The organism is Sphingobium aromaticiconvertens, assembly GCF_037154075.1.
GTDB lineage: Bacteria > Pseudomonadota > Alphaproteobacteria > Sphingomonadales > Sphingomonadaceae > Sphingobium > Sphingobium aromaticiconvertens.
Window position 1 is genome coordinate 4143036 of record NZ_JBANRJ010000001.1, and the last position, 908038, is coordinate 5051073.

Here is a 908038-nt window from a genome sequence, read left to right on the forward strand (position 1 = left end):
CCAGCACATGCGTGTCGAAGGCCACTGCGATCCCGTCCCCGCCCAGCGCATCCAGTTCAGGGATATTGGGCGTGACCAGTGTTGCGATGGCCATGAGTTTTTCGAAGGCCGCGATCGTGGCATCGTCGGCCAGCGCCGACCCGCTGGTGGCGACCATGACCGGATCGAACACGATCGGCACCCCGTTCAGCATGGCCAGTCGCTCCGCCACGGCGTGGACCGTTTCCGCGCTACCGATCATGCCGATCTTCACCGCGTCCACGCCGATGTCGCTGATAACGCTGTTCATTTGCGCCAGCACCATAGCGGTGGGGATGGGGTGAACGCCCTGCACGCCCAACGTGTTCTGGGCGGTAACTGCTGCAATCGCGGTCATGGCGTGGCCGCCCAGCATCGTTACGGCCTTTATGTCCGCCTGTATGCCAGCGCCGCCACCGCTGTCTGACCCGGCAATGATGAGGATGCGCGCCATGGTCATGCGCGAAACCGGCGCTCGGTCGAGGCCGGGTTGCGGGCCAGCGCATCGCCCATGCGGGTCGGCCGGTCCATCAGTTCGCCGCCGCAATTGGGGCAGCGATCGTCCAGCGCATCGGTGCATGGGGCGCAAAAGGTGCATTCGAACGAACAGATGAACGCGCCCGGCTCATCGGCGGGCGTATCCACGCCGCAGCGTTCGCAATCGGCACGCATTTCGAGCATCAGGCCGTCACTTTCGCGACGGCAGCGCAGATGCGTTCGACCACATCCCTGACCTGGTCTTCGCTGTCCCCCTCGGCCATCACGCGGATGACCGGTTCAGTGCCAGACGGGCGGATGACCAGACGTCCGGCTCCCTCCAGTTCCGCCTGCGCCTGCGCGATCACGCGCTTCACCTCTTCATGCTCCAGCGGCTTGCCACCGGAAAAGCGGACATTCTTGAGCAACTGGGGCACGGGATCGAACTGGTGCAGCAATTCGCTGGCCGACCTGCCCGATCGCACCAGCGCGGCCAACACCTGAAGCGCGGCGATGGTGCCATCCCCGGTGGTCGCATAGTCGGACAGGATCATGTGCCCCGACTGTTCGCCCCCGACATTGAACCCACCACTGCGCATCCGTTCCAGCACATAGCGATCACCGACGCTGGTGCGTTCCAGCGCGATGCCCTGCCCGGCAAGAAAGCGTTCCAGGCCCAGGTTGGACATGACCGTCGCGACCAGCCCCCCACCGCGCAACACGCCTTCCCGCGCCCAGTTGGCCGCGATCAGGGCCATGATCTGGTCGCCATCAACGATCTTGCCCTTTTCATCCACGACGATCAGCCGATCCGCGTCGCCGTCAAGCGCGATGCCGATGTCGGCGCCTGACGACACGACCGTTTCCTGACACAGAAGCGGCGCGGTGGAGCCACAGGCGTCGTTGATATTGGTGCCGTTGGGCGTGACGCCGACTGCGACGACTTCCGCCCCCAGTTCCCACAAGGCGGAGGGGGCAACCTGATAGGCCGCCCCATTCGCGCAATCGACCACGATCTTCAGGCCATCCAACCGCAGGTCCGCCGGGAAGCTGGATTTTACCGCATGGATATAGCGGCCACGCGCATCCTCCACGCGGCGAGCGCGGCCGATATCCTTGGACTCCGCCAAGGAAATGTCCTGATCCAGCAGCGCCTCGATCTTCAGTTCATCCTCATCCGACAGCTTGTAACCGTCCGGGCCGAACAGCTTGATGCCATTGTCGAAATAGGGATTGTGGCTGGCGGAGATCATGACGCCCAGATCCGCACGCATCGAATGGGCGAGCAGCGCGACAGCAGGCGTCGGAATCGGGCCGAACTGCACCACGTCCATGCCCACGGCGGTAAAGCCCGCGACCAGCGCATTTTCGACCATATAGCCCGACAGGCGCGTATCCTTGCCAATCACCACGCGGTGCCGGTGGGTGCCGCGCTGGAAATGGGTGCCGGCAGCCATGCCCACCTTCATTGCCAGCGCCGCCGTCATCGGCCATTTATTGGTGCGCCCGCGAATCCCGTCGGTGCCGAAATATTGCCTGCTCATACTGTCCCGCCACTCGATCGAAATGTCCAGGGTGCAGACCCATTAGCTACGAGGTCGAGATGGAGACGAAAAAGGGCCGTGGGAGGGAGAGCGCGCCGCCAGATAGCGGGGCTATCTGGCAAGCGATCGACCGCGCCACGGCCCTTTTTCGTCCCACCCGCAGGGCATTGTTTTCCGGGCGCTGGGGTACGTCGAAACGCTCGAACGGGGGAAGACCCCCGTTCTTCGCGCTTCTCCTGCCCCAGCATCCCGGAAAACAATGTCTCGATCCTCGTAGCTAATGGGTCTGCACCCTAACCCACCCATAGCAATCTTTGATCGACATTCCAGCCGACAGCCGCCATCCCTTCGACAATGAACGGTTTCAACGCGGCGGTAGATGCGCTTTCTGGCGCTATATTCTTCAAGGTGCCGTTGTTCGGCGCGCAGATCGAACTGATCGTACTCTATCTGGCGCTGCCGATGCTGTTCTTCACGCTGTGGCTGGGTTTCCCCAATATTCGCCATGTGGGCCGCGCCTTTCGCATCCTGCAACGCCAGCCGCGAGAAGGCGAGGCGCAGGGCGATGTCAGCCAATGGGGCGCACTGACCACCGCGCTGTCCGGCACGATCGGTCTTGGTAACATCGCGGGCGTCGCGGTGGCGCTGACCATGGGCGGTCCCGGCGCGATATTGTGGATGTTCATCATCGGCTGGTTCGCGATGACCGTAAAGATGGCGGAGGTCACGCTGGGCCTGAAATATCGTGTGTTCGACGCACAGGGCCACGTCCATGGCGGACCGATGTATGTGCTGAAGGCAGTCGGCGCAGCGCGGGGCTGGCCCCGGATAGGCATGATGCTGGGCGGCGCCTACGCCTTTTTCGCGTTGTTCGGAGCCATCCCGATGGTGCAGGTCAACCAGAGCTATGCCCAGGTGAAGGTCGTGACGGGCCTCACCAACGGCTGGGCCTATGGCGTTTTCCTGGCCGCCGCCGTGGCGTTGGTGACGCTGGGCGGCGCGGCATGGCTGGGCGAAGTGTCGAAACGGCTGACCCCGCTGAAAGTCGCGGTCTATCTGTTCGGCGTGCTGGCCATATTGGCCCTGAACCTTGGCGCCATTCCGGGCGCGGTTGCGCAAATCTGGGATGGGGCATGGAATGGCACGGCGGCGACCGGCGGCGCGGTGGGCGCTTTCGTCGCGGGAATGCGGCGGGCAGTCTTCGCGAGCGAGGCGGGCGTGGGATCGGCGGTGATGGCGCACAGTCTGGCGCGGGTGGACCATCCCGTATCCGAAGGGCTGGTTGCACTGCTGGAACCGCTGCTGGGCACGATGATCGTGTGTGCGCTGGGCGGGCTGGCGCTGGTGGTTGCGGGGACATGGGATGATGGGCTGGAAGGGATCGCGATCACCTCGGCCGCTTTTGCACAGGTTTCGCCCTGGTTCCCCTGGCTGCTGGCGGTCGTCGTCTTTCTCTTTGCCTATTCAACGCTGGTGGCCTGGGGGTTTTACGGGCTTCAGGCATGGGGCTATCTGTTCGGGAACGGACCACGCGCGCAATGGAGTTACAAGATCCTCTATATCATCGCCCTGCCCCCGGCAGCGGCGATCGACCTGGGCCGGGTGGTCGGCATCGTGGATTCCAGCTTCTTCCTGATGGCTATCCCCAACGTGATCGCGCTGTACCTGTGCGCGGGGGAGTTGCGGCGGGATCTCAAGGCCTATCTGGAAGGCAGCAAAAACCCCGCCGGTTAAGGGCAGGGCTTCTGTTTCATAGTCCTTCGTTGCCTTTACAACGCAAAGGTTAAATCTTGTCGCCTAGTGCGCCTTTGACCGAACCCTTGATGTCCTGGCCCGTGCCCTTGGCCTTCTGCGCCTTCCCTTCGGCTACCAAACGCTCATTATCGGTGGCATTGCCGACCGCTTCCTTGGTGGCGCCAGCGGCCTTGTTACCTGCAGCCTTAACCTTGTCGGTGAATTCACCCATCCATTGTCTCCTTCGCTTGGAATTGCCTTATCAACGAAGGGCAGATCAAAAGAGTTTCCAAAGGTTCGATAACGTAACAATGCACATGCTGATCACAGCCAGGGTTTAGTCTGCGCGAAACGCTCTGGCGAACTGGTCCCTTAGCGGCCGTGTCAGAAAGGATAGCAGCGTCCTGTCGCCCGTTTCGATAAAAATCTCGGCCGGCATTCCGCGTTTCAAAGCGGGTTGCTCCGCCTCTGTGGCGTTTTTCGACGAAAGCGAAACCCTGACAGGGAAATAGGCGTGCAAACCGTTTGCGTCTGTAACACGCTCGCTGGCGACATAGGTAATCACACCCGTCACTTCCGGCGTAACCGTGCGACTGAGGGTGGAGAAACGGATGCGAACCGGCTGGCCGACACGCACCTGATCGATATCGTCCGGACTGACGCTGCCTTCCACCAGCAGGCTATCCCGATCGGGCACGATCTCCATGATCGTTTCCGCAGGCCGGATGACACCACCAATCGTCGTCGCCGCCAGTTTTTCCACGACGCCTGCATAAGGCGCCCGCAAAACGCTTCGGTCATGCGCATCGCTGGCGCTGACCGAGCGGATGCGCTGCTGGTTGAGGGCTTCGTTCAATTGCGCCAGTTGTGCGGCTGCTTCCGTTCGCCGGGTCTGGCCAAGCTGGATCAACTGTTCACGCGTTTCGCTGATGCGCGCTTCGGTCTGGGCAATCTGGGCCTGAAGCATTGCGACATTGCCGTCTAAATCGACCGCCGTCCGCTCAAGCTGATTGAGACGGCCAAGGGTAACGAGCTTCTTCTCGTACAGATCGCGAATCCCCTTCATTTCCGGCGCTATCAGGCGGCTTTGCTGCCGCAGGGCGGCAATCTGGGCACGATAGCCAGCGATCTGTTCTGCATATTGACCAATTCTGGCGCGCGATTGCGCGGCAAGGCTTGCAACCTCCTGTTGGCGCAGATGGAATATCCGCTGTTCATCGGTCTTCGCTCGCATAGCCGATTCATCCTTGCGGGCAGCCAGCTCCGCCGGGAACGACCAAGCCGCTGCGCTCGTGCGTTCCGCCTCCAACCGGGCCTTCTGCGCCAGCATCTGGTCCAGCGTCAGCGTTGAAAATGCGGCATCGGCCCCACTGACACGATCATCGAGCCGCAACAGCGGCTGTCCCTTTTCAACCCGCTGGCCGTCGCTGACCAATATCTCGGCCACCGTGCCGCCCAATGGATGGGCGATCCGCTTTATCCGGGATTCGGCGCCGACCTGCCCTGAACCGATGACCGCTCCCCCGACCGGCACAAGCGCGCTGGCCCCGCCAAGACCGAACAACGCGGTGCCCAAAAGAATAAACGTCCAGCGCCGTCCCTGGCGCAGCCGGATCTCAGGGTCGCTCCAGGTGTCGCCCGCCCGCCGCCCGACACGGATCGCTCCAGCGGATGCCATCATCTGTCCCTCAGCCATTGGCGCGCAGGCCTTTCTGTTCGACGGTATCAGCGTGCCGGGAAGCAGGGGAGGCCGTCGGCTGCATCGTCGTCGCACCTCGCCCGGCGACGTCCTGAACAACCTGATCGCGCAGTCCGAATGTCTGCATCTCACCCTTGTTAAGCACCAAAACCTTGTTGAGATTGATCAGGGTGGATGGCCGGTGGGCGATCACCACTACAATACCCTTGCGATGACGTACCCAGGCGATGGCCTTCTGCAACGCCGCCTCACCTGCAGCGTCTATGCTGGAATTGGGTTCATCCAATATCAGCAGAAATGGGTCGCGATACAGCGCACGGGCAAGCGCGATCATCTGCTGCTGCCCCATCGAGAGCGCCACACCATCCGGTCCGACCTGCGTTTCATAGCCTTCGGGCATGGCGACGATCATATCATGCACCCCGGCCCGATGCGCTGCCGCGACGATGTTGCTCGCTACAGGATCATCCTCAAATCGCGCTATGTTCTGGGCGATAGTGCCATCGAGCAATTCGATGCCCTGCGGCATATATCCGACATAGCTGCCCCGTTTCCCTCGATCCCACTGATCCAGTGCAGCCCCATCCAGCCGGACAGCCCCCTGCATCGCGGGCCACACACCGGCAATGGCGCGTCCCAATGTCGATTTGCCCGCAGCGCTGGGACCAATGATCGCCAACCCGTCGCCCGCTTCCAACGTAAAATCAATGCCGCGCACGGTCGCCTTGCCCAGCAATGGCGGGCCGACCGAAACATTCTCCACCTTAACCTCCCTGGTGGGCATCGGCAGATCGACCGACACGGTCGCAGTTTCGGGGAAAGCCGCCAGCATCCCGCTTAGTCGCGCCCAGCTCTGCCTTGCGCGAATAAGGCCGCGCCAGTTTGCGATGACCTGATCGACCGGGGCCAGCGCCCGAGCAGCCAGGACAGAGGACGCAAAGATGACACCCCCCGATGCCTGCCCATTGATAACCAGCACGGCGCCAACAGTCAGAAGCACCGATTGCAGGAGCATCCGCCCGATACGGCTGATCCCGCTCAACGCCTGCAACCGTGCCGACAGGCGCGACAGGCTGGCTCCATGCGCCCGGTCAACGCGATCCCAGCGATCCCACACCCGCTTTTCCATCCCCAGCGCGGACAGAAGGCCCGCATGGCGCACGGCGACCTGCGCCCTCGCCTGCCGATCGAGGGTGATCCGGGCGAGATCATCATGCGGCTTGCGGGTCAGACGGTCAGTCAGCAGCGTCAGAGCGAACAACAGCCCCCCGCCTATCAACGCGACCACGCCCAGCCATGGATGAAGCAGCGAGAGAATACCGACGAAAAACAGGATCCACGGCAGATCGATAAGGGCCACTGGCCCCGGACCGCTCATGAAAGCCCGGATCGAATCCAGATCCTGTAAGGGCGCCAGCGGTCCGCCCTCCTTCGCCTGCCCGGATAGCGCCACCCCGCTCATGACCATATGGGTCCGCCGGGCGAGCGCGTGCTGGAAGGCGCCGCCGACATCGCTCAATAAACGACCGCGCAAATGATCGAACAGGCCCTGGAGCGTATAAACGATCAAAAGAAGCCCAAAAAGTCCAACCAATGTCGGAATACTATGACTCGGTAGAACCGAATCATAGACCAGCATCATGTAGAGCGATCCGCCGAGTACCAGGACATTAAGACCTGCACTAAGCATTCCAACCGTTATATAGGTAGAACGATAGCGCCGCGCCACATTCGCGAGCTCATTATTCGATTGTCGATCCCCGATATTCATATGCCCGCACCATGCCCCGAATGGTCAACTTTTGATTATTGGACATAATCAACATCCGTTAACAATCCTACCGTGGGAGACTCAGCTCATCGCAAAATCAGGTTCCCGCCCAGGGAACGCCAAAACCAGCCGCCGAGCGCAAAAAGGTAAGAAGCGCGACCCATGCCACGAACAACGCCGTTCCCCCGATATCCTGCGACCAGAAAGCCAGACCATGCCGCGCCTGCCGGGCCATCATATAAAGCGAGCGCCCGGCCTCACTCACTGTCAGACCGATGATCGCGCCCGGCAATCCGTAGTGCTGATACCCCACAGGGAGCGCCACGCATAAAAGAGCAATCCGCAGGGAATGGGCATAGCTGACCGGTCGGGCATTGCCGAACCCCAGAAGCGCCACTTCGTTCAGTTGCGCCAGCACCGCGAACCAGGCCGAAATCAACAGCAGGAACAGGGCCGGACCAGCAGCCTGATAACGAGGGTCATAGAGCAGATCGATGGCAATGTCCGCGCCAACAGCCAGCGACCCGATCCCCAGCGACGCCGCGATGACGATCAACCGCCGCATACGAACAAATTCGTGCAAGGTCGCCTCGCCCCGATCCGTCCGGTACAGCGCGAGCAATGGAAAGATCACGCGATAGGCAAGGCGACCCGCAAGGCCGCTCGGCAGATCGGAAATATTGCGGGCGATGCCATAGAGACCCAAAGTCTGCATCGTCGCCATGCGACCGATGAACAGCCGATCAAGATAGGTCGAGGCATAGTTGAGCAGCGAGGACGCCATGATCCATTTGCCGAAATGGACGATTTCTTTCACATGCTCGCGGTCCAGCAGCAACCGGTGCGCCGGATGCGGAAGCCGGTAGCTCATCACAGAGCGCGCAGCGATGGACAGCAGCATCCCCCAGATGAGCGCCCACACCGTGGGCGTGACCAGCGCCAACCCCACGCAAAACATAAAATTAATGCATTCCGCCTGTAACTCGAAAAGGTTACGGCGACGCACCTCCAGATTTTTCACCAGCACGAAGATCGAAGTAGAGGCAAAGGCCGTCAGCAGCGGCGCAAGACTGACGGCAAGGAGGACAGACAGGTCGAGGTGATAGAGGGAGGCCAGCGCGGGCGATAGCGCCGCGAACAGCAGGGACAATGCGCCGCCCCGGATCAGCTGGATCGTCCATGCCGTATTGAAGAATCGTGGCGAAAGCCCTTGCCGGTGATTGACGATATTCTGCTCTATCCCGACGTCGCTCAACAGTTCGATGCCCAGCCGGATACTGTTGACGATGACCATGACGCCGAAAATTTCCGGCGCCAGTAATCGGGCCAGGATGACCGACGAGGCCAGCTTCAGGACGAAAGAGGCCCCAAATGTAACCACCGTCCACATCAACTTGTTGAAAAGGCTGGATTGCTCCTGCCCCACATGAGCCATATCCGACACGTCCTCGGCACCGGCTGCGGTCATGGGAGGAATGCCATCGTTGCGCCCATATTTTTCCCTTTTCCCCGGAAACGCCTGGCGAATGATCGCAGGTCATTGCCCTAGAGCATTTTCAAAGCAGATAGAATCATCTGTTGCCTTACGAAAATGCGTCAAATCAAAAACCTAGAGCGGTTTCCGCTCCGATTGCATCGGATGGTCGCTCTAGCCCTTTGATTCAGCGCATTTTCCATAGCAGGCGTTTCCAACCGCTTCGAAAATGCTCTACCGCTGGGCAAATGGATCGTCAAAACAAGCATATCTCCCTAATTCACAATTAACCTAGAACCTAACGCAGACGACAAGAGTTGGGCGTTATCCTCTCCTTATAGTTCGGGGGAATAGACATGTATTTGAACGCCAAAAATCAAGAACTCTATCTCTCGGCCAGTCCAAATTCCTGGCCGAAAACAGGTATAAGCGGCGGCACCCGTTATGGATCGAGTGCCAACGATGTATTTTATAGTTCCGTAGCCGAAACAATGATTGGCGGCAATGGAGACGATTCCTATCATTTGTATAATGCCAGGGCATCCATCAAGGAATATGCTGGTGAAGGAATTGATACCCTCTTCGTCAACTACTGGGGTGGCGCCACCCTTCCTGCCCAAATCGAAAATCTTATACTCAACTCACCAGGCTCGACCTATGGCACCGGCAACGCCCTCAACAACATCATCATAGCAGGCGATGCTGGAGCATTGCTCAATGGCATGGCCGGCGACGATGTGCTGGTCGGGGGCAAGGGCGCCGACATCTTCGCGATCAGTTCGGGGAACGGCTCCGATGCCATATACGGCTTCACGCCCAGCTTTGACGCCATAACGCTGACAAACTATGGCATTACCAGCTTTACCCAGTTGCAATCACTGGCGAGCCAGAATGGCGACGATGTCGTCATCCGTTTTGCCAATGCCGAAACGCTGATTTTGCGCGACATCGACCTGAAGGATCTGGGCGCGGCGGATTTTGATCTGCCCATCGATACCGGGCCGGTCCCGGAAGGGTTCAAGCTACTGACCGGCAATACCAAAGTCTACATCGATGATGGCTGGAAAGTCCTCAACAACATGTGGAACGTCAGCGACCTGACCTATGGCAAAGACTATAGCATCAACAGCCATTTCGATCCCAACGATCTGACGGCGGGCGTGACCTTCAACTGGTCGGTTCCCCTGGTGACAAGTGCTTATCCATCGATTCGCGGCTTTCCCGAAGTGATATTCGGCGCCGCGCCAAATGGTGGCGGTGGCACCAATCCCACCGACAAGGCGCATGTCTTTCCCATCGCAGTCAGCGATATTTCCGAACTGACCGCCGATTATGACGTCAGCTTTTCCGGCAACAAGGGCGGCTTCAACGTCGCGTTCGACATCTGGCTCACCAGCGTGAAGGGGGGCAATGCGTCCACCATCACCAATGAAATCATGGTCTGGCTGCACAAGGGCGACTTCCCCCCTTACGGCAGCCAGATTGGCACCTATACCAACGGTGATTTCACCGCCCAGATCTGGCATGAAGGCACCTATACCGCGATTGTCGCGGACACCGACTCCTATTCCGGCACGCTCGACGTCGCCCACATATTGGCGACGCTGAAATCCATGGGGATCGTGTCCGACCAGGAATTTCTTGCATCGGTCGAATTGGGGGCAGAGCCTGTTTCCGGTTCAGGTTCCCTGACCATCAACAATCTCGACCTCCATCTCGAAAGCCGCGAAGTCGACGGTTATATCACGATAAAGGACGTAACCGGGTCCGGTACGACGGTCACAACGGTGGCGGAAAACAGCGCCCCGGCCTTCGATTCGTCCAATGGCGGCGATGTTCTGACCATCTCGATGAACGAAAACCATCATTACGTCACGAAGCTCAACGCCACCGATCCTGATCAGGGCGACACGGTCAGCTATGCCATTTCGGGAGGCGCGGATGCCGCGCTGTTCTCGATCGACGCGGAAACCGGCATATTGACCTTCATCAAGACGCCGGACCATGAGGCCCCGAACGACAGCGATGCCAATGGCATTTATGATGTCATCGTCAGCGCCGGCGATGGCCGCGCCAGTAGCAACCAGGCATTGGCCATCCACGTCAAGAACCTCAACGAAGCCCCGTCAGCAGATGGCGCAGTGCGGATCGACACCATCGGCGGAACGACCACTGGGCCGATCGCCATCGGTGCCAGCGATCCCGACAAGGACACGCTTTCCTACTCCGTCAAGAACGGTCAGGCGCCCAGCCGTGGCTCTGTCGCCATCAATCAGGCCGATGGCACTTTTACTTACCATGCCATCGGCACCGAGGCGGGTTCAGACCAGTTCATCATTACGATTGACGACGGCAAAGGCGGCGTGATCGATCAGGTCGTGACGCTGGATATTGTCAAGGACGTCACCACGATTACCGGTAGTGACCGCGTCGAACGGCTGGTTGGCGGCAACACGCCCACCGAATTCTACGGCATGGGCGGCGATGATATCATCATCGGTGGCAATGGCGACGATTTTATCAATGGTGGCGCGGGCGCTGACACCATGACCGGCGGAAAAGGCGATGACAGTTACGTCGTCACCTCGACATCCGATATCGTGATCGAAAAAGCCGGTGAGGGCGATGACACGGTGATCACGTCCGTCGCCTATACGCTGGGCGATCATGTCGAAAACCTCGTTCTTTCGGGAACGCGCGGCTTTCGCGGAACCGGCAATGCGCTCGACAACGTCATCACCGGCAATGCCGGGGACAATCTGATCGACGGTGGCGCGGGTGCGGACAGGATGATCGGCGGCGGCGGCGATGACACCTACATCGTCGACAATATCAACGATATAGTCGTTGAAAATCCCGGTGAAGGTATCGATCTCGTCTATGCCTCGGTCAGCCATGTCCTTGGCGCCGATGTCGAGCGCCTGATCCTGACGGGTATCGACGACATCAATGCAACCGGCAACGCACTCGACAATGTGATCACCGGCAATAATGGCCGGAACATCCTCGACGGTGGCGGCGGGGCCGACAAGATGAATGGCCAGCAGGGTGACGACGTCTACGTCGTCAACGATGTTAACGACGTCGTGATCGAAAATTGGCACGATGGTTTAGGCGGCAATGACACGATCCTTTCGTCGGTGAACTACAGCCTGTCCGACTATGTGGAAAATCTTGTTCTGACGGGCACGCAGAACCTCAACGCATCGGGGAACGCCCTCAACAATGTGCTGAACGGCAACGCAGGCGACAATATCCTGAAGGGCAATGCAGGTAACGATATCCTGAAGGGTGGGGCAGGCTTCGACACGGCGGCCTATTCGGGCAAGGCTGCGGATCACATTTTCTTCACCAAAGATGGCCAGCTTTACATTCAGGATATGAACAAGGCCGATGGTGATGACGGCACCGACCGTCTCACCAGCGTCGAAAAGATCGCTTTTGCCGACGGAACGACGAAGGCGATCGCATCGGCCATCGTCGTCGATCTTGGCGGCAAGGGGATCACGCTCGATTCAGCATCTGCTTCCGCGGCACGCTTCGACTTCAACGGCGATGGTGCAGCGGACAAAAGCAGTTGGTTTGGCAAGGACAATGCCATGCTGTTTATCGACCGGGACGGCAATAACACATTGTCCGGCTCGGAAGAAATGGACTTTTTCCTGGGTGCGAAGGATGCCACCTCCGCCCTTTCCGCACTGACGGCGTTTGATGACAATAAAGACGGCCAGATAACATCCGCCGACGCCATCTTCAGCCAGTTCCACCTGTTTGCTGACAGGGACGGAAACGGCACAGTCGGCAGCGGAGAGAGCCTGTCTCTGTCGGATGCCGGCATCACCGCCCTGTCCCTGAATGCAACCGGCAGGAGTGGCGCCGTGGACATCAGCGGCGCCACGCTGCTCAACAGTGCCTCATTCACTTGGGCCGATGGATCCCATGGCCTGCTGGGCGAGGCGATACTGGGTTATGAACCGGCTGCGCTGCATCCGAACGAGGGGCATCTGCTGATCTGACGCCCCTCTTGCCCGCCATTGCTTGACAGGCCGGAAACCGGCCTGTCATAGCCTGCGCCTTCGTAAAAAATGCGGGAGTGACGGACGTTGATGATCCGGTCCGTTCAATATTGGCGCGCAATCGCGGCCCTGACGGTGGTCATCGCCCATATATTGCTGCACCCCATGCCCTTCCCCGATCCGACCTATCGGCGATTGGGATCGTTTGGCGTGCTGCTCTTCTTCGTCATCAGCGGCTTCATCATGGTCTATACGACAGGCAGGGGGCGCTTCGATCCCGCCGATTTCCTGCGCCGCCGGATAGAACGTGTGGCGCCATTATACTGGCTGGTGACGTTCGCCGTTGCAATGATGGCGATCGTCACTCCCTCCCTGCTCAGGAACACGACCTTTTCCTTTCAGCAATTGCTGCTGTCCTGCCTGTTCATTCCCTATGCGCGCGCTGATGGTGAAATCGTGCCGCTGATGAAACTTGGCTGGTCGTTGAATTATGAAATATTCTTCTACATCCTGTTCGCCACCACCTTTCGGCTGACGGCAGTGCAACGCGTCGCCTCCATGGCGGGCGGCTTCCTGTTTATCATCTTATTGGGGCAGATGATCGGCTTTACCCAGCCAATCGCTTATTTCTATACCCAGCCCGTCATCCTCTCTTTTTGCGTCGGCATGGGAATCGGGCTGTGCATCCTCAACGAACAGCTATGGAGGAAGATGCCCGGCCCCATTTTCTGGGCGATACTGGCCGCTCTCCTGTTCACCGCAGGCTTCATGGTCACCCCGGATGCGGCCGTCAACATGGCGACCGATGCCTGCTTCACCCTGGCGTCGGCGGCGATGCTGCTTTTCGGGCTGAGGGTCAAATCAGGGATAGCCCCTTCACCAGTGGGCCTGTTTCTGGGCGACATTTCCTACGCAATCTATCTGGTACATATGTATGTGGTGGCCGCAGTGGCCCTCATAGTGTCACGCCTTTTCGGTGCACCCAGCCTGCTGCTCACGATCCCGCTGACTATCGGTATCACCATCGCGGTTTCCGGCCTTGTCCATCACATGTTCGAAAAGCCCGTCCGGCGCTGGTTTCGTGCACAACATGTCCGGCGCACGGCCGCCTCGACCTAACTGTTCTCAGGCCAGCGATCGCGCCAGATCGGCGAACCTCCGACCGATGCGGCCCCAGCTATAGCGGTCCAGCATGGCCTCCCTGTATGCGAAGGCATCCGCCTCCCACCGGGCGAACGGCGTGTCGAGAAAAGCGATTACCGCGTCGCTCACCGTGGCAGCGGCCACAGGACGCGCAATGGGCGAACAAGGCATGCCTTCCCCCATCAAGGTCGCAATCCCCCCCGCTGCCGAAGCAATAACGGGCCGGGCATGCCCCGCCGCCAGCAGGGCAACGCCACTTTGGGAATGAAAATCCTTATACGGCATGAGCAACGCATCACATCGAGCGATCAGGTCGGCCAGACGCGCTTCGTCGACATAGCCAACCTCAAGGTCAACCACCGCACCCGCGTCGCTGGCGGCCTTGCGTATTTCGGCGAGATAGGCGGCTTCATCGCGATGCCCCCCTCCCCTGACCAGCAGCCGCAATGGCGCGTTTGTCCGGGCGGTTGCAAGGCGCAAACCGGCGATGGCTTCCAGAACACCCTTGTTCGATCGCAACGTGCCGAAGAGCAGCAGCGTACCGGTTCCCGGCAAGGGCGCGGGGGCGTCCGTGGCGAATATGCCAAGGTCGATCACTGCCACCGGGATGGAAAGGTTCGGCACATCCTCCCTGAGCGCAAGCCGTGTCGGCTCGGCAAGAACCACCAGCGCATGAACCAGGCGATAAGGCAGCCGCCAGACAGCCTGCTCCAGACGCCGCAGGAAAGACGGCAGATGCCAGGCATGGGGAATGGGATCATGGACGACATAGATGATCCGGCCGCCACTGATCCGCAAAAACAACAGCATGAGCAGCGCAACGGGCAACGGGTCCATGATGGTCATCACGAACAGCCGGTTTCCGCCGATGCGCGCCCTTGCCAGCAAAAGGAACCCACCGGCCATCCGTGCAAGGCTGAGGCCCAGATTGCGCAACCGGCCAGCACCGGGCCGTTCATGCGGCTGACGCAGCCGGGTCAATTGCGCCATAGGCTGTTCCAGACGCGGATCGGATGAGCGGGGCGCAAGAAAAGTCACGTCGACACCAGCTTGCGCCATCCCCCTCGCCAGTTCGCTGGCATATAGCCCCGCCCCAGATGCGCGCCAGGCGCGGGTAAAGAGGCACAGGCGTAGCGGAGCGGCTGCGCCGACGAGCACTTTATTCCCGGATGCATCCTTCATTTGGGCTGCGGCTCGGACTCGCTCAGGCGCTGGATGGAAAGATCGCGGAACTCGGCCGTATAGACTTCGGATCCGCCCGCGCGATAGATACCGAATTTAAGATAGGGGCCACGCTTGTCATTGAAGCCGAACGGCCCTTGATAGGACACCAGTTGCCGTCCGTCCCGCCAGATTTCGATAGCGCCCTTGCCGCCATGGTCGAAACGGACGCGGATCTTCATCGCGAAGGGATGCCCCCTCTCAATATCCTTGTCGTCGCGATATAGCTGGATATGTTTGAACGCGCCGGGCGGGGTGATTTCTTCGGGGGAATAGCGGGCAGAAATATCCATTTTCTCCCCCTTCATATACAGGCCGAAAGGCGGGCTGTGCCCCTGCTCACCCGGATCGAAGGTTGATTGTATCTGCATCAGCGACATCCATTCCGCGGCGTTGCGCGCGCCCGGCGGAATGGTGAGTTGGAAGGAAATCAGATAGGTTTGCCCAAATTCAAATATCGGACGGACATAGGCTTCCGAACGCTCCCGCACCTGCGCGGACTGCGCGCGATCACCCGCCAGTTGATCGCCCGGACGAACCTCAAACCGATATCCATTCGGGATCGCCTCAACGCTCCACTTTGCGCCCCCATTCTGAAACACCAACTCCTGCTTCCGGGCATTCATGGTAGGGTATGCCTGTTGAGACTGGGCCGGGCCGCACGCCGGCAACAATATCGCCGAAGGCAACAGCAATGTGTAATTGATCCTTGAAGGACGCTGCATCATCCACCTATCTTTCGTTCAGGCCCGGATCGGAGACAAGAATCTGCGACACGGAACCTCCTGTCAATTGCGTCTGCGATTCCCTCCTGCTGATCCAAGCTTATCCCAAAATGGCATTATAATCGCGTCGGCGATTGCGCATCTGCCGCAACTGCACCCACCCTGAAAAAAGCAATGCCGGAAACAACACATTGTTTTCGAGCATGAAAGATGGACTGATAAGGCCCTGAACAGCGCAGACGAGTGATGTTAGATGCAAGGCCATTCGACCCGGCGTCCGGGCGCCCGATCGCATCGGCAACCGCGCAATGATCATGCAGGCAGTCAGGACGATATAGATGCACAGACCACCAATCCCATATATCAACAATGGCCCAATCGGCCCAAGGTCCGTCGGATATACAGAATAATAGGTCGGAACACGCAGATAAGCCTGCAGATCCGCGCTGCTGCCCGCAATGCCGATGCCCAACAGCCAATTGTCCGTCACAAATGGAGAGACATGCCGATACGCCAGCAAGCGTGCGAAACCAGATGCATCATCCATGAAATAGGAAAATGGTTCCCATTGCGGGATAATCAGGCCCGCCAACAAAATAGCATATCCAACGATTATCGTAATGAAAATGCCTATCCTGACCAACAGGTTTAACGATCTAAATGCCCGCAATATGCAAACAAGTAAGAATAATGCCAGGAATGTTCTGTAATCGCTAAGCCATATTGCCCATATCGACATCGCCATGACAATCGACCGGAACAAAATGTTCCCTCTTCGCCACTCCCACATGAAGAAGAAGGCATAGGCGGCGAAGGCCGGAGCGAACATCACCCTCAAACCCCGCTGATAGTCGCCCATCTTCAATATGTGTGAATCTACTTCCTTGGCGGCAGCAATGATCCACTCATACCCCAGGGTGAAGAAGACGATATAACCCGCTGATATCCAGGCGAGATAATATAAAGTTCGATCTATTGTTACGCGGGATCGAATGAAGGGCAGAAAGGTCAGTGCAGGAAAATAGGCAAAAATCGCGTTGAAGTTATACCCCATGCCCGATCGACGAACAAATCCGACATGGGCAAACACGAACAACGCAAGAATGGCCACCCCCATCCAGAATGCAGGCCAATAGCGTGCGCTGGAAAGGCAGGCAGGTAAATAAATTATGGTCGCGGCGATCAATATCAGCATGGCGGCCATATCCGCCTGCAGCCAGAAAAGAGAGCCAAGGTCGGACGCCTTGACCACCGTTGCCAACAGGACAAGCACCACTGACAGCCGGGCCAAGGCTCCGCTGAGGCGGAGTTTCCCGATCCGCGGTGTTGTCAGGAGCATCCAGCCTGTCATCAGCTTCGCACCGCCTTAGGCATGAACCGCCCCATCTGCGCCATCAGAGGATGTCTCAGCACATATATTCCAGCAAGCCAAAGGGCCAGGCCCGCGGCGACCACCCCGATTATCGCCCCGACACCTTGTTGCGCGGGATGCTCTGCAAATACGACGAGCAGCAAGGCTGGAAAACAGGCCAGGCCGGTCAGAATGAGACTGCGCTGGTAGATCCGAAAAAAATCCTTTGGCAAGGTGTCGGTCATCCGATGAAGATGCACGCGATACAGAAAAACCGCCAGCAGGGCATCTGCGACCCGCACGGCCGCCGCCATTTCCATACTGATGAAACAGGCAGCCACAAACAGCAGAAAAGTGATTCCTGCGCGAATATATTCGATGCGTGTCAGAATGTGCAGTTCATTCCTGGCCGCAAAAATCTCCCACACCATCGAAACGGAAATCTGGATCATGGATGCAGTGAGCAGCAAGGAAAGCGCCGTAGCGGCCGGCACCCATTTTGCGCCGAATATCAGTTGAAGGAGGGGCGCCGACAATATCGCACCGCCGCAAAAGACCGGCCACAACAGCGCCGTCGTCAGCTCCAGCCCCATGAGATAGCGATCCCGAAAGGAGATGCCCTGCCGATGCAGGCTGGAAAAATCGGCCAGCATCACCCGGCCGATCAGCGTGTGCAGATTGACCCACAACATGGAGTTCAGGGAAGCGGCCCGAAAATATAACCCCATCGTCTCCAGCCCCTGCAACCGGGCCAGCACGATTTCCGAGAGCCGAGAGGATGCCGTGTTCAACCCGGCGATCGCCAGCATCTGCAGGCCGAAGTGACTGATGCGCCGCCAGGACCGCAGGCCCAGACCAAAGGCCACATAGCGCGCGCCGACAATCATGGTCAAAATCAATGTCATCGCTGCGGCCACCCACTGGCCATAAGGCACGCTCATATAGCTATAGCCACGAATCGCGAATATGATGGTCGCCGCAGCGCCCGCCACGACCGATACAATGCTGATAAGGGCGATCCGCTGAAACTGCCTTTCCCGTTCCATGCGCGCTGCTGGCAGGAAATAGAAAATCGCGAACATCGGCGTCAGCGCCATCGCTTGCAGCACATGGCCGACACCCCTTTCCTTCAGAAAGGCACCGCCGAACAGACCGAAAATGAAAATGGCCAGCGACAGGCCAATCGTAATCAGCGCGTTGACGGTAAAGGCCGTAACCAGCACCTCTTCGCTTAACTCCTCCTCACGAATGATCAGGGCTTTCAGCCCCGTCGCCTGCACGAGGGAGAGGATCGCAACCACCGACAGGGCAAGGGCATAAATCCCCGCGTCATGCACGGTCAAATAGCGCGCCAGGACAACCTGCGAGGCGAATTGCGCCCCTACTGTCAGGATTTGCGCGCCCCCCATCCAGGCGAGCGAGGAACGGACCGACCGCATGGTCAGCGCCCCTCGCGATGCGCGTCGCTGGCCACCGCATCATCGGCGATCACCACTATGTCCAGCGGGCGTTCGGGTGGGATGCGCGGCCGCAGGATTCCGCCTATGGTGGCCCATGCTATGCTGTTCCACGACAGAAAATTATACAACGCAAGCGACAGCGATCTTCGCCGCACGGTCAGGAACAGCAAGGGTGCGGCCAGCAGCAATATGGCAAAGGGCCAGCCATGGCCTGACAAGCAGGTAGCGATCAACAGTACCCACCACAGGATCACGACAAGACTGTTGCGCCCGTGACTGAAGCTGCTGGCAAGTCTGCGAAAATGGGGCTTCCCCCACGCCGCGCGCAGCAATTGCCCTGCCCCGCCGGCATAGCCGGACCTGAGCCGCCGCCATAGCAGTCGGTATCCCGACATATCATGCCCGAAATGATCGACCGAATGGACCGAAATACGTGCAAGCGTCCATCCCGCGACACGCAATCGCCAGCCCAGATCAAGCTCTTCGAAAGCACGCAGGTTGCGATCCGCGAAATAACCGACCTGCTCAATGGCGCTCCGGCGATACAGTCCTCCACCGTCCAGATTGTCGACCTTTTCTCCCGCTGGCCGCAGCTTTGCCCCAGCACGGGCGCGGATCAGGAATTCCTGATTGGACACTATTCGTTCGCGCAGTTCACCGCCCACACCGGCGACGTCGGGATGACGCTCCAGATAATCGATGGCGGCGGGCAGAAAGCCCGGATCAAGCAGCATATCGCCATCCAGCAGATAGAAGTAATGGCCGCGTGAGGATTGAAAGGCGAGTTGCGCACCCGCGCCGCAACAGCGTTCGTCTGGATTGGCCAGTTGAACGATGCGAACGGGGAAACGACGCGCAATGTCTATCGTGCCATCAACCGACCCGCTATCGGCAAGCAACACTTCGGCGTCCAGCGGCCTTGCAGCCTCCAGAGCGTGGGAAAGCGTATCGGCAATGTGCTGCCGCTCATTCAATGCCTTGATTGCAATTGTCACCAATAGGGGGGAATCAGACTTTTGTGTCTCCACTGACCCCTGCCCTGTCTTGGAATTGAGCGTGATTTCGCCTTATGGCAGAGAGCCTCAACTCGCAATCCCCTTCATGGCCAGTTACTGGCAAATGCGTCCGAATCGATCCGGCTCACGACAGCCAGACAAAACAGGCGGAGAATGACCCTCGCATGGCCGCACCTCGTCCAGCTTCCACACAGGTCGTCCTGTTTGCCACCCATGCCGCCCCCGGCGGAATAAAGGAATTGTGGGAAAGCCTGGCCGATGGCCTGCGCGCGCATGGATATGACACCAGCCTTCAAGCGCTGTACCGCCATGAGGAGGATGTTCCTTCGGCGGGGAACCGGCCGTGGAACTATATAATGACCGGACGCCATGCCGGAGCGACGGGCGCCTTGCATATGATCGTCGCGCTGGCGCTATGGCTTTGGCGGACAAGGCCCGCTGTTGTCATTTCGGCTATGCCCGCCGCCAATATTCTGCTGCCGCTGCTCGCCCGGCTGTTCAGCCCCGCGACACGGATCATCGAAACGCATCACACCCCGATCGGCACCTATCACCCTCTTCTGAGACGACTGAGCGGGTCTTCCCAGTCCATGAATAACGTCGCCTTCATCGTCGGCGTATCGCGCGCCGTGCTGGCGTCCCTCCCGGCAGCGACGCGGGAGAAACAGCGACACAAGGCGCTGGTCATTCCCAACGCCATGGCGCCGGAAATCGAAACATTGCTGGCCACCCTCGCGCCCACCCATGAACGGATCGCGGCAAGCCGAAACATTTGCGCGGTCGGGCGCCTCAGCGAGCAGAAAAATTATTCCACCCTCATTCGCGCTGCATCGCTGCTTCCCGCTGACGTGCAGATCGACATAATCGGCGGGGGACCGGAAGAAACAGCGCTCAAGTCCCAAATTGCGGATCTTGGCCTTCAGGCACGCGTTCGCCTGCTTGGGCACCGCTCCCGCGCAGAAACGCTAAAGCGCCTGGCAGCGGCCGATGTCTTCGTGCAGATCAGCCGTTGGGAAGGCCACAGCCTTGCGCTGATCGAGGCGGCCAAATTATATCTGCCGCTTATCGTCTCGGACGTCCCTGTCCAGATCGAAGGGGTCATGGCCCAGGATGGAACAGCCTGCGGCCTGATCGCGGGGGTGGACAATGCAGAAGATATTGCCGACAAAATGACTATGCTGCTGGACGATCCGGCCGCCTATCGGCTTTGGAGCGACAAGGCGCGCCGACTGGGCAGTGAATTCAGCTTCGACGCCATGTGCTACAGATATTGCCAACTGATCGAACGTGCCACAGAAGCCAGATAATGCCGCCAATCCCGACCGCCGGTCCCGGCCATCTGTCAGGGACCGGAGAAGAGAGGACAAGGACAATCGTGACAAAAGCCCATGTCGCCAATACGCGCATCAAAGCGCCTGTGAGCAAGGGACTGATACAGGCCAGTTTCTTTCTGCTGTTGCTGCTCTCGCTCCTCTCTCCCTTCATGATCCTTTCCGATCTTCCCGGCATGGGGGAAAACAGCCTGATTCGGCAGGTCGCCTATCCTGCCATTACCTTGCTTCTCCTGATCGCCATCCGGCCTGATTCCAATCTTTCCAACCTGACACCCATTGCATGGCCCCTTCTGGCGGCGCTGGGCTGGTGCTGGCTAAGTCTGGCATGGTCGATCGACAGGGGCGCCTCCCTTTCACACCTGATACTCACCTCGATCATCCTGTGGGGCATCTTCGTGTGCGTGACCCAATTGCGGTTCGAACAGATATTATTGCTGGTCCGGGTGGCCCTGGTCCTGCTGGTCGCGCTGAATTTCATTGTGCTGCTGTTCGACCCGTCCTTTGCGATCCATCAGTCGAACGACATGGTCGAATCAAAGCTGGCCGGCGACTGGCGCGGCATGATGATGCACAAAAACTATGCCGGGGCCGTCATGGCGATGACGATCCTGTTTTTTACCTTTCACGCGCGCACGATATGGATGCCGTTGCGCCTGGCGGTTATCGGCGCGGCGGCGGTCTTTCTCTACTATTCGACGTCCAAGACGTCGACCGGCATGGTGATTACGGCGTTAGTGATTGGCCTGTTCCTGCGCCATTACCATTTCCGCTATCGCCCCGTGATGGTCATCTTGCTGATGATTTTGGGGATCGGCGCGGTCACTCTCAATTTCATCTATCGCAATCCGCTCAAGGAACAATGGTCGAACCCGGATGCCTTTACCGGCCGGACGCTTATCTGGGATATGCTGCTGCGCTACTGGCAGGATCATTTCTGGCTTGGATCAGGCTTTGGCGCCTTCTGGAATACTGGCTCGGGATCTCCGGTTTATAGCTATGCAACAGGCTGGGTGACGGGCATCGGGACCGGCCATAATGGCTATCTCGACCTGCTGGCGCAGACCGGCCTGATCGGTGCTGTCATCATCATCATGGCATGCTTGCTCTGGCCCCTCACCCTGCTTCTGCTGGGCAAAAGGTCAGATGGTGAGCAGACGGCCCTGCTGACGGCGATCATGGTTTTCTGCATCGGTCATAATTTCACGGAAAGCTCGATATTCGATCGGGATGCGATCATGAATCTGTTCCTGCTGCTGACCGTTGGCCTGATCGTCAAAGGCGAACGCAAGGGTGCGGGCAAGGCATTCGATTTCCGTTTCAAACCGGCGGATGCACGCGGATCGTGAGTCGACTGCTCATCGTCCAATATGCCGGGGACTATCGCGACGCCTGGCGGCAACTGGCAGAGACGGGGACAGAAACCTACCACGCACATGCCTATGTGTTCGAAACGTTGGCGCAGATTTCCGAACATTTTGGCGAGGCGGGACTGCTCTGTTGCAACAGCGCCGAAGACTATCGCGACCGTTTGTTCGGGACGGTGACGGCCATCGGCGTCGCAGCCTCGCCCGATCGTCAGGCCAGCAAGGTCATTCGCGCAATAGAGGACTATGCCCCCACACATCTGCTGATCCATGGTCCCATGCCGCGCCTGTTGGCATGGGGTCTACGGCAACGTTTTCGCCTCGCCTGTATATTTGCCGATTCCTTTGAAACAGGGGCTGTGCGGCGATGGCTGAAATTCGGTGCGCTGGCGTCCCTGCTCAACCATCCGAAAATCGAATGGATCGCCAACCACGGGGTCAACGCCTGCCTGTCATTGCAACGGATAGGGGTCGATGACCGCAAGGTCGTCATCTGGGACTGGCCGCATACACGACATCCACAGCATAATGATGCGCAAGCCGGTCCGGGCAAGCCACCCCATATATTGCTCTATGTCGGATCGATCATCCCGTCCAAGGGCATCGGTGATCTGTTACGGGCGATCGCGCTGCTGCGCAAACGCGGCCTGCCCGTCGTTGCCCATATTGCAGGCAGCGGGCAATCCGAAAAATTTGAATCCATGGCGAAAAAGCTGGGGATCATCGACCATGTCACCTTCCTTGGCCCCGTGCCGAACGCGGCGATCCCGGCCCTGATGCGGGACAGCGCGGCCGTCATAATACCCAGCCGCCACAGCTATCCCGAGGGGCTGCCGCTCACCATCTATGAAGCGCTGTCTTCAAGGACTCCGATCGTCGCGTCGGATCATCCGATGTTTTCAGGCCACCTGATAGATGGTGTCACGGCCATGTCCTTTGCCGAGCGAGACCCCGTCGGGCTGGCCAATGCCGTGGAGAGATTGCTGGCCGATCCGGCATTATACGGCAAATTGTCGGACGCATCCACCGACACCTGGCGCGCGATGCAATGCGATACCAAATGGGGCGACCTTCTGCACCACTGGATGGCCAACGATCCGACATGGTTCGACCAGCGATCCATCAGGAATATGAAACGGCCGGGCGCGCAAGTGGCCTAATATGGTTAAAATGCCGTTCAATACAGACCTTAGGGTGATATAGCAGTTTTAGAGACACTTTGCTCCACGGGACTTGGAGGAAAGAATGCGATTTCTAGAACTGGTCCGTTGCGGTCTATTTGCAACGGCGGCCGTCTTTGCGCACCCCGTCACCGCGAAGTCCGTTGCACCGAGCTTTATTCCTGTTGGTGAAACAGCAGATGCTCCTGCCGGGTTTGTCGAAATGTGCGCCCGCAATGCCCAGCTTTGCCAGATTGGCGCAGACCCGAATCTTCCGCCGATGGAACGGTCGGGCGCAAGCACCGATCAGTTGGGCCTGTCCGCCAGTGGAACCGGTGCCATCGTCAATAGCCACCATGACACTTCACATATTCAGAAGGATGATACGGCACCGATCATTGTCAACGGCCGCACCAGCAACGCACAGGCACAGCAAACGCAAAAACAGCTCTACAAGATGCTGAAGGCGGTCAATGGAAAGACCAATCGCGATATCTATCAGGCCTCGGACATCCGGGCCTTTGGCGTGGGCGAGCTATGGCAACGTCCCGCAGGCCGCTATCTGGTGGGAGATTGCGAGGACATCGCGATCGAAAAGCGTATCCGGCTGATGGAAATGGGCTTCCCCGCATCCAATCTCTTCTACGCGGTCGTCTATCATCCAGTCGCGGGCCTGCACACGGTCCTGATTGCCAGAATGGAAGCGGGCGATTTCGTTCTCGACAACATCACCCCGCACATCCTGCACTGGTCAGAAACCCGCTTTTCCTGGCTGCGGCAGCAGACCCCTGGACATCCCGAAAACTGGGCCCGCATCGCGGACACAAAGTTGAGCTGAACCCCGTCCACCGTCGGGTCGTCTGTTCAGCGCGCATCCCCGGCGATTGCGCGATAAAGGGAAGCGAAATGTGCAGTCCCTCCCTCTATCGAATAGAGCGCACGCTGGCGCATTTGCCCTTGTCGCCCCAATCTTTTCCGCAACTCTGCATCGCCCAGCAGGCGCTGCAGGGCGTCTGCGAGCGCGCCAGCCTCACCCGGAGGAACCAGAAACCCGGTTTCCCCGTCAATCACCTGTTCTGGTATCGCACCGATCAGGGTCGAGACGACCGGCAAGCCACAGGCCATGGCTTCCAATATCGACATGGGCTGGTTTTCCTGTCGCGATGGCAGGACATAGACATCGCCACGGCATAATATGGAATGGACCTCTTCCGCCCCTATCCAGCCGGTAAATTCGACCCGATCCGTCAGGCCCAGCTCATCGGCGCGCCGACGTGCGGCATCCACTTCTCCATTACCCCCGATTATCGCCCGCCACGGCAAAGCCCGCAACGCCGGCTCCGCCAGCGCCTCAAGCAGCACGTCGACGCCCTTCCGCTTGCCTACGATACCCATGAATATAAGATTGGGTGGTTCCCCCACCCCGGCCCCATCGGCCAGGGGACGATCTGCGACCCCGTTCGAGATCAGATGGACCCGCTCTGCCGGCACCTCCAGCGTTTCAATGGCAAAACGTTGCCAGTAAGTGCCCATGGTGACAACCGCATCCGCACTGCGGAAGAAGGCCCGGACCATGCGCTGGCGAAAACCGGCCAGGCCCGCATACCATTCGTCATAACCGCTCCCATGAAGGTGCAGCAACTGCCTGACGCCCAGCAACCGGGCGCATTGCCCAAATAGCATCTTGCGCCATGTCGAGCCGCGCGGCGCAATGTTGATATGTACAATGTCCACCGCCTGCGATCGGACAAGAGCGGCGAAACGCACCAGGGCAATCGGTATGGAGGCATGATTGAAAAGTCGCCGCTCCGTCAGCCGGGTGGGTTCCAGCGAAGGACGGATCAAGCTGTGCTGTTCTGATAACGTGCGTTCGAGATTCAGCATGATACTGCCGATCCCCCCGCGCGAGGCGCTCCCTTCGGACAGAAGCATCACGACCCTGATCGGTTTCATGCGCAGGCCAAATATCTGTGCCAATGATGCCAGTCCGTGGCGCTACCGCCGGCCATGCCCCAGTTCCCTGATATAAGTAACGACAGCATTCAGCAGGGCTTCGTGCGAAGGATCGAGCAATGCTTCGCCGGGGGGAACGAGATCCCTGCTGACAAGGGTCGCCATATCCTCTGCCGTGCGCGCGATATACACGCCCTCACGCCCTTCCAGCGCACCGATCGTCGCCATCTGATGATCGTTGCGATGTTCGCCGCGCGCAGCCTCTCTGGGAAACAGGATGACCGGCTTTTGCACTTTCCGGGCATTCAGCACCGTCCCGATCCCCGCATGGGAAATGATCAGCCGGGCCTGCTTCAGCAACTGATCGAACTCGACCGGCTCTATGAAACGTTGCCATTGCATATGTTCGGGAACATAGGCGCCGTCTCCGATCTGTGCGACGAACGGCTCGCCGCTTTGCGCAGCCAACAGATCGACGATCCCAATCAGGCGATCAAACGGCAATTGAGTGCCTACCGTAACAAGGATCAAAGGAGTGCCCCGACGAATTCAGGGCCGTGGCGACCTGACAACGGCGCCCATTGGGTCAGCCATCGGGACGCAAAGAACCGTGCCCATCGCCCACTCATGGATAGTCGTTCCGAATTGGCCACACTGTCCAGCCATATCGTGTGTGCGCCGCTCACCCTGCCGCAGATCAACACCAGCAGACCCGGCAATGCGCCCGTCGTAATGACGACATCGGGCCGCACTTCGCGCACCAGCCGCCAGGCATGGACGATACACCGCAGCACACGTAGCGGCCTGTTACGGTTGCTCTCTGGCAGCGCCAGCACGCCGCGAAGACCATGCCGCTCCCCAAGCTGAGGGTTGGACGTCGCGAAAACCACGGTGAATTTTTCCAGTGCGGGGCGCAGGAGCATCAGTTGCTCCCAATGCCCCCCGGCAGAGGAAGCCGCCAGAACCTTTATCTTCCGGTCGCCTTGCTGCGAACGCGCGTCCACGCCCATCCCCTTGTTGAATCCTGTCCGCTACGCGGGACGGCATAAAAGCTTCTTCGCCCGATAACCCGGAAAGCCGGTGCAACACAATCAATCTTACCGCACCTGCGTCCTATTGAGGAACATGTGCGGCTTACCGATGGACTGAACGGCCCAAGGGACGCTAACTGCACGCCACTTGCCAATACACCGCTGCTCCAGCCGGATTTAGCCTAATGTCGGATTCTACCAATATTCTCATCATTCTCGTCAACTGGAACGGCTGGCGCGACAGCATCGCCTGTATCCGGTCCTGCCTGATGCTGGATCAGCCCGGGATACGGATCATGCTCTGCGACAATGAGTCGGGGGATGGGTCGGTGGAAAAAATTCTCGACTGGGCCGAGGGGCGATGCCCTGCCCCGGATGCCATGTCGCCTATCCCGCTTGGCATGCGGCGTCCCGATGGCGTCGCACTGCTCGATCGCAAGCAGGCGGAGGATGGAGCGGATGGTGATGGCGCCCAGTTGCTGATCGTGCCGACGGGCGGCAATCTTGGTTTCGCCGGAGGGAATAATATAGGCCTGCGCTGGGCCATGGCGCGCGGCTGCGACCATGCCTGGCTGCTCAACAATGACACGGTCGTTCGATCCGATGCGTTGTCCATGCTGGTGCGGACGATGGAGTGCGACCCGTCGCCCGGTATTTGCGGATCTGTCATCCTGGACTTCGAATATCCCGACCGCATTCAGGCGATCGCAGGCGCCATGCAGCGCAATACGCTCCAGGGACGCCATATCGGCACGGGCCTGCCATTGGCCAGCGCAACCCAGACCTCGCCTCAATCCCTTTTACGAAAGGGAGAATTTCTCTATCCTATCGGCGCCTCCATTCTTGTCAGTCGCCCGTTCCTGGAACAAGTCGGTCTTATGAATGAAGCCTATTTCCTTTATTATGAGGAAAGCGACTGGATATTGCGGAGCCAGGGCCTGTTCCGGGCGACCATCGCGCCGGAAAGCCTCGTCTATCATCATATGGGTGCCAGCACCGGTTATTCGCAGGACGGCGTTTCGGCGCGGGCGCTGGGCTATCTGTATCGCAGCCGCCTGCTGGCAGCGCGTCTTCATGCGCCCAACAGATTGCCGATGGTAGTCGCTCGCATGCTTTGGGAAGCGGCACGGGGGCTGTTAAGCGGCCAGCGCGCCCGCACCAGCGCTGTGCTCAATGCGCTTGGCGGCCGCGTCCGCCCGCCCATTTGACCCGCCGTCCCAACCGAAGCAACGGGCGCTCCGCCAGGGCATAAACCGGCACACTGATCAGGATCGCTATCGCCGCGAAAAGAACGGGTATCAGGGGCTGCACGACCCATCCTTCCAATTTGGGCAGGGCAAAGCGCAGCAGCGCCGACAGGATCGTTGTGTGGATAAGATACATCGTAAAGCTTGCGTCGCCAAGCGCGCCCAGCCAGGCGGGCGCGGCAAGGCGCCCCTCTCGTTCCAACGTCACGACCGCCAGCAGCAGCACCGCAAAGGCAAGCGCAAAGGCGAAGGATTCGGGAAATCCGGTGATCCAACCGCCATGCGCGCCAAAAGCGGCCGCAATCAGCAGCATCAGCCCCAGAAAGGCAGCGCTCCATGCCATGCGAATCCCGATGTGGCCCCACAGCATCGCCACCGCCATTCCGATCAGAAATTCCGTATTGAGCAGATCGAACGCCACACTGAAAAGCGTCGGCACACCAGCCCCACGGGACTGGTGATACACGAGCATCACTGCAAGCCACAGGATCATGGCCACCACGCCGACCCGACGGGACAGAAGCAACAGCGCGAACATCAGGTAAAAGAACAGTTCGTGGAAGAGGGTCCACGCAACCTGAAGCGGCGGCGGGTCCGAGGTAAAGCGAATGAGGGAAAAGGCCGTCAGCAGATTGGCGGAGGACAATGGCACCTCCTGCCGGCCCAGGCTCAGGCCGATCAGAGCCAGAAAACCCAGCAGATAGACCCAATAGATCGGATAGATGCGAATCGCGCGCCGCCAGAGATAAGCCCCCACCCGGTCGGGACGTCCCAAATCGGCACGGTGAGCGGAAAAAATAATGAAGCCACTCAGCACGAAGAAAAAATCAACGCCGTGCCGGCCCAACTCTCCCCAACCGCCCCACATCAGCGCGTTACCGTAGCGCGGCAGCGCGAACATTGTGGATGCATGGTGAAAAACCACCAGGGCAGCGGCGAGCGCTCGCCCGGCCTGGACCGTCGTCAGCACCGTTGAATTCCGTGAGGCCTGCGCTCCGCCGACAAGTGGCTCAGCAAGTGCGTGCATCAGGTCTTCGCCACAGGGACGGAACACGCTGCGATATTGTGTCGCCCATCGTTACCGCAACCGTCGAATCCAACAGTCATGCTCGTGCCGCGAACACTCAACTTCAACACGCTCATCAGCGTCCCTACCATGATTCTGTCGACAATCTGTTACCCTGAATAAAGACGTAAATCTCAACCCAAGCCAAAATGAGACATGATTCGTCGCATATCTTTTTGACCTGAGCGATGTCTTCCCATAATCGAGCGCTGCGTTCTTGGGAATGTTTCACGCATGAAGGTATATCACGGACCATCTGCCGACAGGATCGGCGAGAATCGGCTGCGCCTCATGCTGGTGATTGCAGGCACTTGTATGCTGGTTCTGCTGTGCTTCGCCGCCGCCCTGCATGACTGGAGCGACTTTCCTGCTTCCGCTCGACGTGGCTTTGGCGGTGCATCCATCAATGGCGCGCCTATCAACGATCGTCCACCGGAGATTAAGCCGATTTCCGACCCCGGCGCGCTGCGAACGGTGAACAAGGACGAGGCGGTCCGGATCAACGCGGCCCTGCCGCTGTCCCACTTGCCCAATCCAGCGGCGACATCATTCTATCTGCCGATCGGCGATGGTCGCGCCTTCCTCAGCGCGATCAATTGTATGACGAGCGCCATCTATTATGAAGCGGCAAGCGAAAGTGACGATGGCCAGCGTGCGGTCGGCCAGGTCGTGCTCAACCGGGTTCGCCATCCCGCCTTTCCCAACAGCGTATGCGGCGTCGTCTTTCAAGGATCGGAACGCAGAACAGGCTGCCAGTTCAGCTTCACCTGCGATGGATCACTCGCCCGCATACCGTCCGTTCAGGGCTGGGCACGGGCACGACGCATCGCAAGCGAAGTGTTGGCCGGGCATGTTTTCGCGCCCGTCGGCTGGGCCACCCATTATCACACCGATTGGGTCGCCCCTTATTGGGCGCCGACCCTGACCAAAATTTCCGTCATCGGCGCCCATATATTCTACCGCTGGCCCGATAACTGGGGACGGCCGGGCGCTTTTTCCCAGGCATATGCGGGCGCGGAACCAGACATCACGCGCATGCCTTCAACGGGGCAAGGCGATGAAGCCGAAGGGTTGAATCCCGACTTGGCATCGGCACCGCGCGCCGAACGCGCCATCATACCGCTCAATGGCCAGCCCGTGCCCGAAACGGTGCCCCTGTTCAGCAAGGCGCGCATGCCGGATACCGCCATTCCTGCCTCGGCGGGGCCTGCGTCGGTGGGAATCGCCAACCGCTGGATCATCCCCAGCCACTCCACGCCATCCGCCCACCCGGCGCCACTCTCTCCTATTCCACCATCCGCCGCGCCGCGATAAAAAGCTGACACGGGTCGGCGAGCAGGCGGAGCCTGGGGCATTGTCTCAATTTTAATCTCTACCCTTTAGGGTCGCCAGCATGGCTCTGGTCGATCTATATGTACAATATCTCGAAACCCTGGTCCGGTTCTTCGGCGCCAGCCATACCATCATGCATGTCCATGCCGGTTTGGCTATCTATCTGGGCAGCCAGTTGCTGCTGCGTGACCGCCGCGCATCCGTCATCGCGCTGAAAATCGTCCTGGCGGTAGCCATAGGCCATGAGTGTATCGAACGGCTCTATTATGGGAGTTGGCGATGGAATGATACATTGGCGGATATAGGCCTCACGCTGCTTTGGCCTGCCGCCATCACCGCTTCCGGTCTGTACCGCCGACGGCGCTGGCGCCTTGCCGAGCGCGGCACGCGAGTCTTTCACGCTGTCGCCGCCCAGTCCCAATCATCAGGTGCCGCAGCATCCGCCCGAAAAGGCGCGTGATTCGAGGCCATGTTCTCAAGCAAGCTGCGTTAAATCTGACGCAGATCGCTTGCTCTAGTTTTTTGTGGCCGCATCGCTTTTGCGAAAAACCGGTGCCCATTTTTCGCACAATGCTCTAAAATGCATCAAGGTTTGGGATTTTCCGCCTTCCGATCCGGTGCCGGAGCGGGAGCCGGAGCGCTCGGCACGGAACAGACATAGGTCTGCTTGAGCGCGACAGCGACCACAGAGGCCGCCTGCCCCCCTCCATTTTGGGGATAAGCCGTCAGATAGGTCAAAAACGCTCGCCGCAGATCAGACTGGGCGTTCCCCCCATTGATGCAGAACTCTTTCTCGCCAAGCCAGATTTCGTAGGCCTTCATGGTATCATGCACGGCCGCGACATAGGCGTAACAATATGAAATCGCGGCCGGACTGCTGTCGTTACAGCGCTTTGCCAGATCATTGGCGGTGAGATACCCGTTCTCTCCAGCGCTTTGCCCCGGAGCAGGCCTGGGCGGCGACGAAGGTGGTGACAGTGGCGGCGATGACAGTGGCTGCGGCGGTAGCGGCGCTGACGGCACCTGATCGGCAGCGAGGGATGCGACGGCCGAAAAAAACGCGATGGCGGGCAGGATCACGGGAATCTCCAGGAAGATGCAGTGGCGGCAGTCTTTGAAGCTGTCGTTAAATCTGCGGCTCCGACATGATGGCCTGCTCCGTCCGCTGATCCGAAACCGTAGTGGAAAATATCTGCTGCTCGGTTCCTTCGAGATACAAAGCCGTCAAGATGCCGGTCCTATACGCTCCGGTATCCACCCCTATCCGGTTGCCCATTTTTTCGACTTCTGCCGAAATACTGTGACCATGCACGATGACAGCGCCATGATTGCTCCGGTCGCCAAGGAATTCGTCGCGAATCCATAGCAGATCGGAGCGTTTTTGCTGTTTCAACGGCACGCCCGGACGAATCCCGGCATGGCAGAAGAAATAATCCCCTGATCGTGCAGAGAGCGGGCGCGTCCCAAGCCAGTGCAACCATTTGGAAGGAATAGCCCGCGCCGTCTTTTCGGCATAGCCTTCGCAATCGCTACCGCGTGCTGGCGGTTCAATGCCGAAGCTTTTCAACGTTGCGTCACCGCCGATACGCATCCAGGCGCGAAACATGCCCGGTTCGCCATTGATCGCACGCAACATCAGCTCCTCATGGTTTCCCAAAAGTACGATCAGATTATCGGTTCGGCGATGAATGTCATAGACATGCTCGATGACTCTCGCCGACGCGTCGCCACGATCCACCAGATCGCCGAGCAAAATGACGTGCTGGGACCGTACAGCGGGCAGACTGTGGCTATGTTCTTCAATCCGACCAAGCAGCTCCGTCAACAGATCGTAGCGGCCATGAACATCGCCGATTACATATATCCGCTCCCCATCGGCCGTGCGAGGCCTCCGGGACGCATGCCTCTGAGGCATCACCGCATTGCGCAACCGACCAAATACCACCCGAACTCCGTCCCTTGATCGCATGAAAGAAACGCAAACCCCATATCAACCGGGGTCAAACACACCTCATCATAACATGGATACCTATCGCAAGGCGCTTTGCAACCAGCGCTTATGCGAACGCGGATGCCCTGAGCACTGCAGATATTTGCCGAAAACGCTCAGCCTTCGACCGAACGTTGCATATATCAGGCCTGTCGGACAGAACCATCCCAGGTTAGATAGTTACCGCGCTTGCCGCGCTCCTGCAGGCTGTATATGCAAAATTTATTGTCAAAGCAATCTGGGAAGCTGTGCATGAAATTCAAATGGCTCTTGGCCGCGCTGCTGGGCCTGCTGGTGGCAGCCTGCGCTCCAAATGCGGCGTTAATGAGCGAAACCGGCCCGCGTTACACCGCGGAACAAAGTGGCCCTGAGGACTATAAGCTTGGATCAGGTGACAAGGTTCGCCTGACGGTGTTCAATGAAGCAACATTGTCGGGAGAGTTTTCGGTAAGTTCGACCGGTGCGCTATCATTTCCATTGATTGGCGATGTTGCGGCAAATAATCGCACCATTCAGGAAATCACCCAGGAAACCCAGAAAAGGCTGGCCGATGGATATCTCAGGGATCCAAAAGTCAACATAGAGGTCGTGACATATCGCCCCTTCTTCATTCTGGGCGAAGTGAAATCGCCAGGCCAATATCCTTATTCGACCAGCATGACGGTACTCAATGCGATTGCAACGGCTCAAGGGTTTTCGCCGCGCGCAGAACGGAAAGTCGCTTATATCCGTCGTGCTGGCGCAGCCCAAGAAGAGTCATTTCGCCTGACTCCGGACTTGCGCGTATCACCAGGCGACACCATCCGCATAGGCGAGCGTTACTTCTAAGCCATTATATAATCTAAAGAAATTAAAAGGGGGGAAGGTCAAATGACCTTGAAACTGTTGGGCAGGCGCTCACTGCTGTGGGCGCCGGCCTTGATCATAGTGGGTGCGATTCCTGTTATCGCGGGCGCCGCAGACATGATATTGGCTGCCGCCGAACAAGGCGAACAGGTCGTGAATGCCACGACGCTGGCAACCGGGGTTATCGGCGAAACGGACAGATTGGCGCCGACCTCGTCGGTTGCCGATTATGAGGCGAGCATAATGTTCATAGTCAGCCAATCCGGCGCCGATGACGAAACCATTCTGGCCGCGCTCGATATCGTCGATGCTCGGCCGGCATTGCCCGAAACACTCAAGGTAGCGATCGAAAATATCCGGCGGACATTGCGGAAGAAGAAACTGACGCGCGGTACCGGCGCCCTTGGCGAGGGCACTTCATCCAGCTTTTCAGTGCCATCAATAGGTATTGGCGGCGGCTCGACCAACTATACCCAATGACCCGTTTCGCTAAAGCGCCACAACGCCATGTCATATCGTCCATGAAACAGAGGCTCCCTCGCCAGGGTTTGAGAATATTATGAAAACTCGCTTTTGCCTTACTATTGCTGGCTGTTTCGCGGCTTCGGTTCCTGCGCTTGCGCAACAGGAAAGCGTTCTTATACGGCCAGCCTTGCCTGACGATTTCAATCGTGGCGGCAATGAGAGCGTCACCGAACGGGCACGGCCCGACTATGATCCGATTGGCATCGACGCAGGCAGCTTCATCGTCCGCCCTCGCGTCGAGACGGGCCTGGGCTATGACAGCAATATCTACCTGACCGAAAGCCCCGCGACGGGAGCGGCCTACACCGTCTTTACGCCTAGCGTGGCTGCCAATTCGACCTGGTCACGCCATAGCGTCACCATGACGGGATCGGCAAATCTACGCCGATATTTCGGCGAATCAGATCGCAATGAGACTACTTGGAATGCCGCAACGCTTGGACGGCTGGACGTCAACAGCGCCCTGTCGCTGACCGGAGAGGCGCAATTTGCGAAACTGAGCGAAAACACCCTGTCTGGCGCCATCGATTCGCAGGCCGCCGCCTTTTCCCGTTATCGCCGCGATTATTATGGCGTGCGAGGAGAGTATCGTTCAGGCCAGTTCCGTTCTTTTCTGGCGCTCGATCAGTCCGTCTTCAATTTTTCGGATTTGACGCTGTCGGACGGCACGCAGATTGACCAGTCCGACCGCGACCGGAACGTGAAGCGCATTACCGGACAGGTTGAATATGCCTTCACCCCCAGCGTATCGATATATGGTCAGAGCACCTACGACTGGACCGATTATGACCGGGCGCTATTGCTTTCCGGCCTGGACAATCGTGATTCAGAGGCAGCCCGCATCATTGGCGGGTTCAATTTCGATCTGGCGGGCTTGCTTCGCGGGACAATCGGTGCTGGCTATGTTCGTCGAGATTTTCGTTCATCCAGCTATAAAAATACCGGCGGCTTCTCAGCAGAGGCGCGCGTAGAATTTTTTCCAACCTACCTGACCACCGTTACCGTACAGGCAAAAAGACTTCTGGAAGATTCCAACATCAATCAGACCACGGCCTTTTTCAACAACACCTTTTCGGTTCGCGCCGATCATGAGTTGTTGCAGAATCTGATCTTGAACGCGGAGGCCGAAGTCCAGTATCAGGACTATATCCAGAGTCCGCGGAGGAACTGGGTCTATCAGCTTTCGACCGGTGGTCGATATCTGATCGACAATCGTTTCTCGTTAAGGCTCAGTACCCAATATACAGAAAGAGACGAGCAGCTGCCGTTCAGCTGTCCGTCGTCAGAACATTTGGCACACGTCGCGTCGTAAATTAGCGGAGTGCGGGCCTCGTCTTGGGGTTGATGTTAAGCGGCGAGCCTGCGGTGTTGCAAGCGCCGATATTCGATGGTCTTTCGCTTGATCCTTTCGCGCTGTTTGATGATGGCGGGAGCCCTGCCGAGGTAGGCGTCGGCGGGCGTCACGTTGTTCAGGCTCTCGTGGTAACGCTGGTTGTTGTAATGCTCGACGAAGGCCTCGATCTGGGCCTCAAGGTCGCCGGGCAGGAAGTAGTTTTCCAGCAGGATGCGGTTTTTCAGGGTTTGGTGCCAGCGCTCGATCTTGCCTTGGGTCTGGGGGTGCATCGGAGCGCCGCGTACATGGCTCATCTTCTGGGCATCGATGTATTCCGCCAGTTCGCCCGCGATGTAGCTGGGGCCGTTATCGCTGAGCAGCCTGGGCTTGTGCAGCACGGTGGCGCTGTCGCAGCCGGAAGCCTTAAGGGCCAGGTCCAGCGTGTCGGTGACATCCTCGGCGCGCATGTTGGTGCACAGTTTCCAGGCGATAATGTAGCGCGAGAAGTCGTCGAGCACGGTCGACAGGTACATCCAGCCCCACCCGATGATCTTGAAGTAGGTAAAATCGGTCTGCCACATCTCGTTCGGACGCGTGGTCTGGGTATGGAAGCGATCGGCGGCCTTGATCACCACATAGGCCGGACTGGTAATCAGATCGTGGGCCTTCAACAGGCGGTAAACGGTGGCCTCCGACACGAAGTAGCGCTTCTCGTCGGTGAAGCGCACCGCCAGTTCGCGCGGTGACAGCTCGCTGTAATCCAGCGCCATCTCGACGATCTGGCCCTGGATATCGTCGCCGATGCGGTTCCACACCCGACTCGGCGCCGATGGCCGATCTTCCAGCGCCTCCGGCCCGCCTTCGACGAAGCGATCGTACCAGCGGTAGAACGTCCGGCGGGGGATGCCGAGTTTGTCCAGCGTGTGCTTGGCGGGCAGGTGCGACTGCTCGACGATCCGGATGATCTCGAGCTTTTCGGATGCGGGATACCTCATTCGTCGTCGCCCCCATCCGCGATCATGCTTTTTTTAAGCAGGCGGTTTTCCAGCGTCAGGTCGGCCACGCATTCCTTCAGGGCACGGGCCTCGCGGCGCAGATCCTGCACCTCGCCAGTGGTCGCAGCACGGGCGGTGTCACCGGCCAGGCGCCGCTTGCCCGCTTCCATGAACTCCTTCGACCAGGTGTAATACAGGCTTTGGGCAATGCCTTCCTTGCGGCACAACTCGGCGATGCTGTCCTCGCCGCGCAGACCGTCCAGCACAATACGGATCTTGTCTTCGGCTGAGAAATGGCGCCGGGTCTGCCGCCGGATATCCTTCACAACACGCTCAGCAGGGGCCTTTGTCGGCGAATTTTTCAAGGAGGGTTTGGGCTTCATCTTCGTTCCTTCGTCACTACGACGAAGCCCAAACCCTCCTTAATTTACAACCTCAAATCTGTGCCATTGGTGCTGACGGCGGACAGACAGAAATATTTTCCAAATAGGTTATTTCATGCGTCACGGCCCGGATGCTCGTTGATGCGCATGAACGCTGGACTGCCAACATCACATTGGTGCGATGCGAAAAGTTGGTTCATCCCACATATGTTTCGCCTGCTCCGGAATCTGGCGAAGAATGCGCGCAGAAGCCTGCCCACACCTTGCAATGCAGCATGATTTACGGCATCGTTGCGATCAACGTCCTATTTACACCAATCATAGCGAAGTGGGATATTTAATCGTGCAACATCAGCGCCTTGCAGCAGGACATGCGACGCTAGACCAGCAAATTCCACCACAGCGCGTTGTCGTTGGGGGCCTGCCGACCGTATCTACCACCCGCACTCAATTGGCCCAGATGATGGTCGATGACTGTCTTTCTGCCCGGCAGTCCAGGGCAGGTGTCGAACCCAAGCTGGTTTTTTCATCCAATGGCCAGGGCGTATCCCTTGCTGGCAAAAGTGCAGAGTTTCGGGATGTGATGCTGGAGGCCAACTGGATTCATGGCGATGGCCAGTCGATCGTAATCGCCAGCAAAATGACAGAAGCTCCTTTGCCCGAGCGAATCGCTACCACTGATTTTTTTCACGACGCGGCCGAAGCGGCGATCCGCAATGATCTGTCCTTCTTCATTTTCGGTGGATCGGAAAACCAGAATCGAACGGCAACCGACGCCATCCGGAAACTTTACCCCGGCATCAAGATTGCCGGGCGACGGAATGGCTATTTCAAACCGGATGAAGAGGACGGCATCTGCCGCGAAATTCGGGAAAGCGGGGCCGATGTCCTCTGGGTCGGGCTGGGCAAACCGTTCCAGGAAGAATGGAGCGTGCGCAATCGTCACAAATTGCAGGGCGTGGCCTGGCTCAAGACCTGCGGCGGCCTCTATGCATTTCTGTGTGGAGATGCACCGCGAGCGCCCGAGTGGATGCAGCGCCTTGGCCTGGAATGGCTGTTCCGGACCATGCAGGATCCCAAGCGGCTGGCATGGCGTTATCTGACGACCAACCCCCATTCCTTCTATCGGCTTATCGTCCATACCAGGCGTCAGGCCGTCGATGGACAAAGAGCAGAAAGCGCCTCCTGACCGTCAGGCAGGGGTGACCCACCTGACGGTCCGCGCCCGTCATTGATACGCCGTTACAGCCAATAAGCATCCTTGATGATGTCGATTGGTGCAATCCCTAGTTCGGTCAGGGCCGGCAGACCTTCCAGCAAGGCGCATTCATGCATGGTCGCCAGCGCGCCAGGCAGTTTGTGCAGTGTATAGCCTTCGGGCAGGTCGCCGATCAGAAATGCCGCTATATCTTCCCGAAAACGGGTCGCGCGGGCAACAAGGGGTACGGCCTCAATGGCTGCCGCCGTGCCTGAGGTACGGGCAAGCTGCACGATGTCGAAATCGAGGCAATAAGGCAGCTTCTCCATGAACGGCTCAACCTGGAGGTGCTTCCATGCATTGGCGAACAGCGCGCTATTTCCGACATAGGGCGCGTTAACGGCATGAAACACCCACAGAATATGCACGACCCCGCCCAACTCACCGATATCCGGATCGTGGCGCAGGCGGTAGGCGGCCTTGAACAGCTTCTGAAGCAGTGCGGATTTATAGGGCCGCAGCAATCCTGTCTTATGGTCAATAATATGGCGCGCCGAGCTTGCCAGCACTTCATCCACCAATTGCGGGGTAATTTCCTCATTTTCCCCGGACTGCGCAATCTGCAACAAGATCGAAGGCGTGCCACCAATCCAGTGGCTCACACGCCAGCTATGATGCGTCCACGCCTTTGGCCAGAGCGGCACCCGGCGCGCATCGATCATCAGATCGAGCTGCCATCCCTTGAACAGCGCGGGCTTCATTGCAGCCTTGCCGACGTGCTGAAGAAGCCGGGCGGCACCCAGAAGATAGGCCGTCAGATGTGCATTTGGCCCCTTCTCCATCAATGGCTTTCCATCAGGCCGACCATAAAGCCGCGCCGCAGCCAGAACATCCTGATATAGTGCGGCCGTCGTGGCGTTCAGCTTGTCAGCCACGCCAAGCAGATAGGCCGAATAGACGATGTCCGCATGGTCCTGTGGCGAAACCGAAAGCAGCGTCGTGGTTGGCGCCATCCCGAACCATAGGTCATAGCCTATCGGAGATGTTCGCCGGATCAGGTCCATGGACCGGGTGACAAGCACCCTTTCGCTTTCACCATCGACATCCATCGTCGTGGATATCCTCTCGGGCATTTCCTTCACTGTTTCCATCGATGCTGTCCTGTTCCTTGCAATCCATTTTCCTCAATCGGTCGCGTATCGACGACCCATGACGGTATCAGCCTGGGCGCGCCAATTGATTCATCACATATCGACCGAAGGCCGTCGGGGTCTTCCAGTCCTTGAGGACCAGGCAAGGCTGACTACGCGGACTGAAGCTGTAGGCGAACCAACTCATATGATCCTTATCCAGCCTGGCCATCAGTGGGTCGGCGAAGGATTGTGGCGTCGCGCGGAATTTGGGATCTCCGACATCGGCAAAACCCCACTCGGTAACGATTACCGGGAAAAGGCGTTGGACACCATCAAGCCGGACATCCCAGTCCGCCGGCGTCTGCCGCCCTTCGCGCGGATAGATGTGCCAGGCATAGGCGATATTGTCGAGTTCCACGGGATTGCGCGCAATGCCGCGCAGATCATAAGTGTAACGACTGCCAGAGCAAATGACGACATTGCTTGCCCGGCTGCGAATATCCTCTTTGATGATAAAGGTCCAAAGCTGCTGCAAATATGACCAGTTATGATAGTCATCATCGGGTCGCCGCATATCTCTTATCGGTTCGTTGAACAGCTCAAAGACAACATCGCCGTCATTCGCATAAAGCGATGCCATTTCGCGCCAAAAAGCCCGACACCGCTCGATATTCGTGTCGAATGCATCCGAACGCGTTCCCCAGGTGGACGGTGGCCGAAAGACGAAGCTATCGGGAAAGCCTAGGGCGTGCCAGCAAATGACGACAAACAGACCAGCGGCACGCGCCGCCCTGACATTATCGACCAGCTTCGCCCGGCATGCTTCTACATTCGCCCCCCAATATCCCGGATGCACGCTGATCCGGACCGCATTGGCTTTCCAGTCCCTGGCGATAACGCGAAAGGGGTAGAGAGCGGGGCGATCGGGCTTCAGCAAATCGCCGATCACAACGCCTCTCAGTCTTATTGCATCCTTTCCCAGCATAAGCTGGTTGCCCAGGACATTAAGCTGCTGCGGCACCGGTGCTGCCTCGGCTTTCAGGCGGGGCATGGCGGCAACCGCTGCCCCGCACAGGATCGCCCCCCTTCTACTCATGGGAAATTCAGTCAAAATGGACGCTCCTTCCCACAGGCTGATGTTGATCGATATGCGCGAGCGGGATTGCCATCCCTATTAACGTCCCAAGCGGCTTTCATCACCTCGGTCACCATCGGAATAACCGATTGCCTCTTCGGTGCATCGCAAAAAAGATGGTGCCTGGAAAAAAAATAATGCTAATCCCCCAACGCTATCTACAGCGTCGAAAACCATAGGTACTACCGACGTCCATGAGCAGAGATTCTTCCCCTCGCCCTTTTGAAACAACCGCATGGGGTGACGCTGCCTTGCCTGTGTCCGACATTCTCGCTTCCAGTTTAATGGTTCGCTTTCAAGCCATTGTTACGAAAATAGGCGGAAGCCTGCCGGCTGAGCACCACCCGCAGATGGCTGATCTTGTCGCGCTATTGCCCGACTGGCGAAAGCCTCTTCTGATGCGGGAGTTCGGCGCGCCATTCACGGCGGCATGGGGCGCCGCACTGGCTCCCCTCTCCATTGTGCAGCGCAAACAATTCGCCGTGGCCTTCCTTGCCGAGAAGGCGCTTGAGATTGGTAAAACGCTTGCAGACAAAAGGCTGACCCGGCCTTTGCTCGCGCGCTATCCACGCGCGCTTGAACGCCTGGCCGACACACTGGAAAGCCCGCCCGAATCATATGATCTGCAGGATGAGCTGTTCATCAAGGATCTACGCCTGGTGCTGGGCCTTGGCCTTCCGGCAGGCGCCAGCATATTGGACATCCGAAGTCGGCTGGGTGGAACAGCGTTGCTTGGCGTAGCCCGTCGCAATCCATTATGGGTCGCGCGGACAAGGGGGCAAATCCCCTGTTTCCGCCTGTATATCGACCCACGCTATCTGGAAGATTTCAACCGTGACGGCATGGCGGCCTATTATCGCGAGGCGGGCGAACTCCTTATGCAGCACCCCGACGTCTATGGCTTCATATGTAAAAGCTGGTTCATGGACCCGCAACTGGAGCAGGTCAGTCCCAGGCTGGGCCACCTGTCGTCCGTTCCCCTCTCCGCTGGCGCGTTTGTCATCAACAGCACGCCAACGGCCAAGGACATCGAGCGAGCGACAAAGACATCCCCGACCCGGCGCAGCCTGTATGAATCCGGCGCGTATCGGCCACAGGCCACCACGCTTGTCTGGCCACGCAAAGGTATGATTGCGTGGGCAAAAAGCCAGATTGCAAGCGGAGCCTGATCCAGACATGGCCTCTCCGCTCTATAAACACACGCTCATCTATATGTTCGGGCGCATTGGGCCGGCGCTGCTCAATCTGATCGCGACGGCCATTTTCACACGAATGGTTGCCCCCACGGAATATGCCGTGCTGGTGCTATCCGTGGCGGCCGCGCAACTCGGCAGCGCGGGCCTGTTTCAGTGGTTGCGAATGAGTGTCCTGCGCTATGCGGTGGGCGATGACGCGCCCAAGGTGATCGGAACCATCACCCGCCTCTACTTGCTCCAGGGGGCGGTGTGCGTCGGGCTGATGCTCATCCTCTGCTTCATACTGCCGCTGTTCCATCTGCCTTGGCTGGTGTCGATCACCTGCGGCATCATGATCCTGGCGCAATCATGGTTCGATTATACCCAGGAACTGCAACGCGCCGCGCTCCAGCCGATTCGCTATTCTCTCTCGTTCGGGGCGCGCGGCTTATTGGCGCTCATCATCGGTTCTGCCGGCGCCTACCTGACCGGCAGCGGCTTCGTACTGGTGCTCTGCGTGGCGACAGCCTATTTCATCGCACCGGTGCCGTTCATGGGTGCCATGTTCGGTCGTCCGGATTTCAGTCGCGATCCGGAACTGACGCGACGGATCGTCATGTACGGCCTGCCGCTTGGCGCGGCCCTGCTTCTCAACAATGTCGGCGTGATGGCGGACAGGTTCATTGTGGCCTATATATTGGGTGCGGAGGCCGCCGGTCTTTATGGCCCTACTGTGGAGCTGGGCCGACAGAGTATCTTCACTTTGCTCCAGAGCGTCACTCTGGCCAGTTACCCTCTTGCGATCCGGGCGCTGAAAAATCATGGCGCTGCCGCCGCCATAGACCAGATGGCCAGGAATTTCGGCTTTTTGATGATTATCGCCCTGCCTTCGGCTGCGGGCCTTGCGATCATGCGAGGGGAAATCGCACAAATCATGCTGGGACCGCTTTTCCGGGCCACCGCGGAACAGCTTTTTCCGCTGGTCGCGCTGTCCACCCTGCTTCTCAGTCTCAACACATTCTACTTCATTCAAGGCAATCAACTCGGCGAAAACACCCGTGGGCAAGCAGCGGTAGCCGCCATTGCGGCCATTGCCACCCTCGCGCTCAATTTCCTGTTCATTCCCATGTGGGGGCTATGGGGCGCCGCCATTGCAGCCATAGGCTCGCAGGCGATTTCGCTCGCCTCCTCGATCATCATCAGCCGCCGGTCTTTCCCACTGCCCGTCCCCTTGAGGCATATCATACGCCCCGGCGCAGCGACGATCGTGATGGCATTCACCCTGATGGTCGTGCAGCATTTCTGGCCCGGCACGGCCATCCTGCGAACACTGTGCCTTTTCGCTCTTGCCGGTGTCAGTTATGCAGGCGCGGTTCTGCTGTTTGACGCTGGCGACATGCGGCAATTGGCGTTCAGGGCAATTAGACGGAAATCCTGACCATGGCGAAAAGCATAGCGCAACGCGGCGGTAGCCGCCTCTATTCCAGCGAAATGATATTCGCCTGCATCGCGGTGGCTTTTGCCAGTGGCGGGCTGGATCTGCTCGTCACCAATTCGACGGGCGTAGTGGAGCGCATGAGTTCCGGCTCATCGAGCTGGACGGCGCGCCTGCTCGCCTTTCCAGCCTATCTTTATGTCTTCTACGCCATTTTGATGAATCCACGCCGTTACTGGAGCGGCTTGATGGCGACAGGATGGCTGGGTGTTCTGATCCTGATGGCGGCCGCATCGACGGTCTGGTCCATGGCGCCCATCGACACGTTGATACGGGCCGTTCTGCTACTCGCGATCAGCATGTTCTCGGTTGCCCTGGCCGTCCGTTTTCCCCGTGACCAATTGCTGCTGGTATTGGGGGGGGGCCTGCTCATCACCTTTTTGGCAGGCATGGTTGCACTCGTGGTCGCGCCGTCCATCGCCCAGCATCAGGATTCGCTAAAGCCCGCAATACGCGGCCTTTTTCTCCAGAAGAACATCACTGGCAGAACCTATGTCATCGGGGTGCTGATCGGCCTGGCGTTGATGTGGTCGCGGCGCGCGGTGATGCTGGGGCGGATCATGACGGCCTGCTTCATGGCCGGGATTTTTCTGTCCCTGTCGGCTTCGGCGCTCCTCAACATGATATGGGCTATCGCCTTCTTGCCGCTGGTTGCCCTTTACCGGCGCAGCCCGCGCATGGGCTTTTTGGTGACGGTGTTGCTGATAGCTTTCGCCGTCCTGTTCGTGATGAGCGGTGCGTTCGACTATCTTTATACCGAAACACTCGCTGCGCTGGGCAAGGATCCTACCCTCACGAACCGGACCTTTATCTGGGAAAAGTTGATCGAACGCCTTCGCGAAGGCGGCTGGATCCTGGGCTATGGTTATGACGGCTTCTGGAACTCGCCCAACGGCGCCGTGCTGACCTTCGACGCGCGATATTTTGTGCCCGGCCATGCGCATAACGGACTGATTCAGACGATTGTCGCATTTGGCGTCATTGGCGGCGGCCTGCTCATTATCGCCTATGCCGTCCTGCTGGTGCAGAAAATCCGCCTGACCAGCAACAACCCCGACCGGCTGGCCAGCTTCGACCTCACCTATGTGATTTACTTCTTCCTCGCCAACATGACCGAACAGTCGGTTATGGAGTATCAGAGCATGTTGTGGATTACCCTCGTCACGGTTGCCTGCCTCCCCAACGACAAGATCAATCCCTCGCGTCGACCGCTGATGGGCCGCGCGCCGAATCTCAAGGCAGCGGCCCAAGGCCGCCCCGACGACTCACCGGAGTTTTTGGCATGAACGATATAAGCACGCCGTTGTTTTCGGTCGTTATCCCGGCTTACAACCGCGCCCATTGCCTGAAGGAAACGATCCGCTCCGTTCAGGAACAATCTGTGCAGGATTTTGAGATCGTCATCGTCGATGATGGGTCGAAAGATGATACCCAAGCACTCATCGAAGGGCTGAGCGACCCGCGCATCCACTATGTTCGCCAGGACAATGCCGGTGCGAATGTGGCGCGCAACCACGGCATCCGCCTGGCTCGTGGGAAATATGTCGCCCTGCTCGATTCCGACGATCGTTTTCTGCCCCATCACCTTCAGTCGGCAGCCACGTTGCTGGGCGACGATCGGGCAGCCTATTTCGCACGCGTCATTGTTGACCGCGGCACGGAACAAACCTTCCTGAAGCCCCCCCGCGGACCGCGAAAGGGGGAGCCGCTGTCTGAGTATCTTTGCTGCGATATGGGATTCGTCCAGACAAGCACATTGGTACTGCCATTAGGCGTCGCCCAGTCCATTCCCTATCTCGAATGGCTCCCCTACGGTCAGGATGTCGACTATGCGTTGCGGCTTGCCCATGCTGGCATTCCTCTGCGCTATGCCGATCAGGCTGACGCGATCTGGGATGATGTACAATCCGGCAAGCGAATATCGTCGCAATCGCGTGGCACCGTGCGGGATCGCTGGGCTTCTGAGAATGCCGATCTGCTGACACAGCGCGCCAGACGCGGCTTCCGGGGATGGCGTTCCGCCAAAGCCTATGCCGAAGGAGGCCAATGGGTGAAGGGAGTCAGCTTGTCATTGAAGGCTACCGCATCGGGCGCCTACCCTGCCAAACATGCGGCGCGCGTATTTCTTCAGGTGGCCCTTGCTGGGGGGGCATATCAGAAGCTGGTAGGAACGGCGTTGAAATTGGCCGGAAAACGGCAATGATGCTCAGGCATTGGCCCAACTGCGTGGATAATATACCAGGGGTCCTGCTGCAAAAGCCTGATCATGGCCGCCTTGTTTCGTAGACTGCTCACGGCTGGCTCTGACGACAAGAACCGCTAATGTCGGTCCGCGATGCAATCGGAACGGAATCCGCTGTAGGTGCATAGTGCCTTAAAGCCGACGAATGCGGGGATTTTACGCTTGAGCGAGCGCACGTCATGCTGCAAAGCAACATGCATCTGAATTGGAGGCAGCACGCATGAAAATCACGATGATCGGCTCTGGCTATGTTGGGTTGGTGTCCGGGGCCTGTTTTGCCGATTTTGGGCATGATGTGGTGTGCGTGGACAAGGATGTCGGCAAGATCGACGCGCTCAAGGGCGGGCGGATTCCGATTTTCGAGCCGGGTCTGGATCATCTGGTGTCGAGCAATGTGGCAGCGGGGCGGCTGGCCTTCACCACCGACCTGGCGCAAGGGGTGGCGGGCGCGGATGCGGTGTTCATCGCGGTGGGCACGCCCTCGCGCCGGGGCGATGGGCATGCGGACCTGTCCTATGTCTATGCCGCGGCCGAAGAGATCGCCCGCAGCCTCACCGGCTTTACCGTCATCGTCAACAAGTCGACCGTGCCGGTGGGCACCGGGGACGAGGTGGAGCGGATCATCCGCGAGGCGAACCCCGACGCCCAGTTCGCGGTCGTCTCCAACCCCGAGTTCCTGCGCGAAGGCGCGGCGATCGACGATTTCAAGCGCCCCGACCGCATCGTCATCGGTGGCCATGACGAGCATGGACTTGAGGTGATGCGCCAGGTCTATCGCCCGTTGTCGCTCAACAAGGCGCCCCTGATCGAGATGACCCGCCGGGGCGCGGAACTGACCAAATATGCGGCCAACGCCTTCCTGGCGGTCAAGATCACCTTCATCAACGAGATTGCCGACCTGTGCGAGAAGGTCGGCGCGGACGTGCAGGAGGTTGCGCGCGGCATTGGCCTGGACGGCCGCATCGGCGCCAAGTTCCTGCACGCAGGGCCGGGCTATGGCGGCTCCTGCTTCCCCAAGGATACGCTGGCGCTGCTCAAGACCGCGCAGGATTTCGAGGCGCCCCAGCGGATCGTCGAGACGGTGGTCGCGGTCAACGACAACCGCAAGCGGGCGATGGGCCGCAAGGTCATCGCCGCAATGGGCGGCGATGTGCGTGGCAAGACCGTCGCGGTGCTGGGCCTGACCTTCAAGCCCAATACCGACGACATGCGCGACAGCCCGGCGATCGCGGTCGTCCAGACGCTGCAGGACGCAGGCGCAATCATCCGCGCCTATGATCCCGAAGGGCATGAGCAGGCGCAAAAAGTTCTGCCCGACATCACCTATTGCACCGGCGCCTATGATGCGATGGAAGGGTCCGACGGGCTGGTCATCGTCACCGAATGGGATGCGTTCCGCGCGCTCGACCTGCCCCGCGTGAAAAGTCTGTTGAGCCAGCCGGTGCTGGTCGACCTGCGCAACATCTATCCGCGCGAGATGGTCGAGAAGGCCGGCTTCACCTACCTCGCCGTCGGGCGCTGAGCATGGGCGATCCTGCCGCCAACGGCCCCATATTGGTCACGGGCACGGCCGGCTTTATCGGCCATGCCACCGCCCATCGCTTGCTGGAGCGGGGCGAGACCGTCATCGGTCTCGACAACGTCAATGACTATTACGACCCCTCGCTGAAAGAGGCGCGGCTCTCCACCTTCAACGGGCGGCGGGCTTTCAGCTTCCATCGCATGGACGTGTCCGATGCCGAGGGGGTCGCGACGCTGATTCGCGACAATGGCGTCAGGCGCGTCATCCACCTCGCCGCGCAGGCGGGCGTGCGCTACAGTATCGACAATCCCTTCGCCTATGAAAAGTCGAACCTGTTAGGGCATCTGGCGGTCATGGAGGCGTGCCGCCATGCCGACGATTTTGTCCATCTGGTCTATGCCTCTTCCAGTTCGGTCTATGGTGAAAAGCCGATGGGCGGCGCGGGCTTTACCGAGGAGGAGCCGGCCACCTCCCCCGTCTCGCTCTATGCCGCGACCAAGCGGTCGTGCGAATTGATGAGCGAGGCCTATGCCCGGCTCTATCGCTTTCCGCAGACGGGCCTGCGCTTCTTCACCGTCTATGGCCCCTGGGGCCGCCCGGACATGGCCTATTTCGGCTTCACCAACAAGATCATGCAGGGTGAGCCGATCGAGGTCTATGGGCAGGGCAAGATGGCCCGCGACTTCACCTATATCGACGATATCGTCGATGGCATCCTTGGCGCCCTCGACCATGTACCGGAACCAGGCACCCACCGCGTCCTCAACATCGGCGACAGCCACCCCGTCGGCCTGATGGAGATGATCGAGACGCTCGAAGCCGCCATCGGCAAGACCGCAACCAAGATCATGCGCCCCATGCAACCGGGCGACGTCACCGCAACCTATGCCGACGTCTCAAAACTCGCAGCCCTCACAGGGTACAAGCCAAAGGTCATGCTCCAGGAAGGACTACAGCGCTTCACACGATGGTATCACGAATATTATCCCAGTTGAGCAAGCGGGACGCGGACAAAAACAAAACAGGTGGCCCCGCTTAAAGCAGGACCACCCGATTTTGCGACCCGTAAGGGCTCTTATATCCCCTGCCCTTCGCGACGGGGGTATTTCCTAAGCGAACTGGGGTCAGCCAGCGCCGCCGCTAAGATAAGTGACCAATTCCGTCTTGCTGACGGCGGTGCTTTTGTCGGCGTCAGCGCTGGTAAAGGCACCGTTGGCCCAGGCCGTGACTTCGGCAGGCGGGAGGGTCTTGCCTGTCGCTTTCATCTCCTGATCCTTGAGCGCAACCATCCACTTTCCGAATTCCGCCTGATCGAGTTGGCCATCCTTGTTCGCGTCATAGGCCGGGAATTCGCTATCCACGATCGCGGCGACCGAATTGGCAGGATTTGCCGGTGCCGCTTGGGCGTCAGCAGGTGCTGCCTGGTCAGCCGGCGCTGCGGGCGTGGCCGACTGTGCGGCCGCTGCGGAAGGATCCTGTTGTGCCGGCGCCGCCGTCTGGGCAATGGCCGGGGCCGCAATCATCAGGGCAGTCGAACAAAGCAAGGTACGGATCATGGCAATCTCCTGTCACTTAAAAATATTTCTTTCGTGAGGCGCCTCATCCGCGCCCCACTGACAAAGTAATAATGATTGATTAGTTGGCGTTGTTCCAGAGCAGCAAAATCCGTAAACACGCCCTGCCATCGGATTTGGCTCGACTCATCGGTTAATTCTGGCCTTTTCGCGATGAATCGATGCCTTTTCCATTAACTATCACTCTTTCCTTTCCACCCTCTCATATTTGCCCCCGACGGCGCGGACTGCTAGGCGGCGCGCCAACATTCCACGCATGAAGCTCTAAGGATTCGCCCATGGTTCCGCGTTACGCCCGCCCCCAGATGACCGCTCTGTGGGAGCCTGAAGCGCGCTTTCGCATCTGGTTCGAGATCGAAGCCCATGCGACGCAGGCACTCGCCAACCTGGGCGTCGTGCCGCAAGCGGCGGCCAAGGCGCTGTGGGACTGGTGGGCGACCAACCCCGCGATCGACGTGCCCGCGATCGACGCGATCGAGGCCGTCACCAAGCATGACGTCATCGCCTTCCTGACCTGGGTCGCCGAGCAGGTCGGCGACGAAGCCCGCTTCATGCATCAGGGTATGACGTCGAGCGACGTGCTGGACACCTGCCTTGCCGTCCAGCTTGCCCGCGCATCCGACCTGCTGATCGAAGATCTGGACAAACTGCTTGAGGTCATCAAGCGTCGCGCGTTCGAGCACAAGCTGACTCCGACCATCGGTCGCAGCCATGGCATCCATGCCGAACCCGTCACCTTCGGCCTGAAAATGGCGGAGGCCTATGCCGAGTTCAGCCGCTGCAAGGCGCGCCTGATCGCCGCACGCGAGGAAGTCGCAACCTGCGCCATTTCCGGCGCGGTCGGCACCTTCGCCAATATCGACCCTCGCGTGGAAGACTATGTCGCGGAGAAGCTGGGCCTCGCCATCGAGCCCGTTTCGACCCAGGTCATCCCGCGTGACCGGCATGCGATGTTCTTCGCGACGCTGGGCGTCGTCGCCAGCTCGATCGAGCGGCTGTCGGTCGAGGTGCGCCATCTGCAACGCACCGAAGTGCTGGAGGCGGAGGAATATTTCTCGCCCGGCCAGAAGGGGTCGTCGGCGATGCCGCACAAGCGCAATCCGGTGCTGACCGAAAATCTGACCGGCCTTGCCCGCATGGTCCGCAGCTATGCCATGCCCGCGATGGAGAATGTCGCGCTGTGGCATGAACGAGACATCAGCCATTCGTCGGTCGAACGCTATATCGGCCCCGACGCCACCATCACGCTGGATTTCGCGCTGGGTCGCCTGACCGGCGTTATCGACAAGTTGCTCGTCTACCCTGAGCGGATGTTGAAGAACCTCAACAAGATGGGCGGCCTTGTCCATTCGCAGCGGGTGCTGCTGGCGCTGACGCAGGCGGGCGTGAGCCGCGAGGACAGCTATCGTTATGTTCAGCGCAACGCGATGAAAGTGTGGGAATCCGACGGCCAATTGTCGCTGCTGGAATTGTTGAAGGCCGATACCGACGTGACGGCGGCACTGACGCCCGCGCAGATTGAGGAGAAGTTCGACCTCGATTATCACTTCCGTCAGGTCGACACGATTTTTGCTCGGGTATTCGGGGCGGCATAAGGTCGGTTTTTGAGCGGGTTGGCGGGGCTTCCGCCGCCCGCCAAAATCGCCTAAGCCTATATTTTGCCCCGACCGCAGCAAGAGGATAGCCGATGCAATTCCTGAAAACGGCCTTCTGGGTTATCCTGGCAGTAGCGATTGCCCTGTTCTGCAAGGCCAATAACCGGCCGATGGAAATCAAGATCTGGGGCGACATCGTCTGGGAAACCCGGATTTGGTTCCCGATCCTGTTGGCCTTTCTGTTGGGCGCATTGCCGCTCTGGCTGGTCGGACGCGCGACGAAATGGCGATTGAAGCGCAAGTTGGACAGTGTCGAGAAGGCACTGGTGGCCGCGACTGTCACACCCGTTACATCTACCTCTCCGGCCACGCCGGGCCTGACCTCAGCCGATCCGGCTGCGGCGCCCGCACCAGACTCCCTCTTCCCCAACGCTTTTGCGGATAAGCCATGAGCAGCCCAGTTTACGTCGCCATCGACACGCCCGATCTGGCGAAAGCGCAAGCGCTTGCCGCGCAGGTCCGCCATCATGTGGGCGGGCTGAAGCTGGGACTGGAGTTCTTCTGCGCCAACGGTCACCATGGCGTTCACGAAATGATGAATTTCGGCTTGCCGATCTTCCTCGATCTAAAGCTGCACGACATTCCCAATACCGTCGCAAAGGCTGTGCAGGCACTGCATTTGCTGGAGCCGGCAATCCTGACCGTTCACGCGGCGGGTGGCCGGGCCATGCTGGAAGATGCCAAGGCGGCGGCGGGCGCGAAGACCAAGGTCGTTGCGGTTACGGTGCTGACCAGTCTGGATGATGGCGACCTGACGGACATAGGAATCAGTGGAAAAGCCTATGATCAGGTCGCGCGGCTTGCGGATCTGGCGCAGAATGCAGGCCTTGACGGCATCGTTTGCTCTGGCGCGGAAGTCGCGGCGGCCAAGGCAGCCTGGCGCGATGGTTTCTTCGTCGTGCCGGGGGTGCGCCCCGCTGGTGGTGCCATGGGCGACCAGAAACGTGCGGTAACGCCGCGCGAAGCGCTGGACCGCGGCGCGTCGATCCTGGTGGTGGGACGACCGATCAGCACGGCCCCGGACCCGGACCTCGCAGCACGCGAGATCGAAGCGACGCTTTAGAGCATCGTGCGAAAAAGTGGGAACCGGTTTTTCGCAAAAAACGATGCGACAACAAAGAACTGGAGCAAGGCCTCCCACGTCGGATTTAACGCAGCTTGCTCTAGGTTCGTCGGTAAAGGAAAAGGGAGCCAGTTTGCACCGGCTCCCCCTTATCATCAGAAACGATAGCCGACGCTGGCAACCACTTGATGCCGGTCGGTGTCGATGTCGAATTCGCTGCTGGTGGCACCGTCCATATAATCGATATGCGCGCTGTCGTACTTCGAATAGCGATATTCGACCTTGGCGAAGCTGTTGGTGCCGATGGCGCGCTCGACGCCGCCGCCTACCCTCCAGCCGTCCAGCTTGAACGACTCGTCGGTCTGCTGATTAGTGTTGCCGGCCAGAACGCCCAGTTTCTGGTTGGTGTAGCCGCCCTTCACGTACAACAGGGTCGCAGGATTGACCAGGAAGCCAGCGCGAGCGCCAACATAGAGGTCGCGTCCTGCCTTTACCCGACCGAAGCCGAACTGGTCAGTGGGATCGAAGCGACCACTTTTTGCGGTAGAATCGGTAATTTCACCCTCAACCCCGACAACCGCGCTGCCCAGATTGATGTCATAACCGGCGCCGACACCATAAAGCAGGCCGTCGATCGACTGATCGTCGCGACCATTCTGGTTGTCGGCGTCGCTGCCGGCGCCAATGTGATCGTAGCCCAATATGGCTTCGACGCGGGGGCCGGTGAAGGTCGGGGTGGTGTCCTGCGCCAGCGCCGGAGTGGCGATTGCAGTGCCCGTCAGAAGGGCCGCGACCATGATCTTTTTCATACAAACTCCATTCGTCATTCTTCCCCTGTGTGGGGATGACGTTGAAGTCCGGACAAACCCGTTTGTTTCATGAACCTAGGATAAACAAGGACTTATGTGGCAGATTTGTCACGAATAAGGGCAGCTCGTCGTGATGCCGTTGGCTTTTGGGGATGAGCAGACAGGGAAAAAGATCAGCACTCCACCACGTTGACGGCCAGCCCTCCCAGACTGGTTTCCTTGTAGCGGCTGGCCATATCCTCGCCGGTCTGGCGCATGGTTTCGATGACCGCGTCCAGGCTGACGATATGGCGCCCATCGCCCTGAAGCGCCAGATAGGCAGCATTGATCGCCTTAACCGCGCCCATCGTGTTGCGTTCGATGCAGGGAATCTGGACAAGCCCGCCAATGGGATCGCAGGTGAGGCCCAGATTATGCTCCATGCCGATCTCAGCGGCATTTTCGACCTGTTGATTGGTGCCGCCCAGCACGGCGGCAAGCGCGGCGGCGGCCATGGAGCAGGCGACCCCCACCTCGCCCTGGCAGCCCATTTCCGCGGCAGAGATGGACGCACGCTTCTTGTAGAGGAAACCGATGGCGGCGGCGGTATAAAGGAAGGTCCGCTCCCCTTCCCGGTCTGCGCCGGGCACGAAGCGGCGATAATAGCGCAACACCGCCGGAATGACGCCCGCCGCACCGTTAGTAGGGGCGGTGACGACCCGACCACCCGCCGCATTCTCCTCATTCACCGCCAACGCGAAGAGGCTGACCCACTCAAACACCTGCGCAGGCGCTGGAACGTCCTGCGACGCACGCAAACGCGCATGAATGGCGCGGGCGCGACGGCGAACCTTAAGGCCGCCGGGCAGCAAGCCTTCCTGCTTCATGCCCCGATCGATGGACTCGCTCATGGCGTCGATCACGCGATCGAGGAAGGCATCGGTTTCCGCCTGCGCGCGCCAAGCCCCCTCGTTCCGTTGAACGATCGTGCCGATACACAGACCCGTTTCCTCACCCATAGCGAGCATTTCCGCGCCAGAAGAAAACGGGTATGGCTGCACGATATTGTGGCCCAGCGGTGTATTCGGGTCGATCCCCTCCACGCTGCCGGGCAGGACCGCGCCGCCGCCAATGGAATAATAGTCGCGCACGATGGGTTCGTCCGCACCCTCGAACCAGGCGGAAAAACGCATCCCGTTGGAATGCGCCTCCAGAAACTCGCCCATGTGGAAGAGCAGATCGCGCGATTCGACAAAGGGGATGATGTCGCCGCGATAACGGATCTGCTCATCATGGCGGATCGTCGCCAATATGTCCGTCACCGCGTCAGGGTCGACCGTTTCAGGGCGATAGCCCGACAGGCCAAGCAGAATGGCGGCGTCGGTGGCATGCCCCTTTCCGGTCAGCGCCAGCGAGCCATAAAGGTCGCATTGCACGCGTGCGGGCGTACCGGAAAGCTGCTCCATGAACATGAGCGCAGCACGCATCGGCCCGACCGTATGCGAGCTGGAGGGACCGATGCCGATGGTGAACAGGTCCATGACGCTAATCGCCGTCCCTGTGTCTATCCGCGATTTCTGACGCCTCTCGGTCAAGATCAATAATCCTTCGATACCCGAACGTTGGCGCTTTGCCGCCCCAGAGTGGAGATAGCGCCGAGCAGCGAAAGCCAGCGCGTCACCTGATACTCCATGCGGGTAGCGGAATAGCCCTGCCCGTCGGTGATGAGTTCGACATAGGTTTTGCGCGTCAGATATTTGCCCGCCGCAATCGACGTGCCTTGATTCTGGGTCGGATCGGCGGCGATGATACGCAGGCGATCCAGCCCCGCTGCCTTGCGCACGGCATTGATCGGGTCCAGCCCATCGCCACCCTGTAACGCCCCGACAGCCGAAGCAAGCTGAAGCGCTTCGGGCGCGGACAGATTGGTGATCGACGTGCCAAAAAGCAGACGCGAGAGCAGTTCATCCTCCGGCAGCGCGGGAATGCTGGTGAAGGTGATTTCGGGCTTCAGGCCCGTGCCGCCGACGCGAATAGTGGCGCTGAGGTTGCTGATATTGGCCTCCGCCTCGATATCCAGCGTCGGGTTGGTGGGTGTGCGACCATCAAACACGATCTTGCCCTCCCGCAGATCGAAGCGCCTGCCTGCGAACTCATAGCCACCGCGCACCAGGTCGGCGGTGCCCGCAATAGCCGGATTGGTGACGGTCCCGCCAATGTCGAGATTGGCGCGCCATTCGCTGTCGAGGCCCAGGCCTGTCACGGTCACACGGTTGCGGGCACGGGCCTTGATCGCCAACGCCCAGGGCGCGGATGTTATGGGGCGTTCAAACTCCTCGCCCCGGCGGTTGACCTCCTTCACTTTCAGTTCGGGCAGTTGCGCAACTGCGGCAGCGCGGCCCAGTGTGAAGCGGCTCTTGTTCAGGACCAGATCGCCACCGATCGTGCCACCGACACCGTCGGATTTCAGGGAAATGGGGCCGGTGACGGTGGCGGCGATATCGTCCCGCTCCAGCAGGGCGGCATTGTCCGCCTGGAAAGCCAGATCCATGCCAACGCCCTTTATCCCGCCCAGGTCGAAACGCCCGGCGCCGGTCACGCTGCCGCCATTTTGCGCCTGGCCTGAGAAACTGTTGATGACGAGTTGAGGCCCGGAAAAGCGCCCTCGCGCCTTGACGTTGTGCAGGCGCATGCCGGTGATCGGACTGTTGATAGACGCAGCATCGGTTGCCAGCGCGCCGCTGATGACCGGGTTGGCGAGTGTCCCCCGCGCATCGGCTGAGACGGCGACGGGCCCCGCGATGTCGACAATCTCCACCCCCGTCAGGCGCCAGAGCGTGTCGGCAGTGCCATTATAGCGTAGCTGGGCAAAGAGCGGTGCGTTTTCGATGCGGGAGAGGAAGCCCCCCTGCCCCAGCGGGGTCAGCAGCGCCTGCCCGCGGCCGATGGTCTGCCCCTCGCTAACGAACAACATCCGTGCGGCGAGGCGGTCGGGGGTGAGCGCGGCGTTAAGACCGATATCAACAGGTCGCGAACTAAGCGACAGACCAGAGCGGGAAAGACCGCGCAGGCGCAACTCCGCACTGCCCGTTGGTACGCCGTCGCGCGGAAGCGCATAGGTCAGCGATCCGGTCGCCATGCCGCCAAGACCCAGATTATCATAGGCTATGTCGAGCAGGGACAGCGGCATCTTGTTCAGGCGCAGGTCGATCTGTGTCGTTTCCTCGCCCAATTGCCCCGCAAGCTGGGCAGAACCGCCACTAAAGCTGATGGTTGCGGGTGACAGCCGCCAACCATCCCCCGCCCGGGTCAACAGCGCCGAACGGACGATGCGAATGGGGCGCTTGTCGATCGTGCCACTGGCCGAGAGGCGGATGCGGTCAGGTTCCACCTGCGCCTCACCCTGAAGATCGAAGAGGCGACCGCGTTGGCCGCTAAGGCTGGCGCGAACCTTGCCTCGCCCATCCTTGAGATCGGCGTTGAGCGCCATGCGGCCAAGACGGATGCCGCCGACACGCAAACCCCGCGCCTCGGCAACAGCGTTGATCGACGACCCTGCGGGATCGAGCGTGATGGTGGCGTCCAGCTTTCCGTTCCGCACGTCGATCCGTGTCGGGCCATCGAACCCCGCATCGCGTGCGGTGAGCGCCAGGATGACCTGTTGGAGGGTGTTGACGGGACGCAACGCGACCGTGCCGGTAACAGGACCAGTGACGTTCAGCACGCCGTCCAGGCCGCCCGTCACCGGGCGAATGTCACCGCTGGCGATCACGTTCGACACGGCAAGGCGGGCGACGCGGACAATGGCCTGACCGCCCTGTGGCAACAGGATTTGTCCGTTGCCGGTGAAGGGGCCGAGCGTCGATCCCCCATTAGCCGTGAAGGCATAGCCGACCGCATCGGGATCAAGCAGTACATGCACATCGCGCAGGCCCAGCGCATCCATGGGACGCAACAGACGCAGATCGACCTTGGGCCGCTCTATATTCCCATCCAGCGTCAGGCTGACCGGGCCATATTGGGCATGGCGACCGCTGCCTTCGAGATGGAGGGTGCCATCGCGATGCCGCACGCCTTTGGCTGAAAGCGTCAGCGCCGGCGCGGTAAGGCGCAGGTTGGTAAGGGCAAGTTGCTGGTCCGGTCGCAACGAGAGATCCGTGCGTATCGTGGGCAGGCCGCCGCCCAGCGTGCGAAGAAAGTCATTGTCCAACCGTCGCACCCGCGCCTCCGCCTGGCCGCTAAGGCCAAAGCTGCCGCCCGGACCGGGCACGGCACGTAGTTTCGAGTTGATATCGACGATACCCAGACCCCGGATCAGCAGGCCCTGAATTGCGCCGGTCAGGCCGAAATCATAGCGGCCGGTGCGAAGGTCGGCGAGCATCACCAACTGCCCGCGCAGCTTGTCGGAGCGAACCTGCATCGGATTGCTGACGATCTGCTGCCCCTTTAATTGCAGCACACCGTCCAGCGCGAAGTTGCGGAAAATGCCGGTGACGAGTTCGCCCTGTCCATCAAGGCGGCTGGCGCGCAGGCGAACGGGAATGAGCGCGGCACCGTTGGGTGCGCGATGGCCCTTTCCATCAGCGCGCACATCGCTGATGAGCGCCTTGTCGAACGCCAGTTGCTTTGCCGTCAGCAGATATTCGTAGCCCAGGCTCTCAATCGCCCCGTCGAGTCGAATGCGGGCGGCGATGTCACGCCCGCGCATGGTCTTGAGCAATGCCTGAGGCCGAGCCAGCTTCAATTCGACCAGCACATTGTCGAGCGCATTGTGACGCAGGTCGATCGCGCCATCGGCAGTCAGGTCAATCGCGGGCGAACGGATCGCCAGCTTGCCGTCGATGATCCGGTTTTCAAGAGTGCCGCTGGCGCTGAGGTCAAGCCGTGGCGCCGAAAGGCGCTGGATCAGCCCATTGCCCGCGATCGCCGCGCCCTGAAGCGAGCCATTGGCGGTATATGTGCCGCTGCGCGCGGTAAGACCAAGGGCGAGAACTGGCTGCGCATCGAGCGTAGCGGCAAGCGTGCCATCCCATCGGGTCCATGTGCCCTTACCCTTCACCCGCAGGTTAGCGTCTTGTCTGGTCCCTGCCATGGCCGCCAGAACGCCGCCCGCCGGCGCATTGACGGTCACGTCCACGTCGAAGCGATCGACATCCGGGCGACTGTCGAGCGCCAGTTGCAGAGCATCCTGCCCATCGAGCACGCGCGCCGACAGGTCGATGATCGCGCGGCCAGCGCGGATGTCGGCATCACCCAGAAGCGTCGCGACCTGCTGCCGTCCGGTGATACCCGGCGCGATCGTCAGCCTGCCAACCGAAAATTGCATCAGGCGAATGTCGAAATCGGGGAGGATAGGTCCCTGTCGCTGTGTGGGCTTGAGCTTTGGCAGAGCGTGCAGCGTAGCGGCGGGAATGACCAGCCGATCAATATCCAGCCGGTTGGAGAGCCAGGCGAAGGGGAACCAGTCCAGTTCGACGCGTGGCGCCGACAGAAAACGCCCATTGGGGTCCGACAACATAAGGCCGTGCAGGACCGCCTTTCGATAAATGCTGCCGTCAATCCGGTCGACATGGATACGCAGGCCTGATTCCGGGGCGATGCGCGCAACACGCGACACGAGGAAACGATGCCCCGGCGCGGTGTCCAGCCAGGCGAGCGCGCCGCCGACGATCAATATCGCCGTCAGGACCAATCCTAGCAACCAGCGCTGCCACCGCCCATCCCAGGCGCGACGGCGTGGCGGTGTCGGGGCGACGTCTTCGCCCGGCACGGGTGTTTCATCCGCCATCAGAAGGCCTGCCCCAGCGACACATAGACGGCAATGCGCGGATCGCCGGGCTGCGGATTGATGGGCGTGCCGACATCGACGCGGATGGGGCCGAAATTGCTGTAATAGCGCACGCCAACGCCCGCCCCGATCCGAAGATCCTGAAAGCGCGGCACGAAGCTGGTGGAGATGTTGCCCGCATCGACGAAGGGCACAACGCCGAAATTGCCAAAGCGCACCCGCGCCTCCAGCGAAAATTCCGCCAGGCTCTTGCCGCCGATGGGATCGTTGTTGCTGTCGCGCGGACCAATCGCCTGATAGCTATAGCCGCGCACCGATCCACCACCACCGGCATAATAGCGGCGCGATGGTGCGATGGCGCTGACGTCCGCCCCCAGGATGGTCCCAAAACGCGCGCGGGAGGCGAGGACGACGCGCTCACCCACAGGTTGATAGATGCTGCCATCCACTTGCGCCCGCGCATAGCCGAAGGTGCCGTTCTGGAACGACAGTTCGGGACTGACCCGGCCGCTCAGACGGAAGCCCGTCGACGGATTCAACAGATCGTCGCTGCCATCATAGGTAAGGCCAAGCGGCAGGGCCGCGATGAAGAAAGTACGACGCCCGCCCACAATCTTGCTGAAGCTGTCAGCTTCGTCCGATGCCACCAGCTCCGCGCCGATGCGCCACACCCATTTCTTTTGGAAGATGATGTTCGTCTGCCGTTCCAGCCCGCCCGACAAGGTTATGGTGCGCGCATCATAAGCGTCGCGCTTGATATTGCTGATCGAGAGCAGGCCGGTCAGGACATTGTCGCGGCGCATGAAATTGCTGCGGCGATAGGTGGCGGAGGCAGTCTGCTCCTGCGTACCCAATACGCCGCGCAGCGTCACCGCGCCTTCGGGTGGCAGCAGGTTGCGATGCTGCCAACTGACCTCCGCACGATAGCCCTCACCCGTGCCATAGCCCAGTTCGCCCGCAATGGTCCGCAGCGGCGCCGGACGCGTATCGACAGCCAGGTCGACATGGGTACCATCGCCCGCGTCGCGCGGCACCAGCGTGACGGAGGAAACAAGGCCGGTGGCGACCAGCGCGCGGCGCAAATCCTCCACATCAGAGGCCATATAGGTGTCGCCGGATTTGAATCGGGCAATCCGCTGGACATGGCCCGCACTGAACAATTCATCATTGGCCATGACGATCTGGCCGAAAGTACGGAAGCCGCCGGGCGTTACGACGATATCCAGGTCGCCCTTGCGCTCCTCATGATCGACGCGAACCTCAGGTTCGTCCACCTTGGCGAAAGGAAAACCGTTTTCTCCCAGTGCGATCGCGAGCGTATTTTGCGCGCCCAATATCTTGTCTGCATCGATCGGGTCGCCCACGGCCACCGGGAACGCCTTTCGCAACACAGGCTGGTTGTCACCCGTGTCCGCCAACCCTTCCAGATCGACCGAGGCGAGGGAATATCGCGTACCCGGCTGGATGTCGAAGCTGACCGCCAGACGATCGCTGCCCGCAGGGGGCGCCGCAACGAGGCCGCGCACCCGCGCGGCATAATAGCCCTTGGCCCGCAGCAGGCGATCGAGCAGGTCGCTGTCTTCCTTGATACGCCGGTTGATCTGCGCTAGGTTGGCGACCTTTCCCTCCCCTTGCTTCAACACCGACAGGTCGCTGAACCGGGTATTGAACACATCATCCGCGATGCCGTCCAGGCCCGAAAGCGTCACCGTGTAACGCCGCTCCTCACCGGTATCGGTAAAGCTGGCCGCCGGATCCACTATTGTCGGCGCGATATCCGGGGCAATTGCCTGCGTGTCAGTCGCATCATCGTTCACATCCTGCGGATCGGATGGAATGGGCACCACGCTGTCGGGCTGCCCCATGTCGGGCCACGCAATGCCGATATCGGGCATGGGATCGAGCGGACTATCAAGTGGCGTATCGCCGGGTGAAACGGTGCCGGGCGGAACGATAACTGAGCGGACGGTAACGGGCGGTGTCGCCCCGCTCCCCCCTTGCCTGCCCCCCCCCTGCCAGGCCAGAACAGACACGGGCGCAAACGCCAACGGAGACAGGATGAAGCATATAGCAACATTGCGGCCAGGCAGCGGACGGCCAAAGAGACGGCGGCAAGTCCGCGAACCGTAGGTCATGTCCGCCTGTCTAAACCAGAAAAGGCCGGGCGCGCCAGCCATGATCGGCAGATGGCCGACCAAATCGCGACACCGGACGATGGCTTTTTCAGAAAGCCATGTGGAGCCGGTCCATCAGCATACGCGCCGGGCTGGCTTCGGGCGCGGGACGGCGACGCGCAGCGATCAACATCCGGTCCTGAAGCCGGGCGACGCGATCATAAAGTTCCTCGCTCCCATCCACCAGCGCACGGACGGCGAAGGGGAAGTCCGCGACTTGCGCACGATCACTGACGCTGGCCGGGCCGAGGCTGTATTTCTCGCTCAGCAAATCGGACTCGTCGATCTCTCCACGCTGGAAAGCCCGCTGGCTGAGAAGCCAGGCAATGATGTGCATGAGCCGGGTCGTGACCTTCAGCGATTCGCAGGTGAAGGCGATGCGCTGCAGCGGATCATCAAACCCCTGCTCCACCGCCAAACTGGTATCGAAATAGCTACGGGCTTCATCCGCCATGACCATCGCCTCAACATAAAGGCTGTCGACAAGACGCCGATGAAGACTTGAATCGAAGGGTGAAGTCGAACGCATGTGCTCTGCTGCCACAGCCACCACGTCTTGTCAGGGCCGTTAACCCTTTTACCTTTAACTGTCCCAAAGCGGGAAGTGCAGCAGGCCGCGAATCCAGCGCAGGCCGCGGTCGATCGGGGGCCGATCAGGCGATGATGTCGGGCACCAGTTGATCTTCCAGGATCGCTATTTCATCGCGCAGGCGCAGCTTGCGCTTCTTGAGCCGTGCCAGTTGCATCTGATCCCCGGTGCCCCCGTCAATCAGCGCCGCGATCGCACCGTCAAGGTCGCGATGCTCCACTCGCAGCAGTTCCAGTCGGCGCATGATATCTTCGGTACTCACCGCCAATCCGTCTCCACTTAAACGCCCCATCAGGCTTCGTCAGATGCGCTGTATTCGGTGATGATAGCGAGGCGGGGCCAAGCGAGCCATCGCAAATTCACGGGGGATCGTCGCAACACCATAATCATGGCGAGACAGGACCGATGATTCGTGATCTACTCGATCATCCATTACCCTCGTAAGGAGAATGTCATGGAAAATAGCCACGTTTCTGCGCTTTCGGCCAAACATGCCGGACTCGACGCCCGTATCAAGGCGGAGACGAGTCGGCCCCTTCCCGACGCGATTTTGGTCGCATCCCTCAAGAAGCAGAAATTGCGGTTGAAGGAAGAGATACGCGGGCCGAATTAGGCGTCGCGCCTCCCGCAGGACGAAGATGACAGCCCTGTCCGTTGGCCGGGGCTGTCAGCGACGCTTGGTAAGCGGGCGCAGATAATCGGGCAACTGCGCTTCCGATCGTTTGGTCCCAACCGGCTTGCGCGCCAATTGCGGGTCGATCAGTTCGTCGAAAGCGACGCCGATCCTGTCCGCCTGCGCCCAGGCGACCCGGCCTGTAACCAGACCCACCCCCCGTAGTTCAACGACAATCCGCGCACCTCTGGCGATCGGCCGTTCGCAATCGGCCATCAATCCGACGGCGGAGAGATTACGCACCCGTGCCTTGCCGAGGCTGATGCCTTCCGCTGTCGTGATATTTGTCAGCAGAAACAGGCTGTCGCGCGGCGCGGTACGCGCCGGACCGCGATCCGCCATAAAATCCTGTGACTCATCCATCTCGCGCGACCCATTTCCAATGCAGCTTCTATGCATTGGCGATGCCACAGGCGGATGGAGAAAGTGTTAATCGTCGCGCGAAACCTTTTCCTGCCGCTCGTGGCGCTCCTGCGCTTCTACAGTCATGGTCGCAATTGGGCGGGCTTCAAGGCGACCAAGCGAGATCGGCTCACCGGTTACTTCACAATAGCCATATTCACCATCCTCGATCCGGCGGAGCGCCGAATCGATCTTGGAAATGAGCTTGCGCTGGCGATCGCGGGTGCGCAGTTCGATCGACCAGTCGCTTTCGCTCGACGCGCGATCGTTAAGGTCAGGCTCTCGCAGTGGCTCGTTCTGGAGAACGGCAAGCGTGACCTCAGCTTCTGCCAAAATCTGCTTTTTCCAGGCCCACAGCCGCTGCCGAAAATATTCCAGCTGGCGGGGGTTCATGAAAGCCTCGTCTGCCGAGGGCTTATAATCCTGGGGTAGTTCGACGATCGACTTGGACGCGATTTCCTTGCCTTTTTCGGCATTGACGTCTTTGTCGGCATTGACGAGCGATGCCATCTGGCTCTCCGAACTCGAAGGCAACGGTCGCTGGAAGTTCCCGGTGCCGTGACTATTGTTGAGCGGGCCTATAGCCAGCCCGGGGAGGCGACACAAGCGGGCATTGCGCCCAAACCGAACGAACCGCAGATGGCGAGAGGATGGATCGAAGGGCGGATTGCGAATCAATCATTCTTCAGCCCTCGCCAGATCTCCCTCAGAGCCCGGCAATGACGCGCCACCGTCGTGCAACTCTTTACTTAGGCCGATCGAGCCGTTTCATAATGGGACGTTAACCATGAGCGTTCAGCAGTCATGGATATTTCACTCGACGCGGGACAAGCATTCAGGGTTAACGGCATTGCAGTTAACGCTTTATTTTGCGTTCCTCGCGATAGGGAATGTCCGGTTGCCGTTACGTCGCCAATAGTTGGGTGAAGCAGCCAGACAAAATAACAAGAGTGGATCCTATGTCGGTTCGGATGGCTTTGGCAAAATTATGTGCGGCCACATGCGGCGGCGCCATCATTGGCGGCGGCGCGGTGCATATGGCGGACAGCCCTCGCCCGGCGATCATCCACTCGACCAAGAGCGTCAAGGCGACCTATCCGAAGAAGCGCTACGCCGTGCGGACGGTCAAGCGCCGCGTCGTGCGAACCGTGACAAGCTGCGCGCCCTCGACCGTGACCGTCGCGACTCAGGCGGCTCCCATCCCCATGCCCGCGCCGATGATGGCGCCTGAAATCCCGATGTCGGGCGGCGGCGGCGCCGTACCCATCGTGATGGGTGGCAGCGGCGGCTTTGGCGGCGGCGGTTTCGTCGGCGGGTTCTTCGGCGGTGGGGGCGGCGGCAGCGGTGGCGGCAGCGTGGTCATCTCCTCGACCAGCAGTTCCACCGGCGGCATCAGCTCTTCGACCAGTTCGACCTCGGGGGGCGTATCCACTTCAACGGGCGGTGTTTCGACGTCAACCTCGACCGGGGGCGTTTCGACATCCACCGGCGGCGTATCCACCTCAACCGGCGGTGTTTCGACCTCCAGTGGCAACGTCTCGACATCGAGCGGCAATGTCTCAACCTCTTCCGGGGTCAGCACCAGCTCTTCGACCAGTTCCTCATCTTCCACTTCCTCGTCCAGCTCTTCATCCACCAGCTCCAGCACGTCCTCGTCCACATCGAGCAGCAGTTCGGGCGGCAGCACCAGCACCGGTGGAACCGACGTGCCCGCGCCGCCGATGGTCCTGCTGTTCGGTGCGGCGGCCGCAGCGCTGGTCGCACGGCGCAGGTTTGCCGACCGGGCAAAGAAGAACGACGCGGCCTGATCCTTCGAATCGGTTGCTGATATGAAAAAGGGCGGCCCCGATCAGCCGGGTCCGCCCTTTTCTTTTCAGACTGACCGCTAGCCGGTCAGGCCTCGGCGATAATCTTCTCAATCTCTGGCACCGGATGATTGGCGAGATCCTTGGCGATCTCTCCCACCAGCCGATCCTGCACGGTCCTATGATAATATTTGCGCATCTCACCCAGCGTAGGGGGCGGCGCAACGATGATGAGCTTTTCAAAATCATTCGCGAGCGCGCGCCGCTTGAGCATATCCGCAGCCTCTACCGCAAAGCGATGCTCCTCAAGATCGTGGAAGTTGACCTGTTCCACCGCGCTCTGGCGGCTGCCCATGGGGGATGAAGCGCGCCCAGCCGCGTCGGAGGCCTGATCGCGGTCGGCGGGATTCTCCTGATGCCGCACCGTTTCCGCCTCCAACTGGGGGAAGGCTCGGTCGCCCTTGTTGCGGAAGACAAGTATCTTTCGGCCGTCCGCCACCATCACCAGCGCGTCATGGTCTATATGCATCGCCTTCTCCTTTTTGCTGTGAAGGGGTAACGGACGGGCGGACGCCGGGTTGCATCGGGCCGGGTTACATCGGGTCGCGCAAGCCATGCTTGCAAGGGAAAGCGCCGACCGGCATAGGGCAGCGATGCACGATATCCGCTTCATCCGAGACAATCCGCAGGCCTTTGACGCAGGGCTGGCCCGCAGGGGCGCCGCGCCATTGAGCGCCGATATAGTGGCGCTGGACGCCAGAAAGCGGGCCATCGCCACCGAGTTGCAGCAAGGCCAGGCCCGCCGCAACGAAGCGAGCAAGGCGATCGGGCAGGCGATGGCGGCCAAGGACATGGTGCTGGCCGACAGCATCAAGGCCGAGGTCGCGGCGCTGAAGGAAAAGCTGCCCGCGCTGGAAACCCAGGATCGGGAGACGAGCGAGGCGCTGGACGCCCTGCTGGCGGCCATCCCCAACCTGCCCGCCGATGATGTGCCAGAAGGCGCGGACGAAGCCGGCAATGTAGAGGTTGCCCGCTGGGGCGAGGCCCGCTCGTTCAATTTCACGCCGCAGGACCATGCCGATTTCGGCCCGGCGCTGGGAATGGATTTTGAGAGCGGCGCGACCCTGTCCGGCGCGCGCTTTACCGCGCTGCGCGGCCAGATGGCGAAGCTGCACCGCGCGCTGGCGCAATATATGCTCGACCGGCAGACCAGCGCGAATGGCTATGAAGAAGTCAACCCGCCGTTGCTGGTGCGCGACGAGGCGCTGTTCGGCACCGGGCAGTTGCCCAAATTCGCTGAGGATTTGTTCCGCACTACCGATGGTCGCTGGCTGATACCCACCGCCGAAGTCAGCCTGACAAACCTCGTCCGCGAGCAGATATTGGCGACCGACAGCCTGCCGCTGCGTTTCACCGCGCTGACCCCCTGTTTCCGGTCGGAAGCGGGATCGGCGGGGCGCGATACCCGCGGGTTCATCCGCCAGCATCAGTTTGAGAAGGTCGAACTGGTCGCGATCTGTACGCCCGAGGAATCGGCGGCCGAGCATGAACGGATGTGCGCAGCGGCCGAGGGCATATTGCAGGCGCTGGGCCTGCCCTATCGCAAGATGCTGCTATGCACCGGCGACATGGGCTTTTCGGCGCAAAAGACCTTCGATCTGGAAGTGTGGCTACCCAGCCAGCAGACCTATCGCGAGATCAGCTCCGTTTCCAACTGCGGTGATTTTCAGGCGCGGCGGATGAATGCGCGCTATCGGCCGGAGGGGGAGAAGGCGACGCGCTTCCTGCATACGCTCAACGGGTCCGGACTCGCCGTGGGACGGACGCTGGTCGCCGTGCTGGAAAATTACCAGCAGGAGGATGGCAGCGTGATCGTGCCAGAGGCGCTGGGGCCGTATATGGGTGGGTTGACGCGTTTGACGCCGCGCTGACCCGCTCGAACGAACGGAATGAGGACTCCATGCGTATCCTGCTGACCAATGACGATGGCGTGTTCGCGCCGGGCCTGAAGGTACTGGAGGCAATCGCGCGGACATTGTCCGATGATATCTGGATCGTCGCGCCGCATGACGAACAGTCCGGCGCGGGCCACAGCTTGACGCTGACCCGCCCCTTGCGCGTCCGCAAACATGGCGAGCAGCATTACAGCGTCACAGGCACGCCGACCGATGCGGTGATGATGGCGGTCGGGCATCTGATGAAAGACACGCCCCCTGACCTGATCCTGTCCGGCGTCAATCGCGGGGCAAATCTGGCCGAAGACGTCACCTATTCGGGCACGGTGTCCGCCGCGATGGAGGGCGCCATTTCCGGCATCCGTTCGATCGCGCTCAGTCAGGTCTATGCGCGGGAGGGGATGGGCGACGCGGTGCCCTTTGCCGCTGCACAGGCGTGGGGCGAACGCGTGCTGCGACCGCTGATCGCGCTGCCGCATGAGCGCCGCCTGTTGTTCAACGTCAACTTCCCGGCGATCGAACCCGACGCGATCAAGGGCGTGAAGGTCGTGCGGCAGGGCTTCCACGACGTCGATCGCACCCGAATCGTCGAGCAGACCGATCCGCGCGGCTATCGTTATTACTGGTTCGGCCTTGGTCCCAGCGACGCGATGCCCGAAGGGAGCGACCTGGCCGCAATCGCGCAAGGCTATGTGACCGTGACGCCCCTGCATTACGATCTGACGCAGGATTCGGCGATGGCCTCGACAACAGCGGCTTTCGCACAATAGAACAACACCGGGCGCAAGGGTGAGGTGATCGGCCTGCCGGGCGATAGCGGTTATGCCACACACCCAAGCTACATTTCGAATTGCGAAAGGACCGCGCGCCCGTGAACCCCCTCACCCAGTTGCCCGGTCAGCCATGAGGATCGATAATCGCCCATCCCCTGCCCCCATGGCGGGGCTGTTGCGGCGGCGGTCGTCCATGCCGATGTGGATGGATCTGGCGTGGAGGGTGGGATTGGTCGTTGGCCTTATCTCGCTGGTGCTGTTGCTCCACTGGGTCGGACGCGACGGGTTGCGCGATAATCTGGACAATCAGATCAGCTTTATCGACGTCCTCTATTTTACCACCGTAACGGTTACGACGGTGGGCTATGGCGACATCGTGCCGGTGTCGCCCGAAGCCCGGCTGTTCGAGGCGCTGTTGGTGACGCCGATTCGGCTGTTCGTCTGGATCATTTTCCTCGGCACCGCCTATAACCTCTTTCTCCGCAACATCCTCTACAGGTGGCGCATGGCCCGTATTCAAGCCGATTTGCACAATCATATCGTCGTCACCGGATTCGGCACCAGCGGGTCCGAAGCGGTCCACGAACTGCTGGCGCGCGGCACCGACCCGAGCGAAATCGTCGTGATCGACCCGAGTGAACGCGCGCTGGGCGAGGCCGAGACGCTGGGATGCAACATATTATGCGGCGATTCGACGCGCGATCGCACGCTGAAGGACGTGCAGATCCATCGTGCCCGGTCGATGATCGTATCGGCGGGACGGGACGACACCTCGATCCTCATCACCCTGACCGCCCGCCACCTGGCCCCGCGCATGCCGATCAGCATTGTGGTACGGAACGAGGATAATGAATTGCCTGCGCGGCAGGCGGGCGCAACCACGGTCATCAATCCCGTCAGCTTTGCCGGACTGCTGCTGGCTGGCAGTACGACGGGGCCGCATATTGCCGATTATATGGCGGATCTGGCAGCTTCCGGGGGGCGGGTAAAGCTCAACGAGCGCGGCGTCCTTCCGCAAGAAATTGGCGGTCCGCTGTCCGCCATTGCGACGGGCCTGGGCGTGCGCATCTATCGCGAGAATAGCCCGATCGGCTTTTGGGAAGAGGGCGCCAAGGCGCTCCAGACCGGCGACAAGATCGTAGAGATCGTCGCGGGAAATGGCTCGAACGAGCCTCGGACGGACGAGACATAACGACCCGCCGAACGCCTGCGTGACATTTGCCGCATAAATCCCTATGTGCGCGGCAATCATGGCAACGATATTTCCCGAACCGCCGAAAGTCGGCATGGTGTCGCTCGGCTGTCCCAAGGCTCTTGTGGACAGCGAACGCATCCTTACGAAGCTGCGCTCCGATGGCTATCAGATGTCCGCCGACTATGCCGGCGCCGACGTCGTGCTGGTCAACACCTGCGGCTTTCTCGATTCCGCCAAGGAAGAATCGCTGGAGGCCATCGGCGAAGCGATCGCTGAAAATGGCCGTGTCATCGTCACCGGCTGCATGGGCAATGAGGCGGAATTGATCCGCGCGCGCTTCCCGAGCGTGCTGGCTGTCACCGGCGCGCATCAATATGAGCAGGTCGTCAATGCGGTGCATGAGGCATCGCCGCCCGTGCCCAACGCGTTTATCGACCTGGTGCCCGAGGGCGGGCTGAAGCTGACGCCGCGCCACTATAGCTATTTGAAGATTTCCGAAGGCTGCAACCATCGCTGCTCCTTCTGCATCATCCCCTCGATTCGTGGCGACCTGGTGTCGCGGCGCATCGACGCGGTGTTGCGTGAGGCGGAGAAGCTGGTGCATGCGGGCACGAAAGAATTGCTGGTTATCAGCCAGGATACTTCGGCCTATGGCGTCGATACAAAGCACGAATCGCGCCAGTGGAAGGGCCGTGATGTACGTGCGCACATGACCGACATGGCGCGCGAACTGGGGCAGTTGCGGACCGCCGAAGGGCGTGCCCCCTGGGTGCGGCTGCACTATGTCTATCCCTATCCCCACGTCGATCAGGTCATCCCGCTGATGGCCGACGGATTGCTGACCCCCTATCTGGACATTCCGTTTCAGCATGCCAGCCCCAAGGTCTTGAAGCTGATGAAGCGTCCGGCCAATGAGGCCAAGGTGCTGGATCGCATCCACAAATGGCGGGGCATTTGCCCGGACCTGACAATCCGCTCCAGCTTCGTCGTCGGTTTCCCGGGCGAGACGGAAGAGGATTTCCAGTATCTGCTCGACTGGCTGGATGAGGCGCAACTCGATCGCGTGGGCGCCTTCCGGTTCGAGGCTGTCGAAGGCGCGGCGGCCAACGCCCTGCCCGACGCTGTGCCCGAAGAGGTCAAGGAAGAACGCTATCAGCGGATCATGGAGCGCACCGCCGCCATTTCCGCTGCCAAGCTGACCGCCAAGGTCGGCCGCACCCTGCCCGTCATCCTGGACGAAGTGGGCGACCCTGACGAGGAAGATGGCAGCATCGGCGGCACCGCTCGTAGTCAGGCCGACGCGCCGGAGATCGACGGCAACGTCTTCCTGCGTGATCTGCCTGCGGGGCTAAAGGCAGGCGATATTGTGGACGTTGTGATCGAGGATGCGGACGATCATGACCTCTATGGCGTGCCTGTGGCGGCATAAGCTGCGCTCAGCAGAATCGAGTCACCGTGCCGCGATGAAGCCGTCCTGATACTCGGTCTTGATCGCCGCGCGCATGGCGGCATCAACGGGCAGCACCACATCGTAGCTGCCCTCCGAATAGGGGCCAGCGCTATAGGGCGCAACGACGACGGTGACAGCGTCGATCAACTTGCTATCCTTTGACGTGGGCACCAGCACCTCTTTCATCGGGTCGATGCACTTGGTGAAATCATCATCGCCACGCACCACCGGCGCACCGCGCTTTTCCGCACGCTCCTTGTCCAGAGCGGCGCAGAATTGGTCATGAATCGCGGCGGCGAAAGCGTCGGATGAGGTCATCACCATGGCCATATTGGTTTCACGGTTCCGTGCCTTGTCCCACAATAGAGGCTCATAGCCGGTCATGCCGTGTGCGCCGCCCGTGAAGACATAGGTTTGTGATTCGAGCGACAGAAAGCGCGGCGTGTCCGCTTTCACGCTCCAGCGCGTTTCCAAACTATAGGTGCGGAAGGGAAAGCCAGCCTGCTTCGCCGATTTCGCATCGTTCTGGGCCATCTTGAGCGCATCGGTCTTTGCCGCCGTCATCGCCTTGTCGAATTTCGTCACCAGCGCGGGTACGGCCGCCGCCTGGGCCGGATAGGCATACAGAAATTCTAGCAGATCGGTCTTTTCGCTCTGCACGAACGCCTTGGCCGACGACGCGGGCAATGGCGTACCCGCCATTCGCTCGGCAAAGCGGGCGGCTACGGCATTGGTCGTGGCATTACCCTCAACCGCCTGATTATCCGGCTCGTTCGAACAGGCCGATACAATCAGGATCGCGACCAGCGCCGGCGACGCCTTTCCTATTCTGGCCCACGCCAGACCATCCCTGCCCTGCATCAATGCGCGGTCGCAACCTGACACCGTTCGCTCAACGCCTTGCGAGCAAAGCTGCTTTCCAGCGCACGGGCGGCATTGGGCCAGCCTTCGGCGATCAGCGCGCGCTCCACCGCATGGGCATTTTCGAATTTTCCACTGTCGGCCAATATATAGGCGCGGTCACGCGCAGCCTGAAGACCGCGATCATTCTGGTGAAACATGGCTCACTCTCCTTATGCTCTATGCATTACAAGCTAGTCCTCCACAGGCACACATGCAAATGGCGCGCGCGGTGAATTGAAAGGACCAAGCGACGAAAAAGGCTGTTGTTCCCGTCCCTGTTCATATTTTCTGTCGGCCCATGCGCTCATGAGCGGAAAACCGGTTCCCACTTTTCCGCGCGATGCTCTAGACACTTTGGCATGACCGATTATTCCAATTTACTGAAAGCCGACCAGAGCCAGAGCGCTCGTTCCATCCATCTGATAGACGCAGATAGCCTCGATACCTGGCTGGGAGGCCAACCGAACCACGTGCGCGGCGCTGTTGCCGCGCATCGCTTCAACGGGAAGCCAGGCGAGATCGCGATCCTGCCGGGCGAGGCAGGCGACGACTGGTCAGCCATCGCCGGGGTCAAGGATGCCACGAAGCTGGGCAATTGGTGCCTGGCGAAGCTCGCCGAAACCTTACCCGAGGGTGCCTATCGCCTGAACAATGGAAAAGCCGGCGCGGCGGCGCTGGGATGGCTGACCGCCCATTATAGCTTCAATCGCTATCGCAAGGCGGAGGGTGCGACCGGCCCGCGCGTGCTGCTGACCAAAGAGGTCGCGCAGATTGAAGGGCATGTGCGGATGGCGCAGGCCATCGCGCTGGTCCGCGACCTCGTCAATACGCCAGCCGCGGACATGGGACCGCCCGATCTGGAACGCGCCGCGAGCGAACTGGCCACCAGTTTTGGCGCGCGTCTGACGGTGACGCGCGGCGATGCGCTGGAAACGGGCTTTCCGATGATCCATGGGGTCGGCAAGGCGGCGGAAAAACCCTTCTCCCCGCGCCTTATCGAACTCCATTGGGGCGACGAGACGGCACCACGCGTCGCGATCATCGGCAAGGGCATCTGCTTCGACAGCGGCGGGCTGGATATCAAACCATCGGCCGGCATGCGGCTGATGAAGAAGGATATGGGCGGCGCGGCCCACGCGCTGGCTCTGGCAAGGCTGGTGATGGATAGCCGGATGCCAGTGCGCCTGCACCTGCTGATCCCCGCGGCTGAAAACGCAATCAGCGGCAATGCCTTTCGTCCCGGCGACATATTGGCCAGCCGCAAGGGGTTAACGGTCGAAATCGGCAATACCGATGCTGAAGGACGGCTGGTGCTGGGCGACGCACTGACGAAGGCGGGCGAGGATACGCCTGAACTGATCATCGACTTTGCGACACTGACGGGGGCCGCCCGCGTGGCGCTGGGACCAGACCTTCCCGCCCTGTTCACCGACGACGAGGCGCTGGCAACGGACATGGCAGCGGCCAGCCGCGACGCCGACGATCCAACATGGCGGTTGCCGCTTTGGGATCCCTATGCCGATATGCTCAAGTCCGACATTGCCGACATCAACAATGCGGGCGAAGGCGGCTTTGCCGGTGCGATCACCGCCGCGCTGTTCCTGCGCCGCTTCGCGCCAGAGGATATCCCCTGGGTGCATCTGGATACTTTTGCCTGGCGTCCGGCGGCCAAGCCGGGACGCGCCAAGGGCGGCGAAGCGCTGGGCCTGCGCGCCGTCTTCTCCATGCTGCAAAAACGCTATGCCAGAGGTCGCGGTAAATAGGCGGACAAGTAAAATAGCGGGCATCACCGCCGTTACGCAACCGGATCGGCATATGTGCGTTTTGAGAGAATGACCGTCCAATCCGCCTATGAAGAGCCTCTACAGCTCCAGCGCCGGGGGCTACAAACATTAAGCCAGTGGATGCGCACCCTGGTCGATTATGTACGCTCTGGAAAGCCCGACCTTACCAATCGCCAGATGGCGCTGATGATGACCGTCTATATCGGGGTCGGCCCCCATACGGTGCGCGGTCTGGCCGAGGCGTTGAATGTATCGAAACCCGTCATCACACGCGCCCTTAACAAACTGTCGGCCTTGGGCTATCTGCGCCGCGAGCGGGACGCGATGGACCGCCGCAATATTTTTGTCGCGCGGACGCCGAAAGGGGCGGAATTTCTTGACGGATTTCACGATTTCATCGCAGGGACAAGCCGCGATGAAGGACCGGAACATACACGCGCGGGTCGGACCGCCTGAACGGACACGCTTCAAGCTGGACGGCCGATCGGTTGCGCTTGATGCACGCGTTCATGCTGCCCGTGGCGATCTGGCCGATGTGTCGCTCGCAGGCGTGCTGTTTTCAGCCCATTATGCGCGCGCGGTCGAATTGACCTGCGTGGCGGCGGGCACGTCATTGTTGACGTCCCCCAGCATGAAAGCACAGGCGGTCAGTGAGTTGTTGCGTGGCGAAAGCTTCCATGCACTGGACGTCACCGCCGAATGGGCCTGGGGCTTTTGCGGCCATGATGGCTATGTTGGCTATGTACGGCGCGAGGCGCTGGATGTGCATGAGGTGGCGAGCCACCGCATAACGGCACGCTCCGCGCCGTTGTTCAGCACCGCCGATATCAAGGCGTCGATTCTGGACCATTGGCCGCAAGGCGCACTGTTCACGGGCGAGGCGACAGATGATTTCATCGCGTCTGGTGAAGGCCATATCCATATCCGCCATGCGGCAGCCGCCGATACGATCGAGAGTGATTGGGTCGCGGTCGCGCAGCGCTATCTGGGACAGCCCTATATCTGGGGTGGACGCGGGCATCGTGGCATCGACTGTTCGGGTCTGGTGCAGGTCGCGCTCGGCCAATGCGGTATCAAGGTGCCACGCGACACCGACATGCAACGCGAGGGGATCGGCGCACCGATTGCCGACGATGCGCCATTGGTTCGCGGAGATTTCGTCTTCTTTCCAGGGCATGTCGGCATCATGCTCGATGGCACCAGCCTGCTGCACGCCAATGCCTATTGGATGGCCGTTATGATCGAGCCGCTGGCCGATGTGATCGCTCGGCTGGCGAGCGCGCATGAGCAGCCTGTCATTGCACGGCGGAGGATCAGCGCATGACCTGTAACGTCTTCATAGATGGTGGCGTCGGCACGACCGGCCTGGAGATTGGCGAGCGGCTGGCGGGCCGCCCAGAACTGGCGCTCATCACCCTGCCCGATGACAAGCGCAAGGACGCGGACGCGCGGCGCGCGGCGCTGAACGATGCCGACATCGTCATCCTGTGCCTGCCCGACGATGCTGCCCGCGAAGCCGTGGCGTTGATCGACAATGACCGGACGAAGGTGATCGACGCGTCGACCGCGCATCGCGTGGCTGATGGCTGGGCTTATGGCTTCGCCGAACTGGAGCCGGGCCAGCGCGGGACATTGGAACAGGCGCGTTTTGTCGCCAATCCGGGCTGCTGGCCGACCGGCTTTCTGGCGCTGGTACGGCCGCTGGTGCTGGCGGGCCTGATCCCTGCCGACTGGCCTGTGACGGTATCGGGCGCGTCGGGCTATTCAGGCGGCGGCAAGGCGATGATCGCGGACTATGAGGGCGAGAGCGGCCCGCCAAGCGCCTTCCTTGGCTATGGCCTTGGCCTTGCCCATAAACATGCCCCGGAAATGCTGCGCTATTCGGGGCTGGTCCATCCGCCGCTATTCGCGCCTGCGGTCGCCAACTGCTATCGCGGCATGATCGTCGAGGTGCCGTTGCAATTGCGGGCAATGCCCGGCGCACCATCGCTGGCCGACGTCCATGCCGCGCTGAGCGCAGCCTATGCGGGTTCGCCGATCGTGTCCGTTGCGCCGCTCGCTCAGAGCAGCGCCAGAGCCAACATCATGATCGAGCAGGTCGGGGCGACCGACCGGCTGGACCTGTTCCTGTTCGGCAATGAGGCGACGGGTCAGGCGCTGGCCGTGGCGACGCTCGACAATCTGGGCAAGGGCGCCGCAGGGGCCGCGGTGCAGAACCTCAACATCATGGCGGGATTGCCGGAGACAGCGGGCCTGCGGCTCTAGCGGCCCGACTGGAAATCGCTTTAATGCACCGTGCCAAGCGACTGGTCATAGGAAAGCACCACGATCAGCCGTTCAATCTGCCGCCAGTGGCAAAAATGGATGTGGTTGCCGACGTCCCGACTCTTGTCTGCACGCATTGCCGCTTCGTAACCCGCATTATCACCAAAGCGCGCGATGAGGTCCGCTGCATCGTCAAAGCTTTTGCGATTCGACAGATAGGGCAATTGCACGGCGGATCCTTTTTTGCTTTTATTCGATCCGCTTGACGCAGATCGTGATCCGCATACCGTTTCAATCGCCGTGCCAATTTGGCGGGTCGGCACACATCCGCGCGACACGAGAGTGAAGATCGTGTTAGGCATGTCCCGATCCGGGATATCCGTCCCGTTCCGGCACAGTCATGTCCCGATATGTGACAGCACGCAGGACACTGGTATACGCGCGCGAGGCGTGGCAAGGATCGGCCCATGACGACACCTGACAGACGCAAACACTCCACCGGCGCCGGAGCCATCATCGCGCTGCTGATCCTGGCCGGCACCATCGGCGGCGGGCTGATGGGCCAGCCCAGCATCGGCCTTCTGGCAGGCGCTGCGGTCGGCGTGCTGATCGCGATACTATTGTGGCTGCGCGAGCGCTGACCGACTTGCGGCAGGTGCTTGTCCGCCAACCCAGCGACCATTACACGAGAGAGCCATGAAGAAGAAGCATCTGATCGCCTTCCCCCTCATCCTCGTCGCTATCGCGGGCGGTGGGTTCCTGTATTTGTCCCGGGGTGACACGGCGCAACTGCCGAGCGGTGCCGATGTCGGCCGTGAGCCGACCTTCACCGCCCCGCGTAGTCAGATGATCCCGACCGTCAACATCGCCGATGTGGTGGGATGGAAGGCCAGGGCAAAGCCGGTCGCCGCCACCGGCCTGACGGTCGAGCGCTTTGCCGAAGGGCTGTCGCATCCGCGATCGCTGTTACGCCTGCCCAACGGCGACATATTGGTGGCCGAAACCAACAGCCCGCCGCGTCCCAAGAGCGGCATCGTCAACCGGGTCATGAGCTATCTGATGGGCCGGGCGGGCGCGGGCGACCCCTCTCCCAACCGTATCATCCTGCTGCGCGATGCGGATGGCGATGGCAAGGCGGAGACGAAGACCACACTTCTGGCCGGCCTCAACTCCCCCTATGGCATGGCGCTGGTCGGAGACACGCTCTACATCGCCAACACCGATGCGCTGATGGCCTTCCCCTATAAGTCGGGTGAGACACAGATCAGCGACAAGGGTCGCAAGATCCTGAACCTGCCCGCGCAGGCGCCCAATATGCACTGGACGCGCAGTCTGGTCGCCAACCCGGCGGGTACGCTCCTCTATGTCGGGGTCGGGTCCAACAGCAATATCGGTGAGAACGGGCTGGAGAGCGAAGCCAACCGCGCCAATGTGCTGGAGGTCAATCCCAAGACCGGCGAGTATCGCATCTATGCCGCAGGCCTGCGGAACCCTGTCGGCATGGCCTTTGAGCCGAAGAGCGGCGCGCTGTGGGGCGTGGTCAACGAGCGGGACATGCTGGGCAGCGACCTGGTGCCCGATTATCTGACCCGCGTGGAATTCGGGGGCTTTTACGGGTGGCCGTGGAATTATTGGGGCGGCTATGAGGATCGCCGGGTCCAGCCGCAACGACCCGAAATCCGCGAATATACCCATCGCCCCGATTATGCGCTGGGCAATCATGTCGCGGCGTTGGGCCTGATCTTCGCGACCGACGTGAAGCTGGGCGGGCCATTCGCCAACGGCGCTTTCGTGGGCCTGCATGGCAGTTGGAACCGCAAACCCGCCGCTGGCTACAAGGTCGTGTTCGTGCCCTTTGACAACGACGGACAGGCAGCCAAGGGCAAGCCGGTCGATATACTGACCGGTTTTCTCGACAAGGATGGCAAGGCACAGGGCCGCCCGGTCGACGTGACCGCCGACAAGAGCGGTGCGCTACTGGTCAGCGACGATGTGGGCGGCGTGATCTGGCGAGTGCGGAAATAACGGAAGCTTAGAGCGGTTTTCGATCCGATTGGATCAGATCGCCGCTCTAAGCCTTTTGATTACCGCGATTTCTTAACCAGCGATCGATGCCGATCGCTTGGAAATCGCGCTAAACCGTGCGCCCGTTCCGTCCGGCCAGTTCGACCACATATTGCCACGCGACCCGGCCCGATCGACTGCCGCGCTGGGTCGCCCACTGGATCGCCTCCAGCGGGTCGAAATCAAGACCAAGATCGCTGGCATAGCCGGTGACGATCGCCACATAGGCGTCCTGATCGATGGCATGGAAGCCAAGGCTGAGGCCGAAGCGATCCGACAAGGCCATCTTGTCGTCCACCACGTCGCGCGGGTTTACCGGGTCATCCTGTTCCGACAGGTGACGCGGGACGATATGCCGCCTGTTAGAGGTCACGTAGAGCCGCACATTGGCGGGCCGTGCCGCCGTGCCGCCCTGAAGCAGCGAGCGCAGTGACCGGGCGTCGCCCACGCCTTCCTCGAACCCCAGATCGTCGAGGAAGAGGATGAAGGGGCGCTCCGTCGCGCGCAGCAGCGAGAAGAGTTGCGGCAGGCTGGCGAGATCGTCGATCGCGCATTGCAGCAGGGCGACGTCCGTCCCTTCCCGTTGGAGCTGGGCCACGACCGAGCCGACGGTCGCCGATTTGCCGGTGCCCCGCGCGCCCCACAGCAATACGTCATGCGCCGCATGGCCCGCCGCATGGCGACGGCTGTTTTCCAGCAGCGCGCCCTTCTGCACGTCAATGCCCGACAACAGCGCATAGTCGACCGGCGCGAACGCCTCGACCGCCTGTATCGCATGCCCGTCCCATACATAAGCGGGATGGGTGGACAGGTCCGCCGAAAGGGGCGACGGTGGGGCCAGGCGCTCCAGCGCCTCGGCAATGCGGATCAACAGGGCATCGGTCATGCCCTGCCAATTAGGATGCAGCCCCCCTAATTACAAGGTCGAGATGGAGACGAAAAAGGGGGCATGGAAGGGAGAGCGCGCCGCCGGATAGCGGGGCTATCTGGCAAGCGACCGACCGCGCCATGGCCCTTTTTTCGTCCCATCCGCAGGGCATTGTAATTAAGGGGGGGCTGCACCCTCAGCTACTGCACCTTCAGGCGGCAAGCTCTCCGTCATCCAGAGCATAGAGCGCCCCAGCCCCGGCCTGCGCGGCAGAGGCAAGACCCATCGCCTCCGGCACCAGGACGTCGAGATAATAGCGCGTCACCGCCTGCTTGGCGCGCAGGAAGGCATCGCTGCCTGCATTTGCCAATTGCTCGGTCGCGATGCGATGCTGGCGTGCCATCAACCAGCCGCTGACCGCCACTGCCGTCATGGTAAGCAAGGGGTAGCTGCCCGCCAGCCGATCCTGCACATCGGCGGCAATGCTCCAGCGGGCGACCTCCTCTACCTTGTCCACCAGCGCCATCAAGGCGGATTCGTCCGCCGCTTCGGTCCGAATGTCGGCGATCAACGCGTTCAGCGCGGTGCCCCCGTCGCCCGATAACTTGCGGCCGACAAAATCCGCCGCCTGAATACCGTTCGTACCCTCATAAATCGCGGCGATGCGAATATCCCGATAGAATTGGGCGGCTCCTGTCTCCTCGATGAAGCCCATGCCACCATGAACCTGCATCCCCAGCGATGAAACCTCCGTGCCGATATCGGTGGCGTAGGTTTTGACGAGTGGTGTCAGCAACGCACAGCGGGCCGCTGCCTTTTCATCGCCCAGTGCGCCCCGGTCGAGTTGGCCAAACGCATAATAAGTGATTGCGCGCGCCGCCTGCGTCAGTGCCCGTGCGCGCATCAGCATCCGCCGCACATCAGGATGGCGGATGATCGCGACGGAATCGCGCCCGCCGGTCGCAGGGGCCGACTGGATACGCTCGACGGCGAAGGCCAGCGCCTTCTGCGTCGAGGCTTCGGCTGCCTGCACGCCCTGAAGGCCGATATTGAGCCGCGCATTGTTCATCATCGTGAACATGGCGCGCATCCCGCCATGCAGCGGCCCGATCATCTCCCCAATACAATCATCATGATCGCCAAAGGACAAGACGCAGGTGGGCGAGGCGTGAATGCCCATCTTATGCTCCAGCGTAACGGGGCGGACATCGTTGAACGCGCCCGGCTGACCATCCGTATCGAGCCGATATTTCGGGACGAGAAACAGCGATATCCCCTTAGTCCCCGGCGGCGCGTCAGGCGTGCGGGCCAGGACGAGGTGGACGATATTGGGCGTCATGTCATGATCGCCAAAGCTGATGAAGATTTTCGTACCCTTGATCTTCCAGCTACCATCGCCGACCGGGGTCGCGGTCGTCCGCAGCGCGCCAACATCCGACCCCGCCTGCGGCTCGGTCAGATTCATCGTCCCGGTCCACGCGCCGGTCGAAAGATGCGGCAGATAGGTCGCCTGTTGTTCCGCCGTGCCATGGTGGATCAGCGCCTCAATCGCGCCCACCGTCAGCGTCGGGCAAAGCGAGAAGGCCATATTGGCCCCGCCCAGCGATTCCAGCGCCACGCCCGCCAGCGTCACCGGCAGGCCCTGCCCGCCGAAATCGACCGGCGCGGAAATCGTGCCCCAACCATTGTCGACATAGGCGCGATAGGCGTCGACAAAGCCGGGCGGCATCCGCACCTGCCCATCGACCAGCTTTGCGCCGACCGTGTCGCCAGTGCGGTAGAGCGGCGCAAATTGCTCTTCAGCAAACTGACCGACCCCCTCGACGATGGCGTCCACCATGTCGCTTTCCGCCGCCGCGAAGCGCGGCGTGGCGGCCAGATCGGCGATTCCTGCCACATGGTCGAGGACGAACCGCTGCTCGCGCGTGGGGGCCTGATAGGACATGGATGTCATTCTCCTGACGCAATGGGCCTTTACCCGCCCTTGACTGGGGCTATAGCGTGGGGCGGTGAGCATCTCAAACCCGGCATTTACGACGAAAATCCGACGCTACGGCACGGAGGCATTGCGCGAGGCCGCGCTGCTGATCCGCGCGGGAGAACCCGTCGCCGCGCCAACCGAAACCGTCTATGGCCTTGCCGCTGACGCCACCGATTCGCACGCGGTCGCCGGTATCTTCACCGCCAAGGGCAGGCCTAGCTTCAATCCGTTGATCGTTCATGTCGCCGACCGTGCGATGGCGGAGCGGCTCGCGCATTTCTCGCCCATCGCGTTGCGGCTGGCCGAGCATTTCTGGCCGGGGCCGCTGACGCTGATTCTGCCGGTGCGGGAAGATAGCGGCCTGTCGCCGCTGGTAATGGCGGGCCTGCCCACCGTTGGCCTGCGCCTGCCCGCGCATCCGGCAATGCAGGCGCTGATCCGCGAAAGTGGTCGCCCGCTTGCCGCGCCATCGGCCAATCGCAGCGGTTCCATCAGCCCCACGCGGGCGGAGCATGTCTTTGCCAGCCTGAATGGCCGTGTTCGCCTGATCCTGGATGAAGGGCCAACAAGTGAGGGATTGGAATCGACCATTGCCGCACCGGAGGACCACCGGATTCGTCTGCTGCGCCCCGGCCCGATCACGACGGAGATGCTGGAGGACGCGAGCGGCTTGCCGGTCATCACCGGCGCGCATGCGGGGAAGATCGAGGCGCCCGGCCAGCTCGACAGCCATTATGCGCCGTCCAAGCCCCTGCGACTGGATGCGCTAAAGGCGGAGAAGGACGAATATCTGATCGGCTTCGGCCTGATGCCCTGCCATTTCAACCTCAGCCCTGAGGCGGATATCGTCGAAGCGGCGGCCAACCTGTTCGCCGCCTTGCATCAGGGCGATGCAAGCGCATCCAGCCGCATCGCCATCGCGCCGATCCCGGACGAAGGGATCGGCGTTGCCATCAACGACAGGCTCAAACGCGCTGCGGCCTAGCGCAAAAACCAAACGTCAGCCGCAATTGTCGTATCCGGCCTCGCGGCATTGCTTGCGCCGTTCCTTGTCGGCCTTTTTGCGCGCCTTCCCGTCGCGGGCTTCCTGCTCGCGCACCTGGCGACCATAGTTGCGGTCGGACTCTTCCTGGCTGGTGGTCGTCCAGTCGACCGCCTGCGCGCCCGCACGCACTGGCAGCGTGACGATATTCGCAGCCGTCCGCACCACACATGCTGGCAAGATCAACATCGCGACCGGCGCGAGCAACACTATCTTCTTCATTGCGATTCCCCGACCATCTTCCACGCCCCATAGCACAAAGGAGCTGAACCTTGGCCTACGGATGCACGCCGATGCGATTAAGCGATCAGGCCCCGATCCGTTCGGCAAAGCCCTTGCGAAGCTTTGCAAGTTTGGGCGGGATCACGGCCATGCAATAGGGGTTTCTGTCCCCGACCCGCTCCCAATATTTCTGATGATAATCCTCGGCCGGATACCAGGGCGCATCCGCCTCGATCGTGGTTACGATCGGATCGCGATGATCGGGCTGCGCGCGGGTGATCGCAGCATGGGCCTGCGCCTCCTGCTCGGGTGAATGGGGGAAAATGGCGGAGCGATATTGGGTGCCGACATCATTGCCCTGTCGGTTGAGCGTCGTCGGCTCATGCGTCGCGAAAAAGATATCGAGCAGGTCGTCATAGCTGATCTGAGCAGGGTCATAAGTGATGCGAATCGCTTCGGCATGGCCCGTCGCGCCGGTGCATATCTCTTCATAGGTCGGGTTCGGCCGCGCGCCACCGATATAGCCACTCTCCACCGAGCTGACGCCCCGGAGATTCTGATAGACTGCTTCAGTACACCAGAAGCATCCCCCAGCGAGGGTCGCGATTTCCTGGGCCATCTTGTCCTTGATCCTTATCCTGTCGTTGGACGACAGATAGGGACGATCAGGCAGCCGTTCCAGCCTCCCGAGCCGCAGACTCCGCCTTTGCCCGCTCCTCGGCCACCAATTCCTTGCGGGAGAGCTTGCCGACCAGCGTCTTGGGCAGGTTGAGGCGGACCTCCACCTCAGCGACGCGCTCATGCTTGCCCAATTGCGGGTTCAGCCAATCCTTGAGCGCCGGACCATCAATGTTCGCATCTTCGTTCAGGGTCACGAATGCCTTGGGCATTTCGCCGCGATAGCTGTCGGGGATGCCGATCACCAACGCCTCCTTCACCATCGGATGATGATAGAGGACCGCCTCGATCTGACTGGGGAAGACCTTGAACCCACCGACGGCGATCATGTCCTTCATCCGGTCGACGATCTTCACATAGCCGTCCTCGTCGACGATCCCGACATCGCCCGTCCGCAGATAGCCATCGACAAACACTTCGGCGTCCGCGTCGGGCCGCTGCCAATAACCCTTCATGATCTGGGGTCCGGCGAACAGCAATTCGCCCGGTTCGCCCGGCGGCGGCGGGCGCGTGGGGTCCTCGCGGTCCACCAGCTTCACCTTCGTTCCCGGTACCGGCTGGCCGACCGTGCCGGTCTTGTTCATCGCCTCATAGGGGTTGGAACAGACCACGGGACTGGTTTCCGTCAATCCATAGCCCTCGATCAGCTTGGCGCCGGTCGCATCCTCGAACCGTTGCTTCAGTTCCAGCGGCAGTGGTGCGCCGCCCGATATGCAGGCACGCAGGGACGAAAAGTCAATGTTGCGGATCGCCGGATGGTCGAGCAGCGCCTGATACATGGTCGGCACGCCGGGCAACGAGGTTGCCTTCGTCCGCTGGATCGCGGCCAGTACCTGAACCGCCTCAAACCGCGGCAGCATCACAATCTCTCCGCCATTCAGGATGGTGCGGTTGAGCGTGCAGGTATTGGCGAAAACATGGAAAAAAGGCAGCACGCCGATGATCCGGTCCGGCGTGTCATGATGTGGGTCGATCAGTTGGACCTGGCGCGCATTGGCGGTCAGATTCTGATGCGTCAGCATCGCGCCTTTGGGCTGGCCAGTGGTGCCTCCGGTATATTGCAGCAAGGCGACGTCGTTCACCGGATCAATGGACGCAACGGCGCACGCGCCCTTGTTGGCGATCAACCGAGCGTAGGTGGTCACGCGCGGATCGTCGGGTAGCGGCGCGGATTCGCTTGCCTTGAACAGCCGATACAACATCGCCTTGGTTGCAGGCAGCGCTTCAACGATCGACCCGACCACCAGCCGTTCGAGGCTGCTGTTGTTCAACACCTCCAGCGCGGTGGGCAACAGCGCCCTGGCCGACAGTGTGAAGAGAATTTTTGTACCGCTATCCTCGACCTGATGTTCCAGTTCGGCGGCCGTGTAGAGCGGAGAAAAATTGACGACGATCGCGCCCATGAGCAGCGCGCCATAATAGGCCGCGACATAATGGGGAACATTGGGAAGATATAGGCCGACCCGGTCGCCCCTTTTGACACCCATCGCTTCCAATCCGCATGCAACCCGGCGGATCGCATCCATCATCTCGCCATAGCGATATTTGCGGCCCATGAAGTCGATCATGATGGCCTGCGGATGCGCCTGCGCGCTCGCTGTTACCATCGCTCCCATCGACATTGGCGGGAAGCTATGCTCCCAGGTCGCGGGGTGTCGATACTGGTCTCGCCAGATTTTTTCCATGCTCTCCATGGATAGGAGTGTATGTTCAACGCCTGCCTTACGCAAGCGTCAACCGCGCGAAAAAGCCGCACCGGACGGGCCAGCGCGGCTTTGATAAAATGTTGCAATGCGGCGATTTTTCCGCCGCCGCATTGACGCTACGGCTTACACCTGTCCGCTGTTGTTGCTGAACGGGTCCAGCACCTTGGCAACATCGGAAATCAGATCCGATCCACCGGCCAGAGCCTCCTCCGCGCGTTTGGCAGCGACGTCACGCTCACGGCGAAGCTCCTCGATCAGGGCAGCGCGATCGCCGTCCAGACGCGAATCGGTCGGCGCCTCGATACCGGCCTTCTTTGCAGCCTTCGCCACCAGCGCATCCAGTTCGCGCTGCGAGCACAGGCCCAGCGTCACCGGGTCCTTGGGAACGATGTTGGCGATGTTCCAGTGGCTGCGGTCACGGATCGCAGCGATGGTCGTGCGGGTCGTGCCGATCAGCTTGCCGATCGCGCCATCCGAAATCTCCGGATGGTTGCGCAGGATCCAGGCGATGCCATCGGGTTTGTCCTGCCGCTTGCTCACCGGGGTGTAGCGCGGCCCCTTGGTCCGGCGAACCGGCTCCGGCCCCTTCAGCATCTTCAGCCGATAGTCGGGATTGGCCTCACCCTTGTGAATTTCGTCATTGGTCAGTTCATGCGCGCGGACAGGATCGCGACCGGTATATTTGGTCGCTGCGGTATCGTCGGCGATCGCCTGTACTTCCAGGATATGAAGCCCGCAGAACTCCGCGATCTGGTCAAAACCAAGCGCGGTATTGTCGACCAGCCAGCTGGCAGTCGCATGAGGCATGAGGGGCTGGGACACTGAGTACTCTCCGGCACTAAAAATGATAAGGGCCGCCCAAGCAGGGCGGCCTCACGCGCTGAAGAGCTACTATATTGCGGCGCTTTCGGCAAGGAAAAGCGTGTCAGGCGGCCTCGCGCGCTGTCGCCGGGTCGAATGGATGGAGTCCGGCCAGGAATTGACGCGCGCTCGCTCCCCAGCTGAAATGACGGCCATGGATGGCGCACGCATCCCGGCTTTTGGTCAGCGCTTTAGCGATGGCGTCATCCAGTTGTTCCGCCAATGCTCCGGTTTCCGTCGTAACGATATCCACGGGGCCGGTCACAGGATAGGCGGCGATCGGCGTACCGCAGGCCAGCGCCTCGATCATCACAAGGCCAAATGTGTCGGTGCGGCTGGGAAAGACGAATATATCAGCCCCGGCATAGGCACCGGCCAGATCGCGCCCGAACATCGCGCCGGTAAAATGCGCGCCGGGATAGGCGCGCTCCAGCGCCTCGCGCGCCGGCCCTTCCCCGACGATCACTTTCGATCCGGGATGACCGGTCGCCAGAAAGGCTTCCAGATTCTTCTCCACCGCCACCCGACCGACATAGAGCTGGATTGGCCGGGGCAAATCGGCGAAAAATGCCGGCGGCGGCGCGTCGGGGGTGAAGCAATCGAGGTCGACCCCCCTGCCCCAGTCGCGAACCTGCGCGATACCATGCGAGCGCAATTGCTGTTGCACGGACCGGGTCGACACCAGCACCGCCTGCGCGGGACCATGAAACCAGCGGATATATTGCCAGAACCACGCCGCGGGCAGACCGGTTCGCTGAGCCACATAGTCAGGAAAATGCGTGTGGTAGGCGGTGGTGAAGGGCAGGCCTGTCCGCAAAGCCCAGCGTCGTGCAGCCAGGCAGAGCGGGCCTTCTGTTGCCAGATGCAGGGCATCGGGGCGAAAAGCGCCGATCGCCTTGCCGATCACACTGGGACGCACCATCGCCAGGCGGATTTCGGGGTAGGTGGGACAGGGTAGCGACCCATATTGATCGGGCGAAAAGATCGCGACATCATGCCCCATTGTCTCCAGTTCCGCGCGGATGGAGCGAAGGGTGCGGACGACGCCATTGACCTGTGGTTCCCAGGCGTCCGTGACGATCCCGATCCGCATCGCTCCCGCCCCCATCAGGCGGCCAGCCGCTCGGCTGCCGGGCTTTCGCGCTTCGCGATCTCTTCGGCCCAGTGCAGCACTTCCATATGCCCGTCGAAATGCTCGACCAGCGCCGTGCATCCTTCCACCCAATCGCCGTCATTATAATAAGCGATCCCGGCAATTTCCCGGATTTCCGCATTGTGGATATGCCCGCACACGACGCCGTCGACGCCGCGTGTTCCCGCTTCATGCGCGACCACTTCCTCGAACTTGGAAATGAACTCGACCGCATTCTTGACCTTGTGCTTGGCCATTTTGGACAGCGACCAATAGGGCAGGTCAAACCAGTTGCGCACCTTGTTGACCCACAGGTTGAGGCTCATCAGCGCGTGATAGGCCGCATCCCCCACGAAGGCGAGCCAGCGGTGCGCCAGCATGATCGTGTCGAACTCGTCACCATGCAGCACCAGCAGCTTGCGCCCATCGGCAGTCTCATGGATCGCCTTGCGCCGGATTTCCACGCCCCCGAAGTTGAGGCCCGTGAACTGGCGAAACATCTCATCATGATTACCGGGGATATAGACGACGCGGGCGCCGCGCTTGGCGCGCTTCATGATCCGCCAAACGATGTCATTATGCGCGGCGGGCCAGTAGAAGCGCTTTTTCAGGCGCCAGCCGTCGATGATGTCGCCGACCAGATACATGGTTTCGCTATCGACGCTGTCGAGAAAGTCGATCAGCATCTTTGCGTTACAACCACGCGTACCCAGATGGATGTCGGAGATCCAGATGGTGCGATAGCGGCGGCGCTGACCATCCTCCCGCTCGGGAAAATGCAGCGTAGCGCTCTCTGGGTCGCTTCCTTCCGCCAGGAAGGGCAGGCGCGTGATGGCGTTCATGGATTTGGCCCCCGAGCTATTGTCCTCGGAAGCCAGCTAGTACAGCGACAATGTTACAAATCCGCGCGAAATATGACGGAAATGCGTCGCTTACACACTGTCCGCACGGGCGATCAGATAGTCAGCACAATCTTACCGAAATGCTCGCCAGCATCCATCCGGGCATGCGCCTTGGCTGCGTCGGCGAGCGGGAAGCGCTGGTCCATCGCCGGCCGCAGCTTGCCTTCCTCGACGAAGGGCCAGGCCGTCCGCATCAATTCATCGGCGACCAGGCTCTTGAACGATACCGACCGCCCCCGCAGCGTCGATCCGGTGACGGTCAGGCGTTTGGCCATGATCGCCGGGATGAAAATCTCCGCCTTGGGTCCGCCCAGCACCGCGATCGACACATGGCGGCCATCCTCGGCCAGACATTGCAGGTTACGCGGCAGATAATCGCCCCCGACCATATCCAGCACGGCCTGAACACCCCGTCCGCCCGTGATGCGCTTCACTTCCTCCACGAAATCCTGGGCGCGATAGTTGATCGCATGGGTCGCCCCCCATTCGCGCGCCGCCGCGCATTTTTCTTCACTGCCGCAAGTTACAATGATCTGGATGTCGAACAGTCGGCACAAGGTGATCGCCATCGTGCCGATGCCGCTGGTGCCGCCATGCACCAGCACCGTGTCGCCGCCCATCGCATAGGCGCGCTCGAACAGGTTGGTCCACACGGTGAACAGCGTTTCTGGCAAGGCCGCCGCTTCCACCATGTCATAGCCTTCGGGCACGGGCAGGCACTGGCCCGCCGGCGTCACCGCATATTCGGCATAGCCCCCGCCTGTCAGCAACGCCGCAACCTTCTGCCCCACCAGCATGTCGGCGCCCGCCCCCGCCGCGACGATCGTGCCGGATATTTCCAGCCCTGGAATGTCGGAGGCACCGGGCGGGGGTGGATATTTGCCCTGCCGCTGAAGCACATCGGGCCGATTCACCCCGGCGGCAGCCACGCGGATCAGCACTTCGCCTTCACCTGCAACCGGCACCGGGCGACGCTCGGCCACCAGCGCGTCTGGTCCACCGGGCACCGGTATTCCGATCGCCATCATGTCGTCAGGCACGCTCATTGGATCGGTCATTATAGCTGCCCCCCGGCCGCTGTAGCTGGCCTTGCATATTGCGCTGCACAAAAATCTAAACGACAGACGCGCGCCCTTATTGACAGACTGGTCTTGCGGGTCAACATTACGGTTTATGGACATGGACGACGACCTGCCGAAAAGGGCCGATGATCCGCTGACCGGACTGCAACGTCAGGATCTCGATCCCCTGTCCGTGTCCGATCTGGAACGACGCGTGAAAATTCTCGAAAGCGAGATCGCCAGAACCAAAACAAAAATTGAATACGCCGTTAACCATAAGGCAAGCGCCGAGGCGTTATTCAAGCGATGAACCCGCGCCTCACCCCTTGCAGCTGCTCAGGCGGCGTCACCGGGGTCGGGCAGTCTGGCAATTCCGGTGGATTGGGACACGGTCTTGATCCCCACGGGAGCAATGCCGACATTAGGTTCACCACAGTCCCGTTTGCGGGCCAGGAGTAGACCATATGCCTTCCTTCGCAGCCGCCCTTGAAACCACCCTGCACAATGCGCTGACCCACGCTTCAGAGCGTCGTCACGAATATGCAACGCTGGAGCATTTGCTGCTCGCGCTGATCGACGATGAACATGCGTCGAAGGTAATGCAGGCGTGCGGCGTGGAACTGGGCGAGCTTGGCGATGCCGTCACCCAATATCTCGATACCGAACTCGACAGCCTCAAGGTCACGGGCGAAACCGACCCTTCCCCCACCAGCGGCTTCCAGCGCGTCGTCCAGCGCGCAATCCTGCACGTCCAGTCATCCGGCAAGGATGAAGTGACGGGCGCCAATGTCCTCGTCGCGCTCTTTTCTGAGCGGGAGAGCTATGCCGTCTATTTCCTGCAACAGCAGGATATGAGCCGCCTCGATGCCGTCTCGTTCCTGAGCCACGGCGTCGGCAAGGGTACGCCCACGCCCGAGCGTCAGGAGACCAAGGGCGCCGCGGAGGAGGAGAAGAAGGTGCAGGATGGCAAGGGTAAGAAGGACAGCGCCCTCGATCAGTTCACCGTCAACCTCAATGAAAAGGCGGCGCGCGGCAAGGTCGATCCGCTGATCGGCCGCTCGGCCGAGGTTGACCGGACCATCCAGATCCTCTGCCGCCGGTCGAAGAATAATCCGCTCTATGTCGGCGATCCCGGCGTCGGCAAGACCGCGATCGCGGAAGGCCTGGCCCGCAAGATCATTGAGGGCGAAGTACCCGACGTGCTCAAGGAAGCCGTCATTTACTCGCTCGACATGGGCGCGTTACTGGCCGGCACCCGCTATCGCGGCGACTTCGAGGAACGGCTGAAAGCGGTCGTCACCGAACTGGAAAAGATGCCGCATGCGGTACTCTTCATCGACGAAATCCATACGGTGATCGGCGCTGGCGCGACAAGTGGCGGGGCGATGGACGCCTCCAACCTGCTCAAGCCTGCTTTGTCAGGCGGCACGATCCGCTGCATCGGCTCGACCACCTACAAGGAGTTCCGCAATCATTTTGAGAAGGACCGGGCTTTACTCCGGCGCTTCCAGAAGATCGACGTCAACGAGCCGACGATCGAGGATACGATCAAGATTCTCGCTGGCCTGCGCTCGGCATTCGAAGATCACCACCACGTCAAATATACGCCCGACGCCATCAAGGCAGCGGTCGAACTGTCGGCGCGCTACATCAACGACCGCAAGCTGCCCGATAAGGCGATCGACGTGATCGACGAAGTCGGCGCAATGCAGATGCTGGTGGTGCCCTCGAAGCGCAAGAAGACGATCACGCCCAAGGAGATCGAGCAGGTCATCGCGACCATGGCCCGCATCCCCCCCAAGACGGTGTCGTCCGATGACAAGAGCGTGCTGGAATCCCTGACCACCGACCTGAAGCGCGTCGTCTTCGGCCAGGAAAAGGCGATCGAGACTCTGTCCTCAGCCATCAAGCTGTCGCGGGCGGGCCTGCGCGATCCCGACAAGCCGATCGGCAATTATCTCTTCTCCGGCCCCACGGGCGTCGGCAAGACAGAGGTAGCGCGCCAACTCGCGACCCTGCTCGGCATTCCGCTCCAGCGGTTCGACATGTCGGAATATATGGAACGGCATTCGGTCAGCCGCCTCATCGGCGCGCCTCCGGGCTATGTCGGCTATGATCAGGGCGGCCTTCTGACCGATGCGATCGACCAGCAGCCCCATTGCGTCCTGCTGCTCGACGAGATTGAAAAGGCGCATCCCGACCTGTTCAACATATTGTTGCAGGTGATGGACCATGGCCGCCTGACCGATCACCACGGCAAGACAGTCGATTTCCGCAATGTCATCCTGATCATGACCACCAACGCTGGCGCGTCGGACATGGAGAAGGAAGGCATCGGCTTTGGCGACATAACCCGCGGCGACGTGCAGGAGGATGCGGTGAAGAAGCTCTTCACCCCCGAATTCCGCAACCGCCTCGATGCCATCGTGCCCTTCGGCTATCTGCCGCCCGAAGTCGTCGCCCGCGTCGTCGACAAGTTCATCCTCCAACTGGAGCTGCAACTTGCCGACCGCGACGTCCACATCACCCTGGAGGACGATGCGAAGGCTTGGCTCACCAAGCGCGGCTATGACAAACTCTACGGCGCACGCCCAATGGGTCGTCTGATGCAAGAGAAGATCAAGCAGCCGCTTGCCGAAGAATTGTTGTTCGGCAAGCTGGTCCACGGCGGCGAGGTTCATGTTCGGCTGAAAGACGAAGTGCTTGCCTTCGAAATCACCCCCGCCGCCCCCAAAAAGGGCAAGAAAGGTGGCAAGGCAAAGGCAACGCCCGAAGGCGCCAATTGAAAGGTCTACTCCTGTTAAAGCGCGCAGGGCGGCCCCGAAAGGAGCCGCCCTTTCTCGTGAAACAATATAGCTGGTGGTTTGCGGGCACGCCCCCCAATCGTCATCTTGGGTTTCCATGATTCTCAGCCTGCCCTGACACTCAACCGTCGAACCAATGGTCTCCGCCTTCCCGGCAATGACGGCCATGGGTGGCGTGCGGTCATAAGCATGCTAAGCCCGTCGGCATGCTTCACACACACAGCCTCGCCGGGATCGTCGATGTCGACGGCCTCAAATATGAATGGGAACTCCGGCGAGAGCCACAATGGAGCGATGTCGATGGCTGGAAGGGCATGACCGTTGCGTTGTTGCAGAAAGATACGCAGCGCGGAGCGTTGTTGGAATTTCCCCCGCCCAAGCGCCTGTTGAAAGGTTTGCAACGGGGCCGCCTGCAAATCAACGATGCCATTGTCTCCAGGGGCGTTCGTGCGGCTTTACTGGCAGGGTGGGAACCAACGTCGCGAGGCAGGCCCATGGTCTTCATGGTCGACGCGGACGGCAACTAGGGGGCGTCAACTACCACCTCCACTCCCCCAAGCCCCACCTCACCCCCGGCACAATCCCCCCAACATCATGCCCGATTGCCGCCTTATTCCCTTGCCAAACACAGCCCGCCGGGGGCAAAAGCGCCCCTTTTAAGGAAAGCATGACCAGAATGACGGATCGCACCCAGATTTTCGACAGCGTCGCCGCGCAGATCGCCCCTTTCAACAAGAAGGGTGTCGCCCTGACCGAAGCCACCACCTTTGCAGGCGACCTGGAATGGGACAGCCTGACCGTGATGGATTTCGTCGCCGCCGTCGAGGATGAGTTCGATATCCTCATCACGATGAACATGCAGGCCGAAATCGAAAATATCGGCCAGTTGGTCGACGCCGTGGGCAAGCTCAAAGGCTAACCCCTTCCACCGCCGATCGAACCCGCGCAAGGCGCGGCACGATCGCGCACCCCGTCCCGCTATCTCGCTGGGAACGAACCGATATTTGGATACGGACATGACCGACGCCGCAATGACCTCCGCCCCAACGGCACCCCGCGACCTCTTTTCCAAATTCGATCCGCTGATCGCCGAGCGGGAGGCGCTGCTGGCGACCGGCGTGCGCGATCCCTTCGCGATCGTGATGGACGAAGTGAAGTCGCCGACGCTGGCCGTCATCAAGGGCAAGGACACGATCCTGCTTGGCACCTATAATTATATGGGCATGACGTTCGACCCGGACGTGGTCGCGGCGGGCAAGAAGGCGCTGGACGAATTTGGCGCGGGCACGACCGGCAGCCGCGTCCTCAATGGCACCTATCAGGGCCATAAGGAGTGCGAGGACGCGCTCAAGGCGTTTTATGGCACCTCGTCGGCGATGGTTTTCTCGACCGGCTATCAGGCCAATCTGGGCATCATCTCCACGCTCGCGGGCAAGGGCGACTATGTCATCCTTGACGCCGACAGCCATGCCTCGATCTATGATGGTTGCTTCCTGGGCGACGCCGACATCGTGCGTTTCCGCCACAATAGTGTCGAGGATCTGGACAAGCGCCTTGGCCGCCTGCCCGCCGAAGCGCTGAAGCTGGTCGTGCTGGAGGGGGTCTATTCGATGCTCGGCGACATCGCCCCGCTGCCCGACATGGTCGCCGCCGTCCGTAAACATGAAAACTGCATGATTCTGGTCGACGAAGCCCATGGCATGGGCTTTTTCGGTCCCAATGGGCGCGGCGTCTATGAAGAGCAGGGCGTCGAGAAAGATGTCGATTTCGTCGTCGGCACCTTCTCCAAATCGGTCGGCACCGTCGGCGGCTTCTGCGTCTCCAACCACCCTAAGTTCGAGGTGATGCGCCTCGTCTGCCGTCCCTATGTCTTCACCGCCTCGCTGCCGCCCAGCGTGGTCGCGACCGCCGCTGCTTCGATCCGCAAGCTGATGAACGCAGGCGAAAAGCGCGCCCATCTGTGGAAAAACAGCCGGCGGCTCCACGGCGCGCTGACCGACCTTGGCTTCACGCTGGGTACGAAAACGCCGCAATCGGCGATCATCGCCGTCATCCTCACCGATCAGGCTCAGGCCGTCGCGATGTGGCAGGCCCTGCTGGAACTGGGCCTGTACGTCAACATGGCGCGCCCGCCCGCAACCCCGGCTGGCACTTTCCTGCTGCGCTGCTCGCTCTGCGCCGAACATAGCGACGAACAGGTCGAGCAGATCATCGGCATGTTTAAAACAGCGGGCAAGGCGACGGGCGCCATCGGCTGAAGGCAGGCACCCGGTCCGGCCACGCGCACAACTCGTCGCTTTATCCGTCCTCGCGCTTCGGCTAGAACAGGAGTCATGGAGGGCGACTTTCCTGACGATGACATGACGACGGACCGTTGGCGCACGCTGTTGCGCCGCGGGCTGCCGATCCTGCTCGGCCTGTTGCTGACGGGCACGCTGGGCCTGTTACTCTACAGTGCCAACCGCGCGCAGCAGGATCATGAAAAGGCGCTGGACGAACAGCGCCGCAGTTTCGAGATCATTGCCCTCGTCCGCCAGTTGGAGGGCACGACGGCCCGCGCCGAAGCAACGCTCGCCCGCTATGTCATCAGTCTTGATCCCGACACCGGCCGCCTGTTCCAGTCGCAATGGCGATCGGGCGCGGGGCAGTTGAAGTCGCTCGGCTACGCCACCCGCCGGTCGGACTGGCAGCGCGCCAATGTCCGTGAGCTTCAGGCCGCGTTCGATGCGCGCGGCAAGACGTTGAGCGAGATCGGCCTGCGGACCACCTACGATCAGAAAATGGGGGCGCTCGCCCAGTTCCACCGTGCGGGCAAATCCGAAGACCTTGCCCGGATGACCAGCCTGATCGACCGCATCACAAAGGCGGAAGCCGCGCGGTTGCGCGAACGCAGCCTTGCCGTCAGCCTGGCGGGCGACCGCAACGCGCAGGCAGGCAAGACCTCCCAACTGGTGGGCCTGATCCTGTTGCTCGGTATCCTGTTCGGCGCCTGGGTCATCAATGTCGCCTATAGCGACCGCCGCAACGCTCGCCGCCTTGCGGAAGTAGAGGCCGAGCGCGCCGACCGGATGGAGGCCGCCGTGACCGCTCGCACCGCCGAACTACGCGATGCCAATGCCCGATTGAAGGAAGAAGCCGCCGAACGCGCCGCCGCACAGGACAGCCTGCGCCAGATGCAGAAGATGGAAGCCGTGGGTCAGTTGACCGGCGGTATCGCGCATGATTTTAACCTCTCTTATTCACGACGCTCGGTTTCGGGCCCGCTCTGGGCATTTGCTGCGGCTGGCTGTATTGCGCGGACGACCGGCATCGCTGGCGTTTGTTTCACCGCATTCGGATTGATGGGCTTTTCGGGTTGAAGGGCTGGGCTCGGAGTTCTGCGGCGCTGCCGCATGGGCTACGTCGGCGCAGGCTTCAGCCGGAGAACGAGGGCGCGGAACAGGTCGGCATCCGGACAGGCGGAAGCGAAGGCAATGCGGATGCGGCTAGCACTTTCTACGACGCGCGCAGCGACCTTGAGCAGCCGCAGGCGCAAGGTGGTAAACTCCGCGCTTGCCAGAGCAGCGGTCCTGGGCATCGCCTGCTGGATGCGCCATAGCAGCCAGTATGCGGCAGTGTGCAGTATCAGGCGCATCTGATTGGCATTGGCCGAGCGGCACGAGGTTCGGTCGCTGGCGAGCTGGGACTTGTGGCGCTTGATCAGGTTCTCGGCCTGACCACGCGCGCAGTAGAGCGTGTCGTAGATGTGCTCGGCCGATCCTGTTGCCAACGAGGTGACGACATAGCGGATGTCCATGCCCAGCGTGCTGGCCTCGATCCGTGCAACGACGCGACGCTGGCACTTCCAGGTCTTTGCCCCATAGCGGGTCTCGGCATAGTTGCGCAGGACGGGACACTGACGCTGGGCGCGCTTGACCGCGCAGGCATCGGCGACCGCAACAATGGCGGGATCGGCGCGCAGCGCTGAATTGGTGGGCAGGCCGAACACGTAATCGACGCGGGCCGCATCGCAGTAGGCCATGACCTCGGGTCGACCATAGTGCCCGTCGCCGCGGATAGTGATGTGGGTATCGGGCCAATTACGGCGCAGGTGACGCACCAGGCGTCGGATGTGCCCCGCCGCCTCCTTTCCAGAAGGCGTCTTGCCTGTGCGCAGCAGCATGGCCACCGGCCTGCCGGTCGCGGTGTCGTAGATATGGATCGGTAGGAAGCAGCGCTCCCCATGATGCCCGTTCCAGAACGAGAGCTGTTGATAGCCATGCACGACGTCGCACGTGTCGTCGATATCCAGCGTGACCGCTGTCGGAGGGGCGGGATAGCTGGCGCAGTAGATGTCGATCATCGCGGCCATCATGCTGGCCAGTTCGCGCGTAGTCGGTGCATTTTCCCACCGGCTCATCGTCGGTTGGCTGGCCAGCCCCGCGCCCGATTCCGGCAGCTTGCCGAGCGCCAGGCGGAAGCCTGGATCGTCGCGCAGAGCATCGAGATCATCGGCATCCTCATAGCCGCACGCAATCGCGAACACACGGGCACGCAGAATGTCATCCAGGCGATGGATCACCCGCGCTGGATCGCGCGGATCGGCAATACAAGCCGCCAGGCGCTGGCAAATCCCCATCGCGCGCTCGGCCTGTGCAAGCAGTAGAACACCGCCATCCGAGGTAAGCCGGCCACCGTCGAACGCAGCTGTGATTTTCTTGCGGCCGACTGCTGGGAATCCAAATGAGCTTGCGATATCATCGTTCATGGCGGGTGTGGCCCGTGGCATTTTCTGCCCTGCGGCAGGTTCGGCTTAGACACCCAGTTCCTAATTCAGATCAGAGGCTTACGCCACTCCCGCCAACCCTTCAGGACACTTTTGGTGAATAAGGCGGGTTAACAATATGCTGGCCGTCGTCGTCGGTGGACTGGAACTGGCCAAGCGCAAGCTGCGCCTCGCGCCAAAGGAAGCCGCGCACCATATCGACAATGCGATGGACGGCGCCAACCGCGCCTCTGCCCTCACCCGCCGCCTGCTCGCCTTCGCCCGCTCCGAACCCCTCCTTCCCGCCGCCGTCGATCCCGATACGCTGTTGTCGGGCATGGTCGACCTTATCGACCGCACGATCGGCGACCAGATAAAGGTTTCCTTTCAAAGTCAGGCGGATGGCTGGCGCATCTTCGTCGACCAACATCAGATGGAAAACGCCATCCTCAACCTGTGCGTCAATGCCCGCGACGCCATGAACGGTCGCGGCTCCCTGACCGTCGGCACCGGCCGGGCAACCTTGAAAGATGGCGAAATTGGCGAATGCGCGGCGGGCGACTATGTTCGCCTCACCGTTGCCGACAACGGCTGCGGCATGACGCCGGAGGTGCTGGAGCGCGTGTTCGAACCCTTCTTCACGACCAAGCCGGTCGGCAAGGGCACAGGCCTTGGCCTCAGCCAGATTTTCGGACTGGTGCGCCAGTCCAACGGCGAAATCCGCATCGAATCCGCGCCGGGCAAGGGCACCAGCGTCCATCTCTACCTGCCCCGCCGCATCGGCGAGGATGAAGGCATGGGCAGCAACACCCCCATCGGCGACATCGAAACACGCCAGCCTCCCACCCGCATCCTGGTGGTGGAAGATGACCCGCGCGTCCTCAACCAGACGATGGCCGCACTCGCCGAACTCGGTCATCTGCCGGTCGCCTGCAACCATCCGGCCAAGGCCGCCAAGCTCCTGAAAAGCCATGGCGACATCGCCCTCATCGTCAGCGATGTACTGATGCCCGATATGACCGGACCGGAAATGATCCAGAAGCTGCCACCCGCCTCGCGTCACCTGCCGGTCCTCTTCGTCACTGGCTATGCAGGCGATGTGGTCGATGGCGCGCAGTTCGGCGGCCATACCGTTCTGCGCAAACCCTATACGCTGCTGGGCCTCTCCTCAGCCCTCTCCACCGCGCTCAGCGGATCGAGCCACCCCGGATCAGCGCAGGCAGCAGAGTGATCGCACCGATCAGCGGCCAGCGCCGCTGCCACGGCTTGATGACGATCGCAGTTCCAGCATGCCGGTTGATCTTCCAGGCCAGATAGTCGATCCCGCCCGCAAAGGTGAAGCTCGCCTTGGCCAGCCGCACGACGGACAGCCATTTTCCCCGCCGCTGCAACTGCCGCCAGCGCTTTGCCATCTGCTCAGGGGACACGCGCGCCCCGCCCTCAATCGCGCGCAAAGCCGCTTGCCCCACCCGCTCATACCGCGCCGGATCAGAGTCCACGATCGACACCGACCGCCCCGTCCGCTCCGCCCGCAGTTCGGCATTATAGGTCAGCGCGAAACCCGTCTTCCAGATCTCGACGACATCCACGTCCCGACCGGTGGGCATCATCGGCAATGTCAGTTGAAAAAATGTCGGTGCCGCGCTCGCGACCGCCGCCACGGCCCGCTGCCGCGCCAAATCATCCGCCACCCAGACCAACCGTGCGGGCTGCGCGAACCGCGCCCATACCGACACATTATCCGCCTGACTCCCGCAAAGCCGCGCGAAATCCGCCTCGCTCAACACCGCATATTTGGCGGCCAGATCACCATGCTGGAACGGAAAAACATTGGGCGGGATCAAATGATTGGCCGTCGCCAGCCACCGCTTTCCATAGGCCGCACGATAATCCGACACGATCAGGTAGAAATCCAGCATCAACCCTTCGAGATTTTTCTCCCGCAGACACGACCCGTAAAAAAGCACCGCCCGCACCGCGCCGGGATACAGCGCCGCCAGAGCATCCGCCATCGCCGCCGCCTTGGGATCGACAGGTTCGGCAAGCTCCGCAGCGACAAGGGAGGACAAGGACTGGGTCATGCCGCCGTCGTTAGCGGAGACGACAGAAAAAGAGAATAACCCTGTTCGAAGCATAAAGCTGCGACGGGGCGCAACCCATTGGCCCGTCATCAGTTAGCCCTACATCCCACTTTGACGGAGACATGATCATGCGTACCCCTGTTCTTCTCACAGCCATGCTGGCCTCTCTCCCTTTGGGAGCCTGCATGTCCGACGGCTCTGGGGATCGCTATGGCTATGACCGTCCCGGCGATCGCCGACCGCCCCACCACCGCCGCAACCTGGGCGATAACGACCAGATTTATCGCGACAATGACGGTCGCTATTATTGCAAGCGCGACGACGGCACGACCGGCACGATCGTCGGTGCGCTGGCAGGCGGCGTGCTTGGCAATGTGATTGCGCCGGGCGGGTCCAAGACACTGGGCACAATCCTTGGCGCAGGCGGCGGGGCACTCGCCGGGCGCGCGATCGACAAGAACGACGTGCGCTGCGAGTAAGCCGATCGGGACGCGAGCGGCGCTGCCTTGTTGCAGCGCTGCTCAGTCCCTCCGAAACAGCAGCGACAGATTGTTCGCAGGCATTGCCACCCGCCGCTCCAGCAACAGCCCCTGCGCGCGCGCCGCCTCAACAACGTCGCCCACCTCGCGCAATCCCCATGCGGCATTGCGCGCCCGCAGTGATGCATCGAACGCCATGTTGGATGGCGCCGTCTCGACATCAGCTTCCAGATATGGCCCGTAAAGATAAAGCAGCCCGCCCCGCGGCACTATAGTCCCGGCACCCCGCATCAGCCCCAGCGTTGCCGCCCACGGACTGATATGCACCATGTTGATGCACAGGATCGCGTCGGCCGCAGCAACCGGCCAATCAACCGCCGCCGCATCCAGCGCCACAGGCGCGCGTAAATTGACAAGCCCCGCCTCACTCCGCCAGCCCGCGATGGACTCCAGCGCCGCCGGGTCAGGATCGCTCGGTTGCCAATCGAGATCGGGAAAGGCCCCGGCGAAATAAACGCCATGCTCGCCGCTCCCGCTCGCCACCTCCAGCACGAGGCCAGCCGGCGGCAGCGCATCGCGCAACACCGCGACAATTGCCTCGCGGTTCCGCACGGTCGCGGGCGCATGACGCCGCGCCCCGGACGCAGGCGCAGCGCCCGCCGTCCAGGGCGACGGCGCGTCGGTCATTCGGCGGCCTGCGCCAGTTTCTCCGGCTCATTCCACACCAGCACCGGCTTGCGCGCGGCCAGCGTTTCATCCAGGCGACGGCGCGGCGCATGATAGGGCGCGCCCTTCAGCACCTCGTCCCCGGCCTTGGCCCGCTCGGCCAAGGAGCGCAGCGCCATGATGAACTGGTCCAGCGCCGCCTTGCTCTCCGTCTCGGTCGGCTCGACCAGCATCGCACCATGAACGACCAGCGGGAAATACATGGTCATCGGGTGGAAGCCCTCGTCGATCAGCCCCTTGGCGATGTCCAGCGTGGTGAAGCCTTCGGCCAACCCCTTGTCGCTGAACAGCGCCTCATGCATGCACGGCCCGCTGCCGCCGAACGGCGCGTCCAGCACGTCGTCAAGGCTGCGGAGGATGTAATTGGCGTTCAGCACCGCATCCTCGCTCACCTGCCGCAACCCGTCCGCGCCATGGCTCAGGATATAGGTCAGCGCGCGGGTGAACATGCCCATCTGCCCGTGGAAGGCGACCATGCGGCCAAAGCTGCCGCCATGATGCTCACCCGCCGTCTCTTCCTCGACCAGTTCGAACCGGTCGCCCTGTTTTTCCACGAAAGGCAGCGGCGCGAACGGCGCCAGCGCCGCCGACAACACCACCGGGCCAGAGCCGGGACCGCCGCCCCCATGCGGCGTTGAGAAGGTCTTGTGCAGGTTGATATGCATCGCATCGACGCCCAGGTCACCGGGCCGCACCCTCCCGACGATGGCGTTGAAGTTCGCGCCATCGCAATAGACGAAGGCCCCCGCCGCATGGACCGCATCGGAGATCGTCTTCATGTCGCGCTCGAACAGCCCGCAGGTATTGGGGTTGGTGATCATCACCGCCGCCACATCGGGGCCAAGCCGAGCTTGCAATGCAGCCAGATCAACACGCCCCTCGGGCGTCGCCGGAATATCCTCAACCTTGTAGCCGCAAAAGGCAGCCGTTGCGGGGTTCGTGCCGTGCGCACTCTCAGGCACCAGCACCACCGAGCGCGCATCTCCGCGCGCCTCCAGCGCCGCGCGGATCGCCAGCAGGCCGCACAATTCGCCATGCGCGCCCGCCTTCGGACTCATCGCGACGCTGTGCATGCCGGTGAGCCTAATCAGCCATTCCGCCAGCTCATGGATCACCGCCAGCGCGCCCTGCACCGTCGACTGCGGCTGGAGCGGATGAATGTCCCCAAAGCCGGGCATCCGCGCCACCTTCTCGTTGAGCCGCGGGTTATGCTTCATCGTGCACGACCCCAGTGGGAATAACCCCAGGTCGATCGCATAATTCTGGCGCGACAGACGCGTATAATGACGCACTGTCTCCTGTTCCGACAGGCCCGGCAGGCCGATGGCCGCCTTGCGCTCCAGCCCACCCAGTCGGCTCGCAACCTTGGGAGCCTCCGCGAAATCCACGCCGGTCGTGTCGGTCGCCCCGATCTCGAAGATCAGCGCCTCTTCCAGCATCAGCGCGCGATTGCCCGTGACGGTGGCAGGCGCCATATGCGCTTCCTTGACCGGCTCGGGCGAGGTCGGGCGGTCTTCCTTGAACATGATCATGCCAGTTCCTCCTCGATCGCGCGGGCCAGCGTTTCGATATCCTCCGCCGTCACCGTTTCGGTCACAGCCACCACCAGCCCGTTGCCCAGTTCGGGCGCATCGGGGAACAGACGACCAAGCGACACGCCGCCCAACACGCCCTTGTCGGCCAACGCGCGCACAACCTCGCGTGCGTCCCTGGGCAGCAGCAGCGTGAACTCGTTGAAGAAGCTGTCATTGACCAGCGTCACACCCGGCACCTTCGCCAGCCGTTCTGCGGCCTGCACCGCCAGCCCATGATTGAGCACCGCCAGATCGCGCAGACCGCGCTCGCCCAGCAGGGTCATGTGGATGCTGAAGGCCAGCGCGCACAGCCCGCTATTGGTGCAGATGTTCGACGTCGCCTTCTCCCGCCGGATATGCTGCTCGCGGGTCGATAGCGTCAGCACGAAACCGCGCTTGCCCGCTGCGTCCAGAGTCTCACCGCACAGACGGCCGGGCATCTGGCGTACATATTTCTGCTTGCACGCGAACAGGCCCAGATAGGGACCGCCAAACTGCAGGCCAACGCCGATCGACTGGCCCTCACCCACCACGATGTCCGCGCCCATCTCACCAGGCGGGGTGATCGCCCCCAGCGCCACCGGTTCGGTCACGACCGCAACCAGCAAGGCCCCAGCGGCATGGACAGCATCCGCCAGCGGCGTCAGATCGGCGATGCGACCCAAAATATCGGGATATTGCACCACGACACAGCTCGTATCCTTGTCGATGCCCGCGATCAGCGCATCGATGTCGGTCGCAGCCTCCAGCGTGGGCGCATCATGCATCAGCGTATCGCCGGTGAACTTCGCCATCGTGTTGGCCACGGACACATAATGCGGATGCAGCCCCGACGACAGGATCGCCTTCGAACGCTTGGTGATACGACGGGCCATGCCGATCGCCTCCCAGCAGGCGGTCGACCCGTCATACATGGACGCATTGGCAACGTCGCAGCCCAGCAACCGCGCGGCCTGCGTCTGGAACTCGAACAGGACCTGCAACGTGCCCTGCGCGATTTCCGGCTGATAAGGGGTGTAGGCAGTCAGGAACTCGCCGCGCTGGATCAGGTGATCGACACTGGCGGGCACATGATGTTTATAAGCGCCCGCCCCCAGAAAGAAGGGCGCCTCGCCCGCCGACAGATTCTTGCGCGCCAACGCGCCCATATGCCGCTCCACCGCCAGTTCGCTGGCATGGGGCGGCAGTCCCGCGATCGTCCCCGTCAGCCGCGCCGCTTCAGGCACGTCAACGAACAGATCATCAATGGAGGACGCGCCGACAACGGACAGCATCTGCTGCCGGTCGGCGTCGGTAAGCGGTAGGTAGCGCATTCTATCTTACTCCCCCCTCCCTTCTCGGGAGGGGCCGGGGGTGGGTGCGATTGCGGCAGCAATCGCCGGGGCCGGGCAACAAGCTCGCTTCGCTCGCACCCACCCCAACCCCTCCCTGGAAGGGAGGGGCAAGTATCACATCAAAGCGAGGCGACGAATTTCTTGTAAGCGCCTTCGTCCATCAGTCCTTCCAGCTCGCTCGTATCGGCGATCCGCATCTTGAAGAACCAGCCATCCTCTTCGGGATCGCTGTTGACCAGCGCCGGTTCGTCTTCCAACGCGGTATTGGCTTCGACCACCTCGCCAGACAGCGGCGCATAGACGTCGGACGCAGCCTTGACCGATTCGACCACGGCGGCGTCATCACCCTTGGCAAAGGTCGCCCCCTCGGCAGGCAGTTCGACAAAGACGATGTCGCCCAGCTGTTCCTGTGCATAGTCGGTGATGCCGACCGTCGCGATCTCGCCTTCGACGTCGATCCATTCATGTTCGTCGGTAAAATAACGGCTCATTAGTCTGCTCCCGTAACGTATCAGGATGTTTGGTCAGGATGTTCAATCAGGATTTTGGGCGGTGATACTTATGCTGAACGAACGGCATCGCTGCTACCTCAGCCGCAATCCGCTTGCCACGCACTTCGATCGACAGCGGCGTGCCCACGGCCGCATGGGGCGTGGATACCCAGCCCATGGCGATCGGCGCGCCAACGGTCGGCGCGAACCCGCCCGACGTGACTTCGCCGACCAGAACATCGCCCGCATAGATCGATGCGCCCTCGCGCGCAGGCAGCCGCCCTTCGATCGACAGGCCGACACGGCGCGATCCTGGACCGTCGGCCAGTTCACACACCACGCGGGCATGGCCGATGAAACCACCCTCTTCGCGCCGGCGCTTCTGAATGGCAAAACCCAGGTCCGCACCGATCGCACTGACGCGCGGATCAAGGTCATGGCCATAAAGCGGCAATCCTGCCTCCAGCCGCAGCGAATCGCGCGCGCCAAGGCCGATGGGCTTCACCTGCGGCAGCGCACACAGCGCCTGCGCAAAGGCCTCGACCGCATCACCGGGGATGCTGATCTCGAACCCATCCTCACCGGTATAGCCCGACCGGCTCACCCACAGCGCCACGCCGTTCCACTCAAACGCCCCGCACTGCATGAAGAACAGGTCCGCTGTGCCGGGCACCAACGTCGCCAGCGCCTCGCCTGCCTCCGGTCCCTGCAACGCGACCAGCGCCTGATCGGCCATGTGGTTCATCACCACCTCGTCAGGCAGATGCTCGATCATCCAGCCCATATCATCATATTTGGTCGCGCCGTTGACGACCATATAGATCGCCGCATCATCAAACGCACCATCGCCGGGACGGGCAACCATCAGGTCATCCAATATACCGCCCTCCTCATCCAGCAGCATGGAGTAGCGCTGGCGGAATGGCTTCAATCCCTTGATGTCACTGGGCAATAGGGTTTCCAGCGCGGCGTCCACGCCCTCGCCGGAAAAACCGATCTGCCCCATATGGCTCACATCGAACAGCCCGGCATGTTCGCGGGTCCAGGCATGTTCGGCCATGATGCCTTCATATTGGATCGGCATCTCATAACCGGCAAAGCCGACCATGCGCGCACCCTGCGCCCGATGCCAGGCATCCAGCGGCAGCTTTTCGAGGGGGAGTTCTTCTTCGATGGGAAGGACGTCTTCGGTGGCGGTCATGGAATCTGGCCTTCTTGTGAACGAAAAAAGGGACGTTCGATGCGGTCAGCCCAACAGGAACTGTCGCCTCACGTCACCCCCTCTGTCACGGAACCTGAGAGTTTTGACCGCAATCCGTAAAGGAAATTGCGGCTTACCCCTTCGGTGGGACGATAGTGGTCGTCCGCTTTCCAGAGCGCCTGTCCATGATGCGGTCCTTGGGGCCTGAGAGTTTCCGGGGTGGTTGCTCCTTCGGCGATGGAGATTGAGCCTGAAAGGCTCACCATGCTCTCCCGCATCATGATTCGCCCCGAATCCGGAGCGAAGACTGAAAATGGGCATCGCCCAAACCGGCGTGCGCGTCAATCGGCGATGACCACGCCGCTCCCTCCAAACAACGCAACATGGCGCTTTTCGGCAAATCGATCGGTCATTCCGGCAATGAAATCGGCGATATGGCGGCTGCGTTCCGGTTCCTGCGTCGCGCAATCCTCGACCCACTCCCCGGTCATCAGCGATGGGTCCGCCTGATAGGCCGCAAACAGATCGGTCACGATCACCCGCGCCCGCTCCGCTGCCGCCAACTGGGTTGGATGGTGATAGAGGGTCGCATACATGAAGCGCTTCAATGCGCGCTCCTGCATTGCAAGTTCAGGTGAGAAGGTGACGAGCGCCCGCCCGGCGGCGCGCACATCCTCGATGCTTTTTACCCCCGCCGCCTCTATGTTGGCGCGGGTCGTGGCGATCAGGTCGTTCGCCATATGGCCGATCTGCTCGCGCACCAGTTCGCGCAACAACTTATCCGGCGCGACATCGGGATAGCGAGCTACCACCCGCTCCCAGCACTGCGCGACCAACGGCACGCTCAATAGCTGATCGAGCGTCAGCAGCCCCGCGCGCAACCCATCATCAATGTCGTGATTATCATAGGCGATGTCGTCCGCCAGCGCCGCGACCTGCGCCTCCAGCGAAGGCCAGCTATGCAGGTCCATCGGAAACAGCGCATCGACTTGGCGCATCGCCCAGCCCGGACGCGCGACCGGTCCATTATGTTTCGCCAGCCCCTCCAGCATATCCCAGCTTAAATTAAGCCCGCGAAAGCGCGGATAGGGCGAATCCAGCAGCATGAGCGTCCGCAATGTCTGGGCATTATGATCGAACCCGCCCTGTCCCTCCAGCGCCGCCTCCAGCGCATCCTCGCCCGCATGACCAAAGGGCGGATGGCCGATATCATGTGCCAGGCACAGCGCCTCGGTCAGATCTTCATTCAGCCCCAACGTCCGCGCAATCGTGCGCCCGATCTGCGCTACCTCCAGGCTATGGGTCAGGCGAACGCGGTAATGATCGCCATCTGGCGACACGAACACCTGCGTCTTATGCCGCAACCGGCGGAAGGAAATCGAATGGATGATCCGGTCCCGATCCCGCTGGAACGCGTCGCGTGGCCCACGCGTCTCCCCGCCTGCCTCGGCATGAAGGCGGCCTCGGCTACGATCGGGGAAGCAGGCATAGGGGGCATAGTCGGTCATGGGCCTGCCCTCTAACGGCTTTTGCAGGGACGGGAAATGGGCTTCCCCCGCCCGGTCACTTAAGACGAGTCACATCCTCGCCCACGTCACTCTTCCACGCGAACACATCCGCCCCGTCCGCCTTCAATGACTTCTCCAGCGCCTGTGCGCGGGCGAAGCTGGGGAATGGCCCCACAACCAGCCGGTTGGTCCGACCCCAACTGGCGATCCACGCATCCTGCGGCGCCAGTTCGGGGTATTTCTTGCGTAACCCATTCAGCGTAAAACTCAGCGCGCCCTTGTTGGCGCCCGTGGCGATTTGCAGCCAGTTGCGCGATGGATTGGCCGCCAGCCGCGCCTTTTCGGCAGCTTCCGCCTTCGCCTTGGCGTCCGCCTCTGCCTTAGCCTTGGCCGCAGCCGCCTTCTTCACCTTGTCTGCCGCCGCCTGACGCGTGGCCCGTCGCGCAGCCTGAAGCGCTTCAATCTCGGCCAGATCAACAGCCGCGACAGAAGGCTGCCGTTCGCTGTCTGGCACGTCGATCGCGCGAATAATGTCAGCAAGTGTGCGGGTCGCCGCCGGATCGGGCGCGGGCGGCGACGGAGCTGGCGTTGGAGCAGATGCCATCGCCGTCGGCGCGGGCTGGGACGCAGCGGGAGCAGGCGCCGAAGCCACCTCAGCCCGCTGCACCGGTGCAGAAGCAGTCGACACCGGAGGCGTTGTGCTGCCCCTGTCATCCAAAGTCTCGAAACCCGGTGCGGGTGGTCCCTGCACCGGCGCGATTGTTCGGGCAGCCGACTGGGAAGGCGTTGGCTGGGATGCGGCGGGCGACGGAGCGCTCTGCGCAGGAACCGATTGCGTGGATGCTGGCGGCGAAGGCGCGCCAGAAACAGGCGGCGTGGCCCGTGCGCGCGCCACCTGAACGTCGGCGCGCGCAGCATTCGGCAATGGCTGCACCACTGGATTGGCAGGCGTGGTAGCGACCGATTGCGATGGCTTTTCGTTACCTTGCGTCGCCGGTATCATTGGCGCTGCGGGTGTCGGCTGCACGGTCACCGCCGCACCGCGTCGGGACGCTCTACCCCTCACGTCCGCGGCACGCACGGCAGAATTGGCTGCACCGGGCAACGGCTGCACCATTACAGGTGCCGTCGCACTGCCTGTCGCGACCGCTCGGCCGGTGGCCTGCGCCGGGTTACGAACCGGCGCCTCCTGCACCTGCCGCGCCGTGCGATCACGCCGCCTCGTGGACGATGCTTCCCGCGCAGCCAGTTGCACGCCCGCTGCCGGTTGCGCCTGTGCAACCCCCCCTACATTCGCCCCGGACACTCCGGCTGCAGGCGCAGTCGGCACCACCGCCGCGATCGTCGTACCAACCGTGGTAGGAAAATGCCCGAAATGCACAGCCGCCGCCTTCTGCGCCGGGGTCAGATAGGGCATCTTCTGCATATAGGGAGTCAGGCTCGCGACCATCGGGGCAGGCAAAGTCTGCTCGGCAATCTTCTTCGCATCGTTCTGCTTGTTGTTCATCGCCAGAATGAAGGCACGATAGCGCCATGCCGCCCGATCGCTCTTGTAGAGCAGTGGTTTCAGCACATTGTCCGACGCCTCGATCTGGCCCGAAATACCCAGTGACGCAGCATAGCGGCGCAGCAGTTCCGGGTCTTCAGGCGTCTTCGCCAGCGCCGCCTGATAATCGCGCTGGGCATTGGCCTGATCGCCGGTCATGTCGCGCGCCAACCCCCGATCGCTCAGGAAACTGCTGTCGGGATAGCCCATCCGCGTCGCCTGATCGAAAAGGCGCAGCGCCTCCGCCGGATTTTGAAGCTTGACCATGACCCGGCCCAGCCCGGCCTTGATCCGGCCATTGCCGCTCTGGATCGCATCCGCCCGCGCGAAAAAGCCCGCGGCCGCGCGCGGGTCGTCCAGAGCCAACGCCGCCTCCCCTGCACCGATCAGCGCATTAACGTCACGGGGGTTGGAAGCGAGACGCGCCAGATTGCTGTTGAGATCAGCCGCACCCAACGGGCGAACGAGGTCGGCCTGGCTGGTCTGGGCATGACCGGTCTGAAAAGGTGCGATGCCCGCGAGGATCAGCGGGGCGAGAATCCAATAGGGTCGATATGTCACGAAACGCCCTTAGCAATCAGCGACGTGAATGGGAAATTGCCCGACGCCGCCGATGCGCCATGACGTCCGCTGTCCGCGCCGGATGGAGCACGAACGGCGGCTATCGCCATTTGATCGAGTATCTTACTGGTTGCTCTGACGATTGAGGAAGCGCGGGATGTCGACCCCGCCCTTACCATCTTCCGCGTCAGCAGCCGCCTTGTCAGCGCCACGCGTCAGGCCAGCCATCCGTTCGAACAGCGTACCGCCAGCAGCAGGCTTCGGTGCCGGTTCGGCCTTTGCGATCGGCGCAGGCGCAGGCGCCTCAGCGCTTTCCTCGCCCAACAACAATTCGTCATCACCCGTGTCGGAGAAGATGGCGGCGGGCTTGGGCGGGCTGAGCGGCGCAGGCGCAGCGGCAACCGGCGCAGGCGTCACGGCAGGTGGTGCCTCCGGCACATCCAGTTCCAGCGGCTCTTCCTCTTGCACCACGACCGGGACCGGTGCGGGCGCGACAACGGCGGGCTTGGGCGTCTGCGGCACGGACACCGACGGGCGGCTCGCAAAGCTGAACGGCTGGGTGATCGGCGCGGCAGCCGTACCCGGCTCATTGTCGATACCGGTAGCGACGACAGACACGCGGATCTTGCCGTTGAGATTGTCGTTGAATGCCGAACCCCAGATGATGTTCGCGTCCGGGTCCACCAGGTCGCGAATATGGTTCGCGGCCTCGTCCACTTCCATCAGGCGCATATCTTCGCCGCCGACGATGGAGACGATAACGCCCTTTGCGCCGCGCATCGACACGCCGTCCAGCAGAGGGTTGGCGATCGCCTTCTCGGCGGCCTGCAACGCACGACCATCGCCTTCAGCCTCGCCAGTGCCCATCATCGCCTTGCCCATCTCGCCCATCACCGAACGGACGTCGGCGAAATCCAGGTTGATGAGGCCGGGCATGACCATCAGGTCGGTGATGCCGCGCACGCCCTGCTGCAACACCTCGTCCGCCATCTGGAAGGCTTCCTTGAAGGTGGTGTTCGGATTGGCGATCAGGAACAGATTCTGGTTCGGGATGACGATCAGCGTATCGACATGCTTTTGCAGTTCCTCGATCCCCGCGTCCGCAGACCGCATCCGCCGGTTGCCCTCGAAGGTGAAGGGCTTGGTCACGACGCCCACGGTCAGGATGCCGCGATCGCGCGCCGCCTTGGCGATGACCGGGGCCGCGCCAGTGCCGGTGCCGCCGCCCATGCCCGCTGCGATGAAGCACATATGCGCGCCTTCCAGCGCCTGCTCGACCGAAACGATCGTCTCTTCCGCCGCAGCCTTGCCGATTTCGGGCCGCGATCCAGCGCCCAGACCCTCGGTAATCTGCGGGCCAAGCTGGATGCGACGCTCTGCCGGCGAGGCATTGAGCGCCTGCGCGTCGGTATTGGCGACGATGAAATCCACGCCCTCCACATTGGCGGCGATCATATTGGCGATCGCGTTGCCGCCCGCACCGCCCACGCCGATCACCGCGATACGAGGCTTCAGTTCGTCCACATGCGGCGGGCTGATCTCGATGCTCATATATTCTGCTCCCTCAGCTTCGATCACCTGAAGCGAAACTGTCACTATTAGTTAATGCACGATCCAATTACACAATTCACGCGCTAATTTCGCGGGCCGGTCAACTCGTCAATAGTTGGCCTTCATTGCCTTCATCATTCTTTGCCACCATAATGGAGCGCCGACACGATGCACTGTCTGCGCCGGGGGCGCCATCGTGCGGAGATCAACCGGGTTGGACGCGCCATAAAGCGCCAAACCAGCCAGTGTCGCAAAGGCCGGACCGCTATGCGCCTCCGGCATCGCGGCCAGCCCACGGGGCCGCCCGATCCGCACTGCCCTGCCCAGCGCACCCTGCGCATAATCGGCAATGCCCTTCAATTCCGCGCCGCCGCCGGTCAACACGACCTGCCGCCCGGTGGGTGAATTGAACCCCATGCCCGCGAGGGTCGCATTCACTTCGGTCATCAACTGATTGAGCCGCTCGCAAATCACGCCGACCAGCGCCGCGCGCGTGATCCGCCCGCCTTCCGCATTGGGACCAGCCGCCTGCCCCGCAGCCAGCGGCTCGCCCGCGACCGGCGCAATCTCGATCATCTCGCGGAAATCCCGGCGCGACTGCATGGCCGAGCCATAGAAGCATTTGATCCGCTCCGCCTGACTGCGGCGAATACCAAAAGCAGAGGCGATGTCGTCGGTAATATCAGACGCGCCGATGGGAATGCTATGCAGTCCCACCAGCATCCCGCCCGCGTAAAGCGACACATTGGTGACGCCCGCGCCCAGTTCAACCAGCGCCACGCCCAAATCACGCTCTTCTTCCGACAGACAGGCAAGACCCGTCGCAATCGGCGAAGCGACAATCGAATTGACGTTCAGATACGCCCCCCGCACACACAGGTCGAGGTTCGCCAGCGGCGCCCCATCAGCCAGCACGACATGAATATCGACGCCCAGCAAATCGGCGTGCATCCCCAGCGGTTTCTTCACGCCGATCCGCCCATTCAACGTGAAGCAGGTCGGCTGCGCGTGGAGCACGACCCGGCCATCGGGATCGATTCCCTGCTGTCCCGTCGCCAGCAACTCATCAATATCGGCCTGCTCGACCCGGTCGCCACCCATGTCGCGCTCGACCGTCACCACATCACTCACCAGACTTCCGCCCGAAAAGCTGACCCACACATCCTCGATATTGGTGCCCGCCACCCGCTCGGCCTGCTCCACCGTCTCGCGCACGGCCAGTTCGGTGCGTTCCATGTCGGCAATGAAGCCACGCCGCACGCCGCGGCTCTCCCGCTGGCCGGTGCCCAGAATAGCGAGTTCGCCATTCTCCATCCGCCCGGCGATCAGCGCAGACACTTTCCACGATCCAACGTCGATCGCGGTAATCAGCTTGTCGACCTTGGGTGGTGCCATGGGATCAACCTTCCTTGGCAGTCTCTGAGGCGGTCTCCGACACGGCGGCTTTCGCCCCCTCGCCGTCATCCGACGTCTTCCGCTCCTGCGGCAAGCGCAGCACGAACCGGTCGGGATCGCGCATGTCGAACTTCACGATCCCCCGCCCCAACAGGCGATTGACCCCGTCCATCCGCGCAAAATTGACCAGCGCGCCCGCCGATGCCTTGTCGCCTTCGGGCAAGGAAAGCGTCTCACCCGACTGAAAGCGCAAGTCCCAGCGCCGGTTCCCGACCCAGGTCGCGCCCGCCAGCATCGGCTTGAGCGCAGGCGCATTTTCCATCAGCCGGTTGAGGCCCGCCGTCTGCTGATTGGCGTTCGGCCCCACCACCAGCGGCAGATCGGGCATAGCGCTCGTCGATACCGATTGCAGCACTGCGCCGCCCACGTCGATCAGATGCAACTGGCCATCATGCTGCCACACCGCCACTGGCTCGCGCTCGACGATGTCGACCACCAGCGTATCGGGCAGACGACGGGAAATCCGCGCATCCTTGACCCAGCCCAGCTTCAGCATCTCGCCGCGTACTTTGGTCAGGTCCAGCGCCAGCATGGAGCGGTCTACCTGCCCCAGCGCGATGTTATAGACGGGCAGTTCGTCCATGCGCTCAACCCCGCGCACCTCGACCTTCGCCACTTCGAATCCCGCGCGCGACGCCAGCTTCGCCGCCTCAGCCTGCGCCATGCCGGGTAGCCCCATGATGATCGCGGCCCCCACCGCAACCCCGCCGACCACGCCGACGATGGCCCAGCTTGCCATGCGCTGGACCGTCGCCTCGCTGACCGGGAGCACCTCAATCGCGCGGTCCAGCCAGGACTGGCGTTTCATCACCTTGCCGCGGCTGTTGCGCGCGCCGCCCTTGCGCGGCGTGCTGAGGCGGGCGGTGCCGCCGCGCCTGATCCTGGCTTCCGTCATGCCGTCTTCCCCCCCAACGCATCCTCGACGATCCGCTCGACCAGCTCGGCATAGGCAATCCCCAGCTTCGCCGCCTGTTCGGGCACAAGGCTGAGCGGTGTCATCCCCGGCTGGGTATTGACCTCCAGCAGGAACAGCCCCTCTATCCCCTGTGTATCATCCCAGCGAAAGTCCGACCGCGACGCCCCCTTGCAGCCCAGCAACTGGTGCGAGCGCAGCGCAATCGCCTTGCACGCCGCCGTAATCTCGTCGGGAATGTCGGCCGGACAGATATGGTCGGTCATGCCGTCCGTATATTTGGCGTCGAAATCGTAAAAGCCGCTCTTGGGCCGCAATTCCGTCACCAACAACGCCTCGCTACCCAATACCGCCGTCGTCAGTTCGCGCCCGCGGATATAGGGTTCGGCCAGCAATTCGTCGAAATGCAGCCACGGCCCTTCGACATCGCGACCAATGGGCGAACCATAATTGCCTTCCTCGGTGACGATCGCAACGCCGACCGAGCTACCCTCGTTCACAGGCTTGAGCACATAAGGGCGTGGCAGCGGGTCGCCCGCGAACAGGCTCTTACTCTCCACGATCAGCCCGCCGGGCATTGGTACGCCATGCGGCACCAGCGCCTGCTTGGTCAGTTGCTTGTCGATGGCGATCACCGACGTCGCCAGGCCGCTATGCGTATAGGTCAGGCCCATCAGGTCCATCATCCCCTGCACCGTGCCATCCTCGCCGGGCACGCCATGCAGCGCATTGAACACCACATCCGCCTTCGCCTCGGCTAGCCGCGCGGCGACATCGCGATCCATGTCAATCCGCGTGACGCGATGCCCGCGCGATTCCAGCGCCTTGGCGATCCCCTCTCCACTGGAGAGCGAAACAGGACGCTCGGACGACCATCCGCCCATCAGCACGGCGACATGCCAGGGACCACGACTCATTGCATCGCTCCCGATTGGACGCCAACCCGCTGAATTTCCCACTCCAGTTCCACGCCGCTCTTGTCCTTCACCCGTCGCCTGACTTCCTCGCCCAGCGCCTCGATATCCGCGCTGGTCGCCTCGCCCAGATTGAGCAGGAAGTTGGTATGTTTTTCCGACACCTGCGCGCCGCCCAGCGCCAGCCCGCGACAGCCCGCCTCGTCCACCAGCGCCCAGGCCTTGTGCCCATTCGGGTTCTTGAAGGTGGAGCCGCCCGTCTTGCTCCGCAGCGGCTGACTTTCCTCACGCGCAGCAGCGATGCGATCCATCTCGGCTTGGATTGCGGTCGACTCACCCGGCTGCCCCCGGAAAGTCGCACTCACCACCACCGCGCCCTCGGGCAGCCTACTGTGACGATAGCTATAGCCTAGCGCCGCAGCGTCCAGCGTCACCACCTCGCCCGAGCGCAGCACCACATCGCACTCGACCAGTATGTCGCCCGTCTCGCGCCCATAGGCGCCGCCGTTCATCCGCACAAAGCCGCCGACCGTACCGGGGATCGACCGCAAAAACTCCAGTCCCGCGACCCCCGCATCCCGCGCGGTCGAGGAGACAAGAATGCCCGAGGCTCCACCGCCACACCGCAGTGCGGCCGCATCAATCGCCTCGACCTTGGCGAAAGCCTTACCCAGCCGCACGACCACGCCCGGCACGCCGCCATCGCGCACGATCAGGTTGGACCCCAGCCCCAGCGCCATCACCGGCACCGCCGAATCGAGCGCGCGCAGGAAATCGGCCAGATCGTCCGCATCCTTCGGCTCGAACAGCCATTGCGCCGCCCCGCCACTTTTGAACCATACCAGCGGCGCCAATGGCGCGCGCGGCGTCAGTTTGCCACGCACCGGCGGCAAGTCGGTGGAGACTGCAACGGAAGGCGCAGATGCGCTCACGCGGCTTCCTTCGCCTTGGCAGACACAGCCTTGGCCAGCCCCGCCGCCCATTTGGTGATGTCGCCCGCGCCCAGACAGATGACCATGTCATCCGCCTGAATATCGCTCGCCAGAATGCTGGCCAGTTCATCCGCGCCATCAACCGTCGCAGCGGCACGATGCCCGCGACGCTTCAGCCCCGCGACCAGCGCGGCGCTGTCCACACCTTCGATCGGTTGCTCGCCCGCCGTATAGACTGGCGCGGCATAGACGATGTCGGCATCATTGAAGGCCTGCTGGAACTCATCCATCAGGTCATGCAGCCGCGTGAAGCGATGCGGCTGGACGACCGCGATCACTCGCCCGCGTGCCCCTTCGCGCGCCGCCGCCAGTACGGCCTTTATCTCCACCGGATGATGACCATAATCGTCGATGACGGTCGCAAAACCCACACCCGCCGGGATTTCCCCAACCTTGGTAAAACGCCGCTTCACCCCGCCGAACTTGGCAAAACCCGTCTGAATCGTCGTGTCGTCAATGCCCATGTGCAGCGCCACGCCGATCGCGGCCATCGCATTCAGCACATTGTGCCGACCCGGCATCGGCATCTCGATCCCTTCGATCCGCCGTGTATGGCCGTCGCGCTCACGCACCTGAACGTCGAAGCGATTGCCGCCGGGGAAGGACACGACATTTTCACCGCGAATATCCGCCTGCGCCGAGAACCCGTAAGTGACGATCCGCCGGTCCTGCACGCGCGGCAGGATCGCCTGCACCTCCGGGTGATCCAGACACACGATCGCTGCGCCATAGAAGGGCACATTGCCGACAAATTCGACAAAGGCGTCCTTCACCCGGTCGAAACTGCCATAATGGTCCAGATGCTCAGGATCGATATTGGTGACGACCACAATCGTCCCATCCAGCCGCAGGAAGCTGCCGTCGCTCTCGTCCGCCTCGACCACCATCCAGTCGCTATTGCCCAGCCGCGCGTTGGAGCCATAGCTGTTGATGATGCCGCCATTGATGACCGTCGGATCAACCCCGCCGGCATCCAGCAACGCCGCGACCATGGATGTCGTCGTCGTCTTGCCATGCGTCCCGGCAATCGCGACGGTGGATTTCAGGCGCATGAGTTCCGCCAGCATCTCCGCCCGGCGAATGACGGGCACCCGGTTCTCCAGCGCCAGCTCGACCTCCGGGTTGCCGCGCTTGATCGCGGTCGATGTGACCACCACCGCCGCATCGCCCAGATTTTCGGCGTTGTGGCCGATCATCACCTTGATGCCCTTGGTTCGCAGCCCCTCGACCACATAGCCCTCGGCCACATCGCTGCCCTGAACCACATAGCCCAGATTGTGCATTACTTCGGCAATGCCGGACATGCCGATGCCGCCGATGCCGATGAAATGAATAGTGCCGATGTCGGTGCCGACGCCCTTCATGCGGGAACTCCCTGAAGATTGAGATTGGAGGGCGGTGGCGTCACCTTGACAGGGTCATTCATGATCGGCGCCTTGCCGATGCTTTCCAGCAGGTCGGCCATGTCGCGCGCCGCATCGGGCCGCCCACAGGCCCGCGCCCGCTTGGCCGCATTCTGTAATGCGCCGGGTTCGATCGCCATTTTCTGAATCTGCTTGGCCAGTTCCACCGCCGTAAATTGCGATTGCGGGATGGAACGCGCCCCGCCCGCCTCCACCATTTCGCGCACATTGGCGGTCTGGTGGTCATCCATCGCGCTCGGCAACGGCACCAGTATCGCGGGCCGCCCTGCGCAGGTCAGTTCCGCCAGCGTCGAAGCTCCTGCTCGCGCGATCACCAGATGCGACCAGCCCAGCTTCTCGGGCACGTCATTGAAATAGGTCGCCAGATCAGCCGGGATTTCCATCGATGCATAGGTCGCGCGCACCCGCTCGATATCCTCGGCCCGGCACTGCTGCGTCACCTGCAACCGGCGGCGCAGACTCAGCGGCAGCATCGACAGCCCCTCGGGCACAACGGTCGACAATATGCTCGCGCCCTGACTCCCGCCCGTCACCAGCACGCGGAACACGCTCTCATCGGTCAGCGCCGGAAATTCTTCCTCGCGCAACGCCTTCACCTCTTCGCGCACCGGATTGCCGACCAGATGCACCTTGTCGGCATAGCTGTCCTTCAACCGCTCGATCACCGGATAGGCGGTGGCAATCGCATTTACCCGGCTCGCCAACAGGCGATTGACCCGGCCCAGCACCGCATTCTGCTCATGGATCGCGGTCGGAATCCCATCGGCCAGCGCGCCCAGCAGCGCGGGCATCGCCGGATAGCCGCCAAAGCCCACAACGGCGGTCGGACGGAACGTCTCGTTCAGCCGCCGCGCCATGGCACGGCCTGCCAATATGCCCTTGGCCGCGGGCAGCCAGCTTTTGGGATTACCGGTCATGCGGCCCGCAGGCAGCATATGCACCTGCGCCTTTTCGAAGATGCCGGGGATCTTCGCCCCCCGCTCGTCCGTGACCAGTGCGACATGATGGCCGCGCGCCATCAGTTCTTCCGCCACCGCGTGGGCCGGAATCATATGACCACCCGTTCCGCCGGCGGCGAGAACGAAGTGACGGGAAATACTCATCGACCACTCCATTTGACGACTGTATGCCGACCCATGAAGGGGTTGCGTCGCGTGAATGCGAGCAACAGGCCGACGCCGATACAAAGCGCCAGCATAGAGGAGCCACCGTAGCTGATAAAGGGCAGCGTCATGCCCTTGGACGGAAAAATCTGGGCATTGACGCCCATGTTGATGATCGCCTGCAACCCGAACTCGGTCGTCAGGCCTGCCGCGGCCAGGATGGTGAAATTATCCTCCTCGTCCAGCAGGCGCAGCAACACGCGCACGATGATGGCAAGATAGACGAAGACGATGGCGATACAGGCCAGCAGCCCGAACTCCTCGCCGATGACAGAGAAGATATAGTCGGTATGCGCTTCAGGCAGGCGGAACTTCTGCTGCCCGCCGCCCGGCCCCACCCCGGTAAAGCCGCCATTGGTGATGGTGCGAAACGCAAGGTCCGTCTGGTCCGGTCCGCTATCATGGCTGACGCCGATCCCAAGGAAATCGTTGATCCGCTGCCGCCCGTTCTCATAGAACATATAGGCCGCGACCAGCGCCCCCAGCGCCGCGACGCCCAGCGCCCCGATCGCCCGCATCGACACGCCCGACAGCAGCAGCAGCGTCGCCCAGCAGGCAGCAAAGATCACCGTCTGGCCAAAGTCGGGCTGCCGCATCAGCAGCACCGCGATCAGCAAGGTCATCACTCCGGTCAGCGGAATGACGGGCAGGTTCGCGTCCCGCCCTCCCCGCAGCGACAGCAACCAGGCCGTTGTGACGACAAAAACCGGCTTCAGAAACTCCGAGGGCTGAAACCGCATCCCCGGCAGGTCGATCCAGCGCTTCGCCCCGTTGATGGTGGAACCCAGCAACGGCACCAGCAACAGCATGACGAAGAAGAAGGCCGCACCGATCATTGCCAGCCGCCGCGCCTGTGTGCGCGGCAGCATGGAGATGACCAGCATCACCGGCAGGCCGATCAACACCCAGATCAACTGGCGATAAAAATAGATGAGCGGATTGACGGCCACATGCGCGGTCGACCGGTCGATCGCCGCGACCGGAGAGGCGGCAGCAACAGCAACCAGCCCGATCGCCATCAGCACGACGATCAGCGACAGCAGCACGCGGTCGATTTCCCAGAACCAGATGGCCAGCGCCGTTCGCTCGCGCGGCACCGTGCTGTTGCGAAAGCCCTTCACCAGTTCTCCGGCTTTCGTCATCCGCGTGCGCGCGCTATCTGGCCCCCCACCACTCTTCATACGTCCCCCAATGCCTCAACGGCAGCGGCAAAGGCATCGCCCCGCGCCTCGAAATCGCGAAACTGGTCGAAACTCGCGCAAGCGGGCGACAACAGCACCACATCGCCGGGCTGTGCGATGCGCGCGGCCCGGCGGACGGCGGCCGATAGCATTTCGCTGTCATCCACCGCCATATGCGGGCGCAGCAGGTCGGCGAACATATGCCCCGCTTCACCGATCGTATAGGCATGGGCGACGTTGCCGAACTGGGCCAAGCACTCGTCCAGATTGTCGCTCTTGGCCAGACCACCGACGATCCAATGGATGCGCGGCTTACCCTCGACCGGCGGCCAAGCGGCCAGCGCGGGCGCGGTAGAGGCAGGATTGGTCGCCTTGCTGTCGTTGACGTACAGGACGCCGTTTCGCTCCGCCACCCGCTGCATCCGATGCGGCAGGCTGGCGTAGCTGGCCAGCGCGTTCAGCGTCGTCTCCTCATCGATCCCCAGAGCCTGCGCCACGGCAATGGCGACCGCTGCGTTCTGGGCATTATGCGGCCCCTGCAAGGCGGGCCAGCCAGCCTGCGCGACCGGATCAATATCCGCCGCCTTCACTTCAACGCGGGCACCAACAGCCCCTTGGGCAATCGCCCGGCTCGACGCATCCTCGGTCGCAATCACCGCGACATGATCCGCCGACTGCATCGCAAACAACCGCGCCTTCGACGCCACATAGCCCTCAAACCCGCTATAGCGATCCAGATGATCGGGCGTGATGTTCAACAGCACCGCGACATCGCAATCCAGGCTCTGCGTCAGGTCGATCTGATAGCTCGACAGTTCCAGCACATAGACGCCCACGCCATGCAGGTTCGGCTCCAGTGGCTCCTGCCCCAAAATCGGCAGCCCGATATTGCCGCCCATGCGTGTGGGATAGCCCGCTTGCTCGATGATGTGATGGATCAACGCCGTCGTGGTCGACTTGCCGTTGGTGCCGGTGATGCCGACCACCTTATGCGGCGGCAGCGTCGGGCGGGCTAGTGCAAACAGTTCAATGTCGCCGATGACCGGCACGCCCGCCAGCTTCGCCCTCTGGGCAATCGGATGGCGATTGAGCGGCACCCCCGGCGACACGACCACGCCGTCAAACCCGGCGAGGTCGATCTCCATCGGATCGCCGATTTCCAACGTGACATCGCCGTCAGTCCGGGTCGATATCTCCATGACAGCGTCCACCGCCGCCTCCCGCGCCTCTTCGCGATTATCCCAGGCGACGACCCGCGCGCCGCTTGCCGCCAGCGTCTCGACGGTGGCAAGGCCCGACCGCGCCAGCCCCAGCACCGCATAGGTCTTTCCCGCAAAGACGTTCGAAACGATCCCCATGCCCTTACCTCAGCTTCAATGTGGCAAGGCCGGCCAGCGCCAGCACAAAGGATATGATCCAGAAACGGATGACGACGGTAGGCTCCGCCCAGCCGATCTGCTCGAAATGATGGTGGATCGGGGCCATCTTGAACACCCGTTTGCCGGTCCGCTTGTAGAAAAAGACCTGGATGATGACGCTCATCGCTTCGACCACGAACAGGCCGCCTATGATGCCCAGCACGATCTCATGATGCGCGCTGACAGCGATCACGCCGATCGTCCCACCCAGTGCCAGACTGCCGGTATCGCCCATGAACACGGCGGCGGGCGGCGCGTTGAACCACAGGAAGGCCAGCCCCGCTCCCACGATCGCGCCGCATAATATGGTCAGATCACCCGCCCCCGGCACATGCGGAATGCCCAGATAGTCCGCGAAATCCGCGCGCCCCACCAGATAGACGATCAGCATGAACGCCAGGCTGGCGATAATCACCGGCATGGTCGCCAGCCCGTCCAGCCCATCGGTCAGGTTCACCGCATTGCCGAACGCCACGATCACGAAGGCGGCAAATATGAAGTAGAAGGGACCAAGATTGATCGCCGGCCCATTCCAGAAGGGCACGTACAGGGCGGTGCCGTTCTGCTGAACGATCATCCATGCCGCGACGCCCGCGATCAGGAATTCGAAGAACAGCCGCAGCTTGCCCGACAGCCCCTTGTGGCTGGCCTTCGTCACCTTGTCATAATCGTCCAGAAACCCGATCGCCCCGAACCCCAACGTCACAAAGATGCAGGCCCAGATATAGATGGACGACAGGTCCATCCACAGCAGCACGGACGATACCATCGCGGTCAGGATCATCAGGCCGCCCATGGTCGGCGTACCGCGCTTGGCCAGATGGCTTTGCGGCCCGTCGTCGCGGATCGGTTGCCCCTTGCCCTGCCGCACCCGCAGCCAGCCAATGAACTTTGGACCGATCACCAGTCCGATCAGCAGCGCGGTCGCGATCGCCGCGCCAGTGCGAAAGCTCAAATAGCGGACGAGGTTGAAAATCCCCGCGAAATCCAGCGTTTGCGCCAGCCAGTATAACATTATTCCGTCTCTTTCCTGCGCGCTCTGGCGCTCAGGGCGGCAACCGTCCGCGACAGTCCCACCCCGTTAGATCCCTTTATCAAGATGGCGTCGCCTGCGCGCACCTCCGCCTCCAGCAACCCTGTGGCGGCGGCAGCGTCGGCAACATGATCGAACGCCATCACACCCTTCAGCGCGCTGGCCAGCGGCGCCATCTCCTCACCCACCAATATCGCATAATCGACCTGCCCTTCGCCCAGCGGCGCGGCCAGCCCGGCATGAAGGTCGTCGCTCAGATGCCCCAGTTCGCGCATCGCGCCCAGCACGGCGATCCGGCGGTCAGCCTCCTCGCGGCCCAGTTGCTTCAACGTCGCCGCCATGGACAGCGGATTGGCGTTATAGCTTTCGTCGATCAACAGGGCTTGCCCACCCTCGACCGCCAATATGCACCGCTCGCCGCGTCCGGGCAGCCCCGGCATCTCCGCCAGCGCCAGCCCCGCCGCCGCCAGATCACCACCAGCCGCATCGACCGCCGCCAGCACGGCCAGCGCATTGGACACCCAATGATCGCCCGGCGCGGCCACGGTGAAACATAATTCAGCATCCGGCAGGCTGGCCGTCACCAGCGTTCCGCCATTGGATGCAGACACAGCTTCTGTCGCGCGCACATCCGCGCCCTCTTCCAGCCCGAATGTCAGCACGCGCTCCGCATAGGCGCTGGCCTTGGCGTAAAGCGTCTCCACATGTGGGCTGTCATAGGGGATGATCGCCGTGCCGCCCGACTCCAGCCCCTCGAAAATCTCGGCCTTGGCCTGCGCGATGGCCGCTTCGGTGCCGAAAAACTCGATGTGCGCCGGTGCAATCGCGGTGACGATTGCGACATCTGGCCGCACCATCTGAGTCAGCACCGATAGTTCGCCCTCATGGTTCATCCCCATCTCGAACACGCCGAACGCGCTCCCCCGCGGCATCCGGGCGAGGCTCAAGGGCACGCCGACATGGTTATTGTAGCTTTTGACCGACCGATGCACCGCCCCCGGATTGGACCGCTCCAGCGCCTGAAACAACGCTTCCTTGGTGCCCGTCTTGCCGACCGATCCGGTAACGCCGATGACTTTGCCCATCATGCGCGCCCGCGACGCCTCGCCCAGCGCTTCCAGCGCCCGCGTGGTATCGGCGACCAGCACATGCGGATACTCGACCGCCTCGCTCACGATCGCGCCCGCTGCCCCCTGCGCGAACGCCTTGTCGACGAAGCGATGCCCATCGGTCGCCTCACCCTTCATTGCTATGAACAGGTCACCATCGCTTACTTCCCGACTGTCGAAGGCTACCCCAGAAACGGCAAAGGCGGCAGACACGCTGCCGCCGGTAGCCTTGGCGATTTCCTCAGAGGTCCAAAGGTCAGCCATCACAGCCCTGCCTCCGTTCGCTTCGAACGAAGTCGAGAAGCATGCATCGATTTATAAAGCCGGTTCTCGACGCGCTCGAACCGAACGGCAAGGATTGCTGCAAACCTCAACCGGCGCACTCCCGCGCCACCGTCACATCATCGAACGGCAGCACACGGTCACCGATGATCTGACCCTGCTCATGCCCCTTGCCCGCCAGCAGAACGATGTCATCCGCTCCAGCCTGCGCGATAGCCGCAGCGATGGCCGCCCGCCGCCCACCAATTTCCTCAGCTCCCGGCGCACCCGCCATCACCGCCGCGCGAATGATCGAAGGCTCCTCGGATCGCGGATTGTCGTCGGTCACGATCACATGATCGGCGAGGTCCGTCGCCACCGCGCCCATCAAGGGACGCTTGCCCGTGTCGCGATCGCCGCCCGCACCGAACAGCGCGATCAACCGCCCTTTGGTATGTGGTCGCAGCGCCTCGATTGCGGCGCGCAGACCGTCGGGCGTATGGGCATAATCGACATAGACTGGCGCGCCCGCCTTGCTGATGACCGCCCGCTCCAGCCGGCCACGCACCGGCTGAACCCGGCCCATCAGTTCCAGCACTCTGGCCGTGTCGCCACCGCAGGCGATGATCAGCCCGGCCGCCGTCAACGCATTGGCCGCCTGATAAGCGCCGATCAGCGGCAGGTTGACCTTATAGGCTTTACCATCCGCCTCGATCTCCAGCGTCTGGCCCAACTGGGTCGGGGTGCGGTTGGTCAGGCGCAATGCCTGCCCCTGCACCCCGACGCTCAGCAGACGAAGCCCCCGCTTCGTAACTCGTTCGATGACCTTTGCGGACCATATGTCGTCAGCCCACACGACCGCCGCGCCGTCCCCGGCAACGACCCCGTCGAACAGTCGCATCTTGGCATCGAAATAGCTGTCCATGTCGCCATGGTAATCCAGATGATCGCGCGACAGGTTGGTGAAGGCTCCGGCGCGCACCGGCAGCCCCTCGGTCCGATATTGCGCCAGCCCATGGCTCGACGCCTCGAACGCGGCATGGGTGATCCCCTCACGGCGCAGGCCCGACATGTTGGACAGGAAGGTAACGATGTCCGGCGTGGTCAGCCCTGTCGACACCTGATCGACCGAAGTGGTGACCCCTAGCGTACCAATGGACGCCGCTTTCTCCCCCATCATCCGCCACAACTGGCGCGCCAGCTCCACGGTGGAGGTCTTGCCGTTGGTCCCCGTCACCGCCACCGTCACGTCCGGAAAGGGTGCAAAGAAACGCGCGGCCAGCCCAGCGAACAGACGGCGGGGATTGGCATGGGCGATGTGGATCGCGCCCTCGACCTTCGCCTCAGGCCGGGCGACCACGGCGATGGCTCCCGCCTTCACGGCGTCGGCGATATAGTCCTCGCCATTGACGCGCAGCCCCTGAAAAGCGCCAAAGACAGTACCGGGTGCAACCTTGCGATTATCGATGGCAAAGCCCGTGACCGGCGCGTCAAGGTCGCCCCCCTTGGCGGCGACCTCTGCGTCCAATCCCTGCGTAATCGCGCCGAGGCGCATCACTCTTCTCCCTTGGCTTTCCAGAGCAGCGGCATCAGGTCGGAAATCTCCACGTCGCGATGCTCGTCGGGCAGCACGCCCAGCATCGGCCCGATCCGCTCAACCACCCGCTTGACCACCGGCGACGCCGTCCAGGCGGCGGTACGCAGTCCGAACGTTTCGGCATTGCCCTTCGGCTCGTCCATCATGGCGAGCACGACATAGCGCGGATTGTCCATTGGAAAGGCGGAGGCGAACGTCGTCACCAGCGAACTCTTGTTGTAACGGCCCTCGAAGGGCTTTTCGGCGGAACCTGTCTTGCCGCCTACCCGGTATCCCTTGGCGTCGGCGCTGCGACCAGTACCCGCCGCAACGATCATCCGCAACAGTTGCCGCATCCGCGCGCTGGTCGCGGCGGAAAACACCCGGCGCCCCTGCGGCGCTTCGTCGGCTTTCAGCTTGCGGAGCGTGGCGGGGCGATAGATGCCACCATTGACCAGCGCGGCGTAGGCGCTGGCCAGATGCATCGGCGTCACCGCGATACCATGACCATAGGCGACGGTCATGGTCGTAATCCGGCCCCAGCTAGACGGCCAGATGCCCTTGGCCCGCTCCTTCAACTCGATCGCGGGACGCTGATCGAACTCCAGGCTGCGGAACAGGGTCTGAAGCGGCTCGGCCCCCATTTCGTCGGCGATCCGCGCGGTCACGATGTTGGAACTCTGCACCAGCGTCTCGGGCACATTCAGCCAGCGGCCCGCACTATGATCATCTTTGATCCGGAAGCGCCCCACCTGCAATGGCGCGGTCGCATCATAGCGCTTGCTCATCGACGTCACGACGCCCCGGTCCATCGCCACGCCAATCGATAGCGGCTTGAAAGTGGAACCCAGCTCCAGCCGCGCCTGCACCATCTGATTGCAGCGTGGCGAATCGCTGCACGTCTTGCCCACAGTGCCTTGCAGCTTGTTGGGATCAAACACGGGAATGGAGGCCATGGCGATGACTTCGCCAGTATTGGCGTCCAGCACGATCCCGCCTGCACCCTTGGCCCGCTGCGACACCATCTGGGCATAAAGCTCGCTCTCCAGCGCGCCCTGCACCCGGCTGTCGATCGAAATGGCAAAGGGTTGCCCCAGCGTCGCCGGGTCGGTCAGCCGGTCGTTGAACGCAGCCTCCACACCCATGCCACCCTCGCCATCGATACGCGGCGCAAAGCCCAGCACATGCGCGGCGAGTGTCCGCTGGGGATAGAGCCGCTCCTTCTCACGTGGGAACTCGATGCCGATCTCGCCCAACGCATTTACCGCCGCCACTTCCTCGGGCAGCGCCCGGCGGCGCAGATAGGCCCAGCCCTTGCCAGTCAGCTTCTTGTAAAAGGCCGCTTCGGGTTCGTCGGGAAAGATTTCATGCAGCTTGCGCGCCAGTTCAGCCGGTTCGCCGATCAGCTTCGACGGACGAACCGAGATCGAATAGGCGTCCATCGTCCGCGCCAGGGGCACCCCATTCCGATCGACGATATCGGCGCGCGCAGGCACCCCGCCAAGGCCTGTGGAGCCATGCCCACTGCTCGCGAACACGCCGACCCACATCAGGCGCAGCACCAGGATCGCGGTGATCGCCAGGAACAGCAACAGGATCAGCATCAGCCGGTTATGGGCGATGGCGGTCAGATTGACCCGTTGCGCGCCTGCGCGGATACCAGCGGGCTGGATGATAACGGTCGCCATCAGCGCGCCCTTTTCCGATTTTCGCGCGCAGCCCTGGCGCTCAGGTCGCCCAGCGTACTGTCATCCAGCAGCTTGGCGTCCAGCATCGCCATCCGTTCAGCCCGGCGCGCCAGCGGATCGGGACGCGACGTATCGACTGGCGCCTCCTTTTCCTTCGCCTTTTTCGCAGGCTTGGAAGGCTTGGAAGGCTTGTCGGCAACCGCCAGCTTTTCCACATTGTCGCGCGCATGGGCGGACCGGATGATAGCAATGTCACTGCGGATCTGGGTCGCGGCGGGGCTAGCCGGCGCAGGCTGCGGCGCAGACGGCAGGTCGGCGGGCGTCTCGACCATCGCCACCATCACCGGCGGCGCAACATAGGCCGGACCGTTGGGCTGGATGCCGTCGAGATGAGCGAGCGCCCGTTCCCCCTCCAGATATTGCGCGGCGGCGGGCGTCGAATAGCGGAAATCATCCACATTCCAGCGCTCCAACTGACGCATGGAGGACCGAGCGCTGAACTCCGTCTCCAGATAGCGGATGTCGGCGCGCGCGGCGGAAATCTGCACCTGCACCCGCGTCAATTCGTTCCGCTCGGTCGCAACACGCAGCGAAACGAGATAGGCGCCCAGCGCCCCCAACGCCACGACCAGCACCCAGAACAGGCTCTGCAATCGCTTGACCGCGATCATGACTGGGCACTCCTCTGGGGGCCGGATCGGAGGGAATCGGGGCGGGAAACGGGATTGGCGGTACGGACGGCACTACGCAGCGTCGCGGAACGGGCGCGGGGGTTACGCGCCAGTTCCTCAGCGCTCGGGCGCACCGCCTTTGCGGGCCGCTCGAAAGTCGGTGCGACCTCGGCGGCCCGCTCAGGCAGGTGGCGCGACCCGCCGGCCTCTCCGCCGCTTCTGCGGCGCAGGAACTGCTTCACGATCCGGTCTTCCAGGCTGTGGAAGGTGACGATCGCAATCCGACCGCCCGTCTCCAGCACCGCCTCGGCGGCTTCCAGCCCGCGCTCCAGCTCTTCCAGTTCCTGGTTGATATGGATGCGGATCGCCTGGAATACGCGGGTCGCCGGGTCTTTCTTGTCGTGCGGCTTATAGCCCAAGGCCCGGCGCACTACCGTCGCCAGTTGCGCCGTCCGCTCCAGTGGGCGCGCCGCCACGATCGCCCGTGCGACCCGGCGCGACTTCGGCTCCTCGCCATAACGATAGATAACGTCGGCAATATCGTCTTCGGCGGCGGTGTTCAGGAAATCGGCCGCACTCATGCCGCTCTGGCTCATCGTCATCAGCAGCGGGCCATCGGACTGGAAGGAAAAACCCCGGTCCGCCCGATCGAGTTGCATGGAGGATACGCCGATGTCCAGCGTGACGCCCGACACCTTGTCCATGCCCTCATCGACCAAAGCGTCGGCCAGCAGCGACTCCATCCGCGAAAATTCGCCATGGATCAGGGTGATGCCATGTTCGGCCGCCACGCCCTGCCCTTCGGCGATCGCATCGGGGTCGCGATCAAAGGCAAAGACGCGCGCTCCCCGTTCCGCCATCGCGCGGCTATAGCCGCCCGCGCCGAACGTGCCATCGACATGCACCTCACCGGGGTTGATGGCGAGGGCGTCGAGCACTTCGTCGATAAGGACGGGAATATGGGGGGCGATGCTTTGCGCGGTCATCAGCGCTTCTCCGCCGCGCGCTGGTCGAGCCAGCGACGCACCTTGTTGCGGATCAGCGCCGGGCGATCGGCGCTTTCGACCAGCGCCTCAGGCTTCCAGATCTGGAAATAACGACCCACGCCGTAGAAGAAAGCCGTATCCTTGATGCCGATTTCTTCCTTGATGTCGGCGGAGAGGGCGAAACGACCCCCTTCGTCGAACGTCGCCTCCTCGATCATACCCAGACGCAGTTCGCGCTCCAGATCGCCATTGAAGGGCCGATCGGCGGCGCGCGCCTCACGCTCCAGTGCTTCGACCTCGGCAAACAGGAAGGACCGGTGGGATTCGCCAAAACCGGTCGCGCAGCCATTTTCGATGTGCAGCGACAGATACAGCTTGTTCTCGCCTGCGCTGGACAGCTTGACCTGCCGACGCATCTCCAGAGGCAATACGAAACGGCCTTTGCCGTCCGCCGCGATACACGCGTTGCCCGTATAGAGAATGATGTCCGACACAGGTGGAACAACCCCGCCTATTCACCGGGCGCAGGCCTCCCGTCGCCGGAATCGCTGCTTACAATCCGGCGCACAGGACGTTGACCAACCTGAAACCCCAATGTCGCCTGATTACCAAGCATCGGGGGTCATGGAAAGATAGTTTTTTGGGTAGAGCAGGGAAATCCTGTTTTGTTCTGGGTTTTAGACCCACTTTAGCCGGATTGGCCGGGCGGTTCAGGGATGGGAAGTCGCCCAAAGACCTGTTTTGGCGCCCTGCCGATGGCCATTCCCATCACCGCCCAGCCAATCCCGGCCAGCAACGCCCAGCAAACTGCATCGCGCAGCACCACCCCATTGCGCAGCCAGCGCCGCCCAGCCTGCATGGGCAGACCCAACCATTGGGCCATCAGATCCGGCGTGTCCGCAACCCAGTTCCGCGCCTCCAATGGCCGCGCCGGGTCAGCAAGCCACAGCCGGTCGTCCAGCAAATCCGCATCGGCCACGATCACAGCCACCCCACGTCCGACCGCGCAACGCATAACCAATCCGTCCTCCATCGCGCGACAACCCGCCCCAACAGCCCGCAGCCGCCCCGTCGCCACGGTCGTGACCAGCCGTCCATCACGCAAAAACCGGCGCACCTCTCCCTCGTCCACCGACTCCAGTTCCACGCCCCAATGCACGAGCAGCGGCCCAAGCGCCGTGACACTCGGCGCACGCCGCCGATCCCCCATCGGCAACCGCGACGGCCAGACAAGCCGGGAATCGGCCAGCACCAGCACATGCCCACCCGCCCGCACCCAGGCGTCGATCGCCACCAGCCCCGCAGGCTCCGGATCACGCGGCTGCGCCAGCATCAGCCTGTCCCCCGCCCGCACATCGGCAAGAGTATCGACAGCCCGAACGTCGAAACGCGCACGCAGCACCGCGATGATCGGCGCATCCACCCGCGCCATGCCGCCTTCCTCCCAGAACAACGGCAGCGCGGTCATCACCGCAAGCGACGGTCGAACCGCAGACACATCCACCCGATCACGCGGTCCCAGCCACAACAGCAAAGCCGCACATCCCAGCACCATGCCCGCCGCGCCGCGCAAAGCAGACACGCACAGCATTGCTCCACCCAGTCCGGACAGGAGACTGATTGCCAGCAACCCCAGCGCCGCGCCGCCCATCGGCAATCGCCCGGCAGCCAGAAAACAAAATAGCAGCACGCACAGGACAGCGCCCACCGCGCTCGCCAGCGCGACATCGCGCCCTGCAAAAATCCCCGCCCCCGCCAGAAAGACAAAGGCAGGCGCCCCCCAAAGCCAAGGGTCCACCTGCCCCGTCCGCATGACAAGAAACAACCCGGCCAGCAGCACCGCCAGCATCGGAACAAACAGCATCAGGAAAAGACGAGCCGCGGCGATCATCCGACCTGCTTATCCGCTATCAGGAAAGGTCCACGTTCAGCGTTGGGCAGGCTGGACTTCACGATCCATCGGCTTGGCCAGATTGGGATCGGGCAGCAGGTCGGGCACCACCGGCGCCGGCTCGGGCGCAGGCTGCACGCCCAGTTCCGCCAGCGGCTCTTTCGGCGCCGTGGCAGAGGCATTGGCATCGATCGTCGCGACCACTGGCGGAGGCGTCGAAGAGTCGTCCACCCGCGCCTTGTCGATGACGATATTGGCAAGACCCACCAACAGGATGACCCCGGCAACCCCGGTCAATCCTATTTGGACGCGCTGCAACCCTTCCTGACGGCGGGGACTTTCAGCCATGCGTGACCCTATTATTGCGACCGCCTCGACCCATGTCTGCGATCAGCCATATTGCGCGAGCCAGGGGAACACCGTCAACCCCTTCGATTCGAGCCACTGGCGGTTGTACAAAGTCGACAGATAGCGGAAGCCGGTGTCGCACAATATCGTCACGATCCGCTTGCCCGGTCCCAACTGCTTCGCCAGCGCCACCGCGCCCGCGACATTGATACCGGATGACAGGCCCAGGCAAAGCCCTTCCTCGGCCAGCAGGCGACGGACCCACTCCAGCCCCTCTTCGTCGGAGATGCGGAACTGCGTATCGATCGGCGCGCCGTCCAGATTGGCGGTGATCCGTCCCTGACCGATCCCTTCGGCTACCGAACTGCCTTCGGCCTTCAACTCACCCTCGGCATAATAGCTATAGAGCGCCGCGCCATGCGGATCGGACAGGGCGATGGTGATATTCTCATCATGCGCTTTCAGCCCCAGCCCCACGCCCGCAATCGTGCCGCCGGTTCCCGCCGCACAGGTGAAGCCGTCGATCCGGCCCTCCATCTGCGTCCAGATTTCCTCCGCCGTGCCGACGATATGCGCCTTTCGGTTGGCGATATTGTCGAACTGGTTGGCCCAGATCGCCCCCTCCGTCTCCTCCGCCATCCGGCGCGATGTGTGAACGAAGTGGCCGGGGTTGGAATAAGGTGCGGCCGGCACCGTCACCAGTTCAGCCCCCAGCGCGCGCAGCGTATCCATCTTTTCGCGGCTCTGCGTCTCGGGCATGACGATGATCGTCTTATACCCCTTGGCATTGGCGACCAGCGCCAGGCCAATGCCGGTATTGCCCGCCGTCCCCTCGACGATCGTGCCGCCGGGCTTCAGCAGCCCTTTCTCCTCGGCATCGTTGACGATGAACAGCGCCGCGCGGTCCTTGACCGACGCCCCGGGGTTAGCGAACTCGCACTTGGCGAAAATGTCGCAGCCGGTCGCTTCCGACGGGCCAACGAGGCGCACCATCGGCGTATTGCCGATCAGCGCCAGACTATCCTTTTGCATGAGCATGCCCCCGCATAGCGGAGGGCAGGCCGCCTTGCCAAGCAATCGAATGATGCAAAGCGAAAAGCAGCGGTTTTGCGTGTTGTATCGCCCCCTCCACGCCGTTAACGCCCATGAAAGTTAATGTCCCATCCGGGTACAGGCCGAAATCCGGGGAGGAACTATCAACATCTGTGCGGTAAGGACCGGGCATGGCGCGCTTTTCGCGCCGCTTCGGGCGGACAATGGGCTTAATGACGGGCAGGCATAAAGGGGCGGGACGCGGGACACTGGTTGCCCTTGCGCTGCTGACGCTCGGCCTGCCGCGCCTGCTCCCCGCCGCCTCGCTCGATCTGATGCAGGTCGCGCAGGATCATCCCGATCCGGCAGAGGTCGCTGGCGACAATTTCCCCGGCTCCGCCTTCTTCTTCGCACAAGGCGCCTTCGATCCGCTACCCGACGCGCCAACCTCCACCGACAGCCATGTCCTCCCGCTCGACAAGGTGCAGGTCGCGCCGGTCGCTATTTTCAGGGGCATCACCGCGCTCGACAGCTATCGCGCGCTCAACTGCCTCACCTCCGCCATTTATTATGAGGCCGCCAACGAACCGGACGAGGGCCAGCGCGCCGTCGCGCAGGTGGTGCTGAACCGCGTCCGCAGCCCCCTCTGGCCCGACAGCGTGTGCGGCGTCGTCTATCAGGGATCGGAGCGAACCGACTTCAAATGCCAGTTTACCTTCAGTTGCGACGGGTCGATGGCCCGGTCGCCCAGCACCGTTGCCTGGGTGCGCGCCCGGCACATGGCCCAGCGCGCGCTTGCCGGGGACAGCTACGCCCCCGTCGGCACCGCCACATTCTATCACACGCTGGCGGTGCGGCCGAACTGGGCCTCCTCGGTCCAGCCCGTTGCGGTCATCGGCGCGCATATCTTCTACCGCAACCCCGGATGGAACGGCAGCGCCGACGCCTTCCGCACCCGTTATAACGGGCGAGAGCTGATTTCCGGCCCTGCCCGCACAAGCTGGCCCACAAGGCCCTTGGCGCCGCTGGAAACGCTCGTTCCCACCATCATGCCATCGTCCCCGCCTAACGTCACACCGCCAAACGGCGGATGGACACCCCCATCCTCACCAACAGCACCCGATGACAGCCTGCCGGAATCCACGATCCGCCCGGAGTATCGGAACACGGGTCGCCCGCTGATCTGATCCTGCACTTTTTTCCCGTTGGCGATAAATTTTAACCAAGCCATTGAAATTAAATCGAATAAAAATCCGAAAAAAATCACAACAGCACGGAACCGATTTCGTTCCTGATGGGTTTTATTGTCCGGATAGCAAATCTTTTGCCCCCCGCTCTTGCTATCCATAAAACATGGGCCCGGAACGCCTCCCCCCGACGCGTTCCGGGCCTATTCATTTTCCCTCTCTCGACATCTCAACCCGACGGTTCCGTTTCCATGACGGAACGCTTTGCCGCGCTGCGGGTTTTTCCTCCGTCACTCGCGCAGGTAGCCTCGTCGGCTACCCCGCATGTGAAGGAGGAATGCCATGACCAAGAAAATCATCACTGCCCTGCTGCTGTCCGGCTCGCTGTTCGTGGCAGCCTGCAACACTGTCGAGGGCGCCGGCAAGGATGTGCAGAGCGCTGGCGAGGCCGTCGAAAAAGCGGGCGATTAACGTCAGCCTCGGCTTGAATCAGGAAGGGGTCGCCGCTGGCGTCCCCTTTTTCCTTATGCGGAGACTTCCGTTTCCTGTGCGTCGGCGTCTTCACTCGCCTGCTGCTTCGCCTGGCGACGATCGGTAAACCAGATCGCAACGATCGTGATCTCGTAAAGCAGCAACAGCGGTATCGCGAGCATCAGTTGCGACACGACATCGGGCGGGGTCAGCACCGCCGCCAGAATGAAGGCCGCGACAATCATATACCGCCGCAAACCGATCAGTTGAGCGCGGCTGACGAAGCCAGCGCGATTGAGTAGCATCAATAGCACCGGCATCAGGAAGCTGATGCCGAAAGCCAGGATGAACTGCATCACCAGTGTCAGATAAGCGTCTGTGCTGGGCAGCGCTTCTACCTGCAAGCCACCACTATTTCCCTGAAATTGCAGGAAGAAGTGAAAGGCCGTGGGCATCACGACATAATAGGCCAGCGATGCCCCCATCAGGAACAGCACCGGCGTCATCAGGATGAAGGGCAGCAGCGCCTTCTTTTCCTTGGTATAAAGGCCCGGCGCGACAAAAGCCCATAGCTGGTTGGCGATGATCGGGAAGGACAGACAGAAAGCGCCGAAAATCGCCACCTTCACCTGCACGAAGAAGGCCTCGTACAGCTTGGTATAAACCAGCCGCCCGCCCCCATCGCCGAACGCTTCCTTCAGCGGGTGGACAAGGAATGCAAAGAGCTGCTCGGAGAAATAAAAGCAGACCGCGCCCGAAATAACCAGCGCATAGACGCATTTGAGCAACCGGCCACGCAGTTCGATCAGATGGTCCAGCAATGGTGCCTTGCTGTCGTCGATATCGCTGCTCATGCGGCCGCGTCCCCTTTGGGCTGGGGAGCGGGCGCCAGATAGGGCGGGCTGGATGAAGCATCGGGCACAGCCGCGCGCGGCGCTTCCGCAACGAACGGTGGCGGTCCGGCATCGCCGGACATATCGGCCAACGCAGCACCGGACCCATCAGTTTCGGACGCGCCCGCGTCAGGTGCAGGTAACGCCTCGGCCACCACACCATCCTCACTTGTCGTCTCGGGCGGATGCTCTTCCATGATGCGTTTATTCTGGTCCGCCCATTTTTTTTCCAGTTCGGCCAGTTCCACTTCCCGCACCATGGCGTCGATGCCGGTGCGGAAATGGCGGGCCATGCCCTGCGCCTTGCCAACGATCTGGCCGACCTTGTACAGGGCGCGCGGCAAATCCTTCGGACCGATCACGATTACCGCGACGATCACGATCAGCAGGAATTCGGTCGAATCGATGCCAAACATGCGTGGCTACCGCAGCGCCGGACCGATCAGGCCTTGGTCTTTTCTTCCGTCGCGGACGGCACGTCCTGCTCGGGCACGCGCGCACCTTCGATCCGCGAGGCGGGCTTGGCAGGCTTGACGTCGTCGTCATCCTCCATGCCCTTCTTGAAGCTCTTGATACCCTTGGCAACGTCACCCATCAGGCCGGAAATCCGGCCGCCACCGAACAGCAGCATGACGACCAGGAGCACGATCACCCAGTGCATCAGCGAAAAGGAACCCATCATATATCTCCTGAAACGACGCTAACTTAGGCGTCTTCCTCGTCATTTTCCACAACGGATTGGCCCGTCATACCCTCCAGCGCCAAATCGACGGGGTCCAGCAGGCCCGCAGCCCGCAAATCATCGATCCCCGGCAAGTCCCGGCGGCTGCTAAGCCCGAAATGTGACAGAAACTCTACCGTCGTGGCATAGATTAACGGCCGCCCCGGCACCTCACGCCGTCCCGCCGGTCGGACCCAGCCTGCCTCCATCAGAACGTCCAGCGTCCCCTTCGCCACTTGCACCCCGCGAATCGCCTCTATCTCCGCCCGGCTGACCGGCTCATGATAGGCGATGATCGCCAGCGTCTCCATGCCCGCACGCGACAGTTTGCGCTGATCTTCCTTCTCGCGCCGCAAGATATACGCAAGGTCAGCGGCGGTCTGGAAATGCCACCGCCCGCCCCGCTCGACCAGATTGACGCCCCGCCCCGCATAATCGTCCGCAAGGGCCGCCAGCGTCATTCGCAAATCGCCCGACTCGCCGACATGCAACCGCAATTCCGCCAGCGTCAGCGGTTCCTCCGAAGCAAACAGCGCCGCCTCGACCGCGCGGGCATAGTCATCCAACTCCTCCGTCACGCCACACCCCCTTGCGCCGCGCGCAGATAGAGCGGCGCGAAAATTCCGTCCTGATGCAGTTCCACCCGCCCCTGCCGCGCCAATTCCAGCACCGCGACAAAGCTGCTCGCCAGCGCCGAGCGCGCCATCGGCGCATCCATCCCTTGCGGAAGAAAACTCTCCAGCGCCGTCCAGTCCAGCCGTGTCCCCACCAGCGCGCCCACCCGCTGGATCGCCTGATCCAGCGTCATCACCGGCCGCCGCGACACGACATGCACCGCCGGCTGGGTCCGCGCCCGCACCTGGCCATAGGCCTGGATCAGGTCGAACAGGCTCGCCCCCCACAGTGACCGCCGCACGGTATGCAGCCCCTCCGGCTCGGGCCGCACGAACACATCACGGCCGATCCGGTCGCGCGCCATCAACCGCGCCCCCGCCTCCCGCATCGCCGCCAGCCGCTGCAACCGCAATTGCAGCCGCAGCGCCATTTCCTCCGGACTTGGATCGGGCTGCTCCGCCCGCGGCAACAGCAAACCGGATTTCAGATAAGCCAGCCACGCCGCCATCACCAGATAGTCCGCCGCCAGCTCCAGCTTCAGCTTCTGCGCGCCCTCGATAAAGGCCAGATATTGCTCGGTTAACTCCAATATCGAGATTTCGCGCAGATCGACCTTCTGCGTCCGCGACAGCGCCAGCAACAGGTCGAGCGGCCCTTCCCAGCTATCGAAGCTGACCGTCAGCACCTCCGGCCCCGCAGCCACCGGGGCGATGAAAAGATCGTCCATTATCGCCAAACCCTCAGCACAATCTCCGTTCGTGTCGAGCGCAGTCGAGACACGCTCGCGCAACCACAGGGGAAATGAAACGAGCGACCTGTCCTCACGCCAGCGCCAACAGCGTATCGCGCGTCGCCAGCAGTTCCTCCAGTGGCGGCCCGTCGACCACCGGCACCGCCCGCGCCATCGCCCGGTCCAGCCGCCCGCGCGACACTGCGCTCATCTCCGGCAGCAGGTCCGCAATACCCAGCATCTCGTCCATCCGCCCCCAGCAATTGAGCGCAATGTCGCACCCTGCCGCAACCACGCCCGCCGCCAGCACCGGCACCTCGCCTTTCAGCGCCTTCATGTCCAGATCGTCGGACATCAACAGCCCGTCAAAACCGATCCGCTGGCGAATAATCGCCTCGATCACGGTCGGCGACAGGCTCGCGGGCCGCTCCGCATCCCAGGCGGTATAGACGATATGCGCCGTCATCCCGATCGCCGCGTCATTCAGCGTATGGAACGGTGCCAGATCCGTCTCCAGCGCCTGCGCGTCGGCGGTGACGGTCGGCAAATCCTTGTGGCTGTCCACCAGCGCCCGCCCATGCCCCGGCATATGCTTGACGATGCCGACGACCCCGCCCGCCTCCAGTCCCGCCAATATCGCCCGCCCCAGCGCCGCAACCCGCATCGGCTCCGCGCCCAGAGTCCGGTCGCCCATGATGTCGCTCGCCCCCTCCTGCCGCACATCCAGCAGCGGCAGCGCATCGACGCTGATCCCGACCTCCGCCAGCGTCAGCGCAATCGCCTGCGCATTGGCCCGCGCGGCGGCAATCGCGCTGGACGGCGCGACGTCATAAAGCCGGTCGAACACCGCGCCGGGCGGAAAAGCAGGCCACACCGGCGCCTGCATCCGCGCCACGCGCCCCCCCTCCTGATCGATCATGACAAGCAGGTCATCCCGCCCATGCAGCCCCCGCAAATCATCGGTCAACGCCCGCACCTGTGCCCTGTCAGCGATATTACGCCGAAACAAGATATAGCCAGCAGGATCAACGTCGCGAAAAAAAGCGCGCTCATCAGGGGTCAGCGTTTCGCCGGACAGGCCGAATATGACGGGTTTCATGGGAGTGAGATTAGCGGGAGTGAGAGGCGGTGTCGAAGGGGTTTATGGGGGCTGAAGGAAATAGGGAGCCACCACACGGCTCTTAGCCTTGAGAAGCACAGTGCCAGAGCAACCTGCCCGTAGTTTGAATCTCAATTTTTCAAAGCCATGTCGAATATTCGCTCTTGAACTCAGCGTTTCTCGGAGCCTCCCCGGGGTTGATATGCACCTCTAAAAGTATAAACTCGCACAAACGGGGGAATATTATGGCACTTTTGAATCAACCGACCCAAGTTTATACTCAAATTCCGAAGTTTCTCGAAACCCTTCGGGCCGGCACAGCACCAGCCAATTTCAATAATCAGTTCCTAAAGGACATTGGTTTTAAATCGTCAAATCACCGAGCATTTATTCCGCTCCTTAAAGGCCTCGGATTCCTGACGTCAGACGGAACCCCTACTGATCGATATAAGCAGTTTTTGGATGGAAGTCGCTGGAAACAAGTATTAGCGGAAGCAGTAAAAGAGGCTTACAGTGATATTTTCGTTATAAAAGCCAAACCATCGAGTTCTGATCTTTCTATGGTGCAAGGAAAATTCAAAAGCACCTACAATTTATCTGATGTGTCAGCAGAACGAGCAGCAAAGACGTTCTTAGCCTTAGCGCCACTTTGCGATATAGATATTCTCCATGGGCCTTCCAAGGCATCAACTGCTGCTTCGACGTCCAACGCTACGGCAGAATCGGTTGAGATTTCAACACCTAAGGCAGAAATAGAATCATCTCCATCTCATATACATAAGCAGACTAGGGCAAGCCCACTGGGTTTGCACTACAATATACAAATCCACTTACCCGCCACCAAGGAAGTCGAAGTTTACAACGCCATCTTCAAATCTATCAAGGAACATCTTCTTGACTAAAATAGGTCGTGATCTGCGAGATTTTGTTTTTCGTGGCTTACTTTTTGAGTCAGAAGCCGAAATATTTCGTCGAGCAGGTATCAATGTGGGTATCGACGTCGGAGCAGCAGAAGAACAATTGCTATTCCAAGCCCTCGCGCCTTTCGGCGTTCCGCGACGTAACAGCGCGCTAGAGATGGCGCGCCTCTATGCGATCCTACACGCATTCGAAAATGAAGTTAGGGTCAGGACTCATTGATTGATCCAGAATATAACGGTCGCGGCGATGCAGATGGCGGACATGAAGGTATGGGCGCAACGATCGTAGCGCGTGTGGATGCGCCGCCAGTCCTTGATCCTGCCGAACATATTCTCGACTTTGTGCCGCTGTCTATAGAGCGCCGTGTCGTGTGGAATGGGCACTTTCCGGTTCCCCTTTGACGGGATGCAGGCCGTGATCTTGCGGTCGGCCAGTGCCGCGCGGAACCAGTCGGCGTCATAGCCCTTGTCGCCCAGCAGGACCTTTGCCTTCGGGAAGGCATCGATCATCAGTGCAGCGCCCTTATAATCGCTCATCTGCCCTTCACTGAGCAGCATGATGAGCGGTCGGCCTTTGCCATCGCATACGGCATGTAGCTTGGAGTTCAGGCCGCCTTTGGTGCGTCCGATACGTCGGGGAACATCCCCTTTTTAAGCAGGCTTGCCGCCGTCCGGTGTGCTTTCAGGTGGGTTGCATCGATCATCAACTGGTCGGGCTTGCCGCCCTTTGCTGCCAAGCCAGCGAAGATTTTGTTGAACACGCCGAGCCTGCTCCAGCGGATGAAACGATTGTAGATCGTCTTGTGTGGGCCATACTCCTTGGGCGCGTCGCGCCACATCAGCCCGTGCTTGATGACGTAAATGATCCCAGACACTATCCGCCGATCATCCACTCTTGGCACCCCATGAGACAAGGGAAAATACGGCTCGATCCGGCGCATCTGCGCCTCACTCAGCAGAAACGGAACATCCATCGGCAGCGCCTCCTAACGCTGCTATTGAATCAACCCATCACCCAATGCGCAAGCAATTTAACAGGTCCTGACCCTAGGTCACTCATTCGAGAAACACTTGATGAACAACTTCAGCTTGATTGGTGGGATACCCAAGCAGTACCAAATAGCGTGAAGAAAATGGCTGAATCCCGACAAAAGACCGCTGAAAAAGACTCATGGCTGGAAGGAGCCAAAGGTGATCGATTAGAATTCGTCGATTTTGGCGATTTAGCCACAATAATTTTACAGAATTGGGAATGTTTCAAGGACTTCATGCCCGGTCAAGAATGGATCAAGCAGCGTATGATGGAACTGGAAAAGGCTCGGAATTTCATTGCCCATAATCGTATGTTACTACCAAGCGAATTTCAGAGAATCTATATGTATATATCTGATTGGAATAAGGTCATCGGCCTGTAGCAGTTGCTATCCGCCCTCTTCATTCATCGAACATTTAGGTGATTGAGTGAGTGAACATCTGTATGCTGCACAAGGAATTGAGGATGTTCTCGAGAAGGAAGTGCCGTTCTGATCGTTCTCAAGAAGCCCCGTTGCAGACTTCATCCCCCTCAATTCACCACCAGACAACTCTCTCCCGCCACCTTCAGCTTGCCGCACAGCGTCCCCGCCTGTGCGCCTGCCGCCGCGCGCAGGCGATAGACGGTGCCGCCGCCTACTTCCGCCGCTTCGATCGTCATCGGCAGCGGCGCCAGATAGGCGAAGCGCTTCGATAGACGCCCCCATGCATCCTTCGCGCCCGACTGGCTGCCATAGGCGCCCAACTGGATCATCGCCCCGCCGGGCTTCGGCGCGGTTGCGGCCTGTACGGGCTTGGCGTTGGTTTCGTCCGCAACCTTCGCGTTGAAGCTGGCCGCGGGCTTGTTCGCAACCGGCGGCTTGGCCTTTTCCGCCGGAGGGGTCGTGCCGGTGATCGGCGCCTCGGGCACGCGGCTGGGGTCGATCCGGCCGTCGCGCGCCACGCCTTCGCTGGCGGCATAGCTGGCGTCGCCCTCGCCGTCGAACTTTCGGGCATCCGCCTCGCTCGCGGCGATCTTGTAGCTGTCGGTGGGCGCGGGGATCAGCACGCCCTCGCCCTCCGCGCCGCCGCCCTGCCGGTTCTGCACCCACCAGGCGCCGCCCACGACCGCCGCCAGCAGCGCCAGACCCGCCAGGATCAGCAGCAACAGCTTGAGCGGCGACACGCCTTCGGACGCATCCTCATCGGCGGCAGGTTCCAGCCAGGGCAGCCGATCCTCGTCATCAAGGTCCAGTTGCCCGCGTGCATAATCGCCCATTGCCTGTCTATCCCCGCGTCACTGCATTTCGGTCAGGGCCGCGACGCCCATCAGCGCCAGCCCGTTGCGGATAATCTGCCCTATTCCCCGGCTCAAGAAAAGCCGTGCCGATGTAAGCGCCACATCGTCGCTCAGGATCACGCGGGCGCGCGGATCATCATTGCCCATATTCCACCAGCCATGGAAGGCCGACGCCAAGTCATTGAGATAGAAGGCAATACGGTGCGGCTCGCGGGCCAGCGCTGCCCCTTCGACAATGCGAGGGAATTGCGCGGCCAGCTTGACCAGACCCAGTTCATGCGTCCCAAGCCGGGACAGGTCGGGCGCGGGCAGATCCATCCCCGCCTCTGCGACCTTGCGACCGAGCGAGGAAATACGCGCATGGGCATATTGGACATAGAAGACCGGATTGTCCTTCGACGCCTCCACCACCTTGGCAAAGTCGAAGTCCATCTGCGCGTCGGCCTTGCGCGTCAACATGGTGAAGCGCACCACATCCTTGCCCACTTCCTGCACCACATCGGCCAGCGTCACGAAATTACCCGCGCGCTTGGACATTTTCACCGGCTCGCCCTCGCGCAGCAGGCGGACCATCTGGATCAGCTTGAGGTCGAACCGCACCTTGCCCTCGGTCAGCGCCGCGACCGCCGCCTGGATGCGCTTGACCGTGCCCCCATGATCCGCGCCCCAAATGTCGATCAACTGGTCGGCGCTCTGCGCTTTCTGGAAATGATAGGCCATGTCCGCGCCGAAATAGGTCCAGCCACCGTTGGACTTCTTGATCGCGCGATCCTGATCGTCGCCGAACTTGGTCGACCGGAACAGTGGCAGTTCGACCGGCTCCCAATCTTCGGGCGTTTCGCCCTTGGGCGCTTCCAGCACCCCGTCATAGACCAGATCATGCGCCCGCAGCCACGCTTCGGCTGCCTCCGGTTTGCCCGCCGCCTGCAATTCCGCCTCGGACGAGAAGACGTCATGATGAATGCCCAGCAGCGCCAGATCGTCCCGGATCATCACCATCATCGCGGCAACCGCGCGCGTGCGGAACAGGATCAGCCATTCGCTTTCCGCTGCGCTTACGTAGCGATCGCCAAATTCCGCCGCCAACGCCTGCCCAACAGGCACCAGATAGTCCCCCGGATACAGGCCTTCGCCCAGCTCGCCAACCGCCTCGCCCAGCGCCTCGCGATAGCGAAAATGCGCGGAGCGAGCGAGAACATCGACCTGACCGCCCGCGTCATTGATATAATATTCGCGAATGACCTTGTGCCCGATATAGTCGAGCAAGGTCGCCAGCGCGTCCCCCACCACCGCGCCGCGGCAATGACCCATATGCATGGGACCGGTCGGGTTGGCCGACACATATTCGACATTGACGGTAACGCCCTTGCCCATGTCCGAACGCCCATAATCGGCCCCGTCCGCATGGATCGCGGCCAGTTCCGCGCGCCACGTGGGATCGGTCAGTGTCAGGTTGATGAAACCGGGACCAGCGATCGACGCGCTCGCCACCTCATCCAGCGCCTCCAGCCCTGCGACGATCTTCTCCGCCAGTGCGCGGGGATTGGTGCCAGCAGGCTTGGCCAATACCATCGCGGCATTGGTGGCCAGGTCGCCATGCGAGGGATCGCGCGGCGGCTCCACCGTCACGGTCTTGCGGGCAAGGCCAGCGGGCAGCGCGCCCTCAGCCTCAAGCCGATCGAGGACAGCATTCAGATGGGTCGCGAAGCGGGCATAGAGGGACACGGGACAACTTTCTTCAAAAAAAGCCCCATTCGTCCGGCATCGTCGAAAGCGCGTCCCTGTTTTCCTGGTACGCTTGCTAGGAACTGGCCCTCGATAGGCTCGGCCCGAACGGGGTAAAATCGGGCTTAGCGCGTAGCGTTGTAGCGGAGCTGGTCCTGGGTCAGGTTGAACCCGATCAGCAGCTCGAAACTGGTTCGCGTCAACGCCGCCTTCACCTCAGGCTGGGCGAAGGGATCGAGCGCCGCATCGGGATCGCCCGCCTTGCGCTTCTGCGTGATCAGCCTCTGGACTTCAGGCGGCAGCGTCGCCGCATTCTTCTCCACATAGGAACCCGCCTTGGCGACCGTGCTGGCGCGATAGGCACCCGGTGCGAAGTCCAGCGTTACCTGCCCCACCCGCTTGGCGACCACCGCCGTCCCGCCGCGCACAACGGTTGCGAAATAGGGCAGCGTCACCTGTCGCGCCGCGCTGGCGTCGCTGCGGCGGGCGCTGACGGTGAAGGTCGCCTCGGTATAAAGCTGCGCGCCATCCGAGCAGGTCGAGCGCAGGTCGGTGAGGTTGGCCACCACGTCGATCGCCGACGCATCCCGGCTCTGCGCCGGATTGAACAGGGTAACGTCGCCCGTATAGGTCGGAATCGCGGCGACCGGGCAGGCCGACCGCACGGCAATGATGCCGCCGGTGGCGTCGATCTCGCCCTTCCGTGTACAACCGGCAAGAGCCACGAGAATCAGTCCGGTCAGCGCAAATCTGGAAAATGTCACAGGCAATCCCTTGGGAAACGGCGTTGCGCTTCTTATCCGTCCCCTTTGGCGGGCGCAACCGAAAGGACGCAGCCACCTTTCGACGGATGCTTTAGGGCACTGGCGTCGTCCACGCCTTTCGCCTAAGTCGCGCTATTATGACAGAGGCTCTCCACATCCGTCCGCCCCTCAAGCTGATGATCGCCGCCCCGCGCGGCTTCTGTGCGGGCGTCGACCGCGCGATCGTGATCGTGGAACGCGCGATCGAGAAATATGGTGCGCCCGTCTATGTCAGGCATGAAATCGTTCACAATAAATATGTCGTGGATAGCCTGAAGGCCAAGGGCGCAATCTTCATCGAGGAACTGGAGCAGGTGCCCGACGGCATGCCCGTCGTCTTCTCCGCCCATGGGGTTCCCAAATCGGTGCCTGCGCAAGCGACCGAACGCGACCTGCCCTTTCTGGATGCGACCTGCCCGCTGGTCAGCAAGGTCCATCGGCAGGCCGAACGGCAGGTGGAGGCCGGACGCCATATCCTCTTCATCGGGCATAAGGGGCATCCGGAAGTCATTGGTACTTTCGGGCAGGTGCCCGAGGGGACAATGAGCCTCATCGAAACGGTCGAGGATGCCGAAGCGTTCACGCCCACCGATCCTGACAATCTCTCTTTCCTGACGCAAACGACGCTTTCGGTGGACGATACCGCCGCGATCGTCGCTGCCCTGCATAGCCGCTTCCCAACGATCCTGGCGCCCAAGGGCGAGGATATCTGCTACGCCACCTCCAATCGGCAGGCGGCGGTCAAGGCGATCACGACCGCCTGCGACGCGATTCTCGTGATCGGCGCGCCCAACAGCTCCAATTCGCTGCGCCTCGTCGAAGTCGCCGAACGGGAGGGCACGCTCGCCCGCCTGATCCAGCGCGCTGACGAAATCGACTTTGACTGGCTGGCCAATGTGACGACGCTGGGCCTCACCGCCGGCGCGTCGGCACCTGAAATCCTGGTTCGCGAAGTGGTGGATCGCCTGAGCGAACGCTTCACCATCACCGAGGAGCAGGTCGAAACTGCGACCGAAAGCATCTCGTTCAAGCTGCCCCGCAGCCTCGAAACGGTCTGATTTCCGATGGCTGTCTATACGCATGTTCCCGCCGAGGACATCGACGCCTTTCTCACACGCTATGACGCCGGGCGGCTGGTGTCGGCCAAGGGCATTGCCGAGGGGGTCGAGAACAGCAATTACCTGATCGAGACGACCGGGCCGGATGGCAATGGCGCGCGCTATATCCTGACCCTCTATGAAAAGCGGGTGGACGAAGCGGACCTCCCTTTCTTCATGGACCTGCTCGACCATCTGGCCGAACGGGGCTGCCTGGTCCCGCGCTTCATCGAGGACCGGGAGGGGCACAAACTCCAGCAACTCGCCGGACGCCCCGCCTGCCTCATCGAATTTCTGACCGGCATCTCCGTTACGGAGCCAACGCCTGCACAGGCGCAGGCGACCGGCGCTGCGCTGGGCGCGCTGCACCGTGCAGCCGAGGGTTTTGCGGGCACACGCGCCAACGCACTCGACATCGCCGGATGGCATGATCTGGCGGCGAAATGCGGCGCTGACTTTGACGCGATCGCCCCCGGTCTGGGCGCGCGGGTTACGGACGAACTTGCCTTCCTCGATGCGCACTGGCCCGCCGACCTGCCCCATGCCGTCATCCACGCCGACCTGTTCCCCGACAATGTGCTGATGCTGGGTGATGCGGTGACGGGTCTCATCGACTTTTATTTCAGTTGCACCGACATCCGCGCCTATGATCTCGCCGTCACCCATAGCGCCTGGTGTTTCAGCCATGATGGCAACACATGGCATGGCGACCGTGGCGCGGCGATGGGCGCAGGCTATGCAGCCACCCACGGCCTTTCCGCGGCGGAACGGGCGGCCTTTCCGATCCTGTGCCGCGGCGCGGCGCTGCGTTTCCTGCTGACGCGCGCCTATGACTGGATCAACACCCCCGCCGATGCGCTGGTGACGCGCAAGGACCCTCTCGCTTTCCTGCGGCGGCTGGATTTCTACGCGACGGCCGATGCAACGAAGTTACTGGGCGCATGAACGACCTTACCACAGTAGAAATCTTCACCGACGGCGCGTGCAAGGGCAATCCCGGCCCCGGCGGCTGGGGCGCGGTGATCCGGTCGGGCACCAACGAGAAAGAAATCTCCGGCGGCGAACCGCAGACCACCAACAACCGCATGGAGATGATGGCGGCGGTCGAAGCGCTCAATGCGTTGAAGCGCCCCTGCCGCGTCATCCTGTCCACCGACAGCAAATATGTGATGGATGGCATCACCAAATGGGTCTTCGGCTGGCAGAAGAATGGCTGGAAGACCGCCGATCGCAAGCCGGTCAAAAATGCCGAAATCTGGCAGGCGCTGGTCGCGGCCACGGCGCGGCACAAGGTCGAATGGAAATGGGTGAAGGGCCACGCCGGACACCCCGAAAATGAGCGCGCGGACCAGTTGGCCAGTGCAGCGGCAGAGCAGTTCCGCAAACGCGCCTGACAGTTTCGGTGGGCGCCGCGCCGCTTGATCCCTTGCGTTCCCGCGCCTAGACCGCAGGATATGACCTACGCCCCCTATCCTGCGCTTCGCCTGCGCCGCACCCGCGCCTCGGCCTGGAGCCGGGCGATGCACGCGGAAAACCGCCTTGCCCCGTCCGATTTCCTCTGGCCCCTGTTCGTGACCGAGGGCACGGGTGTCGAGGAACCGATCGGCGCGCTGCCGGGCGTATCCCGCTGGTCGGTGGACCTGATCGTCGCCCGCGCGAAGGAAGCACGGGAGGCAGGCATCCCCTGCCTCGCCCTCTTCCCCAATACGCAGCCCAATCGGCGCAGCGACGATGGCGCCGAAGCGCTCAATCCCGACAATCTCATGTGCCGCGCCATCCGCGCGATCAAGGATGCGGTGCCCGAAATCGGCGTGCTGACCGACGTGGCGCTCGACCCCTACACCGCGCACGGACAGGACGGACTGCTCGACCACACCGGCTATGTCATCAACGACGCCACGATCGACGTGCTGATCGGCCAGTCGCTCAATCAGGCGGCGGCGGGCGCGGACATCATCGCTCCCAGCGACATGATGGACGGCCGCGTCGGCGCGATCCGCGAGGCGCTGGAGGAGGAAGGCCATGCCAATGTCCAGATCATGGCCTATGCCGCCAAATATGCGAGCGCGTTCTATGGTCCCTTCCGCGATGCGGTCGGCTCGCGCGGGTTGTTGAAGGGCGACAAGAAAAATTACCAGATGGACCCGGCCAACAGTGAGGAGGCGCTGCGCGAAGTTGCGCTCGACCTGGCCGAAGGCGCGGACAGCGTGATGGTGAAGCCCGGCCTCCCCTATCTCGACATCATCGCCCGTGTGAAGGACGCCTTCGCCGTGCCGGTCTTCGCCTATCAGGTGTCGGGCGAATATGCGATGATCGAGGCCGCAGCCGCCGTCGGCGCGGGGGACCGCGACGCACTGATCCTTGAAACGCTGATGGCGTTCAAGCGCGCGGGTTGTTCGGGCATCCTCACCTATCATGCACTCCATGCCGCGCGCCTGCTGAATGGCTGACAGGATCGGGGGGACGCGCGCACGCTTCGTCGCCACGATCTGCGCGGGGTCGTTCCTGCTGTTCCTTGTCCAGCCGATGATCGCCCGGATGGCGTTGCCCCGGCTTGGCGGATCACCGTCGGTCTGGAACTCGGCGATGCTCGTCTATCAGGCGTTGCTGCTGGCGGGCTATGCCTATGCGCATTGGCTGGGGCGGTTGCCAGTACGGCGGCAGGCGCTGGTCCATCTGGGCCTGTTCCTCATCGCCGCCATCTTCCTGCCGATCGGCCTCAAAAGCGGCGACCCGCCCTCCAGCATCGATCCGGCGCTTTGGGTTCTGTGGCTGCTGGGCGCGTCTATCGGCCCGATCTTTTTCGTGATCGCCGCGCAAGCCCCGCTGATGCAACGCTGGTTTACAGCGACCGGCGAAGGCGATCCCTATCCACTCTACGCCGCATCGAACCTTGGCAGTTTTGCGGGCCTGATCGCCTATCCGCTGCTGGTAGAACCGCTGATGAGCCTCAAGGCCCAGAGCCTGCTCTGGTCGGCGGGCTATGGCCTGCTGTTCTTCCTCATCTATGCCTGCTCGCGGATGCTGCCAGCCAGCGAAACCGCTCGCGCTGAGATAAGCACGATGGAAGCCGCCCCAAACTGGCGCCGGACTCTGCATTGGATCGCGCTGGCGAGCGTGCCATCAGGCCTGATGCTCTCGACCAGCCTGCACCTCACCACCGATATCGTCGCCATGCCGTTGTTATGGGTGATGCCGCTCGGCCTCTACCTCCTCAGCTTTTCGGTCGCCTTTGCAGGTGGGCGCAATCTGGCCGAAGCCTGCACGGCCCTCGCCCCTTTGCTGCTGCTGATCGGGGCATGCACCGCCTTCATCGATTCGACGGACTTTCCCGTCCTGATCGCGGCGGCCACGCTGCTGGTGCTGTTCATCGTCGCCGTCGCCCTGCATGCGCGCCTGTACGATCTGCGCCCGGCACCCGAGCATCTGACACGCTTCTACCTCGCCATGTCAGTGGGCGGCATGATGGGCGGCCTGTTCTGCGCCCTGCTCGCGCCGTTGATCTTCAACTGGACCTATGAGCATCCGATCCTGCTTGCCCTTGCCGGTTTGCTGCTGGTGCGCGGGTCGCTGTTCGAACGGGTCGAACGCTTATGGGCGAACACCGACAGGCGCATCTGGCTGACGGCAGGCATGTTGATCGCCGGCCTGTTGCTCTCCCTTATCGGCGCTGGGATATTGCTGCCCGATATGGAGTCTGACGCGCTGAAAGCCCTCTGCTTCACCCTCATCATCATCATGGGCGTGGCCGCCATTGGCCAGCGGGTCGCCTTTACCGGATGCCTCATTTACCTGATGCTGTGCCTGGGCGGCTGGGGAAAGGTGGCCCTTTCCATGACGCCCGGCGCCATGACCCGCAGCTATTTCGGCGTTTACTCGGTGCGGAACAACGGCCCCGACCAACGACTGCTGGTCCACGGCACAACCGTCCATGGCATCCAGAATCGCCGCCCCGGCCAGGAAGCCGACCCCACCAGCTATTACGCCCCGGAATCGGGTGTCGGCCTTGCTCTGACACAGGCACCCGCCCTGTTCGGTCCGCAGGCGCGGATCGGCATGGTCGGCCTGGGTTCAGGCACCCTCGCCTGCTATCGTCGCCCCGGCCAGCGCTGGCGCTTTTACGAGATCGACCCGGCGATGGTCGCCATCGCGCGCAACCCTGCCGATTTCACTTTCCTCTCGCGCTGCCAGCCAACGGCCGACATCGCCATCGGCGACGCACGCATCATGCTGGCGCGCGAACCGGCGGCTAGTGCCGACCTGCTGGTGATCGACGCCTTCTCCTCCGATTCCATCCCCATGCATCTGCTGACGCGAGAGGCGATGGCGGTCTATGCCCGGCACCTCTCCCCACGCGGCATATTGATGGTCCACATCTCCAACCGCTTTCTTGACCTGCAACCCGTCATCGCCGCCGCCGCCCGCGCGGGCGGATGGGACGCGCGACTACGCTATTACAAGCCCGACCGGCGCGACGCCTATCGCAACTATTCGGCGTCGGTCTGGATCGCGATGGCGCGCGATCATGCACAGCTCGATCGGCTGGTGGCCCTCAGCGGCAGCGACAAATGGCAGGACCCGGACTATCGTCCCGGTTTCCCCGCCTGGACCGACGATCATGGCAGCATCCTGCCGATCCTGAAATTCTGAATGCCTGAAAATTCTGAACGGAAGCGCATCATGGCCGATCACCCCGACGTTTCGATCATCCCGCTGGGCGGCAAAAGCCCGATCATCCACCCCAGCGCCTTCATCGCGCCGGGCTGCCGGATTATCGGCGATGTGGAGATCGGGGAGGATGTCAGCATCTGGTATAATTGCGTCATCCGCGCCGACGTGAACCACATCCGCATCGGCGCGCGCACCAATGTTCAGGACGGCACGATCATCCATTGCGACAGCCCCGGCGATGGTCGCCCCGGCCATCCGACCGAGGGCTGGCCCACGATTATTGGCGACGATGTGTTGATCGGCCATCTGGCGATGATCCACGGCTGCGTGCTGCACGACCGGGCCTTCGTAGGGCTGGGGGCGATCGTGATGAGTGGTACCATGGTTGAAAGCGACGCGATGCTCGCTGCGGGCGCTCTCCTGTCGTCCGGCAAGACCGTGGCCCATCGCCAGCTCTGGGCCGGGCGGCCCGCAAAATATATGCGCGACCTGTCCGACGAAGCCCTGATAGATATGCGCGAAGGCGTGGATCATTATGTCCACAATGGAAAAGCTCATAAGGGCGCGGTGAAGGCGGCGCTGGGCGACGCTTAGGGCAGCTTCAGCCGCCCTTTGAGCGCATCGACCCGATCATTCTGCGCATCGACGCTCGCCAACACGGCCGCCCGTGCCGCGTCGACGCTGTCCACTCCACCCTGCGCCTTGCCATCCGCGACGGCATTGGTCCGCTGGACATAGAGTGTATCGAGGCTCGCCAGCGCCGAAACGCTGTCATTGCGAGCCGATTCCAGGTTGCTGATCGCCTGCTGCGCGGCCACCCAGGCATCGCTGGACACCGCCGCATTGGAGGCCGCGCTGGTCAGCTTGTCTGCCCGCGCATAGGCGGTGTCGAAAGCTGCACTGCCCTTGTCCGCCTGCGCCTTCAACCGGGCAATGTCGGCGTTCAGCCTGGGGTCGACGGCGACGGCAGGCGGTGGCGGCGCGACTTCCGCGATTGGCGCCGTCTCGATCGGCCGCCGGGCAAGCGAGGGATAGCTTTCATGCGCGCCTGTACATCCCGACAAGAGCAGAGCGATGGTGGGGATGAAGCGACGCACGAACATAGCCCTAGCATCTAGGGACCGGGGGCATCGGGCGCAATGGCCGAATGATGCCCGGTGCAGGAAGGGGGTGACAAGCACTCCCGAATCCTGTAACGGCGCGTCACCGGACCCTTTTGGGTCCACCGTCCGAGACAGTTGGTGAAGGGAATCTGCCCTTCTTAATCTCCAGCCTAGACGGGGAAAAGTTCTTTACCGGTTGCGCCTTTGGCGCATTCCGGGTCTGCCCTTTCCGATCAACGGACGCGGGCCAGTCGATCTCTCCCCTCGGACTTATCCCCCGTATGGCGGTTTTCCGCCCTGCGGGTTTCGTTGCGTACCGGATTGTCCGGTACGTCGCACAGTGGAGAATGGCATGGATCGTAATCAGAAATCTGAGGTCGTGACCACGCTGCACGCAACTTTTGCGGAAATCGGGGTTGTCGTGGTTACACGCAACCTCGGCATGACCGTCGCCCAGTCGACGGATCTCCGCCAGAAAATGCGTGACGCAGGCGCAACCTTCAAGGTTACGAAGAACAAGCTCGCCAAGATCGCGCTGAAGGACACGCAATATGACCAGCTCGGCGAACTGCTGACTGGCCCGGTTGCGCTGGCCACTTCAAGCGATCCGGTCGCCGCCGCCAAGGTAGCGGTCGATTTCGCCAAGACCAACGACAAGCTTGAGATCGTTGGCGGCGCGATGGGCGGATTGCTGCTCGATGCAGACGGCGTCAAGGCGCTTGCATCGATGCCATCGCTGGATGAACTGCGCGCAAAGATCGTCGGCCTTCTTGTGGCCCCGGCGACCAAGCTCGCAACCGTCACCCAGGCACCGGCAGCGCAGCTCGCGCGAGTCTTCAACGCCTATGCGGAGAAGGAAGCCGCGTAAGCGGTTGCCTGAACCGACGTTCGTTAAATCTTTGAACTCCGGGGCTTACCGCCCTACTGAAAGGAAAATATCATGGCAGACATCAACGCACTGGTCGATCAGCTTTCGGCCCTGACCGTCCTCGAAGCCGCTGAGCTTTCGAAGGCCCTTGAAGAGAAGTGGGGCGTTTCGGCCGCCGCTGCCGTCGCCGTTGCCGGCCCGGCCGCTGCCGCTGCCCCGGCTGCTGAAGAGCAGACCGAATTCGACGTGATCCTCACCGGCGACGGTGGCAAGAAGATCAACGTCATCAAGGAAGTCCGCGCCATCACCGGCCTGGGCCTGACCGAAGCCAAGACTCTGGTTGAGTCGGCTCCGAAGGCCATCAAGGAAGGCGTGAACAAGGAAGAGGCCGAGAAGGTCAAGAAGCAGCTTGAAGAAGCCGGCGCGACCGTCGAACTCAAGTAAGCTGTTTTCCGGCACTCTGCCGGAAACAAACAAGGGGGCGGCACCTGCGGGTGCCGCCCTTTTTGTTTTTGGGAACTGCCCCATATCAGTCCAACGGCCCGGAAATCGCGACAAGGCCAGACAGAAGACGGCATGACCGGTTCTATCCCGCGGACTCCCTGTCTAGCATGATGCCCCGATCCGACCTGATCTTGCAGGTTCGACAGAAAGAGGAGCCATCATGCAGCTAGACGAGGAAGATATCGCGTCCGAGCGTGGTGAACTCCATTTCCTTGCCGCTCTTGTCGACGAACTGATGCGTAAACTCCATCTGGCCGGACTTCTCAGTCAAGCCGACCTCAACAGCATCGAAGAGGAAGTGGCCAGGCGCATCGGCAACATCCCCCGCGCCTGGTAATCCCCCGCCACTTGGCCTGAGCAAAGAACCCACCCTTTCCCGTTGGCGATGGGAGCGCGGCAGGATAAGCCTGTTCCATCATCATGCTCCAGTCCCACCTCCTCACCCGGTTGATGGCCGCCCTGATGCTGGCGTTCCTGACCTCCGTTCTTGCCAGTTGTTCCGATCAGAACAGCGGCCCCGTGGTCGTGAGCGTCATCGGCGACCACGATGATCTTGCGCGGCCTCTGCAAAATTTGCCCGATCCTGGCGCGAAGTTGATGTTGGAAGCCACGGCCCAAGGGCTAGTGGCGTTCGATGCATCGGGGGAGATATTGCCCGCGCTTGCCCAGCGCTGGATCGTGGAGGATGACGGGCGCAGCTATATCTTCCGCCTGCGCCGCGCCAGTTGGCCCAACGGCACACGAGTCACCGCGCGGGAAGTGGCGCGGATGCTCGAAGTCAGGATTGAAACGCTCCGGCGACTGGACCCCGACGGACCGCTCGATACGGTCGACGCGGTCGTCCCGATGACGGGCGAAGTCATCGAAATCCGCCTGACGGCCGCCCGCCCGATGCTGCTCCAGATGCTCGCTCAGCCGCAAATGGCCATCCTCTCCCGCGATGGTGGCACCGGCCCCTATCGCGCCGCCAAATGGGGTCAGGCGCTCTCGCTTTCGCCGGCGGAAACGCACACAGACGAAAATGGCGAACCACTCGAAACACCCACCAGAGACAAACGTCTGCTGCGGGCTGAACGCGCAGCCAGGGCAATCATCCGCTTCCGCGAGGGGGCTGCGGCACTGGTGCTCGGCGGTCGCTATAGCGATCTGCCGCTGGCCCTGCGTGCGCAGATTGATCAGGACGATATCCGCATCGATCCGGTACAGGGCCTGCTGGGGCTTGCGGTGACGGGAAGCGGGCCGCTGCTGGACGATGCAACGGTGCGGGAGGCGATCAGCATGACGATCGACCGGTCTGCCCTCCCCGGCGCTTTTGGCCTGGGACGCTGGGTCGTTGGCGATCAATTGGTCCCCCAGCAGATGGATCTTTCCCGCCCCCCCAGCCCTGCTCGTTGGTCTGATATGACCCTGGACGAGCGACGGGCAGGGGCGCGTGCGGCCATAGATGTGTGGCGCACCACTCATGGCAACCCGCCAGCCCTCAGGATCGCCTTGCCAAAAGGGCCGGGATCGACCCTGTTATTCGGCATCATCCGCGCCGATATGCGCTTCATCGGCCTGACGGCTCAACGCGTTGATTTGCAGGCGGAGGCGGATCTGCGCCTAGTGGATGAAGTCGCGGCCTATGACAGCGCGCTATGGTATCTGGGCCGCATCGGTTGCGCCCGAAAGGTGCATTGCAGCGCGCAGGCAGAAGCCAAGTTACAAGAGGCAAGCCTGGCCTCCACGGTGGAGGATCGTGCCGCACGGATCGCGGAAGCGGAGGCCCTGATCGTGGCCCATAATGGCTATATCCCGCTGGGTCAGCCTGTGCGTTGGTCATTGGTCGAACGGCGATTGAATGGCTTCACTCTTTCATCGCGTGCACGGCACCCATTGAACCTGCTCTTGCGCCGCACCAACTAGGATATGGAGGTACCGCTTTCATGGCCATATCGCAGGATCAGTTCGACCGCATTGCTCGTGATCTGCCAGGATTCGGGCGGGATCCGGCCTCTATTCGCCGTCGGATAGAGGCAATGGAGGCTTTGCTGGAGGGCCTGTTCGTCATCCCCGGCACCAATCGGCGCGTCGGACTGGACAGCCTTGTCGGCCTGATCCCTGTGGTCGGCGATTTGGTAACGGCAGGAATGGGCGCGTGGATCATATGGGAAGCCAAGAATTTGGGCATGCCCAAATGGCAGCTAGTGCGAATGGCGGGTCATGTCGGCGTCGACACGCTGGTCGGTGCGATCCCCTTTGCCGGCGACCTGTTCGACTTTCTATACAAGTCCAACAGCAAGAATTTGCGAATCATCCGCAAACATCTCGATCGTCACCATCCCTCGACCGTGACGATTGACGGATAAATGACTTTCAGTCGGCCGTACCTGTCCTGATGGGTGCATGACGACGGGCGACCAACGGCGTGACATTGCGCGGCAACACCCGCCCCCTACGCAATAGCCGCTCAACGGCGTTGTCGACCAGCATCGCCAATCCTTCGTCGCTCAACAGGCCTCCGCGAATGAGGCATTTGTCGATGAGCACCTTGCGAAAGGCGGAATAGAGCGCGAGGTCCGGATTGCGCGGCGCGGTCCAGAAATCGTCCAGCGGCGTATGGTGCACGATACCCGGCACTTTATAGACCGCATGCCCCAGCACTGTCACCGGCTTGCCACTGTTGAGCGCCAGCGTACCGACCGTGCTGTTGACGGTAACGACACCCAGGCTGTTCTCCACCACTTCCAATATGTCCCGATCGGCAAGATAAAAGACCCGATCGGCGATACCATAGCGGGCGGCAAGGCGCCGCGTCAGCCGCCCCCACCCGACCAACCCCGGATCAAGGGGGTGACGCTTGACCACCAATGACACATGAGCCGGTGCATGAGCAGCGAAGCTCTTGATGACGAAACGCAGGGCTGCCCGCATGTCGCCGAACGGCGAATGAACCCTGATCTGGTAATCGGAATTAACCTGGAGCGGCAGGGTGAAATAGGGCTTGCCCTGAACCCGTTCCCACTCTTCGTTCGACCGTTGCCGATCCTTGTCGCGCATCAGCAACTTGCGACACCAGCCTGCGGATTCGATCGCAAAGCTGTTGGGGCGATGTGTACGATAAAAGGGGAAACGAAGGCGGAACAGGGCCGATGCCGTGCCGTTACGCATTGTATTGCGCGCGCGCTGACGGAAGGTTGAGCCTATTGGCGGCAGGCTTGCGTCATGGTCAGGCAGACCATAGGCTTGGTCGAGATACCATTGCGGATCGAGTGGCAGCGTGGAATTACCGTTCACGCCATCTTCCTGCAGCGTCAGGAAATCGGGCCGGATATAGCCTTCCTCCACCACATGAACGCGAATGTTGCGTAGCCGCGCCATGCCATGCGCAGAGGCATGATAGGGGCGGCAATCACCATAGAGGATGAGGTCGGTGACACCGTTGCTCGCAATGAAATCGTCGAAAAAGAGCGGCCAGGCCCGAAAAGTGCCGCGATAGTCGGTCGCCCCTTCCCCCGGCCAGTCGATCTTGTCACCGCCATTGATGTTGATCCGCAGCGCCGCGTGCCCACGGTCGCGTAAGGCTTGCGCCAGCATGGCAAAATAGGGGCCGTGCGGGCCTTGCAGAAACAGGAATGTTCGGATCGCTTTGTCAGCCATGAAGGAACTCTGCACCCAAAGTCATAAAACGCCGCAGCTTTCCCTGCAATGCCCGTACCCTGACAAGCCAGGTCGTGCGGGGCATCGCGCCATCAACCATCCTGTCAATCAATAGCTCGGGTCCGCAAGGCAGTCGAGTGACAGGATCAAGATAACGCGGGTAAAGGATCAGAGTTGCAGCGACAAGTTGGTCGATGTTCAGCATACGGCCGCGCCGATCCGGCGCGGGGGCCAGATCGCGCGTCAATCCCCAGCCTGCGAAGAACGGCGTACCATGCACCACGACCTCCCTGCCCCGCATCAACGCTTCAAAACCCGTCAGCGACGACAGGACATGGACGGCGCCGACGCTGCAAACCAGTCCCATCAGAGAGGAACCTTCATCGATTTTATCGACGAAGCGCCCCGCCGCTGCGTCGCTGACATGCCCTTTGCGATGTCCGGCACGCACGTCTGGATGGGGACGATAGATGATCCAGGCATCGGGTTCAGCCGCTCGCACCCGCTTCAGAAAGTCCAGATTACCCGCGATTCCGCCACCGCCGAGCCGAACGGACAGGTCATCCTCCACCTGCCCGATGGCCAATATGGTGCGTCGCCCCGTCGGCAGATCGATATGCTCTGCGCTGGAGGCCCCATATTTGCCTACGCCACTGTCACAGATACGCTGGCGCAGCGCCGCCGCCCGCACGAGCAAGGCGGGCGAAAAATCATGGGTGGCAAGCAAAGTTTCCAGATCGCTTGGCCGGGTGGCGTCATAATAGATACCGCTGCGATCAATGACCACCGAACTGGGCGGAACAAGCGCAGCCCCCAGCCCGCGAGAACGCAGAAAGCCGTCCTCTATCTGTGCAATCGGCACGGCAATCGCGGCAGCCTGAGCCTTTATCTCGACAGGCACCCGTGAGGGCCAGATACCCAGCGCCCTGCCCTGCGTCCGCGCCCGACGCAATCCGGCATGGGCCTTCATGAAGGGCGGGCTTCGCTGCCCGTCCCACAGGAAATGCCCTATCGCCTCCCGCTTCCAGAAGGCCATGCCCGATGCCGCCGCCAGGTCGCGATTGCCGTCCAGATGCCGCCGCCAATCCTCCAGCAGTTCCACAGCCCGCGCCGCCGACACATCCTTTCCGGTAAAACAGTCGCGGTAGCGCGCCGCGCCGATGGCCTCACAGGCCGCTATGGCAAGCGCGTCAGATGCAATCTGCTTACCCTTCCCATTGAACACCGGCACACCCAACAGGCCGGCAACAAGAGCGATCTCATCCTCAACCGATGCGTGGACGGACTGCACGTCAGCGACCAGCGCCCATGGATCGCAATCCTTCGGCAGCAATCGCGCGCCATGGACAGGCAGGACTGCATTCTCATCACCGGGCAACACGCCGATTTTCTCGGGCGCGACACCAGCCAATTGCTCCGGCGCGACTGGCACGCCCCTGCGGACGACAAGCAATAGCCCTTCGATCCGCTCACCCCAAAAGGTTCCGCCAACCCGCGCGCGCGCAATGGCGTCGAGCAACGCAGAATTTGCCCGTTCCCCCGTCGCACGGGCGTCGCTGATCGCGGCTTGCGTGGCGGATGCGCCAGGAAAGGGCGGTGAACGGAGGAAGGGTTGCCAGTTCATGACAGCGCACACATGAAGGGCAGGAATGGATGCATCGGCCTGTAAAACATAAAGTCTCTTCGGCCCGTCTCCGGTTCCGATCCAGTGGTGCGACCCAAAATGGCTATGCCTTGCGTCCACCTTACTGTCGAGCATGAAGTCAAAGCGCTAAATCTTGCCGGGCGCAGCAGCCACTTCATCCAGCAAATCCGTGACGATATCAAAATATTGTGGCCAGGTTGGCGGTCGCCATGCCTTGAGCCGTGCCAATTGCGCGTCCCGCCGTGCAGAATTGCCGCGATACTCTTCAATAATCGCCAACCATCCCAGGCCATCGAGCGGGTCCAGATAGTCCGGCACCGGGCCGCCAACCTCATGATGCGCGGAAATATTGCTGCATATGACCGGAACACCCGCCGACAGCGCCTCGATTACTGGCATGCCGAAGCCTTCCTCGAACGATGGCATCACCATAGCGCGTGCTCCGGCGACCAGTTCATCCATCTGCCTGTCAGACAGTCCGCCCGCCTCGATCACATGCCCCTTGATCGCTTCGGACCGTTCGAGAATGTCGATGACATTCTCATTTTCCCAGCCCCGCCGCCCCACCAGCACCAGCACCGGGGCGGCATCGCCATAGCGTTCGATCAGCCGGCGCCACACATTCAGCAGCAACAGATGATTTTTGCGCGGCTCAATGGTCGCGATGTACACAAAATAGGGACGTTCCGGCGCAGGATAACTGGACGTTGTGAACATATCGGGCGCGTCGGCGCCGAAATGCGCGACACGCACCGCGCGCCCTGCCAGCCCGCTCGTCATGTGCGGCGCGATCGCGTCGATCGTCGCCTGACTATTGCCAATGATGCCGCGCGCAAAGCTGTCGATCGTGCGGATCCGCTTACGATGCTCAATTGCGCCTTGTGGTCGGGCAAATTCGGGATGGGTCAGCGGAATGACATCATGCACCAGCGTGACAAAGCGCGCGCCTTCCGCCCGCAATATGTCTCCCACCTGTTCATGATCGTCGAGATGATGGGGCGACACCTGAAGATAGACACGCGGCCCCTTTGCCTTGGGCACCGGACGGGGGCGCATGGCGATAAGGTGGCGGATGATCGTTGCGCGATGGCTGCTCGCATCAGGTGAATCGACGCTGCGCCACCGCGCGATCGTAAACGCCAGAAACTGCCGAACAGCCCCACTGTCCAGACGGCCATAATAGCCACCGGCCGGATGCACGGCGGCAAAGGACAGCCGGTCGGGAATCCGCTCCAGCAATTCACGGGCATAGACATATTCGACCCGATCAATGCCCGTCGGCGTCGAATGGAAGCTGCGCGACAGCAATCGCGACACGTCGAGAATCACTTCCGCCTGCCCCGGATCGGTATCGAGCATCGGATTGGCCGGTTTCGACCGGAGGGAAAAACGGGCGCCAGGGGCGCGGAACGGCTTTAGCAGCAAAGGTCAACCTGTCATCATGTGCGGCGCGAAACCGCACCATGCCTCTGGACCAAGGCTGCCCCCTTGTAAACCAAGGGCCAGACCTTGATCAGAGGCAGGCGCGAACCTGATCGGCCAGCGCCGCAAGCTCCGCAGGATCGGCGAAACCGTCCTGCCCATGCCGCGCAAAACCGATCGGCTGCCCCTCCCAGCGCGGGACGATATGGACATGCAGATGGAACACCGTCTGCCCTGCCAGCGCGCCGTTGAACTGGGCGACATGCAAGCCGTCAGGCGACAGCGCCTCGCGCAGCGCCCGCGCGACCTTCTGCACCGTCGTCATCACCTGGGCCAGCGCCTCCGGCTCGATGTCCAGGATATTGCGCGCCTTCGACCATTTGGAAATGACCAACGCATGGCCCTTCGACTGTGGCTGAATGTCGAGGAAGGCGAGCGTATGCTCGTCCTCATAGAGTTTGGTCGAGGGGATCTTGCCCGCAAGGATCAGGGCGAAGACATTGCCTTCATCATAACTGCCATCAAGACTCATGGGAGGCGTCCTTCAACTCACAAATTTGCCGGTCGTCTTGGCGGCGACTTCCTCGGCGGTCACGCCGGGCGCCAGTTCAACCAGCTTGAACGGGCTATCATGATCGGGCCGCTGAAGGACACACAGGTCCGTGACGATCATGTCGACCACATTCTTGCCCGTCAGCGGCAGCGTGCATTCGGGGATGAACTTGGGGCTGCCGTCTTTGGACGTGTGCTCCATGACGACGATGATCTTCTTGACGCCCGCGACCAGATCCATCGCACCGCCCATGCCCTTGATCATCTTGCCGGGGATCATCCAGTTGGCGATGTCGCCATTTTCCGCAACCTCCATTGCGCCAAGGACGGTCAGGTCGATATGTCCGCCGCGGATCATCGCGAAACTGTCGGCGCTGGAGAAATAGGCGGTCTGCGGCAATTCGCTGATCGTCTGCTTGCCCGCATTGATAAGGTCCGCATCTTCCTCGCCCTCATAGGGGAAGGGACCGATGCCCAGCATGCCGTTTTCGGACTGGAGCGTAACCTCAACGCCTGCGGGTATATGGTTCGCCACCAGCGTGGGGATGCCGATGCCCAGATTGACGTAGAAACCGTCCTGCAATTCCTTCGCGGCGCGCGCCGCCATCTCGTCACGGGTCCAGGGCATTATCGGGCCTCCTTAACAGCGGGCATATCCCACCTTTTATCCGTTGGAAAAACATCGTCGAACCCGCCTTTTAAGGCAGTTCCATAAACCGGGTTGGGCAGGACGAACCAGCCATGGCCCCATAATTTCGCGGTCGCGCCATTCATGACGACGGCGCGGCGCGTGGCCACCGGCTGGCCAGCGTTGAACAGGTCGGAAAAATCGCCAAGCTGGTCGCCACCCATGGCGATCACGCAATATTTCGCGGCAATCGTCGCGCGGCGACCATCCTTGCGCGATCCTATGCCGTCATCGCCCTTCAGGAACAAGCTACTGCCGTGGACCGCCTCACCCAGCCCCGCATTGCGGATCGCAAGCGCCGTGGCGCCGGCATTAACCGCCTCGCGGTTGGTGTTGAATATGACCGTAACGCCCAGCGCGCGCAAGCCGCGCACGGCGTCCATCGCACCTGGAACAGCACCGACCTGCCCTGCCCCCGTTTTTTCCCAGGCATCCCATGCGGCAGCGTCATAGCCCTTGGCCGTGCGCGCATCATGATATTCGAAGCCCAGATTGAGGATCAGCGTCTCGTCCACATCGAACACAGCAGCAAAGGGCTTCGTGCCGCAGGGTACGAACCCCGGCCTCTCCAGTGTCGCATTCTGATCCAGCACCACGCTCTCCGCTGGCCGATCCTGCACCGCCAACGCGACATGATCGAGCAGCGCGTGAAACGCCTGGACGGACAGCGCCGCCGCCTCCCCCGATCCATAGAGAAATTGCATGCCCGCAGGCGGACTAGCTGGAGCGACAGGAAGTGTCTGCGGCGCGGAGGCGCAAGCGCTCAGGGTCGCACAGGCCACGACCATGGTAATCGGAAGAGGCCGCATGGAGGTCCGCTGCGCTCGCCACCCACCCCCGGCCCCTCCCCTGGAAGGGAGGGGAGACGGAGACGTCACGCAGCTTCCCGCTGCCTCACGGTGCGAAACTCGATCTTCTTGTCATAGGGCGCGCCCACGATCATGCGCTTGACGTATATGCCCGGCAGATGGATCGCATCGGCATCCAGCGTACCGGTGGGCACGACCTCTTCGACCTCGGCAATGCAGATCTTCGCGGCAGTCGCCATCGGCTGATTGAAGTTGCGCGCAGTCTTGCGGAAGATGAGGTTGCCGCTCTCGTCGGCTTTCCAGCCCTTGATGATCGCAACGTCAGCAAAAATGCCTCGTTCCAGGATATAGTCCTGCCCGTCGAAGCCCTTCACTTCCTTGCCCTCGGCCACCGCCGTGCCGACGCCGGTCTTGGTATAAAAGCCCGGAATACCCGCCCCGCCCGCGCGACAGCGCTCGGCCAGTGTTCCCTGGGGGCAGAATTCCACCTCCAGCTCACCGGCCAGATATTGCCGTTCAAACTCCTTGTTCTCACCGACATAGGAGGAGATCATTTTCTTGACCTGCTTCGTGCGGAGCAGCTTTCCCAGCCCCTCCCCATCGATCCCGGCATTGTTGGAGGCGATGGTCAGATCCTTGACGCCAGCATCGCGGATCGCGTCGATCAGCCGCTCAGGGATGCCGCACAGGCCAAAGCCGCCCGCGCAAAGATGCATTCTGTCAAAGAGAAGTCCCTCCAGCGCGCTCGCGGCGTCGGGGTAGAGCTTGTTCACCATCGGTCTTCCTCCTCCTCAAGTCCGTCAGCCCATAAGGATATGGATGGGGCCGGTCAATTTCCGCAATGTGGAAAAGGCGTCAGATAAGACCCGCCAACGGACTGGACGGATCGGCATACATCCGCCGCCCCATCCGCCCGGCGCGATAGGCCATGCGGCCCGCCTCGACGCCTGCCTTCATCGCCGCGGCCATCAGGACCGGATCCTTCGCCTCGGCAATCGCGGTGTTCATCAGAACGCCGGTGCAACCCAGTTCCATCGCCTGCGCCGCTTCGGACGCGGTACCCACGCCCGCATCGACCAGAACCGGCAGACTGGTGCCTTCCACGATCAGGCGAATGGTGACGCGATTCTGGATGCCCAGGCCCGATCCGATCGGCGCGCCCAGCGGCATGATCGCGACGGCGCCAACATCTTCCAGACGCTTGGCCGCGATGGGATCATCGACGCAATAGACCATCGGCTTGAACCCTTCCTTGGCCAGGACCTCGGTCGCGCGCAGCGTTTCCACCATGTCGGGATACAGGGTGCGGGCTTCGCCCAGCACCTCCAGCTTGACCAGATCCCAACCGCCCGCTTCACGCGCCAGCCGGAGGGTGCGGATCGCCTCCTCCCCCGTGAAGCAGCCCGCCGTATTGGGCAGATAGGTGATCTTCTTAGGGTCGATATAGTCGGTCAACATCGGCGCCTTGGGGTCCGATACATTGACGCGGCGTACAGCGACCGTGACGATCTCCGCCCCGGAAGCGGCCAGCGCGGCGGCATTCTGCTCGAACGATTTATATTTGCCGGTGCCCACGATCAGGCGCGAGCGAAAGGTGCGCCCCGCAACGGTCCAGCTATCGTCATCGACCACCGACATATCGCCTCCGCCAACAAAGTGCACGATTTCCAACTCGTCGCCGTCTTCCACCAGCACATCCTTCAGCGTCGATCGGGGCACGACCTCCAGATTGCGCTCAACCGCCACCTTTTCCGGCGCGAAACCCAGTTCGTTCGCCAGATCGGCAAGCGTCATGCCCTGCCGGATACGGCGATGCTCGCCATTGATATGGATGGAGATGGTGCCGTCTACGCTCACTGATCCGTCCCGTCTTGCTATGCTTCAAACATGCCCTCGACTTGGCGAGGGGCGAGCGGCTAAGAAGTGCCCCAGGGGGACGCGCCGCTGGCCGCATATAGGATCAGCGCACCCTGCCCCGCAACAGACAAGGACCGTCGCGATGGCAGATGCTCGTAAAATCTATGTGCTCAACGGCCCCAACCTCAACCTGCTGGGCACGCGCGAGCCGGAGATATACGGCTATGACACGCTGGACGACATTGCCGAGCGGATGGACGACGCGGCCGAACGCGCTCATGTCGTGATCGATTTTCGCCAGTCCAACCATGAAGGCAATCTGATCGACTGGCTGCATGAGGCCCATGCGGAGGGCGCCCATGCGGTCATCCTGAACCCCGGCGGCCTCACCCACACCTCGGTCGCGCTGCACGACGCGATTCTGAGCATCACCGTGCCGGTGATCGAAGTCCATCTGTCCAATCCGCACAAGCGTGAGGATTTCCGGCATAAAAGCTATGTCGGCATGGCGGCCAAGGGCACGATCGCTGGCTTTGGTCCTTTATCCTACATGCTGGCGCTCGAAGCGGCGCTGGAGCTTTAGGCAGGCCTCGGAAAAGCGTTTCATGTCCTCCGCCCAACGCTACAAAGTTGCGCTTTGGCGCAAACCGGCATAGGCGCTGGCGGCCAGAACCAAATTATCTTGGCAAACAAGGGTCAACGATGAACGACAAGCATGAAAATGTCGCAATGCAGGTGGATCTCGCCCTGGTGCGCGAACTGGCCGCGCTGCTGGACGACACGCACCTGACCGAGATCGAGGTTGAGGATGGCGATCGCAAGATCCGCGTCGCGCGCAAGGTTGGTGGCGGTGCTCCCGTCTATGCCCCGATGCCCGCACCTGTCGCAGCCGCCCCCCTGGCGTCTCCCGTTGCCGCAGCGGCAGAGCCTGCCATTGCCGCAGGCACCGTGCGCTCGCCGATCGTCGGCACCGCCTATCTGGCGGCCGAACCGGGTTCCGCCCCCTTCGCGCGGGTCGGCGCACAGGTGAAGGCAGGCGAGACGGTCCTGATCGTCGAAGCCATGAAGGTCATGAACGCGATTACCGCGCCGTCCGCTGGCACCGTCAAGGCGATACTGGTCGATAACGGCCAGCCGGTCGAATACGACCAGCCGCTGATCGTGATCGAATAAGGCCCTCCGCATGTCCATCGAAAAGCTGTTGATCGCCAACCGGGGCGAAATCGCGCTGCGTATTCATCGCGCCTGCCATGAAATGGGGATCAAGACGGTCGCGGTCCACTCGACCGCCGACGCTGACGCCATGCATGTGCGACTGGCGGACGAGGCGATCTGCATCGGCCCGCCTGCGGCCAGGGACAGCTACCTCAACATCGCCGCGATCATCTCCGCCGCCGAAATCAGCGGCGCGGACGCCATTCATCCCGGTTACGGCTTCCTGTCGGAAAATGCCCAGTTTGCCGAGATTGTGGAGGCGCATGGCATAGCCTTCGTCGGTCCCAAGCCCGAACATATCCGGATCATGGGCGACAAGGTGGAGGCAAAGCGCACCGCTGGCGCGCTGGGGTTGCCGCTGGTTCCCGGTTCCGACGGCGCTCTCGACACTATCGACGAAGCCAAGGCGGTGGCCCAGAAGATCGGCTATCCCGTGCTCATCAAGGCGGCGTCAGGCGGCGGCGGGCGCGGCATGAAGGTCGTGCCTTCCGAAGACCAGCTTGAAACACTGATGAGCCAGGCGGGCAACGAGGCGAAGGCCGCGTTCGGCGACGCCACCGTCTATATGGAAAAATATCTGGGCAACCCCCGGCATATCGAGTTCCAGATTTTCGGCGATGGCAATGGCAAGGCCATTCATCTGGGCGAGCGCGACTGTTCGCTCCAGCGCCGCCACCAGAAGGTGCTGGAGGAAGCCCCCTCCCCCGTCATTTCTTCCGCCGAGCGCGACCGGATGGGCGGCATCGTCAGCAAGGCGATGGCCGACATGGGCTATCGCGGCGCGGGCACGATCGAATTTCTGTACGAAGATGGCGAATTCTACTTCATCGAAATGAACACCCGGCTTCAGGTCGAACATCCCGTGACCGAAATGATTACGGGCCTCGATCTGGTCCGCGAACAGATTCGCATCGCCGAGGGTAAATCGCTGTCGGTCACGCAGGATGAACTGAAGTTCACCGGCCATGCGATCGAATGCCGGATCAACGCGGAAGATCCGCGCACCTTCGCCCCCTCACCAGGCACCGTCACCAGCTATCATGTGCCGGGCGGGATGCATGTCCGCGTCGATAGTGGCCTGTATCAGGGCTATAAGGTGCCGCCTTATTACGATTCCATGATCGGCAAGCTGATCGTCTATGGCCGCACCCGCGAAGGCTGCATCATGCGCCTGCGCCGCGCGCTGGAGGAATATGTGATCGAGGGGATGAAGACCACCATTCCCCTGCATCAGAAACTGCTGAAAGATCCCGAATTTCTGGACGGCGCCTATACGATCAAATGGCTGGAGGAATGGCTGGCGCGGGACGAAACGGCGTGAAGGCCACCATCTGGCACAATCCCCGTTGCTCGAAATCGCGGTCGGCGCTCGCGATTTTGGAAGAAACGCCGGGCGTCGAGGTCGAGATCATCGATTATCTCAAGACCCAACCGACGCACGGCGAAATCGCGGCGGTTTTCCAGACCGCAGGCATCGCTCCCCATGACGCGCTTCGCAAAGGCGAAGCCGTGGTCAAGGAAATCGGCCTCGACACCAGCGATGACGCGGCGATCCTTAACGCAATGGCGGCCCACCCAATCCTGATCGAGCGCCCCATCGTCATCACCGCCAAGGGCGCGGTGATCGCCCGCCCGCCGGAGCGCGCCCGCGAAATCCTTTAGGGATTAAGGCGCGATCGCGCCTCCCTGTCACCGATCCGTAACAATCGCATGATTGAACACTTGCCACGAGGGCGCACGAGGACTTAGCCTTGGCGCCATGAGCAAGGACAGCGCATTGGCGACCATCGCCGTTTACAGCCTTAAGGGCGGCGTGGGCAAAACCACCTTCGCTATCAACCTCGCCTGGGCATCGGCTACGATCTCGAAACGGCGAACTTTGCTCTGGGATCTTGATCCACAGGCAGCGTCAAGCTGGATGCTGTCCACTGACAAGGAGAGCCGCGACGCAGCGCAGGCGATCTTCAGCAAGGATGTCGACATCCACAAGCTGATCCAGCCCTCGACCGTCCCCGGCCTTGACCTCATCGCCGCGGACACTTCCCTGCGCGGCCTCGATCATCTGTTCCGCGAGTTGGACAAGAAGAAGCGGCTGGCCAAGCTGATCGAGAATCTGGGCCGCGACTATGACCGGATCATTCTGGATTGCCCACCGGGCCTGACCGAGACCAGCGAGCAAGTGCTGCGCGCCGCCAACCTGATCGTCATCCCCGTCATCCCCTCCCCGCTGTCCCAGCGAGCCATGGGCGAGGTTGCGCGCTATCTGATGCAGCGCGGCGGCGCGCACGCGCCAATCTTTCCGGTCTATTCGATGGTTGATCGCCGCCGTAGCCTGCACCGCAAGGCGACCGAGGAACAGCCCGAATGGACGGCCATACCAATGGCCAGCATGATCGAGCAGATGACCGTCAGGCGCAAACCGCTTGGTGACTTCGCCCCTTCCTCGCCTCCAGCCAAGGCCTTTGCCGGCCTTTGGGCAACGATCGAGCGGCAGGTGCTTACACCACGCTAAACGTCACGACATTACCCGAACGCAACCGCCGGTTCAGGCCGCGATATCGTAGGGCCGGATATCGCCGTTCAGATAGAGGTTGCGCGCCTTCGACCGGCTGAGCTTGCCCGAACTGGTGCGCGGCAGGGTTCTCGGCGGCACCAGTTCCACGACGCAGTTCATGCCGGTGATCGCCCGGACCCGCTCGCGAATCTGGTCGCGCAGGCGCGAACGCTCGTCATTGTCCGACGTGCGGCAATGCACCAGCACGGCGGGTGTTTCTTCACCGCCCGGCGTGGTGATGGCAAAGGCGGCGATGTCGCCCTGCTTGAAGCCCGGCAGTTGCTCCACGGCCCATTCAATATCCTGGGGCCAGTGATTCTTGCCGTTGATGATGATCATGTCCTTGGCGCGGCCGACTATGTAGAGATAACCATCGCTGAGATAGCCCATGTCGCCCGTGTCCAGCCAGCCATCCACCATGCAGGCGTCGGTCGCTTCAGAATCGCGGAAATACCCCACCATCAGCGAAGGCCCGGTGGTCCACACCTTGCCGATCTGACGCTCCCCGATCATGGCGCCGTCTTCGTCCCTGATCTCGACGATCATGTCCTTGGCGGGCTTGCCGCAATTGACGATCGACCGGAAACGCTGGGGGCGCCCCTCGCCATCGTCGGCGCCCGACAGATCGGTTTCAGCGACCAGTTCAACGACGATCCCCTCGCCCGGCGGCATGATCGTGACCGCCAGCGTCGCTTCGGCCAGGCCATAGCTGGGCAGGAAAGCGTTGGGGGAGAAGCCCGCCTCCGCATAGGCGTCGACAAAGCTCTGCATCACGTCGGGACGGATCATGTCCGCGCCGTTACCTGCCAGACGCCAGCGCGACAGGTCGAACCGGTCGCTCGCCTTGGTCTGGCTGGACATGCGCCGCGCGCAGATGTCGTAGCCGAAGGTCGGCGAATAGCTGATCGAGGTGCCCTCGTTCCGGCTGATGAGGTCCAGCCACGCCAGCGGACGACGGGCGAAATCCTCCGTCTTCATATAGTCGGTCGATACCTGGTTGGCGACGACCGACAGGAAGCAGCCGACCAGGCCCATGTCATGATACCAGGGCAGCCAGCTGATGCAGCGATCGCTGTCCTGCAACTTCATGCCATGGCTGTGTGCAGACAGGTTGCTGAGCAGCGCGTGATGGGTGACGGCGACACCATGCGGGAAACGGGTCGAGCCGCTGGAATATTGCAGATAGGCGATCTCGTCCGTCTTCGCCTGCGGCAGCGCGCAGGACGCGGCTTCGCGTGCGATGAAATCCTCGAACGCGATGCCTTCGACCGAACGCAGTGCCGCAGCCTCTCCCGCCATTTCCGCCAGTTCTGCCGGAAACAGGAAGAGCGAGGGGTCGCAGCTTGTCAGTTGGACGACCAACTGATCGATATAGCTTTCCTTGCCACCGAAACTGGTCGGCAGCGGCAGCGGTACCGGCCAGGCGCCCGCATAGACGATGCCAAAGAAAAGCTGAGCGAAGTCAGCACCGGTTTCCGCGACCAGCGCGATACGGTCGGCGGGCTTGACGCCGTGCGCGATCAGCCGATGCGCGCAGGCGATGGCGTCGCCACGCAGCTCCGCAAAGGAATAGGGCCGCGCCAGATTGCCGCGCGCATCGTGGAAGTTCAGCCCACGCTGCCCGGTCGCCGCATAGTCCAGCGCCTCACCCAGCGTCGCGAAGTCGGACAGCCTGCGGGGCAGGTCGTCATAGGTCGGCGTCGGTGCCAATGCGATTTTATCCATGCTGTGCGAACCCGTCATATTGGCGTCACCCAATGTCATATTTTGCTCTATCCGGCGCGCCGCTATCATTTCTGCTGCGGCTTTGCACTGGATAGTTGCATTCCAGCTTGGCCTTTTAGCCCATAAGCCGCGTTCAAAATCCGGCCCGACTGTGGCATAAAGATGGCGCGTGGTGCAGGATGCCCTCCATATGCGGCCACCCAGACCCAAAAAACCCCTGAACCCAGAGATGCTGCGTGAACTTGCGCTGCACTATGTCGGTCGCTTTGCGACAAGCCGGGGGAAGCTGCGCGACTATCTTGGCCGCAAGCTGCGCGAGCGTGGCTGGGCGGAAGAGGACGGCCCCGATCTTGACACTCTGATCGAGCGGCTGGCCGAGTTGGGCTATGTCGACGATGCGGGTTTCGCGACGATGAAGAGCGCGGCCATGGCGCGACGCGGGCTGGGCGCACGCCGGATCGGCGAAGCGCTGCGCGGCGCGGGCATCGCGGAAGACGACCGGACGGTGGCCGACGAACAGATGATGGCAGGACGCTGGGAGGCAGCAGAACGCTTCGCCCGGCGCAAGCGGATCGGCCCCTATGCCGCCCAGCGCCCTGATCAGGCGCTCCGTCAGAAATGGGTCGGCGCCTTCCTGCGCGCCGGGCATGACATGGATGTGGCACGGCGGTGGGTGGAGGCAGCACCGGGTGAGGTTCCCGAGGAATGAGGGTTAAGAGGCTCCACCCGATGAAAATAACGCGCTAGAAGGTCAGCCATGATCCGCATCGCCCTCTTCGCTGCCGTGGCTCTGCTCACGGCCTGCGCGCCATCTCAAAGCAACGATACGGCGAAAGCCAGCGCCAACACGGCACAGCCATCCAACGCCTTGCTGCCCCTCGCCATCCACAGCGCCGATGCAACACGCCGTTTCGAAGTCGAAGTAGCGATGACTCCGGCGGAGCAGGCCCAGGGACTGATGTTTCGCAAAACGCTTGGCCCGGACTCGGGCATGCTGTTCCCGATGGAACCGCCGCGCACGGCCAGCTTCTGGATGAAGAATACGCTGATCCCGCTCGACATGCTTTTTATCCGCACCGACGGGACCATCGCCTTCATCGGCGCGAACACCCAACCCTATTCGCAGGAGCCCGTGTCCGCCGGGATTCCGGTGGCCGCCGTGCTGGAACTGGCGGGTGGACGGGCGGTCGCACTGGGCATCAAGGAGGGGGACCGGGTAAACTGGGGCCGCTGCTCAATGCCCGAGGGCCAATCCTACGACACCACCCAATCTGCATGGCGCAGCCTCAATTTCTGTCCGAAACCCTGATCGCCCCCGCATAACGGCCCTTGCCAATCGCCCCCGCCGGGCGCTAAGCGCTTGGCCATGGGAATCCTCGGCAAGATCTTCACCTGGTGGGATGGCGCGACCATCGGCACCGCTCTCTACAGCGCTCGCAAGGGCAGCAAGATTGGTGAAGACCATCAGGGCAATATCTATTTTGAAGGCGGCAGCGACATGCATGGCCAGCCACGCCGCTGGGTGATCTATAACGGCCCTAACGACGCCAGCCGCGTGCCTGCCGAATGGCATGGCTGGCTGCATCATTCGATCGAGGGCACGCCCGAAAGTTTCCTGCCGCCGCCGCGCATCTGGGAACGGGAATCCACCCCCAATGAAACCGGCACGATCAACGCCTATCGCCCGTCCGGCGCGATGGAAAAGGGCGGCTTGCGCCAGAAGGCAACCGGCGATTACGAGGCGTGGAGTCCTGACCTTTAATGCATCCTGGCGTGTCATGAGGTTGCGTCCGGCGGGACGTGTCCTGCCGATTCTGGCCGGTGCGTCGATGCTGGCCCTTGCCGCCTGCAAGGGTGGCGACATACCGACCGCCAATCAGACGGGTCCGGTAAAGATCGAAGGCAGCAAGATCGGGGCGAGCGAAGATACCGCCCTGCCCGGCACACCGATGCGCGAACGCGTGGCCGTGATCGGCCTGCTCAACAAGCGCAACGGCCTGACCCGTGACCTGACCATGAAGCCGGGCGAAGCGCTGCGCGTGGGCGATGCCATTGTCCGCCTTCAAGCCTGCGAGACGACCGCTCCGTGGGAAAATCTTCAGGAAAGCGGCGCTTTCGTACAACTGGATGTCCGATCCAGCGCAGACGGCAAATGGCGGCGAAATTTTTCCGGCTGGCTGTTCCGTAACCGGCCCGACCGCAATGTCGTGCAGCACCCGATCTATGATGTGTGGGTCAAGAGCTGCACGATGGAATGGCCCGAAACCGGGACCGCGACGGTCAAGGTCGGCGACAAGGCTGGCGACAGGGGCGAACCGTCCGCCACGTCCAGACGTGCGGCGCCCCCCAGTGGTTCGAACGCGGCAGAGGCCGCCGCACCCGCCCCCTCCGCCAGCACCCCCCGTCCCGCGCCAAGCGGCACTCCGTCGACCGCCCTGTCCAACAACTGAAGATAATAGGCCTGCCCGATCTCTACCGCGCCCAGCGAGCGGAGATGCTCGGTCATGAACTGACAATCGAGCAGCGTGAAGCCACCCGCGCGCAACCGCGCCACCAGCCAGGCGATCGCGACCTTTGACGCATCTGTACGGCGCGACACCATGCTTTCACCGAAAAAGGCGCGCCCCAACGCAACGCCATACAGGCCCCCGACCAGTTCATCCCCCACCCAACATTCGATCGAATGAGCAAAGCCGATCTCATGCAAGTGGCGATAGGCCTGCTCGATCGCGCCATTGATCCAAGTGGTGGGACGGTCAGCCGCCGCTTGCGCGCACAGCGCGACAATGCCGGGGAAATCGCGATTGGCGGTCACACGAAACCGCTCCTTCCGGATGGTCTTGGCCAGAGAATGAGACAGATGGAAGCCATCGAGCGGCAGGATCGCCCGCTTCTTCGGTTCGACCCAATACACTTCCTGCGCGTCACGGTCGTCCGACATGGGAAAGACGCCAATGGCATAGGCCTGCAACAGCAGCATGGGGTCGATCATCATCACCCCTAGATTAGCATGTTGGTGATGGGAGACTAGTGCCTAGAAAAAGTGATGTCAGACGATTGACAGGCGTTAAGCGCGTGATGGCGACGGCAGAGGCGGTCGCCACGCCGATGAAGGGCGGCGCGACCATGGCCGCACTGGACGACCACGCAACGCAACAGCCCGCCTTCCCTCGACATAGCGTCGCACCTGCGCCAAAGGCAGCGGCATGTTAGCCCTTGCCGCCTCCATATTGTTCGTCCTCATCTGGTCCACCGGCTTCATTGTCGCGCGGGCCGTCGTGCCCCATGCCGCGCCGGAGATGTTCTTGGCTGTGCGCCTCACCCTGACCACCGGTCTGCTGGGTGTAGGGGCGCTTTACGCGCGGCAGGCATGGCCGCGCGGACGACAGCTACGGTTGCATCTGGCGGCCGGCGCAATGCTGCACGGCGTTTATCTGACGGTCAGTTGGTGGGCGGTGCAGCATGGAATGCCCGCCGGGGTCATGGCCTTGTTGGGATCGCTCCAGCCGTTGATGGTGGCGGTGGCGAGTTTCGCGTTGCTGGGTGAGAGATTGGGTGGGCGGGCCTGGGCGGGCCTTGCCATCGCGATCGTCGGCGTCGGCTGTGTGCTCATGCCTGCAATCGAGCGAACCGGGATCGGCGGGATCGGAATCGTGACTGCACTCGCGGGTATCGCCTCGATCATCGGCATGACCGTGGGCACGATGATCCAGCGCGGATCGCTATCCGGCGACGCGATTCTTGTGTCTGGTGCGGTACAGAATGCGGGCGGTGCGATGGTCGCGGTCCTTGCGACGCTGCTGATTGGAGAAATACGCTGGGACGGCGCGCCTATACTGTTCGTTGGCCTTGGCTGGTCGGTACTGGGCCTGTCGGCAGGTGGTCTGTCGCTGCTGGTCTGGCTGGTGCGGCATCAGGGCGCGACACGGATGTCGATGCTGTTGTTGCTCGTCCCCCCGCTCGCAGCGATCGAGGCCTGGTTGTTATTTGGCGAGCGACTGGGACCAGTGCAACTGATCGGTTTCGCGCTGGCGCTGGGCGGCGTTCTGCTGGGCAGGGCACAGGGGAAGCGCGAGGAGGTTGTCGAGCCGGCCTGAAGGCCCGTCTTATAACGGTCATTTCATGCAATATCCCGGTCATGTTAATTTGATAGAGTGGCACGATGAGCATGTCCGGCAAGAAATATCCCGTCCCCCCACTCCTGTCGCAGACGGCAGACGTGCAAATGCAGATGACGCTGCGGCAGATCGGCTTTGACGCGGCCTCTAAGGCCCCGAAACCTTCCGCGCTAATGCCCCCGGCCTCCCCTCCGCGCAATGAAGAGGCGCTGGCGCTCAAACGGCGCGACTGGCTGCTGGGAACGATGGAGCGACAGCGCGCGCTCTCTTCCTATGCGTCGGGCCTGCTCACCGCCGAAAATCTGCCCGGCGAAGCATTCCTGCATGACTTTTATGCCACCGGCCGGCCGGTCGTCATCAAAGGGGCGATGGCGGGCTGGCCCGCGCTGGAGAAGTGGACGCCCGACTATCTTGCCGACACGATTGGCGATGCTGTCGTCGAATATCAGGGCGGGCGCGAAGGGGCTGGCGATTATGAGCTGGCCAAGGATCGGCACAAGCGGCGTGCACCCTTCCGCGCGTTCCTCGCACTTATCCGCGATGGCGGCAATGATGCCTATATCACCGCCTATAACAGCAGCGCCAATGCGACCGCCTTCGCCCCGCTGGAGAAGGATCTTGGCAGGCTCGACGCCTATCTGACCCGCGCACCTGGAATGCTGTGGATCGGGCCGAAGGACACCTTCACCCCACTGCACTTCGACCTCACCAACAATTTGCTGGCGCAGGTGACGGGAACCAAGCGTGTCATTCTGGTGCCACCGTCACAAACAGCCCGAATGGCGCATCGACGGCATGTGTTCAGCGATGTGCATGACCTGACCGATCCAGCGCGGTTGGCACTCCATCCAGCAGCCCGCGACGTCCTGCACTATGAGGTCGTCCTCAACCCCGGCGACCTGTTGTTCATCCCCATAGGCTGGTGGCATCAGCTACGGTCGGAAAGTTTCAGCACGATGCTGACCTACACGAATTTCCAGTGGCCCAATATCGGGCATGAGGAATATCCGGCCGGATAAAGCCATAGTCTCGAGCAAAGTCGCTATCGACCGTATGGAGGACATCGGGCGGCTCAGCCCTCGCGCAGCTTTTCGTGGTGACGGATCACCTCATCGATGATGAAGCGCAGGAACTTCTCGGTGAAGTCGGGATCGAGATTGGCGTCAAGCGCAAGCTGGCGCAAACGGCCGATCTGCCGCTCTTCCCGGCCTGGATCAGCGGGGGGCAACTGGTGCGTCGCCTTGTAGCGCCCTACCGATTGCGTCACCTTGAACCGTTCCGCCAACATGAAGACGAGCGCCGCGTCGATATTGTCGATACTCTCGCGATAACGCTGTAATGTCTCGTCCACGGCCACTTCTCCGGTTAGAGCAGCCGATCCGATCGGCTCGGCTGCTCTAGTCTTTTGATTTGTCGCGTTTTCCGAGTCAGCAGGTGATTCCACCTGCTTCGAAAACACTCCAATCGCGCGCTTTTTGCCGCATCCAGCGGTTCAGGCAAGCTATTCCCGCTTGCTATCTGCATTTTGCACCGCCACATGGCGCAAGTCATGACAGCACCTGCACCCGGTAACGTCCACCCCATCGGCCGCGCCAGCGCGCCATCGCTTGCCCCAATCATGGGCCTGGTCGCCGACGGCATGAACCAGGTGAACGCCGTGATCCTGGACAGGATGCAGTCGCGCATCCCGCTGATCCCGGAACTCGCCGGTCATCTGATCGCTGGCGGCGGCAAGCGGCTGCGCCCTATGCTCACCCTCGCCTGCGCTGATCTGGTCGGCTATGCAGGCAGTCGCCACTATAAGCTGGCCGCTGCGGTCGAGTTCATCCACACCGCGACCCTGCTGCACGACGATGTCGTCGATGGATCGGGGCTGCGTCGGGGCCGGAAGACCGCCAATATCATCTGGGGCAACAGCGCCAGCGTGCTGGTCGGCGATTTCCTCTTCTCCCGCTCGTTCGAACTGATGGTTGAGGCCGAGTCGCTCAAAGTGCTCAAGATCCTGGCCAACGCGTCGGCGGTGATCGCCGAGGGTGAGGTCAACCAGTTAACCGCACAGCGCCGGATCGACACCAGCGAAGAACAATATCTGGACATTATCGGCGCCAAGACCGCCGCGCTGTTTTCCGCCGCCTGCCGCATTTCGGCGGTGGTCGCCGATCGCGGTGAGGCGGAGGAACAGGCCCTCGACACTTATGGCCGCAATCTGGGCATCGCCTTCCAGTTGATCGACGACGCCATCGACTATGAGTCGGACGGCGCGACGATGGGCAAGGATGCGGGCGACGATTTCCGCGACGGCAAGGTGACGCTGCCCGTAATCCTCGCCTATGCGCGCGGCAGCGAGGCGGACCGCACTTTCTGGAAGGCCGCCATAGCCGGCCACAAGATCGGCGAAGATGATCTGGCCCATGCCACGCAACTGCTGCGATCGACTGGCGCCATTGCCGACACGATGGCGCGCGCTCGCCATTATGGACAACGGGCGATCGACGCGCTGGGCATGTTCGCAAGCGGACGCGCCAAGGCAGCGCTGACCGAAGCGGTCGAGTTCGCCATAGCGCGAGCCTATTGAGGGCCGGGACTGCGGAGTTTCTGATCTCCGTTCATCCAGAACGGGCAAGCGTATCTTCACTTCGCTCGACACGAACGGAAGTAAGTACATGACCCTCACCCCCGAAATCATCGGCTTCCTGATGGCCGCCGCGCTGATGGCCGGTTTCATCGATGCGATCGCGGGCGGTGGGGGCCTCATCACCCTGCCCGCGCTGATGGCCGCCGGCATCCCGCCGGTCGCGGCCGTGGCGACAAACAAGCTGCAAAGCTCGATCGGAACGGCGGGTGCCTGCTACGCCTATGCGCGGGCGGGACATATGAATATCGCGGCCTATAAAGGACCGATACTGGCCGCCTTCGTGGGATCGGTGGGCGGTGCATGGTTATTGCAACGGGTCGACCCCTCGCTGCTGGCGGGCCTGATGCCAGCCTTGCTGATCGCACTGGCCGCCTATTTCAGCTTTTCACCCAAGGTCAGCGAGATGGACCGGCACCAGCGGGTCGGGATTGTGGCGATCAGCCTGTTGATCGGGATTGTGGGCTTTTATGACGGTTTTTTCGGCCCCGGGGCAGGCGCCTTCTACGCCACCATCTTCCTGGCGCTGGGGGGGCTGGGGCTGGTCCGCGCCACCGCGCAGAGCAAGGCGGCCAACCTCGCCAGCAATGTCGCGGGGCTGCTGACCATGATCCATGGCGGCCATGTCCTGTGGATTGCGGGCTTTGCAATGGCGGTGGGCAGCGTCATCGGTGGACAGATCGGATCGCACACGGCGATGCGCTTTGGCACCCGGATCATCAAGCCGCTGCTGATCGTCATGTCGCTCGCACTCACGGCCAAGATGCTGCTGGACCCGAAAAACCCGATCCATATCTATCTGTTCGGATAGGGTGCCGTCGCCTTCCCTATCGCCGCGCGCGTGGGACATATTCATCGGGGTCCGGGCCGCTGAAATCATCCGTCGGCTCGCTTTCATCAAGGACCAGCGTCCTATGCCGCTGTTCGCGTTTTTCCGCCCAGATGCCTTCATTGCGCCACGCAATCGCGGCCTTTGCCGCCAGATGGCGAACATGCGGCAGGGGATGGCTGGTCGCACGATCCTGCTGCATCCTCTCCTGCGCGCGGCATAAATCCGATGAGAGAAGCATGGCTGTTCCTTATCTTAAAAACGCGCAACCCGGACCGGCAGGACTTGAGTCGCGCGCTGCCGACCGGTCAGCGGCACCATGAGGGTCGCCGGACCATCGCGGATCATCAGCGCTTCGTAACGATGTGCGATGTCGCGATAGGCAATGCGCGCGCAGCGACTGGTCGCCCTCGCCGCCATGGCATTGGCTGATGCGAGTCTTCGTTTAAGATAGAGTGGATCGTCCAACGCATTTCTCCCGCCTAAACCGGGAGCCAATGCGCTCTCTGTCACGTCATGGTTCGAAAGAAGTGACGCGATAGTGCAGGATAACACACAAAGCCCAGGCCAGACAGGGAATTCGAAGAGGCCGTCATGATCGCAGCGCCCTCTCCCGCGTCAAAACTCGACTTCCAGTTCGATCATTTCGTCCGGTTCCTTAAGCGCATCGGCCAGCCATAGCTGCATCAGCGGCCAGTCGGCAATGGTATCGCAATAGGCCGCGCAAGGCCCCTGTAGCTTGACCGCATAGCTGAGGAATCGTTGCGCGACTGGCGCGAACATCGCGTCTGCGACAGTGGGATGCGCGCCGAAAAGCCACGGCCCCCCATAGGTTTCCAGACATTCGATCCAGATCGTCTCGATCCGTTCGATGTCCGCCTTCGCTCCGGAGAAAACCGGGAATTTCTCATGCCGGACCTTGAGGTTCATCGGCAGGGCCGAACGCAGATTGGCGAAACCCGAATGAATCTCTCCACTGACCGAGCGGCAATGCGCCCGCACGACTCGGTCTGTGGGATACATGCCGACATCAGGATAGAGCTCATGCAGATATTCCGCGATCGCCAGCGTGTCCCACACCCCCGCCCCCTCATGCGTCAGGCGCGGCACGAGTACGGAGGGAGAGAGAAGCAGCAATTCAGCGCGGTTTTCCGGGTCGTCGATGTCGATCATGCGTTCCGTTACGGCAAGGCCAGCCATTCGGCATAGCAGCCAGCCGCGTAGCGACCAGGAGGAATAGGTCTTGCTCGACAAGGTCAGTTCTGCGGTCGCCATTTGTCCCTCCTGGTTTCGAAGTTACTTGCTTTCGCACATGATGCAGCGCAGCATAGAATGCATCTTTTTCCGCTACGGACAAAGGCCAAACGGTCGGTGTCGTGAAATAAGGTTCTTTGACGAATATGCGTATGCTCTACAGCGGGTATCAAGCCTGGAACGACATGCTGATGCCGGCCCGTCTGGCGGCGCAAACGGCGCTGAACTTCCGCAAGGCCTGGGGGCCGATGGGCGACCTGCCGATGTCACGCAGGATGTTCGCGCTGATGGACGTCTTCCAGGGTGCAAAGCTGACACATAAGCGTCCCGCCTATAATATCGAATCGGTGGTCAGCGGCAACGCGCGGGTGACGATACGCGAGGAAATTGCGCTGGATCGCCCGTTCGGCAATCTGCTGCATTTTGTGAAGGATGATGTCGAAGCCGCCCAGCCCAAGGTGATGGTGGTGGCGCCGATGTCGGGTCATTTCGCTACGTTGCTGCGCAACACAATCCATACGCTGCTGCGTGACCATGACGTCTATATCACCGACTGGAAAAATGCTCGCGACGTGCCCCGCAGTGCCGGGGATTTCGGTTTCGACGACTATGTCGACTATCTCATCGATTTCCAGCGGGAACTGGGTCCGGGCGCGCATATGTTCTCGGTCTGCCAGCCCTGCGTCCCCGCACTGGCGGCAGTCGCGATCATGTCGGAGGATAAGGACCCTGCCCTGCCCCGGTCGCTGACGCTGATGGGCGGGCCGATCGACACGCGTGCGGCCCCGACGGCGGTCAATGAGCTTGCCAATGAAAAGTCGATCGAATGGTTCGAAAAGAACCTGATCAGCACCGTGCCGCTGCGCTATCCCGGCGGCGGACGCGAAGTCTATCCCGGCTTTCTGCAACTATCCGCCTTCATGTCCATGAACATGGAGCGGCACGGGTCGCAGCATCGCGAACTTTATCAGCTTCTGGCCGACGGCAAGACGGTGGAAGCCGATAAGATCAAGGATTTCTACGAGGAATATTTCGCTGTCCTCGACATGACCGCGCAATTTTATCTGGAGACGGTGGACAAGGTGTTCCAGCGCACGCTGCTGGCCAAGGGCGAACTGACCCATCGCGGCCGCGCGGTAAAGCCGGGCCTCATTCGCAAGACCGCGCTGCTGACGGTCGAGGGCGAGCGGGACGATGTCTGCGCGGTCGGCCAGACCTCTGCCGCCCATGCGCTATGCACGGGCCTGCGCCCGCATATGAAGCGCCACCATCTGCAACCCGGCGTCGGCCATTATGGCGTCTTTTCCGGCAGCAAGTGGGAAAAGCAGGTCTATCCCCAGGTACGGAACATGATCCTGGCAATGAACTGAGGGCGCGCCCTACTCCCTGATCCCCGCCAGCCAGTCTGCGATCATCATGCGACCCGCTGCCACCGCCACAGGCCCGTGAGCCTCATGGTCACGGCGCAGCGCATGGCGACAGGCCCCCGCGCCATCAAGGTCGGCCCAGAAATGGGTCAGCCAATCCTCGAACCGCGGATCTTCCCCCATCTCCGCGTGAAATTGTAGCGCCAGCAGGTTAGAGCCGCGCCGGAATGCCTGATGCGCGTAGGATGTGGTGGATGCGAGCAGATCGACGCCATCGGGCAGGTCGAACGTGTCGCCATGCCAGTGAAGCACGGGCACATCGGCCAGATGGCGCAGCGGAGACCCCGCTCCGTTCGCATTGATCGTCACCGGCGCGAAACCCAGTTCGGTCGTTCCGCCCTGATAGACCCGCGCGCCCAGAGCCGCCGCGATCATCTGACTGCCCAGACACACGCCCAGCGTCGGGCGATCACGCGCCAACCGGTCGGCCAGCTTGTCGATCTGCACCGGTATCCAGGGATGGACGTCAGCTTCATAAACGCCCATCGGCCCGCCCATCATGATGAGCAGGTCTGGCGCGCAGAGGTCGACATCAGCAAAATCGTCGCCGGCCACGTCGACCCGTTCGATATGATAGCCCGCTGCCTCGATCGGCTGAAGGAAGCCAGCCGCCCCTTCGCGGGGCACATGGCGGACGATAAGCGCGGTCTTCATGCAGGATCTTCAGTCATCTGAGGCAGGACCATAAGCAGGCCAGCCATGCTTTGCCAAACAGATGTCTTTGTGATGGGGCAAAGTCGCCTATCCACCCGTCTTCAGGACTGATGCCACGGCACCATAATCGCTCCAAAGGAACAAGGGCGCTCCCCGGCTGGAGAGCGCCCTTATTCCTTACGTCACTCGATCAGGCGATTAAGCGGCCAGCTTGCGCAGCACATATTGCAGGATGCCGCCGTTCAGGAAATATTCCAGCTCGTTGATCGTGTCGATCCGGCAGAGCGCGCTGAAGGTGAAGGTCGAGCCGTCGGCGCGCTTCACGATCACGTCCACGTCCTGGCGTGGTTTCAGGCCCGCGACATTCTGGATGGTGAAGGTTTCGTCACCGGTCAGGCCCAGCGTGTCCTTGTTCTGGCCGTCCTTGAACTGGAGCGGCAGAACGCCCATGCCGACCAGGTTGGAACGGTGGATACGCTCGAAGCTCTCCACGATGACCGAGCGGACGCCCAGCAGGTTGGTGCCCTTGGCCGCCCAGTCGCGCGACGAGCCGGTGCCATATTCCTTGCCGCCGATGACGACGAGTGGGGTTCCATCCGCCTTGTGCTTCATCGCCGCGTCATAGATCGCCATGACTTCGCCGTCATAGCGGGTCATGCCGCCCTCTACCCCGTCCAGCATCAGGTTCTTGATGCGGATGTTGGCGAAGGTGCCGCGCATCATGACTTCATGATGGCCACGGCGCGCGCCGTAGCTGTTGAAGTCGGCTTGGCTCACCTGATGCTCCTGCAACCAGACGCCAGCGGGGCTGGACGCCTTGATCGAGCCGGCCGGGCTGATGTGGTCGGTCGTGATCGAGTCGCCGAAGATCGCCAGCGGCTTGGCTTCGATGACGTCGTTGACCGGCGCCGGGGTCATCGTCAGCCCCTCGAAATAAGGCGGGTTGGCGACATAGGTGGAGCCTGCGCGCCACGTATAGGTGTCCGATCCCGCAACGTCGATTGCCTGCCAGCGCGCATCGCCAGTGAAGACCGTCGAATAGCGGCTCTGGAACATGTCGCGGGTCAGCGCACCGTCCATGACCGAGCGGACTTCTTCATTGGTGGGCCAGATGTCCTTGAGGTACACGTCCTGCCCGTCGCTGCCCTGACCGATCGGGGTCGCGACGAAGTCGGTGGTGACGGTGCCCTTCAGCGCATAGGCGACGACCAGCGGCGGGCTGGCGAGGAAGTTGGCGCGCACGTCCTGCGACACGCGGCCTTCAAAGTTGCGGTTGCCCGACAGGACCGACGCGGCGACGATGTCGTTGCCGTTGATCGCCTTGCTGATCGGCTCGGCCAGCGGGCCGGAGTTTCCGATGCAGGTGGTGCAGCCATAGCCGACCAGGTTGAAGCCGACCGCATCAAGGTGGGTCTGCAAGCCCGCCTTCTCCAGATAGTCGGTGACGACCTGGCTGCCGGGGGCGAGCGAAGTCTTGACCCATGGCTTGGGCTTCATGCCCAGTTCGTTCGCCTTTTTGGCAACCAGACCGGCGGCGACCAATACGCTGGGGTTCGAGGTGTTAGTGCAGCTCGTGATCGCGGCGATGACGACGTCGCCGTCGCCAATGTCATGGGTCCGGCCTTCGACCGGAACGCGAACGGCGGCGGCCTTCTTGTATATCTTCTCAAGATCCGCATTGAAGACATTGTCGACTTCGGTGAGGATCACCTTGTCCTGCGGACGCTTGGGACCGGCGAGCGACGGAACGACCGTGCTCATGTCGAGTTCGAGGACGTCGGTGAACACCGGATCGACCGAGGCGTCCAGCCAGAAGCCCTGCGCCTTGGCATAGGCTTCGACCAGCGCGATATTCTCTTCGGTGCGACCCGTGAGACGCATATAATCCAGCGTCTTGTCGTCGATACCGAAGAAGCCGCAGGTTGCGCCATATTCCGGCGCCATGTTGGCCAGCGTCGCGCGATCGGCGAGCGACAGTGAGGCAAGGCCGGGGCCGAAATATTCAACGAAGCGGCCGACCACGCCCTTGGCGCGCAGCATCTGCGTGGCGGTCAGCACCAGATCGGTGGCGGTGATGCCCTCAGCCAGCGCCCCGGACAGCTTGAAGCCGACGACTTCGGGGATGAGCATCGACACGGGCTGGCCCAGCATCGCGGCTTCCGCCTCGATCCCGCCAACGCCCCAGCCCAATACGCCCAGACCGTTGATCATCGTGGTATGGCTGTCGGTGCCGACACAGGTGTCGGGATAGGCGACCATCGCGCCGTTCGCGTCAACCGAGGACCAGACCGCCTGCGCGATATTTTCCAGGTTCACCTGATGGCAGATGCCGGTGCCGGGAGGGACGACCTTGAAATTATCGAGGCTCTTGCTGCCCCACTTCAGGAAGTCATAGCGCTCCATGTTGCGCTGATATTCCAGTTCCACATTGTCCTCAAACGCCTTGGGCGTGCCGAATTCATCAACCATGACCGAGTGGTCGATGACGAGGTGGACGGGAACCTGCGGGTTGATCTTTGTCGCGTCGGCGCCCAGCGCGTTCATCGCGTCGCGCATGGCAGCCAGATCGACGACGCAGGGAACGCCGGTGAAATCCTGCATCAGCACGCGCGCGGGGCGATACTGGATCTCACGGTCCGACTTGCGCTCTTTCTGCCAATCGACGATCGCCTGAATGTCGTCGGTTGTGACGGTGACGCCATCTTCAAAACGAAGCAGGTTTTCCAGCAGCACCTTCATCGAGAAAGGCAGGCGTGAGACGTCGCCCAGCTTGGCCGCCGCCTTCTTCAGCGAATAATAGGCAATGTCCTTGCCGCCGACATTCAACGTGTCGCGCGTGCCCAAAGTGTCCTGTCCGATGGCGGTCATAAGTCGTGCGTCTCCTCGCATATGCCCCGGCCGCGCGGCAAAGGGGGGAGGCGACATTTCAGCCAGGGCTTGCCTGTCAGCAAGAAGGCGGCGAAACGCGCATCAACCGGCGGTCGAAGCGGGTGGTCCCGATGTTGCAGCGCCATAACGACTGCGCGGCGGGAGTCAATGCGAACACCATATCATGGGACGTTTGGCGGTCGCCGAAACCCCGCTCAAACCCCGCCCTGTCCGAACGGAACGGACGCTAACGAATCACCCATATAGTTACAACCGGGCGAGCATCCCTTCGTCCGTCCCTTTCCAACTGGCCCGATGAAGCGCAAATGTGCTGGCGCTGGCCTGCCTCTCACCCAGCGCCACTTGCGCCTGCGCCTTGCCCCACAGCGCCCAGCCATTGCCTGGGCGACGGACGAGCGCGCGGTCAAAGGCGATTTTCGCCTGCCTCGCATCACCGGTCCGCAACAGCAGTGCGCCCAGCGCGGCATCGACCGGCTGATGCCAGAGCGGCGGTTCGTTATAGGTGAAGTTGCGCTCGATCCCCGCGGCGGCGTTCAGCAGGCGCAGCGCCTTGCGCTTCTCTCCGTTCCCCTCGGCGATGCGGGCGAGCGCCATCGTTTCTGCCAGCTTCACCAGCGGCAAAGCATCCTTGGCGACAGGCTTTTTCCCACGCGCGGCCCGCATGGCGACGATTTCCTTCATCGCTTCTGCCTTGCGCCCTGCGCGACCCAGCCCCTCCGCCCGCAACGCCCACCACATCTGCGTCATTTCATTCAAACGCGCGTCGGGTTGGGGGATGGCGAGCAGGTCGTCCAGCGTGGCGGCGAACTGCGCGCGCGCCTGAAGCGCGCTGACAAGACGGGACTGGAGCCGGGGCATCCCCGCGATCTTTTCCGGGGTGAGCGCCGCTTCAAGATCGGCGGCGGCCTTCAGCGCGGTCGCACCGTCTCCAATCTGTTCGGCGGCCGACAGGATGAAATGAGTGTGATGCGTGAAATAGCCATAATAGGTCGGATCTTCATTCAGCCGCCGCGCCATCGCCTCATCCGCCGCAATCGCCTTGCGGTTGACGTCCACCCCATCGGCAAATCGGCCCACGCGATAATAAGTGTGGCTGGGCATATGAACCAGATGCGCGGAGGCGGGCGAAGATATCTCCAGCCTGTCCGCCGCCTTCTCCGCTCGCCCTGGATTGGTCGAGGCTTCGGTCAGGTGGATGTAGAGATGCTGTGCCTGCGTCTGATCAGGATTGCGGGCCAGCACTTTTTCGACAAGCGTAATCGCGCGGCGTCCCCAGGGGCGCGAGGTGGCATTGTCCGCCTCCCAATAGTCCCATGGCCGCACGTTCATCGCGGCCTCGGCGGCCAGGACCATGATCATGTCGTCAGCGGGAAAGCGGTCCGACACCACCTGCATCGCATCGGCAAAGGCGATAGCATGGACCCCCTTTTGCGCCGGGGACGCGCCGGGGGCATAGCGGATAGCCAATGACTCTATCAGCGCGCGTTCGGGCGCGGTGGTGCCGGGGGAGACAAGCGCCTGAGCGGTCAGCGCGCGGGCCTGCGCGATGCGCGGTTCGCCCGACGGTCCGCTGTTGATATAGGGACCGATGGCGAGCGCCTGCCCCCATTTGCACATGGCACAGGATGGATCATGCTCGACGGCGACAGCGAAACTGCGCTCCGCCTTCGGAAATTCAAAACCATAGAGCAGCGCCATGCCCTGATCGAAATAGGCCTGCGCCTGCCGATTGGTCGTGCTGATGGGGTAGTGGATAGGCGCAAGGCCAGAGATCAATGGCATGAGCATCGCCGTCTTGCCCGCCACCGAACCGCCTTCCCCTTGCGGCATGAATCCGCATCCCGACGCCATAAGCGCCTCCGGCGTCAGCTTCGCCAGCGCGTCCGGGCGCGGCATTGGAGCAGCCGATGACAGGAAAGGCGTGGCCACAAACAGGGCAAAAAAAGGCAAGGCGCGCATGGTCATGGACAATCCCCTGAATGGGCAGGATCATGACGCTGGTGCAGGGGCGAGTCCAGATGTCGGGATGGAATAGCCGGCGTGGGTGGTTAGTGGACAGGCGGCTTTGTATAATTTCCATCGTCACCCCAGCGAAGACTGGTACCTCAGGCAAAGGAGCGTGGCGGCAGGCCTTTTCAGACCGCCGCCACACCCTCTACCTCGACCACGTCGTCGCCAGCATAATGGCCACGGACGCGAACGCGTTTTTCGACATGATCCACCGGCACCCGCAGCAGCACCAGTCGCCAGGTGCCGCCATTGTCTCGCCGGAGCAGGAAGCCGCCCGCATCGCGCAGCAGCCGTCCAGTCTCATTCACGTCGTCGCCTATTTCCATTGGGCCTATTTCCGTAGGCGGTCAGTCTAGCGAATTCTTGATTCCCTTGCCAGCCAGCAGGCCCAGAACCAGAAACAACACGAATATGGCAATGGCGATGAAGAACAGAATCTTTGCAATACCGACGAACGTACCGGCAGCGCCGCCAAAGCCAAGAATGGCAAGCAGAGCAGCGATGACGAGAGCGATGATGGCGAGGCGGATCATGTCATGGGGCCTTTCGAGTGATGCTATATACTCGTAACGGTCCGCACCGCGCCCTTGTTCCTTATACTTCCCCGCTCATTGCCAATTGAAGGGTAGCGGCGCTTCGCGAAAAGCGAAGCGGTCAAGATGTTTGGCGACGACATCCTGCATGGTTTCGACCTGATCGACCTCCTCCACCGTCAGAGTGACGACCAGGGCATCAGATTCCGCCACCAACACGGCGCGGCCCATGGGCAGGTCGATCCGGCCCGCGCTGGCGTCGAACTCCGTTTCGAATTTATGCGCCCAATGTTTGCACAGTTGCTGGAGATAGCGGCTGCCGCTGGTGGTGGGCACGCGGGCGGTGCGAGTGACGCTCATTTCAACCTCTCAATCTTGCTGGCAGCCTCATCGATCAGCGAGGCAATGTCGAACTTCGTCTCGGCATCAGCCCCTTCCTTTTCGAGACGCTGCTGGATAGCGATCGACAGATTGTGCAGAGCGCGGCGAATGGACGCCCCGTCGGTGCGCTCCGCCCGCTTGGCCAGCATCGCAAGGCGGGCCATTGCCTCGTCCTTCTGCTCCACCTGCTCCGTCAGATAGGCAGCGCCCGAATCGGTGATGGCGAACAGCTTGCGGCTGCCCTCCCCCGGTTGCTCGGCGATCAGGCCCATGTCCGCCATCAAGGTCAGCGTCGGATAGACAACGCCGGGGCTGGGTACATAGCCGCCGCCCGACAGCCCCTCGATCTCGCGGATCAGGTCATAGCCGTGACGCGGTTCAGCGGCAATCAGCGTGAGCAGGACGAGTTTCAGTTCGTCGCCCGAAAAGAGCCGCCGGCGTCCGCCGCCCCGTCCCCCACCGAAACCGCCGCCGCCGAAAAGGCCACCTTCCCCGCGCCCATGGCGTCCGCCCCGACCATGACCGAAGCCGTCCTCCATGCCGTGGCGCATCGCTTCGCGGCAGTGGCGCATGGCGCCATGATGATGATGATGAAAATGCATCGCGAGTCCTTCTTTATGTTTAATAAGACTCACGATATATCTTTAAATCGCCCATCGTCAAGATTAAGATATATCTTAATACACTTTTATCGCATTCATCCCGACCACAATTTATTCCGTCAATTAGTTCGGTCCGCATTATCACCTTCACCCAGCCGGATCGAGAGTGCCGCGACGTCAGCCATATGCGCGCTCCATGAAATGGCGTCGGCACAGCGCAATATAGCTGTCATTGCCGCCGATCTGCGTCTGCGCACCTGCAACCACGGCCTGCCCCGCTTCGTCCACCCGCAGGTTCATGGTCGCCTTGCGTCCGCAGTGGCAGACCGTCTTGATCTCGGCCAGGGTGTCGGCAAGGCCAAGCAGCGCCGCGCTCCCCTCGAACAGTTCACCCCGAAAGTCCGTCCGCAGGCCATAGCAAAGCACCGGGATATCGAGCCGGTCGCACAGGCGCGCCAACTGCAACACCTGAGCGCGATCAAGAAACTGCGCTTCATCCACCATGACGCAGGCAATCGGCGCCCGTGCATGCTGGGCCGCAACCACTGCTTCTATGTCCGTGTCCGGGCCAAAGCCATGGGCAGCCGCGTCAAGACCGATGCGCGAGGTGATATGATGCGCGCGATAACGATCATCCACCCCCGCCGTCCACAGCATCGTCTCCATGCCCCGCTCGCGATAGTTGAAGCTGGACTGGAGCAACATGGTCGATTTGCCCGCATTCATGGAGCTATAGTAGAAATACAGCTTGGCCATGGCGTTCAGCGGACCGTCGGTGCGATCAGGGCAAGCCAGCGGACTAGCGCATCGGCCAGAGCGATGCGACTGTCAGAGAAGCTGTGGTCGGTGGGCCATACCATCAGGCGCGCTGTCGGATTGGCCGATTGCGCGTCCCCCGTGACCTTGCGCGCCTGAGCGCCGATGCCCCTTTCCGCGCCAATGATGGTCAGCGGGCGCTGTCCAAAGGCCACGAGGCGGCGGCCAAGGTCGAAGCGGGCCGGATCGCCGCTGATCTCGCCAGTCAGGCTGTCAGCGGTTGCGCCATTGAGTGGCGGCAGATCGCCCGCCATCTCCGCGCGCCAGTCGGCGGCAGCTTTCGGGTCGGAGAGCGACGCGGCGGTCTGCGAGGGATCCCATGGATCGAGCAGGAAGAGGCCCGCAACCTTGGGATCGTCAGCGGCGGCATCGGCGGCCATGAAGCCGCCCATGCTATGCCCCGCGACCGCGATGGCGCCGGGGTCGATCCGATATTTCGTGATCGCTGCGGGATCGCGCAGGAAGGCCAACGCCGTGCGCGCATCCTGCGCCGCGCCGCCGAAGGAAAAGCGCCCCGGACTGCCCCATGATCCACGATAATGGAGCGTCAGGACGTGCCAGCCAGCGCGCCGCGCGGCTTGGGCGAGGTCCAGATTCTGCTCATTGCCCGGAAAACCGTGGAGCAGAAGCAGAGTCGGATGCGGGGCCGCCCCGGCGGCGGTGTAGAGAACCGCGTTCATCGCCCCGTCCTGCGCGGGGATGACGAAGGCGCTCATTCCGGCGGGATAGCGGGCATCGGGCGCGGGGTCCGCGATCACGGCGCGATGGACGGCAGCGTCCCTCGCATCGGCGGCGGCGGGAACCGCCAGTGCCAGCATCGCCAAAAGCTCGATCGTCCGCATATACCGTCCCCATTAGCAAAAGGCACACGCCCGGCGTGCTGTCTTCCGATAGAAGAACCGCCCTGCCCTGACTAGGCTAACAGCGTATCTGGGCTATCGGTGGCCGGGGGCCATCGGTCGATCAGGCGGTAAGGCCTACGCCTCTTCGTCCGGTTCCTGAAGGTCACGGGCAACCTTGGGCTGGCGCAGAAGCTTGTCGATATGACTGCCTTCGTCAAAACTGTCATCCGCCAGGAACTTCAGCTTCGCCGCATATTTCAGGCCGACCCTCGTCGCCACCTCACGTTGGAGATAGGCGGTGTTGGTACGCAGCGCCTTCAGCACCGCGGCCTCTTCCTTGCCCAGCAGCGGCTTGATGAAAATCGTGGCGTGGCGCAGATCCGGCGACATGCGAACCTCGGTCACGCTGACCATATGCTTGGCAAGCACATCGTCATGCACATCGCCGCGCGTGAGGATTTCCGAGAGGATATGACGTACCTGCTCGCCCACGCGGAGCAAGCGGACAGACGGGCCTTCGGGTTGGTTCGGATGTGCCATGCACAAATCTCCCCCCTCCCCATTCAGGGAGAGGCCGGTGGTGGATAAGATTGCAGATGCAATCATTGGGTGTCCGCAGCAGGGCCGGGTCCGAACGCTCGCAGCGCTCGCGACCCACCCTAACCCCTCCCCGGAAGGGAGGAGCGCTTAGTTCGTTACAGCGTCCGTGCGCGTTCCTCGACCTCGAAGGTTTCGAGGAAGTCGCCCGCCTTGATGTCCACAAAATTCTGCGTGAAGGTGACACCGCATTCCAGGCCAGCGCGCACTTCGGCGACATCGTCCTTGAAGCGCCGCAGTGATGCGATTTCGCCCTGATAGGTGATGACATCGTCGCGGGTGATGCGCGCCTTGAGCGCCTTTCTGATCGTGCCTTCGGTGACGAGCAGACCCGCCGCCTTGCCATGCTTGCCAGCCGAGAAAACATCCCGGATTTCGGCGCGGCCAACGATCGTCTCGATCCGCTCGGGGGCGAGTTGCCCCGCCATTTCGTTGCGGACTTCCTCGATCAGGTCATAGATCACGTCATAATAACGCAGACTGATCTTCTCGCGCTCGGCCATCTGGCGCGCCTTGGCATTGGGACGCACGTTGAAGCCGATCAGCGGCGCGCGGCTGGCAGCGGCCAGCGTCACATCGCTTTCGGTGATCGCGCCCACGCCCGATTGCAGAATGCGAACCTTGATCTCGTCCGTCGAGATGCGGTTCAGCGAACTGACGATGGCTTCCACGGAACCCTGCACGTCGCCCTTCACCACGACCGGATATTCGATCATCGTGGTATTGAGAGCCGAGAAAAGGTTCTCAAAGTTGGTCGGCGCACTGGTCGTGCGCTTGCGAGTGATCTGCTCCTGACGATAGGCCGCGACCTCACGAGCGCGAGCCTCATTTTCGACGACCGTCATCTGGTCGCCCGCCATCGGCACGCCCGACAGGCCCAGAACCGCGACCGGGGTCGAGGGGCCGGCGGTCTTGACCTGCTGGCCCTTGTCATTGACCAGCGCACGAACCTTGCCGCTTTCCGCACCGATGACGAAGGTGTCACCGACCTTGAGCGTCCCCTTGCGGACCAGCACGGTGGCAACCGCCCCACGGCCCTTGTCCAGTTGCGCCTCGATCACATTGCCTTCGGCGGCGCGATCGGGGTTGGCGGTCAACTCCATCAGTTCGGCCTGGAGCAGGATCTTCTCGATCAGTTCGTCCAGCCCCGTGCCCTTGAGCGCGGAGACGGAAACGTCCTGCACGTCGCCACCCATATCCTCGACCACGATTTCATGTTCGAGCAGGCGTTCGCGAACCTTCTGCGCATTGGCTTCCGGCTTGTCGATCTTGTTGATCGCCACGATCATCGGCACGCCGGCCGCCTTGGTATGGTTGATCGCCTCGATCGTCTGCGGCATCAGCCCATCGTCGGCCGCCACCACCAGAATAACGATGTCAGTGACGTTGGCGCCACGCGCGCGCATTTCCGAGAAAGCCTCGTGACCCGGCGTGTCGAGGAAGGTGATGACATCGCCACTCTTCGTCGTCACCTGATAGGCGCCGATATGCTGGGTGATGCCACCGCTTTCGCCCGCAACCACATGGGTTCCACGCAACGCATCAAGCAGCGAGGTCTTGCCGTGGTCGACATGGCCCATGATGGTCACGACCGGGGGCCGGGACTTCAGCGTCTCGACCGCATCGGCCTCGCCCTCGATACCGATTTCGACGTCGGCTTCGGACACACGCTGGATGCGGTGGCCGAACTCTTCCACCAACAACTCGGCCGTATCCTGGTCGATCGCCTGGTTGAGGGTGACGGCGGTGCCCATCTTGAACAGCGACTTGACGAGATCCGCGCCCTTTTCGGCCATGCGGTTCGCCAGTTCCTGCACCGTGATGCTTTCAGGCACGATAACATCGCGCGACTGCTTTTCACGCGGCGCGGAACCGCCCGAATAATGGGCGCGGCGTTCCTTTTCGCGGGCGCGCTTCAGCGCAGCCAGCGAACGAGCGCGCGCGCTGTCATCATCAGCCAGCGCCTTGGTAACGGTCAGCTTGCCGGACTGACGACGGTTATCGTCGCCACGCTTGTTGCGATCGGGCTTGGCCGGTTCGGGGCGCTTGACCGGCGTAACCGGCGTAAAGCGACGCGGCGGCGGCACGGTCGACGCCGTGTCGGCCGGACGCTCTGCGTCGGCAGTAGTTGGCGCGGCTTCGACAGCAACGGCCACAGGTTCGCTCGCGGCAGCGGGCGCTGCCTCGACGACAGGCGCGGCTTGCTCGACCGGTGCGGCAGGCTGTTCGACCTGCGGTGGCGCTTCGGCAGCGGCGCGATTTTCCTCGGCACGGCGCTTTTCATTTTCCTGCGCAGCCAGACGAGCAGCATCCTCACGACGGCGCGCCTCTTCCAGCGCGGTCATGCGGGCTTCTTCAGCCTCACGCAGCAGCTTGTCCTGCAATTCCTTGCGCGACAATATGGATGCTGGCGCGGCGCGCACCGGCGCAGCGGGCGGCGGGGCCCGTCGAACAACCGGAGCAGGCGGCGGCGCAGGCACAGGTGCCGACGTCGCGGCGGCCGGAGCAGGCGCGGCAGCCTCGGGCGTGGCTTCAGGCACGAGATCGGCCTGCGGCGTGGGCGCACCGCCCTCACCCGGCTTGCCCAGGATACGGCGCCGCTTCACCTCGACCACGACCGTATTCTTACGGCCATGGCTGAACTGCTGCTGCACCTGGCCGGATTCCACGGTGCGCTTGATGCCCAAAGGCTTGCGACCCAGAACCGGCTTGTCTTCCTTGCTGTCACTCATCGACTAAACTTAACCCTTCACTTCAAACCTCGCCGCCGGTCGCGTATCGACCGTCGGGCTCTATATCGTACCGCCTGAAGCGCCCGGCTCGTCGGTGGCAAGGGCCTCCTGACGTGCGGGCGCTTGCGTAGCGCAACCCAGATAGCTTTCCAAGCGGCCAACCGCCGCACGCAGGCGCGATGCTGCCTTGGAATCAGTCACCGCGATGTGGACGACATTCTCGCGCCCCATTGCCATAGATAGGGCGCCCCGGTCCACAGGCAAGACGAGGCCAGCCAAATCGCTACCCTCAGCCTCTTGTCCTACGCGCAGCGCCTGATCGAGTTTGCGATTACCGTCAGCGGCAGCGTCCGCGGCGTGGAGCAGGAGCTTGACCTGTCCCTTGCGCGCAGCAACGTCGATCTTTTCCGAACCGGTCAGCAGCATGGAGGCCTTTGACTCCAGTCCCAGACGACTCAGCAGATCCTGCCGCAGCGCACCCTCGATCAATGCCGGCAAATCGTCAGGTACTGCGAATTCGCCGGTCTTGAAAGCCCGCGCCAGCGCGCCCTTCAGCTTGCCATTGGCCTGCGCCTTTTCCAGCGCATCATGGGAAACGCCGACCCATGCACCCCGGCCGGGCGCCTTGGCGCGGACATCGGGCAATATCTCGCCCGCCGGACCTAGCGCCAGCCGGACCAGAGTTTCAGGATCGGCGCGATCGCCGGAAAGAATGCAACGCCGTTCGGTCATGACCGCGCCTCCCGCATGGGATGGCCTGGGCGAACAGCGATAGTTGGACGCGCTACAGGCTCATTGGGGAGTGTCCGCAACATTGGCGTCCTCCCTTATGAGAGTGCTGAGAGGTGCGGGGGCGCGGTCCGCGACCAGGATGCCGCCTGCACCATAATTTTCCGTCGACAGTTCGGTGATGTTGATCTGCACCGCAGCCGCCGGCTTTCCCAGACGCTCCACGAGCGACTGGGTGATGTCAGCAACCAGCGCGGCTTTCTGCTCGCGGGTGGCGCTGCCAGCCAGACGGATATCGACGAATGGCATGGCTGCTTACGCTTCCTCGCCTTCAAACCAATGCGCACGCGCAGCCATGATGATCTCGTTGCCCTGCTCTTCGTTGAGGCCATATTGGGCGAGTATGCCGCCCTTGTCCTCGGACGTGTCGCTCTTGCGGCGACGCGGATCGACGCGCTTCTTCTGCACCAGTTCGTCGGTGGCGAGATCGGCGAGGTCGTCCAGCGTCTTGATGCCGGCCTTGCCCAGCGTCACCAGCATGGCTTCGGTGAGATGCGGCATAGCAGCCAGCGCATCCTCGACACCCAGAGCCTGACGCTCTTCGCGGGCGACGACTTCGCGGCGATCCAGAGCTTCCTGCGCGCGATTCTGCAACTCGGCGGCGAGGTCATCATCGAAGCCTTCAATCGAGGCCAGCTCGTCGATGCTGACATAGGCAACCTCTTCCAGCTCGCCAAAGCCCTCTGCCACCAGCAACTGCGACAGCGTCTCGTCCACGTCCAGCTCGTTCTGGAACAGTTCGGAGCGGGACACGAATTCCTTCTGGCGCTTCTCAGACGCGTCAGCCTCGGTCATGATATCGATCGCCTTGCCGGTCAACTGGCTGGCGAGGCGAACATTCTGGCCGCGACGACCGATGGCGAGCGACAACTGATCGTCGGGGACGACCACCTCGATACGCTCTTCTTCCTCATCGATAACGACGCGGGCGACCTGTGCGGGCTGGAGGGCGTTAACGACGAAGGTCGCCGTATCTTCCGACCAGGGAATGATGTCGATCTTTTCGCCCTGCATTTCCTGCACGACGGCTTGCACGCGGCTGCCCTTCATACCGACGCAGGCGCCGACCGGGTCGATGCTCGAGTCATGGCTGATGACGCCGATCTTGGCACGGCTGCCGGGGTCACGGGCAGCAGCCTTGATCTCGATCACGCCGTCATAGATTTCGGGGACTTCCTGCGCGAACAGCTTCTTCATGAAGTCGGGATGCGCGCGGGACAGGAAAATCTGCGGCCCGCGATTTTCGCGGCGCACGTTCAGGATGATCGAGCGGATGCGATCACCGACGCGAACGACTTCGCGCGGGATCTGCTGGTCACGGCGGATAACGCCTTCGGCCCGGCCCAGATTGACGACGACATGACCAAATTCGACCGACTTGACGACGCCGGTGATGATCTCGCTGACGCGGTCCTTGAACTCTTCGAACTGGCGATCACGCTCGGCGTCGCGCACCTTCTGGAAGATGACCTGCTTGGCCGACTGGGCGTCGATGCGACCCAGATCGATCGGAGGCAATGGATCGACGATGAAGTCGCCGACCACGGCATCCTTTTGCAGCTTCTGCGCCTGCTTGAGATCGACCTGCTTGAAATAATCCTCGACCATCTCGACCACTTCGACAACACGCCACAAACGCAGGTCGCCGCTGTCGGGGTCCAGCTTCGCACGAATGTCATTCTCTGCGCCATAACGGGCACGGGCGGCGCGCTGGATAGCGTCCTCCATCGCCTCAATGACGATCGCCTTGTCGATCATCTTCTCGCTGGCCACCGAATTGGCAATGGCGATCAGCTCGGCCCTGTTGGCAGAAATGGCGTTGGCCATGGAGAGAACCCTTATTCTTCGGTTTCGATATCGTCCGCACCCTGGGAAGAGAGCGGCATGGTAGCAGAAATCAATGCATCGGTCAGCACCAGCTTCGCGCCGTCGACATTGGGATATTCGATCGTCACGTCACCAAGCTTGGCGTCCTGAAAGAAGATCGTCTCCCCCTCCAGCCGCATCAACCGGCCCTTGAGCGTCTTACGCCCCTCGACAGCTTCATGCACAGTGATCCGTGCCTCGAAGCCCGCCCAGTCGGAAAAATCATGGAGTCGCGTCAGCGGCCGGTCGATGCCGGGGGAGCTGACCTCCAGCCGATAGGCCTCCTCGATCGGATCGACTTCATCGAATACATCCGACAGGCGGCGCGAGATGGCGGCGCAATCCTCGATCACCAGTTGGCGCGTGTCGCGCCGCTCGGCCATGATCTGCAACGTGCGCTCGTCACCCGCACCAAACAGCTTTACGCGCACGAGGTCAAAGCCCAGGGCCTTCACCTCCGGCTCAATCAACTGTGTCAGTGCGGCGATGTCTTCCGACATGCATTCTCCATGAAATCCATATGCGCTTGTCGCCGTCGCGGCCCTTCGGACCGCGACCCTGACATGTTTGACGATGTAAGGAAGCAAGGGCCATATAGGCACAGCACCCTTTGGCTGCAACATTATTCGTCTTCAGCCATGTTTGCGGTATGATTCGTCAGCCTTCCCCCGTTCAAGGAGAGTTGCTCATGCACCGTCCCATAGCATTTATCCTGCCCCTGATCCTGATTGCCTGCACAAACGAAAACGCAAACAGCCAGAATGTCGCAACGGCATCGACCGAAAAGCCCTTCAGGACGCAAGTGGTCGCCGATTTCGATTCCCCCTGGGCCACAACTTTCTTGCCCGACGGGCGGATGCTAGTGACGGAGAAGAAGGGAGAGCTCATATTGTTCGATCCCCGGAACACGCACAGTGGCTGGGACGGTAAGCAGCAGGTCGACATGGAGGGCGGCCCAACGGTCGATAGCACCGGCCAGGGCGCGTTGATGGATGTCGTGCCGCACCCGGATTTCGCCCGTAACGGGATAATCTATCTCAGTTGGTCGGAGCAGGGACCGGGGGGCAAGGGCGTCGCGCTGGGCATGGGCAAGCTGACCGAAAAGCAGGTCACTTGCGTGCGCGCGCCCTGCCCTGCCCAACCCAGCCTTGCCGATTTCAAAACCATCTTTCGCGCCACCCCCTATGTCGAGGGCGACGGCCATTATTCGGGCCGCATAGCCTTTTCGCCGGATGGCAAATATCTGTTCTTCACCAATGGCGAGCGGCAGAAATTCGATCCCGCGCAGGACCCCAAGGCAACGCTGGGCAAGGTGTTGCGCCTGAACCTGGACGGCACGCCGGCCAAGGGTAATCCGCTGGCCGCGAAGGGCTTCCACCCGGCCATCTGGTCTTATGGCCACCGCAACCTGCTGGGGATCGCGTTCGATTCTGAAGGACGATTGTGGGAGCAGGAAATGGGACCACAGGGCGGGGACGAAGTGAACCTCATCAAGCCGGGCCTCAATTACGGTTATCCCAAAGTATCGAACGGCAGCCATTATGGCGGTCGTGACATTCCCGATCATGCGCCAGGGGACGGATTTGAGGCGCCCAAACTGTGGTGGAACCCGGTAATTTCACCCGGCGGGCTTACCTATTATTCCGGCAAGCTGTTCCCGGCCTGGAAGGGATCGCTGTTCATCGGCGGGCTGTCGAGCCAATCGCTGGTGCGAGTGAAGCTGGACGGCGAGAATGCGTCAAAGGCCGACCAGTGGGACATGGGCGCACGTATTCGCGATGTCGAACAGGGACCGGACGGCGCGCTGTGGCTGATCGAGGATGGCGACACGTCGCAAGGTCGCCTGCTCAAGCTAACGCCCCTCTCTTAAGCGTCACCCCAGCGCAGGCTGGGGTGACAGAACTTTCTATACTAACCGGCTCTGCTTGACCGCCGCTTCGATGAAGCTGGCGAAGAGCGGGTGCGGGTCGAAGGGTTTGGATTTGAGCTCCGGGTGGAACTGCACGCCGACGAACCAGGGATGATCGGGCCGCTCGACGATTTCGGGAAGCGTGCCGTCCGGCGACATGCCCGAGAAGATCAAGCCACCCTTCTCCAGCGGCTCGCGATAGCCCGCATTGACTTCATAGCGATGGCGATGGCGTTCGCTGATCGCGGTGCCGCCATAGATGCCCGCAACCACGCTGTTGCCAGCCAGCTTCGCCTCATAAGCGCCCAGCCGCATCGTGCCACCCAGATCGCCGCCTTCCGAGCGCTTCTGCAAGCCCTCTGCGGTCATCCATTCGGTGATGAGGCCAACGATCGGCTCACTCGTCTCGCCAAATTCGGTAGTGGAGGCTTCCGCGATGCCCGCGGTGTTCCGTGCGCTTTCGATGCAGGCCATCTGCATGCCGAGGCAGATGCCGAAGAAGGGCACCTCTCGTTCCCGCGCAAAGCGGACGCTGGCGATCTTGCCCTCACTGCCGCGCACGCCGAAGCCGCCGGGGACCAGAATGCCATGCATCGGCTCAAGGCTGGTGACGATGTCGTCCCCCTTCTCGAACAGTTCCGCATCGATCCACTTGACGTTGACCTTGACCCGGTTGGCGAAGCCGCCATGGGTCAGCGCTTCGTGCAGCGACTTATAGGCGTCGGGCAGGCCGACATATTTACCGACGACGCCGATCGTGACTTCGCCTTCAGGATTGGCCTGCCGGTCCATGATGTCGTCCCAGCGCGCAAGCGCGGGTTCTTTCGCATCACTGATGCCAAAGGCGCGTAGGACCTCTTCGTCCAGCCCTTCGGCATGATATTGGGCGGGCACGGCGTAGATGCTGCTGGCGTCAAGCGCCGGGATCACCGCTTCGGGTCGCACATTGCAGAACAGCGCAATTTTGCGGCGCTCGCCTTCCGGCAACGGCTTTTCGCAGCGGCACAGCAGAATGTCGGGCTGAATGCCCAGCGACGTCAGTTCCCGCACGCTATGCTGGGTGGGCTTGGTCTTCAGCTCGCCCGCCGCCGCGATATAGGGGACCAGCGTCACATGGACGAAGATCGACTGGCCGCGATCAAGATCGTTATGCAGTTGGCGAATCGCCTCCATGAACGGAAGGCTCTCAATATCGCCGACCGTGCCGCCGATCTCGCACAGCACGAAATCCAGATCCTCGGTGTCCGCCGTGGCGAAGGCCTTGATCTCGTCGGTGACGTGCGGGATTACCTGGACCGTCGCACCCAGATAATCGCCGCGACGCTCCTTGGTGATGATCGTCTGATAGACGCGGCCCTGCGTCACATTGTCTGACTGGCGCGCGGAGACGCCGGTAAAGCGCTCATAATGCCCCAGATCCAGGTCCGTTTCCGCTCCGTCGTCGGTCACATAGACTTCGCCATGCTGATAGGGCGACATCGTGCCGGGATCGACGTTCAGATAAGGATCGAACTTTCGGATTCGCACGCGATATCCACGCGCTTGCAGCAGCGCTGCAAGGGATGCGGCCATCAGGCCCTTACCAAGCGAGGAGACCACGCCGCCGGTGATGAAAATATACCGCGTCATGGGAGAAGAGGCCTAACCTTTTAGAACAGCAAAGAGCAAGCGCGCGAATCAACGCGCGCTTAAAAAAAACATGGAAATTGCCCGAAAGCGGCGATTAGTTAGCGAGCGGGACCGCGCCGTTGCTCGTTTCGTCCTTACCGACCGACTGAGCGGCACCGGCCAACGGATCATTGCCCGCCGGGGCGGGTGCACTGGTCGCTGGGGTCGAAGCAGGCGCCTGCTTGAGCGATGTGTCGATGGTGCTGGGCGCATGACGGATGGATGCATAGACCGCCAGGGCAATTGACAGGCTGACGAACAGAGTCGCCAGCACCGTGGTCGATCGCGTGAGGAAATCCGCCGCGCCGCGTGCCGACATCAGGCCCGATGGGCTGCCGCCAACCCCCAGCCCGCCGCCTTCCGAACGCTGCATCAGGATGACGGTGACAAGGCAGGCTGCGATGATGGCCTGCACGACGAGGAGGAAGGTGAACATGCGACTATGGTGTCCGGCAATGAAGGTGGTTGGCGGGCACATAGCGGGGATGGGGCGCGGGTTCAACCTCGCCCCACCCACTGACCATAATCAGCCCGCCGCCGCGATCACGGGAGCGAACTTTGCCGCCGTCAGGCTCGCGCCGCCGACAAGGCCACCATCGACGTCCGGCACCGCCATCAATTCGGCGGCATTCTCACCATTCATCGAGCCGCCATAGAGGATACGCATGGCCCCCGCCTCGCTGCCGATACAGCTTTCCAGCGCGCTGCGGAGCGCACCATGCATGGCAGCGACCTGCTCCATGGTCGGAATACGGCCGGTGCCGATCGCCCAGATGGGTTCATAGGCGATGGCGAGCCAGTCGGCCGCCGCGCCCTCTGGCAGCGAGGCCAGAAGCTGCGCGGAAACCACATTTTCCGCGTCACCTGCATCGCGCACCGACAGGCTCTCGCCCACACACAGGATCACCTTAAGGCCCGCCGCCTGGGCCGCGAGCGCCTTGGCGGCGACATCGGCGTCGGTTTCGCCCTGATCCTCGCGCCGTTCGCTATGGCCGATAATGGTCCAGCTAGCCCCCGCCTCTGCCAGCATCGCGGCGGACAGACAGCCCGTATGCGCGCCATTGTCCTTCATGTGGCAATCCTGCGCGCCGATGAAGGCGGCCCCCTTTATCGCGTCCGCTGCACCGATCAGCGTCGCGGGGACGCACAGCCCGATCTCTGCGGCCGGATGATCGGTCGCCAATGCACCTATCGCCTCTATTTCGCCTAGCTGCGCGCGCAGCCCGTTCATCTTCCAGTTGCCGACTACCAGCTTGCGTCTATTCATGATTGTGCCAATCCTCCCTGCACGTTGGATGGACCCGAGCCGATGGACGGCCCGTCATCGTTTGTCTACCCCACTGGCCACGCTGCCCTTGCCCGCACGCGCCCTGCCCCCTAAAGGGTCCAATCATCAAAACCCTGTTTTACGGGACATCTCATGCTTTCTGGCTTCCGGCGTTTCACCAAGTCCAAGATCGGCGCGATCATCGCCCTTGTTTTCTTAGGCATGATCGCCTTTGCCTTCGTGGCGGGCGATCTGACCAGTAATGGCGGTCTTGGCTCCCTGAGCGGCGGTGGCAGCACCGCAGCGAAGGCGGGCGGATCGAAGCTGTCGATCGCCGAATTGCAGGAACGGGTGCAGCGCGTGTTCGAAAATGCGCGCAAGAATAGTCCGGGGATGCAGATCGACGCTTTCTTTGCCGAGCGTGGCGCGGAGCAGGTTTTCGATCAGATGGTCAGCGCGTTGACACTGAAGGAATATGCCAAGGATCAGGGTATGAGCATCAGCAAACGCCTGGTGGACGCACAGATCGCCCAGATCCCCGCCTTTCAGGACGCAGCGGGCAATTTCAGCAATGACCAGTTCCGCGCGCTGCTAAGCCGCGAACGACTGACCGAAGCCGCGCTGCGCGACGACATCAGCCGTGAGGTTCTGAGCCGCCAGCTGATCGGCCCCGCGACGCTGGGGACGAAACTGTCAGACTCCATGGTCCTTCCCTATGCTTCGTTGCTGCTGGAAGCGCGACAGGGCACGATCGCAGCGATCCCTGCAATGGCTTTCGCCGATCAGAAAGACCCGACCGACCCCCAACTGGCCGCCTATTACAAGAACAACGCCAGCCGCTTCACCGTGCCCGAACAGCGGCGCATCCGCTATGCGCTGATCGACCGGACTCGCTTTGTACAGGCCTCCCAGCCCAGCGATGCGGACGTGGCGGCCTATTACAACCGCAACAAGGCGCGCTATGCCGCGTCGGAAACCCGCAGCGTCGAACAGCTTGTCTTGCCGACCGAGGCAGGCGCGAAGGCGATCGCCGACAAGGTCAAGGGCGGCACGACCCTCGCCGCCGCCGCGCAGGGCGCTGGTCTGTCCGTCTCCACCCTGTCCAAACAGAACCGCGAGGCGCTGACTGGCGCCGCGTCCAAGGCCGTCGCCGACGCCGCTTTTGCTGCGGGCGAAGGCGCGCTGGTTGGCCCCGTGCGCGGATCGCTGGGCTGGGTGCTGCTGAAGGTGACGGGCACCGAGCGCGTGGCTGCGCAGAGTCTGGCCGCGGTAAAGCCCCAGATCGTCGAAACGCTGCGTGCGGAAAATGAGCAGAAGCTGCTCACAGACTTCACCGGTAAGATCGAGGATCAGATCGGCGATGGCGGCACCTTTGAAGAAGTGGTGAAGGATAACGGCCTGAAGCTGGAAACCACGCCCGCGCTGCTGTCCACCGGCCAGAATGTGAACGATCAAGCGTTTGTGCCCACGCCTGAGATCAAGGCGCTGCTCGCCCCCGTCTTTGGCATGAGCGCCGATGACGATGCGCAGTTGGTACCGATCACGCCCAATGAGCGCTATGCGCTGGCCGCGCCAGGAGAGATCATCGCCGCCGCGCCGCCGCCACTTGCCAAGGTAAAGCCCGCGATCGTAGCCCAATATAAGCTCAATCAGGGTAACCTGAAGGCAAAGGCGATGGCCGAACAGATTCAGGCGAAGGTCGCCAAGGGCGAAACGCTGGCGAAGGCGATGGCCGCTGCTGGTGTCGCCCTGCCCGCGCCGCAGACTGTGGGCGGCCGCCGGGCCGACGTGCTGCGTGGCGACCAGCGGCCCGAGCCTGCACTCGCCATGCTTTTCTCCATGGCGGCAAACAGCGTCAAGACGCTGCCGATCGGTCAGGATCGTGGCTATTTCGTCATCAAGCTGGACGGTATCAAGCGCGGCGACGCAGGCGGTCAGCCTGCCCTGGTCAATCAGGTCCGCGATCAGTTGGCGCAGGTGACAGGCGACGAATATGGCCAGCAGTTCGTCCGTGCGATCGAAAAAAACCTGGGTGTGACGCGCAATCCGAAGGCAGTTGCCGATGTGCAGCGCGCCCTGACCACCACCAACAACAGCGCGGGCCAGTAAGCGCATGACGGCGGCGGCGGAGCGGGTAAAGCCCGAAGGGATAGACGGCGTGCGCGCCGCGCTGGACGCGGGGCACTCTGCCCTCGTCTGGCGCCGCCAGATCGCCGACACCGACACACCGATTTCCGCTGCGCTCAAACTGTTCCAACCCAACCGGGGTGACTTCCTGCTCGAATCGGTAGAGGGCGGCGCAGTGCGTGGCCGCTACAGCCTGATCGGCCTTGCCCCCGATCTCGTCTTCCGCGCCGAGGGCGAGAAGGCGGAAATCAACCGCAACTGGGCCAGCGATCCTGCGGCTTTCGTGGCAGAGGACAAGGGTGCGCTTGACGCCCTGCGCGCGCTGGTGGCCGAATGCCGGGCGAACATGGACCCGGCGCTGCCTTCCGCGCTCGCCTGCCTTGTCGGTTATTTCGGCTATGAGACGGTAGGGCTGGTGGAGAAGCTGCCCCGCCCCGTGCCCAATCCCATCGCCCTGCCCGACATGCTGTTCGTGCGGCCAACCGTCATTCTGGTCTTCGATCGCCTGTCCGACGCCCTCTATCTGGTCGCACCCGTGTGGAAGGATAGCTTTACCGACAGCGAGCGCGCTATAGAGGCCGCGCTCGATCGGATCGACGCCGTCGCCGCGCGGCTGGCCGCGCCGATCCCGACAACCGCACCGCCCGCCGACATTGCCGACATCGCGGTGACGCCGGTGCTGGAGCCGGGCCGCTACGAGGCGATGGTCGATCGGGCAAAGGATTATATCGTCGCGGGCGACATTTTTCAGGTAGTGCTGGCGCAACGCTTCACCAGCCCCTTCACCCTGCCGCCGATCGCCCTCTATCGCGCGCTGCGGCGGATCAACCCCTCGCCCTTCCTCTATTATCTGGACCTGCCCGGCTTCGCGCTGATCGGCTCAAGCCCAGAGATTCTGGTGCGCGCGCGCGATGGAGAGGTCACGATCCGCCCGATCGCGGGCACCCGCCCACGCGGCAAAAATGCCGTCGAGGATGCCGCCAATCGCGAAAGCCTGCTCGCCGACCCCAAGGAGCGCGCCGAGCATCTGATGCTGCTGGATCTGGGTCGCAACGATGTGGGTCGCGTCGCCAGCGCGGGCAGCGTTACCGTGACCGACAGCTATACGGTCGAATTTTACAGCCATGTCATGCACATCGTGTCCAACGTGGTTGGGCGCCTGTCCCCGGAAAAAGATGCACTCGACGCGCTATTCGCGGGTTTCCCGGCGGGCACCGTCTCCGGCGCGCCCAAGATTCGCGCCTGCCAGATCATCGCCGAACTGGAGCCTGAAACGCGCGGCGCCTATGCAGGCGGAGTCGGCTATTTCGGGCCGGACGGCAATATGGACAGCTGCATCGTCCTGCGTACAGCGGTGCTGAAGGACGGGGTCATGCATGTTCAGGCGGGTGCGGGCATCGTCGCGGATTCCACCGCCGAATATGAACAGCGCGAATGCGAGGCGAAGAGTGGCGCGCTGCTCGCCGCCGCACGCGAAGCCGTCACGCTGGCGCGCGAGGGCCGGTTTGGCCAGTAGAGGGGATCAACGGCACGCGCGCCACTCCGTCGCGCCCCGTTCCGCCTGATCCAGATGAAAATGATCGCGATGCGCGGCGTTATAGTCGGGCGACAGCACCGTGGAGAACAGGTCGCAGGCGCCGTCGCGCACATCATGCAGGAAGGCAGCGTCCTTCCCCTCGCCTTTCCAGTCGTTGACCACACTGATCCGCCGCCCGTCCTTTAGTACGAACCCTGAAATGTCGATCGCGTCGGCTGTCGCATGTTCGCTGAAATCCCCCTGACTACGGCCATACATGCGGCGACAGCTATAGCTGCCAAAATGGCTGATTGACCGGATCGGCTGACCGAAATGCCGCTGGGCGGCGGGCTGGACGACATGCCATTCCCATAATTTGAGTGCGGCGACGACCGGACAGGATGGCGCTACCGCAGCGGGAGCAAGGATGATAGCGCCGCTGTCCGGTTTCAGCCGTACTGCGTCGGCATAGGCGCATTGGCCGTCCCCGCCTGGCTTCATCGCTGTGTAGGCGACCCCCGCCTTGTCCAGCAGCCCGCGACAACGCGCCGTGTCATCGGTCAGTGCCGCCAGTTTGCGCCCCGTGAACAGGCCGATGGGCTGGCCAAGGTCGATCTGTGTCCAGGGCAAATCCTGTGGCCGTTGCCGCAGGGAGGCGAATATTATGAAACCCGCGACACACAGCCCCACCAGCCAGGCGGAGATTCGCAATATGTGATGCACCTTCCGCACGGGATCAGTGACGACTGGCCCGCCGTAAAAGTTCCGATGTTACGGGATAGCCCAGATGATCGGGAATGCAGAGATGGCGACCATCGGCGCGCTCCTCCATCCAGGGCGTCACCTTTTCGACCGGAATTGCAGCGGCATGGGCCGCGATGGCGACGAAACTGTCGAACCGGGCCAACCGTTCAAGATTGCGCCGGGTCGGAAAGATCACCTTCCCCTCCCCTGCATCGCAGCGGGTAAGTATGGCCGCCGCGCTGGTCCACAGCAGATGGACATTCTCCGTCGCATCTTCCTGCGCCTCCTGCCCTTGCGGTGCTCGCGCAAGGTAGAAGCGGGTGTCGAACACGCGGGTCGCGCCTTCAATCATGGCGGGATGCCAGCGCGCGAAGGGCACGAGCGCATGCAGGTCCAGCGTCACCCCGCGCGCGGTCAGCAGGTCGGCGAAAGCAGCGCCCTCGACCATCGCCTGTCGCATCGTCGCCAACGCCTCCACCGGAAAGTCGTCAGGAAAGGCAATGCCCAAGCCGCTTTCTTCCAGTGTTTCCCGCACGGCGGCGATTCGGGCCGCGGCCTCGTCCAGCGGAAGGCTGATTTGCATCTGCTCCGCCAACAGAAGATCGGCAGCATCCACCGCCCCCCCCGGAAAGACCAGCGCGCCCGGCGCGAACGCCATCGTCGCGGCGCGTTCCATCAGCAATAAATCGGGAGGGCCATCGGGCCGGTCGCGCACCAGCACGACGGTCGCCGCCGGTCGGGCGTGGGGAGCAGCTATCATCATTATTGGCTGTGTAGACGTTGCGGACTGCAACGGAAAGACCCTGGTGGAGCCTAGCGGGATCGAACCGCTGACCTCGTCATTGCGAACGACGCGCTCTCCCAGCTGAGCTAAGGCCCCAAGGTTTGCTGCCTATAGGTGAGGGATTGGCTCCACGCAACGGTCTTTTGCGCAATTTTTGGGGGCGCTACGGGCTGATGGCGATCAGTCGTCAATGTTTCGGCGAAACGTTTCCGGCAGGAATAGCAGGCCGATGACCACGGTCGCGGCGGCCACGACCACCGGATACCAGAGGCCGTAATAAATGTTCCCCGTGGCTGCGACCATCGCAAAGGCTGTGGTCGGCAGGAAGCCGCCGAACCAGCCATTGCCGATATGATAGGGCAGCGACATGGACGTGTAGCGGATGCGGCTGGGGAACAGTTCGACCAGCATGGCCGCGATCGGGCCATAAACCATCGTCACCAGCATCGCGAGCGCCCACAGGATCGCGACCACCGCCACCTTGTTGATTTGCGCGCTGTCCGCCTTCCCTGGATAGCCCGCCTCCGCAAGACCCGTCTTTAACTGGTCCTGAAAGCTGGCGATCGCGGCTGTCCGGGCTTCTCCCGACACACGCGTTGGCTCAGGCGCAGCAAAGCCGTCGTCGCCCACCTGTACCATGGCTGGGGTGCCTGCGGGCGCATCGGCATTGGCGTAGCTGATCCCCGTCTTGGCCATATAGGCCTTGGCGATGTCGCAACTGGAGCTGTCGAACATGTTCTTGCCGACAGGATCGAACTGGAACGAGCATTCGGCCTGATGCGCGACAATCGTCACCGGAGCGGCCGCTTGCGCGGCGGCGAGCGCGGGGTTGGCGGCTGTGGTGAGCGCCCCGAATAGCGGGAAATAGGTAAGCGCGGCGAGCGCGCAGCCACCCAATATGATCGGCTTGCGCCCGATCTTGTCCGACAGCCAGCCGAAGACGACGAAGAAGGGCGTCGCAAGCGCCAGCGCGATGGCGATCAGGATATTGGCGGTCGCGCCATCCACCCGCAGCGTCTTTTCCAGAAAGAAAAGCGCATAAAACTGCCCGGCATACCAGACCACCGCCTGCCCCATGACCGCGCCCAGCAGGGCTATGATGACCCAGCGCAGATTACCCCATTGGCCGAACGCCTCGGTCAGAGGCGCCTTCGACGTGGTGCCCTCATCCTTCATCTTCTGAAAGACCGGGCTTTCGTTGAGTTGCAGGCGTATCCACATCGACACGCCCAGCAGCAGGATCGAGATGAGAAAGGGCAGACGCCAGCCCCAGGCGGCGAACGCTTCCTCGCCCAATGCAAAGCGGAAGCCGATGACAACCAGCAACGCCGCGAATAGGCCGAAGGTCGCGGTTGTCTGTATCCAACTGGTGTAGAGGCCGCGCTTTCCCTCTGGCGCATGTTCGGCGACATAGGTGGCCGCGCCGCCATATTCGCCGCCCAGCGCCAGTCCCTGCGCCAACCGCATGATCAGCAGGATGATGGGCGCAGCAACCCCGATCGACGCGTAGTTGGGCAACAGGCCGACCGCGAAGGTCGACAGGCCCATGATCCCCATGGTGACGAGAAAGGTGTTCTTGCGCCCCACCATGTCGCCGACCCGGCCGAACACCAGCGCGCCGAAGGGCCGCACCGCGAACCCCGCGGCAAAGGCGGCGAGCGCGAAAATAAAGCCCGTCGTTTCATTCACGCCAGAGAAAAATTGCGCGGAAATATAGGTGGCGAGCAAGCCGTAGAGGTAGAAATCATACCATTCGAAAACGGTGCCGAGCGACGATGCGGCGATCACCAGCTTCTCATTCTGCGTGGCTGCGTGATGCTGTGGCAGATCGTCCCCTTGCGCGCTAACCATAATCTCTCCCGATGCGGTTCTTGTCCGACAATAGAGAAACGATTTCACGGATCGGCGCAAGGGCGCTCGCAGACTTGCGCGCCTTCCCAGCCGATGCGACAGCGCAGGCGACCAATGAAGGCCTGCCCGATATGCCCACCATCCTTCTGCTGATCCTGTCCAACCTGTTCATGACGGTCGCCTGATACTGGCATCTGAAGGGCGGCATGGCGGCGGTCGGCTTCCTTTTTACCGGGCGCGGTTGAGTTACCCGCATTTGGGCTTAGGGTGCGGCCAAACCGATTTTAACAGCGTGAGAAGCCGATGACCCGACATCTTCCATGGATCATCATAGCGATTTTGGGCGCGGTCGCGCTATCGGTGGTCGCGGTATCGCGTGGCGAGGCGGTCAACGCGCTGTGGATCGTGGTCGCGGCGGTGAGCTGTTTCCTCGTCGCCTATCGCTATTATACGCTGTTCATCGGGCGGACGGTCATGCGGCTGGATGCGGGCCGCCCCACTCCCGCCATCCGCCGCGCCGATGGCCTCGACTATGTCGCGACCGACAAGGCCGTGTTGTTTGGCCATCATTTCGCGGCGATCGCGGGCGCGGGGCCGCTGGTCGGGCCGGTGCTGGCCGCGCAGATGGGCTATCTCCCCGGAACGCTGTGGATCATCGTGGGCGTGGTGCTGGCGGGCGCGGTGCAGGACTTCATGATCCTGTTCATCTCCATGCGCCGCGACGGCAAGTCGCTGGGCGAGTTGATCCGCATGGAAATGGGGCAGGTCGCGGGCACCATCGCGCTGTTCGGCGCCTTCATGATCATGGTCATCATCCTTGCCGTGCTGGCGCTGATCGTCGTCAAGGCGCTGGCGGAAAGTCCGTGGGGCATGTTCACCGTGGCGGCTACCGTGCCGCTCGCCATGTTCATGGGCGTCTATACCCGCTGGATACGGCCGGGGCGGATTGGTGAGGTATCGCTGCTGGGCCTGGTGGGCCTGTTGGCCGCGATCGTCTATGGGCAGGCGATTGCGCAGTCGCCCGTCTGGGGACCGATCTTCACTTTCACGCCGATTCAGCTGTGCTGGATATTGATCGGCTATGGCGCGGTCGCTTCCGTGCTGCCTGTCTGGCTGTTGCTGGCACCGCGCGATTATTTGTCAACTTTCCTGAAGATCGGCGCGATTGCGGCGCTCGCCATCGGCATCGTCATCATGGCCCCGCCACTGAAGATGCCCGCGCTGACCCAGTTTGCCGCGGGTGGCGGGCCGGTCTGGTCGGGTGGCCTCTTCCCCTTCCTGTTCATCACCATCGCCTGCGGCGCGGTGTCGGGATTCCATGCTCTTATAGCCAGCGGCACCACGCCCAAGCTGATCGCCAGCGAAGCCCATGCGCCAATGATCGGCTATGGCGCGATGCTGATGGAGGCGTTCGTGGCGATCATGGCGCTGGTCGGCGCCTCGATCCTGGACCCCGGCATCTATTTCACCATGAACAGCCCCGGTGCGCTGATCGGCACCGACGCCGCCAGCGCGTCCGCCGCCGTCACCGCCATGGGCTTCCCCATCTCCCCCGATCTCATCGCCCAGACGGCGAAGGATGTGGGCGAACATAGCATCATCTCCCGCGCGGGCGGCGCACCGACGCTCGCGGTGGCGATGGCGGAAATCTTCTCCCATGTCGTCGGCGGCCCGGCGATGAAGGCCTTCTGGTATCACTTCGCGATTCTTTTCGAGGCACTGTTCATCCTGACCGCCGTGGATGCAGGCACGCGCGCCGGGCGCTTCATGCTGCAGGATCTGATCGCGCTGGCCGTCCCGTCCTTCAAGAACACATCCAGCCAGATACCGGCCTTTGTCGCCACCGGCCTGTGCGTGGCGGCATGGGGCTTCTTCCTTTATCAAGGTGTCACCGATCCGCTGGGCGGGGTGAACACGCTATGGCCGGTGTTCGGCATTTCCAATCAGATGCTGGCCGCCATCGCGCTGATGCTCGGCACCGCCGTCCTCTTCCGCATGAAGCAGGATCGTTATGCCTGGGTGACGATCCTACCAGCCGCATGGCTGCTGATTTGCACCCTGTCGGCGGGCTGGTTGAAGCTGGCATCGGTCGATCCCAAGGTCGGCTTCCTCTCCCATGCCGCAACGTTCAGCGACGCGGCGGCGCGCGGTGAACTCCTCTCCCCCGCCAAGTCAATGGCGGAAATGCAGCGCATCATTTTCAACGACCGCGTCGATGCCGCGCTGGTAGCGCTGTTCCTGGCGGTCGTGTTGGCGGTGCTGTTCTTCACCATCCGCACCTGCATCGCCGCGCGGCGGACGGATGCGCCAACCACACGGGAAATCCCGTCCACGATGGTCCCGGCAGAATGAGCAACTTCCTCACCACCCTGCGGCAGACTGCACGGCTAATGGTCGGAATGCCTGACTATGACGTCTATCTGCGCCACATGCGCGAGCATCATGCCGATGCGCCGGTGATGGACCGCGTCACCTTCTTCCGTGACCGGCAGGAGGCCCGCTATGGCGGGAAGAATGGCGGGCGCTGCTGCTAACGCTTGCCGTTGAAACGGGCGATCATCCCAGCCGCGATCGACAGCGCGATTTCCGCCGCGCCGACCGCGCCAATGTCCAGCCCCGCCGGGCCGTCGATCCGGGCAAGATCATCAGCGGAAAAACCCAGCGCAGATAACCGTTCCAACCGGGCGGCATGGCTTTTGCGCGATCCCAATGCGGCGACATAGCCGGCACCCCCACGCAACGCCGCCTCCAGCGCCGGATCGTCGATCTTGATGTCATGACTGAGTGTCACGATCGCCGTGGAGGCACCGGGATGGCGAACAGCAATCGCCTCGTCGGGCCAGCGATCGTCCAGTTCCACGCCGGGGAAGCGCTCTTCCGTCAGGAACCGCCCCCGCGGGTCGATGACGATGGGCGTGACGCCGATCGCCTGCGCCAACGGCACCAGCGACTGGGCGATCTGGACCGCGCCGACGATCAACAAGCGACGCGGAGGATCGTAGCGGTTGACGAACTGGCCTGCAATTTCGCCCTCCACCGTGATGCCGGTGGCCAGATCGGTGGAAAGCGCGAGCCCCTGCCCGCCCTCCGCCGATCGGGCGATGCGCGCGAAATGATCGGGATCAAAGCCTCGTTCGCCCACCGGCTGGACCAGCACCGCAATCTCTCCACCGCAGGGCAGCCCGACCGCCCAGGCATCGCCATCGGCCACCCCATAGGTCTCCAGATGCGCGGGCCGCCCAGCAATCACCTCAGCCGCGCGTTGCAACACATCGCTTTCGACGCAGCCCCCGGAAATCGAGCCTTCGAACCGGCCATCGCGATGCACGATCATATGGCTGCCGCGTGGACGCGGCGCAGATCCCCAGGTGGACACCACAGTCGCCAGCGCCATGGGTGCGCCGTGCCATGCGATGCCCTTTTCTATAACCGGGCCATTATCGTTCATGTGGACGGGAACTCCATGGATGATCTGGTCCGCATGTCGCCATGCCGACGCCACAACGCAAGGGCCACGAAAATCATCCCAACCGCCGCCCCGTCCACACCACTCGTCCGACAATGGCGACCAGCGCCGGGTCGATATCCGGCCAGTCGGGATAATGAACATTGTCGCTCAATACCGAAAAGCGACCGCGCTGCGGCCCGGTAGCGATTCGCTTGACCATCAGCACCCCATCCAGCCGCAGTACATAAATGCCGTCCCGCAACCGCTCCGCGCCATCGCGATGATCGACCATGATGTCATCGCCATGGCCCAACGTCGGCGCCATCGATTCGCCATCGACCCGGATGATTGCGGCGCTCCCCCCCCGCACACCCAGATCGCGCAACCAGTGCGAATCGAACGCCATGCTGCCTGCCGCGCGCTCATCCACGTCCAGCGATCCCGCGCCCGCCGACGCGCCCAGCGCCAGCCGAGGGACCGCGACGATAGACGGCATAGAGAGCATCGCCGCGCCGCGATGGACGGGCGTTGGTTCGCTGCCACTCCCCAGAACCGCCTCCTCCACGCCGAAATAACGGGCGAGTCGCCGACGATCATCCTCATCCAGTTTGCGGGGCGTGCCGCGCTTGATAAACTGTTGGATATAGGCAGGATTACGGCCGAGCATTCGGGACAGGTCGGCATAATTGTCGCCCCGTCGTGCGATCAATCGTTCCAACGCTTCGCGCCCATCCAGTCCAGAAAGCCCGTCAACCATGATTGCATCTTAGCGATAGGAATTTTCCTAGACAAGTAGGAAATTGCCTACGAAATAGATTGCGAGGCTGGATTCGCATGGGGCGAGTCCTGACAGGAGGAGGAGCCGGGCCATGCACCTGCTGCGTATGATCGAGATTTTTTTGAAGGAGACGGGAATCGCCCCGACCCGCTTTGGTCGGGACGCCGTGCGCGATCCCCGACTGGTCCACGACATGCGTCGGGGTCGCGAGCCGGGAAAAAGGATGCGGAGACGTGTGGAACATTTCGTGAACACATATCGCAGGGGCACCGGCGCATGACAAGCCTGATCCACACAATGCCGGGCGCGCGAGCGGTGTAGCGCGACAAAAACTCGCGACATTAAGTCCGCGACAAAAAGTCGGCTGTAGCGCGCAAAAAACTACGGTGAGAAAGAGCCATTCAAGGCAGTTGCAGGGGCGCTTCAGGCGCCTTTTTTTATGGGTGTGCTGACACGCACCTAACCGCCGAAGCGGATGATGCTAAAGCGCTGGTCACTGATAACGACTCGGAGGACATCATGGTTGACAACCCCATTGCCAGCTTGAAAGCGGACCTGAAATTTTTGACCGATCGCGTTATCGCGCAAGGTTTTGCAATTGATCAGCTTTCGATCTCGCTATTCCGGGCGCACGGGATGACAAAGTCGCAATTCGACGAACAATCGAAAAACATCCGCGACAATTTTGGTGTGACGGATGTGATGGACCCCAATGCGATCAAGGCAGCGGCACAGACTGATGGTGTGCGAAAGCATCTCGATCAGATATTCGCGGCGATGCGCCGTCAGCTTCCCGATTGAGTTCCCACGCACTAGCCGATCCGACGGCTCCAAGCATTGCAAGTTGATCCGCAATGCTTAGTTCATCGCCTCCGATGGCTGTATCGTCCGGCTGGATTGCGATCCTCTTGTCGATCCATCGGGAACCGGCGCGGATGAGACCGCCGCCCACTTCCGCGAGAGCTGCGGCGAGGAATATCTTCGCGATACGTCCAAACATGATCTTGCTCCTAAGCCGCGCGCCGCGCGCGACGATGCCTGCGGCGAACGCGGCGGCTGATGTGATTGCGATTGGGACGGCGAACCGTCTTGGCTTGGCTGCGCCTGGACCGACGCGGACGCCAGCAGCGGGGACCGGACACCGGTGCGGTGGCTACCGGCAACGCAAAGGCCGCACCCGGCAAACCGAGCGCGGCAATGACAGCGTGGGCAGCGGTAAAGAGCCAACCCATCAGACAAGTCCCTTGAGGCACACATCCCGCTCATAGGCGCGGCGGTTGATGAGGCCCTGAACAGGCTTCAGGATGGCCTTGCGGGTCTTCTTGTCATAGCCGACCGTGATGTTGATGAAGCCGGTCGTCTTGACCTTCGTGCCGTCGTTACGGGTGACAACGAATTCCGGCCCGATTGCTTCGCAGCCACCTTTGAAATTGCCCGCCTTGAAACGGGCTGCGGCGGTCGAACGGCAATAGTTCGGGCCACCAATGTTGTAGGTCAGGAGGCCCGCCGCGCGTATCAACTGCGGACGGCCCTTCAACTGCGGAGTGCATTGGAGAACTTCGCCGACATGGGCTGTAGCCTGGCGCGTGAGGCTCGCCTGGCATTCAGCATCGGAATACATCTTACCGACCACCACATCGCTGGTATCGCCTGCACACTTGGTCGGGATTTTCGCGATGTCGAGATAGCCGACATTCTTCATACCCTCCCAGCGGATGAGATCGGTCTGATATGCCGTTGCGGCAGCGGCCGACCCCATCAGGACTGCAAGGGTAGCGTTCTTCGTAAGGGATAGTTTTGCCATGCCGCCAAATGTGCCCCGAGAATGGGGCAGCCCTTGGCGTCCATGGAGGGAAGTCACGCCCACTCCACCACCGAACAGGCCCAGCGCACATTGTCGGCTTCGACGTCCTCATATGGCTGGAACCGCTCGAATACGCCATAGTGGAAAGCCTCATTGAACCCGGCTGCCAGGTCGGCATTCTCGATGACCACGATCGGCTTGCGCAAACCCCTGCCCCGTTTGATCGACCAGAGGCGGCGCGTCTCTTCATCCGTAAGGTCGATGAACGAGAAAGCGAACTGCGCTTTTACGACACCATCGTCCGTGCCAAACCCACCGCTGGCCAAATCCTGCCGCGACCCGGTGTCCACCGGCGTGCGCCCGCCACCACGCTCACGATGCTTCTCGAACTGGAGGCCTATGACCAGCGCCCCGACATAGAGCGGCGCGGCACCGGACTGGCTGACCGTGATGCGGAAATAGCGGGCCTCGACCGGCGCATCGAGGGACGCGAAGCAATGATGACGCGGGCCTTCGCTATCGGCTGCCCGCATCGGCGCGGCAGGGACGATGGTGGACAAGCCAGCGCCGAGGCCCGTGCCCTGTTCGATCCACCAGGACGCCGCGACATCGGCGTTGGTGTAGGCAAGGCAGAAGCTGTCGACGGCAACGACAGCGCCCATGTCGATGTCGATCGTGACCGGCGCCAGCGACGGCGCGATCCATGCCTCGTTTGGATCAGCGGTCAGCAGATTAGCCGCGCCGGTGCCTGCGACGGTGGGCGTTGCGGCCAGCGCAAGCGGGGCGATGATGAGAACGCCGCTCATGGCAGCCGCCGCACGACAGTGAGATTGGTACGGTCGATCTGGTCCAGTTCCCTGGCGCCGATCACAAAGACATTCAGGCCACCGGCATAGCCTGCGCGGCTGGCGGTGAGCGTCACAGGCCGCGCGACCAGGTCAACCCGCTGGCCGGGCACCTGAAGCACCTCGACCGCCAGCGGGACGCCGAAGAGAGACATTTGCCGCTCCGCCTCGTCCTGGGCATCCTCATGCAGCGCCAACGGTGAGATGACCTCGGCCGTCGCCGCGAGAGCGCCCCAGATCACCTGAAGGTCAGCCGAACTTGTCGCGGCGAACAGACACTCGGACTGTAGCCATGCAGCGAAATCAGATGGCACATTAGCCATGGACGGACACCTTCCTCATATCAGTAGCCCCGCATCGGATACCAGAGCAGCCCGCTGCCACTCTCCAGGGCGATGAACATCACGGCGTCGGCTGGCTGGAAGACGATCGGAGCCGCCAGCACCATCGCGGCGCTGGCATTGAGGTTCATGACCCCGATGCTATTGGGCGTCGTCACGACCAGCAGTTCCTGCCGCTCGAATGTCGGCAGCGTCGTGATGGTGACGGTCTTGCCAATCGCGATGTTCACCCGCGCCTGGAACTCAAGCCGCTGCTCCCATCGGTTCGCGCCCCAGGGCGTTTCGGCGATCGACCCGCCTGCATTATAGGTGAGCGTCCGCCGCCATGGCTGGTTGCCGATCCCATGCGCCAGCCTGAGCGGCGCGCGGGCAAGGGCAAGGTTTGGGCAGTGATAGAAGCCGCCGAGCGCGGCATGGCTGGCCTGCCAGTCGCTGTCGATCCGATCGATGTTGATCGATCCGACGGCCGGGCCGGGGTCGCTGTTGCCGCCCGAGGCGATGTCCCATGTCAGCGCGCTGGATGCGCCGTCCGTGATCAGCTTCACATGGTCGCAATGAAAGGACATGCCCGGCATCGTGCCTGCCGGATCGTCCATCAGGATCAGGTGCGGCGATGCCTGCGACGATGAACTGGGCACCGTCGCGCGGCTCGATCGCGCAATATCCGCCACCAGCTTGTCGCCATTGACGGTCGCGCTGTTCTTCAGCTTGAACAGCCCGGCGCGCGAAAACTCGACACTGTTGAAGCCCACATCCACGTCGATCTGACTGAAACGCAGCGCCACATGATCGATCTCAAACAGATAGTCGCTGTTCGTATCGGCATAGATATCCATGTCCATCGTGATCTTGGGCAGGTCCGTGTTGAAGCGACCCGTCGCCCGAACGATGACGCGCTGGCGATCATAGCCCTTGGGCCGGTTGTGGACATGGCCCTTCACCTTGAAGCCGCCGCCGCCATCCCCGTCGATCGTCATCTCGATCGCGCCCTCGCCGGTGGACTGGCAACCGAGCAGGAAGCAATCCTTGCCGCGCAGCTTATAGCCGAACCAGGCGGCGGTCGGTCCCTGATAGTTCTGGGTCACGACAGAGGCGATCGCGCCGCAGCCGATGGCGTCTGGATGGGTGTCATAGCCCGAGTTTTGCGGGCCGTTGAACACGCCCCCGATCACCACGCACCCGACGCAGCCGCCAAAGCGGTTGAGGTAATTCTGAAGGTCCAGATCGCTGACATCAGGGGGCGTCACCGCAGGATCGGTCGCACCCCAGCTATCCAGCGCGCCGGTCGAATAGCCGTGCCGGACGTCGCCCGTCTCCAATTGCCAATCGCGGCTGTCGGTGCAGGCATAGTCGATGAGGGCATAGCCATATTGAAGCTGGTCGAAATCGGTCCAGGCCTTCTCCACCCGCAGGCCGATCGACCGCGCCTGCCAGCAACTGTCCCGCTGGATCGCCGCGCCGATCACATAGGGCACGGTAACGTTCCGCAGCTCAGGCGCGACGGCACCGGTGATGCGGACCAGCCTGGACGGCAGCGTCCGCGCCGGGATCGGCGTGATGACCGGGTCGGCGATCGTCAGGTCGCTGATGACGCAAGGCTTGCGGGTCAGCTTGACCATGCGGATATTGGCGACCGGCGCGATTCGCAGCGGCGCATAGCCGAACAGATAGTTGCCGACCGGGTCGATCTTCGCGATCTTGATGATCTCGGCATAGCATTCGCGGTTGGTCGAGCCGTCCGCCTCGCGGGTGCCATGGCTGATGAGGGTGGAACTGAATATCTTGACCACGTCGCCCACGGCATAGCCAGACACGTCGGGCACGCCGATCCGCGCGACGGGCGTCAGGATCGTGGTCTCGCTGTTGATCGCCTCGTTGACGGTCGCCAGTGAGGTGACGGGCTTATGATCGGTGAAACGATAACGGATGTCGAAGCCGATCGCGCCGTTCATGCTGTCGGCGCGCAGGATGGTCGCGCCATTGCCGCGCAGACGGATCGCCAGATCGACCGGCATGAGCGAGGCGTTCAGCGTGTAGATCTTGCCCGGCACCAGATCGACGACCAGGCCGAACAGATCAGCGATGGTCAGCGCCGCCAGCAGCGCGCCCGTGAAGCCGGTTTCCACATTGCCGAACTGTTCCGGCCGGATCGCGCCCGCTGGTAGATACGCCCACCACCGGCCGTCAACCGACTGAAACGCACCGGGCGTTGCCGGATCGGTGGCCACGTTGCGGAAAGTGGCACCGCCACCATCGCCGGTCGCGGCATAGCCGTCCGTCTGGAGATATGCGGCGGTTGGCGGAATATTGACCGTGGTCAGTTCCGCCGTGGTCATGAAGGCCTTGCGCAGAACCGTCTCCGCGAGCGCGCCGGGCGACGGGAACAGCCGCGTAAAGCCCGTGCTATCCGACAGCGGATAATAGCCATCCCCATCCGGCCCGCCGTCAGGCGCGCCGCCCAACCAGTTCGTGAACTCGATCAGCGACAGTTCGCGGCGACCGAGCAGGGCTGTCACGCGATCAAGGATGTCAGACTCAATCGGCATGTCAAAATCCCCACGCGGTCCAGTGGAAGCCGTCGATATTGTTATTGTTGGATGTTGAACTCTGGGTCTGGATCGTCGCACCGAACCGCGTTGGGTCTCCGACTATCTGTATCCAAAGGTCGCGGAAGTTGCTCGGCGCGTTGATGCGCGGCACCGGGATGAAGCTGCGACATTCAACAGGAAACGGCGCGTCGAAGACGATCGACATGGATGTCTCGTCGCCGATCAGCGCCTTGTAAGACCCGGTTTTCATGATCAGGCCGCCGGGGAACTCCTGCGAAATCTGATCCGCAGTGACGACCTTTTTCGCGTTGAACTCTGGGTCCATCGCGCCAAAGTCGATGTGACCGACCTTAAGGTTTTCGATATAGACGAGGTCACCATCGATACCGAAGGCTGCAAGCACAGTGCCGTCCGGCTTGGTTATCACAGTCTGATCTGCAATCAGCCCGATCCGGCTAATTTCCTCACCGGCCGATGTAACGATCGACGCCATGTTGCCATAGGCATCCACTCTGATGACCGCTCGCGCTTCGGTGCCATCCGGCCCGGTCAGCACTTCCAGCAAGAAAGCGGCGGTGGCCGTCACCTGATCCGTCGTTAGCCCAATTTCCGTCAGCTTCTGTGCGAACGATTGGGTTGGGCTGACCTTCACCGCGTCGAGGTTCAGGTTCCATGCCGTGCCGTCCGGCGTCGCCGCGCCCAGCAGGGCAAAGTTGCTCGCGCTCGCGCTGTTCTCGGTCGTCTGCGCATTGCGAAACTCTAGGAACTTGGTGCTGACCGGCTGGCCTTCCACCAGCGTCCGCGCATTCATGACTTCGGTCAGCTCATCCTGACGCAGACCATTCGCCAGAGCGCTTTCTGTATTGATGTCGGCCTGCTCGATCACTTCGGCAGCGGCGACCCCGGCGACATGCGCCACATCAAGGGCGGTGTGATTGCCGGTAACATCGGCACCGGCTTCCGCTGGCTGACGATCCTCAACCGGCGTGCCGTCATTATAAAGAATGTCACCGGCAGAAAGCGCGATCGATATCTCGCCATCGCCATGCAATCGTTCATTGCGCTGGTAGCCGACGCGACGCGAACTGATCGGACGGATGGTCCGCTCCCGGCTGATGAATTCTGCCCGAAGCGCTTCCACCGGCGCGTCGAACGTCCAGGGCAGGATTTCGATGAAGCCGTCCGGGCCAAGCTGCCAGATCAACGTCACACGCTGCAACAGCCGATCCAGCGCGGAAGCGGCGGTTTCGGTGACATCTCTTATATGCAAACCGGCTGGACCAGGGCGCGCCGCGATCGATGCCGCGAGGTTGGAAATGACCGGACCGCCCTCGCTCGCCAAAAGCTGGGCAGCGACGCCCGCAACTGTCTCGGCATAGCCGCCGCCTGTTTCACCGCGCAGATTAGCGGTGAGAGGGCCAGCGGGCTGTGTCCACCATTTGGCGCAAGCGATGGAGGGAGCAACCACACCGCCGCCCTGGGGCGCAACCGCTGCCCGAAGGGCGGCGAAGGTGTCCGCTATGCTGCCCTGCCATTCCAGCAATACCGTGGCACCGGCCCGACCCTTGTCCCGCAGCACGTCGAAGGCGAGCAGCGGGCGAGCCGGATCACCGAACTCATAGATATTGTACGCCTGGTCGAGCAGCCGTCCTTCAATGTTAAAGACCCGGCCCAGACTACGCCGCTTTGGCCGTCCGATCGCATAGATGCCGCCCTCGATGCCGCCCGTGCCAGCGAACTGGGCAGAGACGGGCGGCTTGTCGAGCGACTTGGCAAGGTCAGCAGCGGTGATGACCAGGCCGCCTTCGGCGATCGTCGCGTCCGCCACGACACCCGTCAGGCGGCGCGTGACGAGCGGACCATTGATCCGGTCCACCTCAATGGCTGCATCGCGCCAATAATAGCCCAGCAATATGTCGAGCCGGGATGGATCGGCGGGCTTGAACGACAGGGCCGATGACGTGGGAACAACGCGGCCGGTCCAGCCACTATCGTCGAAACTCATCTTCGCTTCAAAGCTGGGATGCGTCACAATCCCGGCCATGTAGTGACCGGCCCCATCATGGTACGGCTTGCCCGTCGCCCCGCCAGCAAGGCGGATCGGCACGATCGCCCCGGTTGCCGCATTGCGCGGATAGGCGCGGATATATGTCCCCAGCGCCATTTAACGCGCTACCAGCGACGGATCGAGCGGCGGGGGAAGGCCCGAGGTCGACGACTGCTGCACTAACGCCAGGATATTGGACGAGATGTCCGACAGATAATTGACCTGCTGGGTCGCCAGCGTATTGGCGGTGTCCAGCTTGGTGTTCGTTGCCGCGACCGCATCCTGAGCGGCCTTGATACGGTCGTTCTCAGCCTTGATGACCGCCTCGGCCGAGCTGATCGCGGTGGACCGATCCGCCGCATATTCACCACCGGCCGTACCGAACGCATCGCGCGACAACTCGACTAGCTGGCGGCTGAGATTGCTCAGCGTGTCGGCCGCGCCATCCTTGCCAGCCTCGGCATCGGCGCGCGCGGTGGCGATCTGCGCCAACAGCGCCTGGCGCTGGTCGGCGGCAGACCCTTCGAACAGATTGCCGAATTTAAGATCGTCCAGCAAACCCTGAAGCGAGCCGATCCGGCTGGACAGCAATTCGTCCACCAGCTTGGCGCGATCCTCGGCATTGCGCTTTTCGATCTCGACCACATCGAAACCATAGTCCGAGGCGATCCGCAGCCGGTCTTTCGCCTGCGCCTCGAAATCCCGGAACGCGCGCTGCATCTCGGAACCAAGGCCGCCCAGCAGTTCCTCGACTTCGCGAACCTTCAGCGCCTCGGCGATGGCATCGTCCAAATCCTTGCTGGACCGCAGCGCCTTCTGGACCGCAGCACTGATGCCGGTGATGCCGCCATCCGAAATCGCGTCCATCACCGCATATGCGATGGCGCCAGCTTCATCGTCGTTGAAATCCTTGCCGCCCTGGCTCTTTTTCAGCCGTCCGCGGCCGGTAGGATCGACATGGAAGCTGTCGCCGGAAATGCCGATCGATACCGCGAACTTGCCGACTTCACCGCCGAACTCTTCGGCCAGTTGCTTCAACGTGTCCTGGACCGAACTGCCCAGCCCCACAGAAGCGTCCTTCAGCGCGGACTTGTTGCCGGTGACAGACATATCGGCTTCGCTGCCGCCCGTCAGGTTGGCGCTTGCCCTGGGCGTCGATTTGAACATGCCGCCGATCAGCGACCCGGCAATACCGCCAATGATAGAGCCAAATGGCCCGAGGCCGGACATCACCTTATTCAGTGTGCCTTCCAGCAGCGACCCGGCCGCGCCACCCAATGCGCCGCCCGTGCTGCTGCCCTTCATGCCCAGGGCGTCACTGACACCCTTGCCGACCGTCGCGCCGATCTGCGCGCCGCCCAGGGCGCGGCCCATCGACTTGGACACCGACGCGCTGAAAACGCCATTGTCACCGAAAACATCGTTGAAAGTGCTTTTCAGGCTCGATTTAAGGTCGTTGAAAACATCTTCATAGCCGTCCTTGAAGGCACTTTTGAATGTGGCGAGCGTGTCCGGCTTTGCGGTGCCGGTCGATACGATTTCGATATTCGGATCAAACGCCTTGCCATCGTCGCCAACAATCCAACCCGCAGGCACATCGCCAGCGGCACTGGTAGCAGTCTTGCCGGACATGATGTCGGCAGCGGTCTTCGCGGCCTTACCCAAATCAACGATGTCGATCGCCGCCTTCTCCACCGCGACCGCCATCTTCTCACCGGCCTTGCTGACCTGGTCAGCGCCGGTAACCTGATCCTCCAGATCGCGAAAGAACGACCCGAAGAATTTCTCGGTCACGACATCGGCGAACAGACGGTCTGCAACATCCAGGCTGCGCTTGAAGAAATCGCCAAAGGCCTTCGGGCCGTCGCTCCGAAGGCCTTCCAGCGTCTGGCGGACATTTTCGCGCATGTCCGTAACGGACGTCAGATAGGCCTGCTGAAGCGCCTGTTGCGACCGCATCTCCAGCGTCTGCTGACGCATGACACCGAGATTGTCATAGAGCTGGCGCACTTCGTCGGAGCGGATGCCCCGCTTCATCAGCTCGGTTGCAAGCTGCGCTTCGCTCTCGACGCCCAGCTTGTCCATCAGGCCATAGGTGACCTGAAGCGCATGGGCATCGGCCTCACGACCCGAAAGACGCAGCTTTCCCAATTCAATTTCGCGCTGCTGATCGCCCAGCATCTCACGGATAGGCCGCGCCAGGCTATCTTCGATCAACGGTTTTACGGCCTTGGCCTGCTCGATCAGCTTCTGGTAATTTGGGGGTTTACGCTTTTCCAGATCGGCGATGATGGCATCAAGCTGGACAGTGGACTGGCGGGCGCGATCAATATCGCGCGGCGCGACGTTGAATTGATCATTGAGGCGCGCAATTGCATCTTCTGCCCGCTCACCGAACTTTTCGAGGCGTACAGCCTCACGCGCCGCCTTTGCAGCACTGTTGTCCTTCTTCGGCTTCCGCGCATCGCGAAGCGCGTTTTCGCGGGTTTTCAGTGTCGCCAGTTGGCGCTGGAACTCGCCTTCGGAGATTGTTTCAAGCCCGCCCTCGGCCAAGGGAACCGGACCCTGCTCAAGCGTAGAACGCCGCCGCTCAGTCAAACGTGCGCGCTGGCGCTCGATTTCCGCCAACCCACGCGCCTTCGGATCGGCACTCTCATTGGCATTCCGGGCTTCATAAGCCGTTTGCGCAGATGCCAAAGCCCCGCGAGCAGCATTGAGTTGCGCCTCTAGCTCAGCCTTGCTCCTGTTCAGATTTATAAGTTCACCGCGCGCCATTGCACGATTGCCAAAGACATCGAAGACATCGGCGAGAGCAGAAGGACTGGCTGTCCGCTGTGCGATGTCTTCATCTATTTTGGTCAGTTGTGCAGTCAACTGACTGACACTTTTCTGTGCAAAGAGCCGCGAATTGTCGATCATTAACGCCTGGGTGTTGATCAATCCCCGCGTAGCTTCGTCCAACGCCTGAATAGTTTCGGTATAGTTCTTTACCAGCCCGCTCGCCGCGACCAAGCTGTTGCTGAAGTCAATCGTAGATGCCTGCGCACTGGCGCTGGCTTCATCCGTTTTCAGCAAAGTCGAAGCGAGAGCCGTTGCCACCGATGCGCCGACCGTCAGCGCAATGCCCCAAGGCCCACCGATGAAGCTCGCAAAGCTGGCCAGCTTTCCCTTTCCACCTTCCGACGCCTGGCCAAGCAGGGTCAATGCCGAGCCGAACTGGCCGATCTGCTGCGCGGCGATTACCGAAAGACGCGTACCGCTCGCATAGCTGGCGAACACATCCTGCATCTGGTAGCCCAGTTGCAGATACCCGGCGCGCTGAAGACCGACATTCGTGGTCAACTGCTGCGTGACGCCAGTCAGGCGGCGCTGCACATCGGCATGCTGATTGGCAGACAGCAGGCCTTTCCGGTGCAGAATGTCGTTAAGTTCAAGTTGCCGGTTTAGCTTGGCCTGCTCGATCGCGGCGGGATCGAGCATCTTGCGGAAATCGGCAAGCGCACCTTCTTCCTCGCGCGCAGCCTTTGCAGCATCGCGTTTGGCCCTGGCAGCGGCTTCCTTCGCTTCGGTGTCTTTCCGCGTCTCGCCAGCGCTCTTGCCAGCAGCGGCACCGGCTGATGCCGTGGCCTGGGACAGATCGCGTGCGGCATCGGCCGCCGCTTTCTCCGATCCGCGCAATTGCTCAAGTTCAGCGCGCGACAGCTTGAGCTGTCCCACCAAGCCGGTCCCATCGGCATTAAGCCGGACGCCAACGACGATATCGGTCATCGCCGCGCCGCCCTGGCGAACTCATCCAGCGCGGATGCTTCCATGGAGCGGATATCGCGCAGAAGCGCGGGCGTCATGGTGATGTCCATCATATCGGCGGTCGGACGGATCGACGCATAATCGATGCCCAGGCGCATGCCGGTCATGGCATGACGTGTCCATTGGGTGCCGAGGCTGACGAACAGGCTGAACGGGGTCGCTTCGTCTGGCGACAGTTCGATCTGGCCGGGCCGTTCGACGGTGCCAGCAAGGCGGTCCTTCATCCACTGGGGCATGATCGCTGCCTGGGTCATCGCGTCATCGGACTTTCTTGTGGCGCCGCCGCGCCCGCTGGCCCAAGCGCGCGCGGCGGCTTTCAGTTTCCCGAACGGATCTCGGGGCGGGCTGCGCGGCAGGAGCCATAGGCGCGCAGGACGGCGGGCAGCACATTGGGCACATTCAGCAAGGACTGGAGGTTGGCGGCGTTGAACGGCAACGGCTCTTCATTTTCGGCCGCAACGCCCCGCCAGTCGCGGGCGATGCGTTGGATGAGCTGGACAGAAAGCGCGCTGGGGGACACGACCGGCTGCCCTGCCTCGCCTTCGACGGACGACTCTGTTGCGGCACCGGACAGAAATTCCGCCGTTTCCTTGCCGAAGGCGTCGATCTCATCCTCGCCCAGAATGACGAAGCGCAATTCGATCTTGTTTTCCACGACGGCGCCGTCTTCCTGGACACCGGCGAAAAGGACGGGCCACCAAACAAGCGGCTCGGCGATGATCTTGAACATTGGTCTGATCCTTGGAAGATGATGGGAGGCCGGTTGTCTCGGCCGCGCCTGCCCCTGGGCTATCGCGATACCGGGCCGAACCCCAGTGATCGCCGCCCTCTCTGCTGGGTTGTTCTATCTTGCTGTGATCACCAGATCGGCGGTACCGCCCTCGACCGTGTGGGTCATGGCCAGCGTCCACATGAGGGTGTCATCCTCGTTGCTTTCGGTAATATCGGTGATCTGCACCTTTTCAGATGCCAGCCCGAGGATGTTGCCTGCAACCGTGCCATGATCCAGCGCCCAGTTCACAAGGCTTCCCGCCCGCAACGACTGGATGTAATTCTTCGTCGCGATGTCGGGCGCCTCGATCACGGCGGTGGACGTGAAGCTGTGATTGCCGCGCCGGACATAACGCTTGCCAACCAGGTTGCGCATGGCGGTGGTGACACCGGCATCCGCGCGCCACGATCGCAGCGCTGGCGCATAGCCATCGAGAAGAAAATCGCTGTTGTCGGTGTTGACCTCTACCGGCTGCAACCAGCGGGTAAGATCGACTGCGCCCGGCGCGCTCTTGTCGAACGGCGTCGCGGCCGGGATCATGCCGAGCCAGTTGAACCCGATGAACGGATAAGCGCCCGCCGTGAAATCCATGGTGAACGACCCCACCATGCCGACTGCCTTGCGGCGCTGATCACTCATATAGTCATACTGGCTGATCGACGTGGCATCCACACCAGGCAAGGCGAACTGCTGGACGGCGTCGGTATCGGCCGTCAGGACGGGTGCAGCCAGGCCACAGGCCTCCAGCAGCTCCATCCAGCCTGGCGCAGTTCCCGCCTCGCCCGAACCCGCAATCTCGACTTCGTAGCTGGTCGTGCGCCGTTCGTTGCTGGGAACGCTGGCCAGCGCGCCGAACACGCGCTGATCCAGATTGCGCTCGATCCGGTCCAGATCGACCGGCTTGGCCGAATAGTTGCGCGTCAAGATACCATTTGCGCCCACGGTCGGGACACTGTCCACGCCATAGGTCAGTTCCTTCTTGGCGAGGACAACCGCCACCCAATCAACCATTATTCTGCTCCGTCAAAGACGTGTCGGTGATGGGCGGCGCCCATGCTTCCGGCTCGATGTTGGGATCAGGCTTGCCCAGCTCTTCCAGGGCGCGAACGCGGGCGGGGCCACTATAGGGCAAGTCCCACTGATCAACCTGACGACCGGCGCCATCGACCGAACGGGGCGCGGTCGGCTTTTCCTGGGTGGTTTTGGCCTTGGACCGGCTCATTGACTTTCCTTCCTGATATGCCGAGAAGCATTAAAGGAAACAGCCCACGCCACTTGGGGTCCATCCATGGAAACCAAGCGTTCGCCCGCATATTCGCATGCACGGCTGGCTTCTGGATGGGTCCACCCCACAAGCGCATCCACGACGGCGTCGCAGTGGACCTTCAGCAGATCGGACACCGTTTCGCCCCTGCGCGCACCCTTCACGATCACCACGACCGAGAATGTTTCCGACACCTTCTGGTCGATGACGCCACTCATCTTGTTCGGCTGCGCACTGCTGCGCTCGGGCACAACGAACAGCGCCGGGTCCGCGCGCGGCGCATCGGACAACCCGACCATTTCCAGCAGCCCGTCCACGGACAAAAATCCCGCAGCCTTGAGCCGGGCGACGGTAGGGGCAAATGCGATCATGCGGCACCTTCATTGAAAAGCCCGCGCATGAAGTCGGACAGGATTTCTACGGTGGATTGACGTTCGACTTCGCCGAAGCCGAGGAACTGGCGCTTTGGCATCGTGACCTGGGCAACGATGCGGCCACCGAACGACAACGCTTTTCCGTTCTTCGGCTTGATCGTTCCGCCTTCATTATGGATGCGGGCATATCGAGCAGGACCAGCCGTGCGCAGAACGCCGACCTGCGCAAAGTCGCTGCCATGTCGTGGCTCAACGGCGTTGAAGAGAAAGCGGTCCTGTTGCAGGAGCGGACGGCCTGGATCGCTGTTATCGCGCCGCTTCATCCAGGGAATGCCCAACGGATCGCGCTCCTGGGCGAAGCGGTCGCGCACGGCGACCATCCATTCGTCCGCGATCTCAGCCATGGGCTGACGCATATCAACGCCATTCTTGATCGCTTTCGCCAGGGCGCGATCCAGCGCCTGGTCGTTAAGCTCGATCGTGACATCGATGCCGGACATCAGTAGCCCGCCAACCCGTCTGGATAGGCACGGCGGCCCGGCGCGATCAGGATCGGCGTGTCGCTGGCGGCCTCGGCCGGGGGCGTCGCGACCGGAATAGGCATGGCGCCCGTCTGTATGCGCTCCAGCATACGCATGGACGCTTTCAATTGCGCCTCGACGCCATCGCCGTTGGGCTGGAGTTCGGCGCGCGCCAGATCGCCGACGATCTTCTTGATGATGAACGGCACGTCTACCAGCGGCACGGTATAGCGCCCGGCGACATGCGCGTCGGCCACGGCCTGGGCATTGATCAGGGCGCCGACCAGCAAGCCGCGATCGATGCGGCCATGGCCGACCGGATCAGCCATTCGCACGACCTCCTGAAGCGTAAAGCGCTCGACGAACTCGGCGATCGACAGATAGGGGGCGCCGCCATCCGGCATGGACCAGGCCGCATCTATGACGACGATTTCCAGCTCGGTTTCGGCCCTGTCGCCCTCGGCATCGTCGGCAATGGCCGTGACCAGGTAACGCTCGCCATCGGTCCCCCCGGAGATGGCGAGCGTCAGCGCACCGGCGAACAACGTGGAAACCACGTCGAGCGCGGCGGCGCCCGAAACCAGCCCCCTGGCTTCGGACCCGACCGAATGCAGTGCGGCAATCGTCGCCACACCATTGAAGGTCACAGACCGCTGGATCGTCTCCGACGGTTGTTTCAGGATGGTTTCAAGCGCCATGCATACTCGCTGTACCGAGGAAGGCGATCACAGCGACCATCAGCCAGAAGGCCAGCGCCAGGCCGAAGATGGCCGCACCAGCGTCGAAGAAGCGCGCGGGCCAGTGCTGCGCGGTGTCGGTCATGCAGCGACCAGCCCCCAGCATGACGAGCAGGCCTAATGCGGTCAGCCCGACCGCAATCCATAGTATCGCCGCCGCCGTCACTTGGCGGGCGCCTTGGACTTGCCAGCGGCTTTCGCAGGCGCGGGTTTGATGGGCGCGACGACTGGTGGCGGCGGCGGTGCAGTTTCGGACGCGACCCGGTCGCCGCTGGCTGCGTGCTCCGCTTCAGCAATCGGTGGTGAACTCTCACCGGACTTGAGGTCAACGACCGCTGCCCCGTTGCGATGCACAATGGGCGCGACCATATCAACCAGACCCATAATGCCGGGCGAAGCAACGAAATCCTCCACCACGATATCGCCTGCTCCAATACGGCGTACCACTTCGCCGATGAGCAGGGAGCTGTTCAAACCATCAATGATCAGGACGAGTTGCGCGCCCGTCAGTTCTTCGCCTTTGAAAACCGCGACACCGCCTAGTTCAGCGATGGCCGCAATCACCTGATCCCTGGACGGCTGATAGTCGAAAGCCGTTTGCTGATCGTTCACCCACGCATCAGCGGCCGCGAACTGAGAAATAACCTCCACCGTTACGTCTTGATCGGTTTCCTCCAGCGCTCCATTCGCAAGCAGACCCTCGACTTCGATTGGATGCAGGCAAATGACCGCGCCATCTTCGATCGGAAGGCGCGGGTCGCCCAACCGGCGACGCAGACCACGGACTGGCGTCCTGACCAGATAATTTTGCATAGATGTTTCCTTCGTTCAGAAAAAAATCGGGCGGAGGGAAGGAACCCCTCCGCCCGACCAGGACACGCGGATCAGAGCGCGTCCTGGAACAGGTAGCCCGCGTCGGGACCGACCAGCTCGGGCGAGAACTCGTCCAGCACGTCATTCTTCCAGCTACGGATATCGCCATCCCAGCGGGCCGCTTCGACCAGCGGGTGATTAAGCAACTGATAGGTGTAGCCAAAGCTGGGCAACGGCATCTGGCGCTGACCGGCAGGCGGCACCCAGGCAAGGATGGCGTCGCCGCCCCAGACATCGACGGTGGTGCCATCGGCCTGGTCATAGATGGCATCACCAGACACCACGGTTTCAACATCGAAATAGGCGGCCATCATCGCCAGCGAGATCGCCGACGACGTAGTGTGCTTGTAATGCTCCAGCATCTTGGGATGCTTGCCGAGCGCGCTGTTCAGACCGCCAGCAAGGACAAGGGTGTTGGGTCGCCGGCCGATCCGCTTGCGGACCACTTCCTTTGCATCATACACCTGACCCTTGGGATCGCTGTCGGGGTCCGACCATTTGAAATCGCCCACCAGTGCCGCTTTGTTGGAGGCGGCATAGGCAGCGGCATTGCGCGCAACCAGCGCCTGCTGGATTTCCTTCTCCATCGCGATGACGGCAAGGACGGTGTCGACGCCGACCCGCTGAAGATCGATACCAGGAATGGCACCGGCCTCCTGCTGGAATTCAATGGGCGTGACAGCCGACAGCGCTTCCTGATGAAGACCAACCGCCTTCCCTTCATAGCCGAACTCCAGCGCGGCGATGACCCCGCCAGGCGCGCGACGGGTACGGCGGCGCTTGAAGCTGGACCGATCGAACTCGATCCGCTTGGCGGCGCGCGTGGGCATGGAGACGGTGGGAAAGAGCGCCCCGCCGACCATTTCGGCATTGGAGTAGCCGCGCGAATGCTCGGTAAGGATGGGATCGACGACGCGCGCCTGGGAACCGTTCATGGACATGGAAAACTGCCTTTCAGAGAGAATTGGTTGGGGAGGCCGTTGCGCCGCCTGAGTGCAGTCAGGCCGCCTCCCCTGGGCAGTGGCGGGCGGCCGGTGTCGGCCGCCAGTCCCTAGAATGTGAGCAGCACCTCGATCTTCTGACCGTCAGCCGTCGCGGCGGTGACCGCGTAGCCGAGGATTTCCCCGACATCGGCCTGGGCAATGGCCTTTCCGCTGCCATCAGCCGCAGCCTTGACCGGCCCTCGCTCGGCAATGGCGCCCCCGGCCTCGACGATCGACGTGCCGAGGACATCGACGGCGAGAGCCTCGCCCGTTGCGGCTGCAAATTGGGACACGCCCTGCGCCTTGGCGGCGGACGCACAATGCGCGCCGGTGAGAAGGCCGACGAAGCGATTGGCGGCGACAGCAGCGGTCGCGATGGCCGTCATGGTAAAAAGTGCGGTTTTCTGCATCGGTTGTTCCTGTTCAGAGAGGATAAGGGAAGGGATCAGCCCGCCTCAGCGCGCTTGACGGCGACCATGAAATCCATGCCCGGATTGTCCTGCTGGATGCGTTTGGCGCGGCCGTGGAGTTCGGCCATTTCCGGGTCGACCTCGTAGCCTTCGGGCGCGGCGAAGCTGACGTAGGACTTGTCGCCCTTCGGCTTTGCGCCATGTTCGCCGAGATCAAGCAGCGGCGCGCCGGTAGATAGCAACTTCTTCAGCGCGGCGGCGGGGGCCATATCGCCCGCTTCGCCGAAGCTGACGACGGCGGTAACGTCGAGCTGGTCGAGAACGCCCACGACGATGTCCTTGGCCGCAGGGGCAAGGGTCGCGGCGGCGATCAGTCCCTCGGCGAAGCTGACATTGCCTTCATGGATCGCCTGTTTGGCCGCGATCTTGTCGGCCTTGTCGCGAGCGGCCAAGGCGATCTCGCGCTGTTCCAGCGTCTGTTCGCGGGTATTGAGTGCGGCTTCCCGCTCGGCGAAGCTCGCCAGGTCCGACATGCTATCTTCCTTTGGTAGTGAAAAATCGATGGTGGCGGTGCCGTCATCATCGCCCTCGGCGAATGACACGGTGCCCAAGCCCTTGATCCCCGGCGCGTGGGCGCCAAGAAAGCCGATATGCTTCAGCCCCCAGACGCCAGGCGTGGGATTGGCAGGATGCTGGGGCGGATAGAAACGGGCGGAAACCTTGTGGTAGCGCTTGGCGCGCACCGCCTCGGCAAAGCTCGGTTCGATGTCGTCTGGCGTTGCGACCAGCTCGCCATTCTCGACCGCCAGCGACTTCACCCAGCCATAGGCGGGATCGTCCAGCTTGGGGTGGCCGATGACCAGCGGCGCCGGGTCGGACGCCGGATTATAGGCAGCGGCGGTTGCGGCGAAATCCGCCTCGGTAAAAGAAACGGACGTGCCCTCATTAGAGATGAAGGTGCCGGGACGGCCAATGCGGATGGTGGGAGATGTCTGATCCATGCCAGCCTGTTAGGCGGCAGATCATGGTGCGATTGGCTTCCGGTCATGGAAACCACATCAAAATCAAAGCAATCGCTCCACCGCAGATCGCAGCAGCCGGGCCGAATTGCAAGGCAGTCGTCAGCCCATCAATGCAATCAGCCTGTTTGCCAGGGAAAGCATGAAGCCGCCAAGCTCGACGAGGCCCAGAACGGTCATGGGCACGAACAGGACGATAAGCCAGAAATCCAGCGTCAGAAACCGTGACCGGCGACGCGGAGGATCGGGATCACGATCGGACCATTCGTTGAGCATATTCCATCACCTCTATGCTGGATGGCACCATGGCGCAAAGGTATCGAATGGAATAGCCGCTAGATTGCCGTGGGCACGATGCCCACTAGGGTCGCGGGCATTTCAGGTGGATCGGTTAGGCCCGGCATCAAATTGCGCCTGACGGGCCTTAAATCGGCCCGTCCACCATAGCACTCTCAACATGGCCCGGTTGGCGTCCATCCATGGAACGCAAGGGTTGGTGCCTTCCGCCCTATCCGGGACTGACGGGCGCATGGCCAACATGGCCGGATCAGCTCGGTTGCACAACCCCTGAAGGAGCCATGACTTGGCCGACAAATTCATGAATGTGGCGGACACGCCGGACGGCCCCAGTTGCGCGCCATTCGCTATCGTGCCCCACGATATCAACCCGCTCGCTGCCGTGCCCAAGGGCATTTATGTCGGGTCTGGCGGCGACGTAACCTTGCGCGGAAAAGACAGCGACGCTGATGTGACATACTATAATCTGCCTGATGCCAGCTACATCGCCGTGCGGGCTTCCCATGTCCGTTTCACCGGCACGACCGCCTCGAACATGATCGCGGAGGCCTGACACGATGACGCGCACTTCAGGAGCCATTGGCGGGTCTTCGCTCGGCGGCGTATCCCTCACGTCACGATATGGCGCCCGTCCCGGAACGGATATCGCCGCAGCTTTGCAGGATGCCCTGCTGGACACCACCACGCCCCAGATCATCATCCCAGGCGGCAATTATGATGCGAGCAAGCTGCTCCTGACCGAGAGGGTCAGGAAACACGTCATTGCAGCGCCTGACGCCAAGTTCCGCTGGATCGGCGACGATAGCATGATCCAGCTTAATCCCGGCCCGGAATGGGTCGAGGATGTCCTGGCGATCACTCAGGAGACAGCCCCACTGGGGGACGGCGCCAGCGGGAACACGACTTATAGCGTTCTGACCCTGGCGAACGACCGTCAGGTGGAACCGGGGTCTGTCTACAAGATCGTAAGCGACGATCCTCTTGATAATGTGCTGGAAGCGGGCAATCCGCTGCTTCGTCGGCGCAAGGGCGAGAATGTCTTCGTCGGCGCCGCATCATCAGGTGCGACCGTCAAGCTGACAGGCGTCCTGCTCGATACCTATGCAACCGGCATGAAGCTGCTCAAATACCGCCCTCCCAGCTTTAGCTGGACTGGTGGGTCGTTCGATTTCGACCCGGCCGCTATATCCGCCGCGCCTTCGACCAGCGCCATCTTCAAGCTGCTCAACATGCACGCCCCCCAGCTTGATAATGTCGATGTCCTGGGCGGCAAGCTGCCCTTCGTCTATTTCGGTGGATGCTTCGGCCCGTCGCTGGATAACGCGCGCTTTTCCGACATTCGGACTGACCCGGCCATCGGCCAGTTCGGTTATGGTATCAACAACGTGTCTTCCGAGGGCGGCAGCTTTACCCGCTTGATCGGTCACAATCTGCGCCATCTCAAGACGGACAACTGCCATTATACGCAGGCCGGTGATGGCCTGCATGAACGGCGCGGACGACCGAGGGGCAATCGGGTGGATGGTCTCTATGCGCGCGGTTGCACCAATGCTCCCGCTGATACGCATGAGACCGGCGACGGCACCTTCTACACCGGCGTCCGTACCGGCGGCACCTTCGCTGGTCCATCCAGCGGCGGCGCGGCCTATAATGCGCGCGGCAATACTGTCGAGTTCACCGACTGCCATTCGCTGGGCGACTATAAGGGCTTCCAGCTATCGGTGGTCGACGGTTGCCTCATTGAGAACAGCACCGTGAAGGATGCCTGGCTTCGCGCTTTGCAGATCGACATGCCGGACAGCGCGATCTTCTCCCGCAACATCCGGCTGCGCAATTCGATTTTCGGGACACGCGGTCCCAATGCCCCAGCCCGCTTTGGCGACAGCAACCTCAATGGCTATCAGGCCGAGATCGTCGAAGCGTCGAACCTGACCTTCAAACTCAGCGCCAATGCCAACACCACATCGCTGCTGGAATTTGGCGGCGCGAGGGTGCGGGGACGGAACTGGACGCTCGACCTTCGCGACTATGTGGCGACAAGTTCGGCGGGTGCGGTGACGCTGTTCCAGTTCCTGACCAGCAACAACGATGTCGAAATCGACGGCGTGACCATCATCGCGCCGTTGGACACATCGGCTTTCGCCACCGCCTGGGCGTCGATCGCCGGGGCCTCGGCGGCGGGCAACACCTCGCGCCTGGTGCTGCGCAATGTCACCGTGGTTGCCGACAAGGATTTCGTCGGTGCGTCCATCCCCAACGGCAACATCTTTGGCGTCCATGCGAACCTGACAGGCGACGTCATGCTGTCAGGAGAAAAGGTGATTTCCGCCACCAGGACGGCGACGGATTTCATGGATACAACCTCCGCAGCCCCGTCGATCGCGAAGGTGGCGGACAAGCTGATCACGATCCGCAGCGGATCGTCCGCCGCTACCGCCGTCACCGTCGCTGTGACTGGAAAGCCCGATGGCCATCGCTTCCGCTATGTCAACAGCGGCGCCGGGGAGAAGACCGTCAACGGCATTGCGATTGCCCAGGACCAGGCGCGCGAGTGGGTGGTGCGCGGCGGTGTTGCGCTAGCCGCATAATGATCCGTCCCGTGACGGGGCGCGACACTGTGAGAACAAGTCGCCTAGCGCTCCGTCACGGCAAGTCAGATGATCTTTTTTGGCGCGCGCGGTGGCCCCGCCGGATCGGGTTCGTCCGCGCCCCAGCGGCCCAATGTACCGAGAGGATCGACCGGATCGGTTTCGATCACCATCCTGTTGGGGCCATCCACATACCGAGCCAAGGTTTCCGCCATGCGGCTGGCGCGGCTAGAGAGATCAAGGACGTTCTCGCCGCTTCGCTTGAATGAAAAGTCTTCCCGCAACAGGGTAGCGAAATAGTTGACCAGGTCTTGTCGGCGAAGGCGGCGCATCAGTGCGCCGCCCAGTCCAGTTCGGCATCCTCCAGGGCGATATGCATGTCTGGGTCCGCCTCCAGCTTACTGAGCCGGACGGCCACGTCCTGGACGTCGCCATCGATCGGAAACTTGGGATCGCGGTGACCGGCGCGCGCCAGCTCGCCGATCATATCGTCGCGCTTCATCTGCGCCAGCAACCACCGTGCGAAATTCGGCTTGTCCTGGTTCGATGTGGGGTCGAAATATATCATCCTCATTCTCCTGTGAAACCCGTCCGAGTGGGTCACAGACGATGTCGGCCGGTACGATCAGATAATTCTGGCCACCCTCATCCCTGGTCGCCAGCCCGGCCGCCCAGGCATCACGCCAGGCGGTTTTACGATCGGCCCGCCAGGGACCAACAGGCTTGTCCAGTATGCGAAATTGCCAACGCACCAATGCTCTCCATCACCGACTCGGGCGATGAAGGATAATAGAACAAATAGAGAACATGGGAAATCGCTATTCAGCTTCATTCTGCGGAGCAGCGGTTTCATTGATTGAAAATGTCTGAGCATTGTTGCGATGAATTTCGCCAGAGGCGAAAAAAAGCCCCAGCATCGCAATCACACCCAAAACGACCCAAGCGAGCCATTTGTTGTCGGTTGTACTACTAGCCAATCCGGTTTCATCCACCAAGCGATGCAACCCAGATGTGGGCTGCGGCGTGGTAAGAATGGCATCGTCTCGACCCGGCAAGAACGAAATAGCCCGAATAATCCATCCTGTCATGAACAGCAAAACAGCTAATCCAACACTTCCCGATCCAACATACATCACAAGCCATTTCGCCATAAGATCACTGGTATCGATGCTAGGATAGGTATCGACATGCATATTCGCACCCATCAGAAGTAATAGCACTCCTAGGATCAAAAGAACCCATGCTCCTACAATCTGACTATTCCCATCAGGCCTTTTCACTGACATCCCCCCTCAAACTGCCTTAAATGTAAAAACTGATTTCCCGATGACTTGGATGCGTTCTTGTTCCTTGCTCAGATCAATAACAATCGGACCATATATTGGGTTACGGCTCATGAGTTGAAGGAAATGCCCCTCTCGCTGGAGCCTCTTAATCATAAGACAATCATCCAGCCGGATCACCGCAAGCCCGTTCTCAAGTTTATTCTTGGCAGTGTCGATCGCTACCCAATCTCCGTCCGAAAGATCTGGCAGTTGACTATCCCCCGATATCTGGATCATTCGTAAGCCATTGATGTTACCGAAGCTTCGCCGCAACCAATCTTCAGCGAATTGAAATGGCGCGTGCCCCATTTCCTCGCCCCACATGAATGAGCCGTCACCAGCCGCCGCTTTTGTCGCGAGCGCGGGAATATCCATCATGCCTGAGCGGGAAGCTTCAGTAAGCCCAACATCACGAACATCAACGGAACGCTCGTCCATTATGCGCTGGGTCATCTTGCGGGATAGGCCATCGAATACCGCCGTCCTCGCATTTTCTGCTGCTTGGATGTCCTGCTCGGTTAGCCCTTCGGCCCTCACGATTTTGCCCACGCGCTCCGCTGTAATAGGGCTTTTCCCCGCGATCATCCGCTGAAGCGTCGCATAAGGTATGCCTGTGCGTTCTGCGGCCTGCTTCTGTGTGCCCAGCTTCTCGACCAGCACTCTGAGAAACTCCTGCATGCCACTAGACACAGGCATTCTCCAACATCATTTTTTGATGTTGACATCTAACTTGATGTTCCAATAGAGGTGTAAACATCAGTTTGATGTTAGGAACACCCGTGGATTGGCATCCCGAAGATATTAAAGCAGCGGTCCGCAAGCGTGGCAGTTCACTGGCAGCACTTGCTCGCCAAGGCGGCATCTCGACCCAAGCCCTTTCTCTGACATTGCAGGCTCGCGTCTCTGAGAAATGCGAACTGATCATCTCTGATTTTCTCAACATCCATCCGAGCGAAATCTGGCCATCGCGCTATCGCGACGATGGCACAAGAATGGGCAGCGGGCGCCGGAGCGCCGCCGCATGAATGTCACCTATCATGAACAAAGGGCGTTGTCTTGTGCCCTTTACGTTCTCCCCAGTGATCCGGTGTGGCGAGTCAAAATGGCACATATCCGCGTGTGCGAAGGCCGGCTGGCATGAGCGTGACGGGAGCCAAAGCGTCCGCGTGGCTCAGCGCGCAGGAGATCGCCGATCTTCGCCTTGCTGGCCTGCCGACCACGAAGCGCGGCGTCCATGAGCGAGCAAACGCCGAAGGCTGGGAATGGCAACCACGACCAGGTCGCGGTGGGGGGCGAGTCTATTCCATTCTCGGAATGCCTGAAGCTGCCCGGAGCGACTATCTCGGCCGCCTGGGTGATCAGCCCGACCCCAACATTCGCACGATGGGCCGTCCAGTCGGGTCTGATTTTTTCACCCGTAACCCTGACGTTGCGGATGCTGTTCTGTCGATCATCGCCGCGCAGAAGGTTTCGGCTGCTAACGTTATCAAGCTGCTGCGTGGGTTGGGCTTCACAGAGCTACCTCCCCTGCGGATGCTCCAACGGCACATACGCAAGATCGAAGATCAGCAGCGCGTCCTGCTGACGGCCATCCGAGATCCAGATCGTTTCAAGTCGCGCTATCGCCCTTCGCTCGGCCGTATGGATGCGACCGTCTCCTATGCCCATGAAATGTGGGAGATCGACACGACCAAGGCGGATGTGATGTGCACCGATGGCCGCAAGGCGATCCTGGGCATCATCGACCGCTGGTCGCGCCGGGCGCGCTTCATGGTCGTCGAGAGCGAAAGCGCGCAGTCGGTACGCCGGATGCTGGTGTCCACCATCATGGCCTGGGGGGTCATGCCCGCCATCCTGAAGGTTGATAACGGCTCGGGCTTTATCAACACATCCATAGGGTCAGCGCTCGACACGCTCGGCATCGTGCTGGAACCGTGCTTGCCCGGAACCCCGGAGGACAAGCCCCACGTCGAACGCCTGTTCGGCACCTTCAACCGGGGACGCGCATCCCTGCTCAAAGGCTTCATCGGTCACAATGTCGCTCAAGCCCAGCAATTGCGGGCCGCCGCGAAGAAGAAGACTGGCCGGGCCGTAATTGAGCCAGGGATCGACAGCACCGAATTGCAGCGCATTTTGGATGCTTGGGTCGACGGCGAATATCACCAGCGCACCCACGGTTCGCTCAAGATGTCCCCGATGGAGAAATGGCAGCGCTCGCCAACCCCAGCGCGCGCAGCACCGCCGGAAAACCTGCTCAAGATCGCCCTGTCAGCCTTCGCGACGACTGCCATTGTCGGCAAGCGCGGTGTCCGCTGGAAGAATGGGCGCTACTGGTCGCCCGCCCTGGTCGCGCACATGGACAAGCCTGTCACGCTGCGCCGTGACGAGGACGATCTGGGCGCGCTGTTCGTCTTCGACGCCGACGGCAACTACATCGACACGGCGGTCAATGCCGCCCGGTCGGGCATGGCCGAACAGCAATTCGCCATGGCGGCGCGGCATCAGATGACCACGCATATGAACGCCGCCAAGGCCGAATTGCGCAAGAAACAGGGCAAGTTCTCGATCGAGAAAGCCCGTGACCAGCTACTTCGGCAGGAAGCAGAGGATGCGGGCAAGCTCGCGCATCTGCCGATGCCCGCGCGTCACGCACCCACATCGGCCATGGACAGCATCGCCAATGCGCCAGCACCGGCGCCGGTCGATGCCGCCCGCGTCGAGGAAGCCCTGCGCACCACCGCGCCGGTCGCCATCACCGCGCGGACGCCCGAACAGAAGGTCGCCGAGGCCGACGCCATATTGGCTGGCCATGCGCGCGGCGACGCCATCGATGCCGAAACGCTCGGACGTGCCCGGCTCTACGCCGCCACCACGGAATATCGCGCTCAGAAGATCATGACGGGCCACTTCGCGCCCGCACCGACCGCCCCGGCCGAACGACGCCAGGGGGCCGCATGAACCGCCCTTTCAACAGCCTTGCAACACCGGAGGATCAGCCGATGAATGCCCTTGTAAACGAACCGCGACTGGATTTGGGGGACGGTCCCCGTCTCAATGCCCAGCTCACCAATATGGGCCTGTGCCTGCGCACCCTGCTCGACTGCCAGGAGGCAGGTGGCGACACGCCGCGCATGGGCCTGTTCTATGGCTTCTCGGGCTACGGCAAGACGGTAGCCGCCGCCTTCGCCGCTGCGCGTACCAATGCCATCTACATCCATGCCCAGTCGATCTGGACCCAGCGGTCGATGCTGGAGGCGCTCGCCGAAGAAATGGGCCTGCCCATCGTCAAAAAGACCGCCGCCGCCCTGCTCAAGCAGATCATCGAGCAACTGAACAATGATCCGCAGTCCATCATCATTGATGAGATGGACCATCTGGTTCACAAGAAACTGACGGAGATCATCCGCGACATCCACGATGCCACGCGCGTCGGCATCCTGATGATCGGCGAAGAGGCGCTGCCCTCCAAGCTGAAGGAATGGGAGCGGTTCGATAACCGCATTCTCGTTGCCACCGCTGCCCAGCCTGCCTCCATCACCGACGCCCTGAAGCTGCGCGATCACTACTGCACCCGCATCAAGGTCGAGGACGACCTAGTCGAACTGTTCACGACGCGCTGCAAGGGCATCACCCGCCGTATCGTCGTCAACCTGAAGGCCGCGCAACGCAGCGCCGCCGAAGAAGGCCTGACCAGCATCGATCGCACCTGGTGGGGCGCGCGCCCGATCGTGAACGGCGACATCGCCGTCCGTCGCCGGGAGACAGTGTGATGTTCATGACCACTGGCTTTGAGACCGGCCTTTGCCGAGACACTGGCGCACCGTGTGTTCTCTTCCACTTCGCCAATGGCTGGACCGGCTCGCTGGTCATGCGGATGGGAGGCCGGACGACCAGGACGCCGATGGCATCTGTCGTTGCCTGGCTGACGGATCACCCAGACCGGAAAGTGGTTGGGCCGACCCAAGCCAGCGCCGACTGCGCAATAGCGTGGCTGGACGATGTCCGCATGCGGGAGGTCGTATGACCACGACGATCATCGTGAGCGTCATAATCTTCCTGGGGGGCAATCTTCTGGGCTGGGGCATCGTCCGGGGCGGCGCGCTACGCGAGCAGCGGCAGGACCGGGAGGATGAGCAGCCATGAGCTTCGTCCTCGCCCCCCGGATGCGCGATCCCGTGCAGGCCGCATGGACGCTGCTGCGCTTCGCAGGCCGCCCCATGACGGTCTCTGACATCATATTCGACGACGCCTTCCCCCAGCGGTTCGCTGGCGGGGAACTGGGCATGATCATTCAGGCTCTCAATGGCTGGCGCGGGGCCGGTCTGATTGACGGGCCTAAGAAACCGGAGACTTTCATAATGCGACAGGAGGCAAAAGCCCTCCGCAACCCGCCTGCCGGATCAGGCGGGCGGCAGCCAGCGAAGCGCTCGGGTCGCCAGCGCATCTGGACCGCCATGCGGGTGCTGAAATCGTTCGACCTGGTTCACCTGTGCATCACGGCCGAGGTGGAGCGTAAATTTGCCCGTCATGTGCTGGGCCAGCTCACGCGCGCGGGATACCTTGCCAGCGACCCGGTCCCGAAAGGCGACCAGCCGCGCTGGCGGGTCGTGCGCCGCACCGGACCGCACCATCCTTCGATCGAATATACGCGGGGTCGGCCGACCGCCTTGCGTGATCGCCTCACAGGCGAACGCTTTGATCTGGCCTTCACCACCGCCTTTTTTTTGAAGTCGGAGGTTAACTATGTCCAGTAACCACGGCCTGCCGACGAACATGGACCGCGCGATCGTCGCGTGGGGCGCGGATATGCCTGCATGGGTACGCCTGCTGGCCAGCGCCTGCGATAACGACAATCAGCGGACGGTCGCCGATCGTCTGTGCAAATCGAGCGGCTATATCAGCCGCCTGATCAACCACAGCTATGCGGGCAGCTACGAAGAGGCCGAGACGATCATCCGGGCCGCATATGGCCAGGAAGACGTCAACTGCCCGATCTTCGGCGCCATTCCTCTTGCCAGTTGCCTCAGCAATCGCAGGCGCAAGGCACCGCCGCGTCATCCTATCCATCATCAATATGCGGCGACCTGCCCGGCCTGCCCGAACAACACCGATGGAGGCCGGACATGATGGCCCGCCTCCATGCCCTCGGGCGCCGCTGGTTTTCCGATAGCCATGTCGATGGCGCGGTCGAGTTGAACATCGCCGTGCGGCAATTCGCGCTGATCCTAGGCCCGCTGTTGGTGATCGGCATCGGCATCATGGCGGTGCTGCCATGACCGCGCCCCGCCTCGACTTCCGCGCCCTTCAGGCAGGCCGTGGATACGTCATCTTCTACCGCCAGTGCGAACCCAACCACTGCCCCGGCTGCGGCGGTAGCGCCTGGCACGTCGGACGCCAGTCCGCCGAATGCGCGCGATGCGGCACGGCCATCCCGCACTTTTCCCCCGGCATCCCAATCGTCAATCAGGAAGGATAATTTCATGGCCGCTTCACGCCGCAAGGCACCCAAGCAGGAAGCCCCGCAGACTATTGAGCAGGCGGTCGCGGGCATCGTCGAATATCGCGACCTGATCGACAAACAGGATGAGCTGAAGGCGGATGCCGCCAGGTCCATCGCCGCGATTGAGGCGGCGCGGGATGAATTCGCGGCTCCGATCAAGGCCCGCGCCGACACCCTCTTTCGTCAGCTTCGCGTTTGGTGGGGCGTCGCCGCGCCCGAAATGACCGACAGCAAACGCAAGTCAATCGAACTGGCGGGATGCGTCATCGGTGAACGCACTGCGCCGCCATCGCTCAAGCATGATGGCATGAAGGCCGAAGCCCTGGTCGATGATCTGGCCGACCTGTGCATGGCAGAGTTGCTGAAGGTAACGACGAAGCTCGACAAACAGGCCTGCATTCGCGCCATCCGGGATGGTGATGAACTCGGCCAACTGCTGGTCTGGCTCGGCGCGCGCAACCACCAGGCCGAAGAGTTCTTTATCGACCGCGCGGGCAAGAAGGACGCGGACCCCGAAATCGTCGACATCGAGGAGGCCGCGGAATGACGCTTCTTCGCGATGTTGAGGACTTCCTCGACCGAACCCTCATTTCCCCGTCAGCCTTCGGTGATCATGTGGCCAGCAACTCATCATTGATGAACCGCTGGCGCAGCGGTCAAATCCGTATCGGCCCACAGCGGGAGGCCCGTATCCGCGCTTATCTGGCGGAAAACAGTACGCCCGAGAAGATCGCGGAACTGCGGGCCAAGTCGGGCAAACGCCTCAACCTTCATGCGCCCAACACCAACGACCCGGACAACTGGCCGTCCCGCGCGACCAAGGCGTCTGCGAAGCTGCTTGCCGCCATCCGCCAGCATCATCCCGAAAGGTGCGGCGCATGAGCTTCCTGTATGACATCCCGACGGATACCATCGTCGCGGCCGAGGATGGCGGTCTGATCGCGACGCCAGAGGAAACGGTCGATCCCGAGGACAGCCTGAAGATGGCAGCGGCCCCGGAATTGTTCGACGCGCTGGGCGCCATCTATCATGCGCATCAGATCGGCGAATTGCCCTTGCCTGCCGCACTTGCGGAGGCAGCGTCCGACGCCTTGCGGAAGGCATCACCGCCTTGGGACGCCACCGCCTGTGACGCGATGGTCGCGGTGACGTGGCCATGACGCTGCGCATCTACATCATCGCCGCCGACACGCCCGAGGCGTTGCGCCTCGGACTTGCCCCCGGCCACCGTTTCCCGCCGCGCGTCGAAGCGCTCCAGGAGATCGTCGGACTCCGCGATCTGGCCGATCCGGCGCGTATGCGCGCGGTGGCCGTCCAGTTTCGCGATCATTTCAAGGATCATGCACATGGCTGAAGATCGCCAACGAGTGCCCCCCGACGGGCGCCAATATATCGTCATCGAAAATGCGGGAATGGTCGACGCGCAAGATGTCGGCAAATTCGGAACGCGCTGGGCAGCCGAAAAATGGCTGGAAAAGACTTATTCCGTGAATGAGCGGGATCGGGCGCATCCCCTCTGCCTGTTCCCTGACATCTGTGTCGAGATCGATGGCGTTCGGAGCTATGACATATGACCCCGGAAATGCTCCGCACCTTGAAGTTTGTGCAGGCGTATCACGCCGCAAACGGTGTCTCGCCCACCGTTCGTGAAATCATGATCCATGAAGGCGGGAAAAGCCCCGGCCCCGTGTCGCGTCGCCTCCAGGCGCTGGTGGATCGCGGCTATCTCGTCCGCCTGCCCGGCCGCGACCGCAACGTAGCTCCAGCGCAGATCGATCTCACGGACATCCCCATCGACAAGCTGCTGGGTGAACTCGAACGACGGAGAGCGCTCCATGGCTAAATCATTGAAGATCGTTGCTCCCGCCCGCCAAGTCGGGAAGGCCGAGTTCGGGCGCCGTCGTCTCATGATCGCCGTGCGCGCCGCCTGCCGTCGCCAGGGCATCGACGACGACATGCGCAAGGATATCCAGACGGAGCTGATCAAGAAGGCCAGCATGTCCGACATGGACCTAGGCGAACTGGGGCGGCTGCTCGACCATCTCAACCAGGGATGGAAGGGGCCGATGGGCCACCGTGCCCATGTCGGCAAGATCAAGGCGCTATGGTGGACGCTATACTGGCTGGGCGGCGTGGACGATCCCGACGACAGGGCAATCTCTGCCTTTGTCGAGCGACAGACCGGCGTCGGCGCGCTCAACTTCCTCGACCATCGCAAGGCTTCGTCCGTGATCGAAGCGCTCAAGTCCTGGGCAACCCGTCTTGGCGTCGTCTGGCCTGCGCCGGAAAAGACCGCCGAAATCACGGCGCACACCCCTGATTTCTCCGACCAGCATCATGATCGCCATGCCGTGCTGACCGCCCTGGAACAGCAGTTGCGCGCGGGTGGCGTCCTGCGCGGCCATTATGCCCACTATCTCCAGGCGGCGATGGGGCTGGGCATGAACCATCGGGGCTGGACCGCGCAGGAACTGGACGCGGCGATCCGGCTGCTGGGCGGCAAGGCCCGGCGCCTGAAGGCCAAACCCTGATGGCGAAGGCGCTCACCACCAGGCCGGAAGACCTGCCGATCCCGGAGGATGCCAAAGCCCAGGCATCCTGGCCGCCGATCATGCTCGACATGGCGGCGCATATCGGCCCCTATGATACGCTGCGCATCGTCGATGCGTTCGCCGGGCAGTGTATCTATATACCCATTGACCCTTCAAAATCGCCGTTCATGGATATATTGGGCAGCGATAGGGCGGCGGTGTTCGCGCATGTCTATGGCGCGGAGCGCTTGCCCATCCCGGCGGGCCGCAATGCCCTGGCGCGCGCCAGGCGCGCTGGCGTCATCGCCCTGGTCCGCGCGAAGCGCATGACCCTCAAGGATGGCGCTGCGCTGCTAAGAATGCCGCTGCGGCACATGTCGACCTTGATCAATAAGACCGATGAAGGCACAGATGCCGAGCCAGCCGTTCTTCTTGAACGCCCCCGCGACCCCCGCCAACTCGATATGTTCGGCTAAATCAGCCCCTAGGTTCCCTGTGCGGAACCCACGCGCGCGCGCGCGACAGCCCCAAATTGCAATGGTCGTTAATCGCCGTTGCACCGGGGGCTTCCTTGTCGTTTCACATCCATTCGCTGGTCGGGAGGTAGCTCATGCCCTCCTGGTTCAGCATCGTCACCGACCTGTGGCCCATCGCGTCCACCATCACCCCTCTCATCCTGCTGGCGGGCTTCTTCTGGCTGCGCACGAAATTCCCGCTGAAGGAGGATTTCGACAAGCTCGCTGATATCGTCGATAAGCTGGGCGACGAGCAGATCGCCTGTTCCGCCCGTCTGAAAGCCGTCGAAAACGATCAGGTCAGCGAGCCGACCCGCGTCCAGATCATGGCGCAGATGACCGTCATGTCGAACAAGGTCAGCCGCGTTGAAGCGCAGACTGAAGGCGTCCAGACGCAGTTGAGAACGGCCAACGACTATCTTCAGATCATGGTTGAACGGGGCTTGGGCAAATGATCCCCGCGCCGATCCTCCCCCTCATCCGCCGCGCCATCCTCGATCTGCTGAACGATATCGGCGGTGAGCAGAATGACGATTATCTGGTGGTGTTGCTGTCTGACCTCGGTCACCGCATCGCCCGCCGCGACATTGCGACCCAGATGGACTGGCTCGCAGGCGAGCGCCTGATCGAAGTCGAGGAGCTGGGGCCATATAAAGTCGGCCGCATCCTGTCCGACGGTCGCGACATCGCCGAGGGTCGCCTCGTTGTAGAGGGCGTCTGGCGCCACAAGACCGGCGACTGACATGGCCCGCAAATCTTCCTTGAAGACGATGGACCCGGCCATCCAGGCGGCTGTCATGCAGGCCATGGAGAATGGCTCGACGATTGACGAGATCGTCGAAATGCTTGCCGACAAAGGCCTGAAGCGCTCGCGCTCCGCTGTCGGCCGTTATGCCAAGCAATATGGCGATCTGGCCGCGCGCCATCGTGATATGCGCTCGGTCGCCGAAGCCTTCGCGTCGGAATTCGGCGGGTCCGAAAATGCTGAAGGCAAACTCATGGTGCAGATGCTGACCAGCATCGGCGCGCGCATGATCATGCCCATGGCGGCGGAGGAAACGCCTGATATCGGCGCAAAGGAATTTCATGCGCTTGCCAAGGCGACCAGGGAATTGCAGTCGGCCGCGAAGATCGACGCTGATCGCGATGCCCGCATCCGTGACGAGGCCACCAAGACTGCGCGGGCAAAAGCCGCCACCGACGCTGAAAGCGCCGCCCGGTCCTCTGGCGCGTCCGAGGAGACGATCGCTCGCGTCAAAGCCAAAATCTTGGGCCTGGAAGAATGACGGACCTAGTCGCCATCATGCAGGCTCGCGCCGAACATCCCATTCCCGGCTTCAATAGCGGCACAGTCCCCCAGCGCAGCCTGGACGGGGCCATCGCCTATCTGCGCTCCATGGGCTTTCGGGTCCGGTCGTTCATGATGCCCGACAGCGATATCCCCCGTTACCAGGTCGATGGTTGGACCGGCTCAGCCCTGGCGTGTCAGGTCGTTGGCATGGCCCGCCTGAAAGGCTGGGGCTTGTGAGCAGCGGTCTGGACGATCTGAAGGTTCTGCTGCCTTACCAGGCATCGTCAATCGCGCTCAGCGCGCAGCATCAACTTCTGGTCATTGAGAAGTCGCGCCGTACCGGCATCACCTATGGTTTTGCCGCCGACGCCGTGCTAACCGCCGCGCCAGCCTTCCGGCCGCAAAACGTCTATTACATCGCCTATAATCTCGACATGACGCGCGAGTTCATCGGCTATGTCGGTGACTTCGCAAAGGCGTTCAACGAGGTCGCCAGCGCACAGGCGGAATTCCTGTTCGACGACGGGTCCGAAGCGGGCATCAAGGCGCTGCGGGTGGATTTCCCATCCGGCAAATCTGTCATCGCGCTTTCGTCCAGGCCGCGCTCGCTGCGCGGTATGCAGGGCAAAGTCCTGATCGACGAGGCCGCGTTCCATGACGAACTGGACGAACTGCTGAAGGCGGCAATGGCGCTGACCATGTGGGGTAGCCATGTCGTTGTGATCTCCACGCACGACGGCAGCGACAATGCCTTCAACCTGCTCATTGAGGAAATCCGGGCGGGGAAGAAGGAAGGTCATGTCATGCGGCTGACCTTGGCCGATGCCCTCGCTGACGGCCTCTACAAGCGCATCTGCCTGCGCACCGGCGTGGAATGGACGCCCGAGGGCGAGAAGGCCTGGGAAGCCTCATTGCGCAAGCGTTACGGCGATGCGGCCGAGGAGGAACTGGACGTCATCCCGTCGCGTGGGTCGGGCGTCTATCTCTCCCGCGCCACGATCAAGGCGGCCATGTCGGCCGATCTGCCCGTTATCCGGCTCGCCTGCCCCGAGGGCTTCGAACAGAAGGATGACGAGTTCCGCCAGGACTTCGTGCGCGAGTTCCTGGAAACCAATATCGGCCCGCTGCTGCGCGGCTTTGACCCGGTGCGCCGGTCATTTTTCGGTCAGGACTTCGCCCGCGTGGGTGACGTGTCCCCTATGGCCTTTGGCCAGCATGACGAAAATCTGAACCTCATCTGCCGGTTTATCCTGGAGATGCGGAACGTCCCCTTCCGCGAACAGGAATTCGTCCTCAACTGGATCGTGGCCCGCCTGCCCAACTTCTGCGCGGGCAAGATGGATGCGCGCGGCAATGGTTCTGCGCTGGCGGAATTCGCCCAGCAGAAATGGGGCGCGGCCCGGATCGAGGCCGTCATGGCCAGCGACAAGACCTATCTGGCTTTCATGCCCAAGCTGAAGGCGGGCCTGGAAGACCGGACCTTCCGCATCCCCCTGGACGAAGGGACGATGGACGACCTTCGCATGGTCAAAAAGGTCAGGGGCGTCCCCAAAATTCCCGACGCCTCGGTCAAGTCCAAGGCCGATGGCGACAAGGGCAAGCGGCATGGCGACAACGCGATCGCGCTCATGCACCTGATCGCGGCGGCCGATGAAGATGTCGGCCCCATGGATGTGCACACGCTGGGCACCAGCCGTGAGACCGCCCCCGAAACCATCATTACCACCACCGGCTTCGGCACTGTCGGCCGCCGCAACCATGGATTGCATTTCTAATGGCCCGGACACCCGTTCCTTACCGTACCGCCGCCCGCACCGCTGGCGTTGCCCGCCCGTCTCCCGAGTTGCAGCAGGAGATTGCGACGACTCGCGATGGGCGCGACATTACCCAGCCCTGGGTGCGGGGCCTGCGCGAAGCCAAAGACCCGATGCTGGCCTCGGCTGTCGATTGGGGCGCCTATGATCGCGTCTTCAATGACGACCAGGTCTATTCGACCATGCAGCAGCGCATCAGCGCCGTTGTGTCACGCGACTGGACCGTGATCGCCGGTGACGACCAAGACCCGCGCTCGGTCAAGGCTGCCGATGCCTTCGACCGCACCCTCAAGCGGCTTCCCTGGGATCGCATTACCCGCAAGATGCTGATGGCCACCTTCTACGGCTATAGCGTCAGCGAATTGATGTGGGCGCCGCGTGACGGCCTGTTCGATATCGTCGGCATCAAGGTCCGTCATGCACGCCGCTTTCGCTATGATGCTGAAAATCGGCTGCGGATGCTCACGCCCACCAACATGCAGGGCGAAATCCTGCCCGAGCGCAAGTTCTGGGTCAATGCCGTTGGCGCGGCCGACGACGATCAGCCCTATGGCCAAGGTCTGGCCTACTGGCTCTATTGGCCCACGCTGTTCAAGCGCAACGGCATCCGCTTCTGGAACATCTTCCTCGACAAGTTCGGCACGCCGACCGCCAAGGGCACTTATCCGCGCGGGTCGCAACCGGCCGAGATCAACAAGCTGCTCTTGGCGCTTCAGGCCATCGCCACCGACTCGGGCTTCGTCGTGCCGGAGGGCATGGCGGTAGAGCTGCTGTCTGCTGCAAAATCGGGCACGGCCGATTTCCATCAGCTTTGCACTTACATGGACGCGGCGATTGCCAAGATCGTGCTGTCGCAGACCATGACGACGGACAATGGATCGTCGCGGTCGCAGAGCGAAACCCATGCCGGTGTAAAGCTGGAGGTCGTCAAGACCGATGCGGACGATCAGACCGACAGCTTTACCAATGGCGCCGATGGTCAGGGCGGCCCGGCGCGTTGGTGGACGGACTGGAACTTCGGCACCGATGTTGCCGCGCCCATCGTGCGTCGCACCGTCGAGGAAGAGGAAGACACCCAAAAGACGGCCACCATTGACAAAACCCTGGGAGACATGGGCTGGGTCCGCACCGCCGATAGCTTCAATGACACCTATGGTGACGGCTATGTGCGTCGTGACGATCCAGACGCTCCATCAGGATCAATGCCAGCGCCGACGCCCCCTGCAATCGGCAAGGACGGCAAGCCCGCCATCCCGATCAACGACAATCCTGCCGATCAGCCCAAAAGCGGCAAGGCTCCCCAGGTCGTCAGTTTCGCTGCTGACGATCCACGCCCGCTCTATGTCTCGCGCTCATTGCTCAATGCAGGCGAGGTGCTGGACTGGATGCGGTCGCAGGGCTTCACCTCCACAGTCCCGGCCGAGGAACTCCACACGACGGTCGCCTATTCCAAGCGGCCAGTGAATTGGTTCGCCATGGGCCAATTCGGCTCCAACACCGGCGAATGCATCGTTGGTCCCGGTGGCCCGCGCCTGGTCGAGCGCCTGGGCGACGATGGTGCCGTCGTGCTGCTGTTTCAGTCGTTGGACCTGCAATGGCGGCATCGCGAAATGCGCGACGCGGGCGCGAGTTGGGACTATCCCAGCTATCTGCCCCACATCACGCTGACCTATGACGGCGGCGACATCGATCTGGCCAAGGTGCAGCCGTACCAGGGACGTCTGATCTTCGGGCCGGAACGCTTTGAGGCGATCGAAACCGACTGGCATGAGGCCATCGCCGAAGCGCCGGTCGCCAGCTTCGCCGAAGCCGACGCCCACGACGACGCAGACGGCATCGTTGATCGCATGATTGCCGAAGACGGATACCGCGTCGCCAACGCGATGACCGGCACCCTGATTGACCGCCTCATGTCCGCTGACAGCGAGATCGCGGCCCGCGCCATTCTCGCCAGCGCATTCGGCACGATGGATGAAGGCCCACTGATCCAGGCGCTGGAGCGAGCGGGCTTTGCCACGCAGCTCGACGCCGCGAACCAGTCCACCAATGACGGAGAAAACAATGTCCAGTGAGAATGTCGCCGCCGATCAGCTCCGCTTGCTTATCGAGCGCGTTGAACGCCTGGACGAAGAGAAAAAAGGTATCGGCGACGATATCAAGGATGTCTATCTGGAGGCCAAAGCGACCGGATACGACCCGACGATCATGCGTCAGATCGTGCGTCTGCGGAAGATGCAGCCCCATGACCGCCAGGAAATGGAAGCCATCCTTCAGACCTATCTTGCCGCGCTGGGTATGGAATGATGGCCGCCCCCGTTAAAAAGAAGCGCGCCAAACGCACGGCCTGGCGAAAGACGTCTCCCGATATTGCGACGGTCGCGCCTATGCTGCGTCAAGCTGGTGTCGCTTGCGACGAAGACCCAACGCAGGTTCATGCCTGGTTCGATCATCTTGACCGCCCGCGACGTGTTGAAGCGCACTATCCTGACGGCATTCGGGCACAGTTGCACTTGGGCCTCAAAGGCACGCTCTCGCTGACACAGTCGATCAGCATAAAGGTCATGGGAGTGCGGAAACCATGAGCGATCCCCGTTTTCTCCAGGACGGCTATGACGCGCAGCTTGGCCATTTCGTCGAGGAATGCGGCGAGGTGCTGACGGCCATCGGCAAAACGATGCGGTGGGGGCTGAATAGCGTTAACCCCTTGCTTCCACGCCTAGAGCAAGAAACCAACCGCGCCTGGATGCGGCGGGAAATGTGCGATCTACGGTTGGCCATGGATCGCTTGGAAGCAACACTGGACACCATGCCATGACTTGCCATCATGGTACATCCGGCGTTGCTCAACTGCCCGTCGATTTCGCCAGTGATGATGAATATCGTCTCTATCTCGGCCTGCCCAACACCGAGGAAGGTTGGACGATCCTGAACACGATGTCGCCCGGTGATAGGCGCATGGCGGCGCAGATGCGCGCCGTCGAAAGGGAGGTGAGCGCGGGGCGCATCCCGCGCGGCGTCATCGCCTGCGATCGGCGGCGCCGGTAATGGCTGACAACCTCGGCTATTCGATCTTCATGGAACCGACCGACGTCGTGCGCGCATTCGAAACGCGCGGCGAACTGCGGCCGACCGTCCGCTGGTCGGAGATGATGCATGAAAATCATGCCGTCGCCTTCACGGTCGCGAAGATCGCCAAGCTGGACCTGTTGCGCTCGATGCACACGTCGATCGGCGACGTGATCCGCAACGGCGGCACCTTCGAAGAGTGGAAATCGGGCATCATGCCCGAACTGCAAAAGGCTGGCTGGTGGGGCGCGGTCAGCAACCGCGAACTGACCGGCACGGACGAAACGATCATCGTCAACAACCGGCGCCTGCGCACCATATATAATACCAACGTCCGCATGAGCATGGCCTCTGGCCACTGGCAGCGTATCCAGCGCCAGAAGGACGTCATGCCCTATTTGCGCTATTTGCCGTCCACCTCAGAGCATAAACGCCCGCTCCATATGAGTTGGTACGGCATCCTTCTCCCGGTCGATCATCCATTCTGGCAGACGCATTTTCCGCCCAATGGCTGGGGCTGCAAATGTCATTTCGAACAGGTCACTGAGCGCCGCATGAAGCGCATGGGTTGGAAGGTTACGCCGGACAGCGATCTTCCCCAGGGCGCGCAGCAGTTCTTCCCGGCCGCAGGCGGCGCGATCATGGTGCCAGACGGCATTGACCCCGGCTTCAGCTACAATCCCGGCACCGCGCATCTGCGCGCGATCGCGGCGAAGACGGTCACGTCCATGCGGGACGCCACCGATGCCGGAATGGAAGCCGTCGCCGATACGACCCTTCGTGAGATCGTTGCCGACCCCGCCTTCGACCAGTTCCTGGCATTGCCACGCGGCGCGTTTCCCGTCGCGATCCTCGATCGGTCGCAGCAGCAGGCCATTGGCGCTACGGCGCGAGTCGTTGTGATGCCGGAAGGCGTGATGCGAAAGCAGCTAGGCGTCATGCCAGGGGTCTCCAGCGGCCATCCAGAACTGACAGCCGATAACTACCGACTGTTACCCGACATCGTGTCCCGCGCCTTGGTCGTCGCCCAGCAAGGTACAAACCGGCTCATCTATTTCTCTGATGCCAGCGGCAATATCTGGAAGGCTGTCGTGCGCCAGGATGTAGGTGATGCTCTGCCGGTCCTAGTCAGCTTTCATCGGAGCCGTGAACGCAACATCCAGCCGGAAACGAAAAACCTGACTATTCTGGTGGACCGTCGATGATGGAAAAATCGATGCGCGGCAGAGACTTCCTGTCCCCTGCTCAACGGTCAACGGCCATTAGCCTCGCGCTACGGAGGGAAGAATTCACCGCGTCGCGCGCATCGTACCGTCGATATAGCGCAAAGCACCCCAATATTCAATTCACCGCCCAAAGGCGGGGGATGGGGCGCGTCAACGCCCCAAGCCGACGGCATCGACCCGTCACGACCTGGCTGGCCAACGCCAGAGCCATCCCGCCATCCAGCACTGGACGGCGTGAACACATAGAGAACATCGTGACAGAGTCGAGTCCAATTTCAGGGGCGATGAACGCGCCCGACAATATCGTTGCAACGCCCTTGCAAGCCGTTTCCCCCGTTCGCCCAGCCGCGCCATATGTGGGCGGTAAGCGCAACCTCGCTAACCGGCTCACGGCGCGGATCGCGGCAACCCCGCACCACAGCTATGCTGAAGTCTTCGTCGGCATGGGTGGCGTTTTCTTCCGCCGCACCAGCCGCCCTGCCGTCGAGGTGATCAACGATTGGTCGGAAGATGTCTCTACTTTCTTCCGCATCCTCCAGCATCACTACGTCGCGTTCCTCGATATGATCCGGTTCCAGATCACTTCGCGGGCGAATTTCGAAAAGCTGGCGGCGATGGAGCCGTCCTCGCTGACCGACCTTCAGCGATCAGCCCGGTTCCTCTATCTTCAACGTCTCGCGTTTGGCGGCAAGGTCGCCAGCCGCTCATTTGGGGTTGCTCCCATCAATCCCGCCCGGTTCGATGTGACCAAGCTGGGTCCGATCCTGGAAGCGATCCACGAACGCCTCGCAGGCGTGACGGTAGAGCGCCTGCACTGGCGCGACTTCCTCCGGCGCTATGACCGGCCGGGAACGCTCTTCTATCTGGACCCGCCCTACTTTGGCAGCGAGCGGGACTATGGTGCAGCCATGTTCGGAAGGGACGAATTTGCCGAGATGGCCGAACAGTTGGCGGCGCTGAAAGGACGCTTCATCCTCAGCTTGAACGACCGGCCAGAGGTAAGAGAAATCTTTGGGCGCTTCGCTTTTGACGAGGTCAAAACCACCTACACTTTGGGCGGCAGCGACAATGCAAAGCGTGTCTCCGAACTGGTCATAAGTAACGCCTGATGCCTGCCCAGATCGCTTCCCAGTTCACTTCCCAGTTTGGGCTTCCGCCCGTGGAGGCCAAAGGTGCCCGAACGCCGCAGAATTCAGCCGAAAATCGAAACTGGGAAGTGACTTTTCGGAAAACTGGGAAGCGCTCACGGAAAACCGCCATTTTTGCGGCGTCAGGAGGCCTGTATTGCCATGCATTCGCGCGGATGCGCCAAAAACTCCTCGATGCAGGCCGCCCCGACGCGAAACCCGCGAAAAGCCCGTTTTTCCGGGCATCTCATCCCGATATGTCCCGTCAAAGCCCCCCATATCCCGCATCATCCGAACTGGGAAATAAATGGCGCGGCACACCCCGGTTGTTGCGGCAACTGGTCGCGCGCGCCGGTGAACCATGCGCCGTGGTCCGCACCGCAAGTCGCCCCTGGGCCAGCGCTCTGTTCCAGGGGCGGCGACATGAAGTGACGATGACATTTGTCGGCGCGGATGCCACTGCGCGACTGGCGGCGATGATCAAGGGGATCGAAGAGGCCGAATGGACCCTACAGGGCCATTTCGTCGCCGACATCACCGCCGACGCGCAGCAGGTCTCCACTGGGTCCGATGGCGGCCCGGTGGCGACGCTGGAGCTATCGGCGTTAACGATCGAGGAGTGGTGAGCGATCAGCCCGCGCGCGCGGCAAGCGTCCGCAACGTGCCAAGGGCCGCGCGAAGCGCTTCGTCCACGTCGGGCTCAACCATCGGACTGACGGGCACCGGGTCCGCGACCGGCATATCCGCGATGACGCGCGGGATCGACGGGGCGCCCCGCTGGGTCAGACCACGCTCCAGCCGCGCGGTCAGTTCGGTGATCGACAGGCTGGTAATCGGGCGAGGATCGGTAGGTTCTGCAGGCGTTGCCTGCGCCAACGGCGCGGGGGCGTGGCCCGACAGGTCTTCTTGCTCGGACAAGGTGACGAAAGAGGGCGTAAAACCGGGACCGGCAAAGACCGGCACTGGGGGCAGTTCGGCCTCTGCCAGCGGTTCGGGCGCGCGCGGCATGTCCAGCCCGACCGCAGGCATCACAATATTGCGCTCCAACTCTACAGCGACCATCGGCTCAATGGCTTCCGGCTGGGTCATACGGCGCGCCTCAGGTGCTGGTGTAGTGAAGATATCCAGGCCGTCGAAATCGCGGCTGGCAAAGATCGGCGCACGCGCGGGCGCATCGGGATGCGCATCAGCACGACGCACGGCGGGTACCGGATGCGCCGCCCCATCGAAGGCCGAACGCCCACGCGCAAGTGCAGTCAGCTTTGACAATGCGAAACCCATTTTCCTGTCTCCCTTGGCGCGGCTATCGACGAGCGCGCGCTGCTTGGTCTTTCCGGTAACTGTCCAGGTGATACCGATCGCCATGACTCCCGCGAACGCCGCGATCAGCAGCCGGGCGAGAAGGCTCAGTGGCGGCGCGGCGGCGGGCAGCATTTCAGAAATGCCAGCCGACGTGATCAGCATTTCGACAAGGCCCACCGGCGTCGTCAGTACGACCAGCGCCACTCCGCCTCCGGCCAGTGCCGCCATCGCCACATCCTTGCTGCCTCTCAGCCCCATCATCGTCTCGATCCGCTCATCAGGCTGCGGCCCGCGCCCGGCTGGGCAGACCCAACAGCCGTTGGTAAACGGGTTCGTAACGTAAAATGTTTGACGACCAGTTACGCTCGCGCTCGACAAAGGCGCGGGCGATGGCCCGGCGTTCGTCCCAATAAGCGCGATCCGCGAAAAGGCCTTCCAGCGACGCCGCGATGCCAGCCGGGTAATCGGGCGGGAAGAGCGTGCCGGTCACGCCATCCTCGATCAGTTCGCGATGCCCGCCAACAGACGATGCCGCGACCAGGCGCCCCTGCGCCATCGCCTCCAGCGGCTTGAGCGGCGTCACCAGATCGGTGAGGCGCATCGCCTTGCGCGGATAGGCCAATATGTCGACCTGCGCATAATAATGTTCGACCTGGTCATGCGGTACGCGACCCACAAAGACGATATGGTCAGCAAAGGGCGACGCCATCGCCTGCGCCCGCAACGCCTCTTCACGCGGGCCACCGCCGACCAGCAGCAGTTTCGCCTTCGGACGGGCGCGAACCAGTGCGGGCATCGCCGCGATCAGATCGTCCAGCCCTTCATAGTCATAAAAGCTGCCGATGAAGCCGATAACATCGGCCCCCTCCAGCCCCAATGCTGCGGTCAGCGCCGGATCGCGCGGCACCGGCGTCCCGAACTGATCGAGGTCGACGCCATTAGGCGACACGATGATCTTGCCCGCATCGATGTCCCGCGCGATCAGGTCGCCCTTCAAGCCTTCGCAGATCACCGCGACTGCATCGGCGGCGCGCACGGCATGGGTTTCAAGCTGGCGGGTCAGCCAGTAGCGCGGGCTACCCTCCGTCCCCGTGCCGTTACCGACCGCCGCATCCTCCCAGAAAGCACGAATCTCATAGACAGTGGGGATGCCATGGCGGCGCGCGACGCGCTGCGCGGCAAGGGCGTTCAACACCGGCGAATGGGCGTGGATGACATCCGGGCGCCATTGCCGCACCAGCGCCTCGATCGCGTCGGCATGGGCGGCGATGTCCCGCCATTCGCGGACCAGCGCATTGCCGGTCGCGGGCGCGCCGGGCGTGCGGTGGAAGTGGAGGCCGTCAACCATTTCCTCCGCCTGCTGCCATGGCGCGCTGTGTCGATGGCCGGTGATGCCACGCACCTCCCACCCCTGAGCGATCTGCGCGCGCAGGATCGCGCGGGTGCGAAAGGTATAGCCGCTGTGGAGTGGCAGGCTGTGGTCAAGGACGTGCAGGATGCGGGTCATAGCCCCATGCATTTGCCGCAAAAGCCTTAACGGCCCGTCAACTCTGTTGCGTTAGTGGAAATCAGGACGGGCATGTGCCCATGAAGGTCAGCCAACAAGAACGCCGCACAGATGATCGACTCCCTTTCCCTGCTGATCAGCCATGGCCTCATTCTGCTGGCCGCGTGGCGGCTGCTGTCGCGCGACGATCTGGATGTCGACCCGCAGGCCACCGACACTGGCGGAGACGCCGCCGATGCGTGACCTGTTCTTCATCGCTTTTCTGAGCGTCTTCTTCCTGCTCGGGTTGAAGCGGCCTTTCCTGCTGATCGCGGTCTATGCCTATATAGACATCGTCTCGCCCCAACGACTCTCCTATTTCCTTTTAAACTCCATACCGATTTCGCTGATCGCCTTCGTTTTGGCGGTGGGCGCCTGGGTGGCGGTGGACGACAAGAAGGATTGCCGATTCTCCTTTCGCCAATTGCTGTTGCTCGCCCTGCTGGCCTGGTGCGGCTACACCACCGCAACCGCCGATTTCCCGATCGAGGCCGCGCATAAATGGGGCTGGGTATGGAAGGCGATGATCTTCGCCGTTTTCCTGCCGGTCGTCCTGCGGACCCGGTTGCGGATCGAGGCGCTGGCCCTGTTCATGGTCCTGTCCGTCAGCACCATCATCATCAACGGCGGCATGAAGACGGCCCTGTCAGGCGGCGGCTATGGCGTTCTCAACCTGATGATCACCGACAATGCGGGCCTGTATGAAGGGTCCATCATCTCCTGCGTCGCCATCTCCCTCATTCCGCTGATTCTTTGGCTGACGCAGCATGGCACCATCTTTCCGCCCGACTGGCGCGTCCGCTGGTTCGGCTATGCCTTGTGTGGCGCTTGCCTGCTGATGCCGATTGGGACGGAGGCGCGCACCGGCCTGCTCTGCATCGTCATGCTGGCGGGGATGATGTGGCTTCGGTCGCAGCGCAAATTCGCCTATGGCGGACTGATGGCCGTGGCAGCGTTGTGCGCCATTCCCTTTCTACCCGCCAGCTTCACTCAGCGGATGCAGACGATCGAAAATCACAATAGCGACGAAAGCGCATCCACCCGCCTCGCCGTCTGGAGCTGGACGATCGACTATGTGAAGGCGCATCCGGGCGGCGGCGGCTTCGACAATTATCTTGCAAACAGCTTTACCTATCCGATGCAAACGGTGGTCAGCGACGGCGCAGGCAAACGGGTCGAACGGCAGATGATCACCGATCGGGGCCGCGCCTATCATAGCAGCTATTTCGAGATGCTGGGCGAACAGGGCTATGTCGGCTTGTGCCTATGGCTGCTGCTGCATGGCATTACCTTCTTCCGCACTGAATCGATCCGGCGCACCTATGCAAAACGCACCGAAACGGACCTCTTATGGGTGTCGCCGCTCGCGGTGGCGCTGCAGCAGGGGCATATGATCTATATGCTGGGATCGCTGTTCGTCGGCATCGCTTATCAGCCCTTCATCTTCATGATGCTGGCACTGCAAATCGGCCTGGACACCTATCTTTCCCGCAAACGCAAGGCAGAAACGATCGTGCCGATGTTCTCCGCACAGCAAGTAACGAGCGCCGTATGACGCGCGCACGATTGATCGCCGGCGGAGTCGCGGCGACGGCGCTGACGGTGCTGGCGGAGCCTTGGTTTGTCCCGCGCGGTTTTGAACTGCTGTTCCTGTTGTCGGCCTTTCTTCTCCGCCTGATGGACCGGCGCTGGACGCTCAGGTCCGGCTGGCGGGGCTGGACCAGCCATGTGCGGTTGAAACCCGCGCGACTGCTGGTCTGGATCGCAGCGGTGCTGGCGGGTGGGATATCCGCACTGGCGGCAGCGCTACTGGCCGAACTGCTGCTTTATCCGATGATGACCACGCCGTTCGGCAAGTTCCAGCGTGGCGGGCTGCTGGCGCTGATGATCGTGGCCGGCACGATGCTTGAGGGGCTGACGCGCGTCGGCTGGGGTTTCGACCTGCTGCGCTGCCTCAGCCTATATTCCAGCGGCGTGATACTCGGCATCTTCTGGTTGCGTGGCCCGGATGGCGAACCGGAAGCAGCGCTGATCGCGGGCGGCGGCGTCGCCTTGTTCGGTGCGGTCGGCTGGGCGCTGCCCGCCAGCATCAGTTGGAGCGTCCCGGCAACAGGTGCCTGCCTGCTCTTGCTGTTCGCGCATCTGACAACTTTACGCCGCGTCCCGTTACATTGGCGAGGGCACGGCGCGCCCGCCCTTCGCCTTTCGTTCAAACTTCCACGGGTCCGGCCTGCAACACCGCCCGCCTGAACGCTTCGATGATTCAGGTCGCGGAACGAAGCGACGAACGACGGGTTTGAAAGGACGAACAGGAAAGCCCGGCCACACTCATGCCCACCATCCGCATCGTCCATGCCGACGACAGCCGCCCCGGCATCACACGGCAGCCGTTGAAGCGCGGTTGGGCCTATTATCACCCGGACGGCAAACGGATTACCAATCGCGACGAAATCGACCGGTTGAACGCCATCGCCATGCCACCGGCCTATCGCGACTGCTGGTTCTGCCTGAAACCCAACGGTCATATCCAGGCGACTGGCTATGACGACCGGAGCCGCAAGCAATATCGCTATCACCCCGAATATCGCGCAGCGCGGGATGCGGAAAAATATGCCGGTTGCCCCGGTTTCGGTCGCGCGCTCCCGAAACTCCGTATGACGGTGGAGGCCGACCTCTCCTCGCGCGGTTTACGCAAGGACCGCACGATCGCTGCCGTCGTGCGCCTGCTCGACCTCGCCAGGCTGCGGGTCGGTAATGAACATTACGCCACCACCAACAAGAGTTTCGGCGCGACTACGCTACGTCGCCGCCATGTCGACCTGTCCGGCAAGGCGCTGACCCTCAAATATCGGGCAAAATCGGGGAAAGAGCAGTTGCAAACCATCACCGACAGACGCCTGCTGCGCTTCGTTCGCGCGGTGCAGGATCTGCCCGGCCAGCATCTCTTCCAATATCTCGATGAAGAGGGCGATGCGCGACCGATCACCTCGTCCGACGTCAACGCCTATATCTCGGATGCCATGGGCGGCGACTTCACCGCCAAGCATTTTCGCACATGGGGCGCCTCCACCATCGCCTTCGAAGCGCTGGCACTGGGCCATGTCTCGCTCAAGCAGATGATCGAGCCGGTTGCGCTGGCGCTGGGCAATACACCCGCGATCAGCCGCAAAAGCTACATTCACCCCGCCCTGATCGAGCTGGCACAGGCTGACCGGGGAACCGTGCAGGATCTATGGCGGGAGGGGCTTCGCCTGCCGCGGCGGACGCGCTATCTGTCACGCTACGAACGGGGACTGATCGCATTCCTCGACATGTCGGCCGCCGACGCGCCTCTGGCGATCGCGGCCTGAAACGCCAATAGCAGTAAGGATGTATATGGCCGACAAAAAGGACGTTCCGATTTTCGACGCCCCCGCAAAGCCACTGAACCTGCGGCAGACCTGGGACCAGACGATCGCCTGGCTGGGCGATCATTATATCCAGATATTGATTGCCGTCGGCGTCGGCATCCTCATCTATCTTGCCGTCGCAGCGCTCGCCAGCTTCGCTAAACGGTTGAAAGGGAAACCCGGAGATCATCTGGGCCTGCCGCAAGTGATCGCCCGCGCGGCGGCAAAGACCACACAATTCTTCATGGTGATGGTCGCCGCCCGTCTGGTCGCGGGCTATGCCGCACCCCCGGCCATGGTCACGGGCACCATCACCTTCCTGTTCACCGTGGCCGCTGTCTTCCAGGGCGCGATCTGGCTGCGTGAAATCATCCTGGGCCTGATCGAGCGCAAGACCGGCGCGGAGGGCGGAAACGACACGCTGGCCAACGCCATGGGCATCATCCGCCTGCTGGTGACGGTTGCACTGTTCTCGATCGCGGCCGTCATGGTGCTCGACAATCTGGGCGTCAACGTCACCGGTCTGGTCGCAGGCCTTGGCATTGGCGGCATCGCCATCGGCCTGGCCGCGCAGGGCATTTTCTCCGACCTGTTCGCCGCCCTCTCGATCATCTTCGACCAGCCGTTCAAGCGTGGAGAGATCATCACCTATGACCAGACCACGGCGCGGGTCGAGCGCATTGGCCTCAAATCCACGCGCTTGCGCGCCATGTCTGGGGAGCGGAAGGTCATTTCCAACGCCAACCTGCTGCAAAAGGAAATCACCAGCCTGCAAACGCTGGAGCGGCGGCGGGTCAAGTTCATGCTCGGCCTCATCTACCAGACGCCGCAGGAGAAGGCAGAGGCCATGCCCCGGATCATGCGCGAGGTAGTGGAAAGCTGCGGCATGATCTTCATCCAATGCGGCCTGATCGCCTTTGGCGCCAGTTCGCTGGATTATGAGCTGGATTTCGACGTGCCCGACCCTGACACCCAGGATTATTTCATGACCCGGCATACGGTAGGGCTGGCGATATTCAGGCGCTTCAATGAGGAGGAGCTGGAGTTCGCCTATCCGACCCAGACGACCTTCACCGCCGCGCCGGACGGTCGAATGATCATGCCCTATGCCGACGGGGACGCGCGCGCCGCATGATCGTCGGAATCGGGAGCGCCTGAGCGGCGTCGCGACAGGATCAGCGTCGGCGCACGAACATCAGCGCCGCAACGATCGCCGCGGACCCGATACCGATCGCCACGCTCTTCGTCACCAGATTGCTCTGCGCGCCTTCGGTCTTGGTACCCTTGACGGCAGCCGGAGTCGCCGACTTGGCTGCCCCGGCAGGCTTCGAAGCGGATGCCTCGCTGACGGATGGCGCGGTTGGCTTTTGGGACATCATTCACTCCTCGATATGTTCTGACGCGGCCATTTTGAGCCGAAGGACACAGCCTATCCCTTTATCGTTAGCGTCCCGATCCTCTGGTTCCAAGATGTTAGATGGCAAAGCGACCGACTTTACGCGACAGTCCCCCCGCCCCACAGCCTCCCCGGCATCAGCATCCCGTCCCGCATCGCCAGCGCACCATCGCGATCTTCTGCCAGCAACAATGCCCCATCCAGGTCCACCCAGTCCGCCCCCTGCGCCACCAGCGCGGCGGGCGCGATGCCCAGCGATGTGCTCAACATGCACCCCACCATCACGCGAAACCCCTGGCGACGCGCCTCCCGCGCCAGGGCCAGCGCCTCGGTCAACCCGCCCGCCTTGTCCAGCTTGATATTGATCGCATCGAATGCACCCAGCCGGTCAAGGTCGGCCCGCGTGTGGCAACTCTCATCCGCGCAAAAGGGGATGGGCGCGGTGACGCCCGCCAGCCGTTTTTCCTGCCCATGCAGGATCGGCTGCTCGACCATCTCAACGCCCAGCGCGGCCAGCGCCGCCGCTTCACCCGCGACGTCTCGATCATGCCAGCTTTCATTGGCGTCTACGATCAACCGCACATCGGGCGCGCCTGCCCGCACCGCCGCGATCCGGGCCAGATCGCCATCCCCCGTCAGTTTGCATTTGAGCAGACCGAAGCCGCGCGCAGCGGCCGCCCGCGCATCCGCCTCCATCTTTTCCGGTTCACCCAGGCTGATGGTGAAGGCCGTGGCCAGCGGAACAGGCTCGTCCAGCCCCGCCAACTGCCACACCGGCACGCCTGCCTGCTTCGCTTCGAGATCCCACAGCGCGCAGTCCAGCGCGTTACGCGCCGCCCCGCGCGGCATATGGATCAGCAACGCCTCCCGATCGAACGGCCCGACATAGGCGCGGATAGCGTCGGCGCAGCCCTCAGCCGTCTCGCCCTCATAATAGATTGCGGTGCCCTCGCCCCTCCCCTGATGCACGCCGTCGCCCACGATGCAAACCACCACATCGACTTGAGTCTTGGCCCCCCGGCTGATGATGAAGGCGCCCGCCACCGGCCAACGCTCGACCGTCGCGGAAATAAGGGCAGTCATCGGCGTTCTCTATCCCGATTGATTGACGCAAGGCGCAATCCGCCTATGCGATGATGCCGTTGGTGGCTACCCCGTTTTCAAGGACTTCTATCCTGTGACATCACGCGAACTGACCGGATTTCTGCCCTTGACAGAAGGGGACGACAACGCTGGGCGACGCCCTGACAATGCAACGCTTTCGGACCTCGCCTGGCGTATCGGCTTTGGCGCTATCAGTTGGCCCTGGCTACTCGCCAGCCTGTCGGGCGGACGCAAGGCGGACAAGCGGGTGCTGATGGACGAGTTGGACCTTGCGCCCGACGCCCTGCCGCATCTGGGCAGTTGGAAGGCCGATGTCGGTTTTCTGCGCCATATCGTGCGTGAAATCACACGGCTGCGTCCAGCGCATGTGGTGGAACTGGGCGCGGGCGCGTCCAGCCTCGTCGCGGCCAAGGCGCTGGCGCTGCATGGTGGCGGACAATTGCACAGTTTCGACCAGCATGGCGGCTTCGTCGACGCTACGCGCAACTGGCTGGCCGACAATGGCCTGTCGGTGGACATTCGCCACGCACCACTGGACGCGGAAATCGCCGACTGGCCGGGGCGCTGGTATGCGATTGACGATCTGCCGGACCAGATCGACCTCATCATCATCGACGGCCCGCCTTGGACCGTGCATCCGATGGTGCGCGGCGCTGCCGACAGCCTGTTCGCGCGCCTCTCTCCCAATGGCGTCGTGCTGCTGGACGATGCCGCGCGCCCCGGCGAGCGGCTGGTGGCGCGACGCTGGCGTGAACGCTGGCCGCATATCGACTTCCGGCTGGTGCAGGACGGGACGAAGGGGACTCTGGTCGGCCGCCGCCGCGACATGTCGCAACCCGCCGCCAACGACAATGATCGCGGACGTTTCATGCGCCATGGCGCCCGCGCGGCGATCATCGCGGCGCTGGTCGGCACGGGCTGGATCGCGCGCGGGCAGATGGGCGAATTTCCGCAGGCCGCGCAGGCACAGACCTTCCTTGATGAAGCTGCCGCCTCCCACCGCACCGGCCTGTTGCGGCAGGCGATGATTTCGCAGATCGAAAGTCCGCGGATCGACGCGCCGGAAATCGCGCGATCGACCGGAATCACCCTGCCTGCCCTGCCCGCCGGATGGACGGTGCGCGATGTCCAGCTTTATCCCACCACCGACAGCCCGGCGGTCGCCGTGTCGCTGGTGACGGCGCGCGGCGAGCGCGTGTCCCTCTTCGCCGACCGCACCGAAACCCCGGCAGAGGACAAGCCCTTGCTGGCCCGGCGCGCCACCGACACGATCGCCTATTGGGAAAGCCGTGACACTGCCTTCGCCCTCACCGGCCCGGTGGATTCCGCCCGTGCCCTGGTTCTGGCCGCAATGGTCGCGCGGGGGCAGGGTCTGCCGAATACGCAATAGTCAGGGCGCGCCGCAATGGGTCGCTCCCGGCTACCCCGCTGCCCCAAAGCGATACGCTTCCCCTCCTCCCCTTTTTCGATACGCCATTTGCCCCGCCGCAAAGTAGGGCTAAAGAGGTACATTGGGGTGGTAAGCAGACATGGTGCGCGCGTTATCTTCTGAAACGGTCCATGCGACCAGCGTCGCCATCGACGGACAGGCCGTACTGCTTGCGGGTCCCAGCGGATCGGGCAAGTCCGATCTGGCTCTGCGCCTGATTGATCGCGGCGCGGTGCTGGTCAGCGACGACTATACACTGATAAAGCGCGTCGACGGGCGGCTGATCGCAACCGCTCCTGTCAACATTATCGGCAAGATCGAGGTGCGCGGCATCGGTGTCGTCGACTTGCCCTATGTGCCCGAGGCGCCCGTCGCTTTGCTCATCGACCTGTCCGATCTGGTGGAACGGCTGCCAGAAGCGCCAGAGATGCGGATGATCGCGGGTGTGAACGTGCCCGTCGTCAAGCTGGCGCCACTCGAACCCTCCGCCCCGATCAAGGCCGAACTGGCGCTGAAATACGTGCCCCTCCTATGACCGCCCCTCGCCCCAAAAGCATTCTCCTCGTCTCGGGCCTATCGGGTGCGGGCAAGACGACCGCGCTCAAGACGCTGGAGGATATGGGTTGGGAAGTGGTCGACAATCTCCCGCTCGTCCTGCTTGACCGGCTGCTCGACACGCCGCTGCCGGAGGGGCATGGGATCGAAGATCCCCGGCCACTGGCACTGGGCGTCGACACGCGCACCCGCGGGTTCGATGCGGCCGCCATCGTGCAGCGGATCAAGGCGCTGCGCGACCAGCATGACCATGCCATCGACACACTGTTTCTCGACTGTTCGGGGAACGAGTTGGAGCGGCGCTATGCCGAAACGCGGCGGCGCCATCCACTGGCCACCGACCGCCCCGCCGTTGACGGCATCGCCCGCGAACGGGAACTGACCGAGCCACTTCGCCGCTGGTCCGCCCAGGTGATCGACACAACCAGCCTGACCAGCAACGCGCTGCAACAGGAAATCCGCGCACGCTATGCGCTCGATGGCCTGTCGGACCCGGTGATCACCATCTTGTCCTTCGGTTTTTCGCGCGGGGTACCGCGCAACGCCGACCTGATGTTCGACATGCGTTTCCTGCGCAATCCGCACTGGGACGATGCCCTGCGCCCGATGACGGGCCTTGATAGGCCCGTCGCCGACTATATCGCGCAGGATCCCGCCTATGAAGAGGCCGTCTCGCGGATCGAGGAATTGCTGCTCCTCCTGCTGCCGCGCTATGCGGAAAGCGGGAAGGCCTATATCACGATTGCGTTCGGTTGCACCGGCGGGCGGCACAGGTCAGTCCATGTGGCCGAGCGTGTCGCCAAACGCTTGCATAAAGAGGGGTTTTCCCCCACGGTTTCGCATCGCAATATGGAATCAACGCCCCAGGATGCCCTGGAGAAGCGTGTAGCGGGAGGCCCGGAAGCGCAATTATGAAGCAGGTGGGCCGCGAACAGACATGATAGGACTTGTATTGGTGACGCACGGATCGCTGGCGACGGAATTCGTCGTGGCGATGGAGCATGTCGTCGGCCCGCAGCAAGCGATCGAAACGATCTGCATTGGGCCGGAAGACGATATGGAGTTGCGCCGCGCTGACATCGCTGCCGCCGTTGCCCGCGTGAATGACGGGTCCGGCGTTATATTGCTGACCGACCTGTTCGGTGGCACCCCGTCCAATCTGGCGATTTCGCTGTTGAAAGCGGGCGAGATCGAGGTGATTGCGGGCATCAACCTGCCCATGCTGATCCGCCTGGAAAGCGCGCGCAAGGCGATGGACGTGCGCGCCGCAGTTGCCGCCGCGCGCGAGGCAGGGCAGAAATATATCAGCGTCGCATCGGAATTACTGGGCAGCACGACATGAGAGACATCAGCCAGCAGGTACGGATCAGCAACAAGCGCGGCCTTCACGCCCGCGCCAGCGCAAAATTCGTAACGTTGGCGAGCGGCCTGCCCGCACAGATCACGGTCAGCAAGGACGGCACCGGTCCTGTGACCGGCACGTCGATCATGGGCCTGATGATGCTGGGCGCGGCGATGGGCGATCATATCACCATCAGCGCTGTCGGGCCTGACGCACATGACAGTCTGAGCAAACTGATCGGCCTGGTCGAGGACAAGTTTGGCGAAGAATAGATGGGGGCCACCTCAACCGTTCGATGCAGCAAACAGCCCCGCGCCATAATAGCGATTGAGGGTGCCCAAGCCGCCTGCTAATCGCCGCCGATGGACCCGCAAGACCCTTTAAAGACCGACAAGACCGCCCGTGCGCCGCTCGGCAGCCTCGCCATGTTGTGGCAGGCGGCCCGTCGCTATCCGGGGCGGATTGCGGGCGCGGCGCTGGCGCTGCTCATCTCCTCCGCCGCGACCCTCGCCATACCCAGCGGGTTCAAGCTGGTGATCGATCGGGGCTTTGCGGGCGGCAACGGCAGCGACATGGGCCGCTGGTTCCAATATCTTTTCCTGATCGTCATCATCCTGGCGCTCGCTACCGCCGCGCGTTTTTATTTCGTGTCCTGGCTGGGTGAGCGGGTCGTCGCCGACATCCGTTCAAAAACACAGGCCAATCTGCTGGCTCAGGCACCCCGTTTCTTCGAAGATAACCGTCCATCCGAGATCGCCTCGCGCATGACCGCTGACACGGCTATCATCGACCAGGTGGTAGGCACCACCGTGTCAGTCGCGCTCCGTAATGTGGTGACGGGGATCGGCGGCCTTATCTATCTGTTCGCGCTGGCGCCCAAGCTGGCCGCGTTGCTGCTGCTGGGTATCCCGCTCATCCTGCTGCCGATCATCGGCATCGGGCGGAAAGTACGCACCCTCTCCCGTGCCAGTCAGGACAAGCTGGCCGATGTCGGCACGATCACGACCGAAGTGCTGGGCGCCATGCGGATCGTCCAGTCCTTTGGCCAAGAATCGCGCGAAGCGGCCCGGTTCGACACCACGGTCGAACGCGGCTTTGCAACCGCACGACGGCGCATCCGCCTGCGCGCGGGGATGACCGCAATCGTCATCGCCCTGATCTTCGGGTCGATCACCGCAGTCATGTGGCAGGGCGCTATTGATGTCGCGGCAGGGCGCCTGTCGGGCGGCAGCATTGCAGCCTTCGTCCTGACGGGCGGACTGGTGGCCGGGGCTTTCGGCTCTCTGTCGGAAGTATGGGGCGATTTGCTGCGCGGTGCAGGCGCAGCCAGTCGCCTGCACGAGTTGATGACCGCCAGGCCGGAGATTGTCGCCCCCTCTGCGCCGGTATCAATCCCTGCCACCTCCTTGTCCGACGGCGGTGGCGCATGGCTCCGCTTTGCTGATGTGCGGTTTCACTATCCCTCTCGCCCCGACACTGCAGCGCTCAACGGCATCAATCTGGACATTGCCCCTGGCGAAACCGTTGCCGTGGTGGGACCATCCGGCGCCGGTAAATCCACGCTGATCCAGCTGGCCCAGCGCTTCTACGATCCCGATACCGGCACCATCAGCCTGAACGGCGTGCCCCTGCCACAAGCCGATCCGGGCGCCGTGCGCGCGATGATGGCGATAGTGCCGCAGGACAGTGTGATCTTTGCCGCCTCAGCCCGCGACAATCTGCGTTACGGCCGGTGGGATGCCAGTGACGCCGACATCTGGAACGCCGCGCGCGCCGCCAATGCAGAGGATTTCCTGCGGGCGCTTCCCAACGGCCTCGACACCTATATGGGCGAAGCGGGCACGCGCCTGTCCGGCGGGCAGCGCCAGCGTCTGTCGATCGCTCGCGCCCTGTTGCGCGATGCGCCGATCCTGTTGCTGGACGAGGCGACGTCCGCCCTGGACGCAGAATCCGAACGGCTGGTACAGGACGCCCTCACCCGGCTGATGGCTGGGCGCACGACCATCGTGATTGCCCACCGTCTGGCGACAGTACGTGCCGCAACCCGGATCGTGGTCATGGACAAGGGCCGGATCATCGAACAGGGCGATCATGCCACGCTCATTGCCCAACAAGGTCTCTATGCCAGGTTGGCGCGCCTGCAATTCCAGGACATGGCATCAGCCTAACATTACGATCCCGATACGATCCAGCCCCCAGCACGCCTGACGGCAAAACTCCCGCAAACTATTTGCCGGAGGGGTATGCCATAATAGCCCAACCAGCCATCCGGCATCAAAAGTTCTGGTCGATCGGTTGCTGGAAGAACAGCATCAGAATGGCAAAACAACCCATGCCATACAATGTGCGGCGCTTGGGGGGATAGTTCCCTCTCCTCGAAGTGGAAAAAGAGGAGCATCAGGTCATACTCGCACACGCCTGGTCCCGACAAACGTGCAACAACACCATAGACACCTAGAGCAGCGGTCATTCCCTCTGCATCGGACCGACTGCTCCAGACTTATGATTCAGCGCGATGTCCGAATCAGCGGATAGCTTCATCTGGTTTGCGCTCTAGCCTTCCTGATGCAAGCGCACCACATGATCGAGAATAGCGGGATGCAGAGGGGCCTCGAAAGCACAACCTGCTTCATGAGCCTGCGTCCACAGAACATGGGCACGACGCCCCTCAAAGCCCGGGAGCATCACCCACAAGTCGGAACCAACGGAGAGACTCACGAAGCTTTGCAGGCGGAAGCCTGTAACGGACAGGTCAGAGATACGGCTCGCGAACCAGGTTTCTCCAGACCGGCGAACCTTGACGCCAATCGCCACCGACCAGCGCTCCGCTGCCCGCGATGTCAATGATCCAATAATGATCTGTTCAACGCTCATTGGTCCGATTTCACATAACCCAGACCATATCATGCCGGATTACGGTAAGCGGAAGGTTAATTTCCTGATCGGGTTGTCCCACACGAAAAAAAAAGGGCCGCTGAAGCGGCCCTTTTCTGTTTCATTTATCCGTAGTCAACTTCGTTCCTGGCCTTCACCCCAGCGAGCGGGGAAGTCATCACCCGGCAAGCAATGGCCGGACCGACGCCGAACGGTCAGAAGTTGCCGTATTGCTCGTTGCCCACGAAGCCCAGCTTGGTCACGCCAGCGCGCTTCACCTCGGCCAGCACTTCGTCGACGACCACATAGCGGGTCTGCGAGTTAGGCTGGAACTGAAGCTCCGGTTCGACCGGCAGACGCAACGACTGCTGAAGATACTGACGCAGGGTCAGCAGGTCGATCGGTGCGCCATTCCAGGCGATGACGCCACCGGCGTCGATCGTCACCTTGTTCTTGATCGGGTCGACGACACTATCGGTCGGCGGCGCGTTCTGCGGGAGGTCGATCTTGACCGCGTGGGTCTGGATCGGAATCGTGATGATGAACATGATGAGGAGCACGAGCATGACGTCGATCAACGGCGTCGTGTTCATTTCCATCATCGGCTCGCCATCGTCTGAACCGGCGCTCATTGCCATTTGGCGATACTCCTAGAAAGGCGTCTTACAGACGCTCGGTGCCCTGGCCAGGTTCCGGCTCGGAAATGAAGCCAACCTTGGGGAAACCAGCGCGCTGCATCGTGTAGATAGTTCCGCCGATGCAGCGATAGGGCGTGTTGATGTCGCCGCGAATATGCACTTCGGGCAGATCCTCTGGCGTCATGTTTTCGACACCGCCAGCCTTCTTCACATCCGCTTCCAGCTTTGCAACAGCCCGATTCAGCAGGTCTTCCGAACCGACCTTCGTCATGTTCCAGTAGACCGCACAGCTGCCGTCGTTGCCCTGCATGATGGACAGCGAGACATTTTCCGGCTTCGTCGTGGTCGGCTCGAACCGAACCTTCGGAAGGTTAAGATCGACCGTCTGGAGAACGACCGGGACGGCGATCAGGAAGATGATGAGAAGGACCAGCATGACGTCGACGAGCGGCGTCGTGTTGATATCCGTGATCGGCTTTTCTTCGCCGGAGCCTCCAACGCTCATTGCCATTGATCAGTATCCTAACATATCTGTCATTTTCGACCGCACCTTATGCGCTGCGGTCGGGGAGCCGGACGAGCGCAACGCGCTCATTACCGGCTCCCGTTCTTGATCAGGCCTTGGTGGGCGTGGCTGGCACTGGCTTGGCAACCTGGGCCGGGGCGGCTGCACCGACGACCGGCTTCACCGCGCCGTTGGAAACCATGTAGCCCAGCAGATCGGTCGAGAACGAGCTGAGGTTCTCGGCGATCGCCTTGTTACGGCGCTGCAGGAAGTTGTAGGCAAGCACGGCGGGAACCGCGACGACCAGACCAAGAGCGGTCATGATCAGCGCTTCACCGACCGGACCGGCAACCGCGTCGATCGAAGCCTGGCCCGAAGCACCGATCTTGATGAGCGCGCGGTAGATGCCGATAACCGTACCGAACAGACCGACGAACGGCGAGGTCGAACCAACGGTCGCGAGGAAGGCGAGACCGCCACCCAGCTTCCAGTTGATCGCGTTCTCCGAACGGGCGAGCGAGCTGTGCAGCCAGTCATGGGCTTCGACCGGATCGGTCAGCTTGGCGTGCTGGTCCTGTGCAGCGATGCCGTCGTCAACGATCTGCTTGTAGGCGCTGTTCTTCTCGAGCTTGGCGGCGCCTTCCTTGAGGCTGTTCGAACGCCAGAAGGTCGCACGCACCTTCTTATACTGGTTGATGACCTTCTGCTGCTCGATCAGCTTGGTGAACAGCACGTAAAAGGTGCCGACCGACATGCCGACCAGAATGATGAAAACGGTCCAGGCGATAACGCCGCCCTGCTCGAGGGCTTCCATGAGACCGTAGGGGTTGGCGGCGGCGGCCTTGGGGGCCGCAGCGGCTGCGATAGACATCAACATGTTCAAGACTTCCCTCTCAAATGGATCAAGAAATGGGGAAGATCGCGCGGGTCGCGATCGACCTTCCCGGATAAGTTACTGAGGCAGACGCCACACGATACGGCTGCTGAAGCTGTCAGCCATCGGCTGGCCATTTTCGTCCTGCGCCGCCTTGAAGCGGGCACGACGGGGAAGCAGACGACAGGTTTCAGCATCAAGGTCCGGGCTACCGCTGGACGATGTAACCGTGCAGTTCGTTACGCGACCATCAGCCCCGATTTCCAGGCGGAAACCGGTCGTACCCGACCGCTCTTCACGCTGGGCGCGGCTTGGATAATCAGCATCCGTGACCCAGCTGCCTGGCGAACCACGCGGGGACGCCTTCTGCGCAGCCTGCTTGGGAGCGGGCGGCGGTGGCGGAGGCGGCGCAGCGACGGGCGTCTGAATGACGACCGGCGGAGCGACGCGCACCGTCTGGATGGGTGGCGCGGGGGCCGGGGTTTGCACGATCGGCGGAGGGGCTACAACCGGCGGCGGCTCGATCGGCTGATCTGGCGGCGGCGGTGGCGGCTCCTCGTCCGGTGGTGGCGGTTCTTCCTTAACGTCAACAACGTTCAGCTGTTCTGCCGCCTTTTTGACATATTTCATGCCAAGACCGGAGACGAAGGCATAGCCAAGAACAGCGTGAATCAGTGCAACGATGATGATCGAGACGGTACGACTCGATCCTTCCGAGTGGTCAGCATAGGCCATTCAGCAACGACACTCCTTAACGCAGCTTACCAGTGGTTGTACAAATCAGCCAAAAACGACCAGAAGGTGCCCGGCTTAGTTACCGGGCAACTTTGGCCCCTGTCCGTTCGTTTTCTACTTTCGCAACTCCTATCGCGGCATATCGTGCGACGCAAACGCTTTATCGACGAAACAGTATACGTTTGACATTGCACAATGGAAAGACTTGCCTGTGACATGATTGTCACGGGCCTGAAATGCAGGACGAAGATCATTATGAAATCCACTATGACGTCAAAAATCTTCGCGGCGGGCTGCCTCATTTTCGCCGCAACCCCGTGGATTCCGGCAGCGCTCTCGCAAGCACAGCCCCCCTCTGCCCAAAGCGCAGCCACGGTCCGCGGCGCTCTGTCCTATGCCGATATCGCCGATCTGGCAGACAGCGCACCCATGGTGGCCAGTGCACGGATCACACGCACCATCACGGTGCCGCCTGCACAGGCAACGGGGGTCCAGCCGGGCTTTCGTCGCCTTTTTGTCGAGGCACAGGTGACCGGACTGATTCGCGGAGAGGGGGGAATCACTCCAAACGTCTCCTATCTTTACGATGTTCCACTTAACGCGAAGGGCAAGGCGCCCAAGCTGAAGAAAGCGGACGTCATCCTGTTCGCACGCCCCGGCGGACGTCCGGGCGAAATTCAGTTGGTCGCGCCCGACGCTCAGATCGCCTCCACCCCCGCGACGCTGGCAACGGTCAAGTCGGTACTCGCCGACCTGGTTGCCAATGGTGCGGCGCCCCGGATAACGGGATTGGGTGACGCCTTCCATGTCGCGGGCACCGTCGCCGGTGAGGGCGAGACCCAGATCTTCCTGCGGACCGAAGGCGGTGAACCTGTATCACTGTCGATCCTGCGTCGGCCGGGCCAGCCGCCGGCATGGGCCGTCGCTCTGGGTGAAATCGTCGACGAAGCCGCCAAGGCGCCCGAACCGGGCAGCCTTCTCTGGTATCGCCTGGCGTGCAGCCTGCCCCCCGCGCTGCCCGCCCGGTCCGTGCGCACCTTGTCGGTACAGGACGCAGAGTCCGCCCGCGCTGACTATCTGGTTGTCGTACAGGCACTTGGTCCGTGCCAGAGGACGCGCGCCAGCTAACCACCCTGGCAATGGCATCCGCCCTTTTGGCTGCCCCGCGTCCTTTTACTTGGATAGCGGCACATTGGCCGCTATCAGCGCCCCGCATTCCAGAACATCGCAGGATGTGACGAAAGAACTAAAGAACTGGAGCACGCTGCATCAAATTTAACGCAGCGCGCTCCAGGTGCCCAAGACACAAGGATATGACGCGCATGACCAACCTCCATCGCCACGCTCCGCTGCGCGTCGCGCTCGTCGGCCTGGGAACGGTGGGCGGTGGCGTCATTCGCCTGCTGGAGACCAATGGCGCCCTGATCGCCAGGCGGGCGGGCTGCCCAATCCAGATCGTCGCCATTTCCGCACGCGACCGGACCAAGGACCGGGGCGTCGACCTGTCGCCCTATGAATGGGTCGACGACATGATGACGCTGGCAACCCGCGACGATGTCGATGTGGTCGTGGAACTGATCGGCGGATCAGACGGTCCTGCCCTCACCCTTGCGCGGCAATGCCTGGCCGCGGGCAAGCCCTTCGTCACCGCGAACAAGGCGATGCTCGCGCATCACGGCCTGTCGCTGGCAACGATCGCGGAGAAGGCGGGCATCGCGCTCAAATATGAAGCGGCGGTCGCAGGCGGAATCCCGGTCATCAAAGGCATGCGCGAAGGCGCCGCAGCGAACGAGATCAGCCGCGTCTATGGCATTCTGAACGGCACCTGCAACTACATCCTGACCACCATGGAGAAAGAAGCTCGCAGCTTCGACGAGGTGCTGAAGGAAGCGCAGGATCTGGGCTATGCCGAGGCCGATCCAAGCTTCGACATTGACGGCATCGACGCCGCGCACAAGCTGACCATCCTCGCCGCGCTGGCCTTCGGCACCGAACTGGACTTCGATGCCGTCGCCACCACCGGCATCCGCCACGTCATCGCCGCCGACATTGCCGAGGCCGCAGCACTGGGCTTCCGCATCCGGCTGGTCGGCATGGCCGAGAATGGGGCGGGTGGCCTGTTCCAGCGTGTCCATCCGATGCTGGTGCCGCTCGACCATCCGCTGGCCCATGTCGACGGATCGCTGAACGCCGTGGTGGCTGAGGGTAATTTTGTCGGCCGCCTCTTCTTCCAGGGACGCGGCGCGGGCGATGGGCCGACGGCGTCGGCTGTGGTCGCCGACCTGATTGACGTGGCCCGCGACGAATATGGCGACGCTTTCGCCATGCCGGTCGCGGCACTCACCCCACAGAACCCCGCCGACGCGGGCAAGCGCGTAGGTCGCACCTATCTGCGCTTCAAGGTTCAGGACCGCCCTGGCGTGCTGGCGGAGATTGCAGCGGCGACCCGTGACGCAGGCGTGTCGATCGAAAGCATGATCCAGCGCGGCGCCAATCAGGCCGATGGCGTGCTGGTCGCGATCGTCACCCATGCGGGCGAGGAACGCTGGGTCCATGATGCGCTGCATCGCCTGGCGGGATCGGACAGCCTGCTCCAGACGCCGATGGTCATGCACATATTGGATTGATCGTTGCGACCTTAAGACGGCGCTATCGCAGGCCGAAGCTGCGCGTCAGTGTGTCACCAATCGGTTCGCCCAGGCGAAAAATCTGGCGGCGGGCGCGTTTCGGGCAATCCATATTGCCTATGATCCGGCACGGTCGCGCTTCATAGCCATAGGCATCCATCTTGCTGCTGGGAGGTCGATCTGCATCGCTCTCCACGAGAGGAGTCACCTCCGCTCGCACACCCCCCATGCAAAGTGCGGGCACGGCCTGACAGGATGGCGCGCCGGGCTGACGGCGAATCCGATGCGTCACAACCGATGGCGTCGCCAGCGTGGCGGCGGCGATCAGGATGGCGATCATGACAACATGGCTTTCATGATATCTCCCTCTTGAAAGCACCAACGCGGCATGAGCCGATGTGTTGCACCGCCAGCGCGAAAAGGCGAAAAGGGAAGAGGGCGCCGCTCGACAAGGGCCGGGGGACTCCCTATCGCGCTATCCTGATAAGAGACCAGAAGAGGAACAATGATGGTGCAGGCTAGCTCGACGCTCGACCGCGTACTGGTGCTGGAAATGGTCCGCGTGACCGAGGCTGCGGCGATCGCTGCGGCCAGGCTCGTTGGCCGGGGCGATGAGAAGGCGGCCGACGCCGCCGCCGTCGAAGCGATGCGCCTTGCCTTTAACGACCTTTATATGGACGGCACCGTGGTGATCGGTGAGGGCGAGCGGGACGAGGCGCCAATGCTCTATATAGGGGAGAAGGTCGGCAACGCGATCGGCACCGGACCAAAAATCGACATCGCGCTCGACCCGCTGGAGGGCACCACGATCACCGCCAAAGCCGGGCCGAATGCGCTCGCCGTGCTGGCGATCTCCGAAGAAGGCGGACTGCTGAACGCGCCTGACGTCTATATGGAGAAGCTGGCCGTGGGGCCGGGCTACCCCGATGGCGTCATCGATCTCAAAAAATCGGTGCGGGAGAATGTCGAGGCGGTGGCCGCGCACAAGGGCGTGGAACCGGGCGACATCATCGTCTGCGTCCTCGACCGCCCGCGCCATGAAAAGCTGATCGCCGAGTTGCGCGCCATTGGTTGCGGCATCATGCTGATCCCGGACGGCGACGTTGCGGGCGTTATCGCCACGACTGACCCCGAAACTACGATCGACATCTATATGGGGTCAGGCGGCGCGCCGGAGGGGGTATTGGCCTGCGCGGCGCTGCGCTGCGTCGGTGGCCAGTTCAAGGGGCGCCTGCTGTTCCGCAACGAGGATGAGAAGCAGCGCGCCTATAAATGGGGGATCGAGGATCTGGACCGGATTTACGACCTCAAGGAACTTGCCCGCGGCGATTGTATCTTCGCGGCGACGGGCGTGACCGACGGCTCGCTGCTGGCTGGGGTCAAGCGCCTGCCGGGCGGCAAGTTGACCACCGAAAGCGTGGTAATGCGCGCCAGCACGGGCACCGTCCGCTGGGTGAAGGGCGAGCATCGGCTGGGCGCGAAGGACAGCTGACCCCTATGGCTAACAACTGCGTGACATTGCGACAGGCAGGCCGTGCGGATGCGCCCCTGATCGCCCGGTTGCATGCTATTAGCTGGCGCAACGCCTATGCCGCGATATTGGATACGGGCTGGCTTGCGGACGAGTTGGACACCGACAGACTGACCGTATGGAGCGCGCGGTTGGCGGCCCCCTCCCCTGCCATGCACCTGCTGATCGCCGAGCGCGATGGCGAAGCGATGGGCTTTGTCTGCGTGGTGGGCGGAGCCGATCCGCGCTGGGGCACGCTGGTCGACAATCTGCACGTCCTGCCAGATGCGAAAGGCAGCGGCGTTGGCGCACTGTTGCTGCGCGCCGCCGCCAGATGGGCCGCCGACGCGTTCCCGCAGGATGGCGTCCACCTCTTTTGCTATACCGAAAACCGGCCCGCCCGCACTTTCTACGAGCGGATGGGCGGGCGCGTGGTCGAGGAAATGGATCGCATGGCCCCCGATGGCCGCATGGCACCCGAAGTCCGTTATCATTGGCCAGACGCCGCCGCACTGGCGGGGATCAGGTCGAGCGGACCCGCCTGACCAGCCTCCCCCCGCCCAGCGCCGCGATCATCGACAGGCCAGTCAACGGAAACAGCGCGCCCAGCAGGATCATCAGCCCTGCCACGGTCCGCCCAGCGCCCGGCGGCGCAGAAGGCGGCGGGGCCAAGCGGCCATCACGACGCCGCTTCCACCACAGGATCGGCCCGGTCGCGCACAGCAACAGCAGCACCAGACAGCCCGCCAACATCAGCAGGCGGTTCACCTCCCCATATTGCTGGCCCTGATGGGTCGCGATGCCCCATTCCACCGCCTTTGCCCCCGGCCCGAAATGCCGCCAGTCAATATCTTGCACGACCGCGCCCGATCCGGCGTCGACGGTGATGGCCCGCGCATCCTGCGCCGCCATGACACTGGTCACGACCAGATAGGGTGCGCCCGGCGTCGCGGGCAGGATCAGGCTGTATCCGCCACCGACGCCGCGTTGGCCAGCGATCCGGATCACCGCATCCACCCCAACATCGCCATGACCGCCGATGCTCGCGCCACTCTCTCTCAACGTCCAGGGCAGCACATCTTTCGTCGATTGGACCCAGGGCAGGACCGGCGATTTGGGGCGGCCCCAATTGTTGGCGGCGACGACGTTCCGCAGTCCGCCGCCCCACACATCCGTCCACGGCATGCCTGTGACGGCGAGGAACAGGATCACCCCGGCGGCCAGAAAGCCCAATGTGCCATGCAGATCCTGCCAGAATAGCCGTCCGCCGGGCCGTCCCCGCAACGCCAGCGCCCGGCTCCCCGCACGCGGCCAGCGCAGATAAAAGCCGGTCACGACCAACAGAATAGCCCAGCCCGCCACGATCTCGACCAGTAGATTGCCGACCGGGCCGGTCAGCGCCAGACTATGCAGATGCTTGACCGTCTGCATGATGCCGCCGTCCGAGATCCGGCCAAGAATGGCCCCATCATGCGGATCGACGAACAGCGTGATTGGCGGCTTACCCTCCGGCCGCACGGTCAAGCGCCAGCTTTCATCCGCAGCGGCAGGCCGGATGATCTGCGCGACCCGCTCGCCCGTCGCGGTTTCAACCGCCCGGACAAAGCGCGAGGGAGCGAGCATCGGTCCGATCGTCGTCAGGATGATCCGATCATGATAGACGGCCCGCTCGATCTCCGGCTTGTAGAGATAGAGCGCGCCCGTCACCGCCATCAGCGCGAGGACCGGCAGGACGATCAGGCCAGCAAAGAAATGCCAGCGCCACATCGCCCGATAGAGGTGTTTGCCGTCCATCAGAACCGCGCCCGCACACCGCCATAAACGGCGCGCCGCTCGACCGGATAGAAGATCGCGCGTGCAGCAGGCGTAAGCGCGGCATAATTCACCACCGCACTGATGTCGCCGACTGCCTTCTCATTGGTCAGGTTCCGGGCATCTACGAACAACGTTACGCCCTTGCGGACCTCCGCCTGCGCGGCCAGCCCCAGCAGCGCATAGCCGCCCACTCGTTTCGTGTTCGCATAGTCGACCCATGCGCCCTGCGGCACCCATTCAACCGACGGCGTAACGGACAGGGCGTCGTCCCCGATCCGCAACTGCGCGCGGGTCATGTGACGCGGGATCACAGGCAGGCGGTTGTCGCCATATTCGCTGTCGTCGCGAAACCGGAAGTCGCTATATTGATAGACGGAGCGCAATCGCAGCCACGGCGCCAGATCAAGATCCAGCCCCACCTCCACGCCCTGATGCCGCGTCCGCCCGGCGTTGAAGGTCGCGGCCGGAATATCCGCCGACACGCTATATTGCAGCATCTCGCCCTTCAGGTCGGCGCGATACAGGCTGATGTCCCACGTCGCGATGCCCGCATGGCCACGCGTACCGATCTCCGCCGTCCACACCTTTTGCGGGCGGACGGGGACGAAGGCGGCGACCTGCGCTACTTCGCCAAAGCCCGGCATTTCGACCGATCGGCTATAATTGACATAGAATTGCACCGCCGACGACGGTTCGAACAACAGGCCGAATTTGGGCGCGAAGGCATCATAATCGACCTGCCCTCGAACAGATGCCGGGACACTCTGTTCCTGCACCCGATGCGCGTCGGTATAAATGCCCCCGGCAATCAGCGTCAGCCGATCGACCGGCGCATAGCGAATTTCGCCATAGCTGTTGATCGTATGCGCCCGCTGTTCGGCGAGCATGGCCGGCGCACGCCCCGGCTGGCGATCGCCATTGACGTTCACGAAGCGCCGCGACTGCACCTCTCCGAAACGCGCGGTCGTGCCGATCGTCAGGCCCAGCGGCCCGGCCTGCATGTCGTACCGGCCAAAAACGCCATAGTCCGTCGATGTCTGGTCGATCACCTGAAAGATCGGATGAAACAAATGTTTCAGGTTGAGGAATACCCCACCCGAAAGCTGCCCCTTACCCAAATCCAGAACCGTTCGGTTCTGTAATCGAATTGAATCGATGTCGCGCGCCTGATCGCCGCTGAAATTTCCCTTCTTCGGGTTGTTCAGCGCATCGGCTTCCGTCAGCGCGCCGGGAAGCTCCTGCCGGATGCTCTGCGCGCTCGCATAGAAGCGCGTTTCCAGCCGGTCGGACAGGCGCAGGCCGACATTGCCGTTGAAGCGCAGGCTCTTGCGCCGTCCATGGTCGCGGTCACCATCCGACCGATCAGCGGTGATCGCAGCCCATGCGTCACCCCGCTCATCGGCATAGCCGCCCTCCACTTTCGCGCGGATAGTGTCGAACGCCCCGCCATCGATCGACAGGCCCAACCCCGGTGCAGTCCGCCCAGTCGGCGTCACCGCATTGATCGCCCCGCCTAGCGTCGATCCGCCCAGCCGCAGCGCATTACCGCCACGATAGACCTCGATATGCTGGAAGACCTGCGGATCGAGTTCCTGAAAATCGCCATTGTCATCGGCCAGATTGATGGGGATGCCATCCTGCAACAAGGTCAGCCCCCGCATATGAAAGCCCCGGCTGATCCCCGACCCGCGGATCGACAGGCGCACTTCCTGCCCGAAACGCGGCTGGGTGTAGACACCGGGCGAGAAGGCCAACGTGTCGCGCAGCGAAACAGCGAGCTTGCCCCGGAAATCATCGGCCGACACGATATCGACGCCGCCCGGCGTGCGGGCAATCTGCGTGGCGGCATCCTCGATCGTCTGGCTGGCGGTGACGATGATGCTCGTGCCATCCGCCTCATCGGCATGGGCGATAACAGGCGACAGGGCAAAGGCGAGCGCACACAGCGACGCGCCGCGCGAAAGAGCAGAAAAGGACATGGTGGAACACTTTCGGAAAAACAGCGACGCGCCGACCTTTACGGCCGGGCGTCAATCAGGATGGTTGTTTTTCGGAAGAAGTGCGGGCGGCCCCGATGAGGGCGGCGGCGGCGCAGCTAGCCGCGCGATCCAGCCAATCTTGACCGCAAAGGCGATGACGCCAAAGCCGCTCGTCCAGGCAGGTAACGACAGGTCGGCCAGGGGCAAGGGCGGCAGCAGCGGCTGGGTCGCGCCCCCGGCAAAAGCGCAATGCTGCTGCATGAACCGATCGTCGCCGGCCGGACCATGATCGCCGGGCGCGGACTCGCGATGCACGACGACATTGACGGCGCCCTGCCCCGTACACAGGGCGACGACCACGCCCTTGTCAGTGCGGACGGGCATGAAGCCCGACGGCGCAACCAGTTGAAGACACAGGACGATCAGAGCCAGCGCCGCCAACAGGCCACGCCCTCCCTCACTCTGTCTGATTACCCCCATCATGCCGCCTCCCCTAGCGTCACATGAGCGCGCTGTCACTGGGACAAAAGGCCCATGCTACATCGCTGCCAAATCAACGCTATGGCTCTTCGGGCGACTCGATCCGTTCTTCATAATTGCCCAGAGCCGCGATCACATCAGGTTCCTCGGCATAGCGCCGCCGCAGCTTGGCTAGCCTGGCATCGGAACCAGCACACAGCTCGCGGATGCTCTGCTCCAGATAGGCGGCGCGTTCGGCATCATAGGGTTCCTCACCCCGGAAATGGTCACACCCGTCCCGGTCCACCATGAAAGTGGTGACTTCCGCTGGAAAGACAGGCGCATCGGTCGCGGCATTCGAAGCCGGCAGATCCAGTGATTGTGCAGCCTCGGCAGGCTTGGCAGGCCTGACAGGCGCAGGGCGGGAGACCGGGGCCACAGGCGCAGCGACATTGGCGACGGGCACGCTTGCTATGCCTATGCCTTTCTGCTCCACCGGGGCGATGGCATCCCTGTTGACAGAGGTTGTATTGGCGACCGCTGTGTCATCACCGGATGAAGGCGTACAACCGCCGATACCGGCACCGATCCCGGCGCAGGCAAGCACCAGCAGCGTCCTTCTTCCCCAGCATCGAAACGGCCCCGTCATCCGATCTCCTCGCGCAGGCTGGCGATGAGGTCGGCGACCAGCGGCAGCCGGTCTTCCTCTTCGTCCAGCACAGCCAGAAACGCCGAACGCCTATAACCGGCCACTGTGTCGGCGGATAGACGGCTTGCTGTGGGCATGGCTGAAATCACGATATCCAGAAGCCGCTCCACCCCATGCAGCCGCCCCCACAGATAATCATTCTCCCGATAGGCACGGCTGAAGAAAGCGCCGAAATTGTTGAACTCGATGCCTTTCAGTGTTGCCACGGCCCCACCGGAGCGGATCGCATGGCAATCCTCTGGTGAGATGCGGTCCACCTTGATCGGGTCATGTTCCTCCAGCGCGTCCCCCTGCAATAGCGGCAGGGTGGCGATGTCGGTGAAGGGAAAACCGAGATAAGCCAGCAGCATCGCCCGCCGCTCCACCTTGGGCAGCCCCCATAATGCTTCGGACAGCACGGCCTCTGCCGCGGCGTCACGCGCGCCCAGATCGCGCGCCTGCGCCAGAGCGGCGAACGCCTCCCCCGGCTTGTCGAGCGTATCGCGCGCCGCCGTCAGCACGTCTGCGCCATAATGGTCCGGCGACTCGCACGGCGCATATTCGGCCAGACCCTGATAAATGGCCTCGCGCATCGCCTCGACCGCCGCTTCATTGACGCTACTTTGCGCCTCCAGAATTTCGGTCAGGCACCGTGCCATGAAACGCAGGCGGCGGACACGGAAACCCAGGTCCTGCGCGCGGAAAAACTGGACCGGCACGGATTTGGCGCTCAACCCCCCGCTCAGTTGGTCGATACCCTCGGCTCGAACATGGCCCCATAGCGCGCGACGAAAACTGTCGCGCATCATCGCACCCTCCTCGCCACTCAGGGCAAAAAGCAGGGCTGCGCTCTCCTCGACGATGCCCGAAAGCTTGAGGTGACCATAGGCCGAATAGGCGAAACCCGCCGCATTCGCGGCCCGGTGCTGGACTTTCGCCCGCCATGTCGCCAGCCTTTGCGGGTTCGGCCGGTCGAGGAACAATATCCCGCCGACCGCCCCCTCCACCTCGGCCTCAATCGCCGGGCGCAGCGCAGCCAGGATGCGTCCAGTACGACGCACGCCAGCCGAATGACGCTCGATCGCTTCCAGATTATCCCGAATGGGCTGTTCGCGGGGAATGTCGCTCAATGCGCCGAAAATAGTACGGAAAAAGCCAGGCAGTGGCGCATCATGCCCCTCTGCTTCCTCCACCTGCTCGCCGCCGCGATTGAGGCGGATGCTGCGTTGCCCCGGCTTGGGATCGATATAGACGAAGCGGCGGTCAACCTCCCGCCGCGACGGGCGGTTCCGCAGTGCGCCGATCGCCTGAGCAAAGGGGGCGTTGGCCAGCACCGATCCGTCGATCAGCACCGTATCCTCGGCATGTCCATGCGCGGCCTGTCGCGGCAGCACCCGCGCCAGGAAAGCATCGCGCCCCGGCCAGTTGCGATGCCGCCCCTTCAGCACCCGGTCCAGCTCCCGCACGGTAAAGGGTGGGAAAGCGCCGGGAAAACTGGCGGTGGCACGCGCGGCAAAAACCAGTTCGGCGGCATCCGCAAAGCGCCGTCGCCCCGCAGCCCGGTCGCCGCTGCCCGCTCGCCCATGCGCGCTAAAGCCGATCGACAGGCGATGCTCGGTCTCGACCACTTCCGGCGGGCTGTTGAGGGTCAGGCTTTGCGCATGTCCCTCAAAGTCCGTGACGGTAACGAACAGGTCCAGCGGATGCCCTTCAGGCAGTAGTGGCGGCCCCGCCTCAGCCGCCGTCATCGCGTCGAACGCGTCCAGCAACATGGTCGAGAATACCTCGCCGCCAAAAGGCGGCTCGAACCAGCGCGAGCGGATGAAGTGCGACAGCTTGCGCCGCACCTCTTCCCGCGTGTCGGGGGCGACCGTGCGTTCCACCGTATCGCCCGGATGGCGCGCGGCCATCCACACGAGCGGCGTCGCCCAGAATTTGGTCAATTGGCGCGCGGGCCGCGCGTCGGGATCGAGCAGTTGCTCAACATCGGCATTGTCCAGCCACAATTGGGTGAGTGGTTCCAGCGATTGGCCCGTCTCGATCGCCTGCGCCAGAAAGATACCGTTAATCCCGCCTGCGCTGGCCCCCGCAATGATGTCGGGCAGGATTCGCAGCCGCGTCCCGCTAGCGCTTTCCATCTCGGCCAACAGTTGTTGATAGATGCCCTGCACGCCGGGTTCGATCGGCGCGCCATCGTGGAAAGCGCGACTGGCGCGGGCCAGACGCCAGATTTCCTTGGTGATGCCGTGCATGTAGATGGCCAGGCTGATCCCGCCATAGCAGACCAGCGCGAGCCTAAGCTCCTTCTCTCTCATGGCTCAGGGTTCGCAGAGGGTGGGCAATTTGTCGAGCACCGTTCCCCCGTCACGTCAGCGCCAGCTCCGCCCAGATCGGCAGATGGTCCGACGCCCGGCGCGCCGCCGCACTTTCATGGACACCGCATTCGACCACATGCAACCGCGCGCAATGCATAATCCGGTCGAGCCGCGCGACCGGCCGCCGCGCATGGAAACTGCGCCCGCATGGCGCAAAGCTGTAGTGGCGGGCGAAATCGGCGAGGCAGCCGCGATCGGCGCTCCATTCGTTAAGGTCGCCCATCAACACCGTGGGCATCGCAGCGCCCTGTGCCGCGCTATGGATGACCGCGGCCGCCTGCCGCCGCCGCCACAGGCCCGACAGGTCCAGATGCATGCCGAAGGCGCGCAGGGCTATGCCGTTCAGGCTGACCTCCGCCACCGTCGCACCGCGTGGTTCCAGGCAGGGCAGGTGCAGCACATCGAAAAAATTGACCTCTGCCTCTTTCCGCACCAGAATCGCATTGCCGTGCCAGCCCATGCTGTCGGTCTGCACATTCAGCGGCACCGGCTTATAGGCGCTGTGACTTTCCAGCAGGCGGGGCGGGATAGCTGCTGTCCGCACCCCGAACCGTCGGTCGGCCTCCTGAAGCGCAACAAGATCAGCATCGATTTCGTTCAACACCTCCAGCACCCGCTCCGGGCTGCGGCGGCGATCGGTCCCGATGGCCTTGCGGATATTGTAGCTGGCGACGCGCAATGTCTTCATAAACAGCCAATGCCCCAAGCCGCGCGGGGTTTCCATAACTCCCGTGAAGTTTGACTGGCGTTCCACATATGTTCTGATATGCATGGGCCCATGGCAAAGGCAAAGCGGAAATATGTCTGTCAGCAGTGCGGGACGATCGCGACCCGCTGGCAGGGCCAGTGCGAGGATTGCGGCGAGTGGAACAGCCTTCTCGAAGAAGCGCCCGAAACCGTCTTTTCGGCCAAGCATGACCTTCAGACCGGCGGGCGGGCCTTGCAACTGGTCGGCCTTGATGCCGACATCCCGCTACCCCCGCGCGCCAGCACCGGCATTGCGGAGTTTGACCGCGCGCTGGGCGGCGGGCTGGTTCCCGGTTCGGCGACACTGATCGGCGGCGACCCGGGCATTGGAAAATCCACCTTGCTGCTTCAGGCCGCCGCGCGAATCGCGGCGCGTGGACCGGGGGTCATCTATATCAGTGGCGAGGAAGCGGCCGATCAGGTGCGACTGCGCGCCCGTCGACTGGGCCTTGGCGAATCACCCGTGCAATTGGCCAGCGCGACGTCCGTGCGCGACATATTGACGACGCTGGGCGACGGCCCACCCCCGGCGCTGCTGGTCATCGATTCGATCCAGACGGTGCATAGTGACCAGATAGAGGGCGCGCCCGGCACTGTCAGTCAGGTGCGCGCGTCGGCACAGGAACTGATCCGTTATGCCAAACTGCGCGGCACCGCGCTCGTACTGGTCGGCCATGTGACCAAGGACGGCAGCATCGCCGGGCCGCGCGTCCTCGAACATATGGTCGATACGGTTCTGAGTTTCGAGGGAGAGCGCAGCCATCAATATCGCATCCTGCGCGCGATCAAGAACCGCTTCGGCGGCACGGACGAGATCGGCGTTTTTGCGATGGTGGCCGAAGGGCTGGAGGAAGTGTCAAACCCCTCCGCCCTGTTCCTGACCCATCGCGACGAGAGCGTGACGGGCGCGACCGTCTTCCCCGCGCTGGAGGGGACAAGGCCGGTATTGATCGAGATTCAGGCGCTGACCGTCCGCCTCGCCAGCGGCGCGACCCCCCGCCGGGCAGTGGTCGGCTGGGACAGCGGACGGCTATCGATGATCCTCGCCGTGCTGGAATCGCGCTGCGGCCTCAGCTTTTCGACCTGTGAGGTCTATCTCAACATCGCGGGTGGCTATCGCGTGTCCGATCCGGCGGCAGACCTTGCCGTGGCGGCAGCGCTGATCTCGGCCCTGTCGGAACGCCCCGTCCCCGCCGATGTCGTGCTGTTCGGCGAAGTCGCGCTGTCGGGTGAGATTCGCCCCGTCGCCCATGCACCATTACGGTTGCGGGAAGCAGCGAAACTGGGGTTTGATCGAGCCTTTGTTCCCGGCAGCATCGCCGATGGCGTCCCCGGAATAGCGATCAGCGGCTTTCGCACCCTTGCCCAACTGGTTGACCAGATGCTCGGTCGCGGATAGCGGCTGAAGGCCTATGACCGCCATCGACATCCTCGTCCTGCTGCTGATCGGCGGCTGCGCTCTGTTCGGGCTACTGCGCGGCTTCGTAACCGAAACGCTATCGCTGATCGCCTGGGTATCGGGCATCTTCGCCGTGCGGCTGTTCCATGCGTCGGTCGCAGAATTGCTCACACCCTTCATCGGCACGGAAAGCGGCGCAGGCATCCTGTCCTTCATACTGGTGTTCGGTGTCACCTTCACCGCGGGCAAGCTGATCGCGCGATCCATCGGCGCGCGCACGCGTCAGTCTGTGCTGGGGCCGGTCGACCGGGTGCTGGGCGGGGGTTTCGGCGCGGTCAAGGGACTGATCGGCGCGACCTTGGCCTTCCTCGCCTTCTCCCTTGTCTACGATACATTCTACGGCAGCGGCGCACGGCGGCCCGACTGGCTGAGCGATTCGCGCACTTATCCCCTGCTCAACGCAAGTGGGCTGGCGATCAGCGGTTTCCTGGAAGATCAGCGCAACCGCTAGCCCCCAAAAAAATCAGCGTTCACGCCGCGCCCACCAGTAGAGCGGGAACCCCAGCACCATCAGCACCAGGCTGAGGCCGCTCGCCTGCCACCCTGCCCCCCACAACGTCCAGAGCGCATATACCGTACCGATCATGGCTGCCGGCAATGCGACCCGAAAGCGCAGGCTGGCCAGCGAGCACCCCAGATACAACCACAGCGTCGCCGACGTGGACAGCAGCGCCATCGCCGTGAACAACGCCACCAACCCCTGCAGGCTGTTGGCGACCAGCAACAGCGTCGCGGCAAGGCTGGACACCAGAATCGCGCGCACCGGAGTCCCCCGCGCATCGGTCGCCGCCAGCCAGCACGGCAGTTCTCCCGCACGGGCCATCGCGAGCGGCACCTCACCCTGAAGCAACGTCCAGCCATTGAGTGCGCCAAGGCAGCTGATCGCTGCGAACAGCGCCACCAACCGCGCGGGACCGGGCGACCAATAATGGCCGACAAAGGCAGCAAAGGGCGATCCCGACTGCGCCTCCGCAGCGGGCAGGGTCAGCGCGATCCCGGAACAGACGAGGATATAGAAGGCACCCGTCAGGCCCGTCCCGATCAGCGTGGCGCGCGGAATGGTACGCGTGGGATCGGCCACCTTGTCCGCCGCCGCACTCGCCGATTCAAAGCCAAGCAGCGCCCATAAGGTCAGCGCCGCGCTCACTGTGATCCCGTTCGCGCTGAACCCGGTGGCCGGAAAAGGCACAACATCGGCCGTCCCACTCACCAGCGTCACCAGTAGCAGGATTACCACGACGCCCAACGGCAGCAACTTGACCAGCGTCGTCGCCAGTTGCGTAGCACCAGCGACCCGCGCACCTAGCAAATTCACGCCGGTTGCCGTCCAGATCGCTCCAGTTGCAGCCAGCGCCGCCAGCAAAGGCTCCCGCGCCAGAACCGGCAGCAGATCGCTCAGATTGGCCACCGCCGCAACGGCGATCGTCACATTGGCGGTAATGATCGACACCCAATAAATCCAGCCGTTCGCAAACCCAGCCATGGGGCCAAAGGCGCGCGCAATCATCTGCGATGGCCCTTTCACATCGGGCAGGTGAACGGTCAGCCGGGCAATGACAAAGGCCAGCGCCATCGCGCCGCCGATCGTGACGAACCAGCCCGGCACCGCGTCCCAGCCATAGGGCGCGAGCGAGGCGGGCAACAGGAACACCCCCGACCCGATCATATTGCCCATGACCAGCGCGATGCAGGCAGCCAGCCCCAGCGGTCGCGCGGCACCGCGGCTCATCGTGGGAATATAGGCAATGGAGTAAGCGCCATATCCCACGCTAGACTGCCCATGGACGGCTGGCCAGCCGCTACCGACGCGCTATTTCGCCGCGCATCCGCTCCAGCAAAGCTGCAAACCCCGGCTCACCCAGCGACCAGGCCTGCGCGGCGGTTTCATGGGCAAAGGCATCCGCATGGCTACTACGCGCAGCATGATGTAGCGTCGCCTTCGTCCGCAACAGCAGGTCGCGCGACGTTTCCAGCATGGGGGCAGCCAGCGCCATCGCATCCTCCAGCAGCTTATCCGGCGCGCTCAACTGCTGCACAAGCCCAGCGTTCAGCGCAGCGTCGCCGCGCAACCCCTGCCCGCCCAACAACATCTGGCTCGCCCTGGCCCAGCCGACCGCGCGCAACAGCATCCAGCTATGGCCACCGCCCGGATGCAAACCGATCTTCAGGAACCGCGTGTCGAACAGCGCGGTCGGCGTCGCAATCCGCATGTCGCAGGCCAGCGCCAGGTTCATGCCCGCCCCGACTGCCGCGCCATTGACCGCCGCGATCGTCGGCAATGGGCAATCCGCAACCGTCATGAAGGCGCGATAGACCGCATGCACCGCCGCATCGTCACCCGATGCCGCCGCTTCAAGATCATCGAGCCGCGCACCCGCGCAAAAGGCAGCCCCCGCCCCGGTGACGATCAGCGCCTTCACGCCGGGGTCCGCACCCGCTGCCAGCACAGCTTGCGTCAGCGCATTGCTGAGGTCGGCCGACAGGATATTGCGATGATCGGGATCATTGAGGGTGAGGATGAGCAGGCCGTCATGGCGCTCGGACAGGAGCAAGGTCATGGGGCAGCACCTTAGAGCATTTTCCACGGTTGCCGAGTCGGCAGCAGGGTTCGTTCGACCGGACATCGCTCCAGCGACACGCTCATAAAAGAAAAGGGCGCCCGCTGGACGCCCTTTTCTCTACCGTACCGGTGAAGGCCGATTATTTCTTCAGCGACAGGCCGCCGAAACGCTTGTTGAAGCGCGCAACCTGACCGCCCTGATCCAGCTGACGCTGGCCGCCAATCCATGCCGGATGCGACTTGGGGTCGATGTCGAGCGCCATCGTGTCACCTTCCTTGCCCCAGGTCGAACGGGTCTGGAACGTCGTACCATCGGTCATCTGGATGGTGATCATGTGATAGTCGGGGTGAATATTGGCCTTCATATACCTTGCTCCGTTCAAGGCCGGTTTCCGACCGGCCGGGGATGCGTGAAAATCTCGCGAAGGCGCGCGGTTACAGCGTTTAGCCGCCAAAGGCAAGACTGACGAAAGATTGGATGAACCAAGGGGGGCGGCGCACCATTTCGCGCGCCGCCCCCCTTGCAAAGCCTATAGACAGATCAGTCCTTGGGCGGTTCGGCGATCATGGCGACGAAATTGGCTTCCGCCGCCAACTTGCCGTTCACCAATGCCTTGCCCGCGAACTTGCAGACCATGCCCCTGATCTGGAGCAGATCGACATGCAGGTCCAGCAGGCAGCCAGGTTCCACGGGATTGCGGAACTTCGCCCCGTCAATGCTCATGAAATAGACCAGCTTGCCCGAATCGCGCAGACCCAACGTTTCGACCGTCAGCACGCCGGCAGCCTGCGCCATCGCTTCGATGATCAGCACACCCGGCATGATTGGGCGGGTCGGAAAATGGCCCTGAAAGAAGGACTCATTGATCGACACCGCCTTGACCGCATGGATCGTGCTACCCGGAACGACCGATTCGACACGGTCGACCAGCAGCATCGGGTAACGATGCGGCAGAGACGCCATGACTCCCCGGATATCCAGGGAGACACGCGCGTCCTGCGCCGCGCCAGCTTCTTGCGTCAGATCCATCATCGTGCCGATCAGCGCGACTGCGGCTGCTGCGCTGACCGAGGCGCTGCAGGCGCGGCACCGGCCGCAGCCTGACCCTGACGACCCGGCTGCCAGCCAGCGGGCGGGGTGATGCCAACGCTGGGCACCAGCGTGTTCAGTTCAGTGACAACCGCCTGAGTAATGTCGACGGTCGGCTGATAGGAAACGGTGGCCTCGGGCGAGAGGACCAGATCGACCTTGGTCTTGGTCATCACGGCCTTGAGCGCGTCGGAGAGCTTTGCGGTGATCTGCTCTTCGACATAGGCGTTGGCGAGGCCGATGGGCTGCCCCATGCGCTGCAATTCAGCCTGCGCCGTCTGCTGCTGCTGCTGGAACTGCTGATATTGGGTTTCAATCGCCGGGGTGGGCTTGTTGCCAGCGGCCGTCAGCGCGGCCTGCAGCGCGTCACCCTTGCTCTTCAGGTCAGCGTCGATCGCGGTCTTGCGCGCATTGAACGCATCGATCTGCGGCTTGTAGGTGGTCTGCATCTGGGTACGCGCCGCGGTATAGGCGGCGCTGGTGCCGACGGCGCGTTGCAGGTCGGCGACGGCGATGCCGGTCTTCGACTGGGCGGCGGCGGGCGCGGTGGTCAGAGCGATAGCGGTCATGGGCGCCAGGCCAAGGGCCAGAGCCTTCATATATATTTTCATCAGAATTGAGTCCCTACGTTGAAAGTGATGAGTTTGGCGTCGTCCCCTGGTTCTTTCAGCAGGGCCTTGGCAATGTCGATACGGAACGGGCCGAAGGGCGAATTCCAGTTAACACCAAAGCCCACGGAAACACGCGGCTTGAGCGTGTCACCCTGATAGACTTCCTCGAAGCCAGTGCCTTCGAGATAATTGTCGTTGCTGATGCCGGTCGGACAGGCACCGGGCGCAGTCGCGCGCACGGTGCCGGTGCCGGCGGCATCGGTGCAATAGCCCGCGAAGGTGCCAGTACCATTGACGAGGCCCGGATTCTTCAGCCCTGCGACCGCCCCTGCATCAACATAGATGGATGGACGCAACCCCATCTCGCGCGCGCCGGAACCCAACGGGATCTCCAGTTCAGCACGCGCCATATAATAGATTTTACCGCCCAAGGCATCGTCGGCGATATTGTTATTGTTATTGCTATCGCGGACATATTCGCCCGTCGTCGCATCCTTCGTCAGATAGAAGCGCTTCACACGCGGACCAATACCGCGAATGTCGAAGCCGCGCATCTGCGGTTCGCCCAGGAAGAAACGGTCGGTCAGGCGCACGGTGTCAACCGCATTGCCCGCCGAGTCGAACCGATCCTTCTCCAGACTATGAATATAACCGCCCTCGCCGGTGAGCGAGAAGACGAAACCGCCGCCCAGTGCGAAATATTTGCCGCCGTTGATGCGCGTGCGGATATATTTCACGCTGCCGCCAAGACCAGCGAAATCCTGGCTGAGCACGAGATTGTAGCCACGTGTCGGCCGGATACGGTTGTCGCGGTTATCGAAGATCAGCGAGTAACCGAGGGACGAGGTCGTGCGCTTGCCGATGGCGTCGCACAGGTAACGACCAGCAAGGATCGGGTCGCACTCGCCATCGGTGTAATAGGTAGATTCGTCCAGCGTCACATCGTCAAAGTTGAGCGTGTAGCGCAGCGCCAGCGACATATATTCCGTGATCGGGACGCCCGCACGAAGCTGGGCGCCCGTGGTCGTCTGCTCATAGGTCGTGTCGCGATCATTATTGTTCAGATAACGGAAGCTGTTCAGGTCACGACGATAGATATCGCCACCCAACGCAATATTCTTGTCCATGAAATAAGGCTCGGTGAACCCTACCTCCACGGACTTGGAATAGGCCGAATAGTTGACCGAGGTGCGGAGTTCCTGGCCCTTGCCGCGGAAGTTGCGCTGCGTGATCGAGGCCGAGACGATGAAGCGTTCCAGCGACGAGAAACCGGCCGAAAGCGACAATTCGCCGGTCGACTTTTCCTGGACATTGGTTTCCAGCACGATGCGATCAGGCGCGGAACCCGGCTTCTGCTCGATATCCAGCTTTTCCTGGAAGAAACCGAGTGAATTGATCCGGTCCTTCGACCGCTTGACCAGGAAGCTGTTGAACGCATCGCCCTCATTCAGGCGGAATTCGCGGCGAACAACCTTATCCTGCGTCAGCGTGTTGCCGTTGATATCGACGCGCTCGACATAGACGCGCGGGGCGTTGGCGATCTTGAAATTGATCCCCATCGTCAGGTCTTCTTTCGACCTGTTAAAGTCTGGCGACACGTCGGCAAAGGCATAGCCGAACAGGCCCGCCGTCTCGCTCAGCGTATCAACCGTGTCCTCGACCTGCTTGGCGTTGTACCAGTCACCCTTCTTCATCGGCAGCATCTTGGTCAGGCCATCGCCCGACAGATCGCGAATGTCGGATTCGACCTTCACGTCGCCGAATTTGTAGCGATCGCCTTCCTCCACCACATAAGTGATGATGAAGTCCTGCTTGTCAGGGGTCAGTTCCGCGACTGCCGAGATTACGCGGAAATCGGCATAGCCCTCGGTCAGATAATATTGCCGCAGCTTCTGCTGATCATAGGCCAGGCGATCGGGGTCGTAGCTGGTGCCCGAGGAGAAGAGGCGAAACCAGCGCGACTGCTTCGTCACCATCTGGCTGCGAAGATTGCCGTCGCTGAACTTATCATTGCCGATGATGTTGATCTGGCGGACCTTGGACTTCGGCCCTTCCGAAATCTCGAAAACGATATCGACGCGGTTCTGGTCCAGTTGCACCATCTTTGGTTCGACCGAGGCGGCGAAACGGCCCTGACGGCGATAGAGTTCGATGATGCGCGCAACGTCGGCGCGGACCTTCGAGCGTGTATAGATCTGCCGCGGAGCCAGCTTGATCTCCGGCCGAATCTTGTCTTCCTTCAGGCGCTTGTTGCCCTCCAGAACAATGCGGTTGATGACCGGGTTTTCCTTGATCTCAATCGTCAGTGCGCCCGCATCGTTACGGATTTGCACGTCCGCGAACAGTTCGGTCTCGAACAGGTCGCGCAGCGCCTGATCCAGCGATTCCTGCGTGAAGGGCTGACCAATCCGCAATTTGGTGTAGGACATCACCGTGTCCGGCTCCAGCCGCTGCTGGCCCGTCACGGCGATCGACCGGATCGTACCGGCCGGGGCGACCGTGGCGGCGGGCGGCGTCGCCGGGGCCGCTTGCGTGGGCGCCGGGACCGGAGGGGTCTGGGCATGAGCGGGCGCGCAGACCAGCCCGGCTATAACCGTGCTGGCCAATAGGCCTGCGACAACCGGACGCTGCCGCATGCTGATCTTCATCGCTGTCACCCGCTCACCCTCAAAAAAAATCATAGTCTGTGGGCAAAGACGCCACCAAATCGCGCCTTCCCTGCCCCATGCCGCTCAACCGATCAAGCCGGACAGGCTCTTCCATAGTCCGAAAGACGACAAATCGTTGAATGTCACCAGCATCATCATCGCCAAAAGCACTGCCAGCCCGGACCGATAGGCCCAGTCCTGCACCTGCGGACTGACCGGCCGACGCTGCACCGCTTCGATCCCGTAAAAGAGCAGATGGCCACCATCCAGCATCGGGATTGGCAAGAGATTGATGAACCCCAAATTAATCGAGATGAGGGCCATGAAGAAGATGAAGCTCTCCGGCCCCATCGTCGCGGCCTGCCCCGAAACCTCCGCTATCTTCAGCGGTCCGCCCAGTTCCTTGACCGATCGGCCACCACCCACGATCTGACCCAGCGTCTCGACCATGGTCCGCACGATGTCGCCGGTCCGCTCGATCGCCACGATCGGCGCGCGCCACAGCGGCACCGGATCGACCACCGGATCACCTGCGCCGATGCCCAAACGCCCCACGCGGAAGCTGTTGCCGAAGCCGTCGCCCTCCATCACCGATCCGATGGTCGCGGTGATGGCGATCCGGCGTCCGTCGCGCTCGGCCACCACATCCACCGGCTCGCCGGGGCGGATGCGGGTATACATCACCATGTCGTTATAGGTGTCCATCACCCGCCCGTTGAACGACACGATCCGATCGCCCACGCGAATGCCCGCAACCTGCGCGGCGCTGCCCGGCTGGACGATGCCCGCAACCGGCGGCGTGCGGCTTTCGCCGTAGAAAAAGGCAAAACTGCCAAGGATCAGGATGGCGAACAGGAAATTGATGGCGGGGCCAGCCGCGACGATCGCCGCACGCTGCCATAATGGCTTGGCCGGAAAGCTCTCCGCCCGGTCCTGCGCGGACATTTCCAGCCATTGGGGATCGGTCTGGCTGGCGGCATTCATGTCGCCCTTGAACTTCACATAGCCGCCAAGGGGGAGCGCCGCGATCCGCCAGCGCGTACCGCGCTTGTCGACCCAGGCGGCGATTTCCGGCCCGAAGCCGATCGAGAACGCCTCCGCCTTCACGCCGCACCAACGCCCGACCAGATAATGGCCGAGTTCATGCACGAAAACGAGCGGACCGATGACCGCGACGAATGCGAGAACGGTCAACAGAAAACCGGGATTTTGGATCAAACCGTCAATCTTTCCATCACATGCCGGGCCAAGTCGCGCGCTCCGGCATCTGCAACCAGCACGTCCTCCATTGAGGAGGGCATGATAACTTCATAGCGGCTCAATACATCTTCCACAATTGCGGCAATATCAAGGAAGCCGATCATGCCATCCAGGAACGCCGCGACCGCCACCTCGTTCGCAGCGTTGAGGATCGCTGGCGCCGTGCCGCCTGCCGCCCCCGCATCACGGGCAAGCCGCAACGCAGGGAAGCGCACGGGATCGGGCGCCTCGAAATCCAGTCGGCCGATCCGGGTCAGGTCCAGCGGCTGGCAGGGCGTGGCGATCCGCGCGGGCCAGCCGAGCGCGTGAGCAATAGGAATTCGCATATCGGGCGACCCCAACTGCGCGAGCGTCGATCGGTCCCGAAATTCGACCATCGAATGAATGACCGACTGCGGGTGGACCAGTATCTCGATCCGGTCGAGACCGATGGGAAAGAGGTGCGCGGCCTCAATCAGTTCCAGCCCCTTGTTCATCATCGTCGCGCTATCGACGCTGATCTTCGCGCCCATCGACCAGTTGGGATGCGCGACCGCCTGCGCCGGGGTGATGCCGCCCATCTCCGCCCGGCTACGGGTACGGAATGGGCCGCCGCTCGCCGTCAGGATGATGCGCGACACATCCTCGAAGCGACTGCCTGCAAGGCACTGGAATATCGCATTATGCTCGCTGTCGACGGGCAACAGTGTCGCGCCGGACGCCCGCGCTGCCTCCATCATCAGCGCGCCCGCCGACACCAGCGATTCCTTGTTGGCCAGCGCCACCGTGCCGCCGGTTCGCAGCGCGGCGATGGTCGGGGCAAGACCCGCGCAGCCGACGATCGCCGCCATGGTCCATTCGGCCCCTGCACATGCGGCGTCAATCAGCGCCTGTGGACCTGCCATCGCCTCTATGCCGCTGCCGGCCAGTGCATCGCGCAGGTCAGTGTAGCGCGTTTCCTCGCCAATCACGGCGATCCGGGCGTGATGGGCGCGGGCCGCTTGCGCCAGCGCATCGACGTCCCGATGGGCGGTCAGGGCGACCACCTCATAGGCATCAGGCTCGCGACCGATCAGATCCAGCGTCGACATGCCCACCGATCCGGTCGCACCAAAGATGGAGATGCGCCGGGTCATGCCATCGCTCCCAAGGCCAGATAAAGGAGCGCAGCAATCGGCGCGGCGGTGACAACGCCGTCCAGCCGATCCATCACGCCGCCATGGCCGGGAAGCAGCGTGCCACTGTCCTTCACCCCGGCCCGTCGCTTCATCCAGCTTTCAAGCAGATCGCCCAGTTGCGCCGCCACCGCGAGCAGTCCGCTGGACGCGGCAAGCTGTGCGGGAAGTCCCGCGAACAGATGCAGCGTATAGCCCAGCAGCAGCGCCGCAAGCACACCACCGCCCAGTCCCGACCAGGTCTTGGAAGGGCTGACACGCGGCGCCAGCTTTGGTCCGCCCAGCGAGCGCCCGGCGAAATAGGCGCCGATGTCCGTCGCCCACACCAGCCCCAGCGCCCAGAAAGCGAGCAGCAGACCCCAGAGATGCGGCGGCTGCCCACGCAGGAACAGCAGCGCCATGACCGGCAGGCTGACATAGAGAACGCCCAGCGCCAGTCGCAACGCCCGCGTGACGATCAACAGGAAGGCAAAGGCCGCAACCATGAGAATGAAAGCAGGCGGAGCAACCCCTGCCGCCAGCGGGCAGAGAATCGCCAGCGGCACGGACACCGCGAACATGGAAAGTCGCTTATGTTCCTGGGACACACCGACCAGATCGGCCCATTCGCCCATCATCAACACGCCCGCGACGACCAACAGCAACCAGAAGAGCAGTCCGCCCGCCAGCAAAGCTCCAACCGCCACAAGGATCAGGACAAGGCCAACAATCGCCCGGGTCCGCAGTTCACTGCCCATCGGCGTCACAAACCGCCGAAACGGCGGTCCCTCAAGCGAAAGGCGTCAAGTGCTGCGGCCAACGCGGCCGAATCGAAATCAGGCCACAAAATATCAGTGAAATATAGTTCGGCATAAGCGGCCTGCCACAGCATGAAATTGCTCAGGCGCTGCTCACCCGATGTCCGGATCAGCAAATCGAGGGGCGGCAACTCGGCGGTGTCAAGGCAGGCGTCAATCGCCTCTATGCCGATGTCATCGACGGCGATGTCGCCCGCCACCGCCCGCTGCGCCAGCGTTTGCGCCACGCGTACCAGTTCGTCCTGCCCGCCATAGTTGAGCGCGATGGCGATCACCGGCCCGCTATTCCCCGCCGTGCGCGCAACCGCCGCGTCGATCAGTTGCACCAGCGACGCGTCTAGCGCGCGGTAATTGCCGATGATCCGCAGCCGCACGCCATTGGCATGAAACTCGTCCAGATCCGCTTGGATGAAATGGCGCAGCAGGCCCATGAGATCGGCGACCTCGCTCGCCGGGCGCTTCCAGTTTTCCGAGGAAAAGGCATAGAGCGTCAGGCATTCCAGCCCCAGCTCCCGCGCCGCGCGGGAGACACGGCGCACCGCTTCCACCCCCGCGCGATGCCCGGCAATGCGCGGCAGAAATCGCTTTTTCGCCCAGCGGCCATTGCCATCCATGATGATGGCGACATGGCGCGCACCATGGTCCGGTGCCACCTGGAGATGGTCTGGCTGGATCTGGCTGGCCATGTCAGTCTCCGCGCGCGCGGGGCGTGGGGCAGGTCATGGGAACGCTTCCCGGCCCTACTGGCCGAGAATTTCCTTTTCCTTGGCCGCAGCGGTCGCATCCAGATCGGCGATGGTGGCATCGGTCAGTTTCTGAACCTCGGTTTCGAAGCGCTTGCGCTCGTCCTCGCTGATCTCACCCTTCTTCTCGTCGGTCTTCAGACTATCCATGCCGTCGCGACGGACATTGCGAACCGCGATGCGCGCATTTTCGGTATATTTACCGGCAAGCTTGGCCAGTTCCTTGCGACGTTCTTCGGTCAGGTCCGGGATCGGCAGGCGCAGAGTCTGCCCATCGACGATGGGGTTGAGGCCCAGACCCGCAGATCGGATCGCCTTGTCGGTCGGGCCGACATTGCTCTTGTCCCAGACCTGCACCGACAACATGCGCGGCTCAGGCGCGGAGACGGTGGCAATCTGGTTGAGCGGCATGTGCGCGCCATAGACCTCGACCGTCACCGGATCGAGCAGCATCGTGTTGGCACGGCCAGTACGCAGGCCGGACAGGTCGCCTTTGAGCGACTCGACGGCGCCTGCCATGCGGCGCTCCAGATCGGCCTTGTTATATTGCGGCATGTTTTAGCTCTCCTGACTATGCACGACCGTCGCCACGCCTTCACCGGCGAGCACCTTGGCCAGATTGCCCTGCTCGCGGATGTTGAAGACGACGATGGGAATATTGCTGTCACGACACAGCGCGATCGCGCTGGCGTCCATGACCTTCAGATCGTCAGCCAGCACCGTGCTGTAGCTGACCCTGTCGTAACGGACGGCACCGGGAACCTTCTTGGGATCAGCGTTGTACACGCCATCGACCGAGGTGCCCTTGAACAGCGCGTCGCATTTCATTTCCGCTGCGCGCAGCGCCGCGCCGCTGTCCGTCGTGAAGAAGGGGCTGCCGACACCGGCTGCGAAAATGACCACACGACCCTTTTCCAGATGTCGTTCGGCCCGGCGACGGATGAAAGGTTCGCACACCGATGCCATGGGAATGGCGGACTGGACGCGTGTGTCGATGCCGATCTGCTCCAACGCATTCTGCACCGCCAGCGCGTTCATCACGGTCGCCAACATGCCCATATAATCGGCGGTCGCCCGCTCGAAGCCCTTGGCCGCAGCCGCCAGACCGCGAAAAATATTGCCGCCGCCCACGACGATGCACAGTTCAAAGCCCTGCGCCTTGGCGTCGGCGATCTCGCCCGCGACGCGTGCGGTGACTGCGGGATCGATGGCCAATCCGCCCTCGCCCATCAGCACTTCGCCCGATAGTTTCAATAAAATGCGCTTGTAGGCGGGCCGGGTCATGCGGGGTTTGTGTCCATCTCTACGGGCAAGGAAATGGCGCGCACCTTAGGCAGTGCGCGCCATGATGTGAAGCAGGGTTTTGCCCCATTCCCTTCCGCCCGAAGACGAAAGGGGAACGGCATTCATTAAACGCCTGCGGCGGCCGCGACTTCAGCAGCAAAGTCACTCACTTCCTTCTCGATGCCTTCGCCCAGCTGGAAGCGGACATAGCCCTTGAGGGTGATCGACTTGCCGGCGTCCTTCGCTGCCTTGGCAACGACGTCGGCGACCGGGGTCTTGTTGTCCATCACGAATAGCTGCGACAAGAGCGCCTGCTCTTTCGCGAACTTGGAGACAGCACCGTCCAACCGCTTGGCGAGAATATCAGCCGGGATCTCCTTGCCCTTCTGAGCAGCCTCTTCGGTGGCCTTTTCTGCTGCGATCGCGCGCTCACGCTCCAGCAGGGCCGGATCGATATCATCGGCAGACAGCGCCAGCGGGAAGGCCGCAGCGATGTGCATCGCGATCTGCTTGCCCAGCGGCTCCAGCACGTCGGCAGGCGCATCGCCTTCCAGCGCGACCAGCACGCCAATCTTGCCCAGACCGGGTGCAGCAGCATTGTGGACATAGGACACTACTACGCCCTGGCTCACTTCGACATGCGCGACGCGGCGCACATTCTGGTTCTCGCCGATGGTCGCGATGTTGGCGACCAGCTTTTCAGCGACGGTGCCGCCCGCGGGATAGGCTTCGTTCGACAGCGCTTCGGCGTCAACAGCGCCAGTCTTCAGCGCGATGTCGGACACGGTGCGGACGAAATCCTGGAACTGGTCGTTCTTGGCGACGAAGTCGGTTTCGCTGTTCACTTCGACGGCGACACCCTTGGTGCCAGCGACGGCGACGCCCACCAGGCCTTCAGCGGCGGTGCGGCTCGACTTCTTCTGTGCAGCGGCCAGACCCTTGGCGCGAAGCCAGTCGGTTGCCGCTTCGATATCGCCACCCGCTTCGGTAAGCGCCTTCTTGCAATCCATCATGCCGGCGCCCGAACGGTCGCGCAGTTCCTTGACGGCGGCAGCGGTAATCTCGGCCATGTTTCGGCTCCTAAATTTCTTAAGGTTCAAATATGCAGCAGGGCGCCTCTTGGGTTCCAAAAAGCGCCCTGCCTGATCAGCTTTGCAGTTTGACGAAACTTACGCCTCTGCTGCAACAACCTCTTCAGCCAGCGGCTCGTCGAGCGCGCCAATGTCAACGCCCGACGCCTGCTGGGCGCCACGGTTGCCCTTGGTCGCGGCAGCGGCGATCGCGTCGCAATACAGGCGGATAGCGCGGCTGGCGTCGTCGTTCGCCGGAACCGGGAAGGCGATGCCGTCGGGGCTGACGTTCGAATCGAGGATCGCAACGACCGGGATGCCCAGCGTGTTGGCTTCCTTGATCGCCAGTTCTTCCTTGTTCGCGTCGATCACGAACATGACATCGGGAATACCGCCCATGTCGCGGATACCGCCCAGCGACAGTTCCAGCTTGTCCCGCTCGCGGGTCATCTGAAGGACTTCCTTCTTGGTGAGGCCGTGGGTGTCACCCGACAGCTTCTCTTCCAGGGTCTTCAGGCGCTTGATCGAACCGGAAATAGTCTTCCAGTTGGTCAGCATGCCGCCCAGCCAGCGGTGGTTGACGAAATGCTGGCCCGACTTGCGGGCCGCTTCGGCGATGGGATCCTGCGCCTGGCGCTTGGTGCCGACGAACAGCACCTTGCCACCGGCAGCGATCGTGCCGCTGACGAAGTCGAGCGCACGCGCCATCAGGGGCACGGTCTGCGACAGGTCAAGAATGTGGATGCCGTTCCGCTCGCCGAAGATATACGGCTTCATCCGCGGGTTCCAGCGGTGGGTCTGGTGGCCAAAATGGGCGCCAGCCTCGATCAATTGCTGCATGGAGACGACAGGAGCCGCCATGATATTTCTCCTTCCGGTTGCACCTCTGGGAATCAGGAAGCGAAGGAAGCCTCAAAGGCCCCCGCGCCACCGGATATGTCGATTCCCATGTGGAATGGACGCGCCTTTACTGGCGGATAAAAGATTATGCAAGGGGGTTGACGCGGACCGCCTATAGAACATATAGAGAACAAACGGAACGAATACGGCTTGCGTCCATTGCTTCCGTCACAGTCCAGATCAGCCGTGCAAGCGGCAAGACAGAAAGTTCAGGCCATGTTCGCACTCGTCGCCGGTCTCGTCTTCTCCATCGCCCTCCTGCTGGCGATCGGCACCATCCTTGCCATGTTCGCACTCTATCATGACAAAATGGTGGCTGCACTCCTGTTCGAACCGATCCCCAAGGAAGCACCTATCTATCAGCTTCGCATCCGCCGCCCGCGCATGGATGCGGTTGAACGGCGGACGGTTCGCGCCGCCCCTGCCTCCCCCACTCCTGTCCGATTCGTCGCTGCCTGACCCTTCAGGCCGCGTCCGCTTGCTGCGCGCGCTTCACCTTCGCATAGCTGATGATGCCAAAAGGCAGCAACGCGACGTAGAACAGACAGATACCCAGCAGCGTTAGCCATGGATCGGTGATCAGCAGCGCGGCCAGCAGGCCGGCCAGCGCAATCGCCTCCAGCCGTATCCGCTTGCGAAGCCGCAATGCCGACCAGCTATAGGTCGCAATGTTGGAAATCATCAGGAAGGCGACGAACGCCGCCCAGGGCGCCACCACATACCATGCACGGAATATCTCCAGGCCCGTTACCAGCCAGAGGTAAAGCGGCACGAAAGCCAACCCCGCCCCCGCAGGCGCAGGCACCCCGGTCAGGAAGCCAGCCGATTTGTGCGGCTGTTCATCGGCATCAATATTGGCGTTGAAGCGCGCCAGACGCAGCGCGCAGGACAGCGCATGCGCCAGTGCAAAGATCCAGCCGAACTTCGGCATGGCGTGAAGCGACCACAGATACAGGATCAGCGCAGGCGCCACGCCGAAGGCAATGCAATCGGATAACGAATCAAGCTCCGCGCCGAACCGGCTTTCGCCCCGCAGCATCCGGGCGATTCGCCCATCGAGTCCATCCAGCACTCCCGCGATCAGAATGCATAGTACTGCGAACTGCCAGTGATCCTCGCGCCCCGCCATTGCGCTGATGCCATAGCGGATACCGGTCAGGCCCGAACATAGCGCCATCGCCGTCACCGCATTGGGCGCGACCATTCGCAGGGTGATCCCCCGACGCAACCCTCTGGGAACGGCGCGGCGCTGCCTCACTGTTGAATACCCGCGATGACGCGGCGGTCGCCAATCTGTGCCAGCACGGTCTCACCCGCGACCGTCCGTTGCCCCAGCACCACGCGCGGGGCAGTCCCGGCAGGCAGGTAGACATCCACCCGGCTACCGAAGCGAATAAGGCCGATGCGCTGCCCGGCCGCAACCATGTCGCCCGGCTTTACGAACGGCACGATACGCCGCGCAACCAGCCCGGCAATCTGGGTAAAGCCGATTCGCACGCCGTCATGGCGTTCGACCAGGATATGCTGACGCTCATTATCCTCGCTCGCCTTGTCGAGGTCGGCGTTCAGGAACTTGCCCGAAATATAGACGACCGCCTTCACCGTTCCGCCGATCGGCGTGCGGTTGATGTGGACGTCGAACACGCTCATGAAGATCGACACACGGATCATAGGTTGGTCACCCAGCCCGTCCGGACCGACCATTTCCTTGGGCGGCGGCACCTTCTGGATGAGGGTGATGAGGCCGTCCGCCGGGGCGATGATCGCATTCTCGTCCTGTGGCACGGCCCGCACCGGATCGCGGAAAAAGGTCAGCACCCAGCCGGTGACGATCAGCATCAGCCATCCCAGCACTTCCCAGCCCAGGATGAAGAATAAACCGGTGATCGCCGCCGCGATCAGACCGAATTTCATGCCCTCGCGATGAACCGCTGGGAACCGCCATTTGATGTTGCCACCGGGGGCAAGCGTGATCTCGTCATTTTCCATGGGCACCGTCTCTAGAGCATCGCACGGAAAAGTGGGAACCGGTTTTCCGTAAAAAGCGATGCAATATCAAAAAACAGAACAAGCGACTGCGTTCAATCCACCGCCCACCTGATCGAGAGAGTGGCCCCTGCCCTGCCTCCACCAAGGCACGGACCGGCCATAAACCTCCCATATCCGGTTGAACATTGGCGGCGCTTTGCCTAGGGCGTAGCCCATTCCATCCCAAGCATAGCAAAGAAGGCGAACCAGGCGCATGGCAAAGATCAAGGTCAAGAACCCAGTCGTAGAGATTGACGGCGATGAGATGACGCGGATCATCTGGGAATGGATCCGTGAGCGCCTGATCCTCCCCTATCTCGACATCGACCTGAAATATTATGATCTCTCGGTCGAGAAGCGCGACGAGACCAACGACCAGATCACCGTCGATTGCGCCAACGCGATCAAGGAATTTGGCGTCGGCGTGAAGTGCGCCACCATCACCCCTGACGAACAGCGGGTCGAGGAATTCAAGCTCAAGCAGATGTGGAAGTCGCCCAACGGCACGATTCGCAACATTCTGGGCGGCGTCGTCTTCCGCGAACCGATCGTCATCAAGAACGTACCCCGACTGGTTCCCGGCTGGACCGACCCGATCGTCATCGGCCGCCATGCATTCGGCGACCAGTATAAGGCGACCGATTTCCTCGTCCCCGGCCCCGGCAAGCTGCGCATGATCTGGGACGGCGAGAATGGTGAGAAAATCGAGAAGGAAGTATTCGACTTCCCCGGTGCCGGTGTCGCCATGGGCATGTACAACCTCGACGAATCGATCCGCGATTTCGCCAAGGCCAGCATGAACTATGCGCTCGATCGCGGATGGCCGCTGTACCTGTCGACCAAGAACACCATCCTGAAGGCCTATGACGGCCGCTTCAAGGATCTGTTCCAGGAAGTGTTCAACACCGAATTTGCCGACAAGTTCAAGGCTGCCGGTATCGTCTATGAGCATCGCCTGATCGATGACATGGTTGCCTCTGCCCTCAAATGGAGCGGCAAGTTTGTCTGGGCCTGCAAGAATTATGATGGCGACGTTCAGTCCGACACCGTCGCCCAGGGCTTCGGCTCGCTCGGCCTCATGACCTCTGTTCTTCTGTCGCCCGATGGCAAGACGGTCGAAGCGGAAGCCGCCCACGGCACCGTGACGCGTCACTATCGCCAGCATCAGCAGGGCAAGGCGACCTCCACCAACCCGATCGCGTCGATCTTCGCATGGACGCAGGGCCTGTCATTCCGCGGCAAGTTCGACGGCACGCCGGACGTCACCAAGTTTGCCGAAACGCTGGAGCGCGTCTGCATCAGGACCGTCGAAGACGGCGCGATGACCAAGGATCTGGCGCTGCTGATCGGTCCCGATCAGGCCTGGATGACGACGGAACAGTTCTTTGAACAGATCCGCGTCAACCTCGAAGCCGAAATGGCCAAGTGGAACTAACAGGCTCGGAACTGATCGCTTCCTAAAGCTTTCAGTACGGAAACGGAATGAGGCGGCGCCGTACAACCGGCGCCGCCTTTTCCATGGGCACGACCGCATGGGAGTAAAGCGATGACCACGACAGCCAAGAAGCGCCTGGAGGTCCGTGCCGCGGTCCCCTCCGACGTCCGCGCGATCCTGCGGCTGATCGCCCGCGCCTATCCCGGCATGCCGAACTATGCCCCCGCCACGGTCCGCGGCCAGATCAACAATTTCCCCGATGGTTGTTTCGTCGCTCTCTACGACAACAAGGTCGTGGGCTATTGCGCGACCATGCGAGTCAGCAAATCCATGGCCTTTGCCTGGCATGACTGGGAAGAAATTACTGCCAACGGCTTTGGCACCCGCCACAGTGCCGCGGGCGAGTGGCTTTATGGTTATGAAATGGCGGTCGATCCCAAGCTGCGCGGCCTGCGCATCGGCCAGCGGCTCTATGACGAGCGCAAGGAACTGGCCGAGCAACTTGACCTGCATGGGATCGTCATCGCCGGACGGATGCCAGGTTACGCCCGCGCCAGACGACGGGTCGAGGGACCGAAGGATTATCTGGACAAGGTCGTCCACGGCAAGATCCGCGACCAAGTGATCAGCTTCCAGCTCAAAAACCAGTTCGAGCCGCTGGGCGTCCTCGAAAATTATCTGCCGGAGGACAAGCAATCCGATGGCCATGCCGCCCATCTGGTCTGGCGCAACCCCTATGTCGATCCCGATGAAGCGCCCGAAATGCGGGTGCCGCGCGGCGTCGAAAGCGTCCGCCTCGCCACCTGCCAGTTGCAGGCCCGCGCGGTCGAGGATTTCGACGCCTTCATCCGCAATATCGAATATTTCGTGGACGTGGCGGCGGATTATCGATCTGACTTCATCGTCTTCCCGGAGTTGTTCACCCTCCCCCTCCTCTCGTTCGAGACCAAGAAGCTCTCACCGATCGAGGCGATCGACAGGCTGACCAGCTACACCCCGCGCCTGACCAAGGAACTGACGCGGATGGCGCTGGAATATAACATCAACATCATCGGCGGTTCCCACCCAACCCGAGCAGACGATGGCGACATCCAGAATATCGCCTATGTCGCCCTGCGCGACGGGTCCGTGCACACGCAGGAAAAGATCCATCCCACCCCCAACGAAGCCTTTTGGTGGAACATCAAGGGCGGCGATTCGCTGGACGTGATCCAGACCGACTGCGGGCCGATCGGCGTGCTGATCTGTTATGACAGCGAGTTTCCCGAACTCGCCCGCCGGCTGGTCGATCAGGGCGCGCGGATCATCTTCGTCCCCTTCTGCACCGACAGCCGGCTCGGCTACATGCGGGTACGCTATTGCGCGCAGGCCCGCGCGATCGAGAACCAGTGCTATGTCGTGATGTCGGGCAATGTCGGCAACCTGCCGAACGTCGACAATATGGACATTCAGTACGCGCAAAGCGCCATCCTGACACCCTGCGACCTGCCCTTTGCCCGCGATGGCATCGCGGCGGAATCGACCGAAAATGTCGAGACGCTCACAATGGCCGACGTCAACCTCGCCGACCTCAGTTGGGCGCGCGCAGAAGGGACAGTCCGCAACCTGCGCGATCGCCGCTTCGACCTTTATCATATCGAATGGGACAATAATCCCGACCATGCCCATGCACCCAGCGGCGGCCCGGTCCCGGCGGGCGGCCACAACTCACCCGGCGGCGGCTGAAAAGCATCTTCGCGAATCTTGTCAGGACCGACAAAATTCTCGACCTGTGAAGTGCTAATCCCCATCCCGGCCATGCGTCACTCTCCTGTCTGTAATGGCCTTGTTGGATTGGGAAGGTTTGACGTGCTTGCATCGATGATGAACGGAGAACATCTGCTATCGCTTTGGCTCGCCCTGTTCGTGGCGAGCGGCATAGCAGCGGGCATCGTTACCGGCTTTCTGAAAGCAAGAAAAATCCAGCCCAGCGGCTTCAAGTGGAAAATTTTCAGAAACGAGATTGTCTTTGCGGTCATCAATCTCGCGATCACCGGCTTCCTTCTGGGTTCATTGAAGAACCAGCTCGTATCGGCGGGCGCTATCACCTTTCAGAGAACACCGCCCAGTTGGTGGGAAATCGGGCTGGAATATGCGCTCTATTTCTTCCTGTTCGATACCTATTTCTATTGGCTGCACCGCTGGATGCACAAGGAACCGGCCTATAGCTGGGTTCACAAGCTCCATCATAAGTCGACCTCGCCCAACCTGCTGACGACGCTGTCGGTCAGTCCGCTGGAATCGCTGATTAACGGGGGCTTCGTACCGCTCTTCCTCGCCGTCTTCACCGTGCATGATGCGACCATGGCGCTGATCGTGCCAACCAACATCGTCATGGGCCTCTATGTCCATTCCGGTTACGAATTTCTGCCTCGCTGGTGGAACCGTAGCTGGGCAACGAAATGGTTCATTTCCGCAACTTTCCACGACCAGCATCATCGGTATTTCACGGGTAATTTCGGCGGATACACGACCATTTGGGACCGCTTGTGCGGAACGATGCGCCCCAAATTCGAGGCGGATTTCGACAAGCTCAAAAATCGATCGCAACTGGCCGCAGCGAAGGATGGACTTCCCGCAGGGCCTGCCAGCGAAAGCGCATAGCTATTGCCTGTGGCGCAGCGTCTGATCAACGATTGAGGGAGAGTGGTGACCCCGGCGAGATTCGAACTCACGGCCCTTAGATTAGGAATCTAATGCTCTATCCGGCTGAGCTACGGGGCCACTCAAGCGGGTCATTATCGCTTGCGAAAACCAACGTCCAGCCTGTTCATTGAATGAACCATCGGAAGACCCGGCAAGCTCTATCCGGAATCGCTGAGGCCAACGGCAACATTCCTCAAAATGCAGGCGAACACGAAAGCGCCGCAGCTCTTGGGCCTCCTCAGAAGCGTCCCGTGACCGATTGCGGAGATTTTGTCATCCGTCAGCAACGCATGGGAAACAGACGTATTTTAAATGCCCCTTTGATGATCGGGCAAGATAATCCGGCATCAGCAGGAGTATGAAATGAGTCTAACCCTTCTCGCCATCGCGGCAGCCGCCGCGACTCACACTACCCATATCGAACATCGGGGCGCGTCAGTGGAAGCGATTTACAGCGCACGCACCGACATCCGGATGCGAACCGTGGGCGCACACACGCCCAACAGGATGGACAACCGCCGCTGCCAATGGACAGCGACTGTCATCATCGAACGCCAGTTGTCGGGCAAGCCCGTACTCGCGCGGACGCTGCACGGCGACCGCCCTCTGTCCGGCAGCCAGTCAGGTCCATGCACGGCCGGAACCCGTGCGATCGACCGCGAGATCGCGCACCGCGACGATGCCATCCAGGCGCAGCTTCTCGCCGTGGCGGAACGGGATCGGGCACCGCTGCTTGCCGAACTGGATGCCGTCCATAACATGGCCTCCAACTAGGATGCGGGTGTGGGCGGCGGTCATCCCCGCTGGCATGGCATGGCTGGCCGCTGCCGCTCCCGCCATGTCCCAGACTGCCAGCGGGCCAACAGTGTCGCTGGAACTGGCCAGCGACGAACGCCGCCGCGGGTTGAGCTGGAGCGATGGCGATCCGGTCGTGCGCGCGAATGTTTCTGTCCCCGTGAACCGCGAGATCAGCATTGACGCCACGGCCATATCGCTGTGGGGAAGCCATCGTCATGGTGGCGCGGATGCCGCGGTGGATGTTCAGGCCAGCTATAGCCGCCACTTTGGCGGATGGCGCCTGACCGCCGACGCAAGCTATACGCTTTTTCCCGGTGCATCAGATCAGGGCTATGGTGAGATCGGCGCCACGGCGGGCTTTCTGATCGGCCCCGCAAACATAGACCTGTTCACGCGTTATGCGCCAAGGCAGAGCGCGATCGGCGGTGACAATCTCTATATCGGGACTGCGCTGGCGGTCGGCCTTCCGGGCACGCCATTCACCCTTTCTGGCCATGTCGGCCGTTCATCGGGCGCGGTACGCGATCCGGTGCGCGCGGGACGGCTGCGGCCCGACGGGCGGTACTGGGACCATGGGCTATCCATCGACTATCGCAAGGGCCGATGGCTGGCTGGTTTGCGCTATGCCAATAGCAGTATCGACCGAGATGCGAGCGGCCATGCGGGCGCGACGCTGATCGGACGGGTCGGCGTAACGTTCTAGCGCAACGCGTCAGTTTTTCGCCTGTGGCGGAACAATTGGCAGGGGCAAAGGCGCGACCTCGACCCCCTCCTCAATGAGTGCGCGGGCTTCCGCAGGCGCGACTTCGCCATGGATGCTGCGATGATCCTGTTCGCCATAATGCATCGCCCGCGCCTGTTCGGCAAAACCTCGGCCGACCCACGTCGAATCCTTCAACACCTCGTCCTGCGCCTTAGAAAGCGCCAGTAGCATCGCCTGCATCTTCGCGGGGTCCGGGGCATGTCCCACAGGCACAGAGGCGGCAAGATCAGCGGAGATGGGGACGGGAAGCGCGGCGTCAGGGCGACTATTCCCCTTGGCCGCGACGGCGGGCGCCATCACCGCCTTGGTCACATCGGCGTCGCCGCATATCGGGCAGGCCAGCAGGCCACGTTCTGTCTGGTCGGCAAAATCGCCGCTGGAGCCGAACCATGCCTCGAACACATGGCCGTGGGCACCGCATTTCAGGTCGAAAACGATCACGCTATCTCTACTTCCTCGGGCACAGCGCGGCGATTGGCGATGGCCGGGACGCGCGCGCGAACCTCCTCTATGCGCGAAAGGTCGATGTCGGCAAGCGCGAGGCCACTCGTCCGCGCCATATCCAACACCACCTCGCCCCAGGGATCGACGATCAGGCTATGGCCAAAGGTCGTGCGCCCATCCTCATGCGCGCCCACCTGCGCGACGGCGATGACGAAGGCGCCTGCCTCGATCGCCCGTGCCCGCAACAGCACATGCCAATGCGCCATGCCCGTGGGCACAGTGAAGGCGGCGGGCACCAGCAGCATCGTCGCCCCCGCATTGGTGAGCGCTCGATAAAGGTCGGGGAAGCGCATGTCGTAACAGACCGACAGGCCCATCCGTCCCCATGGCGTATCGACCGCGACCGCCCGTTCACCGGGACCATAGACCGAGGATTCGCGCCAGCTTTCCCCGTTCGCAAGATCGACGTCGAACAGGTGGATTTTGTCATAGCGCGCGCGGATCGCGCCGCTATCGTCGATCATAAGGCTGCGGTTGGCCCAGCGCCCGTCCGCCCGCTCATCCTTGAAGGGCAGCGATCCCAAATGCACCCACAGCCCTTCGCGGGCCGCGGCCTCTCGTACCGCCGCCAGCACAGGATCGTCGCTTTCGGCGCATAATGTCTCCGCCGCGCGCGCCCGATTACGATCCAGATAGCCCGCCATTTCCGGGGTGAAGAGCATGTTCGCCCCTTCCCCCTTCGCGCGCGTCATCGCATCCACGATCGTTGCGGCATTGGCCGCGGGGTCGATCCCGCTTGTCATCTGGAGAAGGGCCGCGCGCATCGTGGTCAGAGGCCCAGCAGCGGGTCGAGCTTCCCCTGCCGGTTCAACGCGGCCAGATCGTCGCTGCCACCGATATGCTGGTCGTCGATGAAGATTTGCGGCACGGTGGAGCCGCCATTGGCCCGCTCCAGCATCTCCTGCCGTTTCGGGCCGCCCATCGTGATGTCATATTCCTCGAACGCGACGCCCTTGTCGGCCAGCAGAGCCTTGGCCCGCGCGCAATAACCGCAGAAAGCCTTGGTATAGAGTTCGATACGCGCCATGCAAAAATGCTCCTTGGCTTCCGAGATTGGCGGTCGCCCTCCATTTGTCAATCATGCGCGCTCAGGATCGTCGGGCAAGACCCTCGCCCAGCAGAGAAGATGCACCGACGCCGCGCCACCCCGCCGCAGCATCCGGGCGCAGGCCGCCGCCGTCGCGCCGCTGGTATGGACATCATCGATCAGGAGGATAGCCCGATCTTTGACGCCCTGTCCGTCCTTCAGAGCAAAAGCACCCCGCACCGCTTTTTCCCGTTCGCGTGGGGTCATGCCGCGCAGCGGACGGGTGCGACGCAAACGCAGCAGCACAGTCTTATCGACCGCTATGCCCGTCCGCCGCCCCAGATCATCAGCGATCAGCGCCGCCTGATTGAAGCCCCGCGCCCATAGCCGCCAGCGATGCAGCGGCACCGGTACGATCAATAGCGCGCCCTGCGTCACCGGAACATGCCGCGCCATATGTCCCGCGATCAACCGCGCCAGCCCGATCCGCCGCCCATATTTCAGGCGCAGCGCCACCATCCGCGCGACGTCGCCATAGGCCAGCACGGCCCGCGCGCTGTCATAGGGTGGCGGATCGGCCAGACACGCCCCGCACTCCGCCCCTTGTCCCCGATCATGGTCGAAGGGCAGGCCACAACGCGCGCAACAGGGATCGGTGAGGAAGGTCATGCCACCCCAGCAACCAAGGCAAAAACTATGATCCTGCTCCACCATCGTCCCGCAACCGGGGCAACGCGGCGGCAAAGCATAGTCGATCGGCCCACGCAGGGCAGCTTTCAGCAGGGGGAGCGCATCGGACAACACACCCCCTTGTCCTTCGTCGGCGCGCGATGCACAAGGCCGCGAATGGATGCCCCCGACATCTTCGATCGCGCCCTGCGCGCGCGCCGCCGCGACCGGGCCGCCCCTGCCTTTGCCGCCCATGATTTCCTGTATCAGATGATGTTGGACGAACTGCTCGATCGATTGACCGACGTGCAGCGCGACCTGCCCGAGGTGCTGGTGATCGGCTGCCCCACCGACAGCGCCCGGCTGCGGCTGGAGGCGATGGGCAAGCGCGTTGCCTGCGTCGATCCCGGCTTCCTCAACGCGCGCGGACATGGCAAGGGTCGGCGCGGCGTGCAGGCGGATGAGGACGCTCTGCCCTTCGCCGACGACAGTTTCGACCTGATCCTTGCGGTCGGCACGCTCGACAGCGTCAACGACCTGCCCGGCGCGTTGATCCTGATGCAGCGCATCCTGCGACCCGACGGCCTGCTGCTGGCTGGCTTTGTGGGGGCTGGTTCCCTCCCCCGCCTGCGCGCCGCGCTGATAGCGGGCGAAGGCGACCGGCCAGGCCAGCATATCCATCCGCAGGTCGATGTCCGTGCGGCTGGCGACCTTCTGTCCCGCGCGGGTTTGACGATGCCGGTCGCAGATGGTGAGACGCTGACGGTCCGCTATGGCGACATATTGGCGCTGATGCACGACCTGCGCGGCATGGGCGCGGCCAATATGCTGGCCTCCCATCCGCCTGCTTTGCGTCGTGAGGCGCTGGCCGGGGCAGCCATGCATTTCGCGCAAGCCGCCGCCCCCGATGGCCGCATTGCCGAACAGATGGCAATCGTCTACCTGAGCGGCTGGAAACCCGACCCGAGTCAGGCCGGACCTGCCCGCCGGGGCAGCGCCACCATGTCGCTGGCAGAGGCGCTCAAGCCCAAGAAGTAGGATTTACCGGGCGCCAGCACGCCTTTCCAACGCATGTATTTCGGCGCGGGCCAGCAGCAGGTCAAGATCCTCGCGGCTGATGTCGAAACTGTCGGCCATGTCCTCCACCGCCAGATCGATATCCTCCAGATGAAAGCCCGCCGCCTGCCGGACGCTATCTGCAACGGCAGGCGACAGGGCTGGCTGGTGGGGATAGCTGTGGCCGCCATAGCGATGGAAGACCATCGCCAGCGTGACGAGGGCGATGGAATTGAGCGCCACCGGCGCGAAGGCAAAGGCATAGCCCGCCGCATGGATCGCCGGGCTGCCGATCACCGCCGTCAGCGCCGCCGCCCCACCTGGCGGGTGCAGGCAGCGCAAGAGCGACATGAAGAGTATCGCGCCGCCCACGGCAACCCCCGCCGCGATCATCTGGTCTGGAATATACTGCGCCGCTGCCACGCCGACCAATGTCGAGATGACATTGCCGCCCACCACCGACCAGGGTTGCGCCAGCGGACTGGCGGGCACGGCAAAGGCCAGCACGGCAGACGCCCCGACAGGCGCCACGATGATCGGAAGATCGCTGATAGGAATCGCGAATTGCGAACCGACCAGCATCGTCAGGCTGATGCCGATCGCCGCGCCCACACAGGCCGCCAATCGCGGCCAAAAGGACGCCCCTGCCAGCAGCGGGGTAAAGATTGAGCGTCTGTTCCCGGGCATAGTGCCTGTCGTTCCTTCCATCATGACGCGCTCTCTCGCGTTTCGATGACGGAAAGGCCAGCCAGCATTTTGCCAGTGGCCTAAAGCTGAAATATCAGGTGGCGGGAAGACCGCACCCAGTCGTGCTTTAGGCTGCCAGCCGCAGAAACGGCACTGGCGCGGTCGAGCGCAGGACGATGGGATGGCCCTCGCTCGCCTCGAACAATTCGCCGTCCAGAATGACGCTGCTGCGGTCGCCCTCGATCCGGATCGTGTCGCCCTGCTCCATATGGATACCCTGTATCCGGCGCCCGCCAAAACGGCGGAAGAGGCTGGCGAACAGGAAGCGGAATAGCGCGGGCACGCTCTGATCCACCGCCATCAGCTTCATATTGCCGGCGCCCGATCGGTCATCGCCCGGTCGCGCGCCCAGCAACAGCTTTTCCAATGTAGTGACGATCAATACCGCAAAGCGCCCCACCAACTGCCCATCGCGGATCAACGAAATGCTCACCGGGCGGGTCGAGGGGGGCATATAGCGGCCACGCAGCCCGAACAGCAGCGACAGGACCACCGCCACAGCGGTCAGGAAATGGCTAAAACCATTGGACAGGCCCAGCGGATAGATTTGATTGCGGCAATAGAGGATGTAATCGGCAAGGCCCGCTCCCCCCAGGAACATGCCCAGCACCGGCCGCGACCCGACCTGTCCATCCGTCAGCGCTATCAGTTCGCGCGCGACGACATGATCCTCGACACCCGCCTTGGCGATCTCGACGATCCGCTCCAGCGCCTTGATCGGGTCGCCATGGATGCCCAGATCCAGCGCGATCAGGTTGGTCTTGCCATTGGGCAGCACCGCGATCGGCGGCACCCGCCCCTTGAAATGTTCGCCCTGATACAGCTCCGTCAGCGCCGCCTGCACCGTGCCGTCGCCGCCATTGATGACGATGACGGTCGGCTCGACACGGGCGATGGTCTGAAGCGCGCGACCGATCTGATCCACATGCTCCACCTCATAGTGGAAAATGTCGGGATGACTGGCGCAATAGCTGCGTACACGCGGCAGGGTCTGCCGGTTGCCCGTCGATTTGGGGTTGGATAGAAGGGCAACGCGGATCATGGCACCTTACATATATTTAAGGTTGATGGTGATCCGGGTCACGCCCGGCCCGGCCCGAAAGGCCGCCTTTTCGACACCCGGCTTGCCCAGGTTGAAGATGCTGATCGACGGATTGTTGGAAAAGCCGCCGCCATCTTCGCTAATATCCGTCTTGCCATTGCCGTTACGGTCATGGCGCACGGCGATGCCGTAACGGCCCGGCTCGGGCATCGGCATGCAGAAACGCATCGCGCCGCCAGCGGGCTTCACCGTTGTCTGAATCCGGTTGATCCACTCGCCCTTGGCCAGCCAGGCCGCCTTCGTCGCGGGATAGGACTGGACGCGGACATTGCCGGTCGCGCTGGCAAAACCCTTCACATCGACCAGCACGGCAGGCCCCTGTGCAGAGGCTGCACAGCGGTCCATGTCGTTCGCGATCTCCCGCCTTTGGGCATATGCGGGTGCGGACGCCAGAAGCGCCGTCGCCGTCATAACCCCAAATGCAACTTTCAACATGACCATCAGACTCCTGGAAGCTATAGCCGCCCGAACAAATCGAGCAGCGGCCCCTGTTCGCCCCGCAAAGCATTACTAGCTTTCGATTCGGATATGGGCGGGCTTTGCGGCCAAAACATGGTGATGGAACGACCACATATTGAATATGCTCACCGCCACTGATCGCTATCTGGCCCGCCTGATCGCCGTTCCCATGCTGGGCACGCTGATTATCGCTGCGATGCTGCTCGTCCTCGACAAGATGTTGAGCCTGTTCGATTTCGTCGCGGCGGAGGGCGGGCCGGTCAGTGTGGTGTGGCGGATGCTCGCCAATATGTTGCCGGAATATCTTTCCCTGGGCATTCCGATCGGCCTGATGCTGGGCATATTGCTGGCCTTCCGCAAGCTGGCCTTGTCCTCGGAACTGGACGTGATGCGCGGGGTAGGCCTTTCTTATGGGCGACTGCTACGCGTACCCTACATGTTCGCGATCGGCCTGGCGCTCATCAATCTGGCCATCGTCGGCTTCGTCCAGCCCCTCTCCCGCCACGCCTATGAAGCGCTGCGCTTCGAGTTGCGCTCAGGTGCGCTGGGCGCGTCGATCAAGGTCGGCGAGTTCACCAATCTGGGCAAGCGCCTGACATTGCGGATCGAACGCAGCCTGGATGAAGGACGCAACCTCCAGGGCATCTTCGTGCGTGCGCAGGGGCAAAAAGGCCAATCGGTCGCCGTCACCGCCGCGCAGGGCACTTTCCTGGCCACCGACGATCCCGACACGATCATCTTCCGCCTGCGCAACGGCGTGCTGGTGCATGAGGCGCCGAGCTACAAGACGCCGCGAATCCTCAGCTTCTCCAGCCATGACCTGCCGATCGACCTGCCGCAGATCGAGAGCTTTCGTGGACGCGACGTCGATCGCGAACAGACGATCATCGAGCTGGTCAAGACAGGCAATGATCCAAAGACACCGACCAAGCTGCGCAACGAGGTATGGGCGAATTTTCATTTCCGGATCGCTGAAGTGGCGATGATGTTGCTGCTGCCGCTCGCGGCGCTGGCCTTCGCCATCCCGCCCAAACGCTCGACCTCTGCGCTGGGCGTGTTCCTCTCGATCGTGTTCATCGTGACCTATCACAAGATCAATCAATATGGCGAAAGCGTGGGTGGCCTTGGCAAGATCGACCCGTTCCTGGCCCTGTGGGTGCCTTTCGTCGCCGTCGCCGCGCTCATCCTGTGGATGTACCATGTGATCGCACACCGCCCCGGCGGCCAGCCGATCGGCGCGCTCGAATTTGCCTTTGCCAAGTTGGGCAAGCAGATCGGTCGATTGGTCAGGCGTCGGAAAAAAGACAATGATGTGGCGGAGGCTCCCGCATGATCCCGCCCCAATGGCAATTCTTCCCCTCGCGCCAGGTCAGTTTCTACATGGCGCGCCTGTTCATCACCCGGACGCTGGCGGTGCTGGCGTTGCTGGTGGTGGTGCTCCAGACACTCGATCTGCTGGGTCAATCAGGCGACATTCTGGCCTATGCGGGCAATGGCGACGCGCAACTATGGCACTATGCCGGCCTGCGGGTGCCGCAGATCATCGCCACATTCCTGCCCTTTTCCGTGCTGCTGGGCACACTCGTCATGCTGGCGACGCTCAACCAGAACAGCGAAATCATTTCATTGAAGGCTGCGGGCCTGTCCGCGCACCAGATATTGGCGCCCATGATCGCCGCAGCGCTGGGGATCGCGGTCGTCAGCTATGTATTCAACGAACGCATCGTCGCCCGCTCCACCGCCGCGCTCACGGCTTGGCAGGCGGTGGACTATGGTCCCATCCCGCCTGATAGCGGGGTCAAGACCAACCCCTGGGTGCGCGATGGCAACAACCTCATCACCGCTGCGATCGTTGCCGGGCGCGGCAACGGCGTTCAACTGCGTCAAGTTCAGATATTCAATCGCATCAACAACAGCCTGACGACGATCGTCCAGGCTCCCCGTGGCCACTATGACGCCGCCAGCAAAAGCTGGCTGCTGGACGGTGCGCGACAGTTCGACGTCGCGCGCGGCACGATGCGCGATGTCGGCACGGTCCGGTTCGGCCATGACATCCGGCCCGACCAGTTCACTTTGGCGCGAGTGGACCCCGACGCCCTCACCTTTTCGGAACTGAGCGCCGCCATAGACGACCTGCGCGATGCGGGACGGCCGACCAAGGCGCTGGAAGCCAGCCTGTGGCACAAGATTGCCGGGCCACTTTCCGCGCTGCTGATGCCGCTGCTGGGATCGGTCGCCGCCTTTGGCCTTGCGCGTTCGGGTCAGCTTTTCATCCGCGCGGTCATCGGCATGGCGCTGGGCTTTGCCTATTTCGTCGCCGACAATTTCTCGCTGGCGATGGGCAATCTGGGTGCTTACCCGCCCTTCCTGGCGGCTTGGGCGCCCTTCTTCCTGTTCCTGCTGGTGGGCGAGACAGTCCTCTTCCGCACAGAGGAGTAGCGCTGTCGCGCGCCCATCGTGCTGCGTGCGATCTTCCCCAGCAGCGGCATCATGCCGCGATAATTGCCCCGATCATAAGTCGACTGCGGTCCCAGCGCGTCGACCATCCGCCGATGGGCCTTGGGCAAGGCATGATAGGGGACGCTGGGCAGCAAGTGGTGCAGCGCATGATAGCGCAGTCCCACGGGTGCCCAAACCTCTGCCCACCAGCCGGGTGGAGGGACATTGACCGAGTCCAGATATTGCGCGGTCACGGTCATCGCCTCGCCCTCATTCTCCCACAGATGCGCGACCAAAGTCCGCAACTGGTTAACGACCGTCATCGCCGAATGGATGGCCATATAGGTCAGCAGCGGACGCCAGCCGAACGCAAAAACGCTGCCGACCAGCGCCAGCGCGACGAGGCAGGCACCAGCTTCCTGCCACAGCCACTGGCGGCGAAATTCCCCCTCCGGTGCGCGACGTGTGTAGGCCGGATTGATGGACAGCGCCGAAAAGCGTTCCCGCACGATGGTGCGAAGCGGCGGAAAAATCACCGACAGCGGCGTCAACAGGCCAAAGCGCAGGATCAGACCCACAGGCGCCAACGCCGCGACGACCACGAACAGCGGCAGCGACCACGGCTTCATCAAGGCCAGCGGCAGGTATTCCGGGTCATTGGCGGTGCCATAACGGGTCCGCGCATGATGCTGGGTATGAACGCCCTCATACATGAAGGACGGAATCATCAGCGGCGCGCCCACAATCAGGTTCCAGCCCAGACGAAAGCCCGGCAGAGCGCCCTTTCGGATGTGCGTCAATTCATGGATGAAGCTTGACGCCCGATAGAGCGCCAGCATCGCCACCAGCCCGCAGGCTATCACCAGCGGTACGCTGTCCAGCACGATCGCACCGGCAAGGCCGGCATAGCCAATCACGGCCGATCCCAGAAAATCCGCCCAATAGATTGCGGGATTTGCGGTCGAATAGTCGCGCGTCATTTCAGCCGCCGTCCGGAGCATTACCGCGTCATCGGGGACGTTCGCGCGCGCCGTCCGCGTAGCAGCGGCGACAGAAGGCGCGGACATGGTTTCATGCATAGTCATGGGCACGGTCCTAATAAGGAATTGCGCGCAAATCGTGGCAGCAACATGACATTGACACCGCTGCCCGGAAACGACTTGGCCCAACAACGCCTTGGCCCCGCCACGACTTGACAAGTGATGGCCAAGATACGCACTGCTGCCCCAACTCACAGCGAAGGCAATATCGTGTCGCATTCCAACCTAGTCATTGCCCCGGTCGACTCCAAGAGCGACCTTAAAGCCTTCGTGGAGCTTCCCTGGCGACTTTATGCCAACGATCCAGCCTGGATCCCCCCCCTCAAGAACGAGGTCTATGGCCTGCTCACCCCCGGCAAAAACCCGTTTTTCGAACATGCAGAGGCACGTTATTTTCTGGCGCGCCGCAATGGACAGGTTGTAGGCCGCGTTTCAGCGCATATCGATCGGTTGGCGACATCCATGCCTGCCCAACAGGGCATGGGACCGGGGACCGGCAATTTTGGCCTGTTCGAAGCGGAAGACGCGGAAACCGCCGCCGCCCTGATCCAGACCGCCGAACAATGGCTGCGCGATCAGGGCATGACCCGCGTGCTTGGCCCGATTTCGCTGTCGATATGGGAGGAGCCGGGTCTGCTGATCCAGGGCCATGACCATGCGCCCACCGTGATGATGGGTCACAATGCCGCGACCTATCAACATTGGATCGAGGCGGCTGGCTATCAGCCCGCCAAGCAGCTCAAGACCTACGACCTCGACATCACCCACCCCTTCCCGCCCCTGATCCAGCGGATCATCACGTCGGGTGAAAAAAACCCCCGGATCACCATCCGCAAGGTGAACAAGGCCAAGTTCGATTCCGAAGCCGCCATCATCCTGGGTCTTCTTAACGACGCCTGGGGCCGCAACTGGGGCTTCGTGCCGATCACCGATACCGAAGTTGCCTTTACCGGCAAGAAATTGAAGCCCATCGTTTATGAGGATCTGATCCGCATCGCCGAGGTGGAGGGGGAGCCGGTCGCCTTCATGATGACCCTGCCCGACCTCAACGAAGCGTTGAAGCCCCTCAACGGCTCGCTGCTGCCCTTTGGCTGGATCAAGCTGCTGAGATGGCTTCGCAAGCCGCAGGTCCGCACCATGCGCGTGCCCCTGATGGGCGTGAAACAGAGCCTTCAATCATCGCGCCTCGCCAGTCAGCTCGCCTTCATGATGATCGAGTTCATTCGCCGCGACGCCATCACCAAATATGGCGCGACGCGCGGCGAAATCGGCTGGGTGCTGGACGACAATCAGGGCATGAACGCGATCGCCGAAGCCATCGACGCCAAGATCAACAAAATCTACCAGCTCTACGAAAAACCGCTCTGATCGCAGGCATCCCGTCTCCTGCCGATTTGACTGGATGACGTCAGGTCCGCCGCGCAACGGGTACCTCTCGCCCAGCCGTCATTTCTGATTTTTCCCGCCATACCAAACCCTTCATTCAAGGGGGTGGACTAACGCATGCATCGCCCCTAATACGCTCTTGATAGTCATTAGCATTATTAAGCAGGGGATATATGCTTTACGGGAAAAATGGGCCTGACGTGCGCGGGCGCCTTGTAAATAAAGCGTCAGCGCGCCTTGCCCCTGCTCAAACGGCCTGAAAACGTGTCCAGCAACAACATCGAACGGGCCGCCCCGCCGAATTTCTCATCCGCTAGAGAGACTGCATAATATGGCCTCGAAGCCATCTGCATCACCCACCTATAGATTGGCCGTCGCGGGCCGAGCGCTGGCGGCGATTCCGGTCAACTATGTGCTGACTTCGATCATTGTCGGCTTGGCTGCACGCCACCTGCCGTTGGCGCGAGCCGAAGCGAGCGTCGCCGCGACATTGTCGTCCTTCCTCATCTTCGCCGTGATCGCGATCGCCATATTCCATGCACGATCGGCGGCACGGATGTGGATGTGGATGACGGGCGCCACGCTCCTGCTGGGCGGCGCGCTGGCGCTTTCGATCCAGATGGGAGGACGGCTGTGAAGGAAGGCTTTCGCCAGTCCATGGCCTGGCTGCACACCTGGACGGGGCTGCTGTTCGGCTGGCTGTTGTTCGCCATATTCGTCACCGGCACAGCCGCCTATTTCCAGGAGGAAATCAGCCGTTGGATGAAGCCCGAGGTCAGTGCTGCAACCGATCGCGCAGCGGCGACGCAAGCGGCCATCGGCTATCTTCAAACGACCCAGCCCGACGCGGAGAGCTGGTTCATTTCGCCGCCATCAGCGCGCACCCCCACGGCAGATATTTTCTGGCAGCCCCGGAAGGTCGAGGGCGAGCCACCCAAAAGACGCAAGCGCGGCGAAACCAGCGCCACGCTGGATGCCGAGGGGCAGCCCGTGACGGCGCGCGAGACGAAGGGCGGCTTCTTCCTCTACCGCTTCCATTTCGACCTCCATTATATGCCGGTCATGTGGGCGCGCTATCTGGTCGGCGTGGCCGCAATGTTCATGCTGATCGCGATCCTGTCGGGCATCGTCACGCACAAGAAGATTTTTGTCGATTTCTTCATGCTGCGCTTCGGCAAGGGGCAGCGTAGCTGGCTCGACGCCCATAATGTCACGGCTGTGTTCGCCCTGCCCTTTTATTTGATGATCACCTATACCGGGCTGGTCACGCTGGCGACGCAATATATGCCTTGGGGCATCACGGCGAACTATGCGTCGCCCGACACCTTTTTTGAGGAGGTGTTTCCCGGCCGTGCAGAGGTCGAGCGGACCGGAATGGCCGCTCCCCTGGTGCCAGTCGCGCCGCTGATGACGGCGGCGTCCCAGCGCTGGAACGGAGCGCCGGTCGGTTCTGTCCGCGTCGTCAATCCCGGCGACAAGAGTGCGACAATCACCCTGACCCGTGCGCCCAGCGGAAGCATAGGATCGCGGGGTGAGAGCATCGTCTTTTCCGGATCGACCGGCGACCTTCTGGACAAGAGCGCGGCGCAGGGCGGTGCTATGGCCACGCAAAGCGTCATGATCGGGTTGCATGCCGGTCGGTTCGCGGGCTGGGGTCTGCGCTGGCTCTATTTCCTGTCCGGCGTCGGCGGAGCGATCATGGTCGGCAGCGGGCTGATCCTCTGGACCGTCAAGCGGCGGGCGAAACTGACAGGCCCTGTCCGCCCCCCTTTCGGTTTCAGGCTGGTCGCGCGCCTGAATGTCGCCGCTGTCGTCGGGCTGCCTGCCGGCATCGCCGCCTATTTCCTCGCAAACCGGCTGTTGCCACTCGGCATGGCGGGACGCGCCGAATGGGAAGTGCACAGCCTGTTCATCCTGTGGGGCGGGACACTGGTCTGGGCAATCGCACGCCCCGAACGCCGCGCCTGGGTGGAGAGCCTTGCGCTCACATCCGCCCTGTTCGCAGCCGTACCGATCGTCAATGCGTTCACCGTGCCGCGAAACCTCGCAACGGGCCTGATATCGGGCGACTGGCTGTTCGTAGCCTTCGACCTCGCCATGCTGACTTTGGCGACGAGTTTCGGTTTCGCGGCGCGCAAAGCGGCGCAGGTCAAGGCAGCCAGACAACCCCGGCATGCGCGCAAAGTGCAAGAGGAGTTGGCGACGGCATGATCCATATTCTCGCAATGACGCTCTGCGTCACCGGCTTTGCCTGCCTATGCGCCGCCATGGCGCGGCACCAGAAGGACTTTATCGGTCACAAGCTGGAGACGGGCGCGAGCCGCCAACTGCGCCTGATTGGCGGCACGATATTGCTGCTCGCTTTGTCGATCGACATGGCTGGCCTTGGCGCGGGCTATGGTGCCATCGCCTGGTGCGGTCATCTGACCGTGGCCGCGGCGCTGGTCCTCACCCACCTCAACTGGGCGATCGCACGCAATATAACGAAAACCAGAACGAGAGATTGATGATGAAGACAATGAAAATCCTGACGGCCCTTGCCGCCACGATGGCCACTATACCAGCGGTCGCGCATGAAATCTGGGTCGAGCGCGATGCGAGCGGCCCGGCCCGCATCTATCTGGGCGAACCGGCAGAGGCGGTCCCTGAGGCGGGCGATCCCGAATTCCATCATCTGCAAAAACCACAGGCTATCCAGAGTGACGACAAGCCGATCGCGTTCGTTCGTCGGGCCAACCATATCGAAGCCACCGTGCCCGGCAGCGGCGATGTGCGCGTGCGCGACGACAGCGTCTTTGCCCCATGGAAGTCCGGCGAAAAGATGCAGGGCGCGATCTTCTACGCCCGCGCCGGTCGCAGCGAAACGGCAGCGAAGCTCGACCTGGAACTGGTTCCCGCAGCCGCCAATGCGGATCGCTTCACCCTGCTATTCCGGGGCAAGCCCGTTCCTGCTGCCAAACTGACGGTCATCACCCCCGATCGCTGGCAGAAGGCGTTCTTCACCGATGCGAATGGCGGCGTGGAAATACCGAAGCTGGGCGCCGGACGCTACATTGTCGGCGCATCGCATACGGAAGAAGGCCCCGCCAAGCTGGGCGGGCAGGATGTGGCAAGCGTCGTGCATATCTCGACCCTGACCTTCGTGCGTTAAGAGACGACATATCGCCCGCGCGCAGTTTCGCCGACATGCGCGCGGGCGATATGTCCCATCATGACTGTCATCGCCTGATCCCAACCTGCTAGACCCTCGCGATCGATGTGCGAATGAAAGCAGGCAGCGTGGCGGATTGGGACTCCTTCGATTATGTCATTGTGGGCGCCGGATCGGCCGGATGCCTGCTGGCCAATCGCCTCTCCGCCGATCCTGCCATCAAGGTGCTAATACTCGAAGCCGGTGGCAAGGACGACTGGATCTGGTTCCATATCCCGGTCGGTTATCTGTTCGCGATCGGCAATCCGCGTGCCGACTGGATGCTGGAGACCGTTGCGCAAGCCGGGTTGGGCGGCCGGAAGCTCGCCTATCCGCGTGGCAAGGTGATTGGCGGCAGTTCGGCGATCAACGCCATGATCTACATGCGCGGACAGGCCGCCGATTATGATGGTTGGCGCGACGGAGGGCTGGATGGATGGGGCTGGCGCGACGTCCTTCCCTATTTCCTGCGGCATCAGGATCATATCGCGCCAAAGGGCGAACATCACCGATCCGGTGGCGAATGGCGCGTGGAACATCCACGCGTCCGCTGGGAGATATTGGAGGCGGTGCGTCAGGCGGGCGAAGCGATCGGCATTGCGCCGGTCGAGGATTTCAATGGCGGCGACAACAGCGGCTCCTCCTATTTCCAGGTCAACCAGTGTGCGGGCCGACGGGTCAGCGCGGCCCGCGCCTTCCTGAAGCCCGCGCTGCGCCGCCCCAATCTCCGGCTGGAAACCCATGTCGAGGTGGATCGCATCCTGTTCGAAGGCAAGCGCGCCATCGGCCTCGCCTGCCGCCGGGACACGGAGCGGCTCGAGGTGCGCGCGCGCCGCGAAGTCATACTGGCCGCAGGCGCGATCGGATCGCCCAAGCTACTGCAATTGTCGGGGATCGGGGACGCCGATGCGTTGCACGCTCTGGACATTCCGGTCGTTCATCATCTGCCTGGCGTGGGTCGCAACTTGCAGGATCATCTTCAAATCCGCCCCGTGTTCAAGGTGACGGGGGTACGCACCCTCAATACCGACTATGCCAATCTGGCGCGGCGTTTTACCATGGGGGTCGACTACGTGCTGCGGCGGCGAGGGCCTTTGACCATGGCGCCTTCGCAACTGGGCATGTTCGCGCGCTCGTCAGATGCCTACGCGATGCCCAACCTGCAATTTCATTTCCAGCCGCTCTCGCTGGACAAATGGGGGGATGGCATGCACCCTTTTGGTGCCTTTACCGCCAGCGTCTGCAATTTGCGGCCCGCCAGCCGGGGCAGCGTCAGCCTCGCCTCCCCCGATCCGGCAGCCCCACCGCTGATCGCCCCCAATTATCTGTCGGAGCAGGAAGACCGGGAGGTGGCGGTCGCCTCGCTGAAGCTGGCGCGCAAGATCGCGGCCCAAGCCCCGCTTGCGCCCTATCGTCCGCAGGAATATCGTCCGGGTATCGAAGCTCAAAGCGACGCTGAGTTGCTCGCCGCCGCCGCCGATCTGGCCACCACCATCTTTCATCCCGTCGGCACCGCCGCCATGGGGCCAGCCTCCGATCCTGATGCGGTGCTGGACATGCGCCTTCGGGTGCGCGGCATCGAGGGCCTGCGCGTCATCGACGCCTCTGCCATGCCGCGCATCACATCTGGCAATACCAATTCGCCCACGTTGATGATCGCCGAAAAAGGCGCGGCGATGATCCTGGAGGATGCAAACACCGACTTGCCATAGCCTGCAAGAACGCGAATATTTCCCGACGACTGGCTTCGAGGCGCGATCTTACTGGAGAACGGATATGTCGGATAAACCTGAACGTGCGACTGCACAGGATTTCCCTCCTGAAGTCCTGACCTTGTTCGACAAATATGTGCACGGGGTCATCGACCGCCGCGGCTTTCTTGAACAGGGCGCCCTGCTTGTAGCCGCCGGTACGACCGCCACTGCTGTCCTCGCCGCACTCAGCCCCGACTTCGCCCATGCACGGGTTGCGCCAGAAGACCCCCGGATAACGGTCACGCATGAGGATATTCCCTCGCCAAAAGGCTATGGCACGATCAAGGCCATAGTCGTGCGCCCAAAGGGGATGGCCCCCCGCGCACGAAAGCCGGTCATATTGGTCGTTCACGAAAATCGCGGCCTGAACCCGCATATCAAGGACATCGCCCGACGACTGGCGGTCGATGGCTATATTGCCGTCGCTCCCGACGCGCTGACGTCGCTGGGCGGCTATCCGGGCGACGAAGACAAAGCGCGCACGCTTTTTGGACAGTTGGATCAGGCCAAGGCTCGCGAAGATTTCGTCGCGGCGGCGGACTATGCGAAGGCCATGCGGGATAGTAACGGCAAGCTGGGAGCTGTCGGCTTTTGCTATGGCGGGGGCATCGTCAACATGCTGGCAACACGGGTGCCCACGCTGCGCGCGGCGGTGCCCTTCTATGGTCCGCCCCCCCCACTGGATGCGGTCCCCGCCATCAAGGCCGAATTGCTATTGCACTTCGCGGGTAATGACGCGCGGGTCAACGGGTTGTGGCCGGACTATGATAAGGCATTGAAGGCCGCAGGCACACGCTATCAGGCGTTTATCTATCCCAGTGTCGAGCATGGTTTCAATAATGACACGACACCGCGCTTCGATGAGAAAGCTGCCGCGCTGGCGTGGAAACGCACGATAGCATTGTTCAAACGCACATTGGCATAGGATCGCCGCGTCAACCGAACGTGGCTTCCCCGTCAATGGCGGCTACTATCTCTTCGGCTTCGGGGCGAGCCAGCCAGTCAGGGCTGACCTGAAGCCACTGGACGACCCGTCCAGGGCCAAGCAGCAAAACAGCCGGTTGGGGCAATTCCCATGGGCCTGTCCCCGTCACCTCCCCTATCCATCCCACTGGCGGCTGCTCCGGCCTGTCATCGGGCACGAAGCTGATCCCCAGCAGGCGCGCGAGACCGTTATCGGGGTCCGAGGCAACGGGGAAGGGCAGGCCATGGCGAACCTTGATGTCCTTCAGGCGATCGGGCTGCTGCGGACTGACCGCAACCAGCTTAATACCCCGATCGCGCAAGGCGGGATATAGGGTCTCCGCATAATGAGGGAGCGCAATATTGCAGGCTGGGCACCCGGCGAAGCGGAAGAAGATCAGCAGCGCCGCACCTTCGGACGTCAGCGCATCAAGGGTCAGCGGACCCTCTTCGACATCCAACAGGACAAGGGGCGGCACGATGTCGCCCCGCTGGGCCACGGCGGCGGCATCGAAGCGATCGACAAGCACCTGCCGCTGGCGGGCGTTGCCTGCGAGTTGGGCCGGAGGCCAGCTCCGCTCCCGCTCCGCCTGCAACGCTGCGTAGCGCGCCTTCAGCGTATCAGCCACGATCGTCGCCATAAATTTCTCCTTCCCAATGAACCCCTTCATCTTTGGCGTTTGGAGGGTAAGCGCGCCAATGAGAGTTACAGGAAGGAGGACGATGAATGCTTATAGCTGATGCCCGTCAGGCGGCGTCGCGCCGTTCCGGGTTAGCTTCGCGCCGATTGTCCGGGATGGCCAGGCCCAGATTGCCGCGCAGCGTATCGGCTTCATAGTCCCGGCGGAAAAGGCCCTTGTTCTGAAGGATCGGCACGACTTCATGGACGAAGCGGGTGAACTGGCTGGGATGGCCAAGATGGACGTTGAGGCCATCGAGTGCGCGTCCCTCGAACCAGCGCTGGATCTCGTTCGCGACGGTTTCGGCCGATCCGACGAAGGGGCTACCCCGCCCTGCCCGCTGCCGCTCCACCGCCTGTCGCAGCGTCAGACCGTCCGCCACGGCAAGGTCCGTAATTGCCTTCGCCTGAGTGAAGAAGCTGTTGCGGGCATGTTCCAGCGCTTCGACCGGAAAGGGCGCATCCACATCGTAGCGGCGGAAATCATGCCAGCCAAAGGCGCGGCCGAACTCCGCGAGCGTCTGATCGAAACTCTGATCGGCGCGGCGATATTGCTGCTCGATCTCCTTTGCCTGCGCGTCAGTGTCGCCGACATACACGAAGAAGCCGGGCAGGATGACGATCCGGTCAGGATCGCGGCCAAGGCGTGCGGCGCGGCCTTTGAGGTCGGCGTAGAAGGCCCGCCCCTGCTCGATCGTTGCCGCGTGCGTGAAGATGGCGTCGGCGATGGTTGCGCCAAGGTCGCGGCCCTGATCGCTGTCCCCGGCCTGAAAGATCACCGGCTCCCCCTGCGGCGAGCGCTGGATGTTGAGGGGACCGACGACCGAGAAGAACTCGCCCTTATGATCGAGCCTGTGGAGTTTGTCGGCGTCAAGGAACTGCCCGGTCGCCCGATCCCGCACCAGAGCGCCATCCTCATAGGAGCGCCACAGACCGCGCGTGACATCAAGGAACTCGACCGCGCGACGATAGCGGGTGTCATAGTCGAAATGTTCGGGCTGGCTGAAATTGCCCGCCGTGCCCGCGTCGCCGCTGGTAACGACATTCCATCCCGCCCGGCCCTTGCTGATGAGATCCAGCGAGGCGAGGCGGCGCGCGATGCTGAAAGGATCATTGTAAGAGGTGGTGAGTGTGCCAACGAGGCCGATATGCTTCGTTGCCACGGCCAATGCGGAGAGCAGGGTTAGCGGCTCCAGCCGGTTGAGATAGTGGGGCGGTGAGTTCGCCGTGATGAACTGGCTGTCGACGATGAAGACAAGGTCGAACTTGGCGGCCTCCGCCTGCTGCACAATGTCGATCGTCCAGTCGATATTGACGCTGGCGTCGAGCGGGATGTCGGTGTCCAGCCAGCGATTGCTATCGCCGGGACCGCCAACGCCGGTGGGAACGAGGCCGAGTTTCAGTTGCCGCTGGGCCATGATGGCGTGTCCTCAGAGCGTTTTCGAAGCAGATGGCATCAGCTGCTGGCTTGCGAAAACGCGGTAAAACAAAAGACTGGAGCAGCCGATCCGATGCAATCGGATCAGAATCTGCTCTAGGTCAGGCGTCGAAGCCGGGAGCCTGGCGCTGCGCTTTCCGCAATGCCGCTTCCCAGACAAGGTCGTAGTGAGACTTGGCGCCCTCGACCGGCTGGCGCTCGCGCGTCATCTGGCGGCGGACCTCCTGCTGCGCTTCTTCCGGCGCGATCAGCACATTGTCGCGACCGATGGTGAGCGTGCGGACCTGCGCTGTGCAGGCGGATTCAAGATGATAGATGCCCGACCATGCCTCGCCCGGTGAGGCGCCCAGTGCCAGAGTGCCGTGATTGCGCAACAGCATGACCCTGGTATCGCCAAGGTCAGCGACCAGCCGTTCCCGCTCGTCCAGATTAAGCGCGACGCCCTCATAGTCATGATAGGACAGCCGCGGAATGATGGCGAGCGCACGCTGGTTGAGCGGCAGCAGCCCTTCGGCCTGTGCGGATACCGCCATGCCATCGGCGCTGTGGAAATGAGCGATGAAATGGGCATCATCGCGCGCGCCGTGGATCGCGCTATGAATCACATAGCCTGCATAGTTGATGCCATAGTCACTCTCCCCGATCACCATGCCGTCGAGGTCGACCTTGACCAGACTGGACGCCGTGATCTCGTCGAACATCAGGCCGAACGGGTTGATGAGGAAATGATGGTCCGGTCCCGGTACGCGGGCAGAGATATGGGTGTAGATGAAATCATCCCAGCCATAGAGGGCGGACAAGCGATAGAAGGCGGCGAGGTCGACGCGCACCTTCCATTCGGCTTCGCTGATGGTGGATTCATGGAAGCGATCGTCTTTCAGAACAGTGACCATGGCTCAAGCTCCTTTGCGGACAAGTTTAGGAAAGCAGCGCGGGGCCGCCCAATGAGGATTTCCAAAGTGACGCGCAGCCGCACTCATGCGGGGAAGATTCCATCATCGACGATCGACGCGACATCGACATGGGCGGGCAATTCGCCATCGGCGTAGAAACGATCGACGACCCGCTGGAGTGGCTGGATAACCTTGTCGTCCGGTGGGGCCAGCACCCCGTTCTGGCCCTTGGCCAATATCGCCGCGACCCTGGGATCCACCTTCGTCTCCCTTACGAAGAGTTTTACATAGTCCGAAGGATGGGCAGCCGCCCAATCACCGGCCTTCTTTTGACGAAGCAACACGTCGCGCAACGCCTGACGCTTGGCTGGATCGTCCAGAGCCGCCTGCGAAGCGGCAATCAGACCATAGGGGCTGTTGATCCCGCCTCCATCGCGTATCAGGCGGGCGCCCGCCAGTTCAGCGGCGATCTGGTAGGTCCCAAAGGTCGCCCACGCCTCGACCCGGCCCGTCGCAAAGGCGGCGGCGGCATCCGTGGGCAGCATGAAGCCAATATCGACCCTGCGCCGGTCAACCTTCGCCTCCTTGAGCGCTTCCAGCAGCAAATAATGCGAAATACTGCCCCGCGCGCTGGACACGATGACCCGTCTGCCAACAAGATCATTCACGGTGCCGATTGGTGATCCCTTAGGTACGATTATGCCGATGAGGCGTGTCGAGAATGCGGACGCAGCGATGATCTTGAGCGGCGCACGTGCTGCGGCGGCCAACACCACCGGTAGATCACCTGCAGGCGCGGTATCGACCGCGCCCGCGTTAAGTGCCTCCAGCAGCGGTGCGGCACCCACGAAGTTCGCCCATTCAATATCATAGTCCAGATTGTTCATTGCCCCGGCAGCCTCTGCCCGCGCCTGCATCAAATGGACCTGATCGCCCAGCACCAGCTTCGTTCGACCGCCCTTCCCGGCCCCGCCGCACGCGGAGAGGCCAAGCGCGGCAAAGCCTGTGATGAAGGCGCGACGGTCAGAGAGAAAACGCGATGCGTCCATAATAATAACCGCCTGCGGGATTAAAGGGTGACGGGCCATAATAGCCCTGCCCCGTCTGGGGATTGCCCGGTCCGTTGGTTTCGGACCTGACGTCGAAGAGGTTGGTGGCACCGACCGACAGAGTAGCGAAGCGCGTGACCCTGGCGCTGAGGTTGAGGTCAGTGATCAGCTTCGCACCAAAATAGCGGTCATCGCCCGCCGCCGTCCGCTGGGTATATTTGCCGTAGCGAGTGTTGGTGATGTTCAGGCCGAAAATGCCTTTCGTCCAGTTGAGCGTGCCCACCAGCTTGCTGTGCGGCTGGAGCACTTCCAGTTCACCAATCTTGTCCCCGCCGAAGAAGACTGAACCCGCCCCCAGCAGCGACGTGCCGTCGGCGGCGAACAGCTGCGAGGGCGTGGCGACGACGTCCGTGACCTTGGTCTTTGAATAGTTGAACGCCAGCGTCAGGCCCAGCTTGCCCAGATTGCCAAGGCCGGTCGAATAGTCGGCGACCAGGTCGAATCCCCTGGTCGTCGTGTCGGCGGCGTTGATGAAATATTCCGCCTGCTCGATATCGGACAGGCCGTTAGCGGCGAGGATCGTGGAGACACCCGTGCCGAACAGTCGGCCCGTGCGCTCCACCCGATCCTTGATGCGGATATAATAGCCGTCCAGCGTGATCGACAGTGAAGGCGCTGGCGTGAAGACGAGACCCAGTCCCGCATTCCATGTCTTTTCGGCCTTTAGCGGCTTGGCCCCCAGCAACTGGCCAACCGTGGAGTCCGCCGTCACCAGCTTGGCGACGGTCGGGCGCAATTCGGTCTGACCTGTCTCCGCATTGAAGAAGGAGGATGTGCGCCCGTCCGTCTGGGCATAGCCGATCTGGGTCAGCGACGGCGCGCGAAAACCAGTGCCAACCGTGCCGCGCAAGGCGATGGCGGGGCTGAATTCATAACGACTGTTGAGCTTCAAGCCCACAGGGCTGCCCGACCCGTCGCTATAATGTTCGGCTCGGACTGCGGCACCGATATACCAGGCATCGACGGGATAGAGGCCCAGGTCGACATAACCGGCATAGACTTTGCGGCTGATGTCGGCTTCGTCCTCAGGCGACAGCACGATGCCGCCCTGCACCACGGGGGAAGCGACGCGGCCCACATTCCAGTCATATTGCTGATCGCCCGGCTGGAAGGTGTAGGTCGCCGGTTCATAGGCGAGCGGATCACCGGCAAAGGTGCGGAAACGATCGAGGCGATATTCGCCACCCACTGAAATCTGGAGCGGACGGGCAAGGCCGATGTCGAACTCACGAGTCAGGTCGACATTGTGGGTCCATTGCCGAAACTCGAAATTGGCAAGATTGGGCCAATAGGTCGGGCCATCCGGCCCCAGCGACGGACGCACCGACAATTTGGAAAATTGGCGGCTGGCATTGCGCCCGAAGGAAGAACTGATGTCATAGTCCCACCCCGCCAACTTGCCCTTCAGGCCACCGACGATTTGCACATCATTCTCGTCGATATTGTTCAGCGGATAATAGCCGTCCGGAAACTGCGCGGTGAAGTTGGCCGTGCTGTTGGGGCGACGGAAATTATTGCCGATCTGGGCGTCACGTTCGCCATAGGTGCCGAAAGAATAGAGGGTGACCGTGTCCGTCACTGGCAGTTCGGCGTTGTAAGCGAGGTTGAACGCCTTGATCTGCGGATCGCCGTTATGTGCGCCGTCGCGATTCCATTGCGCGTTGCGGGCATTGGCGTCGGCGATATTGGCCAGCACCTGCTCGCGTGTCAGGCCGCTCGTAGCAACGACCTGATCGACCGTGCGGCCTGCGGGCAGGCCATAAAGATTGGTGTCGGTGGCATCCAGGTTCCACCAGGCCCCGCCGCGCTTGCGAGTATCGCCGCTAACCGTCAGGAAGCCGCCATCACCGATCCGCGTGCCATAGCGCAGCGTGCCCTTCCAGCTATCGGGCTTGCCATTGGCGTCATAGAGTGTGCCATAGGTAAAATCGCCGCTCAACCCTTCCATTTCCGCAAGCTGGATGTTGATGACGCCCGCAATCGCATCGGTGCCATATTGGGCGGCGGCGGAGTCTTTGAGCACCTCGATCCGGTCGATCGCGGCAGTCGGGATCAGGTCGATGTCGACCGGATTCGCGCCTGACGTATCGGCCGTGCTGTTGCTGAGGAACGCCCCGTTATGGCGGCGCTTTCCGTTGACCAGCACCAACGTATAGGCGGGTGCAAGGCCGCGATTGGTGACGGGGCGGCCAATAGAGAAGACCCCTGCATGGGTCGCGCCGAAGTTCAGCGAGGGCAACAGCTTGGACAGCGCCTCGCCAAATTCGGCGGAACCGGTGGCCTGCAACTTGTCGGCGCTGACCACGTCGATCGGAGCGGGACTTTCGGCGATGGTGCGCGGCGCACCGCGCACGCCCGTCACGATGATGGTCGCCGCATCCGTCGCATCGGCAACCGCAACCTCTTCGGGTGTCGCGACGACCTGCGCCGAGACCGGCACACTGGCCAATAACAGAGAGATCGGTGCCGAAGAAGTCAGATACAAATAGAAACGTTTCATTTTCTAATCCCCCAATTGTCTTGGGGTCCATCTATGTATTTATGAATATCGTGAATAATGACTTTGCAACACGATCTATGATTTACGCTTAATTTTAGATCATCTATCATGCTGCGAAGATTTCATTGTCCGAAACTGGCGTCGAAGGCTTTGGACACGTCACGCTTGCCATCGATCAGGCCAGCCTTTTGGAAGCGCGCGGTGATCTGCTGCTCATGCGCGATGATGTTGCCGTCGATCCGCTGGGACACCCGGTTGCTGCGTTCAAAACTGGCGCGAGCGATGTCGAGCGGAAGCCCCGTTTCCTTCGCGAGTACCTGCGCGAACTGATCGGGATGCGCCCGCGCCCAGGCGACGGCCTTCGCCTCCCGCTTCAGGAAATCCTCCAGCAGCGCACGCTTGGGCGCGATCGAGTCCGCATGGGCAATGTCGATATAGAGCGGCAGGCCATAATCCTTGGCATCGACCACGGCGCGCGCACCTTCCTTGATCGCGACATTTGTATAGGGCGTCCAGATCGCCCAGGCATCGATCGCGCCGCTGTCGAACGCTGCCTTGGCGTCGCCGGGCGGCAGGAAGGTGACGCGTATCTTGTCCACCGGGATCTTTGCCCGCGCCAATGCCTGAAGCAGCAGATGGTGGCCGATCGACCCGCGCGTGGTGGCGACTGCCTTGCCCACCAGATCCTGCGCGCCGCGAATGGGCGAATCCTTCTTGACCAGAACCGCCAGCGCATCGGACGCCTGATTGGCGGGGGACTGCACCGCAATCGCCTTGATCGGACTGCCGCTCTGATAGGCGAAGATGAACGGCGCATCGGCGGCCAGACCCAAATCTGCCGCACCGCCGCCGACCGCTTCCAGCAACGGCTGGGCAGCCGGAAATTCGGACCATTCGACCGTGTAGGGCGCGCCCTTCAGCGCACCCGACGCGATCATCATGGATTTAACCTGTCCCTTCTGATTGGCGACGCGCAGGACATTCTCATCCCCTTTGTTAAAGCGCGTGGCGGCGAACGCGAGGCCCGCCACCACGACAACCGCCACACCGATGGCGGCACCCTTTGCTTTTGCCATATCAGCCCGCAAGTGCCAGACCGGCCTGCTCACGCTCGGCCACCTTGCGGCGGACCACCGGAATCAGTTCACGACCGTAAAGGATGCTGTCACCCAGCGGATCGAAGCCCCGGATCAGGAAATGGTCGATGCCAATGTCATAATATTCCAGCATCGCGTCGGCCACCTGTTCGGGCGTACCGACCAATCCGGTGCTGTTACCCGCCGCCCCGGTCAGGGCAGCAACACCCGTCCACAGCCGTCCGTCGCGCCGGTTGCTGCTTGCGGTATCGAGCAGGCGCAGCGACCCGGCATTGGCCGGGCGATGACCGGACACAGGAAGTCCCGCCGCGACCCGATTGTCGCGTACCTGTTCTTCGATCTCCGCCGCGCGCTTCCAGGCGGCCTCCTCGGTATCGGCGATCACCGGACGCAGCGACAACGAGAAGCCCGGATCGCGGCCATAGCGCGCCGCCGAGCGACGCACCTGCCGCACCGTATCCTGAACGCCCTCCAGCGTTTCCCCCCACAGCGCATAGACATCGGCATGGCGACCGGCGACCTCGATCGCCTCTTCCGACGATCCGCCGAAAAAGACCGGCAGGTTGTCGGGCTTGATCGCACTGAACGCCTGCCGAACGTCATAGAAACGTCCTTGATGATCGAAGGGCTTTGCCGCCGTCCATTCCTGCCTCAGAATCGACAGATATTCGTCAGTCCGGGCGTAGCGTTCGGTCTTCACCGACCGAGTATCGCCATCGCGCGCCATTTCCTCGTCCGCGCCGCCGGTGATGATGTGGACCGCGACCCGGCCATTCGATAGCTGATCCAGCGTCGCAAGCTGCCGTGCCGCGACGGTCGGCTGGGTGAAGCCGGGACGATGCGCGACCAGAAATCCCAACCTGCCGGTGATCGCTGCCGCATGGGCCGCGACGATCTGGCTTTCCGGGCTGTTGGAGCCAAAGGGGATCAGCACCCGATCGAAATCACCCTCTTCCTGCGCTTTCGCCGCCGCCTCGACATAATCCTTGTCGAGCGCGCGGCTGCGGACCGCCGCGTCCGTTTCCGACCCGTTGTTGAACCCGATATAACCGATAAACTTGACGCTCATGAGGAGCCTCCTGCAAAAGTCAGATGACGAAAAAGCCGTGGGTGCCGTCGCGGGCCAACTGGTCGACCAGCCCATATTCCCAATCGAGATAGGCCTGCATCTTGGCGGCCTGATTGTCGGTGCCCTCATAGGGCCGCTTGTAGCGCCCTTCGCGCGTGCGCGGGGTCGGCGCGCCGTCCGGGCCGGTTTCCAGCGAAAATGCAGACCAGTCGGCATCGAGGACATAGACTTCCCAGCCCAGTTGGGCGAGCCAGGAGGCGGTCATGTCGGCCCGCGCGCCAATGTCGTCAGCCACCACGATCCGAGCGCCGCGCACGGGCGCATTATGGTCGGTTTCCTGCACAAGCTGACCGCCTTGCGCGTTGCGGAAACCGGGCAGATGCCCGCCTTCATATTCGCGCGGCTGGCGCACATCATAGAGGTAGAGGGTGCGAGCCACGTCGGCCTTCAGATGATCCAGCGCCGCCCAGTCGATCCGCTTGACGCCCGCACGATAGGCGACGTCACGGGCATGGACGCGCGCTTCCTCAATGCCATCACGGTCGATTTCGGGCGCTACCCTGACCTGTCCGGTTTCCAGTTCCTGTCCGGCCAGCGTCCAGCCGATCGTGCCGTTCCGAAGCGCATAGACTTTGTTGGGCAGGCCCGCATTGACCAGCGATTGGGTACCGATGATCGAGCGCGTGCGGCCCGCGCAGTTGACGATGATCGTCGTATCGGGATCGGGCGCGATGGTGCGCGCACGCAGCGCCAGTTCGGCGCCAGGCACGCTGGTCCCCGTCGGGATACTCATGGTGTTATATTCGTCGTAGCGGCGGGCATCGAGGATGGCGATGTCGGCCTTCTCCCGGATCAGCGCCTGCACCTCCTCCGCCGCCAGCGAAGGCGTATGACGGCGATGCTCGACCAGTTCGCCGAACGCCTTGGAGTAACTGTTGACGTCCTCGAACAGTTCATAGCCCGCTTCGCGCCAACCGGTGAGGCCACCGTCCAGTTCGCGCACATCGGTATAGCCAAGCCCCTGAAGGCGCACGGCCGCCTTATGCGCCAACCCCTCCCCATTGTCATAGACGACGATCGGGGTGGCGAGGCGGGGGATGCGCCAGCGTGCTTCTTCGTCGATGCGGCGCAGCGGAATCTGCGCTGCGAACAGCGGATGCCCCTGCGCGAATTCATGTTCCTCGCGCACGTCGATCAGCGCGATCTCGTCTCGCGCCAGCAAGGCGGCCCGGATGTCAGCGGGGGTTGCGATCTGGGTGCGGTCGAGCGTGGCTATGGTCATTATGATCTGTCCCAAAGGTTGGGGATGACGCTGTTGGCGTATCCGGAGATGAAGGTCTTGGGCGTGCCATCGACGGCATAGGTTGCACGCTCGATCGCCCCGATATTGGCGCCATAAACATGGATGCTGACCGAGGGCGCGGCATCGCGGCCATTAGTGACACGGTGAATGTCGCCGATGCGGGGCGAAAAAGCGTCCACCTCACCCTCATGGAGCAAGCTCTCGCCGTCAGCGACCAACGCGCCTTCCGGCTTGCGGCGGAAGCGCTCGACTTTTTCGACCCCACGCAAAACACCGACCAGACCCCAGACACTATGGTCGTGGATCGGGGTCGACTGGCCCGGCCCCCAGACGAAGCTGACGACACTGAACCGCTCGCGGCTGTCACAGTGGAGCAGATATTGCTGGTAGCGATCGGGATTGGGCCGCGCGAAGGCATCGGGCAGCCAGTCGTCCTTCGCGATCAGGCGACCGAGCAGTACGCTGCCGCTGTTCAACAGCGCCTGTTCGTCGCGGGTCGCGGCGATCAGGTCGGCAAAGGCGGTAACGAAACCGCGCAGGCGGCTGATCTCCACCGGTCGGTCGATGGCGGTGACGGCGTTCATTCCGCCGCCTCGGCATAGGGAGCACCATCCCCGTGAAGATCGCCGCCCAGATAGGAGAGCAGTTGTTCACGCAGGCGGCCCGAAAAGCTCGCCCGCTGGCCACGGGGCGCCTTGATGCGCTCCTCAGCAACGATCCGCCCCGCGTCGAGCACCAGCACCCGGTCGGCCAGCGCAATCGCTTCCTCGACATCATGGGTGACGAGCAGCACCGCCGGCCGATGCGCGCGCCACAACGACAGCACCAGTTCGTGCATCCGATAGCGGGTAAGCGCGTCCAGCGCAGCAAACGGTTCGTCCAACAGCAGCAATTTGGGTTCACGTACCAGCGCGCGGGCCAGCGCCACCCGCTGCGCCTCACCGCCCGACAGGGTCAATGGCCAGGCGTCGAGGCGATGGCCAAGGCCCACTTCCTTGAGCGCGCCTTCGCTACGCTCACGAATGTCGGAGCCTTTGAGGCCCAGCGCGACATTCTTCCAGACCGGCTTCCAAGGCAGAAGGCGCGCATCCTGAAAGACGACGGCGCGGGAATCGGGCACTTCCACTTCCTGTCCGCGCTCTTCGTCCAGCCCGGCCAGCGTCCGCAGCAAGGTGGTCTTGCCCGACCCCGACCGCCCCAGCAGCGCGATGAACTCGCCCGGTGCGATGTCGAGGTTTAGCCCGTCGATGATCGTGTTGGCGCCAAAGCGACGAACGAAGTTTCGCAGACGCACAACCGGCGGCGGGCTGGTTCGGTCCTCAAAATCGACGACCTCGTCCACGCGATTGTCCACCGCGGCAAATCCGACATGCGCGTTCATGATCCTTGCTCCACTATGCTGGGGCGCCAGATAAGGGCGCGGGTTTCGATCGTGCGGACCAGCCAGTCGGCGCCAAGGCCGAGGATGGCGTAAACCATGAGGCAAACGACGATGATGTCGGTTCGCATGAAGTCGCGGGCGTTATTGATGAGGTAGCCCAGACCCGCCGAGGCGTTGATCTGTTCAGCCACGACCAGCACCAGGATCGAGACGGACAATGCATAGCGCAGCCCCACCAGCAGCGAAGGCAGTGCGGATGGCAGGATGACATGCCAGATCTGGTCCCAACGACTGAGGCCAAAGCTCTTCGCCGCATCCAGCAGGCGCAGGTCGACCCCGCGAATACCGCTGTAGAGATTGAGATAGACGGGGAAAATCGTGCCGAAGGCGATCAACGCCACCTTGGGCGTCTCACCGATGCCGAACCACACGATGAACAGCGGCGTCAGCGCCAGCGCCGGGATCGTTCGCTTGATTTGCATGAGCGGATCGACCGCCAGTTCGCCGGTTCGCGACAGACCCGCGACCAGACCAAGGGCAATGCCCAGCCCCACGCCGATCAACAGGCCGGCGGCAACACGGGCAAAGGAGACGATCAGGTTAGCGGGCAGTTCGCCCGACACCACCATTTCCAGTAGCGTGCCCAGCACTGCCGAGGGCGCCGCCAGCGTGCGTTCGGGGATTAAGCCAACGCGCGACCCCAATTCCCATAACAACAGCAACAGGACGGGCGAAAGCCACCGTCCGCCAAAACGGGATAAGGAAAATGGTCGTGGCGGTGGCGCCTGCGCCTCGTTCCTGCCGATTGTCAAAGCCGTCATCATTCTCGCCCTTATTGCGTGGCGAGAAATCCAACATTATTTCTCTACTCATTCAATTGAGTTTTAATGTGCCGACCTATTGCCATTCTTTATAGGTGGCGTTTCATCGTCGGCTGGGGGGCACCTTGTCGCCGATTTCCGGGGATTTCTCACCTGCTTCTTCACGTCGATAGCTTTTTATGCCCGGCCTAAATCTCTACTATTTTGATTGATATATAAGGAGGCGCAATAAGCCACTTATACCGTTTCCGACCACGGACCGGCATCGCCTTTTCAATCGGGGGTTACTTATGCCAGTCAATCTGCCCACAAACCTGCTCCGCAGTTTCGTCGCGATCGTCGACACCGGCTCGATGCTGAATGCGTCGGAGCAGGTGTTCGTCACCCAGTCGGCGCTCAGCCTTCAGATCAAACGACTGGAGGAACTGGTGCAACAGGCGCTGTTCCTGCGCGAGGGGCGGCGACTGAGCCTGACAACCGCGGGCGATGTCCTGCTCGATTATGCGCGGCGCGTGCTCAGCCTGCATGACGAGGCCGTGGCCGCAGTCAGCGCCGGTCGCTTCGCTGGCCCTGCCCGGATCGGCATGGTGCAGGACTTTGCCGACACGCTCCTGACCGGCCTCCTTTCTCGTTTCGCGGAACTGCATCCCGACGCGCAAATCTATGCGCGGGTGGCGGGCACGGCGGAGTTGCAGACGCTGCTGGAACGGCGGGATCTCGACATATTGCTGGGCTTTGCCGCACCCAATGATCCCCATGCCGTCACGGTCGCGCCGATGAGCTGGTATGGCGATCCGGCGCTGGTCGACCGCGACGTCATTCCGCTGGCCGTGCTGGAAGAGCCGTGCCGCTTCCGTGAGGCGGCGATCCGCAGCCTGGAGGATAGCGGCCTCAACTGGCGCATCGCGGTGGAGACGCCCAATCTCGGGACGCTCAAGGCCGCCGTCGGGGCGGGCCTTGGCATCACCTGCCGGACACACCTGTTCCTTGGTGAAGGACCGGTTCTGGAGCATGAACGGCTCCCCGAGCTGCCGCGCGTGGCCGCGATCCTGCGGTCGGGCGACACGCTGGACCGGGCCGCGCAGCGCTTGACCGAACTGGCGCGCGAGACGGTACAGGCGCTTTAGTAACCGCGCGCGCGGTCCACCACGTCGGATGGACTCTCCCCGCGCACGAAACGGGACAGGTCATCCTGTATTTTTTCAAGCAGACGGTGGCGAACCAGCATATGGTTGCTGGAAATATGGGGCGTCAGGCGGACGCGGGGATGGCTGTAGAGCGCATGGCCCTCGGGCAACGGTTCCGGCTCCGTGACGTCCAGCGTTGCGAAACCCAACTGCCCGGCGTCGAGCGACCGGATCAACGCGTCCTGATCGATCACCGAACCGCGCGCAACGTTGATGAGGTGGGTGCCCGGCTTGACGCGCGCCAACAGCCCATCATTCACCAGGTGGCGAGTGTGCGGTGTGGCGGGAACGGCCACGACGATATGATCCGCCTCCGCCATCAGCGTTTCCAGATCGGCGACCAGTTGAACTCCGGCTATGCCCGTCTGCACGCCGGAACGGCGCACCGCGACCACTTGCGCACCCAACGCAACCCCGCGCCGCGCAACCGCCGTGCCGATCGCGCCCAGCCCGATGATACCAATTGTGGTGCCCGAAACCCGGCCAAGCGGCACCGGCACCCATTGCGCCCGCGAACGCGCGGTCACACCCTCCAGATTCTTGGCATAGGCATAGATGGCAGCGATCACATAATCGGCGATCTCCTCTGACGCGACGCCCCGACCACAGGTGACGAGCGGCGCGTCGAGAAGCCAGTCGGGGTAGAAATCAATCCCCGCCGATGCGCTGTAGACCCATTTCAAACGGCCCGGCCAAATATCGGGTCGTGGGGAGACGGGCTGACGCCAGGCGGGCGACGGGCGAACCAGCAATATGTCCGCTTCGCTCGCCGCGCTCCACGGCTCGTCATCCGCGACGTCGATCAGGATCGGGTTTGACGGATGCCGCGCGAGACTGCGGTTGAAATCGGCCTCAAGCTGACTGGCAATGATGAGGGACATAGACCTTAATTCCCCAGTGTCGCGCGGCCGGCGGCCACCAATATCGTATCAGTCTGCGGCGAGTGGATGCGGCTGCAAAGCACGTCGCGATAATGGCGCTCCAGCGGGTTTTTGCGGCTGATCCCCGGATTGCCGGTCAGTTCCAGGCCAATCTCGACCGCGCGGATGGCGTTGGCGGTCGTCACATATTTGACGATATTGACCTCTGCGGCGCCGGGCAGGTCGCCCGCGTCCGTTCGCGCGGCGGCGGCTTCGATCAGCGTGCGGTTGACCTGCAACAACGCTTCGATTTCGCCGAACTTTTCCTGCACGCGCGGCAGGGTGGCGAGCGATGCGCCCAAATTGCTGGGCACCCGATCATTCAGATAGCCGCGCAACCAGTCGCGCGCCGCCCGCGCAACGCCATTATAGATGGTCGAGATGGCCAGCGCGTTCCAGATCGCCTGCGACGGATCAGCGGCAGCGGCCGACCAGTCTTCGGGTCGACGAATATCGACGGCATGATCCAGGGGCACCGGCGTATCGGCGAAATGCACCGCATGGCTGACGGTAGCGCGCATCCCCAGATGATCCCAGGCCGGTTCAATGGCAATACCGGCGCTCTCCGCCCGGACAAGGAAATTGCCGACGCGTGGCTGCTCTTCATCAGTCTTCGCCCAAACGGAAAACCAGTCCAGCCCGGTGGAGCCAGTGGAATAGATTTTCGTGCCGCTGATCGCCCAGCCTTCGCCCACGCGCCGCGCCACCGTCGCGGGCAGGCCCCCGCGTACGGGCGTGCCCAGTTCCGGCTCGACCCGAAGGCCGCCGATCAACCCTCGCCCCTCCACGGCATCGCGGGCCAGCCGTTCATAGATCGCCGCAGGCCAGTTGCGCGCCCGCGCAGGCGTCGCATGATAATGATAGGTCATAAAGAGGATCAGCGCGGTCGATGGCTCCCCCTTCGCCACGGCTCCCAGCACGCGCAGCGCCTCCGACAGCGATGCACCACGCCCGCCCAATGCGCGTGGGACGGTCAGGCCGATCAAACCCTCACGGGCCAGAAGATCGAAATTGGCGGTCGGAAATTCACCGCTGCGATCATAGGCTTCGGCCGTCGCCGCCAGTTGGCGGGTGATGCGGTCCAGCACGTCGGTCGGCAAGTCGACCGGTACAGAGCCGCCTCTCGGAAGTTCGGGGACGGAAACGGGTTGGGTGGCCATGGCTCAACCTCTCTGGGGTATCTGGGCGTTGAAACGCGCGTCCCACAGGGGCCGCACATCGACCGGCTTGGGGATCAACCCGGCCTTATGAAAAACATCGGCCACCTGCTGCTGCGAGGCGATGGCCGCATCGGTGACGGGGCGCAGTTCGTAATTGGCGCTCCTGCGGCGGAATTGATCGACGACATAGTCGCGCGGCACGCCAATTTCCTTCGCGACGATGATCATCCATTCGTCCTGATTGGCAACGGCCCAATCAAAGGCCTTCTGCACCAGCCCCAGATAGTCGCCGATGATGCGACTCTTTTCCGGGTCCGCCAGCGCGTCGACATGGGCTGAAATCAGATAATTGCCCGACAATATGCCATTGGCCGTCCGTAATATCCGCGCGCCCTCGGTCGCGATCGCGCGCTGGATGGGAAAGCCATAAATCGCCCAGGCATCCAGCGCGCCCTGCGAAAAAGCCGCCGTACCATCCGCAACCGTCATGGCGACCGGTATGATGTCGTCCCAGCCCAGTCCGGCTTCTTCCAGCATACGGATCAGGAAATATTGGGAGGTCGTAGCCCGGACATAGCCGACACGCTTGCCCTTCAGCTCCGCGATCGAGCGCGCCTTCGATCCCTTGGGCAGCAGCACGACCTGATTATTCACATCGCCATGAAATACGGCGATCTGGCGAAAGCTCTGGATCGTGGAGGCGGCGGCAAAGATCGGCGGAATTTCGCTCATCCCGCCATAATCGAGCGATCCGCTGTTCAGCGCCTCGACCACCAGATGCCCCGATGAAAATTCGCTATAGTGGATGTCGAAACCGTCAGGCTTTATCCCGGCGGCCTTGAAGAGAAGGCGGGTATCGCTCTCGCCCTTGCCGGTAAGAGACACCCGCAGACGGGGCTTGCCGCCCTGCCCACCGCGTCCGCAGCCACCGACCATCAGGCAGGCCGCAGCCGCCTTGCCCAGAAATGCCCGGCGCGAATACATTTAGCGCAAACCGAGCTTTTCTTCACGCACGCGATCAAGCTCATCAGGCCCCATGTTGAACAGGATGACGTCCGGATCTCTCAAAAACTCGCGCTTGAAAGCGTCATAGAAACGGACCCAATGTGCGTTAATCGCCTTCAACCAGGCCATCTGTAACCCTTCCATCAAAATCGGACAGGGCTATTTATCTATTCAATTGGTGGAGATATGTCAGTCAAGCAATACTCCTCGACTCATTAGAATTGCTTGAACCCATGCTGATCGCGCGCCACGCCCTTGTCATCGGGGGCGGCTTTTCCGGAACCTTGCTGGCGATCAACCTGCTGCGGCACGGATCGCTGCACGTAACGCTGGTCGAACGCGATCCCCAACGGCTGGGCAAAGGCCTTGCGTTCGGGGCGGCACAGGATCGGCACATCCTTAACGTCCGGGCGGGCAATATGAGCGCCTTTGCCGATCAGCCCGATCATTTTGTCGACTGGCTGACCCGGCGCGGCGTCGGATCGGACGCAACCTTCGCCACCCGACGGGACTATGGCGCCTATCTGGCGGAAATGCTCTCCGACATGCGACATCTGGCAGGCGAGCGGCTGACCATCATCGCGGACGAGGTGACGGACCTGGCGCTGTCCGATCAGGGGGTACGGTTGCATCTCGCGTCCGGTCGCGATCTGACCGGAGACATCGTCATCCTTGCGCCAGGCAACCTGCCGCCGCACGACCTCCCCGCCTTCGCGCGATTGTCGGCGCCTGCCTATATCAGCGATCCCTGGTCCCGCGACATCGCGGCGGACCTGACGCCGGACGATCATATACTGCTATTGGGGACAGGGCTGACGGCGATAGATTGCGCCCTCACTCTGGACGATGCCGGGTTTCGGGGGCGCATAACCGCGCTTTCGCGGCGCGGACTAACCCCGCACACCCATGCACCCAGCCCCGCTTTCACGGCAGTAAGTGAGCGCCCTTCCCAATCGAGCGCCGCTCTGGTCAGGGCCGTCCGCGCACGCAGCCGACAAGTCGGATGGCGCAATGCGATTGATGAACTGCGCCCATTCACGCAAGGATTGTGGCGCATGTCCAATGATGAAGAGAAGGCCCGCTTCCTGCGCCACCTTCGCCCCTTCTGGGATATTCACCGCCACAGGATCGCCCCGCCGGTGGCAGAGCGACTGGACGCCATGAAAGCGCGTGGTCAACTCTCCTTCATGGCGGGCAGGGTTCTGAGCGCTGAACCCGATCACCAAGGTCTCCGCCTGTCATGCCGCGCGCGCAGCGCAAATCATTCATCGCCTATGACAGTCACCCGTGTAATCAATTGCACCGGCCCGTTGAGCGATCTGTGCCGCACGCGCGAACCACTGTTGCAGGCGCTTTGGCAAGCCGGCGCGATACGGCCTGACCCTATGAATATCGGTATTGATGTCGATCAACAGGCTCGGGTGATCGGAGGCGATGGCACTGCAAATGAAAGGCTGTTCGCGGTCGGTCCGATGACGCGCGGTGCGCATTGGGAGATCGTGGCCGTCCCCGATATCCGCCGACAGGTGCTCGATCTGGCGCGAAGGGTTACAGCGACCCACTGGGTCGAAGCCGAAGGACTGTAAGCCGATGGTGCCGGTTCAGGCGACGATGGATGTACGATGCATCATACGCCCGGAATCCCGTGCATAGGGGACGACCCGATGCAGCGCGCCGGTGTTGCTCCAGATTACGAAGTCGCCCTCCTGCCACTGGTGCTGATAGATGAAATCGGGCTGCGTCGCCCATTCGTTGAGCCGGGTGATGAGCGCGCGGCCATAGGCCATTTCCATGCCGACAACGGTGTCGGCGGTCGACCCCACGATCAAGCTCTTGCGCCCGCTTTTGTGCTTGTAAACGAGCGGCCGTTCTTTTTCGACGGCGCTGGCCAGTCTTCCCCTGTCAGCTTCAGGAATGGCATCGGCGATAGACCTCAGGCTGGATGTCACGGTATGGATGATCCGCAGGTCTTCGATTTCCGCGCGCTGCGCCTCCGGCATCTGTTCATAGGCAGCAAAGGTGTTGGCGAACTCGGTTTGCCCGCCCTTGGGCGCCAGCCGTCGGGCGGACAGCAAGGTCGCGGCAGGCGGTTCCATCTCCATCGGCATGCCGTCCATATGCCAGAAGAAGGTGCCCAGCACATATTCGGGCGCGCGGTTGATCTTCGCGTCCAGCGTGACCTGATAAACGTCATCCTGCTTGTCGGTAGTGGCCTCACTGGTGAGATTGAGCCGTCCGCCCAGAAGGTCGGTGAAGGCCAGTTGCTCCTCGTTGGTGAAATGCACCTGCGGGATCACCAGAACAGCGCGTTCGTCCAGCATCTCGCGGCACTGACGCACGACTTCGGGATCGAACAGCGCCTCCCGTTCAGCCTCGACGATGGACCCGATCAGGGGCTTGACGGGGGTGAACGTGACGCGGGATTTCTGCTTGGTGCTCATAGATCCTGCTCCTTCTGTTCGGCCGCCATCCCGGAAAAGCCGATGCAATAACCACCATCGACAGGCAGCAACGTACCCGTGATGTAGGACGCTTCGTCGCTGGCCAGGAACAGGGCTGCGTTGGCGATTTCGCTCGACAGGCCCCAGCGGTCCATCGGAATGCCCGGAACCCGAAAAATGCCCGGCGGTGGCTCGGGATGCTCTTTGGACATCGCCACCAGCCCGGTCCAGATCGAGCCGGGCAGGATCGCATTGACCCGGATATTATGCGCAGCATAGTCGAGCGCCGCGCATTTGGTCAGTTGGCTCACGCCCCCCTTGGCAGCGCCATAGACGCTATGGCCCTTCCATCCGACCATGCCGGTCGCCGAACCAATATTGACGATCGCCCCGCCACCCGTCTCCATCATCGAGATCACGCCATATTTGATGCCAAGGAACACGCCCTTGATGTTGACCGCATGGATGCGATCCCAACTTTTCGACGTCTGTTCGTGCAGGGGCATGATCCCGCCGCCAAACCCGGCATTATTGATCAATATATCGATCCGGCCGAACGCATCGCGCGCGGTCGCGATCATCGCCTGAATGTCCGCTTCCTCGGCAACGTCGACATGCAGGCCGATCGCGCCGCCGCCGATCATGTGGGCAACCTCATCCTGCGCGCCGCTGATGTCGGTACACAGCACGCGCGCGCCTTCCAGCGCGAAACGCTCGGCCATGGCCTTGCCCATGCCCGACCCCGCGCCGGTGATGATCGCGCTCTTGCCTTCCAGCCTCATGGCATCGCCTCCAGATCGATGGTCGGCTGGATCAGGATGCGCGTCACATTGGCGCGGCGCGGCAAACGGACGGCCAATAATATGCCATCGACAATGTCGGAAGGCTCCATCGCCCCTTCCTTGTGCGTGTGCTGCTGGATCATGTCCCGCCATTGGGGGTCAGAGATGCTGCTGGCGATGTCCGTGGCGGTGGCGCCCGGCTCGATGATCGAGACGCGGATACCCGCCTGTCCGGCTTCCTGCCGCAAGGATTCGGTAAAGCCGGTCAGCCCGAACTTGCTGGTCGAGTAGGAAGCGAAGCGCCATCCGGCGCGCCGTCCCGCAGTCGAGGAGATATTGATGATATCGCCGCTGCCCTGCCCCTTCATCACCGGAAAGGCGGCGCGGCAGACATGGATCGTTCCCATCAGATTGATGTCGATAACCCGCTGCCACTGCTTACTGGTCAGCGTTTCGATACCGCCTGCCTCATTGACGCCCGCCGAATTCACCAAAATGTCGAGCCGACCGAAAGCCGCAACCGTATCCGTCACGCAAGCCGTGGCATCCGCTTCAATGGAAACGTCGCCGGGCAGCGCCAGCGCCGTCCCGCCCGCCACCACAATCCGCTCTACCAGCGACTCCAGCCGTTCGCGGCGTCGCCCCGAAATGGCAACCGAAAGGCCTTCGGCAGCCAGCGCCAGAGCCGTCGCCTCGCCAATGCCCGATGATGCGCCCGTCACCAGCGCAACCTTGCCTTTCAGGCTCTCCATCTCTCATCCCTTCGCTTGCTTTTTTTGCTCGGGCGTCACCGTGCCTCCTTATCGAGACGCGGCTGCTGAACACTGTGATAGCAAGCTGAAGATCATGCGGTCAACAAAAATGCTGAACACTGCGATAGCATGGTCATGGACAGGGATTTATCTGGGTTTGAGGCGCTGCAGCATCTCTTCGACGATAAGGAGCGCGTCGGCATGGCCTTCGGTAAGGCCGAGCGCGGTTTCACTCACCAGCATGCGGGCGAGAGAGGCGGCGATCATCACAATCCCGCCCGCCGATGGGGTGGCGGCATCGACCGGCAGCAACGCCTCGACTGCGCGAGTCTGGGCGGTCCGAAATTCTCGCGCTGCGCTCACGATTTCGTCGCGCACTGCCTCGCGATGATGGGCAACGGCGCTCAGTTCCGCCGCCAACGCTGCGTTGGAGGGATCGCTCATCATTTCCCACAGCGCGCGCAAAGGCTCTGGTTCGGCCAGCGCAGCTTCAAAACGCACCATACGACGTTCATTCACCCGCTGGACCACCGCCAGCAACAGGTCATCCATCGTGCGAAAATAATAATAGAGGAGTTGAGTCTTTAGCTCCGCCCGTTGCGCGACCAGACGAGCCGAAATGCCATGCTCGCCGACTTCGGCCAGTATCGCTTCGGCCGCATCCACGAAGCGGGCGCGCATCTGTGATCCTTCTGCGCCAAGTCTGCGAGGCGAAGCCATATTTTCCTTATCCAATGGGGTGATGCTCCATAGAAAATTCTCTGCCCATCAATAAGCAGCCCAGGACGAATATTCAGCATAATTGGGCGCTTCGGTCGCATTCTTGTCCGGATCCACGGGCACCTGGATGACGGCGGGCCTGCCGCACGCCAAGGCGCGAACGATGGCCGGCGCAATATCCTCGTCCCGTTCGACAAATTCGCCATGCGCGCCAAAGCCTTCGGCAATCTTGTCGAAGCGCACCTGCTTGCCCCAATGCGCTTCTGTCTCCGGCGATCCCTCGCCAAAGGCGCGGCGATAGACGCCGACCTCAAGACCCCATGCATAATCGGAGCTGATGATGATGATCACCGGCAACTTCTTGCGGACTGCCGTTTCCAGCTCCGAAATATGGAACATGATCGAGGAGTCCCCCGTGATCAGCATGACCGGCCGCTGGCCACCTGTCGCGATCGCTGCGCCAATCGCATAGGGAAGACCGGTGCCCAGATGCCCCAGATTTTGATTCCACATCACGTCATGGGGGGTCGCCTGCGAATAGGTCCAGGTGAAGATGGTGATGGAACCGCCATCGCGCACCATGATCCCATCCCTGGGGAAAGCCTGCGTCGCCTCCGTCACCAGCCGTGCGGTGTGGACGGGCATTGTGCCGCGCGGCGCGGATTCCGCGAGTTCCGCTTTAAAGATCGCCTGCGTCTCGATCCACGCATGCAGGCCCGGCGAAGGCACGCGCGGGACAGCCTTCAGCGCCTCCACCAGTTGCGGAACCACGTCGCGCAGGTCGCCGAGCAGCGGCACATGAATCTTGCGGTTGACGCCGAAGGCCAGCGGATCGCGCTCGACATAGATCCACTTGCGGTCGGCATCACCCGCAGCCCAGTGGCGGCCAAGCCCGAAATGCAGCGGCTCACCCAGTTCGGTGCCGATGGCGATGACCAGATCGGATGCCTCCACCGCCGCAATCGCACTGGGCGAAAAGCCATAGGAGAAAGTGCGGTCCTCCATCCCCTTGATGAAGGCGGTGCCACCCGACGTCTGGATGATCGGACATGCCATAGCCTGCGCCAACGCACGCACGCTTTCATGCGGGCGCGCCGTGAAGATGCCATGGCCCGCCAGGATGATCGGCTGTTTCGCTTCGCCAATCAGCTTCACCGCCGCCTCGACCATCGGCGCACTCGCCCCCTGATGGATCAGGCGATAGTCGTCGGGGGCCTGCAACGGCTCCCAATCAGGCATTTCCTGCAACACATGGATCGGAATCTCGACATAGACCGGCCCCGGCTTGCCCGACTGGCAGACGCGTAGCGCTTCGCGCATCACTTCATCGGCCTGATGGGCATATTCGATCACGCCGACATATTTCATCGCCGCTTCGAAATATTGGGGCTGGCTGATATATTGGATGCGCCCACGCTTCACCCGGTGCTCGGCCTCTCGCCCGCGATTGCCCGCCAGAAAAATAGTCGGCGAATTCTCCTTCGCCGCGACGATCGCCGCTGCCGCCAGATTGGCAACGCCCGGCCCCATGGTCCCGAAACAGACGCCCGGCTTGCCGGTCATCCGCGACCAGGCATCGGCCATGAAGGCACCCGATTGTTCATGATGGGGCGCAACCACATTCCACCCGCGCCGCTCCGCCTGCACCGCCATATGCACGAAACCCGGATCGGGAATGCCGAACAACGTGTTGATTCCCTCTGCCTCCAGCAAATGCAGGATGCGCTCATAAACCGGCGTGCCCATAGTCAATCCTCTGCCCTTTTTGTCATGTGTTCCGGTGGCAACTCATCGCCCCACCGCTACGAATCACATGCCCATCGACTTATGCTAACAAGGTGTTCAGAGTGGCACGCAATACAACCGCCTGTCGATGCTGTTTGCAGCCGCACAGGATTTGAAAAATTGAGAGGATGAGGACAGCATGCCAACATTCACCCAGGAAAATGCCCTGTCCGTACTCATAATCCAGCAGCTCGTCGCGGACTGGGGTTATGATCTGGACATCCATGGCGGCATGAATGTCGCAGCCCTGTGCACGGCGGATTGCCACTATCTCGTCGGCGGCACGCTGCACCAGGGACATGAGCCGATCACCAAATTCTACACCGCCCGCAACGAGCGCGTCGCGATCCAGCAGAAGGATGGCATCCGCACGCAGCGGCACACGATCACCAACCATCGGATGACGTTCACGGATGCCAACAATGCCGCGGCGACCTTCATCCTGGTCAACTATTCGGGTGAAGGAAAAGCACCCATCCTCAACCTGGTTGGTCCGACGATCGTTGCGGATTGCCGCATGGAGTTCCGGCGGGATGCGGACGGGGAATGGCGCATCTCGCTGTTCGACAGCACGCCGTTATTCATCGGCAACGACCCGTTCCTGAACGCGTCCGTCGTCAAGAAGTAAGGATCAGCGGGGCGAGGGAGGAAGCGGATATGCATCGTCTGGGCATCGAACTACTCAGCGTCTTCAGCATGCCGCCAGTGGACCATGTCACATTGGCGGCGGATCTCGGCTGCGACTGCATTTCGCTGGGCCTCACCAACACCGACTATAATCCGCACGGCTACGCCCCCTTTTCCCTGCGGGACGATCTGGCGCTGCGACGGGAGACGAAGGCAGCGATGCGCGACCGGGGGATCGCGATCTCGCTCGGTGAGGGATGCCTGATCCGTCCCGGCATCGGCGCAAAGGACATGGCGGCCGACATGGATATCCTGGCCGAACTGGGCTGCGAGCGGATCAACACGCTCAGCATCGATCGCGACCCCGCCCGCAGCCTCGACGAATTCGCCCTCTTTGCAGAGATGGTGGCGGAGCGCGGCATGGTGTCCACGATCGAGCTGGTGCCAACCCTGCCCATCGGAACACTCGACAAGGCGTTGGCCACGCTGACGCATGTCGGACGCCCCGACCTCCGCCTCCTGCTCGACACGATGCACCTGCGACGCTTGCGGATTACGCCTGAGCAGATCGCCGCGATCGACCCGGCGCTGATCGACTATGTGCAACTGTGCGACGCGCCAGACAGCCTGACTGACAAGGACTATATGTACGCGGCGGTGCAGGAGCGGATGGTGCCGGGCGAAGGCGATGTGCCGCTAAGCGACTATATCGCAGTATTGCCCTCCGATATCACTTATGCCCTCGAAGTGCCGCTCAGCGCTCAGGCGGAAGCGGGTGTTGGTCCGCAAGTTCGGGTCGGCCGCTGCGTGGAGGCGGCACGACGCCTGCTTGGCGATGCCTGAATGATAAAATTGCAGGGTTCTACCGGGGTTCAAGGATCAGCGCGGATCACCCTGGCGGTACAATCCCGCATGCCGCCATTGCTTTTTTTCGCGCAAGGGCCTAACGGGCGTCCCTTGCCGTGGAATAGACCCGGCTCCATGCGTTAACACTCGACAGGATGGTTGGGTAAAACGCCTGCCATTGATCGAGAACACATGCCTTTTACCACTCTGCCCACGCTTCTTCAGGAAGCGCTCTCCGCTCGTGGCTATGCCGCGCCCACCCCCGTTCAGGCAGCCGTGCTGGAGGATGAGGCCAAGGGCCGCGACATGATCGTGTCCGCCCAGACCGGGTCGGGCAAAACCGTCGCCTTCGGCCTTGCCATGGCCGACGACCTGCTGGCCGACCATGGCCGCGCCCATCCTGCTGGCGCGCCGCTGGCCCTCATCATCGCACCGACCCGCGAACTGGCATTGCAGGTCAGCCGCGAGCTGATCTGGCTCTATGGCGATGCCGGTGCGCGTATCGCCACCTGCGTCGGCGGCATGGACGCCGCCAAGGAGCGCCGCGCGCTCGGCTATGGCGCGCAGATCGTCGTCGGCACGCCGGGCCGCCTGCGCGACCATCTGGAGCGTGGCGCACTCGACCTGTCCTCGCTCAAGGTTGCTGTCCTCGACGAAGCCGACGAGATGCTCGACATGGGCTTCCGCGAGGAACTGGAAGGCATTTTGGATGCCACGCCCGAAGGCCGCCGCACGCTGCTTTTCTCGGCGACCATGCCAAAGCCGATCGCCGCCCTCGCCAGACGCTATCAGCGCGACGCCCTGCATATCACCACCGTCGGGCAAGAGCGCGGCCATGGCGACATCGCCTATCAGGCGATGACCATCGCGCCTTCGGACATCGAAAAGGCGGTGGTCAACCTGCTACGCTATCATGACGCCGAAACCGCAATGCTGTTCTGCGCCACCCGCGACAATGTCCGCCATCTGCACGCCAGCCTGACCGAGCGCGGTTTTGGCGCGGTGGCGCTATCGGGTGAGCATAGCCAGAATGAGCGCAACGCCGCATTGCAGGCACTGCGCGACCGCCGCGCCCGCGTCTGCGTTGCCACCGACGTTGCCGCGCGCGGCATCGATCTACCCTCGCTGACGCTGGTCGTGCATGTCGAACTGCCCCGCGACGCCGAAACGCTTCAGCACCGTTCGGGCCGTACTGGCCGCGCGGGCAAGAAAGGCACCGCCGTCCTGCTGGTTCCCTATTCGCGCCGCCGCCGGGTCGAGGGCATGTTGCGCGGGGCCAAGATCAATGCCGAGTGGATCAACGCCCCCACGGCCGAGGATATTCGCGGCAAGGATCGCGAGCGCCTGATGGCCGCCCTGCTCGAACAGGTCGAGCTGGAAGAGGATGACGTGGCGATCGGCGCAGAGTTGCTCACCAAGCGTCCGCCTGAGGAAATCGCCGCCCTGCTGGTCCGCGCCCACCGCGCCTCCATGCCCAGCCCGGAGGAGTTGGTGGACGCCAGCAGTGGCCCGGCCCCGCGCGACGGGCCACGCCCCGGCTTCGAGGATACCGCCTGGTTCCGCATGCCCATCGGTCGCCGAGACAATGCCGATCCGCGCTGGATCCTGCCGCTGCTCTGCCGCCGGGGTCACATCACCCGCGACCAGATCGGCGCGATCCGCATCACCGGCAATGAAACGCTGTTCGAAATCCGTGGAGAAAGCGCCGGACGCTTCATGGCCTCGGTCAAGCGCACCGCGCAGCAGGATGGTGACGAGGAAAATGCCCTGATCATCGAAGCGGTGCAGGGTGCCCCGCGCGAGGAAGCACGGCAGAACCGTCGCGAAGGCCGCGCCAATGACGGCCCGCCGCAGCGCCGCTATGACGCACGCCCGACGCTGGGCGCACGCCCTAACGCGCCCGGTCGTCCCGCCGGCGCCCGCCCGCCCTTCAAGGGCAAGCCGGGTGGTGGCGGCAAACCCTTTGGTGGCAAACCATCGGGCGGAAAGCCTTCCGGCGGAAAGCCCTATAAGGCGAAGCGTCCGGACTAAGAATCCGGCGCGCCAATGCCCCGCATCCTGGTCGATGCCGACGCCTGCCCTGTGAAGGAAGAGGTTTATAAGGTCGCCTTTCGTCACGAGGTGCCGGTCACGATCGTCGCCAACGCGCCCATCCGCGTGCCACCCCATCCGCTGGTGGCGCGCGAGGTGGTGAGCGATGGCTTCGACGCGGCGGATGACTGGATCGCCGAGCGTGCGGGCGCAGACGCGGTGGTCGTCACCACCGATATATTGCTCGCCGACCGCTGCCTGAAAGCAGGCGCGGTGGTGATCGCCCCCACCGGCAAACCCTTCACCACCGCCTCGATCGGCAGCGCCGTCGCCACCCGCGCGATCATGGCCGACCTGCGCGCTGGACTGGGCGAAGGGATAGGTGGCCCCGCGCCGTTCAGTAAAACCGACCGCTCACGGTTTCTGTCGGCGTTGGATGAAGCCTTGGTACGGTTGAAGCGGCAAGGGCGCTAACCGCGTTAGCTTCTCGCGAAACAGCCATATCGTGCGGGAGTCTGGAATCCCGCCTTTTCGTCCGAGAGATTATTGACGGCCCGCCACGCAAAATCTTCTCTTGCGAAGCGACGCCGCACCGTCTGAATCCATTCTTATGTTGATGCCTGAGGCGTCAACATAACGTCACCATGCCGTGCCATCGTTGCGATCACCCTTCCCCGTAAAGGCTCCGCACGCATGGACACGCCCCTAGGCCAGCAGGCCCTGTTCGACATGGATCGCATCAAACAGGAAATCGCCGACAGTTTCGACGAAGAACTGGAGATGGAAATCGACGAGAGCCGTCTTGAGGAAATGCTCGCCGACCTGTCCGATCATCCGGATCGCGAGCAGATGGACCGACGGACCTATTTTCGTGAACTGTTCCGGCTTCAACATGAACTGGTCCGGTTGCAGGACTGGGTCCAGCACAAGGGGCTGAAGGTCGTCGTCATCTTCGAGGGGCGCGATTCCGCGGGCAAGGGCGGCGCGATCAAGCGGATCACCCAGCGCCTCAACCCCCGCGTCTGCCGGGTCGCCGCGCTGCCCGCACCCAATGAGCGGGAACGCAGCCAATGGTATTTTCAACGCTACGCCGCGCATTTGCCCGCCGCTGGAGAAATCGTGCTGTTCGACCGTAGCTGGTATAATCGCGCCGGGGTCGAGCGAGTGATGGGCTTCTGCAACGAGGAGGAGGTGGAGGAGTTTTTTCGCTCCGTCCCCGAATTTGAACGGATGCTGGTCCGGTCGGGCATATTGCTGCTTAAATATTGGTTCTCGATCACCGACGAGGAGCAGCAGTTCCGCTTCAACATGCGTATCCACGATCCGCTGAAACAGTGGAAGCTGTCACCGATGGACGTGGAATCGCGGCGTCGCTGGGAGGATTATACCCGCGCGAAGGAAGCGATGATGGAACGCACCCATATTGCCGAAGCGCCCTGGTGGGTGGTCGAGGCAGTGGATAAGAAGCGCGCGCGGCTCAACTGCATCGCCCATTTACTGGACCAGATCCCCTATGAGGATGTGCCCAAACCGCTCGTGACCCTGCCCGATCGGGCGCGGCATGACGACTATATCCGCAATCCGGTTCCGACCGAAATGATTGTGCCGGACCGCTTCTGATCTGATGAAGGCCGTTATCGCCGCATGAAGCCCATCCAGCGCAGCAGGAAATAGGTGATGGCAGCGGCGGCGGCGGCCAGCAGCGTCGCCGCTATCGTGCCGTGCGGCGTCTGGGCGAACGGCAAGCCGCCAGTGTTCATCCCGAATATGCCGGTGACGAGCGTTGCAGGCAACATCAGCGCGGTGATGATCGACAATATGTAGAGATTCTGGTTGGTCCGCTGGGCTTCCTGTATGTCCAGTTCCTCCCGCAACAGGCGCAACTGGCCCTGCACGCCCAATATGTCGGCGTCGAGCGATTGCAGGCGCTGCACCAATTCTTCCACCGTGGGCAACAGCGTTGCGGGCAGATCCTTGTCCTGCTCCAGCCGCTGAAAGACGCCGCGCATACCCGATAGCAACCGGTGAAGTTGCGCCAATCGCCGCCGGATGCCGATCAGGTCGCGGGCCGTGGGCGGATGATGCCCGTCCAGAAAGGCGTCCTCCGCCCGCTGCACGTCCGCGCTCAAGGCGCGGCTGATGTCGGCGATATTCTCGGTAATGGCGCCGACCAGCAGGTCCAGCGCCTGCGCAGGACCAGTGGCTGCGGCGCCGCGTTCCAGCCGGTGCCGGGCGATGTCGGCAGAGCGCAGCGGATGCAACCTTGTGGTCAGCATCAGCGTAGGGCTGAGCGCGATACGCAGGGCGCCGACCCGCGCGGTGTCAGCCACGTCGAAGTCCCGCTCGAAATCGTGCAGCACGCAGCCCATAACATCGCCATCGACCAGCGCGCGCTGATGCGTATCGGTCGACAGTAGCAATTCCCGCACAGCGAGGGGCAGCGCCTCCACCCCTTCGATCCAACGCCGCGTGCCATGATCGGCAAGGTTCAGGTGGAGCCAGCGGAAGCTGCCTGCGGGCGGGCTGTCGCAAATCTGGACCGGGCAGGAACCCTCCGCCGTGAAGTCGATGCCCCATATCAACCCCGGCCCCATGCCGGTCAGCGGCACGGAGTCGCGGAACAATGGATCATCCATCTTAGCCGTGGGGCGCTCCTTCCGATCAGAATATCTGCGAAAAGAGCATGTAGAGCAAGCCCGCCAACAGGATCGAGACCGGCAGGGTAAGCACCCAGGCCATCAGCATGTTGCGGATGGTGTTCATCTGCAAGCCCGAACCATTGGCGGCCATCGTGCCCGCGACGCCGGAGGAAAGGACGTGTGTGGTCGAGACCGGCAGGCCCAGATGATCAGCGCCGAAGATCGTGGCCATCGCCACCAGTTCGGCCGACGCGCCCTGCGCATAGGTCAGGTGGCTCTTGCCGATCTTTTCACCCACCGTAACGACGATCCGCTTCCACCCGACCATCGTGCCAAGGCCGAGCGCAAAGGCGACGGCGACCTTCACCCAGGTGGGAATGAACCGCGTGCCCGTGTCAAGCGACCCCTTATAGGTCGTCAGCGTGGTGAGCTTGTCTTCGGACAGGCCGGTGGACTTTTCCTTGCCCAGCCGTTTGATCGCTTCGGACGCGAGATACATGTCGTTGCGGATATTGCTGACGGCAGCCGCCGGCACCTTTGCCAGCGAGCCATATTCGCCGACCTGCCGGTCAATGTCGGAGACGAGGACGGAGAGAGCCGGCAGGGTGTCAGGCGAAAAGCGCTTGTCGGCGATATAGGTCGTGACCTGCCGACGGGCCTCGGCTGGCGTCTCGGTCGTTGCCGTGCGCGGCCCCAGCGCACCCGCCGCAGCCACGGAATTGGCATGGAATTCAGCGCTATATTTCGCCGGAACGGCCCGGTTGAGCGCATAGGCGGTCGGCACGGTTCCGATCAGGATCAGCATGATGAGGCCCATGCCCTTTTGCCCGTCATTGGACCCGTGGGCGAAACTGACGCCGGTGCAGGTGAAGATCAGCAGGGCGCGAATCCAGGTCGGCGGCGGTACGCCGTCCTTTGGCTCCTGATAGAGCGCCTTGTTGCGAATCAACAGCTTCATGGCGAGGAACAACAGCGCTGCAACGCCAAAGCCGATCAGCGGCGAGACGAGCAGCGCCTGCCCGATCTCGGTCGCCTTGCTCCAGTCCACGCCTGACGTGCCGCTCTTGCCGTGCAGCATCGCATTGGCGACGCCGACGCCGATGATCGATCCGATCAGCGTATGCGAGCTGGACGAGGGAATGCCCAGCCACCATGTCGCGAGGTTCCAGACGATCGCCGCGATCAACAGCGCGAACACCATGGCGAAACCGGAATTGGAGCCGACTTGCAGGATCAGTTCGACCGGCAGCAGCGACACGATGCCAAAGGCGACCGCGCCGGTGGAGAGCAGCACGCCCAGGAAATTGAAGAAGCCCGACCAGACCACCGCCACATTGGCGGGCATCGCATTAGTGTAGATGACCGTCGCGACGGCATTGGCCGTATCATGAAAACCGTTCACAAATTCGAAGCCGAGCGCGATCAGCAGCGCGACGAACAGCAGGAGGAAAGGCAGATAGGCCGTCGCATGCACGCCCGCTGCGTTCGCGTCCGCGTAAATGCTGTAGGCGACGTAGAGAAGAGCGGCGGCGATCGCAGCGCCGAAACCGATCTTGCCCGCCAGACCCAGTCCCTTGTCCAGATCCGGGCGCACGCCATGCTGATTCATCGCAACTGTAGCGTTCATCGACTCGCCCTTCCGGAATGTTTCTCGTCTCTTGCTAGGAGCATTCCGTGACAAGCGCGTTGCGGTGCGCTTTCATGATCGAGGCCAAGCCATTGTCAGGCTCCGGCCCCTTTTCAGCCATCGGCAATGACGCTGGCGACCATTTCGGTTTTTGCACGATCGATGGACCACAGACGACCGGGCTGGACGGGATCCCAGTCGATCGCCTGCCCTGGCGTAGCGATGCCGATCGTGCGACGCAGCTCCAGCCGTGATCCGGCGGCGGGCAGCAGTAATTCGTACATTTCCGGGCGGTCATGGCCGGTGACGTAGAGGCGGCCATCCTTGCTCCAGCTAAGGCCTGAGCAACTGAACGGCGCAAAGCGGGCCAACACCTCCGCCGGGAACGTCCAGGCCGATTCCTGCCGGAAAGCATCGTCCAGCCGCGCCAGCAGCGTGTAACGATAGTCCCGGTTCGGTTCGCCACCCTTGCCCGCATAATTGGCATAAACCGCCCACCATTTCCCGTCATGCCGGTCAAGCGCGGTCAGGGAACCGGGGGCGAAGCCCAGGCTGACGGTGCGCACATGGCGCATCGTGCGCGTATCGAAAATCTCGATCGCGCTGGTCTGGGGTAGCTGTGGATAGTTGGACGCGGCACAGACCAGTTCATGACCGGCGACAGTGCAACTGTTCATGTGCGGAAACAGGCGACGCTCCCCTTCCCATTGGGCGACCCGCTTGCCGGTGGCGATGACATATTTGCCAATCCGGTCATTATCGATCGCATAGACATGCGTGCCGTCCGACGCGACACCCTGATGCGCTTCGGGCGCCGCGAGGCGGATGGCGGCGGGAGACGGCGGCGGGGAAGCCTTGTCCGCAGCCTCCTGCCCGATCGCTGGAAACACACCGGCGAGGAGGCTGGTGATTATGAACAGCAGACGTGGCATGATGGCGCGCCCTTCCAGGAAATGACCGGGCCGCGGTAAACGGCCGATGCTACCATCAGATGGCAAAATACTTACTATTTTACGTTATCCTGATGACGTCGGTGCAGCGGAGGCAGCAACAACTGCATCGCACCCGAAGGCAGCGGGACAGACCGATAACCATGGCTTCGTGCCCAGTCTGCAAGCAACGCGTCCAGCCCATGAGGGGCGGCTTGACTGGGCTGTCCTTCTCCTCCGATCAATATGGCCGCGGGTGGCAAGACATCCAGATCCGTTGCCAGCGTTTGGAAGGTTGTCGCATGGAAAGCGCGCGCCTGACTCTCCGTCAACACATGGCGCGTACGCAGCAGGAAAGGGCCGGTGACGAAGCGGCGGTCTATCGGCAGTGCAGTATCCACCGCCCGCTCTGGCGAAAGCGTGGCGATCCTTCCCGAAATACCGGCCGCAGCCACCATCCTGTCCAGTGCGCGGGCATCGCGCACAACGGCCAGAACAGGACTGTGGCGCATCCGAATATTGGCGCCGACCTCCATCGCCGTTTCGGCAAAACCGGCAATGATGCCGAGAGCGATCAGGGCATGGCCGATGACCTGCTGCCGCCAGAAAGGCGCATCCGTCAGCAGGGCGAAGCGGATGAAGAGCGCTGGTAGCAACGGTCCCAGATATTGAACGTAGATAGGACGCGGGAGCCAGGCGGCGACGAGTCCCGCGACGATCATCATGTCGAGCAGCCGTTCCACCATCGTCCGTCGCCGCGTGGCGACCAACATTATCGCGACCAGCGCGATCAGGCCGCAGCCTTGCGCCAGATGGCGCATCAGCCTGCCCAGGCTCAGGGGCCAATGCAGCATGAACGCCTGTCCATTCAGCGTCCGCCATTCGACGGGCGCTTTCACGCTATAGTCGATGATGCCGAACCAGGCCGCGTCTGGCGCCAGTCCGGCCAGCCAGATCGTAGGCACCCCGCCCAGCACGCCGCCGATGGCCAGCAGCCCGACCCTCCCGACACCCAGCGTCCGCCAGTGCAGCAGTGCGAACAGGCCGACGGCAGCGGCGGGCAGGCCATAGCTGATCTTTGCCGACGCCGCCGCGCCCAGCAACAGCCCCGCCAGCAGGGCAGGCCACCGATCGCGATCATCCCGAACCACGGAAAGGAAGGCCGCAAGTCCCGCCGTCATCAACAGCAAAGGCAGCGCATCGTTGCGCGCAACACTGCCCGCGAACAACAACATGTGGCTGGACAGCAGGGCGACCGCTGCGATCGCCGCGCCGCGGTCCGACGCTCCCGCCCGCCGGGCCGCCAGCCAGATGCAGGCGACTGCGCCCATTGCCAGCAATGCGTTGACGGCACGCAGCGCCGGAAAGAGCCATCCCTTGGCGATCCACGCCAACGGCGCGAACAGCAGGGGCTGCAACGGCGTCTGGAGATAGGCGAAGTCGCGATAAGGAAGGCCATCGCGCATCATCGCCACCGCGCCGACATATTGCCCCTCGTCATGATCAATCGGACTGAAGGCAGTAACGGCCAGCAGCAGCGCGGCGCACGCCAGCCAAATGGAGGTTCGGAACGGAATAACGGCGATCCTACCAGCCCAGCCGTGCGCTCGCCATCACCGCGCGCACCTGATCTGCGGCGTATAGCGGGCCCGACAGATCGTCGCGCATGAAGCGGCCGCTGGCGAGGCGGTCAGGGTCGGTCATATGGACCGACAGGGTCAGCGGTCGGCCTTCCGACGTCGCGCGGACATAGTCGACCCCGGCCTCGACCAGCAGGGCACGGCTATCATCCGGCACCAAGGCCGGGGCACTGTTGCGCACGATCGACAGGGCCGCACGCCAGGGACCATCCTGCCAGACCGAGCCGACCCGCAGGCTTCGCTCATGCATCCTATCGCCGCCCGAACCGCGCACCCGCGCATGGCTGTAGCGCAGCGTCCAGGACAGATGCGGGGTCATTCGATGCTGCGCCTCCAGCACGGCGCCCTCGATCCGCGCGGAGCCGCTGTTCACCGGCAGCGTACCACGTCCCACAAAGCTCAGTTGATCGTCCAGTCGCCCACCCTGCAATGCGAATGAAAGGTCGACAACAGCCGTAGCGGCCCAGTCGGCGCGCACGTGCATGCGGCTCTGCGTTTCCGGTTTCAGATTTCGGCTCAACGACAGGAAGGCGTCGCGGGTCAGCCCCATCGGTCCCCCGGTTCCGGTTTCGCCATAGGCCCGCAGCCTTTCGTCATAGCCGACCGTCAACCGCAGGTCGCGGCCCGGCTGGATGGCCAGCGTCGCGCGCGGCAGGAACCAGTCGCGCGTGCGCAGGCGTTCGCTTCCCATGCCCACGGTGACGTTAGCGTTTCGGTTACTGACCTTGATGCCATGCCAACCGAAGGATGCGACCACATGATCACCGATCGGCAACCGGTCTTCAACCATATAGCGGGTCATTCGGCTGCGCGAGAGAGCGTGGGGCGCAAATGGGGTCGCCGTCGTGATGTCGGAAAAGTGTCGTGTGGTCCGTTGCAGCCCGATCCGGATTTCCTGCACACGGTCGTCGGCGTCGATCGGATCGATCGGATCGATACGCGCCGGCATCCTGGAATAGGCATATTGCGGAGACGGCCGAAGTCCGGGATGTGGCTTCAGCGAGAAACGAATGCCGTTCTCCAGCGGTAATGTCTGTGCATGGACCGTTCCGGCAATGCAGGCCAGCGGCAGGAGCGAAGCAATGCCCCGCTTCACAGCGTCTCTCCCACCTGGTCGCGTGTCGCAACGCGGATCGGCGCAGTCAGCGCATAGTCAATGACATAGCCGAAATGATCGGACAGCGACGTTCCACCGGGTTCGGAGCCAAAGGGCACATGCGCCGCCGCGACCGGCAGAGGCTGGTCCCGTGCGTCGCGCGCGAACAGCCAGTCCTTCGCCTTCCCGCTGGCGAAGAGGAGATCACGTCGCATCGCCGCGTCAGTGCAGGCGGATTGCGCAAGAGCGCGTCGCGCGCCGCCCAGATGGGGGCCGATGAAATTCATCCCGGCTTGCGCGAAGCGGGTAAAGAAGAGGTCCGCGCGGCGGGCATCCTTGCCAATGTTCATGTCGCCGCCCAGCACCATGGGCTGGCCCGCCGGGACATGCGCAGCAACAAATTGCATCATCAGGCCCACCTGCCGCGCATAAGCGCGCTGGGAGCGGTCAATCGACACGCCCGCGGCGGCACGGGCATTGAGGTGCGTGTTGACGATGCTGACCGGCCGGTCGAATCCGGGCACCGTCAGATGCGCGATCAGGACGCCCTTGTTCGCCAGACAATCGAACCCGGCGCAGGCGAAATCGGGGAAGGCCATGCGATCGATCCGGCTGATGGGATAGTCGGACAGGATCTGCAGGCCGCTGCCCAGTTGCTTGCCGATCCCCTCTCCCCGATCCCAGCGCGCCTCGGCCAGATAGGGCCGGTCGGCGCTCCCCGCCACCATGGCTGATGGCTGCGCGGCATCCGGGCCGTGCGCGACATGGAGATAGCCCGCGCGGGCCGCGATCTCAGCGGCTTCGGGCGTGAATGCTTCCTGCAACAGAATGACATGGGGCTGTCGGCCCGATCGGCGCAATAGCGCCAGCCGGTCGGCAATGTCGCTCAGGGCCGCTTCCCGGCCCAAAGCGACCGGCCAGGGCAGTCCCTTGATATTATAGGTCATGACCGACAGCCTGCCGTCTGCCGGGCGCGACCCGGCCTGATCCCATTGCGGGGCAGGATATTGGCCGCCATGGGTCGATCCTGCGGCGGCAAAAGCGGCAAGCCCCGCAAACAGCAATGCGCGAAATGGTCTGAACATGATGACGGCCCCCCGTTTGACCGGATCATAGCGGGGCATTGAGTCACCGGCGTTTCGATTACACGGCAACGCGGTTAAACTTTGGCGGCACATCCGTCATCGAAATGACGCCAGTCTGTCACGCAGCCATTGCCTGCTCATGTGCAGCATAGATCGCGAAGAGGTCAGCGAAATGCGCGTCCATCGTGCGGGTTCCCGCAGCGGCGGCGCGCGCGGTGGCGATATGCCCCGCCGGGCCATCCGTGATGAAACGATCCAGCCGCTCGACCAGACTCCCGCCATCCACCGCCGCATAATGATAGCCCGCGCCCGGCACCAGATGATCCGCCGCCGCGCCGGCATCGGGCAGAAACATGGGTACGCCACTGGCACGCGCTTCCGCCGCGATCATGCAGAATGTCTCGGATTCGCTGCCATGGACCAGCGCGTCGGCGCTGGCGAGCAGCGTGGCAAAAGCCGCGCGGTCGGTGACGGGAGCGATCAGGCGGACATGCGGATTGCCCGCCGCCGCGCGCTGGACACTGGCGCGCGCCCGGCCGTCGCCCGCGATCACCAGCCCGATCGGACGGTCGAAGCCACTGGCCGTCACCGCGTCGATTATCATCGGCCAGCGTTTTTCGGGGGCATGGCGCCCTGCCCCCAGCAACAGCACGCCATCATCCGGCAGGCCGCATGAGGCAAGCAAGCTGCGGCGCAGGTCAGGGTCACGATGGGCGGGCGAGAAGATGCCGGGCTGTACCCCCATATGGTTGGTCACGACATGGTGAAGCCCCCCAACCTTCAGCCGCGCGGCCAGATCGTCGCTGGCGCAAACGATATGGTCGAACCGTGCATCCATCCGGCGCAGATGCCGCCAGAACCAGTCGAATCCCCGGTCGATCACCGGACGCGGCGCCAGCGCACGAAACCAGCGATAGGCATAGTTGCCCAGCGGATCGGCATGCATGATCAGGCTGCGGGGCGCGGACCCGCGCCAGTTGGCGACCATCGACGCGCTGGCCCAGGGGGTCGATGCCTCGACCAGATCGGGCCGCAGCGCATCCAGCCGGGCATGCAGCGCCGGTTCGTCATGGAAATAATGGTAGCGTCCATCGAGCGGAAAACGGCGGGCGGGCACAAATTCGATCCGGGCGTGATCATTGATGACCTCAACGCCCTCCGCCGCCGCCGGCGCGAGGATGATGACTTCGTGCCCTTCTTTCGGCCCCGCCAGCATCTTGTGCCGGACATAGGTTTTCACGCCACCGCCCCGGTCGGAGTAAAAAGCGCAGACATCCACGATACGCATGATCCTAACGCCTTTCCGTCAAGGGGCCGAAGGACAAAAGGCCCCGGCGATAATTCATGACGATCCGCTCCCGCGTCAGGCTGGCGCCCGCGACGATCGACGCCGCGCTGGCTTTGGGTTTGCCCATGCCCAGCTTTGGGTTGCCACCAAAGCCGACACCATCGACCGACAGGCCGAACTTGTGATTGCCGTCCCTGTCGTGAAGCACGCTGACGGCGTAGCGGCCGGGACCGGGCAGTCGCACGCAAAGCGTCGCCGGGTCGCCCGGTGGTATGGGCACCTCGACGCGGCGGAACGTCTTGCCCTGCGCGATCAGGATATTGTCGTCCTGAAGGAAATCGGTGTCGTTCGCCGGATAGACTTCCAGCTTCAGATTGCCATTGCGGTCCTTCAGGCCGACAATGTCGATCAGGAAGGCAGGGCCGCTTTCATTGCTGCGACAATGCGCGCCTGCCTTGCCCAGAGCGGGCGTGGAAGGAATGGCCATGCCCGACATCAGCGCCAGCGTCGATGTCCATAGTAGCGCGATCACAGGGCCATCTGCCGCCGGATGATGCCGGTGCCCCCCAGTAACAGGCCTACCAGCAGATGGGTGGCCAGAAGCAGGCTGGCGAGCAGTGCCAATATTTCGGCGATCTCTCCCTCTCGCCCGACCAGAAAGGTGGCGACCCCCGCGAAAAGCACGTCCTTGTTGGGCACGAGCGGCAGGCGCGACAGGACAAGGCGGACGGTCGACAACATCACCCACCAGCTAAGAGCGACGTCCGGCAGCATCAGGTGCCACAGCCAGGCATAGAGCAGCAGGTTGGCAACGATCCGGGTGAAATGCACAGCCGCCACCATCCGTCGTTTCGGCGCCGGCAAACTGAAGATGCGGCGACCCAGCAGCATCGGCACCAATGAGGTCAGGACCAATATGCCCAATGAAATGCCGAGCGTGCGCCCGTCGATCGCCAGCCGCAGGGACGAAAGCAACGGAAAGGTCAACGCCAGCATGGCCAGCGTCACGACATTACCCATGACACCCGACAATATGGCCGAATCCTTGACCGCGCCGAAAGGCGATCCCGCCATTCGCACATGGCGGCGCGCCCAGGTGTAGAAATAGACGTCGCCGACATATCCCAGCAGCAACTCGTTGCTGAGCCGCTTGCGGAATAATGCGGCCAGCCCGCCCGCCGGGATCGACCAGAGCCGATTGAAGATGAACCAGTCGAACAGCGGTGTCAGGCTGTAGGTCAGGGCAAATACGCCCCAAAAGAGGAGCGTGCGGGGAACAAGCCCCAGCAGCAACGGAAAGTCGATGCTGCCCAGTTGCACGAATACGGCGGCCAACAACGCCAGCGAAATGACAGGGCCGAACCAGGCAGTCCAGTTGCGGCCAGACTTGACCAGCGGCGCCGGCACGAGCAGCTCGCGCATGGCGGGACCGTCGATCAGCGGCAGCGCCGCATCGATCGGGCGAGTTGAGGCGATATCGGTACTGCTCATACGGGTTTCGCGTTGGCCCCTGGACGAAAGAATGAAGTCTTGCGCGATATGGAATCGCACGCTTGCCGTTCGGCGATCACAACGGCGAAGAGAGCGGCATAGGCCGGGACCGCCGCCTCGATCGTGCAATCGCGCACCCTGGCCTTCGCCCGCGCTCGATCCTGCATGTCGGGTTCGGCCTCCGCGATCGCTCGGGCAAAGCCACTGTCGTCACCGCATTCCACCAGCGTACCAAGTGCGCCATGGTCGAGCAGGTCGGACATGCCCGCGCAACATCGGGTGGCGATGATGCCAAGGCCGACTGACAGCGCCTCGACGACTGCGCCCGGCTGTCCTTCGTAGCGGGAGGAGAGCAGCAGCACATCATGATCGCGCAACCGCGCACGGACATCGCGGCAATGCCCCGGCAGGTCGACCCGATCGGCCAGGCCGAGCGATGCGGCAAGGTCGACCAGCGCATCACGGTCGCTGCCCTCACCAAAAATGGTCAACCGATCATGGGGCCGGGCACCTGCGGCAAAGGCACGCAGCATTGCGGGATAATCCTTCTGCCGCTCCAGCCGCCCGACCGCCACGAACCGCCGCCCCAAGCCAACGGGCCGGCGCTGGTCCAGATTCGGTTCCAGGTCGAAATCGTCCAGCACGGGATTGGGAACCACATGGATGCGATGGGACGCAACGCGCATGAACGCCTTTACTTCGGCACCCATGGGTGCCGACAGCACGGCAAAATGATCAATCGCCCGCCCCTGCATCCGCAACCAGACACGATAGAGCGGGCGGATCGCACGCGGCAGATCCTGTCGGTACAAGTCGTTGCTGATCTTTGCGACAATCGGTGGACAGGCGGCGCCGAGCAACAGCTTCAGCAGGACAGGGATGATCGTATAGGCATTGCCGGGACAGAATAATAAGGCTGGCGGCGCGAAACGTAGCTGACGCCCAAGGGTCGCAACCAGGCGCGCCATTGACCCTCGCATTCCAATAACTGGCCAAGACCGCGCGACAAGATAATGCCCCGATGGCCGCTCCATCGGTCCGGCTTCGGCTCCGACCAATATGGCGATGTCCAGTCCCTTGCGTCGCAAGCCGTCGGCCAGGCGCAGGGCAATTCGTTCGACACCGCCCGGGCCAAAACCCTTCAGGAAAAACAGTATACGCGGATCGAAACCGTCCGAACTTTTCCGAGGGTCAAAGCCGACCGATGGATCTACGCGTGTCATGGCCTGTGCCCATGGCCGCGCTATGTAACATCCTGATGCCAGTTCAATGACTGGTCCGTGACGATCAGATCTATGGCGAGAAAAAATTAAAGCTGGTGACTTACAGAGCAAAATCGCGAACGTCTTGAATGGGTCGCCCCTACAGAAAGAACAATCGTCGCAAAAATGTAAGAGTTCCGACCTAAGCGCGCATCTTCATGCTGGCATTTTGAATTGCGGGCATAGGTCAAGCGGATTTCAGTCTAACCGATGTCCTGTATCAAAAGGGGTGAGAAACCCAATTTGGCTTCCCTGCTGAGCCGGGGCGGGCGCGAAGGCCGTTTGTTTGCCTACGCATCGGGCAATTTCGGCAAGGCGCTCATATTCTCCGGCGCCGACGTCACCATCCTTTTTCTTTTGACCGATTTACTCGGCCTGTCTGCAACAATGGCAGGCTCCTTGATGCTCATCGCTCTGTGCGGCGATCTTGTCTTCGATCTGCTTGCGGCTCAGTTGATCATCCGTCTTCGCCGCTCCGGCAGAGGCTATCGCTGGATGGTCGCCGTCGCCGCCATTCCCTGCGGCACAGCCTTCGCCATCCTCTATGCCCTGCCGGCGCTGGGGATGCACAGGCTTTGGGTGATCGCCTGCGCGCTGCTGGTGTTTCGCAGCGCCTATGCGGTGATCGACGTGCCACATAACGCGCTGATGGCCCGGATTACCAGCGACAGCCGGGCGCGCGGGCGGGTCTCGGGCTACAGGCTGCTCTTCAGTACGGCGAGTGCATTGGTCATCGCGACGATCCTGACGCCATTGGTGCAGGCGGCGGGACGCGATCAGGCCTTCGACAGGCTCGCGACCACCGGGATCATCACCGGCTCCATATTTGCGCTGACGATGATCCTGTGCGCGCTTACGTCGAGCAGCGGCGAGACCTGCCCGGCTACGACTGGACCAGAAGGAGATGGGATCGCCATACCGCTGCGTGATCCCATGGTGCTGGGCATGGCCCTTCTGGCACTCATCACCGGCTTTGCCGCACCGGCCTTTGGGCGAATGCTCCTCTACATCGGCACATATGTCGTTCACCTCCCCGATCTGGTTCCCACGCTGCTGCTGGCGCTGACGGTGGGACAGTTCATGGGCGTCCTCACGTGGACGGCGCTGACCGGACGTTTCAGCAAGAGCAGGCTGCTCGCCATGGGCCATGGCGTAAGCGCCATCGGCATCCTCCTCTTCGCCCTGTGCCTCCAATCACCCGATGCCCTGCCAGCTTGCGCGGTCCTGATCGGTTTCGGTTTCGCCAGTGTCTATATGCTGCCCTGGGGCTTGCTGGCGGATGCGGTCGATATCATTCACTGGCGTCATGGCCGACGGTTCGAAACTGGGCTTTTCGCCTTCTATCTGGTGATCGTGAAGGCCAGCGCCGCCGCCTCCATGACGCTGATCGGCTGGGTGCTGGGGTCGCTTGGTTATAATCCGGACAAGGCGCAAACGGCCATTGTCCAGGCGGCCATGCTGGGCCTTGGGCTAGGCGTGCCGATCGCCGGTTGCCTCGGTGCCATGCTTCTCATGCAGCGATTCCAGATGGGTCATGCCTGCCATGCGCGCTTGCTCGCCGCCTTGGCATACCGGAGCAAGCGCGCATTGCGTGCTCAGTCGGGCGCTGAACCCGTTTCCGGATTGAACGCAGGGTTGCTGAAGTCGAGCGGGGATGGTTCGACCTTCACAGGTTCCGTAGCGCTTTCTGCCCAGGCCCGGACAAACATGTCGCGCAGCATCGATGCGCCTGCCGCAGTCCGCTCATAGATCAGCGCGCGTACATCCTTGTCGGCATGGTTCGAAAAACCGTCGCGCTTTTCGAGTTTGTAGACGGCTTCCATCTTGTTTCCGGCCACGTCGAGAAAAGCGAGCACCGCCTCGAACATGTCGCCGGTGCGGTGCTGAGGCGCACCGATGCGGGGCGCGATGTCCGTGGCGGTCAATTGCATGCCGTCGACGAACAGGCTTTCGAAGCGACCATGAATACTCTTGTCGCGCGTATATTCCCTGGGGTTATCACCCCGCCAGCCATCGGAATTGACCGAGTCATGGAGCGGCTGCGCGCCGTCCCCGATATAATGACCCAGACGAATGGCCTGAAACGCGCAATGCTGCTCGGGCACCGATGCGTCGCGGCCTTCCGCCTGCGCCTTGCGCACGTACCGCATACAGACAATCAGCCGCTCATAGGCTTCGATTGCGGCATAGGGCAGCGTGCCGGTCCAGCGGATATTGGTGCGCTGCGCGGTCAGCGGATCGCTGTCCTTGATCCGTTCATACTGCTTGTAAAGGGCGAGGACGAATTCATGGCGTGAACGCGGAATGGGCTTCACGAAGGTGAATTGTTCCCGGAACCAGCCATGATTGGGGTCCTCGTCCATCTTGGAGAAATTCTCCGCATCCCCTCGCCAACTGTCGGGCAAGGAGGCCGAGGCCGCGATATAGTCGACATATTTGCGCAGGAATGTGGGGCCATCGTCGGGAATAGCCTCGATGGCCGCGCGGTCGATCACCGAATGCGCGGTGCCGCCCCACGCCCGAGCGGTCGTGGGATGAAGGGCCAAGGCGCTGATTGTGGCAAGGGCGGGGGCAAGGAAACGCATCTTCATGCTCCGTTCTGACGGGTTCAGGGATCAAGCGGATCGCGCGGATCGACCCGCGCGGAGGCACGGGCGGCACGAAACACCAGTTCAGTGGGGGAAAGACGCTTGCCGATCTGTCCCGGCTGATAACCCAGTTCGTCATTGTTGCGCTTCACGAACAAAGGGCTTTCGATACTGGCGCTTTGGCCCGGATTGCAGACGATCAGCGTGTCATGGTCCAGCGGCGCCCCTATCGCCATCAGCAGGCGCGCGGCGTTGCGCAAATTGGTCGTGGTGTGACGGGCATAGGGTTCGATCAGGATCGCTTCGGCCGGTATCCCATAACGCTCGATCAGCGCCTCGCGCATTTCCCGAGCCTCGGTGAACCGGGTCGCGCGCGGATGCGCCTTGCCGCCGCTAACGATGATGAACGGGGCCTCGCCCTGCGCGAAGCGATTTGCGGCCAGACGCAGATGATATTTGCCAAAGGGACTGAGCGCCATGTCCGCCACTTCCGGGCCGACGCCCGTGACGATCAGGGCGGTGTAGCGATAACGGCTCCAGTCGACGGTTTTCGCGCGCCGCATCGGCAGGTCATTGCTGCCCCCGGTTAGTGGATCGAAGCTGATCGCGTCAGTGCGGTCGCTCGCGTCCAGCAGAGCCAGCGCATAGTCGATGCTGGGATCCAATGCCTGCGCCGATCCGTCGCGCGGCGTGCGTGACAGCCAGTCGGCGGCCTGAAGCCGTGCCTGCCGCTCCTGCGGGTCGATCGTTCCTGCCCCGTCAATCTGGGGATAAGGCGGAACCTGGCCCAGACCATAAGTCCGCACGATGCTGTTGATGCCTTCAATCTCGCGCCGCGCCTGCGCTGCGCTGCCATCGTCGGACGCGGGAAGGCCGGCTGGCAATTTCGCCGCACGGGCGATGGCCTCCACCTCTGCCGGGTTCCACACGATCGCCTGCGCGGAGCAGATCAGATCCGGTCCGCACGCCGCCCACCGGGCCTGCCGAATGCGGAGCAAGGCACCGACTTCAGGACTGGACTTGAGGGCGTCGAGCGCGGCCGGATCACGACCCAGCGCATCAAGTAGCGGGAAGAGGCGCTGCGAGAGCCGCTCGATCACGACGTCGCGAGCCGCCCCGGCCGAAGCCGGGGCAGCCGCGAGCGCAACCGAAGCCGCCGTAACGAACAAGGCTGTCATCCTTGTCAGGCGGCCCGCCATCACCAGGACTTGCTGATAACGAGGCGGAAATTGCGGCCAAAGATCGGACGACCGTAAATCGCTTCCGAACTGCCCTGCCCGCTCAGCGAATCCGTGCGGGTATTGCCTTCGGTCAGACCATGGGCGTTGAACAGATTGTCGCCCACGACCTGAAGTTGCCAACTGCCTTTGCGCGCCGTCACGCCCGCGCCGATCGTACCATAGGCAGGCAGCGCGGTATTGTTGTAGAGATCTACATAGCGCTTACCCATATAGGTGTAGCGGCCATAGACGGAGATGTCCGCTTCCCCGGTCTGGAAATCGAAGCTGGGGCGGATATTGCCATAGACCTTCGGCTGGCGGACGATCTGGTTGCCTTCCGCCTGCTCCGGATCGGCCCCGGTCGCGCTGGCGAAATTCTTATATTTCGGATCGCTGATGGTGAGCGCGCCGTTGAGCTTGAACCAGGGCGTCAGGGCCAGAGAGCCATCAAACTCGATGCCCTTGACCTGTGCTTCGCCGATGAAGGGTATATTGACGTCGTTGCGCCCCGTCGTCGGGTCAAAGGCCAGAAAGGACGCGTTAAGCGGGTCGAAATTGGTGTAGAAGCCGGTGATGTAGAGATAGGAGCGACCCGAGGCGAGCTTCAGCCCCGCTTCGAACTGATCGGCGACCGTGGTGATGATGGTCGGGTTGATGCTCATCACCGTCTGGACGTTGGGCGGCGTTTCCAGATGCGAGGCGCGGCCATAGATGCCGATGTTCCGGCTGAAATCATAGTTCGCGCCGACCGTCCAGTTGGTGACATTGGGCTTCAGCTTGGCATTGACGATCACGCCGCTGAAAGCCCGCGTGGTGTCATCGGCCAGCGTCGTGGCATCACCCAGATTGACCTGCTCGGTCAGCGCCGCCCAGCCCTTGTAATCGTAGCGTTCGTGGCGAATGCCCCCATCGATACGCAAACCCGGTACGATCTCCCAGGTGTCGTTGGCATAGAGCGCGAACATCTTCGCGTCCGAATCCCCCTGGTTGAGCGTGGCGGCATAGTTCAGCACGCCATTGTCGGTAACGCGGCCCAGTTCGGCGCCGGTGGCGCTGTAGGCGACCAGATCGAGCGTCCGCGGCTGGCCCGCCACCTCGATCAGGTAATTCTGATAGGTCGTGCGGCTGCTCTCGCCATAGGCGCTGGCATAGAAGCCAAGTTTGATGTCGTGGCTGCCGATGCCGGTGTCGAACCGCTTGGCGACCGAAAAATCGCCTTGCGCCGAATAGAATTTCGAATGAATGTCACGATACTGACCCTGCATCACCAGACCCGATGCCGCATAGGGATCATAGGCCGTGTTGGTGCCCGCCAGAACATAACCGAACGAGGCGACATTGCCGAACGCGCTGGTGGCGCGGGCGAGATAGCCGTTGGCAAAGCCATTGCCGTCAGCCGGGTTGGTGGTCGAATAGAAAGCCGTGAAATCCAGCTTGCCTTGCGTGTAGCCGGCCTTGGCCGACACCAGCCAGCCATCGAAATCCGCCTCATATTGCGCGCCGATGTTGAACATCTGCATGTGGCGGCCGTCGGACAGGTCGCTGGTGCGGTTCTGGATCACGCCCGCGCCGTCGCGATATTTCAGGTTCACGTTCCGCAGTGCAGGCGAATTCATCGTCCCGTCGAAAAAGTCGATATACTTGTTCAGCGAAACGCTGGGATCGCGCGGGTCCGCGATCGGGATCGGCAGGTAGAAGACGTTGTGGTCGTTGACATAGTTCAGGCTCAGCTTGATCGAGCCATTGTCCAGATCATGCTTAATGTTCGCGCGGATCTGGCCGCCCTTGTCGTTGGGGAAGCCATTGTCGCGATAGCCGTCATGCTGGCGCAGGAAGCCGCCGATGGCATAATAGGTATTCTCGCCCAGCGGCCCTGCCTGATAGGCGTCCAGCCGGTAGAGGCCAGTGTCGCCCAGCGTCAGTTGCGCCTTGCCGCGCGGCGTATCGCTGCCGGTCACGGTGATGGCGTTGATGATCGCGCCCGAATAGCTGGCATAGACCGGTGCCGGGCCGCCACGCACGACTTCGACGTGATCGGTCATCAGATCCTGCTTCAGGATCGCATCGCCGCGGAAAAAGACGCCGTCATTCTCATGGAACAGCGGCAGCCCGTCCTGCTGGAAACTGACGAAGCCGCCATCATTGGGCAGACCACGGATACGATAGATATTCTGCACCTCGCCACCGGTAATCTCGGTCTGGAAACCGGGAAGCTGGCCGATCAGGTCGGCGAAGTTCACCGGCGCGATCTTCTCTACATCTTCGCTGGAAATGGTGTTGATCGCATAGGAGACATCGAAGCGGCGCTGCGCGCGGGTCGAGCCTGTGACGATGATCTCGCCCGGCCCATTGTCCGCCTCTGCACCCTGTGGCGCGGGGGTGGTGTCCTGGGCATGGGCAGGTGTGATGGTAGTGGAGCACAGCGCCGCGAGGGCGGTGCCGGTGGCCAGAAATGTCTTAAGCATGGAACCCCTCTTTCAATCGTTCCGGGGCGCCCTGATGCATCAGTATGACGTTTTTAATTATTGTTGTGAAAATAAATAAATCTGCCTAGCGCGCCTGATCGCTTAATCGCTTTGAGGACAGACAGGCCGGTGCATTTTCCGACGCTCGACAAGGATCAGCGGCGCATCATTCAGATGCTTCGCAAGTCTGGACCGCTTTCCCGATCGGCTGTGGCAGCGGCGCTGGAAATCAGCGGCACCGCCCTTACCCGGCTTTCCCGCGACCTGCTCTCGTTGGGGGTCGTTGAGGAAATGCCCGATGCCGAAGTGCATGGCAGAGGGCGGCCCGCCATCCCATTGCAATTGGCGGCGAAGGGTGGATATGCGGTCGGTGCTACGGCCCATAAGGGACTCCTCGACATTTCGCTGGTCGATTTCGCCGGTGCTACGATCGCGACCCACACTGAGGCAATCGAGCCGATCGACCCCAAAGCGTTCGCGAAAAAGGTGCGGCGCCTCATCCACCTTCTGGTGGATCGTCACGATCTGCTGGGACAAAGAATGCTGGGTATAGGCATCGCCGTGCCTGGCCCGTCCCTGTCTCCCGCAGGCGACCGCTGGAGCGTGGTCGATGTTCTGCCGAACTGGCGGGATGCGCCCTTGCACGACATCTTCTCTGCCGAATTCGGCTGGCCGCTCTGGATGGAAAATGACGCCAATGCTGCGGCGCTTGCCGAATATTATCTTGGTGGACTGATGCGGGATTTTTCCAACGTGGTCGTACTGCTTCTGGGCTACGGGATCGGTGCGGGAGTCATCGTGGACGGTCGGCTCGTTCGCGGTCAGTTCGGCGTGGCTGGAGAAATCGGCTGCCTGTTTCCCGGAGACTTGCCCCGGCCCAGCCCAATGGACCTTTTATCCATTCTTCGCTCGAACGGCTGCGACATTTCTTCGGTCGCGGAGATCGATCTCAATGCTCCCGATCAGGCTCCAACAATCGAAGCCTGGTCGGACCGGGCGGCTGAGCAACTCGAAACTGTCTGCAATACTGCTTTTGCCTGGCTTGATCCTGGTGCAATTGTGCTGGCGGGGACGTTGACCAGCGAAATCCTGCGAGGCTTGGCCAGCCGGCTGCATGCGGCGAACCTCGTCACAACCGTTTACGAGCGGCGGCCACCTGTCCAGGTGTCCAGCCTGCGCGGCTCCCCCATAACATTGGGCGCAGCCCTCTTGCCGATTCATGCCTTGTCAGCAGAGGTATAGATTTTGGCTGCCGTCGGAAGACCATCAAGTTTCCCCGCCTGCTTGTCGGCTATCCCACGCAGCCCAGGCACGGATCATTGCAGGGTGCCTAAGGCGCAGTGAGGCCGATTCCGCCCACCGTGGCGCCCATTATCCTCAAACTCGCGATCTTTTTAGGTGGTACATCAGCAACGATCACTGTGAGTTTGGTCCACGCTCCGCTGAGCGCATTGCCTTTAAGCCGCCAAGGCAAGGCCGAAGAGGGTATGTCCTTGCCATCTTTTCCCACAGGATAGCCATAAATCTCGATACCGCTCAACTTTGCGGCAAGGGGATTGCCAATCCTGAACGTCAACTTGCTACCTGCGCCGTTCGCGACCGCCGCGTCCCACTGGATCGTGATAGCGCCATAATCCGTGCGGATGGTAGAAAAGCCGCTATCACCTAGCTTGAGATTGACCGTTGGATTGCTGGTCCTGTAATCCTTCTCCAGCCGATCCACTCGATCGGAGATATCTGCCAAGCTGGGTTGAGCGACGTGGGTGCTGGTCAGCGCAGGACCGTTACCGCAACCAGCCAACGCAAATGATAGGAAAATCAAGGCTCCGCGCATCGTTCCCCCTATGCCCCCTGGGCCGAATCTCGGAACACATGCCTGTCTCCGCGACATCGCATTTCTAGAAGCTCGCCAGTTCATTACAAGCCTGCGCAGATAGGCTTCCATCATCGACCGCCCGAAAACACGGTAGATCGATGCCAGCCAGCCTGCCGGCCATGAGGTCTGGCCCATTTTCCGGTCATTATCCAAATGACGCCCATTCTATCCCCGAAGGGTAATCAGACGCTATGTCATTGAAAAAAATGGTGCTGCCGGTGAGGATTGAACTCACGACCTCAGCCTTACCAAGGATGCGCTCTACCACTGAGCTACGGCAGCATCTCACCATTTTTCGCGACCCTTGCGGGCGGCGGAGCCGGGCCTATGGCCTTGGCGGGGCGTCCTGTCAACCAGCTTTCGGGCGACTTGCTGCAACGACCCACTTTTCGCTACAGCCGGACTAATGAGCGAGAGCAAAGACGAACGGCAGGCGCGATTAGCGCAGGCGCTGCGCGACAATCTACGGCGGCGCAAGGCGCAGGCGCGGGCTGGCGATGCACCGCCCCCGCCCGAGGATAAACCGGGCGGCGGGGCGTAGCTGACAGATCAGATCGGGGCGCAGGCCTGTTTGAGCCAGTCGAGGGCCGCGCCGTTCAGTTGCGGGCCGACAATCTCCAGCACCTTGGCGTGATAGAGGTTGAGCCACATACGTTCTTCGCCAGTCAGCAGGTCAGCGACCACCAGCGCGCGGTCGATAGGCGCATAGGTCAGCGTTTCAAAGCCCAGCATCGGCTGTTCGGCACCGGGCACGGCACGCTCCTCCACCAGCACCAGATTTTCGATGCGGATGCCATATTCGCCGGCCTTGTAATAGCCCGGCTCGTTGGAGAGGAACATACCGGCCGCCAGCGGTTCGTCGCCGCCGCCAAAAGTCGCGATCCGCTGTGGCCCTTCATGCACCGACAGGAAGCTGCCGACGCCGTGACCGGTGCCATGGGCATAGTCCAGCCCCTCGGCCCAAAGGAATTGCCGCGCGAGGATGTCGAGCTGGCCGCCGCGCGTCCCCTTTGGAAACACCGCGCGGGCGAGCGCGATATGGCCCTTCAGCACCAGCGTGAAGCGGCGGCGCATTTCCTCGGTCGGCGTGCCGATGGCGAGGGTGCGGGTGACGTCGGTGGTGCCGTCCCGATATTGGCCGCCCGAATCGACCAGATAGAGCGAGCCGCTCTCAACCGGGCGGTTGGTCTTTTCCTCGACCCGATAATGGACGACCGCACCGTTGGGACCAGCGCCGCTGATCGTGTCGAAGGACAAATCCTGCAATGCGCCCGTATCCTTCCGGAAGGCTTCCAGACGGTCGGAGGCGCTCAGTTCATCGACCCCGCCCTTGGGCGCCTCGGTCGATACCCAATGGAGGAAGCGGGAGAGCGCCGCGCCGTCGCGGGCTTGCGCGGCCTTGTGCCCGGCGATTTCGGTTTCGTTCTTGATCGCCTTGGGCAGCACCGCCGGATCGCGCAGCGACAGGATGGTCGCCCCGCCTTTATCGAGTTGATCGAAGATCGCGGCGACGGCGCGTTCCGGATCGGCGACCACGGTTTTGCCGCTCAGGTCGGCGAGCGCAGCGGCGAAATCGGCGCGGTCGTGAACGCGGACCGCATTGCCCAGATGCTTGATGACGGTTTCGTCGATCTTTTCGGGGCTGACATAGAGGTCGGCGGTCGCGTCAGCATGGACGATCGCATAGGCCAGCGCGACCGGCGTGCGCTCCACATCCTTGCCGCGAATATTGAAGGTCCAGGCGATCGAATCGAGCGCGGAGAGGATCGCCGCGTCAGCCTTCTTGGCGACCAGCCAGTCGGCCATATCCTGCCGCTTTTCCGCGACATTCTTGCCTGCATAATGATCGTCGTGGACGACCAGCTTCGCGTCGCTGGGTGCGGGCCGGTCGGGCCAGACGCGGTCGATGGGGTTGGTGTCGACGGCGATCAGCGCCGCCCCCTTCTCCGCCAGCGCAGCCGTCGCCTGATTGACCCAGGCGCGGGTGTGGAGCCAGGGATCGTAGCCGATGCGCCCGCCTGTCGGCGCATGGTCGCCCAGCCAAGCCGCGACCGAGGTCTTGGCCACGCTTTCATAGGTCCAATGGGCGCCGTCCACCTGCTCGCGCACTTGCAGCGTATAGCGGCCGTCGGTGAAGATCGCGGCTTCCTGCGGCAGCACCACGGCGCTGCCCGCAGATCCCTGAAAACCCGTGAGCCAGGCGAGGCGCTGGGCATAGGCGCCGACATATTCGCTCATATGCTCATCGGTCAGGGGGACGACGAAACCATCGAGCCGATCGCGCACCAACTGTTCGCGCAGGGCCTTCAGGCGGTCTTCATAGGTGGACATGCATGCTTCCTTGTTGCACGGCCCTCTTGGCATAGGCCGATCGACCGCCAACATAGGCGGGAGCAGCGGCGGATGCCAGCACCGCCGATCGACCGCCTTTTCTTTGCAAGATGGATAGTGAATGACCAACGCCTCGACGCCGCCCCCCGGCCCTCCTTCAGCCGCCAAGCGCCCGCACAGCTTTGAGCGCCACGGTATCAAGGTGGAGGATCAATGGGCCTGGCTGCGCGATCCGGGCTATCCTGATGTGAAGGACAAGGATGTCCTGTCCTATCTAAAGGCCGAAAATGCCTGGTTTGAGGGAGCGATGAAGCCCCACAAGCCGCTGACCGACAGGCTGTTCGCCGAGATGAAGGGGCGGATCAAGGAGGATGACAGTTCCGTCCCGCAAAAGGATGGCGACTTTCTGTATTGGCGCGCATTCGAAACCGGCGCGCAATATCGCAAATGGTATCGCAAGCCCGTGGCCGGAGGCGAGGATCAACTGATCCTGGACGAAACCGCGCTGGCGGAAGGGCATGACTATTTCCGGCTGGGCGCGATGTCAGTGAGTCCGGATGGCCGCTACCTCGCCTATGCGATCGACGATGACGGGTCGGAACGGTTCGAGGCGCGGATAAAGGATCTGTTCTCGGGCGAACTGCTGCCCGAAGTCATTCCCGGCACTCTATCGACGCTGGTGTGGACCAGCGACAATAAGGGGCTGCTCTATGGGTTGGCCAATGACAATTGGCGGACGGACAATGCGCGGCTGCATTGGCTGGGCACGCCGGTGGAGAGCGATGTCGAGCTGTTCCATGAGGCGGATGAGGGGTTCCGTGTCTCGATCGGCCTTACCTCTTCGGAAAAGTGGATCGTGCTGGCGACCGGCGACCATGTGACGACCGAGGCGTGGCTGGTGCCCGCCGACAATCCGACCGCAAAGCCGATGCTGGTGGCGGCGCGGCAGCCGGGGCGCGAATATGATGTCGATGAGCATGAGGGCACGCTCTATATCCGCACCAACGACACCCATCCCAATTTCCGGCTGGTGACGGCGGCGATGGACGCGCCCGGCGATTGGACCGAAGTGATTGCGCCCGATCCGCATTTCTACCTGACCGACTTCACCCTGTTCAAACGCTTCTACGTCACCGAAGGGCGGCAGGACGGGTTGGACCAGATCGAACTGCGCGATTATGCGACCCACGGGGTCAAGCGCCTGTCCTTCCCCGAGGCCAGCTATTCCGCGTCACTGGACGACAATCCCGAATATGACGTGACCAAGCTGCGCATCGGTTATGAATCGATGGTCACGCCCGACACGATCTACGACTATCATCTCGACAGCGGCGAGAAGGCGTTGCTGAAGGTTCAGGAAATCCCGTCGGGCTATGACGCCAGCCGCTATGCGACCGAACGGCTGGAGATAGCCGCGCGCGACGGCACCATGGTCCCGGTGTCGATCGTCTATGCCAGGGATTTCCCGCGTGACGGCAGCGCGCCGCTGCACCTTTATGGCTATGGCGCCTATGGCATGGCGATGGAGCCGGGCTTCTCGACCGTGCGGCTTTCGCTGCTCGACCGGGGCTTTGCCTTTGCGCTGGCGCATATTCGCGGTGGCGACGATCTGGGCCAGCAATGGTATCTGGACGGGAAGCTGGAGAAGCGGACCAACACATTCAACGATTTCGTCGATGTGGCGAAGGGGCTGATCGAACTTGGCTATAGCAGCGCCGGGCGGATCACCATTTCGGGCGGATCGGCGGGTGGCGAGCTGATGGGCGCGGTGATGAACAGCGATCCCGACCTGTGGGGCGCAGTGGTGGCGCATGTGCCGTTCGTCGATGTGCTGAACACGATGTTGGACGAGACGCTGCCGCTGACGCCGGGCGAATGGCCCGAATGGGGCAACCCGATCGAGGACAAGGCGGCGTTCGAGACGATCCTGGCCTATGACCCCTATAATGGGGTGAAGTCGCAGGCTTATCCACCGCTGATGGTGACAGCGGGTCTCAATGACCCGCGCGTTACCTATTGGGAGCCGGCCAAATGGGTGGCGAAACTGCGCGCGACCAAGACCGACGACAATATCCTGCTGCTCAAGACCAATATGGGCGCGGGACATGGCGGCAAGTCGGGCCGGTTCGAAAGCCTGGAGGAGACGGCGGAGGAATTCGCCTTCATCCTGTGGCAAATGGGTATCGAAGGATAAGGCAATGGCATCCAGCTACACTTGCTCCATCACCGCAACACCTGAGCATATCGACGTGCTGGGCCATGTGAACAATGCGGTGTGGGTGCAGTGGATGGAGCAGGTGGCGACCGAGCATTGGACGCGGGACGCCGATCCTGCCCATGTCGACGCCTATGTTTGGGTCGTGACCAGGCACGAAATCGACTATCGCGGCAATGTGACGGAAGGCCAGACGGTGGAGGCGCGCACCTGGATCGGCGCACCGCCGCGCGGGGCGCGGTTCGACCGATTGATGGAATTTACCGGGCCGGACGGCAAGGTGAAGGTGGCGGCGAAATCGACCTGGGCGATCGTGGAGAAGGCGTCAGGCCGCATCATGCGTGTGCCGCCAGAGGTCGCCGCGCCGTTCGTGCCCTGATCGACGGTCAATAACGAAATGGACTAGGGTCGATCGACCCTAGCTGCCGTTCGGTCCCGGACCCGTGTTGCCGCCGCCCTGGCCGCCCATGCCGCCAGCGCCGACCGCGCCGATATTGCCGAAGATTTCGTCGAACAGACTGCGGTTGCGGCCCAGCGTCGGGGTCTTGTCACCCATGGGCGAGATTTTCGCGACCTGCTCCAGCCCCATGCGATCGACCGTCGTGACATTGCCCGCCGCGTCAAAGCGGATGTGCAGCACCGTCTGGTCGACCGGGCGGGGGTTGGCGAAGGCCAGCTGGCGCATGTCGCGGGACACATAATACCAGTCCTGCTCCCCGAATTGCGAAGCGAAGCTGGGGCGGCCCAGCGTGCCTTCCACCGACGCGCGGTTGTCGATACCCGGTTGCACCGAATCGACCAGCAGCTTGTCGACCTGATAGCCCTGATGCGAGCGGACGCGGGTGCAGCCCGATGCGCCCAGCACCGCCGCGCAAAGGCCGACCGCGAGCATGATACGCCCGCTGCGGGTGTGACGGCTGAACTGGGGCATGAAATTCTCCTGGCGGGACGCGTGGGAACGCGCGCCCAAAAAACTGGCAATCCTGCCGCAGCCATTGCATTGGGCGGCGCTCCAATCAATATGGAATCGCGCAGACCACTACAAGGCCAGCGCGCTTAACCGCATAAGAGGCGCTGCCCGCCGTGCCTTTTGCCCAAGACGATAGAATGCCGCTTGCCCATGTCCAGCCCCGCCCCTTCCTTCCTGTCCCGCCTGTTTGGTCGCACCGATTCCAGGGAAAAGATGCGCCCGCTCTATAACGCCATCATCGTCGAGGGACGCGCCGAACACTGGTATGCGCTTGGTCAGGTGCCCGACACGCTGGACGGCCGGTTCGACATGATCGTCGCCACGCTGGCACAAGTCCTGCTGCGGCTGGAGCGCGATGGCACGGCGCAGGAAAGCGTCTGGCTGACCGAATTGTTCGTGGACGACATGGACGGTCAGTTGCGCGAGGAAGGCGTGGGTGACGTCGTGGTCGGCAAGCATGTCGGCCGGATGATGAGCGCATTGGGCGGCCGGATCGCCGCCTATCGCGACGCGCTGAACGGTGATGCGCCGCTGAACGAAGCACTGGTTCGGAACTTGTATCGCGGACAGGCGCCCGATCCCGCCGCACTGGCGCATGCGGAGGCGGAGATACGTTCAGGCTGGGCGCGGCGACTCGCCGTGCCGCTGGACAGGATGCTGACGGGAGACATCGGATGACCACGCAATCTGCTTCAGCTTTGCCTGCCCCTGAATTTTCGCGCCCCGTGCGTCTCGACCAATTGGGACGCCATGCCGACAGCGTCATGATCAGCGCCAGCCCAGAGGAACGTGCGGCGCTGATACCTCGCTTCGGACTGCTGGCGCTCGACCGGCTGGAAGCAGACTATGCGCTGAGCGTCGAGGGCGACGCGGTGATGGCGCGCGGCCGCGTGCGCGCGGCCCTGGCCCAGCCCTGCGTGGCCACCGCAACGGCGGTACCCGAGACGATCGACGCGCCTTTCGTCCTGCGCTTCGTGCGCGAGGGCGAAAGCGTGCCGGAGGGTGAGGAACTGGAACTCGACGCGGAGGATTGCGACACGATCGGCTTTACCGGCGACGCGATCGACATGGGCGAAGCGGTGGCCGAGACGATGGCGCTGGCGATGGAACCCTATCCCCGCGCGGCGGACGCCGACGCCGTGCTGCGCGCAGCGGGTGTGATGAGCGAGGAACAGGCCAGCCCCTTCGCGGCGCTGCTGGCGCTCAAGACGAAGAAGGACTGAAGGCGGAGGGGCGCTTTGCCCGCAGGCACTTTGCATAAGCGCCAGCTTCCCCTATATTAACGACCATGGCGATCTTTCCCCGTCCCGTTTCTCCCAAAAGCGCCGCTGGCGACCTGTGGAGCTATTTCCGCGAGAATCGGCCGCATAAATGGCCGATTCTGGGCCTGTCGGCCGCGATCACCTGGGTCATCATCTGGGGGTTCATCGTTGACGGCAACACCAACACGATGCCGACCCGCAACAAGATCATATACGTCAAAAGCTGGGACGCGAACCGCACGGACGCAGCCGTCATTCTTCAGCAGAAGATGGACATTGCGAAGGGCGAAGCGATATTGAAGACCCAGCAGCGCGAAATGCAGGGCCTGGCCGACGCATTCGGCATTGATTGGCGCACGGACGCTGAGCGCAACAAATTGCGACGCGACAAAGCCCTGAAAGACATCAACGCCCAGCTCGACGCGCGACTCGCCAAGGCGGAAGCGACCGAAGGTAGCGTTGCGCCGGCCCAGCAGCCCTGATCTTTCGGCCCCACGCTTGACCGGAACACTCGACGACCACCGTTACATGGCTGCGGCCATCGCCCTGTCGCGGCGCGGACGGGGGCTTTCCACGCCCAATCCCAATGTCGGCTGCCTGATCGTGCGCGAGAATCGCGTCGTCGGACGCGGCTGGACCCAGAAGGGCGGGCGCCCCCATGCCGAGGCGCAGGCGCTGGAGCAGGCGATGGACCGGGCGCGCGGGGCCACGGCCTATGTGACGCTGGAGCCATGTTTTCATCTGTCGCCGCGCGGGCCGCGCTGTGCCGACCTGATGGTCCGGGCGGGCGTTGAGCGCGTAGTGATCGCCCTGCAAGACCCTGACCCCCGCACCGACGGACAGGGCGCAGGCCATCTGAAGGCGCAGGGCATCACCGTCGAGATGGGGCTGATGGCCAAAGAGGCCGCCGCCGCCATGGCGGGATTCGTGCTGCGCCAAACGCAGGGGCGACCGCATGTAACATTGAAGCTGGGCCTCTCGCTGGATGGGCGGATCGCCCTGCCCGATGGGTCGAGCCGCTGGATTACTGGCGCGGAGGCGCGTGCGCATGCCCATGTCGAACGCGCGATGCATGACGCAATTCTGGTGGGCGGTGGCACATTGCGCGCCGATGCGCCGACGCTCGACGTGCGGGTCCGGGGTCTTGAGGATCGCTCGCCCCGTCGGCTGGTGCTGACGCGGGGAACAGTGCCGCAAGGGTGGAACGCGATTACCGCACCAGAACAGATATCCGCGCTGGAACGGGTCGATCATCTGCTGGTCGAGGGTGGCGCGGAAACGGCCGCCGCCTTCCTGCGCACGGGACTGGTCGATCGGTTGCTGCTGTATCGCGCGCCGATCCTGATTGGCGACGGACTGCCGGGGATTGGCGACATTGGCCTCACTGACCTCAGCACGGCGCATGGGCGTTGGCGGCTGACCGACACCCGGATGCTGGGCATCGACCGGCTGGAGGTTTACGAGGCCGTTCGCAGCGCCTAAGCGCACCTCAGCTTCATCAGGACGATCGACCCATGTTCACCGGCATCATCACCGACATCGGCGCCATCAATCAGGCAGAGCAACGCGGCGACCTGCGGCTGGCCATCGGTTGCAGCTATGCCATGGATTCGGTCGCGATCGGCGCGTCGATCGCCTGTTCGGGCGCATGCCTGACGGTCGTGGAGAAGGGCGACGACTGGTTCGCGGTCGACCTGTCGGCCGAAACGGTCGCGCGCACCGCGCCGGGGCTGTGGACCATGGGCGGACGCCTCAACCTTGAGCGCGCGCTCAAGGTCGGCGACGAACTGGGCGGGCATATCGTCACCGGCCATGTCGATGGCATCGGCACTTTGGTCTCCGCGACTCCGGTCGGCGATTCGATCACATTGGTGATCGCCGCCGCCGCCGCCCTCGCCCCTGCGCTCGCGGCCAAAGGGTCGATCACGGTTGATGGCATCTCCCTGACCGTCAACAGCATCGAGGATCAGGCCGATGGCAGCTGCCATTTCGCGCTGAATATCATCCCTCACACCGCCGCCGCGACGACGCTGGACCGGCTGGATGCGGGCCGTGCCTTCAACCTCGAAATCGACGTACTGGCCCGTTATCTCGACCGAATGCAGAGCCTTCAACGTCAGCAATGTGAATTTTGACTTGAATATATCACACTGTGGTGTGATATTGGTGGCCTACTGAATTGTTCAGAAGGCGCACATCATGTCCACATCGCTGATCGAAACCCTCCGCTCGCTCGTCTCCGAAGGGGGATTGTCGCGATCCGGCCTTGCCCGCGCCGCCGGGCTGCACGCCAACAGCCTGCGCCGTCTGGGCGAGACGGACTGGAACCCGACAGCCGACACGCTGGGCAAGCTGGAAGCCTATCTGCAAAAGCGCGAGGGCGGCACCGCCCTCGCCTCCCCCGAAGAAATCATCAACGAGGCCCGCAATGGCCGCATGTTCATTCTGGTCGATGACGAAGATCGGGAGAATGAAGGTGATCTGGTGATCCCGGCGCAGATGGCGACGCCCGACGCCATCAACTTCATGGCGACGCACGGGCGCGGCCTCATCTGCCTGGCGCTGACCAAGACGCGGGTCGACCAGTTGGGCCTGGACCTGATGAGTCGCGAGAACGGTACCCGCCACCAGACTGCTTTTACCGTGTCGATCGAGGCCCGCGATGGTGTGGATACCGGCATCAGCGCCGCCGACCGGGCGCGCACCGTGTCGGTCGCGATCGACGGGTCCAAGGGACCGCAGGACATCGTCACCCCCGGTCATGTCTTTCCGCTGATCGCCAAGGAGGGCGGCGTACTGGTCCGCACCGGCCATACCGAAGCAGCGGTCGACGTGGCGCGACTGGCGGGCCTGAACCCGTCGGGTGTCATCTGCGAAGTGATGAAGGATGACGGCACGATGGCGCGGCTGGACGACCTGTTCGTCTTTGCCGCCAAGCACCGGATGAAGATCGGCACGATCCGCGACCTGATCGCCTATCGCCGCCGCCACGACCATATGGTCGTGCGCCGGGCGGAGGCCAGCTTCACCAGCAAATGGGGCGGCCAGTGGAAGGCTATCACCTTCTACAACAAGGCGACCGAGACCGAGCAGATCGTTCTGCAAAAGGGGCGGATCGAGGCCGACAAGCCGACACTGGTGCGAATGCACCAACTTTCGCCGCTGAACGACATGTTCGGGCTGGAAGGTCCGCGCGGCGACCTGCTCGCCCGGTCGATGGAGATCATCGGCAAGGAGGGCGCAGGCGTGGTCGTCATCCTGGCCAACCGGAACGAGGATAATGACATGCTGACCCAGTTGATCCGGCATCATGCCGGCACGCATGATGGCAATATGGATGAGTTGCGCGACTATGGCGTGGGCGCACAAATCCTGGCGGAACTGGGCGTGCATGACATGGTGTTGCTGTCCAACAGCCATCACAGCCTGATCGCACTGGACGGCTATGACCTGGCTGTCGTAGGGCATCAGCCGCTTGCCCCCGTGCCGGTCACTCCGCAGCCGGTTGCAGCCTGAAAGGACAGACAAATATGGCGAAATTCCTGATCGTCGAGGCACGATTCTATACCCATCTCAACGACCTGCTGATCGAAGGTGCCAAGGCGGCGCTGGACGATGAAGGACATAAATATGAGGTGATCACCGTGCCCGGCGCGCTGGAAATTCCCGGCGCGATCGCGATGGCCGCGGAAACGGGACGCTATGACGGCTTTGTCGCGATCGGCGTGGTCATTCGCGGCGAGACCTATCATTTCGAAGTCGTGTCGAACGAGAGCGCGCGCGGCCTGATGGCGTTGAGCATGGATGGCATCGCCATCGGCAACGGCATCCTGACGGTCGAGAATGAGGCGCAGGCCCTGACCCGCGCCCGCATGACAGAGAAGAACAAGGGTGGCGAGGCCGCCAAGGCCGCCATCGCCATGCTGGGCCTGCGCGAGCGCTTCGCCTAAAATGCAAAAGTATCGGTCCGGTTAATACCGGACCGATACTCACTCTTCAGGCCATTATGGTCAAGCCGCTTGCGCCGCTTCCTCATCCAGCGTTGGAAAGTCAGTATAGCCTTCCGCGCCCTGGCTGTAGAAGGCCGCCATTGGCGCCTGATTGACCGGCGCGCCGATCTTAAACCGATCGATAAGGTCGGGATTGGCAAGGAATGGCCGGCCGAAGCTGATCGCGTCGGCAAGGCCGCTATCCAGATCCGCCTGCGCGCGCGCCAGATCATAATCGCTGTTCAGCACCAATGGCCCCGAAAAATATTGCCGAATCAGCGGCGACTGGCGCGGCACGTCGGTCGAGCCGAAGCTGCCGTCCGGGCCAGGCTCACGCAGTTCCAGAAAGGCGATGCCGATCGCGTCGAGCGCGCGCGCGGCGACAGCGAACAGACTGGCGGGATCACTGTCATCCACCCCCTGGCTATCGCCATTGGGCGACAGACGGACCGAGGTGCGATCCGCGCCAATCGCATCGGCCACCGCCTGCGTCACTTCGCGGAGAAGGCGAATGCGGTTTTCGGGGCTGCCGCCATAGAGGTCGTCGCGATGATTGGCGCCGTCGCGCAGAAACTGGTCGATCAAATAGCCATTGGCAGCATGAATTTGCACGCCGTCGAACCCGGCCTCCAGCGCGTTGCGCGCGGCGGTCACATAATCGGCGATCAACCCCGGGATTTCATCGACGCCCAGCGGACGAGCGACCTCAAAAGGCTGCTTGCCGTCATAGGTATGGGCGTCGCCCGGAGCGGCGGTGGCGCTGGACGACACCGGCTGCTCGCCCCCCAGCGAGGAGTGGACGATCCGGCCCATATGCCAGAGCTGCGCGACGATATGCCCGCCGCGCGCCTGAACGGCAGCGGTTACGGGCTTCCATGCCGCGACCTGCTCGTCACTCCAGAGGCCCGGCGCAAAGGGCCAGCCCAGCCCCTGCTGCGAAATGCCGGTCGCCTCACTGATGATAAGCCCCGCGCCCGCGCGCTGCTTATAATAATCCGCCATGATGGTCGTGGGCACATGGCCGCGCGTGGCGCGCCCGCGTGTCAGTGGCGCCATCAATATGCGATTGGGCGCGGCAATCGCGCCAAGCTGGATCGGATCGAACAGGCTGGGCATGGAATTTCCCTTATTTATATAGTTGCATATTGCAACGGGACTTGTGTGCCAAAGCCAGCTAGGGAGCGCGCATGTCGCATTCAACCCCCGCCGCGTCGATTGGTACACCGCGTCTGGCTTTTCCCGCCCTGATCCTGGGCAATATCGTCCTTGCCTTTGGCCCCGTGCTGGTGCGGCTGACCGATGTTGGCCCAACGGCGGCCGCCTTTTGGCGACTGGCGATCGCGCTCCCCTTTCTGCTGCTATTGGCGCGTAAGGAACTGACGCAAGCGCGGCTGTCGGCTGGCGAATGGGGCCTGATGGGCCTTGCCGGCCTGTTCTTCGCCGGTGATCTTGCAAGCTGGCATCTGGGCATCCTGCACACGAAAGTCGCCAATGCCACTGTGTTCGGCAATATCAGCGCCTTGCTCTTGCCCCTTTGGGGCATCGTGGTGCTGCGCCAGACACCGGGTAAATGGCAGAAGATTGCGATAGCCTTGGCTGCCGTCGGGACATTGGTGCTGATGGGCGGCAGTTATGAAACGTCGCCCCGCTATCTGAAGGGCGATCTGCTCTGTCTGTTCGCGGGCTTTCTCTACACCTTCTATTTCCTGCTTCTCCAGGGCGCGCGCCGAAAGCTGGGCAGTTGGTCCGTGCTGACGGTCGCGACCGTCGCCGCGACGCTGCCTACCCTGGCCTTCGCCATGGCGCTGGGTGAGAAGATCATGCCGACCGACTGGACGTGGGTAATCGTGCTGGCACTGTCCAGCCAGCTCGTCGGTCAGGGCCTGATGGTCTATGCGATGGGTTGGTTCTCGCCCCTGATCCTGGGCCTCAGCCTGCTGCTTCAGCCGGTGGTCGCAGCGCTGATCGGCTGGATACTGTTTGGCGAGACGGTGACGCCCACGGACCTGATGGGCGCAGTCGCCATCGCCATTGCGCTGATCCTTGTGCGGCTCCCGGTGAAGGCCTAGATTACCCCCATGACCGATCTGCCTGCCGATCCGACCCTCGACGAAATTCGCGCCGCGCTGGCGCCCGCCATTGCCCGCCATGCGGCCTTTGACGGCTGGCGCGCAGCGGTCCTGCCAATGGCGGCGGGTGACATTGGGGTGGATGCGGATGTCGCTGCCCTCGCCTTTCCCGGCGGCGCGATGGAGATGATCGACGCCTGGTTCGCGCATATCGATGCCCGAATGCTCGACGCGCTGCCGCCCCAAGCGCTGGCCGCGATGTCGATCCGGCAAAAGATCACTGCGCTGGTCGAGGCACGGCTGATGCTGCTGTCCCGCGACCGGGAGGCGCTGCGCCGGGCGATGGCGGTGCTGGCGATGCCGACCAATGTGGTGCGCGCAGGCAAGCTGGGCTGGCGCGCCGCTGATGTCATGTGGCGCGCGGCAGGCGACACCAGCACCGACTATAATCATTACAGCAAGCGCGCGTCGCTGGGCGCCCTCTATGCAACGACATTGCTGGCCTTTGTCGACGATGAGAGCGAAGGCCATGCCGACACGCGCGCCTTCCTTGCCCGGCGGATCGATGGGGTCATGCGGTTCGAGAAGACGAAGGCACGGCTGCTGGGTTCCGGCGATGGCGAGCGGTTAAGCCTGTCGCGTTTCATCGGGCGGCTGCGCTATCCGGTAATCTGAAACGCGTCAGTCGGGCACCACTTCCTGCATGTCGGGTGTGGGATTGAGAGGAATGCCCGCCATGGCCGCGTCGAAACGTTCCCGGTCCAGCCCCTTTTCCCAGGCTGACACCACCACCGTCGCGACGGCATTGCCGATGAAATTGGTGAGGCTGCGGCATTCGCTCATGAAGCGATCGACGCCCAGGATCAGCGCCATGCCAGCAACCGGCACCGACGGCACGATGGACAGCGTGGCTGCAAGCGTGATGAAGCCCGCGCCAGTAACGCCCGCCGCCCCCTTGGACGAGATCATCGCCACCAGCAGCAGCAATATCTGCTCCTGAAGACTGAGATGCACATTGGTCGCCTGCGCAATGAACAGCGCCGCCAGCGTCATGTAGATGTTCGTGCCATCCAGGTTGAAGCTGTAGCCGGTGGGCACGACCAGCCCGACCACGGACTTGCGGCACCCGGCCCGCTCCATCTTCTCGATCAGGCTGGGCAGCGCCGCTTCGGACGAGGAGGTGCCGAGTACCAGCAGCAGTTCCGCCTTCAGATAGCGGATCAGGTGCAGGATGTTGAAGCCCACCAGTCGCGCCACGATGCCCAGCACCACCAACACGAATAGCAGCGAAGTGAGGTAGAAGGTCGCGACCAGCCCCGCGAGGTTGAGCAGCGTCCCGACGCCATATTGACCGATAGTGAAGGCCATCGCTCCAAAGGCGCCGATCGGCGCCGCCTTCATCAGCAGGGAAACGAGCTTGAAGACAGCATGGCTGGCCGATTCAAGGACGGTCAACAGCGGTTGCGCCTTGTCGCCAATCATGGTCAGCGCGATTCCGAACAGGATCGCGACGAACAACACCTGCAGGATATTGCCGTCCGCGACCGCCGACACCATGGTCGAGGGTATGATCTCCATCAGAAAGGCCGTCAGCGTGCGCTCATGCGCCTGATGCGCGAAATCGGCGACCTTGCCCGCGTCGAGCGTCGCCGGGTCGATGTTGAGACCCGCCCCCGGTTGCAGCACATTGCCGACGATCAGCCCCACGATCAGCGCCAGGGTGGAGAAAGTCAGGAAATAGCCGAACGCCTTGCCCGCGACGCGACCGATGGAGCCGAGTTCCTTCATCCCGGCAATACCGGTGACGAGGGTCAGGAAGATCACCGGTGCGATGATCATCTTCACCAGCTTGATGAACGCGTCCCCCAAAGGCTTGAGCGCCGTGCCTGTCTCCGGCCAGAAATGCCCGATGAGAACACCCAGCGCGATCGCGACCAGCACCTGGACATAAAGCTGACGATAAAGCGGCAATGTGGGCGTCGTCTGGATCGGTGATAGTGATGGTTGCATGGCTGGCGCGTCCCCCTGGTGCAGCGCAACATATGGGATGCCCCTCCCCTGTCCAGCCCAATACCAGCCTAATATGATCTTTCTCACACATTCCCGCTTGCATGGCTCAAGGACCGCCGCTATGCGCTGCCTTCCCAAGTGGGCGTGTAGCTCAGTGGTAGAGCACTGTGTTGACATCGCAGGGGTCGCAAGTTCAATCCTTGCCACGCCCACCATGGAAAACCCGGCAAGTCTAACGACTTAGCCGGGTTTTTCTATACCTACCGCTTTTTGCAATTCCGGGGTGTTGGTGAATTTTGGGGTGAAATTGCTCGCTCCATCCCGTCACCGGAGCCCACACAGCGTAGTTTTTAGGAGCAGGGAATTTCCCGATACGGTTAGTACGAGGCCGCTGGAAAACTGATTCGCCTCCCAACTCTCCAAACGTTTCGTTCGAGAACGAAGAAGGAGGCACAAGCCAACTTTGCGCATCTCATCATTTACCCGCCATGTCCCTATTCGTTGATCTTCAAAATAATAGATGTTATTATATGATTTTTAAGAAGCCCGGCCGGCAGGACAGGCGTAAAATGAGGGGCGAGGATGACAAACAGGCTAACTCGGCGACGTTTTATCGGATCAACCCTATTGGGCGCGGGTACGCTAATGATCCACAATGGGGCGATCGAGAGCGGGGCATTCGCGCGAACGATTGCGCCGCGCCCCGATCCTGTCGCGCCCTATCGCACGCCCTATAAATATGACCGCCTAATACTTGCCGGTTCAGGCGTGAAAGGGACGTTCGACGAGAAGCTGGTCGATTGCCCGTTCGTCTTCAGCCATGATGGCAAGTTCCACATGACCTATGTTGGCTGGGACGGAGGCGGCTATCAGACCGGGCTGGCCGTGTCCGACGACCTGATACAATGGACCCGCAAAGGCATCATCCTCGGCCGCGATCCCGATGATGCCTATACGCGCTATAATATCGCGTCCGCCTCCACCCTGCGCGAAAATGACATGCACTCGCCCGGTCGCCTGCTTAAGGTCGACGGGCGTTATGTCTGCGCATGGCACGCCTATCCAAGCGCAGGCTATGAAGAAGGACCAGCAGTCATCGGCCTCGCCTTCAGCAAGGATCTGATGCACTGGGAACGCACGCCGCCGATCCTGTTCCCGCAGGACGGCGCGCCATGGGAGGAAGGTGGCCTCTACAAGCCCTATCTGATCAAGGAGGGCGACACCTATTATCTGTTCTACAATGCCAAGACCAGGGGCAAGCCATGGGTCGAGCAGACCGGCCTTGCCACCTCCACCGACCTCAAGACCTGGAAGCGCCATCCGGGCAGCCCGCTGGTTCGCAATGGCGAACCCGGCAAGTCATGGGATTCGCGCTTTGCCAGCGACCCGGTGGTGATGCGGCATGGAAAACAATGGGCGCTCTTTTACTTCGGCCTCGCCAGCGACGGCAAGGCGCGCGACCTGCTGGCGCTGGGTGACAGTCTGACCAGCTTCAAGAAGGTGGACGAGATACTGATCGACGTCGGGCCGCGCGGGTCGATCGACGACAAGTTCGCGCACAAGCCATCGATCCTCTATCATGACGACGCGCTTTATCATTTTTATTGCGCGACGGGCGGCGACTGGCCGAACGATGTGCGCGGCATTGCCGTTGCGCGATCGAAACCCTGGTAAAATGGCGGGGCGGCACAACGGCCGCCCCTCTTTTCATTTCCCCAGATTGAACAGTGCGACACCGTGCGCGGCCATCGTGCCGTTCGCCCAATCACCCTGCGCCAGCCTCGCTCCCGAAGGCGGCGTGAGCGGGCGCGGCTCCTTTCCATGATTGATGACGATCAGCACCCGCTTGCCGCCGCCCGCGCGCTCGCTGATTTCCAGATCGGGATGGGCCGAGGGAACAAGCGGCGCGATCTTCGCCTGAGCCAGCAGGTCATCGGCGATCCTTCGCATCGCCGCATCGTCCAGCCATGCACCCAGATAGCTGATCCGCCCCTTGCCCACCGCCCGGCTGAGCAGCGCGGGCTTGCCGTCCAGCCAGCCGCCCGGCTCCGAATAGGTGGCAAGAACCTGCGTATCGGGCGCGGTCGGCTCCAGTGCTTCTGCCCAGAGGCTTGCCGTCGCCGTGCCAAAGCCGCCCTTGACCCCAACCGTCTCGTCCAGCGCATAGAACTGACTAACCCGCCCGCCCAGAAGGTCGCCCAGCGGGCCAGGCTGACGCTGGGGCCAGAGCGCATTGGCGTCGTCCTTCATGCCCGATCGCGGCCCGAGCAGCAGATGCCCTCCCCCCCGCACATAGGCAGCCAGCCGATCGGCCTGAGCCTGCGTGATGACGTTGAGGTTGGGCGCAACAACGATCGGATAGGCGGACAGGGCGTCATCCACCGACAGGATATGCACGCCCTGCGACGCGACGCGGAAGGGACGATAGGTCGCGACGAAGGATTTGACGGGGTCGAAATCCTTATTGTGCCGCTGAATGTCTATCGCCCAGCGACTGTCATAGGAGAAGAGCATGCCCACCTTCGCGGTCGGCTGTGTATCGGCTAGCAGCGTCGCGGCGGCCGTCATGCCCTTCGCGGTTTGCGCGATTTCCGGCAATATCGGGTTGGGCTGCCCATCCTGCCCCAATATGGCGCCATGAAAGGTTTCCTGCCCGTTCATCGCCGAACGCCATTGCCAGTAGAGTACCGCATCCGCACCATGCGACACCGCCTGCCATGCCATTTCCCGTACCTGTCCGGGGTCGAGCGCCCGGTTGACCGGCACCCAGTCCACCCGGCCCGGCTGCGTTTCCATCAGCCAGAAATTGCGCCGCTTGTAACCGCGCACCAGATCATGATTGGCGCCGTTGGCGACCCAGTCGGGGCGACCGTCCGGGATATAATTGTCCCAGGAGGCAATATCGAGATCGCGGTGCATCTGGAAATGGTCAAAGCCGCTGTTCCAGAACATCGTGTTCGTGGTGATGAAGGCGCGGCTGTCGATCAGCGGACGCATGACCCGCGCCTGATCCTGCACATAGCCGGTCCAGGTCGCGCTGGTGAAATGTTTGAAATCCAGCAACAAGCCCGGATTTTGCTGGCCGGTCGCGTGCAAGGGCACAGAATCGAAATCATCATAATGCTGGCTCCAATATTGGGTGGCCCAGCGTTCGTTGAGGGTTTCGATGGTCCCATAGCGCTGCTTGAGGAACTTGTGCCAGGCGGCCACCGATTCGGGATCGAAGGACGGCGGGCCGACTTCATTGTCGATTTGCCAGCCAACGATGGCCGCGTGATGGCCATAGCGTTTCGCCATTTCCTGCGCGATCCGGCGCGCGAAGACACGGTAACGAGCGCTGGCGAAGGAGAAATGCCGCCGCCCGCCATGTCCGGCGCGTGTGCCATTTTCATCGACCCGCAGCGTGTCGGGATAGGCCTGCGTCAACCAGGCGGGCGGCGCGGCGGTGGGCGTGCCCAGCACCACCATGAAGCCGTGCCGCTGCGCCGCCGCAATGGCACGATCGAGCCATGCAAAATCGAAGCGGCCCTCGGCCGGCTCCATCCGGCTCCAGGCAAATTCCGCCAGCCGCACCGTGTTGAAGCCCGCCGCGCGCATCATCTTGAGATCCGTGTCCCAGCGCGCTTCCGGCCAATGTTCGGGATACCAGGCAACGCCTACAGCGATCGCGGGCCGTTCGGCAAAATTGGTGGCGCGGCCAGGATGCTGTGGAACCTGCGCCGCCAGCGGTGTAATAATCGTCGCCAGCATCAAACTCCATGCTGCAAACCGCCTCGCACGACGCATTCCCTACTCCTCTTGCAATTTATACTATGATATGCCTAAATGGTCGCAACGCGCAAGATCGCGCATAAATCTTATAATTAACGGGGACAGGATGAGCCACGGCCACCATATGGATCAGAGCCTTTCACGGCGGGGCTTCATGCAGTGCGCCGTATGCGCCACGACGGCGGCCGGTGCGGTCGGCGGCGGGTCGAGCATAGCCTTTGCCGCAGCGGCGGCACGCGGCGGCAAGGAAGCGCTGCATGAATTTCCCTATGGCGCGGTCCAGTTGACCGGTGGCGTCATCAAGGAACAATATGACCATATCCAGGCCCATTATCTGGCGCTGGACAATGACCGCGTTCTGAAAGTCTTTCGCGAGCAGGCGGGCCTGCCTGCCCCCGGCCCGGACATGGGCGGCTGGTATGACAAGAATGGCTTCGTCCCCGGCCTGACGCTGGGCCAGTATATTTCCGGCATCGCGCGCATCGCCGCGACCACGGGCGACAAGGCCGCCCATGCCAAGGTGGCCAAGCTGGTCGAAGGCTATGGCGAGTTCATCACCAGGACGAAGAACCCCTATGCCGGTCCCAAGGCGCAGGACCAGTGGGCCGCCTATGTCATGGACAAATATGTCGTCGGCCTGATCGACGCCTATCGCCTGAGCGGTGTGGAGCAGGCCAAGGCGCTGCTGCCGATTACGATCGAAAAATGCCGCCCCTATATCTCGCCCATCTCGCGCGATCGGGTCGGCAAGGTCGATCCGCCCTATGACGAAACCTATGTCCTGCCAGAAAACCTGTTCCACGTCGCGGAGATCACCGGCGACGACAAATATCGGGCGATGGCAGTCCATTATCTGCTGAACAAGGAATGGTTCGATCCGCTGGCGGCGGGGCAGGATGTGCTGCCGTCCAAGCACGCCTACAGCCACACCATCGCGCTCAGTTCAGGCGCGCAGGCCTATCTGCATCTGGGCGACCCCAAATATCGCAAGGCACTGGAAAATGCCTGGACCTTCATGGAGCCGCAGCGTTTCGCGTCGGGCGGCTGGGGACCGGAGGAGCAGTTCGTGGAACTGCATCAGGGCAAGCTGGGCGCCAGTCTGAAAAGCTCCAAGGCACATTTCGAAACGCCCTGCGGCAGCTTTGCCGACATGAAGCTGGCGCGTTACCTGATGCGCTTCACCGGCGCGCCGGTCTATGGCGACGGGCTGGAGCGGACACTGTACAACACCATGTTGGCAACCCGCTTCCCCGACAGCGATGGCGGCTATCCCTATTATTCCAACTATGGTCCGGCGGCCGAAAAGCTGTTCTACCATCAGCAATGGCCCTGCTGTTCGGGGACGCTGGTGCAAGGCGTCGCCGACTATGTGCTGAACCTCTATTTCCACGATGACGACGCGCTGGTCGTGAACATGTTCGCGCCATCCAAGGTGAAGTGGGACCGGGCCGGTGGCGCGGTCGAGGTGGCGCAGGAGACCGACTATCCGGCCGCCGACACGACGCGCCTGACCGTCACCAACGCGGGCAATGGGCGTTTTGCCATGAAGCTGCGCGTTCCCGCCTGGGCAAAGGGCGCGACGTTGAAGGTCAATGGCACCGCGCAGGCCGTACAGCCGGGCACGCTGGCAACCGTCAACCGCAACTGGAAAGCGGGCGACATGGTGGAGCTTACCCTGCCGCAATCGCTGCGGACGCTCGCAATCGACGACAAAAATCCCGATACAGCAGCCGTGCTGCGTGGCGCGGTCATGTATGTGGGCCTTAATCCCTGGACCGGGGTAGAGAGCAAGCCATTGGCCTTGCCCGGCGCGCTCTCGCCGGTGCCGGGATCGAAGATCGCCTATTCGACGGAGGTGGAGGGCCGCAATCTTGTCTTCGTGCCCTATTTCACGGTCGGGCAGGAACGCTACAACACTTACTTCAATATCGGCTGATTATGAGCGATACCGTCAGCGCAACCTATTGGATCGAGACTGCCTTCCCGTTGGAACAGGCAGCCGCGACCATGGCAGGTGAACAGTCGACCGGCACCTTCATCCGGGTGCCGGGCGAAACCGACGAGTTGCGAGAGGCGCATGCCGCGCGTGTGGTCTCGATCGAGGAACTAGGCGATGCGCCCGCGCCTTCTTTGCCCGGCTCCGGTCTGCCCAAGGGTGGCGGTGACGGGCGGCGGCGGACGGCGCGCGTCACCCTGTCCTGGCCGGTGCATAATTTCGGACCATCGCTGCCCAACCTGCTGGCGACGGTCGCGGGCAACCTGTCGGAACTGAAGGCATTTTCCGGGCTGAAGCTGGTCGACCTCACCCTGCCACCGGTCTTTCTGGAACGCTATCAGGGACCGCAATTTGGCGTTGCGGGCACGCGGGCGCTGGCAGGGGTCCAGGACCAGCCGATGATCGGCACGATCATCAAGCCCAGCGTGGGCCTGTCGCCCGAAGCGACCGCCGCGCAGGTGAAGGTGTTGGTCGAGGCGGGGGTCGATTTCGTCAAGGATGACGAATTGCAGGGCGATGGTCCGGCCTGTCCATTCGATGCGCGGATCAGCGCGGTGATGCGCGTCATCAACGATCATGCCGAAAAGACCGGCAAGAAGGTGATGTTTGCGGCCAACCTGACCGGCGACATCGACGAGATGCTGGAGCGCCACGATCATGTGCTGCGCGAAGGCGGCACCTGCATCATGGCCAGCATGAATTCGATCGGCCTGCCCGCGATGAAGGCATTGCGCGCCCATTCTCAATTGCCGATCCATGGCCACCGCAACGGCTGGGGAATGCTGGGCCGCTCGCCCGCGACGGGCATGAGCTTCGTCGCCTATCAGAAACTGTGGCGGCTGGCGGGGATCGACCACACCCATGTGAATGGCATCGACAATAAATTCTGCGAGGAGAATGAGAGCGTCATCGCCTCTGCCCGCGAATGCCTGACGCCGATGTTCCCAGCCCCGCATGCGGGCTGTGAGGTCATGCCGGTCTTTTCGTCGGGCCAATCCGCGCGACAGGTGCCCGCAACCTATGCAGCGCTGGGATCGACGGACCTCATCTTTGCAGCGGGTGGCGGCATCATGGCGCATCCGGGCGGCCCGGCAGCGGGCGTGCGCGCGCTGCGGCAGGCGTGGGACGCGGCGGTGGCGGGCGTGGACCTGTCCGATGCGGCCAGCAATGCCCCCGAGTTGCGCGACGCATTGTCCGCCTTCGCCGCTTGACCGGTTTCGCGGTCTGATGGGCGACCTGCTCTATACCTTTTACGGGGACGATTTCACCGGATCGACCGATGTGCTGGAGCAATTGGCGGAGGGTGGCGTCCCCGCCATCCTGCTGCTGCGCGAACCCGATGAGGCGCTACTGAAGCATTTCGGGAATGCGCGCGCTATCGGCATCGCAGGCGATGCGCGCAGCCAGTCGCCCGAATGGATGGACGCGCACCTGCCCCGCGCCTTCGCCGCGCTGGCGCAGACGGGCGCGCCGGTCGTGCATTACAAGACTTGCTCCACCTTCGACAGCGCGCCGCACGTCGGCTCGATCGGCCGGGCGCTTGACATTGGCGCGCGGGAACTGGGCGGGATCGTGCCGATCCTTGTGGGGGCGCCGCATCTGGGGCGCTATCTGGCCTTTGGCACGCTGTTCGCGCGGGCGGGCGATGTCGTCCATCGCATCGACCGGCATCCGACAATGGCGCACCATCCGGTGACGCCGATGCATGAAGCCGACCTGCGGCTGCATCTGGCGAAGCAGACCGACGCGCGGATCGCGCTGACATCAATCGACCGGATTCAGGCGGGCGAGGCGGAGAGCTTTTTCCTGCAAGCGGTGGATGATGGCGCAGACGCGATGCTGTTCGATGGCGTCGATGAGCCAAGTCTGGTCGCCGTGGGGCAAGTGCTGCTGGCGCATCAGCGCGAGCGTTTCCGGTTCGCCGTCGGTAGTTCGGGCGTTACCCGCGCCCTTATCCACGCCTGGCATGCGCAGGGCATCGTTCCCCCGCCGATTACCCTCCCCCGCGCCGCGCCGGTGGACCGATTGCTGGTGATGAGCGGCAGTTGTTCGCCCGTAACCGGCGCGCAGATCGCGGCCGCCCGCGCAAGCGGCTATGCCACACTCCAGGCCGATGTCGACGCGCTGTTGCAGGGTGCGACGGACGAGGAAGAGCGGCTGGTGGAGGCCGCGATCCGTGAGCTTGAAGCCGGACGCAGTCTGGTCATCCATTCCGCCGAAGGGCCGCTGGACGCGGACACGCCCGCCGCCGGTGCCGCCATCGGTGCAGCGCTGGGCCGGGTCAGCCGGACGCTCGTGCTGCGCTCTGGCCTCTCCCGCCTGCTCTTCGCGGGCGGCGATACCTCCAGCCATGGGATCGCGCAATTGGGGCTGGATGCGCTCAGTTGGGCCGCGCCGCTGGAGCGGGGTGCGCCGCTGGTGCGCGCCCATGCGTCCGAAGCGGCGCTTGATGGGCTGGAGCTTGTGCTCAAGGGCGGCCAGATAGGCAAGCCCGACTTTTTCGAAACAGTGCGCCTCGGCGGCTAAGGTCGTTTCGTAATCGGCCCGCACAGACGATCCGCGCGGGCCGATGGCGTTGTTCTATAGCTGCGCCGGGGCGATCGCGCCTTCCGTCAGCGTTGGCGGCGCCTTCTGGTCGAAACCCTTCGTGCAGTCGATCCGCGAGAACAGGACCGCTGCGATAAGCACCATCAGCGCCACGCCCTGCACCGGCAGGGTGTAATTACCGGTCGCGCCAATCATATAGCCAATGACGACCGTGCAGACGAACCCGCCAAGATTGCCGGCGGTGTTCATGACGCCGCTCGCCGTGCCGCCATATCGCCCGCCGATCGCCATGCACATCGCCCAGGCAGCGGGCAGCATCAGGTCCATGACCGCGAAGGCCGCGCCGGCGAAGATCACGATCATCAGCTTGCTGGTGGCAAGGCTCATCAGCACCAGCAGGATCGCGGTGCCCAACAGGCAGACGCTGGCGATGCGGCTATAGGCTTTGCGGATGCCGATCCGTTCGGCCAGCCGATCGCACAACAGCCCGCCCGCCAGATTGGCGACAATGCCCAGCAGGAAGGGTATGGAGCCATAAAGGCCCATTTCGGCGATGCTGAAATGCGCGCCGTTGACCATCCAGGTAGGGAACCAGTTGAAGAAGAACCAACTGCCAAAGGCATAGAAGCAATATGCGAGCGCGATCAGCCATAGCTGGGGGAGGCTGAGCAATTTGCGCCAGGGCGTCCCCGCATGGCCCGCACCGCCGTCGTCGCCAATTTCCGTAACCTCCTCTGCCGTGATTCCGGGCTGCTCGGATGGGCGATCATGGTAGAAAGCGCGCCAGCCAATGGCCCAGGCGAAACCGATGACCCCCAGCACGACGAATACGGCGCGCCAGCCGAACTGCGCCTGAAACGGCACCAGCAACAGCGGTGCGAGCGCTCCGCCAAACCGGCTGGCCGCCCAGATGACCCCCTGCCCCCGCGCCCGCTCCCGCGCGGGCAGCCAGCGGTAAAGGACGCCCGACATATTGGGATAGGCACCCGCTGCGCCCAGCCCGAAGAGAAAGCGCGCGCCCGTCAACTGCCAGAAATTGCGGCACAGCGCCGTGGCTGCTGTGAAGACCGACCACCACAGGGTGATGCGGGTCAACTCCTTGCGATAGCCATGTTTGTCGCCAAGCGCGCCGGAGGGTACTTCGAATACGGCATAGGCGATCACATAGGCGCCCAGCACCCAGCCCCATTGTTCGGGCGTGATCCCCAGATCCTTCTGGACCGCCGGGCCTGTGACCGCGATCGCCATGCGGTCGAGAAAGGTGATGACCGACAGGATGCCGAGCAGCCCGACGACAGCATGGCGTTTTTTCATTTGGGCAAGCCTTGCAGCACGTCACGCGCGCGCTCGACACCCAGTTCGGGGCTGGAGAAGACCGGCGCGGGCACGGCGCCTTCGGGCAGGGTCAAGAGGACGCGCGCCATCGACGCCTGCGCCAGCACGATGGCATCGACGCCAGCCATATGCCTGGTCAGCCCTTCGCCGACGATGCGGTCATGGGTCGCCCCATCCCCGGCCATCACCGCCTCGAACGCGCCTTCGCACAGATGCTCGACAATCTCGATATCGCGGCCCTGTTCCTGCGCGACACGGCGGACAAGATCGGCGGTGGGCGCAAGCGTGGTCGACAAGGTCGCCAGCACACCGACGCGCTTGCCCAGCGCCACGGCCTTTTCCGACATGGGACGATCCACGCGCAGCACCGGCTTGTCATGCAGCAGGGCCGCAATGTCGACCGCCGGACCGATGGACGAGCAGGTGACGAGCGTGGCGTCCGCACCCGCGTCAAAGGTCGAGCCGACCAGCGCGATCAGCCGTCGCATCGTCGCCTTTTCCAAATGCCCGGCGGCAATCGTGTTCTTGATCAGGCTTTCATCGACGAAGTGCAGGATGCGCACGCCCGGCATGATACGGGCGGTCAATTCGTTGAACATCGGACTGAGCGTCGGCGAAGTATGGAGAAGGGCGAGGGTCTGCATCATGTCTCTCCTGTCGGGCGGGCTTTCAGCCCTTCTTGAAACTTATACGAAGCGCATAGGGCATGGCGTCACTACCGTTAGCGGGCAAGGTTATGGACAGCCCCTTGTCGGTCTGCTGCCAAACGATCTTGCCGCCGTCGAGCAATTCGATCCGGTCGATCGGCTTTTCGAGATAGGGTGTGCCCGTATAGAGCGTCTTGATCAGCACCGCGCCATCCTTCGGCCGCTCCAGCCCCAGCGCATAAAGGGTGTCACCCTTGGTCGTGAAGCGGATGTCGGCGGGGGTGAAGCCCTTTGTCACGGACTCCTCGACTTGCCCACCGACGCGGACCTGCCCGGATTTGGTCGGGCCTTCGCCGAAATAGAGGTAGGGGCGGGTGTCATAGATCGCCTCGCCATTGACCTTCAGCCAGGCGCCCATGCCGCGCAAGACGGTGGAGATTTCCTCCGGGATCGTCCCGTCGGCCTTTGGCCCCACATTCAGCAACAGATTGCCGTTCTTGCTGACGATGTCGATCAGGTCGGCGATCAGCGACTTGGGCGTGCGATAGGTGTCGTCCTTCGCATAGCCCCAGCTATGGACGCTGACCGATGTGTCCGATTGCCACGGCGTCAGCTTCAGCGCGTCGGTTTTGCCCCGCTCCATGTCAAACATGGCGCTGCCTTCGGCGAACTGCGACCCCTTGTAGGCGATGATGCCGGGGGCTTTCCACGCGTCCGAGCGGTTGTAATAATAGGCCGCCGTGTCGCGCATCAGCGGCTCGAACAGGGGCGAGGAGGTCCACCAGTCGAAATAGATCAGCTCGGGCTGATATTTGTCGATCAGTTCCGAGGTGCGCGCCATCCAGTCGTTGAGGAACGGCTTGTTTGGCGGCATCCAGTTTTGCAGCAGATCGCTGTCAGGCCAGGCCGTCGGCTTGTCCGCAGGCAGGCCGGTGGGCGCCGCCGGTCCGTAGAGGCCCGCATATTTCGGATTATTGACATCGGAATCATAGCTGCGCCCGGCATGATACCACCACCAATGTTCCGCGCGGTGGGACGACAGGCCGAAATGCATGTTCTGCGCCCTCGCCGCCTTGGCAATGTCGCCCACGACATCGCGGCGCGGCCCCATTTCAGCGCTATCCCACTTGGTGAAGTCGGACGCATACATGGCAAAGCCGTCGCAATGTTCGGCAACCGGCACGACATAGCGCGCGCCCGCATCGGCGAACAGTTTCACCCAGCCATCGGGATCGAAGCGTTCCGCCTTGAACTGCGGAATGAAATCCTTGTAGCCGAACTTGGATTGCGGGCCGTAGGTCTTGATATGATGGTCATAAGCCTTGTTGCCCGGCGCATACATGTTGCGCGAATACCATTCATTGGCGAAGGCCGGGACCGAATAGACGCCCCAATGGATGAAGATGCCGAACTTGGCGTCGCGGAACCATTCGGGCGTGCGATAGGCGCGAAGGGAATCCCAATCGGCCTTGAACCGTCCGTCGGTTATACCGCGCTGGACCTTAGCCAACTGCGCCTCGACCGCCTTTGGCTTATAGTCCATCGGCCATGGCTCTGGCGCTGCCTTTTGCGCCAGAGCGGGCAGCGGGAGAAGTGCAAGGGCGGCGGCGGTCGCCAATAGTCTCTTCATCATTTGCGCACATCCTGCAAAACGGCGACCCCTTCGGCCGCCAGCGTGATGGAGGTCTTGCGACCACCCTCCAATATATCGTCCATAGTCCGGGGCAGCGTAACCGACCGATCTTCCCGTCCATGGTTGATGAGGATCACGATCGACCGCCCGTCCCCTTCGCGGGTCATCAGTTCGACGTCGGCCGGCACGGGGAAGTCTCGGGCGACCCCTGCCCCTTCCAGAGCGCCGTCGATCAGTCCCTTCATCAGTCCCTGATCCAGCAACGCACCGACATAGGTGATCCGCCCCTTGCCCACGCGGCGGGTGATGGCGGCAGCGTGACCGTCCAGCCAGCCATTCGCCTTGCCATAGCGCAGCAACGTTTCGACATCGGACGCCTTGATGGAGAGATCCTCCGCCCAGATCGTCGCCTTGCCCGACCCCACTTCGACAGGCTCGTCCAACGCGTAAAATTGCTCGACCTGTCCGCCGAGCAGATCGGCGAGCAGCCCCGGCTGACGGCGCGGCTGGAGCCGGTCATAATCGTCCCGTTGGCCCGATCGCGGCCCCAGGATCAGATGCCCGCCACCACGCACATAGGCGGTCAGCTTCTTCGCAAGATCGTCGTTGATGATGGAAAGGTTGGGAGCGACCACCAGCTTGTAGCGGTCGAGCGGTCCCTGCGCCTCGACAATATCGACGCTGCCCAGCGCATCCTTGAGCGGCGCATAATAATCGAGCAGCACCGATATCTGGTCATAATCCTTGTGATGCGGCTGAAAGTCGATCGTCCAGCGGCTGGGATAATCCTGAAGGATCGCGACCGGCGAAACCGGCGACGTGCCGACGATCGCGGGCGCGGCCTTTGCCATGTCGCGACCGATGCGGCTGACTTCCTCATACACCGGCAGCGGCTTACCGTCCGGGCCAAGGATCGAACCATGCATCGTTTCCTGTCCGTTCAGCGCATTGCGCCACTGCCAGTAAAGGATGCCGTCCGCGCCATGACCGATCGCCTGCCATGCCATCGCCCGCGTCTCACCAGGGTAAAGCATGTTGCTGACCGGCGCCCAGTTTACGAAGCCCGGCTGGATTTCCATCACCCAGAAATTCTTGCGCTTCCAACCGCGCACCAGATCATGCGTCGCGCCATTGCGATAGGATTTGAGGTGTCCGGTGCCGACATAATTGTCCCAGGACGCGAAATCGAGGTCGCGGTTGATGGCATAGCGATCAAAGCGGTTGGCCCAGCCAAGACCGCCCAGATTGGTGGTGATGAATTGCGCGGGCAGTGCATGGGCGCGGATCGCGTCCAGCTGGTTCTTCTGAAAGGCGACCCACTGGCTGGTGATGAAGCGCTTGCACTCCAGCATCCAGCCCGGATTGCCCTTGTCGGTGTTGAAGGGCACCTGCGTCCAGTCGCTATAGGTTTGCGACCAGTAGGCCGTCGTCCAGGCATCGTTGAGCTTGTCCAGCGTGCCGTATCGCGCCTTCAGCCAGTCGACCCAGGCAGCACGCGCGGCGGGATCATAGCTTTCGTCGGTATATTCATTGCCGATCTGCCAGCCGATCACATTGGCCTCGCGCCCCAGCGCCTGCGCCATGCGCGACACGATGTCGCGGCTAAGCTGGCGGTAATGGGGGTCGGAGATGGAGAATTGCCGCCGACCGCCATGACCCAGCCGTCTGCCGTCACTGTCGACGCGCAGCACTTCGGGATATTTCTGGGTCATCCAGGCGGGCGGCGTATCAGTCGGCGTGCCGATCACCACTTTTATGCCATAGCGGTCGGCCAGCCGCACCGCGCGGACCAGCCAATCCATGTCATATTGCCCCTCGATCGGCTCCATCCGGCTCCAGGCGAATTCGCCGATCCGCACGACATTGGCGCCATGCGCTTTCATCAGCCGCAGATCTTCGGCCCAGCGTTCTTCTGGCCATTGTTCGGGATACCAGGCGGAACCCAGCCAGAGATTGTCGAACTGCGCCTGCCCCGATGCCGCGCTGGCGCCGGGGGCTGGCGCGGCCTGCGCCATGGGGGCGGAGAAAAGCATCGCCGACAGCAGCAGGGCAGAGCCGCCAAGCCTTTGAAACATCCTGCCAGCTTTTCGCGACACGCGTGCCCTCCTTCAATTAGTATGTTTATATGATATTTCTTGCAGATGCGCTATTAGTATGACTAAAGAGAGTCAACCGCTTTTGCACTTATCCGTGTCGATCAGCGGCCATTTCCAGGCGCATGCCGGATCGAAATTTCGGGTTATCAGCAAGACAAGGGAGGGGCGTCATGAAGCGCACAAAGCTGGGCAAACTGGCAACAAGCGTGGCATTGGCCGCAATCAGCATCGGCACCGCGACAGGGCAACAAAGCGCGAGCCTTCCCGATCCGGAAAGTTTTCGCAATCCGCCCGCCGATGCGCGCCCCCAGACACTCTATTTCTGGATGAACGGCAATGTGACCCGGCAGGGGCTGGACGCCGACCTTGATGCGATCGCGCGCGTCGGCATGGGCGGCGTGCTGGTGTTCGACGGCAGCGACGATGTGCCCAAGGGGCCGGTCGATTATCTCAGCCCGCAATGGCTGGGACTGATGACGCATATGATGGACAAGGCGGACACGCTGAGCCTGAAAGTGGGCATGCATAATGCGCCCGGCTGGTCGTCGAGCGGCGGCCCATGGATCGCCCCGGCGCAAGCCATGCAGCAGATCGTCTGGACCGAGACGAGCATCGCCGGCGGCAAGCGGCTGCGCCTTGCCCTGCCCAAACCTTATGCCAAGCTGGACTATTACAAGGATGCGGCGGTGCTGGCCTTTCCTGCGTCGGATGGCGATGAGAGTCGCTATCGCGATGCTATCGCCGGGATGCGGGTTGGCAAGGGGGTCGACGCCAGAACACTGACCGATCGCGACCTGCACAGCGCGATCGAGATCGCGCCGGACACGCCGCTGGTCATATCCATGAAGACGCCCTTCCCCGCGCAGGCCGTGACACTTTACGCGGTCAAGGACGCACCCGGCTTTTCGGCAACGATCGAGGCATCGGACGACGGCAGCAACTGGACCCGCATCGGCAAAGTGTCAGTCGCGGTCGAGCGCGGCATTGAAGCGCCGGGGACGCTCAATTTTGCCCGCGTCTCCGCGCGTCATTTCCGCGTCACGCCCAGCGCCAAGGTGAAACTGGCCGAGGCGCTGTTCCATGCCACACCGCGCATCGAGGATTGGGACACCAAGGGCGAGCATGGCATCCGCATTGGCAGCGCGGTCGAGCGGCACCCATCGAATGCGGCCCGACCCGATGCGATTGATCCATCGCGGGTCATAGACATCAGCGCGAAGGTGGATTCGCGCGGGATGCTCGACTGGACGCCGCCCGCGGGTCGCTGGACGATCCTGCGCTTTGGCCATACGCCGACGGGCAAGCTCAACGTCGCGGCCTCCGACGCGGGTCGGGGGCTTGAGGTCGACAAGCTGAACATAGCGGCGGTCGATCATCAGTTCGAAAGCAGTGTGGGGCGCGTCATCAAGGCCGCAGGTCCCCATGCGGGCAAGGCCTTCGACATGCTGGAGATCGACAGTTTCGAGGCCGGAATGCAAAACTGGACTCCGACGATGCTGGCGGATTTCCAGAAGCGGAACGGCTATTCGCTGCTGCCCTATCTGCCCACGCTCACTGGCCGCATTGTGGGTGACGCCGATGTTTCCGACCGGGTGCTGTACGACTATCGCCGCACGCTCGCGGACCTGATGGCCGACAATTATTATGGGCGGATGCAGAGCCACGCCAATGCCGCTGGCCTGCGTTTCCATGCGGAAGGCTATGGCCCCGGCGCGTTCGACGCCTTGCAGGTCAGCGGCCGGGCGCAGGTGCCGATGACGGAGTTCTGGTCCCGCACACCCTGGACCGACAACCGCACGGTCAAGATGGTGTCCTCCGCCGCGCATGTCTATGGCAAGCCGGTCGTCGCGGCAGAGGCCTTTACGGGTGAGGCGCAGACCAGCCGCTGGCTCGACTATCCCTATGCGATGAAGACGCTGGGCGACCAGATGTTCGCGCAAGGCGTCAACCAGTTCTACTTCCATCGCTATGCCCATCAGCCCAATCCGCTGGCCAGTCCCGGCATGGCGATGGGTCCGTGGGGCATCAACCTGGAGCGCAGCAACACATGGTTCGCCCAGTCGCGCCCCTGGATGGAGTATCTGGGCCGCAGCCAATATATGCTGCGGCAGGGACGGAATGTCGCCGACATCCTCTATTTCGTCGGCGAGGAAAGCCCGAACCAGAGCGAATATCTGCGCCCCGACATATCGCCCGACAGCAACCCGAAGATCGGGCAATATTTCAGTCCGCAAGTGCCCGCAGGCTATAGCTATGACATGGTCAATGCCGAGGTGCTGCTGACCCGCGCGAGCGTGAAGGACGGGCGGATCCTCCTGCCCGATGGCGCAAGCTATCGGATGCTGGTGATGCCCGACACGATCGCCAGCATGACGCCGCAACTGGCGCAGCGGCTGCGCGATCTCGTGCGGCAGGGCATGGTGATGCTGGCGCCCAAGCCTGCCCGCTCGCTGACCATGGCGGGGCAGCCTGATGGCGACGCGGCCTTCCGCGCGGCAATCGACGATCTGTGGGGCACGCAGGCGGCCAACACCACGCCGCGCCGGGTCGGCGAGGGCCGTATCTTTGCGACGGGCGGCATTGCGCCTGTGCTGGCCGATATGGACGCAACGCCTGATGTGGCCTGCGAGACGGCATCACCCGACGGACAGGTCGTCTGGCTGCATCGCAGGCTTGCGGACGGCGACGTCTATTTCGTCGCCAACCGCCAGCGCCGGGCCGAGCGGCTGACCTGCACCTTCCGCGTAAGCGGCAAGGCGCCAGCATTGTGGGATGCGGAGTCGGGGGCGATCAGCCGCCCTGCCCTGTTCGATGCCGGGAAATCCACGACCCGTGTCGCCTTCGACCTGTCGCCTGCCGGATCGACCTTCGTCAGCTTCCGCGAACCGGTTTCCGGCGCGAAGCGGCTGGACTGGGTGGCCAAGGACGGCGCGCGGTTCACCGATCTTGATGCCAGGACGCCCGTTGTCGCGGCACCGTCCGACAGCTTCACCCTCTCGCTCTGGGCCAAGCCCGACATCGACCTGCGGCTTATGCCGAAGGAAAGCGTCGATGGGCGGATCAACGAGACAGGCAAAAATTATCTGGTCAATGCCCGCTCCGGGCGAGACACCCATGGCGATGGCACGGCAGTCGCCGGTCTTGCCATCGGCCGCAATGGCGCCTTCGTGATCGAGCGGATTTCACCCGACAGCGTGCCCGCCGTGCTCGTTTCGCACCAGCCGATCGCGGGGTGGAGCCATATCGCGCTGGTCTATGACAAGGGGACGCCCAGCCTCTATATCGACGGCAAGCTGGCGCATACGGGCCTGAAGAGCGGGCGTACCGTCTTTGCCGGCGGGTCGGACAAGCCCTCCCCCTCGGGCGTCACCTATTCTTTTGAGGGCAATGCGACACCGCTTCGCACCGACGCACGCGCGCTGGCCCCGGCGGAGATCGCCGCCGAAGCCGCCAAGGGACCGCCCGCGCCGATGACCAGCCTCAGCCCTGCGGAGATCAACCGCGCGGATGACGGATCACTGCGCGCGCTGGTGTGGGACAGCGGGCGCTACACGACCAGCGCCGGGCGCGGCTTTCGGGCCGATGTGCCCGCGCCGCACGCAATCGACGGGCCGTGGACGGTCCGCCTTCAGCCCGGTCGTGGTGCACCGGCGCAGATCACGCTCCCTGGGCTTCAATCGCTCAGTCATCACCCCGATCCTGCGGTGCGCCATTTCTCCGGCACCGCCACCTATGAGCGCAACATCAACGTGCCCGCCAGCGCGGTGAAAAAGGGCCAGCGTGTCTATCTGGACCTTGGCCGGGTCGAAATCCTTTCCGGCGTCAGCGTCAACGGCAGGGATCTAGGTGTCGTATGGAAGGAACCCTATCGCGTCGACGTGACCGATGTTGTCCATGCCGGGGTTAACAGCCTGTCGCTGACCGTCACCAACCTGTGGGCCAACCGCATGATCGCCGACGCAGCGCTGCCCGAGGAAGGCCGGTTCGTCGACAATGCCGACTGGACGATCGGCGAGCGGGCGAGCGCGGACGGGAAGATGACACCGGTGATGGCGCGCAAGATCGTGGAGCTGCCCGACTGGTACAAGGCGGGCAAGGCCAAGCCCGAGGGTGGGCGCGTAACCTTCACGCCCTGGACCTTCTTTCAGGCTAACGAGCCGTTGCTCGATTCCGGCCTGCTGGGTCCAGTGCGCCTGGTCTTTGCCCAGGACATCAGTCTCAAATAAAGAAAAGGCCGGTCGATCGCTGGCGTGCAGACCAGCGATCGACCGGCAGAAGGACGCACCCAGGGAAGGGTGTTGGCGCCCCCTATTTGCTATCGAGCAGAAGCACCCAGTCATTGCCCGGCTGCGGCGTGCCGGGCGGCGTGAACAATCGCTCGCCATTGTTGGTGAAGGTGCCGATGGGCTTGGCTACGCCCGTGCGTGGATCAAACCAGGCCGCGCTCACCTTCTGGCCCGCGATCTGGCCCATGCGAATGCGAAAAGGCCGTCCGGTATAGCTGTAGGCCATGGCATAGGCCTTGCCCCGCGTAGCGATCACCCGCTCATAGCCAGTGCCGTTCTGCCCCGCGATCAGTTGCTGGTCGGGCACGCGCTCAAAGAAGGGGCGCGACAGCATCAGGTCGCGCAGATGATGCATCTGCCCTGCCCCCTCCTGCTCCAACGCCTTTTCCCAATGCACGTCAGCGGCATAGGCGGGTTTGTCCTTGCCCGGCACGAACATCTGCATGACATCATTGCTGCCATAGCTATGCCCGAAGGCGCCACCGAACACGCTCCACCAGGCATAGCGCCGCACATCCGCCGCCAGCCAGCGCGGTGCCGTTAAGTCATGCAGGCCATGCGGGATATTTTCGTAACTCGGTTCGCCGTCGATCGTGGGTTTCAGCGGAGGGCGGGACAGATCTTCCGCGACATAACGCCAGTTATCCTCGGCGCGCGCGCCCTTCTCATCCTGCGCATAGCTTTTGTGGCCGGACTGGAACATGTTGAAGTCCAGCCAGGGCGCGCGGTGATAATACCATGCAGAATCGGTGCGGCCGATAGGATGGAAGGTCATCAAATGGCCGGGGTCCGCTGCCTTTATGGCCGCGCCCAGCGCTTCCCAGGTGGCGGCATTCTTTTCCCCCGGCGTGTCGCCGCCGTTCAGCCAGACGATGTTGGGCTTGCTCCGATAGCGTTCGCCCAGAAATTTGCCATAGGCAGCCGCACGCTCTGGCGGCAGCTTGCTCTCGACGACGATCGTACCCCAGATGGGCACCAGCGCGACATAGAGGCCGTGCGCGGCGGCGCGATCGACCACCCAGTCCAGATGGTCCCAATAATCATATTCGTCGGCGCGGGCCGGGTCGTTACCGGGCGTGACACGCGGACGCGCTGGATCCTTGTCCAGCATCGCCGGCGCGGCATAGCGGTTGGTCTGCTGATCGGTGTGCAGCACCATCACTTGTATGACGTTGAAGCCCTGCGCCGCCCGACGGGCAAGGTAGTGCTCTGTCTCCGCCCGATCGAGGCGACCCAGCAGCAGCCAGCCAGTGTCGCCCAGCCAGAAGAAGGGCCGGCCATCCTGCGTTGCGAGATAGCGGTGATTGTCGGCAATCCGCAGCGGTTGGGTTGCGGGCGCGGCGCTGGCTGCGACGCTTGCGGCCAGCGCCAGCAGGCTCAGCCCCAAGCCGACCAGTGTGTTGCGAGTCATCCCGAAAGCTCCTGACCGCCCAATGCGCAAATAGAAGAGAAGTCCCTGCGGCCGGGGCCGCAGGGACAGAAGGAAGAGCCTGAGTTTAGAATGTCACCCGCACGCCCGCCAGAACCTGGATATCATCCTGTTCCAGATTGCCGACCAGGGTTTCACGGCCATAATAGGTGTCCGTCTTGCTCCGCAGCAGATTGCTTCCTTCCAGCGAAACGGTGATATTGTCGGTCACGTCCAGATTGATCGACGCATCCAGCCAGCCATAAGCCTTGCGGTAGACGGGCAGGCCCACAACAACATTGTTCGTGAACAGGCCAGTCAGGAACTTGTCGCGCCAGTTATAGGCGAGACGGGCGGAAAGCGGACCTTTTTCGTAGATGCCGCTGACGTTGAAGCTATGCTTCGAAAGGTCGGTCAGCGGCGTGCTCAGCCCGGCAATCGAGGTACCGGTCGAACTATCCACAAAGGTATAGTTGGCCTGAACCCCAAAACCACTCAGCAGACCCGGCAGGAAATCGAAGAAGGTTTGGCCGCCGACCTCGATACCCTTGATCTTGCCCTGATTGCTGTTGGTGGGCGCCGAGATGCTATATTCGATGCCGTCGATGACCCGCAGGATGGTGCCGGTCAGAATGAAGTTCTGAACATTGCGGTAGAAGCCGGCCAGATAGACCGATCCCGTCGGTGCGAAATAATATTCCAGGCTGGCGTCAAGCTGATCCGCCTTCAAAGGACGCAGATCCGGGTTGCCCGAAGAACCGGTATTCTGCGCGGGAACGAGCGTAAGCGTAGGCGCAAGCTGCGAGAATCCCGGACGGGTCAGCACTTGCGATGCGGCCAGGCGCAACTGCAGTTTGTCGCTCAGCCCGAACCGGATGTTCGCACTGGGCAAAACGCTCAGATAATTGCTGTTCATGTCGATGGGCGTGGGTACAGTCTGGCCTGCGTTCAGGCGGTTGCCTTGCACCTGCAACCCGGTGCGGATCACACGAAGGCCGATATTGCCGTCCACCGGCACGGCGCCAAGGTCGAAGCCATATTTCGCCGTCGCAAAGCCGGCCATCGTCGTTTCGTTGATGCTGTAGATACCGGGCGTGCTGACCGATACCGGAGTGGTGATGCCCAACTGCTGGCGGATCGCGTCGAAATTGTCCAGCGGACGCAAGGCATCGGGATTGGCGACGAGGAAGTCCTGATTGATGTTCCCCGAACCGCTGAACATATTATTAAGCGGATTGGACATGAACAGATCGGAAAAACCTGCGGCGTTGACGCGAGCGGCAGCCGTGCCCGGCGTCTGGAAGAAGCGGACCGGCGTGAAATCCATGCCGCGCTTGGCCCAGCGCAGGCCGAAATTCAGCGACTTGAGGAAGTCACTTTCGACATCGAAGGACGCGTCGCCCTTCACCGCCCACATATCGCCCTTGAAGTAATTTTCGTTCCGCGTCATCGCCCCGATTGTATAGCTGCCAATGTTGTTGAGGTTGACGCCGCTCAGTAACATGCTCGGCACGCCGGCGCTGACATCCTGATCGGCGCGCGGGGCGACACCGGCAAGGTCAAGCTCGGAATAATAGAGGGTATTCTTCGATGTGGAATAGTTCACGTCGAAGTTCAGCCGCATCCCGTCGGTCACATAATTCACGCCGCCGGAATATTGGAAATTCTCGTCATAGGTGTCGCGCGCCACGCCAAAGGTGTTGAAGGCGACATTGTTGTAGGAAATGGAGCGAATGTCGTTTGTGCCGTCAAAGACAGTCGCCGTGCCCGGCACGGCGGTCCGTCCGTTGGTCGGGATGTTAAGGCCGAACTGGGTCTGGATCGACCGGAACTCCTGATAACCGACTTGACCATAGACTTCGAGTTCGGGCGTCGGCTTCCACTGAACCATGCCATCAATGCCGATGCGACGACGATTTCCCTTGATGGCGGGCTGGTAGGAGCCGTTCGGGGCGTTGACCGTCTGGCCCGCGATGATGTCCGTGCGACCGTTGGGTGCGCCGACATTGATGATGTCGGTTGCAAAGGCCCGCTCCTGATAGGCAGCGCTCACCAGCACACCGATTTCACCGATACCGGTGTCCCAGCTATTGCTTACCAGGACGGACGCCATCGGCTTCACATCATCGGCAAGGTCCGAATATCGCCCTCGGGCACTCGCGCTGAACACGAACCCCTTTTTGTCGAGTGGCTTGCGCGTGCGCAAATCAACCACGCCGCCGATGCCGCCTTCGATCAGATCCGCTGATGGCGTTTTGTAAACGTCGATACCGGCGAGCAGTTCGGACGGCACGTCCTGAAGGTTGAAGCCGCGTCCACCGCCTGCGGTAAAGACCTCCCGACCATTGAGCGTGGTCAGCACCTGCGACAGACCACGGATCGCGATGCTTCCACCTTCGCCACGGTCGCGGCTGACCTGTATGCCTGAAACGCGCTGCAATGCTTCTGCGACATTGACGTCCGGCAGCTTGCCGATGTCTTCCGCAACGATGGAATCCACGATCTTGTCGGAATTGCGCTTGAGGTTCTGCGCCGACTGAAGGCTGGCGCGGATGCCGGTGACAACGATGTCCGCACTGTTCGTATCAGGCGCAGATTGCGCGGCAGCCGATGCAGGCAGGAAACCGATGACACCGCAAAGGGCGACACCCGTTAGAATATGATTGGTGATGCGCATGAACCTCTCCTCCCAGACTTTGTTCTGATTTCGCGTATATTATAATATTATATTCAGGCAAGTTATTTGTATGAGTAATCAGATTGTCGCCATTTTCCATAGCTTTAGCGCAACACGCGGACCAGATAGCTGGTGGTGGCTGGCGTCCCGACCGGGATTTCCCACCCCGACTCGAGCATTCGTCCCTTGATATCCGCCCCCGCCGGTCGTCCCGCCCCATCCAGCGGCGTCGCGACGACGCCCAGCGCACCGTCCAGATCCTTGAGCAACAGCCAGCCCTTCACCGGTTCGATCCAGGTCGGGGCCGTGCCCCATTTTTCCAGCATCGTGTGACGCGCGTTCCAGCCCTGACCACTATTGCCCGCCTTTGCCGTAGCGGTGACGAGCAGGCGATCGGAGATACGGATCGGCTTGCCGTCGAGCGCGGAAGCGGTGATCGCCGCAAAGCCGTTGCCGATGTCGGCGGCCAGATGGGTCGTCGCCACCTTCGCATCGCGCACGAAGCCGACCAGCGCCTGACTACGCGGCGCATCGACGGACAGGGTGCTTGTCCCCTCCCCCGTCCGCCAGCGCAGTTCGCCCGTGTCCGATAGCAGCGGATTGGCGGGCGCCATCGGCGGCGCAGCGACCGGCGCGCAATCCAGGCATTTGACCCGCGATCCATGGACCAGCGGCAAGGCCATCGGGAAGCCGGGCGCGAAATAGGGCTGCCCGGCGCGCGGCATCCGCGCCGCCTGGTCGATCTGGGCGGTGGAATAGCTGCGCTCCACCATCTGCCGCGCCGAAGCGACATCTCCGCGCAGGAACAGCATCGCCCCCACCGGCATCTGCGCGATCTTCACCGGGTCTTGCGTGATGTCGAAATGATCGCCGATAACCGGGGTCGCCTGCCCGATCAGCTTGGCTTCGAACGTGTAGAAGAAGATGCCGTCCCAATCCTGCAACGCGGCGTAGGAGGCGAGGATCGGGATCATCTCTGCCCCATATTCGGACGGGAAAGGATGGTTCACTTCGCTGACGGTGAAGGCCTTGCCCGTCATCGCCGTGCGCGCCAATTTCACCGGGATCGACAGCTCCGGCGTGTTGACCATCGGTTCGTTGCGCTGACCGTAAATGGCGGGATGCTGCCAATAGACATGCGCGTCCATCACGTCGAACTTCGCGCCCGATCGCATCATCGGCTGGCCCGCGATGAAATACGTATGGTCGGCGGTGGGAATCAGGATGGATTTGACGCCGACCTCATCGCGCAGGAAGCGCGTCATTTCCTGCTGGAAGCCGATTTCCTCGCCAGTCAGAAAGGCGATTTCGGCGCGGAAACGCGCGTCGGGCGCATCGCGGAACGCCACGCGACGCAGGAAGGGCACCGGTGCATCCGTCGCCACGCCCGCCTGAACGCGCAGCGTGGCGACCTGCGCCGCCGTGCGGTTGCGCGCCAGCCAGTCATTATAGCGCTGCGTCAGCAGAGCCGCATAATGAGGTGTCAGGTCGAGTTGCAGATTCTGCCCGCCCTCGACACGCTCGCCGCGCAGCCAGCCTCGCTGCCAGAATTCCAGCAGGGAATTTTCGTTGACGATCTCCACGATCGCGACCGCCGGATCATCGGCATAGCGCAACCCCGTATAGGGATTGTGCAGGCCCAGCAGCGCGCGCGCATATTCCTTCTGCCGCTCGATCAGTTCTGGACCGAAATAGGTTAGCCCCTTGGCCACGCCGATCAGTTGATGATCGGGCACCCCATCGCCTGCGCGATAGGTGCGACCAACGTTCAAGTTGATATCGACATAGATGCCGCGTTTCTTGAACTGCGCGAACATATAATGGAGCCGGTCGACCTGCTCCGCATCGAAAGCGCGGCTGTCGTCGCGATCGCTGTCGATCAGACCCGAGGGCGTGTGGGTGATCGGCGCCAGCGAACCGCTGCCCCCCTCTCCATCCATCGTCCGCTGCGCCTTGCGCATATCCAGGAAGTGGAGGCGCACGCAATTGACGCCCAGCCTGGCGAGAGAGTCGGCATAGATCTCCGCCTCTTTATGAGGTGGGAGAAGCGCGGAACCCAGCGCCCAGCCGGTGATATTGACGCCCCAGCAGCGCAAACGCTGGCCATTGGCAAAGCGGAAATGGCCATCCTTCACGGTCAGGAATCCGTGCCTGCCTGCGGGGCCATCCAGCAGGAAGCGCATATCGATCAGTGACTGCTCACGCCCTGGATGGTCGACGACATAGGGAACGGCGTCGTCCGGCATGACCGGCACTGTAACGCCCTCGGCGACGGGCGTGGTTTTGGCGGACAGCAGGGCCGGCGATGACGCGGCCATCAACAATCCCACCGTCGTCCTGAAAATCCTCTTCCCCCGCATAGCCCTCTTCCCTTTTTTTCAATTTGTCATATGATATGATGTTCGTGATAAAGGCGCAAGACATGCCGACAGGCACCCGATGACAAAAAATGATGGCGGGGGACGCCTGGAACCGAAACAGGGAGAGGCCATGCCGCCAGCCGACAGGGCAGCGCTGATGGATCGACTGCAAAAGATTGTCGGCCGCCGACATTTGCTGACCGGTCGGCGCCAGACCTATCGTTTTCGCACCGGATACCGTTTTGGCGGCGGCGATGCGGCGGCGGTGGTTCGGCCCGGCAGCCTGATCGAACAATGGCGCGTGCTTCAGGCCTGCGCCTCGGCCGGGGTGGCCATCATCATGCAGGCCGCCAATACCGGGCTGACCGGCGGATCGACACCGGATGGCAGCGAATATGATCGGGATGTCGTGATCATAAACACGACCCGGATGACCACCATCCATATGCTGGACGGCGGACGCCAGATCGTCTGCCTGCCCGGTGCAACGCTTTACAGGCTGGAACAGATACTGCGCCCGCTGGGCCGCGAACCGCATAGCATCATCGGATCATCCTGCATCGGCGCCAGCGTGATGGGGGGCGTGTGCAACAATAGCGGTGGATCGCTGGTGCAGCGCGGGCCAGCCTATACCGAACTCGCCCTTTATGCGCAGATGGACGAAGGAGGCACGCTGTCGCTGGTCAATCATCTGGGGATAGCGCTGGGCGATGATCCCGAAACGATCCTCGACCGGGTAGAGCGTGGCGATTTCACCGATGCCGATGTCGTCAACGATCCCAAACGCCGCGCCTCCGACCGCGACTATGCCAGCCATGTGCGCGACATCGACGCCGTGACCCCCGCGCGCTTCAACGCCGACCAGCGCAATCTGTTCGAAGCATCGGGCAGCGCGGGCAAACTGGCCGTCTTTGCCGTGCGGCTGGACAGTTTCGTCAGCGATGGCGAAGTCGGCTCTTTCTATATCGGCACCAATGACCCCGGACAGCTCACCGACCTGCGGCGTGACATGCTGCGCGATTTCGCCAGCCTGCCCGTGGCGGCCGAATATATGCACCGTACCGCCTTCGATATTGCGGCGCGATATGGCAAGGACACGTTCCTGGCGATCCGCTGGCTGGGCACGGATCGGCTACCCTCTCTTTTTGCGCTCAAGTCCCGACTGGATGGCTGGTTAACTGCCGTCGGCCTTGGCGGGCGTGGACTGTCCGATCGCTGGCTCAACCGCCTCGCCGCACTGTGGCCCCAGCATCTTCCGTCCCGGCTGCTCGATTGGCGCGACCGCTACGAACATCATCTGATGATCAAAATGGCGGGCGTCGGCATCGACGAGGCGCGCGCCTATCTGCTGGGAAAACTGAATGACAATGGCGGCGCCTTTTTCGAATGCACGCCGGACGAGGCGGACAAGGCATTCCTGCATCGCTTCGCGGTGGCGGGCGCCGCGGTGCGCTACCGCGAAGTCCATCGTCGCGCGGTCGAGGATATCGTCGCGCTGGACATCGCCCTGCCCCGCAACGAACGCGACTGGTTCGAGCAGTTACCGCAGGGTCTGGACGAAGATGTGCTGCACAGCCTTTATTATGGCCATTTCTTCTGCCACGTCTTCCATCAGGACTATGTGGTCAGGAAGGGGACGGACGTTCATGCGCTGGAACATCGACTGCTCGCGCTTCAGGATGCACGCGGGGCGGAATATCCGGCGGAACATAATGTCGGCCATCTTTATCCGGCCAAGCCAGCGTTGGCGCGCTTCTACCGAGAACTTGATCCCGCCAACTGCATGAACCCCGGCATCGGCCAAATGTCCAAGGCGCCTGGCTATGGCGCCTGCCGGACCTGTGACGACGCTGCGCTTCCCGCAAGAGACGGACTGGCTTCACACGACGGGATCGCTTAACAACAACTGCGAGCCACGCCTTGACGGGTTCGGATATGGCAGGGAAAATCCTTTGGTGAAGCAGCAGAGTTCCGGTTTTGAATCCTATCTGAGACCGACATCATCGACCCATGATCAGGTCGCGCGCGCATTGGGCGCGGATATATTGTCGGGGGTTTATCAACCCGGAACCAAGCTGCCGTCCGAACAGGAAATCATCGACCGCTTCGGCATTTCGCGCACCGTGCTGCGCGAAGTGTTCAAGACGATGACCGCCAAGGGCCTGATCGTGTCCAAGACGCGGGTGGGTACGACCGTGCGCGATTCGCGGCACTGGAATTTTTTCGACGCCGACGTGCTGGCCTGGCGCGTCAGCCTGGGGATGGATGATGATTTCCGCCGCGGCATTGCCGAAGCGCGGCTGGCCGTCGAACCGCGCGCCGCGCAACTGGCCGCGACCCGCGCTACGCCGCAGGATATCGCCATCCTGCGCGAAACGGTGCAGCAGATGCGCGACGCGGTGGGATCACGCCAGCGCTTCGCGGAGGCCGACCTTGCCTTTCACCAGGCGCTGGCCGCTGCGTCGGGCAATTTCCTGCTCAACGCCTTTTCCACCGTGACCGAAGTGGCGCTGGTCGCCTCCTTCCTCTTGTTGCCGCTGGAAGAGGACGACATGCACGAGGAAACCGTCAATCGCCATGAACGCGTGGTGGACGCGATCGAGGCCGGGGCGGGCGACGAAGCCGGCCAGTTGCTGGCCGACATCATCGATTTTGGCGCGATCAAGGTCGCGCGCAGCCTCGCCCGCAACCGGAAAGACTGAAAGCGGTCGCGACCTCATGCCATCCCATCGGGATAGGAAAGCGTGCCTGCCATTCTGCCTGACCTTCTATCAAGTCAGGAGAATCTGTTAATTTGTCATACTTTCGCACCGGCTTTTATGGCTATCGCCATAAGGGGCACAGCATTTTCCTCTCTATTTAACCCGTATTTTCTATTATTTCGACTTGTTGTAAATGCTTCACAGGCGCGCAAATCTGCTTATAGTATTTGTCATGGATGGAAGAGACATCGAAGACAGGCGAGAGGGTGCGGGGCGTGCGGGGCCGAATGCCAATGAACTGGGCAGCCGTGGCGGCACATTGGCCGACAAGGTCTATGGCCAACTCTTCGAATGGATCGCCAGCGGCCATTATGTCCAGGAATCCAAACTGCCCAGCGAGCATGATCTGGCACGCGCTTTTGAAGTGTCCCGACCTATCGTTCGTGACGCACTCAAACGCTTGCGCGAAGAAGGCGTCATCTATTCGCGGCAGGGCGCGGGCAGCTTCGTCAGGGGGCAAAGCGTAGCGGAGGAGGCAGAAACACTGTCCGTCTTCCGTCCGGCAGAGACGATCGCCGACATTCAGCGATGCTTCGAGTTTCGCGAAACTGTAGAGGCGATGACCGCATCGCTGGCAGCGGCTCGCCGCAACGCCGCGCTGATCGACCGGCTGGAAACGCTGCTGGAGCGGCTGGTTCGGGCGACCCACGACGGAACGCACCGCCATGACATTGATTTCGAATTTCACCTGACGATCGCCAAGGCGTCGAACAACCAATATTTTTCGACCGTGCTGCTGGCCTTGCGCGATCAGGTCGCGGTCGGCATGAAGCTGCATGGCATGGCCCTGCTCAGCCCCACCGGGCGGCTGAACGAAACGACCGACGAGCATGTCCGCATCTTCAATGCCATTCGCGACGGTGATGCGGTCGAGGCGGGGGAAGCGATGCGCGCACATATCCGCCATTCACGCGATCGGTTGTTCGGTGGCGGACTGGTCGACCTGCGGCTTTGAGGAACAGGATCGCTATCCGCTGATTGCCGATACCCAGCAGCGACCAGACTCATCCCATGCATAAAAATCAGGCGCTGCCATTCCATGCAGGGAACGACAGCGCCTTGCGCACGTTATAAGGCGGCGCGATAAAGCCGGGCAATATCGTCCCGCGAAACCTCTCGCGGATTATTGTCGAGCAAGCGGCGGATGCCGATCGCTTCCCCCGCCATGGCGTCGATATCCTGTTCCCCAATCCCATGGGCCGCAAGGCCGGTTTCAAGGCCAAGCGACCGGCAAAAGCCGCTGGCCGCATCGAAGATCGCGTTACCGCCGACCCGGCCCAGCCCTAGTAGATCCAGCACTTCGCGCGTGCGCCCCGGTCGGGCGGAAGCGTTGAAGGCCAGCATGTGTGGAAAGATCAGAGCGTTGGCAAGGCCGTGAGAAAGGCCATGCCGGGTGCTGAGCGGGTAGGCGACGGCATGGCCGGCCGCAGTATTGACCGGCCCCAGGCAATAGCCGCCATAGAGCGCGGCCAGCGCAACCCCACCACGCGCCTCCAGATCGTCACCCTGCTCGACCGCGCAACGCAGATAGCGACCGATCAGCCTGATGCCCTCCCGCGCATAGAGATCGATCGCCGGGTGCGCCTTCACATTGGTGAACGCCTCCACGCAATGGGTGAGCGCATCAAGCCCGGTTTCGGCAGTGATCGCCGGTGGTACAGTCACGCTCATGCGCGGGTCGAGCGCGGCGATATCCGCCATCATATACGGGCTGTCGACCGCCAGCTTCGCGCCGGTGGCGGTGTCAGAAACCAGCGCGCGCGGCCCTGCCTCGCTGCCCGTGCCCGCCGTCGTCGGCACCTGCGCCAACACGGCCCGCCGTGGGGGTGCGCGGCCGATGCCGACAATCTCCTCCAGCACCACCGATGTTCCCGTCAACACCGCGACCAGCTTGGCTAAGTCCATGGCGCTACCGCCGCCAAAGCCCACGACCATGTCTGGCGCGAAGGCGTCCGCCACCGCACGCGCCGCATCCAGCGTGCGCGTGTCAGGCTCTCCGTCGATACCGTCGAACAGCGCAATTTCGCTGGTCAGTCCCAGTTCGCCGATCCGTGCGCGACAGGATCGCGTTGCGATCACCAGCGTCCGCTCGATCCCCCGCGCCGCCGCGAACGCGCCGACCTGCACCGTCACGCCTATGCCCATATGGATAGCAGCCGGACGTTCCAGCACGATGGACCGGATCGGATCGGGCAGGCTCACCAGGTGATGCCCGGCACAGCGGCGCCCGGCAGGTCGGGCTGTCCGGGGACATTGCCATGAATGAAGGTCACGTCGCTCAACATCTTGCCCTCCGGCGACCAGGTCCGCGCACGGCCATCGGCGATCTTGTCCTTCCAACCCGACATGCTGCGCATCGCGCCATTGGGCCACCAGCGGGTCCAGACCGATCGGCCATCGCCCTTGTGATCCCATTGGTCGATCAGGCGTCCGGTAGCATCGAACCGCTTTTCGATCCCCACCTTGCGCCCCAGTCGATATTCGACCTGCCAGACGGGTGTTCCGTCCAGGTAGAACCAGCTTTGCGGCCCGTCGAAGACCAGTGCGCCGTCGCTGCCCTGTCCGCCAGACCAGCGACCACGCAGCTTACCGTCGGGATAGCGTTCCTCCCGGTTTTGAACGCCGGTGACAGCCGTCACGTTGTTGCGCTCCAGTGCGGCATTGGTCGGGACCGGCGCATCCGGCACATCAAGCCACGCTTCGTTGAACGCCAGCGCGACCATGGGGAAGGTCGCGGTGGTGACGACATGGATGACCCCGTCCGGTCCCTGCGCGGCGCCGACATAGCCGACGGTGCCGCCCTCCATATCCTTTGCCCGGTCCGCGCGTTCCGACACGCCGATACCCGGCAGCGCCTTGAACGTCCAACTTTTCCCATCATCGGACGACAGAGCGACATAACTGCCCCGCTGCGGCAATGGCTTGGCGATCGGCTTGGTCCGCACATAGTCGCCGATCATCAGCAGCCGCCCGCTCTTCAGCCGAAGAACCTGTGGCCGTTGCCCGGAACTGAGCGCCGGGAAGGGCAGCTTCGACTTCACATAGGTCTTGCCCCCATCGGTCGATGTGCCCAGCGGCATGAAGCCGTCAATGTCGGTATTCTTGCCGCCAAAGGCCAGGATGCGGCCATCCTTGCCCTCCACGAACGTGGTATGCCGCCCGAAAGTCCGGCCACCGGTATCATACCAGCTTTTGCCATCATCCTCGCTGGCCCAGAGCAGCGACATATTGTCGGTATAGCCCGGATGGCGATCCGCCGCCGCGCCATCGCTGGACAGCAGCAGACGCCCCTTGCTGTCGCGAAAGGCGGTATTGATCGGTTGGCGATTATGCGCGTCGACTGCCCCCACCATCCGGGGATAGTGGATGCCCGACCAGGTTGCGCCATTGTCTGCCGAAGTCATGGATAGGAAAGGGAAATCCTTGGCCCCTGCCTCTGCGAAACCCGAATAGGGATTGCCCCAGAAGAAACGGATCGTGTCGCCGTCCCGCATCAGCAGCGGTGCATGATCGTTCACTCCAACAATATCGGCAAAGGGCGATGGCTCGTCCCATTCATCCGCGCCATGCCGCAGCCGGGTCGCGATGATCGAGCTTCCGGCCTCATATTCGCGATAGCTGGAATAGATGGCGATCAACACGTCGCCATTGGGCATCACGGTGATGCCGGGGCTGTGATGGTGATGGCGGAAGGATGCATCCCAGCCAGTTCGATCGGTCGCCCGTCCACCCGCATTGTCGGGCGGCGCGGGCAGGAAGATGCGGCGGCGGAAATAGGGCTTGGAACTATCCGGCCCCATGATTGCGGTCGATACATCCTGCCGCACGCCCATCTTGCTGATCGGCGGCGTCACTGGCTGGACATTGGCCTTGGGCGCTGGCCCCTCGACCAGACGCAGGCCGATGGAATGGAAACCGCCGCCCTGTTCCGCCCCTGCGTAGGGCGCAAAGCTGGGCGGAAAGGCCAGCCGCACCTCGGGCCGTCCATAATCGATCTCGACCTCCGGGTCGGTCTTGGCGCGGGCCGGGTTGAAGCCCATTCGCCCACCCCGCACAACGCGTAGCGATCCGGTGGCCGCGCCCGTCGGATCGGTCTGCGCGGCCACCGGATAAGGACCGAACCAGTCCAGCGTCCATTCGCGCGGCCCGGACTTCAGCCCGGCGATTTTGCCATAGCGCGTCGGCTCCTTTGCCGCGAGCCGGGCGACATATTCCCATTCCGCCTCGGTCGGCAGGCGATAGATGCGGCCCGTTTTCTTCGAGAGCCAGTCGGCATAAGCGACGGCATCCGTCCAGCTTATGCCCGCGACATAGGGTTTCTCATCGCTTGTGATCGGCACATCCGCCTTGAATTTGCGCCACTCGTCGATCGTCACTTCGTGAGTTGCGATGCGGAAGGGGTGGCTGATCGTCACGTCATGGACCGGGCGCTCATTATAATAGTCGCGCGACAGCCCGTCCTGCGCGCCCATCACGAAGCGACCCGCCGGTATATCGACCATCTGCGGCCCATCGCTGGCCGGTGGAGCGGCCGCCAGCGCAGGCGACATCGCAGCCAGCGCCGCACAGACCATCCATCGCGCTTTCATCATATTGCCCAATCCTTTTTCTTTTCATCGGCGGCGATCAACCCCGCGGCCTGCATCGCCTGCGCCATTTCCGCCTGTTGACCGAGCGTCAGCATCTGCATGGGCGCGCGCACCAGCGCCCATTCCGGTTCGCCCGTCCGCAGCGCATGGGCCGCCTTGAGCGCCGGGATCTGCGGCCATTGCTGGAACAATGCGCGCGCAGCCCCGATACGATCCTCAACCCGGCTGGCCTCAACCCGGCTGGTCGCGCCCCCCTTTTCTCCGCCTGTTATCCGCCGGTACAGATCGGCCAGCAGCGGTGCGATCAGGTTGGAGGTCGCGGTGATGCACCCCGCTCCGCCGATCCGCAGCAACGGCCCGGTCAGATGATCGGCGCCTGCGAACACCGCCAGTTCAGGGAAAGCCCGCAACAGGCCGAGCATATGGTTGATGTCACCGCCCGAATCCTTGATCCCGACGATGGTGCCGGGATAGCGGTCCATCAGCGCCGACAGCAGCCCATGGGTGATCGGCACGTCGCTATTTTGCGGGATATGATAGAGCAGCACGCGCAGGCCGGGATCGGCACAGCCGTCGATGACGCGGCAGAAATGATCGATCAGTCCCGCCTCGCTGGGCGTCGGATAGTAAAAGGGGGGTAACAGCAGGACGCGCTCCACCCCGCAGGCGCGAGCGTGACAGGTCAACTCCACCGTCTCGGGCCAGGAGCATAGACCCGTGCCCGGAATGATCCGGACCGGGTCCACGCCGCCTGCGATGACCGCTTCCAGCACGGCCTTGCGCTCGGCCAGCGACAGGCCGTTCGCCTCGCCCGTCGTGCCCAGCGAGGCGATGCCGTCGCATCCCGCCGCGATCAACCCGCGCGCATGGGCCGCCGTGCGCCGCAGGTCCACCGATCCATCGGGTCCGAAGGCGGTAAACGCTGCGCTGAACACACCGCGAAGCGGAGGCGCCCCGATCATGCCGCTACACTCCGCGCCGAAATCACACGCGGCGCGTCGGCAAGGCGGCGCGCATAGTCGAGTGCCGCCATCATGTTGATGTGAGACGCTCGCCCAGTCCCGGCGATGTCGAACGCCGTACCATGATCCACCGACGTTCGATCGATCGGCAGGCCCAGCGAGATATTTACGGTCGTGTCAAACGCGATCAGCTTGGTCGGGATATGCCCCTGATCATGATATTGCGCGACGACCAGATCGAATTCCCCGCATGAAGCCCGGTAAAAGACCGTGTCGGGAGAAATCGGCCCCTGCGCGTCGATACCGGCCGCCCGCGCCGCGGCGACCGCAGGTTCGATGAACCGCCCGTCCTCATCCCCGAACAGGCCATGTTCGCCGCAATGCGGGTTGAGGCCAGCAACGGCGATGCGCGACTGAGCCAGCCCCAGACGCCGCAAATGGGCCGCGCCCGCCTCGATCGTGGCCAGGACGCGCTCGCTCGTCACCCGGCGGATCGCCCCGCCCAGCGAGACATGGGTGGAGACATGGATGCTCGACAATTTTTCGGAAGCCAGCAACATGAAGGAAGCGGGCGCGCCCGTCAGATGCGCCAGCAGGCCAGTATGCCCGTCAAAGGCATGGCCAGCCGCGTTCATCGCCGCCTTGTTGATCGGCGCGGTCAGGATGCAGCCACCCTCGGCCCGCACGATCTCCACAGCGCGCACGATCGTCCGATAGGCTGCGTCCCCGGCAACCGGATCGACCTTGCCGATGGTGACAGGCGTCGGCAGGGCGATATCGTCCAGTAGCACGCCGCCCGATTCCATCGCCTCGGTAAAGCGGAGATCCACACCAACGAGTGCAGCGGCACGCTCCAGCACATCGCGGGGGCCGACAACGCGCGTCCTCGCGCGAGTCGCCCCGTCCATCTCGGCCAGTGTCCGGCAGGTAATTTCCGGCCCGACCCCGGCTGGATCGCCAACCGTAATGACGATCGGGTGCGGACTGGCATGTGCGGGGGACATCGACTCTCCTGTTCCCGCCTGTCTGAAGGCGTGATTTCGCCAGGATTGTCCGCAACCGGGTCAATTTGTCAACAACTTGTATACAAAACTTGTTCCCTACACCCAAATTTTCGATCTCGCCTAACCACATTGGCCCATTTAAAGCATCTTTTCGGGAAAGATGGCGTTGACAGGTTGTTTTGACATGTCATATTTCAACCTGCACAGACGGCGACAGCCGCATCCCTTTCGGAAGAGGATTCCCCTTGTCGACGCACATCGTTCTGGTCGCCGACGATTTGACCGGCGCGCTCGACAGCGTCGTGCCGTTCGCCGAACGCGGGCTTTCAACCCGTGTCGCCGTGGACACCGCGCATATCGACGCGGCGCTTGCGGACAATCCCGACATATTGGCCATCAACACGCAAAGCCGTTCGGAACCCGCGACCATCGCCACCGCCCGGATCGCTGCGCTGTGGGACCAGATAGCATCCTTTTCCCCTTCTCTGGTCTTCAAGAAAGTCGATTCACGGTTGAAGGGGCAGGTATCCGCCGAGATTGCCGCCCTCCTCCATGCTTCGGGTCGCAGCGAGGTCCTCGCCTGCCCAGCGGCCCCGTCGCTTGGCCGTGTCGTGATTGCAGGGCATGTACAGGGCCATGGTATCGACCAGCCGATCAGCGTTGCCGAACGACTGGGGGCCGAACGCCTGGGGACCGAACGACTGGGAACAGGCGATTTCCCCTGCCAGATACGCGATGCCCGAACCTGGGAGGATATGCGCGATATAGCCCGGACAGCATTGACCTATCCGTCTCGCACTCTGGTTGTCGGCGCCCGTGACCTTGCCGCCGCCATCGCCGAAAGGACCATGATATCGACCGCATCGGCGCCCGCACAGGCGTTACGTCCTGCCTTGCCGATCATAGTGGCCATCGGGTCACGCGACCCGATCACTCAGGCGCAGATCGACCATCTGCGGGCGCATTGCCCCGACCTGCTCGACTGTCCAGCACCCGATGGGATGGTGTCACCACCCACCGACAGGACCGAAGCACCCATCATCCTCGTCCGCGCAACGAAAGGCCGTGGGAATCCTGCGCCGGAAGATGTCGCGCAACGGCTGGCGATGGGCGTTGCAGGGATAATGGCGGCACGGCAGCCGCGCACCGTGCTGGCCTGTGGCGGCGACACCGCCTTCGCGCTCGCCGGGGCGTTGGATCATGGTGTCCTCACGCCCTGCCACGAACTGCTGCCCGGCATCCCGTTCAGCCATTTCGGAGATCATAGCGGCATGGCCTTCATCGCAAAGTCGGGCGGTTTCGGTTCGCCGGACGCCCTGTCGGCAATCGTCAGCCTCGCGTGCAGTGCCGCGCCCCGGATCGTTCCTGCCCCCGCCATCATTCCGGCGCAGGTCGCGCGATGACCATGCCCGATGACAAGGGGACAGCGGCCCTGACCGGCCTGCCGCAGCGGGCCGTTCCCCAGGGGTTTGGCGCGCAACTGCGCGGCTTTGGCCCCGGCCTGGTCCTTGCCATGACCTTCCTTGGTACCGGCGACCTCATCAGTTCCAGCATCTCGGGCGCCAATTACGGTTATGCGTTGATGTGGACGCTGATCGTGGCGTTGGGTGCGCGTTATTTCACCATATCGTCCATCGCGAAATACAAGTTACAGAACCGCTTTGGCGACCATTCATTGATGGCCGGATTTCGCCGGGTCTGGCGCGGCTTTCCCATGTTCTTCGCTATCACCATGCTGGCTTATGGCATGATCGTGCAGGCCGCCTTCCTGCGCGCCGGGACGGTTGGCCTGTTCGAGCTGACCGGGCGGAGCGGCGGTGAATGGGGACATTTCTGGTGGGGCGTGCCGATCGTGCTGGCAACGGCAGTCGCCCTGACACGCGGCAGCGCCTTTCGCTTTCTGGAGTGGAGCGCGCGGCTGGCTTCGATCGTCATCATCGGCGCCTTCCTCTTTGCACTGGTCAGCATCGGTCATGTCGACTGGTCAGCGCTGCTGCGCGGCCTGACCTTTGACATTCCGCCCGACAATGGTCCCTTCGACGCACTATTCATCGCGGTTGCGACCATCGGCACGATCGGCGGATCGGCAGCCAACCTTCTCTATCCCTATTTCATGGCCGAACGGGGATGGGATTCGCCCGAACATCGTCCAGCGCAGCGGTTCGACCTGATTTCCGGGATGCTGCCGCTGCTGCTCATCAACCTGATGATCTGGGTGGTCGCGGCCGAGACTATCCGGGGAACCGGCGTCACCATTTCCAACGAAGCGGGCCTGGCGAAGATGATGACGATGGCGGTGGGGCCTGCCGGCCCCTCGCTGCTGTGGATCGCCTTCGCGCTCAAGGCCTTCACCAGCTTTCCCGCTCAGGCACATGGCTTTGCGCGGTTGACGTTCGACGGCCTGCATCTGGGTACGCGGCGCGGCGAACACTTTGAGGGGGTGACGGCCGACCCGTGGTTCAACCGGGTGATGATCGGCTGCTTCATCATCGTGCCCCTGCTCGTTACCGTGCCGGGCGCGCCGGACCTTGTGCATATCAGCGTGTTCGGCACCAGCGTCGTCACCGCGCTGACACTGCCGCCGATCCTGATCGGTGTCCTCCTCATGACCTCCAGCCGTCGATTCATGCTGGACGCGCATGTCAACCGCTGGTGGGAGACGCTGATTCTACTGGTGATCGCGGCCATCGGCACCTGGTCGCTTTACGCCATCCTCACCAATCTGAGCGATGCAATCGCGCGGGTGGCGTGAGCATCGCGTTGGGCTGAACGACCGCCTGAGGCGGGCATAGACCGCGCAAAAGCGCTGGCCAACAAATTCATATTATAATATGAGTTTAAGCCTGACGGCCGCTGGCGAATATCAGCGGCACCGGGAGAGAGAGACATCATGACCACAGCCACCGACAGTCCCGTCATCCCGGATGATCGTACCGACTGGAAGAATACCATTCTTGCCGGCCTTGCCAATTATATTGACGCTGGCTCGATCGTGGCCGGGTCCGCCGCGCTGGCCCTGTGGGTCGAAACCTACAAGCTCAGCAACAATCTGGTCGGCATGATCGGCGCCTTCGGCCCCAATGCGATCTCGGCCGGTATCGGTGCGCTGATCGGGGGACGGCTGTGCGATCTGTTCGGGCGCAAGAAGATCTACCAATATGATATGCTCTTCTATGCCTTTGGCATGCTTTGGCTGGTCTTCGCGATGAATGCGTGGATGATCGTGCTGGGCTTTTTCCTGGTGGGCCTGGCCGTGGGCGCGGACATTCCAGCATCCTGGTCGCTGATCGCCGAAATGGCGCCCAAGGGTGCCCGCGGCAAGCATAGCGGCGTCGCGCAGGTGCTCTGGTATATGGGGCCGGTCGTCGTCCTCCTGATGTTCCTCGTCCTGACCCCGCTTGGCCTGCTGGGCGCGCGGATCGTGTTTGCGCATCTTGCGATCCTTGCCCTCGCGCTTACCTTCCTGCGATCGAAGATGCAGGAATCGCCGCGCTGGCTGGAGGCGCAGGCCAAGGATGCGGCCTCCACCGCGCCGCGCGCTCGAATGCGCGACCTGTTCACCCGCCAGCATCTCGCCTCCATGGCGTTCCTCGCGGGCATGTATGTCTTCTGGAACCTGTGGGCCGGGACCAACGGCTTCTTCTTCCCCTATATCCTGCGAACCGTGGGCGATCAGAGCCAGGCCATGGCGGTGGCGCTTCAGGCCGGCAGCTTCTTCATCGGCATGCTGTCGATCGCCCTCATCTTCATGCGTTATGCGGACCGGGTGAACCAGCGGACCCTGTTCTTCTGGTCCGCCGTCATCCAGGTGATCGGCATGGCCCTGCTGGCGCTGTTCCCGCTCACCCTGCCGATGGCGATCCTGCATATCTTCCTGATGGCCGTGGGCCAGGGCTTTGGCGCGCAGTCCTTCTTCCAGCTATGGAGTTCGGAGATGTTCCCGACCATGCTGCGCAGCACCGCGCAGGGCATCATGTTCGCAGTGGTGCGGATCGTGCTGGGCTTCTGGAGCTTCTTCGTACCCTTCCTCACCTCGACCGCAGGCTTCCACACGCTGGCATGGATATTGACCGGTTTCCTGATGATCAGCGGGATCATCGGCATGATCGGCGCCCCGCGCAACGAAGGGAAGTCGCTGGAGGAACTGGAAGCAGCGCGACAAGCGGCCTGACGGCGGCGGCGAGGCGTTACCGAACTAGGATAGGGCGGGCCTGCGCGGCTCGCCCTTTTTTATTGGGCAATCGCGGCTAATGACCATTATCGGTTATCCAGCGACGGATTCGATGCCCACCCAAGTGCGGACGGGCAGTTCTTCCTCGCTCAATCCACCGCATCGTCGTATTTTGAGCGAATTTGGAATTCGGCTGCGCCAGCGTAGCGCTTGGCGTTACGGCTTCACCTCAGAGCGCGTGACGAGCACGTTCGTGCTTGTCGACGCGGGTGGCGGCATCAACTCCCTGATCACGCCCCAATAGCCCCGCGTGATGTGCGCGTCCGCCACATAGACCGGATCGGTCATTAAATGCGCATGCAGTCGGCGCAGATTGTGCCAAGGCACCGATGGGAACAGATGATGTTCCAGGTGATAGCTCACGTTGAGCGGCGCGATCAGGAACCGGTCGAGCAGAGTAGGGATGACGGTGCGCGTGCCGTTGAGCTCCCGCTCGTCGGCGACACCGTTATGCTCGGCCATTGCCCGAATTCGGTTAAAGACGTTTACCCAGATGAATTGCGGGATCATGAAAAGACCCAGTAGCTGCCAACGCAAGGGTGACCACAAGATCAAGCCGTAGACCAACAGGGCCCAGGCCACATAGCGGAGCCGCAGCGCCAGGCGATAATCGAAACCGAAGCGTCCAGGATTGTGGAAATTGGCAATGGGTGCCCAGACCCGACCGGCCCGCGCCACGCGATAGTAATTGAGGCCGATCACACTGCGGACCAGCAGCCAGACCATGGCCCCCCCGGCTTTCGGGAAATGCTGGTCGGGATCCTTTCGCTGGACGCGATAATCGTAATCGCGGACCGTATTGGTATGGCGGTGGTGCTGCATGTGGTTTGCGCGGTACAGATCGACGCTCATAAGGAGCGGATAGGCGACGAAAAGGTCGCCAATAAGATCGTTGAGGCGGCGATTGCTGAACAGCATCCCGTGGCACGCATCATGCATCATCATGGCCAGGCATTGGATCCGCGATCCGATGACGAAACCGGCAGCCAAGTAAACCGGAATCCAATCGACGTGGATCGCGATCGCGCCGGCCGCAATCACGATCGCCCACTGCAGGACCAGCAGCAGTGCGTTACGGCGGTTGTCGATGACGGAAAGTTGCCGGAGCAGCGCCAACGTGCCACGCCGCGAATATCGATATCCGGGTGGACGCTCCTTGGCGATTTCTTCCATGGGAATATGCTCCGAATGCCGCACTAGCCTGCAAGGGATGGGTATGATTGGCGCGAACCGGCGTCAAGCGTTGTTCCCTGATGCGTGCGGCAGTCAACAGCGTATCTCCGCAGTCGACCCGATGATTACCCATAACAGACATCACCCTGCGAACCGGCACGGCCGAGTCTCAATCAAGCGCGCACAAAAAAGGGAGCGACGCTCGCGCGCCACTCCCTTTCTCGTCGCTTTTAAGCCTGTTTACAGCTTGACGCGGAAGCCTGTGTAGAAGCGGCGACCGATCGGGTCATAGGTGCCCGAGGCTGTCTCCGTGCCGGTCACGCTGCCCGAAAGCCCGGTAATGACCGGCGGCGGCCCGACGTCCAGCAAGTTGTTCACGCCGAAGTAGAATTCAAATTCCTTGCTGACCTTCAGACGCATCTGGGCGTCAGTGTAGAATTTGGACCCAACCTTGAAATATTTCTTGTCCGGCAGCGATCCGTCGGCGAGCAGGAAGCGCGCACGATATTGATCGTCGAGATAGGACGCTCCGATATATTGACCGTTCAGGGTCAGGCCGAAGCTGTCATTGTCATAGCCGAGCGTTACGAACACGCGGTCCTTGGGCGTGTTGATCTCGCCGTCCGTCCGGTCGAACGCCGCACCGGTGAGCGGGACGCCGCCCTGCTTGATGAGGTGGCTCCAACTGACGGAGACATTAGCGGTGCCGCCACCCATGCCTAAGTCCGTCATCGGCTGACGGAAAGACAGGGTTGTGTCGATGCCCTTGGTCGTCAAACCGCCGCTGTTGATCAGCTGCGAATTGACCAATTCGATCGAACCGGCGCTATACGGCCCCGAAGCAACCGTACGACGCGTAATCAGGCTGCAGAATTCCTCATTACTGTTGTTGTAGCATTCCTGAAGGATGAAATCGCGGCTGGTGCGCGCGATCGCATCGTTGAGCTTGATGTTGTAATAATCAATCGTCAGCGTCAGGTTGCGCAGCGCATGGATGGAAACGGGGTTGATGACGGCCCCCAATGTCCAGGTCCGCGCCGTTTCTTCCTGAATGTTCGGATTGCTGACATTCAGGCCGCCGACACCCTGACGATCCGTCTGATTGAGCGTGAACACACCGCCGTTTGCATTGATGTTGGCCAACACGCCGGGGCTGGCGCGGCAGACGGTGCTGGTCGTGCCCGTGCTCGTTGCGGTAACGCCTGCGCATGGATCATTGACGGACCCCACGCTGACCGACGGGGCCGCGAACAGCTCACCGATATTGGGTGCGCGCACGGCATGGGCATAGACGCCGCGCAGGCGAATATCGGCCACCGGCGACCATTCAACACCGCCATTATAGGCGTAGAAAGTGCCGACCGTCGAATAGTCGGACACACGGGCCGCGCCACGTAGCGTCAGGTTATGGAAGAAAGGCGTGTCGTGGATCAACGGCACGACGATTTCGCCATAGGCTTCCTTCACGTTGAACCGGCCCGATGTATTGGTCTGCTGCACATAGGAGTTGCGCGCCGCGATGGAGAGCGGATCGAAGGTCTCGCGGCTGCTTTCCTTGCGATATTCAGCACCCACGGCGACCTGAACGTCACCGGCAGGCAGGCTGAACAACGCGCCAGACAGGCTGCCCGCCGCGACATGCATCGACTGCTTCGCGTCGCGAAGCGATGTCGCCTGAAGATAGGAGATGGCTTCAGGCGACACCTTGCCCGCGCCATAGACATTGTAGGGAACACAGCCCTGCGCGCGCGCCTCTGCGCTGGCGCAGATCGCTTCGGTTAGATTGCCGTTGCGATTGATGTCATAGACGTCGGGAACCACGTCAAGCGCCTGGATGGCACGATCCTGATTGATCAGGCCGCTCAGGCTGCTCGACGCCTTTGTTTCGCCCCAGCTATAGGAGGCTTCCCAGTTCCATTTCGAGCCGATCTTGCCCTCGGCGCCCACAACCATGCGCAGGTTGGTGCGATCGAAGGTGCCGATGCGTGGACCAAATTCGTTGATGCGTCGCGTGACGCCGATATCGCGGAAACCATCACCATTGGTGTCGGTTGCAAGGTTGTAAAGCGCGGTCGGCACCAGCGGGTTGATGACGCGAGTGAACTGCGCCGGGTTGCTGGGGTTCGCAAAATTCTGTTCGATATTGTAGCGACCATTGCCCTGGCGAAAGAGGCCCAGCGCGCCGGTCGCGACCAGCGGCGAAGGCTCCAGCAAGGCGCGCGACTTCACGTTGGCATAGGTGCCCTCTGCAAACACGCTGATCGCATCGCTGACGGCATAATTTGCGCGCGCGGCAAAGACGCGGCGCTCCAGTGGAACCGAAATGGCCTGATAGGGCGTCCGGTCGAATCCGTCGGTCGCGGCGTTGAACGGCCGGACCGTGCCACTCGCATCGACGATATAATTGCCGGTGCCCGCGTTGAACGTACCGGCAGGCACGACCGTCGATTTGTTGAGCTGTGGCGTGAACAGATTCTGCGCCGCCGTCAGGTTGGCGTCGGTGCGGTTGTTGCTGCGCTGAAGCGCGCCGAGGCTGGTCTGGTCGGTCCTGCTGCGCTCCCGCGCGCCGGACTCGATGCCGCCCTGCTTGGACCATCCACCATAGAGCATGATGTTGCCGCGGCCATCATCGAAGTTGCGACCGACGGTCAGGTTGAGCGAATATTGCTCGTCATCACCCTCATCCGAAATGCCGGTCTGGGCGTTGAGCGCCAGCCCGTCGAAATCCTTCTTGTAGATGAAGTTGACCACGCCAGCGACCGCATCGGAGCCATAGACCGCCGAAGCACCGCCGGTCAGCACGTCGACGCGCTCGACGAACGGGCTGGGGATCATGGTGAGATCGACCTGCGCCGTTCCGGGCACGCCCGCCACCACGCGGCGGCCGTCGATCAGCACGAGCGTGCGGTTTGCACCCAGCCCGCGCAGGTTGACGGTCGAGATACCGGCGCTGGTCGCGCCGAAGTTCGATGTATTGCGCGTCTGACCGGGGACGCCGAAGGCCGGGTTCATCTGCAGGACTTCCTGCACGTCGATCTTGCCGGTGTTCTGGATATCCTCGGCCGTGATGGCCTGAAGCGGCGATGGCGATGTCAGCGTCGGGCTTTTGATGCGGCTTCCCGTAACGACGATGTCGGCCACGCTTGCATTGCCTTCATTCTGCGGCGCGACGGTGCTCTGTGCATAGGCGCCGGTGGCACCCAACAACGTCAGTACACTTGATCCCGCCAGAAAGACTGCGCGCAGCCGGGACGGCACGCCAGCTTGGCCCTTTTCAGACATATCCATAACCATTTCCCCTCCAAAATTCAGGCGGTGTCCGCCTGATGTTTGCTTGTTTTGCGACCGTTTTCCGGCGTCTTTTCTGAAATATATTCGGCGCTAAGCTGCGCCAGTCGCTCCTACCGCGCGCGCCACCGCATCCCGCCAGAGGCGCCAGATCCGCGCCCGATCGACGGGCAGCATGGCCGGGTTGAAAATCTCCGCTTCGCCGTGCCCCGCACCCTCGACAGGCAGACCCAGCGCCTCGCAGGCCAGACGCGCCACACCCAGAGCACTGGCTTCGGTCACGCCCGGTCGAACGATCACATGGTCAGCCAAGTCAGCCAGTATCTGCATCAACAGGTCGTTGCGCGCCGCCCCGCCATCGACGGCCAATTGCGACGCAGCCATGCCCAGATCCGCCTCTATCGCGGCCAGCACATCGCCGATCTGGAGCGCAATCGCCTCCAGCGTGGCCCGCGCGACATGGGCGGGGCGCGTGCCCATCGACATGCCGCTGATCGTGCCGCGCGCATCGCTGCACCAGTGCGGCGCGCCCAGCCCGGCAAGAGCGGGCACGAAGACAACGCCGTCGCTGTCGGCAACTGTGGCGGCAAGCGCGGTCAACGCCTGCTCATCCGCCAGCCCCAGCAGCGCCGTCGCAAAGGCGGCGGCATGGCCGGAGATGGAGATATTCCCCTCCAGCGCATGCTGCGGGACGCCGCCCCGATGCCAGGCGATCGTGCTGGACAGGCCGTGGCTTGAGCGCACCCGTGCAGGCGTCGCGGTCATCAGCGAACTGCCGGTGCCGATCGTCGCCTTGGTCGCGCCTGCCTCAGTCGCACCCGCACTATGGTGGAACAGCGCCGCATGACTGTCCCCCATCATCGCATGGACGGGGGTGCCGGGAGCCAGTGATGCCAGACCGACCGCAACCATGCCAAAGCGGCTGTCCGATCCCCGGATTTCGGGCAACAGGCTCATCGGCACATCGAACAGGTTCGCCAGTTCGGCGTCCCACGCCAGCGTCTCCAGATTGAAGAGTTGCGTGCGCGAGGCATTGCTGTGATCGGTAGCGTGGACGATTCCGCCCGTCAGCTTCCAGAGCAGCCAGCTATCAATCGTGCCACACCGCAATTCGCCGCGCTCTGCACGCTCCCGCGCGCCGGGAATCGCGTCGAGCAACCAGCCGATCTTCGCCGCCGGGAACAGCGGGTCGAGTCCAAGGCCGCTGCGCGCGATAATCGTCGCCTCATGCCCCGCTGCACGCAACGCCGCGCAACGATCAGCCGAACGGCGGCATTGCCAGATGATGGCCGGGGCGATCGGCTGGCCCGTGTCTGCGTCCCACAGCACCACCGTCTCGCGCTGGTTGGAAATGGCCAGGGCCGCCACGGTGACGGCAGGTTCGGCTGCGACCATCTCGGCGATCAGACCTGCGACGGCCTCCCAGATCGCATCGGCCGATTGTTCGGCCCAGCCCGGCTGCGGATATGTCACCTGCATCGCGCGCGAACGCGACAGCAGGATGCGGCCATCGGGCGCCACCAGCAGCGCCTTTGTGTTGGTCGTGCCCTGATCGATAGACAGGATGACCGGGGCGCTCATCAGCCGACCTTTACGCCAAGCAGATCGCGCGCCGCTGCTGCGATGCCATCCGCATTCAGTCCGAACCGGTCCATCAGCCAGGCGGCTGACCCGGTCGGCAAGAAGCCGGGAAAGCCCAGCATCCGCATCCGCACCGGCACATTTTGCGCGCAATATTCCGCGACCGCACCGCCCAGCCCACCATGCGCCAGCCCTTCCTCCGCCGTCACAATGGAGCCAGTGGCAGCCGCGTCGGCGATGGCCCGTGTGTCGATCGGGGAGACGGTCGCCATGTTGATGACCCGCGCCGAAACACCTTCTGCCGCCAGCGCTTCCGCCGCCGCAAGGGCGCGGTGGACGAGCGTGCCGTTGGCGATGATCGCAATGTCGCCGCCCGCGCGGAGCGTTTCCGCCTTGCCGATATTGAACACCGGCTTGTCGCGCGCCAGTTCCGGCACGGGCATCCGGCTGATGCGGATATAGACCGGCCCGTCATGGGCAACGGCAGCCTTGATCGCCTCTGCCGTTTCCCACGGGTCGGCGGGCACGATCACCGTCAGCTTGTCGATCGCGCGCAGCCAGGCGACATCCTCGATACTGTGGTGCGTCGCGCCCAGTTCGCCATAGGCCACGCCGCTGGATATGCCGCACAGCTTCACATTGGCCTGGCTATAGGCGCAGTCGGCCTTGATCTGCTCCAGCGCACGGGCGCTCAGGAAACAGGAGGCGCCGCTGACGAACGGGATCTTCCCGCCATTGGCCAACCCCGCGCCCACGCCGACCATATTCTGTTCGGCAATGCCGACATTGATCAGGCGACGGGGAAAACGATCCCGAAACTTGCCGAGCTTCGACGATCCGACAGAATCATTGACCACGGCAACGATCCGCTCATCGGCGACCGCCAGTTCCTCGATCGTATGCACATAAGCGTCACGGCAATCGAACATTCCCGTTGGGGCAGCAGCAGCGCTCATTGGCCCATCTCCGCTTCCAGCTCGGCGATCGCCTGCGCATATTGTTCGGCATTGGGGACGCCATGATGCCATGACGCCTGATTTTCCATGAAGCTGACACCGTGTCCCTTGAAGGTGTTGGCGATGATGCAACGGGGCTTGTCGCGCGGCTCACAGGCCGCATCAAGCGTTGCCAAAACGGCGGCATGGTCGTGGCCGTCCATCTCCTCAACTTCCCAGCCGAAGGCCCGCCATTTGTCCGCCAGCGGCTCCAGTGCATTGGTGTCTTCGGTGCCCGCGCCCTGTTGCAGCCGGTTGCGATCGACGATGACGGTGAGTTGCCCCAACCCGCGATGACCCGCAAACATGGCCGCTTCCCACATGCTGCCTTCCTGCAATTCGCCGTCGCCGGTGAGCACGAACACGCGATAGTCGGCCTCGTCGATCTGCGCGGCTACGGCAATGCCGACAGCGACGGGCAGGCCGTGCCCCAGCGGTCCGGTATTGGTTTCGACACCCGGCAGATAGGTCCGGTTGGGGTGGCCGTTCAGCCGGGATTCGGGCTTGAGATAGGTATCCAGATCGGCTTCGGGGAAAAAGCCAGCGCCCGCCAGCGCGCTATAGAGCGCGCCAGTGCAATGACCCTTGCTCATTACGAAGCGATCGCGGTCGGGCGCATTGGGCGCAGCCGGATCAATTCGAAGAATATCAAAATATAGGGATGAGATGACGTCTGTGGCCGAAAGGTCGCCACCAGGATGCCCCTGCCCCGCATCGACGATCATCCGCAACAGGCGGCGGCGCATCCAGTTTGCGCGCTCCCGCACATGCGCAGCGCGGTTTTCCAGCGATTCCGCGCGTGCCCCCCTGGAGCGCCTATCAACCGATACCATCAATCAGAATCCTCTCTCTTGCTCACTTCATAACTCTGCCCGAAATAAAGCGCAAGGAATGTACTTTCGATTTTTTTCGTTTCGTATAAATTCTAGAAAAATTGACAATATGCGAAAGGGCACGATAAACCGATCAAAGAGCGGTCAGGCCAGCAAGGACGATGGAGAGCGTGAGTGGCAACGAAAGTCCGGGCCGGATGAAGGGGCCGTCGCAAAGCAAACTGTTGGGCGAAACCCGTCGCGGCAAGATACTCGAATGGCTTCAGGAAGAGGGCAGCGCCCGCGTCCGCGTGCTGGCCGAGGCGTTCGCCGTGTCCGAAGTGACCGTGCGCCAGGATCTGGAGAAGCTGGAAGCGGAGGGACATATCGAGCGCGAGCATGGCGGCGCTTTCCTGAAGTCCGTGCCGCAGCAGGTCCGTTCCATGGCCCTGCAACATCAGGCCCATCTGGACGCGAAGGAGCGGATCGGCCGCGCCGCCGCTGCGCTGGTGCGCGACGGGGAGACGATCATCCTCGATTCCGGCTCTACCACCACCGCCGTCGCCGCCCATATGCTGGGCCGACGCGACCTGACGGTCATCACCAATGCCCTCAACATCGCGCTGATGCTGGGCGCCGAACCTGGGTTCGAGGTGCATATGACCGGCGGCCATTTCAAGGCGCCCACCCTGTCGCTCAGCGGGGAGCGGTCGGCGGATTATTTCAAGGGCCTTTATGTCCAGCGGCTGTTTCTGGCGACGGCGGCGCTCGACCTCGACAGTGGCCTCACCTACCCCGCCCTGTCCGACATCGCGGTCAAGCGCGCGATGATCGCGGCGGCCGAAAAAGTCTGTCTGGTCGCCGATTCCAGCAAGATCGGCCAGCGGTCCTTCACCGCACTGGGCGGCCTGGACCTCATCCACATGCTGATCACGGATGACGGCATCCGCGACGAAGACCGCCGGGCGATCGAAGCCGCCGGGATAGAGGTCATCGTCGCCTGAAAAAACCGGCGGCCCACGGGCCAGCCACAGAAACGCACGCAAAACTGTCTAGAAACAGGCAAGAGGAACTATCATGGGCAAGCAGAAATTCGGCGCGGGCATCTGGCATTTTGCGACCTATGTGGATCGTTACGCCACCGACGGCTATGGCGAGCCACGCTCGCTGATCGAGATGATCGACCTTGCGGGGCAGGTGGACGACCTGACCGTGGTCGACATCAACTATCCGTTCGTCGACACCAGCCTTTCGCTCGACACGGTGGGCGAAGCGCTGAAACGCAACAACCTGTCGGTCATCGGCATCACCCCGGAAATCTACACCCGCCAGTTCGCCAAGGGCGCCTTCACCAATCCCGATCCGGGCATCCGCCGCCTCGCCAATGAAATGGTCAATGATGCCGCCAATGTCGTGCGCCATTTTGGCGCGGACTATGTAAAGCTGTGGCCGGGCCAGGATGGATGGGATTATCCCTTTCAGGTGGATCACAAGGCGCTGTGGCGGATGAGCGTGGAGGGCGTGGCCGAAGTCGCCAGCCAGAATCCCGACCTCAAATTCGTGATCGAGTACAAGCCGCGCGAGCCGCGCGTGCATATGAGCTATGACAGCGTCGCCCGCACCCTGCTGGGTATCGAGCGGATGGGCCTGCCCAATGTCGGCATCCTGCTCGACTTCGGCCATTCGCTCTATGGCGGCGAATCCCCCGCCGACGCCGCGCAACTGGCGATCGATCATGGTCGCCTGTTCGGCATGGATGTGAACGACAATCTGCGCAACTGGGACGACGATCTGATCGCCGGCACCGTACATCCGATCGAGCTGTTCGAATTCTTCTACACGCTGCGCAAGAACAAGTGGGAAGGCGTGTGGCAGCTCGACCAGTTCCCCTTCCGCGAGGACAGCGTCGCCGCCGCCAATTCCGCCATCGGCTTTTTGAAGGCCGTGGAGCGCGCGCTGGACAAGCTGGATTTCGAGGCGATGCAGGCAGCGCAGGATCGGCAGGATGCGGTGGCGGCGATGAATCTGGCGCGTCAGGCGCTCTTTACCTCCTACTGAACGGAGCGGACAGGATGATGCGTCGGATGGCCCTTTGCGGCCTGCTCGCCTTTGCGCTTTCGCCCTGCCCGGCAGCGCTGGCGACCAGCGCCCCCATGCTCGCCTTTCCCGGCGCGGAGGGCGCGGGGCGCTTTTCGAGCGGTGGGCGTGGCGGGCGGGTGATTGCCGTCACCACCTTGGACGATTCCGGCCCCGGCAGCCTGCGCGCGGCGGTCGAGGCGAGCGGCCCGCGCATCATCGTCTTTCGCCTGTCCGGCACGATCGCGCTGAAGTCCGAACTGGTGATCCGCAACGGGCAGGTGACGATCGCGGGCCAGAGCGCGCCGGGCGACGGCATCACCCTGCGCGATCATATGCTGCACGTCGCCGCCGACGATGTCGTGATCCGCTATATTCGCTCGCGCCTTGGCAGCGCCTCCAACAGTCAGGAGGATGCGATCACTGTCAGCTATGGGCATCGCGTCATCCTGGATCATGTCTCTGCTAGCTGGTCGATCGATGAATCGCTTTCGACCTCGGCCGATTTTTCCAAGGCGGATGAAGGCATCTGGGACGTGACGGTGCAATGGTCGATCATCGCTGATTCACTTGCCCATTCGGTCCATGTGAAGGGCGATCATGGCTATGGCAGCCTGATCCGCGGCGCACACGGGTCGAAGATCAGCTATCACCATAATCTGTGGGCCAATCATCTCGATCGGATGCCGCGCCCCGGCAATTATACCCTGCCCGACAAGGACAGGGTCGGGCCGCAAATGGATTTCCGCTCCAACGTCTTCTACAATTGGGGCAAGGACCGGTCCGGCTATAATTATGATGTATCCACCGCGATCGGCTATAATTTCGTCGATAACAGCTATATCGCCGGGCCGGACAGCAAGGGCAATAGCGCGTTCGAGGAACGCAACCAGCTCGCCCATGCCTATTATCTGGGCAACAGCATGAACGGGGCGATCCCGGCGGATCAGCATGGTCTGGTCAAGGGCAATATTCCGCCCGGATACTGGCTCGACCAGCCGACAGACGTTGGCCCGGTCGCGCGCGACACGGCTGGACAGGCCTATGGCCGGGTGCTGGCCAATGCGGGCGCGTCACGAGTACGCGATGCCGTCGATCAACGGATCGTCGATGGCGTGCGGACCCGGACGGGACGGATCATCAACACGGAACGCGATGACGGCGGCTGGCCCGCGCTCAAATCCCTGCCCGCGCCCCGCGACAGCGATGGCGACGGCATGCCCGACGCCTGGGAACGGGCGCACGGCCTCAACCCCCGCCGCGACGACGGTGCAGGCGACCGCAATGGCGACGGCTGGACCAATATCGAAGATTATCTGAACGGGCTGGCAGGAGCATCACAATGAACATCGTCGACCTGCGTGCCGAACGGACCATAGACCTGCTGGGAACGCAGGTGACGAAGCCGCGCCTGTCCTGGCGCATGGAGGCCGAGGAGCGAGGCGTGATGCAGGCCCGCTATCGCCTTCGCGCGGCAGAGAGCATGGAGGTGCTCGCTGCCGATACGCCCCTGCTTTGGGACAGCGGCGCGGTGGACAGCGACGCCTGTTTCGACATCGCCTATGATGGCCCGGTGCTTACGTCCACGCAGCGCGTCTGGTGGGACGTCGAGATCACCGACACGCTTGGCCGCACGGCCCGCGCCGCACCCGCCTGGTTCGAAACCGGGCTATTGTCGCCGGACGACTGGCGGGCGGACTGGATCGAGGCGGAGGATGGGCAAGCCGCTGCCGATCGCGCGGCGGGCCTGCAATGGATATGGACCGCCAAGGCGCTGGACGACCGCCCCCATGCCTTCCGGCTCGATTTCGATGCGCCCGAGGATATCGTGCGCGCCGACATCCTGCTCGCGGGCAAGGATCATATGCGCGGCGTCTGGATCAATGGCGTGGCGAAGGCACCCGATGCCCTGCCAAATGCGCTTGGCTGGGACACGATGCTGCCTTTCTGGGGTTCGCTCCTGCCGTTCGAGGGGGAAATCCGCCCCGGCCACAACAGCATTTGCGCGCTGGTGGAGGCCGATACGACCGGCTTCTTCCCGGTCGATGGCGGCGCATTCGCGGCGCTGATCCGTTTGCATTGCAAGAACGGCCGGATCGACCGCATCGTCAGCGGGCCGGACTGGCGCGTCCGGCCCTCCCCGCCCGAAGGATGGACCGCCCCGGCGTTCGACGCACAGGATTGGGAACGCCCGGTCAAAAGCGGCTCCGAAGCACAGGGCGACCCGCGCCCAGCCGAACCGACGATGCTGCTGCGCACGGACTTCAAGCCCAAGGCTCCAGTCGTCGCGGCGCGGCTCTACGCGACCGCGCTTGGCGCCTATGACGCCCGTATCAACGGCCAGCGCGTGTCGAACGCCTTTCTTGCGCCCGAAATCACTGTCGCAAAGAGCCACCTCCTCTACCAGACCTATGACGTGACCGCGTTGATCGCGGAGGGCGACAATGTGCTGGGGGCGATCGTCGGCGATGGCTGGTATGCCAGCCCCTTTGGCTGGCGGGTCGAACGCTACGGCTTTGGCCCCGCCCCGCGCCGTTTCCGCGCGCAATTGCGGCTCGACTATGCGGACGGCAGCCATGAATGGGTCGCCACTGGTCCCGACTGGCAGATTGGTCAGTCGCCGATCGTCTCGTCCGAAATCTATGACGGCGAAACCTATGATGCGCGGTTGGAGCAGGCGGGATGGGACGCCCCCGGTTTCGATACCTCCGGCTGGGGTCAGGCGAAGGTCGGCGCGGCCCCGCAAGCAACGCTGATCGCCCAGACCTCGCCCCAGCTAGAACGGATGGGAACGCAGCGGGCGATCAGCATTACCCAGCCGCAACCGGGCCGCTTCATATTCGACTTCGGCCAGAATTTTTCCGGCTGGGTCCGCATCCGCGCCAAGGGACCTGCGGGCACCTGCATCACTGCTAAGTTCTCCGAACTCCTCTATCCCGATGGCACCGCCGACCTTTCGAACCTGCGGCTCGCCCGCGCGACCGATGCCTTCATCCTGCGCGGCGATGCGGCTGGAGAGACGTTCGAGCCACACTTTACCTATCATGGCTTTCGCTATGTCGAAGTGGAGGGCTATCCGGGCGAGCCGACAGCGGATGATATAGAGGGCGTCATCCTCTATTCCGCCTGCCGCAAGACCGGCGCGATGGACTTCGCCAACCCGCTGCTCCAGCAGATCTGGAACAATGGCGAGTGGAGCCAGCGCTCCAACTTCTTCGCGGTCCCCACCGACTGCCCCCAGCGCGACGAGCGCATGGGCTGGATGGGCGACATTCAGGTGTTCCTCGACGCCGCCGCCTTCAACATGGAGGTCGATCCCTTCATCCGCCGTTTTCTGCTGGAGGCACGCGCCGCGCAGCGACCCGACGGCGCCTATCCCATCGTCGTGCCCCAGCCCCTCTCTTTCCCCGATGTGGTGACGGCGGGCTGGAGCGAGGCGGGCATCATCCTTCCCCATGGCCTGTGGCAGCGCTATGGCGATACTGCCGTCATCGACGAAAATTGGGACGCGATGGAGCGGTGGATGGCCTATGTCGCCCGCGACAATCCCGATCATATCTGGCGCAACGATCGAGGACTGGATTTGGGCGACTGGCTGTCGGTGGACGCGATCAAGCCGGACGACGAGACGACACCGCGCATCCTGTGCGCCACCGCCTATTGGGCGTTCAGCGCGCAATTGATGGCGGAAATGGCGCAGGCGACGGGCCGCGCGGTGGCAGCGGCCCACTACGCCGCGTTGCGCGCCGCCATTGGCGAGGCCTTCGCCGCCGAGTTGCTGGATGGCGCGGGCAAGGCAGGCAATGGCAGTCAGGCGAGCCAGATATTGGCGCTTGCCATGGACCTTGTGCCAGCCGCCCAGCGCGCCCCCGCCGCGCAAATATTGGTCGATGATATTCGCGCACGGGGCATGAAGCTCTCCACCGGCTTCCTTGGCACCCCCTATCTGCTTGACGTGCTGGCCGATGCGGGCGCGTGGGACGAGGTGAGCGGCCTGCTGCTCCAGACCGCCTATCCGTCCTGGGGCTATATGCCATCTGTCGGCGCGACGACGGTGTGGGAACGGTGGAATGGCGATGTCGGCGACCTGTCGATGAACAGCTATAATCATTATGCCTTTGGCGCGGTCATCGGCTTTTTCTATCGCCGCCTTGCGGGGCTGGCGGCGGCTTCCCCCGGCTTTCGTCGTATCGCGGTGCGGCCTGTCTGGTTGCCACAGGTCGGCCGGGTAGAAGCGCGCTATGAATCGGCGGTCGGGACGGTCGCAACGACGGTGGATGGCGACGACGCAGGGCTTGCGCGGCTGGACCTCATCGTACCGGCCAACTGCGCCGCCGATGTCGAATTGCCCCGCGCTTTCGCGTGGAGCGAAGGCAGCCAGTCGGTGGAGGCCCATCCCGACATTCGCGACGTCCGGGTCGAAGGCGACCTGCTGCGCTTCACGGTCGGGGCCGGTCATTATGCCTTCGCGCGCTGAAGAACAGGGAATGGCACTGAACCGTCGCCTGCCTGCACTCGCCATCGTCATGGCCTGCCTCGTTTCGACGGCGGCGCCATCGTCCTCACCGATCCTGCAAAGCCAGTTCATCTACGACAGCGCACCCTATCCGCAGGCGCATGCCTCAACTCTGGCGGAAACGCAGGCTGGCACGATCGTCGCGGCATGGTTCGGCGGCACGCGGGAACGTGATCCCGATGTCACCATCTATGCCGCGCGCCGGATAAAGGATGTGTGGCAGGCCCCGGTGAAGGTCGCCGATGGCGTGCAGCCGGACGGCACCCGCCTGCCCACCTGGAACCCGGTGCTGTTTCAGCCGCCCAAGGGACCACTGATCCTCTTCTACAAGGTCGGTCCCAATCCCCGCGAGTGGTGGGGCATGGTGACGACCTCGACCGATGATGGCCGGACATGGAGCAGGCCCCGCCGCCTGTCCGACGGTATATTTGGTCCGATCAAGAACAAGCCCGTCGCGCTGCAGGACGGAAGCTGGCTTTCTCCGTCCAGCATGGAAGAAGGCGACGCAAAGACCGCCCGATGGTCGCTTCATTTCGAGCGCAGCGTCGATGGCGGCAAGAGCTGGACCAGGTCCGCTCCCGTCGCCTCCCCCGAAGGACTACAGGCGATCCAGCCCAGCATCCTGTTCCACAAGGACGGATCGCTGGAGGCGATCGCCCGCACGCGACAGGGCGCGCTCGCCGTGACATGGTCGAAGGACCAGGGCAAAAGCTGGTCGCCGCTGGCCGCGATCGATCTGCCCAATCCCAATTCCGGCACCGATGCCGTAACGCTGGCGGACGGGCGCCAGTTGCTGGTTTATAATCACAGCGCCCACAGCCGGGAACGGCCGGGCAAGGGATTGCGCTATCCCCTGAATGTCGCGCTCTCCAACGATGGCGTTCGCTGGCACAACGTTCTGACGCTGGAAAGCAAGGCGCTGCCCAGCGGCTATGCCTATCCCGCCGTGATACAGGCGCGCGATGGGCGGGTGCATATCAGCTACACCTATAACCGCGTCCGCATCCGTCATGTCGTGCTGGCACCCGATGCCCTGCCGCCCCTTCCTGTGGATCAACGCTGAAGCGGCGCACAGTCCAAATTCGTCAAGCGCCTGTTCACCACCGTCGCTAGCGTCACTCCGAAGAGAGATTTCGACAGGAGAAGATGTGTGACGACGCCAACGCTCGATTGCTCCGATATTGACCAATATCTTGGCAAGCCCATGCAGCCCGCCCGCATGGTCGAAGCCATTAATAATGGCGATATACGCCGCTGGGCACAGGCGATGCACTATGCCAACCGCTTGCATTACGACCATGGCTATGCCGCACAGAGCCGCTGGGGCAAGCTGGTCGCCCCGCAAAGCTTTGCCGTCACGATGGACTGCGCCCATGGCTCCGCGCCCGCCTGCATGGGTGGCATTCCCAATTCCCACTTGCTGTTCGGCGGCGACGAATGGTGGTTCTATGGCCCGCGCATGACGGCAGGCGACCGCATCTGGAACGAGCGCATCCCGTTCGACTATACGATCAAGTGTTGATTGCCGTTGAGAAGTGACCCGGGGAAGCCAGTAATTTCCACTGAGAAGTGACCCATGTTTGAACACGTCCCTGGCTTTGACGAGCGGGGGACCATGGAGTGTTGGACATGGCATTATTGAGCGTTATCCGGCGGTGGCATTACCGCGATCATCTATCGATCCGGGAGATAGCCAGGCGCACCGGTCTTTCCCGCAACACCGTTCGTAAATATCTGCGGTCGGACACGATCGAGCCGCAGTTCAAGGTGCCGGAGCGACCGAGCAAGCTGGACCCGTTCGTCGAGCGGCTGACAGCCTGGCTGAGGCGGGAGATGGGCCGTCCGCGCAAGCAGAAGCGCACGGTCAAGCAGTTGTATGCCGATCTGGTGAGCCTCGGCTTTGACGGTTCCTATGGCCGTGTCGCGGCCTTTGCCCGGGACTGGCGTGATGATTATCGCCGCCAGCAGCAGATGAGCGGCAGAGGCACCTTCGTGCCGTTGTCCTTCGCACCGGGTGAGGCGTTCCAGTTCGACTGGAGCGAGGACTGGGCGATCATCGATGGCGTGCGCACCAAGCTGCAGGTCGCGCACTTCAAGCTCAGCTACAGTCGCGCCTTCTTTGTGCGGGCCTATCTACTGCAGACCCACGAGATGCTGTTCGACGCCCATAATCATGCGTTCCGCGTGCTGGGCGGCGTGCCGCGACGCGGCATCTACGACAACATGAGGACTGCCGTCGACAAGGTCGGGCGCGGCAAGAGCCGGACCGTCAACGCCCGCTTCCTGACGATGGTGAGCCATTATCTGTTCGAGGCCGAGTTCTGTAATCCGGCCGCTGGGTGGGAGAAGGGCCAGGTCGAGAAGAACGTGCAGGATGCACGGCATCGCCTGTGGCAGCCTGTCCCCCAGACTCAGAGCCTCGACGCTTTGAACATCTGGCTGGAGGAGCGCTGCAAGGCGCTATGGCAGGATATTCCGCACGGAATCGAGCCCGGGTCTGTCGCTGATGCCTGGGCGGATGAGGTGGCGAGCCTGATGCCGACAGGCAGGGCGTTCGATGGCTTTGTCGAGTATGGCAAGCGGGTCTCACCGACCTGCCTCGTCCATCTCGAGCGCAACCGCTACAGCGTGCCGGCGTCGTTCGCCAACCGCCCCGTCAGCCTGCGCGTCTATCCCGACCGCTTCCTGGTGGTCGCCGAGGGACAGTTGCTGTGCGAACACCAGCGTATCATCGAACGATCCCACGATGGGCCGGGGCGCACCGTCTATGACTGGCGCCATTATCTGGCGGTGGTGCAGCGCAAGCCAGGTGCCCTGCGCAATGGGGCGCCGTTCCTTGAACTGCCTGATCCCTTCCAGCGGCTGCAGCGGCATCTGTTGCGGTCTCCTGGCGGTGACAGGGAGATGGTCGAGATCCTGGCCCTGGTGCTGCATCATGACGAGCAGACCGTGCTGACGGCCGTCACGATGGCGTTGGAGGGGGGCGTTCCAACCAAGACCCATATCCTCAACCTCCTGCACCGTCTGCTCGACGGCAAGCCGCTGACAACGCCGCCGGTCACGGCGCCACAGGCGCTGAGACTGGTCAGCGAGCCGATGGCCAATGTCGAGCGCTATGACGCTCTGCGTCGGGAGAGCCGCCATGCGTCATGATCCCGCCAGCGGCGCTATTATCGTCATGCTGCGCAGCCTCAAGATGCACGGCATGGCGCAGGCCGTTACCGATCTCATGGAACAGGGTGCACCGGCGTTCGATGCCGCCATCCCGATCCTGTCCCAGCTCCTGAAGGCGGAGACTGCTGAACGAGAGGTGCGATCGGTATCCTATCAACTCAAGGCTGCGCGGTTCCCGGCCTATCGCGACCTGGCAGGCTTCGACTTCGCCAGCAGTGAGATCAACGAAGCGCTGGTGCGCCAGCTTCACCGCTGTGAGTTTATCGACGTTGCCGACAACATCGTGCTGGTCGGCGGCCCCGGCACCGGCAAGACCCACATCGCGACAGCGCTGGGCGTTCAGGCCATCGAGCATCATCGAAAACGGGTGCGGTTCTTCTCCACCGTCGAGTTGGTTAATGCGCTCGAACAGGAGAAGGCCCAGGGCAAGGCAGGCCAGGTCGCCGGAAGGCTCGCCCACGCCGATCTCGTGATCCTCGATGAGCTCGGCTATCTGCCGTTCAGCGCCTCAGGCGGTGCATTGCTGTTCCATCTGCTCAGCAAACTTTACGAGCGCACCAGCGTCATCATCACCACCAACCTCAGCTTCAGTGAATGGGCCACCGTGTTCGGTGATGCCAAGATGACCACAGCGCTGCTCGATCGGCTGACCCATCACTGCCACATCCTTGAAACCGGCAACGACAGCTTCCGGTTCAAAAACAGCTCTGCTCAGCAGCCCACAGCGCGAAAGGAGAAAACCTCATCTTGACCCAACGGTGACATCCGAAACATAATCGCAAGGTGGGTCACTTCTCGATGAAAACCCCGGGTCACTTCTCAACGGCAATCAACAGTGTTGGGAGACATAACTCCCTTCTGTGTAGCTTTGCGCAGATCGTCGGTAAGTTTGATATCGATGCGGTCGTCAGACCTGTCAGTGGGCGTGTAATTCTCCGCAATAGTGGGCTTTGAAAATTCCCTGGTTGGCTGACCCGCCGGCCCATTTTGCCGGGGCTAGCCCCGGCAAAATGGGCTTCGCCGACATCCATGCCATCTCCGCATTGCGGGGAGGCGGTGTCGATGGTCCGACTTGGAGAACTGATGATGATTCTGGAGCTGCACCGACAGGGTGTCCCGATCACCGCGATTGCGCGGCGGACGGGGCGTGACCCGAAGACCGTCCGCAAATATATCGAGCGCGGTATCGAGGCACCGGCCTATGGTCCGCGTAGCGTTGGGCGGCCGAGCAAGCTGGCACCGTATCTCGACTTCCTGCGCGAGCGGGTAACCGCATATCCCGAGCTCAGCGCCGCGCGACTGACCCGCGAGATCCGCGAACTCGGCTATGTCGGCGCCTATACCGCGGTGAAGCGTTACCTCGCCGCGATCCGGCCCGAGAATGGGCCCAGGCCCTACGAGGTGCGGTTTGAGACGCCGGCGGGCGTCCAGGCGCAAGTGGACTTTGCGCGGTTCGTGGTCGACTTCGCCGACGATCCCGGCACGACGCGGATCGTATGGCTGTTCAGCCTGGTGCTGGGACACTCGCGGTTCCTGTTCGCCCGCTATGTGCTGCATCAGGATCTGCAGACGCTGCTGCGGTGCCATATGCAGGCGTTCGACGCGCTCGGTGGGGTGCCGATCGAGATCCTGTACGACCGGATGAAGACCGCAGTAACCGGCGAAGACGATCAGGGGCATATCGTCTACAATCGCTCGCTGCTGGCGCTGGCGCGGCATTACCGCTTCCAGCCGCGCGCTTGTCGACCATACCGGGCCAAAACGAAGGGCAAGGTTGAGCGACCGTTCCGCTACATCCGCCAGGACTTCTTCGTCGGGCGCCGCTTCCGCAATCTGGAGGATCTGAACGCGCAGCTGATCGACTGGCTCGACACGGTCGCCAATGTGCGCGTCCATGGCACCACCCAGCAAGTGATCGCTGAGGCCTTTGCTGCCGAGCAGGGCGAGTTGCAGACCCTGCCTGAACATCGGTTCGACGCCGTGCTCAAGCTCGAGCGGCGGGTCAGCCATGACGGGTTCGTCGCGATCGGCGGCAACTATTACAGCGTACCTGACCGGACTAGGCGCGTGGTCGAGGTGCAACAACTGCCGGACATGATCCGGATCCTCGACCTCGGTACTGTCGTCGCCGAACATCCCGTTATCGAGGGCCGCAAGCAATACCGCATCGATCGCAGCCACCGCACTGGCGGCAGCGGCAGGCGCAAGACAATGAGCGCGGCCGGAATCACCATCGGACGGATCGGCGACCATGTGCCGACGAGGCCGCTGGACATTTATCAGGCGATCGGCGCCCAGCTCGCGATCGGAGGCCGGCCATGACGCTCACCAGCAGCGCATCGCGGGTCGATAATATCCGTCACAGCCTGGTCGGGTTGAAGATGCCGCGCGCACTCGAGATGCTCGATGCTACGCTACGGCGGATCGAGCGCGGCGAGATCGACGGCATCGAGGCGATCGACGATCTTCTCACCGAGGAACTGTCCCTGCGCGAGAACCGCCGAATCAAGGCGGCGCTGCGGATGGCGCGGTTGCCGATCCTCAAGACGCTGGCGGGCTTTGACTTCTCGTTCCAGCCGTCGCTCGATCGGGGCCGCGTCATGGCGCTCGCCGGGCTCGACTTCATCAACCGCGCCGAGGTCGTCCATCTGCTCGGCCCGCCCGGCACCGGCAAAAGCCATCTCGCCACCGCGCTCGCGGTCGAGGCGGTCCGCGCCGGCAAAAGTGTCTACTTCATCCCGCTCGCCGACTTGGTCGCGATCCTCGCCAAGGCCGAGCGCGAAGGCGTGCTGCGCGAGAAGATCCGGTTCCTGTGCCGCTCGTCGCTGCTTGTGGTCGACGAGATCGGTTACCTCCCGGTCACGCCGGGTGGCGGCAATCTGTTCTTCCAGCTGGTCAACGCGCGATATGAAAAAGGCGCGATGATCCTCACATCGAATCGCGGCTTTGCCGAATGGGGCGACGTGTTCGGCGATCCCGTCGTCGCCACCGCTCTGCTCGATCGGCTGCTCCACCATGCCGTCGTCGTCCAAATCGAAGGCTCCAGCTACCGCATGCGCCAGCATGCCGACCTTCTACCCGAGCACAGCAGATCAAGCTCTCCCATCAACCCGCCGCCAACGCCGAAACGGCGCGGGCGGCCACCATTAAAGGCGCCATCCGATCAAGCGTACGGCTGATCACCGACATCAATCCGCCCAGCCAAAGCAGGGAATTTTAGGCGCCCACTTTTAGGGAAACTTCGGTGCCCGTTGACACAGACCATCGAAGGTTTGCTTGCCGATATGGGTCAGAACCCTTTTTAGGAGGAGGATACGATAGCGGACGGACAGCTGATCCGTCTTCGTTTCGAATCGGTCGATGTAGGCATCGATCCCGACAGAAACCTTCGTCCCTTTTTCGGTCTTACCTGAATAGGCTTTGACGAGTTGCTGGTGGTAAAGGTCATCGGCAAACCGATATGCCTGATGTTCGTCGGTGCTACGAGTTGAACGGTAGATATATCCCGTCTGCCCCGGTGCCTTGATCCGACACATCCAGATGGGTTTTTTATAATCTCCACGCAGGAAGAGATAGATCCCTCCTTCCCGAAATGTTTTGGATTCCAGCACATTCTTACCGGTCTCAGATTTTCCATCCGGAGAATCAGTCAGTAAATCCATTGGTTCGCTGGAATGAGATTTTCCCAAAATCCGTCTCCGATATCCGGTATCCGCATGCGATCCGTATACATGTATTTTTGGATTTTGGGGAACTGGGCACCTTGCGGATCGCTCCAGAAACCATTGATTTATCGATGATTTCTGGAGCGGGCGAAGGGATTCGAACCCTCGACCCCAACCTTGGCAACCCGATTTTCGGGGCTACGCCAGAATTCGCCAATCTACGATTTTCTACGCCTTTTCAAATGGATATTGCCATCACGGCTACGACGCAGTAACCTCTGATTTGCCACGAAACGACCGATTTTTATTACGTCCTTATTACTTTTCGGTTTTTCAAGGCTCGCGTAATAAAATGGAGGAGGTGTGCATGGCACAGGCCAAGCTCAACAAGCGAACGGTCGATGCTCTCAGCCCGCCCACGTCGGGCCAGGGGTTCGTTTGGGACACCGAGATCAAAGGGTTTGGGGTTCGCATAGGGCCGACCGGCACCAAGACCTTCGTTATTCAATACATGAACAGGGAAGCCCGCATCAGGCGCGTCAAGATCGGTCGCTTCGGCGTACTGACCGTGGATCAGGCGCGCGATCTGGCGAAGATCAAGCTTGGCGAGGTTGCTGCCGGCGAAGACCCTGCCGAAGAGGCACGTCGTGCGCGTAAGGAGATGACCGTCACGGAACTGTGCGATTGGTATCTGACGGAGGCTCGTGCCGGCAGGATTCTCGGCCGCAAGAACCGTCCGATCAAGAAATCCTCGCTGGCGATGGATGAAAGCCGGATCAAGACGCATATCAAGCCCCTGATCGGCAAGCGCATAGCGCGACATCTGACAATCGCCGACGTCGAGGCAATGCAGGACGACGTCAAAAATCATAAGACGCAGAAGAGCCGCAGCGGCGGGCGTGGTGGTAAGGCAACCGGTGGTCCCGGCGTTGCTGCGCGCTGCCTCGGAACGATCCAGGCGATCTTGGGCCATGCCAAGCATAAGGGGTTGCTTTCCGAACACCCCACCAAAGGCGCCAAGAAACTGGCAGGCAATAAGAAAACCCGTCGACTCAGCGTTGCAGAGATCGAAACGCTGGGCAAGGCGATGGTCTATGCAGAGCAGCAGGGCGTTAGTCCGACTGGGATTTCGGTGATCAAATTGTTGCTCCTGACTGGATATCGCCGTGAAGAAGGCCAAGCCATGGAGCGCGCATGGGTAAACCCGATGGGCGGTTTTGTCGCCTTCCCCGACACCAAAACCGGCGGGCAAATCCGGGCGATCGGACCAGAAGCAATCAAGGTAATCGTTGCGCAGCCACAGGTTGCAGGCAATCCCCATGTTTTCCCGGCCACAACAGGCGACGGCCCCTTCACGGCGGCCAGCGCCTGTCTTCAACGTATCTGCGGATTTGCAGGCATAGTGGGCGTTACGCCCCACACCTTGCGGCATACTTTCGCCAGTATTGCTGCCGAACTTGGTTTCTCCGAACTGACGATCCGCGCGATGCTGGGTCAATGTGACGCAGGACTATATTCACGTCGATGAAGCCCTGAAACTGGCCGTGCGACGCACGTCAGATGAAATCGCCAAACTGCTGGCACAAGGTGCCGCCAAGCTTGACCGCCTGCGACTGGTCGCCTGATGGCCGGCGCTAGACATATGGTAACGTATACGTTACTATAAAGGCTATGAGTTGATAGTTCAGGAATATATCCGCGAGAACGGTTCCTGTCCGTTCCGGTCATGGTTCGAAGGTCTGGATCCACAGGCGTCCGCCAAAGTGGCGACAGCCATAGTGCGGTTGGAGTTGGGTAACGCCTCGAATGTCAAATGGATCGGCGGCGGCCTGGGAGAATATCGGATCGACTGGGGGCCAGGCTATCGACTCTATCTCACTAAAGATAGCGATGAACTCGTCATCCTGTTCGTAAGTGGGACGAGAAACGGCAACAGTCAGACATCGATCAGGCTGGGGTGCTGCTGAATGAATACAAGGTCAGCAGGGCGACCGGCAAAAAAAGGCAGAAAGTAGCGAGATGGCGCTGACCCGAGATTTCAAGGAAACGGTGAAGGAACGCGCCACGCGCGACCCCGCCTTCGCCAAGGCCATGCTCGATGAGGCGGCAACCGCTTTCCTTAACGGCGAACCGCATGTCGCGCGCCTGATCCTGCGCGATCTGGTCAACGCTTCGGTTGGTTTCGAGGCACTGGCCGAGGAGACCAGACATCCGAGCAAAAGTCTGCATCGGATGCTGTCCGAAAAGGGTAATCCCAGCATGGATAATTTGGCGGCAATTTTCGGTGCCGTTCGCAAGCGACTTGGCGTGGCATTCGAAGCGCATACCGTGGAGGCCGCTTGAACCGCCCCAGGGTTTGCTGAAGGCCGTTTGGCTTAAGCTAGCGACGGTGGTGCGTTGCCCAGCTCTGTTCGGCTTCGGCAGCTGCATAAGACCCTTTTCGCAGTAATCGATAGAAAGCCTATCGAAAAACATGATTTGCGATAAATAGTTGTGGCTACTCGCGGCCAACATACGCCGTTTAGCGGCTATGGCACGAACGTCGGCTTACATCGTAACTAGACATTCGCGAGATAGACAGTGGCTGGGCGGCCAAGTGTCCATTTCGGTCGGCGCGTCGCTCACTTTATCAACCTCGCAACCTGCCATCTAATCTGTCCAATGGTTCTTGCTTCTTAAACTACACTTGGTACTTAAACCGATATCATTGCGGCTCTGCACGATCGATCTGCCCACCATCGAGCAACGGCGCCGCATCGATGTTTTGCGCATCCATCAACATGGCCAGCCGTTCGGTCGCAGCTAATATCATGGCCCGCTCCCACATGGGCAGAGCTTCAAAACGATTGGTAAAACGCATTTGCAGCGGGTCCGGCGCATCGGCCAGCGCCTTCATGCCCTCCGATAACAGGCTGAGATGAAACTGGCGCTTGTCTACTTCACTGCGCTGACGCTGGGCAAAGCCGAGGGACACGAGGCGATCGACGATCGCGGTAATCGTAGCCTGGCTGAACTGAAGAGCCTGCGCAATGGTTGAAGGTGTGGTTCGTCCGCGCAAGTCGATCTCGCGCAATACCAGAAGTTGAGAGGGCGTTAGACCGGTGGTCGTGGCTATCTGACGACTGCCGATTTCGGTGGCGCGCAGTACGCGCCGCAATGCGCGCAGGGTAAGCGTTGAAAGTTCAGCGTCCATAGATTTGCGACATAGCGGGAAAGGCGGCGCGCTGCCAATTCCCTTCTAATGATGGATATATTCCTTCACTCAATGAAATATATTTTTCCGCTATGGGTTGAAACACATGCTGCAATGCGTCATATACCCGCGCACCTCACCGGGACACCTCTGCCGTTCTGTTAAAATATAATTCGGGAGATGAACAATCTTTGATTCCCAAGCTACAGCGGCCCCCGCGCCGCCACGGGCTTCTGCGCGCTCCGAAGTGAGCGAGGGGCAGGACATCGACTTTAGAAGGCCCGTCGTCACCGATGGGCCAGCCATCAGCGGATTGATTGCGGCCTGCCCGCCGCTCGATCCCAATTCGGCCTATTGCAACCTGCTGCAATGCACCGATTTCGCCGATAGCTGTATCGTTGCGGAACGCGGCGGAGCGGTGGTTGGCTGGGTATCGGGTTATCGCCCGCCGGTCGCACCCGACACATTCTTCGTCTGGCAGGTTGCCGTGTCGCCCGCAGCGCGCGGCCAACGCCTGGCCGGGCGCATGATCGATGCGTTGCTGGCGCGCTCGGCGCAGGCAGGCGTCACGCAAGTGACGACCACCATCACCGACGATAATCGCGTATCCTGGGCCTTGTTCGAAGGGCTGGCGCGTCGCTGGAACGCCCCCTTCCAAAAGAGCGCGCGGTTCGAACGCGAAGCCCATTTTGCGGGCGCCCACGCCACCGAATGGCAGGCGCAGATCGGCCCTCTGCCGCTGTCGGCGCGCCCCTGAGGAGATTCCCCATGACCATCATTACCCACCCCAAACCGACCGCCGCCATTCCCGATACCGCCATTTATGAACGGCGTGAATCCGTGGTGCGCAGCTATGCCCGCGCCATGCCGCGCCAGTTCAACCGCGCGCAGGGCGTGTGGATGTACGACAATCAGGGGGGGCGTTATCTGGACTTCCTGTCAGGCTGCTCGACGCTGAATTACGGGCATAATCATCCTGTGCTCAAAAGCGCGCTGGTCGACTATATCGCCGGGGATGGCATCACCCATGCCCTTGACCTGCATACTGACGCCAAGGCGGATTTCCTGACTGCGCTGGAGGATGTGATCCTGACGCCCCGTGGCCTGGACTATCGCGCCATGTTCACCGGGCCGACTGGCACCAACGCGGTGGAAGCGGCGATCAAGCTGGCGCGCAAAATTACCGGGCGCGAGTTGGTGATCGCCTTTAGCAACGGTTTCCACGGCATGACGCTGGGCGCGCTCGCCTGCACCGGCAACGCTGCCAAGCGCGGCGGCGCGGGCGTACCGCTAAGCCATGTATCGCACGAACCCTATGACGGCTATCATGGCCCGGATGTCGATACCGCCGAGTTGCTGGAACGGCGGCTGTCCGATCCGTCGAGCGGCCTGGACGCGCCCGCCGCCATATTGGTTGAAACGGTCCAGGGCGAAGGCGGGCTGAACGCAGCCTCACCCCAATGGCTGCGCCGCATCGCGGACATTGCGAAACGCCACGGCGCGCTGATGATCGTGGACGACATTCAGGCCGGTTGCGGCCGGACCGGCAACTTCTTCAGCTTTGAAGGCATGGGCTTCACGCCTGACATCGTCACCATGGCAAAGTCGCTGTCGGGCATGGGCCTGCCTTTTGCGCTGACCCTGTTCCGGCCCGAACTCGACCAATGGTCGCCGGGCGAACATAATGGCACCTTCCGCGGCAACAATCATGCCTTCGTGACCGCCACGGCCACGCTGCGCCATTTCTGGAGCAGCGACAGCTTTCAGCAGGACATCGCCCGCCGGGGCGCAATGATCGAACGACGGCTGGACGCCATGGCCGCCGAACATGGCCTGTCCACGCGCGGTCGTGGCATGATGCGCGGCATTGATGTAGGATCGGGCGACGTTGCGCAAACCATCACCGCCGCCTGCTTCGCGCAGGGGCTGATTATCGAAACCAGCGGCGCGTTTGACGAGATCGTCAAGGTGCTGGCGCCCCTCGTGATCGAGGATTCCGTCCTGTCGGTCGGCCTCGACATTCTTGAGCAGAGCGTCCGTTCCGCCCTGACCGTCACCTATGGCCTCGCCGCAGAATAAGAGGAGATACGAGATATGCTCGTTCGCAAATTGCAGGACATCCGCAAATCCGACCGCAATGTGAAGTCCAAAGGCTGGGAAAGCGCACGCCTTCTGCTGAAGAACGACAATATGGGCTTTTCCTTCCACGTCACCAAAATGTACGCGGGCGAAGAATTGCACATGCACTATCAGAACCATCTGGAAGCGGTCCTAGTGCTGAAAGGCACAGGCACGATCGAGGATCTGGGGACAGGTATGACGCATCAGCTTGCGCCCGGCGTCATGTATGCACTCAACGCGCACGACCAGCATATCGTGCGGCCAGATACGGACATAGTGTGCGCCTGCACCTTCAACCCGCCCGTCACCGGCAGCGAAGTGCATGACGAAAATGGCGCCTATCCTGCCGACAGTGCGGACGCGCGCGAGCCTGCACTGACCACCTGAATTTTCGAACAAAAAGAAGGGGCAATTCCCTTGAAAGACATCTACCCATCCCGCCACGCACAGGTGGCGGAGTTTTTGCCGCGCCTCGACTCCGTCGTTCATAGCGACTGGAGCGAGGGTGCTCCCGTCACTCGTAGCCAGGCCGAACAGTTCGACCGCGACGGCTATCTGGTGCTGGAAGACATATTCGGCGACGACGAAATCGCCTTCCTCCAGCGTGAAGCCGGTACGTTGCTGGCCGATCCCGATGCACTGGAAGAGGAAACCGTGATTACCGAACCGGGGGGCAAGGAAGTCCGTTCCATCTTCCGCATTCATGCCCAGAGCCGGGCGATCGCGCGGCTGGCAGCCGATGTGCGGCTGGCCGGTGTCGCCGGCTTCCTGCTGGGCGATGAAGTCTACGTGCACCAGTCGCGGCTCAACTATAAGCCGGGCTTTCAAGGCAAGGAATTCTACTGGCACAGCGATTTCGAAACCTGGCATGTCGAAGACGGGATGCCACGCATGCGGGCCTTGTCCATGTCGGTGCTGCTGGCGGAAAACACACCGCATAACGGCCCGCTGATGCTGATTCCCGGATCGCACCGTCATTATCTGACCTGCGTCGGTGAAACGCCCGAAGATCACTATCGCCAGTCGCTCAAGAAACAGGAATATGGCGTCCCGGACGAAGACAGCCTGGCCGAACTGGCGCATAAATTCGGGATCGTCGCACCGACCGGCAAGCCGGGATCGGTGGTGATCTTCGACTGCAACATCATGCATGGGTCGAACGGCAACATCACCCCCTTCCCGCGCGCCAATGCCTTCCTGGTCTATAACGCGGTGTCGAACCGCCTGACTGCGCCCTTCGGCGTCGATACGCCGCGCCCAGCCTTCATTGCTGCGCGTGGTGAGCCGGATGCGATCACGCCCGTCACTGGACCATTGATAGCGCAGGTGCCGGCATGAGCAATATCCATAGCGTCGAGAAAATCGGCGGCACATCCATGGCCGCCACCGCGACCCTTTTCGACAATGTGCTGATCGGCGGGCGCAAGGATGCGGACCTCTATAATCGTATCTTCGTCGTGTCGGCCTATGCCGGCATGACCGACCTGCTGCTGGAGCATAAGAAAAGCGGTGAGCCGGGCGTTTATGCGCGCTTCGTTGCAGATGACAATATCCAGGGCTGGCGCCAGGCAATGGAACGGGTGCGCCGCGCCATGCAGGATCGCAACGCCGCCATGTTCGTGCGCGCCGACCGGTTGGCCGAGGCGAACGCCTTTGTCGATATACGGATCGACGCCGTCGCCGCCTGCCTGGACGATCTAGCTCGGCTGCGCAGCCATGGCCGTTTCTGCGTCAAAGAACAGTTGATGACGGTGCGCGAGTTGCTCGCTGGCCTTGGCGAAGCGCACAGCGCCCATTCGACGGCGCTGTTGTTGCGCGATCGCGGCGTCAACGCGCAGTTCGTTGACCTGACCCTGTGGGACCAGCAGGACATGCGCGAACTGGACGAGCGGATAAGCGAGGTCTTCGCGCCGATCGACCTGACCATCACCCTCCCCATCGTCACCGGCTATGCCGGATGCAGTGAGGGCATGGTGCGCCGCTATGCGCGCGGTTATTCCGAAATGACCTTTTCCCGTATTGCCGTCATGACGGGTGCGCGTGAGGCGATCATCCACAAGGAATTTCACCTGTCGAGCGCGGACCCGCGGCTGGTGGGCAACCACAAGGCGCGCAAGATCGGCCGCACCAATTATGACGTGGCGGACCAGTTGGCGAACCTGGGCATGGAGGCGATCCATCCGGGTGCGGGCCGGGGGTTGCGCCAAACGGATATTCCGCTGCGCGTGCGCAACACCTTCGACCGGGAGGATGGCGGGACGCTCATTTGCAGCGCTTATGTTTCCGACACGCCCCGCGTCGAGATCGTGACTGGGGTGCGCCATGCGCAGGCACTCCAGTTTTTCGAGCAGGATATGGTCGGGGTGAAGGGCTATGACGCCGCCATCCTCGAAGCGCTAACCCAACATGGCGCGTGGATCGTCAGCAAGGCGTCCAACGCCAACACCATCACCCATTATCTGTCGGCGGATGCGGCGACGGTGAAACGGGTGATCGCCGATCTTCAGGCGCGTTATCCCGATGCGGCTATCTCGGCCCAGCCGGTGGCGATCGTGTCGGTGATCGGCAGCGACATATCGCGACCGGGGCTGATGACCGACGCATTGCAGGCCCTGGCCGCCGCGCATGTGCCGATCGTCGCGATGCAGCACCAAATCCGCAATGTCGATGTCCAGTTCATGGTGGACGTCGATCATTATGATGACGCGGTAGGTGCCCTGCACCATGTTCTGGTGGAAGATGGGACAGGCAAAGCGGAGGCTCGGCGCGCGGCCTGATCCGCGTCCCGTCCGATATCATGTTCGCCGCAATCCATCCCGTCCGCAGCCTGCTGCTCGCCATCTTCATGTTGATGGCGGGCAGCGGCTTCCTGTCAACGCTGATTGGCCTTCGGCTGGAGCGGGCGGGGGCTGGCACCATGGCAATCGGTGCAGTCGCCACCGCCTATTTCGGCGGACTGGTGATCGGCGCGCTGCGTGCGGGCGGCATCGTGCGCGAAGTCGGGCATATCCGCGCCTTTGCCGCTTTTGTGTCGCTGCTATCTGCCAGCACGCTGGCTTACGCGCTTGTGCAGTTTCCACTCTTTTGGACGATGCTGCGACTGATCGACGGCATTTGCGTCGCCGGCGTGTTCATCTGCCTGGAAAGCTGGCTCAACGACCGGGCCGAGGCGGAAACGCGCGGCAGCGTACTCGCCGCCTATATGGTCGCGCTCTATTCAGGGCAGGCGGTCGGGCAATTGCTGCTGGCGGCGAGCGGCACGCTGCCTGCCGTGCCCTTCCAGCTGGCCTCCATCCTCATTTCCCTGGCGATCATTCCGCTCTGCCTGACGCGCAGCGCTGCGCCCGCGCCGGTGGAGGCGCAGGCCTTTTCGATCCGTGCCCTCTATGCCGCATCGCCGCTCGGCACATTCGGCGCGGTCACGACCGGGCTGATGCTGGGCGCTTTCTACGGCATGGCGGCCGTTCATGTGCGGCGGCTGGGGCTGGATCTGGGCGCGACTGCCAGCTTCATGACGATCGTGATCCTGGGCGGCGTGGCGCTGCAATGGCCGCTCGGTCGCTTATCGGACCGGCTCGATCGGCGGCGCGTGATCGTGGGCTGCTTCGCGGCCACCATGGCCGTTTGCCTGATGCTGACTATGCTGGTGTCTGCAGGGCCATTGCTTCTGGGTTTGGGAGCGTTGTTTGGCGGCCTCAGCTTCGCCCTCTATCCGCTGTGCGTCGCGCATTGCAACGACCGGCTGCTGGCTACGGAGCGAGTGGCGGCGAGCGGCCGACTGGTGCTGCTTTATTCGGTTGGCGCCGCGATCGGCCCGCTGGGTGCGGCCATGCTGATGAGCGTCGCTCCGGGGGGTGGCCTGTTTCTTTTCATCGCCCTGTGCGCGGGAGCGACGCTTGCGTTCGGCCTGTGGCGTCAGACCGCTACACCGTCCGTGCCGGTGCCAGACCAGCAGGATTTTCAGATCGTTCCGCGCACGACGCCGATGGCATCCTTGCTCGATCCCAATACCGCAGATGGACATATGTCATGACCACCTCCACACCTATCCATTCGCCACCTCAGGACAGGGTCGATGACGCCACGCTACGCCGGGCCATCGCCGCCTCTGCGCTCGGCAATGCGACTGAATGGTTCGACTATGGCATCTATGCCTATGGCGTCACCTATATTTCGGCCGCGCTATTTCCCGGCGACGTCGATGATGCCGTGCTGTTCGCGCTGGCGACCTTCGCCATTTCCTTCCTTGTGCGGCCATTGGGCGGACTGTTCTGGGGACCGCTGGGCGATCGACTGGGGCGCAAATCTGTGCTAGCGCTTACCATATTGCTGATGTCCGGCGCGACGCTGGCGGTCGGCCTCATCCCATCCTACGCGCAGATCGGTTGGGGCGCGCCTGCGCTGCTGATCGGGCTGCGCATGGTACAGGGCTTTTCCACCGGCGGCGAATATGGCGGCGCGGCAACCTTCATGGCCGAATATGCGCCCGACGACCGGCGCGGCTTCTATGGCAGTTTTCTGGAGTTCGGCACGTTGGCGGGCTTTTCCTTTGGCGCCGTGCTGATGCTTGGCTTCTCGCTGTTGCTGGGGGACGCGGCAATGCATGATTGGGGCTGGCGCATCCCATTCCTGGTCGCAGCCCCCATGGGCCTTGTCGGCATGTATCTGCGATCGAGGATGGAGGACACGCCAGTCTTTCGCGAACAGGCCGTCGAAGGCAGCGGATCGCCTCCGCTCAGAACGTTGATGCGCGACCATTGGCGACCAATGCTGGTCGTGAGTGGGTTGGTCGTGGCGCTCAACGTCGTCAACTATACGCTGCTCAGCTACATGCCGACCTATTTGCAGCGGCGCATCGGCCTCTCGCCGGACGAAGCGCTGGTCGTGCCGATCATCGGCATGGTCTTCATGATGTTCTTCCTGCCGTTCGCGGGCCATCTGTCGGATCGGATCGGGCGCAAACCGATGTGGCGCCTGTCGCTGATCGGGCTTCTGCTGAGTATATTGCCGCTCTACATGCTGATGGCGACGGGGTTCGTCGGTGCGATCATGGGCTTCGCGCTGCTAGGCCTGCTCTATGTGCCACAACTGGCCACGATTTCCGCGACCTTCCCGGCGCTGTTCCCGACGCCTGTTCGGTTCGCAGGCTTCGCGATCGCCTACAACATGTCCACGTCGCTGTTCGGTGGAACCGCGCCTGCAATCGGCAGCAGTCTGATCCGCGCCACCGGCAACGACCTGATGCCGGCATTTTACATGATGATGGCCTGCGTCGTCGGCCTTATCGCGCTCTGCTTCATGCCCGAAACGGCTGGGCGTTCGCTGCATGAAAATGTCTTCGCCGATCGGACGGGCACATGACATGGATGACTGACAATATCATGGCTGTCGTGACCGGCGGCCATTTCGATCAACCCTGGTTGCAGGCAATGTTGGCGATCATGCTGCTGATCGCGATCGCCTGGATAGCGAACTGGGTCGCAAAACGCCTTGTCCTCACATTGGTCGTCAAGCTGCTGGAGCGTCGGCCTTTCGCCCTGGAAGCCCAGCATCTGGGGTCGATTGTCGCCCGGCTTTCGAACATCGTGCCGGCGCTGATCATCCAGGTGGGGATCGAGAGTGTCCCGCACCTTCCCGGTTGGATCGCTCTTTTCATCCGCAGCCTGTGCGCAGCCTTCATCATCCTGACCATCGCGATCGCGCTCAGCGGCGGGCTTGGTCTGATGAACGATCTGTATCAGCGGCGCCCCGATGCCGCCAACCGACCGATCAAAGGCTATGTCCAGGTCGGCAAGCTGATCATCTACGCCGCGGCGGCCATATTGGGGATCGCGGCGCTGATGAACCAGTCCCCGTTGCTGTTGTTGTCGGGGCTTGGCGCGATGGCGGCTGTCCTGATGCTGGTGTTCAAGGACACCATATTATCCCTGGTGGCATCGGTTCAGATCGGCTCTAACGATATGGTCCGCGTGGGCGACTGGATCGAAATGCCGCAACTCGACGCCAATGGCGACGTGATCGATATCGCCCTGCATACGGTCAAGATCCAGAATTTCGACAAGACCATCACGACCATTCCAACCTACCGCCTGATCACGGAAAGCTTTCGCAACTGGCGCGGGATGCAGGAATCTGGCGGTCGGCGGATCATGCGATCCCTGGCCATCGACCAGAATAGCATTCGGTTTCTGGACGGCGAGGAACTGGCGGACCTGTCCCGCTTCGGCCTGTTGCGTGAGCATCTTGAAGCAAAGCGGGATGATCTCGATCGATGGAACAGGAAACATGCTCATGATCAGATACTCGATAGCCGTCGGCTGACCAACATCGGCAGCTTTCGGGCCTATATCCTTGCCTACCTCAAGGCACGGCCGGATATTGCGGTGAACAAGACCTTGCTGGTACGCCAACTTGCGCCGACGGAAGATGGATTGCCGCTGGAAATCTACGCCTTCGCTTCCACAGTCCTATGGGCGGAATATGAAGATATTCAGGCCGATATCTTCGATCACCTCGTTGCCATCATGCCAGAATTCGGACTGCGGTTGTTCCAGCGCCCTGCGGGTTCGGATCTGCAACGTGCAACGGACCGACAACTAGGCCGGAGCTGACCCAAATCAGCCGCTCGGCGATCAATCCTTGTTTTCCGGACTCTGACCGCCCGGCTTTCCATGTCTTGTTCGCAAAACAGCCTACCTTGACATAAGCTGCTCCCTAGCAATCATAAACGGCTTGAACCAACGCGCCATGTTGCACTGCGACAAATTTGCAGCTAGTGGGGCGGCAATCGCATGGACCCGGTGCAATTCCGGGTGGCTATTCCGGCCGCCGATCCGCCGGACAACGCACTTCGCACCCAAATATCATGCCGCTATTCAACGGCGGCGCAGCTGCGATTTTTGCGGAATAATCCATTTATGAACATCACGTCCTTAGCTCGGTACCGTGCTGAATGGCTCAACGATGCCATCGGCGCTCGTCGCGATATGTTGGCCGGCATGGTCGGCACTTTCGCGCTCATTCCGGAGGTGATCGCCTTTTCCTTCGTCGCTGGCATTGATCCTGAGGTTGGCCTTTTCGCCTCCTTCGTGATCGGCATTGTCATTGCTTTTGCTGGAGGCCGACCGGCGATGATCTCGGGCGCTGCTGGCTCGGTCGCACTCGTTGTAGCAGCCTTAGTTCATAGCCACGGCCTTCAATATCTTCTTGTCGCGACCCTTTTGGCGGGCGTCCTTCAGATCGTCTTTGGCCTGCTTAAGCTAGACGTCCTTCTACGTTTTGTTTCGCGCTCCGTCCGAACGGGCTTTGTAAACGCCTTGGCGATCCTCATTTTTTCTGCGCAGGTGCCGCAAATGCTTGGCGTAACCTGGCACACCTATGCGATGATCGTTTCGGGTCTCGGAATAATCTATCTGCTGCCTCGCCTAACGACGGCCATCCCCTCGCCGCTTATCTGCATCGTTGTCCTGACGCTAATCAGCATCGCTTACCCAATGCCGATCCATACTGTCTCTGATTTGGGTCGTTTGCCCGCGTCACTTCCCTCATTCCATGTTCCCGACTTTCCGCTCAATCTTGAAGCTTTCTGGATTGTGGCACCTTACGCTTTCGCAATGGCAGCAGTTGGCTTGCTGGAATCGATGATGACCGCGAGCGTGGTTGATGAACTCACTGAAACGACCAGCTCGAAGGCACAGGAATGTACGGGCTTGGGCCTCGCAAATGTTGCTGCCGGTCTTTTCGGAGGCATCGCGGGTTGCGGCATGATCGGGCAAACCGTTGGCAATGTGCGGTATGGCGGCCGAGGACGTCTTTCGACCCTCGTCGCTGGCGTTTTCCTGCTGGTCGTCATGGTTCCGCTGCGTTCATGGATCGCTCAAGTACCAGTCGCGGCGCTCGTCGCGATCATGATCATGGTTTCCATCAGCACATTCTCTTGGGGATCGCTATCTGACCTTGCACGACATCCGAAGGTATCCGGCGTGGTTATGTTGGCCACGGTGGCGGTGACTGTCGCCACGCACGACCTGTCCGCAGGCGTTGCCGTTGGCGTGCTGCTCAGTAGCGTGTTCTTCGCTTTCAAGGTGACAAAATTGATGCGCGTCAAGGAGGAACTCGATCCGCGAACCAGTACGAGAACATACATCGTGTCTGGTCAAATTTTCTTCGCCAGCGCAGAGATTTTTGCTGACCAGTTTGATCTGCGCGATACGGCGCAAAAGATCCGGATCGACCTCACGGCGGCGCATCTCTGGGATGTTACGGCTGTCGGCGCTTTGGAAAACGTCGTTACAAAGATGCGCCGACATGGGATGAGCGTGGAATTGATCGGTCTTAACCAAGCCAGTGCGATCCTAGTCGACCGGCACGCGCCGCTCGTTCGAGAGGCCACAGCCTAATGGTACGCCTCCGCCTATGATGTCGGTAGAGTCAGGAAGGTGACCGGCACACTTCCGTTACAAGCCCCATACTGCTGTGGTGCAATATCATGCCTCCTGACCTAGCGAGGCCAACGCTTTCCCGGGTCAACGTCAACCAGATTCAATTGACCGACATAACAGTCACGAATGGCTTTTATGCCCGACCTCGCGGTCATTCTATTGATTGTTAATTCCCTGCGTGATATTGACCGTTATGGCGGTCCTCAAGCTAGTTAATGACCGCTATAACAAGCATTGAGGCCAATATGAACGCGCATACCCGCACATATTCTCGCGTGACGCGCGAAGCGCTGACCATGATGGGTGGACTCATTCGTCTTGGGCGCAAACAGCGCAAGATGTCGGAAGCTGACCTTTCAGCCCGGATCGGCATCGCGCGCAGCACGCTACAGCTCATTGAGAAGGGTCATCCCAAAGTAGAAATCGGGCTGGTATTTGAGGCCGCGACTCTAGTGGGCGTGCCGTTATTCGTTGACGAACCTTCGCGGCTCGCTCCCGAGATTTCGAGGGTCAACGACAAGCTGGCACTCCTCCCGCAGGCGGTTCGGCATCCGCGCTCGGAGGTGAAAGATGACTTCTGATCGCCCTCGGCCTGTCACTGCGGTTGCCGCTCAAGGTCCTATCCTGCCAGCCACCGAAGCATTCGTGTGGATATGGCTACCGGGGTCGCTTGAACCCATCATCGCCGGGCGGATCGAATTGAACGGAGATGTTTATACCTTCAACTATGGTCGTTCTTATCTTGAACGTGCCGACGCTATGCCAATCTATGCACCGGAGTTGCCTCTCCAGCGTGGCAGGATCATCCCGCAAACCCCGCTGGATATAGCCGGCTGCTTGCGAGACGGCGCTCCGGACGCATGGGGGCGTCGAATCATCATCAATCGTCTAACCGGCCTTCGCAGCAACGCAGCGCACAATGTCGAGTTCGACGAACTGACCTACATGCTCAATTCGGGCTCCGACCGCATTGGCGCGCTCGATTTCCAGACGTCAGCCGATCGGTATCAGCCTCGTGAGCAGGACAATGCGGCGCTCGAGGAACTGCTGGAAGCGGCCGAACGGGTTGAGAGGGGCGAGCCCATCCCCCAGACTCTCGACAACGCGCTGTTCCATGGGAGTTCCATCGGCGGCGCACGTCCCAAAGCCTTGATCCAGGACGGCGAGGACAAGTTCATCGCCAAATTCTCGGCGACAAACGATACCATGGCCGTCGTGAAGGCCGAGTTTGTTGCCATGCGCCTGGCGGCAGAGGTAGGGCTGGACGTCGCGCCAGTCCGCCTGGCGAGGGCAAGTGGCAAGGACGTCCTGCTCGTTCGCCGCTTCGACCGCGAATGGAACGGTACTGGCTGGACACGCCGCGCAATGGTCTCTGCCCTGACCATGTTCGGGCTGGGGGAAATGCAGGCACGCTATGCCAGCTATGTCGATCTGGCCGAAATGGTGCGCACGCGTTTTACCGATCCGCAAGCGACGCTGCGCGAACTGTTCGGGCGCCTGGTCTTCAACGTGCTGACGGGCAACACCGATGACCATGCCCGCAACCATGCCGCTTTCTGGGATGGCGCCAACCTCACGCTGACAAAGGCATACGACATATGCCCGCAGCCACGTAACGGCCGGGAGGCCAATCAGGCGATGTTGGTGAATGGCGAGGATAAGCGCAGCCTTGTGGAAAGCTGCCGATTGTCGGCGTCAAACTTCCTGTTGAGTGACCGGGATGCCCGCGATCTGATCAACCATCAGGTCACTTCGATCACCCAATTATGGGGCGACATTTGCGACGAAGCCGAGTTGAGTAGGGTAGATCGCGGATATCTATGGCGACGCCAGTTCCTCAATGACTATGCTTTCGAAGGCTATGCCGATGGCGCGCCGCAGCTTTGAGCGCGGGTTGCGGCAGACATGGAAAAGCCAATATCCGTAAAAGCCGGTATCCGCGCAAGCGCATGGGCCACGATCAACTACTTATAAAGCGTAACGCGACCCCGTTCATGCAGTAGCGCAGCCCGGTTGGCTTGGGCCCGTCCTTGAAGACGTGGCCCAGATGTCCAGCGCAGCGCGCACAATGCACCTCCGTCCGCGTCATCAAGAGATTGTGATCGGTCTCCGTCGCGACTGCGCGCGGCAGGTGGTCGTAAAAGCTCGGCCATCCGGTTCCACTATCGAACTTGGTAGCGGATGCAAAAAGCGGCAGCGCGCAGCCGGCACAGACGAACCGGCCCTTGCGATGCTCGTCGTTGAGCGGACTCGAATAGGGACGTTCGGTACCGGCCTGGCGCAACACGGTGTAGGCCTGCGGCGACAGGCGTTTTCGCCATCGGCGTCGGTGAGATTGAACATGGCCGTTGTTGCAGCGCTTGCGGGCGATGATCCTGTATCTACCAGGCGCCATGCGACGGCGCCAAGCGCGGCGGTGCTGCACAGGGCAAGAAAATGACGGCGGTCGGAAGCGGAGAGCTGTGTCATATCGTAAATACGCGCCAGCCCCGCGATCGGTTACAGAACTTGCCGTCACGGCGTGTAACCAGCCGACCGCGTCAACCGTATAGATGGAAAGAACCTAAGGAGTATCGATCATGCCCCGCTTTACGCCCTTCGCCGCTGCGCTTCTTGCTGGAGGTGCTCTGCTCGCCGCGATGAGTCCCGGGCTTGCGACCGAGCAGGTCGTTATGGCGCCGGCCGCTGCTGTGACCGAACCGGCCACCGGCCTCAAGGAAACTGCGATATTCGCCGGTGGCTGCTTCTGGGGTGTCGAGGGCATCTTCTCCCATGTGAAGGGCGTGATCAGCGCGACGTCGGGCTATGCCGGCGGCAAGGCGTCGACGGCGGATTATGAAATGGTCTCGTCCGGAACGACGGGACATGCTGAATCGGTCCGGGTGGTCTTCGATCCCGATCAGGTGAACTATGCCGATCTCTTGCGTATCTATTTTTCCGTCGTGGCCGATCCCACTCTGGTTAATCGGCAAGGACCAGATACAGGCACGCAATATCGCTCTGCCCTGTTCCCGACGACCCCCGCGCAGCAGAAGGTCGCGCGCGCCTATATCGACCAGTTGACCGCCGCGCATGTCTACAGCCGACCGATCGCGACGCGGATCGAGAACGGTCAGGCCTTCTTTCCGGCCGAGGCCTATCATCAGGATTTCATGGCCCGCAACCCGACCTATCCCTATATCGTCCATAACGATCAACCCAAGGTCGAGGCGCTCAAGCGCTTGTTTCCCAAAAACTGGAAAGCGTAAGGCGAGGATAGCTCAAGTATGAGTCTGGTCGAAAGCGCGCCCAGTCGCTACTCATGCCGAAAATATGGGAGCTAGACATGGCGTTCACCCTCTATGCGGCGACGATTCCGTCCTATTTGCAGATACTCAGCTCCGTCGAACGCCTCGTCGGCAAGGCAGAAGCCTATTGCGCTGCAAATAACTTGTTGCCCGACGCACTGATCGACGCCCGGCTGGCTCCTGACATGCAGCCCTTCGCCTACCAGGTGAAATCGACGGCGGTGCATTCGATCGGTGCGATCGAGGGGGTGCGAAGGGGCAGCTTCTCGCCCGACATCGCCCCACCGCCGGCAAGCTTCGACGCACTTCGTAATCGGGTAGCCGAGACTATCGCCAGCCTGAAAGGGATGGATCCCGATGAGGTGGAAAGTTTCATAGGCCGCGATATGCGCTTCACCTTCGGCGATAATCATATCGATTTTCTGGCGGAAGATTTCCTCCTCTCCTTCTCCCAGCCCAATTTCTATTTTCACGCGACGACGGCGTATGACATCCTGCGGATGAAGGGGCTGGAGATCGGCAAACACGACTTCAACGGGCGAGTGCGCAAGAAGCTCTGACGGACAAGCGCCATCTCATGGACAGGATATATCCTCTACTTGCGGCAGATAGGCACCATAGTCCTGCGCCTCCATATCGTCGCGGTGGACGAAGCGCAGCGAGGCCGAGTTGATGCAATAGCGCAGGCCGCCCCGGTCCCGCGGACCATCGGTGAAGACATGACCCAAATGACTGTCGCCATGAGCGGACCTTACCTCGGTACGGACCATGCCGAGCGAGCCGTCCTTCAGTTCAGCGACATTGGCCGGTTCGATCGGCTTGGTGAAACTCGGCCAACCGCAACCCGACTCATATTTGTCGGACGAGGCAAAAAGGGGCTCGCCTGAGACGATATCGACATAGATGCCCGGCTCCTTGTGCTTCTCATATTTGCCTGTGCCGGGTCGTTCGGTGCCGCTTTGCTGCGTGACGCGATGTTGTTCGGGCGTTAGCGCGGCGATAGCTTCATCGGTCTTGCGATAGTCTGCCATGATATACCTCCATCGGATGCTATATATGGTGTGCCGGAAAGGCCTTCGCTACCTTGGCCTAAATCCCGGCATACCATTGATAGTCGGCCGAATCCTCCCAATAGCCGCCCTTGCCCGAACCGACTTTGGCGAGGTCGTCGACCAACTCGACCCGCATGACATATTTCGCCTGCTTGTAGCCGAGCTGCCGCTCGACGCGCAGGCGGAGTGGTGCCCCATGACCGACACTTAATAATTCGTCGTTCATGCCCCAGGCTAGGATCGTCTGTGGATGATAGACATCGATCAGGTCGATGCTCTCATAATAGGGTTCACCATCGAAATCGTCCGCACAATGGAAGACGGCGTAACGCGCTGCCGGCAAGGGACCAGCCCCGTCCATCAGCAGCTTTAGCGGCAACCCGCTCCATTTGCCGATCGCGCTCCAGCCCTCGACACAATCATGGCGGGTGATCTGGGTCCGCGTCGGCATGGCCCGAATTTGCGCGAGCGATAGAGCCAGCGGGCGTCGCACAAGGCCATCGACGACAAGCCGCCAGTCGACAAAGCGCTGCACCGCATGGGCCTGGTACGCCTCACTTGTCGGCATGCTGTTGCCGTTCACGCGAAAACTGGGGGACATGTCGGACGGCGAAAATTCGCGCGCTAGCGCATGTCGATCGGTCACGAGTCGCTGTGCCCGACGGGTTAGTCCTTCGCCTGCGCCCAAGACTTGCCTGACCGTCGGCGACGCAACGATCCGATCGCAACCCGCCAGCAGCAGACTGCCAGCCCCAACACCGATCGATCCGATCAGCTTGCGCCGTGTCAGGATCGTCATCGCGCTTTCTCCCGGGGCAATCGGTACCAACCGGTGATCATCGAGCGCAGTTCGTTCACCGGGCCGGCGAGCACGACCATCATAAGATGGACGATGATGAAGGCGACGAGCAGGCTGGCGCAGATGAAGTGGACCGAGCGCGCCGACTGGCGCCCGCCGAACAGATCGAGCAGCCACGGCCAGGCGGCATTCATGCCGGGCGACATGGTAAGGCCGGTCAGTACCATTGTCGGCAGCAACCCGAAGATCACGCCGACATAGCTGAGTTTCTGGAGAATATTATAGCGCCGCGCTGCCTCGCCCCTGGGGAAACGCAGACGGGCATGGTTCTTGACGTCCTGCCAGATGTGCCGTGGGCGCAGTTCCTGCCCTGTAGGGGCGAGGTCGCGCTGGACGTGCCGACTCGCCAGACCCCAGATCCAGAATAAGAGACCGGGAACGACAAGCAGCCACGCGAAGGCAAAATGCCACTGGCGAGCAGCCGCCAGATCATAGCTCGACGGGATCGTGACCAGCGCGGGAAAAGCCAATTCATTGTCACCGGAAATGCCGAGCACGCCGGTGGTAGGGATGGTCACTCCACCAATCTTGAGAAATCCTGCTCCCTCGTTGGCGCCGATCACCAGCCAGGGGGGGTCCTGGTTCGCTCCATATTGCCCCCAGTAGAGCATGGGATGGGCGTTGAAGATCATCAGGCCGCTCATCAGCATGACAATGACGCTAAAGGCGTTGAGCCAATGCCACAGGCGGACCGGTCGCCGCTGCAGGTAGATGAGATCGCTGCCCTCTGGCACGGAACGATCGGGATCGGACATGGCCGGTATCCTGCGTTGTAGGACTGGGGACGGGCGCGACCATATGCCGCACCCGTCAAAGCATGATGCATCAGTGGCCCGGCATCATCTTGTCGGACTTCATCATGGCATCGCCCTTCATCATGTCGGGATGCATCTTCATAATCTTCTTGCAGCCGGCATTCTTCATCATCATATCGTGCGACATCGCCTGACAGGATTGCATCTTCCTGGTGTCTGCGGCCGACATCTTCATCATTTTGTCGGACTTCATGCCGCCTTTCATCATCGCGTCCTGTGCTAGGGCAGGTGTGGCGGCGGCAATAGACATGGCAGAAATCGCTATAAGGGTGAGGATACGCATGGGGTCTTCTCCTTGATTTGGCGTCGTTTAGGGGGACCGGACCGCGACACCGTCGGCCACGGGTAGTGGTTAGAGTTTTCGGGCGGCGATGATGGGACCGCCTGCGCCACGCTGGACCAGTATGGCGGTCGACAGACCGCGTTCACGTGCTGGTGGAAGCGGAAAGGAAGTCGATGACCCGGACCAGTCGCCAAGCTTGGCCAGTTCGCGCACGATGTCGCGATGCGGCAGCGTGCGCCCGCCATTCTCGCCGGCCCGGATCGGAACGTCGCGCGATTTGGGATCATAGCGGACCAGCCAGACGGTCGCGGCCTTGCCTGCCGCTCCCGCGCCAATGCGGACCGACGTGCCATCGACCATAATCGCCGGACCGCCGCGTGGCGCGCCGGCCTTGGCGATAGCCGCATCGAATGCGGGCTTGTCAGCCCCGACCACGGCATGGCTGCCATTGACGATGATTTCAGGGGTAGCGACTTGCCCCCGGCCCGCAGCGGCATAATCCTGCTGTCGCGCGGTAAATCGAGGAGAACCGAACGTGTCCTTCCAGCCCAGCCGGTCCCAATAGGTGACGGCAAAGGACAAGGCGAGAACGTCGGGGCGATCGGCTATCGCGTTCAAATAGGCATTGGCCGGCGGGCAGGACGAGCAGCCCTGACTTTGGAACAGTTCGACAACAACCGGTTGTTGCGCGGAGCCCGACCCAACACCCACCTCGTCCGATGGGAGCGCCAGCGCAACGCCACATGCGGCGACAAGGCTCGCAGCGGAAACCATGCACAGCGCAAAGGATCGTGATCGATGGTTCGGCATCGCGGGACCGCCTCTGGTTTGAACGCCTGGCACGAGAATCGGGCTGACAATCCGGGTTCGTCGCCGACGCGAGTCTGGTTACAGCCGCAAAAATAAAATGCGCGCGAGCCGCAGGAGCGCTACTGGATGATGGCGGCGGTCTAGCGGGCCGATGCCGAAAAATGCGACCATGTGTAACGATTGCCGCGTTTCGCGCGAATGCGTTTTCAGGAGCGTGCATGCGGGCAAGTGAAGACCAGCTCAAGACATGGATGGTGGAAGGCCTCGATGGTAACGCATCGTCGCATGCCAGGCTGCTGCACGCGCTTGTCCCGCTCCTGCGTGATTTTTACCGCCGTACCATCCGTGACGGCCATGCCATCGAGGATCTTGTGCAGGAAACCCTGATCGCCGTTCATACCCGCCGCATGAGCTTCGATAGGAACCGTGCGTTCAAGGCGTGGCTCTTCGCTGTCGCGCGCTACAAAATGATCGACCAGTTCCGGCGTGCACGGCAGACCTGCTCGATAGACGATTTGGAGGATATTCTCGCCTCGGAGAGTTTCGAGGACGCCGCAAACGCACGCATGGACATCGATCAGCTCCTCGCAGAATTGCCCGACAAGCAGTCCCTGCTGATCCGCAAAACCCGCATCGACGGCCATAGCGTCGCAGACACCGCGCGCGAGACCGGCTTTGGCGAATCCGATGTGAAGGTATCGATCCACCGGGGCTTGAAGGCTCTGGCTGCCCGCATCATGGGGGAACGTCGATGAATACCGAATCCCTCATCGAATCCATGACCCGTGACCTGAAGCCCACCCCGCGCCATGCGCTGGAACGACGGCTGACGTTCGGGATGCTGGGCGGCGCTGTCGTCACGCTGCTGCTGATTGCCGTCGTCCTGGGTTTGCGCACCGACCTTGGCCTGGCCATGCAGGGTTTTACCTTCTGGATGAAATGGGCTTACACTATCTCGCTGGGCATCGGCTCCATCATCATGGTCGCGCGCCTGGCAAGACCTGAGCCTGTGAGGTTAACCGGATTCTGGCCGATCGTCCTTCCATTCGCGCTTCTGGCAGCCGTCAGCATGGCCGAAATGGCGCATGTCCCACCTGGGGACTGGTTCGCGATGTGGCTGGGAGATACTTGGAAGAAATGTCCCTGGCTGGTGCTGATGCTGTCGGCGCCGATCTTCGGCGGTTTGCTCTGGTCGTTCAGGCGCCTCGCCCCGACCCGGTTACGCGCGGCAGGAGCTGCCGCTGGCCTGTCGGCGGGGGCCTGGGCCGCAACCCTCTACTGCCTTCATTGCCCGGAGGTATCGGCGGTGTTCGTATTGACGTGGTATACGATGGGCATCCTGTTCGCTGCAGGCATCGGTGCGTTACTCGGTCCGCGCCTGCTGCGCTGGTAGCTGTCAGGCTGTTCCGCCAAGCCACGCCGGACTGTCACGCAACCGCCGCTGATAATCGGGTTCCGCCAGGGCGCGCAGCAGTTGGTCAGCGCGATCCTGAACCGCCGAGAGATTAATGCCGGTCAGCGAGTGTTTGGCCAGTTCCCTGAACGCCTCGACCTGGAGCCTTAGCGTGGCAATCCGACCGGGATCGTCGCAACTCAGCGCCACATCGCCGATGGCGTTGAGGAAGCGCTTGCCCGCGATCATGTCGGCGCTCGCATATTGGGCGAGCGCGCCGAATGCCCGGTCGATGAAACCGGCGAAAGTCATCGGATGCGCGATCACGCGCAAGGCGTCGTCATTATCGGCGCGCAGGCGCGATGGCAGGTCGCGGCGCGCCAGATCCGACAGGGCCGCTCCCAGCCAGTCCAGGCAGCTATTGGCGGTGAAGGGATCGTTTACACCCGGCGATAGCGCCCGCGCCGCGATCTCGACCAGTTCGTCGATCAGGAAGCGCAAATCCTGCAACGCAGTGCGACGCGATCCTATGGCGAACGCGCGTCGCAGCGCCTTTGCCACATCCTCGTCCACATGTTCACCGGGCCATGCCTCTGCCAGCACGCTGCCATGATGGACGAAATCGCCCGACTGATATTGAAGACGGATGACCAGATCGTGCTTCGCCGCCGTCTGGATCAGGCCATCCTCATCGATCAACTGGATGTAGCCGGTGTCCCTGGAGCGAACGGCCGCTTGCCGCTCATAGGCTTTCACCGATGCGTCGGGGCGGAAGGCGGGCGGGATGCGTGGGTCATCCTGCGCTTCCTCCAGCGGTTTGCCGACGAAGAGAGGAAAGCGGTTGTCGATCTCGGTGATCAAGCGCTCGCCGATTTGCTCGATCACGCTATTGATGTGGATGCGCATGGGGACGTGATGGATGAAGAAGATCAGCACTGCGATCGAGCAGAGCACCAGGATCACCGCGACCAGCACCGCCAGCTGCGGAACGAACGCGCCAACGTCCGCGCCGCTCTCACCCGGCGACCGGATAGTGCGCAGGATGATCATGGAATAGAGGAAGGTGGCGATGAAGGTGCCAAGCGTGACCTGATTGCCGCGATCGGACATGAAGTTGCTGAGCAATCGCGGCCCATATTGGCCCGACGCATAAACGACCGCCGCGATCGTAACCGAGAAGGTGGTGCCCGCAACGCCAATCATCGATCCGCCGATCGACGAGAGCAAGCTGCGCGCGCCATCAGGCCGGGCAGCGTAGAGCCATGGCAATCCATCCATCCACTCGCTGCCGAAATGGCTGTCGATATAGATCATCGCCAGCGCCAGCAGCAGCGCCCCCAGAGCCATGATCGTCGGCAAGAACCAGTAGCTTTCCCGCAACTGGTCGGCGATGCGGAGCAGGCGTGCCTTCATGACGTCTTTTCCGTTGGTTGCGCTGTCAGCTTTTCAAGCACCAGCTTGATGGTTCCGCCCTGCACGATGACCGAAAACAGCACCACGATATAGGTTGCCGCCAGCACTACGGACCGCGCCGGGCTGTCCGGCAGGCCAAGTGCCAGCGCGATAGAAATGCCGCCCCGCAGACCGCCCCAGATAAGCGTCACCGGCGCAACCCTGCCATAGTCATGGAGGGGGCGGATCACACGCAGCGGCAATACCACAGACACCGATCGCGACAGCAGGGCGAGCGGGATCGCAGCCACGCCGAGGACAACCAGCCGCATGTCGCCCGGTATGGTCACGACCTCCAGGCCGATCAACAGGAACAGCACCGTGTTTAGGATATCGTCGATCAGATCCCAAAATTTATGGAGATAATCGCGTGTCACGTCGCTCATCGCGTGTGCGACGCCGGCATTGCCGATGATGAGACCTGCCACCGCCATTGCCACCGGGCCGCTGACATGGAGCGGATGTGCAATCGCATAGCCGCCCATCACGACCGCAAGGCTGATCAGCACCTCGACCTTATAGTCATCGATGGAGCGCATCATCAGGAAAGCGATCCAGCCTATCGCCAATCCCAGAGCTATACCCCCACCTGCCTCGACCGCGAAGAGCGATGCGCCATGGCTTATCGTGAGCGGCTCGCCAGATAGCGCGGCGGAGAGCAGGATCGTGAAGATGACCACGCCGACACCATCGTTGAACAGGCTTTCGCCAGCGACGGTCGCCTCCAGTGTCGGGGACACACTGACTTTCTTGAGGACACCCATCACAGATACCGGGTCGGTCGGACTGATGAGCGCCCCGAATATGAAGCACCAGATGGCAGGGACAGCCAGACCGAGCCAGCCCGCCAACAGCATGAAGCCGCCACCGACGAGCAATGTCGAGAGCGCCACACCAAGGGTGCTGAGGATCAGGATTGGCCAGCGTCCCCGATGCATCTCGCGCCAGTCGACGTGCAGCGCGCCGGCAAACAGCAGGAAGGACAGCATCCCGTCCATCAGGGTCGTGTGGAAATCGATCCCGGCGATGAAGGTTACGATGTCGTGGCTGAAATCGGAACCCGGCATGAGCCGGTCGATTCCAACCACCATCAGCGACGCAACCGCGCCCATGACGGTCAGGCCTATCGAGGATGGCAATTTCAAAAAGCGATAGTTCAGATAGCCCAGCACCGCAGCCAGGACGATCAAGATCGCGGCAGCATCGAACGGCGTGAGCGCCAATCCGCCCCCGCTCAAGGCTGGTCTGTCCAATATGCGGGACAGGCTATCTGCTCAGAGCGTTCACCATTGCGACGCGACATGATCACCGGGTTCATCGTTAAAGCTGAAGCAGCGTGCCGAGGAGATGCTGTTCCATCTCGCCTTCGAGGATCGCTCCTAATTCTGGCGTCGCCGCCTTCATCGTAGGCGATTCCATATGCGCCGCCAGCGCCGCCTCATCGCGCCAGACTTCATAGGTCATGAAGCGGCCCGGACGTTTGATGTCTTCGTGCAGGCTATAGGCCCTGCACCCATCCTCCTGCCGGAATGCTTCGGTCGCGGGTATCAGCAGGTCGCGCAATGCATCCGCCTTGTCGGGTTTGCTGGTGAGGATCGCCACCACATAAAGATCGTCCGTCATTCCTCGTCTCCTTCAATCCGTGCGAGCGTTGTGCGCAGGAAACGGACACTGTCCGCAAGCACGGGCGCCTTGCCTCTGAAAGGCACGGACAGGGCCATCGCGACATTTTTATGGCTGAGCCCCGGATAATCGATATGCGCGGCCCGTCCATGCAGCTCTGTAAGACGGGCCGTCAGATTGTTTGCATTGTGCGCTTTAACCTGGACATCATCACCGGCAGAGATGAGCAGCATGGGCGCGGCGTCAGCGCGCGCGAAATGAATGGGCTGCGTCATCTGCGGATCGGGTGCGCCCTGCATGGCGTCGATCGCCCGTTTGTCGGTAAATGGATAGAAATCATATGGGCCACATAGACCCACAGCTGCCCTGATGATGCCGGGATCGACGCCCTCGGCGCGAAGCCATCGCTGGTCGAGCGTTAGCATTGCGACGGTATAGGCGCCGGCCGAATGCCCGGCCACGGCGATACGGCCAGCATCGCCGTCCAAGCCAGCGATATGGTCGCGGGTCCACCGAACCGCCTGCGCGCCATCTTCCAGAAATGCGGGGAAGCGGACCGCCGGCACCTTGCGATAGTCAGCAACGACTACGACAAAGCCCTGCTTCGCATAGGCTCGGGCTGCAAAGGCATAGGCCTCACGCGTGCCCTTCACCCAGCCACCGCCATACCAGAAGATGAGGACGGGCAGAGGCTGCTTTCCGCGCTGCGTTGCCCGCCAGACGTCCAGTCGCTGGCCGTGGGTGCCGAAGGCGATGCCCTGCCCTACCCGTTCGACGCCCAGCCCGCCGCCCATGACGCCATCCAGGATGCTGAGCAGCATCGGCGGCGACGTCAGGCTTGCGGCAACACCCAGCGCCAGCAGGATAGCGAGTGACCCGACGATAAAGGGATGGCGGCGGAGAAGCCCGCGCTTCGAAGCGGTCACGTCTTTCCCGCACCGATGTCCAGGCTTGCCAGGATAACGGTTGTAACTTTCATCATGCCCACCTCCTTCAGAACAAGACCGGATTTCCGACAGAAACGCACAGGAGATCGCGTAGGATCATGACGCTCAAGAAAATATCTCGAGGCGGGTTGGGTAATGGGACGCGACGATAGCCTAGCGATCCATCTGGTTTGTGACTGCCAGCCGGAAGCTCTGACCGGCCGGCGGAGCCGCGATAGCTGTTATCCCTTGTTGCTTGAGCAAAGCGGCAATGGCCAGCGCCCGACGCTGGGAAAGAACCGGCTTTTCCGGCATTTCGGACTGGAAACCAGGCACAGTCAGTTGGGGACTATTCCAGCGCCTGGCAGCCCAGGCAGACAGCAGCACAGCCTCACGGGCCGGCGCATCCAGCGTGTCGATATTGTCCGCAAAGCTGATGACCGGTAGCTGCGAGATCGGAGGCACGAGGGCGACTTGCCACCCCTCGATGGAATTCGCGGTACGCCGTTCTAGGGCACCATAGGTCGCAAGCTCCGCGCCTGGCAAAATGGCGGCGGTCGCCGTCACCCGCTGATGATCGCGGTCGATGGTTACCGCATCGGGCGCGACTCCGGCCGCGAGCGCCACCAGGCCAGCCACGCCATTCGCCTTGCCGATATCTCTTGCTACGGCATCATTGGCCTGTCGCAATTCGGCGCGCTGCGCTTCAACCGCGCCGGCCCCGGGATCGAGCAGAACCTGGTCGACCCGCAGCGCCACGGGGCGGCCGAGACGATCGCTGAGATCGGTCTGAAGCAGCGCATTGCTCTCCGCGCGCGATCGCGGCGCGATCACAACTGTGCGCACGGCCAATGGTGTCCGGTCGAAATCGACGTCCAACTGCGTGACCCTTGCCTCAGCGCCGAAGCGACCGGAGAGAAAGGAGCGGATCTGGCTGACCGCCACCGCTTCGCTGGCGATGTGACTGAGCGATATGGCGAGGGGTGTCCGTCGTCAGAACATTTGGCACACGTCGCGTCGTAAATTAGCGGAGTGCGGGCCTCGTCTTGGGGTTGATGTTAAGCGGCGAGCCTGCGGTGTTGCAAGCGCCGATATTCGATGGTCTTTCGCTTGATCCTTTCGCGCTGTTTGATGATGGCGGGAGCCCTGCCGAGGTAGGCGTCGGCGGGCGTCACGTTGTTCAGGCTCTCGTGGTAACGCTGGTTGTTGTAATGCTCGACGAAGGCCTCGATCTGGGCCTCAAGGTCGCCGGGCAGGAAGTAGTTTTCCAGCAGGATGCGGTTTTTCAGGGTTTGGTGCCAGCGCTCGATCTTGCCTTGGGTCTGGGGGTGCATCGGAGCGCCGCGTACATGGCTCATCTTCTGGGCATCGATGTATTCCGCCAGTTCGCCCGCGATGTAGCTGGGGCCGTTATCGCTGAGCAGCCTGGGCTTGTGCAGCACGGTGGCGCTGTCGCAGCCGGAAGCCTTAAGGGCCAGGTCCAGCGTGTCGGTGACATCCTCGGCGCGCATGTTGGTGCACAGTTTCCAGGCGATAATGTAGCGCGAGAAGTCGTCGAGCACGGTCGACAGGTACATCCAGCCCCACCCGATGATCTTGAAGTAGGTAAAATCGGTCTGCCACATCTCGTTCGGACGCGTGGTCTGGGTATGGAAGCGATCGGCGGCCTTGATCACCACATAGGCCGGACTGGTAATCAGATCGTGGGCCTTCAACAGGCGGTAAACGGTGGCCTCCGACACGAAGTAGCGCTTCTCGTCGGTGAAGCGCACCGCCAGTTCGCGCGGTGACAGCTCGCTGTAATCCAGCGCCATCTCGACGATCTGGCCCTGGATATCGTCGCCGATGCGGTTCCACACCCGACTCGGCGCCGATGGCCGATCTTCCAGCGCCTCCGGCCCGCCTTCGACGAAGCGATCGTACCAGCGGTAGAACGTCCGGCGGGGGATGCCGAGTTTGTCCAGCGTGTGCTTGGCGGGCAGGTGCGACTGCTCGACGATCCGGATGATCTCGAGCTTTTCGGATGCGGGATACCTCATTCGTCGTCGCCCCCATCCGCGATCATGCTTTTTTTAAGCAGGCGGTTTTCCAGCGTCAGGTCGGCCACGCATTCCTTCAGGGCACGGGCCTCGCGGCGCAGATCCTGCACCTCGCCAGTGGTCGCAGCACGGGCGGTGTCACCGGCCAGGCGCCGCTTGCCCGCTTCCATGAACTCCTTCGACCAGGTGTAATACAGGCTTTGGGCAATGCCTTCCTTGCGGCACAACTCGGCGATGCTGTCCTCGCCGCGCAGACCGTCCAGCACAATACGGATCTTGTCTTCGGCTGAGAAATGGCGCCGGGTCTGCCGCCGGATATCCTTCACAACACGCTCAGCAGGGGCCTTTGTCGGCGAATTTTTCAAGGAGGGTTTGGGCTTCATCTTCGTTCCTTCGTCACTACGACGAAGCCCAAACCCTCCTTAATTTACAACCTCAAATCTGTGCCATTGGTGCTGACGGCGGACAATGTGCAGCATTAGAACAAATGAAGAACGTAAGGGCAAGGCCATATCGATACGCTGCATCGCAGGGTCGCGCCCTGTCCATCCGGCATGATCCTGTACCATCTCGGAAGATGGTTCGAAATGGCGTAGCGCGGGCGATCTTGCGATAGCGAAGACCAGTTACGCAAAACCAGGCGCATTGCGACGATCCGAAGCGAAATGGCAGCGGGCACTGCATGCATGCAGCATTTGCGTGGAGATACGCCGGACAGCGCCGAACCGGCGCGCTCGCTGTGCCATGTGGATGGCGGGATCGGCGTCGGTTTGCACGCTATGACCTGGGGCGAATGCACGCTCGCGCAGCCGAACACGGCACGCTGGAGCGGCAGCCAGGCATGTCGCTCCCACTTCTATACGCACCGAGCCGGGCGGTTTGGACGCCTGCATCGATCTCGTGGCCGCCTTCGTGGTTCGGGTCGAGATGCCTCCCTCGCAATTTCCTGCGCCTCCTGTCCTCATCCGCTGCTGCGGCCTGCGTTCGATGGGCTGTCTGACCGGAACCGGCTTCGCCTCGACCGGCGGAACGCAACCGGCAGGGCGGGACTATTTTCCGCCGCCGACACGTCGGCTTTGCATCGCGAGGCAAAATAGCCCCGCCCGGCCGGTCCTCCGCTATGCTGCGGCCTTTCAGGTGCGCCGCCGGTCGCCCCGGTCCTGTCATTCCCATCGAGACCGCGACAGGCGCGGGTTCGAAAACAGGAGTATCTGACATGGCCATCATCGGCACCTTCACCAAGACCACGGACGGTTTCGCAGGCACGATCAAGACGCTGACCCTCAACGTCAAAACCACCTTCCGCCCCAGCGTGAAGGAGAATGACAAGGCGCCCGACTTCCGGCTGTTCCAGGGTGCCGCCGAATTCGGCGCGGCATGGGCGAAGACATCGGCCGCCGGCTCGGACTATATGAGCTGCAAGCTGGACGATCCGAGCTTTCCCGCCCCGATCTACGCGAGCCTCGTCGCAGCCGAGGACGGCGAGACCTACAATCTCATCTGGTCGCGCTGAGCAGCTCCGGCACCCCGCAAATGCGGGGTGCCGTTCGCGTCTCGACGGCCAGGCTTGTCCATGAACGGGGATAGCGTCATCTCGATATCGGGCCTTCCGCCCATCTGCCACACCGCCAGTCTGGCCGTCGCGAAAGGAGCGATGCGCGAAGGATGGCGAAGGCCGCAGACACCGCCTGGAACGATGCATCGCTCGACCGCTGCGACTATGCGCAGCTCTTTCTCGCGCGCTCGCCCGCCTACCGGCGCGGCTACGCGGCTCTCAAGACAGCGACCCGACAGGGACAGGAGGACTTTGCCCGGTTATGGGGCCTGCGCTTTCCCCTTCGATCCCGATAGAGCGCCAAGCCTGGCCCCCGCTTACTGGTTGCCGTCTGCCACCGGGGCCGTCGTCATCATCGACGCAGACACCGGTTTTTCGCTCCCGAGCCTCTCTGCCGGACGGCCTTTTTGCCGATCGGCCCCGGATGGCCGGCATATCGTGGCGCGCACCGGGCACCAGACCTATCGCCTGTGGATCCGCAGGCGCGCCACCCGATCCCCGCCCGCTTTTCATCTCCCACTCGATACTGCGTTCGAAGCGCGTCTAACGGCGACACGCCAAGCGCAGCCCTGGCTTGCAGGCGGCGATGAGATCGGCGCGTCCGACCCGCCGCTCTCGTCCTTTCAGGCCGCCCGCCTTACGCTCCTCCTGGCCCTGCTCGACGCCAGGGCGGCGGGCGCCTCGCTGCGTGAGCTTTCCCGCCTCGCCTATCCCGCCCTGCCTCCGCTATCGGCAGCGGAATTCAAGACGTCGAGCGAACGCCGCGGCACGCATCGGCTGGTCATGGAAGCCCAGCGCCTGCGCGACGGCGGCTATCGCGATCTCCTCGCCGTCGGCTGAACCAGCCTCATTCCATGCGGATCGCCCAGCTCGCGCGGGGTGACAATTTCTAAGCCCGCATTTCACCACTCCGGCCCCTGCGACGGGCTGCGCCATTCTGGTCGGCGACACCCCATGGCTGGCCAGCGCGCCGGTCCTCGAAGCTGGAGACCCGACATGGAAAGCGAGCTTGCGGTCGTTGCGCCGCGCTATCTCAGGACGCCCGACGCCGCCCTTCATCTTGGCCTGTCGCCGCGCACGCTCGAAAAGCACCGTTGCTTCGGCACCGGCCCTGTCTTTCGCAAACTGGGCGGTCGCATCGTCTACGCGCTGGTCGATCTCGATGCCTGGGCCGCGATCGGCACCCGCCGGTCGACGTCGGACCCGGGGCATGGCACCGTCTATCCGGCAAAGCGGCGCGACGGCAGCGCCCCGGTCCGGCGCTGACGCTATGGCGACCGCGACCGACAGACAGTTGGATCTGTTTCGCGCGGTGCGGGGCGATATCGCTCCGCGCGACGCCCAGGATCTCATGTCCTGGCCTTTCTTCAGCCTCGCCAAGAGCAAGAGGGTCGCGCCGATCCGTTTCCGCATGGGCGAGGTCTGGATCGAGGTCGAAGCCACGCACGAACATGGCATGGCGACGATCTGGGACGCCGACATATTGATCTGGGCGGCCAGTCAAATCGTCGAAGCCCGCGACGCGGGCCGCGGAACGTCCCGGCTGATGCAGGCCAAACCGCACGAACTGCTCCGCTTCATCGGGCGGGGAACCGGCGGGGACCATTATGACCGGCTCAAGGCGGCGCTCGACCGGCTGCAATCGACCACGGTCGCGACATCGATCCGGCAACCCAGCGAACGTCGGCGACACCGATTCTCCTGGATCAACGAATGGAAGGAGCATCTGGACGGTCAGGGCCGTGCGCGCGGCATCGAACTCATTCTGCCCGACTGGTTCTATGCGGGCATCCTCGATCGCGCGCTGATCCTCACCATCGACCGCTCCTATTTCGCGCTGACCGGCGGCATGGAGCGCTGGCTCTATCGCCTCGTGCGCAAGCATGGCGGCCGCCAGGTCAATGGCTGGAGCTTCGAGGTCGGCCATCTTCATCTCAAGTCCGGCATGCTCATTCCCCGCAAGCGCTTCGCCTTCAAACTGAGGGCGATCGTAAGCGCCCAATCGCTTCCGGGCTATGTGCTGTCGCTCCAGACCGTGGCGGGCAAGGACATGCTGCTTTTCCAGCCTCTTCCCGACGATCCCTTCGATCGGGCGCTTCGGCGCGTGCGCCATGGCCGGGGAGAAAAACGATGAGAAAAGCCGGCCTATCGGGAACCCCTCAATCCGGCCGATCGGGAACCGCAAACCCGGCCGATCGGGAACCGTTTTGCCCCGCAACGCCGCAGTTTCGCGACGATTCCTGGCCCCTTAACAATGCTAATAGAGAATCCTACGGATATTTTCTAACCCGCAGGCGAACGCGGCAAGGCGCGCGCACTCGCGGCGGAGCGGCGCGATGATCCTCGCGCTGGTCAATCAGAAGGGCGGCGCAGGCAAGACGACGCTTGCTTTGCATCTTGCCGGACAATGGGCGCGGCAGGGTATGCGCATCTGCCTGATCGACGCCGATCCGCAGGGGTCCGCCCTCGACTGGGCGGAGCAGCGGGCAGCCGAGGGCCATCAACGTCTGTTCGGTGTCATCGGCCTGTCGCGCGAGACCTTGCATATCGAGGCGCGCGAACAGGCTGCCAGCGTCGATCATGTCATCATCGACGGCCCACCCCGCGTCGCAGCGCTGATGCGCTCGGCGCTGATCGCGGCGGATCTCGCGCTCATCCCGGTGCAGCCTTCGGCGCTCGACGGCTGGGCCTCTGCGGAAATCGTATCGCTCGTCGCCGAGGCGCGCGGCTTCCATCCGAGCCTGGACGCGCGCTTCGTCCTCAATCGCTGCGATCCCCGCACGCTGATCGCGCGGCGTGCCCGCGCGGCTCTGGCGGATCGGCAGCCCGCGCCGCTCACCACCGGGATCGCCCAACGTGTCCTCTTTGCGCAGGTGATGGCGCAGGGGAGTCTTGCCAGCGAAGCCGATCCCGGCGGCCCGGCAGCGTGCGATATCGCCCGGCTGGCCGCCGAGATCATGGCGATCACGCGATGAGGAAGCCCGCTTCCGCTCACGGCTTTGCCACACGGCCCGGTGCCGCCGAGCGGTGGATCAATGCGGGGCCGACTGCGCCGCCCATGTCCGTCGCTGCCTTCAGCGCGCGGCTCACCATCGATGTCACGCCCGCAATGCGCCAGCGGCTGAAGCTGGCGGCGATAGCGCAGAACAAGACCGCCGCAGACCTCATGCGAGCGCTCATCGACCGGCATTTCCCCGACACAGGAAAGGAGCAACCATGACCCGTTCAGGCTTTCAGCAGACCCCATCTCGCCACCCCGTCTTCGCGGACCGGACTTTTGTCGAGCTGATATGGATTGAGGGGCGACTCGAACATTGGCTGCGCTTCGGCGATCCTGTGGGTGAGCAAATCCTCAGCCGCCGGACACGCGTCCTCACGCTGCTGCCCGGCAGCCACTTCGCGCTCGTACGCTGGGCCTCGAACGACCATGGCACCGTCCGCTCACGGATCGACATCGCGCGGAGCGTCGCGGCAGGCGAGGCCTATTCGACCATGCCCTTCGTGCGCCCGGGCGGCGAGATATTGCTCAGCATCGAGGGTTGGCCCAAGGTCGACAAGGTCCTGCGCGCGATCGACGGCGTGGAAGCCGTCGGTATCGATCCCGTTGCCGCCGCGCCCGATCACTGGCGCCACGTCCACAACCGGATCGCGGCGGGATATGATCCGCGTCCCTATTCGATGCAGCGCCATCGCGCGTTCGAACTGCGCCGGGAGATCGAACGATGACGCGGCGTCGCTATATCGTCGCGACATTCGTGGCTGGAACATCGGCGCTGATCGTCGCCTGTATCGATCCCGCGCCGCGTGTCGCCTGGAATGCGACGCCAAGCGCACCGATCGGCCTGTATCGCGTGTCGCCCGGACGCACCGGCGCGATCGGCGACCTCGTCCTGTCGATGCCCGAACCGACGCTGGGTCAATGGCTTGCCCGCCGCCATTATGTCCCGCTCGGCGTCCCGCTGATCAAGCCGGTGGCGGCAACTACAGGGCAAAGGATCTGCAGGGCCGGCGCGACCATCTCCATCGACGGTCGGCCCGTCGCACGCGCACGTCCCCGCGACCGGGTTGGTCGCCCTTTGCCGCAATGGAGGGGTTGCCGAACGATCGGTGCAGGTGAAGTCCTTCTTCTCAATGCGCGCGTCGACGACAGTCTCGATGGCCGCTATTTCGGCCCGACACCCGCGCCCAGGGTGATAGGGACGGTGACGCCGCTGCTTACGCGCGCGCATCCGGGGGCGTCGCTCGCCTGGCAGGGATGGCGGCCATGAGCGGCAGCAGGCGGCGCTTCTGGTACGCCATGCTGGCTGCTGCGATTCTGCAATGGGCGTGCAACGACAATGCAGTCAGCGCGCAGCCGCTCCGGTCCGCAGTCCCGCACAGCTATGCGGCCCATGTCGCTGAGGCTGCCCGCCGGTTCGGGCTTCCTGAACATTGGATATGGGCCGTCCTGCAGCAGGAGAGCGGCGGAAATGTCGGAGCGATGTCGCATGCGGGAGCGATCGGCCTGATGCAGATCATGCCCCCGACCTGGAACGAGCTTCGCGCTCGCCACGCGCTGGGAACCGACCCGTTCGATCCACGCGACAATATCATCGCGGGCGCTGCCTATCTGCGCGACATGTATGATCGCTACGGCGCAAGCGGCATGCTGGCAGCCTATAATGCCGGGCCTGGCCGATACGAAACCTATTTACGAGATGGCAGGCCGCTCCCCCGCGAAACGCAGACCTATCTGCGCCGACTCCTGCCATTTATCGGTGCCGAACCTGCCGCTTCGCCGTCCGATCCCACCCGCCCGCCTGCCATCCCATGGATGGAGGCGAAGCTGTTTCCCGCGCGCGGAAACGTCGGAGCATCTGTCATCGAGGCACGGTCCGACACAGACCTACCCTTGGTCCCATCTCGCGCACCCGGCGCGGCGTCTTCCCTTTTCGTCGCCCGCACGGAGCATAGGCCGTGAAGGGTTTTTGGGGATGGCGAGATAAAAGGCCCGCCGTCTGCCTGGGCTCATGTGGTTGGTTTTGGGGCATTTTAACGGGCGGCACTGCAATGGCCGCGACGGCGCTCGCATCAACTTCTGCCCTTTTTTCAACGGATCGGGGACTGGCAACGGTCATTTTGGGCGGGAATCCTGCATCATGAACCGGGACGAGCAGAGTTTCGACCTCCGACCCGGCCGGGCACGCGATCGTGGTGCTGGCCAGGGGCGACGCCTCGTATCGCTCGCCACCCAGGTCCGGCGCGCGGCCGCCAAGGCCGGGCATATGCGATTGCCAAGAGCCCGTCGGTCGAGCGGCACCGGCACGATTGGTCGGGGCGGGCTGGCGGCGGCATCCGCCCGCTTCCGTGCCGACGGGCGCAGAGTGGTCATCAAGGCGCGGATCGTGCGGCACAAGGGCACCCGCTTCCGCGCCGCGCCGCTCGCCCGGCATATCGACTATCTCGCCCGCGATGGCGTCACCCGCGACGGACAGGATGCCCGGCTGTTTGACCAGCGTACTGATGGCGTGGACGCGACAGATTTCGCACATCGCTGCGAGGACGATCGCCATCATTTCCGCTTCATCGTCTCGCCCGAGGACGGTGCCGACATGGAGGACCTGCGCGGGTTCGCCCGCGACCTCATGGCCGACATGGCGCGCGATCTCGACACCGCGCTCGACTGGGTTGGCGTCGATCACTGGAACACCGACAATCCCCATGTCCATATCCTGCTGCGCGGGCGGGCCGATGACGGCAACGACCTCGTCATCGATCGCGACTATATCAGTGAAGGCATGCGCGCTCGTGCCGAGGCGCGGGCGACGCTGGAACTGGGGCCGCGCACCAGCCAGGAGATTGCCCGGACGCTTGCCCGCGAGGTCGATGCCGAGCGCTGGACGTCGCTAGACCAGAGACTGCAGCGGCTGGCCGCCCGCAATATGGGGATCGTCGATCTGCGGCCCGGGCACGCGGGCTCCGAACCGAGCCAGCGCCATCATCCGGGACTGGTTCCGGGGCCGGATCGGGCGTCGGGATATGCTGACCCCGACAGCCAGCTACTGTTGGGACGCGCGGCCAGGCTCGAACGGATGGCTCTGGCCGAACCCGTTGCGCCAGGGATGTGGACATTGCGACCCGACTTTGAGGATAGTCTGCGCGAACTCGGCATGCGCACGGACATCATCAAGACGATGCACCGGGCGATGCAGACAAGCGGACGCCGCCCCGACCTCGCGACCTTCACCCTGCATGATGGCACGCCCACAGATCGGGTCATCGGCAGACTCGCCGCCCGCGGCCTTGACGACGAACTGATCGGAACGGCCTTTGCGATCGTCGAGGGGGTGGACGGGCGCACCCATCATCTGAGGTTCGAGGATCTCGAGATGACCGGCGATACGCCGATCGGCGGCATCGTCGAGCTGCGCAGCTGGACGGGCCGCGACGGGCGCGCCCACATGTCGCTCGCAACACGCTCCGACATGCTGCTCCACGCCCAGGTCGATGCGCTGGGCGCGACCTGGATCGACCGGCAGCTTGTGGGCGACGAACCCCTGTCCATGGCCAATGGCTTTGGTCGAGAAGTCCGCGACGCCCTCGACGCCCGGCGCGAGAAGCTGGTCGCGCTTGAAGTGGCGACCCGGCGCGGCGGACAGGTGATCCTGCCTTCAGGCATGATCGCCAGCCTTCGCGCGTCCGAGTTGCAGGATGCCGCCACGCGGATTGCGCAGGCGACAGGGCTTGCCCACCAGCCTTCCGCACCCGGCGAGATCGTGAGCGGCCAATATCGCGAGCGCGTCACCCTGGCGTCGGGTCGCTTCGCGATGATCGACGACGGCCTTGGGTTCCAGCTCGTGCCCTGGCGTCCGGCGCTCGACCGCCAGCTTGGGAGCCAGATGCTGGGCACGATGAGCCTAGGCGGACGGATCGATTGGTCGCCGGGCCGCAGTCGCGGGCTCGGCCTGTGACTTTCATCAATGACAAGGAGGTAAGACAATGTCGGGCGCACGCATACTCTGGGGTCAGTTGCTGCTCGTCGGCCTGGTCGTGCTGATCGCCATCTGGGGCGCGACCCAGTGGACCGCGGCTAGCCTTGGCTATCAGCCGGCGCTAGGGCCACCCTGGTTCGTGATCGGCGACCATCCCATCTATCTGCCGCCCGCCTTCTTCTGGTGGTGGTTCAGCTATGACGCCTATGCGCCCCATATCTTCGAGCGCGGGGCCTATGTCGCCGCATCGGGCGGTTTCGCGGCAATTGCGGTGGCGGTCGGCATGTCCGTCTGGCGCGCACGCGAGGCCCGCACCGCGGAAACCTATGGCTCTGCGCGCTGGGCTGTGCCTGCCGATATCAGGCAAGCGGGGTTGCTGAACGACGAGGGCGTCGTGCTCGGCAGGTCTGGTCCAGACTATCTGCGCCATGATGGCCCGGAGCATGTCCTGTGCTTCGCGCCGACCCGCAGTGGCAAGGGGGTTGGCCTTGTCGTGCCCACGTTGCTGACGTGGCCGGGCAGCTGTGTCATTCACGACATCAAGGGCGAGAACTGGCAGATATCATCGGGCTTTCGCGCACGCCATGGTCGCGTGCTGCTGTTCGATCCAACCAGTAGCGCGTCTGCCGCCTATAATCCGCTGCTCGAAGTGCGGCGCGGGCAATGGGAGGTGCGCGACGTCCAGAATGTCGCCGACGTGCTGGTCGATCCCGAAGGCTCACTCGAACGCCGCAACCATTGGGAGAAGACCAGCCATGCGCTTCTGGTCGGCGCGATCCTCCACGTCCTCTACGCCGAGCCTGATAAGACGCTGGCCGGGGTCGCCGCCTTCCTGTCCGACCCCAGGCGCACAATCGATAACACGTTGCGCGCGATGATGACGACGCCGCATCTCGGCAAGGCAGGCGTGCATCCGGTCGTCGCCAGCGCCGCGCGCGAACTGCTGAACAAGAGCGAGAATGAACGGTCCGGCGTGCTCTCGACCGCCATGTCTTTCCTGGGCCTCTATCGCGACCCCGTGGTGGCCCATGTCACCCGGCAATGCGACTGGCGTATCGCCGATCTGGTCGAGGGTGCCCGCGCAACGAGCCTCTATCTGGTGGTGCCGCCTTCGGACATCAGCCGGACCAAACCCCTCATCCGCCTCATCCTCAACCAGATCGGCCGCCGATTGACCGAGGAATTGAAGCCCGATGCCAAACGGCATCGCGTCCTGCTGATGCTCGACGAGTTTCCCGCGCTTGGCCGCCTCGATTTCTTCGAGAGCGCACTCGCCTTCATGGCGGGCTATGGCCTCAAGGCCTTCCTGATCGCCCAGAGCCTCAATCAGATCGAGAAGGCCTACGGCCCCAACAATGCCATCCTCGACAATTGCCATGTGCGGGTCGCCTTCGCCACCAATGACGAGCGGACCGCCAAGCGTATTTCCGACAGCCTGGGGACAGCGACCGAAATGCGCGCGATGAAAAACTATGCCGGCCATCGCCTCTCGCCATGGCTTGGGCATTTGATGGTCTCGCGCACCGAAACGCCGCGCCCCCTCCTGACACCGGGCGAGGTCATGCAGCTGCCGCCAAGCGAGGAAATCGTGATGGTATCGGGGATGCCGCCGCTGCGCGCTGCCAAGGCCCGCTATTTCGAGGACAAGCGTTTTACGGCGCGGCTGTTGCCGCCGCCGGACGCCGCGACGCTGGACAACGGCAAGCCGCCGTCGGACGACTGGAGCGATCGCGCCACCATCGTGGCGCCGGTGGCGAGGCCTGTTCCATCGATGCCTGCGTCACCAGAACAGCAAACGACCGATATGCAAGGCATCAGCACAGGGGGATCCAGCGATGGTCGTCGCGATGATCGGCCAACGCAGTCGGACACGGCCAATGCCGGTATCCGCCGGGAGCCCGATCTTCCCGAACAGGAGGAGATCATGCCGCCGCAGCGGTCCGCGCGTGAGGAGTTCGAATTCCACGAAAGCGACGATGACGAGGATGCGGTCCGCGCGCGGGCGATGAAACGGATGCGCCGGGCCGCGCGACAGGCCGCGCTCGATCCAGACGATGGCGTGGAATTATGAGCGGTCTCAAGGTCAAGCATACGATCCGCCTCTCTCCCGAGATTTCGATGCAGATGGCGGATTATGCGCGGCGCAAGCGCAAGCCGCAGGCGGTCATCGTCGAGGCCGCGCTTGCCTCTTTCCTGTCAGCCGACGGCTCCGATCGGCTCGAAGCCGCGATCGGTCGACGCCTTGATCGCCTGAACCGGGAGATGCAGCGGCAGGGATGGCAAAATGCCCTGAATGGCGAAGCGCTCGCCCTGTTCGTGCATGCGTGGATGCTACAGAATCCGGCATTGCCGCAGGAAGCGCGGCGCGCAGCCCTAGCAGACGCCAATATACGCTGGACAGGCTATGTCGAGGCGCTGGCGGCTCGCATGGAAGCCGGGCCGCGCCTCATCGACGAGATCGGGCAGGACTTCGGCGACGAGCCCTCGGATGGGGCGCGAAGTCGGTGACCGCGTGAAGCGGCCACCGACACCGATATCAGCCGTTCAGCTTGTCCTTGACCGTTTTTGCAGCGGAAAAGCCGAGCCCCTTGGAAGCGGGGATCGACAGGGGTTCGCCGGTCCGCGGATTCTTGCCCTCGCGCGCGCCGTTGAGCTTCAGCTTGAACTTGCCGAAACCGTTGACGGCGACTTCCTCGCCCTTGCCGGCATCGCCGATCGCGCCGAAGGTGGCGTCGATGATTTTCTTGGCGTCCGCCTTGGTGGTGCCGGTCGCGCTCGCCACCGCGTCGATGAGTTCAGAAGAGTTCATGCGTGCAGTCTTTCCTCAGTGTCTTGGATGGCATCGGTTGCCAATTTCGCGTGCCTTCGTCGAGCAAAATCGGGCTGTCGGCGGCGCTGGCGTAGCGTCCGACCAGGGCGCACCCCCATTTCTTGGTATGTGAGAGCCAGGCCCCTTCTGCTGTCCTTGCCGGACCTTACACAAGGGAGCCTGCCATGATGGAAATGACCGATGCCGGTCATGGCGTGCGCGAAAGCGCCGCCATGCGTGCGATGTTTGCTGCCCGCAAGGAGGTCTTCATCGACCTTCTGGGGTGGGATCTGCCTGTTCTTGCCGACCGGTTCGAGGTGGATCAGTTCGATACGCCCGATGCGCAATATCTGATCCTGCTTGGCCCCGATCATGTCCATCGCGCCTCCGCGCGCCTCCTGCGCACGCAGGGCGAACACATATTGGGGCATCTCTATCCCCATCTTTGTGCTGGCATTGTCCCGACCGGGCCGACCGTCCGGGAAATTACGCGCTTCTGTCTCGACCGGCATCAGCGATCGGTCGAGCGGCGCAGCGCGCGCAATCAGTTGGTGAGCACGCTGGCCGACCACGCCATCCGACATGGCATTACCGACTATACTGGCGTCGCCGAGCAGGCCTGGTTTGACCAGATTTCGCGGTTCGGCTGGGATTGCCGGGCGCTCGGACCATCGGTGCGTCATGGCCGTGACCTGTTGGTGGGCCTCCATATTCGTATCGATCATACCACCATCGACAAGCTGCGCGCGGGCGGCGTGTACGAGCCGATCCGCTTCGCCCTGATCGGTAGCGACGTCGAACCATCGGCACGCGGAGGAGACATGCTGTCATGAACCCGCTCGAAACGATCGATCATCTGGCCGCGGTGCAATATTGGACCGGTCGCCTCCTGCGTGACGGCTTCTGCATCATCCCCGACCTGCGTCCCCCTTGCGCGCTCCAGGCGCTGGAGCGGGATCTCTCGCCCATCTTCGAGGCGACGCCTTTTTGCGAGGGCGCTTTCTATGGCGAGCGGACCAAGCGTTTTGGCGGCCTCCTGCGCCGCAGCCGTCATATCGCGCCGCTAGTGGAAGATCCGCTCATCGTCGGAATCGCGCACGAAATATTGAGCCCCGCATGCGACCGTATCCAGCTCAATGTCGCCCAGGCCATCGAAATCCACCCCGGTGCGCTGACGCAGCTGCCGCACCGCGATCACGACATGTGGCAGGGCGCCAAAGGCTCGCATGAATATCTGCTCAATGTCATGTGGCCGATCACCCCGTTCACGGCGGACAATGGCGCGACCCAACTCTATCCCGCGAGCCATGGTGCAGCCGGCATGGCCCGGCAGGATTATGATGAGCCGATCGCGGCGACCTGTCTGCCAGGGTCCGCGATCCTTTTCCTGGGTTCGACGCTGCACGGCGCGGGCGGAAACAACACGAGCGAGGTCAGGCGCGCGATCGTCACCGGCTATTCACTGGGTTGGCTCAAGCCCTATGAGAATCCTTGGCTTGCCTATCCGCCCCCGGTTGCGCGGACCTTCTCGCCAGCGCTGGCCGCCCTGGTGGGCTATGCCCAGCATCGCCCCAATCTGGGCAATTATGAGGGGCAATGTCCCTCGATCCTGCTCAGAGACGAGATACCTGCACATATTGCCGCTATCGATGCGCTCCGGCCCGACCAGATGGATCTGGTCGATCATTACCTTAGCCGACAGGTGCCAGGGAACGACAGGCCCTGGCTTCAAGACAATGGCGCGGGCAAGGTCGGGTGAGTCCGGCGCAGATTCTCGAGCGCAGTTACCAGACGCTCAAGCAGCGCCTGATCGAGGGCGGATTCCGTCCTGGGCAGCGTCTGGAGGCTGCCCGGCTTGCAGACGACATGCATGTCAGCATCACGCCTGTCCGGGACGTTCTCAACCGGCTGACAGGGGAAGGACTGGTCGAAGCCATCGCAGGCGGCGGCTTCTACGTGCCGTCGCTCGACGAGAGTATGTTGCGTGACCTGCTCGACTGGAACGCAGCACTTGCCCTGCTGGCCATCCGCAAGCCAAGATCATCTATCGGCAGTGTCACGACGTTGGAGCATGATGCATCGGATGTGCCCGAACGGACCGCGCGTCTTTTTCTCCGTCTGGCCTTGAGGCAAGGCAATAGTGCGTTCACCCGCGCTGTTGAAAGCGCCAATGATCGGCTCCATGCCATGCGCCAGCTGGATGAACGCGTGATTGGAAACACGCGTGATGAACTGGCGGAATTGGAATCGGCCGCTGAAACCGCGACTGCATCAGCATTGGCCAAGCACGTCCGGCAGTTTCATGCCCGGCGAAAGGGCCGGCTCGCCACCTATATACGCCTGTTGCGAACTTCGCCCTCCGTGCCTGGAGTGTAATGGCCAAGGCGATGACCGACTATTGAGCGCGCGATCGCATCATCATGTCCATTCGGCAAGCAATGACTTTCCATAGCTTTACGCCGGCCATGTCTCCCGCAACGGCAATGGTACCGATCCGTTCGGCTGCCTTGGGCGGTGCTTGCTCACCATGCTGCTTCATCACTATGGACACCTTCCCCCACAAAAACTGGTCGTGCGTCATGCCAGGGTGATCCGTTCGACGGCAATCAGGTCAAAACCGTCACGCACGCCGATGATGGCAACGCGCTTGCCCAGCAGAGGCCGCCAGGTCTTGGTGATCTCCAGTCGCCATTCGCCGCCGTCGGATACACGCAGCACCGGATAGAAGTCGCCTTCCAAAAGAATGCCGGTCAGTTCATGGCGCGTTCCTCTCGGCATCAGCGGCACTGCCCGCGTGCATAACGATCCCATCGCAGGACAGTGCCGGACCTGATCATGCCGCAGCTTATGTCGCCCGTGCCTGGCAGCGTACACCATGCCGCCGTGCGACCGCCCCGCGCCGATCCATTCGACACGCAGCGCATGGCCGGCGCCGATACAAGAATATGGCCGGTACGCGCCTTGCCTTTCGCTCCGCCCAGCAGGCGCACCAGCCGGTCCCGTGCTGCAATAGCCGATGCCTTGGGACAGGGGTGCCCCTGTTTGCATGTGCCGTCCATCTCGCGGGCAGCTATACCGGCCAACCGTATCTTCGGACCTTCGGCACACCAGATAGGGCCGTCCCCGTCCCAGACATGGGTCGGCGTACAGGCAAAGGCCTGCCCGGATGCCAGAACGACCGCGGATAGGACGGCAAGCATGAGCCTCGCTTCAGCCTTCGGCCAGGATGGTCATGACGCTGTCGAGACTGCCTTTGACGACGAGATAATTTCCCTTCTCGAAATTGACTGCGCTGGTGTCGTTCTCACCGCGGTAGCGTCGAACGAAACTGACCCGATCGACATTGACGACTACCAATTCGCCCTCTGTCGTTTCCAAACGCACATATCCGTTCATACACATCCCGATCGCCTAAACCGCGACGCTAGCGTGGCTGTGGAGGATTGCACAGCCGCTATGCCGTCTATTGTTCAAGATCAGGAAAGCGGCAGACTATTCAGCACGACTGACCCTGTGCATAACCCGATCTACCGCGGGCTTACCGTCATAAAGGCAGCGTCATCTGGCGGACGTCAGGAATTGTCGGGGGATGCTCGATCGCCGCGATGACGCTTTGCGCCAGTTCCACCGCCGCCTGTTCGCGTAGGCGCTCGTTAGGTGCGGTGAGGGCGACGCGTGCCCAGGCCGGGGCGTGAAGCAGGCTCTGCGCGAGCCAAAGAGAATCAGGGTGAGTCATGACCTTGACCGTAGAGAACATATCAGGAACGAAGCAAGAGGCTTGCGATGAAATTGGCGATCGCTAGGCTGCCTGGATGTGCAATCATTATCGAACTGATCCGGACAATAAGTCCCCCGACTACACCACCCGCATTGCCGAGGTGCCGGCCGTAAAAGCCAGATGAGCGCAGCTTGCTGTTAGGGGTCGTTTACCCGATGTGACTGAATACCGCTTAACAGGCAGCCTTTCAGCAAGGGAGAACTGCCAATAAACCGTCAACGCTGCCCACGATTTGGCATGCAACAGCCCCCCCCTTCCCGGTCCAGCCCCGGCGCCATGATGCTGGCTCATGCGATAGATCCGGCACCACGCCGTTGTGCCAAGCATCCGTGGGTCATGGCAACTGCGAATGTTATCGACATTCTCCACACCCTCGTCCGTGATGAGGCCAAACGGCGCATGGCCAGGGGCGTTGGTAAACTGGCTTCCCACAGCATCTCCGCAACTGCAAATTTTGCAGCGGTGCGAAAGGCCGGAGGGCCGCTTACTGGAACTTGATGGCGCGATTTGCTAGGACGCGAGTATGGCGAACCAAGCGATCATCACTGACCCCCAGCGCGTAACCGAAGAGGGCACTTCGTTCGGGACGCCCAGCGGCGTCGAACAGGAGCTGCCGAGCGAGACCGGCAACGACCTGCAGATCGCCGAACCGTTCAATCCAGACGATATCGACGTTACGACGCGCTCGATGACCATTGATCTCCTCCTGTCGCGGATCCGCAGCAAGGCCATCGATCTCGAGCCGGATTTCCAGCGCCGGCGCGGCATCTGGACCGATCGTCAGCAGAGCCGACTGATTGAGTCACTGCTCCTCCGCATTCCCTTGCCCACGCTTTATGCCGCCGAAGACGAGGAAGAGGATTGGGCGATCGTCGACGGCATTCAGCGCTTGACTACGATAACGCGGTTCATCGATCCCGACGCGATCGAGGACACCCCACTCAAGCTGACTGGGATGGAATATCTCGGCGAATCCTTCAACGGCAAGCTGTTCGACGATCTTCCCGCGCGGCTGAAGCGCCGTCTGCGCGAAACCGAGCTGGTCGTTCACGTCATCCGCCACGGCACCCCGCAGGAAGTGAAGTTCAACATTTTCGCGCGGATCAACACTGGCGGCATGCCGCTCTCAGCGCAAGAACTGCGGCATGCGCTGATCCCCGGCAAGGCGCGCGAATATCTCGGCCGGCTGGCTGGACTCGAGGCGTTCAAGCAAGCGACCACCTATAGCATTCGCGACGAACGGATGGCCGATCGTGAAATGGTCTTGCGGTTCCTAGCCTTCAGTATGACCCGGCCCGAAGAATTCCGCGCCTATGATTTCGACCGCTTCCTCGGCGACGCGATGCGGCAGATCAACCGCCTGGACGATGTCGATCTGGAGGCGCTCGAGCACGGATTTACGCGTGCGATGGATAGCGCGCGGGAAATCTTCGGCCAGAATGCGTTTCGCAAACGCTATCGGGAGACCGATGGGCGGTTCCCGATCAACAAGGCGCTGTTCGAAACCATTGCCGTGTCGCTCGCCAATCTCTCCGACAGTGAGCGCGAGCGCTGCATATTTCGCCACAACGAGGTCCGCCGCCGGATGATGGAGGCGATGCAGGACCGCGCCTTCGAATCTGCCATTTCGCAAGGCACTGGCGATATTGGCAAGGTGCGCAAGAGGTTCAATATGGTGTCTACGATCTTCAAGGATGTCGCCAATGTTTGACGCGCTCACCTTGCATAATTTCAAGGCGTTCCGCGACATCCATATCCCCATGAAGCCGTTGACCTTGCTGTCTGGTTTGAACGGGTCGGGGAAGAGCACCACGTTGCAAGCGTTGGCCTTACTTCGCCAATCATGGGATACCGGCTTCCTGTCGAGCCAGGGCTTTCTCCTAAACGGCGACTTAGTCGAGCTCGGCACTGGCGTCGATGTGCTCAACGACCAGCATGACGACGAAGAAATCGGCATCACGCTCCATGGTTCCAAAGGGCAGGCCTTTGCGTATCGTGTCGCTTATGACCCGCGGGGCGATTTGCTGCATTTTGCCGTCAAGCCGGACTTCGGCTTTTACTCGGAGCTGGAGCATCAACGCGGCCTGTTCGGCCATTGGTTTCAATATTTGCGCGCCGATCGAGCCGGGCCCGAGGTGAGCTTTCCCAAGGCCTATCACCTCGTTAACGAGCGGCGGTTCCTTGGGAGCCGCGGTCAGTATACTGCGCATTTCCTGAGCCTGTTCGGCGACGATGAGGTCAATCCGAAACTTCGGCATCCCGACGAGGCGGCACCTGGTCTGCTCTCGCAGGTCAACGCTTGGATGAAGGAATTCAGCCCCGGCGTTGGGCTTGCGGTCGAGGACATCCCGCGCACCGATGCCGTGCGCCTCGATTATTTCTATGGCGGCAGCGCCGGGATCAGTGGGTCAAATCCATATCGCTCGACCAATGTCGGCTTCGGGCTAACTTACGTCCTCCCCATCATCGTTGCCTGCCTGGCATCACCGCCTGACAGCTGGCTCCTGATCGAGAACCCGGAAGCGCACCTCCATCCGCAAGGCCAGGCGGCGATGGGGCAATTAATGGCGTGGTCCGCCGCGACAGGCACACGGATTGTGGTCGAAAGCCATAGTGATCATTTCCTCAACGGCATCCGCCTCGCGGTGAAAAACGGCGCAATTCCGGCTGACGACGTTGGTCTCAATTTCTTCCGGCGGCCGTCCGGCAGCGGCCAGCCCGAGCGTGTCCATCCGGTTGTCACCCCCGAAGGTAGGCTCACAGACTGGCCCGAAGGCTTCTTCGATCAATGGGACAAATCGCTCGATCAGCTGCTAAGCTGAGATGACCTTTATCGCTTTCCTGAACGAGTTGTCCTTTCCGGCAGGCGCTGTGGATGCGGAAGCCGCCGAAGCGGCTGTCCTGGGTTTGGCCAAGACGCTACAATCTTTGCGACGGATCCAGTCGAGCGCGGCGCTCCACTCCTCAGTGCCGTTGGCGTCAATTTCGCTCGGCGATGATCGATGGCTAGGCACGGTTATGGCAAAGAGTGGTAGTCGCGACGAATGGCGGTTTTTGCGCGGCTTCGAGAACCGCGCGCCGTTCCGTGTCGATCTGGGTACAGCATTTGGTTTCGAAGCGGAATATCATTACGGCGACACGCTCGCCGAGGGTCTCGGGCTGAGCCATAGTGTCGGCACGCTCGGGGTAAGCTTTGCTAACGAGCCTTGGCTGGTCCCATCCGTGCCGCTGCGTCGCATCTCGCTCGATGAGGACGGCGAGTTCGACGAACAGGTCATCGAGGTTCATCACGCTGCTACGCCCGCGCATGTCACCGGCCATGACGAATGGCTGCGGCGGATGCCCGCCGAGCACGTGCGCGATGGCGACGAGCTATGGGCACGCCGCGCCGAGATATTCCCGCATTTGTTCTTCCTCCCGCGCACCGAGGCGCATTTGCGTGCGTTCAAGGCGGGCGAGCTTCGCTTGGCTTCGGCGCGGCACGCGCTGATGGATCTCGAGATCGCGACGGCGCGCTGGAATATCAATGACGCCGCAATGCCGACCTTCCTGACCAAGACCACGCCGGAAAAGGAACAGCGGAGTAAGCTATTCTATTTCAATGATCTGTCAGGCGTCGCACGCTGCTTCGACTGGCATTCCCGCTACACGCCAGGTGCCGGCAGGGTTCACTTCTGGTGTGACCGTTCGTCGGGCCGACTGACGATTGCCCATGTCGGCCAGAAAGTACCGGATTGATTGGGGCAGATACCGGGGCCGTCATGTGAGCGCCCAATAAAAGCCCTAAAATCTCTACCCGGGTTGTCGAGCGACTAGAGATTTGGTGGGGCGGCAATGCCGACCACGTCGCGGCGATGCTCCTGAACGCGATCGGTCGAGTCGAACGCAGTGATGTACCTGCGGGGCCGCGGGGCGTTGACGACCACGTCGGTTTCAGATTCGCTGACGGTACTCTTCCTTTTCCCCGTTCGCCAAACTACTGCGGTGCGCGACTGGGAAGTGCGGACGCGATAAATCGGTTATCTGCAATGTCTCGCACTGCACAATAACCTTGGACAAATATGACTTTGATGTAATATTCATCCTTCAAAGTTTGATTGATGCACGAGGATTAAAATGAAGGTCGTTGGCAAGGTATTTGAACCGCTACCGGACGGTGCCGAAGCCAAGGATGGCCACATTGGACGCAGTTTGCGTGAAATTCGGATCTTAGCTGGACTTACGCAAGCCCAGGTTGCTGAGCGTCTCAACATCGGCCAATCCGCCGTTACTAGGCTCGAAAATCGCAAGGACATCCGCGTGTCGACGTTGCGCGATTATCTCGGAGCAATGGGGGCGAAGCTCCGCATTCAAGCTCAGTTCGAACATGCCGCTGCGATGATCAACAGTCTGCGGGAGTCTCATTATCGCTTCGAACAGGTCGACGAGAATCAGCTTCTCCTGCCTATTATTGGGGAGGATCGGCTCCCACCCCATCGCGACGTCGTATTCAGCATCAAGCCGGAATATAGCCGGAAGATCGCCAGTGGCGAGAAAACGGTTGAGCTTCGTCGGCGTTTCCCGATGTCGGTGCCAGCCGGAACAACTGCTCTGATCTATGAGACCAGCCCGACGCGTGCACTTTCGGGCATCGCCGAGATTGGGGAGGTCCACAAACGGTCGCCGCTTGAAATCTGGAATGCATTTGGCGATCGTGCCTGCATTGCCCGTGCGGACTTCGACGCCTATTTTGATGGCGCTGACCGCGCTTATGCCATTGAGCTGACGCATGGCCGTCCGCTGCCTCGTCCTTTGGAACTGAGCGAGCTCAGAGACCGATTTAGCTTCGAGCCACCGCAGTCCTTCCTCTACGCGACGCCCAAAATGCGAGAAGCCCTTCTGTATGAGCGCGCCCAGATTCCTAATTGATACTAACGTCTTCATCGGCTTGGAAGACCATGCCGAGGTAGTCCCACACTTCGCTTCCCTGCAACAGCTTGCGGGGAGACATGGCGTCGAGATTTTCGTTCATGCAGCGGCGATTGACGACATTGGGCGAGACAAGGATGAAGCGCGTCGTCGCGTTTCACTCAGCAAAATCAAAAAATTTCCCGTAATCGGCAAGATGGCGGGTATCGACCAGACGGCACTTGAAGCGAAATATGGACGTATTCGTCGTCCCAACGATCTCGTCGATGCCACTCTGCTTCATGCCCTGGACATTGGCGTTGCCGACTTTCTTGTGACAGAGGATCAGGGCCTTCACGCACGGGCAGAAAGGACATCCTCGACTTTTGGCGCGCGAGTTCTGTACGTTGCCGACGCCGTCTCCTTCCTGCGAACCACCTACGAAGCAGTGGCTGTGGTCTTCCCCGCAGTGGTGGAGATGGAGGCCAACACCATATCCCAGGACGACCCGATCTTCGTGAGTCTGCGCGGAGACTATCCTGGCTTCGATGACTGGTGGCGCGAGAAGTGCGTCAGACCGATGCGCAAGTGCTGGGTCGTCATGGATGAAGGCAATGTGGCGGGTCTTCTTGTGCGCAAGGATGAAAAGCCTGGCAACACCGATGCCAGGCTTCCGGGACAGAAGATCCTCAAGATCTGCACCTTCAAGGTTCGCACCGAGAGCCGCGGAGTGAAGCTGGGCGAACTCCTGTTGAAGCAGGTGCTCTGGTACGCCCAATCGAACAACCACGACGTGGTCTATCTGACGACCTTTCCAGGTCAACAGACGCTGATGGCACTACTGGAATACTATGGTTTCCGCCATACGCACGATAATGCGAACGGTGAGAAGGTCTATGAAAAGGCGATCAATCGTGATCGGCTTGCACCGCCTGGAAGCACATCGCTTTTCGACCTCGCTCGCGAAAATTATCCACGGTTCGCAACCGGAGACGGTCTCGCCGCCTATGCGATTCCGATCAAGGAAGAGTTCCACGAAATTCTCTTTCCGGAACTGGTGAACCGCAGCCAGTTCAGCCTTTTTGGCGACACTGGTTTCCAACGGCCTGGGAATACGATCCGTAAGGTATATCTATGCCGGGCACCTGCGCAGCTTACCCAACCAGGGGCGCTGCTGTTCTTCTATAAAGGCAAATCTGGTTTTCAGCCTTCGCAGGCCATAACGACCGTTGGTGTGTTCGAGGAGATGAAGCTCGCCTACTCGACCGAGGAACTGCGCCGACTTGCAGGTGGCCGCTCGGTATACAGCGACGTGCAGCTCAGAAATCTCGCCGCGACGCAAAACCGTCCTGTGAAAGTGATCAACTTTCTCCTAGCCGCACACCTTGAGCCGCCTATGCAACTCGCCGCCCTAAAGAACAGCAGCGTATTCGCCGGACACCCGCCACAGTCCATCAAGAGACTCCTTCCGGCTCAACAGATGTCCGTTCTTGATCAGGGAGCTTTTGGTTTCACGACATGAAAAGGCGAATAGCTATCCTAGGCCTGTCTGGCGTCGGCAAATCGTCGCTCATAAAAGGAATTAATGATACCGTTCCTTTGCTTCATCTGCAGGCAAGCGATTTGATAAAGGCGGAACAGGCTTATCAAGAAAGTACCCCAGATAGTTCGGAAGAATTGCGGACTGGGGCAGTGGTCGACAATCAGTTACTCATGATTGCAGCCTATAAGCGGAAAACTGCTGCCACAGATCTGCCTGTCGTCTTTGACGGGCACAGTATAATCGACGGCCTAAATGGCCTCATCGAAATTCCGGTTTCCGTCTTCTCGGAACTTGAATTGGATGCGATCTGCTACATGGTGGCTGATCCCCATTTAATTGCGGAGCGCCGTCGCGCAGATGTCGGTCGCGAACGCCCGCATCGCGACGTTCCGACCTTAGTGCAACATCAGCATCTAGCCGAAACTAGAGCCCGACAAGTTGCAGAAGCGATTGGATGCCCTTTCATTCTCATCGGAGATGGCGAACTCGGCATCGTGGTGGATTTCATCAGCGGAGCAGGCGATCTAGCTATCCGCTGATGACGCATTGGCGCTATCCCGCTCTCGACCGTTTCTTGCTGCCCAGCCTTTCGCTTTGACGGCTCAGAAGCAGACCGAATTTTCAGCACGCGTCGTAGCTGCGATGGGCTGTTTGCTGTCAGGCAGCTTTCGTACGATCGAAGCGTGGAAGCAGCAGTTCGATCAAATGTTCGCCGATCGACGCTCGCGACCATTTGCCGTCAGCCTCAGCTGTAGAAATTGTCCTGCAGATCCGTTCTAAGGGTCTGCAAGGCGACGTCATTCCGGTTGACTGCAAAATAAGCATGATAATCTGCGGGAGAGCCGTCGCGTATCGGCGCGGGCAATCCATAATGCTGGAGAAAGCACGCCAAAAGGTTCGGCGTGTCTTCTGCTATATACTGCTCGTCCTTACGACCGATCAATGTCCCGACCAAGGGTAAACCGCTAAACGCGACAAGCGCATCGGCCGCGAAGCAGGGAGAATGCCGCTCCGCTGCGCGCGCGATCAGGATGGTGCGCACCGTCCAGGCGACCCGCTTGGCGCCTAGCGCCCCGTCGAGCGTGTCCGGGAAGTTTGCCAGATACCAGGCGAGGTCGGATGCCTTGCGGATTTCATCCGCATAATTCGGCTTGAACCGGAAGGCACCGGCGAGGCTCCCAAGCCGGTTTTCCGGATCATGAAGCGATCGGGCCTCGCGAACGATGTGGCACAGAAACAGGTCTCCGGCCTGCGCGTCGCGGAGCAGTGATGTCCATGGATAGAGATAGATCGAGAGCGTTCCCATGCTGACATGCCGGGCATGATCTTCGTCGGTAATCATCAGCAGATCGACATCGGAACCCGACACCGCATCGCCGCGCGCTTGGCTGCCATAAAGCGCAACCGCGGCAATCGTCATCGAACAACCCTCCCGGGGAGTGCGACGGTCATGCGGCCGGGCCGCGGCGTAGCGCTTGGTTGGTAAGCTCCCGTGCGACGCCCCGTGCCTGCTCGACCTCGACACGGTTGGTGAGCTGAAGCTGCTGCTTAAACGGGCTGAGGATGCCAGGCGCCACATCGAGATTAAGTTCGCTCATCAGATAGAAGCTCAGACTCAGCCTGCAGGGTACGAGAAGCTTATGATCGACCATGCGATATTCGCGGGCGATCGCCTCTCGCCGCTCTGCCGGTAGCGCCTCATTGGGGATAACCTCGAGATTGATCATGTGCGCCCACTCGAAATCGAGCGCAGGATCGATTGGACAGGGTCGTTCGTCGGCGACGGCTACTATCCGGCCCAGCACATAATCGCGAAAGTCATTATGCTCGCGTGCCCAAGAGCGGACATACCATTTGCCCCCGGCATAAGCGAACGCATGGGGCGCGATCGTGCGCGCTTCTGATGACGACCCAGTCAACGACAGATAGGAGATGTCGATCTCCTTGCGCTCTTTGATCGCCGCCAGGACGCTGAGCAGGATCGCCGTATCTGTCGGTTGGCGTTTAAGTGTGGCGACCTCGACGCGGGGCATCGCATCGAACCAAGTGTCCTCCATCCGCATCCACCCACCGGCGATCGCGACGATTTGAAGGAGATAATGGTCAGTGAAGGCGCCGACGAAGATGGGCGAGAAGGCCGGAGTTCTAACGAACGCTTTCAGCGTCGCATCATAAACGATATTCTCCGGCGCCAGCCGCTCATAATCCTTAATATCGGCCGATCCTTGCGGCGCAGAAATGCCGAACATGTCCGTCAGGTCGCTACGATTAAGCCTGCCCGACCAAAAAAGGCGGAACTCGATGAACTCCAGGCGACGGCGCACGCTCCAACGGGGGCTCGTAAGTGACTGCTCTGGCTTGATTTCTGACATTAGCTTTTCCTGTTTATCGGAAACACATAAACAAAGTTTATTGGTAGTCTGATTTCGTGTTATGTTTATCGCCTTATCAACGACTCGGGTCAACCAATTCGATGGGCGCATTGCAGGAGGAAGGGGCGGCAGACAACGGCGAGAAATCGCGCCAGCGCCCCTATCGTGTTCTTAGTCTCGACGGCGGCGGTATGCGCGGTATCTATACCGCTGCCTTTCTCGACCGGCTTCTGACGCAACACGCCGCCCGAACCCGGGGTCCCGCGCTCGACCTCGGCCTTGGCTTTGACCTGATCACTGGCACCAGCACCGGCGCGATCGTCGGGGCCGCTGCCGCAATTGGTGTACCGATGCGCGATATAGTTACTCTCTACCGCGCTTATGGTGCGAAGATCTTCCCGCACCGGATCAAGGGCAAATTGAGCGCCATCTTCCGCGCGATCACGGGCGGCCACTATGTCCGTCGGGGCGACGCTGCGCTCAAGATTGCGCTCGACGGGGTGCTTGGCGATATCACCTTGAGCCAAGTGTTCGACCAGCGCGGGATCGCGATGTCGATCCCGGCCGTGCGCATGAGCACCCATAAGGCTTGGGTGTTCAAGAAGACGCCCAAGAGCGGCCCGCGCGATGATCATTATCGGCTCGCGGACATCTGCCTCGCCTCGAGCGCAGCGCCGATCTATCGAGCACTCGCGGCCATTGACGATCCTTCCGGTAAGGAGGGCGGCAAGCAGGTATTCTGCGACGGGGGACTTTGGGCCAACAACCCGATCATGGTCGGGTTCACCGATGCGCTCGCCAACGCAGCTCCCGGCCAAGCGATCGAAATCTTTTCGCTGGGCACCTGCCCTCGCCCCGAAGGCGAACATATCCGCGGCGACAAGGTCAACCGCTCGATGCTGGGCTGGAGCCTGGGTGCCGATGTCGCCCCGCTTAGCATCTCTGCGCAAGAATTCGCTTATGACAATATGGCGCGGCTCTTGGCCATCGCGATGAGCGATTGCGGCCGCTCGATCAGCCGGGTACGCTTCCCCAACAAGCCGGTGCCCGCCAGCATGCTCGAATTTCTGGCGCTCGACGATAGCAGGCCCGAGGCGATGGAGCGCTTGATCCAGCAAGCCCACACTGATGCCGACGCGACACGCAGTGCTTGCGATGATCCTAACGACACAGATGGCCGTCTCATCCGCTCGATGCTCGAATCCCTACCACCGCTTGACCCGGCCAAAACCCTGTGCCGCGCCCCTGAATCTGCCTGAGAGGACCGATGATGTACGATTGCGACAAAGATATCCGTGCCTTTCACAAGGACGAAGTCACTCTGCCCCAGACTGAGCAGGACGCGATGCGCGATCGGCGTGATCGCAACCGCAAGCGCCTGCGCGAAGGGCTCAGCAAGGCCAGCAAGCCAGCCCCCGACGAGTTCGTCAAGCAGGGGTCCTACGCCATGAAGACGATGCTACGGCACCCGCAGAACGACTATGACATCGATTGTCCGCCGTCAGCACCAATGGCACAGATTTGAGGTTGTAAATTAAGGAGGGTTTGGGCTTCGTCGTAGTGACGAAGGAACGAAGATGAAGCCCAAACCCTCCTTGAAAAATTCGCCGACAAAGGCCCCTGCTGAGCGTGTTGTGAAGGATATCCGGCGGCAGACCCGGCGCCATTTCTCAGCCGAAGACAAGATCCGTATTGTGCTGGACGGTCTGCGCGGCGAGGACAGCATCGCCGAGTTGTGCCGCAAGGAAGGCATTGCCCAAAGCCTGTATTACACCTGGTCGAAGGAGTTCATGGAAGCGGGCAAGCGGCGCCTGGCCGGTGACACCGCCCGTGCTGCGACCACTGGCGAGGTGCAGGATCTGCGCCGCGAGGCCCGTGCCCTGAAGGAATGCGTGGCCGACCTGACGCTGGAAAACCGCCTGCTTAAAAAAAGCATGATCGCGGATGGGGGCGACGACGAATGAGGTATCCCGCATCCGAAAAGCTCGAGATCATCCGGATCGTCGAGCAGTCGCACCTGCCCGCCAAGCACACGCTGGACAAACTCGGCATCCCCCGCCGGACGTTCTACCGCTGGTACGATCGCTTCGTCGAAGGCGGGCCGGAGGCGCTGGAAGATCGGCCATCGGCGCCGAGTCGGGTGTGGAACCGCATCGGCGACGATATCCAGGGCCAGATCGTCGAGATGGCGCTGGATTACAGCGAGCTGTCACCGCGCGAACTGGCGGTGCGCTTCACCGACGAGAAGCGCTACTTCGTGTCGGAGGCCACCGTTTACCGCCTGTTGAAGGCCCACGATCTGATTACCAGTCCGGCCTATGTGGTGATCAAGGCCGCCGATCGCTTCCATACCCAGACCACGCGTCCGAACGAGATGTGGCAGACCGATTTTACCTACTTCAAGATCATCGGGTGGGGCTGGATGTACCTGTCGACCGTGCTCGACGACTTCTCGCGCTACATTATCGCCTGGAAACTGTGCACCAACATGCGCGCCGAGGATGTCACCGACACGCTGGACCTGGCCCTTAAGGCTTCCGGCTGCGACAGCGCCACCGTGCTGCACAAGCCCAGGCTGCTCAGCGATAACGGCCCCAGCTACATCGCGGGCGAACTGGCGGAATACATCGATGCCCAGAAGATGAGCCATGTACGCGGCGCTCCGATGCACCCCCAGACCCAAGGCAAGATCGAGCGCTGGCACCAAACCCTGAAAAACCGCATCCTGCTGGAAAACTACTTCCTGCCCGGCGACCTTGAGGCCCAGATCGAGGCCTTCGTCGAGCATTACAACAACCAGCGTTACCACGAGAGCCTGAACAACGTGACGCCCGCCGACGCCTACCTCGGCAGGGCTCCCGCCATCATCAAACAGCGCGAAAGGATCAAGCGAAAGACCATCGAATATCGGCGCTTGCAACACCGCAGGCTCGCCGCTTAACATCAACCCCAAGACGAGGCCCGCACTCCGCTAATTTACGACGCGACGTGTGCCAAATGTTCTGACGACGGACAGACATCGATGACGGCGTCTATTTCATGAAGGCCGATCTCGTCGGCGATCGCGGCGCTGAAATGACCTCGCTCCAGGCGCGACAGATGGTGCGCGATGCGGTGGACGATGGCGGCTTCAAGCGGAAGCCCGAGGTCCGCCCCAATTGCGTGCGCATCTTCTACGAGAAGGGCTATCATGTTGACATGCCGGTTTACCGGAAGGTCGAGGAGAATGGCACGACCGTCTATGAGCTTGCGTCGTCGAGCGGGTGGAAGCGATCGGACGCCCGCGATGTCACCAAGTGGTTCGACGACGCGCGAAGCAACAGCAATGATGGCGCCCAGCTGCGCCGTCTCGTGCGTGAGATCAAGAAGTTCGCTCGCAGCCGGACCAGCTGGAGCGGGTCGATCCTCTCAGGCTTCGGCATCACCGCGCTGGTCGTCGACTGCCAGCGCCTCAATGCCAATCGCGAGGACCGCGCCCTCTACGACACTATGAAGGCTGTCCGCGACCGGCTGAACTATAATCTGGTGGTCGCTCACCCCGTCACGCCCAACGACTTCATCACCAGCGGAAGCGACGACGCCAAGGCGCGGATGCTGCGCGACAAGCTCAGCCAGGCGCTGACTTGGCTTGCGCCGCTTTTCGAAACCGACTGTACGCGCTCCCAGGCTCTCGACTGCTGGGACAAGGTCTACAACACGACCTATTTCAGCGAACGCGGCGAGGACGAGGCCCGCGCCGCCGCGTCCTATGCCGCGCCGATTGCAACCTCGGCCGCGCTCATCGGCCTGGAAAGCTATGCCGGTGCGGCGGTCTCCTCGTCGGGAGGAGGCCGCCATGCCTAATGTCGCGGGCTTCGGCGCCCTCGGCTTCGAGCGTGCGATCGTACGTCTCGAGGCTGCCTTGCGCGAGCATCTGCCCGCCCCACATAGGCGGCTGACGACTGAGGAGGTCAAGGCGGCCTATCCGAGTCGGAGCTTCGAGCGAGGCTGGCGTATCGACATGCTCTGTAGCGATGATGTCACCCGCCAGATCGATCTTCTCGTCACTCGCGCCTTTCCGGCCGGATACCCGCGAACGGCGCTGGTCAACCCGCCCGACATGCTTACTTGGCCGCACGTCGAGCGTGACGGTATTTTGTGCCTGTTGCCGGTCTTAGCCGAGGTCGATGCCGAAGACCCTGGGCAAGTCGGTCTCAATCTGATCGGTCGCTCGGCGCGCCTGATCGAGGAATTGCTCGTAGGTGATATCGTCGAGCGCGACTTCCGGGAAGAGTTCCTAACTTATTGGTTCTATGCATCGGATGTCCGGACGAAGGTCACCAGCCTCATCGACCCTGTCTGCCCATCGCGCAAGATCCGTGTTTGGCGCGGCGAGGATATGGTCGTCGCCGGCGAGAATGAGGCGCAGCTCAATCATTGGCTGGTTAATCGCTTTGGCAAGCGGTCGGGCAAGAAGACCTTCCACACCGAATCCGCAGCCTTCCTTTGGTTGCCGCAGCCGCCACTGCCCTCGGACTATCCCCAGACGGGCGCCGATTTGATCGCGCTTGCCACGAGTGCCGGGGAAGTGGATGCTGCGATCCTCGCCGACGTCGCAGGGGCACACCACAAGGATGTCCTCGTTCTGATCGGCGCTGAAGGCCGTGGCGGCGCCGGGCTCGTCGCTGCCACGACCACCGCCGCCCGCAAGATCTCTTCGCGAGACGGTCATGTCGAAAAGCCTTTAACCAAGGGTTTTACGGCTGCCGGGATGCCGCCGGCGATCGCGGCCGCGCGGGTCTATTCGGCCGCGCGCGTGCTTAAGAGCGAGGTGTCGCGCGCCGATGCCGCCTGGGTCCATGGTCGCGGCAAGGATCCGCGCACTGCACGGCTTCTCGCGAAGCAGATCACGGTCATCGGTGGCGGCGCGATCGGCAGTTCGGTCACAGCGAGGCTGGTGCGGGCCGGGGTGGGCACCAGCCATATCGTCGACCCCCAGGATTTCGACTGGCCCAATATCGGGCGCCATGAGCTGGGGGCCAGCTCGGTCGGCAAGAACAAGGCGTTCGAACTGGCCGCGCGGTTCAGCCAGGATTTCCCGCATCTGGCGATCACAGGCCATAATGTCGGCGCGCAGCGCCTGATCGACGGCTATGAGGATCTCCTCGCCAACAGCGACTTGATCATCGCGACGACCGGCAGTTGGGACGCAGAAGGCGCTCTCAATCGGTGGCATGTAGTGAACGGGCGCAAGGTGCCGATCCTTTACGGATGGACTGAGAAACACGCAGCCGCCGGTCATGCCGTCCTCATCGAGGTTAAAGGCGGGTGCCTGCGCTGCGGGATGAGTCCAACGGGCACCCCAACCTTTAAAGCAAGCCTTTGGGCGGATGGCCAGAATACAGTCGAGGAACCGTCGTGCGGCAATCATTTCACGCCCTACGGCGCCGTTGAGCTGGGACATGTCGTCGATGTGATCGCTGAAACCGCGCTCGGGGCGCTTCTCGACCCGCCACTCGCGTCGCGGCATCATATCTGGCTTACCGGCACAGCCCGGCTTGAAGCTGAAGGTGCCATGTGGACGGACAATGTGACCCTGTTAGGAGAGGATCTTGCTGTCGGTCAGAAGATTCTATCGCGAGACTGGCCCGCACGGGAATGCCCTGCCTGCGCACTGGCCGAAGATGCCCTGATCGCCGCCGAATGATCTCGTTCGAAAGTATCCTGACAAAGGCACGACCGCATTTGAAAGCGTCGTCTCGGCGCTTGAATGACCGATACTAGGACGCAAAGCGGACATAGCGCCTCGTAGCCGGATCATCCGTTCTCTAGCTGTCGTTGCTCCAGAGCCAACTGAGCAGAATGTCCTATTTCCAGCCCCAAAACGGGTGGGCCTTGTCTAGCCTGCGAGAAAACTAGCAAACGGAATTTGCGACAGATCTTGGTCGCCTAAAGCCCATTCGTTTAGCTCTGGTCATAAGCATCCTTCTGAAGCTAAAATAGCAAAGATGCGTACCGATCTCGAACATCTTCCGGCCAACAAACAGCGTGAGCTCGACCGGGTAAAGCAGATCATCTTCGAGGAATTCGAGGATGCGCTGGCGCTAGCCCGGCATGATTGGAAAAAGAAGGGCCGCATTCTGAAGGTCATTCTGTATGGCAGCTATGCCCGCGGCGGATGGGTGGATGAGCCGCATACGGCCAAGGGCTATCAATCCGACTATGATGTCCTGATCATCGTCAACGATCAGCGTTTGACCGATCGTGTCACTTACTGGTCCAAACTCGATCAACGCCTCATTCTCGAACTGACCGTTACCAAAGGGCTGCGGACGCCTGTGAACTTCATCGTTCATACTCTGCAGGAGGTGAACGATGGCCTAGCCCACGGACGCTATTTCTTCATGGACGTCGCCCGAGACGGTATCGCGCTATACGAAGCGGAAGATACCGAACTTCATCAGCCCAAGCCCAAAACGCCGGTTCAGGCTTTGGAGATGGCGCAGGAATACTATGAAGAGTGGTTTCCGGCAGCTATGCGGAAATTCAAGCTTTCTAGGGACGCGATCGAACAGGAATTCGCAAAGGAGGCTGCCTTCCTGCTGCATCAGACGACCGAAAGTTTGTACCACTGCGTTCTGTTGGTGAACACGTTCTATACCCCCCACGTGCATAATCTCGGGTTCTTGCGGACGCAGGCCGAGCGCATCGATCGGCGTCTCGTCCACGTCTGGCCGGAGGACACGAAAAAGGATCGGGCGGCCTTCGAAAAGTTGAAGGACGCTTATGTGAAGGCGCGCTACTCCAAACATTATCGCGTCTCTCTCGAACAGCTGAACTGGCTGGCGGAGCAGATCGAGGAACTGGGTCGCGTCGTACATATGGTATGTTCGGAACGCTTGGCCGTCCTCGAAGGCGAGGTCCGCAAGGCGGGCTGACCCACCCTTGCATGCCCTTTGCCAAGTTGGCATGATTGCCGGGCACTACGGGATCGATCTGGCTACCGGGTGTAGGATTTCCCTGCCAGCATCATGCACACCTGTCCTGTCTGGACGGGTGGCCGTTTCGGGATAAGGCGCACACCGCGCTGGACGACGGCGACCATCGCTGATCTGGCTGTCCGGTTTTCCGGATATTCCAGCATGCCGCGTGGACGCTTTCCATGCCTTACCATTGCTGCCCGTCTGGGCGGACGAACTGCGAGCCATTGCCATGAGCGCCGGGCCAAAGGACAGGCCTGTGCTGACCGTGACCAGCGCGGACAGCGCGCTGCTCGACACACTCTTTCGGCAAGAGGCTTCGCGCCTGCTGTCCTATTTCCGGCGTAAGACCGGGGATGCCGAAGCCGCCAGTGATCTTGTCCAGGAGAGTTTCGTTCAGATCGCGCGCGTCCCGCGCATTGGGGATCTGGTCAATCCCGCCGCCTATCTGCAACGCGTTGCCCGCAACCTCCTCTTTGGCCGCGCCCGTGGACCGCGCCGAGCCTTCGAGCGGCAGATGGTAGCGCTTGAAGAGGACATCGACTGCGCCCATCCGCCACAACAAGAAATGGAGATCGAAGCCGGAGACCTGCTTGTCCTTTACGAAAAGGCTGTTGCCGGTCTAGCGCCAAAAACACGTGAGATTTTCCTGATGAGCAGGCGCGACGGCATGACCTACAAGGAAATTCAGGCGAAGGTCGCGCTGAGCATGGGCGCAGTGGAATATCATATGATGCGCGCCATAGCCCATATCGACCGTTATCTGGACGACCATGACCAACATGCCCGCTGATCCCGCCCCTGACCTCGACCCGCCCACCGCTGCGGCCATGTGGGTGGCAAAAATGCAGCGGCACGATGCCGCGCGATATCAAAAGGACCTGGACGCTTGGCTCGCCGCCAGCCCCGCCAATCTTGCGGCTTACAATAAGGCGGCCGGCCGTTTTCACGATGCGAAGATGTTGAGCCGGTCAACGCGATGGCAGCCAGCGCCGGTCGATAGTCCCGGTCACCGCAAGCCATGGGCCCTCGTCGCGGTCGTTGCCGTGGTATTGGGCGCAGCCTGGCCGCTCTGGAAGACGCTATCGCCCCCTCCCACCGTCGAGACCGATGGTCGACAGACCGCTGCAACCACCGCAGTTGTCGCATCGGCCACCATAGAAAACCTGCATGGTGCGATTTCCCGCCGGCGCCTGCCCGACGGATCATTCGTATCGCTAGATACGCAAAGCGTGATGCGGTTTGCCTTCAATCCGAAGGCTCGGGATATCTGGCTGGATGCAGGCCGTGCGCGCTTTTCCGTTGCTCATGACGGCCGCCCGTTCATCGTGCATGCCGGAACAGGAACAGTGACAGCAACCGGGACAGTGTTTGACGTCGCCATTGCGCCTGGCGGCGCGGTGCAGGTCAGACTGCTGGAAGGGGGCGTCGATGTGCAACCGTCGATCGCACGTCCAATGTCGCCGCGTAAGCTGAAGGCGGGTCAAGCCCTGACCTTCACCCGGACCGATCATGCCGTGCCGATCGCCGCCATCGGCCCGCGCGACGTCGAATGGGTCGATGGCATGATGGCATTTGAGTCCGCACCGCTCTCGGAAATCGTCGCTATCGCCAATCGGTACGCCCGCACGCCGATCCGCATCGAGGGGAGCGGCCTTTCTGACATGCGGTTGTCCGGACGGTTTCGGATCGACAATCCCGACCGGCTAGCTGCCAATCTGGCCCAAAGTCTCGATTTGACCGTAGAACATCAACCCTCTGGCGCGATCATCCTGCGACACTGAAATTATTTTACGTCCCCCTTAAGGTCTTCGCCTAACCCCGCATCGATCCCCTTGAACGACCGCCAACGGCAGGCGTCACAAAAGGGGCTGACTATGCGTATTTCCGGATTTCTGCATTCTACTCTTCTCGCCAGCGCTGCGCTGACCACGCTGGCGGTGTACCAATGTGCTGCGGCCCAAACCGACGTGGCGGTGCCTTTTCATCAGTCCAGCCAGCCAATGGCCGATGCGCTGCGCGAGGCCGCCGCTGCATCCGAGATGGAGATATTCTTCGTACCTGCCGATGTCGCCGGGCTTACGGCGCCGTCGCTCCAGGGACAATTCACGCCGCAGGTCGCCGTCGATCGATTGCTGGCCGGAACCGGATTGCATGCACGCATTACGGACGGGACTATCTTCATTCGGGGGCGAGACGCGGCGGCGGATGCCCTCGCCTCGGGTGAAGCGGCGAACGCGATCGTCGTCACGGGATCCCGGCTGAAGGGTGTTACGTCGCCATCGCCTACGATCGTGCTTGATCAGGAAGACATGCGCAACGCCGGGCAAACCAATCTCGGCGACGTCGTCCGGGGCATCCCACAGAGTTTCGGCGGCGGCCAGAATGTGGGTGTCGGACTGAATGTCCCCTCGGCCAGCGGCGTCAATGTCGGCTCGGGATCAAGCATAAATCTGCGCGGCCTGGGATCGGATGCAACCCTGACGCTGCTGAACGGTCATCGGCTGGCCTATAATGTGTCGCGGCAAAGCGTCGATGTGTCCGCGATTCCCATGCTGGCCGTCGATCGGCTTGAGATCGTGGCGGACGGTGCGTCCGCGATCTACGGATCTGATGCTGTCGCCGGCGTTGCCAACATCATCTTGAAACGCGACTTCGACGGCGTCAGCACCAGCGCCCGGCTGGGGATGTCGACCGATGGTGGCAACGAGCAGCAGCAATATGGCGTTATCGTCGGGGAAAAATGGGGCAGCGGCGGGGCGTTCATAGCCTATGATTTCGAACGCGACACGGCGATCGAGGCGCGCCAGCGCAGCTATACCGCCAGCTATGGCGCGCAATCCCTCTTTCCCGCTGTGAAACGGCATAACCTGATCATGAGTGGCCATCAGGCACTGACCGCTGACCTCACATTTTCGCTCGATGCGCTCTACAACCACCGCACCAGCCTCTACAATTATCCGCTGAACCCGACCGGTGACTATCGCCAATTGGGAACATTGCTGTTTCCGCGCAACACTTCCTTCGCTGTGGCGCCTTCGCTGGACTGGTCGGTCGGCCACGGCTGGTCCCTCTCCCTTGCTGGCATGTACGGCAAGGACAAGACGCACTATGATTCCGACACCTACATCGGCGGATCCCTCTTTTCATCGGTCCGCGCCTGCTATTGCAACGATGCCCAGTCGATCGAACTGAATGCCAGCGGGCCATTGATGCAGTTGCCCGGTGGCGAGGCCAAACTCGCCGTCGGCGGCGGCTATCGACGCAATGGATTTATTGCCTATCGGACAACCGGCTCGCCGCAGAACATCAATGTGTCCCAGGACAGCTATTACGGTTTTGCAGAACTGAACCTGCCGCTTGTATCGCGGATGATGGGCGTTCGCTTCGTCGATCAACTGACGTTCAGCGGCGCGATCCGCTATGAGGATTATCCGGGCATCGACAAGATCGCCACGCCCAAGCTCGGCCTGATCTACGCACCGACGCCCGATTTCTCATTGAAGGGATCCTGGGGGAAATCGTTCAAGGCGCCTACCATGTTCCAGCAATATTCCGGAAAATTCGTATCGGTCACCGCCGTGCGCAACGTGGGTGGATCGGGCTATCCGGCGAACGCAACCGCGCTGTTGGTGACCGGGGGGAACCCCGATCTCAAGCCCGAGCGCGCCACGAGCTGGACAGCGACGCTCGATCTCCACCCACGAGCGGTCCTAGGCCTGCAGATCGAACTGAGCTATTTCGACATTGCCTATCGCGATCGCATCGTCGCACCCATCACCTACAGCAGTCAGTCGCTGAGCAATCCCATCTATGCGGATTTGATCAATGTCTCGCCGTCCGAGGCTGACAAGGCGTCCGCTCTGGCAAATACCGAGTCGATCAATTATCTGACCGGCGCCTACAATCCGGCGACCGTTGTCGCCATTGTGGACAATCGCAACGCCAATGCTACGCGGCAGAATATCAAGGGCGTGGATCTGTCCGTTCGCTACGCGCTCGCCCTTGGCGGCGGGCAACGACTGACATTGAGTGCCAACGGCAGCTATCTCCATAGCACGCAAAAGCTCAGTGCCAGCCAGCCGCTCGTGGCTCTGGCAGGCACGATCTTCAATCCGCCCCATTATCGGGGTCGCGGTGCCGTCACCTGGACCAACGGCGCCACATCCTTGTCGACGACCCTGAGCTATATGGGATCGACGGAAGACCTTCGCTTCACGCCTGTCACCCGATCCGGCGAGATGACGACGATCGACCTTACGGCGCGGCATCATATAGGCGAGGCGGGTCTGCTATCGAACATGGATGTGGGGCTGACCCTTCTCAATATCCTCAATGAGAAGCCGGGGGTCGTGCGCCGCTCGCAAGTCTACGATCTGCCCTATGACTCAACCAACAATTCAGCGATCGGCCGCTTCGTCAGCCTTTCGATTACGAAGCATTGGTGATCGTCATGACATTGGCATGGATGAACTATCGCGCACGGTTGTTGATCGGGGGCATCGGCCTGTTCTTGGGCAGTGTCTGCGGGCCGCCAGCCATGGCATCGGAATGTGCGGATTTGCTACCCGGTCTGCGTCAGGACGTCGCGCGCGCGGTAACGGCGGGCGATATCGCGAATTTGCGGGACATAGGGCCAATCGGCGGCATGCCCGCAGGACAGAGTCCGCTTGCCCTGTCACCCGATGGGCGGTCGATCGCCTTCATCCTGACCCGGGCACATCCTGAGACCAACAGCTATTGCCAGGGCCTCGTGGTGGTCGATCTTCGGCCGGACAGCGTCGCCCGGCTCGTCGATCAAGGTGGAGAATTGATCCGGGTTACCTTCCAGAGCGAGCAGCGCGGACTTCTGACCGATACGGGTATCGCCGCGATCAACCAGCCGCGCTGGTCGCCCGATGGCTCCCAGATTGCCTATCTGCGCAAGGATCGGGGCAGGACGCAGGCATGGCGCGCGAGTTTACATGGCAAAAGCGGCACGCAGGTGTCCCATTCCCCCGTCGATGTCGAGGCCGTCGCCTGGTCGGATGACGGGAAGGCGCTCATATATGCCAACCGGCCATCACTGATCGAAGAAAATGCTAAGCTCGATCGGGAAAGCCTGACGGGCTACCTTTTCGACGATCGGGCGATGCCCATTTATGGTGACCGACCGATGATACGGGGGCCATTGCCCCTTCATTATGCCGCTGCAGACATTTCTTCGACGTTCTCATCGGATCGCTCCGCGACGCAAGCCGAGCGGACCGCGCTCGACAGGATCGGTCCGGGCATGCTGCTGGGACGTCCTTTGGCCATCACAGGGCCTTCTGGCGAGGAAGGATGGGTGAAGGCGGAATTGCCCGATCGTTATCTCAGTCCCATCCGCTTGTGGGGCAAGGACCGGCAGGGACGTGAATGGCAGTGTCAGCACAGCAGCTGTTCCGATGGCATCATCGGCATGTGGTGGTCGGCCAAACATGGTGCTGTCCGGTACCTGCGCCGCGACGGCTATGGCGGCAGTCGCCTGACATTCTATCTATGGACGCCAGGACGCGACGCTCCTCGAAAGATGTGGGGCACTGATGGCCTGCTGACGGGCTGCCTCCCTTTGGAGGATCATCTGATCTGCGCCCAGGAAGGATCGACCCAGCCCCGGCGCATCGTGGCGCTGGATGCCGATACCGGCCGATCATCGGTTATCTTCGATCCCAACCCGGAATTCCGGCATCTGCAGATGGGAAAGGTCCAGCGCCTTTACTGGAAGAATCCGTTGGGCTTTGAGACCTTCGGCGATCTTGTTCTGCCCGACAATTACCCCGTCGGCGCAAAACTGCCGATGATCGTCGTCCAATATCGAACACGCGGTTTCCTGCGCGGCAGTATCGGTGACGAATATCCCATCCATGCCTTTGCCGCGCAGGGCTTCGCCGTCCTGAGCGTCGAAAGCCCGCCATTCTTCGCTACCAGTCTAAAGCAAGGCAACTGGCGGACGTGGAAGGATGCCGAATCAGAAAATGTGAAAGGATGGCGGGAACGGCACAATGTGGCATCGTCCATCGTCACAGGAGTCGAGACGGCCATGGCGACAGGCGTGATCGATCCGAAGAGGATCGGCCTGACCGGCCTGAGCGATGGCTCGACCACCGCTTGGTATCTGCTCATCAATACCGATCTGTTCGCCGCAACCTCCGTCAGCACCTGTTGCGCCGACCCCAAGACGGACCTGATCATGGGTGGACCGGCCTGGGAAAAGGAACGGCGGCGTTTCGGTTACCCCGCGCCAACCAACGATAATCCAGCCTTTTGGCAACCCATCTCGCCCGCCATGAATGCCGCCAGGATCAAGGGACCCGTCCTGATGCAACTGGCCAGCGATGAATATTTACGCGCGCTCGAGGCCTATACTGCCTTCCGGGAGATCGGCCCGCCGGTCGAGATGTTCCTCTTTCCGGGCGATCACCACATCAAGTGGCAACCGGCTCACCGCATGGCCATCTATGCGCGCAATATCGACTGGTTCAATTTCTGGTTGCGTGATGCGGTCGACCCAGCACCGGAGAAGGCGGCACAATATGACCGGTGGCGGCGGCTGAAATCGCAACGTCGTCCATAATGGGATGGATTCATCATTGGCGCGCTGCCCATGATTGCGCCCATGCTTCGGCATCGACCAGGCGCATCAGCCGCCAGAAATCGCCGTTCCGAGTATGATGCGACCGATCGATGCTCTGCTCGATTGCGCCCATATCCAGAAGGCCCGCCTGTGCCAGAAGACCTTCCCGTAGCATGGTCGCAATGGTCTTCCGATGGGCTTCGAACAGGGTCGCTACGAAGCTGTCGGGCGTGCCTTTTGACAATCTCGCGATAAGCGGCGGGGGCAAGACATCTTCGAACGCCTTACGGGCGACGTTGCGATTGCGGCCGTCGCGGCACCAGAGCCAGGATGGAATTTTCAGGCAAAGTTCCACGATTGGCTGCGACAGCAGGGGCGAGATGACGGGCCTATTGAAAGCACGTTCGCTGTCGAGATGGTTCTGGATGCGCAAAAGCAGGGCGATGTGGCTCGCCGTTCCCGGCAGAGCACCATCAGGCGCGTCCAGCCAATCGTGCCTGCAGGCTGCAGTCGCTTCCTGCGTGGCAAAAGACGACAGAAAGCTCAGGTCCGGCTTCCAGACATAATGGGCTGCCTTTTGCCGACGCTTCCGCCAACCGCTTCTGGCGACAGACCAGATATCTGCATGGGCGAGCGCGCTCATGTCCATGATCGCCCGCAAGGTTCCACGACCGATGCCCTCGACCAGCATCTGATCGGCGATCGGCGCCCCGGATTGCAGATAGCAGAAGACATTGTCACCACCGCCGCCGTTGAAGAAGACATCTGCTCCGACCTCGTCTGCAAGCCCTATCCCCAGCGCGTCGCCTGCCTGGGCGAAGGATCGGACCGAGGGGCGTGGAAAGCGGGCGGCACCTGAGCGATGCAGGTCAACGAGGCCCACTTCCAGCATTCTTTCGAACAATGGCTGCCCGAGCTGATTGGTGAGTTGCCGGGCATAATCCCGCTCGTCTCCCGACGGATCGGCGGTCACCAGCGTCATATGGCTTGCGCGAACATCCTGGGGCATGGCCGCCGCAACGACGGAGGAATCGAGTCCCCCCGACAGATAGAGGAGGACATGCGCGAATGGCTGCGTCCACGCCTGGACGCAGTCCATGATGGTCTCGCGCAGCAGGCGGACGGCCTCAACCTCATCGCGGATGAGCGACAGGCGACCGGTGTGCTGCCACGGTGACCAAAAAGCCGCAATATCTTGCGAGCCCGTCTCGGCAACCCGTATATGCGAGCCCCCGGGCAGTTCGGTCAGGCCTTCGATACAGGTCTGCGCCGGACGCATTTGATCGGCGATCAGGAACCGCGTGAGTGCCCGCCAATCAATATTGGTCCCGACAAGACCCGCCTCGACAAGCAAAGCCGGCTCGGACGCAAACGCAATAATTCCTTTATGCAGCACATGATAACAGGGCACCATGCCGGAGGGATCGCGGGCGATCTCGATCGCCATATCGTCCGGGCTCTGCCGGATGGTGACATAAGCCCCCCAGTTCGATGACCCGCGACTGGTCGGCGGTGCTTGGGAGATGACCACGACCTGGCGGCTGCGACCGCCAACCTTTTCGAACATATAGCCCAGAATGATCCCGGCGCGGTCGTCCGCCATGACAAACGGGCCGCCGGGTTCAACCAACACGACCGCGCGGCCGAATGCGGCGACCTTTGTAAAGCCCGTCACGGCAATGACGCGATTCACCACGGTGTCGATGCTTTCGAGGAGATCGCCTGGAAAGACGAGCGCGATGTAGCGGAGCGCCATTACAGGACCAGTATCGGCTTGAAATGCCGCACATGATCGACACGATCGTCGAGAATGAGATCGTCTTGCTCGACCCAGCTATGCGCCGAGAAGGGATGCAACTGCACACCAAAGACCAGCCTCGCATCATGGCCTCGCTGCTGCGCGTGGCGGTAGAGGGCCAGTGCCCGGATGAGGCAATGATCGACTGGGAGATAGTAGCGACGCGACGATTCATAGGCAGCGCACAGGCGCCGCATGTCGGCCGCGGACGATCCAGGGACAACAGGCAGTGGCGTTGCTTCCCTAAGCCGACGCAGGGTCGTCGGCAAACCCTGCCGCTTTAATGTGCGACGCATAGCCGCCAAACGGACAATAATCTCAGGAATCTGGGCCGCCATGCGTGAGGGGCCATCCTCTTCGTCGAATATGCTGCGCCCGGCTGGTACATGCTGGCAGGGTGTAAGGGGCATAGCGCCTTCACCGTGGCCAGTGATTCCCGCAGCGCGCAGCGGCGCTATCTCCTGTTCCGTAATGCCCACATTGGAGGACTTCAGGAGCTTTTGAAGACTGTCGCGCGCAGGCCCTGTCAGACTGAAATAGCGATCCGCCTCATAATCCATGAAGATGAGGTGATGCTGGATTTCACAGAATGTCAGTCCGGGGCGAAGCGACAAGGCCATGAGACGCCTTTCCGATAACCGGTGCGCGGGAGCACCGCGCACCGGCAGTGGTGTCAGTCGTCGGAAAGGCCGACCGGGTTCTGCAGCCCGATCTCGTCACCCTGGCCAAGGCCCGGGCCCTTCGTCTCGACGCTGATTGCGCCAAGGTCGATCATATCGTCGTTGCGACGTTCGACAGTCTTTTCCATCACACGTTCCTCTTCGATAGACCGCGATCCATTTCGCGGCACCGACAAGGATGTGCCCGGCGATCGATTATAAGAATTTTATAATCCGATTATAATCGCGACCGACCTTCGATCCCCACGCATAATGGACCTCCGGGCGAATGCTAACAGGGAGAATGCAGCCTATTTCCGACGCGGGACGTGACCGTGCTGTGAGACATGAGTTGGGATCATGCGCCGCCGTCTTTAGCAAAGCCTGGACATTCACGACAGCGACCCGGTCACGCCCGCTCTGCCGGCGGCATTGATCCAAATCTATCCCGACATTTCTGCAATCGCAAATTCTGCCATCTGTAGGAGGTGCCGCGAGGGTTCGTTTTTCCCCCATTTCTGGGGATTTTCAGCATGAGTGAACCGCGAAACATTGGGTTTGTCTGAAGAACCAATGCGGCGAGGGTTGGAGCATGATCGAAATCCGTCACCTCCATTATGTCATAGCGACGGCGGAGCTTGGGAGTTTTAGCCAAGCGGCCGAGTCGCTGCGCATCAAACAATCTACGTTGAGCCAACGGATCCGTCATCTCGAGCAGCGGCTTGGCACCGACCTGTTCGAGCGCTCGACCCGCGGCGCCCGACTGACACGCGCGGGAGACCATTTTATATCGGGCGCGCGCCAGCTTGTGGCTGATCTCGACAGCCTTCATCGCGATACCATCATCTTTGGACAAGGGCGCCGCGGTGCGCTGAAGCTGGGCCTTTCAGGCGCAGTACCCAGCAGCGCGGTCCAGTCTCTCATGCTGGAATTCAGCAAACGCCATGCAGACATCCAGCTATCTGCTGCGGTCTGTGACAGACAAGCGCTTGTGCGCGACTTCGAGCGCGGCCAACTCGACGCCATCATCGTTGCAGGCCATCTGGCCCCGCCGGGCGCGGCCTATCACGCTATTGGCAGCAGCCGGCTTTTTGCCGTCATGGTCCGCGACAACCCTCTGGCATTGCGTGCGCCGCTCTTCTGGTCGGATCTGCGCGACCTTACCCTTCTACTTGCGGACAGCGCGCGCGGGGACGATCTGCTCTCCCAAGTTGCGGGACGTCTTAACATGGCCCAATCGCAGGCTGGTCTGGATCGCGCGGCGATCGTCCGTAGCCCGCTGAATTTGAATGGGCTCTACCAGCTGATTGATGCAGGCTGTTTTACCATCGTGCAGGAGAGCGCGTTCGCTCGCTTGCCCCCGCATCTGGTCGTCTTGCCCCTCCACGAGCCCCATGGCCATGCGCGCATCGATTTTGGCCTCTGCTGGCGCGAAGATGCTAGCAATCCTGCGCTTGCCCCTTTGCTTCGGACCATCATTACGGCTGCCGAGAAGCCTTACCGCTGCGATGCCTTGCAAAGGCGCGGTCCCCCGCCATGAACCGTTCCAACATGGGGCCGATGAGGCGTTCGGGAGAAACCTGCGCTTCACCCGTTTCAGTGGCCAACGCCGCAGCATAGCGCACAAGGTCGCGATGGACATTGGCAGGCAATTCCAGACTGATCTTGACGGGCTTGTCGTCCGCCAGCGATCCCAGGCGCAGCTTGGCCATCACCGATTGCCCAGAGGGGGAAGGACAAGGTCGCGCGTGATCATGACGCGCAGCGGATGGCCCGGCCGGATGGTCAAGGTCGGAGCTATCGCTACCTGACGCTGTATGATCTGTTGCCCGGCCTGATTGAAGCTGTCCTGCGACCCGCGGCGCAGCGCCCGGATGATGTCATTATCGCTATCGGCCGCCAATTCCGTGCCAAGGCCCAAAAGAGTAGAGATCATGGCAGCGCGCGCAACGCCACCCCAGTGATTGTTTACGCTGTCCTGCAAGCCCGAAAAGCCGCTGGCATCGGCGGCAGGTTGACGCTCGAGCATCATCGAGCGCCCGTCTGGCATGATGAGGCGCGTCCATGCCATCAGAAGCCGCGACTGACCGGCATCGATTTGCGAATCATACTCCCCGATCAACCTTGCGCCCTGTGGAATGAGCAGGATGCGCCCCGTCGGGCTGTCATAGACATTCTGCGTGACCTGGGCGCTGATCTGACCGGGCAGGTCGGATCGGATGCCAGTGATCAAGGCGGCGGGTATGATGCTGCCGGCCTGCAGGATGTTGGCGGACGCCACGGGTTCGACGGTAGATGAGGCGAGCGAGCGCGTGTCCATGGTGCCCGTCATGAAAGCACGTTTGGCCGCGCTACCCGATGCCGTCATTGCCGATGGGGCGACAAGGTCCGGCCCGAACGCTGGCGCGGTGGTCGGCGCTCCCGTGGCGACATGCTCCGGCGCGCTGCCCGTCGATTCGGCGCTCCCCTGTCCTATAAACAACTGGCTTGCCTGCGCAGCGTCCCGTTCCTGACGCGCCTTTTGCCGTGCTGCGACGGCCGGATCTATGGCGTGGCGATCGGATGGATAGCCTTGCCCGGAAACTTGGTTGTCGTTGCCGCCCTGTTGTGCAGCAAGGATCGGCCGTCCCAGGTCACCCGGCAGTGGCGGTCCCAATTGCGGAACCTGGCTATAGTCCTTGGGCACTGATCCCAGCCCGTCGGCCTTTGCCCGGCCCTCGGTCGCGTAGACTTCCTGGCCGACCGGTTTCTCCGGCGGCTGTAGCGCATAGATGAGAGCGCCCCCGATGCTCAAACCTGCAAACACGCCTACCCCGGCCAATGTCTTGCGCGACAGGCGCATTACCGTCGGCGCATCGCCTCCCAACTTGAACGGGGCCGCCGACGATGGCGCGGGCGAACTATCCTGATCGTTACGGCCGCTCATGGTCGGGTTCTCCTCCCGCTTGCGATCCGTGTCAGACGCACCCGCTGCGCCGTCTTCTTGTCCCCCATGCGCAACTCGGCTGCGCTGAAGAGTCGGTCGATGATGATGAAACGGTCCTGCACCCGATAATTGACGAGCTCGGCATTGCCGCCGCTTCCCAGGATGAAGACGGGCGGCATTTCGCCCTGCGCGACGCTTGCGGGAAACTCGATGAAGACCTGGCTACCGTCGTCGAATGCGCGCAGCGGTCGCCAGCTCGGCTTGTCCCCATCGATCGCGTAGCCGAAATCGAGCGAAGCGATGTTGATGCCAGCGGCGATCGGCGCCTTTGCGGCGATAGCGGCGTTGCTCCGTCGCAGCGCAATCAATTCATCCTGTGGGTAGGACCAGGATACCGACGCCATATAGGTGGTCGGGGTAGCGCGCAGTTCGAGATGATAGGTCCGCCGATCGGTGTTGATCACCAGGTTGGTCAGGAGATCGGGCCGGGTCGGCTTTGCCAGGATATGGACGCGTTGCGTCTCACCCGCACCGCTGAGCGTATCGCCGATAATCCATCGTACGGTATCGCCCGCAGCGACGGGCCCCGCGCCGACGAGCGTTTCTCCGGGCTGAAGGGCGATGTCCGTCACCTGTCCGGGTGCCGTGTAGACCTGATAAAGAGCGCCTTCCGCCCAGGGATATTGCTGCATGGCGTTGATGAAACCATTGCGCGCGGGCTCTATGCGGGCTGCGGCATTGGCAGCGACGATCCGGGTTTTGGGATCGGCAAGCCCCGGGGCGGGGGCTATGGGCGGCACCGGCTTGAGTTGCCCCGGCAACGGTAGCGGCTTGGCAACAGTCACGATCTCGACCTGTTTCTCAGGTTCCGCAATGCGCACTGCAGGCGTCTGCGTTGCCCCATGCAGGGCTGGGCGCGTCGCTGCGCAGGCCGTGGTCGTGTTTACGGAAATCAGCAAAGCCGCAATTGCGGCCCCGGAACGATGAACGTGCATCATTGGGAAAGCTCCTTCGACCAGTTGATGGCGTTGACGAACAGACCGAGCGGGTTCTTGCGCAGGGCATCGGGCGCGGAGGGTGGCTGGATCACGACCGTCACGATGGCCGACCACCGGCTTGTCTCAACCAGTGCCCCATCCTGGTATCGCCGCTCGGTCCAGGAAACGCGAAAGCTGCTGTCCGACGACCGGATCACGCTCGATATGTCGACCGCAACCTGCGTCTTGCCGACAAGCGCGAACGGGTCATTCGCCCGCGCATAATCATTGAGGACCATCGCGCCGCGATCCGTGGTGAAGTCATAGGCGCGCAGCCATGCCTGGCGCAGGACGATCGGATCGGCCGGGATGCTGCGAACCTCCTCGACGAAGCGCGCAAGATGGAAGGCGATCTGCGGATCGGTCGGACGGTATCCCGCATCGGCGGGGCCGACGGCCTGTGCTTCGCCGAACTTATCCACCTGCACGACCCAGGGCACGATCGAGCCGCGCGCCGATTGCCAGATCAAGCCGGCGGCAAGACCACCAGACAGCATCAGCGTGCCGAAAAAGGCGAGACGCCAATTGCGCGCCTGGACGCGCGCCGAGCCGATGCGATCGTCCCAAGCCTGGGCAGCACGCTGGTAAGGCGTGACCGGCTCCGGGGTCTGGCCGTACCGGATGGATGGTCGTTTGAACATGGTCAGTCCCTTCCGCTCAGATCGATTGAAGCGCCGCCACCACCGCTGTCGCCACCGCGCAATGTGTGGGCGGCGGTCGAAACCCCGTGGGCGATCGTCTGCCGCTGGCGCATTGCCGTCGCCCATTTTGGCGGCCCGGACGCAGCTTCAGCGCCACCACTGTTCGTCGATGCGCCCGATTTTCCGGCGTTGAAGCTTTGCTTCATTGCATCGGCAGCGCGGCGGAGTGGGGACGTGGCGGCAGAGCCGGCCGCTCTTCCCAACGCACCGATCCCGCCCGCGACGGCGTCTCCCCCGCTCTTGCCCGCTGCACCGGCGCTATAGGTGGCGCTGGTCGATCCGGCCGCACGGGCGGCGGCGCTCGATGCGCTCGCTACGGCCCCCCCGACAGCGCCTGCCGCGAGCCGGGCACCTGCGGCCCCGCCGGCCAGGGTGGCGCCGGCTGCAATCGCCGTACCCGCCGCTGCGCCTGCACCAAGCTGCGGGCCTCCGGTGACGATGCCATTGGCGATGCCGGGGCCGAATATGCCCAGACCAAGCAAGGACAATGAGGCGAGCGCGATCGACATGGCCTGTTCCGCAGTCGGCGCTGTTCCACCCAGCGCATTGATGAACTGGTCGAACAGTTCCGTGCCGATGCCGGTGATGACGGCGAGAACCAGGATCTTGATGCCGCTCGATACGATATGGCCAAGCACCCGCTCCGCCATGAATGCCGTCCGCCCAAAAAAGGCGAAGGGCAGCAGGACGAACCCGGCCAGCGTCACCAGCTTGAACTCGATCAGCGTGATGAACAGCTGTACGGCAAGAATGAAGAAGGCGAGGATCACGATCATCCAGGCCAACAGCAGCACGGCAATCTGGACGAAATTGGCGAAAAACGAGGTGAATCCCATCATCTCGGACGCGGACGTGAGAAGCGGTTCGCCTGCATCTAGCCCAACCGCGGCAACGCTACCCGGCTTCATGAACTCGGCGAGGCTGATGCCGGTGCCGCTCGCCTTAAGGCCCAGCCCGGCAAAGGACTGGAACAGGATTTGCGAGAGCGAGGAGAAGTTGCCGATGATGAACGCGAAAAAGCCGATATAGAGCGTCTTCTTGACCAGGCGTTGCAGGACATCCTCGTCGGCACCCCATGCCCAAAACAGCCCGGCAAGTGTCACGTCGATTGCGATCAGCGTGGTCGAGAGAAACCCGACCTCCCCGCCAAGAAGGCCAAAACCGGAATCGATATAGGCCGTGAAGGTCGCGAGGAACCCGTCGATGACACCGACATCATTCATGTCCGGTAGGCTCCTGCCCATCTGATCGGGCGTTGCGGCCATCATCTGTGCCGAAGAAGCGGCGTCGCTCGGCTTCCCAGGCCGCTTCGCAGGTTGGATCCTCTGCCGTGACGTGCCGACAGCGAACAAGGGCGGCCGCGCGATTCTCGGTCGACACCGGCATCGGTTCAGTGGGCGTGCCTCGCTGCTGGTGCATGACCGTGAGCACTGCAACCGTCAGCATGCCACCGCCTGCGATGCCCGCCAGCGCCAGGCGTCCGCTCCGCATCCTATTCGCCCGACCGCGCCATGAAACGCTGGAATCGGACGCGGCCCTCCGCCTCCGCCGTGGCTGCGCGTGCCGCTTCGATCGTCTGGGCGCGCCCCTGCGCTGCGAGCATGGCGGTGATATCGGCCAGTTGCTGGGACTGGAGCGCGACAAGCTGGTTCCCGGCCTGGGCAGCTTGCAACGCGCCCGATGCCGACTGGCTGGCTGAAACAAGATCGTCCATCGAGGTCCGGGTGCCGTCGATGTTGCCGACCACCCCGGCCTGGACCTTTAACGCATCCTCGAACGCATCGACGCTGGTGGACCAACGGTCCTGGGCACCGGCGACCAGATCGGCGTCTGAACTCGACAGCGCTATATCGCCATATTTGGTGGAGAAGGCCTGCTCGATCTGGGTCACGTCATAGGCCAGGCGCTGTGCTTGCCCCAGCAGACGCTGGGTCTGCCGCACCTGCTGCTGGAGCGCCTGAAGGCTGCTGAACGGCAAACTCGTGAGGTTTTTCGTGTCGTTGAGAAGCGAGGCCGCCTCGTTCTGCAATGACCGGATCTGGTTGTTGATCTGCTGCAAGGCGCGTGCCGCCTGCAGCACGTTGGAGGCATAGTTGGTGGGGTCATAGACGACGAGCGCCTGCGCGGGCGTCATGGCCAATGCGAGCGCAACAGCGCAGAGGCCAAGCGGGCGAACGATGAAGCGCGATGTCATGAACTTTGCTCCTTTGGCTCTTGCGTGGAAAGCAGGTCTGCCGCCCAGTCGTGACCGCATGCGCGCAGCCAGGCCGCGGCGAACTCTTCGTCGCCCGGTTGGCTCAGTATGTGGTCGATCTTCAACTGGTCGGACTTGGAGGACACGGCGGTAAAGGCGAGCGCCACCTCCTTTAGCCCTAAGTCCATCAGGCGATTGCCGCGCCGTGACTGGACATAATAATCGCGCTTTGGCGTCGCCCGCGCCAATATCTCGATCTGCCGGGCATTGAGCCCGAACCGGGCATAGATGGCGCTGATCTGCGGTTCGGTCGCCCGCTCATTGGCCAGGAATATCCGGGTCGGGCAGCTTTCGATGATGGCTGGCGCAATGGCGCTGGTTTCAATGTCGGCCAGGCTCTGCGTCGCAAAGATCACGCTCGCATTCTTCTTGCGCAGCGTCTTGAGCCATTCGCGCAATTGCGCGGCAAAGGTCGGGCTGTCGAGTACCAGCCAGCCCTCATCGATGATGACGAGGCTGGGCGATCCATCGAGCCTGTTCTCGATCCGGTGGAAAAGATAGGCCAGCACCGGAGCGGCTGCGGCGCAGCCCACCAGTCCCTCGGTTTCGAATATCTGAACATGGGCATCGCCCAGTTGTTCTGCCTCGGCATCGAGCAGGCGACCCCAAGCCCCGCCCACGCAATAGGGCTGCAGCGCCTGTTTGAGGGCTTGGGATTGCAGCAGCACCGCAAGACCCGTCAGCGTCCGTTCGTCGGGCCTCGCGCTGGCGAGCGATCGGAGCGCCGCCCACAGATGGTCCTTGGCCTGGGGATCGAGCGTGATCCCCTCCGCCTCCAGGATCGAACCGACCCATTGCGCCGCCCATGCCTGTTCGACCGGATCATCGATCCTTGCTAGAGGCTGGAGCGATACCGCCGCATTCTCGGCGTGAAGCCCGGTCCCCAGATCCTGCCATTCACCGCCCATCGCCAGCGCCGCAGCACGCATGCTGGCGCCAAAGTCGAAGGCGAAGATCTGTGCGCCCGGATAGCGGCGAAACTGCATCGCCATCAGGGCGAGCAGAACCGATTTGCCCGCGCCTGTCGGCCCTACCACCAGTGTGTGCCCGACATCGCCAACATGCAGCGAGAAGCGGAAAGGCGTCGAGCCCTCGGTTTTGGCATGGAATAGCGGCGGGCCATTGAGATGCGCATCACCCGGCGGTCCGGACCAGACGGCCGACAGCGGCATCATATGCGCAAGGTTGAGCGTGCTGATCGGCGGCTGCCGGACATTGGCGTAGACATGGCCCGGCAGCGACCCGAGCCATGCCTCAACAGCGTTGAGCCCTTCGGTCGTGCAGGTGAAATCCCGGCCCTGGATCACCTTCTCGACCAGACGAAGCTTCTCGGCGGCGATTGCAGGGTTGGTGTCCCACACCGTCACTGTGGCGGTCACATAGGCCTGGCCGATCATGTCCGAGCCCAGTTCCTGCAAGGCCAGATCGGCGTCTGCAGCCTTGTTCGATGCGTCCGTGTCCAGCAGGGTCGAGGCTTCGTTAGTCATCACCTCCTTGAGAATGGCCGCGACCGACTTGCGCTTGGCGAACCATTGTCGCCGGATTTTGCCGAGCAACCGGGTGGCATCGGCCTTGTCGAGCATGATCGCCCGCGTCGACCAGCGATAGGGAAAGGCCAGACGATTGAGTTCGTCGAGCAGGCCAGGATAGGTTGAGGTCGGAAAGCCGGTGACGGTCAGGCTGCGCAGATAGCTATTGCCGAGGCGCGGTTCCAGGCCACCGACCAGCGGTTCGTCCGCCAGGAGCGCATCGAGGTGCATCGGCGTTTCAGGTACGCGCACGTCCTGACGCTTGGTCGAGATCGTCGAGTGAAGATAGGTGAGGGTCGCGCCATCGTCGAGCCAGGCGATTTCCGGCAGGAATCCTTCAAGCAGCTGGACGATCCGGTGTGAGCGGTCGATGAAACCAGCGAGCAGTTCGGCTCCGTTGGACGTCGTTGTCGAACGGCCCTCGTAAAGCCAGCGTTCGGCCCGTGCGCTGTCCTCCGCTGGCGGCATCCACAGCAGGGTGGCATAGTAGGCGCTGTCATAATGTGCGCCCTCTTCGTGAAATTGCTCGCGTCGTTCCCGGTCCAGCAGTCGCGAGGCCGGATCAGGAAAGACGTCGTCGGGATAGTCGTTCGCTGGCACCCGCTGCGCCTCGGTGAACAAGGCCCAGCCTGAGCCGAGCCGACGCAGCGCGCTATTCAGTCGCGCGGTCGTCGCCACCAGTTCAGCGGGCGTCGCGGAATCGAGGTCAGGTCCCCGGAAACGGGCAGTGCGCTGGAACGAGCCGTCCTTGTTGAGGACGACGCCCGGCGCGACCAGTGCGGCCCAAGGCAGGAAATCGCTCAGGCTGCTCGCGGTCGAGCGATATTCACGCAGCGACATCATGCCCGTAGCCAGGTCGGATAGCGAACATGCCGCCGGGCCACATCGACGAAGTTCGGATCGTGGCGGGCGGCCCATACGCCCAGCACATGACCGATGGCCCAAAGCACGAGGCCTGCGATCCACAGCCGTAACCCGAGGCCGACGGCGCCTGCCAGCGTCCCGTTGACGATTGCCAGCGCGCGCGGCGCGCCGCCCAGAAGGATCGGCTCGGTGAGGGACCGATGCACCGGCACGTCAAAGCCTGGAACCTGTCCAACCCTATCCATCAGACGAGCGCTCCCCCGCCGAACGAGAAGAAGGAGAGGAAGAAGCTCGTTGCGGCGAACGCAATACTCAGACCGAATACGATCTGGATGAGCTTGCGAGCGCCGCCCGATGTATCACCAAATGCCAGGGTCAGGCCGGTTACCGTGATGATCATCACGGCGATGATCTTGGCGACCGGCCCTTCGATCGATTCCAGGATGGACTGGAGCGGCGCTTCCCAGGGCATCGACGATCCGGCCGCATAAGCCGGAATCACGGACGCCATAGCGAAGATGCCAGCGAGCGCCAGATGACTGGCACTCCGGCGGATTGGCATGACAGGCTGGATCATCAAACGTCTCCTTGGCTTGTGAGGGAATATTCGCCCTTGGGATTGAGGCCATCGACGCGAACAAGTTCGGCCAGACGGCGGCCATGGCCGTCGCGCACAAGCACCGCGACGATGTCGATCGTCTCGGCGATCAGGGCGCGAGGAACCGTGACGACGGCTTCCTGGATGAGCTGTTCCATTCGCCGCAGTGCGCCCATGCCCGATCCCGCGTGGATGGTGCCGATCCCGCCCGGATGGCCCGTCCCCCAAGCTTTGATCAGGTCGAGGGCTTCGGCCCCACGCACCTCACCGATCGGAATGCGGTCGGGCCGCAGGCGCATGGCGGATCGCACGAGATCGGACAGCGTGGCGACGCCATCCTTGGTTCGCATCGCGATCAGGTTGGGAGATGTGCACTGGAGCTCGCGCGTATCTTCGATGAGGACGATCCTGTCGGTCGTCCTGGCGACCTCGGCCAGAAGCGCGTTGGTGAGCGTCGTCTTGCCGGTCCCTGTGCCACCGGCCACCAGGATGTTCTGGCGCGTGGCAACGGCTTGCGCCAATATGTCGGCTTGGCGCGCAGACATGATATTGGCGGCGACATAATCCGCGAGCGTGAACACAGCGACGGCGGGCTTGCGAATGGCGAATGTCGGCGTTTGGACGACGGGCGGAAGAAGCCCCTCGAACCGCTCGCCGGTATCGGGAAGTTCGGCCGACACGCGAGGCGCTCCGTCATGAACCTCCGCGCCGACATGATGTGCGACCAGACGGATGATGCGCTCGCCGTCGGCGGCCGACAGGCAGGCCCCGGTATCGCTGAGGCCTTCGCCCAGCCGATCAACCCAGATATGCCCGTCGGGATTGAGCATGATCTCGATGACGCACGCATCGTCGAGCCAGCCGATGATCGCCGAACCGAACGCTGTGCGGAGCATGCGCGAGCCGCGTGTCCTGGCTTCTGTACGGAGCGGATATATGCTCATGGATCGACCCTGCCGATTGCCGGACCGTTGGCGGTCCAGCTCAGGGGATGAACAAGAAAGCCACATTACCCATGCCCGCAACATCCAAATCGCTTCGGCGTAATGTGGCGTAGAAAGACAGGGAAACGGCGGTTATGCGGATGCCGTTCGACGAGGGGACGGCGTTTCGTCCCCTCGTCCAGACGTTACCAATATCGATGTCGCTGGAAGATTTCGGAAAAGGAGATCAGGCCGTCGAACAGCGCCCGGATCACAAGCGACGTTCTCTTGCGCACGCCATAGCGCTCGCGCGCGAACTTGAGATGCTGGATCACTGTTTCCTTGGAGATGCCCAATATGTCGGCAATCTCGCCGTCGGTATTTCCACGAGCAGCCCATAGAACGCAGTCGCGTTGACGTTCCGTGATCGCGGAATCCCCAGACAGTGTCGTGCGGCCCAGAAGGCGTTGCCCGCGTTCGAACGCGAGCCCGCCGATGAGTTGCGCCGTCCAGATCTGATCGCGAGGCAGCGGCTCGTCGGCTCGTGTGACGAATGTACAGGATCCACTGACTTCGCCAGGGATGTGCGAGGGGACGGTAAATCCTTCGCCCAGCCCGTGGGCTTGACCGGCAGCTAGAACGGCGCGATCGGCAGGCGTCAGCGTGAGAAATCGTGGAATGGTGAGCCAGGCAAAGCCCAGATGGGTCCGGTGGCTGGCCCGTCGGATCGGATCGCGCGGCCCCAGGTCCCTGTCCACATAATAGGCGGCCCAGCCACGTGGATAATTGTGGATTTGAAGAGGTTGATTTTGTGGCATCCTCAGATCGATGTGCTCAGCCAGCGCGAAATAGTCGAAACCCATTTCCCGCGCGATCCTCGCCAGGAATTCGTATAGCATGTGCATATCCGATGCCTCCGCTAACGCAGCAGCAAGGGCATCCAACCGTCGATAACGACCCATGATAGTAGCATAATCGACCGCAAGGGCGTTCCCAACCCGCAGGTCTCGCGATTCGCCTTCCTCAATCTATGCGCTCCCCGTTCGTCCTCACAACGATCGGTGAAACGAGGTGAGCGGACAGCTTATGGCATTTTCGCTATGTGACAATTGCGTGACGGACATGTGGGATTGCCAAGCGTGCAACCTGGACCACTCAGTCCTCTCCAGCCGACGGCAGTCTGCCTCTCTTCCAAGCAGGTGATGGTCCATACGTATTGGGAAGAAGGATGCGCGATCGCCCGGCTGTCCGGCGATCCCCGTGACTATGCCGGCAGACGTACTCCTTCGGAAGGGTTCTCACCGCTACATTGCCAGGCCAGCTTCTGCGGAAACCGGATTTTCAGTGGCTCAACCTACGCCAGAACCAGCCGCAAATACGCGCGCAGCATATTACGTCCTTATTACTTTAAGTTTTTCCGGAGGTCGCGTAATATGAAAACTTGGCCCAGTCGCCCCAGAAACCATTGATTTTACGATGATTTCTGGAGCGGGCGAAGGGATTCGAACCCTCGACCCCAACCTTGGCAAGGTTGTGCTCTACCCCTGAGCTACGCCCGCTCTGGCAGCCGATTGGGAAGCCCTATCGGCGGCTGAGGCGTGGCAACTAGCAGCGGTTTTCAGGCTCGGCAAGGGGGAATGTTATAAAAATTCCGCAGCCACAAAATCTCTGGCGAAAGGGCACGGCTTCCTTGCGTCCCACCTTGCGCGCGCGGGGTGACGCTTCCCATATGGCGGGCTATAAGGATCGCAATTACCGTAAGCATTGGCAGGAGATAGACGTTGGCGACTTTGGGAATGAGCGAAAAGGACAAGGCTGCGGTGGAGGATTTCCGCCGCGATGTCGTGGACCCGTCGCGCACTTCGCTCGTCATCGTCGACTTCTGGGCCGAATGGTGCGGCCCCTGCAAGCAACTGACTCCTGTGATCGAAAAAGTCTGCGCCGAATATGAGGCCAAGGGCGTCAAGCTGGTGAAGGTCAATGTCGACGAAAATCCCTTCATCGCCAGCCAGTTTCGCGTCCAGTCCATCCCCACTGTCTATGCGGTGTTTCAGGGCCAGCCGGTCGCCGACCTCAGCCAGGCCCGGACCGAGGGGCAGTTGAAGCAGATGCTTGACCAGGTCCTTGGCCAGTTGCCGATCGAATCGGATGAAAAGGCACAGGCGCAGGAAATCGCGCCATTGATCGCAATGGGCGAGGAGGCACTGGCCGGAGGCGACGCCGACCGCGCCCGCTCCATCTTCGAACAGATCGCCACGATGGCGCCCGACAATAGTGAGGTCGCCTCCGGCCTCATTCGTGCGCTCATCGCCCTCAATGAACTGGACGCGGCAGAGGCGTTGCTCACCAGCCTGCCCGCAGAGGTAGCAAAGGAACAGCCGATCGAGCGCGCCCGCGCCGCGCTCACCCTTGCCCGCGATGTGCGTCCCGTCGCCGATCTGTCGGCGGTGGAAGCCAAAGTCGCGGCCGACCCGGATGATCACGCCGCCCGGTTCGAACTGGCGGGCGGCCTGATGGCCAATGGCGACCGCGACGGTGCCGCCGATGCCCTGTTGGAGATCGTCCGTCGTGATCGCGAATGGAACGACGGCGCAGCACGCGCGCAGTTGCTTACGGTGTTCGAGGCGGTTGGCCTGGAAGATCCCTGGGTCGCCGCGCAGCGCCGCCGCCTCTCACAGATACTCTTCGCCTGATCCCATGGCCCGGCAGCGCATCTCCATCTTCCCCCTCGCGGGCGCGCTGCTCCTGCCGGGGATGCAGTTGCCGCTCCATATCTTTGAGCCGCGCTACCGCGCGCTCATCCACGACGCGATGGCGCGCGATCGGCGGATCGGCATGATCCAGCCGCGTGGAGGGGGAGTGGTGCCAATGCTGTTCACGGTCGGGTGCGTTGGCCATATCGCCGATATCGAGGCGTTGGAGGATGGGCGCTTCAACATCGTCCTCAATGGCATCTCTCGCTTTCATGTCCTGCGCGAGTTGGACGTGACCACGCCCTTTCGCCAGATTGAGGGCGAGGTTGAGGATGTGACGGACGATGGCCACGACATATTGGCGGCGATCGAGCGCGCGGCGCTGGAACAGGAAGCCCGCCGCTTTGCCGAAGCGCAGGGCTATGTCGTCGACTGGACTGCCGTTTCGCGGCTGGACGACGCCTCCCTCGTCAACGGCATCGCCCAGATCGCTCCCTTTGACGCTGCGGCCAAACAGATATTGCTTGAGGCCGATACGCTGAGCGATCGCGCCGACAAGACCATCCAGTTGATGCAGTTTTTCGGCCGCACGGAACGCGACGGCAGCGCGACCATGCAATGAGCGACGCGTCTCCCATCGACCCATGGCTGCTGGCAAAACTGGTCTGTCCCGTTACCCGCACACCCCTGCGCTGGGACGCGTCGAGCGGTGAACTGGTGTCGGATGCCGCCGCCCTCGCCTTCCCGGTGCGCGATGGCGTGCCAGTGCTCGTCATACGCGAGGCGCGGACGCTTTAACGCCGCGACGGCGCCTTCGCCATCAGCGCATCCACAATCGCCTCCGTTTCGCCCGGCTCGATCGGCGCGCGATAGGCTTCGCGCATCTTGTCGACGGTGGCGGTCCATTGCTTGCGGTCGAGCGGCGGCTGATAACGGATCATCGTCACAGAATGACAGGCAAGGCACCTGCCGTTCAGCAAGGCCGCCTGCGGCCCCTCGCCAAATGTTTCTTCATCGGCAGGCAGCGCGATGCTGTCCGACCGGATCGTGGCGAGGGGCGCGACGGAGGCATCCGCCTCACCTGACGGCTCCCCGCCACAGGCGCCAAGCAGACCAAGCCCCAAAAGGGCGAACGACAGACGCATCGACATCCCCCTCAAACGATCATGACCGGGCAGGCTTCGACGCAATTGCGCATATAGCCGCCGGGGTTCCAGTTGGCCGCCATCGGCTGGACCGCGCCGTCGCTGTTGGTGCAGCGGCTCATCAACGTCATCGGCCCTCGCACCCGGATCGGCAAAGCGCTGGCAAAACGGCGGAAACTGTAGCGCCCCTCATCCGGTCCCAGCGTCGCGTCCTGCCAACTAGCACCGCCATCGGCGGACACCTCCACGCGCTTGACGCCCTTATCGCCGCCCATGGCAATCCCCCCCACCGGCAGGCGCGGACGATAGGCCAGCCGTGCGCCCGGCTCCACATTCGTGATCCAGGACCGCGCGTTCATCGCGCTGATCGGGGTCTTGGGGAAGGTCTCCGTGCCCGGCGGCACATTAGCGCCCGGTGTTGCGGGAATCTGATAGGCCTTCGCCATCCAATAATTCTCGTCCGGCCCATCGATCAGCGCGATATGGTTGAGCGCCTTGACCCAATAGGTCGAATACCAGCCCGGCACGATCAACCGCAACGGAAAGCCATTGAGCAGCGGCAACTGCTCACCATTCATGGCAAAGGCGACCATCACTTCGCCATCCATCGCATGCGGCAAAGCCAGCGATTTTTCGAATGCGTCGACATCGGTCAGCGGCTTGTCCAGCCCGCCAAAGCGTACCGCGCTTGCCCCCCGCTCGATACCCGCCGCCTCCAGCAGCGTTTTCAGCGCCACGCCTTCCCAAAGCGCATTGCCCATCGCCCCATGCGCCCATTGCGCGCCCGGCACGCGCGGCTGGAAAAATCCACGGCTGTTGCCCGAACATTGATTGACCGCCGCATAGGAGATGCGCGGCAGCTTCAGCAGGTCGGGCAGTGAGAAGGATAAGGGCCGCCTGCCCCCGGTGACGGACAGACGAAATTTTGTCGCATCGACATCCGTCGGAATATCGGCCCAATGCCAGCGCACGAAGAAGCGATCATTCGGGGTGAATACATTTTTGTCGAACACGTCCATCGGTGTTTCCAGCAGGGGCGGCCGGTTGCGCTGGACGATCATCGTCCCCTTGCCGGGAAAGTCGCCGGACAGTGGGCGCTGGTCCGGCCCGCCCTTCATCGCCAGCCGGACGAGGCCGTCCTGCGCCAATGCCGCACTTGCCGTCGCAACGCCCAGCGCGCCGCCAACCAGCAGGCGTCGCCGCGCTATCGTCCGCGCCAGCATCGAATCGAACCGGTCCATGCCCGTCTCCCTCGTTCGTTGCGGTGCTAAAGCGTCAGCGGCCCATGCTCGATATGCGGCAGCACATGGCGCGCAAACAGGTCCGCCTCCGCCGCATGGGGATAGCCTGACAGTATGAAGGCGTCGATCCCTTCGGCCTGATAGGCACGCAGCTTCGCCAGCACCTGATCGGGATTGCCGACGATTGCCGCGCCGCAGCCCGACCGCGCCCGGCCGATCCCGGTCCACAAATTATCCTCGACAAAGCCATCGCCGCCCGCTGCCGACCGCAGTTCCGCTTGTCGCGTCACGCCCACGCTGGCGCTGTCGAGCGACTTCTGCCGGATCGCCTCACCGGCGTCGGCATCCAGTTTCGACAGCAGCCGGTCGGCATAGGCGCGCGCCTCCTCCTCCGTTTCCCGCACGATCACATGGGCGCGATAGCCGAATTTGAGGCTACGGCCATGCTTCGTCGCGCGGGCGGTCATGTCGGCAATCGTCTCACGCGTCTTTTCCATCGTGTCGGGCCACATCAGATACACATCGCAGCCCTGCGCCGCCGCTTCGCGCGCATCTTCCGACAGGCCGCCGAAATAGAGCGGCGGGCATTTGCCCGACACGGTGCCGATCCTTGGCGGTGCGAGATCGAGATCGTAAAACTCGCCCTTATATTTCAGATACTCGCCGGACAACATGATCTTCAATATCTGCATGACCTCCAGCGTGCGCTGGTAACGCGGCTTGCTCTCCAGCTTCTCGCCCGGCAGGTCGGATGAGATGATGTTGACGGTCAGCCGCCCGCCCAATATGCGGTCCAGCGTGGCGATGCGGCGCGCCAGTTGCGGCGGCCAATCCTCGCCCATGCGGACGGCCCAAAGCAGGCGCATCCTTTGTACCAGCGGCGCGATCGCGCCCGCGAACATGGTCGTATCAATGCCCAACTGGTAGCCGGACGGCAGCAGGATATTGTCGAACCCGCCCTTTTCCGCCTGCATCACGATATTGCGGCAATGCTCCCAACTGGATGCAAGCATCGGATCGGGCTGGCCCAGAAATTCATAATCATCGTCGCACAGCGCCGAAAACCAACTTACTTCGCAGGCCCTGGCTTCGCTTGGACCCGTCATGCCAATGTCGTTCATGGAAGTGGCTCTCCTTTTGCTGCGACCAATACCGCGTACCAACGCGCGCGGGTCCAGCGGACCTTGAGCGCGTCGGCAGCTTCCGCGATCCGGTCTGCCTTTTGTGATCCAACGATGGGAATACAGCGCGCCGGGTGCGCCATGATCCAGCTATAGGCCGCCGCCGTCCGCGACACGCCAAAATCCGCCGCGACCGCGTCGAGCGCATCGGCCACCGCCTGCGCTCTCGGATCGGCTGGCGCGGCGATCCGCCCGCCACCCAGCGGCGACCACGCCATGACCGCCATGTCCATTGCGATCGCCTGATCCAGTTCGGCATTTTCGATCGGTGCCAGTTTCAGCGGCGACAGTTCGGGCTGGGTCGATACGATCGGCAGGGTCAAATATTGCTGCAACGTCGCAATCTGGCTGACGGTGAAATTGGACACGCCAAAGCTACGAATCTTGCCTGCCTTGTGCGCGTCCTCGATCACGCGCGCAATTTCCGACGGGTGCGTCAGGATATCGGGCCGGTGTATCTGCCACAGGTCGACATGACCGGTGCCCAGCCGGGCCAGCGATGCGTCGATCGCCGCACCCAGATAAGCCGCGCTCGAGTCATAGGGCACGCCCATCGAAATGCCGCCCTTGGTCGCCAGAACGATCCGGGCTCGCAGCCCCGGTTCAGCCGCCAGAGCACGGCCCAGCAACTGCTCGGACGCTCCGAACGGTTCCCCATTATCCGGCCCATAAATGTCGGCCGTGTCGATAAAGTCGATGCCCGCGTCCAGCGCCGCATGGAGCAACCGCCCGACCGCCCCCACATCGTCGCCGCACAACCGCCAGTTACCCCAGGCGAGCGCGGACACGGTAATACCGCTCTTGCCCAGCGGGCGGCGAGCGTCGGGAAGGGGCAGAAGTTTCATATCTATCCTGTCAGGTAATGATGTCGGGGTTGATCGTCGCGACGGACGCGCGCTCGATCAGTGCGTGGGGCAGCCGGCGGTGCGTCAACTGAACGCCCTCCAGCAGCAATTGGGTGGCGGCGAGCGCCAGTTCGCGGGTTGGTTGATGGATCGTGGTCAGTTGCGGCCAGACCATGCGGGCCAGCGTCGTATCATCGAAGCCCGTCACCGACAGGTTTTCGGGCACGGACAGGCCCATGTCATGCGCGACCGACAATACGCCCGCGGCCATGTCGTCATTGCTGGCGAAGATCGCGGTCGGGCGACGCGGGCTGCTCAGAAAATGGTGGGCCGCCGCGACGCCGCTGTCGAAATCAAACGCGCCCGCCGCGACCAGCGCTGGCTCGAACCCGATCCCCGCCCGGTCCAGCGCCCGGCGATAGCCGAACAGTCGCTCTTCCGACGCCATATGGTTGCTATGGCCCTTGATGAATCCGATCAGCCGGTGCCCCTTGTTGATGAGGTAGGTCGTCATGTCGTCGGCGGCCTGCGCATCATCCATGAACACGGACGATGTCATCGCATGATTGGTCCCCGGCGAAATCCGCACGAAGGGAATGTCCATGCCGTCGAGCGCCTTCAGCACCGGCACGCAGTCGGTAACGGGGGAGGACAGGATGACGCCATCGACATGCGTTTCCGTCACCAGCCCGCGCACCTGATCACCCACGGTCGCGTCGGTCACATCGACCGGCTGGGCCAGCAGCCGCATCCCCGCCTGATGACAGCCCTCCCAACAACCCATCTGGACCTGGTTCATATAATAGGGGCTGTGATTGTCGTAGATCAGCGCGATCTGGCCGGACTTGGTGCCTGCCAATATGCGCGCGGCGATGCTGGGCCGAAAATCCAGTTCCCGCATCGCCTTTTCCACGCGATCTTTCGTGTCCTGGCTGACATAGCGATGTCCGTTCAGCACCCGGCTGACGGTCTTTACCGATACGCCTGCGCGCGCAGATACGTCGCGGATATTGGATCGCTCGCTCATGCCCCTGCCCCCCCGGCAAAAGAGGCGAATAGTGGCGCGAAATCGCTCTGTGGGCGATAGAAAACCGGCGGCTGCCCATAGGACGCGTTGATGACATGCGTGCCAGGCGCATAATCCGCGCCCGACCAGAGATGACGCCACATCCCGTCGCCCGGCAGGATGACGGAACGCGCGCTCGCCTCCGCCTCGATCACCGGCGCGACCAGCAGGTCGGCGCCGTAAAGATATTGGTCCTGCACCCCGAACAGCCGCTCCTCGAAATAGTGGAGGAACAAGGGCCGTTGCACCGGCAAGCCGGTCGCCACCGCCTGATCGCTCACATGCCGCACATAGGGCGCAAGCGCCGCATGCACCCGCGACATGGCCGCGAACTGCGCCAGCAATTCAGGACTGGAATCGATCTGCATATTGTCGTCAGGCCTGTTGCCCTCATGGCTCCGCATTACCGGAGAAAAAGCGCCCAGTTCGCACCAGCGCATCATCAAATCGACGGTCCGCACATTGCCGTGCAGGCTGGTATAACCGCCCACATCGCTATGCGAGTAAGCATTGCCGACCAGCCCCGCCGACAGCGCGGCGGTGATAACCGTGTTGATGCCGTCATGCCGGGTGAAATCGACCGACTGGTCCCCTGCCCACAGCAGCGGGCAATGCGCCTGCACGCCCGAAAAGCCCGCGCGCATGAAGAACACCGCCTCGCCCGTCTTGCCGCGAGAGACCACCGCCCGCGCATTCGCCTCCGCCCACAACACCGGCCAGCGATTATGCATCAGCATCGGGTCGCTGCCATCATGCAGCCGCAGATCGACGGGCAGATATTCGCCGAAGTCCGCCATCCAGCCTGACAGGCCGAAATCCAGCATCTCCTGCCCGATCACCCGCTCGGCGAACCAGTCCATCGCCGCGGGGTTGGTGAAGTCCACGACCCCACAATCAAACTCGCCAAAATCGACCAGATAAGGCTCGTCACCCTCCTGCCGCAGCGCCAGATAGCCCCCGGCCACAGCTTCCTGATATTGCACGCCATCATTGGCCAGATAGGGGTTCACATAGCCCAGAAACCGCACGCTCCGCGCCGCCAGATCGGCAATGCGCGCAGGCAGGTCAGGGTAGCGCGCATCGTTCCATGACCAGTCCCAGAACAGTCGCCGCCCGAAACTGGTCTGGCGAATACCGATCCAGTCCTCGCACCACAGGCCACTGATTGCCGCCCCCGCTTCCATGATCGTCTCAAGCCGCGCGAAGCTCTTATCGCCATCCTTCAGGCCCACAATCGCCCCGCCGATCGCCCAGTCTGGCAAGGCAGGCTGACGGCCAAAACGCGTACTGAGTTGCCCAACCAGCCCAATCAGGTCCGGCGCGGTGAAAAATTCCAGCGTGACCCGCCCTTCCCAAACCTCCAGCCGGTGATGGTCGGGATCGGTAAAGTCCAGAACCGAATAAGCACTGCTATCGACATGGCAGGCATAAAGGCGCGACGACAGGAAGGTCGGCTGCGGATAATTGGTCCACCAATAATCGCCGCCCGCCATGCCCTGCTCATCCATCAGCCTGGTGAGATCCGTACTTTTGTCGCGTCCGACCCCCGGCTCGCTGGTCCAGATCGGGAAGCGGCGGCCCGACAGGTCGAGATAGCTCATCTGCTCGCCGCCGCCCCAGACATGCTCGTCCGGTTGCGCGACAAGCTCGATCCACAAACGGTCCCAACCGGGTTCCAGCGTTGTGATATCCAGCGCTCCGCCCGCCGCGCTTACCCGCAACAGAGGCGCGCCCTCCGCCTGCGCGGACAACAGCAGATCGCCCGCGTCCATCCGCGCATGAATCAGTGCGACTCGATCCATTGGCGCGTCGCTAATCGCAAAATTGCCCCGCACCATGCGAATGTCGGGTTGGCCCCGCGCGATCGAAAAAGCCGGGTGATCGGACGTGCTGCGCAGGATCTCCTGTCCAGCCAGCAGGCAGGCAAAGCCATCTTCCTGAAGGACAAAAGTCAGCGTCACGATCCGGCTCCCTATTGTGGTTCTTGTGCAGCAGGGCGCGCTGCAACCGCCCTGTCTGATATGACACCGCTTGACATAAATACCAGTCTCAATCAAGAGAACAACCAACCAACAGGACAACCTGCGGACATCAGGGCCTTTGGGTCGCATGGGTTTTAGGAGGGGAGAATGACGATTTCGGCACAGTCCACAGGCCAAAAGGCGCGCAACGCGCTCGGCCTCTCGGTTTCCATCCTTGCGCTGGCGGTGCTCTCGCCCGCTTACGCCCAGGTGCAGGATATTGTCGTGACTGCTCAAAAGGTTGAGCAGAATCTTCAGGACGTCCCCATCGCCATCAGTGCAGTCACCGGCGAAGCCTTCAATCGCGCAGGCGCAAAAAGCCTGGAAGACATCACTGCGATCGTCCCCTCCGTCACTTTCCGCAAGGGCACGACCAGCGCCAACAGCGCGATCGTGATGCGCGGCGTCGGCACCATCAGTTTCTCGGTCGCCGCCGAACCCAGTGTGTCCACCGTTGTCGACGGCATCGTGCTGAGCCGTTCGGGCCAATCCTTCCTCGACCTCGTCGATTTCGACCGACTTGAGGTTCTGCGCGGCCCGCAGGGAACGCTGTTCGGCAAAAATGCGTCGGCAGGCCTGGTCAACATCGTGTCAAAGGGCGGCACCAAGGATTTCGAAGCAGAAGCCAATATTTCCGGCACGACCGACGAGGAATATCGTGGCCGCCTGACCTTGTCCGGCCCGCTTGGTGAAAACCTCACCGGCCGCGTCACCGGCTTTTACGGCAATTATGCGGGCAACCTCACCAACATCTATGGTGGCCGCAAGAAGGATGTGAACGGCTACGAACATTATGGCGCGCGCGGCCTGATCGACTATGATGGAGAAGGCGGCCGCCTTCGCCTGATCGCCGACTATTTCAAGGCTGACGACAATTGCTGCGCCGAAGTGACGGGCGTGTCGCGGGGGCCGGTTATCGACGCGGAACTGGGCATCATACCGCAGGGCGAAGATACCCGCACCGTCAACCAGAACCTCGTCACCCGCTCGCTCGATCGGCAATATAGCTTTACACTCAACGCCGACATCGACACGTTCGCCGATCACACGGTCAGCATCATCACCGGCTATCGCAACTGGAAGAACACAGAAATCCGCGACGGCGACTTCCTGCCCCGCGCGATCGTCGGCACACCGGAACTGCACGACAATGGCACGGTGGAGACCGATCAGCTTTCCGCCGAAGTCCGCCTGGCTTCGCCCCAGAATCAGGCGCTGACCTATCAGGTCGGCGGTTTCCTCTGGTATTCGAAGAACAGCCAGGATTTCACCCGCCGTGACGTGACCTGCACGACGTCCACCTCGCCGGTCGATCCGGTAACGGGCGCGCAGCCGTGCAACCTTGCCGATCCGGTCAACACGCTTTTCCCCACCGCTACCTCGCGCAGCGACGTATCGTTCCGCAACTGGGCGCTGTTCGGCCAAAGCACCTATGAATTCACACCCGCGCTGCGTTTCACACTGGGCGGTCGCTATACGCATGACAGCGTATCCTACACCCATTTCCGCGCGCCCTCGGTGAACGCCACGACGGGCCTGCCCGCCGCTGGCGCAGGCCTTTCGGGCGTCGGCGCGGGCGGCACCATCGCCACCGGCGGCAACGGCACCAACCTGTCGCGGGGCAACACCAGCGCCAATAATTTCTCCGGCAAGGCGGTGCTGCAATATGATGTGGCGCGGGACGTCATGCTCTATGCCAGCTATACGCGCGGCTATAAGGGACCGGCGTTCAACGTCTTCTTCAACCACACCGCGCCGACCAACTCGACGCCGATCGACCCGGAAACCTCCAACAGCTACGAAATCGGCTTCAAGAGCCAGTTCTTCGACCGCAAGCTACAGGTGAACGCCTCCGCCTTTCTGGTCGACTATGACGGGTTTCAGGCGAACAATTTCGTCCTGCTGAACGGCGCGGTCGTCACCAACCTCACCAACGCAGGCACTGTGCGGTCCAAGGGGTTCGAGGTCGACGCCACCTTCGCACCGACCCAAGGTCTGACCTTCCGCGCCAACGCCGCCTATGCCGATGCGCGGGTCCGCAAGTTCAATCCCAACCCGCTCACCAATGCGCCCGACGCCCGCGACGGCACCCGCCTGCCGCTGGCACCCAAATTCAGCTACACCGTCGGCGCGGACTATGACGCTGATCTCGGCCCGCTGAAGATGTATCTGTCGAGCGATTGGCGCCACGTCAGCAGCCAGTTTTCGGATCTGGGCGAAAGCGGCCCGATCGATCCCTACGGCCTGTGGAATGCCAGCGTCGGCTTCTCCGACGCGGAAGACCGCTATCGCCTGACCTTCATGGTCAGGAACATATTGGACGACAGCTATGTGCTGCTCAACACCACGGCGGGCCAGCGTCTGATGATCCCCCGCGATGCCGATCGCTATGCGGGCCTGAATTTGCGAGTGCGGTTCAACTGAGCAGCGGGGCGACTGCACGTGCCCCGCTCCTTCATCGCCTCACAAAAAACCCCCGGCGTGCCCTGCGCCGGGGGTTTCCTTTTGGCCTGGATTTTTTGGCTTGCCGCGATTTCTTAACCGTCAGATGAAGTCATCTGACTGGAAATCACTCTAATCCTCCGCGGGCACCAGCCTGGGCTGCATCAGGTGAATGAACGCCAGCGCCACCAGATAGGCCGACCCGCACACCACAAACAGCGGCGCATAGCCAAGACCATGGTCCAGCGACCAGCCTGCAAATTCGATGATCCCCGTCCCCGTCAGATTTCCGCCAATCGCGCCCAGCGCGATGACCGTGGCGATCCGACGGGTGGGGATGATCTCCGTCGCCATGCCGAAAATATTGGTGGAAAAGCCCTGATGCGCGAACAATCCCAACCCGATGAAGAGCGCCGCGATCCACGGGCTTGACGCCGTCATCGCCAGCGGCATGACCAGCACGATCAGCGCAAAGGCCAGCATCGCGCCCTTGCGCGCGGCGTTGACCGACAGGCCGCGCAGCAGAAGCGCCGGGAACAATGCCCCGCTGCTCACTGCCCCCAAGGCCGCCAGCGTGAAGATGATCGCGATCGGCCAGCCCAGCGCGCCCTGGCTCAACCCGAACTGCCGCGCGAAGAAATCTGGGGTCCAGAACAGCACGAACCACCAGACCAGATCGGTGAGCGCCTTGGCCCCCACCACAGTCCAACTGCGCCGGTCGGACAGGATCGCCCGCCACTCGACCTTACCCCGCGTCGTCGCCGTCTGCCCCGCTATGGGCGTCAGCTTGCGCGTATTCCACTGCCACAGGATCAGCCACACCAGCCCCAGCCCGCCGGTGACGATGAACGCCGCCTTCCAGCCAAAGGCGATGGCGAAGGGCGGGATCAGCAGCGGCGTCAGGATCGCGCCGATATTGGGCGCGGTGTTGATGATGCCGATGCCGATGGAACGCCGCTGGATCGGCAGGTAGATCGCTGCCGTCTTCATCGCGGCGGGCGTGTTCACCGACTCCGCCGTCGCCAACACGGCGCGCGCGATCACGAATTGCTGTACGGTGGAGGCCAGTGCATGCGCCATGCCCGCCAGACTCCAGATTGCGACCGCAAAACCATAAGCGAACCGCACGCCGAACCGATCGACGAACCAGCCCACGCCCAGCAGCGAGGCCGCCGCCGCCAACTGGAAGATCGACCCCAGATGCGCGAATTGCTGGTCGGTCCAGTGGAACTCCGCCTCCAGCATCGGTTTCAACAGCGCCAGCACCTGCCGGTCGACATAGTTAAGCGCCGTCGCCAGAAAGATAAGGCCGATCAGCATATTCTGCGCACGCACCGCGCCCGGCTCGACTGCAGGCTGCGAGAGCGCTGACGGCGGTGATGTTGGGGATTCTGGCAACAAGGTCATGCATCGCTCTCCCACAGATCGTCGCTTGAGATCGACGACATTTTATGGCCCTATTTTGCGGGCGCGCACGCAAAGCTCTTGCTCCATTGCGCGCATCGCCATACACGTCGATATGACACCGCAGGACATACAGCAAGTATCTTCCGCAAGGTGCAGGACTAAAGGGGCGAGGACAGGTGAGCGCAGATCATGCCGGCGACCTTTATGGTGAAATGTTCCTGGCCGACCAGATCGGCCCGGCGCCGTCGCGCAGTCGCCTCGACAACTGGAAACTTCTCTGGCCCGGTATCGCCATCTGCGGCATCGCCAGCATCGCGGCGGCCTGGCTTTCTGAACATTATGGCGCACCGATCATCCTCATGGGCCTGCTCATCGGCCTCTCATTGAACTTCGTGACCAGTGAGGCACGGACGCATCCCGGCCTCGACTTCGCGTCAAAGACCTGCCTGCGCTGGGGCATCGTCGTCCTCGGCACGCAAGTCACCATCGCCCAGATCGGAGGGCTTGGCCCTATCCCCTTCCTGGCCTTGCTGTTGGTGATGGCAGGCGCGATGGGCGCGGCCCTGCTGGTCGCGCGGTTGACCGGCCAGAGCGCCGCCCTCGGCCTGCTTGCGGGTGGGGCGACCGCCATCTGCGGCGCGTCAGCCGCGCTCGCTTTGTTCGGCGTGCTCGGCGGCCGACGCATCAGCCAGGGGCAGTTCGCCCTGACGCTGGTCGTCATCTCGCTCGCCAGCGCGCTGGCCATGTCCTTCTATCCACCACTCGCAGGCCTGCTCCATCTGGACGACCGGCAGGCAGGCTTTCTGATCGGCGCGTCAATCCATGACGTCGCGCAGGCGATCGGCGGGGGCTATGCCTATTCCGATACGGCAGGCAGCTATGCCACCATCGTCAAACTGTCCCGCGTCGCCCTGCTCGCCCCGGTCGTCGCGATCGTGTCGGTGCTGGTCGCCGATGACGGTGCGTCGGGGCGTAGCTGGATCAGGAAACTCGCCATGCCCTGGTTCATCACCCTGTTTCTGGCGGTGGTGGTGCTGAACTCGCTCGTCGCCGTGCCGGCGCCGGTCGCCCATATCAGCCTGATCCTGTCGAAAGCGCTGCTGCTGCTGGCTGTCACCGCAACCGCAATGCGCTCGCGCCTCGACCTCATCATGCAGATGGGCTGGCGCGCGGCGATGCCTGTGGTTGCGGCGACCATTGCCTCCTTGCTCGTCGCGACGGCGTTCAGCATGATGATCCTGTGAAAAACGGTATGAACGACCCCCTTTACGATATCGCGATCATCGGCGGCGGCGTGAATGGCTGCGGCATCGCCCGCGACGCGACGGGTCGGGGCGCGCAAGTCTTGCTGCTGGAAAAGGGCGATCTGGCGAGCGGCACCTCCTCGGCCTCGACCAAGCTCATCCATGGCGGCCTGCGCTATCTTGAACATTATGAGTTCGGTCTGGTGCGCGAATCCTTGTCCGAACGCGAACGGCTCTGGGCCATAGCCCCGCACATCATCGGGCCGATGCGCTTCGTTCTGCCGCTTGTGAAGGGGTTGCGCCCCCGCTGGCTATTGCGCCTCGGCCTGTTCCTCTACGACCATATCGGCGGTCGCAAAGCCCTGCCCGCCACCCGGTCAATCGACCTCCATAGCCATGAGGCAGGCAAGGCGCTCAAGCCCGGCTTCGGCCCCGCCTTCGTCTATTCGGACGGCTGGGTGGACGATGCGCGCCTCGTCATCCTCAACGCCCGCGACGCTGCCGACCGGGGTGCTACCATCCGCACCCGCACCCCCGTCGATCGCATCGAACGGATCGGCGGCGAATGGCTGATCCACAGCGGCGCGGACAACTACCGCGCCAAAGCCATCGTAAACGCCGCCGGTCCCTCGGTCCTCGACCTGCTCGGCCGCGCGGGCCAACCCACCGACCGCAAAATCCGGTTGGTGCGCGGCTCGCACATCGTCGTACCGCGCCTGTTCGACCACCCCTACGCCTATTTCTTCCAGATCCCCGATGGCCGCATCTTCTTCGCCATTCCCTATCATCATGACTTCACCCTGATCGGCACCACCGACCGCGACCATCACGGTCCTTTAAGCGATGTGCATGCAAGCGCGGAGGAAATCGCCTATCTCTGCGACGCTGCCAACGCCTATTTCGCCAAGGCCATTACGCCTGCCGATGTGGTGTGGACCTATTCCGGCGTCCGCCCGCTGATCGACGATGGCTCAGGCAAACCCGAGGCGGCCACGCGCGGCTATAGTTTCGAGCTGGACCTGAACGATGATGGCAACGCCCCGCTTCTCTCCATCTTCGGCGGCAAGATCACCACCTATCGCCATCTGGCCAAGGATGCGGTGGAGAAGCTCAAGCCTCATATCGACGCGTTGACCGGCGATGACTGGACCGCCACCGCTCCGCTTCCTGGTGGCGATTTCCCGATAGATGGTATCGACAGGCTGAAGGCGGACCTTGCCCGCGCTTACCCTTTCCTCGCACCCAATAGCCTCGACCGCATCGCCCGCGCCTATGGCACCCGTGCTCAGGTCTGGCTGGACAAGGCGACCGACGCCGCAATGCTGGGCCAGGATTTCGGCTACGGCCTCAGCGCCGCCGAAGTCGATTATCTGACCGCGCAGGAATGGGCGACAACCGCCGACGACATCCTCTGGCGGCGGACAAAACTTGGCCTGCGCCTTGACGCCGCACAGGTCGAAACATTGAAAAACCATCTGGGTGAAGCGCTGTGAGCGGACAATATATCCTGGTCCTCGACGAAGGGACCACCTCCACCCGGGCCATTGTCTATGCGCCCGATGGCGCGATCCTGCACATCGCCCAGCAAGAACTGACCCAATATTATCCCCATCCCGGTCATGTCGAACATGACGCCGCCGAAATCTGGAACAAGACGCTGGCCTGCGCGCGGCAGGTGATCGCGCAAGCGGGCGGTGCCGACCGCATCGCCGCGCTAGGCATCACCAACCAGCGCGAAACGGTTGTCGCCTGGGACCGACAGACCGGCGAGCCGATCACCCGCGCCATCGTCTGGCAGGACCGCCGCACCGCGCCCCGCTGCGTCGAACTGCGTGAGGCGGGGCATGAAGACATGCTCCAGACCCGCACTGGCCTGGTCATCGACCCCTATTTTTCGGGTACGAAGATGCGCTGGATATTGGACAATGTCCCGCAAGCGCGCGCGCTGGGCGACCGGCTGGCGCTGGGCACGGTGGAAAGCTGGCTCGTCTGGAAGCTGACCGGCGGTCTCCACATCTCCGACGCCAGCAACGCCAGCCGCACCCAGTTGCTTGCCCTTGATGGCGCGGATTGGGACGAGGATCTGCTTGGCCTGTTCGGCGTGCCCCGCGCGGCGCTGCCTGCCATCGTCGACACATTGGGCGACCTTGGCCACTGCGACCCCGCCCTGCTGGGCGCAGCCATCCCGATTTGCGGCCTCGCGGGTGACCAGCAATCGGCGACCATCGGCCAGCACTGCCTCAGCGTCGGTGATACGAAGGCAACCTTCGGCACCGGCGCGTTCATCCTCACCAATATGGGGGCGACCCTCCCCCGCTCGTCCCACCGACTGCTCGGCACGATCCTGTGTCAGCAGGGAGGCCAGCGCACCTACGCGCTCGAAGGGTCGGTCTTCGTCGCGGGCAGCCTCATCAAATGGCTGCGCGACGAACTGGGCGTCATCCGCACGGCGGGCGAGAGCGAACAACTCGCCCGCGCCGTGCATGACAATGGCGGCGTCCTCTTCCTCCCCGCCCTCGCGGGTCTGGGCGCACCGCATTGGCGCCCGGATGCAAAGGGCGTCCTCACCGGTCTGACGCAAGGCACGAGCCGCGCGCATATCGTCCGTGCAGCGATGGAATCGCTCGCCCACCAGTGCCACGACCTGCAATCCGCTTTCGCCGCCGATGGCGCGGGCTGGACAATGCTGCGAATTGACGGCGGCATGAGCGCCAATAACTGGATGGCGCAGGATCTGGCCGATATTCTCGCCCTGCCCGTCGAGCGCCCCGCCGATACCGAGACGACCGCGCTCGGCGCCGCTATGCTCGCGGGCGTCGGCGCGGGCCTCTACGCCTCGCTGGAGGACGCCATCGCCATGCGGGGCACCGTGACGCATTTCACCCCGAACATGCAGGAAAGCGTCCGCACGGACCGCATCGCCCTGTGGCAAGATGGCCTGCGCCGCCATATCGGCTGAACAGCCTTTATCCCCGCGACGTGCATCGCTAGGGTCCGCCCCATGCGAACACTCCGAAGAACGGCCCGTACCGCCAGCGCCGCGACAGCCCTGTTGATCCTGTCCGCCTGCGCCGGCGGTAATTTCCGTCCCGTCAGCGACACGCCCGTAAAGATCGGCCGCCCCTATGCAGTACGGGGCACCACTTATGTGCCCGCCGCCGACCCTACTTATGACATGCTGGGTTATGCCAGCTGGTATGGCAGCGAGTCCGGCAACCGCACCGCCAATGGCGAGAAGTTTCATCCGGCCTGGATCACCGCCGCGCACACAACGCTGCCGCTGCCCACCTATGTCGAAGTCACCGCGCTGGAAACGGGCCGCCGCATCATCGTCCGCATCAACGACCGTGGCCCCTTCGCCCGCAACGGACGCATCATCGACCTGTCCCGCGGAGCCGCCGAACAGCTAGGCATCCGCGCCCGCGGCCACGCCCCCGTGCGCGTCCGCAACATCGACCCATCAGAAAAGGACCGCAAACGCCTCCGCAAAGGCAAACCGGCCCGCGACTTGCCCCCGGTGAAAGAGAAGACTCTGCAAAATCTGCGGACACAGCTGACAGCGTCAGGTAATTAAAAACGGCGCAGCCTCACCCAAAAGCTGGCCCCGCCAGCCCACGCGCATGATCCCGTACCCCGCTCGCCCACGCTTCAGTCGCATCCGCAAAGCCCATTGCATCGCGCGCATAAAGCGCCCGGATCGCCACTTCATACCCCGTCCGATCGCCCGCCATCGCCGTCATGAAATGATAGGCCGCATCCATCGCCGCGCGGGGCGTGGTGCTGCCTGCCTCCGCCTTGCGCGCCGCCTCGACCAGCTTGCGGAGGGTCGCGGATGCTCCCCCCGGTTGCGCCGCCAGCCAGTCCCAGTGCCGTGGCAGCAGCGTCACCTCGCGCGGTTGCACGCCCAGCTTGGGGCGTCCTCGCCCGCGCGGCGCCTCGTCGGACGCCCGCGCATCGCCGCGCAGGTCAATATCCACCTGCTTGCCCGTCGCATCGTCGAACAGCAGAACATTCTGTGCGCCATCTCCCAGCGCCAGCACCGCCGCGCGCACTTCAACCTCATCGCCGGTGCCGATCCAGATATCGCCTGCAAAGGCCGTCAAAGTCCGTAGCATGTCAGATCTCCTCTGACACAGTATTTATTACCCGGATTTTATTAAGTCAATATATCCGGGTATAATTACCCGACATCGCGCAAATTGATCCAGGTCGGCGCATGGTCGCTCGCCTTCTCCCGCCCGCGAAAATCCTTGTCCACCTGCGCGTCGACCAGCCGATCGGCGGCAGCCGGACTAAGCAGCAAATGATCGATGCGAAAGCCCGCATCCCGCGGCCAGGCATTCATCTGATAGTCCCAATAGGTCCATACGCCGCCCGCCGGATGGCGGCTCGCCAGCGCATCGGTCCACCCGTCGCCCATCATCGCGCGATAGGCGGCGCGGCTTTCGGGCTGCATCAGCGCGTCATTCTCCATCGCCTTCACCGAATAAGTGTCGCGGTCGAACGGGATGACATTATAGTCCCCTGCCAGGATCGCGGGCACTTCCTCGCCCCAGATTTCCGCCGCGCGCGCGCGCAATCGCTTCATCCAGCGCAGCTTATAGTCGAATTTCGGCCCCGGCTGCGGATTGCCGTTGGGCAGGTAGATACTGGCGACGCGCACGCCCTTCACATCAGCTTCCAGATAGCGGCTATGCTCGTCTTCCGGTTCGCCCTCCAGCCCACGACGGACCTCCACCGGTACCTCGCCGCGCGCCAAAATCGCGACTCCGTTAAAGCCCTTTTGCCCGTGCCAGATCGCGCCATAGCCCGCCACCTCGATATCCTTCTCCGGGAAGGTTTCGTCAGACGTCTTGATTTCCTGAAGGCAGGCAATGTCGGGCCGTGTTTCCTCCAGCCATTCCACCAGACGCGGCAAGCGCGCCTTGATACCGTTGATATTGAAGGTGGCGATGCGCATGGCCAAATGGTCTCCTCCCCAGCATCCCTAGAGAGGTGAAGACAGAGATCAAACCGAAAAGCTGGTCCCGCATCCACATCCGGCCGTGGCGTTAGGGTTCGTCACCTTGAACGCGGCCCCGCCAAGGTCGGAGACGAAATCAACCGCCGATCCGCGCACCAGGTCCAGGCTGACATCATCGACTACCAGCGTCACGCCATCGCGCTCGACCGCCAGATCGTCGCTTTCCACCATATCGGCCAAGCCGAACCGATACTGGAAGCCCGAACAGCCACCACCCTCAACCGCCAGACGCAGGATCGCGGGCTTGCCCTGTTTGGCGGCGATAGCGGCCACGCGAGCAGCGGCGGAAGGAGTCAGATCAATGTCGGCCATGCTGCTAAGATAGGGACAAGCAAAAGGCCCGGCAAGCCATAGGCTGCCGGACCTTTGGAAACTTCGAGAAAAGCGTCGAAAATATCGGCCTCAATGAGCCGCTTTTTCGTCCGCCTTGCTGGGACCACCCATTGCGATCGGCGGCTTGGTGTTCATCGCGACCAGATAGTCGGGACCGGCGACGAAGGGGATCGGGTTGATCGCCGCGCCATCGACACGGACTTCATAGTGGAGATGGCTGCCGGTCGAACGGCCGGTCGAGCCCATCAGGCCGATCAACTGGCCGCGCCGCACATAGGAATTCGCGGCAACGATCAGCTTCGACATATGGCCGTAGCGCGTTTCCATGCCACCACCGTGCGAAATCTGGACGAGGTTGCCATAGCCGCTGGCCCAACCGGCGCGGCTGACGATGCCGTCTGCGGTGGCGTAGATCGGAGTGCCGACGGGGCCGGGGATGTCGATGCCCTTATGCATGCGGGCGCCGCCATTGAAGGGGTCGGAACGGACGCCGAAATTGGAGGTCAGGGATAGTTTCGCAACCGGGCGGCCCGAGGGGATATAGGTCGCCGACTTGACCGCGCCGTCCATGCGCTGAAGGCTGGAAAACAGGTTGGAGAAGCCTGCATCGCCCTTGCCCAGCGCACTGGCGCTCGCTTCGGTCACATCGCCATAGGGATCGTCATCGTCGCTGGCCTGGGCCGGCGCGGCGGCGCAGAGCACCCCGGCCATCCCGGCAACCGCAGCAATTTTCGCTCTCCTGGATATTCGTTGGAACCAATGAGAATCGCGACCGTTGACACTAATAGAAATCGACATGCAGACCCCGACTTATGGACCCAGGGTTCTGTAATGCCCTGTGGCGTTCCCGAAAATTAATTAGCAGAGTTAACTGCCCCCGAGTGCAGAGTGCAAATCCGCGCTCATGTTGCAAGCGCAACATAGAAATCCCGCGTCAGACCGGCCTCATCGCGCGCCGAGTCGTTGAACGGTGGCTTAACAGCACCACGAAAGTGGCGCTTTACAAGGATTTGGTAATATTTGGCGGCATCCTGCCCCCTTCGGTTCGCCGCCCAGACGAACCATGTCGTCCCCGCCCGTACATGGCGAATCTCATCGCCCATGATGCGTTGCAAAATCCGCGCCGAGGGCGCGTCGCCCGCATCACGAAACCGCACGATCATGGACGGGGTAATGTCCAGCGCCCGCGCCTCCAACACCATGGGCACCACGGCCAGCCGCGCCAGCCCATCACCTGCCGTTTCCTCTGCCGCCTGCCACAGCCCGTCATGCGCAGGCAGCGCACCATAGTGGCTGCCCAACAGCCGCAGCCGCCGGTCGAGCAGGGCGAAGTGCATCGCCTCATCCGCGCCGACCCGCATCCATTCATCGATAAAGGCCGGAGGATAGTCGCGCCCGAAACGCCCGATCAGGTCAAAGGCCAGATCGATCGCCACAAATTCGATATGGGCGAGCGCATGGAGCATCGCGATCCGCGCCCGCTCCGTCCCGCCCTTGCCCCGCCGAGGCATTTGATTGGGCGGCAGCAGTTCCGGCGTCGCGGGCCGCGCGGGGCGATCGGGCATGGCGACATCGAACGCCCGTTCCAGCCGCCCCAGCCGCCAGTCGCGCGCCGCCGCCCGCGCCGCCATCAGCTTGGCGCGGGGATCCGCTGTCGTCAGTACCGTGCGACAGGCGGCAGCGACGCTCCTGCCGCTCACAACGACTTTCTCACAGGGCCTTCACGGCCTCCAACACTTCCTCGGCATGGCCCTTCACCTTGACCTTGGGCCAGGCGCGCAGGATGACGCCGTCCGCATCGATCAGGAAGGTGGCCCGCGCAATGCCCATATATTGGCGGCCATAGAGGCTCTTTTCGATCCAGGTGCCAAACGCCTCACAAAAGCCGCCCTCCTCATCGGACGCCAGCGTCACCGCCAGCCCATATTTGTCGGAGAATTTCTTCAACTTTGCGGGCTTGTCCTTCGACACGCCGACCACCGGCACGCCCGCCTTGGCGAAATCACCGGTCAGCGCAGTGAAGTCCTTCGCCTCATTGGTGCAGCCGGGCGTATCCGCCTTGGGATAGAAATAGAGGACCAAGGGCGCGCCCCGATAGCGCTCCAGCGTGAAGCTGGTCCCATCCGCATCCTTCAGCGCCGCACCGGGCACGCTATCGCCTTCGCTCAACATCCTGTCGTTCCTTTCAGCGCCTGCCACTCGTTACCGATGCTCTGGCGCGCCTGCGCGTAGCTTGCAAGCAGCGCGGGCCAATCGGCCTGCCCACAGGCCCGCGCCACCAACGGTCGGCTCGCTTCCCGAGGTTCGGTCGATTTGGGCGACACCAGCCGCGACACCACCAGAAAGCGGGTGATGAGATCATGCGCCGATACCAGCGAAGCCGGCAAATGTCCCGCCGCGACCAGCTCCCGCAGCGCCACGCCCAGATCGGGGTCGAACGCCATATGATGCCGGAACTGCATGACATGGATCAAAAATTCCAGATCGACCAACCCACCGGGCACCAGTTTGACGTCCAGTTCGCTCGCGGGCGGCTTATGCGTGGCGATGTCGCCCCGCATCTTCACCGCCTGCCGCGCCAGATCGTCGGTATCGCGCGGCCGCTCCAGCGTCTCCGACAGGATCGCGCCGAGCGCCGCCCTTGCAGCGTCCGGTCCGAAGACGGGCCGTGCCCGTGTCAGCGCCAGATGCTCCCAGGCCCAGGCTTCCTCCCGCTGATAGCGGGCGAAACTTTCCAGACTGACCGCCAGCAACCCCTGTGCGCCTGATGGTCGCAGCCGGGTATCGACCTCATAGAGCGGCCCCGCCGCGGTCGCCACCGACAGCGCATTGGTGATCCGTTGTGCAAGGCGGTTGAAATATTGGGTCGCGCCCAGCGGCTTCGCGCCATCCGATTCGGTCTGAAAATCGCCGGTGAACAGGTAGACGAGGTCAAGGTCCGACGCATGGGTCAGCACCCCGCCACCCAGCCGCCCCAGCGCCAGTATCAGCAACTCGCCACCGGGCACCTTGCCATGCTGTTCCTCGAACGCCATCACGGTGCCGCTGGCCAGCGCCTCGATCGCGCCTTCCGCGACACGGCTATAGGCCCGCCCCGCCTCCAGCGGATCGCCGCCCCGCACGATCTGCGCCCCGATCGCAAAGCGCCGGTCGCCCACGCGCTGGCGCACCCGATCGAGCAGCGCCTGATAATCCTCACCCGGCTCCAGCGCGCCAAACTGTCGCGCCAGCATCGCCACATCAGGCGGCGGATCGAAGGCTGAGGCGTCGATCAGTCCATCGAGCAATTCCGCCCGCCGTCCCAGCGCATCAGCCAGCGCAGGCGCGTGGCTCAATATCTCAGCAAGCAGCGCGACAAGGCCGGGTCGCGCCGCCAGCAGTTTGAAGAAATTGATGGCGCTCGGCAGGCGCCCGATCATGTCGTCCAGCCGATTGAGCGCCCGATCCGGGTCAGGCGCGGCGGCAAGCGCGCGCATCAGGCCGGGAAGCAGTTCCTCCAGCGCCTCACGCGCCGGGCCGCTGCGCAAAGCCCGCACCTTGCCTGTACGCCAATGGGCGATACGCGCCAGCGGCACCTGCGGATCGGCAAAGCCCAGCGCGACCAACTGCTCGCGCAGCCGATCATCATCCATCGACAGCGCGGCCTGTTCGTCATCGCGAGCGGGCGTCAGCTTGTCGTAATTGCCGCCTACCCATTCCACATGCGGGCGCAGCAATGCCAGCAAGGCGTCGCCATCGACCAGTCCGTGCAGCCGCGCGACATTGTCCATCGCATCCGCACCAGTTGGCAGTTCATGGGTCTGCCGATCCTCGACCATCTGCAAGCGATGCTCAATCGTGCGGAACAAGACATAGGCCTCGTCCAGCTTCTGCGCGACCTCTGGCTCGATCACGCCCGCCGCGCCCAGCGCCGCCAATGCCTCGCGCGTCGCGCCAGAGCGCAGCGACGGATTGCGCCCACCGTGGATCAACTGATGGACCTGCGCGAAAAACTCGACCTCGCGAATGCCACCGCGACCGCGCTTCAGGTCATAGCCCGGCCCGAACGCCTGCCCCTGCGCATAATGGTCGCGGATACGGCGGCTAATGTCGGTGATCGCGTCGATCGCCCCGAAATCCAGGCTCCGCCGCCACACGAACGGGCGAATGGAACGCAGGAAATAGTCGCCCAGCGCGATATCGCCTGCCGCCGCGCGCGCACGGATGAAGGCGGCCTGCTCCCATCCAACCGCCGTCGATTCATAATAGCCGATCGCCGCCTCCACCGGCAGCGCGATCGGCGTGGCCTCCGGTGAGGGGCGCAGGCGCAGATCGACGCGAAAGACATAGCCATCGCCATCGCGCGCCGACAAAATCTCGCTTACCCGCCGTCCGATCCGCACCGCCGCATCGGCCACATCTTCCCGCTCGCCGTGCGGCATGGCTCGCGGGTCATAAAGCAGGATGGGATCGATGTCTGAACTATAGTTGAGTTCCCGGCTGCCATGCTTGCCCAGCGCCAGCACCGCGAAACCGCCCGGCGGCGCGTCGGGATAACGCTCCGCCATGGCAGCCGCGATCGCCTCGTTAAGCGCGGTGTCGGCCAGGTCGGACAGGGTCCGCGTCACCCGGTCCATATCCCATGCCCCGGCAACGTCCGCGACCGCCGTCACCAGTGCCAGCGCACCCTTGCGGCGGCGCAGCGACTGGGCAACGCTTGATGCACCGTCCCCGGCCTGATGGGCCTGCGCCAGCGCCGCTTCTGCGTCACCGTCGGTCAGCAACGCGACCAGCGCTGGGTGGCGATCCATCAACCGCGACAGAAAAGGGGAATGAGCCTTCGCCCGCGCCAGCGCCTCTTGCCAGTCCGGCGCCTGAGACTGAGGTGGGGATTGAGGTTTTTGGGGCCGATTGACGGTCATGCCTGCTCCTTTTTCGATGGGCTATGCCTCGCTTTACCGAAATTGCCAGAAACTTTTGCGCGCGCGGGCCGTTCTAAACTCCATGGACATGCAGCGGAAACCTATCGGCCAGCGGAAACCTATCGGCCAATCGGCATTCGGACGCGATAATGGCGCGCGCCTCGTCGTGAACGTCGATCTGCCGCTGCCCTATGAAGGGATCGGTAACGCCTTGCGCGCCAGTTATCGCCCTGCGCCAACCGATCTTCCATCGGATATGCTTGATTTGCTGGGCAAGCTCGGCGGCATGTGAAGCGGCTACGCCACGTTACCGTTCAGCGCGGCGGAAGCACCATGATGGTCGAGGTACCATGCGCCAGCAACCGTCCATCCGCTCCCGTCAGCGTCGCCTCGGTCGTGATGATCTGCCGCCCCGGCGACAGCACCCGTCCCGCACAGCGCACCGGACCACTGTCGGCCATGATGGCGCGGGTAAAATTCGCCTTGGTCTCCACCGTCGTATAGCCGACTCCCACAGGCAGCAGGGTGAAGGCCGCACATCCACAGGCCGAATCGATCAGCGTCAACGCCCAACCGCCATGAACGGTGCCCAAAGGATTGAGCAAATCAGCCGAAGGCGTCCCCTCAAACACCGCAACACCCTCGCCAACCTCGATCAACGTGAAATCCAGCGTGCGGCCCATCGGCGGGATCGGCAACCGTCCCGCCAGCATGCCTTGCATCGCCTCCATACCGGTCAGGCTTGCTGTCGCCGACTGATCCAGCACCCCGAACGCCGAATCCGGCAGTCCCTTCAGACTCAAATCGAGCCTCCGAACGTGTCGCATTGCGCCGGATCGCCGGTCGACAGCCCCTTGCGGAGCCACTGCATCCGCTGTTCGCTGCTGCCGTGGGTGAAGCTTTCGGGAACCGGGCGACGCCCGGCCGATTTCTGCAACGTATCGTCGCCGATTGCCTCAGCCGCGCGCATGCCTTCTTCCAGGTCGCCCGGTTCCATCAGATTGGTGTCGCGCGCGGCCCAGACCCCGGCATAGCAGTCCGCCTGCAACTCCATCTTCACTTGCAGGGCATTGCCTTGAGCCTCCGACGCGCGCTGCTGCGCGGCCCGGATCTTGTTCGCCTCGCCCGTGATAGTCTGGATATGGTGCCCTACTTCATGCGCGATGATGTAGCCGATCGGGAAATCGCCCGGTGCATTGAAGCGCGACTCCATTTCCCTGAAGAAATCGGTGTCGAGATAGATGCGCTTGTCCGCCGGGCAGTAAAATGGTCCCATCGCCGATTGCGCCGCGCCGCAGCCCGACTGCCCCGCCTGACTGTAAAAAACCAGTGTCGGCGCGGGATACACCTCTCCATGCGCCTTGAAGATGTCGGCCCAGCGTCGCTCGGTGGATCCCAACACCTTGAGGGAGGTACGCTGAATGTCGGTCAGTTCCTGCGTGCCCGGCTGGCGCGTTTCGACCTGCGGGCTATTCCCACTGCCGCCACCCAGCATGCTGAGCGGGTTCCCACCCATCACCACCATGATGATCAGCACCACGGCGATTCCGCCACAACCAAAGCGACTGCCGATCAGCGGCAGCAACATGCCAAGGCCGCCGCCCAGACCGCCACCTCCACCAAGACCACCGCCGCCGCGACCGTCCTGCACCTCGAAGTTGGAGCTTTCCTGTTCGTCGTCCAGCCGCATGTCGCCCTCCTGTGTCTTTTGTTCCATAGCCCCCGCTTGCGAAGGCGACAATCGGCATCGTCCTGTTTGCAGTCTGACAGCGGGCGACATAATGTTGGAATGGTTCCGGCAAACACTATATTGCACTGCGACATGGCTGATAGTGACACCGAAGAACCCCCGCGCCGCCGCTCCGCGACGCCCTTGCCCCTGCCCCGTCAGGTTGCGCTTCTGCTTCAAGGCGGCGGCGCACTAGGATCATTCCAGGCGGGCGTTTTCGAACGGCTGGACGAACTGTCCATCGACATCCACTGGGTGGCAGGCATCTCGATCGGCGCGGTCAACGCGGCCATCATCGCGGGCAATCCACCGCACAAACGACTGGGCCGCCTCAAGAAATTCTGGCGCACCGTCTCCGGCGGGATGCCCAACATGATCCTGCCGGACATCGACCATATCCGCGAAGCCGCGCATCTGATGGCGGCGGGCGCGGTCGCGACCTTCGGCGTGCCGGGCATGTTTCGCCCGCGCTTGTGGCCCGCGCCACTGATGCCCGAAGGGTCGGCCGGCGCGATCAGCTTCTACGACAGCGCCCCGCTCAAGGACATGCTGGACGCCTGCGTCGACTGGGATCTGCTGAACGATGGCCCGGTCCGCCTGTCGGTCGGTGCCGTCGATGTGGAAACCGGCAATTTCGCCTATTGGGACACCCGCGGTCCGGGCGGCAATACGCGCATCGACGCGCGGCATATCATGGCGTCCGGCGCGCTGCCGCCGGGCCTGCCGCCGATCGAGATTGACGGGCGCTGGTACTGGGATGGCGGCATCGTTTCCAATACGCCGCTTGCCCATGTGCTCGATCATCAGTCCGATGACATGCTGATATTCCAGGTTGATCTGTTCCCGGCCGAGGGGCCGATGCCCCGGCAGATGACCGACGTCTATTCGCGCACCAAGGACATCCAATATTCCAGCCGCACGCGCCAGGTGACGGACCAGTATCTGCGTCTGCGCCGCGAGCATAAAACGATCGAAGCCCTGCTCAAGAAACTGCCATCCGACATGCAGGACGATCCCGACGTGCGCCAGTTGCGCGACTATGTCGATGTCGGCGCGGTCAACATCGTCCATCTCATCTACCGCAGCCGTGCGTGGGAAAGCGGCGCGCGCGACTTTGAATTTTCGCGCTCGACCATGCTCGACCACTGGGCGCAGGGCCGCGATGCGGTGGAGGAAGTGATGCACAAGGGCGACCTGATCGCCCGCAACATATTGGACGGAAAGAGCGCCACCTTCGACCTCGATTCGCCCGATCATCTCAAGGAGAAGACGGCATGAGTGGTTCCCTCGCTGGTAAGACTGCCCTTATCACCGGATCGACCTCCGGCATCGGTCTTGCCTATGCCAAGGCGTTGGCAGGCGAAGGCGCGAACATCGTCATCAATGGCTTTGGCGATGCAGCGGCGATCGAGAAAGAACGACTCGCCCTTGAGGAGATCAGCGACGCGAAGGCGCTCTACAGCGGCCACGACCTGACCAAGGTGGATCAGATCGAAGCGATGATGAGCCAGGCCGCCGAAACCTTCAGCGGTGTCGACATCCTCATCAACAATGCGGGTATGCAGCATGTCGCCCCGGTCGAAGAGTTTCCGATCGACAAATGGGATCTCATCATCGCGCTCAACCTCAATGCGGCTTTCCACACCACCCGCCTTGCCCTGCCCTATATGAAGCAGAAGAAATGGGGCCGCATCATCCAGACGGCCTCGGCCCACTCGCTGGTCGCCTCCCCCTTCAAGTCCGCCTATGTGACCGCCAAGCACGGCCTCGCGGGCTTTACCAAAACCGTTGCCTTGGAAGTCGCAACCGACGGCATCACCGCCAACTGCATTTCGCCCGGCTATGTCTGGACGCCATTGGTCGAAAACCAGATTCCCGACACGATGAAGGCGCGCAACATGACGCGCGAGCAGGTGATGAACGACGTGCTGCTGGCCGGGCAGCCGACCAAGCAGTTCGTAACGGTCGAACAGATCGCGGCAACCATGATGTTTCTGGTCAGCGATGCGGCTGCGAATTTCACCGGCGCGAACCTCTCCGTCGATGGCGGCTGGACCGCGCAGTAACGCGCTGGCAACAGCCCTCTGGAATGGCCCGAAAATCTCCCTATGCTGACATCAGCTAGGGAGATTTTTTTGATATGCGTCGCATGATGACGGCCTTGATGGCTGCAACCGCCTTTTCGTCCACGGCACTGGCCAAGCCGCAGGCGACGCCCCCCGTCACACCCGTCGAAGCTGCTGCAACGCCCACCGGTCCCGCCAGCATGATCGCACCAAAGATTGCGCAGGACATGGAGGGGCTGATGACCCTCTATCGCGACCTCCACGCCCATCCCGAATTATCGGAGCAGGAGGTCCAGACCGCCGCAAAACTGGCGAAGCGCTTGAAAGCCATGAAGTTCGACGTAACCGAGAAGGTCGGTGGCACCGGCGTCGTCGCGGTGATGGAAAATGGCAGCGGCCCGGTCGTGCTGATCCGCGCCGACATGGACGGCCTGCCCGTGGTCGAACAGACGGGTCTGGAGTTTGCATCCAAGGTGAAAGCCAAAACGCCCGAGGGCGTCGAAACGGGCGTGATGCACGCCTGCGGCCATGACACCCATATGACCGCCTTCATCGAGACGGCCAAGCTGCTGTCATCCATGAAGAAGGAGTGGAAAGGCACACTGGTCCTGATCCTCCAGCCCGCCGAAGAGGTGGGCCGGGGCGCACGACTGATGCTGGAGGATGGGCTATATACCCGCTTCCCCCGCCCGACCCATGCGCTCGCCTTCCACGACGCGGCCAATCTGGAGGCCGGGAAGATCGGCTATACGCCGGGCTATACGCTGGCCAATGTCGATAGCGTCGACATCGTGGTGAAGGGCATGGGCGGGCACGGCGCCTATCCGCAGACGACGAAAGACCCGATCGTCATCGCCTCGCGCATCGTCGGCACGCTCCAGACGCTCGTCAGCAGGGAGCAGGACCCGCAGGACCCCGCCGTGGTGACGGTCGGCAGCTTTCTGGCCGGGGCCAAGCACAATATCATCCCAGACGAAGCAAAACTGTTGCTCACCGTCCGCAGCTATTCCGACGACACGCGCGCAAAGCTCATCAAGGGGATTGAGCGGGTCGCGCGGGGTGAAGCGATGGCCGCTGGCGTGCCCGACGACCGGATGCCGGTCGTGACCGTGAAGGACGAATTCACCCCCTCCACCTATAACCCGCCCGCCTTTGCCGAGCAGATGGCGACCGTCCTCAGAGGGCACTTCCCCGCCGACCGTGTCGTTCTGGCTCAGCCTGCCATGGGTGGCGAGGATTTCGGTCGCTTTTATCGCGCGGACAAGTCGATAAACAGCTTCATCTTCTGGGTCGGTGGCGTTCCCGCCGACGCCATGGCGAAGGCCGCCGCCGGGCAGACCTCCCTCCCTTCGCTCCACAGCCCCTTCTGGGCACCCGATGCGGAGAAGGTGATCTCGACCGCCAGCGAAGCCATGACCTTGCTGGCACTCGACATCATGAAGCGGCATTAGTCGCATATCCGACTCGCCCTGCCCCAGTATCAGTTGCCTGAACGGCCCGTCGATTCTAGCCCCCGACGATTCAGGATTTCAGGGCAGGACAAGCAACATGGTTCGTACATTCGCAATGGCGCTGGCTGCATTGGCAGCGATCGGCTTCACCTCGACCGCGCAGGCCGAGGGCATCGGAGTCGAAGGCGGCTACAGCCGCGCCGATGGGCATTGGGGCACGGAACTGGGCGCAGGCTATGCGCTGGGCGTAGGCGGTTTCAAGCTGACGCCCAGCGGCGGCGTCTTCCTGCGCGATGGCGGCACACGCCTCTATGGACGGGTCGAGGCGACCTATACGATCCCCCTCTCGCTGACCCTGGGCGCTGGCGTGCGCGTCAGCGGCGACAATCTGCGCCCCTATGGCACGGTCGCTATGCCCCTGATCCCGATGCTGAAGCTCAAAGGCAATGTCGGACCCAAATATTATGGGGTTGGCCTGACCTTCGGTTACTAAGCGGGACGATGGCCCTTGCGCCATTTGGTGAACAAATGCCGCGCCAGCATCGCGGGCGGCATCCGCAACCAATGGGAGCGGACGAAGAAAGCGAAGCGGAGCAGCTTGTGCGTTTCCCGCCCCCAACCGTCACGCGCCAGCAGGCGGACAATAAAAAGCCTGTCACACTGTTTAAGCCGATAGTCCACGGTAATAGGCGAACTATAGGCTTTCACCGGCGTCCCATAAAGATGATATGCCAGCCGCAGAGCGCGCCAAACCGGCACTAAAAGACCGTGATACGCAGCCTCTTCAAACAGGCTGATATAGAAATCCTCTTGCGCCGCGCCGAACTCGCAGCACAGGCTGTGAATATCCCACAGGTTGCGAAGCCCCCCGGCTAGATCGCCATCCGCCAGCATGTGCGCGGCGGCGTGGCAGACCATGTGTTCAGGCGACAGAATCAACAGCCCATCCGGCAGCGGCACAGCATCCGTGATCAGCGCCGCCGCATCAGGCGTCTGCCGCGCGGTCAACGGCAGGATCGTGTGATGCACATCGATCATCCGGTCGCGAGTCTTGTGGATCATCGGCGGCAGTTCATGCATCCACTGGCGATAATAGGCGTCGTCATAAGGATCAGGCTTCACCCATTCCCATCCCGCCGCGAACAAAGCCGCCTCGACCGCATCCAGACTCTCGCGCGGCACCAATATGTCGAGGTCGCCGATGAAGCGCCCCTGCCCTGCCCGCAAATCCGCGGCCGCATAGGCCGTGCCCTTCAGCAGCACGACCGGCACGTCCAGATCCTTGAGCGCGGCGCGGGCGCGATCCGCCTCCCACAAGGCCTGCTTCGCCTCCCGCGCCGCCTCGTCCAGCGCATCCGTGACGATGGGCTGTACCGCGTCCGGTAAGGCGCGATCGGCCATCCGCACCGCCAGCGTGCCGATCAGCCGCTCGCCCCGCGCTGCCGCGATCAGGCTATTCCACTGCGCCGCGTCCAGCCCCTCGACCGACGTCGGATCGCGCAGCGCGCACACGAGCAACCGCGCACTCATGCCAGTTCTTCCCAAAGCTGCTCCACCAGCGCGATGGCGGCCTCTCCGCAAGGAAAGTCGATCGCCCGCGCCGGTACGTCGCCCACAAAACGCGTGAGCGCATCAAACCCCCGCTCCCCCAGCGCGACATAGTTGGTCGACGCCTGCGTCAACCGCATGAACGCCTCCCCCTGCCCAACGGGCCGCACCGCACGGTCATGGCCAAAACGCGGGAACAGCAGCAGCGCGGGCGCGCCGCCTTCGCCCATCCGGGCAACGGCATCCGCGCGCGGAACAAGATGCCGAATATCCCCCTTCGCCGTGCCCTGCATCATCGGTCCCATGCGCGGCGCATCAACCTCCGCCTCCATCACCGCAATCGCGCTGTTCTTGAGCGAGACGAGGCGTGGGAAAGGAAAAATCTGGCCCGTCTCCATATCCAGCAGCGCAAATTCGTCGCCCATCAACCGCCAGCCCCGTTCGCCCAGCATCGCCGCCAGCGTAGACTTGCCCGACCCCGATTCGCCGGTCATCACCAGCACGCGCCCGTCCTTCTCCACACTCGACGCGTGGAGCAGCAGATGCCGCCGCCAACCGAGTGCCATTTGCAGGTTCATCCCCATTTCCGCCGCCAGCAACCCATGCGCCAGACTCATCGGCGCGGCGTCCGCCAGACCATGATCGCCGGTGATGAAGATGGACGAGCGAACCCAGCGACGCAGGAACGCGGCCGGTTCCAGCCGCACCGTGAAATCCGCAACCCGCCCCGACGCGTCGGGATAGGCCGCATAAAGGCGCGCAAGCTGGGCGATCGGCTGGGACCAGGCCGAACCGATCCGAAAAGTCGCGGGGCCGATATTCAGGGTAAGGCTATGGGTCACAAGCGTCGCACCAGCCCCAACTGCGCCATCTCCTCCAGATGGCGTGCGATCGCTGCCTGCGCCGCATCAGGCGCACCCAGATCAAAGGATATAGCCAACCGTCCATGTACGGACTCGGCATCCCCCGCCCCGTCTGCGCGCAGCGCGGCAAGGATTTCCGGCACGGGGCTGACAACCATGTGCGTCTGGCCCGAAGGACGATGATAAAGCAGCGTGATGTCGTCCAGCACCCGCTCGACAACCGCCTCTTCCGGTTCGGCAAGATAGCGATTCGATGCTGTCATGCGCTGGCTTCACCCCCTGTTGCCACACCCCCGTAATGCAAAGAGGTTAAGGCAGAGCCAAGCGTTGACGGCAAGCTTCGTAAAAAAAGGGGTCGTCAGCGCGGCATTTGCAGCGAGGCATAGCAGGTAAAGCCGCTGGTCCCCGACTGAAGGCGACGGATATAGTTGAGATAGGCCTGATTTTGCTCGTAACCCGTACCTGGCAACCGCCCACCGCGCAGCGCCTGCTTGACCTGTTCACCCGTAAAGGCACGACCTCCGCCGGGGAAAGCACCTTGCGTGCCGGGCGGCACGACCCTGCCATCGGGCGCGACATAGGCGCTGCCGCGACCGGGATCGGGCACGGGGATCGAGCAGTTGAGGACGGACGCAGCCGTGCTGGCCAGTGCCGGACGGATCGACACGATCGCCGACGCCGCAACCGCACCACCCATCAACAATTGGCGACGCGACGTGACAACATTATCGGGGATGATGCCGTCGACCGTTTCCGGTACTTCTTGTTCGGGCCTGTCTTCACTCATCTGACTATGATCCGACAACCTGCTTGCCAAAGCGTAAAGCACGCCCTCATCTATGCCCGCTTGTTGCAGCAAAGCGGCGAATAATCCAGCGCGGTAACCATGAATCGACTGACGACTGCCCAAATCACCTGGTCGCTTGGCCTGCTTTTGCTGTGCACGGGAACCGCACTGCTGACGGGCGCGGCGATTCACGCCATCGCCCTGCCCGTTCTGGCGGGGCTGGGCATATTGACCATCGCGGCCTTCGGCAATGCAGGCCCGAACGAACCGGCAATGACCGCGCAGGAGCCATCGGACCTGCTCGACGATCCCGCTTTCGCCAGCATGTTGGAGGGGATTGGCGATCCCCTGATGGTCATCGAGCGCGGCCGGATCGTGCGCGCCAATCAGGGAGCCTTGCGCCTGCTGGGCGCTCATATCGTGGGGGAAGATGCCCGCATCGCCATCCGCCACCCTGCCGCCGCCGAACGGCTGGCGAGCAATGCACCGATGGCCGAACCCTATGCGATCGAGCTGGTGGGCCTGGGCACGCGCGACCAGCGCTGGCGGATGCGGGTCGCGCCCTTGCCGTCCGCCGCGATTCAGGACGCCCGGCGCATGGTTCACCTCGTCAACCGCTCCAGCGCCTATGCGGCCGAGCGGATGCGCGTCGATTTCGTCGCCAATGCAAGCCACGAACTGCGCACCCCATTGGCAGGGATATTGGGCTTCATCGAGACATTGGCCGATCCGGAACTGGGCAAGGATGATGAAACCCGCAACCGCTTCCTGAAGATCATGGATGGCGAAGCGCGCCGGATGCAGCGGCTGGTGGACGACCTGATGTCCCTTTCCCGCATCGAGGCGGAGAAATATCGCGCACCCGACACCGCCGTCGACCTGTCGGAGCTTCTGGCCGAGGTGGTAGGCGTTTTCAGGTCCAGCCACGGCGATCGCGGGCGCGAAGTGGAGATGGAGATCGAGCCGGGCCTGCCCATCGTGCAGGGCGATCGCGCCCAATTGTCGCAGTTGCTGCACAACCTCATCGGCAATTCGGCCAAATATGGTCGCCCCGGCACACCCATCAGCGTGCGGCTGATCGGCGGGCCGACCGGCATGGCCCGACTGACGGTCGCGGACGAAGGCGAAGGGATTGGTCCCGATCATCTGCCCCGCCTTACCGAGCGATTCTATCGCGTCGATTCGGGCCGCAGCCGCGCAATGGGCGGCACGGGCCTTGGCCTTGCCATCGTCAAACATATCGTGGAACGGCATCGCGGACGGCTGGATATCGCCAGCACATTGGGCAAGGGAACGACGATCACCGTCCTCGTTCCGCTTGCCCAGGCGACAGAAGTGGATGCAAAACAGGACGTATAAAAACGTGCCGTCGGGAATCGTGTCATCAAACTGCAACCTCAATGTCACAAAGGCGCGGTGAAGCATGGTTAGGTCGCAAACCCAAGGGGGCAGCGACCAGCGAATCGCCGCCATGTCATTGATGGAGGTTTTCCGTGAAGCAGTTCGCCAGCCTGGCCGTATCGGCCCCCACCCTTCTTGCCGCCCTTCTTGCCCTTTCCGCCTGCGGTGATCAGGCTGGCGGCGGCGCAGCAGGCGGAACCCGTGACCAGATCCGCGCGGTCGGATCCTCCACCGTCTATCCCTTCGCCACAGCGGTCGCCGAACTGTTCGTTCAGGGCAATCCCGGCATGAAGTCGCCCATCATCGAATCCACCGGCACCGGCGGCGGCATGAAGCTGTTCTGTGCGGGCGTCGGCGCCCAGCATCCCGACATCGCCAACGCGTCGCGCCGGATGAAGAAGGCCGAGTTCGACCAGTGCCAGGCCAATGGCGTCAAGGACATCATCGAGGTGCAGATCGGCGTCGACGGCCTCGCTTTTGCCGAATCGAACAAGGGCCCCGGCCTCAAGCTGACGCCCTTGATCGTCTACAAGGCGCTGGCCGCCACTCCGTTTGGCAAGGGTCCGAACAAGACGCAGACCTGGAAGGATGTCGACCCCAGCCTGCCCGCCATCACCATCTCCGTCTTTGGCCCGCCGTCCACCAGCGGCACCCGCGATTCGCTCGCCGAACTGATTCTGACCAAGGGGTGCGAGAGTGATCCGGCGATGAAGGCGCTCAAGGAAAAGAATGAGGACGAGTTCAAGGCCACCTGCACCCGCGTGCGTGAAGACGGCAAATATGTGGACTCGGGCGAGAATGACAATCTGATCGTCCAGAAGCTGGGCGCCAATCCCAATGCAGTCGGCGTCTTCGGCTACAGCTTCCTTGAAGAGAATAAGGACAGCCTGAAGGATATTCCGATCAATGGGGTAGAGGCGACGTACGAAACCGTCTCGACCGGCCAATATCCGGGCGCGCGTCCGCTGTATCTCTATGTGAAGAAGGCGCATTTGGCCGCGATCCCCGGTCTTCAGAATTACATGAACGCCTTCAGCACCAACTGGAACCCCGACGGCATACTGACCAAGCGCGGCATGGTCGCCGCGCCGGAGGCTGCCCGCACGGCCAGCGCAGAGGTCGTCAAGACGCTCACGCCCCTCGACGGTTCGGCGCTGAAGTAAGCGACGGAGCATGACCGGACCCGCCATATTGCTGCTGCTTGCTGGCCTGGGCGCAATCGCCTGGGTTAGCGGTCGCGCCCGCGCCCTGCGCCTGAAAGCCAGCGTGCAGGCGCAGGGTACGCAGCGCGCGCCCCTGCACAGCCTGCCCGGCTATCATGGCTGGTATGTCGCGCTGTGGACGGTCGTCCCGGCCTTCCTGTTCCTGGCCGTCTGGGCCAATGTCACCCCTGCGCTGGTGACGGGGGCAGTGCTGGACAGCCCGGCTGCACAGAGCCTGCCCAGCGACGCTTTCTCGCGCGGGGCCATATTGGGTGAGGCGCGCGCCGTGGCCAGCGGTTCGCAGGCAGCCGTGTTCAACCCGTTGTCGCAGGCGCTGGTCGAACCCTATCGGGCCGCGACCAGCCGCTACGGGATAGCGGGCGCCATCCTCGCAGCCGTATTGGCCTTTGCGGGCGGCGCCTACGCTTTCACCCGTATCCGTCCCGATTTCCGGGCGCGCACGCGGGTCGAGCGGCTGGTCATGGCCGTGCTGCTGCTTGCTTCTCTGATCGCGATCATCACGACGCTGGGCATTGTCGCCTCGCTCCTGTGGGAATCGCTCCGCTTCTTCTCGATGGTCAATCCCATCGACTTCCTGTTCGGCACCAAATGGAGCCCGCAGTCCGCCGCGCTCGGCTACGGCAATGACGATGCGTTCGGCGCGGTGCCGCTCTTCTGGGGCACGATCTTCATCGGCGCGATCATCGCCATGATCGTCGCCATTCCGCTGGGCCTGATGAGCGCCATCTACCTTACCCAATATGCCCAGCCATCCGTCCGCAAATGGATGAAGCCGATCCTTGAGGTGCTCGCGGGCGTGCCCACGGTCGTCTATGGCTATTTCGCCGCGCTGACGATCGCGCCTGCCCTGCGCGACTTTGCGGTGTCGATCGGCATCCACAGCGCCAGTTCGGAAAGCGCGCTGGCCGCAGGTCTTGTCATGGGCGTGATGATCATTCCCTTCGTCTCCTCGATGGCCGATGACAGCATCGCCGCCGTGCCGCAGTCGATGCGCGACGGCAGTCTGGCGATGGGCGCGACCACCAGCGAGACGATCCGCAAGGTGTTGATCCCCGCCGCCCTTCCCGGTGTCGTCGGCGGCGTGTTGCTGGCCGTCAGCCGTGCGATCGGCGAGACGATGATCGTGGTGATGGCCGCGGGCCTTGCCGCCAACCTGACCGCCAATCCCTTTGCCAGCGTGACGACAGTGACGACCCAGATCGTCCAGTTGCTGACCGGCGATCAGGAGTTTGACAGCGCCAAGACGCTGGCCGCCTTTGCCCTTGGGCTGGTCCTCTTCATCGTCACCCTGCTGCTCAACATCGTGGCCCTGCGGGTCGTGAAAAAATATCGCGAGGCCTACGAATGACCGCGCCCCTCCCCTTCCCCAAAAGGCTCCCCACCGACTGGAAATCGGATGCGATGCAGAAACGCATCGCCCGCCGCTATGCATCGGAACGCCGGTTCAAGGCGTTCGGCATGGCTGCCGTGCTGGTCAGCGCCGCTTTCCTCGCCTTCCTGCTCTTCTCGATGATGGGCAACGGCCTGCGCGGCTTCACCCGGACAGAGATCGCGCTGAAGATCGACTTCCCGACGTCGCCGCTATTGCTGGACCCCGCCACGATCAGCGATCATGCGCTGGCCAACGCCAACCTGCCGATGGTGACAAGTCAGGCGGCCCAGAAACTGCTGGGCAAGGACGCCGACGCGCTCCTCTCACCCAATGCCTGGTTGTCGATCCGCGACGCGATCAAGGCCGACCCGACGATCCTCAGCCGGGTCGCCACGATCTCCGTACCCGCCTCGACCGGCCTCGACCTTGCCGCCAAGAGCACGGGATCGCCGGACAATGAAGCCGCCTATCAGCGGCTGAAGACAGAAGGCCTTGTCTCCACCGGCTTCAACAGCACCTTCCTGACGTCGAGCGACGGCACCGATCCAACCCAGGTCGGCATCTGGGGGGCGTTCAAGGGGTCGCTGCTGACCATGCTGGTGACGCTGATCCTCAGCTTCCCGGTCGGCGTCGCCACGGCGCTTTATCTTGAGGAATATGCGCGCAAGAATTGGCTGACCGACATTATCGAAGTGTCGATCAACAATCTCGCCGCCGTCCCCTCGATCATCTTCGGCCTGCTGGGCCTGTCGATCTTCCTCAACCTGCTGCACCTCCCTCGATCAGCGGCGCTGGTCGGCGGCCTGACGCTGGCGCTGATGACGATGCCGGTCATCGTCATCGCCGGGCGCAACGCGATCAAGGCGGTGCCGCCCAGCATCCGCGACGCCGCGCTTGGCGTGGGCGCTTCCCCGGTGCAGGTCGTGTTCCACCATGTCCTGCCGCTGGCCCTGCCCGGCATCCTGACCGGCACCATCATCGGCATGGCCCGCGCGCTGGGCGAAACAGCGCCGCTGCTGATGATCGGCATGCGCGCCTTCATCGCCACTCCACCCGGCGGCGTGACCGATCCGGCGACCGTGTTGCCGGTGCAAATCTACCTCTGGTCCGATGAAGTCTCCAAGGGCTTCGTCGAAAAGACCTCGGCCGCGATCATCGTTTTGCTGGTCTTCCTGCTCGCGATGAACGGCCTCGCCATCTATCTACGCAACAAGTTTGAAAAACGGTGGTAGACGCCTCAATGACCGAAGATCAAGAAAGCCTGATGCCCTCCAACCCAAAGATGACCGCGCGCGACGTGCAGGTCTTCTACGGCCAGAAGGAAGCGATCAAGGGCGTGTCGATCGATGTCGACATGGACCATGTCACCGCCTTCATCGGCCCGTCGGGTTGCGGCAAGTCGACCTTCCTGCGGACCCTCAACCGCATGAACGACACCGTGGCCAGCGCGCGGGTAGAGGGCGAGATCACACTGGACGGCGAGAATATCTATGCGCCCAGCATGGATGTGGTGCAGTTACGCGCCCGCGTCGGCATGGTGTTCCAGAAGCCCAACCCCTTCCCCAAGTCGATCTACGAAAATATCGCCTACGGCCCCCGCATCCATGGCCTTGCCCATGCCAAGGCGGATCTGGACGTAGTGGTCGAAAAGTCGCTGCGCCGCGCCGGCCTGTGGGATGAGGTGAAGGACCGGCTGCACGACAGCGGCACCGCGCTTTCGGGCGGCCAGCAGCAGCGCCTGTGCATCGGCCGCGCGATCGCCGTCGAACCCGAAGTCATCCTGATGGACGAACCCTGCTCCGCGCTTGATCCCATCGCGACCGCCAAGATCGAGGAACTGATCCACGAACTGCGCGGCCGCTATGCGATCGTCATCGTTACCCATAATATGCAGCAGGCGGCGCGCGTGTCGCAGCGCACCGCCTTCTTCCATCTGGGCGATCTGGTCGAATATGGCGTGACGTCGGACATCTTCACCAATCCGCGGCAAGAGCGGACCAAGGACTATATCACCGGTCGCTATGGTTGAATTTGGGGCTGATCCGGGCGGGAGAGACAGACATGGCTGAACATACGATCAAGGCGTTCGACGAAGAAATCGACAATCTGCGTGGCCTCATCGCCGAAATGGGCGGCCGCGCCGAAGCGGCCATCGAAAATGCGATGATCGCTCTCCAGCGCCACGACAAAGTGCTGGCGGCGGAGGTCGTCGCCGACGACAAGCGGATCGACGCCATCGAGGCGGAGGTCGAGAAGTTGGTGGTGCAGATTATTGCGCTCCGCGCGCCGATGGCCAACGATCTGCGCGATATGATCGCCGCACTGAAGATCGTCAGCGTGATCGAGCGGATCGGCGACTATGCCAAGAATATCGCCAAGCGCGTGCCGATGATCGCCACCAACAAGCGGACGTTGGAGCCGATTTCGCTCCTCCCCTCCATGGGGCAGGTGGCGAGCGAGATGGTGCATGACGCCCTGAACGCCTTTGCCGCGCGTGATCCCGATCTCGCTTTGGCGGTGATCGAGCGCGATACGGTGGTCGACGATTTCTACAACAGCGTCTTCCGCACGCTCGTCACCTTCATGGTCGAAAATCCCAAGACGATCAGCGAGTGCGCGCACCTGTTGTTCGTCGCCAAGAATATCGAGCGGATCGGCGATCACGCGACCAACGTCGCGGAAATGGTCTTTTACGCCGCGACCGGCAAGACCCTGCCGGAACGCGAACGCGGCGGCGCTATGGGCCCAGAGGAATGAGTAGCATGAACCGTGCAAAGATGCTGCTGGTCGAGGATGACGCAGCACTCGCCGAACTGCTGATCTGGCATTTCAAGCGTGAGGATTTCGAAGTCACTCATACGGTAGACGGCGAGGAAGCGTTGCTGTTGGCGCAGGAAAGCGTGCCTGACATCGTCCTGCTCGACTGGATGGTCGAAAGCCTCTCGGGGATCGAGGTGTGCCGTCGCCTGCGCCGCATGACCGGCACCGCCAATGTGCCCATCATCATGCTGACGGCGCGTGGCGAGGAAGAGGATCGCGTGCGCGGCCTGGAAACCGGCGCCGACGATTATGTGACCAAGCCCTTCTCCCCGCGCGAACTGGTCGCCCGCGTCGGCGCGGTATTGCGCCGCGTGCGCCCGGCGCTGGCGGGCGAAACCTTGACCTTCGCCGATGTCGAGATGGACACGGTGGGGCATAAGGTCCGCCGCAGCGGCACCGTGATCCCGCTCGGCCCCACAGAGTTCCGCCTGCTCAAGCATTTTCTGGAGCATCCGGGCTGGGTCTTCTCGCGCGAGCGGCTGCTCGACAGCGTATGGGGACAGGACAGCGACATCGAATTACGGACCGTGGACGTCCACATCCGCCGTCTCCGCAAGGCGATCAACGCCGATGACCGAGCCGACATCATCCGCACCGTCCGCTCGGCTGGCTATGCGCTGGATACTGACGGGGCGGGTTAATTTCAGGGGCTGAAGATCAGCACCAGATAGACGAAGAACAGCGAGAGGTGGACCGCCCCCTCCAGCATGGTCGTGCGCGATCCTGAAAAGGTGAGCGAGTTGAGGATCAGCGTCGCGACCAGCAGCACCATATGCGCCGAGGCAAGGCCCAGCACGACCGACTGGCCAGTCCACAGGCCGATCAGCAGCACGGCAGGCACGGTCAGGCCCAGCGTGGAGGTGGCCGCGCCCAGACACAGGTTGATCGCGCGAGTGAGTTGATTGGCGGCCACCGCCTTCAATGCCGAAATCCCCTCTGGCGTGAACACGATCATGGCGATGATGATGCCACTGAGTGCCGTTGGCGCGCCCAGCGCCGCGATCCCCTGATCCAGCAGCTTGGCGAGGCTTTTCGACAGGATGATGATCGGCAGGATATTGGCCAGCAGCAGCGCGATATGCCGCCCGGTGGAGCCTGCTCCTGGCTGATGATGTGGCATCGGCGAGCCGCTTTCCTCCTCGCCATCGCCGCCCAGGGGCACGAAAAATCCCTTGTGCCGCCCGGTCTGGAGCCAGATGAAAATGGCATAAAGGGCAACCGTGAAGATAGAGAAGAACACCGCCTGCACGGTCGAAAGCGTGCCTGCCGAGGTGGTCGTCGTGAAATTGGGCAGGACCAGCGCGATCACGGTCAGGGGGATGATAACCGCCAGATAAGCGTTCGCCCCCTGCAGGTTGAAGTTCTGCTGATGATGGCGCAGCCCTCCGATGAGCAGGCCAAGACCGACAACGCCGTTCAGCACGATCATCAGCACCGCGAACATGGTGTCGCGGCCCAGCGTCGGCACGTCGGTCGATCCCAGCATCACCGCAGCGATCAGCGCCACTTCGATGATGACGATGGACAATGTCAGGATCAGCGTGCCGAACGGCTCGCCCAATCTTTCGGCGACTTCCTCCGCCTCATGCACCACGCCAAAGGCCGACCAGATGATGACGCCGAAGAGCCAGGCGAACAGGAGGGCTGACAGCGCGCCGGTGGCAGAGGCGGTCATCGCCGGGCCAATGCCCAGGAAGATCGCGACGGTGCCCCAGGCGGCAGCGAGACGCAAATTGGATGAAGTCATGCGTTTCATCTAGGGCATGACAGCGTGAGGTCCATAGCCACGCAGAGATTTTCTGCGCCCTGCATCACGACTTATCGCTCAGACATTGCACAGAAACACGGGTCCGCAATCGCGAAACACCCGTATCGCCAATTCGGTGTCAAGCCGCTGCCTTGCGCGCCTTCATCAGCTTCTTGATAAGCATATCGCGCTTCAAGCGCGACAGATGATCGATAAAGAGGATGCCCTCCAGATGGTCCATCTCATGCTGAAGACAGGTGGCGAGCAGGCCTTCCAGTTCCTCCTCGTGAATCCGTCCTTCGCGGTCCATCCAGCTTGCGCGGATGGTGGCGGGCCGCTCGACCTCGGCATATTGGTCGGGGACCGACAGGCAGCCTTCCTGATAGACGGACACAGTGTCGGAACCAGAGAGGATTTCCGGGTTGATGAAGACCATCGGCTTCTTGATGGCCGGGCCTTCCTCTTCCTCGGGTTCCTGAAGGTCCATGACCAGCAACCGCTTGGGCACACCCACCTGAATCGCCGCAAGACCAATGCCGGGCGCGTCGTACATCGTCTCGAACATGTCGTCGATCAGACGCTGGAGATCATCATCGATCGATTCCACGCGGGTCGATATGGTGCGCAGCCGTGGATCCGGCGTTTCGAGAATAGGGAGTATGGCCATGGAACAAAAATAGCCCGAACGCCGCCAAATATCAAGCGTAGCAGCGCGTCACCCCATTGCCCCTATCCTACTGGCCTGCGTGCGCGCAACGCCTGCGCCAGCGTTCCTTCATCCAGATAATCGAGTTCGCCACCCACCGGCATGCCATGCGCCAACTGGGTCAGCCGTACCGGAAACCGCTCCAGCCGCTCCGCCAGATAATGGGCCGTGGTCTGCCCCTCCAGCGTGGCGTTCATCGCCAGCACCACCTCGTCGATGCCGCCCGCCTCGACCCGCGCGACCAGCGTGTCGATGCCCAGATCCTCTGGCCGCACCCCGTCCAACGCCGACAATCGCCCGCCCAGAACATGGAAACGACCGGGAAAAAGCCGCGAGCGGTCCAGCGCCCACAGGTCCGCCACATCCTCCACCACGCACAGCGATCGCGGATCGCGCCGGTGATCCGAGCAGATGCCACACGGATCGACCGTATCGACATTGCCGCAGGTCGAGCATGTCACCAGTCGCTCATTCACCCGCTCAAGCGCACGCAACAGCGGTTCCATCGCGCTTTCCCGCTTTTTCAGCAGATGCAGCACCGCACGCCGCGCCGATCGCGGGCCAAGGCCCGGCAGGCGGGAAAGCGCCTGCGTCAGCGCGTCAATCTCAGGAGAAGCCATGGGCATGAGATAAGGGCTTGCAAGTCATGGGCACAAGGGGTTTGAGAGGGACCATGCGGATCATCTACATGGGAACGCCCGATTTCGCGGTGCCTGCGCTCGACGCCCTGTCTGCGGCGGGGCACGCTATCGTCGCCGTCTACAGTCAGCCGCCACGCCCGGCGGGCCGGGGGAAAGCGCTGCGCCCCTCCCCCGTCCACGCCAAAGCGGAGGAAATGGGGATCGAGGTGCGCACGCCCGTTTCGCTGAAGGAAGCGGATGTGCAGGCGGCTTTCGGCGCGTTCAACGCCGATGTCGCGGTAGTCGCGGCCTATGGCCTGATCCTGCCCCGCGCGATTCTGGACGCGCCGCGCCATGGTTGCATGAATATCCACGCCTCCCTGCTGCCACGTTGGCGCGGGGCCGCGCCAATCCAGCGGGCGATCCTGTCGGGCGACAATCTGTCCGGCGTCACGATCATGGACATGGAGGCGGGGCTGGACACCGGCCCGATGCGCGCCAAGCATGTCACCCCGATCGAGGACAAGACCGCCGGCGCGCTGACGCAAGAACTGGCGCAGGCCGGAGCGGAATTGATGGTCGAGGTCTTGGACGACCTTTCGCTCCATCCGCCCATGCCCCAGCCTGCCGAGGGCGTCACCTATGCCGCCAAGATCGACAAGGCCGAATCGCGGCTGGACTTCACCGCCGACGCGCATCGGGTCGAACGGCAGGTCCGGGCCTTCAACCCCTGGCCCGGCGCCTGGTTCAGCTATGGTGGCGAGCGTTTCCGTATCCTTTCCGCCCATGTCGAACCGCACGAGGGGCCAGCGGGGGAATTGCTGGACCATAGCCTGCTGATCGGCTGTGGCCATCACGCCATCCGTCCCACGCTGGTCCAGCGCGCGGGCAAGGGGGCGATGTCGGCGGGTGAGTTGCTGCGTGGCTTCGACATGCCTGCCGGGTCACGCGTGGATGATTGATCCCATTCCTGCCGCCGCCGCATGACCCGTTTCGCCTTCACCGTCGAATTTGATGGCCGCCCCTTCATGGGCTGGCAGCGGCAGGCCCATGGTCCCAGCGTCCAGCAGGCGATTGAGGAGGCCATTGCCCGCGTCACCGGCGAAGCGGCGGTCGTCCATGCCGCCGGGCGCACAGACGCGGGGGTCCACGGCCTGGCCATGCGCGCCCATGCCGACATCGCCAGGCCGATCACCGCCTTTCGGCTGATGGAGGCCATCAACGCCCTGATCCGGCCCAACCCGGTCGCCATCCTTGATTGCATGATCGTGCCCGACGACTGGCACGCCCGTTTTAGCTGTACCGGCCGCGCCTATGTCTATCGCATCGTCAACCGCCGCGCGCCGCTGACGCATGAGGCGGGGCTTGCCTGGCGCGTGACCCAGCCGCTCGACGCAGACGCGATGCATGAAGCCGCGCAGCATCTGATAGGGCTGCACGATTTCACCACCTTCCGATCGGCCCATTGCCAATCGGCCAGTCCGGTGAAGACGCTCGACCGGCTTGATGTGGCGCGCGACGGTGATCGTGTCGCCATTCATGCACAGGCGCGTTCGTTCCTGCACCATCAGGTGCGATCGATGGTCGGGTGCCTGGGGCTGGTGGGCATGGGCCGCTGGTCGCCGCAGGACATGGCCGACGCATTGGTCGCTGCGGACCGATCGCGGCTGGGCCTCAACGCCCCGCCTGACGGCCTCTATTTCGTCCGGGCAGACTATCCGGCCAGCACCACCTGATTGCGGCCAGCGCGCTTGGCCTGCAACATTGCTCCGTCCGCGCGGCGGATCATGGCCGCCAGATCCGTGTCGGCGGTGGGAACGGTCGTCAGCAGGCCAAAGCTGCCACTGACGCCCACATCGTCCATCCAGACAAGCTGCGAAAGAGAAACGCGAAGTCGTTCGACCAGTTCGGTCGCCGCGTCGTCGGTCAAACCCGACAGCAACAGGACAAACTCGTCGCCTCCGATGCGGGCGGCGACATCCATTGGGCGCACATAGGCCTTCAGCAATGTGCCCACGTCGATCAGGCACTGGTCCCCCGCCTCATGTCCGAAGCGGTCATTGAGCATTTTGAACCCGTCAAGATCCAGATAGACAAGGCTGACAGGCTCCCACGCATGGACCGCCTGATCGATCATAGCCTGAGCGCGGTCGGCGAAGCCCCGGCGGTTGCGCAGCCCCGTCAGTGGATCATGCGTCGATTCATGATGGGCCTTTCGCACCTCCGACAGATCCTCGACCACCGCGACATAGAGTTCCGGTTCGCCGTCTTCATCGCGCATCATCGACACGGTCAGATTGATCCAGACGATTGCCCCATCCAGCCGGATATAGCGTTTTTCCATCGAGTAACGGGGAATCTCGCCTCGGTTCAGACGAGCGAGCAAAGCCTCGTCTGCGCGAAGATCATCGGCATGGGTGATCTGCTGAAAACCCGAGCGCATCAGCGCATCGGCGCAATAGCCGGTAATCTCGCAGAAGCGCGCATTCACCAGCAGAAAGCTGCCGTCCATCCCGACATGAGCGATGCCTACAGGCGCGTTATGGAAGGTCGCCTGGAACCGGCGCTCGGCCAATGCCAACGCGGTTTGAATCGCCTGCATATCAACCGCAGAACCGGGGACCATGGGACCGGCGACTGCGCATGGCAGACCCTCTGCACCCTTCACTCCCAGGGCCGACCGGTTTCCATCGAATATGGAGGCGAAATAATAGGACAAGGACAACCCGCTCTTTCTACAAGTTCCCTTCATGCCTGCAGAGGGTAAAAAGAGCGTTTAGCAGTCCCTTCAACGGCCTCGGTTCGTCGCGAAAATCAGACCCGCGTGCGGAATGGGGTGAAATTCGTCCCTTCATCATAGATGTCCAGCCCCTCGCGCCGCTTGAGGAAACCGACCACGGCATAGGTCACAGGCGTCAGAACCGCTTCCCAGCCCACCTTGAGCGCCCAGTTGGTGACCATCACCGTCGCCACCTGACCATTGCTCCAGACACCCAGAAAGGCCAGCGGATAGAAGAACAGGCTGTCCACCCCCTGCCCCACCACCGTGGACCCGATGGTCCGCATCCACAGATGCCGCCCCCTGGTCAGCAGCTTCATCTTCGCCAGCACGAAACTATTGGCGAACTCGCCCGCCCAGAAGGCGATAAGAGAGGCGAATACGATCCGCCAGGTTGCACCGAACACCGCCTCATAGGCTTTCTGGTCCGGCCATCCCTCTGCCGCGGGAAGGGCGACGACCACCCAGCTCATCACCGCCATGAACAGCATCGCGGCGAAGCCTGCCCAGACACAGCGCCGCGCGCGGGCATAGCCATAGACTTCGGTCAGCACGTCGCCGATTACATAGCCCAACGGGAAAAACAGGATGCCCGCGCCGAAGGTAAAGCCCCAGAGCGTCGCCAGCTTCGCCGCGCCGATCAGGTTGGAGAGCAGCAGGATCGCGACGAAGGCGGCCATGAAGAAATCGAAATAGCGCAACGGCCGCCCGACGATCTGCCCCGCATCCAACTTTTCGACCATCAACCTTGCCCCCGCCCGCTCATCCACTCCTGCATAGAGCGCGCGCGCCGGGATGCAAACCGCGCCAGGCGATTGCGCGAACGCCCACGCCTCGCTATCGAGCCATCGGCGATGGCACACCCTTCGCCTGGATCTTGAGGCCCCGTAGCTCAACTGGATAGAGCACCCGCCTTCTAAGCGGGATGTTGCGTGTTCGAGTCACGCCGGGGTCACCACTTCCGTGCGAAGCGACGGAATTGTGCGGAAATCATCCCTAAATCAACGTTTCATTCGCTGCCCCGTGGTACGAAAGGGTAGCCGCGCCAGCTACAAAGGCTACTGACGGAGGCACGCTGAAAATCGGAATGCCCGTAAGCGTCAGGGCAGCGATCGCGAGTGCGACTTGAGCGAGCCCAAGGCCGAAGATCTGGCCGCCCGTCGCCCCTCGCTGCCTCTGTCAAGCCGTGCCTTCCCCTCCCCCCTTTGTGGAGAGGATCGGGAACGCCTGCAACGGGCGTCGAAAGCCGAGTTTCAAAATTTCGCGATGTAAAGACCCCGTGTGAATTCCCATACCATATTGGTATAAAGATAAATTGAAATTTGGTATAAACAAAATCTTGAAATAGGCATATTCACTTGCTAGGCCAGTGACAAATATCGCCAGAACGGGTTTCTGGACTGTCGGGGAAGGATGGCGCAGGCATGAGGAAAAGGCCGGGGAACTGGGCCGCAGCAGCGGCGTCGCTGTGGGCGGCATCCACGCCGGCCCTGGGTGCAGAGCATCTTGTCCACGACCAGGCCGAATATCGGCAAGTGATGAAAAACGTGAGAGCCGGTGACGTCATCCGTCTGGCAGATGGCGTCTGGCAGGATTTTCCCGTCCTGTTCGAGGGGCGCGGCACAGCATCCGATCCAATTACCCTGACCGCTCAGACGAAGGGCAAGGTCATTCTTTCGGGCGGATCGAGCCTGAAGATCGCCGGCACATATATGGTTGTGTCTGGCCTCGTCTTTCGCAATGGCCATGCGCCGGGCGACGAGGTCATCAGTTTTCGGCGTGATGCCCGCACCATCGCAAGCCATTCGCGGCTCACCGAAGTCGTCATCGATCATTTCAACAAGCCCAGCCGGCGGCAGGAAGATCGCTGGGTCTCCCTCTACGGAACCGACAATCGGGTCGACCACAGCTGGTTCGCGGGCAAGGGCAATGCCGGCGTCACTCTGGCGGTCGTCAGGCCAAAGGGACAACCGCAGGCCAACCGCCACCGCATCGACAGCAATTATTTCGGGCCGCGTCCGCCGCTCGGATCCAACGGGGGCGAGACTTTACGGATCGGCACCAGCGATGAATCGCTGTCCGATTCCGCGACCATCGTGGAAAATAATTATTTCGACCGATGTGATGGTGAGGTGGAGATTATCTCCGTCAAGTCAGGTGGCAACATCATACGCGGCAACACGCTCTTCCAGTCGCAAGGCTCGGTCGTGCTGCGACATGGCAACGGTAATCTGGTCGAACGCAACATATTCCTGGGCGGTGGCAAGCTGCATACCGGTGGTGTGCGCATCATCAATGCGGACCAGACTGTGCGCCACAATTATATGGAAGGGCTGGCGGGAACGGATTTCACGAGCGCCATCGCGGTAATGAACGGTGTGCCTGGATCGTCGATCAACCGTTATCATCCGGTGTCAGGCGCGCTGATTACGCATAATTCCCTGTTCGACATTGCCCGGATCACGCTGGGCGCGGGTGCCGATGCCGAGCGATCGGCTCCGCCAAAGGACAGCCGTTTCACCAGCAATCTGGTCAGCGGTGCCGGGGAGCAGGACATTATCCAGATAGATGCCGATGTGCGTGGAATCCGCTTTGTCGACAATGTCGCCAGTGGCGGCGTGCCTGTGGCATTGGCCACGGGCATAGCCCATCGCCCGATTGCGCTGTCGCGCGCGAAGACCGGCCTCCTTGTGCCCACCGACCCGTTACTGGCCAGGCTGGGCGCGCCAGCCGATTTGCAGCCGGTTGGCAAGGATCAGACGGGACCGACCTGGTATCCCAAGGATGCGCCGAAGGTGGGTTTTGACAGCGGGCATAGGCTGGATGTAGCGCCCGGCGTGCTTGGTGCCGCCATTGCGAAGGCGCAGCCCGGCGACACGCTACAGCTTTCGGCTGGCCGCTACGATGTTGCAGCGCCTATCGTCGTCACCATCCCCCTGACCATAGCCGGGCCGAAAGAGGCGATGCTCTCCTTTGCCGGAACGACGCTGTTCCAACTGGGTGAAGGCGGAAGTCTGCGGATAAAGGGACTGTCGATCCGTGGCGATGCGGCCCCTGGCCAGCCGGGCAATGCGGTGATCCGTTCTGCGCTGGTGCCGACCATCGCCAACTATGCGGTGGAACTAAGCGGCACGGCCTTTACGGGGATGGACAAGGCGCCGGACTTCGACATCATGGCGACTACGGCCGGAACTTTCGCCGATCATATCAGCATCGAGAATGTGGTGATCAGCGGCCTTTCCGGCACAGTAGTCGCTGCTGCGGCCGAAACGGGCGGCAAGGGCTACTACCCGGCCGAACGCATCAGCATAGCGGGATCGCAATTTGCCGATGTCGGCAGGATTGCCGACGTTCTGCGCGGTGGTACGGACGAAAGCACCTTCGGCCCGGCTTTCGTCCTGCGGAACAACGGCATCATCGATGGCGGCCCATCTGCGCTGACCCTGTCCGGGGTGCAATCGACCCTGATTGCGGACAACCGGTTCGTCCGGGCCGGAGCGATCGACATCGCGCACAGCGTTGGCGCGCCCGAAACGCGCATCGTTCACAATCGCATGGCTGCAACGCCGCAGCCCCGGATCACCCAACTCTATCCCCAAGCCATGCCGCGGGTCGAAATGGCTGACAATATCGCCACCGGAGTTGCGCAATGAACATCCGAACATCCCTGATTGCGGCCTCGCTGCTGGTGCTGGCAACAACGCCCGCCTACGCACAGGATGCGGCGACGCGGCCTGTCCTGATCGACGCGGCCAGGCTTGCCACTATGTCCGCGCAGGCCGATCGCTATCCGCTGTTCGCGCAGGAACTGGCCCGTACTCGTAAAGGGGTGGATGCCGCGATCCGCGCAGGCATCGACGTGCCAGCCCCCAAGGACCCAGGGGGTGGCGCGACGCACGAGCAGCACAAGCGTAATTACACGGCACTCTATGGCGCGGGACTGCTCTACCGCATCACCGGCGAGCATCGTTACGCCGATTATGCGCGCGACATGCTGCTCGTCTATGCAAAGCTGTATCCCACGCTTGGCCCGCATCCCGCCGCATCGAACCAGGCGGCCGGGCGACTATTCTGGCAAAGCCTCAACGACAGCGTCTGGCTGGTCTACGGCATCCAGGGCTATGATGCGATCCGCGACACGCTGACCCCCGCGCAGCGGCAGTTGATCGACGATAATGTGTTCCGCAGGATGGCGGCCTTCCTTTCGACCGGCTCGCCCAAGGTGTTCGACCGGATCCACAATCATGCGACCTGGGCCAATGCCGGGGTTGGCATGACCGGCTATGTCCTGCGCGATCACAATCTGGTGGAAATGGCTTTGAAGGGACTCGACAAGAGCGGAAAGGCCGGCTTTCTGCGTCAGCTCGATCAGCTTTTTTCGCCCGACGGCTATTATGCCGAAGGCCCCTATTATCAGCGTTACGCGCTGCACCCCTTCGTCATTTTCGCTGCCGCGATCGAAGAGAACGAGCCACAGCGCAAGATATTTGCCTATCGCGACGGAATCGTTCTGAAGGCGATCCGCACGACCATTCAGCTAACCTATGATGGCCTGTTCTTCCCGCTGAACGACGCCATGCCGGACAAAAGCCTGCGGACCGAGGAACTCTATCAGGCGGTCGCGACCGGCTACGGCGTGACGAAGGACCCGACCCTGTTGTCGATCGCGCAGTGGCAGGGCCGGACGGTCCTCAGCCCGGACGGGCTGGCGGTGGCGCGCGATCTGGCAGGCGGCATGGCCAAACCCTTTCCCTTCGCATCGATGCTGCTGCGCGACGGGCCGAATGGGGATCAGGGCGCGCTGGCCATCATGCGCGCGGGACCGGGGGACAAGGACCAGCTTCTTCTCGCCAAAAATACCGCGCAGGGTATGGGCCATGGTCATTTCGACAAGCTCAACTGGCTGCTCTATGACGGCGGCAATGCGATCGTCACTGATTATGGCGCGGCGCGCTTCCTGAATATCGAGGCGAAGGATGGTGGTCGCTATCTTCCCGAAAATGACAGCTGGGCGCAGCAGACCGTTGCCCACAACACGCTGGTCGTGGGAGAGGTCAGCCATTTCGGCGGCAATGAAAAACTGGCCGACACGCTGGCGCCCCGACAGATTTACTTCTCCGGCGATGCGCCGACGCGGATCAGCACGGCCGAGATGACGGACGCCTATCCCGGCGTGACCTTTCGCCGGACACTGGCGCAACTGGTGGTCGAGGGCCTGAAAAGCCCGATCGTCATCGATCTTTTGCGGGTGAAGGGAGACAAGGCGGCGCGCTATGACCTGCCGCTCCATTTCGCTGGCCATCTGATCGATACCGGCTTCGCCCTGAAGTCCAACGTCACGATGCGACCCGTGTTGGGCAAAGCCAATGGCTATCAGCATCTTTGGGTGGATGCGACGGGCATGCCGGGCGCTGACAATGGTGTCGTCACCTGGATCGAGGATGGCCGTTTCTACAGCTATCGCGTCGCGACGCCCGGTGTGCAGATGATTTTGGGCGAAAGCGGAGCCAACGACCCGCGCTTCAACCTTCGTCGCGAGCCGGTGGTTATCCAGCGGCTGGACAATGCGAAGGACGCTGCCTTCGTCAGCCTGATCGAGCCGCATGGCCGTTATGACGCCGCGTCGGAAACGACGACGGGCAGCCGCAGCGCCGTCAAGGCCTTGCGCCATGTACGCGAAGGGGATGCCGATGTCGTGACGGTGGAAATGCTGGACGGCAGCCGCATCCTGCTGGCCGTGGCCGAGGATGCCGACCCTGACAGGGCGCATCGCGTGACCGTCGATGGCCGTCCGCTTGCATGGAAAGGGCATTTCGGCCGCTTCGACACGGCGAAGGAGACCGCCCGATGAAAAATATGCGCTGGATGGTCATCACCCTGATCGGGCTGGCGACGGTCATCAACTATATCGACCGCAATGCCCTGGCCGTGATGTGGCCTGCGGTTTCCAAGGATATTGGCGCGGACAAGTCCGATTATGCGCTGCTCGTGACGATCTTCATGATCGCCTACGCTTTTGGCCAGTCGGTGTTCGGCAAGATATTCGACGTCATCGGCACGCGCATGGGGTTTGCCGTGTCGATCCTTTTCTGGTCGCTGTCGATCGGGTTGCATTCCATGGTCCGCTCGCTGGGCCTGCTGGCGTTGCTCCGGGTGACGCTTGGCGTAAGTGAGGCGGGCAACTGGCCGGGCGCGGCCAAGGCCAATGCGCTATGGTTTCCACAAAAGGAGAGGGCGCTCGCACAGGGCATATTCAATGCGGGCGCGTCCCTTGGCGCGATCGTGTCGGCGCCGCTCGTCGCCTTGCTCTTCACCGGGTTCGGCTGGCGCACGACGTTTCTGGTGATCGGCCTGCTGGGTTTCCTGTGGCTGGTGCCCTGGCTTTGGTTCTATCGCGCCGATCCCGATGCCCATCCCTGGCTGACGCAGGCGGAGCGGGATCATATCATGGGGACCGGCGAGAATGCAGCCGATGCCCCGCCAACCGGCTATGCGCCCGGCTGGACGCAGATGCTGCGGCACCGGCAGAGCTGGGCCATCATTCTGGGCCGTTTCTTTCTTGACCCCGTCTGGTGGCTGTTCGTGTCCTGGCTGCCCATCTATCTGGCTGAAACCTTTGGTTTCGATGTGCAACAGATCGGCCTGTTCGCCTGGGTGCCGTTCGTAGGCGCCATGCTGGGCAGCCTGACCGGCGGATGGCTGTCCGGAGCGTTGATCGCGCGTGGCCGGTCGGTCAATTTCGCCCGCAAGTTCGCGATCACGCTGGGCGGGATCATCATGCTGCCGCCATTGCTGCTGACCATGCATGCGGCAACGCCCCTCTATGCCGTGCTGCTGATCGCCGTCATTCTCTTTGGCTTCCAGATGGCGATCAACAATATCCAGACGTTGCCGGCCGACTATTTCGGCGGCGGCACCGTCGGCTCGCTGGCCGGGCTGGGCGGCACCGCCGCGATTGCGGGTACGCTCATCACCACCTGGCTGGTGCCGTCCATGACGGCCACATCCTATGCGCCGATATTTGCGCTCGCCGCTGCGTTGGTGCCGGTTTCCCTCCTGTGCATCTGGCTGCTGGGCGGCCGGATCACGCCCCTATCATCTCCAGAAAATGAGGTTTGAGCATGCGTTTCAAGGATAAGATCGCCATTGTTACCGGTGGCGGACGGGACATCGGCAAGTCGGTATCGGTCCGGCTGGCAAGCGAGGGCGCGAAGGTCGTCATCAACTATCGCAGCAACGCGGCGGAGGCTGAGGCAACCCTCGCGCAGATCGAGGCTGCGGGCGGTGTCGCGATGATCCATCGCGCGGACGTGACCAGGGCCGAGGACGTCACTGGCCTGATCGCCGCGACGACCGCGGCCTATGGCGGCCATGTCGATTTTCTGGTGAACCTGGCTGGCGGCATGGTCGCCCGCAAGACGCTGGCGGAGATGGATGTAGCCTTTTTCGATGAGGTTATGGACCTGAACCTCAAATCCGCTTTTCTGGTGACCAAGGCGGCGCTGCCGTATCTGGGCAAGGGGAGCGCGATCGTGAATATCGCTTCGCTGGCCGGGCGGGACGGCGGCGGGCCGGGTGCGAGCATCTACGCCACGTCCAAGGGCGCGATGATGAGCCTGACGCGTGCCTGGGCGAAGGAACTGGGGCCGCAGGGCATCCGGGTGAATGCGCTGTGTCCCGGCCTGATCGGCACCAGCTTCCACGACATATTCTCCAAGCCGGAAGGGCGGGCGGCGACCGCTGGCAACACGCCGCTGCGGCGCGAAGGGCATCCCGACGAGGTGGCGAGCGCCGTTGCCTATCTGCTGTCGGAGGACGCGGCCTTCCTGACGGGGGTCAACCTCGACATCAATGGCGGGCTGTTCTTCTCCTGAAGGAAGGCAAGACTATGCTGAAGACATGGATTGCGGGGATGGCGCTGGTGGCGCTCATCCCCGCCGCGCAGGCGCAGAACGCCGACGGGCGCGAGGGGCCTGCCGCCCGGCGCACCGACGCCGAACGGCTGGTGCCGTACAAGATCGTGCTGGTGGGCGATTCAACCATGGCGCCGATGAGCGGATGGGCATCCATGTTCTGCGCGCACCATGTCAAATCGTCGGTCGCCTGCCTGAATGTCGGGCGCGGCGGGCGGTCGACGCGCAGCTACCGGCAGGAAGGGTCATGGGACATCGCGCTGGCCGAAGCCAAGGTGCCCGGCTATCGCAAGATCTATGTGCTGATCCAGTTCGCGCATAACGACCAGTCGACGGCCGCCGAACGATGGACCGACCTGAACGGCGAGTTTCCCGCCAACCTGCGTCGCATGGTGGAGGAGGTTCGCGCCATCGGTGCCGAGCCGGTACTGCTTACGCCATTGACGCGACGCGCGTTCCTGCACGGCAAGCTCGATCACAGGCTGGAGCCATGGTCGGCCAGTATCCGTTCAGTCGCGAAAGCGATGAAGGTGCCGCTGGTCGACCTCAATGCGCGCAGCGGGGCGGTGGTGCAGCGCATGGGGGCGGAGCAGGCAATGACGCTGGCACAGACCGGCCCCAATGACGCTGAACGGGCCGCAGCGAAGACGGGCACCACCCTCAAGCCGCGTTCGGCCGAACAGGCACGCCTGCCTGATGTGCCGACGACCCCTGACGGCCCGCAAGGCCAGTTCCAGCGCAAGTTCGATTACACCCATGTCGGCGATGCTGGGGCACAGCTTTTCGCCCGGCTGGTGGCACATGACCTTGTCGCCGCGGTGCCCGAATTGCGTCACCAGATCGCGCCCTGACGGCTGTTTCGCTCGACAGGCTGTGTTTTCGAGCGGGGTACGTCTTCCGGCCCCGACTGTGTGGATTTCGCCAAGCCTGTGGTGATGCCACATGCCGGGATGGCTTTGCGCATACCGCATGGATTAAAATTGGTATAAATAAAATGTTAAACTGGACTGCATCTTTGGATTGACATTTGGCGTCATATTGGACAGCTAGATGACAAAATGCCCAAAGGGGAGAGGACATATGACGTACTTCGCCAGCATCGGACTGAACCGCCGTAGCGCTCGCCGCCATCTTCTGGCCGGAGCAACCCTTCCCATGCTCTTCGTGCCGTCCGCCTTTGCGCAGATGAGCAGCACTCCCCCCGCGGAGCAGGGCGATACCAGCGTCACGGATATCGTTGTGACCGGTGTCCGCGAAACGCTTCAGACGTCCATCAGCGCAAAGCGCAAGGAAACGGCGATCGTCGATGCGCTGTCCTCGACCGAAATTGGCGATCTGCCCGCCCTATCGGTGGGTGAGGCGATCCAGACGATCACAGGGGCGACCACACATCGGGAAAAGGGTGGGGCCTCGGAAATATCGCTGCGCGGCCTTGGCTCTTTCCTCAGCAACACCACGTTCAACGGACGGGACGCTTCCAACGGAAGCGGCGACCGGGCGGTGAATTTCAACCAGTTCCCGTCCGAACTGGTCAACGGCATCAAGATCTACAAGACGCAGCAAGCCGATCTGGTCGAGGGTGGCGTCGCCGGCTCCATCGAACTGGAAACGATAAAGCCGCTCGATTTCAAGAAGAGTCGGCTGCAACTGGAGGTGAAGGGCAATTACAGCCCCTACCAGGATCGCATCGTCGGTTCGGGCGGCTGGGGCTGGCGCGGCACGGCGAGCTATGTTGACCAGTTCGACGTTGGCGCCCTTGGAGAGATCGGCATCGCCGTTGGCGCTCAGCGCAACAAGACCAATAATCCCGAAGAAACCTATGCCGCCAGTTCCACCTGGGTCGCCTGCAACCCGACCGTTACCGTCGCCAACGGAAACTGCACTGAAGTGGGCCGCGAGGCCGGTGCTGCAGGCGCCCCCTTTGCTCTCGTCCCCAATGCCGCGACCTTCCGCCAGATCAGCGAAAGCGACAAGCGCGATGCCATCTTCGGCGCGATCCAGTGGCGACCGAGCGCGACGCTGGATATCAATGTCGACGTTCAATATTCCAAACGCGACTATTCGGAAGACCGGCGCGATCTCAACCTGTCGGAATTGCGTTACGGCCTCAGGAACATCGCCCATGATGACAATGGCGTCCTGACCCATGTCGAAGGGCAGACGTCACTCGAAGCGGTCAGCACTTTATTGGAGCGCAACGAGGAATATCTCGGCGGCGGCTTCGACGTTGCATGGAAACCGACCGATCGCCTGACGATCACGGGCGACGCATCCTATTCACGCACGATTCGTACCGATGTGGAACGGTCCGTTCGGCTGCGGACCGATCCGCTGGACATCTTTGGCAACCGCACGCCGATCAACAACCAGCGCGTCGGCTATGTCTATGATGTTGCGCCCGGCAGCTATGCTCCGGCAATCACCTTAGATCCGCGTTTCAACGTCAACGATCCGGCGCTGTTCAGCGACGATGCGCGATTGCGCCGCGACGAACAGCAGCGCCGCAACAAAATCATCGCGGGTCGTCTGGACGGGGCTTATGAGATGGACGGATTCCTGCGCAGCATCGCGGCAGGCGTGCGTTTTTCCAAGCTCACCTATTCCGACTATGACGACCGGGTAGAGATCACGCAGGACGATCGCGCCGTCGATCGTGGCGTCAACCTCGCCTGCCGTACCGTCTTTCCCCAGACGGGCTATCTGTCGAACGCGCCGGGCGATCAGTTGTCCAGTTGGGCGACCTTTGATCCCGTCTGTCAGTTTCAGGGCTATCTGGGCACGGAAGATCCCGGCCGGAATGACGATGTGCGGTCGGTGGCCAATCGCGACGTCACCGAAAAGACGCTCGCGGCCTATCTGATGGCCAATTATGAAAGCGATCTGGGTGCCATGCCCGTTCGCGGCAATTTCGGCGTCCGCGTGGTGAATACCAAGGTGACGTCGAACGGACTACGCAGCGACCTTGAGGTCGTCAACAATCCTGACGGGTCGATCCGCCTTGTTGAAAGCGGTGTGTTCGACACCGTGACGATCAAGAGTCAGTCGACGAAATTCCTGCCTAGCCTCAATGCGATCTTCGAGGTGAAGCCTGACCTGCTGGTTCGCCTGGCGGCCTATCGCGCCATGTCCCGCCCGGCGCCCAGCGCGCTTGGTGCGGGACGGACGATCCAGTTGGAGGATGGCAATAATTTCAGTTCGGTGGCTGACGCCATCAGCCTGATTACCGCCAATGGCTCGCCACGCCTCAAGCCTTTGATGTCGTGGAACGCCGACGCTGCGATCGAATATTATCTCAACCGTGATTCGCTGTTCTCCGCCACCGTCTATTACAAGCAGTTCAGCGGCGGTTTCATTCCGGTCGTGCTGAACGAGAACTTCACGATCGGCGGGCAAGATTATTCCATCCCCGTGGTGCAGACCCAGAACAGCAGTGACAAGAGCAGGGTCTATGGCCTTGAGGTCACGCTTGCCAACCGCTTTTCCTGGTTGCCCGCGCCATTCGATGGCCTTGGCGGCAAGGTCAGCTACAATTATGCCAATTCCAACTTCAAGAACGAAGATATCCGCCTGGGCGCGGTATATGATCCGGTCACGGATACCACCACGCCGGGCATGATTCCTGCCGCCAATCTGTCTGGCTATTCCAAGCACGTCGTTTCCGGGCAGCTTTACTATTCAATGGGTGGCCTGAACCTGCAGGCGATCTATAATTACCGCTCCAACTATTATCAGGATTTCGTCGGCGGCAATTCACAACTGCGCTATGTGCGCGGCAACGATACGCTGGATCTGCGGGCTTCCTACGACATCAACAAGACCATGCAGTTGCAATTCCAGGCCGTAAACATTTTTGACGAACCCAAGATCACCGACATGCCGGTTAGCGGTAGCATCCGGCAGTATCATTATTATGGTTCGCGCTATTTTGTCGGCCTGCGCGTGCGCTTTTAATCGGTATAAAGCGACTGGTCAGGCAATTGCTTCATTTTGGCATGGACGCTATCGTAAATCCCATGACCGAAGAAAAGAAGGACCGTCATGGCTGATCGCCTGTTTCAGGGCATTGCCGACCAGATCGTCGCACTGATCGCGGAAGGTGTTTTCCCGCCGGGATCGCGCCTGCCCGGTGAACGCGAACTGGCAGAACGGTTCAATGTGAGCCGCGTTACCATTCGCGAAGCGGAAATTGCCCTTCAGGCGGTTGGCATGATCCGTATCAAGACGGGCTCAGGTGTCTATGTCTCCGAAAACGCGGGCAAGGAGGAGGAAAAGCTGCCGCCGGTCAGCGCCTTCGAACTGACAGAGGCCCGCTCGCTTTTCGAATCGGAAGCGGCGGCACTGGCGGCTCCGGTGATTTCCGACGAGACGCTGGCGCAACTCGACGAACTGCTCGACGCGATGGCGAAGGATGATGGCGACGACGAACAGTCGACCCAGGTCGACCGTGATTTCCACATGGCGATCGCGTCGGCGTCAGGCAATGCCGCCATTACCCATGTCATCCGTACCCTGTGGCGCCTGCGAACCGAATTGCCCGAGGTGCGCAATACCCATGCCAGTGTTTGCAAGCATGACGGCATGACGCGGCGTCAGGAACATGCCACGATCGTCGATGCGCTTCGCCGCCGGGACCCGCAGGGAGCACGGCTCGCCATGCGCCAACATTTCCATCGGCTTCTCGAATCCATGCTGGACGCGACCGAAGAACGGGAAATTTCTGAACTGCGGCGCAAGTCGCAACAGAGCCGCGAGCGCTTTTTGATGAGCGCCCGGATCGGTTGATCACATCCGTCAACAACGCGCCCAGCTCAGGCGCCGATCGCTGTCACCTGAAACCGGTCATTCCAGTTGGCCACGGCCAGCAGGTCTGGCAGTGAGACGCTTTTCAGAATGAAGGTGTTGGAACGACGACCAGGCGATCGGCCTTTGCTGCGTCCGACAATCATTTGGCGTCGATTAACGTAATATGCAAAGGGCGCGGGACGGAATGCGGGACGAAACCGGAGATATGATGCAGGGTCTGGAAACATCCGGTGACCGATTGGTAATGAGCCTCATTCAACGTCATATAGGTGCAACACGCGCTGAATTGACGAAAGCATCATCCTTCACGCAACAATCAGTGTCGCGTATCATCGACCGCCTTGCAAAACGCGACCTCATCAGGATCGGAGAGATTGTCCGCAACGGTCGGGGCCAGCCCAGTCCGATTGTCAACCTCAATCCGGATGCCGCATTCTCGCTTGGCTTGTCGATCATGGCGGATGGCGTGAAGCTGGTCGCCATAAACCTGTGCGGTGAGGTGATCTGCGAGAGCGCGATCGGCGTTGAATCTCCAAGTCCTTGCGATGTGCTGGAAATGGCCAGCAGCTTCATTGCCAATTTGGCTGGACAAGGACATGCGCTGACTGCGCTGGCCGGGTTGGGAATCGGGATTACGGGCTATTTCGTCGTCGACGGCAGTCAGGTCAATCCGCCCGCCCTGGATGATTGGGCGTCGAAATAGGCCGCGTGTTCAAGGACGCGCTCGGTATCCCTGTGTGGGTGGAAAATGACGGTACGGCCGCCGCAGTGGGAGAATCCTTGCTCGGCTATGGTCGTGAGGTCGATGACTTTGCCTATTTGCACTTTGCTGCCGGCTTCGGCGGAGGTCTGATCCGCAATGGGAGAGCGGTTCGCGGCGTCAGCGGCAACGCCGGTGAATTCGGTGGCATGCTGCCGCCCGATTATGCCTCCCCATCGCTGGGCAAATTGACGCAGATCGTCAAGGCCGAGGCGGGACTGTCCTATCCAACCTTGCAGGCGTTTCTGGACGCTTTCGATCCATCATGGGCGGGGGTCTCGACCTGGCTCCAGGCAGCGGAACGCTCGCTCACCCTGATCGTCAACGGCATCGGGTCTGCGGTGGACCCGGGCATGATTATCCTTGGCGGACGACTACCGGAAGTGTTGGCCAGCGAGTTGATCGAGCGGTTGCACTTCTATCCCGCAGAACGGCGAGGCTTTCGCCGTCCATCTCCACCGCTTCGGTTCGCCGCATCCCTGCGCGACCCCGTCGCTGTCGGAGCAGCGATGCTCCCGCTCCAAGCTGTATTTTTTTGACATCAATGCGTCGGTACCGCGGCTTGATTCGGCTCGCACCGCTGAGGAGCGCCTGCGCCAAACAAGGGTAGGCCTGCATCGCTGTATAAAATATTGTTTTATTTCTTCATGTTAATCTGTAATTTTGCTTTATCACACTTGAGGTGACCCAGACCGACGCGCCGGAAATGCTCAAGGAATTTATCGCGCGCCAGCGTTCAGGCGAGGCGTCACATCGCTGACGCATATCGGCGCTAGCGAGCCCGCGTGCGCCGGGATTTGAAAGTTTTGCCTCGGGAAGCGCTTACCGAAAGCCAAGCGTCGCTGGTGCCCTATGGCGTGGCGCATTTCGGAAAGAGCCTTTTCTGGTATTCAAGCGAGTTGGTCTTTGCCTTCTTCCTGACCGAGCGCGCAGGGCTGCCCGCCGCATGGATGGGGGGCCTGCTGGCCGGTGGACTGGTGCTGAGCGCGCTGATCGACCTCGCCATCGGCTGGCAATTGCGCGGCGCCTCGTTCACACTTGCCCGCGCCTGCCGGTTGCAGTTCATCGGGGCTTGCGCGAGCGCGGCGGCGATCACCCCCTGTTCGCCGCAGATCTGCTGCCCGAGGCATGGCGGCTGATCTGGGCGGTGCTGCTCGCGACCCTCTTTCGTATTGCCTATGCGCTCTATGACATTCCACAGAACGCCACGCTGGGTCTCGCCACGCGCAATGCCAGGGAGCGCGCGCGGCTGGCGGCATTGAGGCTGTCCTGTAGTGGCATGGCGTCCATCGCGGTCGCCACCGCGCTCGCCTGGCTGGTCAGCGGCGGGAGTCAGAACGGAAGCGGCCGTTTTGCGCTCGTGACGCTGGGGATGTCCGTGGTCGCCATCGGCTCGGCCTGGTATCTGACGCGACTGCGCGGCCACGTCCTGACGCCGACTGCGCCGTTCCGGCCGCATCGCCCGCTTCGGACACCGGCATCGACCTGATCCCGCTGCTCCTGCTGATGTTTCTGGTATCGATAGCGACATCGGTGTTCGGCAAGCTCGAACCCTATTATGTCGCCTATCGCTGGCAGGGCCAGGGCGGGACGATCATCATCGCTGCTTCGGTCGGCCTTACCTTGGCGCAGCCTTTCTGGCTGATCACATTGCGCCGGATGGGCCACCTCCGCACGCTCTGCGTGGCGTTCGTCCTTCTTGGCGCCGGGGCGATCGCATTCACGCTGGCCGAGATCGCTGGCTATTTTGCGCAGGCGGCCTTCGCATTCCTGTTCGGCGCGGCCAATGGAGGCATTGCCACGCTTTTGTGGGCGAGCTTCGCGGATCGGGTTTCCGCCGAGCGTCCGACCGCGCCCGCCTCCGCATTTGCGCTGTTGACAGCGATCTCGAAATTCGGGCTGACGGTCGCGGCATGGCTTTTCCTGGTGGACTATCGCGTGGACGGCACGGGGCTTGACCTCGCCATGGCGGGCATTCCGGCGGCCGCCGTGGCAATGTGCCTGGCCGTCATGGCCTTGTCGTCACCGATCCGAAACGGCGGACGGCTCCGCATTATGCCCCGAATCTGATCGGTAACGACGTGCAGTGTCTCCGGCCAAACAGCATTGCGGCAAGAGGATGCAATCCAGTGCGCGCCGGCGGCGCCTATGGCCATGTCGACACGGGCGGCCAGATTGCCTGATTGCCCCCTCACGTCGGGGTCACCACTTCCCTCTCCATTTTTGCCCGAGAGGCTGGGCAAGATTTGCGCGCTCTTGAAGCCTGCACCCACTCTGCTCCGTCGATATCTTTCAGCCTCCATTTACGTTTCGCTAACGCAACACGCCTATCCTGCCCCTCATGCGCGAAACCAATTCCGTCCCGATCCATGCCCTGATGTGGAACACGAAACGATCGTCCATTCGACATAAAGTCGAGCGGTGGTCGACGTTGCGAGCCGGCAACGGTGCGCCGCAGGACGTCGCGATAGACGATCTGTCCCTGACGGGCTTCCGCATGTCAGGGGTCGATGAAATGACCAAGGGCGACCTGATCATGGTTGGCCTCGCAGGCGTCGGTGCCCGCGAGGCTTCCGTAGTCTGGGTTGGCGACGGGGTTGCCGGGTGCAGTTTTTCTTCCCCGATAACACCCCTCCAGTTCGAAAAGACCATTTCCGCCAATACGGTCGTGGAGGCAGACTTCGGTCCTTATTCATCAAGCGCCGATGAGATGGGCAAAAGCGAAGGCTCCGGCCGAGCGATGTCGGGCAGGCGCGCGCTGGTCACGATCATCGCGGCGGCTGTTCTAGCCTGGGCCGGCTTTATAGCGCTGGGCTATGTGATTGCGTTGCTGGCGGGCGTGGCCTAGCGCCACCGGATCAAAGGGCAGCAGCCTTCACCGCTTCATTGATCCGCGACGCCTTGCAAAGATTATGCGCCGGGCACATCCAATATCCGCGCTTCATCCCTGATCCGCCCATTCTGAGCAGGATTGGCTGTCCTTGCCGGCTGATGGGCCGCCGGGGCTTCCAGAACGGGAACCATCCCCTCGATCATCGCAACTCAGCCCGCAGGAAATCCCTTACATCGGCATTATGACCATCCAGAGCGCCATCCCGACCATCATCACGTTTTCGATCAGGGAAACGAAACCCAGCGGCACATTGCTGTCGCCGCCGACACAGGCGCATTTCAGCTCACGCCGGTCGATATAGACCGCCTTGAACACCGATACCGCACCCACGCCACCGATGAACAAGGCCACCGGGACAGACAGCCATCTGGCGCTGCCGGAAATCATCAGCACGCCGGCCAGCGCCTCGGCAAAGGGATAGAGGAACGCATAGGGCACCCAGCGCTGCGCCAGCAGGTCATAGCCCAGGAACATGGTCGCGAACCCGCTCACATCGCGTAGCTTCTGGATCGCCAGCACACACATGGAAAAGGCGATGAACCATTGCCCGGCATGGGCCGTAAAGGGCGTGCCGAATATCGCATGGCTGGCCGCCAAGGCCATCAGCGCGGTCATCGCGAACATCGCGATCACGGGGCGGTAGGTGACGGCCCTGGGATCGCGGACCACCATGTTGAAATGGCGGCGCAGATCGTCAAAACCACCGATCCGGGCACCGTCGATAAAGGTCTGGGGTGTCGTTTGCACGCCATGGTCTGCCTTGAAGGCGTCGATCTGCTCCCGACTGGTCAGCCAGCGATCCTCGACCTGAAAGCCCTTGCGCCGCAACAGATGGAGCGCGCGCAAGCCCCAGGGACAGACATGCTTGTCCATCACCATGCGATAGAGGATCGCTTGTCCCTGGGTCGTTGCGGCGGGGGCATTCATGGCCGGATATCCTTCTTCAAAACCGATGTTACCCACCCCATATGGGGTCCGTAGCATGGTACGGAGTCAAGCATGAACGGCATGACCATAGGACGGCTCGCAAAAGCAGCCGGGGTCGGCGTGGAAACGATACGCTATTATCAGCGGCGCGGCCTGCTGGAGACGCCCGAACGCCCCCATGGCAGCGGTTCGGGGGGATCGGTGCGGCGCTATGACGATCAGGACGTCACGCGCCTGCGCTTCATCCGCGCGGCGCAAGGAGCGGGCTTTACGCTCGCGCAGATCGACAACCTCATCGCTCTGGACGCCACGCAGGACCGGGCGCGCGCCCGCGATCTGGCCCGGCAGCAGATCGCCGCGCTCGACGCGAAAATCGCCGAGCTTGTTGACGCCCGCGATGCACTGGCGCGGCTGGCGGTGGATTGTGAAACGGGCGGCGCGGGGCCGTGCCCCATCCTCACCGCCTTCGAGCCGGGCCGGATGCAGGGATAGGCGGACGGTTAATCCCCGCCCGCCCGTCCCCTATTCCATCAACCGATGGTCTGGCCGGTCTTTGCCCAGTCGGCAAGAAAGCCTTCGATACCCTTGTCGGTCAGCACATGGTTGAACAGCGCCTTGATGACGGCGGGCGGCGCGGTCATCACGTCGGCGCCGATGCGGGCGCTTTCCAGCACATGGATGGGGTGACGGACCGACGCGACCAGGATTTCGGTGTCGAACTGATAGTTGTCATAGATCAGGCGGATGTCCTCGATCAGCGCCATGCCGTCAAAGCCGTTATCGTCATGACGACCGACGAAGGGCGAGATGAACGACGCGCCCGCCTTGGCCGCCAGCAGCGCCTGATTGGCCGAGAAGCAGAGGGTGACATTCACCATCGTTCCCTCGTCGGTCAGCGCCTTGCAGGTTTTGAGGCCGTCGATGGTCAACGGCACCTTGATGCAGACATTGTCCGCGATCTTCTTGAGGATCGCGGCTTCCTTCATCATCGTCTCATGGTCGAGCGCGACGACCTCTGCGGATACCGGACCATCGACGATGCCACAGATTTCCTCGACCACTTCCAGAAACTTGCGACCCGACTTGTGGATCAGCGAAGGGTTGGTGGTGACGCCGTCCAGCAGGCCAGTGGCCGCCAGGTCGCGGATCTCGTTGGTGTCGGCGGTATCGACGAAGAATTTCATGGGGATTGGCCCTTCCAGCACTTTGCAGGTGATTCGTTGGTCGGGGCTATAGCGTCATCCGCCCTGCCTGTCCTACATGGGCGCACATGACCCGCGCCCGTGTCCTCCTTTTGAATGCCGCCCTTGGGCCACTCGACTATCGGGTGCCCCACAATATGAGGGTTTTGCCCGGCAGTATCGTCGTAGCGCCGCTGGGACCGCGCCAGTTGGTGGGCGTCGTCTGGGATGAGGGCAGCTTTCCCGATGTCGAGACGGTGGGTGACAATCGGCTTCGCAATTTGCTGGACGTGCTCGACGCGCCACCGCTCCCCGAAACACTGCGCCGGTTGATCGAGTGGACCGCGGATTATTATCTGTCGCCGCCCGCTGCCGTGCTCCGCATGGCGCTCGCCTCGATGTCCGCGCTGGAGGGCGCGCGCACGGTGATCGAATATCGCGCCACCGGCGACATGCCCGATCGCATGACCGACCAGCGCACACAGGCGATGGAACGCATTGGCGACCGCCAGGGGCTGATCCGCGAACTGGCGATGATCGGCGGGGTCAGCGACGCGGTGATCCGGGGGCTGGTCAAGGTCGGCGCGTTCGAGCCGGTGGAGGTCAGCGTCGACACGCCCTTCCCCGATCCCGACCCTGGCTTTGCGCCGCCCGCCCTGTCGGACGCGCAACGCGCGGCGTCGGCGACCTTTGTGAAGGCGGTCAACGCCCACGCCTTCGCCCCCTTCCTGCTCGACGGCGTCACCGGCTCCGGCAAGACCGAGGTGTATTTCGAGGCGATCGCCGCAGCCATCCATGCCGATCGCCAGACATTGGTGCTGCTGCCTGAAATCGCGCTGACCGAACCCTTCCTCGAACGTTTCGAGAAACGCTTCGGCACGGTGCCGGTCAACTGGCACAGCGGCTTGCGCCAGACCGAACGGCGGCGCGCCTGGCGGGCCATTGCCAGCGGGCAGGCAAAAGTCGTGGTCGGCGCTCGCTCCGCCCTGTTCCTGCCCTATCCCAAACTGGGCCTCATCATCGTCGATGAAGCGCATGAGGCCAGCTTCAAGCAGGAGGAAGGCGTCCATTATCATGCCCGCGACGTGGCGGTGATGCGTGGCCTGATCGAAAAATTCCCGGTCATCCTCGCGTCGGCCACCCCGGCGATCGAGACGCGGCATCAGGTCGATCTGGGCCGCTACAAGGAGATAAAGCTGCCCGCCCGCTATGGCGGCGCAGAGATGCCTGAGATTGTCGGCGTCAACCTGCTGACCGACCCGCCAGAGCGGGGCCGCTGGATTGCGCCGCCGCTGGTCAAGGCGATCGACGAGACGATGGCGAAGGGCGAACAGTCACTCCTGTTCCTCAACCGCCGGGGCTACGCGCCGCTCACCCTCTGCCGCCATTGCGGCTATCGTTTCCAATGCCCCAACTGCACCGCCTGGATGGTCGAGCATCGCCTGACCCACCGGCTCGCCTGCCACCATTGCGGCCATGTCGTCCCCGCCCCGCGTTTCTGCCCGGAGTGCAAGGAGGAGGATTCACTGGTCGCCTGCGGTCCCGGCGTCGAGCGGATCGCCGACGAGGTGAAGGCCCTCTGGCCGCAGGCACGGACCGCCATCGTCACCTCCGACACGCTCTGGTCTCCAGCCAAGGCGGCTGAGTTTGTAAAAGCGGTGGAGGCGGGCGACATCGACCTGATCGTCGGCACCCAGCTTGTCACCAAGGGCTATCATTTTCCCAACCTGACGCTGGTTGGCGTGATCGACGCCGATCTGGGGCTGGAGGGGGGCGACCTGCGCGCATCGGAACGCACCTTCCAGCAGATCGTCCAGGTGGCCGGGCGCGCCGGGCGGGGGCAAAAGCCGGGCCGCGTGTTCATTCAGACCCGAATGCCCGAAACCGGCGTCATCCAGGCGCTGATCGACGGCGACACCGAACGTTTCTACGCCGCCGAGACGGAGAATCGACGCCGCGCCAACGCCCCGCCCTTTGGCCGTTTCGCCGCGATCATCGTCTCCAGCGAGAAAGCCGATGAAGCCGCCGAGATTGCGCGCCTGATCGGCAAGTCGGCGCCAGCAATCGAGGGGCTGCGCGTCTACGGCCCCGCCCCCGCGCCACTCTCCGTCCTGCGCGGTCGCCATCGCCACCGGCTGCTGGTCCACGCCACCCGCGCGATCGACGTGCAGGACGCCATCCGCGAATGGCTGGGCAATATCGTCTGGAAATCCAGCACCCGCGTCGCCGTCGACGTCGATCCCTACAGCTTCATGTAAGGGGCCGATCGCCCCGTTTCAGAGCTTCAGGGCACCATCGCATCGGCTGGCGTAACCAGAATCACAACGCGCCTGTTTTCCTTCCGCCCCTGCGCTGTCGCATTATCCTCGACCGGGTCGCGTTGTCCCATGCCGACGACCCGGATCGCTCCGCTATCCATTCCGCCCCCCGCCATCGCCGCCGCGACGGCTTGCGCCCGGCGGCGCGAAAGGGCGTCATTATAGCGCGCCGCCCCCACCGAATCGGTGTGCCCCTGCACCTCTGCGCCATGAATGCCGACCCCCACCAATGCCGACACCATCCGACCCAGCCCCTGCTGCCGGCTGGGCGGCAGAACAGCTTCATCGGTCGCAAATAACAGCCTGTCGGCCATGCCCAGCTCCCAATTATCCCCTGCGGGGCTAAAGCCGTTGCCGGCAAGCGCTGCGACCTGCTGTTGCGTGAACGCGGAACGCACGGGTTCACGAACAGTCTGACAGGCGGCCAGCGCCAACAAGGCAAACAGCGGCATCATCACTTTACGCATTCGTTCAATTCATCCTGTCTTCGTGTCCAGACCGCTCGCTCTGCTTGGCGGCATACATGGCCGCATCAGCCTGACGCAGCAGGTCTCGCGGGTCGCTGCTCTGACCATTGCTCAGGGCAAAACCGATGCTGAGCGACGCCTTCAGACTTTCGCCATTGGGCAGCATGATCGGTTCGGACATCGTGTCCTGAATATGCGCGATCACGCCATCCACATCCTCACGCCCCGCGGGCGCCGACAGCAACGCGGCAAATTCGTCGCCGCCCAGACGGAAGGCCAGGTCGCCCCGTCGGATGCTGGCGCGCAAACGGGCGGCGATCACCACCAGCATCACGTCCCCCGCGTCATGGCCATAGGTGTCATTGACCCGCTTGAACCGATTGGCGTCCATATACAGGATGGCAAAGGACTGGCCCGTCAGCCCCGCTTCGTCCGATGCGGCCCTCAACCTGTCCTCAAACATGGCGCGATTGCCCAGCGCGGTCAGCGGGTCGTGACTGGCCTGACGAGCGAGCGCCCGGTTCTCCCGCTTAATCCCTTCGTGCCACCCCTGAAGCTCTGCCAGCAGGCTGTTGAAGTCGCCTGCAAGACTGTCGATTTCGGCAATGGCGGACGACGACGCCCTGCGGTCAAACGCCCTGTCCACCCGTACCGCATGGGCAACCTCTGCAATTTCCGCCAACGGCTCGGTCACGTCGCGACGCAGGCGGCGCGCCAGCAAATAAGTTGCCAGCGCCGTAATCGCCAGGCACCCCAGGCTGGTGAGCAGGCCCGACAGGATATAGCGGCCGATGCCGCTGGTATCGCCCTGCAGGCGCACTTCACCGATGACGCGGCCTTCCTGTCGAACCATGACCCGTGCGGGCGCGGGCCAGATCAGGCGGCTGGCTGCGCCGCCCATCTCCGCCAGCCAGCCCGCCTCGGGCCGGGTCCAGCCAGCGATGCGGCGGCCATGCGCATCCATCACCTCAACCGATCGGACACCTTCAGTCGCCGCGACCATCATCATGCTGTCGCGCACGGCGGCATGATCATCAAACAGGATGGCGGGTTCCACGGTATAGCTGACCGTCTGGGCGATCAGGGCAAGGTTGCGGCTGGCATAGCCCTGCATCGCAAAGGCCCCGGCCGCCGTCAGCGTGATTCCCGTCGTCAGGATGGCGAACATGATGAGGCGCAGATGCGCGCGCGCCAGCAATTGATGCAGCGTCAGCAATGGACTTTTCACGGGCTGGTTGGTCACGGGCTGGTTGGCGGGGATGTCCATGGATCAGCCCCCTCCCCGCGACAGGCGTAGCACACGTGGATCGATCCTGACTGTCGAACGCGACACCGCATCAATATTCAATTGGAAATTCAGACTGTTGGCGGAAAATAACAGGCAGAACATCGCCCCGGCCCGGCATCCCGTATCGGTTTCCGCAATCGTGACGACCGGCCCGCCACGCGCATCCGCGATCAGCCGCCTCGCACGCGTCGCATCCATCGCGCCCAGATAGAGGGCATCGCAGGACTCTGGTAGGGCATCTTCGCCAGACGGCAGCATCCGGCGCTCCACGGCACGCGCGCCGTCTAGGGTGATAGTATCAAGTTGATCCGCATAGTTGGCCTTTCCCGCCACGCACAACCCGATCGTCGAACGGGGCGCAGGCCAGCGGGTATAGGTGAATATCGCATCGACCATGCGCGCAACGGCTGCGGCAACGCGATCAGGCTGGTCGGGCAAAGGCATGAGCGCGGGCACCACCATGGCCGACCAGGGGGTTTCGGCTGCCAGCGTCACGGCCGGAGCCATCATCAATGCGGCCAGCAGCCAATGTCGCACGTCACCCCCCTCAATAGAGGCGACACGCCCCGACATCGTTAATCAATCGTAAAATATCGGGCAGATACAGGATTTAGTCAATCATTCCGGTTATGCAACCATCAGCATGAAGGTTTCCGTCCGCATCCACTGGACTCGCGTTCAAACAGGCACCGCCGCGCCACTATTGGCCCTGCGCGCCCGACGCCTTTGCCGCGTCATAGTCCGCCTTCAATCGCAGCGCCTCGTCGCGCATCGACGACGAGTGCGGTGAATAGGCCAGCGGGTCCAGCAATATCGACGCCGTGGCATAATTGCCCTGCACAGCAAGCGCCTGTGCCTCGGCAAAGCGATATTCGGGATTCTGGGGCAGCAACGCAAATGCCTTGGCCAGACCATCATAGCCCACCTGCGGCATCTTGCCGCCCTTCATCCTGTGGTAGCGATAAAATTGGGTGAGCGGCACCGGATCCTCGGCATCCGCGCGATTTGCCTTGATGATCGCAGAGAGCGCCGCCTTCCAGTCCTCCGGCTTGTCGCTCTGATGCGCCCGCGCCAACAATATGTCCGCGCGCAGGCTGTGGGCGCGGGCCAGCGTGGGATCAATCGCCACCGCGCGATCAACCGCAGCCAGCGCGGCATCCTTGTTTTCGCCAAGCCATTCCGCCTCCGCCAGCAGCGCAGCGGCATAAGCGTTGGAAGGCAGCTTCGCGACGGCGGCGCGCACCGACGCGATCAAGGCAGGCCGGTTCTTCTCCGGCACGCCGACCGTCAGCTTCAACTCCTGGTCGATCAAGGCCCCGCGCGCGGGATCGAGCGGCGCAATCGCGACCGAGACTTGCGGCAGCGTGCCGTCCTTATATCGCGTCGCAGGGATACGGCCGCGTTTGAGATAGGCGCGCAACTCCCTTTCCACGGCCAGAAGGCCGCCCGCCAAGAAACTGTCCAGCTCGACATTCTTCTCGCCGGACGCAAGAGCGCCCAGATAGCGCGAGAATTCTGCCCTGCGCGCGGGCACATATTGGAAATAATGGGTGAGCAGCCAGGCCGTCCCATAATAACGGTCCCCCTGCTGCGGATCGCGCCAATTGGCCTGGCTGGTCAACAACTGTTTGAGCGGCAGGATGGGCATCATCCGCAAGGTGGGCACCCGTGCGAGGGGCACATTGCCAAATGTGGTGCGCCCGTCGGAAGCGAAGGTGACGACAGAGAAAAATTCGGCGAACCCCTCGACGTACCAGGCTGGATAGGCCGCCGGAAAATAATGCAGCATGAAATGATGAGCATATTCGTGGAACAGCACTTCTTCAGGACCAAGATCGTAACGCCATGACTTGGGCTCGCGCGAAAGGACCGCGAAGCCTGAGCGCCCTGACGTGCTGTAGAAACCAGCGACATTGGGATTGCGCGCCAGCGATCTCACCTCGCCATCGTCCGACAGCATGAACACCTGCACCGGATTGGTCAGCCCATCGTCCTTCATGCCGGTAACCAGGCGTAGCAGCGCATCGAATTTTTCAAGTTTCGTTGCAAAGAGTTGCAGGGTTTCCGGCTTAGCCTCACTGTAAATGGTAAAATGCCGCGTTTTCGCCTGACTCCAGGCGGCTTGCGCGCTCCCCGGCAACGCAAACGCACCTACCATCATCGCCAAAGCGCCGAACCGTCCGATCATCTCATTCCCCCTGTCCGCTCGCCCCCGGGCGGACCCCCTATGTGCCCTGCTCAGACAAGGTCGGGCAAAGGAATGCAATGCCAAAAGCGCCATAGCCCCTATCGATCGCGTTCACGCTCCAGCAGGCGCTTTTTGCGCGCCACCCCATAGGCATAGCCACCCAGACCGCCATCGCTGCGCAGGACCCGGTGGCACGGCACCAGCACGGCCAGCACATTGTCTCCGCAGGCGGTACCGGCCGCCCGTACCGCGCCGGGCTTGCCGATGGCGGTCGCAATCTGTTTGTAGGACCGCGTCTCGCCGGGCGGTATGGCCCGCAGCGCATCCCATACCGCCTGCTGAAACGATGTCCCCTGCACATCGACCGGAAGATCGCCGCGCTGGTTCCCATCTGCGGGATGTTCGACCAGCGCCGCCACCTGACGCGCCAGCGCCGCAAAGGCCGCATCCGCGGGCAGAATGTCCGCATGAGGGAAACGGCCACGCAGATCGCCTTCATCTTCATCGAAACTGATCCGCACCAGTCCCCGGTCGCTCGCCGCTATCAGCAGCGGGCCAAGACTGGTCGGTGCGATCATGTGGCGGATCACCACCCCGCGCCCGCCCGCTTTCCAGGCGCTGGGCGTCATGCCCAGATGCCGCACGGCATCGGCATAGGCGCGGCTGGGCGCATTATAGCCCGCGTCATAGATGGCCTCCGTCACGCTGCTCTCACCTTCCAGCGCCTGCTTTAATCGGTCGGCGCGAATCGTGCGAGCATAGGCGGCGGGGGTCAGGCCCGTCTCGCGCTTGAACAGGCGATGGAAATGATGGGGGGCATAGCCGACATGGGCCGCGATCGCATCCAGCGACGGGGGTGCCTCCGCCCCTTCGATCAACGCCAGCGCCGCTTCCACAGCCAGCCTGTCGCGCCCTACCTCATCCGGGCGACAGCGCAGGCAGGCCCGAAATCCCGCCGCCCGTGCCGCTGCTGCATCAGGATAGAAGTGAATATTTTCCCGTTTCGGATGCCGGGCGGGGCAACTGGGCTTGCAATAAATGCCCGTGGTCAGCACCGCCCCGATGAACTGCCCGTCCATGCGCCTGTCGCGGCGAGAGAAGGCATCCCAGCACACATCATCATCAGGCATCGGGGGCCGGTTGGGGCGAAGGGGAGTCATCTGGTTCATGGTCATGGAATAGCGTGGATCGCTTGACCATACTTCCCGCCGCTTGCGTTCAAAAGGGGGGCGGCCACTTTCCCGATTGCCTAACGCCCGCCTTCGCATATGTATGCGCCTCACATGCTGCGCCTGATCCGCTCTCTTTTCATCCTCTTCGCCCTGGCAAGCCTGACCGGCCCCGCCCGCGCCGAACAGCAGGACATCGCCGCCGCCGCCCGCGGAGTCGTGCGCGTGGCAATCGTCGCGACCGACGGGTCGGAGGCCTATTTCGTCGGCCATGGCAGCGGCTTCGCCGTCGCGCCGGACAAGATACTGACCAACGCCCATGTGGTCGAACTGACCCGCGAGGAAAAAAATCTCGTCATCGGCGTCATCCCGTCCGAAGGGCGCAAAAGCTATGGCGGACGCGTCATCGCCTATTCGCCGGGCAACGACCTGGCCCTGATCCAGCTGGACGAAGGATCGCTGCCGGTCAGCACCTTCTACGCCGGCGCCGTCAGTGACGGCAGCCATGTCACCGCCATCGGCTATCCCGGCAATGTCGACCGCGCGCAGGGCCTTGGCCTCAAGCAGATGGTGGAGCCGCTGGGCACGGTGAAGACCAGTGGCACGATATCGGCAGGACGATCGAGCCAGACCTTCGACACACTCCTCCACACCGCGCCCCTCGCCGCCGGGAACAGCGGCGGGCCACTGGTCGACGATTGTGGCCGGGTGCTGGGCGTGAACAGTTTTGGATCAATGTCGGATGGCGCGGACGCGGAGTTCGGCTTTGCCGTCTCCTGGCGGGAAGTGGCGTCCTTTCTGCGTCAGGCGGGCGTCTCCTCGCTCCACACGATCGTCCCCTGCCGTTCGTTGGCGGAAGCCGACGCCGCCGAATCGGCGCTGACCCAGCGGGACGCGCAGATGACCGAAAGCAGCGCCCGCGAAAAGCAGGACGCGCAGGAAGCCGCACTCGCCAAGGCCCGCGACGCCGCCGAGCGCGACGTCATTTCGGGACGTGAAAATGCGATGGCCGGCGCCGCCGTGCTGTTGGCCTTCGCCGTACTGGGACTGGGCGCCGGCGGCCTGTTCTACACCCAGGGCAGGGAAAAGCGGGCAAGCTGGTTCATCGGCGGCGGCGGCGTGCTGTTGCTCGGCGCCCTCCTGCTCTTCTTCCTCAAGCCCAGCTTTTCCAGCATCGATGCGCGAATCGCCCAGACGCAGGACAGCGGAACCACCTCCAATCAGGCCTTCGCCTGGGGTGGCGACAATATCTGCCGCATCGACCTCAACCGCAGCCGCGTCACCGTGTCGCAGCCAAATGACATCGGCTTCAACTGGACCGAGGGCGGATGCGTAGATCATGGGCGTCAGTTCATATCGGCAGGCACCCAATGGCAGCATAGCAGCGTTCCCGAAGACCGGCAGGTCGTCACCGACAGCCGCTTCGATCCCGCCACCGGCCTGCTGCGCGTCCAGCGCTGGTTGCCCGACTCCGACGTGATGGAGAAGGCGCGGGCGCTGGCCTCCGAAAATGCGGTCAAAGGCTGCACCAGCGACCCGGCCGCCCTGGCGAAGATCGCGGCGCTTTCGTCCGGCCTCGCCGCGCTGCTGCCCGCCCAACCTAATGAACGGCTGGTCTATCACTGCCAGAAGGGTCTGCTGGCCCCGAAGGACGATGAGAAGGAGGCCATCACACCCAAGCAGACGGCAGCACCTTAATCGCCCCACCGGAGTTGGTTCCGGTACCATCCGTTGAATCGGTCCGCGCGACTTGCATAGTCACAATCGCGCTGCTAACCGCGCCGCAACAACGGGGAACGGCATGGCCGCGCCCCTTCTTTGCATGACCGGCAATTCAAGTGGAGGACGGTAAGCGCGTGGAGACATCCGGCGGCATTCAGGCGAGCCTTAGCGGCCGCTACGCAGTGGCCCTGTTCGACCTTGCCCGTGAGGGCAAGAGCCTCGACACGGTCGCGGAAAGCCTTGCGGCGCTTAAGGCCGCGCTTGGCGAATCATCCGATTTCAAGGGCCTGATCAACAGCCCCGTCCTTAGCCGCGAGGCTGCGGCAAAGGCAGTTGCCGCCGTGGCCGCGTCGATGGGCCTCGATTCGCTGACCACCAACTTTCTGGGCGTGCTCGCCCAGAACCGCCGCCTCGGCCAACTGCCCGCCGTCATCCGTGCCTATGAAACGCTGCTGTCGAATCACAAGGGTGAGGCCCGCGCCGAAGTGACGAGCGCGCATCCGCTGACCAAGACGCAGATCACCGCCCTGAGCAAAAGCCTCAAGGCGCGTGTCGGTCGCGACGTCGCGGTCGATGCAAAGGTCGATGCCGCGATCCTGGGCGGGCTGGTCGTCAAGATCGGCAGCCAGATGATCGACAGCTCCATCCGTACAAGATTGAACACGCTCGCCCAAGCTATGAAGGGTTGAAGACCCTTAAAAAGGTCCGATGAAAGGCTAAGTCATGGATATCAACGCCGCAGAAATCTCGAAGGTCATCAAGGACCAGATCGCCAATTTCGGCACCGAAGCGCAGGTCAGCGAAGTCGGTTCCGTTCTGACCGTCGGCGACGGCATCGCCCGCGTCCATGGCCTCGACAATGTCCAGGCCGGTGAAATGGTCGAATTCGCCAATGGCGTGCAGGGCATGGCCCTGAACCTGGAAGCCGACAATGTCGGCGTCGTGATCTTCGGCTCGGACAGCGAGATCAAGGAAGGTGACACCGTTAAGCGCACCGGCACCATCGTCGACGTTCCCGTCGGCAAGGGCCTGCTGGGTCGCGTGGTCGATGGCCTCGGCAACCCGATCGACGGCAAAGGCCCGATCGTGTCTGACCAGCGCATGCGCGTCGAGCGCAAGGCGCCCGGCATCATCCCGCGTACCTCGGTCCATGAGCCTGTGCAGACCGGCCTCAAGGCGATCGACACCCTTGTCCCTGTCGGCCGTGGCCAGCGCGAACTGATCATCGGCGATCGCCAGACCGGCAAGACCGCCGTCGCGATCGACACCTTCATTAACCAGAAGGGCGCCAACGCAGGCGATGACGAGAGCAAGAAACTCTACTGCATCTATGTCGCGATCGGCCAGAAGCGCTCGACCGTCGCCCAGATCGTCAAGCAGCTCGAAGAAAATGGCGCGATGGAATATTCGATCGTCGTCGCCGCGACCGCTTCCGAGCCAGCCCCGCTCCAGTATCTCGCTCCGTACACCGGCGTGACCATGGGCGAATATTTCCGCGACAACGGCATGCACGCCGTCATCGTCTATGACGATCTGTCGAAGCAGGCCGTGGCCTATCGCCAGATGTCGTTGCTGCTGCGTCGTCCTCCGGGCCGTGAAGCCTATCCCGGCGACGTTTTCTATCTCCACAGCCGCCTGCTTGAGCGCGCTGCGAAGATGAACAGCGACAATGGTTCCGGCTCGCTGACCGCGCTGCCGATCATCGAGACGCAGGCGGGCGACGTGTCGGCCTACATCCCGACCAACGTGATCTCGATCACCGACGGTCAGATCTTCCTCGAAACCAACCTCTTCTATCAGGGCATCCGTCCGGCCATTAACGTCGGCCTGTCGGTGTCGCGCGTCGGCTCCGCCGCGCAGACCAAGGCGATGAAGAAGGTGTCCGGTTCGATCAAGCTGGAGCTGGCCCAGTATCGCGAAATGGCGGCCTTCGCCCAGTTCGGTTCGGACCTCGACGCGTCGACCCAGAAGCTGCTGAACCGCGGTGCGCGTCTGACCGAACTGCTCAAGCAGGGCCAGTTCTCGCCGCTGCCCTTCGAAGAGCAGACCGCCTCGATCTTCGCTGGCACCAATGGCTATCTGGACTCGATCCCGGTGAAGGACGTGACCCGCTACGAAGAGTTGATGCTCGCCTATCTGCGCCACGATCACCCCGAAGTGCTGAGCACGATCCGCGAGAGCAAGGATCTGGGTGACGATACCAAGGGCAAGCTGAAGGCTGCGCTCGACAGCTTCGGCAAGACCTTTGCGTAACTAAGACGCGATGCTGGCCGCTCATTCCCTTCTTGCCTGGACCGTGATGGCGATCGGTCTGGTGCTGTTGCCGGGGCCGGACACCATGTTGGTGGCCGGTCACGCGGCGCGGCGCGGGCTGAAGGCGGGAATGGCGGCCATTGGCGGCATCCAGTTGGGCGGTCTGTTCTACATGGCGCTATGCGGCTTCGGCTTCCTCAGCGTGCTGAACGCGGTGCCCGGCCTGTTCATGGTGGTGAAGGTTGCAGGTGCGCTCTATCTGGCGTGGATGGGCCTTGGCCTGTTGCGGGGCGCTATCAGGCCTGCCCCGGCGGCTGAACCGCCCAAACTCCGTCTGGGCGCTTCGCCCTTCACGCAGGGCTTTATCAGCACCGTGCTGAATCCGAAGGTTGCGATCTTCTTTCTGGCCGCCCTGCCGCAATTTGTCGGCACCGGCCCGGACGCGCCCTTTCAGGGCATGCTGTTGATCGCGATCGTCTATGCATTGGGTTTCCTGTGGTGCGGGGCGCTTGCGCTGCTCGCCACCCATGCCGGCCGCAAGGTTGGCCAGAGCCGCGCGATGCGCTGGTTCGAAGGCGCCATGGGCGTCGGTTTCTTTGGTCTCGCGGGCCGTCTGGCCCTTGCTCGGAACGTGTGATTTATGGCTAGTCTCAAAGAATTGAAGATCCGCATCGGGTCGGTCAAATCGACCCAGAAGATCACAAAGGCGAAGCAGATGGTCGCTGCCGCAAAGCTGCGCAAGGCGCAGGCCGCGGCTGAGGCCGCCCGCCCCTACAGCCAGCGGCTGGAAGCGGTCGTCGCATCGCTCGCGTCGAAGATTGCGGGTGGATCGGGCGAAGGCGCATCGCCGCTGCTGGCAGGCACCGGCAAGGATGACGTGCATCTGCTGGTCGTCGCCAACTCCGACCGTGGTCTGGCTGGCGCGTTCAACGCCAACATCGTCAAGGCCGCGCGCATCAAGGCCGATGAGTTGATCGAGCAGGGCAAGACGGTCAAATTTTACCTGATCGGGCGCAAGGGCCGTCCGGTCATCAACCGCACCTTCCCCGGCATGATCGTCGCCCAGTACGACACGACCGGCGCGAAGCAGCCCGGTTATGATCAGGCCCAGACCATCGCGCACGAGTTGAGCGAGATGTATCTGAACGGCAAGTTCGACGTCGCGCACCTCTTCTACTCGCGCTTCAAGTCCGCTCTCGCCCAGATCCCGACCGAGCAGCAGATCATTCCCGTAAAGATCCCGGCCGACGCCGACCGCAGCGCGATTCCCGCGACGGTCGAATTTGAGCCGAGCGAAGAAGCGATCCTGGACGATCTGTTGCCCCGCAACATCTCGATCCAGTTGTTCAAGGCGCTGCTGGAAAACAACGCATCCGAACAGGGCGCGTCGATGACCGCAATGGACAATGCGACCCGCAACGCCGGCGACCTCATCAGCAAGCTGACCATCCAGTATAACCGCAGCCGTCAGGCCGCGATCACCACCGAACTCGTCGAAATCATTTCGGGCGCCGAAGCGCTCTAAAGCAGGACCGTAAAGGCAAGGAACGAAGTCATGGCAACCACCAACAATGTAGGCCGCATTTCGCAGGTCATCGGCGCCGTCGTCGACGTGACCTTCCCTGATGCGCTGCCGTCGATCCTCTCGGCGCTGGAAACCAGCAACAACGGCCAGCGCCTGGTGCTGGAAGTCGCCCAGCATCTGGGTGAGAACACCGTCCGCACCATCGCGATGGACTCGACAGAAGGCCTGACCCGCGGCCAGGAAGTGACCGACACCGGCGCGCAGATCAGCGTTCCCGTCGGCCCGGCCACGCTCGGCCGCATCCTGAACGTCATCGGCGAGCCGATCGACGAGCGCGGCCCGGTTCTGACCGACATGCGGTCGCCAATCCACGCACAGGCTCCTGCCTTTATCGACCAGTCGACCGAAAGCTCGATCCTCGTCACCGGCATCAAGGTCATCGATCTGCTCGCCCCTTATGCAAAGGGCGGCAAGATCGGCCTGTTCGGCGGCGCGGGCGTCGGCAAGACCGTGCTGATCCAGGAACTGATCAACAACATCGCCAAGGGCCATGGCGGCACTTCGGTCTTCGCGGGCGTCGGTGAACGGACCCGCGAGGGTAATGACCTGTATCACGAATTCCTCGACGCGGGCGTCATCGCCAAGGATGCCGATGGCAATCCGATCAGCGAAGGATCGAAGGTTGCGCTGGTCTATGGCCAGATGAACGAGCCGCCGGGCGCCCGTGCGCGCGTTGCGCTGTCGGGTCTGACCATCGCCGAATATTTCCGCGACGTCGAAAATCAGGACGTGCTGTTCTTCGTCGACAACATCTTCCGTTTCACCCAGGCGGGCGCTGAAGTGTCGGCTCTGCTCGGCCGTATTCCTTCGGCCGTGGGCTATCAACCGACGCTGGCAACCGATATGGGCCAATTGCAGGAGCGCATCACGTCAACCAACAAGGGGTCGATCACCTCGATCCAGGCCGTGTATGTTCCTGCAGACGATCTTACCGATCCGGCGCCTGCGACATCGTTTGCGCATTTGGACGCGACCACCAACCTAAACCGCGCCATTTCGGAACTGGGTATCTATCCGGCCGTTGATCCACTCGACTCCACCAGCCGAATGCTCAATGCGCGCACCGTGGGTCAGGAACATTATGACACCGCCCGCGCCGTCCAGTCGACCTTGCAGAAGTACAAGTCGCTTCAGGACATCATCGCCATTCTGGGCATGGACGAGCTGTCCGAAGAGGACAAGCTGACCGTCGCCCGCGCGCGCAAAATCCAGAAGTTCCTGTCGCAGCCCTTCCACGTCGCCGAAGTCTTCACCGGCATCAGCGGCAAGTTCGTTCAGATCGAAGACACCGTGAAGTCGTTCAAGGCGGTCGTCGACGGCGAGTATGACCACCTGCCCGAAAACGCTTTCTACATGGTCGGTGGCATCGACGAGGCCATCGCAAAGGCCAAGAAGCTGGCCGCTGAAGCGGCGTAAGTCTCAAAAAGTCCCCTCTCGCTTGCGGGAGGGGTTAGGGGAGGGCCTGTAAAGGCAAGTCCTCCGCGAACATTCCCTCCCCCGACCCCTCCCTAAAGGGAGGGGGGAGAAACGTGAAAATGGCTCTGCATTTTGAACTCGTGACCCCGGAAAAGCTCGTCCGTTCGCAAGAGGTCTATCAGGTTGTCGTACCCGGCACTGACGGCGATTTCGGCGTGCTGGAGGGTCATGCGCCCTTCATGTCGACCGTGCGCGACGGCATGATCCAGATCTATGCCAACGCCGGGTCCGCCCCGGAAAACATCTCCGTCGAGGGCGGCTTTGCCGAAGTGAATGAAAAGGGCCTGACAGTCCTGGCGGAGAAGGCGGGCTAGAGCATTTTCCAGGCAGATGGCATCATCTGCTGACTTACGAAAATGCGGAAAACAAAAGATAAATGGAGCATGATCCTATTCAGTCTGATCGGATCATGCGCTAGGCCGTGGTGACGATTTAATCATTTGATCCAGAGCATGATGCTGGCGATTTTGACGAAGCCCAGGAAGTTGCGGCGAGTTTGTCGTAGCGGGTTGCGATGCGTCGCCATTGCTTGAGTTTGGCGCAGAAACCCTCGATGCCCCGACGCTGCTTGTAGGCGATGCGATCATGGTGGTGCTGATATTTGCGATGGCGGCGGGGCGGGATGACCGGTTCGCCGCCTTGGCTGTAGATGAGATCATGCAGACTGTCGGCGTCATAGGCGCGATCAGCCAGAATCTTTTCAACGGGGATGCCCCGGATCAGATCGCAAGCGTGTGCCATGTCGTTTTGCTGGCCGGGACCCAGAATGAAACGGATCGGCAAGCCGAGGGCGTCGACTACGGCATGGATTTTAGTGCCGAATCCAACTCTGGATCGCCCGAGAGCCTGGGCTTGAGCGCCCCCCTTTTTACCCGTGCCCCGGCCGCCTGGGCCTGAGCGCGGATTACGGTCGCATCGATCGCCAGCCATTCGATGTCGGGATCGTCCGATACAGCCTCGAAGATCCGGTCGATCACGCCTTGCTCGACCCAACGGTAATAGCGTCGTTTGGCCGTCTGATAGGGGCCGAACTTCTCCGGCAAATCACGCCACCGTCCGCCCGAACGTGCCAACCATAGCAACGCATCAAGAAAGCGCCGCCCGTGTCGCTACGCGGGCCACGTCGTCCCTTGCGACCACCCGGCACAAACTCGCATAGTCGCTCCCACTGATCGTCTCTGAGAACATCGCCTTCCACACCAGCCTCCAAAAGCCAGCGTTGAATCAGAAATCCTCAATCCCGTGAATCCCTAAAATGTCACCACGGCCTAGAGCGATTTCCAGTCGGATGGACTTATCTGACGGTTAGGAAAATCGTGGCAAACAAGAAACCACGCTCTCGCGATGGCCGAACGGCCGTAAACGATACCCAAGAGGCCGGACGCTCAAAAGCGCTTCGGCCTTTTTCCATGCTCGACCTAGTCCGCCCCACCCCCTATGCCTGCGCCATGGGGACGCTTTCCTTCACCAACGACAGTGAATATCCCGCGACACCAAGTGGCGGACGCAGCACTGCGCCATCCATTCTTGCCCGCCCGATTCCGGCCGGCTGGCTGGCTGGCTTCGTCACCGCATGGCTCGGCTCGACCCAGTTTTTGCTATGGCGCTTCCTCGATTGCGCACCCCTCTGGGCCTACCCCCTCGGGATCGCGCTGCTGGCACTGCTGTGCATCGGCATTCACAAATCGATGACGCCTCATGGCGGCCCCAGCCCGGCAACATTGCTGATCAGCCTTGGCACGGCGTTCCTTTTGCTCATGCTGGGTGGAGAGGGCCGCTTCTTTTACGCCAATATCGATTGGCAGGTCCGCGGCGCGGTTCTGCGCGACATGGGGATCAACCCCTGGCCCTTCGTCTATACGGCCCGGGACACGCCAGATGTCCTCCGCGCGCCTATCGGTATGTTCCTGTGGCCCGCCCTTGCTTTCAAGGCCTGGGGATCGCGCGCCGCCGACATTGCATTGTTGCTGCAGAACAGCGCACTGCTGGGCACATTATTGGCGCTTGGCTCAACCCTGTTCCCCACCCATCGCGCCCGTTGGGTAGCGCTGGCCGTCGTGCTGGCTTTCAGCGGCCTCGATGCGCTGGGCCACATCCTGATGCGAGGCGGCCTCGCCGATCATCTCGAAGGCTGGGCCGGCCTTCAATATAGCTCGACGATCACGCTGGCCTTCTGGGTGCCGCAACATGCGCTGTCGGGCTGGATCGGGGCACTGGCCTTCCTGTTATGGCGAAGCGACAGGCTGTCGCTGGGCGGGTTTCTTGCACTATTGCCACTAACCGCACTCTTGTCACCTCTGGGTCTGATCGGAGCCATGCCCTTCGCCGCGCTCGCAGGGATCGAGACGCTCCTGCGGCGCGCGCTCCGTCCAAGTGACATCGCCCTACCCGCCCTGGCGACTTTGATCAGCCTCGCCAGCCTTGCCTATCTGGGCGCGGCCGATGATGCGGTGGGCATGAGGCTCATTGCTCCGCCGCCGGGGCAATGGGCCATGTTCGAAGTCCTGGAGGTGCTGGTATATCTGATACCACTCGTCTTCCTGGTGCGCACCGGCCGTTTTGGCATCGCAACACTGGCCGTTGCCGGCCTGTCGCTGCTCATCCTGCCTTTCTTCCAGATCGGGTCTTCAATTGATCTGATGATGCGCGGCTCTATTACCGCGCTCACGATCCTGGTGGTCATGATCGCCGACGCACTGATCGCGCCCAGCCGCGTCCGTCTGTGGCTAACGGTCATGCTGCTAATCGGCAGCATCACCGGCCTGTTCGAGATTGCCCGTGCAGTCCGCCATTCGCCGATGCCGGAAATCCAGTGCAGCTTCTTCAAGGCGTGGGACCAAAGTTTCAGCGACTTTCCCAAGGACAGCTACCTCGCGCCGCTAGCCCGAATGCCAGCGCCAATACGGCCAACGCATCCCATCCATGTAAGCGCCGTCGAACCGGCCACCTGCTGGGACGGCCATTGGTATCATCCCGGTGAAAAAGAAATCTAAAGCATTTTCCAGGCAGATGGAAAGGCAGTTCAGCGCAGCCAATCACCTGACGATGCGGAAAAATATGTTAAATCAAAAGGCTAAAGCAATCGAGCCGACGCTATCGACCCAGTTGCTTAGTCCGAAAGCACAGCATAGAGCGACAGCCCGATGGGAAAGTTCACCCGGCCCAGCATATGCCGCTCCGCTGCGAACACCCGCTGGAGCGCGGCATTGACCGTCGGCGATGGCCGCGCATCAAGCGGCGCGGCCCGGCGCAGCAACTGGTGCGCCATCCGCTGCGCCATCGCCAGCGGGAATAACAGGCTGTTGAAATAGCCCGATGCCTGTACGGTCAGGCCTGCGTTTCGCGCAACCGCGCTCAGCCCGTCCTGCGTATAGCGGCGCTTATGATGATGCAGCACGTCATGATCGGACCACAACCATGGCACAGCGGGCACCGTCACCAGCATACGCCCGCCAGCCGCCAGTCGTTCGCCCAGCGCGCCCAGCGACGCCACATCCTCATCCACATGCTCCAGCACGTCGAGCAGCGCGATCATGTCATAGCGCGTCTCGCCAAAGCCGATCGCGCCCGGCAGTGCCCCCGCCTCGATCCGTCCGATCCCGCGCGCCGTGGCGAGAGCGCGGGCATCGGCATCATATTCCAGCGCGTCGAGCGTTCCGTGATGCGCCAGCAAGGCCAGATTGCCGCCCGTGCCGCAACCCGCCTCCAATATGCGGGCATCCGGCCCCAACGGGATATGCGCGGCGATCAGGCTGTCGATGATGGCACGACGGGCGACGAACCACCAATGCTCGCCCTCCTGAGCGTTCATGCTCGCATAGGCTGCGCGGTCCATGCGGTCTCCTCTTCGGTTCTCACGGGGACGGGAGGCGGCGCTTCGCCACCCTGCTCACTTGCCACGACATAGAGCGGCCGGTTACGTACTTCGCGGGCCACCCGGCCCAGATATTCGCCGATAATGCCCAGACTCATCAGGTTCAGGCCACCCAGCATCAGCACCGCGACCATGATGGAGGCATAGCCGGGCGTGTCGATCCCCGTGACCAGCGTATGCCCGACCAGGAAGGCCGCATAGGCAAAGGCCAACATGGCAATCGCGCCGCCAATATAGGACCAGATGCGCAGCGGCATGGTGGTCGATGCCGTGATGCCGTCGATGGCCAGCGACCATAATTTACGCCAGCGCCATTTGGTGACACCGATACGGCGCGACACGCGTTCATAATCCACCGTCGCGACACGAAAGCCGATCCAGGAAAACAGCCCTTTGGTGAAGCGCGACTGCTCGCCCAACTGTTTGATCGCTTCAACCGCCTGCCGGTCGAGCAACCGAAAATCGCCCACATTCTCCGCGATCGGAAAATCCGACATGCTGTTGATCGTGCGATAGAAGAGCGCCGCGCTCGTCCGCTTGAACCAGCCGTCGCTGGAACGATCCGCCCGCCGTGCATTCACGACCTGCGCGCCCGCCAGCCAGCCGCGCACCATGTCGACGATCACATCCGGCGGATCCTGTAAATCAACGTCGATGGGAATCACCGCGTCACCGGCCGCATGGTCCAGCCCCGCCGCCAGCGCCGCTTCCTTGCCGAAATTACGCGACAGGGAAATATGCCGGACATCGGCATTCAGCCGCGAAAGAATAGACAGAACAGCGCCGGTCTGGTCCGTGCTGCCGTCATCAACGAACAGATATTCGGCATGGCTTCCCGCCCCGATCAACGCGAGCGCGCGATCCACCTGTGGCCGGGCCGCTTCCAGAAACAGCGAGATACTGTCCTGCTCGTTGAACACAGGAATGATGATCGAAAGCGACGGTGCCTTATGCATATCAGCCAGCCTGCGCGGAAGGGATGATGCCCACCCGCCTGTTCCCATCGCTATCGCCCGAAAATGGTTAACGATTCGTCACCAGCACCCGCAAAGCCACACGTGCGACGTCATTTATTCTTCGTTCACCATTTTTTGAAATCTAGGCCTCTGTTTCGACGAGCCTGACCATGGGCGGCGTAGTTAATGGGAATCTCGATGGACAGCATATTGCTTCGACGGCTCGGCCTGTTCGCGATCGTGGCGGCCATCATCATGATGCCCACATTTCTTTTCGGCCCCGGAGACTCCCACTCGGTTGCGTATAATTATATCTGGACCAGCCAGTTCGGTACGGAAATGGCGCATGGCAACTTCTACCCGCGGTGGCTACCCGGCAGTTTCGAGGGGCTGGGCAGCCCCACCTTCTATTTTTATCCACCGCTCGCCTACTGGATCGCGGGGGCATTCGACGCGATCGGTTTTTCGACCTTCGCCGCCATCAACATCACCGCATTCCTGGTGCTGACATTGTCGGGTCTGGCCATGTACCAATGGCTGGCGGAACGCGGGACATGGCCCCGGCTCGGCGCGATTCTCTACATGGCGGCCCCCTATCACCTCATGGATTTCTACGTCCGGGGTGCGCTTGCGGAATTCACCGCCTTCATCTGGCTGCCCCTGATCGCGCTCGCCATTGCGCGGATACCGCAGCGGCGGGGGATATGGCTGCTGGGACTCTCCTATGGTGGTCTCATCCTCACCCATCTACCCGTTGCCATGCTGACCGGCCTGTTCCTGATCGCCCCGCTGGCCCTGCACCGGGTCGCAAAGGATCGCACTACGCTGCTCCCACTGCTAATCGGTGGCGCACTCGCAATCGGTCTTGCTTCCTTCTACCTCATTCCCGCACTGACGATGCAGGGGGACATCTCGTCCGCACTGCTCTGGGAGGCATTCTATCGCCCCTCGTCCTGGTCGCTGCTCGCGCCAAACTCGCTGTTGAAAATACTTCCGATCCCCGCGCTCGCCGCAGGACTCGTCGTGCTCGCGCTGCCCTCGCGTTCAATCTGGACCGCCATCGCCGTGCTTGTCGGCGTTTCAGCGCTCGGCCTTATCCCCTATATGTGGGACATCGCGCCGCTCAACAGGGCGCAATTCCCTTGGCGACTGCTGGGGATACTGGAATTTGCAAGCATCACGGCCCTGTTGTCCCGCAAGACTGGGCCGATCGTGCTCGGGCTTGGTTGTGGTCTCATCTTCTTCGTCTATTATATGTGGATACTCGAATCCGCGGATTACCTCGTCAAACCGGTCGACTATGCAATGTTGGCGAGAGAGCTTCCCGATGCGCCGGAATATCTGCCGGCAGGCTTCGACACCCGACTGGTGCGCGAGATCGACCGCAAGGCCGACCTACGCGCATGGCGGCGCATCCCGCCGGGCAAAGAGATCAACGTGAAGCATTCCGGCGACGTCATGATGCGCCATGCGGCCTTCCCCATCTGGAGGGTGACACGCGATGGCGTCGAGGTTCCCCATAAAGGCCCCATCATCCACTTCCATGCCGAACCCGGTCGCTACCGGATAGAACGCATATTGGTCTGGCAGGAGATTGTCGGCATGATCCTTACGGCCCTCTCCGTGATCCTGCTTCTTTGGGTGGCCTTTGGCGCGCAAAGGGGCCGCATTAGCCTTTTATCAAAGTTTCCAGCCTATTCACCCTTTTCAGCCATATCTGGTTGGCCCGGCTTTCTCTGGCTGGGTCGCCTGAAACGTAGCGGCGGAGCACAATGAGCGCATTTGGACGGAAAAATGGACCCGCCGGCATCAAGTCCGGCTTTGGCGTTGCCCGGCCTATGCACGGCGGCGGCCCCTCCCCCAAGGAGGAACCACGCGGCGGCGACCAGTTCCCGCCGCTTGATCTGGCGGCCCTGCCCGGCGAATCGCAGGCAGACCCGCTGACCGCGCCCTCCAGCGCACAGCAGCGCAACGCTGATGCCATGTCGCGCCTGTCGGATCGCGCCAATGCCGAACATATGCCGGACGCTGGGCCGCAAGGCTTCGAGGCATCGGTCCACAAGATCAAGGAGCAGGTACTCCCCCGCCTGCTGGAGCGCGTCGATCCCGAAGCGGCTTCGACCCTTACCAAGGATGAACTGGCCGAGGAATTTCGCCCGATCATCATGGAGGTGCTGGCCGAACTGAAGCTGACCCTCAACCGCCGCGAACAGTTCGCGCTGGAAAAGGTGCTGGTGGACGAGCTTCTGGGCCTTGGTCCGCTCGAAGAATTGCTGTCCGACCCGGACATTACCGACATCATGGTCAACGGCCCGGATCAGACCTATATCGAAAAAAAGGGCAAGCTGATCATCGCGCCGATCAAGTTTCGCGATGAGGAGCATCTGTTCCAGATCGCGCAGCGGATCGTCAACAAGGTCGGCCGTCGCGTCGACCAGACGACGCCGCTGGCCGACGCCCGCCTGCCCGACGGCTCCCGTGTCAACGTGATCGTGCCGCCGCTCAGCCTTAAAGGCACGGCCATCTCGATCCGTAAATTCTCGGCCAAGCCGATCACCATCGACATGCTCGCCCAATGGGGCGCAATGTCGCCGAAGATGGCAACCGCGCTCAAGATCGCGGGGGCCTGCCGTTTCAACGTCGTCATCTCGGGCGGAACCGGTTCGGGCAAGACGACGATGCTCAACGCCCTGTCGAAAATGATTGATCCGGGCGAGCGCGTGCTGACGATCGAGGATGCGGCCGAACTGCGCCTGCAACAGCCGCACTGGCTGCCGCTGGAAACCCGCCCCCCGAACCTGGAGGGGCAGGGCGCGATCACCATTGGCGATCTCGTCAAAAACGCCCTGCGTATGCGGCCTGATCGCATCATTCTGGGCGAAATTCGTGGCGCGGAATGTTTCGATCTGCTCGCGGCCATGAACACCGGCCATGACGGCTCCATGTGTACGCTCCACGCCAACTCGCCTCGCGAGTGCCTGGGCCGTATGGAAAACATGATCCTGATGGGCGACATCAAGATCCCCAAGGAGGCGATTTCCAAACAGATCGCCGATTCGGTCGACCTCATCATCCAGGTGAAGCGCCTGCGCGACGGGTCGCGCCGCATCACCAATGTGACCGAGGTGATCGGCATGGAAGGCGACGTCATCGTCACCCAGGAACTGTTCAAGTTCGAATATCATGACGAGGATGACAGCGGAAAGATCATCGGCGAATATCGCTCGATGGGCCTGCGCCCCTATACGCTCGACAAGGCGCGGATGTTCGGCTTCGATCAGCCCTTCCTTGAGGCGTGCCTGTAGGAAACTAATAGGGCGCAAGGCTTTTTGTCTCCGCGCCCCCTTGCATCCCGTCTGTACGGGCGTCAGGTTCCGGGCATCTGTCAAAGAGAGGATTCGCCTGATGAACCGCCTCGCCCTCACCGGCCTGCTTCTTGCCGCCGCCCTCCCCATCCTGCCACTGGCCGCGCAACAGGCAGGGCACAGCGATCACGCCGCGCATATGCAAGCCGATCCCATCGGCGCGGCGCTCATGGCCCCCACCCGCACCCCCGAGAATGTGGCACGCGACAAGTATCGCCACCCTGCCGAAACGCTCAAATTCTTCGGCGTGACGCCAAGCCAGACGGTGGTGGAATATTCCCCCGCTGGCGGCTGGTATACCGAAATCCTGGCGCCGCTGCTCAAGGACAAGGGCACCTTCTACGCCGCGCAGGGCGCTGGCGCGGGCTTCGACAGGCTCAAGGCGAAACTCGACGCCGATCCCGCCACCTATGGCAAGGTCAAGCTGGTGCCCTGGGCCGCCCCGCTTGCCGCTGTGCCCGCCGGTAGCGTCGATACGCTGCTCACCTTCCGCAACGTTCATAATATGGTGATGGGCGGGACGGAAGCCGCGACCTTCAAGGCCTTCTACGATGTGCTGAAGCCCGGCGGCACGCTGGGCATCGTCGACCATCGCCTGCCCGAAGATCGCGACGCCGCACAGGAAAAGTCGAGCGGCTATCTGAAAGTCTCGACCGTCCGCCGTTTGGCTGAGGCGGCTGGCTTCCAATATGTCGGCGCGTCGGAAGTGAACGCCAATCCGAAGGATACGGCCAATTGGGAAAAGGGCGTCTGGACCCTTCCCCCGGTGCTCCGCAATGGCGAAGTCGACAAGGCCAAATACCTGGCGATTGGTGAGAGCGACCGCATGACGCTGAAGTTCCGCAAGCCGCTCAAATAAGCCCTTTCTCACCCCAACCCGGTTGCGCGGCTGTGCAACCGGGTTAAAGCGCGGGAGTGGATGCTCCCTCGACCATAACCGCGACCGGTCTGCCGACCGCTCCCGCTCCCCCGCCACGCGAAGAGCGCCCTCTGCTGGCAATCGGCCTGCGTCTGCTGGCGGTGTTGTTTCTTTCCGCGATGTTCGCGACGGCCAAGGTTGCCAGCGAACGCGGCGTGCATCTGATCGAATCGCTTTTCTACCGTCAGGTCATTGCCCTGCCGCTGGTCTTTCTGTGGATCGCGCTGGTCGATGGCGCGGGCGCGGTCCGTACCAACCGAATCGGTGTCCACGCCAGCCGCGCCGCGCTGGGGATAATCGGCCTCTCGCTTAATTTCGGTTCCTACATCCTGCTGCCGCTGACGGAGGCGACGACGATCGGTTTTACCATGCCAATCTTTGGCACCATCCTGTCCGCACTGTTGCTGCGCGAGGTGACGGGATGGCATCGGTGGACGGCGGTGCTGCTGGGTTTTGCCGGCGTGCTGGTAATGGTCCGTCCCGATGCCGGCCACTTTCCGCCTCTGGGCGTCGCTGTGGCGCTTTCCGCTGCAATACTGACCGCCTGCGTCTCCATCGTCCTGCGTGAGCTAGGTCGAACAGAGCGTCCAGGCGTCGTCGTCTTCTGGTTCACCTTGCTATCGCTGCCGCCGCTCGCCATCGCCATGCCATTCTTCGGCCAGGCCCATGATCCCGTCACATGGGGCATGCTGATCTTCATGGGGCTGATCGGCGGTGCAGCACAGCTATGCCTGACCGGAGCGCTACGCTGGGCGCCCGTGTCGGTCGTCTTGCCGATGGATTACAGCGCGATTCTCTGGGCAACATTGATCGGCTGGTTCATCTGGAACGACCTGCCGATCGCCACCACCTGGATAGGGGCTGCGTTGATTATTGGCAGCGGCCTTTATATCGCCTGGCGCGAACATGTCCGCGCCAGGCGCAAACCCGTTTAGGAAAGCAGTTCAGCGTCCAGACTGATCTGCGCATTGAACAGCTTGGACACCGGGCAATTGGCCTTCGCCTTGGCCGCCAGTTCCTGAAACGCCGCATCGTCCGTGCCGGGGATCGCGGCCTTCAGCGTCAGCTTGATCGCCGTGATGGCAAAACCGCCATCCTGGCTTTCCAACGTGACGACAGCGGTCGTGTCCATCCTGTCCGCCGTCAGGCCCGCTTCGCCCAATATCATCGACAGCGCCATGGTGAAGCAGCCGGCATGGGCCGCGCCGATCAGTTCCTCCGGGTTGGTGCCCGGCACGCCCTCGAACCGCATCGCAAAACCATAAGGATGTGCATTCAGCGCGCCGCTCTGGGTAGAAATCGCGCCCTTGCCGTCTTTCAGACCGCCGCTCCACACCGCTGATCCACTATGATTGATCTTCATCGCCCGTTCTCCTTCAAATGCGGAACCACGCACCCCGTTCATGGTTGCAGACTATATGAAATCATCAAGACAGGAGAACGACAATGACCGATGACCCGATCGACGTCGAGAGCCTTGCCCGTAGCGACCTGATCGCATCCGACCGGGTGGAAGGCACGATCGTTTACAACCGCAAGGGTGAGAAACTGGGCCGGATATCGAACTTCATGGTCGACAAGCAGAGCGGACAGGTCCGCTACGCCATATTGTCCTTCGGCGGGTTTCTGGGGATTGGCAACGACCATTATCCCCTGCCCTGGTCGATGCTGGATTATGACAAGGATCAGGGCGGCTATGTGGTGGAACTGGACAAGGAAGTGCTCGACGATGCGCCGCGTCACGACGCCGAGGCACGCCCAGTCTATGACGAACCTTATGGCCGAAGTGTCTATGATTATTATGGCCTGACCTACCCCTGGTGAGCCGTTTTTCGGTCGCGCATTTCTCATAAGGAGTAGGCGCGACCGCTCCTTTTCTGCGGCCTCCTCCGACTGCCTAGATTTCGACACATTTTGTCGCCAGCCTATTGTCTACCAGATAAATAGAATTATCGTGAGAGGCAGACAAGGATGAGGACAGACCATGAACCGATTCGGACTTTCAGGCGACGCCCGCCAGCCCGTCGTCCTGACCATTCCCGGCCTCAACAACAGCGGTCCCGGTCATTGGCAAACCCTTTGGGAAGAGCAGCGCGGCGATTGCCAGCGCGTCGATCTGGGCAGTTGGGCCAGCCCCAATCGCAACGCCTGGGTCAATCGGCTGGACGCCGCGATCCGCGAAGTGAACGGTCCGATCATTCTGGCGGCCCACAGTCTGGGCTGCCTGGCGGTCGCCTGGTGGGGCGCCCTGCAGAGCCAGGCCTATGGCTGGCCCGTCACCGGCGCGCTGCTGGTGGCGCCGCCCGATTGCGACCGGATGGAAACACCCGAAACGATCGGCGGCTTCGGCCCTGTTCCCCGCACACCCCTGCCCTTTCCCACGATCCTCGTCGCCAGCCGCAACGATCCTTATATTTTCTTCGAGCGCGCCCATTCGATCGGCAAGAACTGGGGCAGCAGCTTTGTCGATGCAGGCCATAGCGGGCATATCAATGCCGAATCGGGCCTTGCCGAATGGGGCTTTGGCCAAGCGCTGCTCGACCAGTTGGTCGATCGGGCCGAAGGACAGGTTCAGGCCGTCCGACAGATGCGCCCATCCATGCCCACGCCACACCATGATCGCCGCCCAGCAGCATCGGGTGCGCGTCCCTGATCCCCAGGCTCACCCCCGGGGCGTGCAAGACAAACTTGTACGCCCCATTCTTTTGCTTCTTTGTCTATCAATAGAGTTGAGATAAAAGAGTCGCCAAGAGGTACCCATGACCAACAACCAACCACTGGACTATATTCGTCACGACCGGCCCGAGGGCGAACGCAAGGACATCGTCACCAGCGTCGACAAGGTTCGGTCCGTTCTTGAATCGCTGCGTTTCGGTTCGATCACGCTGACCGTTCACGACGCCCGCGTCGTGCAGATCGATGTGACCGAGAAGACCAGGCTGGGCGCCTGACGACTCGCCCCGCAGCTTCAGGTTCACCGTCCCTCCCGGCCACGGGGCGGACATAGCGGGCGGCAGGATGGGCTGCCCTGACATGAGCCATCCAACTATCGACTTCGACCGGACCACCGGAGACGTCGCGACTGACAACACCACCGGACATCCGGAACGAGGGGAAAGATTATGATCGCGCGTTTCCTGTTGCTCGCCAGCGTGGCGAGCGCTTCTCTAGTCGTGCCTGCCGCTTATGCGCAGGACCAGGCACCATCTGTTGACCCAAGCCTGGCAGAAGCCGACGCTGACGCTATTGCTGGCGGGATCGTCGTCACCGCCCGCCGGCGCGCGGAAGAGTTGCAGGATGTGCCGATCGCCGTCACCGTGCTCAATGCCCAGACGATCGAACAGACGGGCAGCTACAATATCAACCGCCTGCAACAGCTTCAGCCCTCGCTGCAATTCTTCTCGACCAACCCGCGCAACAGCTCGCTCAACATCCGCGGACTGGGCGTGCCGATGGGCCTCACCAATGACGGCATCGAGCAGGGCGTGGGCATCTATGTCGACCAGGTCTTCTACAACCGCGTCGCTGCCGCTGCGCTCGACTTCGTCGACATCGAACAGATAGAAGTATTGCGCGGCCCGCAGGGCACGCTGTACGGCAAGAACACGACCGCGGGCGCGATCAACATCACCACCCGCGCGCCCAGCTTCAGCTATGAAGGCAAAGCGGAAATTTCCGTGGGCAACTTCAATTTCAAGCAGGCCAAGGCGACCGTCTCCGGCCCGATCACCGACACCCTCGCCGTGCGGATCGGCGCCAGCTTTACCGACCGCCAGGGCACGATTTACAATGTCGCCAGCAACCAGCATGTGAACAGCCAGGATTTCCTGGGTCTGCGCGGCTCGCTTCTGTGGAAAGCGACCGACACGCTCAACCTGACCCTGTCGGGTGACTATAATCTTCAGAACCCCATTTGCTGCGCGCAAATCTATGCTGGCTATGGACCGACGCAGCGCCCGATCGGCCGCCAATATCCGGCACTGACCGCACTGTTCCCCAATCCCAACGGACCGGGCACCTATGCCGTGCCCAGCACCAATCCCTATGACCGCGTGACCGACGTCGATGCCCAGCTCAAGGCGCGCAACGAACAGGGCGGCGCATCGCTGCGCGCCGAATGGGATCTGGGCGCGGGCCAGCTAACGTCCGTAACCGCCTACCGCTATTGGGATTGGCAGCCGTCCAACGACCGCGACTTTACAGGCCTTGCCCTGACCACCATTTCGCAGAACCCGACGCAGCAGAAGCAGTGGACGCAGGAACTGCGCTATGCGCAGAGCGGCGAAACCTTCGACTTCGTCGTCGGCGCCTTCGGTTTCCATCAGACGATCCACACCACCGGCCAGCAGGTACAGGGGCCAGACGCGAGCCGCTGGTTCTTCACCGGCGACTCCACGTACAATTCACTGGCGTCGGACCCTACCGTGCTGAACGGCCTGACCGCCAATAACGACATCCGCCTCAAAAACTCCAGCGCAGCGCTGTTTGGCCAGGTCATCTGGCACGTCAACGACAAGCTGAATATCCAGCCGGGCTTCCGCGTGAACTATGACAAGAAGAGAGGCAGCTATAATTCGGTCGTGACCACCCCCGCTGGCCAGATCCTGACCTTCGCCGACACCAGCCTGCGCGCTCGCGCCCAGCGCAGCGTGCTGGCGCCGCAATTCTTCGATGAAACGTTCAGCGACTGGAACCTGTCCTACGACATCACCGCCTCCTACCATTTCACGGATGCGGTCATGGGCTACGCGACCTATTCGCGCGGCTTCAAGTCGGGCGGCCTTAATCTTAACGGCGTTCCGCTCGATAGCGCTGGCGTGCCGCAGACCAGCGTGGCTCAGGTAGACCCGGAAAAGGTCAATCATTTCGAACTGGGTCTCAAGACGCAGTTTTGGGATCGGAAAGCCACCTTCAACCTCACCGGCTTCTGGACCGAAATCAGCGATTATCAGGCACTGGTAAACGATGGCCAGAACAGCACTCTGCGCGGCTATCTCGCCAATGCCGACAAGGTGCGGACCCGCGGCATCGAATGGGAATTCAGCGCCCGCCCGTCGGAACGCGTCAGCCTCTACTATAGCGGCGCCTACACCGACGCGACCTATCGCAAGTTCACCAACGCACCCTGCCCACAGGAACGTGCCGGCGGCAGCGCCGCCACCGCCGCCAATCCCGAAAGCGCGGCCGGTCGTCCTGGCGTTCCCGGGTCGCCATCCTACAGTCCGGCTGTGTGCGACATTTCCGGCCAGTGGCTCCCGGGCATTTCCAAATGGGCGCTATCCTACGGCGTGGAATTCAACGTGCCCACGCAAGTGCTGGGTGGCGACGGCCAATTCTATATCGGCTGGGACGGCAACTATCGTTCGAAATTCTCGTCCAATGCCTCGCGCTCAACCTATATGGATATCAAGGGCTATACGCTCAACAACCTCCGCCTGGGGTTCCGCAACGGAGATGGTCTCAACGTCTATGGTTGGGTCCGCAATATCTTTGACAAGGATTATATGGAATTGCTGGCCACTACGCCCAGCAACACGGGTCTGATCGCGGGACAGCCGGGCGACCCACGCACCTACGGCCTGACGATAAAGGCCAATTTCTGAATTCTCGCGGGACCGGATGGTGGAGACGCTCACCCCCATCCATCCGGTCCTGCGGGAAGCCTTTTCCAGATATTCGAACAATCCGAACGATTTTATTCGGCTGTTTTGCAGGAAGGATCGGGAGCATCTGTCTGTTTGTCAGCGCCGCCAAAGGTGGTCGCCCCAAGCAAAGGATATGATGATGACCACCACTGCCCATGTTACCCGCTCGACCGATAGCCTCGCCCTTGTCGGCCGTGTCGGCCTTTCCGCCATTTTCCTCCTGAGCGGCATTTCGAAGATCACCGCCCCGGCCGCCATGATCGCCTATATCAGTTCGGTCGGCCTGCCTTTCCCCACCCTTGCGCTTGCCGGTGCGATCGCTGTGGAAGTCGGCGGCGGTATCGCCCTGATCCTGGGCTATCGCACGCGGATCGTCGCGGCCATCCTGGCGCTTTTCTCGATCGCCACGGCCCTTGCCTTCCACAATGCGCTTGCGGACCAGAACCAGTTCATCCACTTCTTCAAGAATATCGCGATGGCTGGCGGGCTGGCGCAGGTCGTTGCCTTTGGCGCCGGGCGCCTCAGCCTCGACGCGCGCCGCTGAAACAGAAATTTCCCACATAACTGGAGACTGACAAACGATGACCCGCTCCTCCGACACCGCCGTCGCGCCCCTTTTCCTTGAACGCTGGTCGCCACGCGCCTTTGACGGATCGGCCATCCCGCAGGACGACCTGCTGACGATCCTCGACGCAGGACGCTGGGCGCCATCGGCCTTCAACTATCAACCCTGGCGCTTCCTTTATGCGCATCGCGACACGCCCGATTTCGCGCGCTTTCTGGACCTACTGGTCCCCTTCAACCAGACATGGGCGGAAAAAGCCTCGGCGTTGCTGTTCATCGTGTCGGAAACAACGACAGGATCGCCCGAAAAACCTTCGCACAGCCATAGTTTCGACGCGGGTGCGGCCTGGGGGCAACTTGGTCTTCAGGCCTCGATCCTGGGCTATCATACCCATGGCATGACCGGCATCGCCTTTGATCGCGTGCCCGCCGAACTGGGCGTTCCAGATGGTTTCCGGGTCGAAGCGGGCGTCGCGATCGGGCGACTGGGCGATCCTGCCACCCTGCCAGACGCGCTGCGCGAGCGTGAGGTCCAGAGCGACCGCAAGCCGCTGTCCGACCTTGCCTTCGCAGGCAATTTCCCGGCCTGATCGCCCAGCCTGATCGAACGACCATCCAGACAAGACCTCCGGCAGCAATGTCGGAGGTCTTTTTGTGTCAGCCCTTGGCGACCCGCTCCATCGCCTGTGCATGCGCCTCTGCCGGTTCAGCCATGGCGGGCGGCTCGCCCAATACGGTGTCGAAACGCGCACCGCGCTCCAGCGTGCGATGGACCGGGCAATTATCCGCAATCTCCAGCATCCGTGCGCGCTGCTCGGCGTCGACCTCTCCGTCGATCGCGATCCGCCGGGTGAACAGGTCGGCAGGCGTCTGCCCCCTATCGCGCTGATGGCCGACCGAGGTGCGGATGCGCGTGACCGGCCACCCCTTGCCATCGGCATAGAGACGCAGGGTCATCGTCGTGCAGGCGGCCAGCGCCGACGACAGAAGATCATAGGGCGATGGTCCGCTGCCCAGCCCGCCGACGCTCACCGGCTCGTCCGCCGGGAAGGTCGCGCCACCCGCGCGGATCGTGAGCTGGAATTTGCCCGCGCCCGTCTCCTCCGCTTCCGCATCGGTGGGCAGGACGGGCTGCTCGGCCAGTTCGGGCAGATAGCGTATCGCCCAGGCGGCGATCACCGACGCGGCGAAATCCGCGTCCGCCTTGCGTGAGAGAAGATGGTCGGCATGGTCGAGCGACACGAAACTCTTGGGATGCCGCGCCGCCAGAAAGATTTTGGTCGATTGATCGATCCCGACCGTATCGTCCAATGGCCCGTGCACGATCAGCAATGGCCGGTGCAGCGCTCCGATCCGCGCGCCCTGATCATGTCGGCGCAAATCGTCGATAAAGCCTTGCCCCACGCGGAAGGGCCGCCCGGCCAGCCGCACATCCGCCTCTCCCTGCGCCGCGATCGCTTCCAGCGCATGGGGTTCGAACTGACGCAGCACATTCGTCACGTCGAAGGGCGCGGCCAGCGTCGCCACCGCCTTGACCGACGGCAGGTCGCCCGCCGCCGCCAGCACCGCCGCGCCGCCCAGACTGTGCCCGACCAGCAGGCCCGGCGTCATGCCCGCTTCCTCCATCGCCGCCGCCGCCGCAATCAGATCGCGCACATTGCCGCTGAAGCTCGTCTCTGCGAACGGTCCCTCGCTTTCGCCCAGCCCGGCGAAATCGAACCGCAACACGCCGATGCCCGCACCCGACAGGGCGCGGGCAATGCGAACCGCCGCGACATTATCCTTCCCGCAGGTGAAGCAATGGGCAAAGATCGCCCAGCCATGCAGCCGCCCGGTCGGCAGTTCCAGCCGCCCGGACAGGCGCCGCCCTTCCGCTCCGGTGAAATCGAACGAGCGCATCGGCATGGGAAATCCTTTCAGGCAAGGGTGGTGTTGATCGGGATACCGCCCTTGAGCGTCAAGGTCACGGGTGTCCGCTCGGCAATGTCGGCCAGCTTCGCCCGTTGCTCGGCATCCAGCCCTTTGATGGTCAACACCCGCTCGATGCTCAGGTCGCCCTTGCCCCCTTTCAGCCGCAGCGCGACGTCCAGCGACTCCAGCGGCCATTCCTTCCGATCGGCAACCATGCGGAGCGTGATCGCGGTGCAGGCGCCAGCCCCGCAAGAATCAGGTCATAGGGTGCGGGACCAACGCCCGCGCCACCCAGCGCGGCCGGTTCGTCGGCGACCAGTGCGTGGCCGCTGACCTCAATGTCCGTGCGATAGCGGTCGCGGCCGATATGGGCGGTTCCATGGGCCATGATATGTCTCCCTGTTGTGATGGGTTCAGGCGGGCAGCGGGATGAAGTCACTTTCTTCCGGCACGGCGGCGAAACGCTGCGCCTTCCAGTCTTCCTTCGCCTGCTCGATCCGATCGGGGGAGGAGGAGACGAAGTTCCAGTAGATATGCCGCTTTTCCGCCAGAGGTTCACCCCCCATCAGCATCAGGCGCGCGCCGCCCTTTGCGCGGACGATAATCTCCGCATCAGGCTTGAACACGACCAGTTCGCCGGTTGCGAACCCGCCGGTCTGGCCGACCACCTCGATCGTCCCTTCGACCACATAGAGCGCGCGTTCGACATGCTCCGCCTTCAACTGATAGCGCGCGCCGTCCATCAGGACGATGTCGGCATAGACCATGTCGGAAAAACTCTGGACCGGCGACACGATGCCATCCGAACGTCCGGCGATCAGCGTCAGGCGCGTGCCGTCATCCTCGATCGTCGGAATGGCGTTCGCCTTGTGATGGGCAAAGGCGGGAGCGACCTCTTCGGCTTCCCTGGGCAATGCAACCCAGGTCTGAAGGCCAAACAGGCGCTGCCCCTGATCGCGGATCGCCGGATCGGTGCGCTCGCTATGGACGATGCCGGAGCCTGCGGTCATCCAGTTGACCTCGCCCGGCCGGATAGCCTGCTTCGATCCCAGCGAATCCCGGTGCAATATCTCGCCTTCCAGCAAATAGGTGACGGTGGCGAGGCCGATATGCGGGTGCGGGCGCACGTCCAGCCCCTCGCCGCCTTCAAACGCGGCTGGCCCCATCTGGTCGAAGAAGATGAACGGCCCGACCATCCGGCGGTGCGCGGACGGCAGGGCGCGTCGCACCGTAAAGCCATCGCCAAGGTCGCGAACCGGCGGCAGGATGACAAGGTCGACGCCTTCAACGTCGCTGGAACGAATGCTCATGAATCTCTCCTCGGAATATATGTCAGGCGCCCAGCAGGGCGATGGCGTCGATCTGCGCGCGGCTGAATCCCTGCGCGGCGAGTGTAGGAACATGGTTCTGCGCGACCCGGCCCAGCCGACCGCTTTCGCAGGTGAAGCGGCGGACCGCGTCCAGCCGCGACGGCAGCGTGACAGGCACGCGCTCATGTCCGGTCACGGCGTCGATCGCCTTGCCAATCCGGTCGCGGATCGACCCGCTGCGCGGTGCGTCGGTGCAACCACAGGTCGAAATATCGTTGAGCGCCTGCCTGACCTCCTGCCATTCGGCGGTGGTTAGAGCGGGCTTGGCGATCTTCAGCATCTTGGTCCTCCTGTCTGCGTGATGCATGGATAGCGCGGCCACACTTGTCGGATCAGAGGGATAAAATAAGACCTTTTGTTCTATAAAATCGAAAGATCACAGCCAGAGCGCATCAAAGGTGCAAAAATGCGTCCATTGATCTAAGCGACCCGCCATGCATGTCGACATCGCCTTCATCCTCTGCGCCACTATTGCAGTCGTCATCTCGGGCCTTGCCAAGGGCGGCTTTTCGGGGCTGGGCGCGCTCGCCATGCCGGTCATGGCGCTGGCGATCGATCCGCTGCGCGGCGCCGCGATCCTGCTGCCGATCCTGATCGTACAGGATGTCGTGTCGGTCTGGGCGTTCCGCAGGACATGGGATGGCACGGTGCTGGCCGTCATGCTGCCGGGCATGGCCGTGGGCGTGGTTATTGCTTACTTCTTTGCCGCCCGCGTGCCCGAAACAACCGTGCTGGGCGTCCTTGGCTTCATCTCCGTCCTGTTCGGCCTGCAACGGCTGTGGATGGAGCGTGGCGGGAAAATTCCCGTCGCCTCCTCATCGCCTTTGTGGGTGGGCACGCTGTTCGGCGTAGCATCGGGCTTCACCAGCCAGATTGCCCATGCCGGGTCGCCGCCCTTTCAAATGTGGGTGCTGCCCCGTCGCCTGCCCCGCGACATGCTGGTCGGCACGACCGCCATCGCCTTTGCAACGATGAACTGGATGAAGGTGCCCGCCTATGCCGCGCTGGGCCAGTTCACCCCCGCGAACCTGACCATCACGGCGCTGTTGGTTCCGGTCGCGCTGGTGTCGACCCTAGCCGGTGTGGCGCTGGTCCGACGGATCGATCCGGCGCGCTTTTATACGCTTATCTATGTGCTGATGGTCCTGCTGGGCCTCAAGCTGATTGCCAACGCGCTTTAGGCGCACTCTTGAATGCCCCCGCCGCCGGGGCTATCAGACTATTTCCTCCAACCGAACAGAGACCTGCATCATGGATTTCTTCCTGACAGCATTGCCGCTTCGCCTTGCCATCTGGGAAATTCATGCACATGTCCGCTTCCATCACCTGTTCCGATCTCCACTGGTCGACGCCTGACGGCGACGCCGTCCTTTCGGGCGTCTCCCTCACCTTCAATCGCGAGCGCGCTGGCCTTGTCGGTCGCAACGGCGTCGGCAAGACGACCTTGCTCCGGCTAATTGCCGGCGATTTGATGCCCCACCGCGGCGCGATCATGGTCAGCGGCACGATGGCAACCGTCAAACAGCGCGTTCAAATCGCCCCCGAAGCCACCATCGCCGACCTGTTCGGCGTGACCGAGCAGCTCGCCCTGCTGCGCCGTGCCGAAGCGGGCGACGCAGACGCCGACGCGCTGGCCAATGCCGACTGGACGCTGGAAATGCGGATCGAAGCGGCGCTTGCCAGAACGAGCCTCGACGCCGATCCCGAAACTCCGCTCGCCCGGCTGTCCGGCGGCCAGCGCACCCGTGCCGCGCTCGCGGGCGCCATCCTGGCCGACCCGGATTTTCTGCTGCTCGATGAACCGACGAACAATCTGGACAAGGATGGCCGAACCGCCGTGCTCGATCTGTTGGCGGACTGGCGCGCGGGCGCCATCATCGTCAGCCATGACCGCGCCTTGCTGGAGGCAATGGACGCGATCGTCGAACTGTCCAACCTTGGCGCCCGGCGCTATGGCGGCAACTGGTCGCATTACAAAGAGCGCAAGGCGATCGAGCAAGCCGCCGCGCAGCAGGATCTCGCCACGGCTGAGCAGCAGGTCAAGGACACCGCCCGCAAGAGCCAGATCGCCGTCGAGCGCCAGCAGCGCCGTGATGCCACCGGTGCGCGCAAGGGCGCGAAGGGCGGCATCCCCCGCATCCTGATCGGCGCGCGCAAGCAACGCGCGGAACGCACGGGCGGCGACAATGCCCTGTTGGCCCAGCGGCTACGCGCAGCAGCGGACGCAAGCGCCGCCACTGCGCGGGCGCGCGTCGAAAAAGTGGAGGACATGCATATTCACCTGCCGCCCACCCATCTGGCGCCGGACCGCACCGTCCTGCAGATGGACGCGGTGACGGCAGGTTATGATCCCGACGCCCCTGTACTGGAAGGCTTCAGCCTGCATGTCGAAGGGCCGGAGCGGATCGCCATCACCGGTCCCAACGGATCGGGCAAGACTACCCTGCTCTCCCTGATCGACGGCACGCTTACTCCCTGGGCGGGCACCATCAGCCATCCCGTTGCGCATGCCATGCTGGACCAGACCGCCGCGATTCTCGATCCCATGCTGTCGATCGCGGACAATTTTGCCCGCCTCAATCCCTCCATGAATGAGAATGGCTGCCGCGCCGCGCTCGCCGCCTTCCGCTTCCGGGGGGATGCTGCCCTTCGCCGGGTGGACGCACTCAGCGGCGGGCAAATGCTGCGGGCCGGGCTGGCCTGTGTGCTGGGCGGTACGACCCCGCCGCCGCTCCTTATCCTGGACGAACCGACCAACCATCTCGATCTCGATTCCATCACCGCGGTCGAGGCAGGTCTGCGCGCTTATGACGGCGCGCTGCTGGTCGTCAGCCATGACGAGACGTTTCTGGAGGCTATCGGCATCACCCGCCAGGTGGCCTTGCGCATCCGCGAGGCAAATATCTGAATATTGTTGGAAGTTTTCACAGATTCCAGCGGCTATTGGCTGAAATGGTGATCCCAACGGGATTCGAACCCGTATCGCTGCCGTGAAAGGGCAGTGTCCTAACCGTTAGACGATGGGACCACGAAGCCCGCCGGGATGCGGTGGGCTAGCGAAGCGAAGGCGGCATTAGGGGCTGGCTGTTTTGCGGTCAACCCCCTCGTTCGAGGAAATTGCGCTCACGCCCAGGCGGCATCCTCCAGATGCAGTTCGGCCTCGGCACGCGATCCCCATTCGTTCAGCTTTGCACGGCCCGCGACCCACAATCGCTTGTCGCGCGGCGCGCCCAATATTGCCTCGCCCAGCGCGCTTTGCGCCTGGCGAAAGGCGATCGTCTTGATCGATCGGCCATCGTCCCCAGCCATGATTGCGCGCAAATGGCCGTTGCCGACGATATCCGCCTTGATGACGCGCATCGGCCCTGCGGCGATGCGCGGCGCGGGCCAGCCGGTGCCATAGGGACCGCCCTGCTCGATCGCGGCGATGAAATCAGGGTTGATGCCCGATGGTGCCAATACCGCATCGATCAGCAACGCGCGGTCGTCCCGTGCCCGCGCTACCGCTGCGGACAGTCGTTCGTCCAGAAAATCGATGAGGGCATCGATCTTGCCCGCCTCGACCGTCAGCCCCGCCGCCATCGCATGGCCGCCGCCCGCGACCAGCAAGCCCATATCCTTGGCCGCCAGCACCGCCGCCCCCAGGTCCACGCCCGAAATCGACCGGCCCGACCCCTTGCCCACACCCGCCTCGTCACAGGCGATGACGATAGCCGGCCGCCCGGCCTTTTCCTTGAGCCGCCCGGCGACGATGCCGATGACGCCGGGATGCCACCCCGCGCCGGACACGACCGCCACCGCGCGATTGCCCTGCGCGGCGAGCAGTTCCTCCGCCTCGGCCTGCACCCCGGCCTCGATTGCGCGACGTTCTTCGTTCAGGGCATCGAGTTCAGCGGCGATCTGCGCGGCTTCGGCCGGATCTTCCGTCGTCAGCAGCCGCACGCCCAGATCCGCCTTGCCCACGCGCCCGCCCGCGTTGATACGCGGCCCCAGCGCAAAGCCCAGATCATGGCACAGCGGCGCGCGGGTCAGGCGGCTGGCGTCGATCAACGCGGCCAGCCCGACATTGCGCCGCCCCGCCATCACCTTCAGCCCTTGCGCGACGAAGGCACGGTTCAGCCCCCGTAACTGCGCCACGTCCGCCACCGTGCCCAGTGCGACGATGTCCAGATATTCCATCAGCCGCGGTTCCGCCCGCGTCGCAAACCAGCCCCGCGCCCGCAGGGTCCGCACCAGCGCCGCCCCCAGCAGGAAGGCGACACCAACGGCGGCGAGATGCCCGTGCCCCTGCCCCTCCTCGCTTTCATCCAGCCGGTTGGGGTTCACCAGCGCCAGCGCATGCGGCAGCGTGGTCGCGCATTTATGGTGATCGACCACCACCACATCGACACCCACGCCGCGCGCCATGTCCAGCGCCTCGAACGCCTGCGCACCGCAATCGACGGTGACGATCAAGGTCGCGCCCTCCCCCGCCAGCCGCACCAGCGCCGCACCCGACGGGCCATAGCCTTCCATGAGCCGGTCGGGGATATAGGGACGGGCCGCCAGCCCCAGATCCTTGAGCAACCGGATCAGCAGCGCCGCGCTGGTCGCGCCATCGACGTCATAATCGCCAAAGATGCGGACATCTTCGCCCCGCTGCACCGCATCGGCCAGCCGTTCGGCCGCGGCGTCCATGTCGCGGAATATGCTGGGATCGGGCATGAAATGGCGGATCGTGGGATTGCGGTGCATCTCCACCCCGTCGCGCGGACACCCACGCGCCACCAGCAATTGCGTGATCAGATCGTCGGGCAGATAGCCCGGCGCACGCCCGTCCGCCCCCTCGCCACGCCAGCGCCACGGCTGGCCCATGATGGAATGCGAAACATTGAGGGCAACGGTCATCCCGCCCCTCTATCGCTTGCATCGGACATAAGAAAGCGCGATGCGATGGAACCGGGGCAATCGCTCATGCGTAAAGAGCGTTCCGGCGACGCAATATGCGCTACGGATCAAAAGGGGCATTAGGGATTTCATGCGTTTACGGCCGACGAGAAGCGTTGACCATGCCCTCGCCCTCATCCTGATCTGCGTACCGATGCCGTTGATGGCCCAAAGTCAGCGGACCGATCAGCCAGCGACCCAACCGCCCGCAACTGATGCATCCAGCACCGAAGCCCCCATCCTGCCCGACGATCAGTTCAACGCGCGCCTGCCCACCTTTGGCGACACAGATAGCAAGGCCGCGCCCGGTACCCCGCTGCCATCGATTGACACCTATCTGGACCAGCAGATGCCCCAGATCGACGGGGCATCCGGCACGGCGCCCGGCGCGACGCCCACACTCACAGAACTGCCCCCGGCGACCGAGCCGCCCGCCGACGCCGCGCTTGCCCAGCCATTGCCCTCGCTCGACAGCGTCACCGTCCCCGCTGAAGTGGCGGCAGACGCCAGCGCCGCCGCAGAAAAAGCACCGGAAGTTCGCTACGTCTTCAAGGTCGAAGGGTTCGGCAAGACGGGGCTTGAAGATGATTTCCGCGCCGCCTCTGCCCTCGCCGATGGCAAAGGCCAGGCGGATACCGCCGCGATGGTGCAGGCGCGGGCGGAGGAAGACAAGGCGCTGGCCGTCCGGTTGCTCTATTCAGAGGGTTATTATGACGCAACGGCGCTCGCCTCCTTCGATCAGCCTGCCGATGCAACAGGACCACTAACCGCCGTCATCTCAGTGACGACGGGTAAGCAGTACAGGCTGGGCGCTATCGTCATCCAGGCCGGACCGACCGTGCCATCTGGCCTGATCCGCGACAATCTGCCGCTCAAGACCGGCGACCCGATCGTTGCGGCCGATATTGAGGGGGGCGAGGCCAATATCGCGCTCAAACTCCCGGAAAATGGCTATGCTTTCGCCAAGGTCGGCGAACGCGACATCCTGCTCGATCCGGCAACCGTAACGGGCGACTATACGCTGCCGGTCGAAACAGGTCCGCGTGGTCGCTTCCGCACCATCACCACCAGCGGCGACAAACAGGCGTTCGATGCCGACCATATCAAGGTCATCAGCCGCTTCCGCGAAGGTGAGATATATGACAGCCGCAAGCTGGACGATCTTCGCAAGGCGCTGGTAGCGACCGGCCTTTTCTCCAGCGTCGGCGTCAAACCGGTGCAAACTGGCGACGCTGCCCCGGAAGGCACCGAATATGTCGATCTGCATGTCGAGCAGGAGGCCGGGCCACCCCGCACCCTTGCCGGGGAACTGGGCTATGGCACGGGCCAGGGCTTCCGGGCCGAAGGAAACTGGACGCACCGCAATTTCTTCCCGCCCGAAGGCGCGATCATCGGCGGCATCATCGCGGGTACGCAGGAACAGGGGATTTCCGGCACGTTCCGCCGAGCCAATGCCGGCAAGCGCGACCGGACCTTTCAGGCCGGAGCGGCGATCAACCATCAGAATTACGACGCCTATGAAGCGTTCACGCTGGGCCTGTCGGCGACCATCTCGCGCGCCTCGACCCCGATCTTCCAGAAACGCTGGACCTACAGCTATGGCGTCGAAATCCTTGCCTCCAACGAAACCACGCTCAATGAAACGACCGGCGATACCAAACGGCTGACCTATTTCATCGGCGCGCTGCCGGTGCAGCTTGGCTATGATCGGTCGGACGACCTGCTCAATCCGACCAGCGGCTATCGCGCCAATCTGCGCGTCTCTCCCGAAGCTTCGTTGCAGGGCAATCTATCCCCTTATGTTCGCGCGACCTTCGATCTGTCGGGCTATTATCCGGTGGGAGAGAATATCGTTATCGCCGCCCGCACGCGGGTCGGCACGATCAGCGGCGTGGGCCGGGACGACATCGCGCCATCGCGGCGCATCTATGCTGGCGGCGGCGGATCGGTGCGCGGCTTTGGCTATCAGGAACTGGGACCAAAGGATGCTAATGACGACCCCATTGGTGGACGTTCCGTCAATGAATTCGCGGTCGAGGGGCGCTATCGCTTTGGCAATTACGGAGTCGTCGCCTTCGTCGATGCAGGCCAGGTCTATGAAAGTTCGATCCCCAAATTCTCCGACATGCGCTACGGCGTGGGCGTCGGCGGGCGCTTCTACACCAATTTCGGCCCCTTCCGTGCCGACATCGCGATGCCGATCAACCGGCAGCCGGGCGAATCCAAATTCGCCCTCTATATCGGCATAGGGCAGGCTTTCTGATGGTGGACGAAACCGCCCTCCCCACCGAAACGGTCCGCGCAAAGCGGCCGCTGCCCATTCGCATCGCCCTGTGGGTAGCCGGCCTGTTCGTCGCCCTTGTCGTGCTGGTGGTCGCCCTGTTGCTCGGCCTCAACACCAGCCCCGGCAAGTCCTTCCTCATCAAGCAGATCGCTGCGTTCAAGATGGAATCCGGCATGACGATCGAGGTCGGCCGGATCGAAGGGTCGATCTATAGCGACATGGTCATCCACGACCTGATCCTGCGCGATCCCAAGGGCGTGTTCGCCGTCAGCCCGCGCGTCCGGGTCGACTGGAGCCCGTTCAGCTACATCAAGAATCACATCTCCGTGCGAACGCTGGAATCGCCGCTGGTGGTGCTGGCGCGTAGCCCGCAGTTCAATGTGACGCAGAGCGATCCCAACGCGCCGATCCTGCCCGATCTCGACATCGACGTCGACCGGATGAAGATCGCCCGTTTCGTGTTGGCCAAACCCGTGATCGGCCAGAAGCGCGAGATCGCGATCGACGGCACCACCCACATCGCCGATGGCCGCGCGCAGCTTTCGGCGCTGGCGGTGGTGGACAGCGGCGACCGGCTGCAGGCCAGCATCGACGCCGTGCCCGATCAGAACCGGCTGGCGATGAAGGGCAGACTGGATGCGCCCAAGGGCGGCGTCATCGCCGCGATGGCAGGCCTGACGGACAGCATGACCGCCACACTGGACGGCAAGGGAAGCTGGCAGGCGTGGGACGGCAGGCTTGTCGCGACCTCACCCAAGGGCGAACTCGCCAATCTCGCTCTGGTGGCAAGGGACGGTAATTTCACGGTCAAGGGACCGACCCGCCCCGGCCTCATCATGGCTGGCCCGATCGAACGGCTGACTGCTCCCGCCCTTGATGTCGACCTGTTCGCGGGCCTCAACGAACGGCGCGTCAACCTGAAGGGCACGCTCCGCTCCACCGCGCTGGCGGCCAGCGCACAGGGTCTGGTCGATCTGGGCAAGAGCAGCTTCAGCGCACTGAAGATCGACGCCCAATTGCTGACCCCCGGCGCAATCATGGAGAAGGTGCGGGGCAAGGATGTCCGCGCCTCCATCATCCTCGACGGGCCGATGGCGACGCCGTTCATCGATTATGACATCAGCGCCGCGCAACTCGCCTTCGACGCCACCGGCATTGAAGGTTTGAAAGCCAGCGGCCGCGCCGTAATCGACGCCGACCGTATCCGCATCCCGGTCAATGCCACCGCGCGCCGGGTCACGGGCCTGAATGCCGCCGCAGGAGGGTTGCTCGAAAATCTGCGGGTGAAGGGTGACTTTGCCTATGCAGGCGGCAAGCTCATCAGCGACAACCTCAAGATCAACAGCAACAGCATCGACGCCACGGCCATCGTCCTCGCCGACCTCGACAACGCCCTGTATCGCGGGGCGCTGAAAGGCCGGGTCAACGACTATAAGATAGACGGTGTGGGCATCGTCAACCTGACCACCGATGTCGAACTGGTGCCCGGTCCCAAGGGCGGCTTTGGCCTGGCGGGCAAGTTCGGCGTCCGAACCGCGCGCTGGGACAATGCGTCGGTCCGCGATTTCCTGGGCGGTAATGCACTTGCCACCGGGCGCATCGGCATGACGCCGGAGGGTGTGTTCACCCTCGCCGGGCTTAAAGGTGCAGCACCCAATTTCACCATCCTGTCGGGATCGGGTCGCTATGGGACCGATGGTGGCATCGCGTTCGACGCTGCCGCCAGTTCGAAGCAATATGGCCCGCTTGCTCTATCGGTGCGAGGCACGGTGGAGCGCCCGCAGGCAGTGCTGCGCGCCGCGCGACCCAATGTCGGCGTGCAACTGTCAAACGTGGTCGCAAAGCTGGATGGCGAGGCCGCGGGCTATCGGCTGGAGGCGACCGGCGGATCGCCCTATGGTCCCTTCTTCGGTAATGTGCTGATCCGCACCGCTCGCGGCCCGCTGACGATCGACATAACCAAGGCGCGCTTTGCCGGGGTCGATTTCGCCGGGACCGTGCAGCAGACCAACGCTGGTCCCTTTGCCGGGCAATTGTCGATGAACGGATCGGGCATCAATGGAGCCGTTCGCCTCGCCAGCATCGGCAAGGTGCAGGGCATCGACATCGACGCCACCGCCAGCAACGCCAAGCTGCCCGGCGACGCCAATATCGTCATAGGCCGCGCCTTGGTCGATGCCTCGATGGTGCTTTACGACCAGCCTCAGATTGTCGCTGACGTCCAGATGGCCAATGCCGCCTACGGCACCACGGTCGTTCGTCAGGCCCGCGCCAAGGTCAATTATCGTGGTGGACGCGGTACAGCGCAGGTCGTGGCCGATGGCAGCGGCGGCGTGCCCTTCTCAATTGCCGCCAATGCCGCGCTCCGCCCGAACCTCTACGCCGTCGTGCTTAAGGGGAAGGCCAGCAATATCGACTTCCGTCTGGACAAGCCCGCGATCATCCGCACCGAACCGGGCGGCTATCGCCTCGAACCCGTCGCGCTGGTACTACCGCAAGGCCGGGTCGACCTTGCCGGACGCTTTGGCAACAGCACGGCGGTGCAGGCGCGGTTCAAGGATTTTGACCTTGCCATCGCCAACCTCGCCAGCCCCGGCCTTGGCATCGGCGGCAAGGCGACCGGCACGCTGGACTACGCCCAGAGTGGCAACGCCTTCCCCAACGCCAAAACCCGCCTTGCCATCACCGATTTCCGTCGGTCGAGCCTGACCGCCACCTCCGCCCCCGTGGCCATGCAGATAGAGGGTAAGTTGAGCGCGGCGGGTGGCGACATGCGCGGGGTGATCCGCCGGGGCAACAGCGATCTTGGCCGCTTCATCGCGATGCTGGCGCCGCCGGGCGCGGGCGCCAGTTGGTCGGAACAGTTGATGGCCGCGCCACTGGGCGGCGGTATCCGCTATAGCGGTCCGGCCGATGTGCTCTTCTCCTTCGCGGGACAGGCCGACCAGCAATTGTCTGGCCCGATCGCCGTCGCCGCCGATTTTAGCGGGCGGCTCAACGATCCGCGCCTCAACGGCCTCGTCCGCGCCAATGCGCTGACTTACACCAACGACACGTTCGGCACCCGCGTCACCCAGATGCGGCTCGACGGACGCTTCACCAATGATCGACTGGAGATACGCGATTTCTCCGGCCGGGCGGGCGATGGGACGGTGCAGGCGCGCGGCACGGTGGGCCTCGCCGCCGCCAGCGGCTTTCCGATGGACATCGCAGTGACGATGGACCGCGCCCGCCTTGCCCGCAGCGAGCAACTGGGCACCGTCGTCAGCGGCACCATGGCGATCACCAACAGCCAGGCGGCTGGCGGACTGGTCAAGGGCGACCTGCGCCTGCCCGAGCTACGCTATCAGATCGCCTTCCCCGGCGGGGCCGATATCCGGCAGCTTCAGGGCGTCCGGCGCAAGGGCGAGCGGATCGACATTGCCGACCAGCAACTCGCCGCCAAACAGGCGCAAGGTGGTTTCAGCAACTGGAAACTCGATATCCGCGTGCGGGCCGACAATGAACTCTACGTCTCCGGCATGGGCCTTGAGTCCGAGTGGAAGACCGACATGCGCGTCACCGGCACCACGGCCGCGCCGCGCGTGGTCGGCAAGCTGGAGGTTATTCGCGGCACCTACAGCTTCTCCGGCCGCCGGTTCGAGCTGGAGCGCGGGATCATCACCTTCAGCGGGGCCGAACTGACCAACCCCACGCTCAATATCCGCGCTGAAACGCAGATCGACGCCGTGACCGCCGCGATCGTCGTCGGCGGCACGGCGCAACAGCCCGACATCGCCTTCAGCTCCACGCCCAGCCTGCCGCAAGACGAAATCCTCTCCCGCATCCTGTTCGGGTCCAACGTCGCCAACCTGTCGGCGACGCAGGCGATCCAGCTCGCAGTCGCGCTCAATGGCCTGCGCGGCGGAGGCGGTGGACTTAATCCGCTGGGCAAGTTGCAGACCGCATCGGGCGTCGATCGTCTGCGCGTCCTGGGCAGTGATGAGGCGAGCGGGCGTGGAACGGCGCTGGCGGTCGGCCAGCATATTTCGAACAACGTCTATGTGGAGATCATCACCGACGCGAAGGGCTTCACCGCCACGCAGTTGGAAGTCGCCCTGTCCAAAGCCCTGAGCCTCCTGTCGAAAACAGGTGGCAATACCGGATCGTCGGCGAACCTGCGTTACTCCAAGGATTATTGACGCAACCTTAGTCCGCTGCGGCATTCAAGGGAAAGTTCAGCCGAACATCCGGCGCAGCGTAGCGTCCTTAAGGACGAAATGATGGCGCAGGGCCGCCGCGACATGAAGGACGATGAGGGTCGCAAACAGGAAGCCCAGTATCTCGTGCCCCTCACTCGATACGCCAACGATCGCGTCGCCCTTGGTCACGCCGAATTTCGGCACGTCGAACAGAAAGAACCAACTGAGCGGCCGATCCCCGGCGGAGGTCATGATCCACCCTGTCAGCGGCATGATGAGCAGCAGCGCATAAAAAGCAAAATGTGTGACTTTCGCCACCAGCTTTTCCCATGGCGGCATGGTCGCCAGCATGGGCGGAACCGGGTGTGTCAGCCGCCATAGGATCCGCATCAGCGTCAAAGCCAGGACCGTCAGGCCAATCGATTTATGAACCGGCATCACCGGCCAGGCGCGGGGTAGCGAGTCATGAGCAAAGCCCAGCCACAAGTTGCACAGGATGAGAATCGCGATGGCCCAATGCAGCGATTGGGCTACTCTTGTATAACGATCCATGCGCGATCCTTTCCTGTTGGGACTAGCTGTTACCCTTGACGGTTGGCCACCAGATTATCCACCACCGACGGATCGGCAAGTGTACTCGTATCGCCCAGCGCCTGTGCCGAAACGTCTCCCTCGGCAATCTTGCGCAGGATGCGGCGCATGATCTTGCCCGACCGGGTCTTTGGCAGCCCCGGCGCGAACTGGATCGCATCGGGGGTCGCGATCGGACCGATTTCCGTGCGGACCCATTTGACCAGCGCCTTGCGCAATTCGTCGCTGGGTTCCTCATTCGCGTTCAGCGTCACATAGGCATAGATGCCCTGCCCCTTGATATCGTGGGGAAAGCCGACAACCGCCGCCTCGGCCACGGCTTCATGCAAGACAAGCGCACTTTCGACCTCGGCCGTGCCCATACGGTGGCCCGACACGTTGATGACATCATCCACGCGGCCGGTGATCCAGTAATAGCCGTCCGCGTCCCGCCGCGCGCCGTCGCCAGTGGTATATTTGCCGGGGAAGGTGGTGAAATAGGTCTGGAAAAACCGATCATGGTCGCCATAGACCGTCCGCATCTGACCGGGCCAGGAGGCGGCGATGACCAGATTGCCTTCGGTCGCGCCCTCCAGCACCTTGCCCTCCGCATCGACGATCTGCGGCACGACACCGGGCATGGGCAGGGTTGCGGAGCCGGGCTTCAGGTCGGTAGCGCCCGGCATCGGCGCAATCATTGCCGCGCCCGTTTCCGTCTGCCACCAGGTATCGATGATCGGGCAACGGCTTTCGCCGACGACGCTGTGATACCAGCGCCATGCCTCTGGATTGATCGGCTCGCCAACCGTGCCCAGCAGGCGCAGCGATGACCGATCGGTGGCACTGACGAAATCATCCCTCTCTTTCATCAGCGCGCGCAGCGCCGTGGGCGCGGTGAAGATGGTCTGGACCTGATGCCGGTCCACCACTTCCCAGATCCGGCTGGGCGTCGGCCAGTTGGGCACGCCCTCATACATCAGCGTGGTCGCGCCGTTGGCCAGCGGCCCATAGACGATATAGCTGTGCCCCGTGACCCAGCCGATATCGGCAGCGCACCAGTAGATGTCGCCGGGCCGATAGTCGAAGCACAGTTCATGGGTAAGCGCCGACCAGAGCAGATAGCCCCCCGAGGTGTGCAGCACACCCTTGGGCTTGCCCGTCGACCCCGACGTGTAGAGGACGAACAGCGGATCTTCCGCTCCCATCGGCTCGGGCGGGCAATCGACGGAAACCTTGGCAGCCGCTTCGTGCAGCCAAAGGTCGCGACCGTCCTTCATCATCACATCGCCGCCGGTCGCCTTGACCACCACGACCTTGCGCACGCTGGTGCATTGGGCGAGCGCTGCATCGACATTCGTCTTGAGCGGCACGGCCTTGCCGCCACGCCGTCCCTCATCGGCGGTAATGACCAGCCGCGAATCGCAATCGATGATCCGCCCGGCCAGCGCGTCGGGCGAGAAGCCCGCGAATACGACGCTGTGGACCGCGCCGATCCGCGCGCAGGCGAGCAGGGCAAAGGCCGCCTCCGGGATCATCGGCAGGTAGATGGTGATGCGGTCGCCCTTCCTGGCGCCCGCCTCTTTCAGCACATTGGCGAAGCGGCAGACTTGTTCATGCACCTGGGCATAAGTGAAGTGGCGCGGCTGGCCGTCGGGCGAATCGGGTTCCCAGATGATGGCGGTCTGATCGCCACGCTCGGCAAGATGGCGGTCGATGCAGTTGGCGCTGACATTCAACACGCCGTCGGCAAACCATTTCACACCGAAATCAGCTTCATCAAAGCTGCTCTCGTTCGCGCAGGTCGGGGGCGTGATCCAGTCGAGCCGCTGCGCCCGTTCCAGCCAATAGGCTTCGGGATCTTTCAGCGAACGGGCATAATCGGCGGCACGGGCCGCCTGATCCATCAACGCGTTCCTGGCCCAATCCTCAGGCACGGGGAAATAATCGTCAGACATGCATTCTCCCTTCATTGCGCGAAACGGATACCCAGCCACAGCGTCCGCGGCGCGCCGAGATCCATCGAGCCGCCCGCATTGCGCGTAACGACCGTTTCATCGAACAGATTCTCCCCGCGTGCGACCAGCCGGACGCCGTGGCCCAGCGGGACGCTGGCGACAGCATCCACGGTGAGCGCATCGGGCAGTATGTCGCTTTGCAGGTCATCTTCATATTGTTTCGATACATAGCGCAGCGTGGCGGAAAGCGAAGGCCCCGATGCGGCAGACCAGCCCAGCGTTGCGCTGGCCGCATGGCGCGGGCTTTGCGCGGGGGTCATGCCATTAAAGGCTGCCCCCGGCGCCCGAACGCGGCTGTGGCTATAGGCATAGCTGGCCAGGAACGACCAGGAGCCGCTTTGCGCGCTGGCAGTCAGTTCCACACCCTTGGCGACGATGGCGTTGACGTTCTGACGCTCACGGACCGTCGCGCTGATCGTCGCATTGGCGATGGCGTCGTCCAGGCGATTGTAGAAGGCGGTCACGCCCAGCAGGACGCCTTCTACCGGCGTCAGGTCCAGCCCGGCCTCCACACCTTTCAGCTTTTCAGGTGTCAGGGCGGCGTTGGCCTGCGTGGTGATCGGGAAGACCACAAAGGGCCGATACAATTCGTTGAGGGTCGGCAGGCGATAGCCGGTATAGCCCGCGCCACGCAGCGCCAGCGCATCGGACAGGTGCAACAGGATACCCGCGCGCGCCGTCGCCTCCCAGTCCGACCGATCGGGGTAGCGGGAGGTCTGGGTCGGAATGCCCGCCGCGCTCACAGCCTTGTAGAAGCCGTCCGTAATGGTCCAGCGATCCGCACGCACACCGCCTGTCAGAACAACAGGGCCGATCGTCCAATCGTCCTCGGCAAAGAAACCGAGCGTACTCTGCGCGCCGCCAGCATGGCGACGGCTGGTTGCAGGATTGGCCGCAATGTTAGCATTATAGGCGTCTTCATACATATCGCCCCGCGCCAACCGCAGATCGGTGCCCAGGCGCAGCACATGCGCGTCTCCAACGGGCGGGCGCAGTTCGATCTTGCCGCCGATCCCCGTCGAGGGCGTGTTGCGCTGGTCCAGCGTCTTGCGGAAAGAGGAGGAGGAAATGACGATGTTCGAGAAGTTGCGCGCCTGAAGATAGGCCAGAGCATCGACCTTCCACGCGCCACGCGACACCAGCCGGATGCTCGCATCCTGCCCCTGGCTCCCGCTGTCCGCACCCGCGAAGCGCAGCGTGCGGTCATCCTGAAAGATCAGGCCACGCACCTGCACCTCGGTATCGGCGGAAAGCGGCGCGACGGCGCGCACACCGACTGACCAGCTATCATAAGCGGCGGGAACGGTAGCGGCCACGCGCTGGTCGCGCGGCGTAGTCTGGAAACCATTCCCCCTGTCCCAGCGCCCCGATAGCGTCACATAGCCGTTGCCCAGATCAGGCGACTGGCTGGCCGATACTTCGGTCGCATCGCGGCTGCCATAAAAGGCGCTGCCGCTGATCTGCGGCAGTTGATCGCGGGTGGCGCTCGCCAGTTCGATCGTGCCGGCGACCGCGCCTGCCCCGAACCCGCCACTCCCGCCTCCGCGCGTCACCCGGATCAATGACAGCCGATCGGGCACCAGCGCGCTAAAGGGGATGTAACCGAAAAAGGGGTCGGCCATCGGCACCCCATCCAGCAGCACCAGGGTTCGACTGGATGCATTACCGCCAAGTGCGCGCAGGGTCGCGCCCTGCGCGGAAGGATTGGCGGACCGGCTGTCCGACCGGCGGAACTGCTGGAAACCGGCAACATCCTGAAGAACGCTCTCGATCCGGCCCGAAGCGCTGTTCGTCAACCGGTCCGCATTTATCAGCGTCGTGCCATAGGCTGGCGTGCCGGGTGGCAGAGGCAGGCCAGCGCCGGTAACAACAATCGTCCCACCCCCCTGCTCTGCGTCCGGAACCTGCGCCAGCAGCGGCCCCGTCCAGCCAAAGGTGGCAAGCGCGATATACCCGATAGACCTCATTCTGCCCTTGCTCCCCTAAACCTGAGCCGCGGTGTACTGCCCGGCGGAAAGGAAGCAAGCCCCCGAATCAGCAGTAGAATCAGCCGTGGAATCAAAAAGGGCCGGCACCTCCCGGTACCGGCCCTTCCTATGATCAGGCCGCTTTTGCGCGCGACATGCGCTTGCGCTCGTTCGGATCAAGGTAGCGCTTGCGGAGGCGGATCGTCTTGGGCGTCACCTCGACCAGTTCATCATCGTCGATATAAGCGATCGCCTGCTCCAGCGTCAGCTTCCATGGCGGGGTCAGGCGAACGGCGTCGTCCTTGCCGCTGGCGCGGAAGTTGGTCAGCGCCTTCGACTTCATCGGGTTCACTTCCAGATCATCAGGCTTCGCATTCTCGCCGATGATCATGCCTTCGTAGAGCGCTTCGCCCACGCCGACCATCAGGATGCCGCGCTCTTCCAGCGGACCCAGCGCATAAGCATTGGCTTCGCCCGCGCCGTTGGAGATGAGGACGCCATTCTTGCGGCCCTCGATCTTGCCCTTGTGGGGACCGTATTTCTCGAACAGGCGGTTCATGATGCCGGTGCCGCGCGTGTCGGACAGGAATTCGCCATGATAGCCGATCAGGCCGCGCGAGGGGGCGGAGAAGGTGATGCGGGTCTTGCCGCCGCCCGAGGGACGCATATCCGTCATCTCAGCCTTGCGAATGTTCATCTTCTCGACGACCGTGCCTGAAAATTCCTCGTCCACGTCGATCATCACGGTTTCATAAGGCTCGGTCTTGTTGCCGTCCTCATCTTCGCCGAACAGCACGCGCGGGCGGCTGATGCTAAGTTCAAAGCCCTCGCGGCGCATGGTTTCGATCAGCACGCCGAGTTGAAGTTCGCCACGACCGGCGACTTCGAAACTATCCTTGTCGGCGCTCTCGGTCACCTTGACGGCTACGTTCGATTCGCCTTCGCGCGCCAGACGGTCGCGGATCATGCGGCTGGTGACTTTGGTGCCTTCGCGGCCCGCCATCGGCGAATCATTCACCGCGAAACGCATCGACAGCGTCGGCGGATCAATCGGCTGCGCCTGGATCGGCACGGTGACCGAGGTATCGCAAATAGTGTTGGCGACGGTGGCGACGGCAAGGCCGGCCAGCGAAATGATATCGCCTGCCTTGGCTTCATCGACAGGCACGCGATCAAGACCGTGGAAAGCCATGATCTTGGACGCACGACCCGTTTCGATGACCTTGCCATCCATGTCGAGCGCGTGGATCGCCTGGTTCACCTTGACGGAACCGCTGGTCACGCGGCCGGTGAGGATGCGGCCAAGGAAATTGTCGCGATCCAGCAGCGTCACCAGAAAGGTGAAGGGCGCATCGACGTCCAGCGCCGGCGGCGGCACATGATCGACGATCTTCTGAAACATCGGGGTCAGCGTGCCCGAACGCGCCGAGGGATCTTCGCTGGCATAGCCGTTGCGGCCCGAAGCGTAGAGGACGGGGAAGTCGAGTTGCTCGTCGTTGGCCTCAAGGCTCACAAACAGATCGAACACTTCGTCCAGCACTTCCTGGATGCGCTCATCGGGGCGATCGACCTTGTTGACGACGACGATGGGCTTGAGGCCCAGCGCCAGCGCCTTGCCGGTCACGAACTTGGTCTGCGGCATTGCGCCTTCCGACGAATCGACCAGCAGGATAACACCATCGACCATCGAGAGGATGCGCTCCACCTCACCGCCAAAGTCGGCGTGACCGGGCGTGTCGACGATATTGATCCGGGTGCCTTCCCACTCGACCGAGGTGGGCTTCGCCAGAATGGTGATGCCCCGCTCCTTTTCCAGGTCGTTGCTGTCCATCGCCCGCTCTTCGACGCGCTGGTTGTCGCGGAAGGTGCCGGACTGGCGGAACAGCTGGTCGACGAGGGTGGTCTTGCCATGGTCAACGTGCGCGATGATCGCGATATTACGCAGGGACATATTTTGCCTTCGGGAGCTGGATGCCCGGTGACACTGTGCCAGACCGGGGTTTGGGCGCGCCCCTACAGGAAATGACGCGATGCGGCAAGGGCGGCGCACTGATCCATGGAGCTGCCGGTCAATAGCGCAGCTTTGGATACCAGTGCGGGGGGCGTCCCTCCGGCGTCAGGTCCAGGATGGACCAGAGCGATGCGATATCGGGCGCATCACGCGGGTCTTGCCCCGGATCGGCCATCTCCATCGTCATTTCGCTGGCCCAGAAGAGGCGTACCGCATCACCATCCCTGCGGAACACGATGATCGCTGCACTCTCGCTGCCATCAGGGTTGAGAAGGCCAAGGTCGTCGGCATAGTCGTCGCCCACCGTCTGGATGAAATCGAGGTCCGACCAGCCGCGTTCCTGCGCGAAAAGAAACTGGCGCTCGACCGGGCTGCGCCCCAGTATCTTCAGGGCCACACGCTGCTTGATGTCGGCCGCATTGCCGTTCACCGCGCCCAGCCAGTTGGTACACATCGGACAGGGCCGTTCGCGCTGCGGCCCGTACATCCAGAGATAGCTGACCAGCGTGTCCTTTTCTCCGAACAGATCGATCAGGCCAACCTCGAACCCATTTTCGTCCTTGAAGCGATATGCTTTTTCGATCACCGGGCCGGGCGGGAGCGCACGGCGTTGTTCGGTCAACCGAGTCATGTGACGGCGAAACTCGATTTCATCGGCCAGCAGGGCTTGTCGCGCCGCCCGATATTCCGCGCTTTCGCCCGGAAACAGCGCCTTGCCCATGGCTGCGAGGTCGCTCGACGATTTCAAAACCGCTTCCATCATCTTCCTTCTCCTGTCGATGCAGGACAAATACAGTCAGCCCCTCTGGGTTCCTGACCAACCCCCGGCTCTTCCCACGGGACTGGCGAATCCCTATCACTATCCTTCCGATTGCGCCTTGAAGCATAGGTGTTCTATATCAATATGACACCAGAGGAGATGACATGGCCACCACCGCGCCGACCACGACTGCTGATCCGCTGAACCTGACGCCCCCTGATCCGGTGCCCGCCGTCGCGCCCGAAAAGGCGGCTGGCCTGGTGCCGATCGAGGAGGAAAAAAAGTCGAAGCTGGACGAAAAGGTCGGGGCCTTCATCGACGATCTGGTGGCGCAGGACGCCAACAGCCCTGAATTTGGCGCGCGGGTCGACCAGTTGACCAATATGGGGCGCAAGGAAATTGCCGAGGCGGCGGGTCATTCGAACCGGTTCCTCGACCGTCCCGTCCGGGCGATGGATAGCGACAACAAGGTTGGCGCCGACCTTGCCGAGCTGCGCCGCACCGTGGAAGATCTGGACCCCGGCAAGCGTGGCAGCCTGACCGCGCCCAAAAAGCTGTTTGGCCTGATCCCATTCGGCAACAAGATGCGTGACTATTTCGACAGCTATAAAAGCGCGCAAAGCCACATCAACGGCATATTGGGGTCGCTCGCCAGCGGCAAGGACGTGCTGATCAAGGACAATGCCGCGATCGACGTCGAACGGCAGAATATGTGGGCGACCATGGGCCGTCTGGAACAGATGATCCACATTTCCAAGACCATGGATGCCGGGCTGGAGGCCAAGGCGCTGGAACTGGATTCCACCGATCCGACCAAGGCCAAGGCGGTACGGGAAAGCGCCCTCTTCTACATCCGCCAGCGCAGCCAGGACCTGCTGACCCAGATGGCCGTCACGGTGCAGGGCTATCTCGCGCTGGATCTGGTCAAGAAGAACAATGTCGAACTGGTGAAGGGTGTCGATCGCGCCAGCACCACGACGGTCGCGGCGTTGCGGACCGCCGTCACGGTGGCGCAGGCGCTGGTCGGGCAGCGACTGGTGCTCGAACAGATCACCGCGCTCAACACCACGACCGCGAACATGATTGATTCGACGGGCGAACTGCTCAAGAGTCAGACCGCGCAAATTCACGAACAGGCGGCGTCCAGCACCATCCCGATCGAGACGCTCCAGCGCGCCTTCCAGAACATCTACGACACGATGGACAATATCGACGCCTTCAAGCTCAAGGCGCTGGAGAATATGAAGACCACCGTGAACACCTTGTCGCACGAGGTTGAGAAGTCGAAAGGCTATATCGCGCGCGCCGAAGGTCAGGCGCAGGCCGCCAAGGAAGTCCGCGCCGACAATCCCCTATTGAGCGCAATCGACGGATGATGACCCCATGACCGACGTTGACCGCCAGATCGCCCGATCGGCAGAAGTGCTCGACCGATCGCGGGACAGATACCGCTCCTTGTCCTCCCGTGCCCGCCAGCGGCGCAATGCGGCGGTGATACGCAAGGTCAAATACGCCCTTGGCGCGGTGCTGGCCATATTGATCGCCAGCGCCGTTGCGGGCTTCTTCCTGCCGCTCGGTACGACCGGCGTCATGGTTGCGCTGGGCCTGATGATCGCAGCGGTCCTGCTGGTGATGGCGTTGCCGGGCGAGCGGGCCATCGCCCCCCAGCAACTGGTGGAAACGGAACTGGCCGCCTTGCCGCTCAAGACCGAAATCTGGCTGGAAAGCCAGCGCAAGGCGCTGCCCGCACCGGCCATTACGCTGGTCGATAGCATCGGCGTCCGGCTGGAGACGCTTGCGCCCCAGTTGGAGCGACTGGACCCTGCCGAACCGGCCGCGCAGGACATACGCCGCCTGCTGGCCGATCATTTACCCGAACTCGTCACCGGCTATCAGTCGATACCCGCCCCCCTCCGCCGGGAGGAGCGCAACGGACGTGTGCCCGAAAAGCAGCTGATCGACGGACTGGGCGTGATCGATGCTGAAATCGACCGGGTGACGCAGCAGCTCGCCTCAGGCGATCTCGACAAGCTGGCGACGCAAAACCGTTTTCTCGAGCTCAAATATCAGGAAGCCAGGGAGTTGGGGCAATAGAGCGATTTCCAATCAGATGGACTCAGATGATGGTTAAGAAATCGCGGCAAGCCAAAGCCTCCAGCCCCTCCCGGCTGGCATGATCCACCTCACCCTTATCATTGTCGACTTTCTCACCGGGCTACTGGCGGCTGGTGCCTGGGCGCTGCTCGTCGCTGGGGGCGCGATTGCGGGTGTCGTGGGCAGCGGCTTCGTTGGCTTTACCCTGTTTCGAAAGTGGCGCCGGGGGAAGTAATCCCTCCGACTATCATCGTCACCAGCGTGTTCGATAGCCATGTGTCGAAACGCAGGCCAAAGCGCCGCCCTTCTACCCACATGACCCGCGAGGAGGTGAGGATTCCTACCCCCTCCAGTTCCACTCGCGCACCCGGCAGCACGCCTGCATCAGCATGAGCGAGCGCTCCTGATCGCGACAGATCGAGCAAATGGCCGCGCACCGGCAGGCCATCGACGCGCATCGATACGGGTTCGAACAATTTATAGCGCGGCGATGCGCGTTGAAAATCCTGCGCTTTCGGGCGGATCGCTCGATGCTGGTTCATGTCTTCATTCCCCTCGACCGTAGCATAACCAGCGTGACAGCGTCACGTTCCGCAAATTGAAGGTTGCTCCCGCGTTAGGGATTCGAACCGTGCAAAAGGTCAGTCGTTCAGAGTGCAGGGGCGGATATAAGCAGGGTTGGGCCGCGCCGTCGCCCGTCTGAACCGCGCCAGATAGCCGCCCGCGGTAGGCTTGGGGATGAGTTGCTCCAGCCGAAAGCCCATCGCCGCAAACTCGCAGGCCAACAGGCGCGGCGGGGTGCCATGCTGATCGGTCGGCCGATCCGCATCCACCACGATCACCTCTCCATCAGCCTTCAGCGCGGGGCTGAGGTTCCAGAGGAAGGCATAGGGCTCGCTGATCTCATGATACATATGGACCATCAGGATACGGTCAAAACTGCCCGCCGGCAGTTTCGGATCGGCCGCCGTGCCCAGCCGGACGCTCACATTCTTCCAGTCCTCACGGGTGATGCGGCTACCCAGCGCGTCGATCACCTCGGGCATGATATCCTCTGCCAGCACCCGGCCATCTGGGCCGACGCGCTTGGCCAGCCGCACGGTATAATAGCCTTCGCCAGCACCGATGTCCGCCACCGTCATGCCGGGCCGGATGCCCGCCCGGTCCATGATATCCTCTGCCTCATTGACCCGGTCGCGCGCTTCCTCGGTCGACCAGCGGGTCGAAACGATCGGCGCGATCGGCCGGTCCGCGCGTGGAAAAACGGCCAGATCAGGCGCGCGTTCGGACCGATTACCCGGAACCAGCGCGTCACAGGCCGACAGCAGGACCAGCGCGCAGCCAACCCCCGCCCCCAGCCCGATCCGACGCATCAGTCGACATCTTCCACATCGACCGTCTCGCCCGTCACCTTCTGCGACAGCGCGGCGGCCATGAACGGGTCGAGCGCCCCGTCCAGCACATCGTCCGGCGCGGTGGAGGTGACGCCGGTGCGAAGATCCTTCACCAACTGATAGGGCTGAAGGACATAGGAGCGGATCTGATGGCCCCAGCCAATCTCCGTCTTCGCCTGATATTCACCCGACGCCGCTTCCTCGCGCTTGCGCAGTTCCGCTTCGTAAAGGCGAGCCTTGAGCATGTTCATCGCGGTCGCGCGATTCTTGTGCTGCGACCGGTCGTTTTGCGACGCCACGATGATGCCCGAGGGAACGTGGGTGATGCGGACCGCGGAGTCGGTGGTGTTGACGTGCTGCCCACCCGCACCCGATGCACGGTAAGTGTCGATCTTGAGATCGGATTCCTTGACCTCGATGTCGATGTCGTCGTCGATCACCGGATAGACCCAGACCGACGAGAAGCTGGTATGGCGGCGCGCGGCGCTGTCATAGGGGCTGATGCGGACCAGGCGATGGACGCCGCTTTCGGTCTTGGCATAGCCATAGGCATTCTCGCCCTTGATCAGGAAGGTCGCGGACTTGATGCCCGCCTGATCCCCGGCCTGATAGTCGACCAGTTCCACCTTGTAGCCGCGCCGTTCGGCCCAGCGGCGATACATGCGCGACAGGATTTCCGCCCAGTCCTGGCTTTCGGTGCCGCCCGCACCGGCGTGGATTTCCAGATAGGTGTCGCTGGCATCGGCCTCACCCGCCAGCAGCGCCTTGATCTTGTCCTCATCCGCGCGGTCGGCCAGCGCCTTGAGCGAGGCAATGGCCTCTGTAACCATCGCCTCATCATTCTCGGCCTCCGCCATTTCGATGAGTTCGGCGGTATCGGCCTTCTCCGAATCGATCGAGCGGGTGGCGCCAATAGCGTTGTCGAGGCGCGTGCGCTCCCGCATCACCTCCTGCGCGGCCTTTGGATTGTCCCACAGGGTCGGGTCCTCGACCCGCGCATTGAGTTCGTCGAGACGCCGCAGCGCCCGATCCCAGTCAAGGAAACGGCGCAGCAGGTCGAGCGCTGCATCAATGCGGTCAATATAGCCCTGCGCTTCGGCGCGCATGTGTCGTCTCCAAATCTGCTCAACGGCGGTTCACTGATCACCGCTCGAAAGGTCGCCCTATTGAGGGAAATACGGGACTTCGACAAGCGCCGCCCGAACGATCCCTTCTCAATAGCTCAATATATGCCGCCCTGATCTGACAGGAAGTCGCTATCCGTGCGCGGGCGGACGCTCGCGGCACGACGCTCGGCGACCTTGGCCTGCGCTTCGGCCTCTTCCTTGCGGATGGAGCGGCGCGGTTCCGATTCGGGCTTGAAGGCTTCCCAGATCACGGCGGCTTTCGGTTCGTCGGTGGGCCAGGCGCCATAGACCCGCTTGCCCGATCGCCGGTCGATCGTGACCATGCGGATGCCCGCAGGGGCAATGAAGGGGGTCTTGGGCATCGTCTCCAGAATCGGGGCCATCGCCGCCTTCCAGATGGGCGCGGCGATGCGTCCGCCCTGCGCCCAACCGCCAAGGCTGCGGGGCTGATCGTAACCGATATAGACTCCAGCGACGAGGTCGGGCGACCCGCCCACGAACCAGACATTGGTCGGACCGTTGGTGGTGCCGGTCTTGCCGAACAAGGGACGCTTGAGGTCGGCGAGCACCGTCGCGGTGCCGCGCTGGACAACGCCTTCGGTGATGTGGACGACCTGATAGGCGGTCATGGGGTTCATGACCTGTTTGCCCTCAAAGCCGAAGCGCGGCATCGACTTGCCGTCCCAACTGGCCATGTTGCAGCCGTCGCAGGGCCGCCAGCGTTCCGGCCAGATCACTTTGCCACGCCGGTCCTGAACATAGTCCATCACCTTGGGACTCAGCAGGCGACCATGGTTGACCAGCGTCGCATAAGCGTTGGTCATCTTTTCCACCGTCGTCTCGCCCGCGCCCAGCGCGAAGGAGAGGTAAGGCTGGTAATCGCCAATTCCCATCGCCTTGATGGTCCGCACGACCCGCTCCATGCCGGTCTGGCTGGCAGCGCGCACGGTCATCAGGTTGCGCGACTGCTCAACGCCCCAGCGCAGCGTCTGCGGCCCAGCACCTCCGCCCGAAAAGTTGCGGAAGCATTTCTGCCCCAGACTGGCCGACTGATAGACGCACAGCGGTCCATCGACGATGATCGACGCGGGGGTCATGCCATTGTCCAGCGCGGCGGCATAGACGAACGGCTTGATCGTGGAGCCAGGCTGCCGATTGGCCTGGGTCGCCCGATTATAGGAGGACAGGCGCGAATCGAAGCCGCCCTGAAGCGCATGGATGCGGCCGCTATGCGTTTCCTCGACCACCATGCCGCCCGACACTTCGGGAACATTCCTCAAGGCCCAACTGGACCCGTTGGGCGCGACCACGATCAGGTCGCCCGGTTGAATCGCTGTAAAGGCAGGCACGCCCTGTTTGCGGTAGCCAAGCTGCGCCGAGGATGCGGGCAGGGTTCCGGTCGTGCCATCAGTGAAACCGATCTGCGCGGTGCCGCCATCCTTGGCGATGACGACCGCCGCCTTCCACTCCGCATAATCGACGCCGACATTGCTGGCGGCCAGTTCGCGCTCCCAGCCATCGGCGATATTGATCTTGCCCACCGGCCCCGACCAGCCCTTGCCCGCGTCGAAGCGCAACAAGCCGTTGCGCAGCGCGGTCGCCGTGCTGTCCTGTATCACCGGGTCGTAAGGGCTGCGGACCCACAGGCCGCCAGCATAGATGCTGTTGGGACCATCCTCCGCCTTTTCGCCAAACCGATCGATCAGGCGGCGGCGCACTTCTTCCATATAATAGCCGCCCGCCGTGCCGAAGGGCGCGCCATGCGCGGCGACAGTGCCCAGCGGTTGCGCGCGTGCCTCATCCCTTTGCGCGGCGGTGATCCAGCCATTGCTGGCCATCTCGCCCAGTGCCCAGTTGCGGCGCTCCAGCGCCCGCTCCATTCCGCGTGGACTTTCCGGGCGATAATTGGCCGGTCCCTTGGGCAAGATCGCCATATAGGCCATTTCGTGCAACTTCAGGTCTGCGACGTCCTTGTCGAAATAGGCCCGCGCCGCCGCCTGCACGCCATAGGCGTTACGGCCGAGAAAAATCTGGTTGAGGTAGAGTTCCAATATCTGCTGCTTCGACAGCACATTTTCCATGCGGTAGGCGAGGATCATCTCCTTCACCTTGCGCGTGGGTGAATAGGCGTCACCGATCAGCAGGTTCTTCGCCACCTGCTGGGTGATGGTGGACCCGCCCCGCGCGCGTTGGCCGGAGCCGAGCTTGCTCGCATAATCGACCACGGCCCCGGCAAACCCCGGAATATCGACGCCATGATGTTCGAAGAAAGTCTTGTCCTCCGCCGCCAGATAGGCGCGGATCAGCAGCGGCGGATAATCGCTATACTGCAACTGGACGCGCCGTTCGCGCGCATAGCTGTGGGCGGGCTGGCCGTTGACGTCGCGCACGATGGTCGGCAACGGCGGCTCATATTCCAGCAGGGTCGCGGCATCGGGCAGCCCGCGCGCGAAGATCAGCCAGAACAGGACCATAGCGACCAGCAGCGCGCCCAAGGCGATTCCCGCCCAGCGGAACGGGCGTCGCGCCCACAGGCGCGCGAACCACACCTTTGCCCCACCGGCCTCCCGGCGCAGGCGATAGGCAATGTCAGATTGTTCGGGGGGGGATGTGGCCTCTTCCATGCTGAAAAAAGGCTCTAGGCAAATCCGGCGACCATTGCCAGCACCGATCGACGGATTGGGTTTGGGGTTTCACTATCAGCATGGATGCAGCCGCTTGAAAACGCGATCGGGCGGAGCCTGACATCCAGACCCCGCCCGATAAAGCCGTGAAGCTAATCGGCGGCGCTTATTTCGGCGCCAGCACCATCAGCATCTGGCGGCCTTCCATGCGCGGATAGGCTTCGACCTTGGCGATCTCCGCCACATTCTCGGCCACGCGCTGCAACAGGGCCATGCCAAGCTGCTGGTGGGAGAGTTCGCGACCACGGAAGCGCAGGGTGATCTTCACCTTGTCGCCGTCGCCGATGAAATCATGGACCTTCTTCATCTTCGTATCATAATCATGATCGTCGATGTTCGGACGCATCTTGATCTCTTTGAGTTCCTGCGTCTTCTGGGTCTTGCGGGCGATATTCGCCTTTTTCTGGGCCTCGTACTTGAACTTGCCAATGTCCAGAAACTTGCAGACCGGCGGGTCGGCGTTGGGGGAGACTTCGACCAGGTCAAGGCCTACATCGGCCGCCTGTTCGATCGCTTCCTGCGTCAACAACACGCCCAGATTTTCGCCTTCCTCGTCGATCACCCGCACCTTGGGCACGGTGATGAATTCGTTGTAGCGAGGGCCGGATTTCGGCGGCGGCGCCAGCGGGCGGCGCATCATCGGGGGTCGTATAGCAGTATCTCCTATGGTCGTTAAGACGGGTGGCTCTTAGCGGCTTTTATACAAAGCGCAAAGGGGGCGGTGGTTCCGTAGTGACGGAATCACCAACCCTTGTGGCATTGCTGCCTCACCGTATATCGGGCGGCAGCGCTTCATTTGCAAGACGCGCGATCAGATCGTCGAGCGAAAGCATGGTCTGCCCCTCCTTGCCCAGCACCCTTAGAGCGACCGTGCCCTCCTCCGCCTCGCGACGGCCGACAACGACCAGATTGGGCACTTTGGCCAGCGAATGCTCGCGCACCTTATAGTTGATCTTCTCGTTGCGCACATCGGCTTCGACGCGAATTCCAGCGGCTTTCAGCTTCTCGACAACCTGCATGGCATAATCGTCCGCATCCGACACGATGGTCGCGACGACCGCCTGCACCGGCGCCAGCCACAGCGGGAAGCGCCCGGCATAATGCTCGATCAATATCCCGAGGAACCGTTCGAACGTCCCCAGGATCGCGCGATGCAACATGATCGGCCGGTGCCGTTCGCCATCTTCACCGACATAGCTGGCGTCGAGTCGCTCAGGCAGCACGGTGTCGGTCTGGAGCGTACCGCATTGCCAGGTCCGTCCGATCGCGTCGGTCAGGTGGAACTCCAGCTTGGGCGCGTAGAAAGCGCCCTCGCCCGAAAGCTCCTCCCAGCCATAAGCCTCCGTCGCGCGCCCGGCCTGCGCCACGGCGTCCCGCAACGACTGTTCCGACCAGTCCCACATTTCATCGGTGCCGAAGCGCTGCTCGGGTCGCAGCGCCAGCTTGATCGCATAGCTTTCGAAGCCCAGGTCCTTGTAGACCACGTCCAGCAGGTCGCAGAAGGCCGTGACCTCCTCCACCAACTGATCGGCGCGCACGAAGATATGCGCGTCGTCCTGCGTGAACTGGCGCACGCGCATGATGCCGTGCAGCGCGCCATGCGCTTCATTGCGGTGGCAGCAGCCAAATTCGGCCAGACGCAATGGCAGGTCACGATAGCTTTTGATGCCCTGACGGAAGATCAGGACGTGCGCGGGGCAGTTCATGGGCTTCAACGCCATCATGTCCGCCTCGCCCGACAGGACCGGGCCTTCATCCTCGACATTGGGCACTTCGTCGGGGACCACGAACATATTTTCGCGATATTTACCCCAGTGACCCGACTGCTCCCATTGGCGCGCGTCCATGAGCTGCGGCGTCTTCACTTCCTCATAGCCCGCAGCATCGAGTCGACGGCGCATATAAGCCTCTAGCTGGCGCCAGATGATATAGCCCTTGGGATGCCAGAAGACGGACCCTTGCGCTTCGGACTGGAGATGGAACAGGTCCATTTCCTGACCGATCTTGCGATGATCGCGCTTGCCCGCTTCCTCCAGCCGGGTCAGATGCTCCTGCAACTGCTTCTTGTTCAGCCAGCCGGTGCCGTAGATGCGCGAGAGCATCGCGTTCTTCTGGTCGCCACGCCAATAGGCACCCGACACCCGCGTCAGCTTGAACGCCTGCGGATCGAGCCGCCCGGTCGAGGCCAGATGCGGCCCCCGGCACATGTCGAGCCAGTCGGAGCCGGACCAGTAAACCGTCAGCGGCTCATCGCCGGGCAGTTCGGCGGCCCATTGCGCCTTGAACGTCTCACCCTCTGCATTCCAGCGGGCGATCAGATCCTCCCGGCTCCACTCTTCGCGGCGCAACGGCTTGTTGGCGGCGATGATCTTTCGCATCGCCTCCTCAATCGCGGGCAGATCCTCGTCCGTGAAAGGGCGGTCTTTAGGCGCGAAGTCGTAATAAAAGCCGTCGTCGGTGGACGGACCGAAGGTGATCTGCGTGCCGGGGAACAGGCTCTGCACCGCTTCGGCCAGGATATGGGCGAAGTCGTGGCGCGCGAGTTCCAGCGCGTCCGCCTCGTCCCGCGCCGTCACCAGCGCGAGGTTCGCGTCGCTCTCCAGCGGGCGCATGATATCGCGCAGTTCGCCATCGACCCGCGCAGCGATCGCCGCCTTGGCGAGGCCCGGGCCGATCGCCGCTGCAATGTCCGCCGGGGTAGTGCCGGGCGCGACTTCACGCACGGAACCATCGGGCAGGGTAATCTTGAGCATGGCGGACACGGGGGATCGCTTTCTTGAAAAGATATGGGCCGGATCGGATTTTCCGGGCTTCTCCCCTTAGATGGGCGGATCGGACTGTCAATAGAAGGGCGGTTTTGGAACGATCCAACAGTGCCTTGCGCCGGAGCGGATATCGAGGCAGGATGAATAGAGGATGATATATCATCCTTTTTATGAGGAAACGATCATGGCATTCAGCATGCCGCATTCTGACGTCCCGCATGACAAGCCTGATCGACATAATGTAATGTATCCTTGACAAAATTGACTTGAGAATGTAAAGGAAACTTGACTTTATATGCTCAAGGAGGTCCTGCCGATGATGACCAGCGACGATCGCGCACGCCCGATTCTTCCGGGCGGCAGGGCTTGAGGAATTTGGGCTTGAGGGGGTCGCCGTGAAGAACCGCCTGAAGATATTGCGGGCCGAGCGGAACTGGAGCCAAAGCGCACTGGCGCAACAGCTCAACATCTCGCGACAGAGCGTCAATGCGATCGAAACGGGCAAATATGATCCGTCCCTTCCGCTCGCCTTCCGCATCGCCGCGCTTTTTGCTATGCGGATTGAGGATATATTCTCTAGCGACGAGGAGGCGACGGAAGCATGAGATTGGCTTGGGTCGCCCTTGCTGCCTTCCTGTTGCTGGTCGTGGCGAAGGCCGGGCTGATGCACTGGCGCGCAGATGCGGTCGGTGCGAACACCGACGCGCTGCCGTTCGAGGCAGCGCAGGAGCGCGCAGGGGCGGTTGCCGAGCGAACGCGTCCGTTGTGGAAACCGATATTGTTGTAAAGCTTATGCACCGGTTTTTTCTCATGGCTATTGGGGTGCGGCCCAGATGTAACCGGCTCATTGTCCGCCATGCCTTCCCATTTGCCGGGATTTGGGCTATGCGCGTTAAGCTGACGTCGCGTTTTGACGGATATCGGGCCGCCACGGCTCACCCCTTGTCCCCCATTTGCCTCACAAAGCTTGTATGCGCGAATGGTCGCGCGTGCCCCCAGTCCTATTAGGACAAGGATATTCATAATGATCACCGGAACAGTCAAATTCTTCAACGCCGACAAGGGCTATGGCTTTATCGCGCCCGAGGGCGGCGGGGACGATGCTTTCGTCCACATCACGGCGGTCGAGCGTGCAGGCATGCACACCCTGGAGAAGGACCAGCGCGTTTCCTATGAGCTGGAAAATGACCGTCGGGGCAAGACCTCTGCCGTCAATCTTCAGCCGGCCTGAATTGATAGTGCCGGGATGCGGCGATCGTCACACCCGGCACCTTACGACCCATCACTGACCGAAGGATAGATTACGACTAATGCGAGGATATAAGGAACCGAGTTTTCAGGACCGTGTCGCCAGCGCCAACCGCGCCAGGGACGAGGCCCTTGCCAAATTGCGCGCGAAACCGCCCGTAGACGAAGCTGTTCTTGCCGAGCAGAACGCCCGACGGCTGGAGCGGGAAGCCGCCGCGCTGGAAAAGAGCAGGCTGGCCCGTGTTGCACGGGAAGAAGCCAAAGCCGAGAAAGCCAGGCTGGCCAAGGAAGCCGCCGAGGCTGCTGCCGCAGCCAAGCAGAAGCCCGAGTTGACGGAAGCCGAGAAAAAAGCCGCTCGCGACGCGAAGTATGAAGCGCGCAAAAAGCGTAAGAAGTAGAAACGGTTATGTGACCCGGCGATGGTGCGTCTTCGACGTTATCGCCGGGGACACGAAAGCACAGCCGCGGCCGAGCGAATCGGACCGCGACCTACGGGTGTGTGTCCGGTTTTATGGGCCACCGCGATTATCCCGCATTCCAGAAGCGATGTTCAGCGCGCGGAACGTCCGACCCTGACACAACCCAAGGCAGGATTATTCAGATTCTGGAGGTCCAAGCAAGAGCTGCAAGGCCACGGCCTGGAGCATCGTGTGAAAAAGTGGAAACCGGTTTTTCGCAAAAACGAGGCGACAACAACGAGCTGGAGCGAGCGCCCCGCGTCGGATTTAACGCAGCTTGCCCTGGCGCCCAAGCTGCCTTTCTCGACATCGCTGGAAACCAGCGGACGATAAAAGCAAAGAGCGCGGCACACAGCACCGCGCTCTCCCGATTTCCACATCGCTGCACGGGTGGTCAGTCCACCCGCCCAACAGATTGGCTTAATGAGCCGCCGGAGCCGCTTCCAAAGGTGCCTTGTCCACAGCGCCTTCGGCCGTGTTGGCAGCGTTCGTCGCAGCCCCCTCTGGCGCAGCGCTGTTTTCAGCGGCAGCCGGGGCTGCGTCCGCTGCGGGCAGCGGCAGGTTCGACCCTTGCGTATTGAGCCAGGCAATCAGATTCGCACGATCGGCAGGGTTGCCAAGGCCGGCAAAGGTCATCTTCGTGCCGGGCGCGAATTCACGCGGGCTCTTCAACCAATGATCCATCTGCTCGAAAGTCCAGGCACCGCCCTTGCTCTTGAGCGCTTCGGAGAAGGCGAAGCCGCCCTTGCCTTCACCAACTGCCTCGCCGACCGTGCCGAACAGGTTGGGACCGATGCCGTTGGCGCCGCCCGAGTTGACGGTGTGGCAGGCGGCGCACTTGGCGAACACCTTCTCACCGGCTGCGACATCGGCGCTGGCCAGCAACGTATTGAGACCGGGACCGGCCGCTGCGGCGCCATCGCCCTCAGCTTCCACACCCTCGATCGCGAAGCCCATTTTCTCGGGCCTCTCTTCATGAAAAATCTTGGAACTGACAATCGCACCGCCGAGCGCGATAATGCCCGCGAACAACGCCCAGCCTGCAACGGTGTTGAAACGATCGCCCATTTCGCTCAGTTTCCCTTGAATTTCTGTTCTGGGGGCCTGCTTCCCTACCCCCTTTGGGGGCTGCCATAATGGCGCAAACGCGAACGCGCAAGCATGGAGGCAAGGCAAAGCCACGCTTTTGCGGGGACGCGCTTGCGTGAGGATCGTCAACCCCCTAAGCGCGCAGGGGTCGATGGAAAACTTTCCCCTCCCCGCCCGCACCCTTGTCGCGGACATGGCCCAAAAGGCAGCAGCCGATCCGGCACGCGCCATTTCCTATCAGGGCGCGCCCGGCGCCAATTCGCATCTGGCCGCGCTCGGCTATGCGCCCGACTGCGTACCGCTGCCCTGTTTCGCGTTCGAAGATGCGATCGATGCAGTACGCAACGGACTGGCCGCCCGAGCGATCATTCCGATCGAGAACAGCTTGCACGGCCGGGTCGCCGACATGCATTTCCTGCTGCCCGAATCGGGGCTGCACATCATCGACGAATATTTTCTGCGGATTCGCCATTGCCTGATGGCGCCGGACGACCAGCCGGTAAAGAGCGCGATCAGCCATCCGCAGGCGCTGGGCCAGTGCCGCCATTATCTGCGCGAGCGGGGCATCCAGCCAGTGAGCTATGCCGACACGGCGGGCGCGGCTGCGCTGGTCGCGGAAATGCGCGAGCCGGGCGCGGGTGCGATCGCGCCCTATCTGGCCGCCGAACTCTATGGGTTGCGCCTGATCGCCGAGAATATCGAAGATAGCGACGATAATATGACACGCTTCGTCATATTATCGCGCGACCTGCAAGTGCCGCAGGCGGGGATCGGCCCGGTGATGACCACCTTCCTGTTCGAAGTGAAGAACGTGCCCGCCGCGTTGTACAAGGCGATGGGCGGCTTTGCGACCAATGGCGTCAACATGACCAAACTGGAAAGCTATCAGCGGGGCGCGAGCTTCGCCGCGACCGAATTTTATTGCGATATTGAAGGGATGCCGGGCGACCCGGCGGTCGATCGCGCGCTCGCGGAGTTGGAATTCCATACCAAGTGGGTGCGAGTGCTGGGGAGCTACCGGCAGGCGCGGCCCCGGACGTAAGCGAGGCTTGCTGAATCGCGCGGACGGTTGGATTTGGGTTATATAAAGAGCATTGAGAAGCGGCATCGCCTGCGCGCCTGCAAAATTGCACTGTGGTTTCCTGGCGGACACTGCCTATATGCTGGCTACGACCACGACACGTAAAATCAAATAATTTACAGGAAGTCCGCCCGCTTGACCATTTCGGCCTTCGCCCTTCCCATGTTGCTGACCAGCATGCAGGCAACGTCCTTGGCTTCGCCCGTTCCGGCAACCGCACAGCAGCCGGTCCCTTCGGCGGCAGCTCCCGCCGCCGCCGCGCCGCCGCCCGCGACAGCCGAGCCGGCGACGCCCTCCCCGCCCAATGCAGGGAGCGAGGCCATCGTTGTGACGGCGGGAGACCGTTCCACGCGAGTCGATCCGTTCGAGTCCGTGAACGTTCAGGCCTTCGACGCAGTCCAGTCGGTCGACAAGGCCGTCACCGGCCCGGTCGCCATGAAATATAAGAAATCGGTGCCCGGCCCCGTGCGAAGCGGCGTGCGAAACTTCCTCAGCAACCTTCAGGAACCCGTCATCTTTCTGAACTACCTGTTGCAATTGAAACCCGGCAAGGCGGCAGAGACAGCCGGGCGCTTCGGCATCAACTCCACGCTTGGATTTGTCGGACTGTTCGACACCGCGAAGAAAAAACCATTCCATTTGCCACGTCGAAATAATGGCTTCGGGTACACTTTGGGCTATTATGGCGTAAAGCCCGGACCCTATCTGTATCTGCCCTTGATCGGTCCCACGACCCTGCGCGACGTCACCGGGCGCCTCGTAGATTTGTCGGTATTGCCCTATGCCGTCGGTACGCCATTCAGCGAACCTCTCTATGCCATTCCGACCACCACTGTACGACTGCTCGACGAGCGCGCCGAAGCCGACGATGATATTCAGACATTACGCGACGGGGACGAAGACCCTTATACGGCGGGCAAGAAAAATTACCTGCGAACGCGTCAGGCGGAGATCGATGCGTTGCATGGCAAACGCAAAACACCGGAATAGGGGATGGAAACGCAGTTCGGCGCAGCCAATCACCCGACGACTCGGAAATGCGTTAAACCAAAAACTTAGGATGGTTGATCCGATGCAATCGGATCGCAATTCGCTTTAGTGCGCCGCACCCCAGCTTGGCCCCGTCCCGATTTCCACGCCTAGCGGCACCGAGAGTTTCACGATCGGTTCGGCGGCGGTTTCCATGACATGGCGAATGACCGCACTGGCGGCTTCGATGTCGCTCTGCGGCACTTCAAATACCAGTTCGTCATGGACCTGCAGGAGCATTTTCACATCGGGCAGGCCTGCGCCGAGCAGGGCTGGCCCCATGCGGGCCATGGCGCGCTTGATAATGTCCGCGCTGGTGCCCTGAATCGGCGCGTTGATCGCGGCGCGTTCGGCTCCCTGGCGTTCATGCTGGATGGATGCGCGGATGCGGGGGAACCAGGTTTTACGACCGAACAGCGTTTCGGTGTAACCGTTGGCGCGGGCCTTCTCCAGCGTCTCGTTGATATAGACGCTGATGCCGGGGAAGCGCTCATAATAGCGGGAGATCATCTCCTGTGCTTCGTCCGCGCCAATCTCCAGACGGCCCGCCAGACCCCAGCGGGAAATGCCATAGAGGATCGCGAAATTGATCGTTTTGGCCCGTCCGCGCGTGTCGCGATTGACCTCCCCGAACAATTGCTGCGCGGTGGCGGCGTGAATATCCTCGCCCGCGAGGAAGGCGTCGCGCAGGCCGGGGACGTCAGCGATGTGTGCGGCGAGGCGCAATTCGATCTGGCTATAGTCCGCCGCGAGGATGACATTGCCCGGCTCGGCGACGAAGGCGTGGCGGATCTGACGCCCGACTTCGGTGCGGATCGGGATATTCTGAAGATTGGGATCAGTTGAGGAGAGGCGACCCGTCTGCGCGCCCGAGAGCGAGTAGCTGGTGTGGACGCGGCCGGTGTCCTTGTTAATCTGTTGCTGGAGCGCGTCGGTATAGGTGGAGCGCAACTTTGAGAGTTGCCGCCAGTCGAGCACCTTGCCTGCAATCTCGACGCCCTGCGCCTTCAATTGCTCCAGCACGGTGACGTCGGTGGAATAGGCGCCGGACTTGCCCTTCTTGCCACCCTTCAGCCCCATTTTTTCGAACAGGATCGCGCCCAGTTGCTGGGTCGAGCCAATCGCAAAGGGCTGGTCCGCGAGGGCGTGTATTTCGGTTTCCAGCGCGGCAATACCCGCGCTGAACTCGGCGGACAGACGCGAGAGGTGATCGCGGTCTACCTTGATGCCCGCATGTTCCATCTTCGCGATCACCGGGACCAGCGGGCGGTCGACCAGTTCATAGACGCGGGTGGCTCCTTCTGCGGCGACGCGCAGCTTGTAGAGTTTCCACAGGCGCAGGGTGACGTCCGCGTCCTCCGCCGCATATTCGGTCGCCCGGTCGAGCGGCACTTCGGCGAAGGTGATCTGCTTCTTGCCGGTGCCGACCACATCCTTGAAGGCGATGCAGATGTGATCGAGGTGAACCTTCGCCGCCTCGTCCATGCCATGACCGGCAAGGCTTTGCCCGGCGTCGAGGTCAAAGCTCATGACGATCGTATCGTCGAAGGGGGTGATCGAGACACCATGACGGGCCAGCACCGTCATGTCATATTTGAGATTCTGGCCGACCTTGAGGACGCCGTCATCCTCCAGCAACGGCTTGAGCTTCGCAAGAACGAGATCCTTGGGAAGCTGTGGCGGCTTTTCGGCGAACATGTCGGTGCCGCCATGCCCCACCGGAATATAGCAGGCCCGGTTGGGGCCGACCGCCAGACTGATGCCGACGAGGGCGCAGGATACACAATCGAGCATGTCGGTTTCGGTATCGACCGCGACCACGCCCTCGGCACGGGCGGCGGCGACCCAGCGGTCGAGCGCCTCCTCCGTCACGACGGTTTCGTAGAGGCTGCGGTCGATAGGCGGCGCCACTTCCGCCACCGGCGCTGCGGGTGCGGGGCGAGCCTCCGTCATTGCTGCGGAGGTCGCGGCTACGGCCACCGCTGCCGTGGAAACGCCCAGCCGGGTCAGCAGCGATTTGAAACCATGATGTTCCAGGAAGGTCTGGAGCGGCTCGGGCGGAATGCCCTTGAGGCTGAGATCCTCCAGCGGCTCGGGCAGGTCCATCGTGTCGTAGAGTGCGACCAGCCGCCGCGACAGCCGCGCCATCTCCGCATGGGCGATCAGATTTTCCTGCATCTTCGATTTTTTCATGATCGGCGCGGCGGTCAGCACGCTTTCCAGATCGCCATATTCGGTGATGAGTTTGGATGCGGTCTTGGGACCGATGCCCGGCACGCCCGGCACATTGTCGACGCTGTCGCCCATCAGCGCGAGGACGTCGCCCAATTGTTCGGGGCGAACGCCAAACTTGCCCATCACATAGTCAGGGCCGCGCCGCTCATTCTTCATCGTGTCGTACATGTCGACGCCGGGCTGGATGAGCTGCATCAAATCCTTGTCGGAACTGACGATGGTGACGTGCCAGCCGGCGCGAATGGCGGCCTGCGTATAGCTGGCGATCAGATCGTCCGCCTCGAACCCCGCTTCCTCGATACAGGGGAGCGAGAAGGCGCGGGTCGCGTCACGGATCATCGGAAATTGCGGGACCAGATCTTCGGGCGCGGGTGGGCGCTGCGCCTTATACTGGTCGTACATGTCGTTGCGGAACGTATGCGACCCCTTGTCCAGAATCACGGCCATGTGCGTCGGGCCTTCGGCCTTGCCCAATTCCTCGGCCAGTTTCCACAGCATCGTCGTATAACCATAGACCGCACCGACCGGCTGGCCATGCCGGTTGGTGAGCGGCGGAAGCTGATGATAGGCGCGGAAGATATAGCCGCTGCCGTCGACGAGGTAGAGGTGATTCTGTGTCATGGCATTGGCGAATAGCGCGTTGCACGCCCGTGCTCCATAGCCGCCATTGCTTTATATTCATATTTAGCTATATAGTTATTCAGCAATATAAGGATCAGGCCATGCAGGCTGCGTCACTCGATCAGGTCTTTGCCGCGCTGGCGGACCCCACACGGCGGGCGATATTGTCGCGGCTGGCGGGAGGAGAAGCGAGCGTCAGCGACTTGGTTGCCCCGTTCTCGCTGAGCCAGCCGACCATCTCCAAACATCTTAAAGTATTGGAAAGCGCAGGACTGGTGACGCGCAGCCGGGATGCCCAGCGGCGCCCGGTGCGCCTGAATGCAGCGCCGCTGGAACAGGCCGCCGGATGGATCGGCGACTATCGCCGCTTCTGGGAAGCCAGTTTCGACCGGCTGGAAGACTATGTGCAGACGTTAAGGCAAGAGGAGCAAAAATCATGAATCAGGACGAAGAACGGCGTTCCATCACCGTCACGCGCGACTTCGACGCGCCGCCCTCTATCCTGTTCCGTGCCCATAGCGCGCCGGAACATGTACGCCGTTGGTTTGGCCCCAAGGGCTGGCCGCTGACATTGTGCGAGATGGATTTTCGCGTGGGTGGCAAGTGGCGCTTTGCGATGACCGGGCCGGACGGCAAGCAAAATCCGGCCTTTGGCGGGGAGTATCTGGACATCGTGCCCGATCAGCGGATCGTCTATGACAATGCGTTCGAACTGCCCGGCGCAGAGAAGATGGTGACAACCGTAACGTTCGAGCCGCTGCCGGGCGATCGCACGCGGCTGGTGGCGCGGACCGTGTTCGCCAATCTGGCGATGCACGCGACTCATGTCGGCGCGGGCATTGAATCCGGCATCAATTCGGGTCTCGATCAGTTGGCCGATGTCGTCGCGGAACTGCGCGGCGCGCAAGGCTGATCCTGCCCGCGGGAAACGCGTGACGCTGGGCAGGATCGGGTGCATGCGATGGCCATGTGTCCGATCATGTCCCGCCTGTTGCCCGGATCGTTGCTCAGCGCCGGGTTGTTGCTCGCCCTGCTGCCAGCTACCGCGTGGGCGCAGGGCGAGCGGGATTTGTGCGCCGACCGGCCGGGACTGGGAACGCCCGCCTGTACGATGGAGCCGGGACGGGTCGTTCTTGAACTGGGCCTTGGCGACTGGATGCGCGAGCGGGACGGTAGCATGCAGGTCGATACGATCATTGCGGGCGACGCGCTGGCGCGCCTTGGCCTGACCGAGCATCTGGAAGCGCAGATTGGCTGGACCGGCTATGGCTATGTCCGCACCCGTGATCGAACGACGGGCATGGTGGATCGGACAAGCGGTATGGGCGATGTGGCGTTGGCGCTGCGCCGCAATCTCCAGAACCCCAATGGGTCGGGCGTGTCGATCGCGTTAATGCCCTGTGCAACGCTGCCAGTCGGTGGTCATGCGATCGGCGCCGGGGACTGGGCCGCGGGGCTGCTGGCGCCCGTCACAGTGGAACTGAACGCAGGCATGGGACTGGAACTTACGCCGGAGGTCGATGCGGCGGTGGATGAGGACGGATCGGGGCGTCACCTGGCTTATGGGTCGGTCGCGGGACTGACCTTCGATTTGTTCGACAGCCTATCGAGCGCCGCGGAATTCTCCGCCTTCCGCGACGAAGACCCATCGGGCCATGCGACACAGATGCTGGCCGGGCTATCCCTTGGCTGGCAACCGTCGGACGACCTGCAACTGGATATCGGCGCCAATCTGGGCCTCAACCATGACAGTCCCGACACCCAATTCTATATCGGGGTGGCGCAGCGATTTTGACCCGCCTTAGCGCAGTTCATGGTTGGTCGCGACCGCCTTTGCCACCGCCTGCATCAGTTCCCAGCGCGAGGGAATGGGCAATGTCGTGCTGCCGATCATCACTGCCACCGCATAGCTGGTGCCGTCGGGCGCGGTCATGATGCCGATGTCATTATAGCCGGTCGAGCGGCCGTTCAGCTCCTGCCCCGTACCGGTCTTGTGCAGGTAACGCCAGCCGGCGGGCACGCCGCCCTTGATCCGCTGCGGCCCGGTCTTGGCCTCCTCCATCACCGACAACAGCAGCCGGGTGGAGTTGGGGGAGAGCATGTCGCCCTGCTTCAGCTTCGCCAGCGCGGCGACGATCGAGGCAGGGGCAGCGCCATCCGGCGGGCTGGCGAGATAATTGTTCAACGCCTTTTCCCGCACCGCCATCGGCAGCGCTGAGCGGGCGGCGTAGAAATTGCGGCCGATGGAATAATCCTGCCGCCAGTCAAGACCGGCGGTCGTCGATTGCAGCAGACGCTCGCCGGGGCCAAAGCGGATATTGCTGATCATCCGCCGTGCCAGGAAACCGCGCACCGCATCCGGCCCGCCCGACGCGCGCAACAGCGCGTCGTTGCAGGTATTGTCGCTCTTCGTCATCGCCCGGTACATCAGGTCGTCATAGGTCGTGGTCCATCCGCTCGCGCCCACATTGGCGGCGCTGGGTTGATGGAACAGGGTCAGGTCGCGTTTTGTGATCGTGGTCGATCCGTTGAGGCTAAGTTTGCCCCGATCCACCGCGTCGAGGAAGGTCATCGACACCCAAAGTTTCGACACGCTCTGCTGCGGGAAAAGGACGTCGCCATTATGGGCGACGGTCCATCCCGCACCGATCCGGCGCACAGCGATCCCCACGCGACCGTTGAAGTTGCGACCAAGCGACTGGATGAGGCTGACAAGCGCGGGCGGCGGCGCTTCCTGCTGGTTGATGTCCTGATAGGGTCTGGGCGGGTTGGCGACCGGCCTGATCGGAAAGGTCGAGGTGGTCGGCTGGACGCGGCCCGATGGAGGACGGGCGCTGGCGGCGGCCGCACGCGGCGGCTCGGGCGCGCTGACGCAGGCGGACAGCGCCAGCATCAACAGGACCAGTCGAGCAGTGCCCCTGAATTCACCTCTGGATTCGGGGCGATATTTCTGCCCCCCTCGCTTCAAACGCATGAATAACCCCGCAATAACCGCCATATAGGGCACGGCCACATGGCGGACACGCAACCCCGATGCGACGAATGATTCCACATTCACGATGTAAGGAGGCTGAACGCGGGAACCCGTCCGTCGCTTTTGCGGATCGCTCATTTGCTGTTCAGGGCAAATACCGCAATAGGCATCCCATGCAGACCCCTTTCCTCAGGATGAGCCGCCGCGCGATGCTGGCTGTAATGGGTGGCAGCGCGACCGCGCTGGCCCTGCGCCCCTCCATCGCGCTGGCCGCACCCTTCGCCTCTCGCCGCATTGCCGTGACCGTGCGGGGAAGCGGGAAGGACGTGCTGCTGATCCCCGGCCTTGCCAGTGGTCCAGGCATCTGGAACGGGCAACTGACCGCCCTGCCCGGCTATCGTTATCATCTGGTGCAGGTGCGCGGCTTTGCGCGGCTGGCACCGGAAGCTAACGCCAGCGGACCACTGATCGCGCCGCTGGTGGACGAGATTGCGCGCTATATCGACGCGGAGAGGCTGAAGCGCCCGGCAATCGTGGGCCATTCGATGGGCGGCACGCTGGCGATGATGCTGGGACTGCGCGGGATGGCGGGCCGCGTGATGGTAGTCGACATGCTGCCGGCGGGCGCGGGCATGGTCGGCGGCACGGCGCAGGGCATGGGCTATCTGGCTGATCAACTGAGCAGCTATTTTACGGGTACGAAGGCGGGGCGCGGCTATCTGGCGCAGATTGTCGGGCAAGCGCCGGGCGCACAGGGCAGTGATCCCGATGTCGTCGCCAACGCATTGCGTGATCTGGCTAATATCGATCTGGGTCCACAATTGGGCAAGATGAACGCGCCGTTGAGCGTCGTCTATGCCGTGGGCGCGGACGCGGTACAGGCGGCAGAGATCACGCGGCGATTTCGCGCGGCCTATGCGGCGAACAAGGGCGCGATGCTGACGGCGATCGGGCCGAGCGGGCATGTGGTGATGGCGGACCAGCCTGCGCGGTTCAACGCGGCATTGCGGGACTTTCTCAAGGGTTGAGATACGGAAGATGGCGGAACGCTGCCTGAAAACCACCATTTACGACGGCTTGTCAGTCGTCCTGTTTTTCCCGGATGACCTTAAGAGTACGGGGCTCAAGATCAACATCATAGCGAGGGCCGTTCCCCTTACGGGCGTCGTCAATCTCCCACTTCGGCTCATGATACGGCCTGTCGTCGTCGAGTTCGATGCTGTCCCAACTGGTGTAGCCCAAGCTGTGAAGCTTTTTCTCAATCGCGATACGCTCGGCTCTGGTCGGAACCCGATCTTTGGCAAAAGCCGGGACAGAAGCCGTTACAGCCACCAGTGTTGCTACAACCAATATCTTCATTAAGCCTCCCTTATCGCACTTCCCACATAGCTCCTTTCGCCGGCCGCCACCAGAATGATTGGCCCGCACGTCAGGTGGAGGAGTCGGATGATCGGCCGTCTGCCGGTGGAACCAGTCCGCGACCGTCTTCGCCCGCGCTTCGGAAAGCTTCTGGTTATAGGAGTCGTCGCCCTTGCTGTCGGTATGGCCGATCACTTGGATCGCTCCGGAAGGACTCCGGCGGATCAGTTCTGCCGCCTTGCGCAGTTCCGCCCCGGCTGCTGGCATCAGCGCCGCTTCATCATATTCGAACAGGGTATAGGAAGGTAGATCGATGATGGTACCCGCTATTGGAGGGGCAAATGTCCCCCGACGATGGCCGGGCGTAAAACCATCAATTCTCTGACCAGCATGAGGGTTCAGGGGGCGAGTATTGTGTCCACCGCTTGCGGCAGCGTTTCGGGATAATCGAGCGTGTAGTGGAGGCCCCGGCTTTCCTTGCGGTGAAGGGCGGAGCGGACGATCAGGCGGCCGACTTCCAGCAGGTTGCGCAGTTCGATGAGGTCGGGGGTGACGCGGAAATTGCCGTAATATTCGTCGACCTCGCTCGCCAGCAGGGCGATGCGATGCTGGGCGCGTTCCAGCCGCTTGGTGGTGCGGACGATGCCGACATAATCCCACATGAAGCGGCGGATTTCGCGCCAGTTATGCTGGACGATCACTTCTTCGTCGCTGTCGGTGACGCGACTTTCGTCCCATGCCCGGATCGATGGGGGAGCGGGCAGATCGTCCCAATGGGCGCGGATATGCTTGGCCGCCGCTTCGCCGAAGACGAAGCATTCGAGCAGCGAGTTGGACGCCAGGCGGTTGGCGCCGTGCAGGCCGCTTTCGGTGACTTCCCCCGCCGCATAAAGACCGGGCATGTCGGTGCGGCCATCAAGGTCGATGACGACGCCACCACAGGTATAATGTTGCGCGGGGACGACCGGGATCGGCTCCTTGGTGATGTCGATGTCCAGGTCCAGCAATCGCGCATAGATGGTCGGGAAGTGGTGCTTCACGAACTCGGGCGGCTTGTGACTGATGTCCAGATGGACATAGTCGAGGCCGAGACGCTTGATCTCATGGTCGATGGCGCGGGCGACGATATCGCGGGGCGCGAGTTCCGCGCGGGAATCGAAATCGGGCATGAAGCGATAGCCGGTGCCGGGGATCTTTAGGCGCCCGCCCTCGCCGCGCACGGCTTCGGTGATCAGGAAATTCTTGACCTCCAGATTATAGAGGCAGGTCGGGTGGAACTGGTTCATCTCCATGTTGGAAACGCGGCAGCCCGCGCGCCAGGCCATGGCGATGCCGTCGCCGGTCGCGCCGCGCGGCGCGGTGGAAAAGAGATAGGTGCGCCCCGCCCCGCCGGTACACAGGATCGTCGCCCGGCCGAGCAGCGCATCTACATGGCCAGTCGTCTTGTTATAGGCATAAACGCCCCAGACATGGCCATCGCCCGAATATTTCTCCCCATGGCGCGAGGTGATGAGGTCGATTGCGACCATGTCGGTCATCAGGGTGATGTTGGGATTATCCTGTGCCGCCTTGACCAGCGCTTGCTGAACCGCCGCGCCGGTCGCGTCGTCGACATGGACGATGCGGCGATGGCTGTGCCCGCCTTCGCGCGTCAGGTGCCAGCGTTCGCCGAAATCTTCTCCAGCGTTGAACGGGACGCCCAGTTCCGCCAACCGCTCGATCGCGGCCGGGGCGTTGGAGACGACGAACTCCACCGTTTTGCGGTTGTTGAGGCCCGCACCCGCGATCATCGTATCCTCGACATGGGCGGTGAAGCTGTCGCCCCCGTCGAGCACGGCGGCGATCCCGCCCTGCGCCCAGTTGGTCGAGCCGCCGTCCAGCGCCCCCTTCGCCAACACCAGCACCTTGCGATCTTGCGCCAGATTGATCGCGGCGGTCAGGCCCGCCGCGCCGGAGCCGATGATGATGACGTCGTGGGTTATGGTGGGCATCCGTCTCTCTATATTATCTTCGCCACCGATCCCGGTCAGGGACGGATCAGGCCGCTGCCGTGAGGTTGAGGAACACATCTTCCAGGTCCGGGTCGCGCGTCACCACGTCGACGATGGCAAGGCCGCTGGCCTGCACCGCGCTCAACACCTGCCCCGCATTGGCGCGGTCTTTCATATAGGTGATGGTGAGGGTGCGCTCGCCCGTCAGTTCGACTTTCTCGAAACAGGGGGCGTCGGGCGCGACTGTCACATCGCGGTCGACCGTGACCTGCACGACCTTTTCCTGCGCCATGTTCACCAGTTCGCGGGTCGGCTTGTCGGTGATGAGGCGGCCATGGTTAATGATGCCGATGCGGTCGCACAGCATCTCCGCCTCCTCCAGATAATGGGTGGTGAGGACGATGGTGACGCCCAGTGCGTTCAGTTCCTTAACATAGGCCCAGAGCTGCTGGCGCAGTTGCACGTCGACGCCAGCGGTCGGTTCGTCCAGGACCAGAATCGGCGGGGAATGGACCATCGCCTTGGCCACCAGCAGGCGGCGTTTCATGCCGCCCGACAGGGTGCGGGCATAGGCGTGCGCCTTGTCCTCCAGATGCACGGCACGTAGTAATTCCATCGAGCGGCGCTTTTCCTTGGGCACGCCATAGAAGCCCGCCTGATTCTCCAGCGTCTCGAACGGGGTGAAGAAGGGATCGAACACGATTTCCTGTGGCACGATGCCGATGGAGTTTTTCGCGTTGCGGGGATTGGCGTCAATGTCGAAGCCCCAGATACTGGCCGACCCGCTGCTCTTGTTGACCATGCCCGACAGGATGTTGATCGTCGTCGACTTGCCCGCGCCATTAGGGCCTAGCAGGCCGTAAATCTGCCCGCGCGGGATCGACAACGAGATATTGTCGAGCGCGCGTTTGCCGCCCTTATAGACCTTTGTGAGATCGCGGATTTCGATGGCGGCGGGGGAAGTGGAAGAGTCGGTCATGATTGCGTCATAGTGTGGGGATTGGCCAAGGCAAAGGGAAGCAGTGCAAGGCCCGCTCGCAACAAAAGAGTCAGAAAGGGCTTTCGAAGGCCTTGGCGACATTCCGATCGGCGGCACAGGAACCGCGCAAGGCCTGCCATTGCGCGGGGCTGAGGGCGGGGCGATAGCGCGCGCCGGGCTGGACGGCGGCGGAGAAACGCTTGGCGCGTTCGGCTGAAAGCGGGTGCGAGGAGAGCCAGGTCATCGCCTGCGCCGCGCGCCCCGCCTCCCCCTTGCCGCCCATCCGTTCGAAGAAGGCGGCCGTGTCCGCCGGGGAAATGGCGGCGGCGCGCATCTGGGCGATGGCGACGCCGTCCGCCGCCGCTTCTGCCTCCCGCCCGTAGCTCAATGCCAACACGCCGTTCAGAGTGCCGCCCGCATTGCCGCTGAAACCGCCCAGCACAACGCTAAGACCCAATTGGCGGACAAGGGCGTTCATCGTGTCGCGGTTGCGCACATGACCCAGTTCATGACCAAGAACGCCTGCTACCTCATCGGCGGAGGCGGCCTTTTGGACCAGACCATCGAACAGGATGATACGCCCGCCGGGCAGGGTTACGGCATTGGGGATGGGGATGTTGGCGAGAGCGACGTCGCGCGCCTCCCCCTTCGGATCGGTGCGGGCAACCAGCGCCTTGAGCGCGGCGTCGCCTGCCACCGTGTGGCAGAAGCGACCGCCGAAATCACCGACCATCGCATCGCCCATCCGGTTTTCCCATGCCCTGGGGATCAGCGGCGCGATCCAGCGCGGCGCGGCCAGTACCGCGCAAACCACCAATATGGCGACTAGGGTAAAGGCCCCGGCGGCGGGCCAGAAGCCCCACCGGTCAATCCAGCGGCCATAGCGTTCGGCCTGTGGCAAATGCGCGGCAATGGCGGGTGGCGCGTCGCCGTTGAAGCCCATCCGCCAGCCGGGCAGCGTGCGGTGGCCATAGGCGTGGCGTCCGCCTTCGGTGCCGATGACGGTCAGTTCCGCCCAGTCGACCGGTGCGCCTGTCCAGCCGGTTTCCGGTTCCTGCGGCACGAAGCCGTTACCCACTTCGCGCAACAGGACGGAACGGCGGACCGCGCTTTGCCCGTCATAATGCCAGAACCGGAAGCCGTCCTTCGCGTCCATGGCGGATCAGAAGGCGCCGACGTCGAAGGCGTCGAGCAGGCCTTCGCCATGCCGGGCGGTCTTCGTCTGTGACTGGGTCAGTTCGTCGGCATGGATTTCCCCGGTCGCTTCCATGTGGGTCGCGAAGAATTTCCAGTGCCGATATTGGAGGAAGATCGCGCCGATCCCCAGCGTGCAGATGACCAGCGCAATATCACCCAGGAACAGCATCAGCCAGTCCTTCGTGCTCGCCTGAAAATCGAAGTTGAGGCCCGACAACGACAGACCGCCAACCGCAACACGGAAGAATTTGGCGTAGAAGGCCAGCGCGATGAGGCCAAGGCCGAGGTAGAAGGCCAGCACCCGCAGAATGATCGTGCCGATAAAACCCGCCGCGCCGTTGGGATTGGCCATCTGGCTGATCCCGGCAAAGGCAAAGACAGCGAACAGCAGGATCGGCAGCAGGTAGAAGAGCAGGAAGCGCCCGAACGTCTCGCCCGACGATCCCTTTGCATCGAACACATAGGGGCCAAAGCTCATCTTGTTCCAGCGTTCGTTCCAAAGCGACATCATCGACCAGGGAATGAGCAGGCCAAGGGCGATCATGCCCACGGCATTTTTCCACAGATAGGAAGCGCCATAGCCAAAGCCCTGATCGTCGCTGCCGCCGCGAATACCGTGCCACCATGTGCGGCTCAGCCGATAACGCAGCGCCCGGAAGCGCGCGAGGCCGATCATATAGCTGATCGTCAGGACCGAGGCGAAGGTGAGAAGCGCAGCCAGCCCGCCCCGCCCCTGAAGGATCAGCGCCTGCGCACCGAACTGGATGAAAAGAAAGGGGACGCCAACGATCAACATCACCATCAGGAAGCCGACGAACAATTCCTTGCCCGTGCCCGTCCATTCCAGCCGGTCGTCAATGAAGCGAGTATGCGACCAGAGGTAGCGGCGGGTGCGCGTGGTCGCCCAGAAGCGATAGATGCCCAGCGTGACGATCGTCAGCAACAGGTTGGTGAAGGCGATCGGCGCATAGTCGCGCCAGTTTCCGTCAAAAGCGAAGGCGCCCGCATCGCCCTGATCGTCATCCATTACATTCCCCCAAACCCCTGCGACCAAGCAGACAATGCTCCGGCCAGCCCGTCAAGCCCAATCGGGCATATCCCCGAGTCATGGAAGGTCATGGAAGGACAGCGGTAAAATCTGTGTTTACGTGAGCCTATTTCCCGCTACGCATCGGCGATGACATCTTCTCCGCTCCACCCGGCGCCCGGCTCCGCGCCCGCCCCGCTTTCGCGCTCGCTCTTCTTCTTTTCGGTCCTTTATGGCGGCATGGTCTGCATTGCAGGTGTGCTGGGGGTAAAGCAGGTGGCGCTTGGCCCTCTGGCGGTGGAGGCGGGTATTTTCGCCTTCCTGCTGCTGGTCATCCTGTCGAGCGCGGTCGCCGAATTGCACGGGCAGAAAGTCGCGACCACGCTGGTCCGGCTGGGCTTCGTGCCGCTGCTGGTGTCGGCGGCGCTGATCCAGATCGTCGTCGCCCTGCCCCATGATCCGGGCATGTATCCCCCGGCGATTGAGGCGTTTCCGATCGTCGTTGGTCAGGGTGCGCGGATGATGCTGGCGGGGCTTATCTCCTACGGCATATCGCAATCGCTGAACGTGCTGATCTTTGCCAAGCTGTCGCGGGGCGAGGGCAAGCTGGTCTGGCTGCGCGGCATGATCGCCAGCGTCATATCGCAGAGCGTCGACACCGTGCTGTTCATCACCATATCCTTTCTGGGCGAACGGCCGATCGTCGATCTGATGGCAGGGCAAATGATTACCAAGGTCGCACTGTCGATCATTCTTGTGCCGCCCTTGATTTCGCTGGTGGTGGCGCTGGGGCGGCGGTTGGATCGCTAACTTGCGATAATCGCCCATTGGCCCTATGCGCCCGCGCATGACCAGCAAGCACGCCCCCGCTCCCGCCCTTCTCGCCAAGGCGGAAACCCTGACCGAAGCGCTGCCCTATATGCAGCGCTATGCGGGCAAGACCTTCGTCGTCAAATATGGCGGCCATGCGATGGGCGACCCGGAACTGGCCCGCGATTTTGCCGAGGATGTGGTGCTGATGAAGGCGGTGGGGATCAACCCCGTCGTCGTGCATGGCGGCGGACCGCAGATCGGGGCGATGCTGAAGAAACTGGGCGTGGAAAGCAGCTTTGTCGATGGCCTGCGCGTGACGGATGCAGAGACGGCCAAGGTCGCCGAAATGGTGCTATCCGGCGCGATCAACAAGGAACTGGTCAACTGGATCGCGCAGGCCGGTGGTCGCGCGGTCGGCATTTCGGGCAAGGATGGCGGCTTCGTCACCGCAACCAAGGTGCACCGGACCAAGAAAGACCCCGACAGCCATATCGAGCAGGTAATCGACCTGGGCTTCGTCGGCGAACCGTCCAGCGTCGACCGCACCATATTGGACACGATCAGCGCGGCAGGCATGATCCCGGTAATCGCGCCGATCGGCGTCGGCGTGGATGGCGAAACGTACAATATCAATGCCGACACGATGGCCGGCGCGGTGGCCGCCGCGATGGGCGCGTCCCGCCTGTTCCTGTTGACCGACGTGCCGGGCGTGCTGGACAAGGCGGGCGAGCTGATGACCGACCTGGACCCAGCACGTATTGAAGAGTTGCAGGGCGACGGCACGATTTCGGGCGGCATGATCCCAAAGCTGGAAACCTGCGTCACTGCGGTCGAGGCCGGTGTGGACGCCGCCGTCATTCTGGATGGCCGGGTGCCGCACGCAATGCTGCTGGAAATCTTCACCAAGCAGGGCGCTGGAACGCTGGTCCACCGCTGAGGCTGGAAATCAGGCGCGCCCCTGACCACATAAGCCTTGCTGAAATCCCGACAGCCGTAACGATGTCCATCGAAGGGGTTGCCCCCTTGGTGGAAATAGCTCACCGCGCCGCTTGTGGCGTAGGCGTCCGCTGGGGTAAAGGCACCGCAATCGCTTTTCGGAGACATGGATTTGATCGAGCTGCTCAGGGCCTTGATGGGCATCATCTACATCGTGCTTCAGGCCGCCACCTGGATCATCATCATCCAGGCAATCCTGTCCTGGCTAGTGGCGTTCAACGTCATCAACCTGTCCAACGACTTCGTGCGTACCGTGCTGACCGCGCTCGACCGTATAACTGAGCCGATGTACCGGCCGATCCGCCGGATCATGCCCGATCTGGGCGCGCTGGACCTGTCGCCGATGGTCGTCCTGCTGACCATCATGATCCTGCAACAGGCGATCCTGCCCAACCTGTTCGCGCTGCTGGCGCGGGTCGCTGCCTGAATCAGATAGGGCCGAAACCCATCTGGCGACAGGATGGCGACGATCTGCTGCTCGCCATCCGGCTGACCCCCGGCGCGCGGCGTGAGGGGGTTGGCGGCGGCTGGACCGATGCGAACGGCAACGTCTGGCTGACGGCCAGCGTGCGCGCGGTGCCGGAAAAGGGCCGCGCCAATAACGCGCTGATCGCCCTGCTGGCGAAGGCGCTGTCAGTTCCGAAATCCACGATTTCACTGGAATCAGGCGACAGCAACCGGCTAAAGCAATTGCGGATAACCGGCGGGGCCAAAGCGTTATCGCTGGACCGACTGACCACCTTTATTGAGCAACAGGCAGACGCATCATGACCACCATCGGCAAGACCATCGACGGCAAGGCATTCGCCGCCGTCCTGCGTGAGCGCGTCGCCGAGGGTGTCGCGGACTTCGTCGCATCGCAAAGCCGCAAACCGGGGCTGGCGGTCGTGCTGGTGGGCGAGGATGCGGCGAGCGGCGTCTATGTCCGCAACAAGGGCAAGATGACGGTCGCGGTCGGCATGGAAAGTTTCGAGTATAAGCGCCCGGCCAGCATCGGTCAGGAGGATCTGCTCGACCTGATCGAAGAATTGAACGGCGACCCGCGCGTGGATGGCATCCTCGTCCAGTTGCCACTGCCCGCCCATATCGACGAAGCCGCCGTGATCGCCGCGATCGACCCGACCAAGGATGTGGACGGCTTTCACGTCGTCAATTCGGGGCGGCTTGCCACCGGGCAAAAGGCGCTGGTGCCCTGCACGCCGCTGGGCTGCATCATGCTGTTGAAGGATGAGCTGGGCGACCTGTCGGGACTTGAGGCGGTGGTCGTCGGGCGTTCCAACATCGTCGGCAAGCCGATGGCGCAACTGCTGTTGGCGGAAAATTGCACGGTCACGCTGGCGCACAGCCGCACCCGCGACCTCGCCTCCGTCGTCCATCGCGCCGACATCGTCGTGGCGGCGGTCGGCCGGGCGGAGATGGTGAAGGGCGCCTGGATCAAACCGGGCGCGACCGTCATCGACGTCGGCATCAACCGGGTGACGGATACAGAGGATGGCAAGGCCCGGATCGTGGGTGACGTCGCCACTGCCGAGGCGATAGCCCATGTCCGCGCCATCACACCGGTACCGGGCGGCGTCGGGCCGATGACCATCGCCGTCCTGCTGCGAAACACGCTGGTCGCAGCCCATGCGCGGGCGGGCCTGCCGGAGCCAGTGGGCCTGTGAGAGCAAGGGCTGGGCTGATCGCCTGTGCGGCGCTGGGCCTGATCTCGGCCCGCGGCCCAACGCGGATACAGCCTAATCCCAGCGCCGTGATTGCCGCCGAGATCGCCTTCAACCGGCTGGCGCAGGAAAAGGGGCAATGGACCGCCTTTCGCGAGACGGCAGCGAAGGACGCCGTGATGTTCGTGCCCCAGCGCGTGCTGGCGCTGGACTGGCTGAAAGGCCGGGCCGATCCGCCCCGCGCCGTCAGTTGGACGCCTGAGCGCGTCTATGTTTCTTGTGACGGAAATCTGGCCGCCAGCACAGGCGGCTGGAAGCGGCCAGATGGCAGCGTCGGCTATTTCACCACCCTGTGGCGGCGCGACGTGAAGAAGAATCGCTGGCAGTGGATATTGGACCATGGCGACACGCTGGCGACGCCCCGCCCCGCGCCTGAGTTCCTGATCGGCAAGGTCGCGACCTGCAAGCGTCCTGACGGGCCACCGCCGCCGCCGCCCGCCAAGGGCGAGAAGCCCGTTGAACCGCGTGACGAGAGTCTGCTCTGGGCGGCCGACGTTGCGACCGATGGCAGTCGCCATTTGGTCATCAGCGTCTGGAACGGCAGCGGTTATGATGTGGTGATCGACGACAAGGTTGCGGCACAACAGCCAGGCGGGGGCGCGGCATGATAGAATTATTCATTTCGGCGTTCGTCACTCTGTTCGTCGTGATCGACCCACCGGGCTGCGCGCCCATCTATGCCAGCCTGACCAGCGGCGCGAGTGCGACCCAGCGGCGGTCGATGGCGATCCGCGCGACCGGCATCGCCGCCGCCATCCTGCTGGTCTTTGCCCTGTGGGGGAAGCAGTTGCTGGGCGTGCTGGGCATCGCGCTCGACAGTTTTCGGATCGCGGGCGGCATCATGCTGTTCATGATCGCGATGGACATGGTGTTCGAAAAACGCACCCAGCGGCGCGAGGACCGGGCGCAGAAGATCGCCGACACCCCGGAAGTAGAGGACGTCTCTGTCTTTCCCATGGCGATGCCGATGATCGCGGGGCCGGGGTCGATCGCCACCGTCATGCTGCTGATGTCGCGCGCCAATGGAATGGCGGAGCGTGGCGTGGTGTTGGGCGCCGTGGTGCTGACGCTGGGCCTGATGCTGGCGGCACTGCTGGCTGCGGGGCCGCTGATGGCGCTGTTGGGCAAGAAGATCGAAGCGGTCATTACCCGCCTGCTGGGTGTGCTGCTCGCCGCGCTGGCCGCGCAGTTCGTGATCGACGGGCTTAAGGCGAGTTTCTGACGCCAGAGACTGGCAACGATCAGGCGGTCATGGGGTCCAGTCGGCCCCGTGCCGACAGAAAAGGCCCCTCGGGTTTCAACGGAGGCGCGAAACGTCCGAAGCCGACCGGCCCCGGCATGTCGATATAGATCGCCTCCATACCACCACGCGCTCGATAGCTTTCGTGCCAGAAGCCCGTACCGCCACTGTCTTTCAGATACGTCCGCCACCAGTGGATATGAGGCGCGATCTTCGTGAACGCCTCCAGGCTCTCCAGGTCGCGCCAATATTGGCGGATGCCGATATGGGTGAGGCCAAAGAGCATTTGCTCGTCCGCCAGCAGACCGTCGGGCCGATCCTTGCGGATCATTGCCAGCCCGCGGCCGATGCCCAGCAACGCCGCCAAGCCGCGCATCCGGCGAACCCGAAAGCCGAGCAACACCACCACCAGGTCAGGATAATCGCGCAGATCGACCGAGAGACGTTGAGCAGGGACTTGCATTGGCACGACTCCATCCATTGTTTATGCTGTACACATAGCAATTCATGTATACGGTGTAAACAAGCAATGCTGCACTCCTTATCCCTGCGCGATCGCCTCCTCGCACAAGCCCTCATCCTGCTGGAGCGTGGTGACAGCGATCTCAGCCTCCGCGCGCTCGCACGGGAGACAGGCGTGTCGGCCATGGCTCCCTATCGGCATTTCGTCGACAAGGCGGCGCTGATGGCGGCCATCGCACTGACTGGCTTCACGATGCTGGAAAAGAATGCGGAACAGGCTGATCAGGCATATGACCCCCACGCCGCACTCGTCGCGCAGGGCGTGGCCTATATCGCGTTCGCCCGGCGCCATTCCGCCCTGTTCCGCCTCATGTTCGCCGATGGCGCGGGAATGGCCCTGCCGGAACATCAGTGCCGCGGCGCCTATGACGCGATGGCACGGCGCGTAGCCGAACTAGCGCCAGATCGGGCCGACGCAGGAGCGCTGGCCTGTTGGGGATTGGTCCATGGTCTTGCGACATTGGCGCTGGATGGTCGCCTGGCAACCGATCCGGCGGGCGAAGCGGCAGCGATCGAGATTATGGCCAACGCGCTGACGGCGGCGCGCCCCGTCTGAGGGCACCGCCGTCAGCCTGGCGTCAGCGAACGTCGCCTTCCGTGACCGGCGCGATCTTGATCTCGACGCGGCGGTTCAGTGCCTTGCCTTCCTCTGTCGTATTCGAGGCGATCGGCTGGGTTTCGCCATAGCCCCGCGTCGCGATGCGGGCAGACTGGACGCCGTGGCTGGACAGATAGCTCGCGACCGCACTGGCGCGCCGTTCCGACAGACCCTGATTATAGGCGTCGGCGCCATCGCTGTCGGTGTGACCCAGCACGTCGATATAGGTTTTGGGATATTGCGCCAGAACCGAGGCGACTTCGTTCAAGGTCGGCTGGAATTGGGGCTGAACATCTGCCCGGTCATAGGCGAAGGTGATGCCCGACGGCATGCGCAGCAGCAAGCTGTCACCGTCGCGGATCACGTCCACGCCGCTGCCCGCCGTCTGTTCGCGCAGCTTGCGTTCCTGCGCGTCCATATAGGAGCCGACCCCCGCGCCAGCGATCGCGCCAATGCCCGCGCCCAGGATCTTTTCAGTCCGGTCGCGCCGGCCACCGACCAGGTCGCCCAGCAGATAGCCACCCAGCGCGCCACCGATACCGCCGATCGCAGCCTTTGATATCTGGCGTTGACCGGTGTTCGGATCGGTCGTGCAGGCGGCAGTGGTGAGCATGGCGGCGAGGCCCGCCGCGCCCATGATCCGGTGTGAAATCCTCATGATAGTCGTCCCTTGCATATCGTTACCGTCGAGCGCGGACATATCCCCCAAGCGTCGATCGTGCAGCTTTGTTCCACAACCGAACTGAATTGACCATGAGGGGGCTGTTGTGAAATTGAAAGAAACCGGGCATGAGGATCGCCGACCGCTATGGCCACGATCCCCCCCCACATATCCACGCCCTTTCCCTGGGCAGACCTTGTCATCATCCTTGCGCTGGTGGCGTTGAACGGTCTGTTCGCCATGTCCGAGCTGGCCATCGTCTCCGCGCGCAAGCAGCGTCTGCAGGCGATGGAGAAGGCGGGACGGCGTGGCGCGCGCACCGCACTGCTGCTGGCGTCCGATCCCGGCAAATTCCTGTCGACGGTCCAGATCGGCATTACCCTGATCGGCATCATCGCGGGCGCCTATTCCGGCGCCAGCCTGGGCGGGCCTGTCGGTGAGCGGTTGCAGCCGTTCGGGCTGACGCACGAAACGGCGCAAACGCTGGGTTTTGCGATCGTTATCGGCCTGACCACCTATGCCTCGCTGATCATTGGCGAGTTGGTGCCCAAGCAGTTCGCCCTGCGCGCGCCGGAGCCGATCGCGATATTGATGGCCGGGCCGATGCTGTGGCTGTCGCGGATTACTGCGCCGATCGTGTGGGTGCTGGATGGATCGACGGGGCTGATCTTCCGTCTGCTGCGGATGAACCGCGAATCGGAAAATCATGTCACTGCCGAAGAATTGCACCTGATCGTCGCCGAGGCCAGCAAGTCCGGGGTCATCGAGGAAAGCGAGCGGGCGATCATCTCCGGCGTGGTGCGGCTGGCCGACCGGCCAGTGCGGGAGGTGATGACCCAGCGGATGGATGTCGACTGGATCGACGTCGATGCCGACGACGCCACCATCCGCGCCAAGCTGCTGGCGACGCCGCACACTCGCCTGCCGGTGGGACGCGGATCGGTGGAGGACATCATCGGCATCGTCCAGGCGCGCGATATCATGACCGCGCTGTTCCGGGGCGAGGCGCTGAACGTACACAGCCTGATGCGCAAGGCGGAGGTCGTGCCCGACCAGGTCGATGCCATGGACGCGCTGGAGGTGCTGCGCCGCGCCGATGTGCCGATGGTGATGGTCCATGACGAATATGGGCATTTTGAGGGGATCGCGACTCCCGCCGACCTGCTATCCGCGATCGCCGGCCATTTCGCATCCGACCGCGATGCCTATGACGAGCCGGATATGGTCGAGCGCGACGACGGCAGCCTGCTGGTGTCCGGACAGATGCCGATGGACCTGCTGGCCGACCATATCGGCATCGACCTGCCCGAAGACCGCGATTATGCGACCGTAGCGGGCCATGCCCTGTGGCTGATGAAGCGCCTGCCCGAAGTGGGCGATTTCGTCGAGGATCAGGGATGGCGTTTCGAGGTGATTGATATGGACGGGCGCAAGATCGACAAGCTGCTCATCGCGGAGCGATAGTCAAATAGCGTCGCGGAGCGATAAACAAAGCAGCGTCGCAGAGCGATAGACGCGCCACCAGATGTTTTCCTTTCGTTCTCCTTATGGCATAAGCCCCAATCATGGGAATCGAGGACGATCCGCCACCGCGCAAGATCATCCATGTCGACATGGACGCCTTTTATGCGTCGGTCGAACAGCGCGATAATCCTGAACTGCGGGGCAAGCCGGTCGCGGTCGGCGGCGGCGGACCGCGCGGCGTGGTCGCCGCCGCCAGCTATGAAGCGCGAACCTTTGGCGTGCGATCCGCTATGCCAGGCGCGCGGGCCCGGCGGCTATGTCCCGACCTGTTGTTCGTACCGCACCGGTTCGAGGTCTATCGCGCGGTATCGGCGCAGGTCCGCGCCATCTTCCAGCGTTTCACCGACATCATCCAGCCGCTTTCATTGGACGAGGCCTATCTGGACGTGACCGTGAACAAGCCCGGCATCGCGTCGGCGACGGTTATAGCACAAGAGATACGGCGGATGATCCGGGAGGAAACGGGCCTCACTGCTTCGGCGGGCGTGTCCTATAACAAGCTGATCGCCAAGCTGGCATCGGACCAGAACAAGCCCGATGGGCTGTGCGTGGTGCGGCCGTCGGAGGGCGCGGCCTTCATCGCCGGGATGCCGGTGCGGCGCATTCATGGCGTGGGTCCGGTGACGGCGCGGCGGATGAGCGCGCTGGGGATCGAGACGGGCGCGGATCTGCGCGACCGTGCCCTGCCCTTCCTCCAGCAGCATTTCGGCAGCGCGGCGCATTATTATTTTCGCGCCTCACGCGGGATCGACGACCGGCCGGTGCATGAACGGCAGGAGCGCAAATCGGTCAGCGTCGAGGATACGTTCTTCGACGATCTGGTGGAAGAGGACGCACTGCTACGGGAGATCGACCGGATCGCGCAAAGCCTGTGGGGCCGGATCGAAAAGTCGCGCTCTTATGGCCGGACGGTGGTGCTGAAGGTCAAGTTCGCCGACTTCCGCATCATCACCCGGTCAAAAAGTTTTGCTGCGCCGGTGCGATCGCCGGAAATATTGGCGGAGACGGCCCGCGCGCTCCTGCGCGCCCAACTGCCGTTGCGGATGGGCGCGCGGCTGCTGGGGCTGGGCGTCCATAATCTGGATGGCGAGGAAGAAGAGGCCGCGCCAGCCGCAGAGCAGCTGGCGCTGGCGATCTGAGGCCGAGCGCAACGCCTGTCAGAAGGGCAGCCAGGTGCGCTTTTCGCTGAACTTCATATAGCCCGCATTGACGCCCAGCCGATAGCCGACGCCCAGGCGGATCGGGATCAGCACGACATTGCCCCAGCGCAGATAGCTGGCGGTGAAGCCACCCACCAGATAGGCTGTGCCCTCCGCCGCCGGGAAACGGTGATAGAGATCCTGCGTGTCATACAGGTTGTAAACCAGCACGAAGGTGTTGGACGCATTACCGCCCACGTCGAAACCGACCGAAGGGCCGGTCCAGTAGACTTCGCGCTTGCCTTCGATCTTGTGGTTGAGCGTGCCCGACCCATAACGCAGGCCGACGACGAAAGCGCCCGACGCCTCGCGCCCGGCGATATAGGCATTAGGTCGCCCCTGATCCTTCAGGATCTTCTCGATCATGCCAGCAAGGCCCTCGGCGCCCTTGCCGAACACCCCTTCGGCCGCGCCGATCAGGTCATCCTCCTGATAGGAGGTACTGGCGTCCGGGGCCGCGGGCGGCGAATTGGTGGTGACGGGCGCGCCGGTGGCGGTCCCCGCATCCGGATTCGTTGGACTGTCATAAACGCCGCTGTCGGACGAGGCGGGAGGGCTGCTCGATACACTGTTATCGACACCCGGATCGGACGGCGCACTCTGGCTGGGCGGCGGCGGGGCGAGATCGGCGTCGATCGCACTATTGGGATCAACCGTGCGGACCTGTGCATGTGCAACCGGCGCAAGTCCCAGCGCGGCCAATGCGAGGGCAATCGTACCGGCGCGTCCCAGCCGCCCGGCCAGACGCCCGGTAAACCCAGCGATCGTCCCCATCATGATAACCATACTCCCCGACACCCGCTCAAACATAAAAATATGACGGTGATTATCGGGTTCGAAGCTGAAACAGCAATGAACGAACGGCGACCTGAGTCGATTCCGGGCCGGAATGAATCAACCGACCTGCTTTTCCTGCATTTTCCTGCACACTACCCCGTTGCCATGCACAAAAGCCGTCGCTATAGCCCAACTCGCCTAGCCGCTGTCCGTTCAAAAAGCGGGCATTCAGGCCATGTGGAGACGTGGGTGAGTGGCTGAAACCAACGGTTTGCTAAACCGTCGTACTGATAATTCGGTACCGAGGGTTCGAATCCCTCCGTCTCCGCCAGAAACCCCTATTCAACCCATTCCAAACAGTCCCGAAAGGGCTGATTTGCGTCTCGTTTCCTGCTATGTTCTCTTTCGATCAGTCCCAACCAATCCCACTCAAGAGCGGGGTATCGAGGGGTATGACCGGGGGTACGACAATTCAGGATCGGGGTATCGATGCTCACTGACGCACAGGCTCGCAAAGCCAAGGCCGCAGAGAAGCCATATAAGATGGCAGATTCGGGCGGCCTATATCTTCACGTCGCGAAGACCGGACTTCGCACATGGCGGATGAAGTTCCGGTTCGACAAGAAGGAGAAGCTGCTGACGTTCGGTCCCTACCCCGATGTATCCTTGTCAGATGCCCGCGACATGCGCGACGATGCCCGGCGAAAAATCCGCAACCATGAAGACCCGTCAGGCGCTCGCCAGCGCGCCCTTGCAGCCAAAGAGGACGAGCGAATAGCGCAGGCCAGCGAGTTGTCTTTCGAAGCCGTCGGGCGGATATGGCACGAACAGCAAGCCCCCCGCTGGGCACCCGTCCATGCTGCCGACGTCATCACCAGTCTGGAACGAGATGTGTTCCCTGACATCGGGGCCAAGGCCTTGCGCGCGATAGACGCGCCAGCCGTCCTCGCGACACTGCGCAAGGTCGAAGCGCGGGGATCGATAGAGACAGCGAAACGACTGCGCCAGCGCATTTCTGCGATCTACAGCTACGCCATTTCAGAAGGCATCGTTTCGACGGACCCTGCAGCGGTTGTCGGCAACGCCCTCAAGCCCCTGCCGAAAAAGCGCAAGCAGCCGTCCATCACCGATCCAGAGCAAGCCCGCGAGGTACTACGCGCTGCGGAGGCGTCTGGCGCGTCACCTGTCACCAAGTTCGCATCACGACTGCTGGCATTGACCGCTGTCCGCCCGGCCGTCGTGCGCGGCGTTACATGGGACGAGTTCGAGGGCATTGATTGGTCCGGCGACCTTATAGGGCCGCAGCGCCCCTTATGGCGCATTCCGGCCGGGCGAATGAAGTTGATCCTCGATAAGAAGGACGAGGAGGAGTTTGAGCATCTTGTCCCCCTGCCCTGGCAGGCGGTCGACCTTCTCCGGGAGGTGCGCCGCCTCACCGGCCGGGCGTCACTCGTTTTCCCCGGTCAGCGCCACACGCACAAGCCATTGAGCGAGAACGCGATCGGATATCTCTATAATCGAGTGGGGTATCACGGGCGGCATGTACCCCACGGCTGGCGCGCTGCCTTTTCTACCACCATGAACGCCCGCGCCGTGCGCCAAAAGCGGTATGAGGACAAAGCCGTCATCGAATTGATGCTCGCCCATGAGCCGACCAATAAAGTTGCAGCCGCCTATGATCGCGCCGGCCACATGGAGAGGCGCCGGGAACTGGCGCAGGAATGGGCAGACATGCTGATGAAGGGGCTGGCACCAGCGCGCGATCTGCTGGATGGGCCGCGTCGATAGCGCCTCAAGCGTGATATGATCCGGCGAATCGACAGGAGGCGCCCATGCAGACCAACGAACTCGGCGAAGGCTTCGGCGAATGGCTGGTGAAGCAGGTCAAACGTGACGACTGGATCGGGACGCTGGCGAAGTCCGCCAAGGCTGATTTCCGGTTCCGGGCCAACAGCACGCCGGATGATCTGCGCAAGCGGCTTCAGGAGGCCGGGGCGGAGGGCGATACGTTTGAGGCGCTGGACGATGCTGAAGTGGAGTGGTTGAGCGCGGAATGAACGATACGATGAAATCGTACCGTTGACGATTTCTCCACCTCTTTTGTTCATGGTATGATCTCATTCGAATCGAGGGGTCTTACCACATGCCAATAACCCGCAGTCCTATGCCCGAGGGTGAACAGTGGTCAACTGCCTGTCAGCTAATAGAGGCCCTTGGGGAAGAGGTGGGCGATTATCTAATGGCCCGCATACGGTCTCTGATGGACGCTCACGACCACGTAGGCGCGAAGACCTGGCTCGACATCTGCGACAAGGTGCATCGGCTATGGTGCAGCTGCGGCACCGTTCACTGACGCCATGGTGCTGACCGACTGGGAGATATGGGCCTGCGCGCAGCAGGTCATCAAGCAGCACGGTGCGAAAGCTCCCGCGTATGTCGCGACCCGGATTGGGCAACTCGCTGCCGACGGTGATCTGAACGGCGTGCAGGCATGGCAGGCCATCGCGGCCCGCGTCGACCAGTTAATGGATTATCGGACCGGCAGGCCGCTTAGTCGACAATGAACAAAAGCCCCGCAACCGTGAGGCGTGGGGCAAAAGAAAAGCCCAGCGGGTTAGGCTGGGCTGGGTGGGATAACGTTACCGATCTACTCGCGAACGGCGTCTCGGGCGATCTGCAACGACAGGAACATTTTCGTTCCCCCGTCATACTCCTCAAAATCCATCTTCTTGTAGAACCGCTTCACGTCCTCATTGATGGGGAAGACGATTAGGTGGGGCAGCCCAATCTGCTCGCCAACCTTAGCGAAAGTGGACACGATCTTGCCCAGCATTGCTATACCGATGTTTGATTTTTGGAGTGGGCGCTGAACCCCCATCCAAGCCAATTGAAGGCACGGGAATTCTCCGCTCTGCCCCAGCCTGGCATAGTTACCGGGGAGTTTGCGAATTTCTTCCGTAACGCTGGCGAGCGAATAGAAACCGGCCACGCCATCGCTATTCGCAACCGATGTGCAAGTGACCCGATGCGATGTCCGTTTGTGAAATTTCCACGCATCCTTGCGGAAGAAATCGTTCACTGCCTTTTCACCGCAGCAAAATTTTGATGTGTCTTTTTTATCCGACAGCGACCAGAAATTTACTGACGGCACCTCCCCCTGGTGCGTCAAGTCTTACTCCGGTTTTTGGCTCTCGCGATACAGGCGTACAGCATTCTTAAGGGCGGACGATGCGCCACCCTTTCGCTGGTAGACCTTTTCTCCAACCTTAAAGGCGGCAGCGGTCGCACGCTCGGATTTTGTTCCGCGCATGAAGCCGAAGGGCTTGCTAAGAGCTGCCATTTGTTGCCTCCTTGGTTGATGGTGAAGTTTAGAACGCCTCGGTTAAGAAGCGGTTTCAACGTTCATGTGAAATAGCAGATTTGCGGGCAGATTGACAATAGCCCGTCAAGCATTTACGTAGCCGGGAGTACGCTACGTAAATGGGCGACCCAGGGCCTCCCCAGGCGAATCACCCTCACCTCACCCCACCACCCGGCAAAACACCGTGACCGCTGGCGTGATGCTGCCGAATATGTTCGCAGCGATCGTGTGTGTGGTCGATAACAGCCCTCGATTGCAAGGCTATCCTCCCTGTTTCCCTGAGTTGCACACATCCCGCAGCCTAATTATATCCGTCGCGATCCCGGCGTGTTTTACTCAGCGGTTTTAGCGCCGGGGTCGCCTGATATACCTGTGAAATTGTCTCTCGGCTTAGAAGGCGGCCAGTCGCTGCCCAAACGGCATCCCGTCGTGTGCCCAACGAAGAGCCCCGCAACCTTGAGGCGCGGGGCTAGTTGTTTTGTACCATGGGGATGGCATACTTAGAATACGCGTGAACTGCCGAGTGGTTCCGGACAAAAAAAGGCGCGGCAACCGGGCTGCCCCAATCCAAACCGCGCCTCTTTATACCCGGCGACCAGACCGAGGACGACCTGATCGCGTTGGGCTGTTATATATAGGATACCCCCCTGTTAAGCAGCGCGTGAAGCGGTCAATAAGCCGGTTTGGATAACATGCGCTATCATGTGGGCACGATTGCGTGTGCGTGTCTTGAGCCGCACATTTTCGATATGCCTCTCGACAGTACAGGGCGCTATGGCCAGTTCTATGGCGGCTTCCTTAGCCGAAAGGCCAAGGGCAACGAGGTTGATAACCTCTGTTTCGCGTACAGTTAAACGTGGTTCAGATTGATTGTGCAACATATTCTTCCCCCGTCAGATGCAAGGCCGCGCTATGCTGCTAACCTGTGCATTTGAGAATTGAGTTGATTGTTGCGACCCTTCCGAATCTCTGTCCGGAACCTAATTATATCCCACGTAGATGGCTCCCGCTATTTTTCTCTACGGATTTTTGCGACCAGCTTGTCTCGCAATCGGACAGTCTCGACTGAAAAAAGAACCTCGCGCCAGATCAGCGCGAGGTCAGGTAATCGAGATTTACAAGACAGCTCTTGCACCTTGATTTAGATCAGAGCCGCCAGGGGATTGGCATCGGCAAATTGGTGTGGGTAAAAGCACGATATACTCGCAACACCCGCACCAACGGGCAGCGGCGGTGGCAAAGTTCGCTGCTACCCCACAGGCTCCTGAATAACGGCCATGATCGCCGCGACCGCCAAAGCGACGCCCGCATTGTTCGGATGCTTCTCTGCCGCGCCCTCATTCAGCAGCAGCGGGTTCGAGCCGGTAGACAGATACGGCAGGGTCGCCCCGCCCGGAGAAGCCCCGTCGGGAACGTGACCGAATACCCATTGCAGGTCGAGCAGTCCGGAATGTGGCGCATTCTCAGCACGCATCGCCTTTGCGCGGACGATGTTCTGATACGCCTTCATCTCCATGCTGGTCGCCTGCTTCACCTCTGGCTGGATGACCGGGAGGATGGCGGCGTTCGGCAGGGCTGTGCGGAGATTGGTGTAGAGCGCATCGTAATTGTCGCTGAACTGCTTTACCGTCCGGCCGGTACCGTTAGCGCCCTCGTCGTTGACCATCAGCATAGGCATCAACAGGTCGACCGGGGCGATCCCGTCGATGATCTGGTACGCCTGCCGCAGCCGATCGCCGAAACTTGCCGACGTATTGCCCCAGCCGAACAGGCCGGACCCGGACGATGCAGCCTTCGTGATGAGGATGCCCGGAGCATCGGAGCGGGTGAAGTGCCCGAACGGCGACCATGTGCCAGAAACCCGCTCGACGTCCCACACCGACGCGCCAACCGGAATGAAGGCGCTCAGGTCAATCATCTGAACCGAAGCGGCGGCAGTCGTGGTGAGCGTTACCGTTGTCCACGCCCCTCCATTCACACGCCAGCGCATCTCATGGGTTCCAGCGGTCTCCGCCCGGTAGAGGATCGCCAGCCTGGTCGCTTGTACGCCCGCTGGCAGGCTGAACTGCACGGGCGCCGCGCCACTGGTCGCCGTCAGGCCGCCCAGGTCGATGGATGCCTGCGGACTGCTGTCGCCCGGCTGGTTCGTAAAGCCAGCATCCACCGTCACGGGATAGAGCGATGGCCGGACATTGCCATAAGGCGTAGCCCCGCGTTTCGCCCATCCGGTCCAGCCGCCGCCAGCATCGCCATAGATGGAGAACAGCCGAGCCGCCAGCGCGCCGGACACATAGCCAGGAACGTCCAGCCAGCTATCGCCCGGCCCCATGACATAATGGAACTGCGAACCCAGAGCGACATCGCCGCGCGCGAGGGCCTCCAACTTCCGGCGCGTCTTCACAGGCAGCGACCGCGACCTCAACTTGCCTGGATCGGAGAATGACACGCTCTTGATGACGCGGCGGGCGAAGCTGGTAGGAATTGCGATCGATCCGGCCGACAGGCATCCGGCATGGACGCTGTCGTCATCGAAAACATACAGAACGTCGCGCGCGGCAGGGAGCGGCACGGACAGCGCGTCAGCAGGCCGTGTCGAACTGGTCGCGCCCGTGATGATGAAGGACGTATGACTATCCGCCTCTACCTGCATACCAAGCCCGATCAGGGTGGCATCGACCGTTGCGCTGTCAGGCCCCATGCCGAACTGACCCACAGCATCGGCGGCGCCAGCGGTGAACAGCAGGCGGATGCGATAAACCGTCCGGCCGGAGGCAGGATCGGTGAATGCCGTTTGGTCAACGACGGTTGCCACACCCGCATCGGTCGCTGTCACTGCCAGATTGCCGACCGGGCCAGAGATTACGGTCGTAAGGTTGGTCGTGTTCTGACGGCAAATGATCCGCGCGCGTCCAGACGTTCCCGCTTCATAGAAGGCTGTCACCGCATAAACGGCGCCGGACACTATGGCCACGCTCTGATGCCGCCTTGTGGTCAGCGATCCAGACGTGGCGATGGTGAGGCGATTGAAAATGCCCAGCGATGTGCCGCCCGCATCCGATAGCGTGGCGCTGGCGACCTGCCAGCCGACAGCGCTCATATCGGTTGAGCGGGCAAGGATGTTCTGCTTCGACATCTCGATATAGGCGCCCTGGCGCTTTTTCGTGACGGGATCATAGGCAAGGCGGATGGTGTCAGCGGCGACCGCCTCAAGATTTCCCGCTACGTTCCATGTCGTGGCGTTCCCCAATGCGCGGGCAAAGGTGTAATTCGCCGCGCCGCTGGCAACAGAGCGATATTCCGTGGAGGCGAGCCAGGCCCGATCCTTCCCGAAGTCGATGGACTGCTGATCATTCCACGCCCATGCGGGCTTTGGCACGACGACGACAGGTCGAAGCGAATAGTTCAACCCCTGCGCGACGGTGTAGCGCGCCGGGATATGGTCGAAATAGACCCGGATGCGCGCGGGCTTCCCGTCCAGATCAGTCACCTTGGCCGCAGTGGACGGATCGAGCGTGATATAGGTGCCGTCGAACGTCGCCCCAGTAGCAGGCTTGATTGCGTCGAGTGGATTCATGCCGGTTGGAATGACGATGCTGACATCGGTGAGATACCAATGCGGGCCGGCGAGAAGGCTGGCCAAGCTGTCTGCCATATACAATGCATAGTGCAGGTCTTCGAAGCCGAGGTCCGTCCTAAGGCGGAACACGGAGTTGCGGATGTCCACTTCATCCGAGATCAGTGGTTGGCCGCTGGTGGTAGCGAGCCCGTCTATGAACATGACCTGATAGGATGATGTCCAATTGGCGCCGAAAACTTGAAAGCGGCGCATCGCATAGTCGGCTTGGAAGCAATCGCCATGGATCTCTGCCTCGAGTCCGCGAACTCCGGAAATGGTCGTGTTGATGAGCGTCACGTCAGGAAAATCCACAAGCGTCCCGGCCGTGCGGATGGTCCCACCAATCTTCATCGCGTCGCCTTGATCGCTGTTCACGATCTCGACGCCTTCTACGCGCACTGATTCCGAAATGTCCTTGAGGATGATCGAAGTCGTGCCGGCGAGTTCGGCGGCCTGATAGATGCCCTGGACAACGATGTTGCGGCCTGAAGTGACCTGCAATTTGCCCGTGCGAAGATCGCGCGGGCCGGTTAGGACTGCATCGACATACGCCGCCGAACTGTAATTCAGTGGCAGGGCCACAGACGTGTAGCCCGCAGCGCTCTTCCGCGCGAAAGGGACCGGGCGCAGCGACAGCGGCGCCTGGCTGACCGACGCCCCGTCCGGCAAAACCGCTGCTCCGATATCGAGCGCGATCGCGGCGACCGAAGGCGGTGCGAACACGCGGCGCGGGACTTTCTGAAGGCCAGACCACAGCATGATTTCGACGGGTTCGCCGCTGTCGATCGGGCCGCCAGCCGACAGCGTGCCAGACTCGCCGGGGTCAGCGGCACTGGCGACGCCCGCGCGCACGAATGCGGAGGCTACCGCATCATCGATTTCGAGGCGCACCGGCTCGACGGATGGTCGGCGCTTGTCCCAAAGCAGGATCTTCTTCATGTGGCTCAGTCCTTCGTCGGTTCGTTCGGATCGATCGCCGCCACGCCGCGCCAGGCGGTGATCAGGCTTTCCAGCTTCAGGGTGTTGTCGGTGCAGGCTTCGGCGTCTGCGACATCCACGATGGCCGCTTGACCGGGCCGCACAGGTCCGTCGGACAGGATGGGAAGCGCGGAACCTCCCGCGTCTCCGCTACCACCCGGATCGGCTCTGGGGGCCGTCCGCAGGCGCTCAGCCAAGCGAGTAAGCTCATGCTCGCGAGTATCGAGATACGCATTCTGTTCCTTCCTGATGATGGCGACCTGCTCTGAGGCGACGCGGGTGTTGCGGGCGCGATCGAGGCGCAGGGCTTCGGCTGTCCGGTTGACGATCACGGTGCGAAAGGCGGCATATTCGGCGCGAGAGGTTGACAGATCCCGCTTATAGGTTGCTCGCAGGTGGTCGACCCGCAGGCCCCATGCCAACGATGCCGCGATAGCGAGGCCAGCCGCCCCAGCGAGATAGGGGCGGAGAGGATCAAGAAGGCGGGCGATCATGCCCTATCCCAATCGGGGATATCGACCATCAGCCCCGCGAGCGCGTGCGAGCAATCGCCAAGGAACTGGATGCGGCCATCGGTAACGAAGGAATGGCAAACAGACGGAATGCCGTCACCGCGATCAGCATCCGCGCCATTGTATGTGACAAGGATTGATGGTGTGAAAGTCGGCTTTTCAGGGTTGCCGTTGTAGCCCCAGCGCGGCCCCGGCCCGTCACCGACCATGACCCTGTGCGCGCCATCGCAGCCAGGACACCAGAACATCAGCCCGCCGCCCGCGACGTTGCGAAGGATGGAGGAGGCGGCGCTCATGCCGCCCGGCCCAGCCAGCCATAAACGAAGGCCTCTTGGCTGGGGTTTGCCCGCGCGATCTGCTTGTAGCGCACCGCCTGGTCGCCATTCAGTCCTGCGAGAAGCCGGGCCTCTCCTTCTGCCCCACGCAATGCCTTGTAGGACCGTAGCGCCGCCAGCGTGGCGGGGCCTATCGCGCCGTCTTCCTTCAGGTCCGGCCATAGCTTGCCGCCCTGATTGAGAGCGTTGAGCCATTCCTGAAGCCATATCGCCGGTCGCGCTGGCCCCATGTTGACGCCCGTGTCGAACAGTTCCTCGCCAATGCGCGGGAATATCTCTGCGACGGCAGCGAAGCCGGGCTTGATCGCATATTCCTGCCGATAGATCGCAACGGCGGTGGCGCGCGGGAGATCGCGCATATCGCCCTTATATCCATTGGCGCGGGCAACCGCCTCCGTGATTCCCCAGCGGGTCGGCCCGCCCCTGTCGGCGGGATGGTCGACATAGCCACCTTCCTTGCCGATTGTCGCCTCGATCATGGCTTCGATGGTCATGTCATTCTCCCATGAAAAAGGGCGCTCGGAAGCGCCCTGTGGAACTGTGATGATGCGGGCCGATCAGTGGCCCAGTTTGCGGTCAGCCTCTTCTACCAACCGCCGAAGATCGTCAGGCACCGGCTCAGCCAGTGCGGCGAGAAACGCTTTGGCGAGAATATTACCCCGCGCTGCACAAGCTCGTGTCAGGTCATCAGCGGCGCATTTCCGCGCACGGATCGCGTCTCTCGCCTCGCACATCACTTTCGCTCCTGCTGGATCGTCGTAGCCAGCGCAGACATGGATGCCGCAAGCGACTTGTCCGCTTCGGTGCGGTCCTTTTGCATGGCCAGGTCTTCAGCGCGCGCCGCCTGTTCATCCTTGCGCCTCATCAGCCGGTCCCAGACCATGTAGCCAATCAGGAGGCCCGGCGCGCCAAACTGGGTCGCCAGTGCCGAAATGATGCTGGTTTCAGCCATTATACTCCACCCACTGTGTATTGGTCGTTTTCAGCCCTTCCCCCTTCCGTCAGGGATACCGTCTCATGGTAAGCGGTCGGCGGCTTATTCATTCGACTCTTCCAAAAGACCGCTTATTTGCCTGGAACGCGCCAATTTTCAGGGAATCGATATGGAATATGTTGACCGGGTTATCGAGAGCGTCACCATGACGCTGGACGGCGGCATCTACATCCGGGTTACGTTCCGAAATTGTGAGCTTTTCTATGCGGGTGGTTCCATGAAAATTGATGACGTTCATTTCGAAAACTGCACCATGAAACTCATTGAAGGTGCCGAATCCACACACAAGCTCCTCACTACGCTCTGTCGAGGTGGCGGACTGGACGCCATTCCTTTTTATCATGGGCAATGACCCTGTTTTCTGAGGCGCTTTTCGCATAACAAATCCTGTTCCCCTCTCGGCTTTACGCCGGGACAATGACCCGCTTTAGAGACACGCTATCAACCGTGGAGTTCGGATAAGCGTTGGAACCCCCAAGGAAGACAGTCTCCTGCGTGGCCACGAACTGGCGCACAACCTCGCTGCCGTCGGGGTTGGGAGATGGGCTGAGATATCGTTGGCTAGCATTGAAATACCCGCCGTCAGTGCGGCCCGCGCCTACCCCAAACGTGCCGCTGGACTTCAACTCGTAGGTTTCGCCAATCTCAAGAATATCCAACCGCCGCTTGAATCGTGCGGGGGATACGTGGTCGCCAGTATCCCAGAGCGTGACGGAGCGCATGAACCCGCCGCCCGCGCCATCGCTTTCCCACTCCATCGAGCAGCCCGGCGCAGAGTCTATGTCCGTCCATCGCCCGTTGTTGATGGGGAACATGCCGTCGCTGATAAGTTCCGGCCCGCGCGTCACGCCGGGAAGGTCGGGGACTTTGAAGGACGTGACCTCGTGGACCTTGACCAGCATCTTTGCCGTGTTGTCGCGGGCGGCGCGATATATGCGGAATTGCGGATAGGGCCGCCGCTCGACGCCAAAACCGATATGCTGGTCGTTCAGGTCAACGATGAGATCGCCGTCTTTCCAGACGTGGAGATAGCCGCTCGTGTCATTGGCATACAGCTCGATCAGGAAGTCATATTTGACCCCCTCGACGATATTGTGGGTGGGATTGATGAGGCTGGAGGCCTGAAAGACAATCTCGTTGATCACGTCAGTGGCTAGGCCGTTCGCATCATAGACTTGCAAGGACTTATAGATGCGGAAGATCGGCATCGCGCTGCCAGTGCTCCACTCATAGCTTAGACGGAAGGGACCAGCGGTTTCATATTCCTCGACTCCCTTGATCTTCATCGCGTGAATTTCGCAGAAGTTGATCCAGGTGTTCGGAGCTACGGCCGTGCAGCCGGGACCAAACACAACGGAAAAATCCAGCTTGAGAACCCGGTCGCCTGTCGGGAACGGGTCGATCCATCCGTCCAGGCCGATACGATTGACCAAAAGGCTGTCGCCCGCAGGCCGATCGCCAGGCCTCACTTCCATGGCGACCCATCCCGGCTCCCCGAGATAATGCCCGAACTGGACGTTATAGGGCCGCTCGGGGCCGTGATACTCGGTTGGAATGGCATTGACCCGGTTGGCGGTGAGGACAAGAAAGTCCTGCCCGCCGAGGGTGTAGGAGTGCCGCAATTTGATGCGGGGCTGTCCCTGCATTCGCATGGCTGGCATGGGTTAAGCCTTGATCGTGAAGGCGAGGCCGGAAATCCCGGCATCGATCGTGGCAGGGGCCACCAGCTTCAGCAGTGACCCGGCCGGTATGATGGTATCGCTGCCGCTCGTCGTAGCGAAGGTGAACACGCCCGCCGTCGAAATCGTGATGGTGCCGATTGCCGTCCCGGTGCCGGGCGACAACGTGCCGCCGGATCGCAATGTCAGAACGTAGGTTGCTACTGGCGGCGTTTGAACAAATCCGACCGATCCGACCATATTCGCTTTGAGCGTGAATGCCGTTGCGATGACGCAAAAGTCCACGACCTCGTTTGCATCGGGGCTGCTCTGGAAGCGGAAAGCGATGTCATAGGTCGCGCCCAACAATCCGCTGGCAATAACGGTGTCCAGTTTCGTCACCATACCAGCGATGAGGTCGGCCAATTCATCGGGTGAATAGGGCATACTTAAGGCTCCTGCGGCCAAATGGCTGTTTCAAGGGTGGCGTCTGGCTGATCGCCCGGCAGGTCGCGCAAGGCCTGCCTATAGAGGCGCCATTGCCCCTGCTGTTCGCTGGTCAGGCTGTTGTCAGGAACTTGCGTCCAATCGCAGGCAGTAAGGCGGCGGTCACGCTCGACGCGCACAAGGTCGAGCAAAGCGCTGGCGACTGCAAATGTCAGAACAACGGCATTGCTGGTGTGCGGGCCTACCAGCTCAATCCTGACCGCCTCCGCAGCTGGCGATGCGTAGTTAAAGACGCCACCCGTGACACGCTGCCGCTCCCCGTTGACACTGATCCATGCTGGATCGGGCAGGCCGTCGAAGGTGGCGCTTTGCCCCTGGTCCAACGCAATGATGTTGCGATCACTGGCGATCTCGATGGGCTGGCGCTCAATGACTTGCCCGTTGTCGAGGAAGAGGGTGTTGACGTTGGTGTCGTCACTGACCGTAGCCATAGCGCTCCAGGCCGGACTCTCTACCTCCATGCCTCCAGCCATTGCGAACAGCAAAAACCCATCTTCATCAAACCAAACCCTCATCGCGACCCCCTGAACAAATCAATTGCAATCTCACGCGCGGCAGATGATCCGGTTGTCCCCCATCTTCCGGCCAGCAGGGACGCCGTTGCCGTGATCTTGATGCGAACATTCCCGATCGAGGCTATGCGCAGCGGGAAAGAGACAGGCATGGAAATGCGGGCGTTGCCGCTATCGACGTCGATGCCATGAATTTTGTCTCGGATGAGCACGTACCCGCTCCCGTCGCCGCTATCGACATAGGCACGGACCCGCATCGAGGTGTCATAATTTGCGGTGCCGTCCTGCAGGAAGGACACGATGGCTATGCCGCGCCCATAGAACTCATCCCCGATTGCGAAAAATGGCGTCTCGATGAGGGTCGTTTCCGTGGTGGTTACGGTCTTGTCTGATGCGGTAAAAGTTGCGTTGTCAGTGACCTCCCCCGCGCCGATCGCTGCGCGGGTTACGACCCCGAACTCCAGCTTCTCGATGTAGACATCGTTGAGGATCAGGCGATTATCGAGGCCGTAGCGCAGGATGAACCGCGCATTGCCGCCGTCTGGGTCAACAATTTCCAATATGTCGGCGGCCATCTGGAGCGTGCCCAAACCCTCGCCCGTCAAAAGGTTTCGGACGCCCGTAACCTTGCCCGTGCTGTTCTGTGCGGTCAGCGCCCAAATGGCGTTGCCCTCGGTGTCCACCGATCGCGTAAAGTCGACGAAGGTTTTGACGTAATCCACGGTCACGCCTAGCTGCTCGCTAAGAGTCCGCAATGTTCCGCCGCCGGGCAATTTGATAATTTTGTCGGCCTCGGCGCGCCATGTCGCGTCACGCAAAGCATCCTCGGCGACGGTTAACGCGGTCGTTATCATCCCATCGACAACCGCCTGGGCTTCGGCGTTTCCTACAGGAGAGGTGCCGGGCGCTCCATAGTTCGCGCCGGGTCCGGCGGGCCTCAGATCATCGATTGGCGTCCCGTCTTGATAGACAAGATCGGTTTCGATCACTGACGCTGCAATGACGTCTTTATCCTCCTTCGCGACCAACGCTGGCGTTGGCGGCGCGGTGCCGGTGCGCCCCAATGCAAAATCATGCTTTCCCGGCGTCTCCGTCTCCAGCGTGAGCGTCACCTTCATCGTAGATGGATCGACGCTGCGTTTGAGGATCACGGCGTCCAGCCCGCCCAACGCATGATCGGCGCCCAGTTCCAGCGTAATCATGTCGCCGGGGCCGAACCGCCGCAAATGCGGTTTGCAGACGAGCGTTATAGGCCCGATCTCGCGCCCGTTTACCAGTCGATAGGCGGCAAGCTGGGCGGCCTGATCCTTGCTCTGGACAAGGTCCCATTGGAGTTCCTCGAACTTCTCTTCGCCGTCTTCCTCGATATAGGCAGGGATAGAAACGAGATCGGACGGGACATATTCCCACTTGTTCGCTTCGGAGCGATATTTTGGGCGGATGCCGTTACGGCGCTCGCGCCACGTCTTTCCGGCGGGAATTTCTGCATCGTCTTCCGTGAGGTCGCCAGCGGTCAGTTCATAGATCGACACGCGGGGCGCATTAAAGCGCAGGCCCAGCTTTCCGCCGATGAACAGGGGCTCTGCACTGCCGGCTTCAAGGATGCGCTTCAGATTTGCCCACCGGTCGCCCGGTTCGTAGATGACACCGCCGATCGTCCAGCCATTCGCGGCACAGATGTTGGACAACTGCACGAAATGATCAAGGACGATACCGTCGACGGGCAAGCCGACACCGAAAACCTTCTTCCCATTGCGATAGCGGCCCAGGGCATAGGCCAGTGCGTGCTGCCCTGGATCTTCCGAGTAGCCCCACGTCGCCTCATCGTTGATCCGTTGGGCACCCAATCCGCCCGGATAGGTGCTGTCCTGGCGGGCATCATAGGTCATGACGCCTTGCCAAACGGCGCCTGTCGCAGGCCATCCGGATGCGAAGCGTTTGCCGTCCTTGTCGAACAGACCATTGAGCAAGATTGTGGCCTTGCTGGACAGCCTGTGCGCGGATGACCATGCGGGCATGCCAGCCCAATGCGGCGTCAGCGCCGTTTCCGATGAGAGGCCGCGCCGGACATCCCGAAACAGGAAATTCGAATAATAGCCGGTAGCCGCGCCACCTGTGAAAGGGATGGGCGCATAATCGCCATACACATTTTCCAACGCCTGGCAGGGGCCAGCAACCGAATATTCCAACACCTGCGCGCGATAGGGGTTCGGCACTTTCTTGAGCGTGGCGCCGTAACCAGCATCGTGGCGGAGGACGCCACCGGAATAGGTGCGGCCGATGATATACGGAGCGGGCGGATCGGCGGAGATGATGACTTGATTGACTGTGCCGCGGGCGGGTGGTTTTTTCGCAGTCGCCTGCGCGCCATAACTGGCTGCAAGGCTAATTGCGCTGGCGGCCGATGCGATGGTCGCAACCGTAGCGGTGGATACCCCGGCGATGGTGGCCGTTCCAGCCATCGCTGGCGCCAGTACGCCCGCAGCAGCGCCAGCCGTGACCGCAACCAGGGCCACCGCGCCCGCTATGACCGCGACGGTTCTCAGTGTTTTGGACAATGCTGTATCCTTAAAGGCGCCAGGCGCCGACCGGCATTTCAAGCGCCATCAATGGCTTGATCCCCGACCCGTCATCGGCATGATAGCCAAGCAGCTTGCCACCGGCGGACACGACGATGGAATCAAATCCTTCGTCGCCCTGGAGGACAGCGAGGTCGCCCACCAGCATTGCCGCAGGCGCGATACGCGGAAGCATGCTGTCGAACAGCGCGGCCAGGTCGGCAAAGCCCAGGCGGTCCAAAGCGCGGCGGGCGCCCAGGGCGGATCGGAAGTCAGGCACTGGCGGCGGGGTGTGGCCCATGTTGCGCAGATGATAGCGCGCGAGGTGAATGCAGGTCGATCGCCCACGCCAATCGAACGCGCGGCGGCGGTACTTCGCCAGCGTCTTGCGCGTGGCGTCAGCCCGACGGATCAGATCAGACATAGTTGTTGTCGCTCCACATCCGGGTTGGCGTGTACGTGCTGGCCTGTCCAGGCTGTGCTTCCGTGCCCCATGCAACCGCAGTGCCAAGGCCGGTGGCATTGTCCTCACCCAGCTCGCCGGGAAAGATGGATTTATGGAACGTCGCCGACAGGCCGTTACCCTCGTTGATGGTGAACAGCCGCTCGGCCGTCGATACGAAGTCGATATCCAGTTCGCGCTTTCGAATGCCAACGCGCAAAACAGTGCGATCAATCATGCCGTCGAACTGGAGATCGGGATCGCCGATGATCAAGCCGTTGGAGTCACTTATCTCCGCAATCCATAAGCGAGTGCGCGACCCCTGCATGCCAGGCGCGGACAGATCGGCTGCCGCGGCTGTGCTGATCGGCAGAAAGGTCAGGCGGAATGAAGGGACGACATCGCCGACACCCTCGTCAAAGGCCTCCATCGACCCGATCATGCCGAACTGGTCGTGTGAAGCGCGGAACACTTCGGTATTCCATGGCACCCATCCGCCATCGCAAAGCCGAATGACCCGGCCGTCCCGCAATTCCATCTTCATAAGGCCTGTCAGCCGGACGCGCTCCATGATTAACCGCCGGTCACGCCGCTGAGGGCAAAGCCGCACCCGACGATGAAAGCGATCAACGAAACGATTCCGCTGGCGATGCCCGCGATCTGGGCTCGGGTGCCGATGCGCGCCGGGCTCACCGCGTCATAACTTTCGGGTAGGCCGTCCATCCGAAGCTCAGCATTCCATGCGCTCCATTGCGCAGAGACATAAAAATAGTCCTGCGACAGATGTGCACCCAAGAATGCCAACAGGTTGAACACCAGCCCGGTTGCGAAGGCCGCGAAGGCAACCCACAGGGCCGACATATCGAAACGAACCGCCGTGGAAGAGCCGACAAAGGTGAACAGCGCAACCAGTGCGCCGCCGTTTATCAGCGTGAGCGCTTGCAGGCTCGCCATTGCGAAGCCGATCGAATGGCGCAGACGCTCCATCGCTTCCGCGCTCTGAAACTCAAATTCGCGGCTATCTCTGCTCATGCCATTTCCTCGATTGTAAAAGCGATGCCGACGATGCGCCCACCTCGGACGATCTGCCAGCTTTGCTCATTCCCGCTGATCTCGCCTTCGATCATCGGCACCGCGAGATACGCGGCGGCGCCGTTCAAATATGGCGTGCGGAGCATCGGGTTGATCGGCAACAGCATCCTGCCATCGCCATCTGCGGTCGCCTGCGCGCGAACATTATGGAGATAATGCTGACCTGTGGCGTCGGTGATCGATATCCAGAAACCCTTGCGCGCCACGTAGCCCGGCGTCAGGCCGCGCAGTGCGATCGACTTTCCCGACTGGAACGCGCCATCAACCACCGGTGAACCGGGAGCGCCCTGATCCACACCCTGGAGCGGATAGATCATCCGCAATCCTTCGTCCTTCGCAGAGACGAGATCTGCAATCAGGGCCATCGCATCGTCCGCTGCCGACAGAGGCATGGTCACGGCAGCCCGGAAGTGGCTACCCAGCCGATTGAGACGAAGACCTTTTGCGTTCGTGGCGCTGCGCATGGTGCCGCCATTATCGATAAAGGCAGGCGTGACGGTCGCGGGTCTCCGCGTCGAGGGCAGGACGATCATGCCAGCCGCCTGTCTGCACGCCGCGCAACTGCGACCTGCGCGCCCTGGCTGCCGCCGGCGGCGATCATCGGGGCCGCCATTGCGACGCGGCCATCCGCGACCAGCGCGACCTCGACATCGAACGTCGACCCCTTCAATCCACGAACCTCGAACGTGACGTGGCTGGACTGCCCCTGCATCATAGACCGAGTGTCACGGGCGCTATAGACCTTTGACCCGCGGGGCAGGTCGACCAGTTCGGCGCCATGTTCACCAACATAGGACATGCCACCGGACCAATATTCTGTGCCGACCGCGTTGTTGCCCGCCTTTTTGCCGAACAGGCCAGCGACAGATCCTAGTGTGGGAAGGCCATCACCGAACAACGCGTTTTTGATCGGGTTGATGACGGCCAGCTTCATCATCTCGCTCTGGATCTCGCGCATGATGGCTTTGCCTGCATCGCCCCAGCTGGACCACGTATCGGGTGACAGCACGGTGTCCACAAAGCCGCGCCCGAACTCGGTGACTTCCTGCCAATCACGGGCATGATCTTCCAGCAGTCGGTTAAAGCCTGTCTGCTCAGCCTTGCGGCGCAGAAGATTTTCATATTCGGTTTCGCCGATGGCTTCGCGCTGCTTTTCGAGGTCCAGGCGATAGCGCGACATCTCCAGCGTATCCTGAATCTCGTCATTCCCAGCCCGGCGCAGTTGCCATTCGGTGTTGAGCAGGACGGTGCCCGCGCTAACGTCATCATTTAGACGCGCGACCATCTCTTTCCGGTCGGCAAGCACCTTTCCTTCTTTATCGAGCTGTCCGGAAGCGAAGTCGCCGACCTTGGTACTTTGCTCATTCACCCATTCGTTGCGCTGCTTTTCCATCGCCAGCGATTGGCGCACCTGATCGGCTATGATCTGGCCCATGATGCGGGCGCTATCCAACTGGCCCTTGCCGCCAGCCCATGCGACATGAAAATGGTCGTCATGGCCCTTGTCGCCAGGGCCGAGTAGTTCCTTGATCTGGAGGCCAGCGCCTTGCATCAAGGTCCTAATTTGGTCCTTGCTGATCGATCCCATGCCGCCGGTCGGCACGAAATCGACAGCCTGCCCACGATAATGGTACGATCCCTTGACGTGCTTCCCGCCAGTGGTGGACGTTATGGTGCCGCCAAATGCCTCCAGCAGCATTTTGCTGACCTGGCTGGTGGTCGCCGCGTCGCTATCTTTTCGTGTCGTGACTGAAGCGCGCAGCGCCTTTTCGCTCTCATCGATTTTTTTGAGTTCGGCGTCGCGCGCACGTTCGATGCGCACCAATGCATCGGCGCCCTTACCGCTCTCGATTGCATCGTTGCGCTGGCGATCATAGTCGCGCTTCACGCGTCCGCGCGGGTCCATCATCTGATCAATGATGGTCGCCTGATACTGGCCGCGGTTGATGATGGCCGTCTTCGCCAATTCCGCGACACGAGCTTCCGACTTCTTCAGGGCATCGGTGACTTCATCAAGCTGGCGCTGCGCGCCGACGATGCCGGCCGACGATACGTCGCTGCGCCCCGTGCCGGGGCCGCGTGTCTGCCCGACGCGATACTCCAAATCCGCCCGCGATAGCGCAAGCTGGGCCTGGAGCTTACGCTCAATCTCTATCGCACCCTGTCGCTCACTCTCAGCCAAGGCATAATTGGCGCGCGCACGATCTTCTGCTGTCTGTATCGACGCGCGTGCCGCCTGATTCAGTGCGTCGATCGCAGCACGATGTTTGTCGGTCGCCTTCTGCGCCGCCTCGGCGGCCTTGCCATCATCCAGCAGCTTTTCGGCCAGCATTCCCACAGCCGGAATAGCTATGCCCATGGCGACGCCCCAAGGCCCACCCAACAGTCGGGCGAAAGCGGCAAAACGTCCAGCGCCGGCTTCGGCACCATGCGTCATCATCTGCAAATTGCCGATGAGCTGGGGCGCTTGTTGAGAAAACGCCCTCAACGCGCTGGTGCCGCCCTGCACCTGAACAAAGAAATCCTGCACCTGGAAACCGGCCTGCTGCAAACCGGACCTCATCGCGCCCGACGCGCCTTTCACGCGACCATGCTCGGCAGCAACTGCATTGAGCGCTTGCTGCTCCTGCCAAAGCTTCTTCGAATATTCGTCGAGCGAAATAGAACCGCTGGCCATCAGCGTTCGGGCTTCTGCCATCTCACTGTTGAAACGATCCTGCGCGGCCCATACCGGGTCGATCGCAGCGCGCAGGCGGCGCGCGCCCTGCTCGTATCGCTCCTGCGCCTCGAATGCTTCGCGGAATGCAGCGGCCGAGATCCGTGCCGAACCTTCATGCTGCCCATAGCCCGTACCGGTCGCGTCGCCGATTCGCATCTGCGTGGCGCTCGCTGGCATGATCGCAGCGATCTTGGCCGCGGCGGCAGCCTGTCGACGCTGGGCCGATTCCAGTTCAGAAGAAGCGCGATCCCACGCGGACATCGCACGATTGGCCGCCGCCTCGTTGGCGGTGCCGATCCCTTCGATTTCCCGACGCGTTTCTGCCCCGCCCTCGGTTCCCAGGCGGATGGCGATGCTAGGTTTCGGCAATACCATCCTCCTTGTCGAATGTGGTCAGGATCAAGCCTTCGATTTGCGGAAGCAGATCGGAAAGCAGCTTCATGTCGGCATTCTGTGCGCCGCCGACGGCGAGGACGGCCGAGAAATCCAGCGCGAAAGGCCCGCCCATGTGCGCCCGTAATTGGCGCGCGCAACCCGACAGGACATCCCAGACACCGACGCCTGCATCGGTCAGCGGTTCATGTTCCCGATAGGGGCAGGCCTTCAGGCCTTGGGCTTCGTCCGCTTCGCAACGCCCGTTTTTGCGGACCTGGCAGATTTCGCGGCAGTAGGTTTCGCCGCCCCCGGCGAAGTGCCATTCAGCGAGGGCGAGGATGCGTTTTTTTCCAGTTCCTCATCCACCCAAGGCCGGACATAAGCGGCGTCCAGCCGCTCAAAGCGCAGGGGATGAGCAAGGAACTGGGACAGCGCTGTTGGAGAGACGGGCACGGGATCGTCACCCACGCCGACACCCTCCCAGTCGATGATGCCTGCCATCAGGAGCGCTTCGCTCATTGCGTCGCCCGCCGCCTCGATCAATTCGACGGGCAACGGCGCGTTTTCGTCTTCCGGCAGTTCCACGCCGATATAGGCGGCGCCGGCCGCGCGGCGCGCGGCGCGAAGCGCGATGCGGCCAATGGGCTGGAACTGCACGCGCACTGCCGGGCGGCAATCCTCGTCCTTTTCCGCCTCGACGGCAGGATAGAGTGTGAACCACCACGGCTTGGATTTGTCCTGTTCTGCCTCCAGATCGATGCCGACCGTCATGCAGCAGGTTCCTCGTTCCATTCGATGCGGATCTCGCGATCTTCATCGATCTTGACGAACCTGTCATCCTTGCGGACGAGGTTGCCGCCCTCCACCGCGAAGCGTGTAACCTTGCCGGCGTCGACATCGGCGTAAGTCACCTTGTCGATTGTCTGCCCGGTGATTGCGTCCACGACGCGGATTCGGAGCCGTAGGTCCGCAGGGCTACTGACGTCGACAACGCGCGGCGGCAGGACTTCGGGGACAGATAAAGCCTGGACGACGGAGGCAGCATCCGGTGCGGTTGGGGCTTCGACAATCTTCTTCATCGGATCATGCTCCATAGATGGCGGTCGTGTTGACCAGCGTGGCGGTGACTTTGTGCCCACCAGCGCCGGATGCCTGCGCGGTGAACTCGGCCATGATTCCGCGCGGCCCCTCGATTGGCTTCTTGGGACGGGGCAGGAACACGCGGGGGAGCGCAAATTTCAGGCTCGTTCCGCCAGCAACCCAACCGACTTCCAGCGCGATCGGCGTCTTGTTGGTGGCATCGTTGAAGAGCGCGAGCGTGTTAAACCGCGTCCGCAAGGTCAGTGTGGCCGCCAGCACGCCGGGCACCACGCCATCGATGCGGCCGTCCTCTCGGATGACCTCGACCTTATCCAGGCCATTGCTGATCGCCAGATCCGCCGACACGATGCTGCCGAGCGCCACGCCGCCGCGCATGATCGACCCCGTGGCCTGGGCGAAGCGCGGCCCGGTAAGCGCCGACGGCGTGCCTGCTGCGCTGGCGGCTTCCTCGGCGGTTTCGCCCTGTGCCATCAAGCTGATCGTCGCGTTCAGCATGCCGCTGCGCGCGAGAGCGATCCGCATCTGGTTAGCGACGGCGCCATAATGGGTGGAGAAGGATGGGACGTCGGGACTGCCGATTTCGAGCGACAGGGACGGCAATGCCGATGCGCCTGACTGAAAGACGTGTGTGTAAGGACCTGCCCCGGTCGTAACCGGCGCGCCAAACATTGCCCGCAACCAAAAACCGATCGCGGCCTGATCGACGGGCACGACGATATCGCCATCGTTGGTCGCCACGTCATAGGAGGGGTCGAGGCCTTCGCGCCCGAAGCCCAGCTGATCATCTTCTATCAGCGGGCGCTCTTCACCCAGCGAATGGCTGACGAACGGCAGTTTGCGAAAGCCGGTCGCTGGCGAAACGCCATAGGTCGTTTCCACCACGCCGTGGCAAACGGCGTTGATACCCTGTCCATATCCCAATGTTCTTCTCCTTGGGGATCAGCCCAGCGGGCTGGTAGTGCTGTAGGAAGCGATGATCTCGAACTGTGCGCCCATCTGGCTTGCTCCACCGGAGACGGTCAGGTCCGCGATTTCGAGCGGCGTGACATCGACATGCGCGCACAGCCCCCCGAGCGTCCGATCATTGTCGACGGCCGCGCCGATCGCTCCCGCCATCTGATCGAGCCGCGCCCTGGTCGGGACGTTCGGGCTTTCGAGCGCCAGCAGCTCGACCGGTATGGCGTGGTCATAATGATAACGCGGCGGGCTTAGGTCGATGGACGCCTCGCCGGGATCACCGTCGCGAACGATGGCGGTGCCCAGAGGCGATACGCGCACGGGCCGATCGGCGGCATTTTCAAGTCCGATCACCTCAGCGCCCACAAGTGCGCCGGCGACCAGTGCCTTTGCGGCGGTCAGGACGTCCATGCGGTGCGACATTTTACCTCCAGCGCGCTTCGAACAGCGCGGGCACCTTTGCCCCCCAGCGATTGGCCGGGCCTTCTACGTCGAACAGGCGGCGTAGCGTGACGGTCTTGCGCAGCGTGAACATCAGGACGGGTTTTGCCTTCCGGCCCTGCTTGCGACGGCCCGCCGTATCCCGGCGTAAAGCAGCGCGACGGATATTGAGGCCAGCCGTCAGGTCCATGAACGCGAGCAGCGAACCCTGACGCCCAGGACGAACGAAAAACTCGGTGTTGAAGTGCAATTCGCATTCTTCCGGCGACATCGCAGCGCCGCCACCTGAACGGCGGCTCATATTGGAACGATAGGTGCCTGCACGGCGTCGGCGCGGCACATTCTTTGTCGGTATCCAGATATATTTTGATCCATTGATCGGCTTGATGGTGGCGCCGCGCGTGAATGCGTCCACGATCAGCGGTGCGAGGGAGCGGACATATCCGGCCGGGTTCATGCTGACCTTGCCGAAGGCCTTTGGATAGACATCGCCGCGCCAGGTGTTCGCCAGGCGTTGGCCCATGCCTGCCTCGATAATCTGGCCGCGCAATTCGCCTTTAAGGCCGTCGACAGCATCCTGCATCGATCCGGTCGCCACCTGCGCGATCGTCAATTCGATGTCTTTCAACTGACTATCGATCGACGGAAAGGCGACGTTGACCCTCACGACGTCAGCGGCACAGCGCCGCAGGACCATGTCATAGCCTCCACGTCGGATATCGGCTCATCGGTCAGCATGTAGCTATCGCTGATTGTCAGAATGCCGTCGTTGTCGCGAACGCCGACGTGAACAACATCGTCCGGCGCAGGCGCGGGAACATCCGAACGTCGGATGTCAATCATCACCGTGCCGCTGACGATTTGGCCTTGGCCATAACCGTCGATCTGGTCGGGGCGGCTGAGAATAACTCGGATCGGCGTAATGGTGCTGTCGCGGTCATGATCCGCTGCCGCAGACCCCGGTGCATGGAACTGCGCATCGAGGGCTGCGGCGAACGGATCAGACATCAGGCGATCTGACCGGTGAGCAGGACAGCGCCGACCGTTTCGCCCGCACCGGCACCGACGTTGGATGCCGCGACGCCGCAAAGCGTGTTGCCCGCAGAGGTCGAGGTGAAAACGCGAGCGATATTGTCCCAATAGATTTTCGTGGTCCATGCGATCCATGCCTGACTGGCGGCCTTGGGCACGGGGTTGAACACGCCGACGCGCACCCAAGCGATTTCCTCGCCGATCGCTGCGGCGACGGATGCGAAGGCGACAACGGCGCCGACAAGAGCGGCGCCGCCGCTGGCGACGGCATAAGGGGCGGGGGCCTGGAAGTTGTCCCCAAGCTGCTGATAGTTCTTCATGGTAGTGGTCTCCTATCCGGCGTGGCCGGTGAAAGGCGGATCAGGCGTCAGCCTTGCCCGCGCGATGCTCGATGATGGCGGCGATGATAGCGTCCTTCTTCGTCACGCCGCTGAGCGCGACGCTCTCCTTCTCGACAAGGATGTGGAGATCCGGAACCGAGAGTTTCTTGAGGTCAGCGGCGTCGTCGGCGTCATCATTATCGTCGCTGTCGGGAAAGTCGCTGGGTTCACCGTCCAGCAGATTATTGTCGAAAAGGCGGATCGCCTCTTTGTCCGAGGTAGGGATTTCCCCCTCGATGGGTTGGCGCAGGACGCCGTCAACGACGGTCGGCTGCGCCAGCTTTACGAACTTCATGGTGATGTCCTCCGGTAGCGGGGCGACACCGGCCGCCCCGTCTGGTCATGCAGATTGCGGAAGCGGCGTTAGGCCGGGGCGGCGCCGGGGTTCTTGTAGAGGCCGCGATGGTCAAGGACCTTCGCCGTGACATCGAGGCGCGCCTTGAACTTGATGCCGTCGACCTCGAACGACTGGTGCGTATCGGTGAACAGTTCTTCCTGCCCCTCCAGATGCGCCAGCAGGATCGTGTCGAAGGCGTCGGGATCGGCTGCCAGATACCAGCTGTAATCCGTGATGCGCTCATCCACTACCAGCACGAGCTTGCCAGGGAAGGGATTGACGTTCGAGGTCTGCGCCGCAGTAACCGCAGTCAGGAACTGCTCTGCTGCGGTTTCCTGAAGCGGGCCGACGATCAGGAAGCGGGCGCGAACGGTCATATTGCCGCCCTCCGCCGTCTTCTGCTGCCTCATCGCCGCCCGGCCAGCACCAACCGTCTTAACGGTGATTTCCGTGCCCGCAGCAGCCAAGTTGCCGTGGCTGGCGTGGAACAGGGCGGTGCCGTCCGGCATCGTGGGATTGCCGATCAGCTGGCTGTAAACCAGATCGGATTCGAGGTCGGCGGCCTTGTTTGCGAACTGCGTTGGGATACGACCGAACAGCCCCTTATCGTCGTTAACGATCGCCTGGCGCGAGATCGGGATGATGCGCGCATAGGTTGCCAGCCTGTAGCTGTCGCCGGTGTCGGTCAGCGCACCATGCTTGATCTCGCCGTTCTCAGTGACCAGCAGCAGCGCGGGCGCATCGCCCATGCCGATGATGGAGGCCGGACGGAAATCGGGCAGGCTGCCGGTCGACACGAACGGGCGGAACGACTGCGGAGCCGCCTCGAATGCACGCCGCACGCGGCGATTGGCCGCGTTGCCGAGCGCAAAGGCGAAGTCGCTGGTGGTGAGGGCGCCGCCGCGCATGCCGAGCGCCGCACCTGCCAACTCCATGCGGCCCATGCCGGTGACGCGGATGCCAGTGCGCTGGCAATAGTCGCGCGACATCTCCATCAGTGTGAGGCCCCGGAACTCGCGGGCGGCTTCGGCGCGCTGATCATCGATGCCGAAATCAGCGGCGCGAAGACCCGGATTGGCTGCCAACAACAGGGCGTCTTCCACTGCCAGGCGGTAGCCGTCGCTTTCCGTGCCGGACCGACCCGCGCGGACGTCCGATGTTGGACGCGCCCGCGCCTCGATGAGGCGATCGGTCATACGCGACTGAAGATCGGCCTCGGTCAGCGGGGTCGTTTCGTTCACGCGGATCAGTTCGGCGGCGAACGTGCTGCCCAGATCCTCGGAACGAGCGCAAAGGTCCAGAATGCGCGAGGCGGGAATCGATGCCGCCCGCTGATCGGCAACTGGCGCAGGAGCGGCAGCGGGGGGCGTGGCCTCCGGCGCAACGCGCTCGGCGGCAGGGGCAGCGGCGGGAGCCGGTGCAGGGGTGGTAACAGCGGGGGCGGCCGCAGCCGCGCCGCCAGCAAGGTTGCGTCGCATATCGTCTTCCTCTTGTGAATTGCCGTGGGAATTGCCGTGGGAATTGCCCGGATTTGATCGAACCACGGCGTTCGGATCGGCGGGAACGGGGACGAGACTGGCTTCGAGAAGCTCCCAGGCGACAGCGCGCCACGTCTCATGTTCATTTTCGTCGGTGGAGGTGATCTGCCAGCGCTTGACGTGGTAGCCGATAGAAATGGCGCGCAATTCACCGTTGGCAACGCGCTGCTCGATCTCCCGGCCGCGCTCGCTGTCGGAGAACGTGAGGGTGCCGATCAGCTGATCGCCCTCGATGCGCACATTGCTGACCCGGCCGATGACGGCATCGACCTCATATTGGTTGTGCGTATCGAGCAACGGGCAAACGCCCTGCGACACGCGGCCAAGGTCGATCGCCTCGGCGCTGATCTCCAGTTCTTCGGTGAAATAGTAGCGGCGGACCGGCGAACCGGCGGAAAGGATGGCCTCCACCGACCGGCTGGAAGCATTGTAGCTTTCCGAACGGACAGTGAGATCGCGGGTGCCGCGTCCACCGGCCTGAGGCTGGCGCCTTTCCTCCGGGTCGGCGGGAGCTGCCGCTGCGCGCGTCATTATGCCGGTCGCATCATCGATCGGCGGGGCATTGCGGGGTCTGCGGCGCGAAGGCGCTTTACCATCCACCGTCAGGTGCGCGGCCGTGCGGGCTTCGGCCTCCGCAGTGTCCTGCGGCGCCGGTTCGGGCTTCTTCATTGCGGATTGCTCCTAGCGGGGGGACATCAGGCGCCGCGCAATGGTCATCATCATCATGCGGTTGGGGTCGGATGCGTTGGCGGCGCTGTTATCGCCGTCGCCGGACTGGCCGGGCGTCATGGGATCGCCACGGAATGCCAGTTTCAGCTTTCCAAGAAGGTCGCGGGTGCGCGCGATCTCTTCCATCATCGGATCGTGGTCGTAGCCGCGCGCGTTCAGCAGATTGGCGCGGCTTTCAAGACCCGCCTCCATTTCCAATATGTCCGCCATCGCGTCGCCTTCCCGGTCGATCGATTCGAACGGCGGCGGCGTCCATTTCATCGGATAGGCAGGCTTGTTGAGATAGCCCGCCTCCCAGCCCGTCCGTGAAAACCAGCCGAACACGCGATCGAGGCAGATCGGAATGAACGTCAGATACTGAAGACGGCCGATGAACCGCTTATTTTCGAGCGCGCCCGCCTTGTAGCTGGAGAAATTGACGTTGGAGAGGTCGCCGGTCATCTGTTCATAGGTGACGCCGACGCCGGCGGCGGACGCGAGCAGCGCGATCCGGGCAAGGTCGTTGATGCCACCAGTCTTTGGCGGGTTCGAGAAGGTGATCTGCTCGCCGTCTTCCAGCGTCTCGATCATGCCCGGCACGAACTCTTCGATAGGCGCGCGTTCCTGCGCCTCATCGACGGGAATACCGATATTCGGGTCTTCGCCTTCCTGCGCTGGCGGGCGATAGCGGAAACCGACCAGGCAGGCGGCGATATTGGCCTTTACGACCTCGGCCTCAATACCTTCCTCGACGTCGCCCAGGCGCTTGACGATCGGCTCGAACAGGCTGACGCCCTCGGTCTGCCCGACCCATTCGCTATCAAAGAGATGGATCACCTCATCAGCGGGAAAACGGATCGTCTCGGTCGAGGACCAGCGATAGCCCTTGCGGCCACGGTAGAAATAATAGGCGAGCGGGCGGCCTTCATCGTCATATTCGATGCCGCGCTCGATGTTCAGGCCGAACTTGTCGGTAGCCAGCATTCCCTTGTCGAAGGTTTGCAATCGCAGCGGGATGACGCCCGGCACTTTGACCAGCCGCTGAACGATGAAGACTTCGCCATCGCGAAGCATGGAAATCGCCCACAATTTTTGCAGGCCATAGAGGTCGTGCCGATTGTAATAGTCGCAGACCTTGATCCACGCAGCCCAATAATCGCGCAGCGCCTTCGGCCCGGTTGGCGCGCCCGTGATGCCCCAGCCGATCAGGCTATTGAGCAGTGCATTGAGCGCCTTACGGGCGAATGGATTTTCCGCGATCAGGCGGAGAATCGTCATCCGGTCGACATAGCGCTTGGGCCGCCCGTCGTTCGGGTTTCCGCTGACCGTGTCGAAATCGCGATCCTTGCCCATGAAGCGTCGGCTTGGCCGCGCGCGCGGAGCGGCTCGCTCCAGCATTTTGCGCGCCGCCTGTCGACGCATGCCTGCAACCGGGGAGAGGTAGCCGACTGTGCGGTCAATCCAGTTCACAGTCGTCCGACCCTTCCGACAATGAAGCGGCGACGGCCCGTGGCGCCGGGCGCTGGCTTGGCTAGCACGCCGACGATCGCATCGCGCGCGCGCAGCATATCGTCCAGATTTTGATATTCGGTCGCACGGCCGTCCGCGAACGTCACCTTGCGGACGCCGCTGGCGATAGCCGTGTCGAGGCGATCGAGATCGGATTGCTGGAATGCCATTAGCGGCCCATCCAGTCATATTTCTCGGCGGCGGTGGTCTCATCCGCGTTATCGAATATGGCATATTTCGTGGCATCTTCTGCCATGTTGCCAATGTTCCGCCTGTCTGCTGGCGTCAGCTCGACCATGATCGGCCTTCCGACGCCAACGTCATACCAGGTGTCTGCGATCTTGACGCGCATCATCGCCTCCTGTTCATCCAGCTTCCCGATCGCTTTGCGAACTTCGAGGGTTTGGCCTTGGCGGCGGTGACGGGCACCCCCTCTACGGCAGAAACGGTTTTTATCGTCGGCGCGGCCTCGATGATCGGCGCGGGCGATACCGCATCCACCACATTGTTGAGTTTCATGCCCAGCTGCAAAAGCCCCTGGAGCGCAGCGAAAGCATAGACACGGCAATCCAGCGCTTCGTTGGCTCGGCCCTTCGGCAGATCCCAAACGGTGAAGCGACGGCCAGACGCGACCTTGGTCAGCAACCGTTCGGCTGTCAGCTGGACGTACCAGCCCAAGTCGCGAACGGACGGAAAGTGCATATAGCCCGGTCCCGGCTCTTCTATCGCCAGGCGGTTGCGGATCGAGTCCTTCGCGGCGTTTGTGCCCAGAATGACCGGCTTGAACCGAGACCGGTTCTTGGCGCTGGGTCGGGAAGTCGGCCAAACCGGGGAGCGTTCGCCGTTTCTGGCGCTTTGCCCCTTGATCGCCCAGATTTTCCGCCCCAGCCGGGCTTTTGCGAACGAATAAACACGTTGCGTGTGATGGCCGCCCGAATCGACGCACGCCGCAGTAACGGTGAACTCGCGGCCATCGGAACGTGTGAACCGTCGGAGCAACTGAGCATCGACACGTTTCCAGAAATCGTCGGTGGCCGGATCGCCTTCAACGATCTGATAATCGATCGACCAACTCTCTTCGCCGCGGCCCCACGCCACAAACTCGATTTCAGCGCGGTCGTCCTGAATGTCGATACCGGAGGTGACGACGCCAGCACCTTCCGGAACTTGGCCGGGCCACAATTCGGCCCGCTTCATAAGCGCTTCTGCCGGGACATCCTTGGCCGAATGACGGCGATGAGGTTTGCCCAGCTGGGTATTGTCGAACGTCACCCGCTTGTCGGGGTCATCCTTTGCCGCAAGCCACTTAGCTGCAATCTTGGGCGGCGCATCTTTCGGCCACGGGCTGAACAGCTTCGACGCCGTGAACGACGCATGTTCGTTATCGACCGGCCATCGCCCGCAATCAGAGCATTTCGCCCGATATACGGCCCATCGGTCGGACTGCCACCAATCCCAGACGACATCGACCGGGCCGGGGGCGTTCGGGCTGGGGTCCGGTTCGGACCATGCCCGTTGATAGGCCTCCATCGGGTCCTGATGTTTGCCGCAGCATCGAAAAGGCCGTGTCTGATGCCACCGGGTGGTGCGAAGCGATATAAGCCGCTGGCCTTCGGACCATGCAACCCCGCATGCCTCGCAATGTATCTGCGCGGTCGACGGCTTATGGTCGCCGCTTTCCTCGTCCTGCACCCAATGGACGTGCTTAAAGAAATCCAGAAACTGGCGGTGGCCACAGTCGGGGCATTCGACCGACGCCTGCCGCTGATCTCCCTCCAGATAGCTGGATTCGATCAGGCTTTCGCCCTCGATCGTCGGCGAACAGACCCGCAGCGACAGCCATGCGGCAAAAGTTGCCATGCGCTCGTCGCCAAGATCGAGCGGTGAACCTTCGCGCGTAATCGGGTACTTGTCGATTTCGTCGTACATGACGACGCGGACGGGGCGGCGCGCCAAGTTGTCTGGACTGCCGGCACCCGCCAGCGCGACGAAACCACCCGGAAATGCCTTATAGAGCAGCGTTTCTTCTGCCGTTCTGGTCTTTCCTGACCCGATCAGCTTCCGAAGCACTGGCGTCGCGCGAATGAGCGGGGTGATCCGCTCTTTCGAGAATTGCTCGGCCGCATCTTCCTTCGGCTGCACGATGAGTATCGGGCCGGGATCGAGGTGGGCGAAATAGCCGAGCGTGTTCTCGATCATGGCCGTCTTCATCAGCTGGGTGCAGACCATGCCGGTGATCTTGTGGACCCCCGGTTCAGTCACTGCCAGCATTGCGCCGCGGGCGACCTCAACGGTCGACGTGCGCCAGTTTCCGGACGTGCTGCCCGCCTCCTTTGCGAGCTTCCGGTAACGATCGGCCCAATCGGGAACGCTGATACGAGGTGGAGGCGTCCAGGCCCGCGCCATTTCGGCACGAAGCAGGGCCGCCGTCAGATCAATCGTGGAAATCCGCTTCGGGTTCTCCGAGATCACTGAGCTGTTGGTGGACATGGACGGCTAACACCTCCACGACCTTATCAGCGTCCACTCCCAACTCTGCCGCGAGCATCGGCCCGACCTTGGTCGGGAAGTTGATCCAGGCGTCCCGCTGGGCGCGCTGCCCTTCGAACAGGACGGAACGAGCAAGGTCGATGTCTATCAGGCTGCCAGCGTCCTTTCGGGCAGCCAGCAGGTGTTTCGCGGCAAGGGCATTTTCCTTGATCCGCTCCGCCATCACCGTGTCGGCATATGTGCCGTTCAGGACGTTGGTAAGAAAGTTCTCCGCATCCTCAGCGAACACCGCCTCGGCGGCCTCCGCCGCATCTTCCGGCGGCACTGCGGACACTTTGGGACTGCGGACACTGGTGCGGACATTTAGCGCGGTGTCCGCACCAGTGTCCGCAGTGTCCGCGCCCCGTCTATTTTGCTTGCGCCAGCCACTTTTCGCCAACGCAGGGTCCAGCTTGCCGCCCTCAAGAACCGGTAGTTTTCCGGACTTTATGGCCCGTCGCACCAGCTTGTCGTCGCAGCCGTCCAGCCGGGCGAACTCGCGGACAGAGACAGGTTCGACCGGTGCGGACATTTTAGTGCGGACACCTTTCAGAACTCATAGCTGCCCCTTTTCCACGCCTTTGCCCCCCGTATAGGGAGAAATGCCAGGAAGGACCCACGAACATTGCGCCGTCGCGCAACAATGTTACGTCACCGCTTGGGCGCGGCCCGATCGCAGCCCGGGGTCGGCCCGTTGTCCAGCACCACCGCCTCGTCTTCGGTCAGCGCCACACGCTGGACATCGAACCACTGGCTATCGACATATGCCCCGTCCTTTGCAGGCGGGGCCATCAGGACTTGCGAGCAGCCCGTGAGATAGTTGCAGTGCCCGGTGATCGTGCCCTCAAAGCCAGTGATGATGTCGCGGCCACGACGGCCAAGCAGATCGTTCATAAATCCTCCGACGGATGACGAATGGTGAATAACGCGGACCGGGCTCGACACCGGCTCCCATCGCTTGCCGGTTGCACCCAGCCCATGGGCAGTAGCATCGACGGGTCCGCCGATTACCGTGCGTGTCCATCCACGCCGCCGCGTCACACAAGCCCGATGACTGGAACGGCGCATGCACCGGGAGAAACCAATCAGAGCGGGAACATGAATTTCAGATATGCAGTCGCACTTCGCGGGAAGCGCACTTCCCTGCGTTTGGTGGGAGGGCAGCCACATTACTGGCCCAAGCGCGCTCACCTTTGCTGCTCATGCAGCGGTGCCGTTAAGGCTGCCCAGTTATTACCATGTCCGAAACCAATTGCAAGGCGTCGATCTCCCAGGTCATCAGCGAATCCGGGAAGGCGACGATGCATAGGCGCCCCTTCTGCTTCGTGACGACGCCGCGCATTCCGGAAAAGTTGCCATCATCCACCTTGACGGGTGTGCCCTGTTCGAAATGCGGGACCGGTTCGCCCTTGCGCCGCCGTCTGCGCGCCGCCTCCCGTTGCCGCTCCTCCGCTTCACGTAGCGGTTCGAGCGACCGGCCTGCGATCAGCGGGAAGCTGTTGGCATAGCGGAAGATCGAGAACGGCGGGTGCGGGCTGTTCGGCATCGCCGTGAAGGCATGCAAATCCCGGATATGATCAGCCGGCGCGAACACATAGGTCGGCATCACCGGCATTTCGCGTTCCGTCGTTTTCTTGCTGCGCGGGAGCCGACGCACCAGCGTCTCGACGGGCGTCCATGCATCGAACCCGGCGTCGCGCAATGATGTCGCGACGCGCAATGTTCCCGGCCCGGACATCCGCAAGATGCACCACCGATCAGCTACCTCTATCAACGCTTCAAACTCCCAAGGTCAGAAATTATGTCATCAATCCGCTCGCAGGCGTCTCGGCGCAGTTCGCCCTGCAACGTCGGCATGGCGTCCTTCATGCCCTGGACGAGCAGTTTCACCGCCAGCAGCGATGCGGCAATGTCGGAGGGCGTGGTGCGGCGGCTCCTCATGCCATCCGCTCCATCTGTGTATCGTCTACTTTAGTTGACGTTCCGCTTGACTGGCCCCGTGAGTCCACTATGGTAGACACATGATCGAAGTCCGCCAGACCAGCCATTTCCGCACTTGGGTTCAAGACCTCGACGTTCAGGCACGTGCCCGTGTTGAAGTTCGCATCCGTCGTGTGTCGTTGGGCAACTTCGGAGACGCCAAGTTCTTCGACGGCATAGGTGAACTGCGGATCGACTTCGGCCCCGGCTACCGGGTCTATTTCGTCCGCAAGGGCAATGCGCTGGTGATCCTGCTGGCGGGCGGGGACAAGAAATCGCAGCGTCGGGATATCCGTGACGCAATTGCAATGTCGAAGGAGGTTTGAGCCATGGTTACAACCACTGCTTGGGACGTGACCGAGTTCCTGGAGAATGAGGAGGCGATTGCCGCCTATCTCGACGCGGCCTTTGAGGAAGGAGACCCTGCGCTGATCGTCGCGGCCATTGGCGACGTTGCCAAGGCGCGCGGCATGACAGAGGTCGCCGCGAAGGCGGGCATCTCCCGTGCCGGTCTTTACAAGGCGCTGGGCGAAGGCGGCAATCCGTCCCTTTCCGGCCTGCTGGGCATTCTGAAGGCGCTGGGTGTCCGCCTGACGGTGGCGGCATAGGCCAAGCGCGAATAGGGCGAGGGTCCAGCCGGTCATGGGGCGCTCCAATCACTTCCAGTTGGGTGCAACGGATCGCTCCTTTTGATCGCTGCGACGGGCAAACAGGATATCGCCCGAGTTCCCTTGGATGCTCCAGCGGTAGTGTCCCGCAAGGACGCCATGGACCTCCCAGCCGTTGCTAAGTCGAACGTCGACCATGGCCGCTGGATCGCGCGGATGCGCAGACTTGCCAGTGTTGAGATGCCATTTAGCCACGTCATGCGACCCTCCCGACATGCTCATCAAGCCAGTCATTTCCGGGCGTCGGCGGTATCTCCACGATGGCGCTGATGGGGTTGCGGGCGGCCGCCGCGCGGTGCGCCAGCTTCCACGAGGCGGCTTGACCGGCGAATTTCAGATCGTTGTCGCCATAGATCCGAAGCTCGGTGATATCGGGAGGCCAGATGAAATCAGCCAGCATGGTGGCGTTGATCAACGACCAGCACGGAACGCCAAACCGATCCATGACTGCACAGGCCGTCTCGATCCCCTCCGCGACCCCCAGCACGCCACGGTGCGGGGCAAGTCGGATCGCTGCCCCCTTCGGCAACGTGCCGGGCATCAGGCGGCGCGGATCAGGCATGTTCGCCTTCGCTGCGCCTTCGAGATAGGTCCGGTGAATGGTGGCCGGGCTACCGTCGGGGGCGCGGACTAGCGCCAGCAACGCGGGCAGTCGGCCCTGCTTCGGATGATCGTTGACGGCCGCGCTCGCCGTGAACCGCAGATCGGGACAGCGGGGCACGGTGACGCCGCGCGCCGTGAGGTATCGAGACGCGATATCCCCGGCATCGAGCGCCTGACCTGATTCCCATAGCGACTTGAGCGACGCCGTGATGCTTGCGGGATCACGGACTTTTCCCGGCTTGGCGGCGGGCATCTCGCCGACGATCGGCCTGATGCGGTTTGCAGCCTCGGCAAAAGGCCACCCCTTGACGATCGACAGCAGCTTGAAGCCATCGCCAGCACCGCAGGCATTGCAAATGAACGTGCCTTTCCCGCCCTTGTCATCGAACCGGAACCGGTCATTCCCGCCGCACGCAGGGCAAGGCCCATGCTTGCCAGACAGAAACTTGGCGTCGACGCCCAGCGCAGGCAGGATTGAACCCCACTTATTGCGGGCGAGATCGGCGATCTGGATCATGCCGCCCTCCCCTTGCCCTTGGCGAAGCGGATGGCCTGCGACCGGACGTAGGACAGGACTTCGGGGCTGGGCTGCGAGAGCGCCGCGCGGTTAAGCTGGTTCGGCCAAACCCCGAATTTATTATGATATTGCCGCTGCGGCCAGCCCGGCTTGTAGCCGCGTTCCTGTGCGATCCAGTTGAGTTCGGCCAGCCACTGCTGCTTGGTGTCCATGGTCGCCTTTTGCTTGGCGCCACGCTTCACCTCGACCAGTTCGCCATCTTCCTCCTCGATGTCGCTGCGCGCCTCGGGCGCGAAGCCGCAGGCTGGGCATTCGCGGGTTTTGGGGGGCTTGATGTAATTGCAATTCGGCGAGCTGCATTCCTTGGGCAGTGCCTCCTTTTTCTCGACCTTGGCGCGTTCGCCCTTGACCGCCGTACTCATCTCGGTGCGGTTCAGGTCGGTGACGAAGCCCATGCGCAGTGTGTTGTCGGCATGATCGAGGATGATGCAGTCAGGGATACCTTCGTTCACCCGCAGCCCGCGCCCGACCATCTGGACGTAGAGCATTTCGGATCGGGTCGGCCGCGCCAGGATCACGCAGCCGATAGCCCAGTCGACGCCCTTGGTCAGACACCCGATGTTGCAAACGACCTTGATTTCGCCAGCGTCAAGCTGCCGGCGGATCGCCCGACGTTCGATGTCTGGGGTATCTTTGTCAATGTAGCCTGCCGGGACGCCCGCGCTTTCGAACCGCATCTGGACCTGTTTGGCGTGGGCGCGATCGACGCAGAAGCACAGCGTAGGACGCCCTGCCCCTTTGCGCTTCCACGTGTCCACGATGTCAGCGACCAGCGCCCCGTCGTTCATCACTTCCGACAGTTGGCCTTTGGCATAGTCGCCATCGGCACCATTTTTCACGCTCGACAGATCGGGATGCGCCGCCGCGAACACGCGGAATGGGCAGAGGAATCCCCCGTCCATCAGTCCTTGCATCGTGATCGGCTGGATCAGCTTTTTGTAGACGTTTCCCAAGCCCTTCGCCCAAGGCGTGGCGCTAAGGCCGATGAAGGGCGTGGACTCCCATGCTGGGTCCGCCATGACCTTGGTCATGTATTCATACTGGCAATGGGCCTCATCGATGATGACGAGGTCCACATTGGGCATGCCCCGGTTCTGGAGCGTTTGCACTGATGCGACCTGCACGGGCCGCGACCAGTCCGTCATCGGGTGATCAGCCTGGATCACGCCAATCTCGGTGATGCCCTCCTCGTAGAAGGCTTCGACGGTCTGGTTGATCAGGGAGATCGCGTCGACCACGAACAGCACGCGGTTGCCCTTGGCGCGGGCCATGCGGATGATCATGGCGGCGATCACGGTCTTGCCTGCGCCAGTGCTCAACATGAGCATGATCCGTTTGATCTTTTCCCGCGCGATCGTCTCCCTGATCATCTCGACCGATCGAATTTGATGGGGTCTTGGCTGCTTCATTGGACATGCCCCCAACGGACGCCATTTTGAATTCGCGAAATCGCGGACTCAGCGACGCCGTACAGCGCCGCCAATTCCCGCAAGCGCAGGCGTCCCTTCTGTGATTTGATCGCCCGGACCTGATCCTCACTCAGTTTCGCCCCAGCGACCCTGCCGCCTTGGGCAACAGTGCCATGAGCAACCTTGTCAGCGGTATTTTCAGCGGGCGTTGCGTAGCGAAGGTTGTCCAGCCGGTTATTCAGCGGGTCGCCATCGCCGTGGGCAACCTCGATACCGCTGGAGCGCGGGCCGACGAATGCCTCCATCACTAACTGATGAACCAGCCGCGTGGAGCAGTGGCCATCGCGGGACAGGCCCACCGTCCAGCGAAAATAGCCGGGCGTTGCCTCTTGCATCGTTTGGCTAAGGACGACGCCTTTCAGTTTGCGGCGCACCAGCTGACCATACCGGCCACGCAGCGCTACGATCCTGTCCAGGGAGCGTATTTGGCCATCGCTGCTCGCCTGATACAAACCCTCGTATCCGGGGATGTCCCGCCATACGAGTTCGGCGACAGCGCGTTCCTGATGGGGACGGGGTTGCTTCATGGGCGCACCGCCACGCGCTCACACGCTCGCGTAAGCTCAACATACGATAGGTTGTATCTTGGTAAGGAATAACCTTCAGACGGAGGTGAAGATGGAGATGAAGAAGAAGTAGAAGAAGAAGGGGGGTTATGACCAAAACCCTGCGCGCATCGGCCAAGGGGTTTTGCTATCGAGGCGTAAGGGGTTTTGAAATAACCCCTTGCTTGCGCGGTAAGGGGTTTAATCATTCCCACCATCCTTCGATTTAGGGGTTTTTGGTTTCGGCGGTCTCCCGCCTTTCTTGCCGTGTTCAGCGCCTTTTTGGCCAGAACTCGCCCGGAGTTCCCGCAGTTGTTCGTCTCGGATCATTCGGCGGCTGAAGATCACGCCGCCGCTGGTGATCGAATACACGTTGTTGACGCGAAGCTCTTCGCGCCACCGCGTCACCTCAGCTTCGGGCTCCCCATGGAGACGTGCCAATCGGGTATCTGAAATTGCCTCTCCACCTAGCGTCAGGTGCCCATAGGGCTCACCTTCGTGCATCATGCAGAGCATTTCGATCCACAACCCGCGCGCAGGTCCGGAGCAAAGTCGTAGCCCAACGTCGGTGCGCCAGTCGGACGGGTAGAACTGGAATGAGGGACGTTTCGCCATGCCCGTCACTCAGCATCGGCGGGAGGTGTGTATCCCCGCATGAAGGCGCGGACCCGTTCCGCCGTTTCCGGCCAGACACGGCGCCCTCGCCGCACTTGCCGGACAAAGTGGCGATCACGGGTCGCGCTAATGCTAAAGCGCGTGGGCTTCATGCCGGTAATCCGGAGGAAGACCTCGATTTCATCTGTCAAAGGGTCGGTCATTAACCGAACCTATAGGTGTGTTTTATCACACTTTCAAATCAAAAGGTGTTCTTTGTCACCCACTGGCGCGGAGCATGGTTTTTTGGCACACGATGGCATGAGCAACGAAAAAGCTATCGACATCCTCAAGGTTCGATTGGCCGCCGCTATCAAGCATCGGAATACGAGCCCAAAGGCCCTAGCGCGGACGGCTGGTATTGGCGAAACCGTAGTGCGCGACATACTTCAGGATACAACCCAAGATGTTCGCTTAGGGACAGTTGAGAAGTTGGCCAAGGCGCTCGGTTTGTCGGTGTCGGACCTGCTGCCAGACGCATTCGGGCGCGTTGCGCAGCGGGCCGACGAGAGCGAGGATGATGTAGAGATCCAAGAATGGGATGTGTCCTACGGTATGGGCGCCGGCGCCTACCTTGACCTCCCGGTAAAGGGAAACCCACGTCGCTTCTCTCGGGAGTGGATCAGCCAATTCACTCACTCGCCCGCCAGCAAACTGTTCTTTGCCAGCGGAACCGGCGACAGCATGATGCCTACCATCCTGGACGCCGACATCGTACTGATCGACACGTCGGAGCGCGAAGTCCGCATGGGCGATAGGATATGGGCTATAGCGATCGGAGACGTCGGTTACATTAAGCGCCTGCGCCCGATGGCTGACGGCACCGTCGCCATTCTTTCGGATAATCCGAACGTGCCTGCGGATCGCGCGTCGGATGGAGACATGAGCGTCGTGGGCCGGGTCGTGGCGATTGTGCGGAAGACTTGAAATTGCGCTAAAATATAAATTCTTATATGGTAGCAGTTGAGGGTTTGCGTTACGATTGTCGTAGGCAATAATTTCGCGAGGAGGCCAGTCATGGGCGATAAGCCAACTGTTGCCGCCTTTGGTGCGGCCCACATTCAGGCGTTAACCGGGCTGTCCCGTTACCAACTACGTGAATGGGATAAGGCTGGTTTCTTTGCGCCGGAATATGCTTATGAGAACCGCAGGGTCGCTCATGGTCGGGTGTATTCATTCACTGATTTGGTAGGGTTAAGAACCCTTAGCGTGCTAAGTAAAACACATAAGATTGGCCTGCCCGAGCTGAAGCGTGTCGCTGCGAAGCTGAGCAAGTGGAGCAAGACCCCATGGTCCAGCCTGACCCTCTACGTCCTCAATAGAGAAGTTCATTTTCATAACCCTGCTACCGGCAAGATAGAGGGAGCAATTTCGGGGCAGATGGCGGTGCCGATCCCGCTGGAAAATGTGATGGACGATATGCGACAACAGGCTGACAAGTTGCGAGAGAGGCCACAGGAGTCGGTCGGCTCATTCGAGCGCAATCGGTATCGGATGAGGAATGCTGTGCTGGTGGCCGGGACACGGATACCCGTAAGCGCAATCTTTAACTATATCGACGCAGGATACAGTTCAAAGAAAATCGTGGAAGAATATCCTGATTTGAAGATAGCGGACATTAAAGCAGCCCTTGAGCAGAGGACTCTGTTGACTCAAGCGGCATGATGCATGTCTATGTAGTGGATGCATTTTCTTCTCGATCAGAACGTGGCGAAGTCGGTGGCCGACGTTCTGATCGAGCTTGGCCATACCTGTGAGTTCAGTCGCGCCTTAATTCCTCATGATGTCCGCCGTCAGCACCAATGGCACAGATTTGAGGTTGTAAATTAAGGAGGGTTTGGGCTTCGTCGTAGTGACGAAGGAACGAAGATGAAGCCCAAACCCTCCTTGAAAAATTCGCCGACAAAGGCCCCTGCTGAGCGTGTTGTGAAGGATATCCGGCGGCAGACCCGGCGCCATTTCTCAGCCGAAGACAAGATCCGTATTGTGCTGGACGGTCTGCGCGGCGAGGACAGCATCGCCGAGTTGTGCCGCAAGGAAGGCATTGCCCAAAGCCTGTATTACACCTGGTCGAAGGAGTTCATGGAAGCGGGCAAGCGGCGCCTGGCCGGTGACACCGCCCGTGCTGCGACCACTGGCGAGGTGCAGGATCTGCGCCGCGAGGCCCGTGCCCTGAAGGAATGCGTGGCCGACCTGACGCTGGAAAACCGCCTGCTTAAAAAAAGCATGATCGCGGATGGGGGCGACGACGAATGAGGTATCCCGCATCCGAAAAGCTCGAGATCATCCGGATCGTCGAGCAGTCGCACCTGCCCGCCAAGCACACGCTGGACAAACTCGGCATCCCCCGCCGGACGTTCTACCGCTGGTACGATCGCTTCGTCGAAGGCGGGCCGGAGGCGCTGGAAGATCGGCCATCGGCGCCGAGTCGGGTGTGGAACCGCATCGGCGACGATATCCAGGGCCAGATCGTCGAGATGGCGCTGGATTACAGCGAGCTGTCACCGCGCGAACTGGCGGTGCGCTTCACCGACGAGAAGCGCTACTTCGTGTCGGAGGCCACCGTTTACCGCCTGTTGAAGGCCCACGATCTGATTACCAGTCCGGCCTATGTGGTGATCAAGGCCGCCGATCGCTTCCATACCCAGACCACGCGTCCGAACGAGATGTGGCAGACCGATTTTACCTACTTCAAGATCATCGGGTGGGGCTGGATGTACCTGTCGACCGTGCTCGACGACTTCTCGCGCTACATTATCGCCTGGAAACTGTGCACCAACATGCGCGCCGAGGATGTCACCGACACGCTGGACCTGGCCCTTAAGGCTTCCGGCTGCGACAGCGCCACCGTGCTGCACAAGCCCAGGCTGCTCAGCGATAACGGCCCCAGCTACATCGCGGGCGAACTGGCGGAATACATCGATGCCCAGAAGATGAGCCATGTACGCGGCGCTCCGATGCACCCCCAGACCCAAGGCAAGATCGAGCGCTGGCACCAAACCCTGAAAAACCGCATCCTGCTGGAAAACTACTTCCTGCCCGGCGACCTTGAGGCCCAGATCGAGGCCTTCGTCGAGCATTACAACAACCAGCGTTACCACGAGAGCCTGAACAACGTGACGCCCGCCGACGCCTACCTCGGCAGGGCTCCCGCCATCATCAAACAGCGCGAAAGGATCAAGCGAAAGACCATCGAATATCGGCGCTTGCAACACCGCAGGCTCGCCGCTTAACATCAACCCCAAGACGAGGCCCGCACTCCGCTAATTTACGACGCGACGTGTGCCAAATGTTCTGACGACGGACAGTCCGCATCGAGAAAATGTTCGGATGTGGTCCACAGGCTGGAATGGAGCTGCGGGCACTCCATATAATCGCCCTCGCCGGTGATCGCCCGACGCTCCAGCCCCATCAATATGCCCGCCGCGCCCAGGAAGCCGTTATTATAATCCTCGTTCCCGAACACCGACCGGGTCGGCGGATTGCCCGCCCCGCCGCCTTCATAGAGCAGGCCGGTCCAGCCGGAAACCAGTGGTGCGAAGCTCTTGAGCAGCGATTTCGGGCCTTTCGACCCATAGCCCGGCAGATAGACATAGAGCAGGCGCGGGTTGATCTTCGCCAGCGCCTCATAGCCGATGCCCAGCTTGTCCGCCTTGCCGGGGCGCAGATTATGGGTGACGACATCGGCCTGCGCCACCAGCTTCAACGCCGCTTCCAGTGCTTCGGGCTGCTTCAGGTTCAGTACGATGTCGCGCTTGCCCCGCTGCGCCGCATCGAAACAGTCGGGCAGAGGGCGCATCTGATCACCGTCGGGCGTTTCCACCTTGATGACGTCCGCGCCCAGATCCGACAGCAGACGCCCGCCGAAACCGACCGCGAAGAAGGAGGAGAAGTCCACCACCTTGAGGCCCGCAAGCGGCCGATCCAGCGACTTGCCGTCCGCTGCCAGCGCTTCGCGTCGCCGGGCGACAAGTGCGGCAAGCGCATCATTGTCCGCGCCCACGACAGGGGCAGGACGCGGCACGGCGCAGGGCGTCTTGTCGAAACGCACGGCCGGCGCAGCCTGATAGATGGTGCCGAAATCAGGGTCCGGCAGCGCGACCCGCTGACCCACAAACTCCACTTGTTCGTCCAGCAACACTTCGGCTGGCTCCAGCACCGGTAGCGCCGCAACATCCGCCGCCTGAAACAATGCGATCCACTCAGCGCGCGGCTTCGTCTTGAACGCCTCGAACAGTTCGACCCGTGCAAGATGATATTCGTCGTCCGACAGCGGCACCGACATTTCCGCCGCACCCTTCACTGCCTGCACTCGTTCACCGAAGCCCAGCACGTCCATAGCTGCCTTGAAACCGCCCTGCCCGCCGGTATGGATTTGCAGGAACAGGCCATCGCCACATTCGAACATGCCAGTGACCAGACGGGTACGGCCGAAGCGATCGACCGCGCCGGAATCGCCCGCCTTGATGTAGGAGATGCCCTCTTCCTGCCACCAGTTGTTCATCGGCGACTGGGCCAGCATCGCGTCCAGCAGCGACGCTTCAACACGCTGTCCCCGGCCGATGTGCCGCCGTGCGCGAACCGCCGCCAGCGCGCCGATCACGCCCAGAAAGGCCTGCCCATAATGCAGCGCGGGATGCCCCAGATAGACCGGGCCGGGGCGGAAGGGGCTGCCCTTGTCGATCATCGTGCCGAGCAGGGCCGCAGCGAGCGATTCGCCGCGCGGCCGGTCGGCAAAGGGCGTGTCCGCGCCATAGGCGGTCAGCGCGACGACAATCAGGTCGGGGAAATCGCGCGCCAGCGTCGCTTCGTCCAGGTCGAGTGCGGCAGCCTGCGCGTCTTCCAATGCATGGATGAAAATATCAGCTCCGGCCAGCAAGCCCTGCAAAGATGCGCGATCCGCGCCATCGCCGACATCCAGTTCGACGCTGCGCTTGGAGCGGTCCCAACTTTTGCGGCTGAGTTCGTGCGCGAAGCAGGCGCCGCCCTTCGGTTCGACTTTCAGCACGTCGGCGCCATGGTCGGCGAACAACATGCCCGCGATAGCGACCGGCATTTCGGTCGCCAGCTCGATAACGGTCAGATGGTCCAGAGGGCCGGGCATCGCTTACTCCTGTGGTGGCCTGCGGTCTGCGCCGCACCTTTGGGGATCGGAACCGGTCACGCCCTTGCCGGGAATGTCCGCCGATCTGTCTGGATCAAGAGACACGAATTTCACCAGCGGTGCAAGTAATTTTGCACCATGGGTTCAAATTCATTCACCCTTGGTCATGCGGTCGGGATCGTAGCGGGGGCGGTCCATCTGGAAACTGTCGCTGTTGCGGACATACCAGCCATTGCCATGGGTCCGACCGATCAGCTTCATCGCCGGAACGTCGAAATAGACCCGGTCCCTGTCGGTGATGAACTCGTCGCGAACATGCGCCATGACGATTTCGCCGATCACCACGGTCTGAAAACTGCCGATGTCCAGCGCAACGACCTTGCGGCATTCGAAGCTGACCGGGCTGGACGCGATCAGCGGCGGCGCGACCAGCACGGACGGCGCCGTTTCCACCCCGGCATAGTCGATCTCGCTGACTCCCGCCGGCGCATCGACGCTGCAATGGTTCATGCGCTCGGCATCCGCCTCGCACACCAGATTGACGACGAACTCGCCGGTCGCGATGATATTGGCAGCGGTATTTTTCAGGCCGCGCGTCGCCGGATTTTTCAGCAGGCCCAGCGTCACCAGCGGCGGCTCGGTACCCACGCAATTGAAGAAGCTGTAGGGCGCAGCGTTGACCACGCCCGCTTCCGACCGCGTCGTTACCCAGGCGATCGGGCGCGGCGTGATGGTCGAATTGACGATTTTGTAGCGAACCGCCATCGGCAATGCGCGCATGTCGAACTGCATGGGCTTATCCTTTCGCCTTTGCGGCGGCTCTGGCGGCGGCACGGGCCCTGAACTTCTCCCGCGCGCGGGGCACTTCCTCGCCCGCCTGACAGCTATGGCAATAGACCAGCTCCAGCGCATGAGTGGCCGCAAGATCGCCCTGTTCCGCCTGCGTCAGCAACCGCTTGGTCAATTCCACAGCATGGGCGTTGCCGTCGCCGATCCCGGCGCCCAGCACCAACGCTTCGTCCACAGCCGTTCCCGGCGCGACGATCCGGCTGATCAACCCCAGCGCCAGCGCCTCGTCCGCACCCAGCGTCCGCCCGGAGAAGATGATTTCCGCCGCCCGCGCACGGCCCAACTGGCGCGTCAGGAACCAGGCCGCGCCGCCGTCCGGCACCAATCCAAACTCCAGGAAGGGCGCGCCGAATTTCGCGTCCGCGGCGGCGAATATCATGTCGCACGCCATGGCAAGGCTCCACGACACGCCGAATGCGCCGCCCTCCACCGCCGCGACGGTCGGGACCGGCAGCGCCCGGAGGCGGCGAATGATCCGTTGTCCCATTTCCAGCCGGGCGGCCAGTGCCAGCGCGCCTTCGCCACGGGCAGGGGGCAGTTTCACGTCGCCGCCGTTGCTGAAATAGCCTTCCGCCCCGCACAGCACCAGCATTCGCGCAGGCGTGTCATTTTCCAGCCGGTCGAGCGCGGCAGAAAATTGCTCCCACATCGCAAAGGAGACGGTATTCTTCGCGCGCGGCCGGTTGAGGGTGATGACCGCGATGCCATCGTCCCGCATGTCCAGCAACAGTTCCGGCGCGGTTCCGGCCTCCTCCATGCTCACTCTCCCTGTCTTGCTATCGGGCCAATGAATAGCCCCGCCTGCATTCCCAGGGCAAGTAAATTTGCATATATGTGCAAATTTATGCCGAAGCCGCCGTCCCGTTTCGCTTGCGCATGGGCAGCGCGTCAATGCCGCGCTGGGAAATGTCGACGATCAACGCTTCCACTTCCTTGCGCGCCGCGCCCTTGAGCGCCCCCAGCACACAGGTCAGGTAGCTGCCGACCAGCCGGACGATCACCTCGTCGTCCGGGATTCGTCCCTGCGCCCAGTCGTTGATCGTGGCATATTCAAACCGCACCAGATCCTCGACCAGCTTGTCGACCTCTACCCATGGCTGCAACTGCTTCTGCTTCTCCAGCGCCGCGATCCAGGTGCGGTTATGCTCCACGGCGGGCGAGTGCATCGCCGTCCAGATGTCGTGGTCGACATCCGAACTGAAATAGAGCGCCATGATCGCCTTGATATAGTTGCGAATCTTGCGGTTGCGCTGGACCACGGAAATCATCCGTTCCAGATTGTAGCGCAAACTCCCCGGTGTGCTCGCATAGTCGATGCGGCTGACATATTCGTCGAAATATTCCTGAATCGCAGAGGCGATCATCCGCTCGCGCGTCTGGAAGGCATTGTAGAGCGTGCGCTTGGCCACGCCTGCGCGCTGCCCGATCTCGTTCATGCTGAGCGCCGCGATGCCCTGTTCGGCAATCACCTTGCGCGTTTCTTCCAGGATACGCCTGCGCCGTTCAATAATGGCGGGGCTGGAATAGGTTTGGGGCCGCTCCGTCCCATCCCTGGTGCCGATATTGTCCTTAGTCGCCAAATCCATTGCCTCCCATCATGCTCCGATATGCGCGCAGATCGACTATGGTAGCAGTTCTGCATGATCGTGCAATTTTCCTCTACGCGCGAACGGTCGAATCGTTCGGGCGATGGGATGAGGCAGGAAGCCCCGCGCCGTTAACCGGCAAGATGCGGGGCATTGGCCATCCGCCCGAAACGACGGATGACCTGAAATATCTAACTACCCTTGGGCGCGGTTTCGCGCGCACGCTGGCGAATATAGTGGCGCAACCCTTCCAGATCGGCGTCGCTCAACTGCTCGAACGCGCCCATGCCGCGCGCCATCAGCGCTCCGTCATGGACCACTGCCTTGAACGTGTCGGCGTCCATCGGCACGGCCGACTTACGCAAGTCAGGCGCGGCGCCGCCCGCCATCATGCCCGCCCCATGACAGATGATGCAGCTGCTATTGTAGATGCCCGCGCCGACCTTCGCCTTGGCGGCGTCGATGGTGAAGGCGGGGTCGTCCTGGATCGGCATGTCAGCCTGCTCGGACGGCGGCAAAGCCTTGCTCCCGCCGATGGTGAAGGTCAGCACCCGGCGCTTCTGCTGGCCATAGTCCCAGTTGGGCGAATTGGGAAAACTGCTGCGGAACCCGGTGATGATCGACACATATTGTTTACCGCCAAGCGAATAGCTGATCGGCGCAGACAGCATGCCATTTTGTGCGTCGAACCCCCACAGCTTGCGCCCGTTGCTCGCCGAAAAGGCATTGAAGCTGCCGTCGTTCGTCCCTTGAAACACCAGATTGCCGCCGGTCGCCATCGTGCCGCCGTTGAACACGCCGGGCTGCGGGATCGACCAGGCAATCTTGTTGCCCGCGACATCCCATGCGACCAGCTTGCTGATGGCGGCAGGCGCGACCAGGTTGGCGGGCGGCGCGCCAAGGCCAGTGTTGACCATCATGCCCGGCTTGTAACTCCAGTCCTTCACATTGGGCGGATCAACGAAGACGCGCCCGCCTTCCATCACCGGAATATAGGACAGGCCCGTCTTCGGACTGAACGACATGGCCTGCACCCCATGCGCGCCATTGGGGAAGGGGTACATCATAAACGGCTTGCCGTCGGGATATTGTGCTGCGGGATTGATTTCCGGCCGCCCCGTCACCGGGTCGATCCGTTTGGCCCAGTTCTGCTTCGCAAATTCGCCCGCCGACACCAGCTTGCCGGTTTCCCGGTCCAGCACATAGAAAAAGCCGTTCTTGGGCGCGTGGATCAGCACCGATCGCATCTTGCCGCCGATCATCATGTCGGCCAGTTCAATGTCCATCGCATTGTTGAAGTCGTGGCTGTTTTCCGGGTTCACCTGATAATGCCACACATATTCGCCGGTCTTAACGTCCAGCGCGACGATCGACGACAGATAAAGATTGTCGCCGCCGCCGGGCGAGCGGATCTTCTGGTTCCACGGCCACCCGTTGCCGGTGCCGATATAGATGCGGTCATATTTCGCATCATAGGCCATGGCGTGCCATACCGTGCCGCCGCCACCGAATTTCCACCATTCGCCGGTCCAGGTCTTGGCCGCCGCCTCCATCGCCTTGTTCTCGAAGCCCTTGGCCGGATCGCCCGGCACCACGAACCAGCGCCACGCCTTCTTGCCGGTCTTGATGTCGTAGGCCGTCACATAGCCGCGCGTCGGACTATAATCCGCGCCGCCGAAGCCCACGACCACCTTGTCGCCCGCCACCCATGGCGGGCCTGTGATATAGCCATGCTCCGCCTCATCCAGCGTCTGCACCGACCAGCGTGGCTTGCCGGTCTTCGCATCGACCGCGATCAGCCGCCCTTCGCGGGTCGCGGTAAAGACCATTCCGTCCTTGTAGGCGATGCCGCGCGTGCCCCAGCCCGCCCGCATCCGCGTCCGGGCTTCGGGCTGGCTGGCGACATCGGGATCATATTGCCACAACAATTTGCCGGTGCGCGCGTCGAGCGCATGAACCACGCTCAGCCCCACCGCGAAATACAGCACGCCATCGACTTCGAGCGGCTGGGTATAGCTGTCATAGGTATCGATATCATAGGACCAGGCAAGGCCCAGCTTGCCCACATTGGCTTCGTCGATCTGGGCGAGCGGGCTGTAATGCTGTTCCTTGTCATCCCCGCCATAGCTGGTCCAATGCGCGCCTTCCGGCGCCGCACTCTGCACCGACCGGGCGACCAGCCCGCCGGTCATCGCCACCGCCGCCATACCTGCGATCGCCGTGGAAAAACGCAGCTTCATGCCATTCTCTCCTGCCGGACGCCTATCCGCGTCATTTCCTGCACTCTGGTGCAACTTTAAAACGATGTCAACGTGTCAGCCCGTTGACTTGCCCCTTTCCCTGACGCATTATCTTGCACCATAGGTCATAATTCAGGGGATGGATGCGGATGGCGCGGCATATGGGATTCGGCCCTGCCTTTACGGTCTTAGCAAGCGCGGCCCTGGCAAGTGCAGCGATGGCAGCGCCCGACGCTCCGCCGAACGTCCGCCTCGCCTCCGGCGCACTCAAGGGCACGATGCGCGATGGCGTCGCCTATTTCGGTAACATCCCCTTCGCCGCGCCCCCGACCGGCCCCGATCGCTGGCGCGCGCCCCAGCCCCCACGTCCGTGGCGCACCGCGCGTGACGCCGCCCGCTTCGGCGCGGATTGCCCCCAGCCCCGCCGCGACGCGACCGATACCGCACCCCAAAGCGAAGATTGCTTGACGCTCAACATCGTCACGCCCGATCCACGGGCAAGCAAACTGCCGGTGCTGGTCGTCATACATGGCGGCGCCTATTTCGTCGGGTCCGGGCGCGAACCCTTTGAACGCGGCGTCCCACCCATGGTGCGGCAGGGCGCCGTGCTGGTCGCGCCCAATTATCGCCTCGGCCGCCTCGGTTTCTTCGCCCATCCCGCTCTCACCGTGGAAGCGCCGCAGGCCATGGCCAATTACTGGCTGATGGATCAGGTTGCGGCCCTGCGCTGGGTCCATGCCAATATCGCCGGTTTCGGCGGCGATCCGGCCAATGTCACGATCATCGGCTGTTCCGCCGGGGGATCCAGCATCAACGCGCTGATGGCCACGCCCGCGGCGCGCGGCCTGTTCGCGCGCGCCAGCGCCCATTCGGCCGGCGGCCTGTTCAACGCCAATCGCCCCATCGATCAGGCACAGGAACAGGGCATGGCCTTTGCCACCCGCGTCGGTGTCTCGGGGCGGGACGGGGCGGCCCTTGCCCGGCTGCGCGCGCTTCCTGTTGATGCCGTGCTAGCAGGCGACAGCGGCGCACCGGATTTCGGCGCGGTGGTCGATGGTCACTGGCTGCCCCGCCCGCTCTCCGCCCTGTTCGCCAGCGGCGCCATCGCGCGCGTGCCGCTCATCAGCGGATCGACCAGCAACGAAGCCAGTGTCTTCGGCCTGATGGGCTTCGACCGGGCCGCCATGGCCCGTCGCTTCGGCATTGATCTCGACAGCGTTTCCGCCAGCTATGGTGTGCAGGATGAAAAGGAATTGCTGCGACAAGTGCAGACCGATTTCCTGTTCACCTCTGCAGCCATGGGCATGACCCAATTGGCGGCGCGCGCCGGCGTGCCGACATGGTCCTATCATTTCGACTATCTGCCTCCCGCTCAGCGGCAGGAACCCGGTGCGGACCATTGCGCGGATCGCCCTTACTGGTTCGGTCAATCGCCCGCCACCGATCCGCAATCGACCGCATTGGCCCGGACAATGGAAGGCTGGCTGTTGAACTATATGCGTGGCGGCGACCCCAACGGTGTCGGCTTGCCGCCATGGCCCGCCAATCAACCCGGCACGGCCAATCCTCTGCTGATCGGCGAAACCATCCGGTCCGCCCCCCAATTTCACGCCCGCCAACTGGCGCCCTGGTACGCCAAATGGGAACGGGAAAGCGGGCAGAAATTCGGCTGGCGCACCACATCATGAGCGTCACGCTCGACCGACGGGACGGGATAGCCGTCGTCACGCTTGATCGGCCGGATCGCCGCAACGCCTTCACCATGGCGATGCGCGGACGGATTGCGGACATATTCACCGAACTGGCCGATGACGACACGGTCCGGGCGATCGTCCTGACCGGCGCGGGCGGGCATTTCTGCGCGGGTTCGGACACCGGGGAAATGGGGCACAGCGATACCGCCGCCTTCCTGCACCGCATGCGCCTGCTCCATCGCATGATCCGCGCCATCACCGCCTGTCCGAAACCCGTCATCGCCGCGGTCGCAGGCAATTGCGTCGGTGCGGGGTGGAGCCTGGCGCTGGCCTGCGACATGGCCGTCGCCGCACCCGACGCACGCTTCTGCCAGATTTTCGGGCGGATCGGCTATGCTCCCGACGCCGGCGCCATTTGGCATCTTACTCGTCTCGTCGGGCCGATGCGCGCAAAGGAGATTGTCTATTCCACCCGCATGATTGACGCAGCCGAAGCGCTGACGCTGGGCCTTGTGCTGGATGTCGTGGTGGACCAGCCAGTGCTGGACCGCGCGGTGGCTTTGGCCATGGATATGGCGCAGGGCGCGCCGCTGGCGCAGGCCATGGCCAAACAATTGTTCGACGCCGCATCAACGCAATCACTCGACCAGTTTCTCGCGCAGGAATTCAGCGTTCAGCCGATGTTGGCCACCACCGCCGACCATCGCGAAGGCATCGACGCCGCACAGGACAAGCGCCCACCCCGGTTCACCGGCCGATGACACCCCTCAGCAGGACAATCCAGCCCATGACTGGACGGACCGCATGACCGCCTTCCCCCGTAGCTGGCTGTTCACGCCCGGATCGCGCCCGGATCGCTTCGCCAAGGCCGTCGCGACCATCACCGACGCCCTGATTCTGGATCTGGAGGATGCCGTGGCGGAGGACAACAAGCTGCAAGCCCGTCAGAATGTCGCAGCCTTCCTCGAAACCGTCCCGGTCATCAGGCAACGGATCGCCGTGCGGATCAATTCCTTGCGGCGCGCGATCGGGCTGGAGGATCTGATCGCCCTCGCCCGCCTCGCCAACGCGCCCGATTATATCCTGCTGCCCAAGGCAGAGGATGATGCGGATTTTGTCATCGCCGCCGATATTCTGACCGATTGCGGTTCAAGGGCGCAGTTGCTCGCCCTCGTCGAATCCGCCCGTGGCGTAGCCCATGCCGCCACGATCGCTGCATCGACGCCACGACTGGCAGGCCTGATGTTCGGCGCCGCGGACTATGCGGCCGACCTTGGTCAGCAGGTCGGCCCATTCCGGCCCGATTTCGCCCGCGCCACCATCGCTAACGCTGCAGCATCTGGCGCCATGCCCGCGATCGATTCCCCCTGCTTCGCCATCGACGATTCCGATGCTTTGGAAGCTGAATGCAGCCAGGCGCGTGCCTTCGGCTTCATTGGTAAGGCAGCGATCCACCCAGCCCAGCTTGAGGTCATCAGCCACCATTTTCACGCCTCGGCCAGCGAGCGGGAACTGGCTTCACGCATCATCGCAGCGGCGCCTGATGGAGTCGGCGTGCTTGACGGCAAGATGATCGATATTGCGATGATCCGCTGGGCAAGACGGATGGTGTAACCGTCTGGCCAGCGATAGGCCGGCTCAGTCAGAGCAAATCCACCAGTTGTTGCCAGGGTCGCGTGCCAAGAGCACCATAGCCTTGCATGGGATGGCAGTTTCAATCGCCTGTAAACAGCTTCGCCACAGCCGGTCGATCAATCTTCATCGAGGGGTTTTTCGGAAGATCATCGACCATGCGCCAATGCACGGGAATGTGGGTGGCGGGCACATGGTTGCGTAAATGCGCTTCCGCTTCGGCTGCACTCAGCGGCGCTGCACCGGCCTTGCGCTGTATCGCAGCCCCTGGCACCTGCCCCAGGCGAGTGTCCGCGACACCCACCACGGCCGCAGCGCCAATCGCGGGATGTTCGAGCAGCGCGCGCTCGATCGTTTCGGGCAGCAGCTTGAAACCGCCTCGCATGATTGCGCCATCGGCCCGCCCGCGGATGAACAGGAATCCGTCCGCATCGATGACGGCGATGTCGGATGTCCTGATCCATTCCTGGCCGATACGTGGCGTGGACACCTCCAGCAGCCCCTCACATCCAGCGGGCAAGAGCGCGTCCGTAACGGGATCAACGACCTGCAATCGCGCGCCCGGCAGCGGCCGGCCGACCGATCCCAGCTTGGCCCCGTCAAATTGCTCGACCAGTTCCAGCGTCATCGCCGCAACCGGTCCGCCAAATTCGGTCGCTCCATAAGACATGAGGACCGGGATGCCGTAGCGCGCCTCAAACGCGCGCTGCACCGAAGGGTCGAGCGGTGCCGCCCCGCTGGCCATAGCCTTGAGCGATGCCAAATCCTCTCGCGGGATATCCGCGTCCAGCAGCATGCGAAAGGCCGAGGGCGGTATGCCGCTGGCCGTGGGCCGGTAGCGCAGCACGAAATCATGCCACGCCTCCAGCGAGAAGCGATCAAGCAGCATCACCGGTTGTCCGCGCAACATCGTCGGAAGCGTCGAATAGATGCCCGATATATTACCAAGCGGATAGAAGAGGAGAAAGGGCGGCCCGGCTTCCACATCATCGTGGCGCGCACCCATCATCCTGTTACCCATATAATGGCGCGCCATCATATCGAACGAAATCGGAAAGCGCTTGGGCGGTCCGGTCGTGCCGCTGGTCAAAACCTCGATCTGCGGCATATCATGGACCGCCACATCCTTGATCCGCGATTGCGCGTGGCCGGGGGCCGCATGGGCCGCCATGGCATCCAGCACGATCCCCGCTATGCCCTGCTCGGCCAACACGCAATCCAGCGCGTCCGTCATATCCTGGGCGACGACGATGACCACACCGGGCTTCAACGCCCGAATATCGCGCGCAATGACCGTGGGGGACTGGAAAGCGTAGATCATCTGGATCGTCCGCCCCGCCGCGACAAGGCCAATGAGCGCCGCAACCATTTCCGGGCGGCTACGCGCTACCAGGCCGATCGCCGCATCGGGCGCAACACCGGCCGCGTTGATCAGGTCCGTAACGCTGTCAGCAAGCTGGCGCACCGCGCCCCAGTCATGCCACACCCCTTCGAACTCGATCGCCCTTCTCGCCGGATCACGCGCCAACGCGCGCTTCGCCAGATCCGGCAACGACGGGGCGCTCTCCCCCCTATCGGCAACGGCCTCTCGATCGGCCGCGCGATCCATGCTCTGGTTCGACACCCTCATCTTCCTTCACCTTCTGCGCGGTGTATCCTGGTCGCGATCCGCTTGTAGCACCATCCATATTGACTGGGGGACGACGATGCGGCCTTGACGAATGAGTCATAACGTGAAAAATAATTCTGTATAGCGAATAAATATGAGGCCTTCTGGATCGTTGGATATGCGCGCGTCACGGCGCCGGGCCACCGAACCGTCGGCCATAAGGAGTGGGTAATGGAAGGACCGTTGAGCGGCATCAGAATCGTCGAGGTCGCGATGTGGGCCTTCGTGCCGGCAGCGGGCGGCATGTTGTCGGACATGGGTGCGACGGTCATCAAGGTCGAACCGCCGACCGGCGATCCGCTACGCGGCCTGCGCGTTGGCGCGTCGAAGCCCGGCGATCATGGCTTCATCCTGTCCTGGGAAAGCTATAATCGCGGCAAGCGCAGCATTACGCTGGACCTTCGGCAAGATGCCGGAAAGGACATATTGTATCGCTTGCTGGAGGACGCCGATGTCCTGCTGACCAACCTGTTGCCCCCAGCCCGACGACGGATGGGAATCTCGGTCGAGCAGATCAGAGCGCGCTACCCCAACATCATCTATGCTCTGGGCAGCGGCGTCGGCGCGCAAGGGCCAGAAGCGGACAAGGGCGGATATGATTCCATTTCCTATTGGGCACGGGCGGGTATCGCCTCGTCCCTGACCGCCGATGATGCAGACTATCCGGTGCAGCCGCCGGGTCCAGCTTTCGGTGATACGACCGCCGCCGCCATGCTCGCTGGCGGTGTCGCCGCAGCGATCGCGCAGCGCCTCATGACGGGCCATGCATCGGTGGTGGACGTTTCGCTGCTGGCCACCGGCATGTGGCAGATGCAGCGGTCGATCAGCCAGGCGACGCTGGATGGTGGCGGCAAGTCGCCGCGCGTCCGCCGCAATCAGGTCAGCAATCCGCTGGTCAACAGCTACCGCACCCGCGATGACCGCTATGTCGCGCTGTGCATGTTGCAGGGCCAGCGCTACTGGGCGGCCTTTTGCGGTGCGGCCGATCGCCCCGATCTGGCCGCCGATCCGCGCTTTACGACCGACGCCGACCGAAGCCGCAACGTTGCTGCCTGCGTCGATGAACTCGATGCCCTGTTCGGTCAGAAGACCCTTGCCCAATGGCGCGACATCCTGTCGCGGCAGGACGGGCAGTGGGACGTGGTGCAGGACGTCGGCGAGCTGTGCCAGGATGCGCAGGTCATGGCCAATCGCTACATCCAGCCCGTCGACTATGGAGAGGGACGGATCATGCCGATGGTCAGCACGCCGGTGCAGTTCGACGGAAACCCGCTGGACGCCCGCCCGGCCCCCACGCTCGGCGCGGACAGCGAGGCCATATTGACGACGCTGGGCTATAGCGATGAAGATATCATCGACCTGAAGATCGCCGATGTCGTCTTCTGATCCCATTGACAGGGGCGATCTCACGCCGGTCGACTATGCCGATGAAGGCGTGATGCTCAGGGGCCGGCTGGCACGGCCCGCTGGTCCGGGGCCGCACCCTGCCATATTGGTGATGCATGATGCGCGCGGACTGGGCGACGGCACCGCCCGGCGCGCGCAGACGCTGGCGGATATCGGCTATGTCGCACTGGCCGCCGACCTCTATGGCGAGGGCGCTTTCTTCGCCGATCCCAAGCAGGCCGGCGCGATGGTGGCGCCGCTCATGCAGGAGCCATCGCGCCTGCGGGCGCGCGCGATCGCGGGTTTCGAAGCGCTTCGCGGGCTGGATCAGGTGGACCCCGAACGGATCGGCGCGGTCGGATTTTGCCTTGGCGGTCGCTGCGTGCTCGAACTGGCGCGCAGCGGCGCCGACCTGCGCGCTGGGGTCAGCCTTCATGGGTTGCTGATGACCCATGCCCCGGCGGATGCCGGGACGGTAAAGGCAAAGCTGCTGATCCTGACCGGCGCGCATGATCCCTATGCACCACCCGCCGATATCGAAGCCTTACGGCAGGAAATGACCGCGGCCGGCGTCGATCATCATGTCACCCTTTATAGCAAGGGCTGGCACGGCTTTTCGGACGAGGAAGCGGACGGCATGAGTCATGTGCCCGGCGTTCACTATGATCCTCTGCTCGACCGCCTGTCCTGGTCGCAGACGCTGGCCTTCTTCGACGCACTGCTGAAATAATATATATATAGGAGAGACTGAATGCTGGGGAACATGGAACGAAGCGTCGAGCGGGATCTGGCGGTGCCGGTCGAACTGGCCGATGCGCTCGATCCCGTCTGGTTGCAGGCCGCGCTTGCGCCGGTGTCCGGCGGCGCGGCGGTGATCTGGGTCGGCGACATCGACAATTTCGAGACGGTTGCGGCCAAGGTGCGCTTTGGCGCCCGTTTCGCCAACGATCCCGACAAGACTCATCGCTTCTGCCTGAAGGCGATGCTGAGCGCCGGCAAGGCGCGGATGGCGGGTGCGACTGCGGTGCGCGAAGCGGAATTCTACGCCCGCATCGCCCCCCATGTGTCGCTGCGCGTGCCCCGCACCATCGCGGTCATCGGCCAGGATGGCAGCAGCGCGCTGCTTATCATGGAGGATCTGATCGACGCGGGCGCCCGCTTCTGCTCCGCGCTTGATCCGTTCACTCCATCGTTGGCCGAACAGAGCCTCGACCAGATTGCGCGCCTGCATGCGGCCTCCGCGCTGCTTGCCGACAATGACTGGATTCCGTCGCGCCTGCCCTACCTCGCCACCAGCCCGCACTTTTCCGCGCCACAATTGCAGGCGCTGATGGACGGTCCGCGCTGCGCCCGGCTGAATGCGCGCACCAGTGACGCAGCGCTGCTGCTGGAGGGTATGAAGCGACTCGAACGCCGCTTCGCCAACGCGCCGATGACCATCCTGCATGGCGATTGTCATGCGGGCAATTTCTACCTGACGGAAGAAGGGCCGGGCCTTACCGACTGGCAGTTGATCCAGCGCGGCAACTGGGCGCAGGATGTCGCCTATCATATCGCCGCCGTCCTGCCCGAAGAGATTGCCGCGCACGAAGAACGGGCGCTGCTGGTCCAGTATCTCGACCGGGTGCGCGCGCATGGCGGGATCGTGCCCGACGCGGGGCAGGCCTGGGACGATTACCGGGCGGCACAGATTTACGGCTATTATCACTGGGCGATCACGACACGGGTTGACCCGCAGATCGTCGATATCTTCGTCCAGCGGCTAGGCGCCGGGATCGAGCGGCACGACACCTATACGCTGCTAGGCCTGTAAGGGGGGTGACGGAGCGGCACCTTCTCGCCGCTCCGTCATCGGTTCAACCAATCTGATATACGCGCTTGGCGCGGGCATAGACGATCTCATGGATGTCCTTGTCCGGCACGCCCGCAAAGTCGCGCGCGACGACCTGATGCGATTCCGGCCATGATGTTTCGGAATGGGGATAGTCGGACGACCACATGATGTTACGTCCCCCCTTCCAGTCGCGCTGCATTATGCCGATCCGGTCCTGAATGAAGGAGCCATAGACATTCTGCTCCATGAAGTGGCTTGGCGGCTCGGTGATCGGGCTATCGGTCCAGAAGCGCTGCCGTTCCCAGGTGCGGTCCATATATTCCGCCGCCCAGGCGAACCAGCCCACGCCGCTTTCCACCGTCACGAAGCGCAGCTTGGGAAAGCGATGGAAAACGCCGCCGAAGATCAGCACCGCGATCGGCTCCGCCATCGACAGCTTGCTCATCAGCATGTCGGGCAGGAAATGCGCCTTCTCGCCAAAACGCGGCACGCGCGCGCCCAGATGGACGGTAACGGTCAGGTCCAGCTCGCACACCTCGGCCCAAAAGCGCTCGAACTCAGGATCGCGATAGGAACGCTCGCCCGTCGGATTGCCCGTAAGCGCGGCGCCCTGCCCTGATGAAATCGCTTTTACGGTCGCCGATGTGCTGATGCCATCTGCCGATTGGGGGAAAGCGGGAATATTGACCGTGCGGAACCCCAGCTTCGCCGCCTGCCGCATCAGTCCGATCGTCTCTTCAACATCACGCATCGGCAGATAGGCCACGCCCTGAAGGCGCTTGCGATCGGTCCCGCAAAAATCCCACAGCCAGCGATTATAGGTTTCGAAACTGGCGATATAGAGTTCGCTATTCTTCGTTCCCAGCGGACCCCCGCCAAATATCACCGCCGCCTCGACACCATCTTGATCCATGTCTGCCAAACGTTGCTCGGGCAGCCAGGCCGCCCGCATCTCCGAGCGCTTGACGTTCATCTTGAAGTCTTTGCCCGCCTTGCCCGCCGTGTTGTTCAACTGCTTGACCGCGCGACGATTGCCCTCGAACACGATCCAGTCATGCTCCTCGCCCTCCTCGATATAGGGCGCCTGGTCACGGAGATGCGCGGGCAGATAATCCTTCCACATTTCATAAGGTGGATCGAGATGCGCATCGGCATCTATCAGTGGGCCCCTTGCGTTCTGGGACGCCGTCTGGCTGCCTCCCTCTCCTGGCTGGGCGGGGTGGGTCTGGGTAAGTTCGTTCAGGGCCATGTCAGTCCTCCTCTCGAAAATTAAATTCACTATTTCGACATTATATTCTGTTATATGAATTTTCTGCGCGTCAGGCCGCATTGTCAAGCCATGTCGATCAAAGAAGAAATGCCCCGCGTCCGTCGCATCGGGGCGGCATCAGCCGCGCTTGAGCAGGAGCGCCCCATAGCCATAGCCGCCATTGGCGACGAGGCAGGTTCGCGCGTCTTTCACTTGCCGCGCCCCACCCTTGCCCCAAAGCTGGAGGCACGCCTCATAGGTGTGGCCATAGCCATGAAAACGCCCGGCAGAGAGTTGCCCGCCACTGGTATTGAGCGACAATTCCCCGTTCAGCCCGATCCGAGTGCCGCCTTCGACGAACTGCGCCGCCTCTCCTCGCCCGCACAGGCCAAGACTCTCCATCCACAACAGGGTCAGGATCGAGAAGCCATCATAGATTTGCGCGACATCGACATCGCGGGGTTTGAGATCGGTGCGCGACCACAGCATCTCCCCCGCGCCGTCCGCAGGCAATTGCGTGAAATCGCCGACATGGCGGCCGATACCCAGCCCGCCCAGCGACATGCCCATCGCCTCGATCTCAATCGGGGTGCGCGCCATGTCCATCGCAATGTCTCGCCGCGACAACAGGATCGCGGTCGATCCGTCGATATGGGTGTCGCAATCGTACAGCCGCAGCGGCGAGGAAATGATACGAGATTCAAGATAGTCCTCAATGCTGATCGGCGTCCGGTAGATCGCGTTGGGATTGAGGCTCGCCATATGGCGGCTGTTGACCGCGATCGCGCCGAGCTGCACTGCCGATGCGCCATATTTGGCGCAATAGGCCTGCGCGTAGAGCGCATAGAGATTGGCCGGGGAAAGGGCGTTGAACGGCGCGGACCACATATTGCCGCGTGTAGCGCGGGTCGGCAGACTGCCGCCGCCACGCGGCGTGGCGCGCGCTGTCGCTTCGGCCACGGTGCGGAATATCAGCACATGGCGGCATAGGCCCGATGCGATGGCCTGAATCGCGCTGAAGATCGCGCTCATATGCCCATGCCCCTCGATCGAGGCACCGACCCAGACCGGTTTCATGCCCGATGCCAGCATCACCTCTGTCGCGCCAACCGGGGAAAAGCCGCCACCGTCGCCGGTCGGTCCGGGATAGGTGGTCAGCCCGTCTATCTCGGCGAGGGTCAGGCCAGCGTCCGCGATCGCCGCATCACAGGCATCAAGTGTCAGTTGCAACGCGCTGCGCGGCGAGGGACGCCCGACCGCAGACTGGCCTGCGCCTGTGATGCAGACCTGCTTTTCCGCATGCACCATTTAATCGGTCCCACGCGGTCGGAACATCGGCAGCCACACATCTTCATGGCGCTCGAACTGCACCTCGACAGACAACCCGATGCTCACAGCCTCCGGCGCGCAATCCACGATGTTCGTCATGGCATATAGCTCGGCCTGTTCCTCCAGTTCCACCACGGCAAAGACATAGGGGACAGCCAGCCCCGGACGCCAAGGTTGATGATTGACCGTGAATGTGGCTACTCTCGCCCGGCCCGAAACCGGTGCAGGCGCCAGCGCATCGCCGCCACAGTCGGCGCAGCGCGGCAGCGGCGGATGCTGATACCGCCCACAGGCACAGCGCTGGATCAGCAGCATCCCCATTTCGCCCGCGCGCCAATAGAAACCCGAATCCTTTTCGACGGCGGGCAACTGGCGCGGGACCGCGGCGGCCATGTCAGCGCAGCAGCACTGGAATGGCCGACATGCCGCGCTGTTCCAGCCCGCCAGTCAGGAAAGGCGCGGGCTGGTCGGGATCGAGCCGGATGTCGGGAAAGGCGTCGAGCAGCGCGTTGATGCCGACATTGATCTCGCTGCGCGCCACATTCATGCCCAGACACTGATGCTGGCCGATGCCAAAGCCCAGATGCGGCTTGAGCGGACGGTGAAGATCATAATCATCGGGATCGTCCCAGCGGACGGGATCACGATTGGCTGCGCCCGTGCACAGTTCGACAACCGACCCGGCCGGGATGACGACGCCGCCCAGTTCAGAATCCTCCGTCACCAACCGGCTGAACACTGGCGCGGTCACGTTCCAGCGCACCGATTCCTCGATCGCCGCATCGACCAGCGCCCGGTCCGCCTTCACCGCGTCCAGTTGATCGCGCCGGGTTAACAATGCCCACAGCGTAATCCCGAACTGCCGCCAGGACGTTCCGCCGCCCGCAACCATCACGAGGCGACTGTTGATTGCGATCTCGCGATCGTTGAGCGGTCGTTCGGAGCCATCCGGCAATTGCACCGTCGCCTCGATCAGCTTCGACACGACATCGTCGCCCGGATCAGCGCGGCGGCTGGCAATCAATTCGGCCAGCATCCGCCAGACGGTTTCCGACGCTTCCGCCCGGATCTCCGGCGGGATGTGGCCGACTTCACTGCTGCGGATCAGCGCATTGCGGAATATCAGCGCATCATCCCCCTCCATGCCGATCGCGCGGGTTACGGTATGGACGGGCACGCGTGCGCAATATTCCAGGTTTAGTTCGGCGCGATCCTGTGTCTGCAAGCGGGCGATCAGCGTCTCGACAATCTCGTTGATCCAGCGCTGACGCCACCAGGTCAGCGTGCGCGGCTTGATGAACATCGGCTGCAACGTCTTGCGATAGGCCAGATGCTGCAACCCATCCATTTCCAGGATGCCCATCATTTGTTCGTTGGTCGGGTTCGGATGATGGATGATGCTTGACGAAAAACGGCCATTTTCCCGAAAGACCTTTTCGCACGCCGCAAAGCTCAGCACCGTATAGCTTTGCCGCCCCAAGCCGACCTTGTGGCGCTTGACTTCGGGCAGACCGAGCAACGCTCTCAGCGATCCTTTATGCACTTCCGCCCGATCGCGCAGCGCGGACAGCTTCGGGTTCATGTCCTCCTCGACCAGATTACCCATCTCCATCGCTTCACGGCGAACGTCATAGAGCTGCTCGTAAAGCGGATCGTCGCGGGTCAGAACATCGGCCATTACAGTCCTCTTGCGTATCTTTGCCCTTCAGGCAGGTGAAGTCGGGATCGGGGCCAGCCCCGCAATTTTCTCGCCAGCCGCCTCGGCGCGGGCCAGCCGCCCTGCGGCTGTTTCATGGCGCAGGCGGCGGCCGGCCAGGTACAGCAGCACAAAGGCGACCGGCGCGAGCAGTTGGACACTGATCATTCCCCAGGCGAGCGATCCGGTCAGAGTGCTGACCTTGCCCACCCAATAGGGTCCGGCCCCTGCGGAAATGACGATGTTGACGAGCGCAAAGGCGGACGCCGCGCCACCCCGCATCCTGGGCAGCACCAGATCCTGGATCATCGCGGCAAAGGCCCCGGCCCATCCCGAAGTGAACAGCGCAAAGATAGCAAAGCCGGGCAGAAAACCCTGCGGCGTGGTGGCGCTCAACATCATGGCGAGTGCAGGGAGCGTCCCGGTCATGCTGATCGCCGCGATCCAGAGCGGCGCGCGCGGATCACTCTGCTTCCACCGATCGGCCAGCCAGCCACCGCCGATCACCCCCAGGGCGCTGGTCGACGCCATGATAAGGCCAAGCGTGCCGCCGGCCGAGGCAGGCGACATATGCAGCTCGCGAATGGCATAGGCCGCCGACCAGGCATTCACCGCGCCAGTCGCGCAGGCAACCATCGCCCCGCCGAGCATAGCCAGCACATAGGTCGGACAGCCGAAGGTCAGCCGATAAAAGGGCAGATCGCGCAACTTCTGCGCCTGCCCCCAGGTGATGATCGCATAGGCACCCAGCGCAATCGCGCTCCACTGGGCCACATCCCCTGTCAGCACGATCAGCCCGACCGCAAGCCCGACCAGCAGTGCAATCAGCAACAGATTGGCGGTCAGCGCCTGCCGATTGCCAGTACGATAGAGGCTGACAAGGGTGAAGGGCGGGATTGCCGCGCCGAACTCCCGAATGAGCAAGCGTCCGAGCGGCACTTCCTCCTTGCCGGGGCGATGCGGCTCCCGCAATGTCGCGACGAGGATCGCGAGCGGTAGTCCGGGCAGGCCGACGATCAGCAGCGCCGCCTGCCAGCCCTTGATACCACAGGCGAAATCGCCCGGCACGCCCGCGCACATGCTGCCCCAATGCTGAAGAATATAGCCCCCCAGCACGAGCGCGGCGGCGCCCCCCAGATAGGCGCCCGCCACATAGGTGCCGAGCGCGGCAGCCCGGTTACGCGCCGGAAAATAGTCGGAAATCAGCGAGTGTGAACAGGGGTTCGCGGTGGCCTCTCCCACACCGACGCCGATCCGCGCCGCGCCCAGCCCAGCGAAACTGGTCGCCCCCGCCCCGGCGGCGGTCATGATCGACCAGGTGGCCAATCCCGTCGCCATCAGCCGCGTCCGGCTGAGCACGTCGGCAATCCGGCCCATCGCAATGCCGACCACCGAATAGAAAACGGCAAAGCCGGTGCCGAGCAGGAAGCCAAGCTGCGCGTCAGTCAATTGGAGGTCGACCTTGATGCTCTGCGCCAGGATGGAGAGGATCAGGCGATCCAGAAAGTTGAGCAGGCCCGCAATCGTCAGGACGGCGAGTACGTAAAAGGCATAGGGCGTGGCCTTCTCAACCACCGCGCTCTCGGTCTTTGGCAGGCCCGTACCCCGCGCCACACCAGACGCAGCCGTGAAATGCCCCGCGCCTTCCAAAGGCAGGGCCACGACACCGCCAACCATCGGACCGCCTTCATCGCCTGAGCGCTCTGACATCCTATTCTCCCTAAGCCGTCGACACCGACGATCCATCTTTATAATTCGTTATTTCGACATTTTTATCCATATATAGAACTTCATGTCAAGCACGGTTGCCGTGCGGATCAGGCGAGCAGTCGCTTCCTGATGACGTCCAGTCGGTTTCGGTCGACCCCCAGCACGCCCTCCAGATAATCCTCAAATGCCCGCGCGTCGGGCGCGACCAGATCCAGCGCCGTCGCCATATACTGGGGATCGGCACTCAGGATCGCGCGCACGACTTCGGGCGACTGGCGTGCCAGCAGGCTCCCTTCGGCTGCGGGCCGAGCCATCAGCCGCTCCAGATTGCCCATGCGGTCGGTCAGGGCAAAGTCGGCCAGCACCGTCTCGCGGGGTACGCCGAGCGCGGTCAGGATCAGCGCCGCAGCGGTTCCCGCCCGATCCTTGCCCGCCGAACAATTGAAGATCAGCGGCACCTCGCCGTCATGCAGTCGCCGGAACAGTTCGCGATAGGCTGGCGCCTGTTCGAACGGCAGACGTCGATAGCCTTCCAGCATCGCCGCCTGCGCCGCCTCTGCATCGGGCAGGTCCGACGCCATCAGGCGCCTGAGTTCCCCAAAGCTCGTTTCATAATCGCGCGACCAATAAGACAGGCCCAGCGCCGCGTGCCAGTCCACCGGTTCGGTCAGTCGTTCCCGCGTCGTCCGCAGGTCGCAAAGCCCCACAACGCCCAATGCGCGCAGCGTTCCAAGCCCCTCGGGCGTCACTCCCGCCAGACTCCCCGAACGATACAGCAGACCCCGGCGCACCGCCCGCCCATCCATTCCGCGATAACCGCCCAGATCACGAAAATTGCGCCCGCCTGCGAGCGGAACGGCCTGCGCGCAGACGCTTTCAGTATCGGCCAACGTCACGGCATCAATCCGCGGCGACGCGGACGACGAGTTTGCCCACATTCGCATTGCCGCTGAAAATGCCAGCAAAAGCAGCGGGTGCCTCGTCCAGCCCCTCGACCACCGTCTCGGTCAGCTTGATCTTCCCCTCGCCATGCCAGCGCGCGAGATCGTCAAGCGCTTTCTGCCCGGCCACCATAGCCCCACCGAAACCGCGCACCTCCAGTCCCCTGGACATGATGGTCCGCATGAAGCCGGGCAGCCGGTCCGGCCCCGGCCCTTCCAGCCCCAGGCCATAATAAGCGATGAAACCGCAGACCGGCATGCGCGCCTGATATTTGAGCAGCGGCAGCACCGCCTGCGTCACCGCCCCGCCGACATTCTCGACATAGACGTCGATCCCTCCGGCGCAGGCGGCAGCGAGCTGCTCGGCATAATCGTCAGCCTTGTAATCGACACAGACATCGAAGCCGAGCGCCTCGACCGCGCGGCATTTGGCGGCCCCACCGGCAATGCCCACAACCTTGGCGCCGAGCAGCTTACCGATCTGCCCCGCGATCGTGCCGACCGCTCCCGCCGCAGCAGAGATCACCACCGTCTCGCCCGCCTTCACCCGACCTATCTCGATCATGCAGGCATGCGCCGTCTGCCCTGGCATACCCAGCAAACCCAACGCGGAAGATGGCGGTGCGGCGACTGCATCAATCTTGCGCAGCGGCACGGCGGTGGGGTCGATTGCCGCAAATTCGCGCCAACCCGTCCGCCCCTCCACCCAATCACCGATGGCGAAGTCTTCGGCATTGGATGCCTCGACCCGCGACACCGCTCCGCCATAGAGAACTTCGCCCGGCCGTACCTGCGCCCGACCCGTCAGCCGCCGCTCATCCAGCGAAAAACGGATCAGCGGATCGAGCGAAAGCCAGTAGGTCTTGAGCAGCACCTCGCCTGCCGCCGGTTTGGGAATCGCGGCGGTTTCGACCGCAAAGTCCCCGACGCTGGGCGCGCCCTTCGGATAGGCCCGCAACACAACCTGTTTCATCGACATTCCCTCATGCGTTCAATCCACCATTCACGCTGATGATCTGGCCTGTGACCTTGCGCGCTCCATCGCCACACAGGAACAGGACCAGCGGCGCGATGTCCGCAGGCGTCGGCAGGCCAAGGCCCGCACGCATCCTCGCTTTGGCGACCCGATCAGGCGCGCGCGCCTCTGTCCGTACCAAGCTGGCGCTGCCTTCGACGAAGCCCGGCGCTATGCAATGAACCCGGACACCATCCTGCGCGGCGTCCATCGCGAGGTTGCGGACAAAGCCCATAATCCCCGCCCGCGACGCGCCGATCGCCGCCTGCCCCGGCGCCGCGAAACGCCCGGCATCGGAGGCGAAGGCAATCAATGTTCCGCCTCGCCGCGCCAGCCAGGGCAAGGCGGCATGGGCCAGCCGCTGGATATGGGCGACCGATGCATCCAGCAGGCACGGATAACCCGCAGGATCGGTGTCGACGAAGCGTCCGACCACGCCGGGCGGGCCGCCCGTCACGCAATCGACCACGGCATCGATCCGACCGAAACTGGAAGCGGCGCGTTCCACGATCGACGGCACGGCACCTTCTGCAAACGCGTTCCCGGCATAACCGACCATGTCCGTGGGCTGCCGGGTGAACCCTTTAATCACCGTGTCGACGCTGTCCTGCGTGCGGCCATGAACCACCACACGCCAGCCAGCCTCCAGCGCCTGGGCTGCGATCTCTCGCCCGATCGAGCCGGTTCCGCCGGTTATCAACATCATCGGGCGATCGTCTTGCGTCATCGGCGCAGCGGAACGCCCGCCGAAAGGCCACCATCGACCGGCAAATTCACGCCTGTTATATTGGCGGCGAGATCGGACACCAGGAACAGCGCGGCGTTGGCGCAATCCATCGGGTCGATCGCACAACCCAGCGGATGCGCGGCCCCCATGCTTTGGCGCACGCGATCGGCATTGGGACCGGTCGAATCCATGCCGCCATAGCGGGTAGGCATGCCCGCCGGGCACACCGAATTGATCCTTATGCCCTGCGCAGCAACCTCCATCGCCAGCGTCCGGGTCAGCCCGACGACAGCGCCCTTGGTCGCCCCATAGGCCACCCCGCCATAGCCGATCAGTCCAGCCACCGACGCCGTGTTTATGATCGCCCCGCCACCGCCTTGCTGCGCAAATACCGCGATGGCAGCCTTGCACCCATAAAGTACGCCATTGACGTTCACCGCCTGCACCGCCGTGATTTCCTCGGCGGTCGTCTCGACAAGCGGTTTTGGTCCCTTCCCCGGCGATCCCATGACGGTGATGCCCGCATTATTATACAGGATATCGAGCCGCCCATAGGTGACGACCGCAAGCGTGATCAGTCGTTCGACATCGATTTCATCCGCTACATTGCAACGCGCGGCACAGGCTTCGCCGCCCTCGACATGGATCATCGCTACCGTTTCGTCGGCGCGGGCGGCATCGATGTCGGCCACCACGACGCGCGCGCCATGGCGAGTGAAGAGCAGCGCCGCCGCCTGTCCTACCCCCGATCCCGCACCCGTGATCACGGCAACCTTGCCTTCGATCAGTCCCTTCATGTCATGCCCCCATGTTGATGCAGCTAAGTTGCTGGTAAAGGCGGATGCCCTCGACGCCCCGCTCACGCCCGACGCCGCTCATCCGCTGGCCGCCGGCCGAAACATAGCTGCTCATCATCGCGCCGTTCACATTGACCGTGCCGCTCTTGATCCGCAACGCGACCTCCAGCGCCTTGCGCCGATCCGCGCCAAAAACGTAGCCAGACAGCCCGTAGCGGGAGTCGTTCGCCATCTGCACCGCATGATCGAGGTCGCGATAACCGATGATGCAGAGCACCGGCCCGAATATCTCCTCCTGCGCCGCAGGGTTCGCATTGTCGGGCAGATCAAGCACGGTCGGCTCGAAGAAAAAGCCGCCTTCCGGGCTGTCCGGACGCCGACCGCCCGTAACGATGGTCCCGCCACTCTCCACCGCAAGCGCAACGAAATGTTCGCAACGCGCACGTTGCGCGGCCGAGATAACCGGCCCCAACTGGGTCGTAAGGTCATCAGCCCCGCCGATGCGGATGGCAGCGAATGCAGCCTTGATCTTCTCCACGATCGCGGGCTTGTCCGCCTCCGGCACGAAGATGCGGGTGCCCAGCGCGCAGCCCTGCCCCGCATGGGCGGTGCATGCGCCAATCATGACGGGCACGACCTTGTCGATGGCATCGGGCAGGAAAATCTGCGCCGACTTGCCACCCAGTTCGAGTTGCAGGCGCTTCATCGTCGCTGCTGCCTGCTGCATCACCTGCACGCCCACAGCGGTCGACCCGGTGAACGCCACCATATCGACATCCGCGTGGGTCGTGAGCAATTGCGCCCCTTCGATCCCGCCCTCCACGACAATATTGAGCACGCCCGGCGGCAGCCCGGCTTCGTCGGCGGCTTCGCCGAAGACCACCGCGGACAGAGGCGTGAGCGGGCTTGGCCGCAGGACCACCATATTGCCGGTGATCAGCGCGGGCATGACCTTCCACAGCGCCGTCAGAAAAGGGAAATTATAGGCCGCTATGGCAGCGACCACACCGATCGGCGTATACTGGCGCAGGCTCTGATAGGGTTGCCCCATCGGGTTCACCCGCTCGCTGATCGGCAACGGGTTATCCTCATAGTCTGGCAGCGCCAGTGCCAGATCGATGATCTGGTACGCCTGGGCGAGTGGCGTCTGGACCTGGCTCCGCATGGACGGCGTAAAACGCGGGCAGCCTGCTTCCAGAGCGACAAGGTCGATGATCCGGTCCGCCCGCGCCTCCAGCCCCGCGACATAGCGTCGCAACGTCTCTGCGCGCGCCGCAATCGGCAGGTCGCTCCAGATACCTGAATCAAATGCCCGGCGCGCAGAACTGATCGCTTCCCCGACTTGCCGCAGGGACATGCCGCTCAGAGTCTTGATCACGCTGCCGGTCGATGGATTTTCGACCGTAAATGGCGCTCCCAACCCCGCAACATGGCGGCCCTCGACAAACCCTCCCTCCATATTTCATCCTTATTCGTTATTTCGAATATTTATTCGATATATAACAAGTAAGGCGAAACTGCTCCTGCCGTCAATGGCGATCCGTTATCAGGAAAAGCGTAAAGCCTATTGTCCCCTGAAAATCAGGGTTGGCGGCCTGCCAGAAAATCGGTGAGGCGATGCCCCGCGTCACGCAGTCGGCGGCCAATCTGCATGATCTGCGCGCCGCTGTAGGAACCGCCCAGGCCGCTTAGCACGAGTACGAACGCGACCTGCTTTTGCGCGTCGAACACCGGCGCGGCGAGGGACGCGAGCGGATAGGTTTCCGCCTCGTCCAATGTGGTGGCGACGCTGATTCCGGCGACGGCATCGGGTTCGTCAAACAGCCAGCCGATCGATCCCCGCTGCTCATCCGACGTTCTCAGAATGATCTGAAAGCCCAGTTCGCGCGTAAGGCGGATACCCGCGTGAAGTTCCTCGCGATATTCCTTCGAGACGCCCGGCAAAGTGGAGTCGATAAACGCATCTGCATCGGCCTGAGGCGACCAGCTCACCCAATTGGTACCGGCCGGGGGTTTCAGCGGCAATCGCGTGCCGCGCGGCACCGACCAGCCCAGATTGGAGCGCGAGGCGGCCCGTTCCCGGACGATGATTTCATTGCCCTCCCGAAACACAGCCGTGCAGACCGCGTCATATTCATCCGCCAGAACGCGCATTTCCGGCAGGGCGATGCGAACCGGGGAGAGATGCTCGTCCGCGACCCGGCCGACAGCGATCAGCGCGGGACCGAGCACATAGCTTTTGTCGCTGGTCCGATAAAGATAATTGGCCTCCACAAGCCCGGCGAGCAGGGCATGGCAGGTCGCCCGGCTCAGCTTCAGCGCCCGCACGAAATCCGTCAGGGTGAAAGATTCGCCGGGATGTTCGGCCATGAAATTGAGGATGGCCACCACACGCGCGACGCCAGGAGAAGAACGGGTCATATTTCCTGTTCACTATTTCGAATTGACTGGACTTAGGAGCGCGCGCGCCACGCGGTCAAGGCCCCTCTCAAGGCATTCTCGACAATCATGAACCAAGCACCGAAGGGCGATCCTATTTTTTGACTATATTTTCGCTATTGTGACATATCATTCACAATGTTACGCATATCCCGACATTTCCGGCGGCAGAATCAAAAAGGGTTCGCATGGAACAAGCGATAGGGAGAGCGCTTTGGCCAAATATCTCATGCTGGCTCTGAACGGCCCGACATCCGGCGAAGGCGACGAGGAACGCTGCAATCGCTGGTATGAGGATGTCCACATGCCGGACTTCCGCAAGATCGACGCTGTCAAAAGCGCGCGACGCTATCAGGTCGTGCGCGGCAACCTACCGGGCATGGAAGCATGGCCCTACGTCACCGCTTATGAGATCGACACCGACGACCTCGTGGCCGTTTCCAAACGCCTGGCAACCGAGGTCGGCCCGGCGCATCCGACCATGGATCGGGAGCGCTCTGCCCATATCTGGGCCATCCAGATCAGCGGCGACGACTGACACCGTCTGCGGGGCGGTCCGGCTGAGGCCGACCGCCCCACCAGCTTCAAACCAGGCCGGAAAGCCGGCGGCCCACCAAGGGCCAAATCAAAAATGGGAGAGGTAATGACCAAGCTATTGGCGTCCACACTGTGGGCATCCGCATCCATGATCGCGCTGGGAACTGGTGCATCATCCGCTGCACAGACCGGCGGCGACCCGACGGACATCATCGTGACCGCGCGGCGGGTCGAGGAACGGCTACAGGATGTGCCGATCTCCATCACCGTGTTCAATCAAGGGCAACTCGACAACCGGAACATCAACAGCGGTAACGATCTGGCGACCTATACGCCCTCGCTCAGCGCCAATAGCCGTTTTGGCACCGACAATGCGAGTTTCGCCATCCGCGGCTTTTCGCAGGAATCGCGCACTACGGCATCGGTGGGCATCTATTTCGCCGATGTCGTGGCGCCACGCGGCGGTACTGCGTCCATCGGCAGTGGCGATGGCGCTGGTCCTGGTTCCTTCTTCGACCTTCAGAACGTCCAGGTGTTGAAAGGTCCGCAGGGCACTCTGTTCGGTCGCAACACCACCGGCGGCGCAGTCCTGCTGGTCCCCCGGCGTCCCGGCGAGGATTTTGAGGGTTATGTGGAAGGATCGGTCGGCAATTATGACCTGCGGCGGTTGCAAGGGGTTATCAACACACCCCTGGGCGACACTGCTCGCCTGCGGATCGGCTTCGACCGGCAGGTCCGCGACGGTTATATGAAGAATATTTCGGGCATCGGGCCGGATGATTTCGCCGATCTCGATTACTGGGCGCTGCGCGCCAGCCTGGTCATCGACCTGACGCCCAATCTCGAAAACTACACCATCCTTTCCTATCTCCATTCCAGCACCAACGGGCAATTGCCCCAGGTATCGGCCTGCAACAACGCCATTTTTCCGCAAGGCCAACCGATTTGCGATCAGATCGATCGACAACGGGGCCAGAGCAAATTCGCGGTCCAATCCGCCGTCGCCGACCCGCTCAGCCTGGTGCGCCAATGGCAGATCATCAACACGACGACCTGGCAGGCGACCGACCAGCTTACGGTCAAGAACATCGCCAGCTACTCGCAATTCTATAACCGTATCCGGTCGGACTTCTTTGGCGTCGATGCGATCGTCCCCCCGTCGCAGACCAACCCGCGAACAGGCGCCGTGGTCGCGGGCGGCGCTCTGACCGGCGCGCATGGCTCGTTCAACACATCCTTCGCGCCGCCGGGCGGCTCGCTCGCCGATCAGGAGAACGTCACCGAGGAATTGCAGTTTCAGGGACGCGGTTTTGGCGGCAAGCTGAACTGGCAGGCGGGCGGTTATCTGGAGCTTAGCAATCCGCTGGGCGACAACAGCATCTATGCCGCGACACGGCTGATCTGCACAGACAGGTTCGCCTTTCAATGCGCGAACTTCCCCGGCACGACAGGCTCGCTTACGATCCAGCGCTTCCGCGCCTCTTTCCACAATTACGCGCTCTATGGTCAGGCCTCCTACAGCCTGACAGACCATCTGAAACTGACCGGCGGGTTCCGCTACACCTGGGACGTTTCGCGGGCACGCGCGCTGAACGCCCAGTTCCTGTTCCCGGCCGGATCGGCGCCCGTCGGCCGCTGCGCCAATCCCACGTTGCGCCCGGCAGGCAATCCTCCGATCACCAGCCTCAACCAGTGCCTCGACAGACCCGTCCAAAGGAGCGACGCGCCCACATGGCTGCTGGGGCTGGACTATACGCCCATGGATGACTTCCTCATCTACGCCAAATATGCGCGCGGCTATCGGCAGGGCAGCGTCAATCCGCTCGCGGCGGGTGGTTTCACCACCTATGATCCAGAAAAGGTGGAGGCCTATGAGATCGGCGTGAAAGCGAGTTGGCACGGCGCTGTTCCCGGCAATCTGAACCTTGCGGGCTTCTACAACGATCTGTCGAACCAGCAGATAGCCCTTGGCCTCACATCCTCGCCAGCGCGCGGCTCGGCGCCGCCGAACAACGCCATCGTCAATATCGGGCAATCGCGGTTGAAAGGGGTCGAGGTCGAAACAAGCCTTGGTCCGGTCGCCGGCTTTCGCATCGATGCAAGCTATGCCTATATCGATGCGAAGCTGAAAACGACCGTAACCCCCACCTTCCCCGCCGATAGTCCCTATGACGGGTTCATTCCGATCAACCCCGGACAACCCGCCCCCTACACCCCCAAGCATAAACTTTCACTCACCGGCACGTACACGCTGCCACTTCCTGAAAGCGTCGGGGACGTGTCAGTCTCGGCAACCTACAGCTATATCGACAAGCAGGTCATTTTCAGCACGACCTACGGCACGCTACCCTCTTACGAGTTGCTCAATTTCAATCTGAACTGGCGTGAGGTCGCCGGCAGCCCGATCGACCTGTCGCTATTTGCGACCAATGTCACCAACAAGCGCTACGCCGTCGCAGTGAATGACATGCACGCCTCCGGCGGCTTCGTGTCCTATCTGTACGGTCAGCCGCGTATGTACGGCCTGCGCCTACGCTATGCCTTTGGAGGTTAGAAGGATCGGCCAGGCCGTGCGTCATTGAGGCCTGGTCCCCTGCAAGCCCGCCAGCCCGCCAGCCCGCCAGCCCGAGTGCGTGGATGTCTCGTCGCCATGCTGCCGGGCATCGCGGTCCTTGCGCAGTTAGCCAATCTCAATTAACGGCCCGTTTGCCTGCTCGCCGGTTTTTCCGATCGAGCGGGCATGATCGCGCCGGTACTCCGCAAGGGGTTTAAAATGGGAACGCGGTGCGGATGGCCTGTGCTGTCCTGATCCGAGGCTGTCCCTGCAACTGTAAATGGCGAGCGTGATGCATAGGGGTGAAAGACCGGAAAGGTCATTTCGCCAGCCACTGGGCCGGACGATGCAGCAGCATCCAGAGCCTGGGAAGGCCGTGCATCAGGCGATGACCCATGAGCCAGGAGACCTGCCAGCGCACCGGTCGCTCTTGCCTTGGTCCAGGGGATGGTCATGGCACGGTCTTTCTCCGTCTGAGCGACGAACCTGTGCGGCCGGGGCCGCATCAGTGCGTGGTGTCGGGCGACAAGCGCCCACCCGTCTTCGCGCATCGACCGATCAACCCTGATCGGCACGCCCCGCCGCCTCATGCTCAGGCGCGGGGGAATGACCATGTTCAAGACCAGTTTCGTGTCGCTTTTGGCCATAGCAGTGGCGACACCCGCCTTTGCCCAGGCTGATCCCAACCAACTCCCGATGGGCTATGCGGGCGAACCAATCGTCATCACCGCCTCCCGATCGGGCGAGGGCGTGCCAGTGAGTCAGCTCGGCGCATCGGTGACGGTGCTTGAGGCACAGACGCTCGACAATCGCCAGACGCGCATCGTGTCCGACATATTGCGCGACGTGCCCGGCCTGGCGATCAGCCGTAGCGGCGCGATCGGCAGCCCGACGCAGGTGCGCATCCGCGGGTCGGAGGGCAACCATGTGCTGGTTCTGATCGACGGGATCGAGGCGGCCGACCCTTATCAGGGCGAATATGATTTCGGCACGCTGCTCGCGGACCCTGCGGCCCGGATAGAAGTGCTGCGCGGTCAGCAATCGTCGCTCTATGGGTCGGATGCCATTGGCGGCGTCATTCATTACATCACCCTGACAGGCGCCGAAGCGCCGGGGTTCAGCGCCCGCGCGGAAGGGGGCTCCTTTGGCACCTATAGCGGCAGCGCGCGCACCGCGGGCGTTGCAGGCACCCTCGATTACGCGGTGTCCGGGACTTATTATCACACGCGCGGCACGCCGACCGCCCGCCTTGGCACGCGTGACGTCGGGTCGGACAATGCGGGCTTCAGCGCCAAGCTGATCTGGTCCCCCTCTGACAATTTCAAGCTGATCGGGGTTGCCCGCTACAGCTATACCGACGTGGACACCAACAACAATGAGAGCGATCCGGCCAGCCCGCTGTTCGGCACCATCGTCGACACCCCCGGCGCCTATCAGAAGAATGAAGGTTTTTACGGCCTGTTGCGCGCCGAGTTCACGGCGCTTGATGGTCGCTGGACCAATGCGCTGTCCGGCCAGATCGCTGACACAACGCGCAAAGGCTTTATCGCGTCCGGCCTCGATTATGGCGACAAGGGGCAGCGCTATAAGGGATCGTTCACCAGCAGCCTGAAGTTCGGCACCGATACGGTCGTCCACCGCCTGACCGCCGCCGTCGATGTCGAGCGCGAGCAGTTCCAGAACATCACCCCCTCCCCCTTCGCCTTTCAGGGCAAGCGCCACACCGACAATGTCGGTCTGGTCGGGCAATATGAGCTGCTGGTCGACGAGGCGCTTTCGCTGGGCGCCTCGATACGCCGGGATGAAAATAATCGCTTCGACGACACCACCACATGGCGCGCGCAGGGCAGCTATCGCTTCGCCACCGGCACGCGCATCCGTGGCGCCTATGGCACGGGCGTCAAGAATCCCGGCTATTTCGAACTGTTTGGCTTTACCGACGGCCAGTATATCGGCAACCCGAACCTGAAGCCTGAAAAGTCGCAAGGCTGGGAAGCCGGCATCGAACAGAGCATCGGTGGCGACAAGGCGACGATCGGCGCGACCTGGTTCGACAGCAAGCTGAAGGACGAGATTTACACAACCTACCCCGCACCCGATTTCATCGCGACGCCGGGCAATCGCACCACCGACTCCAAACAGCATGGTCTGGAGGTTTTCGTCAGCGCACGGCCGATCCCGCAGATCCGGTTGGACGCCGCCTATACCTATCTGAAAGCCCGAGAGGATGGCATCGTCGAAGTCCGGCGGCCCAAGCATATCGGCAGCTTCAACACGACCGTCTTTAGCACCGACCAGCGCTTCTCGGGCACGCTGACGCTGCGTTATAATGGGCGGCAGGAGGATGTGGCCTTTACTGATCCGAGCTTTATCCCGGTTCGGGTCAGCCTGCGTGACTATGTGCTCGTCAACCTGAACGCCGAATATAAGCTGCGGGACAATATTGCGATCTTCGGTCGGGTCGAGAATCTGACCGACGAGCAGTATGAGGAAGTGTTCAGCTTCGCCACGCAGGGTCGCGCAGCCTATGGCGGTGTGCGCGTGCGCTTCTAAAGATGACGGGGAGGGCCTGGGCGCTCTCCCCCCTAGTCCAGCATCGCGGCGAGCGCGGGGGTCATATATTCACGCCCCCTCGCCCCTTCGCGCCGGATCAGCAACGCAGCCAGCCCTTCGCGAGTAGCGAGCGCCATGCCCCGGTCGGGACCAAGAACAGTGATGGCAGTCGCCCAGGCGTCGGCCAGCATCGCCTGCGGGTGCAGGACCGACACGGAGGCCACGTCATTGGCGATCGGCGCGCCGCTGGCTGGGTCGATACTGTGCGACAGGCGGCCATCGGCGGAAGGACGGAAGCGGCGATAATCACCCGAGGTCGCGACCGACAGGCCGCAGAGCGCCACGCGCAGGACCGGCAGAGCCAGACCGGGCGGCGATTCAAGATCCACCCACCAGGGTTGCATGTCGGGCTTCACTCCCGCCCCGCGCAGTTCGCCGCCAATCTCCACCAGAAAACTGACGATACCCATGGCCGTCAGCGCGTCAGCTATGGCGTCGACGGCAAACCCCTTGGCAATACCCGACAGGTCGAGCGCGACATCCCGCAGGCGGCGCGCCTCTCCGTCTGCCAGTTCAATGGTCCGCCACGGCGGCGCGACCGGCGCGACGGGGGCAGTACCGATACGCTGTGAGGGGCCAAAACCCCACGCCTCCACGGCATGGCCGATCGCGGGATCGAAGGCGCCGTCGCTGATCCGGGCCATGTCCAGCCCGGCGCGCATTACCGTCATCAGATCCTCGGGCAGCGCAACCCATTCCCCCGCCAGCGTCCGGTTGAAACGGCTGATGTCCGATGCCACTTCCCAGTTGCTCATCTGGGCGATGACGCGGGCCAGAACAGCCTCGATCGCCTCAAGGCAGTCAGAGGGCGGATCAACAAGCTGCGCCGACCAACTGGTGCCCATCGTCAGCCCGGCAAGGCGAACGACGGGACCATGGCGCATCCGCCCGGCAAACTGGTCGGGCGACAGGTCGGCCGGAATAGCGACCCGCAAGCCGGTCGATGCGACGGTCAGGGCGCGAGCACTTCCAGCGTCGTGACATAGGATGCGCGGCGCGCGGGCGGGCCGGCCGGCGCGGCAGGACGCGGGGCTGGCGAAGCGCCCGCAGCAGCACCCTGACCACCGGGGCCACCGGGGCTGCCCGGACCACCTTCACGACCGCCACCAACCGATGCGTTCAGCCAGTACATGCCCGGTTCCGGCCAGGTCACGGTCAACTTGCCGGCCTTGTCGGTCTTGAGGTCCATCTGCTTCAGCGCATCGCGATAGCGGATGCCGCCGGGGATCACCGTGACCGCCAGGTCAGCGGCGGGCTTCCCATCGAGCAGGAACTGGAAGCTGGCCGCCTCCCCCGCGATCAGGTCGTTGGGATGGGTGACGGGCACCAGTTCGATGCCCACGCCGGTCGGCTTGAAGATCGTGGTAGTGGGCGCGCCCAGCGTCACGAAAATCTCGTTGCGGCTGGCGGCTTCCGATGTGCGGACATCGGTCGCGCCCGCAGGGATAGCAGCAACCAGCGTTTCCTTGGTCGTACCGCGCGGCAGCCGCACCTGCTTGCCGTTCAGCGTATAGCTGCCCATGATGCCCGACGACACCGACGCGATACGATAGGTGCCCTGCTGGGTCAGATGCACGTCGAAGGTCGAACGATATTTGCCCGTCGCCGGATTCTCGATCTTGACCTCCGTCCCGTCAGGCGCGGTTGCCTTGATCCCGTCGGTCCGCATCGGGTTATGTTCGAAATAGAACAGGTCGTTGGAGACGGCGGCATCGACCGTCACCCAGCTATCGGTGCCCGACAGGACGGTGGAGGACGGCATCATCCACTGGCGATGGGCCTGCGCCGCGCCGGGGAGGAGAAGAGCGGCAAGCGCGCTCGCGATCAGAAGACGGGTTTTCATGGTATTTCCCCCTTATTTGCCGAAGCTGAGGCTGACTGCCCCCAATTCACTCGCACCCGCGGCCTTCACAACCGCGCCGGGCTTCGCAGGCCAGGTGAACGGCAGGCGCAGCAATTCGCGCCCGCCCACTTCCCGCGCAGCCTCGATCACCAGCGTATAATTGCCCGGACCAACGGCGCCGAGCGGCCCCTTGCCAACCGTGAAGACTTGTTTCTGTTCACCCGGCGCGCGGGTCGCGCCGGTGATGCCGTCGGCGGGGAACTTCATTGTCCGCCCGGACACGCGCCACCATTGGCGCACATCGCGTAGCCATTTAGTACCCTCGCCATTCTTCATGTCATAATCATACCAGACCGACAGGGTGCGGGGGACGGCGCCCTCCTTTTCCAGCCAGATGGCGACATAGGGCCGATGATATTCGGCCACGGACAAACGCGGGATGGTGACGCTGAGCGTCATCGTCTGGGCGCTGGCGGGCGCAGCGGCGGCGGCCAGCGCAGCGGTACCGGTCAGCGCTAATTTATGGGCAATCTGCATCGGGTTATTCCCCCCTCAATGAATGAAGACGATGGCAAGAACAGCGGGCAAGGCAAGGCCAATCACGACCAGCGGCCATGTGCTGGGGCGCTTGGCCGCATGAAGTTGCAGCAGCAGCAGTCCGGTCAGCGCGAACAGGAAGCAGGCGATCGAGAAGATGTCGATGAACCACTTCCACACCGCCCCGGCGTTGCGGCCTTTGTGCAGGTCGTTCAGATAGCTGATCCAGCCGCGCGAGGTCGCCTCGCTGGTGACGGCGCCCGTCTCCCGGTCGATCGCGACCCAGCCGTCGCCGCCGGGGCGTGGCAAGGCCAGATAGATTTCGCCGGCGGACCATTCGGCCTCGCCGGTGCCACGTTGGCCGATTTCCTTTTGCACCCATTGCGCCACCGCGCCGGGCAGCGGCTTCTTGGCATCAGGGGCATCGTCGGGCGCAACCTGCTTCAACAGCGCGGTCGGCAGCGTAGCCGCCTTCTCCACCGTTTGCGGCGATCCTTCCACGTCAGCGGCGTGGTTGAGCGTGATCCCGGTGAACGCGAACAGCAGCAGGCCGATAAGGCTGATGGCGGAACTGACCCAATGCCAGGTATGCAGCTGTTTGAGCCAGAAGGCCTTGGGGCTTTTCTTGCGGCCGCCGGATTTCAAGGATTTGGCGGACATCTGGCGTTGCACGGACTCGATAAGAAGAAGATAGCGCGCGATAACGCGAACGACTCTCAATTGCAAACCAAGATGCAGGAGAAAATTGTATCGAAATGTACAACAGGACACGCCGTTCTTCAGCCTCCCCCGGCGCGAAGGAACCGCATGGATCGCTGTCCGTTTCCGATCCGCAATGAACGCTCGCTCCTCCCACTTGCCGCGCGGGCACCTGGCCCATATCCGCGCCAACATCGTTCTGTACGGCGCGCTGGCAGCCAATCTGGGGATCGCCGTCGCCAAATTCGTCGCGGCGGGGATCAGTGGCTCGTCGGCCATGCTGACAGAGGGGGTGCATTCGCTGGTCGACAGCGGCAATCAGCTATTGCTGCTCTACGGCCAGCATCGCGCCGCCCGGCCGCCCGATCGCGCCCACCCCTTCGGCTATGGGCGGGAGCTGTATTTCTGGGCCTTCGTCGTCGCGATCCTGATTTTCGCCGTGGGCGCTGGTGTCTCCATCTATGAAGGTTGGGTGCATATCCGCGCGCCGGAGCCGTTGCGCGATCCCACGATCAACTATGTCGTGCTGGGCATCGCCGTCGCGCTGGAGGGAACATCCTGGGCCATAGCGGTGCGCGAATTCAACGCTCGGCGGCGCGGGGTCGGCTGGTGGCTGTCAGTGCGGCGATCGAAAGATCCGGCAGGCTTCATCGTGTTGTTCGAGGATAGCGCCGCGCTGATCGGGTTGTTGATCGCGGGCATCGGCGTGTGGGCCAGCCACCATTATGCCGACCCGCGGCTGGACGGCGTGGCGTCTATCGCGATCGGGCTGGTACTGGCGGGGGTGGCGATGTTGCTGGCGCGCGAGGCCAAGGGGCTGCTGATCGGGGAGAGTGCGGACCCGGCCCTGATCGACACCATCTGGCAGGCACTGGAGCGGCGATCGCAGATCACCACGGTCAATCATGTCCGCACCATCCACACCGCGCCGGATGCGGTGTTCGTGGCGATCAGCGCGGACTTTGAGGACAGCCTAAGCATGGGCGCGGGCGAGACGCTGATCGAAGCGATAGAAGCAGAGTTGAAGGCCGCGATCCCGACATTGACCTCCATCTATATCCGTCCCGAGAAGAGCGAGGATGCTGTTATTCAGACCGGGGCGGGACCGATTACACGAACAAGTGAATGACCTCTGCCTCCGGCATCGCCGATTCGACCAGCAGCGTGCGGTGGCAACAGGCGGGATCACGTTCGAAACAGAGCAGCACGGTTGGCCGATCCCGCGCCATGTCGACCAGTTGCAGGGCCGCCAGTTGCGCTTCGGGCAGGTCGAGTTGCGCGCCATAGATGCGCGTGAGATCGGCATGGCGGCCTCTACGCGCTGCCTCGCGCCCATCGGGCGGCGTTCCAAGCGCCTTGAAGCCGATATAGTCGATCCCCGCTTCCCGTAACGCGGCGGCAAGAACATTCTTTGAGAATCCGGGGCGGCGCGAAAGTGGCACTGCGCGCACATCCGCCAAAAGGGTCACGCCTGCCTGATTGAGCCGCGCAATGAAATCAGCCTGCGTTGCGCCCTCATAGCCGATGGTGAAAATCTGCATGGCGTTGATGTGGTACAGCAACGCAGTTGGATCAATGGTGGACGGACCCTAAAGTCCGCTCATGGGTTGAGGGCGCAACGCAGAGGAGGCGCATGATGATCGATCCCTTGAGCAGCTGGATGCGATGGAATGACATGGCGCTCGCCATGATGACCAACAGTGCGAAGATGGGCGAGGCGTGGATGGCATCGGGCCGGGTGATCGACCATCGGCTGGGGCTGCTCCGCGCCGATGCCGGATCGGTCGCCGCGCAGGGTGAACTGGCGCGGATGGTGCCGGAAAAGATGGCCGCGTTCAGCCAGAGCGGCTGGGCGGCCATGTCTGGCTGGTGGGCGATGCAGAGCGACATGATGAGGCTGGGACAGGATATAGCATTCAGCGCCTTGCGGATGCAGTCCCCTGGCCCGCAGGCCATGCGCGCATCGATGGCCCGCTCCCAGCGGGTCGCGGGCAAGATGACGAAAGCGGCGACGGCAATGGTGACGCCGGTGCATAAGACCGTCACCGCCAACGACCGGCGCTTGAAGAAGACGCGCTAAGGCAGAATGCAGCGCCGATCGCATCGGATCGGCTGCGCCAAACCGCCTCCTATCGCACCAATGCAAGCCTGACGATCAGTGGCCCGGAAAAGCCATTAGCGCGGCGGTAGCGATGCCGTCGTCCGCCAGCGCCTTCATGCCTCCAAGATCAGGCAGGTCGATGGCAAAGAGCGCCATGAGGACGCTGGCGCCCTGTTCGCGCAGGAGCTGCGCAGCGGCGAGCGCAGTGCCACCCGTGGCAATCAGGTCGTCGACCAGCAGCACGCGGGTGCCGCGCGGCACCTGCCCTTCATGCATTTCGAGCCGGTCGGTGCCATATTCCAGCACATAATCAATACCCACGGTTTTGCCCGGCAGCTTGCCCGCCTTGCGCACCGGCACAAAACCCGTGCCCAGTTCCAGCGCCAGCGCCGCCCCCAGGATGAAACCGCGTGCCTCGACTCCGACAACGAGATCGACGTCAAGCGGACGGGCCAACGCCGCCATCGCATCGACCAGATCACGCAATCCTTTCGGATCGGCGAGCAGCGTCGTGATGTCGCGAAACTGGATACCGGGCTTCGGAAAATCCGGGATGGTGCGGACCAGGTCGATCAGGCTCTGCGTCATCATAGCGTTCCTCGCATGCAAAGGGGGCGCAAGTCCTCGCGGACCGCGCCCCCTTATTATCTTTCAGCCCCGAAGGACGGCTGCCGTCAGGCGAGAGCCTTCTTCTTATCCGCCCAGATATTCTGGTAAGACATATAGGCAAGCCCCGTTGCGATCAGCAGGAAGATGACCGTTGCCAGCCCCGCACGACGGCGGTTTTCCAGCTTCGGCTCGGCGGTCCAGGTCAGGAACGCGGATACGTCCTGTGCCATCTGGTCGACGGTCGACTTGGTGCCGTCCCCATAGGTGACCTGACCTTCGGCTGTCAGCGGCGGCGCCATCGCCAGGTTGAGGTTCGGGAAATAGGGGTTGTAGTGCAGGCCTTCCGGTGTCTTGGAATCCGGGAACGCCTTGAGCAGTTCGGCGGGTTGTGCCTGGAAGCCGGTCAGCAGCGAATAGACATAGGCCGAACCATGATGGCGCGCCTTCGTCATCAACGACAAATCTGGCGGGATCGCATTGTTGTTCGCCGCAGCCGCCGCGACATTGTTCGCGAACGGCTTGGGGAAATGATCGGCCGGAATCGGATCGCGGCCTGCCATCTCACCGGTCTTGGGATCGACGTCAGGAGTCTTGATCGGCCACTGCTTGGCAATCGCCTTCACCTCGGCCTCATTATAGCCCAGGGCTTCAAGGTCGCGGAAAGCCACGAACTTCAGGCTGTGGCAGGCCGCGCAGACTTCCTTGAACACCTGGAAGCCGCGCTGCAACTGTGCCTTGTCATAGGTGCCCAAAGGCCCGTCGAACGAGAAGGCGACATGTTTGGGTGCGCGGTGGAACTCGTGCTCTACCGTCGGTTGTGGCGGATCGGTGACGAAGGCCACCGCGCCCACCAGGAAGGATACCAGCAGCCAGCCCGCGAAGAAGAGGCCGACAAGGAATGCGCCAATGCGAACCATGTTTACTCTACCCCTTATTCGGCCGGGACAGCGGCGGTTTCGCCGTCAGTCTTGCCATATTTTGCCAGCACGGCCTCGGTGATGGAACCGGGCAACGGCAGCGGCTTTTCAAAGCGCGAGATCAGCGGAAGGATGATCAGGAAGTGGGCGAAATAATAAGCCGACGCGACCTGAGAGATCATCACGAAAGGCTCTGCCGCCGGCGCGCCGCCGCAATAGCCCAGCACCGCTACGTCTGCGAGCAGTATCCACCAGAACTTCTTGAAGGTCGGACGATAGCGGCCCGACCGCACTGGCGAGGTATCAAGCCAGGGCAGGAAGAAGAGCAGCAGGATCGACGCGAACATCGCCAACACACCCAGCAGCTTTGCGGGGATGAAGAAGAAGTCCACCGTGAAGGCGCGCAGGATGGCGTAGAAGGGCCAGAAATACCATTCCGGCACGATGTGCGCGGGCGTCGAGAGCGGGTTCGCCTCGATATAGTTGTCCGGGTGGCCCAGGAAGTTGGGTGCAAAGAACAGCAGGATCGCGAAAGCGATCAGGAAGATGCCCGCGCCAAAGCCGTCCTTGGCCGTGTAATAGGGATGGAAGGGCACCGTGTCCTGCGGCCCCTGCACGTCCACGCCGGTCGGGTTCGACGAACCCGGAATGTGCAGCGCCCAGATATGCAGGATGATGACACCCGCAATCACGAACGGCAGCAGGAAGTGCAGCGAGAAGAAGCGATTGAGCGAGGCATTGCCGGGCGCGAAACCGCCCAGCAGCCAGGTCTGGATCGGTTCACCCACGACCGGGATCGCGCCGAACAGGCCGGTGATCACCTTCGCCCCCCAATAGGACATCTGCCCCCAGGGAAGCACATAGCCCATGAAGGCGGTTGCCATCATCAGCAGGAAGATCACGAGGCCCAGCAGCCAGACCATTTCGCGCGGCGCCTTGTAGGAGCCGAAATAGAGGCCACGGAAAATGTGGAGATAGACGACGATGAAGAAGAAGCTCGCGCCGTTGGCGTGCGCATAACGCATCAGCCAGCCCGAGTTCACATCGCGCATCGTATGTTCAACGGTGCTGAAGGCCACAAGATCATTGGCGCCATAATGCATGGCCATGATGATACCGGTGACGATCTGGATGACGAGCGCGAGACCCGCCAATACGCCGAAGTTCCAGAAATAGTTGAGGTTGCGCGGCACCGGATAGCCAGCGCCGACCGCGTTGTAGACGAGGCGCGGAAGCGGCAGCTTCTCATCGACCCACTGCATCACGGGATGTTTGGGAGTATAGTGCTCAGCCCAGGGAAAGCTCATCGTTTCTTACCTCAGCCTACGAGAATGGCGGTGTCGGAAGTGAAGCTGTACTTCGGCACTTCCAGGTTCTTGGGCGCGGGGCCTTTGCGGATGCGCGCAGCGGTGTCGTAGGACGAACCGTGGCAGGGGCAGAAATAGCCGCCATACTCACCCTTATTCTCGCCCTCGCCCGCGCCCAGCGGTACGCAGCCCAGATGAGTGCAGACACCCATCGTCACCAACCACTGGGTCTTGCCGTCGACGGTCCGTTCGGCCAGCGTCTGCGGATCGCGCAGGGTGGACACGTCGACCTTGTCGGCCTCCGCGATTTCCTTCGGCGTCAACTGACGCACGAACAGCGGCTGTGAGCGGAAAGTGGTCTTGATCGCCTGCCCCGGCTGGATCGACGACAGGTCAACCTCGGTCGAAGCCAGCGCCAGCACGTCGGCGCTGGGGTTCATCTGGTTGACCAGCGGCAGCACGACCGCGACCGCGCCAACGCCAGCGAAGCTGACTGCCGCGATATTGATGAAATCGCGGCGGCGCACGCCGTCTCCACCGGATAGATTTTCGGTGTCCGTATGTTCAACCGTCGCCATGCACCTTACCCTTGCAAGAACGTCCCTGACCCCGCCCCAGTGCCTTCACCGGCCCTGATTATCAAGGGATTTGGCGCGACCATACAAAAATGGCCCCGCTTTCCCCCCAGCGTGGTTCGCGGGCCTGATAGCCGGATGCCGCGCCCTTTGCCAACAGGCAATTTGGCAAGCCTATGACAATTTGCCACATTGCGTCAGAGCGGACAGGATCTAAGTCGGCACCAGAGTCATAATGACTTTGCCTGTTTTCTCGAAATTTCGGGCCAGCAGATGTTTTCATCTGACGCCAAATCGCTTTAAGGCGCAGCCATGCGTATCGCCCTGTATCAGCCAGAGATTGCCGGCAATGTCGGCGCCATATTGCGGCTGGCCGCCTGTTTCGCTGTGCCGGTGGACATCATCATGCCGACCGGCTTTGCCTTTTCCGACGCGAAGCTGAAGCGGGCAGCGATGGATTATGGCGCAGCCGCCGACGTGACCCGTCACGCCAATTTCGATGCGTTCGCCGCATTCTGCCGAGCAGAGGGGCGGCGAATCATATTGATGAGTAGCCATGCGGCGACCCGGCTGCCCGACATCGCCTTTCGTCCCGGCGATGTCCTGTTGATGGGATCGGAAAGCGCGGGCGTGCCCGATAGCGTGCGCGACAGCGCCGACCTGCGCGTCCGTATTCCGATGGCGCCGGGCTTTCGATCCTTGAATATCGCGGTATCGACCGGCATCGCGCTGTCCGAAGCCTTGCGGCAGACTGGAGCTTACCCCGAATGACGACCCCGGCCCCCACGATCCCGATGGACGATCAGCAGCAGGCCGCCCGGACCTGGTTCGAATCACTGCGTGACCGCATCTGCACGCAGTTTGAGGCGATCGAACGCGAATCGAGCAGCGACGCGGTCTTTACCTATACGGCCTGGGATCGCGAGGCCGATGGCAACGCGCCGGGCGGGGGTGGGGGCGGCGTGCGCGGCGTGATGAAGGGTAAGGTCTTCGAGAAGGTCGGCGTCAATGTCTCGACCGTGGGCGGCGCGCTTTCCCCCGATTTCGCCGGAAGCATCCATGGCGCCGCGGAAGATCCGCAATTCTTCGCCACCGGCATCAGCCTGGTCGCGCATATGGCCAATCCGCATGTGCCCGCCGTGCATATGAACACGCGCTTTCTGGTGACGACGAAACGCTGGTTCGGGGGCGGCGCCGACCTCAACCCGCCAATTCCCTATGGTGAGGATACCGCGCATTTCCACGAAACGTTGAAGGCGGCGTGCGACGCCCATGACCCGGACCATTATCCCCGGTTCACAAAATGGGCCGATGATTATTTCTTCATCCCCCATCGCGGCGTCCATCGCGGCGTGGGCGGCATCTTCTACGATCATCTGGAGGGGGATTTCGACGCGAACTTCGCCTTCACACGCAGCGTCGGCGAAGCCTTTCTGGAGGCCTTCGCGCCGATCGTGCGGCGGCGGATGGCCAGCGAATGGACGCGAGAAGAGTATCAACAGATGCTCGAATGGCGCGGCCGCTATGCCGAGTTCAATCTGGTCCATGACCGGGGCACGCTGTTCGGCCTCAAGACTGGGGGCAATATCGACGCGATCCTGATGAGCCTGCCCCCTATGGCCGCGTGGAACTGACAGCATAATGGGTCTGATCCCGGTCGACAATCGCCAGATCGCAACGGTCGTCACCCATCTGGAGATGCGTGAGCGGCCCCGGCCCGCGCCGATTCCCGCCGCGCCCTTCCGGCTGGTGCCATGGAAACGGCCTTCGCTGGACGCCTATCGCACATTGTTCCGGCGGGTGGGCGAGCCATGGCTGTGGTTTTCCCGGCTCGTCATGTCTGACGAGGCACTGGCCGCGATCATCCATGATCCGCAGGTTGCCATCTATGCCGTGACCGATCTGGCGGGGATCGAAGTAGGGTTGCTGGAACTGGACTTTCGCAAGCTACCCGATTGCGAACTGGGTTTTTTCGGTCTGGTGCCGGAAGTGACCGGCAAAGGCGTGGGGCGCTGGTTGATGGCGCAGGCCAAGGCGCTGGCCTGGCGCAAGGACGTGACCCGCCTGTGGGTGCATACCTGCACGCTCGACGGTCCTACAGCGCTGGGCTTCTATATCCGTTCGGGCTTCAACCCCTACCGCCGAGAGGTGGAGACGTTCGACGACCCTCGTCTGCTGGGCTATCTGCCGCGCGAGGCCGCGCCACAAATCCCGCTGCTGGGTTAAGCCTCCGCCTGGCGGTAGAGCCGGGCGATCATCACCAGCATGTAGAGTTGCACCACGGTCGACACCAGCGCACCTGCGATGCTTCCGGTCAGGCGCGCTGCATCCGGCCCGGCGACAAGACCAGCCAGTGCGCCAATAACCGTCTGCGCGGCTGTGCTGACAATGGCCGATACGATCGTCAGCAACAGCAGGAAGGCCAGTAGCCGCCAGACATGCCCACGCGTCAGCGCCCAAGCATGGCGGATCGAGTCGCGCACACCCAGCGTCCCGTCAATCACGACCGGGTTGAGCAGCACCAGCCGGACGCTGGCGAAGATCAGCGCAACACCAAAAGCCAGCGTCAACACTCCGACCAGGAACGCCGCCACCGCGGGCGAGACGAGCGTGAGGATCGCGACCAGAATCGCGCCCACCAACACGACCGCGCTAAACAGGCCGATCAGCAGCAAGGCCGTGCCCAGCAATACCGGCAGGCGCGCGATGCTGAGGCGCAGCGCTTCCCCGACGCTGATTCCCGGCCGCAACGCCAGCGCGAATAGCGTGAGCGACCCGAACCAGATGACGACAACCGTGATGAACAGCGCGGCCCAGAAGCTTGGCCCCACCGGCGGCAATGTGGTCTTCGTCTGCGTGAGCATCCATTGCGTCAGCTCGGGCGGCACCATTTCCTGAAGGATGAGGCCGGGCAGTGCCACGAACAGCAGCGCCACTGGCAGTAACAACGTGCTTTCCCGCGCAACGAAAGCGACGCTCTCTTCCCATGCCTTGCCGATGGAGATGCTCGCCATATCTGTGTAACCGGTCCTAAAGGCCCCGAGCGAAAAGCCCTGAGCGAAATGCAGCGCAGACTTGATCCCTCGTTTGCCCCAAGTCAAGGAAACGCCATGTCGCAAGATGCTCCTGTTCCCGCCCCCAACGCCACAACCGCCTCCGCTGGCGTCGACGCCATCGAATGGCGCACGTCGGACACGCTGATCGACTACCCGCAGGCGCTGGCGGATATGGAGGCGCGTGCGGCCGCAATCGCGGCTGGCAAGGCAAGCGAGCGGGTCTGGCTGCTGGAGCATCCACCGCTCTATACGGCGGGCACCAGCGCGGATGTCGCCGAGCTGCTGGACCCACGCTTTCCCGTCCATGATGCCGGGCGCGGGGGCCGTTATACCTATCATGGGCCGGGGCAGCGCATCGGCTACCTCAATCTGGACCTGGGCGCACGGGGCAAGGACGTCCGCAATTTCGTCCATCATCTGGAAGGCTGGGTGATCGACGCGCTGGCCGATTTCGACATCGCCGCGCGACGGGCAGAGGGGCGGATCGGCATCTGGACCGACGACCGGGACGGGCGAGAGGCAAAGATCGGCGCGCTGGGCATTCGGGTGCGGCGCTGGGTGACGCTGCACGGTTTTGCGATCAACGTCGACCCCGATCTGTCCCATTTTGGTGGCATCGTGCCGTGCGGGATCGCCGACTATCCCGTGACCAGCATCGCCGCGCTGGGGAAAAATGCGTCGATGGCGCGGCTGGATGAAGCGCTCAAGCGCCATTTCCCCGCTTTTCTGGCCCGCCTGCGCCGCTGCCCTACAGGGGTTGAGCAATGCGAGACGCCTCGTTAGGGTCCGCCCCCAATTGATTACCCCCACGTTAAGGAGACCCGGATGCGCCCAGCGCTCAAGACCCTGTTGCCGATCGGCGCCCTTGCAGCTTGCGCGCTCCTGGCCGCCTGCGGTGGCGGGGACAAGGGTGGCAACAGCGTCCAGATGAAGGATATGGAAGTGGTGGACGGTACGGCCACCGACGCCATGACCGACCTGGATGGCGTCCAGAGCGAAGGCACCAGCACGGTCCTGCCCGCCGGCAACGCTGCGGAAAATGGCACGACCCCCGCAAAGCCCGCTGAAAAGACGCAAAGCGACGATTCAGAAGTGTTGTCCGATCAATAGAGCGATTTCCAGTCAGATGGACTCATCTGACGGTTAAGAAATCGCGGTATGTCGAAAATCTGGAGTGTGCTCCGGTTCAATCAAACCGAAACACACTCTAGGCTGGAATGTCGGGATTAACCGTCCTATTCATCACATCCTATACCGGCCCTGTCGCAACAGGGCGACATTCACATGGATCGGCGCGGCTTGCGCGCCAAAAGGGAAGGACGCCCCACATGCACCCCATCCTGGCCCGGCCAGCCATTGCCGCGCTGTTGCTGGTCGCGGCGCTCAGCGCCACACAGCCTGCCGCCGCCCAGATCTACTGGTCGCCGCCGGACCTGTCTGCCCCGCCGCTGACCGACGCGACCGCCGCCACCGCATTGGGGCTGCCCGGCGCGACCCCGGCAGAGCTGCGCGCTGGCATGGTATGGAATCTTCGCGCCGCGCTCAACATCGCCGCGCTCCAGTGCCAGTTTGAGCCTACCCTGCTGACCGTCAGTAATTATAATGCGATGATCGCGCATCATGATACGGAATTGGACACGGCGCAGGCGGCCATATTGGGCTATTTCCAGCGCACCGCGGGCAAGGGCCGACCCGGCCAGATCGCCAATGACCAATATGGCACGCGCATCTATTCGGGCTATTCGACCGTACAGGCACAGCGCGGCTTCTGCCTCGCCGCCGGAGAAGTGGGCCGGCAGGCGATCTTCGCGGATCGCGGCAAATTATGGGAAGTGGCACAGAACGGCCTTGGTTCGATCAAGAAGTCGCTGGTGCTGGCGAGCGAGCAATTTTACGGCGACCCGTCCAGATCCTACCATGTCGCCCTCCCCTCCTTTGATCCAAAATGCTGGAAGAAGGGCGTGCTGCGGCCAGAGTGCCAGGTAGAGTGGAATGCCAAGGCGGGCGTCAAGATTCCTCAATAAGCCAGAAAGTTTGAGGCGTCGCGCAGCGGCTTCGTCGCGCGATGCCTCAACGAAGCCCGAGATATTTGTGCGCCTGCACCGTCAGGCGCCATTTTGGCCGTGCGAGGACGAAATCGACCGCCGCCTGCGCGTTCTCGCGGGCCTGTTCATTGTCCATCGGCTGCAACAGATGGTGGTCGAAGGCCCAGCCCTCCATCGCGTCGACATCGCTGCCCGGCTGCGGCCAGACGAGCTTGAGTTCGTTGCCGCTGTGCTGGACAACCTCGCTCCCGGCCTTGGGGCTGACGCAGATCCAGTCGATGCCGGGATGCACAGGCAACGTGCCATTAGTCTCGATGGCGATGGTGAAACCACGCGCATGTAGCGCATCGACCAGCGCGCCATCAACCTGAAGCATCGGCTCCCCGCCGGTCAGCACGACATAGCGCCCGGCCTCGCCCGGCCCCCAAAAGCCCAGCACGGCGTCCGCCGCCGCATCGGCATCCCCAAAGCGCCCGCCGCCCAGACCATCAATGCCGACGAAATCCGTGTCGCAAAACTGGCAGATGGCGCTGGCCCGATCCTGCTCGCGCCCGGTCCACAAATTGCAGCCGGCAAAGCGCAGGAACACCGCGCGTCGCCCCGCCTGCACACCTTCCCCCTGAAGGGTCAGGAACATCTCCTTGATCGCATAGCTCATGGCAGCAGCTTCACAGGCGACAGATCAGGGACGAACGGCATAGTCGGTCGGGTCGGGCAGGCCCGCCTCGTCAAACCCCTTGGCGCGCAGGCGGCAACTGTCGCACAGACCGCAATGCTTGCCATCAGGCGTCGGATCATAACAGGACCAGCTTAGTCCTGCGTCAAGACCCAGACGATGCGCCTCCCGCACAATGTCCGCCTTGCTCATATGTTGCAGGGGCGCATTGATGTGGATCGGATTGCCCTCCACCCCTGCCTTGGTCGCCAGCGTCGCCATCTTCTGGAACGCCTCGATAAATTCCGGGCGGCAATCGGGATAACCTGAATAATCGAGGGCGTTGACGCCGATGAACACATCGCTCGCGCCTGCAACTTCGGCCAGCCCCAGCGTCAGCGACAGGAAGATGGTGTTGCGTGCGGGGACATAGGTGACCGGAATATCGTCCCCCACCCCACCCTTGGGCACGGCAATGTCAGCGGTCAGCGCCGACCCGCCAAAGGCGGTAAGGTCGAGCGGCAGGACGATGTGCGATATCGCGTTGAGTGCGGTCGCGACCCGCTGCGCCGCGCGCAGTTCGACCCGATGACGCTGGTTATAGTCGATCGACAGAGCCAGGACGCGATAGCCTGCTTCGCGGGCAAGCCCCCCCGCAACCATCGAATCAAGGCCGCCCGAAAGCAGGACGACGGCAAATTTTCCATTATTGGCAACCATGCGCCCCGCGCTAGCGCTCCGAACGCTTCAGGGCAAGTCGCGCCATCAGCACATCAGCGGCAGATGCCGACCCGGCGAGCCTCTACCGCCATCTCGAAGGGCGCGCCATCGGCGATACCCTGCGCCTGGATCTGCGCCAACCGTGAGGTTTCCGTGCGCAAGGCCGTCCGGCCGCTGCCCGATACCCCGCAATCATAGGTCACGACCAGTTCGCGCGGCGTATCGGTGACGATGAAACGCTTGCAACTGGCGCGGCCATGACGAAATTGCAGCAATTGCTCCAGATCACTTACGCACAGGCGCCGGACTTCACTGCCCGCGCCGCGTTCCCGCAATTCCCACTGGCCCGGCTCCAGTTGATGCAAGGCCTTCATGGGTGGCGTCGGTTCAGCACCGGCCATAGCTGCCATCATCATCGCAGCACCGGTCGTGAAGGCGCGCAGCCACATACTGTTCATGACATTCCGTCTTCCCACCATCCGCAACGACGCCCTGCACCGCAATTACGGCGATTTCATGCCAAAAAAGGCACGACCTGCCTTGCCGCATAGTATTTCGGGCCAACTACTATTTCGGAAACGTCACGGCCCGTTTCAATGGGTGACGAAGCTGTCCAGTGCGAGCGGGAATATGCGCGAGCAGAAGGCGCAATCAACCGCGATCACTCCATCACCATCCGCCATCTCCACCCGCTCGTCCGCAGGAAAGCGGCCGATCACATCGCGGATATGGTCAAGGTTGCATCGACACCCCTTGGCAAGCGCGACCGGCTCGATTACCCGCACTTCCTCTTCCTCGTGGAACAGGCGCCAGACGATGTCGGGCAGCGGCAGGCTGGTATCGGTCAGCTCATCGTCCTTGAGCGTCGCCGCCAGCGCCTGCACATGCTCCCATTCGGGATGGTCGTGGCGGACATGCAATCGCTCCCGCCCGACTTCACCCTCCGGCAGATGCTGGATCAGCAGGCCAGCGGCCGTACAGCCCTCTCCCGGTTCATGCCGGGTCGCGATCTGAACAATGCTGGGGATCTGCTCGGACTGAAAGAAATAGAGTTCCGCCGCCCGGCCAAGCGATTCGCTGTCGAGCGGTACAATGCCCTGATAGCGTTCTCCAGTGACGGACTGGTCGAAGGTGACGGCCAGATAGCCCTTGCCGAACAGGCCGAACAAGGTCGGGTCGCTGCCAATCTCGGCAAGGCGGTCGGCGTCGAACTTGGCATAACCACGCAGATCGCCATCCTTGTAATCGGCGACCAGCAGGCTGACGACGCCATTTTCGGTCTGCGCCTGAAGCGTCAATTGTCCACCCGCCTGCTTGAGCGTGCTGCCCAGCAGCGCCGCCAGCACCAACGCAGAGGCCAGCAGCCGCTCGACCGGCGGCGGATAGCTATGGGCGGCCAGCACCGCGTCGAGCGTCGGCCCCAGCCGCACGATGCGGCCGCGCACCTGGCGCGAGGGGATGGTGAAGCCAAGGGCCTGATCGAGATCGCGAGAGGTCACATAAAGTCCTTTGAACCGTGCGGGCCGAACCTGTCGAAGCCACATTCCTGAGGCGCGGCCGCAGGACCATACGCATCCTTGGCTCCAACAGGTTCAGCCCGAGCGGGAAAATGTGTCGCCCGGATATAGGTTGGCCTTACAGCTTTCCAAGCGCCCAGAGCAGCACCGACTTCTGCGCGTGAAGGCGGTTTTCCGCCTCATCCCAGATCAGCGACTGCGGGCCGTCGATCACCTGTTCCACCACTTCCTCGCCGCGATGGGCAGGCAGGCAGTGAAGAAAAAGCGCACCGGGCCTTGCCGTCGCCATGAGCGCGGGCGTCACCTGATAGGGCATCATAGCGGCCAGCTTTTCCTCCGCATGGTCCTGCCCCATCGAAATCCAGGTGTCGGTGACGATCACATCAGCGCCCGCCGCGACCGCCATCGCATCACGCGACAGGGTGATGGTCGCGCCGCGCGCCGTCGCCTCTTCGGCAAAGCGGGTGTCAGGCTCATAGCCTTCGGGCACGCCGATCCGCACGCCGAACTTGAGCAAGCCCGCCGCCTCTATGATTGAATGGAGGACATTGTTGCCGTCGCCCAGCCACGCCCACTGGCTGCCGGGCAGGGCCAGGCCGTGTTCGACCACGGTCAACAGGTCGGCGACGATCTGGCAAGGATGCGAAAGATCGGTCAGGCCGTTGATGACCGGGACGGTCGCATGGTGGGCCATCTCCTCGATCTTCGCATGGTCGTCGGTGCGGATCATGATCGCGTCGCACATGCGGCTGAGGACGCGTGCGGTGTCGGCGACCGTCTCCCCCCGGCCCAACTGGCTGGTCGCGCCGTCCAGGATCAGCGACGTACCGCCCAGTTGGCGGATCGCCATGTCGAACGACACGCGCGTGCGGGTCGAGTTCTTCTCAAAGATCATCGCCAGCGTATGCCCCGCCAGCGGCGCGTCGGCATCGGCGCGCCCCTTGGGCCAGGCGGCCCGTGCGGCCTTGCGGTCGATGGCGTCCGCGATCATCGCGGCGATTGCGTCGCCGCCTGCATCGGACAGGTTCAGAAAATGTCTGGTCATAAATACCCCTCAACCCGTTCGGTCCGCAGCTTCCGAAGCCCTGCCCCTCCCCGGAGAGACGAACAGGCCTTCGATACGCTCAGGCCGAACGGTCGTTGGTTCAGGCCGCCTGCGACACCGCAAAGCTGCGCGCGCCAGCGGACAGCTTTTCGATACATTCGGCGATATGGCTGTCCTCGATCACCAGGGGCGGCAGGATACGCACGACATTGCCCCCCGCTGCGACGGTGAGCAGGCCGTGATTGTCCCGCAGATGCGCCACGAAGTTTCGCGCCTCGACGCTGTCCTTGAGCTTCACGCCCAGCATCAGGCCCATACCGCGCACATCCTCGAACAGCCCGTCATGGTTGGGGATCAACTGCTCCAGCGCCGAGCGCAAACGGGCACCCTTTGCCTTTACATTGTCGAGGAAGCCGTCAGCCAGCACTTCGCCCAGCACTGCTTGCCCCACCGCCATGGCGAGCGGATTGCCGCCATAGGTGGAGCCATGCGTGCCTGCAACCATGCCCTTGGCCGCTTCTTCCGTCGCCAGACAGGCGCCCAGCGGGAAGCCTGCGCCAATGCCCTTGGCCACGGCCATGATGTCGGGCGTGATGCCATATTGTTCATGCGCGAAGAAGGTGCCGGTGCGGGCATAGCCGCACTGGACCTCGTCCAGAATCAGCAACAAGCCCTGCTCGTCACACGCCTGACGCAGCCCGGTCAGGAACGCCTCCGTCGCTGGGGTGACGCCACCCTCACCCTGCACCGGTTCCAGCAGGAAACCAGCGGTGTTGTCGTCGATCGCCGCGAGCGCAGCCTCCAGATCGTTGAACGGCACCACGGTGAAACCGGGCAGCAGCGGCTCGAACCCATCGCGCATCTTGGGCTGGCTGGTGGCCGAAATGGTCCCCAGCGTCCGCCCGTGAAAGGCGTTGTCGAAGCTGATGATCTTGTGCCGGTGCGGATTGCCATTGGCATAATGGTAACGGCGCGCGGTCTTGATCGCGCACTCGACCGCCTCGGCCCCCGAATTGGTGAAGAACACCGTGTCGGCGAATGTATTGTCCACCAGACGCTTAGCAAAGGCCTCACCCTGCGGCGATCCATAGAGGTTCGACACATGCATCAGCGTCGCGGCCTGATCCGTAATCGCCTTGACTAACGTAGGATGACCGTGGCCCAGCAGGTTGACGGCGATGCCGCTCGCAAAATCCAGATAACGCTCGCCGCGCTCGCCGATCAGGTAGCAACCCTCTCCTCGGACCGGACGCACATCGCACCGGGGGTAAACGGGCATGAGCGGCGTAATCGACATCGTACCTTCCCTTCTGGATATGCGTGACGGGCTTATAGTCCTGAAACGCAAAAAGGCGGCCCCCGCCGGGCCGCCCTTTGCGAGGTTCGCCTATACAGGGCGGGGACGACCAGCGTCAACCCGCGCCAACAGGATGGTTTAGCCTATCTGGTCCCAGGCGTCTGCGATCTCCGCCACCATGATCCGGGCCTGATTAACGGGCGCCGCATCCTGATCGCGCGCAGCCAGAAGCATGAGGCGACGTGCCTCGCGATAGATTTGCGCCAGACCGATGGCGATGTCGCCGCCCTTGTCGAAGTCGAGGCTGGATTCGAGCGCAAAAAGGATCGACATCGCCCGCGCATGCTTGTCCGACACTTTGAGCCGGTCATTCTGGCGCTCGGCCAGCGCGGCGGCATCCATCGCGATCAACAATTCGTCGAACAATACCTTGACCAGCGCGTGGGGGCTGGCGCCCTCGATCCGGCTGCCCGCATGGACCGCAGCATAGCGCCGCATCGCCGTTCCACCCGCATAGCCCTGATTATAAAACATTGTCTGTCGTCCCCGATTTCAAATTATCTTTTAGCTGTCGCTGCTGCTGTTCCAGGCCGCGATCTGCTGCTCCAGATAGCTTTGCGTCGCCTTCATCGCCGTGAGGCGTGATTCCATCTTCGAATAGACGGCGGTCAGCTGCGTCTGGTAATTGGCCATTTGCGTATCGAGCTTCTCCAGTTGCTCGGTCAGCGATTCACCCAGCTTGGCATATTTTGCCTGCGCCGAGGCAAGCGACCCGTCCTTGACCTGTATCCGGTCGCGCACGCCATCCATCAGGCCCGCGAGGCCCGGATTGGTCGCCTTGGATACGGCCGGATTGAGCATCTGGGTAATAGCCGTGGGGTTGGCCGCAATCGCCTTGTCCAATAGGGCAGTGTCGAGCTTCAGCGTACCGTCGCGATTGGTGGAGACGCCAATTTCGGACAATGTCTTATAGGCGCCGGTCGTGGCCATCCCGGCGGAGGTCATCTGCGACAATTGCCGCTTCATGTCCCGAACCGCCGGATCGCCCGCCAACACCCCCGAGGTCGAGGAATCAGCGCCCGCGGCGCTGGCGGTATTGAGACCCTTCATCAGCGTATTATAGGCGTTGACGAACTCCACCATCAGGTCGCGCATGCTGGTGGTCGGCTCGCTCTTGGTCAGCGAGACATCCGTGCCGGGCGCCGCCTTGTTCAGGTCGATCCGCATGTTGGGAATAGCGGTATCGATCGTGTTGCTGCTGTACCGCTGTTCCACGCCGTCCAGCTGGATGATGCTATCCTGCGCTGTCGCCAGCTTTTTCATGGTGCCGCTATCGGTGCCGTCCCAGGCGAATTTGGCCAGATCGGCGTCGCCCGTCGCATTGGTCAGGGTGAAGTTATTCGCTTCACCGGTCGCGCCCTTTATCACCAGCCGCGTGCCCTGATTGTCGGTGATAACCGTGGCGGTGACGCCCGCATTGGCGTCATTGATCGCCTTGGCAAGGCCGGTATAGCTATTGTTCGCAGAGGTGATTTCGATCGGGACATCAGCGCCGGTGCCGACCTTCAGCGTCAATGTGCCCAGACCCACAGTCGAACTGGCGGTCGCGCCGCTGACCGGCGTGGAAGCCAGCGTCTGGGCCGAAGCAAGCTGCTGAACCCGCAGTTGCGCGGGCAGGCCCGTAATCTCGCCGCCCGGCAGCAGGCTGACACTGGCGATGCTGGGATCATTGGAAAGCGGCGTGCCGGAATAGCCTGTACCCGCCAACAGGCTGTTCAGCGCGTCAGCGAAAGTGTCGAGCGAACTGGAGGCCGAACCCAGCGCGGAAATACGCGCGCTGTTCAGGCTCTGCCGATCGGTGATCACCTTCTGCTTGGGATCGCGCACGGCGCTGACGAGGTTCGACACCAAGGCGCCGGTGTCGATACCGGAGCCGATGCCCAGCGACGATCCGATACTGCTGCCAACTGAGGTCATACACCCGTCCTTTCAGTGATGAAGAACGGCCCTAGCGCCAAGACCTTTAGGAAAGATTTTCAAGAGGTACGCGCACGCAAAAGAGCGCACGCACCGTCAATCTATCAGACGACAGCCGAGAGCGCAGCGTCCACCGTACCCACTCGCAGGTGCGCCTGGGCAGCCTGTGCCTGCGCCGCCTGATCCACCATCCGCCGCGCCAGCAGGGCGACCTGTTCGACCTGTTCCTTGCTGGCGGGGGGCAGGGGTACAATGATGATGGGGGCGGGCATCAGCGCCTGAATGGCGGAGGCTGCGCCATCGACGCTCATGCTCGCGCCGCTCGAACCAGCACGCAGATCGGCAAGGATGTCGGCAATGCGGGCGTGAACGCTCACATATTCGGCGGCGCTGGCCATTTGCTCCTCGGGCTGGGCCTCGATAGTAGCGGACGCCTTTGCGACGGGCTGGGGCTGGGTTGCCGGGCGGGGTGCAAGGTCGGGCCTTTGCCCATTCGCTTCGACCGACTGAACGGACATCACGGCAGACGGGGCACGGGTTGCCACCCGATCGACCGGCGAAATCTCGCTGCGTGAAAAATATTCGTTCATGACGCACTATCCTAATGCGTCCCCATGAAGAGAATACGGACAGACAATCCTAAACTTTAATTCACCGTTTCTTTCTTTTCGAGCTTTTGCCCTTCGGCATCGAAGCGCAGATCGTCGGGCACGGTGATGAAGGGGCGGTCCATTTCGGTCGCCATCTTGTTTTCCACCCGGAAAACAAAGGCAAGGACTGTCGCCACCGCCATGTACAGGCCTTCATCGACGACCTGTCCATTGCGCGACGTGAAGTAGATGGCGCGCGCCAGTTCGGGATATTGCAGGATCGGCACCGCGTTGCTGTCGCCCAGTTCGCGGATGGCGGCGGCGATCGCATCGCGACCACGGGCGACGACGATCGGGGCCTGATCACGGCCCGGCTGATAGCGTAGCGCGACCGCGAAATGGGTCGGGTTGGTCAGGATGACGCTGGCTTCCGCCACCGCCTTGCGGGTCGATCCGTTCATCACCTCAAACTGGCGGCGGCGCAGATGGCCCTTGGCCTCGGGCGAGCCTTCGCTTTCCTTATGCTCGTCCTTGACCTCCTGCTTCGACATGGCGAGGCGCTTGCCGCGCTGGAAAATCTGCGCGGGCACGTCGATGCCCGCGATCAGGAACAATGTGCCCGCCATGATCAGGCAGGTCATGATGAACATATTGCCAAGGTCGGCCATCGCCGGAACGAGGCCCGCCTTGCCCAGCCCGACGATCGCGGTCATCCGGTCCCAGATCATCCACACGCCGATCGCCCCCAGCAAACCCACCTTGGCGATGGATTTCACCAGTTCGGTCAGCCCCTGCATCCCGAACATGCGCTTGAAGCCGGAAGCGGGATTGAGCTTGCTCATCTTGGGCGCGAAGGCGCCGGTGCGGAACCCCATCGACCCCAGCAGCGCCGGTGCGGCAATCGCGGCCAGCAGGGTCGCCAGCATGATGCCACCGACCGGCATGGCGATGCCCGACAACAGGTCGATACCCCGTTCCGCAGGTGAGAAATCGACGATATCCTCGCGCTTGAACCGCAACGCCTCGATCAGCATTTCGCGCAGCGCGCCCACCAGCGACGGCCCGGTCACGGCGATGCAGCCGATGCCGGCCATCACCACCATCGCCGTGCCCAGATCGCGCGACTGAAGGATGTCGCCCTTCTTGGCGGCGTCGTCCAATTTCTTCTGGGTTGGTTTCTCGGTCTTGTCACCGCCGCCGTTGGAGCCTGCCATGTCAGCGCGCCCCTTCCGAAATGCCGCGCGCCTGTTCCAGCCCGGCCTTCAGCGCGGCGGTAATCCCCTCCCCCATGACCGGCGCGGCGACGGCCAGCAGGACAAGGCCCGCCATCAGCGCCACCGGCATCCCCACGGCGAACAGGTTGAGCGCCGGCGCGGTGCGCGCCAACATGCCCATCACCAGTTGCACCAGGATCAGCGCGAAGGCGACCGGCAAGGCTATTGTGACACCCGCGCCCAGCAGCGAACCGCCGAACCGCACCAGATCCCACACCGCGTCATTGCTCATCATCGCAGCCCCCGGCGGCAGCGCCTGATAGCTTTGCACGACGAAGCTCACCAGCATCAGGTGGCCGTCCATGCTCAGCAACAGGAAGGTGGCGAGGATGGAGAGATATTGGCCGATCACCTGGGTCGACTGGCCCGACTGCGGATCGACCATCGCGGCCATGCCAAGCCCCATGGCGTTGCCGATCGTCTCGCCTGCGACGAAGGCGGCGGCATAGCCGATCTGGACGGCGAACCCCATGGCAAGACCGGCCAGCACTTCGCCCGCGATCAGCAGCACCCCCTCTATGCTGGCAATGCCGTCCTGCGGCAGTTGGATGGTGACGCTGTTTAGCGCAGCCATGCCGAGCGCGAGGGACAGGATCAGGCGCAACTGGATCGGCACGGAGGGCGCGCCGAAAATGGGCGCGGCGATGAAGGCGGCGCCGGGCCGGATCATGGCGATCAGCCAGAGCCATAGCTGCGCTTCGACGCCAACGAAGCCCGTCGGTATCACTGGAGCAGGTCCGGAATACGCTCGAATATCTCGCGCGTGAAATCGGCGATCAGGATCATGATCGACCCGCCGAACAGCGCCAGCATCCCGCCCACGATCAGCACCTTGGGAATGAAGGACAGCGTCGCTTCATTGATCGAGGTCGCGGCCTGCACCATGCCGATCAACACCCCGGCGATCAGCGCGGGGATGAGGATGGGGGCCGCCGCAAGCGCGGTGATCCACAGCGCCTGCTGCGCCAGCCCCATGAAGAAATCGGCATTCTCCATCGCCCCCGCCTCAGGTCGCGAAGGAGCCGGCGAGCGACCCCATCGTCAGCGCCCAGCCATCGACCAGCACGAACAGCAACAGCTTGAACGGCATGGAGATGATCGTGGGCGAAAGCATCATCATGCCCAGCGCCATCAACGTGGACGCCACCACAAGATCGATGATGAGGAAAGGCAGAAAGATCATGAAACCGATCTGGAAGGCGGTCTTCAACTCGCTGGTTACGAAGGCGGGCAGCAGGATCGAGAAGGGAATATCGTCGGGCGTGCGGAAGGCGGGCGCCTCGGCCAGACCCTGGAACAGTTTAAGGTCGCTTTGCCGCGTTTGCTTGGTCATGAAGCCGTGCAGCGCCTTGCCCGAGCGGCCGACCGCTTCCTCGATCGTGATCTGCCCCTTGCCATAGGGATCATAGGCCTGCGCGTTGATCTGGTCGAGCACGGGCCGCATCACGAACAGCGAGAGAAAGAGCGCGAGGCCGACCAGCACCTGATTAGGCGGGGTCTGCTGAAGGCCCAGCGCCTGCCGCAGCAGCGACAGGACGATGATGATACGGGTGAAGCTGGTCATCATGAGAACGAGCGACGGCAACACCGTCAGCAGGCTCATCAGGATCAGGATTTGCAACGACAGCGACAAAGGCTGGCCGTTGCCGGACAATGTGCCCATGGCGCGGGTCAAGGCGCCGCTGTTGTCGAGCGGCGGAGCGGCGGCAGGAACCGCCTGCGCCAGCGCCGGTTCGACCAGCAGCAGTCCGGCGGCGATAACCGCGCCGCCGATCAGGAGAGCGCGACCGCAGCCCCTTTCACCGGACACGCTTTCACCGGACACGGGGCGCATCGCCTTCCGCGATCTTCTCGATCCGGCCACGGGTGACGGAAAGCAGGATCTTCTTCCCCTCAAACTCCACCACGGCCAGCTTGCCAAAGGTGCCCATCGGCAGTGCTTCCAACACTTTAAGCGCGCGGTCATTCTGGCCAACCATCATGCCGGGCTGATATTTGCGCCACAGCCACAGCGCGCCAAAGGCCATGGCCGCGACCATCGGCAGCAGGATCAACAGTTTAACGAAATACCAGAACATGCCCGCGCCCCGCGACTACTATGGTTAATGCGTCATGCGTTCAGCAAGAATGAAGCGCAAGGCAAGCGTTAAAAACAGGCCTTGCGATCAATTGCGCCGCTCGACCCCCGCCAGCCGCGTTTCGGTGGTGGCGATGTCGACGATACGGATGCCATAGCGCCCGTTGACGGTCACGACCTCCCCCTTTGCGATCAGCGCGCCGTTGACCATGATGTCCAGCAGGTCGTCGGCCTGACGATCCAGTTCGACGATGCTGCCTTCGGCCAGGTCCATGACCTCCGCCAGACGCAGCGAGGTGGATCCGACCTCCACCGACATGCGGACGGGAATATCGGCCAGCAGGCGGAACTGACGGCTGCTGGCCATGCGGGCCAGGCTGTCTTCGGCCACTTCGATGCGGGGGGCGTCGCTCATGTCACTCATTGGTCTGATCCCTGTACAAGCTTTTCAATCTGGAAGGCGGCGCGGCCTTCCTGTTCGCCGATGGTGCCATGGGCGAGAATACGGTCGCCGACGATCAGCGGCAGGCTGCGGCTGATAGTGACCGGGATCACGTCCCCGGCCTTTAATTGCATGAGGTCCGCCAGCGAGAGGTTGGGGCGCGCCAGCACGGTGCGGGCGGGCAGGCGGATGTCGCGCATCTGGCGGGCGATGCGAGCCTGCCAGATGGGATCGGCCGGGCCATCCTCGTCCGGCAAACGCGTGCCCATCAGCGCCTCTACCCCGCGCAGCGCGGCAAGGGGGAAGATCAGGTCGATCGGCCATTCGGCGTCCCGCGTGATGCTGACGGTGAAGCGCTGGAGCACCATCTGTTCGCCGGGCGCGGCAGAGGCGGCGAAGCCGACGCCCGTCTCCCGCGCGATCAGGCTGGGTTCGATGGTAAGGATTTCGCGCCAGCAATCGACCATGCGGGCCATGATGCCATCCGACAAGCGAGTGATCAGCCGGTCCTCGGTCGGCGTGAATTCCCCGCGCGAGGGCAGCGGGCGGTTGCCGATCCCGCCATAAAAACAATCGACCAAAGTCGAAATCATCGCCGCGTCCATCCGCAGCAACACAGCCCCCTTGAGCGGCGCGCAGCGATAGGTGCCAATGCTGGCGACGGCGGGCACCTGGCCGGACCAGTTGCTGAAATCCAGCAGTTCGGCGCTTTTGGCGACGATGTTCGGGCGCACGCCCGCGATCGGCTCGATGATGGCGCGCAAATGCCGGCCGAGCTTTTCGCCCAGCCGGTCCACGCCCGACAACATCATCGGCGCCTGCGCTTCCCCTCTGCCCAGGGCAAAGGTTTGAACGTCTGTCATTTCGGTCCCCTGCCTTTCAGGTCAGGGGACTTCCCGACCATCAGACAGCGCTATTGAATAACGAAATTGGTAAAATAAACGTTATCAACGCCGCCATAGCCGGTCTTCTGCTTGAGCACATCGTTGATCACAATACGGATTTTCTTTTGCAGATCCTGCTTGCCCTGGGGGGTCGCAAGCGCCTCCTGCGGCTGTTGCGCCAGCATCATCAGCACCTGACTGCGAATGGCCATTTCATGCGTTTTGAGCGCTTCGACCACACGCATGTCATAATAAGTGGAGATGGCAATGCTGATCTGGGCGAAGGCATCCGAGTCCGCCATGTTGGACGTAAAGGGCGCCTGCATCTGGAAGTAAGTCGCTTGATAAGCGGTGGGATTTTGCGGCGCAGGCAGGTCGATGCCCTTGCCCGGCGCGTGACCACCAGACACGCCATGCTCGCCCTCAGGCGCGGCATGGGCTGTCGCGATCGCCTCTGCATCCTCCCCCTTCAACACCAGCACGGGTTTGTTGGGATCTTCCTTCGGCCCCTCATCCTTCGGACTGAACGCGCCCGCGGCATAGAGGCCTCCAGCCGCGCCAGCACCACCCAGAACCAGCCCGACCAGCAGGATGATGATGAGCTTCATGCCCCCACCCTTTTTTTTCTGCTTCGGTGCGTCGCTCATCTTTTACGTCCCCTGATTGGTCCCCGACTCACGCATAGCGAGCGCGGCTGGCGGCTCGACGCGCACCTGTCGCCTCGCCCTCGCGCGAGTCTGCTTGGGGTAGAACGGCAGAGTCCGGCCCGGTTTTATGGTTGCCGGAAAAATTATCACGATGGCCGGAGCGGTTCTGGCCCATGCCTTGTGAGAGGCCCTGTCCCTGGCCCTGACCCATCGCCTGCGACCCGTTCTGGGTCTGATTCTGGGACTGGCTATTGGACCCTGACTGCTGCTGCCCCGCACTGTCGGAACGTTGCGCTTCGCTGATCGTCCCACGCTCGACCCGCAGGTCCGTGATCTTCATCGCGACAAGCGCCGCGTCCGCGATCAGGCGGTCGCCATCGGCCTGCAACGCCTGCTGCGCGGCGTCGCTCGCGACGGTCAGGCTGACCGAGGCGCCCGTGGCGCCCGGCCGGATATCGACCTGCACCGCGCCCAGATGATCGGAACGAATCTGGAACCGGCCCTGCGCGCCAATGCTGGATAAGCTGGCGATGTCCTTAGCCAGACCGTCGATCCACTGTCCCTGCACGCCCATATCGACGATCTGCCCGGCAATCGTCCCGCCCAGATCGACGGCCGCTGGCATAGCCTGGATCGGGCCGATAGCGACTGCGGGCGCAGATGCGATGGCCGGGGCTGGAGCGAGTGTGACGAGGGACGCGGCGGGAGCACTGTCGGCAACAACCGGATCGGCTGTGCGAGGGGCAGCGACGGGCGAGGCCCTCTCCGTCGATGCACCGCCCTCGCGCCGGACGAAATGCTCGCGCACCAGCTGGAGCAGGCTCAGTGCTTCCGACTTTACGGTCGCAGATGCGTTCTGCACCGGCATGGCGATCGGCTGGGTCGTAACATCGACCGGCCTATCGATGGCGGGAACATCACTCAGCACGGACAGCGCGGGTTCTTTCGCGGGCGTCCCGATGGTGGTCGACACCATGATCGGCGCGACCATCGGTGAAGCGACAGGGACCGCCGTCGTGGTCGGCACCTGCTGCATCACGGGCAGCGCGGCTGGCGCTGATTGCGGCACCTTTACCGACGCCTTCATGGCAGGCCTGCCAACCGCTATTGCCTCGCCAGATAGGACTGGGCCGGTTGCATTGCCGCGAGCTGGACGGGCAGCCGGGGCTGCGGGCACATAGTCCTGCGGCGCTGCTTCTGCTTGCGGCGCATCCGACGAAGGCAACGATCTTTCGGGCGAAGCCGGGGGTCGCGATCCTTCGACGGCTGGCGGGAGGGATGCGGGCGGAAGGCTCTGGTCGCTCTTACCGGCCACAGCCGTCGTTACAAGCTTTGCTTCCAGCGGCTCGGGCATCGCAGGAATGGCAGAACCAGGCGGCAGCACGATGGGCAGCGCGGGCTGAGCCGTGGTGGCGGCAGGCACGATGGGCATGGCTTCGCCAGCATCCGGCTTTGGCTGATCCGCATCCTCGTCGGCTTCGACCGGCGTCGTCTCGCCTTCAGTCTCAGCGATCGCTACCTCGGGCCGCCCCATGAGAATGGGTGCCTCTGTATCAGCGATCCTCGGGACCGGCGCAGGAGCGACCATCGGAGTGGACAGATCAGGCGCTTCGACAGGAAGGCCGGCACCGGGCGGCAGTGCCAAAGGATCGACAGGCGGCGACGCCTTCGCGTCCAACGGCAGCGCGCGCGCTTCGCCCTCGGCCGGTACCGGCAAGACAGGGTTGGGCATCGGCAATGCGCCACCCGGACCGGCCGCAGCAGGGGTCTGCGCGATCCCGCCAAGCAAAGCGGCAAAATCGCCCCCCTCTCCACCTGCGGATGGTACCGCAGCCGTTCCAATCATCGCTCCATGAGCAGGTGACGCGAACAGAAAGGCCTTCAGGCTGGACATCATGGTCATTCGGGCACCCCCCGTGCTTGCATCCGGCGATAGCGCGGGAGCGCCGCCAGTCTGTTCTCACGCCATGCCTCAAGCTGCGCATGCGCGCGCTCCTTGAGGCGGCTGGCAATTTCGCGCTCGCGACTGGCGGCGACGCTCAGATGCTGCTTGGCCTCCACCTTGCGCCGCGCATCGTAGAGCGCGCCATCCAGTTGCCGCCCGGCCTGCTCAAGCCGCGAGGCAAGTTCCTGCATCGCCGCAAAGGACGCACCGGTCGCCTCTCCCTCGGAACGGAACAGGTCGGCGCGCACGGCCCGCAGGCGGTCGGCATTATGGGCAATGCTGTTGGCTTCATCCTGCGCGCGAACGGTTTCCGCCATGGCCATGCTATGCTGGACATGACGCACGCGCAGCACGCGATGGCGGCGGTTGAGCATCCCCTTCATGCGCCAAACTCACGCATCAGCGCGCCCGCGCTGGTGTCGAAGTCGATGCGGCTTTTCTGATCCTGCCGCAGGAAATCGAGGATTTCCTGACGCCGCTGCACCGCCTCATCGATCACCGGATCATTGCCGGGACGATAGGCGCCCATCAGGATGAGGTCGCGATTTTCTTCATAGGCGGCCCACAGGCGGCGATAGGCGGCAGCGGCGGCAAGATGCTCGCGATCCACCACATCGGCCATCACGCGCGAGAGCGACTTGCCAATGTCGATCGCCGGGAAGATCGCCTGTTCGGACAGGTGCCGCGACAGCACGAAATGCCCGTCGACAATGGCGCGGGCGGCGTCCACGATCGGATCGTCGGTATCGTCGCCATCAGCCAGCACGGTGTAGAGCGCGGTGATCGACCCGCCCGAGCGCACATCGACGCCCGCCCGCTCGACGAGGCGCGGAATGAGCGACAAAGCGGAGGGCGGATAGCCCTTCATCGCGGGCGGTTCACCCAGCGCCAGGCCGATTTCGCGCTGGGCATGGGCGCAGCGGGTCAGGCTGTCGATCAACAGCAGCACTTTCTTGCCGCGTGCGCGGAAATATTCGGCGATGGCGGTGGCGCGCGCAGCGGCGCGCAGGCGCAGCACCGGCGGATGGTCGGCGGGCACCGCGACGACGATGCTCTTGTGCATCGTATTTTTGAGCTTGGTTTCCAGAAAGTCGCTGACTTCGCGTCCACGCTCGCCGATCAGGCCTACGACGACGATGTCGGCCTCTGCCCCGTTGATCATCTGGCCCATCAGGACCGACTTGCCGACGCCCGACCCGGCGATGATGGCGATGCGCTGGCCCCGCCCGGCGGTCAGCAGCGCGTTGACCGCGCGCACGCCAAGGTCGAAAGGCTCGGTGACGCGCCCACGGTCGAGGACATTGCCTTTGACCCCGTTCAAGGGCCAGATGCCCCCGGCGATAATCGGTCCCTTGCGGTCGAGCGGCTGGCCCATCGCGTCGATGACGCGGCCAATCAGCCCCTCGCCCACCTGCACCATATTGGCCTGGGCATCGGGTTCGACCCGCGCGCCATTTTCCAGCGGCGCGTCATTGTCGAGCGGCACCAGCAACGTGCGGTCGCCGCGAAAGCCCACAACCTCCGCCCGGCAGATCGTGCCGTCACTGGCGATCACCCGCGCGCCCGCGCCTATGGGGCGGCGAAAACCGGTGACTTCCAGCATTCCGGCGTCATGGCTGGACAGGCGTCCGACATGGCGGGGCTTCTGGTTTTGAATCTGGAGATGGTCGAACAGGCCTTCCGCCTGCGCCAGCGCAGCGCGGATCATGGACGCCCTTCCATATCGGCGAGCATGGCATAGAGGCGGGCGAGGCGCACGTCCGGCCCATCCTCTATCCAGCCATCGGCCGTGTCGAGCCGCACGCAACCGCGCTTCATCTGCGCATCGGCAACGACACGCACGCCCAGATCAGCATGATCGACCAGCGACAGGTCGTCGGGATGCAGGTGCAAGGCGCCCTGCTTCTCGCCTTCCTCGACCATGGACGCGACGGCATCGCAACGCGATTGCAGCAGCCCGGCGTCAATCTCCACCTCGCCCACAATCTGCTCGACCAGCCGGATGACCGCCGCCGACAGCATGGAGGACAGCGTGCCCGATGGCGCAGGCGCCAGCAGTTCCAGCGCCTCGGCCAGCCGATGGGCGGCGTCATTCTCCGCCGTATCGGACTCGCGCGTCACCCGGCAGCCTTCATCGAAGCCATGGGTAAAGCCTTCGATCCGGGCGCGCTCGACCGCGTCGCCCTCATCGTCCACGTCCATCATCGGCGCGGCGCGCATCGTCGCCGTCTGCGCGCCCGGAGGGGCGGAATAGAGGCTGCGGAAGCCCCCCTCCGCCGTGCCCAGCATTGCGCCGATGCCGATGCTGGCGATGTCGCCCATATGCTCGGCGCCCCAGATCCTAGACAAAGTCGTTCCCCTTGCCACCCAGCATGATGGTTCCCGCGTCGGCCATGCGGCGCGCGGTGGCGATGATCAGTTTCTGCGCGTCGATGACTTCGGCCAGACGCATCGGCCCACGTTCCTCGATCTCGTCGGCGATCGACTGCGCGGCGCGGGCGGACATGGAGCGGAAGATCTTGCCCTTGAGCATGTCGTTTGCGCCCTTGAGCGCCACGACCAGCACCTGGCTGTCGACCGTGCGCATCAACGTACCCATATTCTTTTCGTCCATGTCGATGAGGTTGTCGAAGACGAACATCTCCTCCTCGATGGTCTGGGCGATGATCTTGTCACGCTTGGCCAGCGCCTTGATGATCCGCTGCTCATTGTCCTTGCGGACATTGTTCATGATTGCCGCCGCCTCGATCGTGCCACCCCGCTGGGAAGCCGCGCCCTGCTTCTTGGCCGGCGACCCGCGCAGCAACAACTGCTCAAGATCATCCAGCGCCTCGCCCGCGACCGGACCCAGCGTCGCGATGCGATAGACGATCTCTTCCTGATATTCGGTCGGCAGCAGTTGCAGCACGTCGGCTGCGACCGGCGCGTCCAGATGCGCCAGCACGATCGCCATGATCTGCGGATGCTCCAGTTCTATGAGCGCCGCGATTTCCTTGGCATCCATCCATTTCAGCATTTCAAGCTGGGTCGAACGCGTCGGCGGCGTGATCCGCGCCAGCATATTCTCGGCCCGCTCCTCGCCCAACGCCTTGGTCATGGCGCCCCGGATATGCCGGGTCGCGCCATAGCCGATGGTGGTGCGCTTCTTCGCCTTGTTGACGAAATGGTCGAGCGCCTCGTTCACTTCCGAAACCTCGACATCGGCGACATCGTACATGGCATAGCCCAGTTGGCGGACTTCGTCGGGTTCAAGGCGCGACAGGATTTGCGCGGCCTCGTCCTCGTTGAACAGCATCAGCAGGACGGCGGCGGCGGCGCTGCCCTTGAGGGCTGGCTGCGGCATGGTATCTTCAGCAGCCTCAGGCATTTTCCTTCGCCTTTCCTTCTTTCAGGAGGTCGCGGACGACCAGGGCGGCGCGGTCGGGGTCCTGCTTCACGAAATTGCGAATGAGGTCGGCGCGCTGGGCATAGTCATGAGTGGAGGAGATCATGTCGAGCGTCACCGGGCGCGCGGGGTCGGGTTCCTGCACCGCCGAGCGGGTCATTTCGGTCGAAATCTCACGGCCAAGGCGCTGGCCCTGTTCCGCGACCTCAGTAGCGGCCTCCTCTTTCGCGACCGCCCGGCGCTTGAGCAGCGGGCGACCGATGCCGAAGATCAGCAACAGGGCGACCAGCAGGGCCGACACATTGCGCACCAGTGGCGATACCCAGTCGGCCTCATACCAGGGCGCGACTTCCTCGACCGGCTTGATGAAGCTGCGCGAGGAGAGGGCAACCACGTCACCGCGCGCCTGATCGAAACCGACTGCGCCCTTCACCAGGGCTTCGAGCGCCGCGATTTCCTGCGGGCCGCGCGGCTTACCATCGGCGCCATTGTCGAGCGCGACGGCGACCGACAGCCGCTTGACGGTGCCTACCGCGTCGCGAGTGACGGACACTTCACGGCCAAGCTCGAAGCTGCGGTTGAAGGTCTCCTGCGTCTTCATCAGCGGATTGGGCGGCGTGCCGGGCTGGGCTTCGGCTGTCGCCTGCCCCTGCTGCACGGCTTGCCCGTTGGGGTTAGTCGCGGTGGTAGTCGGGTTGACCGGCGCCTGATTGCTCAGCGCACCGGGAATGCCTCCCGCCTCGCCACCCTTGCCGCCACGCTCGTCTGACGCCCAGCTACCGGTTTCGACGCGCAACCGCGCCTCATCCTGCGGATAGGTTTCGCGGGTTGCCTGACGTTCGGCGAAATTGAGTTCAGCATGCACCTCGGCGGAGAATTTGTCGGTGCCCAGGATCGGCGTCAGCAAGGCCATCACCGACTGGCGATAGCGATCCTCGATCTTGGTCTGGACCGCCAGTTGCCGGTCATCGCCCGCATTGCTGTCGTTGTCGCTCAGCAGGCGGCCGTTTTGATCGACCAGCGAAATGTCGCCCGGATTGAGTTCGGGGACCGAGGACGCGACCAGATGCACGATGGCGCTGACCTGCGCGTCGGACAGGGTTCGGCCGCTGGCAAGGCGCAGCATGATCGACGCGGATGGCTTGACCCGGTCGCGCAGGAAAACGCTGGGCGGTTCGACCGCCAGATGCACCTTGGCGCTTTCGACATTGTCGATCGCCTCGATCGTGCGGGCAAGGTCCATTTCACGGGCAGAGCGCAGCTTTTCGCCCTCCACCGCGCGGCTGGCGCCCATCGGCAGGCTGTCGATCATGCTGTTGCCGTCAGGCGCGCTCTTGGGCAGCCCCTGTGCGGCCAGCATCATCTTGGCCTTGAAATAATCATCTTCGCCGACCGTCATCGCGCCCGAGCTGTCAAAGCCATAGGGCACGCCATTCTGATCCAGCACCTGCGCGACCGCCGACTTGTCGGTATCGGGCAAGCCACGGAACAGGTCGCGCTGCGGCGGTTCGCGCAGCGCCATCCAGGCAAGGCCAGCCGCCGCAACGACACCCAGCAGGCCCATCATGGGCAGGCTTTTGGCCACGGCGGGCTGTTTGATAAGACCCATGAAACGGGCGCGCATGGCGTCGACGCCGCCCACGCCCGTAGGCAGGGTGGTGGCGGGAAGCGCCGGCCGGGCGGCAGCGCCGCCATCGATGGTGAGTGCGTTGTCGCTCATATCATTATACCGGCATGCTCATGATGTCCTTGTAGGCGGACAGGAGTTTGTTGCGGACCTGAAGGGTCGCCTCGAAGCCGACAGAGGCCTGCTGCTTGGACAGCATGACCGCCGCGATATCCGTGGTTTCGCCACGTTCGAACGCGGTGGCCGCCTCGCCCGCCTGGGCTTGCAGACCGTTGACCTGCTCCAGCGCGGATTGCAGCGCCTGGGTGAAATTGCCCGGCTTGGTTGCATCCGCGCCGCCGATCCCGGCTGCACCCCCGGCATTGCCGGTCTGCGCGACGTCGCGCAGGGCCGCGTTTTTTTGCAGGATGGCGTTGCGGATCGCCATCACATTGTCCGCTGAGGATATGCCGTTGATCGCCATGATCTACGCCCCCTTATGCTGCGGCCAGCTCGCGCATCTCGGCAAGCCGATAGCGCAAGGTGCGTTCGGAAATGCCCAGCTTGCGGGCGGCGGCGGCGCGGTGGCCATCCGTTTCGCGCAGGGCGTGGCGGATCGCTTCCAGCTTCGAATGGCGCGCCACATCCTGAAGACGGACGGGCGCGGACGAGACGGGGGTCGTGACCAGCCGCACCGGCTGCGGCGCGGCGGTGATGTTCAGGTCTTCGGCCTCGATCCGGTCGCCCTCGCGCAACACGATCGCGCGCTGAAGGACGTTGCCCAACTCGCGGGCATTGCCCGGCCAGATATGGTGGACCAGCTTTTCCATCGCCTGCGCCGTCGGCCAGACGAAGGAGGCGTTTGCCGCATCCTGCTGACGCAGCAGCAGCGCGGCGGCGATGGCGGCGATGTCGCCGCGACGCTCGACCAGCGGGCGCAGCTCCAGCGGCATGACGTTGAGGCGCCAGTACAGATCCTCGCGGAACCGCCCCGCCGCGCATTCGGCGGCAAGGTTGCGGTTGCACGCGGCAATGACGCGGACGTTGACGGGCACCGGGTGGGTCGCGCCGACAGGGAGGACTTCGCCTTCCTGCAACGCGCGGAGCAGCTTGGCTTGCAGCGTCAGGGGCAGTTCGGCGATTTCGTCGAGGAACAGCGTCCCGCCGTCTGCGGCCAGGAACAGGCCTTCCGACGCATTGGCCGCGCCCGTGAAGCTGCCCTTGCGATGCCCGAACAGCATCGCTTCCATCATGGTTTCGGGGAGCGCCGCGCAGTTGACGGCGATGAAGTCGCGGCCCGAGCGGCCCGACTGGGCGTGAAGGAAGCGCGCCATGCCTTCCTTGCCGGTGCCGGTGTCCCCCTGAATAAGCACGGTGGCGTCGCTGCGGGCGATGCGGCTGGCCAACGTCATCAAACGGGCGCTGGACGGATCACCGACCGCCGGGATGGAGCCACGCACCAGTTCAGCGATCAGGGCAAAGGCAAAGCCCATATCCTCAAGGCCAAAGGCGATGCGGGCGGGCAAGCCATTTGCAGCATGCAGCAAGGATGGCGTGCCCTCGCGCACGTCGATCAATATGTCGCGATGGGTGGCATGCGCGATCTCGGTCGTCAGCAGCACCCGCGCCTCACCCTTTTCACGCGGGGAGGCGGCATCCACCAGCCGGACGTCGTAAAAGGCATTTTCGAGCCAGTGCTGCAAACCCGGTACGAGCGCGCAGACCCTGTGACTCATGTCCAGTGATGGCATTAACAGTCCCCATATGTCGGTCCGTTCCGTGCCCCCGCACATCCCGGCCCTCCTTCGATGAGATCAATCTGCCCGTTTGTGGTTATCAAAGAGTTAAATTGCCGGTCGGCTTGCCGCATAGCGGCAATTTTTTTCCGCCCTTGCCCCGCAACATCCGTCCGATAGCGCACTCTAGATACTATGCGCGCGCGTGGAGGGCCGAAAAATGCTTGGCTCCAACAAAAAAATGGACGCCCCCCTAAAGCAACTTTTCCCCCTGTCGTTATTCCCCCTGAGGCCGCAAGCACACAGCATGGCAGCGACCTGATCTTGAAGTGAATGGAAAGGGAAACCCCATGACTGTTATCGGAACCAACACCGCCGCTCTGCGCTCGACCAATGCATCGACCGCTGCCAACAAGTCGCTCTCGACCGCGATGGAACGCCTGTCGACCGGCAAGCGCATCAACAGCGCGAAGGACGACGCCGCCGGCCTCGCCATCGCCTCCAAGATGACGGCTCAGGTGCGTGGCATGACCCAGGGCATCCGCAACGCCAATGACGGCATCTCGCTGGCGCAGACCGCTGAAGGCGCGCTGGGCGAAGTCACCAACATGATGCAGCGTATGCGTGAACTGACGGTCCAGGGCCTTAACGGCACCAACGACACCAAGGCGCAGGCCAACGTCAAGACCGAAATCGACGAACTCGGCAAGCAGATCAACGACGTCATCACCAATACCGAGTTCAACGGCAAAAAACTGTTCACGGCAGCCACCCCCTCCGTTGTTGTCCAAGCGGGCGCCAATGCTTCGGACTCGGTCACCATCACGCTGGGCCTGCTCGACCTGACGGCCGTCGCCACCGCAGCCGGCGGCGCACTGAGCGGCACCGTCGCTGCCCCCGCCTTCGTGGCTGCTGACCTCGCCGCCTATGATACGGCGCTGGAAACGGTGGCAACCAAGCGCGCTGAACTGGGTGCCGTGCAGAACCGCCTGGAATCGACGGTCAACAACCTGAACAACAATGTCGCCAACCTGACCGACGCCCGCAGCCGCATCGAAGATGCCGACTTCTCGGCAGAATCGACCGCCCTCGCAAAGGCGCAGATCCTCAGCCAGGCGTCGACCGCGATGCTGGCCCAGGCCAACCAGAGCCAGCAGGGCGTGATGAGCCTGCTCCGCTAAGCGGCAGGCATGAATTGATCGGCTGAGGTTTGGTCACCTTGCAGCCGATCATGTTTCCCGGCACATTAACGGTCCCCACCGTGCCAGGGTAACGACTTCGATCGAACGACCAAAACGAAGCCTCCGTCCCCCCGGGCGGAGGCTTCATCCATTTACAGCGTTCCGGCAGCGCAGCGCCTCTTTCCATCGCCAGCATGCTTGCAATGCGGCGCCATGGCTCCAAGATGGGGGCATGACCATGATAGATCGCCGCGCCATGATCGCGGCTTCCGGCGCGGCCCTGTTGCTGCCCTCTACCCTGCTGGCGCAGGATGACGTCCCCTTTTCCTGGGAGGCGCTGGTCGGCATGGCCCAACGGCTTGGGCGAACGCCCTTTGTTGCAACGCCTGCCTATCCCGGCGCGGAGAAGGTCGGTTATGACGCGCTCCATCAGGCGCGGTTCCGTGACGAACGCACGCTGTGGGGCGACCTGCCCGGTGATGTCGCCGTCCGCTTCTTCCCCTTAAGCGGCACCGCGCCGCAACCAGTGACCATCCATATCGTCGAAAAGGGTCGCGCACGCGAAATGCGCTACGATCCCACCCTGTTCGACGCACCGGCGGGCAATGCGGTCGCAGCGCTTGGCGCCGACGCCGGTTTCGCGGGCTTCCGCGTAATGAACGCCGCCCGCGATGCCGATTGGCTGGCGTTTCTGGGGGCCAGCTATTTCCGCGCGGCGGGCGCGCAGAAACAATATGGCCTGTCCGCCCGCGCCATCGCCATCAACACCAGCAAGGGCGACGAGGAGTTTCCGCGCTTCACCCGTTTCTGGCTGGAACGAACGGCGGCCGACACGCTCACCGTTCACGCCCTGCTGGACGGGGCGTCGATCACCGGCGCCTTCCGCTTCGTCAATCGCTTCGGCAAAAACGGCGTGACGCAGGATGTGACGGCCGCCCTCTTCCCGCGCCGCGCAATCCCGGAACTGGGGCTGATGGCGATGACCAGCATGTTCTGGTATGATCAGGCGAACCGCACGGTGGGCACGGACTGGCGGCCGGAAATCCATGACTCGGACATCATGGCCTATCGCGCGGCGGACGGCAGCGCCCATGCCCGGCCGCTCATCAATCCCAAAGCGGCGCACACCAGCGTCTTTGCCGAACGCAACCCCAAGGGCTTTGGCCTGATCCAGCGGGACCGGGATTTCGACCACTATCAGGATGACGGCGTCTTCTACGACCGCCGCCCCTCCCTCTGGGCGACGCCCGGCTCAGCGCTGGGCACGGGGCAGGTCCGGCTCTTCGAATTTCAGACAGACAGCGAATATACCGATAATGTCGTCTGCTACTGGACACCCGCCGCCGCCGTTCGCCCCGGCAAACGGATCAACGTCACCTATAGCCTGAACTGGGGATCGACCGAACCCGCCCCCACTCCTGCGATAGCACGGGTCGTCAACATCTGGCGCGGCACGTCGAGCGAAGCGGGCGCGACCCGGCTGGTCGTGGACTTTGCCGGTATCGGGGCCAGTATCGGGGCCGGTATCGCAGAGGGTACCAAGCCGGATGTGTGGGCCGAAATCACTGACGGGACGCTCATCAAGAAAGCAGGCTATCCGGTATTGGGGCAGCCGGGCCTCTATCGCATGGTCCTCGACCTGCGCCCCGATGGGACCGGACCGGCCGATGTGCGCGCGCAATTGCGCGGCAAGGGGGTGGCGCTCAGTGAAACGGTCCACTATCCCGTCGGCGCATGAGGGAACCCAAGGCTTTATCAGCGGTTAACCTGGATTGGGTTGATCGGGTAGAAGGACGCCATGATGGCGAATGGCGGGACCATGCCGATGCACGGTAAAGGACGGGAGGACGCACCGGCGCCTCCGCGCGCCTATGAGAATGTGCCCGCTGAAACGCCCATCGCCATGCCCGAACAGGATTTTCGCGCCGTGCCCGAACGGCTGCCCGGCCCGGCGCTGGACATCGACGTGCTCGCACGGCGGATGCTGGTCGTCATCATGGCCCTTATCCCAGCCTCCATGGCCGCGCATGAAATGCGCCGTTCCATCGGTCTGGATGGCATCTCCTTCTGGGAGGGCGTCTATCTCGCGCTTTTCATCCCGCTCTTTGCCTGGATCGCCTTTGGCTTTGCGACCGCGCTCATCGGATTCCTGCTGCTGACGATTGGTCAGGGGCGCGGGGTGAAGGTGTCGCGCCTGCCCCTGCCGTCCGCGCCGCTCAAAGGACGCACCGCCATCCTGCTGCCGGTGTGTAACGAGGATTTTCTGGGCGTGCTTGGTCGCCTGTCGATCATGGAGCGATCGCTGGCGCAGGTGATGGGCGGCGAGCGGTTCGAATTCTTCATCCTCTCCGATTCCAATATCGACAATGGCGCGATCGAACGACAGGCCTATGAAGAGATGCGCGCCGCCTTTTCCCGCCCCGTCCATTATCGCCGCCGCGCGATCAATACCGGGCGAAAGCCGGGCAATATCCATGAATGGGTGACGCGCTTTGGCGGCGGCTACGATCATATGATCGTGCTGGACGCTGACAGCGTGATGAGCGGCCAGACCATGGCCCGCCTTGCCGCCGATATGGAGCGGCACCCCCATGTCGGCCTGATCCAGACCGTCCCCACCGTGGTCGGCGCAGCGACTTTGTTCGCGCGCTGGCAGCAATTCGCCAGCCGCCTTTATGGTCCGATTTCCGCCGCCGGCATGATCTGGTGGGCAGGTGCGGAGGGCATGTTCTGGGGCCACAACGCCATCGTCCGTGTCCGCGCCTTCGCGCAAAGCTGCGGCCTGCCCGAACTGGGCGGGCGCGCACCCTTCGGTGGCCATATCATGAGCCATGACATGATCGAGGCGGCGCTGCTGCGGCGGCGCGGCTGGGACGTGCATATGGTCACAGCCGATGACAGTTTCGAGGAGTTTCCGCCCGCCATGCCCGACCTCTTCACCCGCGATCGTCGCTGGTGTCAGGGCAATATCCAGCATGTCCCGCTCATCATGAAGATCGCCGGGCTGCATCCGGTCAGCCGCTTCCAGCTCACGGTCGGCGCCTCCGCCTATCTGACCTCGCCGCTATGGCTGGCGCTGATCCTTGTCGTGCTGGGCGGCGCATGGGCCAATTTGTGGCCAGCCAGCGCGATCCTGCCCGATGGCAGCCTGCTGGCGCTGACCGCTATGTTGCTGTTCGGGCCAAAGATATTGGCGATGATCTGGGCGATCGCCGATCCGGCACGACGCATCGGCTTTGGCGGCGCGGGACGGATGAGCATGGGGGTGTTCGTCGACCTCATCCTGTCGATCCTGATGGCGCCGGTCAGCATGTTGACCCAGACCATGAACCTTTTCGGCATCCTGATGGGCCGCAAGAGTAGCTGGAACGGCCAGACCCGCGATCGCGACGGCATGGCGCTCCATTCGGCGATCTGGCTGTTCAAATGGCACATCATGCTGGGCGTCGGCCTGACGCTGATCGCCATTCAGGCCAATTCGGCGCTGGGCTGGATGATCCCGGTAGTCGCGGGCCTGATCGCCGCACCTTTGCTGGCGGCAATCACCGCGCGCAAGGATCTGGGCAAGGCAGGCGAGCGGATCGGACTGTTCCAGGTCGCCGATCCCTGGTGGCGAAGCCAGAATTACCGCCCGCTACGCCACCGTCACATGCCGCGCATCGGTCGGGCGGACAAGGTGCCAAGCCCGGCGAATGATGGGTAGACTATCGGTTCTGCGGTGAGCGGGCCGAATGCGACCGCTATGGACCAGAAATGGTCGGATCCGAGTGAATTGCCTCGCCCCGTAACCTGCCATTCCTCCAGCTTCTGGCCGATTTGCGTGTTTGTCACATCCTTCCGTCATTGCTCTGTGGGCGGAACTGACCCAGGACATAATTATGGAAAATCTCGTAACCGCCTTCACAGACCCGACCGCGCTAGCAGCATTGGTCGCCCTTGTCGTGATGGAGGTCGTGCTTGGAATCGACAATCTCGTCTTCATCTCGATCCTCACCAACAAGCTGCCCGAGCAGCAGCGAGCGAAAGCGCGGCGAATCGGCATCGGGCTGGCATTGGGCATGCGACTGGCGTTGCTGTCGATGATCGCATGGATTGTCGGCCTGACCGCGCCGGTGTTCAATCTTGGCATTGTCGGCTCGCTCGACCAGCACGGCCTGCCGTCGTTCGAGACGCAGTTTTCCTGGCGCGACCTGATCCTGATCGCGGGCGGCCTGTTCCTGATCTGGAAAGCCACTAAGGAAATCCATCATACTGTGGACCCTGTCGAATCCGATGACCTGCTGGAAAAACGAAAAGGTGCGGCGACGCTGACCTTTGGCAGCGCGATCGTTCAGATCATCCTGCTCGATGCTATCTTCTCGATGGACTCCATACTGACCGCAGTGGGGATGACCGACAATCTTGCAATCATGGTTATCGCCGTGATCGTAGCCGTGGCAGCCATGTTGCTCGCTGCCGATCCGCTGGCCAATTTCATTGCCCGCAATCCTACCGTCGTGATGCTGGCGTTGGGTTTCCTGCTGATGATCGGCGCGGTGCTTATTGCCGACGGCTTCGGGATTCATGTGCCGAAAGGCTATATCTATGCTGCCATGGCTTTTTCCACGTTCGTCGAGATTCTTAACATCTTATCCCGACGGACACATGCGCGGCGATCGACTAAGAGATAGGCCATGGGCGGCCCCATGCGGCATCGATGTTCCGCAATGATCGGCACAGGCACAAACTTATCCTGTGCGACACGATACTGATGTCCGCGCTAGTGACGCTCGTTCCAGATAGCGACCGTCCGCTATCCACCCTAATGGTCACAGCCCACCCCCGTCAGTCGTCCCAATCGCGCAATTTCTCGCGCATCTTTTCCAACGCCGATTTCTTGATCTGGCACACCCGCGCCGCGCCGATGTCCAGCGTCTGGCCGATTTCCTCAAGGTTCAGTTCCTCGACGAAATAAAGTTGCAGCACCATCGCCTCGCGCTGGGGCAGTTCGCCGATGCACTGGGCCATCGCCTTTTTCAGCGATTCGCGTTCCATGACGTCGTCGGCCCGATCCTCGACATCGGCGAACCACATCGACTGGTCCGAATAGACCTCGTCCATGCTCATCTGCTGCACCATTTCGGCGCCGTCGGCGAGTTCGCGATAGGCGGACGGGTCCAGTCCCATTTCGGCGGACATTTCCGGTTCGGTCGGCATCCGGCCCAGCCGCTGTTCCAGCCGTCCCCGCGCCGCGCCCAATTCCTTGCGCCGCGCCATGGCGGAGCGGCAGAGCGTCGCCTGTTTGCGCAGATGGTCGATCATCGCGCCGCGCACGCGCAATTGCGCATAGGCGGCAAAGCCAAGGCCGCGATCCTCGAAACTGTTGGCGGCCTCGACCAGCGCGACCATGCCGATCTGCAACAGATCCTCGACCTCGATCGCGCTCGATACCCGGCCATGGACGTGCCAGGCGATCTTGCGGACCAGCGGCATGTAACGGCGGGCGAGCTGTTCGGGGCTGTTGGCGGCGCCCGCGCGACCATAGGTGTCGCCTGCGCCGGCCATGACCTTCTTCATATACATGGGTCGGGTTCTCCTCAGGCGGCGCGCGCGGGCAGCGCTTGCGGGCTGCGCGCTTCACCGCCGACCACGGCGATCACTTCGACGCCCTTGCCGTCGGGTATCTCCAGAAAGGAGAGGACCGGCGTTTCGGGCAGATGCGGCTTGAACAAACGGGCGAGCGCGCGGCGCGCGACCGGCGAGGTGACGATCGCGAAGCTGCGCGCCTGCCCCAATATGGGCCGCGCGGCATTGACCACCGCTTCGATGATGCGGTTGGCGAGTGCAGGTTCGATCGGGTGCCGGGCGTCGCCCGCCAGCCGCATGGCTTGTGCCAGCAGCGCTTCCAGATCGCCGTCCAGCGTGATGACCGGCAGCGGCATCTTCACCGGGACCAGCCCCTGAATGATGAGCGAACCGATCCGCTGACGCACCGCCTCGACCAGTTGCTCATGGCTATAGTCGGGCCGGCAGGCGTCGATCATCGCCTCACAGATGCGGCGGAAATCCTTGAGCGCGATGCCTTCGGACAGCAGCGCGCGGCACAGCGCCGAAATCTGGGCGAGGGAAAGCATCGCCGGGGTCAGGCCATCGACCAGTTGCGGCGCGCTGTCCTTCAATGTGTCGAGCAGCTTGCGCGTCTCGTCGAGGCCGAACATCTCGGCCGCATTCATCGCGATCAACTGGTTGAGATGGGTGGCGACCACCGTCGGCGGATCGACCACGGTATAGCCCGCGACCACCGCTTCGGACCGTTGACCCGGCGAAATCCAGACCGCATCGAGACCGAAGGTCGGGTCTTTGGCCACGCGGCCCTGCACTTCACCCTCCAGCATGCCGCTGTCGAGCGCCAGCAGGTCTTCGGGCCAGATCTCATCCTCGCCGACGACGACACCCGCGATGGTGATGCGATATTGATTGGGTTCCAGCGCCAGATTGTCCTTCACCCGCACCATCGGCACGACGAAGCCCAGTTCCTTGGATAACTGGCGGCGGATGCCGGTGATGCGCGCCATCAGCGGCGCGCCCTTGCGTTCGTCCACTAGAGCAATGAGGCCATAGCCGATCTCCAGCCCCAGGATCGCGCCGTCCGACACGTCGTTCCATTCGATGATCGCCGGGTTGGCGGGCGGCGCCACGGGTTCGGGTTCGTTCGCCTTTTCCTTGGCCGTTTTGCGAAGCTGCCAGGCGATGAAGCCCGCAAAGCCCGCCGCGGGCAGGATGATCATGTGCGGCATGCCAGGCAGCACGCCAAGGAAGGTTAGGATCGCCGCGACCGGCACCCAGGCGCGGCCAGAACCGAACTGGCCCGCAATCTGGCCTGACAGGTCATCCTCGCTCTTGACGCGGGTGACGATGGAGGCCGCCGCGATCGACAGCAGCAGCGCCGGGATCTGCGCCACCAACGCGTCGCCGATGGCGAGTAGAATATAGGTCTGCGCGGCTTCGCCCATCGACAGGCCGTGGCTGACCACGCCCAATATGATGCCGCCAACGATGTTGATGACGAGGATCAGGATGCCCGCAACCGCGTCGCCCTTCACGAACTTGCTGGCGCCGTCCATGGAGCCGTAGAAATCCGCCTCCGTGCCCACTTCGACGCGGCGCAGCTTGGCTTCTTCAGGCGTCAGCAGTCCGGCGTTGAGATCGGCGTCGATCGCCATCTGCTTGCCGGGCAACGCGTCCAGGGTGAAGCGCGCGCTGACTTCCGACACGCGGCCCGCGCCCTTGGTGATGACCACCAGGTTGATGATCATCAGGATCGCGAACACGAAAATGCCGACGACATAGTCGCCGCCGATCAGAAAATGGCCGAACGCTTCGATGACGAGGCCCGCCGAGTCCGATCCTTCATGCCCCGACACCAGCACGACGCGGGTGGACGCGACATTGAGCGCCAGCCGCAGCAGGGTCGCGAACAGCAGCACCGTTGGGAAGCTGGAGAAATCGAGCGGCTTGGCCGCGTTCAGCGCCACCATCAGCACCGCGAGCGAAATCATGATGTTGGTGATGAAGCCGATGTCCAGCATGACCGCCGGAACCGGCACCATCATGAACAGCACGACCATCAGCGTCGCACAGGGCAGCACAGCCCCCTTGGCGGCGCTCATCCAGATCTTCGCTTTGACTTGGTTGGGGGTCATTGGTGCCATTACCTTCCGAGGGTGGCGAGCATGAGATAGGCGAGGCGCGCGGTTTCCTGACGCGGGACGACGGTGGCGTCGCTCTGCATCGCCAGCCGCTGGGTTTCGATCCGCACATAGTCGGCGGGCTGGACGGTCTGCGCGCCCGCGGGAATGCCAACGGGAATGGATGTGGGCAGCGCGGCGGCAGCATCGGCATAGCGGATGCCGCCAACGTCGATCGCATCGGTGCCCTTCTGCAACTTGGCGGCAAAACGCTCACGAATATCGGCGAAGCTGCGGGCGTTGCCGGAACGATCGTAGAAGATCGAGCGGTTGGCGCGCGAGGCGGCGGGAAAGAGCGAGGCGGCGGTGGCGCCCGGCGCGCGATCATGCACGGACAGGAATTTCGACGCCCCGCCGACGCCCAGGAAATGGGCGAGGTAAAGATCGACCGGCTCGGCTTCGCGGCCAAGCCGCTGTTCCAGATAGGCCTTGTTATCGGCAGCATGTTCCGCCGCCATGACGGAGGCGGTTTCTGGATGTTTGCGAAGGTCCAGTATCTGCTGGCGCAATTGCGGGTCGGACACATAATAGCGCCCATTGCTGCCCTGGCTGATCGCATCGGACGCCCAGCCCAGTCCATATTCGCTGCCATGTTCGTTGATGACGGCCAACCAGCTCTGGTCGATGAACTGATAGAGGCCGGTGGCAGAAGAGGTCGCGGCGCGTGCAGTTGGGTTGAGGCTGCTCTCGATCTTGGCCTGCCCCAGCAGATAGCCGAAATCGACGCCCGTGCGACGGCTGGCCATGGCGATGGCGTTGGTCACGCGGTTGCCCGCGCCCGTCGCCGCCGTCTTTCCCGTCAATGATGCGATGTCCGCAAAGGCCGACACATTCAATCCCCACTGGTATCGGGGTCCTTAGAGCAAGGGTTATGCCAAGATTTGGTTAACGCCGTCGTAGGAATATTTCGAAATTTCAGCGCCAGAAACGAAAAAACCGGCCTTTTGGGCCGGTTTCAGAAGCGTCACGGACGGAGAAGAAAAAAGTTTAGCGGCTGTAGGTCAGCGGCGTATTTTGCGCCCCATGTGCCGCGAGCAGCGACAGGCGCTGCGCACTATGATCCGCCAGCAGGTGACTGCGCACGCGGGCCGATTCGAGTTGTGGGCGAAGGGTCTTGAGGCGCTCCGCAACCGCAGGCTCATCGCGCCACGCGCCGATGGCGCGAACAGCGGCGGCGGCACGGGCCACCTTTCCGCTCGCGGCGTCGATCGCATTCGCGTCCTGCCCATCCAGCGCAGTACGCAGGAGGTCGAAGGACGCAATCAGATCGTCAACGGCAGCCAGGCCCAACGGCATGTCAGGATACCGGCAGGTCGAGCGCGAGCATCTTGTCCGCGATCTTCGACGGATCGACCGGATAATTGCCCGAGGCGATGGCGGCCTTGATCGCGGCGACACGGTCCATATCAACCGGCGCGCCTTCCGCCGCCATGCGGGCCGCCGGGCTGGTTGCCCCTGCGGAGGTGGTGGAGGTGGTCGATCCCGCAACGCTGGACGACGCACGCGTCTTGCCGCCTTCGCGCAGGCCCGATGCCTGTATCGCGCTGCTAAGGGTCTGGCCGACTGACTTGATCATGGGTCTATTCCTTACTCGTCCCGTAACATCTATATACGGATCTCTTCAGAAATCCTTAAATGTGCAGATTCTTAAATCTGTCGATTTTTAGATACCCGGAATGCGAACCACGCCCATGTCGACGACCTGGGCCAATATGGGCGCGGATTTCTTGTCTTCCCGCACCCGGATAGTTTCGCCGATCGCGCCGTCTTCATCAGCGACCATCGCGCGGGATATGGAAAAACTGCTGTTGCCCGCCGTGAGTTGAACGGGGTCGCCCTTTTTCACGGCAGCCTCCTTGGGCGCTGGATTATAGACAGGCCGCTGGAAGGAAGCGGGCCGTGCAGCGCGCGGCACCGGACCGCTTGCCGCCGCCGCGCCGCCCGCGACCAACGGCACGCGGATGCGCCAGCCCAGCGCGTCGCACTTGACGATCGCCGCGCCGAACACCGGCCCGTCAATGCTGGGCGTGGCCGGACAGGCGGCCAGCCGCAGGCGACGATCGACCGGCGCGATCGGCCCGCCCGGCTCGCCCAGATTGGCGCCCACGGTCATCGCCACCAGACTGTCGATGCGATCGAGATTCTCGAACTTCTGCTGCGCCAGCGCGGGAATGGCAGTGCTTCCCAGCACCAGCAGCGCTATGATTCGGGCAAGAGTGGTCACGATGCGTCTCCGGTCATGGTCTTTACGCCCGTTACAGCAAGGATCGTGCCAAATTGCCTATTTGCGGGGAGTTCGCGCGGGCGCGATACGGATGACCTGCCCCTTGCCACCCTGCCCGTCCGCCTGATCCAGCCCCCGGATCAACAGCCGTTCGCTACCGATGCCCTGTGCCTTGAGCGCTCGCGCAACCGCGCCCAGCCGGGCCGCCGCCAGATCCCAGTCATCAAAGCGATGGCGGGCGGCGTCGGTACCGCGACTCGCCACTTCCATGCCCCCTGCCTTGCCGCCAAAGCGGCGGGCCAGCGTATAGAGACGTGCCGCCCCGGCCGGTGTCAGCATCGCTTCCTCCGGCACGAACAGCTCGGCGGCGCGCAATTCAACGACATCTTCCATGGGCTTGCCGCCAAATTGCCGCCCGACGCTGCCAAGCAGCGCGTCCCTGCGCGCGCCGCTGGAATAGAGGACAACGAAGAAGCCCAGCAGCAGCAGAAGCAGGTCGGCAAAGCTGATCGCCCATCGGGAACGCCGGCTTTCGGCGGAACGCGCGGCCATCAGGCGACTTCACGAATGGCGGCACGGCGCAGGGGCGCATTTTCACGCCGGGCGATGGCCAGCATACGCTGTGTTGCCTCTTTCTGCCACGCCAGTTCCTGATCGGACAGGTCAGCAAGGCGCGCGGCCACCGGCGCGGCCAGCATATTGGCGATGACGACGCCGTAAAAGGTCGTGAGCAGCGCCAGCGCCATCGCCGGGCCAAGCGCGGCGGGATCGTCCATGGCGGCGAACATGGCGACCAGACCCACGATCGTGCCCGCCATGCCCAGCGCGGGCGCGGCATCGGCAACCGACAACCAGACGTTGCGAACCGCGCCGTGACGCTGCGCCCGGTCGGCCATTTGCTGCTGCACCCACAGGTCGAAGGCGTCGCTATTCTCGCAATCGCTGAGCTTGCGGACGGCGCGCGTCAGAAAGGGATGGGCGGTCTTTACCCGGTCGGTGCAGGCCAACCCGCGCAATTGCGCCACCTGATCAACCTTCAGCAATGCCGCGCGGGCGGCATCCCGATCGCGCACCGGGTCGGCGCGCAATAAAGGTCCAAGTGCCCGACACGCCCTGCCACTCGCCGACACGCCGTTCTGGAACAGCACTACCAGGCAGATGCCCACGATCATCAACGCCAGGGTCAGCGGATCGAACAGATGAACCAGCACGTCCAGCATTAGTCTCGTCCCCTTTGTCCCGCCCCTGGCGCACTGGCCACGCACCCGTCGACCAAGCGGCAATAGTCTGCCGTCGACCGGCAATTTTTTGCCGCGACTGCCGCTTGCTCCGGCCAAACCCACGGATTTGCGTGGGGTCGACAACGGCACGAGCGGCAACGCATCAAATTGGCACGGCTCTTGCTTATACACAGGCTGGATCGCCCGCTCTTCACGCCATCAGGCAATAGAACGGCAGGCGGCTCACAGATTTTAGGGCCAACCGGCACAAAATTTGAGGAAAATGGTAATGTCGCTGGAAGACAGTTTGTTCGGAGTACATGGAAAGGCGCTGGCGCTTCGCTCGCAGCGCCTGTCCCTGCTCGCGTCCAACATCGCCAACGCTTCGACGCCCGGTTACAAGGCGCGCGACATCGATTTCGAAGCCGCGCTGAAGCAAGCGACCGAGCAAGGCGCCTCCGCCGCGAAAGCGACCGACGATAGCATGGGCTATCGCGTGCCGCTGCAATCCAGCCTCGACGGCAACACCGTGGAACTCAGCACCGAACAGACGCTGTTCGCGGAAAATGCGGTCAAATATCGCACGACCCTCTCCTTCCTTGAGGGCCGCATCAACACCATCTCGCGCGCGCTGAAGGGAGAATGAGCATGAGTGGCTCTGGTCCCCTCAACATCTTCGACATCGCCGGTCGCGCCATGAGCGCGCAACTGGTGCGCCTGAACGCCACCGCATCCAACATGGCCAATGCGGGCAATGTGACGGGCAGCGAGAAGGACGCCTATCGCGCGATCAAGCCGGTATTCCGGTCGGTCACCGAAAGCCCCGGCGTGTCCACGGTGAAGGTCGAGAATGTCGTCACCACCAACGCCCAGCCGGTCAAGCGCCACGATCCCAACCATCCTTTGGCCGACGCCAATGGCGATGTGTGGGAAGCGGCGGTCGATAGCAGCGCCGAGATGATCGACATGATTGAGACGGCGCGCATGTACCAGAACAATGTGCAGGTGCTCAACACCGCCAAATCCCTGATGCTCGAAACCATAAGGATCGGCAAATGACGACAACCTCCACCGTCACCGATAGCGCAGGTCTGTCGACCTATAATCCCAACGCGAATGTCGGCACCGGCAAGTCGGAAATGGGCCAGGCCGATTTCCTGCGCCTGCTGACCGCACAGATGCAGACCCAGGATCCGTTCGAGCCGGTGAACAACGCCGAAATGGTGTCGCAAATGGCAACCATCACCAATTCGAGCGGCATCGCGGAAATGAACCAGTCGATCAAGACGCTTGCATCGGAACTCACCGGCACACGGCTTGGCGACGCCGCAAGCTGGATCGGCCGCTCGATGCTGGTCCAGAGCAACATCGCCGCTCCGGACGCAGCCGGCCAATATATGGGTCAGGTCTCGCTCGACACCGCCGCCTCCGGCGCGACGATCGATCTGGTCGATGCCAGCGGCGCCGTCGTCAAATCGTTCGAACTGGGCGACGATGCCAAGGGCGACATCAACTTCTATTGGGACGGCAAGAATGAGGCGGGCGAAACCGTCGCCACGTCAGCCCTTCAGGTCAAGGTCAACGGCGCGACGCCCACCCGGGTCGCGACATGGGCCACGATCGCCGCGGTCCAGTCGCCCGCCGACGGATCGACCGCCAAACTCATCACCGCTCTGGGCAGCTACAAGCCGTCCGACGCCATCACCCTCAGCTAAAATTTCACCAAAGGAGCACGTCCATGTCCTTCTACACCTCGCTCTCGGGTCTCAAGGCCGCTCAGGCTGACCTGTCGACCATCTCCAACAATGTCGCCAACGTGAACTCGACCGCATTCAAGAAGAGCGTCGCCAATTTCGGCGACATCTTCTCTGCCTCGCCGATGCAGACGACCAAGCAGGTCGCCGGGCAAGGCGTGCGCGTCCAGTCGATCGCCCAGCAGTTCACGCAAGGGACGATCATGACGACCGACAAGACGCTGGATCTGGCCATCACCGGCGAAGGTTTCTTCACCGTGAAGGGCGAACTGGACGGCCAGATTTCCTTCACTCGTAACGGCGCCTTTGCGGTCAATGACGACCGTAATGCCGTGGACACCACCGGCGCGCTGCTTCAGGTGATCCCGGTCGATCCGATCACGGGCAACCCGACCGTCCCCAGCCCGGTTCCGACCGCCTCGCTCGTCAACCTCAACATCCCGACCGTCTATCCGGCAGGCAGCACCAACCAGTTGAACAGCGTCGGCGTCAACGACAAGGGACAGGTTTCGGCCATCTACGCCGATGGCTCGACCGTCTATCTCGGCTCGACCGCGATGGCCAGCTTCAACAGCCTGGAGGGCCTGCGCCAGCGCGGCGACGCCCATTGGGTCGAAACCATCGACAGCGGCAATCCAGTGATCGGCACGGCTGGTCAGGGTTCCTACGGCACGATCCGTTCGGGATCGCTGGAACGCTCAAACGTCGACATCACCGAGGAGCTGGTGAACCTGATTTCCGCCCAGCGGAATTTCCAGGCGAACAGCAAGGCGATCGAGGCGGCGAACACGCTGACCACGACGATCGTCAACATGCGTAACTGATGCGCCTTAGAGCGATTTCGAGTCAGATGGACTCGTCTGACGGTTAAGAAATCGCGGCAAATCAAAGCCCGCAAGGACAGGAATAGACCATGGACCGGCTCGTCAACACGGCACTCACCGCGATGCGCGGCGCGATGGCACGGCAGGCGTCGATCGCGAACAACCTCGCGAACGCCAACACCGTCGGCTTTCGCGGGGAGATCGCCAATGCCGAGACGCGCTGGATCAAGGGCGATGAACTGAACACGCGGGCGCAACAGGCCGAACAGGTGATCGCCGCCGACATGGCGCAGGGGGCGATCACCGAAACCGGCAATCCGCTGGACGTGGCGATGAACGGCGATGCGCTGCTTGCCGTGCAGGGCGCCAACGGCGAAGAGGCCTATACCCGTCGCGGCGACCTCAAGCTTTCCGACAGCGGCCTGCTGACCACCGGCGACGGCCTGCCCGTGCTGGGCGAAGGCGGTCCCATCACCCTGCCCCCGGCCGACAGCCTGACGATTGCGCAGGACGGCAGCATCTGGATCGTGCCGCAGGGCGGCGAAGCCAGCAATCCGCAGCGGATCGACGCGCTGAAACTGGTGTCGCCAGTCGGCTCCAGCATCGCCAAGGGCACGGACGGCCTGTTCCGCGAAACCAATGGCGGCGCGCTGCCGCAGGACCCGCTGGGCACCGTCACCTCCGGGTCGGTCGAAGGGTCCAACGTCAACGCCACCGCATCGCTGGTGGCCATGATCGAGGCGAGCCGCGCCTGGGAAACCCAGGTCAAGATGATCGATACCGCCAAGCAACTCGACGACGGCGGCGCATCGCTGATGCGCCTCGACTGAAACGGAGATAGTAGATGAGCAACGCAGCCCTTCATGTCGCCCGCACCGGCCTCGACGCGCAAAACACCAAGATGCGCGTGATCGCCAACAACCTGGCGAACGTCAACACCACCGGCTTCAAGCGCGACCGCGCCGATTTCGAGACGCTGGCCTACCAGCAGATGATCGCCGCCGGCTCCAATTCAGACAGCGAGAACAAATTCGCGACCGGCCTGAACCTGGGTTCCGGTGTTGCCCTTCAGGGCACCAGCAAGATCGACACGCAGGGCACCTTGCAGGCGACCGGCAACGCGCTGGACATGGCGATCGAGGGCGCAGGCTATTTCCAGCTTCAGCGGCCCGATGGCTCCATCGCCTATAGCCGCGCGGGCAATTTCAGCGTCACGGCAGAGGGCACCGTCGTCTCCAGCGACGGCCTGCCCCTGATCCCGCAGATCACCATCCCGGAGGGCGCAACCTCGGTCACGGTCGGCAATGACGGCACCGTCTCCGCCACGCTTCAGGGTGAAAGCGAGCCGACCCAGTTGGGTCAGGTCGAAACCGCCCGCTTCATGAACGCGGCAGGACTTCAATCGATCGGCGGCAATTTGCTGGTCGAAAGTGCCGCTTCGGGCACGCCGCAGGTTGGCGTCGCGGGTCTGGAAGGGCGCGGGGCGATCCGCTCGGGTAATCTTGAAACATCGAACGTCAACGTCGTGGAAGAGCTGGTCGACATGATCGAAACCCAGCGCGCCTATGAGGTCAATTCGAAGATGATCAAGGCGACCGACGAAATGCTCCAGTACGTCAACCAGCAGCTTTAAGGCGGATTTGCGCGCATGACTTCCATGTTCCTTTCGGGCCGTTCCGTCTCGACCGTTGCTCTCCTCGCCCTCGCCCTTGCCGCCAGCCCCGCGCTGGCTGGCAAGAAGCAGCGCGAGGCCGAGCGCGCGCTCTATGCGCCGACCACGGTCGCAGCCGTCATCGCGCCGCCAGTCGCCAACGGCTCCATCTTTCAGGCCTCCTATGGCTATACCCCGCTGACCAGCGGCGCGCGGGCGCAGAGCGTGGGTGACATCATCACCATCGTCCTGGTCGAGCGCACGCAGGCGACCAAGAGCAACAGCGCCGACACCAGCCGCGACGGCAATATCGGCCTGACCCCGCCGACCACCGGCGTCCTCTCCAAGCTGTTCCAGCCCAGCGACATCGCCATGGGCGGCAGCAACGGTTTCAAGGGCAAGGGCGCGGCTACCCAGTCGAACGCGCTGTCGGGTGAAATCACCGTCACCGTGGCGCAGACATTCCCCAACGGTACGATGCTGATCAAGGGTGAAAAGGCGCTGACGCTTAACCGCGGCGACGAATTTATCCAGATCAGCGGCCTCGTCCGTCAGGCCGATATCAGCCCGGACAACCGCATCGCCTCGACCCGCGTGGCCGACGCGCGGATCATCTATACCGGCAAGGGCGAGATCGCCCGCGCAAGCAAGCAGGGCTGGCTCCAGAGCTTCTTCTCTGCCGTCAGCCCCTTCTGATGGAGTTTCAGGCACTCATGACCCGTCTCCTTCGCCTTTTCCTGCCGCTGCTGGCCTGCCTGTCCACCGTTCCGGCCCATGCCGAACGAGTGAAGGATCTGGGCACCTTTCAGGGCGTGCGTCCCAACCAGCTCACCGGCTACGGCATCGTCGTCGGCCTTGCGGGCACCGGCGACGACAGCCTGCAATATGCGACCGAAGGCATGAAGGGCGTCGTCGCACGCTTTGGCCTCACCTTGCCGCAGGGTATCAACCCCGCGCTCAAAAATGCCGCCGCCGTGCTCGTCACCGCCGACCTGCCCGCCTTCGCCAAGCCGGGCCAGCGTCTGGATGTCACCGTCTCAGCATTGGGCAAGGCCAAGTCGCTGCGCGGCGGCACCCTCATCATGACGCCACTGCGCGGCGCGGATAATGAAATCTACAGCATGGCGCAGGGCAACCTCGCCGTTGGCGGTCTGGGCGTATCCGGCGCGGACGGCAGCCAGGTATCGGTCAACATTCCCTCCGCCGGTCGCATTCCGGGCGGCGCAACGGTCGAACGCGCGGTCGCCACCGGCTTTGACACCGCCCCCACCCTGACCTTCAACCTCGCCGAAGCGGACCTGACCACCGCCCTGCGCGTCGCCGACGGCATCAACCGCGCCTTCGGTGATCGCCGCGCGCGCGCGATGGACGCCGTGTCGGTCACGATCGACGCCCGGCAGGGCGCCGAAGACCGCATCCTGATGATGGGCATGATCGAGAATATCGAGGTGTCGCCTGCCGACGCGCCCGCCAAGGTGATCGTAAACGCCCGCACCGGCACGGTCGTCATCAATGGCGCGGTCCGCATTCACCCGGCCGCTGTCGCCCATGGCAAGCTGACCGTCAGCGTCAATGAATCGCCGCAGATCATCCAGCCCGCGCCCTTCAGCCGGGGGGAGACCGCCGTGCAACAATCCAGCGCCATCCAGATCGATCAGGAAAAGAAACCAATGGTTAATTTTAAAGGTGGAGCCTCCCTGACCGATATAGTGAAAGCGGTGAATGCGATTGGCGCATCGCCGGCAGATATGGTCGCCATATTGGAAGCCCTGAAACAAGCGGGCGCCATGAAGGCCGAACTGGTGGTGCTGTGATGCAGATCAATGCAACGACGTCGACAGGCAGTGCCCAGGCAGGTGAAGCGAACCGCGCCGACCTCGCCAAGGCGGCCGAGCAGTTCGAGGCGATCTTCCTGCGCCAGATGATGGGGGCAATGCGGTCCGCCAGCCTGTCCGAAGGGCTGACCGATAGCGGCGCGACCGATCAGTTTCGCGACATGGCCGACGCCCGTACCGCCGACTCCATGGCAAAGACCGGCAGTCTTGGCATCGCTGAACTGCTGCTATCGCAATTTGGCGGCAAGCACGCATCCGTGACCGCCGCAACCGCCACCGCCGCCACGGATAACCCGGCATGAGCGGCGATCTGTTCATCATCGGCGCGTCGGGCACCAAGGCCTATCGCACCGCCATGTCCGCGATTTCGGAAAATATCACCAACGCCTCCACGGCAGGCTATGCCCGCCGCACGACGACCATGTCAGAATCGGGATCGTCCACCGCGACGATGGCGCTCTATATCTCGCGCGGAAATTTCGGCGGCACGGAAGTCACCAGCATCAACCGCGCGACCGATCCCTATCTGGACGCGACCGTCCGCATGTCCAACATGGCGCTGGGCAGCGCGACTGCCCGGCTGCGCTGGATGAGCGACACGGAAACCGCGCTCAACGACACCGACACCGGCGTGGGCAAGCTGATGACCGGCCTGTTCAGCAATATCGACAAGCTGTCCGCCAGCCCAAGCAATACGTCGCTGCGCGTCACGACGCTCGACAGCATCAGCCGTATCGCCGAAACATTCCGCCAGACCTCCGCCGATCTGGACGAGGTATCGACCCGGATCGGGACGGAGGCGCAGGGCGTGGTCGACACCGCCAACAGGGCGCTGACGCGCCTTGCCGACATCAACAACAGCCTGCTGCGTGCGCAGCCCGGCACCTCTGCCTATGCCCAGTTGCTCGACGGCCGCGATGCGGCGTTGTCGGAGATTACAACCGCCCTCAATGTAGAGGTCAGCTTTGGCGCACACGATACCGCCATCATAACCTATGGCGGCGAAACGCTGGTCACTGGCGACAGCGCGATCAGCCTGTCGATGACCAAAGACGCCGACGGCACGCTTAACCTGTCGGCGGGGGGCACCGCGGTCACAGCGCCCACCAACGGCGCGCTCGGCGGCCTCTTCGCTTCGGCGGATACGGTGGCGCAGCGCCACACCACGTTAGACACGCTTGCCGCCCAGTTCGTCACCGACGTCAACGCCTGGCATGCGCAGGGCCGGACCGATGGCACCAATGCACCGGGCGCGGCGCTGCTGTCGGGCACCAGTGCCGCCACCATGACCGCGCTGATCACCGACCCCACGCAGCTGGCGACCAAGTCCGCCGATGGTACGCTCAACGGCAATCTGTTGACCGCCGGAACCATCCTGCGCGGCGCAGGCAGTGTCGAGCAGGGCTGGACCTCGCTGATCGCGGCGCAGGCCAATCTGCTGACTGCCGTCAAGGCTGAACATACCACTGCCCAGGGCCGCAGCGATCAGGCGGTCGCCGCGCGCGAGGCCGTCAGCGGCGTCGATCTGGACATGGAAGCAGCGGATCTTCTGCGCATCCAGCAGGCCTATTCGGGCTGCGCCAAGATATTACAGGTCGCCCGCGAGACGGTCGACTCCATCCTGCAGATCATCTGAGCGGCAAGGAAGCAAAGACCATGGTAGGCATCACCGCAAAGACCGTCGCCGCCGAAATCCGGCGCCAGCAGCAATTGTCGAAGGACATTGTCGATGGGCAGACGGCCATTTCGACCGGTATCAGCCTGAACAGGCCGTCCGACAACGCGCTTGCCTGGGTTCAGGTGTCCGACCTTGCCCGCGCACAGTCGCAGCAGGCGGCGTGGACCACCAATGTCAGCTATGCGACCAACCGCGCGGGCAATGCCGAAGCCAACCTCACCGAGATGAACAATCTGCTGACCCGCGCGCAGGAACTGGTGACGGCGACGCGCAACGGTTCGCTCAACGACACCAGCCGCACCGCATTCGTCGAGGAACTGAAAGCGATCAAGGAATCGATTGGCAGCCTGCTGAACCAGAAGGATTATCAGGGCACATCGGTATTCGACGACGGGCAGAATGTCCTCGTGCCCGTGGGCCGCGGCCTCAACATCGCGGTCGTGGGCACCCGGCAGAGCGTGTCGGAGGGTATCGACGTCGGCGGCACCCCGATGAGCATCGACGACATATTGGACCAGGCGATCGCCGCCGTCGAAACCGGCGACGACACCGCCCTTGCCACCGCGCTGGACAGCGTGAAGGCAGGCCAGGAGCATGTCACGGTCGAACTGACCCGTCAGGGCGTGCGGAGCGACCGGCTCGACATCCTCGGCACACGACTGGCGGATGTCGACATCACGCTGACCGAACGCCGCCAGGCGCTCGAATCAACCGACCTGCCGACCACCATCTCGATGGTCCAGGCCAAGCTGCTCCAGCTTAATGCCGCACAGTCCCTCTATGCGCGCATCAACCAGCAGACGCTGTTCGACCTGATCAATTGAGCTGGGTAAAAAACGAAATGTCCTAAACCCGACGCTAACCAATCCGTTCTAATCAGGGACAGGCAACGCCAGGCGCGCGGCCACAGATGATGACCCTCCCGCAACGGGACGGGCGCAGCTTTCGGGGATAATGATGTTCGCAGCTATCGGCCTTGTCATCCTGATCGTCATGGTTTTTGGCGGATTCGCCTTTACCGGTGGCGACCTTGGCCCGGTGCTGCACGCGCTGCCCCATGAAATGCTCATCATCGGTGGCGCCGCCGTCGGCGCGCTGGTCATCGGCAACAGCGGCTCGGATCTCAAGGCGCTACTCGGCGGCTTCGGCAAGGTCTTCAAGGGACCGCAATACAAGAAACAGGATTTTCTCGACTGTATCTTCCTCGTCAGCAAGCTGATGAAGGCATTGCGCGTCGAAGGCCCGGTGGCGCTCGAACCGCATATCGAGGATCCGGCCAGCTCGACCATCTTCACCGAATATCCCCGGCTGATGAAGGACAAGACGCTGATCCACCTGATCTGCGACACGCTGCGCCTGGTCGTCGTATCCTCCGGCACGCTCGACCCGCACGCGGTCGAGGAGGTGATGGACAACAGCCTCAAGACACATCACCACGACGCGATCAAACCCGCCGACAACCTGCAAGGGCTGGCCGACGCGCTGCCCGCGCTGGGTATCGTCGCGGCGGTGCTGGGCGTGGTCAAGACGATGGGTTCGATCGACCAGCCACCCGCAATATTGGGCGCGATGATCGGTTCAGCGCTGGTCGGCACGTTCCTGGGCATTCTGCTCGCCTATGGCATGGTCAATCCCTTCGCCAATCGTTGCCGCAGCGTGATCGAGGCCGACGGCGCCATCTATCATGTCGTCAAGCAGATCATCGTCGCCTCGCTCCACGGCCACCCCCAGCCGCTCGTCATCGAAGCCGCCCGCTCGGGCCTCACCCATGCGAACCAGCCCGGCTTTGCCGAAGTGTTCGACGGCATGCGGGGCAAATAAGCGATGGCGGGGGACAAGAAGCGGGGCCAGAACGAGCCGGAACCGCGGCCGATCATCGTCAAGAAGATCATCGTCGAGGGACATGGCGGCCATCATGGCGGCGCCTGGAAGGTTGCCTATGCCGACTTCGTGACGGCAATGATGGCCTTTTTCCTGCTGATGTGGCTGCTGGGCGCGACCACCGAAAAACAGCGCAAGGGGCTGGCCGACTATTTCACGCCGACTTTGGTCGAGATGCGGGAATCCTCTGCCGGGTCCAACGGCATGTTCGGCGGCGACAGCCTGATGTCGAAGGATAATTATCCGACGACCGGCGGTCAGGGCAATCAGGCCATCACCATCCCGCGCGACGCGTCGGGCGTGAAGGATCAGGGCGGCAAGTCCCTGAAAGCGGCCGACCGTGCCAAGTTCGAGAAGATCAAGGCGGAACTGGAAAAACGCATGAGCGGCAAGGGGCTGGACAAGCTGCGCAAGAATGTCCGTTTCACCGAAACCCGCGAAGGGCTGCGCATCGACCTGATCGACGAGGCGGATTTCGCGATGTTCGCGATGGCGACAGACAGGCTGCTGCCGGCGGCACGCACGCTGATTGGCGAAGTCGCCAAGACGCTGCGAACCATGCCCAATCCGGTGATCGTGCGCGGCCATACCGACGGCCTGCCCTATGCGGCCGGCCGCACCATGAACAACTGGATGCTTTCATCCGCGCGCGCGGAGGCCACCCGTCGCGCGCTGGCGGAAACGGGCATCGGCAACGACCGTTTCGCCAAGATCGAAGGCGTCGCCGACCGCGACCCCTTTGTGAAGAAAGACCCCTACGACCCGCGCAACCGCCGCATGTCGATCGTGCTTGGTTGGAGCCGGGGCGCGGAAACGCCCGAACCGGAAGTGGACGAAGAAACGAAAGCCGCGATCCGCGAGCGAGACAACCCCATCAACATCGCCCGCACCGAAGCCCGCGCGCTGGACATGGGCGGCACCGCCCTCCCGGCAGGCGCGGAACTGTTGAACCCAGGGGCGAAGGGAACGTCATCCAAGCCCGGGAAACATTGATCGGGCAGATGGGCTTGTGAGTGTTACGGGTCTGGTGACAACCATTTGCGGAAGTTGACTGGGAATAGTCTATCACCCAAAAGTGGTCGCTATGACGGTAAAAGCGTTAGCGATCTGGCTTGGTGTTTCAGCTATGGTGTTTGCCGTCTGCTGTTTTGTGATGCTTCAATTCGGTCATTCTATGGATGCGCCTATGTTGGTTTATCCATTCATCGTCGCTTGGGGAGCAAGCGCGCTCGCTTGGCCCTTATTTCTTGTTTGGTTGTTACGTAAATCTATTCGGGCAGCTTTTCACAAGCTGCGCTCGTAAGCAGACGATCGACCAACCACCCAAATCCGGACGTAGCCACCCCGCCCTATTTCTTCCCAAGCCCCTGAAGGATCGACTTACCCGCGCTCAGTGGATCGGCGCGCAGCCTGCGTTCTTCGGTGCCGATATAGGTGAAGATGCCGCCCATCGCCTGATCGGTGACGCTGTCGGTCAGGCCGTCGCGGTCGATGCCTGTCATGCGGAGCAGGCTGGCATTCTTGCCCAGTTTCGTCAGTTGGCCAAAGACGCCGGTCTTTTCCAGTGCGGCCAGGATCAGCGGGCGCATCTTGCCGCGCAGCGCGTCGGTGCTGCTGTCGCGCAGATAGCGGGTCGCGCCATCCCCCTGCGACACGATGCCGACGCCATCGCTAAGCGACATAGTGTTGATGGCGTTGCGGAAGATGGGTTTTGCCTCACCTGCCGCCATGCCCGCCGCGTCGTTGATGCCGCGCGTCAGCTTATCGGTCAGGCCCACCTTGTCGGTGATCGTCATCAGCTTGGCCGCCTGTTTGAACGGACCGGGCAGCAGGATGCGAACAGCCTGATCATTATAGAAGGTGCCCGGTTTGGCGAGTTGGTCCAGCGCGCTGTCGGACGCCTTGCCCAACAGGCCGGTGACAGGAGCGGCGATCTGCGCCTGCGCGCGCGCGGGCACCGCCATGACGACCAGTGCAGCCATGACGGCCATAGTCGCGGTCCGAATTCCCATGATCTTATCCTTCCCCTGGCACCCCATCCGGCGACCTTTGTCGCACGAACGGGGGTGTCAGGAAAGCACGATCAGGCGAGGGCGTCGGCGGCCGGGGTATAGGGCAGGCCAAGGTCGGTCGCCACCGCCTCATAGGTCACTTTTCCGTCCCAGATATTGAGGCCCGCGAGCAAATGGGGGTCACGGCGCAGCGCCTCTTTCCAGCCCAGTTCAGCGATCCGCAGGGCATGGGGCAGGGTGACGTTGTTCAGCGCATAGGTGCTGGTGCGCGCGACCGCGCCGGGCATGTTGGCGACGCAATAATGGACGATGCCCTCGACGATATAGGTAGGATCGGCATGGGTGGTCGCGTGGCTGGTTTCAAAGCAACCGCCCTGATCGATCGCGACATCGACCAGCACCGCGCCCTTCTTCATGGTCTTGAGCATATCTGCGCTGACCAGCTTGGGCGCGGCGGCGCCAGGGATCAGCACCGCACCGATCACCAGATCCGCCTCCGCCACGCATTCGGCCAGGTTCGCGCGGTTGGAAAAGCGGGTCTTGGCCCGCGCCTCGAAATAAGTACCGAGCCTTTCCAGCACTTGCGGATCGCGGTCGAGGATGGTAACGTCCGCCCCCAGCCCGGCTGCCATCTGCGCCGCGTTGAAGCCGACCACGCCGCCGCCGATCACCGCGACTTTGGCGGGCAGCACGCCCGGCACGCCGCCCAAGAGCACGCCGCGTCCGCCATTGGCCTTTTCCAGCGCCGTCGCGCCCGCCTGAATCGACATGCGACCCGCGACCTGACTCATGGGCTTGAGCAGCGGCAGGCCCCCGCTGGAATCGGTGACGGTTTCATAGGCGATGCAGGTCGCGCCCGACGCGATCAGGTCGCAGGTCTGCTCCGGGTCGGGGGCGAGGTGGAGGTAGGTGTAGAGGATCTGGCCGGGGCGCAGCATGGCGCGTTCCTGCGGCTGCGGTTCCTTCACCTTCACGATCATCTCGGCAGTGGCAAAGATTTCGGCGGCAGTGGCGACAATTTGCGCGCCTGCCTTTTCATAGAGGGGGTCGTGTGCGCCGATGCCCTCGCCCGCGCCAGTCTCGACAAGGACGGTGTGGCCGTGAGCGGTAAGTTCATGGACGCTCTCGGGCGTTAGCCCAACCCGATATTCGTGGTTCTTGATTTCCCGAACGGTGCCGACGATCATGCCACTTCTCCAACTTTTCTCCAGCCTGCATTCCCGGCCCATCGAGCGGGTGGCGGCTACCTGCCGCCAGTATATCGCCAATCGGGCGAAAGATGTTCCCGAAATTCCGGCCTTGTGGTGGGGATGGGAAATGTTATCCCGATAAAAGGCAAAATAACGGGATAAACGTGCATGGATCGGTTCGACATTGCGCTGCTGGAGGCGATGCAAGCCGATTCGCGCCGGTCGATGATCGAACTGGGCGAGGTGGTGGGCCTGTCCAGTTCCGCCTGTCATCGGCGGGTGCGGGCGCTGGAGGAGGCGGGGTTTATCAGCGGCTATGGCGCGCGGCTCGATCCGGTGCGGCTGGGCCTGGGCCTCCACGCCTTTGTCGAGATTTCGCTGACCAGCCAGAGCCAGGAGGCGATGGATCGCTTCGAGGGAGCCGTAGCGGGCTTTCCCGATATATTGGAATGCCATTTGATGGCGGGAAAGGCGGACTATCTGCTGCGGGTGGCGGCGGCGGACCTAAAAGGGTTCGACGCCATCCATCGCGACTGTCTCGCCCGGCTACCGGGGGTGTCGGCAATCCATACCAGCTTCGTCATCCGCCGCATCCGCGACTGGCGCGGCTATCCGGCGGGTCATTTACGGGAGTGAGTGTGGTCAGCCCGGAAAGAGGTAGGTCGGCAGGCCCTTGATGCCGCCGCAATCCACCTCGAACAGCGCGCCGTCATGCTCGGACGGTGGCAATCCCTCCGCAGCGGACGTCACGAAAATCCGGTCGAGCGCTTCGCCCGCGAAACAGATATTCGTGACCTGAAGCGCCGGCAAGGCGATGGCGCGTTCGCGCTGGCCGTCCGGATCGAAGCGGCTGATGCGGCTGCCCTCCCAATGGGCGATCCACAGGAAACCCTCCGAATCGACGGTCATGCCGTCGGGATAGCCCTCCTCTTCGGTGAAGGTGATGAAGGGCTGGCGATCTGCAATCTTGCCGCTTTCCTCGCGGGCGAAGCGGTAAACGGTGCGAAGGCCGGAATCCGTGTGATAGAGCCAGCGGCCATCGGGCGAGAAGGCTGGGCCGTTGGGCACTTCATAGCCGCCGTCCATCTTCGTCCACCTATGATCGGGATCGAAGCGATAAAAGGCACCGGTCGGCGGATCGGCGGGCAGTCCCTTGGTCCCGCACCAGATGCGGCCATCGGCATCAGCCTTGCCATCATTCATGCGGCTTCCGGGCAGGTCGACTTCCGGGTCGCCGATGGGGCGGATCGCAAAGGGATCAAGGGAAAGTTCGGCAAAGCCGCTCTGGAAACCGGCGATAAAGCCGCCAGCGGCGCGCTCAACCACCCAGCCCAAAGGCTCAGGCATTGGCCAGCGAGTAACGGCACCATCGCTCAGGGACAGGCGATTGAGCGCCTGCCCCATGATGTCGACCCAATAGACGGCGTTGTCGCGCGCCGACCAGCAGGTGCCTTCGCCCAGCACGTCGCGCGTGTCGCGGGGGATGATCTGCCAGTCGGCCATTGCGCGTTCTCTTAATGGTTATCGCGGGGCAGGCCCATGGTCTGGGCGATGCGCTGATATTTCTCCGCCCCTTCCAGAATCGCGCCGCTATCCATCTGGCCGACGAGGTTGCGCTGGATTTCCTGCCACGGGGTCTGCGAGGCGGGATATGTATACCCACCTGCGGCCACCAGCGCGGTTCGGCGCTCGGCCAGTTCCGCGTCGGATATCAGCACGTTCACCGTTCCGGCCTTCAGGTCCATGCGGACCCGGTCGCCGGTCTGGATCAGCGCCAGACCACCCATCGCCGCCGCCTCTGGCGAGGCGTTGAGGATGGAGGGACTGCCGGAGGTGCCCGACTGGCGCCCGTCGCCGATGCAGGGCAGCGCGCTCACCCCTTCGGTGATGAGATAGGCGGGCGGGCGCATGTTCACGACCTCCGCCGCACCGGGATAGCCGATCGGCCCCGCGCCGCGCATGAACAGCAGCGTGTCGGCGGTGATGCCGGTCGCCGGATCGTCGATGCGGTGATGATAATCCTCCGGTCCATCGAACACGACCGCCGGACCTTCAAAGGCTTCGGGATCGTCGGGGTTCGACAGATAGCGGTCGCGAAACTCGGCGCTGATGACGCTGGTCTTCATCACGGCGGCGTCGAACAGATTGCCAGAGAGGACGAGGAAGCCCGCATCCTTGAGGATCGGCTGGTCGAAGGGGCGGATGACCTTTTCATCCTCGATCGTCGCGTCGCGGCAATTGTCGCCGATCGACTTGCCATTGACCGTCAGCGCGCCCTCGCGGATCAGGCCCTGCCCCATCAACTGGGCGACCACGGCGGGAACGCCGCCCGCGCGATAATAATCCTCACCCAGATATTCGCCCGCAGGCTGGAGGTTCACCAGCAACGGCACCTTGTGCCCGACCGTTTCCCAATCCTTAAGCGGCAGTTCGACGCCGACATGGCGGGCAAGCGCGGCCAGATGGATCGGCGCGTTGGTGGAGCCACCGATCGCCGAGTTGACGAGGATCGCATTATGAAAGGAATCGAGCGTCAAAATGTCGGAGGGCTTGAGATCCTCCGCCACCATTTCGACGATGCGCTTGCCGGTGCGGTAGGCGGCTTCCTGCCGGTCGCGATAGGGTGCGGGGATGGCGGCGGAACCGGGCAGCATCATGCCCAGCGCTTCGGCCAGCGAGTTCATGGTCGAGGCCGTGCCCATCGTGTTGCAATAACCGGTGGAGGGGGCGGAAGAGGCGACCAGCTGGATGAAGCCCGCATCGTCAATCTCGCCTGTGGCGAGCATCTGCCGCGCCTTCCAGACGATGGTGCCCGACCCGGTGCGCTCGCCCTTGTGCCAGCCGTTCAGCATCGGCCCGACCGACAGGGCGATGGCGGGGATGTTGACGGTCGCCGCCGCCATCAGCAGCGCGGGCGTGGTCTTGTCACAGCCGGTGGTCAGGATCACGCCATCGAGCGGGTAGCCGTAGAGCGATTCGACCAGCCCCAGATAGGCCAGGTTACGATCAAGGCCCGCCGTGGGCCGCTTGCCGGTTTCCTGAATCGGATGGACCGGAAATTCCAGCGCGATGCCGCCCATCTCGCGAATACCCTCGCGCATCCGCTCCGCCAGCACCAGATGGTGGCGGTTGCAGGGCGACAGGTCGCTGCCGGTCTGGGCGATACCGATGATCGGCTTGCCCGAGCGGAGTTCGTCCAGCGACAGGCCGAAGTTCAGATAGCGCTCCAGATAGAGCGCGGTCATGTCGATATTGTCGGGATTGTCGAACCAGGCGCGCGAGCGGAGCTTGGGGGCGGGCGTATCTGTCATGGGGGTTCCGGTCAGGCTTTTGAGATCAAGGATTCGTGGAGAGGCGATAGATCATGACATGCCGATAGGGCGTGCCGGGATCGACGCGAGCGGAGGGGAAGGACGGCTGGTTGGGGCTGTCGGGGAATTTCTGCGGCTCCAGCGCGATGCCGTCGCCCATGCGGTACAAATGCCCCTGCTTGCCCATGAACGTGCCGTCGAGGAAATTGCCGGTGTAGAACTGGAGGCCCGGCTCGGTCGTCAGCACTTCAAGCACGCGGCCCGTGGCCGGGTCTTCCAGCCGCGCGGCCAGTTCGGGCGTCTTGGTCAGCCCCTTGTCCAGTATGAAATTATGATCATAGCCCTGACCCATGCGGATCTGCTCATCGCTGCCATCGCGGATGCCGTCTGCGACGATGCGGGCTGCGCGGAAATCGAACACCGTGCCGTCAACCGGGCGGCGCTCGCCTGTCGGGATCAGCTTTGCATTGACGGGCGTATAGGCGGCGGCGGGGACCGTCAGCTTATGCTGGGTCGCGCCCTGCGGTGCGCCGTCGCCCGCCAGGTTGAAGATCGCATGGTTGGTCATGTTGACGACGGTCGGCTTATCGGTTTTCGCATCGAAGGCGATGGTCAGCGCGCCGTCATTGTCCAGCGTATAGGTAGTGGTGACGGACAGGGTGCCGGGATAGCCCTGATCCCCGTCGGGACTGACATGCGACAGGACGACGCTGGGTTTCGGGCCGCTTTTCCGTGAAACCACTTTCCACGCGACCTTGTCGAAACCTTTGGTCCCGCCATGCAGCGAGTTGGCCTTGTCGTTGAGCGACAGTTGATGGCTTTTGCCGTCGAGCGAAAAGCGCCCTCCGGCGATACGGTTGGCGTAGCGGCCCACCGTCACGCCGAAATAATTGGGATGATCGACATAGGAGGACAGGTTGTCATAGCCGAGCAGCACATCCGCGCTCTTGCCCGTGCGATCGGGCGCGATCAGCGACTGGAGCGTCGCGCCATAGGTCAGGATCTTCGCCGACATTCCCTTGTCATTGGTCAGGGTGATCGTCTCGATCGCGGTGCCGTCGGCCAACTGGCCTGCCGGTGCGCGCTTTGCTTCTGCCGCCAAAACTGCACTACTCCCCAGCAACGCCCCTGCGAGCAGGCCCAGCGCCATTCCGCTTTTCGCGCCCCTTCTCATGGCGTCCCACATATCCTATCCCCTGTCGTGACGACGCCCATTGACGCATCCAGCGTCCATATATAGTCCGACAAATAAATGAAGCGCAAGCCACGTCGGTTGCGAACCACGCGGCGCAATATCTTGGAGTAGGGTGGCATGGCAGGACCAATGACGTCATCGGCGGTAACGAGCGCAGGTCCGGGGCATCCCGCCGCCAAATATGGTCCTGCGTTGACGCTGCTGGCCAGCCTCTTCTTCATGTGGGGCTTCATCACCGTCATCAACAACACGCTGCTGCCGCATCTGCGCAGCGTGTTCGACCTCAATTACACCCAGACGACGCTGATCGAATCGGTGTGGTTCATTGCCTATTTCGTCGCCTCTATTCCCTCGGCCAAGCTGATCGAACGGGTCGGTTACCAGAAATCGCTGGTCGTCGGCCTGTTGATCATGGCGGCGGGCGCGCTGGGCATGGTGCTGGCGGCCAGCCTGCCCTCCTATGGCGTGACTTTGTTCATGCTGTTCGTGATCGCCAGCGGCATCACCCTGCTGCAAGTGGCGGCCAACCCCTATGTGGCGGTGATCGGTTCGCCCGAAACCGCCTCGTCGCGGCTCAATCTGGTGCAGGCGTTCAACTCGGCCGGCACGATGCTGGCGCCGCTGTTCGGCGCCTATCTGATCCTGGGCCGGTCAAAGGGCGGCACGGCAGAGGCCGGCACGGTATTGACGCAGGCCGAACGATTGGCCGACGCCCACTCCGTCGTCCTGCCTTATATCTTGGTGGCGGGCGTGTTGGTGGTGCTGGCGATCATCATCGCCCGTTTCCCGCTGCCCGCCATGGGATCGGCCACCAGCCGCATTGCAAAGGAAGAACGCAAGCATCATTCACTGTGGAAGCATCGCAATCTGGTGTTCGGCATTCCCGCCATCTTCATCTACCTGATCGCCGAAATCGGCGTCGCCAACCTGTTCGTCAACTTTGTGAGCCAGCCCGAAATCGCCAATCTGACTCCGGAAATGGCCGGTCGCTACCTGACTCTGCTGTGGGGCGGGATGATGGTGGGCCGTTTTGTCGGCTCGGCGATCATGCAGAAAATCCCGGCTGAAACCGTATTGGCCGCCTTCTCGGTCGGCGCGTTCGTGGTGATGCTGGTGACGGTGTTCACCACCGGGCCGGTGGCGATGTGGTCGCTGATTCTGGTCGGCCTGTTCCACTCGATCATGTTCCCGACTATCTTCACGCTGGGGATCAAGGGGCTGGGGCCACTGACCGAGGAAGGATCGGGCCTGCTCATCATGGCGATCGCCGGTGGCGCGCTGGTGGTGGTGCAGGGCAAGCTGGCCGATATATACGGCCTGCAAACCTCCTTTCTGCTGACTGCCGCGTGCGAACTCTACATCCTCTTCTACGCGCTATGGGGGGCGAAGGTGACGGACCCGTTGCCCGACGTGCCGCTGGAGGGCTGATCGCCTGTGGATGAAAAGGGCCGCTTTCCACCGAGGAAAGCGGCCCTTCTTCTATTGTCTACCCCGCCATGATTAAGGGACGATCGACAGTTCGCTCAGGTGGAGCCGAGAAGTGTGATTTTCGAGTGAAGGAGCGCAGCATACTTCAGGTACGTGAGCACCGGAACGCAGGAAATCGCGCTTCGCAGGTTGAAGCGAGGCACGTGACTCGCTTCAACATGGGCGGACTGTCGGTCGTCCCTAGCCGCTCATGGCGCTGCGTGTATCCTCCAGCGCCAGGTCGACCAGATGGCGCATGGCCTCACTCGCCGCGTCCCCGTCGCCCGCCACGATCGCGTCATAAACGCGCGCATGGTCAGGAATGGGGTTGCGGGGCAGGCCGCTGGCGCGGTGCTTATATTGGGTGGTCCAGTTGACCGCCGCGCCGATGCTGGCGCTCAGCACCAGCAGCGCGTCGTTGCGGGTCGCGTTGAGGATGGCGTTGTGAAAATCGCGGTCGGCGGCGCGGCCCAGATCGGTCGACAGCGTATGGCGACGCATCGCGGCCAGCGCGTCCTTCATCGCGGTCAGGTCCGCCTTGTCCCGCCGCTCCGCCGCCAGCCGCGCGGCGGCAGGCTCGACGATCGCGCGCAGTTCGAACAGGTCGCGCACGAACTGCACGTCCGGCTCCCCGGCAAAGGCCCAGGCAAGGACATCGGGGTCCAACAGGTTCCAGCGGTTGCGCGGCAGCACGCGGGTGCCTGCCTTGGGCCGGCTTTCGACCAGCCCCTTGGCGGTCAGCACCTGCACCGCTTCGCGATAGGCGCTGCGCGATACCTCCAGTTCCTCGGCAAAGGCGACTTCGCCCGACAACACATCTCCCGGCGCATATTGGCCCGACAATATCGCGGTTCCCAGCTTGTGGGCGATGGCGCCGTGCAGGCGGCGGCCCGGACCACGCGTGGCGCGCGCGGGCGCTGCCCCTTTGGTCACGGCTTCCGCCTCTCCGTCTGAAACCCCTGCGCCACTGGCCTTCGTCATGCTGCTATATCCTCCCGCTTTGACCTCTAACAGCGGGGCGCGGCGGGGGGAATGAGAAACATTGCCAACGTCGCTGGCCTGTCATATGTCGGAGTAATATCGCATCACCGGCAGGCCGAAGCCGCCGTCCAAGGGAGTAATTTGCCATGTCATTGCGTCTTTTGCAGCATCGTGGGCCAGACGGCACGCGATCGGTCATCGCGGCGCAGGGCGAGGCGGCCCATTTCCTTGAGGGCGCGACAAGCATATATGCGCTGGCCGAACGGGCGATCGCCGACGGCGTGTCGCTGGCGGAAGCGGTAGCGGGCTGCGCGCAGGGTGCGGCGGTCGACATCGTGGCCGAACTGGCCGCTGGTCGTCTGCTGGCGCCGATCGACCATGACGACAGCGCGCATATGCTGCTGACCGGCACCGGCCTCACCCATCTTGGCTCGGCCGAGGGCCGCGACCAGATGCACAGGGCCGCCGCCGCAAGCGAGACCAGGACCGATTCGATGCGGATGTTTCTGGAAGGGCTGGAGGACGGCAAGCCCGCCCCCGGCACGGTCGGCCAGCAGCCCGAATGGTTCTTCAAGGGCGACGGATCGCAACTGGTGGGGCCGGGCGACACCCTGACCATGCCCGCCTTTGCCCAGGATGGCGGCGAGGAGCCGGAACTGGCTGGCATCTACCTGATCGGCCCGGACGGTACCCCCTTTCGCCTTGGCATCGCGCTCGCCAACGAGTTCAGCGACCATGTGACCGAACGGCACAATTATCTGTGGCTGGCGCACAGCAAGCTGCGGCAGGCGGCGGTCGGCGCGGAATTGCTGGTCGGCGAACCCCCGGCCCATGTCGAGGGGACGAGCCGCATCCTGCGCGACGGCGCCACGCTCTGGGAAAAGCCGTTCCTGTCAGGTGAAGCGAATATGTCGCACAGTCTGGCGAATCTGGAACATCATCATTTCAAATATGATCTGTTCCGCCGCCCCGGTGACGTCCATGTCCATTTCTTCGGCACCGCCACTTTGTCGTTCAGCGACGGCGTGAAAACGCAGGAAGGCGACGCCTTCGAGATCGAGGCCGCGCCCTTCACCCTGCCGCTGCGCAATCCGCTGGGGCGTGCGGCGCAGACTCCAGTCGTGGTAAAGGCGCTCTGACGATGGCCCCCATTCGCATTGCCCTCGTCGGCGTCGGCAAGATCGCCCGCGACCAGCATCTGCCCGCCATCGCCGGGAATGATGATTTCGTGCTGACCGCGACCGTCAGCCGGCAAGACCCGCAACTGAACGTACCGCATTTCTCGACCCTCGACGCGCTGCTGGCCAGCGGGTTGCAGGTCGATGCTGTGGCGCTCTGCACCCCGCCGCAGGTCCGCTACGACGCGGCGATGGCGGCGCTGGACAAGGGGCTGCATGTGTTCCTGGAAAAGCCGCCGGGCGCCACGCTGGCGGAGGTCGATGCCCTGCGCGGCCATGCCAGCAAGGCGGGCGTCACCCTCTTTGCAAGCTGGCACTCGCGCTATGCCGCCGGGGTTGAGCGCGCCCGCGACTGGCTGGCAAATCGGCAGATCGACAAGGTAACGATCATCTGGCGCGAAGATGTGCGCGTGTGGCATCCGGGTCAGGCGTGGATCTGGGAACCGGGCGGTCTTGGCGTATTCGATCCGGGCATCAACGCTTTGTCGATCGCCACCCACATCCTGCCACGCCCCTTCTTCCTGACCGACGCGACCCTAACGCTGCCGGAAAATCGCGCGGCGCCGATCGCGGCGGACATGAGCTTTGTCGATACGGCGGGCGTACCGATTTCGATGGACCTCGACTGGCGGCAGACCGGCCCGCAAAGCTGGGACATCATCGTCGAGACGGACGCGGGCACCCTGTCACTGGCCAAGGGCGGCGCGGTGCTGACCCTGCCCGACGCCACCCATGTCGATGAGGATCGCGAATATCCCGGCCTTTACGCGCGCTTTGCCGAACTGGTGCAGGGCGGGACGAGCGATGTCGACACGCGGCCGCTGCAACTGGTGGCCGACGCCTTCCTGCGCGGACATCGCAAGGCGACCGAGGCCTTTCACGATTGATCCCTGCCCCGCCGGAACGCTCCTGCCCTTCAGACATTGAGGGCGGGAGCATTTGAACGGCGGGAGGCGGGCATGAGCCACAAGATCGACAGACTGGTGATCGTCCCCGACGATATCGACCTGTCGCGCTCACCGCTCGCCGGGTTGGGGGCGGAAACTTATGTGCTGGGCGCTTTCAATCCCGGCATGACCCGCCTGCCGGGCGGCAATATCCTGCTGATGGTGCGGATAGCCGAGGCGCTCAAGACCCCGATCCACGACGGCCATGTCCATGCCATTCGCCGCGATGGCGAGACGGGCCGCTATGTCCTCGACGCCTGGCCGTTGGAGGAGGCCGACACCAATGATCCGCGCGTCTTCAGGCTGCACGGCGGCGGCTGGCGGGTCATTGCGCTGACGTCCCTGTCATGGCTGTTGCCGGTGGAGATGTCGGCGGACGGGTTGACGATTGTCGCCTTCCATTATGACCGGGCGATCGCGCCCGCCCATGATTTCCAATGCTATGGGATAGAGGATGCGCGGATCAGCCGGGTCGGCGCGCGATGGCTGATGACGACCTGCTCGGTCAGCCCGGAACGGCATTCGACCACGCTCTATCTATCCGACAACGGTCTGGACTGGCGGTTCGAGGATATGGTGCTGGATCACCAGAACAAGGATATGCTGATCTTTGAAGGGTTGATCGACGGCCATTATTGGGCGCAGACCCGGCCGCTGGGCGACCTCTATTTCGCCTATCCACCCGGCAGTGAGTGGCGCGCCGGGCCGTCGATCAACCTCGCGACCTCCCCCGACGCTTTGCACTGGAAACCGCATCTGCGCCCCGGCATCCGGTCCCATACGGCCAGCGATGCGACCGCGCGGATCGGCGGCGGCGCCCCACCGATCCTGATCGACGCGGGCTGGCTCAGCCTCTGGCATGGGGTCGAACCGAACGGAGGGGTCGGCATTTACCGCACCTATTGGACGCTGATGGATCGCGATGATCCCTCCATCATCATCGCGACCGGCCATATTCCGCTGATCGAGCCGGACGAGGCGCTGACCCGACCGATCGCGCATCAGCTCTATCTCCACGATGTCGTCTTCACGACCGGCATTATCGATGGCGGCGACCATTTTATCGTCGCATCGGGGGAGGCGGATCTGGCGTGCCGGATTACCCATATTCGTAAGAATCTGATCAAATCGTCCTGATCGAAGTTAGCCCCTTATCTATTTAAGGGCAATGGCGCACGATCCTTGCAACTTTTTGCAGCGCAGCGTGTTTCCTGAACAACCGTTAATCCGTCGTATCGCGGCGACAGGCGGGTTCCCTTCGACGAAAGACAGGATGATGCAAGGCACGACGTTGGATAGCGACCGTTCGATTTTCGTCCCGCAGCACATTGCCCTGATCGGCAACAGCGTGCCACGACGCTGCGGGATCGCAACGTTCACGACCCATTGCCGCGATGCCATGAAGGGCGCCTTTCCCGATCTGGTCATCGACCATTATGCAATGGACGACGGGCTGGGCGACATTCGTTATCCTGAAAGCATCATCCCCATCCCCCAATATGAGGCGGCGGCCTATTCTGTTGCAGCGCAGCAAATAAAGGAAAGCGGGGCCGAGGCGATCTGGCTTCAGCACGAATTTGGCATCTTTGGCGGACCGGCGGGCGACATGATCCTGCGCCTGCTGGAGCGCACGACCCTGCCACTGGTCAGCACCTTCCACACCATATTGGAACAGCCGGACGCAGACGAGCGCCGCGTGACGGAGGCGCTGATCGCCCGGTCCGACCGGATCATGGTGATGGCCGAGCGCGGGCGGGAGATATTGCGGTCAAGCTATGGCGTGCCCGACAGCAAGATCGCGGTCATTCCTCATGGGGTGCCCGATCGCCCGCATGTGGCTTCCGCGACCATGCAGCCACGCTTCGGCTGGGACGGACGACGGGTCATCCTGACCTTTGGCCTGCTGGCGCCAGACAAGGGTATCGACACCATGATCCGCGCCATGCCGATGGTCGCGGCTCAGCATCCCGACGCGCTTTATGTCGTGCTGGGCGCGACCCACCCCAATATCGTGCGCGAACAGGGCGGCGAGACTCTGCGCGAGGATCTGATCGCGCTCGCCACGTCGCTGGGCGTTGAGGACAATGTCCGGTTCATTGACGGCTATGTCGAGCAGGAAGCGTTGCTCGACCGGCTTCAGGCCGCCGACATCTATGTGACGCCCTATATCAACCCCGCGCAGGTGACATCCGGTACGCTCAGCTATGCCATCGGCATGGGCAAGCCGGTTATCTCCACCCCCTATGTCCAGGCGATGGAGATATTGGCCGACGACGTCGGGATGCTGGTCCCCTTCCGGGACGAAGAGGCGCTGGCCGATGCTCTGTGCACGCTGCTGTCGGACGCCGATCTGGCGGAAGGCTATGCGACCCGCGCCTATGCCTATGGCCGCAAGATGATCTGGAGCGAACTGGCGCATAATGTAGGGCGGCTGCTAACTTCCGCCTGCAGGATGCAGCCAACGCGACTGGTGCCGCGCCGCAGTTATGACATATTGAAGCCCGATGCTGCAGGCGTGCTGCGGATGAGCGACGGGACGGGCCTGTTTCAGCATGGCATATTGTCCGTGCCCGACCGCAATCATGGTTATTGCATCGACGATAATGCGCGCGCCCTGATTTTGATGACGCAGATGACGGACATGGAACCGCAATTACGCGACCAGTGGACAACCACCTACGCCTCCTTCCTTCAGCACGCCTGGAACCCTGACCGGGGACGGTTCCGCAACTTCATGGCCTTTGACCGGCGCTGGCTGGAGGAGGTGGGATCGGAGGATAGCTGCGGACGGACCATCTGGGCGCTGGGTGTCGCCGCACGCGACGCGCCGCTGGAAAAGCATCGCCACTGGGCGCGGCTGATGTTCGATCGGACGGCAGGCTCGTTGCTGGACGCGGGTTCGCCACGCGCGCAGGCCTTCCTGATCCTGGGCGCGGCGGCGATGCTGGACGCTGTTCCGGGGCATCGGGTTGCGGAGCAGATCGTCGCGGATTTCGGTCGTAATCTTCTCCACCTGCTGGATGAAGCCCGCCGCCCCGACTGGGCGTGGTTCGAAGCGGTTCTGGCCTATGACAATGCTCGGCTACCGCAAGCGCTGCTGCTGGCGGGCAAGCAGTTGTGCGATATGAAGATGATCGCGCAAGGACTGGCAACGCTGCAATGGATTGTCACGCGCCAGCAAGCGCCGGAGGGGCATTTCCGCGCCATCGGCACCGAAAGCTTCGGCCGTCCGCACCGCCACCCGCTGCCCTTTGACCAGCAGCCGCTGGAGGCGCAGGCGACGATCGACGCCGCCGCGACCGCCCATGCAATCAGCCGCGACGCGCGCTGGCTGGACGTCGCGGACAATGCCTATCGCTGGTATCTGGGCCAGAACGACCTGTCGCTGCCGCTGGCGACGCCCGCCGATGGGGGCTGTTATGACGGGTTGACGCCGATGGGGGTCAACGAAAATCAGGGCGCGGAATCGCTTCTCGCGCTGCAACTGGCCTCCTGTGCGATGAACAGGCTTTTCCAGCGCACCGTGATGGTGTCAAAGGGGACTCAGGCGGAAGAGGAACCCCTGTCCGCCTGAATGGGTCTGCACCCTAACCGTGGCTGATCGGGATATTGTACCTTTGTCTGATATAGATGCGCTGCCGCTTTACCTGACGGCCAATCCGGCTCGTGTCGTCGTGCGCCCCTTTCACCTTGCCTGGCAGGCCAATGGCGGGGCACCCAGCCGTACCCAGCGAATCACCAATGCCGTGCTGGCGCTGGACGATGCAGAGGTCGATCAACAGTTGACCCATGTGTTGCGCGATTTCGAGAAACGGCACTGGCAGACGCGGCGCGTCTTCATGACCCGGTTCGAAGAGATTTCCGTGTTGCTGAAGCTGGATTGCGACAGCTTGAGCGCCGAACGGAAACAGTTGATCGGCGCCTATTTCTGCCACGAATATAGCTATTGCGCCGCCGCGCTGATGAACCCCAGCGTGGTGCTGCATCCCGATCAGACGGGAATGAACGGCAGCAGTTGCCGCATCATCCTGTCGCTGCGCGCGGTGGGGGAAGGGCATATCAGCTCCATCGCCTTTCGCGAGGGTATCATCACCCGCGATGCCCAGTTCCATCTCGCGCCCGAGCCGCCCTTCGCCACCGCCGCCGACGCCCATGGCGACGAGGATTGCGAACAGGAAGGAGCCGTCACCATCTTCCGCCATCCCGACTCCACTTTGTCGGGCACCGTCATCTTCCCGATCACCGCCGCGCAGGCCAATGGGCTGGAAGATCTGCGCCTCGTCAAATTCGCGCATGAGGATGGCCGGACCGAGTGGCTGGGCACCTACACCGCCTATAATGGCCGGCAGATCCAGTCGGAAATGATGCGGACCCGCGACTTTCGCAGCTTCGACATGGTGCCGCTGACGGGCAGCGCCGCGCGTAACAAGGGGATGGCGCTGTTCCCCCGCAAGGTGAACGGCCGTTACATGATGATCGGGCGGCAGGATGGCGAAAATCTCTACCTGATTGGCTCCGACAGCCTGACGCACTGGGACGAGGGGGAAAAGATATTGTCGCCCCTATACCCTTGGGAAATCGTCCAGATTGGCAATTGCGGCGCGCCGATCGAGCTTGACGAGGGCTGGCTGCTGCTGACCCACGGAGTCGGGGCGATGCGCGAATATTCGATCGGCGCGGTGCTGCTGGACAAGGAAAATCCGGCAAAGGTTCTGGCGCGTACCAGCCAGCCCGTGCTGGCCGCTTCGGAAAATAATCGGGAGGGCTATGTGCCCAATGTCGTCTATACCTGCGGCGCGATGCGGCATGGCGACAATATTTTCCTGCCTTATGGGATCGCCGACAGTTCCGTGGCCTTTGCCTTTGTGCCGATCGCCGATATGCTCGCCAAGATGGAATGACGAGCTAGCTCGTTGATCGTAAGGGGCTTTGAATGCTGAAGAAATGGATCGTCACCACGGCGCTGGTCGCGCCGCTTCTGTCGTTGTCGCCGGTTGACGCTCAGACGGTGCGACAGGTGGGCGCGGCCCGGCTGGAAAATGTGCCGCCGGTCCCGGCCGACATCGCCGCCGCCGTTCAGCGTTACCAGAACAGCCGCGCCGCCCTGTTCGAGGATTGGCTGCCCGATGGCTCGATGCTGATCGCCACCCGTTTCGGCGCGACCCAGCAATTGCATCATGTCAAGGCGCCGGGCGCCGCGCGCACGCAACTGACCTTCTATGACGAGCCGGTCGCGACCGCCAACAGCATCCCCGGCACCGACCGGTTCGTCCTGACCCGCGATACGGGCGGCGATGAATGGTTCCAGCTTTATGCCAAGGGGTTGACCGGGGAAGCCGTGGCGCTGACCGAAGGCGGTACAACCCGCAACGCCTCACCGGTGATGAGCCGCGACGGCACGCTGCTGGTCTGGGCGCGCGCAACCAAGGGATCGGGCAGCTACAGCCTGCTTGCGACCGATCCGACCAAGCCCTCCGCCCCGCGCACGCTCCACAGCGTCGATGGCGCGATTGCGGCGGACGACCTGTCCGACGACAAAACACAGTTGCTATTTTCCCGTGGTATTTCCAACCGGGAGAGCCAGCTTTTCCTGCTGGATATCGCCAGCGGCAAGGCGACCCGGATCGCGCCAAAGGCCGCAGCCGCGCGCTACGAAAGCGCGCGCTTCCTGCCTGGTGGCAAATCGATCATCACCATCTCCGATGGCGGCAGCGACACACGTCGCCTGGTCGAGATCGACTTGGCCAGCGGGCGCGAGACGGTGTTGACGCCGGACCTGAAATGGGACGTCGAATCCTATGATCTCAGCAAAGGCGGCCGGGTGCTGGCCTATGCGGTGAATGAGGATGGTTTTTCGCGCATCGTCGTGCAGGATCGCATCACCCGCCGGGCCCTGCCGCAGCCGGAGCTGCCGCGCGGCGTGCTGACCGCGCTCAAATTCTCGCCGGATGGCGGGGCGCTCGCCATCGGCCTCACCAATGCGACCTCGGCGGGCGACGTGTGGAGCTGGGACGTGAATGCGGGCGGCCTCATCCGCTGGACCATGTCCGAACTGGGTGAGTTGGACCCGGCGAAGCTCGCCGAACCCACGCTGATCCGCTTCAGGTCGTTCGACGGCCTGTCGGTCCCGGCCTTCGTCTATCGCCCGCGCGGCGTGGCGGCGGACGCGAAAACGCCGGTCATCATCGACATTCATGGCGGGCCAGAGGCGCAGACGCGCCCCATCTGGAACTATGGCGCGCAATATTTCGCGGATATACTGGGCGCGACGGTGATCCTGCCCAATGTGCGGGGCAGCGACGGCTATGGCAAACGCTATCTGAACCTCGATAACGCCGAAAAGCGCGAGGACAGCGTCAAGGATATCGGCGCGCTGATCGACTGGGTGGGCACGCAGCCGGACATGGATGCCGCGAAGGTCGCGGTCTATGGCCAGTCCTATGGTGGCTATATGTCGCTGGCCGTCATGACCCATTATTCCGACCGGCTGGTCGGCGGGGTTGAACGTTATGGCATCAGCGACTGGATGTCGTTCCTCAACAATACAGAGGCCTATCGCCGCGACAATCGCCGCGCCGAATATGGGGACGAGCGTGATCCGAAGATGAAGGCGGTGTTCGCGAAAATCTCGCCCATGGCCAATGTAGGCAAAATCACCAAACCGATGCTGGTGATGCAGGGCGCGAACGATCCCCGCGTGCCGCAGTCCGAATCCGATCAGGTGGTGGCAAAGCTGCGCGCGGGTGGGGTCGAGGCCTGGTATGTGCTGTTCGCCGATGAAGGCCATGGTTTCATGAAGAAACCCAACAACGACCTGCGCCGCGAGGTGGAGACGCTGTTCCTCAAAAAGCTGTTCGAGGGGAAGTAAGGCGCGCGCGCGTTACAGTTTGCGACATTTTTTGGGGTGACGTGACAAATTTGCGGGACAAGGTGGGTCGATAAGGCGTTCATGGATGACGAAGGCGGCAGCGCCCGGAGCATTCAACCCTTTAAGAGACACTGGAGTTTGACGATGATCCGCAAGTTCATGACCACGGTGGCCCTCGGTTCGCTGTTCGTCGGCGGTCTGGCCGCCTCGCACCTCGCCTTTGCCCAGGCTGACGCGCCCCAGCGGCGCCTGGACCGGGTTGGGCCGATGGCGATGGCCGATGCCAACAAGGACGGCAATCTGACCCGCGCCGAACTGACCCAGGCGCTCACCGCGCGCTTTGCCAGGATGGACAGCAACGGCGACGGCAAGGTGACGAAGGAAGAGCGCGCAGCGCAGCGCACCGCGCGCCTCGACGCCCGCTTCACCAGCCTCGACGCCGACAAAAATGGCCAGATCAGCAAAGCGGAGTTCACCGCAGGCCATGACAGGCCTGATGGCAAGGACGGCGATCAGGCCAGGCGCGGCGATCGTCGCGGTGGTCCCGATGGCGGGCGCCATATGCGTGGTCCGGGCGGCGGCAGGATGGGCATGATGGGCGGCGGCATGGGCGGTCGCGCCGATGCCGACAAGGATGGCACACTGACCCGCGAGGAATTTATGGCCGGACCGCTCGCCATGTTCGACAAGGCCGATGCCAACAAGGACGGCACCGTCACCGCCGCCGAACAGCAGGCCGTTCGCGCAACGATGCGCGACGGCTGGAAGGCGCGGCAGGCCGAAGCGCAGAAATAAAGATGCAGATGATGGCTACGCGGCGGGGTTCCCCCTTTACCCTGCCCGCCGCGTGGCCGTCTCCCCCGGAAGGGCGGAAGCCTGGTTCCCCCCCCCTGACAGGCTTTCGCCCTTCCCCCCCGGATGAACCCGTGACAAGACAGTGACATGAGCGAACGCCCCCACCTGCTGCTCGTCGACGACGAGCGTTCGATCCGCGAGCCGCTGGCGCAATATCTTGTGCGGAACGGTTTTCGCGTTACCGCCGTTGACAGCGCGGCGGAGGCACGGATACGCCTGAACGCCAATGCCATCGACATGGTGGTTCTGGACATCATGATGCCCGGCGAGGACGGGCTTTCGCTCTGCCGCTTCATCCGTGAAACCAGCGAAATTCCGGTCATCCTGCTGACCGCCCGGTCGGAGGAGACGGACCGGATCGTGGGGCTGGAGATGGGCGCGGACGACTATGTGCTCAAGCCCTTTTCCCCACGCGAACTGGTGGCCCGGATCAAGGTGATATTCCGCCGCGTGGCCACCGGTGGGCAGCGCGTGACCGCGCCCGATGGGGCAACCTATAGTTTTGCAGGCTGGCTGCTCAAATCACAGGAACGCACGCTGGTCGACAGCGAGGGCGTGTCGCTGCCGCTCTCGACCGCCGAATATAATCTGATGCTCGCCTTTGCGACGCGGCCCAATCAGGTGCTCAGCCGCGACCAGTTGCTCGACATCACCCAGGGGCGGGAGGCCAACGCCTTCGACCGGGCGATCGACAACCAGATCAGCCGCCTGCGCAAAAAGATCGAGCCGGACCCCAAGACCCCGACCCTGATCAAGACCGTGTGGGGCGGCGGCTACACTTTGTCCGCCGAGGTTCGCAAACTGTGAAGCGCCCGCGTCTGTGGCCGCAGAGCCTGGTCGGGCAGATCATCCTGCTGGTCGCGCTGGCGCTGTTTCTGGCGCAGGCGATCAACTTCGTGCTGCTGCTGCGGGAGCGCAACCGGTTGCAACTCACGGCGCAGACCGCGCCTGCGGTGTTTCGGATCGTCGATTCGCTGGACAACCGCACCGATCGTCCCGACCGTCGCGGCGACGATCGGCGGCGGGTGCGCTTTGCCGATAGTGCCCCCAGCCTGCGCGGCGTGGCGCGGCCCGACATCGAACGGCGCGCGGCCGACATGTTTCAGGACATCGGCCTTGTCGTGCATAGCATTCGCGCGGCGGAAGACAGCCAGCTCCAGCCGCTGCGCCGGTGGGAGCAGGTACGCCTGCGCGCCAGTGGCGAACAACCGCAGCGGCATCGCGCGCGCCGCCTGACGATGGCGGCCGAATATGCGCCGGGCAAATGGGCCGTCACGGAAACGCGGAGCGGCGACAAGCCGCCACGCATGGGCGGGTGGCTACTCTGGCAGACGCTGATCCTCTACGTGATCGTACTCGCCCCGTTACTTTGGGTCGGGCGGCGTCTCGCGCGCCCGCTCAAGCAATTGACCGGCTCCGCCCAGCAATTCGCGCGAACGGGTGCCGCCGATCCGGTGGATGAGCGCGGGCCGGGCGATGTGCGCGAACTGACGATGGCCTTCAACGCCATGCGCGGCCGAATCGTCGCCATGCTGGATGAAAAGGACAGGATGCTGGGTGCGATCGGGCATGATTTACGAACCCCGCTGGCCTCGTTGCGCGTCCGCACTGAATCGGTCGAGGATGAAGGCGAGCGCGCCCGCATGTCCGAGACGATCGAGGAAATGAACCGGATGCTGGATGACATATTGTCGCTGGCGCGGGCCGGGCGCAGCATGGAGCCAGTGCAGAAGGTCGACCTTTTCTCACTCGCCGATGCGGTGGTCGATGATTTCATCGAGCTGGGATCGCCGGTCGACATGATCGAAAGTGGCCGGGTAGTAGGATCGTTGCGCCCCCAGCTAATCCGCCGCGCGCTCCGCAACCTCATTGAAAACGCCGTCGTCTATGGCGAGCGCGCCCATGTGTCCGTCGCGCAGGAAACAGGCGCGGTGCGCATCATCGTCGCCGACGACGGGCCGGGCATTGCCGAGGATCGGATGGAGGAGATGATGGAACCCTTCACCCGCCTCGAAGGCTCCCGCAACCGCGAAACCGGCGGCGCGGGCCTAGGCCTTGCACTGGTCCGCGCGATCATGGCGGAACATGGCGGCACACTGCGCCTCGCAAACCGAGCAGAAGGTGGGCTGGAGGCGAGTCTGGTGCTGCCGATCGAGGGGCATTAGCTTGCCTTGCGCGATTCCCGTAGCGCCCCCCCCAAAAAAATGAAAAGACCGTCAGCTATTTCTTCAGCGGGAACTGTCCAAGATAGTCGACCTTACCAATCGCCACGCCCTTCATGCGCAGGATGTCGTATGCCGTGGCGACATGAAAATAAAAGTTCGGGATTGAAAAGGTCAGCAGAAACCCCTCCGCCAGGAAATCGGCATGATAGGCTTTGATTTCGAACCGCATCGGGTGCCCTTCAAAGCTATTAATCTCTTCCGGGTCCAAACCGGCCAGAACGTCTCGTGCGTCATCAACTTTTTCGGCAAGGGCGGCGAAGGTTTCACCCGGCGGCGTCATGTCCGGCGAGAACAGGCCCTTCCGTACGCCTTCAAGAGCACCCAGCGAGTGCACGACGGTCGATTTTACTTGGTAGGCAAACGGTAGCATGTCGGGAGCCAGATGCGCCTGAAGCATGTTTTCGTTGGCAATCCCCTGTGCCGCGCAATGGGCTTCCGCTTTGTCCAGCAGCGCGCGAACATTTCCCAGCATTTTTTGAAAAGGCGGCACCACGGCTGCATATAGCGTCAGGGACATCTACAATCTCTCTCTGTTGTTCAGGTATATGGACATAGCGCCATATCGGCGTGAAGTTCCAGATGATGTGAAATGGTCCCCTTCGGTGATTGGCGGGTACCCCTCTACGATCCGGGCTTGCGGACAGCGGACCTGATACCCGCGCCCAATATACCCTGCCCAACCACTCGCATTTCCTGTTTCATGGCTTGCGGGTTTGCCGCCCTCGTTCGTCTCTCTTGCCGGGGCCGCTGATACTTTGCCCTGTCGCTTTACCGTTCTGCCGAAGAAGAGGCATCGAGTCCGCACCATGCTCAACCGAAAAATGTTCCTCGCCTTGCCCCGTACAGGCGCGCGCCCCAGCATCGTCCCCGGCGCACGGTCGCCGATGAAAGGGGCTGTGTGATGCAGGGCGATATGATGTCCTTGGCCGTTCCGCTGATCTCCATGCTGGCCGCTGGCCTGTTCGCGGGCTTTGCCGCGGGCATTTTCGGCATTGGCGGCGGTTTTGTCGTCGTGCCCGCGCTGTTCATCGTCCTGCCGCTGCTGGGCGGCACCCATGACGCCATCGCCCATGTCGCCATCGGCACATCGGCCGCGACCATCATCGTCACCTCGATCCGCTCGCTGCTGGCCCATGCCAAGCGCGGCGCGGTGGAGTTTGAGATATTGCGGACCTGGGCGCCCTGGATCATCCTGGGCGACGGCGTGGGCGTGCTGCTGGCGGGCCATGTCGACGGCAAGGTGCTGACCATGATCTTCGCGATCGGCGTGTTCTGCATGTCGCTCAATTTCCTGGTGCCCAAGCTGGGCGGCAAGGTCATCAGCGACACCATGCCCGGCGGCATCGCCCGTGTCGGCATCGCCGGCGGTCTTGGTACATTTTCCGCGCTGCTCGGCATCGGCGGCGGCACCATCGCGATCATGGTGATGACGCTGTGCGGCCGCTCCATTCACCGCGCCATTGCCACCGCGTCGGGCATCGGCACGCTGATCGCCATCCCCAGCGCCATCGGCTTTGCGCTGATCGGCCTGAAGGAAACGGGCCTGCCCTGGGGATCGCTGGGTTATGTGAACGTGCCCGCCACGCTCGCCATCGCATCGATGTCGGTGCTGACCGCCCCGCTGGGCGTCGCCGCCGCGCACAATCTGCCCGCGCACATCCTCAAGCGCGTGTTCGGCGTCTATCTGGTCATCATCGCGGTGATCATGTTGAAGAACGCGCTGAAAATGTAACCTTTCCATCAATATTCTGAAATATAAGGGGAATGGTCGTTTCAGGACGACCATTCCCCTTTTCCGTTCACCGCCCCTTCCCCTCACCTCATCCTTTCTGCACATTCGTTCAGGCACAATCTCCTACAACTCAGGCGTTCTCCCCTTGTCTGACGGCGATCCAATCACCGTCCAAATCAAGGGAGTGAAGCCATGAACCGCACAACTGCTCTAGCCGCCATCGCCGCGCTTGCGGCCGGCGTGTCCGCACCCTCCGCCATCGCTCAATCGGAAGCCGCCTATGACGGCCGCCCGATCAGCCATGAGGAAGCGCTGGCCCGCGCCGAAACCGGCATGGTCCTGCAAAGGCCCATTGCGGGCGTTACCAACAATTATTGGTTCAACTACGAAACCGACATTGCCGAGGCCCGCAAGGAATTCACCAAGGATATGGCAGGCGCCAGCGATACGGAGGACCGCCGCGACGCCTGGGAAGAATATCGCTCGGAAATGGTCGATGCACGCAAGGACTATGCCAAGGAAATGCGCGAAAAGGGCTATCCGGTTGGCGAGGTCCGCCTGATTGCCGACGCGGGTCGCTGAACTGAAACGGACGCCGGGGTCATCGCGCCCCGGCCCTTTTCAGTCCGCATCGGGGTCGCGGAAGTTCAACCGCCGCGTCACCGTATAATCCAGCACGCCCACCAGCAGATAGCTGATCCAGCCCTTCAGCGCGGTCAACAAACCACGCGATGCCTGATGCGAGGCAAGCGTGATTTCGCCACTCTCCCCAACCCGCCGGTCGATCAGTCCCCGCACCGCCGCGGCGAAATCCTTGTCCTCGATCCGCAGCATCAGTTCCAGGTTCAGAAACAGCGAGCGCATATCGAAATTGGCTGACCCCACAAACACCGCATCATCAATGACAATCAGCTTCATGTGCAGCTTGCACGGCTGATATTCGTGGATCTCCACGCCGCGCTTGAGCAACCAGCCATAGATTAGCCGTGTTGCCGCGACCGTTGCGCCATTGTCCGAGCGTGATGCGAAGACCAGCCGCGCGCCCTTACGCTGTGCGACCCGCGCTATCCGCTTCAACATGCCCCGTCCCGGCGAGAAATAGGCTGCGATCATGTCCAGCCGCTTCGCCCGCTCCAGATCATGCTTCACCACCTGCGCCCAGGGGCTAAGGCGTCGGGTCGGCCCGCCAATAAGCCAGCGGAACGCGCTGGGGCCTTCATGATGCGCCGCCGGATGCCAATGCCGCACCATTGCGCGCAAAGTGCGGAAACTCTGCTTGCGGCTTGCCGCCCAGCGCCAAACCTGTCCGTACCAGCGGACCATCGCTTCGGCCTGCGGTCCATCGACCATCAACCCCAGGTCTGCCCAACAATCCTCCTGCGCCGTGCCAAAATAGTCGTCGGCGACATTGAAACCGCCGATCAGCACATGGGCATCGTCCGCAATCGCCATCTTCTGATGATTGCGGATCAGGTAGCGCGTCGATCGCTTGGCGCCGAACCAGGCGAAATGCCCACCCGCCGCCACCAGAGGGTCGAAAAATACCTGTGGGGTCGATCCGCTGCCGAACGCATCGACCATCAGCGTCACGGCAACACCTCGCCCACGCGCAGCAATCAGCGCATCGCGGACCATCTTCCCGCTCACGTCACTGGCGAAGATATAATAATAGAGTTTAAGGCTCTGCCGCGCCCGTGCGATCAGGTCGAGCAGCGCCGCGCGCAGTTCTGGACCGCTCTCGATCAGCCGCAGCCTGTTCCCCTCCAGCGTGCGGGCGATGTCCTCCACCGCCCCGGCTTGTGCCTGATCCCTGGTCGCCATATCCCCTCATGCCCGGCTTTGGTCCGGCACGCCACCGGCTTTGTGGCCTTTTCCTTGACTCTAGGACCAAGCCTGCGTAGGCGCTGGTCCAAGAATCCTTTAGTTTCAGGAGGCCCTATTGGCCCGCGTCACTGTCGAAGATTGCGTCGACAAGGTTACCAACCGTTTTGACCTCGTCCTGCTGGCCGCTCAGCGCGCCCGTGAGATTTCCGGCGGCGCCGAGCTGACCGTAGATCGGGACCGCGACAAGAATCCGGTCGTCGCCCTGCGCGAGATTGCCGAGGAAACCGTTCTGCCCGCCGATTTGCATGATTCGGCGATCATCTCTCTGCAGAAGGTGCAGATGGACGACGACGATACGCCGGACGAAATCGGCTCGATCGCGCAGTCGGCCGAAGCCTTGCGCCTGACTGCTGCGGCTCCGCCACGCAACCAGAATATCGGCGGCGACTACGACGGCTGATTTGCATTGCTGATCCATTTCGGCGGCTGATGCCGTCAAACGGTTCGGAGAGGAATGAGGCTCGGCCCGCGCAAGCGGGACCGGGCCTCGATCCGTTCTGGAAGACCCTTGAATCGCTAACCCGCCACCGCAGGCAGCGCCCAGTCGACCGCGCCGCGACCCTTTGCCTCCAGAAAAGCATTGGTTTTTGAGAAAGGCCGCGACCCCAGGAAGCCATTATGCGCCGACAGCGGCGAGGGGTGCGCGGACTTCAGGACCAGATGGCGGCTTTCATCCACCGCCGCCGCCTTCCGCTGAGCATGGGCGCCCCAAAGCAGAAAAACCACCGGGTCGATCTTTGCATTGACCTGCGCAATTACCGCGTCGGTGAACTGTTCCCAGCCGCGCCCCTTGTGCGACGCGGCTTGCCCCATCTCTACGGTGAGGACATTATTGAGCAGCAGCACACCCTGCTTGGCCCAATGTTCGAGAAAACCATGGCGCGCGGGCGGGATACCCAGATCGCTCTGCATTTCCTTGTAGATGTTCACCAATGAAGGCGGCGTCCGAACGCCTGGCTGAACGCTGAAGCACAGGCCATGCGCCTGTCCCGGTCCATGATAGGGGTCCTGCCCCAATATGACGACTTTCACCGAATCGAGCGGAGTCAGGTCCAGTGCCCGAAAATAGTCGGCGCCCTTCGGGAATATCTGCTTACCCGCCGCCTTTTCGGCTTCCAGAAAGTGCTTGAGCGCTGCCATATGAGGCTTTTCGAACTCGTTCGCCAACGGCGCGCGCCAGCTTTCGTGCAACTTGATCCTGTCGTTCATGCCCAATGTCATGAACCGGGCCATAGCCCCAAGTCAATTGCGCCCTCCAACCCCCTTGCCCTGCACCTTCCGATCGGGAAAGGAGGACGGAATGCGTACTCCCCTCCCATTTTCCGCCCGTCCCGTTCTGGGCCTGCTTCTCGCCTTTGGCCTCTTCACCGCGCCGCTACCCAGGGCAGATGCCTTCGGCCCCGCCCCCGCCAGCGCTGTGGCGCAGTCGGCAAAGGCGCATTTGCTGGCCGAACTCACCCGTTTCGCCACCATGTCGAACGGCACGGTGGGCATCGCGATCCAGAATTTGGGCACCGGCGAGACGATCGAGGTCAACGGCCACACGCTCTTCCCCATGGCCAGCGCCTATAAGGTCGCGGTGGCGGGCAAAATCCTCTCCATGGTCGATGCGGGCGAACTGTCGCTCGATCAGATCATCATCGTCGATCAGGCGATGATGGCATCGGCGGGAATCGCCGACCTGCTGCCACACAAGGGGGCAGCACTGTCCATCTACACTCTGATCGATCTGATGATGACGCGCAGTGATAACAGCGCGACCGACATATTGGTGTTGCAGGCTGGCGGCGCGCAGGCCGTGAATGCCTGGGTCAAATCGACCAGGGTGCGGGACCTGCGGGTCGACAGCAACACCGCGCAACTCCTGTATCGTGCAATGGGCATCGCGCCGAAAACCGGAAGCTTCCAGGCCAATGTGCAGGCGGCGCTTCAGGCTGATCCAGCCCTGCGCCAACGCGATGCGCGCGACCTGCCCAACATCGCCTTCGCGCAAGACCCGCGCGATACCGCGACGCCGCTGGCCATGAATGCGCTCGTCACCGCCCTGCGGACCGGCAAGCTGCTGAAACCGGCCACAACGGCGACGCTGCTGGCCATCATGGATCGTTGCAAGACCGGGCCACTGCGATTGAAGGGCATGTTGCCGCCGGGCACCAGCGTCGCGCACAAGACCGGATCGCTGAACGGTACCGGCAACGATGTTGGCATCATCACCCTGCCCAATGGCCAGATGATCGCCATGACCGTCTTTGTGATGAAGGACAGCAAAGGGCATCAAAGCCGCGACCAGATCATCGCCCACGCGGCACGCGCGGCCTATGACTATTTCCTCTTTTCGCCCGAAAGACGGGACGACCCGAAGGTGGCAGGCCTGTCCCGATCGCATCGTATCGGTTAGGATTGATCGGGCAATAAGATCGGGAGGACAGTCTTGGCACGAGCGACGCGATTTGCCGATTTCTGGCCTTTTTACCTTCAGGAACATGCTCGCCCCGCGACTCGCGCACTCCATTATGCGGGGACCGGGCTGGTCATCGCTCTTCTCGCCGGCATGCCCTTCCTGCCCGGACGCTTTGCGCTGACGGCATTACCCATTGCAGGCTATGGCTTCGCCTGGGCCGCACATGGCCTGGTGGAGCATAACAGGCCTGCAACCTTCCGTTATCCGCTCTGGTCGCTGCGCGCCGACTTCGTCATGTTCTATCGCTTCGTTATCGGGCACATGCCACGCGACCTGCGGCGCGCGGGCGTTCGCGCTGATGGCACGGTCGATCCCGCGTTGCGCCTCCGCTATTGACTTGACGGGCCGCGCCGCGTCGCCACAAGAGGCGCGATGGCGGTCACAGCGCATTTCACTCTTTTGCCCGACAAAGACGTCCTTGCCACGCGCTGGCAGACGCTGGAGGCGCTTGGGAATGGCAGCTTTTTCATCGGTTGGACCTGGGTTGGTTCCTGGCTCGAAAGCTACGCCGTGCGCCCTGAACTGCTGTCGATCACCGACGGCGATGGACAGGAGATCGCGCTGGCGCTGATCGGCCATGCCATGGCCCCGCGCCTGCTGGGCCGAGCGGCGACCCTTTCGCTCAACCAGTCGGGCGATGCGAGCGCGGACCGGGCCTTCGTCGAATATAACGACCTGCTGACAGCGGCGGGATCGGAAGAGGCCGCGACCCATGCGGCCCTGTCCGCGATCAATCGTCGGCACGACTGGCGCGCGTTCCGCCTCAGTGGCATCGCCCCCGAAACGCCGCTGCTGGCGCTGCCCCAGCGGCGCGCGGTGCGGGTCGATGCCTCCCCGGTCTATCAGGTTGATCTGGAGGCCGTGCGGGGGGCACAGGGCGATTATCTCTCGTTGCTCAGCGCTAATACGCGCAGCCAGATCCGCCGGGCGATGAAGGATCGCGGCGGCGCGCTGCCTGTTGTGACACGGGCGGCGAGCGAGGCAGACATAACCGTCTGGGTCGAAGAGATGCAGGCGCTCAACAGCGGCCGTCATGCTGACAATGCCTGGGATGATCCGGCCTTTTGCCGCTTTGTCACGACGCTGGCGTTACGTGGCCTTGGCAATGGCGAGGTGGAAATGCTGCGGTTGACGGACGGCACGGGGTGTGTCGGCCTGCTCGTCAATTTCGTCTATCGCGGTCAGGCCATGAATTATCAGTCGGCCTTCGTCGCGCCCGCCTCATCCAAGGACAAGCCGGGCCTGCTGTGCCACGCGGCGGCGGTCGCAGATTATGCCGCCCGCGGCCTGTCGCTCTATTCGCTGCTGGCAGGCAAGGATCGGTACAAGGCCAGTCTGGCCACGCGCGAGGAGAGCCTGGAATGGTGGGTGCTGGAGCGTTTCGCGCCCCGGCTGGAAGCAGAAGCGCTGCTGCGCCGCCTGCTTAAACGCCCAGCTTCCGCATGACGCGATAGAGCAGCCGTTTTATCCACTGACCTTCGGGCTTCGCGCTCACCCCGATGGTGGGCAGGCCGCGACGCCTGAGCAGGGCGTTAAAGCTGTGCAATTCACCCTCGGCCACGCTGCGTTCCGACCGCCAGGTGATCGAAAGGCTGATCGAGACGGCAGGCCCATTTTGCACGAAATGCGGCGCCTTCACCGGGACATGAATCGCGTCGCCGGGATACAGGGTGATGGCGGTGCCTCGCCCGGCAAAATCATCGCTCCACAGGAGGTTGCGATGGCCGCCGCCGTGGAAATGCTCGCTTTGCTCCGGTGGCACCGTGAGGGCATCGTGCGCGGGAAAGACGGTCATCGTCTTTTCGCCCTGCATCTGAAGCAGGATATTATGTTCCGGGTCCATGTGAAAAGGCGTGACGCTGCCCGGAGAGGACAGGAAAATAAACGCTTCCCGATGCAGCATCGGCCCGGTGCTGCGCGCGACGATCGGCTCCAGTTCGGCCAGCGCCGCGTCCAGCAGGGCGGCATAGGCTGCGTCCTGCTCGACATTCTTGAGAACAGCCCAACTACCGTTGCTCTCTATGGTGCGGATCGTCTCGCCCAGCGTCAGGCCATTGGTCGGCGTATCTTCCGCCCGCACACCCAGCGGCAACTTGCCCAGATTATATTCGACGCTGGTGGCCGGCATCCGTTCGGCCAGCAACGCCAGCGCGTCGAGCGTCAACAGGTCATGGCCGACCAGTCCGTGATTGAGCTTGACCGGCCTGTCGGGATAAGCCGCGTCGAAGATGGCGAGAGCGCTGTCAGGAAAAGCGACGGAAAGCGAGGGCGCGATACGGCTCTGGACGGTCATGCTTGTCCTCTTATCAGACGGGCCAGCCGCTCGACCCCGTCGGCGGCGGCAAAGGCCGCGGCGCGGCGCAAGCGGATGCTCCCCGCCCCCTTCAGCGCCACGCGATATTGCACGATGGAACGACGCTCCGCCCAAAGGCTGTCGATCATCGGATGATCGGGCGCGGCGCAACTGTCCATCCAACCGATCGTGGGATCGCCCTGCACTGCGGCAAGGTTCGCAATCTCAATAAGAACACCGGGCGAAAAGCGGCCCATTTCCTCGTCAAAAGCAATTTTGAAGGAGAAGGCGCCGTCCAGATGCCGGAAATTGACCAGCATGGCGATCGCCCGGCCATCGAGATCGACGCGCAGGAAATGTAGCTGCCCCATATCGAAGGCGGCGGCGCAGGCGGCACGGAAGAAAGCCGTATGGGCGGCTGAACAGGCCATGGCGGTGCCTTCGGCGCCTTTCCATCCCGCGCATTCGAGCGCCAGAAACTCCCCGCACCAGCGCGCCAGATCGGCTCGGTCGGTCAACAATCGTTCCTCGACCGTTCCCAGTTCCGCCAGCCGCTTTTGCAAGCGACGGATTTCCTTGCGCTTCTTGGCTCTGACATGGGCTTCCCAATAGGCGTCCGCCGACAGATCGGATCGCAGCAGCGCGCGGTCGTAGCGATGTATTTCTCGTCGCGCCCGCCCCTGACGAGTACAAACCGCCTCCAGCGTCGCGGCATTCGCTCCGGCGGCATCGAGGCCACTCAGATGCAAAAAATGCGGCGCCCAGAACGCCCGGTCCAACTCTTCGAGGAAGGCGGTCCAAGCAGCAGCCTCATAGCCTGCGCGGATGAGCGGCGTGCCAAAAAAACTATGAGGATGCGTCCAATTGGTCGCGCAGGCGATCGGCAGGCGGCCGTGCCGGGGCATGATCGCAACGGGCAGCAGGCCGATCAGCCGGTCATTTTCCATCGCCTCTATCAGCCGCACGGTTCCAGGCGCTGCAAGATGATCGAGCGCCGCGCCCAACATCGCGGGCGCATAAAAAGCGTTCGGTTCCGCAGCATGGGCAGCAAGATCCGCCCAGCGCGCCCGCTGTCCAATGGCAAGGGCGCGCGCCTGATCAGCGGCAACGGCGGGATGAGAAGCCATATCCATGCCCCAGCCTTTATCCTCGAAAGATTAGGGAATGGCTAAACAACGGTTATGCGGCAGGATGTGGCCATCAGCCGTTACGGCACCATATTCCCGCTGGACGATAGCCCCATCGTCACGGCATCAGGGCAGGAAAGGCATGATTCGGACTATGGGAGCCACAGTGAACAGCGCGATCGAAGGCAAATTCTTCCGCCAGATACTTGGCCATTATCCAACCGGGGTCTGCGTCGTGACGGCTGTCGAGCCGGAAGGCACGTCGGCGGGCATGGTGGTCGGCTCGTTCACCTCCGTGTCGTTGCATCCGCCCCTGGTCGCCTTCTTTCCCGACAAGAAATCGACCAGTTGGCCCCGGATCGAACGGGCGGGGCGCTTCTGCGTCAACATCCTGGCCGATGATCAGGAGGAAGTATGCCGCACCTTTTCCCGTCCCAGCGAAGACCGCTTCGCCACGATCCCCCATCGCCTGTCGGACGGCGGTTCCCCGATCCTGGATGGCGCGCTGGCGTGGATCGATTGCACCCTTCATGCGGTGCATGAAGCAGGAGATCACCATATCGTGCTGGGCGAAGTGCAGGCGCTGAATACAGAGCGCGACGGACGCCCCCTGCTGTTCTTCAAGGGAGGCTATGGACAATTTGCGCCAATGACGGGAATGGACGCACATTAGCCCGCTCGGCCATGAAAATGCTGTTGCATAAATGACTTGGTCTTCATGCTTTGTTTTCGCAGTTGCGATAATGGATTGCCATATCGATAGCGCCGGGGTTAGACCCTGCGCCGGGGACGCTGGTTAACGGAGCCAGCGTAAGGGTCGCGGAACTTAAAATGGGACGAAGCGTCTTTTGACGTCCGTCCCCGCATATTCAAGCCGTCGAGGCTGGAATGCGTGGAAAACAAAAGGGTGAACGCGTGTCGATAGCTACGAAAATCGTGCCATTCGGGTCTGGCGGTCGAATCATTGAAACAGCCTGCCGAACGCTTTCGATCGCGGCCAAGGGGGTCAATGCCCTCGAAGCGCAATTTGCAGAGCCGGAATTCGCGGCGACTTTTACCCGCCTCGTCGGACTCGTAATGAATATCCGCGGCCGCGTAATCGTTACCGGCATGGGCAAGAGTGGAATCGTCGCGCGCAAGATGACAGCGACGCTAACCTCTACCGGGACACCAGCCATCTATCTGCATCCCGCTGACGCTGGACATGGCGATCTGGGCATGGTGACACCGGACGATGTCGTTCTGATGCTGTCGCATTCCGGGGAAACGAGCGAACTCGGACCGATCATCCAATATTGCAAGCGGTTCGCTATTCCCCTGATAGGCATGACGGCCAGGGTGCGCAGCACCGTGGCGCAAGCCGCCGACATCTATATTCGCCTGCCCGCCGTCAAGGAAGCCTGCCCCAATGCACTGGCGCCGACAACATCGACGACCGTGCAGATGGCCTTTGGCGATGCGCTGGCAATCGCGCTGATGGAAATGCGCGGTTTTTCCGCTGATGATTTCCACAAATTTCACCCCAATGGCCGTTTGGGCGCGCAGTTGCTGAAAATCCGCGACCTGATGGCATCGGGTGAGGATGTGCCCCGCGTGCGCGAGGATGCGTCCCTGCTGGATGCGACCATCGAAATGACCCGAGCGCGTCTGGGCGGCACAGCGATCGTCGACGCACAGGGGCAGTTGATTGGCGCCTTTACCGATGGCGACCTGCGCCGCACCGTAACCGGCAAGCAGGATCTGACCGTGGAAGTCGGTCGCTTCATGACATTATCGCCACTCTCGATCGGTCCCGATGATCTGGCTTCGGATGCCCTGCGCGAGATGCATGACCGCAACGTCCTGCTGCTCTTCGTCTGTGAGAAGGGCAAGCTGGTGGGCGCGGTGCATATGCATGACCTGCTGCACGCCGGGGTCGCCTGAGCATAATCGTCGCCATTCCCGCACGGGCGGGATCGTCCCGCCTTCCGCGTAAACCCCTGCGTCTGATCGCGGGCGTCAGCCTGCTGCATCGCACGATCGCGATGGCCCGCGCTGCCTTGACGGGGCAAGCGGGTATCAGGTTGATCGTCGCAACGGATGACGCGGAAATCGCCGATCATGCACAGGCTATCGACTGCCCGGTGGTGATGACCGACAGCGCCATTGCAACCGGATCGGGCCGCGCGCTCGCCGCCGCACTGGCGCAGAGTCAGCCCCCGGAATTCGTCGTCAATCTGCAAGGCGACTCGCCTTTCCAACCACATGGCGCACTGGCGGCCGTCATTGCCGCGCTGCGCGACGGGGCAGAGGTGGCGACGCCGGTCATCAGCCTCGACTGGACAGCGCTCGACGCCTTGCGGGACCACAAGACCCGCTCCCCTTTCAGCGGCACGACCTGCGCGCGCGGGACCGATGGCAGGGCGCTCTGGTTCTCCAAGGCCATCATCCCTGCCATCCGGGGAGAGGAGGCGCTGCGCGTCGCAGGGCCGCGTTCGCCGGTATGGCGGCATGTGGGCCTCTATGCCTATCGGCTGGAAGCGTTACGGCGGTTCGAGGCGACAGCGCCGACCATGCTGGAAACGCTGGAAGGACTTGAGCAGCTACGCCTGCTGGAACTGGGCATCCCGGTGACGACGGTCGAGGTCCAGCCCGCCACGTTCGACAGCTCGGGTATCGATACGGAGGCCGACATCACCCGCGTGGAAGCGCTGATCGCCAAATATGGCGATCCGCATTCGGGACGATGAACGGCCGCATCTTCATCATTCGCCACGGCAATACCTTTGGCCCCGGCGAAACGCCCCGGCGCATCGGGGCGGGCACCGATCTGCCACTGGTGGAAAGCGGGCGCGCTCAGGCGGACCGGCTGGGCGCTTACTTCGCGAAGCGTGGACTGGCCGTGTCAGCCATCTTCTCCAGCCCCCTGCTGCGCGCGCGCGAAACGGCGGAGCGGATCGGTGCGGCCCTGCGCCTCGCGCCGGACGGCACGCTGCTCTGGCTGAACGAGATCGACCACGGCCCGGACGAGGGTCAGTCCGAAGATGCGGTGATCGAGCGTATCGGGACAGAGGCGATCGAGCGTTGGGACCGGCAAGGCATCGCCCCGCCCGACTGGGCTATCGATGCCGAGGCACGGATCGCGGCCTGGCAGGCGTTTTTCCGTCAGACACCAGCGGGCGACCATCTGCTTGTTACCAGCAATGGAGCGGCCCGTTTCGCCTTGCTGGCGCTGGGCGCATCAACCGATGGCCTCAAGCTACGAACTGGGGCCTATGGCGAATTGGCGATCGGCCCGAACGGCGCAGCCACCCTGTCCGGCTGGGATATTCGTCCGGAGGCCTAAGCTTTAACCAGCGCGTCGATCGCCGCGAGTTGCTTCAGCATCGGTCCCATCCAGTCCAGCGGCAGCATCACCGGGCCATCAGATGGTGCGTTGTCAGGGTCCTGATGCGCTTCGGCGAAAATCGCGGCGACCCCCGCAGCGACGGCACTGCGCGCCAGAACCGGGGCATATTCCCTTTGGCCGCCCGATGCGCTGCCAAGCCCGCCAGGTTGTTGCACCGAATGGGTGGCGTCGAATATTACTGGAAAGCCGGTCTGCGCCATGATCGGCAGCGACCGCATGTCGCTGACCAGTGTGTTGTAGCCAAAGCTCGCGCCCCGTTCGGTCAGCAACACGCGATCATTGCCCGTGGACGCCACTTTCTGCGCAACGGCAGCCATGTCCCACGGGGCCAGGAACTGACCCTTCTTAACGTTCACCACCGCGCCGCTGCGCCCGGCTGCAAGCAACAGGTCGGTCTGGCGGCAGAGAAAAGCCGGGATCTGGAGAATATCGACAGCCTGCGCCACCGCTTCCACCTGTCCGGCTTCATGAATGTCGGTCAGCACCGGGCAGCCGAACGCTTCGCCGACATCGGCCAATATGCGCAGCCCCGCGTCGATGCCGACGCCGCGCTGACCGGACACCGATGTCCGGTTCGCCTTGTCGAAGGAGGATTTGAAGACAAAGGGCACGCCCGCTGCATCCGCCGCCACGACCAGCGCTTCGGCCATGAACAGGCTATGGTCGCGGCTTTCGATCTGGCAGGGACCGCTGATCAGGACGAAGGGCAGGTCGTTGCCAAAGGTGACGGTGCCGACGGAGATATGATTCACTTTGGGGATCTCGCTCATTTGGGAGCCTTTGCGAATCGGCGCAAAAGCTGGCCGCGCCATAGACCCTTGCCGGGATGATAATTCCAGCAGAACCAGCCGAAGATGAGGCAGGCGAGTAGCGAGGGAAGCGCCATCGGATCGCCCTCCCCGCACATATGCCGATAGAGCGCCCGGTCAGCGCGCCACCGATCAAGCTCGCTACCACCGCCATTTATGCCATAGGCATTGTCGTGGCGGCGGCAACCGATGTTGCGGTTATACTTTCTATGGTCCAGAAAGTAACAGTAATCGCGTTCGGGTGTCGTCATCATCCGACTAGGGCGGGGCGAGTGGAAAAATTCAAGCGTAAAGTCTTCTACCTGGGCGGTTTCGATCCCAGAGGTGTCCGATTCTATCATCAGATGTACCGCGAACAGGCGCTCGTGCATGAGCGTCATTCGGGGGAGCATCTTATCGTCAGCGGACGACGATCGGGACCGGCCAGTTCCGCTCTCTGGACGGTGGAGAATGAGGCTGCCGGGGTGGTCACCGACTATGAATTCTTACGTTGGGAAGATTTGATCGGGAAGGTCTGGATTCGCAATCCGGCGCTGCTGGTCTGGCGATCTATAGCGACGTATCTTGCACATGCGCGCTTCATGCAGTTCGGGCGAATGCTGAAATTGCGGCGTGGCCCTGTCATCACCATCCTCTATCCGCCGATATTGGGCGTGTTGATTCCGCTGATCCTTGCGCTGGTCGCGGGGCTTGCGCTGGGACTGGTCCTGCCAACTTGGGCGGCGGCACTGATCGGCCTTGGCATCGGCATCGCAGCTTCAGGCAAACCTCTCGCCAAGCTGGTCGTGCCATGGTTGCTGCGCTTCATGTATTTCAATCATCGGCTGGCGGCGGGCGGACCGGGGATGGAGCTGGACGCGCGGATCAACGATTTCGCCGACCGGATCGCTGCCCAACTCGACGAACCCTATGACGAGATATTGCTCCTTACCCACAGCAATGGCACGATCCTGGGCATGACGCTGATGCGACGCATCCTGGAGCGGCGCGGCGGGCGTGTACCCGACAGTTTCACGCTGGTGACGCTGGGACAGGTGGTCCCGGTGGTGGCCCTGCGGAAGGATGCGCGCTGGTATCATGACGATCTGCGCGCGCTGGCGGACAAGCATTTCCGGCTGGTCGATATATCATCGCCCCCCGACGGCGCAGCCTATTTCGACGTGCATCCATTTCGGCTGGTCAGCGGGGCCAGCCGCCCGCATGTCGAACTGCTGTCACCGCGCTTCCACCTGTTCTACACGCCTGAAAATTATCATAGCGGCTGGGCGAACAAATATCAGGCGCATTTCGATTATCTGCGGGTCGGCGATCGCCTGTCCCCCATCGATTTCATCGGCCTGACGGCCAGCCGCCGGACGATCGACCAGTCGATCGCGCAGTTCAGGACGATTCCTTGAAACAGCCCTTCACCCCGCCCTATCCCGAACCGCCCAAAAACAAGCGTACCCGGATCAAGCGCTTCCTGACCGGCTGGCATAGCTGGATCCATGTGCTGTTCGAGAAAAGCTATACGATGAAGATGGGCGAAATCCGGATGCCCGGCCAGATCATGTATATCGCCAACGAACTGCCGCTGGTGGACAAGATATTGCGCGGCGGCACCGCCTATCCCAAGCATCGCGAACTGGTCCGCAACCTGTCGCCGTTGATCGGCAACAGCGTCTTTTCGGCCAATGGCGAGGATTGGGAAAATCAGCGGGCGATGGTCAATCCGGCCTTCGCCCATACCGCGCTGACCAAGTCGATGCCGCTGATGGTCGCGGCGGCGGATGACCTGCTGGCGTGGATCGACGCGGCCGACAAAGCCAAGCCAGTCGACATTGATCCACTGATGACCCATGTCGCGGCGGACATCATCTTTCGCACGCTGTTTTCGCAAGCGCTGGACGCGGAGCGATCGCTCATCATTCACAACGCCTTTGGCAAGTTTCAGCGACTGGCCCATTCCGCCTCCATGCTGCGGCTCTACGGCCTGCCCGCGCGCTGGTTCGAGAAACGCTCGCAGAGGCCCGCCGAGGATATTCATGCCGTTTTCCGGCCAGTGGTGCGGGCGCGTTACGACGGCTTTCATGACGCGGGCGAAGCGCCCCATCGCGACATTTTGCAGTCGCTGATCGAGGCGAAGCATCCCGAAACCGGCGAGCCCTTCACCTTTCAGCAGGTGATGGACCAGGTGTCGACCATCTTTCTGGCGGGGCATGAAACGTCGGCCAGCACCATGACCTGGGCGCTCTATATGCTGGCGGAATGCGCGCATATTCAGGACCGTGTTCGGGCGGAGGTCAGCAGCCTCGCTGGCGACGCCCCGCTGACCGCAGCGATGCTCAAGGAAATGGGCGCGGTGCGCAATGTCTTCCGCGAGACGCTGCGCCTCTATCCGCCCGTTGCCTTCTTTCCCCGCGAAGTGCCCTGCCCGATGGACATGCGCGACAAGCATCTGGAGGAGGGCGCGATGCTGGTGGTCGCTCCCTGGCTGACCCAGCGCAACAAGGATAATTGGGCCTGCCCCCATGCTTTCGATCCCGACCGGTTCGACGATCCCGCCAATGCCGAGATGACCAAGCAGGCCTGGTTTCCCTTTGGCCGGGGACCACGCGTATGCGTGGGCGCGGGTTTCGCGCAGCAGGAGGTGATGACGGTGATCGCGTCCGCCGTGCGGCGCTATCGCCTGTCCGTCCCACCCGGTTTCAAGCCCGAGCCTATCAGCCGCCTGACCATTCGCCCGCGCACCGGCATGACGCTGATGTTCGAGGCGGTCTAAGCGCCTACCGGCATCACATCGACCATCGCCCGAATGGTCTGACCCGACCCGCCGACAAACAATCCATCGATCGGCGCGACATCGGCATAGTCGCGGCCCATCGCCACGAACAGATGCGCGTCGCCGGTGATGCAGCCATTGGTGGGATCGAAGCCGACCCAGCCACGTGTCGGGCCACACCATAGCATCACCCAGGCGTGCATCGCATCCGCACCGATCAGGCGCGGCCTGCCCGGCGGCGGATCGGTGCGGAGATAGCCGCTGACATAGGCGGCGGGCAGCCCCGCCAGACGCAGCGCGACCACCATCACATGGGCGAAATCCTGACAGACGCCGTGACGGGCGGCAAAGGCCTCCTCCACCGGGGTGCGGGCATTGGTGGCGAAGGGGACATAGGCGAATTCGGTTTTGATCCGCTGGGCAAGGTCGAGCGCAGCGGTGACTATGGATCGCTCCGGTTCAAGTGCCTGTCCCACCCATGCGCCGATTTCGGCCAGCAGCGGCGCACGCGGCGAGGCGTAAAGATAATGGGCCGGTGCGCGGGCACCTATATCGCGGTCGTTGAGTGCCGCCGTCGCCACAGTCCCGATCGTGGGATCGTCGGACTGCGGCGTGATGGGTGCGGAATTGACGCCAGCGCGGAACCGGCTTTCGATGGAGAGCTGGGTCAACGGGCTGTCGATCGCCACCCGCACGACATGGACTGGCCAGGCGGCCGCCCGCTCCTCCAGCAGATGCGGCGCTGGATCGACAGTCAGGCCATAATCCGCGGTCCATTGCCCCGGCCAGGCAGCGGGGCGCAGGCGCAGGTTGAAGCGCGCCAGCCGCACCCGCGCGCCATAGCGCACCAGCGTTCGATGCCGCACCTCATAGATCATGAGAGGAGGTCCGCCCCGTCCACTTTCTCCGCCCGCCGCACGTCCAGGAAATAGCGCTGGGCGACGGCATCGGAGAGCGCCAGAAGCTGGGATTCGACGTCGAAAATATCGCCCATCCCCATATCATCCCCGGTCATGGGCGTGAGACGCGCAACCAGTGCGCCCGCCAGTCGCTGGGGCGGCTCCGGCATTCCACCGACCGCCAGCGTCGGCAGGGCAGCGATATGATCGGCCATGCGCGCGACCTGAAAAGCAAGTGCGCGCGGGTTGTGCGGTTCCAGCATCACCATGTCGCGCACCGGGCGGACAGAGGGGCCGGTCAGATAGCGATTGCGGTAGGATAGCTGGCTGTCGTTGAGGTCGAGCAGCACCGTCAAATCATCGGCAGAGGCTTCATCCGCGCCGAATGTCGCGGCCAGACGGCAGCCATTGACCGCACGCTCAATCCGGCGGCCAAGGTCGTGGAAGCGCCATGCCTCGGTCCGCCCCATATTTTCGGCAGCAAGGCCCGACAGCGCGGAAATGCGATCGATCAGTTGCGAGGAGGCGTCGAGCAGCGTCTCCGATACCGCTCCGTCGAGGGCCGGAAGGGGCCGCCGGATCAATCGCCAGAAATCTATGGCCAGCCGATCGCGCAGACCTTCGCCGATATTGGCGACCGATGCCATCATGGACCGGACGCTTCCCGGTTGCATCGGATCGCCCAGCGCGGTGGCGCAGAGTGCCGCGAGCGGGGCATTGCGATCGCGCACCGCGCCCCATAGTACGAGTTGATCAACCAGCCGTCGCATTGTCGGCGCGGCAAGGGCGGGGCCAAGATCCGCCTCGATCGACCCACCGAGAATGGCGCGGATCATGCGCAGGGTCATTTCCGCCCGCTCGATATAACGGCCCAGCCAGAAGAGATTATCCGCCGCCTTGGCCGGCAGCATTCCACCGATGCGCCGGATGGCGGGCGTGCCGCCGGTGCCCAGCAACGTGTCGGGGGGGACAGGCTGCGCGTCGAGGACGCACATATCGGCGGACATATCCCCTTCGCCCATCAGCGCAGCGCGAATGTCGCCATGAGCCGCCAGCCGCGCGAAACCGCCGGGCATGATGCGCCAGCCCCCCTTGTCGTCACGCGCCACGAAGACGCGCAGGGTGAAGGGCAGCGGGGTCAGGCGTCCGTCGACGATGGCGGGCGTGGTGGACAGGCGAACGACCTCCTGCCCCACATAATCCATCGGCCGCCGCTCCATCGCCGCCAACAGACGCGCACGGGCGTCAGGGGTCAGCGTGGAACCCGGCGCGGAGCGCACCCCGTCCAGCCCCGCCGCCTCACGACCGAATGCCGAGCCAATGACCAGATCATCCAACCGCTCCGCGACATAGGCGCGCTCCGACGGCTGACCGCACCACCAGGTCGCGATGTTGGGCAGGAGCAGCGACTCCCCCAGCAATGCACGCGACAGGCGCGGCAGGAAGGCGGCGAAGGCGCGCGATTCGATGACGCCCGCACCGGGCCAGTTGGACAGCATCAGGCCGCCGCGCGCGCAGGCGTCGAACAGGTCGGGGACGCCGATCCGCGATTCTCCGTCAAAAGCCAGCGGATCAAGGAAGCGGCTGTCCATCCAGCGCCACAGGCCATCAACCCGTTTCAACCCTTCGATGGTGCGGACGAAGGCCTGTCCATCGGTCACGACCAGATCGTCGCCCTCTACCAGCACGAAGCCCAGATAGCGGGCGAGATGCGCCTGCTCGGCATAGCTCTGGTTGAAGCGGCCCGGCGTCAGCAAACCGATGCGCGGATCGCTGCGCGCGCAGTCGGCGGCAAGGCCCGCGCGCAGGTCGGCGAAGAAGGGCGCGAGGCGGCGGCTGTTCATCGCCCCCAACAGATCGCCCGTCGAGCGCGACATGGCCAGCCGGTTTTCCAGCGCATAGCCGACGCCGACGGGAGTGCGAACCCGGTCGGCCAGCACCCGCCACTCACCGTCCGGCCCGCGCGCGAGATCGGCGGCGTAGAAATGAAGGTGATGCCCCGCAGGCGGCGGCGCGCCGTTCATCACCCGCCAGTAATGCAGGCTGCCGGTCACGACCGACGCGGGCAGGCGTCCATCGGCGATCAGCGACTGGGCGCCGTAAATATCGGCGATCACCCGTTCGAGCAGGTCCGCGCGCTGGGCCAGACCGCGCTCTATCCCCACCCATTCGTCCGCATCGATCAGCAGCGGCACGGCGCTGAGCGGCCAGGCACGCTCCTGCTCATCCCCGGTGACACGGAACGCCATGCCCAGATCGACGGCCTGATGCGCGACCTTTTCGGCCAGCGCCGCCGGATCGCCCTGCGCCACGCTCGACAGGCGCGCGAACAGGGTCCGCCAATGGTCCGACAGCGCACCCGTGGCGGACGCCGCCATGTCGCCAACGGGCGCGGACGCCAGATAGGCCTGCGCCCAGTCCGAGACCGGGGTTGTCGCTGCCATCACGCCCACATCAAAGGCCGTGGGGATTGAAACGCAGGTCCAGCGTCATCGGAAACTCCCCCGCGGGTTCGGGCGGCGGCATCTCCACCGGACCCGGCGTATGGCCATGATCCTGAAAGCGCGCCTTGCGCCGCGATTCCGCCTCATAGCTGTTGATCGGCACATCATCATAATTGCGCCCGCCCGGATGCGCCACATGATAGACGCAGCCGCCCAGCGACCTCCCGCTCCAGCTATCGAGCACATCGAAGGTCAGCGGCGCATTGGCGGGCAGGTTCGGGTGCAGGCAGTTGGCGGGCGCCCATGCCTTATAGCGGACGCCGCCCACCCCTTCGCCCGGAACGCTGGTCGGGGTCATCGGCACCCGGCGGCCGTTGCAGGCGATGATGTGCCGCCCCGCGACCAGACCCGTCGCGCGGACCTGCAACCGCTCGGTCGAGCTGTCGACATAGCGCACCGTGCCGCCGATCGCGCCGGTTTCACCCAGCACGTTCCACGGTTCGAGCGCATGGGTGATCTCCAGCCCGACGCCGCCCGCATCGACCGCGCCGTGGGTGGGGAAGCGGAACTGCCGCTGCGCCTCGAACCAGTTGGGGTCGAAATCATAGCCCGCGCCGCGCAGGTCGGAGAGGACTTCCAGGAAATCGGCCCAGACGAAATGCGGCAGGAAGAAGCGGTCGTGCAGCGCCGTGCCCCAACGCACCAGACTGCCCTGCTGCGGCTCGCGCCAGAACCAGGCGGTGAGCGCGCGCAGAAGGAGTTGCTGCGCGAGGCTCATCTGCGCGTCTGGTGGCATCTCGAACCCGCGAAACTCGACGAGGCCGAGGCGTCCGGTCGGGCCATCGGGCGAGAACAGTTTGTCGATGCAGATTTCGGTACGGTGGGTATTGCCGGTCACGTCGACCAGCAGGTTGCGGAACAGGCGATCGACCAGCCAAGGGGGTGGCATGGCGCCTTCGCCGGGTTTCGGGACTTGAGCGAGGGCGATTTCCAGTTCGTACAGGCTGTCATGCCGGGCCTCGTCAATGCGGGGGGCCTGACTGGTGGGGCCAATGAAGAGGCCGGAAAAGAGATAGCTGAGCGCAGGATGCCGCTGCCAGTAGAGGACGAAGCTCTTCAGGAGATCCGGACGGCGGATGAAGGGGGAATCATTGACCGTCGCGCCGCCAAGGACGAGGTGATTGCCCCCGCCGGTGCCGATCGAGCGCCCGTCGACCATGAATTTGTCGGCGGTCATCTCCGTCAGTCGCGCATCGTCATAGACCCCTTCGGTGATCGCCACCGTCTCGGCCCAGCTTTTCGCGGGCTGGATATTCACCTCGACCACGCCGGGGTCGGGCGTGACCTTCAGCACCATCAGGCGCGGGTCGGGCGGCGGCGCATAGCCCTCGATCCGCACGGGGATGCGGGTGGCTTCCGCCACCCGCTCGACCTCAGCAATCAGTTCCAGATAATCGTCCAGCGCCTTTACCGGGGGCAGGAAGACCGACAGGAAATTGCCGCGCGGCTCGACCGTAACGGCGGTGCGCACCGCGCCCTCGATAAAGACCTGCTCGACCCGTTCCTGCTGTTCGGCCTGCGCGGTTTCGATCCGCTGGGCGGCCTGCTCCCGGAAATCAGGGAGCGGTTCGCGCGGTTCGCTGCCGTCCTGGGCGTGGATATAGGGGAAGTCGGATGGCGGCACATAGGGCAGCGTGCCGAGCGGCAGGCGATAGCCCAGCGCCGAATCGCCGGGCACCGCGAACAGGCCACGGCGGCGCACCTTCCACACCTCGCTCTGCCAGCGGGGCACGGAGACTTCGCTCTGCCAGCGCTGGATGGGCAGGACATAGCCGACCGTCTTGGACAGCCCACCCTCGAACGCGCGGACCATGCGGCTGCGTTCCTCGGGATTGTCGAATTTGGGATCGCCGGGCGACACATTGTCGGGCAGTTCGGCTTCCTTGACCGACCAGGCGAGCGTGTCTTCATAGACGGGTTGCACATAGTCAGCCTCGACGCCCAGACCATTGGCCAGGGCGTAAAGGAACTGCCCGGCCATTTCCGGCGTCACGGTCGCGTCGCCTGCTTCCGGCTCGCCCGCGATCAGGCTGACGTCGCGCCAGACGGGGGTGCCGTCGGTGCGCCAATAAATGGAATAGCCCCAGCGCGGCAGGCTTTCGCCCGGATACCATTTACCCTGTCCATGATGGAGCAGCGCGCCCGGCGCGAAACGGTCGCGCAGGCGGCGGATCAACCGGTCGGCATAGCCCGCCTTGGTCGGTCCCACCGCGTCACCATTCCATTCGGACGCCTGGGGATCGTCAATCGCGACGAAGGTCGGCTCGCCCCCGGTGGTCAGGCGCACATCCTGCGCGGTCAAATCGGCATCGACCTGCTCGCCCAGCGCCATCAGCGCGTTCCAGCGCACATCGGTGAAGGGCTTGGTGATCCGCACCGCCTCGGCAATACGGCTGACGCTCATCTCGAAGGCGAAATCGACTTCCGCCGGTTCGGCCATGCCGGTGATCGGCGAAGCGGAGCGAAAATGCGGCGTGGCGCAGAGCGGGATATGCCCCTCGCCTGCAAACATGCCCGATGTCGCGTCGAGCGCGACCCAGCCCGCGCCGGGCACATAGGCCTCTGCCCATGCGTGCAGGTCGACCACGTCCTGCGTAACGCCCTTTGGCCCCTCGATCGGTTCGACATCGGCGACAAGCTGGATCGAATAGCCGGAGACGAACCGCGCGGCGAAACCCAGACGACGAAGCAACTGGACCAGCAGCCAGGCGCTGTCGCGACAGGAGCCGATGCCGACCTCCAGCGTTTCCTCGGGCGTCTGCACGCCCGTTTCCATGCGGATGACATAGCCTATCCGCTGCTGGAGCCGTGAATTGACGTCGACCAGAAAGTCGATGGTCCGGCCTGAAAAATGGCGATGCTGCTCCACCAGCGCATCGAATTGCGCGCCCTGCGGTTCGACATCGAAATAGGCGGCAAGATCGGTTCTTAGCTGGTCGTCATAGGCGAAGGGGTAAGTCTCCGCATAAGGCTCCACGAAGAAATCGAAGGGGTTGATGATGTCGAGATCAGCCAGCAGATCAACCTCGATCGAGAAATGATCGACCGGATCGGGAAAGACGACCCGCGCCAGCCAGTTGCCGTGTGGATCCTGCTGCCAGTTGAGGAAATGATTCTGCGGCTCGATCTTCAGCGCATAATTGGGCACCTTGGTCCGGCTGTGCGGGGCCGGGCGCAATCGAATGACCTGCGGCCCCAGCCGGATCGGACGGCTGTAGCGATAGGCGGTGAGGTGGTGCAAGGCGGCTTTGAGCATGGCATTATCAGACGCCAGCACTTGCTGCGTTGCAATATCTAATTGCACCGCCCCGCATATTAGGGTGCCTTAGTTAGCGGCCGGTCGCCTTACCCAGCGGTGTCGCGAGTGCAAGATCGGGGCGAACCGGCAGCACCCTGCCAGAAACGGGCAGGTTCAGCGCCTTGAGCGCACCCGCGACCAGATCCGCCACGCCCCTCGCGCCCAGTTCGCTGAAATGGGTGTCGTCGGCGATCCCCTTGGGAAAGGCGGCGACGCCATCCTGCGCGCCAAAATGGAGATAATAGGCGCGTGACTTTTCCTGTCCCGCCTTATCGACCCAGGCGCGCGACAATGCCTCCAGGTCGATGAGCGGGGTGGCCGTCTTTGCCGCAAGGTCGCGGACAACGGCGGAATAGTCGGCGAAATCCGCCTTCGCCTTGCCATCCGCCCCGAAGGACCGCCGCGCTACCGGCGTCAGCAACACTGGCGTCCCGCCTGCGCCCCGCACGCTCCAGATAAAGCGCAGCAAATTGTCGCGATAGTCGGTGGTGGGCGCGGCGAAGCGTTCGGGCTTTGCCTTATAGGCGTCGTTATGGCCGAACTGGATCAGCACCGTATCGCCGGGTTGCAGATCTTTCATCAACGCATCCCAGCGCCCCTCCGCGATGAAGGTGCGGGTCGAACGCCCGCCCATCGCATGGTTGCTGACGCGGACATCGGGGGACAGACCGCAGGAAAGCATCATACCCCAGCCGGTCTGGGGATATTTGTCCTGCTTGTAATTGGACGCAGTCGAATCCCCAGCGATCAGGATGCTGCTACCCGGCGGCGCGGCCTGGGCGGTGGACGCGGCCAGCCAGAGTGTCGCGGCGGTCAGGGCGGCGGTGGAGAAAAGGGTGCGAGACATTATTTACCTTCTTCGCTGACTGGCAGGGCGCGGGACAGATGCGGCGGCTGGTTATAGGCGCTGTTCTGCCAGGCGATGCCGGCGCGATAGACCGGATCGTGCATCAGCGTCGGCATTCGCAGCGTCGTGGGCCACGGTGTGGTGTAGATGCGCAACTCGCTGCTATCGGTGTTGCGCACAACCAGTTCCTCACGCCAGTCGCCCACTATGTCGGCAGAAAGGGCAGGGTTCTGCTTTGTGCCGTTGTTCGATTCAACGCCCTCCGGTCGGAGCAGCGGGCGTTCGATCCCGGCCTTCCAGTCCCATTTGTCGATGCGTGTGCCGTCGAGCAATTCGCGCAACGCGTCGCCATCCCACCATATGGCGAAATTGGCGGCCTTCGGATGCCCGCCGGGGATGACATTCCCCTGCGCATCCCACAGATCGGGCGAATTGCTGGCCCAGCTTTCCGCGCCGGGATGGCGCGGGTCGATGTCGATGGCGAGGCCGCGCCCGGTATCCTTGTCGGCAGGCTTCTTCCACAGCACTTCGCCGGTGCGCGCGTCCAGCATGGCCGCCCCGATATTGCCATTCGATCGCATATCCTCATGCACGCCGAATTTCTCAAGGCCCGGACGGGCGGGGTCGAGGTCCGACACATGCATGGCGTCGCCATGGAACAGGCGAGCGGTCCAAAGCCCCTTGCCATCATCATCCACCGCCATCGAGCCGTAGAGGATTTCGTCGCGGCCATCGCCGTCGACATCGGCCACCGACATCTGGTGGTTGCCTTGCCCGGCATAGGCGGCGTTGCCCGGCGCGCTGCTGTCGAACAACCAGCGCTGGGTCAGCTTGCCGCCACGCCAGTCCCACGCCGCGATGGTGGAGCGGGCATAATAGCCACGTGCGAAGATCAGGCTGGGCTGCTTGCCGTCAAGCCAGGCGACCGACGCAAGATAGCGTTCCGACCGGTTGCCATAGCCATCGCCCCACAATTTCGTCAGTCCCTCCGTGGAAGGGTCGGCGTCGGGCGAGCGGGGTGGCGAATAGGGGGCGGTGGCGAGCGCCTTGCCGGTCGCCCCCTCAAACACCGTCAGAAATTCGGGACCGGAGAGAATGCGACCCTTACGCTGCGCGACCTTCGTGCCGTCAGGCAGGATTGTCGCGCCGGTACGGTCGGCTTGCGGCAGATTGCCCTCTCCCCCGCGCCAGTCGGCTTTGTCGTCGCCAATCACCTTGCCCGCGCCGTCGACCGTTCCGTCTGCGGTCTTCATGGCGACCTCCGCCCGGCCATCGCCGTCGAGGTCGGCGACCATGAATTGGGTATAATGGGCGCCCGAACGGATGTTCCGGCCAAGATCGATGCGCCACAGTCGCTTGCCGTCCAGCGTATAGGCGTCGATCAGCGTCTCCCCGGTATAGCCCGAAAAAGCATTATCCTTGGCGATCGAAGGATACCATTTGACGACGAGTTCATAGCGGCCGTCGCCGTTCAGATCACCGACGCTGACGTCGTTGGCGCTGTAGCTGTAGCGCTCGCCATCGGGCGTGGTGCGGTCCGCCGGGCGATCGAGCGGGATGGCCAAAGTGCCATCCTTCCATGGGGTCATCCCCGTTCCTTTGGGTCGGGCGCTGCCTTCGGTCAGGGCGTAGCGGGATGTGGCCGTCCCCTCTCGATCATGCACGCTAGTCGCGTCCTTGCCGCCGATCCGGGCGATCGCGCGACCGTCGCGCCAGAGGGTGAAGCGCGTGCCGGGCCGGTCAGTGGCGAGCAGGCGCCAGGAAATATGATTGCCCTGCCCGTCATTGGCGGCAAGCGCGACCAGCGCGCGGTCCAGCCGTTCGACCTGCCGCCCGCCGACCAGCGGGGGCATAGCGGCGATGGCAGGACATAGGCCGGTCAATGCAGCAGCAGCAAGCAAGGCGGTTTTCTTCAAGACCCTCTCCCTTTTTCATTAACGATGGAATTGCCATTTTGGCGATCCATCACCCTCAGAATGTCCACAATATGAACGTCATGTTATAAATGTGAACTTTTTTGTTGTCAGCCGCAATAAATCAGATAATTGAGAATGCAAATACGCATCGAAGCGAAAACGGCGGATGGGGATCCGCCGGGGAATAAGAGGGAGGATCTGAACGTGAAGGCGTTTTTCAACACCGCTATTGGCCGCAATTCCGTGTCAGCGCTGGCGCTGACCGTCGGCGCACTGACCGCATCGTCCGCGCTGGCGCAGGAGGATGGCGCGAAGGAGGCCATCACCGCCGCCCCCGTCGATCCAAGCGACATCGTCGTCACCGGCACCCGCGCTTCGCTGCAATCAGCGATCGCGCGCAAGCGTAACGCGGGCACGGTGGTCGATTCGATCGTTGCGGACGATATTTCCAGCTTTCCCGACAAGAATGTGGGCGAAGCGCTGTCGCGCATCACCGGCGTTCAGCTGAACCGCGATTTCGGCGAGGGCTTTCAGGTGTCGATCCGCGGCGTCGAGCCGCAGCTCAACCGTATCGAGATCAACGGCGTCAGTCAGCAGTCCGCCACCGGCGAACGCGGCGGCGACTTCCGTGAATTACAGGTCGAACTGGTGAAGTCGATCGACGTGTGGAAGGGCTATACCGTCGACCTGACCGAAGGCGGCATCGGCGGCACGGTGAGCGTCGAGACGCGCCGTCCGCTGGAAATCGTCAAGCCGATTTTCGTCATCAAGGCCGAAGCCCAGCGACTGGACCTGACCGAAACCTGGAAGCCCCGCTTCAACATTACCGCCGCGCGCAGCGATTTGCTGGGCGGGCGGCTGGGCCTGTTGGTCAACGTCACCCACAATCAGGTCGACACGCGGCAGGATTATGCATCCAACACCAACTGGAACCGGCTGGCCGATTTCGACCGGTCGGGCGAAAAGACGGTCGCCAACGCGGCTTATGCCGATTTCGGCAGCTATGAGAGTTGCGCGGGCGTGACCGGCGCGACCGCCCCGGTCGCAACCGCCAATCGGCTGGCCTGCGAAACCCAGTTTTTCGACTGGGCGCCCACGATCGCGCGCTATCGCACGCTGGACCGGACCGACAAGCGCACCTCCGCCGATTTCCAGGCGCAGTTTCGCGTCACCGACAATTTCGACATCTGGGGCCAGACGACCATCAACAATCGCGCCCAGCGGCTGCGCGATACCAATTATTCGATCAATGCCGACCGGTTCGAGCGGTTCAACTATGATCCGGCGCTCGCCGCCAATGGCGCTGGCGCAACGTCCCGCCCGCGCATCACGCCCGGCACCTTCACGATCGACGAAGAAAGCCACACCGTCACAAACTGGCTGACGCAGCTCAACGGCCTGAATGTCGGCACCGCCGCCGCGCCCAATTATAATGGCGCGAACGGCATCGTCAGCGTCCAGCGCCGCGATTTCCGCTATGACCAGAAGACCAAATATTACCAGACCGGCTTCAACTGGACGCTGGGACGGTTAAAGGCCATTGGCATGGCGTCGAGTTCCAAGGCTCGGTTGCTCAGCAACACCAATCTGGTGGGCCTGTCGACCGGCGTCAGCGGCATCACCGTCGATCGCAGCAATGACCTGGGCATTCCGATCTTCAACTTCCCCGGCAATTTCGATCCGTCGGACCCCAATGTCTATGCCGACCTGACGCGCACGGGCGCGAATGGGCAGTTGCTCAATGTGTCCGGTCCCAACGTCCAGTATCGCCCGCAGGATTCCGGTTCGAGCGAGAAGCAACTGAAGCTGGACGTCGATTATGACACCGGCGGCCTGCTGCCCTTCATCTCCAGGATCGAGGTGGGCGGTCAATATCGCGACCAGAGCTATTATTCCTACACCGGCGGCGGCGCGCGGCTGTTGCAAGCCGCGGTGACGGCGGTGCCGGGCGCCGGCATCCCCGGATCGCCCGCCATCTACCAGACCAGCGCCAATGTCAGCACCGGGTCGGTGATCGGTCCGGTGCCAGCCTCCGGCGCGGCGGCGGGCACCATCTATCTGACGCCTCAGCAGTTCCAGCAGTTCGTGGCGAACAATGTCGGCGTGACCGGCGGCGCGCCACTGTTCACGGGCCTGAAGGGCGCCCCCGATGGCGCGCCGGACCGGCTGGCCATCCCGCTGTTCAATAATGCCGCCCTGTCGCAATATTTCGACCTGTCCGGCTTTGACCAGGACCTGGTACGTTCCGCCGATGGCCTGCCGCAAATCCCGGCCTATATCATCGACGAGACGATTGCGTCGGGCTACCTCAAGTTCAATTTCGATCAGGATATTGGCAGCATGAAGCTGTCGGGCAATTTCGGCCTGCGCTACACACGGACCAAGGATAGCGGCACCAGTTCCAACACCCGCCGCGAAACCCGCATCCGCCCCGGCACCGGCCAGGTGGTGAACGGCGTGCTGATCCCGGCGGTGCTGGAAACGGTGACGACGGCGGTGCAGGAAATCTCCATCAACAACACATATGACGACTGGCTGCCCGCCATCAACCTGTCGCTGGAGCCGATTCCCAACCTGTATATCCGCGCGACCTATGCCAAAAATATGGCCCGGCCCAAGGTCACGGACCTGTCACCGTCGATCAACTGCGTGTTCGACCTGACGGATTCGGCGGGGCTGGATGACGTCTGCATGGCGGGCAATCCCGACCTGCAACCCTATCGCGCCGATCAATATGACCTGAACGTCGCCTGGTATCCCAATGCCGATACGATGGTCAGCATCGGCTATTACTACAAGGATCTGAAGAGCTTCATTGTCGGCAACCAGACCCGTTCGGGCGTGGACCTGTTCGGCGACGGCATCACCTACACCGTTCGCCAGCCGATCAACGGCTTTGGCGCACGGCTGGACGGGATCGAGGCGAGCGCCCAGACGGTGCTGAGTTTTCTGCCCGCGCCGTTCGACGGGTTCGGTGTGTCGGGTAACATCACTTACTCACGAGCGCTGGAAACCGGCCTCACCAACCAGGCGACCAATGAAGAGCTGAAGCAGTTCCCCGGCCTGTCGAAATTCACCTACAATGCGCGTATTTTCTACGACAAGGACTGGTTGCAGGCGAGCCTGACCTATAACCGGCGCACAAGCTGGCTGGATTCCGCGTCCAGTTCCACCAACGCCAACAGCCCGATCTTTCGTCGCGGCGAGACGTTCATCGACGCCAAGATCCTGTTCCGCCTGACCGACCAGTTCCAGGTGTCGGTGGAAGCGCTCAATCTGGGCAAGGAATTCAGCAAGACCTACATCGATGCGTCCAAGCCGCTGGAATATTATTATCCCGGCCGCCGCATCTTCCTGGGCGCACAGATGAAATTGTAATTGCCCCTCCCCTCCCTTGGGGGCATCCTTCGCGCTCGGCGGGCATCAGCCCTCCGGGCGCGTTTCTTTTGGAGCAAGTGCGCGCCTTAATACCAAATTGCCGCTTCCCCCCTGCGCCGGGCGGGCTTAACAGCATAAGGAATGTGGCAACTTTTCCAATTTCCGCTCTGTCCCTTTTCCCGCAAGGTCCGGCTCCTGCTCGGCGAGAAAGGCGTGGGTTATGATCTGATCCGCGAATCGCCCTGGGCGATGCGGGACGAGTTTCTGGACATGAACCCCGCCGGCACCACCCCCGTCATGATGGACGAGGAAAAGGGGATCACCCTGCTCGACAGTCAGGCAATCTGCGAATATTTCGAGGAGACGGTGGAGAAGGTGCCACTGATCTCCGGCACCGCCGCAGGACGCGCCGAAGTACGGCGGCTAACCGCCTTTTTCGACCAGAATTTCTATGCTGACGTGGTCGGCCCGCTGCTGCACGAGCGGATGAAGAAGCGGCTGGTCGAGCGGGCTTCCCCCGACGCCCGCGTGCTGCGCGAGGCGATGAAGCGGGCCAACGTCCATATGGATTATATGGATTATCTGCTGGACCATCGCAGTTGGATGGCGGGCGGCACACTGAGCCTCGCCGACATCACGGCGGCGGCGCAATTGTCGGTCGCCGACTATCTGGGCGGGATCGACTGGCAGGGACATGAAACGGTCAAGCGCTGGTATGCCGGGTTCAAGTCGCGCCCTTCGTTCCGGCCATTGCTCTCCGAGCGGATGGAAGTGATCGTACCGCCGCCCCATTATGAGAAGCCGGATTTTTAAGGCTGAGGAGAAGGCGACGGGTGGATTGGAGACAGGCGGCTTGTAAGCGCGGACGCCGGAAAGCGGACCTTCTTACCAGATGGCGCTGACCTGCATGTCAACGCGGGTCGGAGCCGATGAAAGAAACACAACAAGCGGGTTCTTAAAGAAACCGCCGCACCCAAACAGTCCGGCCCGTATTGTAAGGGCTGAACCAACTCGATCTAATCTAACGGGTCCGCGCAGGCCTCCGATGAACGACGGCACGACATTGCGGATGAGGAACGGCTTCCCGTATTGCGCTGATTGTGTTGGCATTTCGCCAGCCAACTCTTCTGCGTGAGTAAAGGTCAGCGCAACAATCTCCGCATCATTGAGTAGCGCAACTGCTCGCTCTCGTTGACTTTGGACGACCTCGTGGACTGCATCGTTGGGAACAGCATTTCTCTCACCCTCAAGCGGAGGGCGATTTGAGATCCAGTCGCCATACCTATCAATATCCGGCGGACAATTAGACCAAGCTTCAATCAAGATCGGGCTTGCGGAATGCTTTTGCGCGCCTACTGGCCCATGCGCGAGAAAGATCGCCGAAGCGGCAATGAGCAGAAAATCTCTCCAGATCATTTTCAGCTATTAGCTGGCACTCTCAACGGCGACAAGGACGGGTTTTGGCAATGATCGTCCGAAACTGGTCGCCCCTGATAATCCAGCGCATGTCCTCTAATGGTCGGTCCCCGCCAGTCCCACAACCTAAACCCGCGCCCGCACCGCATCCTGCGCGCCATAGCGGGTCAGATAGTCCAGTTCCGCCGTCGGTCGGGCCAGATGAAAGCCCTGGAACAGCGTACAGCCGATCACGCGCAGCAGGTCCATCTGGTCCTGGCTCTCGACCCCCTCGACCACCACTTCCATGCCCAGCCCCTGGATCAGACCGACGACCGCGCTGCATATGGTGCGCGCTTCGGCGGAATGGGCGATGTCGCGGACCAGGCTGCGGTCGATCTTCACGATGTCGACCGGCAACTCTTTCAGGCGCGACAGGTTGGAATAGCCGGTGCCGAAATCATCAATCGCGATACGCACGCCATCGGCGCGCAGCGCGGCCAGTTGCTCCAATATCCGGGTGTCCAGATCCATCGCCAGCGTCTCGGTAATCTCCAGTTCCAGCAATGACGGGGGCGTGCGGTGGGTCGCCATGGCATGGCGCAGGCGCAGGAAGAAATCGCCCTGCCCCAGTTCCCGCGTAGAAATATTGATGGCGATCCGCTGGTTCACGCCCTGCTGATGCCAGCGCGCGGCTGTCTCGCACACCCGGTCCATCACCCAGTCGCCCAGCGCGACGATCACGCCGCTCTCTTCGGCCACCGGCACGAAAAAGCCGGGCATGATGAGGTCGCGTTCGGGATGAATCCAGCGCACCAGCGCCTCTGCCGTAACCGCGCGGCCGCTGATGATTTCGATCTGCGGCTGAAATTCCAGCAGGAACTCCTCGCGTTCCAGCGCCAGCAACAGGTCGCGCTCCAGTTCGGCTCGGTCGGATGCTTCCAGCGCCAGTTCTGTGGTGAACATTTCGGCCCGGCCCCGGCCCTCATGCTTGGCATGATACATGGCGATGTCGGCGGCGCGCAGCAGGGCGGACAGGCTGTCGCCATGGTCGGGAAAGCAGGCGATGCCGATGGACGCGCCCAGTTCGACATGCTGGCTGCCAAGGTCGAACCGCTCGCCCAGCGCGAACTGGATGGCGCGGGCGATCCGCAGCGCCGCGTCGCGATCGGGCAGGTTGGGGAAGAACATCGTGAACTCATCACCCGCCAGCCGCCCAATCACGGCGTCGCCGGTGCCGTTGGCGACCTGCGCCATCACCACTTCGCGCAACCGTCCGGCGACGCGCGCCAGCAACTGGTCGCCCGCCGCATGGCCCAGCGTGTCGTTGACGCCCTTAAAGCCATCAAGGTCAATGAAGAACAGGGCAGCAGGCCGCTCACCCTCCTGCTCGATCAGCAGGCGTTCGACCTGGCGGCAGAAGCTGGTGCGATTGGCAAGGCCGGTGATCTGATCGAACAGGGCCAGCGTCTGGACATGGTCCAGGTTGGTACGCACCTGGCTGAACAGGCTTTCCATCGCCACCGACAGATCGGGCAGTTCAAGGCCGATCGGGGCGGGGACGTGCGATTGCAGGTCGCCATGGGCCGCCGCCAGCAGGCGCTCAGTCGCGGCATCGATGGCAGTGGCAGTCAAGGCGGTGGTGCGCTGTGCAGAGGCCCAGCTCAGGGTGCCGCATAATATGGCGATGATCAGCGACCGGCCGATGCTCATGACATCGCCCTGATCGCCGCCCAGCAGCAACGACAGGATGAACACCACGGCGCCCGCGCCGGCGGCGAAGGCAGCCGCGCGGCTCTTCACCGTCACGCCCTGTATTGATCCTTTTGCCCCGATGTTCAACATCCCGCTCGCCAGCCATGCAATCGGGAGGTTATGCGGGAGGGTGGTTAAGAAAGTGTCAGTGGCTGGCGCCGCAGGCCGCTATTTTTTGCGACGCAATATCACATAGAGGGCGCCGTCGCCGCCGTGGCGGGGATGGGCGACGCGGACACTGGCGATGGCGTCGGCATGAGGGCTGGTCTGGAGCCAGTGGCCGATCTCGGCGCGGATCGCGCCGCGGTGGGAATTTGAACTATTATCGTTTCTTTGCCGTGGTTTGCCGGTCACGACCAGCAGCGTGCGAACCCCCTGAGCCAGCGCGCCAGCCAGCGCCCGGTTCAGGTGAAGATGGGCTGCCGTCAGGTTGTGGCCATGCAAATCGATCGACATTTCGGGCGCCAAAGTCCCGCTCCGCACCCGCTTTTCCCAGCTACTGTCAAGCACCGGGACGGGTAAGCGAGGCGACGGGCCGTGCCGTTGCTGCGGTGCAGCGCGCGTTAACACAATGTCGTCTTTGGGCGGTGGGTGAGCGCTTGCCGGCTCAGCAGTCAGCGTTGCAGGCGCGCTCTTGCCGTGCATGATCCGAACCGTGCGCGCAACTTTGGCCCAGAGTGCCTGTTCGTCCGCTGTGAGCCTGCGCCCGGCCACCGCTCCGGCTTATGGGTTGCGGGCAGGGGCGCCGGAAAGGCGCGCATAAGCGCCGATCGGCAGCAGCAGCAAGGCGCTGCCCCGCGCCGACATGCCGCCCGCAATGGACCGCGCCCGATCGCCTGCGCCCCAGAAACTGTCGAAGCGGTTGGCGCCCTTGATTGCGCCGCCGGTATCCTGTGCGATCCAGATGCCATTGGGTTCTGCCCGGTCGAGCGACAGCAGCACCGGCGCGCCCAGCGGCACATATTTTGGGTCGGTCGCGACGGTCGCTTCCGGCGTCACCGCCACGCCCAGCGCGCCCAGCGGCCCGGCGCCGGTCAGTTCACGGAAAAAGACGAAGCTCTTATTCTCGTTCATGATCGCCGCGCCCTCGACCGGATTGGCGCGCAGATAGGCCATGATGTCCTGCATCGATCCGGCCTGGATCAGCCCGCGATCCTTCATCAGCTTGCCGATGCCGGTATAGTCGCGGCCATTCTGCCCGTCATAACCGATCCGCATGACGCCGCCATCGGGCAGGCGCAGCCGTCCGCTGCCCTGCACCTGAAGGAAGAAGAACTCGATCGGATCGGCGGCCCAGGCCAGTTCCAGACGGCGCCCGGCCAGCGCGCCGCTGACGATCTGGGCGCGTTCGTCATAGGGTATGAAATTGCTGCCCTGCACCTTGCCCCGGATCGTCTTGCCCTTCAGCGCGTCGCTGAACTGGCCCAGATTGACGTCGATCAGGTCGGTGGGACGGCGATAGATCGGCACCTCATAGCCCGACCGCTGATCCCGCGATCCGCTGATCTCCGGTTCATAATAGCCGGTGACAAAGGCCTTCCCATCGCCGACCTGCACCGCCTCGAAATAGCGGGAGAAAAAGGCCGCCGCGCTGCTTTCGGGCCAACTGCTCGCCGCCGCGCAGGCGTTGTTCCAGTCGGCGCCGCGCGTCAGGCCGCTCTGGTCGATGCGCCGCATCAGGGCAGGGCAGGAAATACGGAAGGCAGCGAGCGCCGCGAGCGCCCGTTCTCCGGACGGTATCAGCGTGTCGATCGCCGGGCCAGGCGTCAGGCCCGCCGTCACCGCGTTGGCGGTATCGGCAGACTGGACGGCGGATGGCGGCGTGACGGGCAGAGCAGGGCGCGGCGTTGCCGGAACGGGCCGCGCAGCATTTTCACCGGAAGGTCCAGTTGGCGGCGTCGGCGCGGGTCCGGTCGAACCGGGTGGGATCATGCCGCCCGAACAGGCCGACAGCAATAGCGCCACACCCAGCGCGACGCCGGGGCGCCGCACGCCCCCCAACCCCACGCCCAACTGTCGCAGGATCATGCTTCGTCGGTTTCGCTGAGCTTCCAGTTGGGATCGGCGCTGCGGATATCGCGGCTGAACGTCCAGACGTCGTTGGTGCCGACCGCATCGGTCATCGACCCGGCGACGACGGTGCCATCCTTGTCGCGAGTGACGGCGGCAATGTCCGCCTCGAACCGCAGGGCGATCTCGGCCATCCGGCCATCAACGCTGGCCTCGATAATCTGCGCCTTTTCGATTCGCACGACGCGGTTGTCGAGCACATGGCCCTGCGCCTCGCGTGCGGCGATGGCTTCCTCGAACGAGGCCAGCACATCGGCATCGCACAGCCATGCCAGTTCCTCGCGATCGCCACGCCAAAAGGCTTCCAGCACCATCTTGTAGGCGGACTTGGCGCCTTCCACGAACTGCGGTACATCGAAATTGCGGTCGGCGGCGATGAGCGCACGCATGCCAGCTTCCGCACCGGGCGCGATCATACCTTCGACAAAACGCGCGGCTTCAGGCGCAGCTTCGCCAGTCGAGCGGGGCTGCAGCACCGCAACTTTGGCGCGATCATCGGCGGATCGCGGAGCGGGCTGCTGCTCGTGCCCGGTGCGCTTGCCCAGGACGGAATAGAGCCGCAACGCCAGAAAACCGGCAATCATGGCAAGGATGACGATGGCATACACTTGGGTGGACATCCTTCGGTCAGGAAACAATCAAACCTGAACATAGGCATATTCGTGCAACTATTCAAATGCCCCTTCTGGCTAGCGCACGCCATTGCCCTCATCGGCCTGCACTGCTAAGCGCGCGGGCTTGGTCGACGGTTCCATACCGGGCCAGTCAACAGGGATTTTCAAGGAACGATCATGGCCGACGAAGCCGATACCATCCAGAATGACGCCGTGGCCGCCAATGGTGCGGACAACAGCCCCCAGATCGCGCTGATCAGCCAGTATGTAAAGGATCTGTCGTTCGAAAACCCGAACGCGCCGGCCGTTTACCAGTGGCAGGAACAGCCCGCAATCGACGTGCAGTTCAACATCGGCGCCGATGCCGTTGGTGAAGACGTCATCGAAGTCTCGCTGAAGATTGAGGTCAAGGCCACCACCAGCCAGGGCACCGCTTTCGCGGTCGAACTGGTCTATGGCGCACTGTTCGGCTTCCGTAACGTACCGGAGGACCAGGTTCAGCCCTTCATGCTGGCCGAAGCGCCGCGTCTTGCCTTCCCCTTCGCCCGCCGCGTGCTGGCCGATGCCGTGCGTGACGGCGGCTTCCCGCCGCTGCTGCTCGACCCCATCGATTTCGGCCAGCTCTATATGCAGCAGGCGATGGCGGCCCAGGCAACCGAGACGCCGCTCGGCAACGCCTGACATCTTGGTCCTCACGTCCGTTCGGGCTGAGCCTGTCACAGTCTCGTCCATCAGCACGAACGGATAGCGGGGTTTTTCCATGGGCCTGTTAAGAGCCACCAGCACGATCGGCGGCCTGACGTTGATCAGCCGCATATTGGGCATGGTCCGCGACATGCTGGTCGCGCGCTTTCTGGGCGCGGGGCTGGCGTCGGACGCCTTTCTGATCGCCTGGCGCCTGCCTAACCTCTTCCGCGCGCTGTTCGCGGAAGGGGCCTTCGCCGCCGTCTTCGTGCCAATGTTCAACCGCACGATGGCAGAAGGGGACAAGGCTGATCCGGGCAGTGGCAAGGCGGCGGCGGTCGCCTTTGCCGGGCAGATCCTCTCGGTCCTTTTTCCCTTCCTTGTCGTCTTCACGCTGCTGATGATGGCGCTCACCGCGCCTGTCGTCTGGGCGATGACCGGCGGCTTCCCCGATGGCGGTCCGGAAAAGTTCGACCTTGCGGTCAACCTCACCCGCATCACCTTTCCCTATCTGGCCCTCATCAGCATCGTCTCGCTGCTGGGCGGCATATTAAACTCGCTCGACCGTTTCTGGGTGAACGCGGCAGCGCCGGTGCTGCTCAACATCTGCATGATCGGCGCGGTCCTGTTCTTCCGGGGCGATACGCCGGTCGAGACAAGCTATACCCAGGCCGTCGCCGTGACGATTTCGGGTCTCATGCAACTGCTCTGGCTCATCTGGGCCTGCCGCCGCGCGGGCGTCACCCTGCGCCTTGGCCTGCCGCGCCTGTCGCCTTCGGTAAAGCGTCTGCTGGTGCTGATCGGCCCGGCTGCGCTGGGCGCGGGCGCGATCCAGTTCAACCTGTTGATCTCCACCAGCCTCGCCGCGCGTTTCCTTCCGCAAGGGGCCGTCAGCTATCTTTATTATGCCGATCGCCTCAACCAGTTGCCGCTAGGCCTCATCGGCATCGGCGTCGGCACCGCGATCCTGCCTGCCCTCTCGCGCCAGATCGGCAGCGGCAATGAGGATGCGGCCAGCCATACCCAGAATCGGGCTATGGAACTGGCGCTGTTCCTTGCCCTTCCCGCCGCCGTCGCGCTCTGCATTTCCGCCACGCCGCTGATCCGGGGCTTGCTCCAGCATGGCGCCTTCACCGCCGCCGACACGATCGGCGCGGCGGGCGCGCTTGCGGCCTTTGCCGTGGGCGTCCCGGCCTATGTGCTGATCAAGGTGCTGACGCCGGGCTTCTATGCGCGACAAGATACCAAGACGCCGGTACGCGTCGCCGTCTTCTCAATGCTGTTCAACCTTGTCGGCAATCTGACGCTCATCTGGCATTTTGGCCATGTCGGCGTCGCCATTTCCACTGCCATCGCCGCCTGGGTCAATGTGCTCATCCTCTACTGGCTACTACACAGGCGCGGCCAGTTGCGGATGGACGCGCGTTTCCGGGGCAAGGCGTTGCGAATCATCGCGGCGAGCGCGGCGATGGGCGTGGCGCTTTACTTCCTCAACCCGCTACTCGATCCGCATATGGCCAAGGGGCTGGCAGAACGCGTCATTGCCCTCGCCCTGTTGTGCGGCGTCGGCGGTCTGGTCTATGGGGCATCGGCGCTGGCCTTCCGGGCCTACGCCATTTCCGAACTCCGGGCGGCCTTCCGCCGTCCCTCCAGAGCGAGCTGAACCCGACATGCGCGTCCTTTCCGGCATCCAGCCGACCGGCAATCTTCACCTTGGCAATTATCTGGGCGCGATCCGCAACTGGGTACGGATGCAGGATGAGATGGATTCGCAAAGCGAGTGCTTCTTCTTCCTTGCCGACATGCACTCGATCACCGTGGCCGAAGAACCCGCTGCCCGCATTCGCCACGTCCGCGACATGGCGGCGGCCCTGATCGCGGCGGGCATCGACCCTGATCGCAGCGTGCTGTTCAATCAGGCGCGCGTCCCCGCCCATGCCGAGCTTTGCTGGTTGCTCAATGGCACGGCCCGGATCGGTTGGCTCAACCGCATGACCCAGTTCAAGGACAAGGCAGGCAAGAACCGCGAAGGCGCTTCGGTCGGCCTCTACGTCTATCCGGTGCTGATGGCCGCCGACGTCCTTCTGTACCAGGCGACCCATGTGCCTGTGGGCGAAGACCAGAAGCAGCATCTGGAACTCACCCGCGACGTAGCGACGAAGTTCAACGCCGATTTCGGCGTCGATCTGTTCACCATACCCGATCCGATCATCCCGAAGGAAAGCGCACGGATCATGTCCCTGCGCGACGGCACGGCGAAAATGTCGAAGTCCGACCCGTCCGATGCGAGCCGCATCAATCTGACCGACGACGATGATGCGATCATGGCGAAGGTGCGCAAAGCCAAGAGCGATCAGGAAATGCTGCCTGAAACGGCGGAGGGTCTGGCAGGCCGCGCCGAAGCCGCCAATCTCGTCGGCATCTTCGCGACCTTGAGCGGCGAAAGCGCCGACGCGGTATGCGCCCGTTTTGCCGGTCAGGGGTTCGGCGCGTTCAAGCCCGCGCTGGGGGAAGTGCTGGTCGAATCACTGCGTCCCATCCGCGAGCGGTTCCTGGCCCTGCGCGGTGACGACTCGGCCCTCGACGCCATTTTGCAAAAGGGCGCGGCTCGTGCCTCGGCAGCGGCAGAGCCGACGCTACGGGCGGCCTATGAAGCGATGGGCCTGATGCGCTGACGGATTTCGGGGGTGCGCGGCGTCTTTCTGGCACAGGAACAGACTCTGTGCGCCCATCCGACGGGTTGATGCGTTCAAACGATGTTCAGTTGCGTTTTGCTATTGCAGAGCGCAAACATGGCTTCCGGGCCGTAATGCCCGACACAGGACGCGAAACAATGATGAACTTCAAGAAGATAGGCCTTTTCGCGGCGCCCGCACTGGCGCTGATGGGGCTTTCTGCCTGTGCGACCCCGTTCAAGGCGGATGTCGCCCGTTTCCAGCAGCTTCCTGCGCCGCAGGGGCAAAGCTTCGCGGTCGTCGCCGATGATCCGCGCCTGGCGGGCGGGCTGGAGTTTTCCCATTATGCCGATCTGGTAGCGGCGCAACTGGCCCAGACCGGTTATGTGCGCTCCAGCGATCCGGCAGGCGCCAACCTGATCGTGCGGATGGCCTATGATGTCGACAATGGCCGCGAAAAGGTGCGTAGCACCGGTTTCGGTGGCCCCGGCTTCGGTGGCGGCTTTGGTCCCTGGGGCGGCGCCTATGGCGGTCGCTGGGGTCGCCCCTGGGGCTATGGCTTCTATGATCCATGGCTGTTCGGCGGTGGCGGCTATAATGATGTCAGCAGCTACACCGTCTATACCAGCGACCTGTCGTTGAAGATCGACCGTGCCGCCGATGGCCGCCGTCTGTTCGAGGGCAAGGCCAGCGCCCAGTCGCTCAGCAACAAGCTGACCTATCTGATCCCCAATCTGGTCGACGCGATGTTCGTCAACTTCCCCGGCCAGTCGGGTGAAAATGTGAAGATCACCCTGCCGCCCGAAAAGCGGTAAAGCGGTACGACAATAGGCGATGGCTCCCAAGCGCGCCTGAATGGCCCGGCAATCCTTCGATTGCCGGGCTTTCTTTTAGTTTGCCCATTCAGGATAGAGCGTCCGCTATCGACCAATTGCGGACATAATCGCTCGACCGTATGAGGGTGCATGGAAGAACCTTGGTTTCGCAGTTATGGGCCAATCATGTTGCTGCCGATACGTTGGCAAGGTTGGCTCGCGCTCATCGCCACATTCATAATCTTCTTTTCATTTTGTGAGCTTTCGGAGGGCTTGGCGGCCCACCCTGTCCTATCGGTGGCATGCTTAGTCATCGCTGCGGCAACCGGCATCGCGTTCTTCGTTTTAGCGTTCTGGAAGCTGGACCGGCGCTGGAGAGATTAGCGGACCGTCCGCCTTCCACTCCATCCCGAACGACACGGTCCAGCCGATCAAACCAACTCCCCCGCCAGCAATTTCGGCAACGCGCCGGACTGGCCGCGGGCTTCGGCCATGAAGCGGTTTTTGAGCATGGGTGTGCGCTGGACTGCTGCCAATCCGGCGCGGCGAACGAGGGAGGGGAGCTTGCCGGGGATGTCGAACAGGCGGACGAGGCCGTCCATCGCAACGCTGACCGATAGGGTGTCGAGGCTACGCCAGCGCTGGTAGCGGGCGAGCAACTGAGCGTCGCCGGGGTCGAGGCCGAGGCGCATCCCTTCCACCAGCACTTCGGTCAGTGCGGCGACGTCGCGGAAGCCGAGGTTGAGGCCCTGCCCGGCGATCGGATGGATAGCGTGGGCGCTGTCGCCGACCAGCGCGAGACGGGTGTCGGTGATGCGCGAGGCGTTGTGGAAACCCAACGGGTAACTGGAGCGTGGACCGGCGAGGCTGATCTCTCCCAGGAAGCCTCCCATGCGTTTTTGCGCTTCGGCGAGCCATGCCCGCTCACCCAGTTTCAGCATCGCGGGCGCCTGATCCTTTGGCACGGTCCAGACGATCGCGCTGCGCGTGCCCGGCTGCATCGGCAACAGGGCGAAGGGGCCGCCGGGGTAGAAGATTTCATAAGCCGTGTTGGCGTGTGGAATTTCGTGATCGAGCGCCGACACCATCGCCATATGAGCATAGTCCCAGCGGGTAGTGGTGATGCCAGCGGCCTCGCGCGTCGGGCTGTTGCGGCCCTCCGCCGCGACCAGCAGGGCGGCGCTGATCGTCTGGCCGCTGGCGAGGATCAGGGTTACGCCGTCGGCGTTGCGATCCACCGTGGTGGCGCGGTCGGGCTGAAAGCGGGTGAGGCCTGTCGCGTCCTGCGCGGCCTCCGCCAAGGCCACGCGGAGGGTGCGGTTGGGGAACATGATGCCCATCGCGCCGTCATCCTCGTCCGGCACGAAATCCAGCGCGCCCGGCGCGAGGCCGTCACTGACCCAGATGCGTTCGATCGGGCAGCCCTTCCCCGCCAGCCGCGCGCCCACGCCGATGGCGTCGAGCATGGCGTTGCTGGTCGAGGAGATGGCCGAAACGCGACCGTCGAACCCGGCGGCGGTGGTATCGACCGGGTCGGCGGGATCGATCACCGCGCAGCGGACGCCGTGCGTCGTGAGAGCGAGACCAAGGGTCAGGCCGACAAGGCCGCCCCCCAATATTACGACATCGAAGCGTTGCATGGAGGCTCTTCTAGACCTGGTTGTTCCCCAAGGAAAGCGGGCAGGCGGTTCAGGCGAACCCCTCTTCGCGGACGGCGAAGTCGCGCAGCGAGCGGGCGTCGTGCAATGCGTTGTGCGGCACCTTGCTGTTCGCCGCCGTGCTGAAACCCGGCGTGCGGAGCAGGCGGAAACCCAGCGAGGGGATGTCGACGATCTCGCCTGGCCCCGTCACCAGCAAACCGCAGAAATAGGCGATGTCGTCCGGCCAGTCGGCGATGATCTCCGGGTCCGGGTCATGGGCGAGATAGCGGGAGATTTCCGCGCCCGCGTCATCGCGCGTCATTTCTTCGCAGAGGCCAGCGGGCACCATGCGGAGATAAGGGATGACATGGGCCGCGACCCACGGGTGAATCTCGGCGGGCAGAGGCAAGGTCGCGTAAAATTCCTGGTCCCCATATTCGGGGACCAGCGCGATGCTGAGCAGTTCGCCGCCCGTGCCATTATATTCGGTGTCGAGAAAGTAGCGCATGGGGCCAAGCCCTTACAGAGTTGGACGCCCCATGCGAACCTTTGTTGGGGTCAGATGCGGCGAAGCCAGCCTGCGGGGCCTTCGACCGTGCCGCGCTGAATGCCGACCAGCGCGTTGCGCAGAGTCTCCGTCACCAGACCGCCATCGCCATTGCCAACGGTGAAGTCACCCTTGACGCTCTTTACCTCGCCGATCGCGGTGACGACCGCCGCCGTGCCGCAGGCGAAGGCTTCGCGCAGATTGCCACTGGCCGAATCGGCACGCCATTGTTCGAAGCTGTAGGGTTCCTCGCGCACGGTCATGCCCTGCGCCCTTGCCAGCGTGATGATGGAATTGCGGGTGATGCCCGGCAATATGGTGCCGCCCAGCGGCGGCGTGACCAGCGAGCCGTCGGCCATGACGAAGAAGACGTTCATGCCGCCCAGTTCCTCGACCCACTTATTTTCCGCCGAATCGAGGAAGACGACCTGATCGCAGCCATGTTTGCTTGCCTCCGCCTGGGCGATCAGGCTAGCCGCATAGTTGCCGCCGCACTTGGCCGCGCCGGTGCCGCCGCGTCCCGCACGGGTATAATGTTCCGATACCCAGAGCGAGACGGCCTTCTTGCCGCCCTTAAAATAGGCGCCGGCGGGACTGGCGATGACGCAGAAAATATATTCGGCCGCCGGGCGGACGCCCAGGAACGTCTCGCTCGCGAACATGAAGGGGCGCAGGTACAGGCTGCCCTCGCCGCCGGGAATCCAGTCGGCGTCGATCCGCACCAGTTCTTCGATCGCTTCAAGGAACAGATCCTCGGGGATGACCGGCATCGCCATCCGCTCTGCCGATTCGTTGAAGCGGCGGGCATTTTCCTCTGGCCGGAACAGAGCGGTGCTGCCGTCGGAGAGGCGATAGGCCTTCATCCCTTCGAAGATTTCCTGGGCATAGTGCAGCACAGCGCAGGCAGGATCGAGGGTGAAGGGTTCGCGCGGGCCGACGCTGTGGCTGTGCCACCCCTTCCCCTCGCTCCAGCGGATCGTCACCATATGGTCGGTGAAGATGCGGCCAAAGCCCGGATCTTCCAGCAGTACCGCACGCGCGTCCGCCGCTACAGCCTTGCTGCTGGGGGTGACGACGAAACGCGATGCCTGCTGAACGGTCATGGGGAACTCCTTGATGATGGCGGCGCCTATGTCAGATTATTACGTTATAGGCAACATATGTGAAATTTTATTCTATTTTTGGCGCAATTCAGCCGCGCCCGCGATAGCCGGGGACGTCCTGTGCTGGGAGCCACAAGCCCGCGGGCGGCTCCCCCGACTGCCAGAAAACGTCGATCGGGATGCCGCCACGCGGATACCAGTAGCCGCCGATCCGCAGCCATATGGGCTTCATTTCCTCGACCAGCCGCTCAGCGATGCCGACCGTGCAATCTTCATGAAAGGCCGCATGGTTGCGGAAGGCGCCCAGAAACAGCTTCAGGGACTTCGATTCGACGATCGTGGCCGCGGGGGCATAGTCGATCACCAGATGCGCGAAATCGGGCTGGCCCGTCACCGGGCAGAGCGAGGTAAATTCGGGCGCGGTGAAACGCACCAGATAGGGCCGGCCGGGGCGCGGATTGGGCACATAGTCGAGGGTCGCAGCCTCCGGGCTGGCGGGCAGCGCGCTGGCCTGGCCCAGATGCAAAGGGGAAGTGATAGGATCAGTCATGGCGCGTTCCTCTATCCGATCGCACGGCTGATGTCATCGGCCTGCCCATGATCCTGTTTGTTCATCTGCCGTTAAGGGGCCGCATTGCTTTCGCGGGCATCATGGGGACACGTTTTACCACCTTGTTGTCGCCGCTGCTGGCGGCCGCCGCGATCGCACTGCCTGCGCCTGCCGGAGCGCAGGAGGAAGCCGCCCCGCCGCTGCCATCGCTGCCCCGGCCCCAGACCCCGGCCCAACCCTCTCCATCAGAGCAGCGGCAAGGACCGGAACTGGACGTCTATCGCGACGTGCCGGGGACGGCGCCTGCCCCGACCGCGCCGCCGCCCGTCACAGTCACCACGCCGCCACCCGTTATTGCCCCGACGCCGGTGCCCGCCCCTAACCGTCAAGCCACAGCGACGCCGCGCACCCAGCCAGAGCGGGTGCCCGAGCGAACCGCACCGCCCGCGGCACGGGAGAGCGGGGAGGCGACGCCCAGCCCCGCGCCCGTCGAGACACCACTATCGTCCGGTGAAACCATCGTCGCGCCGCAGACGGGCAATGTCGCCGAAAGCGCCGCCGCTCCACCCCCGCCAACCACGGCTCCCCCTGCGCCGACCGGCAGGGGGTTGCCGTGGGGCTGGATCGGTGCGGCGCTGGCGATCGTCCTTGCCGGCGGGATCGCGCTGTTCCTGCGTCGTCGTCCCCGTGACGGGGCAATGGATGAGAGCGATGACGCTGTGCAGGATGTGGGCGCGCCGGAGCCGCTCCGTCCCTCCCCCCCTGCCCCCAAGCCGCGACCGACGACAACGCCGCAGCCTGCTGCCGAGCGCGCCTGGATCGACGTGGAACTGGCGATCGAGAGCGCCCGCTATTCGCTGCTGGGGGTGTCGGTCGGCTATCGGCTGACGCTGCGCAACCGGGGCCAAAGCGTGGCGAGCGATATGCTGGTCCACGCCCTGATCGGCAATGCCGACGCGAACCAGAATGAGCTGCTGCGTGCCTTCTTTGCAGGCACTAAGGGCATGCCCGTCCATTCGGTCGTGTCGCTCGCGCCGGGGCAAACCCAGATATTGACCAACGAATTGCGGCTGGAGCCGGATGCGATCGATCCGCTGGAACTGGACGGTCGACTGCTGCTGGTGCCGCTGATCGGCTTTGACGTCCATTATCGCTGGAATGGGGACGGGACACCGGGCAGCGGGCGCACAGGCAGCGCCTTCATCGTCGGGCAGGAGCAGGCACCGCCGACGCAGAAGCTCGCCCCCTTCCGCTTCGATCAGGGGCCGCGCCAATATCGCGATGTGGGTTGCCGCCGGACGGCGCTTTCGCTGGCCAGCTAGAGCGATTTCCAGTCAGATGGCTTCATCTGACGGTTAAGAAATCGCGGCAAACGTCTAAGCCTTCCCTCGCGCGCCCGGTCGTCTTAAAGGTCAGGCGACGATTTAGGGAGCGCGCATGGATATCCTCGTTTCAACCGACTGGCTTGGCGCGCAACTGGGCGCGGTGGACCTGCGCATCGTGGACGCCTCGCTGTTCCTGCCCGGCACGCCCCGCAATCCGGCGGCGGAATATGAAGCCGCGCATATTCCGGGCGCGGCCTTTCTGGACCTGCCGACGCTGGCCGATGCCGATGATCCGATACCGGGCATGCTGCCGCCCGATACGGCGATGACCGGTCGATTGCAGGCGCTGGGGATCGACGCGGACAGCCGGATCGTCGTCTATGACAACAGCCCGACGCACAGCGCGGCGCGCGGCTGGTGGATGCTGCGCGTCTATGGCGCGGGGGCGGCGGTCGCGATCCTCGACGGGGGGTTACCCAAATGGTTGGCGGAGGGGCGGCCGGTCGAAAACGGGATACCGCAGATTGCGCCCGGCAATGCCGTGGCGCGACTGGACCGCGCGGATGTGCGGACCAAGGCCGACATGCTCGCCAATGTGGAGAGCCACGCGGCGCAGGTCATCGACGCACGCGGCAAGGGGCGCTTTACCGGCGAGGAAGCGGAGCCGCGCCCCGGCATGGCGTCTGGCCATATTCCGGGGTCGCTGAACCTGCCCTCCTCCGCGCTGTTCGATGCGGACAACCGGATGAAGGCGGGCGACGATTTGCGCGCGGCGTTCGTCCAGGCTGGGCTGGATTTCGACCGTCCGGTTATCACCACCTGCGGCAGCGGTGTCACCGCCGCGATCCTGCTGGCGGGGCTGGAGAGCCTCGGCAAGACGGACGTGGCACTGTACGACGGGAGTTGGTCGGAATGGGGCTTCGATCCCGCGACGCCAAAAGCGACGGGCGCGGCATGAGCGACGAAAAGGATAAACGCGCGCCCCTGACCCGGCTGGCGCAGGCGGGGCGGCGGGCCGAATGGGTCGGGGTTCCGGGTCAGCCCGGCGGCATCGTCAGTCCACCGGTTTGGCGAGCGTCGACAATTCTCTATGACGATGTGGCGCATTTGCGGAGCGCGACGACCAACACGCATGAGCAGCTATTTTACGGCCGTAAGGGGACGCCGACGGCCTGGAGTCTGGCCGATGCCCTGACCGAGATGGAGCCGGGCGCGGAGGGGACGATGCTGTTCCCGTCCGGCGTGGCGGCCATCGGCTGCGCGTTGATGGCGGTGCTGCGACCGGGCGACCAGTTGCTGATGGTCGATGCCGCCTATGACCCCACCCGCAATTTCTGCGAGCAGGTGTTGAAGCCGTTCGGGGTCGAGACGCTCTATTATGATCCATGCGTCGGCGCGGGCATCGCCGAGTTTATCACAGAGAATACGCGCGCCATCTTTCTGGAAAGTCCCGGCAGCCTGACGTTCGAGGTGCAGGACGTGCCCGCCATCGTCGCGGCGGCGCAGGCGCGAGGCGTGGTGACGCTGATCGACAATACATGGGCAACCCCGCTGTTCCTGCCCGCCTTGTCGCTGGGGGTGGATATTTCCATCCTTGCCTGCACTAAATATATTGTCGGCCATAGCGATGTGATGATGGGATCGGTGACGGCCAATGCGGCGCTGTTTCCGAAAATCCGGCAGATGGCTTATCTGTTCGGGCAGATGACCAGTCCCGACGATGCGTGGCTGGCGGCGCGCGGATTGCGGACGCTGGGCGTGCGGCTGGCGCAGCATCAGGCAAGCGCGCTGATGATCGCATCCTGGCTGGATGCGCAGCCCGACGTGGCGCGGGTGCTGCACCCTGCCCTGCCCGACTGCCCCGGTCATGATCTGTGGGCGCGGGACTTTGAGGGGTCGAGCGGACTGTTTTCCTTTGTCCTGAAGGGCGGCGATGAAAAGGCGCGGGCAGCGCTGATCGACGGCCTTGCCCATTTCGGCATCGGCTATAGCTGGGGCGGGTTCGAGAGTCTGGCCCTGCCGGTCGATCCTGCCCGCTATCGCAGCGCGACGCGGTGGGAGGCGGAGGGGCCGGTCGTGCGCCTGTCCATCGGACTGGAAGACCCGGCCGACCTGATCGCCGATCTGGAGGCGGGGCTGGCGCGGTTCCGGGCAGTTCGGGGATGAGGGCATTTCTGGCGGACAGGCTGGCGCTGCTGCCGGGCGACCCTGATATCAGCCAGCCGCTGATTGCAGTGGTGCTGGCGATCCTGCTGTATCTGTTGGCGATGGCGGTGGCGCGGATGGTCGCGCCCCGGATCGCGGCCCGCATGCCGCATGTGGCGGCGGCGATGGACGTGCATCTGCGACCCGTGCTGCGCTATGGCATCGCCGCCCTGCTGCTCGCCATCGCCTTGACAATCTTGCCTGTCGGGGCGCTGGCGCATCTGGTGCTGGGCGCGGCGCTGGGACTGGTGGTGGCGCTGCTTGCGGCGCATGTGCTGCGTGCGCTGGCCATACCGCGCCCGGCCATCGTGCCGCTGGCGCTGCTGTTGTTCGTGATGATCCTGTCGGGCAGCAGCGGTGGGCTGGCGCCGGTGGGTCAGATGCTGGACGGCGTCGGCGTGGATCTGGGCAAGCGGCGGATAACCTTGCTGGGGATCGTCACGATCGCTGCGACCTGCGTAGCGCTGTTCGCCGCCGTGCGCCTTGCCAACCGGCTGATTGCGCGGTGGATCGGGCGGACGCCGGGGTTCGACCCGACGCAAAAGCTGCTGGCGCAGAAGCTGGCGGCGATCACGGTCATCGTGACGGCCTTTTTCATCGGCATCGACCTGCTGGGGATCGACCTGACCGCCTTTGCCGTCTTTTCCGGCGCGCTGGGTCTGGCGGTGGGCTTTGGCCTGCAAAAGACCTTCGGCAATCTGATCGCGGGCATCATCCTGCTGATGGACCGGTCGATCAAGCCGGGAGACGTGATCGTCGTCGGCGACAGTTTCGGCTGGGTCAACAAAATCGGCGTGCGCGCGGTGTCCGTCATCACCCGCGACGGCAAGGAGCATCTGATTCCCAACGAGAATCTGATGACGCAGGAGGTGGAGAACTGGTCCTATTCCGACCGCAATGTCCGCGTCCGCATTCCGGTGGGGATCAGCTTCGACAGTGACCTGAAACTGGCGCAGAAGCTGATGCTGGACGCGGCGCGGGAAAGCCCGCGCGTGCTGCGCAATCCGGCGCCCAATGTCTGGCTGACCAGCTTTGGCGAGAGCCGGGTGGAGCATGACATATTGGTGTGGATCAGCGATCCCGAAGGCGGCGTCGGCAATGTGAAGTCGGACGTGCTGGGCCGGGTATGGCAGTTGTTCCGCGATAATGGGATCGTAATCCCCTATCCGCAGCGCGTGGTGCATCGGGCGGGCGACAGCTAGTGCGCGGAGGGGAAAGACCGCCTATTTCTTCTCATATTTCCAGTTGCGGCCCTTGCCCGCCGCGATCCATTCGACCGCCTGAACGATGCGGCGGGTACGAGTGACGGGCTCCTTCGCTTCGATGATCCATTCGATATAGTCGCGGATCTTGCCGGGCGGGAAGGCGGCCCAGACGGATGCGGCGACTGGATCGGCAGCGATGGCGGCCCTGAGGTCGTCGGGGACTGGCAGCGGGGCGCGGGGCTGTGCGGCAGCGCGCGGCTTTTCGCCCGCGTCGATCAGCGCCATCGCTTTTGCCAGCAGGTCCGCGATCATCGCGTCGTCGGGCAGGTCGGCAAGGTTGGTGAGCCGTCCGAACTGGCCCATGGCCTCGCTGCTCCCGCCCTGTTCCCCGACCTTGTCATGCCAGAAGCCGAAGGCGGCATGCCCCTTGAACGCGGCCATGTTGCACAGATTTTGCCCGCGATAAGTGAAGAAGGGCATGCCCCATTTCACCGCCTCGCTTATATCGGGCGAAGCGGCGTGAATGCGGGCGCGCAGATGGGCGAGAATGGGCCGGGCGAAGTCGGCGCGCGCGGCGATATAGGCATCGATGCGAGGGTCGTGCCCGCTCTCTGCCTTCCCCTTCATCCCGCTTTGCGCGCGGTCATCAGATAGTTGATCGCCTTGTTGTCCGACAGGGTAAAGCCCTTGCCCGGATCGAGCGTCAGGCCGCAAATGTCATCTATCACCATGCCCGCGTCGGTCAGCAGGGCGGTCAGTTCCTCCGGGGTCAGGAACTTGTGCCAGTCATGCGTCCCCTTTGGAATACCGCCAATGCTTTCGCCGATCGTGATCATGGCCAGGCGCGAGAGCGGGGTGCGGTTGGGGGTAGAGAGAATCATGATGCCGTCGTCGGCGAGGCAGGCGACCAGCCCGCGCACGAAGGTGGCGGGGTCGGACACATGCTCGATCACCTCCATCGAAGTGACGAGGTCGAAGCCGCCCTCCCCCAGCGACTCGACGCCCACCGCACGATAATCAATGGTGAGGCCCTGCCCCCGCGCGTGCGCCTGTGCCGCGGCGATATTCTCCGGCGCAGCGTCAAGGCCTGTAACGGCCGCGCCCATGCGAGCGAGCGGTTCGGCGAGCAGGCCCGCGCCACAGCCGACGTCGATTGCACGGCGACCCTCCAAAGGGCGGAAAATGTGGCTATCGCCATGCCAGTGCCGGTCGATGGCGGCCCGGATATAGGCCAGGCGAACCGGATTGAGCTTGTGCAGCATCGCGCTGCTGCCCTTGGGGTTCCACCAATCGGCCGCCATGGTTCCGAAATGCGCGGCCTCTGCGGGGTCGATCGTGCTATGTGTGTTGCTTGCCATATTCGTACCCGCTGCTAATAGAGGCGCCGTTTTCGCCCTTCCCGCAATATTCTTTCATACCCACAGGCAGGTTCGACAAGCAAATGGCGCGCATCGTAATGAAATTCGGCGGCACCTCCATGGCGGGGATGGAGCGGATTCGCAACGTCGCCGCACGTGTGAAGCATGTCGCGGCACAGGGCAATGAAGTCGCGGTCGTCGTATCCGCGATGGCGGGCGAGACGGACCGGCTGGTCGGCTTTTGCAAGGAAGCCTCGCCGCTCTATGATCCTGCGGAATATGATGTCGTGGTTGCCGCCGGTGAGCAGATAACGAGCGGCCTGCTGGCGATGACGCTGAAGGCGATGGACGTCGATGCGCGTAGCTGGCTGGGCTGGCAATTGCCGATCAAGTCTGTCGAGGCGCATAGCAAGGCGCGGGTAGAGAGCATCGAGACCGACGCGCTGCTGACCTCCATGAGTAAGGGCCAGGTCGCGGTGATCCCCGGTTTTCAGGGCATGATGGCCGATGGCCGCGTCGCCACGCTGGGCCGGGGCGGCTCCGACACCTCGGCGGTCGCGGTGGCCGCCGCGATCGGCGCGGACCGGTGCGACATCTATACCGATGTTGACGGCGTCTACACCACCGACCCGCGAATCGTCGCCCGCGCCCGCAAGCTGGACCTCGTCACCTATGAGGAGATGCTGGAACTGGCGTCTGTCGGGGCCAAGGTGCTTCAGACCCGCTCGGTCGGCCTTGCCATGAAGGAGGGCGTGGTCGTTCAGGTCTTGTCCTCCTTTGATGATCCTACTCAGCAGGACCTCCCCGGAACGCTGATCGTCAGCGAAGAGGAACTGGAAGCCAAGCTCAAGGAAACGAAGATGGAACGTCAGCTCATCACCGGCATCGCCCATGACAAGAATGAGGCGAAGATCACGCTGACCCGCGTGCCCGATCGTCCCGGCGCGGTCGCCCATATCTTTGGCCCGCTGGCGGACGCGGCGATCAACGTCGACATGATCATCCAGAATGTCGGCCGCGACAAGGGCGAGACCGACGTGACCTTCACCGTGCCCGGCGCGGACCTGGCCCGCGCGCTGGACGTGCTGGAAGGGCAGAAGGAACTGATCGGCTTCAACCGCGTGATCCCCGACACCAAAGTCACCAAGATCAGCGTCGTGGGCGTCGGCATGAAGAGCCATGCGGGCGTGGCGTCGACCATGTTCAAGGCGCTGGCCGATCGTGGCATCAACATCCTCGCCATCTCCACCAGCGAGATCAAGGTCAGCGTGCTGATCGACGAGGATGAGACTGAACTGGCGGTGCGTGTCCTGCACACGGCCTATGGACTGGATGCGCCGGACGCTTGACAGGTGCCGGTTACTTGACAGGTGAACGCCCCTGCCTTTCAAGGGAATGACAGGGGCAGGTCGAATCACCAGCAGATGTCTGGCACCAGCGATTATTGATGTAACCGTACCCGCTCCAACCTCTCCTTTGACTAAGGGAGGGGCTTTTTGATTCGATGGATATGCACATGACCCACGCAAAACTCACGTCCCTGATGGCCCGCGGCGCCGCTTTCTTCGGCTGCGAGACGGCAATCCTGTGCGGCGCGATGTCGTGGGTGTCCGAACGCAATCTGGTGTCGGCCATTTCGAATGCGGGCGGCTTTGGCGTGATCGCCTGCGGGGCGATGACGCCCGAACTGCTGGACGCGGAGATTGCGGCCACCAAGGCGCTGACGAACAAGCCCTTCGGCGTGAATCTGATCACCATGCACCCACAACTGTTCGAGCTGATCGATGTGTGCGCGCAGCATGACGTCAGCCATGTCGTGCTGGCCGGTGGCCTGCCGCCCAAGGGCAGTATTGAGGCGATCAAGGCCCCAAGAGACGGAAAGGCGGGTGCGAAGCTGCTCTGCTTTGCACCGGCGCTCAGTCTGGCGAAGAAGCTGGCGCGGTCGGGCGTCGATGCGCTGATCGTCGAGGGCATGGAAGCGGGCGGCCATATCGGTCCGGTGGCGACCAGTGTGCTGGCGCAGGAAATCCTGCCCGAAATGGCGGAGCAACTGCCCGTGTTCGTCGCCGGCGGCATTGGCCGGGGCGAGGCGATCGCCGCCTATCTGGAAATGGGCGCGGCGGGCGTGCAACTGGGCACGCGCTTTGCCTGCGCGAGCGAGAGCATCGCCCACCCCAATTTCAAGAAGGCCTTCTTCCGCGCATCAGCCCGCGATGCCATCGCCAGCGTCCAGATCGACCCGCGCCTGCCGGTCATTCCCGTGCGCGCGCTCAAAAATGCGGGCACCGAAGCCTTTACCGCCAAGCAGCGCGAAGTCGCCAATCTGCTGGACGGCGGCACGATCGACATGGGGCAGGCCCAATTGCAGATCGAACATTATTGGGCGGGTGCGCTGCGCCGCGCGGTGATCGACGGCGATATCGAGGGCGGATCGCTGATGGCGGGCCAGTCGGTGGGCATGGTGACGGCCGAAGAACCGGTCGCCACGATCATCGCGACCCTGATGGAAGAGGCGGCTACCGCGCTGGAGCGTCGCGCCGCCTGATATTGGCCTGATTTCAGCTAAGGTTCATCTTCTCGCCGAAGAAAAGAGGCGAGATGCCAGCATGTCGACAGAACCGCAGCGACGGTCCTGCGTTGTGGCTGACATGCCCGATTGCGGCCGGAACGGAATGATGGAGATGTTGATGCGGGCTGCCCGTCGCTTTTTACCCCATGCCTCTATCGCCACGGCCCTTTTTCTCGCCAGTTGCGCCAAGCCCCCGCCGCCGCCAATCGCGCCACCCCCGGTAGTCAGCACTATCATGCCGTTGCCACCGATGGGCGCGGCGGCGAATCTGGATCTGCCGGACGCGGACGAACAGGGGAAATATATCACACCCAATCGGGGCATGACGGGGCAGCAGGCCTTGTGGCATGTCCGCATGGCGCTGAACGTCGCGGCGCTCGGTTGCCGCGAGACGGGCGAGGCGATGCGGACGCAGTATAACCAGATGCTGCACATTCATACGCTGTCGCTGGCGCAGGCGAACACAGCGGCTGAAGCCATCTACAAACTGAAATATGGCCCCGACGCGATGCTGATGCGCGAAAAGGTCAATACGATCGTCTATAATTATTTCGCCCTGCCGCCCGCGCAGAAGGCCTTTTGCCAGACGGCGGTGGCGGTCGCGACCACGATCAACGGCATGACGCCGCAGGCGCTGCTGGCCTATGCGCCCCAGGCGCTGGAGTTGCTGGAAAAGCCGTTCCAGGAATTCTGGGCAGCCTATGCCGATTATCTGCGGCGGCTGGAGGAATGGCGGCGGCGCTATGGCCGCCCGTCCGTGCAACTGTTGCCATGCCCCGCCAGCGACCCACAATGCGGCGCCCCCGCCCCGCCGCCGGTCGCACCGAGCGGCGTACCAACCCTTCCGATGGGACAGATGCCCACTACGCCACCCCCGCCGCCATCGGCAACGACGACCCCTTTTTAGGGCGAGAAAAAAGGGGCGTCCGAATAACCGGACGCCCCTCCCTTCGTGACAGTCAACTCAATCGAGGATCAGGCCAGCACGACCTTTTGCACGGCATCGCGGAAGGCTTTCATGTCGGCGGCGGACCCCACGGTGACGCGCGAGACGTTGGGCCAGATGGCCCAGTTACGGCCGATCTGCACCTTCTCGCCCAGCAGTGCGGTCTGCACGGCCTTGGCGGGTTTGCCCCAGTCGACCATGAACATATTGGCCTGACTGCCCGACTGGACCGGAAGTTTTTTGGATTTGAGCCAGGCGATCGTCTCTTCGCGCTGGACGATCATCTCGTCACGGCGCGCCTTGATGAGCGCGGCTTCGGTATAGACCGCATTGCCGCAGGCCATAGCGGTGATCGACAGGCCACCGGCCGAAGGGCCAAACAGCGTGATGCGCTTCTGCACCTCCGGATCGGCGAAGGTCAAGCCCAGGCGAACACCCGCCATGCCGAACAGCTTGGAGAAGGTCCGCATGACGATGATGTCCTTGCGTCCCGCCATCAACGATGCCGCGCTCGGCGCTTCGGAGAAGTGGAGATAGGCTTCGTCGACCAACAACATCGAATCGGCGGGCTTGTTGGCCAGCAGCCAGGCGATATCCGCAACCGGCGTGATCGTGCCAGTCGGATTGTTGGGCGTGCAGATATAATAGAGGCCCGCATTCGGATTGGCGGCCAGCATCGCCTTTACGTCATGGCCCTTGCCGATGGCCTGCGGCACCTTGGCCACCGGCGCTTTCATGAAATCGGCGGCACGCCACGCGGATTCGAAGGTTGGATCAGCCGTGACCAGCCCCTTGGTCGGCGAACAATAGGCCGCGACGATGCTGACCAGCGGGCCGCCCGAACCGGGCCAGAGCATGACGTTATCTTCGGGGATACCCTCCACCGTGGCGACGGTCTTGATCAGGTCGCCGCGATAATTGTCTGGGTCGTACCAGTTGCCCAGCGAGGCAGCCTTGGCGATCGCCTCCGCGCCCGACGGAAAGGGACCGGTCCAGCATTCATTGGAGCCGATGCGGGTCGCCCCCGCAATACCGCGCGCGGCCTGCTGCTGCGCGAAAGCGGCGCTGCTGAACAGCGAACTGGCGGCGGCGGCAGTGCCCAGCAGCGCGGCGACTTCGCCGATCTGGCGACGCGAATAGCCGCGATCGAGCAGGTCTTCCCTGGCGTCCTTATCCAACATCATGGTCATGTCGTCTGTCCCCTTACGTCCGAGATAAGCCTCTTTCGTCATGGGAAACGAAGCGGACGGGGATTCCCGCAATGCCTTTATCGTGAGACGTGCAGAATCATTCGGGCCGCCGCTCAGGGGTGAGCAGCGGCCCGCCTGCATGTCAGCAAATCAGGCCTTCCAGACCTTGTCGACGGCGGCGTTGAACGCCTTCATTTCCTCCAGCGAGCCGACCGAGACACGGCTGACATTGGGCCAGATCGGCCAGGACCGACCGATCTGCACATTTTCCGCCAGCAGCGCGGCCTGCATATCCTTGGCGGGTTTGCCCCAGTCGACCATGAACATGTTGGCGTGGCTGCCGGGCAGAACCATGATCTTCTTCTGAGCAAGGTGATCGGTCGCCAGCGTGCGGGCGGCGATCATCTCGGCCCGGCGCTGCTTGATGAGGTCGGGCTGCGCGACCGACACCGTGCCGCAGGCGACGGCGGTCATCGGCAACATCGCCGTCACCTGGCCCCCGTCATAGCGCATCATCTTTTCCATGAGCTTGGGGCTGGCGAAGGTGAGGCCAAGGCGCATGCCCGCCATGCCGAACAGTTTGGAAAAGGTACGCAGGACGAGGACATCATCGCGCGTGCCTGCCAATTTCGCGGCGTTCGGCTCCTCCGACCAGTGGATATAGGCCTCATCCACCACCAGGATCGCGTCCTTGGGCTTGTTGTCGGCCAGCCACTGAATGTCGGCAAGCGGGGTCAGAGTACCCGTCGGGTTATTGGGCGAGCAGATATAATAAAGGGCCGCGTTGGGATCAGCCGCCAGCATCGCCTTCACATCATGGCGATAATCCTTGGTAACGGGCACCTTCGTCACCTTTGCGCCGATCCACGCGCCGGTGCGCCAGATGGCTTCATAGGTCGGGTCGGCGGTGACGATGCCCCGCGCAGGCGAGGCGAAGGTCACGGCGGCGCGGTTCAGCGGATCGCTGGACCCCGGCCAGGCGACGACACGGTCGGCAGTTATCCCCTCCACTTGTGCCACGGCCGCGAACAGCTTGGCATGTTCATCGTCAGGCTCGTAGCGATTGCCTTCCTGCACCAGTTTGAAAGCAGCCTCCGCCGCGACCGGGAAAGGCCCGGTCCAGCATTCGTTGGCGCCGATCCGCACCGCGCCCGCGACGGGCTTTGCCGCCTGTTGCGCCGCCGCGCCGGTGACGCGCGCTACCGCCGCCCCCGCACCCAGCAAGGCGGCGACCTTGGCAAGATGTCGCCGCGAATAACCGCGATCCAGCAAGTCCTGCGTGAAGGCCGCGTTCATACCGCCCTGTGCGTCATCCGTTTCGATTGCCTGCGCGTCCATCGTTCCCGCCCTCATCCCTGTTAAGAATTCGACTCAATCCAGAAAAACGTAACGAAGGAACGCGCAATATCCGCAATGATTTATCCTCATCGTTGCGTTTTTTCCGTGCCCACGATCATGCGAAACCCGTTGGAAAGCAGTGGCCTGATCTGATAGCGATGTCTCATGTCATCATCGCCCGCCGCCGCCGCCCGCCAGATCCTGATCAGCCTTCAGGAAGTCATGGCTTCGCGCACCAGCGCGCAGGCGAAGCTCAACAAGGTGGTGGAGATCATAGGCGAATCGCTGTCGAGCGAGGTCTGTTCCATCTATCTGGTGCGCGACGGGGTGCTGGAACTGTTCGCGACCCGCGGACTGAAGCAGGAAGCCGTCCACGTCACACGCATGTCGAAGGGCGAGGGGCTGGTGGGCCTGATCGCCACCAATGTCGAAACGCTGAACCTGGACGAAGCGGCGTCCCACCCCGACTTTTCCTATCGCCCCGAAACCGGCGAGGACCGGTTCCACAGCTTTGCCGGTGTCCCGATCGTCCGGCGCGAGCGCGCGCTGGGCGTGCTGTGCGTCCAGCATGTCGAGCCGCGCAAATATGAAGAGGTGGAGATAGAAGCGCTTCAGACCGTGGCGATGGTGCTGTCCGAACTGATCGCCAATGCCGAACTGGCCGATGAGGGCGCGACCGACATGCGGGTGCAGGAAACAGGTGCCAACGTCATGAACGGCCTGCAACTGGTGATGGGCATGGCGCGCGGCCATGTCGTCTTCCACCAGCCGCGCATCCATATCGAGCATACCGTCGCGGAGGATACCGAGGCGGAACGGCAGCGCGTCATTTCCGCCTTTGGCAAGATGCGCGAACAGATCGACCGGATGACCGGCACGGCGGAGTTCGGCGTCGACGGCGGCGAGCATCAGGAGGTGCTCGAAACCTACAAGATGTTCGCCTATGACGAGGGTTGGACGCGGCGGATCAACGAGGCGATCGACAGCGGGCTGACGGCAGAGGCAGCGATCGAGCGGGTGCAGCAGCGCACGCGGATGCGGATGCGCCAGATCGACGATCCGCTGTTGCAGGACCGGATGCACGATCTGGAGGATCTGGCCAACCGCCTGCTCCGCATCGTGTCGGGGCAGTTGGGGACAGCGGCGCAACTGGGTCTGCGGCAGGACGCGATCCTGATCGCGCGCAACCTGGGCCCGGCAGAGCTGCTGGAATATGACCGCCGCCGCCTGAAAGGCGTGATCCTGGAGGAAGGGTCGCTGACCGCCCATGTCACCATCGTCGCGCGGGCCATGGGCGTTCCGGTGCTGGGGCGCGTGCGCGACATTCGCCATCGGGTGAATGAAGGCGACCTGATCCTTATGGATGTCGGCAGCAATGTTGTGCTGATCCGGCCGACGCCCGACATGGACGAGGCGTTCGAGAACCGGCTGACCATCAACCAGAAGCGCCGCGCCGAATTTACGGCGATGCGCGACCTGCCATCGGTCACACAGGATGGCGCGCGGGTCGAGCTGATGGTCAATGCGGGGTTGCGTGACGACGCGCAGGCGCTGGATCTGGTGGGCGCCGACGGCATCGGCCTGTTCCGCACCGAGTTCCAGTTTCTGGTGTCGGCCACCCTGCCCCAGCGCGAAAAGCAGCAACGATTGTACAAGGACGTGCTGGACGCCGCCGGGGACCGCCCGGTCATCTTCCGTACCGTCGACATCGGCGGCGACAAGGCCCTGCCCTATATGCGGCAGGATGAGGAGGAAGAGGAAGACAATCCGGCGATGGGCTGGCGCGCGCTGCGGCTGGCGCTGGACCGCGATGGCCTGATGAAAGCGCAGGCCCGCGCACTGCTGGAGGCGGCGGCAGGCAAGATATTGCATGTCATGTTCCCGATGGTGTCGGAGCCGTGGGAATATGAGGAAGCGCGCGCACTGGTGGAAAAACAGCGCGCCTGGCTGGCCGGGCAAAAGAAGAAGCTGCCCGTCGCCGTGCGCTATGGCGCGATGCTGGAAGTGCCCGCGCTGGCCGAGGTGCTGGACCTGTTGCTGCCAAGGGTCGACTTCCTGTCGATCGGCACCAATGACCTGACGCAGTTCCTGTTCGCCGCCGACCGGTCCAATCCCAGGCTCGCTGAACGTTATGACTGGCTGAGCATCGCTATATTGCGCTTCCTCGACCGCGTGATCCGGGCCTGCGAAGCGCATGGCGTGCCGGTGGGCGTATGCGGCGAGATGGGCGGGCGGACGCTGGAGGCGATGGCGTTGGTGGGGCTGGGCATCCGTCGCCTGTCGATCACACCTGCCTCCGTCGGGCCAGTCAAGGCGATGATCCGGTCGGTCGATGCAGGCGCGCTCCAGACGGAGATGCGCGCATTGCTTGATAGCGGGGCCACCGATATTCGCGGGCAGTTGACGCAATGGGCGGAGGCGCAGGGAATCGAATTGAACTGAGTTCCGCCAATGCAAGGGAACCGCGTTGACAATGGCTGTCTCACAGTGAGACAAGACCCGCCGATATATGGGCCGCCCCGAACAAGGTCGCGAAAGACAGATGGCAGACGAAGCAGGAATCGAAGGCACAGCCGACACCGTGCAAGGCGCGCTGGAGATGGACGGTCCCGGTGCGAAGCTGCGCCGCGCGCGGGAGGCGAAGGGCATGTCGCTGGCCGATGTGGCGATCGCGACCCGCGTCGCCCAGCGCCAGTTGGAAGCGATCGAGCGTGAGGATTATGCCGCGCTGCCCGGTATCCCCTATGCCATCGGCTTTGCCCGCGCCTATGCCCGGGCGGTGGATCTGGACGAGGTTGCGGTGGCATCGGACGTACGCGCGGCGGTGAACCAGTCGACATTGGGCGCCAACCGCTACGAAATGTTCGAGCCAGCCGATCCGGCGCGTGTCCCTTCCCGCACTTTGGCCTGGACGGCAGCGGCGATCGCCCTGGTTGTCGCCATCGGCTTTGGCGTGTGGCGCGCGCAATTGCTGACCGCGCCGACAACGCAGCAGGTCAGCGAGCAACAGCAGACGGCGGTCCCCGCCAGCAATGCCGCGCCTGCCGGCGCGCCACCGGCCGTTGCGCCAACCACCGGGCCGGTGATCCTGACTGCCGTCGATGATGTGTGGCTGCGTATCTATGACGAGACAGGCGAGCGTCTGAAAGATGGCCTGATGAAGAAGGGCGAGCGCTACGCTCTGCCCGACGGTGCCAAGGATCCGATGATCCTGACCGGACGTCCGCAGGCTCTGACCGTGACGGTCGGCGGCAAGACCGTCGCGCCGCTTGGTCCGCCAGACCGGACCATCGCCGATGTGCCGATCAGTGCCGCCGCGCTGCTGGCTCGGCAGGCGCCGCCTGCGGCCGCAACCACAGTTGCGGGGCAGGCCGGCACGTCACCCGCCACAGCGCCTTCGCCAGCCGCTGCAGGGACTACGCCGCCCGCCTCCAACCCCTAACCAGATCGGGGCCAGAATCTGCCGCTTTACGGCGCGTAATTAGCCCTTATGGTTGCAAAAACGTTCATCATCCGGGGTCATTCCATGCGTTACGCCACCATCCTTCCCACCCTCCTGTGCGTCCCGCTGCTGGCGGTCGCCGTGCCTGCGTTCGCGCAGGGCGCGCCCGTCGAGGTACGGGTCGATCGGCTGGAAAAGGAAATGAAGGCGGTACAGCGCAAGGTCTTTCCGGGCGGCACACCGCTGGAGGCAGAGATCACCCGACCCGCCGCACCGACTGTCGCGCCCGGATCGCCTTCCTCCGCCCCGATCGTCGATCTGACGGCGCGCGTTACCGCGCTGGAAAGCCAATTGGCGAGCCTGACTGGGCAGAGCGAAGAAAATAGCTACAAGATCAAGCAGTTGGAAGCCGCATTCGAAAAGTACAGGACGGAGAATGAGGGCCGCATGGCGCCCACCGCTGCCCCGCCAGCCCTGACGCCCACCGGGACAGCGCCCAGACCGACGGCCACACCAACTGCCCCCGTCAGCGACGAGCGCAAGAACGCCGTCGCGGCCATCGAAAAACCCAGCACGGGCGATGCCGCCGACGATGCCTATGTCTATGGCTTTCGCCTGTGGGACGGCAAATATTATCCCGAGGCGCAGGCGCAACTGAAGGCGACCGTCGAGCAATATGGCACGACATCGGTGGCCAGCCGCACGCAGAACCTGCTGGGCCGCGCCTATCTGGACGATGGCAAACCAGCGCTTGCCTCGGTTGCTTTCTATGAAAACTATCAGAAGCGCCCGCGCGGCGACCGCGCCGCCGACAGCCTGACCTGGCTGGGCGAAGCGCTGATCCAGCTCAAAAAACCCGCCGATGCCTGCAAAGTCTATGCGGAGCTGGAGCAGGTCTATGGCGCGACCCTGTCCACGTCGCTGCGCGGCATGATGGACAAGGGGCGGACCCGCGCCAAATGTAGCTGACACGGCGCAGTTGACTGGCGAGGCAGCATGGTGAGCGAAGAGTCCTCGCTGGTTGAGCGCTTCGAGGCCGCGATGGCCGCACTTTGCGGCCTCAGACAGACGCCGCGCCTGTGCATCGCAGTGTCAGGCGGACCGGACAGCATGGCGCTGCTCCACCTCGCTACTCTCGCCTTTCCTGGACGGGTGGCCGCTGCAACTGTCGATCATGGATTGCGCGCCGCCTCCGCCGATGAAGCGGCGATGGTGGCGGACTGGTGCGCCCGGCACGCCATTCCTCATGCAACGCTGCACCCGGATACACAGCCGCAGGGCAATATCCAGGCCTGGGCCAGAACCGCGCGCTATGCGCTGCTGGAGGACTGGCGTGCCGCGCAGGGACTGGATCTGATCCTGACAGCGCATCATGCCGACGATCAGCTGGAGACGATGCTGATGCGGCTTAATCGAGGGGCCGGGCTGTCGGGGCTGGCAGGGGTGCGGACGCGGACTAGTCGGATCGCCCGCCCCTTGCTGAGTATGTCGAAGGCCGAACTGCTGGCCTATGTGCAGGCGCAGGGCCTGCCCTATGCCGATGATCCGAGCAATCTTGACCCGCGGTTCGACCGGGCGGCGCTGCGGGCGCAACTGGCCAATGCACCGTGGCTGGACGCGCAGGCCGCAGCACGAAGCGCCGTGGCGCTGGCTGAGGCAGATGTGGCTCTGCGTTGGCTGGTCGATGATCTCGCCGCCCGCCATGTCCGTGCGGATGGGGCTGGCCATGTGCTGGACGCCACCGATTTTCCGCGCGAAGTGCAGCGCCGGTTGTTGCTGCGCCTGATCGCCTGCACCGATCCCGACGCTCCCTTGCCGCGTGGTGAAGCGGTCGATCGCCTGCTCGCTTATGCCATGGCGGGGGAGAAAGCGAGTATCGGTGCGCTGATTCTCCAGGGCGGCAAGCAATGGCGGATTTATCCCGCACCCCCGCGCAAAAGCGCGTAGAAAAACGCATGAACCACCCAATCGTTCCTCAACAGGACGCGCCAGACCAACAATCCGTCGCTTTGTTGCACCGCAATGACATCTTGTTAACCATGACGCAGGTTAATCAGATTCTCATCAAAAGCAGGTTTTCTGGGCATGTTCGAGTTTGCTGCACTTACTTACGGTCTTCTCGCCAGCGTCATCCTTTCGGCGGCGCAGCGCAATCGCAAGCTGGCAAAACCGCATCCGCCCATGCTCCTCTATATAGGCTATCTGGTCTGCGGTCTTTCGGCGGGACTTGCCATCGGGTTGGGCACTATGGCCGCGACCCAGATCGCGGGCTGATCGCGCCGCTGGCCCGATTCGGCGCAAACTGCATGCGACAGCCCTGAAATGCAGGAAGAATGGCGGCTTGCGCTTTGCCCCCGTCATCCTATCTTGAGGGGTGAAAGAGAGTATCCATGAACGACGACAAGGATCCCCAGACCAACCCCTGGGTCAAGAGTGCGATGATCTGGGCGGGCGTCATCATCGCCCTGCTCCTGTTCGTCTCCATGTTCGACAATCGCGCCGCCAGTACGGGTGGCACCGCGATCGCCTATTCGGAATTCCGCGCCAAGGTGCAGGAAGGCCAGGTCAAAGACGTCGCCGTCGCACCGGACCGCATCAGCGGCACCATGTCCAGCGGGCAGAAGTTCAGCACCATCCCCGTGAGCGATCCGGGCCTGACAACGCTGCTGGACGACTATAATGTCAAATATTCCGGTCAGGCCGAGGAGCAGCCCAGCTTCTGGATGATCCTGATCTATCAATCGCTGCCGTTCCTGCTGATCCTTGGCATCGCCTTTTTCGTGCTGCGCCAGATGCAGAAGGGCGGCGGCGCAGGCGGCGCCATGGGCTTTGGCAAGTCCAAGGCGAAACTGCTGACCGAGAAGCATGGCAAGGTGACGTTTCAGGACGTCGCCGGTATCGACGAAGCCCGCGAGGAGCTGGAGGAGATTGTCGAGTTTCTGAAGGACCCGACCAAGTTCGCGCGTCTGGGCGGCAAGATTCCCAAGGGCGCGCTGCTGGTCGGCTCGCCCGGCACCGGCAAGACGCTGCTGGCCCGCGCCATTGCGGGCGAGGCGGGCGTGCCTTTCTTCACCATTTCGGGTTCGGACTTCGTTGAAATGTTCGTGGGCGTGGGCGCGAGCCGCGTGCGCGACATGTTTGAGCAGGCGAAGAAGAACGCGCCGTGCATCGTCTTCATCGACGAAATCGATGCGGTCGGTCGCCATCGTGGTGCGGGTCTGGGCAATGGCAATGACGAACGCGAGCAGACGCTGAACCAGTTGCTGGTCGAGATGGACGGTTTCGAGGCGAATGAAGGTATCATCATCGTCGCGGCGACCAACCGCCCCGACGTGCTGGACCCGGCGCTTCTGCGTCCGGGCCGCTTCGACCGTCAGGTCGTGGTGCCCCGCCCCGATATCGAGGGCCGCGAGAAGATATTGGCCGTCCACATGAAGAAGGTGCCCCTGGCGCCCGACGTCGACCCCCGCACGATCGCACGCGGCACGCCCGGCTTTTCCGGTGCGGACCTGGCCAATCTGGTCAATGAAGCCGCCCTGATGGCCGCCCGTCGCGGCAAGCGGCTGGTCGCCATGGACGAATTTGAATCGGCCAAGGACAAGGTGATGATGGGCGCGGAACGCCGCTCCATGGTCATGACCGACGATGAGAAGAAGATGACCGCCTATCATGAGGCGGGCCATGCAATCGTGTCCGTCCACGAGCCTGCCTCCGACCCGATCCACAAGGCGACGATCATCCCGCGCGGTCGCGCGCTGGGCATGGTGATGCGCCTGCCGGAGCGGGACAGCTACAGCTATCACCGCGACAAGATGCACGCGAACATGGCCGTCGCCATGGGTGGCCGTGTCGCTGAAGAAATCATCTTTGGTTATGACAAGGTGTCGTCCGGCGCGAGCGGGGACATCCAGTACGCCACCAAGCTGGCGCGCGACATGGTCACGCAATGGGGCATGTCGGACAAGCTGGGCCCGCTGCAATATGAAGAGCAGCAGGGCGAAACCTTCCTTGGTTATTCGCAGAGCCAGCGCGTCCATATGTCGGACGAGACGGCGAAGCTGATCGACAAGGAAATTCGCGGGCTGGTCGATCAGGGCTATGACCGGGCGAAGGATCTGCTGTCGACCCATGTCGATCAGTTGCACCTGCTGGCCAATGCGATGCTGGAATATGAAACGCTGTCCGGCGAAGAGATCAAGGCGCTGCTGGAAAAGGGCGAGATCACCCGCGACGACGGCACCACGATCAAGCCGTCGATCATACCAACGGTCGGATCTTCGATCCCCAGGACGCGCAAGCGCAAGGGACCATTTGGGGACGCTGCGCCGATTGGGGCCTGACCGGTTTCATGATATTTGAGAGAAAAGGGCGGGCAGCGATGTCTGCCCTTTTTTGTTCAGGCCTGATTGGACGATGCGGATGGATGTTCGCAGCCGATTGAGGAAAAGGGATGTATACGGATCATCCAATGGGACCGGCGGCGATCACCCGGCATTTTCAGGACGCATGGAACAGCCACGACATGGAGGCCTTCGGTCGGCTGTTCCATTACGATGCGACATTCGTGAACCGCTTCGCGACCTATTGGCGCGGCGTTGACCAGATCGTCAACGGCCATGCTGCTATCCATGCCTCGATCTACAGTGACTCAACGCTTGCGATCGACCCGCCCGATGTCGATCCAATCTCCGACGATGCTGCGATCCTGCACTTCTGGTCGCGGCTCAGTGTCGGCATCGCGCACCCAGCCGGGCCGCATCAGATCGATACGTTGATCCTCGCGGTGGCGAACCCGGCGCAATGGCGCGTGGCGCATTCAGGCGCTGGAGAATGTGACGCTGACCAACGCGACGACCGGCGCCGCCGCCCTGCGTCCCTGAACAGCGCTACAGGTTCAGCAGCGCCGGGTCGCCGCCCTGCGCGGTGATGTTGATGGAGAGGGCGCGTTCGACGGCGTAGCGCAGCAAGGCGTGGGGGCCGCCTGCCTTGGGACCGGTGCCCGACAATCCTTCCCCGCCAAATGGCTGCACGCCGACGACCGCGCCGATGACCGAGCGGTTGACGTAACAATTGCCAGCCGGGACCAGATCGCGCACTTCGCGAGCGAAGCCTTCGACGCGGCTGTGGATACCGAGGGTCAGACCGTAGCCACGCGCGGCAAGCGCTTTGGCGACGGCGGGGAGGTCCCCACGACGATAACGGTAGATGTGGAGGACAGGGCCGAAGACTTCGCGTTCGAGGAAATCGGGCGTTGGGATTTCAGCGATTAAGGGCGCGAAGAAGCTGCCGTTTTGGGGAACGCTGCCCATATCCTTTTCGTGGAGGATGACCGCTTCGCGCGACAGCCGCGCGCGATGGGCGATGAGCGCGTCCCGCGCTGCCGCGTCGATCACCGGGCCAACATCGCTGGCCGGATCCGATGGGTCGCCGATGACGAGCGCGTCGAGCGCCCCCTTCAACGTGTCGATCAGCAGGTCGGCGGATTCTTCCGGCAGGAAGAGGATGCGCAGCGCCGAGCAGCGCTGCCCCGCCGAACCGAAGGCAGAGAGGATGACGTCATCGACCACCTGCTCCTTGAGCGCGGTGGTATCGACAAACATGCCGTTGAGGCCACCGGTTTCAGCGATCAGCGGCACGATCGGGCCGTTGCGCGCCGCGAGGCTGCGGTTAATGGCCCAGGCGGTTTCGGTGCCGCCGGTGAAGGCGACACCATCGATGCCGGGATGGGCGGTGAGGACGGGACCGATCTTGCTCCCCTCGCCGGGCAATAAAGCAAGCAGGTTGGGGTTGAGGCCTGCGCGGTGGAAGAGGCGGACGGCTGCGCCGGCGACCAGCGGCGTCTGTTCGGCGGGCTTGGCGATGACGCCGTTGCCTGCGGCCAGCGCCGCGACGATCTGGCCGGTGAAGATGGCGAGCGGGAAATTCCAGGGCGAAATGCAGGCGAACACACCGCGCCCGCGCAGTTCGAGTTGGTTGGTTTCGCCCACCGGGCCGGGCAGCGTGGCAAAGCCTGCAAACTGCTTTTCGGCAAGATCGGCATAATAGCGGCAGAAGTCGACCGCTTCGCGTACCTCGGCAACGCCGTCATTCAGGGTCTTGCCCGCTTCCAGTGAGAGCAGCGCGATAAGGGCGTCGGTGTCCGCCTCCAGCGCGTCACCCATGGCCCGCAATATGTGGGCGCGGGCGGGACCGCCGATCGCATCCCATTCGACCTGTGCCGCGTGGGCGGCGGCGATGGCGGTGTCGGCATGGGCCAGGGTCGCGGCATAGACGCTGCCGATCCGCTTGCCATCGGTGGGGGAGGTGACGGGGATCGCCGCGCCCTGCTGAAGCAATTGGCCGCCAATGATCGGGCCGGAGAGGAGATGCTCGCCCGCCATCAGTTTGGCTTCGCGATCGGCGACGACGCGGGCGGCGACGATCGAATAATCGCGACCGGGCGGATTGCGGCGGCTGGGACCGTAAATGTCGGCGGGGACCGGAATGCGCGGGTGGCGACCGGGCTGCATCGTGACGGTTTCGATAGGATCGGTGACGACGCGGTCGGCGGGCACAGCCTCATCCAGCAGGGCGTGGACGAAGCTGGTATTCGCGCCATTTTCGAGCAGGCGGCGGACCAGATAGGGGAGCAGGTCTTCATGGCCACCGACCGGGGCATAGGCGCGCAGGCGCAAGGCGCCATAGCGTTTCCCAGCCGCCTGGTAGAGCCCCTCGCCCATACCGTGAAGCCGCTGATGCTCGATGGTGACGCCGCTGTCGTCGGCCATGCAGCGCACGGCTGCCAGCGTATGAGCGTTGTGGGTCGCAAATTGCGGATAGAGGTGCGGCGCGGCGTCGATCAACGCGCGGGCGCAGACGAGGTAGGAGAGGTCGGTCGCTGGCTTGGTAGTGAAGACCGGATAATCGGGCCGACCCGCGACCTGCGCCTTCTTGATCTCGCTGTCCCAATAGGCGCCCTTGACCAGTCGAACCATGATGCGGCGGTCGGTCGCTTTGGCGAGGGCGGCGAGACGTTCGATCACCTCTTTCCCGCGCTTCTGATAGGCTTGAACGACGATGCCAAGGCCCGTCCAGCCAGCCAGATCGGGTTCACGGGCGAGCCGTTCAAAGAGTTTGAGCGAAAGGACGAGGCGATCGACCTCTTCCGCGTCGATGGCGAAATTGAGGTCATGGCGCGCGGCGAGCCGGGCGAGGCGCAGGATGCGGGGGTAAAGTTCGGTCCAGACACGCTGGTCCTGCGCCGCTTCATAGCGGGGGCAAAGGGCGGAGAGTTTGACCGAGACGCCGTGGCCGAGTTCGGGGCCAGCCCCTTGGCCATTTTTGCCCACCGCCTCGATCGCGTCGGCGTAGATGATTTCGTAGCGGGCAGCATCCTGCGCCGTCCGCGCGCCCTCCCCCAGCATGTCGAAAGAGCAGAGGAAGCCGTCCTTCTTCGCGCGGGTCAGGGCAGCTTGAATCGTGCGGCCAAGGACGAATTGTTCGCCCATGATGCGGACGGCAGCGCCCACGGCCTGACGGATGACGGGCTCACCCACGCGCTGGGTCAGGCGACCAAGCCAGCCCTTCGGATCGCTGCGGGTATCTTCGCTGACGTCGATCAGCTTGCCGGTGAGCATCAGCCCCCAGGTGGAGGCGTTGACGAACAGGCTGTCGGATTGGCCCAGATGGCTGGCCCAGTCGGCCGATCCGATTTTTTCCGCGATCAACCGGTCGCGGGTTTCAGGGTCCGGCGTCCGCAGCAATGCTTCGGCGAGGCACATGAGCGCCAGGCCTTCACGCGTGCCGAGCGAAAATTCGGCAAGGAAACTTTCGACCACGCCCTGTTTCTTCGCAGCCTTTCGTGCGGCCTCGACCAGCGCGATGCCTTCGGTCACGGCATTTGCGCGCTGGGACGAGGCCAGCGAGGGCGCGGCAAGCAGGGCGGCGATCACCTCTCCCTCATCTCGATATTTGCTCTCGTCCAGGCTGTCCCAGGGGGAAAGGGTCGGGGTCATCGGCGGCGCGCTCCAGCGTCGGAAAGGGGTGGATTGACACTATCCCAGTTCATCCTGAATGTGCTTCGTAAATTCAGAATATTTATGGATTATAGTCCGATGAATGCCATTTTATCCGAAACTATCATCATCGATGATGCCAATCGCCGAATATTGCAGCTACTGCAGGAAGATGGACGGATCACGAATCAGGAGCTGGCGCGACGCTGCGGCCTGTCGCCCGCCACCTGTTTCGAGCGGGTGAAGCGGCTGCGCGCCAGCGGCATTGTGCGGCAATTCACCGCCATTCTCGACCCGGTGGCGCTGGACCGGGCGCTGATGATCTTCATTGAGGTGCTGCTGGACCGGACCACCGACGATGTGTTCGCCGCCTTTGCCGCACAAGTGCGCGACGTGCCCGAAGTTATGGAGTGTCATATGGTCGCGGGTGGGTTCGACTATCTGCTGAAGGTACGGGTGTCGGACATGGCTGCCTATCGCCGCTTTCTGGGCGAGATACTGGCGGCGATGCCGGGGGTGCGCGAGACGCGGACCTATGCGGTGCTGGAGGAGGTCAAGCAGAGTACGGCTCTGCCCATCTGAGGGCGGCGGCGGCCCTACGCTGGCTGTGCCCTACCCTTCTTCGTCGTCCAGCACCGCACGCACCTTGCGGGCGAGCTGATCGAGGGTGAAGGGCTTGGCAAGGAAAGCGACGCCTGCGTCGAGCGTGCCGTTATGGACGATGGCATTGCGGGTGTAGCCGGTGGTGAAAAGCACTTTGAGGTCCGGTCGTTCGGCCCGCGCGTGGTCCGACAACAGCTTGCCGTTCATGTCGGGCATGACGATGTCGGTAAAGAGCAGGTCGATGCGCGGCTGGATCGTCAATATGCTTAATGCTGCTGCCGCATCCGCTGCATGAACGACGGTATAGCCAAGCTCCCGCAGCGAATCGACGGACATGTGCCGGACGCGCTCCTCATCCTCCACCACCAGGATGATCTCTTCGCCCTTTGCATGCGGCAGCTCTGTTGGATCGGGCGCGACATAGGCCTTACCCTCTCCTCCTGCCCCATAGTGCCGGGGCAGGTAGATCTTGATCGTCGTGCCCTCGCCCGGTTCCGAATAGATTTTGACATGGCCATGCGACTGTTTGACGAAACCGAACACCTGGCTGAGACCAAGGCCGGTGCCCTTGCCCACACCCTTGGTCGTGAAAAAGGGATCGAAAGCGCGGTCGACCACTTCGGCCGGCATGCCGGTGCCGGTGTCGGTAACAGACACCATCACATATTGACCCGCCGACACTTCGTCATGGGCGGCAGCATAGGCGTCGTCCAGATGACCGTTGGCAGTCTCTATCGTCAGGCGTCCGCCGTCGGGCATCGCGTCACGCGCATTGACGCACAGGTTGAGAATTGCATTTTCCAACTGCCCCGCGTCGATGCTGGCTCGCCACAGGCCGCCCGCAAGCACGGTTTCGACGCGGATCGTTTCCCCGATGGTTCGGCGCAACAGTTCAGACATGCCGCCCACCAGCTTGTTGGTGTCGAGCGGCTGGGGATCGAGCGGCTGCTGACGGGAAAAGGCAAGCAGCCGCGCGGTAAGCTGGGCGGCGCGCTGCGCGCCCTCCGCCGCATTGTCGATACCGGCCCCAACGCGCGGATCGACATCCGCAGTCAGCCGCCGCTTCGCCATGTCGAGCGAGCCGATGACGATGGCGAGCATATTGTTGAAGTCATGGGCGATGCCACCAGTCAGTTGGCCGATCGATTCCATCTTCTGCATCTGCCGCAGTTGCGCCTCGGCCGCCTGCCGTTCCTCCGCCTCTGCTAGCAATGCCTGATGGGAAGCGCTCAGGGCTTCCCCGCCTGCAACAGCCTCCTGCAAGCGGCGGCGCGCGGACATCAACGCCAGAACGCCAAGCAGGATGACGAGCCCGCAGCTGGCCACCAGCCCGATCGACACCCAGGTCGCAAGCCGTGTCGCGTCAGCGCTGCGGCGGGCCAACAGCGCCTCCTCCCGCACCTTCATGGTCGCGATGATCGAACGGATCTGGGCGCTTGCGATCAGGCCGGGGCGGAAGGAATCAGGGGTTATCAGCAATCGCGCACGGGCATCGTCGATGCCCTTTTGCAGAAGGACGAACCGCCGTTCGATAAGCCCACCCAGACGGTCCACATCCGCCGCTTGTGCCGGATTGTCGGACACGGCATCGCGCAGCGTGCCAAGGTCGGTGCGCCAACGGCGAACCGCCTCGTGATAAGGGACCAGGAAGGCGCGCTTGCGCGTCAGCATATAGCCGCGTTGGCTGGTTTCGGCATCCTGAACCCGCGCCACCATGTCCGATAGACGGCTTTCAACCCGCAGCGTGTGATTGACCCAGCCGATGCTGGCCTGCTGGCCGCGATAGAGCCACACGGTCCCGCCCACCGCCGTCAGCACGACGAGGATCGCCAATATAAGGATCATCAAGGACTGGTCGGGTCGAAGGCGATGCATCGCTGCCTCTCATGCGGAAAGGGCCTTCCGGGGGCAAGCAGCTTTTGCGCGACGAAGCGAGGCAGGACTGCGGGAAAAGCACTTGGAGTTCGTCCACGCTTTTGCGAACAATAGATATAGAGGGGGACAGGCCGATGGACAGACGGGCGCTGTTGAAGGCGGGCATGGGTGGCCTTGGCGCAGTGGCGCTGGCCGCGCGCGGGGGCGCGGCAACATTGGGCGCAGGCGGGCCGCAGCCTATCCGCGCGACGCCTGATCGCCTGTTTCGCGTGACGGTATGCGTGCGCCCCTTTCGCGCCGCGGGGCCACGGATCGAGGTGGAAGGGGTGCGTGGCAAGCGCGTCGTCCATAATTACGGCCATGGCGGCAGTGGCTGGTCGCTATCCTGGGGATCGGCGGAGATAGCCGTGGGATTGGCAATGGCCGATGGCGTCAGGGACATCGCGGTGATCGGCGCAGGTGCGCTGGGCCTGACGGCGGCGCTGACGGCACAGCGGCGCGGGGCGAAGGTGACGATTTACACCAAGGACCAATTTCCGAATGTGCGATCGGCAAGAGCGACGGGGACATGGTCGCCGGACTCGCGGATCGCAATGGCCGGCGCGGTCGATGCCGGTTTTGGCGATCGGTGGGAGCAGATGGCCCGCATGTCCTTTTCCACCTATCAAAGCTATCTGGGGATGGCGGGCGATCCGGTGGAATGGACCGATCGCTATAGCCTGTCGGACGAGCCGCCGGGGATGCGGATGACGCCCGTCGCCAGCTCCACCCCGCCCGCCTCTGAACGAACCGACGCATTCCTGCGGCTGGACGAGCGGCTGGCCGACATCTCGCCGCGTTCGGTGGAGATGCCGCCGGGAAGCCACCCCTTCCGCGCGCCCTTCGTGCGGCGCAACAGTTCGCTGACTTTCAATGTCGCGGATCTGGCGCATCAGTTGACCACCGATTTTCTGATCGGCGGCGGGCGGATCGTACCGATGGAATTGCGCGAGCCGGGCGATGTCGCGAAGCTGAAGGAGAAAGTCGTCATCAACTGCACCGGCTATGGCGCAAGGGCGCTGTGGCGGGACGAGAGCATCGTGCCGGTGCGCGGCCAGATCGCCTGGCTCATCCCGCAGGCGGACGTCACCTATGGTGCCTATTATGGCACGCTGTCGATGATCGCGCGGCGCGACGGGATCGTGGTGCAGGAAACGGGTGCGGACGAATGGTTCGGCTACGGCGACGCCAACGAGACGCCCGACCGCGCGACGGCGGACGAATGGGTGCGCCGGCTGGCGACGTGGTGGGTTTGAGGGTGGGGATGGTGCGAGACGGCCAATTTTCCCTGCTTCAGAGGCGGACGCATAATCCAAAGCCGACGTTTAATGATGGGCAGTCTAGCCGGGCATAGGCGCGATCAGTCACCTATCAGTTAATCGAGCATCGGGACACAGCCTTAGGATGCGCGCCTTGCCGGTTCGAAACGCCGCCTGATTATGCTGGACGGCGAATTTCCCAGCTATTTCGCGTTTATGATCTTGCTCTCTCGTATAATTCTCACCTTCCTGCCAATCAGCGTCTGGTAGCGGCACAAACATGGACTTGAGCATTCCGAGTAATTCCTCCCGCTCAAGTTCCCGGTATCCTTCGATCGGCATATGGCGGTCGTGCCATTTCGAAAGTTCTGCCAGCTCCATCTTGTTTGTTTTCGAAACCTGAAGAGATGCTTGGTTGGGATCGCAATGCACGAGGCCAGGCACCATCAGGCCTGGCGCAACACCATTAAATTGATGATAGTAGAGCGTAACCCGTGTTTCTTCTTGCAATGTTCGACGCGCCGTTCTCGCTGGCATCGCCAGCACAGCCGAGCATCGCCAGCAAGGTTGCGGCAAGCGCTGCCACAATGGTCTTCGACATCATTGGGGTAGCATCGCACGACATCACTTGCATGTCGATTGGATCGCGGCCCGATTGTCACGGCATCACGCGGGGCGTCAATGTCCGCTTCCCACCCTACTTCCCCCTACACGCCCTATGAGGGAAATATTGGTGGCGAAATTGGCGACGCGAAACTATATCTGTGACTGTCCCGTCTGTTCAAACCAGCCGGGTGACTGTGATGCTTTGGGCATTCATCATGGCGCCATTGAACGCGGTCATGAAGGCGATATCGGTGGCGTCGCGGCCGACGGCGATCTTCACCATCCCCTCGATCGGGGCGAGGCCGGTTGCATCAACGATATGCCAGGCACCATCGAGCCAGACTTCGACCACCGCGTGGAAATCTGGTGGATCGAGCTGCCAAGCATAGACTGAAGCGAGGCGTGCAGGAATGTCCCGCGAGCGGATCAGCGCAGCGGTCAGATGGGCATAGTCGCGGCAGACGCCTTGTTGCGAGACGAAGGTGTCGGCGGCGCTGGTGGTGCCATCCGAACTGCCCGACACATATTGGAGATTCTGGTTGACCCAGTCGACCAGCGCCTGGACCAGCGCCCCGCCCTCAAGCCCCTCGAAATGGCTGCACACGAAGCTGACGAAACGGTCTGCCTCGCAATAGCGGCTGGGCCAGATGAAGGGGAGGACATTTTCGGGCAGGCTCGGGAGTGGGCTTTTGTTCAGCGCAGCGACGTCTACGGGCGCGCGATTTACTTCAACAGTCGCTAGATAGGTGGTGAGCATCCGCCCCGTGCCGCTGCGTGTCCAAGTCCGGCGCCCCACGCCGCTGCCGCCGGTCAAATTGGTGAGGGGACCGGCATTGTTGATGATGAGCGACTGCTCGATGATTGTCTGGCCGGGCAATTGCGCCGCCTCCACAGCCAGCAGCACATCGGTGGGTTCGGCGAAGTCATAGTCGAGAATGGCTTCGATACCGAGGCGCATAAGCAGGTGTTCCTTGAAGATGCAGGATGGGAGACGAGATGCCAGAGGGAGTGCGTGCTGAACGTATCGAGGCTGCGGCTGTTCCATGGGGTGGAGAGTAGCGGCCCTTTGTTTCAGCCCTGATAGCCCCTCCACTCATAAGGAGAGGCGTCAGGGTGCAGATAATCGTTCGGCGCGCGGTAAAAGGCCCGCTGCGTGAGGACGTAGCGGGCCTTTTCGGGTGCTTGAGGCAAAAGAAGGACGTCATACGCCGCTGGCCATCCCCGGCTGTACCGGCCGGGGTGCGCCAGGCAGGGTCATTCGTCCCCGTCGTCCGCCTCGGGTCCGGTCATCAGGGCTTCGGCGACCTCTTCGGTCTTGCCTCGGATCGCCTTTTCCAGACGGTCCGCCATTTCGGGATTTTCTTTGAGGAAGGTCTTGGAATTCTCGCGCCCCTGGCCGAGCCGAACCGAATCATAGGAGAACCAGGCGCCCGATTTCTCGACGATCCCGGCCTTCACGCCCAGATCCAGAATCTCGCCGAGTTTGGAAATGCCTTCGCCATACATGATGTCGAATTCGACCTGTTTAAACGGCGGGGCAACCTTGTTCTTCACCACCTTCACGCGGGTGGTGTTGCCGACGATATCGTCGCGATCCTTGATCTGGCCGGTGCGGCGGATGTCGAGCCGGACCGAGGCGTAAAATTTCAGCGCGTTGCCGCCGGTCGTGGTTTCCGGATTGCCGTACATGACTCCGATCTTCATGCGGACCTGGTTGATGAAGATCACCATGCACTTGGAGCGCGAGATGGAGCCGGTAAGCTTGCGCAGCGCCTGGCTCATCAAGCGGGCCTGAAGGCCGACATGGCTGTCGCCCATCTCGCCCTCAATTTCCGCACGAGGGACGAGCGCGGCAACGGAGTCGATCACCAACACGTCGATGGCATTGGAGCGCACCAGCGTATCGACAATCTCCAGCGCCTGCTCGCCCGTGTCCGGCTGCGACACGATCAGTTCGTCAATGTCGACGCCCAGCTTCTTGGCATAGCCCGGATCGAGTGCATGTTCGGCATCGACGAAGGCGGCGGTACCGCCATTCTTCTGCGCTTCGGCAATGGCATGCAGCGCGAGCGTGGTCTTGCCCGAACTTTCTGGCCCGTAAATCTCGATGATTCGCCCCTTGGGCAAGCCGCCGATGCCAAGCGCGATATCGAGACCGAGCGAGCCGGTCGAAATCGCCTCAATCTCAATCTTCTCGCGCGAACCCAGCTTCATCGCGCTGCCCTTGCCAAAGGCGCGGTCGATCTGGGAGAGGGCGGCCTCCAATGCTTTCTGTCTGTCCATATTCCCTGTCTTCTTGGAATCGATAAGTGAAAGCATAGCGGTCATCTGCCTATCCCCTGTCAAGCGGGTTGCACCACCCAATCGCGGCGCCTAGGCATGATGTATCCTGTTTGTTCACTTAGAACAAGAGGGGAACGGAAATTTCCTATTCCGAGGCAAAGGGCAGCCCCACGGGCTTTCAGCGCCCTGATACGGCATTGGCCCCTTCCCTTTGGAAAGGGCGCGAAATTCATTCTGCCGCCAGCACTTTACCCAGCGCCCGTTCGACCGCGCCGATGGTGAAAGGCTTGGCGAGCGTTGGACGCGACGCGTGATGGCTCGGCAGATCATCGGCCATGCCGCCAGTGGCGAAGATGAAGGGGATCGCCTGTTCCGCCAATATGTCGGCCACGGGCCAGGATTTTTCACCCTGAAGGTTACAATCGACCAGTGCAGCGTCGAAACCGCCCCCGCGCGCATGGGCGCAGGCTTCCTCCACGGACGAGGCGACGGCGTGCAACTGATAGCCAAGAGTTTCGAGATAATCCTCAAGCATCATGCCGATCATCGCCTCGTCCTCGACAATGAGAATGGATTTGCTGTCCGACATCGGCCCCTGCCTGTTCGCGCGCGCGCCCGCTGCTAAAGTCGATTCGCTAGCGCATCCAATCGCGCTTGCCCAGCAGATTGGCCTTAATGCAGCGCAAGCTCAGCCATCGTCCTCCGCCACGTCGGCCCCGCTGGCCATCGCATCGCGGGCGGCTTCGGCCAGTTGGCTGACCGAAAAAGGCTTGGGCAGGAAGGCGACATTGGCGATGTCGATCGATTTACGCAGTTGCTCCTCGGCATAGCCCGACATGAAGAGAACAGGCAGGTCGGGATGGCTCTGGCGTGCGCGGGCGACCATCGCCGGGCCGTCCATATTGGGCATGACCACGTCGGAAATCAGGAGGTCGATATGATCCGCCTTCTCCAGCGCTTCCAGCCCCAATTCCCCGTCCGAGGCAGTGAGGACAGTATAGCCCTGACGCGTGAGCGCCCGTTCGGCGACGGTACGGACCATATCCTCATCCTCCACCAGCAATATGGTGCCGGTACCCCAGGTCTCTCCCCGTTTGGGCTGCGCCTTGGGCTTTTCGAGGACAGGCATGTCCTGTGCGGCGTTGACCGGCAGGTAGATGATGAAGCTGGCGCCCCGCCCCAGATCCGATTCGGCGAAAATATAGCCGCCCGACTGTTTGACGATGCCATAGACGGTCGACAGGCCAAGACCGGTGCCCTTGCCCATTTCCTTGGTCGTGAAGAAAGGCTCGAAGATTTTCGAGAGGATATCCGGCGGGATGCCAAGGCCGGTGTCAGAGACGCGGATCGCGGTATAGTCGCCGACCGGCAATATGTCCTGCCGCAACTCACGCACCTTCGCGGCGGGGACGGCATAGGTCTGAATATTGACGACGCCGCCATTGGGCATGGCGTCGCGGGCATTGACCGCAAGGTTGACGATCACCTGTTCAAGCTGGCCGGGGTCCGCGCGCACCGCACCAAGGTTGCGGCCGTGAGACACTTCCAGCCGGACATTTTCGCCGAGCAGGCGATTGAGGAGGTTTGAGACGTCGGCGACGATGTCGGGCAGTTGCAATATCTGCGGGCGCAGCGTCTGCTGGCGCGAGAAAGCCAGCAACTGGCGGGTGAGGCCAGCCGCGCGATTGCTGTTCGACTTGATCTGCTGAATGTCGTCATAGTCGCTGTCGCCGGGCGTGTGGCGCATCAGCATCAGGTCGCAATGACCGATGATGGCGGTCAGGATATTGTTGAAATCATGGGCGACGCCGCCCGCCAGCTGGCCGATCGCCTGCATCTTGGTCGCCTGCGCCACCTGACGCTTCAGCTTCGATTCCTCGCTATTGTCCTTAAGGCTCAAAAGCACGGCGGCGTCGCCCAGCCCCCGGACGCCAGCGAGGCTGAGCGCCACCGGTTCGTCCGGCTGATCGCGCATGCGAACGGCGATGTCGCCCGACATTTGCGGGCCTATGGCGAAACGGCGGACGGAGTCGGCCACCGCCGCCTGATCCTCCCGCACGACAAGATCGCCCGGATAGCTGGGCGTGTCGCCGGGGCGCAGGCCCGCCGCACGGCCGAACGCATTGTTGACGAACAGGACACGGCCATCGCGATTGGCCATGGCAAGACCGAAGGGCAGCAGCGACAACAGGGTCTCGATATAGGAAAGCGCCGATGTACCGTCACCGCCACCCATCGGCTCGTCGATCAGCAGGACGAGCATCGGGCCTTCCTGTGCCCCTGCATGGCCCGCCGATTGACCGGGACGGCGAAGCGGAACCTGCAACAGACGCAGCGGCATGCCGCCATGCTCCTCCCGCGCGAAGAAGAGGCGGCCCTTGTCGTCGATCCGCATATGGCTGGCGAAATCGCGACCGGTGATGTTGGCGTCGATCCGTCCCGCCGCGCGCAGCAGGAAGGCGCCGTTGGCGGTGCGGATGCGCCCTTCCCCGCCAATCATCGCCGCCATGATGCCCGCTTCGGACAAGTGGCGCCCCGCTTCGCCCGTCAGCACGCGGTGAACATCATCGATCGCGCTGGGCTGACGCACCGGGGCGAAGCGCCAGAGGAGATAATCCTCCGCTCGGCCAGTGCGGGTCACGTCCACGTCCAGCCGCAGCGCCCCGTGAACGATCGCCGCCACCCGTGCCTGCCCGTCTCGCCAGGCGGCGCGGCCAGCAGCAGTCAAGCTTTCGGTGGTAACGGAATCAGTCAATATGCCGGGTGGGGCCGGAAAACCGGGGAACCATTCGCCAAACAGATCGCTGGCGCATACCAGCTTGCCCGCGCGGTCGGTGATGGCGATCGCCATGCTGGACGCATCGGCAGCGGCCCGCGCCACCGTCCAGTCAGGCAGCGCATCGGCGGACACGGTCTGCGGCGGATAGAGACGCCGAACCCAGGCCGTCAGCAGCAAAAGGGCGATGAGGGTAGCAACAAAACCCGCCGCCAGAGCCGGATCGCGAACGGCATACCAGACCAGTGCGGCCGAGGCGGCAGCGGCAAGGCCGACGAAGGGCAGGAAGGTGCGCGCGGGCGGCACCCTGCCCAAATTCATGTCCCTGCTGTTACTCCGCGTCGCCACCTGCGCGCGATCCCCCTTGGCATCGTTGGTCCGCCTATGGCCCGATCAACGCCGTGTCAGGCGAGATCGGCGACGGCGGTTTCTCCCAATGCGCTGCTTTCATGGGCTTTGCCAATCCTGATTTTGCGGGCATGCCATTTGCGACCCATCCGGTCACGCCAGAACCAGTCGGCAAGGAAATAGCCGATGGCCGCCGCACCAAAGGAAATCAGCGCAAGGCCCAGCAGCATCGCGGGCGCCGCTTCGGAAAAGAGCCAGGCGCACCATTGGCCGATGGAGGCATGGCTGTCGATCAGCGCCCAGACGCCCGAGGCATCGGCAGTACGGCCAAGCAGCCAGTTGCCGATATAGACCGACGCCCAGAGGATGAGCGGCGTCGTCAGCGGGTTGGAAAGAAAGGTCATCGCCGCCGCAACCGGGATATTGGCGCGGAAAGGCAACGCCAGCAGCGCCGCCCCGGCAATCTGAAGGCCCGGAATCAGCAGGAAGATACCGACCAGCAGCCCAAGCGCCACGCCGCGCGGCACCGATCGGCGGGTGAAGCGCCAGAGCGAAGGTTCGAGAATACGATGGGCAACGGGGGCGAGGATACGGCTGTTTTCCAGCGATTCGCGGGTGGGCGCGTTGGCGTGCCACCAGCGGGTCAGGCGATTGGACATCAACCGTGCGCCTTCATGATGCGCTGCTGATCGCGCTTCCAGTCGCGTTCCTTGATGACTTCCCGCTTGTCGTGGGTTTTCTTACCCTTGGCCAGCGCCAGTTCGATCTTGGCCCGGCCCGTGCTGTTGAAATAGATCATCAGCGGTACCAGCGTCATGCCCTGGCGTGAGACGGCGCTGTACATCTTCTGGATCTCACGTTCGTGCAGCAGCAGCTTGCGCGGGCGTTTGGGTTCGTGATTTTCGCGATTGCCGTGGCTATATTCGGGGATGTTGCTGTTCACCAGAAACACCTGATTGCCCTTCACCTCCGCATAGCTTTCGGCGATATTGCCCTCACCACCACGCAGCGCCTTCACCTCCGTGCCCTGGAGGGCGATGCCCGCCTCGAACACGTCCTCGATGAAATATTCAAAGCGCGCGCGCCGGTTCTCGGCGACGATCTTCTTCTTGTCGAAGGTTTCGGGACGCGGGCGGGCCATGATCTAGATATTACTCACTTCGTTCATATGGGGCCGCCGCCTGACCAAACCAGAGGCGTTCAAACCAGCGGAACTAGACCAGCCCCGCAATCTCCAGCGCCCGATCGACCGCCGCCCGGCTCGATTCCGACGGCCAGGTGATCGGCAGGCGGACTTCGCCGGGCATGTCGGGACGGACCCGCGAAAGGGCATATTTAATCGGCCCAGGTGAAGAATCGCTGAACAGGGCATCATGCAGGGGGTATAAACGATCCTGAAGCGCCAAAGCGCCATCCCAATCGGCGCACGCACAGGCTGCCTGGAAATCGGCGACCAGACGCGGCGCGACATTGGCGGTGACGGAGATACATCCCCGCCCCCCCATCGCATTGAATCCGAGCGCGGTTTCGTCATTCCCCGACAACTGGCAGAAATCCGGCCCGCAGGCGAGGCGTTGCGCGGTGACACGCCCCAGATTCCCGGTAGCGTCCTTGATTCCCACGATCGACTGATAATCCTGGGTCAGCCGGTGCATCACCGGCACGCCGATGTCAGTGATCGTGCGACTGGGCACATTGTAGAGGATGATCGGCAGATCGCAGCGTTCGGCAAGATAGGCGAAATGCTGGAACACGCCGTCCTGATTGGGCTTGTTATAATAAGGCGCGACGACCAGCGCCGCGTTCGCGCCGGTGCCTTGCGCCGCATACATATGCTCCAGCGCGATGCGGGTGTCGTTGGAGCCGCAGCCTGCGATCACCGGCACGCGCCCGGCGGCCTGATCGACGCAAATGGCGATGACGCGATTATGCTCTTCGACCGTCATGGTGGCGCTTTCGCCGGTGGTGCCACAGGGGACAAGGGCGCTGCTGCCTTCCGCTATCTGCCAGTCGACAAAGGCGCGAAATGCGGCTTCGTCGATCGCTCCGTCGCGAAAGGGCGTCACCAGAGCCGGTATCGACCCGGAAAACATCAAAATACTCCTTCAATTCGCCGGGGTTCCGGGGCATGATCGGGTGAACCGCGCGCTATAGCGCGTCATTCAGGGCCTGATAAGGATGCAAATGGGATAATGTCCAGCATCGTGTCGATCCCATCAATACAAACCGCATTGGTCCGTATGCCCCTTATTGCCCTGTTGCTCTCCACTGTCGGCCTCGCTGCCCCGGTCAATCTCCTCCCCGCATCGATGCAGGCGGACCCGCCCGGCGCGGTCGTCCAGCCCCTGCCCGGACAGACCCCGCCGGGCCAGCCCAGTCCGCAGCCGAGCGCCCAGCCTGCTGCCCCGACAAGCCAATGGAACCAGATCAGCAGCCGGGTCGGCGTGTCGCAGGACAGCAACATCAACGCGGCGATCAGCCAGTGGCGCGCGCTCCAGCAAAGCGATGCGCTGGGCTTTTCCACCTATGCCAGCTTCATCACCACCAATCCCGGCTGGCCGGGCGAGGACCGGATGCGACGGCTGGCCGAAACCAGCATCAATGGCGACAGTTTCGAACCGAATCAGGTCGTGGCTTTCTTTGCCCGCTTCCCTGCGCGCACGGCGGTGGGTAATGCGCGCAACGCGGTGGCACTGAACGCGCTGGGCCGGACGGCGGAAGCGCGAATCGCCGCGCGAGCGGCCTGGACCGGTGGGTCGCTTGCCCCCACAGACGAAGCGCGGCTCTTTTCGCTGTTCGGGTCGAGCTTTACACCGGCCGACCATGACATCCGCGCCGACAAGCTGTTGTGGGGCAACGATCTTGCCGGGGCCGAGCGGATGCTGACTTACGCCTCGCCCGCACGGCGGCCCGTGATCCAGGCGCGCGTCGCCTTTCGCCGCAAGGCGCCTGATGCAGCGATGAAGATGCAGGCGGCCGAAGCCTATGGCGCGGGCGATGCGGGCTTCCTGGCCGACAAGGCCATGTGGATGCGCAACACCGGCAACTGGGTCGCGGGACGGCAATTGCTCGCCAATCGCCGACCCCTGACCTTCCGCCCGAGCGACGCCGAAAAATGGTATGAAGTGCTGCTGGCCAATGCGCGGGCCGCCGCCGCCGACAGCCAGTGGAGCTTCGCCTATTCGATTTCGGCCACACTGGACGACGCCTATGCGCCCGGCACCGATGTCAGCGCGCGCCCCATCGGCGAGCGTGACGATTATACCAGCCTGGCCTGGCTGGCGGGCACCACCGCCTTCTACAACCTCAATCGCCCCGGCGACGCGGTGGAGATGTTCCGTCGCTATGCCACCGCCGCCCGGTCGCCCCAGACCCAGTCCAAGGGCTATTACTGGGCCGGACGCGCAGCGCTTGCCGCGCGGGATCAGGCGAGCGCGAACAGCTATTTCCAGCGGGCTTCCGCTTTCCCCGACCAATATTATGGCCAGTTGGCGCTGGAGCGGATCGGGCAGCCAGTACCCGCACCATCGACCGTCAATCGCGATGTGGAACTGAGCGCGTCGGATCGCGCGGCCTTTGCCAATCGGTCGGTCGTGCGCGCGGCCAAGGCGCTGGGGCAGATGGGCTACTGGGAGGAACAAAGCAAGTTCGCCCGCGCCATCGCCGCCAATGCCGACAGCGACAAGGACCATTATCTGGCGGCCGAACTGGCGCAAAGCCTGGGACGCCCGGATCTGGGCGTGATGGTCGGTCGGCGCGCTGTTTCCAGCGGCCTGTCGGGCTATGGGACAAGTTCCTTCCCCCGCGTGCCCGTGCCATCCTCCCACCAGTCCAACTGGACGATGATCCATGCCATCGCCCGGCAGGAAAGCCAGTTCGACCGCGCCGCCATCAGCCATGCGGGCGCGCGCGGCCTGATGCAGTTGATGCCGGGCACCGCGCGGGAGACAGCAGGGAAGATTGGCCTTGGCTATAATCCCGGCGCGCTGACCACCGACACCAGCTATAATATCCAATTGGGATCGACCTATTTCCAGCGCATGTTGAGCTATTATGGCGGCAGCTATCCGCTGGCGGTCGCGGCCTATAATGCCGGGCCGGGCAATGTGAACAAGTGGCTGGCCGCCAATGGCGATCCGCGCCTGCCGGGTGCGGACATGCTGCGCTGGATCGAGCAGATTCCCATCTATGAGACGAAGAATTATGTCCAGCGGGTGCTGGAAAATGCAGTCGTCTATGATGCGATGAACCCCGGCTATGCGCGGTTCAAGGGGAGCAATGCAGTGCTGTCGCGCTATCTTGGCAAGCAGACGCCCGGCTAAGGCCCCTTTGATGGCGCTGGGGGAGCGGTTATGGGAGGCCATGACCGTCCCCTATCCCAACTACATCTCGCCTGAAGGCTTTGCGAAATTGCGGGCCGAATATGACCAGTTGCTGGGCGTCGAACGGCCCCGCATCGTCGAGATCGTCAGTTGGGCGGCGGGCAACGGCGACCGAAGCGAGAACGGCGACTATCTCTATGGCCGCAAGCGGATGCGCGAGATTGACGGGCAGTTGCGGCGGCTGTCGAAGAAGATGAAGGACGCCAAGGTCGTCGACCCGCGCCAGCAGCCCAACCAGAGCCGTGTCTATTTCGGCGCGACCGTCACCATCGCGGATGAGGATGACAACCACCGCACCGTCACCATCATGGGCAATGATGAGGCCGATGCCAGCGCCGGGCGGATCGGCTGGGGATCACCGATCGCCCGTGCGCTCCGGGGCGCGGCGATCGGTGATCTGCGCCGGGTCCAGCTTCCTGCGGGGGAAAAGGAATATGAGGTGATGGCGATCCGCTACCCCGGCTGAACCACCCGGACCATCACCTAAAGCATTTTCTAAGCAGATGGCATCATCTGCTGACTTACGAAAATGCGGAAAACAAAAGATAAATGGAGCATGATCCGATTCAGTCTGATCGGATCATGCTCTAGTCATGCGGCCTTAGCGAGCGGTTGAGGCTGTCGAGCACTTCGCCGATCGGTTCGGTCACGGTGACGCTGCGCCCTTCGCCAAAGCGGATGCGGGTGCCGTCGCGGACCGATGAGACGAAGGTGACTTGAGCGGCATTGACGGCGGTTTCAGTGCGGTCGGTGCCGACGAACATGACGAGCATGTATCCCTCTCCTTCTTGCTATGGATGGAGAGACTAGCCGCATTTACGGCGCGCGCCAGTAGGATAATGCGCTTCCCTTAACCTTCACGGCCTTAACCTTCACGGCCTCAGCCCTTGCGGCCTCAGCCTTCGCGAATTGCATTGATGAAGAGGCCGACGCGATCCTCCAGCTTGCGCGACCCGTCTGAGAGGGTGCGGGCCAGGTCGCCGATCGCCTGCGCGCCCGTCGCTGCCGTTCCGGCGTTGCCGCTGACCTCGCTGGCGCTGGCGCGGATATGCTCGCTGGCCTCACCCGCTTCGGCCACATGGTCGGCGATGGCGCGGGTAAAATGCCCCTGCTGCGCCACCGCGTCGAAGACGGCGGAGGAAAGCTGATCCACGATGCCAATGATGGCGTTCATATGGGCATAGCCATCGGACACATCGGTCACGGCGGTCCGCATATGGTCGATCCGGGTGCTGATGTCCGCCGCAGCCTCCCGTGTCTGGTCAGCAAGAGACCTGACCTGCTGGGCGACGATGGCAAAGCCATTGCCCGCTTCGCCCGCCCGCGCCGCCTCGATCGCGGCGTTGAGCGCGAGGGTGGAGGTGGTGCGAGCAATCGAGTCGATGAGGGTTGAGACCGCGCCGATCTCATCCGTCGCCAGTGCGAGCGCGCCCGCCTGCTGCGTGCCCGCATGGGCGTGAACGACCGCCTGTCCGGTCGCGCTGGAAGCTTGGCTCATCTGATCCTCGACCGATTGAAGCGTGGTAGCGAGCGCGGTGCCGCTGGCGGCCAGTTGCGCCATGCCGGTGGCGGTCTGCGATGCCGACACGGCCATGCCAGCGGCGTGATCGCGGTTGCTTTTCGCGCGGTCGGCCGCCTGCGCAGCGCTGGTGGCAAGGCTGCCCGCCATGCCGACAAGATCGGCGACCAGTGCACCCATGTCGTTGCGGAAGGTCGCGCTCTGCCGCGTCAACCGCTCGAACCGGGCGGCCTTGGCGCGGGCGATGCCGCTGTCGCGTTCTGCGGCGAGCCGTAACAGCGTCTGGCTGTCGATTACCCCAGCATAGCGGCCATGAGTAACAGCAATCAGCCCCTCACAGGCTCCGCCTTCGCGGGCATAAAGGTCGATTAACACTTCCACCGCGCTATCGGCCGAAACGGTGGCGCAGGGGCGGACATGGCCATCGAGCTGCCCACCGAAGCTGGGATTCTTGAGCAGCGCGTGGCCGAAAGGATTGAAGAGGATCGCCCGCGTGTCGCGCTCATAGATTGCGCCGACCGGGCAATCCGCCACATCGACCACCGGCAGCAGGCGCAGGCCCGCATCCTGCTGAAAGCGCTCGACCGCGTCGCTGAGCGGCTGACCAAGGCGCACCGGCGCGCGCGCGATCAGCAGCGCGGCGTTGCCCCCGGCGTCGACCGGGGCATCAGGTTTCAAAAGTGCGTTCATGCTTTGCGTCCCACGCCCGCCATCTATCGCGCAATGGTAAACAGGGCGTTAGGAATTTATGGCAGTTTTGTTACAATTCAGCCGCTTACGACGAGTATCCGGTCATTTCGCGGGCTTGTAACCAAAAGCCGCTTTCGCCAGTTTCACAATGGCGGGATCGGCATCGGGCATGTCCATCGGCACCAGCGCCTCCAGACGGTCCGCGACATAGGTGAGCGCAGCGATGCGCCCAGCCTTGCGGTTGTTATTGTCGATGACATGCCAGGGCGCGTGTTTGCTGTCCGTCTTTTTGAACATCGCGTGCATCGCGTCGAGATAGTCGGCGCGGCGGGCGCGGTTGCGATAATCATCGGGACCGGTCTTCCACCGTTTCCACGGGGTATCGAGCCGCTGGGCCAGTTGTTCGTCCTGCGTTTCCTGGGTGATGTGGATGAACAGCTTGACGAAGTTGGTGCCCGCGTCGGCCAGTTGCTTCTCAAAGGCATTGATCTCGTCATAACCGCGTTTCCAGTCGGCCTTCTTCGCGAAGCCCTCGACCCGTTCGACCAGCACCCGGCCATACCAACTGCGGTCGAACAAGGCGATATTCTGCCCGCCGGGCAGCCGCGTCCAGAAACGCCAGAGGAAATGATGATCGAGTTCTTCTTCAGTGGGCGCGGCGATGGGGTGGACCTGATAATAGCGCGGATCCCAATCGGCGGTCATCCGCTTGATGATGCCGCCCTTGCCCGCGGCGTCCCATCCTTCGAACAGGATGACGCTGCGGCGCTTGTGCAGGATATGCGCGACCTGAATCCGGGCGAGTCGCTGCTGGAGGGCCGCGAGGTCGGCGTCATAATCACCGGGATATTTCGCGCCCTTTTCATGGTCGCCAAGGTCGATCGTCATGGGCGCATTCTCCTTTCCGCCATGCTGGATCAAGTCCGGCATGACGGAAAGAGAAAAAGTCAGCCCTTGGGCGCAGGCTCCACGACACGGACATGGAGTTCGCGCAACTGCTTGAATTCGGCGGCGCTGGGTGCGCCCATCAGCAGGTCTTCGGCACGCTGGTTCATCGGGAACAGCGTGATTTCGCGCAGGTTCTGCACGCCGCACAGCAGCATGACGATCCGGTCAACGCCAGCAGCCATGCCGCCATGGGGCGGCGCGCCGTACTGGAAGGCGCGGTATAGGCCGCCGAAGCGATCCTCCACATCCTGCTGGGACAGGCCGACCAGTTCGAACGCCTTGACCATCAGTTCGGGCGACTGGTTACGGATCGAGCCGGAGGCAATCTCGAAACCGTTGCAGACCATGTCATATTGGTAGGCGTTGATGGTCAGGGGGTCCTGATTGTTCAGCGCGTCCAGACCACCCTGCGGCATCGAGAAGGGGTTATGCGCGAAGTCGACCGACTTGCTGTCCTCGTCATATTCGTAGAAGGGGAAGTCGACGATCCAGCACAGATCGAAGCGATCCTTGTCGATCAGGTCGAGCGTTTCGCCAACACGAGTGCGGGCGAGACCGGCGAGCTTGGCGGCCTGCGATTCCTTGCCCGCGGCGAAGAACACGCCGTCATTGGCGCCAAGGCCCAGCGCGGCAATCAGCCTGGCCGTCGCTTCCTCTCCATGATTTTTGGCGATTGGGCCGCCGGGGACGCCATCCTTGATGTTGATATAGCCAAGCCCCGAATAGCCTTCGCCGCGCGCCCAATTATTCATCTCGTCGAAGAATTTGCGGCTGCCTGCACCAGCGCCGGGCGCGGGGATGGCGCGGATGACGCTGCCGCTTTCGACCAGCGAGGCGAAGATGCCAAAGCCGCTCCCGTGGAAATGTTCGGTGACGTCGGTGATTTCGATCGGGTTGCGCAGGTCGGGCTTGTCGCTGCCATATTTGAGCAGAGCTTCGGCGTGCGGGATGCGGCGGAAGCTGCCCGCGGGCGTCACCGGCTTGCCGTCGGCGAACGCCTCGAACACCTGCGCGATCACCGGCTCCATCGTGTTCCAGACATCTTCCTGGGTGACGAAGCTCATTTCCAGATCAAGCTGGTAAAATTCGCCCGGCAGGCGGTCGGCGCGGGGGTCTTCGTCGCGGAAGCAGGGCGCGATCTGGAAATAACGGTCGAAGCCCGCGACCATCAGCAACTGCTTATATTGCTGCGGCGCCTGCGGCAGGGCGTAGAATTTTCCGGGGTGGATACGGCTGGGCACCAGGAAGTCGCGCGCGCCCTCCGGGCTGCTCGCGGTCAGGATCGGCGTGGAATATTCAGTGAAGCCTATGCCTTCCATGCGGCGGCGCATGTCGGAGATGATCTTCGTGCGCTTGACGATGTTGGCGTGCAGCGTTTCGCGGCGCAGGTCGAGGAAGCGATAGCGCAGGCGAATATCCTCAGGATATTCCTGCTCGCCCGCGACGGGCAGCGGCAGTTCGGCAGCGACCGACTGGACGGTCACGCTGTCGGCCACGACCTCGATTCCGCCGGTTTCCATCTTCGGGTTGGTCGCCTCGGGACCGCGCGCAACGACGGTGCCGTCGATCGTCACGACCGATTCGGCGCGCAGGCCATCAAGGATGCGCAGCGCTTCGCTATCAGCCTTGGCGACGATCTGGGTCAGGCCATAATGGTCGCGCAGGTCGACGAACAACACGCCCCCATGGTCGCGCTTGCGATGCACCCAGCCGGACAGGCGGACGGTCGCGCCGACATCAGCCTCACGAAGGGCAGCGCAATTGTGGGTGCGATAGGCATGCATGGCGTTCTATTCTTTCAGTTTCGTTTTACGGAAATGACAAACCCCTGACGGCAGGCTATGGGCATCAGGTCATTACGACCAGCCCGCCAGGGAGCGGGCCAGCCCATAATAAGATCGAAGACCATATGCAAATCCATCCGCTGATTACCGACAGCAAGACGCTTTCCGATTTCTGCGCCCGTATCGCAAAATCCCCCTATATCGCCGTCGACACCGAGTTCATGCGCGAGAACAGCTATTGGCCCGACCTGTGCCTGGTGCAGGTCGCCGACGCGCATGAAGCCGCCGCCATCGACCCGAAGGCGCCGGGGCTGGACATGACGCCGCTGCTGGAACTGATGACCAATAATGAGGATGTCCTCAAGGTCTTCCACGCGGGCGGGCAGGATCTCGAGATCATCTACAACCTGACCGGCAAGACGCCGCACCCGATGTTCGATACCCAGATCGCGGCGATGGCGCTCGGCCTTGGCGAGCAGATCGGTTACGGCAATCTGGTCGATGCGTGGATGGGCGTGACGCTGGACAAGGGGGCGCGCTTCACCGACTGGGGCCGGCGGCCACTGGATGCCCGGCAGATCGACTATGCGATCGGCGACGTCACCTACCTGATCCAGATTTTCCCCAAGATGCTGGAAGAACTGCGCAAGACCGGGCGCGGCGACTGGCTGGACCAAGAGATGGAGCGGATCAGCGATCCGTCCAACTATGTAACCTTGCCCGAAGACGCCTGGCAGCGCGTCCGCATCGCCAGCCGCAAGGCCGATGTGCTGGGCCGCCTGAAGGCGCTGGCCGCGTGGCGTGAGATCGAGGCGCAGGACAAGAACCTGCCGCGCGGGCGCATCGTCAAGGATGAGACGCTGGCCGACATCGCCAGCCATCCGCCCCGCGTTCAGGATGATCTGGGCAAGGTGCGCGGCCTGTCCGCGACGTGGAAAAGCAACGACATCGGCGCGCGCCTGATGGCGGCGCTGGCAAAGCACCAGCCACTGGATCGCGAGGAAATGCCCGAACGCGATCCCAAGCGGCCGGGCCTCGGCAAAGACGGCGCGCTGGTGGCGGACCTCCTCAAGCTGCTGCTCAAGATCCGGTCGCGCGACATCAACGTCGCTTCGCGCCTGATCGCGCGGACCGATGATATCGACGCACTGGCGGCGGGTGTCCGCGAGGGGCTGTCGATCCTGGAGGGCTGGCGCTATGAACAGTTCGGGCGCGATGCGGTCGATCTGGTCGAAGGGCGCATGGCCTTTGCGGTCAAGAACGGACGCCTGCGGATGACCCGCACCGAATAGGAGAAGATTATGATGCGGACGGCTTTGGTGGCGATGATGATGGCTCCGCTGGCGGCCTGTGCCACCACAAGCGGCGGCGAGGCTCCGGCGGCGAATGCCGAAGGGCCGTGCCGCAACGAACCCGTCGCCTCTTTCGTGGGGCAGAAGGCGAGCGCAGAGACGGGAGCTGCGATGCTGAAGGCGTCGGGCGCGAAGACCATGCGCTGGGGTGGCCCCGGCATGGCGATGACGATGGATTTCCGGCCAGAGCGGCTGACCGTCGCCTATGACGAAGCGATGGTGATTACGTCGGCGCGGTGCGGCTGACCTTAACGACGAGAAGCCGTCTAGAGCAATTTCCGATCCGATTGCATCGGCTCGGTTGCTCTGCTTTTTAATTTTACGCGTTTTCCGAGCCAGCAGATGATTCTATCTGCTTCGAAAACCCTCTAGCTTGCCTGGGTCATACGGTGCTTGACACCCATGGCCTGGGCCAACTGACGCAGGCGGCGTTCGACGGCTTCACCATAAAGATCGGTATCGCGGCCACGCAGGACCAGCGAGAGCGTGTCGCCATCAAGGTCCAGACGCCCGGCCTCCAGTGGTCCCTCCACGCCGCCAGAAAGGCGCTGACCCAAGCGGATCGCCAAGCCCCAAAGGTTCGCGCGCTCCAGTGCCTGGGGCGAGGCAAGCGTGTCGAGTGGCGCGGGCGCCGTGCTGCCGCCGCCGAAATTGCTGTGCAGCGCCTGCGCCAGCATCGCCCGTTCCTCGACCGTGATGCCGACCCAATTGCCGTGCAGCGCGATCTCCACGCCGCGCTCGGCCCGGAAGTCAGGATTGGCGCGCCAGCCGACATCGGCGAGCAGGCAGGCGGCGCGACGAATGCGACGCCAGCCACTGCCATCCTCAAGGAACAACGGCGCGATCCAGCGTTCGATCATGTCGCCATGGCCGGAGAAACGCGCCTGCGCCTCCCCTTCCGCCTCAACGGCGATCAACAGGGGGTCCGCCTTGCGGAGATCGGCGGGCAGCCCTTCGAACAACAACCCTTCGCGCAAGCCATAGGCGGAGACGATGAGCCGCTGGGATTTGAGCTGGCGGACCATGACCGAAAGTAAGGCTGCCGCATCCGGCAGGGTCGGGATGCGAGAGCCGGTCATCGCGGGAACACCCTTCAGCCGGGCGCGACCAACATGGCTGACGATGCGGGTCAATTGTTCGGCGCGGGCGGCGGGCATCTCATATTGGTGGAGGACCGGCAGCGGAAAG

The 908038-nt window shown here is 62.6% G+C and carries 889 protein-coding genes, 8 tRNA genes, 10 pseudogenes, 2 riboswitches and 1 other annotated feature (2 of these 910 only partly in view); of the genes and pseudogenes, 418 read left to right on the top strand and 489 right to left on the bottom strand.

Translation table 11 applies throughout. The features are described from left to right. The 3 genes in view from thiD to glmM are tightly spaced (each overlapping or abutting the next) and all read right to left on the bottom strand, a layout consistent with a single transcriptional unit that may run on beyond the window. Window positions 1-478: the 5' portion of a bifunctional hydroxymethylpyrimidine kinase/phosphomethylpyrimidine kinase gene (gene thiD, locus WFR25_RS19990; RefSeq protein WP_336973101.1), read on the bottom strand. It extends 284 nt beyond the left edge of the window; only the first 478 of its 762 coding nucleotides appear in the window; its start codon is at window positions 476-478; its stop codon lies beyond the left edge, outside the window. Then, on the bottom strand, window positions 475-699 hold the full coding sequence (locus WFR25_RS19995) for a DUF1272 domain-containing protein (protein WP_336973103.1): 225 nt from the start codon (window positions 697-699) through the stop codon (window positions 475-477). The genes thiD and WFR25_RS19995 overlap by 4 nt, the downstream gene beginning before the upstream one ends. After that, complete coding sequence (glmM, locus tag WFR25_RS20000; protein WP_336973104.1) at window positions 699-2039, bottom strand: phosphoglucosamine mutase; 1341 nt, start codon at window positions 2037-2039, stop codon at window positions 699-701. The genes WFR25_RS19995 and glmM overlap by 1 nt, the downstream gene beginning before the upstream one ends. Window positions 2040-2393: 354 nt before the next feature. On the opposite strand from glmM, the gene WFR25_RS20005 reads away from it, so the two are divergent. Continuing rightward, window positions 2394-3773, top strand: a complete 1380-nt coding sequence (locus tag WFR25_RS20005) for an alanine/glycine:cation symporter family protein (RefSeq protein WP_336973107.1) — start codon at window positions 2394-2396, stop codon at window positions 3771-3773. Window positions 3774-3822: 49 nt separating this feature from the next. Here the strand turns inward: WFR25_RS20005 and WFR25_RS20010 are convergent, their stop codons facing one another. The 4 genes from WFR25_RS20010 to WFR25_RS20025 all read right to left on the bottom strand — a co-directional run bounded on the left by WFR25_RS20010 (window position 3823) and on the right by WFR25_RS20025 (window position 8711). Beyond that, a complete protein-coding gene (locus tag WFR25_RS20010; protein WP_336973109.1) occupies window positions 3823-4005 on the bottom strand; it encodes a CsbD family protein in 183 nt (60 codons plus the stop codon). Between the two features lie 105 nt (window positions 4006-4110). After that, the gene (locus WFR25_RS20015; protein WP_336973111.1) at window positions 4111-5454 is read right to left on the bottom strand and encodes an HlyD family type I secretion periplasmic adaptor subunit; all 1344 of its coding nucleotides are present in this window, start codon (window positions 5452-5454) and stop codon (window positions 4111-4113) included. 7 nt (window positions 5455-5461) lie between these two features. Beyond that, a complete protein-coding gene (locus WFR25_RS20020; protein WP_336973113.1) occupies window positions 5462-7243 on the bottom strand; it encodes a type I secretion system permease/ATPase in 1782 nt (593 codons plus the stop codon). A 97-nt stretch (window positions 7244-7340) separates the two neighbouring features. Next, the gene (locus WFR25_RS20025; RefSeq protein WP_336973115.1) at window positions 7341-8711 is read right to left on the bottom strand and encodes an oligosaccharide flippase family protein; all 1371 of its coding nucleotides are present in this window, start codon (window positions 8709-8711) and stop codon (window positions 7341-7343) included. Window positions 8712-9208: 497 nt separating this feature from the next. Between WFR25_RS20025 and WFR25_RS20030 the strand changes: the two genes are divergently transcribed. Together WFR25_RS20030 and WFR25_RS20035 are read left to right on the top strand one after the other, a co-directional pair. Further along, window positions 9209-12733, top strand: coding sequence for a GH12 family glycosyl hydrolase domain-containing protein (locus WFR25_RS20030; RefSeq protein WP_336973117.1), 3525 nt, complete (start codon window positions 9209-9211; stop codon window positions 12731-12733). 90 nt (window positions 12734-12823) lie between these two features. Beyond that, on the top strand, window positions 12824-13852 hold the full coding sequence (locus WFR25_RS20035) for an acyltransferase family protein (protein WP_336973119.1): 1029 nt from the start codon (window positions 12824-12826) through the stop codon (window positions 13850-13852). A gap of 6 nt (window positions 13853-13858) precedes the next feature. Here WFR25_RS20035 and WFR25_RS20040 read toward each other — a convergent pair whose 3' ends face one another. The 5 genes from WFR25_RS20040 to WFR25_RS20060 form a co-directional block, all read right to left on the bottom strand. Then, complete coding sequence (locus tag WFR25_RS20040) at window positions 13859-15058, bottom strand: glycosyltransferase family 4 protein (RefSeq protein ID WP_336973121.1); 1200 nt, start codon at window positions 15056-15058, stop codon at window positions 13859-13861. After that, the gene (locus WFR25_RS20045; protein WP_336973124.1) at window positions 15055-15723 is read right to left on the bottom strand and encodes a heparin lyase I family protein; all 669 of its coding nucleotides are present in this window, start codon (window positions 15721-15723) and stop codon (window positions 15055-15057) included. Before WFR25_RS20045 ends, WFR25_RS20040 begins: the two co-directional genes overlap by 4 nt. A 199-nt stretch (window positions 15724-15922) precedes the next feature. Continuing rightward, a complete protein-coding gene (locus WFR25_RS20050) occupies window positions 15923-17173 on the bottom strand; it encodes a hypothetical protein (protein WP_336973127.1) in 1251 nt (416 codons plus the stop codon). Continuing rightward, window positions 17173-18612 carry an oligosaccharide flippase family protein gene (locus tag WFR25_RS20055; protein WP_336973130.1) on the bottom strand — a complete coding sequence of 480 codons (1440 nt, stop codon included), beginning with the start codon at window positions 18610-18612 and terminating at the stop codon, window positions 17173-17175. Before WFR25_RS20055 ends, WFR25_RS20050 begins: the two co-directional genes overlap by 1 nt. Before the next feature lie 2 nt (window positions 18613-18614). Next, entirely contained in the window at window positions 18615-19628 is a 1014-nt protein-coding gene (locus tag WFR25_RS20060; RefSeq protein ID WP_336973132.1) for a glycosyltransferase, read from the bottom strand. 185 nt (window positions 19629-19813) lie between these two features. On the opposite strand from WFR25_RS20060, the gene WFR25_RS20065 reads away from it, so the two are divergent. The 4 genes from WFR25_RS20065 to WFR25_RS20080 all read left to right on the top strand — a co-directional run bounded on the left by WFR25_RS20065 (window position 19814) and on the right by WFR25_RS20080 (window position 24345). After that, window positions 19814-20956: a glycosyltransferase family 4 protein gene (locus tag WFR25_RS20065; RefSeq protein WP_336973133.1), complete on the top strand. Its 1143-nt coding sequence runs from the start codon at window positions 19814-19816 to the stop codon at window positions 20954-20956. A 68-nt stretch (window positions 20957-21024) separates the two neighbouring features. Then, window positions 21025-22329: an O-antigen ligase family protein gene (locus WFR25_RS20070; protein WP_336973134.1), complete on the top strand. Its 1305-nt coding sequence runs from the start codon at window positions 21025-21027 to the stop codon at window positions 22327-22329. Next, the gene (locus WFR25_RS20075) at window positions 22326-23507 is read left to right on the top strand and encodes a glycosyltransferase family 4 protein (protein ID WP_336973136.1); all 1182 of its coding nucleotides are present in this window, start codon (window positions 22326-22328) and stop codon (window positions 23505-23507) included. Before WFR25_RS20070 ends, WFR25_RS20075 begins: the two co-directional genes overlap by 4 nt. 73 nt (window positions 23508-23580) lie before the next feature. Next, window positions 23581-24345, top strand: a complete 765-nt coding sequence (locus WFR25_RS20080; RefSeq protein WP_336973137.1) for a transglutaminase-like cysteine peptidase — start codon at window positions 23581-23583, stop codon at window positions 24343-24345. Window positions 24346-24371: 26 nt separating this feature from the next. Here WFR25_RS20080 and WFR25_RS20085 read toward each other — a convergent pair whose 3' ends face one another. The 3 genes from WFR25_RS20085 to WFR25_RS20095 form a co-directional block, all read right to left on the bottom strand. Further along, window positions 24372-25391, bottom strand: coding sequence for a glycosyltransferase family 4 protein (locus WFR25_RS20085; RefSeq protein ID WP_336973138.1), 1020 nt, complete (start codon window positions 25389-25391; stop codon window positions 24372-24374). A gap of 111 nt (window positions 25392-25502) precedes the next feature. Further along, window positions 25503-25991, bottom strand: coding sequence for a glycosyltransferase (locus tag WFR25_RS20090; protein WP_336973139.1), 489 nt, complete (start codon window positions 25989-25991; stop codon window positions 25503-25505). Beyond that, window positions 25988-26464, bottom strand: coding sequence for a glucuronosyltransferase (locus WFR25_RS20095; protein ID WP_336973140.1), 477 nt, complete (start codon window positions 26462-26464; stop codon window positions 25988-25990). Before WFR25_RS20095 ends, WFR25_RS20090 begins: the two co-directional genes overlap by 4 nt. 212 nt (window positions 26465-26676) lie before the next feature. Between WFR25_RS20095 and WFR25_RS20100 the strand changes: the two genes are divergently transcribed. Continuing rightward, window positions 26677-27699, top strand: a complete 1023-nt coding sequence (locus WFR25_RS20100; RefSeq protein WP_336973141.1) for a glycosyltransferase family 2 protein — start codon at window positions 26677-26679, stop codon at window positions 27697-27699. On the opposite strand, the gene WFR25_RS20105 is transcribed toward WFR25_RS20100, so the two are convergent. Beyond that, on the bottom strand, window positions 27662-28765 hold the full coding sequence (locus tag WFR25_RS20105) for an acyltransferase family protein (RefSeq protein ID WP_336973142.1): 1104 nt from the start codon (window positions 28763-28765) through the stop codon (window positions 27662-27664). The two genes, WFR25_RS20100 and WFR25_RS20105, sit on opposite strands and share 38 nt — an antisense overlap. A gap of 273 nt (window positions 28766-29038) precedes the next feature. Between WFR25_RS20105 and WFR25_RS20110 the strand changes: the two genes are divergently transcribed. Together WFR25_RS20110 and WFR25_RS20115 are read left to right on the top strand one after the other, a co-directional pair. Further along, on the top strand, window positions 29039-30118 hold the full coding sequence (locus tag WFR25_RS20110) for a cell wall hydrolase (RefSeq protein WP_336973143.1): 1080 nt from the start codon (window positions 29039-29041) through the stop codon (window positions 30116-30118). Window positions 30119-30197: 79 nt separating this feature from the next. Continuing rightward, window positions 30198-30596: a hypothetical protein gene (locus WFR25_RS20115; protein ID WP_336973144.1), complete on the top strand. Its 399-nt coding sequence runs from the start codon at window positions 30198-30200 to the stop codon at window positions 30594-30596. A 125-nt stretch (window positions 30597-30721) separates the two neighbouring features. Here WFR25_RS20115 and WFR25_RS20120 read toward each other — a convergent pair whose 3' ends face one another. After that, on the bottom strand, window positions 30722-31216 hold the full coding sequence (locus WFR25_RS20120) for a Rap1a/Tai family immunity protein (protein WP_336973146.1): 495 nt from the start codon (window positions 31214-31216) through the stop codon (window positions 30722-30724). Window positions 31217-31262: 46 nt separating this feature from the next. After that, window positions 31263-32051 (bottom strand): metallophosphoesterase family protein, encoded by a 789-nt coding sequence (locus WFR25_RS20125; protein ID WP_419723217.1) that lies wholly within the window; start codon window positions 32049-32051, stop codon window positions 31263-31265. 327 nt (window positions 32052-32378) lie between these two features. On the opposite strand from WFR25_RS20125, the gene WFR25_RS20130 reads away from it, so the two are divergent. The 3 genes from WFR25_RS20130 to WFR25_RS20140 all read left to right on the top strand — a co-directional run bounded on the left by WFR25_RS20130 (window position 32379) and on the right by WFR25_RS20140 (window position 34809). After that, window positions 32379-32954 (top strand): polysaccharide biosynthesis/export family protein, encoded by a 576-nt coding sequence (locus tag WFR25_RS20130; protein ID WP_336973149.1) that lies wholly within the window; start codon window positions 32379-32381, stop codon window positions 32952-32954. A 42-nt stretch (window positions 32955-32996) separates the two neighbouring features. Continuing rightward, entirely contained in the window at window positions 32997-33452 is a 456-nt protein-coding gene (locus WFR25_RS20135; RefSeq protein ID WP_336973151.1) for a hypothetical protein, read from the top strand. A 172-nt stretch (window positions 33453-33624) separates the two neighbouring features. After that, on the top strand, window positions 33625-34809 hold the full coding sequence (locus WFR25_RS20140) for an outer membrane beta-barrel protein (RefSeq protein ID WP_336973152.1): 1185 nt from the start codon (window positions 33625-33627) through the stop codon (window positions 34807-34809). A gap of 35 nt (window positions 34810-34844) precedes the next feature. Here the strand turns inward: WFR25_RS20140 and WFR25_RS20145 are convergent. After that, a protein-coding gene (locus tag WFR25_RS20145; RefSeq protein ID WP_336967452.1) for an IS3 family transposase occupies window positions 34845-36208 on the bottom strand; the annotation gives its coding sequence in 2 pieces (ribosomal slippage) (window positions 34845-35858 and window positions 35861-36208; 1362 coding nt in all). A 238-nt stretch (window positions 36209-36446) separates the two neighbouring features. Here WFR25_RS20145 and WFR25_RS20150 point away from each other — a divergent pair. Then, window positions 36447-37397 carry a WecB/TagA/CpsF family glycosyltransferase gene (locus WFR25_RS20150; RefSeq protein ID WP_336973155.1) on the top strand — a complete coding sequence of 317 codons (951 nt, stop codon included), beginning with the start codon at window positions 36447-36449 and terminating at the stop codon, window positions 37395-37397. Between the two features lie 53 nt (window positions 37398-37450). On the opposite strand, the gene WFR25_RS20155 is transcribed toward WFR25_RS20150, so the two are convergent. After that, entirely contained in the window at window positions 37451-38557 is a 1107-nt protein-coding gene (locus WFR25_RS20155) for a hypothetical protein (protein ID WP_336973156.1), read from the bottom strand. A gap of 67 nt (window positions 38558-38624) precedes the next feature. Continuing rightward, window positions 38625-39635 carry a glycoside hydrolase family 5 protein gene (locus tag WFR25_RS20160; protein WP_336973159.1) on the bottom strand — a complete coding sequence of 337 codons (1011 nt, stop codon included), beginning with the start codon at window positions 39633-39635 and terminating at the stop codon, window positions 38625-38627. Between the two features lie 389 nt (window positions 39636-40024). On the opposite strand from WFR25_RS20160, the gene WFR25_RS20165 reads away from it, so the two are divergent. The 6 genes from WFR25_RS20165 to WFR25_RS20190 all read left to right on the top strand — a co-directional run bounded on the left by WFR25_RS20165 (window position 40025) and on the right by WFR25_RS20190 (window position 47103). Then, window positions 40025-40843, top strand: a complete 819-nt coding sequence (locus WFR25_RS20165) for a hypothetical protein (protein WP_336973161.1) — start codon at window positions 40025-40027, stop codon at window positions 40841-40843. 7 nt (window positions 40844-40850) lie between these two features. Beyond that, entirely contained in the window at window positions 40851-42287 is a 1437-nt protein-coding gene (locus WFR25_RS20170) for a lipopolysaccharide biosynthesis protein (RefSeq protein WP_336973162.1), read from the top strand. A 2-nt stretch (window positions 42288-42289) separates the two neighbouring features. Beyond that, window positions 42290-43630, top strand: a complete 1341-nt coding sequence (locus WFR25_RS20175) for an O-antigen ligase family protein (protein ID WP_336973165.1) — start codon at window positions 42290-42292, stop codon at window positions 43628-43630. After that, window positions 43627-44547 carry a glycosyltransferase family 2 protein gene (locus WFR25_RS20180; protein WP_336973167.1) on the top strand — a complete coding sequence of 307 codons (921 nt, stop codon included), beginning with the start codon at window positions 43627-43629 and terminating at the stop codon, window positions 44545-44547. Before WFR25_RS20175 ends, WFR25_RS20180 begins: the two co-directional genes overlap by 4 nt. A 259-nt stretch (window positions 44548-44806) precedes the next feature. Continuing rightward, a complete protein-coding gene (locus WFR25_RS20185; RefSeq protein WP_336973169.1) occupies window positions 44807-46108 on the top strand; it encodes a UDP-glucose dehydrogenase family protein in 1302 nt (433 codons plus the stop codon). Window positions 46109-46110: 2 nt separating this feature from the next. Then, window positions 46111-47103 carry an NAD-dependent epimerase/dehydratase family protein gene (locus WFR25_RS20190; protein ID WP_336973171.1) on the top strand — a complete coding sequence of 331 codons (993 nt, stop codon included), beginning with the start codon at window positions 46111-46113 and terminating at the stop codon, window positions 47101-47103. Window positions 47104-47232: 129 nt separating this feature from the next. Here WFR25_RS20190 and WFR25_RS20195 read toward each other — a convergent pair whose 3' ends face one another. Continuing rightward, a complete protein-coding gene (locus tag WFR25_RS20195) occupies window positions 47233-47664 on the bottom strand; it encodes an EF-hand domain-containing protein (RefSeq protein WP_336973174.1) in 432 nt (143 codons plus the stop codon). Between the two features lie 296 nt (window positions 47665-47960). Between WFR25_RS20195 and purB the strand changes: the two genes are divergently transcribed. From purB to pyrF, 3 genes are all read left to right on the top strand, one after another. After that, window positions 47961-49277 carry an adenylosuccinate lyase gene (purB, locus tag WFR25_RS20200; protein ID WP_336973176.1) on the top strand — a complete coding sequence of 439 codons (1317 nt, stop codon included), beginning with the start codon at window positions 47961-47963 and terminating at the stop codon, window positions 49275-49277. 92 nt (window positions 49278-49369) lie between these two features. Then, window positions 49370-49729, top strand: a complete 360-nt coding sequence (locus WFR25_RS20205) for a hypothetical protein (protein WP_336973178.1) — start codon at window positions 49370-49372, stop codon at window positions 49727-49729. After that, window positions 49726-50400, top strand: a complete 675-nt coding sequence (pyrF, locus tag WFR25_RS20210) for an orotidine-5'-phosphate decarboxylase (RefSeq protein ID WP_336973181.1) — start codon at window positions 49726-49728, stop codon at window positions 50398-50400. The genes WFR25_RS20205 and pyrF overlap by 4 nt, the downstream gene beginning before the upstream one ends. A 155-nt stretch (window positions 50401-50555) precedes the next feature. On the opposite strand, the gene WFR25_RS20215 is transcribed toward pyrF, so the two are convergent. The 6 genes from WFR25_RS20215 to WFR25_RS20240 form a co-directional block, all read right to left on the bottom strand. Beyond that, a complete protein-coding gene (locus WFR25_RS20215; protein WP_336973182.1) occupies window positions 50556-51209 on the bottom strand; it encodes an outer membrane protein in 654 nt (217 codons plus the stop codon). A gap of 173 nt (window positions 51210-51382) precedes the next feature. Further along, window positions 51383-52729 (bottom strand): L-serine ammonia-lyase, encoded by a 1347-nt coding sequence (locus WFR25_RS20220; RefSeq protein WP_336974983.1) that lies wholly within the window; start codon window positions 52727-52729, stop codon window positions 51383-51385. Window positions 52730-52785: 56 nt separating this feature from the next. Further along, a complete protein-coding gene (locus tag WFR25_RS20225; RefSeq protein ID WP_336973183.1) occupies window positions 52786-56976 on the bottom strand; it encodes a translocation/assembly module TamB domain-containing protein in 4191 nt (1396 codons plus the stop codon). Next, window positions 56976-59111 carry an autotransporter assembly complex protein TamA gene (locus tag WFR25_RS20230; protein ID WP_419723175.1) on the bottom strand — a complete coding sequence of 712 codons (2136 nt, stop codon included), beginning with the start codon at window positions 59109-59111 and terminating at the stop codon, window positions 56976-56978. The genes WFR25_RS20225 and WFR25_RS20230 overlap by 1 nt, the downstream gene beginning before the upstream one ends. A gap of 88 nt (window positions 59112-59199) precedes the next feature. Then, the gene (locus WFR25_RS20235) at window positions 59200-59679 is read right to left on the bottom strand and encodes a DUF1465 family protein (RefSeq protein ID WP_336973184.1); all 480 of its coding nucleotides are present in this window, start codon (window positions 59677-59679) and stop codon (window positions 59200-59202) included. Window positions 59680-59803: 124 nt separating this feature from the next. Further along, entirely contained in the window at window positions 59804-59983 is a 180-nt protein-coding gene (locus WFR25_RS20240) for a YdcH family protein (RefSeq protein WP_336974985.1), read from the bottom strand. Window positions 59984-60193: 210 nt separating this feature from the next. Between WFR25_RS20240 and WFR25_RS20245 the strand changes: the two genes are divergently transcribed. Then, window positions 60194-60352: a YdcH family protein gene (locus WFR25_RS20245; protein ID WP_336973185.1), complete on the top strand. Its 159-nt coding sequence runs from the start codon at window positions 60194-60196 to the stop codon at window positions 60350-60352. 54 nt (window positions 60353-60406) lie between these two features. Here WFR25_RS20245 and WFR25_RS20250 read toward each other — a convergent pair whose 3' ends face one another. The 4 genes from WFR25_RS20250 to WFR25_RS20265 form a co-directional block, all read right to left on the bottom strand. Then, window positions 60407-60775, bottom strand: a complete 369-nt coding sequence (locus WFR25_RS20250) for a PilZ domain-containing protein (RefSeq protein ID WP_336973187.1) — start codon at window positions 60773-60775, stop codon at window positions 60407-60409. A gap of 66 nt (window positions 60776-60841) precedes the next feature. Continuing rightward, window positions 60842-61324, bottom strand: coding sequence for an RNA polymerase-binding protein DksA (gene dksA / locus WFR25_RS20255; protein WP_336973190.1), 483 nt, complete (start codon window positions 61322-61324; stop codon window positions 60842-60844). Between the two features lie 676 nt (window positions 61325-62000). Continuing rightward, the gene (locus WFR25_RS20260; RefSeq protein WP_336973193.1) at window positions 62001-62501 is read right to left on the bottom strand and encodes a hypothetical protein; all 501 of its coding nucleotides are present in this window, start codon (window positions 62499-62501) and stop codon (window positions 62001-62003) included. Window positions 62502-62707: 206 nt separating this feature from the next. Beyond that, the gene (locus WFR25_RS20265) at window positions 62708-63148 is read right to left on the bottom strand and encodes a host attachment family protein (RefSeq protein WP_336973195.1); all 441 of its coding nucleotides are present in this window, start codon (window positions 63146-63148) and stop codon (window positions 62708-62710) included. Window positions 63149-63272: 124 nt separating this feature from the next. On the opposite strand from WFR25_RS20265, the gene serS reads away from it, so the two are divergent. From serS to rimO, 5 genes and pseudogenes are all read left to right on the top strand, one after another. After that, window positions 63273-64550, top strand: coding sequence for a serine--tRNA ligase (gene serS, locus WFR25_RS20270; RefSeq protein WP_336973196.1), 1278 nt, complete (start codon window positions 63273-63275; stop codon window positions 64548-64550). 29 nt (window positions 64551-64579) lie between these two features. After that, window positions 64580-65344 (top strand): 5'/3'-nucleotidase SurE, encoded by a 765-nt coding sequence (gene surE, locus WFR25_RS20275; RefSeq protein WP_336973197.1) that lies wholly within the window; start codon window positions 64580-64582, stop codon window positions 65342-65344. Window positions 65345-65359: 15 nt separating this feature from the next. Then, window positions 65360-65481: pseudogene (locus WFR25_RS20280) on the top strand (M23 family metallopeptidase); the annotation flags it as partial. Window positions 65482-65546: 65 nt separating this feature from the next. After that, entirely contained in the window at window positions 65547-66539 is a 993-nt protein-coding gene (locus WFR25_RS20285) for a potassium channel family protein (RefSeq protein WP_419723218.1), read from the top strand. 43 nt (window positions 66540-66582) lie between these two features. Continuing rightward, on the top strand, window positions 66583-67971 hold the full coding sequence (rimO, locus tag WFR25_RS20290) for a 30S ribosomal protein S12 methylthiotransferase RimO (RefSeq protein WP_336973200.1): 1389 nt from the start codon (window positions 66583-66585) through the stop codon (window positions 67969-67971). Between the two features lie 21 nt (window positions 67972-67992). Here rimO and WFR25_RS20295 read toward each other — a convergent pair whose 3' ends face one another. Both WFR25_RS20295 and WFR25_RS20300 read right to left on the bottom strand, forming a co-directional pair. Further along, window positions 67993-68853, bottom strand: a complete 861-nt coding sequence (locus tag WFR25_RS20295) for a DUF4163 domain-containing protein (RefSeq protein ID WP_336973201.1) — start codon at window positions 68851-68853, stop codon at window positions 67993-67995. Continuing rightward, window positions 68853-69053: a hypothetical protein gene (locus tag WFR25_RS20300; RefSeq protein WP_336973202.1), complete on the bottom strand. Its 201-nt coding sequence runs from the start codon at window positions 69051-69053 to the stop codon at window positions 68853-68855. The genes WFR25_RS20295 and WFR25_RS20300 overlap by 1 nt, the downstream gene beginning before the upstream one ends. Window positions 69054-69254: 201 nt before the next feature. Here WFR25_RS20300 and WFR25_RS20305 point away from each other — a divergent pair, with 201 nt between their 5' ends. From WFR25_RS20305 to argC, 4 genes are all read left to right on the top strand, one after another. Beyond that, window positions 69255-70658 (top strand): leucyl aminopeptidase family protein, encoded by a 1404-nt coding sequence (locus WFR25_RS20305; protein ID WP_336973203.1) that lies wholly within the window; start codon window positions 69255-69257, stop codon window positions 70656-70658. 69 nt (window positions 70659-70727) lie between these two features. Continuing rightward, window positions 70728-71135, top strand: coding sequence for a MarR family winged helix-turn-helix transcriptional regulator (locus WFR25_RS20310; protein ID WP_336973205.1), 408 nt, complete (start codon window positions 70728-70730; stop codon window positions 71133-71135). After that, window positions 71095-72003: a C40 family peptidase gene (locus WFR25_RS20315; RefSeq protein WP_336973206.1), complete on the top strand. Its 909-nt coding sequence runs from the start codon at window positions 71095-71097 to the stop codon at window positions 72001-72003. The genes WFR25_RS20310 and WFR25_RS20315 overlap by 41 nt, the downstream gene beginning before the upstream one ends. Then, a complete protein-coding gene (gene argC / locus WFR25_RS20320) occupies window positions 72000-72944 on the top strand; it encodes an N-acetyl-gamma-glutamyl-phosphate reductase (RefSeq protein WP_336973208.1) in 945 nt (314 codons plus the stop codon). The genes WFR25_RS20315 and argC overlap by 4 nt, the downstream gene beginning before the upstream one ends. 20 nt (window positions 72945-72964) lie before the next feature. Here the strand turns inward: argC and WFR25_RS20325 are convergent, their stop codons facing one another. Further along, window positions 72965-73168 (bottom strand): hypothetical protein, encoded by a 204-nt coding sequence (locus WFR25_RS20325; protein WP_336974986.1) that lies wholly within the window; start codon window positions 73166-73168, stop codon window positions 72965-72967. 243 nt (window positions 73169-73411) lie between these two features. Here WFR25_RS20325 and WFR25_RS20330 point away from each other — a divergent pair, with 243 nt between their 5' ends. Continuing rightward, complete coding sequence (locus WFR25_RS20330) at window positions 73412-73585, top strand: hypothetical protein (RefSeq protein WP_336973210.1); 174 nt, start codon at window positions 73412-73414, stop codon at window positions 73583-73585. A 55-nt stretch (window positions 73586-73640) separates the two neighbouring features. Next, window positions 73641-74969, top strand: a complete 1329-nt coding sequence (locus tag WFR25_RS20335) for a PQQ-dependent sugar dehydrogenase (protein WP_336973211.1) — start codon at window positions 73641-73643, stop codon at window positions 74967-74969. Window positions 74970-75078: 109 nt separating this feature from the next. Here WFR25_RS20335 and WFR25_RS20340 read toward each other — a convergent pair whose 3' ends face one another. Next, window positions 75079-75894: an ATP-binding protein gene (locus tag WFR25_RS20340; RefSeq protein ID WP_336973212.1), complete on the bottom strand. Its 816-nt coding sequence runs from the start codon at window positions 75892-75894 to the stop codon at window positions 75079-75081. Between the two features lie 193 nt (window positions 75895-76087). Then, window positions 76088-77821: an acyl-CoA dehydrogenase gene (locus tag WFR25_RS20345; protein WP_336973214.1), complete on the bottom strand. Its 1734-nt coding sequence runs from the start codon at window positions 77819-77821 to the stop codon at window positions 76088-76090. 64 nt (window positions 77822-77885) lie between these two features. On the opposite strand from WFR25_RS20345, the gene WFR25_RS20350 reads away from it, so the two are divergent. Next, a complete protein-coding gene (locus WFR25_RS20350; protein ID WP_336973215.1) occupies window positions 77886-78842 on the top strand; it encodes an L-threonylcarbamoyladenylate synthase in 957 nt (318 codons plus the stop codon). 15 nt (window positions 78843-78857) lie between these two features. On the opposite strand, the gene WFR25_RS20355 is transcribed toward WFR25_RS20350, so the two are convergent. From WFR25_RS20355 to WFR25_RS20385, 7 genes are all read right to left on the bottom strand, one after another. Continuing rightward, entirely contained in the window at window positions 78858-79121 is a 264-nt protein-coding gene (locus tag WFR25_RS20355; protein ID WP_336973216.1) for a hypothetical protein, read from the bottom strand. Between the two features lie 85 nt (window positions 79122-79206). Next, the gene (msrA, locus tag WFR25_RS20360; protein ID WP_336973217.1) at window positions 79207-79740 is read right to left on the bottom strand and encodes a peptide-methionine (S)-S-oxide reductase MsrA; all 534 of its coding nucleotides are present in this window, start codon (window positions 79738-79740) and stop codon (window positions 79207-79209) included. A 46-nt stretch (window positions 79741-79786) separates the two neighbouring features. Next, window positions 79787-81493, bottom strand: coding sequence for a long-chain-fatty-acid--CoA ligase (locus tag WFR25_RS20365; RefSeq protein ID WP_336973219.1), 1707 nt, complete (start codon window positions 81491-81493; stop codon window positions 79787-79789). Window positions 81494-81628: 135 nt separating this feature from the next. Then, complete coding sequence (locus WFR25_RS20370) at window positions 81629-82312, bottom strand: DUF1013 domain-containing protein (RefSeq protein ID WP_336974987.1); 684 nt, start codon at window positions 82310-82312, stop codon at window positions 81629-81631. A gap of 118 nt (window positions 82313-82430) precedes the next feature. Continuing rightward, window positions 82431-83459: a glycosyltransferase family 4 protein gene (locus tag WFR25_RS20375; protein ID WP_336973221.1), complete on the bottom strand. Its 1029-nt coding sequence runs from the start codon at window positions 83457-83459 to the stop codon at window positions 82431-82433. A 14-nt stretch (window positions 83460-83473) separates the two neighbouring features. Then, complete coding sequence (locus WFR25_RS20380) at window positions 83474-84340, bottom strand: UDP-2,3-diacylglucosamine diphosphatase (RefSeq protein ID WP_336973222.1); 867 nt, start codon at window positions 84338-84340, stop codon at window positions 83474-83476. Window positions 84341-84453: 113 nt separating this feature from the next. Next, the gene (locus tag WFR25_RS20385; RefSeq protein ID WP_336973223.1) at window positions 84454-85458 is read right to left on the bottom strand and encodes an NAD(P)H-quinone oxidoreductase; all 1005 of its coding nucleotides are present in this window, start codon (window positions 85456-85458) and stop codon (window positions 84454-84456) included. 115 nt (window positions 85459-85573) lie between these two features. Here WFR25_RS20385 and WFR25_RS20390 point away from each other — a divergent pair, with 115 nt between their 5' ends. The 6 genes and pseudogenes from WFR25_RS20390 to WFR25_RS20415 form a co-directional block, all read left to right on the top strand. Next, on the top strand, window positions 85574-85771 hold the full coding sequence (locus tag WFR25_RS20390) for a DUF1192 domain-containing protein (protein WP_336973224.1): 198 nt from the start codon (window positions 85574-85576) through the stop codon (window positions 85769-85771). Window positions 85772-85925: 154 nt separating this feature from the next. After that, a complete protein-coding gene (gene clpA / locus WFR25_RS20395; protein WP_336973225.1) occupies window positions 85926-88247 on the top strand; it encodes an ATP-dependent Clp protease ATP-binding subunit ClpA in 2322 nt (773 codons plus the stop codon). Window positions 88248-88471: 224 nt separating this feature from the next. Then, window positions 88472-88792 carry a hypothetical protein gene (locus tag WFR25_RS20400; protein WP_336973227.1) on the top strand — a complete coding sequence of 107 codons (321 nt, stop codon included), beginning with the start codon at window positions 88472-88474 and terminating at the stop codon, window positions 88790-88792. A gap of 149 nt (window positions 88793-88941) precedes the next feature. After that, on the top strand, window positions 88942-89184 hold the full coding sequence (locus WFR25_RS20405; protein WP_336973228.1) for an acyl carrier protein: 243 nt from the start codon (window positions 88942-88944) through the stop codon (window positions 89182-89184). A gap of 97 nt (window positions 89185-89281) precedes the next feature. Beyond that, the gene (spt, locus tag WFR25_RS20410) at window positions 89282-90523 is read left to right on the top strand and encodes a serine palmitoyltransferase (protein WP_336973229.1); all 1242 of its coding nucleotides are present in this window, start codon (window positions 89282-89284) and stop codon (window positions 90521-90523) included. Window positions 90524-90598: 75 nt separating this feature from the next. After that, window positions 90599-91495 (top strand): annotated as a pseudogene (locus tag WFR25_RS20415) (sensor histidine kinase); the annotation flags it as partial. A gap of 167 nt (window positions 91496-91662) precedes the next feature. Here the strand turns inward: WFR25_RS20415 and WFR25_RS20420 are convergent. Beyond that, window positions 91663-93012: an IS1380-like element ISSp1 family transposase gene (locus tag WFR25_RS20420; protein ID WP_013039775.1), complete on the bottom strand. Its 1350-nt coding sequence runs from the start codon at window positions 93010-93012 to the stop codon at window positions 91663-91665. 130 nt (window positions 93013-93142) lie between these two features. Here WFR25_RS20420 and WFR25_RS20425 point away from each other — a divergent pair. Beyond that, window positions 93143-94240: pseudogene (locus WFR25_RS20425) on the top strand (ATP-binding protein); the annotation flags it as partial. Here WFR25_RS20425 and WFR25_RS20430 read toward each other — a convergent pair. Next, window positions 94197-95090, bottom strand: a complete 894-nt coding sequence (locus WFR25_RS20430; protein WP_336973230.1) for a hypothetical protein — start codon at window positions 95088-95090, stop codon at window positions 94197-94199. The pseudogene WFR25_RS20425 and the gene WFR25_RS20430 overlap by 44 nt on opposite strands. 128 nt (window positions 95091-95218) lie before the next feature. Here WFR25_RS20430 and WFR25_RS20435 point away from each other — a divergent pair, with 128 nt between their 5' ends. Next, on the top strand, window positions 95219-95569 hold the full coding sequence (locus WFR25_RS20435; RefSeq protein WP_336973232.1) for a glycine zipper 2TM domain-containing protein: 351 nt from the start codon (window positions 95219-95221) through the stop codon (window positions 95567-95569). Between the two features lie 42 nt (window positions 95570-95611). Here WFR25_RS20435 and WFR25_RS20440 read toward each other — a convergent pair whose 3' ends face one another. The 26 genes from WFR25_RS20440 to WFR25_RS20565 all read right to left on the bottom strand — a co-directional run bounded on the left by WFR25_RS20440 (window position 95612) and on the right by WFR25_RS20565 (window position 126122). Continuing rightward, entirely contained in the window at window positions 95612-96256 is a 645-nt protein-coding gene (locus tag WFR25_RS20440) for a DUF938 domain-containing protein (RefSeq protein ID WP_336973234.1), read from the bottom strand. Further along, entirely contained in the window at window positions 96253-97827 is a 1575-nt protein-coding gene (gene gcvPB / locus WFR25_RS20445) for an aminomethyl-transferring glycine dehydrogenase subunit GcvPB (protein ID WP_336973236.1), read from the bottom strand. The genes WFR25_RS20440 and gcvPB overlap by 4 nt, the downstream gene beginning before the upstream one ends. Continuing rightward, window positions 97824-99182: an aminomethyl-transferring glycine dehydrogenase subunit GcvPA gene (gene gcvPA / locus WFR25_RS20450; RefSeq protein ID WP_336973237.1), complete on the bottom strand. Its 1359-nt coding sequence runs from the start codon at window positions 99180-99182 to the stop codon at window positions 97824-97826. Before gcvPA ends, gcvPB begins: the two co-directional genes overlap by 4 nt. Window positions 99183-99322: 140 nt before the next feature. After that, on the bottom strand, window positions 99323-99694 hold the full coding sequence (gene gcvH, locus WFR25_RS20455) for a glycine cleavage system protein GcvH (protein ID WP_336973238.1): 372 nt from the start codon (window positions 99692-99694) through the stop codon (window positions 99323-99325). Window positions 99695-99740: 46 nt separating this feature from the next. Continuing rightward, complete coding sequence (gene gcvT / locus WFR25_RS20460) at window positions 99741-100895, bottom strand: glycine cleavage system aminomethyltransferase GcvT (RefSeq protein ID WP_336973240.1); 1155 nt, start codon at window positions 100893-100895, stop codon at window positions 99741-99743. 181 nt (window positions 100896-101076) lie between these two features. After that, a riboswitch (glycine riboswitch) is annotated at window positions 101077-101180 on the bottom strand. Between the two features lie 56 nt (window positions 101181-101236). Then, a complete protein-coding gene (locus tag WFR25_RS20465) occupies window positions 101237-102403 on the bottom strand; it encodes a deoxyguanosinetriphosphate triphosphohydrolase (RefSeq protein WP_336973241.1) in 1167 nt (388 codons plus the stop codon). 55 nt (window positions 102404-102458) lie between these two features. Further along, window positions 102459-104510, bottom strand: a complete 2052-nt coding sequence (locus tag WFR25_RS20470; protein WP_419723176.1) for an SPOR domain-containing protein — start codon at window positions 104508-104510, stop codon at window positions 102459-102461. 123 nt (window positions 104511-104633) lie between these two features. Then, complete coding sequence (gene ftsZ / locus WFR25_RS20475; protein ID WP_336973242.1) at window positions 104634-106061, bottom strand: cell division protein FtsZ; 1428 nt, start codon at window positions 106059-106061, stop codon at window positions 104634-104636. Between the two features lie 108 nt (window positions 106062-106169). Continuing rightward, complete coding sequence (gene ftsA, locus WFR25_RS20480) at window positions 106170-107456, bottom strand: cell division protein FtsA (RefSeq protein WP_336973243.1); 1287 nt, start codon at window positions 107454-107456, stop codon at window positions 106170-106172. A 4-nt stretch (window positions 107457-107460) separates the two neighbouring features. Then, window positions 107461-108411, bottom strand: a complete 951-nt coding sequence (locus WFR25_RS20485) for a cell division protein FtsQ/DivIB (RefSeq protein WP_336973245.1) — start codon at window positions 108409-108411, stop codon at window positions 107461-107463. Beyond that, complete coding sequence (locus tag WFR25_RS20490) at window positions 108408-109346, bottom strand: D-alanine--D-alanine ligase (RefSeq protein WP_336973246.1); 939 nt, start codon at window positions 109344-109346, stop codon at window positions 108408-108410. Before WFR25_RS20490 ends, WFR25_RS20485 begins: the two co-directional genes overlap by 4 nt. Beyond that, window positions 109343-110275 (bottom strand): UDP-N-acetylmuramate dehydrogenase, encoded by a 933-nt coding sequence (gene murB, locus WFR25_RS20495; RefSeq protein WP_336973248.1) that lies wholly within the window; start codon window positions 110273-110275, stop codon window positions 109343-109345. Before murB ends, WFR25_RS20490 begins: the two co-directional genes overlap by 4 nt. Continuing rightward, window positions 110272-111699 (bottom strand): UDP-N-acetylmuramate--L-alanine ligase, encoded by a 1428-nt coding sequence (gene murC, locus WFR25_RS20500; protein ID WP_336973250.1) that lies wholly within the window; start codon window positions 111697-111699, stop codon window positions 110272-110274. Before murC ends, murB begins: the two co-directional genes overlap by 4 nt. Then, window positions 111696-112862 carry an undecaprenyldiphospho-muramoylpentapeptide beta-N-acetylglucosaminyltransferase gene (gene murG, locus WFR25_RS20505; RefSeq protein ID WP_336973252.1) on the bottom strand — a complete coding sequence of 389 codons (1167 nt, stop codon included), beginning with the start codon at window positions 112860-112862 and terminating at the stop codon, window positions 111696-111698. The genes murC and murG overlap by 4 nt, the downstream gene beginning before the upstream one ends. Then, complete coding sequence (locus WFR25_RS20510) at window positions 112859-114064, bottom strand: FtsW/RodA/SpoVE family cell cycle protein (RefSeq protein ID WP_336973254.1); 1206 nt, start codon at window positions 114062-114064, stop codon at window positions 112859-112861. Before WFR25_RS20510 ends, murG begins: the two co-directional genes overlap by 4 nt. Before the next feature lie 35 nt (window positions 114065-114099). Continuing rightward, window positions 114100-115461 (bottom strand): UDP-N-acetylmuramoyl-L-alanine--D-glutamate ligase, encoded by a 1362-nt coding sequence (murD, locus tag WFR25_RS20515; RefSeq protein WP_336973255.1) that lies wholly within the window; start codon window positions 115459-115461, stop codon window positions 114100-114102. A gap of 4 nt (window positions 115462-115465) precedes the next feature. Beyond that, complete coding sequence (mraY, locus tag WFR25_RS20520; RefSeq protein WP_336973256.1) at window positions 115466-116536, bottom strand: phospho-N-acetylmuramoyl-pentapeptide-transferase; 1071 nt, start codon at window positions 116534-116536, stop codon at window positions 115466-115468. Then, window positions 116536-117927, bottom strand: coding sequence for a UDP-N-acetylmuramoyl-tripeptide--D-alanyl-D-alanine ligase (locus WFR25_RS20525; RefSeq protein ID WP_336973258.1), 1392 nt, complete (start codon window positions 117925-117927; stop codon window positions 116536-116538). The genes mraY and WFR25_RS20525 overlap by 1 nt, the downstream gene beginning before the upstream one ends. A 106-nt stretch (window positions 117928-118033) precedes the next feature. Further along, a complete protein-coding gene (locus WFR25_RS20530) occupies window positions 118034-119479 on the bottom strand; it encodes a UDP-N-acetylmuramoyl-L-alanyl-D-glutamate--2,6-diaminopimelate ligase (protein WP_336974990.1) in 1446 nt (481 codons plus the stop codon). Then, window positions 119479-121188 (bottom strand): peptidoglycan D,D-transpeptidase FtsI family protein, encoded by a 1710-nt coding sequence (locus tag WFR25_RS20535; protein ID WP_336973260.1) that lies wholly within the window; start codon window positions 121186-121188, stop codon window positions 119479-119481. Before WFR25_RS20535 ends, WFR25_RS20530 begins: the two co-directional genes overlap by 1 nt. Further along, entirely contained in the window at window positions 121188-121859 is a 672-nt protein-coding gene (locus tag WFR25_RS20540; protein ID WP_336973261.1) for a colicin transporter, read from the bottom strand. The genes WFR25_RS20535 and WFR25_RS20540 overlap by 1 nt, the downstream gene beginning before the upstream one ends. Continuing rightward, complete coding sequence (rsmH, locus tag WFR25_RS20545; RefSeq protein ID WP_336973263.1) at window positions 121856-122845, bottom strand: 16S rRNA (cytosine(1402)-N(4))-methyltransferase RsmH; 990 nt, start codon at window positions 122843-122845, stop codon at window positions 121856-121858. The genes WFR25_RS20540 and rsmH overlap by 4 nt, the downstream gene beginning before the upstream one ends. Next, on the bottom strand, window positions 122845-123339 hold the full coding sequence (locus WFR25_RS20550) for a division/cell wall cluster transcriptional repressor MraZ (RefSeq protein WP_336973264.1): 495 nt from the start codon (window positions 123337-123339) through the stop codon (window positions 122845-122847). The genes rsmH and WFR25_RS20550 overlap by 1 nt, the downstream gene beginning before the upstream one ends. A 194-nt stretch (window positions 123340-123533) precedes the next feature. Then, on the bottom strand, window positions 123534-124736 hold the full coding sequence (locus WFR25_RS20555) for a motility-associated ABC transporter substrate-binding family protein (RefSeq protein ID WP_336973265.1): 1203 nt from the start codon (window positions 124734-124736) through the stop codon (window positions 123534-123536). Window positions 124737-124772: 36 nt separating this feature from the next. Then, window positions 124773-125084 (bottom strand): hypothetical protein, encoded by a 312-nt coding sequence (locus WFR25_RS20560; protein WP_336973266.1) that lies wholly within the window; start codon window positions 125082-125084, stop codon window positions 124773-124775. Window positions 125085-125126: 42 nt separating this feature from the next. Next, a complete protein-coding gene (locus tag WFR25_RS20565; protein WP_336973267.1) occupies window positions 125127-126122 on the bottom strand; it encodes a cysteine synthase A in 996 nt (331 codons plus the stop codon). A gap of 218 nt (window positions 126123-126340) precedes the next feature. Here WFR25_RS20565 and WFR25_RS20570 point away from each other — a divergent pair, with 218 nt between their 5' ends. Together WFR25_RS20570 and WFR25_RS20575 are read left to right on the top strand one after the other, a co-directional pair. Further along, entirely contained in the window at window positions 126341-127303 is a 963-nt protein-coding gene (locus tag WFR25_RS20570; protein WP_336974991.1) for a cell wall hydrolase, read from the top strand. 342 nt (window positions 127304-127645) lie between these two features. Further along, window positions 127646-127774: an entericidin A/B family lipoprotein gene (locus WFR25_RS20575; protein WP_336973268.1), complete on the top strand. Its 129-nt coding sequence runs from the start codon at window positions 127646-127648 to the stop codon at window positions 127772-127774. Window positions 127775-127827: 53 nt separating this feature from the next. Here the strand turns inward: WFR25_RS20575 and tatC are convergent, their stop codons facing one another. From tatC to nagZ, 6 genes are all read right to left on the bottom strand, one after another. Next, entirely contained in the window at window positions 127828-128628 is an 801-nt protein-coding gene (gene tatC, locus WFR25_RS20580; RefSeq protein ID WP_336973269.1) for a twin-arginine translocase subunit TatC, read from the bottom strand. Further along, complete coding sequence (locus tag WFR25_RS20585; protein WP_336973270.1) at window positions 128625-129083, bottom strand: twin-arginine translocase TatA/TatE family subunit; 459 nt, start codon at window positions 129081-129083, stop codon at window positions 128625-128627. Before WFR25_RS20585 ends, tatC begins: the two co-directional genes overlap by 4 nt. A 26-nt stretch (window positions 129084-129109) precedes the next feature. Next, window positions 129110-129346 carry a twin-arginine translocase TatA/TatE family subunit gene (locus tag WFR25_RS20590; protein WP_336974992.1) on the bottom strand — a complete coding sequence of 79 codons (237 nt, stop codon included), beginning with the start codon at window positions 129344-129346 and terminating at the stop codon, window positions 129110-129112. Between the two features lie 26 nt (window positions 129347-129372). After that, window positions 129373-129966 carry an SMC-Scp complex subunit ScpB gene (gene scpB, locus WFR25_RS20595; RefSeq protein WP_336973271.1) on the bottom strand — a complete coding sequence of 198 codons (594 nt, stop codon included), beginning with the start codon at window positions 129964-129966 and terminating at the stop codon, window positions 129373-129375. Beyond that, a complete protein-coding gene (locus WFR25_RS20600) occupies window positions 129963-130730 on the bottom strand; it encodes a segregation and condensation protein A (RefSeq protein WP_336973272.1) in 768 nt (255 codons plus the stop codon). Before WFR25_RS20600 ends, scpB begins: the two co-directional genes overlap by 4 nt. 94 nt (window positions 130731-130824) lie before the next feature. After that, a complete protein-coding gene (gene nagZ, locus WFR25_RS20605; protein WP_336973274.1) occupies window positions 130825-131832 on the bottom strand; it encodes a beta-N-acetylhexosaminidase in 1008 nt (335 codons plus the stop codon). Between the two features lie 245 nt (window positions 131833-132077). Between nagZ and WFR25_RS20610 the strand changes: the two genes are divergently transcribed. Next, window positions 132078-132734, top strand: a complete 657-nt coding sequence (locus tag WFR25_RS20610) for a DUF5343 domain-containing protein (RefSeq protein WP_336973275.1) — start codon at window positions 132078-132080, stop codon at window positions 132732-132734. 231 nt (window positions 132735-132965) lie between these two features. Here WFR25_RS20610 and WFR25_RS20615 read toward each other — a convergent pair. After that, window positions 132966-133726, bottom strand: a protein-coding gene (locus WFR25_RS20615; protein WP_156028742.1) for an IS5 family transposase whose coding sequence is annotated in 2 segments (ribosomal slippage) — window positions 132966-133393 and window positions 133393-133726 — 762 coding nt in all. Because the reading frame shifts where the segments join, the coding sequence is not laid out codon by codon here. A 24-nt stretch (window positions 133727-133750) separates the two neighbouring features. Here WFR25_RS20615 and WFR25_RS20620 point away from each other — a divergent pair. Then, window positions 133751-134167 carry a Swt1 family HEPN domain-containing protein gene (locus tag WFR25_RS20620; RefSeq protein ID WP_336973276.1) on the top strand — a complete coding sequence of 139 codons (417 nt, stop codon included), beginning with the start codon at window positions 133751-133753 and terminating at the stop codon, window positions 134165-134167. Window positions 134168-134316: 149 nt separating this feature from the next. Here the strand turns inward: WFR25_RS20620 and WFR25_RS20625 are convergent, their stop codons facing one another. The 3 genes from WFR25_RS20625 to WFR25_RS20635 form a co-directional block, all read right to left on the bottom strand. Continuing rightward, window positions 134317-135042 (bottom strand): SPOR domain-containing protein, encoded by a 726-nt coding sequence (locus tag WFR25_RS20625; RefSeq protein ID WP_336973277.1) that lies wholly within the window; start codon window positions 135040-135042, stop codon window positions 134317-134319. Between the two features lie 18 nt (window positions 135043-135060). Next, window positions 135061-136788, bottom strand: a complete 1728-nt coding sequence (gene argS, locus WFR25_RS20630; RefSeq protein ID WP_336973278.1) for an arginine--tRNA ligase — start codon at window positions 136786-136788, stop codon at window positions 135061-135063. Window positions 136789-136913: 125 nt separating this feature from the next. Further along, a complete protein-coding gene (locus WFR25_RS20635; protein ID WP_336973280.1) occupies window positions 136914-137552 on the bottom strand; it encodes a hypothetical protein in 639 nt (212 codons plus the stop codon). 137 nt (window positions 137553-137689) lie between these two features. Between WFR25_RS20635 and ispH the strand changes: the two genes are divergently transcribed. From ispH to WFR25_RS20665, 6 genes are read left to right on the top strand one after another with little or no spacing between them, the layout of a single operon-like run. Then, complete coding sequence (gene ispH, locus WFR25_RS20640; protein WP_336973281.1) at window positions 137690-138649, top strand: 4-hydroxy-3-methylbut-2-enyl diphosphate reductase; 960 nt, start codon at window positions 137690-137692, stop codon at window positions 138647-138649. 6 nt (window positions 138650-138655) lie between these two features. After that, window positions 138656-139633: a homoserine kinase gene (thrB, locus tag WFR25_RS20645; protein WP_336973282.1), complete on the top strand. Its 978-nt coding sequence runs from the start codon at window positions 138656-138658 to the stop codon at window positions 139631-139633. Then, window positions 139630-140082: a ribonuclease HI gene (rnhA, locus tag WFR25_RS20650; RefSeq protein WP_336973283.1), complete on the top strand. Its 453-nt coding sequence runs from the start codon at window positions 139630-139632 to the stop codon at window positions 140080-140082. Before thrB ends, rnhA begins: the two co-directional genes overlap by 4 nt. 60 nt (window positions 140083-140142) lie before the next feature. Continuing rightward, window positions 140143-141138: a porphobilinogen synthase gene (gene hemB / locus WFR25_RS20655; protein WP_336973284.1), complete on the top strand. Its 996-nt coding sequence runs from the start codon at window positions 140143-140145 to the stop codon at window positions 141136-141138. Then, window positions 141131-143338, top strand: a complete 2208-nt coding sequence (locus WFR25_RS20660) for a fused MFS/spermidine synthase (protein WP_336973285.1) — start codon at window positions 141131-141133, stop codon at window positions 143336-143338. The genes hemB and WFR25_RS20660 overlap by 8 nt, the downstream gene beginning before the upstream one ends. Window positions 143339-143368: 30 nt before the next feature. Then, window positions 143369-143953 (top strand): gamma carbonic anhydrase family protein, encoded by a 585-nt coding sequence (locus tag WFR25_RS20665; protein WP_336973287.1) that lies wholly within the window; start codon window positions 143369-143371, stop codon window positions 143951-143953. Here the strand turns inward: WFR25_RS20665 and WFR25_RS20670 are convergent. Beyond that, window positions 143950-144462, bottom strand: a complete 513-nt coding sequence (locus WFR25_RS20670) for a hypothetical protein (protein WP_336973290.1) — start codon at window positions 144460-144462, stop codon at window positions 143950-143952. The two genes, WFR25_RS20665 and WFR25_RS20670, sit on opposite strands and share 4 nt — an antisense overlap. A 352-nt stretch (window positions 144463-144814) precedes the next feature. Here WFR25_RS20670 and rplJ point away from each other — a divergent pair, with 352 nt between their 5' ends. The 5 genes from rplJ to WFR25_RS20695 all read left to right on the top strand — a co-directional run bounded on the left by rplJ (window position 144815) and on the right by WFR25_RS20695 (window position 148182). Beyond that, the gene (rplJ, locus tag WFR25_RS20675) at window positions 144815-145330 is read left to right on the top strand and encodes a 50S ribosomal protein L10 (RefSeq protein ID WP_336973291.1); all 516 of its coding nucleotides are present in this window, start codon (window positions 144815-144817) and stop codon (window positions 145328-145330) included. Window positions 145331-145402: 72 nt separating this feature from the next. Next, window positions 145403-145774, top strand: a complete 372-nt coding sequence (gene rplL / locus WFR25_RS20680; protein ID WP_336973293.1) for a 50S ribosomal protein L7/L12 — start codon at window positions 145403-145405, stop codon at window positions 145772-145774. Window positions 145775-145994: 220 nt separating this feature from the next. Further along, window positions 145995-146171, top strand: a complete 177-nt coding sequence (locus WFR25_RS20685) for a hypothetical protein (protein WP_336973295.1) — start codon at window positions 145995-145997, stop codon at window positions 146169-146171. 125 nt (window positions 146172-146296) lie between these two features. Beyond that, window positions 146297-147739 (top strand): ABC transporter substrate-binding protein, encoded by a 1443-nt coding sequence (locus WFR25_RS20690; protein ID WP_419723219.1) that lies wholly within the window; start codon window positions 146297-146299, stop codon window positions 147737-147739. A 20-nt stretch (window positions 147740-147759) separates the two neighbouring features. Next, window positions 147760-148182 carry a DUF4112 domain-containing protein gene (locus tag WFR25_RS20695; RefSeq protein ID WP_336973297.1) on the top strand — a complete coding sequence of 141 codons (423 nt, stop codon included), beginning with the start codon at window positions 147760-147762 and terminating at the stop codon, window positions 148180-148182. 7 nt (window positions 148183-148189) lie between these two features. Here the strand turns inward: WFR25_RS20695 and WFR25_RS20700 are convergent, their stop codons facing one another. The 8 genes from WFR25_RS20700 to thiS all read right to left on the bottom strand — a co-directional run bounded on the left by WFR25_RS20700 (window position 148190) and on the right by thiS (window position 156446). Next, window positions 148190-149473, bottom strand: coding sequence for a capsule biosynthesis protein (locus WFR25_RS20700; protein WP_336973298.1), 1284 nt, complete (start codon window positions 149471-149473; stop codon window positions 148190-148192). After that, on the bottom strand, window positions 149466-151097 hold the full coding sequence (locus WFR25_RS20705; protein WP_336973299.1) for a capsular polysaccharide export protein, LipB/KpsS family: 1632 nt from the start codon (window positions 151095-151097) through the stop codon (window positions 149466-149468). The genes WFR25_RS20700 and WFR25_RS20705 overlap by 8 nt, the downstream gene beginning before the upstream one ends. A gap of 147 nt (window positions 151098-151244) precedes the next feature. Further along, window positions 151245-152543, bottom strand: a complete 1299-nt coding sequence (locus tag WFR25_RS20710; protein WP_336973300.1) for a glycosyltransferase family 4 protein — start codon at window positions 152541-152543, stop codon at window positions 151245-151247. Window positions 152544-152631: 88 nt separating this feature from the next. Next, window positions 152632-153072 carry an HIT family protein gene (locus tag WFR25_RS20715; RefSeq protein ID WP_336973301.1) on the bottom strand — a complete coding sequence of 147 codons (441 nt, stop codon included), beginning with the start codon at window positions 153070-153072 and terminating at the stop codon, window positions 152632-152634. Between the two features lie 12 nt (window positions 153073-153084). Further along, the gene (locus tag WFR25_RS20720; RefSeq protein WP_336973302.1) at window positions 153085-153720 is read right to left on the bottom strand and encodes a CoA transferase subunit B; all 636 of its coding nucleotides are present in this window, start codon (window positions 153718-153720) and stop codon (window positions 153085-153087) included. Beyond that, on the bottom strand, window positions 153720-154568 hold the full coding sequence (locus WFR25_RS20725) for a 5'-nucleotidase, lipoprotein e(P4) family (RefSeq protein WP_419723220.1): 849 nt from the start codon (window positions 154566-154568) through the stop codon (window positions 153720-153722). The genes WFR25_RS20720 and WFR25_RS20725 overlap by 1 nt, the downstream gene beginning before the upstream one ends. An 86-nt stretch (window positions 154569-154654) precedes the next feature. Further along, complete coding sequence (locus WFR25_RS20730; RefSeq protein WP_336973306.1) at window positions 154655-155365, bottom strand: CoA transferase subunit A; 711 nt, start codon at window positions 155363-155365, stop codon at window positions 154655-154657. 79 nt (window positions 155366-155444) lie between these two features. Then, the gene (thiS, locus tag WFR25_RS20735; protein WP_336973308.1) at window positions 155445-156446 is read right to left on the bottom strand and encodes a sulfur carrier protein ThiS; all 1002 of its coding nucleotides are present in this window, start codon (window positions 156444-156446) and stop codon (window positions 155445-155447) included. A 142-nt stretch (window positions 156447-156588) separates the two neighbouring features. Here thiS and aroQ point away from each other — a divergent pair, with 142 nt between their 5' ends. From aroQ to WFR25_RS20760, 5 genes are all read left to right on the top strand, one after another. After that, window positions 156589-157029 (top strand): type II 3-dehydroquinate dehydratase, encoded by a 441-nt coding sequence (gene aroQ / locus WFR25_RS20740; protein WP_336973309.1) that lies wholly within the window; start codon window positions 156589-156591, stop codon window positions 157027-157029. Between the two features lie 119 nt (window positions 157030-157148). Continuing rightward, window positions 157149-157619: an acetyl-CoA carboxylase biotin carboxyl carrier protein gene (gene accB, locus WFR25_RS20745; RefSeq protein ID WP_336973311.1), complete on the top strand. Its 471-nt coding sequence runs from the start codon at window positions 157149-157151 to the stop codon at window positions 157617-157619. Between the two features lie 10 nt (window positions 157620-157629). Continuing rightward, window positions 157630-158982, top strand: coding sequence for an acetyl-CoA carboxylase biotin carboxylase subunit (gene accC, locus WFR25_RS20750; protein WP_336973312.1), 1353 nt, complete (start codon window positions 157630-157632; stop codon window positions 158980-158982). Next, the gene (arsC, locus tag WFR25_RS20755; RefSeq protein WP_336973313.1) at window positions 158979-159323 is read left to right on the top strand and encodes an arsenate reductase (glutaredoxin); all 345 of its coding nucleotides are present in this window, start codon (window positions 158979-158981) and stop codon (window positions 159321-159323) included. The genes accC and arsC overlap by 4 nt, the downstream gene beginning before the upstream one ends. Window positions 159324-159420: 97 nt before the next feature. Then, window positions 159421-160173 (top strand): ParA family protein, encoded by a 753-nt coding sequence (locus WFR25_RS20760; RefSeq protein ID WP_336973315.1) that lies wholly within the window; start codon window positions 159421-159423, stop codon window positions 160171-160173. Between the two features lie 33 nt (window positions 160174-160206). On the opposite strand, the gene WFR25_RS20765 is transcribed toward WFR25_RS20760, so the two are convergent. Then, window positions 160207-161979 carry a fatty acyl-AMP ligase gene (locus WFR25_RS20765; protein ID WP_336973317.1) on the bottom strand — a complete coding sequence of 591 codons (1773 nt, stop codon included), beginning with the start codon at window positions 161977-161979 and terminating at the stop codon, window positions 160207-160209. A 151-nt stretch (window positions 161980-162130) separates the two neighbouring features. Here WFR25_RS20765 and WFR25_RS20770 point away from each other — a divergent pair, with 151 nt between their 5' ends. From WFR25_RS20770 to WFR25_RS20785, 4 genes and pseudogenes are all read left to right on the top strand, one after another. Then, the gene (locus WFR25_RS20770) at window positions 162131-162649 is read left to right on the top strand and encodes a regulatory protein RecX (protein ID WP_336973318.1); all 519 of its coding nucleotides are present in this window, start codon (window positions 162131-162133) and stop codon (window positions 162647-162649) included. 48 nt (window positions 162650-162697) lie between these two features. Beyond that, the gene (locus tag WFR25_RS20775) at window positions 162698-163249 is read left to right on the top strand and encodes a DUF192 domain-containing protein (protein WP_336973319.1); all 552 of its coding nucleotides are present in this window, start codon (window positions 162698-162700) and stop codon (window positions 163247-163249) included. A 57-nt stretch (window positions 163250-163306) separates the two neighbouring features. Beyond that, the gene (locus WFR25_RS20780; RefSeq protein ID WP_336973322.1) at window positions 163307-163702 is read left to right on the top strand and encodes an NADH:ubiquinone oxidoreductase subunit NDUFA12; all 396 of its coding nucleotides are present in this window, start codon (window positions 163307-163309) and stop codon (window positions 163700-163702) included. 253 nt (window positions 163703-163955) lie between these two features. Next, window positions 163956-164126, top strand: a pseudogene (locus WFR25_RS20785) (DUF2155 domain-containing protein); the annotation flags it as partial. 35 nt (window positions 164127-164161) lie between these two features. On the opposite strand, the gene aat reads toward WFR25_RS20785, so the two are convergent. Further along, on the bottom strand, window positions 164162-164935 hold the full coding sequence (gene aat, locus WFR25_RS20790) for a leucyl/phenylalanyl-tRNA--protein transferase (RefSeq protein WP_336973324.1): 774 nt from the start codon (window positions 164933-164935) through the stop codon (window positions 164162-164164). A gap of 80 nt (window positions 164936-165015) precedes the next feature. On the opposite strand from aat, the gene WFR25_RS20795 reads away from it, so the two are divergent. From WFR25_RS20795 to WFR25_RS20805, 3 genes are all read left to right on the top strand, one after another. After that, window positions 165016-165153 (top strand): hypothetical protein, encoded by a 138-nt coding sequence (locus WFR25_RS20795; protein WP_336973325.1) that lies wholly within the window; start codon window positions 165016-165018, stop codon window positions 165151-165153. Beyond that, the gene (locus tag WFR25_RS20800; RefSeq protein WP_336973326.1) at window positions 165147-166037 is read left to right on the top strand and encodes a DMT family transporter; all 891 of its coding nucleotides are present in this window, start codon (window positions 165147-165149) and stop codon (window positions 166035-166037) included. Before WFR25_RS20795 ends, WFR25_RS20800 begins: the two co-directional genes overlap by 7 nt. A gap of 65 nt (window positions 166038-166102) precedes the next feature. After that, the gene (locus WFR25_RS20805) at window positions 166103-167077 is read left to right on the top strand and encodes a cupin-like domain-containing protein (RefSeq protein WP_336973328.1); all 975 of its coding nucleotides are present in this window, start codon (window positions 166103-166105) and stop codon (window positions 167075-167077) included. A gap of 53 nt (window positions 167078-167130) precedes the next feature. Here WFR25_RS20805 and WFR25_RS20810 read toward each other — a convergent pair whose 3' ends face one another. Beyond that, complete coding sequence (locus WFR25_RS20810) at window positions 167131-167409, bottom strand: chorismate mutase (RefSeq protein ID WP_336973329.1); 279 nt, start codon at window positions 167407-167409, stop codon at window positions 167131-167133. Window positions 167410-167607: 198 nt separating this feature from the next. On the opposite strand from WFR25_RS20810, the gene WFR25_RS20815 reads away from it, so the two are divergent. Both WFR25_RS20815 and WFR25_RS20820 read left to right on the top strand, forming a co-directional pair. Continuing rightward, a complete protein-coding gene (locus tag WFR25_RS20815) occupies window positions 167608-168633 on the top strand; it encodes a polyprenyl synthetase family protein (RefSeq protein WP_336973332.1) in 1026 nt (341 codons plus the stop codon). Window positions 168634-168721: 88 nt separating this feature from the next. Continuing rightward, complete coding sequence (locus WFR25_RS20820; RefSeq protein WP_336973333.1) at window positions 168722-169501, top strand: TSUP family transporter; 780 nt, start codon at window positions 168722-168724, stop codon at window positions 169499-169501. 16 nt (window positions 169502-169517) lie between these two features. Here the strand turns inward: WFR25_RS20820 and WFR25_RS20825 are convergent, their stop codons facing one another. The 3 genes from WFR25_RS20825 to WFR25_RS20835 all read right to left on the bottom strand — a co-directional run bounded on the left by WFR25_RS20825 (window position 169518) and on the right by WFR25_RS20835 (window position 170794). After that, window positions 169518-169721: a hypothetical protein gene (locus tag WFR25_RS20825; RefSeq protein WP_336973335.1), complete on the bottom strand. Its 204-nt coding sequence runs from the start codon at window positions 169719-169721 to the stop codon at window positions 169518-169520. Window positions 169722-169774: 53 nt separating this feature from the next. Beyond that, window positions 169775-169987 carry a hypothetical protein gene (locus WFR25_RS20830; RefSeq protein WP_336973337.1) on the bottom strand — a complete coding sequence of 71 codons (213 nt, stop codon included), beginning with the start codon at window positions 169985-169987 and terminating at the stop codon, window positions 169775-169777. A gap of 150 nt (window positions 169988-170137) precedes the next feature. Then, window positions 170138-170794, bottom strand: coding sequence for a glutathione S-transferase (locus WFR25_RS20835; protein WP_336973339.1), 657 nt, complete (start codon window positions 170792-170794; stop codon window positions 170138-170140). A 125-nt stretch (window positions 170795-170919) separates the two neighbouring features. Between WFR25_RS20835 and WFR25_RS20840 the strand changes: the two genes are divergently transcribed. Then, window positions 170920-172143: a polyhydroxyalkanoate depolymerase gene (locus tag WFR25_RS20840; RefSeq protein ID WP_336973341.1), complete on the top strand. Its 1224-nt coding sequence runs from the start codon at window positions 170920-170922 to the stop codon at window positions 172141-172143. Between the two features lie 9 nt (window positions 172144-172152). Here the strand turns inward: WFR25_RS20840 and WFR25_RS20845 are convergent, their stop codons facing one another. From WFR25_RS20845 to rimP, 15 genes are all read right to left on the bottom strand, one after another. Then, the gene (locus WFR25_RS20845) at window positions 172153-172854 is read right to left on the bottom strand and encodes a glutamine amidotransferase (RefSeq protein WP_336973343.1); all 702 of its coding nucleotides are present in this window, start codon (window positions 172852-172854) and stop codon (window positions 172153-172155) included. Window positions 172855-173052: 198 nt separating this feature from the next. Then, window positions 173053-175722 (bottom strand): aconitate hydratase AcnA, encoded by a 2670-nt coding sequence (gene acnA / locus WFR25_RS20850; RefSeq protein WP_336973345.1) that lies wholly within the window; start codon window positions 175720-175722, stop codon window positions 173053-173055. Window positions 175723-175989: 267 nt separating this feature from the next. Next, complete coding sequence (locus tag WFR25_RS20855) at window positions 175990-177708, bottom strand: tetratricopeptide repeat protein (RefSeq protein WP_336973346.1); 1719 nt, start codon at window positions 177706-177708, stop codon at window positions 175990-175992. A gap of 170 nt (window positions 177709-177878) precedes the next feature. Further along, the gene (locus WFR25_RS20860) at window positions 177879-178079 is read right to left on the bottom strand and encodes a DUF5818 domain-containing protein (RefSeq protein WP_336973347.1); all 201 of its coding nucleotides are present in this window, start codon (window positions 178077-178079) and stop codon (window positions 177879-177881) included. A gap of 21 nt (window positions 178080-178100) precedes the next feature. After that, window positions 178101-178286: a DUF1328 domain-containing protein gene (locus WFR25_RS20865; RefSeq protein ID WP_336973349.1), complete on the bottom strand. Its 186-nt coding sequence runs from the start codon at window positions 178284-178286 to the stop codon at window positions 178101-178103. Window positions 178287-178361: 75 nt separating this feature from the next. After that, on the bottom strand, window positions 178362-178646 hold the full coding sequence (locus tag WFR25_RS20870) for a DUF2218 domain-containing protein (protein ID WP_336973351.1): 285 nt from the start codon (window positions 178644-178646) through the stop codon (window positions 178362-178364). Continuing rightward, window positions 178643-179269, bottom strand: a complete 627-nt coding sequence (locus tag WFR25_RS20875) for a PadR family transcriptional regulator (RefSeq protein WP_336973352.1) — start codon at window positions 179267-179269, stop codon at window positions 178643-178645. Before WFR25_RS20875 ends, WFR25_RS20870 begins: the two co-directional genes overlap by 4 nt. Window positions 179270-179446: 177 nt before the next feature. Continuing rightward, window positions 179447-180025 carry a thymidine kinase gene (locus WFR25_RS20880; RefSeq protein WP_336973353.1) on the bottom strand — a complete coding sequence of 193 codons (579 nt, stop codon included), beginning with the start codon at window positions 180023-180025 and terminating at the stop codon, window positions 179447-179449. Between the two features lie 5 nt (window positions 180026-180030). Then, a complete protein-coding gene (locus WFR25_RS20885; RefSeq protein ID WP_336973355.1) occupies window positions 180031-180927 on the bottom strand; it encodes an alpha/beta hydrolase in 897 nt (298 codons plus the stop codon). Window positions 180928-181062: 135 nt separating this feature from the next. Beyond that, entirely contained in the window at window positions 181063-181467 is a 405-nt protein-coding gene (gene rbfA / locus WFR25_RS20890; protein WP_336973357.1) for a 30S ribosome-binding factor RbfA, read from the bottom strand. A gap of 155 nt (window positions 181468-181622) precedes the next feature. Continuing rightward, entirely contained in the window at window positions 181623-184256 is a 2634-nt protein-coding gene (gene infB, locus WFR25_RS20895) for a translation initiation factor IF-2 (RefSeq protein WP_336973358.1), read from the bottom strand. A 60-nt stretch (window positions 184257-184316) separates the two neighbouring features. Continuing rightward, window positions 184317-184988 carry a DUF448 domain-containing protein gene (locus tag WFR25_RS20900; protein ID WP_336973359.1) on the bottom strand — a complete coding sequence of 224 codons (672 nt, stop codon included), beginning with the start codon at window positions 184986-184988 and terminating at the stop codon, window positions 184317-184319. A gap of 60 nt (window positions 184989-185048) precedes the next feature. After that, window positions 185049-185294 (bottom strand): tautomerase family protein, encoded by a 246-nt coding sequence (locus WFR25_RS20905; protein WP_336973361.1) that lies wholly within the window; start codon window positions 185292-185294, stop codon window positions 185049-185051. Window positions 185295-185300: 6 nt separating this feature from the next. Then, complete coding sequence (nusA, locus tag WFR25_RS20910; RefSeq protein WP_336973362.1) at window positions 185301-186872, bottom strand: transcription termination factor NusA; 1572 nt, start codon at window positions 186870-186872, stop codon at window positions 185301-185303. Between the two features lie 11 nt (window positions 186873-186883). Further along, window positions 186884-187411: a ribosome maturation protein RimP gene (gene rimP / locus WFR25_RS20915; protein ID WP_336973364.1), complete on the bottom strand. Its 528-nt coding sequence runs from the start codon at window positions 187409-187411 to the stop codon at window positions 186884-186886. A 188-nt stretch (window positions 187412-187599) separates the two neighbouring features. Between rimP and WFR25_RS20920 the strand changes: the two genes are divergently transcribed. Beyond that, window positions 187600-188781: a PQQ-dependent sugar dehydrogenase gene (locus WFR25_RS20920; RefSeq protein ID WP_336973366.1), complete on the top strand. Its 1182-nt coding sequence runs from the start codon at window positions 187600-187602 to the stop codon at window positions 188779-188781. 36 nt (window positions 188782-188817) lie between these two features. Here WFR25_RS20920 and WFR25_RS20925 read toward each other — a convergent pair whose 3' ends face one another. From WFR25_RS20925 to tpiA, 3 genes are all read right to left on the bottom strand, one after another. Further along, window positions 188818-190449, bottom strand: a complete 1632-nt coding sequence (locus WFR25_RS20925) for a CTP synthase (protein ID WP_336973368.1) — start codon at window positions 190447-190449, stop codon at window positions 188818-188820. 94 nt (window positions 190450-190543) lie between these two features. After that, a complete protein-coding gene (gene secG, locus WFR25_RS20930; protein ID WP_336973370.1) occupies window positions 190544-190924 on the bottom strand; it encodes a preprotein translocase subunit SecG in 381 nt (126 codons plus the stop codon). A 90-nt stretch (window positions 190925-191014) separates the two neighbouring features. Continuing rightward, entirely contained in the window at window positions 191015-191755 is a 741-nt protein-coding gene (gene tpiA / locus WFR25_RS20935; RefSeq protein ID WP_336973374.1) for a triose-phosphate isomerase, read from the bottom strand. A gap of 153 nt (window positions 191756-191908) precedes the next feature. On the opposite strand from tpiA, the gene WFR25_RS20940 reads away from it, so the two are divergent. Further along, window positions 191909-193864, top strand: coding sequence for a peptidylprolyl isomerase (locus tag WFR25_RS20940; RefSeq protein WP_336973377.1), 1956 nt, complete (start codon window positions 191909-191911; stop codon window positions 193862-193864). Between the two features lie 4 nt (window positions 193865-193868). Then, a complete protein-coding gene (gene trpE, locus WFR25_RS20945) occupies window positions 193869-195398 on the top strand; it encodes an anthranilate synthase component I (protein WP_336973380.1) in 1530 nt (509 codons plus the stop codon). 6 nt (window positions 195399-195404) lie between these two features. On the opposite strand, the gene WFR25_RS20950 is transcribed toward trpE, so the two are convergent. The 4 genes from WFR25_RS20950 to WFR25_RS20965 all read right to left on the bottom strand — a co-directional run bounded on the left by WFR25_RS20950 (window position 195405) and on the right by WFR25_RS20965 (window position 198777). After that, a complete protein-coding gene (locus tag WFR25_RS20950; protein ID WP_336973381.1) occupies window positions 195405-196130 on the bottom strand; it encodes an extensin-like domain-containing protein in 726 nt (241 codons plus the stop codon). Window positions 196131-196134: 4 nt separating this feature from the next. Next, on the bottom strand, window positions 196135-196905 hold the full coding sequence (locus tag WFR25_RS20955; protein ID WP_336973383.1) for an NUDIX hydrolase: 771 nt from the start codon (window positions 196903-196905) through the stop codon (window positions 196135-196137). A gap of 41 nt (window positions 196906-196946) precedes the next feature. After that, window positions 196947-197022: transfer RNA gene (locus WFR25_RS20960), tRNA-Ala, on the bottom strand. 84 nt (window positions 197023-197106) lie between these two features. Continuing rightward, entirely contained in the window at window positions 197107-198777 is a 1671-nt protein-coding gene (locus WFR25_RS20965; protein ID WP_336973386.1) for an MFS transporter, read from the bottom strand. Between the two features lie 20 nt (window positions 198778-198797). Between WFR25_RS20965 and WFR25_RS20970 the strand changes: the two genes are divergently transcribed. The 3 genes from WFR25_RS20970 to WFR25_RS20980 all read left to right on the top strand — a co-directional run bounded on the left by WFR25_RS20970 (window position 198798) and on the right by WFR25_RS20980 (window position 201311). Beyond that, the gene (locus WFR25_RS20970) at window positions 198798-198962 is read left to right on the top strand and encodes a hypothetical protein (protein ID WP_336973389.1); all 165 of its coding nucleotides are present in this window, start codon (window positions 198798-198800) and stop codon (window positions 198960-198962) included. A gap of 118 nt (window positions 198963-199080) precedes the next feature. Further along, window positions 199081-201129 carry a carbon starvation CstA family protein gene (locus WFR25_RS20975; RefSeq protein WP_336973391.1) on the top strand — a complete coding sequence of 683 codons (2049 nt, stop codon included), beginning with the start codon at window positions 199081-199083 and terminating at the stop codon, window positions 201127-201129. Further along, window positions 201126-201311: a YbdD/YjiX family protein gene (locus WFR25_RS20980; protein WP_336973395.1), complete on the top strand. Its 186-nt coding sequence runs from the start codon at window positions 201126-201128 to the stop codon at window positions 201309-201311. Before WFR25_RS20975 ends, WFR25_RS20980 begins: the two co-directional genes overlap by 4 nt. Here the strand turns inward: WFR25_RS20980 and WFR25_RS20985 are convergent. Continuing rightward, entirely contained in the window at window positions 201308-202225 is a 918-nt protein-coding gene (locus tag WFR25_RS20985) for an XdhC family protein (RefSeq protein WP_336973397.1), read from the bottom strand. The genes WFR25_RS20980 and WFR25_RS20985 overlap by 4 nt on opposite strands. A gap of 73 nt (window positions 202226-202298) precedes the next feature. Then, window positions 202299-202982, bottom strand: a complete 684-nt coding sequence (locus WFR25_RS20990) for a S24 family peptidase (protein WP_336973399.1) — start codon at window positions 202980-202982, stop codon at window positions 202299-202301. 112 nt (window positions 202983-203094) lie between these two features. On the opposite strand from WFR25_RS20990, the gene WFR25_RS20995 reads away from it, so the two are divergent. Then, window positions 203095-203283: a hypothetical protein gene (locus tag WFR25_RS20995; RefSeq protein WP_336973401.1), complete on the top strand. Its 189-nt coding sequence runs from the start codon at window positions 203095-203097 to the stop codon at window positions 203281-203283. A gap of 239 nt (window positions 203284-203522) precedes the next feature. Next, window positions 203523-203804: a hypothetical protein gene (locus tag WFR25_RS21000; protein ID WP_336973402.1), complete on the top strand. Its 282-nt coding sequence runs from the start codon at window positions 203523-203525 to the stop codon at window positions 203802-203804. Window positions 203805-204234: 430 nt separating this feature from the next. Here the strand turns inward: WFR25_RS21000 and WFR25_RS21005 are convergent, their stop codons facing one another. The 19 genes from WFR25_RS21005 to WFR25_RS21095 all read right to left on the bottom strand — a co-directional run bounded on the left by WFR25_RS21005 (window position 204235) and on the right by WFR25_RS21095 (window position 221625). Continuing rightward, a complete protein-coding gene (locus tag WFR25_RS21005; protein ID WP_336973403.1) occupies window positions 204235-204807 on the bottom strand; it encodes a glycoside hydrolase family protein in 573 nt (190 codons plus the stop codon). Window positions 204808-204860: 53 nt separating this feature from the next. Next, on the bottom strand, window positions 204861-205613 hold the full coding sequence (locus WFR25_RS21010; RefSeq protein ID WP_336973405.1) for a hypothetical protein: 753 nt from the start codon (window positions 205611-205613) through the stop codon (window positions 204861-204863). Further along, window positions 205610-205975, bottom strand: coding sequence for a hypothetical protein (locus WFR25_RS21015; RefSeq protein ID WP_336973407.1), 366 nt, complete (start codon window positions 205973-205975; stop codon window positions 205610-205612). Before WFR25_RS21015 ends, WFR25_RS21010 begins: the two co-directional genes overlap by 4 nt. Window positions 205976-205995: 20 nt before the next feature. Further along, entirely contained in the window at window positions 205996-208539 is a 2544-nt protein-coding gene (locus WFR25_RS21020) for a hypothetical protein (RefSeq protein WP_336973408.1), read from the bottom strand. A gap of 1 nt (window position 208540) precedes the next feature. Further along, on the bottom strand, window positions 208541-210706 hold the full coding sequence (locus WFR25_RS21025; protein ID WP_336973409.1) for a gp53-like domain-containing protein: 2166 nt from the start codon (window positions 210704-210706) through the stop codon (window positions 208541-208543). Beyond that, window positions 210707-214357, bottom strand: a complete 3651-nt coding sequence (locus tag WFR25_RS21030) for a coiled-coil domain-containing protein (protein ID WP_336973411.1) — start codon at window positions 214355-214357, stop codon at window positions 210707-210709. It abuts the gene before it with no gap. Next, window positions 214354-214650: a DUF1799 domain-containing protein gene (locus WFR25_RS21035; RefSeq protein WP_336973413.1), complete on the bottom strand. Its 297-nt coding sequence runs from the start codon at window positions 214648-214650 to the stop codon at window positions 214354-214356. Before WFR25_RS21035 ends, WFR25_RS21030 begins: the two co-directional genes overlap by 4 nt. Window positions 214651-214712: 62 nt before the next feature. Beyond that, complete coding sequence (locus WFR25_RS21040; RefSeq protein WP_336973415.1) at window positions 214713-215126, bottom strand: histidine kinase; 414 nt, start codon at window positions 215124-215126, stop codon at window positions 214713-214715. A gap of 114 nt (window positions 215127-215240) precedes the next feature. After that, window positions 215241-216179, bottom strand: a complete 939-nt coding sequence (locus WFR25_RS21045) for a phage tail tube protein (protein WP_336973417.1) — start codon at window positions 216177-216179, stop codon at window positions 215241-215243. Further along, on the bottom strand, window positions 216172-216390 hold the full coding sequence (locus tag WFR25_RS21050; protein ID WP_336973419.1) for a hypothetical protein: 219 nt from the start codon (window positions 216388-216390) through the stop codon (window positions 216172-216174). The genes WFR25_RS21045 and WFR25_RS21050 overlap by 8 nt, the downstream gene beginning before the upstream one ends. Then, window positions 216387-216803: a phage tail terminator protein gene (locus tag WFR25_RS21055; RefSeq protein WP_336973421.1), complete on the bottom strand. Its 417-nt coding sequence runs from the start codon at window positions 216801-216803 to the stop codon at window positions 216387-216389. Before WFR25_RS21055 ends, WFR25_RS21050 begins: the two co-directional genes overlap by 4 nt. Continuing rightward, the gene (locus WFR25_RS21060) at window positions 216800-217306 is read right to left on the bottom strand and encodes a phage virion morphogenesis family protein (RefSeq protein ID WP_336973422.1); all 507 of its coding nucleotides are present in this window, start codon (window positions 217304-217306) and stop codon (window positions 216800-216802) included. The genes WFR25_RS21055 and WFR25_RS21060 overlap by 4 nt, the downstream gene beginning before the upstream one ends. Beyond that, complete coding sequence (locus WFR25_RS21065; RefSeq protein ID WP_336973424.1) at window positions 217306-218025, bottom strand: phage protein Gp36 family protein; 720 nt, start codon at window positions 218023-218025, stop codon at window positions 217306-217308. Before WFR25_RS21065 ends, WFR25_RS21060 begins: the two co-directional genes overlap by 1 nt. Then, window positions 218015-218230: a hypothetical protein gene (locus tag WFR25_RS21070; protein WP_336973427.1), complete on the bottom strand. Its 216-nt coding sequence runs from the start codon at window positions 218228-218230 to the stop codon at window positions 218015-218017. Before WFR25_RS21070 ends, WFR25_RS21065 begins: the two co-directional genes overlap by 11 nt. Beyond that, window positions 218227-218829, bottom strand: coding sequence for a hypothetical protein (locus WFR25_RS21075; RefSeq protein ID WP_336973428.1), 603 nt, complete (start codon window positions 218827-218829; stop codon window positions 218227-218229). Before WFR25_RS21075 ends, WFR25_RS21070 begins: the two co-directional genes overlap by 4 nt. 119 nt (window positions 218830-218948) lie before the next feature. Next, the gene (locus tag WFR25_RS21080; RefSeq protein WP_336973429.1) at window positions 218949-219872 is read right to left on the bottom strand and encodes a hypothetical protein; all 924 of its coding nucleotides are present in this window, start codon (window positions 219870-219872) and stop codon (window positions 218949-218951) included. 116 nt (window positions 219873-219988) lie between these two features. Further along, window positions 219989-220330, bottom strand: a complete 342-nt coding sequence (locus WFR25_RS21085) for a capsid cement protein (RefSeq protein WP_336973430.1) — start codon at window positions 220328-220330, stop codon at window positions 219989-219991. Window positions 220331-220365: 35 nt separating this feature from the next. After that, window positions 220366-221331 (bottom strand): hypothetical protein, encoded by a 966-nt coding sequence (locus WFR25_RS21090; RefSeq protein ID WP_336973433.1) that lies wholly within the window; start codon window positions 221329-221331, stop codon window positions 220366-220368. A 120-nt stretch (window positions 221332-221451) separates the two neighbouring features. Further along, on the bottom strand, window positions 221452-221625 hold the full coding sequence (locus WFR25_RS21095) for a hypothetical protein (protein WP_336973434.1): 174 nt from the start codon (window positions 221623-221625) through the stop codon (window positions 221452-221454). A 307-nt stretch (window positions 221626-221932) separates the two neighbouring features. Here WFR25_RS21095 and WFR25_RS21100 point away from each other — a divergent pair, with 307 nt between their 5' ends. Both WFR25_RS21100 and WFR25_RS21105 read left to right on the top strand, forming a co-directional pair. After that, window positions 221933-222199 carry a spike base protein, RCAP_Rcc01079 family gene (locus tag WFR25_RS21100; protein WP_336973436.1) on the top strand — a complete coding sequence of 89 codons (267 nt, stop codon included), beginning with the start codon at window positions 221933-221935 and terminating at the stop codon, window positions 222197-222199. A gap of 4 nt (window positions 222200-222203) precedes the next feature. Next, a complete protein-coding gene (locus WFR25_RS21105) occupies window positions 222204-224234 on the top strand; it encodes a hypothetical protein (RefSeq protein ID WP_336973437.1) in 2031 nt (676 codons plus the stop codon). Between the two features lie 65 nt (window positions 224235-224299). Here the strand turns inward: WFR25_RS21105 and WFR25_RS21110 are convergent, their stop codons facing one another. The 4 genes from WFR25_RS21110 to WFR25_RS21125 form a co-directional block, all read right to left on the bottom strand. Further along, complete coding sequence (locus WFR25_RS21110; protein ID WP_336973438.1) at window positions 224300-224566, bottom strand: hypothetical protein; 267 nt, start codon at window positions 224564-224566, stop codon at window positions 224300-224302. Beyond that, window positions 224566-224802, bottom strand: coding sequence for a hypothetical protein (locus WFR25_RS21115; RefSeq protein ID WP_336973439.1), 237 nt, complete (start codon window positions 224800-224802; stop codon window positions 224566-224568). Before WFR25_RS21115 ends, WFR25_RS21110 begins: the two co-directional genes overlap by 1 nt. A gap of 250 nt (window positions 224803-225052) precedes the next feature. Further along, entirely contained in the window at window positions 225053-225427 is a 375-nt protein-coding gene (locus WFR25_RS21120; RefSeq protein WP_336973440.1) for a hypothetical protein, read from the bottom strand. A 99-nt stretch (window positions 225428-225526) separates the two neighbouring features. Continuing rightward, a complete protein-coding gene (locus WFR25_RS21125; protein WP_336973442.1) occupies window positions 225527-226219 on the bottom strand; it encodes a LexA family transcriptional regulator in 693 nt (230 codons plus the stop codon). 119 nt (window positions 226220-226338) lie between these two features. Here WFR25_RS21125 and WFR25_RS21130 point away from each other — a divergent pair, with 119 nt between their 5' ends. The 30 genes from WFR25_RS21130 to WFR25_RS21275 all read left to right on the top strand — a co-directional run bounded on the left by WFR25_RS21130 (window position 226339) and on the right by WFR25_RS21275 (window position 243255). Next, window positions 226339-226584, top strand: a complete 246-nt coding sequence (locus tag WFR25_RS21130) for a helix-turn-helix domain-containing protein (protein ID WP_336973444.1) — start codon at window positions 226339-226341, stop codon at window positions 226582-226584. A gap of 112 nt (window positions 226585-226696) precedes the next feature. Then, the gene (locus WFR25_RS21135; protein ID WP_336973446.1) at window positions 226697-228517 is read left to right on the top strand and encodes a Mu transposase C-terminal domain-containing protein; all 1821 of its coding nucleotides are present in this window, start codon (window positions 226697-226699) and stop codon (window positions 228515-228517) included. Next, window positions 228514-229329 (top strand): ATP-binding protein, encoded by an 816-nt coding sequence (locus WFR25_RS21140; protein ID WP_336973448.1) that lies wholly within the window; start codon window positions 228514-228516, stop codon window positions 229327-229329. The genes WFR25_RS21135 and WFR25_RS21140 overlap by 4 nt, the downstream gene beginning before the upstream one ends. Beyond that, a complete protein-coding gene (locus tag WFR25_RS21145) occupies window positions 229329-229583 on the top strand; it encodes a hypothetical protein (RefSeq protein WP_336973449.1) in 255 nt (84 codons plus the stop codon). The genes WFR25_RS21140 and WFR25_RS21145 overlap by 1 nt, the downstream gene beginning before the upstream one ends. Next, window positions 229580-229702: a hypothetical protein gene (locus tag WFR25_RS21150; protein ID WP_336973450.1), complete on the top strand. Its 123-nt coding sequence runs from the start codon at window positions 229580-229582 to the stop codon at window positions 229700-229702. The genes WFR25_RS21145 and WFR25_RS21150 overlap by 4 nt, the downstream gene beginning before the upstream one ends. Next, window positions 229699-230313, top strand: coding sequence for a hypothetical protein (locus WFR25_RS21155; RefSeq protein WP_336973451.1), 615 nt, complete (start codon window positions 229699-229701; stop codon window positions 230311-230313). The genes WFR25_RS21150 and WFR25_RS21155 overlap by 4 nt, the downstream gene beginning before the upstream one ends. Further along, window positions 230303-230686: a hypothetical protein gene (locus WFR25_RS21160; RefSeq protein ID WP_336973453.1), complete on the top strand. Its 384-nt coding sequence runs from the start codon at window positions 230303-230305 to the stop codon at window positions 230684-230686. The genes WFR25_RS21155 and WFR25_RS21160 overlap by 11 nt, the downstream gene beginning before the upstream one ends. Then, entirely contained in the window at window positions 230683-230835 is a 153-nt protein-coding gene (locus WFR25_RS21165; protein ID WP_336973456.1) for a hypothetical protein, read from the top strand. The genes WFR25_RS21160 and WFR25_RS21165 overlap by 4 nt, the downstream gene beginning before the upstream one ends. Continuing rightward, window positions 230832-231035 (top strand): hypothetical protein, encoded by a 204-nt coding sequence (locus WFR25_RS21170; protein WP_336973458.1) that lies wholly within the window; start codon window positions 230832-230834, stop codon window positions 231033-231035. The genes WFR25_RS21165 and WFR25_RS21170 overlap by 4 nt, the downstream gene beginning before the upstream one ends. Before the next feature lie 4 nt (window positions 231036-231039). Beyond that, on the top strand, window positions 231040-231606 hold the full coding sequence (locus WFR25_RS21175) for a host-nuclease inhibitor Gam family protein (protein ID WP_336973461.1): 567 nt from the start codon (window positions 231040-231042) through the stop codon (window positions 231604-231606). Next, entirely contained in the window at window positions 231603-231941 is a 339-nt protein-coding gene (locus WFR25_RS21180; RefSeq protein ID WP_336973463.1) for a hypothetical protein, read from the top strand. The genes WFR25_RS21175 and WFR25_RS21180 overlap by 4 nt, the downstream gene beginning before the upstream one ends. Then, on the top strand, window positions 231938-232219 hold the full coding sequence (locus tag WFR25_RS21185) for a hypothetical protein (RefSeq protein WP_336973464.1): 282 nt from the start codon (window positions 231938-231940) through the stop codon (window positions 232217-232219). Before WFR25_RS21180 ends, WFR25_RS21185 begins: the two co-directional genes overlap by 4 nt. Continuing rightward, complete coding sequence (locus WFR25_RS21190; RefSeq protein ID WP_336973466.1) at window positions 232216-232413, top strand: hypothetical protein; 198 nt, start codon at window positions 232216-232218, stop codon at window positions 232411-232413. The genes WFR25_RS21185 and WFR25_RS21190 overlap by 4 nt, the downstream gene beginning before the upstream one ends. Further along, window positions 232406-232633 (top strand): hypothetical protein, encoded by a 228-nt coding sequence (locus tag WFR25_RS21195; RefSeq protein ID WP_336973468.1) that lies wholly within the window; start codon window positions 232406-232408, stop codon window positions 232631-232633. The genes WFR25_RS21190 and WFR25_RS21195 overlap by 8 nt, the downstream gene beginning before the upstream one ends. Beyond that, entirely contained in the window at window positions 232630-232902 is a 273-nt protein-coding gene (locus WFR25_RS21200; RefSeq protein ID WP_336973470.1) for a LexA family protein, read from the top strand. Before WFR25_RS21195 ends, WFR25_RS21200 begins: the two co-directional genes overlap by 4 nt. Continuing rightward, window positions 232895-233590, top strand: coding sequence for a regulatory protein GemA (locus WFR25_RS21205; RefSeq protein WP_336973472.1), 696 nt, complete (start codon window positions 232895-232897; stop codon window positions 233588-233590). The genes WFR25_RS21200 and WFR25_RS21205 overlap by 8 nt, the downstream gene beginning before the upstream one ends. Beyond that, window positions 233590-234066 (top strand): hypothetical protein, encoded by a 477-nt coding sequence (locus tag WFR25_RS21210; RefSeq protein ID WP_336973473.1) that lies wholly within the window; start codon window positions 233590-233592, stop codon window positions 234064-234066. The genes WFR25_RS21205 and WFR25_RS21210 overlap by 1 nt, the downstream gene beginning before the upstream one ends. 134 nt (window positions 234067-234200) lie before the next feature. Continuing rightward, window positions 234201-234560 (top strand): hypothetical protein, encoded by a 360-nt coding sequence (locus WFR25_RS21215; RefSeq protein ID WP_336973475.1) that lies wholly within the window; start codon window positions 234201-234203, stop codon window positions 234558-234560. Continuing rightward, window positions 234557-234847, top strand: a complete 291-nt coding sequence (locus WFR25_RS21220) for a hypothetical protein (RefSeq protein WP_336973477.1) — start codon at window positions 234557-234559, stop codon at window positions 234845-234847. The genes WFR25_RS21215 and WFR25_RS21220 overlap by 4 nt, the downstream gene beginning before the upstream one ends. 1 nt (window position 234848) lies before the next feature. Then, window positions 234849-235391: a phage protein Gp27 family protein gene (locus WFR25_RS21225; protein ID WP_336973479.1), complete on the top strand. Its 543-nt coding sequence runs from the start codon at window positions 234849-234851 to the stop codon at window positions 235389-235391. Continuing rightward, the gene (locus WFR25_RS21230; protein ID WP_336973480.1) at window positions 235388-235633 is read left to right on the top strand and encodes a hypothetical protein; all 246 of its coding nucleotides are present in this window, start codon (window positions 235388-235390) and stop codon (window positions 235631-235633) included. The genes WFR25_RS21225 and WFR25_RS21230 overlap by 4 nt, the downstream gene beginning before the upstream one ends. Further along, window positions 235630-237171, top strand: a complete 1542-nt coding sequence (locus tag WFR25_RS21235) for a terminase large subunit domain-containing protein (protein ID WP_336973483.1) — start codon at window positions 235630-235632, stop codon at window positions 237169-237171. Before WFR25_RS21230 ends, WFR25_RS21235 begins: the two co-directional genes overlap by 4 nt. After that, window positions 237171-239282, top strand: a complete 2112-nt coding sequence (locus tag WFR25_RS21240; protein ID WP_336973485.1) for a phage portal protein family protein — start codon at window positions 237171-237173, stop codon at window positions 239280-239282. Before WFR25_RS21235 ends, WFR25_RS21240 begins: the two co-directional genes overlap by 1 nt. Beyond that, entirely contained in the window at window positions 239272-239514 is a 243-nt protein-coding gene (locus WFR25_RS21245; RefSeq protein WP_336973486.1) for a DUF2312 domain-containing protein, read from the top strand. The genes WFR25_RS21240 and WFR25_RS21245 overlap by 11 nt, the downstream gene beginning before the upstream one ends. After that, complete coding sequence (locus WFR25_RS21250; protein WP_336973487.1) at window positions 239511-239792, top strand: hypothetical protein; 282 nt, start codon at window positions 239511-239513, stop codon at window positions 239790-239792. Before WFR25_RS21245 ends, WFR25_RS21250 begins: the two co-directional genes overlap by 4 nt. After that, complete coding sequence (locus WFR25_RS21255) at window positions 239789-240025, top strand: hypothetical protein (RefSeq protein WP_336973489.1); 237 nt, start codon at window positions 239789-239791, stop codon at window positions 240023-240025. The genes WFR25_RS21250 and WFR25_RS21255 overlap by 4 nt, the downstream gene beginning before the upstream one ends. Beyond that, entirely contained in the window at window positions 240022-240255 is a 234-nt protein-coding gene (locus WFR25_RS21260) for a hypothetical protein (RefSeq protein WP_336973490.1), read from the top strand. Before WFR25_RS21255 ends, WFR25_RS21260 begins: the two co-directional genes overlap by 4 nt. Continuing rightward, window positions 240255-241481 carry a phage head morphogenesis protein gene (locus tag WFR25_RS21265; protein ID WP_336973491.1) on the top strand — a complete coding sequence of 409 codons (1227 nt, stop codon included), beginning with the start codon at window positions 240255-240257 and terminating at the stop codon, window positions 241479-241481. Before WFR25_RS21260 ends, WFR25_RS21265 begins: the two co-directional genes overlap by 1 nt. A gap of 305 nt (window positions 241482-241786) precedes the next feature. Further along, complete coding sequence (locus tag WFR25_RS21270; RefSeq protein ID WP_336974994.1) at window positions 241787-242611, top strand: DNA adenine methylase; 825 nt, start codon at window positions 241787-241789, stop codon at window positions 242609-242611. 446 nt (window positions 242612-243057) lie between these two features. Then, on the top strand, window positions 243058-243255 hold the full coding sequence (locus WFR25_RS21275) for a hypothetical protein (protein ID WP_336973492.1): 198 nt from the start codon (window positions 243058-243060) through the stop codon (window positions 243253-243255). A gap of 4 nt (window positions 243256-243259) precedes the next feature. On the opposite strand, the gene WFR25_RS21280 is transcribed toward WFR25_RS21275, so the two are convergent. Together WFR25_RS21280 and WFR25_RS21285 are read right to left on the bottom strand one after the other, a co-directional pair. Further along, on the bottom strand, window positions 243260-244192 hold the full coding sequence (locus tag WFR25_RS21280; protein ID WP_336973494.1) for a hypothetical protein: 933 nt from the start codon (window positions 244190-244192) through the stop codon (window positions 243260-243262). A gap of 16 nt (window positions 244193-244208) precedes the next feature. After that, a complete protein-coding gene (locus WFR25_RS21285; RefSeq protein ID WP_336973495.1) occupies window positions 244209-245438 on the bottom strand; it encodes a TIGR04063 family PEP-CTERM/XrtA system glycosyltransferase in 1230 nt (409 codons plus the stop codon). A 111-nt stretch (window positions 245439-245549) separates the two neighbouring features. On the opposite strand from WFR25_RS21285, the gene WFR25_RS21290 reads away from it, so the two are divergent. The 5 genes from WFR25_RS21290 (at window position 245550) to WFR25_RS21310 (ending at window position 250001) form a co-directional block, all read left to right on the top strand. Then, window positions 245550-245681 (top strand): hypothetical protein, encoded by a 132-nt coding sequence (locus WFR25_RS21290; RefSeq protein WP_336973497.1) that lies wholly within the window; start codon window positions 245550-245552, stop codon window positions 245679-245681. Beyond that, window positions 245674-247032, top strand: coding sequence for a putative O-glycosylation ligase, exosortase A system-associated (locus WFR25_RS21295; protein WP_336973499.1), 1359 nt, complete (start codon window positions 245674-245676; stop codon window positions 247030-247032). The genes WFR25_RS21290 and WFR25_RS21295 overlap by 8 nt, the downstream gene beginning before the upstream one ends. Next, on the top strand, window positions 247029-247727 hold the full coding sequence (locus WFR25_RS21300; RefSeq protein ID WP_336973500.1) for a hypothetical protein: 699 nt from the start codon (window positions 247029-247031) through the stop codon (window positions 247725-247727). Before WFR25_RS21295 ends, WFR25_RS21300 begins: the two co-directional genes overlap by 4 nt. 80 nt (window positions 247728-247807) lie before the next feature. Next, window positions 247808-248827 (top strand): DNA topoisomerase IB, encoded by a 1020-nt coding sequence (locus tag WFR25_RS21305; protein WP_336973502.1) that lies wholly within the window; start codon window positions 247808-247810, stop codon window positions 248825-248827. 25 nt (window positions 248828-248852) lie between these two features. Next, window positions 248853-250001 (top strand): mechanosensitive ion channel family protein, encoded by a 1149-nt coding sequence (locus WFR25_RS21310; RefSeq protein WP_336973503.1) that lies wholly within the window; start codon window positions 248853-248855, stop codon window positions 249999-250001. Between the two features lie 40 nt (window positions 250002-250041). Here the strand turns inward: WFR25_RS21310 and WFR25_RS21315 are convergent, their stop codons facing one another. Next, window positions 250042-250245 (bottom strand): hypothetical protein, encoded by a 204-nt coding sequence (locus WFR25_RS21315; protein ID WP_336973505.1) that lies wholly within the window; start codon window positions 250243-250245, stop codon window positions 250042-250044. Window positions 250246-250361: 116 nt separating this feature from the next. Beyond that, the gene (gene dgcA, locus WFR25_RS21320) at window positions 250362-251345 is read right to left on the bottom strand and encodes an N-acetyl-D-Glu racemase DgcA (RefSeq protein ID WP_336973507.1); all 984 of its coding nucleotides are present in this window, start codon (window positions 251343-251345) and stop codon (window positions 250362-250364) included. Window positions 251346-251439: 94 nt separating this feature from the next. On the opposite strand from dgcA, the gene WFR25_RS21325 reads away from it, so the two are divergent. From WFR25_RS21325 to WFR25_RS21350, 6 genes are all read left to right on the top strand, one after another. Further along, window positions 251440-252756 (top strand): class I SAM-dependent methyltransferase, encoded by a 1317-nt coding sequence (locus WFR25_RS21325; protein WP_336973508.1) that lies wholly within the window; start codon window positions 251440-251442, stop codon window positions 252754-252756. Between the two features lie 139 nt (window positions 252757-252895). After that, window positions 252896-253330, top strand: coding sequence for an HPr kinase/phosphorylase (locus tag WFR25_RS21330; RefSeq protein WP_336973511.1), 435 nt, complete (start codon window positions 252896-252898; stop codon window positions 253328-253330). Then, the gene (gene rapZ / locus WFR25_RS21335) at window positions 253327-254265 is read left to right on the top strand and encodes an RNase adapter RapZ (protein ID WP_336973512.1); all 939 of its coding nucleotides are present in this window, start codon (window positions 253327-253329) and stop codon (window positions 254263-254265) included. The genes WFR25_RS21330 and rapZ overlap by 4 nt, the downstream gene beginning before the upstream one ends. A gap of 22 nt (window positions 254266-254287) precedes the next feature. Beyond that, window positions 254288-254692, top strand: a complete 405-nt coding sequence (locus WFR25_RS21340) for a PTS sugar transporter subunit IIA (RefSeq protein ID WP_336973513.1) — start codon at window positions 254288-254290, stop codon at window positions 254690-254692. Continuing rightward, window positions 254689-254964: an HPr family phosphocarrier protein gene (locus WFR25_RS21345; protein ID WP_336973515.1), complete on the top strand. Its 276-nt coding sequence runs from the start codon at window positions 254689-254691 to the stop codon at window positions 254962-254964. Before WFR25_RS21340 ends, WFR25_RS21345 begins: the two co-directional genes overlap by 4 nt. Before the next feature lie 90 nt (window positions 254965-255054). Beyond that, window positions 255055-256860, top strand: a complete 1806-nt coding sequence (locus WFR25_RS21350; RefSeq protein ID WP_336973516.1) for an ABC transporter transmembrane domain-containing protein — start codon at window positions 255055-255057, stop codon at window positions 256858-256860. Window positions 256861-257245: 385 nt separating this feature from the next. On the opposite strand, the gene WFR25_RS21355 is transcribed toward WFR25_RS21350, so the two are convergent. From WFR25_RS21355 to WFR25_RS21375, 5 genes are all read right to left on the bottom strand, one after another. Then, window positions 257246-257566 carry a PilZ domain-containing protein gene (locus tag WFR25_RS21355; protein WP_336973517.1) on the bottom strand — a complete coding sequence of 107 codons (321 nt, stop codon included), beginning with the start codon at window positions 257564-257566 and terminating at the stop codon, window positions 257246-257248. 215 nt (window positions 257567-257781) lie between these two features. Then, on the bottom strand, window positions 257782-258204 hold the full coding sequence (locus WFR25_RS21360; protein ID WP_336973518.1) for an ExbD/TolR family protein: 423 nt from the start codon (window positions 258202-258204) through the stop codon (window positions 257782-257784). A 25-nt stretch (window positions 258205-258229) separates the two neighbouring features. Beyond that, the gene (locus WFR25_RS21365; RefSeq protein WP_336973519.1) at window positions 258230-258715 is read right to left on the bottom strand and encodes an ExbD/TolR family protein; all 486 of its coding nucleotides are present in this window, start codon (window positions 258713-258715) and stop codon (window positions 258230-258232) included. Between the two features lie 103 nt (window positions 258716-258818). Then, on the bottom strand, window positions 258819-259586 hold the full coding sequence (locus WFR25_RS21370) for a MotA/TolQ/ExbB proton channel family protein (protein WP_336973521.1): 768 nt from the start codon (window positions 259584-259586) through the stop codon (window positions 258819-258821). A 75-nt stretch (window positions 259587-259661) separates the two neighbouring features. After that, window positions 259662-260318, bottom strand: a complete 657-nt coding sequence (locus WFR25_RS21375) for an energy transducer TonB (protein ID WP_336973523.1) — start codon at window positions 260316-260318, stop codon at window positions 259662-259664. Between the two features lie 267 nt (window positions 260319-260585). Here WFR25_RS21375 and WFR25_RS21380 point away from each other — a divergent pair, with 267 nt between their 5' ends. Both WFR25_RS21380 and WFR25_RS21385 read left to right on the top strand, forming a co-directional pair. Further along, a complete protein-coding gene (locus WFR25_RS21380) occupies window positions 260586-261446 on the top strand; it encodes a hypothetical protein (RefSeq protein WP_336973525.1) in 861 nt (286 codons plus the stop codon). A gap of 194 nt (window positions 261447-261640) precedes the next feature. Beyond that, window positions 261641-262945, top strand: coding sequence for a homoserine dehydrogenase (locus tag WFR25_RS21385; protein WP_336973526.1), 1305 nt, complete (start codon window positions 261641-261643; stop codon window positions 262943-262945). Between the two features lie 22 nt (window positions 262946-262967). On the opposite strand, the gene WFR25_RS21390 is transcribed toward WFR25_RS21385, so the two are convergent. Then, on the bottom strand, window positions 262968-263285 hold the full coding sequence (locus tag WFR25_RS21390) for a hypothetical protein (protein WP_336973527.1): 318 nt from the start codon (window positions 263283-263285) through the stop codon (window positions 262968-262970). Window positions 263286-263453: 168 nt separating this feature from the next. Here WFR25_RS21390 and glpX point away from each other — a divergent pair, with 168 nt between their 5' ends. Beyond that, window positions 263454-264437, top strand: coding sequence for a class II fructose-bisphosphatase (glpX, locus tag WFR25_RS21395; RefSeq protein ID WP_336974995.1), 984 nt, complete (start codon window positions 263454-263456; stop codon window positions 264435-264437). Between the two features lie 5 nt (window positions 264438-264442). Then, window positions 264443-265000 carry a GNAT family N-acetyltransferase gene (locus tag WFR25_RS21400; RefSeq protein WP_336973528.1) on the top strand — a complete coding sequence of 186 codons (558 nt, stop codon included), beginning with the start codon at window positions 264443-264445 and terminating at the stop codon, window positions 264998-265000. On the opposite strand, the gene WFR25_RS21405 is transcribed toward WFR25_RS21400, so the two are convergent. The 6 genes from WFR25_RS21405 to WFR25_RS21430 form a co-directional block, all read right to left on the bottom strand. Continuing rightward, window positions 264978-266249, bottom strand: coding sequence for a PepSY-associated TM helix domain-containing protein (locus WFR25_RS21405; protein ID WP_336973529.1), 1272 nt, complete (start codon window positions 266247-266249; stop codon window positions 264978-264980). The genes WFR25_RS21400 and WFR25_RS21405 overlap by 23 nt on opposite strands. Further along, the gene (locus WFR25_RS21410; protein WP_336973530.1) at window positions 266249-268249 is read right to left on the bottom strand and encodes a TonB-dependent receptor family protein; all 2001 of its coding nucleotides are present in this window, start codon (window positions 268247-268249) and stop codon (window positions 266249-266251) included. The genes WFR25_RS21405 and WFR25_RS21410 overlap by 1 nt, the downstream gene beginning before the upstream one ends. Before the next feature lie 51 nt (window positions 268250-268300). Then, window positions 268301-268732 (bottom strand): DUF2946 family protein, encoded by a 432-nt coding sequence (locus WFR25_RS21415; RefSeq protein ID WP_336973531.1) that lies wholly within the window; start codon window positions 268730-268732, stop codon window positions 268301-268303. 76 nt (window positions 268733-268808) lie between these two features. After that, window positions 268809-269357 (bottom strand): hypothetical protein, encoded by a 549-nt coding sequence (locus WFR25_RS21420; RefSeq protein ID WP_336973532.1) that lies wholly within the window; start codon window positions 269355-269357, stop codon window positions 268809-268811. Further along, a complete protein-coding gene (locus WFR25_RS21425; protein ID WP_336973534.1) occupies window positions 269354-271711 on the bottom strand; it encodes a patatin-like protein in 2358 nt (785 codons plus the stop codon). Before WFR25_RS21425 ends, WFR25_RS21420 begins: the two co-directional genes overlap by 4 nt. Window positions 271712-271760: 49 nt before the next feature. Then, window positions 271761-272459: an endonuclease/exonuclease/phosphatase family protein gene (locus WFR25_RS21430; RefSeq protein WP_336973535.1), complete on the bottom strand. Its 699-nt coding sequence runs from the start codon at window positions 272457-272459 to the stop codon at window positions 271761-271763. Window positions 272460-272549: 90 nt separating this feature from the next. Here WFR25_RS21430 and radA point away from each other — a divergent pair, with 90 nt between their 5' ends. After that, window positions 272550-273917 (top strand): DNA repair protein RadA, encoded by a 1368-nt coding sequence (radA, locus tag WFR25_RS21435; RefSeq protein WP_336973536.1) that lies wholly within the window; start codon window positions 272550-272552, stop codon window positions 273915-273917. Window positions 273918-273930: 13 nt separating this feature from the next. Next, window positions 273931-274428 (top strand): CvpA family protein, encoded by a 498-nt coding sequence (locus WFR25_RS21440; RefSeq protein WP_336973537.1) that lies wholly within the window; start codon window positions 273931-273933, stop codon window positions 274426-274428. A 12-nt stretch (window positions 274429-274440) separates the two neighbouring features. Here the strand turns inward: WFR25_RS21440 and WFR25_RS21445 are convergent, their stop codons facing one another. From WFR25_RS21445 to rpsB, 14 genes are all read right to left on the bottom strand, one after another. Further along, entirely contained in the window at window positions 274441-275706 is a 1266-nt protein-coding gene (locus WFR25_RS21445) for an amino acid permease (RefSeq protein WP_336973538.1), read from the bottom strand. Between the two features lie 70 nt (window positions 275707-275776). After that, window positions 275777-276535, bottom strand: coding sequence for an enoyl-CoA hydratase (locus tag WFR25_RS21450; protein ID WP_336973539.1), 759 nt, complete (start codon window positions 276533-276535; stop codon window positions 275777-275779). A gap of 142 nt (window positions 276536-276677) precedes the next feature. Continuing rightward, entirely contained in the window at window positions 276678-276902 is a 225-nt protein-coding gene (rpmE, locus tag WFR25_RS21455; protein WP_336973540.1) for a 50S ribosomal protein L31, read from the bottom strand. A 176-nt stretch (window positions 276903-277078) separates the two neighbouring features. Next, window positions 277079-277570, bottom strand: a complete 492-nt coding sequence (gene fabZ / locus WFR25_RS21460; protein ID WP_336973542.1) for a 3-hydroxyacyl-ACP dehydratase FabZ — start codon at window positions 277568-277570, stop codon at window positions 277079-277081. Between the two features lie 8 nt (window positions 277571-277578). Further along, window positions 277579-278238 (bottom strand): OmpH family outer membrane protein, encoded by a 660-nt coding sequence (locus WFR25_RS21465; protein WP_336973545.1) that lies wholly within the window; start codon window positions 278236-278238, stop codon window positions 277579-277581. Beyond that, window positions 278238-280886, bottom strand: coding sequence for an outer membrane protein assembly factor BamA (gene bamA / locus WFR25_RS21470; protein ID WP_336973546.1), 2649 nt, complete (start codon window positions 280884-280886; stop codon window positions 278238-278240). The genes WFR25_RS21465 and bamA overlap by 1 nt, the downstream gene beginning before the upstream one ends. Before the next feature lie 84 nt (window positions 280887-280970). Beyond that, window positions 280971-282104 carry an RIP metalloprotease RseP gene (gene rseP / locus WFR25_RS21475; RefSeq protein ID WP_336973548.1) on the bottom strand — a complete coding sequence of 378 codons (1134 nt, stop codon included), beginning with the start codon at window positions 282102-282104 and terminating at the stop codon, window positions 280971-280973. Then, window positions 282101-283261, bottom strand: coding sequence for a 1-deoxy-D-xylulose-5-phosphate reductoisomerase (locus WFR25_RS21480; RefSeq protein WP_336973549.1), 1161 nt, complete (start codon window positions 283259-283261; stop codon window positions 282101-282103). Before WFR25_RS21480 ends, rseP begins: the two co-directional genes overlap by 4 nt. Next, entirely contained in the window at window positions 283258-284037 is a 780-nt protein-coding gene (locus WFR25_RS21485) for a phosphatidate cytidylyltransferase (RefSeq protein WP_336973550.1), read from the bottom strand. The genes WFR25_RS21480 and WFR25_RS21485 overlap by 4 nt, the downstream gene beginning before the upstream one ends. 5 nt (window positions 284038-284042) lie before the next feature. Further along, window positions 284043-284783: a polyprenyl diphosphate synthase gene (gene uppS, locus WFR25_RS21490; RefSeq protein WP_336973552.1), complete on the bottom strand. Its 741-nt coding sequence runs from the start codon at window positions 284781-284783 to the stop codon at window positions 284043-284045. A 54-nt stretch (window positions 284784-284837) separates the two neighbouring features. Then, window positions 284838-285395, bottom strand: coding sequence for a ribosome recycling factor (gene frr / locus WFR25_RS21495; protein WP_336973555.1), 558 nt, complete (start codon window positions 285393-285395; stop codon window positions 284838-284840). A 3-nt stretch (window positions 285396-285398) separates the two neighbouring features. Beyond that, on the bottom strand, window positions 285399-286124 hold the full coding sequence (pyrH, locus tag WFR25_RS21500) for a UMP kinase (protein ID WP_336973556.1): 726 nt from the start codon (window positions 286122-286124) through the stop codon (window positions 285399-285401). Between the two features lie 125 nt (window positions 286125-286249). Continuing rightward, entirely contained in the window at window positions 286250-287194 is a 945-nt protein-coding gene (gene tsf, locus WFR25_RS21505; protein ID WP_336973558.1) for a translation elongation factor Ts, read from the bottom strand. Window positions 287195-287293: 99 nt separating this feature from the next. After that, window positions 287294-288055 carry a 30S ribosomal protein S2 gene (gene rpsB, locus WFR25_RS21510; protein ID WP_336973559.1) on the bottom strand — a complete coding sequence of 254 codons (762 nt, stop codon included), beginning with the start codon at window positions 288053-288055 and terminating at the stop codon, window positions 287294-287296. 255 nt (window positions 288056-288310) lie between these two features. On the opposite strand from rpsB, the gene WFR25_RS21515 reads away from it, so the two are divergent. Further along, the gene (locus tag WFR25_RS21515; protein ID WP_336973560.1) at window positions 288311-288553 is read left to right on the top strand and encodes a hypothetical protein; all 243 of its coding nucleotides are present in this window, start codon (window positions 288311-288313) and stop codon (window positions 288551-288553) included. 4 nt (window positions 288554-288557) lie between these two features. On the opposite strand, the gene WFR25_RS21520 is transcribed toward WFR25_RS21515, so the two are convergent. Then, a complete protein-coding gene (locus WFR25_RS21520; protein ID WP_336973561.1) occupies window positions 288558-289298 on the bottom strand; it encodes a CDP-alcohol phosphatidyltransferase family protein in 741 nt (246 codons plus the stop codon). Window positions 289299-289348: 50 nt separating this feature from the next. After that, on the bottom strand, window positions 289349-290083 hold the full coding sequence (locus WFR25_RS21525) for a phosphatidylserine decarboxylase (protein ID WP_336973562.1): 735 nt from the start codon (window positions 290081-290083) through the stop codon (window positions 289349-289351). A 253-nt stretch (window positions 290084-290336) separates the two neighbouring features. Between WFR25_RS21525 and WFR25_RS21530 the strand changes: the two genes are divergently transcribed. From WFR25_RS21530 to WFR25_RS21540, 3 genes are all read left to right on the top strand, one after another. Then, window positions 290337-291557: an NADP-dependent isocitrate dehydrogenase gene (locus WFR25_RS21530; protein WP_336973563.1), complete on the top strand. Its 1221-nt coding sequence runs from the start codon at window positions 290337-290339 to the stop codon at window positions 291555-291557. Between the two features lie 111 nt (window positions 291558-291668). After that, window positions 291669-293282, top strand: a complete 1614-nt coding sequence (locus WFR25_RS21535; RefSeq protein WP_336973565.1) for a bifunctional GNAT family N-acetyltransferase/carbon-nitrogen hydrolase family protein — start codon at window positions 291669-291671, stop codon at window positions 293280-293282. A gap of 123 nt (window positions 293283-293405) precedes the next feature. Further along, a complete protein-coding gene (locus WFR25_RS21540) occupies window positions 293406-294200 on the top strand; it encodes a sterol desaturase family protein (RefSeq protein ID WP_336973567.1) in 795 nt (264 codons plus the stop codon). A 43-nt stretch (window positions 294201-294243) separates the two neighbouring features. Here WFR25_RS21540 and WFR25_RS21545 read toward each other — a convergent pair. Continuing rightward, window positions 294244-294320: transfer RNA gene (locus WFR25_RS21545), tRNA-Arg, on the bottom strand. A gap of 285 nt (window positions 294321-294605) precedes the next feature. Here WFR25_RS21545 and WFR25_RS21550 point away from each other — a divergent pair. Continuing rightward, the gene (locus WFR25_RS21550) at window positions 294606-295016 is read left to right on the top strand and encodes a hypothetical protein (protein ID WP_336973569.1); all 411 of its coding nucleotides are present in this window, start codon (window positions 294606-294608) and stop codon (window positions 295014-295016) included. A gap of 1 nt (window position 295017) precedes the next feature. Next, a complete protein-coding gene (locus tag WFR25_RS21555; protein WP_336973572.1) occupies window positions 295018-295743 on the top strand; it encodes a TorF family putative porin in 726 nt (241 codons plus the stop codon). Between the two features lie 9 nt (window positions 295744-295752). Here the strand turns inward: WFR25_RS21555 and WFR25_RS21560 are convergent, their stop codons facing one another. The 4 genes from WFR25_RS21560 to WFR25_RS21575 are packed head-to-tail and all read right to left on the bottom strand — an operon-like array spanning window position 295753 to window position 298135. Beyond that, the gene (locus tag WFR25_RS21560) at window positions 295753-296244 is read right to left on the bottom strand and encodes a DUF1178 family protein (RefSeq protein ID WP_336973574.1); all 492 of its coding nucleotides are present in this window, start codon (window positions 296242-296244) and stop codon (window positions 295753-295755) included. Further along, entirely contained in the window at window positions 296241-297071 is an 831-nt protein-coding gene (locus WFR25_RS21565; protein ID WP_336973576.1) for a carbon-nitrogen hydrolase family protein, read from the bottom strand. Before WFR25_RS21565 ends, WFR25_RS21560 begins: the two co-directional genes overlap by 4 nt. Before the next feature lie 5 nt (window positions 297072-297076). Further along, window positions 297077-297334, bottom strand: coding sequence for a glutaredoxin 3 (grxC, locus tag WFR25_RS21570; RefSeq protein ID WP_336973577.1), 258 nt, complete (start codon window positions 297332-297334; stop codon window positions 297077-297079). A gap of 51 nt (window positions 297335-297385) precedes the next feature. Next, window positions 297386-298135: a ComF family protein gene (locus WFR25_RS21575; protein WP_336973578.1), complete on the bottom strand. Its 750-nt coding sequence runs from the start codon at window positions 298133-298135 to the stop codon at window positions 297386-297388. Window positions 298136-298180: 45 nt separating this feature from the next. On the opposite strand from WFR25_RS21575, the gene WFR25_RS21580 reads away from it, so the two are divergent. After that, complete coding sequence (locus WFR25_RS21580) at window positions 298181-299041, top strand: methyltransferase domain-containing protein (RefSeq protein WP_336973580.1); 861 nt, start codon at window positions 298181-298183, stop codon at window positions 299039-299041. A gap of 3 nt (window positions 299042-299044) precedes the next feature. Here WFR25_RS21580 and WFR25_RS21585 read toward each other — a convergent pair whose 3' ends face one another. The 3 genes from WFR25_RS21585 to WFR25_RS21595 all read right to left on the bottom strand — a co-directional run bounded on the left by WFR25_RS21585 (window position 299045) and on the right by WFR25_RS21595 (window position 301349). Continuing rightward, window positions 299045-299746: an HPP family protein gene (locus WFR25_RS21585; RefSeq protein WP_336973582.1), complete on the bottom strand. Its 702-nt coding sequence runs from the start codon at window positions 299744-299746 to the stop codon at window positions 299045-299047. A gap of 127 nt (window positions 299747-299873) precedes the next feature. Continuing rightward, on the bottom strand, window positions 299874-300848 hold the full coding sequence (locus WFR25_RS21590) for a diacylglycerol/lipid kinase family protein (protein WP_336973584.1): 975 nt from the start codon (window positions 300846-300848) through the stop codon (window positions 299874-299876). Window positions 300849-300854: 6 nt separating this feature from the next. Beyond that, window positions 300855-301349, bottom strand: a complete 495-nt coding sequence (locus WFR25_RS21595) for a DUF2141 domain-containing protein (RefSeq protein ID WP_336973585.1) — start codon at window positions 301347-301349, stop codon at window positions 300855-300857. Between the two features lie 139 nt (window positions 301350-301488). Here WFR25_RS21595 and lptF point away from each other — a divergent pair, with 139 nt between their 5' ends. Together lptF and lptG are read left to right on the top strand one after the other, a co-directional pair. Next, window positions 301489-302700, top strand: a complete 1212-nt coding sequence (lptF, locus tag WFR25_RS21600) for an LPS export ABC transporter permease LptF (RefSeq protein ID WP_336974996.1) — start codon at window positions 301489-301491, stop codon at window positions 302698-302700. After that, entirely contained in the window at window positions 302697-303806 is a 1110-nt protein-coding gene (gene lptG / locus WFR25_RS21605) for an LPS export ABC transporter permease LptG (protein WP_336973586.1), read from the top strand. Before lptF ends, lptG begins: the two co-directional genes overlap by 4 nt. Here lptG and WFR25_RS21610 read toward each other — a convergent pair. Then, complete coding sequence (locus tag WFR25_RS21610) at window positions 303722-304891, bottom strand: fatty acid desaturase family protein (protein WP_336973588.1); 1170 nt, start codon at window positions 304889-304891, stop codon at window positions 303722-303724. The two genes, lptG and WFR25_RS21610, sit on opposite strands and share 85 nt — an antisense overlap. A 117-nt stretch (window positions 304892-305008) precedes the next feature. Between WFR25_RS21610 and WFR25_RS21615 the strand changes: the two genes are divergently transcribed. The 7 genes from WFR25_RS21615 (at window position 305009) to WFR25_RS21645 (ending at window position 312101) form a co-directional block, all read left to right on the top strand. Continuing rightward, on the top strand, window positions 305009-306214 hold the full coding sequence (locus WFR25_RS21615) for a GNAT family N-acetyltransferase (protein WP_419723177.1): 1206 nt from the start codon (window positions 305009-305011) through the stop codon (window positions 306212-306214). A gap of 349 nt (window positions 306215-306563) precedes the next feature. Next, on the top strand, window positions 306564-306869 hold the full coding sequence (locus WFR25_RS21620; RefSeq protein WP_336973592.1) for a hypothetical protein: 306 nt from the start codon (window positions 306564-306566) through the stop codon (window positions 306867-306869). Then, on the top strand, window positions 306866-308443 hold the full coding sequence (locus WFR25_RS21625) for a PepSY-associated TM helix domain-containing protein (protein WP_336973593.1): 1578 nt from the start codon (window positions 306866-306868) through the stop codon (window positions 308441-308443). Before WFR25_RS21620 ends, WFR25_RS21625 begins: the two co-directional genes overlap by 4 nt. Then, window positions 308440-308739: a DUF3325 domain-containing protein gene (locus WFR25_RS21630; protein ID WP_336973596.1), complete on the top strand. Its 300-nt coding sequence runs from the start codon at window positions 308440-308442 to the stop codon at window positions 308737-308739. The genes WFR25_RS21625 and WFR25_RS21630 overlap by 4 nt, the downstream gene beginning before the upstream one ends. Then, window positions 308739-309383, top strand: a complete 645-nt coding sequence (locus WFR25_RS21635) for a DUF4198 domain-containing protein (protein ID WP_336973598.1) — start codon at window positions 308739-308741, stop codon at window positions 309381-309383. Before WFR25_RS21630 ends, WFR25_RS21635 begins: the two co-directional genes overlap by 1 nt. 113 nt (window positions 309384-309496) lie before the next feature. Continuing rightward, the gene (locus tag WFR25_RS21640; protein ID WP_336973599.1) at window positions 309497-311134 is read left to right on the top strand and encodes a GMC family oxidoreductase; all 1638 of its coding nucleotides are present in this window, start codon (window positions 309497-309499) and stop codon (window positions 311132-311134) included. 64 nt (window positions 311135-311198) lie between these two features. Further along, window positions 311199-312101 (top strand): dienelactone hydrolase family protein, encoded by a 903-nt coding sequence (locus tag WFR25_RS21645; RefSeq protein WP_336973600.1) that lies wholly within the window; start codon window positions 311199-311201, stop codon window positions 312099-312101. A gap of 10 nt (window positions 312102-312111) precedes the next feature. Here the strand turns inward: WFR25_RS21645 and WFR25_RS21650 are convergent, their stop codons facing one another. The 11 genes from WFR25_RS21650 to WFR25_RS21700 all read right to left on the bottom strand — a co-directional run bounded on the left by WFR25_RS21650 (window position 312112) and on the right by WFR25_RS21700 (window position 324429). Further along, window positions 312112-312780: a peroxiredoxin-like family protein gene (locus tag WFR25_RS21650; protein ID WP_336973602.1), complete on the bottom strand. Its 669-nt coding sequence runs from the start codon at window positions 312778-312780 to the stop codon at window positions 312112-312114. A gap of 106 nt (window positions 312781-312886) precedes the next feature. After that, the gene (locus tag WFR25_RS21655; protein WP_336973603.1) at window positions 312887-314236 is read right to left on the bottom strand and encodes an LLM class flavin-dependent oxidoreductase; all 1350 of its coding nucleotides are present in this window, start codon (window positions 314234-314236) and stop codon (window positions 312887-312889) included. A 121-nt stretch (window positions 314237-314357) separates the two neighbouring features. Next, window positions 314358-315149 carry a class II aldolase/adducin family protein gene (locus tag WFR25_RS21660; protein WP_336973605.1) on the bottom strand — a complete coding sequence of 264 codons (792 nt, stop codon included), beginning with the start codon at window positions 315147-315149 and terminating at the stop codon, window positions 314358-314360. Window positions 315150-315232: 83 nt separating this feature from the next. Next, the gene (locus WFR25_RS21665) at window positions 315233-316198 is read right to left on the bottom strand and encodes an ABC transporter substrate-binding protein (protein ID WP_336973606.1); all 966 of its coding nucleotides are present in this window, start codon (window positions 316196-316198) and stop codon (window positions 315233-315235) included. Continuing rightward, complete coding sequence (locus WFR25_RS21670; RefSeq protein ID WP_336973608.1) at window positions 316173-318758, bottom strand: TonB-dependent receptor plug domain-containing protein; 2586 nt, start codon at window positions 318756-318758, stop codon at window positions 316173-316175. The genes WFR25_RS21665 and WFR25_RS21670 overlap by 26 nt, the downstream gene beginning before the upstream one ends. Before the next feature lie 122 nt (window positions 318759-318880). Then, window positions 318881-319834 carry an ABC transporter substrate-binding protein gene (locus WFR25_RS21675; protein WP_336973610.1) on the bottom strand — a complete coding sequence of 318 codons (954 nt, stop codon included), beginning with the start codon at window positions 319832-319834 and terminating at the stop codon, window positions 318881-318883. A 1-nt stretch (window position 319835) separates the two neighbouring features. Continuing rightward, window positions 319836-320924 carry an LLM class flavin-dependent oxidoreductase gene (locus WFR25_RS21680; RefSeq protein ID WP_336973613.1) on the bottom strand — a complete coding sequence of 363 codons (1089 nt, stop codon included), beginning with the start codon at window positions 320922-320924 and terminating at the stop codon, window positions 319836-319838. Window positions 320925-320943: 19 nt separating this feature from the next. Then, window positions 320944-322206 (bottom strand): rhodanese-like domain-containing protein, encoded by a 1263-nt coding sequence (locus WFR25_RS21685; protein ID WP_336973615.1) that lies wholly within the window; start codon window positions 322204-322206, stop codon window positions 320944-320946. Continuing rightward, entirely contained in the window at window positions 322206-322811 is a 606-nt protein-coding gene (locus WFR25_RS21690) for a cysteine dioxygenase family protein (RefSeq protein WP_336973617.1), read from the bottom strand. The genes WFR25_RS21685 and WFR25_RS21690 overlap by 1 nt, the downstream gene beginning before the upstream one ends. Next, window positions 322808-323608 carry an ABC transporter ATP-binding protein gene (locus WFR25_RS21695; protein WP_336973619.1) on the bottom strand — a complete coding sequence of 267 codons (801 nt, stop codon included), beginning with the start codon at window positions 323606-323608 and terminating at the stop codon, window positions 322808-322810. The genes WFR25_RS21690 and WFR25_RS21695 overlap by 4 nt, the downstream gene beginning before the upstream one ends. Further along, a complete protein-coding gene (locus tag WFR25_RS21700) occupies window positions 323605-324429 on the bottom strand; it encodes an ABC transporter permease (protein ID WP_336974997.1) in 825 nt (274 codons plus the stop codon). Before WFR25_RS21700 ends, WFR25_RS21695 begins: the two co-directional genes overlap by 4 nt. A gap of 290 nt (window positions 324430-324719) precedes the next feature. Between WFR25_RS21700 and WFR25_RS21705 the strand changes: the two genes are divergently transcribed. Further along, window positions 324720-325556: a LysR substrate-binding domain-containing protein gene (locus tag WFR25_RS21705; protein ID WP_336973621.1), complete on the top strand. Its 837-nt coding sequence runs from the start codon at window positions 324720-324722 to the stop codon at window positions 325554-325556. On the opposite strand, the gene WFR25_RS21710 is transcribed toward WFR25_RS21705, so the two are convergent. The 4 genes from WFR25_RS21710 to WFR25_RS21725 are packed head-to-tail and all read right to left on the bottom strand — an operon-like array spanning window position 325553 to window position 328830. Beyond that, window positions 325553-326497: an NAD(P)-dependent oxidoreductase gene (locus tag WFR25_RS21710; protein ID WP_336973622.1), complete on the bottom strand. Its 945-nt coding sequence runs from the start codon at window positions 326495-326497 to the stop codon at window positions 325553-325555. The two genes, WFR25_RS21705 and WFR25_RS21710, sit on opposite strands and share 4 nt — an antisense overlap. Window positions 326498-326502: 5 nt before the next feature. Then, window positions 326503-327696: an acyl-CoA dehydrogenase family protein gene (locus tag WFR25_RS21715; RefSeq protein WP_336973624.1), complete on the bottom strand. Its 1194-nt coding sequence runs from the start codon at window positions 327694-327696 to the stop codon at window positions 326503-326505. Between the two features lie 3 nt (window positions 327697-327699). After that, the gene (locus WFR25_RS21720; RefSeq protein WP_336973626.1) at window positions 327700-328680 is read right to left on the bottom strand and encodes an ABC transporter substrate-binding protein; all 981 of its coding nucleotides are present in this window, start codon (window positions 328678-328680) and stop codon (window positions 327700-327702) included. Next, a complete protein-coding gene (locus WFR25_RS21725) occupies window positions 328681-328830 on the bottom strand; it encodes a hypothetical protein (RefSeq protein ID WP_336973627.1) in 150 nt (49 codons plus the stop codon). 104 nt (window positions 328831-328934) lie between these two features. Here WFR25_RS21725 and WFR25_RS21730 point away from each other — a divergent pair, with 104 nt between their 5' ends. Continuing rightward, on the top strand, window positions 328935-330287 hold the full coding sequence (locus tag WFR25_RS21730; RefSeq protein WP_336973629.1) for an FAD/NAD(P)-binding protein: 1353 nt from the start codon (window positions 328935-328937) through the stop codon (window positions 330285-330287). A gap of 15 nt (window positions 330288-330302) precedes the next feature. On the opposite strand, the gene WFR25_RS21735 is transcribed toward WFR25_RS21730, so the two are convergent. The 5 genes from WFR25_RS21735 to WFR25_RS21755 form a co-directional block, all read right to left on the bottom strand. Beyond that, on the bottom strand, window positions 330303-331142 hold the full coding sequence (locus WFR25_RS21735; protein WP_336973631.1) for a TauD/TfdA dioxygenase family protein: 840 nt from the start codon (window positions 331140-331142) through the stop codon (window positions 330303-330305). Then, window positions 331139-331924 carry an SDR family NAD(P)-dependent oxidoreductase gene (locus WFR25_RS21740; RefSeq protein WP_336973632.1) on the bottom strand — a complete coding sequence of 262 codons (786 nt, stop codon included), beginning with the start codon at window positions 331922-331924 and terminating at the stop codon, window positions 331139-331141. The genes WFR25_RS21735 and WFR25_RS21740 overlap by 4 nt, the downstream gene beginning before the upstream one ends. After that, window positions 331921-332676 carry an SDR family oxidoreductase gene (locus tag WFR25_RS21745; RefSeq protein WP_336973634.1) on the bottom strand — a complete coding sequence of 252 codons (756 nt, stop codon included), beginning with the start codon at window positions 332674-332676 and terminating at the stop codon, window positions 331921-331923. Before WFR25_RS21745 ends, WFR25_RS21740 begins: the two co-directional genes overlap by 4 nt. A 147-nt stretch (window positions 332677-332823) precedes the next feature. Next, complete coding sequence (locus tag WFR25_RS21750) at window positions 332824-333357, bottom strand: helix-turn-helix domain-containing protein (RefSeq protein ID WP_336973636.1); 534 nt, start codon at window positions 333355-333357, stop codon at window positions 332824-332826. Window positions 333358-333444: 87 nt separating this feature from the next. After that, window positions 333445-335142: a thiamine pyrophosphate-binding protein gene (locus WFR25_RS21755; protein ID WP_336973637.1), complete on the bottom strand. Its 1698-nt coding sequence runs from the start codon at window positions 335140-335142 to the stop codon at window positions 333445-333447. 178 nt (window positions 335143-335320) lie between these two features. Between WFR25_RS21755 and WFR25_RS21760 the strand changes: the two genes are divergently transcribed. From WFR25_RS21760 to ppk2, 5 genes are all read left to right on the top strand, one after another. Then, entirely contained in the window at window positions 335321-335809 is a 489-nt protein-coding gene (locus WFR25_RS21760) for a nuclear transport factor 2 family protein (protein ID WP_336973638.1), read from the top strand. A 29-nt stretch (window positions 335810-335838) separates the two neighbouring features. After that, the gene (locus WFR25_RS21765; protein WP_336973641.1) at window positions 335839-336651 is read left to right on the top strand and encodes a sugar phosphate isomerase/epimerase family protein; all 813 of its coding nucleotides are present in this window, start codon (window positions 335839-335841) and stop codon (window positions 336649-336651) included. 195 nt (window positions 336652-336846) lie between these two features. Continuing rightward, window positions 336847-338685, top strand: a complete 1839-nt coding sequence (locus WFR25_RS21770) for a DEAD/DEAH box helicase (RefSeq protein WP_336973644.1) — start codon at window positions 336847-336849, stop codon at window positions 338683-338685. A gap of 15 nt (window positions 338686-338700) precedes the next feature. After that, the gene (locus WFR25_RS21775; protein ID WP_336973646.1) at window positions 338701-339159 is read left to right on the top strand and encodes a YaiI/YqxD family protein; all 459 of its coding nucleotides are present in this window, start codon (window positions 338701-338703) and stop codon (window positions 339157-339159) included. Between the two features lie 219 nt (window positions 339160-339378). Beyond that, the gene (gene ppk2 / locus WFR25_RS21780; protein WP_336973649.1) at window positions 339379-340305 is read left to right on the top strand and encodes a polyphosphate kinase 2; all 927 of its coding nucleotides are present in this window, start codon (window positions 339379-339381) and stop codon (window positions 340303-340305) included. 14 nt (window positions 340306-340319) lie between these two features. Here the strand turns inward: ppk2 and WFR25_RS21785 are convergent, their stop codons facing one another. From WFR25_RS21785 to WFR25_RS21830, 10 genes are all read right to left on the bottom strand, one after another. Beyond that, window positions 340320-341321, bottom strand: coding sequence for a transporter (locus WFR25_RS21785; protein ID WP_336973651.1), 1002 nt, complete (start codon window positions 341319-341321; stop codon window positions 340320-340322). Between the two features lie 25 nt (window positions 341322-341346). Beyond that, window positions 341347-342951: an inorganic phosphate transporter gene (locus tag WFR25_RS21790; RefSeq protein ID WP_336973653.1), complete on the bottom strand. Its 1605-nt coding sequence runs from the start codon at window positions 342949-342951 to the stop codon at window positions 341347-341349. 113 nt (window positions 342952-343064) lie between these two features. Next, on the bottom strand, window positions 343065-343883 hold the full coding sequence (locus WFR25_RS21795) for a YncE family protein (protein ID WP_336973656.1): 819 nt from the start codon (window positions 343881-343883) through the stop codon (window positions 343065-343067). Between the two features lie 74 nt (window positions 343884-343957). Beyond that, window positions 343958-345349, bottom strand: coding sequence for a glycosyltransferase 87 family protein (locus WFR25_RS21800; protein WP_336973658.1), 1392 nt, complete (start codon window positions 345347-345349; stop codon window positions 343958-343960). Window positions 345350-345467: 118 nt separating this feature from the next. Beyond that, window positions 345468-346616, bottom strand: coding sequence for a TonB-dependent receptor domain-containing protein (locus WFR25_RS21805; protein ID WP_336973660.1), 1149 nt, complete (start codon window positions 346614-346616; stop codon window positions 345468-345470). After that, window positions 346613-347701, bottom strand: coding sequence for an endonuclease/exonuclease/phosphatase family protein (locus tag WFR25_RS21810; protein ID WP_336973661.1), 1089 nt, complete (start codon window positions 347699-347701; stop codon window positions 346613-346615). The genes WFR25_RS21805 and WFR25_RS21810 overlap by 4 nt, the downstream gene beginning before the upstream one ends. A 118-nt stretch (window positions 347702-347819) precedes the next feature. Then, window positions 347820-348989 (bottom strand): glycosyltransferase, encoded by a 1170-nt coding sequence (locus WFR25_RS21815; protein WP_336973663.1) that lies wholly within the window; start codon window positions 348987-348989, stop codon window positions 347820-347822. A gap of 4 nt (window positions 348990-348993) precedes the next feature. Continuing rightward, entirely contained in the window at window positions 348994-349485 is a 492-nt protein-coding gene (locus WFR25_RS21820) for a DUF2141 domain-containing protein (protein ID WP_336974998.1), read from the bottom strand. Window positions 349486-349517: 32 nt separating this feature from the next. After that, the gene (locus WFR25_RS21825) at window positions 349518-350480 is read right to left on the bottom strand and encodes a hypothetical protein (protein WP_336973664.1); all 963 of its coding nucleotides are present in this window, start codon (window positions 350478-350480) and stop codon (window positions 349518-349520) included. Further along, entirely contained in the window at window positions 350477-351703 is a 1227-nt protein-coding gene (locus WFR25_RS21830) for a glycosyltransferase (RefSeq protein ID WP_336973667.1), read from the bottom strand. The genes WFR25_RS21825 and WFR25_RS21830 overlap by 4 nt, the downstream gene beginning before the upstream one ends. Before the next feature lie 249 nt (window positions 351704-351952). Between WFR25_RS21830 and WFR25_RS21835 the strand changes: the two are divergent. Then, a pseudogene (locus WFR25_RS21835) lies at window positions 351953-353260 on the top strand (MFS transporter); the annotation flags it as partial. Between the two features lie 77 nt (window positions 353261-353337). Here WFR25_RS21835 and WFR25_RS21840 read toward each other — a convergent pair. From WFR25_RS21840 to WFR25_RS21850, 3 genes are read right to left on the bottom strand one after another with little or no spacing between them, the layout of a single operon-like run. Next, entirely contained in the window at window positions 353338-354327 is a 990-nt protein-coding gene (locus WFR25_RS21840) for a phospholipase C/P1 nuclease family protein (protein ID WP_336973668.1), read from the bottom strand. A 23-nt stretch (window positions 354328-354350) separates the two neighbouring features. Next, window positions 354351-355529 (bottom strand): YdcF family protein, encoded by a 1179-nt coding sequence (locus tag WFR25_RS21845; RefSeq protein WP_336974999.1) that lies wholly within the window; start codon window positions 355527-355529, stop codon window positions 354351-354353. Then, the gene (locus tag WFR25_RS21850) at window positions 355529-358015 is read right to left on the bottom strand and encodes a TonB-dependent receptor (protein ID WP_336973669.1); all 2487 of its coding nucleotides are present in this window, start codon (window positions 358013-358015) and stop codon (window positions 355529-355531) included. Before WFR25_RS21850 ends, WFR25_RS21845 begins: the two co-directional genes overlap by 1 nt. Window positions 358016-358144: 129 nt before the next feature. On the opposite strand from WFR25_RS21850, the gene WFR25_RS21855 reads away from it, so the two are divergent. Next, entirely contained in the window at window positions 358145-359257 is a 1113-nt protein-coding gene (locus tag WFR25_RS21855) for an ROK family transcriptional regulator (RefSeq protein ID WP_336973670.1), read from the top strand. A gap of 88 nt (window positions 359258-359345) precedes the next feature. On the opposite strand, the gene WFR25_RS21860 is transcribed toward WFR25_RS21855, so the two are convergent. Further along, window positions 359346-359849, bottom strand: coding sequence for a hypothetical protein (locus WFR25_RS21860; RefSeq protein WP_336973671.1), 504 nt, complete (start codon window positions 359847-359849; stop codon window positions 359346-359348). Window positions 359850-360098: 249 nt separating this feature from the next. Further along, window positions 360099-360173 (bottom strand) — tRNA-Thr (locus WFR25_RS21865). Window positions 360174-360297: 124 nt separating this feature from the next. Between WFR25_RS21865 and WFR25_RS21870 the strand changes: the two genes are divergently transcribed. After that, the gene (locus WFR25_RS21870; protein ID WP_336973673.1) at window positions 360298-360432 is read left to right on the top strand and encodes a hypothetical protein; all 135 of its coding nucleotides are present in this window, start codon (window positions 360298-360300) and stop codon (window positions 360430-360432) included. Window positions 360433-360440: 8 nt separating this feature from the next. On the opposite strand, the gene WFR25_RS21875 is transcribed toward WFR25_RS21870, so the two are convergent. Continuing rightward, complete coding sequence (locus WFR25_RS21875) at window positions 360441-362222, bottom strand: aminopeptidase P family protein (RefSeq protein ID WP_336973674.1); 1782 nt, start codon at window positions 362220-362222, stop codon at window positions 360441-360443. Between the two features lie 121 nt (window positions 362223-362343). On the opposite strand from WFR25_RS21875, the gene WFR25_RS21880 reads away from it, so the two are divergent. Further along, entirely contained in the window at window positions 362344-364416 is a 2073-nt protein-coding gene (locus WFR25_RS21880) for a S9 family peptidase (RefSeq protein WP_336973676.1), read from the top strand. A gap of 4 nt (window positions 364417-364420) precedes the next feature. Next, on the top strand, window positions 364421-364816 hold the full coding sequence (locus WFR25_RS21885; RefSeq protein ID WP_336973677.1) for an acyl-CoA thioesterase: 396 nt from the start codon (window positions 364421-364423) through the stop codon (window positions 364814-364816). A 39-nt stretch (window positions 364817-364855) separates the two neighbouring features. Here the strand turns inward: WFR25_RS21885 and WFR25_RS21890 are convergent, their stop codons facing one another. Further along, window positions 364856-365368: an outer membrane protein assembly factor BamE gene (locus tag WFR25_RS21890; RefSeq protein WP_336973680.1), complete on the bottom strand. Its 513-nt coding sequence runs from the start codon at window positions 365366-365368 to the stop codon at window positions 364856-364858. 189 nt (window positions 365369-365557) lie between these two features. On the opposite strand from WFR25_RS21890, the gene WFR25_RS21895 reads away from it, so the two are divergent. From WFR25_RS21895 to ribH, 7 genes are all read left to right on the top strand, one after another. Next, window positions 365558-366085 (top strand): ubiquinol-cytochrome C chaperone family protein, encoded by a 528-nt coding sequence (locus WFR25_RS21895; protein WP_336973681.1) that lies wholly within the window; start codon window positions 365558-365560, stop codon window positions 366083-366085. Beyond that, the gene (locus WFR25_RS21900) at window positions 366082-366630 is read left to right on the top strand and encodes a DUF177 domain-containing protein (RefSeq protein ID WP_336973682.1); all 549 of its coding nucleotides are present in this window, start codon (window positions 366082-366084) and stop codon (window positions 366628-366630) included. Before WFR25_RS21895 ends, WFR25_RS21900 begins: the two co-directional genes overlap by 4 nt. 65 nt (window positions 366631-366695) lie before the next feature. Next, window positions 366696-367151 (top strand): hypothetical protein, encoded by a 456-nt coding sequence (locus WFR25_RS21905; protein WP_336973684.1) that lies wholly within the window; start codon window positions 366696-366698, stop codon window positions 367149-367151. Window positions 367152-367167: 16 nt separating this feature from the next. Beyond that, window positions 367168-368151, top strand: coding sequence for a bifunctional diaminohydroxyphosphoribosylaminopyrimidine deaminase/5-amino-6-(5-phosphoribosylamino)uracil reductase RibD (gene ribD, locus WFR25_RS21910; RefSeq protein WP_336973685.1), 984 nt, complete (start codon window positions 367168-367170; stop codon window positions 368149-368151). A 32-nt stretch (window positions 368152-368183) separates the two neighbouring features. Beyond that, entirely contained in the window at window positions 368184-368804 is a 621-nt protein-coding gene (locus tag WFR25_RS21915; protein ID WP_336973686.1) for a riboflavin synthase, read from the top strand. A gap of 64 nt (window positions 368805-368868) precedes the next feature. Further along, a complete protein-coding gene (gene ribB, locus WFR25_RS21920; protein WP_336973688.1) occupies window positions 368869-370185 on the top strand; it encodes a 3,4-dihydroxy-2-butanone-4-phosphate synthase in 1317 nt (438 codons plus the stop codon). 14 nt (window positions 370186-370199) lie between these two features. Next, window positions 370200-370619: a 6,7-dimethyl-8-ribityllumazine synthase gene (gene ribH / locus WFR25_RS21925; RefSeq protein ID WP_336973689.1), complete on the top strand. Its 420-nt coding sequence runs from the start codon at window positions 370200-370202 to the stop codon at window positions 370617-370619. A gap of 60 nt (window positions 370620-370679) precedes the next feature. Here the strand turns inward: ribH and WFR25_RS21930 are convergent, their stop codons facing one another. Further along, window positions 370680-371774 (bottom strand): alkene reductase, encoded by a 1095-nt coding sequence (locus tag WFR25_RS21930; protein ID WP_336973690.1) that lies wholly within the window; start codon window positions 371772-371774, stop codon window positions 370680-370682. Window positions 371775-371845: 71 nt separating this feature from the next. Between WFR25_RS21930 and WFR25_RS21935 the strand changes: the two genes are divergently transcribed. After that, the gene (locus WFR25_RS21935) at window positions 371846-372727 is read left to right on the top strand and encodes a DMT family transporter (protein ID WP_336973691.1); all 882 of its coding nucleotides are present in this window, start codon (window positions 371846-371848) and stop codon (window positions 372725-372727) included. Window positions 372728-372736: 9 nt separating this feature from the next. Further along, complete coding sequence (locus tag WFR25_RS21940; RefSeq protein WP_336973692.1) at window positions 372737-373402, top strand: COQ9 family protein; 666 nt, start codon at window positions 372737-372739, stop codon at window positions 373400-373402. A 6-nt stretch (window positions 373403-373408) separates the two neighbouring features. On the opposite strand, the gene WFR25_RS21945 is transcribed toward WFR25_RS21940, so the two are convergent. Continuing rightward, the gene (locus tag WFR25_RS21945; protein ID WP_336973693.1) at window positions 373409-374737 is read right to left on the bottom strand and encodes a dicarboxylate/amino acid:cation symporter; all 1329 of its coding nucleotides are present in this window, start codon (window positions 374735-374737) and stop codon (window positions 373409-373411) included. A gap of 140 nt (window positions 374738-374877) precedes the next feature. Between WFR25_RS21945 and WFR25_RS21950 the strand changes: the two genes are divergently transcribed. Both WFR25_RS21950 and WFR25_RS21955 read left to right on the top strand, forming a co-directional pair. Beyond that, window positions 374878-374952 (top strand) — tRNA-Val (locus WFR25_RS21950). A gap of 430 nt (window positions 374953-375382) precedes the next feature. Continuing rightward, window positions 375383-376411, top strand: coding sequence for a family 43 glycosylhydrolase (locus WFR25_RS21955; RefSeq protein ID WP_336973694.1), 1029 nt, complete (start codon window positions 375383-375385; stop codon window positions 376409-376411). Window positions 376412-376444: 33 nt separating this feature from the next. Here the strand turns inward: WFR25_RS21955 and WFR25_RS21960 are convergent, their stop codons facing one another. Further along, entirely contained in the window at window positions 376445-378487 is a 2043-nt protein-coding gene (locus WFR25_RS21960; RefSeq protein ID WP_336973695.1) for a beta-galactosidase, read from the bottom strand. 127 nt (window positions 378488-378614) lie between these two features. Between WFR25_RS21960 and WFR25_RS21965 the strand changes: the two genes are divergently transcribed. From WFR25_RS21965 to WFR25_RS21975, 3 genes are read left to right on the top strand one after another with little or no spacing between them, the layout of a single operon-like run. Beyond that, a complete protein-coding gene (locus WFR25_RS21965; RefSeq protein ID WP_336973696.1) occupies window positions 378615-380444 on the top strand; it encodes a beta-L-arabinofuranosidase domain-containing protein in 1830 nt (609 codons plus the stop codon). Window positions 380445-380446: 2 nt separating this feature from the next. Continuing rightward, window positions 380447-381715, top strand: a complete 1269-nt coding sequence (locus WFR25_RS21970) for a ribulose-bisphosphate carboxylase large subunit family protein (protein ID WP_336973698.1) — start codon at window positions 380447-380449, stop codon at window positions 381713-381715. A 16-nt stretch (window positions 381716-381731) separates the two neighbouring features. Then, window positions 381732-383030 carry a four-carbon acid sugar kinase family protein gene (locus WFR25_RS21975; protein ID WP_336973699.1) on the top strand — a complete coding sequence of 433 codons (1299 nt, stop codon included), beginning with the start codon at window positions 381732-381734 and terminating at the stop codon, window positions 383028-383030. A 54-nt stretch (window positions 383031-383084) separates the two neighbouring features. Here the strand turns inward: WFR25_RS21975 and WFR25_RS21980 are convergent, their stop codons facing one another. Genes WFR25_RS21980 through WFR25_RS21995 form a run of 4 tightly spaced genes read right to left on the bottom strand, consistent with a single transcriptional unit; the run spans window position 383085 to window position 388762 of the window. Then, a complete protein-coding gene (locus WFR25_RS21980; protein WP_336973700.1) occupies window positions 383085-384365 on the bottom strand; it encodes an MFS transporter in 1281 nt (426 codons plus the stop codon). Beyond that, a complete protein-coding gene (locus tag WFR25_RS21985; protein ID WP_336973702.1) occupies window positions 384362-385033 on the bottom strand; it encodes an aspartate/glutamate racemase family protein in 672 nt (223 codons plus the stop codon). Before WFR25_RS21985 ends, WFR25_RS21980 begins: the two co-directional genes overlap by 4 nt. A 22-nt stretch (window positions 385034-385055) precedes the next feature. Further along, window positions 385056-386666, bottom strand: coding sequence for an alpha-L-fucosidase (locus WFR25_RS21990; RefSeq protein ID WP_336973703.1), 1611 nt, complete (start codon window positions 386664-386666; stop codon window positions 385056-385058). Then, the gene (locus WFR25_RS21995; protein ID WP_336973704.1) at window positions 386663-388762 is read right to left on the bottom strand and encodes a beta-galactosidase; all 2100 of its coding nucleotides are present in this window, start codon (window positions 388760-388762) and stop codon (window positions 386663-386665) included. The genes WFR25_RS21990 and WFR25_RS21995 overlap by 4 nt, the downstream gene beginning before the upstream one ends. 170 nt (window positions 388763-388932) lie before the next feature. On the opposite strand from WFR25_RS21995, the gene WFR25_RS22000 reads away from it, so the two are divergent. After that, the gene (locus WFR25_RS22000) at window positions 388933-392988 is read left to right on the top strand and encodes a glycosyl hydrolase (RefSeq protein WP_336973706.1); all 4056 of its coding nucleotides are present in this window, start codon (window positions 388933-388935) and stop codon (window positions 392986-392988) included. An 82-nt stretch (window positions 392989-393070) separates the two neighbouring features. Here the strand turns inward: WFR25_RS22000 and WFR25_RS22005 are convergent, their stop codons facing one another. The 3 genes from WFR25_RS22005 to WFR25_RS22015 all read right to left on the bottom strand — a co-directional run bounded on the left by WFR25_RS22005 (window position 393071) and on the right by WFR25_RS22015 (window position 399451). Beyond that, window positions 393071-394459, bottom strand: coding sequence for a glycoside hydrolase family 140 protein (locus WFR25_RS22005; RefSeq protein ID WP_336973707.1), 1389 nt, complete (start codon window positions 394457-394459; stop codon window positions 393071-393073). Window positions 394460-394544: 85 nt separating this feature from the next. Continuing rightward, window positions 394545-397133 (bottom strand): TonB-dependent receptor, encoded by a 2589-nt coding sequence (locus tag WFR25_RS22010; protein ID WP_336973708.1) that lies wholly within the window; start codon window positions 397131-397133, stop codon window positions 394545-394547. Window positions 397134-397237: 104 nt separating this feature from the next. Continuing rightward, window positions 397238-399451, bottom strand: a complete 2214-nt coding sequence (locus WFR25_RS22015; protein ID WP_336973709.1) for a hypothetical protein — start codon at window positions 399449-399451, stop codon at window positions 397238-397240. A gap of 172 nt (window positions 399452-399623) precedes the next feature. Here WFR25_RS22015 and dld point away from each other — a divergent pair, with 172 nt between their 5' ends. From dld to WFR25_RS22030, 3 genes are all read left to right on the top strand, one after another. Then, complete coding sequence (gene dld / locus WFR25_RS22020) at window positions 399624-401393, top strand: D-lactate dehydrogenase (RefSeq protein ID WP_336975000.1); 1770 nt, start codon at window positions 399624-399626, stop codon at window positions 401391-401393. Between the two features lie 55 nt (window positions 401394-401448). Beyond that, complete coding sequence (locus tag WFR25_RS22025) at window positions 401449-402195, top strand: FadR/GntR family transcriptional regulator (RefSeq protein WP_336973710.1); 747 nt, start codon at window positions 401449-401451, stop codon at window positions 402193-402195. Window positions 402196-402427: 232 nt separating this feature from the next. Beyond that, entirely contained in the window at window positions 402428-403210 is a 783-nt protein-coding gene (locus tag WFR25_RS22030; protein WP_336973712.1) for a FadR/GntR family transcriptional regulator, read from the top strand. 113 nt (window positions 403211-403323) lie between these two features. Here the strand turns inward: WFR25_RS22030 and WFR25_RS22035 are convergent, their stop codons facing one another. Genes WFR25_RS22035 through pdxA form a run of 4 tightly spaced genes read right to left on the bottom strand, consistent with a single transcriptional unit; the run spans window position 403324 to window position 408810 of the window. Next, window positions 403324-404457, bottom strand: coding sequence for an iron-containing alcohol dehydrogenase (locus WFR25_RS22035; protein ID WP_336973714.1), 1134 nt, complete (start codon window positions 404455-404457; stop codon window positions 403324-403326). Continuing rightward, on the bottom strand, window positions 404454-406847 hold the full coding sequence (locus WFR25_RS22040; RefSeq protein ID WP_336973716.1) for an SUMF1/EgtB/PvdO family nonheme iron enzyme: 2394 nt from the start codon (window positions 406845-406847) through the stop codon (window positions 404454-404456). The genes WFR25_RS22035 and WFR25_RS22040 overlap by 4 nt, the downstream gene beginning before the upstream one ends. Continuing rightward, window positions 406844-407806, bottom strand: a complete 963-nt coding sequence (locus WFR25_RS22045) for a dihydrodipicolinate synthase family protein (RefSeq protein ID WP_336973718.1) — start codon at window positions 407804-407806, stop codon at window positions 406844-406846. Before WFR25_RS22045 ends, WFR25_RS22040 begins: the two co-directional genes overlap by 4 nt. Continuing rightward, window positions 407803-408810 carry a 4-hydroxythreonine-4-phosphate dehydrogenase PdxA gene (gene pdxA / locus WFR25_RS22050; protein ID WP_336973719.1) on the bottom strand — a complete coding sequence of 336 codons (1008 nt, stop codon included), beginning with the start codon at window positions 408808-408810 and terminating at the stop codon, window positions 407803-407805. Before pdxA ends, WFR25_RS22045 begins: the two co-directional genes overlap by 4 nt. 245 nt (window positions 408811-409055) lie before the next feature. Here pdxA and WFR25_RS22055 point away from each other — a divergent pair, with 245 nt between their 5' ends. The 3 genes from WFR25_RS22055 (at window position 409056) to WFR25_RS22065 (ending at window position 412981) form a co-directional block, all read left to right on the top strand. After that, window positions 409056-410213, top strand: a complete 1158-nt coding sequence (locus WFR25_RS22055) for a four-carbon acid sugar kinase family protein (RefSeq protein WP_336973720.1) — start codon at window positions 409056-409058, stop codon at window positions 410211-410213. Continuing rightward, window positions 410210-411562 carry an Nramp family divalent metal transporter gene (locus tag WFR25_RS22060; RefSeq protein ID WP_336973722.1) on the top strand — a complete coding sequence of 451 codons (1353 nt, stop codon included), beginning with the start codon at window positions 410210-410212 and terminating at the stop codon, window positions 411560-411562. The genes WFR25_RS22055 and WFR25_RS22060 overlap by 4 nt, the downstream gene beginning before the upstream one ends. A gap of 138 nt (window positions 411563-411700) precedes the next feature. Next, window positions 411701-412981, top strand: a complete 1281-nt coding sequence (locus tag WFR25_RS22065) for an MFS transporter (protein WP_336973725.1) — start codon at window positions 411701-411703, stop codon at window positions 412979-412981. Between the two features lie 216 nt (window positions 412982-413197). Here the strand turns inward: WFR25_RS22065 and WFR25_RS22070 are convergent, their stop codons facing one another. The 5 genes from WFR25_RS22070 to WFR25_RS22090 form a co-directional block, all read right to left on the bottom strand. Next, window positions 413198-414214 carry a fatty acid desaturase family protein gene (locus WFR25_RS22070; RefSeq protein ID WP_336973726.1) on the bottom strand — a complete coding sequence of 339 codons (1017 nt, stop codon included), beginning with the start codon at window positions 414212-414214 and terminating at the stop codon, window positions 413198-413200. Between the two features lie 240 nt (window positions 414215-414454). After that, complete coding sequence (locus WFR25_RS22075) at window positions 414455-417502, bottom strand: TonB-dependent receptor plug domain-containing protein (protein ID WP_336973728.1); 3048 nt, start codon at window positions 417500-417502, stop codon at window positions 414455-414457. Window positions 417503-417595: 93 nt separating this feature from the next. After that, window positions 417596-419083, bottom strand: coding sequence for an FGGY family carbohydrate kinase (locus WFR25_RS22080; protein ID WP_336973730.1), 1488 nt, complete (start codon window positions 419081-419083; stop codon window positions 417596-417598). Further along, the gene (locus tag WFR25_RS22085) at window positions 419083-420039 is read right to left on the bottom strand and encodes a transketolase family protein (RefSeq protein WP_336973732.1); all 957 of its coding nucleotides are present in this window, start codon (window positions 420037-420039) and stop codon (window positions 419083-419085) included. The genes WFR25_RS22080 and WFR25_RS22085 overlap by 1 nt, the downstream gene beginning before the upstream one ends. Then, the gene (locus tag WFR25_RS22090; protein ID WP_336973734.1) at window positions 420036-420911 is read right to left on the bottom strand and encodes a transketolase; all 876 of its coding nucleotides are present in this window, start codon (window positions 420909-420911) and stop codon (window positions 420036-420038) included. Before WFR25_RS22090 ends, WFR25_RS22085 begins: the two co-directional genes overlap by 4 nt. Window positions 420912-421081: 170 nt before the next feature. Here WFR25_RS22090 and WFR25_RS22095 point away from each other — a divergent pair, with 170 nt between their 5' ends. The 10 genes and pseudogenes from WFR25_RS22095 (at window position 421082) to istB (WFR25_RS22140) (ending at window position 433835) form a co-directional block, all read left to right on the top strand. Then, window positions 421082-421894, top strand: a complete 813-nt coding sequence (locus WFR25_RS22095) for a DeoR/GlpR family DNA-binding transcription regulator (protein ID WP_336973736.1) — start codon at window positions 421082-421084, stop codon at window positions 421892-421894. Window positions 421895-421967: 73 nt separating this feature from the next. After that, window positions 421968-422948 (top strand): sugar phosphate isomerase/epimerase family protein, encoded by a 981-nt coding sequence (locus WFR25_RS22100; RefSeq protein ID WP_336973738.1) that lies wholly within the window; start codon window positions 421968-421970, stop codon window positions 422946-422948. Window positions 422949-422962: 14 nt separating this feature from the next. Continuing rightward, window positions 422963-424312, top strand: a complete 1350-nt coding sequence (locus WFR25_RS22105) for a pectate lyase (protein ID WP_336973740.1) — start codon at window positions 422963-422965, stop codon at window positions 424310-424312. Then, window positions 424309-427443, top strand: a complete 3135-nt coding sequence (locus WFR25_RS22110) for a family 78 glycoside hydrolase catalytic domain (protein ID WP_336973741.1) — start codon at window positions 424309-424311, stop codon at window positions 427441-427443. The genes WFR25_RS22105 and WFR25_RS22110 overlap by 4 nt, the downstream gene beginning before the upstream one ends. Window positions 427444-427453: 10 nt before the next feature. Beyond that, entirely contained in the window at window positions 427454-428545 is a 1092-nt protein-coding gene (locus WFR25_RS22115; RefSeq protein ID WP_336973742.1) for a sialidase family protein, read from the top strand. Window positions 428546-428632: 87 nt separating this feature from the next. After that, window positions 428633-428998, top strand: a pseudogene (locus WFR25_RS22120) (FAS1-like dehydratase domain-containing protein); the annotation flags it as partial. A 113-nt stretch (window positions 428999-429111) separates the two neighbouring features. Next, on the top strand, window positions 429112-430635 hold the full coding sequence (gene istA / locus WFR25_RS22125) for an IS21 family transposase (RefSeq protein ID WP_336968217.1): 1524 nt from the start codon (window positions 429112-429114) through the stop codon (window positions 430633-430635). Further along, entirely contained in the window at window positions 430625-431407 is a 783-nt protein-coding gene (gene istB / locus WFR25_RS22130) for an IS21-like element helper ATPase IstB (RefSeq protein WP_336968219.1), read from the top strand. Before istA (WFR25_RS22125) ends, istB (WFR25_RS22130) begins: the two co-directional genes overlap by 11 nt. Before the next feature lie 311 nt (window positions 431408-431718). Next, window positions 431719-432978, top strand: coding sequence for an IS21 family transposase (gene istA, locus WFR25_RS22135; RefSeq protein ID WP_336971437.1), 1260 nt, complete (start codon window positions 431719-431721; stop codon window positions 432976-432978). Then, a complete protein-coding gene (gene istB, locus WFR25_RS22140) occupies window positions 432975-433835 on the top strand; it encodes an IS21-like element helper ATPase IstB (protein WP_336971434.1) in 861 nt (286 codons plus the stop codon). The genes istA (WFR25_RS22135) and istB (WFR25_RS22140) overlap by 4 nt, the downstream gene beginning before the upstream one ends. Before the next feature lie 51 nt (window positions 433836-433886). Here istB (WFR25_RS22140) and WFR25_RS22145 read toward each other — a convergent pair whose 3' ends face one another. Beyond that, on the bottom strand, window positions 433887-434318 hold the full coding sequence (locus WFR25_RS22145) for a hypothetical protein (protein ID WP_336973744.1): 432 nt from the start codon (window positions 434316-434318) through the stop codon (window positions 433887-433889). Here WFR25_RS22145 and WFR25_RS22150 point away from each other — a divergent pair. From WFR25_RS22150 to WFR25_RS22165, 4 genes and pseudogenes are all read left to right on the top strand, one after another. Then, window positions 434318-434596: a hypothetical protein gene (locus tag WFR25_RS22150; RefSeq protein WP_336973745.1), complete on the top strand. Its 279-nt coding sequence runs from the start codon at window positions 434318-434320 to the stop codon at window positions 434594-434596. The two genes, WFR25_RS22145 and WFR25_RS22150, sit on opposite strands and share 1 nt — an antisense overlap. A gap of 92 nt (window positions 434597-434688) precedes the next feature. After that, window positions 434689-435946, top strand: a pseudogene (locus WFR25_RS22155) (tyrosine-type recombinase/integrase). A 138-nt stretch (window positions 435947-436084) separates the two neighbouring features. Continuing rightward, entirely contained in the window at window positions 436085-436288 is a 204-nt protein-coding gene (locus WFR25_RS22160) for a hypothetical protein (protein WP_336973746.1), read from the top strand. A gap of 52 nt (window positions 436289-436340) precedes the next feature. Then, complete coding sequence (locus tag WFR25_RS22165; RefSeq protein WP_336973749.1) at window positions 436341-436664, top strand: helix-turn-helix domain-containing transcriptional regulator; 324 nt, start codon at window positions 436341-436343, stop codon at window positions 436662-436664. A gap of 361 nt (window positions 436665-437025) precedes the next feature. Here WFR25_RS22165 and WFR25_RS22170 read toward each other — a convergent pair whose 3' ends face one another. Next, on the bottom strand, window positions 437026-437514 hold the full coding sequence (locus WFR25_RS22170; protein ID WP_336973751.1) for a MarR family winged helix-turn-helix transcriptional regulator: 489 nt from the start codon (window positions 437512-437514) through the stop codon (window positions 437026-437028). Window positions 437515-437779: 265 nt separating this feature from the next. Between WFR25_RS22170 and ectA the strand changes: the two genes are divergently transcribed. From ectA to WFR25_RS22225, 11 genes are all read left to right on the top strand, one after another. Then, window positions 437780-438271 (top strand): diaminobutyrate acetyltransferase, encoded by a 492-nt coding sequence (ectA, locus tag WFR25_RS22175; protein ID WP_336975001.1) that lies wholly within the window; start codon window positions 437780-437782, stop codon window positions 438269-438271. An 11-nt stretch (window positions 438272-438282) separates the two neighbouring features. Next, window positions 438283-439593 carry a diaminobutyrate--2-oxoglutarate transaminase gene (gene ectB, locus WFR25_RS22180; RefSeq protein WP_336973752.1) on the top strand — a complete coding sequence of 437 codons (1311 nt, stop codon included), beginning with the start codon at window positions 438283-438285 and terminating at the stop codon, window positions 439591-439593. A 15-nt stretch (window positions 439594-439608) separates the two neighbouring features. Continuing rightward, on the top strand, window positions 439609-440022 hold the full coding sequence (locus WFR25_RS22185) for an ectoine synthase (protein ID WP_336973754.1): 414 nt from the start codon (window positions 439609-439611) through the stop codon (window positions 440020-440022). A 30-nt stretch (window positions 440023-440052) separates the two neighbouring features. Beyond that, window positions 440053-440973 (top strand): ectoine hydroxylase, encoded by a 921-nt coding sequence (thpD, locus tag WFR25_RS22190; RefSeq protein ID WP_336973755.1) that lies wholly within the window; start codon window positions 440053-440055, stop codon window positions 440971-440973. After that, on the top strand, window positions 440970-442412 hold the full coding sequence (locus tag WFR25_RS22195; RefSeq protein ID WP_336973757.1) for an aspartate kinase: 1443 nt from the start codon (window positions 440970-440972) through the stop codon (window positions 442410-442412). The genes thpD and WFR25_RS22195 overlap by 4 nt, the downstream gene beginning before the upstream one ends. A 20-nt stretch (window positions 442413-442432) precedes the next feature. Then, window positions 442433-443668: an MFS transporter gene (locus WFR25_RS22200; RefSeq protein ID WP_336973758.1), complete on the top strand. Its 1236-nt coding sequence runs from the start codon at window positions 442433-442435 to the stop codon at window positions 443666-443668. Further along, window positions 443665-444996, top strand: a complete 1332-nt coding sequence (locus tag WFR25_RS22205) for an MFS transporter (RefSeq protein WP_336973759.1) — start codon at window positions 443665-443667, stop codon at window positions 444994-444996. Before WFR25_RS22200 ends, WFR25_RS22205 begins: the two co-directional genes overlap by 4 nt. A 5-nt stretch (window positions 444997-445001) precedes the next feature. Continuing rightward, window positions 445002-446246 (top strand): mechanosensitive ion channel family protein, encoded by a 1245-nt coding sequence (locus WFR25_RS22210; protein WP_336973761.1) that lies wholly within the window; start codon window positions 445002-445004, stop codon window positions 446244-446246. A gap of 179 nt (window positions 446247-446425) precedes the next feature. Beyond that, window positions 446426-446481 (top strand) — a sequence feature (sul1 is cis-regulatory element that is thought to sense ions involved in sulfur or methionine metabolism; They are found in Alphaproteobacteria). A 71-nt stretch (window positions 446482-446552) separates the two neighbouring features. Continuing rightward, window positions 446553-448034, top strand: a complete 1482-nt coding sequence (locus WFR25_RS22215) for a SulP family inorganic anion transporter (protein WP_336975002.1) — start codon at window positions 446553-446555, stop codon at window positions 448032-448034. A gap of 287 nt (window positions 448035-448321) precedes the next feature. Continuing rightward, entirely contained in the window at window positions 448322-448657 is a 336-nt protein-coding gene (locus WFR25_RS22220; RefSeq protein WP_336973763.1) for a helix-turn-helix transcriptional regulator, read from the top strand. Continuing rightward, on the top strand, window positions 448647-449963 hold the full coding sequence (locus WFR25_RS22225; RefSeq protein WP_336973765.1) for a type II toxin-antitoxin system HipA family toxin: 1317 nt from the start codon (window positions 448647-448649) through the stop codon (window positions 449961-449963). Before WFR25_RS22220 ends, WFR25_RS22225 begins: the two co-directional genes overlap by 11 nt. A gap of 73 nt (window positions 449964-450036) precedes the next feature. On the opposite strand, the pseudogene msrB (WFR25_RS22230) reads toward WFR25_RS22225, so the two are convergent. After that, window positions 450037-450545: pseudogene (msrB, locus tag WFR25_RS22230) on the bottom strand (peptide-methionine (R)-S-oxide reductase MsrB). A 110-nt stretch (window positions 450546-450655) separates the two neighbouring features. Between msrB (WFR25_RS22230) and msrA (WFR25_RS22235) the strand changes: the two are divergent. Together msrA (WFR25_RS22235) and WFR25_RS22240 are read left to right on the top strand one after the other, a co-directional pair. Further along, window positions 450656-451324 (top strand): peptide-methionine (S)-S-oxide reductase MsrA, encoded by a 669-nt coding sequence (gene msrA / locus WFR25_RS22235; protein ID WP_336973766.1) that lies wholly within the window; start codon window positions 450656-450658, stop codon window positions 451322-451324. Between the two features lie 77 nt (window positions 451325-451401). After that, window positions 451402-451923 (top strand): DUF1993 domain-containing protein, encoded by a 522-nt coding sequence (locus tag WFR25_RS22240; RefSeq protein ID WP_336973767.1) that lies wholly within the window; start codon window positions 451402-451404, stop codon window positions 451921-451923. Between the two features lie 15 nt (window positions 451924-451938). On the opposite strand, the gene msrB (WFR25_RS22245) is transcribed toward WFR25_RS22240, so the two are convergent. The 5 genes from msrB (WFR25_RS22245) to WFR25_RS22265 form a co-directional block, all read right to left on the bottom strand. Next, the gene (gene msrB, locus WFR25_RS22245; protein WP_336973768.1) at window positions 451939-452394 is read right to left on the bottom strand and encodes a peptide-methionine (R)-S-oxide reductase MsrB; all 456 of its coding nucleotides are present in this window, start codon (window positions 452392-452394) and stop codon (window positions 451939-451941) included. 58 nt (window positions 452395-452452) lie between these two features. Then, window positions 452453-453214, bottom strand: a complete 762-nt coding sequence (locus WFR25_RS22250) for a molybdopterin-binding protein (protein ID WP_336973770.1) — start codon at window positions 453212-453214, stop codon at window positions 452453-452455. Next, window positions 453211-454029 (bottom strand): cytochrome b/b6 domain-containing protein, encoded by an 819-nt coding sequence (locus WFR25_RS22255; RefSeq protein WP_336973772.1) that lies wholly within the window; start codon window positions 454027-454029, stop codon window positions 453211-453213. Before WFR25_RS22255 ends, WFR25_RS22250 begins: the two co-directional genes overlap by 4 nt. 70 nt (window positions 454030-454099) lie before the next feature. Further along, window positions 454100-454372 (bottom strand): hypothetical protein, encoded by a 273-nt coding sequence (locus WFR25_RS22260; protein WP_336973774.1) that lies wholly within the window; start codon window positions 454370-454372, stop codon window positions 454100-454102. Window positions 454373-454441: 69 nt separating this feature from the next. Beyond that, window positions 454442-455182, bottom strand: a complete 741-nt coding sequence (locus WFR25_RS22265; RefSeq protein ID WP_336973776.1) for a DUF1223 domain-containing protein — start codon at window positions 455180-455182, stop codon at window positions 454442-454444. Window positions 455183-455400: 218 nt separating this feature from the next. Between WFR25_RS22265 and WFR25_RS22270 the strand changes: the two genes are divergently transcribed. Next, window positions 455401-455937, top strand: coding sequence for a sigma-70 family RNA polymerase sigma factor (locus tag WFR25_RS22270; protein WP_336973778.1), 537 nt, complete (start codon window positions 455401-455403; stop codon window positions 455935-455937). Next, entirely contained in the window at window positions 455934-456575 is a 642-nt protein-coding gene (locus WFR25_RS22275) for a DUF1109 domain-containing protein (RefSeq protein ID WP_336973779.1), read from the top strand. The genes WFR25_RS22270 and WFR25_RS22275 overlap by 4 nt, the downstream gene beginning before the upstream one ends. A gap of 3 nt (window positions 456576-456578) precedes the next feature. On the opposite strand, the gene WFR25_RS22280 is transcribed toward WFR25_RS22275, so the two are convergent. From WFR25_RS22280 to WFR25_RS22305, 6 genes are all read right to left on the bottom strand, one after another. Further along, complete coding sequence (locus WFR25_RS22280; RefSeq protein ID WP_336973780.1) at window positions 456579-457988, bottom strand: DUF2254 domain-containing protein; 1410 nt, start codon at window positions 457986-457988, stop codon at window positions 456579-456581. Next, the gene (locus WFR25_RS22285; RefSeq protein WP_336973781.1) at window positions 457985-459265 is read right to left on the bottom strand and encodes a cation:proton antiporter; all 1281 of its coding nucleotides are present in this window, start codon (window positions 459263-459265) and stop codon (window positions 457985-457987) included. Before WFR25_RS22285 ends, WFR25_RS22280 begins: the two co-directional genes overlap by 4 nt. An 82-nt stretch (window positions 459266-459347) precedes the next feature. Further along, window positions 459348-459650 carry a putative quinol monooxygenase gene (locus tag WFR25_RS22290; RefSeq protein ID WP_336973783.1) on the bottom strand — a complete coding sequence of 101 codons (303 nt, stop codon included), beginning with the start codon at window positions 459648-459650 and terminating at the stop codon, window positions 459348-459350. Next, entirely contained in the window at window positions 459647-460576 is a 930-nt protein-coding gene (locus WFR25_RS22295; protein ID WP_336973785.1) for an alpha/beta hydrolase, read from the bottom strand. Before WFR25_RS22295 ends, WFR25_RS22290 begins: the two co-directional genes overlap by 4 nt. 174 nt (window positions 460577-460750) lie before the next feature. Beyond that, window positions 460751-461521, bottom strand: a complete 771-nt coding sequence (locus tag WFR25_RS22300) for an OmpA family protein (protein WP_336973787.1) — start codon at window positions 461519-461521, stop codon at window positions 460751-460753. A gap of 113 nt (window positions 461522-461634) precedes the next feature. Continuing rightward, window positions 461635-462998, bottom strand: a protein-coding gene (locus WFR25_RS22305) for an IS3 family transposase (protein WP_336967452.1) whose coding sequence is annotated in 2 segments (ribosomal slippage) — window positions 461635-462648 and window positions 462651-462998 — 1362 coding nt in all. Because the reading frame shifts where the segments join, the coding sequence is not laid out codon by codon here. A gap of 833 nt (window positions 462999-463831) precedes the next feature. On the opposite strand from WFR25_RS22305, the gene WFR25_RS22310 reads away from it, so the two are divergent. The 13 genes from WFR25_RS22310 (at window position 463832) to WFR25_RS22370 (ending at window position 473649) form a co-directional block, all read left to right on the top strand. Beyond that, entirely contained in the window at window positions 463832-464128 is a 297-nt protein-coding gene (locus WFR25_RS22310; RefSeq protein WP_336966693.1) for a DUF736 domain-containing protein, read from the top strand. A 152-nt stretch (window positions 464129-464280) separates the two neighbouring features. After that, entirely contained in the window at window positions 464281-464466 is a 186-nt protein-coding gene (locus tag WFR25_RS22315; RefSeq protein ID WP_336973789.1) for a transcriptional regulator domain-containing protein, read from the top strand. 142 nt (window positions 464467-464608) lie between these two features. Further along, entirely contained in the window at window positions 464609-465010 is a 402-nt protein-coding gene (locus tag WFR25_RS22320; RefSeq protein ID WP_336973790.1) for a DNA -binding domain-containing protein, read from the top strand. A gap of 156 nt (window positions 465011-465166) precedes the next feature. After that, window positions 465167-465436, top strand: a complete 270-nt coding sequence (locus WFR25_RS22325) for a helix-turn-helix transcriptional regulator (RefSeq protein WP_336966688.1) — start codon at window positions 465167-465169, stop codon at window positions 465434-465436. 4 nt (window positions 465437-465440) lie between these two features. Next, window positions 465441-466304 carry a replication initiator protein A gene (locus WFR25_RS22330; RefSeq protein WP_336975003.1) on the top strand — a complete coding sequence of 288 codons (864 nt, stop codon included), beginning with the start codon at window positions 465441-465443 and terminating at the stop codon, window positions 466302-466304. Between the two features lie 202 nt (window positions 466305-466506). Continuing rightward, on the top strand, window positions 466507-467145 hold the full coding sequence (parA, locus tag WFR25_RS22335) for a ParA family partition ATPase (RefSeq protein WP_336973791.1): 639 nt from the start codon (window positions 466507-466509) through the stop codon (window positions 467143-467145). After that, a complete protein-coding gene (locus WFR25_RS22340; protein WP_336973793.1) occupies window positions 467142-467390 on the top strand; it encodes a ribbon-helix-helix protein in 249 nt (82 codons plus the stop codon). Before parA ends, WFR25_RS22340 begins: the two co-directional genes overlap by 4 nt. Beyond that, entirely contained in the window at window positions 467387-467896 is a 510-nt protein-coding gene (locus WFR25_RS22345) for a DUF2840 domain-containing protein (protein ID WP_336973794.1), read from the top strand. Before WFR25_RS22340 ends, WFR25_RS22345 begins: the two co-directional genes overlap by 4 nt. Further along, window positions 467893-468438, top strand: coding sequence for a S26 family signal peptidase (locus tag WFR25_RS22350; RefSeq protein WP_336973797.1), 546 nt, complete (start codon window positions 467893-467895; stop codon window positions 468436-468438). Before WFR25_RS22345 ends, WFR25_RS22350 begins: the two co-directional genes overlap by 4 nt. Then, complete coding sequence (locus WFR25_RS22355) at window positions 468435-469130, top strand: lytic transglycosylase domain-containing protein (RefSeq protein ID WP_336973800.1); 696 nt, start codon at window positions 468435-468437, stop codon at window positions 469128-469130. Before WFR25_RS22350 ends, WFR25_RS22355 begins: the two co-directional genes overlap by 4 nt. Window positions 469131-469308: 178 nt before the next feature. Then, window positions 469309-471120 (top strand): relaxase/mobilization nuclease domain-containing protein, encoded by a 1812-nt coding sequence (locus tag WFR25_RS22360; protein WP_336973801.1) that lies wholly within the window; start codon window positions 469309-469311, stop codon window positions 471118-471120. A gap of 28 nt (window positions 471121-471148) precedes the next feature. Continuing rightward, window positions 471149-473212: a conjugal transfer protein TraG gene (locus tag WFR25_RS22365; protein WP_336973802.1), complete on the top strand. Its 2064-nt coding sequence runs from the start codon at window positions 471149-471151 to the stop codon at window positions 473210-473212. Continuing rightward, a complete protein-coding gene (locus tag WFR25_RS22370) occupies window positions 473209-473649 on the top strand; it encodes a CopG family transcriptional regulator (RefSeq protein ID WP_336973804.1) in 441 nt (146 codons plus the stop codon). The genes WFR25_RS22365 and WFR25_RS22370 overlap by 4 nt, the downstream gene beginning before the upstream one ends. A gap of 28 nt (window positions 473650-473677) precedes the next feature. Here WFR25_RS22370 and WFR25_RS22375 read toward each other — a convergent pair whose 3' ends face one another. Next, complete coding sequence (locus tag WFR25_RS22375; protein WP_336973806.1) at window positions 473678-473950, bottom strand: HU family DNA-binding protein; 273 nt, start codon at window positions 473948-473950, stop codon at window positions 473678-473680. A 185-nt stretch (window positions 473951-474135) separates the two neighbouring features. Here WFR25_RS22375 and WFR25_RS22380 point away from each other — a divergent pair, with 185 nt between their 5' ends. Genes WFR25_RS22380 through WFR25_RS22390 form a run of 3 tightly spaced genes read left to right on the top strand, consistent with a single transcriptional unit; the run spans window position 474136 to window position 476326 of the window. Next, window positions 474136-474783: an acyl-homoserine-lactone synthase gene (locus WFR25_RS22380; protein ID WP_336973807.1), complete on the top strand. Its 648-nt coding sequence runs from the start codon at window positions 474136-474138 to the stop codon at window positions 474781-474783. After that, the gene (locus WFR25_RS22385; protein ID WP_336973809.1) at window positions 474780-475709 is read left to right on the top strand and encodes a phytanoyl-CoA dioxygenase family protein; all 930 of its coding nucleotides are present in this window, start codon (window positions 474780-474782) and stop codon (window positions 475707-475709) included. Before WFR25_RS22380 ends, WFR25_RS22385 begins: the two co-directional genes overlap by 4 nt. Then, window positions 475706-476326, top strand: a complete 621-nt coding sequence (locus WFR25_RS22390) for a GntR family transcriptional regulator (RefSeq protein ID WP_336973812.1) — start codon at window positions 475706-475708, stop codon at window positions 476324-476326. The genes WFR25_RS22385 and WFR25_RS22390 overlap by 4 nt, the downstream gene beginning before the upstream one ends. 19 nt (window positions 476327-476345) lie before the next feature. Here the strand turns inward: WFR25_RS22390 and WFR25_RS22395 are convergent, their stop codons facing one another. The 5 genes from WFR25_RS22395 to WFR25_RS22415 all read right to left on the bottom strand — a co-directional run bounded on the left by WFR25_RS22395 (window position 476346) and on the right by WFR25_RS22415 (window position 477686). Then, window positions 476346-476531, bottom strand: coding sequence for a DUF6961 family protein (locus WFR25_RS22395; RefSeq protein ID WP_336973814.1), 186 nt, complete (start codon window positions 476529-476531; stop codon window positions 476346-476348). Then, window positions 476528-476728: a DUF5818 domain-containing protein gene (locus WFR25_RS22400; RefSeq protein WP_336973816.1), complete on the bottom strand. Its 201-nt coding sequence runs from the start codon at window positions 476726-476728 to the stop codon at window positions 476528-476530. The genes WFR25_RS22395 and WFR25_RS22400 overlap by 4 nt, the downstream gene beginning before the upstream one ends. Then, entirely contained in the window at window positions 476728-477150 is a 423-nt protein-coding gene (locus WFR25_RS22405) for a thermonuclease family protein (protein WP_336973819.1), read from the bottom strand. Before WFR25_RS22405 ends, WFR25_RS22400 begins: the two co-directional genes overlap by 1 nt. A gap of 10 nt (window positions 477151-477160) precedes the next feature. Further along, window positions 477161-477346, bottom strand: a complete 186-nt coding sequence (locus WFR25_RS22410) for a hypothetical protein (protein ID WP_336973821.1) — start codon at window positions 477344-477346, stop codon at window positions 477161-477163. Window positions 477347-477494: 148 nt separating this feature from the next. Next, complete coding sequence (locus tag WFR25_RS22415) at window positions 477495-477686, bottom strand: DUF6771 family protein (RefSeq protein WP_336973822.1); 192 nt, start codon at window positions 477684-477686, stop codon at window positions 477495-477497. Window positions 477687-478251: 565 nt separating this feature from the next. Here WFR25_RS22415 and WFR25_RS22420 point away from each other — a divergent pair. The 6 genes from WFR25_RS22420 (at window position 478252) to WFR25_RS22445 (ending at window position 484697) form a co-directional block, all read left to right on the top strand. Then, window positions 478252-479439, top strand: coding sequence for a DUF262 domain-containing protein (locus WFR25_RS22420; RefSeq protein WP_336973824.1), 1188 nt, complete (start codon window positions 478252-478254; stop codon window positions 479437-479439). Continuing rightward, window positions 479432-480550, top strand: coding sequence for an AAA family ATPase (locus WFR25_RS22425; protein WP_336973826.1), 1119 nt, complete (start codon window positions 479432-479434; stop codon window positions 480548-480550). Before WFR25_RS22420 ends, WFR25_RS22425 begins: the two co-directional genes overlap by 8 nt. A gap of 1 nt (window position 480551) precedes the next feature. Then, window positions 480552-481466 carry a hypothetical protein gene (locus WFR25_RS22430; protein ID WP_336973828.1) on the top strand — a complete coding sequence of 305 codons (915 nt, stop codon included), beginning with the start codon at window positions 480552-480554 and terminating at the stop codon, window positions 481464-481466. A 378-nt stretch (window positions 481467-481844) separates the two neighbouring features. Beyond that, entirely contained in the window at window positions 481845-482636 is a 792-nt protein-coding gene (locus WFR25_RS22435) for a helix-turn-helix domain-containing protein (RefSeq protein ID WP_336973830.1), read from the top strand. After that, entirely contained in the window at window positions 482611-484137 is a 1527-nt protein-coding gene (locus tag WFR25_RS22440; protein ID WP_336973832.1) for a GNAT family N-acetyltransferase, read from the top strand. Before WFR25_RS22435 ends, WFR25_RS22440 begins: the two co-directional genes overlap by 26 nt. Continuing rightward, window positions 484134-484697: an ATP-binding protein gene (locus WFR25_RS22445; RefSeq protein WP_336973834.1), complete on the top strand. Its 564-nt coding sequence runs from the start codon at window positions 484134-484136 to the stop codon at window positions 484695-484697. The genes WFR25_RS22440 and WFR25_RS22445 overlap by 4 nt, the downstream gene beginning before the upstream one ends. 206 nt (window positions 484698-484903) lie before the next feature. On the opposite strand, the gene WFR25_RS22450 is transcribed toward WFR25_RS22445, so the two are convergent. Further along, window positions 484904-485578, bottom strand: a complete 675-nt coding sequence (locus WFR25_RS22450; protein WP_336973836.1) for a nucleotidyltransferase domain-containing protein — start codon at window positions 485576-485578, stop codon at window positions 484904-484906. A 28-nt stretch (window positions 485579-485606) separates the two neighbouring features. Further along, window positions 485607-486530 (bottom strand): BrxR family helix-turn-helix transcriptional regulator, encoded by a 924-nt coding sequence (locus WFR25_RS22455; protein ID WP_336973838.1) that lies wholly within the window; start codon window positions 486528-486530, stop codon window positions 485607-485609. Between the two features lie 101 nt (window positions 486531-486631). On the opposite strand from WFR25_RS22455, the gene WFR25_RS22460 reads away from it, so the two are divergent. The 10 genes from WFR25_RS22460 to WFR25_RS22505 all read left to right on the top strand — a co-directional run bounded on the left by WFR25_RS22460 (window position 486632) and on the right by WFR25_RS22505 (window position 500084). Next, entirely contained in the window at window positions 486632-487789 is a 1158-nt protein-coding gene (locus tag WFR25_RS22460; RefSeq protein WP_336973839.1) for a patatin-like phospholipase family protein, read from the top strand. An 8-nt stretch (window positions 487790-487797) separates the two neighbouring features. Then, window positions 487798-488055: a cyclic GMP-AMP synthase DncV-like nucleotidyltransferase gene (locus WFR25_RS22465; RefSeq protein WP_336973842.1), complete on the top strand. Its 258-nt coding sequence runs from the start codon at window positions 487798-487800 to the stop codon at window positions 488053-488055. A 52-nt stretch (window positions 488056-488107) separates the two neighbouring features. After that, window positions 488108-489471 (top strand): IS3 family transposase gene (locus tag WFR25_RS22470; protein WP_336967452.1). Its coding sequence is split into 2 segments (ribosomal slippage): window positions 488108-488455 and window positions 488458-489471, totalling 1362 coding nucleotides; the frame shifts between segments, so codons are not numbered across the junction. Between the two features lie 77 nt (window positions 489472-489548). Next, complete coding sequence (locus WFR25_RS22475) at window positions 489549-490373, top strand: cyclic GMP-AMP synthase DncV-like nucleotidyltransferase (protein ID WP_336975004.1); 825 nt, start codon at window positions 489549-489551, stop codon at window positions 490371-490373. Continuing rightward, complete coding sequence (locus WFR25_RS22480; protein WP_336973844.1) at window positions 490366-492216, top strand: ThiF family adenylyltransferase; 1851 nt, start codon at window positions 490366-490368, stop codon at window positions 492214-492216. The genes WFR25_RS22475 and WFR25_RS22480 overlap by 8 nt, the downstream gene beginning before the upstream one ends. 301 nt (window positions 492217-492517) lie before the next feature. Continuing rightward, on the top strand, window positions 492518-493447 hold the full coding sequence (locus WFR25_RS22485) for a nucleotidyltransferase and HEPN domain-containing protein (protein WP_336973849.1): 930 nt from the start codon (window positions 492518-492520) through the stop codon (window positions 493445-493447). Window positions 493448-493658: 211 nt separating this feature from the next. Beyond that, entirely contained in the window at window positions 493659-494282 is a 624-nt protein-coding gene (locus WFR25_RS22490; protein ID WP_336973851.1) for an RNA polymerase sigma factor, read from the top strand. Then, window positions 494263-495273 (top strand): FecR family protein, encoded by a 1011-nt coding sequence (locus WFR25_RS22495; RefSeq protein WP_336973853.1) that lies wholly within the window; start codon window positions 494263-494265, stop codon window positions 495271-495273. Before WFR25_RS22490 ends, WFR25_RS22495 begins: the two co-directional genes overlap by 20 nt. Window positions 495274-495366: 93 nt before the next feature. Continuing rightward, the gene (locus WFR25_RS22500) at window positions 495367-497937 is read left to right on the top strand and encodes a TonB-dependent receptor (protein ID WP_336973855.1); all 2571 of its coding nucleotides are present in this window, start codon (window positions 495367-495369) and stop codon (window positions 497935-497937) included. Between the two features lie 5 nt (window positions 497938-497942). Further along, complete coding sequence (locus tag WFR25_RS22505; protein ID WP_336973858.1) at window positions 497943-500084, top strand: Atxe2 family lasso peptide isopeptidase; 2142 nt, start codon at window positions 497943-497945, stop codon at window positions 500082-500084. Window positions 500085-500097: 13 nt separating this feature from the next. Here WFR25_RS22505 and WFR25_RS22510 read toward each other — a convergent pair whose 3' ends face one another. Genes WFR25_RS22510 through WFR25_RS22520 form a run of 3 tightly spaced genes read right to left on the bottom strand, consistent with a single transcriptional unit; the run spans window position 500098 to window position 502690 of the window. Continuing rightward, window positions 500098-501840, bottom strand: coding sequence for an asparagine synthase-related protein (locus WFR25_RS22510; RefSeq protein ID WP_336973859.1), 1743 nt, complete (start codon window positions 501838-501840; stop codon window positions 500098-500100). Continuing rightward, window positions 501840-502502 carry a lasso peptide biosynthesis B2 protein gene (locus tag WFR25_RS22515; RefSeq protein WP_336973861.1) on the bottom strand — a complete coding sequence of 221 codons (663 nt, stop codon included), beginning with the start codon at window positions 502500-502502 and terminating at the stop codon, window positions 501840-501842. The genes WFR25_RS22510 and WFR25_RS22515 overlap by 1 nt, the downstream gene beginning before the upstream one ends. Window positions 502503-502555: 53 nt before the next feature. Further along, entirely contained in the window at window positions 502556-502690 is a 135-nt protein-coding gene (locus WFR25_RS22520) for a benenodin family lasso peptide (protein WP_156106185.1), read from the bottom strand. Window positions 502691-503133: 443 nt separating this feature from the next. On the opposite strand from WFR25_RS22520, the gene WFR25_RS22525 reads away from it, so the two are divergent. Then, window positions 503134-504081 (top strand): LysR family transcriptional regulator, encoded by a 948-nt coding sequence (locus WFR25_RS22525; protein WP_336973864.1) that lies wholly within the window; start codon window positions 503134-503136, stop codon window positions 504079-504081. On the opposite strand, the gene WFR25_RS22530 is transcribed toward WFR25_RS22525, so the two are convergent. From WFR25_RS22530 to WFR25_RS22590, 13 genes are all read right to left on the bottom strand, one after another. After that, complete coding sequence (locus WFR25_RS22530) at window positions 504020-504253, bottom strand: DUF2274 domain-containing protein (protein ID WP_336973865.1); 234 nt, start codon at window positions 504251-504253, stop codon at window positions 504020-504022. The genes WFR25_RS22525 and WFR25_RS22530 overlap by 62 nt on opposite strands. Beyond that, window positions 504253-505467, bottom strand: a complete 1215-nt coding sequence (locus WFR25_RS22535) for a TraB/TrbI/VirB10 family type IV secretion system protein (protein ID WP_336973868.1) — start codon at window positions 505465-505467, stop codon at window positions 504253-504255. The genes WFR25_RS22530 and WFR25_RS22535 overlap by 1 nt, the downstream gene beginning before the upstream one ends. Further along, on the bottom strand, window positions 505464-506465 hold the full coding sequence (gene trbG / locus WFR25_RS22540) for a P-type conjugative transfer protein TrbG (RefSeq protein ID WP_336973869.1): 1002 nt from the start codon (window positions 506463-506465) through the stop codon (window positions 505464-505466). Before trbG ends, WFR25_RS22535 begins: the two co-directional genes overlap by 4 nt. Further along, complete coding sequence (gene trbF / locus WFR25_RS22545) at window positions 506462-507145, bottom strand: conjugal transfer protein TrbF (protein ID WP_336973871.1); 684 nt, start codon at window positions 507143-507145, stop codon at window positions 506462-506464. Before trbF ends, trbG begins: the two co-directional genes overlap by 4 nt. Window positions 507146-507147: 2 nt before the next feature. After that, window positions 507148-508428, bottom strand: coding sequence for a P-type conjugative transfer protein TrbL (gene trbL / locus WFR25_RS22550; protein ID WP_336973872.1), 1281 nt, complete (start codon window positions 508426-508428; stop codon window positions 507148-507150). Next, window positions 508421-508696 (bottom strand): putative entry exclusion protein TrbK-alt, encoded by a 276-nt coding sequence (gene trbK-alt, locus WFR25_RS22555; RefSeq protein WP_336973873.1) that lies wholly within the window; start codon window positions 508694-508696, stop codon window positions 508421-508423. The genes trbL and trbK-alt overlap by 8 nt, the downstream gene beginning before the upstream one ends. A gap of 1 nt (window position 508697) precedes the next feature. After that, window positions 508698-509399 (bottom strand): P-type conjugative transfer protein TrbJ, encoded by a 702-nt coding sequence (trbJ, locus tag WFR25_RS22560; RefSeq protein ID WP_336973876.1) that lies wholly within the window; start codon window positions 509397-509399, stop codon window positions 508698-508700. Then, complete coding sequence (trbE, locus tag WFR25_RS22565) at window positions 509396-511831, bottom strand: conjugal transfer protein TrbE (protein ID WP_336973878.1); 2436 nt, start codon at window positions 511829-511831, stop codon at window positions 509396-509398. Before trbE ends, trbJ begins: the two co-directional genes overlap by 4 nt. Continuing rightward, entirely contained in the window at window positions 511828-512097 is a 270-nt protein-coding gene (locus WFR25_RS22570) for a VirB3 family type IV secretion system protein (protein ID WP_336973881.1), read from the bottom strand. The genes trbE and WFR25_RS22570 overlap by 4 nt, the downstream gene beginning before the upstream one ends. Then, the gene (locus WFR25_RS22575) at window positions 512097-512414 is read right to left on the bottom strand and encodes a TrbC/VirB2 family type IV secretion system protein (protein ID WP_419722956.1); all 318 of its coding nucleotides are present in this window, start codon (window positions 512412-512414) and stop codon (window positions 512097-512099) included. Before WFR25_RS22575 ends, WFR25_RS22570 begins: the two co-directional genes overlap by 1 nt. A 14-nt stretch (window positions 512415-512428) precedes the next feature. After that, window positions 512429-513394, bottom strand: coding sequence for a P-type conjugative transfer ATPase TrbB (trbB, locus tag WFR25_RS22580; RefSeq protein ID WP_336973883.1), 966 nt, complete (start codon window positions 513392-513394; stop codon window positions 512429-512431). A 185-nt stretch (window positions 513395-513579) separates the two neighbouring features. Further along, window positions 513580-514335, bottom strand: coding sequence for a helix-turn-helix transcriptional regulator (locus tag WFR25_RS22585; protein ID WP_336973885.1), 756 nt, complete (start codon window positions 514333-514335; stop codon window positions 513580-513582). Between the two features lie 522 nt (window positions 514336-514857). Next, window positions 514858-514932: transfer RNA gene (locus tag WFR25_RS22590), tRNA-Gly, on the bottom strand. 222 nt (window positions 514933-515154) lie between these two features. On the opposite strand from WFR25_RS22590, the gene WFR25_RS22595 reads away from it, so the two are divergent. From WFR25_RS22595 to WFR25_RS22605, 3 genes are read left to right on the top strand one after another with little or no spacing between them, the layout of a single operon-like run. Beyond that, window positions 515155-516066, top strand: coding sequence for a tetratricopeptide repeat protein (locus WFR25_RS22595; RefSeq protein WP_336973886.1), 912 nt, complete (start codon window positions 515155-515157; stop codon window positions 516064-516066). 4 nt (window positions 516067-516070) lie between these two features. Further along, the gene (locus WFR25_RS22600) at window positions 516071-516688 is read left to right on the top strand and encodes an LON peptidase substrate-binding domain-containing protein (protein WP_336973887.1); all 618 of its coding nucleotides are present in this window, start codon (window positions 516071-516073) and stop codon (window positions 516686-516688) included. Continuing rightward, window positions 516685-516864, top strand: a complete 180-nt coding sequence (locus WFR25_RS22605; protein WP_336973888.1) for a Trm112 family protein — start codon at window positions 516685-516687, stop codon at window positions 516862-516864. Before WFR25_RS22600 ends, WFR25_RS22605 begins: the two co-directional genes overlap by 4 nt. Here WFR25_RS22605 and WFR25_RS22610 read toward each other — a convergent pair. From WFR25_RS22610 to WFR25_RS22635, 6 genes are read right to left on the bottom strand one after another with little or no spacing between them, the layout of a single operon-like run. Further along, window positions 516861-517211 carry a cytochrome c gene (locus tag WFR25_RS22610; RefSeq protein WP_336973890.1) on the bottom strand — a complete coding sequence of 117 codons (351 nt, stop codon included), beginning with the start codon at window positions 517209-517211 and terminating at the stop codon, window positions 516861-516863. The genes WFR25_RS22605 and WFR25_RS22610 overlap by 4 nt on opposite strands. A gap of 11 nt (window positions 517212-517222) precedes the next feature. After that, window positions 517223-518452 (bottom strand): molybdopterin-dependent oxidoreductase, encoded by a 1230-nt coding sequence (locus WFR25_RS22615; protein ID WP_336973893.1) that lies wholly within the window; start codon window positions 518450-518452, stop codon window positions 517223-517225. A gap of 26 nt (window positions 518453-518478) precedes the next feature. Further along, window positions 518479-519573: an LLM class flavin-dependent oxidoreductase gene (locus tag WFR25_RS22620; RefSeq protein ID WP_336973895.1), complete on the bottom strand. Its 1095-nt coding sequence runs from the start codon at window positions 519571-519573 to the stop codon at window positions 518479-518481. After that, window positions 519570-520478, bottom strand: a complete 909-nt coding sequence (locus WFR25_RS22625; protein ID WP_336973898.1) for an aldo/keto reductase — start codon at window positions 520476-520478, stop codon at window positions 519570-519572. The genes WFR25_RS22620 and WFR25_RS22625 overlap by 4 nt, the downstream gene beginning before the upstream one ends. A 10-nt stretch (window positions 520479-520488) precedes the next feature. Next, window positions 520489-521505: a LacI family DNA-binding transcriptional regulator gene (locus tag WFR25_RS22630; protein ID WP_336973900.1), complete on the bottom strand. Its 1017-nt coding sequence runs from the start codon at window positions 521503-521505 to the stop codon at window positions 520489-520491. Continuing rightward, on the bottom strand, window positions 521502-523505 hold the full coding sequence (locus WFR25_RS22635; protein ID WP_336973901.1) for an alpha-glucosidase: 2004 nt from the start codon (window positions 523503-523505) through the stop codon (window positions 521502-521504). The genes WFR25_RS22630 and WFR25_RS22635 overlap by 4 nt, the downstream gene beginning before the upstream one ends. Before the next feature lie 168 nt (window positions 523506-523673). Here WFR25_RS22635 and WFR25_RS22640 point away from each other — a divergent pair, with 168 nt between their 5' ends. Then, on the top strand, window positions 523674-525989 hold the full coding sequence (locus tag WFR25_RS22640) for a TonB-dependent receptor (RefSeq protein WP_336973903.1): 2316 nt from the start codon (window positions 523674-523676) through the stop codon (window positions 525987-525989). A 150-nt stretch (window positions 525990-526139) separates the two neighbouring features. Here the strand turns inward: WFR25_RS22640 and WFR25_RS22645 are convergent, their stop codons facing one another. Beyond that, window positions 526140-527414, bottom strand: coding sequence for an MFS transporter (locus WFR25_RS22645; protein WP_419723178.1), 1275 nt, complete (start codon window positions 527412-527414; stop codon window positions 526140-526142). A 176-nt stretch (window positions 527415-527590) separates the two neighbouring features. On the opposite strand from WFR25_RS22645, the gene WFR25_RS22650 reads away from it, so the two are divergent. The 4 genes from WFR25_RS22650 to WFR25_RS22665 are packed head-to-tail and all read left to right on the top strand — an operon-like array spanning window position 527591 to window position 532232. Beyond that, window positions 527591-528658, top strand: coding sequence for a YeiH family protein (locus tag WFR25_RS22650; protein ID WP_336973905.1), 1068 nt, complete (start codon window positions 527591-527593; stop codon window positions 528656-528658). 8 nt (window positions 528659-528666) lie between these two features. Continuing rightward, window positions 528667-530151, top strand: coding sequence for a glycerol-3-phosphate dehydrogenase (locus WFR25_RS22655; RefSeq protein WP_336973907.1), 1485 nt, complete (start codon window positions 528667-528669; stop codon window positions 530149-530151). After that, on the top strand, window positions 530148-531617 hold the full coding sequence (locus WFR25_RS22660; protein ID WP_336973908.1) for an FGGY family carbohydrate kinase: 1470 nt from the start codon (window positions 530148-530150) through the stop codon (window positions 531615-531617). Before WFR25_RS22655 ends, WFR25_RS22660 begins: the two co-directional genes overlap by 4 nt. A 42-nt stretch (window positions 531618-531659) precedes the next feature. Next, the gene (locus tag WFR25_RS22665) at window positions 531660-532232 is read left to right on the top strand and encodes a septal ring lytic transglycosylase RlpA family protein (RefSeq protein ID WP_336973910.1); all 573 of its coding nucleotides are present in this window, start codon (window positions 531660-531662) and stop codon (window positions 532230-532232) included. A 13-nt stretch (window positions 532233-532245) separates the two neighbouring features. On the opposite strand, the gene WFR25_RS22670 is transcribed toward WFR25_RS22665, so the two are convergent. The 7 genes from WFR25_RS22670 to WFR25_RS22700 form a co-directional block, all read right to left on the bottom strand. Continuing rightward, entirely contained in the window at window positions 532246-532773 is a 528-nt protein-coding gene (locus WFR25_RS22670) for a DUF2239 family protein (protein WP_336973912.1), read from the bottom strand. A 65-nt stretch (window positions 532774-532838) separates the two neighbouring features. After that, window positions 532839-533618: an exodeoxyribonuclease III gene (gene xth / locus WFR25_RS22675; protein WP_336973913.1), complete on the bottom strand. Its 780-nt coding sequence runs from the start codon at window positions 533616-533618 to the stop codon at window positions 532839-532841. Window positions 533619-533666: 48 nt separating this feature from the next. After that, on the bottom strand, window positions 533667-533993 hold the full coding sequence (gene erpA, locus WFR25_RS22680) for an iron-sulfur cluster insertion protein ErpA (RefSeq protein WP_336973914.1): 327 nt from the start codon (window positions 533991-533993) through the stop codon (window positions 533667-533669). 90 nt (window positions 533994-534083) lie between these two features. Further along, window positions 534084-534812 carry a M23 family metallopeptidase gene (locus WFR25_RS22685; protein ID WP_419723179.1) on the bottom strand — a complete coding sequence of 243 codons (729 nt, stop codon included), beginning with the start codon at window positions 534810-534812 and terminating at the stop codon, window positions 534084-534086. Between the two features lie 104 nt (window positions 534813-534916). Continuing rightward, window positions 534917-535714, bottom strand: coding sequence for a ferritin-like domain-containing protein (locus WFR25_RS22690; protein ID WP_336973916.1), 798 nt, complete (start codon window positions 535712-535714; stop codon window positions 534917-534919). Between the two features lie 10 nt (window positions 535715-535724). Continuing rightward, window positions 535725-536186 carry a thioredoxin-dependent thiol peroxidase gene (gene bcp, locus WFR25_RS22695; RefSeq protein WP_336973917.1) on the bottom strand — a complete coding sequence of 154 codons (462 nt, stop codon included), beginning with the start codon at window positions 536184-536186 and terminating at the stop codon, window positions 535725-535727. Beyond that, a complete protein-coding gene (locus WFR25_RS22700; RefSeq protein WP_336973918.1) occupies window positions 536180-538915 on the bottom strand; it encodes a bifunctional [glutamine synthetase] adenylyltransferase/[glutamine synthetase]-adenylyl-L-tyrosine phosphorylase in 2736 nt (911 codons plus the stop codon). The genes bcp and WFR25_RS22700 overlap by 7 nt, the downstream gene beginning before the upstream one ends. Before the next feature lie 88 nt (window positions 538916-539003). On the opposite strand from WFR25_RS22700, the gene WFR25_RS22705 reads away from it, so the two are divergent. Beyond that, a complete protein-coding gene (locus tag WFR25_RS22705; RefSeq protein ID WP_336973919.1) occupies window positions 539004-539207 on the top strand; it encodes a hypothetical protein in 204 nt (67 codons plus the stop codon). Between the two features lie 22 nt (window positions 539208-539229). On the opposite strand, the gene WFR25_RS22710 is transcribed toward WFR25_RS22705, so the two are convergent. Both WFR25_RS22710 and ypfJ read right to left on the bottom strand, forming a co-directional pair. After that, window positions 539230-539718, bottom strand: a complete 489-nt coding sequence (locus WFR25_RS22710) for a PaaI family thioesterase (RefSeq protein ID WP_336973921.1) — start codon at window positions 539716-539718, stop codon at window positions 539230-539232. Next, entirely contained in the window at window positions 539715-540605 is an 891-nt protein-coding gene (gene ypfJ / locus WFR25_RS22715) for a KPN_02809 family neutral zinc metallopeptidase (protein WP_336975007.1), read from the bottom strand. Before ypfJ ends, WFR25_RS22710 begins: the two co-directional genes overlap by 4 nt. 132 nt (window positions 540606-540737) lie before the next feature. Here ypfJ and WFR25_RS22720 point away from each other — a divergent pair, with 132 nt between their 5' ends. The 4 genes from WFR25_RS22720 (at window position 540738) to WFR25_RS22735 (ending at window position 544654) form a co-directional block, all read left to right on the top strand. Continuing rightward, entirely contained in the window at window positions 540738-541922 is a 1185-nt protein-coding gene (locus WFR25_RS22720; RefSeq protein WP_336973922.1) for a patatin-like phospholipase family protein, read from the top strand. Beyond that, a complete protein-coding gene (locus tag WFR25_RS22725) occupies window positions 541919-542710 on the top strand; it encodes a 3-hydroxybutyrate dehydrogenase (protein WP_336973923.1) in 792 nt (263 codons plus the stop codon). Before WFR25_RS22720 ends, WFR25_RS22725 begins: the two co-directional genes overlap by 4 nt. A 74-nt stretch (window positions 542711-542784) precedes the next feature. Further along, the gene (locus WFR25_RS22730) at window positions 542785-544161 is read left to right on the top strand and encodes an amidohydrolase (protein WP_336973925.1); all 1377 of its coding nucleotides are present in this window, start codon (window positions 542785-542787) and stop codon (window positions 544159-544161) included. Window positions 544162-544258: 97 nt separating this feature from the next. Further along, the gene (locus WFR25_RS22735; protein WP_336973926.1) at window positions 544259-544654 is read left to right on the top strand and encodes a hypothetical protein; all 396 of its coding nucleotides are present in this window, start codon (window positions 544259-544261) and stop codon (window positions 544652-544654) included. Here the strand turns inward: WFR25_RS22735 and WFR25_RS22740 are convergent. The 4 genes from WFR25_RS22740 to WFR25_RS22755 form a co-directional block, all read right to left on the bottom strand. Continuing rightward, on the bottom strand, window positions 544651-545691 hold the full coding sequence (locus WFR25_RS22740) for a nucleotidyltransferase domain-containing protein (protein ID WP_336973927.1): 1041 nt from the start codon (window positions 545689-545691) through the stop codon (window positions 544651-544653). The genes WFR25_RS22735 and WFR25_RS22740 overlap by 4 nt on opposite strands. Next, a complete protein-coding gene (locus tag WFR25_RS22745; RefSeq protein WP_336973929.1) occupies window positions 545688-546551 on the bottom strand; it encodes an HprK-related kinase A in 864 nt (287 codons plus the stop codon). Before WFR25_RS22745 ends, WFR25_RS22740 begins: the two co-directional genes overlap by 4 nt. After that, window positions 546548-546835, bottom strand: a complete 288-nt coding sequence (locus WFR25_RS22750; RefSeq protein ID WP_336973930.1) for an HPr-rel-A system PqqD family peptide chaperone — start codon at window positions 546833-546835, stop codon at window positions 546548-546550. Before WFR25_RS22750 ends, WFR25_RS22745 begins: the two co-directional genes overlap by 4 nt. 95 nt (window positions 546836-546930) lie before the next feature. Continuing rightward, the gene (locus WFR25_RS22755) at window positions 546931-547359 is read right to left on the bottom strand and encodes a hypothetical protein (protein WP_336973931.1); all 429 of its coding nucleotides are present in this window, start codon (window positions 547357-547359) and stop codon (window positions 546931-546933) included. A 99-nt stretch (window positions 547360-547458) separates the two neighbouring features. Here WFR25_RS22755 and WFR25_RS22760 point away from each other — a divergent pair, with 99 nt between their 5' ends. The 7 genes from WFR25_RS22760 to phoB all read left to right on the top strand — a co-directional run bounded on the left by WFR25_RS22760 (window position 547459) and on the right by phoB (window position 554816). Then, complete coding sequence (locus WFR25_RS22760) at window positions 547459-548718, top strand: ATP-binding protein (RefSeq protein WP_336973934.1); 1260 nt, start codon at window positions 547459-547461, stop codon at window positions 548716-548718. Window positions 548719-548852: 134 nt separating this feature from the next. Next, entirely contained in the window at window positions 548853-549923 is a 1071-nt protein-coding gene (locus WFR25_RS22765; RefSeq protein ID WP_336973935.1) for a substrate-binding domain-containing protein, read from the top strand. A 10-nt stretch (window positions 549924-549933) separates the two neighbouring features. Next, window positions 549934-551331, top strand: coding sequence for a phosphate ABC transporter permease subunit PstC (gene pstC, locus WFR25_RS22770; protein ID WP_336973937.1), 1398 nt, complete (start codon window positions 549934-549936; stop codon window positions 551329-551331). Next, window positions 551328-552587: a phosphate ABC transporter permease PstA gene (pstA, locus tag WFR25_RS22775; protein ID WP_336973938.1), complete on the top strand. Its 1260-nt coding sequence runs from the start codon at window positions 551328-551330 to the stop codon at window positions 552585-552587. Before pstC ends, pstA begins: the two co-directional genes overlap by 4 nt. An 8-nt stretch (window positions 552588-552595) precedes the next feature. Next, a complete protein-coding gene (pstB, locus tag WFR25_RS22780) occupies window positions 552596-553384 on the top strand; it encodes a phosphate ABC transporter ATP-binding protein PstB (protein ID WP_336973939.1) in 789 nt (262 codons plus the stop codon). A gap of 32 nt (window positions 553385-553416) precedes the next feature. Then, entirely contained in the window at window positions 553417-554112 is a 696-nt protein-coding gene (gene phoU / locus WFR25_RS22785) for a phosphate signaling complex protein PhoU (RefSeq protein WP_336973940.1), read from the top strand. Window positions 554113-554117: 5 nt separating this feature from the next. Then, window positions 554118-554816, top strand: a complete 699-nt coding sequence (gene phoB, locus WFR25_RS22790; RefSeq protein WP_336973942.1) for a phosphate regulon transcriptional regulator PhoB — start codon at window positions 554118-554120, stop codon at window positions 554814-554816. A 2-nt stretch (window positions 554817-554818) separates the two neighbouring features. Here phoB and WFR25_RS22795 read toward each other — a convergent pair whose 3' ends face one another. From WFR25_RS22795 to recR, 3 genes are all read right to left on the bottom strand, one after another. After that, window positions 554819-555922, bottom strand: coding sequence for a calcium:cation antiporter (locus tag WFR25_RS22795; RefSeq protein WP_336973943.1), 1104 nt, complete (start codon window positions 555920-555922; stop codon window positions 554819-554821). A gap of 139 nt (window positions 555923-556061) precedes the next feature. Beyond that, entirely contained in the window at window positions 556062-556589 is a 528-nt protein-coding gene (gene def / locus WFR25_RS22800) for a peptide deformylase (protein WP_336973945.1), read from the bottom strand. 62 nt (window positions 556590-556651) lie between these two features. Further along, window positions 556652-557248 carry a recombination mediator RecR gene (gene recR / locus WFR25_RS22805; protein WP_336975008.1) on the bottom strand — a complete coding sequence of 199 codons (597 nt, stop codon included), beginning with the start codon at window positions 557246-557248 and terminating at the stop codon, window positions 556652-556654. Between the two features lie 53 nt (window positions 557249-557301). On the opposite strand from recR, the gene fmt reads away from it, so the two are divergent. Continuing rightward, window positions 557302-558210 (top strand): methionyl-tRNA formyltransferase, encoded by a 909-nt coding sequence (fmt, locus tag WFR25_RS22810; RefSeq protein WP_336973946.1) that lies wholly within the window; start codon window positions 557302-557304, stop codon window positions 558208-558210. Between the two features lie 21 nt (window positions 558211-558231). Then, a complete protein-coding gene (gene truA, locus WFR25_RS22815; protein WP_336973947.1) occupies window positions 558232-558984 on the top strand; it encodes a tRNA pseudouridine(38-40) synthase TruA in 753 nt (250 codons plus the stop codon). Here the strand turns inward: truA and WFR25_RS22820 are convergent. Beyond that, window positions 558963-559850 carry a GGDEF domain-containing protein gene (locus WFR25_RS22820; protein WP_336973948.1) on the bottom strand — a complete coding sequence of 296 codons (888 nt, stop codon included), beginning with the start codon at window positions 559848-559850 and terminating at the stop codon, window positions 558963-558965. The two genes, truA and WFR25_RS22820, sit on opposite strands and share 22 nt — an antisense overlap. A gap of 212 nt (window positions 559851-560062) precedes the next feature. Beyond that, the gene (locus WFR25_RS22825; RefSeq protein WP_336975009.1) at window positions 560063-560770 is read right to left on the bottom strand and encodes a queuosine precursor transporter; all 708 of its coding nucleotides are present in this window, start codon (window positions 560768-560770) and stop codon (window positions 560063-560065) included. Window positions 560771-560908: 138 nt separating this feature from the next. Between WFR25_RS22825 and WFR25_RS22830 the strand changes: the two genes are divergently transcribed. The 14 genes from WFR25_RS22830 to WFR25_RS22895 all read left to right on the top strand — a co-directional run bounded on the left by WFR25_RS22830 (window position 560909) and on the right by WFR25_RS22895 (window position 576351). Further along, window positions 560909-560985, top strand: a tRNA-Arg gene (locus tag WFR25_RS22830). Between the two features lie 466 nt (window positions 560986-561451). After that, window positions 561452-563680 carry a chondroitinase-B domain-containing protein gene (locus WFR25_RS22835; protein WP_336973949.1) on the top strand — a complete coding sequence of 743 codons (2229 nt, stop codon included), beginning with the start codon at window positions 561452-561454 and terminating at the stop codon, window positions 563678-563680. Further along, complete coding sequence (locus WFR25_RS22840) at window positions 563677-565878, top strand: alginate lyase family protein (RefSeq protein ID WP_336973950.1); 2202 nt, start codon at window positions 563677-563679, stop codon at window positions 565876-565878. Before WFR25_RS22835 ends, WFR25_RS22840 begins: the two co-directional genes overlap by 4 nt. Beyond that, a complete protein-coding gene (locus tag WFR25_RS22845; protein ID WP_336973951.1) occupies window positions 565875-567146 on the top strand; it encodes an MFS transporter in 1272 nt (423 codons plus the stop codon). The genes WFR25_RS22840 and WFR25_RS22845 overlap by 4 nt, the downstream gene beginning before the upstream one ends. 2 nt (window positions 567147-567148) lie before the next feature. After that, window positions 567149-567901, top strand: a complete 753-nt coding sequence (locus tag WFR25_RS22850) for an SDR family NAD(P)-dependent oxidoreductase (protein ID WP_336973952.1) — start codon at window positions 567149-567151, stop codon at window positions 567899-567901. 14 nt (window positions 567902-567915) lie between these two features. Then, window positions 567916-568791, top strand: coding sequence for a rhamnogalacturonan acetylesterase (locus WFR25_RS22855; RefSeq protein WP_336973953.1), 876 nt, complete (start codon window positions 567916-567918; stop codon window positions 568789-568791). A 229-nt stretch (window positions 568792-569020) separates the two neighbouring features. After that, a complete protein-coding gene (locus WFR25_RS22860; RefSeq protein WP_336973954.1) occupies window positions 569021-571891 on the top strand; it encodes a TonB-dependent receptor in 2871 nt (956 codons plus the stop codon). 87 nt (window positions 571892-571978) lie between these two features. Beyond that, window positions 571979-572722, top strand: a complete 744-nt coding sequence (locus WFR25_RS22865) for a FadR/GntR family transcriptional regulator (RefSeq protein WP_336973956.1) — start codon at window positions 571979-571981, stop codon at window positions 572720-572722. A 265-nt stretch (window positions 572723-572987) separates the two neighbouring features. Continuing rightward, window positions 572988-573446 carry an ROK family transcriptional regulator gene (locus WFR25_RS22870; RefSeq protein WP_336975010.1) on the top strand — a complete coding sequence of 153 codons (459 nt, stop codon included), beginning with the start codon at window positions 572988-572990 and terminating at the stop codon, window positions 573444-573446. After that, entirely contained in the window at window positions 573431-574042 is a 612-nt protein-coding gene (locus tag WFR25_RS22875) for an ROK family protein (RefSeq protein ID WP_336973958.1), read from the top strand. The genes WFR25_RS22870 and WFR25_RS22875 overlap by 16 nt, the downstream gene beginning before the upstream one ends. 258 nt (window positions 574043-574300) lie before the next feature. Then, on the top strand, window positions 574301-574642 hold the full coding sequence (locus WFR25_RS22880) for a hypothetical protein (protein WP_336973960.1): 342 nt from the start codon (window positions 574301-574303) through the stop codon (window positions 574640-574642). An 8-nt stretch (window positions 574643-574650) separates the two neighbouring features. Beyond that, window positions 574651-574992, top strand: coding sequence for an MFS transporter (locus tag WFR25_RS22885; RefSeq protein WP_336973962.1), 342 nt, complete (start codon window positions 574651-574653; stop codon window positions 574990-574992). A gap of 17 nt (window positions 574993-575009) precedes the next feature. Beyond that, complete coding sequence (locus tag WFR25_RS22890; RefSeq protein WP_336973963.1) at window positions 575010-575573, top strand: MFS transporter; 564 nt, start codon at window positions 575010-575012, stop codon at window positions 575571-575573. 361 nt (window positions 575574-575934) lie between these two features. After that, complete coding sequence (locus tag WFR25_RS22895; protein WP_336973965.1) at window positions 575935-576351, top strand: hypothetical protein; 417 nt, start codon at window positions 575935-575937, stop codon at window positions 576349-576351. A 213-nt stretch (window positions 576352-576564) separates the two neighbouring features. Here WFR25_RS22895 and WFR25_RS22900 read toward each other — a convergent pair whose 3' ends face one another. Further along, window positions 576565-577323 carry a glutaredoxin family protein gene (locus tag WFR25_RS22900; protein ID WP_336973968.1) on the bottom strand — a complete coding sequence of 253 codons (759 nt, stop codon included), beginning with the start codon at window positions 577321-577323 and terminating at the stop codon, window positions 576565-576567. Window positions 577324-577395: 72 nt separating this feature from the next. Here WFR25_RS22900 and WFR25_RS22905 point away from each other — a divergent pair, with 72 nt between their 5' ends. Beyond that, window positions 577396-577815 (top strand): MerR family transcriptional regulator, encoded by a 420-nt coding sequence (locus tag WFR25_RS22905; protein WP_336973970.1) that lies wholly within the window; start codon window positions 577396-577398, stop codon window positions 577813-577815. 38 nt (window positions 577816-577853) lie between these two features. Here WFR25_RS22905 and fsa read toward each other — a convergent pair whose 3' ends face one another. Beyond that, window positions 577854-578507 (bottom strand): fructose-6-phosphate aldolase, encoded by a 654-nt coding sequence (gene fsa / locus WFR25_RS22910; protein ID WP_336973972.1) that lies wholly within the window; start codon window positions 578505-578507, stop codon window positions 577854-577856. An 86-nt stretch (window positions 578508-578593) separates the two neighbouring features. Here fsa and WFR25_RS22915 point away from each other — a divergent pair, with 86 nt between their 5' ends. Next, window positions 578594-580762, top strand: coding sequence for a primosomal protein N' (locus tag WFR25_RS22915; protein WP_336973975.1), 2169 nt, complete (start codon window positions 578594-578596; stop codon window positions 580760-580762). Between the two features lie 26 nt (window positions 580763-580788). On the opposite strand, the gene yfiB is transcribed toward WFR25_RS22915, so the two are convergent. From yfiB to ada, 5 genes are all read right to left on the bottom strand, one after another. Then, window positions 580789-581289, bottom strand: coding sequence for an outer membrane lipoprotein YfiB (gene yfiB, locus WFR25_RS22920; protein ID WP_336973977.1), 501 nt, complete (start codon window positions 581287-581289; stop codon window positions 580789-580791). Between the two features lie 4 nt (window positions 581290-581293). Next, window positions 581294-582556, bottom strand: coding sequence for a diguanylate cyclase DgcN/YfiN (gene dgcN / locus WFR25_RS22925; RefSeq protein WP_336973980.1), 1263 nt, complete (start codon window positions 582554-582556; stop codon window positions 581294-581296). A 3-nt stretch (window positions 582557-582559) separates the two neighbouring features. Then, the gene (yfiR, locus tag WFR25_RS22930) at window positions 582560-583114 is read right to left on the bottom strand and encodes a regulatory sequestration protein YfiR (protein WP_336973983.1); all 555 of its coding nucleotides are present in this window, start codon (window positions 583112-583114) and stop codon (window positions 582560-582562) included. A 163-nt stretch (window positions 583115-583277) separates the two neighbouring features. After that, entirely contained in the window at window positions 583278-584765 is a 1488-nt protein-coding gene (locus WFR25_RS22935; RefSeq protein WP_336973986.1) for a hypothetical protein, read from the bottom strand. A gap of 98 nt (window positions 584766-584863) precedes the next feature. Next, the gene (gene ada, locus WFR25_RS22940; RefSeq protein WP_336975011.1) at window positions 584864-585934 is read right to left on the bottom strand and encodes a bifunctional DNA-binding transcriptional regulator/O6-methylguanine-DNA methyltransferase Ada; all 1071 of its coding nucleotides are present in this window, start codon (window positions 585932-585934) and stop codon (window positions 584864-584866) included. A gap of 114 nt (window positions 585935-586048) precedes the next feature. Here ada and WFR25_RS22945 point away from each other — a divergent pair, with 114 nt between their 5' ends. The 7 genes from WFR25_RS22945 (at window position 586049) to WFR25_RS22975 (ending at window position 593284) form a co-directional block, all read left to right on the top strand. Beyond that, window positions 586049-587632, top strand: a complete 1584-nt coding sequence (locus WFR25_RS22945) for a S1C family serine protease (RefSeq protein WP_336973988.1) — start codon at window positions 586049-586051, stop codon at window positions 587630-587632. A 158-nt stretch (window positions 587633-587790) separates the two neighbouring features. After that, a complete protein-coding gene (locus tag WFR25_RS22950) occupies window positions 587791-588345 on the top strand; it encodes a F0F1 ATP synthase subunit delta (protein ID WP_336973990.1) in 555 nt (184 codons plus the stop codon). Window positions 588346-588379: 34 nt separating this feature from the next. Continuing rightward, window positions 588380-589909 (top strand): F0F1 ATP synthase subunit alpha, encoded by a 1530-nt coding sequence (gene atpA / locus WFR25_RS22955; RefSeq protein WP_336973992.1) that lies wholly within the window; start codon window positions 588380-588382, stop codon window positions 589907-589909. A gap of 10 nt (window positions 589910-589919) precedes the next feature. After that, complete coding sequence (locus WFR25_RS22960) at window positions 589920-590546, top strand: LysE family translocator (RefSeq protein ID WP_336973995.1); 627 nt, start codon at window positions 589920-589922, stop codon at window positions 590544-590546. 3 nt (window positions 590547-590549) lie between these two features. Continuing rightward, a complete protein-coding gene (locus WFR25_RS22965) occupies window positions 590550-591434 on the top strand; it encodes a F0F1 ATP synthase subunit gamma (RefSeq protein WP_336973997.1) in 885 nt (294 codons plus the stop codon). A gap of 30 nt (window positions 591435-591464) precedes the next feature. Beyond that, a complete protein-coding gene (gene atpD / locus WFR25_RS22970) occupies window positions 591465-592910 on the top strand; it encodes a F0F1 ATP synthase subunit beta (RefSeq protein ID WP_336973998.1) in 1446 nt (481 codons plus the stop codon). A gap of 119 nt (window positions 592911-593029) precedes the next feature. Continuing rightward, entirely contained in the window at window positions 593030-593284 is a 255-nt protein-coding gene (locus WFR25_RS22975; RefSeq protein WP_336974000.1) for an ATP synthase F1 subunit epsilon, read from the top strand. Between the two features lie 122 nt (window positions 593285-593406). Here WFR25_RS22975 and WFR25_RS22980 read toward each other — a convergent pair. After that, window positions 593407-594168: pseudogene (locus tag WFR25_RS22980) on the bottom strand (IS5 family transposase). Between the two features lie 211 nt (window positions 594169-594379). On the opposite strand from WFR25_RS22980, the gene WFR25_RS22985 reads away from it, so the two are divergent. Next, on the top strand, window positions 594380-595963 hold the full coding sequence (locus tag WFR25_RS22985) for a hypothetical protein (RefSeq protein WP_336974003.1): 1584 nt from the start codon (window positions 594380-594382) through the stop codon (window positions 595961-595963). 116 nt (window positions 595964-596079) lie between these two features. Here WFR25_RS22985 and WFR25_RS22990 read toward each other — a convergent pair whose 3' ends face one another. Then, on the bottom strand, window positions 596080-596805 hold the full coding sequence (locus WFR25_RS22990) for a class I SAM-dependent methyltransferase (protein ID WP_336974004.1): 726 nt from the start codon (window positions 596803-596805) through the stop codon (window positions 596080-596082). Next, on the bottom strand, window positions 596778-597800 hold the full coding sequence (locus WFR25_RS22995; RefSeq protein WP_336974006.1) for a glycosyltransferase family 2 protein: 1023 nt from the start codon (window positions 597798-597800) through the stop codon (window positions 596778-596780). The genes WFR25_RS22990 and WFR25_RS22995 overlap by 28 nt, the downstream gene beginning before the upstream one ends. A gap of 198 nt (window positions 597801-597998) precedes the next feature. On the opposite strand from WFR25_RS22995, the gene WFR25_RS23000 reads away from it, so the two are divergent. The 4 genes from WFR25_RS23000 (at window position 597999) to WFR25_RS23015 (ending at window position 603019) form a co-directional block, all read left to right on the top strand. Further along, window positions 597999-599576: a 6-pyruvoyl-tetrahydropterin synthase-related protein gene (locus WFR25_RS23000; RefSeq protein ID WP_336974009.1), complete on the top strand. Its 1578-nt coding sequence runs from the start codon at window positions 597999-598001 to the stop codon at window positions 599574-599576. Then, window positions 599573-601105 (top strand): TadA family conjugal transfer-associated ATPase, encoded by a 1533-nt coding sequence (locus WFR25_RS23005; RefSeq protein ID WP_336974011.1) that lies wholly within the window; start codon window positions 599573-599575, stop codon window positions 601103-601105. Before WFR25_RS23000 ends, WFR25_RS23005 begins: the two co-directional genes overlap by 4 nt. Before the next feature lie 100 nt (window positions 601106-601205). Then, window positions 601206-602024 carry a class I SAM-dependent methyltransferase gene (locus WFR25_RS23010; RefSeq protein WP_336974013.1) on the top strand — a complete coding sequence of 273 codons (819 nt, stop codon included), beginning with the start codon at window positions 601206-601208 and terminating at the stop codon, window positions 602022-602024. A 131-nt stretch (window positions 602025-602155) separates the two neighbouring features. Further along, on the top strand, window positions 602156-603019 hold the full coding sequence (locus tag WFR25_RS23015) for a DMT family transporter (RefSeq protein ID WP_336975012.1): 864 nt from the start codon (window positions 602156-602158) through the stop codon (window positions 603017-603019). On the opposite strand, the gene WFR25_RS23020 is transcribed toward WFR25_RS23015, so the two are convergent. Further along, complete coding sequence (locus tag WFR25_RS23020) at window positions 603016-603447, bottom strand: OsmC family protein (RefSeq protein ID WP_336974015.1); 432 nt, start codon at window positions 603445-603447, stop codon at window positions 603016-603018. The two genes, WFR25_RS23015 and WFR25_RS23020, sit on opposite strands and share 4 nt — an antisense overlap. A gap of 83 nt (window positions 603448-603530) precedes the next feature. On the opposite strand from WFR25_RS23020, the gene WFR25_RS23025 reads away from it, so the two are divergent. The 6 genes from WFR25_RS23025 (at window position 603531) to WFR25_RS23050 (ending at window position 608883) form a co-directional block, all read left to right on the top strand. Next, on the top strand, window positions 603531-603908 hold the full coding sequence (locus WFR25_RS23025) for a PRC-barrel domain-containing protein (protein ID WP_336974017.1): 378 nt from the start codon (window positions 603531-603533) through the stop codon (window positions 603906-603908). 160 nt (window positions 603909-604068) lie between these two features. Further along, a complete protein-coding gene (locus tag WFR25_RS23030; RefSeq protein ID WP_336974019.1) occupies window positions 604069-604737 on the top strand; it encodes an RBBP9/YdeN family alpha/beta hydrolase in 669 nt (222 codons plus the stop codon). A gap of 106 nt (window positions 604738-604843) precedes the next feature. Continuing rightward, a complete protein-coding gene (locus WFR25_RS23035; protein WP_336974021.1) occupies window positions 604844-605035 on the top strand; it encodes a YezD family protein in 192 nt (63 codons plus the stop codon). Between the two features lie 171 nt (window positions 605036-605206). Continuing rightward, window positions 605207-607687, top strand: a complete 2481-nt coding sequence (locus WFR25_RS23040) for a TonB-dependent receptor (protein ID WP_336974023.1) — start codon at window positions 605207-605209, stop codon at window positions 607685-607687. Window positions 607688-607862: 175 nt separating this feature from the next. Then, window positions 607863-608273 carry a DoxX family protein gene (locus tag WFR25_RS23045; RefSeq protein WP_336974026.1) on the top strand — a complete coding sequence of 137 codons (411 nt, stop codon included), beginning with the start codon at window positions 607863-607865 and terminating at the stop codon, window positions 608271-608273. A 37-nt stretch (window positions 608274-608310) separates the two neighbouring features. Then, window positions 608311-608883, top strand: a complete 573-nt coding sequence (locus tag WFR25_RS23050; protein ID WP_336974029.1) for a nitroreductase family protein — start codon at window positions 608311-608313, stop codon at window positions 608881-608883. Window positions 608884-608950: 67 nt separating this feature from the next. Here WFR25_RS23050 and WFR25_RS23055 read toward each other — a convergent pair whose 3' ends face one another. The 4 genes and pseudogenes from WFR25_RS23055 to WFR25_RS23070 all read right to left on the bottom strand — a co-directional run bounded on the left by WFR25_RS23055 (window position 608951) and on the right by WFR25_RS23070 (window position 611854). Further along, entirely contained in the window at window positions 608951-610198 is a 1248-nt protein-coding gene (locus tag WFR25_RS23055) for a bifunctional alpha/beta hydrolase/OsmC family protein (RefSeq protein WP_336974031.1), read from the bottom strand. 11 nt (window positions 610199-610209) lie between these two features. After that, a pseudogene (locus WFR25_RS23060) lies at window positions 610210-610592 on the bottom strand (OsmC family protein). A 25-nt stretch (window positions 610593-610617) separates the two neighbouring features. Further along, a complete protein-coding gene (locus WFR25_RS23065; protein ID WP_336974034.1) occupies window positions 610618-611514 on the bottom strand; it encodes a pirin family protein in 897 nt (298 codons plus the stop codon). Between the two features lie 22 nt (window positions 611515-611536). Next, entirely contained in the window at window positions 611537-611854 is a 318-nt protein-coding gene (locus tag WFR25_RS23070) for a hypothetical protein (RefSeq protein ID WP_336974036.1), read from the bottom strand. 154 nt (window positions 611855-612008) lie between these two features. On the opposite strand from WFR25_RS23070, the gene WFR25_RS23075 reads away from it, so the two are divergent. Then, entirely contained in the window at window positions 612009-612755 is a 747-nt protein-coding gene (locus WFR25_RS23075; RefSeq protein WP_336974038.1) for a sulfite exporter TauE/SafE family protein, read from the top strand. Between the two features lie 128 nt (window positions 612756-612883). Beyond that, window positions 612884-614482, top strand: a complete 1599-nt coding sequence (locus tag WFR25_RS23080; RefSeq protein ID WP_336974040.1) for an ABC-F family ATP-binding cassette domain-containing protein — start codon at window positions 612884-612886, stop codon at window positions 614480-614482. A 45-nt stretch (window positions 614483-614527) separates the two neighbouring features. Here the strand turns inward: WFR25_RS23080 and WFR25_RS23085 are convergent. Beyond that, a tRNA-Glu gene (locus WFR25_RS23085) sits at window positions 614528-614602 on the bottom strand. A 95-nt stretch (window positions 614603-614697) separates the two neighbouring features. After that, on the bottom strand, window positions 614698-616461 hold the full coding sequence (gene recJ, locus WFR25_RS23090) for a single-stranded-DNA-specific exonuclease RecJ (protein WP_336974041.1): 1764 nt from the start codon (window positions 616459-616461) through the stop codon (window positions 614698-614700). Between the two features lie 130 nt (window positions 616462-616591). On the opposite strand from recJ, the gene WFR25_RS23095 reads away from it, so the two are divergent. Together WFR25_RS23095 and WFR25_RS23100 are read left to right on the top strand one after the other, a co-directional pair. Then, window positions 616592-618763 carry an autotransporter assembly complex protein TamA gene (locus WFR25_RS23095; RefSeq protein ID WP_336974043.1) on the top strand — a complete coding sequence of 724 codons (2172 nt, stop codon included), beginning with the start codon at window positions 616592-616594 and terminating at the stop codon, window positions 618761-618763. Continuing rightward, window positions 618763-622965: a translocation/assembly module TamB domain-containing protein gene (locus WFR25_RS23100; protein ID WP_336974046.1), complete on the top strand. Its 4203-nt coding sequence runs from the start codon at window positions 618763-618765 to the stop codon at window positions 622963-622965. The genes WFR25_RS23095 and WFR25_RS23100 overlap by 1 nt, the downstream gene beginning before the upstream one ends. Before the next feature lie 36 nt (window positions 622966-623001). On the opposite strand, the gene WFR25_RS23105 is transcribed toward WFR25_RS23100, so the two are convergent. The 5 genes from WFR25_RS23105 to WFR25_RS23125 all read right to left on the bottom strand — a co-directional run bounded on the left by WFR25_RS23105 (window position 623002) and on the right by WFR25_RS23125 (window position 630291). Next, window positions 623002-623517: a cytochrome b gene (locus tag WFR25_RS23105; RefSeq protein WP_336974049.1), complete on the bottom strand. Its 516-nt coding sequence runs from the start codon at window positions 623515-623517 to the stop codon at window positions 623002-623004. 29 nt (window positions 623518-623546) lie between these two features. Then, window positions 623547-625490 (bottom strand): acetate--CoA ligase, encoded by a 1944-nt coding sequence (gene acs / locus WFR25_RS23110; RefSeq protein ID WP_336974051.1) that lies wholly within the window; start codon window positions 625488-625490, stop codon window positions 623547-623549. Window positions 625491-625501: 11 nt separating this feature from the next. Further along, complete coding sequence (locus WFR25_RS23115) at window positions 625502-627517, bottom strand: TonB-dependent receptor plug domain-containing protein (RefSeq protein WP_336974053.1); 2016 nt, start codon at window positions 627515-627517, stop codon at window positions 625502-625504. Window positions 627518-627650: 133 nt separating this feature from the next. Further along, window positions 627651-629468, bottom strand: coding sequence for a translational GTPase TypA (gene typA / locus WFR25_RS23120; RefSeq protein ID WP_336974054.1), 1818 nt, complete (start codon window positions 629466-629468; stop codon window positions 627651-627653). 118 nt (window positions 629469-629586) lie between these two features. Then, a complete protein-coding gene (locus WFR25_RS23125; RefSeq protein WP_336974055.1) occupies window positions 629587-630291 on the bottom strand; it encodes a DUF899 family protein in 705 nt (234 codons plus the stop codon). A 161-nt stretch (window positions 630292-630452) separates the two neighbouring features. Between WFR25_RS23125 and WFR25_RS23130 the strand changes: the two genes are divergently transcribed. Then, window positions 630453-631664, top strand: coding sequence for a toxic anion resistance protein (locus tag WFR25_RS23130; RefSeq protein ID WP_336974057.1), 1212 nt, complete (start codon window positions 630453-630455; stop codon window positions 631662-631664). Window positions 631665-631671: 7 nt separating this feature from the next. After that, window positions 631672-632382 carry a hypothetical protein gene (locus tag WFR25_RS23135; protein ID WP_336974059.1) on the top strand — a complete coding sequence of 237 codons (711 nt, stop codon included), beginning with the start codon at window positions 631672-631674 and terminating at the stop codon, window positions 632380-632382. A 200-nt stretch (window positions 632383-632582) separates the two neighbouring features. On the opposite strand, the gene WFR25_RS23140 is transcribed toward WFR25_RS23135, so the two are convergent. From WFR25_RS23140 to thrS, 6 genes are all read right to left on the bottom strand, one after another. Then, entirely contained in the window at window positions 632583-632924 is a 342-nt protein-coding gene (locus tag WFR25_RS23140; protein WP_336974062.1) for a PilZ domain-containing protein, read from the bottom strand. Between the two features lie 99 nt (window positions 632925-633023). After that, a complete protein-coding gene (locus WFR25_RS23145) occupies window positions 633024-633755 on the bottom strand; it encodes a class I SAM-dependent methyltransferase (RefSeq protein WP_336974064.1) in 732 nt (243 codons plus the stop codon). Further along, entirely contained in the window at window positions 633755-634882 is a 1128-nt protein-coding gene (gene prfB / locus WFR25_RS23150; protein ID WP_336974067.1) for a peptide chain release factor 2, read from the bottom strand. The genes WFR25_RS23145 and prfB overlap by 1 nt, the downstream gene beginning before the upstream one ends. A gap of 116 nt (window positions 634883-634998) precedes the next feature. Continuing rightward, complete coding sequence (locus tag WFR25_RS23155; RefSeq protein WP_336974068.1) at window positions 634999-637527, bottom strand: penicillin-binding protein 1A; 2529 nt, start codon at window positions 637525-637527, stop codon at window positions 634999-635001. A 166-nt stretch (window positions 637528-637693) separates the two neighbouring features. Beyond that, a complete protein-coding gene (gene infC, locus WFR25_RS23160) occupies window positions 637694-638227 on the bottom strand; it encodes a translation initiation factor IF-3 (RefSeq protein WP_336974070.1) in 534 nt (177 codons plus the stop codon). A gap of 127 nt (window positions 638228-638354) precedes the next feature. Continuing rightward, a complete protein-coding gene (gene thrS, locus WFR25_RS23165) occupies window positions 638355-640340 on the bottom strand; it encodes a threonine--tRNA ligase (RefSeq protein WP_336975013.1) in 1986 nt (661 codons plus the stop codon). A gap of 407 nt (window positions 640341-640747) precedes the next feature. On the opposite strand from thrS, the gene WFR25_RS23170 reads away from it, so the two are divergent. From WFR25_RS23170 to WFR25_RS23185, 4 genes are all read left to right on the top strand, one after another. Further along, on the top strand, window positions 640748-640957 hold the full coding sequence (locus tag WFR25_RS23170) for a helix-turn-helix transcriptional regulator (RefSeq protein ID WP_336974073.1): 210 nt from the start codon (window positions 640748-640750) through the stop codon (window positions 640955-640957). Then, window positions 640954-641139, top strand: a complete 186-nt coding sequence (locus WFR25_RS23175) for a hypothetical protein (RefSeq protein ID WP_336974076.1) — start codon at window positions 640954-640956, stop codon at window positions 641137-641139. The genes WFR25_RS23170 and WFR25_RS23175 overlap by 4 nt, the downstream gene beginning before the upstream one ends. A 237-nt stretch (window positions 641140-641376) precedes the next feature. Continuing rightward, on the top strand, window positions 641377-641583 hold the full coding sequence (locus WFR25_RS23180; RefSeq protein WP_336974078.1) for a cold-shock protein: 207 nt from the start codon (window positions 641377-641379) through the stop codon (window positions 641581-641583). A 79-nt stretch (window positions 641584-641662) separates the two neighbouring features. Beyond that, complete coding sequence (locus WFR25_RS23185) at window positions 641663-641998, top strand: DUF6481 family protein (RefSeq protein WP_336974079.1); 336 nt, start codon at window positions 641663-641665, stop codon at window positions 641996-641998. A gap of 480 nt (window positions 641999-642478) precedes the next feature. Here the strand turns inward: WFR25_RS23185 and WFR25_RS23190 are convergent, their stop codons facing one another. Continuing rightward, on the bottom strand, window positions 642479-643126 hold the full coding sequence (locus WFR25_RS23190) for a c-type cytochrome (protein ID WP_336974082.1): 648 nt from the start codon (window positions 643124-643126) through the stop codon (window positions 642479-642481). 172 nt (window positions 643127-643298) lie between these two features. Between WFR25_RS23190 and WFR25_RS23195 the strand changes: the two genes are divergently transcribed. Next, window positions 643299-644189, top strand: coding sequence for a prephenate dehydratase (locus WFR25_RS23195; RefSeq protein ID WP_336974084.1), 891 nt, complete (start codon window positions 643299-643301; stop codon window positions 644187-644189). Between the two features lie 155 nt (window positions 644190-644344). On the opposite strand, the gene WFR25_RS23200 is transcribed toward WFR25_RS23195, so the two are convergent. Then, window positions 644345-644578 carry a hypothetical protein gene (locus WFR25_RS23200; protein ID WP_336975055.1) on the bottom strand — a complete coding sequence of 78 codons (234 nt, stop codon included), beginning with the start codon at window positions 644576-644578 and terminating at the stop codon, window positions 644345-644347. On the opposite strand from WFR25_RS23200, the gene WFR25_RS23205 reads away from it, so the two are divergent. Continuing rightward, on the top strand, window positions 644556-645218 hold the full coding sequence (locus WFR25_RS23205) for an MlaA family lipoprotein (RefSeq protein ID WP_336975015.1): 663 nt from the start codon (window positions 644556-644558) through the stop codon (window positions 645216-645218). The two genes, WFR25_RS23200 and WFR25_RS23205, sit on opposite strands and share 23 nt — an antisense overlap. A gap of 105 nt (window positions 645219-645323) precedes the next feature. Here the strand turns inward: WFR25_RS23205 and polA are convergent, their stop codons facing one another. Then, window positions 645324-648113, bottom strand: coding sequence for a DNA polymerase I (gene polA / locus WFR25_RS23210; RefSeq protein ID WP_336974086.1), 2790 nt, complete (start codon window positions 648111-648113; stop codon window positions 645324-645326). A gap of 101 nt (window positions 648114-648214) precedes the next feature. On the opposite strand from polA, the gene WFR25_RS23215 reads away from it, so the two are divergent. The 3 genes from WFR25_RS23215 to WFR25_RS23225 are packed head-to-tail and all read left to right on the top strand — an operon-like array spanning window position 648215 to window position 649908. Then, a complete protein-coding gene (locus WFR25_RS23215; protein ID WP_336974088.1) occupies window positions 648215-648553 on the top strand; it encodes an ArsR/SmtB family transcription factor in 339 nt (112 codons plus the stop codon). Next, complete coding sequence (locus tag WFR25_RS23220; protein ID WP_336974091.1) at window positions 648550-649026, top strand: SRPBCC domain-containing protein; 477 nt, start codon at window positions 648550-648552, stop codon at window positions 649024-649026. The genes WFR25_RS23215 and WFR25_RS23220 overlap by 4 nt, the downstream gene beginning before the upstream one ends. A 48-nt stretch (window positions 649027-649074) precedes the next feature. After that, window positions 649075-649908, top strand: coding sequence for a transporter (locus WFR25_RS23225; protein WP_336974094.1), 834 nt, complete (start codon window positions 649075-649077; stop codon window positions 649906-649908). 6 nt (window positions 649909-649914) lie between these two features. Here the strand turns inward: WFR25_RS23225 and WFR25_RS23230 are convergent, their stop codons facing one another. Further along, window positions 649915-651087, bottom strand: a complete 1173-nt coding sequence (locus WFR25_RS23230; RefSeq protein ID WP_336974097.1) for a serine hydrolase — start codon at window positions 651085-651087, stop codon at window positions 649915-649917. A gap of 173 nt (window positions 651088-651260) precedes the next feature. Between WFR25_RS23230 and WFR25_RS23235 the strand changes: the two genes are divergently transcribed. Continuing rightward, entirely contained in the window at window positions 651261-652115 is an 855-nt protein-coding gene (locus WFR25_RS23235; protein WP_419723180.1) for an alpha/beta fold hydrolase, read from the top strand. Between the two features lie 52 nt (window positions 652116-652167). On the opposite strand, the gene WFR25_RS23240 is transcribed toward WFR25_RS23235, so the two are convergent. The 5 genes from WFR25_RS23240 to WFR25_RS23260 form a co-directional block, all read right to left on the bottom strand. Continuing rightward, window positions 652168-652848, bottom strand: a complete 681-nt coding sequence (locus WFR25_RS23240; RefSeq protein ID WP_336975018.1) for an OmpA family protein — start codon at window positions 652846-652848, stop codon at window positions 652168-652170. Further along, complete coding sequence (gene nadB, locus WFR25_RS23245; RefSeq protein WP_336974099.1) at window positions 652845-654437, bottom strand: L-aspartate oxidase; 1593 nt, start codon at window positions 654435-654437, stop codon at window positions 652845-652847. Before nadB ends, WFR25_RS23240 begins: the two co-directional genes overlap by 4 nt. A 46-nt stretch (window positions 654438-654483) precedes the next feature. Then, window positions 654484-655416 (bottom strand): ABC transporter ATP-binding protein, encoded by a 933-nt coding sequence (locus tag WFR25_RS23250; RefSeq protein ID WP_336974101.1) that lies wholly within the window; start codon window positions 655414-655416, stop codon window positions 654484-654486. A gap of 70 nt (window positions 655417-655486) precedes the next feature. After that, window positions 655487-656572, bottom strand: coding sequence for a M48 family metallopeptidase (locus tag WFR25_RS23255; protein ID WP_336974103.1), 1086 nt, complete (start codon window positions 656570-656572; stop codon window positions 655487-655489). A gap of 6 nt (window positions 656573-656578) precedes the next feature. Next, window positions 656579-657640: a YjgN family protein gene (locus WFR25_RS23260; protein WP_336974105.1), complete on the bottom strand. Its 1062-nt coding sequence runs from the start codon at window positions 657638-657640 to the stop codon at window positions 656579-656581. A gap of 150 nt (window positions 657641-657790) precedes the next feature. Here WFR25_RS23260 and WFR25_RS23265 point away from each other — a divergent pair, with 150 nt between their 5' ends. From WFR25_RS23265 to WFR25_RS23295, 7 genes are all read left to right on the top strand, one after another. Next, window positions 657791-658450, top strand: coding sequence for a queuosine precursor transporter (locus WFR25_RS23265; RefSeq protein ID WP_336974108.1), 660 nt, complete (start codon window positions 657791-657793; stop codon window positions 658448-658450). A gap of 25 nt (window positions 658451-658475) precedes the next feature. Further along, window positions 658476-659390: an acetylglutamate kinase gene (gene argB, locus WFR25_RS23270; protein ID WP_336974110.1), complete on the top strand. Its 915-nt coding sequence runs from the start codon at window positions 658476-658478 to the stop codon at window positions 659388-659390. 165 nt (window positions 659391-659555) lie between these two features. Next, the gene (locus tag WFR25_RS23275; RefSeq protein WP_419723181.1) at window positions 659556-659876 is read left to right on the top strand and encodes a YggT family protein; all 321 of its coding nucleotides are present in this window, start codon (window positions 659556-659558) and stop codon (window positions 659874-659876) included. 20 nt (window positions 659877-659896) lie between these two features. Continuing rightward, window positions 659897-660220 carry a DUF167 family protein gene (locus WFR25_RS23280; RefSeq protein WP_419723221.1) on the top strand — a complete coding sequence of 108 codons (324 nt, stop codon included), beginning with the start codon at window positions 659897-659899 and terminating at the stop codon, window positions 660218-660220. After that, window positions 660217-661113 (top strand): bifunctional methylenetetrahydrofolate dehydrogenase/methenyltetrahydrofolate cyclohydrolase FolD, encoded by an 897-nt coding sequence (folD, locus tag WFR25_RS23285; protein ID WP_336974111.1) that lies wholly within the window; start codon window positions 660217-660219, stop codon window positions 661111-661113. The genes WFR25_RS23280 and folD overlap by 4 nt, the downstream gene beginning before the upstream one ends. Continuing rightward, complete coding sequence (locus WFR25_RS23290; protein WP_336974113.1) at window positions 661110-661778, top strand: hypothetical protein; 669 nt, start codon at window positions 661110-661112, stop codon at window positions 661776-661778. Before folD ends, WFR25_RS23290 begins: the two co-directional genes overlap by 4 nt. Next, window positions 661775-662392: a MarC family protein gene (locus tag WFR25_RS23295; RefSeq protein ID WP_336974114.1), complete on the top strand. Its 618-nt coding sequence runs from the start codon at window positions 661775-661777 to the stop codon at window positions 662390-662392. The genes WFR25_RS23290 and WFR25_RS23295 overlap by 4 nt, the downstream gene beginning before the upstream one ends. Before the next feature lie 19 nt (window positions 662393-662411). Here the strand turns inward: WFR25_RS23295 and WFR25_RS23300 are convergent, their stop codons facing one another. After that, window positions 662412-662873, bottom strand: coding sequence for a monooxygenase family protein (locus tag WFR25_RS23300; protein ID WP_336975024.1), 462 nt, complete (start codon window positions 662871-662873; stop codon window positions 662412-662414). 66 nt (window positions 662874-662939) lie between these two features. Between WFR25_RS23300 and WFR25_RS23305 the strand changes: the two genes are divergently transcribed. Beyond that, a complete protein-coding gene (locus tag WFR25_RS23305; protein WP_336974115.1) occupies window positions 662940-663488 on the top strand; it encodes a TetR/AcrR family transcriptional regulator in 549 nt (182 codons plus the stop codon). Window positions 663489-663510: 22 nt separating this feature from the next. Here the strand turns inward: WFR25_RS23305 and WFR25_RS23310 are convergent, their stop codons facing one another. Further along, window positions 663511-664188, bottom strand: a complete 678-nt coding sequence (locus WFR25_RS23310; RefSeq protein ID WP_336974117.1) for a YiaD family glycine zipper/OmpA-like lipoprotein — start codon at window positions 664186-664188, stop codon at window positions 663511-663513. A gap of 150 nt (window positions 664189-664338) precedes the next feature. Between WFR25_RS23310 and WFR25_RS23315 the strand changes: the two genes are divergently transcribed. Together WFR25_RS23315 and dinB are read left to right on the top strand one after the other, a co-directional pair. Then, window positions 664339-665655: a hemolysin family protein gene (locus WFR25_RS23315; RefSeq protein ID WP_336974118.1), complete on the top strand. Its 1317-nt coding sequence runs from the start codon at window positions 664339-664341 to the stop codon at window positions 665653-665655. A 101-nt stretch (window positions 665656-665756) separates the two neighbouring features. Next, entirely contained in the window at window positions 665757-666854 is a 1098-nt protein-coding gene (dinB, locus tag WFR25_RS23320) for a DNA polymerase IV (protein ID WP_336974120.1), read from the top strand. An 18-nt stretch (window positions 666855-666872) separates the two neighbouring features. Here the strand turns inward: dinB and WFR25_RS23325 are convergent, their stop codons facing one another. After that, the gene (locus WFR25_RS23325) at window positions 666873-667691 is read right to left on the bottom strand and encodes a DUF1134 domain-containing protein (protein WP_336974122.1); all 819 of its coding nucleotides are present in this window, start codon (window positions 667689-667691) and stop codon (window positions 666873-666875) included. A gap of 239 nt (window positions 667692-667930) precedes the next feature. On the opposite strand from WFR25_RS23325, the gene WFR25_RS23330 reads away from it, so the two are divergent. The 4 genes from WFR25_RS23330 (at window position 667931) to WFR25_RS23345 (ending at window position 670255) form a co-directional block, all read left to right on the top strand. After that, window positions 667931-668022, top strand: a tRNA-Ser gene (locus WFR25_RS23330). A 212-nt stretch (window positions 668023-668234) separates the two neighbouring features. Then, window positions 668235-669479 (top strand): tyrosine-type recombinase/integrase, encoded by a 1245-nt coding sequence (locus WFR25_RS23335; protein WP_336974125.1) that lies wholly within the window; start codon window positions 668235-668237, stop codon window positions 669477-669479. A 44-nt stretch (window positions 669480-669523) separates the two neighbouring features. After that, a complete protein-coding gene (locus tag WFR25_RS23340; RefSeq protein WP_336974128.1) occupies window positions 669524-669748 on the top strand; it encodes a hypothetical protein in 225 nt (74 codons plus the stop codon). A gap of 300 nt (window positions 669749-670048) precedes the next feature. After that, on the top strand, window positions 670049-670255 hold the full coding sequence (locus WFR25_RS23345) for a DUF6961 family protein (RefSeq protein ID WP_336974130.1): 207 nt from the start codon (window positions 670049-670051) through the stop codon (window positions 670253-670255). A gap of 83 nt (window positions 670256-670338) precedes the next feature. On the opposite strand, the gene WFR25_RS23350 is transcribed toward WFR25_RS23345, so the two are convergent. The 8 genes from WFR25_RS23350 to WFR25_RS23385 form a co-directional block, all read right to left on the bottom strand. Further along, window positions 670339-670860: a hypothetical protein gene (locus WFR25_RS23350; protein WP_336974133.1), complete on the bottom strand. Its 522-nt coding sequence runs from the start codon at window positions 670858-670860 to the stop codon at window positions 670339-670341. Between the two features lie 842 nt (window positions 670861-671702). After that, the gene (locus tag WFR25_RS23355; RefSeq protein ID WP_336974136.1) at window positions 671703-671933 is read right to left on the bottom strand and encodes a response regulator transcription factor; all 231 of its coding nucleotides are present in this window, start codon (window positions 671931-671933) and stop codon (window positions 671703-671705) included. A gap of 368 nt (window positions 671934-672301) precedes the next feature. Further along, on the bottom strand, window positions 672302-675607 hold the full coding sequence (locus tag WFR25_RS23360) for a phage head spike fiber domain-containing protein (RefSeq protein WP_336974138.1): 3306 nt from the start codon (window positions 675605-675607) through the stop codon (window positions 672302-672304). 5 nt (window positions 675608-675612) lie between these two features. Then, on the bottom strand, window positions 675613-676140 hold the full coding sequence (locus WFR25_RS23365) for a hypothetical protein (protein WP_336974141.1): 528 nt from the start codon (window positions 676138-676140) through the stop codon (window positions 675613-675615). Further along, window positions 676137-676454, bottom strand: a complete 318-nt coding sequence (locus WFR25_RS23370) for a ubiquitination-like system serine protease family protein (protein ID WP_336974142.1) — start codon at window positions 676452-676454, stop codon at window positions 676137-676139. Before WFR25_RS23370 ends, WFR25_RS23365 begins: the two co-directional genes overlap by 4 nt. Beyond that, window positions 676451-676987: a glycoside hydrolase family 108 protein gene (locus WFR25_RS23375; protein ID WP_336974144.1), complete on the bottom strand. Its 537-nt coding sequence runs from the start codon at window positions 676985-676987 to the stop codon at window positions 676451-676453. Before WFR25_RS23375 ends, WFR25_RS23370 begins: the two co-directional genes overlap by 4 nt. A 63-nt stretch (window positions 676988-677050) precedes the next feature. Then, window positions 677051-677227 carry a hypothetical protein gene (locus WFR25_RS23380; RefSeq protein ID WP_336974147.1) on the bottom strand — a complete coding sequence of 59 codons (177 nt, stop codon included), beginning with the start codon at window positions 677225-677227 and terminating at the stop codon, window positions 677051-677053. Then, window positions 677227-677445 (bottom strand): hypothetical protein, encoded by a 219-nt coding sequence (locus WFR25_RS23385; protein WP_336974149.1) that lies wholly within the window; start codon window positions 677443-677445, stop codon window positions 677227-677229. The genes WFR25_RS23380 and WFR25_RS23385 overlap by 1 nt, the downstream gene beginning before the upstream one ends. 151 nt (window positions 677446-677596) lie before the next feature. Here WFR25_RS23385 and WFR25_RS23390 point away from each other — a divergent pair, with 151 nt between their 5' ends. Then, window positions 677597-677839, top strand: coding sequence for a hypothetical protein (locus WFR25_RS23390; RefSeq protein ID WP_336974151.1), 243 nt, complete (start codon window positions 677597-677599; stop codon window positions 677837-677839). Between the two features lie 52 nt (window positions 677840-677891). On the opposite strand, the gene WFR25_RS23395 is transcribed toward WFR25_RS23390, so the two are convergent. The 27 genes from WFR25_RS23395 to WFR25_RS23525 all read right to left on the bottom strand — a co-directional run bounded on the left by WFR25_RS23395 (window position 677892) and on the right by WFR25_RS23525 (window position 699823). After that, window positions 677892-679148 carry a polysaccharide lyase family protein gene (locus tag WFR25_RS23395; protein ID WP_336974154.1) on the bottom strand — a complete coding sequence of 419 codons (1257 nt, stop codon included), beginning with the start codon at window positions 679146-679148 and terminating at the stop codon, window positions 677892-677894. A gap of 3 nt (window positions 679149-679151) precedes the next feature. Further along, the gene (locus tag WFR25_RS23400) at window positions 679152-679592 is read right to left on the bottom strand and encodes a hypothetical protein (protein WP_336974156.1); all 441 of its coding nucleotides are present in this window, start codon (window positions 679590-679592) and stop codon (window positions 679152-679154) included. Between the two features lie 2 nt (window positions 679593-679594). After that, window positions 679595-680167 (bottom strand): tail fiber assembly protein, encoded by a 573-nt coding sequence (locus WFR25_RS23405; RefSeq protein WP_336974157.1) that lies wholly within the window; start codon window positions 680165-680167, stop codon window positions 679595-679597. Then, a complete protein-coding gene (locus tag WFR25_RS23410) occupies window positions 680164-682722 on the bottom strand; it encodes a phage tail protein (RefSeq protein ID WP_336974158.1) in 2559 nt (852 codons plus the stop codon). Before WFR25_RS23410 ends, WFR25_RS23405 begins: the two co-directional genes overlap by 4 nt. A gap of 10 nt (window positions 682723-682732) precedes the next feature. Continuing rightward, window positions 682733-683146 (bottom strand): DUF6950 family protein, encoded by a 414-nt coding sequence (locus tag WFR25_RS23415; RefSeq protein ID WP_336974160.1) that lies wholly within the window; start codon window positions 683144-683146, stop codon window positions 682733-682735. Continuing rightward, window positions 683139-683735, bottom strand: coding sequence for a hypothetical protein (locus WFR25_RS23420; RefSeq protein ID WP_336974163.1), 597 nt, complete (start codon window positions 683733-683735; stop codon window positions 683139-683141). Before WFR25_RS23420 ends, WFR25_RS23415 begins: the two co-directional genes overlap by 8 nt. 2 nt (window positions 683736-683737) lie before the next feature. Next, the gene (locus WFR25_RS23425) at window positions 683738-684151 is read right to left on the bottom strand and encodes a hypothetical protein (protein WP_336974166.1); all 414 of its coding nucleotides are present in this window, start codon (window positions 684149-684151) and stop codon (window positions 683738-683740) included. Between the two features lie 41 nt (window positions 684152-684192). Continuing rightward, a complete protein-coding gene (locus WFR25_RS23430) occupies window positions 684193-684789 on the bottom strand; it encodes a hypothetical protein (RefSeq protein ID WP_336974168.1) in 597 nt (198 codons plus the stop codon). Next, the gene (locus tag WFR25_RS23435; protein ID WP_336974169.1) at window positions 684786-687344 is read right to left on the bottom strand and encodes a hypothetical protein; all 2559 of its coding nucleotides are present in this window, start codon (window positions 687342-687344) and stop codon (window positions 684786-684788) included. The genes WFR25_RS23430 and WFR25_RS23435 overlap by 4 nt, the downstream gene beginning before the upstream one ends. Further along, window positions 687331-687483: a DUF7697 family protein gene (locus tag WFR25_RS23440; protein WP_336974170.1), complete on the bottom strand. Its 153-nt coding sequence runs from the start codon at window positions 687481-687483 to the stop codon at window positions 687331-687333. Before WFR25_RS23440 ends, WFR25_RS23435 begins: the two co-directional genes overlap by 14 nt. Window positions 687484-687578: 95 nt before the next feature. Further along, window positions 687579-688121: a hypothetical protein gene (locus tag WFR25_RS23445; protein ID WP_336974172.1), complete on the bottom strand. Its 543-nt coding sequence runs from the start codon at window positions 688119-688121 to the stop codon at window positions 687579-687581. Continuing rightward, a complete protein-coding gene (locus tag WFR25_RS23450) occupies window positions 688118-688429 on the bottom strand; it encodes a hypothetical protein (protein ID WP_336974173.1) in 312 nt (103 codons plus the stop codon). Before WFR25_RS23450 ends, WFR25_RS23445 begins: the two co-directional genes overlap by 4 nt. A gap of 4 nt (window positions 688430-688433) precedes the next feature. Then, a complete protein-coding gene (locus WFR25_RS23455; protein WP_336974174.1) occupies window positions 688434-689372 on the bottom strand; it encodes a phage tail tube protein in 939 nt (312 codons plus the stop codon). Between the two features lie 18 nt (window positions 689373-689390). Continuing rightward, window positions 689391-689831 carry a hypothetical protein gene (locus WFR25_RS23460; protein WP_336974176.1) on the bottom strand — a complete coding sequence of 147 codons (441 nt, stop codon included), beginning with the start codon at window positions 689829-689831 and terminating at the stop codon, window positions 689391-689393. Window position 689832: 1 nt separating this feature from the next. Continuing rightward, window positions 689833-690546 (bottom strand): DUF6441 family protein, encoded by a 714-nt coding sequence (locus tag WFR25_RS23465; protein ID WP_336974177.1) that lies wholly within the window; start codon window positions 690544-690546, stop codon window positions 689833-689835. Next, window positions 690513-690857 (bottom strand): head-tail joining protein, encoded by a 345-nt coding sequence (locus WFR25_RS23470; RefSeq protein WP_336974178.1) that lies wholly within the window; start codon window positions 690855-690857, stop codon window positions 690513-690515. Before WFR25_RS23470 ends, WFR25_RS23465 begins: the two co-directional genes overlap by 34 nt. Then, the gene (locus WFR25_RS23475; protein WP_336974180.1) at window positions 690857-691201 is read right to left on the bottom strand and encodes a DUF2190 family protein; all 345 of its coding nucleotides are present in this window, start codon (window positions 691199-691201) and stop codon (window positions 690857-690859) included. Before WFR25_RS23475 ends, WFR25_RS23470 begins: the two co-directional genes overlap by 1 nt. A gap of 40 nt (window positions 691202-691241) precedes the next feature. Beyond that, window positions 691242-691556: a hypothetical protein gene (locus WFR25_RS23480; RefSeq protein ID WP_336974181.1), complete on the bottom strand. Its 315-nt coding sequence runs from the start codon at window positions 691554-691556 to the stop codon at window positions 691242-691244. A gap of 68 nt (window positions 691557-691624) precedes the next feature. After that, window positions 691625-693805 carry a prohead protease/major capsid protein fusion protein gene (locus tag WFR25_RS23485; RefSeq protein WP_336974182.1) on the bottom strand — a complete coding sequence of 727 codons (2181 nt, stop codon included), beginning with the start codon at window positions 693803-693805 and terminating at the stop codon, window positions 691625-691627. Window positions 693806-693817: 12 nt separating this feature from the next. After that, window positions 693818-695314: a phage portal protein gene (locus WFR25_RS23490; protein WP_336974183.1), complete on the bottom strand. Its 1497-nt coding sequence runs from the start codon at window positions 695312-695314 to the stop codon at window positions 693818-693820. Continuing rightward, complete coding sequence (locus tag WFR25_RS23495; protein WP_336974184.1) at window positions 695311-695523, bottom strand: phage head-tail joining protein; 213 nt, start codon at window positions 695521-695523, stop codon at window positions 695311-695313. The genes WFR25_RS23490 and WFR25_RS23495 overlap by 4 nt, the downstream gene beginning before the upstream one ends. Continuing rightward, window positions 695523-695708: a hypothetical protein gene (locus tag WFR25_RS23500; RefSeq protein WP_336974185.1), complete on the bottom strand. Its 186-nt coding sequence runs from the start codon at window positions 695706-695708 to the stop codon at window positions 695523-695525. The genes WFR25_RS23495 and WFR25_RS23500 overlap by 1 nt, the downstream gene beginning before the upstream one ends. Further along, complete coding sequence (locus WFR25_RS23505) at window positions 695705-697843, bottom strand: phage terminase large subunit family protein (RefSeq protein WP_336974186.1); 2139 nt, start codon at window positions 697841-697843, stop codon at window positions 695705-695707. Before WFR25_RS23505 ends, WFR25_RS23500 begins: the two co-directional genes overlap by 4 nt. Beyond that, window positions 697788-698414 carry a hypothetical protein gene (locus tag WFR25_RS23510; RefSeq protein WP_336974187.1) on the bottom strand — a complete coding sequence of 209 codons (627 nt, stop codon included), beginning with the start codon at window positions 698412-698414 and terminating at the stop codon, window positions 697788-697790. The genes WFR25_RS23505 and WFR25_RS23510 overlap by 56 nt, the downstream gene beginning before the upstream one ends. Window positions 698415-698533: 119 nt before the next feature. Further along, entirely contained in the window at window positions 698534-698776 is a 243-nt protein-coding gene (locus WFR25_RS23515; RefSeq protein ID WP_336974188.1) for a hypothetical protein, read from the bottom strand. A gap of 322 nt (window positions 698777-699098) precedes the next feature. After that, window positions 699099-699620 carry a hypothetical protein gene (locus tag WFR25_RS23520; protein WP_336974190.1) on the bottom strand — a complete coding sequence of 174 codons (522 nt, stop codon included), beginning with the start codon at window positions 699618-699620 and terminating at the stop codon, window positions 699099-699101. 32 nt (window positions 699621-699652) lie between these two features. Further along, entirely contained in the window at window positions 699653-699823 is a 171-nt protein-coding gene (locus tag WFR25_RS23525; protein ID WP_336974191.1) for a hypothetical protein, read from the bottom strand. Window positions 699824-699903: 80 nt separating this feature from the next. Between WFR25_RS23525 and WFR25_RS23530 the strand changes: the two genes are divergently transcribed. Then, window positions 699904-700188: a type II toxin-antitoxin system RelE/ParE family toxin gene (locus WFR25_RS23530; RefSeq protein ID WP_336974193.1), complete on the top strand. Its 285-nt coding sequence runs from the start codon at window positions 699904-699906 to the stop codon at window positions 700186-700188. Between the two features lie 3 nt (window positions 700189-700191). Next, complete coding sequence (locus tag WFR25_RS23535; RefSeq protein WP_336974194.1) at window positions 700192-700470, top strand: addiction module antidote protein; 279 nt, start codon at window positions 700192-700194, stop codon at window positions 700468-700470. Window positions 700471-700726: 256 nt separating this feature from the next. Here WFR25_RS23535 and WFR25_RS23540 read toward each other — a convergent pair whose 3' ends face one another. From WFR25_RS23540 to WFR25_RS23555, 4 genes are all read right to left on the bottom strand, one after another. Next, window positions 700727-701650, bottom strand: a complete 924-nt coding sequence (locus WFR25_RS23540) for a DUF7146 domain-containing protein (RefSeq protein ID WP_336974195.1) — start codon at window positions 701648-701650, stop codon at window positions 700727-700729. Then, complete coding sequence (locus tag WFR25_RS23545) at window positions 701647-703119, bottom strand: DEAD/DEAH box helicase (RefSeq protein WP_336974198.1); 1473 nt, start codon at window positions 703117-703119, stop codon at window positions 701647-701649. The genes WFR25_RS23540 and WFR25_RS23545 overlap by 4 nt, the downstream gene beginning before the upstream one ends. Continuing rightward, entirely contained in the window at window positions 703116-703706 is a 591-nt protein-coding gene (locus tag WFR25_RS23550) for an NUMOD4 motif-containing HNH endonuclease (RefSeq protein WP_336974201.1), read from the bottom strand. The genes WFR25_RS23545 and WFR25_RS23550 overlap by 4 nt, the downstream gene beginning before the upstream one ends. 219 nt (window positions 703707-703925) lie before the next feature. After that, window positions 703926-704339 carry a hypothetical protein gene (locus tag WFR25_RS23555; RefSeq protein WP_336974202.1) on the bottom strand — a complete coding sequence of 138 codons (414 nt, stop codon included), beginning with the start codon at window positions 704337-704339 and terminating at the stop codon, window positions 703926-703928. Window positions 704340-704639: 300 nt separating this feature from the next. On the opposite strand from WFR25_RS23555, the gene WFR25_RS23560 reads away from it, so the two are divergent. From WFR25_RS23560 to WFR25_RS23570, 3 genes are all read left to right on the top strand, one after another. Further along, window positions 704640-705305: a S24 family peptidase gene (locus WFR25_RS23560; RefSeq protein ID WP_336974203.1), complete on the top strand. Its 666-nt coding sequence runs from the start codon at window positions 704640-704642 to the stop codon at window positions 705303-705305. A 90-nt stretch (window positions 705306-705395) separates the two neighbouring features. Continuing rightward, on the top strand, window positions 705396-706043 hold the full coding sequence (locus WFR25_RS23565) for a DUF433 domain-containing protein (RefSeq protein WP_336974204.1): 648 nt from the start codon (window positions 705396-705398) through the stop codon (window positions 706041-706043). A gap of 204 nt (window positions 706044-706247) precedes the next feature. Further along, window positions 706248-707611, top strand: a protein-coding gene (locus WFR25_RS23570; RefSeq protein ID WP_336967452.1) for an IS3 family transposase whose coding sequence is annotated in 2 segments (ribosomal slippage) — window positions 706248-706595 and window positions 706598-707611 — 1362 coding nt in all. Because the reading frame shifts where the segments join, the coding sequence is not laid out codon by codon here. Between the two features lie 35 nt (window positions 707612-707646). On the opposite strand, the gene WFR25_RS23575 is transcribed toward WFR25_RS23570, so the two are convergent. The 5 genes from WFR25_RS23575 to WFR25_RS23595 form a co-directional block, all read right to left on the bottom strand. Then, window positions 707647-709482, bottom strand: coding sequence for a CaiB/BaiF CoA-transferase family protein (locus WFR25_RS23575; RefSeq protein WP_336974205.1), 1836 nt, complete (start codon window positions 709480-709482; stop codon window positions 707647-707649). Between the two features lie 150 nt (window positions 709483-709632). Continuing rightward, window positions 709633-710274 carry a flavin reductase family protein gene (locus WFR25_RS23580; RefSeq protein ID WP_336974207.1) on the bottom strand — a complete coding sequence of 214 codons (642 nt, stop codon included), beginning with the start codon at window positions 710272-710274 and terminating at the stop codon, window positions 709633-709635. 4 nt (window positions 710275-710278) lie between these two features. Continuing rightward, window positions 710279-711088 (bottom strand): enoyl-CoA hydratase/isomerase family protein, encoded by an 810-nt coding sequence (locus WFR25_RS23585; RefSeq protein ID WP_336974208.1) that lies wholly within the window; start codon window positions 711086-711088, stop codon window positions 710279-710281. Window positions 711089-711173: 85 nt separating this feature from the next. Then, window positions 711174-711917: a TetR/AcrR family transcriptional regulator gene (locus WFR25_RS23590; RefSeq protein ID WP_336974209.1), complete on the bottom strand. Its 744-nt coding sequence runs from the start codon at window positions 711915-711917 to the stop codon at window positions 711174-711176. Window positions 711918-712108: 191 nt separating this feature from the next. Further along, window positions 712109-714157 (bottom strand): PQQ-dependent dehydrogenase, methanol/ethanol family, encoded by a 2049-nt coding sequence (locus tag WFR25_RS23595; protein ID WP_336974211.1) that lies wholly within the window; start codon window positions 714155-714157, stop codon window positions 712109-712111. Window positions 714158-714375: 218 nt separating this feature from the next. Here WFR25_RS23595 and WFR25_RS23600 point away from each other — a divergent pair, with 218 nt between their 5' ends. Genes WFR25_RS23600 through WFR25_RS23610 form a run of 3 tightly spaced genes read left to right on the top strand, consistent with a single transcriptional unit; the run spans window position 714376 to window position 717465 of the window. Next, window positions 714376-715845, top strand: coding sequence for a carboxylesterase/lipase family protein (locus WFR25_RS23600; RefSeq protein ID WP_336974212.1), 1470 nt, complete (start codon window positions 714376-714378; stop codon window positions 715843-715845). Then, window positions 715842-716612: an enoyl-CoA hydratase/isomerase family protein gene (locus WFR25_RS23605; protein WP_336974214.1), complete on the top strand. Its 771-nt coding sequence runs from the start codon at window positions 715842-715844 to the stop codon at window positions 716610-716612. Before WFR25_RS23600 ends, WFR25_RS23605 begins: the two co-directional genes overlap by 4 nt. 43 nt (window positions 716613-716655) lie before the next feature. Next, entirely contained in the window at window positions 716656-717465 is an 810-nt protein-coding gene (locus tag WFR25_RS23610; RefSeq protein WP_336974216.1) for an HpcH/HpaI aldolase/citrate lyase family protein, read from the top strand. 100 nt (window positions 717466-717565) lie between these two features. On the opposite strand, the gene WFR25_RS23615 is transcribed toward WFR25_RS23610, so the two are convergent. Beyond that, window positions 717566-719107, bottom strand: a complete 1542-nt coding sequence (locus tag WFR25_RS23615; RefSeq protein ID WP_336974219.1) for a class I adenylate-forming enzyme family protein — start codon at window positions 719105-719107, stop codon at window positions 717566-717568. 216 nt (window positions 719108-719323) lie between these two features. On the opposite strand from WFR25_RS23615, the gene WFR25_RS23620 reads away from it, so the two are divergent. From WFR25_RS23620 to WFR25_RS23630, 3 genes are read left to right on the top strand one after another with little or no spacing between them, the layout of a single operon-like run. Next, a complete protein-coding gene (locus WFR25_RS23620; RefSeq protein ID WP_336974221.1) occupies window positions 719324-720538 on the top strand; it encodes a CaiB/BaiF CoA transferase family protein in 1215 nt (404 codons plus the stop codon). Beyond that, on the top strand, window positions 720525-721268 hold the full coding sequence (locus WFR25_RS23625; protein ID WP_336974223.1) for a dienelactone hydrolase family protein: 744 nt from the start codon (window positions 720525-720527) through the stop codon (window positions 721266-721268). The genes WFR25_RS23620 and WFR25_RS23625 overlap by 14 nt, the downstream gene beginning before the upstream one ends. Before the next feature lie 21 nt (window positions 721269-721289). After that, window positions 721290-722351 (top strand): aminoglycoside phosphotransferase family protein, encoded by a 1062-nt coding sequence (locus WFR25_RS23630; protein ID WP_336974225.1) that lies wholly within the window; start codon window positions 721290-721292, stop codon window positions 722349-722351. Window positions 722352-722394: 43 nt separating this feature from the next. Here WFR25_RS23630 and WFR25_RS23635 read toward each other — a convergent pair whose 3' ends face one another. From WFR25_RS23635 to WFR25_RS23685, 11 genes are all read right to left on the bottom strand, one after another. Continuing rightward, complete coding sequence (locus WFR25_RS23635; protein ID WP_336974226.1) at window positions 722395-723621, bottom strand: amidohydrolase family protein; 1227 nt, start codon at window positions 723619-723621, stop codon at window positions 722395-722397. A 138-nt stretch (window positions 723622-723759) separates the two neighbouring features. After that, entirely contained in the window at window positions 723760-724929 is a 1170-nt protein-coding gene (locus tag WFR25_RS23640; RefSeq protein ID WP_336974227.1) for a thiolase family protein, read from the bottom strand. After that, on the bottom strand, window positions 724930-725343 hold the full coding sequence (locus WFR25_RS23645; protein WP_336974229.1) for a Zn-ribbon domain-containing OB-fold protein: 414 nt from the start codon (window positions 725341-725343) through the stop codon (window positions 724930-724932). A gap of 1 nt (window position 725344) precedes the next feature. Beyond that, window positions 725345-726628: a cytochrome P450 gene (locus WFR25_RS23650; protein ID WP_336974230.1), complete on the bottom strand. Its 1284-nt coding sequence runs from the start codon at window positions 726626-726628 to the stop codon at window positions 725345-725347. Between the two features lie 27 nt (window positions 726629-726655). Beyond that, window positions 726656-728356, bottom strand: a complete 1701-nt coding sequence (locus WFR25_RS23655; protein WP_336974231.1) for an MFS transporter — start codon at window positions 728354-728356, stop codon at window positions 726656-726658. A gap of 107 nt (window positions 728357-728463) precedes the next feature. Continuing rightward, the gene (locus WFR25_RS23660) at window positions 728464-729252 is read right to left on the bottom strand and encodes a tyrosine-protein phosphatase (RefSeq protein WP_336974233.1); all 789 of its coding nucleotides are present in this window, start codon (window positions 729250-729252) and stop codon (window positions 728464-728466) included. A gap of 4 nt (window positions 729253-729256) precedes the next feature. After that, on the bottom strand, window positions 729257-730270 hold the full coding sequence (locus tag WFR25_RS23665) for an NADP-dependent oxidoreductase (RefSeq protein ID WP_336974236.1): 1014 nt from the start codon (window positions 730268-730270) through the stop codon (window positions 729257-729259). A 10-nt stretch (window positions 730271-730280) separates the two neighbouring features. Continuing rightward, the gene (locus WFR25_RS23670) at window positions 730281-731018 is read right to left on the bottom strand and encodes an SDR family NAD(P)-dependent oxidoreductase (RefSeq protein ID WP_336974238.1); all 738 of its coding nucleotides are present in this window, start codon (window positions 731016-731018) and stop codon (window positions 730281-730283) included. Between the two features lie 17 nt (window positions 731019-731035). After that, the gene (locus tag WFR25_RS23675; RefSeq protein WP_336974239.1) at window positions 731036-731836 is read right to left on the bottom strand and encodes an SDR family NAD(P)-dependent oxidoreductase; all 801 of its coding nucleotides are present in this window, start codon (window positions 731834-731836) and stop codon (window positions 731036-731038) included. Between the two features lies 1 nt (window position 731837). Further along, window positions 731838-733295: an aldehyde dehydrogenase family protein gene (locus WFR25_RS23680; protein ID WP_336974240.1), complete on the bottom strand. Its 1458-nt coding sequence runs from the start codon at window positions 733293-733295 to the stop codon at window positions 731838-731840. Window positions 733296-733417: 122 nt separating this feature from the next. Then, window positions 733418-734257, bottom strand: coding sequence for an IclR family transcriptional regulator (locus WFR25_RS23685; RefSeq protein ID WP_336974241.1), 840 nt, complete (start codon window positions 734255-734257; stop codon window positions 733418-733420). A 232-nt stretch (window positions 734258-734489) separates the two neighbouring features. Here WFR25_RS23685 and WFR25_RS23690 point away from each other — a divergent pair, with 232 nt between their 5' ends. From WFR25_RS23690 to WFR25_RS23700, 3 genes are all read left to right on the top strand, one after another. Then, on the top strand, window positions 734490-734813 hold the full coding sequence (locus WFR25_RS23690; protein WP_336974242.1) for a hypothetical protein: 324 nt from the start codon (window positions 734490-734492) through the stop codon (window positions 734811-734813). A gap of 105 nt (window positions 734814-734918) precedes the next feature. Next, on the top strand, window positions 734919-737366 hold the full coding sequence (locus WFR25_RS23695) for a TonB-dependent receptor (protein WP_336974244.1): 2448 nt from the start codon (window positions 734919-734921) through the stop codon (window positions 737364-737366). Window positions 737367-737545: 179 nt separating this feature from the next. Beyond that, window positions 737546-737797: riboswitch (cobalamin riboswitch) on the top strand. A 175-nt stretch (window positions 737798-737972) separates the two neighbouring features. Then, window positions 737973-739919, top strand: a complete 1947-nt coding sequence (locus tag WFR25_RS23700) for a TonB-dependent receptor plug domain-containing protein (protein ID WP_336974246.1) — start codon at window positions 737973-737975, stop codon at window positions 739917-739919. Window positions 739920-739951: 32 nt separating this feature from the next. Here WFR25_RS23700 and WFR25_RS23705 read toward each other — a convergent pair whose 3' ends face one another. The 4 genes from WFR25_RS23705 to WFR25_RS23720 form a co-directional block, all read right to left on the bottom strand. Beyond that, a complete protein-coding gene (locus WFR25_RS23705; RefSeq protein ID WP_336975026.1) occupies window positions 739952-740824 on the bottom strand; it encodes an FAD:protein FMN transferase in 873 nt (290 codons plus the stop codon). Window positions 740825-740931: 107 nt separating this feature from the next. After that, window positions 740932-741822 carry a DUF4198 domain-containing protein gene (locus tag WFR25_RS23710; RefSeq protein ID WP_336974247.1) on the bottom strand — a complete coding sequence of 297 codons (891 nt, stop codon included), beginning with the start codon at window positions 741820-741822 and terminating at the stop codon, window positions 740932-740934. 12 nt (window positions 741823-741834) lie between these two features. Further along, window positions 741835-742359, bottom strand: coding sequence for a DUF2271 domain-containing protein (locus WFR25_RS23715; RefSeq protein ID WP_336974249.1), 525 nt, complete (start codon window positions 742357-742359; stop codon window positions 741835-741837). Between the two features lie 15 nt (window positions 742360-742374). Beyond that, entirely contained in the window at window positions 742375-743019 is a 645-nt protein-coding gene (locus WFR25_RS23720; RefSeq protein WP_336974250.1) for a PepSY-associated TM helix domain-containing protein, read from the bottom strand. Between the two features lie 175 nt (window positions 743020-743194). Here WFR25_RS23720 and WFR25_RS23725 point away from each other — a divergent pair, with 175 nt between their 5' ends. Next, complete coding sequence (locus WFR25_RS23725) at window positions 743195-744187, top strand: cation diffusion facilitator family transporter (protein ID WP_336974251.1); 993 nt, start codon at window positions 743195-743197, stop codon at window positions 744185-744187. On the opposite strand, the gene WFR25_RS23730 is transcribed toward WFR25_RS23725, so the two are convergent. After that, window positions 744168-744599 carry a DUF488 domain-containing protein gene (locus WFR25_RS23730; RefSeq protein ID WP_336975027.1) on the bottom strand — a complete coding sequence of 144 codons (432 nt, stop codon included), beginning with the start codon at window positions 744597-744599 and terminating at the stop codon, window positions 744168-744170. The genes WFR25_RS23725 and WFR25_RS23730 overlap by 20 nt on opposite strands. A gap of 92 nt (window positions 744600-744691) precedes the next feature. Here WFR25_RS23730 and WFR25_RS23735 point away from each other — a divergent pair, with 92 nt between their 5' ends. Then, window positions 744692-745138 carry a hypothetical protein gene (locus WFR25_RS23735; RefSeq protein WP_336974254.1) on the top strand — a complete coding sequence of 149 codons (447 nt, stop codon included), beginning with the start codon at window positions 744692-744694 and terminating at the stop codon, window positions 745136-745138. Between the two features lie 75 nt (window positions 745139-745213). Here WFR25_RS23735 and WFR25_RS23740 read toward each other — a convergent pair whose 3' ends face one another. The 4 genes from WFR25_RS23740 to petA all read right to left on the bottom strand — a co-directional run bounded on the left by WFR25_RS23740 (window position 745214) and on the right by petA (window position 748570). Continuing rightward, window positions 745214-745750 (bottom strand): adenine phosphoribosyltransferase, encoded by a 537-nt coding sequence (locus WFR25_RS23740; RefSeq protein ID WP_336974255.1) that lies wholly within the window; start codon window positions 745748-745750, stop codon window positions 745214-745216. A gap of 83 nt (window positions 745751-745833) precedes the next feature. Further along, window positions 745834-746685 carry a cytochrome c1 gene (locus WFR25_RS23745; RefSeq protein ID WP_336974257.1) on the bottom strand — a complete coding sequence of 284 codons (852 nt, stop codon included), beginning with the start codon at window positions 746683-746685 and terminating at the stop codon, window positions 745834-745836. 14 nt (window positions 746686-746699) lie between these two features. Continuing rightward, window positions 746700-747992 carry a cytochrome b gene (locus WFR25_RS23750; RefSeq protein ID WP_336974259.1) on the bottom strand — a complete coding sequence of 431 codons (1293 nt, stop codon included), beginning with the start codon at window positions 747990-747992 and terminating at the stop codon, window positions 746700-746702. An 11-nt stretch (window positions 747993-748003) separates the two neighbouring features. Next, window positions 748004-748570, bottom strand: a complete 567-nt coding sequence (petA, locus tag WFR25_RS23755; RefSeq protein ID WP_336974260.1) for a ubiquinol-cytochrome c reductase iron-sulfur subunit — start codon at window positions 748568-748570, stop codon at window positions 748004-748006. A gap of 309 nt (window positions 748571-748879) precedes the next feature. Between petA and WFR25_RS23760 the strand changes: the two genes are divergently transcribed. From WFR25_RS23760 to WFR25_RS23770, 3 genes are read left to right on the top strand one after another with little or no spacing between them, the layout of a single operon-like run. Continuing rightward, window positions 748880-749338 carry a tRNA (cytidine(34)-2'-O)-methyltransferase gene (locus WFR25_RS23760; RefSeq protein WP_336974262.1) on the top strand — a complete coding sequence of 153 codons (459 nt, stop codon included), beginning with the start codon at window positions 748880-748882 and terminating at the stop codon, window positions 749336-749338. Further along, on the top strand, window positions 749335-750201 hold the full coding sequence (gene hemF / locus WFR25_RS23765; RefSeq protein WP_336974264.1) for an oxygen-dependent coproporphyrinogen oxidase: 867 nt from the start codon (window positions 749335-749337) through the stop codon (window positions 750199-750201). The genes WFR25_RS23760 and hemF overlap by 4 nt, the downstream gene beginning before the upstream one ends. Before the next feature lie 7 nt (window positions 750202-750208). Beyond that, window positions 750209-750793, top strand: a complete 585-nt coding sequence (locus WFR25_RS23770; RefSeq protein WP_336974266.1) for a GNAT family N-acetyltransferase — start codon at window positions 750209-750211, stop codon at window positions 750791-750793. Here the strand turns inward: WFR25_RS23770 and WFR25_RS23775 are convergent. Next, window positions 750790-751581 carry a DUF7847 domain-containing protein gene (locus tag WFR25_RS23775; protein ID WP_336974268.1) on the bottom strand — a complete coding sequence of 264 codons (792 nt, stop codon included), beginning with the start codon at window positions 751579-751581 and terminating at the stop codon, window positions 750790-750792. The genes WFR25_RS23770 and WFR25_RS23775 overlap by 4 nt on opposite strands. Before the next feature lie 96 nt (window positions 751582-751677). Here WFR25_RS23775 and lipB point away from each other — a divergent pair, with 96 nt between their 5' ends. From lipB to WFR25_RS23790, 3 genes are all read left to right on the top strand, one after another. After that, window positions 751678-752406, top strand: coding sequence for a lipoyl(octanoyl) transferase LipB (gene lipB / locus WFR25_RS23780; protein WP_336974270.1), 729 nt, complete (start codon window positions 751678-751680; stop codon window positions 752404-752406). 42 nt (window positions 752407-752448) lie between these two features. Further along, window positions 752449-752733 carry a hypothetical protein gene (locus WFR25_RS23785; protein WP_336974271.1) on the top strand — a complete coding sequence of 95 codons (285 nt, stop codon included), beginning with the start codon at window positions 752449-752451 and terminating at the stop codon, window positions 752731-752733. A 218-nt stretch (window positions 752734-752951) separates the two neighbouring features. Next, window positions 752952-753647, top strand: a complete 696-nt coding sequence (locus WFR25_RS23790) for a hypothetical protein (RefSeq protein ID WP_336974272.1) — start codon at window positions 752952-752954, stop codon at window positions 753645-753647. A 46-nt stretch (window positions 753648-753693) separates the two neighbouring features. Here WFR25_RS23790 and queE read toward each other — a convergent pair whose 3' ends face one another. The 25 genes from queE to WFR25_RS23915 form a co-directional block, all read right to left on the bottom strand. After that, window positions 753694-754326, bottom strand: coding sequence for a 7-carboxy-7-deazaguanine synthase (gene queE / locus WFR25_RS23795; protein ID WP_336974274.1), 633 nt, complete (start codon window positions 754324-754326; stop codon window positions 753694-753696). Window positions 754327-754350: 24 nt separating this feature from the next. Then, complete coding sequence (queC, locus tag WFR25_RS23800; protein ID WP_336974277.1) at window positions 754351-755043, bottom strand: 7-cyano-7-deazaguanine synthase QueC; 693 nt, start codon at window positions 755041-755043, stop codon at window positions 754351-754353. 53 nt (window positions 755044-755096) lie between these two features. Beyond that, a complete protein-coding gene (locus WFR25_RS23805; RefSeq protein ID WP_336974279.1) occupies window positions 755097-755501 on the bottom strand; it encodes a DUF3617 domain-containing protein in 405 nt (134 codons plus the stop codon). 135 nt (window positions 755502-755636) lie between these two features. Beyond that, window positions 755637-756542: an Hsp33 family molecular chaperone HslO gene (gene hslO / locus WFR25_RS23810; protein WP_336974281.1), complete on the bottom strand. Its 906-nt coding sequence runs from the start codon at window positions 756540-756542 to the stop codon at window positions 755637-755639. A 136-nt stretch (window positions 756543-756678) separates the two neighbouring features. Beyond that, the gene (argF, locus tag WFR25_RS23815) at window positions 756679-757605 is read right to left on the bottom strand and encodes an ornithine carbamoyltransferase (protein WP_336974284.1); all 927 of its coding nucleotides are present in this window, start codon (window positions 757603-757605) and stop codon (window positions 756679-756681) included. A gap of 100 nt (window positions 757606-757705) precedes the next feature. After that, window positions 757706-758902: an aspartate aminotransferase family protein gene (locus tag WFR25_RS23820; RefSeq protein ID WP_336974285.1), complete on the bottom strand. Its 1197-nt coding sequence runs from the start codon at window positions 758900-758902 to the stop codon at window positions 757706-757708. Between the two features lie 138 nt (window positions 758903-759040). Next, window positions 759041-759436: a flagellar export chaperone FliS gene (locus tag WFR25_RS23825; protein WP_336974288.1), complete on the bottom strand. Its 396-nt coding sequence runs from the start codon at window positions 759434-759436 to the stop codon at window positions 759041-759043. 30 nt (window positions 759437-759466) lie between these two features. Further along, a complete protein-coding gene (fliD, locus tag WFR25_RS23830; protein ID WP_336974289.1) occupies window positions 759467-760879 on the bottom strand; it encodes a flagellar filament capping protein FliD in 1413 nt (470 codons plus the stop codon). A gap of 104 nt (window positions 760880-760983) precedes the next feature. Beyond that, window positions 760984-761469, bottom strand: a complete 486-nt coding sequence (locus WFR25_RS23835) for a hypothetical protein (protein ID WP_336974290.1) — start codon at window positions 761467-761469, stop codon at window positions 760984-760986. 56 nt (window positions 761470-761525) lie between these two features. Then, window positions 761526-762683, bottom strand: coding sequence for an EscU/YscU/HrcU family type III secretion system export apparatus switch protein (locus tag WFR25_RS23840; protein WP_336974291.1), 1158 nt, complete (start codon window positions 762681-762683; stop codon window positions 761526-761528). A 1-nt stretch (window position 762684) separates the two neighbouring features. Beyond that, window positions 762685-763470, bottom strand: a complete 786-nt coding sequence (gene fliR, locus WFR25_RS23845; protein ID WP_336974292.1) for a flagellar biosynthetic protein FliR — start codon at window positions 763468-763470, stop codon at window positions 762685-762687. Then, a complete protein-coding gene (fliQ, locus tag WFR25_RS23850; RefSeq protein ID WP_336974293.1) occupies window positions 763467-763739 on the bottom strand; it encodes a flagellar biosynthesis protein FliQ in 273 nt (90 codons plus the stop codon). Before fliQ ends, fliR begins: the two co-directional genes overlap by 4 nt. Before the next feature lie 10 nt (window positions 763740-763749). After that, a complete protein-coding gene (fliP, locus tag WFR25_RS23855) occupies window positions 763750-764517 on the bottom strand; it encodes a flagellar type III secretion system pore protein FliP (RefSeq protein ID WP_419723222.1) in 768 nt (255 codons plus the stop codon). Between the two features lie 40 nt (window positions 764518-764557). Further along, on the bottom strand, window positions 764558-764821 hold the full coding sequence (locus tag WFR25_RS23860) for a FliO/MopB family protein (RefSeq protein WP_336974295.1): 264 nt from the start codon (window positions 764819-764821) through the stop codon (window positions 764558-764560). Window positions 764822-764908: 87 nt separating this feature from the next. Then, window positions 764909-765244 carry a flagellar motor switch protein FliN gene (gene fliN, locus WFR25_RS23865; RefSeq protein WP_336974297.1) on the bottom strand — a complete coding sequence of 112 codons (336 nt, stop codon included), beginning with the start codon at window positions 765242-765244 and terminating at the stop codon, window positions 764909-764911. Further along, window positions 765241-766125 (bottom strand): flagellar motor switch protein FliM, encoded by an 885-nt coding sequence (locus tag WFR25_RS23870; protein WP_336974298.1) that lies wholly within the window; start codon window positions 766123-766125, stop codon window positions 765241-765243. The genes fliN and WFR25_RS23870 overlap by 4 nt, the downstream gene beginning before the upstream one ends. Window positions 766126-766175: 50 nt before the next feature. Next, on the bottom strand, window positions 766176-766793 hold the full coding sequence (locus tag WFR25_RS23875) for a flagellar basal body-associated FliL family protein (protein WP_336974299.1): 618 nt from the start codon (window positions 766791-766793) through the stop codon (window positions 766176-766178). A 28-nt stretch (window positions 766794-766821) separates the two neighbouring features. Continuing rightward, the gene (fliK, locus tag WFR25_RS23880) at window positions 766822-768696 is read right to left on the bottom strand and encodes a hypothetical protein (RefSeq protein WP_336974301.1); all 1875 of its coding nucleotides are present in this window, start codon (window positions 768694-768696) and stop codon (window positions 766822-766824) included. Then, window positions 768693-769121, bottom strand: a complete 429-nt coding sequence (locus WFR25_RS23885) for a hypothetical protein (protein WP_336974302.1) — start codon at window positions 769119-769121, stop codon at window positions 768693-768695. The genes fliK and WFR25_RS23885 overlap by 4 nt, the downstream gene beginning before the upstream one ends. Continuing rightward, on the bottom strand, window positions 769118-770446 hold the full coding sequence (locus tag WFR25_RS23890; RefSeq protein ID WP_336974305.1) for a FliI/YscN family ATPase: 1329 nt from the start codon (window positions 770444-770446) through the stop codon (window positions 769118-769120). Before WFR25_RS23890 ends, WFR25_RS23885 begins: the two co-directional genes overlap by 4 nt. Then, entirely contained in the window at window positions 770443-771087 is a 645-nt protein-coding gene (locus tag WFR25_RS23895; protein ID WP_419723182.1) for a FliH/SctL family protein, read from the bottom strand. The genes WFR25_RS23890 and WFR25_RS23895 overlap by 4 nt, the downstream gene beginning before the upstream one ends. Beyond that, window positions 771080-772105 (bottom strand): flagellar motor switch protein FliG, encoded by a 1026-nt coding sequence (gene fliG, locus WFR25_RS23900; RefSeq protein ID WP_336974307.1) that lies wholly within the window; start codon window positions 772103-772105, stop codon window positions 771080-771082. Before fliG ends, WFR25_RS23895 begins: the two co-directional genes overlap by 8 nt. Further along, window positions 772098-773843, bottom strand: a complete 1746-nt coding sequence (fliF, locus tag WFR25_RS23905; protein WP_336974308.1) for a flagellar basal-body MS-ring/collar protein FliF — start codon at window positions 773841-773843, stop codon at window positions 772098-772100. The genes fliG and fliF overlap by 8 nt, the downstream gene beginning before the upstream one ends. A gap of 4 nt (window positions 773844-773847) precedes the next feature. Next, entirely contained in the window at window positions 773848-774207 is a 360-nt protein-coding gene (gene fliE, locus WFR25_RS23910; RefSeq protein ID WP_336975031.1) for a flagellar hook-basal body complex protein FliE, read from the bottom strand. Window positions 774208-774226: 19 nt separating this feature from the next. Then, window positions 774227-775480, bottom strand: coding sequence for a sigma-54 dependent transcriptional regulator (locus tag WFR25_RS23915; RefSeq protein ID WP_336974309.1), 1254 nt, complete (start codon window positions 775478-775480; stop codon window positions 774227-774229). Between the two features lie 335 nt (window positions 775481-775815). Between WFR25_RS23915 and WFR25_RS23920 the strand changes: the two genes are divergently transcribed. From WFR25_RS23920 to WFR25_RS23935, 4 genes are all read left to right on the top strand, one after another. After that, window positions 775816-776646, top strand: a complete 831-nt coding sequence (locus WFR25_RS23920; RefSeq protein ID WP_336974311.1) for a flagellin N-terminal helical domain-containing protein — start codon at window positions 775816-775818, stop codon at window positions 776644-776646. 232 nt (window positions 776647-776878) lie between these two features. Beyond that, window positions 776879-778384, top strand: coding sequence for an OpgD/OpgG family glucan biosynthesis protein (locus tag WFR25_RS23925; RefSeq protein ID WP_336974313.1), 1506 nt, complete (start codon window positions 776879-776881; stop codon window positions 778382-778384). A gap of 60 nt (window positions 778385-778444) precedes the next feature. After that, entirely contained in the window at window positions 778445-780349 is a 1905-nt protein-coding gene (mdoH, locus tag WFR25_RS23930) for a glucans biosynthesis glucosyltransferase MdoH (protein ID WP_336974315.1), read from the top strand. A 175-nt stretch (window positions 780350-780524) separates the two neighbouring features. Then, entirely contained in the window at window positions 780525-781316 is a 792-nt protein-coding gene (locus WFR25_RS23935; protein WP_336974316.1) for a TerC family protein, read from the top strand. A 154-nt stretch (window positions 781317-781470) separates the two neighbouring features. On the opposite strand, the gene WFR25_RS23940 is transcribed toward WFR25_RS23935, so the two are convergent. The 8 genes from WFR25_RS23940 to WFR25_RS23975 form a co-directional block, all read right to left on the bottom strand. Further along, window positions 781471-782208, bottom strand: a complete 738-nt coding sequence (locus tag WFR25_RS23940; RefSeq protein ID WP_336974318.1) for a FliA/WhiG family RNA polymerase sigma factor — start codon at window positions 782206-782208, stop codon at window positions 781471-781473. Between the two features lie 14 nt (window positions 782209-782222). Then, entirely contained in the window at window positions 782223-784328 is a 2106-nt protein-coding gene (gene flhA, locus WFR25_RS23945; RefSeq protein WP_336974319.1) for a flagellar biosynthesis protein FlhA, read from the bottom strand. A gap of 8 nt (window positions 784329-784336) precedes the next feature. Then, window positions 784337-785203 (bottom strand): lysozyme family protein, encoded by an 867-nt coding sequence (locus WFR25_RS23950; RefSeq protein ID WP_336974322.1) that lies wholly within the window; start codon window positions 785201-785203, stop codon window positions 784337-784339. 157 nt (window positions 785204-785360) lie between these two features. After that, the gene (locus tag WFR25_RS23955) at window positions 785361-785669 is read right to left on the bottom strand and encodes a hypothetical protein (RefSeq protein WP_336974323.1); all 309 of its coding nucleotides are present in this window, start codon (window positions 785667-785669) and stop codon (window positions 785361-785363) included. Between the two features lies 1 nt (window position 785670). Next, window positions 785671-785949 (bottom strand): flagellar biosynthesis anti-sigma factor FlgM, encoded by a 279-nt coding sequence (gene flgM, locus WFR25_RS23960; RefSeq protein WP_336974324.1) that lies wholly within the window; start codon window positions 785947-785949, stop codon window positions 785671-785673. A gap of 87 nt (window positions 785950-786036) precedes the next feature. Beyond that, complete coding sequence (locus WFR25_RS23965) at window positions 786037-786597, bottom strand: flagella basal body P-ring formation protein FlgA (RefSeq protein ID WP_336974326.1); 561 nt, start codon at window positions 786595-786597, stop codon at window positions 786037-786039. 57 nt (window positions 786598-786654) lie between these two features. Further along, a complete protein-coding gene (locus WFR25_RS23970) occupies window positions 786655-787149 on the bottom strand; it encodes a flagellar motor protein MotB (protein ID WP_336974327.1) in 495 nt (164 codons plus the stop codon). Further along, on the bottom strand, window positions 787149-787817 hold the full coding sequence (locus WFR25_RS23975) for a motility protein A (protein ID WP_336974328.1): 669 nt from the start codon (window positions 787815-787817) through the stop codon (window positions 787149-787151). The genes WFR25_RS23970 and WFR25_RS23975 overlap by 1 nt, the downstream gene beginning before the upstream one ends. 289 nt (window positions 787818-788106) lie before the next feature. On the opposite strand from WFR25_RS23975, the gene flgB reads away from it, so the two are divergent. From flgB to WFR25_RS24040, 13 genes are all read left to right on the top strand, one after another. Continuing rightward, window positions 788107-788463 carry a flagellar basal body rod protein FlgB gene (gene flgB, locus WFR25_RS23980; protein ID WP_336974329.1) on the top strand — a complete coding sequence of 119 codons (357 nt, stop codon included), beginning with the start codon at window positions 788107-788109 and terminating at the stop codon, window positions 788461-788463. 2 nt (window positions 788464-788465) lie between these two features. After that, window positions 788466-788876, top strand: a complete 411-nt coding sequence (gene flgC, locus WFR25_RS23985) for a flagellar basal body rod protein FlgC (RefSeq protein WP_336974331.1) — start codon at window positions 788466-788468, stop codon at window positions 788874-788876. Next, entirely contained in the window at window positions 788873-789532 is a 660-nt protein-coding gene (locus WFR25_RS23990) for a flagellar hook assembly protein FlgD (RefSeq protein WP_336974332.1), read from the top strand. The genes flgC and WFR25_RS23990 overlap by 4 nt, the downstream gene beginning before the upstream one ends. A gap of 23 nt (window positions 789533-789555) precedes the next feature. After that, window positions 789556-790395 carry a flagellar hook-basal body complex protein gene (locus WFR25_RS23995; RefSeq protein WP_336974333.1) on the top strand — a complete coding sequence of 280 codons (840 nt, stop codon included), beginning with the start codon at window positions 789556-789558 and terminating at the stop codon, window positions 790393-790395. Between the two features lie 89 nt (window positions 790396-790484). Continuing rightward, window positions 790485-791225 carry a flagellar basal body rod protein FlgF gene (locus WFR25_RS24000; RefSeq protein ID WP_336974335.1) on the top strand — a complete coding sequence of 247 codons (741 nt, stop codon included), beginning with the start codon at window positions 790485-790487 and terminating at the stop codon, window positions 791223-791225. Window positions 791226-791239: 14 nt separating this feature from the next. Further along, complete coding sequence (gene flgG / locus WFR25_RS24005) at window positions 791240-792028, top strand: flagellar basal-body rod protein FlgG (protein WP_336974337.1); 789 nt, start codon at window positions 791240-791242, stop codon at window positions 792026-792028. A 24-nt stretch (window positions 792029-792052) separates the two neighbouring features. Beyond that, a complete protein-coding gene (locus tag WFR25_RS24010; RefSeq protein ID WP_419723223.1) occupies window positions 792053-792742 on the top strand; it encodes a flagellar basal body L-ring protein FlgH in 690 nt (229 codons plus the stop codon). After that, window positions 792742-793860 (top strand): flagellar basal body P-ring protein FlgI, encoded by a 1119-nt coding sequence (locus WFR25_RS24015; RefSeq protein WP_419723183.1) that lies wholly within the window; start codon window positions 792742-792744, stop codon window positions 793858-793860. The genes WFR25_RS24010 and WFR25_RS24015 overlap by 1 nt, the downstream gene beginning before the upstream one ends. Further along, entirely contained in the window at window positions 793860-794183 is a 324-nt protein-coding gene (locus tag WFR25_RS24020; RefSeq protein ID WP_336974340.1) for a rod-binding protein, read from the top strand. Before WFR25_RS24015 ends, WFR25_RS24020 begins: the two co-directional genes overlap by 1 nt. Then, window positions 794180-795517 carry a flagellar hook-associated protein FlgK gene (gene flgK / locus WFR25_RS24025; protein ID WP_336974341.1) on the top strand — a complete coding sequence of 446 codons (1338 nt, stop codon included), beginning with the start codon at window positions 794180-794182 and terminating at the stop codon, window positions 795515-795517. The genes WFR25_RS24020 and flgK overlap by 4 nt, the downstream gene beginning before the upstream one ends. A 20-nt stretch (window positions 795518-795537) precedes the next feature. Then, window positions 795538-796383: a flagellin gene (locus WFR25_RS24030; RefSeq protein WP_336974344.1), complete on the top strand. Its 846-nt coding sequence runs from the start codon at window positions 795538-795540 to the stop codon at window positions 796381-796383. 133 nt (window positions 796384-796516) lie between these two features. Next, window positions 796517-797380: a flagellar motor stator protein MotA gene (motA, locus tag WFR25_RS24035; RefSeq protein ID WP_336975032.1), complete on the top strand. Its 864-nt coding sequence runs from the start codon at window positions 796517-796519 to the stop codon at window positions 797378-797380. Between the two features lie 3 nt (window positions 797381-797383). Further along, window positions 797384-798433 (top strand): flagellar motor protein MotB, encoded by a 1050-nt coding sequence (locus WFR25_RS24040; RefSeq protein WP_336974346.1) that lies wholly within the window; start codon window positions 797384-797386, stop codon window positions 798431-798433. Between the two features lie 356 nt (window positions 798434-798789). On the opposite strand, the gene WFR25_RS24045 is transcribed toward WFR25_RS24040, so the two are convergent. Further along, window positions 798790-799452, bottom strand: coding sequence for a DUF4197 domain-containing protein (locus WFR25_RS24045; RefSeq protein ID WP_336974347.1), 663 nt, complete (start codon window positions 799450-799452; stop codon window positions 798790-798792). A gap of 71 nt (window positions 799453-799523) precedes the next feature. Beyond that, window positions 799524-800639 carry an alanine dehydrogenase gene (ald, locus tag WFR25_RS24050; protein ID WP_336974350.1) on the bottom strand — a complete coding sequence of 372 codons (1116 nt, stop codon included), beginning with the start codon at window positions 800637-800639 and terminating at the stop codon, window positions 799524-799526. A gap of 171 nt (window positions 800640-800810) precedes the next feature. Between ald and WFR25_RS24055 the strand changes: the two genes are divergently transcribed. Further along, window positions 800811-801278: an Lrp/AsnC family transcriptional regulator gene (locus WFR25_RS24055; protein ID WP_336974352.1), complete on the top strand. Its 468-nt coding sequence runs from the start codon at window positions 800811-800813 to the stop codon at window positions 801276-801278. Between the two features lie 6 nt (window positions 801279-801284). Here WFR25_RS24055 and WFR25_RS24060 read toward each other — a convergent pair whose 3' ends face one another. From WFR25_RS24060 to WFR25_RS24070, 3 genes are read right to left on the bottom strand one after another with little or no spacing between them, the layout of a single operon-like run. After that, a complete protein-coding gene (locus WFR25_RS24060; RefSeq protein ID WP_336974353.1) occupies window positions 801285-802145 on the bottom strand; it encodes an SMP-30/gluconolactonase/LRE family protein in 861 nt (286 codons plus the stop codon). Window positions 802146-802156: 11 nt separating this feature from the next. Next, window positions 802157-803953, bottom strand: coding sequence for an IlvD/Edd family dehydratase (locus WFR25_RS24065; protein WP_336974354.1), 1797 nt, complete (start codon window positions 803951-803953; stop codon window positions 802157-802159). 25 nt (window positions 803954-803978) lie between these two features. Further along, entirely contained in the window at window positions 803979-805103 is a 1125-nt protein-coding gene (locus tag WFR25_RS24070) for an aldose epimerase family protein (RefSeq protein WP_336975033.1), read from the bottom strand. A gap of 162 nt (window positions 805104-805265) precedes the next feature. On the opposite strand from WFR25_RS24070, the gene WFR25_RS24075 reads away from it, so the two are divergent. Then, window positions 805266-806576, top strand: a complete 1311-nt coding sequence (locus WFR25_RS24075; protein WP_336974356.1) for a sugar MFS transporter — start codon at window positions 805266-805268, stop codon at window positions 806574-806576. A gap of 240 nt (window positions 806577-806816) precedes the next feature. On the opposite strand, the gene WFR25_RS24080 is transcribed toward WFR25_RS24075, so the two are convergent. Beyond that, a complete protein-coding gene (locus tag WFR25_RS24080; RefSeq protein ID WP_336975034.1) occupies window positions 806817-807497 on the bottom strand; it encodes a FadR/GntR family transcriptional regulator in 681 nt (226 codons plus the stop codon). Between the two features lie 245 nt (window positions 807498-807742). Between WFR25_RS24080 and araD1 the strand changes: the two genes are divergently transcribed. The 9 genes from araD1 to WFR25_RS24125 all read left to right on the top strand — a co-directional run bounded on the left by araD1 (window position 807743) and on the right by WFR25_RS24125 (window position 819609). After that, window positions 807743-808735 carry an AraD1 family protein gene (gene araD1 / locus WFR25_RS24085; protein WP_336974358.1) on the top strand — a complete coding sequence of 331 codons (993 nt, stop codon included), beginning with the start codon at window positions 807743-807745 and terminating at the stop codon, window positions 808733-808735. Between the two features lie 2 nt (window positions 808736-808737). Further along, a complete protein-coding gene (locus WFR25_RS24090) occupies window positions 808738-809661 on the top strand; it encodes a Gfo/Idh/MocA family protein (RefSeq protein ID WP_336974359.1) in 924 nt (307 codons plus the stop codon). A 72-nt stretch (window positions 809662-809733) separates the two neighbouring features. Then, a complete protein-coding gene (locus tag WFR25_RS24095; protein WP_336974361.1) occupies window positions 809734-810858 on the top strand; it encodes a glycoside hydrolase family 130 protein in 1125 nt (374 codons plus the stop codon). Between the two features lie 136 nt (window positions 810859-810994). Continuing rightward, window positions 810995-813295 (top strand): glycosyltransferase family 4 protein, encoded by a 2301-nt coding sequence (locus WFR25_RS24100; RefSeq protein ID WP_336974363.1) that lies wholly within the window; start codon window positions 810995-810997, stop codon window positions 813293-813295. 43 nt (window positions 813296-813338) lie between these two features. Then, window positions 813339-814622 (top strand): glycoside hydrolase family 130 protein, encoded by a 1284-nt coding sequence (locus WFR25_RS24105; RefSeq protein ID WP_336974364.1) that lies wholly within the window; start codon window positions 813339-813341, stop codon window positions 814620-814622. Between the two features lie 32 nt (window positions 814623-814654). Next, window positions 814655-816589: a S9 family peptidase gene (locus WFR25_RS24110; RefSeq protein ID WP_336974366.1), complete on the top strand. Its 1935-nt coding sequence runs from the start codon at window positions 814655-814657 to the stop codon at window positions 816587-816589. A gap of 144 nt (window positions 816590-816733) precedes the next feature. After that, entirely contained in the window at window positions 816734-817384 is a 651-nt protein-coding gene (locus WFR25_RS24115) for an EF-hand domain-containing protein (protein ID WP_336974369.1), read from the top strand. Between the two features lie 147 nt (window positions 817385-817531). Further along, on the top strand, window positions 817532-818251 hold the full coding sequence (locus WFR25_RS24120) for a response regulator transcription factor (RefSeq protein ID WP_336974370.1): 720 nt from the start codon (window positions 817532-817534) through the stop codon (window positions 818249-818251). Continuing rightward, window positions 818248-819609: an ATP-binding protein gene (locus WFR25_RS24125; RefSeq protein WP_336974372.1), complete on the top strand. Its 1362-nt coding sequence runs from the start codon at window positions 818248-818250 to the stop codon at window positions 819607-819609. Before WFR25_RS24120 ends, WFR25_RS24125 begins: the two co-directional genes overlap by 4 nt. A gap of 55 nt (window positions 819610-819664) precedes the next feature. Here WFR25_RS24125 and WFR25_RS24130 read toward each other — a convergent pair whose 3' ends face one another. Then, the gene (locus WFR25_RS24130) at window positions 819665-820186 is read right to left on the bottom strand and encodes a DUF1993 domain-containing protein (RefSeq protein WP_336974374.1); all 522 of its coding nucleotides are present in this window, start codon (window positions 820184-820186) and stop codon (window positions 819665-819667) included. 384 nt (window positions 820187-820570) lie between these two features. Here WFR25_RS24130 and WFR25_RS24135 point away from each other — a divergent pair, with 384 nt between their 5' ends. After that, window positions 820571-821401, top strand: a complete 831-nt coding sequence (locus WFR25_RS24135) for a sulfite exporter TauE/SafE family protein (RefSeq protein WP_336974375.1) — start codon at window positions 820571-820573, stop codon at window positions 821399-821401. 192 nt (window positions 821402-821593) lie between these two features. Further along, a complete protein-coding gene (locus WFR25_RS24140) occupies window positions 821594-821983 on the top strand; it encodes a hypothetical protein (RefSeq protein ID WP_336974378.1) in 390 nt (129 codons plus the stop codon). A gap of 39 nt (window positions 821984-822022) precedes the next feature. Here the strand turns inward: WFR25_RS24140 and WFR25_RS24145 are convergent, their stop codons facing one another. Next, the gene (locus WFR25_RS24145; protein WP_336974380.1) at window positions 822023-823222 is read right to left on the bottom strand and encodes a phospholipase D-like domain-containing protein; all 1200 of its coding nucleotides are present in this window, start codon (window positions 823220-823222) and stop codon (window positions 822023-822025) included. A gap of 118 nt (window positions 823223-823340) precedes the next feature. Between WFR25_RS24145 and rpoZ the strand changes: the two genes are divergently transcribed. Continuing rightward, window positions 823341-823685 (top strand): DNA-directed RNA polymerase subunit omega, encoded by a 345-nt coding sequence (gene rpoZ, locus WFR25_RS24150; RefSeq protein ID WP_336974383.1) that lies wholly within the window; start codon window positions 823341-823343, stop codon window positions 823683-823685. A gap of 116 nt (window positions 823686-823801) precedes the next feature. Here the strand turns inward: rpoZ and ung are convergent, their stop codons facing one another. Then, the gene (ung, locus tag WFR25_RS24155; protein ID WP_336974385.1) at window positions 823802-824494 is read right to left on the bottom strand and encodes a uracil-DNA glycosylase; all 693 of its coding nucleotides are present in this window, start codon (window positions 824492-824494) and stop codon (window positions 823802-823804) included. A gap of 91 nt (window positions 824495-824585) precedes the next feature. Between ung and bla the strand changes: the two genes are divergently transcribed. From bla to WFR25_RS24170, 3 genes are read left to right on the top strand one after another with little or no spacing between them, the layout of a single operon-like run. Further along, on the top strand, window positions 824586-825683 hold the full coding sequence (gene bla / locus WFR25_RS24160) for a class A beta-lactamase (RefSeq protein WP_336974387.1): 1098 nt from the start codon (window positions 824586-824588) through the stop codon (window positions 825681-825683). A 33-nt stretch (window positions 825684-825716) separates the two neighbouring features. Continuing rightward, complete coding sequence (locus tag WFR25_RS24165; protein WP_336974389.1) at window positions 825717-826082, top strand: Mpo1-like protein; 366 nt, start codon at window positions 825717-825719, stop codon at window positions 826080-826082. Between the two features lie 36 nt (window positions 826083-826118). Continuing rightward, window positions 826119-827192, top strand: a complete 1074-nt coding sequence (locus WFR25_RS24170) for a GNAT family N-acetyltransferase (protein ID WP_336974391.1) — start codon at window positions 826119-826121, stop codon at window positions 827190-827192. Here WFR25_RS24170 and WFR25_RS24175 read toward each other — a convergent pair. Further along, window positions 827170-828039, bottom strand: coding sequence for a cupin-like domain-containing protein (locus WFR25_RS24175; RefSeq protein ID WP_336974392.1), 870 nt, complete (start codon window positions 828037-828039; stop codon window positions 827170-827172). The two genes, WFR25_RS24170 and WFR25_RS24175, sit on opposite strands and share 23 nt — an antisense overlap. Then, complete coding sequence (locus WFR25_RS24180) at window positions 828036-829172, bottom strand: GNAT family N-acetyltransferase (protein ID WP_336974393.1); 1137 nt, start codon at window positions 829170-829172, stop codon at window positions 828036-828038. The genes WFR25_RS24175 and WFR25_RS24180 overlap by 4 nt, the downstream gene beginning before the upstream one ends. A 148-nt stretch (window positions 829173-829320) precedes the next feature. On the opposite strand from WFR25_RS24180, the gene WFR25_RS24185 reads away from it, so the two are divergent. From WFR25_RS24185 to WFR25_RS24200, 4 genes are all read left to right on the top strand, one after another. Beyond that, window positions 829321-829839, top strand: coding sequence for a flavin reductase family protein (locus WFR25_RS24185; RefSeq protein WP_336974394.1), 519 nt, complete (start codon window positions 829321-829323; stop codon window positions 829837-829839). A 242-nt stretch (window positions 829840-830081) separates the two neighbouring features. Continuing rightward, entirely contained in the window at window positions 830082-831089 is a 1008-nt protein-coding gene (locus WFR25_RS24190) for a KpsF/GutQ family sugar-phosphate isomerase (RefSeq protein WP_336974395.1), read from the top strand. A gap of 5 nt (window positions 831090-831094) precedes the next feature. After that, the gene (gene kdsB / locus WFR25_RS24195) at window positions 831095-831895 is read left to right on the top strand and encodes a 3-deoxy-manno-octulosonate cytidylyltransferase (protein ID WP_336975035.1); all 801 of its coding nucleotides are present in this window, start codon (window positions 831095-831097) and stop codon (window positions 831893-831895) included. Beyond that, window positions 831892-832491 (top strand): histidine phosphatase family protein, encoded by a 600-nt coding sequence (locus tag WFR25_RS24200; protein WP_336974397.1) that lies wholly within the window; start codon window positions 831892-831894, stop codon window positions 832489-832491. Before kdsB ends, WFR25_RS24200 begins: the two co-directional genes overlap by 4 nt. Here WFR25_RS24200 and kdsA read toward each other — a convergent pair. Continuing rightward, window positions 832488-833324, bottom strand: coding sequence for a 3-deoxy-8-phosphooctulonate synthase (kdsA, locus tag WFR25_RS24205; protein ID WP_336974399.1), 837 nt, complete (start codon window positions 833322-833324; stop codon window positions 832488-832490). The two genes, WFR25_RS24200 and kdsA, sit on opposite strands and share 4 nt — an antisense overlap. Then, a complete protein-coding gene (locus WFR25_RS24210) occupies window positions 833321-833614 on the bottom strand; it encodes a hypothetical protein (RefSeq protein ID WP_336975036.1) in 294 nt (97 codons plus the stop codon). Before WFR25_RS24210 ends, kdsA begins: the two co-directional genes overlap by 4 nt. Window positions 833615-833635: 21 nt before the next feature. Between WFR25_RS24210 and WFR25_RS24215 the strand changes: the two genes are divergently transcribed. Next, window positions 833636-834760 (top strand): hypothetical protein, encoded by a 1125-nt coding sequence (locus WFR25_RS24215; protein ID WP_336974401.1) that lies wholly within the window; start codon window positions 833636-833638, stop codon window positions 834758-834760. Then, window positions 834757-836124, top strand: coding sequence for a cytochrome P450 (locus WFR25_RS24220; protein WP_336974402.1), 1368 nt, complete (start codon window positions 834757-834759; stop codon window positions 836122-836124). Before WFR25_RS24215 ends, WFR25_RS24220 begins: the two co-directional genes overlap by 4 nt. On the opposite strand, the gene WFR25_RS24225 is transcribed toward WFR25_RS24220, so the two are convergent. The 5 genes from WFR25_RS24225 to WFR25_RS24245 form a co-directional block, all read right to left on the bottom strand. Further along, entirely contained in the window at window positions 836121-837002 is an 882-nt protein-coding gene (locus tag WFR25_RS24225) for a transglutaminase family protein (RefSeq protein WP_336974405.1), read from the bottom strand. The two genes, WFR25_RS24220 and WFR25_RS24225, sit on opposite strands and share 4 nt — an antisense overlap. Further along, complete coding sequence (locus WFR25_RS24230; RefSeq protein WP_336975037.1) at window positions 836999-839467, bottom strand: circularly permuted type 2 ATP-grasp protein; 2469 nt, start codon at window positions 839465-839467, stop codon at window positions 836999-837001. Before WFR25_RS24230 ends, WFR25_RS24225 begins: the two co-directional genes overlap by 4 nt. A gap of 10 nt (window positions 839468-839477) precedes the next feature. Next, window positions 839478-842783: a transglutaminase family protein gene (locus tag WFR25_RS24235; protein WP_336974406.1), complete on the bottom strand. Its 3306-nt coding sequence runs from the start codon at window positions 842781-842783 to the stop codon at window positions 839478-839480. Between the two features lie 73 nt (window positions 842784-842856). Beyond that, window positions 842857-843672: a rhamnogalacturonan acetylesterase gene (locus WFR25_RS24240; RefSeq protein ID WP_336974407.1), complete on the bottom strand. Its 816-nt coding sequence runs from the start codon at window positions 843670-843672 to the stop codon at window positions 842857-842859. Further along, window positions 843672-845588 carry a rhamnogalacturonan lyase gene (locus WFR25_RS24245; RefSeq protein ID WP_473829113.1) on the bottom strand — a complete coding sequence of 639 codons (1917 nt, stop codon included), beginning with the start codon at window positions 845586-845588 and terminating at the stop codon, window positions 843672-843674. The genes WFR25_RS24240 and WFR25_RS24245 overlap by 1 nt, the downstream gene beginning before the upstream one ends. 204 nt (window positions 845589-845792) lie before the next feature. Here WFR25_RS24245 and WFR25_RS24250 point away from each other — a divergent pair, with 204 nt between their 5' ends. Further along, window positions 845793-848966 (top strand): TonB-dependent receptor, encoded by a 3174-nt coding sequence (locus tag WFR25_RS24250; protein WP_336974408.1) that lies wholly within the window; start codon window positions 845793-845795, stop codon window positions 848964-848966. 141 nt (window positions 848967-849107) lie between these two features. After that, window positions 849108-849779, top strand: coding sequence for a glutathione S-transferase family protein (locus WFR25_RS24255; protein ID WP_336974409.1), 672 nt, complete (start codon window positions 849108-849110; stop codon window positions 849777-849779). A gap of 72 nt (window positions 849780-849851) precedes the next feature. On the opposite strand, the gene WFR25_RS24260 is transcribed toward WFR25_RS24255, so the two are convergent. The 5 genes from WFR25_RS24260 to WFR25_RS24280 form a co-directional block, all read right to left on the bottom strand. Continuing rightward, the gene (locus tag WFR25_RS24260; protein ID WP_336974410.1) at window positions 849852-850382 is read right to left on the bottom strand and encodes a hypothetical protein; all 531 of its coding nucleotides are present in this window, start codon (window positions 850380-850382) and stop codon (window positions 849852-849854) included. Window positions 850383-850508: 126 nt separating this feature from the next. Then, window positions 850509-852179, bottom strand: coding sequence for a putative bifunctional diguanylate cyclase/phosphodiesterase (locus WFR25_RS24265; RefSeq protein WP_336975039.1), 1671 nt, complete (start codon window positions 852177-852179; stop codon window positions 850509-850511). A gap of 105 nt (window positions 852180-852284) precedes the next feature. Next, window positions 852285-852830: a Smr/MutS family protein gene (locus WFR25_RS24270; RefSeq protein ID WP_336974413.1), complete on the bottom strand. Its 546-nt coding sequence runs from the start codon at window positions 852828-852830 to the stop codon at window positions 852285-852287. A gap of 9 nt (window positions 852831-852839) precedes the next feature. Beyond that, entirely contained in the window at window positions 852840-854144 is a 1305-nt protein-coding gene (gene mltA, locus WFR25_RS24275; RefSeq protein ID WP_336974414.1) for a murein transglycosylase A, read from the bottom strand. Continuing rightward, complete coding sequence (locus WFR25_RS24280; RefSeq protein ID WP_336975040.1) at window positions 854141-854794, bottom strand: Tim44/TimA family putative adaptor protein; 654 nt, start codon at window positions 854792-854794, stop codon at window positions 854141-854143. Before WFR25_RS24280 ends, mltA begins: the two co-directional genes overlap by 4 nt. Window positions 854795-854977: 183 nt before the next feature. On the opposite strand from WFR25_RS24280, the gene secB reads away from it, so the two are divergent. The 5 genes from secB (at window position 854978) to WFR25_RS24305 (ending at window position 859358) form a co-directional block, all read left to right on the top strand. Then, complete coding sequence (secB, locus tag WFR25_RS24285) at window positions 854978-855481, top strand: protein-export chaperone SecB (RefSeq protein WP_336974416.1); 504 nt, start codon at window positions 854978-854980, stop codon at window positions 855479-855481. Window positions 855482-855560: 79 nt separating this feature from the next. Beyond that, window positions 855561-857147 carry a murein biosynthesis integral membrane protein MurJ gene (murJ, locus tag WFR25_RS24290; protein WP_336974417.1) on the top strand — a complete coding sequence of 529 codons (1587 nt, stop codon included), beginning with the start codon at window positions 855561-855563 and terminating at the stop codon, window positions 857145-857147. 7 nt (window positions 857148-857154) lie between these two features. Continuing rightward, a complete protein-coding gene (gene trpS, locus WFR25_RS24295) occupies window positions 857155-858159 on the top strand; it encodes a tryptophan--tRNA ligase (protein ID WP_336974420.1) in 1005 nt (334 codons plus the stop codon). A 158-nt stretch (window positions 858160-858317) separates the two neighbouring features. Beyond that, window positions 858318-858974 carry a DUF4136 domain-containing protein gene (locus WFR25_RS24300; protein WP_336974422.1) on the top strand — a complete coding sequence of 219 codons (657 nt, stop codon included), beginning with the start codon at window positions 858318-858320 and terminating at the stop codon, window positions 858972-858974. Between the two features lie 150 nt (window positions 858975-859124). Next, complete coding sequence (locus WFR25_RS24305) at window positions 859125-859358, top strand: hypothetical protein (protein ID WP_336974424.1); 234 nt, start codon at window positions 859125-859127, stop codon at window positions 859356-859358. A gap of 47 nt (window positions 859359-859405) precedes the next feature. Here WFR25_RS24305 and WFR25_RS24310 read toward each other — a convergent pair whose 3' ends face one another. The 4 genes from WFR25_RS24310 to queF all read right to left on the bottom strand — a co-directional run bounded on the left by WFR25_RS24310 (window position 859406) and on the right by queF (window position 862814). Next, on the bottom strand, window positions 859406-860614 hold the full coding sequence (locus WFR25_RS24310; protein ID WP_336974427.1) for an FAD-dependent monooxygenase: 1209 nt from the start codon (window positions 860612-860614) through the stop codon (window positions 859406-859408). 49 nt (window positions 860615-860663) lie between these two features. Further along, on the bottom strand, window positions 860664-861122 hold the full coding sequence (locus WFR25_RS24315; RefSeq protein ID WP_336974428.1) for a hypothetical protein: 459 nt from the start codon (window positions 861120-861122) through the stop codon (window positions 860664-860666). A 50-nt stretch (window positions 861123-861172) separates the two neighbouring features. Further along, a complete protein-coding gene (locus WFR25_RS24320) occupies window positions 861173-862264 on the bottom strand; it encodes a branched-chain amino acid aminotransferase (RefSeq protein ID WP_336974430.1) in 1092 nt (363 codons plus the stop codon). 88 nt (window positions 862265-862352) lie between these two features. Continuing rightward, window positions 862353-862814, bottom strand: coding sequence for a preQ(1) synthase (gene queF / locus WFR25_RS24325; RefSeq protein ID WP_336974431.1), 462 nt, complete (start codon window positions 862812-862814; stop codon window positions 862353-862355). Window positions 862815-862861: 47 nt separating this feature from the next. On the opposite strand from queF, the gene WFR25_RS24330 reads away from it, so the two are divergent. The 4 genes from WFR25_RS24330 to WFR25_RS24345 all read left to right on the top strand — a co-directional run bounded on the left by WFR25_RS24330 (window position 862862) and on the right by WFR25_RS24345 (window position 867546). Further along, a complete protein-coding gene (locus WFR25_RS24330; RefSeq protein WP_336974433.1) occupies window positions 862862-864136 on the top strand; it encodes a hypothetical protein in 1275 nt (424 codons plus the stop codon). Between the two features lie 115 nt (window positions 864137-864251). Next, window positions 864252-865097 carry a 3-mercaptopyruvate sulfurtransferase gene (gene sseA / locus WFR25_RS24335; RefSeq protein WP_336974436.1) on the top strand — a complete coding sequence of 282 codons (846 nt, stop codon included), beginning with the start codon at window positions 864252-864254 and terminating at the stop codon, window positions 865095-865097. Beyond that, a complete protein-coding gene (gene metC / locus WFR25_RS24340; protein ID WP_336974438.1) occupies window positions 865094-866305 on the top strand; it encodes a cystathionine beta-lyase in 1212 nt (403 codons plus the stop codon). Before sseA ends, metC begins: the two co-directional genes overlap by 4 nt. Beyond that, window positions 866302-867546: a mechanosensitive ion channel family protein gene (locus tag WFR25_RS24345; protein WP_336974439.1), complete on the top strand. Its 1245-nt coding sequence runs from the start codon at window positions 866302-866304 to the stop codon at window positions 867544-867546. Before metC ends, WFR25_RS24345 begins: the two co-directional genes overlap by 4 nt. Before the next feature lie 21 nt (window positions 867547-867567). On the opposite strand, the gene WFR25_RS24350 is transcribed toward WFR25_RS24345, so the two are convergent. Next, window positions 867568-868176: a YdeI/OmpD-associated family protein gene (locus tag WFR25_RS24350; protein ID WP_336974440.1), complete on the bottom strand. Its 609-nt coding sequence runs from the start codon at window positions 868174-868176 to the stop codon at window positions 867568-867570. After that, a complete protein-coding gene (gene ubiG, locus WFR25_RS24355; RefSeq protein ID WP_336974441.1) occupies window positions 868173-868907 on the bottom strand; it encodes a bifunctional 2-polyprenyl-6-hydroxyphenol methylase/3-demethylubiquinol 3-O-methyltransferase UbiG in 735 nt (244 codons plus the stop codon). The genes WFR25_RS24350 and ubiG overlap by 4 nt, the downstream gene beginning before the upstream one ends. Window positions 868908-868990: 83 nt before the next feature. Here ubiG and WFR25_RS24360 point away from each other — a divergent pair, with 83 nt between their 5' ends. From WFR25_RS24360 to WFR25_RS24370, 3 genes are all read left to right on the top strand, one after another. Continuing rightward, the gene (locus WFR25_RS24360; protein WP_336974443.1) at window positions 868991-870256 is read left to right on the top strand and encodes an aspartate kinase; all 1266 of its coding nucleotides are present in this window, start codon (window positions 868991-868993) and stop codon (window positions 870254-870256) included. Between the two features lie 167 nt (window positions 870257-870423). Continuing rightward, complete coding sequence (locus WFR25_RS24365) at window positions 870424-871452, top strand: NAD(P)H-dependent flavin oxidoreductase (protein ID WP_336974444.1); 1029 nt, start codon at window positions 870424-870426, stop codon at window positions 871450-871452. A gap of 61 nt (window positions 871453-871513) precedes the next feature. Continuing rightward, window positions 871514-872383, top strand: a complete 870-nt coding sequence (locus WFR25_RS24370; protein WP_336974446.1) for a hypothetical protein — start codon at window positions 871514-871516, stop codon at window positions 872381-872383. Between the two features lie 68 nt (window positions 872384-872451). Here the strand turns inward: WFR25_RS24370 and WFR25_RS24375 are convergent, their stop codons facing one another. Together WFR25_RS24375 and WFR25_RS24380 are read right to left on the bottom strand one after the other, a co-directional pair. Further along, window positions 872452-873612, bottom strand: coding sequence for a pyridoxal phosphate-dependent aminotransferase (locus WFR25_RS24375; protein ID WP_336974448.1), 1161 nt, complete (start codon window positions 873610-873612; stop codon window positions 872452-872454). A 150-nt stretch (window positions 873613-873762) separates the two neighbouring features. After that, window positions 873763-874950: a pyridoxal phosphate-dependent aminotransferase gene (locus tag WFR25_RS24380; protein ID WP_336974450.1), complete on the bottom strand. Its 1188-nt coding sequence runs from the start codon at window positions 874948-874950 to the stop codon at window positions 873763-873765. 165 nt (window positions 874951-875115) lie between these two features. On the opposite strand from WFR25_RS24380, the gene ptsP reads away from it, so the two are divergent. The 7 genes from ptsP to WFR25_RS24415 all read left to right on the top strand — a co-directional run bounded on the left by ptsP (window position 875116) and on the right by WFR25_RS24415 (window position 883319). Further along, window positions 875116-877392, top strand: coding sequence for a phosphoenolpyruvate--protein phosphotransferase (gene ptsP, locus WFR25_RS24385; protein WP_336974451.1), 2277 nt, complete (start codon window positions 875116-875118; stop codon window positions 877390-877392). 100 nt (window positions 877393-877492) lie between these two features. After that, window positions 877493-878392, top strand: a complete 900-nt coding sequence (locus WFR25_RS24390; protein WP_336974452.1) for a helix-turn-helix domain-containing protein — start codon at window positions 877493-877495, stop codon at window positions 878390-878392. Window positions 878393-878476: 84 nt separating this feature from the next. Further along, the gene (locus tag WFR25_RS24395; protein ID WP_336974454.1) at window positions 878477-879361 is read left to right on the top strand and encodes a hypothetical protein; all 885 of its coding nucleotides are present in this window, start codon (window positions 878477-878479) and stop codon (window positions 879359-879361) included. A 27-nt stretch (window positions 879362-879388) separates the two neighbouring features. After that, a complete protein-coding gene (gene tilS, locus WFR25_RS24400) occupies window positions 879389-880339 on the top strand; it encodes a tRNA lysidine(34) synthetase TilS (protein ID WP_419723184.1) in 951 nt (316 codons plus the stop codon). Between the two features lie 138 nt (window positions 880340-880477). Further along, a complete protein-coding gene (locus tag WFR25_RS24405) occupies window positions 880478-880666 on the top strand; it encodes a hypothetical protein (protein ID WP_336974457.1) in 189 nt (62 codons plus the stop codon). A 116-nt stretch (window positions 880667-880782) separates the two neighbouring features. Further along, window positions 880783-882732 carry an ATP-dependent zinc metalloprotease FtsH gene (gene ftsH / locus WFR25_RS24410; RefSeq protein WP_336974458.1) on the top strand — a complete coding sequence of 650 codons (1950 nt, stop codon included), beginning with the start codon at window positions 880783-880785 and terminating at the stop codon, window positions 882730-882732. A gap of 110 nt (window positions 882733-882842) precedes the next feature. Further along, window positions 882843-883319 (top strand): SgcJ/EcaC family oxidoreductase, encoded by a 477-nt coding sequence (locus WFR25_RS24415; protein WP_336974459.1) that lies wholly within the window; start codon window positions 882843-882845, stop codon window positions 883317-883319. Here the strand turns inward: WFR25_RS24415 and putA are convergent. Beyond that, the gene (putA, locus tag WFR25_RS24420) at window positions 883279-886386 is read right to left on the bottom strand and encodes a bifunctional proline dehydrogenase/L-glutamate gamma-semialdehyde dehydrogenase PutA (RefSeq protein ID WP_336974461.1); all 3108 of its coding nucleotides are present in this window, start codon (window positions 886384-886386) and stop codon (window positions 883279-883281) included. The genes WFR25_RS24415 and putA overlap by 41 nt on opposite strands. A gap of 99 nt (window positions 886387-886485) precedes the next feature. On the opposite strand from putA, the gene WFR25_RS24425 reads away from it, so the two are divergent. Further along, window positions 886486-886968, top strand: coding sequence for an Lrp/AsnC ligand binding domain-containing protein (locus WFR25_RS24425; RefSeq protein ID WP_336974463.1), 483 nt, complete (start codon window positions 886486-886488; stop codon window positions 886966-886968). Between the two features lie 30 nt (window positions 886969-886998). Here the strand turns inward: WFR25_RS24425 and WFR25_RS24430 are convergent, their stop codons facing one another. After that, window positions 886999-888864: a CHASE3 domain-containing protein gene (locus tag WFR25_RS24430; protein WP_336974465.1), complete on the bottom strand. Its 1866-nt coding sequence runs from the start codon at window positions 888862-888864 to the stop codon at window positions 886999-887001. A 134-nt stretch (window positions 888865-888998) separates the two neighbouring features. Here WFR25_RS24430 and WFR25_RS24435 point away from each other — a divergent pair, with 134 nt between their 5' ends. Then, a complete protein-coding gene (locus WFR25_RS24435; protein ID WP_336974468.1) occupies window positions 888999-890159 on the top strand; it encodes an FAD-dependent oxidoreductase in 1161 nt (386 codons plus the stop codon). A 108-nt stretch (window positions 890160-890267) separates the two neighbouring features. On the opposite strand, the gene WFR25_RS24440 is transcribed toward WFR25_RS24435, so the two are convergent. The 8 genes from WFR25_RS24440 to dapA all read right to left on the bottom strand — a co-directional run bounded on the left by WFR25_RS24440 (window position 890268) and on the right by dapA (window position 898268). Beyond that, window positions 890268-890708: a hypothetical protein gene (locus WFR25_RS24440; RefSeq protein WP_336974469.1), complete on the bottom strand. Its 441-nt coding sequence runs from the start codon at window positions 890706-890708 to the stop codon at window positions 890268-890270. Window positions 890709-890943: 235 nt separating this feature from the next. Next, entirely contained in the window at window positions 890944-891726 is a 783-nt protein-coding gene (locus tag WFR25_RS24445; RefSeq protein ID WP_336974471.1) for a transglutaminase-like domain-containing protein, read from the bottom strand. Window positions 891727-892022: 296 nt separating this feature from the next. Beyond that, a complete protein-coding gene (gene recA / locus WFR25_RS24450; protein ID WP_336974472.1) occupies window positions 892023-893096 on the bottom strand; it encodes a recombinase RecA in 1074 nt (357 codons plus the stop codon). Window positions 893097-893280: 184 nt separating this feature from the next. Next, window positions 893281-893640, bottom strand: a complete 360-nt coding sequence (locus tag WFR25_RS24455; RefSeq protein WP_336974474.1) for a response regulator — start codon at window positions 893638-893640, stop codon at window positions 893281-893283. Window positions 893641-893739: 99 nt separating this feature from the next. Beyond that, window positions 893740-896148, bottom strand: coding sequence for a hybrid sensor histidine kinase/response regulator (locus WFR25_RS24460; protein WP_336974475.1), 2409 nt, complete (start codon window positions 896146-896148; stop codon window positions 893740-893742). Between the two features lie 83 nt (window positions 896149-896231). Then, window positions 896232-896834, bottom strand: coding sequence for a DUF2062 domain-containing protein (locus WFR25_RS24465; protein WP_336974476.1), 603 nt, complete (start codon window positions 896832-896834; stop codon window positions 896232-896234). Further along, window positions 896834-897316, bottom strand: a complete 483-nt coding sequence (gene smpB / locus WFR25_RS24470) for an SsrA-binding protein SmpB (protein WP_336974479.1) — start codon at window positions 897314-897316, stop codon at window positions 896834-896836. Before smpB ends, WFR25_RS24465 begins: the two co-directional genes overlap by 1 nt. 73 nt (window positions 897317-897389) lie before the next feature. Then, window positions 897390-898268, bottom strand: coding sequence for a 4-hydroxy-tetrahydrodipicolinate synthase (dapA, locus tag WFR25_RS24475; RefSeq protein ID WP_336974481.1), 879 nt, complete (start codon window positions 898266-898268; stop codon window positions 897390-897392). A gap of 99 nt (window positions 898269-898367) precedes the next feature. Here dapA and WFR25_RS24480 point away from each other — a divergent pair, with 99 nt between their 5' ends. Continuing rightward, window positions 898368-900497 carry a lytic transglycosylase domain-containing protein gene (locus tag WFR25_RS24480; RefSeq protein WP_336974483.1) on the top strand — a complete coding sequence of 710 codons (2130 nt, stop codon included), beginning with the start codon at window positions 898368-898370 and terminating at the stop codon, window positions 900495-900497. 40 nt (window positions 900498-900537) lie between these two features. Further along, entirely contained in the window at window positions 900538-901023 is a 486-nt protein-coding gene (greB, locus tag WFR25_RS24485) for a transcription elongation factor GreB (protein ID WP_336974485.1), read from the top strand. Window positions 901024-901144: 121 nt separating this feature from the next. Here greB and WFR25_RS24490 read toward each other — a convergent pair whose 3' ends face one another. From WFR25_RS24490 to aspS, 4 genes are all read right to left on the bottom strand, one after another. After that, on the bottom strand, window positions 901145-901330 hold the full coding sequence (locus tag WFR25_RS24490; protein ID WP_336974487.1) for a hypothetical protein: 186 nt from the start codon (window positions 901328-901330) through the stop codon (window positions 901145-901147). Between the two features lie 122 nt (window positions 901331-901452). Continuing rightward, window positions 901453-902766, bottom strand: coding sequence for a methyl-accepting chemotaxis protein (locus WFR25_RS24495; RefSeq protein WP_336974489.1), 1314 nt, complete (start codon window positions 902764-902766; stop codon window positions 901453-901455). Window positions 902767-902868: 102 nt separating this feature from the next. After that, on the bottom strand, window positions 902869-903654 hold the full coding sequence (locus WFR25_RS24500) for a polyphosphate kinase 2 family protein (RefSeq protein ID WP_336974492.1): 786 nt from the start codon (window positions 903652-903654) through the stop codon (window positions 902869-902871). A gap of 59 nt (window positions 903655-903713) precedes the next feature. Then, entirely contained in the window at window positions 903714-905498 is a 1785-nt protein-coding gene (gene aspS, locus WFR25_RS24505; RefSeq protein WP_336974494.1) for an aspartate--tRNA ligase, read from the bottom strand. Window positions 905499-905623: 125 nt separating this feature from the next. Here aspS and rnd point away from each other — a divergent pair, with 125 nt between their 5' ends. Together rnd and WFR25_RS24515 are read left to right on the top strand one after the other, a co-directional pair. After that, window positions 905624-906790 (top strand): ribonuclease D, encoded by a 1167-nt coding sequence (gene rnd / locus WFR25_RS24510; protein WP_336974497.1) that lies wholly within the window; start codon window positions 905624-905626, stop codon window positions 906788-906790. Between the two features lie 12 nt (window positions 906791-906802). Continuing rightward, the gene (locus WFR25_RS24515; RefSeq protein WP_336975044.1) at window positions 906803-907096 is read left to right on the top strand and encodes an I78 family peptidase inhibitor; all 294 of its coding nucleotides are present in this window, start codon (window positions 906803-906805) and stop codon (window positions 907094-907096) included. A gap of 122 nt (window positions 907097-907218) precedes the next feature. Here the strand turns inward: WFR25_RS24515 and WFR25_RS24520 are convergent, their stop codons facing one another. After that, window positions 907219-908038 carry the 3' portion of a Ppx/GppA family phosphatase gene (locus WFR25_RS24520; protein WP_336974500.1) on the bottom strand. It continues 701 nt past the right edge of the window, so the window shows 820 of its 1521 coding nt (coding positions 702-1521); the start codon falls outside the window, past its right edge; the stop codon is at window positions 907219-907221.

Bases quoted from the DNA above. Each gene is read 5' to 3' on its own strand.
- WFR25_RS23105 (WP_336974049.1), bottom strand. From the start codon at position 623,517: ATGGATCGTTATACAAGAGTAGCCCAATCGCTGCATTGGGCCATCGCG.
- WFR25_RS23770 (WP_336974266.1), top strand. From the start codon at position 750,209: ATGGGTCTGATCCCGGTCGACAATCGCCAGATCGCAACGGTCGTCACC.
- WFR25_RS24365 (WP_336974444.1), top strand. From the start codon at position 870,424: ATGACCCACGCAAAACTCACGTCCCTGATGGCCCGCGGCGCCGCTTTC.
- WFR25_RS22840 (WP_336973950.1), top strand. From the start codon at position 563,677: ATGAACATCCGAACATCCCTGATTGCGGCCTCGCTGCTGGTGCTGGCA.
- WFR25_RS21245 (WP_336973486.1), top strand. From the start codon at position 239,272: ATGTCCAGTGAGAATGTCGCCGCCGATCAGCTCCGCTTGCTTATCGAG.
- WFR25_RS24305 (WP_336974424.1), top strand. From the start codon at position 859,125: ATGGAAGAACCTTGGTTTCGCAGTTATGGGCCAATCATGTTGCTGCCG.
- WFR25_RS22645 (WP_419723178.1), bottom strand. From the start codon at position 527,414: ATGACCTTGTTGCCAGAATCCCCAACATCACCGCCGTCAGCGCTCTCG.
- WFR25_RS22605 (WP_336973888.1), top strand. From the start codon at position 516,685: ATGAGCGACGCGTCTCCCATCGACCCATGGCTGCTGGCAAAACTGGTC.
- WFR25_RS24010 (WP_419723223.1), top strand. From the start codon at position 792,053: ATGTTCCTTTCGGGCCGTTCCGTCTCGACCGTTGCTCTCCTCGCCCTC.
- WFR25_RS23920 (WP_336974311.1), top strand. From the start codon at position 775,816: ATGACTGTTATCGGAACCAACACCGCCGCTCTGCGCTCGACCAATGCA.
- WFR25_RS22835 (WP_336973949.1), top strand. From the start codon at position 561,452: ATGAGGAAAAGGCCGGGGAACTGGGCCGCAGCAGCGGCGTCGCTGTGG.
- WFR25_RS20695 (WP_336973297.1), top strand. From the start codon at position 147,760: ATGGCCATATCGCAGGATCAGTTCGACCGCATTGCTCGTGATCTGCCA.
- WFR25_RS20135 (WP_336973151.1), top strand. From the start codon at position 32,997: ATGACCTTGAAACTGTTGGGCAGGCGCTCACTGCTGTGGGCGCCGGCC.
- WFR25_RS22670 (WP_336973912.1), bottom strand. From the start codon at position 532,773: ATGCTACGGACTTTGACGGCCTTTGCAGGCGATATCTGGATCGGCACC.
- WFR25_RS20155 (WP_336973156.1), bottom strand. From the start codon at position 38,557: ATGGAAACAGTGAAGGAAATGCCCGAGAGGATATCCACGACGATGGAT.
- WFR25_RS21135 (WP_336973446.1), top strand. From the start codon at position 226,697: ATGAGCGTGACGGGAGCCAAAGCGTCCGCGTGGCTCAGCGCGCAGGAG.
- WFR25_RS23790 (WP_336974272.1), top strand. From the start codon at position 752,952: ATGCACCCCATCCTGGCCCGGCCAGCCATTGCCGCGCTGTTGCTGGTC.
- WFR25_RS24095 (WP_336974361.1), top strand. From the start codon at position 809,734: ATGAGCCACAAGATCGACAGACTGGTGATCGTCCCCGACGATATCGAC.
- WFR25_RS22385 (WP_336973809.1), top strand. From the start codon at position 474,780: ATGAACCCGCTCGAAACGATCGATCATCTGGCCGCGGTGCAATATTGG.
- WFR25_RS20220 (WP_336974983.1), bottom strand. From the start codon at position 52,729: ATGGACCTGTTCACCATCGGCATCGGTCCCTCCAGCTCGCATACGGTC.
- WFR25_RS22455 (WP_336973838.1), bottom strand. From the start codon at position 486,530: ATGTCAGAAATCAAGCCAGAGCAGTCACTTACGAGCCCCCGTTGGAGC.
- trbL (WP_336973872.1), bottom strand. From the start codon at position 508,428: ATGAATGATGTCGGTGTCATCGACGGGTTCCTCGCGACCTTCACGGCC.
- WFR25_RS21940 (WP_336973692.1), top strand. From the start codon at position 372,737: ATGACCGATCTGCCTGCCGATCCGACCCTCGACGAAATTCGCGCCGCG.
- WFR25_RS21440 (WP_336973537.1), top strand. From the start codon at position 273,931: ATGACCGCCATCGACATCCTCGTCCTGCTGCTGATCGGCGGCTGCGCT.
- WFR25_RS21375 (WP_336973523.1), bottom strand. From the start codon at position 260,318: ATGGCCTATGCTGACCACTCGGAAGGATCGAGTCGTACCGTCTCGATC.
- trbB (WP_336973883.1), bottom strand. From the start codon at position 513,394: ATGAGCATATATCCGCTCCGTACAGAAGCCAGGACACGCGGCTCGCGC.
- WFR25_RS22570 (WP_336973881.1), bottom strand. From the start codon at position 512,097: ATGGATAGGGTTGGACAGGTTCCAGGCTTTGACGTGCCGGTGCATCGG.
- WFR25_RS20130 (WP_336973149.1), top strand. From the start codon at position 32,379: ATGAAATTCAAATGGCTCTTGGCCGCGCTGCTGGGCCTGCTGGTGGCA.
- WFR25_RS23535 (WP_336974194.1), top strand. From the start codon at position 700,192: ATGGTTACAACCACTGCTTGGGACGTGACCGAGTTCCTGGAGAATGAG.
- WFR25_RS21065 (WP_336973424.1), bottom strand. From the start codon at position 218,025: ATGGCGCTTGAAACCATCCTGAAACAACCGTCGGAGACGATCCAGCGG.
- thrB (WP_336973282.1), top strand. From the start codon at position 138,656: ATGGCTGTCTATACGCATGTTCCCGCCGAGGACATCGACGCCTTTCTC.
- infC (WP_336974070.1), bottom strand. From the start codon at position 638,227: ATGATGCGCCGCCCGCTGGCGCCGCCGCCGAAATCCGGCCCTCGCTAC.
- WFR25_RS22340 (WP_336973793.1), top strand. From the start codon at position 467,142: ATGAGGAAGCCCGCTTCCGCTCACGGCTTTGCCACACGGCCCGGTGCC.
- WFR25_RS22760 (WP_336973934.1), top strand. From the start codon at position 547,459: ATGAATCGACTGACGACTGCCCAAATCACCTGGTCGCTTGGCCTGCTT.
- WFR25_RS23645 (WP_336974229.1), bottom strand. From the start codon at position 725,343: ATGGCCGCCGCGGTCCCGCGCCAGTTGCCCGCCGTCGAAAAGGATTCG.
- WFR25_RS23835 (WP_336974290.1), bottom strand. From the start codon at position 761,469: ATGAACGAATATTTTTCACGCAGCGAGATTTCGCCGGTCGATCGGGTG.
- WFR25_RS21650 (WP_336973602.1), bottom strand. From the start codon at position 312,780: ATGGCGACGATCGTGGCTGATACGCTGAAGGCGCGCTACGCAGCGTTG.
- WFR25_RS20205 (WP_336973178.1), top strand. From the start codon at position 49,370: ATGCAATTCCTGAAAACGGCCTTCTGGGTTATCCTGGCAGTAGCGATT.
- WFR25_RS22535 (WP_336973868.1), bottom strand. From the start codon at position 505,467: ATGAGCGGCCGTAACGATCAGGATAGTTCGCCCGCGCCATCGTCGGCG.
- WFR25_RS20870 (WP_336973351.1), bottom strand. From the start codon at position 178,646: ATGAGCGTCACTCGCACCGCCCGCGTGCCCACCACCAGCGGCAGCCGC.
- WFR25_RS20420 (WP_013039775.1), bottom strand. From the start codon at position 93,012: ATGAACGATGATATCGCAAGCTCATTTGGATTCCCAGCAGTCGGCCGC.
- WFR25_RS21935 (WP_336973691.1), top strand. From the start codon at position 371,846: ATGTCGCATTCAACCCCCGCCGCGTCGATTGGTACACCGCGTCTGGCT.
- WFR25_RS23885 (WP_336974302.1), bottom strand. From the start codon at position 769,121: ATGAAGGGGATGCTCAACCGCCGCCATCGCGTGCTGCGCGTGCGTCAT.
- WFR25_RS21715 (WP_336973624.1), bottom strand. From the start codon at position 327,696: ATGGCCACCCAACCCGTTTCCGTCCCCGAACTTCCGAGAGGCGGCTCT.
- WFR25_RS21280 (WP_336973494.1), bottom strand. From the start codon at position 244,192: ATGATGGGGCTGAGAGGCAGCAAGGATGTGGCGATGGCGGCACTGGCC.
- infB (WP_336973358.1), bottom strand. From the start codon at position 184,256: ATGAGTGACAGCAAGGAAGACAAGCCGGTTCTGGGTCGCAAGCCTTTG.
- WFR25_RS20705 (WP_336973299.1), bottom strand. From the start codon at position 151,097: ATGAACTGGCAACCCTTCCTCCGTTCACCGCCCTTTCCTGGCGCATCC.
- WFR25_RS23295 (WP_336974114.1), top strand. From the start codon at position 661,775: ATGATAGAATTATTCATTTCGGCGTTCGTCACTCTGTTCGTCGTGATC.
- WFR25_RS20355 (WP_336973216.1), bottom strand. From the start codon at position 79,121: ATGAAGAAGATAGTGTTGCTCGCGCCGGTCGCGATGTTGATCTTGCCA.
- WFR25_RS21630 (WP_336973596.1), top strand. From the start codon at position 308,440: ATGATCCATATTCTCGCAATGACGCTCTGCGTCACCGGCTTTGCCTGC.
- queF (WP_336974431.1), bottom strand. From the start codon at position 862,814: ATGACTGATCCTATCACTTCCCCTTTGCATCTGGGCCAGGCCAGCGCG.
- recR (WP_336975008.1), bottom strand. From the start codon at position 557,248: ATGGCTTCTCCTGAGATTGACGCGCTGACGCAGGCGCTTTCCCGCCTG.
- WFR25_RS21690 (WP_336973617.1), bottom strand. From the start codon at position 322,811: ATGAACGCCGTCACCGCCATCGACCGACCGGTGGAGATCAGCCGCCTG.
- WFR25_RS23735 (WP_336974254.1), top strand. From the start codon at position 744,692: ATGATGATCGATCCCTTGAGCAGCTGGATGCGATGGAATGACATGGCG.
- WFR25_RS22215 (WP_336975002.1), top strand. From the start codon at position 446,553: ATGAACATCACGTCCTTAGCTCGGTACCGTGCTGAATGGCTCAACGAT.
- WFR25_RS23605 (WP_336974214.1), top strand. From the start codon at position 715,842: ATGAGCGTCACGCTCGACCGACGGGACGGGATAGCCGTCGTCACGCTT.
- pdxA (WP_336973719.1), bottom strand. From the start codon at position 408,810: ATGTCCCCCGCACATGCCAGTCCGCACCCGATCGTCATTACGGTTGGC.
- WFR25_RS22480 (WP_336973844.1), top strand. From the start codon at position 490,366: ATGCCTAATGTCGCGGGCTTCGGCGCCCTCGGCTTCGAGCGTGCGATC.
- WFR25_RS20660 (WP_336973285.1), top strand. From the start codon at position 141,131: ATGGCTGACAGGATCGGGGGGACGCGCGCACGCTTCGTCGCCACGATC.
- mltA (WP_336974414.1), bottom strand. From the start codon at position 854,144: ATGATCCTGCGACAGTTGGGCGTGGGGTTGGGGGGCGTGCGGCGCCCC.
- WFR25_RS21525 (WP_336973562.1), bottom strand. From the start codon at position 290,083: ATGGAAAATGACGAGATCACGCTTGCCCCCGGTGGCAACATCAAATGG.
- WFR25_RS23055 (WP_336974031.1), bottom strand. From the start codon at position 610,198: ATGCCGATGCGCTCGTTCGATTTCACCGGAGCGGAAGGGCGGCGCCTG.
- WFR25_RS21725 (WP_336973627.1), bottom strand. From the start codon at position 328,830: ATGGCCTGGTTGAAGGCGATTAACGCACATTGGGTCCGTTTCTATGAC.
- WFR25_RS22440 (WP_336973832.1), top strand. From the start codon at position 482,611: ATGAGCGCGCCCAGATTCCTAATTGATACTAACGTCTTCATCGGCTTG.
- WFR25_RS24255 (WP_336974409.1), top strand. From the start codon at position 849,108: ATGTGGCAACTTTTCCAATTTCCGCTCTGTCCCTTTTCCCGCAAGGTC.
- WFR25_RS20905 (WP_336973361.1), bottom strand. From the start codon at position 185,294: ATGCCATTCGTCGATATCCGTCTGGCTGGCAGCGCCACCCGCGAGCAG.
- WFR25_RS23695 (WP_336974244.1), top strand. From the start codon at position 734,919: ATGACCAAGCTATTGGCGTCCACACTGTGGGCATCCGCATCCATGATC.
- WFR25_RS24060 (WP_336974353.1), bottom strand. From the start codon at position 802,145: ATGGCCGACTGGCAGATCATCCCCCGCGACACGCGCGACGTGCTGGGC.
- WFR25_RS23680 (WP_336974240.1), bottom strand. From the start codon at position 733,295: ATGGAGGGAGGGTTTGTCGAGGGCCGCCATGTTGCGGGGTTGGGAGCG.
- WFR25_RS24405 (WP_336974457.1), top strand. From the start codon at position 880,478: ATGTTCGAGTTTGCTGCACTTACTTACGGTCTTCTCGCCAGCGTCATC.
- WFR25_RS21415 (WP_336973531.1), bottom strand. From the start codon at position 268,732: ATGATGGGGGTAATCAGACAGAGTGAGGGAGGGCGTGGCCTGTTGGCG.
- WFR25_RS22000 (WP_336973706.1), top strand. From the start codon at position 388,933: ATGAAGCGCACAAAGCTGGGCAAACTGGCAACAAGCGTGGCATTGGCC.
- WFR25_RS20840 (WP_336973341.1), top strand. From the start codon at position 170,920: ATGCGTATGCTCTACAGCGGGTATCAAGCCTGGAACGACATGCTGATG.
- WFR25_RS23005 (WP_336974011.1), top strand. From the start codon at position 599,573: ATGAGCGCATTTGGACGGAAAAATGGACCCGCCGGCATCAAGTCCGGC.
- WFR25_RS22465 (WP_336973842.1), top strand. From the start codon at position 487,798: ATGATGTACGATTGCGACAAAGATATCCGTGCCTTTCACAAGGACGAA.
- WFR25_RS22990 (WP_336974004.1), bottom strand. From the start codon at position 596,805: ATGGACCGCGCAGCCTATGCGAGCATGAACGCTCAGGAGGGCGAGCAT.
- WFR25_RS21830 (WP_336973667.1), bottom strand. From the start codon at position 351,703: ATGACACGCGTAGATCCATCGGTCGGCTTTGACCCTCGGAAAAGTTCG.
- gcvPB (WP_336973236.1), bottom strand. From the start codon at position 97,827: ATGATCATGTTCAAGGAAGACCGCCCGACCTCGCCCGAGCCGGTCAAG.
- WFR25_RS20780 (WP_336973322.1), top strand. From the start codon at position 163,307: ATGGGAATCCTCGGCAAGATCTTCACCTGGTGGGATGGCGCGACCATC.
- WFR25_RS23525 (WP_336974191.1), bottom strand. From the start codon at position 699,823: ATGAGGAGCCGCCGCACCACGCCCTCCGACATTGCCGCATCGCTGCTG.
- WFR25_RS21115 (WP_336973439.1), bottom strand. From the start codon at position 224,802: ATGATATATTTCGACCCCACATCGAACCAGGACAAGCCGAATTTCGCA.
- istB (WP_336968219.1), top strand. From the start codon at position 430,625: ATGCGTCATGATCCCGCCAGCGGCGCTATTATCGTCATGCTGCGCAGC.
- WFR25_RS21450 (WP_336973539.1), bottom strand. From the start codon at position 276,535: ATGACCTTGCTCCTGTCCGAGCGCCATGACGGCCTGCTCATCCTCACC.
- WFR25_RS21260 (WP_336973490.1), top strand. From the start codon at position 240,022: ATGACTTGCCATCATGGTACATCCGGCGTTGCTCAACTGCCCGTCGAT.
- WFR25_RS21105 (WP_336973437.1), top strand. From the start codon at position 222,204: ATGACGCGCACTTCAGGAGCCATTGGCGGGTCTTCGCTCGGCGGCGTA.
- WFR25_RS23575 (WP_336974205.1), bottom strand. From the start codon at position 709,482: ATGCCCGGCCCTCTGGACCATCTGACCGTTATCGAGCTGGCGACCGAA.
- WFR25_RS22310 (WP_336966693.1), top strand. From the start codon at position 463,832: ATGGCCATCATCGGCACCTTCACCAAGACCACGGACGGTTTCGCAGGC.
- WFR25_RS22435 (WP_336973830.1), top strand. From the start codon at position 481,845: ATGAAGGTCGTTGGCAAGGTATTTGAACCGCTACCGGACGGTGCCGAA.
- WFR25_RS21380 (WP_336973525.1), top strand. From the start codon at position 260,586: ATGACGTCAAAAATCTTCGCGGCGGGCTGCCTCATTTTCGCCGCAACC.
- WFR25_RS23595 (WP_336974211.1), bottom strand. From the start codon at position 714,157: ATGAAGCTGCGTTTTTCCACGGCGATCGCAGGTATGGCGGCGGTGGCG.
- WFR25_RS21670 (WP_336973608.1), bottom strand. From the start codon at position 318,758: ATGAAACGTTTCTATTTGTATCTGACTTCTTCGGCACCGATCTCTCTG.
- WFR25_RS22290 (WP_336973783.1), bottom strand. From the start codon at position 459,650: ATGACGGACGATCTTTATGTGGTGGCGATCCTCACCAGCAAACCCGAC.
- WFR25_RS20800 (WP_336973326.1), top strand. From the start codon at position 165,147: ATGTTAGCCCTTGCCGCCTCCATATTGTTCGTCCTCATCTGGTCCACC.
- WFR25_RS20050 (WP_336973127.1), bottom strand. From the start codon at position 17,173: ATGACAGGCTGGATGCTCCTGACAACACCGCGGATCGGGAAACTCCGC.
- WFR25_RS20900 (WP_336973359.1), bottom strand. From the start codon at position 184,988: ATGACCGAACGGCGTTGCATTCTTTCCGGCGATCGCGCCGATCCTGAA.
- WFR25_RS22430 (WP_336973828.1), top strand. From the start codon at position 480,552: ATGACCTTTATCGCTTTCCTGAACGAGTTGTCCTTTCCGGCAGGCGCT.
- WFR25_RS23890 (WP_336974305.1), bottom strand. From the start codon at position 770,446: ATGATCCGCGCTGCGCTGGCGCAGGCGGAAGGCCTGTTCGACCATCTC.
- WFR25_RS21345 (WP_336973515.1), top strand. From the start codon at position 254,689: ATGAGAGACATCAGCCAGCAGGTACGGATCAGCAACAAGCGCGGCCTT.
- WFR25_RS23935 (WP_336974316.1), top strand. From the start codon at position 780,525: ATGGAAAATCTCGTAACCGCCTTCACAGACCCGACCGCGCTAGCAGCA.
- ubiG (WP_336974441.1), bottom strand. From the start codon at position 868,907: ATGGCAAGCAACACACATAGCACGATCGACCCCGCAGAGGCCGCGCAT.
- WFR25_RS20820 (WP_336973333.1), top strand. From the start codon at position 168,722: ATGACCCTCACCCCCGAAATCATCGGCTTCCTGATGGCCGCCGCGCTG.
- WFR25_RS23625 (WP_336974223.1), top strand. From the start codon at position 720,525: ATGTCGTCTTCTGATCCCATTGACAGGGGCGATCTCACGCCGGTCGAC.
- WFR25_RS20805 (WP_336973328.1), top strand. From the start codon at position 166,103: ATGAGCATGTCCGGCAAGAAATATCCCGTCCCCCCACTCCTGTCGCAG.
- WFR25_RS23740 (WP_336974255.1), bottom strand. From the start codon at position 745,750: ATGATGACGCAGAGCCTGATCGACCTGGTCCGCACCATCCCGGATTTT.
- WFR25_RS24070 (WP_336975033.1), bottom strand. From the start codon at position 805,103: ATGGCGCTGGGCCTGCTCGCAGGGGCGTTGCTGGGGAGTAGTGCAGTT.
- WFR25_RS22735 (WP_336973926.1), top strand. From the start codon at position 544,259: ATGGTTCGTACATTCGCAATGGCGCTGGCTGCATTGGCAGCGATCGGC.
- WFR25_RS22720 (WP_336973922.1), top strand. From the start codon at position 540,738: ATGGCTGATAGTGACACCGAAGAACCCCCGCGCCGCCGCTCCGCGACG.
- WFR25_RS21365 (WP_336973519.1), bottom strand. From the start codon at position 258,715: ATGGCAATGAGCGTTGGAGGCTCCGGCGAAGAAAAGCCGATCACGGAT.
- WFR25_RS20965 (WP_336973386.1), bottom strand. From the start codon at position 198,777: ATGGTTAGCGCGCAAGGGGACGATCTGCCACAGCATCACGCAGCCACG.
- WFR25_RS22365 (WP_336973802.1), top strand. From the start codon at position 471,149: ATGTCGGGCGCACGCATACTCTGGGGTCAGTTGCTGCTCGTCGGCCTG.
- WFR25_RS24225 (WP_336974405.1), bottom strand. From the start codon at position 837,002: ATGATCTATGAGGTGCGGCATCGAACGCTGGTGCGCTATGGCGCGCGG.
- WFR25_RS21025 (WP_336973409.1), bottom strand. From the start codon at position 210,706: ATGGCGCTGGGGACATATATCCGCGCCTATCCGCGCAATGCGGCAACC.
- WFR25_RS24000 (WP_336974335.1), top strand. From the start codon at position 790,485: ATGGACCGGCTCGTCAACACGGCACTCACCGCGATGCGCGGCGCGATG.
- WFR25_RS22275 (WP_336973779.1), top strand. From the start codon at position 455,934: ATGAATACCGAATCCCTCATCGAATCCATGACCCGTGACCTGAAGCCC.
- rnhA (WP_336973283.1), top strand. From the start codon at position 139,630: ATGAACGACCTTACCACAGTAGAAATCTTCACCGACGGCGCGTGCAAG.
- WFR25_RS22100 (WP_336973738.1), top strand. From the start codon at position 421,968: ATGGGCAAGCAGAAATTCGGCGCGGGCATCTGGCATTTTGCGACCTAT.
- WFR25_RS22730 (WP_336973925.1), top strand. From the start codon at position 542,785: ATGCGTCGCATGATGACGGCCTTGATGGCTGCAACCGCCTTTTCGTCC.
- WFR25_RS23080 (WP_336974040.1), top strand. From the start codon at position 612,884: ATGTCCGCTTCCATCACCTGTTCCGATCTCCACTGGTCGACGCCTGAC.
- WFR25_RS21050 (WP_336973419.1), bottom strand. From the start codon at position 216,390: ATGAGCCGGTCCAAGGCCAAAACCACCCAGGAAAAGCCGACCGCGCCC.
- WFR25_RS22510 (WP_336973859.1), bottom strand. From the start codon at position 501,840: ATGGCGCTCCGCTACATCGCGCTCGTCTTTCCAGGCGATCTCCTCGAA.
- prfB (WP_336974067.1), bottom strand. From the start codon at position 634,882: ATGCGCGCCGAAGCGCAGGGCTATATTGACCGCATTGATGCAGCGCTC.
- trbG (WP_336973869.1), bottom strand. From the start codon at position 506,465: ATGATGCACGTTCATCGTTCCGGGGCCGCAATTGCGGCTTTGCTGATT.
- WFR25_RS22935 (WP_336973986.1), bottom strand. From the start codon at position 584,765: ATGATCGGACGGTTCGGCGCTTTGGCGATGATGGTAGGTGCGTTTGCG.
- WFR25_RS21825 (WP_336973664.1), bottom strand. From the start codon at position 350,480: ATGAGCAGTACCGATATCGCCTCAACTCGCCCGATCGATGCGGCGCTG.
- WFR25_RS22040 (WP_336973716.1), bottom strand. From the start codon at position 406,847: ATGATGAAAGCGCGATGGATGGTCTGTGCGGCGCTGGCTGCGATGTCG.
- WFR25_RS21530 (WP_336973563.1), top strand. From the start codon at position 290,337: ATGGCAAAGATCAAGGTCAAGAACCCAGTCGTAGAGATTGACGGCGAT.
- pyrF (WP_336973181.1), top strand. From the start codon at position 49,726: ATGAGCAGCCCAGTTTACGTCGCCATCGACACGCCCGATCTGGCGAAA.
- WFR25_RS21215 (WP_336973475.1), top strand. From the start codon at position 234,201: ATGCCCTCCTGGTTCAGCATCGTCACCGACCTGTGGCCCATCGCGTCC.
- WFR25_RS24180 (WP_336974393.1), bottom strand. From the start codon at position 829,172: ATGGATATGGCTTCTCATCCCGCCGTTGCCGCTGATCAGGCGCGCGCC.
- WFR25_RS21480 (WP_336973549.1), bottom strand. From the start codon at position 283,261: ATGACCCGGCGCATCTCCATCTTTGGTGCGACCGGATCGGTGGGCATG.
- atpA (WP_336973992.1), top strand. From the start codon at position 588,380: ATGGATATCAACGCCGCAGAAATCTCGAAGGTCATCAAGGACCAGATC.
- glmM (WP_336973104.1), bottom strand. From the start codon at position 2,039: ATGAGCAGGCAATATTTCGGCACCGACGGGATTCGCGGGCGCACCAAT.
- phoU (WP_336973940.1), top strand. From the start codon at position 553,417: ATGGCTGAACATACGATCAAGGCGTTCGACGAAGAAATCGACAATCTG.
- flgG (WP_336974337.1), top strand. From the start codon at position 791,240: ATGAGCAACGCAGCCCTTCATGTCGCCCGCACCGGCCTCGACGCGCAA.
- WFR25_RS21550 (WP_336973569.1), top strand. From the start codon at position 294,606: ATGAGTCTAACCCTTCTCGCCATCGCGGCAGCCGCCGCGACTCACACT.
- WFR25_RS24310 (WP_336974427.1), bottom strand. From the start codon at position 860,614: ATGCAACGCTTCGATGTCGTAATATTGGGGGGCGGCCTTGTCGGCCTG.
- WFR25_RS21410 (WP_336973530.1), bottom strand. From the start codon at position 268,249: ATGTCCTTTTCTGCTCTTTCGCGCGGCGCGTCGCTGTGTGCGCTCGCC.
- WFR25_RS24030 (WP_336974344.1), top strand. From the start codon at position 795,538: ATGGTAGGCATCACCGCAAAGACCGTCGCCGCCGAAATCCGGCGCCAG.
- WFR25_RS23415 (WP_336974160.1), bottom strand. From the start codon at position 683,146: ATGTCTGATCTGATCCGTCGGGCTGACGCCACGCGCAAGACGCTGGCG.
- WFR25_RS20975 (WP_336973391.1), top strand. From the start codon at position 199,081: ATGACCCGACATCTTCCATGGATCATCATAGCGATTTTGGGCGCGGTC.
- fliK (WP_336974301.1), bottom strand. From the start codon at position 768,696: ATGACCATGATGTCCAGCCTGAAGGCCTTTCTGTTCGCGTCACCTGCT.
- WFR25_RS24145 (WP_336974380.1), bottom strand. From the start codon at position 823,222: ATGGCGACCAGGGATCAGGCACAAGCCGGGGCGGTGGAGGACATCGCC.
- WFR25_RS24130 (WP_336974374.1), bottom strand. From the start codon at position 820,186: ATGTCCCTGACGCTATATGCAGCCGTGGTGCCGCCTTTTCAAAAAATG.
- fliN (WP_336974297.1), bottom strand. From the start codon at position 765,244: ATGAGTGACATGAGCGACGCCCCCCGCATCGAAGTGGCCGAAGACAGC.
- WFR25_RS21310 (WP_336973503.1), top strand. From the start codon at position 248,853: ATGGCCGACAAAAAGGACGTTCCGATTTTCGACGCCCCCGCAAAGCCA.
- WFR25_RS21895 (WP_336973681.1), top strand. From the start codon at position 365,558: ATGTCCAGCCCCGCCCCTTCCTTCCTGTCCCGCCTGTTTGGTCGCACC.
- WFR25_RS21815 (WP_336973663.1), bottom strand. From the start codon at position 348,989: ATGCGTATCGTGGATGTCTGCGCTTTTTACTCCGACCGGGGCGGTGGC.
- mraY (WP_336973256.1), bottom strand. From the start codon at position 116,536: ATGTTATACTGGCTGGCGCAAACGCTGGATTTCGCGGGGATTTTCAAC.
- WFR25_RS22495 (WP_336973853.1), top strand. From the start codon at position 494,263: ATGACCAACATGCCCGCTGATCCCGCCCCTGACCTCGACCCGCCCACC.
- WFR25_RS21190 (WP_336973466.1), top strand. From the start codon at position 232,216: ATGACGCTGCGCATCTACATCATCGCCGCCGACACGCCCGAGGCGTTG.
- WFR25_RS20105 (WP_336973142.1), bottom strand. From the start codon at position 28,765: ATGCACGCACTTGCTGAGCCACTTGTCGGCGGAGCGCAGGCCTCACGG.
- WFR25_RS22945 (WP_336973988.1), top strand. From the start codon at position 586,049: ATGCTGCGCCTGATCCGCTCTCTTTTCATCCTCTTCGCCCTGGCAAGC.
- gcvT (WP_336973240.1), bottom strand. From the start codon at position 100,895: ATGACCGCCACCGAAGACGTCCTTCCCATCGAAGAAGAACTCCCCCTC.
- WFR25_RS20920 (WP_336973366.1), top strand. From the start codon at position 187,600: ATGCACCGTCCCATAGCATTTATCCTGCCCCTGATCCTGATTGCCTGC.
- WFR25_RS20565 (WP_336973267.1), bottom strand. From the start codon at position 126,122: ATGCTCATGCAAAAGGATAGTCTGGCGCTGATCGGCAATACGCCGATG.
- WFR25_RS23370 (WP_336974142.1), bottom strand. From the start codon at position 676,454: ATGAGCGCCGCCTCCTCCATCCTTCGCAACGTCGCGGGCGGCGGGCTG.
- WFR25_RS20240 (WP_336974985.1), bottom strand. From the start codon at position 59,983: ATGCGCCGACTGGAACTGCTGCGAGTGGAGCATCGCGACCTTGACGGT.
- dgcN (WP_336973980.1), bottom strand. From the start codon at position 582,556: ATGGACATCCCCGCCAACCAGCCCGTGACCAACCAGCCCGTGAAAAGT.
- araD1 (WP_336974358.1), top strand. From the start codon at position 807,743: ATGTCATTGCGTCTTTTGCAGCATCGTGGGCCAGACGGCACGCGATCG.
- WFR25_RS21520 (WP_336973561.1), bottom strand. From the start codon at position 289,298: ATGGTCGCGCCCAATGCGGTGACGGCGATGGCGCTATGTTCGGGCCTG.
- WFR25_RS20575 (WP_336973268.1), top strand. From the start codon at position 127,646: ATGACCAAGAAAATCATCACTGCCCTGCTGCTGTCCGGCTCGCTGTTC.
- WFR25_RS21880 (WP_336973676.1), top strand. From the start codon at position 362,344: ATGACCAACGCCTCGACGCCGCCCCCCGGCCCTCCTTCAGCCGCCAAG.
- WFR25_RS22260 (WP_336973774.1), bottom strand. From the start codon at position 454,372: ATGCGTATCCTCACCCTTATAGCGATTTCTGCCATGTCTATTGCCGCC.
- WFR25_RS23565 (WP_336974204.1), top strand. From the start codon at position 705,396: ATGGGCGATAAGCCAACTGTTGCCGCCTTTGGTGCGGCCCACATTCAG.
- WFR25_RS23465 (WP_336974177.1), bottom strand. From the start codon at position 690,546: ATGGTCCTGCGGCGCTGTGCCGCTGACGTCGTGAGGGTCAACGTCGCC.
- WFR25_RS22425 (WP_336973826.1), top strand. From the start codon at position 479,432: ATGTTTGACGCGCTCACCTTGCATAATTTCAAGGCGTTCCGCGACATC.
- WFR25_RS22195 (WP_336973757.1), top strand. From the start codon at position 440,970: ATGAGCAATATCCATAGCGTCGAGAAAATCGGCGGCACATCCATGGCC.
- WFR25_RS24345 (WP_336974439.1), top strand. From the start codon at position 866,302: ATGAGGGCATTTCTGGCGGACAGGCTGGCGCTGCTGCCGGGCGACCCT.
- WFR25_RS20815 (WP_336973332.1), top strand. From the start codon at position 167,608: ATGACAGCACCTGCACCCGGTAACGTCCACCCCATCGGCCGCGCCAGC.
- WFR25_RS23640 (WP_336974227.1), bottom strand. From the start codon at position 724,929: ATGGTGCATGCGGAAAAGCAGGTCTGCATCACAGGCGCAGGCCAGTCT.
- WFR25_RS23100 (WP_336974046.1), top strand. From the start codon at position 618,763: ATGGTGGACGAAACCGCCCTCCCCACCGAAACGGTCCGCGCAAAGCGG.
- WFR25_RS22060 (WP_336973722.1), top strand. From the start codon at position 410,210: ATGACCATGCCCGATGACAAGGGGACAGCGGCCCTGACCGGCCTGCCG.
- WFR25_RS21870 (WP_336973673.1), top strand. From the start codon at position 360,298: ATGAGCGAGAGCAAAGACGAACGGCAGGCGCGATTAGCGCAGGCGCTG.
- WFR25_RS22145 (WP_336973744.1), bottom strand. From the start codon at position 434,318: ATGGATTTACTGACTGATTCTCCGGATGGAAAATCTGAGACCGGTAAG.
- WFR25_RS22520 (WP_156106185.1), bottom strand. From the start codon at position 502,690: ATGGAAAAGACTGTCGAACGTCGCAACGACGATATGATCGACCTTGGC.
- WFR25_RS22065 (WP_336973725.1), top strand. From the start codon at position 411,701: ATGACCACAGCCACCGACAGTCCCGTCATCCCGGATGATCGTACCGAC.
- WFR25_RS21445 (WP_336973538.1), bottom strand. From the start codon at position 275,706: ATGAGCCGCGGTGCCGCGCGACCGCTGGGGCTGGCTGCCTGCATCGCG.
- WFR25_RS20885 (WP_336973355.1), bottom strand. From the start codon at position 180,927: ATGCGGACGATCGAGCTTTTGGCGATGCTGGCACTGGCGGTTCCCGCC.
- WFR25_RS21905 (WP_336973684.1), top strand. From the start codon at position 366,696: ATGGCGATCTTTCCCCGTCCCGTTTCTCCCAAAAGCGCCGCTGGCGAC.
- WFR25_RS21590 (WP_336973584.1), bottom strand. From the start codon at position 300,848: ATGATCCGCGTTGCCCTTCTATCCAACCCCAAATCGACGGGCAACCGG.
- WFR25_RS22515 (WP_336973861.1), bottom strand. From the start codon at position 502,502: ATGGCCTTGTCGCTTCGCCCCGGACTGACATTCTGTGAAATCCAGCAT.
- WFR25_RS21095 (WP_336973434.1), bottom strand. From the start codon at position 221,625: ATGCTCAACGAATGGTCCGATCGTGATCCCGATCCTCCGCGTCGCCGG.
- hemB (WP_336973284.1), top strand. From the start codon at position 140,143: ATGACCTACGCCCCCTATCCTGCGCTTCGCCTGCGCCGCACCCGCGCC.
- WFR25_RS22850 (WP_336973952.1), top strand. From the start codon at position 567,149: ATGCGTTTCAAGGATAAGATCGCCATTGTTACCGGTGGCGGACGGGAC.
- istB (WP_336971434.1), top strand. From the start codon at position 432,975: ATGACGCTCACCAGCAGCGCATCGCGGGTCGATAATATCCGTCACAGC.
- WFR25_RS22200 (WP_336973758.1), top strand. From the start codon at position 442,433: ATGTTCGCCGCAATCCATCCCGTCCGCAGCCTGCTGCTCGCCATCTTC.
- WFR25_RS24430 (WP_336974465.1), bottom strand. From the start codon at position 888,864: ATGCATCGCCTTCGACCCGACCAGTCCTTGATGATCCTTATATTGGCG.
- WFR25_RS23265 (WP_336974108.1), top strand. From the start codon at position 657,791: ATGACATCTTCTCCGCTCCACCCGGCGCCCGGCTCCGCGCCCGCCCCG.
- purB (WP_336973176.1), top strand. From the start codon at position 47,961: ATGGTTCCGCGTTACGCCCGCCCCCAGATGACCGCTCTGTGGGAGCCT.
- metC (WP_336974438.1), top strand. From the start codon at position 865,094: ATGAGCGACGAAAAGGATAAACGCGCGCCCCTGACCCGGCTGGCGCAG.
- WFR25_RS23070 (WP_336974036.1), bottom strand. From the start codon at position 611,854: ATGCTGAAGATCGCCAAGCCCGCTCTAACCACCGCCGAATGGCAGGAG.
- WFR25_RS22085 (WP_336973732.1), bottom strand. From the start codon at position 420,039: ATGAGCGCTGCTGCTGCCCCAACGGGAATGTTCGATTGCCGTGACGCT.
- polA (WP_336974086.1), bottom strand. From the start codon at position 648,113: ATGACACAGAATCACCTCTACCTCGTCGACGGCAGCGGCTATATCTTC.
- WFR25_RS23650 (WP_336974230.1), bottom strand. From the start codon at position 726,628: ATGGCCGATGTTCTGACCCGCGACGATCCGCTTTACGAGCAGCTCTAT.
- rsmH (WP_336973263.1), bottom strand. From the start codon at position 122,845: ATGACCGCGCAAAGCATCGCCCCCCATATTCCCGTCCTTATCGACGAA.
- WFR25_RS21030 (WP_336973411.1), bottom strand. From the start codon at position 214,357: ATGACCGATATCGTCGTTGGCGTCCGGCTTAATGCCGATGGGACCGGC.
- WFR25_RS22965 (WP_336973997.1), top strand. From the start codon at position 590,550: ATGGCTAGTCTCAAAGAATTGAAGATCCGCATCGGGTCGGTCAAATCG.
- WFR25_RS21655 (WP_336973603.1), bottom strand. From the start codon at position 314,236: ATGGCCCAGCGGCAACTGAAACTCGGCCTCGTTCCCACCGGCGTTGGC.
- WFR25_RS21350 (WP_336973516.1), top strand. From the start codon at position 255,055: ATGGACCCGCAAGACCCTTTAAAGACCGACAAGACCGCCCGTGCGCCG.
- WFR25_RS22795 (WP_336973943.1), bottom strand. From the start codon at position 555,922: ATGACTTCATCCAATTTGCGTCTCGCTGCCGCCTGGGGCACCGTCGCG.
- WFR25_RS22610 (WP_336973890.1), bottom strand. From the start codon at position 517,211: ATGCGTCTGTCGTTCGCCCTTTTGGGGCTTGGTCTGCTTGGCGCCTGT.
- spt (WP_336973229.1), top strand. From the start codon at position 89,282: ATGACCGACGCCGCAATGACCTCCGCCCCAACGGCACCCCGCGACCTC.
- WFR25_RS21270 (WP_336974994.1), top strand. From the start codon at position 241,787: ATGAACGCGCCCGACAATATCGTTGCAACGCCCTTGCAAGCCGTTTCC.
- murC (WP_336973250.1), bottom strand. From the start codon at position 111,699: ATGAAGGGCGTCGGCACCGACATCGGCACTATTCATTTCATCGGCATC.
- fliD (WP_336974289.1), bottom strand. From the start codon at position 760,879: ATGACCTCAGTTGGCAGCAGTATCGGATCGTCGCTGGGCATCGGCTCC.
- WFR25_RS20845 (WP_336973343.1), bottom strand. From the start codon at position 172,854: ATGAAGACCGCGCTTATCGTCCGCCATGTGCCCCGCGAAGGGGCGGCT.
- gcvH (WP_336973238.1), bottom strand. From the start codon at position 99,694: ATGAGCCGTTATTTTACCGACGAACATGAATGGATCGACGTCGAAGGC.
- WFR25_RS24480 (WP_336974483.1), top strand. From the start codon at position 898,368: ATGTCCAGCATCGTGTCGATCCCATCAATACAAACCGCATTGGTCCGT.
- trpS (WP_336974420.1), top strand. From the start codon at position 857,155: ATGCGCGTCCTTTCCGGCATCCAGCCGACCGGCAATCTTCACCTTGGC.
- WFR25_RS21820 (WP_336974998.1), bottom strand. From the start codon at position 349,485: ATGTCGGGCATGGCCATTCCTTCCACGCCCGCTCTGGGCAAGGCAGGC.
- WFR25_RS24175 (WP_336974392.1), bottom strand. From the start codon at position 828,039: ATGACCGTCCAGAGCCGTATCGCGCCCTCGCTTTCCGTCGCTTTTCCT.
- WFR25_RS20440 (WP_336973234.1), bottom strand. From the start codon at position 96,256: ATGACCGACGCGCCGTCGCCCTGGACGGCGGGCGCTGCGCCTGCGTCC.
- WFR25_RS21265 (WP_336973491.1), top strand. From the start codon at position 240,255: ATGGCTGACAACCTCGGCTATTCGATCTTCATGGAACCGACCGACGTC.
- flgB (WP_336974329.1), top strand. From the start codon at position 788,107: ATGTCGCTGGAAGACAGTTTGTTCGGAGTACATGGAAAGGCGCTGGCG.
- WFR25_RS23470 (WP_336974178.1), bottom strand. From the start codon at position 690,857: ATGTCTGATCCGTTCGCCGCAGCCCTCGATGCGCAGTTCCATGCACCG.
- WFR25_RS21990 (WP_336973703.1), bottom strand. From the start codon at position 386,666: ATGATGAAGAGACTATTGGCGACCGCCGCCGCCCTTGCACTTCTCCCG.
- WFR25_RS23510 (WP_336974187.1), bottom strand. From the start codon at position 698,414: ATGTCCGCACCGGTCGAACCTGTCTCTGTCCGCGAGTTCGCCCGGCTG.
- WFR25_RS21915 (WP_336973686.1), top strand. From the start codon at position 368,184: ATGTTCACCGGCATCATCACCGACATCGGCGCCATCAATCAGGCAGAG.
- WFR25_RS21740 (WP_336973632.1), bottom strand. From the start codon at position 331,924: ATGAGGCTGGAAGGCAAGAGCGCGATCATCACCGGCGCGGGGTCGGGC.
- WFR25_RS21610 (WP_336973588.1), bottom strand. From the start codon at position 304,891: ATGACTATGCATGAAACCATGTCCGCGCCTTCTGTCGCCGCTGCTACG.
- WFR25_RS23405 (WP_336974157.1), bottom strand. From the start codon at position 680,167: ATGAGGGTTTGGTTTGATGAAGATGGGTTTTTGCTGTTCGCAATGGCT.
- thrS (WP_336975013.1), bottom strand. From the start codon at position 640,340: ATGCTCAAGATTACCCTGCCCGATGGTTCCGTGCGTGAAGTCGCGCCC.
- ftsH (WP_336974458.1), top strand. From the start codon at position 880,783: ATGAACGACGACAAGGATCCCCAGACCAACCCCTGGGTCAAGAGTGCG.
- WFR25_RS24185 (WP_336974394.1), top strand. From the start codon at position 829,321: ATGGGAGCCACAGTGAACAGCGCGATCGAAGGCAAATTCTTCCGCCAG.
- WFR25_RS21620 (WP_336973592.1), top strand. From the start codon at position 306,564: ATGGCCTCGAAGCCATCTGCATCACCCACCTATAGATTGGCCGTCGCG.
- WFR25_RS22375 (WP_336973806.1), bottom strand. From the start codon at position 473,950: ATGAACTCTTCTGAACTCATCGACGCGGTGGCGAGCGCGACCGGCACC.
- fmt (WP_336973946.1), top strand. From the start codon at position 557,302: ATGCGGATCATCTACATGGGAACGCCCGATTTCGCGGTGCCTGCGCTC.
- WFR25_RS21885 (WP_336973677.1), top strand. From the start codon at position 364,421: ATGGCATCCAGCTACACTTGCTCCATCACCGCAACACCTGAGCATATC.
- WFR25_RS23750 (WP_336974259.1), bottom strand. From the start codon at position 747,992: ATGAGCTTTCCCTGGGCTGAGCACTATACTCCCAAACATCCCGTGATG.
- WFR25_RS20300 (WP_336973202.1), bottom strand. From the start codon at position 69,053: ATGTTTCACCAGAATGATCGCGGTCTTCAGGCTGCGCGTGACCGCGCC.
- secB (WP_336974416.1), top strand. From the start codon at position 854,978: ATGGCCGACGAAGCCGATACCATCCAGAATGACGCCGTGGCCGCCAAT.
- WFR25_RS21745 (WP_336973634.1), bottom strand. From the start codon at position 332,676: ATGGAGAGCCTGAAAGGCAAGGTTGCGCTGGTGACGGGCGCATCATCG.
- WFR25_RS20030 (WP_336973117.1), top strand. From the start codon at position 9,209: ATGATTGGCGGCAATGGAGACGATTCCTATCATTTGTATAATGCCAGG.
- WFR25_RS21595 (WP_336973585.1), bottom strand. From the start codon at position 301,349: ATGGTCATGTTGAAAGTTGCATTTGGGGTTATGACGGCGACGGCGCTT.
- WFR25_RS22890 (WP_336973963.1), top strand. From the start codon at position 575,010: ATGTTTCTGGTATCGATAGCGACATCGGTGTTCGGCAAGCTCGAACCC.
- WFR25_RS20110 (WP_336973143.1), top strand. From the start codon at position 29,039: ATGAAGGTATATCACGGACCATCTGCCGACAGGATCGGCGAGAATCGG.
- WFR25_RS20940 (WP_336973377.1), top strand. From the start codon at position 191,909: ATGCTTTCTGGCTTCCGGCGTTTCACCAAGTCCAAGATCGGCGCGATC.
- rnd (WP_336974497.1), top strand. From the start codon at position 905,624: ATGCAAATCCATCCGCTGATTACCGACAGCAAGACGCTTTCCGATTTC.
- WFR25_RS23600 (WP_336974212.1), top strand. From the start codon at position 714,376: ATGGCAGCGCCCGACGCTCCGCCGAACGTCCGCCTCGCCTCCGGCGCA.
- WFR25_RS20175 (WP_336973165.1), top strand. From the start codon at position 42,290: ATGGCGAAAAGCATAGCGCAACGCGGCGGTAGCCGCCTCTATTCCAGC.
- WFR25_RS21200 (WP_336973470.1), top strand. From the start codon at position 232,630: ATGACCCCGGAAATGCTCCGCACCTTGAAGTTTGTGCAGGCGTATCAC.
- WFR25_RS22630 (WP_336973900.1), bottom strand. From the start codon at position 521,505: ATGAGCGAGCGATCCAATATCCGCGACGTATCTGCGCGCGCAGGCGTA.
- WFR25_RS20985 (WP_336973397.1), bottom strand. From the start codon at position 202,225: ATGAACGATAATGGCCCGGTTATAGAAAAGGGCATCGCATGGCACGGC.
- istA (WP_336971437.1), top strand. From the start codon at position 431,719: ATGGTCCGACTTGGAGAACTGATGATGATTCTGGAGCTGCACCGACAG.
- WFR25_RS21035 (WP_336973413.1), bottom strand. From the start codon at position 214,650: ATGACCCAGGCAGCGATCATGCCCCAGTGGATGAAGGACCGCCTTGCT.
- WFR25_RS21765 (WP_336973641.1), top strand. From the start codon at position 335,839: ATGCATCGTCTGGGCATCGAACTACTCAGCGTCTTCAGCATGCCGCCA.
- WFR25_RS20065 (WP_336973133.1), top strand. From the start codon at position 19,814: ATGGCCGCACCTCGTCCAGCTTCCACACAGGTCGTCCTGTTTGCCACC.
- WFR25_RS20405 (WP_336973228.1), top strand. From the start codon at position 88,942: ATGACGGATCGCACCCAGATTTTCGACAGCGTCGCCGCGCAGATCGCC.
- WFR25_RS20435 (WP_336973232.1), top strand. From the start codon at position 95,219: ATGCGTACCCCTGTTCTTCTCACAGCCATGCTGGCCTCTCTCCCTTTG.
- WFR25_RS21355 (WP_336973517.1), bottom strand. From the start codon at position 257,566: ATGAGCGTTGAACAGATCATTATTGGATCATTGACATCGCGGGCAGCG.
- WFR25_RS23995 (WP_336974333.1), top strand. From the start codon at position 789,556: ATGTCCTTCTACACCTCGCTCTCGGGTCTCAAGGCCGCTCAGGCTGAC.
- WFR25_RS21730 (WP_336973629.1), top strand. From the start codon at position 328,935: ATGCTGATCGCGCGCCACGCCCTTGTCATCGGGGGCGGCTTTTCCGGA.
- WFR25_RS21795 (WP_336973656.1), bottom strand. From the start codon at position 343,883: ATGCCACGTCTGCTGTTCATAATCACCAGCCTCCTCGCCGGTGTGTTT.
- WFR25_RS20530 (WP_336974990.1), bottom strand. From the start codon at position 119,479: ATGCGCCTCGGCGCGATTACGCAGGGATTGGACGCAGAGGTCGCCGCC.
- WFR25_RS21225 (WP_336973479.1), top strand. From the start codon at position 234,849: ATGGCCCGCAAATCTTCCTTGAAGACGATGGACCCGGCCATCCAGGCG.
- lipB (WP_336974270.1), top strand. From the start codon at position 751,678: ATGTCGCAAGATGCTCCTGTTCCCGCCCCCAACGCCACAACCGCCTCC.
- WFR25_RS22625 (WP_336973898.1), bottom strand. From the start codon at position 520,478: ATGAAACTTCTGCCCCTTCCCGACGCTCGCCGCCCGCTGGGCAAGAGC.
- WFR25_RS22915 (WP_336973975.1), top strand. From the start codon at position 578,594: ATGACCCGCGCCCGTGTCCTCCTTTTGAATGCCGCCCTTGGGCCACTC.
- WFR25_RS21205 (WP_336973472.1), top strand. From the start codon at position 232,895: ATGGCTAAATCATTGAAGATCGTTGCTCCCGCCCGCCAAGTCGGGAAG.
- WFR25_RS22705 (WP_336973919.1), top strand. From the start codon at position 539,004: ATGCAGCGGAAACCTATCGGCCAGCGGAAACCTATCGGCCAATCGGCA.
- WFR25_RS22350 (WP_336973797.1), top strand. From the start codon at position 467,893: ATGACGCGGCGTCGCTATATCGTCGCGACATTCGTGGCTGGAACATCG.
- WFR25_RS22360 (WP_336973801.1), top strand. From the start codon at position 469,309: ATGAACCGGGACGAGCAGAGTTTCGACCTCCGACCCGGCCGGGCACGC.
- WFR25_RS22400 (WP_336973816.1), bottom strand. From the start codon at position 476,728: ATGCCGAGAGGAACGCGCCATGAACTGACCGGCATTCTTTTGGAAGGC.
- WFR25_RS20670 (WP_336973290.1), bottom strand. From the start codon at position 144,462: ATGTTCGTGCGTCGCTTCATCCCCACCATCGCTCTGCTCTTGTCGGGA.
- WFR25_RS21220 (WP_336973477.1), top strand. From the start codon at position 234,557: ATGATCCCCGCGCCGATCCTCCCCCTCATCCGCCGCGCCATCCTCGAT.
- WFR25_RS20345 (WP_336973214.1), bottom strand. From the start codon at position 77,821: ATGTCCTATCAGGCCCCCACGCGCGAGCAGCGGTTCGTCCTCGACCAT.
- WFR25_RS21020 (WP_336973408.1), bottom strand. From the start codon at position 208,539: ATGCCGATTGAGTCTGACATCCTTGATCGCGTGACAGCCCTGCTCGGT.
- WFR25_RS21185 (WP_336973464.1), top strand. From the start codon at position 231,938: ATGAGCTTCCTGTATGACATCCCGACGGATACCATCGTCGCGGCCGAG.
- WFR25_RS23190 (WP_336974082.1), bottom strand. From the start codon at position 643,126: ATGGGCGATCGTTTCAACACCGTTGCAGGCTGGGCGTTGTTCGCGGGC.
- dksA (WP_336973190.1), bottom strand. From the start codon at position 61,324: ATGGCATCGCTCGTCAATGCCGACAAAGACGTCAATGCCGAAAAAGGC.
- WFR25_RS22820 (WP_336973948.1), bottom strand. From the start codon at position 559,850: ATGCAGGCGATTCAAACCGCGTTGGCATTGGCCGAGCGCCGGTTCCAG.
- WFR25_RS23500 (WP_336974185.1), bottom strand. From the start codon at position 695,708: ATGATGCGCGTCAAGATCGCAGACACCTGGTATGACGTTGGCGTCGGA.
- WFR25_RS23990 (WP_336974332.1), top strand. From the start codon at position 788,873: ATGACGACAACCTCCACCGTCACCGATAGCGCAGGTCTGTCGACCTAT.
- WFR25_RS22585 (WP_336973885.1), bottom strand. From the start codon at position 514,335: ATGGGTCGTTATCGACGGTTGGATGCCCTTGCTGCTGCGTTAGCGGAG.
- WFR25_RS24240 (WP_336974407.1), bottom strand. From the start codon at position 843,672: ATGTCTCGCACCCTTTTCTCCACCGCCGCCCTGACCGCCGCGACACTC.
- WFR25_RS20860 (WP_336973347.1), bottom strand. From the start codon at position 178,079: ATGGAAATAGGCGACGACGTGAATGAGACTGGACGGCTGCTGCGCGAT.
- WFR25_RS22165 (WP_336973749.1), top strand. From the start codon at position 436,341: ATGGCGCTGACCCGAGATTTCAAGGAAACGGTGAAGGAACGCGCCACG.
- WFR25_RS23250 (WP_336974101.1), bottom strand. From the start codon at position 655,416: ATGACCGACTCTTCCACTTCCCCCGCCGCCATCGAAATCCGCGATCTC.
- radA (WP_336973536.1), top strand. From the start codon at position 272,550: ATGGCAAAGGCAAAGCGGAAATATGTCTGTCAGCAGTGCGGGACGATC.
- aroQ (WP_336973309.1), top strand. From the start codon at position 156,589: ATGGCAGATGCTCGTAAAATCTATGTGCTCAACGGCCCCAACCTCAAC.
- WFR25_RS23345 (WP_336974130.1), top strand. From the start codon at position 670,049: ATGGTGCTGACCGACTGGGAGATATGGGCCTGCGCGCAGCAGGTCATC.
- WFR25_RS20725 (WP_419723220.1), bottom strand. From the start codon at position 154,568: ATGGTCGTGGCCTGTGCGACCCTGAGCGCTTGCGCCTCCGCGCCGCAG.
- lptF (WP_336974996.1), top strand. From the start codon at position 301,489: ATGCTCACCGCCACTGATCGCTATCTGGCCCGCCTGATCGCCGTTCCC.
- WFR25_RS20085 (WP_336973138.1), bottom strand. From the start codon at position 25,391: ATGCTGAATCTCGAACGCACGTTATCAGAACAGCACAGCTTGATCCGT.
- ispH (WP_336973281.1), top strand. From the start codon at position 137,690: ATGACAGAGGCTCTCCACATCCGTCCGCCCCTCAAGCTGATGATCGCC.
- WFR25_RS24230 (WP_336975037.1), bottom strand. From the start codon at position 839,467: ATGGCAGCGACAACCCCGGTCTCGGACTGGGCGCAGGCCTATCTGGCG.
- WFR25_RS21645 (WP_336973600.1), top strand. From the start codon at position 311,199: ATGTCGGATAAACCTGAACGTGCGACTGCACAGGATTTCCCTCCTGAA.
- rplJ (WP_336973291.1), top strand. From the start codon at position 144,815: ATGGATCGTAATCAGAAATCTGAGGTCGTGACCACGCTGCACGCAACT.
- aat (WP_336973324.1), bottom strand. From the start codon at position 164,935: ATGATGATCGACCCCATGCTGCTGTTGCAGGCCTATGCCATTGGCGTC.
- WFR25_RS20510 (WP_336973254.1), bottom strand. From the start codon at position 114,064: ATGACGAAAGCCGGAGAACTGGTGAAGGGCTTTCGCAACAGCACGGTG.
- WFR25_RS20625 (WP_336973277.1), bottom strand. From the start codon at position 135,042: ATGGGCGATTATGCACGCGGGCAACTGGACCTTGATGACGAGGATCGG.
- WFR25_RS23775 (WP_336974268.1), bottom strand. From the start codon at position 751,581: ATGGCGAGCATCTCCATCGGCAAGGCATGGGAAGAGAGCGTCGCTTTC.
- WFR25_RS21810 (WP_336973661.1), bottom strand. From the start codon at position 347,701: ATGTTCAGACCATTTCGCGCATTGCTGTTTGCGGGGCTTGCCGCTTTT.
- WFR25_RS22405 (WP_336973819.1), bottom strand. From the start codon at position 477,150: ATGCTTGCCGTCCTATCCGCGGTCGTTCTGGCATCCGGGCAGGCCTTT.
- WFR25_RS20160 (WP_336973159.1), bottom strand. From the start codon at position 39,635: ATGAGTAGAAGGGGGGCGATCCTGTGCGGGGCAGCGGTTGCCGCCATG.
- WFR25_RS23445 (WP_336974172.1), bottom strand. From the start codon at position 688,121: ATGACGGTCGGCATCGATCTGGAGGCAGAACAGGACAAATCCAAGCCG.
- WFR25_RS20225 (WP_336973183.1), bottom strand. From the start codon at position 56,976: ATGGCGGATGAAACACCCGTGCCGGGCGAAGACGTCGCCCCGACACCG.
- WFR25_RS23235 (WP_419723180.1), top strand. From the start codon at position 651,261: ATGCAGACCCCTTTCCTCAGGATGAGCCGCCGCGCGATGCTGGCTGTA.
- WFR25_RS23185 (WP_336974079.1), top strand. From the start codon at position 641,663: ATGCGAGGATATAAGGAACCGAGTTTTCAGGACCGTGTCGCCAGCGCC.
- WFR25_RS23475 (WP_336974180.1), bottom strand. From the start codon at position 691,201: ATGAAGAACTATCAGCAGCTTGGGGACAACTTCCAGGCCCCCGCCCCT.
- WFR25_RS20150 (WP_336973155.1), top strand. From the start codon at position 36,447: ATGCGCGCAGAAGCCTGCCCACACCTTGCAATGCAGCATGATTTACGG.
- WFR25_RS21615 (WP_419723177.1), top strand. From the start codon at position 305,009: ATGGCCAAGATACGCACTGCTGCCCCAACTCACAGCGAAGGCAATATC.
- WFR25_RS23145 (WP_336974064.1), bottom strand. From the start codon at position 633,755: ATGCGTCGGATCGGGCTGGGGGCGGGGGTTGGCTGCGCGCTGGTCCTG.
- pstA (WP_336973938.1), top strand. From the start codon at position 551,328: ATGACCGCGCCCCTCCCCTTCCCCAAAAGGCTCCCCACCGACTGGAAA.
- WFR25_RS20555 (WP_336973265.1), bottom strand. From the start codon at position 124,736: ATGATCGCCGCGGCTCGTCTTTTCCTGATGCTGTTTGTTCCGATGCTG.
- WFR25_RS23075 (WP_336974038.1), top strand. From the start codon at position 612,009: ATGCATGTCGACATCGCCTTCATCCTCTGCGCCACTATTGCAGTCGTC.
- WFR25_RS20700 (WP_336973298.1), bottom strand. From the start codon at position 149,473: ATGGCTGACAAAGCGATCCGAACATTCCTGTTTCTGCAAGGCCCGCAC.
- WFR25_RS20040 (WP_336973121.1), bottom strand. From the start codon at position 15,058: ATGAAGGATGCATCCGGGAATAAAGTGCTCGTCGGCGCAGCCGCTCCG.
- trpE (WP_336973380.1), top strand. From the start codon at position 193,869: ATGACGGCGGCGGCGGAGCGGGTAAAGCCCGAAGGGATAGACGGCGTG.
- kdsA (WP_336974399.1), bottom strand. From the start codon at position 833,324: ATGAGCGAGATCCCCAAAGTGAATCATATCTCCGTCGGCACCGTCACC.
- WFR25_RS20170 (WP_336973162.1), top strand. From the start codon at position 40,851: ATGGCCTCTCCGCTCTATAAACACACGCTCATCTATATGTTCGGGCGC.
- bcp (WP_336973917.1), bottom strand. From the start codon at position 536,186: ATGTTGAGCGAAGGCGATAGCGTGCCCGGTGCGGCGCTGAAGGATGCG.
- WFR25_RS22240 (WP_336973767.1), top strand. From the start codon at position 451,402: ATGGCGTTCACCCTCTATGCGGCGACGATTCCGTCCTATTTGCAGATA.
- WFR25_RS20570 (WP_336974991.1), top strand. From the start codon at position 126,341: ATGGGCTTAATGACGGGCAGGCATAAAGGGGCGGGACGCGGGACACTG.
- WFR25_RS21970 (WP_336973698.1), top strand. From the start codon at position 380,447: ATGAGCGATACCGTCAGCGCAACCTATTGGATCGAGACTGCCTTCCCG.
- xth (WP_336973913.1), bottom strand. From the start codon at position 533,618: ATGCGCATCGCCACCTTCAATATCAACGGTATCAAGGCGCGCTTGCCG.
- flgK (WP_336974341.1), top strand. From the start codon at position 794,180: ATGAGCGGCGATCTGTTCATCATCGGCGCGTCGGGCACCAAGGCCTAT.
- WFR25_RS20390 (WP_336973224.1), top strand. From the start codon at position 85,574: ATGGACATGGACGACGACCTGCCGAAAAGGGCCGATGATCCGCTGACC.
- ftsZ (WP_336973242.1), bottom strand. From the start codon at position 106,061: ATGAGCATCGAGATCAGCCCGCCGCATGTGGACGAACTGAAGCCTCGT.
- WFR25_RS22530 (WP_336973865.1), bottom strand. From the start codon at position 504,253: ATGGCCAAGCTGCGCCTGGGATCGCTGGCGGACGACAAGCCCGTCAAG.
- WFR25_RS20340 (WP_336973212.1), bottom strand. From the start codon at position 75,894: ATGACCGATGCCCTGTTGATCCGCATTGCCGAGGCGCTGGAGCGCCTG.
- WFR25_RS23940 (WP_336974318.1), bottom strand. From the start codon at position 782,208: ATGTATATGAAGAAGGTCATGGCCGGCGCAGGCGACACCTATGGTCGC.
- argB (WP_336974110.1), top strand. From the start codon at position 658,476: ATGCGCCCGCGCATGACCAGCAAGCACGCCCCCGCTCCCGCCCTTCTC.
- WFR25_RS24455 (WP_336974474.1), bottom strand. From the start codon at position 893,640: ATGTCGGACAGCAAATCCATTCTCATTGTCGAGGACGAGGCGATGATC.
- WFR25_RS24370 (WP_336974446.1), top strand. From the start codon at position 871,514: ATGTCGACAGAACCGCAGCGACGGTCCTGCGTTGTGGCTGACATGCCC.
- rpsB (WP_336973559.1), bottom strand. From the start codon at position 288,055: ATGGCGGCTCCTGTCGTCTCCATGCAGCAATTGATCGAGGCTGGCGCC.
- WFR25_RS21400 (WP_336973528.1), top strand. From the start codon at position 264,443: ATGGCTAACAACTGCGTGACATTGCGACAGGCAGGCCGTGCGGATGCG.
- WFR25_RS21015 (WP_336973407.1), bottom strand. From the start codon at position 205,975: ATGGCTAATGTGCCATCTGATTTCGCTGCATGGCTACAGTCCGAGTGT.
- WFR25_RS20365 (WP_336973219.1), bottom strand. From the start codon at position 81,493: ATGGAGAGCATGGAAAAAATCTGGCGAGACCAGTATCGACACCCCGCG.
- WFR25_RS23700 (WP_336974246.1), top strand. From the start codon at position 737,973: ATGACCATGTTCAAGACCAGTTTCGTGTCGCTTTTGGCCATAGCAGTG.
- WFR25_RS22640 (WP_336973903.1), top strand. From the start codon at position 523,674: ATGACGATTTCGGCACAGTCCACAGGCCAAAAGGCGCGCAACGCGCTC.
- WFR25_RS21960 (WP_336973695.1), bottom strand. From the start codon at position 378,487: ATGCTGGCGACGATTATTACACCGCTGGCGGCGCAGGTTCCACAGCAT.
- WFR25_RS23760 (WP_336974262.1), top strand. From the start codon at position 748,880: ATGCGTATCGCCCTGTATCAGCCAGAGATTGCCGGCAATGTCGGCGCC.
- surE (WP_336973197.1), top strand. From the start codon at position 64,580: ATGCGTATCCTGCTGACCAATGACGATGGCGTGTTCGCGCCGGGCCTG.
- WFR25_RS22975 (WP_336974000.1), top strand. From the start codon at position 593,030: ATGGCTCTGCATTTTGAACTCGTGACCCCGGAAAAGCTCGTCCGTTCG.
- msrA (WP_336973217.1), bottom strand. From the start codon at position 79,740: ATGGCCCAGGAAATCGCGACCCTCGCTGGGGGATGCTTCTGGTGTACT.
- WFR25_RS23225 (WP_336974094.1), top strand. From the start codon at position 649,075: ATGGCCATGTGTCCGATCATGTCCCGCCTGTTGCCCGGATCGTTGCTC.
- WFR25_RS24100 (WP_336974363.1), top strand. From the start codon at position 810,995: ATGATGCAAGGCACGACGTTGGATAGCGACCGTTCGATTTTCGTCCCG.
- WFR25_RS23785 (WP_336974271.1), top strand. From the start codon at position 752,449: ATGCGCCCAGCGCTCAAGACCCTGTTGCCGATCGGCGCCCTTGCAGCT.
- WFR25_RS23360 (WP_336974138.1), bottom strand. From the start codon at position 675,607: ATGAAGAAGATCCTGCTTTGGGACAAGCGCCGACCATCCGTCGAGCCG.
- WFR25_RS20955 (WP_336973383.1), bottom strand. From the start codon at position 196,905: ATGATGATAGCTGCTCCCCACGCCCGACCGGCGGCGACCGTCGTGCTG.
- WFR25_RS24490 (WP_336974487.1), bottom strand. From the start codon at position 901,330: ATGCTCGTCATGTTCGTCGGCACCGACCGCACTGAAACCGCCGTCAAT.
- WFR25_RS21195 (WP_336973468.1), top strand. From the start codon at position 232,406: ATGGCTGAAGATCGCCAACGAGTGCCCCCCGACGGGCGCCAATATATC.
- WFR25_RS23825 (WP_336974288.1), bottom strand. From the start codon at position 759,436: ATGTTTTATAATCAGGGCTATGCGGGTGGAACGGCGATGCGGCGCTAT.
- WFR25_RS21685 (WP_336973615.1), bottom strand. From the start codon at position 322,206: ATGACCATAGCCACGCTCGACCGCACCCAGATCGCAACCCCCGCTGAC.
- dinB (WP_336974120.1), top strand. From the start codon at position 665,757: ATGGGAATCGAGGACGATCCGCCACCGCGCAAGATCATCCATGTCGAC.
- WFR25_RS23495 (WP_336974184.1), bottom strand. From the start codon at position 695,523: ATGGCATTCCAGCAATCCGATCTCGATCGCCTCGACACGGCTATCGCC.
- WFR25_RS20715 (WP_336973301.1), bottom strand. From the start codon at position 153,072: ATGAGTCTTGATGGCAGTTATGATGAAGGCAATGTCTTCGCCCTGATC.
- WFR25_RS24445 (WP_336974471.1), bottom strand. From the start codon at position 891,726: ATGCGCCTCGGTATCGAAGCCATTCTCGACTATGACTTCGCCGAACCC.
- WFR25_RS23705 (WP_336975026.1), bottom strand. From the start codon at position 740,824: ATGGGCACCAGTTGGTCGGCGCAGCTTGTTGATCCGCCCTCTGACTGC.
- WFR25_RS20180 (WP_336973167.1), top strand. From the start codon at position 43,627: ATGAACGATATAAGCACGCCGTTGTTTTCGGTCGTTATCCCGGCTTAC.
- WFR25_RS21720 (WP_336973626.1), bottom strand. From the start codon at position 328,680: ATGTATTCGCGCCGGGCATTTCTGGGCAAGGCGGCTGCGGCCTGCCTG.
- WFR25_RS20310 (WP_336973205.1), top strand. From the start codon at position 70,728: ATGACCGTCCAATCCGCCTATGAAGAGCCTCTACAGCTCCAGCGCCGG.
- gcvPA (WP_336973237.1), bottom strand. From the start codon at position 99,182: ATGCGCTACCTACCGCTTACCGACGCCGACCGGCAGCAGATGCTGTCC.
- motA (WP_336975032.1), top strand. From the start codon at position 796,517: ATGTTCGCAGCTATCGGCCTTGTCATCCTGATCGTCATGGTTTTTGGC.
- WFR25_RS22525 (WP_336973864.1), top strand. From the start codon at position 503,134: ATGATCGAAATCCGTCACCTCCATTATGTCATAGCGACGGCGGAGCTT.
- smpB (WP_336974479.1), bottom strand. From the start codon at position 897,316: ATGGCCCGCCCGCGTCCCGAAACCTTCGACAAGAAGAAGATCGTCGCC.
- WFR25_RS23590 (WP_336974209.1), bottom strand. From the start codon at position 711,917: ATGGATTTGGCGACTAAGGACAATATCGGCACCAGGGATGGGACGGAG.
- WFR25_RS20245 (WP_336973185.1), top strand. From the start codon at position 60,194: ATGGAAAATAGCCACGTTTCTGCGCTTTCGGCCAAACATGCCGGACTC.
- WFR25_RS22005 (WP_336973707.1), bottom strand. From the start codon at position 394,459: ATGACTCGCAACACACTGGTCGGCTTGGGGCTGAGCCTGCTGGCGCTG.
- WFR25_RS22900 (WP_336973968.1), bottom strand. From the start codon at position 577,323: ATGAATGCCCCCGCCGCAACGACCCAGGGACAAGCGATCCTCTATCGC.
- WFR25_RS23730 (WP_336975027.1), bottom strand. From the start codon at position 744,599: ATGCAGATTTTCACCATCGGCTATGAGGGCGCAACGCAGGCTGATTTC.
- WFR25_RS24200 (WP_336974397.1), top strand. From the start codon at position 831,892: ATGAACGGCCGCATCTTCATCATTCGCCACGGCAATACCTTTGGCCCC.
- WFR25_RS22665 (WP_336973910.1), top strand. From the start codon at position 531,660: ATGCGAACACTCCGAAGAACGGCCCGTACCGCCAGCGCCGCGACAGCC.
- WFR25_RS20025 (WP_336973115.1), bottom strand. From the start codon at position 8,711: ATGACCGCAGCCGGTGCCGAGGACGTGTCGGATATGGCTCATGTGGGG.
- WFR25_RS22485 (WP_336973849.1), top strand. From the start codon at position 492,518: ATGCGTACCGATCTCGAACATCTTCCGGCCAACAAACAGCGTGAGCTC.
- WFR25_RS20015 (WP_336973111.1), bottom strand. From the start codon at position 5,454: ATGATGGCATCCGCTGGAGCGATCCGTGTCGGGCGGCGGGCGGGCGAC.
- WFR25_RS23040 (WP_336974023.1), top strand. From the start codon at position 605,207: ATGATCGCGCGTTTCCTGTTGCTCGCCAGCGTGGCGAGCGCTTCTCTA.
- WFR25_RS21860 (WP_336973671.1), bottom strand. From the start codon at position 359,849: ATGCGCGGAGCCTTGATTTTCCTATCATTTGCGTTGGCTGGTTGCGGT.
- WFR25_RS22865 (WP_336973956.1), top strand. From the start codon at position 571,979: ATGGCTGATCGCCTGTTTCAGGGCATTGCCGACCAGATCGTCGCACTG.
- WFR25_RS22185 (WP_336973754.1), top strand. From the start codon at position 439,609: ATGCTCGTTCGCAAATTGCAGGACATCCGCAAATCCGACCGCAATGTG.
- WFR25_RS22620 (WP_336973895.1), bottom strand. From the start codon at position 519,573: ATGAACGACATTGGCATGACGGGTCCAAGCGAAGCCAGGGCCTGCGAA.
- bla (WP_336974387.1), top strand. From the start codon at position 824,586: ATGCGTACTCCCCTCCCATTTTCCGCCCGTCCCGTTCTGGGCCTGCTT.
- WFR25_RS20525 (WP_336973258.1), bottom strand. From the start codon at position 117,927: ATGGCTGACCTTTGGACCTCTGAGGAAATCGCCAAGGCTACCGGCGGC.
- WFR25_RS21845 (WP_336974999.1), bottom strand. From the start codon at position 355,529: ATGGCGGGCCGCCTGACAAGGATGACAGCCTTGTTCGTTACGGCGGCT.
- WFR25_RS20045 (WP_336973124.1), bottom strand. From the start codon at position 15,723: ATGAATGCCCGGAAGCAGGAGTTGGTGTTTCAGAATGGGGGCGCAAAG.
- WFR25_RS23505 (WP_336974186.1), bottom strand. From the start codon at position 697,843: ATGTCCACCAACAGCTCAGTGATCTCGGAGAACCCGAAGCGGATTTCC.
- mdoH (WP_336974315.1), top strand. From the start codon at position 778,445: ATGATGGCGAATGGCGGGACCATGCCGATGCACGGTAAAGGACGGGAG.
- WFR25_RS24390 (WP_336974452.1), top strand. From the start codon at position 877,493: ATGGCAGACGAAGCAGGAATCGAAGGCACAGCCGACACCGTGCAAGGC.
- WFR25_RS24115 (WP_336974369.1), top strand. From the start codon at position 816,734: ATGATCCGCAAGTTCATGACCACGGTGGCCCTCGGTTCGCTGTTCGTC.
- WFR25_RS22460 (WP_336973839.1), top strand. From the start codon at position 486,632: ATGGGCGCATTGCAGGAGGAAGGGGCGGCAGACAACGGCGAGAAATCG.
- WFR25_RS23375 (WP_336974144.1), bottom strand. From the start codon at position 676,987: ATGACCATCGAAGCCATGATCGAGGCGACAATCGGCAAGGAAGGTGGC.
- grxC (WP_336973577.1), bottom strand. From the start codon at position 297,334: ATGGCGCGTATCGAACTCTATACCAAGGCTTTCTGCGGTTATTGCGCG.
- WFR25_RS21695 (WP_336973619.1), bottom strand. From the start codon at position 323,608: ATGAACGCGCATGTCGGATTTGCCGCGGTGGACAATCGCGTGGACGAG.
- WFR25_RS23560 (WP_336974203.1), top strand. From the start codon at position 704,640: ATGAGCAACGAAAAAGCTATCGACATCCTCAAGGTTCGATTGGCCGCC.
- WFR25_RS23450 (WP_336974173.1), bottom strand. From the start codon at position 688,429: ATGAAGAAGATTGTCGAAGCCCCAACCGCACCGGATGCTGCCTCCGTC.
- WFR25_RS20590 (WP_336974992.1), bottom strand. From the start codon at position 129,346: ATGGGTTCCTTTTCGCTGATGCACTGGGTGATCGTGCTCCTGGTCGTC.
- WFR25_RS22755 (WP_336973931.1), bottom strand. From the start codon at position 547,359: ATGAGTGAAGACAGGCCCGAACAAGAAGTACCGGAAACGGTCGACGGC.
- sseA (WP_336974436.1), top strand. From the start codon at position 864,252: ATGGATATCCTCGTTTCAACCGACTGGCTTGGCGCGCAACTGGGCGCG.
- acnA (WP_336973345.1), bottom strand. From the start codon at position 175,722: ATGACCGCCATCGGACAGGACACTTTGGGCACGCGCGACACGTTGAAT.
- WFR25_RS23025 (WP_336974017.1), top strand. From the start codon at position 603,531: ATGACCGATGACCCGATCGACGTCGAGAGCCTTGCCCGTAGCGACCTG.
- WFR25_RS21660 (WP_336973605.1), bottom strand. From the start codon at position 315,149: ATGGTCACTGTTCTGAAAGACGATCGCTTCCATGAATCCACCATCAGC.
- WFR25_RS23130 (WP_336974057.1), top strand. From the start codon at position 630,453: ATGGCCACCACCGCGCCGACCACGACTGCTGATCCGCTGAACCTGACG.
- fliG (WP_336974307.1), bottom strand. From the start codon at position 772,105: ATGCCTGAGGCTGCTGAAGATACCATGCCGCAGCCAGCCCTCAAGGGC.
- WFR25_RS23530 (WP_336974193.1), top strand. From the start codon at position 699,904: ATGATCGAAGTCCGCCAGACCAGCCATTTCCGCACTTGGGTTCAAGAC.
- WFR25_RS23685 (WP_336974241.1), bottom strand. From the start codon at position 734,257: ATGACCCGTTCTTCTCCTGGCGTCGCGCGTGTGGTGGCCATCCTCAAT.
- WFR25_RS20385 (WP_336973223.1), bottom strand. From the start codon at position 85,458: ATGACCGATCCAATGAGCGTGCCTGACGACATGATGGCGATCGGAATA.
- ptsP (WP_336974451.1), top strand. From the start codon at position 875,116: ATGTCATCATCGCCCGCCGCCGCCGCCCGCCAGATCCTGATCAGCCTT.
- rapZ (WP_336973512.1), top strand. From the start codon at position 253,327: ATGACCGCCCCTCGCCCCAAAAGCATTCTCCTCGTCTCGGGCCTATCG.
- WFR25_RS23335 (WP_336974125.1), top strand. From the start codon at position 668,235: ATGGCAGATTCGGGCGGCCTATATCTTCACGTCGCGAAGACCGGACTT.
- WFR25_RS20685 (WP_336973295.1), top strand. From the start codon at position 145,995: ATGCAGCTAGACGAGGAAGATATCGCGTCCGAGCGTGGTGAACTCCAT.
- aspS (WP_336974494.1), bottom strand. From the start codon at position 905,498: ATGCATGCCTATCGCACCCACAATTGCGCTGCCCTTCGTGAGGCTGAT.
- WFR25_RS20610 (WP_336973275.1), top strand. From the start codon at position 132,078: ATGGCACTTTTGAATCAACCGACCCAAGTTTATACTCAAATTCCGAAG.
- istA (WP_336968217.1), top strand. From the start codon at position 429,112: ATGGCATTATTGAGCGTTATCCGGCGGTGGCATTACCGCGATCATCTA.
- nadB (WP_336974099.1), bottom strand. From the start codon at position 654,437: ATGCCCACCATAACCCACGACGTCATCATCATCGGCTCCGGCGCGGCG.
- WFR25_RS24065 (WP_336974354.1), bottom strand. From the start codon at position 803,953: ATGACAGATACGCCCGCCCCCAAGCTCCGCTCGCGCGCCTGGTTCGAC.
- recA (WP_336974472.1), bottom strand. From the start codon at position 893,096: ATGACCGCTATGCTTTCACTTATCGATTCCAAGAAGACAGGGAATATG.
- WFR25_RS22280 (WP_336973780.1), bottom strand. From the start codon at position 457,988: ATGAAGGCACGCCTGCTCCGCATCGCCGACCAGTTGCGGGAAAGCTAC.
- WFR25_RS21750 (WP_336973636.1), bottom strand. From the start codon at position 333,357: ATGCGCGCCCGCTTCGTGGATGCGGCCGAAGCGATACTGGCCGAAGTC.
- bamA (WP_336973546.1), bottom strand. From the start codon at position 280,886: ATGAAGATCAGCATGCGGCAGCGTCCGGTTGTCGCAGGCCTATTGGCC.
- WFR25_RS21330 (WP_336973511.1), top strand. From the start codon at position 252,896: ATGGTGCGCGCGTTATCTTCTGAAACGGTCCATGCGACCAGCGTCGCC.
- WFR25_RS20315 (WP_336973206.1), top strand. From the start codon at position 71,095: ATGAAGGACCGGAACATACACGCGCGGGTCGGACCGCCTGAACGGACA.
- WFR25_RS20400 (WP_336973227.1), top strand. From the start codon at position 88,472: ATGCTTCACACACACAGCCTCGCCGGGATCGTCGATGTCGACGGCCTC.
- WFR25_RS21705 (WP_336973621.1), top strand. From the start codon at position 324,720: ATGCCAGTCAATCTGCCCACAAACCTGCTCCGCAGTTTCGTCGCGATC.
- ypfJ (WP_336975007.1), bottom strand. From the start codon at position 540,605: ATGCGGCTGGACGACGAACAGGAAAGCTCCAACTTCGAGGTGCAGGAC.
- WFR25_RS20375 (WP_336973221.1), bottom strand. From the start codon at position 83,459: ATGCGGATCGGGATCGTCACGGACGCCTGGGAACCACAGGTCAATGGC.
- clpA (WP_336973225.1), top strand. From the start codon at position 85,926: ATGCCTTCCTTCGCAGCCGCCCTTGAAACCACCCTGCACAATGCGCTG.
- WFR25_RS23010 (WP_336974013.1), top strand. From the start codon at position 601,206: ATGAACCGCCTCGCCCTCACCGGCCTGCTTCTTGCCGCCGCCCTCCCC.
- WFR25_RS21420 (WP_336973532.1), bottom strand. From the start codon at position 269,357: ATGACGGGGCCGTTTCGATGCTGGGGAAGAAGGACGCTGCTGGTGCTT.
- WFR25_RS23420 (WP_336974163.1), bottom strand. From the start codon at position 683,735: ATGGAGCGCGTCCGGCTGACAGGCCTTATGAAGATGGAATTGCGGGAC.
- ald (WP_336974350.1), bottom strand. From the start codon at position 800,639: ATGATCGTCGGCACCGTTCGGGAAATCAAGAACCACGAATATCGGGTT.
- WFR25_RS21890 (WP_336973680.1), bottom strand. From the start codon at position 365,368: ATGCCCCAGTTCAGCCGTCACACCCGCAGCGGGCGTATCATGCTCGCG.
- WFR25_RS23710 (WP_336974247.1), bottom strand. From the start codon at position 741,822: ATGAAAACCCGTCTTCTGATCGCGAGCGCGCTTGCCGCTCTTCTCCTC.
- WFR25_RS21635 (WP_336973598.1), top strand. From the start codon at position 308,739: ATGATGAAGACAATGAAAATCCTGACGGCCCTTGCCGCCACGATGGCC.
- WFR25_RS23675 (WP_336974239.1), bottom strand. From the start codon at position 731,836: ATGAAGGGACTGATCGAAGGCAAGGTTGCCGTGATCACGGGTGCGGGA.
- WFR25_RS21360 (WP_336973518.1), bottom strand. From the start codon at position 258,204: ATGGCAATGAGCGCCGGTTCAGACGATGGCGAGCCGATGATGGAAATG.
- WFR25_RS20535 (WP_336973260.1), bottom strand. From the start codon at position 121,188: ATGGCGACCGTTATCATCCAGCCCGCTGGTATCCGCGCAGGCGCGCAA.
- WFR25_RS22445 (WP_336973834.1), top strand. From the start codon at position 484,134: ATGAAAAGGCGAATAGCTATCCTAGGCCTGTCTGGCGTCGGCAAATCG.
- phoB (WP_336973942.1), top strand. From the start codon at position 554,118: ATGAACCGTGCAAAGATGCTGCTGGTCGAGGATGACGCAGCACTCGCC.
- WFR25_RS20055 (WP_336973130.1), bottom strand. From the start codon at position 18,612: ATGCGGTCGGTCCGTTCCTCGCTCGCCTGGATGGGGGGCGCGCAAATC.
- WFR25_RS23620 (WP_336974221.1), top strand. From the start codon at position 719,324: ATGGAAGGACCGTTGAGCGGCATCAGAATCGTCGAGGTCGCGATGTGG.
- WFR25_RS23720 (WP_336974250.1), bottom strand. From the start codon at position 743,019: ATGTCCGCCAAATCCTTGAAATCCGGCGGCCGCAAGAAAAGCCCCAAG.
- WFR25_RS24055 (WP_336974352.1), top strand. From the start codon at position 800,811: ATGGATCGGTTCGACATTGCGCTGCTGGAGGCGATGCAAGCCGATTCG.
- WFR25_RS22905 (WP_336973970.1), top strand. From the start codon at position 577,396: ATGAACGGCATGACCATAGGACGGCTCGCAAAAGCAGCCGGGGTCGGC.
- WFR25_RS24260 (WP_336974410.1), bottom strand. From the start codon at position 850,382: ATGATCTGGAGAGATTTTCTGCTCATTGCCGCTTCGGCGATCTTTCTC.
- WFR25_RS22045 (WP_336973718.1), bottom strand. From the start codon at position 407,806: ATGATCGGGGCGCCTCCGCTTCGCGGTGTGTTCAGCGCAGCGTTTACC.
- WFR25_RS22075 (WP_336973728.1), bottom strand. From the start codon at position 417,502: ATGGATATGTCTGAAAAGGGCCAAGCTGGCGTGCCGTCCCGGCTGCGC.
- yfiB (WP_336973977.1), bottom strand. From the start codon at position 581,289: ATGCGTAAAGTGATGATGCCGCTGTTTGCCTTGTTGGCGCTGGCCGCC.
- WFR25_RS23425 (WP_336974166.1), bottom strand. From the start codon at position 684,151: ATGGAGCGTCTGCGCCATTCGATCGGCTTCGCAATGGCGAGCCTGCAA.
- WFR25_RS21785 (WP_336973651.1), bottom strand. From the start codon at position 341,321: ATGGATGATCCATTGTTCCGCGACTCCGTGCCGCTGACCGGCATGGGG.
- WFR25_RS24320 (WP_336974430.1), bottom strand. From the start codon at position 862,264: ATGACCGTTCAGCAGGCATCGCGTTTCGTCGTCACCCCCAGCAGCAAG.
- trbF (WP_336973871.1), bottom strand. From the start codon at position 507,145: ATGTTCAAACGACCATCCATCCGGTACGGCCAGACCCCGGAGCCGGTC.
- WFR25_RS21930 (WP_336973690.1), bottom strand. From the start codon at position 371,774: ATGCCCAGCCTGTTCGATCCGATCCAGCTTGGCGCGATTGCCGCGCCC.
- pstB (WP_336973939.1), top strand. From the start codon at position 552,596: ATGACCGAAGATCAAGAAAGCCTGATGCCCTCCAACCCAAAGATGACC.
- msrA (WP_336973766.1), top strand. From the start codon at position 450,656: ATGCCCCGCTTTACGCCCTTCGCCGCTGCGCTTCTTGCTGGAGGTGCT.
- WFR25_RS23315 (WP_336974118.1), top strand. From the start codon at position 664,339: ATGGCCACGATCCCCCCCCACATATCCACGCCCTTTCCCTGGGCAGAC.
- WFR25_RS23520 (WP_336974190.1), bottom strand. From the start codon at position 699,620: ATGTCCGGGCCGGGAACATTGCGCGTCGCGACATCATTGCGCGACGCC.
- WFR25_RS24315 (WP_336974428.1), bottom strand. From the start codon at position 861,122: ATGCGCTACTTTCTCGACACCGAATATAATGGCACGGGCGGCGAACTG.
- WFR25_RS23155 (WP_336974068.1), bottom strand. From the start codon at position 637,527: ATGGAAGAGGCCACATCCCCCCCCGAACAATCTGACATTGCCTATCGC.
- WFR25_RS21555 (WP_336973572.1), top strand. From the start codon at position 295,018: ATGCGGGTGTGGGCGGCGGTCATCCCCGCTGGCATGGCATGGCTGGCC.
- WFR25_RS21710 (WP_336973622.1), bottom strand. From the start codon at position 326,497: ATGTCCCTCATCATTGCCAGTCAGCTTGAGGCCGATTTCAACCGCAGT.
- WFR25_RS22205 (WP_336973759.1), top strand. From the start codon at position 443,665: ATGACCACCTCCACACCTATCCATTCGCCACCTCAGGACAGGGTCGAT.
- WFR25_RS21405 (WP_336973529.1), bottom strand. From the start codon at position 266,249: ATGGACGGCAAACACCTCTATCGGGCGATGTGGCGCTGGCATTTCTTT.
- WFR25_RS20995 (WP_336973401.1), top strand. From the start codon at position 203,095: ATGCACCTGCTGCGTATGATCGAGATTTTTTTGAAGGAGACGGGAATC.
- WFR25_RS20005 (WP_336973107.1), top strand. From the start codon at position 2,394: ATGAACGGTTTCAACGCGGCGGTAGATGCGCTTTCTGGCGCTATATTC.
- WFR25_RS20730 (WP_336973306.1), bottom strand. From the start codon at position 155,365: ATGGTGAACAAGCTCTACCCCGACGCCGCGAGCGCGCTGGAGGGACTT.
- WFR25_RS22330 (WP_336975003.1), top strand. From the start codon at position 465,441: ATGGCGACCGCGACCGACAGACAGTTGGATCTGTTTCGCGCGGTGCGG.
- WFR25_RS20190 (WP_336973171.1), top strand. From the start codon at position 46,111: ATGGGCGATCCTGCCGCCAACGGCCCCATATTGGTCACGGGCACGGCC.
- WFR25_RS21045 (WP_336973417.1), bottom strand. From the start codon at position 216,179: ATGGTTGATTGGGTGGCGGTTGTCCTCGCCAAGAAGGAACTGACCTAT.
- WFR25_RS23670 (WP_336974238.1), bottom strand. From the start codon at position 731,018: ATGATGTTGATAACCGGCGGAACCGGCTCGATCGGGCGAGAGATCGCA.
- WFR25_RS23430 (WP_336974168.1), bottom strand. From the start codon at position 684,789: ATGATCGTCCTGCCCTCGACGCGGAGACCCGCGACCGTCACGCCTGCC.
- flhA (WP_336974319.1), bottom strand. From the start codon at position 784,328: ATGACCCCCAACCAAGTCAAAGCGAAGATCTGGATGAGCGCCGCCAAG.
- WFR25_RS23390 (WP_336974151.1), top strand. From the start codon at position 677,597: ATGGAATATGTTGACCGGGTTATCGAGAGCGTCACCATGACGCTGGAC.
- WFR25_RS21165 (WP_336973456.1), top strand. From the start codon at position 230,683: ATGATGGCCCGCCTCCATGCCCTCGGGCGCCGCTGGTTTTCCGATAGC.
- WFR25_RS21150 (WP_336973450.1), top strand. From the start codon at position 229,580: ATGACCACGACGATCATCGTGAGCGTCATAATCTTCCTGGGGGGCAAT.
- WFR25_RS23355 (WP_336974136.1), bottom strand. From the start codon at position 671,933: ATGTTGCACAATCAATCTGAACCACGTTTAACTGTACGCGAAACAGAG.
- WFR25_RS20865 (WP_336973349.1), bottom strand. From the start codon at position 178,286: ATGATCCGCCTCGCCATCATCGCTCTCGTCATCGCTGCTCTGCTTGCC.
- WFR25_RS20490 (WP_336973246.1), bottom strand. From the start codon at position 109,346: ATGAGTCGTGGTCCCTGGCATGTCGCCGTGCTGATGGGCGGATGGTCG.
- WFR25_RS20285 (WP_419723218.1), top strand. From the start codon at position 65,547: ATGTGGATGGATCTGGCGTGGAGGGTGGGATTGGTCGTTGGCCTTATC.
- WFR25_RS22700 (WP_336973918.1), bottom strand. From the start codon at position 538,915: ATGACCGTCAATCGGCCCCAAAAACCTCAATCCCCACCTCAGTCTCAG.
- murJ (WP_336974417.1), top strand. From the start codon at position 855,561: ATGGGCCTGTTAAGAGCCACCAGCACGATCGGCGGCCTGACGTTGATC.
- fabZ (WP_336973542.1), bottom strand. From the start codon at position 277,570: ATGATGGATCTGACGCAAGAAGCTGGCGCGGCGCAGGACGCGCGTGTC.
- WFR25_RS20775 (WP_336973319.1), top strand. From the start codon at position 162,698: ATGATCCGCATCGCCCTCTTCGCTGCCGTGGCTCTGCTCACGGCCTGC.
- WFR25_RS21315 (WP_336973505.1), bottom strand. From the start codon at position 250,245: ATGATGTCCCAAAAGCCAACCGCGCCATCCGTCAGCGAGGCATCCGCT.
- WFR25_RS21230 (WP_336973480.1), top strand. From the start codon at position 235,388: ATGACGGACCTAGTCGCCATCATGCAGGCTCGCGCCGAACATCCCATT.
- WFR25_RS24330 (WP_336974433.1), top strand. From the start codon at position 862,862: ATGATCCTGTTTGTTCATCTGCCGTTAAGGGGCCGCATTGCTTTCGCG.
- WFR25_RS20760 (WP_336973315.1), top strand. From the start codon at position 159,421: ATGAGCAAGGACAGCGCATTGGCGACCATCGCCGTTTACAGCCTTAAG.
- WFR25_RS22105 (WP_336973740.1), top strand. From the start codon at position 422,963: ATGATGCGTCGGATGGCCCTTTGCGGCCTGCTCGCCTTTGCGCTTTCG.
- WFR25_RS21640 (WP_336973599.1), top strand. From the start codon at position 309,497: ATGAAAGCAGGCAGCGTGGCGGATTGGGACTCCTTCGATTATGTCATT.
- WFR25_RS23635 (WP_336974226.1), bottom strand. From the start codon at position 723,621: ATGGCCCTGAACGAACTTACCCAGACCCACCCCGCCCAGCCAGGAGAG.
- WFR25_RS20235 (WP_336973184.1), bottom strand. From the start codon at position 59,679: ATGCGTTCGACTTCACCCTTCGATTCAAGTCTTCATCGGCGTCTTGTC.
- WFR25_RS21565 (WP_336973576.1), bottom strand. From the start codon at position 297,071: ATGCGCGCGGCCCTTCTCCAGATGACAAGCGGGATCGACCCCGCGGCC.
- trbE (WP_336973878.1), bottom strand. From the start codon at position 511,831: ATGATGTCGCTGCGTGAATATCGCTCGACCGCGAGCAGCCTGAGCGAT.
- WFR25_RS21055 (WP_336973421.1), bottom strand. From the start codon at position 216,803: ATGATCGCATTTGCCCCTACCGTCGCCCGGCTCAAGGCTGCGGGATTT.
- WFR25_RS22170 (WP_336973751.1), bottom strand. From the start codon at position 437,514: ATGGACGCTGAACTTTCAACGCTTACCCTGCGCGCATTGCGGCGCGTA.
- WFR25_RS21385 (WP_336973526.1), top strand. From the start codon at position 261,641: ATGACCAACCTCCATCGCCACGCTCCGCTGCGCGTCGCGCTCGTCGGC.
- WFR25_RS24465 (WP_336974476.1), bottom strand. From the start codon at position 896,834: ATGTCCAATCGCCTGACCCGCTGGTGGCACGCCAACGCGCCCACCCGC.
- WFR25_RS22325 (WP_336966688.1), top strand. From the start codon at position 465,167: ATGGAAAGCGAGCTTGCGGTCGTTGCGCCGCGCTATCTCAGGACGCCC.
- WFR25_RS23175 (WP_336974076.1), top strand. From the start codon at position 640,954: ATGAGATTGGCTTGGGTCGCCCTTGCTGCCTTCCTGTTGCTGGTCGTG.
- WFR25_RS21680 (WP_336973613.1), bottom strand. From the start codon at position 320,924: ATGAGCGTCAAGTTTATCGGTTATATCGGGTTCAACAACGGGTCGGAA.
- queE (WP_336974274.1), bottom strand. From the start codon at position 754,326: ATGAGCTATGCGATCAAGGAGATGTTCCTGACCCTTCAGGGGGAAGGT.
- WFR25_RS21790 (WP_336973653.1), bottom strand. From the start codon at position 342,951: ATGAACGCTACAGTTGCGATGAATCAGCATGGCGTGCGCCCGGATCTG.
- dapA (WP_336974481.1), bottom strand. From the start codon at position 898,268: ATGTTTTCCGGGTCGATACCGGCTCTGGTGACGCCCTTTCGCGACGGA.
- WFR25_RS23745 (WP_336974257.1), bottom strand. From the start codon at position 746,685: ATGGTTCGCATTGGCGCATTCCTTGTCGGCCTCTTCTTCGCGGGCTGG.
- WFR25_RS21755 (WP_336973637.1), bottom strand. From the start codon at position 335,142: ATGGGCACGCCGGTTTATGAGCGCATCCTGCATTTGCTGGAGGCAGAG.
- WFR25_RS20010 (WP_336973109.1), bottom strand. From the start codon at position 4,005: ATGGGTGAATTCACCGACAAGGTTAAGGCTGCAGGTAACAAGGCCGCT.
- trbK-alt (WP_336973873.1), bottom strand. From the start codon at position 508,696: ATGCGGAGCGGACGCCTGGCGCTGGCGGGCATCGCAGGCGGTGGCATG.
- WFR25_RS22115 (WP_336973742.1), top strand. From the start codon at position 427,454: ATGGCACTGAACCGTCGCCTGCCTGCACTCGCCATCGTCATGGCCTGC.
- WFR25_RS21760 (WP_336973638.1), top strand. From the start codon at position 335,321: ATGCCAACATTCACCCAGGAAAATGCCCTGTCCGTACTCATAATCCAG.
- WFR25_RS21040 (WP_336973415.1), bottom strand. From the start codon at position 215,126: ATGTTCAAGATCATCGCCGAGCCGCTTGTTTGGTGGCCCGTCCTTTTC.
- WFR25_RS21840 (WP_336973668.1), bottom strand. From the start codon at position 354,327: ATGCGTTTCCTTGCCCCCGCCCTTGCCACAATCAGCGCCTTGGCCCTT.
- WFR25_RS20330 (WP_336973210.1), top strand. From the start codon at position 73,412: ATGACGACACCTGACAGACGCAAACACTCCACCGGCGCCGGAGCCATC.
- murD (WP_336973255.1), bottom strand. From the start codon at position 115,461: ATGGGGATCGTTTCGAACGTCTTTGCGGGAAAGACCTATGCGGTGCTG.
- WFR25_RS21120 (WP_336973440.1), bottom strand. From the start codon at position 225,427: ATGCATGTCGATACCTATCCTAGCATCGATACCAGTGATCTTATGGCG.
- petA (WP_336974260.1), bottom strand. From the start codon at position 748,570: ATGGCGACGGTTGAACATACGGACACCGAAAATCTATCCGGTGGAGAC.
- WFR25_RS21175 (WP_336973461.1), top strand. From the start codon at position 231,040: ATGGCCGCTTCACGCCGCAAGGCACCCAAGCAGGAAGCCCCGCAGACT.
- WFR25_RS21945 (WP_336973693.1), bottom strand. From the start codon at position 374,737: ATGCAACCATCACTATCACCGATCCAGACGACGCCCACATTGCCGCTT.
- WFR25_RS23515 (WP_336974188.1), bottom strand. From the start codon at position 698,776: ATGAACGATCTGCTTGGCCGTCGTGGCCGCGACATCATCACTGGCTTT.
- WFR25_RS23440 (WP_336974170.1), bottom strand. From the start codon at position 687,483: ATGGGCGGGCCTTTCGCGCTGGATTTCTCGGCCGTCCTCGCCGTCGGC.
- WFR25_RS23050 (WP_336974029.1), top strand. From the start codon at position 608,311: ATGACCCGCTCCTCCGACACCGCCGTCGCGCCCCTTTTCCTTGAACGC.
- WFR25_RS21800 (WP_336973658.1), bottom strand. From the start codon at position 345,349: ATGATGCGCGATGGCCTTCCTTATCGCGACTTCGCCTATCTCCAGACG.
- WFR25_RS21180 (WP_336973463.1), top strand. From the start codon at position 231,603: ATGACGCTTCTTCGCGATGTTGAGGACTTCCTCGACCGAACCCTCATT.
- WFR25_RS21160 (WP_336973453.1), top strand. From the start codon at position 230,303: ATGTCCAGTAACCACGGCCTGCCGACGAACATGGACCGCGCGATCGTC.
- WFR25_RS24015 (WP_419723183.1), top strand. From the start codon at position 792,742: ATGGAGTTTCAGGCACTCATGACCCGTCTCCTTCGCCTTTTCCTGCCG.
- WFR25_RS23840 (WP_336974291.1), bottom strand. From the start codon at position 762,683: ATGGCAGGCTCCAACGGCGGCGGTGACAAGACCGAGAAACCAACCCAG.
- WFR25_RS20380 (WP_336973222.1), bottom strand. From the start codon at position 84,340: ATGAACGCCATCACGCGCCTGCCCTTCCTGGCGGAAGGAAGCGACCCA.
- WFR25_RS20265 (WP_336973195.1), bottom strand. From the start codon at position 63,148: ATGCATATAGACCATGACGCGCTGGTGATGGTGGCGGACGGCCGAAAG.
- WFR25_RS22825 (WP_336975009.1), bottom strand. From the start codon at position 560,770: ATGGTCGAAAAGTTGGATGCGGGGCAGATCGTCGGGCGGCCGTTGCGC.
- WFR25_RS21210 (WP_336973473.1), top strand. From the start codon at position 233,590: ATGGCGAAGGCGCTCACCACCAGGCCGGAAGACCTGCCGATCCCGGAG.
- WFR25_RS23725 (WP_336974251.1), top strand. From the start codon at position 743,195: ATGAACGCTCGCTCCTCCCACTTGCCGCGCGGGCACCTGGCCCATATC.
- WFR25_RS21085 (WP_336973430.1), bottom strand. From the start codon at position 220,330: ATGCAGAAAACCGCACTTTTTACCATGACGGCCATCGCGACCGCTGCT.
- fliQ (WP_336974293.1), bottom strand. From the start codon at position 763,739: ATGGAGAATGCCGATTTCTTCATGGGGCTGGCGCAGCAGGCGCTGTGG.
- WFR25_RS24045 (WP_336974347.1), bottom strand. From the start codon at position 799,452: ATGGGAATTCGGACCGCGACTATGGCCGTCATGGCTGCACTGGTCGTC.
- WFR25_RS23275 (WP_419723181.1), top strand. From the start codon at position 659,556: ATGGATTTGATCGAGCTGCTCAGGGCCTTGATGGGCATCATCTACATC.
- tsf (WP_336973558.1), bottom strand. From the start codon at position 287,194: ATGGCCGAGATTACCGCTGCCGCCGTCAAGGAACTGCGCGACCGTTCG.
- WFR25_RS24375 (WP_336974448.1), bottom strand. From the start codon at position 873,612: ATGACCATGATGTTGGATAAGGACGCCAGGGAAGACCTGCTCGATCGC.
- WFR25_RS23230 (WP_336974097.1), bottom strand. From the start codon at position 651,087: ATGCGTTTGAAGCGAGGGGGGCAGAAATATCGCCCCGAATCCAGAGGT.
- WFR25_RS23305 (WP_336974115.1), top strand. From the start codon at position 662,940: ATGCTGCACTCCTTATCCCTGCGCGATCGCCTCCTCGCACAAGCCCTC.
- WFR25_RS21170 (WP_336973458.1), top strand. From the start codon at position 230,832: ATGACCGCGCCCCGCCTCGACTTCCGCGCCCTTCAGGCAGGCCGTGGA.
- WFR25_RS23310 (WP_336974117.1), bottom strand. From the start codon at position 664,188: ATGAGGATTTCACACCGGATCATGGGCGCGGCGGGCCTCGCCGCCATG.
- WFR25_RS21485 (WP_336973550.1), bottom strand. From the start codon at position 284,037: ATGGGCAGTGAACTGCGGACCCGGGCGATTGTTGGCCTTGTCCTGATC.
- WFR25_RS20825 (WP_336973335.1), bottom strand. From the start codon at position 169,721: ATGCAGCAGGATCGTGCGACCAGCCATCCCCTGCCGCATGTTCGCCAT.
- WFR25_RS23460 (WP_336974176.1), bottom strand. From the start codon at position 689,831: ATGTCGCACCGCATGGACGTCCTGACCGCCGCAAAGGCACTGGTCGCC.
- WFR25_RS21060 (WP_336973422.1), bottom strand. From the start codon at position 217,306: ATGTCCGGCATCGATGTCACGATCGAGCTTAACGACCAGGCGCTGGAT.
- WFR25_RS21700 (WP_336974997.1), bottom strand. From the start codon at position 324,429: ATGACGGCTTTGACAATCGGCAGGAACGAGGCGCAGGCGCCACCGCCA.
- WFR25_RS21965 (WP_336973696.1), top strand. From the start codon at position 378,615: ATGAGCCACGGCCACCATATGGATCAGAGCCTTTCACGGCGGGGCTTC.
- nusA (WP_336973362.1), bottom strand. From the start codon at position 186,872: ATGGCCAACGCCATTTCTGCCAACAGGGCCGAGCTGATCGCCATTGCC.
- WFR25_RS24395 (WP_336974454.1), top strand. From the start codon at position 878,477: ATGCGTTACGCCACCATCCTTCCCACCCTCCTGTGCGTCCCGCTGCTG.
- WFR25_RS20560 (WP_336973266.1), bottom strand. From the start codon at position 125,084: ATGGCTGAAAGTCCCCGCCGTCAGGAAGGGTTGCAGCGCGTCCAAATA.
- WFR25_RS24235 (WP_336974406.1), bottom strand. From the start codon at position 842,783: ATGCTCAAAGCCGCCTTGCACCACCTCACCGCCTATCGCTACAGCCGT.
- WFR25_RS23715 (WP_336974249.1), bottom strand. From the start codon at position 742,359: ATGCAGATTGCCCATAAATTAGCGCTGACCGGTACCGCTGCGCTGGCC.
- WFR25_RS22080 (WP_336973730.1), bottom strand. From the start codon at position 419,083: ATGAGCGCCCCGGTCATCCTGTCTATCGATCAGGGCACGACCAACACA.
- flgM (WP_336974324.1), bottom strand. From the start codon at position 785,949: ATGATCAAGTCAGTCGGCCAGACCCTTAGCAGCGCGATACAGGCATCG.
- WFR25_RS22030 (WP_336973712.1), top strand. From the start codon at position 402,428: ATGGATGGAAGAGACATCGAAGACAGGCGAGAGGGTGCGGGGCGTGCG.
- WFR25_RS22250 (WP_336973770.1), bottom strand. From the start codon at position 453,214: ATGACGATCCTGACACGGCGCAAGCTGATCGGATCGATCGGTGTTGGG.
- WFR25_RS21585 (WP_336973582.1), bottom strand. From the start codon at position 299,746: ATGCCCGGGAACAGACGCTCAATCTTTACCCCGCTGCTGGCAGGGGCG.
- rimP (WP_336973364.1), bottom strand. From the start codon at position 187,411: ATGTCGGAAGACATCGCCGCACTGACACAGTTGATTGAGCCGGAGGTG.
- WFR25_RS20465 (WP_336973241.1), bottom strand. From the start codon at position 102,403: ATGACCGACTATGCCCCCTATGCCTGCTTCCCCGATCGTAGCCGAGGC.
- WFR25_RS20125 (WP_419723217.1), bottom strand. From the start codon at position 32,051: ATGCCTCAGAGGCATGCGTCCCGGAGGCCTCGCACGGCCGATGGGGAG.
- WFR25_RS21580 (WP_336973580.1), top strand. From the start codon at position 298,181: ATGGATGCCCCCGACATCTTCGATCGCGCCCTGCGCGCGCGCCGCCGC.
- uppS (WP_336973552.1), bottom strand. From the start codon at position 284,783: ATGGCCAGCCAGATCCAGCCAGACCATCTCCAGGTGGCACCGGACCAT.
- WFR25_RS20690 (WP_419723219.1), top strand. From the start codon at position 146,297: ATGCTGGCGTTCCTGACCTCCGTTCTTGCCAGTTGTTCCGATCAGAAC.
- WFR25_RS23325 (WP_336974122.1), bottom strand. From the start codon at position 667,691: ATGATGGGGACGATCGCTGGGTTTACCGGGCGTCTGGCCGGGCGGCTG.
- WFR25_RS23340 (WP_336974128.1), top strand. From the start codon at position 669,524: ATGCAGACCAACGAACTCGGCGAAGGCTTCGGCGAATGGCTGGTGAAG.
- frr (WP_336973555.1), bottom strand. From the start codon at position 285,395: ATGCCGCAATATAACAAGGCCGATCTGGAGCGCCGCATGGCAGGCGCC.
- WFR25_RS24120 (WP_336974370.1), top strand. From the start codon at position 817,532: ATGAGCGAACGCCCCCACCTGCTGCTCGTCGACGACGAGCGTTCGATC.
- WFR25_RS21005 (WP_336973403.1), bottom strand. From the start codon at position 204,807: ATGGCAAAACTATCCCTTACGAAGAACGCTACCCTTGCAGTCCTGATG.
- WFR25_RS22725 (WP_336973923.1), top strand. From the start codon at position 541,919: ATGAGTGGTTCCCTCGCTGGTAAGACTGCCCTTATCACCGGATCGACC.
- WFR25_RS23480 (WP_336974181.1), bottom strand. From the start codon at position 691,556: ATGAAGTTCGTAAAGCTGGCGCAGCCGACCGTCGTTGACGGCGTCCTG.
- WFR25_RS20770 (WP_336973318.1), top strand. From the start codon at position 162,131: ATGCGGCCACCCAGACCCAAAAAACCCCTGAACCCAGAGATGCTGCGT.
- WFR25_RS21250 (WP_336973487.1), top strand. From the start codon at position 239,511: ATGATGGCCGCCCCCGTTAAAAAGAAGCGCGCCAAACGCACGGCCTGG.
- WFR25_RS22370 (WP_336973804.1), top strand. From the start codon at position 473,209: ATGAGCGGTCTCAAGGTCAAGCATACGATCCGCCTCTCTCCCGAGATT.
- WFR25_RS21010 (WP_336973405.1), bottom strand. From the start codon at position 205,613: ATGAGCGGCGTTCTCATCATCGCCCCGCTTGCGCTGGCCGCAACGCCC.
- WFR25_RS20925 (WP_336973368.1), bottom strand. From the start codon at position 190,449: ATGACGCGGTATATTTTCATCACCGGCGGCGTGGTCTCCTCGCTTGGT.
- WFR25_RS22345 (WP_336973794.1), top strand. From the start codon at position 467,387: ATGACCCGTTCAGGCTTTCAGCAGACCCCATCTCGCCACCCCGTCTTC.
- WFR25_RS21975 (WP_336973699.1), top strand. From the start codon at position 381,732: ATGGGCGACCTGCTCTATACCTTTTACGGGGACGATTTCACCGGATCG.
- fliF (WP_336974308.1), bottom strand. From the start codon at position 773,843: ATGAGCGACAACGCACTCACCATCGATGGCGGCGCTGCCGCCCGGCCG.
- WFR25_RS23035 (WP_336974021.1), top strand. From the start codon at position 604,844: ATGACCAACAACCAACCACTGGACTATATTCGTCACGACCGGCCCGAG.
- WFR25_RS21080 (WP_336973429.1), bottom strand. From the start codon at position 219,872: ATGAACGGTTCCCAGGCGCGCGTCGTCGATCCCATCCTTACCGAGCAT.
- WFR25_RS24350 (WP_336974440.1), bottom strand. From the start codon at position 868,176: ATGAAGGGGAAGGCAGAGAGCGGGCACGACCCTCGCATCGATGCCTAT.
- WFR25_RS23195 (WP_336974084.1), top strand. From the start codon at position 643,299: ATGGAAAACTTTCCCCTCCCCGCCCGCACCCTTGTCGCGGACATGGCC.
- WFR25_RS23915 (WP_336974309.1), bottom strand. From the start codon at position 775,480: ATGCCATCACTGGACATGAGTCACAGGGTCTGCGCGCTCGTACCGGGT.
- msrB (WP_336973768.1), bottom strand. From the start codon at position 452,394: ATGGCAGACTATCGCAAGACCGATGAAGCTATCGCCGCGCTAACGCCC.
- WFR25_RS21285 (WP_336973495.1), bottom strand. From the start codon at position 245,438: ATGACCCGCATCCTGCACGTCCTTGACCACAGCCTGCCACTCCACAGC.
- WFR25_RS20855 (WP_336973346.1), bottom strand. From the start codon at position 177,708: ATGACCATGCGCGCCTTGCCTTTTTTTGCCCTGTTTGTGGCCACGCCT.
- pstC (WP_336973937.1), top strand. From the start codon at position 549,934: ATGACCGGACCCGCCATATTGCTGCTGCTTGCTGGCCTGGGCGCAATC.
- WFR25_RS23255 (WP_336974103.1), bottom strand. From the start codon at position 656,572: ATGGACGCGAAGGACGGCTTCCGGTTCTGGCATTATGACGGGCAAAGC.
- WFR25_RS21290 (WP_336973497.1), top strand. From the start codon at position 245,550: ATGATCGACTCCCTTTCCCTGCTGATCAGCCATGGCCTCATTCTGCTG.
- dld (WP_336975000.1), top strand. From the start codon at position 399,624: ATGCCGCCAGCCGACAGGGCAGCGCTGATGGATCGACTGCAAAAGATT.
- hemF (WP_336974264.1), top strand. From the start codon at position 749,335: ATGACGACCCCGGCCCCCACGATCCCGATGGACGATCAGCAGCAGGCC.
- WFR25_RS23000 (WP_336974009.1), top strand. From the start codon at position 597,999: ATGGACAGCATATTGCTTCGACGGCTCGGCCTGTTCGCGATCGTGGCG.
- argF (WP_336974284.1), bottom strand. From the start codon at position 757,605: ATGACCAGACATTTTCTGAACCTGTCCGATGCAGGCGGCGACGCAATC.
- dgcA (WP_336973507.1), bottom strand. From the start codon at position 251,345: ATGACTGCCCTTATTTCCGCGACGGTCGAGCGTTGGCCGGTGGCGGGC.
- WFR25_RS24020 (WP_336974340.1), top strand. From the start codon at position 793,860: ATGCAGATCAATGCAACGACGTCGACAGGCAGTGCCCAGGCAGGTGAA.
- flgC (WP_336974331.1), top strand. From the start codon at position 788,466: ATGAGTGGCTCTGGTCCCCTCAACATCTTCGACATCGCCGGTCGCGCC.
- WFR25_RS22845 (WP_336973951.1), top strand. From the start codon at position 565,875: ATGAAAAATATGCGCTGGATGGTCATCACCCTGATCGGGCTGGCGACG.
- WFR25_RS23925 (WP_336974313.1), top strand. From the start codon at position 776,879: ATGACCATGATAGATCGCCGCGCCATGATCGCGGCTTCCGGCGCGGCC.
- WFR25_RS21340 (WP_336973513.1), top strand. From the start codon at position 254,288: ATGATAGGACTTGTATTGGTGACGCACGGATCGCTGGCGACGGAATTC.
- argC (WP_336973208.1), top strand. From the start codon at position 72,000: ATGACCTGTAACGTCTTCATAGATGGTGGCGTCGGCACGACCGGCCTG.
- WFR25_RS20835 (WP_336973339.1), bottom strand. From the start codon at position 170,794: ATGGCGACCGCAGAACTGACCTTGTCGAGCAAGACCTATTCCTCCTGG.
- accB (WP_336973311.1), top strand. From the start codon at position 157,149: ATGAACGACAAGCATGAAAATGTCGCAATGCAGGTGGATCTCGCCCTG.
- WFR25_RS21775 (WP_336973646.1), top strand. From the start codon at position 338,701: ATGCCCCGCATCCTGGTCGATGCCGACGCCTGCCCTGTGAAGGAAGAG.
- WFR25_RS21850 (WP_336973669.1), bottom strand. From the start codon at position 358,015: ATGCTTAAGACATTTCTGGCCACCGGCACCGCCCTCGCGGCGCTGTGC.
- putA (WP_336974461.1), bottom strand. From the start codon at position 886,386: ATGACCCCGACCCTTTCCCCCTGGGACAGCCTGGACGAGAGCAAATAT.
- WFR25_RS21295 (WP_336973499.1), top strand. From the start codon at position 245,674: ATGCGTGACCTGTTCTTCATCGCTTTTCTGAGCGTCTTCTTCCTGCTC.
- WFR25_RS23955 (WP_336974323.1), bottom strand. From the start codon at position 785,669: ATGCCGTTGGGCCTGGCTGCCGTTGACGATCTGATTGCGTCCTTCGAC.
- WFR25_RS24040 (WP_336974346.1), top strand. From the start codon at position 797,384: ATGGCGGGGGACAAGAAGCGGGGCCAGAACGAGCCGGAACCGCGGCCG.
- ribH (WP_336973689.1), top strand. From the start codon at position 370,200: ATGGCGAAATTCCTGATCGTCGAGGCACGATTCTATACCCATCTCAAC.
- typA (WP_336974054.1), bottom strand. From the start codon at position 629,468: ATGTCCCTGCGTAATATCGCGATCATCGCGCACGTTGACCATGGCAAG.
- def (WP_336973945.1), bottom strand. From the start codon at position 556,589: ATGGCCATACTCCCTATTCTCGAAACGCCGGATCCACGGCTGCGCACC.
- fsa (WP_336973972.1), bottom strand. From the start codon at position 578,507: ATGAAATTCTTCGTCGATACCGCCGACACCAACGAGATCCGCGACCTG.
- WFR25_RS22600 (WP_336973887.1), top strand. From the start codon at position 516,071: ATGGCCCGGCAGCGCATCTCCATCTTCCCCCTCGCGGGCGCGCTGCTC.
- recJ (WP_336974041.1), bottom strand. From the start codon at position 616,461: ATGACCGTTGCCCTCAATGTTTCGCATTCCATCATGGGCCAGCCGTGG.
- WFR25_RS24360 (WP_336974443.1), top strand. From the start codon at position 868,991: ATGGCGCGCATCGTAATGAAATTCGGCGGCACCTCCATGGCGGGGATG.
- WFR25_RS22355 (WP_336973800.1), top strand. From the start codon at position 468,435: ATGAGCGGCAGCAGGCGGCGCTTCTGGTACGCCATGCTGGCTGCTGCG.
- WFR25_RS21240 (WP_336973485.1), top strand. From the start codon at position 237,171: ATGGCCCGGACACCCGTTCCTTACCGTACCGCCGCCCGCACCGCTGGC.
- WFR25_RS20215 (WP_336973182.1), bottom strand. From the start codon at position 51,209: ATGAAAAAGATCATGGTCGCGGCCCTTCTGACGGGCACTGCAATCGCC.
- WFR25_RS19995 (WP_336973103.1), bottom strand. From the start codon at position 699: ATGCTCGAAATGCGTGCCGATTGCGAACGCTGCGGCGTGGATACGCCC.
- WFR25_RS24515 (WP_336975044.1), top strand. From the start codon at position 906,803: ATGCGGACGGCTTTGGTGGCGATGATGATGGCTCCGCTGGCGGCCTGT.
- WFR25_RS23300 (WP_336975024.1), bottom strand. From the start codon at position 662,873: ATGCAAGTCCCTGCTCAACGTCTCTCGGTCGATCTGCGCGATTATCCT.
- WFR25_RS23580 (WP_336974207.1), bottom strand. From the start codon at position 710,274: ATGCAGTTCGACATGCGCGCATTGCCGATGGCGGTTCGCTACAAAATC.
- WFR25_RS20665 (WP_336973287.1), top strand. From the start codon at position 143,369: ATGGCCGATCACCCCGACGTTTCGATCATCCCGCTGGGCGGCAAAAGC.
- WFR25_RS23365 (WP_336974141.1), bottom strand. From the start codon at position 676,140: ATGATCGCCCGCCTTCTTGATCCTCTCCGCCCCTATCTCGCTGGGGCG.
- WFR25_RS20765 (WP_336973317.1), bottom strand. From the start codon at position 161,979: ATGACATTGGGTGACGCCAATATGACGGGTTCGCACAGCATGGATAAA.
- WFR25_RS21735 (WP_336973631.1), bottom strand. From the start codon at position 331,142: ATGAGCACCAAGCAGAAATCCCGCGTCACGTTCACCCCCGTCAAGCCC.
- WFR25_RS20600 (WP_336973272.1), bottom strand. From the start codon at position 130,730: ATGGACGATCTTTTCATCGCCCCGGTGGCTGCGGGGCCGGAGGTGCTG.
- WFR25_RS21515 (WP_336973560.1), top strand. From the start codon at position 288,311: ATGTTCGCACTCGTCGCCGGTCTCGTCTTCTCCATCGCCCTCCTGCTG.
- WFR25_RS20230 (WP_419723175.1), bottom strand. From the start codon at position 59,111: ATGACCTACGGTTCGCGGACTTGCCGCCGTCTCTTTGGCCGTCCGCTG.
- trbJ (WP_336973876.1), bottom strand. From the start codon at position 509,399: ATGACATCGCGCTTCATCGTTCGCCCGCTTGGCCTCTGCGCTGTTGCG.
- WFR25_RS23215 (WP_336974088.1), top strand. From the start codon at position 648,215: ATGCAGGCTGCGTCACTCGATCAGGTCTTTGCCGCGCTGGCGGACCCC.
- WFR25_RS24380 (WP_336974450.1), bottom strand. From the start codon at position 874,950: ATGGACGCGCAGGCAATCGAAACGGATGACGCACAGGGCGGTATGAAC.
- WFR25_RS22685 (WP_419723179.1), bottom strand. From the start codon at position 534,812: ATGTCGATTTCTATTAGTGTCAACGGTCGCGATTCTCATTGGTTCCAA.
- WFR25_RS21430 (WP_336973535.1), bottom strand. From the start codon at position 272,459: ATGAAGACATTGCGCGTCGCCAGCTACAATATCCGCAAGGCCATCGGG.
- folD (WP_336974111.1), top strand. From the start codon at position 660,217: ATGACCACCATCGGCAAGACCATCGACGGCAAGGCATTCGCCGCCGTC.
- WFR25_RS20115 (WP_336973144.1), top strand. From the start codon at position 30,198: ATGGCTCTGGTCGATCTATATGTACAATATCTCGAAACCCTGGTCCGG.
- WFR25_RS21955 (WP_336973694.1), top strand. From the start codon at position 375,383: ATGATCCACAATGGGGCGATCGAGAGCGGGGCATTCGCGCGAACGATT.
- parA (WP_336973791.1), top strand. From the start codon at position 466,507: ATGATCCTCGCGCTGGTCAATCAGAAGGGCGGCGCAGGCAAGACGACG.
- WFR25_RS23555 (WP_336974202.1), bottom strand. From the start codon at position 704,339: ATGGCGAAACGTCCCTCATTCCAGTTCTACCCGTCCGACTGGCGCACC.
- WFR25_RS21465 (WP_336973545.1), bottom strand. From the start codon at position 278,238: ATGAAAATATATATGAAGGCTCTGGCCCTTGGCCTGGCGCCCATGACC.
- WFR25_RS23135 (WP_336974059.1), top strand. From the start codon at position 631,672: ATGACCGACGTTGACCGCCAGATCGCCCGATCGGCAGAAGTGCTCGAC.
- WFR25_RS23970 (WP_336974327.1), bottom strand. From the start codon at position 787,149: ATGGCCGCGCGTTCCGCCGAAAGCCGGCGTTCCCGATGGGCGATCAGC.
- WFR25_RS21875 (WP_336973674.1), bottom strand. From the start codon at position 362,222: ATGTCCACCTATGAAGACCGCCTGAAGGCCCTGCGCGAACAGTTGGTG.
- WFR25_RS22500 (WP_336973855.1), top strand. From the start codon at position 495,367: ATGCGTATTTCCGGATTTCTGCATTCTACTCTTCTCGCCAGCGCTGCG.
- murG (WP_336973252.1), bottom strand. From the start codon at position 112,862: ATGAGTATTTCCCGTCACTTCGTTCTCGCCGCCGGCGGAACGGGTGGT.
- WFR25_RS22090 (WP_336973734.1), bottom strand. From the start codon at position 420,911: ATGGTATCGGTTGATAGGCGCTCCAGGGGGGCACGCGCGGAATCGCTG.
- WFR25_RS23125 (WP_336974055.1), bottom strand. From the start codon at position 630,291: ATGATGGAAGCGGTTTTGAAATCGTCGAGCGACCTCGCAGCCATGGGC.
- WFR25_RS22015 (WP_336973709.1), bottom strand. From the start codon at position 399,451: ATGGCCGCGTCATCGCCGGCCCTGCTGTCCGCCAAAACCACGCCCGTC.
- WFR25_RS23585 (WP_336974208.1), bottom strand. From the start codon at position 711,088: ATGGAGGAGGCCGGAACCGCGCCGGAACTGTTGCTGGACATGCGGGAC.
- ftsA (WP_336973243.1), bottom strand. From the start codon at position 107,456: ATGGCACCACCCAAGGTCGACAAGCTGATTACCGCGATCGACGTTGGA.
- WFR25_RS21300 (WP_336973500.1), top strand. From the start codon at position 247,029: ATGACGCGCGCACGATTGATCGCCGGCGGAGTCGCGGCGACGGCGCTG.
- WFR25_RS23385 (WP_336974149.1), bottom strand. From the start codon at position 677,445: ATGGCTGAAACCAGCATCATTTCGGCACTGGCGACCCAGTTTGGCGCG.
- WFR25_RS21675 (WP_336973610.1), bottom strand. From the start codon at position 319,834: ATGGCAAAAGCAAAGGGTGCCGCCATCGGTGTGGCGGTTGTCGTGGTG.
- WFR25_RS22110 (WP_336973741.1), top strand. From the start codon at position 424,309: ATGAACATCGTCGACCTGCGTGCCGAACGGACCATAGACCTGCTGGGA.
- WFR25_RS22395 (WP_336973814.1), bottom strand. From the start codon at position 476,531: ATGACGCACGACCAGTTTTTGTGGGGGAAGGTGTCCATAGTGATGAAG.
- WFR25_RS22450 (WP_336973836.1), bottom strand. From the start codon at position 485,578: ATGACGATTGCCGCGGTTGCGCTTTATGGCAGCCAAGCGCGCGGCGAT.
- WFR25_RS20165 (WP_336973161.1), top strand. From the start codon at position 40,025: ATGGCTGATCTTGTCGCGCTATTGCCCGACTGGCGAAAGCCTCTTCTG.
- rplL (WP_336973293.1), top strand. From the start codon at position 145,403: ATGGCAGACATCAACGCACTGGTCGATCAGCTTTCGGCCCTGACCGTC.
- ribB (WP_336973688.1), top strand. From the start codon at position 368,869: ATGTCCACATCGCTGATCGAAACCCTCCGCTCGCTCGTCTCCGAAGGG.
- WFR25_RS24140 (WP_336974378.1), top strand. From the start codon at position 821,594: ATGAACCGCACAACTGCTCTAGCCGCCATCGCCGCGCTTGCGGCCGGC.
- WFR25_RS21900 (WP_336973682.1), top strand. From the start codon at position 366,082: ATGACCACGCAATCTGCTTCAGCTTTGCCTGCCCCTGAATTTTCGCGC.
- WFR25_RS23485 (WP_336974182.1), bottom strand. From the start codon at position 693,805: ATGAAGAAGCCCGAACCGGCGCCGCAGGACACTGCGGAGGCCGAAGCC.
- WFR25_RS23395 (WP_336974154.1), bottom strand. From the start codon at position 679,148: ATGCCAGCCATGCGAATGCAGGGACAGCCCCGCATCAAATTGCGGCAC.
- nagZ (WP_336973274.1), bottom strand. From the start codon at position 131,832: ATGAAACCCGTCATATTCGGCCTGTCCGGCGAAACGCTGACCCCTGAT.
- WFR25_RS22410 (WP_336973821.1), bottom strand. From the start codon at position 477,346: ATGAACGGATATGTGCGTTTGGAAACGACAGAGGGCGAATTGGTAGTC.
- queC (WP_336974277.1), bottom strand. From the start codon at position 755,043: ATGGTTGCCAATAATGGAAAATTTGCCGTCGTCCTGCTTTCGGGCGGC.
- tilS (WP_419723184.1), top strand. From the start codon at position 879,389: ATGGTGAGCGAAGAGTCCTCGCTGGTTGAGCGCTTCGAGGCCGCGATG.
- tpiA (WP_336973374.1), bottom strand. From the start codon at position 191,755: ATGAATAGACGCAAGCTGGTAGTCGGCAACTGGAAGATGAACGGGCTG.
- WFR25_RS21255 (WP_336973489.1), top strand. From the start codon at position 239,789: ATGAGCGATCCCCGTTTTCTCCAGGACGGCTATGACGCGCAGCTTGGC.
- WFR25_RS24415 (WP_336974459.1), top strand. From the start codon at position 882,843: ATGTATACGGATCATCCAATGGGACCGGCGGCGATCACCCGGCATTTT.
- WFR25_RS20720 (WP_336973302.1), bottom strand. From the start codon at position 153,720: ATGCCCTGGACCCGTGACGAGATGGCGGCGCGCGCCGCGAAGGAATTG.
- WFR25_RS23140 (WP_336974062.1), bottom strand. From the start codon at position 632,924: ATGAACCAGCATCGAGCGATCCGCCCGAAAGCGCAGGATTTTCAACGC.
- WFR25_RS23805 (WP_336974279.1), bottom strand. From the start codon at position 755,501: ATGAACAGTATGTGGCTGCGCGCCTTCACGACCGGTGCTGCGATGATG.
- WFR25_RS21390 (WP_336973527.1), bottom strand. From the start codon at position 263,285: ATGATCGCCATCCTGATCGCCGCCGCCACGCTGGCGACGCCATCGGTT.
- WFR25_RS23655 (WP_336974231.1), bottom strand. From the start codon at position 728,356: ATGTCAGAGCGCTCAGGCGATGAAGGCGGTCCGATGGTTGGCGGTGTC.
- WFR25_RS21980 (WP_336973700.1), bottom strand. From the start codon at position 384,365: ATGAAAAAACGCCATGCTGTCGTCGGGCTGCTCGGCATCCTGTCGGTC.
- WFR25_RS22255 (WP_336973772.1), bottom strand. From the start codon at position 454,029: ATGTCCGATCCCGATCGTTCCGTGCCAGAGGGCAGCGATCTCATCTAC.
- WFR25_RS24495 (WP_336974489.1), bottom strand. From the start codon at position 902,766: ATGAACGCACTTTTGAAACCTGATGCCCCGGTCGACGCCGGGGGCAAC.
- WFR25_RS22210 (WP_336973761.1), top strand. From the start codon at position 445,002: ATGACTGACAATATCATGGCTGTCGTGACCGGCGGCCATTTCGATCAA.
- WFR25_RS23030 (WP_336974019.1), top strand. From the start codon at position 604,069: ATGAACCGATTCGGACTTTCAGGCGACGCCCGCCAGCCCGTCGTCCTG.
- WFR25_RS22655 (WP_336973907.1), top strand. From the start codon at position 528,667: ATGAACGACCCCCTTTACGATATCGCGATCATCGGCGGCGGCGTGAAT.
- WFR25_RS24170 (WP_336974391.1), top strand. From the start codon at position 826,119: ATGGCGGTCACAGCGCATTTCACTCTTTTGCCCGACAAAGACGTCCTT.
- glpX (WP_336974995.1), top strand. From the start codon at position 263,454: ATGGTGCAGGCTAGCTCGACGCTCGACCGCGTACTGGTGCTGGAAATG.
- truA (WP_336973947.1), top strand. From the start codon at position 558,232: ATGACCCGTTTCGCCTTCACCGTCGAATTTGATGGCCGCCCCTTCATG.
- WFR25_RS23665 (WP_336974236.1), bottom strand. From the start codon at position 730,270: ATGAAACAGGTTGTGTTGCGGGCCTATCCGAAGGGCGCGCCCAGCGTC.
- WFR25_RS22225 (WP_336973765.1), top strand. From the start codon at position 448,647: ATGACTTCTGATCGCCCTCGGCCTGTCACTGCGGTTGCCGCTCAAGGT.
- accC (WP_336973312.1), top strand. From the start codon at position 157,630: ATGTCCATCGAAAAGCTGTTGATCGCCAACCGGGGCGAAATCGCGCTG.
- WFR25_RS20585 (WP_336973270.1), bottom strand. From the start codon at position 129,083: ATGTTTGGCATCGATTCGACCGAATTCCTGCTGATCGTGATCGTCGCG.
- rbfA (WP_336973357.1), bottom strand. From the start codon at position 181,467: ATGGCACATCCGAACCAACCCGAAGGCCCGTCTGTCCGCTTGCTCCGC.
- pyrH (WP_336973556.1), bottom strand. From the start codon at position 286,124: ATGACCCGGCCCGCCTACAAGCGCATTTTATTGAAACTATCGGGCGAA.
- WFR25_RS20370 (WP_336974987.1), bottom strand. From the start codon at position 82,312: ATGCCTCATGCGACTGCCAGCTGGCTGGTCGACAATACCGCGCTTGGT.
- erpA (WP_336973914.1), bottom strand. From the start codon at position 533,993: ATGGCCGACATTGATCTGACTCCTTCCGCCGCTGCTCGCGTGGCCGCT.
- ung (WP_336974385.1), bottom strand. From the start codon at position 824,494: ATGAACGACAGGATCAAGTTGCACGAAAGCTGGCGCGCGCCGTTGGCG.
- atpD (WP_336973998.1), top strand. From the start codon at position 591,465: ATGGCAACCACCAACAATGTAGGCCGCATTTCGCAGGTCATCGGCGCC.
- WFR25_RS21155 (WP_336973451.1), top strand. From the start codon at position 229,699: ATGAGCTTCGTCCTCGCCCCCCGGATGCGCGATCCCGTGCAGGCCGCA.
- WFR25_RS21370 (WP_336973521.1), bottom strand. From the start codon at position 259,586: ATGTTGATGTCTATCGCAGCCGCTGCGGCCCCCAAGGCCGCCGCCGCC.
- WFR25_RS24210 (WP_336975036.1), bottom strand. From the start codon at position 833,614: ATGACGACACCCGAACGCGATTACTGTTACTTTCTGGACCATAGAAAG.
- WFR25_RS22010 (WP_336973708.1), bottom strand. From the start codon at position 397,133: ATGCGCATCACCAATCATATTCTAACGGGTGTCGCCCTTTGCGGTGTC.
- WFR25_RS23045 (WP_336974026.1), top strand. From the start codon at position 607,863: ATGATGATGACCACCACTGCCCATGTTACCCGCTCGACCGATAGCCTC.
- WFR25_RS21145 (WP_336973449.1), top strand. From the start codon at position 229,329: ATGTTCATGACCACTGGCTTTGAGACCGGCCTTTGCCGAGACACTGGC.
- serS (WP_336973196.1), top strand. From the start codon at position 63,273: ATGCACGATATCCGCTTCATCCGAGACAATCCGCAGGCCTTTGACGCA.
- WFR25_RS22505 (WP_336973858.1), top strand. From the start codon at position 497,943: ATGACATTGGCATGGATGAACTATCGCGCACGGTTGTTGATCGGGGGC.
- WFR25_RS22070 (WP_336973726.1), bottom strand. From the start codon at position 414,214: ATGGAAGAAATCGCCAAGGAGCGTCCACCCGGATATCGATATTCGCGG.
- WFR25_RS20035 (WP_336973119.1), top strand. From the start codon at position 12,824: ATGATCCGGTCCGTTCAATATTGGCGCGCAATCGCGGCCCTGACGGTG.
- WFR25_RS21110 (WP_336973438.1), bottom strand. From the start codon at position 224,566: ATGCGCCGCCTTCGCCGACAAGACCTGGTCAACTATTTCGCTACCCTG.
- acs (WP_336974051.1), bottom strand. From the start codon at position 625,490: ATGTCTGACGATTATTTCCCCGTGCCTGAGGATTGGGCCAGGAACGCG.
- WFR25_RS20185 (WP_336973169.1), top strand. From the start codon at position 44,807: ATGAAAATCACGATGATCGGCTCTGGCTATGTTGGGTTGGTGTCCGGG.
- WFR25_RS23870 (WP_336974298.1), bottom strand. From the start codon at position 766,125: ATGACAGACGTTCAAACCTTTGCCCTGGGCAGAGGGGAAGCGCAGGCG.
- WFR25_RS24435 (WP_336974468.1), top strand. From the start codon at position 888,999: ATGGACAGACGGGCGCTGTTGAAGGCGGGCATGGGTGGCCTTGGCGCA.
- WFR25_RS20880 (WP_336973353.1), bottom strand. From the start codon at position 180,025: ATGGCCAAGCTGTATTTCTACTATAGCTCCATGAATGCGGGCAAATCG.
- WFR25_RS21985 (WP_336973702.1), bottom strand. From the start codon at position 385,033: ATGATGCAGACCCTCGCCCTTCTCCATACTTCGCCGACGCTCAGTCCG.
- WFR25_RS23260 (WP_336974105.1), bottom strand. From the start codon at position 657,640: ATGGATGACGATCAGGGCGATGCGGGCGCCTTCGCTTTTGACGGAAAC.
- rimO (WP_336973200.1), top strand. From the start codon at position 66,583: ATGTGCGCGGCAATCATGGCAACGATATTTCCCGAACCGCCGAAAGTC.
- WFR25_RS21535 (WP_336973565.1), top strand. From the start codon at position 291,669: ATGACCACGACAGCCAAGAAGCGCCTGGAGGTCCGTGCCGCGGTCCCC.
- WFR25_RS21425 (WP_336973534.1), bottom strand. From the start codon at position 271,711: ATGAGAGAGAAGGAGCTTAGGCTCGCGCTGGTCTGCTATGGCGGGATC.
- ppk2 (WP_336973649.1), top strand. From the start codon at position 339,379: ATGGACACGCCCCTAGGCCAGCAGGCCCTGTTCGACATGGATCGCATC.
- WFR25_RS23540 (WP_336974195.1), bottom strand. From the start codon at position 701,650: ATGATCCAGATCGCCGATCTCGCCCGCAATAAGTGGGGTTCAATCCTG.
- WFR25_RS23610 (WP_336974216.1), top strand. From the start codon at position 716,656: ATGACCGCCTTCCCCCGTAGCTGGCTGTTCACGCCCGGATCGCGCCCG.
- WFR25_RS20540 (WP_336973261.1), bottom strand. From the start codon at position 121,859: ATGATCGCGGTCAAGCGATTGCAGAGCCTGTTCTGGGTGCTGGTCGTG.
- WFR25_RS23220 (WP_336974091.1), top strand. From the start codon at position 648,550: ATGAATCAGGACGAAGAACGGCGTTCCATCACCGTCACGCGCGACTTC.
- ectB (WP_336973752.1), top strand. From the start codon at position 438,283: ATGACCATCATTACCCACCCCAAACCGACCGCCGCCATTCCCGATACC.
- WFR25_RS20250 (WP_336973187.1), bottom strand. From the start codon at position 60,775: ATGGATGAGTCACAGGATTTTATGGCGGATCGCGGTCCGGCGCGTACC.
- WFR25_RS23380 (WP_336974147.1), bottom strand. From the start codon at position 677,227: ATGTGCGAGGCGAGAGACGCGATCCGTGCGCGGAAATGCGCCGCTGAT.
- WFR25_RS20990 (WP_336973399.1), bottom strand. From the start codon at position 202,982: ATGGTTGACGGGCTTTCTGGACTGGATGGGCGCGAAGCGTTGGAACGA.
- WFR25_RS23820 (WP_336974285.1), bottom strand. From the start codon at position 758,902: ATGTCGATTACGCCGCTCATGCCCGTTTACCCCCGGTGCGATGTGCGT.
- WFR25_RS24500 (WP_336974492.1), bottom strand. From the start codon at position 903,654: ATGACGATCGACCTTGGCGACCATGAAAAGGGCGCGAAATATCCCGGT.
- WFR25_RS21305 (WP_336973502.1), top strand. From the start codon at position 247,808: ATGCCCACCATCCGCATCGTCCATGCCGACGACAGCCGCCCCGGCATC.
- WFR25_RS24425 (WP_336974463.1), top strand. From the start codon at position 886,486: ATGAATGCCATTTTATCCGAAACTATCATCATCGATGATGCCAATCGC.
- WFR25_RS22985 (WP_336974003.1), top strand. From the start codon at position 594,380: ATGCTCGACCTAGTCCGCCCCACCCCCTATGCCTGCGCCATGGGGACG.
- WFR25_RS23550 (WP_336974201.1), bottom strand. From the start codon at position 703,706: ATGAAGCAACCCCGTCCCCATCAGGAACGCGCTGTCGCCGAACTCGTA.
- WFR25_RS24110 (WP_336974366.1), top strand. From the start codon at position 814,655: ATGCTGAAGAAATGGATCGTCACCACGGCGCTGGTCGCGCCGCTTCTG.
- rpmE (WP_336973540.1), bottom strand. From the start codon at position 276,902: ATGAAGGCCAATATTCACCCCGACTATCACATGATCACCATCCAGATG.
- WFR25_RS20195 (WP_336973174.1), bottom strand. From the start codon at position 47,664: ATGATCCGTACCTTGCTTTGTTCGACTGCCCTGATGATTGCGGCCCCG.
- WFR25_RS20295 (WP_336973201.1), bottom strand. From the start codon at position 68,853: ATGCAGGGCAGGGATGGTCTGGCGTGGGCCAGAATAGGAAAGGCGTCG.
- WFR25_RS22960 (WP_336973995.1), top strand. From the start codon at position 589,920: ATGCTGGCCGCTCATTCCCTTCTTGCCTGGACCGTGATGGCGATCGGT.
- WFR25_RS20335 (WP_336973211.1), top strand. From the start codon at position 73,641: ATGAAGAAGAAGCATCTGATCGCCTTCCCCCTCATCCTCGTCGCTATC.
- WFR25_RS21770 (WP_336973644.1), top strand. From the start codon at position 336,847: ATGCCTTTTACCACTCTGCCCACGCTTCTTCAGGAAGCGCTCTCCGCT.
- WFR25_RS23975 (WP_336974328.1), bottom strand. From the start codon at position 787,817: ATGCTGGACGTGCTGGTTCATCTGTTCGATCCGCTGACCCTGGCGTTG.
- WFR25_RS22575 (WP_419722956.1), bottom strand. From the start codon at position 512,414: ATGCCAATCCGCCGGAGTGCCAGTCATCTGGCGCTCGCTGGCATCTTC.
- WFR25_RS22615 (WP_336973893.1), bottom strand. From the start codon at position 518,452: ATGGACCGGTTCGATTCGATGCTGGCGCGGACGATAGCGCGGCGACGC.
- WFR25_RS23020 (WP_336974015.1), bottom strand. From the start codon at position 603,447: ATGAAGATCAATCATAGTGGATCAGCGGTGTGGAGCGGCGGTCTGAAA.
- WFR25_RS22740 (WP_336973927.1), bottom strand. From the start codon at position 545,691: ATGAGTGCGCGGTTGCTCGTGTGCGCGCTGCGCGATCCGACGTCGGTC.
- WFR25_RS23115 (WP_336974053.1), bottom strand. From the start codon at position 627,517: ATGAGGTCTATCGGGTATATCGCGCTTGCCACCTTTGGCTGGACGGGG.
- WFR25_RS20100 (WP_336973141.1), top strand. From the start codon at position 26,677: ATGTCGGATTCTACCAATATTCTCATCATTCTCGTCAACTGGAACGGC.
- WFR25_RS23180 (WP_336974078.1), top strand. From the start codon at position 641,377: ATGATCACCGGAACAGTCAAATTCTTCAACGCCGACAAGGGCTATGGC.
- WFR25_RS21000 (WP_336973402.1), top strand. From the start codon at position 203,523: ATGGTTGACAACCCCATTGCCAGCTTGAAAGCGGACCTGAAATTTTTG.
- WFR25_RS22265 (WP_336973776.1), bottom strand. From the start codon at position 455,182: ATGCCGAACCATCGATCACGATCCTTTGCGCTGTGCATGGTTTCCGCT.
- WFR25_RS23630 (WP_336974225.1), top strand. From the start codon at position 721,290: ATGCTGGGGAACATGGAACGAAGCGTCGAGCGGGATCTGGCGGTGCCG.
- WFR25_RS22995 (WP_336974006.1), bottom strand. From the start codon at position 597,800: ATGCATAAGGCACCGTCGCTTTCGATCATCATTCCTGTGTTCAACGAG.
- WFR25_RS23065 (WP_336974034.1), bottom strand. From the start codon at position 611,514: ATGAGCATTCGTTCCAGCGACGTTGAAGGCGTCGACCTTGTCATCCTG.
- WFR25_RS24090 (WP_336974359.1), top strand. From the start codon at position 808,738: ATGGCCCCCATTCGCATTGCCCTCGTCGGCGTCGGCAAGATCGCCCGC.
- lptG (WP_336973586.1), top strand. From the start codon at position 302,697: ATGATCCCGCCCCAATGGCAATTCTTCCCCTCGCGCCAGGTCAGTTTC.
- WFR25_RS23545 (WP_336974198.1), bottom strand. From the start codon at position 703,119: ATGAAGCAGCCAAGACCCCATCAAATTCGATCGGTCGAGATGATCAGG.
- tatC (WP_336973269.1), bottom strand. From the start codon at position 128,628: ATGAGCAGCGATATCGACGACAGCAAGGCACCATTGCTGGACCATCTG.
- WFR25_RS22750 (WP_336973930.1), bottom strand. From the start codon at position 546,835: ATGACAGCATCGAATCGCTATCTTGCCGAACCGGAAGAGGCGGTTGTC.
- WFR25_RS22855 (WP_336973953.1), top strand. From the start codon at position 567,916: ATGCTGAAGACATGGATTGCGGGGATGGCGCTGGTGGCGCTCATCCCC.
- WFR25_RS21665 (WP_336973606.1), bottom strand. From the start codon at position 316,198: ATGGACGCATCGCGTTTTCTCTCTGACCGTCGCGCCTTCATCACAGGC.
- WFR25_RS21090 (WP_336973433.1), bottom strand. From the start codon at position 221,331: ATGGATCAGACATCTCCCACCATCCGCATTGGCCGTCCCGGCACCTTC.
- WFR25_RS20020 (WP_336973113.1), bottom strand. From the start codon at position 7,243: ATGAATATCGGGGATCGACAATCGAATAATGAGCTCGCGAATGTGGCG.
- secG (WP_336973370.1), bottom strand. From the start codon at position 190,924: ATGTTCACCTTCCTCCTCGTCGTGCAGGCCATCATCGCAGCCTGCCTT.
- WFR25_RS23095 (WP_336974043.1), top strand. From the start codon at position 616,592: ATGCGTTTACGGCCGACGAGAAGCGTTGACCATGCCCTCGCCCTCATC.
- WFR25_RS24460 (WP_336974475.1), bottom strand. From the start codon at position 896,148: ATGAATTTGGGCAGGGTGCCGCCCGCGCGCACCTTCCTGCCCTTCGTC.
- WFR25_RS23400 (WP_336974156.1), bottom strand. From the start codon at position 679,592: ATGCCCTATTCACCCGATGAATTGGCCGACCTCATCGCTGGTATGGTG.
- WFR25_RS20305 (WP_336973203.1), top strand. From the start codon at position 69,255: ATGACCGATTATTCCAATTTACTGAAAGCCGACCAGAGCCAGAGCGCT.
- WFR25_RS24135 (WP_336974375.1), top strand. From the start codon at position 820,571: ATGCAGGGCGATATGATGTCCTTGGCCGTTCCGCTGATCTCCATGCTG.
- WFR25_RS22220 (WP_336973763.1), top strand. From the start codon at position 448,322: ATGAACGCGCATACCCGCACATATTCTCGCGTGACGCGCGAAGCGCTG.
- WFR25_RS20485 (WP_336973245.1), bottom strand. From the start codon at position 108,411: ATGACGGAAGCCAGGATCAGGCGCGGCGGCACCGCCCGCCTCAGCACG.
- WFR25_RS22860 (WP_336973954.1), top strand. From the start codon at position 569,021: ATGACGTACTTCGCCAGCATCGGACTGAACCGCCGTAGCGCTCGCCGC.
- WFR25_RS24300 (WP_336974422.1), top strand. From the start codon at position 858,318: ATGATGAACTTCAAGAAGATAGGCCTTTTCGCGGCGCCCGCACTGGCG.
- WFR25_RS20980 (WP_336973395.1), top strand. From the start codon at position 201,126: ATGAGCAACTTCCTCACCACCCTGCGGCAGACTGCACGGCTAATGGTC.
- WFR25_RS23875 (WP_336974299.1), bottom strand. From the start codon at position 766,793: ATGAGCGACGCACCGAAGCAGAAAAAAAAGGGTGGGGGCATGAAGCTC.
- WFR25_RS22420 (WP_336973824.1), top strand. From the start codon at position 478,252: ATGGCGAACCAAGCGATCATCACTGACCCCCAGCGCGTAACCGAAGAG.
- ada (WP_336975011.1), bottom strand. From the start codon at position 585,934: ATGAACCAGATGACTCCCCTTCGCCCCAACCGGCCCCCGATGCCTGAT.
- WFR25_RS20430 (WP_336973230.1), bottom strand. From the start codon at position 95,090: ATGACCCAGTCCTTGTCCTCCCTTGTCGCTGCGGAGCTTGCCGAACCT.
- WFR25_RS22270 (WP_336973778.1), top strand. From the start codon at position 455,401: ATGCGGGCAAGTGAAGACCAGCTCAAGACATGGATGGTGGAAGGCCTC.
- WFR25_RS20875 (WP_336973352.1), bottom strand. From the start codon at position 179,269: ATGCATTTTCATCATCATCATCATGGCGCCATGCGCCACTGCCGCGAA.
- WFR25_RS22870 (WP_336975010.1), top strand. From the start codon at position 572,988: ATGAGCCTCATTCAACGTCATATAGGTGCAACACGCGCTGAATTGACG.
- WFR25_RS22315 (WP_336973789.1), top strand. From the start codon at position 464,281: ATGGCGAAGGCCGCAGACACCGCCTGGAACGATGCATCGCTCGACCGC.
- WFR25_RS21140 (WP_336973448.1), top strand. From the start codon at position 228,514: ATGAACCGCCCTTTCAACAGCCTTGCAACACCGGAGGATCAGCCGATG.
- WFR25_RS23860 (WP_336974295.1), bottom strand. From the start codon at position 764,821: ATGTTCTGGTATTTCGTTAAACTGTTGATCCTGCTGCCGATGGTCGCG.
- WFR25_RS22380 (WP_336973807.1), top strand. From the start codon at position 474,136: ATGATGGAAATGACCGATGCCGGTCATGGCGTGCGCGAAAGCGCCGCC.
- WFR25_RS24075 (WP_336974356.1), top strand. From the start codon at position 805,266: ATGGCAGGACCAATGACGTCATCGGCGGTAACGAGCGCAGGTCCGGGG.
- WFR25_RS22415 (WP_336973822.1), bottom strand. From the start codon at position 477,686: ATGACTCACCCTGATTCTCTTTGGCTCGCGCAGAGCCTGCTTCACGCC.
- greB (WP_336974485.1), top strand. From the start codon at position 900,538: ATGACCGTCCCCTATCCCAACTACATCTCGCCTGAAGGCTTTGCGAAA.